General features: G+C 46.0%; 791 protein-coding genes, 11 tRNA genes, 3 rRNA genes, 1 other RNA gene, 5 pseudogenes, 1 riboswitch and 3 other annotated features (2 of these 815 cut by a window edge). Of the genes and pseudogenes, 162 read left to right on the plus strand and 649 right to left on the minus strand.

Going from position 1 to position 922,746, the window contains the following annotated elements; translation table 11 throughout:
* The 14 genes from MHH25_RS21010 to MHH25_RS21075 form a co-directional block, all read right to left on the minus strand.
* On the minus strand, nt 1-1,088 hold the 5' portion of the coding sequence (locus tag MHH25_RS21010; protein ID WP_036614879.1) for a stage V sporulation protein D. Its footprint begins 865 nt before the window's first position; 1,088 of the gene's 1,953 nt are visible here — the first part of the coding sequence; it begins with the start codon at nt 1,086-1,088; its stop codon lies off the left edge, out of view.
* A gap of 94 nt (nt 1,089-1,182) precedes the next feature.
* A complete protein-coding gene (locus tag MHH25_RS21015) occupies nt 1,183-3,516 on the minus strand; it encodes a penicillin-binding transpeptidase domain-containing protein (RefSeq protein ID WP_340017958.1) in 2,334 nt (777 codons plus the stop codon).
* A 12-nt stretch (nt 3,517-3,528) separates the two neighbouring features.
* Nucleotides 3,529-3,957, minus strand: a complete 429-nt coding sequence (locus MHH25_RS21020; protein WP_036674831.1) for a hypothetical protein — start codon at nt 3,955-3,957, stop codon at nt 3,529-3,531.
* A gap of 27 nt (nt 3,958-3,984) precedes the next feature.
* Nucleotides 3,985-4,935 carry a 16S rRNA (cytosine(1402)-N(4))-methyltransferase RsmH gene (rsmH, locus tag MHH25_RS21025; protein WP_340017959.1) on the minus strand — a complete coding sequence of 317 codons (951 nt, stop codon included), beginning with the start codon at nt 4,933-4,935 and terminating at the stop codon, nt 3,985-3,987.
* Nucleotides 4,936-4,953: 18 nt separating this feature from the next.
* Entirely contained in the window at nt 4,954-5,391 is a 438-nt protein-coding gene (gene mraZ / locus MHH25_RS21030) for a division/cell wall cluster transcriptional repressor MraZ (RefSeq protein WP_017687291.1), read from the minus strand.
* Between the two features lie 273 nt (nt 5,392-5,664).
* Nucleotides 5,665-6,930, minus strand: coding sequence for an adenosylhomocysteinase (locus MHH25_RS21035; RefSeq protein ID WP_036674829.1), 1,266 nt, complete (start codon nt 6,928-6,930; stop codon nt 5,665-5,667).
* A 44-nt stretch (nt 6,931-6,974) separates the two neighbouring features.
* Nucleotides 6,975-8,606, minus strand: a complete 1,632-nt coding sequence (gene bshC, locus MHH25_RS21040) for a bacillithiol biosynthesis cysteine-adding enzyme BshC (protein ID WP_340017960.1) — start codon at nt 8,604-8,606, stop codon at nt 6,975-6,977.
* Between the two features lie 157 nt (nt 8,607-8,763).
* A complete protein-coding gene (locus MHH25_RS21045; RefSeq protein ID WP_036614890.1) occupies nt 8,764-10,533 on the minus strand; it encodes an ABC transporter ATP-binding protein in 1,770 nt (589 codons plus the stop codon).
* Nucleotides 10,534-10,550: 17 nt separating this feature from the next.
* Nucleotides 10,551-11,477, minus strand: a complete 927-nt coding sequence (locus MHH25_RS21050) for an ABC transporter permease (protein WP_017687287.1) — start codon at nt 11,475-11,477, stop codon at nt 10,551-10,553.
* Nucleotides 11,478-11,479: 2 nt separating this feature from the next.
* Nucleotides 11,480-12,412, minus strand: a complete 933-nt coding sequence (locus MHH25_RS21055) for an ABC transporter permease (protein WP_036614893.1) — start codon at nt 12,410-12,412, stop codon at nt 11,480-11,482.
* A gap of 189 nt (nt 12,413-12,601) precedes the next feature.
* Nucleotides 12,602-14,299: a peptide ABC transporter substrate-binding protein gene (locus tag MHH25_RS21060; RefSeq protein ID WP_036614896.1), complete on the minus strand. Its 1,698-nt coding sequence runs from the start codon at nt 14,297-14,299 to the stop codon at nt 12,602-12,604.
* Between the two features lie 153 nt (nt 14,300-14,452).
* Nucleotides 14,453-14,827: a DUF3397 domain-containing protein gene (locus tag MHH25_RS21065; protein ID WP_036614898.1), complete on the minus strand. Its 375-nt coding sequence runs from the start codon at nt 14,825-14,827 to the stop codon at nt 14,453-14,455.
* A complete protein-coding gene (locus MHH25_RS21070) occupies nt 14,827-15,786 on the minus strand; it encodes a 2-dehydropantoate 2-reductase (RefSeq protein WP_340017962.1) in 960 nt (319 codons plus the stop codon). Before MHH25_RS21070 ends, MHH25_RS21065 begins: the two co-directional genes overlap by 1 nt.
* Nucleotides 15,787-15,936: 150 nt before the next feature.
* Nucleotides 15,937-16,587, minus strand: coding sequence for an RsfA family transcriptional regulator (locus MHH25_RS21075; protein WP_036674824.1), 651 nt, complete (start codon nt 16,585-16,587; stop codon nt 15,937-15,939).
* 314 nt (nt 16,588-16,901) lie between these two features.
* Here MHH25_RS21075 and MHH25_RS21080 point away from each other — a divergent pair, with 314 nt between their 5' ends.
* Together MHH25_RS21080 and MHH25_RS21085 are read left to right on the plus strand one after the other, a co-directional pair.
* On the plus strand, nt 16,902-17,138 hold the full coding sequence (locus tag MHH25_RS21080; protein ID WP_017687281.1) for a DUF2626 domain-containing protein: 237 nt from the start codon (nt 16,902-16,904) through the stop codon (nt 17,136-17,138).
* A gap of 184 nt (nt 17,139-17,322) precedes the next feature.
* Nucleotides 17,323-18,402 carry a hypothetical protein gene (locus MHH25_RS21085; RefSeq protein WP_340017964.1) on the plus strand — a complete coding sequence of 360 codons (1,080 nt, stop codon included), beginning with the start codon at nt 17,323-17,325 and terminating at the stop codon, nt 18,400-18,402.
* Nucleotides 18,403-18,500: 98 nt separating this feature from the next.
* Here the strand turns inward: MHH25_RS21085 and MHH25_RS21090 are convergent, their stop codons facing one another.
* On the minus strand, nt 18,501-19,772 hold the full coding sequence (locus MHH25_RS21090; protein WP_340017965.1) for an extracellular solute-binding protein: 1,272 nt from the start codon (nt 19,770-19,772) through the stop codon (nt 18,501-18,503).
* 221 nt (nt 19,773-19,993) lie between these two features.
* On the minus strand, nt 19,994-21,328 hold the full coding sequence (locus MHH25_RS21095) for a PhoH family protein (RefSeq protein WP_100527047.1): 1,335 nt from the start codon (nt 21,326-21,328) through the stop codon (nt 19,994-19,996).
* Between the two features lie 152 nt (nt 21,329-21,480).
* On the opposite strand from MHH25_RS21095, the gene MHH25_RS21100 reads away from it, so the two are divergent.
* Nucleotides 21,481-22,176 (plus strand): YhcN/YlaJ family sporulation lipoprotein, encoded by a 696-nt coding sequence (locus MHH25_RS21100; protein WP_340017967.1) that lies wholly within the window; start codon nt 21,481-21,483, stop codon nt 22,174-22,176.
* Nucleotides 22,177-22,183: 7 nt separating this feature from the next.
* Here MHH25_RS21100 and MHH25_RS21105 read toward each other — a convergent pair whose 3' ends face one another.
* The 6 genes from MHH25_RS21105 to MHH25_RS21130 all read right to left on the minus strand — a co-directional run bounded on the left by MHH25_RS21105 (nt 22,184) and on the right by MHH25_RS21130 (nt 27,957).
* Nucleotides 22,184-22,636: a pyridoxamine 5'-phosphate oxidase family protein gene (locus tag MHH25_RS21105; protein ID WP_076318866.1), complete on the minus strand. Its 453-nt coding sequence runs from the start codon at nt 22,634-22,636 to the stop codon at nt 22,184-22,186.
* Between the two features lie 98 nt (nt 22,637-22,734).
* Nucleotides 22,735-23,796, minus strand: a complete 1,062-nt coding sequence (locus MHH25_RS21110) for an LCP family protein (RefSeq protein ID WP_036614987.1) — start codon at nt 23,794-23,796, stop codon at nt 22,735-22,737.
* A gap of 91 nt (nt 23,797-23,887) precedes the next feature.
* Nucleotides 23,888-24,184, minus strand: a complete 297-nt coding sequence (locus MHH25_RS21115; RefSeq protein ID WP_047843765.1) for a YlaH-like family protein — start codon at nt 24,182-24,184, stop codon at nt 23,888-23,890.
* Between the two features lie 305 nt (nt 24,185-24,489).
* Complete coding sequence (gene typA, locus MHH25_RS21120) at nt 24,490-26,334, minus strand: translational GTPase TypA (RefSeq protein ID WP_036674819.1); 1,845 nt, start codon at nt 26,332-26,334, stop codon at nt 24,490-24,492.
* Between the two features lie 177 nt (nt 26,335-26,511).
* A complete protein-coding gene (locus MHH25_RS21125; protein ID WP_100527044.1) occupies nt 26,512-27,006 on the minus strand; it encodes a hypothetical protein in 495 nt (164 codons plus the stop codon).
* Nucleotides 27,007-27,297: 291 nt separating this feature from the next.
* Complete coding sequence (locus MHH25_RS21130; RefSeq protein WP_047843767.1) at nt 27,298-27,957, minus strand: TerC family protein; 660 nt, start codon at nt 27,955-27,957, stop codon at nt 27,298-27,300.
* 87 nt (nt 27,958-28,044) lie between these two features.
* Between MHH25_RS21130 and MHH25_RS21135 the strand changes: the two genes are divergently transcribed.
* Nucleotides 28,045-28,755 (plus strand): TerC family protein, encoded by a 711-nt coding sequence (locus tag MHH25_RS21135; RefSeq protein ID WP_036674816.1) that lies wholly within the window; start codon nt 28,045-28,047, stop codon nt 28,753-28,755.
* Between the two features lie 122 nt (nt 28,756-28,877).
* On the opposite strand, the gene thiI is transcribed toward MHH25_RS21135, so the two are convergent.
* The 8 genes from thiI to MHH25_RS21175 all read right to left on the minus strand — a co-directional run bounded on the left by thiI (nt 28,878) and on the right by MHH25_RS21175 (nt 35,032).
* Nucleotides 28,878-30,119, minus strand: a complete 1,242-nt coding sequence (gene thiI, locus MHH25_RS21140) for a tRNA uracil 4-sulfurtransferase ThiI (RefSeq protein WP_339191515.1) — start codon at nt 30,117-30,119, stop codon at nt 28,878-28,880.
* A 5-nt stretch (nt 30,120-30,124) separates the two neighbouring features.
* Complete coding sequence (locus MHH25_RS21145) at nt 30,125-31,273, minus strand: cysteine desulfurase family protein (RefSeq protein ID WP_340017969.1); 1,149 nt, start codon at nt 31,271-31,273, stop codon at nt 30,125-30,127.
* Nucleotides 31,274-31,445: 172 nt separating this feature from the next.
* Nucleotides 31,446-32,198 carry a lytic transglycosylase domain-containing protein gene (locus tag MHH25_RS21150; RefSeq protein WP_340017970.1) on the minus strand — a complete coding sequence of 251 codons (753 nt, stop codon included), beginning with the start codon at nt 32,196-32,198 and terminating at the stop codon, nt 31,446-31,448.
* Between the two features lie 186 nt (nt 32,199-32,384).
* Nucleotides 32,385-33,248 (minus strand): IS3 family transposase, encoded by an 864-nt coding sequence (locus MHH25_RS21155; RefSeq protein WP_340020531.1) that lies wholly within the window; start codon nt 33,246-33,248, stop codon nt 32,385-32,387.
* A complete protein-coding gene (locus MHH25_RS21160) occupies nt 33,245-33,565 on the minus strand; it encodes a transposase (RefSeq protein WP_340017971.1) in 321 nt (106 codons plus the stop codon). Before MHH25_RS21160 ends, MHH25_RS21155 begins: the two co-directional genes overlap by 4 nt.
* Nucleotides 33,566-33,692: 127 nt before the next feature.
* Nucleotides 33,693-34,034 (minus strand): hypothetical protein, encoded by a 342-nt coding sequence (locus MHH25_RS21165; RefSeq protein WP_235193989.1) that lies wholly within the window; start codon nt 34,032-34,034, stop codon nt 33,693-33,695.
* 107 nt (nt 34,035-34,141) lie between these two features.
* Entirely contained in the window at nt 34,142-34,360 is a 219-nt protein-coding gene (locus MHH25_RS21170; protein ID WP_074095869.1) for a DUF1540 domain-containing protein, read from the minus strand.
* 165 nt (nt 34,361-34,525) lie between these two features.
* Nucleotides 34,526-35,032 (minus strand): YpuI family protein, encoded by a 507-nt coding sequence (locus MHH25_RS21175; RefSeq protein WP_017687263.1) that lies wholly within the window; start codon nt 35,030-35,032, stop codon nt 34,526-34,528.
* A gap of 283 nt (nt 35,033-35,315) precedes the next feature.
* On the opposite strand from MHH25_RS21175, the gene MHH25_RS21180 reads away from it, so the two are divergent.
* The gene (locus tag MHH25_RS21180) at nt 35,316-37,190 is read left to right on the plus strand and encodes a S8 family peptidase (protein WP_036615013.1); all 1,875 of its coding nucleotides are present in this window, start codon (nt 35,316-35,318) and stop codon (nt 37,188-37,190) included.
* A gap of 102 nt (nt 37,191-37,292) precedes the next feature.
* Here MHH25_RS21180 and MHH25_RS21185 read toward each other — a convergent pair whose 3' ends face one another.
* Nucleotides 37,293-37,550, minus strand: a complete 258-nt coding sequence (locus tag MHH25_RS21185; protein ID WP_036615016.1) for a hypothetical protein — start codon at nt 37,548-37,550, stop codon at nt 37,293-37,295.
* Nucleotides 37,551-37,636: 86 nt separating this feature from the next.
* A complete protein-coding gene (locus MHH25_RS21190; protein ID WP_036615019.1) occupies nt 37,637-39,157 on the minus strand; it encodes a PLP-dependent aminotransferase family protein in 1,521 nt (506 codons plus the stop codon).
* Between the two features lie 107 nt (nt 39,158-39,264).
* On the opposite strand from MHH25_RS21190, the gene MHH25_RS21195 reads away from it, so the two are divergent.
* The gene (locus MHH25_RS21195) at nt 39,265-40,494 is read left to right on the plus strand and encodes a PLP-dependent aminotransferase family protein (protein ID WP_036615022.1); all 1,230 of its coding nucleotides are present in this window, start codon (nt 39,265-39,267) and stop codon (nt 40,492-40,494) included.
* Between the two features lie 257 nt (nt 40,495-40,751).
* Here the strand turns inward: MHH25_RS21195 and rnpB are convergent.
* From rnpB to MHH25_RS21315, 24 genes are all read right to left on the minus strand, one after another.
* Nucleotides 40,752-41,161: RNase P RNA component class A (rnpB, locus tag MHH25_RS21200), an RNA gene on the minus strand.
* An 82-nt stretch (nt 41,162-41,243) separates the two neighbouring features.
* Entirely contained in the window at nt 41,244-42,359 is a 1,116-nt protein-coding gene (locus MHH25_RS21205; protein ID WP_036615024.1) for a Nif3-like dinuclear metal center hexameric protein, read from the minus strand.
* Nucleotides 42,335-43,093 (minus strand): class I SAM-dependent methyltransferase, encoded by a 759-nt coding sequence (locus MHH25_RS21210; protein ID WP_036615026.1) that lies wholly within the window; start codon nt 43,091-43,093, stop codon nt 42,335-42,337. The genes MHH25_RS21205 and MHH25_RS21210 overlap by 25 nt, the downstream gene beginning before the upstream one ends.
* A gap of 184 nt (nt 43,094-43,277) precedes the next feature.
* The gene (rpoD, locus tag MHH25_RS21215) at nt 43,278-44,417 is read right to left on the minus strand and encodes an RNA polymerase sigma factor RpoD (RefSeq protein ID WP_017687256.1); all 1,140 of its coding nucleotides are present in this window, start codon (nt 44,415-44,417) and stop codon (nt 43,278-43,280) included.
* A 43-nt stretch (nt 44,418-44,460) separates the two neighbouring features.
* Nucleotides 44,461-46,281 carry a DNA primase gene (dnaG, locus tag MHH25_RS21220; protein ID WP_036615029.1) on the minus strand — a complete coding sequence of 607 codons (1,821 nt, stop codon included), beginning with the start codon at nt 46,279-46,281 and terminating at the stop codon, nt 44,461-44,463.
* A 47-nt stretch (nt 46,282-46,328) separates the two neighbouring features.
* Nucleotides 46,329-46,817: a YaiI/YqxD family protein gene (locus MHH25_RS21225; protein WP_047843776.1), complete on the minus strand. Its 489-nt coding sequence runs from the start codon at nt 46,815-46,817 to the stop codon at nt 46,329-46,331.
* 208 nt (nt 46,818-47,025) lie between these two features.
* On the minus strand, nt 47,026-49,101 hold the full coding sequence (glyS, locus tag MHH25_RS21230; protein ID WP_340017972.1) for a glycine--tRNA ligase subunit beta: 2,076 nt from the start codon (nt 49,099-49,101) through the stop codon (nt 47,026-47,028).
* Nucleotides 49,094-49,981, minus strand: coding sequence for a glycine--tRNA ligase subunit alpha (gene glyQ / locus MHH25_RS21235; protein WP_017687252.1), 888 nt, complete (start codon nt 49,979-49,981; stop codon nt 49,094-49,096). The genes glyS and glyQ overlap by 8 nt, the downstream gene beginning before the upstream one ends.
* A gap of 410 nt (nt 49,982-50,391) precedes the next feature.
* On the minus strand, nt 50,392-51,144 hold the full coding sequence (recO, locus tag MHH25_RS21240) for a DNA repair protein RecO (RefSeq protein WP_047843778.1): 753 nt from the start codon (nt 51,142-51,144) through the stop codon (nt 50,392-50,394).
* 33 nt (nt 51,145-51,177) lie between these two features.
* The gene (locus MHH25_RS21245; protein WP_074095877.1) at nt 51,178-51,318 is read right to left on the minus strand and encodes a YqzL family protein; all 141 of its coding nucleotides are present in this window, start codon (nt 51,316-51,318) and stop codon (nt 51,178-51,180) included.
* 104 nt (nt 51,319-51,422) lie between these two features.
* A complete protein-coding gene (gene era, locus MHH25_RS21250; protein WP_017687248.1) occupies nt 51,423-52,322 on the minus strand; it encodes a GTPase Era in 900 nt (299 codons plus the stop codon).
* 39 nt (nt 52,323-52,361) lie between these two features.
* Nucleotides 52,362-52,775, minus strand: a complete 414-nt coding sequence (locus MHH25_RS21255; RefSeq protein WP_036615035.1) for a cytidine deaminase — start codon at nt 52,773-52,775, stop codon at nt 52,362-52,364.
* Nucleotides 52,776-53,077: 302 nt separating this feature from the next.
* Nucleotides 53,078-53,449 carry a diacylglycerol kinase family protein gene (locus tag MHH25_RS21260; RefSeq protein WP_017687246.1) on the minus strand — a complete coding sequence of 124 codons (372 nt, stop codon included), beginning with the start codon at nt 53,447-53,449 and terminating at the stop codon, nt 53,078-53,080.
* Nucleotides 53,449-53,946: an rRNA maturation RNase YbeY gene (ybeY, locus tag MHH25_RS21265; protein WP_036615036.1), complete on the minus strand. Its 498-nt coding sequence runs from the start codon at nt 53,944-53,946 to the stop codon at nt 53,449-53,451. The genes MHH25_RS21260 and ybeY overlap by 1 nt, the downstream gene beginning before the upstream one ends.
* 115 nt (nt 53,947-54,061) lie before the next feature.
* Nucleotides 54,062-56,311, minus strand: coding sequence for an HDIG domain-containing metalloprotein (locus tag MHH25_RS21270; RefSeq protein WP_036615038.1), 2,250 nt, complete (start codon nt 56,309-56,311; stop codon nt 54,062-54,064).
* 16 nt (nt 56,312-56,327) lie between these two features.
* The gene (locus MHH25_RS21275; RefSeq protein WP_036615039.1) at nt 56,328-57,299 is read right to left on the minus strand and encodes a PhoH family protein; all 972 of its coding nucleotides are present in this window, start codon (nt 57,297-57,299) and stop codon (nt 56,328-56,330) included.
* A 6-nt stretch (nt 57,300-57,305) separates the two neighbouring features.
* Nucleotides 57,306-58,499, minus strand: a complete 1,194-nt coding sequence (gene yqfD / locus MHH25_RS21280; RefSeq protein WP_036615041.1) for a sporulation protein YqfD — start codon at nt 58,497-58,499, stop codon at nt 57,306-57,308.
* Nucleotides 58,496-58,789: a sporulation protein YqfC gene (gene yqfC, locus MHH25_RS21285; protein WP_017687241.1), complete on the minus strand. Its 294-nt coding sequence runs from the start codon at nt 58,787-58,789 to the stop codon at nt 58,496-58,498. The genes yqfD and yqfC overlap by 4 nt, the downstream gene beginning before the upstream one ends.
* A 180-nt stretch (nt 58,790-58,969) precedes the next feature.
* The gene (locus tag MHH25_RS21290) at nt 58,970-59,569 is read right to left on the minus strand and encodes a hypothetical protein (protein ID WP_036615043.1); all 600 of its coding nucleotides are present in this window, start codon (nt 59,567-59,569) and stop codon (nt 58,970-58,972) included.
* A gap of 13 nt (nt 59,570-59,582) precedes the next feature.
* The gene (gene floA, locus MHH25_RS21295; protein ID WP_036615045.1) at nt 59,583-60,593 is read right to left on the minus strand and encodes a flotillin-like protein FloA; all 1,011 of its coding nucleotides are present in this window, start codon (nt 60,591-60,593) and stop codon (nt 59,583-59,585) included.
* A 161-nt stretch (nt 60,594-60,754) separates the two neighbouring features.
* A complete protein-coding gene (locus MHH25_RS21300; protein WP_051447387.1) occupies nt 60,755-62,077 on the minus strand; it encodes an NfeD family protein in 1,323 nt (440 codons plus the stop codon).
* Between the two features lie 282 nt (nt 62,078-62,359).
* Nucleotides 62,360-62,803: a GatB/YqeY domain-containing protein gene (locus MHH25_RS21305; RefSeq protein ID WP_017687237.1), complete on the minus strand. Its 444-nt coding sequence runs from the start codon at nt 62,801-62,803 to the stop codon at nt 62,360-62,362.
* 15 nt (nt 62,804-62,818) lie between these two features.
* Nucleotides 62,819-62,992, minus strand: a complete 174-nt coding sequence (rpsU, locus tag MHH25_RS21310; protein WP_005547957.1) for a 30S ribosomal protein S21 — start codon at nt 62,990-62,992, stop codon at nt 62,819-62,821.
* Between the two features lie 232 nt (nt 62,993-63,224).
* On the minus strand, nt 63,225-63,584 hold the full coding sequence (locus MHH25_RS21315) for a histidine triad nucleotide-binding protein (protein ID WP_024628477.1): 360 nt from the start codon (nt 63,582-63,584) through the stop codon (nt 63,225-63,227).
* Nucleotides 63,585-63,831: 247 nt separating this feature from the next.
* Between MHH25_RS21315 and MHH25_RS21320 the strand changes: the two genes are divergently transcribed.
* Entirely contained in the window at nt 63,832-64,755 is a 924-nt protein-coding gene (locus MHH25_RS21320) for a cysteine synthase family protein (protein WP_340017973.1), read from the plus strand.
* A 1-nt stretch (nt 64,756) separates the two neighbouring features.
* Nucleotides 64,757-65,890 carry a bifunctional cystathionine gamma-lyase/homocysteine desulfhydrase gene (locus MHH25_RS21325; RefSeq protein ID WP_036615052.1) on the plus strand — a complete coding sequence of 378 codons (1,134 nt, stop codon included), beginning with the start codon at nt 64,757-64,759 and terminating at the stop codon, nt 65,888-65,890.
* A gap of 768 nt (nt 65,891-66,658) precedes the next feature.
* Here the strand turns inward: MHH25_RS21325 and MHH25_RS21330 are convergent.
* From MHH25_RS21330 to MHH25_RS21355, 6 genes are all read right to left on the minus strand, one after another.
* A complete protein-coding gene (locus MHH25_RS21330; RefSeq protein ID WP_036615054.1) occupies nt 66,659-67,003 on the minus strand; it encodes a hypothetical protein in 345 nt (114 codons plus the stop codon).
* 588 nt (nt 67,004-67,591) lie between these two features.
* Nucleotides 67,592-71,011, minus strand: a complete 3,420-nt coding sequence (locus MHH25_RS21335) for an SMC family ATPase (protein WP_340017974.1) — start codon at nt 71,009-71,011, stop codon at nt 67,592-67,594.
* Complete coding sequence (locus tag MHH25_RS21340; RefSeq protein ID WP_340017975.1) at nt 71,008-72,192, minus strand: exonuclease SbcCD subunit D; 1,185 nt, start codon at nt 72,190-72,192, stop codon at nt 71,008-71,010. The genes MHH25_RS21335 and MHH25_RS21340 overlap by 4 nt, the downstream gene beginning before the upstream one ends.
* Before the next feature lie 54 nt (nt 72,193-72,246).
* Nucleotides 72,247-76,674 carry a helicase-exonuclease AddAB subunit AddA gene (addA, locus tag MHH25_RS21345; protein ID WP_340017976.1) on the minus strand — a complete coding sequence of 1,476 codons (4,428 nt, stop codon included), beginning with the start codon at nt 76,672-76,674 and terminating at the stop codon, nt 72,247-72,249.
* The gene (gene addB, locus MHH25_RS21350) at nt 76,671-80,174 is read right to left on the minus strand and encodes a helicase-exonuclease AddAB subunit AddB (protein WP_340017978.1); all 3,504 of its coding nucleotides are present in this window, start codon (nt 80,172-80,174) and stop codon (nt 76,671-76,673) included. Before addB ends, addA begins: the two co-directional genes overlap by 4 nt.
* Nucleotides 80,175-80,373: 199 nt before the next feature.
* On the minus strand, nt 80,374-81,750 hold the full coding sequence (locus tag MHH25_RS21355) for a class I SAM-dependent rRNA methyltransferase (RefSeq protein WP_340017979.1): 1,377 nt from the start codon (nt 81,748-81,750) through the stop codon (nt 80,374-80,376).
* A 517-nt stretch (nt 81,751-82,267) separates the two neighbouring features.
* On the opposite strand from MHH25_RS21355, the gene MHH25_RS21360 reads away from it, so the two are divergent.
* The gene (locus MHH25_RS21360; RefSeq protein WP_340017980.1) at nt 82,268-83,269 is read left to right on the plus strand and encodes a Na/Pi symporter; all 1,002 of its coding nucleotides are present in this window, start codon (nt 82,268-82,270) and stop codon (nt 83,267-83,269) included.
* Nucleotides 83,270-83,327: 58 nt separating this feature from the next.
* Here MHH25_RS21360 and MHH25_RS21365 read toward each other — a convergent pair whose 3' ends face one another.
* The 18 genes from MHH25_RS21365 to gpr form a co-directional block, all read right to left on the minus strand.
* On the minus strand, nt 83,328-83,762 hold the full coding sequence (locus tag MHH25_RS21365; RefSeq protein ID WP_340017981.1) for an NUDIX domain-containing protein: 435 nt from the start codon (nt 83,760-83,762) through the stop codon (nt 83,328-83,330).
* 113 nt (nt 83,763-83,875) lie between these two features.
* Complete coding sequence (gene mtaB / locus MHH25_RS21370) at nt 83,876-85,222, minus strand: tRNA (N(6)-L-threonylcarbamoyladenosine(37)-C(2))-methylthiotransferase MtaB (RefSeq protein ID WP_340017982.1); 1,347 nt, start codon at nt 85,220-85,222, stop codon at nt 83,876-83,878.
* A 2-nt stretch (nt 85,223-85,224) separates the two neighbouring features.
* Entirely contained in the window at nt 85,225-85,989 is a 765-nt protein-coding gene (locus MHH25_RS21375) for an RsmE family RNA methyltransferase (protein WP_036615075.1), read from the minus strand.
* Nucleotides 85,990-86,126: 137 nt separating this feature from the next.
* Complete coding sequence (locus MHH25_RS21380; RefSeq protein WP_340017983.1) at nt 86,127-86,807, minus strand: site-2 protease family protein; 681 nt, start codon at nt 86,805-86,807, stop codon at nt 86,127-86,129.
* Between the two features lie 3 nt (nt 86,808-86,810).
* Nucleotides 86,811-87,776, minus strand: a complete 966-nt coding sequence (gene prmA, locus MHH25_RS21385) for a 50S ribosomal protein L11 methyltransferase (RefSeq protein WP_036615080.1) — start codon at nt 87,774-87,776, stop codon at nt 86,811-86,813.
* Nucleotides 87,777-87,966: 190 nt separating this feature from the next.
* Nucleotides 87,967-88,359 carry a hypothetical protein gene (locus MHH25_RS21390; RefSeq protein ID WP_036615083.1) on the minus strand — a complete coding sequence of 131 codons (393 nt, stop codon included), beginning with the start codon at nt 88,357-88,359 and terminating at the stop codon, nt 87,967-87,969.
* Complete coding sequence (locus MHH25_RS21395) at nt 88,352-88,531, minus strand: YfhD family protein (RefSeq protein WP_017687220.1); 180 nt, start codon at nt 88,529-88,531, stop codon at nt 88,352-88,354. The genes MHH25_RS21390 and MHH25_RS21395 overlap by 8 nt, the downstream gene beginning before the upstream one ends.
* Nucleotides 88,532-88,559: 28 nt before the next feature.
* The gene (locus tag MHH25_RS21400; protein WP_017687219.1) at nt 88,560-88,928 is read right to left on the minus strand and encodes a hypothetical protein; all 369 of its coding nucleotides are present in this window, start codon (nt 88,926-88,928) and stop codon (nt 88,560-88,562) included.
* A gap of 240 nt (nt 88,929-89,168) precedes the next feature.
* Entirely contained in the window at nt 89,169-90,293 is a 1,125-nt protein-coding gene (gene dnaJ, locus MHH25_RS21405) for a molecular chaperone DnaJ (RefSeq protein WP_036615086.1), read from the minus strand.
* 129 nt (nt 90,294-90,422) lie between these two features.
* Nucleotides 90,423-92,270: a molecular chaperone DnaK gene (dnaK, locus tag MHH25_RS21410; protein ID WP_036615087.1), complete on the minus strand. Its 1,848-nt coding sequence runs from the start codon at nt 92,268-92,270 to the stop codon at nt 90,423-90,425.
* Between the two features lie 161 nt (nt 92,271-92,431).
* Entirely contained in the window at nt 92,432-92,995 is a 564-nt protein-coding gene (grpE, locus tag MHH25_RS21415) for a nucleotide exchange factor GrpE (RefSeq protein WP_036668567.1), read from the minus strand.
* 44 nt (nt 92,996-93,039) lie between these two features.
* Nucleotides 93,040-94,071, minus strand: coding sequence for a heat-inducible transcriptional repressor HrcA (gene hrcA, locus MHH25_RS21420; RefSeq protein WP_036615092.1), 1,032 nt, complete (start codon nt 94,069-94,071; stop codon nt 93,040-93,042).
* Between the two features lie 254 nt (nt 94,072-94,325).
* A complete protein-coding gene (locus MHH25_RS21425) occupies nt 94,326-94,796 on the minus strand; it encodes an N-acetyltransferase (RefSeq protein ID WP_017687214.1) in 471 nt (156 codons plus the stop codon).
* A gap of 118 nt (nt 94,797-94,914) precedes the next feature.
* Nucleotides 94,915-96,099, minus strand: coding sequence for a radical SAM family heme chaperone HemW (gene hemW / locus MHH25_RS21430; RefSeq protein WP_036615094.1), 1,185 nt, complete (start codon nt 96,097-96,099; stop codon nt 94,915-94,917).
* A 182-nt stretch (nt 96,100-96,281) separates the two neighbouring features.
* Nucleotides 96,282-98,096 (minus strand): translation elongation factor 4, encoded by a 1,815-nt coding sequence (lepA, locus tag MHH25_RS21435; RefSeq protein WP_036615097.1) that lies wholly within the window; start codon nt 98,094-98,096, stop codon nt 96,282-96,284.
* 145 nt (nt 98,097-98,241) lie between these two features.
* Nucleotides 98,242-98,601: a hypothetical protein gene (locus tag MHH25_RS21440; protein WP_340017985.1), complete on the minus strand. Its 360-nt coding sequence runs from the start codon at nt 98,599-98,601 to the stop codon at nt 98,242-98,244.
* A gap of 54 nt (nt 98,602-98,655) precedes the next feature.
* A complete protein-coding gene (locus MHH25_RS21445) occupies nt 98,656-99,951 on the minus strand; it encodes a stage II sporulation protein P (protein WP_340017986.1) in 1,296 nt (431 codons plus the stop codon).
* Nucleotides 99,952-100,097: 146 nt separating this feature from the next.
* Complete coding sequence (gpr, locus tag MHH25_RS21450; protein WP_036615103.1) at nt 100,098-101,099, minus strand: GPR endopeptidase; 1,002 nt, start codon at nt 101,097-101,099, stop codon at nt 100,098-100,100.
* Nucleotides 101,100-101,274: 175 nt separating this feature from the next.
* On the opposite strand from gpr, the gene rpsT reads away from it, so the two are divergent.
* A complete protein-coding gene (gene rpsT, locus MHH25_RS21455) occupies nt 101,275-101,547 on the plus strand; it encodes a 30S ribosomal protein S20 (RefSeq protein WP_024628504.1) in 273 nt (90 codons plus the stop codon).
* A gap of 187 nt (nt 101,548-101,734) precedes the next feature.
* On the opposite strand, the gene holA is transcribed toward rpsT, so the two are convergent.
* From holA to MHH25_RS21470, 3 genes are all read right to left on the minus strand, one after another.
* Nucleotides 101,735-102,751 (minus strand): DNA polymerase III subunit delta, encoded by a 1,017-nt coding sequence (gene holA, locus MHH25_RS21460; RefSeq protein ID WP_340017987.1) that lies wholly within the window; start codon nt 102,749-102,751, stop codon nt 101,735-101,737.
* Between the two features lie 256 nt (nt 102,752-103,007).
* Nucleotides 103,008-104,291, minus strand: coding sequence for a zf-HC2 domain-containing protein (locus MHH25_RS21465; protein ID WP_340017988.1), 1,284 nt, complete (start codon nt 104,289-104,291; stop codon nt 103,008-103,010).
* Nucleotides 104,288-104,836 (minus strand): sigma-70 family RNA polymerase sigma factor, encoded by a 549-nt coding sequence (locus tag MHH25_RS21470; protein WP_017687205.1) that lies wholly within the window; start codon nt 104,834-104,836, stop codon nt 104,288-104,290. The genes MHH25_RS21465 and MHH25_RS21470 overlap by 4 nt, the downstream gene beginning before the upstream one ends.
* Nucleotides 104,837-105,187: 351 nt before the next feature.
* Here MHH25_RS21470 and MHH25_RS21475 point away from each other — a divergent pair, with 351 nt between their 5' ends.
* Entirely contained in the window at nt 105,188-105,490 is a 303-nt protein-coding gene (locus MHH25_RS21475; RefSeq protein WP_105407519.1) for a hypothetical protein, read from the plus strand.
* A 136-nt stretch (nt 105,491-105,626) separates the two neighbouring features.
* Here the strand turns inward: MHH25_RS21475 and MHH25_RS21480 are convergent, their stop codons facing one another.
* From MHH25_RS21480 to MHH25_RS21505, 6 genes are all read right to left on the minus strand, one after another.
* Nucleotides 105,627-107,645 (minus strand): copper amine oxidase N-terminal domain-containing protein, encoded by a 2,019-nt coding sequence (locus MHH25_RS21480; protein ID WP_340017989.1) that lies wholly within the window; start codon nt 107,643-107,645, stop codon nt 105,627-105,629.
* A 672-nt stretch (nt 107,646-108,317) separates the two neighbouring features.
* A complete protein-coding gene (locus MHH25_RS21485; protein ID WP_340017990.1) occupies nt 108,318-109,367 on the minus strand; it encodes a hypothetical protein in 1,050 nt (349 codons plus the stop codon).
* Nucleotides 109,368-109,778: 411 nt separating this feature from the next.
* Nucleotides 109,779-110,129 (minus strand): inositol monophosphatase family protein, encoded by a 351-nt coding sequence (locus MHH25_RS21490; protein WP_340017991.1) that lies wholly within the window; start codon nt 110,127-110,129, stop codon nt 109,779-109,781.
* A 569-nt stretch (nt 110,130-110,698) separates the two neighbouring features.
* The gene (locus MHH25_RS21495) at nt 110,699-113,572 is read right to left on the minus strand and encodes a ComEC/Rec2 family competence protein (protein ID WP_340017992.1); all 2,874 of its coding nucleotides are present in this window, start codon (nt 113,570-113,572) and stop codon (nt 110,699-110,701) included.
* A 102-nt stretch (nt 113,573-113,674) separates the two neighbouring features.
* Complete coding sequence (locus tag MHH25_RS21500; RefSeq protein WP_017687196.1) at nt 113,675-114,193, minus strand: cytidine/deoxycytidylate deaminase family protein; 519 nt, start codon at nt 114,191-114,193, stop codon at nt 113,675-113,677.
* Nucleotides 114,194-114,232: 39 nt separating this feature from the next.
* Complete coding sequence (locus MHH25_RS21505) at nt 114,233-114,871, minus strand: helix-hairpin-helix domain-containing protein (RefSeq protein ID WP_340017993.1); 639 nt, start codon at nt 114,869-114,871, stop codon at nt 114,233-114,235.
* Between the two features lie 186 nt (nt 114,872-115,057).
* Here MHH25_RS21505 and comER point away from each other — a divergent pair, with 186 nt between their 5' ends.
* Nucleotides 115,058-115,903, plus strand: coding sequence for a late competence protein ComER (comER, locus tag MHH25_RS21510; RefSeq protein ID WP_036615122.1), 846 nt, complete (start codon nt 115,058-115,060; stop codon nt 115,901-115,903).
* Here the strand turns inward: comER and leuS are convergent.
* The 17 genes from leuS to spoVAC all read right to left on the minus strand — a co-directional run bounded on the left by leuS (nt 115,884) and on the right by spoVAC (nt 133,164).
* Nucleotides 115,884-118,328 (minus strand): leucine--tRNA ligase, encoded by a 2,445-nt coding sequence (gene leuS / locus MHH25_RS21515; RefSeq protein ID WP_340017994.1) that lies wholly within the window; start codon nt 118,326-118,328, stop codon nt 115,884-115,886. The genes comER and leuS overlap by 20 nt on opposite strands.
* A gap of 78 nt (nt 118,329-118,406) precedes the next feature.
* Nucleotides 118,407-118,676 (minus strand) — a binding site (T-box leader).
* 112 nt (nt 118,677-118,788) lie between these two features.
* Entirely contained in the window at nt 118,789-119,745 is a 957-nt protein-coding gene (locus MHH25_RS21520) for an aminoglycoside phosphotransferase family protein (protein ID WP_340017995.1), read from the minus strand.
* 221 nt (nt 119,746-119,966) lie between these two features.
* The gene (locus MHH25_RS21525; RefSeq protein ID WP_340017996.1) at nt 119,967-120,737 is read right to left on the minus strand and encodes a class I SAM-dependent methyltransferase; all 771 of its coding nucleotides are present in this window, start codon (nt 120,735-120,737) and stop codon (nt 119,967-119,969) included.
* A 319-nt stretch (nt 120,738-121,056) separates the two neighbouring features.
* Nucleotides 121,057-121,962 (minus strand): S1-like domain-containing RNA-binding protein, encoded by a 906-nt coding sequence (locus MHH25_RS21530; RefSeq protein WP_036668546.1) that lies wholly within the window; start codon nt 121,960-121,962, stop codon nt 121,057-121,059.
* Nucleotides 121,959-122,306, minus strand: a complete 348-nt coding sequence (gene rsfS, locus MHH25_RS21535; protein WP_036615136.1) for a ribosome silencing factor — start codon at nt 122,304-122,306, stop codon at nt 121,959-121,961. Before rsfS ends, MHH25_RS21530 begins: the two co-directional genes overlap by 4 nt.
* Nucleotides 122,307-122,323: 17 nt before the next feature.
* The gene (gene yqeK, locus MHH25_RS21540) at nt 122,324-122,890 is read right to left on the minus strand and encodes a bis(5'-nucleosyl)-tetraphosphatase (symmetrical) YqeK (RefSeq protein WP_340017997.1); all 567 of its coding nucleotides are present in this window, start codon (nt 122,888-122,890) and stop codon (nt 122,324-122,326) included.
* Nucleotides 122,874-123,464 carry a nicotinate-nucleotide adenylyltransferase gene (locus MHH25_RS21545; RefSeq protein ID WP_076328126.1) on the minus strand — a complete coding sequence of 197 codons (591 nt, stop codon included), beginning with the start codon at nt 123,462-123,464 and terminating at the stop codon, nt 122,874-122,876. The genes yqeK and MHH25_RS21545 overlap by 17 nt, the downstream gene beginning before the upstream one ends.
* 15 nt (nt 123,465-123,479) lie before the next feature.
* Entirely contained in the window at nt 123,480-123,773 is a 294-nt protein-coding gene (gene yhbY / locus MHH25_RS21550) for a ribosome assembly RNA-binding protein YhbY (RefSeq protein WP_017687186.1), read from the minus strand.
* Nucleotides 123,774-124,042: 269 nt separating this feature from the next.
* On the minus strand, nt 124,043-124,912 hold the full coding sequence (aroE, locus tag MHH25_RS21555) for a shikimate dehydrogenase (protein WP_340017998.1): 870 nt from the start codon (nt 124,910-124,912) through the stop codon (nt 124,043-124,045).
* 42 nt (nt 124,913-124,954) lie between these two features.
* Nucleotides 124,955-126,082, minus strand: coding sequence for a ribosome biogenesis GTPase YqeH (gene yqeH / locus MHH25_RS21560; protein ID WP_036615146.1), 1,128 nt, complete (start codon nt 126,080-126,082; stop codon nt 124,955-124,957).
* Nucleotides 126,079-126,606 carry a YqeG family HAD IIIA-type phosphatase gene (locus MHH25_RS21565; RefSeq protein WP_036668542.1) on the minus strand — a complete coding sequence of 176 codons (528 nt, stop codon included), beginning with the start codon at nt 126,604-126,606 and terminating at the stop codon, nt 126,079-126,081. Before MHH25_RS21565 ends, yqeH begins: the two co-directional genes overlap by 4 nt.
* 110 nt (nt 126,607-126,716) lie before the next feature.
* On the minus strand, nt 126,717-128,930 hold the full coding sequence (locus MHH25_RS21570; protein WP_340017999.1) for a transglutaminase domain-containing protein: 2,214 nt from the start codon (nt 128,928-128,930) through the stop codon (nt 126,717-126,719).
* Nucleotides 128,927-130,111, minus strand: coding sequence for a DUF58 domain-containing protein (locus MHH25_RS21575; protein ID WP_223200005.1), 1,185 nt, complete (start codon nt 130,109-130,111; stop codon nt 128,927-128,929). Before MHH25_RS21575 ends, MHH25_RS21570 begins: the two co-directional genes overlap by 4 nt.
* Before the next feature lie 66 nt (nt 130,112-130,177).
* Complete coding sequence (locus tag MHH25_RS21580; RefSeq protein ID WP_036615157.1) at nt 130,178-131,134, minus strand: MoxR family ATPase; 957 nt, start codon at nt 131,132-131,134, stop codon at nt 130,178-130,180.
* A 208-nt stretch (nt 131,135-131,342) separates the two neighbouring features.
* Nucleotides 131,343-131,693, minus strand: a complete 351-nt coding sequence (gene spoVAE, locus MHH25_RS21585) for a stage V sporulation protein AE (protein WP_047843814.1) — start codon at nt 131,691-131,693, stop codon at nt 131,343-131,345.
* 5 nt (nt 131,694-131,698) lie between these two features.
* Nucleotides 131,699-132,715 carry a stage V sporulation protein AD gene (gene spoVAD / locus MHH25_RS21590; RefSeq protein ID WP_076318841.1) on the minus strand — a complete coding sequence of 339 codons (1,017 nt, stop codon included), beginning with the start codon at nt 132,713-132,715 and terminating at the stop codon, nt 131,699-131,701.
* Complete coding sequence (gene spoVAC / locus MHH25_RS21595; protein WP_047844446.1) at nt 132,712-133,164, minus strand: stage V sporulation protein AC; 453 nt, start codon at nt 133,162-133,164, stop codon at nt 132,712-132,714. Before spoVAC ends, spoVAD begins: the two co-directional genes overlap by 4 nt.
* 695 nt (nt 133,165-133,859) lie before the next feature.
* Between spoVAC and MHH25_RS21600 the strand changes: the two genes are divergently transcribed.
* Together MHH25_RS21600 and MHH25_RS21605 are read left to right on the plus strand one after the other, a co-directional pair.
* The gene (locus MHH25_RS21600) at nt 133,860-134,933 is read left to right on the plus strand and encodes a M42 family metallopeptidase (RefSeq protein WP_315370663.1); all 1,074 of its coding nucleotides are present in this window, start codon (nt 133,860-133,862) and stop codon (nt 134,931-134,933) included.
* Nucleotides 134,934-135,112: 179 nt separating this feature from the next.
* A complete protein-coding gene (locus MHH25_RS21605) occupies nt 135,113-135,436 on the plus strand; it encodes a hypothetical protein (protein WP_074095924.1) in 324 nt (107 codons plus the stop codon).
* Nucleotides 135,437-135,662: 226 nt separating this feature from the next.
* Here MHH25_RS21605 and MHH25_RS21610 read toward each other — a convergent pair whose 3' ends face one another.
* Entirely contained in the window at nt 135,663-136,370 is a 708-nt protein-coding gene (locus tag MHH25_RS21610) for a metal-dependent hydrolase (RefSeq protein ID WP_100527005.1), read from the minus strand.
* A gap of 275 nt (nt 136,371-136,645) precedes the next feature.
* Here MHH25_RS21610 and nirB point away from each other — a divergent pair, with 275 nt between their 5' ends.
* The 4 genes from nirB to MHH25_RS21630 all read left to right on the plus strand — a co-directional run bounded on the left by nirB (nt 136,646) and on the right by MHH25_RS21630 (nt 141,199).
* Entirely contained in the window at nt 136,646-139,075 is a 2,430-nt protein-coding gene (gene nirB, locus MHH25_RS21615) for a nitrite reductase large subunit NirB (protein ID WP_340018001.1), read from the plus strand.
* A gap of 57 nt (nt 139,076-139,132) precedes the next feature.
* Nucleotides 139,133-139,459 carry a nitrite reductase small subunit NirD gene (nirD, locus tag MHH25_RS21620; RefSeq protein ID WP_076254401.1) on the plus strand — a complete coding sequence of 109 codons (327 nt, stop codon included), beginning with the start codon at nt 139,133-139,135 and terminating at the stop codon, nt 139,457-139,459.
* 43 nt (nt 139,460-139,502) lie between these two features.
* Nucleotides 139,503-140,285, plus strand: a complete 783-nt coding sequence (locus tag MHH25_RS21625; RefSeq protein WP_076318837.1) for a formate/nitrite transporter family protein — start codon at nt 139,503-139,505, stop codon at nt 140,283-140,285.
* Nucleotides 140,286-140,569: 284 nt separating this feature from the next.
* On the plus strand, nt 140,570-141,199 hold the full coding sequence (locus MHH25_RS21630; RefSeq protein WP_074095934.1) for a YfbR-like 5'-deoxynucleotidase: 630 nt from the start codon (nt 140,570-140,572) through the stop codon (nt 141,197-141,199).
* Here MHH25_RS21630 and MHH25_RS21635 read toward each other — a convergent pair whose 3' ends face one another.
* Both MHH25_RS21635 and MHH25_RS21640 read right to left on the minus strand, forming a co-directional pair.
* Nucleotides 141,200-142,009: a response regulator gene (locus MHH25_RS21635; protein ID WP_036668535.1), complete on the minus strand. Its 810-nt coding sequence runs from the start codon at nt 142,007-142,009 to the stop codon at nt 141,200-141,202.
* A complete protein-coding gene (locus MHH25_RS21640) occupies nt 141,993-143,891 on the minus strand; it encodes a histidine kinase (protein ID WP_340018002.1) in 1,899 nt (632 codons plus the stop codon). Before MHH25_RS21640 ends, MHH25_RS21635 begins: the two co-directional genes overlap by 17 nt.
* A 177-nt stretch (nt 143,892-144,068) precedes the next feature.
* Between MHH25_RS21640 and MHH25_RS21645 the strand changes: the two genes are divergently transcribed.
* From MHH25_RS21645 to MHH25_RS21655, 3 genes are all read left to right on the plus strand, one after another.
* Nucleotides 144,069-145,373, plus strand: a complete 1,305-nt coding sequence (locus MHH25_RS21645) for an ABC transporter substrate-binding protein (protein ID WP_340018003.1) — start codon at nt 144,069-144,071, stop codon at nt 145,371-145,373.
* Between the two features lie 100 nt (nt 145,374-145,473).
* Complete coding sequence (locus MHH25_RS21650; protein WP_017687164.1) at nt 145,474-146,346, plus strand: sugar ABC transporter permease; 873 nt, start codon at nt 145,474-145,476, stop codon at nt 146,344-146,346.
* Between the two features lies 1 nt (nt 146,347).
* Nucleotides 146,348-147,172: a carbohydrate ABC transporter permease gene (locus MHH25_RS21655; RefSeq protein WP_340018004.1), complete on the plus strand. Its 825-nt coding sequence runs from the start codon at nt 146,348-146,350 to the stop codon at nt 147,170-147,172.
* Between the two features lie 161 nt (nt 147,173-147,333).
* Here MHH25_RS21655 and MHH25_RS21660 read toward each other — a convergent pair whose 3' ends face one another.
* The 16 genes from MHH25_RS21660 to MHH25_RS21735 all read right to left on the minus strand — a co-directional run bounded on the left by MHH25_RS21660 (nt 147,334) and on the right by MHH25_RS21735 (nt 181,604).
* Nucleotides 147,334-148,662 (minus strand): MFS transporter, encoded by a 1,329-nt coding sequence (locus tag MHH25_RS21660; RefSeq protein WP_036668528.1) that lies wholly within the window; start codon nt 148,660-148,662, stop codon nt 147,334-147,336.
* 20 nt (nt 148,663-148,682) lie between these two features.
* Nucleotides 148,683-149,318 (minus strand): TetR/AcrR family transcriptional regulator, encoded by a 636-nt coding sequence (locus tag MHH25_RS21665; protein ID WP_036615194.1) that lies wholly within the window; start codon nt 149,316-149,318, stop codon nt 148,683-148,685.
* 60 nt (nt 149,319-149,378) lie between these two features.
* Nucleotides 149,379-150,146: an ABC transporter ATP-binding protein gene (locus MHH25_RS21670; RefSeq protein ID WP_047843824.1), complete on the minus strand. Its 768-nt coding sequence runs from the start codon at nt 150,144-150,146 to the stop codon at nt 149,379-149,381.
* A gap of 12 nt (nt 150,147-150,158) precedes the next feature.
* Nucleotides 150,159-152,492 carry an ABC transporter permease gene (locus MHH25_RS21675; RefSeq protein WP_076214241.1) on the minus strand — a complete coding sequence of 778 codons (2,334 nt, stop codon included), beginning with the start codon at nt 152,490-152,492 and terminating at the stop codon, nt 150,159-150,161.
* A 35-nt stretch (nt 152,493-152,527) separates the two neighbouring features.
* Nucleotides 152,528-153,268 (minus strand): alpha/beta fold hydrolase, encoded by a 741-nt coding sequence (locus MHH25_RS21680; RefSeq protein ID WP_340018005.1) that lies wholly within the window; start codon nt 153,266-153,268, stop codon nt 152,528-152,530.
* 25 nt (nt 153,269-153,293) lie between these two features.
* Nucleotides 153,294-154,178 carry a hypothetical protein gene (locus MHH25_RS21685; RefSeq protein WP_017687157.1) on the minus strand — a complete coding sequence of 295 codons (885 nt, stop codon included), beginning with the start codon at nt 154,176-154,178 and terminating at the stop codon, nt 153,294-153,296.
* Nucleotides 154,175-154,438, minus strand: coding sequence for an acyl carrier protein (locus tag MHH25_RS21690; RefSeq protein ID WP_340018006.1), 264 nt, complete (start codon nt 154,436-154,438; stop codon nt 154,175-154,177). Before MHH25_RS21690 ends, MHH25_RS21685 begins: the two co-directional genes overlap by 4 nt.
* Nucleotides 154,439-154,453: 15 nt before the next feature.
* Nucleotides 154,454-155,503, minus strand: coding sequence for an HAD-IIIC family phosphatase (locus MHH25_RS21695; RefSeq protein ID WP_340018008.1), 1,050 nt, complete (start codon nt 155,501-155,503; stop codon nt 154,454-154,456).
* A gap of 19 nt (nt 155,504-155,522) precedes the next feature.
* Nucleotides 155,523-156,374 carry a 3-hydroxyacyl-CoA dehydrogenase family protein gene (locus tag MHH25_RS21700; RefSeq protein ID WP_340018009.1) on the minus strand — a complete coding sequence of 284 codons (852 nt, stop codon included), beginning with the start codon at nt 156,372-156,374 and terminating at the stop codon, nt 155,523-155,525.
* Between the two features lie 28 nt (nt 156,375-156,402).
* Nucleotides 156,403-157,722 (minus strand): aminotransferase class III-fold pyridoxal phosphate-dependent enzyme, encoded by a 1,320-nt coding sequence (locus tag MHH25_RS21705; protein WP_340018010.1) that lies wholly within the window; start codon nt 157,720-157,722, stop codon nt 156,403-156,405.
* The gene (locus tag MHH25_RS21710) at nt 157,719-158,699 is read right to left on the minus strand and encodes an ACP S-malonyltransferase (protein ID WP_340018011.1); all 981 of its coding nucleotides are present in this window, start codon (nt 158,697-158,699) and stop codon (nt 157,719-157,721) included. Before MHH25_RS21710 ends, MHH25_RS21705 begins: the two co-directional genes overlap by 4 nt.
* Nucleotides 158,696-159,847 (minus strand): acyl-CoA dehydrogenase family protein, encoded by a 1,152-nt coding sequence (locus MHH25_RS21715; protein WP_036615204.1) that lies wholly within the window; start codon nt 159,845-159,847, stop codon nt 158,696-158,698. The genes MHH25_RS21710 and MHH25_RS21715 overlap by 4 nt, the downstream gene beginning before the upstream one ends.
* Complete coding sequence (locus MHH25_RS21720; RefSeq protein WP_340018012.1) at nt 159,844-160,101, minus strand: acyl carrier protein; 258 nt, start codon at nt 160,099-160,101, stop codon at nt 159,844-159,846. The genes MHH25_RS21715 and MHH25_RS21720 overlap by 4 nt, the downstream gene beginning before the upstream one ends.
* Nucleotides 160,098-164,297 (minus strand): beta-ketoacyl synthase N-terminal-like domain-containing protein, encoded by a 4,200-nt coding sequence (locus MHH25_RS21725; protein ID WP_340018013.1) that lies wholly within the window; start codon nt 164,295-164,297, stop codon nt 160,098-160,100. The genes MHH25_RS21720 and MHH25_RS21725 overlap by 4 nt, the downstream gene beginning before the upstream one ends.
* A complete protein-coding gene (locus tag MHH25_RS21730; RefSeq protein ID WP_340020532.1) occupies nt 164,287-181,065 on the minus strand; it encodes an amino acid adenylation domain-containing protein in 16,779 nt (5,592 codons plus the stop codon). The genes MHH25_RS21725 and MHH25_RS21730 overlap by 11 nt, the downstream gene beginning before the upstream one ends.
* Before the next feature lie 62 nt (nt 181,066-181,127).
* Nucleotides 181,128-181,604, minus strand: a complete 477-nt coding sequence (locus MHH25_RS21735; protein ID WP_026080959.1) for a DUF6790 family protein — start codon at nt 181,602-181,604, stop codon at nt 181,128-181,130.
* A 423-nt stretch (nt 181,605-182,027) separates the two neighbouring features.
* Here MHH25_RS21735 and MHH25_RS21740 point away from each other — a divergent pair, with 423 nt between their 5' ends.
* The gene (locus tag MHH25_RS21740; protein WP_036668516.1) at nt 182,028-182,453 is read left to right on the plus strand and encodes an Rrf2 family transcriptional regulator; all 426 of its coding nucleotides are present in this window, start codon (nt 182,028-182,030) and stop codon (nt 182,451-182,453) included.
* Nucleotides 182,454-182,562: 109 nt separating this feature from the next.
* Nucleotides 182,563-183,420: an SDR family oxidoreductase gene (locus MHH25_RS21745; protein WP_340018014.1), complete on the plus strand. Its 858-nt coding sequence runs from the start codon at nt 182,563-182,565 to the stop codon at nt 183,418-183,420.
* A gap of 188 nt (nt 183,421-183,608) precedes the next feature.
* On the opposite strand, the gene MHH25_RS21750 is transcribed toward MHH25_RS21745, so the two are convergent.
* The 7 genes from MHH25_RS21750 to MHH25_RS21780 all read right to left on the minus strand — a co-directional run bounded on the left by MHH25_RS21750 (nt 183,609) and on the right by MHH25_RS21780 (nt 195,424).
* Nucleotides 183,609-184,148 carry an RNA 2'-phosphotransferase gene (locus tag MHH25_RS21750; protein ID WP_047844448.1) on the minus strand — a complete coding sequence of 180 codons (540 nt, stop codon included), beginning with the start codon at nt 184,146-184,148 and terminating at the stop codon, nt 183,609-183,611.
* 31 nt (nt 184,149-184,179) lie between these two features.
* Entirely contained in the window at nt 184,180-184,620 is a 441-nt protein-coding gene (gene imm48 / locus MHH25_RS21755; protein WP_053061631.1) for an Imm48 family immunity protein, read from the minus strand.
* A gap of 132 nt (nt 184,621-184,752) precedes the next feature.
* Nucleotides 184,753-185,994: a transcriptional regulator gene (locus MHH25_RS21760; protein ID WP_340018015.1), complete on the minus strand. Its 1,242-nt coding sequence runs from the start codon at nt 185,992-185,994 to the stop codon at nt 184,753-184,755.
* Between the two features lie 182 nt (nt 185,995-186,176).
* Nucleotides 186,177-191,846 carry a S8 family serine peptidase gene (locus MHH25_RS21765; protein WP_340018016.1) on the minus strand — a complete coding sequence of 1,890 codons (5,670 nt, stop codon included), beginning with the start codon at nt 191,844-191,846 and terminating at the stop codon, nt 186,177-186,179.
* Between the two features lie 555 nt (nt 191,847-192,401).
* Nucleotides 192,402-193,391, minus strand: coding sequence for a serine/threonine-protein kinase (locus tag MHH25_RS21770; protein WP_340018018.1), 990 nt, complete (start codon nt 193,389-193,391; stop codon nt 192,402-192,404).
* Between the two features lie 299 nt (nt 193,392-193,690).
* Nucleotides 193,691-194,560 carry an alpha/beta hydrolase gene (locus tag MHH25_RS21775; RefSeq protein WP_339186366.1) on the minus strand — a complete coding sequence of 290 codons (870 nt, stop codon included), beginning with the start codon at nt 194,558-194,560 and terminating at the stop codon, nt 193,691-193,693.
* A gap of 210 nt (nt 194,561-194,770) precedes the next feature.
* Complete coding sequence (locus MHH25_RS21780) at nt 194,771-195,424, minus strand: ribonuclease H family protein (protein WP_340018019.1); 654 nt, start codon at nt 195,422-195,424, stop codon at nt 194,771-194,773.
* A 154-nt stretch (nt 195,425-195,578) separates the two neighbouring features.
* On the opposite strand from MHH25_RS21780, the gene MHH25_RS21785 reads away from it, so the two are divergent.
* Complete coding sequence (locus MHH25_RS21785; RefSeq protein ID WP_340018021.1) at nt 195,579-196,211, plus strand: DUF421 domain-containing protein; 633 nt, start codon at nt 195,579-195,581, stop codon at nt 196,209-196,211.
* A gap of 146 nt (nt 196,212-196,357) precedes the next feature.
* Here the strand turns inward: MHH25_RS21785 and MHH25_RS21790 are convergent, their stop codons facing one another.
* Together MHH25_RS21790 and MHH25_RS21795 are read right to left on the minus strand one after the other, a co-directional pair.
* Entirely contained in the window at nt 196,358-197,125 is a 768-nt protein-coding gene (locus MHH25_RS21790; protein WP_047843839.1) for an ABC transporter ATP-binding protein, read from the minus strand.
* A 2-nt stretch (nt 197,126-197,127) separates the two neighbouring features.
* On the minus strand, nt 197,128-198,204 hold the full coding sequence (locus tag MHH25_RS21795; protein ID WP_211081028.1) for an iron ABC transporter permease: 1,077 nt from the start codon (nt 198,202-198,204) through the stop codon (nt 197,128-197,130).
* Nucleotides 198,205-198,370: 166 nt separating this feature from the next.
* Between MHH25_RS21795 and MHH25_RS21800 the strand changes: the two genes are divergently transcribed.
* Together MHH25_RS21800 and MHH25_RS21805 are read left to right on the plus strand one after the other, a co-directional pair.
* Nucleotides 198,371-199,435, plus strand: coding sequence for an ABC transporter substrate-binding protein (locus tag MHH25_RS21800; protein WP_340018022.1), 1,065 nt, complete (start codon nt 198,371-198,373; stop codon nt 199,433-199,435).
* Nucleotides 199,436-199,654: 219 nt separating this feature from the next.
* Nucleotides 199,655-200,860 carry an MFS transporter gene (locus MHH25_RS21805; RefSeq protein ID WP_340018023.1) on the plus strand — a complete coding sequence of 402 codons (1,206 nt, stop codon included), beginning with the start codon at nt 199,655-199,657 and terminating at the stop codon, nt 200,858-200,860.
* 94 nt (nt 200,861-200,954) lie between these two features.
* On the opposite strand, the gene MHH25_RS21810 is transcribed toward MHH25_RS21805, so the two are convergent.
* The gene (locus tag MHH25_RS21810; protein ID WP_017687134.1) at nt 200,955-201,407 is read right to left on the minus strand and encodes an Lrp/AsnC family transcriptional regulator; all 453 of its coding nucleotides are present in this window, start codon (nt 201,405-201,407) and stop codon (nt 200,955-200,957) included.
* A gap of 170 nt (nt 201,408-201,577) precedes the next feature.
* Between MHH25_RS21810 and MHH25_RS21815 the strand changes: the two genes are divergently transcribed.
* A complete protein-coding gene (locus tag MHH25_RS21815; protein WP_340018024.1) occupies nt 201,578-202,762 on the plus strand; it encodes a serine hydrolase domain-containing protein in 1,185 nt (394 codons plus the stop codon).
* 58 nt (nt 202,763-202,820) lie between these two features.
* Here MHH25_RS21815 and MHH25_RS21820 read toward each other — a convergent pair whose 3' ends face one another.
* The 4 genes from MHH25_RS21820 to MHH25_RS21835 form a co-directional block, all read right to left on the minus strand.
* Complete coding sequence (locus MHH25_RS21820) at nt 202,821-204,182, minus strand: amino acid permease (protein WP_340018025.1); 1,362 nt, start codon at nt 204,180-204,182, stop codon at nt 202,821-202,823.
* Between the two features lie 679 nt (nt 204,183-204,861).
* Nucleotides 204,862-205,560, minus strand: a complete 699-nt coding sequence (sigK, locus tag MHH25_RS21825; protein ID WP_017687130.1) for an RNA polymerase sporulation sigma factor SigK — start codon at nt 205,558-205,560, stop codon at nt 204,862-204,864.
* A 130-nt stretch (nt 205,561-205,690) separates the two neighbouring features.
* The gene (locus tag MHH25_RS21830; protein ID WP_100528529.1) at nt 205,691-205,870 is read right to left on the minus strand and encodes a hypothetical protein; all 180 of its coding nucleotides are present in this window, start codon (nt 205,868-205,870) and stop codon (nt 205,691-205,693) included.
* A 219-nt stretch (nt 205,871-206,089) separates the two neighbouring features.
* Nucleotides 206,090-207,022, minus strand: coding sequence for an alpha/beta hydrolase-fold protein (locus MHH25_RS21835; protein WP_076318821.1), 933 nt, complete (start codon nt 207,020-207,022; stop codon nt 206,090-206,092).
* 532 nt (nt 207,023-207,554) lie between these two features.
* Here MHH25_RS21835 and MHH25_RS21840 point away from each other — a divergent pair.
* Nucleotides 207,555-209,927 (plus strand): hypothetical protein, encoded by a 2,373-nt coding sequence (locus tag MHH25_RS21840; protein ID WP_340018026.1) that lies wholly within the window; start codon nt 207,555-207,557, stop codon nt 209,925-209,927.
* A 66-nt stretch (nt 209,928-209,993) separates the two neighbouring features.
* Here MHH25_RS21840 and MHH25_RS21845 read toward each other — a convergent pair whose 3' ends face one another.
* Nucleotides 209,994-211,241 carry an MFS transporter gene (locus MHH25_RS21845; RefSeq protein ID WP_340018027.1) on the minus strand — a complete coding sequence of 416 codons (1,248 nt, stop codon included), beginning with the start codon at nt 211,239-211,241 and terminating at the stop codon, nt 209,994-209,996.
* Nucleotides 211,242-211,267: 26 nt separating this feature from the next.
* Nucleotides 211,268-212,194, minus strand: coding sequence for an ADP-ribosylglycohydrolase family protein (locus MHH25_RS21850; RefSeq protein ID WP_340018028.1), 927 nt, complete (start codon nt 212,192-212,194; stop codon nt 211,268-211,270).
* Between the two features lie 499 nt (nt 212,195-212,693).
* Between MHH25_RS21850 and MHH25_RS21855 the strand changes: the two genes are divergently transcribed.
* Together MHH25_RS21855 and MHH25_RS21860 are read left to right on the plus strand one after the other, a co-directional pair.
* Nucleotides 212,694-213,362 carry an HAD family hydrolase gene (locus MHH25_RS21855; protein WP_036615249.1) on the plus strand — a complete coding sequence of 223 codons (669 nt, stop codon included), beginning with the start codon at nt 212,694-212,696 and terminating at the stop codon, nt 213,360-213,362.
* Between the two features lie 47 nt (nt 213,363-213,409).
* Nucleotides 213,410-214,582, plus strand: a complete 1,173-nt coding sequence (locus MHH25_RS21860) for a mannitol-1-phosphate 5-dehydrogenase (protein ID WP_340018029.1) — start codon at nt 213,410-213,412, stop codon at nt 214,580-214,582.
* Nucleotides 214,583-214,793: 211 nt separating this feature from the next.
* Here MHH25_RS21860 and MHH25_RS21865 read toward each other — a convergent pair whose 3' ends face one another.
* The 3 genes from MHH25_RS21865 to MHH25_RS21875 all read right to left on the minus strand — a co-directional run bounded on the left by MHH25_RS21865 (nt 214,794) and on the right by MHH25_RS21875 (nt 217,420).
* Nucleotides 214,794-215,684 (minus strand): hypothetical protein, encoded by an 891-nt coding sequence (locus tag MHH25_RS21865; protein WP_340018030.1) that lies wholly within the window; start codon nt 215,682-215,684, stop codon nt 214,794-214,796.
* A gap of 142 nt (nt 215,685-215,826) precedes the next feature.
* On the minus strand, nt 215,827-216,480 hold the full coding sequence (locus tag MHH25_RS21870; protein ID WP_338706675.1) for a YkyA family protein: 654 nt from the start codon (nt 216,478-216,480) through the stop codon (nt 215,827-215,829).
* A gap of 37 nt (nt 216,481-216,517) precedes the next feature.
* Nucleotides 216,518-217,420 carry a polysaccharide deacetylase family protein gene (locus MHH25_RS21875; RefSeq protein ID WP_256721299.1) on the minus strand — a complete coding sequence of 301 codons (903 nt, stop codon included), beginning with the start codon at nt 217,418-217,420 and terminating at the stop codon, nt 216,518-216,520.
* A 228-nt stretch (nt 217,421-217,648) separates the two neighbouring features.
* On the opposite strand from MHH25_RS21875, the gene MHH25_RS21880 reads away from it, so the two are divergent.
* Both MHH25_RS21880 and MHH25_RS21885 read left to right on the plus strand, forming a co-directional pair.
* Nucleotides 217,649-218,593 carry a DMT family transporter gene (locus tag MHH25_RS21880; protein WP_340018031.1) on the plus strand — a complete coding sequence of 315 codons (945 nt, stop codon included), beginning with the start codon at nt 217,649-217,651 and terminating at the stop codon, nt 218,591-218,593.
* A gap of 63 nt (nt 218,594-218,656) precedes the next feature.
* Complete coding sequence (locus tag MHH25_RS21885) at nt 218,657-219,493, plus strand: sulfurtransferase (protein ID WP_340018032.1); 837 nt, start codon at nt 218,657-218,659, stop codon at nt 219,491-219,493.
* Nucleotides 219,494-219,726: 233 nt separating this feature from the next.
* Here MHH25_RS21885 and MHH25_RS21890 read toward each other — a convergent pair whose 3' ends face one another.
* Nucleotides 219,727-221,283, minus strand: coding sequence for an acetamidase/formamidase family protein (locus MHH25_RS21890; RefSeq protein ID WP_340018033.1), 1,557 nt, complete (start codon nt 221,281-221,283; stop codon nt 219,727-219,729).
* A 290-nt stretch (nt 221,284-221,573) separates the two neighbouring features.
* Between MHH25_RS21890 and MHH25_RS21895 the strand changes: the two are divergent.
* Nucleotides 221,574-221,723 (plus strand): annotated as a pseudogene (locus MHH25_RS21895) (sulfurtransferase); the annotation flags it as partial.
* A 61-nt stretch (nt 221,724-221,784) separates the two neighbouring features.
* Here the strand turns inward: MHH25_RS21895 and MHH25_RS21900 are convergent.
* Nucleotides 221,785-222,372, minus strand: coding sequence for a DUF1629 domain-containing protein (locus MHH25_RS21900; RefSeq protein ID WP_340018034.1), 588 nt, complete (start codon nt 222,370-222,372; stop codon nt 221,785-221,787).
* 68 nt (nt 222,373-222,440) lie between these two features.
* Nucleotides 222,441-224,228 (minus strand): AraC family transcriptional regulator, encoded by a 1,788-nt coding sequence (locus MHH25_RS21905; protein ID WP_340018035.1) that lies wholly within the window; start codon nt 224,226-224,228, stop codon nt 222,441-222,443.
* Nucleotides 224,229-224,670: 442 nt separating this feature from the next.
* Here MHH25_RS21905 and MHH25_RS21910 point away from each other — a divergent pair, with 442 nt between their 5' ends.
* Nucleotides 224,671-225,597, plus strand: coding sequence for a phosphotransferase (locus MHH25_RS21910; protein WP_340018036.1), 927 nt, complete (start codon nt 224,671-224,673; stop codon nt 225,595-225,597).
* Between the two features lie 83 nt (nt 225,598-225,680).
* Nucleotides 225,681-226,481 carry an ankyrin repeat domain-containing protein gene (locus tag MHH25_RS21915; RefSeq protein WP_340018037.1) on the plus strand — a complete coding sequence of 267 codons (801 nt, stop codon included), beginning with the start codon at nt 225,681-225,683 and terminating at the stop codon, nt 226,479-226,481.
* A 154-nt stretch (nt 226,482-226,635) separates the two neighbouring features.
* Here MHH25_RS21915 and MHH25_RS21920 read toward each other — a convergent pair whose 3' ends face one another.
* Nucleotides 226,636-227,673 carry an FAD-dependent oxidoreductase gene (locus MHH25_RS21920; RefSeq protein ID WP_340018038.1) on the minus strand — a complete coding sequence of 346 codons (1,038 nt, stop codon included), beginning with the start codon at nt 227,671-227,673 and terminating at the stop codon, nt 226,636-226,638.
* A 24-nt stretch (nt 227,674-227,697) separates the two neighbouring features.
* Nucleotides 227,698-228,081 (minus strand): helix-turn-helix domain-containing protein, encoded by a 384-nt coding sequence (locus MHH25_RS21925; RefSeq protein ID WP_340018039.1) that lies wholly within the window; start codon nt 228,079-228,081, stop codon nt 227,698-227,700.
* 140 nt (nt 228,082-228,221) lie between these two features.
* Here MHH25_RS21925 and MHH25_RS21930 point away from each other — a divergent pair, with 140 nt between their 5' ends.
* The gene (locus MHH25_RS21930; protein ID WP_340018040.1) at nt 228,222-228,575 is read left to right on the plus strand and encodes a DoxX family protein; all 354 of its coding nucleotides are present in this window, start codon (nt 228,222-228,224) and stop codon (nt 228,573-228,575) included.
* A 324-nt stretch (nt 228,576-228,899) separates the two neighbouring features.
* Nucleotides 228,900-230,861, plus strand: coding sequence for an AraC family transcriptional regulator (locus tag MHH25_RS21935; protein WP_340018041.1), 1,962 nt, complete (start codon nt 228,900-228,902; stop codon nt 230,859-230,861).
* Nucleotides 230,862-231,041: 180 nt separating this feature from the next.
* On the opposite strand, the gene MHH25_RS21940 is transcribed toward MHH25_RS21935, so the two are convergent.
* Both MHH25_RS21940 and MHH25_RS21945 read right to left on the minus strand, forming a co-directional pair.
* The gene (locus MHH25_RS21940; protein ID WP_340018042.1) at nt 231,042-232,583 is read right to left on the minus strand and encodes an exosporium glycoprotein BclB-related protein; all 1,542 of its coding nucleotides are present in this window, start codon (nt 232,581-232,583) and stop codon (nt 231,042-231,044) included.
* A gap of 33 nt (nt 232,584-232,616) precedes the next feature.
* Complete coding sequence (locus MHH25_RS21945) at nt 232,617-232,976, minus strand: hypothetical protein (protein WP_282320607.1); 360 nt, start codon at nt 232,974-232,976, stop codon at nt 232,617-232,619.
* Nucleotides 232,977-233,861: 885 nt separating this feature from the next.
* Between MHH25_RS21945 and MHH25_RS21950 the strand changes: the two genes are divergently transcribed.
* Together MHH25_RS21950 and MHH25_RS21955 are read left to right on the plus strand one after the other, a co-directional pair.
* Nucleotides 233,862-235,796 (plus strand): carbohydrate-binding protein, encoded by a 1,935-nt coding sequence (locus MHH25_RS21950; RefSeq protein WP_340018044.1) that lies wholly within the window; start codon nt 233,862-233,864, stop codon nt 235,794-235,796.
* Between the two features lie 33 nt (nt 235,797-235,829).
* Nucleotides 235,830-237,893, plus strand: coding sequence for a family 43 glycosylhydrolase (locus tag MHH25_RS21955; protein WP_340018045.1), 2,064 nt, complete (start codon nt 235,830-235,832; stop codon nt 237,891-237,893).
* A gap of 115 nt (nt 237,894-238,008) precedes the next feature.
* Here MHH25_RS21955 and MHH25_RS21960 read toward each other — a convergent pair whose 3' ends face one another.
* Complete coding sequence (locus MHH25_RS21960; RefSeq protein WP_036668718.1) at nt 238,009-238,545, minus strand: NAD(P)H-dependent oxidoreductase; 537 nt, start codon at nt 238,543-238,545, stop codon at nt 238,009-238,011.
* A gap of 203 nt (nt 238,546-238,748) precedes the next feature.
* Between MHH25_RS21960 and MHH25_RS21965 the strand changes: the two genes are divergently transcribed.
* The 3 genes from MHH25_RS21965 to MHH25_RS21975 all read left to right on the plus strand — a co-directional run bounded on the left by MHH25_RS21965 (nt 238,749) and on the right by MHH25_RS21975 (nt 245,230).
* Nucleotides 238,749-239,111 (plus strand): helix-turn-helix domain-containing protein, encoded by a 363-nt coding sequence (locus MHH25_RS21965; protein ID WP_036668626.1) that lies wholly within the window; start codon nt 238,749-238,751, stop codon nt 239,109-239,111.
* A 254-nt stretch (nt 239,112-239,365) separates the two neighbouring features.
* Complete coding sequence (locus MHH25_RS21970; RefSeq protein WP_051449598.1) at nt 239,366-244,336, plus strand: discoidin domain-containing protein; 4,971 nt, start codon at nt 239,366-239,368, stop codon at nt 244,334-244,336.
* Nucleotides 244,337-244,510: 174 nt separating this feature from the next.
* The gene (locus MHH25_RS21975; RefSeq protein ID WP_036617480.1) at nt 244,511-245,230 is read left to right on the plus strand and encodes an SDR family NAD(P)-dependent oxidoreductase; all 720 of its coding nucleotides are present in this window, start codon (nt 244,511-244,513) and stop codon (nt 245,228-245,230) included.
* A gap of 79 nt (nt 245,231-245,309) precedes the next feature.
* Here MHH25_RS21975 and MHH25_RS21980 read toward each other — a convergent pair whose 3' ends face one another.
* Nucleotides 245,310-246,338: a hypothetical protein gene (locus MHH25_RS21980; RefSeq protein WP_036668627.1), complete on the minus strand. Its 1,029-nt coding sequence runs from the start codon at nt 246,336-246,338 to the stop codon at nt 245,310-245,312.
* 257 nt (nt 246,339-246,595) lie between these two features.
* Between MHH25_RS21980 and MHH25_RS21985 the strand changes: the two genes are divergently transcribed.
* A complete protein-coding gene (locus tag MHH25_RS21985) occupies nt 246,596-248,671 on the plus strand; it encodes a methyl-accepting chemotaxis protein (protein ID WP_180361896.1) in 2,076 nt (691 codons plus the stop codon).
* A gap of 94 nt (nt 248,672-248,765) precedes the next feature.
* Complete coding sequence (locus tag MHH25_RS21990) at nt 248,766-249,938, plus strand: aminotransferase class I/II-fold pyridoxal phosphate-dependent enzyme (RefSeq protein ID WP_340018046.1); 1,173 nt, start codon at nt 248,766-248,768, stop codon at nt 249,936-249,938.
* Between the two features lie 288 nt (nt 249,939-250,226).
* Here the strand turns inward: MHH25_RS21990 and MHH25_RS21995 are convergent, their stop codons facing one another.
* From MHH25_RS21995 to MHH25_RS22010, 4 genes are all read right to left on the minus strand, one after another.
* Nucleotides 250,227-252,275 (minus strand): iron ABC transporter permease, encoded by a 2,049-nt coding sequence (locus MHH25_RS21995; protein WP_076252758.1) that lies wholly within the window; start codon nt 252,273-252,275, stop codon nt 250,227-250,229.
* Entirely contained in the window at nt 252,272-253,273 is a 1,002-nt protein-coding gene (locus MHH25_RS22000) for an iron-siderophore ABC transporter substrate-binding protein (protein ID WP_036617469.1), read from the minus strand. Before MHH25_RS22000 ends, MHH25_RS21995 begins: the two co-directional genes overlap by 4 nt.
* A gap of 175 nt (nt 253,274-253,448) precedes the next feature.
* Nucleotides 253,449-253,991, minus strand: a complete 543-nt coding sequence (locus MHH25_RS22005) for a CueP family metal-binding protein (protein WP_340018047.1) — start codon at nt 253,989-253,991, stop codon at nt 253,449-253,451.
* A gap of 170 nt (nt 253,992-254,161) precedes the next feature.
* Complete coding sequence (locus MHH25_RS22010) at nt 254,162-256,012, minus strand: AraC family transcriptional regulator (RefSeq protein ID WP_340018049.1); 1,851 nt, start codon at nt 256,010-256,012, stop codon at nt 254,162-254,164.
* Between the two features lie 204 nt (nt 256,013-256,216).
* Between MHH25_RS22010 and MHH25_RS22015 the strand changes: the two genes are divergently transcribed.
* Nucleotides 256,217-257,191: an ABC transporter substrate-binding protein gene (locus tag MHH25_RS22015; protein ID WP_340018050.1), complete on the plus strand. Its 975-nt coding sequence runs from the start codon at nt 256,217-256,219 to the stop codon at nt 257,189-257,191.
* A gap of 681 nt (nt 257,192-257,872) precedes the next feature.
* On the opposite strand, the gene MHH25_RS22020 is transcribed toward MHH25_RS22015, so the two are convergent.
* The 6 genes from MHH25_RS22020 to hcp form a co-directional block, all read right to left on the minus strand.
* Nucleotides 257,873-258,271 carry a hypothetical protein gene (locus MHH25_RS22020; RefSeq protein ID WP_340018051.1) on the minus strand — a complete coding sequence of 133 codons (399 nt, stop codon included), beginning with the start codon at nt 258,269-258,271 and terminating at the stop codon, nt 257,873-257,875.
* 173 nt (nt 258,272-258,444) lie between these two features.
* A complete protein-coding gene (locus MHH25_RS22025) occupies nt 258,445-259,476 on the minus strand; it encodes an NAD(P)/FAD-dependent oxidoreductase (protein ID WP_340018052.1) in 1,032 nt (343 codons plus the stop codon).
* Complete coding sequence (locus MHH25_RS22030) at nt 259,477-260,493, minus strand: ABC transporter substrate-binding protein (RefSeq protein WP_340018053.1); 1,017 nt, start codon at nt 260,491-260,493, stop codon at nt 259,477-259,479.
* Between the two features lie 102 nt (nt 260,494-260,595).
* Complete coding sequence (locus MHH25_RS22035) at nt 260,596-262,221, minus strand: AraC family transcriptional regulator (protein WP_340018054.1); 1,626 nt, start codon at nt 262,219-262,221, stop codon at nt 260,596-260,598.
* A gap of 214 nt (nt 262,222-262,435) precedes the next feature.
* Entirely contained in the window at nt 262,436-263,845 is a 1,410-nt protein-coding gene (locus MHH25_RS22040; protein WP_340018055.1) for a PTS transporter subunit EIIC, read from the minus strand.
* A gap of 297 nt (nt 263,846-264,142) precedes the next feature.
* On the minus strand, nt 264,143-265,435 hold the full coding sequence (gene hcp / locus MHH25_RS22045) for a hydroxylamine reductase (protein WP_340018056.1): 1,293 nt from the start codon (nt 265,433-265,435) through the stop codon (nt 264,143-264,145).
* Nucleotides 265,436-265,744: 309 nt separating this feature from the next.
* Here hcp and MHH25_RS22050 point away from each other — a divergent pair, with 309 nt between their 5' ends.
* Nucleotides 265,745-268,396 carry a cation-translocating P-type ATPase gene (locus MHH25_RS22050; protein WP_340018058.1) on the plus strand — a complete coding sequence of 884 codons (2,652 nt, stop codon included), beginning with the start codon at nt 265,745-265,747 and terminating at the stop codon, nt 268,394-268,396.
* Nucleotides 268,397-268,803: 407 nt separating this feature from the next.
* Here MHH25_RS22050 and MHH25_RS22055 read toward each other — a convergent pair whose 3' ends face one another.
* A complete protein-coding gene (locus MHH25_RS22055) occupies nt 268,804-269,187 on the minus strand; it encodes a VOC family protein (protein WP_192133516.1) in 384 nt (127 codons plus the stop codon).
* A 284-nt stretch (nt 269,188-269,471) separates the two neighbouring features.
* On the opposite strand from MHH25_RS22055, the gene MHH25_RS22060 reads away from it, so the two are divergent.
* On the plus strand, nt 269,472-270,812 hold the full coding sequence (locus MHH25_RS22060) for an MFS transporter (protein ID WP_340018060.1): 1,341 nt from the start codon (nt 269,472-269,474) through the stop codon (nt 270,810-270,812).
* A 152-nt stretch (nt 270,813-270,964) separates the two neighbouring features.
* On the opposite strand, the gene MHH25_RS22065 is transcribed toward MHH25_RS22060, so the two are convergent.
* Nucleotides 270,965-271,621 (minus strand): DUF2625 domain-containing protein, encoded by a 657-nt coding sequence (locus MHH25_RS22065; RefSeq protein ID WP_036668639.1) that lies wholly within the window; start codon nt 271,619-271,621, stop codon nt 270,965-270,967.
* Nucleotides 271,622-271,723: 102 nt separating this feature from the next.
* Between MHH25_RS22065 and MHH25_RS22070 the strand changes: the two genes are divergently transcribed.
* Nucleotides 271,724-273,211, plus strand: coding sequence for a DUF5123 domain-containing protein (locus MHH25_RS22070; protein ID WP_340018062.1), 1,488 nt, complete (start codon nt 271,724-271,726; stop codon nt 273,209-273,211).
* A 129-nt stretch (nt 273,212-273,340) separates the two neighbouring features.
* Here MHH25_RS22070 and MHH25_RS22075 read toward each other — a convergent pair whose 3' ends face one another.
* Nucleotides 273,341-274,324 carry a sensor domain-containing diguanylate cyclase gene (locus tag MHH25_RS22075; RefSeq protein WP_340018064.1) on the minus strand — a complete coding sequence of 328 codons (984 nt, stop codon included), beginning with the start codon at nt 274,322-274,324 and terminating at the stop codon, nt 273,341-273,343.
* A gap of 25 nt (nt 274,325-274,349) precedes the next feature.
* Nucleotides 274,350-275,156: an alpha/beta hydrolase gene (locus tag MHH25_RS22080; protein WP_036617433.1), complete on the minus strand. Its 807-nt coding sequence runs from the start codon at nt 275,154-275,156 to the stop codon at nt 274,350-274,352.
* Nucleotides 275,157-275,375: 219 nt separating this feature from the next.
* Here MHH25_RS22080 and MHH25_RS22085 point away from each other — a divergent pair, with 219 nt between their 5' ends.
* Together MHH25_RS22085 and MHH25_RS22090 are read left to right on the plus strand one after the other, a co-directional pair.
* The gene (locus tag MHH25_RS22085) at nt 275,376-276,590 is read left to right on the plus strand and encodes an MFS transporter (protein ID WP_340018066.1); all 1,215 of its coding nucleotides are present in this window, start codon (nt 275,376-275,378) and stop codon (nt 276,588-276,590) included.
* Complete coding sequence (locus MHH25_RS22090) at nt 276,583-277,146, plus strand: TetR/AcrR family transcriptional regulator (RefSeq protein ID WP_340018068.1); 564 nt, start codon at nt 276,583-276,585, stop codon at nt 277,144-277,146. Before MHH25_RS22085 ends, MHH25_RS22090 begins: the two co-directional genes overlap by 8 nt.
* Before the next feature lie 85 nt (nt 277,147-277,231).
* On the opposite strand, the gene MHH25_RS22095 is transcribed toward MHH25_RS22090, so the two are convergent.
* Nucleotides 277,232-278,866, minus strand: a complete 1,635-nt coding sequence (locus MHH25_RS22095; RefSeq protein WP_340018069.1) for a nucleoside hydrolase-like domain-containing protein — start codon at nt 278,864-278,866, stop codon at nt 277,232-277,234.
* 335 nt (nt 278,867-279,201) lie between these two features.
* Between MHH25_RS22095 and MHH25_RS22100 the strand changes: the two genes are divergently transcribed.
* The 3 genes from MHH25_RS22100 to MHH25_RS22110 are packed head-to-tail and all read left to right on the plus strand — an operon-like array spanning nt 279,202 to nt 281,145.
* On the plus strand, nt 279,202-279,852 hold the full coding sequence (locus tag MHH25_RS22100; protein ID WP_340018071.1) for a hypothetical protein: 651 nt from the start codon (nt 279,202-279,204) through the stop codon (nt 279,850-279,852).
* A 34-nt stretch (nt 279,853-279,886) separates the two neighbouring features.
* Nucleotides 279,887-280,444 (plus strand): DUF1697 domain-containing protein, encoded by a 558-nt coding sequence (locus tag MHH25_RS22105; RefSeq protein WP_101315000.1) that lies wholly within the window; start codon nt 279,887-279,889, stop codon nt 280,442-280,444.
* A 53-nt stretch (nt 280,445-280,497) separates the two neighbouring features.
* Nucleotides 280,498-281,145 (plus strand): Imm50 family immunity protein, encoded by a 648-nt coding sequence (locus MHH25_RS22110; protein WP_076252783.1) that lies wholly within the window; start codon nt 280,498-280,500, stop codon nt 281,143-281,145.
* Nucleotides 281,146-281,267: 122 nt separating this feature from the next.
* Here the strand turns inward: MHH25_RS22110 and MHH25_RS22115 are convergent, their stop codons facing one another.
* The 3 genes from MHH25_RS22115 to MHH25_RS22125 form a co-directional block, all read right to left on the minus strand.
* Nucleotides 281,268-281,711, minus strand: coding sequence for an Hsp20/alpha crystallin family protein (locus MHH25_RS22115; RefSeq protein ID WP_036617413.1), 444 nt, complete (start codon nt 281,709-281,711; stop codon nt 281,268-281,270).
* Between the two features lie 191 nt (nt 281,712-281,902).
* On the minus strand, nt 281,903-283,105 hold the full coding sequence (locus tag MHH25_RS22120) for an MFS transporter (protein WP_340018072.1): 1,203 nt from the start codon (nt 283,103-283,105) through the stop codon (nt 281,903-281,905).
* 111 nt (nt 283,106-283,216) lie between these two features.
* Entirely contained in the window at nt 283,217-284,176 is a 960-nt protein-coding gene (locus MHH25_RS22125) for an AraC family transcriptional regulator (protein ID WP_338706730.1), read from the minus strand.
* Between the two features lie 322 nt (nt 284,177-284,498).
* Here MHH25_RS22125 and MHH25_RS22130 point away from each other — a divergent pair, with 322 nt between their 5' ends.
* On the plus strand, nt 284,499-286,085 hold the full coding sequence (locus MHH25_RS22130) for a stalk domain-containing protein (protein WP_340018074.1): 1,587 nt from the start codon (nt 284,499-284,501) through the stop codon (nt 286,083-286,085).
* Between the two features lie 134 nt (nt 286,086-286,219).
* On the opposite strand, the gene MHH25_RS22135 is transcribed toward MHH25_RS22130, so the two are convergent.
* The 3 genes from MHH25_RS22135 to MHH25_RS22145 all read right to left on the minus strand — a co-directional run bounded on the left by MHH25_RS22135 (nt 286,220) and on the right by MHH25_RS22145 (nt 290,732).
* The gene (locus tag MHH25_RS22135; RefSeq protein ID WP_036617403.1) at nt 286,220-286,432 is read right to left on the minus strand and encodes a hypothetical protein; all 213 of its coding nucleotides are present in this window, start codon (nt 286,430-286,432) and stop codon (nt 286,220-286,222) included.
* Between the two features lie 146 nt (nt 286,433-286,578).
* Complete coding sequence (locus MHH25_RS22140) at nt 286,579-288,822, minus strand: carboxylesterase family protein (protein ID WP_340018075.1); 2,244 nt, start codon at nt 288,820-288,822, stop codon at nt 286,579-286,581.
* A gap of 422 nt (nt 288,823-289,244) precedes the next feature.
* Nucleotides 289,245-290,732 carry an AraC family transcriptional regulator gene (locus MHH25_RS22145; protein ID WP_340018076.1) on the minus strand — a complete coding sequence of 496 codons (1,488 nt, stop codon included), beginning with the start codon at nt 290,730-290,732 and terminating at the stop codon, nt 289,245-289,247.
* A 228-nt stretch (nt 290,733-290,960) separates the two neighbouring features.
* Here MHH25_RS22145 and MHH25_RS22150 point away from each other — a divergent pair, with 228 nt between their 5' ends.
* The gene (locus MHH25_RS22150) at nt 290,961-292,613 is read left to right on the plus strand and encodes an alkaline phosphatase (protein WP_340018077.1); all 1,653 of its coding nucleotides are present in this window, start codon (nt 290,961-290,963) and stop codon (nt 292,611-292,613) included.
* A 155-nt stretch (nt 292,614-292,768) separates the two neighbouring features.
* Nucleotides 292,769-293,134: a VOC family protein gene (locus tag MHH25_RS22155; RefSeq protein WP_076318779.1), complete on the plus strand. Its 366-nt coding sequence runs from the start codon at nt 292,769-292,771 to the stop codon at nt 293,132-293,134.
* A gap of 118 nt (nt 293,135-293,252) precedes the next feature.
* Here MHH25_RS22155 and MHH25_RS22160 read toward each other — a convergent pair whose 3' ends face one another.
* The 4 genes from MHH25_RS22160 to MHH25_RS22175 all read right to left on the minus strand — a co-directional run bounded on the left by MHH25_RS22160 (nt 293,253) and on the right by MHH25_RS22175 (nt 298,616).
* Nucleotides 293,253-294,461, minus strand: coding sequence for a GNAT family N-acetyltransferase (locus tag MHH25_RS22160; protein WP_340018079.1), 1,209 nt, complete (start codon nt 294,459-294,461; stop codon nt 293,253-293,255).
* Nucleotides 294,462-294,657: 196 nt separating this feature from the next.
* The gene (locus MHH25_RS22165; RefSeq protein ID WP_340018080.1) at nt 294,658-296,136 is read right to left on the minus strand and encodes a methyl-accepting chemotaxis protein; all 1,479 of its coding nucleotides are present in this window, start codon (nt 296,134-296,136) and stop codon (nt 294,658-294,660) included.
* Between the two features lie 303 nt (nt 296,137-296,439).
* Nucleotides 296,440-297,468, minus strand: coding sequence for a pectate lyase (locus tag MHH25_RS22170; RefSeq protein WP_235200863.1), 1,029 nt, complete (start codon nt 297,466-297,468; stop codon nt 296,440-296,442).
* Nucleotides 297,469-297,773: 305 nt separating this feature from the next.
* Nucleotides 297,774-298,616, minus strand: a complete 843-nt coding sequence (locus tag MHH25_RS22175; protein ID WP_340018081.1) for an AraC family transcriptional regulator — start codon at nt 298,614-298,616, stop codon at nt 297,774-297,776.
* A gap of 114 nt (nt 298,617-298,730) precedes the next feature.
* Here MHH25_RS22175 and MHH25_RS22180 point away from each other — a divergent pair, with 114 nt between their 5' ends.
* On the plus strand, nt 298,731-300,716 hold the full coding sequence (locus MHH25_RS22180) for a beta-galactosidase (RefSeq protein WP_340018082.1): 1,986 nt from the start codon (nt 298,731-298,733) through the stop codon (nt 300,714-300,716).
* Nucleotides 300,717-300,835: 119 nt separating this feature from the next.
* Here the strand turns inward: MHH25_RS22180 and MHH25_RS22185 are convergent, their stop codons facing one another.
* From MHH25_RS22185 to MHH25_RS22215, 7 genes are all read right to left on the minus strand, one after another.
* Entirely contained in the window at nt 300,836-301,978 is a 1,143-nt protein-coding gene (locus MHH25_RS22185; RefSeq protein ID WP_340018084.1) for a DUF4179 domain-containing protein, read from the minus strand.
* A complete protein-coding gene (locus MHH25_RS22190) occupies nt 301,968-302,516 on the minus strand; it encodes a sigma-70 family RNA polymerase sigma factor (protein ID WP_235431599.1) in 549 nt (182 codons plus the stop codon). The genes MHH25_RS22185 and MHH25_RS22190 overlap by 11 nt, the downstream gene beginning before the upstream one ends.
* Before the next feature lie 173 nt (nt 302,517-302,689).
* Nucleotides 302,690-303,091: a hypothetical protein gene (locus tag MHH25_RS22195; protein WP_340018086.1), complete on the minus strand. Its 402-nt coding sequence runs from the start codon at nt 303,089-303,091 to the stop codon at nt 302,690-302,692.
* A gap of 34 nt (nt 303,092-303,125) precedes the next feature.
* A complete protein-coding gene (locus MHH25_RS22200; protein ID WP_340018088.1) occupies nt 303,126-303,452 on the minus strand; it encodes a hypothetical protein in 327 nt (108 codons plus the stop codon).
* Nucleotides 303,453-303,466: 14 nt separating this feature from the next.
* Nucleotides 303,467-304,114: an SMI1/KNR4 family protein gene (locus tag MHH25_RS22205; protein ID WP_340018089.1), complete on the minus strand. Its 648-nt coding sequence runs from the start codon at nt 304,112-304,114 to the stop codon at nt 303,467-303,469.
* Nucleotides 304,115-304,142: 28 nt separating this feature from the next.
* Nucleotides 304,143-304,823: a hypothetical protein gene (locus MHH25_RS22210; RefSeq protein WP_340018090.1), complete on the minus strand. Its 681-nt coding sequence runs from the start codon at nt 304,821-304,823 to the stop codon at nt 304,143-304,145.
* A 28-nt stretch (nt 304,824-304,851) separates the two neighbouring features.
* A complete protein-coding gene (locus MHH25_RS22215) occupies nt 304,852-305,316 on the minus strand; it encodes a DUF6386 family protein (protein WP_340018091.1) in 465 nt (154 codons plus the stop codon).
* A gap of 188 nt (nt 305,317-305,504) precedes the next feature.
* Here MHH25_RS22215 and MHH25_RS22220 point away from each other — a divergent pair, with 188 nt between their 5' ends.
* On the plus strand, nt 305,505-305,882 hold the full coding sequence (locus MHH25_RS22220; RefSeq protein WP_036617371.1) for a PilZ domain-containing protein: 378 nt from the start codon (nt 305,505-305,507) through the stop codon (nt 305,880-305,882).
* Between the two features lie 75 nt (nt 305,883-305,957).
* On the opposite strand, the gene MHH25_RS22225 is transcribed toward MHH25_RS22220, so the two are convergent.
* The gene (locus MHH25_RS22225) at nt 305,958-307,301 is read right to left on the minus strand and encodes a uracil/xanthine transporter (RefSeq protein WP_340018093.1); all 1,344 of its coding nucleotides are present in this window, start codon (nt 307,299-307,301) and stop codon (nt 305,958-305,960) included.
* A gap of 49 nt (nt 307,302-307,350) precedes the next feature.
* A complete protein-coding gene (locus MHH25_RS22230; RefSeq protein WP_340018095.1) occupies nt 307,351-307,938 on the minus strand; it encodes an ankyrin repeat domain-containing protein in 588 nt (195 codons plus the stop codon).
* Nucleotides 307,939-308,133: 195 nt separating this feature from the next.
* On the opposite strand from MHH25_RS22230, the gene MHH25_RS22235 reads away from it, so the two are divergent.
* Complete coding sequence (locus MHH25_RS22235) at nt 308,134-309,036, plus strand: LysR family transcriptional regulator (protein WP_076252800.1); 903 nt, start codon at nt 308,134-308,136, stop codon at nt 309,034-309,036.
* A gap of 71 nt (nt 309,037-309,107) precedes the next feature.
* On the opposite strand, the gene MHH25_RS22240 is transcribed toward MHH25_RS22235, so the two are convergent.
* The 5 genes from MHH25_RS22240 to MHH25_RS22260 form a co-directional block, all read right to left on the minus strand.
* The gene (locus MHH25_RS22240; RefSeq protein ID WP_340018096.1) at nt 309,108-311,018 is read right to left on the minus strand and encodes a beta-glucoside-specific PTS transporter subunit IIABC; all 1,911 of its coding nucleotides are present in this window, start codon (nt 311,016-311,018) and stop codon (nt 309,108-309,110) included.
* A 128-nt stretch (nt 311,019-311,146) separates the two neighbouring features.
* The gene (locus MHH25_RS22245) at nt 311,147-311,998 is read right to left on the minus strand and encodes a PRD domain-containing protein (protein ID WP_036617363.1); all 852 of its coding nucleotides are present in this window, start codon (nt 311,996-311,998) and stop codon (nt 311,147-311,149) included.
* A 233-nt stretch (nt 311,999-312,231) separates the two neighbouring features.
* Complete coding sequence (locus MHH25_RS22250; RefSeq protein WP_200868526.1) at nt 312,232-313,662, minus strand: glycoside hydrolase family 1 protein; 1,431 nt, start codon at nt 313,660-313,662, stop codon at nt 312,232-312,234.
* A 42-nt stretch (nt 313,663-313,704) separates the two neighbouring features.
* Nucleotides 313,705-315,387 (minus strand): S-layer homology domain-containing protein, encoded by a 1,683-nt coding sequence (locus MHH25_RS22255; protein WP_340018097.1) that lies wholly within the window; start codon nt 315,385-315,387, stop codon nt 313,705-313,707.
* 135 nt (nt 315,388-315,522) lie between these two features.
* Nucleotides 315,523-316,980 (minus strand): glycoside hydrolase family 1 protein, encoded by a 1,458-nt coding sequence (locus tag MHH25_RS22260; RefSeq protein ID WP_340018098.1) that lies wholly within the window; start codon nt 316,978-316,980, stop codon nt 315,523-315,525.
* Between the two features lie 595 nt (nt 316,981-317,575).
* Here MHH25_RS22260 and MHH25_RS22265 point away from each other — a divergent pair.
* The 3 genes from MHH25_RS22265 to MHH25_RS22275 all read left to right on the plus strand — a co-directional run bounded on the left by MHH25_RS22265 (nt 317,576) and on the right by MHH25_RS22275 (nt 320,318).
* Nucleotides 317,576-318,640, plus strand: a complete 1,065-nt coding sequence (locus tag MHH25_RS22265; protein ID WP_340018099.1) for a suppressor of fused domain protein — start codon at nt 317,576-317,578, stop codon at nt 318,638-318,640.
* Nucleotides 318,641-318,666: 26 nt separating this feature from the next.
* Entirely contained in the window at nt 318,667-319,428 is a 762-nt protein-coding gene (locus tag MHH25_RS22270) for a LuxR C-terminal-related transcriptional regulator (RefSeq protein ID WP_036617354.1), read from the plus strand.
* Between the two features lie 110 nt (nt 319,429-319,538).
* On the plus strand, nt 319,539-320,318 hold the full coding sequence (locus tag MHH25_RS22275; protein ID WP_340018101.1) for a hypothetical protein: 780 nt from the start codon (nt 319,539-319,541) through the stop codon (nt 320,316-320,318).
* 114 nt (nt 320,319-320,432) lie between these two features.
* Here the strand turns inward: MHH25_RS22275 and MHH25_RS22280 are convergent, their stop codons facing one another.
* Nucleotides 320,433-322,184, minus strand: a complete 1,752-nt coding sequence (locus MHH25_RS22280; protein ID WP_340018102.1) for an ABC transporter ATP-binding protein — start codon at nt 322,182-322,184, stop codon at nt 320,433-320,435.
* A 150-nt stretch (nt 322,185-322,334) separates the two neighbouring features.
* Between MHH25_RS22280 and MHH25_RS22285 the strand changes: the two genes are divergently transcribed.
* From MHH25_RS22285 to MHH25_RS22295, 3 genes are all read left to right on the plus strand, one after another.
* Complete coding sequence (locus tag MHH25_RS22285; RefSeq protein WP_340018103.1) at nt 322,335-323,777, plus strand: ABC transporter permease subunit; 1,443 nt, start codon at nt 322,335-322,337, stop codon at nt 323,775-323,777.
* 36 nt (nt 323,778-323,813) lie between these two features.
* Nucleotides 323,814-325,325: an ABC transporter permease gene (locus MHH25_RS22290; protein WP_253502444.1), complete on the plus strand. Its 1,512-nt coding sequence runs from the start codon at nt 323,814-323,816 to the stop codon at nt 325,323-325,325.
* A 77-nt stretch (nt 325,326-325,402) separates the two neighbouring features.
* Nucleotides 325,403-327,223: an ABC transporter substrate-binding protein gene (locus MHH25_RS22295; protein ID WP_340018104.1), complete on the plus strand. Its 1,821-nt coding sequence runs from the start codon at nt 325,403-325,405 to the stop codon at nt 327,221-327,223.
* A 62-nt stretch (nt 327,224-327,285) separates the two neighbouring features.
* Here MHH25_RS22295 and MHH25_RS22300 read toward each other — a convergent pair whose 3' ends face one another.
* The 3 genes from MHH25_RS22300 to MHH25_RS22310 form a co-directional block, all read right to left on the minus strand.
* Entirely contained in the window at nt 327,286-327,927 is a 642-nt protein-coding gene (locus MHH25_RS22300; RefSeq protein ID WP_340018105.1) for a sugar O-acetyltransferase, read from the minus strand.
* Between the two features lie 61 nt (nt 327,928-327,988).
* The gene (locus tag MHH25_RS22305; protein ID WP_340018107.1) at nt 327,989-328,996 is read right to left on the minus strand and encodes an ROK family protein; all 1,008 of its coding nucleotides are present in this window, start codon (nt 328,994-328,996) and stop codon (nt 327,989-327,991) included.
* 548 nt (nt 328,997-329,544) lie between these two features.
* Nucleotides 329,545-330,000: a hypothetical protein gene (locus MHH25_RS22310; protein ID WP_340018108.1), complete on the minus strand. Its 456-nt coding sequence runs from the start codon at nt 329,998-330,000 to the stop codon at nt 329,545-329,547.
* A 207-nt stretch (nt 330,001-330,207) separates the two neighbouring features.
* On the opposite strand from MHH25_RS22310, the gene MHH25_RS22315 reads away from it, so the two are divergent.
* Nucleotides 330,208-330,408, plus strand: a complete 201-nt coding sequence (locus tag MHH25_RS22315; protein ID WP_026080945.1) for a hypothetical protein — start codon at nt 330,208-330,210, stop codon at nt 330,406-330,408.
* Nucleotides 330,409-330,671: 263 nt separating this feature from the next.
* On the opposite strand, the gene MHH25_RS22320 is transcribed toward MHH25_RS22315, so the two are convergent.
* From MHH25_RS22320 to MHH25_RS22330, 3 genes are all read right to left on the minus strand, one after another.
* Complete coding sequence (locus tag MHH25_RS22320) at nt 330,672-331,130, minus strand: GNAT family N-acetyltransferase (RefSeq protein ID WP_047843914.1); 459 nt, start codon at nt 331,128-331,130, stop codon at nt 330,672-330,674.
* A gap of 64 nt (nt 331,131-331,194) precedes the next feature.
* Nucleotides 331,195-331,410, minus strand: coding sequence for a hypothetical protein (locus tag MHH25_RS22325; protein ID WP_340020533.1), 216 nt, complete (start codon nt 331,408-331,410; stop codon nt 331,195-331,197).
* A gap of 248 nt (nt 331,411-331,658) precedes the next feature.
* Nucleotides 331,659-332,396 carry a cyclase family protein gene (locus MHH25_RS22330; RefSeq protein WP_340018109.1) on the minus strand — a complete coding sequence of 246 codons (738 nt, stop codon included), beginning with the start codon at nt 332,394-332,396 and terminating at the stop codon, nt 331,659-331,661.
* 200 nt (nt 332,397-332,596) lie between these two features.
* Between MHH25_RS22330 and MHH25_RS22335 the strand changes: the two genes are divergently transcribed.
* A complete protein-coding gene (locus MHH25_RS22335; RefSeq protein WP_340020534.1) occupies nt 332,597-333,232 on the plus strand; it encodes a type 1 glutamine amidotransferase family protein in 636 nt (211 codons plus the stop codon).
* Here MHH25_RS22335 and MHH25_RS22340 read toward each other — a convergent pair.
* The gene (locus tag MHH25_RS22340) at nt 333,216-334,142 is read right to left on the minus strand and encodes an NADP-dependent oxidoreductase (RefSeq protein ID WP_340018110.1); all 927 of its coding nucleotides are present in this window, start codon (nt 334,140-334,142) and stop codon (nt 333,216-333,218) included. The genes MHH25_RS22335 and MHH25_RS22340 overlap by 17 nt on opposite strands.
* Nucleotides 334,143-334,338: 196 nt before the next feature.
* Here MHH25_RS22340 and MHH25_RS22345 point away from each other — a divergent pair, with 196 nt between their 5' ends.
* Nucleotides 334,339-335,217 (plus strand): PhzF family phenazine biosynthesis protein, encoded by an 879-nt coding sequence (locus MHH25_RS22345; RefSeq protein WP_340018112.1) that lies wholly within the window; start codon nt 334,339-334,341, stop codon nt 335,215-335,217.
* Nucleotides 335,218-335,286: 69 nt separating this feature from the next.
* Here the strand turns inward: MHH25_RS22345 and MHH25_RS22350 are convergent, their stop codons facing one another.
* From MHH25_RS22350 to MHH25_RS22370, 5 genes are all read right to left on the minus strand, one after another.
* Nucleotides 335,287-336,234, minus strand: a complete 948-nt coding sequence (locus MHH25_RS22350) for an alpha/beta hydrolase (RefSeq protein WP_340018114.1) — start codon at nt 336,232-336,234, stop codon at nt 335,287-335,289.
* Nucleotides 336,235-336,343: 109 nt separating this feature from the next.
* Nucleotides 336,344-337,060: an expansin EXLX1 family cellulose-binding protein gene (locus tag MHH25_RS22355; protein ID WP_036668609.1), complete on the minus strand. Its 717-nt coding sequence runs from the start codon at nt 337,058-337,060 to the stop codon at nt 336,344-336,346.
* A 519-nt stretch (nt 337,061-337,579) separates the two neighbouring features.
* Complete coding sequence (locus MHH25_RS22360; RefSeq protein WP_047843919.1) at nt 337,580-338,785, minus strand: cation:proton antiporter; 1,206 nt, start codon at nt 338,783-338,785, stop codon at nt 337,580-337,582.
* 3 nt (nt 338,786-338,788) lie between these two features.
* The gene (locus tag MHH25_RS22365) at nt 338,789-339,295 is read right to left on the minus strand and encodes a cation:proton antiporter regulatory subunit (RefSeq protein WP_036617317.1); all 507 of its coding nucleotides are present in this window, start codon (nt 339,293-339,295) and stop codon (nt 338,789-338,791) included.
* Nucleotides 339,285-339,758, minus strand: a complete 474-nt coding sequence (locus MHH25_RS22370) for a GreA/GreB family elongation factor (protein ID WP_076318752.1) — start codon at nt 339,756-339,758, stop codon at nt 339,285-339,287. Before MHH25_RS22370 ends, MHH25_RS22365 begins: the two co-directional genes overlap by 11 nt.
* A 388-nt stretch (nt 339,759-340,146) precedes the next feature.
* Between MHH25_RS22370 and gdhA the strand changes: the two genes are divergently transcribed.
* Both gdhA and MHH25_RS22380 read left to right on the plus strand, forming a co-directional pair.
* The gene (gdhA, locus tag MHH25_RS22375; protein WP_340018116.1) at nt 340,147-341,532 is read left to right on the plus strand and encodes an NADP-specific glutamate dehydrogenase; all 1,386 of its coding nucleotides are present in this window, start codon (nt 340,147-340,149) and stop codon (nt 341,530-341,532) included.
* A 155-nt stretch (nt 341,533-341,687) separates the two neighbouring features.
* Nucleotides 341,688-342,542 (plus strand): pentapeptide repeat-containing protein, encoded by an 855-nt coding sequence (locus MHH25_RS22380; RefSeq protein ID WP_340018118.1) that lies wholly within the window; start codon nt 341,688-341,690, stop codon nt 342,540-342,542.
* Between the two features lie 158 nt (nt 342,543-342,700).
* On the opposite strand, the gene MHH25_RS22385 is transcribed toward MHH25_RS22380, so the two are convergent.
* From MHH25_RS22385 to MHH25_RS22410, 6 genes are all read right to left on the minus strand, one after another.
* Entirely contained in the window at nt 342,701-343,684 is a 984-nt protein-coding gene (locus MHH25_RS22385) for a diaminopimelate dehydrogenase (RefSeq protein ID WP_026080941.1), read from the minus strand.
* A gap of 206 nt (nt 343,685-343,890) precedes the next feature.
* A complete protein-coding gene (locus MHH25_RS22390; protein WP_340018120.1) occupies nt 343,891-344,469 on the minus strand; it encodes a hypothetical protein in 579 nt (192 codons plus the stop codon).
* A gap of 32 nt (nt 344,470-344,501) precedes the next feature.
* Nucleotides 344,502-344,648, minus strand: coding sequence for a hypothetical protein (locus MHH25_RS22395; protein WP_340018121.1), 147 nt, complete (start codon nt 344,646-344,648; stop codon nt 344,502-344,504).
* A gap of 47 nt (nt 344,649-344,695) precedes the next feature.
* Entirely contained in the window at nt 344,696-345,679 is a 984-nt protein-coding gene (locus MHH25_RS22400; protein ID WP_340018122.1) for an alpha/beta hydrolase, read from the minus strand.
* Between the two features lie 233 nt (nt 345,680-345,912).
* Entirely contained in the window at nt 345,913-346,668 is a 756-nt protein-coding gene (locus MHH25_RS22405; protein WP_340018124.1) for an exodeoxyribonuclease III, read from the minus strand.
* A 109-nt stretch (nt 346,669-346,777) separates the two neighbouring features.
* Nucleotides 346,778-347,335: a GNAT family protein gene (locus MHH25_RS22410; RefSeq protein WP_047843924.1), complete on the minus strand. Its 558-nt coding sequence runs from the start codon at nt 347,333-347,335 to the stop codon at nt 346,778-346,780.
* Nucleotides 347,336-347,466: 131 nt separating this feature from the next.
* On the opposite strand from MHH25_RS22410, the gene solA reads away from it, so the two are divergent.
* Nucleotides 347,467-348,600, plus strand: a complete 1,134-nt coding sequence (gene solA / locus MHH25_RS22415) for an N-methyl-L-tryptophan oxidase (RefSeq protein WP_340020535.1) — start codon at nt 347,467-347,469, stop codon at nt 348,598-348,600.
* 130 nt (nt 348,601-348,730) lie between these two features.
* Here the strand turns inward: solA and MHH25_RS22420 are convergent, their stop codons facing one another.
* The 8 genes from MHH25_RS22420 to MHH25_RS22455 form a co-directional block, all read right to left on the minus strand.
* Complete coding sequence (locus MHH25_RS22420; protein WP_340018126.1) at nt 348,731-350,575, minus strand: RICIN domain-containing protein; 1,845 nt, start codon at nt 350,573-350,575, stop codon at nt 348,731-348,733.
* 238 nt (nt 350,576-350,813) lie between these two features.
* A complete protein-coding gene (locus tag MHH25_RS22425) occupies nt 350,814-352,154 on the minus strand; it encodes a glycoside hydrolase family 43 protein (RefSeq protein WP_340018128.1) in 1,341 nt (446 codons plus the stop codon).
* A 441-nt stretch (nt 352,155-352,595) separates the two neighbouring features.
* On the minus strand, nt 352,596-355,637 hold the full coding sequence (locus MHH25_RS22430; RefSeq protein WP_340018130.1) for a beta-galactosidase: 3,042 nt from the start codon (nt 355,635-355,637) through the stop codon (nt 352,596-352,598).
* Between the two features lie 363 nt (nt 355,638-356,000).
* Nucleotides 356,001-357,497: a glycoside hydrolase gene (locus MHH25_RS22435; RefSeq protein ID WP_340018132.1), complete on the minus strand. Its 1,497-nt coding sequence runs from the start codon at nt 357,495-357,497 to the stop codon at nt 356,001-356,003.
* 90 nt (nt 357,498-357,587) lie between these two features.
* Nucleotides 357,588-358,433: a carbohydrate ABC transporter permease gene (locus MHH25_RS22440; RefSeq protein WP_017687022.1), complete on the minus strand. Its 846-nt coding sequence runs from the start codon at nt 358,431-358,433 to the stop codon at nt 357,588-357,590.
* Complete coding sequence (locus MHH25_RS22445; protein WP_017687021.1) at nt 358,426-359,313, minus strand: sugar ABC transporter permease; 888 nt, start codon at nt 359,311-359,313, stop codon at nt 358,426-358,428. The genes MHH25_RS22440 and MHH25_RS22445 overlap by 8 nt, the downstream gene beginning before the upstream one ends.
* 101 nt (nt 359,314-359,414) lie before the next feature.
* The gene (locus tag MHH25_RS22450; RefSeq protein ID WP_076252824.1) at nt 359,415-360,686 is read right to left on the minus strand and encodes a sugar ABC transporter substrate-binding protein; all 1,272 of its coding nucleotides are present in this window, start codon (nt 360,684-360,686) and stop codon (nt 359,415-359,417) included.
* Between the two features lie 181 nt (nt 360,687-360,867).
* The gene (locus tag MHH25_RS22455; protein ID WP_036617286.1) at nt 360,868-361,896 is read right to left on the minus strand and encodes a LacI family DNA-binding transcriptional regulator; all 1,029 of its coding nucleotides are present in this window, start codon (nt 361,894-361,896) and stop codon (nt 360,868-360,870) included.
* A gap of 275 nt (nt 361,897-362,171) precedes the next feature.
* On the opposite strand from MHH25_RS22455, the gene MHH25_RS22460 reads away from it, so the two are divergent.
* Nucleotides 362,172-362,546, plus strand: coding sequence for an iron-sulfur cluster biosynthesis family protein (locus MHH25_RS22460; protein ID WP_237177085.1), 375 nt, complete (start codon nt 362,172-362,174; stop codon nt 362,544-362,546).
* A 151-nt stretch (nt 362,547-362,697) separates the two neighbouring features.
* On the opposite strand, the gene MHH25_RS22465 is transcribed toward MHH25_RS22460, so the two are convergent.
* Both MHH25_RS22465 and MHH25_RS22470 read right to left on the minus strand, forming a co-directional pair.
* Nucleotides 362,698-363,105 carry a hypothetical protein gene (locus tag MHH25_RS22465; RefSeq protein ID WP_340018133.1) on the minus strand — a complete coding sequence of 136 codons (408 nt, stop codon included), beginning with the start codon at nt 363,103-363,105 and terminating at the stop codon, nt 362,698-362,700.
* 132 nt (nt 363,106-363,237) lie between these two features.
* Complete coding sequence (locus MHH25_RS22470; RefSeq protein ID WP_340018134.1) at nt 363,238-363,672, minus strand: NUDIX domain-containing protein; 435 nt, start codon at nt 363,670-363,672, stop codon at nt 363,238-363,240.
* A 250-nt stretch (nt 363,673-363,922) separates the two neighbouring features.
* On the opposite strand from MHH25_RS22470, the gene MHH25_RS22475 reads away from it, so the two are divergent.
* On the plus strand, nt 363,923-364,501 hold the full coding sequence (locus MHH25_RS22475) for a hypothetical protein (RefSeq protein WP_340018135.1): 579 nt from the start codon (nt 363,923-363,925) through the stop codon (nt 364,499-364,501).
* A 159-nt stretch (nt 364,502-364,660) separates the two neighbouring features.
* On the opposite strand, the gene MHH25_RS22480 is transcribed toward MHH25_RS22475, so the two are convergent.
* The 5 genes from MHH25_RS22480 to MHH25_RS22500 all read right to left on the minus strand — a co-directional run bounded on the left by MHH25_RS22480 (nt 364,661) and on the right by MHH25_RS22500 (nt 367,586).
* Nucleotides 364,661-364,864 (minus strand): hypothetical protein, encoded by a 204-nt coding sequence (locus MHH25_RS22480; protein WP_047843932.1) that lies wholly within the window; start codon nt 364,862-364,864, stop codon nt 364,661-364,663.
* A gap of 73 nt (nt 364,865-364,937) precedes the next feature.
* A complete protein-coding gene (locus MHH25_RS22485) occupies nt 364,938-365,471 on the minus strand; it encodes a hypothetical protein (protein ID WP_076252829.1) in 534 nt (177 codons plus the stop codon).
* Nucleotides 365,472-365,556: 85 nt separating this feature from the next.
* A complete protein-coding gene (locus MHH25_RS22490) occupies nt 365,557-366,069 on the minus strand; it encodes a pilus assembly protein (RefSeq protein ID WP_340018137.1) in 513 nt (170 codons plus the stop codon).
* A 239-nt stretch (nt 366,070-366,308) separates the two neighbouring features.
* On the minus strand, nt 366,309-366,953 hold the full coding sequence (locus MHH25_RS22495; RefSeq protein WP_076252831.1) for a hypothetical protein: 645 nt from the start codon (nt 366,951-366,953) through the stop codon (nt 366,309-366,311).
* Between the two features lie 156 nt (nt 366,954-367,109).
* Nucleotides 367,110-367,586: a hypothetical protein gene (locus MHH25_RS22500; RefSeq protein ID WP_340018139.1), complete on the minus strand. Its 477-nt coding sequence runs from the start codon at nt 367,584-367,586 to the stop codon at nt 367,110-367,112.
* A 228-nt stretch (nt 367,587-367,814) separates the two neighbouring features.
* On the opposite strand from MHH25_RS22500, the gene MHH25_RS22505 reads away from it, so the two are divergent.
* The 6 genes from MHH25_RS22505 to MHH25_RS22530 all read left to right on the plus strand — a co-directional run bounded on the left by MHH25_RS22505 (nt 367,815) and on the right by MHH25_RS22530 (nt 374,419).
* Nucleotides 367,815-369,494, plus strand: coding sequence for a PucR family transcriptional regulator ligand-binding domain-containing protein (locus tag MHH25_RS22505; protein ID WP_340018140.1), 1,680 nt, complete (start codon nt 367,815-367,817; stop codon nt 369,492-369,494).
* A 240-nt stretch (nt 369,495-369,734) separates the two neighbouring features.
* Nucleotides 369,735-370,511 carry an ABC transporter ATP-binding protein gene (locus tag MHH25_RS22510; protein ID WP_036617567.1) on the plus strand — a complete coding sequence of 259 codons (777 nt, stop codon included), beginning with the start codon at nt 369,735-369,737 and terminating at the stop codon, nt 370,509-370,511.
* Entirely contained in the window at nt 370,511-371,377 is an 867-nt protein-coding gene (locus MHH25_RS22515) for an ABC transporter permease (RefSeq protein WP_076252834.1), read from the plus strand. The genes MHH25_RS22510 and MHH25_RS22515 overlap by 1 nt, the downstream gene beginning before the upstream one ends.
* Before the next feature lie 34 nt (nt 371,378-371,411).
* On the plus strand, nt 371,412-372,443 hold the full coding sequence (locus tag MHH25_RS22520) for an ABC transporter substrate-binding protein (RefSeq protein ID WP_076252835.1): 1,032 nt from the start codon (nt 371,412-371,414) through the stop codon (nt 372,441-372,443).
* Between the two features lie 193 nt (nt 372,444-372,636).
* Nucleotides 372,637-374,013, plus strand: a complete 1,377-nt coding sequence (locus MHH25_RS22525; protein WP_076252836.1) for an amidase — start codon at nt 372,637-372,639, stop codon at nt 374,011-374,013.
* A gap of 19 nt (nt 374,014-374,032) precedes the next feature.
* On the plus strand, nt 374,033-374,419 hold the full coding sequence (locus MHH25_RS22530) for a Rid family hydrolase (protein ID WP_047843941.1): 387 nt from the start codon (nt 374,033-374,035) through the stop codon (nt 374,417-374,419).
* A 99-nt stretch (nt 374,420-374,518) separates the two neighbouring features.
* Here the strand turns inward: MHH25_RS22530 and MHH25_RS22535 are convergent, their stop codons facing one another.
* A complete protein-coding gene (locus MHH25_RS22535) occupies nt 374,519-376,576 on the minus strand; it encodes a methyl-accepting chemotaxis protein (protein WP_179087909.1) in 2,058 nt (685 codons plus the stop codon).
* Between the two features lie 276 nt (nt 376,577-376,852).
* On the opposite strand from MHH25_RS22535, the gene MHH25_RS22540 reads away from it, so the two are divergent.
* Nucleotides 376,853-377,278, plus strand: a complete 426-nt coding sequence (locus MHH25_RS22540; protein ID WP_047843942.1) for a hypothetical protein — start codon at nt 376,853-376,855, stop codon at nt 377,276-377,278.
* Between the two features lie 154 nt (nt 377,279-377,432).
* Here the strand turns inward: MHH25_RS22540 and MHH25_RS22545 are convergent, their stop codons facing one another.
* The 3 genes from MHH25_RS22545 to MHH25_RS22555 form a co-directional block, all read right to left on the minus strand.
* Nucleotides 377,433-378,596, minus strand: coding sequence for an iron-containing alcohol dehydrogenase (locus MHH25_RS22545; protein ID WP_036674351.1), 1,164 nt, complete (start codon nt 378,594-378,596; stop codon nt 377,433-377,435).
* 263 nt (nt 378,597-378,859) lie between these two features.
* The gene (locus tag MHH25_RS22550; protein WP_036617253.1) at nt 378,860-379,738 is read right to left on the minus strand and encodes a TatD family hydrolase; all 879 of its coding nucleotides are present in this window, start codon (nt 379,736-379,738) and stop codon (nt 378,860-378,862) included.
* Nucleotides 379,725-382,892, minus strand: a complete 3,168-nt coding sequence (locus MHH25_RS22555; RefSeq protein WP_340018141.1) for a GNAT family N-acetyltransferase — start codon at nt 382,890-382,892, stop codon at nt 379,725-379,727. The genes MHH25_RS22550 and MHH25_RS22555 overlap by 14 nt, the downstream gene beginning before the upstream one ends.
* 288 nt (nt 382,893-383,180) lie before the next feature.
* On the opposite strand from MHH25_RS22555, the gene MHH25_RS22560 reads away from it, so the two are divergent.
* Nucleotides 383,181-383,786: a DedA family protein gene (locus MHH25_RS22560; RefSeq protein WP_036617246.1), complete on the plus strand. Its 606-nt coding sequence runs from the start codon at nt 383,181-383,183 to the stop codon at nt 383,784-383,786.
* A 298-nt stretch (nt 383,787-384,084) separates the two neighbouring features.
* On the opposite strand, the gene MHH25_RS22565 is transcribed toward MHH25_RS22560, so the two are convergent.
* The 4 genes from MHH25_RS22565 to MHH25_RS22580 all read right to left on the minus strand — a co-directional run bounded on the left by MHH25_RS22565 (nt 384,085) and on the right by MHH25_RS22580 (nt 388,350).
* Nucleotides 384,085-385,104, minus strand: coding sequence for a hypothetical protein (locus tag MHH25_RS22565; protein ID WP_340018142.1), 1,020 nt, complete (start codon nt 385,102-385,104; stop codon nt 384,085-384,087).
* A gap of 273 nt (nt 385,105-385,377) precedes the next feature.
* Nucleotides 385,378-386,577: an MFS transporter gene (locus MHH25_RS22570; protein ID WP_282322128.1), complete on the minus strand. Its 1,200-nt coding sequence runs from the start codon at nt 386,575-386,577 to the stop codon at nt 385,378-385,380.
* Nucleotides 386,578-386,842: 265 nt separating this feature from the next.
* The gene (locus MHH25_RS22575) at nt 386,843-387,880 is read right to left on the minus strand and encodes an ROK family protein (protein ID WP_340018143.1); all 1,038 of its coding nucleotides are present in this window, start codon (nt 387,878-387,880) and stop codon (nt 386,843-386,845) included.
* 200 nt (nt 387,881-388,080) lie between these two features.
* Entirely contained in the window at nt 388,081-388,350 is a 270-nt protein-coding gene (locus tag MHH25_RS22580) for a hypothetical protein (RefSeq protein WP_340018144.1), read from the minus strand.
* 109 nt (nt 388,351-388,459) lie between these two features.
* Between MHH25_RS22580 and MHH25_RS22585 the strand changes: the two genes are divergently transcribed.
* Complete coding sequence (locus MHH25_RS22585; protein ID WP_340018145.1) at nt 388,460-388,675, plus strand: helix-turn-helix transcriptional regulator; 216 nt, start codon at nt 388,460-388,462, stop codon at nt 388,673-388,675.
* A gap of 76 nt (nt 388,676-388,751) precedes the next feature.
* Here the strand turns inward: MHH25_RS22585 and MHH25_RS22590 are convergent, their stop codons facing one another.
* A complete protein-coding gene (locus tag MHH25_RS22590; protein WP_340018147.1) occupies nt 388,752-392,282 on the minus strand; it encodes a tetratricopeptide repeat protein in 3,531 nt (1,176 codons plus the stop codon).
* 317 nt (nt 392,283-392,599) lie between these two features.
* On the opposite strand from MHH25_RS22590, the gene MHH25_RS22595 reads away from it, so the two are divergent.
* Both MHH25_RS22595 and MHH25_RS22600 read left to right on the plus strand, forming a co-directional pair.
* Nucleotides 392,600-392,710 carry a TetR/AcrR family transcriptional regulator gene (locus tag MHH25_RS22595; protein ID WP_340018148.1) on the plus strand — a complete coding sequence of 37 codons (111 nt, stop codon included), beginning with the start codon at nt 392,600-392,602 and terminating at the stop codon, nt 392,708-392,710.
* A complete protein-coding gene (locus MHH25_RS22600; protein ID WP_340018150.1) occupies nt 392,711-392,944 on the plus strand; it encodes a hypothetical protein in 234 nt (77 codons plus the stop codon).
* A 179-nt stretch (nt 392,945-393,123) separates the two neighbouring features.
* Here MHH25_RS22600 and MHH25_RS22605 read toward each other — a convergent pair whose 3' ends face one another.
* From MHH25_RS22605 to MHH25_RS22620, 4 genes are all read right to left on the minus strand, one after another.
* Nucleotides 393,124-394,581, minus strand: a complete 1,458-nt coding sequence (locus tag MHH25_RS22605) for a glycoside hydrolase family 1 protein (RefSeq protein ID WP_340018152.1) — start codon at nt 394,579-394,581, stop codon at nt 393,124-393,126.
* A gap of 13 nt (nt 394,582-394,594) precedes the next feature.
* Complete coding sequence (locus MHH25_RS22610; protein ID WP_340018154.1) at nt 394,595-396,460, minus strand: beta-glucoside-specific PTS transporter subunit IIABC; 1,866 nt, start codon at nt 396,458-396,460, stop codon at nt 394,595-394,597.
* A gap of 146 nt (nt 396,461-396,606) precedes the next feature.
* Nucleotides 396,607-397,446, minus strand: coding sequence for a PRD domain-containing protein (locus MHH25_RS22615; RefSeq protein ID WP_340018155.1), 840 nt, complete (start codon nt 397,444-397,446; stop codon nt 396,607-396,609).
* Nucleotides 397,447-397,663: 217 nt separating this feature from the next.
* Nucleotides 397,664-398,257, minus strand: coding sequence for a YdeI family protein (locus MHH25_RS22620; RefSeq protein ID WP_340018157.1), 594 nt, complete (start codon nt 398,255-398,257; stop codon nt 397,664-397,666).
* A gap of 261 nt (nt 398,258-398,518) precedes the next feature.
* On the opposite strand from MHH25_RS22620, the gene MHH25_RS22625 reads away from it, so the two are divergent.
* Nucleotides 398,519-398,740, plus strand: coding sequence for a hypothetical protein (locus tag MHH25_RS22625; protein ID WP_100529170.1), 222 nt, complete (start codon nt 398,519-398,521; stop codon nt 398,738-398,740).
* A 295-nt stretch (nt 398,741-399,035) separates the two neighbouring features.
* A complete protein-coding gene (gene yidD, locus MHH25_RS22630) occupies nt 399,036-399,263 on the plus strand; it encodes a membrane protein insertion efficiency factor YidD (RefSeq protein ID WP_340020536.1) in 228 nt (75 codons plus the stop codon).
* A 42-nt stretch (nt 399,264-399,305) separates the two neighbouring features.
* Here the strand turns inward: yidD and MHH25_RS22635 are convergent, their stop codons facing one another.
* From MHH25_RS22635 to MHH25_RS22675, 9 genes are all read right to left on the minus strand, one after another.
* Nucleotides 399,306-399,782: an EVE domain-containing protein gene (locus MHH25_RS22635; protein WP_340018159.1), complete on the minus strand. Its 477-nt coding sequence runs from the start codon at nt 399,780-399,782 to the stop codon at nt 399,306-399,308.
* Nucleotides 399,783-399,808: 26 nt separating this feature from the next.
* Nucleotides 399,809-400,345 (minus strand): DinB family protein, encoded by a 537-nt coding sequence (locus MHH25_RS22640; protein ID WP_340018161.1) that lies wholly within the window; start codon nt 400,343-400,345, stop codon nt 399,809-399,811.
* A gap of 67 nt (nt 400,346-400,412) precedes the next feature.
* Entirely contained in the window at nt 400,413-401,360 is a 948-nt protein-coding gene (locus MHH25_RS22645) for a YafY family protein (RefSeq protein WP_340018163.1), read from the minus strand.
* Between the two features lie 300 nt (nt 401,361-401,660).
* A complete protein-coding gene (locus MHH25_RS22650) occupies nt 401,661-402,122 on the minus strand; it encodes a helix-turn-helix transcriptional regulator (protein WP_340018165.1) in 462 nt (153 codons plus the stop codon).
* Between the two features lie 1,022 nt (nt 402,123-403,144).
* Complete coding sequence (locus MHH25_RS22655; RefSeq protein WP_340018166.1) at nt 403,145-404,893, minus strand: hypothetical protein; 1,749 nt, start codon at nt 404,891-404,893, stop codon at nt 403,145-403,147.
* 52 nt (nt 404,894-404,945) lie between these two features.
* A complete protein-coding gene (locus MHH25_RS22660; RefSeq protein ID WP_340018168.1) occupies nt 404,946-405,293 on the minus strand; it encodes a hypothetical protein in 348 nt (115 codons plus the stop codon).
* A gap of 159 nt (nt 405,294-405,452) precedes the next feature.
* On the minus strand, nt 405,453-406,280 hold the full coding sequence (locus MHH25_RS22665; protein ID WP_340018170.1) for a sugar phosphate isomerase/epimerase family protein: 828 nt from the start codon (nt 406,278-406,280) through the stop codon (nt 405,453-405,455).
* A gap of 146 nt (nt 406,281-406,426) precedes the next feature.
* Nucleotides 406,427-407,749 carry an LLM class flavin-dependent oxidoreductase gene (locus MHH25_RS22670; protein WP_340018172.1) on the minus strand — a complete coding sequence of 441 codons (1,323 nt, stop codon included), beginning with the start codon at nt 407,747-407,749 and terminating at the stop codon, nt 406,427-406,429.
* Nucleotides 407,731-408,927 (minus strand): MFS transporter, encoded by a 1,197-nt coding sequence (locus MHH25_RS22675; RefSeq protein WP_340018173.1) that lies wholly within the window; start codon nt 408,925-408,927, stop codon nt 407,731-407,733. Before MHH25_RS22675 ends, MHH25_RS22670 begins: the two co-directional genes overlap by 19 nt.
* A gap of 254 nt (nt 408,928-409,181) precedes the next feature.
* Between MHH25_RS22675 and MHH25_RS22680 the strand changes: the two genes are divergently transcribed.
* Both MHH25_RS22680 and MHH25_RS22685 read left to right on the plus strand, forming a co-directional pair.
* Nucleotides 409,182-410,087: a winged helix-turn-helix domain-containing protein gene (locus MHH25_RS22680; protein ID WP_315370883.1), complete on the plus strand. Its 906-nt coding sequence runs from the start codon at nt 409,182-409,184 to the stop codon at nt 410,085-410,087.
* Nucleotides 410,088-410,143: 56 nt separating this feature from the next.
* Nucleotides 410,144-411,394: an MFS transporter gene (locus tag MHH25_RS22685; RefSeq protein WP_340018175.1), complete on the plus strand. Its 1,251-nt coding sequence runs from the start codon at nt 410,144-410,146 to the stop codon at nt 411,392-411,394.
* Between the two features lie 240 nt (nt 411,395-411,634).
* Here the strand turns inward: MHH25_RS22685 and MHH25_RS22690 are convergent, their stop codons facing one another.
* The 6 genes from MHH25_RS22690 to MHH25_RS22715 form a co-directional block, all read right to left on the minus strand.
* Complete coding sequence (locus MHH25_RS22690) at nt 411,635-412,078, minus strand: GNAT family N-acetyltransferase (RefSeq protein ID WP_340018176.1); 444 nt, start codon at nt 412,076-412,078, stop codon at nt 411,635-411,637.
* Between the two features lie 244 nt (nt 412,079-412,322).
* On the minus strand, nt 412,323-413,222 hold the full coding sequence (locus MHH25_RS22695) for an ROK family protein (protein WP_340018178.1): 900 nt from the start codon (nt 413,220-413,222) through the stop codon (nt 412,323-412,325).
* 28 nt (nt 413,223-413,250) lie between these two features.
* The gene (locus MHH25_RS22700; RefSeq protein WP_340018179.1) at nt 413,251-414,723 is read right to left on the minus strand and encodes a glycoside hydrolase family 32 protein; all 1,473 of its coding nucleotides are present in this window, start codon (nt 414,721-414,723) and stop codon (nt 413,251-413,253) included.
* A gap of 25 nt (nt 414,724-414,748) precedes the next feature.
* Nucleotides 414,749-416,356, minus strand: coding sequence for an ABC transporter substrate-binding protein (locus tag MHH25_RS22705; protein WP_101314522.1), 1,608 nt, complete (start codon nt 416,354-416,356; stop codon nt 414,749-414,751).
* 55 nt (nt 416,357-416,411) lie between these two features.
* Entirely contained in the window at nt 416,412-417,293 is an 882-nt protein-coding gene (locus MHH25_RS22710; RefSeq protein WP_340018180.1) for a carbohydrate ABC transporter permease, read from the minus strand.
* A gap of 16 nt (nt 417,294-417,309) precedes the next feature.
* Nucleotides 417,310-418,170, minus strand: coding sequence for an ABC transporter permease subunit (locus MHH25_RS22715; protein WP_223200008.1), 861 nt, complete (start codon nt 418,168-418,170; stop codon nt 417,310-417,312).
* Between the two features lie 540 nt (nt 418,171-418,710).
* Between MHH25_RS22715 and MHH25_RS22720 the strand changes: the two genes are divergently transcribed.
* Nucleotides 418,711-419,787 carry a LacI family DNA-binding transcriptional regulator gene (locus MHH25_RS22720; protein WP_076319918.1) on the plus strand — a complete coding sequence of 359 codons (1,077 nt, stop codon included), beginning with the start codon at nt 418,711-418,713 and terminating at the stop codon, nt 419,785-419,787.
* 118 nt (nt 419,788-419,905) lie between these two features.
* Here the strand turns inward: MHH25_RS22720 and MHH25_RS22725 are convergent, their stop codons facing one another.
* From MHH25_RS22725 to MHH25_RS22785, 13 genes and pseudogenes are all read right to left on the minus strand, one after another.
* Nucleotides 419,906-420,724, minus strand: a complete 819-nt coding sequence (locus MHH25_RS22725; protein ID WP_036617166.1) for a purine-nucleoside phosphorylase — start codon at nt 420,722-420,724, stop codon at nt 419,906-419,908.
* Between the two features lie 165 nt (nt 420,725-420,889).
* Nucleotides 420,890-421,060: a hypothetical protein gene (locus MHH25_RS22730; RefSeq protein WP_340018183.1), complete on the minus strand. Its 171-nt coding sequence runs from the start codon at nt 421,058-421,060 to the stop codon at nt 420,890-420,892.
* Between the two features lie 202 nt (nt 421,061-421,262).
* Nucleotides 421,263-422,264 (minus strand): endo-1,4-beta-xylanase, encoded by a 1,002-nt coding sequence (locus MHH25_RS22735; protein WP_340018184.1) that lies wholly within the window; start codon nt 422,262-422,264, stop codon nt 421,263-421,265.
* Between the two features lie 239 nt (nt 422,265-422,503).
* Nucleotides 422,504-422,851 carry a hypothetical protein gene (locus MHH25_RS22740; protein WP_081746078.1) on the minus strand — a complete coding sequence of 116 codons (348 nt, stop codon included), beginning with the start codon at nt 422,849-422,851 and terminating at the stop codon, nt 422,504-422,506.
* Between the two features lie 135 nt (nt 422,852-422,986).
* On the minus strand, nt 422,987-423,859 hold the full coding sequence (locus MHH25_RS22745) for an aminoglycoside phosphotransferase family protein (protein WP_340018186.1): 873 nt from the start codon (nt 423,857-423,859) through the stop codon (nt 422,987-422,989).
* Between the two features lie 33 nt (nt 423,860-423,892).
* Nucleotides 423,893-424,321, minus strand: coding sequence for a GNAT family N-acetyltransferase (locus MHH25_RS22750; RefSeq protein ID WP_180361841.1), 429 nt, complete (start codon nt 424,319-424,321; stop codon nt 423,893-423,895).
* Between the two features lie 42 nt (nt 424,322-424,363).
* Nucleotides 424,364-424,843, minus strand: coding sequence for a DinB family protein (locus MHH25_RS22755; RefSeq protein WP_340018188.1), 480 nt, complete (start codon nt 424,841-424,843; stop codon nt 424,364-424,366).
* A 566-nt stretch (nt 424,844-425,409) separates the two neighbouring features.
* Nucleotides 425,410-425,844, minus strand: a complete 435-nt coding sequence (locus MHH25_RS22760) for a hypothetical protein (RefSeq protein ID WP_340018189.1) — start codon at nt 425,842-425,844, stop codon at nt 425,410-425,412.
* 47 nt (nt 425,845-425,891) lie between these two features.
* Nucleotides 425,892-426,413: pseudogene (locus MHH25_RS22765) on the minus strand (cysteine hydrolase family protein).
* Nucleotides 426,414-426,443: 30 nt separating this feature from the next.
* Entirely contained in the window at nt 426,444-426,866 is a 423-nt protein-coding gene (locus tag MHH25_RS22770; RefSeq protein WP_340018190.1) for a hypothetical protein, read from the minus strand.
* 41 nt (nt 426,867-426,907) lie between these two features.
* The gene (locus tag MHH25_RS22775; protein WP_076319910.1) at nt 426,908-427,453 is read right to left on the minus strand and encodes a GrpB family protein; all 546 of its coding nucleotides are present in this window, start codon (nt 427,451-427,453) and stop codon (nt 426,908-426,910) included.
* Between the two features lie 100 nt (nt 427,454-427,553).
* Nucleotides 427,554-428,108: a hypothetical protein gene (locus MHH25_RS22780; RefSeq protein ID WP_340018191.1), complete on the minus strand. Its 555-nt coding sequence runs from the start codon at nt 428,106-428,108 to the stop codon at nt 427,554-427,556.
* A gap of 116 nt (nt 428,109-428,224) precedes the next feature.
* On the minus strand, nt 428,225-429,715 hold the full coding sequence (locus MHH25_RS22785; protein WP_340018192.1) for a glycoside hydrolase family 43 protein: 1,491 nt from the start codon (nt 429,713-429,715) through the stop codon (nt 428,225-428,227).
* A gap of 180 nt (nt 429,716-429,895) precedes the next feature.
* Between MHH25_RS22785 and MHH25_RS22790 the strand changes: the two genes are divergently transcribed.
* A complete protein-coding gene (locus MHH25_RS22790) occupies nt 429,896-430,798 on the plus strand; it encodes an ArsR family transcriptional regulator (RefSeq protein WP_340018194.1) in 903 nt (300 codons plus the stop codon).
* A 110-nt stretch (nt 430,799-430,908) separates the two neighbouring features.
* Here MHH25_RS22790 and MHH25_RS22795 read toward each other — a convergent pair whose 3' ends face one another.
* From MHH25_RS22795 to MHH25_RS22845, 11 genes are all read right to left on the minus strand, one after another.
* Nucleotides 430,909-431,058, minus strand: coding sequence for a hypothetical protein (locus MHH25_RS22795; RefSeq protein ID WP_167483655.1), 150 nt, complete (start codon nt 431,056-431,058; stop codon nt 430,909-430,911).
* Nucleotides 431,059-431,161: 103 nt separating this feature from the next.
* Nucleotides 431,162-432,106, minus strand: coding sequence for a GNAT family N-acetyltransferase (locus MHH25_RS22800; protein WP_340018196.1), 945 nt, complete (start codon nt 432,104-432,106; stop codon nt 431,162-431,164).
* Nucleotides 432,107-432,218: 112 nt separating this feature from the next.
* A complete protein-coding gene (locus tag MHH25_RS22805) occupies nt 432,219-432,530 on the minus strand; it encodes a hypothetical protein (protein ID WP_340018197.1) in 312 nt (103 codons plus the stop codon).
* Nucleotides 432,527-433,156 carry a hypothetical protein gene (locus MHH25_RS22810; RefSeq protein ID WP_074096143.1) on the minus strand — a complete coding sequence of 210 codons (630 nt, stop codon included), beginning with the start codon at nt 433,154-433,156 and terminating at the stop codon, nt 432,527-432,529. The genes MHH25_RS22805 and MHH25_RS22810 overlap by 4 nt, the downstream gene beginning before the upstream one ends.
* A 39-nt stretch (nt 433,157-433,195) precedes the next feature.
* Nucleotides 433,196-433,897: a DUF1361 domain-containing protein gene (locus tag MHH25_RS22815; RefSeq protein ID WP_340018199.1), complete on the minus strand. Its 702-nt coding sequence runs from the start codon at nt 433,895-433,897 to the stop codon at nt 433,196-433,198.
* 41 nt (nt 433,898-433,938) lie between these two features.
* Nucleotides 433,939-434,367 carry a GNAT family N-acetyltransferase gene (locus MHH25_RS22820; protein ID WP_076319905.1) on the minus strand — a complete coding sequence of 143 codons (429 nt, stop codon included), beginning with the start codon at nt 434,365-434,367 and terminating at the stop codon, nt 433,939-433,941.
* Between the two features lie 17 nt (nt 434,368-434,384).
* On the minus strand, nt 434,385-434,834 hold the full coding sequence (locus MHH25_RS22825) for a GNAT family N-acetyltransferase (RefSeq protein WP_340020537.1): 450 nt from the start codon (nt 434,832-434,834) through the stop codon (nt 434,385-434,387).
* Between the two features lie 32 nt (nt 434,835-434,866).
* Nucleotides 434,867-435,277 carry a GNAT family N-acetyltransferase gene (locus tag MHH25_RS22830; protein WP_340018201.1) on the minus strand — a complete coding sequence of 137 codons (411 nt, stop codon included), beginning with the start codon at nt 435,275-435,277 and terminating at the stop codon, nt 434,867-434,869.
* A 128-nt stretch (nt 435,278-435,405) separates the two neighbouring features.
* Nucleotides 435,406-436,632 carry an amidohydrolase gene (locus tag MHH25_RS22835; protein WP_340020538.1) on the minus strand — a complete coding sequence of 409 codons (1,227 nt, stop codon included), beginning with the start codon at nt 436,630-436,632 and terminating at the stop codon, nt 435,406-435,408.
* 218 nt (nt 436,633-436,850) lie between these two features.
* Nucleotides 436,851-437,405, minus strand: coding sequence for a methylated-DNA--[protein]-cysteine S-methyltransferase (locus MHH25_RS22840; protein WP_340018202.1), 555 nt, complete (start codon nt 437,403-437,405; stop codon nt 436,851-436,853).
* Nucleotides 437,406-437,447: 42 nt separating this feature from the next.
* Entirely contained in the window at nt 437,448-438,152 is a 705-nt protein-coding gene (locus MHH25_RS22845) for a DNA alkylation repair protein (protein WP_340018203.1), read from the minus strand.
* Nucleotides 438,153-438,342: 190 nt separating this feature from the next.
* Here MHH25_RS22845 and mgtE point away from each other — a divergent pair, with 190 nt between their 5' ends.
* Entirely contained in the window at nt 438,343-439,713 is a 1,371-nt protein-coding gene (mgtE, locus tag MHH25_RS22850) for a magnesium transporter (RefSeq protein WP_051447459.1), read from the plus strand.
* 69 nt (nt 439,714-439,782) lie between these two features.
* Here mgtE and mmsB read toward each other — a convergent pair whose 3' ends face one another.
* The 6 genes from mmsB to MHH25_RS22880 form a co-directional block, all read right to left on the minus strand.
* Nucleotides 439,783-440,946, minus strand: coding sequence for a multiple monosaccharide ABC transporter permease (gene mmsB / locus MHH25_RS22855; RefSeq protein WP_340018204.1), 1,164 nt, complete (start codon nt 440,944-440,946; stop codon nt 439,783-439,785).
* Nucleotides 440,915-442,480, minus strand: a complete 1,566-nt coding sequence (mmsA, locus tag MHH25_RS22860; protein WP_340018205.1) for a multiple monosaccharide ABC transporter ATP-binding protein — start codon at nt 442,478-442,480, stop codon at nt 440,915-440,917. Before mmsA ends, mmsB begins: the two co-directional genes overlap by 32 nt.
* 21 nt (nt 442,481-442,501) lie before the next feature.
* Entirely contained in the window at nt 442,502-443,587 is a 1,086-nt protein-coding gene (gene chvE / locus MHH25_RS22865; protein ID WP_340018206.1) for a multiple monosaccharide ABC transporter substrate-binding protein, read from the minus strand.
* Nucleotides 443,588-443,907: 320 nt separating this feature from the next.
* On the minus strand, nt 443,908-445,206 hold the full coding sequence (locus tag MHH25_RS22870; protein WP_340020539.1) for a response regulator: 1,299 nt from the start codon (nt 445,204-445,206) through the stop codon (nt 443,908-443,910).
* Nucleotides 445,207-445,214: 8 nt separating this feature from the next.
* Entirely contained in the window at nt 445,215-447,083 is a 1,869-nt protein-coding gene (locus MHH25_RS22875) for a sensor histidine kinase (protein ID WP_340020540.1), read from the minus strand.
* Between the two features lie 91 nt (nt 447,084-447,174).
* Nucleotides 447,175-448,182, minus strand: coding sequence for a substrate-binding domain-containing protein (locus tag MHH25_RS22880; protein WP_340018207.1), 1,008 nt, complete (start codon nt 448,180-448,182; stop codon nt 447,175-447,177).
* Between the two features lie 203 nt (nt 448,183-448,385).
* Between MHH25_RS22880 and MHH25_RS22885 the strand changes: the two genes are divergently transcribed.
* Both MHH25_RS22885 and MHH25_RS22890 read left to right on the plus strand, forming a co-directional pair.
* On the plus strand, nt 448,386-448,967 hold the full coding sequence (locus MHH25_RS22885) for a LysE family transporter (protein ID WP_036617102.1): 582 nt from the start codon (nt 448,386-448,388) through the stop codon (nt 448,965-448,967).
* A gap of 19 nt (nt 448,968-448,986) precedes the next feature.
* The gene (locus MHH25_RS22890) at nt 448,987-449,763 is read left to right on the plus strand and encodes an AraC family transcriptional regulator (RefSeq protein ID WP_340018208.1); all 777 of its coding nucleotides are present in this window, start codon (nt 448,987-448,989) and stop codon (nt 449,761-449,763) included.
* Nucleotides 449,764-449,891: 128 nt separating this feature from the next.
* Here MHH25_RS22890 and MHH25_RS22895 read toward each other — a convergent pair whose 3' ends face one another.
* The gene (locus MHH25_RS22895) at nt 449,892-450,467 is read right to left on the minus strand and encodes a hypothetical protein (protein WP_340018209.1); all 576 of its coding nucleotides are present in this window, start codon (nt 450,465-450,467) and stop codon (nt 449,892-449,894) included.
* A gap of 172 nt (nt 450,468-450,639) precedes the next feature.
* Here MHH25_RS22895 and MHH25_RS22900 point away from each other — a divergent pair, with 172 nt between their 5' ends.
* Nucleotides 450,640-451,305: a phosphatase PAP2 family protein gene (locus MHH25_RS22900; protein ID WP_340020541.1), complete on the plus strand. Its 666-nt coding sequence runs from the start codon at nt 450,640-450,642 to the stop codon at nt 451,303-451,305.
* 164 nt (nt 451,306-451,469) lie between these two features.
* Here the strand turns inward: MHH25_RS22900 and MHH25_RS22905 are convergent, their stop codons facing one another.
* On the minus strand, nt 451,470-452,903 hold the full coding sequence (locus MHH25_RS22905) for a glycoside hydrolase family 1 protein (protein ID WP_076252895.1): 1,434 nt from the start codon (nt 452,901-452,903) through the stop codon (nt 451,470-451,472).
* Nucleotides 452,904-452,991: 88 nt separating this feature from the next.
* Here MHH25_RS22905 and MHH25_RS22910 point away from each other — a divergent pair, with 88 nt between their 5' ends.
* Together MHH25_RS22910 and MHH25_RS22915 are read left to right on the plus strand one after the other, a co-directional pair.
* The gene (locus MHH25_RS22910; protein ID WP_340018210.1) at nt 452,992-453,933 is read left to right on the plus strand and encodes a YafY family protein; all 942 of its coding nucleotides are present in this window, start codon (nt 452,992-452,994) and stop codon (nt 453,931-453,933) included.
* A gap of 73 nt (nt 453,934-454,006) precedes the next feature.
* Nucleotides 454,007-454,822: a class I SAM-dependent methyltransferase gene (locus tag MHH25_RS22915; RefSeq protein WP_340018211.1), complete on the plus strand. Its 816-nt coding sequence runs from the start codon at nt 454,007-454,009 to the stop codon at nt 454,820-454,822.
* A 99-nt stretch (nt 454,823-454,921) separates the two neighbouring features.
* Here MHH25_RS22915 and MHH25_RS22920 read toward each other — a convergent pair whose 3' ends face one another.
* The 3 genes from MHH25_RS22920 to MHH25_RS22930 all read right to left on the minus strand — a co-directional run bounded on the left by MHH25_RS22920 (nt 454,922) and on the right by MHH25_RS22930 (nt 457,789).
* Complete coding sequence (locus MHH25_RS22920) at nt 454,922-455,716, minus strand: hypothetical protein (protein WP_340020542.1); 795 nt, start codon at nt 455,714-455,716, stop codon at nt 454,922-454,924.
* Nucleotides 455,717-455,815: 99 nt separating this feature from the next.
* Nucleotides 455,816-456,232, minus strand: coding sequence for a hypothetical protein (locus tag MHH25_RS22925; protein ID WP_047844012.1), 417 nt, complete (start codon nt 456,230-456,232; stop codon nt 455,816-455,818).
* Nucleotides 456,233-456,508: 276 nt separating this feature from the next.
* Nucleotides 456,509-457,789 carry an XRE family transcriptional regulator gene (locus MHH25_RS22930; protein WP_340018213.1) on the minus strand — a complete coding sequence of 427 codons (1,281 nt, stop codon included), beginning with the start codon at nt 457,787-457,789 and terminating at the stop codon, nt 456,509-456,511.
* A 202-nt stretch (nt 457,790-457,991) separates the two neighbouring features.
* On the opposite strand from MHH25_RS22930, the gene fabV reads away from it, so the two are divergent.
* Complete coding sequence (fabV, locus tag MHH25_RS22935) at nt 457,992-459,185, plus strand: enoyl-ACP reductase FabV (RefSeq protein WP_340018214.1); 1,194 nt, start codon at nt 457,992-457,994, stop codon at nt 459,183-459,185.
* Between the two features lie 197 nt (nt 459,186-459,382).
* Here fabV and MHH25_RS22940 read toward each other — a convergent pair whose 3' ends face one another.
* The 3 genes from MHH25_RS22940 to MHH25_RS22950 all read right to left on the minus strand — a co-directional run bounded on the left by MHH25_RS22940 (nt 459,383) and on the right by MHH25_RS22950 (nt 462,189).
* Nucleotides 459,383-460,630: a crosslink repair DNA glycosylase YcaQ family protein gene (locus MHH25_RS22940; protein WP_340018215.1), complete on the minus strand. Its 1,248-nt coding sequence runs from the start codon at nt 460,628-460,630 to the stop codon at nt 459,383-459,385.
* Between the two features lie 49 nt (nt 460,631-460,679).
* On the minus strand, nt 460,680-460,907 hold the full coding sequence (locus MHH25_RS22945; RefSeq protein ID WP_340018217.1) for a hypothetical protein: 228 nt from the start codon (nt 460,905-460,907) through the stop codon (nt 460,680-460,682).
* 163 nt (nt 460,908-461,070) lie between these two features.
* On the minus strand, nt 461,071-462,189 hold the full coding sequence (locus MHH25_RS22950; RefSeq protein ID WP_340018219.1) for an NADH-dependent flavin oxidoreductase: 1,119 nt from the start codon (nt 462,187-462,189) through the stop codon (nt 461,071-461,073).
* Between the two features lie 223 nt (nt 462,190-462,412).
* On the opposite strand from MHH25_RS22950, the gene MHH25_RS22955 reads away from it, so the two are divergent.
* On the plus strand, nt 462,413-462,880 hold the full coding sequence (locus MHH25_RS22955; RefSeq protein ID WP_340018221.1) for a MerR family transcriptional regulator: 468 nt from the start codon (nt 462,413-462,415) through the stop codon (nt 462,878-462,880).
* Nucleotides 462,881-463,037: 157 nt separating this feature from the next.
* Here the strand turns inward: MHH25_RS22955 and MHH25_RS22960 are convergent, their stop codons facing one another.
* Entirely contained in the window at nt 463,038-463,634 is a 597-nt protein-coding gene (locus MHH25_RS22960) for a restriction endonuclease (RefSeq protein WP_340018222.1), read from the minus strand.
* A 262-nt stretch (nt 463,635-463,896) separates the two neighbouring features.
* On the opposite strand from MHH25_RS22960, the gene MHH25_RS22965 reads away from it, so the two are divergent.
* Complete coding sequence (locus tag MHH25_RS22965; protein ID WP_340018223.1) at nt 463,897-465,168, plus strand: hypothetical protein; 1,272 nt, start codon at nt 463,897-463,899, stop codon at nt 465,166-465,168.
* A gap of 77 nt (nt 465,169-465,245) precedes the next feature.
* Here the strand turns inward: MHH25_RS22965 and msrA are convergent, their stop codons facing one another.
* From msrA to MHH25_RS22995, 6 genes are all read right to left on the minus strand, one after another.
* Nucleotides 465,246-465,761 carry a peptide-methionine (S)-S-oxide reductase MsrA gene (msrA, locus tag MHH25_RS22970; RefSeq protein ID WP_340018224.1) on the minus strand — a complete coding sequence of 172 codons (516 nt, stop codon included), beginning with the start codon at nt 465,759-465,761 and terminating at the stop codon, nt 465,246-465,248.
* 374 nt (nt 465,762-466,135) lie between these two features.
* Nucleotides 466,136-466,393 carry a GlsB/YeaQ/YmgE family stress response membrane protein gene (locus MHH25_RS22975; RefSeq protein ID WP_017686880.1) on the minus strand — a complete coding sequence of 86 codons (258 nt, stop codon included), beginning with the start codon at nt 466,391-466,393 and terminating at the stop codon, nt 466,136-466,138.
* A gap of 309 nt (nt 466,394-466,702) precedes the next feature.
* A complete protein-coding gene (locus MHH25_RS22980; protein WP_340018226.1) occupies nt 466,703-468,007 on the minus strand; it encodes an AAA family ATPase in 1,305 nt (434 codons plus the stop codon).
* Nucleotides 468,007-469,470 (minus strand): RtcB family protein, encoded by a 1,464-nt coding sequence (locus MHH25_RS22985; protein ID WP_340018227.1) that lies wholly within the window; start codon nt 469,468-469,470, stop codon nt 468,007-468,009. The genes MHH25_RS22980 and MHH25_RS22985 overlap by 1 nt, the downstream gene beginning before the upstream one ends.
* Before the next feature lie 502 nt (nt 469,471-469,972).
* Entirely contained in the window at nt 469,973-470,791 is an 819-nt protein-coding gene (locus tag MHH25_RS22990; RefSeq protein WP_036617064.1) for a TerC family protein, read from the minus strand.
* A gap of 276 nt (nt 470,792-471,067) precedes the next feature.
* The gene (locus MHH25_RS22995) at nt 471,068-471,379 is read right to left on the minus strand and encodes a DUF3817 domain-containing protein (RefSeq protein ID WP_340018228.1); all 312 of its coding nucleotides are present in this window, start codon (nt 471,377-471,379) and stop codon (nt 471,068-471,070) included.
* Nucleotides 471,380-471,594: 215 nt separating this feature from the next.
* Here MHH25_RS22995 and MHH25_RS23000 point away from each other — a divergent pair, with 215 nt between their 5' ends.
* Complete coding sequence (locus tag MHH25_RS23000) at nt 471,595-472,698, plus strand: glycosyltransferase family 4 protein (RefSeq protein ID WP_339195070.1); 1,104 nt, start codon at nt 471,595-471,597, stop codon at nt 472,696-472,698.
* Nucleotides 472,699-472,718: 20 nt separating this feature from the next.
* Here MHH25_RS23000 and MHH25_RS23005 read toward each other — a convergent pair whose 3' ends face one another.
* The 14 genes from MHH25_RS23005 to MHH25_RS23070 form a co-directional block, all read right to left on the minus strand.
* The gene (locus tag MHH25_RS23005) at nt 472,719-473,081 is read right to left on the minus strand and encodes an HIRAN domain-containing protein (RefSeq protein ID WP_076212350.1); all 363 of its coding nucleotides are present in this window, start codon (nt 473,079-473,081) and stop codon (nt 472,719-472,721) included.
* A 42-nt stretch (nt 473,082-473,123) separates the two neighbouring features.
* Entirely contained in the window at nt 473,124-474,095 is a 972-nt protein-coding gene (locus MHH25_RS23010) for a transcriptional regulator (RefSeq protein ID WP_036617058.1), read from the minus strand.
* Nucleotides 474,096-474,367: 272 nt separating this feature from the next.
* Complete coding sequence (locus tag MHH25_RS23015) at nt 474,368-474,889, minus strand: hypothetical protein (protein ID WP_074096170.1); 522 nt, start codon at nt 474,887-474,889, stop codon at nt 474,368-474,370.
* Between the two features lie 166 nt (nt 474,890-475,055).
* Nucleotides 475,056-475,685, minus strand: a complete 630-nt coding sequence (locus MHH25_RS23020) for a 50S ribosomal protein L25 (protein ID WP_036617054.1) — start codon at nt 475,683-475,685, stop codon at nt 475,056-475,058.
* A 280-nt stretch (nt 475,686-475,965) separates the two neighbouring features.
* Nucleotides 475,966-478,842, minus strand: a complete 2,877-nt coding sequence (pulA, locus tag MHH25_RS23025; protein ID WP_340018230.1) for a type I pullulanase — start codon at nt 478,840-478,842, stop codon at nt 475,966-475,968.
* Between the two features lie 484 nt (nt 478,843-479,326).
* Nucleotides 479,327-481,375, minus strand: a complete 2,049-nt coding sequence (gene pulA, locus MHH25_RS23030) for a type I pullulanase (protein ID WP_340018232.1) — start codon at nt 481,373-481,375, stop codon at nt 479,327-479,329.
* 173 nt (nt 481,376-481,548) lie between these two features.
* Nucleotides 481,549-484,815 (minus strand): DUF5704 domain-containing protein, encoded by a 3,267-nt coding sequence (locus MHH25_RS23035; protein ID WP_340018234.1) that lies wholly within the window; start codon nt 484,813-484,815, stop codon nt 481,549-481,551.
* 432 nt (nt 484,816-485,247) lie between these two features.
* A complete protein-coding gene (locus MHH25_RS23040; protein ID WP_340018236.1) occupies nt 485,248-486,519 on the minus strand; it encodes an S-layer homology domain-containing protein in 1,272 nt (423 codons plus the stop codon).
* A 345-nt stretch (nt 486,520-486,864) separates the two neighbouring features.
* Entirely contained in the window at nt 486,865-488,376 is a 1,512-nt protein-coding gene (locus MHH25_RS23045; protein ID WP_083669931.1) for an extracellular solute-binding protein, read from the minus strand.
* 219 nt (nt 488,377-488,595) lie between these two features.
* Nucleotides 488,596-489,708 carry a glycoside hydrolase family 88 protein gene (locus tag MHH25_RS23050; protein WP_340018238.1) on the minus strand — a complete coding sequence of 371 codons (1,113 nt, stop codon included), beginning with the start codon at nt 489,706-489,708 and terminating at the stop codon, nt 488,596-488,598.
* Nucleotides 489,709-489,732: 24 nt separating this feature from the next.
* Nucleotides 489,733-491,232, minus strand: a complete 1,500-nt coding sequence (locus MHH25_RS23055) for an extracellular solute-binding protein (RefSeq protein WP_340018239.1) — start codon at nt 491,230-491,232, stop codon at nt 489,733-489,735.
* Between the two features lie 61 nt (nt 491,233-491,293).
* Entirely contained in the window at nt 491,294-492,166 is an 873-nt protein-coding gene (locus tag MHH25_RS23060) for a carbohydrate ABC transporter permease (protein WP_036617041.1), read from the minus strand.
* A gap of 45 nt (nt 492,167-492,211) precedes the next feature.
* Nucleotides 492,212-493,165 carry a sugar ABC transporter permease gene (locus MHH25_RS23065; protein ID WP_017686861.1) on the minus strand — a complete coding sequence of 318 codons (954 nt, stop codon included), beginning with the start codon at nt 493,163-493,165 and terminating at the stop codon, nt 492,212-492,214.
* 282 nt (nt 493,166-493,447) lie between these two features.
* Nucleotides 493,448-495,784: a helix-turn-helix domain-containing protein gene (locus tag MHH25_RS23070; RefSeq protein ID WP_340018240.1), complete on the minus strand. Its 2,337-nt coding sequence runs from the start codon at nt 495,782-495,784 to the stop codon at nt 493,448-493,450.
* Between the two features lie 527 nt (nt 495,785-496,311).
* On the opposite strand from MHH25_RS23070, the gene MHH25_RS23075 reads away from it, so the two are divergent.
* Nucleotides 496,312-498,315 (plus strand): DNA mismatch repair protein MutS, encoded by a 2,004-nt coding sequence (locus MHH25_RS23075; RefSeq protein WP_340018242.1) that lies wholly within the window; start codon nt 496,312-496,314, stop codon nt 498,313-498,315.
* 139 nt (nt 498,316-498,454) lie between these two features.
* Complete coding sequence (locus tag MHH25_RS23080; RefSeq protein WP_076319879.1) at nt 498,455-498,706, plus strand: cysteine-rich CWC family protein; 252 nt, start codon at nt 498,455-498,457, stop codon at nt 498,704-498,706.
* Nucleotides 498,707-498,766: 60 nt separating this feature from the next.
* Here MHH25_RS23080 and MHH25_RS23085 read toward each other — a convergent pair whose 3' ends face one another.
* The 5 genes from MHH25_RS23085 to gcvH form a co-directional block, all read right to left on the minus strand.
* A complete protein-coding gene (locus MHH25_RS23085) occupies nt 498,767-499,912 on the minus strand; it encodes a mannitol-1-phosphate 5-dehydrogenase (RefSeq protein ID WP_340018244.1) in 1,146 nt (381 codons plus the stop codon).
* Nucleotides 499,909-500,343, minus strand: coding sequence for a PTS sugar transporter subunit IIA (locus MHH25_RS23090; RefSeq protein ID WP_017686856.1), 435 nt, complete (start codon nt 500,341-500,343; stop codon nt 499,909-499,911). Before MHH25_RS23090 ends, MHH25_RS23085 begins: the two co-directional genes overlap by 4 nt.
* Nucleotides 500,340-502,442: a BglG family transcription antiterminator gene (locus tag MHH25_RS23095; protein ID WP_340018245.1), complete on the minus strand. Its 2,103-nt coding sequence runs from the start codon at nt 502,440-502,442 to the stop codon at nt 500,340-500,342. The genes MHH25_RS23090 and MHH25_RS23095 overlap by 4 nt, the downstream gene beginning before the upstream one ends.
* Nucleotides 502,443-502,480: 38 nt before the next feature.
* Nucleotides 502,481-503,935 carry a PTS mannitol transporter subunit IICB gene (locus MHH25_RS23100; protein WP_100529086.1) on the minus strand — a complete coding sequence of 485 codons (1,455 nt, stop codon included), beginning with the start codon at nt 503,933-503,935 and terminating at the stop codon, nt 502,481-502,483.
* Between the two features lie 419 nt (nt 503,936-504,354).
* Nucleotides 504,355-504,747, minus strand: coding sequence for a glycine cleavage system protein GcvH (gene gcvH, locus MHH25_RS23105; protein WP_047844042.1), 393 nt, complete (start codon nt 504,745-504,747; stop codon nt 504,355-504,357).
* 344 nt (nt 504,748-505,091) lie between these two features.
* Nucleotides 505,092-505,214, plus strand: a riboswitch (glycine riboswitch).
* A gap of 321 nt (nt 505,215-505,535) precedes the next feature.
* Here gcvH and gcvT point away from each other — a divergent pair.
* The 3 genes from gcvT to gcvPB all read left to right on the plus strand — a co-directional run bounded on the left by gcvT (nt 505,536) and on the right by gcvPB (nt 509,601).
* The gene (gene gcvT, locus MHH25_RS23110) at nt 505,536-506,672 is read left to right on the plus strand and encodes a glycine cleavage system aminomethyltransferase GcvT (RefSeq protein ID WP_340018246.1); all 1,137 of its coding nucleotides are present in this window, start codon (nt 505,536-505,538) and stop codon (nt 506,670-506,672) included.
* Nucleotides 506,669-508,024: an aminomethyl-transferring glycine dehydrogenase subunit GcvPA gene (gene gcvPA, locus MHH25_RS23115; protein WP_340018247.1), complete on the plus strand. Its 1,356-nt coding sequence runs from the start codon at nt 506,669-506,671 to the stop codon at nt 508,022-508,024. Before gcvT ends, gcvPA begins: the two co-directional genes overlap by 4 nt.
* Before the next feature lie 137 nt (nt 508,025-508,161).
* Complete coding sequence (gcvPB, locus tag MHH25_RS23120) at nt 508,162-509,601, plus strand: aminomethyl-transferring glycine dehydrogenase subunit GcvPB (protein ID WP_339200050.1); 1,440 nt, start codon at nt 508,162-508,164, stop codon at nt 509,599-509,601.
* Between the two features lie 783 nt (nt 509,602-510,384).
* On the opposite strand, the gene ptsP is transcribed toward gcvPB, so the two are convergent.
* The 8 genes from ptsP to MHH25_RS23160 all read right to left on the minus strand — a co-directional run bounded on the left by ptsP (nt 510,385) and on the right by MHH25_RS23160 (nt 520,073).
* Nucleotides 510,385-512,097, minus strand: coding sequence for a phosphoenolpyruvate--protein phosphotransferase (gene ptsP, locus MHH25_RS23125; RefSeq protein WP_047844045.1), 1,713 nt, complete (start codon nt 512,095-512,097; stop codon nt 510,385-510,387).
* Entirely contained in the window at nt 512,090-512,365 is a 276-nt protein-coding gene (locus MHH25_RS23130; protein ID WP_036617010.1) for an HPr family phosphocarrier protein, read from the minus strand. The genes ptsP and MHH25_RS23130 overlap by 8 nt, the downstream gene beginning before the upstream one ends.
* 77 nt (nt 512,366-512,442) lie before the next feature.
* Nucleotides 512,443-514,494, minus strand: a complete 2,052-nt coding sequence (gene ptsG / locus MHH25_RS23135) for a glucose-specific PTS transporter subunit IIBC (protein ID WP_340018248.1) — start codon at nt 514,492-514,494, stop codon at nt 512,443-512,445.
* 286 nt (nt 514,495-514,780) lie between these two features.
* Nucleotides 514,781-515,635, minus strand: a complete 855-nt coding sequence (locus MHH25_RS23140; protein WP_047844046.1) for a PRD domain-containing protein — start codon at nt 515,633-515,635, stop codon at nt 514,781-514,783.
* Nucleotides 515,636-515,800: 165 nt separating this feature from the next.
* Complete coding sequence (locus MHH25_RS23145) at nt 515,801-517,351, minus strand: flotillin family protein (RefSeq protein ID WP_340018249.1); 1,551 nt, start codon at nt 517,349-517,351, stop codon at nt 515,801-515,803.
* 63 nt (nt 517,352-517,414) lie between these two features.
* On the minus strand, nt 517,415-517,951 hold the full coding sequence (locus MHH25_RS23150; protein WP_047844048.1) for a membrane protease regulatory membrane protein: 537 nt from the start codon (nt 517,949-517,951) through the stop codon (nt 517,415-517,417).
* Nucleotides 517,952-518,228: 277 nt separating this feature from the next.
* Nucleotides 518,229-519,392: an iron-containing alcohol dehydrogenase gene (locus MHH25_RS23155; RefSeq protein ID WP_047844049.1), complete on the minus strand. Its 1,164-nt coding sequence runs from the start codon at nt 519,390-519,392 to the stop codon at nt 518,229-518,231.
* A gap of 93 nt (nt 519,393-519,485) precedes the next feature.
* The gene (locus MHH25_RS23160; RefSeq protein ID WP_340018250.1) at nt 519,486-520,073 is read right to left on the minus strand and encodes an MSMEG_1061 family FMN-dependent PPOX-type flavoprotein; all 588 of its coding nucleotides are present in this window, start codon (nt 520,071-520,073) and stop codon (nt 519,486-519,488) included.
* A gap of 236 nt (nt 520,074-520,309) precedes the next feature.
* On the opposite strand from MHH25_RS23160, the gene MHH25_RS23165 reads away from it, so the two are divergent.
* Complete coding sequence (locus tag MHH25_RS23165; RefSeq protein ID WP_340018251.1) at nt 520,310-522,334, plus strand: leucine-rich repeat protein; 2,025 nt, start codon at nt 520,310-520,312, stop codon at nt 522,332-522,334.
* 62 nt (nt 522,335-522,396) lie between these two features.
* Here the strand turns inward: MHH25_RS23165 and MHH25_RS23170 are convergent, their stop codons facing one another.
* From MHH25_RS23170 to MHH25_RS23180, 3 genes are read right to left on the minus strand one after another with little or no spacing between them, the layout of a single operon-like run.
* Nucleotides 522,397-523,995: a UDP-glucose--hexose-1-phosphate uridylyltransferase gene (locus MHH25_RS23170; RefSeq protein WP_340018252.1), complete on the minus strand. Its 1,599-nt coding sequence runs from the start codon at nt 523,993-523,995 to the stop codon at nt 522,397-522,399.
* Nucleotides 523,996-524,009: 14 nt separating this feature from the next.
* Nucleotides 524,010-524,999, minus strand: coding sequence for a UDP-glucose 4-epimerase GalE (gene galE / locus MHH25_RS23175; RefSeq protein WP_017686840.1), 990 nt, complete (start codon nt 524,997-524,999; stop codon nt 524,010-524,012).
* A 1-nt stretch (nt 525,000) separates the two neighbouring features.
* Nucleotides 525,001-526,182 (minus strand): galactokinase, encoded by a 1,182-nt coding sequence (locus MHH25_RS23180; RefSeq protein ID WP_340018253.1) that lies wholly within the window; start codon nt 526,180-526,182, stop codon nt 525,001-525,003.
* 153 nt (nt 526,183-526,335) lie between these two features.
* On the opposite strand from MHH25_RS23180, the gene MHH25_RS23185 reads away from it, so the two are divergent.
* Nucleotides 526,336-527,310 (plus strand): AraC family transcriptional regulator, encoded by a 975-nt coding sequence (locus tag MHH25_RS23185; protein WP_340018254.1) that lies wholly within the window; start codon nt 526,336-526,338, stop codon nt 527,308-527,310.
* A gap of 80 nt (nt 527,311-527,390) precedes the next feature.
* Here MHH25_RS23185 and mgrA read toward each other — a convergent pair whose 3' ends face one another.
* The 6 genes from mgrA to MHH25_RS23215 all read right to left on the minus strand — a co-directional run bounded on the left by mgrA (nt 527,391) and on the right by MHH25_RS23215 (nt 532,668).
* Nucleotides 527,391-528,398, minus strand: a complete 1,008-nt coding sequence (gene mgrA, locus MHH25_RS23190; protein WP_036616991.1) for an L-glyceraldehyde 3-phosphate reductase — start codon at nt 528,396-528,398, stop codon at nt 527,391-527,393.
* A gap of 78 nt (nt 528,399-528,476) precedes the next feature.
* A complete protein-coding gene (locus tag MHH25_RS23195; RefSeq protein WP_340018255.1) occupies nt 528,477-529,217 on the minus strand; it encodes an NAD-dependent protein deacylase in 741 nt (246 codons plus the stop codon).
* A 42-nt stretch (nt 529,218-529,259) separates the two neighbouring features.
* Entirely contained in the window at nt 529,260-530,027 is a 768-nt protein-coding gene (locus MHH25_RS23200; RefSeq protein WP_076329165.1) for an HAD family hydrolase, read from the minus strand.
* Nucleotides 530,028-530,091: 64 nt separating this feature from the next.
* Nucleotides 530,092-530,856 carry an alpha/beta fold hydrolase gene (locus MHH25_RS23205; protein WP_076319867.1) on the minus strand — a complete coding sequence of 255 codons (765 nt, stop codon included), beginning with the start codon at nt 530,854-530,856 and terminating at the stop codon, nt 530,092-530,094.
* A gap of 94 nt (nt 530,857-530,950) precedes the next feature.
* Nucleotides 530,951-531,616, minus strand: a complete 666-nt coding sequence (locus tag MHH25_RS23210; RefSeq protein ID WP_047844056.1) for a bifunctional 2-keto-4-hydroxyglutarate aldolase/2-keto-3-deoxy-6-phosphogluconate aldolase — start codon at nt 531,614-531,616, stop codon at nt 530,951-530,953.
* Between the two features lie 86 nt (nt 531,617-531,702).
* Nucleotides 531,703-532,668 carry a sugar kinase gene (locus MHH25_RS23215; protein WP_101314549.1) on the minus strand — a complete coding sequence of 322 codons (966 nt, stop codon included), beginning with the start codon at nt 532,666-532,668 and terminating at the stop codon, nt 531,703-531,705.
* A 222-nt stretch (nt 532,669-532,890) separates the two neighbouring features.
* On the opposite strand from MHH25_RS23215, the gene MHH25_RS23220 reads away from it, so the two are divergent.
* The 3 genes and pseudogenes from MHH25_RS23220 (at nt 532,891) to ilvD (ending at nt 536,300) form a co-directional block, all read left to right on the plus strand.
* Nucleotides 532,891-533,931, plus strand: coding sequence for a fucose 4-O-acetylase (locus MHH25_RS23220; RefSeq protein WP_340018256.1), 1,041 nt, complete (start codon nt 532,891-532,893; stop codon nt 533,929-533,931).
* 123 nt (nt 533,932-534,054) lie between these two features.
* Nucleotides 534,055-534,297: pseudogene (locus MHH25_RS23225) on the plus strand (general stress protein); the annotation flags it as partial.
* 317 nt (nt 534,298-534,614) lie between these two features.
* On the plus strand, nt 534,615-536,300 hold the full coding sequence (ilvD, locus tag MHH25_RS23230; protein WP_036616973.1) for a dihydroxy-acid dehydratase: 1,686 nt from the start codon (nt 534,615-534,617) through the stop codon (nt 536,298-536,300).
* Nucleotides 536,301-536,385: 85 nt separating this feature from the next.
* Here ilvD and MHH25_RS23235 read toward each other — a convergent pair whose 3' ends face one another.
* Entirely contained in the window at nt 536,386-536,892 is a 507-nt protein-coding gene (locus MHH25_RS23235) for a hypothetical protein (protein WP_340018257.1), read from the minus strand.
* Nucleotides 536,889-537,791 carry a polysaccharide deacetylase family protein gene (locus tag MHH25_RS23240; RefSeq protein WP_340018258.1) on the minus strand — a complete coding sequence of 301 codons (903 nt, stop codon included), beginning with the start codon at nt 537,789-537,791 and terminating at the stop codon, nt 536,889-536,891. The genes MHH25_RS23235 and MHH25_RS23240 overlap by 4 nt, the downstream gene beginning before the upstream one ends.
* A gap of 174 nt (nt 537,792-537,965) precedes the next feature.
* Between MHH25_RS23240 and MHH25_RS23245 the strand changes: the two genes are divergently transcribed.
* The gene (locus tag MHH25_RS23245) at nt 537,966-539,162 is read left to right on the plus strand and encodes an AI-2E family transporter (protein WP_340018259.1); all 1,197 of its coding nucleotides are present in this window, start codon (nt 537,966-537,968) and stop codon (nt 539,160-539,162) included.
* Here MHH25_RS23245 and MHH25_RS23250 read toward each other — a convergent pair.
* The 15 genes from MHH25_RS23250 to MHH25_RS23320 all read right to left on the minus strand — a co-directional run bounded on the left by MHH25_RS23250 (nt 539,141) and on the right by MHH25_RS23320 (nt 555,640).
* Complete coding sequence (locus MHH25_RS23250) at nt 539,141-540,952, minus strand: penicillin-binding protein 2 (RefSeq protein WP_340018260.1); 1,812 nt, start codon at nt 540,950-540,952, stop codon at nt 539,141-539,143. The genes MHH25_RS23245 and MHH25_RS23250 overlap by 22 nt on opposite strands.
* Nucleotides 540,953-541,074: 122 nt before the next feature.
* Complete coding sequence (locus MHH25_RS23255; protein WP_340018261.1) at nt 541,075-543,357, minus strand: methyl-accepting chemotaxis protein; 2,283 nt, start codon at nt 543,355-543,357, stop codon at nt 541,075-541,077.
* 240 nt (nt 543,358-543,597) lie between these two features.
* Entirely contained in the window at nt 543,598-544,926 is a 1,329-nt protein-coding gene (locus tag MHH25_RS23260) for a U32 family peptidase (protein ID WP_100529071.1), read from the minus strand.
* Between the two features lie 17 nt (nt 544,927-544,943).
* Nucleotides 544,944-545,873 carry a peptidase U32 family protein gene (locus MHH25_RS23265; RefSeq protein ID WP_222215759.1) on the minus strand — a complete coding sequence of 310 codons (930 nt, stop codon included), beginning with the start codon at nt 545,871-545,873 and terminating at the stop codon, nt 544,944-544,946.
* A gap of 14 nt (nt 545,874-545,887) precedes the next feature.
* Nucleotides 545,888-546,928 carry an endolytic transglycosylase MltG gene (gene mltG / locus MHH25_RS23270; protein ID WP_243391439.1) on the minus strand — a complete coding sequence of 347 codons (1,041 nt, stop codon included), beginning with the start codon at nt 546,926-546,928 and terminating at the stop codon, nt 545,888-545,890.
* Nucleotides 546,929-547,004: 76 nt separating this feature from the next.
* On the minus strand, nt 547,005-547,319 hold the full coding sequence (locus tag MHH25_RS23275; protein ID WP_047844066.1) for a DUF1292 domain-containing protein: 315 nt from the start codon (nt 547,317-547,319) through the stop codon (nt 547,005-547,007).
* Nucleotides 547,320-547,619, minus strand: a complete 300-nt coding sequence (locus MHH25_RS23280; protein ID WP_017686820.1) for a DUF1292 domain-containing protein — start codon at nt 547,617-547,619, stop codon at nt 547,320-547,322. It abuts the gene before it with no gap.
* 12 nt (nt 547,620-547,631) lie between these two features.
* Nucleotides 547,632-548,048 carry a Holliday junction resolvase RuvX gene (gene ruvX / locus MHH25_RS23285; protein ID WP_036616953.1) on the minus strand — a complete coding sequence of 139 codons (417 nt, stop codon included), beginning with the start codon at nt 548,046-548,048 and terminating at the stop codon, nt 547,632-547,634.
* A gap of 128 nt (nt 548,049-548,176) precedes the next feature.
* Entirely contained in the window at nt 548,177-548,437 is a 261-nt protein-coding gene (locus tag MHH25_RS23290) for an IreB family regulatory phosphoprotein (protein ID WP_036616950.1), read from the minus strand.
* A gap of 242 nt (nt 548,438-548,679) precedes the next feature.
* A complete protein-coding gene (gene alaS / locus MHH25_RS23295; RefSeq protein ID WP_340018262.1) occupies nt 548,680-551,310 on the minus strand; it encodes an alanine--tRNA ligase in 2,631 nt (876 codons plus the stop codon).
* A 435-nt stretch (nt 551,311-551,745) separates the two neighbouring features.
* A complete protein-coding gene (locus MHH25_RS23300; protein ID WP_036616947.1) occupies nt 551,746-552,813 on the minus strand; it encodes an AI-2E family transporter in 1,068 nt (355 codons plus the stop codon).
* A gap of 295 nt (nt 552,814-553,108) precedes the next feature.
* Nucleotides 553,109-553,318 (minus strand): hypothetical protein, encoded by a 210-nt coding sequence (locus MHH25_RS23305; RefSeq protein ID WP_017686815.1) that lies wholly within the window; start codon nt 553,316-553,318, stop codon nt 553,109-553,111.
* Nucleotides 553,319-553,328: 10 nt separating this feature from the next.
* Nucleotides 553,329-553,850 carry a PRC-barrel domain-containing protein gene (locus MHH25_RS23310; protein ID WP_017686814.1) on the minus strand — a complete coding sequence of 174 codons (522 nt, stop codon included), beginning with the start codon at nt 553,848-553,850 and terminating at the stop codon, nt 553,329-553,331.
* 164 nt (nt 553,851-554,014) lie between these two features.
* Nucleotides 554,015-555,166, minus strand: coding sequence for a cysteine desulfurase family protein (locus tag MHH25_RS23315; RefSeq protein WP_340018263.1), 1,152 nt, complete (start codon nt 555,164-555,166; stop codon nt 554,015-554,017).
* A 324-nt stretch (nt 555,167-555,490) separates the two neighbouring features.
* Nucleotides 555,491-555,640 (minus strand): hypothetical protein, encoded by a 150-nt coding sequence (locus MHH25_RS23320; protein WP_340018264.1) that lies wholly within the window; start codon nt 555,638-555,640, stop codon nt 555,491-555,493.
* Between the two features lie 646 nt (nt 555,641-556,286).
* Here MHH25_RS23320 and MHH25_RS23325 point away from each other — a divergent pair.
* Nucleotides 556,287-556,550 (plus strand): hypothetical protein, encoded by a 264-nt coding sequence (locus MHH25_RS23325; protein ID WP_340018265.1) that lies wholly within the window; start codon nt 556,287-556,289, stop codon nt 556,548-556,550.
* A 62-nt stretch (nt 556,551-556,612) separates the two neighbouring features.
* Here MHH25_RS23325 and MHH25_RS23330 read toward each other — a convergent pair whose 3' ends face one another.
* From MHH25_RS23330 to MHH25_RS23510, 37 genes are all read right to left on the minus strand, one after another.
* Entirely contained in the window at nt 556,613-556,921 is a 309-nt protein-coding gene (locus tag MHH25_RS23330; protein WP_340018266.1) for an STAS-like domain-containing protein, read from the minus strand.
* Complete coding sequence (locus tag MHH25_RS23335) at nt 556,906-557,799, minus strand: ATP-binding protein (protein ID WP_340018267.1); 894 nt, start codon at nt 557,797-557,799, stop codon at nt 556,906-556,908. Before MHH25_RS23335 ends, MHH25_RS23330 begins: the two co-directional genes overlap by 16 nt.
* A 93-nt stretch (nt 557,800-557,892) precedes the next feature.
* The gene (locus MHH25_RS23340; protein ID WP_340018268.1) at nt 557,893-558,825 is read right to left on the minus strand and encodes a glycoside hydrolase family 25 protein; all 933 of its coding nucleotides are present in this window, start codon (nt 558,823-558,825) and stop codon (nt 557,893-557,895) included.
* Nucleotides 558,812-559,090, minus strand: coding sequence for a phage holin family protein (locus MHH25_RS23345; protein ID WP_315937637.1), 279 nt, complete (start codon nt 559,088-559,090; stop codon nt 558,812-558,814). Before MHH25_RS23345 ends, MHH25_RS23340 begins: the two co-directional genes overlap by 14 nt.
* Nucleotide 559,091: 1 nt before the next feature.
* A complete protein-coding gene (locus tag MHH25_RS23350; protein WP_340018269.1) occupies nt 559,092-559,487 on the minus strand; it encodes a hypothetical protein in 396 nt (131 codons plus the stop codon).
* 53 nt (nt 559,488-559,540) lie between these two features.
* The gene (locus tag MHH25_RS23355) at nt 559,541-563,632 is read right to left on the minus strand and encodes an LPD38 domain-containing protein (RefSeq protein ID WP_340018270.1); all 4,092 of its coding nucleotides are present in this window, start codon (nt 563,630-563,632) and stop codon (nt 559,541-559,543) included.
* A gap of 12 nt (nt 563,633-563,644) precedes the next feature.
* Nucleotides 563,645-563,980, minus strand: coding sequence for a lytic transglycosylase domain-containing protein (locus MHH25_RS23360; protein ID WP_340018271.1), 336 nt, complete (start codon nt 563,978-563,980; stop codon nt 563,645-563,647).
* A gap of 59 nt (nt 563,981-564,039) precedes the next feature.
* A complete protein-coding gene (locus MHH25_RS23365) occupies nt 564,040-565,788 on the minus strand; it encodes a hypothetical protein (RefSeq protein ID WP_340018272.1) in 1,749 nt (582 codons plus the stop codon).
* Nucleotides 565,789-565,840: 52 nt separating this feature from the next.
* Entirely contained in the window at nt 565,841-565,999 is a 159-nt protein-coding gene (locus MHH25_RS23370; RefSeq protein ID WP_340018273.1) for a hypothetical protein, read from the minus strand.
* 745 nt (nt 566,000-566,744) lie between these two features.
* Nucleotides 566,745-567,254: a hypothetical protein gene (locus MHH25_RS23375; RefSeq protein ID WP_340018274.1), complete on the minus strand. Its 510-nt coding sequence runs from the start codon at nt 567,252-567,254 to the stop codon at nt 566,745-566,747.
* Nucleotides 567,255-567,332: 78 nt separating this feature from the next.
* Entirely contained in the window at nt 567,333-568,055 is a 723-nt protein-coding gene (locus MHH25_RS23380) for a hypothetical protein (RefSeq protein ID WP_340018275.1), read from the minus strand.
* 11 nt (nt 568,056-568,066) lie between these two features.
* Nucleotides 568,067-569,464 (minus strand): hypothetical protein, encoded by a 1,398-nt coding sequence (locus MHH25_RS23385; RefSeq protein WP_340018276.1) that lies wholly within the window; start codon nt 569,462-569,464, stop codon nt 568,067-568,069.
* On the minus strand, nt 569,461-570,018 hold the full coding sequence (locus MHH25_RS23390; protein ID WP_340018277.1) for a hypothetical protein: 558 nt from the start codon (nt 570,016-570,018) through the stop codon (nt 569,461-569,463). Before MHH25_RS23390 ends, MHH25_RS23385 begins: the two co-directional genes overlap by 4 nt.
* 11 nt (nt 570,019-570,029) lie before the next feature.
* Nucleotides 570,030-570,242, minus strand: coding sequence for a hypothetical protein (locus MHH25_RS23395; protein WP_340018278.1), 213 nt, complete (start codon nt 570,240-570,242; stop codon nt 570,030-570,032).
* A 12-nt stretch (nt 570,243-570,254) separates the two neighbouring features.
* Nucleotides 570,255-570,554: a hypothetical protein gene (locus tag MHH25_RS23400; RefSeq protein ID WP_340018279.1), complete on the minus strand. Its 300-nt coding sequence runs from the start codon at nt 570,552-570,554 to the stop codon at nt 570,255-570,257.
* A 9-nt stretch (nt 570,555-570,563) separates the two neighbouring features.
* On the minus strand, nt 570,564-572,924 hold the full coding sequence (locus MHH25_RS23405) for a hypothetical protein (protein WP_340018280.1): 2,361 nt from the start codon (nt 572,922-572,924) through the stop codon (nt 570,564-570,566).
* 3 nt (nt 572,925-572,927) lie between these two features.
* Nucleotides 572,928-573,509 carry a hypothetical protein gene (locus MHH25_RS23410; protein ID WP_340018281.1) on the minus strand — a complete coding sequence of 194 codons (582 nt, stop codon included), beginning with the start codon at nt 573,507-573,509 and terminating at the stop codon, nt 572,928-572,930.
* Between the two features lie 11 nt (nt 573,510-573,520).
* Nucleotides 573,521-573,997 (minus strand): head fiber protein, encoded by a 477-nt coding sequence (locus MHH25_RS23415; protein ID WP_340018282.1) that lies wholly within the window; start codon nt 573,995-573,997, stop codon nt 573,521-573,523.
* Complete coding sequence (locus MHH25_RS23420) at nt 573,909-574,199, minus strand: hypothetical protein (protein ID WP_340018283.1); 291 nt, start codon at nt 574,197-574,199, stop codon at nt 573,909-573,911. The genes MHH25_RS23415 and MHH25_RS23420 overlap by 89 nt, the downstream gene beginning before the upstream one ends.
* A 41-nt stretch (nt 574,200-574,240) precedes the next feature.
* Entirely contained in the window at nt 574,241-575,203 is a 963-nt protein-coding gene (locus tag MHH25_RS23425) for a Mu-like prophage major head subunit gpT family protein (protein ID WP_340018284.1), read from the minus strand.
* A 28-nt stretch (nt 575,204-575,231) separates the two neighbouring features.
* Nucleotides 575,232-575,651, minus strand: a complete 420-nt coding sequence (locus MHH25_RS23430; protein ID WP_340018285.1) for a hypothetical protein — start codon at nt 575,649-575,651, stop codon at nt 575,232-575,234.
* Nucleotides 575,652-575,665: 14 nt separating this feature from the next.
* Entirely contained in the window at nt 575,666-576,622 is a 957-nt protein-coding gene (locus MHH25_RS23435; RefSeq protein WP_340018286.1) for a hypothetical protein, read from the minus strand.
* A gap of 58 nt (nt 576,623-576,680) precedes the next feature.
* A complete protein-coding gene (locus tag MHH25_RS23440; RefSeq protein ID WP_340018287.1) occupies nt 576,681-578,759 on the minus strand; it encodes a hypothetical protein in 2,079 nt (692 codons plus the stop codon).
* Nucleotides 578,756-578,977, minus strand: coding sequence for a hypothetical protein (locus MHH25_RS23445; protein ID WP_340018288.1), 222 nt, complete (start codon nt 578,975-578,977; stop codon nt 578,756-578,758). Before MHH25_RS23445 ends, MHH25_RS23440 begins: the two co-directional genes overlap by 4 nt.
* A 222-nt stretch (nt 578,978-579,199) precedes the next feature.
* Entirely contained in the window at nt 579,200-580,654 is a 1,455-nt protein-coding gene (locus tag MHH25_RS23450) for a terminase family protein (protein WP_340018289.1), read from the minus strand.
* Entirely contained in the window at nt 580,647-581,126 is a 480-nt protein-coding gene (locus MHH25_RS23455; protein ID WP_340018290.1) for a transposase, read from the minus strand. The genes MHH25_RS23450 and MHH25_RS23455 overlap by 8 nt, the downstream gene beginning before the upstream one ends.
* 95 nt (nt 581,127-581,221) lie before the next feature.
* Nucleotides 581,222-581,974 (minus strand): hypothetical protein, encoded by a 753-nt coding sequence (locus MHH25_RS23460; RefSeq protein ID WP_340018291.1) that lies wholly within the window; start codon nt 581,972-581,974, stop codon nt 581,222-581,224.
* A 127-nt stretch (nt 581,975-582,101) separates the two neighbouring features.
* Nucleotides 582,102-582,566 carry a sigma-70 family RNA polymerase sigma factor gene (locus MHH25_RS23465; RefSeq protein WP_340018292.1) on the minus strand — a complete coding sequence of 155 codons (465 nt, stop codon included), beginning with the start codon at nt 582,564-582,566 and terminating at the stop codon, nt 582,102-582,104.
* Nucleotides 582,567-582,569: 3 nt separating this feature from the next.
* Nucleotides 582,570-583,430, minus strand: coding sequence for a hypothetical protein (locus MHH25_RS23470; protein ID WP_340018293.1), 861 nt, complete (start codon nt 583,428-583,430; stop codon nt 582,570-582,572).
* Nucleotides 583,431-583,444: 14 nt separating this feature from the next.
* On the minus strand, nt 583,445-584,833 hold the full coding sequence (locus tag MHH25_RS23475) for a DEAD/DEAH box helicase (RefSeq protein ID WP_340018294.1): 1,389 nt from the start codon (nt 584,831-584,833) through the stop codon (nt 583,445-583,447).
* A complete protein-coding gene (locus MHH25_RS23480) occupies nt 584,815-585,087 on the minus strand; it encodes a VRR-NUC domain-containing protein (protein WP_340018295.1) in 273 nt (90 codons plus the stop codon). The genes MHH25_RS23475 and MHH25_RS23480 overlap by 19 nt, the downstream gene beginning before the upstream one ends.
* Nucleotides 585,088-585,380: 293 nt before the next feature.
* Nucleotides 585,381-587,777 (minus strand): virulence-associated E family protein, encoded by a 2,397-nt coding sequence (locus MHH25_RS23485; RefSeq protein WP_340018296.1) that lies wholly within the window; start codon nt 587,775-587,777, stop codon nt 585,381-585,383.
* 17 nt (nt 587,778-587,794) lie between these two features.
* Nucleotides 587,795-588,217, minus strand: coding sequence for a hypothetical protein (locus MHH25_RS23490; RefSeq protein WP_340018297.1), 423 nt, complete (start codon nt 588,215-588,217; stop codon nt 587,795-587,797).
* Nucleotides 588,218-588,220: 3 nt separating this feature from the next.
* On the minus strand, nt 588,221-588,403 hold the full coding sequence (locus MHH25_RS23495) for a hypothetical protein (protein ID WP_340018298.1): 183 nt from the start codon (nt 588,401-588,403) through the stop codon (nt 588,221-588,223).
* A complete protein-coding gene (locus tag MHH25_RS23500) occupies nt 588,400-588,600 on the minus strand; it encodes a hypothetical protein (protein WP_340018299.1) in 201 nt (66 codons plus the stop codon). Before MHH25_RS23500 ends, MHH25_RS23495 begins: the two co-directional genes overlap by 4 nt.
* Nucleotides 588,601-588,605: 5 nt before the next feature.
* Complete coding sequence (locus MHH25_RS23505) at nt 588,606-589,121, minus strand: hypothetical protein (protein WP_340018300.1); 516 nt, start codon at nt 589,119-589,121, stop codon at nt 588,606-588,608.
* A 126-nt stretch (nt 589,122-589,247) separates the two neighbouring features.
* Nucleotides 589,248-589,622 carry a hypothetical protein gene (locus MHH25_RS23510; protein ID WP_340018301.1) on the minus strand — a complete coding sequence of 125 codons (375 nt, stop codon included), beginning with the start codon at nt 589,620-589,622 and terminating at the stop codon, nt 589,248-589,250.
* A gap of 105 nt (nt 589,623-589,727) precedes the next feature.
* On the opposite strand from MHH25_RS23510, the gene MHH25_RS23515 reads away from it, so the two are divergent.
* Complete coding sequence (locus MHH25_RS23515; protein ID WP_340018302.1) at nt 589,728-590,162, plus strand: hypothetical protein; 435 nt, start codon at nt 589,728-589,730, stop codon at nt 590,160-590,162.
* Here the strand turns inward: MHH25_RS23515 and MHH25_RS23520 are convergent, their stop codons facing one another.
* From MHH25_RS23520 to MHH25_RS23560, 9 genes are all read right to left on the minus strand, one after another.
* Nucleotides 590,163-592,124 carry a DNA polymerase gene (locus tag MHH25_RS23520; RefSeq protein WP_340018303.1) on the minus strand — a complete coding sequence of 654 codons (1,962 nt, stop codon included), beginning with the start codon at nt 592,122-592,124 and terminating at the stop codon, nt 590,163-590,165. It abuts the gene before it with no gap.
* A gap of 70 nt (nt 592,125-592,194) precedes the next feature.
* The gene (locus tag MHH25_RS23525; protein ID WP_340018304.1) at nt 592,195-593,040 is read right to left on the minus strand and encodes a DUF2815 family protein; all 846 of its coding nucleotides are present in this window, start codon (nt 593,038-593,040) and stop codon (nt 592,195-592,197) included.
* Between the two features lie 24 nt (nt 593,041-593,064).
* Nucleotides 593,065-594,261, minus strand: a complete 1,197-nt coding sequence (locus MHH25_RS23530) for a DUF2800 domain-containing protein (RefSeq protein WP_340018305.1) — start codon at nt 594,259-594,261, stop codon at nt 593,065-593,067.
* Nucleotides 594,261-594,791 (minus strand): hypothetical protein, encoded by a 531-nt coding sequence (locus MHH25_RS23535; protein ID WP_340018306.1) that lies wholly within the window; start codon nt 594,789-594,791, stop codon nt 594,261-594,263. Before MHH25_RS23535 ends, MHH25_RS23530 begins: the two co-directional genes overlap by 1 nt.
* A 22-nt stretch (nt 594,792-594,813) precedes the next feature.
* A complete protein-coding gene (locus tag MHH25_RS23540) occupies nt 594,814-595,068 on the minus strand; it encodes an AbrB/MazE/SpoVT family DNA-binding domain-containing protein (protein ID WP_340020543.1) in 255 nt (84 codons plus the stop codon).
* A gap of 209 nt (nt 595,069-595,277) precedes the next feature.
* Nucleotides 595,278-595,469 carry a hypothetical protein gene (locus tag MHH25_RS23545; RefSeq protein WP_340018307.1) on the minus strand — a complete coding sequence of 64 codons (192 nt, stop codon included), beginning with the start codon at nt 595,467-595,469 and terminating at the stop codon, nt 595,278-595,280.
* Between the two features lie 15 nt (nt 595,470-595,484).
* Complete coding sequence (locus MHH25_RS23550; protein WP_340018308.1) at nt 595,485-595,691, minus strand: hypothetical protein; 207 nt, start codon at nt 595,689-595,691, stop codon at nt 595,485-595,487.
* Nucleotides 595,688-595,870, minus strand: a complete 183-nt coding sequence (locus MHH25_RS23555) for a helix-turn-helix domain-containing protein (protein WP_340018309.1) — start codon at nt 595,868-595,870, stop codon at nt 595,688-595,690. The genes MHH25_RS23550 and MHH25_RS23555 overlap by 4 nt, the downstream gene beginning before the upstream one ends.
* 35 nt (nt 595,871-595,905) lie before the next feature.
* Nucleotides 595,906-596,109, minus strand: coding sequence for a helix-turn-helix transcriptional regulator (locus MHH25_RS23560; protein ID WP_340018310.1), 204 nt, complete (start codon nt 596,107-596,109; stop codon nt 595,906-595,908).
* 243 nt (nt 596,110-596,352) lie between these two features.
* Between MHH25_RS23560 and MHH25_RS23565 the strand changes: the two genes are divergently transcribed.
* From MHH25_RS23565 to MHH25_RS23575, 3 genes are all read left to right on the plus strand, one after another.
* Nucleotides 596,353-596,808: a helix-turn-helix transcriptional regulator gene (locus tag MHH25_RS23565; protein WP_340018311.1), complete on the plus strand. Its 456-nt coding sequence runs from the start codon at nt 596,353-596,355 to the stop codon at nt 596,806-596,808.
* 9 nt (nt 596,809-596,817) lie between these two features.
* Complete coding sequence (locus tag MHH25_RS23570; RefSeq protein WP_340018312.1) at nt 596,818-597,222, plus strand: ImmA/IrrE family metallo-endopeptidase; 405 nt, start codon at nt 596,818-596,820, stop codon at nt 597,220-597,222.
* Between the two features lie 93 nt (nt 597,223-597,315).
* On the plus strand, nt 597,316-598,536 hold the full coding sequence (locus tag MHH25_RS23575) for a tyrosine-type recombinase/integrase (protein ID WP_340018313.1): 1,221 nt from the start codon (nt 597,316-597,318) through the stop codon (nt 598,534-598,536).
* 93 nt (nt 598,537-598,629) lie between these two features.
* Here MHH25_RS23575 and MHH25_RS23580 read toward each other — a convergent pair whose 3' ends face one another.
* Nucleotides 598,630-599,049: an Rrf2 family transcriptional regulator gene (locus MHH25_RS23580; RefSeq protein ID WP_017686811.1), complete on the minus strand. Its 420-nt coding sequence runs from the start codon at nt 599,047-599,049 to the stop codon at nt 598,630-598,632.
* Between the two features lie 321 nt (nt 599,050-599,370).
* On the opposite strand from MHH25_RS23580, the gene mnmA reads away from it, so the two are divergent.
* A complete protein-coding gene (gene mnmA, locus MHH25_RS23585; RefSeq protein ID WP_036616942.1) occupies nt 599,371-600,495 on the plus strand; it encodes a tRNA 2-thiouridine(34) synthase MnmA in 1,125 nt (374 codons plus the stop codon).
* 131 nt (nt 600,496-600,626) lie between these two features.
* Here mnmA and crcB read toward each other — a convergent pair whose 3' ends face one another.
* Genes crcB through MHH25_RS23605 form a run of 4 tightly spaced genes read right to left on the minus strand, consistent with a single transcriptional unit; the run spans nt 600,627 to nt 603,658 of the window.
* A complete protein-coding gene (gene crcB, locus MHH25_RS23590; RefSeq protein ID WP_340018314.1) occupies nt 600,627-600,986 on the minus strand; it encodes a fluoride efflux transporter CrcB in 360 nt (119 codons plus the stop codon).
* Entirely contained in the window at nt 600,983-601,384 is a 402-nt protein-coding gene (locus tag MHH25_RS23595) for a CrcB family protein (protein ID WP_036674530.1), read from the minus strand. The genes crcB and MHH25_RS23595 overlap by 4 nt, the downstream gene beginning before the upstream one ends.
* 33 nt (nt 601,385-601,417) lie before the next feature.
* Nucleotides 601,418-602,725, minus strand: coding sequence for a replication-associated recombination protein A (locus MHH25_RS23600; RefSeq protein WP_339185980.1), 1,308 nt, complete (start codon nt 602,723-602,725; stop codon nt 601,418-601,420).
* A gap of 42 nt (nt 602,726-602,767) precedes the next feature.
* On the minus strand, nt 602,768-603,658 hold the full coding sequence (locus MHH25_RS23605) for a LysR family transcriptional regulator (RefSeq protein WP_340018315.1): 891 nt from the start codon (nt 603,656-603,658) through the stop codon (nt 602,768-602,770).
* A gap of 136 nt (nt 603,659-603,794) precedes the next feature.
* Here MHH25_RS23605 and MHH25_RS23610 point away from each other — a divergent pair, with 136 nt between their 5' ends.
* Both MHH25_RS23610 and MHH25_RS23615 read left to right on the plus strand, forming a co-directional pair.
* Entirely contained in the window at nt 603,795-604,538 is a 744-nt protein-coding gene (locus tag MHH25_RS23610) for an SDR family NAD(P)-dependent oxidoreductase (protein WP_340018316.1), read from the plus strand.
* Nucleotides 604,535-605,437, plus strand: a complete 903-nt coding sequence (locus MHH25_RS23615; protein WP_237176947.1) for an EamA family transporter — start codon at nt 604,535-604,537, stop codon at nt 605,435-605,437. Before MHH25_RS23610 ends, MHH25_RS23615 begins: the two co-directional genes overlap by 4 nt.
* Nucleotides 605,438-605,562: 125 nt before the next feature.
* Here the strand turns inward: MHH25_RS23615 and MHH25_RS23620 are convergent, their stop codons facing one another.
* From MHH25_RS23620 to MHH25_RS23690, 15 genes are all read right to left on the minus strand, one after another.
* Nucleotides 605,563-607,743: a UvrD-helicase domain-containing protein gene (locus MHH25_RS23620; protein ID WP_340018317.1), complete on the minus strand. Its 2,181-nt coding sequence runs from the start codon at nt 607,741-607,743 to the stop codon at nt 605,563-605,565.
* 137 nt (nt 607,744-607,880) lie between these two features.
* Nucleotides 607,881-608,051 carry a hypothetical protein gene (locus MHH25_RS23625; protein WP_179086561.1) on the minus strand — a complete coding sequence of 57 codons (171 nt, stop codon included), beginning with the start codon at nt 608,049-608,051 and terminating at the stop codon, nt 607,881-607,883.
* A gap of 45 nt (nt 608,052-608,096) precedes the next feature.
* Nucleotides 608,097-608,888: a DUF4097 family beta strand repeat-containing protein gene (locus MHH25_RS23630; RefSeq protein ID WP_340018318.1), complete on the minus strand. Its 792-nt coding sequence runs from the start codon at nt 608,886-608,888 to the stop codon at nt 608,097-608,099.
* A gap of 36 nt (nt 608,889-608,924) precedes the next feature.
* Entirely contained in the window at nt 608,925-609,590 is a 666-nt protein-coding gene (locus MHH25_RS23635) for a TetR/AcrR family transcriptional regulator (RefSeq protein ID WP_340018319.1), read from the minus strand.
* Between the two features lie 146 nt (nt 609,591-609,736).
* Nucleotides 609,737-611,536 carry an ABC transporter ATP-binding protein gene (locus tag MHH25_RS23640; RefSeq protein WP_211082505.1) on the minus strand — a complete coding sequence of 600 codons (1,800 nt, stop codon included), beginning with the start codon at nt 611,534-611,536 and terminating at the stop codon, nt 609,737-609,739.
* Between the two features lie 73 nt (nt 611,537-611,609).
* Nucleotides 611,610-612,908, minus strand: coding sequence for an NCS2 family permease (locus MHH25_RS23645; protein WP_340018320.1), 1,299 nt, complete (start codon nt 612,906-612,908; stop codon nt 611,610-611,612).
* 246 nt (nt 612,909-613,154) lie between these two features.
* Nucleotides 613,155-613,913: a tRNA threonylcarbamoyladenosine dehydratase gene (locus MHH25_RS23650; protein ID WP_036616913.1), complete on the minus strand. Its 759-nt coding sequence runs from the start codon at nt 613,911-613,913 to the stop codon at nt 613,155-613,157.
* A gap of 18 nt (nt 613,914-613,931) precedes the next feature.
* Nucleotides 613,932-615,710 carry an aspartate--tRNA ligase gene (gene aspS, locus MHH25_RS23655; protein ID WP_036616911.1) on the minus strand — a complete coding sequence of 593 codons (1,779 nt, stop codon included), beginning with the start codon at nt 615,708-615,710 and terminating at the stop codon, nt 613,932-613,934.
* Between the two features lie 213 nt (nt 615,711-615,923).
* Nucleotides 615,924-617,177, minus strand: coding sequence for a histidine--tRNA ligase (gene hisS, locus MHH25_RS23660; protein WP_340018321.1), 1,254 nt, complete (start codon nt 617,175-617,177; stop codon nt 615,924-615,926).
* A 600-nt stretch (nt 617,178-617,777) separates the two neighbouring features.
* Nucleotides 617,778-619,046, minus strand: coding sequence for an SEC-C metal-binding domain-containing protein (locus MHH25_RS23665; protein WP_340018322.1), 1,269 nt, complete (start codon nt 619,044-619,046; stop codon nt 617,778-617,780).
* A 631-nt stretch (nt 619,047-619,677) separates the two neighbouring features.
* A complete protein-coding gene (locus MHH25_RS23670; protein ID WP_253502847.1) occupies nt 619,678-620,124 on the minus strand; it encodes a hypothetical protein in 447 nt (148 codons plus the stop codon).
* Between the two features lie 104 nt (nt 620,125-620,228).
* Complete coding sequence (locus MHH25_RS23675; protein WP_340018323.1) at nt 620,229-620,735, minus strand: type 1 glutamine amidotransferase domain-containing protein; 507 nt, start codon at nt 620,733-620,735, stop codon at nt 620,229-620,231.
* 266 nt (nt 620,736-621,001) lie between these two features.
* Entirely contained in the window at nt 621,002-621,169 is a 168-nt protein-coding gene (locus MHH25_RS23680) for a hypothetical protein (protein ID WP_017686784.1), read from the minus strand.
* Between the two features lie 75 nt (nt 621,170-621,244).
* Complete coding sequence (gene dtd / locus MHH25_RS23685) at nt 621,245-621,706, minus strand: D-aminoacyl-tRNA deacylase (RefSeq protein ID WP_100529057.1); 462 nt, start codon at nt 621,704-621,706, stop codon at nt 621,245-621,247.
* A gap of 12 nt (nt 621,707-621,718) precedes the next feature.
* Nucleotides 621,719-623,896, minus strand: coding sequence for a bifunctional (p)ppGpp synthetase/guanosine-3',5'-bis(diphosphate) 3'-pyrophosphohydrolase (locus tag MHH25_RS23690; protein ID WP_036616894.1), 2,178 nt, complete (start codon nt 623,894-623,896; stop codon nt 621,719-621,721).
* 373 nt (nt 623,897-624,269) lie between these two features.
* Here MHH25_RS23690 and uraA point away from each other — a divergent pair, with 373 nt between their 5' ends.
* On the plus strand, nt 624,270-625,586 hold the full coding sequence (uraA, locus tag MHH25_RS23695) for a uracil permease (protein WP_340018324.1): 1,317 nt from the start codon (nt 624,270-624,272) through the stop codon (nt 625,584-625,586).
* A gap of 152 nt (nt 625,587-625,738) precedes the next feature.
* Here uraA and MHH25_RS23700 read toward each other — a convergent pair whose 3' ends face one another.
* The 6 genes from MHH25_RS23700 to MHH25_RS23725 all read right to left on the minus strand — a co-directional run bounded on the left by MHH25_RS23700 (nt 625,739) and on the right by MHH25_RS23725 (nt 632,250).
* A complete protein-coding gene (locus MHH25_RS23700) occupies nt 625,739-626,251 on the minus strand; it encodes an adenine phosphoribosyltransferase (RefSeq protein WP_017686780.1) in 513 nt (170 codons plus the stop codon).
* A 37-nt stretch (nt 626,252-626,288) separates the two neighbouring features.
* Nucleotides 626,289-628,697 carry a single-stranded-DNA-specific exonuclease RecJ gene (gene recJ / locus MHH25_RS23705; protein ID WP_036616889.1) on the minus strand — a complete coding sequence of 803 codons (2,409 nt, stop codon included), beginning with the start codon at nt 628,695-628,697 and terminating at the stop codon, nt 626,289-626,291.
* 40 nt (nt 628,698-628,737) lie between these two features.
* Entirely contained in the window at nt 628,738-629,697 is a 960-nt protein-coding gene (locus tag MHH25_RS23710) for a cation diffusion facilitator family transporter (protein WP_047844086.1), read from the minus strand.
* Nucleotides 629,698-629,770: 73 nt separating this feature from the next.
* Complete coding sequence (gene secF, locus MHH25_RS23715; RefSeq protein ID WP_053061658.1) at nt 629,771-630,679, minus strand: protein translocase subunit SecF; 909 nt, start codon at nt 630,677-630,679, stop codon at nt 629,771-629,773.
* Complete coding sequence (secD, locus tag MHH25_RS23720; RefSeq protein WP_051447453.1) at nt 630,669-631,919, minus strand: protein translocase subunit SecD; 1,251 nt, start codon at nt 631,917-631,919, stop codon at nt 630,669-630,671. The genes secF and secD overlap by 11 nt, the downstream gene beginning before the upstream one ends.
* A 91-nt stretch (nt 631,920-632,010) precedes the next feature.
* The gene (locus MHH25_RS23725; RefSeq protein WP_036617497.1) at nt 632,011-632,250 is read right to left on the minus strand and encodes a post-transcriptional regulator; all 240 of its coding nucleotides are present in this window, start codon (nt 632,248-632,250) and stop codon (nt 632,011-632,013) included.
* 227 nt (nt 632,251-632,477) lie between these two features.
* Here MHH25_RS23725 and spoVB point away from each other — a divergent pair, with 227 nt between their 5' ends.
* Nucleotides 632,478-634,100, plus strand: a complete 1,623-nt coding sequence (spoVB, locus tag MHH25_RS23730; RefSeq protein WP_340018325.1) for a stage V sporulation protein B — start codon at nt 632,478-632,480, stop codon at nt 634,098-634,100.
* Nucleotides 634,101-634,103: 3 nt separating this feature from the next.
* Here spoVB and MHH25_RS23735 read toward each other — a convergent pair whose 3' ends face one another.
* On the minus strand, nt 634,104-634,862 hold the full coding sequence (locus MHH25_RS23735; protein ID WP_235431607.1) for a DUF421 domain-containing protein: 759 nt from the start codon (nt 634,860-634,862) through the stop codon (nt 634,104-634,106).
* 183 nt (nt 634,863-635,045) lie between these two features.
* Between MHH25_RS23735 and MHH25_RS23740 the strand changes: the two genes are divergently transcribed.
* Complete coding sequence (locus MHH25_RS23740) at nt 635,046-635,438, plus strand: TIGR04086 family membrane protein (RefSeq protein ID WP_036616878.1); 393 nt, start codon at nt 635,046-635,048, stop codon at nt 635,436-635,438.
* A 125-nt stretch (nt 635,439-635,563) separates the two neighbouring features.
* Here the strand turns inward: MHH25_RS23740 and yajC are convergent, their stop codons facing one another.
* From yajC to MHH25_RS24070, 66 genes are all read right to left on the minus strand, one after another.
* Nucleotides 635,564-635,875 (minus strand): preprotein translocase subunit YajC, encoded by a 312-nt coding sequence (gene yajC, locus MHH25_RS23745; RefSeq protein ID WP_036616875.1) that lies wholly within the window; start codon nt 635,873-635,875, stop codon nt 635,564-635,566.
* Between the two features lie 67 nt (nt 635,876-635,942).
* Nucleotides 635,943-637,079: a tRNA guanosine(34) transglycosylase Tgt gene (gene tgt, locus MHH25_RS23750; RefSeq protein WP_036616872.1), complete on the minus strand. Its 1,137-nt coding sequence runs from the start codon at nt 637,077-637,079 to the stop codon at nt 635,943-635,945.
* A gap of 43 nt (nt 637,080-637,122) precedes the next feature.
* Nucleotides 637,123-638,151, minus strand: coding sequence for a tRNA preQ1(34) S-adenosylmethionine ribosyltransferase-isomerase QueA (gene queA / locus MHH25_RS23755; RefSeq protein WP_074096234.1), 1,029 nt, complete (start codon nt 638,149-638,151; stop codon nt 637,123-637,125).
* Nucleotides 638,152-638,157: 6 nt separating this feature from the next.
* The gene (locus MHH25_RS23760; RefSeq protein ID WP_340018326.1) at nt 638,158-640,245 is read right to left on the minus strand and encodes a SpoIID/LytB domain-containing protein; all 2,088 of its coding nucleotides are present in this window, start codon (nt 640,243-640,245) and stop codon (nt 638,158-638,160) included.
* Between the two features lie 105 nt (nt 640,246-640,350).
* On the minus strand, nt 640,351-641,361 hold the full coding sequence (gene ruvB / locus MHH25_RS23765) for a Holliday junction branch migration DNA helicase RuvB (RefSeq protein WP_036616868.1): 1,011 nt from the start codon (nt 641,359-641,361) through the stop codon (nt 640,351-640,353).
* Nucleotides 641,362-641,416: 55 nt separating this feature from the next.
* Nucleotides 641,417-642,031 (minus strand): Holliday junction branch migration protein RuvA, encoded by a 615-nt coding sequence (ruvA, locus tag MHH25_RS23770; protein WP_036616866.1) that lies wholly within the window; start codon nt 642,029-642,031, stop codon nt 641,417-641,419.
* The gene (ruvC, locus tag MHH25_RS23775; RefSeq protein ID WP_076252971.1) at nt 642,028-642,531 is read right to left on the minus strand and encodes a crossover junction endodeoxyribonuclease RuvC; all 504 of its coding nucleotides are present in this window, start codon (nt 642,529-642,531) and stop codon (nt 642,028-642,030) included. Before ruvC ends, ruvA begins: the two co-directional genes overlap by 4 nt.
* A 306-nt stretch (nt 642,532-642,837) precedes the next feature.
* On the minus strand, nt 642,838-643,530 hold the full coding sequence (locus tag MHH25_RS23780) for a BofC C-terminal domain-containing protein (protein ID WP_076320342.1): 693 nt from the start codon (nt 643,528-643,530) through the stop codon (nt 642,838-642,840).
* Between the two features lie 202 nt (nt 643,531-643,732).
* Nucleotides 643,733-643,806 (minus strand) — tRNA-Pro (locus MHH25_RS23785).
* A 7-nt stretch (nt 643,807-643,813) separates the two neighbouring features.
* Nucleotides 643,814-643,892: transfer RNA gene (locus MHH25_RS23790), tRNA-Leu, on the minus strand.
* A gap of 16 nt (nt 643,893-643,908) precedes the next feature.
* A tRNA-Arg gene (locus MHH25_RS23795) sits at nt 643,909-643,985 on the minus strand.
* A 6-nt stretch (nt 643,986-643,991) separates the two neighbouring features.
* Nucleotides 643,992-644,066: transfer RNA gene (locus MHH25_RS23800), tRNA-Gly, on the minus strand.
* Nucleotides 644,067-644,089: 23 nt separating this feature from the next.
* Nucleotides 644,090-644,167, minus strand: a tRNA-Asp gene (locus MHH25_RS23805).
* A gap of 27 nt (nt 644,168-644,194) precedes the next feature.
* Nucleotides 644,195-644,268, minus strand: a tRNA-Met gene (locus MHH25_RS23810).
* Nucleotides 644,269-644,285: 17 nt separating this feature from the next.
* A tRNA-Val gene (locus MHH25_RS23815) sits at nt 644,286-644,361 on the minus strand.
* A 6-nt stretch (nt 644,362-644,367) separates the two neighbouring features.
* Nucleotides 644,368-644,439: transfer RNA gene (locus tag MHH25_RS23820), tRNA-Glu, on the minus strand.
* Between the two features lie 4 nt (nt 644,440-644,443).
* Nucleotides 644,444-644,519 (minus strand) — tRNA-Asn (locus MHH25_RS23825).
* 83 nt (nt 644,520-644,602) lie between these two features.
* Nucleotides 644,603-644,719 (minus strand): 5S ribosomal RNA (gene rrf, locus MHH25_RS23830).
* Nucleotides 644,720-644,798: 79 nt separating this feature from the next.
* Nucleotides 644,799-647,724, minus strand: a 23S ribosomal RNA gene (locus MHH25_RS23835).
* A 311-nt stretch (nt 647,725-648,035) separates the two neighbouring features.
* A 16S ribosomal RNA gene (locus tag MHH25_RS23840) occupies nt 648,036-649,588 on the minus strand.
* Together the 16S, 23S and 5S rRNA genes with 9 tRNA genes alongside form the textbook arrangement of a ribosomal RNA operon.
* A 547-nt stretch (nt 649,589-650,135) precedes the next feature.
* On the minus strand, nt 650,136-651,764 hold the full coding sequence (locus MHH25_RS23845; protein WP_340018327.1) for a LysM domain-containing protein: 1,629 nt from the start codon (nt 651,762-651,764) through the stop codon (nt 650,136-650,138).
* A 195-nt stretch (nt 651,765-651,959) separates the two neighbouring features.
* Nucleotides 651,960-652,844, minus strand: coding sequence for a branched-chain-amino-acid transaminase (ilvE, locus tag MHH25_RS23850; protein ID WP_017692630.1), 885 nt, complete (start codon nt 652,842-652,844; stop codon nt 651,960-651,962).
* Between the two features lie 148 nt (nt 652,845-652,992).
* Complete coding sequence (pheA, locus tag MHH25_RS23855; protein WP_074096239.1) at nt 652,993-653,865, minus strand: prephenate dehydratase; 873 nt, start codon at nt 653,863-653,865, stop codon at nt 652,993-652,995.
* Nucleotides 653,862-654,830 (minus strand): homoserine kinase, encoded by a 969-nt coding sequence (gene thrB, locus MHH25_RS23860; RefSeq protein ID WP_074096240.1) that lies wholly within the window; start codon nt 654,828-654,830, stop codon nt 653,862-653,864. The genes pheA and thrB overlap by 4 nt, the downstream gene beginning before the upstream one ends.
* Complete coding sequence (thrC, locus tag MHH25_RS23865; protein ID WP_036673546.1) at nt 654,827-655,897, minus strand: threonine synthase; 1,071 nt, start codon at nt 655,895-655,897, stop codon at nt 654,827-654,829. Before thrC ends, thrB begins: the two co-directional genes overlap by 4 nt.
* Before the next feature lie 115 nt (nt 655,898-656,012).
* On the minus strand, nt 656,013-657,299 hold the full coding sequence (locus tag MHH25_RS23870; protein ID WP_340018328.1) for a homoserine dehydrogenase: 1,287 nt from the start codon (nt 657,297-657,299) through the stop codon (nt 656,013-656,015).
* 58 nt (nt 657,300-657,357) lie between these two features.
* The gene (locus tag MHH25_RS23875; RefSeq protein WP_017692625.1) at nt 657,358-657,795 is read right to left on the minus strand and encodes an ACT domain-containing protein; all 438 of its coding nucleotides are present in this window, start codon (nt 657,793-657,795) and stop codon (nt 657,358-657,360) included.
* Nucleotides 657,796-658,023: 228 nt separating this feature from the next.
* Nucleotides 658,024-659,334, minus strand: a complete 1,311-nt coding sequence (gene obgE, locus MHH25_RS23880; RefSeq protein WP_036673545.1) for a GTPase ObgE — start codon at nt 659,332-659,334, stop codon at nt 658,024-658,026.
* A gap of 17 nt (nt 659,335-659,351) precedes the next feature.
* Complete coding sequence (locus MHH25_RS23885) at nt 659,352-660,089, minus strand: Spo0B domain-containing protein (protein WP_036673602.1); 738 nt, start codon at nt 660,087-660,089, stop codon at nt 659,352-659,354.
* A gap of 150 nt (nt 660,090-660,239) precedes the next feature.
* Nucleotides 660,240-660,551, minus strand: a complete 312-nt coding sequence (rpmA, locus tag MHH25_RS23890; protein ID WP_017692622.1) for a 50S ribosomal protein L27 — start codon at nt 660,549-660,551, stop codon at nt 660,240-660,242.
* Nucleotides 660,552-660,574: 23 nt separating this feature from the next.
* The gene (locus MHH25_RS23895) at nt 660,575-660,904 is read right to left on the minus strand and encodes a ribosomal-processing cysteine protease Prp (protein WP_036605912.1); all 330 of its coding nucleotides are present in this window, start codon (nt 660,902-660,904) and stop codon (nt 660,575-660,577) included.
* Between the two features lie 14 nt (nt 660,905-660,918).
* Nucleotides 660,919-661,230 (minus strand): 50S ribosomal protein L21, encoded by a 312-nt coding sequence (rplU, locus tag MHH25_RS23900; protein WP_017692620.1) that lies wholly within the window; start codon nt 661,228-661,230, stop codon nt 660,919-660,921.
* 14 nt (nt 661,231-661,244) lie between these two features.
* Nucleotides 661,245-661,329 (minus strand) — a sequence feature (ribosomal protein L21 leader region).
* Between the two features lie 56 nt (nt 661,330-661,385).
* Complete coding sequence (locus MHH25_RS23905; RefSeq protein WP_036605911.1) at nt 661,386-662,636, minus strand: Rne/Rng family ribonuclease; 1,251 nt, start codon at nt 662,634-662,636, stop codon at nt 661,386-661,388.
* Nucleotides 662,637-662,742: 106 nt separating this feature from the next.
* Nucleotides 662,743-663,603 carry a M50 family metallopeptidase gene (locus MHH25_RS23910; protein ID WP_036605910.1) on the minus strand — a complete coding sequence of 287 codons (861 nt, stop codon included), beginning with the start codon at nt 663,601-663,603 and terminating at the stop codon, nt 662,743-662,745.
* Complete coding sequence (locus MHH25_RS23915; RefSeq protein ID WP_076253326.1) at nt 663,596-664,447, minus strand: M23 family metallopeptidase; 852 nt, start codon at nt 664,445-664,447, stop codon at nt 663,596-663,598. The genes MHH25_RS23910 and MHH25_RS23915 overlap by 8 nt, the downstream gene beginning before the upstream one ends.
* Nucleotides 664,448-664,596: 149 nt before the next feature.
* Nucleotides 664,597-665,391: a septum site-determining protein MinD gene (gene minD, locus MHH25_RS23920; protein ID WP_017692616.1), complete on the minus strand. Its 795-nt coding sequence runs from the start codon at nt 665,389-665,391 to the stop codon at nt 664,597-664,599.
* 3 nt (nt 665,392-665,394) lie between these two features.
* Nucleotides 665,395-666,057 (minus strand): septum site-determining protein MinC, encoded by a 663-nt coding sequence (gene minC / locus MHH25_RS23925; RefSeq protein WP_017692615.1) that lies wholly within the window; start codon nt 666,055-666,057, stop codon nt 665,395-665,397.
* Nucleotides 666,058-666,131: 74 nt separating this feature from the next.
* Nucleotides 666,132-666,665 carry a rod shape-determining protein MreD gene (gene mreD, locus MHH25_RS23930; protein WP_036673543.1) on the minus strand — a complete coding sequence of 178 codons (534 nt, stop codon included), beginning with the start codon at nt 666,663-666,665 and terminating at the stop codon, nt 666,132-666,134.
* The gene (gene mreC / locus MHH25_RS23935; RefSeq protein WP_076253325.1) at nt 666,665-667,537 is read right to left on the minus strand and encodes a rod shape-determining protein MreC; all 873 of its coding nucleotides are present in this window, start codon (nt 667,535-667,537) and stop codon (nt 666,665-666,667) included. The genes mreD and mreC overlap by 1 nt, the downstream gene beginning before the upstream one ends.
* 185 nt (nt 667,538-667,722) lie before the next feature.
* Nucleotides 667,723-668,757 (minus strand): rod shape-determining protein, encoded by a 1,035-nt coding sequence (locus MHH25_RS23940; protein ID WP_017692612.1) that lies wholly within the window; start codon nt 668,755-668,757, stop codon nt 667,723-667,725.
* A 183-nt stretch (nt 668,758-668,940) separates the two neighbouring features.
* Complete coding sequence (gene radC, locus MHH25_RS23945) at nt 668,941-669,630, minus strand: DNA repair protein RadC (RefSeq protein WP_036673540.1); 690 nt, start codon at nt 669,628-669,630, stop codon at nt 668,941-668,943.
* Between the two features lie 37 nt (nt 669,631-669,667).
* A complete protein-coding gene (locus MHH25_RS23950; protein WP_036673538.1) occupies nt 669,668-670,279 on the minus strand; it encodes a Maf family protein in 612 nt (203 codons plus the stop codon).
* 94 nt (nt 670,280-670,373) lie between these two features.
* Nucleotides 670,374-670,616 (minus strand): DUF4321 domain-containing protein, encoded by a 243-nt coding sequence (locus MHH25_RS23955; RefSeq protein WP_036605903.1) that lies wholly within the window; start codon nt 670,614-670,616, stop codon nt 670,374-670,376.
* 145 nt (nt 670,617-670,761) lie between these two features.
* Complete coding sequence (locus MHH25_RS23960) at nt 670,762-671,991, minus strand: SPOR domain-containing protein (protein ID WP_340018329.1); 1,230 nt, start codon at nt 671,989-671,991, stop codon at nt 670,762-670,764.
* Between the two features lie 116 nt (nt 671,992-672,107).
* Nucleotides 672,108-673,427 (minus strand): UDP-N-acetylmuramate--L-alanine ligase, encoded by a 1,320-nt coding sequence (gene murC / locus MHH25_RS23965; protein ID WP_047841184.1) that lies wholly within the window; start codon nt 673,425-673,427, stop codon nt 672,108-672,110.
* Between the two features lie 56 nt (nt 673,428-673,483).
* A complete protein-coding gene (locus MHH25_RS23970) occupies nt 673,484-674,860 on the minus strand; it encodes a folylpolyglutamate synthase/dihydrofolate synthase family protein (protein ID WP_340018330.1) in 1,377 nt (458 codons plus the stop codon).
* Nucleotides 674,861-674,937: 77 nt separating this feature from the next.
* On the minus strand, nt 674,938-677,604 hold the full coding sequence (locus tag MHH25_RS23975) for a valine--tRNA ligase (protein ID WP_340018331.1): 2,667 nt from the start codon (nt 677,602-677,604) through the stop codon (nt 674,938-674,940).
* Nucleotides 677,605-677,664: 60 nt separating this feature from the next.
* Nucleotides 677,665-677,946 (minus strand) — a binding site (T-box leader).
* Between the two features lie 155 nt (nt 677,947-678,101).
* The gene (locus MHH25_RS23980; RefSeq protein ID WP_340018332.1) at nt 678,102-679,685 is read right to left on the minus strand and encodes a LysM peptidoglycan-binding domain-containing protein; all 1,584 of its coding nucleotides are present in this window, start codon (nt 679,683-679,685) and stop codon (nt 678,102-678,104) included.
* Nucleotides 679,686-680,050: 365 nt separating this feature from the next.
* Nucleotides 680,051-680,956 (minus strand): RluA family pseudouridine synthase, encoded by a 906-nt coding sequence (locus MHH25_RS23985; protein ID WP_340018333.1) that lies wholly within the window; start codon nt 680,954-680,956, stop codon nt 680,051-680,053.
* Nucleotides 680,953-682,257, minus strand: coding sequence for a glutamate-1-semialdehyde 2,1-aminomutase (hemL, locus tag MHH25_RS23990; RefSeq protein WP_340018334.1), 1,305 nt, complete (start codon nt 682,255-682,257; stop codon nt 680,953-680,955). The genes MHH25_RS23985 and hemL overlap by 4 nt, the downstream gene beginning before the upstream one ends.
* 26 nt (nt 682,258-682,283) lie before the next feature.
* Nucleotides 682,284-683,285 carry a porphobilinogen synthase gene (hemB, locus tag MHH25_RS23995; protein ID WP_340018335.1) on the minus strand — a complete coding sequence of 334 codons (1,002 nt, stop codon included), beginning with the start codon at nt 683,283-683,285 and terminating at the stop codon, nt 682,284-682,286.
* A gap of 102 nt (nt 683,286-683,387) precedes the next feature.
* Entirely contained in the window at nt 683,388-684,950 is a 1,563-nt protein-coding gene (gene cobA, locus MHH25_RS24000) for a uroporphyrinogen-III C-methyltransferase (protein ID WP_340018336.1), read from the minus strand.
* Nucleotides 684,951-684,954: 4 nt separating this feature from the next.
* A complete protein-coding gene (gene hemC / locus MHH25_RS24005; RefSeq protein WP_036605896.1) occupies nt 684,955-685,911 on the minus strand; it encodes a hydroxymethylbilane synthase in 957 nt (318 codons plus the stop codon).
* A 2-nt stretch (nt 685,912-685,913) separates the two neighbouring features.
* Nucleotides 685,914-686,564, minus strand: a complete 651-nt coding sequence (locus tag MHH25_RS24010; protein ID WP_340018337.1) for a bifunctional precorrin-2 dehydrogenase/sirohydrochlorin ferrochelatase — start codon at nt 686,562-686,564, stop codon at nt 685,914-685,916.
* 5 nt (nt 686,565-686,569) lie between these two features.
* The gene (ccsA, locus tag MHH25_RS24015) at nt 686,570-687,358 is read right to left on the minus strand and encodes a cytochrome c biogenesis protein CcsA (protein ID WP_047841339.1); all 789 of its coding nucleotides are present in this window, start codon (nt 687,356-687,358) and stop codon (nt 686,570-686,572) included.
* 53 nt (nt 687,359-687,411) lie between these two features.
* Nucleotides 687,412-688,797 carry a glutamyl-tRNA reductase gene (gene hemA / locus MHH25_RS24020; protein WP_036605893.1) on the minus strand — a complete coding sequence of 462 codons (1,386 nt, stop codon included), beginning with the start codon at nt 688,795-688,797 and terminating at the stop codon, nt 687,412-687,414.
* Nucleotides 688,798-689,139: 342 nt separating this feature from the next.
* The gene (gene speD, locus MHH25_RS24025; protein ID WP_340018338.1) at nt 689,140-689,541 is read right to left on the minus strand and encodes an adenosylmethionine decarboxylase; all 402 of its coding nucleotides are present in this window, start codon (nt 689,539-689,541) and stop codon (nt 689,140-689,142) included.
* Between the two features lie 335 nt (nt 689,542-689,876).
* Nucleotides 689,877-690,464, minus strand: coding sequence for a non-ribosomal peptide synthetase module (locus tag MHH25_RS24030; RefSeq protein ID WP_340018339.1), 588 nt, complete (start codon nt 690,462-690,464; stop codon nt 689,877-689,879).
* A gap of 267 nt (nt 690,465-690,731) precedes the next feature.
* Nucleotides 690,732-691,388, minus strand: a complete 657-nt coding sequence (gene yihA / locus MHH25_RS24035; RefSeq protein WP_036605890.1) for a ribosome biogenesis GTP-binding protein YihA/YsxC — start codon at nt 691,386-691,388, stop codon at nt 690,732-690,734.
* Between the two features lie 156 nt (nt 691,389-691,544).
* Nucleotides 691,545-693,884 carry an endopeptidase La gene (gene lon / locus MHH25_RS24040; RefSeq protein ID WP_036605889.1) on the minus strand — a complete coding sequence of 780 codons (2,340 nt, stop codon included), beginning with the start codon at nt 693,882-693,884 and terminating at the stop codon, nt 691,545-691,547.
* An 86-nt stretch (nt 693,885-693,970) separates the two neighbouring features.
* Nucleotides 693,971-695,725, minus strand: coding sequence for an ATP-dependent protease LonB (gene lonB / locus MHH25_RS24045; RefSeq protein ID WP_036605888.1), 1,755 nt, complete (start codon nt 695,723-695,725; stop codon nt 693,971-693,973).
* A 166-nt stretch (nt 695,726-695,891) separates the two neighbouring features.
* Entirely contained in the window at nt 695,892-696,989 is a 1,098-nt protein-coding gene (gene ispG, locus MHH25_RS24050) for a flavodoxin-dependent (E)-4-hydroxy-3-methylbut-2-enyl-diphosphate synthase (protein ID WP_017692591.1), read from the minus strand.
* A gap of 121 nt (nt 696,990-697,110) precedes the next feature.
* Nucleotides 697,111-698,364 carry an ATP-dependent protease ATP-binding subunit ClpX gene (clpX, locus tag MHH25_RS24055; RefSeq protein ID WP_036605887.1) on the minus strand — a complete coding sequence of 418 codons (1,254 nt, stop codon included), beginning with the start codon at nt 698,362-698,364 and terminating at the stop codon, nt 697,111-697,113.
* Between the two features lie 12 nt (nt 698,365-698,376).
* A complete protein-coding gene (clpP, locus tag MHH25_RS24060; protein WP_036605886.1) occupies nt 698,377-698,967 on the minus strand; it encodes an ATP-dependent Clp endopeptidase proteolytic subunit ClpP in 591 nt (196 codons plus the stop codon).
* Nucleotides 698,968-699,346: 379 nt separating this feature from the next.
* Nucleotides 699,347-700,687, minus strand: coding sequence for a trigger factor (tig, locus tag MHH25_RS24065; RefSeq protein WP_340018340.1), 1,341 nt, complete (start codon nt 700,685-700,687; stop codon nt 699,347-699,349).
* 138 nt (nt 700,688-700,825) lie between these two features.
* Entirely contained in the window at nt 700,826-701,668 is an 843-nt protein-coding gene (locus tag MHH25_RS24070) for a hypothetical protein (RefSeq protein WP_036605959.1), read from the minus strand.
* A gap of 327 nt (nt 701,669-701,995) precedes the next feature.
* Here MHH25_RS24070 and MHH25_RS24075 point away from each other — a divergent pair.
* Together MHH25_RS24075 and MHH25_RS24080 are read left to right on the plus strand one after the other, a co-directional pair.
* Nucleotides 701,996-702,069: transfer RNA gene (locus tag MHH25_RS24075), tRNA-Arg, on the plus strand.
* 799 nt (nt 702,070-702,868) lie between these two features.
* Nucleotides 702,869-704,098 (plus strand): MFS transporter, encoded by a 1,230-nt coding sequence (locus tag MHH25_RS24080; RefSeq protein ID WP_076320307.1) that lies wholly within the window; start codon nt 702,869-702,871, stop codon nt 704,096-704,098.
* 127 nt (nt 704,099-704,225) lie between these two features.
* On the opposite strand, the gene MHH25_RS24085 is transcribed toward MHH25_RS24080, so the two are convergent.
* The 3 genes from MHH25_RS24085 to MHH25_RS24095 form a co-directional block, all read right to left on the minus strand.
* Nucleotides 704,226-708,185, minus strand: a complete 3,960-nt coding sequence (locus MHH25_RS24085) for a S8 family serine peptidase (protein WP_340018341.1) — start codon at nt 708,183-708,185, stop codon at nt 704,226-704,228.
* A 394-nt stretch (nt 708,186-708,579) separates the two neighbouring features.
* Entirely contained in the window at nt 708,580-709,350 is a 771-nt protein-coding gene (locus tag MHH25_RS24090) for a methyltransferase domain-containing protein (protein ID WP_340018342.1), read from the minus strand.
* Nucleotides 709,351-709,549: 199 nt separating this feature from the next.
* Nucleotides 709,550-709,623 (minus strand) — tRNA-Arg (locus tag MHH25_RS24095).
* Nucleotides 709,624-710,103: 480 nt separating this feature from the next.
* On the opposite strand from MHH25_RS24095, the gene MHH25_RS24100 reads away from it, so the two are divergent.
* A complete protein-coding gene (locus MHH25_RS24100; protein WP_062837822.1) occupies nt 710,104-710,397 on the plus strand; it encodes a DUF4870 domain-containing protein in 294 nt (97 codons plus the stop codon).
* A 172-nt stretch (nt 710,398-710,569) separates the two neighbouring features.
* On the opposite strand, the gene MHH25_RS24105 is transcribed toward MHH25_RS24100, so the two are convergent.
* Nucleotides 710,570-710,926: a hypothetical protein gene (locus tag MHH25_RS24105; RefSeq protein ID WP_076211283.1), complete on the minus strand. Its 357-nt coding sequence runs from the start codon at nt 710,924-710,926 to the stop codon at nt 710,570-710,572.
* 31 nt (nt 710,927-710,957) lie between these two features.
* Nucleotides 710,958-711,257 (minus strand): hypothetical protein, encoded by a 300-nt coding sequence (locus MHH25_RS24110; protein ID WP_017692581.1) that lies wholly within the window; start codon nt 711,255-711,257, stop codon nt 710,958-710,960.
* A 192-nt stretch (nt 711,258-711,449) separates the two neighbouring features.
* Between MHH25_RS24110 and asnB the strand changes: the two genes are divergently transcribed.
* Nucleotides 711,450-713,294 carry an asparagine synthase (glutamine-hydrolyzing) gene (gene asnB / locus MHH25_RS24115; RefSeq protein ID WP_340018343.1) on the plus strand — a complete coding sequence of 615 codons (1,845 nt, stop codon included), beginning with the start codon at nt 711,450-711,452 and terminating at the stop codon, nt 713,292-713,294.
* Nucleotides 713,295-713,434: 140 nt separating this feature from the next.
* Here the strand turns inward: asnB and MHH25_RS24120 are convergent, their stop codons facing one another.
* The 9 genes from MHH25_RS24120 to MHH25_RS24160 form a co-directional block, all read right to left on the minus strand.
* A complete protein-coding gene (locus MHH25_RS24120; protein WP_340018344.1) occupies nt 713,435-715,129 on the minus strand; it encodes a methyl-accepting chemotaxis protein in 1,695 nt (564 codons plus the stop codon).
* A 335-nt stretch (nt 715,130-715,464) separates the two neighbouring features.
* The gene (locus tag MHH25_RS24125; RefSeq protein WP_340018345.1) at nt 715,465-716,328 is read right to left on the minus strand and encodes an STM4011 family radical SAM protein; all 864 of its coding nucleotides are present in this window, start codon (nt 716,326-716,328) and stop codon (nt 715,465-715,467) included.
* Nucleotides 716,325-717,656 (minus strand): STM4012 family radical SAM protein, encoded by a 1,332-nt coding sequence (locus MHH25_RS24130; RefSeq protein ID WP_340020544.1) that lies wholly within the window; start codon nt 717,654-717,656, stop codon nt 716,325-716,327. Before MHH25_RS24130 ends, MHH25_RS24125 begins: the two co-directional genes overlap by 4 nt.
* 104 nt (nt 717,657-717,760) lie before the next feature.
* Nucleotides 717,761-718,546: an STM4013/SEN3800 family hydrolase gene (locus MHH25_RS24135; RefSeq protein WP_036605877.1), complete on the minus strand. Its 786-nt coding sequence runs from the start codon at nt 718,544-718,546 to the stop codon at nt 717,761-717,763.
* Nucleotides 718,539-719,786: an STM4014 family protein gene (locus MHH25_RS24140; protein WP_340018346.1), complete on the minus strand. Its 1,248-nt coding sequence runs from the start codon at nt 719,784-719,786 to the stop codon at nt 718,539-718,541. Before MHH25_RS24140 ends, MHH25_RS24135 begins: the two co-directional genes overlap by 8 nt.
* Before the next feature lie 21 nt (nt 719,787-719,807).
* Nucleotides 719,808-720,650 carry an STM4015 family protein gene (locus MHH25_RS24145; protein WP_211084587.1) on the minus strand — a complete coding sequence of 281 codons (843 nt, stop codon included), beginning with the start codon at nt 720,648-720,650 and terminating at the stop codon, nt 719,808-719,810.
* A gap of 350 nt (nt 720,651-721,000) precedes the next feature.
* The gene (locus MHH25_RS24150; protein WP_340018347.1) at nt 721,001-721,624 is read right to left on the minus strand and encodes an XTP/dITP diphosphatase; all 624 of its coding nucleotides are present in this window, start codon (nt 721,622-721,624) and stop codon (nt 721,001-721,003) included.
* Nucleotide 721,625: 1 nt separating this feature from the next.
* Nucleotides 721,626-722,381 carry a ribonuclease PH gene (rph, locus tag MHH25_RS24155; protein WP_017692572.1) on the minus strand — a complete coding sequence of 252 codons (756 nt, stop codon included), beginning with the start codon at nt 722,379-722,381 and terminating at the stop codon, nt 721,626-721,628.
* Nucleotides 722,382-722,682: 301 nt separating this feature from the next.
* Nucleotides 722,683-723,738, minus strand: a complete 1,056-nt coding sequence (locus MHH25_RS24160) for a GerMN domain-containing protein (RefSeq protein WP_047841205.1) — start codon at nt 723,736-723,738, stop codon at nt 722,683-722,685.
* A 271-nt stretch (nt 723,739-724,009) separates the two neighbouring features.
* Between MHH25_RS24160 and MHH25_RS24165 the strand changes: the two genes are divergently transcribed.
* Nucleotides 724,010-724,576 carry a phosphatidylglycerophosphatase A gene (locus tag MHH25_RS24165; RefSeq protein WP_017692570.1) on the plus strand — a complete coding sequence of 189 codons (567 nt, stop codon included), beginning with the start codon at nt 724,010-724,012 and terminating at the stop codon, nt 724,574-724,576.
* Between the two features lie 160 nt (nt 724,577-724,736).
* Here the strand turns inward: MHH25_RS24165 and MHH25_RS24170 are convergent, their stop codons facing one another.
* The 5 genes from MHH25_RS24170 to MHH25_RS24190 form a co-directional block, all read right to left on the minus strand.
* Complete coding sequence (locus MHH25_RS24170; protein WP_340018348.1) at nt 724,737-725,390, minus strand: ferric reductase-like transmembrane domain-containing protein; 654 nt, start codon at nt 725,388-725,390, stop codon at nt 724,737-724,739.
* Between the two features lie 31 nt (nt 725,391-725,421).
* The gene (locus MHH25_RS24175) at nt 725,422-726,465 is read right to left on the minus strand and encodes an FAD:protein FMN transferase (RefSeq protein WP_340018349.1); all 1,044 of its coding nucleotides are present in this window, start codon (nt 726,463-726,465) and stop codon (nt 725,422-725,424) included.
* A complete protein-coding gene (locus MHH25_RS24180) occupies nt 726,462-726,878 on the minus strand; it encodes a hypothetical protein (RefSeq protein ID WP_036605873.1) in 417 nt (138 codons plus the stop codon). The genes MHH25_RS24175 and MHH25_RS24180 overlap by 4 nt, the downstream gene beginning before the upstream one ends.
* A gap of 198 nt (nt 726,879-727,076) precedes the next feature.
* Nucleotides 727,077-728,060, minus strand: a complete 984-nt coding sequence (locus MHH25_RS24185) for an MBL fold metallo-hydrolase (RefSeq protein WP_340018350.1) — start codon at nt 728,058-728,060, stop codon at nt 727,077-727,079.
* Between the two features lie 27 nt (nt 728,061-728,087).
* Complete coding sequence (locus MHH25_RS24190) at nt 728,088-728,831, minus strand: methyltransferase domain-containing protein (protein WP_340018351.1); 744 nt, start codon at nt 728,829-728,831, stop codon at nt 728,088-728,090.
* A 233-nt stretch (nt 728,832-729,064) separates the two neighbouring features.
* Between MHH25_RS24190 and MHH25_RS24195 the strand changes: the two genes are divergently transcribed.
* Complete coding sequence (locus tag MHH25_RS24195) at nt 729,065-729,940, plus strand: DUF72 domain-containing protein (protein WP_100527765.1); 876 nt, start codon at nt 729,065-729,067, stop codon at nt 729,938-729,940.
* Nucleotides 729,941-730,130: 190 nt separating this feature from the next.
* On the opposite strand, the gene MHH25_RS24200 is transcribed toward MHH25_RS24195, so the two are convergent.
* The 7 genes from MHH25_RS24200 to MHH25_RS24230 form a co-directional block, all read right to left on the minus strand.
* Nucleotides 730,131-732,311: a glycoside hydrolase family 88 protein gene (locus MHH25_RS24200; protein WP_340018352.1), complete on the minus strand. Its 2,181-nt coding sequence runs from the start codon at nt 732,309-732,311 to the stop codon at nt 730,131-730,133.
* A gap of 58 nt (nt 732,312-732,369) precedes the next feature.
* Entirely contained in the window at nt 732,370-733,191 is an 822-nt protein-coding gene (locus MHH25_RS24205) for a polysaccharide deacetylase family protein (RefSeq protein ID WP_340018353.1), read from the minus strand.
* A gap of 17 nt (nt 733,192-733,208) precedes the next feature.
* Complete coding sequence (locus MHH25_RS24210; RefSeq protein ID WP_340018354.1) at nt 733,209-736,562, minus strand: glycosyl hydrolase; 3,354 nt, start codon at nt 736,560-736,562, stop codon at nt 733,209-733,211.
* A gap of 239 nt (nt 736,563-736,801) precedes the next feature.
* Nucleotides 736,802-738,307 (minus strand): extracellular solute-binding protein, encoded by a 1,506-nt coding sequence (locus tag MHH25_RS24215; RefSeq protein ID WP_340018355.1) that lies wholly within the window; start codon nt 738,305-738,307, stop codon nt 736,802-736,804.
* Nucleotides 738,308-738,325: 18 nt separating this feature from the next.
* Nucleotides 738,326-739,213, minus strand: a complete 888-nt coding sequence (locus MHH25_RS24220) for a carbohydrate ABC transporter permease (RefSeq protein WP_017692544.1) — start codon at nt 739,211-739,213, stop codon at nt 738,326-738,328.
* Between the two features lie 12 nt (nt 739,214-739,225).
* Nucleotides 739,226-740,155: a sugar ABC transporter permease gene (locus tag MHH25_RS24225; protein ID WP_026081491.1), complete on the minus strand. Its 930-nt coding sequence runs from the start codon at nt 740,153-740,155 to the stop codon at nt 739,226-739,228.
* 333 nt (nt 740,156-740,488) lie between these two features.
* Nucleotides 740,489-742,894 carry an AraC family transcriptional regulator gene (locus tag MHH25_RS24230; protein ID WP_340018356.1) on the minus strand — a complete coding sequence of 802 codons (2,406 nt, stop codon included), beginning with the start codon at nt 742,892-742,894 and terminating at the stop codon, nt 740,489-740,491.
* Nucleotides 742,895-743,109: 215 nt separating this feature from the next.
* Here MHH25_RS24230 and MHH25_RS24235 point away from each other — a divergent pair, with 215 nt between their 5' ends.
* The 3 genes from MHH25_RS24235 to MHH25_RS24245 all read left to right on the plus strand — a co-directional run bounded on the left by MHH25_RS24235 (nt 743,110) and on the right by MHH25_RS24245 (nt 747,832).
* A complete protein-coding gene (locus MHH25_RS24235) occupies nt 743,110-744,465 on the plus strand; it encodes a dipeptidase (protein ID WP_340018357.1) in 1,356 nt (451 codons plus the stop codon).
* Nucleotides 744,466-745,514: 1,049 nt separating this feature from the next.
* Entirely contained in the window at nt 745,515-746,090 is a 576-nt protein-coding gene (locus tag MHH25_RS24240; RefSeq protein ID WP_340018358.1) for a TetR/AcrR family transcriptional regulator C-terminal domain-containing protein, read from the plus strand.
* A 155-nt stretch (nt 746,091-746,245) separates the two neighbouring features.
* Nucleotides 746,246-747,832 (plus strand): oleate hydratase, encoded by a 1,587-nt coding sequence (locus MHH25_RS24245; protein ID WP_340018359.1) that lies wholly within the window; start codon nt 746,246-746,248, stop codon nt 747,830-747,832.
* 606 nt (nt 747,833-748,438) lie between these two features.
* On the opposite strand, the gene MHH25_RS24250 is transcribed toward MHH25_RS24245, so the two are convergent.
* From MHH25_RS24250 to MHH25_RS24265, 4 genes are all read right to left on the minus strand, one after another.
* Nucleotides 748,439-748,810 carry a hypothetical protein gene (locus MHH25_RS24250; protein ID WP_340018360.1) on the minus strand — a complete coding sequence of 124 codons (372 nt, stop codon included), beginning with the start codon at nt 748,808-748,810 and terminating at the stop codon, nt 748,439-748,441.
* A gap of 164 nt (nt 748,811-748,974) precedes the next feature.
* A complete protein-coding gene (nagA, locus tag MHH25_RS24255; RefSeq protein ID WP_340018361.1) occupies nt 748,975-750,195 on the minus strand; it encodes an N-acetylglucosamine-6-phosphate deacetylase in 1,221 nt (406 codons plus the stop codon).
* Nucleotides 750,192-750,920 (minus strand): glucosamine-6-phosphate deaminase, encoded by a 729-nt coding sequence (nagB, locus tag MHH25_RS24260; RefSeq protein WP_076319846.1) that lies wholly within the window; start codon nt 750,918-750,920, stop codon nt 750,192-750,194. The genes nagA and nagB overlap by 4 nt, the downstream gene beginning before the upstream one ends.
* A gap of 9 nt (nt 750,921-750,929) precedes the next feature.
* Nucleotides 750,930-751,793: a MurR/RpiR family transcriptional regulator gene (locus MHH25_RS24265; RefSeq protein WP_340018362.1), complete on the minus strand. Its 864-nt coding sequence runs from the start codon at nt 751,791-751,793 to the stop codon at nt 750,930-750,932.
* Nucleotides 751,794-751,940: 147 nt separating this feature from the next.
* Here MHH25_RS24265 and MHH25_RS24270 point away from each other — a divergent pair, with 147 nt between their 5' ends.
* Nucleotides 751,941-752,288, plus strand: a complete 348-nt coding sequence (locus tag MHH25_RS24270) for a hypothetical protein (protein ID WP_340018363.1) — start codon at nt 751,941-751,943, stop codon at nt 752,286-752,288.
* 129 nt (nt 752,289-752,417) lie between these two features.
* Here MHH25_RS24270 and MHH25_RS24275 read toward each other — a convergent pair whose 3' ends face one another.
* From MHH25_RS24275 to MHH25_RS24315, 9 genes and pseudogenes are all read right to left on the minus strand, one after another.
* A complete protein-coding gene (locus tag MHH25_RS24275; protein WP_340018364.1) occupies nt 752,418-752,957 on the minus strand; it encodes a DUF4303 domain-containing protein in 540 nt (179 codons plus the stop codon).
* A gap of 231 nt (nt 752,958-753,188) precedes the next feature.
* Nucleotides 753,189-753,287 (minus strand): annotated as a pseudogene (locus tag MHH25_RS24280) (LuxR C-terminal-related transcriptional regulator); the annotation flags it as partial.
* A 10-nt stretch (nt 753,288-753,297) separates the two neighbouring features.
* Entirely contained in the window at nt 753,298-754,845 is a 1,548-nt protein-coding gene (locus MHH25_RS24285; protein ID WP_340018365.1) for a recombinase family protein, read from the minus strand.
* A 13-nt stretch (nt 754,846-754,858) separates the two neighbouring features.
* Entirely contained in the window at nt 754,859-755,038 is a 180-nt protein-coding gene (locus MHH25_RS24290; protein ID WP_340018366.1) for a hypothetical protein, read from the minus strand.
* 260 nt (nt 755,039-755,298) lie between these two features.
* On the minus strand, nt 755,299-756,102 hold the full coding sequence (locus MHH25_RS24295; RefSeq protein ID WP_340018367.1) for a hypothetical protein: 804 nt from the start codon (nt 756,100-756,102) through the stop codon (nt 755,299-755,301).
* Between the two features lie 298 nt (nt 756,103-756,400).
* Nucleotides 756,401-756,634 carry a hypothetical protein gene (locus MHH25_RS24300; RefSeq protein WP_340018368.1) on the minus strand — a complete coding sequence of 78 codons (234 nt, stop codon included), beginning with the start codon at nt 756,632-756,634 and terminating at the stop codon, nt 756,401-756,403.
* A 134-nt stretch (nt 756,635-756,768) separates the two neighbouring features.
* Nucleotides 756,769-757,143 carry a type II toxin-antitoxin system PemK/MazF family toxin gene (locus MHH25_RS24305; protein WP_340018369.1) on the minus strand — a complete coding sequence of 125 codons (375 nt, stop codon included), beginning with the start codon at nt 757,141-757,143 and terminating at the stop codon, nt 756,769-756,771.
* Nucleotides 757,144-757,399: 256 nt separating this feature from the next.
* Nucleotides 757,400-758,131 carry a type II toxin-antitoxin system VapC family toxin gene (locus MHH25_RS24310; RefSeq protein ID WP_340018370.1) on the minus strand — a complete coding sequence of 244 codons (732 nt, stop codon included), beginning with the start codon at nt 758,129-758,131 and terminating at the stop codon, nt 757,400-757,402.
* A 1-nt stretch (nt 758,132) separates the two neighbouring features.
* Nucleotides 758,133-758,303 carry a hypothetical protein gene (locus MHH25_RS24315; protein WP_340018371.1) on the minus strand — a complete coding sequence of 57 codons (171 nt, stop codon included), beginning with the start codon at nt 758,301-758,303 and terminating at the stop codon, nt 758,133-758,135.
* 226 nt (nt 758,304-758,529) lie between these two features.
* On the opposite strand from MHH25_RS24315, the gene MHH25_RS24320 reads away from it, so the two are divergent.
* Nucleotides 758,530-760,374: a hypothetical protein gene (locus tag MHH25_RS24320; protein ID WP_340018372.1), complete on the plus strand. Its 1,845-nt coding sequence runs from the start codon at nt 758,530-758,532 to the stop codon at nt 760,372-760,374.
* A gap of 103 nt (nt 760,375-760,477) precedes the next feature.
* Here the strand turns inward: MHH25_RS24320 and MHH25_RS24325 are convergent, their stop codons facing one another.
* The 8 genes from MHH25_RS24325 to MHH25_RS24360 form a co-directional block, all read right to left on the minus strand.
* The gene (locus MHH25_RS24325; protein WP_340018373.1) at nt 760,478-760,669 is read right to left on the minus strand and encodes a hypothetical protein; all 192 of its coding nucleotides are present in this window, start codon (nt 760,667-760,669) and stop codon (nt 760,478-760,480) included.
* A gap of 147 nt (nt 760,670-760,816) precedes the next feature.
* Nucleotides 760,817-761,443, minus strand: coding sequence for a hypothetical protein (locus MHH25_RS24330; protein ID WP_340018374.1), 627 nt, complete (start codon nt 761,441-761,443; stop codon nt 760,817-760,819).
* A complete protein-coding gene (locus MHH25_RS24335) occupies nt 761,436-761,930 on the minus strand; it encodes a type II toxin-antitoxin system antitoxin SocA domain-containing protein (RefSeq protein WP_340018375.1) in 495 nt (164 codons plus the stop codon). The genes MHH25_RS24330 and MHH25_RS24335 overlap by 8 nt, the downstream gene beginning before the upstream one ends.
* A 360-nt stretch (nt 761,931-762,290) precedes the next feature.
* Nucleotides 762,291-763,055 (minus strand): stalk domain-containing protein, encoded by a 765-nt coding sequence (locus MHH25_RS24340; RefSeq protein ID WP_340018376.1) that lies wholly within the window; start codon nt 763,053-763,055, stop codon nt 762,291-762,293.
* 80 nt (nt 763,056-763,135) lie between these two features.
* The gene (locus MHH25_RS24345; protein WP_340018377.1) at nt 763,136-763,474 is read right to left on the minus strand and encodes a hypothetical protein; all 339 of its coding nucleotides are present in this window, start codon (nt 763,472-763,474) and stop codon (nt 763,136-763,138) included.
* A 30-nt stretch (nt 763,475-763,504) separates the two neighbouring features.
* Entirely contained in the window at nt 763,505-764,509 is a 1,005-nt protein-coding gene (locus MHH25_RS24350) for a hypothetical protein (RefSeq protein WP_340018378.1), read from the minus strand.
* Nucleotides 764,510-764,755, minus strand: coding sequence for a hypothetical protein (locus MHH25_RS24355; RefSeq protein ID WP_340018379.1), 246 nt, complete (start codon nt 764,753-764,755; stop codon nt 764,510-764,512).
* Between the two features lie 20 nt (nt 764,756-764,775).
* Nucleotides 764,776-764,919 carry a hypothetical protein gene (locus MHH25_RS24360; RefSeq protein ID WP_340018380.1) on the minus strand — a complete coding sequence of 48 codons (144 nt, stop codon included), beginning with the start codon at nt 764,917-764,919 and terminating at the stop codon, nt 764,776-764,778.
* 817 nt (nt 764,920-765,736) lie between these two features.
* On the opposite strand from MHH25_RS24360, the gene MHH25_RS24365 reads away from it, so the two are divergent.
* Both MHH25_RS24365 and MHH25_RS24370 read left to right on the plus strand, forming a co-directional pair.
* Nucleotides 765,737-767,194 carry a DEAD/DEAH box helicase gene (locus MHH25_RS24365; RefSeq protein WP_340020545.1) on the plus strand — a complete coding sequence of 486 codons (1,458 nt, stop codon included), beginning with the start codon at nt 765,737-765,739 and terminating at the stop codon, nt 767,192-767,194.
* 581 nt (nt 767,195-767,775) lie between these two features.
* Nucleotides 767,776-768,003: a hypothetical protein gene (locus tag MHH25_RS24370; protein ID WP_340018381.1), complete on the plus strand. Its 228-nt coding sequence runs from the start codon at nt 767,776-767,778 to the stop codon at nt 768,001-768,003.
* A gap of 320 nt (nt 768,004-768,323) precedes the next feature.
* Here the strand turns inward: MHH25_RS24370 and MHH25_RS24375 are convergent, their stop codons facing one another.
* Complete coding sequence (locus tag MHH25_RS24375; RefSeq protein ID WP_340018382.1) at nt 768,324-769,178, minus strand: tyrosine-type recombinase/integrase; 855 nt, start codon at nt 769,176-769,178, stop codon at nt 768,324-768,326.
* A gap of 950 nt (nt 769,179-770,128) precedes the next feature.
* Here MHH25_RS24375 and MHH25_RS24380 point away from each other — a divergent pair.
* A complete protein-coding gene (locus MHH25_RS24380; protein WP_340018383.1) occupies nt 770,129-770,314 on the plus strand; it encodes a hypothetical protein in 186 nt (61 codons plus the stop codon).
* Between the two features lie 163 nt (nt 770,315-770,477).
* Here the strand turns inward: MHH25_RS24380 and MHH25_RS24385 are convergent, their stop codons facing one another.
* The gene (locus MHH25_RS24385; RefSeq protein WP_340018384.1) at nt 770,478-770,900 is read right to left on the minus strand and encodes a hypothetical protein; all 423 of its coding nucleotides are present in this window, start codon (nt 770,898-770,900) and stop codon (nt 770,478-770,480) included.
* 232 nt (nt 770,901-771,132) lie between these two features.
* Between MHH25_RS24385 and MHH25_RS24390 the strand changes: the two genes are divergently transcribed.
* The 3 genes from MHH25_RS24390 (at nt 771,133) to MHH25_RS24400 (ending at nt 773,610) form a co-directional block, all read left to right on the plus strand.
* The gene (locus tag MHH25_RS24390) at nt 771,133-771,633 is read left to right on the plus strand and encodes a stalk domain-containing protein (protein ID WP_340018385.1); all 501 of its coding nucleotides are present in this window, start codon (nt 771,133-771,135) and stop codon (nt 771,631-771,633) included.
* Between the two features lie 77 nt (nt 771,634-771,710).
* Nucleotides 771,711-772,397: a hypothetical protein gene (locus MHH25_RS24395; RefSeq protein ID WP_340018386.1), complete on the plus strand. Its 687-nt coding sequence runs from the start codon at nt 771,711-771,713 to the stop codon at nt 772,395-772,397.
* Nucleotides 772,398-772,503: 106 nt separating this feature from the next.
* Nucleotides 772,504-773,610 (plus strand): hypothetical protein, encoded by a 1,107-nt coding sequence (locus MHH25_RS24400; RefSeq protein WP_340018387.1) that lies wholly within the window; start codon nt 772,504-772,506, stop codon nt 773,608-773,610.
* Between the two features lie 309 nt (nt 773,611-773,919).
* On the opposite strand, the gene MHH25_RS24405 is transcribed toward MHH25_RS24400, so the two are convergent.
* From MHH25_RS24405 to MHH25_RS24460, 12 genes are all read right to left on the minus strand, one after another.
* Nucleotides 773,920-774,690, minus strand: a complete 771-nt coding sequence (locus MHH25_RS24405) for a hypothetical protein (protein WP_340018388.1) — start codon at nt 774,688-774,690, stop codon at nt 773,920-773,922.
* Nucleotides 774,691-774,754: 64 nt separating this feature from the next.
* On the minus strand, nt 774,755-774,892 hold the full coding sequence (locus MHH25_RS24410) for a hypothetical protein (RefSeq protein WP_340018389.1): 138 nt from the start codon (nt 774,890-774,892) through the stop codon (nt 774,755-774,757).
* Between the two features lie 40 nt (nt 774,893-774,932).
* Nucleotides 774,933-775,220 (minus strand): hypothetical protein, encoded by a 288-nt coding sequence (locus tag MHH25_RS24415; RefSeq protein WP_340018390.1) that lies wholly within the window; start codon nt 775,218-775,220, stop codon nt 774,933-774,935.
* Between the two features lie 42 nt (nt 775,221-775,262).
* On the minus strand, nt 775,263-776,012 hold the full coding sequence (locus MHH25_RS24420) for a DUF6710 family protein (RefSeq protein WP_340018391.1): 750 nt from the start codon (nt 776,010-776,012) through the stop codon (nt 775,263-775,265).
* Between the two features lie 68 nt (nt 776,013-776,080).
* On the minus strand, nt 776,081-777,622 hold the full coding sequence (locus MHH25_RS24425) for an LA2681 family HEPN domain-containing protein (protein WP_340018392.1): 1,542 nt from the start codon (nt 777,620-777,622) through the stop codon (nt 776,081-776,083).
* Between the two features lie 47 nt (nt 777,623-777,669).
* Nucleotides 777,670-777,972, minus strand: a complete 303-nt coding sequence (locus MHH25_RS24430) for a YjcQ family protein (protein WP_340018393.1) — start codon at nt 777,970-777,972, stop codon at nt 777,670-777,672.
* A 60-nt stretch (nt 777,973-778,032) separates the two neighbouring features.
* Nucleotides 778,033-778,473: a ParB N-terminal domain-containing protein gene (locus tag MHH25_RS24435; protein WP_340018394.1), complete on the minus strand. Its 441-nt coding sequence runs from the start codon at nt 778,471-778,473 to the stop codon at nt 778,033-778,035.
* Nucleotides 778,474-778,497: 24 nt separating this feature from the next.
* Nucleotides 778,498-778,857 (minus strand): hypothetical protein, encoded by a 360-nt coding sequence (locus MHH25_RS24440; protein ID WP_340018395.1) that lies wholly within the window; start codon nt 778,855-778,857, stop codon nt 778,498-778,500.
* 34 nt (nt 778,858-778,891) lie between these two features.
* Entirely contained in the window at nt 778,892-779,320 is a 429-nt protein-coding gene (locus MHH25_RS24445) for a hypothetical protein (protein WP_340018396.1), read from the minus strand.
* A 252-nt stretch (nt 779,321-779,572) separates the two neighbouring features.
* The gene (locus tag MHH25_RS24450) at nt 779,573-780,337 is read right to left on the minus strand and encodes a hypothetical protein (RefSeq protein WP_340018397.1); all 765 of its coding nucleotides are present in this window, start codon (nt 780,335-780,337) and stop codon (nt 779,573-779,575) included.
* Between the two features lie 122 nt (nt 780,338-780,459).
* Nucleotides 780,460-781,107, minus strand: coding sequence for a hypothetical protein (locus MHH25_RS24455; RefSeq protein WP_340018398.1), 648 nt, complete (start codon nt 781,105-781,107; stop codon nt 780,460-780,462).
* A 14-nt stretch (nt 781,108-781,121) separates the two neighbouring features.
* Nucleotides 781,122-781,694, minus strand: coding sequence for a hypothetical protein (locus MHH25_RS24460; RefSeq protein ID WP_340018399.1), 573 nt, complete (start codon nt 781,692-781,694; stop codon nt 781,122-781,124).
* 283 nt (nt 781,695-781,977) lie between these two features.
* Here MHH25_RS24460 and MHH25_RS24465 point away from each other — a divergent pair, with 283 nt between their 5' ends.
* The gene (locus MHH25_RS24465) at nt 781,978-782,577 is read left to right on the plus strand and encodes a helix-turn-helix transcriptional regulator (RefSeq protein WP_340018400.1); all 600 of its coding nucleotides are present in this window, start codon (nt 781,978-781,980) and stop codon (nt 782,575-782,577) included.
* Nucleotides 782,578-782,916: 339 nt separating this feature from the next.
* Here the strand turns inward: MHH25_RS24465 and MHH25_RS24470 are convergent, their stop codons facing one another.
* Both MHH25_RS24470 and MHH25_RS24475 read right to left on the minus strand, forming a co-directional pair.
* Nucleotides 782,917-783,228 carry a hypothetical protein gene (locus tag MHH25_RS24470; protein ID WP_340018401.1) on the minus strand — a complete coding sequence of 104 codons (312 nt, stop codon included), beginning with the start codon at nt 783,226-783,228 and terminating at the stop codon, nt 782,917-782,919.
* A 166-nt stretch (nt 783,229-783,394) separates the two neighbouring features.
* Complete coding sequence (locus MHH25_RS24475) at nt 783,395-783,829, minus strand: hypothetical protein (protein WP_340018402.1); 435 nt, start codon at nt 783,827-783,829, stop codon at nt 783,395-783,397.
* Between the two features lie 427 nt (nt 783,830-784,256).
* Between MHH25_RS24475 and MHH25_RS24480 the strand changes: the two genes are divergently transcribed.
* From MHH25_RS24480 to MHH25_RS24490, 3 genes are all read left to right on the plus strand, one after another.
* A complete protein-coding gene (locus MHH25_RS24480) occupies nt 784,257-784,499 on the plus strand; it encodes a helix-turn-helix transcriptional regulator (RefSeq protein WP_340018403.1) in 243 nt (80 codons plus the stop codon).
* A 321-nt stretch (nt 784,500-784,820) separates the two neighbouring features.
* A complete protein-coding gene (locus MHH25_RS24485) occupies nt 784,821-785,648 on the plus strand; it encodes a hypothetical protein (protein ID WP_340018404.1) in 828 nt (275 codons plus the stop codon).
* Between the two features lie 162 nt (nt 785,649-785,810).
* Nucleotides 785,811-786,548, plus strand: coding sequence for a hypothetical protein (locus MHH25_RS24490; RefSeq protein WP_340018405.1), 738 nt, complete (start codon nt 785,811-785,813; stop codon nt 786,546-786,548).
* A 159-nt stretch (nt 786,549-786,707) separates the two neighbouring features.
* Here MHH25_RS24490 and MHH25_RS24495 read toward each other — a convergent pair whose 3' ends face one another.
* The 11 genes and pseudogenes from MHH25_RS24495 to MHH25_RS24545 form a co-directional block, all read right to left on the minus strand.
* On the minus strand, nt 786,708-787,730 hold the full coding sequence (locus MHH25_RS24495; protein WP_340018406.1) for a hypothetical protein: 1,023 nt from the start codon (nt 787,728-787,730) through the stop codon (nt 786,708-786,710).
* On the minus strand, nt 787,723-789,045 hold the full coding sequence (locus tag MHH25_RS24500; RefSeq protein ID WP_340018407.1) for a DNA sulfur modification protein DndB: 1,323 nt from the start codon (nt 789,043-789,045) through the stop codon (nt 787,723-787,725). The genes MHH25_RS24495 and MHH25_RS24500 overlap by 8 nt, the downstream gene beginning before the upstream one ends.
* A gap of 917 nt (nt 789,046-789,962) precedes the next feature.
* Nucleotides 789,963-790,115 (minus strand): annotated as a pseudogene (locus MHH25_RS24505) (helix-turn-helix transcriptional regulator); the annotation flags it as partial.
* Nucleotides 790,116-790,287: 172 nt separating this feature from the next.
* A complete protein-coding gene (locus tag MHH25_RS24510; protein ID WP_340020561.1) occupies nt 790,288-790,575 on the minus strand; it encodes a hypothetical protein in 288 nt (95 codons plus the stop codon).
* Nucleotides 790,514-791,209: a nucleotidyl transferase AbiEii/AbiGii toxin family protein gene (locus tag MHH25_RS24515; protein ID WP_340018408.1), complete on the minus strand. Its 696-nt coding sequence runs from the start codon at nt 791,207-791,209 to the stop codon at nt 790,514-790,516. Before MHH25_RS24515 ends, MHH25_RS24510 begins: the two co-directional genes overlap by 62 nt.
* Entirely contained in the window at nt 791,209-791,817 is a 609-nt protein-coding gene (locus MHH25_RS24520; protein ID WP_076211329.1) for a type IV toxin-antitoxin system AbiEi family antitoxin domain-containing protein, read from the minus strand. Before MHH25_RS24520 ends, MHH25_RS24515 begins: the two co-directional genes overlap by 1 nt.
* 357 nt (nt 791,818-792,174) lie before the next feature.
* Nucleotides 792,175-793,164 (minus strand): YhcN/YlaJ family sporulation lipoprotein, encoded by a 990-nt coding sequence (locus MHH25_RS24525; protein ID WP_340018409.1) that lies wholly within the window; start codon nt 793,162-793,164, stop codon nt 792,175-792,177.
* Between the two features lie 272 nt (nt 793,165-793,436).
* The gene (locus tag MHH25_RS24530) at nt 793,437-794,453 is read right to left on the minus strand and encodes a DUF4340 domain-containing protein (protein WP_340018410.1); all 1,017 of its coding nucleotides are present in this window, start codon (nt 794,451-794,453) and stop codon (nt 793,437-793,439) included.
* Nucleotides 794,450-795,844, minus strand: a complete 1,395-nt coding sequence (locus tag MHH25_RS24535; RefSeq protein ID WP_150366093.1) for a GldG family protein — start codon at nt 795,842-795,844, stop codon at nt 794,450-794,452. Before MHH25_RS24535 ends, MHH25_RS24530 begins: the two co-directional genes overlap by 4 nt.
* Before the next feature lie 4 nt (nt 795,845-795,848).
* On the minus strand, nt 795,849-796,565 hold the full coding sequence (locus tag MHH25_RS24540; protein ID WP_340018411.1) for an ABC transporter permease subunit: 717 nt from the start codon (nt 796,563-796,565) through the stop codon (nt 795,849-795,851).
* Nucleotides 796,562-797,683 carry an ATP-binding cassette domain-containing protein gene (locus MHH25_RS24545; RefSeq protein ID WP_340018412.1) on the minus strand — a complete coding sequence of 374 codons (1,122 nt, stop codon included), beginning with the start codon at nt 797,681-797,683 and terminating at the stop codon, nt 796,562-796,564. The genes MHH25_RS24540 and MHH25_RS24545 overlap by 4 nt, the downstream gene beginning before the upstream one ends.
* A gap of 245 nt (nt 797,684-797,928) precedes the next feature.
* Between MHH25_RS24545 and MHH25_RS24550 the strand changes: the two genes are divergently transcribed.
* Entirely contained in the window at nt 797,929-799,002 is a 1,074-nt protein-coding gene (locus MHH25_RS24550) for a glycosyltransferase (RefSeq protein ID WP_340018413.1), read from the plus strand.
* A gap of 65 nt (nt 799,003-799,067) precedes the next feature.
* Here MHH25_RS24550 and MHH25_RS24555 read toward each other — a convergent pair whose 3' ends face one another.
* Together MHH25_RS24555 and MHH25_RS24560 are read right to left on the minus strand one after the other, a co-directional pair.
* A complete protein-coding gene (locus tag MHH25_RS24555) occupies nt 799,068-800,597 on the minus strand; it encodes a DHA2 family efflux MFS transporter permease subunit (protein WP_340018414.1) in 1,530 nt (509 codons plus the stop codon).
* Nucleotides 800,598-800,815: 218 nt separating this feature from the next.
* The gene (locus MHH25_RS24560; RefSeq protein ID WP_076319754.1) at nt 800,816-801,175 is read right to left on the minus strand and encodes a hypothetical protein; all 360 of its coding nucleotides are present in this window, start codon (nt 801,173-801,175) and stop codon (nt 800,816-800,818) included.
* A 186-nt stretch (nt 801,176-801,361) separates the two neighbouring features.
* Here MHH25_RS24560 and MHH25_RS24565 point away from each other — a divergent pair, with 186 nt between their 5' ends.
* Nucleotides 801,362-802,600, plus strand: coding sequence for a glycosyltransferase family 4 protein (locus MHH25_RS24565; protein ID WP_076319755.1), 1,239 nt, complete (start codon nt 801,362-801,364; stop codon nt 802,598-802,600).
* Nucleotides 802,597-802,767 (plus strand): hypothetical protein, encoded by a 171-nt coding sequence (locus tag MHH25_RS24570; RefSeq protein WP_179086550.1) that lies wholly within the window; start codon nt 802,597-802,599, stop codon nt 802,765-802,767. Before MHH25_RS24565 ends, MHH25_RS24570 begins: the two co-directional genes overlap by 4 nt.
* Nucleotides 802,768-802,911: 144 nt before the next feature.
* Here the strand turns inward: MHH25_RS24570 and MHH25_RS24575 are convergent, their stop codons facing one another.
* The 21 genes from MHH25_RS24575 to modA form a co-directional block, all read right to left on the minus strand.
* A complete protein-coding gene (locus MHH25_RS24575; RefSeq protein ID WP_076319756.1) occupies nt 802,912-803,442 on the minus strand; it encodes a GNAT family N-acetyltransferase in 531 nt (176 codons plus the stop codon).
* Between the two features lie 250 nt (nt 803,443-803,692).
* Nucleotides 803,693-804,409 (minus strand): glycosyltransferase, encoded by a 717-nt coding sequence (locus MHH25_RS24580; protein WP_127547111.1) that lies wholly within the window; start codon nt 804,407-804,409, stop codon nt 803,693-803,695.
* A gap of 96 nt (nt 804,410-804,505) precedes the next feature.
* Nucleotides 804,506-805,222, minus strand: coding sequence for a glycosyltransferase (locus MHH25_RS24585; protein WP_340018415.1), 717 nt, complete (start codon nt 805,220-805,222; stop codon nt 804,506-804,508).
* Nucleotides 805,219-806,160 carry an NAD-dependent epimerase/dehydratase family protein gene (locus tag MHH25_RS24590; RefSeq protein ID WP_076319757.1) on the minus strand — a complete coding sequence of 314 codons (942 nt, stop codon included), beginning with the start codon at nt 806,158-806,160 and terminating at the stop codon, nt 805,219-805,221. Before MHH25_RS24590 ends, MHH25_RS24585 begins: the two co-directional genes overlap by 4 nt.
* The gene (locus MHH25_RS24595) at nt 806,142-806,969 is read right to left on the minus strand and encodes an SDR family oxidoreductase (RefSeq protein WP_338706935.1); all 828 of its coding nucleotides are present in this window, start codon (nt 806,967-806,969) and stop codon (nt 806,142-806,144) included. The genes MHH25_RS24590 and MHH25_RS24595 overlap by 19 nt, the downstream gene beginning before the upstream one ends.
* Nucleotides 806,966-807,952 (minus strand): polysaccharide biosynthesis protein, encoded by a 987-nt coding sequence (locus MHH25_RS24600; RefSeq protein WP_017692517.1) that lies wholly within the window; start codon nt 807,950-807,952, stop codon nt 806,966-806,968. The genes MHH25_RS24595 and MHH25_RS24600 overlap by 4 nt, the downstream gene beginning before the upstream one ends.
* On the minus strand, nt 807,945-809,036 hold the full coding sequence (gene wecB / locus MHH25_RS24605; RefSeq protein ID WP_340018416.1) for a UDP-N-acetylglucosamine 2-epimerase (non-hydrolyzing): 1,092 nt from the start codon (nt 809,034-809,036) through the stop codon (nt 807,945-807,947). Before wecB ends, MHH25_RS24600 begins: the two co-directional genes overlap by 8 nt.
* 14 nt (nt 809,037-809,050) lie before the next feature.
* Nucleotides 809,051-810,676: a glycosyltransferase family 4 protein gene (locus MHH25_RS24610; protein ID WP_340018417.1), complete on the minus strand. Its 1,626-nt coding sequence runs from the start codon at nt 810,674-810,676 to the stop codon at nt 809,051-809,053.
* Between the two features lie 66 nt (nt 810,677-810,742).
* On the minus strand, nt 810,743-811,882 hold the full coding sequence (locus MHH25_RS24615) for a glycosyltransferase (protein WP_047841233.1): 1,140 nt from the start codon (nt 811,880-811,882) through the stop codon (nt 810,743-810,745).
* Between the two features lie 60 nt (nt 811,883-811,942).
* On the minus strand, nt 811,943-813,037 hold the full coding sequence (locus tag MHH25_RS24620; RefSeq protein WP_339284145.1) for a glycosyltransferase: 1,095 nt from the start codon (nt 813,035-813,037) through the stop codon (nt 811,943-811,945).
* Nucleotides 813,038-813,288: 251 nt separating this feature from the next.
* Nucleotides 813,289-813,630, minus strand: coding sequence for a hypothetical protein (locus MHH25_RS24625; RefSeq protein WP_051446920.1), 342 nt, complete (start codon nt 813,628-813,630; stop codon nt 813,289-813,291).
* Nucleotide 813,631: 1 nt separating this feature from the next.
* A complete protein-coding gene (locus tag MHH25_RS24630) occupies nt 813,632-813,931 on the minus strand; it encodes a hypothetical protein (RefSeq protein WP_017692511.1) in 300 nt (99 codons plus the stop codon).
* Complete coding sequence (locus MHH25_RS24635) at nt 813,928-814,269, minus strand: hypothetical protein (RefSeq protein ID WP_017692510.1); 342 nt, start codon at nt 814,267-814,269, stop codon at nt 813,928-813,930. Before MHH25_RS24635 ends, MHH25_RS24630 begins: the two co-directional genes overlap by 4 nt.
* A gap of 23 nt (nt 814,270-814,292) precedes the next feature.
* On the minus strand, nt 814,293-814,580 hold the full coding sequence (locus MHH25_RS24640; RefSeq protein ID WP_017692509.1) for a hypothetical protein: 288 nt from the start codon (nt 814,578-814,580) through the stop codon (nt 814,293-814,295).
* 121 nt (nt 814,581-814,701) lie between these two features.
* Nucleotides 814,702-815,454 carry an amino acid ABC transporter ATP-binding protein gene (locus tag MHH25_RS24645; protein ID WP_017692508.1) on the minus strand — a complete coding sequence of 251 codons (753 nt, stop codon included), beginning with the start codon at nt 815,452-815,454 and terminating at the stop codon, nt 814,702-814,704.
* Entirely contained in the window at nt 815,451-816,161 is a 711-nt protein-coding gene (locus MHH25_RS24650; protein WP_036605840.1) for an amino acid ABC transporter permease, read from the minus strand. The genes MHH25_RS24645 and MHH25_RS24650 overlap by 4 nt, the downstream gene beginning before the upstream one ends.
* Before the next feature lie 4 nt (nt 816,162-816,165).
* Complete coding sequence (locus tag MHH25_RS24655; RefSeq protein WP_340018418.1) at nt 816,166-816,909, minus strand: amino acid ABC transporter permease; 744 nt, start codon at nt 816,907-816,909, stop codon at nt 816,166-816,168.
* Between the two features lie 23 nt (nt 816,910-816,932).
* The gene (locus MHH25_RS24660) at nt 816,933-817,772 is read right to left on the minus strand and encodes a transporter substrate-binding domain-containing protein (protein WP_340018419.1); all 840 of its coding nucleotides are present in this window, start codon (nt 817,770-817,772) and stop codon (nt 816,933-816,935) included.
* 297 nt (nt 817,773-818,069) lie between these two features.
* Complete coding sequence (locus tag MHH25_RS24665) at nt 818,070-818,402, minus strand: hypothetical protein (protein ID WP_017692504.1); 333 nt, start codon at nt 818,400-818,402, stop codon at nt 818,070-818,072.
* A 273-nt stretch (nt 818,403-818,675) separates the two neighbouring features.
* A complete protein-coding gene (gene modB / locus MHH25_RS24670; protein ID WP_340018420.1) occupies nt 818,676-819,362 on the minus strand; it encodes a molybdate ABC transporter permease subunit in 687 nt (228 codons plus the stop codon).
* Nucleotides 819,359-820,231, minus strand: a complete 873-nt coding sequence (gene modA, locus MHH25_RS24675) for a molybdate ABC transporter substrate-binding protein (protein WP_100529719.1) — start codon at nt 820,229-820,231, stop codon at nt 819,359-819,361. The genes modB and modA overlap by 4 nt, the downstream gene beginning before the upstream one ends.
* Nucleotides 820,232-820,468: 237 nt before the next feature.
* On the opposite strand from modA, the gene MHH25_RS24680 reads away from it, so the two are divergent.
* Entirely contained in the window at nt 820,469-821,512 is a 1,044-nt protein-coding gene (locus MHH25_RS24680; RefSeq protein WP_340018421.1) for a helix-turn-helix transcriptional regulator, read from the plus strand.
* A 144-nt stretch (nt 821,513-821,656) separates the two neighbouring features.
* On the opposite strand, the gene MHH25_RS24685 is transcribed toward MHH25_RS24680, so the two are convergent.
* A complete protein-coding gene (locus MHH25_RS24685; RefSeq protein WP_340018422.1) occupies nt 821,657-823,729 on the minus strand; it encodes a beta-galactosidase in 2,073 nt (690 codons plus the stop codon).
* 175 nt (nt 823,730-823,904) lie between these two features.
* On the opposite strand from MHH25_RS24685, the gene MHH25_RS24690 reads away from it, so the two are divergent.
* The gene (locus tag MHH25_RS24690) at nt 823,905-824,762 is read left to right on the plus strand and encodes an AraC family transcriptional regulator (RefSeq protein WP_076319765.1); all 858 of its coding nucleotides are present in this window, start codon (nt 823,905-823,907) and stop codon (nt 824,760-824,762) included.
* Between the two features lie 80 nt (nt 824,763-824,842).
* Here the strand turns inward: MHH25_RS24690 and MHH25_RS24695 are convergent, their stop codons facing one another.
* The 30 genes from MHH25_RS24695 to MHH25_RS24840 all read right to left on the minus strand — a co-directional run bounded on the left by MHH25_RS24695 (nt 824,843) and on the right by MHH25_RS24840 (nt 856,318).
* Nucleotides 824,843-825,076, minus strand: coding sequence for a helix-turn-helix transcriptional regulator (locus tag MHH25_RS24695; protein ID WP_036605834.1), 234 nt, complete (start codon nt 825,074-825,076; stop codon nt 824,843-824,845).
* 9 nt (nt 825,077-825,085) lie between these two features.
* Complete coding sequence (locus MHH25_RS24700) at nt 825,086-825,562, minus strand: DUF2975 domain-containing protein (RefSeq protein WP_036605833.1); 477 nt, start codon at nt 825,560-825,562, stop codon at nt 825,086-825,088.
* 280 nt (nt 825,563-825,842) lie between these two features.
* Nucleotides 825,843-826,178: a DUF3024 domain-containing protein gene (locus tag MHH25_RS24705; RefSeq protein ID WP_340018423.1), complete on the minus strand. Its 336-nt coding sequence runs from the start codon at nt 826,176-826,178 to the stop codon at nt 825,843-825,845.
* Nucleotides 826,179-826,294: 116 nt separating this feature from the next.
* On the minus strand, nt 826,295-826,564 hold the full coding sequence (gene rpsN / locus MHH25_RS24710; RefSeq protein ID WP_036605831.1) for a 30S ribosomal protein S14: 270 nt from the start codon (nt 826,562-826,564) through the stop codon (nt 826,295-826,297).
* Between the two features lie 53 nt (nt 826,565-826,617).
* Complete coding sequence (locus MHH25_RS24715) at nt 826,618-827,814, minus strand: GTP-binding protein (RefSeq protein ID WP_340018424.1); 1,197 nt, start codon at nt 827,812-827,814, stop codon at nt 826,618-826,620.
* A 234-nt stretch (nt 827,815-828,048) separates the two neighbouring features.
* A complete protein-coding gene (locus MHH25_RS24720) occupies nt 828,049-829,314 on the minus strand; it encodes an MFS transporter (RefSeq protein ID WP_340018425.1) in 1,266 nt (421 codons plus the stop codon).
* A complete protein-coding gene (locus MHH25_RS24725) occupies nt 829,311-830,504 on the minus strand; it encodes an MFS transporter (RefSeq protein WP_340018426.1) in 1,194 nt (397 codons plus the stop codon). Before MHH25_RS24725 ends, MHH25_RS24720 begins: the two co-directional genes overlap by 4 nt.
* A 14-nt stretch (nt 830,505-830,518) precedes the next feature.
* Entirely contained in the window at nt 830,519-831,271 is a 753-nt protein-coding gene (locus tag MHH25_RS24730) for an ABC transporter ATP-binding protein (protein WP_340018427.1), read from the minus strand.
* Nucleotides 831,272-832,081, minus strand: coding sequence for an ABC transporter ATP-binding protein (locus tag MHH25_RS24735; RefSeq protein WP_340018428.1), 810 nt, complete (start codon nt 832,079-832,081; stop codon nt 831,272-831,274).
* Nucleotides 832,062-832,958: a nickel/cobalt ABC transporter permease gene (gene opp1C / locus MHH25_RS24740; protein ID WP_340018429.1), complete on the minus strand. Its 897-nt coding sequence runs from the start codon at nt 832,956-832,958 to the stop codon at nt 832,062-832,064. Before opp1C ends, MHH25_RS24735 begins: the two co-directional genes overlap by 20 nt.
* A complete protein-coding gene (gene opp1B / locus MHH25_RS24745; RefSeq protein ID WP_036605824.1) occupies nt 832,958-833,890 on the minus strand; it encodes a nickel/cobalt ABC transporter permease in 933 nt (310 codons plus the stop codon). The genes opp1C and opp1B overlap by 1 nt, the downstream gene beginning before the upstream one ends.
* Nucleotides 833,891-833,903: 13 nt before the next feature.
* Nucleotides 833,904-835,532 (minus strand): nickel ABC transporter substrate-binding protein, encoded by a 1,629-nt coding sequence (gene nikA, locus MHH25_RS24750; protein WP_340018430.1) that lies wholly within the window; start codon nt 835,530-835,532, stop codon nt 833,904-833,906.
* 217 nt (nt 835,533-835,749) lie between these two features.
* Nucleotides 835,750-837,045 carry an opine metallophore biosynthesis dehydrogenase gene (locus MHH25_RS24755; RefSeq protein ID WP_340018431.1) on the minus strand — a complete coding sequence of 432 codons (1,296 nt, stop codon included), beginning with the start codon at nt 837,043-837,045 and terminating at the stop codon, nt 835,750-835,752.
* 66 nt (nt 837,046-837,111) lie between these two features.
* A complete protein-coding gene (locus MHH25_RS24760) occupies nt 837,112-837,906 on the minus strand; it encodes an SAM-dependent methyltransferase (protein ID WP_340018432.1) in 795 nt (264 codons plus the stop codon).
* Between the two features lie 43 nt (nt 837,907-837,949).
* Nucleotides 837,950-838,810 (minus strand): diaminopimelate epimerase, encoded by an 861-nt coding sequence (locus MHH25_RS24765; RefSeq protein ID WP_076319774.1) that lies wholly within the window; start codon nt 838,808-838,810, stop codon nt 837,950-837,952.
* 334 nt (nt 838,811-839,144) lie between these two features.
* Nucleotides 839,145-840,371, minus strand: coding sequence for an amidohydrolase (locus MHH25_RS24770; RefSeq protein ID WP_340018433.1), 1,227 nt, complete (start codon nt 840,369-840,371; stop codon nt 839,145-839,147).
* Between the two features lie 50 nt (nt 840,372-840,421).
* The gene (locus tag MHH25_RS24775) at nt 840,422-841,480 is read right to left on the minus strand and encodes an LLM class flavin-dependent oxidoreductase (protein WP_340018434.1); all 1,059 of its coding nucleotides are present in this window, start codon (nt 841,478-841,480) and stop codon (nt 840,422-840,424) included.
* A gap of 240 nt (nt 841,481-841,720) precedes the next feature.
* Nucleotides 841,721-842,593: a LysR family transcriptional regulator gene (locus MHH25_RS24780; protein ID WP_340018435.1), complete on the minus strand. Its 873-nt coding sequence runs from the start codon at nt 842,591-842,593 to the stop codon at nt 841,721-841,723.
* Between the two features lie 69 nt (nt 842,594-842,662).
* The gene (gene ssuE / locus MHH25_RS24785; RefSeq protein WP_036605818.1) at nt 842,663-843,211 is read right to left on the minus strand and encodes an NADPH-dependent FMN reductase; all 549 of its coding nucleotides are present in this window, start codon (nt 843,209-843,211) and stop codon (nt 842,663-842,665) included.
* Nucleotides 843,212-843,334: 123 nt separating this feature from the next.
* The gene (locus MHH25_RS24790) at nt 843,335-844,252 is read right to left on the minus strand and encodes an ABC transporter permease (RefSeq protein WP_340018436.1); all 918 of its coding nucleotides are present in this window, start codon (nt 844,250-844,252) and stop codon (nt 843,335-843,337) included.
* A gap of 60 nt (nt 844,253-844,312) precedes the next feature.
* Entirely contained in the window at nt 844,313-845,245 is a 933-nt protein-coding gene (locus MHH25_RS24795) for an ABC transporter permease (protein WP_036605816.1), read from the minus strand.
* A gap of 41 nt (nt 845,246-845,286) precedes the next feature.
* Nucleotides 845,287-846,930 (minus strand): ABC transporter substrate-binding protein, encoded by a 1,644-nt coding sequence (locus tag MHH25_RS24800; protein WP_340018437.1) that lies wholly within the window; start codon nt 846,928-846,930, stop codon nt 845,287-845,289.
* A gap of 172 nt (nt 846,931-847,102) precedes the next feature.
* On the minus strand, nt 847,103-848,446 hold the full coding sequence (locus MHH25_RS24805) for an LLM class flavin-dependent oxidoreductase (protein WP_340018438.1): 1,344 nt from the start codon (nt 848,444-848,446) through the stop codon (nt 847,103-847,105).
* 323 nt (nt 848,447-848,769) lie between these two features.
* Nucleotides 848,770-849,048, minus strand: a complete 279-nt coding sequence (locus tag MHH25_RS24810; RefSeq protein ID WP_036605813.1) for a glutaredoxin family protein — start codon at nt 849,046-849,048, stop codon at nt 848,770-848,772.
* A gap of 352 nt (nt 849,049-849,400) precedes the next feature.
* On the minus strand, nt 849,401-851,128 hold the full coding sequence (locus MHH25_RS24815) for a glycosyltransferase family 2 protein (protein ID WP_340018439.1): 1,728 nt from the start codon (nt 851,126-851,128) through the stop codon (nt 849,401-849,403).
* 66 nt (nt 851,129-851,194) lie between these two features.
* Nucleotides 851,195-852,205: a GT-D fold domain-containing glycosyltransferase gene (locus MHH25_RS24820; protein ID WP_340018440.1), complete on the minus strand. Its 1,011-nt coding sequence runs from the start codon at nt 852,203-852,205 to the stop codon at nt 851,195-851,197.
* A gap of 501 nt (nt 852,206-852,706) precedes the next feature.
* Entirely contained in the window at nt 852,707-853,438 is a 732-nt protein-coding gene (locus MHH25_RS24825; RefSeq protein ID WP_036605812.1) for a sugar phosphate nucleotidyltransferase, read from the minus strand.
* Complete coding sequence (locus MHH25_RS24830; protein ID WP_101314238.1) at nt 853,435-854,208, minus strand: glycosyltransferase family 2 protein; 774 nt, start codon at nt 854,206-854,208, stop codon at nt 853,435-853,437. Before MHH25_RS24830 ends, MHH25_RS24825 begins: the two co-directional genes overlap by 4 nt.
* Complete coding sequence (locus MHH25_RS24835; protein ID WP_340018441.1) at nt 854,208-855,320, minus strand: glycosyltransferase family A protein; 1,113 nt, start codon at nt 855,318-855,320, stop codon at nt 854,208-854,210. Before MHH25_RS24835 ends, MHH25_RS24830 begins: the two co-directional genes overlap by 1 nt.
* A gap of 41 nt (nt 855,321-855,361) precedes the next feature.
* Nucleotides 855,362-856,318: a glycosyltransferase gene (locus tag MHH25_RS24840; RefSeq protein ID WP_053061417.1), complete on the minus strand. Its 957-nt coding sequence runs from the start codon at nt 856,316-856,318 to the stop codon at nt 855,362-855,364.
* A 768-nt stretch (nt 856,319-857,086) separates the two neighbouring features.
* On the opposite strand from MHH25_RS24840, the gene MHH25_RS24845 reads away from it, so the two are divergent.
* On the plus strand, nt 857,087-858,652 hold the full coding sequence (locus MHH25_RS24845) for a M4 family metallopeptidase (protein ID WP_340018442.1): 1,566 nt from the start codon (nt 857,087-857,089) through the stop codon (nt 858,650-858,652).
* A gap of 170 nt (nt 858,653-858,822) precedes the next feature.
* Here MHH25_RS24845 and MHH25_RS24850 read toward each other — a convergent pair whose 3' ends face one another.
* Nucleotides 858,823-864,018 carry a WIAG-tail domain gene (locus MHH25_RS24850; protein WP_340018443.1) on the minus strand — a complete coding sequence of 1,732 codons (5,196 nt, stop codon included), beginning with the start codon at nt 864,016-864,018 and terminating at the stop codon, nt 858,823-858,825.
* A 514-nt stretch (nt 864,019-864,532) separates the two neighbouring features.
* Between MHH25_RS24850 and MHH25_RS24855 the strand changes: the two genes are divergently transcribed.
* Entirely contained in the window at nt 864,533-865,663 is a 1,131-nt protein-coding gene (locus MHH25_RS24855) for a YheC/YheD family protein (protein ID WP_340018444.1), read from the plus strand.
* Nucleotides 865,664-865,748: 85 nt separating this feature from the next.
* Entirely contained in the window at nt 865,749-866,540 is a 792-nt protein-coding gene (gene asd / locus MHH25_RS24860; RefSeq protein WP_047841263.1) for an archaetidylserine decarboxylase, read from the plus strand.
* Nucleotides 866,541-866,887: 347 nt separating this feature from the next.
* Here asd and MHH25_RS24865 read toward each other — a convergent pair whose 3' ends face one another.
* Both MHH25_RS24865 and MHH25_RS24870 read right to left on the minus strand, forming a co-directional pair.
* Nucleotides 866,888-867,673, minus strand: coding sequence for an AraC family transcriptional regulator (locus MHH25_RS24865; RefSeq protein ID WP_036605807.1), 786 nt, complete (start codon nt 867,671-867,673; stop codon nt 866,888-866,890).
* A 178-nt stretch (nt 867,674-867,851) separates the two neighbouring features.
* The gene (locus MHH25_RS24870; RefSeq protein ID WP_340020546.1) at nt 867,852-869,309 is read right to left on the minus strand and encodes a PLP-dependent aminotransferase family protein; all 1,458 of its coding nucleotides are present in this window, start codon (nt 869,307-869,309) and stop codon (nt 867,852-867,854) included.
* A 155-nt stretch (nt 869,310-869,464) separates the two neighbouring features.
* On the opposite strand from MHH25_RS24870, the gene MHH25_RS24875 reads away from it, so the two are divergent.
* From MHH25_RS24875 to MHH25_RS24885, 3 genes are all read left to right on the plus strand, one after another.
* A complete protein-coding gene (locus MHH25_RS24875) occupies nt 869,465-870,082 on the plus strand; it encodes a pyridoxamine 5'-phosphate oxidase family protein (protein ID WP_221820993.1) in 618 nt (205 codons plus the stop codon).
* Between the two features lie 178 nt (nt 870,083-870,260).
* A complete protein-coding gene (locus MHH25_RS24880; protein ID WP_036673403.1) occupies nt 870,261-871,559 on the plus strand; it encodes an aminotransferase class I/II-fold pyridoxal phosphate-dependent enzyme in 1,299 nt (432 codons plus the stop codon).
* Nucleotides 871,560-871,776: 217 nt separating this feature from the next.
* Complete coding sequence (locus MHH25_RS24885) at nt 871,777-871,905, plus strand: hypothetical protein (RefSeq protein WP_017692471.1); 129 nt, start codon at nt 871,777-871,779, stop codon at nt 871,903-871,905.
* A 169-nt stretch (nt 871,906-872,074) separates the two neighbouring features.
* Here the strand turns inward: MHH25_RS24885 and MHH25_RS24890 are convergent, their stop codons facing one another.
* From MHH25_RS24890 to MHH25_RS24910, 5 genes are all read right to left on the minus strand, one after another.
* On the minus strand, nt 872,075-873,292 hold the full coding sequence (locus MHH25_RS24890) for an ABC transporter permease (RefSeq protein WP_340018445.1): 1,218 nt from the start codon (nt 873,290-873,292) through the stop codon (nt 872,075-872,077).
* Nucleotides 873,293-873,294: 2 nt separating this feature from the next.
* Nucleotides 873,295-874,047: an ABC transporter ATP-binding protein gene (locus tag MHH25_RS24895; RefSeq protein WP_036605802.1), complete on the minus strand. Its 753-nt coding sequence runs from the start codon at nt 874,045-874,047 to the stop codon at nt 873,295-873,297.
* 27 nt (nt 874,048-874,074) lie between these two features.
* Nucleotides 874,075-875,448 (minus strand): DEAD/DEAH box helicase, encoded by a 1,374-nt coding sequence (locus MHH25_RS24900; RefSeq protein ID WP_047841268.1) that lies wholly within the window; start codon nt 875,446-875,448, stop codon nt 874,075-874,077.
* A gap of 212 nt (nt 875,449-875,660) precedes the next feature.
* Nucleotides 875,661-876,434, minus strand: coding sequence for an SDR family oxidoreductase (locus MHH25_RS24905; protein WP_047841269.1), 774 nt, complete (start codon nt 876,432-876,434; stop codon nt 875,661-875,663).
* Between the two features lie 56 nt (nt 876,435-876,490).
* Complete coding sequence (locus tag MHH25_RS24910) at nt 876,491-876,949, minus strand: chemotaxis protein CheX (protein WP_340018446.1); 459 nt, start codon at nt 876,947-876,949, stop codon at nt 876,491-876,493.
* Between the two features lie 457 nt (nt 876,950-877,406).
* On the opposite strand from MHH25_RS24910, the gene MHH25_RS24915 reads away from it, so the two are divergent.
* Entirely contained in the window at nt 877,407-878,309 is a 903-nt protein-coding gene (locus MHH25_RS24915; RefSeq protein WP_036605798.1) for a LysR family transcriptional regulator, read from the plus strand.
* A gap of 30 nt (nt 878,310-878,339) precedes the next feature.
* Nucleotides 878,340-879,149: a histidinol-phosphatase gene (locus MHH25_RS24920; RefSeq protein ID WP_338706964.1), complete on the plus strand. Its 810-nt coding sequence runs from the start codon at nt 878,340-878,342 to the stop codon at nt 879,147-879,149.
* Nucleotides 879,150-879,622: 473 nt separating this feature from the next.
* Here the strand turns inward: MHH25_RS24920 and MHH25_RS24925 are convergent, their stop codons facing one another.
* The 6 genes from MHH25_RS24925 to MHH25_RS24950 all read right to left on the minus strand — a co-directional run bounded on the left by MHH25_RS24925 (nt 879,623) and on the right by MHH25_RS24950 (nt 886,117).
* On the minus strand, nt 879,623-880,255 hold the full coding sequence (locus tag MHH25_RS24925) for a GNAT family N-acetyltransferase (protein WP_053061418.1): 633 nt from the start codon (nt 880,253-880,255) through the stop codon (nt 879,623-879,625).
* A 168-nt stretch (nt 880,256-880,423) separates the two neighbouring features.
* Nucleotides 880,424-881,155 carry a metallophosphoesterase family protein gene (locus MHH25_RS24930; protein ID WP_340018447.1) on the minus strand — a complete coding sequence of 244 codons (732 nt, stop codon included), beginning with the start codon at nt 881,153-881,155 and terminating at the stop codon, nt 880,424-880,426.
* A gap of 57 nt (nt 881,156-881,212) precedes the next feature.
* The gene (locus tag MHH25_RS24935) at nt 881,213-882,187 is read right to left on the minus strand and encodes a metallophosphoesterase (RefSeq protein ID WP_340018448.1); all 975 of its coding nucleotides are present in this window, start codon (nt 882,185-882,187) and stop codon (nt 881,213-881,215) included.
* 175 nt (nt 882,188-882,362) lie between these two features.
* Nucleotides 882,363-883,127 (minus strand): succinate dehydrogenase iron-sulfur subunit, encoded by a 765-nt coding sequence (sdhB, locus tag MHH25_RS24940; protein ID WP_036605794.1) that lies wholly within the window; start codon nt 883,125-883,127, stop codon nt 882,363-882,365.
* Nucleotides 883,128-883,662: 535 nt separating this feature from the next.
* Nucleotides 883,663-885,405, minus strand: coding sequence for a succinate dehydrogenase flavoprotein subunit (gene sdhA / locus MHH25_RS24945; protein ID WP_036605793.1), 1,743 nt, complete (start codon nt 885,403-885,405; stop codon nt 883,663-883,665).
* Between the two features lie 43 nt (nt 885,406-885,448).
* A complete protein-coding gene (locus MHH25_RS24950) occupies nt 885,449-886,117 on the minus strand; it encodes a succinate dehydrogenase cytochrome b558 subunit (RefSeq protein WP_036605792.1) in 669 nt (222 codons plus the stop codon).
* A 295-nt stretch (nt 886,118-886,412) separates the two neighbouring features.
* On the opposite strand from MHH25_RS24950, the gene MHH25_RS24955 reads away from it, so the two are divergent.
* Nucleotides 886,413-887,342 carry a LysR family transcriptional regulator gene (locus MHH25_RS24955; RefSeq protein WP_036673385.1) on the plus strand — a complete coding sequence of 310 codons (930 nt, stop codon included), beginning with the start codon at nt 886,413-886,415 and terminating at the stop codon, nt 887,340-887,342.
* A gap of 54 nt (nt 887,343-887,396) precedes the next feature.
* On the opposite strand, the gene MHH25_RS24960 is transcribed toward MHH25_RS24955, so the two are convergent.
* Complete coding sequence (locus MHH25_RS24960; RefSeq protein ID WP_017692455.1) at nt 887,397-888,068, minus strand: TrkA family potassium uptake protein; 672 nt, start codon at nt 888,066-888,068, stop codon at nt 887,397-887,399.
* Nucleotides 888,069-888,122: 54 nt separating this feature from the next.
* Nucleotides 888,123-889,463 (minus strand): TrkH family potassium uptake protein, encoded by a 1,341-nt coding sequence (locus MHH25_RS24965; RefSeq protein WP_143781474.1) that lies wholly within the window; start codon nt 889,461-889,463, stop codon nt 888,123-888,125.
* 500 nt (nt 889,464-889,963) lie between these two features.
* On the opposite strand from MHH25_RS24965, the gene MHH25_RS24970 reads away from it, so the two are divergent.
* The gene (locus tag MHH25_RS24970) at nt 889,964-891,661 is read left to right on the plus strand and encodes a type II CAAX endopeptidase family protein (protein ID WP_340018449.1); all 1,698 of its coding nucleotides are present in this window, start codon (nt 889,964-889,966) and stop codon (nt 891,659-891,661) included.
* Here MHH25_RS24970 and uvrC read toward each other — a convergent pair.
* Together uvrC and trxA are read right to left on the minus strand one after the other, a co-directional pair.
* Nucleotides 891,630-893,717: an excinuclease ABC subunit UvrC gene (uvrC, locus tag MHH25_RS24975; RefSeq protein ID WP_340018450.1), complete on the minus strand. Its 2,088-nt coding sequence runs from the start codon at nt 893,715-893,717 to the stop codon at nt 891,630-891,632. The genes MHH25_RS24970 and uvrC overlap by 32 nt on opposite strands.
* A 443-nt stretch (nt 893,718-894,160) precedes the next feature.
* Complete coding sequence (trxA, locus tag MHH25_RS24980) at nt 894,161-894,478, minus strand: thioredoxin (protein ID WP_017692451.1); 318 nt, start codon at nt 894,476-894,478, stop codon at nt 894,161-894,163.
* A 263-nt stretch (nt 894,479-894,741) separates the two neighbouring features.
* Between trxA and MHH25_RS24985 the strand changes: the two genes are divergently transcribed.
* Nucleotides 894,742-894,897, plus strand: a complete 156-nt coding sequence (locus MHH25_RS24985; RefSeq protein WP_017692450.1) for a hypothetical protein — start codon at nt 894,742-894,744, stop codon at nt 894,895-894,897.
* A gap of 179 nt (nt 894,898-895,076) precedes the next feature.
* Here MHH25_RS24985 and dnaI read toward each other — a convergent pair whose 3' ends face one another.
* The 11 genes from dnaI to MHH25_RS25040 form a co-directional block, all read right to left on the minus strand.
* On the minus strand, nt 895,077-896,027 hold the full coding sequence (dnaI, locus tag MHH25_RS24990) for a primosomal protein DnaI (RefSeq protein ID WP_076319793.1): 951 nt from the start codon (nt 896,025-896,027) through the stop codon (nt 895,077-895,079).
* 263 nt (nt 896,028-896,290) lie between these two features.
* Nucleotides 896,291-899,074 carry an alpha-mannosidase gene (locus tag MHH25_RS24995; RefSeq protein WP_340018451.1) on the minus strand — a complete coding sequence of 928 codons (2,784 nt, stop codon included), beginning with the start codon at nt 899,072-899,074 and terminating at the stop codon, nt 896,291-896,293.
* A complete protein-coding gene (locus MHH25_RS25000; protein WP_340018452.1) occupies nt 899,071-902,250 on the minus strand; it encodes a beta-galactosidase in 3,180 nt (1,059 codons plus the stop codon). Before MHH25_RS25000 ends, MHH25_RS24995 begins: the two co-directional genes overlap by 4 nt.
* On the minus strand, nt 902,247-903,566 hold the full coding sequence (locus MHH25_RS25005) for a glycoside hydrolase family 125 protein (RefSeq protein ID WP_340018453.1): 1,320 nt from the start codon (nt 903,564-903,566) through the stop codon (nt 902,247-902,249). The genes MHH25_RS25000 and MHH25_RS25005 overlap by 4 nt, the downstream gene beginning before the upstream one ends.
* Nucleotides 903,567-903,821: 255 nt before the next feature.
* Nucleotides 903,822-907,046 (minus strand): alpha-mannosidase, encoded by a 3,225-nt coding sequence (locus MHH25_RS25010; protein WP_340018454.1) that lies wholly within the window; start codon nt 907,044-907,046, stop codon nt 903,822-903,824.
* A 4-nt stretch (nt 907,047-907,050) separates the two neighbouring features.
* Nucleotides 907,051-909,405 (minus strand): glycoside hydrolase family 3 N-terminal domain-containing protein, encoded by a 2,355-nt coding sequence (locus MHH25_RS25015; protein WP_340020547.1) that lies wholly within the window; start codon nt 909,403-909,405, stop codon nt 907,051-907,053.
* A 36-nt stretch (nt 909,406-909,441) separates the two neighbouring features.
* Entirely contained in the window at nt 909,442-910,362 is a 921-nt protein-coding gene (locus tag MHH25_RS25020; RefSeq protein WP_340018455.1) for a carbohydrate ABC transporter permease, read from the minus strand.
* 23 nt (nt 910,363-910,385) lie between these two features.
* Nucleotides 910,386-911,315, minus strand: a complete 930-nt coding sequence (locus tag MHH25_RS25025; RefSeq protein WP_036605780.1) for an ABC transporter permease subunit — start codon at nt 911,313-911,315, stop codon at nt 910,386-910,388.
* Nucleotides 911,316-911,392: 77 nt separating this feature from the next.
* Nucleotides 911,393-912,865 (minus strand): ABC transporter substrate-binding protein, encoded by a 1,473-nt coding sequence (locus MHH25_RS25030; RefSeq protein WP_036605779.1) that lies wholly within the window; start codon nt 912,863-912,865, stop codon nt 911,393-911,395.
* A gap of 281 nt (nt 912,866-913,146) precedes the next feature.
* A complete protein-coding gene (locus MHH25_RS25035) occupies nt 913,147-914,661 on the minus strand; it encodes a response regulator transcription factor (RefSeq protein WP_340018456.1) in 1,515 nt (504 codons plus the stop codon).
* 1 nt (nt 914,662) lies between these two features.
* On the minus strand, nt 914,663-916,450 hold the full coding sequence (locus tag MHH25_RS25040) for a sensor histidine kinase (RefSeq protein WP_340020548.1): 1,788 nt from the start codon (nt 916,448-916,450) through the stop codon (nt 914,663-914,665).
* Nucleotides 916,451-916,704: 254 nt separating this feature from the next.
* Between MHH25_RS25040 and MHH25_RS25045 the strand changes: the two genes are divergently transcribed.
* Nucleotides 916,705-919,527, plus strand: coding sequence for an endo-beta-N-acetylglucosaminidase (locus MHH25_RS25045; RefSeq protein WP_340018457.1), 2,823 nt, complete (start codon nt 916,705-916,707; stop codon nt 919,525-919,527).
* A 145-nt stretch (nt 919,528-919,672) separates the two neighbouring features.
* Here the strand turns inward: MHH25_RS25045 and MHH25_RS25050 are convergent, their stop codons facing one another.
* On the minus strand, nt 919,673-921,250 hold the full coding sequence (locus tag MHH25_RS25050; protein ID WP_076319802.1) for a class I adenylate-forming enzyme family protein: 1,578 nt from the start codon (nt 921,248-921,250) through the stop codon (nt 919,673-919,675).
* A 292-nt stretch (nt 921,251-921,542) separates the two neighbouring features.
* Here MHH25_RS25050 and MHH25_RS25055 point away from each other — a divergent pair, with 292 nt between their 5' ends.
* Nucleotides 921,543-922,028 carry a hypothetical protein gene (locus tag MHH25_RS25055; RefSeq protein ID WP_076319803.1) on the plus strand — a complete coding sequence of 162 codons (486 nt, stop codon included), beginning with the start codon at nt 921,543-921,545 and terminating at the stop codon, nt 922,026-922,028.
* Between the two features lie 616 nt (nt 922,029-922,644).
* A protein-coding gene (locus MHH25_RS25060) for an RNA polymerase sigma factor (protein ID WP_076319804.1) crosses the window boundary here: on the plus strand, nt 922,645-922,746 show its start. It continues 1,545 nt past the right edge of the window; the window shows 102 of its 1,647 coding nt (coding positions 1-102); the start codon lies at nt 922,645-922,647; its stop codon lies beyond the right edge, outside the window.

Consider the following 922,746-nt stretch of genomic DNA (forward strand, 5'->3'; position numbering starts at 1 on the left):
CCCAGCCTCTGCCCCAAAGCCACAAAGCCCGGGTTACATGAGTTCTCCACAACTTGTAAAAAGGTCTGACTTCCGTGGCCGCCCTTTTTCCAGCAACGCAGACGGGCCCCACCCACCTCAACATATCCGGGATCAAAAAATTGATCCTGTTGCAGATTGACCTTTTTCTCTTCAAGCGCTGCTGCCAAAGTAATGATCTTAAATGTGGAGCCCGGCTCGTAGGTCATCCAGATCGGTAAATTTCGATTGTATATCTCCGCGGGATATTGCTGATAATCGGCAGGTTCGTATCCCGGCCTGCTGGACATCCCCAAAATTTCACCCGTTTTGGGATTCATCGCTATGGCCAATGCTGAGTTCGCCTGGAACTTCACCATGGCCTGATCCAGTTCTCTCTCCATGATGGACTGAATGGATTTATCAATGGTCAGCTTGAGGTTAAGGCCGTCCTTCGGTTCCACATACTTCTCGGATGAGCCCGGCATTAGCCTTCCGGCCGCATCGGACAAGTAGGACACACTGCCATTCAAACCATTCAGCTTATCATCATATTTCTTCTCGACACCCGTTAAGCCCTGATTATCAATGCCCGTAAAACCAAGAATATGGGCAGCCAAATCATCATAAGGATAAAAACGTTTATTGTCTTCAGCAACAACGATACCCGGAAGCTTCAAATCACGGATGCGCTGAGCTTTCTCCATCGTAATTTTGCGGCCGCCGGGTTGTAGTCGTACAATGAGTTCTCGTTTCTTGATGGTTGCGAGCACTTTTTCTTCCGTCATCCCAAGCAATGGGGCCAGCGCTTTAGCCGTCGTTTCAGCTTCTTTCACCTGAGCCGGAATGGCCATAATGGTTGGTGTTGTCACATTATAGGCCAGAGAGGTTCCATTTCGATCCAGGATCTCCCCTCGCTTGGCTGAGTAAGGAATATTACGCCGCCAGGATTCTTCTGCTTTTGCTGACAATTCAGGGCCTTCCCCGAGCTGTACATAAGCAAGCCTGATCATCAGAGCCGAAAATAACAAAACTAAAATCATTAAACTCCATAGCAACCTGCGCCGCAGATTTACGCTTGATCCCTTCACGAAAAGATCCCCCCACTCGTCCCAAAATCATGACATTCGTTCCATTCATGAATATTCAGGACAACCGGGGGTTAGAACAAGCTGTCAGAGCTCCCTAAGGAAGCGTAGCTCCGTTTGTTGCTGGATCGTCAGAGGATTCGGATTCATTGGCAGGAGCCTTGCTGTTATCTGTTTCGTCTGTTTCGTCGGTTTTAGCTTCTCCGGCCGAAGCCTCTTGTTCCTTCACTTCAGCTTCTGATGACGGATCAGAAGAGATTGGAGCCTCATCGGCTATACCTGTCACTGCAGCTTTAGCAGTTTGCAAGTTCAACTGCACAGTTCTCTGCTCACCTGCGACCTGCTCGGTTTGCTTCACGACATAACCCTCGCCCTTGACCGTAACCCCCACTTTCATGAGAGAAAGTACTTCTAGGGCATCACGGAGAGATTCACCTGTTAGATCGGGAATCTTCATCTTGCTGCTTTCTTCCGTTAGCAGATAGATTCGTTGGCCTGGATTCATAGAAGCGCCAGCAACCGGATACTGCCGAATTACATTATCACCTTGACCAAGAGTCACATAAGCAATACCTGCGCTTAGAAGCTGGCTTCTGGCTTGTTTGGCTGTCTTGCCACTTAAGTCAGGCGCCTTGGCTTGCACGACAGAGACTTCTTTTGACTTTTTGTCAGGAGTTTTGGCTGTATCTTTGGGTATTCCCATGTATTGAAGAGTCTGGCTGACAATCTTTTTGAACACCGGCGCAGCTGCGGTTCCTCCCCCAATGTTGGTTCCATCCGGTTGGTCAATGACAACAAGTATAGCAATCTTCGGATTATTCACGGGCGCGAATCCAATAAACGATACAACGTCTTTTGACTTGCTGTATGCTCCGTTAACAACCTTTCTTGCTGTACCTGTCTTACCAGCTACACGGTAACCTTCAATATAGGCGTTACGACCGGTACCAATCGTTTGGTCTGCAACCACTTGTTCCAGATAACCGCTCACCAGTTTGGAAGATTCCTTGGAAATCACCTGACGAACAACTTTGGGTTTGATGACTTCCGTTGTTCCATCATTCGGGTTCTTGATCTCCTTCACCAGATGTGGCTCCAGCAATTTGCCGCCGTTGGCAATCGCAGAGATGGCTGCGACCTGTTGAATTGGTGTTACCTGTACAAGACCGTGACCGTAAGCAGCAGTAGCAATCTCGGATTTGTAAACCAGTGGCTTGATCGGGGACGCTGCCTCATTTGGCAAATCAATACCCGTCTTTTTGCCAAAGCCGAATTCGTCTATGTAATGACGCAGACGTTCACCGCCAAGCATGTTGTAACCCAAGTTAACAAAAGCAATGTTACTTGACCGTTTGACACCTTCGAGATACGAGATCCAACCATAGGAATGACCATTATCACTAATCGGGAAACCACCGATATACATACGTTTGGATTCAAAACTTGCATTGGGATCGAAGAGTTTTTCTTCAACAGCCCCTGCTAGCGTAACTATTTTGAATGTACTCCCTGGCTCATAGATTGATTGAGTAGCATGGTTGATAAAATTCTTTTGATCAGGTGTACTCCCATACGTATTCGGGTTAAAGGTTGGCCAGTTCGCCATCCCTAGAATCTCCATCGTGTTTGGGTCCGCGGCAATGACCGTCATGCTCAGTGGATTATACTTGGCAACGGCTTCTTTCATTGCATCCTCAATGTAGAACTGGATCGTATCATCGATGGTCAGCGTAAGGTTCTTACCGTTCTGAGGTGGCAGATAGTTATCCTGTGAATCCGGAAGTTTAATGCCTTTGGCATCCTTCTGATAATTCAGATATCCATCTGTGCCTGTCAGTGCTTCATCATATGAGACTTCAAGTCCATTGACAGCTTTCCCATCACGGCTCATATACCCCAAGAGGTGAGAAGCAAGTGTTTCTTCAGGGTAAAAACGCTTCGACTCCTGTGCCATCACAATTGCATTACGCGCCTTATATTCATCTTGCAGTTCTTCACGCAACTCGTTGACTTGTGCCGCAAGTTCAGGACTTATCTTATATCCTTCACTGCGTACTTCACGTTGTTGAAAAAAATCACCATCTTTATTCTTCGCTGTAACTAAAGTACGCATCTCACTCTCATTTTTCCCTAGAAGGGCAGAGAGCTTCTCCGTAACAACATCCTGTATGCCGAGTTCATCGATCAAGAGGGGATTAACGGAAACCGTATACGCAGGGGCATCGGTAGCCAAAATATTACCATTTCGATCCGTAATCGTTCCACGTGCAGCCTTAATCGTCTGTTCCCGCTCTACCAAACCGGCTGCCCGTTCCTGCCATACACCGCCATTCACAACCTGAATGAAAAAGATTCGGGTTACGAGTACAAGAAAAAAGAGGGTGATACATCCCCCTATAAGCAACGTGCGCATCTTTATTCTTTTTATCATCGGAACACCTCTTTACTTACTGCTTGCTGTATTCGAGGACGACTCAGTGCCAGTTGATTTCGTACTTGTTGAGCGAGGTACATAAATGACATCCTTACCGGAAGCTTCAACGTAACCAAGTTGTTTTGCATTTTCGATGACCTGGTTGTTTAATGTTTCTTTTTCCACCTGCAGGTCTGCAATCGTCTTTTCATACCCCTTAATATCCGAAATAGTGGACTGCGCCTGCTTGTTCAGATCATAGATATGAGCATAACGAGACATCAAGGCTCCTCCAACAAGGATCACTGCAACCAGGGTAATCAGATACAAAATTTTCTCGCGTGCCGGAAGACCCGTACGACGGGTCACCACTTTGGTGGTTTCTTTGTATCGTTGCTGGGTCACACGTTCCTGGGACGCTTTTTCTTTTACAGCGAGATTACCACGTGTATATGCCATACTCCGATTCTCTCCTCCACTCTTGATCTACAATTTCTCGGCTACGCGCAGCTTGGCTGAACGAGCACGTGAATTTTCGGTCAATTCCGTTTCCGTTGGAATCAACGGTTTTCTGTTAACTAAACGCAGGGTCCCCTTGCCGCCGCATACACACAACGGAAAATCGGGTGGACATGTACATTTTTCCAGATAACTGCTAAAAATCTGTTTACATATCCGATCCTCAAGGGAGTGGAAGGTAATAACAGATACACGTCCTCCTGGTGCCAGACAACGAATAGCCTGATGCAAGCCTTCTTCAAACGCACCCAACTCATCGTTGACGGCAATGCGTAATGCCTGGAAGCTGCGTTTGGCAGGATGTCCACCTGTACGGCGAGCTGCCGCCGGGATGCCTTCCTTGATCAGTTCCACGAGTTCACCTGTCGTCTCAATGGTAGATTGCGCTCGTTTTCCCACGATAACACGGGCAATTCTTCTCGAAAACTTCTCTTCACCATAGCGATACAAAATTCGAGCAATCTCTTCTTCTGGCCACTCATTCACAATCTCTTTGGCCGTCAGCATTGCATCCTGGTCCATTCGCATATCGAGCGGAGCATCGTGATTGTAGCTGAATCCACGTTCTCCTTCATCAAATTGCGGGGATGACACACCCAAGTCGTACAAAATACCGTCGACCTGTGGTACACCATCCTTCATTGGTACATCCAGATCCTTGAGTACCTGTTCCAGATCCCGAAAATTGGTTTTCACCAATGTTACACGTTCTCCATAAGCTGCGAGCTTCTCGCGAGCATTATCCAAAGCCCAATCATCCTGATCAAGTGCGATCAGACGTCCCCCTGGACCGAGCTTGGAAGCAATCACGGAGCTATGTCCGCCACCGCCTAAAGTGCAGTCCACGTATATACCGTCCTGCTTGATGTTTAATCCCTCTGTTGCCTCTTCTTTGAGTACGGTTATGTGGTGAAACAACCTGCACCCCTCCTGACTTTATAAATCAAAATTAAAATCGACCAGCTTTTCGGCAATGTCGTTGAATGCTTCTTCGGATTGATTGAAATAACTCTCCCATATGCCTTTGCTCCAAATCTCCACCCGGTTCGACACGCCAAGAACAACACAATCCTTGTCCAGCTTGGCATACTCTCTTAAATTGCCCGGCAGATTTACCCTGCCCTGTTTGTCCAGTTCACATTCGGTTGCACCCGAGAAAAAAAACCGGGTAAACGCACGTGCATCAGATTTCATCAATGGCAGTGCTTTGAGCTTCTGTTCCATGACCCCCCACTCCTCCATGGGGTACACGAAAAGACACTGGTCCAAACCCCGTGTGACAACGAAAGACGGTCCCAGAGATTCGCGGAATTTAGCCGGAATGATAACCCGACCCTTATCATCAATGCTATGTTGGAACTCCCCCATAAACATTGGCCCACTCACTCCTCACCCGTTTCTCCCACTTTGCCCCACTTTCCACCACCTAAGCATAATAGATTCGCACAAAAAAATCAAAACCCTTCTTGCATGACTTGATTTTTTAATTTTTCAGCATAAAAAAACGTCCTTGATCCTGTAACTCAGGATCAAAGACGCTTCCCTTAAACGGGCAATCGTATGTCTACCCGCACATGAGCCATATCATCAATAAACCATTCTATACCTATTGAATCATTTCATCAGCTTGTAATTATTGGATAGTGCTTAAAATTTCCAGCTATCCAGATATTTCTCTTGCTCAGCTGACAAGGAGTCGATGCCAATATTCAGGCTTTCAAGTTTATAGCTGGCAACCTGCTGGTCAATATCATAAGGTACATTAACAACGTTTTTACCCAAGTTTTCATAATTCTCACTTACATAACGCAGACCAAGCGCCTGCAGAGCAAACGTTGTATCCATGATTTCGGCAGGGTGACCATCTGCTGCACCCAGGTTCACAAGACGACCTTCAGCAAGAAGGTACATTTTACGACCATCTTTGAAACGATATTCCTCAATGTTGCGACGAACTGTGCGAATCGATTCGGAACGTTTAGCCAGTTCAGGTTTATTCACTTCAACATCAAAGTGACCCGCATTACTCAGGATCGCTCCATCCTTCATCACATCGTAATGCTCCCCTGTGATAACATCCTTATTGCCTGTAACTGCAATAAAGAAATCGCCCAATTTGGCGGCTTCCACCATCGTCATGACCCGGAACCCGTCCATGTGTGCTTCTACCGCTTTGATTGGATCGATCTCGGTTACGATCACATTTGCACCAAGACCTTTGGCGCGCATCGCTACACCTTTACCACACCAGCCATAACCTGCTACCACTACGTTTTTACCAGCGATAACCAAGTTAGTTGTACGAATAATCCCGTCGAATGCAGATTGTCCAGTACCGTAGCGATTGTCAAACAGATACTTGCAGTATGCGTCATTAACCGCAACCATCGGAAACTTCAATTGGCCTTCTTTCGCCAATGCTTTCAAACGGATAATACCCGTTGTCGTTTCTTCTGCTCCTCCGCGAATGGTTGTTGCGAGGTCAGGGCGCTCGGATGCAATAATGGTTGCAAAGTCTCCACCATCATCAATAATGAGATCAGGCTTCACCTCAAGCGCACGCAGTTGCAGTGATTTGAATTCCGCAGGCTCCGGATTGTACTTCGCATACACCGTAACGCCGTCTTCCACCAATGCTGCGCAAACATCATCTTGTGTAGACAATGGATTGCTATGCGTAATCGTCACTTCTGCTCCACCGGCTTGGATCACTTTTGCCAAGTAAGCTGTTTTCGCTTCCAGATGAAGACAAATAGCAACCTTCAAACCTTTGAAGGGCAGATCCTGTTCGAACTGGCGACGAATGCGGTTCAGTACCGGCATATGCGCTTCTACCCAATCAATTTTCAGGTGACCCTCTGAAGCGAGTCCCATATCTTTAACAATACTGTTTTGCAATGCAGGTGTAGTCATTTCACGTCCTCCTCGTTTATGTGTTTCTTCTATTATAAAGGGCTCTACAGTGCAATAACCTTATGCTCTCCAAGGAATTCACTTGAGGCCTTAATCAGTTCATCGATCCACTCGGTGCCATAACGATTCAGGTAAAAGAGTGCATTATGTACTCGTTCCTGTGGTTTGCCCGTTGGGAATAAGGAGTTCTGAATGCCGTTCCAGTGCCTTAGACTCACATTGTGTTTATCTTCGATAGCTTTGTGAGTCTGTTGTTTCAGATACTGCATTTGCTCGTTGATTTTACTCAAATTGGTGTCGCCAATTCGTTCCAGCCCCGGATGAATCTCCGCGATCTCATCTAGCAACGGTCCATACAGATCAAGAAACGCTTCCTGAACCTTGTCAAACTGTTCATCTACCTGGAACGTCTCCTGCTGTGCGAGCCATTGCTCCTTCTTTTCTTCCATATGATATTGAACATCCTGAAAAGAAAGTCCATATTGTTTCATATGTTTGTGATGAATATCTTCCATAATGGTGAAAGACAACCGCGGCAACAAAATGGGCATTTGCAGGCCGAACTGACGGAATGCTTCCCGAGTCAAACCCCAATATGCAATTTCACCTTGCCCCAAAATAACAGCGGCTACAGGCAACACGGAATCTTGCATTAATGGTCGTGTCAATACGTTGTTACTGAAGCGCTCCGGATGTTCTCCCAGTTCCTGAAGCAAACGTTCCTCTGAGAAAGAAACCAAACCTTTGCGATCACTATATAAACCGTCCTTCAACAACAAGAGTAGACGCGTACCTTCATGAATGTAGAACAGATTGGCTCCATCCTCCGCCACTTCGGCAGGCATAACATAACCAGCTTGTTGTACCAGCGCAGCACCTTGTGTGTATGCGCTGCGCAGTACTTCATTTTTTCGTATCAACCGCTCAAACACGGGCTGTTCCAACCTGCGTAAATCTGGATCCGATGCATCCATTAGAACAAGTCCACTACTGGCAAACAAGGCAGATATCATGCGGGCAAATGCATCACTCAGATTTGAACTGGATTGATGGATCTCTGAGATGCATTTCATCAGTCCTGGTTTATGTATCGTATCAGGTAAAAGATGTTCCACCTGTTCGAGTACATTCACCCACTGCTGCGAATCCACATGAACATTACTCACAGAATCCCTTCCTGCGAATCGTCCTTGTAACTTAACCTTCTTCATGTCTCCCTGATAATCAGGTAGATATGTGTGGTTAACCTCATCCCAGTCATGGTCTTCACCGGCAATCCAAAATACTGGGACTACCGGGCGTTGAAGTCTTTCTTCCGCTTCACGCGCAGCTGCCACTACGCTAGCGGCTTTGTATATGACGAACAGTGGTCCGGTGAGCAGACCGCTCTGCTGTCCTCCTGTAACCACTAGTGCATCTTGTTCTGCAAGACGTGTGATGGACGTATGAACCTCTCCATGGTCGTTCACCCGCTTATTATATATACGTAAATACTCTGCCAGATCACGACGATCAATACGTGTGTTTTCCGATTGGTCCAGCCACTCGGCACGCGCCTGAAGTCCTGATTCCCAGCGAATGTCATACTCGTAAAGGCCACGCGCAGCATCTCTTGAACAGATATAATCTTCTGCAAGTCTTGATCCGCTGCGGAGTGCCTCGGTAATACCGTTCATGAGGTCTGCCTCCTATTCTGCTTCAAAGAGCCTTTCTTGATTGTACCGAATTCAGGGCCGCTTCGTCAAAAGAAAGTAATTAAAATACGAAAAAAACCGCCGAACGAGTCGGCGGCATTTAATACATCAATAATAGCATATCGCTTTAATATTCCTATTATACGTAAGGTTCTGCAACCCAGTGACCTTTGGAAACCTCAATCAATTGAGAATTTTCCAGGTTGTACGGATCATTTGCAGGACCGCCAGATCCGTTCTGAATCGGGCTCATATGCTCTTCCGGCAGCAAGATGCGACGTTTGTTCGCTTCCACTTCCGGATCAGGTACAGGGATCGCGGAAAGCAATGTTTTGGTGTAAGGGTGGACAGGGTTCGCATATAGTTCTTCACTTTCTGCGAGCTCAACCACTTTACCCATGTACATTACAGCTACACGGTCACTGATATGTTTAACCATTGACAAGTCATGCGCAATAAACAGGTATGTCAAGCCGAGACGTTGCTGAAGTTCTTCAAGCAATTTAACGACCTGCGCCTGAATGGATACATCCAGTGCAGACAATGGCTCATCACAGATGATGAATTTAGGGTCTACAGCAAGCGCACGCGCAATCCCGATCCGTTGTCTTTGACCACCGGAGAATTCATGTGGATAACGAAGTGCATGACTTGGATTCAAACCTACCAGATCAAGCAGTTCCTCCACTCGTCTCTTGCGCTCTTTAGAGCTGGAAGCCAGACCATGAATATCGAGTGACTCCCCGATAATATCCATAACATTGAAACGCGGGTTAAGAGATGCATATGGATCTTGGAAGATCATCTGCATATCTTTACGCATTTCTTTCATTTTGCGCGGGGACAACTTGTAGATATCCGTTCCGTTGAAGTTAACATTTCCGCCAGTTGGCTCATAAAGACGCAGAATGGTACGACCTGTTGTGGATTTACCACAGCCAGACTCGCCTACAACGCCAAGTGTTTCACCTTCAAAGATATCAAAGCTTACGTCATTGACCGCTTTGAGAATGTTACCTTTACCCAAATTAAAGTACTGTTTCAAGTTTTTCACTTGTACCAGAGGCTTATTGCTGCCTTTGATAATACCAGCCGGAGCTGGTTTTTCCTTTTTGGGCTCGTCCAGACGTGGCAAGGCATTCAGCAATTTAATGGTGTATGGATGTTGAGGGTTACTAAAGATTTCTGCAGTTGTTCCTGTTTCAACAACTTCGCCTTCCTTCATAACAACAACACGGTCACACATACCCGCTACGACACCAAGGTCATGCGTAATCAGCATGATCGATGTTCCCAGCTTTTGCTGCATGTCTTTCATGACATCCAGAATTTGAGCCTGAATTGTAACGTCAAGTGCAGTTGTCGGCTCATCCGCAATCAGAAGGGATGGACGACATGCAAGCGCGATCGCAATCATGGCACGCTGACGCATACCACCAGAGAATTGGTGAGGATAATGATTCATGCGAATAGCCGCATTTTTAATACCTACAAGTTCCAGCATCTCCAAAGCCGCTTTATTCGCCGCTTGTTTGGACATGTTCTGATGCTTGCGCAATACTTCAGTAATTTGTTTACCAATTTTAATGGTAGGATTCAATGAAGTCATTGGATCTTGGAAGATCATACCGATATCTTTACCACGAATCGCTTCCATTTGTTTGTCTGTCTTATTCAGCAGGTCTTGCCCGTGAAAAGTAATTTCTCCGCTTTTGACCTTCGAAGGCGGGGAGGGAATCAATTTCATGATGGTTTGGGCGGTAACACTCTTACCACTACCCGATTCACCTACGATCCCCAGCGTCTCTCCTTTGCCAAGTTCAAAACTCACATGTTTAACGGCATCAAATTCACCAGAACGTGTTGAGAACGACACACTCAGGTCTTTGACAGTTAAAATCGGCTCCATAATCCCACCTCCTGTTTCTATTTACGTAATTTCGGATCGAGTGCGTCACGCAGACCGTCTCCGAGCAAGTTAAATGCAAGCATTGTAAGAACCATCAGACCTGCTGGGAACCACATCCGCCACGGGAATAGCGTCCAGCCTGTAAGTGCATCATTGATCATAGAACCAAGTGAAGATCTTGGTGCTGATACACCCAATCCAAGGAAGCTGAGGAACGCTTCAGCAAAGATTGCATTTGGAATGGACAACGTCAATGTTACAAGAATCGGTCCTATTGCATTGGGCAACAAATGACGGAACAATTGACGTCCTGTGCTTGCTCCCATGGACCTTGCAGCAAGAATAAAGTCTCTGTTTTTGAGTTGCATAATTTCACCACGCACAATCCACGACATGCTGATCCAGCCTGTGATGGTGAGGGCAATGATAATCGTTGTCAGACTTGGTTCCAGTACAACCAGCAACAAAATTACAACAAGCATGTACGGCAAGGAGTAGAGGATTTCGGAAAACTTGTTCATAATTCCATCTACACGTCCACCATAGAAACCCATGATCGCTCCATAAATAACCCCGATAACAAGGTCAATCAAGGCTGCGGCCAAACCTACAGTAAGGGATACACGTGCTCCTACCCAAGTTCTTACCCACACGTCGCGACCAAGCTCGTCCGTACCGAACCAGTGCTCCGCACTCGGTGCTGCATTGGCATTCAACAAATCATTGGAATAATAATTATAACTTGTAAACAAAGAAGTTGGACCAATCAAAGAGAAAATCACGACAAGAACCAACACGCTCAGACTGATCATTGCAGCCTTATTGGTTGCAAGTCTGTACATGGCATCTTTAAAAAGGGATACACTTTCTTGCGGTTTAACCGCTGCCTGACTAGTCAGGTTCGTGTTCGCCGTTTCATTCTTTTTATTATTCGTGCCAGACAACGTTATGCCCCCTTCCGGCTTTCCAGCTTAATTCTAGGATCAATCAGCACGTAAGCGATATCCGTAAAGAAACGAGCCAACATCAGGAGGATACCATAGAAAATCGTGATCCCCATGATCATAGTGTAATCACGGTTTGTGATACTCTCTACGAATACTTTACCAATTCCCCCGATGTTAAAGATCTGTTCAATTACAACGGAACCTGTGATGATATTCGCTGTCATTGGACCAACATAAGTTACTACTGGTAGAATACCGTTTCTTACAACGTGTTTAAACATAATTGCAGGCCATTTCAAACCTTTGGCTTTAGCTGTTTTGATATAATCTGCATGTAAAACTTCAAGCATGCTCGAACGCGTCAAACGAGCGATAAAAGCAATCGGAGATGCAGATAGCGCTGCAACCGGAAGAACGTAATCCAATGGACCATCAAAGCCCATAACGTTAAACCAGCCTAATTTAGTAGCAAAGAGATACTGCAATAGTGACGCAAGCAAGAAGCTCGGAACAGCTATCCCTATGACAGCCAGGATCATCGTGATATCATCAATGAGTTTACGATGGTAAACTGCAGCAATAAGGCCCAGCAGAACACCCACGATAATGGAGATAACAATTGCAAACACTCCAAGCTTCAGCGAAGCGGTGAATGTTTCGCCGATCATTCCGGCTACATCTCGATTGAGATATTTCATTGAGACTCCGAAATCTCCCTTAATGATTCCACCCATATACTTCAGGTATTGTTCATACATCGGTTTGTCCAATCCATACTTCTGTTCCAGCAAGACCCGAATTTCAGGCGATACTTTTTTCTCAGATGTAAAAGGGTCACCCGGAATAGCCTTCATCAGGAAGAAGGTTGCAGATGCGAGTATGAAAAGCGATAGCAGCATAAATAATAGTTTTTTCAACACATACTTAACCAACCCTTGCACACCTCCACAAACAATATTTTGTATACAAATCGATTGTAGAATTAGACAGAAATAAAGTCCAATCCATTTATCGGAAATTTCAAGAATTATAAGGAAAATCGGTGCACATACAAAAAATCGGGATATATATGGAATTCCACATATATATCCCGAAGTATTCATATTAGACTTCAGAACAACTTATTTCTCTTCCAGATATGCACGAGTGTAGTCAATAGCTCCACTGAAATCAAGTTGTACACCTTTCAGGTAAGGCTTAGTCAAAGATACGTTAGTGTAATAATAGATTGGCATAACGCCCATTTCATCTTGAATCAGGATTTTCTCAGCGTCAGCAAATGCAGCCATACGTGCAGCTGGATCAGCAGATTTTACAGTTTCTTTAACATCTTTGTCATACTGTTCGTTGCTGAATTTGGAATCATTGTTTGTGTTTCCAGTAGTCCACATTTCCAAGAAGTTGTATGGATCGTTGTAGTCAGCAGACCAACCTGCACGAGCTACTTGGAAGTTTTGGTTTTGACGGTTCTCAAGGAATACGCCCCACTCTTGGTTTTCTGTTTTCACATCAACACCAAGATTTTGTTTCCACATGTCAGCAACCGCCAAAGCGATTTTTGCGTGGCCATCACTAGTGTTGTAGATCAACGTAACAGCTGGCAATGTTGTGTAACCTTCTTCTTTCATACCTTCAGCAAGCAATGCTTTAGCTTCTTCAACATTTTCAGTGAAGTAATCGTCTTTGTGCTCATCACGGAATTCGCCGTTTTCACCACGGATACCTGGAGGTACAAAGCCGAATGCTGGAATTTGTCCACCTTGTGTAACTTTGTCAACAATCAGCTGACGCTGAATTGCCATTGCAAATGCTTTACGGATTTTAACGTTGTTAAATGGTGCTTCGTTTACGTTGAACTGATAGTAGTACGTACTTGCAATACCAGTAGCTTTGAACTCGTCCGGCAATTCCGCTTTTACAGAAGGAATTTGGTCGGATGGAATTTCACCGTTAGGTGCACCAGTGTAGTCCAATTGTCCTGATTTGTAAGCTTGCAGTTCGGAAGCACTGCTGTTTGTCAGAGACATATCGATTTCAGCCAATTTAATATCGGCAGCTGCATGGTAACCATCGTTTTTCTTCACAACAATTTTTTGACCTTTAGAGTATTGATCCATTACAAATGGTCCGTTAACGATCATGTTTTTGTAGTCTGTGAAGAATTTGTCATTTGTGTCTGCAGATGCATGTACTGGGTAGTACGTGTAGAATGCTGTCAGACCCAAGAAGTAAGGTGTTGGGTTTTCCAACGTTACTTCCAATGTGTGCTCATCAGTAGCTTTAACGCCTACTTGTGAGAAATCTGTGACTTTAGTACCTTTGTATGTTTCATCTTTGCTGAGGTTGTAACCTTCAGCGCCTTTAATATAGTACAATTGGTATGCATATGGAGAAGCTGTTTCCGGTTTCAAAGCACGTTCCCAAGAACGAACAAAGTCTTCGGCAGTGATTGCATCACCGTTGCTCCATTTAGCTTCCGGGTTCAGGTTGAAAACATATTTCAAACCATCTTCGGAGATTGTCCAGTCTTTAGCTACGCCCGCTTGTTCTTTACCATCAGCATCGATGCGTACAAGACCTTCATACAAGAATTTCAGAACTGTGTTGGTTTGGCTGTCTTTTGCTTGAGCCGGGTCCAACGTAGGAGGTTCAGCTGACAGGTTGATTTTCAGAATTTGATCTTTAGCAAGACCATTTCCTTCGTTTGCAGAACCAGTATCGGTGTTACCTGTGCCTTCGTTTTTCGATCCGCACGCTGCAAGTACGGTACCGAACGCCAAAATCAGCGTCAAAAGGACTAATAGACTTTTCCTTTTCATCTAACACGTTCCCCCTAAATTGATATGGTTTATATGTTTATAGATTATACAACCACCGGTCAAAAAAATCTACATTACTTTTTCAGAAAGTAATGTTTTTTTCAGTTTTCGACAAAATCGACACATTTTTTGCCTCTTATGCGTTATGTAACCTTACATCTGTTGCATGAAGTATCTAAATAATCCAAATAAAGTAAACAAAACATACCCGAAACTCATGATGACGAAAGACATGCGCCATACGGCCCGGAACATTCTACCCCTATCGACCTTCCCTTTTAGTCGATTTTGCGCACCCCCGATGAATCCAAGTGCTACTAGTATGAGTATTAATGTCAGATAAAAACCAAAATTCGAATCAAATGTTAAGTTGAATAACGCTGAAACTGAAAATACAAGAAAAAAAGTGGTTACATCCATTGCCATTCGCAATGCTTTACGTTTGTCTTTTTTCCATACGTACATGCCCCAATAGACAAGAAAGAACGGAAAAAAGGGCAATATGCTCAACACAATAAAAAGTCCCATTAATTCACTCCTTCCGGTTGCATTCCTTCAATCAGATGAAGCAGTATTTCATGTGTAGGTGCAAAAAGGTCCAACTTCTGTGCCATTCTTACAATATGACCGTTAATTGACCTCACTTCTGTACCACGTCCAGCGAGAACATCTGCAAGCATGGAGGAAGTATTCGTGGCAGTAGAACGACAGACCGATATCAGTTGATCCCACATATCCTGATCCAAACATATTCCACTTGCAGAGTAGATTAACAATACTTCATCATATAACTGGCGCATTAGCCTCTTTCGTTCTTCCTTGACGATCAATTCTCCATTAGGGATTCGCCATAGTGCCGTGAGCGGGTTAATGACTGAATTAATCAATAGTTTCCTGTATATCAGCTTATCGATTTCATTCGACACTGTACAGTCAAATCCTGCCTGCTGCAACGATCCCGACAGAGTAAATGTTCTCTTCTCCTCTATAGAGGTAGAAGCTCCTATATGTATGTTGTACCTCCCCAGCCTAGTTTCACCTGTACCTGCACGAGTCACCTGACTTTGTGTTCGCTTCGCACCTTCTGTTGTAACCGCACTACACAGAAGCGACTTTGGCAAAGCTGCTTGAAGTTTTGTAAGATGGCCCATCCCATTCTGAAAACAAGCGACATTCAGCACATGATCTTGTAATGGACTAATCTCATGAATGAAATCATCAATGCTTGTCTGCTTAACCATGAGCAATAACCATTCTCCTGGTTTTTTCTTCCATGTGTCAGTCAGCTTACTTATTGGTTTCGCCTGTAATTGATCCGGTAGAATATGTATTTCCTCGTCTTGTTCCACAATGATTACTCCATTATGGCTGAGGAGGTCTGCCTGAGCTGCTGTTCTCGTCCAAAATCTGACCTTGTTACCTGACGCCAGCAGTTTCCCGCCATACAAAAGACCAAGTGCTCCCGCTCCTACGATGTCAATGATCATATGATGCACTCCTCTCCGCTTCAGTAGTTTCTCTTCTATTATCTATAATAGAACAAAAACACCAAACTAAAAACCCGTCATACCTGCCGTTGTGTAACGGAGGTGTGGCGGGTTCATACCTGACTTTCACAAATCAAACGTCTGAATTTGTTATTCAATTCGTTCCAGATTCCCGTTGGCATCCATCTTGAAACGTGTCTTAAGTTCCTCTTCTTCTTCGGACAAAAATGCGAGTCTGCGAGCCCGATCCATAATCTGAATCAAAGCTTTGTAGTCGTCATTCACCACACGGTAATCCGTCTGTACTTCATTCACTTCCTTGGAGAGACGGTCATTCTCAAGACGTAGTTCAAGCAATTCATCTTCTTTCTCCCGAAGCTCCTTCTCCAGCATCTTGAGTTGACGACTACTCTCCTGCACCGTTCCCTTCCATTGTCGCAGGAAGCGGATTACTGCATCCATCGATAATGAATCGTCTGAGATCCCATCTGATTTGTACAGATGTTCTTCAGTGTCCAGTGTAGACAGTGCTGCAACCTGCGGTCCGAGCATAGCTGGTTGCTTTCTGAGATAACTTCGTTTTTGTCGTTGTGCCTTGGCGTTACTGATGGCAGAATCATACTTTTTACGTACACAACTGTTCCAGCGAAAACCGCATGCGGCAGATGTTCTGCCTATTTTTTCGCCCACCTCTTCAAAAGCGGCCAATTGTGTACTGCCTTCCCGAATATGACGCAAAGTAACCTCAGCCAATATCAAATCGTCCTCTGTACTCCAAGCATCCTGTCTCACTGCAGTCATGCTATAATACCCTCCTAACAACATCCTAAAATAACCGTCCGCATTACCGGAAGCCCGGTATGTGAATTAGGTATAAAAGCTGCTTCATTCATTCTTATGCCTCTCATAGAGTTCATAGAATTGATTTCATACTAAAATGTATTTCCACATTCAGGCTTGCTCATACGTGACATACGTAAAACATATCCCTCTATACTTACTTTGAGCAAAAAAAGAATTCGCTTTCATATCCAAATTTGTTTACACGTTTTTCCTTTCCCGGTATAATGTTGTGTAGACAATCTATGAACGTACTTAGGAGAGGAGGATTTACCGTGGCACGCATGTTTCGGGTACTCGGGTTCTTCACGCTTGCAATTGGCCTGATGGCTTTTGCGGGAGATCTGGTCGAAATGGCTTTGCTTTTTTTCCTGCAGACTGCGTTTTTTGTCATTTTGGGATACTTGAAATTTACCGAGCGAACGTACATATTGCTCTTCTGGGGTTATATGATCGTAACATTCACGGGGTTCAGCTACTGGACCGTATTCGAAATGGGTTTGCCGCTCTAATCCACCTGCAGCATCAAAGTGATCCGATATCTGTCGGGTTGCTTTTTTGTTGTGTTCAGATTAAATGAATGTTCATGGTGTTATGTAACCACTAAGGATATTTCACGTATTTGTTTCATATATTGTCTGGAAGACAACAAGCCTGTACGTTTGTCATTTAAGAAGTGGAAAGGAGAATGGATCGGTGAAACGTCAACACGGCATTTCCGCCTTTATATTATGCATCATTTTATTCCTCCAGCTACCTTTAGCCTATACCTATGGAGAGTCTTCACCTGAGGATACACGTGAGATATTACAAAAAAGTCTATCCATCGTTGAAATCGATCATGAAATCGAACGCATCACCGAAAGGCAGAAGCAGCTGGGTCAACAACACGAGACATTATCCGTCCAGCTGCAGGAACAGGAAGAGCAGATACATATTCAGCAAGATCGGGCCGGAGCTGTAGTGAGGTCCTACTACACAGGAGAACGCGACAGCCTCCTCATGACGGTCCTGGGAGCCAGATCATTCAAAGACCTGTTTGTACTGTATGATTATTACCAGATTATTATCGGACGGGATCAGGCTGTGCTGGACAAGTATCAGGACCGTTATCACAATCTGCAACAGACTTCCACTCAGATTCGTCAGACTACAACAGAATTAACCGAAATGAAGACTAATCTTCAAAACCAGCGGGAACGTGTAGTCGCCTTGCAAAAAGAAGTGGATGCCCAAATAGCCACCAGCGGAGATGCGGCAGCGATTCAGAAACTGATGGATGAATTAACCCTTTATTGGGAGAACATCGGCATCTATGAGGTGAAACGATATTTCAAAGCATTGGCATCTGCCATGCAGAACCTGCCCGATTTTATCCAAAAACAAAACGGAGGTATATCCACGACTGGAGCAACCTATACGATTCGAATTGGGCAGGATGAGCTTAATGCATTTCTTCGTTCCCAAAATTCAATCTTTGAAGACTTTGCCTTTCAGTTTAATCAGGATAAGATTATAGCTTCCGGTCAGCGGGATCAGTTGCAATTAAGCATAGAAGGACATTATACGGTAGAAAATGAACCCCAAAACTCCATTCGTTTTCATGTGGACAAACTTGTATTCAACCAGCTTGAATTACCAAACACCACTCGCCGAATGCTGGAAAAAGAATTTGACCTTGGGTTCTATCCACAGAAAATCCTGTCGTTTGTCAAAGCAACCGATGTTTCAACAAGTGAAGGCATACTGGAAGTAAAACTAGCTATATCATTTTAAAGAAGTTGTTCAAAAGTCCGCTTTTGACTACGAAGGATGCCTTGTGGCATCATCAGCATCGAAGATGAAATTCAGACTTTTTGAACACGAACTTAAAGTTAATTCGTCGTTCTAATACTGTCTACGTATTGATTCGCTGTAATTTCTCCCTTTAAGAATTGTTGTACTTTTTTATGAAAACGAGTTATTAGAGCATGACTTTCAGTCGTTGCAGCGGGGACATCTTGGGTGGTTGAGAACCAGGATTGTCCCTTTGTCATGTCATAACGTCCAACGAGTTTCTCAGACTCCAAATCCAGCTCCTGTTGCTTTGCGGGCAACCGGTTAACCTGTTGGTACCATTTCAGCTGTGTCGTAGCGGACGTCATTCCTTCAATCCATCTACTGGCCTCCTCAGCCTCAACCGAACCCGCAGTAATAACAAGGCTTCTGGAGTTTACGGTTTCCAAGGTTTCGAAAGAAATCCGCTCCAAAGAATCTTTATCAACTGCACTCGCTTGATCCGCACTTAATAATTGAGATAACAACGATACAACCATCGGTGTGCCGTTCTGGTCAGCAGTTGGAGAGAACTCTGAATTGGTAGACTCCAGCTTAATAAGGGGCTGAATCTGATTCATCAACTGAATTCCCTGCTGAAGATTCCCCGTTTGCGAATCTATTTGTGTTCGTTTAACTTGGTCTGGTGCCATTTTCGGTTCCAAATGATTCAGCCACGCATTTGTCCCGTACATATCATTGATGTTCATTGTAATTAAAGGGGTGCCTTCCGCAATGGCTTGTTGAGTAAGTTTGACCCACTGATCTTTATTGCGAGGTAATGACTCCAGACCAGCTCTCTTCAGAAATGAAGATTGGGCAGCCAGAATGTACGGATCAAAATCAAAAGGCATTCCCCACTGATAACCATTCCACTCTGTCATTCCCCGTAACCCAACTACCGTATCTCCTAGCGACTTCGATAATGTGGTTCCGTTTAACGGATACAGGTACCCTTTTTGGGCATAGTATTGCACTTCCTCACTATCAAGCAGAACAACATCACCGTTCTCTCCTAGTGAAAATTCAAGATCCAAAACATGCTTATATGTATCCGGCTTCTCATTCCGAAGATTAATCTCTACCAGCTGGGAAGCAGCAACTTCTTTGGCTATTTTTTGAAAGGCTTGGAACTCTTCATCCGACATGGCCACTACAATCTCCAGCGGAGCTTGAGCATCTTCATTACGGGACGAAGACCCAGGAAAAGCATCCTTTTCCTGATCGCGTTCCTGATTGAGCTGCGAACCTCTAAAGTCAAAACTCGGTGACAAGATCGTTAACGAAAGCAGCAATACCGCGAATAAAACAACCTGATGTCTACGCTTCATTAACTTCCCTCCCTGTTCACCTAGTTTTTTCCTGCAGCAATTATTGTAACAAATAAGTAGTACTCTTGTCCTACCCTGCCGAAAAACACTTTTTCGGATTTTTGCATAATACGAGCATATCGAGTTCTGTGTAATAACGCTTACTTATTTTTTCGGCAAAAAGCCGGCTCCAGGAGCCGGCTTCAATAACAACATTTTCCGGGAAATAAATCCCCTAAATTTTACAATAAATCAGCTGCAAGCTGTGCCAGCTTGGACCGTTCTCCTTTTTCGAGCATGATGTGTCCGCTGATTCCCTCTTGTTTGAACCGTTCCACGATATACGTCAGACCATTACTGGCAGAATCAAGATACGGATGGTCTATCTGTTCGGGGTCTCCCATCAAAATAATCTTACTGCCTTCACCGACCCTTGATACAATGGTCTTCACTTCGTGGCGCGACAGGTTCTGGGCTTCATCAATAATGATAAACTGTCCAGGTATCGATCTTCCACGAATATACGTTAAGGCCTCCACCTGAATACTGCCAAGTCCCATTAGGATTTTATCGATATCTCCAGCTTTTTTGGTGTCAAACAAAAACTCCAGATTATCATATATCGGCTGCATCCATGGACGAAGTTTTTCTTCCTTCTCACCAGGCAAATAACCGATATCTTTCCCCATTGGAACGACAGGGCGAGCGATCAACAGTTTTTTGTACTTATGATCATCCTCTACCTTAAGCAGACCTGCTGCAAGTGCCAGCAAGGTTTTCCCTGTTCCGGCTTTACCGGTGATGGTAACAAGCGGGATGTCATCATTCAAAAGCAATTCCAGTGCCATGCGTTGTTGTGCGTTACGTGCGCTAATGCCCCAGACATTGTCATTACTGAGGAAAAGCGGCTCCAGCTTTGATCCCTCTGTGTTCACTTTAAGCAAAGCCGATTTATTGGTTCCCATCTCATCCTTGAGAATGACAAATTCATTCGGATACAACGAATAAGACAACTGCAACGGTTTGATTGGTAAAAAACGATATGTGTAAAACTCATCAATCACTGACGGATGAACTTTTAGGGCCGTATAACCTGGATATAACTCACTGAGTCCTGCCGTCCGATCTGATAAGTAATCCTGTGTGAACAGACCAAGTACATCCGCTTTGATACGCACAAGTACATCTTTACTGACAAGCACGACCTGACGTTCGACTACTTCCTTTTCATTCTCCTCAATCTGATAATTCAGTGCGACAGCCAAAATGCGATTATCGTTGGACACTTCACCAAACATTTCCTGAACTTTCACGAAACTCCGATGATTCAGCTCTACTTTCAGGTTACCTCCATTAGCCAAAGGTACCCCACTGTGCAAGTGACCCAGCTCTCGTAATCCATCTAACAGTCTGGATACATTACGGGCATTACGCCCAATTTCATCGGCATTTCTTTTTTTGGAGTCGATCTCCTCCAGTACAACCGCGGGAATGATTACCTCATGTTCCTCAAAGGCAAATATGGCATTGGGGTCATGCAGAAGCACGTTGGTATCCAATACAAAAATCTTTTTCATTCAATCCCCTCCAAAGCGGCGTCGTTAAAGGCATGAATAGTGTGATCTTTCAGCAGCGGCATGGACAATCATGATCCCATACATAAATGTATTCGACTAGGGCAAAATAATTGTCAACCATTCTGAAAAACTCCAAGAAAGGATGAACATTTATGAAAATATGGGTTTGCACGCTGCTTCTGATCTTTATACTTACAGGTTGCAACAGTTCCACACGCAGCGCTTCGCCGAATCAAGGTACACATGCGAAAGGTTACGGAGGAAATGTAACAACTCAGCAAGATCAAGGGAAAGGATCTCACATGCTCAATGCACAGGAAGATCGGATGAATCCTTCACGTTTGGACCGTCTCAATGAGAATACAGGTGAAGTCCATGATACCAACATTGCAGATGATGCACAGAGTGGCCGGATGCCCAATGAAAAACGAATCAATCACCTTAAAGCCCTTGCCAAGCAAGTAGAAGGTGTTGAAGATGCGAACTGCGTCATACTCGGTAATACAGCCGTAGTTGGCATCGATGTTGATGGTGAACTGGAACGTGCTCGGGTGGGTACCATTAAGTACGCTGTTGCCGAAGCACTTCGCAAAGACCCCGAAGGTATAGATTCCATCGTTACTGCTGATGCAGATGTCACTGAACGAATTAAAGAGATTGGTGAACATATTCGTCAAGGGCACCCAATCTCCGGTTTTGCTTCAGAACTCGCTGACATGGTGGGACGAATTATCCCTCAACTCCCGAAAGACGTCAAAGTCCGTCAAAATCCGGATGAACCCATGAATCAAAAACAACAAATGCAGCAGCTGCATTCATCAGACAAAAGACAACAAAAAGCCCAGTGATCTCTCACTAGGCTTTTTTCATGGCAGCAAAAACCTGCTCATCTAATTTCTCAGCAGCACGCTGATCATATATTTTGACATATTGAGGCACAGAGGACAATTGAGCGCCGTAAAACAGAGCATTCCTCACCGCTTCAATTGTAATGTCGAAACAGCACATATTAAATGGAACGTCCAGCAGCGGATCTTGTCTTACTGCAGCACGTCCGTTCACTGCGTACACCGTCTCTTCTCCAAAGACAGTTACCGTAATGAGCGGATTAGTAATCATGTTTTTCACTAAACGTGAACGATGATCAATTGCTACACGAAAAGTAGAAGCATTCTCCGCATAAATCCAGGAGATGGCTGTTGAAGTCGGACCTCCGGATTCTACATCCACAGTGCTCAGAAGCACAAAGGTCTCATTCTTGAATTGCTGTAAAAGAGATTCAGTTAATTGTGTGACGGCTTCGGACATTCAACCAGCCCCCTAACCTTCTTTATGCAATTCTTGTACTTGGTTTATGTTATTATAGCATACCGATTAACGTGCTTCCAATCCCAAAAGAATGAAGGTTATTCGCCTGAAGGTGAAGCCGTTACTTTACCTGAAAGTGTATCTTGTAAAGCCTGCTTGGCATTGGCGAGTTCCGTCTCATTAATATACACATATGGACTTCTCCACTCTCCGGTAACCGGAGTATAATGCACATCCGAAGTGGAAATGTTCCAATACGTCGAGATAAAGTTTTTCATTTGTTCCGATTCCACATCTGTCGTCATATTCTTGTCAACTGCACCAATCACTTTGCTGATCTTTGTAATGCCCCCAAGAGATTTCATCTGATCCAGCATGGAGTTCAGCACTTGGTTTTGACGTTTGTTACGATCAAAGTCATTGGATTCATCAGTCTTCGGATTACAATTGGATTTGCGGTAACGAACAAAATCTAGTGCTGCTTTACCATCGAGATGTTGTGCGCCTGCGACCAGATTGATATCTGTACCATCGGCTGTATCTCTATAACACATATTTTTATCCACAGTCACATCCACGCCACCCACGGCATTGACAGCATCACGGAATGCCTGGAAATTCAGGACGGTTGTATAATTAATATCTACATCCAAATACTTGCCCATCATTTCTTTCATCTGATCCTCTGCATTTTTGCCAGTGGTTTTTTCCTGTGCTTTGAATCTTGGATAATAGGAATTCAGCTTGTTGGATTTGTACCCATCCAATTGAATACGCGTGTCTCGAGGCAAAGATACAATGGTTGCCGTCTTGGTCTCCGGATTCAACGAAGCCACCATAACAACATCCGAGAGATATGTGCCAGTTTCAGGACGGTTATCTGTGCCTAATAACAGCATCGTGATCGGTTTGGTTGTGGCTGACATCCCGGGAGGTACCGGTTTATCGATGCCTGTATCCACGACTTGATTGTATACCCAGTACGCATATCCACCGCCTACCACAATGGCAATAACCAATAGACTTAAAAGGATTCTGCCAAAAGCATTCATTCTCTTTTTCTTCTTAGGCTGCTTGCCCTTGCCATTCTTCGATCCAGAAGCACCGGATTGCGTTGGTGCCTGTCTCCGTGGAGGCAGTCCGTTCGAATTTGAGTTCATATCTTCAACACCTTTATCACATCTGTTTTTGTCTAAATAAAAGACAACCGCTTTCCCTAAGGAAAACGGATGGTCTGTACCAAGACAGGATTTATGAGTTTCGAGCGGCAGCTTCCGCTTTTTTCTTTTGACGACCTTCAATAAAATAACGCACTCTCACTAATAACATCAAACCAACTGCCACCAGCAAACATTGAATGATGGGAAGCTTGTCGATCTGAAAAATAAGAAGCATGAATGTGCCCATCGCCATCAAAATATAGAGAACGATTTCCTTACCAAGTGGCAATTTCTGACGTACCCGAAACACCTTGTTATATACGTAAGTAATCAATACAAAGATGACGATGTAGGCTACGATCGGGTTTGACGCGAACCATGCTTGCATGCACAGCCAGCTCCTTTCGTGTTCATGCTAGGATATAAGTTAACTGGTTGATGGAAAAACACCAACAACATTAATTACAAAGCTCTGCAATGTGACCGTTTCGGATTCGGATCGTTCTTTTGGTCGCTGTTATCCCCAGATTTTTTTGATCCATTTTTCAATGGTAAAATCCGGGGATAAAGGCGAACGCTTCGCTCCTACAGAATCGATTCCGTATCCTCCACTACTTTAGTGGGTTGTAATTAACGCCGATGGTGCATATGTGTTCCATCAAACGTTAACTTATATATATTATTTTGTTGTTATTAAGCTTTAGAAGCCATTTTGCGTTGTTTTTCTGCACGCTCACGCTCGGATTTATTCAGGATCTTTTTACGAAGACGAATAGATTTTGGTGTAATCTCACAATATTCATCTTCATTCAGATATTCAAGCGCTTGTTCCAACGAGAAGATAATTGGAGTTTTAATTTTAACCGTATCATCTTTACCGGAAGAACGAACGTTAGTCAGTTGTTTTTCTTTGCAGATGTTAACAACGATATCATTGTCACGTGTATGTTCACCAACAATCATACCTTCGTAGATTTCAGTACCCGGCTCCAAGAAGAGTGTACCGCGATCTTCAACGCCCATCATGCCATAGAACGTAGATGTACCCGTTTCAGTTGAGATCAACACGCCTTGGTGACGTCCACCCACTTGACCGGATACTACTGGAGCGTAGCTGTCAAATGCATGGTTCATTACACCGTAACCACGAGTCAATGTCAGGAAGTTGGTGCTATATCCGATCAAACCACGTGCTGGAATCAGGAACTCCAGACGAACTTGACCACTACCTGTGTTAACCATGTTAACCATCTCTGCTTTACGTGCGCCCAGGCTCTCCATTACGGAACCCATGCTCTCTTCAGGGATATCAATCAACAAGCGCTCAACAGGTTCCATTTTCTTACCGTCAACTTCTCTTACGATAACTTCTGGTTTGGATACTTGAAGCTCATATCCTTCACGACGCATATTTTCAATCAGGATACCCAAGTGAAGCTCACCACGTCCGGAAACGATAAATGCATCCGGGCTATCCGTTTCGTCAACACGAAGGGAAACGTCTGTTTCCAACTCTTTGAACAAACGCTCACGAAGTTTACGGGAAGTTACCCATTTACCTTCACGACCTGCGAATGGACTGTTGTTCACGAGGAACGTCATTTGCAGTGTTGGCTCATCAATTTTCAGAACTGGCAAAGCTTCCGGGTTGTTAGGGTCGGCAATGGTTTCACCAATGTTGATGTCCTTGATCCCTGCAATGGCAACGATGTCGCCTGCTCCTGCTTCTTCCGTCTCAATACGTTTGAGACCTTGGAAACCAAACAGTTTCTCGATACGTGCAGTTTTGCTCTTACCATCACGCATAATAACCGTTACCGATTGTCCTTGACGGATCACACCGCGGTTAACACGACCAATGGCAATACGGCCAAGGTATTCATTGTAGTCCATCAAAGTAACGAGGAATTGAAGTGGTTCTTCAACATTTTCGGTAGGGTGTGGGATATGACTAACGATGGTATTGTAGATCGCCATCATGTTGTCATCTTGTTTGGCAGGATCATTATCCATGCTGGATGTTCCGTTCAATGCGGAAGCATATACAACAGGGAATTCGAGTTGTTGATCGTTGGCACCCAGTTCAATGAACAGGTCCAATACTTCATCAATAACCTCAGTCGGACGAGCCGCTGGACGGTCAATTTTGTTTACAACAACGATTGGTGTCAGGTTATGCTCGAGTGCTTTACGAAGTACAAACTTCGTTTGTGGCATACAGCCTTCATAAGCATCAACAACGAGCAATACACCGTCAACCATTTTCATGATACGTTCAACTTCACCACCGAAGTCGGCGTGTCCTGGTGTATCCACAATATTAATCAAGTAATCTTTATAAGTTATAGCCGTGTTTTTGGCCAAAATCGTAATACCGCGTTCACGCTCCAAATCGTTGGAGTCCATTACGCGCTCCTGTACCGTTTCGTGATCTCGGTAAGTACCGGATTGCTGGAGCAACTTGTCAACGAGTGTTGTTTTTCCGTGGTCGACGTGGGCAATAATCGCAATATTGCGAATGTGTTCTCTTGAATGCATGTTTTGTATCCATATCCTTTCCAATTTCAAATCATATCTACTTAAACTTCCCGCAATTTCGCAGGTTACTCACAAAATAAGCGTCGGTGATATCCCGACGCATGTCTATATCCCTTATATTATAGTTTATTATAGGTAAAAATCAAGATATTTCGCACGAAAAGACCACTGGGAATGTTACCAGCCTCTCCCTTGACGTCCTCGTCCAAGTAATAACCAGACTCCGCCCAAGATCAAAAGGACAGCAAGTACATAGATAATTCCCGTTTGCAGCAAGGTAAATCCGAATAATATGATCGACACCGCACCAAGGATCAAAGCCACAGGTAACACATATTCCGGTCTTCGTCGTTCAGCCATTCCATATTCGAGTAACCCTATGGCGATCCCTAGCAAGAATGCTGGCCACAGTCTGCTCATAAGTCCAGCGCCCCATGTATTCGTTATACTGAATAAAACACCATACACCGTTAGTATGCCGGCAGGAACGAGTGACCACGATGGTGAAATACGCGCATAATATAACGCATGAAGGGCGATGCCTGGCAGCAGGATCAGCAAAGGCCAGAAATTACGACCAATAAATCCAAACACGCCAAACTTGCCAAGCAGAATAATAATTCCCGCAGCTACAATAAATAGTCCAATCGCTTTTTCATTTCTCATCCTCAATCACCTCTTATACTATGGCTATGTACTTTATTTCTTCATAAACGATACGCATTCCATGCTGACTGTTGATATTCAAACCTGTAATCATGCTTCTAGTGTATCCGATGTTTCGGCAAAAAACTATACTTTATGTCGCACTTTGCATGCGTCCTTTACCTGTATTACCCTAAAATGTGCAACTTATGACTAGTCCAATGATTGTTGTATTGACAAGCGTATTATCTCACCACAAAACCGCCTAAACCGGACGGTTCAGACGGTCATATGTTCAAGCTTTTATCCAAAATTAAACTATGCGTTCTTCCGCACAAATTTATGTGCGCCTCCAATCGCAACCACAAGACAAGCCATGGCTACGGGTAGCAGCGTATGCACCTCTGATGCCATACCCCCCAGCCATTCTCCTAACTTGGGGTCTTTCATCACCATCTCACCTGCTGTGAAGGCCAGGATGCCTGATCCGACGAATACAAGAATCGGAAATCGCTTCAACAAACCAACAATTAAGCCGCTCCCCCATACGACGATGGGGATACTGATTGCAATACCAATGACGATCAGAGCCAAATCTCCATCTGCCAAAGCCGCTATGGCCAAAACATTATCCAAGCTCATTACAAAATCGGCAATCAGAATGGTTTGAATGGCTTTCCAGGTCGTAGAAGCTTCTCGAATATGTACTTCATCCTCATTTTGAAGCAGCAGCTTTACTGCAATCCAGAGTAGCAACAGCCCACCTGCCGCTTGGATAAAGGGAATCCCCAGCAATAATACCGCTACAAAGGTTAACACACAACGCAGCAGCACCGCGCCAAAAGCTCCCCACCATACCGCTTTTTTGCGTTGTATTGGTGGCAGATCCTTGCTGGCAAGCGCAATAACAACCGCATTATCTCCACTTAATACCAGATTGATCATTAAAATTTCAGTTAACAGCCATAGTGTATCCATGTCCTCATCCCCCCACATTAACTTGTATGTCGGAGTTGTCCATGCTATTCTTAATGATTGAACCGTATATAAGGAGTGACATATATCATGGAGCTATTTAGTCCCACATTCTGGCTGGCTTTGCTGAACGTTGTCTTTATTGATCTAATTCTGGCTGGGGATAATGCCATCGTCATTGGTCTCGCAGCTCGAAATTTGCACCCTTCCGTGCAGAAAAAGGCGATTCTATATGGAACTGGCGGCGCACTTTTGATTCGAATTCTAGCAACAGTTGTTGTTTTATGGTTGCTTAAAGTTCCGTGGCTCTTGCTTGTGGGAGGCATACTTCTGATCTGGATTGCCTATAAATTATTGGCGGATCAGGGAGATGAACACAATAATGTCCAGGCGGGAACTTCCTTGTGGACCGCTATTCGTACCATCGTGATTGCGGATGCAGCCATGGGATTAGATAACGTGATTGCAGTTGCTGGAGCAGCGCAGCAGCATCTCGTGCTTGTCATCCTTGGACTCCTGATTAGTGTACCTATTATCGTCTGGGGCAGTACCCTGTTTATCAAGCTAATTAATCACTTTCCTTGGATTATCTATGTCGGAGCCATTGTTCTCGGGTATACGGCTTCCAATATGATCACTGAGGAACAGCGACTCTTGCCTTACTTTACGGAACATCCGGCATTGCGCATTCTCTTTATCGTTGTGGTTATTGCAGGTGTAGTCTTTGCAGGTTATCGCAAACGCTCCAGCAGTTCCAGCCACAAGGGATCTGGTGGGGAACAGCAACGCTCCTATTCGTAGGCTAATTTAAACTAACAATTTCACCTGAATACAGCAAAGGACTGAACGATATTTCATCGGACAGTCCTTTTTTGCAGTTAACATAGCCCTTATTATGTCAGCCATGCTAATTTTTATTGAGTTTAGAACCAATCATCCTTCATGCCATTGTCGCCTGTCGGATTCGTTACCACAGAAGTTTCACCGGCATGCAGGGTGATCGTTTCAGTTTGTTCCACCGCCTGATCCACCCATTCTGACAGATGGCTCATTGTTGATTCTATTTTATCCACAATTCGAAGATTTGGATTGGTTGAAGGTGACTTTGGCACAAAGAGAGTACAGCAATCCTCATATGGCAAAATAGAAATGTCATACGTTCCGATCTGTTTGGACAGGGTAATGATCTCCTGTTTATCCATCATAACCAGTGGTCGCAACAGTGGCAGATCCGTCGCACGACCAATGACATTCATACTCGGAAGAGTCTGACTCGCTACTTGGCCCAGGCTATCCCCGGTGATCAGTGCTAATGCCCGCTCACGCTCGGCAAGTTTGGATGCAATTCGCAGCATTGAGCGTCGCATCAGCGTAATAATCAGATTATCCTGACCCAGTTGAGTAAATGCCGTTTGAATCTCTGTAAATGGAACCAGATGCAGCTTGATTGTTCCTGCATGATCAGCAAGGGCACGTGCCAAATCAATGACTTTCTCTTTGGCGCGCTCGCTTGTGAACGGGTAACTGTAAAAATGTACACATTCCACTTCAAGTCCACGGCGCATGGAAGACCAGGCTGCCACCGGGCTGTCTATTCCACCTGATAGCAGTACCATTGCTTTGCCATTCGTGCCCAGTGGAAAGCCGCCTACTGCCGGAATGGTTTCGTTGAAAATATAGGTACCCTGATCCCGAATTTCCACTCGCAGTTCAATATCAGGTTGACGAACATCAACACTTAATTGCTGAAACTTCCGAAGGATCGGGGAACCGACCAAATGGTTCATTTCATGGGAAGAGTTCGGGAACTCCTTCCATACCCGCCTTACATTTACCTTGAATGTGGTGCCTTCCTTGAATTCGTCTTGCCTTTCGTCCATAAACGCAACTGCTGTTTTCACAATCTCATCAAGCTCGGATGGAGTAACTTTAACCGGACTAATCGACATCACACCAAATACCCGCTTCAGCACCTTAATCAGTTCAGTATGTGATTCACCGCCAAGATCCACATAGACACGGCCATATTCTTTGCGAAGGCTCGCTCCTGGATAAGGTTTAAGCAAAGCTTTCACCTGTGTAATGATCGTTTTCTCAAATCGGGCACGATTTTTCCCTTTTAACATAAACTCTCCGAAACGGAGAAGCAGCATATCATATTTCATATCCATTACATCCGCCTTTCGAGGGGCCGCAACTGCACCACCATCTGATGTAAAGCCTGTTCAAGCAAGGCTACATCTTCTTCTGTATGTTCATCTCCAAGACTAATACGCAATCCGCCAACAGCACAAGCTGCATCTCTGCCCATCGCAAGTAGAGCCCGACTCGGTTCAGCCGAACGCGAAGAACAGGCAGATTGGGTCGATATGGTTACGCCAAGTTGCTCCAAGGTGTGCAGCGCCACTTCTGCCTTCATCCCGGGATAGGAGAAGTGTACAATATGAGGTGCACCCTCTGGGCGACTGTTCAATTCAAATTCAGGAATGGCACGTATCGTTTCCATTAATCGATCACGGAGCACCGTTGTACGCCGGGCAAAATCAACCTGATCTTCTGCTGCCATTCGCATAGCCTTTGCCATGCCTACCAGCAAGGCCACGTTTTCTGTGCCTGCTCTTAGGCCTTGCTCCTGTGATCCTCCTGACAATAGTGGGGTAAGCTCTACTCCACTTCGAACATAAAGGAGACCTGCTCCCTTCGGTCCACGAATCTTGTGAGCAGACAGACTGTACAGATCTGCACCCCAAGCGGCAGGTGTCGCCTCCATTTTCCCAAAACCCTGAACACCATCCACATGGAAAAGCACCCGTGGTGCTTTCTTTTTGAGCTGTTTGCCGATTTCTGCAATCGGATGGATGGCTCCTGTTTCATTGTTTACATGCATCAGACTTACAAGCACCGTGTCGGGCCTGATCGCGTCTACAACCTGCTGAGCGTTGACCTCTCCATCGGAATTCACGGGAACTAATGTCACTTCCCATCCCCACTGCTGCAATTGCATAACACTTTCGTACACAGAGGCATGCTCGGTAGCTGTTGTGATGATGTGTCTGCCTCGTGACTGATAACGTAATGCCGCACCTTTTATCGCAAGATTATTACTCTCTGTCGCACCGGAAGTAAATACAATCTCTTCTGGCTTAACGCCGATTGCCGCAGCACATCCAGATCGAGCACGACGCAGCAACTGATCGGCACGCTCTCCATACCCATGGATGGAGGACGGATTACCGAATTGTGTCTCCATAATTTCGGCCATCGTACGAATCACATCAGGATGGGGAGGTGTGGTTGCAGCATAATCAAAATATTTCAAATGAGGTTAGACCTCCCTTATCTCTTCGTTCTTGAACCTACAGTGAGCATTGTAACACGATACCCATACAACACAAAAAGACCAACCGGGAACAGGCGTTTCAAGCGCTTCTGCTCCCACATTTGATCTCATCCTGCCTACCATGTGTTTTCACAACTGTCTATCTGTGAGTTTAGATCACATATTTCGACTGTGCCTTCTCCACCTTGGAGATATAATTCTGTGTTTCTGAAGGCAAACGGTTAAGTACACTCATCAGTTCGCTATCACTCGACACGCCCAGACGTGAAACACGCCCTGGTCCTGCATTATATGCAGCAAGTGCCATCTTCACTTCTCCACCGAAACGCTGGAGCTGAAGGGAAAGATACTTCGTACCCGCATCAATGTTTTGGGCAGGATCAAATGAATTACTCACACCCAGCCCTGCAGCCGTGCCATCCATTAATTGCATAAGCCCCTTGGCACCGGCGGAGGACACGACATTTGGGTTAAAATTGGACTCTGTGTCAATGACGGCCTTGATCAATGATTCAGGAACACCGTATTTGACACTTGCCTCGGCAATCAAAGATTCATAATCCGTAGGTACAGATGCACCGGAATCCACGACTCCTGTATTGGATGAAGATAATAAAGACTCAACGATGTTATTGGAGACAGAGGACGATCCTGCCGTATTTATATCTGGATTGTACGTGCTTCCGAGTTGCAGCCACAACAGACCATCACTGGATCTTTTGGAGACCGTAGCGGTGGAATCTGTATTGCTTGTCGAATTGGCACCCGTACCTAACAGCCCGTCCATCACATTGGCGAAATCCACTGTTGAACCAGCATCGGATTGTGATCCACTGGTTTGGTTATTCACATTGGACAATTGCAGTTCCAACAACTGCCGCGATCCGCTTGGATCAATCTGCATGAGTTATACCCACTCCCGTATAATTAAGCGTATTATGACCTTATTCTACATCGTTTTACAGCAAGGTTCCATTGTTTTCAAAAAAATATATGAATCTCTCCACATAACCTGCACATATACGAAAAAAACCTTCTGTAGTTCACCGCATTTTGGTCATACCCCTGTCAAGTAGACAGATGAAAAAAGCTATGCTGCCAGCGCGCATCGATATTCAATCGGTGCGCGCTGTTTGAGTTTGGATTGAAAGCGTCGGTAGTTGTAATTGTACACGTAATCTTCCACGGCTTGTCGAATCTCGGCTTCTGAATTACACTGGATAAGGTACAGCTTCTCTGTTTTGAGATGCGAAAAGAAAGATTCGATGCATGCGTTATCCAGGCAGGTTGCTTTGCGAGAGTGGCTGCCTTTGACGCCGAATGCTTCTAATCGTGAGTTGTACACCTGAGACGTGTATTGGAAGCCCTGATCCGAATGGAGCACGGCTTCCGAAACGTCTCTTTTTTGTGTCCATTGTTCCACTGTATCCAATACGAGCTGAACATCGTTCCGTTTAGATAATTGCCAAGCGACAATTTCGTTGTTGAACAAGTCTTGAATCACAGACAGGTAAACGAATGTGTTTCCATCCGAAATATAAGTTATATCCGTCACCATTTTTTGCTGAGGTGCTGTGGCATGAAATTTGCGCTTTAGGCGATTCGGATAAATCACAGATGGCGTATAGCTGGACTTCTTCCGCTTCTTGCGAATTACCGATTGGATCGATAGTTCCCGCATGATTCGCCATACTTTCTTGTGATTAACGTTCAGACCAGACTCCCAGAGCGCCGTTGTCATGCGAGGATAACCAAACTCTCGATTTGCAAAATGAATAGCCATCATGTGCTCTTTGATCTCACGCTCACGGTCTTGTCTTGCGTCTCGCTGTGGCTGTGTTGCTCGCCATTTGTAGTAACTGGAACGGGGTATTCCTGTAATCGATAATAGGCGTGTAATGCCATGCGAGCAACGCAATTCGTCTATGATATCGTAGTTCTCCCGTTGGCTCAGTGCTTCTCCTTTACTAGATTTGGATACCGCTTTTTTAAATAATCTACCTGTGCTTGAAGGTAGTCCCGTTCTTCTTCTACACTGCTAAAAGCAGTACGAGGCCGTCCTTTCAGTGGATTTGGAACATTGTTTTTTCGCTCATCGAACGCTTCCCCGTTTTTCCATTTTTTTACCCAAACCTTCAGTTGTGAACAGTTTCGAATTCCTTCGCGATCAGCGACCACTTTGTAACTTGAAGAACCTTCGACATAGGATCTAACAGCATTCAATTTAAATTCTTCGGTATACGTTTGAAATGTTTGTCCTTTTTTGGCCATAAAAATATCCCCTCCAAGTGTCACTTGAACCCTCATGATAACATGAAGGTTTTTTCAAGTGTCTACTTAGAGGGGATAATACCATTTGGGTGAGAACAGAAGGCTTTTGAATGAATCATTTTACACGTTAGCGAGCGAATGGAATCATGAAGAAATAACTCAGCGTAGCTACAACACCCAGTCCAATGGACCAGGCTCCCGCTGTCTTACGACCATTCACATAGGCATAGTAACCCAGTACGGCTGCGGCCGGTCCAAGTACGATTGACCACATGAACAAAGACGCGATCCCGAAGGCAAGTCCCATGTAACCCGCGACCTTGCCTGTTGATTCCATGACCCGGTCTGCCTCATGCTTCTCAGGTACAGGCTCTGCCCGTTCGGTACCTCCAGTTCTTACGACAGTCGGAGGAGCGACCTCTGCCCCGTATTCTTCCCGATGTGCTTTTCTGGGATAATCGACGCGCATACGCTGTTTTTCACCGTCAACATTGATTTTAGGGCGATCCTGCAAATTAAACTTATTATCGTCATTTTTCATTGGGAAGCACCTCCGTTATGAATAGGGATGACTGCTCACTTGGGTTTGAACGTGTGACAGCATGTTGCAGAGGATGTGCGTGCATGATCATGGTGATCGGAGTCAAATGTCTCACCGGCAAATTCCTCATGCAGACGACGGGTGGCATGTTGGTCGATGTCAATCATGATGGCATCAGCGTGGCAGAAGTTGTTCTCTCCCCAAAAGTTGCAGTTGGAGACGCTGCATTTGACAATTGGTTTGTCTTGGCTCATTTTTTATCACCTCGACTACTATTGTCTCCCCGCCACAAACCTGATATTCCCCGTCAAAATGCCAGATGATGACATGATCACACCTCGTCTGATTCTCACTAAAAACACAAAAAAACCGCCACAAGGGCGGTTTCGTCCAATTTCATATTCAGGTTTAAACGTTAATTAGGCGTGATTCCGTTGATTTTGCATACGGCGCTGAGTCAGGTAATCACTTTCATAATATGCCAGATCATCGCGCAATTCTTCGTACGTTTTGGAAACCTCAAGAATGACATCCCGTACTGCACGGATTGGCTTGTCACGGAAACGAATGGCATCTTGTCCTGTGTAAGCGTATCTTCCGTCTTCGGAATAACATTCATTTTTGGGATAGAAAAAGCTGTTTACGCATTGGTGATACGTATTATAAAGAGCCTTTTCGGCAAAATCGACATCAAAGTTGGCACGACGCAGCACAACGCCAAGTTTTTCGTAAGAAACTTCAGAAAAAACGAGCAAATGACGGAGATCTGAAAGAAATCCTTTGTAGAAGGCTGTTGATTCTTCCGTCTGATTCTGATCCAGTTCAGGCAAAGCATTCTCATTCAAAAAATTTTCAATCCGATCGATAGCCGGTTTTAACTTTTCCCTAGTTGACTCACATGTTTTCTGTACATTGGCTGCTGACATAAAGGTAGCTCCCCCTTAAATAAGTCCTTACATATAGGTCGGCCAACGGTGGTTTTCCCCTGACCTTTGAATTCTCAGCTATAATCCTACCATAAAAAGATGACGAGCGGTATCCCTTAATCATGCTTTCCGCTTCTGCCGTTAAACATGCCTATTATACGCAGTTAGACTCGAACCCGCCTGCATAAAAATATCCGCTTTTTCTAACGATAGATATAACCAGTGACAACGACGAAGCACTGTTAATGATTGTTCAAAATGAACGAAGGAGGTTCCATCCACCATGTCCAGACCGAAATGGATTAACTGGGCCCTTGCAGCTGGTGCAGGAGCACTCGCTCTGACGCTCCTGCTTCCAACATCCAATCGTCCCGAACCTAAGCCAGGTGCCCTGTCTGACTCTGCTCATGAGGAGCACACGAGTAAGCATCGTCTGAAAGTGCAGGATGTCAAAGCAACCGATCTTCTGACCCGTATGGATGCCAAGCAACATCTCAGTATCATGCTGGAGAAAACCGCCACAATGAATGCTGCTCAGGTTAGCCGATATGTGAATGATCTCCAAAGTTCACATGAACATATCAGATCCATTCATCTGATGAATACCAATGGCTCATTTAACAAGCCCTTTGATCACGCCTCCACACAAGGAAGCAAGTTGGAACAACAGAAGCTTCAACATTCGCTCAACCTTGCCAAAAAAGCGGTAAACAAACGTCAAAGTTTTGAATCCTCTTCTTTTCCTTTGGGAAAAGAAAAATACTTTGTTATGGGGCAACCCTCCAAAGATGGCAAAAGAGCTGTAATTGCCTTGTTCAGTCAGAACGTATTAAATGCTGTTGAACAACATCAGCGCAAAAATCTGCGCATGATCCCTTATCCGCGTGAGGGTAAATTCAAAATTGAGTCTGTTCACCCGGATACGCTTAACGAAATCACAGTAAAAACTGGACATGATAATGCAAATGCCAGTCATTTTTATGAAAATGAAATCGTCATCCGTTTTCGCCAAGATCCCGGTGAACGGGATATGCGTATCATTAAATCCGATCTGAGAGCGCAATCTGCGCGCAAGCTGGGATACACGTATGTTTTTCGGTCAGAACACATGAGTTACAAACAATTGCATAGTTATTTCGATAGCAAATGGAATCCACTCTATATGGAGCCCCACTATATGTATTTAACCAATGATACTGTAACTGAACAAACAGATGTAACGATACCCAATGACATTTTGTTCTCCGATTATCAGTGGAACCTGCCTGCGATTGAGACAAACAGAGGTTGGAATATTACCAAGGGAAACAAAGATGTCATCGTAGCAGTAGTTGATACGGGGGTTGATATGAATCATCCTGACCTGAAGGGCAAGCTCCTTGAGGGTTATAATGTGGTCGAGCCGGGAAGCCAACCGATGGATGATGTGGGACATGGAACACACGTCGCAGGCATTATCGGCGCTATTGTCAACAATAACGAAGGCGTGGCAGGCATGAGCTGGTATAACAAGGTACTCCCGGTTAAAGTACTCGACAACTCAGGTTCTGGTACCACATATGCCGTTGCCGAAGGCATCATCTGGGCAGCCGATCATGGAGCCAAAGTTATCAACATGAGTCTAGGCAATTATGCTGATGCGCAATTTCTTCATGATGCCATTAAATACGCTTTTGACCGGGATATCGTCCTGATTGCAGCTACGGGGAACGATAATACCGAGCGTCCAGGATACCCTGCTGCTTATCCGGAAGTATTTGCCGTATCTGCTACGGACCCGGATATGAGCAAAGCTTCCTATTCCAACTACGGGGACTATGTGGATGTGATGGCTCCGGGGTCCAGTATCGCCAGTACCTATCCAAACAATCAGTATGCAGCCTTGTCTGGAACGTCCATGGCTAGCCCTCATGTAGCCGCACTTGCAGGTTTGATTCGTTCGTTGAACCCGGATTTGACCAACACGGAAGTGATGGATTTGATGCGCCAAAGTGTTATTGACCTCGGTGATCCGGGTCACGATAAATATTTCGGCTATGGTCAAATCGATGTCTATAAGGCACTGCAAGCCGCATCAGGCAACAGCGCTCCTTTGCAGTTCTGGCCGCAACATGTCAGACAACAAATGGATAATACGATGAAAAAGTATACTCAGTAAGCGTAATGAGGATAATCTGTAAAAAATACAAAAGCAGCTGCGCCCCGGGGCGTACGCTGCTCTTTTTGGTTTATATCCAATTCCCCGGGGCACCCGCTGCGATTAGCGTTTGCGAGAAGTTGTGCGGGCTTTGCTTGATTTTTTCACGGATTTTTTCTTCGGATTATGGCTGGATACATAACAAGGATCTTCTTCTTTGACAACAACAGGATACATGTGGTGATGAATCGGAACACAGTGATGTTTTTTGATCACTTCAATCGGGTGGATTACAGGCACGATTTGTGGGATGTAATAATCCTCAACAACCTGGATCGGGTCACAGACAATCGGGCAAAGCGGTGGACAGTAATGGTTCATTTCAAAACCAACTCCCTTTCTGGTGATACTATAACCTATTGCAACAGATCGAAAGTGGATTGGATGTATGTCCATAGTCCGAAAAATTATATGAGCGGTAGCCTGTCCGCCACTGTCCCACCCTGCCCAGGTGTTACTCTATCAATGACTTGGCACAGTACACGAAGTCCTTCACACAAAAGCTCAACGTTTGTTACCGTGAAGCAGATACGCAGACTTGGTGTATCCATCTCCCCTACATAACAGGCGGAACCGGGGAGGAAAGAGACCCCTGCAGCAAGTGACTGATGATGCAACTCACGCATATCCAAGTTACTCGGAAGTTGGAGCCACAGATTGAGTCCTCCCTCTGGCAAGCGCCATTGCATGCCCATAGTAGCATGCTCTTCCAGCACTTCAGATGCTGCACACAAGCGAGAATACAATTCATCCCTCAATCGGGATACATAGGCACCGTACTGATTCTGAATGAAAGATTGCAGTGCCTTTTGTGTAAGCAGCGGACTCCCCAGATCCGCCGTAGATTTCGCGGCCACAAGCCGGGTCAATACACTTCCGTCTGCGATGGCGCAGGCTATACGGCAACCGGGAGACAACACCTTGCTGAAGCTTTTGATATATACGACATGACCTGTCCCATCCATCGATTTAATGGAAGCCGGGGGAGGGTCCCGAAAATAAAGATCTGCAAACGGATCGTCCTCCAGAATGAGGCAGTGGTAGCTTTGCGCGAGATTAAGAAGTTGTGCTCGTCTTCTTGCGCTCATCGTGATACCTGTTGGATTGTGATAGGTCGGGATCGTATAGATCAGCTTGGGTGGATAGGTATCACATAATCGGGTCAACAGATCAATACGCATGCCTTCGTCATCCATCGGGACCGTAATGATCTTCGCGCCTCTACTCGTAAATACATCAATGGCTCCGGTATAGCTTGGTGCCTCCATGTATACAACATCCCCAGGTCCGACAAAAGTTCGTGCCACAAGATCGATCCCCTGCTGAGCACCACTTGTAATTAACATGCGTTCAGGTGCAGCCTGTAGTCCACGCTCGGCAAAGTGTTCGGCCAAGATCTGTCTAAGCTCCCGATCCCCCTGAAAAGATCCGTAAGCTGCCATACGCTCTGTATGATCAGAGGAGAGTCGGTAGGCGCTGTCGATAATCTCTCGTGTAGGCAACAGTTCAGGCTGAATCGCTGACATATGAAGTTCATACCGCACTTGAGGTGACGTATCAAAATGTCTCCAGAGCTGGGCTCGCGGTAAATAATCCACCAGTGCCATCTGCCAATTCCATGACGTACTGGATTCACTGTTGGCATTGTTTCGTTGCGTTCGGTCCACATCCTCCATCTGATCCACGTTCAATGTACCTCTCACATAACAACCTTTCCCCTGGGAGCAGGTGATCAATTGAATCGCTTCAAGTTCAGCATACGCTTTGGATACAGTGACCAGGCTGACACCCAAATCCGCGGTCATTTTGCGAACAGAAGGAAGTCGGGTTCCGGGTTCAATGAGTCCTGATCTGATGCGATCGGCAATCGTTAGCGCAATCTGCACGTACAATTTGGTACTGCTTCCCCGCTTTAATTCAATATGCATATGTGCTCCCCCAACTGTTATGATCTTCATTTTACTGTTATAGTGCAGTCCGTCTATTATAGTTTATAATATCAGTATAACAGTGAATAACAGGAGATGAGAATAACATGAGTATCCCTTGGTCCAAAATGGCACAAAACACCCCGTCCTCTGTCGTTCGCGACATGCTCCAGGCCGCTCAGGCACCTGGAATGATCTCACTAGCCGGTGGATTACCAGCCCAGACTTCATTCCCGCTGGAAGCCATACGCGTTGCATATGAAAAAGTATTTATGAGCGGAGCAGCCGCTCTTCAATATGCGGAGACTGAGGGTTACCGTCCTCTTCGCGCCAAAATCGCCGAACGTCTTGAATCCAAGGGCATTCCCGCTTCACCCGATCACATGCTTCTCACTACGGGTTCACAGCAATCCATTGACTTGGTTTGCCGCATCCTTCTCGACCCAGGTGACCGCGTATTGGTTGAATCACCAACCTACCTCGCTGCTCTGCAAGTCATTCATTCCTATCAGGCTGAATCTCACGGCGTAGCCTGTGATGATCACGGCATGTTGCCTGAATCTCTGGAGGAACAGCTCCAGTTGCATCGTCCAAAACTTGTCTATATTAATCCCACGTTCTCCAATCCTACGGGAAAAGTATGGTCGCGAGAAAGAAGACAGCAGGCTGTGGATCTGTGCCGCAAGTATGGTGTACTCATTCTGGAAGATGATCCCTATGGTGAAATTCGGTTTAATCCGGAGCAATTGGATGTCCCTGCTCTCGCAGAACTGGATGCAGTATCCTATGACGGCCCTTCCAACGTTATCTACACCAGTACATTCTCCAAAACGGTAGCACCTGGCCTTCGTACGGGCTGGATACTGGCTGCCCCCGATATTGTAAAAATGGCAGCACGAGCCAAACAAGGTGCTGACTTGCACTCCAGCAGCATTGACCAAAGAGCGCTTCATGCACTACTTGAATCTTTCGATCTGGATGCGCATATCCGCCATATTTCAGAGGATTACGAACAACGCATGAAAACACTGACTACTCTTATGGCAGCCAAGGCTTGGGAAGGTATCTCGTGGAATTCACCTCAAGGTGGCATGTTCTTGTGGCTGCAATTGCCTGAAGGCATGCTTGCAAGCAATCTGTTCACTTATGGTATCCAGGAGAAAGTGTGCATTGTCCCTGGTGATTCCTTCTATGCAGGCACACCAGAGTTAAACCGCATGCGGATCAACTTTACTCATACGGACCCTGAGCTCCTTCCGGAAGCCGTGGAAAGAATGGATCGCGCCATCCAACGTTGGCATGCTTCCTTAACATCGGACAGTGTTGTTACACTGTAATGAACTGTCATAAACGTTTGACTATTCCATTAGCGTATGAAGGTTAATAACTTGATATGAGAAACAAAAATAAGGCGGCAGGCCCGAGAATCTCGGAACTGCCGCCTTATTTTTATAGAACCTGTTATCAACAGGAGTTATGTTTTTTTAGATGTTCATGGGTCCTTCTGATCAGTCAGGCCATCGGATGATTCATACGAGTTGTCCTCGACTGATAGGTGGACTACATTGTGTTGCAATAGTGTTGTTGTTGCAGTTAGGAAAGCTTACCGTAAGCCGGGTTCTGTGCTCTTCGTGGTTCATACGGGAACTACCCTCCCACCAGAAGCGACAATCATCTATCTAGGCCATACATTGCTGCACAGCTCAAGCGACCAACCTAGACACACCTCGGGCTAAGGTTGCCTCCTCCGAAGAGGCGGCTGTGTCCCATTAGGTCTTGCTCCAGATGGGGTTTACCAGGAACGAAGTCACCAGCGTTCCTCGGGGTCTCTTACACCTCGGTTCCATCCTTGCCTGTGCCGGAAAATCCGGCCATCGGCGGTCCATTTCTGTGGCACTATCCTTCAACTCGCGCTGACTGGACGTTATCCAGCATCCTGCCCTGTGGAGCCCGGACTTTCCTCTCGTGGCAACGAAGGCCACCAGCGATTGTCTGTCAAGCTTTCCGAACAACATTACATAGTATACAGGCATTTAGGTTCCCAGACAAGCTTAATATTACTGGGAGCTGCACAGCAACGGTCTTTTTAGATAAACTGGAATACTTCCGTATTTACCTCAGAAGCCGTAACTTGCGTATCATATCGTTTTTCTTCCAAACGGGAACGAAGCCAATCCGCTGTTTTTGGTTTCATAATCTTCTCGGAATTATGTCCCGGGTCGATGATACACATACCTGCCATTAACGCATCATGAGCCGTGTGATAATCAATATCTCCGGTCACAATAACATCCGCACCTTTGAAGCGGGCAGTCAGCGCGTAACGGCTGCCAGAGCCGCCAAGAACCGCTGCTTTTTTGATCTGCTTGTTCAGATCTCCTACTACCCGCACATGAGGCACATTGAATTGGGTCTTCACGACCTCCACTAGCTCACCTAATGTCTTAGGATCCCTAAGGGGTCCCAAGCGTCCCAGACCGAGCGTACGGCCCTTTAAATCCATTGCATAGAGGTCATAGGCCACTTCCTCATACGGATGAGCCTTAAGCATCGCCTGAACGACCTTACTTCTCAGACTTTGGGGTACGATGGTCTCAATACGCATTTCTTCCACACGTTCCATCTGCCCTTGGGTACCGATAAACGGTTGAGTCCCTTCACCAGGTACAAATGTTCCTGTACCTTCCGTGTTAAAGCTGCACTTGTTGTATTGACCGATACTCCCCGCTCCGGCTTCCAGAATGGCCTGAAGAACCTGTTCATGATGGGTACGAGGCACAAAGACAGCCAGCTTGTACAGATGATCTGTGTGTACATCTTCCAGCGATTCTTTACTCTCGATGCCAAGTGCCTCGGCCATCCAGTCATTCATACCACCCTCGGCCACATCCAGGTTTGTATGACTGATATAGACAGCAATATCATGCTTAATCAGCTTTTCATACAATTTACCCATAGGTGTATCTGTACTCAGTGACTTAACCGGACGGAAAATGATGGCGTGATGAGCGATAATCAGGTTGGCTCCAATGCGAATCGCTTCGTCCACCACTTCATCCGTCACATCCAAAGCTACTAACACGTGACGGATTTCTTTTTGCAAACTGCCGAGCTGGAGACCAATGCGGTCATCCGGTACAGCCAGATGTTTTGGAGCGAGTTGCTCCATCAGTTGAATTACAGTTTGACCTTTGGCAAACATGCCAAAACCTCCTTCAAGTTTGCGATAAGACGCTCTACCTCAGCCGCCTTGTCCCGGGAAGAATCCTGATCGGATTTGGAGATGGAGTTAACAACCCCTTGCAGTTTGACGATCTCACTTTCCCATTTGGCAAAAAATACATCCGTTGGTCGATCAACCAAATAAGGCCCCATCCGTAGCAGCAAATCTTCCGTCAATTCTGCCCCGCCTTGAAGCGGACGTGCACGATACACCTCTACATTGGCAATCGGGCTTACAGATTGTGGCATCGCCGTTATAATCTCATAAATCTTGCCATCTTCTTCGAGCAACTGTTCTGCTACAACCACCCAGTGATGCTCCAGTAACCAGCGTCTGAGGATATCCTCACCCACATTTGGTTGCAAAATAAGTAACTGGACTCCTTCCAGTTTGGATAAACCTCTGTCCAAAATAGAAGCAATCAAGGCACCGCCCATACCTGCAATGGTGATGACATCCACTTCACCCGCAGAGATCACATCAAGACCGTCTCCACGACGCACCGTGATTTTTTCTTTCAGGCCAGCATCACTGACTTGTTTGCATGCAGCATCATAAGGGCCAGGATTGACTTCCCCGGCTACTGCACTTGCAGCTTTCCCACTGCGGATTGCGGCTACTGGCAGCAACGCGTGGTCTGAACCGATATCAGCCATGCGGCTGCCATCGGGAATTTGATCATGTATTCGCTGTAATCGATTCGAAAGTTTCATGAAGCACCTACACCATTCATTTAATTTATTGATTTGCATTGAACAAGGAAAAGCGATAAAATAAAATCCAATAAAACATTTCAAGGATGAATTTCCAAAACCAAGAAATCAAGACGTTTAAATTAAAAATAAAGGAGACCCCGCCGCCGCTAAAGCGTCTTGCGGAAAGTCTCCCATAGTTCGATTATTCGAGGAAATCCTTGAGTCGTTTACTACGACTCGGGTGACGCAACTTACGAAGAGCCTTAGCTTCGATCTGACGAATACGCTCACGCGTAACACCAAATACCTTGCCGACTTCCTCCAGCGTTCTCGTCCGTCCATCGTCCAGACCAAAACGTAGACGAAGCACGTTCTCTTCACGTTCAGTCAATGTATCCAATACATCTTCGAGCTGTTCTTTCAGCAACTCATACGCAGCAGCATCCGCCGGAGCAAGTGCTTCCTGATCCTCAATGAAGTCACCCAGATGGGAATCATCTTCCTCACCAATCGGTGTTTCCAGAGAAACCGGTTCCTGTGCAATCTTCGTAATTTCACGAACTTTCTCTACACTCAGATCCATCTCAGCAGCGATTTCTTCTGGTGTCGGTTCACGCCCAAGTTCCTGCAACAGCTGACGGGATACCCGGATCAGCTTATTAATCGTCTCCACCATGTGCACAGGGATACGAATTGTACGCGCCTGGTCAGCAATAGCACGAGTGATCGCTTGGCGAATCCACCATGTTGCATACGTACTGAACTTGTATCCTTTTTTGTGGTCGAACTTCTCAACCGCTTTGATCAGACCCATATTACCTTCCTGAATCAAATCAAGGAACAACATTCCACGTCCAACGTAACGCTTGGCGATACTGACAACGAGTCGTAAGTTAGCTTCAGCCAGACGACGCTTGGCTTCTTCATCCCCGTTCTCAATCCGTTTAGCCAGTTGTACTTCATCATCTGCCGACAACAGTGGCACACGACCAATTTCCTTGAGGTACATACGGACAGGGTCATTGATTTTGATACCTGGCGGCAAGCTCAGATCATCATCAAAGTGGAATTCGTCCTCTCCCTCTCTGGTGTTGTTCTCGGAATCTTCACTAGGACGAAGTGTAACCTCTTCATTATTTTCATTCACTACATCGATACCCAGATCGCTCAGTTGCTCATAGAACTCATCCATTTGCTCTGCATCCTGCTCAAAAGGAGAGAGTTTCTCTATAATTTCCTTGTAATTCAGCGAAGCTCTTTTCTTACCTGATTCAATCAATTGATCTTTAACCTGATCCAGTGTCAATTCTGTTTCTAGTTCAGTATGCTGATCATTCGCCATAATTCGACTCCCTCCTCCCTAGAAACATCTAATCATCAGACGTTCACTGTCTCTCTAGGGCAATCATTTCAATTGCAATCTGTGCCGCGCGTACAGAATCACCTGCCCGCTCTGCAGCAATCATTTCTTCTTTTTTCAAATCGTACTCTTTCTTACGCGGATGCTTCAGCACTTCCCTGATGCAATCATCGAGCATTTGAATACTCCATTCACCTGGACCATCCATCATCGAGATTGAACTAACCGTCTTTTCCAGGCGATCGTCATGCAGTGAAGACATAAAACGGCTTGTATCCGACGGTTTGCCTTGCGCATAGTAGGCATATAGATAAGCAGCAATAGCTGCATGATCATCCAAGTTAAAAGCTTCACCAAGATGCTCATTCACGTACTGGGCAGCCTCATCATCCTGCAACATCCAGGCAATCAGTTTGCGTTCGGCAGCGTGATAAGCCGGCAACAGATTGGGTGTAGGCACCTGCCTATTTTGTTGCCTACCATTATTCCACCTTTTCGGGTTATTATCCCCAAACTGGAGGTTATTTTTCATCGCCTCCCGTTCTTCATTACACTCCTGCTTCAATGTTTCGAACGATACGTCCACTTCTGCAGCCAGTTCACGAAGATACACTTCCCTTTCTGTTGGAGAAGGTAAGGGTGCAATCAACTTTACTGCTTCTTTCGAATAGGCGATTTGTCCGCCACCCTCTAGCAGTATATGGCTTTTTTTTAAGTTTATAAGTTTAAATTTTGTAGTTGTCACGGCACCGTCCACAATCTGGTTTCGGAACCGTTCACCACCATGCTTCCGGATAAAATCATCCGGGTCAAGTCCCTCGGGAATGAGAGCCACTTTGACCTGCAATCCAGCTTCCTCAAGAATAGGGAAGTTTTTGAGTGCAGCAGCCTGTCCTGCTCTGTCGCCGTCATAACATATGATGACTTCGTCGCACATCCCTTTGAGCATCAGTGCCTGATTCTCGGTTAACGCCGTGCCCATTGCCGCTACACCATTCTGGATATCCTGGTCCCATGCGGAGATGACATCACCATATCCCTCGAACAAAATGGCTTGTCTTTGTTTGCGAATTGCATTTTTGGCATGATGCAGATTATAGAGAACACGGCTTTTGTTAAATAACCGGGTTTCCGGTGAATTTAGATACTTCGGTTGCCCATCTCCCAATATGCGTCCTGCAAATGCAATCGGCTTGCCGCTCCTGCCATTAATCGGGAACATAATCCGGTCTCGGAATCGATCAACATATCCCTGACCTTCATTTCGGGGTGACAGAAGTCCACCCTTTTCCATCTCTTCGAGTGGATAGTTACGTTTCTCAAGAAATTGTACCAGTGTGTCCCAACGATTTGGTGCGAAACCAATCTGGAACTGGTCAATCAACTTGTCGCCAAAACCTCTTGAGCGTAAATACTCCATGGCTGACTTGCCGTGCTCTGTATTTTTCAACAAAAAATGATACAGCTTCGCGGTAAGCTCATAAGCTTCCAACAGACGTTCCGTCTCCGGATTCACATGAGCAGATTCACGCCCTTGCCAGTCCCCCATAGAGATGTGACTTTCTTCCGCCATCGTTTTGACAGCCTCGGGAAAGGATAACCCTTCGATTTCCATCCTGAATTTGATGGCATTTCCACCCGTGCCGCAACCGTAGCAGTAGAAAATTTGTTTCTCAGGTGTAACGGTGAACGAAGGCGTCTTCTCGGAATGAAAAGGACAGAGGCCTTTCATATACTTCCCCTGTTTGGTCAGATGCACAAATCGGCTCACCGTATCGACAATATCATTCTGCTGTAACACCGATTCAATAATACTTTCGGGTATACCGCCTTGTCCGGTACTCATCTCTGGCCACCTTCATCTCTTCAACACGTAAATATAATTCGATAAACTTACACATTCTCCTGCAAATCTTTTAAAAGTTTTGTCAGTTTATGTTGAAACATTTCTCGATCCTGCTCTGTGAAAGGCTTTGGGCCTTTCCCGTAATGGCCTCTTTTTCGTGCTTTGGCCGCAGTATGACGAGAATCCAACATGAAATCAATGTCACGATCGTTGAACTCACGACCACGAAAGGACAAAACATAACAACGTTTGCCAAGCGCAAGTGCCGCAAGTCCATAGTCCTGAGTGATAACCACATCATATGGCTTAATATGATTAGCAATATACAGGTCTGCGCTCTGATCACTGCGATCCACTTGCACGGTTCGTACCCCTTCTCCTCCTTGAAGCAAATGATCAAATGAAGAGACTAACAATACGGGGATGTTGAAAAGGCGAGCGGTTTGCGCAATCTCGGTTTTGACCGGGCAAGCATCACCATCCACAACAATGTGGCGTATATTTAACTCACTCAAACCCAGACCACCCGGTTTCATAAAATAGCTGCATATTGTTATATACGACCCCGGCCAGGCAAAATCCTTCTACCGGAACGAGGGAAATCAAAGGCTAAAATACGGAGCGGTTGTCAAAAATACATTTCACAACCCGTTCCGTATATTTATACCCTCATATATCCTTCTTTAATACTGAATTTTAGCTTTGCGCCAAGTCTGTGGAAAAGGACTCATGAAATACGCCCAATTACCAAACCAACTTGGAAAAATCAGCAAATCCTTTCAAGTCACGATCAATAGCTGCGAGCAAGGCAAGTCGATTCGCCCGAACAGCTTCATCCTCGGCCATAACCATGACCGAATCGAAGAATGAGGTAATACCATCCTTCCAGGCAGATGCAATAGCCAGTGCTTCAGCAGCATGATGCTGAGTCAACGCCTGACGATATTCTGCATTCGTTTTGCTCCATGCCTCATGTAACTGACGTTCTCCATCTTCTGTGAACAGTTCTGGATGTACGGAAGCATTGGATGCTTTGGCCGCCAGATTACCCACACGGTTGAACGATTCAACCGTTGTTTTGAATGCGTCTCCTGTCATAACAGCCGCCATCAACGCTTCACCTTTTGGAACCACAGCGCTGATATCATCGAATCCGGAAGAAATTACGGCATCCACTACGTCGTAGCGAACTGTTTCGGACAACAATTTTTTCACACGAAGACCAAAGAAGTCTTGCAGATCTTTACGAACCTCTTCATCTGCACGTTTCAACAGGTTCATCTGGGCATGTACTTGAAGTACTACTCCGAACACGTCAGACAATGTCAGCGGAAGCTTGTGATCCAGCAAAATCTGTACAATACCTGCAGCCTGACGGCGCAGCGCGTAAGGATCCTGTGAACCCGTTGGAATAATATTGATGGAGAAACAACCCACGATTGTATCCATTTTGTCCGCAGCACTCACAATGGCACCAACAAGAGAAGCAGGGGATTGATCTCCAGCGAAACGTGGCTGATAGTGTTCAAATACCGCTTTGGACACCTCTTCTTTTTCGCCAGCTTTACGAGCGTAATCCTCACCCATCACACCTTGCAGTTCCGGGAATTCTCCCACCATCAGTGTCACCAGATCGAATTTGCAGATATCTGCTGAGCGGCTAACGGATTCAGCAATATCACCGGATACTTGCAGTTTGGCAGCAAGTCCATCCGCAATCTTGCGAATACGGCGCACTTTATCTCCAACCGTTCCCAGTTCTTCCTGGAAGACGATACTTTCCAGCTTCGACAATGCATCCTTAATCTGTAGCTTCTGATCTTCCTCATAGAAGAACTTGGCATCAGACAGACGTGCACGCAGAACTTTTTCATTCCCTCTGGCAATAACGTCCAGTGAATCACTTCCGCCGTTACGTACCGTCACGAAGAATGGCAACAATTGTCCTTCATTGTCCAGTACAGGGAAATAACGCTGATGCTCACGCATGGAAGTAATCAATACTTCTTGTGGAATATTCAAGAATGAGGAGTCAAATGTCCCGAACAATACGGTAGGTGTTTCCACCAGGAACAGGACTTCCTCCAGCAAGTCTTCCTTAATCGCGATATCCCATTTTTTCTCCGCAGCCAGTGCCTGAATCTGGGATACAATCATCTGTTCACGTTCCTGGATATCAGCAATGACATGTTCGGAACGCAACACTTCCACGTATGAAGACGGAGTGGAGATCACAGCCTCCTTACCGAGGAAACGATGTCCGCGAGTTACATTACCCGACTTAATACCTGTCACTTCCAGATCGATAACCTCACTGCCGAGCATAGCCACAATCCAGCGGATTGGACGTACAAATTTGAAATCATAGGAAGCCCAACGCATGAATTTTGGGAACGTCATGGCATGTAATACAGAAAGTAACCCTTCGCCAACCACAGACGCCGTCTCCACACCTTTGCTGCTCTTCGTTGCATAGATATATTCAACACCGTTCAGTTCCTTGAACGTGAACTGGTCCGGTTCAACACCTTGACTGCGGGCGAATCCGAGTGCAGCCTTGCTCCAATTGCCACTGTCGTCCAGGGCAATTTTGCGTGAAGGACCTTTCACTTCTTCCTCGATATCTTCCTGCTTTTCAGCCACATTCTGAATCAAAACAGCCAGACGGCGCGGTGTAGCATATGCATTCACTTCACCATAAGCAATGCGGGATGCGTCAAGCCATTTCACGACACGCTCTTGCAGCTGTGCGATTGCTGCGCGCATAAAGCGTGCAGGTACTTCTTCCAGCCCGATTTCAAACAACAGATCCTTAGACATGCTCGGCTCCCCCTTTCTTGATCAGCGGGAAGCCTAGCTTCTCACGCTCTTCCATATATGTTGCAGCGACTTGGCGAGCCAGATTACGAACACGTGTGATGTAACCCGTACGTTCCGTTACACTGATGGCTCCACGTGCATCCAACAGGTTGAACGTGTGGGAACATTTCAGCACATAGTCATATGCCGGGAATACCAGATGCTGCGCCATGGCTTTGTTTGCTTCTTCTTCATGCATGTTGAAGAGTGTAAACAGCATTTTGACATCAGATACTTCAAACGTATATTTAGAGTGTTCGAATTCTGGCTGACGGAATACATCACCATAAGTGATACCTTCCACCCATTCCAGATCAAACACATTCTCTTTATCTTGAATGTAAGAAGCCAAACGCTCCATACCATACGTAATTTCAACAGCTACCGGATTTGTCTCGATCCCACCAACCTGTTGGAAATATGTAAATTGCGTAATTTCCATTCCGTCCAACCATACTTCCCAACCAAGACCTGCACAACCAAGGGAAGGATTCTCCCAGTTATCTTCAACAAACCGAATATCATGTTTAAGCGGATCAATGCCAAGACGTTTCAGACTTTCCAGGTAAATTTCCTGAATATTGTCCGGAGAAGGCTTGATGATGACCTGGAACTGATGATGCTGGTACAACCGGTTAGGGTTCTCACCATAACGTCCGTCCGAAGGACGACGGGAAGGCTCCACATAGGCCACTTTCCAAGGTTCGGGTCCAAGCGAGCGTAAAAAGGTCATCGGGTTCATCGTACCTGCCCCTTTTTCCGTATCGTATGGCTGGACAATAATACAGTTATGCTCGGCCCAGAATTGTTGCAGCGTTAGAATCATCTGCTGAAAATTCATAATCATGCTCCTTTTCAATGGTTTGTTAGCAAGCTTAGGACGGTGAAGACAACAATAAATAGCCCCCGTCCTACGCCTGTTGTACAGACGTAGGGACGAGAGCTATTCCCGCGGTTCCACCCTACTTGGCTTAGATCAAACAAGATGATCCTGTTCGTTCCAGCCCACTTTTCCGTGTCCATTCATGCTCCCGAGTGCCGTTTCAAAGATCGATTCAGCCAGGCTCCCACCATCCCCGGCTCGCTCATTCATGATTCCCAAGTGTTATACAACGACTTGTCTCCATAAATGTAATAAATCCAGTCTTTTACTTTCTCGTTCAATGCATGTCTCATAAAGAGAAATTATATTTCATAATATATAAAATCTAGTATGAAGTCAAGATATAGTTTCACTTCCACCAAAACGCCTCAAATCCCGTACTTCTCCATCTGATCGAGGAAAGAACGGGATTTGAGATTCAGACCGAGCTGATGATCCATAAAAGCACGCATCAACTTTTTAATCTCATCACGGGTAGACTCACTCACTGATATATTCCCCAAGCGCTGCAGATCCAACTGCGCGAACAAACGCAACAACTTCAGAGCCTTTGGACTAACTGACATCGCTGGAGGATCAAAATGTTTGCATGCTCGACACAAGACGCCACCAAGTCTGGGACTTATAAACAACTGCTCATCTGGTCGCTCCTGGTTGCAGGAGATGCACTCATCGAACTGTGGACCATATCCGGATGCCTGTAATATTTTCATTTCGTACAGACTTGTAATAACAACCGGATCTTTCTCTTCCTTCAACGCCTGCAAACACGCCTTTAACTGTTTGAACCAAAATGTACCTGTCTCTTCATCCTGAAGCACCCGATCCAATAGTTCACACGCATAAGAAGCATAAGAGGCCTTGACCAGATCTTCACGCAACTCATGATAGGATTCAACAATTTCTCCAGCGTTCAGTGTGCCTAGACCTGTATTGCGAAAATATACATATTGACCATACGTAAACGGCTGCACCAGTGCAGCATGTCGGCTCTTGGGCTTTTTGGCACCGCGGACGAGTACCCCTACTTTCCCGCCGCTTTCGGTGCAAAGCGTAATGATTTTGTTCCCTTCGCCGTAGTCCATGCTGCGGATGACAATCCCTTCCACCCTGTATAGCATGCCTCGTCACCTAACCATTCCCGAATCAGCCAGTTATCCTTCGGCTTCTTCATCTTCAATCACTTCCCTTGCATTATCCGACTCCTGTCCTAACGAGTTACAAGCCTCGGTATATAACAAATAGGACTCTACATCCCCCGTCATCGCAAAAACCTTCCACGAAAAATCTCGCATCGGAATTTCATCCTCTCTTCGGAAATGACGTCTGCATCTACCAAATAGGATGGAGTCTTGCAAGGTAAACTATGTGTTGCAATTACTGGATACAATTCCGACGATTAGTCGCGGCCAAAGCCAAGGTCACGCAGAACTCTATCCTGATTTCTCCAGTCTTTTTTCACTTTAACCCACAGGTCCATGAAAATTTTGGAGCCAAGCAAATTCTGAATGTCGTGTCGAGCTCGTTTACCCACTTCTTTCAGAAGGGCACCTTGCTTGCCGATAATGATCCCTTTTTGGGAATCACGTTCCACAAATATGACAGCTGAGATATAAACGACACCGTTATCTTGCACTTTCATATCTTCGATCGTTACAGCAATGGAGTGAGGCACTTCTTCACGAGTCATTTGCAGAATTTTCTCACGAATCAACTCGGCACATACAAACTGCTCCGGATGGTCAGTAACCTGGTCGTCAGGATAGTACTGTGGACCTTCAGGCAGATACTTGCCGAGCTGTTCCAGTAATGTGCTGACATTATTGCCATGCTTGGCAGACACAGGCACAATTTCAGCGAAATCGTGTAATTTGCGATACTCTTCAATAAGTGGTAACAGCGCTTCCGGCTCAATTTTGTCAATTTTGTTCATAACGAGAATGACAGGCGTACGGATATTTTTCAGCTGTTCCGCAATATAGCGGTCACCACCGCCCATTCCTTCGGAAGCATCAATCAAGAATAAGGCTGCTTCTACTTCACTCAGTGTGTTCAAAGCGGTCTGGTTCATATAATCGCCTAATTTGGACTGACGTTTATGAATCCCTGGTGTATCCAGAAAAACGATCTGTTGATTGTCCGATGTATATACACCGTGAATTTTATTACGGGTTGTTTGCGGCTTGTCCGACATAATTGCAATTTTCTGTCCGATGACTTGGTTCATCAAAGTGGATTTACCAACGTTTGGACGTCCGATAATGGCTACAAAACCGGATTTGAATTTTTGTTTTTTCATATGTTCCTCCTCAGGCGCCTAGGCCTGGAATGTATTGGTTTATTTTTTGGCAGAATTCAGATCAGAAGGCCCAAAAGCCCAAGGTAACAGTTCAGCAACGGTGGTCTCTTGCAGATCACCTTTCAAATTCCCCAAGATGACTTTCATATCGGGTTCACACAGTTCGTACATGACCTGACGACATACGCCACATGGAGCAATCGGACCATCCGTGTCTCCCACAATGGCAATCGCTGTGAAGCTGCGAGGCTTCTGCCCACCTGCAATGGCACTAAACATCGCTGTACGCTCAGCACAGTTACCTGGTGTATACGCAGCATTCTCAATATTACAACCATGATGCACATGACCTTCACTGTCAAGCAAAGCCGCGCCAACACCAAAATGGGAGTAAGGCGTATACGCCTTCGTACGTGCCTTAATTGCTTCTTGCATTAACAAACCGTTATCCATTAATAATCTCTCCCTTAGGGTGCAATATAAAGTTAGTACCTACGAATTAAGTTCAACCAAAGCCAATTTTACACTAGCCACTCCGAGTCCAGAATAACCCTTCGATCGCTGTTACCCCCAGATTTTTTGATTCACTTTTTCAACGTGAAAATCCGGGGATAAAGGCGAACGCTTCGCTTCTACAGGTTTATTTCTGTCCTCTTCGTTATCGTGTAATGTCAACAAGTTCAACTTAAAAACGGTCTAACTTCACAAATTTGTGTAGTATTAAAATCACAAAACGAATCAAAGTTAATACAAAATCAGTACAAACCCAGCCAGCTCATCACCGGCTTAATGAAAACGATACAACCGATGATGACGGCGAATACCGCAGCCAGCAGAACTGCCCCGGCCGCGGTATCCTTTGCCGCTTTTGCCAGCGGATGGATATGGGGGTGTGCCAAGTCAACCGCTGCCTCTACAGCCGTGTTCATCAATTCAGTCACCAGGACCAAAAAGACAGCGGTCAGCACAAACATCCAATCCGTTCTTGAGATTCTGAAAAAAAAGCCGGCTACACACATCAAAATAGCCACTCCCGTGTGAACTCTCACATTACGCTGAGTCCGCAACCCATATGCGATTCCTTCCGCAGCATTGCGGAATACCAGACCCCAGGAGCGTCTTTTCATTATCGTGTCAACCCGGCCTGGGCCAATACCGCTTCTTGTTTGCCCATCATTTCAGCCTCACTCGCTTCATCCTGATGGTCGTATCCGAGCAGGTGCAAGAAACCATGGACAAACAGAAAACCAAGTTCACGTTCAAATGAGTGTCCATACTCTTCACTTTGCAGGATGGTCCGTGGTACGGAAATGATGATGTCTCCAAGAACATCCGGCATTTCTTCCATTTCTTCATCTTCGTCCAGCTCATAGATAATATCTAGTTCTTCATCCACCGTTTCGTTCATCGCAAAAGACAGTACATCCGTAGGACGGTCAATGCCGCGATAATCACGGTTCAACTCATGAATCTGCTCATCATTCACAAAAGTCAGAGCCACTTCCCCGTCTGCCACACCTTCCGCTTCTCCTGCGAGATTCAGCAATTGTTCCAGCATTGCAATCATCGGGTCTGTAATTTCTTTATCCTGTTGTTCATTATTCCATGCCAGGTTAAGACTCATTCTTTCATAACTCCTGTCTGCTCATATTAGAGGTTGTTCAAAAAAAACATTTCTAGCTTCATCCCATCTTCTCGGTACTGAAAACCAACCTTTTTGAACACGAACTATTATTGAATTAGCCTGCTTCGGGTGAAGTCGGCTTTGGTTTCTTGATCTCCTCCGGATATTCTATCCTGGAGTGGAAGATACCCATCACCGTTTCCTTCAATGTTCTGGCGACGATATCCAGTTCACGCATCGTAAGGTCACAATCATTGAATTGATGATCATCCAATCGTCCTTTAATAATCTTCTCAATCATGGACTCCACTTGCTCCACTGTCGGTTTGCGCAAAGATCTCACAGCAGCCTCTACACTATCAGCAATGCCAACAATAGCCGATTCCTTGGACTGAGCCTTCGGCCCAGGGTAACGGAAATCTTCTTCCGTGAAATCAGGCTCAACACCTGCTTCTTCCGCCTGGCGCAGTGCTTTGTGATAGAAATAGTGGAGAAATGTCGTGCCGTGATGCTGTTCCGCAATATCCCGAATAGGTCTGGGCAGCTTATAATCCTTCTGCATTTCCACCCCATCGCGCGCATGGGCAACGATAATGGATTTGCTCAGTTTCGGATCAATTGAATCATGTGGATTCTCCATATTGTTCTGATTTTCAATAAAATAGATCGGGCGCTTCGTCTTGCCAATATCATGATAATACGAACCGACTCGGCATAGCAATCCGTTAGCTCCTATGGCTTCTGCTGCTGCTTCGGACAGATTCCCTACCATAACGCTGTGATGATAGGTACCCGGTGTCTCCGTCAGCAACTTACGAAGAAGCGGATGGTTCGGATTAGACAGTTCCACCAGTTTGAGCGCTGACAAGATGCCAAATGAAGTTTCAAAAAATGGCATCAGCCCAATGACCAGTATGGCAGTTAATACGCCACCCGCAAATGCAAATCCAACACCGTACAGTGTCGTGGTTCGATTCCAATCGCCCGAGTCAATCAAAGCCAAGGTGAAGACGGCTATGGACCCGAACAGACAGACCATAATGGCCCCTTTCAGGATCGTTGATCGCTGGCTAGCCTTATGAGTTGCGAAGATCGCAACAAATGAAACCAATACAGCGAAGAAACCTAATTCGAAGTCAAAAAGCTGACCCTGATGGGTATTCAAAATGATGCTGGACAACATACCGATCAAAATCGAACATACAAAGGCAAGCGAGGTATCCAGTAACAAGGCAATTAACATCGCTCCTACCGCAACAGGTGCAAGGAAGCCAACATATGACCTCTCATTGGTCTGGATAATCGCCGTCACATGCATAACCACAATCGTAATAATAAAAATGAGAACAAGCATCAACAGCTGGGCATTATTATACTTAAAATGTGTTCCGCTGCCTTGCTGAATATACATCAGAATGGCTGCTGACAACAGGCAGGAAAACATAAGAAGTCCAAGCTGCGGCCAGTAGTTCACTTCATTTTTCAGCAAATCATTCTCACCCAGCAAAGTATACATCTCCGGGGTGATCATCTCACCCTTGGCAACTAATGTGTCCCCTTGCTTGATAAAGACGGTTTGCGTGTTCTCACGCGCCTGTACTTTGGCTTCCTTAGTTCCCTCTTCATCGTAGAAGCGGTTCGCGGTCACCACAAGGCGAGCAAGCTCTTGCACGACCTCACGTTGCGTACGCTTACCAAGAGAGCTGACACTCACCATCTCGGCTACTTTGGCACGAGCAGTGGTTGCATCGCTGATCTGATCCGTCATTAACCGGGCAACAATATCCCTCGCAACCGGCTTCATCTCCTGGATATCATCCGATGTCAGACGCGAGATTTTGATGTAAGTTTCTTCGGGAATACGGTAGCTTTGCTCCTGTACCACATTTCTGATTTCTTCCAAAAGAGTCTCGGAGTATGTACCGGCTTTCCGATTATTATTGATATAGTTGGTCACAAAATCCTTCTGGCGCTGTGGAATTTCATCCCGATAAATATCAATCTTATCCTGACTTGAAATCTGATCATCCTGATTTAATCGATCTACACGATCAAGCAGGGTAGTCATCAAATTTTCGTTTCGCAACTGGACAATCTGAAATATCGGCTGTACCCGTTCAGCAGCTTCTTCCTGTGCTTTGAGTGTGGCCTTATTATTCGGAATCTGCATGGGCGCAGCAATGTCCACTTCACTCCGTGTCCCTTCCTGAATATCATAGCGCTCAGGGAGCAGTTTGGAAGCCAGACTGACGTAGAAAAGAATCACCAGAAACAAAAACAGAAGATAGCGTGCCCACACGCTATACTTCCATCCTGTAGCCTTATTCTGAAAAGATTTGCCTTTTGACGGTTCCTTCGAGGTCACTTTAGACAATCCCTTTCTATGCTTGATTTTCTGCGGCGTGGTTGTAAGCCACGATAATTTTCTGGACAAGGGAATGCCGTACAACATCTTGCTCGGCAAAATAGACAAATCCAATCTCGTTAACTTCGTTCAAGATCGCATTCGCTTCCACAAGCCCGGATTTCTTACCACGCGGTAAATCAATCTGCGTCACGTCTCCGGTGATGACCATTTTGGAGCCAAAACCAAGACGGGTCAGAAACATCTTCATCTGTTCCGGCGTTGTGTTCTGTGCTTCATCCAGAATGATGAAGGAGTCATCCAGCGTACGCCCCCGCATGTAAGCGAGTGGCGCGATTTCGATTAACCCTCGCTCCAGTGCCTTAGCGGTCTGTTCCTGTCCCATAACGTCATACAGGGCATCGTACAGTGGTCTCAGATACGGGTCTACCTTCTCCTGAAGATCACCTGGCAAAAATCCAAGACTCTCTCCCGCTTCAACAGCAGGCCGTGTGAGTACAATGCGTTTGACGCTACCTTCTTTAATTGCGGCAACAGCCAGTACAACAGCAAGGTAGGTTTTACCCGTACCAGCAGGACCAATGCCAAATACAATATCACGTTTTTTAATTGTAGTTACATAGTGCTTCTGTCCAATGGTTTTAACACGGATTGGTTTACCTCGATATGTCGTTGTAATCTCGCCCTTGAACAGATCCAATAGCTGGTCTGCCCGCATATCCTTGGCAAGTTCAATCGCATACTTCACATCTCTCTCGGTTAACACATATCCATTGCGTATCAATTGCAGTAACACATCAAATAATTGTTCAAGCGATTCCACCTGCTGTGCGTTGCCAAAAATCACAATCTCCGCTTCACGGGATGCAATCTGGGCGGGAATCTCGGATTCAATCAGTTTAAGAAAAGTATCTTGGGGTCCAAAAAGAGATTGGCCCTCTCCCGCACTCTGGAGGGAGATTTGTATGCTGCGTGTTTGCTCTGACAAATATCCTCATTCTCCTTGACTATGGACTAGCGGAAGTTCTTCCGCAATGCTTTCTTCTACTTCAAATAAGACTTTCATATAAACTTTACCATTCTCTTTCTTCTCATGCAAAATTTTTTCACTTATAATTTTTGTTCCTTTGCCGTTTTTGGCGATAATATCGTTCCTTGCTCCTTCCAATCCTTTCGTTCTGGCCCATTCTATCGTCTGTTGTTGCTCATGCTCTCGGGTCTCCAGATCTTTCTCTGTCAGCCAACCCATAGGAAGTGTAAAGGATCGCCACGTCAATGGTTTATGATTACTCTCGGTATCAAATGAACTGAACGGTGTACTTCCGTACCCCCACAGTTGAATCGCCCAATTCCCCAGTACCATGTAAAAACGTTCTTTGCTCTCACCTGTCATTGTATTATGTTTTTGCACCAGCGGAACCTCAACCTGATACTCACGCCATACCAGACCACGAACTTCGCCTTTGGCAACGATGGTTTTGGTGTTCTCCTCATCCCCGAGAATCCCCGAGATCAATACCTGACCCTTTTTAACACGCATGTCCTTCTGAACAACAGGGCGTCCCTGCTCCGCATAGATTTGAGTGACCACAGCATCTGACTTACTGATCAGATGTCTGGGATTCAGCAATGGTTCGCGCTTTGGTTGCGCCGATTCTACGACCTGAATGGTAATGGTTGTCCCCTCTTTGCTCACGCCAATCCAGGTTACATCCGGCAGAGCGAGTGCAAGCTGCCTGGAGAGCTTGTCTTGGCTTTGCAGACGGAACCCCCATTGCAAAGGATATATACCCTCTTTCTTCGCTGCTGCAAGCACCTCGTCGGTGGGAATGGTGACGTTACCCTTGACCTCCACACTCCATACCATGGACGACAACGCAAACAAAGCTGCCACAAAAAACAGCATACCCCCAAGAAAGAACTTCCTCCGTAATAATCGGGCTGCAAAAAAGGGGAAACCGCTGCGATGGGTTACTTTCACCCTGCAGCCTGTCCGTTTCAATACAGGACGCAACCTGAAAAAATGCGGCAGCAGAATATTCATCTCTGCCACGCGTCCATCGTGAGCACGCAGGTCCCAAACTTCCAGTCCCTGCTCTGCCACCGTATTGATTAATGTTTCAATGTCTCCCCCAGTGACCGTGATTCGGACTACTCCCCGCAGTTTGTACAGACTGGGCTGCTTCATCCGTTCCCCTCCACTCCATTCATATGAATATCCAGAATTGTTCCTTCAACAGCTACTTCATCCGGCAAAATGTTACGTATCACCAAGGCAGTTCCTTTGATCTCTAACTGGCCTTGGGAAAGAGCCAACACGATACGATCCGGTGTAAAATGGATGACACCGCGATGATTCTCTATATACAGTTGCTTACTGCCGATCAGGGTTAACCGTGGCATATCATAAAGCACATCCTGCGGCAGATCCAACACTTCACTGGTCCATCTGCGCAGCTTGCGGCTGATCCGGGTCATTCGAAGGTCTTCCCCCTTCCTCTACAGTTCAACTTATGCGCAGATTCATGAATTTATGAAAATTCCGGGGCGTGTTAGGGACGAATGTTGAGAAAAAAGGATAGAACACAGAAAAAGCCGTCTCCGGCGGCTTTATGCTCACCAGAGACGGCTTTATTTCCGTCCAATAAATTGACTTGTTTACAGTTTTCCTCTTGTACCAAACGGTTGCTTGGAACGAGGGGAACCCAGTACTTCTGCCCACAGGACACCTGTACGAATATCAGCAGGACGAAGTGGAGACGCTCCCGATTCATCGGTGCTGGTCTCATCCCAACTGGAATCAGACACAACTGGCCGATTCGCAGAAGAGATGCGATTCAAGCGTTCTTCAATCAAGCGCTGCTGTTCTTCCATGCCTCTCATCTGTTCCTCAAGTGAATTTGCCATCGCACTCATCGTGCCCTCACTTCTGTAGTCAGTTGCGGGGCGAGAAGATGCAGCAGGCTCCGATGACGGCTCATCATACTGATTCTCATATTGCACGTCATCATACCGATCGTCATACTGTTCATCATAGCGGGGGTCTGTAGGTCCGGAAGACTGCTGCGGAGATGAATTGTCTCTTGAACGTTCATCCCGGCCTGAATCACCACTGCCTCCAAATGTAGGCATCCCGTTGGCAGGACGCTTTTTGTTCGGATCAGCCGATTTGGCAGCTTTCCCCAAGAAGGAGAAGAGTGCAAAACCGATGACGGCCACAATATACAGATTATCAAAAATCCATTCAAATAGGCCCATATGCACTCACCGCCTATCTTCCGTTTTTGGAATCACCCTGATCGTTGGAATTCGAACCTTCACCAGGTTTTCCCAATGTATTACGCATTTGAGTATCCGCTTCAATGTTCTTCAGGTTCATATAATCCATCACACCGATTTTACCGTTACGAAGTGCCTCAGCCATTGCCAAAGGTACTTGGGATTCGGATTCAACAACGCGTGCTCTCATTTCCACTACGCGTGCTTTCATCTCTTGCTCTTGGGCTACGGCCATTGCGCGACGCTCTTCCGCTTTTGCCTGAGCGATACGTTTGTCAGCTTCTGCTTGCTCTGTTTGCAAGAAGGCACCAATGTTCTTACCTACATCAACGTCCGCAATATCAATGGACAGGATTTCAAAAGCAGTACCTGCATCCAAACCTTTGGACAATACGGTACGGGAGATCAGATCCGGATTTTCCAGGACGTCTTTGTGAGAATTGGAGGAACCGTTCGTACTTACGATACCTTCACCAACACGGGCGATGATCGTTTCTTCACCAGCACCACCGACGAGACGGTCAATGTTGGCACGAACCGTAACCCGTGCTCTAACTTTAACTTCAATACCATCTTTGGCAACCGCAGAGACAATCGGTGTTTCGATAACTCGTGGGTTAACACTCATCTGTACGGCTTGTAATACGTCACGACCTGCGAGGTCAATCGCTGCAGCACGTTCAAATTCGAGTGGAATGTTGGCACGTTGTGCAGCAATCAGAGCGTTTACAACACGGTCAACGTTACCACCGGCCAAGAAGTGACTTTCCAGTTGGTTCATTGAGAGTTTAAGACCGGCTTTAGTTGCTTTAATCATTGGATTAACGATACGGCTAGGCGTTACACGTCTCAGTCTCATCGCTACCAGTGTAATAATACTTACGCGTACGCCGGATGCAATCGCTGAAACCCAGAGCATAACCGGGAAAAAGCTGAAGAATACGCTCAATACGATAATACCTACTACCGCAATGAGCAAAATCGTAATCATAGATGTGTCCATTGTTTAATTTCCTCCATTTGCAATTTGAATTTGATAAAAATGTTTGAGAAGACACTCATGAGTCCGCTGCTAAATGAAAGAATGCACCACCTCGCTGGCAGCTTCAGCTACGTGGTTATGTACATTGCCGAAGCGTTAATCCGCTTCGACAACAGAGCAAGTTACACCGGCAAAGCTTGCTGAACCACAATCCGGGTACCTTCCGCTTTAATCACAATAATCGGTGTATCGATGGGAATAAAATCTCCGTCGGTCACAACGTCAATCCGTTCCCCTTCAAACATCGCTGTTCCAGAAGGACGAAGTGGTGTCAGACTGATTCCTTGCAGACCAACCAGCTCTTTACGTTCTGTGGCTGATGAATAACCCCGATCCGCAGACATGCTATCACTCAGTATGAAGCGATTCCATATCCCTCGATCCTTAAAGATAATTGAGATGATCGCAATGACTACCAGTGCTGCTCCAAAAGCGATACCCAGAGATACAAATGCATCACTCGTATCATAAGCAGCCCTTACAACACCGGCCACAAGCGCAATTGATCCCAAAATCCCCAGAATACCAAAGCTCGGAATAAACATCTCCAGAATCATCATGATGAGTCCGACGGTAAATAGCACCCATGTCTCTGCTCCGGCAAATCCCGCAATGTAATTACCCGAGAAATACAACACGAAACACACGATACCTACAATACCAGGAACTCCAAAACCAGGAACAATCAATTCAATGATCACACCCGCGATTCCGAGGAACAATAATACAGTCATCACAACCGGATTAGTAAGAAAAGAGGAGATATTCTCCGCTGTTGTTCGTTCTACCTTAAATACGTCATCCTGACTGTAACCTGCCCAAGCTGCCGCTTCTTCCGGTGTGTTGCTGATGTGGTCGGCATAACCAACTTTCAGCGCTTCTTCAGCCGAGAGAGCAATAATTTCACCTTTTTGCTTGGTTTTATTGATCTCTGGCATTTCAACAACGATGTTAACATCCGTCATTCCAGCTGCAATCTTGCCATCACGACCACTGATTTCAGCCGCTCCCTGCATTTTGCTTTTCCAGAATGCAACAAGCTTTGGATCATCAACATGTTTACCCGTACTGTCCACCATTGCTGCCGCACCAATCATACTGCCTGGTGACATTACGATCTTATCTGCATTCAGAGCCAGAAAACTCCCTGCTGAAGCAGCATCTCCACGAACAAATGCAACAGTCTCAATCGGACTGTCCTTAATTAGGGTACCTAATGCTTCTGCAGTGTCGACACGGCCTCCCGGCGTATTGATATCAAGAACGATCAGGCCAGCATTCATCTCTTCTGCTTGCTTGAACCCGCGTTCCATGAACTTGCCAAGTCCCTGCTCGATTGGTTTATCAACCGGAATAATATATACGGCACCACTCTTCTCAGCTGCATGCGCTGACGGTGATCCAATCCAGACAGGAAGCAACAGCGTCAGCAGCATTAAGAGCATCAATGGCCCCGTAAGCTTCTTCCGGCGCTTTCCCTTCACAATAGTCCCCCCTTTTCCATTAATGTTATACTGTCCAGCTTATGGTATTTATTACGTGCAATGCAACATTTCGTTTCAAAATCTTAAAATTATATTTGAAAACTCAATCAATTGCAAGAATAAAAATCCATAATAATATATATTAACCATTAAAAAGAAATTTCGTCATCCCAAGGACATGATGCCTTCTGATAAATGGAAAAAACACCTCCTGACAAGTCAGAAGGTGTTTATTGATTTGCTTTATTGCAGAAATTGTTGAACTGCTTGATTTACCAGTTTGCCGTCCGCTTTGCCTTTAACTTTCGGCATAAGGGCCGCCATGACTTTCCCCATCTCGGCTTTCGAAGAAGCACCGGTTTCCTGGATGGTCTGCTGTACAATAACTTTAATTTCTTCTTCGGTAAGCTGTGTGGGAAGGTACTGGATGAGTACTTCAATTTCCGCTTTTGCATTTGCCGCGAGATCTTCACGGCCCGCTTTGTCAAATTCTTGGAGGGCATCTTTGCGCTGTTTGATTTCACGACTCAGGATATCAAGCACTTCGTTGTCATCCAAATCTCTTTTCAAATCTATTTCAAGATTCTTGATCGTCGAACGAATCAACCGAATGTTGGAGAGTCTGAACTTGTCCTTACTCTTCATCGCTTGCTTCATATCTTCGTTCAATCGTTCGCTAAGATTCATGTAATTAAAATCCTCCTAAAACTTTCTCTTACGAGCAGCCTCGGACTTTTTCTTGCGCTTTACGCTTGGCTTCTCATAATGCTTACGTTTCTTCACCTCAGCCAATACGCCATCTTTAGCGATGGAGCGTTTAAAACGACGAAGTGCAGCATCAATAGTCTCGTTTTTGCGAACTTTAGTTTCAGACACCAGTTTTCCCTCCCTCCGACCAGACCGTCCAAGAGCAATAACACGGTTCATCATCTTACATTATAGGCGAAAGATAATAAAGGTGTCAACCTCAATGTAATGATCACTTATTTGAATCCATTTTATAACTCAAAGGTATTATGAAATGAATTCATTATATAAGCATTTGGTCACACATTCGTGGATTTAATGCATATGACTAAATCCTCAATAGTAGTACCCATTAGCTCGTTTATTTGTGAGAATCGGACAGACTTGTCAACACGCCAAGTCTGGTACCACCCAACAAATGGTAATGCAGATGATGAACGGTTTGTTCTCCATCCTTACCACAATTGTTGATTAATCGATATCCTGTTTCCTCCACGCCAAGACGCTTCGCAGCTTCTTGAGCAGCCAGATGAATCTCGCCGATCAACGGCAGATCTTCTGCAGTAACTTCATTCATGGAAGCAATATGTTTCTTCGGAATGACAAGAACATGTGTCGGTGCAGCGGGCTGGATGTCATGAAAAACGATAACATGGTCATTCTCCAGTACTTTATTGGAGGGAATGCTGCCCTCTACAATTTTGCAAAATAAGCAATCCATAGTTCATACCCTCCTTTGTATTCCAGTGTATGTATTCCCCTCTATCATACTAAAAGTAAAAACCCACGTCCAATCTCTAGACACACAACCAGGTATTCCAGGTCAACTCTCCATCTATCATCGAGCCGAACACTATACAACATTGGATGTATACCAAGCCATTTTATTGAAATATGGTTTTATCACGCACTTTTCCCAATTAAACAAATATGTATGGTTAATGACACACAAAAGGAGATTGGTTAATTTGACCGTTTATCAACATGTACAGGAACTTATAGGTAATACACCTCTGCTTGAATTAACTCGTTATCCATTACCGGAAGGAATCCGCCTGTTCGCCAAACTGGAATTCATGAATCCCGGAGGAAGTGTGAAAGACCGGATCGGCAAGTTTTTATTGGAGAAGGCCTTGGCACGAGGAGATGTTAAACCAGGTGGAACGGTGATCGAAGCTACTGCAGGCAACACAGGAATTGGTCTTGCAATGGCGGCTGTAGGCCTGAATTTAAAGGTCATTTTCACCGTACCTCAGAAGTTCAGTGTTGAGAAGCAGCAGTTGATGAAAGCCCTTGGTGCTACGGTCGTCAACACACCCACATCCGAAGGAATCACTGGTGCCATACGCAAGGCGGAATCGCTGGCGAAAGAAATACCGGGTTCGTATATTCCAGGTCAGTTCTCCAATGCAGATAACCCACTCGCACATTATGAACATCTGGGTCCTGAGATTTGGCGTGATCTGAACGGGCAGGTGGATGTATATGTCGCCGGAGCCGGGTCTGGCGGAACTTTCATGGGAGTATCTCGCTATTTGAAGGAGCAAAAACCGTTAATTAAAACATGTATCGTAGAACCCGAAGGTTCGATACTCGCAGGAGGTCCATCGGGACCACATCGTACAGAAGGAATAGGGGTCGAAACGTTATCTTCTTTTATGGATGTGAGTTACTTTGATGCCATTCATACGATCTCAGATGAAGATGCCTTTGAGCGGGTCAAGGATCTGGCCTTGTTGGAAGGCTTACTGGTAGGAAGTTCCTCAGGTGCAGCTATGCAAGCCTCATTAAACGAAGCTGTTCACGCAGCTCCCGGAAGTAACATCGTCGTTATTTTCCCGGATAGCAGCGAACGGTATTTAAGCCAAAATATCTATAATGGAGGACAATGAAATGAGACCAAAAACCAAGCTGATTCATGCAGGTATTGTCGGTGATCCACACACTGGAGCAGTGAGTGTACCGATCTATCAAGTAAGCACGTATGAGCAAGAATCAGTTGGCGTACACAAAGGATACGAGTATTCACGTACAGGCAACCCTACCCGTCATGCGTTGGAAGAAGTCATTAAAGAGCTGGAGGATGGCGTTCGAGGTTTTGCTTTTAGTTCGGGCATGGCTGCAATTCACGCTGTACTGTCTCTGTTGAAAACAGGAGATCACGTCATTCTGACGGATGACGTATACGGCGGGACCTATCGCATTTTCACCAAGGTGCTGAATCGTCTGGGTATCGAGTCTACTTTTGTAGATACCACCTCACTACAAGCACTGGAGCAGGCTTTGCGATCCAATACAAAGGCCATCTATGTAGAAACACCTACCAATCCGTTACTCAAAGTCACCGATATTGCTGCTGTAGGGAAATGGGCGAAACAACATGAATTGTTGTTCATCGTGGATAACACGTTTAGTACCCCTTATTGGCAAACCCCGCTGGCTCTTGGGGCAGATATTGTACTGCATTCTGCAACGAAATATATCGGCGGTCATAGTGATGTCGTGGCAGGACTTGCGGTTGTCAACAGCGAGCAACTTGGTGAAGATCTGCATTTTATTCAAAATGCAATTGGCGCAGTTCTGGGACCTATGGATTCCTGGCTGTTAATGCGAGGTCTTAAAACATTGGGATTGCGGATGGAAGCGCAAGAGCGCAATACAGAGCAGCTTGTGACATTTCTGAATCAGCATCCAACAGTGAGTAAAGTTTATTATCCCGGACTGCCCGACCATCCGCAGCACAAGCTTGCTTCCATGCAAGCGAGAGGATATGGCGGTATGGTTTCCTTTGATGTAGGCAGTGCTGAAAAAGTAGATGACGTGTTAAGCAAAGTCCGTTATTTCACATTGGCTGAAAGTCTAGGCGCGGTGGAAAGTTTAATCTCTGTACCTGCCCGAATGACGCATGCCTCCATTCCTTATGAACGTCGGCAAGAATTGGGGATCACGGATGGTTTGATTCGGATCTCCGTTGGGATCGAGGATGTTGAAGATTTACTGGAGGATTTGAAATCTGCATTAAGTTAAGGGCATTTTGAAGTCCGTGCTGGCTGATACTTGCGAATGGGTAGTTGACCATTCTCTAAGGAACACAGGACGTCTCATTTGGCGTTCAGGCGCTAATTTGAAATTATAAGGAACATCAGGCACGTTATTTCCCGAAATAACTCAAAAAAATGCTGAAAGCGGCTGTTTATTCGGTTATAACGTGTATCAGATTCCTTAAAATTCTGAGGACGCTTCAAAGCCTTGAATAAGATGCCTCAGATTCGTCAGCGCTCACATCATGCTCCGCTCCTCCAATCGTGGCAAGAGAACAGCATGGATTCCACCCGAAGCGAAGCTTTTTATCGGGATAGAGAATTAAAGCTTTTCGGTGTCTTGATCGTAAGCTTGCACATAGGACGTTCTCGCATATTCAGGATGCAGTACACCGATTGCTGCTGCGGACGTTCAGGCCAGGTCTGCTTTCAGTAGTTAAATACACGTTATGTGCCATCCGTTCATCATCGACCTTACACTAATTAGATTCAAAAAAAGGTCATGCCTTACAGAAGTTCGCTTCTGCACAGGCATGACCTTTTTAGATATTCGGTATGTTGCCAGTTGTATTGCAAAGACTGTTGCGATACATCAGGCTGAGACTCTGTATGTGATAAGACCTCTCTAATTCATGCTGTACGGTACCATGAATGAAACATCCATCCTCAGCTAGTTATTTTCGAGGATTTTCATAGGATGCCCATAGGGTACATAAGAATGTGTCACTTGCAGTTATGACTGTTTTTTCTAATTTCAATAATACGGTAAAAGGGTTAACGCTGTAAGCGCAAATAACGGGAGCACCAGTCGGTTAAAACGTCTACGGCCATAACCATAATACGGATAAGGCGTAGGGTAGCCGTAACCTGGATAAAATCCGCGAGTATGACCTATCGGATAGTTTGCCCCAGGCATTGCATTTGGAGCCCAGTTCGCATGATTCACCATGGCTTCTGGTCCAACGGGAACAGCCAGGTAGATCATTTCATCATCCACATTTTCCATAATGCCATCGTAGTGCATACCGTCTTTCATCTGTACACATACATAACGGTGCATGTGTTCTTTGCATATTTTCTTCGCTTCCACTTTTTCCACTTGCCAACGCCTCCCTGATTCTGCTCTTGATCACCTTTTCATGGTATTCAGAACTGGGCGAATTGACACTACTGATGAGAAAACACAAAAAAGAAGCACCCCGTGAGCGGCTTCCTTGGAAGTCTGCTGCGCGGACATCTATTCAGGAAACGTCCTGATCAGATGTCCGCCGGGGTACTTAAATAAAGTTTGTCGGCTTAACTGTAGTATAACAGTGGGATGAACCTGTATCTGTGATGTAACTCACTCCGCTAAGTTATAAAAGCAGGAAAAGAAATATTTTCACAAAAATAATATTACGTAATAGTGCATGTTTAAAAAGGGCGGTTTTCAGTACCAAAAAGACGGGATAAAGCTAGAAATGGAGTAGCGGAGCATAGATAGAACTACGTGAGCAACCGTAATGTTTCCGAAGGAAACAACCTTCGTAAGCCCCTACTTATTTCAGCTGAATTCCATATTAGATGTTGATGATGCCGCTAGGCACCATTCGTAATCAAAAGCGGACTTTTTGAACAACCTCTAATATTCATTTTGCTTGGACTATTAGAGGCGCTTCTATGATCTATATTGCTTACACATTGCCCTCTACAGAGTCTCCAAGACCACACGTGAGCCGTTTCCGGCCTCACCTGCCGGAATCACCACAAGTTTGCGCGGCAAGCGTGCACGCAGTTCAGGCACGTGACTGATGACACCAACAGCCAATCGATCGTCATGCAATTTTTCCAGAGACGTAATGACGGTATCCAACAGTTCAGGGTCAAGGGTACCAAACCCTTCATCCAGGAAGAAGAATTGAAGTGGGTACTGACCTCGCAGTTGAATCTGGGCCGACAGTGCCAAGGCCAGTGACAACGAAGTCAAAAATGTCTCGCCACCTGACAACGTTGATACCGGTCGTTTGACTCCCCCGTTGGCATCATCACAGATCACAAAACCACCACCGGAATCCACCTCCAGTGAATAACGCTGTTTGGTCAGGAAGCGCAGACGCTGAGATGCCGCATGACTAACCTGCATCAGTTGTTCCTCCGCAATATACTCAACAAAAGCATTGCCTCTGAACGCGGATTGCAGCTTGCTGAGCAGTTCGCCTTGACGGCTTACCTCCACCCGCTTGTTCTCCAGTTCGGTCCAGCGAACATGTCGCTGCTCCACATCCTCCAAATCACGTTCTGCACGTGCTTTGGCACGAAGGGCAGCCTCGTCCTCAATTCGGACCTGCTGCAAACGTTCGGTGCAGGCTAACCACTGTTCCTCCGATACGACAGCACCACCCAGCTTTTGTTCCAGTTCACGCAACTGGGATGCCAGTTCACGCTCACGTTCCCGGTGCTGCTGGATCTCCCCTGCCAGTCGCTCTGCTTCCTGTGCAGGAATTGCCGCGGATACAACAGCATCATCTGAGTCAAATGGAGATTGTTCCAGCAATTGCTTCCACCGTTCCTGTGCTTGTTGCAGATGTTCTGTGGCCGAGGCGGCTGCCTGCTGTGCCATGACGTCTTTCTTGGCTGATTCCTGCTTCAGCGTGTCCGCTTCTTTGAAGCGTTGTGCCGAGTCCGAAGCTGTTTTCCGCAGTCCATCCAGACGAGCCTGAGCCGCAGTAATCAGATCTTCTACCCGTTGCTCCCCAACCCACTGGCGCAAGCGTTCTTCCTTCTCGGCCAGCTGTTTGCTATTGCCCTGCCACTCCGTTTGCCACTGAATCAGTTGTTTGTCCAATTCCACCAGCTTCTGCTGGAGAGATTGAATGATTTGGTCTTTTTCCTCAAGGAACGTCACGCTTTTGTTCAGACGTTCCTTGATGTCTTCGGCGCGCGCATCGCGCTCCTGCATCGCCTGATAGAGGGCCTTGGCCTCCTCCTGAGCGATGCCCGGCAGTTCTGCGGCCCAGCGGCTCTGCAAAGTAGCCGCTGCGGCCTCGCTCTCAGCCAGCTTGCGCTCCGCCTGGGTGAGCCCGGCACGGCCGGCCTCTTGCGCAGCTGCCGCTTCCATGCGGCGCTGCTGCGCGCCCACAGCCGCCTGCTGTAACGCGGCGGCTTCGGCTTGGAGCGGCGCTGCTGCGGTAGCCAGCGCCTGCGCGGCTTCGCGCAGCGCAGCGGCACGCGATGCCCAGCCTGCCGGGGAGCGCCCGTGTTCGGGCGACCCGGCGGGCTCGGGCTCCGCTGCCGCAGGCGCGGCCTCGGCTGCGGCCGGAGCTTCGTAAGCCGCAGCGCCAAGCTGCGTCAGCAGGCTGCGACGTTCGTGCAGCTGCTGGCGCAGCCCAAAGCGCAGCTCCTGCAGCTCCGCGTGCAGGCTGCGCAGCAGTTCCAGGTCCGCATCCCCTGCGTGCGGACCTTCTCCCGGCGGCGCAGCCGGGAGCGGGTGGTGCGGCGAGCCGCACACCGGGCATGGCTCGCCGTCGTGCAGCTCGGCGCGCAAGGCGGAGGACAGCCGGTGCAGCTCCTGCTCGCGCATCGTGCCACGCAGCCGTTCCTCCGCAAGGGCCAGCAGGCTTTGTTCGCGGCTAATGTCCTGCTCACAGGCAAGCAAGGCCTCAAGACCTGCTGACGCCTGTTCTACCAGATGCTGACGCTGATCACTCAGGCGTTTTTCTTCCTCAGCCGCCGCCTTCAGCTTGTCGGCTCCCTGTTCTGCCGATTGCTTATAGGCTTGCATGTCAGCCTTATTTTGCTGCAACTGCTCCGCGGCAGTATCCACACGATGTTTCAGTTCTAGCGCAGCTTGAAGTTGCCTGCGTTCCTCTGACTTCACTTCATTTGGCTTGAGGCTCTCCTGTAGTTCCTCTCGCCGTTTGCGTCCGCGCTGTTGCAGTTCCTTTTCTTTCTCAAGCTGCTGTCCCAGCGTAGTTTGTTCGCTCTGCCCCTGTTCCAGCAACTGCGCGAGGCGCGAGCAATCGGCTTGAAGTCCGTCCCGTTCACGTTGCAGCTCTTTCGCTTGTTCGAGTTGCTCCAGGCGCAGCAGAAGTTTCGGTTCTTCCTCAGTCATTTGCTTGCGTGCCGTCTCAGCCTTCTCCGCTTCCTGAACAGCCAGACGCTCATGTTCCAGTGCTTGCTGATGAGCTGTCTCGGCAGTATCCTGCCGCTGCTTCTGTGTAGCCATGGCATCTCGAACCGTCTGCAATGCAGGCAGTATTGCATCTGCCGCAACGGATTGTTTCAGCCGTTGTTCGCCTACCTCTATCTGTGGTTCCAGTGCTTTCAGCTTCTGCTGTTCATCCGTCCGGGCCTGCCGTTCGTTACTTAACTCACGAATTTTGCCCAGTTGTTCAGCTTCCTTCACAGCTTCATCCAGCGCTTTGCGGGACAATTCAGACTGCTGAACAGCGTTTTGAAGAAGACGTTTCGTTTCTTCCAGCGTCTCCTTACTGGCATTGCCCAGTCCCTGTTGTTCCGCAGCAAGAGATTGGTGAACCATATCATTATCCTTGACCCGCCGACTTAATTTGATGGCCAACTGGTCCCCATACTTCTCCAGATGGAATAATCGTTGCAGCATCTGGCGACGTTCACTGCCTTTGAGTGACAAAAACTCGGCAAACTTCCCTTGCGGAAGCACCACTGCCCGTGTAAAATCATCCATCTTCAAACCGATCACATCTTCAACGCAGCGATTCACATCTGCCAATTTGTCGGCAAGTACCTGTTCTTCGCCATTAACCGTCTCTATGAATTTGCTGATCGTGTTACTCACCGAAACTTCATTATTTCGTTTGAAACGTCGCTCTACCCGGAACCTTCGAGTGCCTTCCGCCGACATCAGTTCAAATGTAAAAGCAACCGACAACGAATCCTCTGCATGATTCATAATGCCTTGTGTCCCGTTCACCGCGCGTTCCACTTTTCCGTACATGGCGAGTGTGATGGCATCGAGCAAAGAAGATTTACCACTACCCGTTGGACCGAAAATACCGAATAGTCCCGTCTCCGTCAGCACGGTAAAATCAATCTCCTGCATCTCCCGATAACTTTGCAGTCCGGCAACTTTTAATAAAATCGGCTTCATCTTTCCTCGACCTCCTCACGCGCACCCGGCTCGTCTTCATCCACAAGTTCCAGGAAAAGCTGTACCAGGCTGTCTTCCGGTTGTGCACCACCGGTCTGACGCTGATAAAATTTACGGAACAGTTCATGCACAGGTAACTCGGATCGTTGCTCCAAAAGTCCTGCTGCAGCCATCTCGGGATACACCGGGCGAATATGGATGATACCTTCATGTGATTTTCGCAGCTGCTGAATCTCCTTCAGGGACATCGCTTCGTCCAGCCACACTTCCATGTCGATAAAAGCCTGTGGATCACGCCCCTCATCCAGCCAGCGATATACTTCTGCCAGACCACCACGGGCCTGCCAACGTACAAGCGGACGCCCGGACGTTAACAAAATTTCTTCTACCTGTGCTGCTCCACCCGGCGCCAGATCAACCATCGTGACAGACTTGCTCTGCCCTGCTTCCGAGAAGCTGTAGGCGAGAGGAGAACCGCTATATCGAATCACACCGTCTCCTTTGACAGCCTGTGCACGATGGAGATGCCCAAGCGCCGTGTATTGCGCACCAGTCGATAAAGATGATGGATCCACCGTGTAGGCCCCACCGATTTGAATCGGACGTTCCGAATCACTCTCAAGTCCGCCGAGCACATAGATATGGCTCATGGCCAAGTTCACGGTATCCGGGCGAAAAGAAGCTGCCAGACGCTGCATTAACATGCCCACACGGTGACTGTATGCCTGACGAAGCACATTTTCGTCCCCATCTGTTGTCAGCAATTCATTCAATCTGGCTTCAGAAGGATAAGGTAATGCGGCAATCTGTGCAATTTCTCCGGTTCGCTTTGCATGGATGGTTACCGCTTCTGAAGTAGGCATCCCTACGAGTGTAATGCCCTGTCTGTTTACAAGTGGAGTTACAGAAGCTACACGTTCTGGCTGATCATGATTCCCTGCAATTACCACGAGAGGTCTTCCATGCTCCGTCAGACGTGCTGCCGCTTCATAAAAAAGCTGTTCCGCCGCTGCGGGAGGATTCACCGAATCATACACATCTCCGGCCATCAATATGGCATCTGCCTGCTGCTCATCAGCGACCCTGACGAGTTCATCAACGAAATCTTCCTGTTCACGCAGTCGGCTTCGTCCTTCCAGCGTTTTTCCCAAATGCCAGTCCCCTGTATGCAAAATACGCATCGTCCGTTCCACCCCTCTCCCATGTGAGATACATGGTTTTGAATTCCGATCTTTTTACAATTTCACTGCATGTCCACCATCAAAAAAGTACAGCCATTTCCGGTCAACTTTCCGACCTAATATATCTTCAATAGCCCGTCCATACAGATCTAGCTGGAAGCGATAATTTTTGGTAAGTTCATCCAAACCACCACGATGCTCCAATACTCGATCCGTCTTGTAATCAAGCAAGACAAGCTCGCCGTCCACCTCATACAGACAATCGATAATCCCCTGTACAAGCACGGTTTCATTTTCAATCGTTGCCTGCATTTTGCTATCTTCATTTATTGTCTGCATATCTGAGTTCGCCGCCCGTTCATGTAGCCATTCCACAGGAGACTGATGTGCCGGAAGTCCATACACAAACGGAATTTCCCGTTTCACCCACGCTGCACGCAATAATTCTTTCCCTGGTTCTGTATTGAAAAATCCGGCCAGTTCTTCAGGTTCGATAGCCGCAGCATGATGGGCCAGCAAAATCTGAAGCTTAATCAACCGCTCAATCGTCTGTTCAATAAGCTGTGAATCAACAGATGATCCATCTATAGGAAGATGCTGCATCAACGTATGATACACGTTCCCCCGTTCTGCCCCTGTCAGCTGCGTTGCCTCCATGAATTTCGGACGACGCAGGTGCAGTTTGAAAGACGTACCCGCAGATCCCGCATCCGAAACGTTCACCGTACGGTTTGAATCTGACTTTAACCCAGCCTCATGCTTGATAGATTCACTGGATGCATCACGATGAGCATGGCTTGTTTCATCCTTGATGTTATTGATTCCTGAGGTGTTATAATCCAATAATTTCTCGGACTGCTCTCCCAGTTCCTCCATCACCTCTACGGACTGGATATCCTGCATCGCAAGTAACGTTTTCAACTCCGTGACAGATGTGCTCGCTGCTACTTGAGTTGCTGCTTCAAAGGGGTACGTCCATGAAAGTCGTTGATCAACCTCGTTGATCAGCCGTGCCTCCTCTTGTTGAGGATCTACTGTAGCTGCACCTTCATCTCCAATGTTTTGGTTAGCCGTGACTTGTGCACTCTTCGTCAGTTCTTCTACCGTTGAGGATGTAACCAACTTCACAGGCTGAACGGCTTTTAGTGCAGCAGTTCGTTCTTTCCGCACCTCAGTCATCCCATCTTCTTCCCCAAGTGTCTGATTCACCACATGGTCACGGGACACGTGATCAGCGGAAATAATAGAAATCGCCCATCGAGATTGATCATCTGCAAGACAGGCTGAGAACGAATCATTGCTTCCTGCAAGTTCACGCAGCACAGCCGCATCTGGATGTCTCATCAGGGATGGCCCAATCCAGTCCAGGTAGTTTCGTCCTGCAGCAAGCAGATAGTCTGGCAATGCCAGTTCAGGGCTATCCTTGACCTGAGACCACGCGAGCGCTTTTTTCGCGGCATCTTTTACGGTACCTAGCAGAATCATTTTCTCTTTGGGACGAGTCAACGCAACATACAGCACACGCATCTCTTCAGCAAGCAGTTCAAATTGCGCCCGACGACGAATCGCCAGATTGGCTAATGTAGGATAGGCAACCCTGTTCTCACGATCCACAAACCTCGGACCAAATCCCAGTTCCTTATGCATTAGAAACGGTGCGTTCAAGTCCTGCTGATTAAACATCTTGGATATGCCACCGACAAAGACAATTGGAAACTCCAAACCCTTACTCCGGTGAATCGTCATGATACGTACGGCGTTGTCCTGCTCACCAGAGCTACTTGCTACAGTTCCGAGGTCTCCCCCGTTTTCCCGCAGTCTGGAAACATAGGTCAGGAAACGGAACAAGCCGCGATTCGCAGTTGATTCCTCATATTGTCGTGCGCGGTCGTACAATGCCTTAAGATTACTTTGACGTTGCAGCCCTCCTGGAAGACCACCAACCCAGTCCAAATAACCGGTTTCCCGATACATACGCCAGATCAGTTCACTTAGACTGCCTTGCCTTGCCTCAAGTCTCCACTGCTGCAATTGACGCATAAAACGAATTAACTTTTGCTGTAATTCCGAGCCTGAGATCTCCGTTATGCCCAAATCCTCACTTGCATGTCCCGCAACACCAGCATCTTGCATTCCATCTGTATGCAATGTATGCACATCGGATTCATAGACATCATCCAGGATCTCTGCCTCGACTGAAGCTGCTGTCTCCCGCTGTCCCTGTTCCATCTCTGCCCAGGCTTCCGGCCACTGCAACTGGACCATATTGGAATCAGGATGATTATCCTGACGGGATTGTTGTACAGCATTAGTGGAGGAATCGCTCCAATCTCCCGCAGCCGATATAACCGCATCATAGAATGACTGTCTTTTGTCACCAAGCCGAATCTGTGCCAGTTCCTCTTCATCCAGTCCAACAATCGGGGAACGAAGCACGGAAGCAAGCGGAATATCCTGCCTTGGATTATCAACAAGCTGAAGCAGAGACATCATGATTTCCACTTCTGTAGCCTGAAAATAGCCCTTGCTCTGTTCTCCTCCAGCAGGAATTCCCTGCTGTCTGAACTCCTCAATCATGAGCGGAGCCCACATCAAGGTTGAACGCAGCAAGATGACCATGTCACCGTAACGTGCCGGGCGCATCGTTTGCAGAGCTTTGTCATATACATGAAGGGCAGGTTTGTCCGTGTCTCCAACCATCTCCCGAATACGCCTTGCGATTGCCCTCGCTTCCAACTGGGCTGTTTCAAGTTCGGCACTCTCCAGTTCTGCGGAGACCGATGCATCCCCATTCTCATCCGTACTCTCTGTCAGATCAGGACCACCACCCTGACGATCGATCAGCATGAGTTCAGGTGTATACGCCTCATCACCAAGTGTTTCTGACGGGAACGTAGCCCCATATGCCAGTTGAGCTCGTTCATCGTAAGCAATCTCTGCCACACCTTCGTTCATGAGTTGCCGGAATATCATATTGACCGAATGCACGACTTCTGCTCGACTACGAAAATTCCGCGCAAGATCAATACGTTGACCTGTACGATGCAGACGTTCTTCCACCATTCCGTCCTCATTTGTGCTCGCTCCATACTGGCGATACTTGTTCATAAACAGACCTGGCTCAGCCAACCGGAAACGGTAGATACTCTGTTTGACATCACCGACCATGAATCGGTTACCCGGGTTTTCTCTGGAGATCAGTTTCACGATATCTTCCTGAACCGTATTGGTATCCTGATATTCATCAAGCAACACTTCATCGAATCGCGAACGGTACTCCATAGCCGCATCGGAAGGCATCGACAGTTCAGGCGTTGAATCCTCATGTCGCAAAATGTGAAGACAGTAATGCTCCAGATCACTGAAGTCAACTTGCCCACGTTCCTGTTTGGCCTGTCGATAACGTTCTCCAAATGTACTAACCAACCTCGACAACTCCTGCATGAGTGGTGCCGCTTGCTCCAACTCCTGCCAGAACGCAAACGCACTTCTCCCGAACAATGAACCTTTCAGGTCGGTAACTGCCTTTTTCGCGGCCTCACGGAGTTCCTTCACCTGATCCTGTAAAGCCGGGTCTGTTTGATCCTTTTTGCAGGGTTTCAATTTGCCAAATGTAGCGGGTTGAAACACTTCAGGCAACCTTTCCCATGGCATAACCTGGGCCGCAGACAACAGTTCTTCTACCATCACCAGGTCTTCTTTTAACGTTTCTGCATAAGGTGCCGGACCTTCAGGCTGCATGGAAATATGGATGCCTTGACGAAGCAGTCCTGCTGCCCCACTTAAAGCAAGAGCCGCATCACGCAAAATACTCTGAACCCATGCTGAATGTCCAAGTGCCTCTACACTTTCCACCTGAAAAGCAGATGCCATCTCTGAGAGCCAATGATCCGGCCAGGAATGACTGCGGGAGAAATCATACAAACGTTGCACCAGTCGATGCATCGCATCATCGTTTCGTTCTCCACTGAACCAGTCCACTAATTCGCGGAATGTACTCCCTTCATCTTCTTCGCCATACTTTTCCTCAAATAGTTCTTCAAGCAGTTCCTGCCGCATGATTTCCGCTTCATTTTCATTCAGGATACGGAAAGCCGGGTTCAACGGAATTTGCTGATAATAACGGCGAATGACTTCCATACAGAATGAATGCAGCGTTGTAATAGATGCCCGTCCAAGCAGCGACAGCTGCTTACGCAGATGCTCTTCTCCAGGCTGTTCTTCCAGCGCACGTTCCAACGCTTCCCGAATCCGTTGTTTCATCTCGGCGGCGGCCGCTTTGGTAAACGTAGCTACAAGTATACGATCCACACTGAATCCTTGGGAGGGATCTGCGATCTTGCGAATAATTCGTTCAACCAGTACGGCTGTCTTGCCTGATCCCGCCGCTGCGGCAACCAGTATGTCTTCTCCGCTTTCGGAAATCGCACTCCACTGGTCATCACTCCAGAAGCTTCCTTCCGGTTTTGGCATATTCGTCATGATGTTTCCCCTCCCTTGGTGTGAGATAACATATCCCAGATTTGCTGTTTGCCCGGTTTGGACAACAGGTTATACTCATTTCCTTCTATATTCTCATCAAACTGACAAACAGGCTTATACGGACAGAACGTACACGCCACTTCCTGTTGAATACGATAAGGCTCAATGGCCACATCCCCATCCGTAATTCGGGTACCAATCTCACGGATATTACTGCGAACCGAAGCAAGCAGCGTATCCCATTGCTCTGGCGTAGCTACAGCGGCGCTGCTATAAAAGCTTCCGTCCGCCTTAAGGGCAACTGGAATAATTGCTGAATACCCCTTATCCAGGGTGTTGTCCATTTGAGCGATTGCGTCCCGATCCGCCAGCAGCAAACCTTTCATTTTGAACCGTTTCAGCAGTTCTTGTCCTGCCTGCTCTGATGTCATGCCGTTTGCGGATTGCAACAGCGGGTTATGCACATGGAAATACAACGTTCCTCCCGGCATCGCCGTTTCCCCAAGCCATTCTTCGGCAGCACTAAGCAGCACCTCCAGATAGGTGAGCATCTGTAATGACAGACCATAGTAAACTTCATGTAACTTGAGGTCCGTTTGGCTTGATTTATAGTCAATGACACGTAAGAGCAGACCATTCTCTCCTTCTGCCACATCCACACGGTCAATCCGACCCACGATCTCCATCACACAGCCGTTTTCCAGTTCAAAACGTAATGGCGGCAGTGTTTTATCCGGTCCAAAATCAAGCTCCAGCCCAATCGGTTCAAAACTTCCACGTCTGGACTGTTCACCAAGAATAACCGATGCCCGGCTAACAATGTCCTTCAATTTGCGGAAAATATAACCGTATCGCTTGGTGCTTAGCAAAATCTCCCCTTGCAGCTGTGGTGCAATCTGCTCCACCGTTTGCTCGGCTTCCTGACGGCATTGGTCTGGAGTCAAACTGCCCCAACTACGATTTTCTTCACGCAACCGCATAGCCAGCTGGCTTAGTGCAGCATGAAACAGCTGTCCGATATCAGGAGCCTGAAGGCGGTACAATTGCCGTTCTTTGAGGCGTAACCCGTGCGAAGCAAAATGGGAGAACGGACAAGCAACGAAACGCTCCATTCGCGAGACACTCGTCCTCACCTCTGTACCATACAGTCTGCGACTGGTAGCTGTACGTAGTGGCAATGCCCGATTACGATAAAAAATCGATCCCATCAACCGCTCCAGCTGAGGTCTGCTTGTCTCCCGAGATACATGCCAATTGTAGACCGCCCACCACATTTCAGGGATGTCTTCTCCGCGGCGCCATTTGCGCAATTGTCCAATGAGCGTTGACAGACTCTGACCCGGATGGGTGACATAGGACCAATGCGCTTCTTCCGAGTTCGCAACCGGCGGTTGAGCGAGCAATGGCTGTTCTTGTAAACCAAACATCTTCCGTACATGGCGGACAATCTCGGAAGGGAGCAGTGTTTTCCCCTCATCATCAGCAACCGGGTAACTCAGCCACAACTGGCTGCTTGCCGCTGTAAGTGCCGTATAGATCAGGAAACGTTCATCCAGCATCTGCCTTGTTGCACCTGGTCCAAGCGCCACGCCTCTTTCCGTCAGTAACGCTCTCTCCAGTTCCGTTAATACACCATCATCCTGAGGTACGGCGGGTAATTCACCATCAACGGCGCCAAGGATAAATACGTATTTGATGTCCTGAAGGCGTGTACGGTCCATAGAACCCATCAAAACCTGATCAAGTGCTGGTGGTACCAGACCCAGCTTCAGTTCCGTCAATCCGGTCTCAATCATCCCGGCAAACAGCGTGATATCCAGCCGTTCATTCCCCATCATATCGACCATCTGATCCAATAAATCCAGCACAGCTCCCCACATCTGCCGATGTTCTCTCGACCGTTCGGGGTCACCTTGTGCCTTAGCTTCAGCAGACATATTCTCCAGCTTCCATGGAATCTCAGCATCTTCCAGCAATCTGTATAGTGCCTCGCACTGGGCTTTAGCTGTCTTTGCCTTTTTCATTCGTTTCTCAAAAACACCCAAAGAATCTGTAATGACCGTTCGGCAGCTCTCCATTAAAGAAAGCATCTGGTCCCGTCCTCGACTACGGCCATCCTGACCGTTGTCTTCCAGCGACAGGCTTGGTACATACTTCCACGGTTTGCCGTCAGTCCAGCGATACCCGTGAATACCACAAGCCAGTACATAATTCTCAAGCTGGTCCATATCTTCACGTGTGATGGAACCATCACGCGGAAGCAGCAGATCCGTTTTGACACAGCGAAATACATCCTCGTAACGCCAGTGGCGCCGAACAATATCCAGTGCGGAACGGATAAACTCAGATAATGGATGATGAAGTTCATTTCTTCTCCGGTCCAGAAAGACGGGTACGTCATAATCCCTGAATAACGGTTCAGCTATATCAGCGTAGGTATCCAACTGCCGGACAAGTACCGCCATGTCCCGATAACGCGCACCTTCGTTTTGTGCCAAGCGCCGCATCTCACGCAGTGCTCCCTCCATCTCAGCTCGTCGGTTCTCCGCTGCAACCAGTCGGATTCCGGAATCAAGGCCTTCACTTTTCCAACGAATTCGCCGGTCGAAACCAGCCTCCAGATGAGCAAGTCCCGGACGATCCTTGTATCTCGGTGGAATCTCCGAATCTAGCACGGTTATATCGCTTGTTACACCCAGTTCGTCAGCCATTCCTTTCAGGCGCGCATAGGCACTTGCCGTAGGATAAAATAGTTCCAGTTCTCCAGGCAGTGCGCCGTGATCATAAGGACGATCCAATGTCAGTGCAATCGTCACGGAAGAGGACTGCAACATCAGCCGACCAATCACACTCATCTCCTGTGGTGTGAATCCCTGAAAACCATCAATCCAGATCTGGGCATCCTGCAGCAATGCACTTTCCGACAAACGATCTGTCAGCTCGGTCAACGTGTCTTCATCATCAATATATAAATTGGTCAGTTCCTGTTCATAGTCACGATATATCAGATTCAAGTCATGCAACTTGTCCTCCAGAATTGGCGAAGTGGATGAGGTATTCCCTCCAGACAGCCCGTCTTCCAGCAATGATGGATCAACTTCATAACGTTTAAATTCACTATATAAGTCATTTAATTCGCCTATAAAACCCAGCTGGCTGCCGGATGCACCAAACAGCTTTAATTCTTCCTTACGGCGCTGGATGACCTTGTAGAGCAGCATCTTTTTGCCTTCGGCTCCGATCGGAATACGAGCAGAACCACCTGCTTCTTGCATTACACGATAGGCTAGACGGCGAAAGCCGAGCACTTCTGCACGCATGGTACCTTTAATTGCTCCAGAAGACACCAATGCCTGCTCTGTTCGAAAAGAACTCTGTTCGGGAACGAGTAAAATCAAAGGTGTGCCTTGCGGCTCCTTTTGAAGCAGGGATGTAATTTCCCGGGTAATCAGCAAGCTTTTTCCGCTGCCTGCCCGGCCAATAACAAAACGAACGGACATGTCTAATCCTCCAAACCACACGTACAAGATTTTAATTCCCAGTATAACATATCTGACTTGGTTCGGAACATACGTTTGCCACTATCCGGTAAAACCGGAGATCATCTCCGTTAACACAGCAAAACAGCAAAAAGCCCGCAGCTATCACACTGTGGACTTTTGACTTGATCTATACTTGATTGGAACGAAAATCATACGATTAATTCTTTTTACTGCGCACTTCGAAAATAGCAAATTTCAGGTAATGTCCTTCATCCACGCCCAAAATTTGTGGGTGATCCTTACCGGCTGCTTTCCAGTCGATCAAACGAAGCACTTTGCCTGCATCTTCCGCTGCATCGGCAATCGTGTCCAAGAAAAGATCAGGACGCATGTGATACGAACAGCTGGCTGTTACCAAATATCCACCCTCATTGACCAGTTTCATTCCTTGCAGATTGATATCTTTATAACCGCGACATGCACCTTTAACTGCTGATTTCGTTTTGGCAAATGCAGGAGGATCAAGGATGACCACATCAAATGTTTTACCGCCAGCTGCAAGCGCTTTGGATGTATCCACTTTCTGTTCGCCTGCACGTGCACGTGAGGTACGTTCATCCAGCCCTTTCACTTGTTCACGCAAGTACTGGAATGCATCAGCAACTACGAATTCAACCCGGTCAGTGAAACCGTTCAGCTCCACATTTGTTCGTGCACTCTCAATGGCATGCTCCGAAATATCAAGACAAGTCACTTTTTTAGCTCCATATTTGCAAGCATTCAACGTAAAGCTGCCCGTGTGTGAGAAACACTCCAGTACAGTGGCACCATCCCAATATGGGAATGTAACTACTTTACCACTTTTATTCACAGGCAAAAGCTGCTCTATGCCATCCTGCTCGGTCGTTTGTAGTGTGATTCCACTCTTGTAGCCCCAACCCTTCATGAGCGGTTCGATGGCTGCACGATTCTCACGTTGGTCGAAGAAGTAACCTGTCTTCTGCCCTTCCACGATATCCACTTTAATGAGTAGTCCATTCTCTGTAACCGTGACATGCCGTGGGCACTCTCCATGCAGCGGACCTTTGGTCTGCTCCAAACCTTCCAGTTCACGAATCGAGACATCACTGCGCTCGTATATACCTTCCGGCTGCATTACTTCAATGAGTGCCTGTACGATGGCTTCACGGCAACGATCCATGCCAAGTGTAAGCAACTGTACAACGAGAATGCTGCCGAATCGGTCAACGATTAATCCTGGCAGAAAATCAGCTTCGCCGTAAACGAGACGATATGCCTCCCCATCCTGGATAAAACGTTCCCGGTGACGCAAGCAATCGCGGAAACGCGCTGCAAAAAACGCCGTATCCATCTGTTCGGACTCCAGCGGTTGATAAGCTACAACCCTTACAGTGATCTGAGATGCAGGATTGTAATAACCTGTCGCCAGATAGCGACCTTGATGATTCAATACATTGACCAAATCTCCCGGTTCCGGGTTTCCGTCAACAGAGGCAATTTCATTGTTAAATATCCATGGATGTGCATGTTCAAGCCGCTTTTTGCGACTGCGTTCGAGTGTAACTGATGGCAAGGTAGATCCACTTCCTTTAATTTAATAGTTCAAAAGATAGGTTTGGTGCGGCGCGCAGGTGGCGTTCCGGGTTCGAATCGATCTTCCGATCGCTGTTGTCTCCAGATTTTTTTGATTCCCTTTTTTAAAGGGAAAATCCGGAGACAAAGGCGCACGCTTCGCTTCTTCAGATTCGATTTCGTCCCCTCCACTACGTTTGCACGAATCACCGTATCTTTGAATTGGGGTGGCACAATTAGGTGGCGCTACGGCGACGAATTGTTCCTCTGATCGCTGTTATCCCCAGATTTTTTTGATTCCCTTTCTTAAAGGGAAAATCCGGGGATAAAGGCGAGCGCTTCGCTTCTTCGGTAACAATTTCGTCTTCTTCGCTACGTTTGCACGAATCACCGTATCTTTCGAATTGAGAGGCCGATAATTTAGGTCGCTTCCCTCTGAATTCCTTTAGGCTTGTCATGGTTGTCTTTTCTTACTCATAGGATGAGTTAAGGAACCGGACGGAAGGAATGATGTTTCTATGTTTAGAGATGTTATATTGCCCCTACTCTATGGGCTTATTATCTTTTTTGGTGGCATGAAGCTGATGGAAACGGCCTTGCAGCGCATGGCTGGGCCCATGTTAGCGGGTTGGCTCAATCGGGCTACCTCTGCTCCATGGAAAGGCATGGCCTTCAGTGCAGGTGCAACGGCCCTGTTACAGAGCAGTACTGCGGTCACCGTACTCACCATTGGACTGGCTAATGCCAGATTAATTACCTATGGACGAACACTTGGCATCATCCTCGGCACCAACATCGGGACATGCCTGACGACGGAGCTGGTGGGACTACAGATCGGACGTGCTTCCCTGCCGCTACTCGTCCTGTCGCTAACGGGCTGGGCCATGTTTGTTGTTCTTGGTGAACGCAATCTGGCCGCTCCTGAACGCACGCGTCAGACTCTGTTTAACATCCAGTACAGCTTCCTCGCAGCTGCCGGATTTGCACTTGTTATGACAGGCATTCAGGTGATGCAATCCATTGCCTTACCCTTGCGGAGCATGGGCGTATTTCAATGGTTTCTCGACCGCTCGGCCGACAGCTTGTGGTGGGGCTTCCTGGCAGGTGCCTGTCTGACAGCGCTCATTCACAGCAGCGCAGCTGTCATTAGCATGGCGATTACGCTGGCAGCCACAGGGGTATTGCCTGTGGAGATCGGCATCGCCATTGTGATCGGGTCCAACGTAGGGACCTGTATCACCGCTGTAATCGCTGCCGCGGGCGGAGCATCTGCAGGCAAATTTGTCGCAGCCTCCCATGTTGTATTAAACATTGCGGGAGCGCTGCTGTTTATGCCGCTGATGGGCCAGCTGCATGCAGCTTCGGCCTGGCTGTCAGCGGACAACGGGGCACAGATTGCGCATGCCCAGACCCTTTTTAACATCACCAGTTCACTGCTCGCTTTGCCATTCTGTTACTTGCCAATCTGGCACAAAAAACCACCGGTCCACGCCCCCGCGGCGAAGTCACCCGTGGCTTGATGATCTGCCTGTCCAGACCCACAGAGCGCGCGGCTAACTGACTCGAACAATAATGCCGTTATACGTTAATGCCTAACTTGTTCAGGGCTACACGCAAGATATCATCGTTATTATCATATCCGCTCTGCTGCTGTAAGGACCATGCTTCTTCCGGAGCATACCAATCCACACCCTTGATTTCTTCAATCTGAGGCTGTAGATCACCACTCTCGGCTTCAACGAGATAATAATGAACTTCCTTGTCCACCGGGCCAAAATCTGCATGTTGGTACGTGTAAGCAATGATATCAACCGGCTCTACAATGCGACCCACCATACCTGTCTCTTCCAAAATCTCGCGCAGTGCCGTCTGTTCAATTGTTTCTCCATATTCCATTTTGCCCTTGGCGAGAGTTGTTTTACCATAACGATCTACGATAAGCTGAATTTGAAGACGTCCGTCTTCCCCTGTTCTATAAACAACTCCGCCTGCTGAAATTTCTTTTTTGTTCATCGTGCTCTCCCCCATCAACTTCGATATCTTTATCTTATTTTTTGCAAAAGAAGGACCTCATCTCCCCGGGTAAGCTCCCCAAGGAAATGAAATCCTTGTTTCTGACGCCTCGATTACATCGCGGCGGACTTAAGATTCTCTTCCAACACACGTACCAGCGTAGCCTGACTCTGGTTGACGCCGGCTTCAACCACTTTGACTCGGCACACTTTACCGACCATATCCATCGATCCATCAAAGACCAGTTGAATGTAGTTGTCGCTATAACCGTGCAGCTTGCCACTTCCCTCGCGGCCTTTGGCTTCCCCTTCGGGAATAACATCCAGTACCTGTCCGACAAACTGCTCAGCGTACTCCAGCTGCATCTGCTCAGACAAGTCAATCAGTTCATGCACACGTGCATTTTTGACCTCTTCGTCCACCTGATCTTCCATTCGTGCTGCTGGCGTACCCGTACGCTTGGAATAAGGGAATACGTGCATTTCGGAAAAACCGATCTTCCGCATCAACGCATAGCCATTACGGTACATCTCATCCGTCTCACCTGGAAATCCAACAATGATGTCTGTTGTAATCGCTACATCCGGCATTGCTTCCCGAATGCGAAGCATCTTGTTGTAAAACTCTTCTGTCGTATATTTGCGGCGCATGCGTTTTAACACCGTATCATCACCCGCTTGCAGCGGAATATGAAAGTGACGAACGAGTTTATCGGAACGTTTGATCACGTCGAGCATACGGTCGTCAATCTGACTGGCTTCAATCGAGCTGATTCGAATACGCTCCAGCCCCTCTACCTTATCCAAATCCCACAGCAGATCGGTCAGATCATAATTCTCCATGTCATCGCCATACCCACCTGTATGAATACCGGTCAGAACAATCTCCTTGTATCCGGCGTGTACGAGTTGATGCGCCTGTTGAATAATGCTGTTCGCTTCCCGACTACGTGAGAGACCACGAGACCACGGAATAATGCAGAACGTGCAAAAGTTATTGCATCCATCCTGAATCTTCAGGAACGCGCGGGTACGGTCAGCAAAATCCGGTACGTCCATGTCTTCAAACACACGGGTTTTCATAATATTACGCACCGCATTAACCGGTTGACGGGACTCCTGAATTTCATTAACATATGGCAAAATCTTGTCACGGTCCTGTGTACCGATAACCAGATCCACCCCTGGGATGTCCAGAATCTCTGCCGGAGAAGTCTGCGCGTAGCAGCCTGTAACGGCCACAATCGCCTCCGGGTTGCGCCGAATGGCACGACGAATAATTTGACGGCTCTTTTTGTCGCCGGTATTGGTTACTGTACAAGTATTAATCAAGTATACATCCGCTGTCTGTTCATCAAAGTCCACTTGATCGTAACCTTCGTTTTTGAACAATTGCCAAATCGCCTCTGTATCATAGAAATTAACTTTGCAGCCTAAGGTGTAAAACGCCACGGATGGCATAATTACATTCCTCCCATTTCTCCGGATTCATATAGCACGCAAGTTAGTGCTGCCATTCCAGCTGTCTCAGCACGCAAAATGCGTTTGCCCAGTCCAACAGATACAGCACCTGCCTGATCAGCCTCTGCCGTCTCCTTCTCAGAAAATCCACCTTCCGGTCCAACCACGATCAATACTTCTGCACTTGCATCAGGTGCAAGTTGCTCTATAAACGGTTTCAGTGCATCTCTCAGCTGTTTACCGTTTTCTTTCTCATAACAATAACATACCAGGCTGTAGCCCTCAAAAGAAGATAACAGCCCTTTCCAGGAAAGCGGCTGCTCGACGGATGGAATGCGATTCCGGTGACTCTGTTCGGCAGCTTCCTTGGCAATTTTCCGCCACCGCTCCAACCGTTTGCCTTCTTTCTTGGCATCATATTGCACAATCGTACGTTCTGATAGGAAGGGTACAAATGATACCGCCCCAATCTCAGTACATCTCTGGATGACTGTTTCCATCTTGTCACCCTTGGGCAAACTCTGTGCCACGGTTACACGAATCCGTGCTTCATGGTCCATCTCGAGAGGTTCCACAATATTGGCTGTCACTTGGCCAACTTCAATACTCTCAATTTCCACGAGTGCTTCTCTGGAGTTTCCGTCACTGACAATCAGTTTATCTCCAGGTTTACCACGCATGACCTTGCCAATATGGCGTGCATCATCACCTGTGATAATCACAGCGTGTTCATTAAACTGTTCTGCAGATACAAAATATCGCTGCATTAGTCAATCCACCCATTCTGTCCTGTTATGACTGGAATTCACCCCGCCTGATGGCAGGCGTGAATCCAATCGCCACAGATGATCATACAACTTTTACGTGTTTCTGACCAGTATTCCGGTCCATAAACAATGCGCTTTTAGCGATATAATTCGATAATCACCTTTGCCAGATCCACATACATCGTTTGCGCAAACTCATACAAAGGTTGAATCGTCACATTTTGCAACGGAGGTATAACAAGAATCAATAGGAAGATAAAAATAGACCATTGCTCCACCCCTTGCAGCTTGCGGCTGATTGAAGGTGGCACTACATCTTCCAGAATCCGATAACCATCCAGTGGGGGCAACGGAATCAAGTTAAACAGGAACAGGAAAAAGTTGGTTAAGTTAAAGATAGCGAAAAACGTCGTGATTGCTGTCAGCAGCCGCTCATTATCAATCCCACCGAGAGCTCCCGAACCAACCAGTGAAGCATAGATGATTGTACCGATGATTGCGAGCAAAAGATTGCTCAGAGGCCCTGCTGCAGTTACGATGATGCCCATCAATCTAGGTTTGTCGAAGTTAGCCCGATTAACGGGAACTGGACGTGCCCAACCAAAGCCGGCAATAATGAGCAACAGCACACCTAACAAGTCAAAGTGTACAACCGGATTCAGCGTGACCCGACCCAACAGCTTCGCTGTTGGATCACCAAATTTGTTAGCAAAATACGCATGCGAGAATTCATGCACCGTAAATGCGATCAGAATGGTCAGCAGGAAAAACGGAAGCTGATCAATCGGATAACGAAAGAACGAATTCCAAAAGTCCATACGTTACCCCTTTCTGGCTACAAACGCCAGCCAATCCTCATCACGGTGGATCGCACTCACTTCAAATCCGGAGGCTACCAGTGCATCATGCACAACCTGCTCTTTGTTCTTCCAAATGCCGGATACAATATAGGTGCCACCAGACTCAAGCGCATGATAGACATCGTCTACGAACAACAAAATGATCTCAGCCAGAATGTTCGCCACGACAACCTTAACCGGCAGTTGTACACCAAGTGCAGGGTCCTGACTCCCTAGGACGGACAACAGATCACTCTCTTTAACCGTAATTTGTTGCTCCAGCCCATTCAGTTCCACATTCTCCCTGGCACTAATTACGGCAACTGGATCAAGATCGAGCGCCAGTACATGTTTTGCCCCAAGTTTTATCGCTCCAATAGCCAAAATACCAGAGCCTGTACCTACGTCAATAACTTCCTCGCCGCCCTGAATAACCGTTTCCAGTGTGCGCAAGCAGAGGGAGGTCGTTGGGTGGGTTCCTGTACCAAAAGCCATGCCTGGATCAAGCTCAATAATTTTCTCATCTGGACTTTCAGGCGTATACTCTTCCCACGTTGGCTTGATCGTCAAACGTTCCGATACACGTACCGGCTTGAAATATTGTTTCCAGGCTGTTGCCCAGTCATCTTCATCCACTGTACGCGTCTCATAACGAACCTCACCTGTATCAATTCCGAATTCGGAGAGTTCCTCAACTCTCGGATTAACTTCTAACTGTAATGCAACCATATCCGTACCTTCGGAGAAGTACCCTTTGATGACTGCAAAGCCTTCCGGAATATCATTCAAAGGAACGTCGTATAACTCACCATATGTCGTGTCCCGTTTTTTATTTAAAGTACCGGACTCTTCAATCGAAACCCCACCAGCACCCGCTTCATGTAAAAAATTTGAAATCATCTCCACAGCTTCTTCTGTGGTATGTATTGTTAGTTCATGCCATAACATACTTGGTTTTTCCTCCTCATTTTTCAAACATCCCAACTATTGTACTACACAAGCTAGCCGGAGCACAAAGCCGCACCAGTAAAAGAAAAACAAAACAGGATATCCGCAGCCTGACTGCTCGAATATCCTGTCATCTATTCATACATATCTGTTTCATTTACTTCAGCATTTTGCATAATTCGATTCTCAGTTAGCAAAAACGTCCACCATTCTGCGTGATCATCTCTGCGGCTTGCGGGAGCGAATCGTTGGATACGGACACGGTCAGCAAAATTTCTTGTTTTAGCCTGTTGGCCGAGTCCTCTTTGGGTGTATCATACACCTGACCATTGGACAACATTTCCGTTTCATCACTAATCAAGGCAAGTACATTCAGTTCGCCACTAAATCCTCCGACGACGGCCGTAGGAGAATTATCGGAGCCCGTAACATCGTTTGAGCCCAATGCAGACGCTTCATTGCCAAGGCTCTCAATGCTTAATTGGTTCGGGTGCAAAAATTCCAGGGCTCTGCGTGCAGACTCGGCCTCAGTCCAGCTTGTAAAAACAGCTTCGAGGGTCACTGCCGAGCGATCTTCAGTCATGAAGCTCCCGTCCCTGTCTTCGATCAGCCGCTTCACTGCGGCGTAGTGCTTCTATATCTTCATGATCCGCAGCTTCAGCGCTGAATTCCACGTCCTCATTTTTCGCGGATTGCATACGTTTCATCTTTTCCGTTTTTGTTAAGATCTTGCCTGGACGTTCATGTTCTGCCATTGTAATGCTCCTCCTTCAAATTGGGAAACTAGATCATTCCACCGGCTTGTTCGATAATAGACATAGCGCGGTGATGTACCGATTCATCTACGATGACCGTTAGTAATACATCTCTTCCTGTAGGTCCACCCTGTCCACCATCACTCATGCCGCTTGCAGAAGGGTCTGCCGCAGCCATAATTCCAGCACTGGCATTTGTTTGCATCGAATCGGGCACCCATGATGAAAAACTGCCGGAAACGCCCGGCTTGTAGGAAGCCCCGCTTGGTCCCACTCCCGCATATCGGCTGAATCGATTAATTGACAGGTCCTCCACTCGCAATGCCTCCAGTTTTTTGGCTGCCCCTTGAGCCTGCTCCGGGCTGTGAAAGTACGCCAAAATATTTTTCTCGGTCATCCGCTTCACCTGCTTCCCTAATTTCTCGCATATCAGCTATGCATATCATTCTCGCCATGCTATCTTTCCGCAAGTTCGCTCAGAATATACCGAAATGCTCCCACAAATTGCTGTCGTTCTTTGTAGCATAAATCCATGGATTTCACAAAAACCACTGAACCACTAAAAAAGGCGTACAAAAAAGGACACCCCGCGGTAAAAACCGCTGTGGTGTCCTTTTGAACTTACTTTATTTTATTCTCAGTCGCCGCGGAAGGCGCGTTTCACTCTATCAAAGAAAGATTGTTCATGCTCATGTGTTTGCTCTCCATCCAGCGAAGCAATTTGGCGAAGCAGATCCTTCTGCTCGTCATTCAGCTTACTAGGTGTAACCACAACCACTTTCACATGCTGATCCCCTTGCCCCATACCGCGCAGGCGTGGTACACCTTTGCCTTTGAGGCGGAAATACGTTCCCGTTTGTGTACCAGCTGGTACTTTCAACTTCACTTTCTCGGTCAACGTTGGGATCTCAACTTCATCTCCCAGAGCTGCCTGAGCAAAGGTAAGTGGGATTTCGCAATAAATATCGTCGCCTTCACGCTCGAAGAAATCATGTGATTTCACGCGAATGACAATATACAGATCTCCCGCTGGTCCGCCACGCAGGCCGCCTTCGCCCTCACCTGTCATACGCAGTTGCGCGCCATCATCTACACCCGCTGGAATGCGGACATGGATTTTGCGTTGCTTGCGGACTTTACCGCTGCCACTGCACGTTGTACATTTTTCTTTGATAATTTGGCCCGAACCGCTACAGTTCGAACATGCACGACGATTAACCATACGACCAAACGGTGTATTTTGCACGACTTCCTGCTGACCGCTACCTTGGCAGACCGAGCAGGTTTCCGGTTTCGTTCCAGGTTTGGCACCTGAGCCATGACAGGTATCACAGCCTTCGGTACGCGGAATCGTAATATCGGTTTCTTTACCGAATACAGCTTCCTTGAACTCAATTGTCATCGTGTACTGCAGATCATTCCCGCGTTGCGGAGCATTTGGATCACGTCGTCCACCGCCACCGCCGCCAAAGAACATGTCGAAGATGTCGCCAAATCCGCCGCCGCCAAAATCACCGCCACCACCGAATCCACCTTGATTCGGATCGACATGACCATATTGATCATATTGTGCACGCTTCTGACCGTCACTCACTACGTCGTAAGCTTCTTTAACTTCTTTAAATTTAGCTTCCGCATCAGCAGCCTTGTTTACGTCAGGGTGATACTGACGGGCAAGCTTACGGTAAGCCTTTTTAATTTCATCGTCGTTAGCCGTTTTACTAACGCCAAGCACCTCATAATAATCACGCTTTTCAGCCACTCTTCCACCCCCATATCATTCACCATATCGCACATCGTGACAAAAGGAAAGCCAAAGCGCGGGAGCCCCGGCTATGACTTTCCCTCTAATTCGAACGTCACCGATGTTTAATTCGCGTAGAACTACGAATTAGTTTTGTTTTTTATCTTCATCCACAACTTCGTAATCAGCGTCTACGACGTTGTCACGTTTAGCAGAACCTTGTTGTTGCTCTTCAGCACCTTGTGCTTCTTGCTCTTGCGCCTGAGCTTGCTCATACAGTTTCACGGACAGTTGTTGAACGATCTCTGTCAGTTCTTCTGTAGCAGCTTTGATATCTTCCAGGTTGTCGGAAGCCAGAACGCCTTGCAGTTTTTCTTTGGCAGCATTTGCTTTTTCAACTTCGCCAGCATCTGCTTTTTCGCCAAGATCTTTGATCGTTTTGTCAACAGAGTAGATCAATTGATCTGCACTGTTTTTCGCTTCAACGAGTTCTCTGCGTTTTTTATCTTCTTCAGCATGCAACTCAGCATCTTTCATCATTTGCTCAACTTCAGCATCGCTCAAACCGCTGGAAGAAGTGATTGTGATTTTTTGAGTTTTGTTCGTACCTTTATCTGTTGCAGATACGTTAACGATACCGTTGGCATCAATATCGAAGCTAACTTCGATCTGTGGAACGCCACGTGGAGCTGGTGGAATATCACCCAACATGAAACGTCCAAGCGATTTGTTACCTGCTGCCATCTCACGCTCACCTTGCAGAACATGAATCTCAACGCTTGGTTGATTGTCTGCATATGTGGAGAACACTTGAGATTTGCTTGTAGGGATCGTTGTGTTACGCTCGATCATTTTAGTGAATACGCCACCCGCTGTTTCGATACCCAGGGACAATGGCGTTACGTCGAGCAATACAACGTCTTTCACGTCACCTGTCAGTACGCCCGCTTGTACAGCAGCGCCCAAAGCTACAACTTCATCCGGGTTAACGCCTTTGTGTGGCTCTTTACCCGTCAGTTTTTTGATCGCTTCTTGTACTGCTGGAATACGTGTCGAACCACCAACCAATACGATCTTGTCGATATCGTTAGGCGTCATACCCGCATCACTCAATGCACGACGAGTTGGTTCAAGCGTACGCTCAACCAGACCTTCAGAGATTTCTTCAAATTTCGCACGGCTCAGGTTCAACTCCAAATGCTGAGGAACGCCATCAGCAACTGTGATGAACGGCAAGGAGATCGTTGTAGTCAATACGCCGGAAAGTTCTTTTTTCGCTTTTTCCGCTGCATCTTTCAAACGTTGAACCGCTGCTTTATCTTTACTCAAGTCAATGCCTTGATCTTTTTTGAATTCACTTACGAGGTAATCAATGATCACTTGGTCAAAGTCATCCCCGCCTAGTTTGTTGTCCCCGCTAGTTGCTTTAACTTCGAAGAAGCCATCACCCAGTTCAAGAATGGATACGTCGAACGTACCGCCACCCAGGTCATATACGAGGATCGTTTGGTCTTCGGATTTCTCCATACCGTATGCCAAAGCTGCTGCTGTTGGCTCGTTGACGATACGCAGAACTTCCAAACCTGCAATTTTACCCGCATCTTTAGTCGCTTGGCGCTGACTGTCATTGAAGTAAGCTGGTACAGTGATAACTGCTTGAGTTACCGTTTGACCCAGATAAGCTTCAGCATCGGATTTCAATTTTTGCAGGATGATTGCAGAGATCTCTTGTGCAGAGTAGTCTTTGCTATCGATTGTTTCCTTGTGGGAAGTACCCATGTGACGTTTGATCGACATGATAGTACGATCCGGATTGGTGATGGCTTGACGTTTTGCTGTTTCACCAACAACGCGCTCTCCATCCTTTTTGAAACCAACTACGGATGGAGTTGTACGTGCGCCCTCCGGATTTGGAATTACGACAGCCTCGCCGCCTTCCATTACTGCTACGCATGAGTTTGTTGTTCCTAAGTCAATACCGATTACTTTGCTCATCCGAAAATTTCCTCCCTCAACAATTTAAAATGAATGGGTCTGATCTGACCCTTATTTAGATGTTCATGTTGCTAATCGTGCTCTATGTGTACAAACCTTTATATTAAACTTCGCCCACATTGTTCAACCATGGAGCCGACTCATTCCTTCCTATAAGGAATTTATGAGCTGACTTTAACCATAGCTGGACGAAGCACTTTATCTTTCAGCATGTAGCCTTTTTGGACTTCCTCAACAACGATACCTTCTTCGTACTCGTCGCTCTCCACTTGCATAATTGCTTGGTGGAATTCAGGATTGAACGGTTGTCCTACCGATTCCATAGCCGTCAGACCTTCATTATTCATCACGGTTTCCAATTGACGGAAAATCATTTGGATGCCCTTGGAGAAAGATTCGACCTCTGCTCCTTCCGGTACAGTAGCCATGGCGCGCTCGAAGTTATCAATAACCGGTACCAGTTCGGTGACCAGCTTCATCGAAGCGTATTTAGCCAATTCTTCTTTTTCCTTCTGCGTACGACGACGGAAGTTATCAAAATCAGCCTGTGCACGGACATAACGCTGTTGTTGCTCCTCAGCTTCTGCCTTCAGACGTGCAAGCTCATCCTGCTCCTGACCAGCCATCTCTTCAGCTTGTGCTTCTGCAGCGCCAGCTTCATTAATAGGCTCCTGCTCAGTTGCTGTTACCTCTTGTTCTTCTGTAAATGATTGCTCCTCTTTCAAGATGTTCACCTCCTTATACGAATGAAATGGTTCATTCCCGAATCTTATTTGAAACGATGTGTTAGCATCGCCGTCAAGTCACGGGATAGTGTATTTAGAATATGAATGACACGTGCATAATCCATCCGCGTGGGTCCTAGAATACCGATCGAACCCAAAGCCTCACCGTCCAATGAATAGGAGGCTGTAATCAGGCTGCAGTTGGCAAAGGCTTCATGATCATTTTCAGTGCCGATTCGCACTTGAATACCAGATCCACCCGGCACGGGCATCATCAATTTCATGAGTGTTGGTGTCTCTTCCAGCAGGTCAAGAATATCTTTTACCTTTTCGATATCTTTAAACTCCGGTTGAGTCAACATATTAGTGGCACCACTGAGGAACAGACGATTATCATGTTCATTGTCAAAGGCACTGTTGAGCACCTGCATAACTTCCTCATAACGTGTAATATGCCGTTCCATCTCTTGCCCAAGTTCGGTATAAAGACGGGATTTCAATTTGTAGATTGGTACGCCCACAAGTTTGGTATTTAACAAGCGAACCACATTTTCCATCTCAGCTACCGAGATTTCTGGTGGAATCTGCACCGTCTTGTTCTCCACTTGACCTGTATTGGTCACGATGATTGCCACAGCTTCACTCTCGTTCAGCGGAAGCAATTGGAAGTGACGTAAGGACGTATGGAATACTTCCGGTCCAAGCAGGATCGAAGTATAATTCGTCATATGTGACAAAATATTGGATGCATGCTGAATAACTTGTTCCATGACGTTCAGTTTTTCAGCAAAGAATGACTTCAGATCATCCAACTCCTGAGGCTCCACCTGATTCCAAGGGACCAAATGATCGACATAATATCGATAGCCTTTATGAGAAGGAATGCGTCCTGCCGATGTATGCGGCTGTTCCAGGAAACCCATATCTTCAAGGTCCGCCATTTCATTACGGATCGTCGCCGGACTGTATCCAACATCTCCCCTTTTGGAAATGCTCCGGGACCCTACGGGCTCAGCTGAACGGATATAGTCATCCACTATAGCGTTCAGAATCATTCGTTGACGCTCTGTTAACATGGTGAGTATCCCTCCTTCTGACTGTACTGTCCCATGTCGTTAGCACTCCGGTTAGATGAGTGCTAAGCGGTAATACAAAAATACCAAACTGACGTGAACATTGTCAAGTGAGTTTGATGAGTGGGCTCATCTATTTATAGTATAGACCAATGTCGACGAGTCCTAACAACTTTATTGAACATACTTTGAAGTAAAAAAGGACTGCATGTAGGGCAGAGGCAGACTCGGCTCGATCCATGCAGTCCATTCAGTTGTTAAGCTGAAACGTTAAGCTCTTTTAATACCGCGATCTCATCGCAACAATCCTGCTTGCTGCAATGAACACAGTCGGTCCATACTTTCTCAGGGAAAATCTCTTTTTCCACTACGGCAAAGCCGTTTTTGAGGAAGAAGGATACTTCATATGTCAACGCCATAACCTTAGGAATTTGTTGTTTCTCTGCTTCTTCTACCAGTCGGTCCAGCAATCGGGAGCCAATACCGAGCCCTTTGTGTCCTTCCGAGATACCGAGTGATCTGACTTCCACCAAATCATTCCCCAGACGACAAAGCGATCCGCAACCCACCACTTCACCATCAACTTCGGCTACAACAAAGTGCTCCAGCTGTCGGTGCAGTATTTCCCGTGATCGCGGAAGCATGATCCCACGCTCTGCATAGCCCTTAATCATTTCATACAGTGGTTCAACATCTTCCGGCACGGCTTTTCTGCATATTACCGACATCCTGCTCTCCTCCTATTACCAAGCTTTCCAGAGGAAAGCTGACTTCGTAGTTGTTAAATTAACACGCTCTGTAAAATCAATATGAATAAATATACAACAGAGCGTATAGAATTTCAAGCTATGAATTCAGCGATATGGACCCGATAAACTCCGCAAAAACGTCATTTCCGAACAGGATACCCTTCTCGCTCAGTCGGAAGCCGTCTGCCGTCCGCTCAAGCAACCCTGCGTTCAACATTTTGCCCAAAGGCTTCGCAAACACTTCTTCCATGGACTCTCCGAACTGTTCGCTAAAGCGTGAGGCCGAAGCTCCCTCCAACATTCGCAGTCCAACCATCAGATAATCTTCCATGGCTTCGGGGCGAGCAATCTCAAAATGATCCAGACGAGGCAGCCCTGCTCGTGAAGCTTCAACATAAGGATTTATACCTTTAATATTCATATGCCGTTCGCGGCCCACATATCCATGTGCACCTGCACCCAGACCGTAGTAGTCCTCATTACGCCAGTAGGTAATATTGTGACGACTCTCGAAGCCCGGCTTGGCAAAGTTACTGATCTCGTATTGTCCATAGCCCGCTTCTTTCATACGTCTCATTAATAGAAGATACATCTCCAGCTCATCATCTTCATGAGGAAGTGGTAACTGGTTCTTCTGATACAGGGTATGGAAAAGTGTATTCTCTTCCACTTTCAGGCTGTAGATGGAGTAATGCGGCAGATCCAGTTCCAACGCTTTGTCGATACTCTCATTCAACATTTCAACAGTCTGGTTTGGCAACCCAAACATCAGGTCAATGGACAGGTTATTCAAGCCTGCTTTACGAGCATTCTCCAAACTGCGGTATACATCATCCGTATTATGAATACGGCCAATGCCTGTCAGCAGATCATTCTGAAAAGCCTGCACGCCAAAGCTGACACGGTTGACGCCGCCTTCTTTCATCGCAGCGAGTTTCTCCGCATCCGTTGTTCCTGGGTTGGCTTCCATCGAAAATTCAATATCGTCCGCCCAATTTGGGAAATACGTCTTCACGGAACGAAGAAATACGGCCATCTCATCCGGTTTCAGAGCTGTTGGCGTACCCCCACCTACAAATATGGTCTTGATCTCACCCGGTGGATTGGCCTTAACTGTATGTTCCATCTCCCGTTCCAGCGCTTCGAGATATTGCATCACGGGCTGATCTTTCAGAACGTAAGAGTTAAAGTCGCAATAAAAACATTTATTCGTGCAAAAGGGAATGTGAAGATACACCGCTTGGGGCGCACCTGTCTTCCGGCTGTGTGCTGCCAATGTCATGGCAAGTCCCCCTCTATTTGAAAAAAGGAAAGCCATCCGGCTTCCCTTTCAGCTTAGTTATTTAATATTCTGTGTTGTAACAATTCAATTTCGATACACACACTCTGTGATGTACCCGAAATTGAATTCTCCTAATCTAGTTTGAATACTCACATTCTGTGACGTATTTCAAATTAGATTATTTAATCATCAATTTTCAGTACCGCCATGAATGCCTCTTGTGGCACCTCAACGTTACCAACCTGCTTCATCCGCTTCTTACCTTCCTTCTGCTTCTCAAGCAGTTTCCGTTTCCGCGAGATGTCACCACCATAACACTTGGCAAGTACGTTTTTACGCATTGCTTTTACCGTTTCACGAGCAACGACCTTGGTACCTACAGATGCCTGAATTGGCACCTCGAACATTTGCCGTGGAATCAGCTCGCGCAGTTTCTCACAGACAATGCGTCCGCGGTTATAGGCACGATCACGGTGAACGATGAAGGACAGAGCATCCACCTGTTCGCCATTGAGTACAATATCCATTTTTGCCAGATTGGACTGACGGTAACCGGACAGCTCATAATCCAGGGATGCATATCCTTTGGTACCGGATTTCAACTGGTCGAAGAAGTCATATACAATCTCGGACAACGGAATCTCATAGGTAATGGTAACCCGAGTTGTGTCCAGATATTCCATATTTACATATTCACCGCGTTTAGTCTGACACAGCTCCATAATGGTACCTACATAATCATTCGGTACGATAATATCTGCCTTGACGTATGGTTCCTCGACGTAATCAATCCGTCCCACCTCAGGATAGTTGGATGGGTTATCGATTTTCATCACTTCACCATTCGTTAAGGTGACGTGATAGATTACACTTGGTGCCGTTGTGATCAACGGAATGTTAAACTCCCGCTCGATCCGCTCCTGGATAACGTCCATGTGAAGCAGTCCAAGGAATCCGCAACGGAATCCAAAACCGAGAGCACTGGAAGTTTCCGGTTCAAAGCTCAGAGAAGCATCGTTCAACTGCAATTTCTCCAACGCTTCACGCAGATCAACATAGTCCGATGTTTCGATCGGATAGAGACCACAATACACCATTGGGTTAATTTTACGATAACCCGGCAAAGGTTCCGGTGTTGGATTTTTGGCATCCGTTACCGTATCCCCGACTTGTGTATCGCCAACATGCCGGATACCTGCAACGATAAATCCAACATCCCCGACGTTCAGCTCGTCCACGATGGTCATACGAGGTTTGAACGCTCCAACTTCAATGACTTCAAATGATTTACCTGTTGCCATCATTTTGATTTTGGAACCGGATTTGATTTTGCCGTCAACAACACGCACATATACGATTACACCTTTGTACGGGTCGTAGTGCGAGTCAAAAATCAGCGCTTTCAAAGGCTGGTCAGGATCACCAGTTGGTGCCGGAACACTTTTCACCACTTGCTCCAAAATTTCTTTGATTCCGATTCCTGATTTGGCCGAAGCCAAAACCGCATTACTTGTGTCCAAACCAATAACATCTTCCACTTCCTGCTTCACCCGTTCAGGATCAGCGCTCGGAAGGTCAATTTTGTTGATAACCGGTAAAATTTCAAGATTGTTATCCAATGCCAGATACACGTTGGCAAGTGTTTGGGCTTCAATTCCCTGAGCCGCATCCACAACCAGCAGAGCACCTTCACATGCAGCAAGACTGCGTGATACTTCATACGTGAAGTCTACGTGTCCCGGTGTATCAATCAGATTCAATAAATACTCTTCACCATCATCCGCTTTGTAAGTCAAGGCTACTGCTTGTAGCTTGATCGTTATTCCACGTTCACGTTCAAGGTCCATTTTATCCAGAACTTGTTCCTGCATTTCACGTGAAGTGAGCGCACCTGTGTGCTCCAAGATCCGGTCCGCAAGTGTTGATTTGCCGTGATCTATATGTGCAATAATAGAAAAGTTACGAATTTTACGTTGTCTTGCCCGAATGTCAGTCATTCCTTACCCCCAGAAACAGCCTAGTGTCAATCACTTCATTATAACAGTTGAAGCACAGTGCATCAATCCCGTGATGTCTCAACTTTATAATAAAGTGTCTTCATGCACTCCCAGAGGTTATATTGTACCTTAAAATTATGGTATTTTATTCAGCAACGCCGCTAAAAAGAGAGACAACCCACTTGATCCCACTGTGTGAGAGATTTTGCAGTAGTCCAGCCGTTTTGTCTGCCAACACATCAACCGGAGCCTTATTTTGATCTGCCCCAAGCACTTGGCTTGGTGACTGAACAGGTACAAATGGTGGTTCTTTAATTTCCTTTTGGACAGGTGCAGTCGGAACAGATTCGGTAACCTGTGAAGTTGGCTCTATTGTCACAGCGGTTGACGTGCCGTCTGATGAATTACCCATATGAAAGTTGCTGCCAGCCAGCTGCATTCCAAACAGCACACCCAGCAACATTAATACAGCGATGGATAACAGTCTTTTACCGAATCTGGACATATGCTTTGCCTCCTGTCACTCTCTACTATTTTGTTCTTCATACATATAGAGTCCCTATCCACCCTGTGATGACGTTTCTGCACTGGCTTTGTCCACCTTCTGATCTTCCCAATACACTTGGGCAATCATGTCCGCTAGAATCTTCGATGTCCGTTGGAGCTCAGCTCCTGTGTTGTCGATGCCGCCAATCTCAATCAAAATGCTGTTGGGTGAAAGGGTTTGATTATACTCTCCATTGTTAGCTCCTCCGCCATCTTTGCCCCACACACCACGGGATACCCCAGGATACTTGGCTTCCAGTTTCTTATGAATTTTCGCTGCAAAGGCTTCATTCTGCCGCCAATTTGGATTTTCATGTCCAATAATGAAATACACTTTGGCGTAGCCCAAGTCATTAATAGTGGTTGTTGTTTTGCCATGACGTTGTGAATCGCGATGAATGTCTATGAGATATGTCAGATCATCATTTTGAGCGAGTGCCGCTTTTACCGTTTGACGGGAGTATTTATAAGAATAGTTCCAGTTATAGTCCTTTACTTTAGTGGGGTAATCATCCTTGGCGTGTTCTACGCCGATTCCCAGCTTCTCCAGACTGTCTGAGAGGTAGGTTCCCACTTGAAACACATTGCCTGTTGATTTGCCTGATGATGGATTATCACTTTTCGTACCTAGCAGTGGATTGTAGCCTTCCCGTGGATGGGAATGATAGATAAGAATTGACTTTTTGCCTGTTGCCGGTGAGCCTGAATTGTTTTTCTCACCATTCTTCGCTGGGGGATCTTCTTTACCCTCTCCATCTCCAGGCTCACTCGACTCAGGTGGATCCGTATTGTCCTGGCCTGGTGGAATATGCAGCTCACTACCGGGTTTTCCTCCACCTGCGGAAGCCGTATCCGTAAGACCGGGACCGGGCTGATAATCTTCGGGAGCCTCGGCTTTTTCGTTACCAGATCCAGGACGGAGCAGAACAGGTTGGTTGGAACCCATGCCCGGCATTTCTCTCGCAATCAGGCTCTTCGGATCTTGAGGATTTACATTCGTTAGTAATTGGAAAACAAATGAGGTGAGATTTTCACCGGATATAGCAGAAGTCTGTTCCTTCTGGGTGAGATGGGGCATCTCCATACCGAGCATATCGACAAAAAAGCGGCTTGATACAGCACTCGCAAATCCTTTCATGGAAGAAACGGGTGAATTGTTCAAACGTTTCTCTGCCATTCCCCCGAGACCAAGTACGACAAAAAACAAAGCAGATATGATCATAAGCAACAACAACGTACGGCCCATGGCCAGCACGTGCAGACATCTTTTTTTCCACTTCCCAATATTCCAGGCCAATATCTTGTTCATTCTGCTGTCTCCTTCCCTGCTGGACAACTCTTATACTTCAACTCTATGAGCCCGCCCAATTTGATAGAACAGGAAAATGAAAGATTCCAGAAACAAAAAAAAGAAAGTCCGATAGATTCGGACCTTCTTCTCAGCAGTTTTAAGTTTTAATGTGTATAGGCCGCTACGTTATCTGGATTCACAGCATCATGGAGTGCCGCGTTAAGTCCTGTAGCAATAACATTGGCAATTCCCTCAATAAACTCATCGATTTCCTTTGGGGTAACAATGAGGTCATGACCTAGTGGCTCCAGTACCTCTTTCACCAGACTCAAGCGATCTTGCTCACCAATGTCGTCCAGCATACCCATGATCTGTTTGGTCTGATCCGTTTCCTGGCGGAAGTGTGAGCGCATCATCTCAATCACATTGTTCACAATGGTGGACGCATAACATACGGTTGGTACTCCGATGGCGATGCAAGGCACACCTAATATCTCACGGGTCAGGCCACGCCGTTTGTTTCCAATACCGGAACCCGGATGAATACCAATGTCCGCTACCTGAATTGTTGTATTTACACGTTCCAAGGAACGGGAGGCCAGCGCATCAATCGCAATAATGGCATCCGGCTTGGTCCGGTCTACAATCCCCTGTACGATGTCACTGGATTCAATACCCGTTGTACCGAGCACGCCGGGAGCAATCGCGCTGACTTCCCGATACCCTGGCGCAACCTGATCTGGTACCAATTCGAAATACTGACGCGTCACCATCAGATTTTCCACAACAAGTGGACCGAGTGAATCCGGGGTGACATTTAAGTTGCCCAAGCCAACAATCAAGACCTTGGAGGTTTTGTTAATTCCGGCCTTAACCATAAAATCTTCCATTTCACGGGTGAACTCGGCAGCAACTCGCTCCTGTAACTCGGTATCACCATTCCGTAGTGAAGGTACTTCCAAGGTAACATAGTGACCTTTCACCCGACCAATAGCCGTGGCTGCTTCTTCAGTCAGGACATCAATACGTGTAATCGTAATGCCCTCTTTTTTCTCTACATCTTCCTGTAGTCCGGGAATCGTCTGTTTCTGTCCACCTTGCGCCATTTCCTTGGAGTCGATCGCCAAATCGGTACGAACTGTATAGTTTTGCAAATCCAGTGTCATTCTGTCCTTGCCTCCCTTACCGCATTTGAGCATATTGTGTGGGAAAAAGGGTTTCTTTATACAGCATGTCGAACATCGTAGGAATATCTGTTGCATTTTACATGCTAGCGTGATAGAATATTTTAAGTTGTGAAACGTTTGTATTCATGCAAATGCCTTACAGGAGGTGAATGTAATGCCAAACATAAAATCCGCTGTTAAACGCGTAAAAACGAGCGACAAGCGCCGCGCACTCAACGCTTCTCAGAAGTCTGCACTCCGTACAGCTGTTAAAGCTGCTGATGCTGCTCTGGTAAGTAACGAAGTTGATACTGCAAAAGCTGCGATTCAAGCTGCTTCCAAAAAGCTGGACAAGGCTGTAACTAAAGGTCTGGTTCATAAAAATGCTGCAGCACGCAAAAAGTCTCGCTTGGCGAAAAAACTGAACGCTCTTTCCGCACAAGCGTAAGAAGCGTTACTTATACGATCCAATGGAAAAATCCTGAACAGCATAGGCTTTCAGGATTTTTTAGTATCTGATTCGATAAGTATAAGACAAACATAAAGCGACCTTTATTCCGATGATTAACTATCATGGAGCAAAGGTCGCTTTGTTTGTTATTCACACTAGTAATCTATTACGTTTACTTGTCCATTCATGCACCAAGTCTCAATAAGAACAGCTCCAGACCAAGTACTTTATCCACCGCTCCTGTTTTCATCTGGTAATCCAGTTCGCTGAGGTGACTCAAAATCATTCTCAGACGTTCCGGCTGAAATTTACGGGCTTGCTCACCTGCAATCTTAACAGCATACGGATGCAGACCAAGCTGACTGGCAATCTGCTGCTGGGAGTAACTTTGTTGCCCCAACTCTTTCACCTGGATCATGATCCGAAACTGGCGTGCGATTAGAGCCGCAATTTTAATCGGTTCTTCCCGCTGCTTCAGCAACTTATAGAAAAGAGCCAACGCTTTCTCCAGTCGCAAATTAGCGAGTTCCTCCACTAGTGAAAATACATTCTGCTCTGTACTACGGGCAACCAGTGACTCGATATCAGCACGTTTGATTGTCCCCCCATTACCCGCAAACAAACATAACTTATCTACTTCAGCAGACAGGGTCTGAAGACCTGTTCCTGCATAGCTGATCAACGTTTCCGCCGCTCCCGTCTCCAAGGAAACATCCCGCTGCTTCGCAAGTTTCACTATCCAATTCAACAGCTCTTCTCCACTGAGTGGAGCAAAAGCAAGAACTACTGCCTGTTTCTTGACAGCTTTCACCAGTTTCTTACGCTCATCCAGCTTATCCCCTTGGGCCAGGAAAACAATCGTACTGTAATCTGCCGGATTTTCCATATATGTAAGCAGACGATCAACCTGATGTTCAATCTTGGATTCTTTACCTGCGGTAAACAGGCTCGCATCCCTTACAATAATTAATTTGCGTGGAACCAGAAAAGGTACGGTCTCTGCTTCTTCAATAACGACCTCCACAGCCGTTTCAGACAAATCATATGGAATAATCGCAAAATCACGATGTTCTTCTTCAATAACCTGTTCTTTTAACATATCCGTAAATTGCTGTATCTGGTACTTCTCCGTTCCGTACAGCACATAGATCGGTGCCGTTTCTCCATTACGTATTGCCTTTGTTGCACTTTTTACATCCATTCACGGCGCCTCCTTATCCCTCTTATCCTACCAGAAAAAACGCAAGACAACAAAGGGACCTTACATCCAGTTATGGATGAAGGTCCCCTGTCCTACATCTATATAAACGCTGACACCAGCAGTTCTAGAAAAAGCCGGTGCGCGGTCATACGACGTCAGTTGTTTGAACTGAGATAGGACGTTTTGTTACTTCCACTATATGCTTGTCATACTGAAAATGTTCTTTCGTTTAGAGGAGCGCACTCCCCATTTTTAATTATTTCGCAGGAGCTCCACCTGAAACAGCAGGTACATTAAACGAGTTCTTCGCCGTTGTTCCGTCCTTGTCCGTTTCGTAATTAAAAAGGGTACCATCCTTCGACCAACTCGCTGACTTCAGTGTCCCCTCTATGCTGCGTTGTTCAACCAAATTTAGAACATCCGGTTCGCTCACAGGTTTGGAGTATATGCTGATTTGATCACCAATAAGCATAACTACATAGGAACCGTCAGGTGACTTCCATTCTTTTGGTGCTACTGTTGTAGCCATTCCCTGATCCGGTCCTGCTGCGACTCCTTTGTTTCCTCCAGAAGCGTCTGCACCTGCACTGGAATCAGGTACAGTGTTACCTTCAACCGGAACATCTTCAGTCATATTAGGTGTTGTATCCTGAGAAGTGAAGGATTGCGCATCTCCATTTTCTGTTTCTGTTACTCCATTCTCTTCCCCATCTGCAGAAGATTTAGGAGAATCTCCTGATCCCTGAATTCTCTGCTCAGAATCTTGGTTCTGAGCCGGATTCTTCTGATTATCGGTCGAAGGAGTTCTGGACGAATTATCCTGCGGTCCTTTATTCGGAGCAGGCGTTGATTCGGTAGCCGGTTGTTGAGGTGTAGGATCTGACTGAACTTCAGGCTCCTGTACCTCATCTCCACCGTTCTCTTCAGGCATTGTTTCTACGTCTTGGTTATCTGGTTTAGTTGGTGAATCATTAGATTGATCCACAAACACATCGTTGCTGCTTGGTTGGGACGAAGTGGCAGGATCATAATTTTCAATATTCTTGCTTAATGAATTCTCATCCAAATTGCCGCCCTCTTGAGAAGCTCCAGAGCTCATCAGCATGGAATCGGCATTCTCAATCTGTTCAGGCGGATTTCCCCAGATGGCGAATCCCAATATAACTGCCGCAGCCGCTGCACCCATGGACATACGTCCTGCCATCGAGTTAAGCCATTTTTGCTTTGTTTTCCGCTCACTTGAACGTTGTAAATTCTCAAATGTAGCGGGGACAGGATTCATTTCCTGTATGGTGCTACTCTGTTCCTTCCGCGCTTCGTCAATGGCATCAAGCTGTGGCATAATCGCATCAACCAGACTAAATTTCGGGCTTACTTGCGGTAATTCTTCCAGTTCTCTGGAAAGAGCTCTGAGTAAACTAAAATTCTCGGCGCACTCCGGACACTTTGCCACATGCTGTAGCATCTGCGCGGTTTCCGCCTCGCCCAGATCATGATCCAGATAGCGGTGCATCCATTCCACCACCTCTTCGCATTTCATCCTGTCACACCACCTTTCTGATATTCCTGTAGTAGATTCTGTAATTGCTGCCTGGCTCTAAATAAATAAGATTTCACCGTATTCAACGGAAGATCGAGACAATCCGCAATTTCATTGTAGGATAAGTCCTGCAAATATCTTAGAACAATAACGGTACGATGATGCTCGGGAAGCTTGTTGATCGCATCCTGAATGTCCTGGGCCACATATGTAGACATGACCTCGTACTCCACATCCTGATTATCCTGAAAAACCATGTCATGTTCGTCAATGGAGACGGACGGTTTGGTTCTTCTGAATTTATCAATACAGATGTTTGTGACGATGCGTTGTACCCATGTTTTGAATTGGGCCTTTTCTTCGTATGAGTTGATTTTGGTGTAAATTCGGATCAACGCTTCCTGCGCAGCATCCAAAGCGTCCTGTTCATTATTTAGAATGTAATATGCGGTCCGATAGACATGTTGTTCAATCTCCCGCAATAGGGTAATTAGAGCGTCGCGATCGCCCGATTGAGCGGCTCTGATGAGTTCCGGCTCTACCACAAAGGATCCCCCTCTCCCTGCAACCTTACAGACGTGATCATCAATAAAATTGTTGCAAAGTTAAGTATTTTTTTAATTTGCCATAACAAAATAACGGCGTATGTATTAGGGCCGCTGAAATCTTCTCTTAGAATAACAGAAATTGCATAACGAGTCACCAAACGTATCCAAAAGCGATTCCATTACTTACACGACTCAATTCAAATGCAATGGCATACATTATAGATAAGCACTTTTTTGGTTCCTAAAATAAAAAAAGTCGAAATTTGTCCAAATTTAAGCTGTTTTTAATGCAATTTTCATGAAAATAGTGTATTGTAAATTTACATTCATAAACACGAGGTGATGAGCATGCCAGCTCTTGCGAAAATTCAAGCTTTAAAAGAACAAATGCCCAAAGAATACCAAAGTATTTCCCACTTTGTGGAACATGCATTGGACTCCATTGATACTCTGGTCGAGGAACATCGGAAGTACGTAGCTGCACAGGCATTATACGGCGATAAAATCGTTGGATCGGAAGAACGCTTGTACAGAGAAACCGTACTTGATGTCAGAGCACAGTTGTTGATGACTCTTGAGAAAACGGTAGAAGATCTGTTGCACAAGGGAGATAAACACTGGAGCAAACACTTTAAGGATGGCGTAGAGTAGTTCTTATATTTCTTCTACATTTTGAAAAAATGGCCCGTTTTCCGATATTCTCCCTCGTGGGGTGTAACGGAAAGCGGGCTTTTTTTGTGCTGTGCTGTAACTTGCAATCAATTGAAGTGATTAATTGGTATATTTATCAGTAAATCGCCATCAGTTTGCCATTGAGAAACCCTAAAGCTCTTATGCCTGCGGAGCTGGCATACACCCAAACCTCGATTTTGCCTTTTGAACTCGTTTCATACGTAATGCTCGATGGATCTCCCCAAGCAAGGCGCACCTGAGTTATGTTCATTCCTAAAGCTACTTCTCCAGCAATGATTTTATTCCAAGTGGACTTGGACCAATTGTATTTCTTATACGGATCAGAAGAGAAGAATTGGTTGGAATCGGCAAGCATCTCCGTCACACTGGAAGGTGCACCTCCTGCGTAGGCAGAAACGGTTTTTCCTTTTGCATTACGGAAGATAATAGAGTAACTTCGATCACCGTATTTAATCTTTTCAATTTTGATATCTGATATGGTCACTTTACTGAAACGTTGCCCTAAACTCGTATCACTGTTGATCCAGTAGGACTTGCCAATGAAGCGAGCAAGATTCCCCAACTCTTTTTTCTTGATCAGTGCAAGTGTATCCTTCGATTCCACCAGAATAGAAGAATTTCCAACCAGCACCTTGGCCTGCTTTAGCTCAGCATCCCATCGAACCTGAATACCCGCAGCCTGTCTTAACAAGTCCGCAGGAAATACAGTTTGTCCTCCAATGGTTTGTACTTTCCCTTTCAACTTCAGCTCTTTGTTGTTTAATCGCGCAACAGCACTCCCTTTTTGCAAAGTAATACTGTCAACTCCAAATTGAATTTCAAAAGATGAGCCTTTCACATCAATTTTGGCTCCCAATGTTTTGAACACCGACTGTACTGGCAAGTATACATTTCCATCCAACAATGTGGCGCCTGTTAACTTTTGCTGTGAATCAACGTTCAGTTGAAGACTTGAGGCCAAATCACCTATCTTCAAAGTCACTTTGGTTGTTCCCATGCCCGTAACCTTCAGTTTGCCTCCTGCCTGAATCTGTGCAACTTGGGGCTGCTCCACTATAATTTCTTCAGGCAATGGGGCACGCTTGTTTTTGAAACCATTACTATAATTCTCCTGAACAGCAAGCGTGATCGTATCCCCAATATTAGCTTCCTTGGAAGATGCCGTAAGTGTCACTTGATTTAACGCGGGAGCTGATAGAGAAGTTAACTTTCCATTATCATATGTAACCCATGATCCATCCTGTAATTGTGCATATAGCTCATCCAGATTAGGCGCATACACCATCCGCGATACGTTACTTAAACCCGGCAGTTGCTCGCCCTTATATTTCGCAGTTCGATCGTAGCTCCAGACGGTTCCATCCTGTTTCACTGTGAGCAGCTTATGCGTACTCCCCCACCAAATCAAAGATTGCACATTATTCGCAACCGTGATGTAGTCATCCTCATACAGCATACTTACGATCACTACCGAGCCATCATTTTTCAGCACAGCTGCGTAAACACCATTCGTTGCAATTGCTTTACCATCAGGTACATTTCCAGCTTTACGTATTTTGTTGTATTTGTCATAATATATATCTCCTGATGAAGATAATGCGCTATAAGAAGAATCGCTTCCAAAACTATAAGAATCCGCATCGATAATCGATTCCAAAACCTTAGCCTGATCATCAAAATTATAAAGGTTTCCATCCTGAAGCTGAACCCATCCATGACCATATACCTTAATCACACCATTGAATTGTTTCGTTACTGGTATATGCGCATTGTCCTTATTCCACCGAATCACTTGGCCATCTGCAGTCCACCCATAGATGGAATGGTCTTCTGATTTTGAAATACCAATCAGTTTTCGATTTTGTGTCCATACTCCACTTGTGGCCCCTTTAGACCAAAGTGTACCATCGTCCAGCAAATAGTCATTTCGGTCAAGAACTGAAGTGATGGAATTACCCGATCCAGATGATGCAAAAGCGGAGGACTGTCCTGCGATTAAACCGATAACTAAAAGTCCAATGCATAGGGCTATCGCTTTTCTAATCCATTTCACTCTAAACTTCTGAGTGGCATTACTGTTCCTTTTACTTTGTGTCAATTCTACAAGTTCCATTTTCTTGATCTCCTCATTATTATGTATAGTGCTACGATCCCTAAGTATCTCTATCCCTCCTCTAAGGTGGGCCTAACTATTATTCGGTAAAAATAACCATAATCCTGCAAAAAAAATCATATAACATTAATAACAACAAGAAAAATCTTATATTAATATGCTTTATCCCGCCACATGAGTTCCATCATGCAACTATTTAATTAAATATCTAATCTAAATGACACGATGTTTGTTTCCTTTTCTGCAATCAATTTTGAGGTACAATACATCATATTTGAAGAAGAGCATTACCGGAATGGGTTATAGACACATATTCTCCACTGTAAATTGGTAGGCTGTTAAGTTCTTTTTTAGATCAAAAGTACAAACTTCCCCATCGCTCTTAAAACTGACATGATCGTACATTCCTTCTAAAACAAAACTGAAATTAGTAGCCCCTATATTTTTGAATTGTAAGTTATCTCCAAAAGAAAGTTACATTCTAAATAATGCCGGATTAGCACATGGGTTTGTACCGATAAAACAAAAAAAGCCGCTAAAATAGCGACTTCTTATAGGACTATCTTCTTGTACCCAACAAGATTGGATACCGGCTACCTTCTCTAGGAGAAGAGTAAGAGCACGCAAATGGGAAGTCCATTGACGCATTCACAAAGAAATAATTAGTATATATTATTCCAAACCTTTACAGAGCAAAATCATATTTTCCGCCGTCTTCTGTTCAAGATGAATTATTCGACTAAGACTAGCCTTCATTCTTTCTATGTCCATATCATTAATATCAAGTCCCTTTAATCTCTTCTTCACTAAAATGTAATAACTCATGTTTTTTAATATCGTCCACTCTGATTCTAGTTCCGAATAGAATGATTTTAGCACGTCTGTTTTTATGCCATAACATTTAGAAATGAGATTGGATAAGTCTTGATTGCGTTTGTGATATTGACAAAACGAAAATACTCTCACTCTGAACAAATGCTCATCACGTAAACTATGAAACATACTTAGCTCATCTAAGAATGCTGTTAATGAATCTAGCCCAGTATGATAGTATAAATCATATCCTTGATTATATATTAAACCACTTTCTAGCATATTTTCCAATGAATCAACTAAACGAGATAGTTGAATTTCATTAGTAAATTTTCTGGCAAACTCGGTAGTTTTATAAAAACTCAACTTGATTTTTTTGCCAACACTTTTAAAGTATTCACAGGATAAGTCTATCGATTTATAGGGAATATTATAGTAATTCATTTTACCCATGACTATACAATCTTCTAAAGCTGAATAACTTTGAATTTCATCATTATAACTATAAATAAAAGTTGGATGAATCATATGTGAGGTATTCGAGTTCACACCTGAAGGATAATAATATCGATCAACAGTAACAAAAACACAGTAACCATCTTGAATTCTACTCTTAATAATATTGTGAATTTCGTCATATTGATCTAATTCTTCTATTTCATAAAATAAATACTTATCAAGCATCTCAATGGAGTATTGAATCTTAGGGAAGTATGATCCAAAAAACAAAAGTTCTTGCTGAATTTCCTCGGAGCTATACGACTGGTTATAAACTTTTTTTAAGTAGATCGCATCCAGATGGCAGGCGATATCTAAAAAAGCCTCATTCTCACTAGCAAGCATAGCAATTAGGTTATTTGTTATACAATCCATCCATAATCCATTAAAAGGTTTAATGTACTGAGCCATTTCTCACCCTCCGATACTTTGGTTAACCAAAAACATTTTCATTCAGACCATTCCGACAATTTTACTCATTAATTATATTTCCAGAATAAAATTTGCACTGAGAATGAATTTAAGGAAATTGATAAATCTCTGTAAATCGCTTCTACATTGCTCTCCTTCAAAGTCTACGATACATGACCCCGCTTCTCTGGCCATAAGAATCCCCGAGTATAGATCTTCGTCAGAATTATAAAGAACAATTCCTTGGAAATCTCCCCTTGCAAGCTTACACCACAACAAAGATGGGGCCCTAAGACTAATGATCCGTTTAACTTGAAACTCTAAATGTGATTTTATTTTTGTCGCCTCGATATTCTTCTGTACAAATGTCCCTGAATCCAACCCAAAGTCATCTTTTTTAACGGTAATACTTCACTTGCTTTTTAAAGCTTGCGTATCTTTATATGAACCTTCACCCTGTTTTGCGATATAGTCCCGATCCAAATGTGAATCATAAATAACACCGAGTACCACATTCATATGGTGCATCACTGTAATCGAGACGTTATACACAGGAATTCTAATTTCGAATTTTTTTGTACCCTCAAGAGGATCTATCATGCATAACCAGTCGCCCTTCGTGCCCTTAAGTCCAACATCCTCTCCTTTAAATTGATGATCAGGAAAATTATTAACAAAAATTACGGTGATATGTCTTTTAGCCATCTGATCTACCTTTTGTGACAATATCTCCATACTTTCCATTTTCCGTAACAAGAACATTTTTCATAAATCGTCCTCGAGCGATTATTCCTGCTTTAATGTTAAACGAAGCCGGTATTTTTTTTGCTGATTGGAGGAGATAAAGCGTTCTGATCCTCTGTTACTTGGGCTCAATACATACAATAAAGTTACTCCATGTTATTTCACTAATTTCACTAAATAGCATCTTTCATTTAACATTCTTCTCTATAGTCTACAGAAATCAAACAATAATAAAAACCTGACAATGTATTGTTATTATAGTGTACTTGTCATTAAACTAACCTTTTGACAAGCCGTCCTGATGGGGTCTCACGGCAACTTTATACTTCCTAGGCAACTTATGCTTCCAGATACATTTAAAATATCACGAAAGCCCAAAATTCTAAGCCTTTTCTGTCATACTTATAAGTAAATATCTGATCTTTTTATGGGTTAAAGTCTCACTTCAATACTTTTTCTGCTCAGTCAATCCACATCATTGTAAGTTCTCTTGTTTTATCTTCACACCGATAAATAGATTACGTTCCCTCATATCCGTTTTTATCAATTCTTTCAACCTGCTCACCTATACAGTCTTATAAAATCCGTCACTCAACTCCAAACAACTTGTACCGAATATCAATCTTCCCATCCTTTACTCTAATCTGGACCTCACCCATCTGATCCGTCCGATAAATATCTGACCCGGTAGCCTCCAGACGTTCCATCACTCCCGGATTGGGATGCCCATATGTATTGTTAACTCCTGCAGATATCACAGCGGTTTTGGCGTTCCAGTATTGGAGCCAGGCTTCAGTGGACGACGTTTTACTGCCATGATGAGCAACCTTTAGAACGTCAATGGATACAGACGCCGCCGCTGAAGCATCTTTTGAATCAACCTGCAACGGGCGTGTAAGTACCCTTTGTACAACTCCCTCTGTAACTCCAATATCTGCACCTTTCTGTTCAAACTGGGCAGCCAACGAGCCATCCTGAATCATATAGAGCAGGTCCTGCTCGGCCGCAGCATCCATATCTCCAGTGAACAACATGGAAGCCCCCGCCATTTCCAGCAAAAAGACAACGGAATCGTGATTCTGGTGTTCAGATACAGGCAAATTGCCCGATACATTTACATCCATATGTGCCAGATCCGGAGCTATAAAATGTAAACTTGTCTCTTTATCAGCCTTATAGGACATGCCCTGCTGAATAGCGTACAGAGGAATTTTGCGTTCCATGGCTGTGTCCAGTAATTTATCAAAGTTATCCTTACCGCTGGTCGTTCCATTAAACATGAAACGTTTAACCGGAATCTGTTCCAGCACAGCCTGTAGTCCTCCGGCATGATCCTGGTCAGCATGCGTGACAATTACAGCATCCAGTTGATGGATGCCTCTTTTTTTCAATAGAGGAACAACCACCTTAGCTCCCACCTCATACGGATCACGTCTTGTTTTCCATGATTGTTCGGTGTTCCCAAAACTAACCGTTCCCCCGCCATCCACCAGAATGTGTTTTCCTTCCGGGGTTGTAATCAATGTGCTGTCCCCTTGTCCAATATCCAAAAACTGCACGATGCCGGTTCCAACAGGCTGCGGAGTCTGATATGCCCACCACAATCCAGCAATAAAGCTGAGCGCGAGCAACCCGCACAACCATTGCTGAGCTTTACTCATTCGTTCATGTGCATAATATCCTGCACCTCGTGCAGTAAATGCACTTGTATACTCCGGCCAGGCAATACTGGCTCCTAATGTCGTTAATGAAGTTTCTTTTCCATCTACACGGTTCTTACCTTGATCCTGTGCCACGTTAGACATAGAAGAGCGAATGCCCACATTCTCCATGGAAACTGGAGGTTGTCGCCTCACAAGAGGAGCCGTCTCTTCCTCAATAAACGTTGTTTCTCGCTGCTCACCATTGCCACGATGCAACAGGTAGAGTAAGGCATACAACACAGCATAATATGTGGAAATCCATAACAAGGGCGGTGTTGCCCAGATCAACACAAAACCTGGCAGGCTGTTCATCCACTCCACGCTTATAAATGTCAGTTGATTCAGTTGCATCGCAATCCATGCGAGAGGTTTCGCCAAGGGAACCCATATGAATGACAATAACATGGCGACCGTCCCCAGAGGTAATACAATAGCACTAATCAAAGAAACCAGCAGAAAGTTAGCTACAAATGAGAGTAGTGAGAACTGGTTGAAATACAAAATGGTTACTGGGAACGAAATCAGCTGAGCGGTCACGGTCACGGATGCCGTTGCAGCCAGAGATTTCGGCCAGCCGCTGAACAGCCGGTTAATCAATGGCATGTAGATCATCAAACCTGCGGTCACGAGAAAGGATAACTGGAAGCTCACGCTTAGCAAAAAGTACGGGTCCCACCACATCATCAGCAACGCTGCTGCACTGATCATCTGAAGACCGTCTCTGGCGAGACCACGACGTGCCATATACAACCCAATCATGGACATAATTCCTGCCCGAATCACTGAAGGTGAACCTCCGGATAACAGTACATAAGCTGGCACCAGGATCAGAACAATCGTGAGTGCCGTCTCTCTGGTAAGCCTTAGCCAAGATAGAATGAGAAGCAACGAAGCAACATATACAGCGACATGGGTTCCGGAGATTGCCAGGATATGCGTTAGACCGAGTTGTGAAAACTGACCATAGGTACCTGGATCGATATCAGTAGCCATCCCGATAATAAGACCCTTCATATAACCTGCATGAGGCTCTGGAAATAACTGCTCAACCGCCGAGCCCAACTTATGCCTAGTCCAATCCGTCCAACGTAGTACGTTATATTGTCCAAGTCCCTCAGGAGCAACTGCTGTTACCGAACTGGCTCCTTTCACTTTGAACAACCAGTGGATATGCAGGGTGCGCAAGTAACTGCGATAATCAAACCCGCCAAAGTTCCTGGCTTCACCAGGAAGGACAAAAGAACCATTAAGCGTAATCAAATCGCCCCTCTTCCAGCCCGCTGCTACCTGTTGTTCTTCTTCCTCCAACAGTCTGACTTGTACCATCAATTGTTCATCTATGTTGAATGCAGATGATGCTGTCAGATCTGCATCTGCTGACGAATCCGATGTTGCCAATATTGAAGACATCTGAATCTTAAAGTCAGCCCGATCTCCATCAATACGTACATCTGACACAAGCTCACCCTGAATTTCAGCTGACCATCCGTCCAACTCATGAGCAGCGATATGCATGGTCTCCGGCAGACTACTATGATTGCGTGTGTCATTCCACTCCCAATGTGCAGCACCTCCAATAAAGGCAGCGAGTAAAAATAAAACAGACCATCCACGCACATCCATAAAACGAAGTAAAAGTGGCAAACATGCCAGAGCTCCAATTAACCCCCAGATTAACGTCCAGCCTGTTAACGCGCAAGCTATCCCGCTCCCGCACAACCAACAAATCGTAAAACTTAATAATGGTCTGCCTTTCATTTCTCCCCCTCCTTCATTTCACCCGTTGAACGCAGAAAAACCCCCGGAAAGCCAATTCAGGCTTGCCGGAGGTTCTCCCTCACGTATTCGATCATATTTACATTAATTGCTCACAGTCATCATCGTTTCCCGCGGGGGCTGGTAATTCTCCAGCCTGCGGAACGTTATGCCCTTCTGTTCCATCATATTGGTAACCTTGCCGGTATCTTTAGGATAAGAACGATGAAACACGATTTCTGTAATCCCGCTATTCGCCAGCATATTGGCACATGTCCAGCACGGTTCGTCGGTCACATACACGGATGAGCCTTCGCGGTCGATTCGATCTGTGAATAAAAGCAAATTTTGCTCCGCATGAATTGTGCGAATGCATCGTTGCTTTTTCACCATTTCTTCTTGCCCATCGGTCACGACCAACTCATACTCTTCCGATATCATGCAACCTGCTTCAGAACAATCCGGGACGCCGGTGGGCGCACCATTATAGGCTGTTCCCAGCAGTTTCTTTCCCTGAACAAGAACGGCACCCACATGACGACGCGAACAGCGGGAACGGGTGGAAACCATATACGCGATGTCCATAAAATACGTATCCCAGTCCTTGCGTACCTCTGTACTCATGCTGCTTTCCTCCCGCTTAACACAATTTATATTTTAATATTACCGGATCTGCACATACGGCGCCATCTTCTCCAGCATCTTCATACCGATTCCTTTGACCTTTGTCAGATCACTGACTTTTGCAAAAGGACCATGTGCATTCCGATAGTCCACAATAGCTTGAGCTTTCTTCTCCCCAATTCCGGGAAGCTCGATAAGCTTGGAGACAGGAGCGGTATTCACATCAATCTTGCCATTGTCGCTAGCTTCCTCACGAACTACAGGTGGATTACTGCTTGATGCCGTCTCCGAGGTAACCGAAGGATCAGAATTCGTACCCTGCGTAACTGGTTCAATCGAATTTGAGGTGTCCGGTGGATTATCATTCGTCTGACTTGTAGTTTGAACAACTGAATCACCTTCAACCCCAACGCTCGCAAGCTCTTTAGACTCATCTGCCTTTGTATCATTTCCAGTCTGCAGCCCACTTGCCTCGGTTCCCGAAGAAGATGCTCCTGTATTGCCCTGAACCGAAGTAGCCGACTGTACAACAGGGAGTTCCTGCTCTATCGTCGGCTTCTCGGTGCCGAGCTGCAAGGGTTCCCAGCCACTAGGTGGTTGTTCACTTTTGCCCGACCATAATATAAGTATACTTCCAACCACCGCAGCAGCAATAGTCATCCCTTTGTTCCATCTCATTCTTCCACACCTCTCCCTGAATTCAAAAATCATTCATTTCGAACACGGGCGGTGCTTCCGAACCGTTGAACTTTCCTGATGAAACAAGTTGTGCATTTTTCATGTCATGTGAAACAGGTCCTCACGCATAGAATAGAGGGAATGAACTGCGCCAGTACCGTAAAGCATGAAAGGAGGCCTGAAACAATGAAGGTTGGATTTATCGGAACCGGCAGCATGGGCAGCCTGCTAATCTATGCCCTGATCCAATCGGGTGCACTTGAGCCCCGGCAGATCGCGGCCAGCAATCGAACCCCGTCCAAAGTACGTCAGTTATCCCTCCGTTACCCCGGTCTGCATGAATCCCAGAGCAATCGGGAAACGGTGATCCGAAGTAATATCATCTTCCTGTGCGTGAAGCCGCTTGAATTCAAACATGTTATTGACGACATCCTGCCTGTCGTGAATCCCAATCATATAATTGTCTCGATCACCAGTCCCGTGCAGCTGCGACATCTGGAATCTTCACTTCCTTGCAAAGTCTCCAAGGTAATTCCCAGTGTCACACACCAAGTCGGGAGTGGAGCATCCCTCTGCATACATGGCGAACGAATGACCAGTGAAGACCGCGCTGTGTTGGAAAGTCTGCTCAGTCATATAGGCAGGCCGTACCAAGTGGATGAAGCCTGTACACGAATCACATCCGACTTCTCCAGCTGCGGACCTGCATTCATATCGTTCTTTTTGGAACAGTGGATCGAAAGTGCAGTGAAGCTGACAGGCATTAAAAGGGCAGATGCCTGCGCTCTGGCTGGCGAAATGCTCCTGGGAACAGGCAAGCTTCTCACCGAAGGAGGATACACCCCGCAAGAGCTTCAGGCTCGTGTCGCTGTACCTGGCGGTATTACCGCTCAGGCACTTGCACTGCTGAAGGTTAGTCTTGACGGCGTTTTCGACAGCCTGATCCACACGACACATGACAAATATGATGAAGATTTGTTAAAGCTGGATGAACTATTCCGAGCCGGTGAGATTAACCGGCAACAATATTAACGAGTTTGCCTGGAACGGCAATGACCTTGCGAATGGTCTTGCCTTCCAGCGCCTGCTTAACAGGTGCCAGCTCCATCGTAAAGTCCTGCATACCCTGTGCATCCATATCCTTCGCGATTGTAGCACGAGTTACAATTTTACCATTTACCTGAACAACGATTTCTACTTCCGCATCCACTGTCATGGACTCATCATATTCAGGCCAAGCCACGTAAGAGATCCCACCTTCGTGACCCAAACGGCTCCACAGTTCCTCTGCCATATGCGGTGCCAGTGGTGACAACAGTTGCACAAATTTCTCCATCGCTTCACGAGGCAGTGTGTCCGCTTTGTATGCATCGTTGATGAAAATCATCAGCTGGCTGATGGATGTGTTGAAGCGCAGATGTTCCAGATCTTCCGTAACTTTTTTGATCGTTTTGTGAGCAGTTCGTTTGAACTCATCCGTTCCACCGTCCACCGTAATCTTGTCATTGATGGCTCCTGTGTCTTCGTTAATGAAGAGACGCCATACACGTGACAGGAAGCGGTGCATGCCTTCAACCCCGTTTGCATTCCACGGTTTTGTCGCTTCCAATGGTCCCATGAACATCTCGTACAGACGCAATGTATCTGCACCGAATTCATTGACGATTTCATCCGGATTAATGACATTACCACGTGATTTACTCATTTTCTCATTATTGGTACCCAGGATCATACCTTGGTTCACCAGTTTGTGGAAAGGCTCTTTAGTCTCCACAACACCCAGATCATACAGCACTTTGTGCCAGAAACGAGCGTACAGCAAGTGAAGTACAGCGTGCTCTGCTCCGCCAATGTACAGATCAACTGGCAGCCACTGCTGCTGTTTCTCCTTGGAGATCAGTTCCTTGTCATTGCGCGGATCGATAAAGCGCAGGTAATACCAGCAGCTACCCGCCCATTGTGGCATGGTGTTGGTCTCACGACGTGCCTTCATTCCCGTTTCCGGATCTACCGTATTCACCCACTCCGTAACATTCGCCAGTGGTGATTCTCCTGTACCCGAAGGTTTGATCTGGTCGATATCAGGCAGCAGCAGTGGAAGTTGATCCTCAGGTACTGTCTTCATCGTTCCGTCTTCCAGATGCAGAATCGGGATTGGCTCACCCCAGTAACGCTGACGGCTGAACAGCCAATCGCGCAGACGATAGGTCACTTTCCCTTGTCCTTTACCGTTCTCTTCCAACCAAGCAATCATCTTGGCAACCGCTTCTTCATTATTCAGTCCGTTCAAGAAATCGGAATTCACATGTGCGCCATCACCCGAATATGCCTCTTGTGTAACGTCTCCACCTTGAATAACCTCGATGATATCCAGACCGAACTGCTTCGCAAATTCCCAGTCACGCGCATCATGACCCGGAACTGCCATAACCGCACCTGTGCCGTAACCTGCAAGAACATAATCAGCAATCCAGATCGGCAGTTTTGCACCATTAACAGGGTTGATTGCATAAGCGCCAGTGAATACACCTGTTTTGTCTTTGGCCAAATCTGTACGTTCCAGATCACTCTTACGAGAAGCCTGCTCCTGATAAGCCTGAATCGCTTCACGTTGGTCATCGGTTGTAATTGCTTCTACCAATTCATGTTCTGGAGCAAGTACTGCAAAGCTCGCACCGAACAATGTGTCCGCACGGGTAGTGAACACCTTGATAACTTCCTCGCGACCCTCAATGGCAAATACAACTTCCGCACCTGTTGATTTACCGATCCAGTTGCGCTGCATATCCTTGATGCTTTCAGACCAATCCAGCTCTTCCAGGTCTTCCAACAGACGCTCTGCATACTCGGTAATTCTCAGAACCCATTGACGCATCGGTTTGCGTACAACCGGATGTCCACCACGTTCACTCTTGCCATCAATAACCTCTTCATTAGCAAGTACCGTTCCAAGGGCTTCACACCAGTTAACTGCAACTTCATCCACATAAGCCAAGCCTTTATTGTACAGCTGAATAAAGATCCATTGTGTCCATTTATAGTATTCAGGGTCCGTTGTGCTGATCTCACGATCCCAGTCATAGGAGAAACCAAGCGATTTGATCTGGCGACGGAAATTGTCAATATTACGGAATGTAATATCTCGTGGATGTTCACCTGTATCCAGTGCATGCTGCTCAGCAGGCAGACCGAAAGCATCCCAACCCATTGGGTGCAATACGTTGTAACCGCGCATACGTTTGTAACGGGAAACGATATCCGTTGCCGTATATCCTTCCGGGTGACCTACGTGCAGACCTGAACCGGATGGATAAGGGAACATATCCAGTGCATAAAATTTCGGTTTAGCAGGGTCCTCACCCGTTTTAAACGTTTTATTTGCATCCCAATATTGCTGCCAACTTTTTTCCATGACTTGTGGCTGATAGCCGTGTTTCGGCTGGTTATTCTCACTCATCTATTGTTCCTCCTTCAGGTTATTCACTTTAGCTTTAATTGCAACAAAAAAACCTCAGCATCCCGTAGCGTTTGCAGCGCTAGGGACGAGAGGTTGAATTCCCGTGGTACCACCCTAGTTAGTGGACGAACGTGCTTCGTCATCCACTCCCTTTGGACCTGTAACGGCGGTTAACCGATGCGGATTTCCATTCCTGAACCCAAGCTTTATACAAGCAGGTTAAACAGAATGGTGTAATCACCGCATTTCTCCAAGGCGAGTTCGCAAATCACTGTCAACCGGCTTGCACCAACCGCCGGCTCTCTGTTATGTACAGGAATTACTACTGATCCTTATCATCGAAATATGTATACAATATCGGGACCATTATATAAAAAAGCAAGCCCAAAGTCAATATTACACGTTATAATGACCCTTTTAAGTCACACGGTTCGTACCGTTCAATAATACTCGTTGCTGTTCAGGATAACCGAAAACGCTCAATGCCTTCCTCCAGATTATGAATGGTCCAATTCACATGTTCCTGATTATCATATTGACGATAAGCGCACTCAATGCGCAGCACCAGATCAAAGTACAAGTCATAGAGACTTCTTCTTTTCAGCTCACTTTCAGTCGTAATCTCATACCCATACCCTTTCACAAAACCAGGCGTATAGTTAAAATGACTGAAATAATGCTCCATCAGAGGATCTGCCCACAGTGAACGTTCAAAATCAATAATCGCTGTGATTCGACCCGCGTCCACTAGTACATTGCCATCCCACAGATCCCAACTGATAAGCACAGGTTCTTTGACATCGTCCAGCACATCCGATTTTTCTTCAATCAGGCGTCTCAATTCAGGGTAATCGATCGAAAATGTAATCCCGGCTTCTTCCCCGTCGGTAAGAATGTCATCCATCAGATTCATAAATGCATCTTTCCATGTGGAATATCGCTGTTTTTGCTCCGAGAAATATCCAAACTGCTCGCCCTTGATTTCATTAATTCGACGATTGTACCGACCGAGCTGGTGTTCAATGGCCTCCTGCTCTTCCGCAGAATATTGATCCTTGACCTGATTATAGGGCGCTCCAGACATGTACTCCATGATAAAATAACGCGCTGAAGCCATAGTTAACGAATCATCATAAGCCAACACTTGGGGTACGGGAACATCCTGTAGCTCCGTAATGAGGCGCAGTGCCTCAACTTCGGCAATCATGAGATCCTGTTCACAGCGCATCAGATTTGTCGAAGCTGACGGTGCAATTTTGAGTACCACTCGCTGTGCGTCACTCAGTGTAATGAGATATGCATGATTGGCCCAGCCATCCACCATTTCCTTGTAGTCCTGTATACTTGCAGAGAAATGCTGCTCTATTATGGCATTCAACTGTTCTGACGAAAGTCTTGTTTTATATGTACTTTCCATTTTTACACCTCACATTGACAATTGATTTATTTTCTCAGAAAACGCTTTCTATCCGACTATTATCGCCTCCTTTACTTTAACTGGCAATACTTTTTGTCACGTGATTATGTCTTTTCTTGCATTCCTTTAACCTATTTAAGACTATTGCTATTCATTCTCCATAAAAAATCAAACAAAAAACTGCCCTTATGGACCATAAGGACAGTTCTCATTATTCACTCTTACTTCACAGCAACGTAGAACAAGCGCTGTGCGCTGTCTCCAGCCTCTTTCCATTCAAAATCCGCATATACCTTCACGTCTCTAAAACCTGCCTTGGATAACTCCAGCTTCATCCAGTCCGGATTATATGCACGCTGGACATGAACTTCTTCAAACCGCTGGTACATATCCTTATTACCATCATCCACACGCGAAAAAATACTGAGATGATGTTCGATCTCACAGCGATCCTGATCCAGATCACAAGTCCAAATATAAGATACGGAGCGCTCATCCAGTACAAAAGGCTGCTCTTCATCATAACGAATAAGTGTATTGGGATGATGCACATCAAACAGGAACGTTCCATCAGGCTTCAGCATCTCGTATGTCCGCTGGAATGTTCGAACGACATCTTCTTGTTCAAGCAAATAATTGACGCAATCACAGAAAGATATCACCGAATCCACAGGTTCCGGAACTCGCCATTCCCGCATATCCTGCTGCACCCAACGGACACTGCCCTCGCGATACAAGCGATGACCCTGAGGCGTAGCCTCCATCTTGCTGCGTGCAACCGACAGCATATCTGATGAGAGGTCAATGCCTGTAACTTCGAAACCGGAGTTCACGAGCGGGATCGTAATGGAGCCCGTTCCACAGCCAAGTTCAGCGACACTTTTGGGCATTCCATGCTTTTCCCATGCTGTTCTTGCAAACCTTATCCAGTCCGGATAAGGCATATCTTCCATTAATTCATCATACACATAGGCAAATTTCCGGTAAGACATGTCAGGCACCGCACTTTCAATTTCATTTTCGAATTGATCTATATAAGTTGAACCAAAGAATATTTACACTGGACACTCCAATGACAGAACAACCTTCCGATCGCTGTTATCCCCAGATTTTTTTTATTCCTTTTATAAAGGTTTAAATCCGGGGATAAAGGCGAACGCTCCGCTTCTTCAGGTTCTTTCTGTCCTCTCCGTTTCGTGTAAATGTTTAGTTCAATTTATATAACAAAAGAAAAGACAGGGGCATCCGGTGTTTACCCAGCCTATCCCTGCCTTATCCGAGTTCCATATTACAACTATTTAATCAGGAAGATTACTTGTTTTCACTTTGATCCGCAGGAGCAGATTCGGACAGATACGTCCAGCTTTCCTTTTGGACCACCAATCCGTCTTTCATCAATTTGCCCAAGGCACGCTTGAAGGCAGACTTACTGATGCCAAAGCGTTGCTTGATGATATCCGGCGGAGTTGCATCCGAGTATGGCATGCCGCCCATAGGACGCTCTTTCATAAAGGCGAGCAGCTTGTCTGCATCTTCGTTACGTCCAACTTGTTTGAGTTGAGTCATGGCCAGATTCACACGTCCGTCTTCACGTACCAGTGTCACCCGACATTTCACTTTCTCACCAAGACGCAGCATATGACTGCGTTCAGATGAATGAATCATACCAATCGCGCCAAAGCCCAGTACACCACCCTCTACAAGTACAAAAGTACCCATCTGCAGTGGCTTGTACACCGTCGCTTCAACCCACTCGTTTAACCATGAAGTTGGAGCATGGAAAGACAATGGTGAAAGCTCACGTTCCCCGGCCAATTTGGCACGCAGACGTCCCTGCTTATCATGTTCCATGATTACAAAGACTTCATCCCCCACTTGAGGACGCAATTCTTCCAGTTCAGGCAATTCACGAATAGGAAGTAGCAATTGCCGTCCAAGGCCCATTTCCAGGAAACAGCCCAGTCGTGGGTGAACATCAGCCACAACCAGTCGTGCCATTTCGCCAAGCATGAGATAAGGCTTTTTCATCGTTACGGCCAGACGATCTTCTGTATCAAAGAACACAAATACCTCAAGCGTCTCACCAATTTTAATATCCCGTGTTAACTCGGTGTAGTGAAGCAGTACATCTTCCGATCCTGTCGTCAAAAAGAAGCCAAACGGAGACACTTCACGTGAAACCGGCAAAGAGACGACTGTTCCAGCAATCAAACTCATACAGTTTCCACCACTTTGGCGTCAGACCATAGTCGTTCAATGTTGTAGTATTCACGCTCGTCGCGGTGGAAGATATGAACAACAACATCGCCCATGTCCATCAATACCCAACGTGCGGAATCCATACCTTCGATACCTTTGATCGTCGCTCCGGCTGCATGAGCCTGTTTGCGAATTTCAGTGGCAATGGCTTGTACCTGTGTATCGGAATTCCCGTGACAAATAACAAAATAATCTGCCACCAGGGAAACATTAATCAGATCCAACGCTACAATGTTGGATGCCTTTTTGTCGTCAGCGGCAGCAACCGCCATATTCATAAGTTCTTTCGATGATACTGTCATGAACCAACCTCCATAATCTATAATTGTGCAATTAAGTCATTCCGCGACAGCATGGTCAAAGGATAAATGACACGTCGTTGCGAGATCAGCAAGCTGATCGTCGAATCGAATCCGGCAATTAAACCTTCCTCCAGACTACGTTCAGCCTGTTCGCGAATGTGATCTACTCCCGGGAAATCTCGTCCCGGTTCAATGTAATCGGCAAGACATACCACTTTGTCCAGCAAGCTCATGCCTACCCGACCCGAGGTATGCCACCGGATGGCATTAATAACTTCGGAATCTTCCACACCGTAATCACGCTCGGCTACAAAAGCACCGACTTCGGAATGCCAGAGCTGCTTGTCATGCTGCAGAAGTTCCTGGTTTAATCCGTTATCACGGATGACCGCTTCCATCTCCACTACGGGCCAGTACTTCGCCACATCATGCAATATCGCTGCCAGATCCGCTTTTACAGGATCAGCACCATATTTTTCAGCCAACTTCACTGCCGATTCCATCACACCCAGTGTATGCTTCCAGCGTTTCTCCGGCATTTGTCCGGATACGGCTTGAATCAGTTCCTCACGGCTTAGTCCCATATAAACCGCTCCTTACAATGTATTGGTGCACTTCATCGGGAATCATAAAGCGTACCGAATGTCCTTTGGCCAGACGTCTGCGTACGGCTGTCGATGAAATATCGACCAAGGGCATCTCGGCCAGCAGGACCCGATCCTGTAACTCGTCTGGTAAATCATCCAGATGTAACTGGAAGCCCGGCCGACCAACTCCGATAAAGGTTAAGCGTTCTGCAAGCTCTTCAATCTGCTCCCATTTGGGAAGATAGTTCACCATATCCGCCCCGATAATGAAATAAAATTCATGTTCAGGATGGCGACGCCACAGTTCCTTCATCGTATCGATGGTATAAGACACTCCGCCCAATTCCATCTCGATATCCAGCACCTCATATTGCTGCACACCCTTCACAGCCGCTTCCGTCATATCGAGACGTTGCTGTCCCGAAGCTCCGGCTCCGCGTTTGTGAGGTGGAACATGGGAAGGCATGAACCAGATCTCATCCAGTGCATGTGAATCCCTTGCCGCTTCAGCTGCCAGGAGGTGTCCCATGTGGATCGGATCAAACGTACCACCCATGATGCCGATCTTCACCTGCGTCACGCTCCCTTATCTAGGTAGTTCGATTTGTTTGTTATCGCGAGATTCTTTGTACAGGATGATTGTGTTACCAATCAGTTGTACAAGCTCACTTCCCGTTTCACGGGCAACTTCTTCTGCCATCTCTTTTCTGTCCTCGTCATTATTGTTCAACACTTGCACTTTCATCAATTCGCGCTTCTCAATCGCATCTTCGATGTGACGGAACAGGTGCTCGTTGGTTCCACCTTTACCAATCTGAAATACAGGGGTCAGGTGATGTGCCTGTGACCGCAAAAAGCGCTTTTGTTTACCGTTTAACATGAATACTCCATACTCCTTATGTTGAGCAGGCCCTGATCGACAGCGCAAAAACTGTCCGGACCTGACCATTCAATTATTATTTTTCAATGGTAAAAATGATCACTGAGTACACAAGGTGACTCCGATTGCAGTACCATCTTCCGATCGCTGTTATCCCCAGATTTTTCTGATCCCTTTTCACAAAGGGAAAATCCGGTGATAAATGCGACCACTTCGTTTCTTCAGATTGGTTCTGCACTCGTCGTCTGCATGTACTCTTAATATCATTTTCACACTTTAAAACTGTTTAGTACAGCACGTCTCATCGTCTCCACAGGAGCGGGAATGCCGAGCCAATGTTCAAAGGCCACTGCGCCCTGATATACAAACATACCCAAACCACCGTGCACCGTGCATCCTCGCATCCGCGACTCTCGAAGCAGGCGAGTTTCCAGCGGATTATAGATCAGATCACTCACCGCTGCTCCTTCACGGATCAGTGTGGGATCAACCGGTACGTCTTCAACATGAGGATGCATTCCTGCAGCGGTTGTGTTAATCACGATATCAGCCATAGCCAGTACCTTTGCAACGTCTTCCATGCCACTGCCCGAGATTTCTCCCAAGCCATGCCCCTGCAAATCCGAAGCAAGTGCAATAGCTCTGTCCGCTGTACGATTTAGGATATGGATCCGCTCAGGCTTCTCCAGTGCAAGTGCATATATGACACCTCTCGCTGCTCCACCTGCTCCTAGTACAGCAATACGTTTACCAGCAAGCTCAGGCACAGCCTCTTCCTTCAGGGAGCGGACATAACCAATACCATCCGTATTGTACCCTGTCAGTGTTCCACCTTCATTAACGATGGTATTCACCGCACCAATCAGGCGAGCACTTTCATCGATCACATCGAGATACTGCATCACCTGCTCTTTGTGCGGGATGGTCACATTAACACCACGATAGCCCAGTGCCACAATTCCGCGAACTGCCGCTTCCAGTTGATCCGGATGAACATGCAGTGGCATATACATTCCATTCACTCCTGCAGCCTGCAGAGCCGCATTGTGCATTGCCGGAGACTTGGAGTGAGCAATAGGATCACCCATAACACCAAGCAACACGGGAAGTGAAGAGTTGAATTTGTTCTGCTCAGACATAGGTCCGCCTCCGATCCATCTGATGTACAGCTTCTGAGATTACTAGATCAAGGATGGGCGGATCTGTACACGAATGCCTTTTGGAGCATGAACAGCAACAAGCGCTCCAATATCGCCATTAACCTTAATCCAGCCCAGACCCGAGATGAATACATCCGATTGACTGCCGCGTTTGATGCGGAATTCATGTCTGGTCCATTCAGCCATCTCTGCTGCATCCTCACGGGTTGGCGGAGACAACAATTCTCCCAGATGGTCGCGGTACAGATCATCTGCACGCTCCAGCTTCGTCCGGTGAATATCAAGCGCAGTGCTGATAAAACAAGTGAACGACTGGCGATCACCTTCCACAAAGTCAAATCGAGCCATGCCGCCAAAGAACAGCGTCTGACCGGAATTCAACTGATACACAGCGGGTTTAAGCGGTTTTTCCGGCATGATGGCAGCGAGATCCTTACGTGAAACAATCTCGCTGAAACGCCATGGATACACGATTCCAGGCGTATCAATAATATATTTTCCATCATCCAACGGAATGTTCACCATGTCCAGCGTTGTTCCCGGATAACGGGATGTGGTCAGTTCCTGCTCCAGATCGCTGTAATCACGGATCAGACGGTTAATCAGTGTGGATTTGCCCACATTGGTGCCGCCAACCACATATACGTCACGATCTTCGCGATAGGTTCCAACAAGCTCAAGCAGACGGTCGAAGCCCTGATTTTGCTTTGCACTGCACAAGACTACGTCCACTGTACGCAGACCCTGTTCTTTGGCTTGCTTTTGTACCCAGTTGCGAATCTTGTTCCAGTTGGTTACTTTCGGAAGCAAGTCCGTTTTGTTCACAGCAAGCAATACCGGATTGTTGCCTACAAAACGTTGCAGACCAGAGATAATACTGCCATCAAAGTCAAACAAATCAACGATATGGATGACAAGTGCATCCTTATCCCCGATTTTGCTAAGCAGCGCCAGGAATTCGTCCTGATCCACCGTAACGGATGATGACTCATTGTAGTTTTTGATACGGAAACAGCGTTGGCATATAACCGGTTCACGATCCAATGCCTTCTCGGGGATAAACCCTGGTAATTCCGAATTTTCTGTTTGCAGATGCACGCCGCATCCGCTGCACCTTACGGCAAGGTTGCCGTTATGCGGTTCTGTCATTTCTTCTTTTCCTCCTCAAGCCATAAGCCTTTCTTGCGTAAACTCGTTAGAGCAATCCGTTCCACGCGTCGATTGAAGCGGGTCATAAAACCTTCGTCCCCAATGGAGATTGGCAGTACCAGAACGGTATATAACCCCATTCGGTTCCCTCCATAGACGTCCGTAAGCATCTGATCACCTACTACAATCGTTTTTTCAGGAGATAACTCCATCATTTTCATTGCTCTACGAAACGGTACATTCGATGGTTTGCGTGCACTATGCACAAACTGGATATCCAGCGGGGTCGCAAACAGGGATACACGATTCAAATTGTTATTGGACACAATCATTAGCTTGAAACCTGCCTCTTTCACACGTGCAAACCATTCAATCAGTTCGGGCGTAGCGTCAGGGGCTTTGGCTCCAACGAGTGTGTTATCCAGATCAGTTATAATTCCACGGTAGCCTTGAGCGTACAGCTCTTCCAGATTAATGTCAAAAACCGTGTCTACACGCAGCTTGGGCATTAACATTTTAAACAAAGAAGTCACCTCAGTTTCATACGACACACTATATCACAAATCCGTCTTTCCTGAAAATGCATACAGCGCCTGATGGCATAGGAAAAAAGGAAAAACGGGACGGGCAACAACTATGCCCGTTCCGCTTTCAGTTCCTTCCGCAGCTTCAAGGCGGTCTGATAGACGCCCTTCCAGTCGTCGGCAGTTACGGACGCCGGACTGTAACGAGTCTGTTCAAACTTCGTGAGAAGCTCATACAATGTTGCTTCTGCAGCAGGTTTTGCCTGGCTCCAGCGGGCTACCGATTCACGAAGTGTCTCGTCTCCGCTCCGGGTCAACCCTTTGCGTTTCACATACTGAATCCAACGCTCGGTCTCTGCCACTACCTTCTGTTCAGGGGTGAGCGGTCCACCTGTCCGTAGACGAAGCAGGAAGAATCGCATGGAGAAACGATTACGCCAGAACATATATGCTACCCACAATACAATAATGGCTCCTGCAGCCCTGATAACAAAAGTCGGGATGGCAGACGATGTCTGCTCAGGTGCAGGGGTCTGCTCTTCCTCTTGTACCGGCTCCTCTTCTGGCTCTTCTTCTGGCTCATCTACAGGCTGTACATCAGGCTGTTCCGTCAGCAGCGGCATATCAAAGCCCGGCGTTGCTTCAACAGGAATCCAGCCATACTCACCAAAATAAACCTCTGCCCAGGAGTGTGCATCTGCATTGGTAACGGTGTAGGTCGTCTCAATCTCCGCACCAGGTTGACGTGGGGCCTGCATGTCCGAATTCAGGGACAATTGTCCAGGCGCATAACCTTTAACCCACCTTGCAGGAATGCCCTCCGAGCGCGCCATCATCACCAGCGCAGTGGAGAAATAGTCACAGTAGCCTTCCATAATATCGAACAGGAAACCTTCCACAAAGTCGCTGCTTACTTTTCGAGATAAATCCGGATTGTTTGTGTATTCAAAATTAGTTTGTAAATAGTTTTGCAGTAATGCCACTTTTTCATACGGAGTATTCGCAGATGCCGTTATCTCGGCTGCCAGATTCGAAACCCGGTCAGGGAAACGGGATGGTAACTGCAAGTACATATCATCTGCCGGATTACTGTTATACAGATCTTCAAATGACTTCGTACGAAGCTCATCTTCCACAATCACAGGGGCTTCCGATACGATAGTATACGTCTTGGGATACTGCGGTTGCTGACGGTCTGTCACCACGTGCAGTTCAGCCTGTTCAGCATTCCACAACATCCGTTCCGTTCTGTCCTCACCATTAATGGAGCTCACTTCCGAGATCGAATAAGCACCAAAGAGAATCGGATAGACATTATCATTCAGCATCGTTACGTTCTGAGTCACTTGTTTGATATTCACATTACCGGATTCTTGGTTCTCCAGAGGCTGTCCAGCTTGAACATTCTCTGTCGTACCCCGTCCACGGTCATCCCAACCTGTGCCTGTATACTCTGCACGTGTCTCACCGCGCCAGTAACTACGCTCATTGGTCGTGACAGACATGACAGGGGTATAGTCGAAGTTAAAACCTCCACCAAGCTGATTGTCTTCCCTGCTGTATCCCGATTCGGTAGCCGCGGGAATATCAAGGTTTCCGTTACCAGCCTGACTTGTGGAAGTTCCGGTATAGTTACGCCACGCCGTATATGGGTCCGTCAAGGTGGGGGGAATCTCAGGCATATTAACGCTGGCTACAATAATCAAAGAAAAGATAATGGCAATATTGGCCAGGACTTTATAAGGATACCGGATGATTCGTTTCCAACCTTGTGGATACTGTAGCTGATAGTTACGGAAATGCTGGCATACGAGCCATCCCATCCCCGCAAACATCACCCACGCGATTTCAATCCAGAGTGGAATCTGGGTGAAAGAATCGAGAATCCCCATCGAAATGATGTTAACACCCAGAAAAACAAGAATGCGACGTGTTGTGGTCACGAGTCGAAGCGCAGCTTCAAGCATCACCCATGCACACAGGGAGAACCAGATGTACGGCGTCATGTGTAATATGAATTGCTCCGCTCGGTCCGTTAAAGAGCCATAAGGGATGTATACCGTATAATCAATTAGCGTTTTATGCAAAATGTAACCAACAACGACCGCCTTGATGATCGCCCGATAGATCGTTTTGAAGGGCAGAATGACCTCCAGCACACTGACCGCTGCAAGTGTCCATAACACCAGAGAAGTTGTCTCCGTGTACCACGATTCCTGCGTAAATGAAATCCACTGCATTCCAATCAGGAAAATCCAGAGCAATGACGCTGCATGATACCAGGATCGTTTGCCTGTAACACTTTCATTTCCTTTTGAACTCATACAGAACCTCCCCCCATCACCGTTGGAAGCTCCTGCAAGTGAGAAACAGTGAATGACCTCGTGCCTCTTCCACGCAACATGGCATTCCACTCGGCACTCCGGCGGGATTCACTGGTATCGATCAGAATATGACATGGCGTCATGCCCCGCGTATCGGCCCAGCGCAACAGTTCCATTATTTTTTCATCCTTCTGGGGAGAAATCACAACAAAGTATGCCCCCTGAGGCAGTTGACGTGCGATTCTTTCTACGCCGGGCAACAAATGGGTATCCTGACCGTTATATTGAATATCCACCAGATGATGCATCATCTTCTGCCGTTCCATCAGACTTTCACTGGGGGCCATGAAGGATGTCTGGTCTGACAATGTCAACAACCCCATCCCCATTCGTTCCCTGACACCATACTCCAGCAGAGAGGCAGCCGTGGAAACGGCAATTTCAAATGCATCCCCATGTTCATAACTTGATGCCAGCGCATCCAAAACCAGAACGGTTTTGGGCACAGACTCATGTTCAAACTCCTTGGACTTCCAGTTCCCTGTCTTTGCCGTTGCATTCCAGTGAATGCGGGAAAGTCGATCTCCGTATACGTAGTCACGTACACCATTGATCTGAGTGGTCTCTCTCCGTGAGCGGGTTAACGCCGTCTGAGGACCGGATAACCGTGATTTGCGGTCGTAAAGCTGCCAATATGGAATAAATACCGTTCTTGGCAGTACGCGAAACTCACCTTTGGCCTTAAACTTTCCTCGATGTTCAATCAGTCCAAATATGTCCTCGCTGGCACATTCCGTTTCTGAAAAAACATACTTCCCCCGCTCAAGTGGTGGCGTCTGGAATGACAGCTCCCCATTACCTCGCATATTGGGAATCAAACTTTCCTTGAACGACCACGATTCTCCGTTATGCCGATGCAGCATTTCACGCACAACAACATAGGGAAGCGGGAGGAATCCCGGAATCGTCAGACTCAGCTGTACTTGAACCTGGTCACCCGCATGCAGCAATTCTTCGTGGTCTGGACCAGAAGATAACCTACGAACCCCTTGAGCACGTCTTACCCCGCTAAATCCAGCAATGGCAAGGTACACACAGAGCAGGGTCACCATCGACAGCAACATAAGGGATGTCTTCCCGCCCTGAAACAAAACATAAGCCAGACAGCACATCCACACCATTGCGATGCTCCATACGCGTGGGTGGCGTAACCCTCTATTGACTGTTCTCAAAAGCGGCTTCATGAACTATTGCCCCATGGAGACGGGCACGCGTACTTGCTGGAGTACGGCATTCAAAACGGCCTCGGAACTCATACTGTCCAGTCTCGATTCGGGACGAAGCACAATACGATGAGAGATCACATAAGGGGCCATCGTTTTCACATCATCCGGAAGCACATAATCACGTTCCTGCAAGAAAGCAAAGGCTTTTACGGCCATCATGAACGATATGGCTGCCCGTGGGCTGGCACCTAGCAATACAGATGGGTGGGAGCGGGTTTGACGAACAACATCCAGCAAATAGTCCATGACCGGATCACCGATAAAGACCTCTTTAATCTCCTGTTGGATTGCCGAGATCTGGTCCATATGAGTCACGGATTCAAGACGATCAACAGGCTGACCGAGCTGATGCTGTTTCAATAGGATTTTCTCAATTTCCTTATCGGGATAACCCAGACTTATTTTCAACATAAACCGGTCGAGTTGTGCTTCCGGCAACGTATACGTACCTTCAAAATCAATCGGATTCTGAGTTGCACAGAGCATGAATGGATGTGGCAGATCATACGTATCGCCATCAACGGTTACGCTGCGCTCCTCCATCACTTCGAGCAGAGCCGATTGGGTTTTTGTTGTGGCCCGGTTAATCTCATCAGCCAGCAAAATGTTGGTCATCACAGGACCTGGCCGGAAATAAAAACGCTCATCCTTCGGATGGAACACAGATACGCCGGTAATATCACTAGGTAAAATATCAGGATTACATTGAATACGCCGGTACTCACCACGCATGGATTTCGATAACGCCTTGATTAACTGCGTTTTGCCAGTTCCCGGTACGTCTTCAATCAGAACGTGCCCGCCTGCAAGCAAAGCTGTAAGTAAAAGTTGAATTTCAAAGGATTTCCCCATAATACAGGATTCCAGATTAGAACGAACTGCGGATATGATTTGGATCGACTCTTTGCGCACAGGCATGTGGTCTAACCTCCTAAAAAAGCATACAGATTTCCTTTTATTGTACATGATCCAGAGTCACGAGTACACTCGAAGGACCTCACAATTTGTTTCCAGCCCGTCAGATTCACCGCAGTTCTCGCATGAATACGACAAAAAAGGCCCGGATAGAAGTTATCCGAAGCCTCTGTTGAATCGCAATATGTTCAAGTAGATTTCTCATTCTATGTTAGCCTTTTGGTCTAACGACCAATGCCGCGAGAAAAGAAAAGATGATCGCTGACGAAATCCCCGCCGCAGTCAGGTCAAAAATCCCTGTAATCACACCCAGCCATCCCTCTTTTTCCAGCTCCGTCAATGCCCCGTGCACCAAGGAATTACCGAAACTTGTGATGGGGATGGTAGCACCCGCACCTGCAAATTTAACCAAGGGGTCATACACGCCAAATGCATCCGCAAGCGCACCCGTCACAACAAGTGTACTCATGGTATGAGCTGGCGTCAGTTTAACCCCATCCATTAGAAGCTGTCCGACAACACAGATCAAACCGCCAACAATAAATGCCCACAAGAACTGCATTACCTTTATCCCTCCATTTCTATGGCTACGGCATGTGCAATACAAGGAATACTTTCACCCTGCTGGTACGAAATTGGAGACAGCAGTGCCCCGGTAGCTACGACGAGCACCCGTTTAAGATCACCCTTCTGCATTCGGTTCAAAATGTGACCATAGGTGACGGTGGCAGAACATCCGCAGCCACTTCCCCCGGCAACCACATAAGGCTGTTTCTCCCGATCATAGATCATCAGGCCGCAATCATTAAATACCGTCTGTTCCATGGGAATGCCTTCTTTTTGCAAAAGCTCTTTCGTAATTGGCAGACCGACGGAAGCCAGATCCCCGGTCACAATGAGATCATAATAGCCGGGTTCCAATCCCGTATCCCTGAAATGAGAGATTATAGTGTCGGCTGCTGCTGGCGCCATGGCTGAACCCATATTAAAGGGATCTTTGATGCCCAAATCCATAATGCGTCCAATAGTTGCTTTGGTAACAACGGGGCCATCACCAGTACGGGAGACCACACCACACCCTGCTCCTGTGACGGTATATTGCGCATAAGGCGGCTTTTGGGAGCCATACTCCGTCGGATACCGAAATTGTTTCTCCACCGTACAATTGTGGCTCACCGTTCCTGCAAGGACATAATCGCCAGCTCCGGAGTCAACAATCATGGACGCTAACGCTAACGTTTCCATGGAAGTAGAACAGGCCCCAAAGACACCCAGGTAAGGCACACCCAGTTTTCGCGCTGAAAAGGAACTGCTGATAATCTGGTTCATCAGATCTCCACCAACAAAAAATTGAAGCTCTTCCTTGGTGATATTTGCATTAACCAAAGCCAGTTGGGAGGCCTGTTCGAGCAGTTTGCGTTCTCCCTTTTCCCACGTTTTCTCGCCGATCTCGAGGTTGTCGTAGACATAATCGAAATCAGATGACAGTGGGCCCTCGCCTTCTTCTGGTCCTACAACTGCGGATTTACCAATGATCCGAGGACGATTCTCAAACTGCCATGTCTGGCGACCCAATCGTTTCACAGGTGCCCACCTCCAAATCCCAAAAAGGCGTAAACGATCCCTACGACAAATGCTGCCACGACACCAAACACGATAACGGAACCAGCAAGTTTAAACATGTTGGCCCCTACACCGAGCACCAGTCCTTCAGCACGATGTTCCAGTGCAGCAGAACACATGGAATTGGCAAAGCCGGTAACCGGCACAGCAGTTCCTGCTCCTGCCCATTGAGCCATTTTATCGTAAACGCCGAGACACGTTAGAATAACCGATATGAGAATCATGACCGCTACCGTAGGACTGGAAGCTTCCTTTGATGTCATGTCGAAACCGGCCATAAAAGCCTCTTGAATGGCCTGTCCAATCAAACAGACGGTACCCCCAACCAGAAATGCTTTGAGGCAATTTTTCAGGATTGGACGAGGCGGCTCATGTTTTTTTGCGACTTTTTTGTACTCCTTTTCATCCATGGACAGGGACGACGATTTTTTTTCGCTTCCGGATGTAGATTGAGCTGGCAATATACAAGACCTCCTCTATGTGAAAATGGTTCAAAGCTACGGCTGAATGCCAATGTGTGTAATCCTATATTCATTGTTTGTTATTAATCGGAAGGTTATGTATCCGGCGACAGACAGCATATGTTTCCAACAAGATTATGTTGTGAAAGCAAAGTGGGAATACGCCGGATCTGAGGACTTTTAGATAGTCTATAAATAAAGAAGAACAATCACGAGCAAGATAAAAAGAACGATAAACAGTACTTTTTCCGTGCCCTCTTCTGGAGGCTTCATTGGATATTTAGCTCCTTCCTGTAGACAGACAAACAAATATTGAAATAAGAACTTCACAAAATGATGACATCTCCTCCATATATTCATATTCATTGAAGTGGTATCAGGACTACGACTACAGCGGATAGAGTCATGAAACTTGGACACGGTAAGTGCCCAAAATATGCCTTAAATACGTGACATAAACATGGACAATCACTTGCGCAAGGTTCATACTGTAATGTGACCAGTGGTTAAATAACAAGTCCTCAGCATATTAAGTGCGTGTTCAAAAAGATAAAAGACTTTTTGAACTACATCTTAAAGGACAACAGGCGGGTAGCCGTTCTACTGTGACCTGAAATACATACCAACAGAGGAGTTGTTGACACATGAATGAAAAAACGATGGATATGTTTCGTACGTTGACGGAATTTCCTTCCGCATCCGGTTTTGAACGTGAGCTTCGCGGCTGGATGAAAGATAAGCTTTCCGCTTATACCGATGAGTTCGTCCAGGATCGCCTGGGGAGTCTATTTGGTGTATTACGCGGGGAGGAATCCGGTCCTAAAGTTATGGTAGCCGGACACTTTGACGAAGTTGGTTTCATGACTACAGGCATTACGGAAACGGGTATGGTCAAATTCCGTCCACTGGGTGGATGGTGGAGTCAGGCTGTACTGTCTCAGCGACTGGAAATCATCACACCTGATCGTCGGATTACCGGAGTTGTAGGTTCTACACCTACACACTTGCTGGACGAGTCCCAGCGGAACAAACCTGTGGATCTGAATTCCATGTATCTCGATATTGGAGCAGACAACCGTGCGGAAGCAGAATCTTGGGGCATTCATCCGGGGATGCAGATCGTACCGATCTGTGAATTCACGCCGATGGCGAACCCGAAGAAAATTATGGCTAAAGCGTGGGATAATCGTTATGGCGTAGGACTTGCACTCGAACTGGTTGAAGCACTGCACAAGGAAAAACTGCCTAACACGCTTTACGCTGGTGCAACAGTTCAGGAAGAACTGGGGCTTCGCGGTGCACGTACGGCGGCCAATCTGATTCAGCCTGATATCTTCTTTGCACTTGACTGTAGCGCGGCGAATGATATGACAGGTGACAAACAGTCGTTTGGACATATCGGAGAAGGCGCATTGCTTCGTATTTTTGACCCGGGTATGTTCACCCATCGCGGAATGGTGGAATATGTTCAAGATACGGCTTCATCCAATCAGATTAAAATGCAGTATTTCATCTCACCAGGTGGTACCGATGCAGGTCAAGTTCACCTGAGTGGCATTGGTGTACCATCAATAGTTGTTGGTATCTGCGCACGTTATATCCATACCTCTTCTTCCATCATTCATACGGATGACTACGATGCGGCCAAAGAACTGATCGTGAAACTGGTCAAAGGTCTTGATCGGACAACGATGAATACCATAATTAATAACGCGTAGTAAAGGTTAAACGGAAAGTCCTTAAATAGGATGTACCTGAAAGAGATGTCCCGTCAGACCGGGATGTCTCTTTTTTTGTAATCAACTAGATTAATAGGTCGAACATTATGGAGAATGCCACATAAGATATACGATAATGGAAGATCAAGAACCAAACACCAACCAGTGGGGGACCTGTTATGGCAGTGGGAAGGAACGGAAAATCAAATAAAGGTTCTAACAAAAAACCAAACGCTGCTAACACCCTCCTTAATGGAAGCCTCAAAGGGAAAAATCTCGAACTGATTGTAGCGGCGCTATTGGTGAGCGGAAAGTTGAGAGTGGATGCCGTCACGTTGTTTCGTGAGGCTACATTGGTTGTAGAATTGGTTGGTCAATATAAAACACTTCAAAAGGTCACACCCTCCAATTCAGACAAACTGGTACAATTCCTGGATGAAACTGGCGGCGATATGACGCTTAATGATGTTATACAGGCATTTCAGCAGAGGATCAATTCTTAATGGCCAAGAAATGAGGTGGACATCATGTCCGAGTTTGATGGAACCGGGTTTGCCGAACTGTTAATTGTGCTTATTCTTGTTGTTTTATTTGTATTTGGCTCCTCCGATATTGAAAGTTTATCCAGCACTCCAACAGCGACTTGATCTCATAACCCTCTTCTCATGGCTTACAGGTAAAATAAGATAAGAGAAATACCAGTCCTTATGTAGGACTGGTATTTGGTCATTACAGAAATAATGGCGAGAACGCGAACCACGCCAAAATGAGTGTGAGCACAATGCAGACATTCTCTACAACGGCCCCACGCTTGGTCCCTGTACTCATCAGATTCACCCGTATGCGCCACTTGAGCGGTGGTAACGGACGAATACCCCGATTGGTGAGTGAATCGGCCAACAGATGCATCGCATATGCCGTGCCTCCCGCTACCCAGATCTCCGGGCCCTGCTGCTGGGTCGTGCTGTAGAGTAAACCAGCCCATACCGCAGTTCCATATAAGGTATGCGTTAATCCCCTATGAGTTAGCGTGGTGCACAGCATAAGCAGGCTGCCTGCAATCAGATTCCACGGTGCAAATGCGTGACCATAGAAAACCAGTCCGAGTCCAATCGCAAACATCAACACTTTGCGAAGCGAACGCGAAGGCAGGAATGACACAAGCGCAATGAGGATCGCAAGCAACAGGTTCCATGGTTTGGCATGAACATAGAAGTACACAAATACAGCTGTGGGCAACAGAATCGTCTGTAACAACCTGATCAGACTGTTAGGTAAGGCTCTGGATACCAGCAGCGAATTTGGCTCATCAATGTCAGGCAATAACGAACCAATCAGTGCAACCGTAACTGCCGGGGCTGTCACTGGCATACCGGCCAACTGCAGAACAGAAAGCGACACGCCTGTCCCGATAATAAGGTGGGATCTTCCCATCATGATGCAAAAACGTCCTTTCGAAGAAATCGGGAACAATACGGCCCAGTTCCGATTTTACAACGAAAACAAAATAAGAACAATAGTTCGCATTTCTTATTTGTATGAAAATAAATATAACTTTCTGTGATGGGGCTCACACTATTATATTTATGACTCTTCTATCCTTATTAGTGAATTAAATCACATAAACTGTCGTCAACTACTTGTATAATTTCAAATATAAACCACTAAAATTTTGAGTAATGTACAGCGTCTATTCAAGGAGGCATACACACATGAACGGAAAAAAAGAGAAACTCGTTATCATTGGTAACGGTATGGCTGGAATCAGTACCGTTGAGCAAATTTTGAAATTAACTACGCGATTTGATATTACCGTTTTTGGCACAGAGCCCTATCCTAACTACAACCGCATTATGTTGTCTTATGTACTGGAAGGAAGCAAAACACTGGACGATATCGTGCTGAACGACCTTCACTGGTATGAAGATTACGGCATTACGCTGCACACAGGCACAACGGTTACACGAATCGATGCCGAGACGCACGAAGTTGTGACTGAAGATGGAACTCGCGTTCCTTATGACAAAATTATCATTGCGACTGGCTCCAACTCCTTCATTCTACCCGTCCCGGGACATGACAAAGAGGGTGTTGTCGGTTTCCGCGATATCGCCGATTGCAATGTCATGTTGGATGCTGCCAAACAGTATAAAAGAGCGGCCGTTATCGGGGGCGGACTGCTAGGCCTTGAAGCTGCCAAAGGATTGGTACAACTTGGCATGGAAGTTACTGTAGTGCATCTGATGGAAGATCTGATGGAGCGTCAGCTTGATCCACAAGCTTCAGCCATGTTGAAGGCAGAACTCGAACGTCAGGGTATCCGGTTCAAGATGGGTGCGCAGACTTCCGAACTGCTGGGCGGCGAACGCGTTGAAGGGATACGTTTTGCAGATGATACGGTTCTGAATGTTGATTTTGTGGTCATGGCTGTAGGCATCAAACCCAATACGGCTGTAGCCCGCGAAAGCGGTATGGAAGTGAACCGGGGTATTGTCGTGAATGACTATATGCAGACTTCACTTGAGAATGTGTATTCGGTCGGGGAATGTACAGAGCACCGCGGGGTATGTTACGGCCTCGTTGCCCCATTGTTTGAACAAGGTATGATTCTGGCGAAACATATCTGCGGTGTGGAGACCGCTCCTTATGAAGGTTCAGTTGTATCCACGAAATTGAAAATTTCGGGTGTGGACGTGTTTTCAACTGGTGAATTCATCGACAGCCCCGAGCACACCGTCATTTCGCACAAAGATGACTGGAAACGGACCTACAAAAAAATTCTGCTTCGTGATAATAAAATGGTCGGCGCTGTTCTCTTCGGTGACATTACGGATTCTGCCGAATTGCAGAAACTGATTAAAAATCAAACCGAAATGACCGAAGAATTGTATGGTTCACTCATGGGTACAGGCTGCGGCGGTCATAAGAAAGCAACCTCTGTTGAAACGATGCCCGAGGACGAAATCGTCTGTGGATGTAACGGGGTAACCAAAGGAGCCATTGTTGATGTAATTACAAACCAGGGCCTTACCACTGTTGATGAAATCAAAGCCTGTACCGGTGCAACACGCTCTTGTGGTGGGTGTAAACCGGTTGTGGAACAGATTCTGCAATATGTACTTGGAGACAGTTTCAGTACTGGGGCTAAACAGGGCATCTGCGGATGTACTTCCATGGGACGGGATGAGATTGTAGCCGAGATTCGTGAAAAAGGATTACAAACGACCAAAGAGGTCATGAATGTACTGGGTTGGAGTCAGCCAGAAGGTTGTTCCAAATGTCGTCCGGCGATCAACTACTACCTTGGCATGATTGCACCAGACACACACGAAGATGAGAAAGAATCCCGTTTTGTTAACGAACGGATGAACGCGAATATTCAAAAAGATGGAACGTATACGGTTGTACCTCGGATGTACGGCGGGGTGACTACACCAGCGGACCTCAAACGCATCGCTGACGTTTCAGTCAAATATGATGTAAAAGCAGTCAAAGTGACTGGCGGTCAGCGTCTCGACTTGATTGGTGTCAAAAAAGAAGATCTGACCAAAGTCTGGGCTGAACTGGATATGCCTTCAGGTTATGCATACGCCAAATCGCTGCGTACGGTCAAAACATGTGTCGGCTCCCAATTCTGCCGATTCGGTACACAGGATTCCATGGCCATGGGTGCTCGCATCGAACGTAAATTCGAACGTCTGGATCTGCCAGCCAAGTTTAAATATGCCGTCAACGGTTGTCCGCGAAACTGTGCAGAGGCATGTACCAAAGATATCGGTATCGTTGGTAACGACGGAGGCTGGGAGATCTTCATCGGTGGTAACGGCGGTATTAAAGCAAGACTGGCTGATCCCTTATGCAAAGTGAAAACGGATGAAGAGTTGATTGAACTGTGCGGCGCCATCATGCAATATTACCGCGAGACAGGTAACTATCTGGAACGGACGTCCGAGTGGGTGGAACGCATGGGTCTGGAGCATATTCGTTCGGTTGTTGTGGATAACCTTGAGGAACGTAAAGCGTTGATGCAGCGAATTGAATTTGCACTTGAGCATGTTGAAGAACCTTGGCAAAAAGCGATTCGCAATGAAGAAGGCCAAAGCAAAATGTTCCATGGAATCGAAGTATCGGCTCGTCCATAAGTAAGCTTGCAGATTAATACTGCCGGAATGTTAAATATAGATAAGGAGTGGTTTAAGATGACGACAAAACAATCAGGCACCTACTTCCCTGCCGGAGTAGTTGAAGAATTCCTGCCACGAATCGGAAGAGTAGTTGAGATTAAGGATCATCAGCTTGCTGTCTTTCTTGCATCGGATGGTACCATCTTCGCTGCGGATAATCACAACCCCCATCCTAAGGGTGGGCCGCTGGCTGAAGGCATCGTGTCCGGGCATTATCTGTACGATCCGCTGTATGATTGGAAAATTGACCTGACTACAGGTCTTGTGCAAGCACCGGACAACGGTCAAGTACAGATGTATCCGGTAAAGGTAGAGAACGGCCAGGTTTGGATCGAAATATAGCGAAACGTTCAAAGATTGATGCAAAATAATGGGGGAAACCGTGATGTATACACCAAGTGTTGAGGGAATTATTGAAGCTGCGGTTAAAAAACGGGATCAAATGAACGCAAGCCTGTCACGATATATGGTTGCTGCCTTGATGGCTGGTGCCTATGTAGGGCTTGGCATCGTTCTGATCTTCAGTATTGGTGCTCCGCTCCTAGCGGCACAGTCACCACTGCAAACCATGTTGATGGGCATGTCCTTCGGACTCGCGCTCACGCTGGTCATCTTTGCCGGATCGGAACTGTTTACAGGTAACAATATGTTCTTTACCATGAGTACACTGGCAGGCCGAACCACAGTGAATGAAACGCTGAAGAACTGGGGGCTCGTCTTTGTTGGTAACCTGCTCGGCGCAATTCTATTAAGTCTACTCATTGTCGGTAGCGGCCTGTTCAAAACGGCCACACCGGAACATCTGTTATTCGTTGTCTCTGCCAAAAAGATGGCGGCGCCCGTGTCTGAGTTGTTCTTCCGCGGCATTCTCTGTAACTGGCTCGTCTGTCTGGCGATCTGGATGGCAGCTCGCTCTAAAGAAGATATCGCCAAACTTGTTCTTATCTGGTGGTGTCTGTACGCATTTATCGCAAGTGGTTATGAGCACAGTGTTGCCAATATGACTTTACTCTCTTTATCCTGGCTGCTGCCAAACCACCCGGATACAATCACGATGGCAGGCTGGTTCCATAACATGATTCCGGTAACGCTTGGTAATATTATCGGCGGTGCCCTCTTTGTTGGAATGGCGTACTGGTATACTTCTCCGGTACGTAAAAAAGCATAATTCTTGATTCAACTGCACTTATGTAGCGCTAGAGCACAACATCTACACACTGAAGCCACGATGGATGCCGAACTCACGTTCAGTCACACATCGTGGCTTTTTATTGTTTGTCGATAAGCTGTTACTCTCTCGTACGCTTCCCATTCATCCTCTCGTCCTTCTATAGAGAATTAAAACTTCATTTTACCTTCGTCGCTATCCGCGTTAATCCACAGTTGACATAACTGGCGTATAGTCGATGGATACTCACACTTATACTCAACCAGCAAAGGATGAACGCTTATATGGGAATTCACACGTACTTCAGGTCACTAAACGATCTTGAACGTATTATTCGTACACCTGGCAAATTCAAATTCGAAGAACATAGCGTATCCGCTCATTCCTGGAAAGTGGTACAGTACGCCAAAACGCTCGCAGATATTGAGGAGCAACATGGAACCACCATCGATTGGAAGAAGTTATACGAAATTACGAGCAGTCATGATTATGGCGAAATCTTCATCGGTGATATCAAAACACCAGTCAAACATTATTCACTGGAGCTGCGTTCAATGCTGCAAAAGGTGGAAGAAGGCATGGTTGAACATTTTATTAATGAAAATATTCCTGAAGAGTTCCAGCCTATTTTCCGCAGACAGCTACGTGAGGGCAAAGACCAATCGGTTGAAGGACTGATTCTCGAAGTCGCAGACAAGATGGATCAGGTATATGAAGCCTTTGCTGAGCTCCAACGTGGCAATACGGAGAAAGAATTTATCGTTATGTACCGTTATGCCTTGGTCAAAATCAAAAATATCGACCTCCACTGTGTGCAGTATTTCCTGGAACAGATTCTCCCCGACATGATCGAAGAAGGTATCCGCTCCCCGTTTGATATTCGCAAAATAACCGAAGAAGCTCTGGCCCAGTAATCAGCTCAAGTCAACATGGTGCTCATCATCCATGGACAGGGCTTTTTTTCGTTCCTGCAATTGCAGTCGGTACTCGCTAGGGTACATGCCCGTTTTGTTTTTGAAGATCCGGCTGAAATAGTGGGAATCACTATACCCTACCGCTCCACCAATAGTCTTGATATCCATATTCTCATGAGTAACGAGCATGCGTTTTGCTTCATTAATCCGCAGACCTGTCATATATTTCAGCGGAGTCTCACCCGTTACTTTCTTAAAACACTTCCCCAGATAGTCCACACTAAAATGCATCTGTCCCGCCATGTCCTGGAGTGTAATCTCATGCATGTAATTCTGCTTCAAATACAACTTAACGGCCTCTGCGATATCCTCCGGCTTCACCTGCTCATCCAGCACGGCACTGACATGCGCAAGCGAATCCACAGCGCTCCCAAGCTTCAATTCCATCGCATCCAGCAGTGTACGAAGCTGTTCTTCCGATAATGGTTTGAGCAGATAATCCTCCACCTTGTAACTGATCGCCTGCCGTGCATATTCGAATTCATGATAACCACTCAGAATGACAATTTTCACATGCGGATAGGCAAAGTACAGATGTTTGGCGAGTTCCAATCCATTCATTACCGGCATCTGTATATCAGTTACAACCAGATCAGGTACGGAATGTTCAATGAGCTGTAACGCTTCCTGACCGTTCCGCGCTTCACCGATCACCTCGAACCGGGTGTCCAGCTCTCTGAATTTGCGCGAGACATTCCGGCGAATCAGGGCTTCATCTTCCACAATAATCGTTCTATATTTGATTGTCACGGGTTCGGTCATGCTCCTTTCGAATGGAACCACCTATTGTAATCTGGACACCGCCGGAAGGCTTGTTCGTAATCTGCATGTGGGCTGCCGTGCCATACCATAATTTCAATCGGACCCATATATTTTTGAGTCCCATGCCGTTGATTTCGAGGTCAGGCATACGCTCCCACTCCTGTGACTGTTCGATGTAATGCATGATCTTGGCAAGTGCTTCGGGTTCCATGCCAGGCCCGTTGTCTTCCACGTGGATCTGCCAGGTCTGCTGTACCGCATCCATATCTCCAGTAATATTCAGTTTCCATGGAGGGGTATCGCCCAGTCCATATTTCATGGCATTTTCGAGTAGTGGTTGTACCATCAGCATCGGAACCTGGATATACTTCATCTCTTCCGGAATATGAAACTCGTAGTGCAGATCATCCTCAAACCTAATCTTCATACACTCCAGATATCGCTCACAATAATCCAGTTCTTGGGACAGTGGAACCCCATTCTTTCCCGGAGTAGAAATATAACGCAGCATAGACGCAATATTGGCGCAGAACGCAACAATCTGCTCATTCATGCCTTCTTCCGCCATGATGCTGATATTTGTGATGTTGTTATAGAGAAAATGCGGGTTCATCTGGGATTGCAGCGCCAGTAATCTTGCTTCTGTCTCCTGAGATTTCATCGCCAGCCTGTCCTGAAACGATTGCACAAGCTGTTGATTCAGCCGGATAAACGTATCATTCAGCTCATCCATCTCCCGGATAGAACCGGGATGCTCCAGTTTGAACAACTGACCGGATTCCTGTCCCGATAACAGATCATTCTCACCCGTTTTCTGAATAATGCGCTGCAAACGATGCAGCGGCAAAGTGACCCGTTTGGAAATCAGATACGATAGAACCAGAATCAGCATGAGAGTAGCTAACGTCGCACCGATAAACATCACAGCCATCCGGTTGAGACTCGCGAAAAGGGACTGTTTGGACTGCATGACAATAACGGTCCATCCCGTCTCTTGTGAAGTCATGTACGTCATCATTTGTTTGGACTGATTCAAAGGATCGGTGATCTCCTGCATCGTATCAGGCGGAAATGAAAGATTTTGAATCAAGTCCACATCATCGAAATGGCCTGCTTGAGAAGCCTCGGCATCCGAAGAAAGTGGAAACAACCTTGTATTTTGTTCATCCACTACATAGATCCGAAGATCGTCGTTATTTGTCTGCAATTCATTCAAATGCTGAAACAGGGTTCCGGCATCCTGCAAAATCTCAACGACACCCTGGCTGACATAGTTGCCATCTTTGTATACCCGTGTAAGCGAAATGTAAGGTTGATCCGATTTCCCCTCGCCGGTCGGCATGGGCAAAGCTCCGCCCTCTAACAGTTGAATTACCCGCCATCCACTCCGCTCCCAGGTTTCCTTGTACCACGGTCGCTGAGTCAGGTCTACCGACAGTTGACCGTTGAATGCACCCGCTCCCAACATCTTGCCATTCACATCATAGATATTGGCCTGCTTGGCTGTATTGGAGCTGCTGATGATCGCAAGAATGACATCAATTAGTGTGGTTGTATCCTTATACAATGCTGGATCACTCGTCATTGTCTGCTCACTGCCTTCTGCTGGTGCCAAGTAGTGACTGAAGTGTTCTTTGACCAGATTGGAGTACACGATATTCATGGAAAAGTTGTTCATTTTCACCACTTCCTGATCCAGGTTACTGACGATTGATACACCCAGTTGTCTCTGCTGTTCTTCACTTCGCTGACGAATGTCACTTGCGAGAAAAACATACAGAAGCCCCGCCACAATCAGCGAAAAGATAATAAATACCGCAGAGTAATAGGCAAACAGACTTTGCTGAAGCGTTCCAAATCGATATCGCAATTCCCTCACACCTCGTCCTATGATGATATCTGTCACACCATTCGAAAATGTCCACCCAACAGAACGCTTTTGTCTATTGAGCACATCCCTTGTTCACAGTAAAGTTATCCACATAAGAATACGCTTACATAAAGCGTTTCGGCAAGTGACAATTTTCTTTATATTCCGGGAGGTTCAATGATGAGAAAACGATTTCTATTTTCGCTTGCAAGTGTGCTCCTGCTCTCCACTCTGCTGCTTGCCGGGTGCAACTCAGGTAAAAGTACGGAAGGTTCGGGTAAGGTGACTCTCACGTTTGGAACAAGTCAATCCGGTATTCCGCGTACAGGCATCATGCAGACGATGGCCAAGGAATATGAGCAGGAGACGGGTGTCAAAATTGACTTCCAGGTCGTCCCTGACGCACAGTGGCGTGACCTGATCAAGGTGAAGCTCGCTTCTGGCGAAGCACCTGATATTTTTAATGTCGATGTGGACCCACTGAGCATGCCGGCCAACGTAAGACCGGAGGAAAATGCCATTGACCTGACCAATGAGGAATTCACAGGTCGGATGTCTGAAGAGATTTTGCCAACTGTCAGTCATAATGACAAGGTGTACGGGGTTTCTTTTGCACCAACGAAAATCTGGTATGTGTACTATAACAAACGTATCTTCCAAGAGCTCGGCATAGAGCCTCCTACATCCTATGCCGAATTCAAGGCCATCAGCCAGAAAATTAAGGATAAAGACATCATTCCGTTCTATCAAGCACCTGCAAGCGGGTGGTATCAGGTTCTGCCTTTGTTTGAAACGGGACCTAACTATGAGCAAACAACAGCGGGAACCTACGAGAAATTAAACAACAATGAGATGAAAGTCGCAGATATGACGCAACTCAAGACGGTCATTGAACAGTTGAAAGAATTTGCGGATCTCGGTTATTTCGGCAAAGACTTCTTGTCCAATACGGTAGAAGCGGGCATTGAAGCGTTTGGTCAGGAGAAAGCAGCGATGTTGCTGCGGGTGCCAGGGACGGAAAAGGAAGTTTCCGAAGCGTATCCGGAAATGGAAGACAATATGGGATTCTTCGTCATGCCATGGGGAGATAATCAGACGATTGGTGTGAACCCGGGCGGATCGGCTGCGATGTTTGGTAACAAAAACAGTAAACATCCCGAAGAAGTGCTGAAATTCTTCCGCTGGATTACCCAGCATGATCATCTGCAGCGTGTGTTCGATGAAGGTGAAGGTAACCTGACGATCTGCTGGCCGGAAATCGAACCAAAGCTGACACAGGACTACATCGACTATGAGAAAGATCATGAAAAAGGTACGGTTATGCAGGCCGCTGTAAAATACATTGATCCACAATGGATGGATATTGGCAAGGACTTGTCAGGTATGTTCGCCGGAGCAATGACACCGGATCAGATTTTGCAAAATATTGATAAACGTCGTGCTGAACAAGCCAAAGTGTTGAAAGATGAGAAGTGGCAGTAACAGCACATATTTCAGATAAATATAAACGCTGAACAACGTTATATGCAGCGGGCATTTGCCCGCTCATGTATTTTGGCAGGAAGGAAAGGTGTTACGGATTATGAATGCAAACAAAATCTATCCCTGGTATTTCTCATCTGGAGCAATTGTGTTATATCTACTGTTCATTGTCGCTCCCGCCCTGCTGGGCATCTATTATTCCTTCACCGACTGGAACAGTTATAGTTCGGAGAAGAACTTTATTGGTCTGGAGCATTTCCGTACTATTCTGGCGGGTGATCCGACCTATCTGCTTTTTATCAAAAACACAGTCCTGTTCACCCTCGTTACATCCATCGCCAAGACGGTTCTGGGCCTGTTCCTGGCTCTACTGTTGGTCAGCGGTGTAAAGGCCGCCAATCTGCACCGGATGATCATTTTCTCCCCGCAGGTGCTATCGTTCCTGATTGTTGGGCTTGTTTTCAAAAGTCTGCTCGACCCAAACAACGGGTTCGTTAACGTAACTCTGCGTTCCATGGGACTAGACGTTCTCGCCCAGAACTGGCTGGGCTCCCTGACCTGGGCCATGCCATCCATTATGGCAGTGGATACGTGGAAAGGCATGGGGTACATCATGGTGCTGTTCATCGCCGGACTGCTCGCGATTCCACGTGATTATTACGAAGCAGCATCCATTGATGGCGCCGGGTTCGGGCAGAAGCTTTTCCGAATTACGATTCCGATGCTGATGCCTACCATTACCATCGCCACGGTGCTTAATATTACATATGGGCTGAGAGTTTTCGATGCCGTATACGTGTTAACCAATGGTGGCCCCGGTAACGCGACAGATGTGATTAACACGGCGGTCTATTCCTCTTTTGCCAAAGGGTATTGGGGACTGGGGAGTGCGCTATCTACCATTCTGTTTGTCATCATGGCAATCATCTCCTTTTTCATCATTCGTTTGATGAACCGAAAGGTGGAATACTGACATGCGATTGAGAAAAAGATTGGCTTCGATCGGGTTAAATGCACTCGCCTGGCTGCTTAGCCTGGTGGTCTTGATTCCTTTTGTGGTCATTGTACTGAATTCATTCAAGTCGGACGCCGAGGCCAAAGTGCTGAAGCTGACGCTGCCCGAGAAGTTTATCTTCGAAAATTACAAAATCGTCTATGAACAAGGACACTTGGGAGGTTCCTTTTTCAACAGTCTGCTGCATTCCGGGGCTTCTTCCCTGCTATTGGTGTTTGTTGTGGCTTTCTCGGCCTTCACGTTATCCCGTAACCATTCGAGGTTCAGCAAGTTTCTGTACTTCTTCCTGATTCTTGGCATCACACTGCCGCTCAACTACATTCCGCTGATGGAAGTGATGAAGTCGATGGGCATGATCAATTCACATGTCGGCATGATTCTGCTCTACACCGCCATGGGGATTCCGATATCGCTGTTCATTACGTATGCGTTTGTGTCTAACATCCCGAAGGAGCTGGATGAAGCCGCGATCATGGACGGATGTAATGGGATCAAGCTGTTCCTGCGAATCATTGTACCTTTGTTAACCTCGGTGCTGGTAACGGTATTTGTTCTTAATTTCCTGAGTGTCTGGAATGAGTTTACTGCCCCACTCTATATGCTGAATACAGTGGAGATGTGGCCGATGACGCTGGCTGTATATAACTTCTTTGGACAATTCAGTGCCCAGTGGAATCTGGTCAGTGCCGATATCGTGCTTACGTCATTGCCTGTGTTGATTGTGTTCCTCATTGGGCAAAAGTATATTGTAGGAGGACTAACTTCTGGGGCGGTTAAAGGGTAAGCTCCACCGACAATCCAAATACACAAACGCATCTTGTCTAAGTACATCTTCTGACTCCTTAGCACAAAAAGCCCTTGTCTGCTCATCGTGTGAACAACTTCTTGGTACAGAAGAAGTATCACACGCTGCTGCGGACAAGGGCTTACGCTGTTGGATTCGAATTAATCGTGCGCCAACCCGCCAACATCGGATGGAGCTGTTATATCTGGGCTCTGCTCCAGAGATTTGATCATTTTCAAACGGGATGTGATTATTGCGATCAGAATAACAAACAGACCCGCGATGATAAACAGAAAGGCAATACCTCTGCCTGGCCCAGTTCCAATAATTTGACCAACAGACGAAGCCAGTGCTCCCCCCTCCATCAGTAACGGATTAAACACATGGTCGGCCAGAAAACCAGCCAAACTGTACGCGATAATAAACCCGAGTTGTGACAGAATACCAATGATTCCCCATACCCTGCCCTGCTTATCGTTGGCGATATTGTTTCGCACCAGTACATCTGCGCTCATATTGACAAACGGCAGTGATGACAGGAACAGAAAACCTGCGAAGATAATAAAATAAATGTTGGTGGATATGCCCAGAAGTGAAAAGGACAAACCGCACAAAATCAGACCCATCACAAGCACACTTGCGTATCTCTTTGTTATTGTAAATATGCCGATGCACAAGCTGCTAATCAGCATGCCGATGGCACTAACAGACTGAAACGTTCCAAGTGTCTTTGCATCCGTGAATGACAGAAGCATCGGACCAATGAGTGTCTCCAGGAATCCCAGATAAAAGGTGACAAGTGAAATAATCACCACCAGCAACAGTACTCCCTTGTTGGTTACAACTTCTCTCCAGCCCTCTTGAATATCTGTGATCCAGTTTTTTCCTTCTCGATCCTCTCGCTCCACCTTCATGCTCTTCCGAATAACCAGCACAGCCAGAATGGCAACCAGGAATGTCAGAATATTAATGACCAGAATGACTTCAATGGTTGTTATACTAAGCAGAATGCCCGCAATGATGGGTGAAAACAGAAACTTCGAGGATTCAGCCAGTTGTACAAGACCGCTGCCTTTTGAGAATTGATCCTTATCCAGCAGGTCCGTAGCAGAGGCCTTATATGCCGGGCTCTGCAACGCGGAAAACACGGAACTAAAGGCTACTCCCACATAGATATGCCATAATTGGATATCACCTGTGAGCATAATGGACAGAATGAAAATCAAACCGGCTGCCGACCCCAGGTCGCCGATAATCATCATCGTTCGACGGTCGAATCGGTCGGCCAGTACCCCTCCAATAGGTCGAAGCAGGATATTCGGCAGAAACGTGAATAAGGTAATCAATGCAACACTTGTTGCCGTATTCGTTTTTTCGAAGGCATACACCCCCAGGGAGAAGGCCGTAAGTCCAATCCCAATCATGGAGATGAGCTGACCAAACCATACTACCAGAAACTTTTTAAATGATTTTTGAACGGTATGTTCCATGGATGATACTCCTTTCTCGGCTAACCTTGATTCGGAAAATAGAGACGTGTGACGTAGGCGAAGCTTCCTTGTTCTGCTCCCAGCACACGTTCCATAATATGTGTGAATGCTTCAACCTTTTTTTGAAGTTCTTCCTCCTCCCATTGAAAGATGCCTCGATCCAGCAAAAATTGTGACGATACGAGCAGGAATTCGATGGATTCCTTTGGGTTAGGTGTATGAAATACCCCCTCCTGAATGCCCTGCTCTACCACCTCGGCCAAGATGGGACTTAATCGAATTACCGTCTCTACAAGACTCTTTTGGTGCATCTCCACATTATGAACACTGTGCAATTGCTCGATGAGATCATGTTTTCTGCCGTCTGGCTGATTCTGCGCCATCATGATGCGAAAAATTTTGTCATGGGCATTCAGTTTGGGATCGGACACGACGTGCCTGGCCGATGCCTCCCCACTCAGAATAAAACGCATCACGATGGCGTTCATAACCTCTTCCTTGGACTGAAAATAATAATAAAATGTACCCTTGGCAATGTTGCACGCCTGAAGGATATCCATGACCGTAGCTTTGGTGTACCCCTTTGTTATGAACAGAATCTCGGCGGCATCCAAAATCTCGTTCCTGCGTTCTTCCGGGTTTTTTATCAGTCTCATATCCTGGCCTCCGATACGTTCGACCGACTGTCGGTCTATTGTAGTCATGGAGTTCTTTTTTTAGAACCCCATTTCAGTCAACCATTGCGCCAAATGGCTTTCCCTTGTTTTCAGATCCTGACGCTCTCTTGCATATTTTCCAATATTTCTGTCTGCAACCAGCTTACCGTCCATCATAAACAGTACACGTTCCGATCTGGCAGCGACTTTCACATCATGGGTCACCAGCAGAATGGTTGTACCTGTTGCATTAATATCGCCCAGAATATCCATGATTTCATACGTTGATTTGGAATTCAGCGCCCCCGTTGGTTCATCGCCGAATAAAATATCTGGATTATTGATCAGCGCACGGCAGATGGCAATCCGTTGAAGCTGTCCGCCTGAGGCTTGGGTGATGTTATGCCCGGCCAGCTCATCAATCCCCATTTTTTTCATTAATGACATCGCCCGTGTATTAATCGTTTCTCTGCTGCTATTCTTGGCCAGATACGCGGAAAGTACGATATTGTCTAATAGATTCAGATTCTTGAGCAGATGAATATTTTGAAAGATGAATCCCATCTTGGTCAAACGTAGACTTGCCAGATCCCTCTCCTCAAATGCCGATATTTTTTTGCCATTAAAATAGACACTTCCAGCACTAATCTGATCCATACCACTTATGTTGTACAGTAAGGTAGACTTGCCTGAGCCAGATGGCCCCATGATGGAAACAAATTCTCCCTTTTTTAATTGAAGGTTGATATCTTTTAAGATGTTATGTTCTTCATTCTCGCCGATCGCTACGGATTTATTCACGTCTTTAGCCTCAAGTATAGTTGTCATCGTTGATCCTCCCTATTCGACAATCATTTTGGATATGCTCGTTTCCTTGATCGATTGGATGCTAATCCATGCTGTTAGTACAATCGTGCCTGCAAGTAACAATGGACACAAAATATATGCCTGTAACGGGTTAACAACAAAGACAATATTGGAAGCACCAAACGTCGACATAATGGCACTAACTAGCAACGGACCCAACGTATTGGACAATATCGTTCCAGTAACAACCCCTAAGATTAATATGACAAGTGACATCACGACATACTTGAACTTGATTTTAGACAAGGCAAACCCAAGGCTTCTTAGTACAGCAATGTCGTTGTTGTCCTTGGCTACTAACATCTGAAGGAACAGTGCTGTAATCAAAATAGATATGAAGACACCGATGACCAAGGCCAGCATCGTCACCATTTTCAATTGTTGGATGGTTCCGCCTAACGTCTGATCCAGATAACCTTGAAGATCGGTTACTTTGGCTGGCGAGAAAGCCGCCTCATATTCAGCAATTTTGGTAGCCATGTCCCCGCGATTATTCAGATCCAAACTGACCACGTACCACAACACACTATCCTTGTTGTAGGGCAATAAGGCCTTCGCCGTTTTGCCACCATTCGTAACGTCCTGGTATATTCCGCTGACCGTCATCATCTGGTCCTTGCCATTAACCAGCAAGGTAAGTTGCTCACCAGTCTTCAGGCGCAGCTCGCTACTGTTGGCATCAGATAACGCAATTTCATTCTCGGTTGTTGGCGCATTACCGCTAACATAAGACAATGGGAAAATACTGAAATCCCCAGTTTCTACACTCAGATTGTCGTAACTTCCTTCCGCATTTTTAATCTTGAACTGGCTTGTTACCAATGGGGAATACGTTTTGATGTCTTTATCATTTTGGATCTGGGCAACCAGATTGTCATAACGCTGCTCCACATCGTCTGTGTGCCTCAAGTCAATACGAATATCACTTTGTCCAACACCCATATAAGAGATAAAACTTGGCGCCTGCAAAGTGTTCAGGAAGTTGACCGGCACAATCATGATAAATGAACTGACTACAAAGACGAACAACAATAATCGGAACATCTTGATTCGCTGTATCACTTCCTTCAGACCAAGAAAGACAGGTACGGAAGACCAGCGATTGCGGGACAAACTAAGCCGGTTTCGAATGATCTGTGTATCTCCCAGGCTCCCGGTACGGAGAGCATCCACCGCGGAGATGGAACGAAAACGCCGCAGTACCGTTCGACAGAACAGAACAACCATGGCAAATATTATTCCAGCGGCTAATAACGGAATCGCGAAATGCAACAGGGTTGCAGGTGCTTTTCCCATATACAACATGATGTTGGAAACAAATAATCTGTTAACACCAAGTGATGCAATGTAACCAAGCACGGATGCAAATCCGGCCATAAATACATACTTCATCAGATACAGTCTCTTAATATCCTTCTCTGCGATTCCAATCGCTTTCATGACACTAATCTCACGATAATCCTCTTCGATGGTCGCAAGCATCGTGAATCGGATGCAAAGCATCGCAATCAGAATCAGCACAAGACTGACCAGAATAATAACGGCTGCAATAACTCCGTCGGTCATGGCATTCAGTACCTGGAACAGCCCATAGGTTACAACTGGACCCGCGTTGGGAAGTCCGGCATTTTGGTAAGCCTGGGTAAATTCACTCGTCAGTCCGGGATCCGTCAACCGGAATTCGATGAGATACTCCATCTCTCCGATGCTCTGCTTCAGTTCCTGCAAATTCCCTGCACTCACGATAAACCGTTTGGAGTGCACAACCGATGGATTCATCTGAGCATCACGGACAAAATCAACGATGGTATAAGAACGCTCAAATTGACCATTATCGATCCGAACCTGGTCGCCCACGCTCAATTTTTTTTGCTGCATGTAATATACCGGAACCGCGATCTCGCCATCGTTCACCTGAATAATCTCACTGTCCAGATTCAACAAATAGTCGAAACCCTGATTCTGTGTAACAAAGTCAATGTCCATAACACTGTTCTTTTCGGACTCTGCTCCGAGAAACAGATTAGAGCCGTCAATGTTGACCATTTCCACAATCTGATGCTGCTGGACCATGGCATTTTCTTCAGCCCATGTGTTCACTTTGGCCTGATCGATCTCTCCGGCATGCATTTGCACAAAGTGTGGTGTTTTGGATTCAGAAAATAGATATTGGATGGAACTCGTCAGTTCCATAATCATTCGTGACCCCGAAGATACCAGCAAGGCGGCCAGCAGTACAAAAATAAACAACGCAGCCGTAATCCCTTTTTTTCTCGTTATATCGTTTCTCAGCATTCGTAGCAGCATAAACGAACATGGCTCCTCTCATCTACAAGTTGTTCCTATTTATCTGGAGTCATAAAGCTTGTCAGACAATGCGCCACCGTTGAAGGTTGATGCATCATGAACATGTGAGCACCCTCTTTGATGGTTTGAAGCTTCATGGATGTGCCAAAATATCGGCCCCATCTCAACGCTGATTGAAGGGTAACGGTACGATCCCGTTCTCCCCACAGATACAATACCGGCAATGAGAGCGGCTCATATTCAAGCGTTGCTGCAGATTCCAGCATCCTGAAATCCGCCCGGATGACGGGCAGAAAATAATTCAATAATTCTTTTTCATGTATCAGTTCTTGCGGAAGAGCTTCATAGGAAAACAGATGATCAATCAGATTTTCGTCTGACATCCGATCATAATTCTGCATCCCGCATTCATCAGGCGTGTTGCAGGCAGATAACACAAGCCGTAGCGTTTTAGCTACATCTGGACGTTCCTGACATAAGCGTTGCGCAACGAAGTAGGCTGTAATCCCTCCCAGACTATGTCCAAATAACAGACTGCCAGGCTGTATAACATCCAGCAGCTCGCTGGTATACAGTTCTACGAGTTGCTGCATATGCTCCAGGGGTGTTTCGGTGTTCAGACCATGACCCGGGGGCGTAAATGCCCAAATTCCCGTGTCAGGAAGGTACGGCACTAGGGGCTGAAAACTGTTGGAGTTGCCACCGAGATAAGGAAAACAGACCATTTGTCTGTTTCCCGCCCCCTTTTGTAGTTGCTCCAAATAGATCGGTTCCATCACTTATCCACCACCATAACCAGGCTTACTTTCTTTCCAGTACATATGCAGGGAATGTCTGAAGTGAAGTATCCACATTTTTACGCTTGAAGATGACATGTATGACAATAGCCGATATTGCAAAAAAGAAGAATTGCATAATTTGAACTTGCGGATTAAAGTAGTACAAATCAATTTGACTTCCTGTGGCTACAAGCCAGAATGCAAGCAGATAAAACAGAAGTGTACCTTTGGTTGCATTGAAGATATAACTTTGGAACACGATAAATGCCATAAGCTGAACAACGTAGTATATGTAAGTGGTTGAGGTGCCAAAAGAGGAAATCAAGTATCCCGGAAGCACCCATAATCCGAACAACAGGCCGGTAATCAGACCACTTGTTATATTATTTTTTAACTTCCCTTGCAAGAATGGAAGCAAAAATCCGATCCAGCCAAACAGCCCACCAATCAGCCCCGTCTCCTTGATCAGATTCACAATTCCCAACCAGATCATTTCAGGTACACTATATGTCAGCTCAGGGACCGGTATGCCGAATAACAAGGAACCAAAGTGCATTGTTGATGCAAAGATGATGGAAATTCCAATAATGAGCGGTATCCAGAACAGGTCCTGTCTGCGCGGAACCAGCTTCATAAACATTCCTTTTAATGCTTCCTTTCCGCCCATCACATAACATGTAATTAATCCGGCAATGGAAGGTGAATACAGAGCAACGATCGCAAGTGGATGCATCAAGGTTAACTCACCTGTTATGGGTACAATAAAATCCGCAAAGAACATGAACAAACTTGCGATTCCATAACATGTGCCAAAGGAAATTCCCAAAAACAAATACATATATTTGTTGGACGGGCTGGTTGCCGGACTTGTGACTGGACGAATGGATGCCTGATTAGCTGTAATCATAGTGCCACCTCCTTCTCAGTCAACTTTCTCTCAATAAGATCATGCAAACGGTTAATCGTGCAGAAATTAGCCAAATCCAGATCTTCATTTGCTATCTCAATCTGGAATCTACGCTCTACAAAGTCCACCAAACGCATCGCAAAGAGCGAATTGACGAACCGCTGCTCAAAATAATTGTCATTATCATTAATTTGAGTGTCCTCATGATCCATGGTGAGGTTGTTCCCGATAAACTCCCGAATTTCCTGACGATAATCCACTGCCCTTCCCCCTTGTTATTGATGTTGCCCCTCGGGCACTAAAACTTCAATGTAATCTGGAAACTCTACAGCCTGCTGCAAATCATGATGAAACAGTACTCTTCCTTCCTGATCTGCAGATTGCTGCTTGAAACCGGCAAAGCGATAGCTGATATTCATCATCCGGTTCCTTCCGGTATCCCTGAAGTCCGCAAGCATTTGTTTGCCCTGCTTCTGAGCTTCACGCATGATATACGTTAGCAGTACACTCCCTGCTCCCCTGGACATCACTCTGCAAGACATCAGAAGCATGTTTAGCCGCCATACTTTCTGCTGAATGTGAATAAGTGCAAGCCCAATTTTGCCATACGTCCCGTATTTGTCTTCGAGTTCACACACCAATAACATGTGGTCCTGCGAGGTCATCAGTTGGTGCAGCTCCTCGTAACTGTAGGTAATTCCCGTTGCATTTAGTTGATTGGTGCGAACGGTAAGTTCCTCTGCACGTTGAAGATCATCCTCAGTAGCCTCGTAGATGGAAAATTTCATGCCAAGCGTAGCCAGAAATTGTTCTGAAGGTCCCTTATACTGTTCCTCAGCCTGTTTACGGAGCGTATCCGCCTGGTACATCTGCCTTCTGCACGCAGAGTCGGCTGTAATGAATCGGGGCATCAGCCTTGGGTCATCAAGCATGGTTTCATATTGATCCGCATGAAGTACCTGGATGTCAGCATGTACACTTTGTACTTCTTCCAGTTCAAAAGGTTGATCATCCACAAACAGAATGGCATCCATGCCGATATTAATGTTCTGCTGAATCCGCTGAACAGAGACGGACTTCGCATCCCAATGGATTTCGGGATACAGAAAATATTCGGCGATGCCCAGTTCGTTTAGTTTCGCCCAAGCTAGCTCTGCATCATTTTTACTGGCAACAGAGTGCAAAATACCTCGCTGGTCCAGTTTTTCAATCACCTCCTTTAAGCCCGGCTTCAGTTGCACATCTGCAGATTCAAGCAAAACCCCATCCCATATGGTGTGGTCCAGATCCCAAACGATACACTTGATATCCTTGAGCTTTTCCATGGTCATGCCACCTTTCATCTTAGTAGGCATAGAATCCTTGACCCGTCTTCCGCCCCCACTGTCCTGCATCAACCATTTTCTGCAACATCGGACAGCATCGGAATTTGGGGTCCTGATAGCTGTCATACAATACTTTCAATGAATGCACGACCGTATCCAGACCAATCAGATCCGCCGTCTCCAGCGGCCCCATCTGATAATTGAAGCCCTTCTTCATAATGGCGTCCACCTGCTCGGGTGTAGCGATTCCATCCTGTACAATGTACGCCGCTTCATTCATTAACAAGTGCGAGAGGCGATTAGAGACAAACCCGGGCAGATCCTCTATGACAACTGGACTTTTATCAAGAGTTTCCAAAAACGCTACCATCTCATGTTCCGTACCCTGCGTTGTATGATGTCCTTTGATCACCTCCACCATGGATTTAACGGGAACCGGATTCATCAGATGCACCCCAATGACTCGACCTGGGTCAGGCAAAAATGAAGCGAGCTTTGTCACGGAAATACAGCTTGTATTTAGCGCAAATAAAGCATCCGGACGAACCTTGTAGGATAGTCGTGCGTAAACTTCCTTTTTCAACTCCAGGTTTTCGGTTACATTTTCAATAATGATACTTGCCTCTTCCACACCTTCATCTTGTGTCTGGAACGAGATTCGTTCCATGATCTGATCCAGGGGCACCTGACCGTACCCTTGCTTCAGAAAGCAAGCTGAACGATATTCACGACGTATAACATCAGGGGCATGTTCGATGACCGACGCCGAAATATCCTGCAAAATTACACGATAACCAGCCCTCGCGACATCCAGTGCTGTGGCGCATCCCATCACCCCTGCGCCAATGATTGCAATGAGTCGATTATGCATACCTAATCACCTCCTTATTGAGCTACCATTAGATCAGCTCGTCGTAGATCTCTTTCATTTCTGCAAGTGCTGCAGGGACACGCGCACCGAACCAGGCAACATCTTGCATATCAAGCAGGATATTCGGATACATCCGCGAGAGCGTAGATACCAGAACACCGTGTTCAGCAAGCTTGCTATTTAACAAAATATCAAAAGACATCAATTCAAACGTATAATCAGCCGTATCCGTAAGCGGCTCCGTGCAGCAGTGATAAGAAGCACAGCCAGACGGCCCCTGAACAATTAAAGGCAGACCCACCTTCACTGCTTCCTGGCAGAGTATGTCATGCATCATCTCAGCGTGGCGGTTCATGCTGTGCATCGCTTGTCCTCCATTGCGTCCCAACATTTCCAGCGTAGCTTTTACAGCAGCTGTACCTAATGGATAGCCATTAAACGTACCCGCATGAATTACTTTTTTGTCTACAAGCAACTTCATGATATCCGCTCGGCCAACCAGGGCTGACACTGGAACTCCGCCACCCGCGATTGCCTTCCCAAGTGTAGTCAGATCAGGCGTTACACCGAATAACTGTTGGGCACCACCGAGACCCATACGGAATCCTGTTATAATCTCATCAAAAATGAGCACGACCTGGTACTGATCACATAACTGTCTGACTTTTTGCAGATAACCCGGAGCAGGCATGACTCCGCCTCCATTTACACAAACCGGCTCCATGATTACTGCTGCAATGTCGTCTCCATGCTGGCGAAATAGTTCCTCCAGACGGGCTGCGTCATTCCATGGCAAGAGGTAGGATTGAGATTCCATGGCATCCCTTGCCCTCCCCTTTGTTCCTTTCATGTCACCAGGATAGTCTGAAGGTACAGGCAGACCTGTACGTGCAGTCTTGCCACCCATAATATTGTCCGCATTGCCATGATAATGGCCTTCAAAACGTACAAAGCGATTTTTACCTGTCCACGCCCGGGCAAGACGAAGTGCATTCTGGACAATCTCCGTGCCTGATAACCCAAAACGAATCATCTCTGCTGAGGGTACATATTGATGGATTAGTTCCAGGGCCTCTGCGTCCAGATCGCAATGACTTACGGAAAGAACACGGTCAATGGTATCCTTCAGACACTCGTTATACTCCTCGTTGCCGTGGCCAACGATGAGGGCACCAAAGCGGGCATATAGATCCAAATACTCGTTGCCGTTCATGTCCGTCACTCTGCTTCGGGAAGCATGCTTGAAATGGAGCGGCGTCTCTTCCCAAGGAAGGTGAAAATTATAGTGCACACCGCCAGGCAGCCATTGTTTCACCCGCTGATTGTACTGCATCATCTCCGTGATCATCCCTTATCGCCTCCCCCACTTGTCTGGTTTACTGCTTCATATCGCTCCAGTAATCTGGACCGATCTTGCGGATCATCCAGCGAATAGGCTGCAGGCAAGGTCTTATTCTCAGCCAGCATATTTCTTACGCTCTGGCCTGGACCGATATCGATCCATACCGTCGCTCCCAGATTTTGAACGCGTGCCAATGCCTGATTCCAGCGAATGGGTTGCAAAAGCTGGCTGCTCAGCAGCTTAGGAATGTCCTCGGCTCCGCGAATGAACTTCCCATGTACTGTAGAGCAGATGGGAAACACCGGTGCAGAGAAGGAAATCCCTGCAAGCATCTCTTCAAGCTCAGGCTGAATGAACTGCATCAACTCGCTATGATAAGGTGCATCTGCCTTCATTGGCATCATGCGAAAAGGAATGAATTCCCCACCGTAGCCATCCACCTGATCATCCAGCAGTTGAAGACCCTTCGCAGTACCTGCGACGACAAACTGTCCCGGTGAATTATAACCGGAGATCGTCACATACTCGTTCTGACGAATATTCTCGACTAATTCTTCAAGCGCTTCTTGGTTTACATCAACAACAATACCCGCTCTTCCTTTTTGCTCCTGAATGGAGCGATGCATCAACGCACCACGCTGAGCTGTAAAACGGATCCCATCAGCAAATCGCAGTGCTCCCGCCGCTACTAAAGCCGAAATCTCCCCCAAACTGTGACCTACTGCATAATCTGGAGTCATTCCTGTTCGGCGAACAAATGAGTCAAATAAAACGTAGCTTGCCGTCAGTACAGCAGGCTGAGCATATTCAGAGACCGTCAATTGATCCAGGGTCCCTTCCATAACCAGTGCCTTCAAATCAAATCCGATCACCTCGCTCGCTTCTGCAAAGATCTGATTCGCCTCCGGCTCACTGCCCAACAACTCGCTGCACATTCCGATATACTGGCTTCCCTGGCCGGGAAATAGCGCACAGAACGTCATACGCTACCGCCACGCTTGTAATAGGCTTTTAATCCGTAATGCGAGATCATCTCCTGCTGCATCTGAGAAGAACCTTCAATAATCTCCAGAATTTTGGCTTCCTTATACAGCCTGGCAACAGGATATTGGTTACTAATTCCGTTCGCACCATGAACCTGTAGCGCATCACTTGCAACTTCAACAGCAACTTTGGACGTAAAATATTTGGCGATCGTTGTTTCCATGGCGGCCTGCGGGTCCTTGGCTTCTCTCAGCTCGGCTGCCCGTAAACATAATGCTCGTGCTGCATGGACTTTTGTCACCGCATCTCCAATCATGCCGCGAATCAGCTGAAAATGACTCAGCTTCTGATCAAATTGCTTCCGCTTCCTTGAGTAAGTCACCATGGCATCCAGCGCTTCCTGCGCAATCGCCAGCCCTGCCCAGGCAATGCTATATCTGCCCTGGTCCAGCGCCCCGGTTACTATGTACTCAAAACCTTCATTCAGACGTCCAATAATGTGATTCTTTGGTACACGCACCTCATGGAGATCAATCTCAGCTATACCTGTCTCTCCCGCAACCATGACACCTTCGATAGGTTGGGTCTGTACACCCTCAAACTGGCGTTCGACCCAAAAAGCAGTGCTTCGTCCCTGATTCGAGGCAATAATGATAAATACATCTGCCAGATGTCCAAACGTGATCCACTTCTTTTTTCCATTTAAAACATAACAGTCCGATTCTTCTCTCCACTCGGTCTTTACACTTTTGGCATCCGAACCAACTTCCGGTTCAGTCAGACCAAAGGCAGCAATCCATTCTCCCTTCACCAACTTGGGCAGCCAGGACGATTTTTGCTCAGGCGTTCCGAAACGTACCAAAGTTTCACTTACAAGTGAAGTATGTACCGTTAACAAGCTGCGAACGGCTGGAAGAGCCTTGCCAAATACTTCAGTCAACAGCCCGTACGCCTTAGGGCCGAGACCCATGCCGCCATATTCAGCCGGGATCGAGGCAGCCAAGTAACCTTTTTCAGCCATGGCACGGATCAATGTTCTGGGAATGGCTTGCTGCTCTTGAATCTGTTGAGCATAAGGGCGAATTTCACGGGCAGCAAACAATTCAGCTTCATGAATGATCTCTTGCTCTACATCCGCTTCAATCATTCGGCAACCCCCTCTTGAAGAAGAGATTCATTGAGATAAGTGGCGAATTCGGCAATTGTTTTGTATTCAAACAACGCAACTGGACTGATGTCAACTTGAAGATGCTTACGCGCACGATTAATGATCTTGAGCGCCTGCACAGATGAGACACCAATTTTCAAAAAATTCATCTCTTCATCGATGTCCTCTGGCTCCTGATTCAACGCTGCAGCAATCTCGCTTTTGATAAAAAGCTCAATTTCTTCTTTTGTCATATCATGACCTCCGTTCCCTGATTCACATCTATCCAATGTACATACGGCTCGAATGGGTGTGCTGGCAGATGTACGATCTGGCCAGAGCCATTTGGATGTAACTGTTCCCAATCCAGCGCAGCACCACGTACATAAAGCTGTCCCAGCAATAAAGCAAGCTGATCCTCCAGGGTAAGTGTCGGCTCGGCAGACAGGCGGATGAAGCTCTCCTTGCCACTGTATTCAAGCTGCTGCACTGTCTGATCTGCAGCAATCATAATTACAATGTCGGCGTTTGCCATCTTGCCAGGTGTGTCTTGCAGACTGTCTAACGTCACTCTGTTGTTCACTGGAATGGATTGGCTTGTATGAGCGCTGTGATGTTCCTCTTCATCCAGATGTAAACTGGATACAAGCTCCTCTCCTGCAGCTATTCCTCGAATCTCTTGAATGGAAGGGACCAGACGTACAAGTGTCTCAAGCAAAGTCACCCAGTAGTTCAAGGTTGATACGGTATCTTCATTAGAATCGTCTGGCCTGATTACCTTACGAGCTTGAGCCTCATCTTCTCCGCGAATCTCATGCCCCCCAACCACAATATTGACACGAGCAGCTCGGTTTCTAGGCTTGAAGCCAAATTCCATCTCTTCGATGTTCCACTCTCCGGTTGAGCTGACAGCTACTGCTGCACGATACCGATAATGTTTTCTATATCTGTTCCGGGTAAAACAAAGATCCTCTAGTGCCAAGTCCGCATGTTTCTTCACATATTGCTCCGTGTTATCAATCAGCTTTTTTAAAGCCTGCTCTGATTTCGCAGAGAACGTTAACAACTGGCCGCGTGCCGGGGCATCTGCACGGACAGGGGCTTTCCATTCTTCCAGCACAATGTGGGCATTCGTACCTCCCAGGCCAAATGAACTGATGCCTGCCTTCCGTGTTTTTCCTTCAGGTACATCCCACGTTTTATGCTCGCTAACGATATGGAACGGCGATTGCTCCAGTCGGAGGGCCGGATTCGGATTATCCATATGCAGACTTGGTGCCAGTTCCCCATGCTGCATACTGAGCAGAACCTTGGCAAGACTGGCTCCACTGGAGGCTGCAAATAAATGACCAATATTGGTTTTGACTGAACCTAATCCAATCGAATTATCGCTTGTATATCCCTTTTCCCGGAACAGTCGGAGCAAGGCATTCACCTCAATTGGATCTCCAATCCTTGTCCCCGATCCATGTGCTTCAATATAAGAAATCTCGCTGGGGTTTAGGTTGGCGTCGCGATAAGCGGCACGGAGTACCTCATATTGCCCCTGAGGGTTGGGTGCCATAATGCCCAGGGAATATCCGTCGTTATTCACCGCTGTCCCGCGAATCACACCATAAACATGTTTATTGTTGCGAATTGCCTCTGTTAGCGGCTCCAGATATACAACAACAGCACCTTCTCCCAAGACTGAACCATCTGCTTCCCGGTCAAATACCTTCGTATGTTGAGTGGAAGAACAGATTCCAGCATTGCGTGATAGTTGATGAACATGCGGTGTAGCCAAAATGTTCGCTCCACCTACAACTGCCCCAGAGATACGCTTGTCCTGAATGGCCGCCACAGCTTGTGTCAGTGCTACCAGAAAAGAAGAACATGCTGTATCTATGGACAGTGCCGGCCCTGTAAAATTGTACATGTGTGAAATGGAGGCCGCTGCAATATTGGACATATTGCCTACCATAGCGTGAGAATGAACAGCCTTTCCAAGACTCCGGTTCATATAATCAATAACCAGATCGAAGTATGTGCTTGGGTTAATCCCTACATACACACCCACATCACGCTTATCCTCATGATCCACGAGCATACCTGCATCCTCCAGCGCCTCATGAGCAACTTCCAGCAGCTTCCGATGTTGCGGATCCATAAATGCAGCTTGTTCAGACGGGATCTCAAAGAACTCATGATCAAACGTATCCGGTTGCTTCAGTTCCCCAATCCAGTCATCCCAACCGGGTTGCTTGGAACGTGTTGCACGCTCTAAACTAACCCGGTCAACACTATCTAACCCGTTAACCAGATTGCTCCAGAACTGCTCTTGGGTGTCGGCATCAGGCAGACGCAGAGACAGTCCGGTAATAGCAATAGCACGATGTACATTCAGGTGATTATCTGTTGTTTCAGCTTGTTCAAAGTCCCTCTTTTCTGCTGGAAGTTCCTGCAGATATTCCACCATCTCACGTACTGTACTGCAAAAAACAAGTAGTTCTTGTCCTAATTCACGTCCCATATGTGCAGACAGCTTGTCAAGTAATTGATAAGAGAGAATGGAATTGCCTCCAAGTGCGAGAAAAGAAGTATCCATCTCAATCTTTCTTGCGGGCAATTGAAGAATTTCGGCCCAGGCTTTACGTACGGTATATTCCAAAGACGATGCGGAAACCGTCTCGTGTCCTTGCTGTTCTGTATTTTGGCGAATCAGCTCTTCAATGGCCTCGATGTCCTTGGTAAATACTCCACGCTCATATTCGTTTCTCAGCATGAAGCGCTGGACCTTGCCACTCGTCGTTTTGGGAATAACCTTGATTGGGAGAACATGGGTGATCTCAATACCCAATCCAGCCCTCATACGTTGGATCAGATCCTGTCGTACCTCCAGAAACTGTGGAGCGCCCGATTTGTATTTAACAAATACAAGCAGCTCCTCTACTTGTTTGAGGCTGTTAAAGTGCCCGACTACCGTCAGATTGCCTCTCGGAATGCTGCTATTCTGGTACAAAATCTCTTCAAGATCATGCGCATAATGGTTCTGTCCCCGAATAAACACAATGTCCTTGATTCGTCCGCTTACAACAAGGGAGCCATCAGCCATATAACCCAAGTCTCCAGTGCGAAGCCACCCATCCACATACATTTCACGATTGATCTCGGGAAGACTGTAATATCCGGAGGTTACCGATTCCCCACGGATCTGGATTTCGCCAACAACCCGCTCATCCAGCACTTCCCCCTGTTCATCCGCAATCCGGATCTGAATCCCTGTCATGGGATATCCTTCATGGACAAATTCGATCACATCCGAAGTATGGCTATCACTGCTAGGCAGCTGGACTGGCACAGCCAGTCCTTCCTGCACCAGTCGCGAACGCGAAATACGTTCAATTCGCGGCTCTTCCCCCAGTCTGGAGGTACATACACCTACTGTCGCTTCTGCCATGCCATACGCAGGAAACATCATATTGGAACGATAGCCACAAGAGCTGAATTTTTTGACAAATCGCTCGATAACAGACGTTGATATAGGCTCTGCACCATTCAAGGTCATACGCAGTGAAGACAGATCAAGCGTTGAGAGCTTGGAATCCGGGATCTTCTGAACCATCCATTCGAAACCGAAATTGGTACAGCAAAACCATTTTCCCTGATGCTCCGTAATCTTGCGCAAGAACAGATAAGGCGACCGTACGAAGGTATAAGGTGACATCACCATGATGTTGGCTCCACTCAGGACGGGTGTCAGATGCTGTCCAAATATCCCCATATCATGCGTATGCGGCAACCAGGTAAACACATTATCTCCTTCTTCAGCTCCAAGAAAAGTCTTGCATGCAATACTGTTGGCGATAATATTGTGATTTGTTAACTGCACACCTTTGGGAATTCCCGTGCTTCCTGATGAGAATTGCAGGAACACAATGTCATCAGGAGAGGTTGGGCATAGATCAGCCATCTGCTGGCCTGCTTGAAGCTGGTTCACGCTAATCAACATAAGACCTTTGAATACCGGACTTTCCGCAAGCTGTTTATACTTGGGCATGTAGGCTTCCTCGACGATAACGACTGGACGCCCGAGTACCTCCCACACTTTCGTGAATTTCTCCAGACCGGCTGAGCCTGGTTCCCAGGCAGCCGGAGGACTAACCGGGGCGACAATAATGCCCCCCAGCATACAAGCCCAAAAGGTACGGTAAAATTCCTGTGACTGGTCAATTTCCAAAATAACAACCTGTCCTTGTTGAATGCCTTGCTCCTGAAGAGACTGCAGGTACTTGCGCGCCTGCATCAGTAATTCAGGATATGATTCAAACTGTTCGTCACCTGAAGAGCTGATATAGGTCATTCCCTTTTCTGGATGAGTATCTGCAATGTAGATTAGCATCTCAGCCACTGTTGAATAATGTTCTGGCACAATCAGCTCGGGTCCTCGCTGTATGGATTTACTGGACATGTTGCACCTCCATTGCCTCATTGTGAACTACCACTCTCACATCGCTACCAAACTTGTCATCAATCAGCTGTTTCATACGTTTGATGTCCAGACCAGCCTGACAGGCCAGATGTACGTACAGACACTCTTCGTCGTAGCGAATAACCCATTCGAATTGGGCGAGTCCCGAATTCGAATCTTGGTCATCCGACGACTGAGACGACATTGGGATCGCTTCGCTACTGGAGATGAAGCCTTGATAATTAAACAGAATCATCTGACGCGTCTCCTGTTCTGCTTGCCTGTAGGCAGTTCCCAATTGTTCCTGTATGCCATCATATTGTGCCGAGAGGGAAGATTCATGTGTAAGTGCCATAAAGTTAATGCTGTGTTGCTTCGTAAATTCCAGACGTTCCAACAGATCTTCCTGTGTGAATTCACTGTCTACCAGCACTGGAATCAGATCTAGGAATTCTCCCACATAATCATAGTAGGATTCTTCGCCATACTCCCTTCCGTAATGCACCAGGGCTATTGGCAATTGGCTTATGTTCAGATAAGCCGCAATGATGTTGGAAAAAGTTTTAAAGCATGTCCACCACACATCTGCGGGCTCCTTCCCTGAAAGGGACAACTCGACAGTCATCGCTGAAGGCGACAATGTTTCTGTTTCCTTCAACTTGTTCATGACGATGGCGTTACATCTATTCCATGCCTGAAGCGAAAATTGTTTCTCCATTTCATCTTCGGATACCCCTATGGGGCCTTGAGACAGAAAATTTACATAATCCTCATAATTTCGTACTTGGTACAGAAGATCACTCTCGATCTCTATACCTTGCGGTCTATATAATGCCTTCGACTCAAGTTGCTGCTTGATGATTTCAGCACTCATACCATCAAACGCAAGATGATCAAAACTCCAAATCAACTTATGCTCTGTGGCTCCTGTACGCAAAATACACAGACGCCAAGGTAGTTCTTTCAACGTATACGTTTTGTGTAACAGAGACTGAACCAGTTTGTACTCCAACTGCTCAATCGTAGCCGAAGCATAATGACGAATATCAAAATATGGGATAAGCTGTTGCAGCATGTCCGACGCTAACGATATATCACATGGATGCCAATAATATTGTTCTTCCTCATATATCATGCTGTGCAGCAACTGATGCCGGGATATAACCCCAAGAATCAGGTGTTTTACAGCTTGTTCATTCAATTCGCCTTCCAGCGTTGTTGTAAATCCGCTTGCTCGTGAAGTTGTAGAGGCATGTGCTTGTTGAATTGGAGATAGTGGGAATCGACCCATAGGGGTCATGCCCGCCATAAAAGATGAAACCTGATTGCAGCTGTTTAAAACGTGCAGGACCAGGCTGTCCAGTTGTTTCTCATGAAGTGTTATGTCCTGTGGTATGACTATCGGGGACTGAATATGCAGGCTATCTTCGGACCAAACTGACGCCGGAGGATTAATGTCTACCAATTTGGCAAGTCCTCTAACTGTCGGATATTGGAATAATTCGTTCACATTGATGGCAATTCCTTCTTTTGCCAAAATTTGAGTGAATGCAATCGCTTTGAGCGAATGCCCCCCATTTTGAAAGAAGTGATCTTCCACACCAATGCCTGGATTACCCAGAATCTGTCGCATGGCGGCAAGAATGACACGCTCTGTTTTTGTTCGAGGTGAACTCACCTCCAGAGACCTCTGCTGCTCCTCAACCAAATGCTCGGACAATGCCCTTCGGTCCACTTTGCCATTGGCATTAATCGGAAGATGATCCATTCGAATAATGCGTGCAGGCACCATGTACTCTGGCAGCTGCTGGTGAAGTTCTCTTCGAATATACTCAGCATCTGTCCCAGTATCGGTTGTATAAAAAGCGGCAATGTATAGGCTTCCTAATGGTTCTGTAGCTGTCATGACAAAGGCATCACGTACTCCCGAAAGACGCTCCATGCAATTGCCTATCTCCGACAACTCAATGCGAAAACCTCTAATCTTGACCTGGAAATCCGAACGTTCAATAAAAATCAGACTGCTGTCAGCCAGACGTTTGACGATGTCACCTGTCCGATACATTCGTTCTCCCTTGCGGAAGGGATCATCAAGAAAGTGTTTTCGGGTAAGATCCTCACGGTTAAGATATCCAATACCTACCGCATCCCCACTGATATACAGTTCACCTGGAACGTTGGGTGGCACAGGCTTCAGCTCATCATCCAGAACATACAAAGCTGTATTAGACAGGGGGTAACCTATAGGCAATGAGCCAGTATAAGGCTCTGTTTGCTGTAATAAGTGGTAGGAGGCAAAAAAGGTTGCTTCCGTTGGCCCATATCCATTTAACAGCCTGCCCGGCCCCACGCATGCAAGCGCTTTGTTGGCATGACTCACCGATGCAGCTTCACCACCAAACATCACTCTACGCACATTCTTTAAGCAATCAGCATCCCAATCCACCAGCATATTAAACAAGGATGTCGGAATATAAAATACTGAAATCCGTTGCTGTCGGATGACATCCGCCAAACGAGCCATATCCAAAATGGTCTCTTTTGAGATTAATACAAGAGTAGCGCCATTTATTAATGAAGCAAAAATATCGAAAATGGAACCGTCAAACGCATAGTTAGAAATTTGCAGGATACGATCCTCTGGCACGACGGTGACAAAATTGCTATTTTTCATGACTTTGCTCACATTGCGATGACTCATCACAGTCCCTTTCGGGGTTCCTGTGGACCCTGATGTATAAATGATATAAGCCGGATCAAGAGCAGTCTTGTTCATATGTTCAACGGGCTCCTGCATGTCTCCTGAATCAAATGCTGCCAGTTCATCTGCTGGCACGATACAAGGAACTACAGATTGCCATGTGGAGGCATAAGCCGTTTCAGTCAATAACACAGCCGCATCGCAATCTTGCAAAATAAATTCAATTCTCGATGGCGGCGAAGCCGGGTCGATCGGGACATAACTGCAACCCACTTGGAGTGTAGCAAGAATACTGATCATCTGGATCGGTCCACGGTCCAGAATGAGAGCAATACTGGAGCCTGATTTTACCCCTTGTCCAAGCAACCTGAATGCCAGCCACTGAACACGTTCATACAGATCCGCATAGCTCCATTCACCGTCTTCCCAGACCAATGCTGTCTTCTGTGCATGCACATGAACTTGTTCCTCGAATAATTGAGAAATGGTCGCATCTCTCGGATACTGAGCGGCATTATCGTTGACTCCGTACAACAGCCATTCCTCTTCCTCCGGTGTAGTGAGCTTAATCTGACCAATTCGTTCATTATCCCCTGTTGTGATCTGAGACAGGATATACCGGAATTTATCCAGCATCAGTTCCATGGACTCTGCTTTAAACAAATCTGAGCGATAGTCAAGTTCAACCATGTAATATTGTTTATGCTCGACCAGTGTCCAAGTCAGATCAAATTTGGCATCCACCTTACCTTCCACCCATGGTTCAAGCATCAGTTCCCCGGCTTCAGGATCATCGGTTCCCATATTAATGTAATTTAGCACCACATCAAATAGGGGGTTGCGGCTTAAATCACCGAATAGACCAAGTTGTTCCACCAGTGCTTCATAAGGATAATGCTGATGCTCATAACAGGATAACAGCTTGCCTCGCATCTCATTCAAATACGTCTCTGTGGACCATTCTCTGTCCATGCTGGTGCGAATGGCAAGCATGTTCACGAACATACCCATAACGTTATCGAGCTCTGGCTTATCACGCCCCGCAACCGCTGTACCAACGACCAAGTCGTCTTGACCTGTATACTTCCAGATTAATAAATTCAAAGTTGCCATAAACAACATATAAGGTGTAAGCCCTTGTTGAGTACAGAAGTCATTGACCTGTGTGCTTAACGACTCACCGAGTTCAATGGAACGTCTGTCTCCGCTGTAGGATGACGCGCCATGTCTTGGGAAGTCTGTAAGCAATTCAACCGGTGCAGGCATGTCCTCGAATTCCCGTATCCAAAACTCGGCGTCTTCAACAGATTGTCCATGTGACGCAGCTTCATCACGCCATTCCGCATAATCCTTATACTGAATGTCAAGAGATTGCAATGTTTCTCCTCTGTACATGCGTGCAAAATCCTGCATCAGGATAGCAATGGAACTCTGATCCGAAATAATATGATGCATGTCGATGAATAAGATGTGTTCCTCTTGAGAAAGGCGAATCAACTTAACACGAACCAATGGTGCGCTGGTCAGATCAAAAGGCTTGATCCATTCCATGACCTGCTCTAACCCTGCTGTTTCTAATTCCAGCAACTCCACAACGCTTGGAACCTGATCCTCGACAACCTGGAAAAGCTCACCGTCAATCATTTCAAATCTGGTACGGAATGCTTCATGTCTCTCTACCAGTGCATCCATTATTAATCTGAATTGCGTAGGGTCAAGTTTTCCCCTTACCCTATAGGAGCTGGCGAGATTGTACGCCGTACTCTCACCTTTCATCCACTCATGCACCACATACATTCTTCGCTGTGCAGAAGTGGTCTTATATTTCTCTTTCTTAGTAACAGGCAAGATTGGGTTCACTGAATCAGAGTCACTTGTAACCTGATGTTCAGCAATCCATTGAACCATGTGTTCAAATACAGAATGATCAAAAACCTCTTCCAGCCCCAAATTCAGTCCAAACATTTCTTTAATCCTCGACGCCAAGGAAATCGCTTTTAAAGAATGACCTCCAAGCTCAAAGAAATCATCTTCAAGGCCGACTGCTCCATTACCAAGCAACTCCTGCCACAATTGCGATAATACATGCCTTATCTCATCATCAGTCCGTTGAACCCTGACTTTCCCGGATGGAGATTGGTCTAATGCTGCGATAGAACCCGCTGCAACCTGCGACATACCTGCAAGCTGATACAACGCAACATCATGTTGATGAACAATGGGGTCAAAGGAATACGTCGGCAGCGAGATTTTTTGCCTACGCCCCGTTCCGTTTAACTGTTCCCAATCCAACTCCATGCCAGAGCACCAGCAAAAAGCAAGTACTTTCATTAAATACACGTCTGCCTCAAGCAAGCTCTGACGATCTCCAGTAAGAGCAATGATGTTTGGCTCTGAAAATGAATCCGGAGCTATTTGTTCTGTATCCTGCAGCTGATTCGAAACGATCCACAGCGTATGCCCAGCAGATTCAGAAAGCGTCTTGCGATTTAGCAGCGTAAACAGGAAATTTGGAGATAACAGTGGTGCAATACTCGACGCAAGGTCTGTTACAGTTGCATCTGTCATCCTTCCTGTCAAAGCATCTGACAATGCTCCTTCTTCTAGTGACCAATGCTCCAGATTGTATAGAAGCCCCACGGCATGTACTGGATCAAGTGCATCACTAATAACCAACCCCACGAGTTCGCCAACGCCTTGTCCACAGACAGCATCTGGCTTGACACCAAGCTGCATCACGGTTTTATAAAGAGCATATTGCACAACAAAGCACTGCATGCGCTCAAGCCTTGAATCGATTAACGATCGCCCTATGCCTTGGCGGATGGCATACTGTTCCTTGGACTCAAAGAGGTTCAGTATCTCTTCAAAGTGCTGTTTGAATATCTCTGAGACCTGGCTGCGATACACAGAAGCATATAGTTCCCGAATCTTGCGCGCTTCCCAACTTGCATTTCCGCTGAGATAAAACATGACCTTAGGCTTCCCATTCATCACACTTGCCTGTGTCTCAAACTCTACAGACTGCTCGCTTGGCGGAATATAACCGTCTACAACGATTAGTGCTTTACGATGAACGAATCTGCTTCTTCCCTTCTGTAGCGTCCACGCAGCATTGGACAACTGCTCTGGCAATGCATGGATCGCCTGTAGAACCGAATCGTACGTGCGTTCCAGCGCAGATTCACTTTTGGCCGAGAAGGGCAGTAGCAGCAAGGATTCATAATTGGCTTGGCTCTCTTGGACGGGCGGTTGCTCCAGAATGACGTGAGCATTGGTCCCCCCGATCCCAAACGAACTGACACCCGCTCGCAGGATACGCTTCGCGTCTGCTAATGGCTGTGGCTCCCTGTTGATATAGAAGGGACTATGCTCCAGCTCCAACATCGGATTCGTCCGATTCATGTGAATCTGTGGCGGAACCACCCGGTGATAAAGCGTCAGTACGGTTTTAATAAAACCGGCGACACCTGCTGCCGCATCAAGATGCCCAATATTGGCTTTCACAGAACCTAGAGCACAATAATTTCTACGATCTGTTCCCCATGACTGCCTGAGCGCTTCAATTTCAATCGGGTCCCCCAGTTTGGTTCCTGTTCCATGCGCCTCCAGATAGGAGATCTCTTTTGGAGACACTCCCGAACGATGCAGGGCTGATTGAATAACCTTGACCTGCCCGGCCACACTCGGTGCCGTATATCCAATTTTGTCCATGCCATCATTATTAATCGCTGAACCTTTAATGACTGCATAGATATGATCTCCATCTCTCTGCGCGTCGCGGAGTGACTTGAGCACAACCATTCCGCATCCATTACCAGACACAGTACCAGATGCCTGCTCATCGAACGGTCTGCAATGACCATCCTTTGAATAAATCATGCCTTCATGCCAGTGATAACCTTCTTTGAGCGGATAGGAGATAGAGACACCTCCCGCAAGTGCCACATCACACTCTCCCCGAATCAGCGATTCAGCAGCTTGGTGGATAGCGACCAAAGAAGTCGAACATGCGGTCTGTACAGCCATACTTGGCCCTCTCAGATTTAATTTGTGAGATACCCGGGTTGTAATATAGTCCTTTTCATTTAAAGTCATGGCTTCAAAAGCCTGTAACAAATTACCGGAGCGACCGAGAAATTGCACCATCCATGGTAAGCTCAGTCCACTTCCGGCAAACAATCCTATAGATCCCTCATAACTGTAAGGATCACACCCGGCATGCTCAAGCGCCTCCCATGAGCACTGATGCAGCAGCCGGATTTGCGGATCCATCATGTTGGATTCCTGATGCGGATATTCGAAAAATCCGGAGTCAAAATACTCAGTATCTTGCAGTACACCTTTGGCCCGTACATAATCAGGATGTTTGAAGTCTTCCGGTCGTACACCCGCAGCGGTTAGATCCTCCTCATTCAGACGGGTGATACCGTCCTTACCTGCCATTAGGTTATCCCAGAACTCCTCGATATTCCTTGAACCGGGAAAATGCCCTGCCATACCAATGACTGCGATATCCGAGGAAGAAGAAATTCTGCTACTGTGTTCTGAAGCAAACTGGATACTCTGTTCCGGTCTGCCCTGCTCCACTTTGCTGTGTTCAACTGTGCTCCTCACATACTCTTTTGGAGCTGTTGTCGGCTCCGGGTTCGTAACAGGATATCCAGTCGAAGCGATATGTCCGCTCTCCTCTTGTACCTGTTGTGTAACTGTCGGCAGCATCTGCTCAGCCACCAGATGATTGACCAGTGATGCAATGGAGGAATGCTCAAACAATTGCACCAGCGGAACGCTTTTATCCAGATAGGTATTCAGGCGATTATTGATCAGAATAAGCCCCAGCGAGTTGCCTCCGATGTCAAAAAAGTGATCATGGATATTAACCGTATCCAGATTCAATATTTCCTTCCACGTTGCAATGAGCATCTGCTCCAGGTCAACTTTTGCCCGCTCCATTCCTTGAATCGATGAGCCATAAACCAGAGCCGGGTTATCCCTCTCTGCCGTTTCAAAATCAGCCAGACGAAGGGCATTGCGATTCAGTTTGCCATTAGGCAGCACAGGCAGATTTTCCAGACGAATCAAGCGAGAAGGCATCATGTACTGTGGAAGCCGCTGCTTTAACCAGGTCCGAAGCTGTACGTCTTCATCCCCCATAACGGAAGGCCCACTCCCAGGCTTCAGACTGTAGAAAAGGATTAATTGCAATGAATGTGACTCGGCCCCTTCTACCTTAACGACAGCTTCTCTTACACGTTCATAATTCATCGCTGCCTGCTCAATCTCATTCAGTTCAATCCGGTAGCCACGAATCTTCACCTGCTGATCTAACCGTCCCATTAACTCAACATCCCCATCCGGCAGTATACGGGCCAGATCGCCAGTTCGGTACAAACGCCCTCCCAAAACATTGGGGTTTGCAATGAATCGGGCATCGGTCTCAGCAGCATTGTGCAGATAACCACGGGATAATCCTTTTCCTGCAATGCACAGCTCTCCATAACTTCCAGGTGGCAGTATTTCACCTTCATCATTCAGAATATAAATCTCTGTATTGGTAATGGGCTTGCCAATGGTAATCGCGGCTGTGTCATTCAATTCTTTGGTCGTTGACCAGATCGTAGTTTCCGTTGGTCCATACATGTTAAAGACTCGAGCGGGCGTAAGCCGCTTCAGATCGGTGAGGAGTCCCACAGGGACATTTTCCCCTCCGGTAAGAACACACCGCAGATTGCCCAGCGCATGAGCGAATTCTGGATTTTCGACAAATGCCTTAATGCGTGAGACCGTGCTAAGAATGTGCGTAATACCATGTTCACGTATTCGACGTGAAGCAAGAGCCGGGTCAAGCTGCTCCTGCTCATTAGCCAGATACAGCGAATACCCGGTGCATAATGGTGTCCACACTTCAAATCCGAAAATATCAAAAGATATGGTCGTTACACTGATGATGCGATCTGTCTCATGTGCAAAAATATGTCGGTGCCTGATGTCCTCAACAAAATTGACCATCGCTTCATGAGTAATCATGACCCCTTTGGGACGACCGGTCGATCCCGAGGTAAAAATCACACAGGACAGATCCGAAGACAGGAGGCTTACGTCCGGGTTAACGGATGAGCGCACATCCTGGGCAGTTGGATCATACACAAATCGCTCTCCGCTAAAAGTCACTGTGCCTTCTTCATCAGGCGTACACAGCAATACGTTCATTCGGCTGTCTTCAATCATATTCACGATGCGCTGCGGCGGAAAAGCAGGGTCCAGAGGCACATAAGCCGCCCCAGCTTTCAGCACCGCCAATAGCATAATGATCAACGATTCATCTCGTCTGGATAATATGCCTATAGGTTCATCCCGGCGCACACCTTGATCAATCAGCTTCCAAGCCAGCGTATTAGCTTTTTCATTAAGCTCCCTGTAGGTAAAAGAAGCTCCGGATGATACAAGGAGAGCTTTCTTGTCTGGTGTGTGTTCTGCCTGCTGCTCGAACAGCCGATGCAGACCCACCGCAGGATTGTAATCCAGACGTGGGCCAGCAAGACGATGGACTGGGTGCTCATGAGAACGTTCGTTTCTCTCAAACAGTTCGTTCAGAGACAGATTAGGCTGTTGTACAACCTCTTGGCAGAGTCCGATAAACTCCTGCATCATACCTTCAATTGTGTCCCGGCGGAACAGATCCAGCGAGTATTCAATATATCCTTCAATCACCTGCTTCTCCCTGTTTTCTTGACAGGTCATTAACAGATCATAAGTAGACGTACCCGTCTCCACCGGAAAAGAACTGAATTGCAAACCATGAAGTTCAAGTCCATGCAAGTCCATGTTCTGATAATCAAAACAAACATCAAATACCGGATTTCGGTTCAACTCACGTGTCACGCCCAGTTGTGCCACAAGCTCATTAAACGGATACTCCTGATACGCAAAAGCATCCAGTGTATGTTGTTTAAGTTCGCGTAAAAAATCAGTGTACGTACGATCAAACGTTGGAAAATTCCGCATCGCAATCATATTGACAAACATGCCTACCGTCTCTTTCCACTCCTCTTGCATCCTTCCTGCAACAGGCGTTCCTACCACAATGTCCTGCTGATCTGAGCGGTGTGCAAGAAGAAGATTCCACACACTTAGCATTACCATATACATGGATGCTTCCGATGAGGAAGCCAGCTCATGCAAGTGTTGTGTCAACGAACGATTCAACGTGAAATGAAGACGTCCCCCTTGCATGGATCGCTGTGATGGACGCTCCTGGTCAAGTGGAAGCTCCAACACAGGTAAAGAAGGGCCAAGATGGTCCAGCCAGTACGTTTGATGTGAAATGTATTCCTGTGAAGCGAGACGTTGCTGCTGCCATACCGCGTAATCTTTGTACTGCAATCGGACTGCATGCTCTTTGCCAAAATATAAATCATTGAAGTCACGAGTAATGATTTCGACAGATGTACCATCCGCGATAATATGGTGAATATCAAAGAATAACAGATGCTTGCGCTCGCCTATTTTAATCAGTTCAACCCGCATAAGCGGAGCACTCCCCAGATCAAAAGGACGAATCAATGTCTCGATTATCGCAGGCAACTCTTGGTCATCTGCCACATGCTGCTCTGCATAGCCCATACTTAAGCGAACCGAGGGTTGGATGATCTGAACGATCTGACTACCCCGTATCTCAAACGATGTTCTGAGCGCCTCATGATGCTGCATCATCTTCTGCAAAGCAGCCTCAACTTTTATACGGTCCAATTCACCTTCAATAATGGTTGCAGACGGTAAGTTGTATGCCGTATTGCCTGGATCAAGCATCGCTTGTGTGAACATACGCATCTGTGCAGAAGAGATTGGATACGCATCCATAGTGGGTGCAGATTGAATGGTCTGTTGGTCCACTTTTGGTTTCGCCATGACATAGAGATGCTCCGCCAGTTGAATAGGCGTTGAATGATTGAAAACATCTGCTACCTCAGGCTGAATTCCTAAATGAGATCGGATCCATGCAGACAAGCTGACTGCTTTGAGAGAATCTCCTCCAACCGCAAAGAAATTAACCTCTTCATCTAGATCATCGATGCCAAAAATCGTTCGATATGCGTCCAGGACAATCTGTTTCAGTTGGTCTGAACCACCAGTATAAACTGTCCCTTTTATTAGAGTAGAGCCACTTCCCTTTCCCTGATCTGCATGCTGCCTATCATCCCCGGTATCCATTCCTGCCGCCGCTGATGAGCCAGAAAGAGAAACACTGACAGGATAGGATTGTTTGTTGAAAACATAAGTAGGCAGAGAGCATTTGCGTCGTACCGTCTGCCCTTTGAGCACCTTCCAGTCCGGTTCAATGCCTTCGCACCATAACTCCGCAAGTCTGCGGTTCACATAGATACTGTCCTGCTCCGTCTCCCTTACGTGACGTAGCATATTCAGTACCGTCTGGGAATCTCTTGATAGACTGTGCTGTCTAGCAAAGGAGCTTAGCGTTCGTCCTGCACCTACTTCAATTAATACAGCCCGCTCATCCTTCAACACTTCAGCCAGGTTTGATTCAAACAACACCGGCTGTAAAATATGACGGGACCAATAGTCAGGTTGTGTGATTTCATCTCCAAGCGCCCATGTTCCACTGGTGTTGGACAGTAAAGGGATCTGTGGCGTATGAAGTGAATGCTCTGCTAAATAACGTCTAAATTCCTCAGCGGCCTGATTCATCATTGGCGTATGGAATGCATGGGAAGTCTTCACACGAATGCACTTCCAGCCCAGTCCTTCAGCCTTGGCTTCCATCCGCGAAATGGCTTCAGCTGTCCCACCAATCACACTGGAACCGGTAGTATTCACCAGGGCAAGCCACATGTCTTCCTCCAGTTGTGACTTCACCTGCTGTGCATCCGCCATAATGGCAAGCATAACCCCGGGTTGTTGTTGTTGCATCAGACGTCCGCGAAGTCGAACTAACTTGACAGCATCTCCGAGTTCGAACACACCCGCTACCGCTGCAGCAGCCAATTCACCAATGCTGTGTCCGATCATGCCATCTGGCTTGATGCCCAGATCCAGCAGCGACTTGGCCAGCGCATAACTTGTCATGAACAGTGCGAATTGGCTGTACTCCGTCTGGTTTATTCGCTCAGGCTGCTGATCCCCGTATACAACGGAAAGCATATCTTCTCGTTCTTCCGCGGGCAAAAGGTCCAATATTTCCTGAATATAACTTCTGAAGATTGGAGCCAGGCCTGCTTGCTCTGTAGATCTGTATAGTTCTGCACCCATTCCCTGATACTGACTGCCCTGTCCGGGGAACATAAAGTATACGGGACGAGTGCCTTGAGCCGAATGGTATACCCGTGCTTTCCCCAGTTGCTGCATCAGCTTGTCCGGATTATCCTTCCATGTCTTATCCAGAATGAGTGCCTTACGATACGCAAAAACAGATCTACCTGACTGCAAGGTCCACGCTGCGTTCGATACAGATTGATTCGACTGCTGAGTCAGATGTTCCATAATCCGTTCAGCGGTGCGGTTCAGCGAGTACTCTGTTTTGGCGGAAAAAAGCAATATATTTACGTCATCATCCGGACTGCACTTCTCCATCTCGGGAGCCTCCTCCAATACCATGTGAGCGTTCGTGCCCCCCACACCAAATGAATTGATCCCTGCGCGCATGACTCCAACATGGCCCTGTTTCCAATCCACCCCTTGTGCATTAACTTTAAAAGGCGTATTTAAGAAATCAATTTTGGGATTAGGCTGCTCATAATTCGCTGTTCCAGGGATATAACCTTGTCCAAGACTGAGCGCTACCTTGATTAAACCAACCACACCTGCGGCTGTATCCATATGTCCCACATTGCCTTTGACCGAACCCAGATAACAAAATTGCTTTTGGTCGGAAGCAAAGGCCCGAGTTAACGAGTTTACTTCAATTGGATCACCAAGCAACGTTCCCGTACCATGTGCTTCGATATAACTCACAGTTTCGGGGTCTACTCCAGCTACCTTATAAGCATCCTGAATGACTTCAGCCTGTCCGCTTACGCTAGGAGCAAGAAAACTGAGTTTCTCTTGTCCGTCATTGTTAATTGCTGAGCCTTTGATGACCCCGTAGATATGATCTCCATCCCGCAGAGCATCGGTTACCCGCTTCAACACCACAATTCCCATACCATTGGAGAAGACAGTTCCACTGGCTGCCGCATCAAATGGACGACAGTGTCCATCTGTGGAAAACATCATGCCATCCTCAAATATGTAACCCCCTTCATTGGGCAACTCCACGGTAATTCCACCAGCCACGGCCACATCACATTCTCCAACGATCAAAGATTGACATGCCAGATGAGGTGTAACCAATGAAGTAGAACATCCCGTCAGAGCGGTATAGGCCGGCCCTTTTAAGTTCAGCTTATAAGCCATTCGGGTAGCGAGAAAATGATTGGTGCTGAGGGTGAATGCTTCGTATTTACTGCTATAGTTAGCATCGTTAAAAAGCACTTGACGGTACCATTCGAAGTCATCGGACCCGCCAAGGAACACACCCACCTTACCCGCTTCATCCGGTCTGCAGCCTGCATCCTCCAGCGCTTCCCATATTCCCTGATACAAAAGTCTGAATTGGGGAGACATCATTTTGGCTTCACCGGGAGTATAGTCAAAGAACCCTGCATCAAACTCATCGATGCCGTTGGCACGTCCTTTTGCCTTGACATAACGAGGTGAATGCAGCAATGCTTCCTCCACGCCAAGCTCCCTCAATTCATCATCACTATAAAAGTGAATGCTTTCCCGCTGTTCAACAAGGTTACTCCAGAACTCCCTTATATCCTCAGCGCCCGGCACATTCACCGCCATGCCCACAATTGCAATGTCCTCACGCATAATACCGTCTTTTCTTTGAAACAATTGTTCCCTTTCAGTCGGTATCCGAACTCCCTCATCTTTCGGACCCAGTGCGGCAAATTGACGCAATGTCGGGCATTCGAAAAAACGAGGAACAGGGAACTCCACATCGGTATAATGTTTTAGTTTATTGTGAGCCTGAATGACAGAAAATGAATTTCCGCCCAATTCAAAGAAATGGTCATCGCGCCCTACTCTCTCAACTCCGAGCACTTCGGCCCACACTTCGGCTATAACCTTCTCAAGCTCAGAAGACGGGGCGGTATAGAACGTGCTGGAAGAGTGAGCATGCGTGATATCTGCCATGAGTGCCTTCCGGTCAATCTTCCCACTGCTATTCAATGGAAATTCGGATTTATGTACAAAAACGGATGGTATCATATATGCCGGTAACAAACGAGACAGGTGCTCTCTCAATTCGACAGAAGGCAACTCCTGCTCTGACAGATAGTAGGCATACAGCAAACCGGACCTACCTTCAAATGATTTCATGACTACCACGGTCTGGATGACACCCGGATAGGATGACAGGGTATTCTCAATTTCGCCTGTCTCCAGTCTGGCCCCCTGAATTTTAACCTGAAAATCAATGCGTCCCAGATATTCGATCGTACCACTTGGGAGTGAACGTACCAGATCCCCTGTACGGTACATGTACCTGAAATGCTCTGCGTCCTGTCCTTCTTGAAAGAAAGGATTAGGGACAAACTTCTCTCGGGTCATCTGTTCCAGATTCAGATATCCACGTGCAAGCCCAACACCGCTAAGACAAAGCTCCCCTGGAATACCTAACGGCTGAAGCTCATCTTGATTTCCGACGACATACCATCTGGACTCATTGAGCGGGTAGCCAATCGGTACATTGCCCAAGCCTTCGTAATGGCTTAATGGATAATGAGAAACCCATATGGTGCATTCGGTTGGACCATAAACATTTTCAAGACTTGCTCTAATGCCTAACCTGTTAAATTTCTCAATGATGTCTGGCGTGACTGCCTCTCCGCCAACAAACATCCATTTCAGCGTTTCCAATGCTGACAGATCGGAGCGAAGCTCCATCGTTTCCAGAAAAAGACGGAACAACGTTGGAACAAAGTTGATGTGTGTAACCTTATGTGATGCCACCGTAGACACAATACGAGCAGGGTCTTTTTCTGCTCCAGGCTCAAGAATACTTAGTGCGCCTTCACCCATGAACCAGCCGAAAAGTTCCGTGGCGGACACATCAAAGGTATATGCCGTTTTCAGCAAGTAAACATCCTGCGCCTGCATTGGAAAACGACGCTCCAGATCAAGCAGTGTATTGACTACGCTATGATTTTCAACCATGACTCCTTTTGGCTTGCCTGTTGATCCGGACGTGTACATGATATAGGCAAGGCTATGCGGATTCAGCGCCCCTTCGAGATTTGAGACATCCCCCGTATAGGCCTGATCGCCCTCAACGTAGATGTACTGGACATCCAGAGTCTCGTCATCTTTTTCGGGCTGCATAGCCAGCACTATGGATATGTCTGCATCCGATATAATATAGGCCTTTCTGGACAAAGGATAGGAAGGGTCTACAGGTACAAAAGCACATCCGGCTTTTAATACAGCCAATAGGGCAATGACCATATCCGAGGAACGTGGCATCTGCACGCCAACTGCCGCGTTATCACTTTTTTTACTCGCAACGATCTGCCTAGCCAATTGGTTCGCTTTTGCGTTGACCTGCGCATAGGTCTGATGCTGCTTCCCTTCCATAAGAGCTACCCGCTCCGGGAAACGTGCTACTTTATCGTGAAATATATCCATAATATGTTGTGGAGTGTAGGGAAAATAAGAAGTTTGATTGAATCGGTACAGTAGGTTTTCTTTCTCATCCTGCATCAGGAGGCTGAACTCCCTGATTTTTTGATCAGAATTGGTTACTAGTTGATTCAGCAAGTATAGAAATCGTTGGCCCATTCGCTCCATTGAATCTTCACGGAACAAGCTCGGTTTATATTGCAGCTTCAACTGAGCACCTTGCGGTAAACGACTCAACACCACCATTAGATCTCCTGGAAACGTAACCTTATCCTGATCCAGAATACGAGTTCCGAGCATATCTTCCTCATAGGAATCATAAACAAAGGAGATATCAAACAACGATGGTGATCCGGATTGAGCCTGTAACATGCTGTCTCTGACAATGAGGTTATTGGGATATCCGATGTTCCTGTACGTATCCATCCAGGTTGTGGCTACTTGTTGCAGCAGAGGTTTTAGAGTTGATTCGAGGTCAATATGGAATCGCATAGGCAACATATGGACAAAACATCCAATCGTTTCTTCCAAGTCCATACCGGGACGATGAGAATATGGGGAGGCAAAGGTGATATCGTCTGTACCGACATATTTACTCATAAGAATGCCAAAGGCACCCATAAAGAACATAAAAACGGTTACTTCATTATCTTTGGACATCTGTGTAATATCAGCCATTAACGATTCCGAAATATCAAATCGCAGTTCATGACCAATTCCTTCTTGTACAGAACCTGCTGGAAAGTCATGTTTTAGAGAAAGGGGTTCCGCTCCCTTCATTTTGTTTAACCAATATTCCCGTTCTTTGGAGTACTTGTTTTCGTGCAGTTTCTTGTTCTCTGCCTCAACATAAGAGATGAATCCTTCATCCAGCTTGACATCCACAGGCTGATCTTCAAGAAGACACGTATATGACTGGATAAGTTTGTTTTTCATCAGTTCAAGCGACAAGCCATCACATATTAAATGATGAATACATAAGGTCAGAATGTATCGGCTTTTATCCATCTGAACAATCATTATACGGAACAGAGGACCTTTCTCCAGCTCAAAAGGTGTCCCGATGCATTCATCCACCAATGCTTCTAACTGTTGTTCCTTTGGATTCTCCTGATTCTCGCTACTTAGGTCCCACAAGGTAAGTGAATAATCCATATCTTCATGAACGGATAACACGGGTACATCATTTTGAATCTCAATCCGAGTACGCAGCACCACTTGCTCATACATAAGCAATTCGATGGCCCGGCGAAATATCTCCATTTGAAGATGATCAAATTGCATTGAAGCTGAGATGTTATACGAAGTGGGATCATTCACCTGACAATCAAAATAGATTCCCTTTTGTGTTTCGGAAAGTTCAACGGTTTTTTGTACCATCACGACCACACCTCATCGTTTAATTGAGATTCAAGCTGTGTAAGGCAAAAAATCAATTCAGCTTAGTGCATTACCCAGATTCCACCAGCCAATACGGAGAGAACCGTGATAAACGTTTGATACACCACATCCATAATGAGATTCCCGATACTGTCTCCATCTGCCTTGCGATTTTTAATCATGACATAAGTATGAGACCAAAGACCACTTAATCCGTATATGTACATCGTTACCAATACACCAACCCAAAAGTTCCCTTGGAACCAGATGGCCATAATCCCCATAACTCCAAGCCCTACCTGGGAAAAACCGTATTTAACCTGAAATGGTCCACCAGGCCATCCTAACATTTTGGCTGTCTGATCCGCTCTGGCAATGTTGACAACATAACCAATCACTCCAACCAATCCAAACGTAACCACAAACTGATGAAGCAGCAACACTCTGCTAATCTCGCTCATTTCCCCGGGAAAACCTAACACATATAGGTGTACTCCCCCTGAAATTAGACCTAACAACCATAGAACCAAAAACCACATGCCTGTCCCACTCCCGCCGTTTGTTATTTGGAATCATTTGTAACTAAATGTACAATCTTGTAGTTAAACACATTATATAATCGCTTTTACATTTGTCAATTAATACATAATTTTCTATTTTGTCGAAGATTTTGTCATTTTTATTCTTCTGTACGCAAACAAGAAAACCATATAGTTCCATTTAACTTGAAAATAATAGGAATTTAGCCCTATTATTACATTAAAAGGTTTGAAACCTACTTCTTTTTTAACGCTTCAAAAGAACCACAACTCATTTATTTGACATAGGTGATAGTTCAATTATCATCTGTTTGATTATCTACGATTCCAGAACAACAGCAACTATCCATTAAAATATAATATAAAGGAATTGACATCCAACCGCTTTGTAACTATTATAGTTACAACGGTGGTGATTATCCCATGAGACAAATCAGCAGTCGCTTTTCCATTGCGGTTCATACCCTGTCCCTGATCGCTGTTATGCCCAATGAATGCACCGGAGATGTGATCGCGCAGAGTGTGAATACAAATCCCGTGATTATTCGGCGGATTATGTCCAAGCTGAAACAGGCTGGACTGATTGACGTCAGACCCGGTGTGGGTGGTGCTTCCTTGTTGAAAGATCCAGCCGACATTACCCTTCTTGATGTATATCGAGCGCTTGAGGTCGTGGAGGATGGGGAATTGTTTAACTTTCACAAACATCCGAATCCGAAATGTCCGGTTGGCAACATGATTGAACACACCTTGCGTGCCGAACTCATTGAGGCTCAGACAGCCATGGAACAGCGCTTGAATCGTGTAACCATACAACAGATGATGGATCAGATTCATGTCTCTGAATAAAAAAGCTCATAATGAGCTTTTTTTAACCCTTTCGTTGTAATCACACCTGTTATAACAATTTTGATTACATCCATATGCAAACAAAACACATATCTAGGAGGAAAAGAAAATGAAAATTTTGGTTACTGGCGCAACAGGTCAATTGGGTTCACTGGTTGTAGAGGCATTGTTAAAAACGGATTCTGCCAAAGGTTTGGCAGTAAGTGTACGTAATCCGGAAAAAGCGGAAGCACTCCGCACTCAAGGGGTTGACGTGCGTCACGGTGATTTCGATCAACCGGAGACGTTGAAGAAAGCTTTTGCCGGTGTAGATCGTCTGTTGCTCATCTCAACTGATGGTGACAATGAAACGCGTATTCGCCAACATCAGGCTGCCATTGACGCTGCCAAGAGCGCAGGTGTGGGATTCATCGCTTATACAAGCGTTGTGAATGCAGAAAAAAATACCCTTTCCCTGGCGGAAGTTCACCGCGCTACAGAAAAAGCTATTCGTGAATCCGGCATTCCGTATTCCTTCCTGCGCAACAACTGGTACCTGGAAAATGAAGCAGGCAGTGTGCAAGCAGCTACGCAAGGTGCACCTTGGGTTCATGCCACCAACAACAGCCAAGTAGGCTGGGCTACCCGCAGTGACTACGCCCATGCTGCAGCAGCTGTACTCGCAGGCGAAGGACATGAGAATACCGTATATGAATTGTCCGGCAAACTACGCACACAAGCTGAACTGGCTGCCATTGTTGGTGAAGTGCTTGGGCAGGAAATCAACGTGCAAAACGTGGACGATGCCGCTTACGCCGACATCATGAAAGGTGCAGGTCTACCAGACTTTGTCGTATCGATGCTTGTTGATATGCAAAGTGCCATCCGTGAAGGCGCATTGGCTGTAGAGAGTGATACTTTAGAGAAATTGCTTGGCCGTCCGGCTCAGCCACTTAGCGAAAGTATTAAAGCAATTGTAGGCAAGTAAGTTTTGAATATGAGAAAGGGACACACCAACAAATGTTGGATGCGTCCCTTTTTTTGGTTTGGTGTAGCTAACGATCAATACAACGATATCCCCGTTGAACGGATGACTGTACACTCAACCCATTCATTGTGACTGCTGTAATTCGAGATAGGTATTTATGTTTTCCACAACAGTTCATCGCTCACTGCTCACTGCTCAACAATATAACGTGCGGGAATGTGATCGGCCAGCCAGATATTTTCGTTTCCATAATAAAAAAGGATTCCGTCTGTGGCCGCTTGAGCAGCATTGATTCTCAAAATGACAGGCTGATCATCCCGTCTTCGTCCCACCTGATTGGCCGTATCGATATCTGCGGACAGATGTACATATTGCCTTTGCCGTGGCTGTAAGCCATGTTCCATAATAGAATGCACTGCGCGTGCCGGGGTCCCATGGTACAGAGTTTCCGGTGGCTCAGCAGATAACTTTGATATCTTATGGGGGGTCGAATGTCCATACAATGCCCGAATGCGGCCAGAACGGATTTCATGTCTCTTTTTCTCCGAGGCTTGAATCATCTGCTCCAGATCAACTTGCGTGACTCCCTTCCACTGCGGACTTTCATGTAAAGCCACCAGCAATTGCGAGATCTCCACCCAACCCTCTTCGTCCAGTTCCAGTTCATACTCCCATGGTGAATGTCGCAGAGCGTATGAGAGTTCCTTGCTTAATTTCATCAGATCCAATGCAATCATCTCCCACATCTAATAAAACCGTCTATTTTTGCGATTGAACCGCGGTTAAAATCTCCTGAATGTTACGTTCCAATCCTTCATCATCTTCCTGATTGAATTGGCGGTGTCCATCAATCCCACGTTGGATAATCGTATTCATCACCGGATGAACCTCACGATCAGAAGCCACCCGAATCAGATCATCGGCAAAATCAACCGCCTGCTGTTCACTGTAATTAAACGGTTTAATCAGCATCCGAATGCTCAAGGCATGGGCCTGCGGCTCCGCCAGCTGATCCCGATGAGTGATGCCATACACCGCGCCAAAACCAAAAGCAGCCATGACCTGACGCTCCAGTTCTGTTGTCTGTTCCAAAGGCGTGCCGATCAGCTCACACATTTTGTCCACCATCTGCTCCAGCTCGTTTGCTGCCGCAGCCAGAATTACGTCATTAATATCGTCAGCGTTGATAAATTCAGTCATATTGGTTTTCTCCATTTCTGCACCGTATTTGATCCATTCTCTCAGACTCTATGAGAACATTGTATCGGAGTTGGGGTGTTCGTTTCAAACCACTCATAGGTCGTCGACACTTCTCTTACTCTTATATTACCCTTATATAAGTGAAGTCGCTTGTGATTCGAAACGATTTTTTGCAAGCCTGAGCGCCTTGTCCTTCTCACCATGATCCATATAATAATGAAACAATATCTCTTCATAACGTTCAGCAAGATACTGGGAACCAAGTTCACGATAATAAGGAAGAATTCGCTCTTCTATCATTTCATAATACGCTTGCTCCTGCCCTTGTAAAATGACAGACTGGAGTTCCAATTCCATATAACTTGCGTCTGAAATAAGTTTAGAATTATGCAAAGCTTCCAAAGACATGTCCAACAGTTTGTTTGCAGGAATGAGGTTCCCTAGCCTATTCGATTCTATGTAATTATTGAGTACCATCAGGTATAACGGTTGTTTCTCCGGAATGATATCAAGCGCTTGCCTGTACCAGTGAGCAGCATCCTCATATTGCTTCCGCCGGTTATATTCATAACCCAGATTGTTCAACAGCTTTGCTTTTCGGTCAGGGAGCCCACAATCATCACTAATCCGAATCAGATTCTCATATCTGCGTTTCGTCTCAGGAAAATCATGATACTCACGTGAATTGAGCTGAACCAGCATAATGGTTTCAGTGTCAATGATCCTCACCATATTGAGCGTTTTCCGAAAATGCTGGATAGCTTTCTCGGCGTAATAGTACGACGTAATATTTGAATATATCGAGTGATATGCCAGAGACAAATGATAAAAATACTCATGATTCGTATATTTGGACTGATTAATTGAAGTTAACGTCTGAATGGACTTGCTATAGTGTCCTGTAAGGAAATAATAAATCCCCATCACATGGTGATAAAAATAATGTTCATATGAATGCTCCGATTCATCCGGAATCTCAACTTCGGCTATAAGTCTCTCGGCTTCATCGATATTATTCATAAACAAGTAAAATCGGATCTGCAGCAAGTCATAGGATAAACGCAGGTCAGGTATACCTTTTAACGGTTCCACTTCCAACTTGTCTTTGAGACGAATAGCTTCGACAGTTCTCTGCATAATAATGGCCTCTTGCCATGAATCCAGCAGATCATTCATTTGATGATATCTCGCTACTTCCCTTGCCATATCAATACATAGTCGATCACAGAGCATGTCCATAATTTCTTGGGAATACTCTGTCATTCCCCGTTCAATTTTGCTCAGATGTGTGACTGAACAGATCCCTTTCACCAGTTCGCCTTGAGTTCGTTTATTCTTCTCCCGGTAAAATTTAATAATCTTCCCTTCAATCATCACTACACCTCGTTTTAATCCATCATTTTATTCCTAATTATAGGGTTCGAATATGGACTCTGCCAGTTATATATTGGAGTCTGATGTACTTGGGAAGAGAATTTTAGGAACTCAACTAGGTAAAATAACAAAAAAATAAGAGGGCCTCCTAATGCTGGAGGAACCTCTTATCATTGTACTTCTTATTTCAGCAACGAAAGTAAATTGTGAACCGTTTGGGCCGTTTCGGCACGTGTAGCACTATTTTTCGGTTTGAATTGCCCACCAGTAGAACCGTTCATTACACCAAGCTCGGAAGCTTTTGCCACAGCTTCTTTTGCCCAAGATGCAATGTTTGCTTCATCCGTATAACCGGCATCAGCCGGCTGGGTATGACTTGATTGGGATTGGGATTGGTATTCGTATGCTCTCATCATGAGCACTGCCATTTCTTCACGTGAAATGGTTTGGGTCGGAGCAAACTTATCATTCGCTATTCCCTGAACCAGACCTGCTTGATATGCCGCAGCCACGCTGTCTGCATACCAGGTATCCTTACTCACATCACCAAATGGCAAATCGTTACCTTTCACCTCTAAACCAAGGGTTCTCACGATTAAAGCGGCGAATTCGGCACGAGTCGTTTGACCTTGTGGATCAAACGCAGTCTCTGTTTTGCCTGTCAGCACATGTTTCGCCGAAAGAGACTTGATGGCTTCACTTGCCCAATGCGTTGGGGCCACATCTTCGAAGGATTTATCGTAAGCGAACGCTACATACGTGCCCATATCAGACAATTGGGAAGTAACGGTACCCTTCTCTTCATCAACGATCCCACCTGCGTAATCCCATTGATCCGCAGATGAATCTTCATTATACATTCCAATCAGATCGCTGTTTAACCTTCTGTCGTAAAAGAGTGTCAGAGTAACATCTTCAGGAAGCGAGGACAGAGATAATTTCTCACTGGAAACCTGGAGATACAGTTCAACGTCATAAGCAGCACCTGCGGTTGTCCATGTGAGACCTTGTTTTGTTTCTGGTGCTTTCACATCTTGTTTCATTATATCCAAAATGATCTTGCCACCAGCAGCACCAGAACCTCCTTTGGTTTGCAGTTCTTTCAATACGCTAGATGGAATGGTGAGTGATAGTACACCTTGCTGAGAAATTGTGAGTGAATTCGCACCCAACAAATCCCCCGCATTAACAGGCAGCTCAATCTTTTTACCGACCGTAATATCCACGTTTGCGGTACCGTTTGTCACTGCTTTCAATTCTTTTTCTGTAATGACCTGATTTTGACTTGGATCTGGGTCTGTGGTTGGGACAGGTGCAGGGGTCGTAGAAGATCCGCCGCCACCGTTATTTCCCGAACCGCCCCCATTATTACCAGAACCACCATTGTTCATTTCCTGAATTTTATTGAGGAAGTACCCTAAGTCTTTGTCCCCAATTTGCAAAACAGGCTTCTTGGTAGAATAGTTAGCAGTCATTCCAAAGTTATTCGTAATATAATTCACTTCGGCGTCTCCTACAGAGCCATCCTGGTCAATATCGGCGATCTCATCCGAAGTATGATAATGTTTCGTTACAAGCTCCATGTCATAGATATCGATGGCTCCATCCCCATTAATATCTCCTGCATACGTAAAGTCAGACGAGTTCATTTGATTGATGCCATAATATTCGCCATCAATCGTCTTGCTCAGAACCACTGCCAGCTTGGAAGGTAAATGACCCGGAACTCGTGTGTAGATGGTCGTCATTTCTCCTGTTGCCGGAATCCCATCGATAAGGAACTCACCATAATTTTGCACAGTCCCCTCATATTTCTCACCGGAAGCCGTCTCGGCATAAACTTCAATGCCCATTTCCGAATAGTCATTTCCAAAATCCAGATACTCTCCATCGACCATAAAAGCTTCTGGACGTACAAAACCATATGTTCTTGATGATTTGGAGATCACTTCATAACTGTCTGGGTTAAACGCGGTTAATGCCAATTTCTCTTCGTTCTCTTTCATACCAACAGTCGTATATTTCACTTCAAGTAATGGTACGTCGCTTTTCTTAAAATAATATTCATCCTTGGTTACATCAAAGACAACCTGGAACAAATCAAGATCCCCTGTGATTCCTTCAAAGGACCCACCTGAGATGGATGCCTCAAAGCTGAGTTCTCTTTGGTCCACTACAGGATCACTGAATTTCACTTCGGCACCTGTTGCATCCAGTAATGCCTGCAGTTCAAGCGTTGGTTCAATCCGTTTAAATTGTTTGTAGTCATACATCGATTCCAGGGTAAACGAAATACCGTTTAACTTCTCGACATCGTTCAATTGAATGGTCTGAGTAATGGTATCTCCTTTACGCACTTCATCTTTGTCATATTTGCTGGTCACATAAGGTTTGCCCTCAGAGATAAACCCATAGCGATGGGCCTTAACGGCATTTGCCGCTGTACCCGCATCCAATCCAAAGAGTCGAAGTTCGTAACCATTATCATATTCTTCTTTGGTAATACCAAATGATATGTTTCCATCTTTGGAAACAGACAATTCGCCCGAATAGAAAGGACTGCCATTCTCGTAGAAAATGATACGATTGGAAGATTGATCATAAGTAGTGATCCCATTATCAACAAAGGTTTGAACTGTTGAATCGATAGCTGTGCCATCATACCAGACGCCCTGTCCACCTTCCCTTTCTGTGAGCATACTATCATTGAGCTCGTATACGCCAGGCTCTATACCCAAATCAATCTCGGGGGCTGTATTATCCACAACTACCAATGTTTCGTATGAATACTGCTTGGCGTCCGAATCCGCCCCGATGAACTCAAGTGTGTAGCTGCCCTCAGGGACAAAACGTGCAACGTTGGAGATCTCCCCGTTTTCAATCGGAAATGCATAACCTCTAAACACATTCAGCATCAGATATTCCACTCCCGGAAGCATGGACTGCGAATTCAAGGTACCTACAAACCCGATTTCCTCGTTTGTTTCGCGATCCTTCAGCAATACATCCACAGAATCAATGGGACTTCCCAATTGAATAGCACTCAGTGTAATACGATTCAGGAACTGGTGAAATGGAGTATCGTTTGTGATGGATGGTGGAATCAATTCCACGGAATTAATGCCCTTTTCACTAATACGGATGGAGAATGGGATCTGAATATGATCCGCCGCATTTTCCGTATCCAGATATACATATCCTTCATATCGACCACTTGGCGTGTCCTGTGGTATATCCACTGAAACAGTCATCTCTTCCGTACTTCCGCCACTTACAGTAATGGATTCTGGCAGATGAACATTTAAGTTCATATCGTTTAACAGCTTCATGGAAGTGTTATATGTTTTGGTACGGTCCCCTTTATTCTCGATCTTAACTGTCCGGCTGTCAGATACGTTTTTCCGGCCGTTTTCTTCCAAATATGCACTATCAAATACGATGGAACCTGTAATTTCATCAATAAGGATGGATTCGTCATTCGAGAAGTGAATGGTTTTATCCTGAACTTTGGCAAATACGGATGTGTGGACTGCCCGGTACGGATCTACTCGGCCTGCACCTACTTCATACACGGAATAATTCCCGTCCAGATCGACAGCCGTATTCATAAGAGCAGTCTTCACATCAAAAGGTGTATATTCTTCATGTGCCTGGAGCATAAGTGCAGCAATACCCGCCATATGCGGGGTTGCCATGGAAGTACCCGAAATTCGTGCATAGGCAATATTATAATTCTCGCCCGTATGATCATTCACAAATACAGGATAGGTTGAAAAAACAGCTACGCCCGGAGCTACGATATCAGGTTTAATATCATCATTCACGGCAGCTGGACCTCGGGAACTGAAATCGGCCAGTTTATTGCCTTCCGTAACGGTTTGGCCTGCTGCGCCAAAGGTGACCGTCACACCGTTCAACTCTTTTAGTTTTTCTCCAAGCTCTCTCATCATTTGGAATGTAGGAATATACCCGTTCATTTCACCCAAATAATTAGGGATTGTTCCTTCAACATTATTATATATAATTGCTGCTGCCGCCCCTGCTTTTCTTGCGTTGACAATCTTGGCATCGAGTGCTATATCTCCCCGAGTGATTAGGGCCACTTTGCCTTGCACATCAATACCTTCAAAATCAAAAGCATTACCAAGCCCTGCATAAACAAGTTCGTAGGTTTTGCCTTCAAGTGTGGTCAGATCGTCAGTAAAATCTTTACCAAACAGAGGTAACACCTCAGTATAAGTTGCAACAGGTGTTTCATTTTCTTCTGCTGGCGCTTCTTCTTCTACTACAGGTGTTTCTTCTGCTGCTGGTGGTGCTTCTACTTCTGCATCAGGTGAATCTTCTACTGATAGTGGAGTTTCTACATCTGCTGCTGGTGTCTCTTCTCCTGTTGCCGATGGTTCTTCTGCTGTTGGTGGCGCTTCTTCTTCCTCTGCGGGTGCCACTTCTTCCTCTACAGATGTTTCCCCACCCTGAACAGGTTCTTCTTCTTCCGTTACAGGTGGTTCCTCTGTCTCTCCCTCGCCTGGATTGTTATACACGTCCAGAGTCACAGTAGCCGTAGGAAGGGTTAACGGAACATCGGAAGCACCAATCGTAATGGCCAGCGCGCTTGCTCCCGGTGTACCTAAAGTACCTTCATTGGGTCCATCATTACCAGCTGCAACCATACTCACCACGCCTTGCAGCATCGCATTATTCAGTGCGATCGAAGAAGGATCCAGCGGATCATTCGTGGCAGCCCCTAAGGATAGATTGATAACATCAAGTTCATCTTCAATGGCCTTGTCAATTCCGGCAATAATGCCACTCATCTCACCACTTCCACCAGGGCCAAGTACACGATACACATATAAGTCTACGTCTGGAGCAACACCTTTTACAGCATACCCCACGTCATTTTTGGCCTGACCAGCGATGGTTCCCGATACGTGTGTTCCATGGGAAGTATAATAATCTTCTGCTAATACACCTTGCTCCTTATAACCTGAATCTTCCCAATCTTTATAGGTCGTCTCCATCGGGTCAGCATCGTTATCAACAAAGTCCCATCCTTTAACTGTCGTTGGATCAACTTGCTTTGGATCCTCACCCGCATGAGCGCGATACCCTTTATACGCCCCTGTTAAATCTGGATGATTATAATCAATTCCGGTATCCAGTACACCCACTTTGATTCCCTTACCAGTGATGCCCTCTTCATGAAGGTTGTCTATGCCAAGATATGGCACACTATCAGCCATTCGAGGTTGCATTCCGGATGCAGATGCAAATTCACTTGATGTGTCTGTCTCTGGCAGATCAAGTACCACTTCCTGGTCAGCCCATACTTTTTTCACAACTCCGGATTTCATCAAGTCTTCTACGGCTACGCCAGGGACTGTTAACGCAACACCATTTAGTGCGGTTTCATACTCCTGAGTGATTTGGATCGAGGCAGCATCATAAGATAGCCCTCTCTTCTGCTGCAATGACTTAATGTGCTGCTTGAATTGCTGATGATTTTGTTTTACTCTGCTTGCGGCCGTAAGCTCTGACAACTTCTCATTGACTAGTCTAGCCCGTTTCAATGCAACGGCAGCGGGTTCACTTTTGAATTGGATGATCACTTGGACCAAATCGTTACTTTTGGTATTCACCTTGGGGTCGATCACTTCACCATCCATGACTTGAAGCTGGTTCAAAGCTTGTCTTTCTTCTGGCGTAAGTGATTGTAGAATGGACTTAGCGCTTTCACTCTGCTGTAGAGGACCATAAGAAGGTGCTGCGTAAGCAGGAAAGGAGAACATGGAAGACAATATGACTCCTGCTGCTACTAAACCGGATAACCATCGGGTTGATTTTCGTTTCATTTCATACCTCCTGCGATTTACGATCAGATTAGGCTTATCGTATTCCGCAGCGTAGGGGATGTAAATTGGGGTAATTGAGTAGGTTAATAGATGAATCAGTTTGTTACCCTTCGGAAAAATTTACATATAAATAGACCGAATTATCTAATTTAGTGACTTTATTTGACGAATTCAGGATTCTATCCTTTTATTCACAACTTAAACTGATAAACAAGTTTCTTTAGACCTAAAATCACTTTCGAAAATGAAGAGTTTTTTCAAAAATAAATTACTTTTTTTGTTAATTTTTGTTTGGATTCAATTTAAAATCTTTATAAAAAACGCAAAAAAAGCTCACACCATTGTTCTAAACAGAACGAGGCATGTGAGCTTTTTTAACGTATATCTCGAATAGATGACATTGGTAAACGATGATGTATTCTATAAACTATAAAAGAAACAAGCCAGTTCGCCCCATATGTACGGGTAAGAACTGGCTTGTTTCTATTTTACACCTATTTAACGGTTATGCTTTCATTTAAGCGTATCTACTTTAGCAACATAGGTCATGACTGCTTACGCCGTCTCATGTTGCTTTTTCGGCTCCACTTCATAGACCTGCGTATGTTGATTCTCGGCTAAAGACCATTCCACTGTACCTGGCTTGCGCACTTTCCATACCCAGGCTTGAACTCGCAGCGAGCTTCTGACCCAAGCTAAGGAAGCACAGCGTTTCTCAGAACGAACCGTCAACCCCCAATGAATAACACGAGCGAGCCAAGGATTCACATACTCATTATGTGAGCGAACAGATGGCAATTCATCCTGGAACAACCGCTGTTTCACGTCCATAGGGGGTTGCCCACATGTCCAATAATGGAGCAGAGCTGCCAAACTATAGATGTCCGACATCGGTCCTTGACTAGATTTCTCCGAATAAAACTCCAGCGGAGAATAACCTGCCGATGTAAATATCACCTGTTTCTCTCCGGATTGCATAGGCCAACGGGTAGCTGAGCCAAAGTCCAGAAGTTTGGGTGTACCGTCCTCCATAACCATAATGTTGGAAGGTTTCACATCCCGGTGAAGAATGCCTTGCTTATGTATGTAATCCAATGTATCCACCAGTGGAAGCAGCGTCTCCGTTATGAAAGTAGCATCAAGAGCATGATTATGTTCATTCAAATACTCGGTCAATGTGATTCCCGTGCAGTATTCCATAACCAGATACCCCGTACCATTCGCTTCAAAATGATCCATATACGATACAATATGGGGATGATCCAGTTTCGATAACAGTTCACCTTCGAGCAGAAATGCAGCCAGTAACTCCTGATATTGCCCACCGTATCCTCGTGAAGAGCAGAACACCCCTCGCTTGTCTGCCTGCCGTTCAGCCATTCTCTGTGGAAAAAATTCCTTAATGGCTACTTTGGCACCTGTATTACGATCTCGCCCTGCATATACAATAGCCAACTCACTGCTGGCTAATACCTGTCTTACCTGATATGTATCATTTATAATCACATTGCGCTGCAATGTCATTTTACAATTGTCTTTTCTCATAACAGACCTCTTTTCAACCTTGTCGATCGGAAGACTTTCCGCGTAAATGCATCACTTGGTTTAACCAGTCAGCAATTCATCGCCAACTATACATTTAAACCAAATGATGCAATTTGAAACACCTTCACGCGAAATATTTAAATATTAATGATATCAAGCCTTCTTCGTTCTACTGCTAATCCCTATCCACACTATTCTATAGAAGAAAAGCATTCTCTTATATAGAGTATCGACAGATGGATGTAATTACTTTATTAAACTGGAGAAAAACATTTCCCATCCTTCATTTACAGCTTTTATTAATAATTATTCTGTAAAAAACGTCCTATTTCCTCGTTCATCTGAACCAATACGTCCTGTGAAGGAAAATGTCCTGTATCATATTTGATGGCTTTTACATTCGTAATAATCTTTTGAGCTCGCTCAATACACTTATCCGCAGGGAAAAAGACATCCTTCTCCCCTACCAATAACAAGGTTGGTGACGTATAATTCACCAGTTCTTCCCGCTCCGTAAGCTTGGGCAGATCCTGATCTATACTGACGTATTTAAAAAGTTTACCAATAATGTTTTTATCCATTTCTTTCATGCAGTTGCACGACATGTTGTCCGTAATTTTTTGCAAAGAAGATGGTGAAGACGTCATGCGATACTTGACGAGTGGCAACGTGATATCCTGAGCTGTTTTAATTTTGGAATTGACCGCAAGACCCGCAGGAGCAACCAATACAGCACACGAGATGCGTTCCGGAATATAGGTAGCCAGTCTGAGAATAATGCCTCCTCCAAACGATGGGCCGATAAATGCACTCTTTTCGATATCATAGTGATCCAGCAGATCCGATACCCATAATGCCAAACTATCAAACCGTGTCGAGATACTCGCTTCCTCACTATAACCAGGATGCCCAATCGTATCAGGAGCAATAATCCGGTATTCTTTAAATAAAGAAGAGAACCATGACAACGTCATCGGATTCACACAATTACCGCCTTGGAGAATAAATAACGGCTTGCCATCTAGAGGACCCGTCAGTAAAACATGCGTCTTGCCAAAACGCGTCTCTACATACTCCCGAGTAAATTTCTCACCCAACTCGTTCAAATAAATCTCATACTCTTCAAGTATGCTGCTCTTGCCTTCTTCACTTCTATAAATGGAACTCATGTCTGCCTCCTGCAATATATACTCAAATACCCCATTCTATTGAATGGACTTGCTAATCAATGGACCAAAAAGATAAAGAGGGCCTGCAGATGACAGGCTCCTCCATATGTTTAACTAATCATATTCAGATGATTATAGAGCGGAAACTGGAAATTGTAAATAACGATTCTAATAGACCAGAAATAAAGGAGGCATCCTTTGGAAAAATTCCTACTTCCGGCCGTAATCTGCCTTGATTTCGCCCCACTGCTTGGTCTGCCATTTTAGCACTTTATTGCTGTACGTATTCGTCTGGAGCCACTGCTCCGCACGATCAATCATCAGCCAGATCTCTTCCGTGGAGTTGTCTCTTGGCAACGTTGTGGCTACTTTTTTCTGCTTTAGCCATTTCATGGCATTGACCGAGTCGGTATACACCGTTTTGGTACTGCCTTCTTTTTTCAGATGTGCGAGGGCATGTACAATGGCTAAAAATTCGCCCAGATTGTTCGTGCCTTTGGAGATCGGTCCGACGGAGAAAATAACCTCACCGGTGCGGGTGTCTACCCCTTTGTATTCTACAGGTCCGGGGTTACCACGTGTGCCCACATCAACAGAGACGCTGTCGTAATCCACTTCCTCTGACGTTTCCATGCCAGCACTTCTTCCGCTACCAGCCGACTTTGTCTTCGACGCTCCGCCTGCACTTGAACCCCAGTTCCCTTTCCAGCCAGCACGATACGCTTCTTCTGCGGCTGCTTTGGACTCATAGGATTTATATTTTGCTCCAGTATAATGATCCGTCTGCGCTTTGCAATCTGCCCATGTGTTATACACACCCGGCTTCTTGCCTTCCCAGACAACATAATATTTCTGTTTTGCCACTGTAACCCGCTCCTTTGTTCACTTCATCAATACCCTATTGTAAACGATCCGGTGGGCGGAATGAAAGCTATGGATTTAGCCATCTGCATAATTCCTCCAACTCCAGAACAGCCTAACAAGCAAAGCGCATACTGGAATAGAAAGGAATATACGTATGGACTGGATATGGAAATCTGTTTTACTTGTACTTATCGGCATGATTCTGCTGCGAATTGCAGGACGCAAGTCGATCTCACAGATGAGTGTCGCCACAACGGTCATCATGATCTCCATCGGAACAACGATTGTACAACCCATCGCAAATCATGAGCTTGGCAAAGCGATTGGATCAGCATCGGTCTTCATTTTGACATTGCTTGTAGTGGAACAACTGCAATTGAAATTTAATATTTTTGAACGGTTAATGAGTGGCAGTTCCAAAATCGTGGTAGAGGACGGAAAGGTCATTATCCCGAATCTGAAACGCATGCGTTATACGATGGATCAGCTTGAGATGCATATGCGACAGCACGGAATTACAAGTGTAGATGATCTGGAGACGGCGACGGTGGAACCCAATGGTCAACTCGGTTATGTCCTGAAACGACATGCTCGTCCTGTGACGATTGGAGATCTGGAAGAGATCTTACGAAGTTATGCGATTACAGGTAGTAGCCCAGCACCGGGAGAACACTCCCAACAAGACAAGAGCAGTAAGTCTTCAACGCATATCGATAACTCCTCCGATATTTTCCAAGAAGTCAGCAAAGGTGCTCATGCTCATCCCGTTGATCCTAAGCTTCAATAGACGCTCCTAGCCCCATCAAAAATTAAAGACCGGCCCTGCGAGCAATCAACAACAACAACATCGCTCCAACAGGTACGGTCTATGTTCATTTCAATTGATTATTTCGAATATTTCTCCACGTCATCCAAACAAAGATATAGCCCCAATCAACGTGTACTCAGGTATGCAATACCCAGGCCACCCGTAACTGGATTTGTATAGATTTCACAATCGACATCAAATACCTCACCAATCATCTCGCGAGTCAGAATATCTGCCGGTTTGCCATGGACCACAATCTGGCCCTTTTTCACTACATAGAGATAATCGCAATATTCTGCGGCGAGTTCGAGATCATGCAGCGCTGCCAGTATGCCAATGCCGAGTCCACGGACAATATTTAGAATCTGAAGTTGGTATTTGATGTCCAAATGGTTCGTTGGCTCGTCCAGGATCAAGAATTGGGGTTGCTGTGCCAAGACACGCGCCAAGACCACACGCTGTTTCTCTCCACCAGACAAAGACACGTAATTGCGGTCTGCATGTCCAGTCAGATGTACTTTTTCCAAAGCCTGCTCTACGATTTCATGATCCCGTTCATTATCCGTCTCCAGCATTTTTTTGTGTGGGGTACGGCCCATCATGACCATCTCACGCACCGTAAAATCAAAACTCAATTCATTAAACTGGCCAACAACGCCCATGTGTCTGGAAACAAGCTTTGGACTGGATTTGAGAATATCGGTATTGTCCAGAAAAACCTTACCTTGCTGCGGTTTGATCACTTTATAAATGCTCTTGAGCAGTGTTGACTTGCCACAACCATTGGGTCCGATCAGTCCAACGAACTGTTTACCGTTCACCTGTAATGAAATATCCTTGATGATGTCCGTGTTCAGCACAGAGATGGATACATTTTCTACGTTCAGCTTCATCTTTAATTTCCTCCAAAACCGTAGCCTTTTTTGACCAGCATATACATAAACATTGGTGCACCAATCATGGCCGTAATAATACCGATTGGCAACTCCACGCTGGATATGAGGGATCGTGCAATAACATCCGTCCAGATGAGGAAAATGGCTCCAAACAGCACAGATACAGGCATCACCTTACGATGGTCGGAACCCACGAGACCTCTGACGATATGCGGAATAATGAGGCCGACAAAACCAATCATGCCACAGCTCGCCACCATAACACCTGTCACCAAAGCGGTTAACAGCATGTACACCCTGCGGTACACACTCAGATTAATGCCCAGTGTAACGGCTGCTTCATCCCCCAATAACATCGTATTAAGAACTCTGGACTGTAAAAGGAAAAATAGAATCGCCACCAGCACGACGATACCCACGAGTGGAAGCTTGTTCCATCCGGAAGCCGCCAGGCTGCCCATGGTCCAGAACGTCACCGTTTTGATGCCTTCAGCATTGTTGGCAAAATAAATAATAAAGTTCGAAAAAGCGCTGCATAACGCGTTAATCACCATTCCCGCAAGCACCAGCTTGACCGACGTCATTTTCCCCCGAATCCCTGCCAAAGTCAGGACCAGTAAGGACGCACCCATCGCACCGGCAAAGGCCCAGAAAGCCACCCCCGTCTGACCTAGCCACCCAATCGCACCGAATCCAATAAGAATTGCAAAGGTTGCTCCAAGTGAAGCACCTGAGGATATACCTAGTATGTAAGGATCAGCGAGCGGATTCTGCACAGCAGCCTGCATAACAGCACCGCACAAGGCCAAGCCTGCGCCGATAAACATCGCCATCAGCACACGCGGGAAACGAATCTGCCAAATGATATCGGTAAAGGAACCTGCCTCAATGGGTGTTGTCCCCCACTGAAATCCCGTTAATTTGTATAAAAGAATACGATATGACTCCGCCAGTGGAATTTGTACCTGTCCAATGGAAACTGCAATACCTACGGATATAAGCGTAATCATGATTAAAGCTGCAATCAGTAAAGCAAACCCGGATTTACTATGAATCAGAGACTCTCTTTTCCCCATACGCTGTGTCTGAACCTGAACCGTCTGTGCCATCTCTTCCCCCATCAATTCGCGTAAAATGTAGAACAAATTAAATTTAGCTATTTACAATGTGTTTTCTCGGATTATAATTGAGAATGATTATCTTTGTCAATTTAAAACACATAGAAAAGGGGTTCGTCATTTAATGAAATTCACATCTAGAACCATTGGTATCGCTGCTCTAAGTCTCCTGTTACTGCTACTTGCAGCCTGTTCGAATGCTTCAACTTCTTCCCCTGCCGAAGAAACAACTTCAACAACTAACACGACAGAAACTTCAGCTCCTGCTGAGAATACAAATAAAACGACGTACCCGCTCACCATTGAGAATTTCACGATCTCGGGTGAGGGTGGCGAGTGGAAACCCAAAGTGCAAGTATTCGATAAAGCACCTGAACGTGTTGTTGCGAATACCCAGTCTGCGGCTGAGATGCTCATCAAATTAGGTCTGACCGATAAAATGGTCGGTGTTGCTGCTCTTTATGGTTCCGTTACACCCGATGTGGCTGATGATTTCGCCAAAATTCCGGTATTGTCCAAGGATTATGTAGGTAAAGAGCTGGTCGTAGGCGCAAGCCCGGATCTGGTACTCGGACGGGGCGACCTGTTCGCTGATGCAGACTGGGGCGTGGGTACGGTCGATGGATTGAATGACATGAATATACGGACGTTCCTGCAAACGACGAATCACAAAGGCACACTAGATAGCCTCTATAGCGATATTGCACAACTTGGGCAGATCTTCGATGTTCAAGATAATGCCGCAACATTCACGGAAAGTCTGAAGACTCGTGTTGCAGCCATTAAGGCAAGTGTAGCCGATCAGCCTGATCATACTTTTGCTTATATCGTACCCGCTACAGAAGACACCATTACGGTAAGCAGCATGCAGAACGATACGTATCAGCTTGATGCATTTAGCCTGTTGAAGCTGAAAAATACGTTTGATGGTGTGCAAGGTGAAGTTAGTGTAGAGCAACTGATCACAGCGAACCCGGACTACCTGCTCTTGTCCGCGTATGCCGGTTCACCGGATATCGACAAGCTGATTCAGAATCTGTATGCCAACCCTGCCCTGCAAAGTATGAACGCAATCAAGAACAAACAGATCTATGTCACAGATTTCAGCCAGTTCTGGGGTTATGGATATCAAATTCTGGATGGCATTGAGAATATGGGACAGGAAATGAAGGCTAATCCAATCAAGTAGTGACTTGAGCCAATGAGCAGGAGAAGACATTCTCACTGCTCTTTTTTCAGTTGACTTTAGAACATACTAAATTAACGGATAAACTCACAAATTAAATTAAAAATCATGTTAAAACCTCCTTCTCACCTTTAATCCTGTATGCAAAAGTTTGATTTTTTCAGATAAGCTTATATGCATAGTTCTGGATAGGATTAAAATATAAGAAATGAGGTTTTATTCATGACCGCTCACACATCCCTCCCAAACCAAGGGGAGATTCCTTCCATATCTTCAAAACGCCTTCCGTGGGCTGGGCTTCTTGCATTAGCCATGGCGGGATTTATTTGCATCCTCACTGAAAGCTTGCCTGCGGGACTGCTGCCGCAAATCGCAAAAGACTTGGGGATCACAGAAGCCCTCACAGGACAGTTGGTGACTCTTTATGCCATTGGATCACTTGTTGCTGCCATTCCCTTGACTGCTGCTACACGCGGATGGAGACGCCGACCTCTACTGTTAGTATGCATTAGTGGTTTTCTTGTCTTTAACACCGTTACCGCCTTATCGTCAGATTATATCCTTACACTTGCTGCTCGTTTCATGGCGGGAGTCTCTGCGGGTGTGTTATGGGGCATGACAGCTGGTTATGCTCGTCGAATGGTCCCGGATTCGTTAAAAGGTAAAGCCATGGCTGTGGCTATGGTCGGCACACCCGTGGCACTAGCTCTTGGTGTTCCAATCGGTAGTTTTCTCAGTTCTTATATCGGCTGGCGCCTCATCTTCGCGATTGTATCTCTTCTGACCGTAGCTTTAATCGTATGGGTTCTCTGGAAAATGCCGGATTTTGCCGGAGAGCCAGCTGGTGAACGTCTTCCGCTGCATAAGGTGTTTTTAATTCCGGGAGTTAGGCCTATTCTGTTTGTTGTTCTGGCCTGGATGCTTGCCCATAACATCCTATATACCTATATTTCTCCCTACCTTGCCCAGACCGTATTTGCTAACAGAGTCGACTTGATTTTGCTCATTTTCGGTTTTACTTCCATTGTTGGAATTTGGTTAACCGGCATGCTCATTGACCGATTTTTAAGGAGATTGGTTATCATTAGCTTGGCATCATTCGCTCTGGCCTCTGTCGTGATGGGAATCGCTACTCATCAACCTGTGATTATTATCCTTGGCGTCATGATCTGGGGACTTACGTTTGGCGGAGCCGCGACACTGTTACAGACTGCCATCGCTCAAGCCGGAGGCAAAAGCACAGATGTCGCCCAATCGATGCTGGTTACAGCATGGAATCTGGCGATTGGCGGAGGAGGCATCATCGGGGGCATCCTTCTTGAAGTATTTGGAGCAGGATACCTTTCTGGGGCGCTGTTTATCTTGCTTATTCCTGCGTTGCTTGTAGCTATGCGTGCTTATAAATATGGATTTACCAGAGCAAATTAACAGGAAGGCATTTTGCATGAGTTACATGCAGGAGGAAAGAGGAGTTCACTTGATGTGGACTCCTCTTCTGTTTTTCATTTTAAAGACCAGAATCTTATTCTGCCTGTGCCAACAGATTTGGTCCTTCCACTAGATTCTTATGTGCAATTGGAGAAGACATGGTGATTAAAGTCATGTAAGTACCGTACGGATCACACTTGTTCTGAAACTCCTCGAGTCCCTGAATGGTATCTGTGAGGATTTTCAGCAAGTAATTGTACTCTCCGCTTATCCGATAACATTCCACAACTTCAGGTGACGCACGACAGAAATCCAGAAAAGGATAACAATCCCGCGTACGAAAAAGAACATAGGCCGTGCTCTGCTTGCCCAATTTGGATGGGGAGATTACGGTTCGATATTCCTCGATGATTCCCTTTTCTTCCATTCGTTTGACTCGTTCAGTAACGGCGGGCTGAGATAACCCCACCAGTTTGCCTAGTTCGGTCATGGATAATCTCGCCTGATTCTCCAAGTGATACAGAATATGCTGATCTATTTCGTCCATGTGATCCTCTCCTTTAAATACATAAGATACATTCAGAAATTACCTTAAGTATATTCGCTAATCCATTATAATGCCTTTAACAAACCATGTAATACAAGATCAATCATTTATATAATAAACACAGTTATCCCGAGAAATCAAATACATCAGTTGGTGAGAGGAAGATAAACATGGGAAAAGAAGACATGACGACATTGCACACTTATGTGGATGAAGCTATTGATCGCGCTCTAAGCGAAAAAAGAATTGTAGGAACAGTTGTACAGGTTGCATTAGGAGGGGAACTGGTATATAGCCGGGCTGCTGGTTTCGCAGACAGGGAGCAAAAACGCACCATGTCGGAAAACGCTCTGTTTCGACTTGCTTCCGTAACCAAACCTATTGTCTCGACAGCAGCTCTGGCATTAATCTCACAAGGAAAGCTGAGTCTGCATGATCCGGTGACACGCTGGCTTCCTGCATTCCGGCCCAAACTTGCTAATGGTCAGGACGCTTTAATATCAGTACATCAGCTGATGACGCACACCGCAGGCTTGACATACCGTTTCTTCCAAGAAGATCAGGGGACCTATGAGGTTGCAGGAGTATCGGACGGAATGGATTGGTCTGAAATTAGTCTGGAGGAGAATCTGCAAAGACTGGCTTCTGCTCCTCTTCTGTATGAGCCAGGCAACATGTGGAGATATTCCATTGCGACAGATGTACTTGGTGCCGTTATCGAAAAGGTAACTGGGATGTCACTACGAGAAGCTGTCCAAACGCTGGTTACTCATCCACTCCACATGACCGACACTGACTTTGTTGCGGTAGATTCGGAACGATTGACAGCCGCATATGCTAATGGTACTGAAGAACCGCGTCTTCTTCATCAGGAGTTGGAGCTGATTCCTTTTATTGAGGGTACTGCTGGCTTCCGACTGTCACCCAATCGTGCGAATCGTACTTCTGCTTACTTATCGGGCGGAGCGGGTATGGTTGGAAGTACCGGAGATTTTCTTACTTTACTTGAAGCATTACGACAAGGAGGACAGCCTCTCCTTACAGAAGCCGTTGCGGCTGAGATGTCTACCAATCAAATCGGGGATCTCGTGATGCCATACTGGCCAGGCAGAGGGTTTGGCCTTGGTTTTACCGTACTTAAAGATCCTGTCGCAGCTGGTACACCGGAATCCCCGGGTACGTGGCGAATGGGTGGAACTTACGGCCATTCCTGGTTTGTTGATCCAAAAGAAGAACTTAGTGTTGCAGCATTCACCAACACGGCACTTGAAGGGATGTCGGGCCAGTATACCACCGATATCTGTGATGCCATCTACGCGAGCATTCGTGAAGGCAGAGAGGCTGCAAGAATTTAAATACGAATAGCCACCCAATATCATTGGGCGGCTATTTATTTGGCAACGATGGTAAGACCTACTGTCTGTTACTGCTCAAATTTTTCTTTTTAAAAAGGTAGATCCCCGCAACAAGAATAAACCACACCGGCGTGACAAACAGTGCCACACGCGTGTCATCGGCCAATGCCAATACCACTAGCACAAACGCCAGGAATGCCAGGATCAAGTAGTTCGAAAACGGATATAGTGGCAGTTTGAAGCGGCTGCGACTCGCCAGTTCCGGCTGAGTACGACGATATCTGAGATGACAGATGACCATGATGCCCCATACAAAGATGAAACACACGGTCGACACGCTCGTGATCAGCGTAAATACACCTTCTGGCATGATATAGTTCAGAACAATTGCAATCAAAATAACAATTGTGGAGAAAAACAGCGCGTTGGAAGGGACTTTCCTCTTGTTCAGTCTTGCAAATGATTCTGGTGCGTTGTGATCCTTTGCCATGGAGAACACCATACGGCTTGTACTGAAAATGGCACTGTTGCACGCTGACGCTGCGGAAGTCAGTACCACGAAGTTCACAATGCCTGCGGCGGCTGTAATACCTACAGCGGCAAACACTTGTACAAACGGACTTTCAGTAGGCACAATGGCGTTCCACGGATAAATACTCATAATAATCAGCAGTGCGCCAACATAGAAGAGCAGTACCCGGATCGGAATCTGGTTAATGGCTCTCGGAATAACCTTCTCCGGGTTCTCCGTTTCCCCTGCTGTGAGTCCCACCAGTTCCATGCCTACAAAGGCGAATACCACCATCTGGAACGATATGATGAATCCATGCAGTCCATTCGGGAACCATCCCCCATGACTCCAGAGATTACTGAAGCTGGCTGAACCCTGATCCGTGGTAAAACCTTTGAAGATCATATATAAACCAACAACAATAAGTGCCAGAATAGCCACGACTTTAATTAGGGCAAACCAGAATTCCATTTCACCAAACAACTTGACCGTCGCCAAGTTCATGATTAATAATATGACCAACGCAATTAACCCCGGCATCCACTGAGGTACATTTGGAAACCAAAACTGCGTATACAATCCAACGGCGGTAATGTCAGCCATAGCAATGGAAATCCAGCAGAACCAGTAAGTCCACCCTGTAATAAATGCCGCCATATTTCCCAGGTAATCACGCACGAAATCGACAAAGGAATGATACTTCAAGTTGCTAAGCAGCAGTTCTCCCAATGCACGCATGATCAGGAACAATACAACACCCGTAATAATATAGGCCAGCAAGATAGATGGTCCTGTCAGCTGGATCGTTTTGCCTGCTCCAAGAAACAGACCTGTACCGATCGCACCTCCGATGGCCATCAGCTGCACATGCCTGTTCTTTAATCCCCTTGTTAACGTTTCTTGCTGCATGATCAACCACCACTCTCTTTCTGTACATGCTCTCTACGATGCAAAATATTATTACTCATCATATAATAATCTGCTCAGAATACATATCCCTCATTTATATTTTTTTTGCACAGCAAAGAGGCCACCTTTGTAAAAGGTGGCCTCTTCATATGCTCCTATTTCATGCCCCTGGCTTTTAAAACTTAAGTTGCATCCGATCCATACTATTCATCAGCCTATGTACATTCCTTTGTTATTCTCATGCCATGTCATGCTGATAATACACATCTATAGAAGTATTTTAAAATAAAAGCCAAGCATAGAGCGGCAACAACTAAAAAGGTAATCGCTAATGAACGTTCGTTTTTCCAAATTCGAATAGCATTTGCAACACTAATCATCGATAGCGCAATATAGTTAAGAACACTTGAATACGATTGGAACATGTTATAAACGATCATAATCATCCCCATGATACAGATTAACAAATACCACACTGGAATCTTCTGAAAAAGCTGCTTCATTATGATGTACTCCTTATATATTAAATTGGTCTGTGTACAAGATATTCTTCAACGGGAATGGAAATTCCTTTATTTAGGTCATAATCCCAAATAATTAATACTATTTAGATCCAGTTTTAAGTATCTTCACAGTAAAAAGGGCTCCCGATAAAGGCGCCCTCTGGTCTGTTCGACAACTACTTTTGCTTATAAAACTCATGATACAGCTTCATTAACGCTCGTTTTTCAATCCGTGATACATAAGAACGTGAGATGCCCAGTTCCTTCGCAATTTCGCGTTGAGTTCGTTCCTCCCCGCCTGCTTCCAGGCCAAATCGACCAATTACAACTTCCTTCTCCCGGTCATCCAGGATATCTAGATTGCGATAAATTTTGCTTTTTTCAATCTTGAGCTGTACCCGATCTACAACATCATCAGCTTCTGTGCCAAGGATGTCGATTAATGTAATTTCATTGCCTTCTTTGTCCGTACCGATAGGGTCGTGCAGGGATACGTCTTTGCGTGTTTTCTTCAGGGAACGCAGATGCATAAGTATCTCGTTTTCAATACATCTCGCCGCAAATGTGGCAAGCTTCGTGCCTTTGCCTTGTTGAAAACTTTCGATCGCTTTGATCAAACCAATGGTTCCGATGGAAATCAGGTCTTCCTGATCTTCACCCGTATTGTCGAACTTCTTGACGATATGCGCGACGAGGCGCAGATTGTGTTCAATGAGCAGATTGCGAGAGTGGGCATTTCCTTCAGCCATAAGGCGCAAATGTTTGGCTTCATCACCCTCAGCCAGTGGCTGGGGGAACGCATTATTTTTGACATACGAGACGAGTAACGTTAACTCTTTAATGAATAGAGCAATTGCGGTAAACAATCCGGGCACAGATGACACCTCCTGCAGTTTTACAACGATCTGGCCTGAGCACATGTGGGAACAGGGTCGATCTATTGTATGTAGGCAGAGGCCCAGAAGTGCACGTACACTTGAAAAAGGGGATGATCTTGCGAAGATTTCACAGACTCACAGAAACAATGGAGCCCACCCGCTGAAGCAGGAGAAATTCTTTTTCCACACTTTCGATAAAATATGTTTTCTCCCCAAATATAACGACATCGTTCTCCGTTAAGGTAACCTCACTTTTGAAATAAATCACATTGTCCGTTTCCCGGAATGCACCTTTGTAATAGAACATCCTATTTCTCTCCTTCATGTATCTACCTATGTAATTAACTACCCGCTCCATGTGGATCTGCTTCCTTCATGCTAACATATTCTCTCTCATTCATCATGTCATATTCGCACACTAACCAACATAAAGCCCCAGCCCTGTGCAGAACAGAACTGAGGCTACATATCGATATGAATTCCTGTTTCTCCTGTCGATTGCTTCAAGAAGCTAATTCAAATTAAGTTATTTGAAAATGCGTTGAGAGAACTGATACAGTCCACTGTTCCAGACAGATGGTTCGTGTCCACCTACATCCAGATAAAAGGTATGCGGAATATTCATGCTGCTCAAGCCGTTTTTGAAGTTCTGGCTGACCCATAACAGACCGTCACTTGATCCACAGGAGATCCACAACAATTTGAGTTGGCTGGCTACTTGTCCCGGGTTGGAAACCAGCTGTGATACAGATTGCGTATTCGGTGCAGCCGAGAAGGCCCCTACCCAAGCGAAGGTATTCAGATTTTTCAATCCGAAGTTAAGCGACTGCCCACCACCCATGGACAGTCCGGCTAGCGCACGACTATTCTTGTCTTTGTACACCGGATAATTGGCCTCGATATGAGGAATCAGATCCTTGAGCAGGTCTTGCTCAAACCGTTCAAACGCAGCCACTTTGTCCGGAGCAAAAATGTCACCGACTGGACGGTCGTCCTTCATGGCACGGCCATTCGGCATGACAACGATCATCTGGGACAACTTACCTTCAGAATACAGGTTGTCCAAAATGTTCTTGGGTTTCATTGCATTGACCCACTCATGCTCATCCCCGCCGATGCCGTGCAGGAGATACAAGACGTTATACTTTTTATTCGGAGAATATCCTGGCGGTGTATACACGGTCGCTTTCCGTGTATTGCCCACCGTTGTGGAGTAATAGGATATCAGATTGGTATTTCCGTGCGGAATATTGTTTCGATAGCCATCAAAACCCGGTGGTGCCGGCACCACCGGAGTATTAGCAAGCGCATTGTTTGCGTCATTGCCGGATACATTCATAGATTCATACGTTGTGTTCTGAGCACCAACCTCGCTGGAATCCGTAGCAAAAGCCATTGTTGGGGCAATCATGGCAACGATCATCGAAAGACTTAAAAGGATTGTAATACGTTTTTTCATCTCAATTTCTCCTCTCAATTTTGTCAAACTTAAGTATGCGTTTCTCGAAGTTTCACTGGATTACGCTTGATGCTGAAGTTCAACTTTTTTCTAACGCGGTGAAGCAAGCTTCCTCTCAACCCAATATTGAAAGCCCTTACAACAAACGAGTTAGATCACCTCCCTTCCCTTCAGAAAAACACTGAAACATGTAGATTTTACTCTGTTTTCCCGACATAGAATTACTTATATAGTATATTTAAACTTATTTATCCATTTTTTGCAACAATATTTTCATTTCTAGCGATTCAATTCAATGATCTTATAGCATCAGAGTTTTTCTTCTTTCTTCTTTATTTTCGAATCATAATTAAAAATTGTAAAATACTGTTGTTAAATTGAATATTTTACCTTATTATAGCTTCCATAGGGGGGTGTCTATGAACAATTTCAATAGATTCATAATATTTTTCTTCTGAGATATGCTTACGCAAAAGTTTCAACGTTTCGGCCACCAATATCTTTTGCAACTACTTTATTTTCTGGGAGGAAAATGATGATGTTCAATGTACGCTTTTCGATCAAAAAAGCATGGGCTTCATTCCTGGTTATTACATTATTGCTGCCTTTACTTGTGGGGTTATGGCCATCCAATGTCTATGCTGCATCTAACAATGAAGGAAAAATATCCATAACCGCAGATGATGAATTCACACTTTTTATAAACGGCAGACAGACGGGAAAAGGCACCGACTGGGCCAAAGCCTATACGTTCCCTGTGCCGATTCAATCTGGCATCAATGTGATTGCAGTTCAAGCGAAGGATATAGGCCTCTATGCGGGACTGCTGGCAGACCTTAGCTACGGGGATGAGAATCTGGTTACGGATTTCAACTGGAAAGTATCTGAACGATATATCGAAGGTTGGGAGCAACCCAATTTCGATGATTCGTCATGGTCACGTGCTACTGACTTCGGACGGTATGGCAGTGATCCTTGGAAACAGATTAGTGGCATGCCTGAGGAGACCAGTGCACGCTGGATCTGGGCAGGCAAGACCAATGTGAATGCTCCAGTTTCAGAAGCATATTTTCGAATCTCATTTAACATCTCCGAAGATGGACTGGCTATTAGCAATCCCATTTCTTCTTCAGGTCAATTCGAGCAAGTCGATTATCAGTTAAAACCGACCCAACCCATGCCTGCTTCCATGGTGAAGAGACTTCCCGTGGTAAATGCCGTCTTTGAAACGGTGGAAGAGAAAGGTTCTATAGAACTTAGCACCCAAGAGGCTGCCCAGATCGGTAATAACCTAGCTCCTGGTCAGATCTTTCTCGATCAGTCCTCTGCCCGGGCTATCAAAGTTACAAGCGTCAATAGAAGCTCTGGTGGTATGCGGGTAGATTACACCACTCCGGGTGTGGAGGAATTGTTCGATTACTATGATATTCCCGAGCAGGAGGTCTCGTTCGAAGAGCGCAATATCGTCATGCCTGATCCTGAGATGGTATTGGATAGCAAGGAATGGCTTGTTCAGGAAACCCCTTCCTTGTTAGAGACCGATATAACTGACGATGCTGAAATGCGACAGTTCAACATCGACAACACGATTCAAAATGATTTGGATGCAAATACGGACATGGTTGCGGATGCAGAAACAATGGATATCGCACCCATGGACATGAATGATACAAATGATATGGATCTGAATGAAATAAACTCCACGGAATTAACTGATATTAATTCAACAGATCTGAATGATGTGATTCGTGCTGCTGGAGCAGGTGATTTTGCCAATTGCAAAAAATCCGGCAATGAGTTTGTCTGTGATTTCAAGAAGGTACTTGTAAATCAACAAAATGCAAACGGTAACAAAGTGTTCGTTGAAGCAGGTGGCAAGCTCACCTTGATTGCACCCAAAGTTACGGGGAAATACGGATTTTGGGGAAAATATGATCTGAAATTTACTGCTGGTGAGAAAGCCAATATCTATATCAAAGGTGATGCCAAGTTCAAAAAAGAAGTCAAAGTTCCAATCATGGGCTTCAACATTGGTGCTGGCAATCTCGGAGCCGTATCTGTCGGCGTTTTTCTGGTCATCGGTATTGACGGCAACGTCACCTTTGAATTTCAGGTCGATCAGGGATACACGGTTACCGCGGGAGTCAAAGGGAAAACACGTGTCTTTATTCCCGTGAAGATCCAGCCTTACAGCAGTGTGAACAGATATCTTACGGTAACCCATAAAATTGAAGGACAGATCACTGCTTGGGCAGGAGCCAAAGCGGAAGTCGGTCTGAAAATTGCCGGCAAAAAAATACTTGAGGTAAGTGTTTTTGCCGGCATTGAAGGCACAGGGAAATGGACAAGCAGCAATAATGTACCCAGTACCATGTCTCTAAAGATTGATGCTCTCGTCAAAGGAGAAGGAGCTGTATTTAATAAGTCCTTCAAACTCTTCGAGCTGCGCTGGAATTTGGTGAATCTGGTGAAAACCCCTACCAATCCGGGAACCGGACAGAACCTGGCACGAAATGCTGCCATAACGGTAACTTCCACCTATCCCGGGTATTCAGCAGCCCGAATCAATGACGGGGATCGTAACACGGCCTTGGGGGAAAGTTATAGCTGGGCCAATAACCGTAATTCCTCACTTCCCCAATATGTCGTCATTGATTTGCCGGCATCGAGTTCAATCCAGCGAATTGATCTGTACACCACCCAGGGATACCCGCTTGCCAATTATGATCTGCAATACTGGAATGGCTCAAATTGGGTGAATCTTGTACAGATTACAGGCAATCAAGAGTTAACGCGTTCACACACATTTTCAGCAGTCAGTACCTCCAAGATCCGTGTCGTAGCGAGTAAAGGTCCTTCCCATCAGCCAACCTATGTGCGAATCAATGAGCTTGAAATCTATTAAAACAGCATACCCAAAAAGCCTCAGCCCTTGGTTACACAGGATGGCTGAGGCTTTCTTGACATCTGTTTAGTGTACGGATACTGGATTAACTACCTCTGCACCCTCGGGTGAAGCCAGTCTGTCTTTCATCAACAGACTGATGAACAAACCCAGTAAACCCAGTGCAGCAATTACTGCAGCATACAAAGGCACTGAGATAAGTCCTGTATGCGTAATTGCATACCCACCCATATAGGCACCAGCGGCATTTCCCAGGTTAAATGCCGAATGACTTGAGGTTGTCGCAAGTAGCGGTGCTTCACGAGTCATATTCATAATCCGAATCTGAAGTCCCGGCATAATACCAAAAGCGGCAACCCCCCAGAAAAATATCGTGAGCACTGCCAGATACGGATTCTCCAGCGTCAGCGTGAGCACTGCCAGAAGAACAGCAAGGATACCAAAGTTGACGATTAACGAAGGCATCAGCTTCCAGTCTGCCAGACGGCCGCCAACCAAATTGCCCAAGGTTACACCGAAGCCAAACAACACCAGAATCCAGGTCACACTTTGCTCCGCAAAGCCGCTAATATCCACAAGCATCGGCGTAATATAGGTGAAGACTGTAAACAAACTTCCGCACCCCAACGCCCCAATAAGCAGAACCAGCAACACTTGTGGACGAACCAGATTCCGAAATTGCTGTCCGAGGTTCGCTGGTGCTCCTTGCGGGAGGACGGGAATGAATCGAATGATACCAATCAACGAAATGATGCCCAAGATCGTAATCGCCCCGAAAGATGACCGCCATCCAAGCTGTTGCCCGATAAACGTACCAAACGGAACGCCAATAATGTTGGCAATCGTTAGTCCCGCGAGAACAACCGATACCGCTCCTGCCCTTCTCTCGGGCGCAACAAGCCGCGTCGCCATGATTGAACCTACACCAAGGAACGTACCATGAGCAAATGCCGTTAAGATCCGTGCTGAGATTAGCAACCCGTAAGTAGGAGCAATGACAGACAATGCGTTACCGATAATGAAAATGCACATCAGCAGCACCAGCAGTTTTTTCTGCGGAATCTTGTGTGTAAATACGGTCAATATCGGCGCACCTACCGCTACACCAAGCGCATATCCCGTAATGAGTTGCCCAGCCTGCGGAATGCTTACATTCAGGTCTGTTGCCACATTGGGCAGCAGACCCATAATAATAAATTCAGTCATACCAATCGCAAAAGCTCCTATCGTCAGACATAACAGGGATAATGGAAACGCCCCTCGTTTACCTGACGGTGAAACCTGTGGTTGTACTGTGTGTCCAGTCGTGCTCATAGATGTTCTCTTCTCCTGTCTCTTAATCAACGATTTTCTGTCGCCTTCAACCACAAGGCATCGGTTAGTTGTTCGAACGTTTCACGCATAGCCAGCTTGTCCCGCCAGTGTGCCGGAATACCACTCAATCCATAATAAGCACCTGCGATCTGCCCATACACCGCACCTGTAGTGTCCGCATCATCACCCAGATTAACAGCTAACAACGCGCCTTCTTCAAAGCTTGATGACTTATGAAACGCCCATAGTGCTGCTTCAAGTGAACGAACCACATAGCCGCTGCCCTTAATTTCCGGCGGTTCTTTGCTCTGATAGGAACCCATAACAACCTCTTCAATAGCAGGCGAAAAAGTAGGTTCTTCCCTCCACTGTCTGCATGTCTCCGGCATCAGCATGACGCTCTTGTCCGCTCCGCGCAGACCGGCAACAATTATGGCGGCCAGCACTTCACATGCTTCCACGCTTTCCGTTGCAGCATGTGTTGTCCGGGAGCTCAGCCCAGCATAGTGGACCGCCTCGTTTGGTTGATTAGCGTAAGCCATCACGACAGGTGCAAGCCTCATGATAGAGCCATTGCCCGCCGTCATCGGGTCGGTTGATCCGCTGTAAGCTTCTCCAGTTATCTCAAACCTCTCCAAGGCACTTCGCGTGGCCCCGCCGATATCAAAGCAATCGCCTGTGCTGCTCATATACCCGACCTTGTACCAATTGGTGTATCTGCGCATCTGATCCGCAGGATCAAAGTCTGCCTTACGTACCAGACTTTCTGCCAGACACAGAGCCATGGATGTATCATCTGTCCACTGCCCTGCCTCCAGCCCGAATACGCCGCCACCCACGATATCCGTTACGGGTTCAAATGCGCCCGGGCTACTGAATTCCACGGTAGTTCCCAACGCATCACCCGCTGCAAGCCCGATGAAGCAGCCATTGAAACGGTCCTTTTGCAACATGCTTATCTTCCTCCCTTACTCCATATACTTTTACAACCTTTCTTCCATTCTCCCACAGGGCCTGATCTGGCGTAAAGCTAATAAAATCCAATAAATTCAGCTCCATTTCTTCTATTATAAAAGTGTCGAAAGCTGTTGAACGGCCAGACTATCCAATTTTCATAAAAAAAGTTTTATTTTTTTGAGCTGTAAAAACAGTTTATTCAGTACACCGCTTACATGCAAAAGGGTTAACGGTTTGCAACGTTCATCATTTTCTGAAAACAAATCATACATGTGAAAATTTTCAATGTAAACAATCATGACGCGCTTGACCCTTTGGTTTGTCCTATGTTACGGTTTTATTAGCTTCAAACGCATATTTTTTCCCAAATTAATATTCGTTTTCGGTGTATTGCGTCAACTAATATCCCGCAGGTTAATGAATACAGGGAATGAATTTGCAGAAAATTTTCACTTTTTATCCCCAAACTAATTCTGAAACAGGAGGAACAAATTTATGATTAAGGCACTGGTGTTTGATTTCGACGGAACGATTATTGATACAGAGACAGCATGGTATATTGCTTTTCGTGATGCTTACAAGGAACACGGCGTAGATTTAACCCTGGAGATGTATTCACAATGCATCGGTACCAGTCTGAAAACATTTAATCCATATGAGTACCTCATCACAGATTTGAATCTTCCGATCGATCGGGAAGAGTTCAGGGAATCCGTTCAGTTGCAGCACGCTGCATTGATGAACAAAGAAAAGGTGCGTCCTGGTATTCAGGAATATCTTGAACAAGCACGTGAAGCCGGACTGAAACTCGCTGTAGCATCCAGCTCCAAACGGGAGTGGGTTGAACAACATCTGGAACAACTGAAACTGAAAGATTATTTTGAAGTCATTCGTACGGCAGATGATGTTGCAAATGTGAAGCCTGACCCGGAACTCTATACTCAAGCACTTGAAGCCCTTGGAGTAACTGCAGACGAAGCCGTAGCGATTGAGGATTCACCTAACGGCGCGCGTGCAGCTGCTGCGGCTGGTATGCACTGCGTAGTCATATCGAATACCATCACAGGAACACTGGAATTCGATATGCCTCACCAACGGCTGTCTTGCTTGACTGACCTTACATTTAACGATTTGATTTCGAAGCCACTCGTCACTACCGTCTAAGGTCTGCACGAATTTCGCGATTTAATCCTTAAAGGGGGAGTTCACACATGAAAGCTGTACATTTTGGTGCGGGCAATATAGGCCGCGGTTTTATCGGTCATATGTTGTCCGCTTCCGACTACGAAGTCTGCTTTGTCGCACGTAACCCGAAGAAAATCTCCATGCTTCAAGAGAGACAGGAATATCCGATTACACTTGCCAATAGAGATCAGGACACTACGATTGTCAACAACGTGACGGCTATCAATGTGAATGAGCAGAATCTCGTTGCTGAAGAGATCGCTTCAGCCGATGTGATCACAACCGCGGTGGGTGTATCTGCACTCGGAGATATCGCCGAACCGATCGCCAAAGGCATTCAACTTCGCATGAAAAACGATAATCAGGCTCCACTGCATATTATCGCTTGCGAAAATGCCATCGGTGGTAGCACCAGGCTGAAGAAACGCATTTATCCATTTTTGGATGAACAAACTCGCAAAAAAGCCGAACGTTATGTTTCTTTCCCCAATGCAGCTGTGGACCGGATTGTTCCGGCTCAAAACCACAAAGACCCGCTGCAGGTCACTGTTGAACCTTTTTACGAATGGGTCGTTCATCGTCCAGCACTTCTGGATGGATTTAAGAAAATAGATGGCGTCCACTATGTGGATTCGCTTGAACCTTATATCGAGCGTAAAATGTTTACGGTCAATACAGGCCATTGTGTCGCCGCATACTTCGGCTATCTCGAAGGATTCAAGACGATCCGCCAGGTGATGAGTAATTCCACCCTTCGAGCCAAAGTGCGCCATGTTATGGAAGAGACCGGTCAGATGCTTATCCAGAAGCACGGATTCAACGCTCAGAAGCATAACAAATATATCGACACCATACTGGAACGCTTCGCCAATCCCAACCTGACGGATCAGGTCACCAGGGTCGGACGTTCCCCCCTTCGCAAGCTTTCGCCTCATGATCGGCTTGTTCGCCCAGCGCTGCAGGCCAGTGAATTCGGAATTGAAATTCCTCATTTAACTTCTGCTATGGCGGCCGCAATGCTGTTTAATGAGAAACGCGACGAGGAAGCCATGAAGCTACAACACATGATTCGCGAAGATGGCGTCTCCGCCTTCATCCGTGAACGCATGGGAATTCCCGACGAACATCCCGTTCATCAGAATGTAATCGCCCGTTATCAGGAACTCAGAGGGCGCAAGGAATCGACCATACTAACCTGAGTAACGGATCAGGGCATGGGTTCGATCCTGCAAACTGAATAGAAGCACGGCCAAGAAGCCGGGAGGAACCTATGCAGCAGCATCGCTCCTTCCGGCTATTTGTCTATGCACGGCACGGTACATCTATCTATATTGTAGTAACGTTAATAAAACAGCGCATCTCCTCTCTCAAGGAAACACGCTGTTTAGGGAATCTTTTTAATTTAATTTTCTACTCATTCATAATGGAATTGAGGGATGCATATGCCATGGGCAGGAAACCTTCCGAAGGTTCACCAATAGGCGCTTGGATGTGGAAAATGAAACCATTGCCGTCCAGTTCTTTGACAATAAAGTACTCTGTTTTCTTATCATTCTGGGACATCATGTATAATCTTGCATCCTTCATCGGGCCGTTGCTGAGTTGTTCAGCCGTTAACTGCTTCACTTCTCCGGTCTCGGACAACTCTTCCTTGGCATCCATCTTCAGCGTATCCAGATTGTAATTCGCCGGCAGCTTCTCAATCTCTACCTCATAATCCGGATCAATCTTCATTGTTAATTCATGGTCTTCAGCGTCAAAAGCCATCGGTTCAAACACATAAAGTGAATAACCTTTCGCTTGTGCCAATTTCACTGGACGTTTCTCGGTTATTCCTTCTACCGTCACTTCCAGCTCCGATGTCTTCGGACGATCGGACGTTACTGTACCGCCTGCATTGGAACCGTTATTGTCATCACTCGATTCAATCTTTGCAATCTCTGTAAGTACCAACTGTTTCGTTGTTGCATCAATCGTTTTCTCTACATATTTGAAACGAACGGAATCTTCGTCATCGATATCATCCAGAGACTTTTGCAGATCTTCGCTCACCTGGAATGACATCGGCTTCTCATTCACTCGAATCTCAACGGTATGCGGATCAGCCCATCCAGTCAGAATACCTTCTGCTTCTATTGCAGCACTTTCATTTGGTTGTTGCTCCGGTGCTGGTGACTGTTCTTCCGTATTATTCACTGTTGGCTGTGCAGCAGGATTACTGTTCCCACAAGCCACAAGCGAGAATCCCATAAGTAAAACCAGGAGTGATGCACTGACTTTCATTGTATTTCCTTTTCGCATATGAACACCTCCGTTAGCTTATACGCAATGATGCTTGTCCATGTTGCTTCTCATCCATTGGCTTGGCTGTATACTAGTACTTACACGGGAGACAGGCAGCTCAATCATGCAAAATATCTGAATCGTTGCTCAGATCCTCTGCTCAGCTGGCCTGATCCATCTGTACCAGTTTGGCATTGGCTCCGTTAAACGCTTTGGTCTGGAGGTTAAATTGCTTTCGGAATTCAGCAAGCTTCGCATATTCGCTATTCCGTACCCGAATGGCTCGCTTAATCTTAACCAGATTAGGTTCTGCACTTTCTCTCATCAGATCATACAACTGTTCATCGGCACTCAGACTCAGCTGATACGAGGCAACAAAATTTTCCAATGCACGTGCTCTAGCTTCATATTGATTCAGCACCTTTTCTGCCTGTGCCAACGTTTCTTCTTTTTCAAATGATAGCTCCTTAAGGGAACTGCGCAAGGCCACCGTCTTCTCGTTGGTCTGTTCCATGGCCTCTTCCGCCTGTTTCAACAACGTTCTTCGTTCATGGATATGATCTGCTGCCTGATCCAGCAGTGCTTCGAGATCACTGTTTTTGTTCTTGCCTTTGTCTAAAATAGACTTGTATAACTTCATATCTTCCTGCTCATGACTGGTCAGCGTCTTCAAACTCTGATCGATCTCCTGACCGCTGAGCACCAATTGGTTTATCTGATTTGCCGCAGGCTCCTGCGGATCTCCACAACCACTCACCAGCAGAATTAGCAATACACTAACTGCCGCAAGCGCCACTTTTTTACTCGTTAGCACCAAAGTCCTTCCTCTCTTGCATCATCTTGTTGTTATATTACAAGCGGGTATCTCCGCTAAAATTGGCTACCCAGTGTGCATCCGGATCGTATACTTCGAACTCGTAACCCCGATCTTCGAGTAACTTCAGAATGCGTGGTAAAGCCTGAACCGTCTGCTCCCGCTCATGCATCAGAATCACTTCCTTATCCCGATGTACACTTTTGCTCACCCGGGCCACAATCTTGTCCGGCTGACCGGGAAGATTCCAATCGAGTGAATCTGTCGTCCAGTCCCACAGTTTGAACCCGGCCGCAGCAATGTCCCCTCTGAACTTTTCACCGATCTGTGGACTGCTGCCATAAGGTGCACGAATCAGATGAGGCGTAAAACCAATCAGGTCCTGCACCATCTTCTGCTCCTTCTTGAATTCTTTCACAAAATTTGCAGAACTGCCGCTCTTATACAGCTTTTTATAGTTATGCGTCATGCTGTGGAGTCCAGGATAACTGCCTTCTTTCAACAGCCGTTTCACTGCTTCTGGATGCTGATTCAACTGACGTCCGATCATAAAAAAGGTAGCCTTCGCCTCATGCTGCTTCAATATATCCAGCAGTTGTTCTGTATATTCAGTTGGCCCATCATCAAACGTTATGTATGCCAATTTGCGAACCTGGCCCTGGAACCGTGCCGGCTCCTCCTTCGCATCCGGAGTAACTTGTATCATGCCGAGCTTGGCCGGCTGTTCGATTACAGTAATCGGAGGCGGCGCCACAACGCTTTTGATCCAATGCGTCATGCCAAAGAATACATATGTAATACCGGTAACGAACAGTACCAAGAGCATTAGAGCTATGATTACCCTTCCATACCGGATTTTTCTTCGTTTATGTGTTTTCGTGCGACTTGTGCTAGGCGGAATACTGCCACGCTCTCCCGCTCTCTCTTGTTGAACTCTCACTGTCATGCCACTTCCTTACTTTCATTTTTTCCCGATTATTGGTATATTATCTCGTTTCATGTCTCTATATAGAAGATTAATAGAAAAATGGATCGGGAGAATGACAGAATAGTTACAAGCCCGGTTACAATCTACTTATCTCTTCGTTCTCTTTATCTTTCCTGCGGTTGTCTTCTCCTGTATAATGAAGTGATTTACGCTATCAGACTTCAAGAAGGAGCTACACCCATGACAAGCTTGAACCGTGCCGGCAGATCCATCTATCTGTTATTCTTTGTCGGCATTATCGCCATTTCTTTCTCTTCGATCTTTGTACGCTGGTCTACCGCAGATGTTGCGGTCATTGCCATGTACCGTCTATTTCTGACCAATCTGTTAATGCTGCCTTTTGTCTGGAAATACAGACATGAGATGATGCGGCTGAGCTTACGGCAGTGGGGCTTGCTGCTTGCATCCGGTGTGATGCTGGCCCTTCATTTCCTGCTCTGGATGGGTTCGCTGCGGCTCACCAGTGTTGCCAGTTCCACAGTTATTCTCGCGCTGGAGCCTATACTGATTCTTGCCGGTTCGGTATGGCTGTTCAAAGCCAAAATTAACCGCATGATGATCATCGGCATGGGCATCGCCCTGCTTGGATCAATCGTCATTGGCGCAGGAGATTTCCAGTTGGCAGGTACTGCCCTGCAAGGTGATGTCCTGTCTTTACTTGGCACAATCGCAGTCGCCGTTCATATGCTGCTGGGTCAATTTTTGCGTGCGGGACTTAGTGCATTTTCGTATAACTTCTGGGTGTTCTTCGTAGCTGCTTGCACGCTGGCGGTATATAATCTGATCATGGGCCACCCGTTCGGAGGTTACGCTACGTCAGAATGGGGAATCTTCCTGCTGCTCGCCATTGTGCCAACGATCTTTGGACATTATCTCTTCAACTGGCTGCTTCAATATATGAATGCCACGACGGTATCCATGGGCGTACTTGGGGAACCCGTATTCTCTTCATTACTAGCCTGGATGCTGCTCGGCGAATCCCTCAGTGCTTTACAAATGTCTGCCGGGGTGGTCATTATATTCGGGGTATGGATCTTCATTCGATATGGCAAAACCAAACCTCAACCCATTCCTGCTGCTGCTCCTATCGCGGGCAAAGGGCCTGTTGAACCTACTACGGTATAACGAATTCATTCGTAATGCACAGTTATAAACGACTCTACCACTCTCATAAGGCGGTGTATTTTGATGAAAAATATTGTATCCATGCGCTGGCTGCTCGCCAGAATGTATGAACCGGATGTCGTCATTGCAGATTGCCGATTCTTGCTCGGTCAGCCGGAGGCTGGAAGACAAGCCTATGAAGCTGGACATATTCCAGGAGCTGTCTATCTCGATTTGGAAAAAGATCTGTCTTCTCCTGTGTCTGCGCACGGAGGACGTCACCCGCTTCCTGATCCGACTGTGCTCGCAAGTCGTCTCTCCAAAGCTGGCATCGGCTCCAATAGTCGTATTGTTGCTTATGACGATCAAGGCGGAATGAATGCATCTCGGCTATGGTGGCTGCTTCGCTATATCGGTCATGAACAAGTGTATATCATGGACGAAGGTTTCTCCGCTTGGAAAAACGCCAAATATCCGGTGACTACGGATGTGCCGGTTCAGATCCCATCTTCCTTTGAGGTGAACGTACAGCCAGCCATGCTGGCAAGTGTTGAGGATGTGCAGCAGGCTTCGGCAAGTGGCAGTGTCGTGCTAATTGACTCCCGTGATGCTCGCCGTTATGCGGGTCTGGAGGAACCGATTGATGCCAAGGCCGGACATATTCCGGGTGCGGTGAATTATTTTTGGAAAGATGTGTTGGATTGGGATGGACGTTGGACAGATACTGGGGTGTTAGAAGAGCGTTTCAGTAAGCTGGACAAGGATGGTGCAATTATCGTGTATTGCGGTTCTGGCGTCTCGGCCTGCCCTAACGTGATTGCGCTGGAAGAAGCGGGATTCTCGAATGTGAAGTTGTATTCCGGAAGCTGGAGCGACTGGATTAGTTATGATGAGAATCCGGTGGCTACCGGGGAAAATTAAGAATGTAACGAGGGTGCACATTATCTCAAAGAGGAATACATCGCTAGGTGGCTTATCTGCCCCGGCGATGTATTTTTCTATGTTCGGAGTCAACATCAATTCAACAACACAACCCAGTAAGTATTTAAAAGCACACAGAAGTAGACATCAAGTGGCAGCTTTTTTTGATTCATGATAACGGAAAAAACCGTGATGGATATCTGTCCACCACGGTTGAATAATGAAATCTATTATTACTTTTTACTTAACGATACATTAGCTGTTAACGTCTTGTCGATCGTCGTCCAGTTTACATAAGCACCTAGTATTTCATTAATAACAGAAACCGGAACTACGGTTTCGCCATTTAAAAGCTTTGGTACGTTACTATTGAACACCAGTTTATTGTTAATTGAATATACATCTGAACCAATTTGAGCACTTATATTTTTCGTGCCTAATTTGATTTGCGTTGTACGCGTCTTATGATCCCACACTACTGTACCACCCAATAGCTCGGAAATGGTTCGAATCGGTACGTAGAACTCATTGTTATGAACAACCGGTTTGATTGTCGTCCCCCCTACATTCATTGCAACGTCAACATATTCGAGGAAATCGGTCTTTCGAATGAGTCCATGAACCCCTTTCGTTCGGTCTACCACCTGAGATACTTCATAATCCGTTGCCGCCGATAGGTAAGCATAAGCTACACCTCTATCCATATCAAGCTTATCGGATAAGAATTGAATCGATTCACGTACGGATTCTTTCATGGCTTCATCCAAATCAGGGTCCAGTCCAATTGGAATCCAATAATCCTCGGTTTCAGCAAAGGGTTGCGTGAATTCTCCGCTGTGTGGTAGTGATGGATCACCTTTCTTTAACACCGTTAACCGAACTGTCCCCCTTAAGGAAGCTTCCAATGCAGTTAACGCTACTTCTCCATCTCCTTGAGCAAAGTGTGGATCTCCAGTATAGAATAACCCGCCTTTAACTTGAATCGGATAATAAATAGTTGCACCAACACCCAACTCATTAATATCCATATTGCCTCCTGTTTCAATAGGTGGGATAGAACTCACAACTTCACTGGTATTTGGTGCAACCCCCATAACACCTAGAAACGGGTTAATTGGGAAACGTACATTTTTGCCAGCTTTTGTTGGTAATACTCCATACCAATTGCCGTTGATTTCTTCAATAGGCGTAAATATAGATACATTATTATATAATTCTGGTTTTGTTGCGCTAGCTCCCTCTTGTGGGCCTGTATTTTCTGGAAATTCGTTAGGAAGGGCACCTTTACCATGGCGGTTAGAAATGACACCATATGGAACTCGAGTTTGCAGCGAAAGGACTTCTACTTTAAGAACATCTCCTGGCTCCGCTCCCTCAACCGCTACTGGCCCAGTGATAATATGAGGTCCGTCTTTTACATACTCATGCTTAATCGCAGAAGCCGCAATTGCCTTCGCATCATCCAACACTCCATCGGGTGAGATACCGAATTTGCCGAAGTACTCCACTGGACTTCTCCCTTGATCTTCTATCAATCCCTCATGCGATACCGTATCAAATGTTACAGCACTTCCTGATGGCACAGTAAGAATCGGAGAGCTGTCTCGATTGGGCAGTGATCCCCAGCGAATGTTCTCAATCGCAGACGTTACATAATAATCACCTTCTACCTTATCGATGGTTGTCGGTTGCAGCGGCATACTAAAGCCCACTGAAGGTAGAGCAAATGTAAACATACTTATAATCCCTACTGAAACTCCAAATCTCCTAATCGTTCGGTTAATAAACATTACGCTCCCCCTCTTTACTATGTAATATTTTCTAACACAAATAAACACTAACATATAAATAAATTTACAACAATATTTTTTTGTTAACAAACATAACATTAACGAGCTACATTTCAAGAATAAACTTATAACTTTTAAAAAAAACTGTAAATATACTTGCCACAACTAAGTCATGTAAAACTTAAATACATTTAGTTAACTTAAGGATCCTTCTTCAGAGATTTGAACAAACGAAATTAAGTTACAGGAAAACTATGTATGTCTTTGATGTTTATGAACCCGCCCCAGGAATACTACTGCACTCCGGTTCAGGCTTAATCACCTGTCCACACGTGATTGCACTGGAAAAAGCGGGATACTCAAATGTGAAGTTGTATTCCGGAAGCTGGAGTTACTGGATTAGTTATGAGGAGAATCCGGTGGCTACCGGGGAAAAATAAAGACTAAGAGCCCACGTTTTGCGTGGGCTTCTTTGTGCTTTCATTATATCCATGTAGCATTTTAGATGCTTACATTTCCGACCTCTGTCACGTTCAGATTCAGCCTATGTTTTCGGCATACTTCGTAAAAATCTTTTGAAACAATGGGTTTGAAGATATTTATATAATCCAGCATAAAAAATTCATGCTTGCCAATTCGCTCTTCATGAAGGCAGATTTGAGATACAACTTTGACGATCTTACGTGGAGGTTGTTGTACAGATGCAGCAATGACCGCTTTGCGCCCATATTCCGAACGTTCATAATCAAAAATATCCAAACGATCAAGCTGATGTGCAGTCCAATAGGTTTTTTCAACCGCACGACCATCGTGGTAACACACCGTTGTCGGAATAAACTGTGTATTTGTTTTCGTTTCCTCCAACAGCGTTTTAAAACGATCTGATACGTGTCTCGTTCCTGTGATCGTCTCAAAATAATCTACGTTCAGGTTACGCACCGTAGGCACTAACTCAACCTCTGCCGTTGTCCCCTCAGGCAACGGATTCTCTATCGCCAAATAATTCATATCTAATTGGGGAGTGAAAGTTGTTCCGCCACTAATAAACCCTCTACGTGGATATTGAGATTCCAGAAAATAATAGTTCAAAAGAATGATGTCTCCTTTCCAAATAAAGTTCCTTTCAATCAATTATACAGGTTAAGCGGCCCCTCCAATTACTCCGCGGTTTTAAGCAAGTTATCCACAATAAAATCAAGCTGTTTGTCTAACGAATAAATATCATTGTAGAAAAATAAACCAAAGCTCATATCAATCAGACGTCCTTCTTTGACTGCGGGGATGTTATTCCAAATTGAATTGTCTGACAGATCAACCATTCCTTCAAAGGAAGAACGGAATATATAATCACCCACATATTCAGGTAATACTTCATAAGAAACGTCCTTGCTTGTAGCATCGTTTCTTGCATTTTCAATTTCACGTTGCAAGACTTCAGGTGCTTTCATCCCTAAATATTGATAAATAATCTGCGACCCCCGGCCATAACCCAAGCCTGTCATTACAGCCATGGAACCTTTGTTACTTTCCATAATTGTGACGGTTTTATCCAAGATACCTGCTTGTTCAAGTTTTTCCTTGCTTTGCTCAACCTTTTTGTGAAGGTTATCTAACATTTCCTGAGCTTGTCCCTCTTTACCCAAAATTTCTCCAAGCAAATTCATACGTTCTTCTACTGGCAGGTCATAAGGAATATATACTGTAGGGGCAATCATTTTAAGTCCTTCATATATTTCTTCATTGGTAACAATAATGAGATCGGGATTAAGCGCAGTTACTGCTTCCGGGTCCGGATTAAATGCTCCTAATGAGGTGGCACCTTCCAGTTCACTCGCAAAAGCCGCTCCTTCTTCTACAGAAGAGATCCCAACAGGATTTACGCCTAAAGCAAGCAAATCACCCATTAAATACAGGACAACTACTCGTTGTGGGTTAACCGGTACTTCAATATCCCCTTTTAAGGTGGTTACGGTTTTCATTTGAGATTGTGTATCTGTATGGTTAGCGTTGTTGGCCGCTACCTGATTCGTTGGCTTCTGAGAACCTTCATTAGCTGCAGGACTTCCTGCCCCACCAGTTGAACAAGCACTAAGCAATAGGGTTAAACAAAGTAATAATGTGATAGCCAGGGGTGTCTTTCTACTTCTGTACATCAATAATTCCTCCTCAAATATATGCTGATTATGATAATCATTATCAATATATAAGGAAGTTAGATCCTGTACAATGCCTAATCGTGCCACAGTCGATGGTACATTAGGACTTTCATGCTGCTTTCGATAACGAATAGGTGCAATCCCCATATATTTTTTAAATATTTTAGCAAGATAATAACCATCCGGATAACCAACAGCCTTGGCAATTTCCTGTAAAGTAGCATCTGTAGCAAGCAGCAGTTCCTTCGCTTTGTTCATTCGGATTTGAATGACAAAATCAATCGGACTATAACCAGTCTGGCGTTTGAATAGCCTTGATAAATGACGTGGACTGCTGTCCATAAGCTCTGCTAACAATTCCATTGTAATGGGTTCAGCATAGTGTTCCTGCATATAGTATTTCATTTGTGCTACCAGGTCTGGCTTTATTGTTGGCACGCGCCCATTGTGGATTTGCCATAACAACTCGTATACAAATTGATAAAATAATGACTTAACATGGAACTGTTCCAGTGCCTCATGCTCTTCCCAAGCTGTCATCATGTATTGTACTTTGCTTAACAAGGAAACAGGCTGATCAGGTGCAAAGCCGTATTGAAGCTTGAAGGGATTACGGTGCTCCATCAAAGCCAGAATATCCTGACGTTCAGGCAGTGGGATGATGGCTTTATAATAAATCATATAATAATCAAGGACCTCTTCAACAGGTAAAATGTTCAGACAACAGCCCTTCCCACCATGTAAAATATGGAATCGCGATACCTGATGATCTTTTCCATCCAACTGCATAACAGCATTGCCACGCACCGTGTATAAGAAACAGCTCGCAGGGAATCGATAGGAGTGAAGTCCCTCCTTCCCCTGCATAGTTATATGGCGAATATCTATTATTTTAATAGATGCCTTGTTCCATAATAAAAGATGTTCATTGAGATGTAAGATGGCTTCCCAGCTCCTTAAAATCTTTGGTCATATTAGTCAGTAGAGAGTCAACTTGCATGCAAAATAGGGGCCGGATCACCCACTAACGTGAGTACCCGACCCCTTGCTTTGATATACATATGAATATACAGACCTTAATCAACACTTTAACAGATTGAAAAGAAACAGTCTATATTTTTGGGAAAATATTCTATATATTTAGGTTGCTGGCCGGCAAAATACATTTGAAACGGAGCATAAATCGATGATGTCCAACAACCATCTTACTCGTGAAGAATTACAGGATTATGTGCAACATGTATTTGGTGCCAGTTACCTCATAACGCAGAGCGCAAGAATACATGGAGGCGCACAAAAAGTTATTTACAAAATTGACTGCACGAATGGTTTCACTTGTATGCTGTACGTTTGGGATATTTCCAGCAACTATTTTCAGGAAGAGATCTTGAATGAACCCACTTTCCACAGTTCCTATGGCAGCGAACTTTTCTCTTTGAATACTCGCTTTCTCGCTCAACATGGAATTCGAACACCGATCTTGTATGATCTAAATAACGATAGAGACCAGCACTCTTATGATTTTGCTCTTGTTGAGTATGTGGATGGACAGAAAGCCGAAGCGTTTTTCCAGCATAAAAATCACAAAGATCGGGATGAGTTGTTTCAACGGATCAGGGATATGTTGTCTAATATGCATAACATCCAAAGAATCGTTTATGGAAACGCCAACGATAACAGTAAAAAGGCTGGGCCTAGCTACCAAGTTCAGCGGTTAGATGCCGAAACAGCCTTATCCTATGCATCCAAACACATGACAGATATAAGGAAAAATGAAGAAAGGTTGCTTGAGAAACTTTACGAATTGGAAGCAGCAATTCAATCTAGAGATCTCTATAGTTTCATTCATGGAGAGTTAGGTCCGGATCATATATGGATAGATCATGCTATGCAACCATGCCTTATTGATATTGAGGGCGCAGGATTCTTCGATCTCGAACATGAGCATAGCTTTCTGGAGTTTCGATTTGGAGACTTTTATCATTACTTAAAAAATAACGATCTCGACCCGGAGCGGATGACATTTTATCGATTTTGCCATCATTTGTCCTTGATATCAGGAGGACTGAAACTGTTTCACAGACAATTCCCCGATCAGCAATTCGCTAGGGGGCTTGCAGAGTATCATGCCAGATGTGCAGTTCAGATGCTTACCTAAAAAGTTTAATTATGCTTCTCAATCAAACTGTGATAAGAACCATATACATGAATATGGATATAAGCCTGGAAGGAGATTGGCGCATGGAATTTATTTACGAAGATGAAAAACTTGCAGTGAGCGTTATTCAAGCCATTCACACTGGAGATATTCCAACGTTAGAGCAACTGCTGGCAGAGAATCCGGGATTGGCAAACATAAGAATATTGGAAAGAAAGCCTGACAACGTAGATGCAGACTCCAGTATCTCTCGAACGCTACTGCACGTGGTGACGGATTGGCCGGGGCACTTCCCTAATGGAGCGGATGCCGTGCGAGTATTGACCAAGTTTGGTGCGGAAGTGAACGCTCCTTTTGTCGGTCCACATATTGAAACACCTTTGCATTGGGCTGCAAGCTCCAATGACGTTCAAGTGCTCGATGCCCTTCTTGATGCTGGCGCAGACATTGAAACGCCTGGCGCGGTAATCGCCGGTGGCACGCCGCTGGACGATGCTATTGCTTTTGCACAATGGGATGTAGCACGGCGCTTGGTTGAGCGCGGCGCGATCTTTGCCCTTTGGCATGCGGCCGCCCTTGGAGATATTCACGCCATACAAGAACATTTTAAAGGGGCCCAACTCCCGGGACGTTATCCTTGGGGAACAAGCACCTCCCCTTCTCCTCCCAATGCAGTAACCGTTGCCTTCTGGTGTGCTTGCCATGGAGGACAAAGAGAAGCAGCCGAGTACCTTCTTGACCAAGGCGCAGAATTGAACTGGATAGCCAGCTGGGATGGAATGACTCCACTGGACACAGCAAAACGTAATTTTTCATCCGAACTGATCCCGTGGCTTGAAAGTCAAGGTGCCAAATCCGCTAGCGAGATTCACACAGGTAGATGAATAGCTAGCATGGAATTGCCATTCGCCAGTGGCTGCGAATACAGTTATGAGGAGAATCCGGTGGCTACTGGGGAAGTGTAGAAGACTCCAACAAATATACACAACGAAAAGTACATCGCCACTTGAGCGATGTACTTTTCGTTGTGTGGTGATTCTAAAACCGTGAGAGGCGACAAGGGTCTAATTCATTTCTTGATTTGCCATCAATAATTTCACTTGCAGCCAGATTCGCAATCAGCGGCGCCAGCGTAATTGCAGAATGCATTACCGTCAGATAAAGTCCATTCATGTGATCATGGAAGCCTACAATCGGATAACCGTCTTCTGGCATGGGTCTCCATCCAACCTTTATGCTCTCCAGTTCCAGTTGATTTCCGTGCTTGAGACTGCGACGCAATGTGTCGTAAGCTCGCTTACCGACCGCCTGTGGTCCGTTTTCCTCCGACTCGTCGATATAATCTTCCGCAGCCAGTAGCGTATAATCTGTCAGTTGACGCGCTTCAAATTGCGCATTGGAGATTAATGTGTGTATCAGTTTATTAGCAGTTTTCATCCGAATCAGAATCGAAGGTGACGAAGTTACCGGCACGTGACAACCTAACGGGTTACAAAGTTCGGGTGTACCTGTTCCTGCAGCCAATACCACAACATCCGACTCCACAAAACCCTTGGATGTATGGACACCAACCAGATGGGAACCCTCTTGCTTCAGCTGTGTAACGTTGGTGTCGAACTGAATCTTTGCTCCGTACTCTTGCGCTTTGCTCAACAACAGCTCCGTTACCGCAATAGGGTCCACCGCACCTTCTTCGCTGACAAACATGGCTTCATCCGGATATTCCTTCAGATTGGGCTCCAATGCCTCAAGCTGCTCCCGGTTTAATTTTTGAAAGTGTTGCTCCCTTAGAGGCGGAATGTCCCAAGTTAGCGCGCCATGCCAATGAATTTTCAGTTCGGACAACTCTTGCTGAAGTGTGTGATATTCTTCCACAGCTGCATCGTACAAATGCCAGTATTCAGGAGCCACTCTATGCGTCGTATGTATCCAGGCAAATGATTTTTCTGTGACTTCACGCGCCGCGGCTGAGTGCCGTTCAATAACAGTTACATGTTGATTTCGTTTGGCTAGATGATAGGCCATACACGCCCCAACAATCCCTGCACCAATGATCACAATTTTATGTTTATTCAAAACTAACTCTCCCTTGTCACCCTATCACCCCAAGGAATCGATTTTCCGAGGTTCGGATGGGTTTGCTCCTTTTTCGTCTTCTTCGCCGTACAGCTTCTCCATATGTTGCATATGGCCGGCTCCCCAGTCGCTCATTGTCTGGAGCACAGGTTTCATGAGCTGTCCGTACTCCGTAATCGAGTATTCGACCTTAGGCGGAATTTGGGCATATACTTCGCGATGCACAATATCGTGATACTCCAGTTCTTTTAACTGCTGGGTCAGCATCTTTTTCGAAATATCTGGAATGGCTTTTTGTAATTCGCTGAACCGCATTGTACCGTTGCTCAGCAGGCGTAGAAGAATCAAAGATTTCCATTTACCCGTAAGAATATCCAAGGCCGTTCCGAATTTGCAATATACCGTCATTCTTATTCCTCACTTTCTGACCATCCCAGGGTATACTTTTGGTTACCTGGTTAGGTTTAAGTGCCTACTTCCAGATTGGGCCTTCTCACTTTAGTATAGAGGCAGATATTAAAATCGAGCAAGTGAGAGGATAAGAAAAGATGAATGTAACGTTATGGATCGTACAACTTATATTGGCGCTAGGTTTCATATATTCAGGATGGATGAAAACCATTCGTATCGAGTCGTCAAAAAAGACCTGGGCCTGGGTCAATGATGTGCCAAAAAGTCTAGTTGTTTTGATCGGAATCGCGGAGCTACTCGGAGCGCTGGGCCTTGTTTTGCCTTGGGCGCTGAACATCACTCCGGTGCTTACGCCGATCGCGGCAATCGCTTTGGCTACGGTCACCCTGTTCGGGATGCTGTTTCATATTTGGCGTAAAGAGTACCGGGAGCTTGGCGTTAATATCTTTTTTATAGTTCTTGCGTTGATCGTAGCCTTTGGAAGACTGTAAAGGAAACGGGGCACCGATGCGCTGTGCAATACGAACCCCATGTTTCGGGTGCCTGGTTTCCGGTGAACGAACCGCTATCGGCCTGTGTGCCACATCCCGCCACAATAAAGACCATGCACATGGAGAATTCGGCGATTTTCTTTAGATCATGGAGAGGTCATGACATCAAACATTTTTCGCCTTTATACTCGAAAGTTATGAGAAGAATCCGGTACTACGGGGAACGTTCTGGAAAGTGACAAAAAGCCACTAATATTATTATATAATAACCTCACCACATAAAAGGCTGGCTTCAACAGCTCATGGAAGGAAGACAACTCTCTATTGAACGCAACCTTGAATGTACAAGAACACATACTCATCTGGAATTGTGCATCGCTCAAAATCATGGATGTACGACATATTGTCATACAGGCCGACGAGTGCGTACGTCCTTACCTGTTCCCTGCCAGCGCCTTTTTGTACGTAACGGATGGCAATGCAACCGTGATCTTAGACGGAAATGAGCATGCTACCAAACCATTTTATATGCTTCATGGGGGCAAAAACACCCGTCTGGACATCATCCTAACGGACGAATCCTTTCATTATTACCTGATTTTCTATAAAGCCTCCTTACCGCCGCCTGGCAAGCAGCATACACTTCAACAACCGGATCAACCATTGCCATTCCACCTCCAGTACGGTTTTATTCCATATCATCCTGCCATCCTCTACGAAATCACTGAGCGAATGCTGGGCGAGTGGAATAAACCGGGACGCTTGGAGCGACTCCATACCAAAACACTATTCTATCAATTTGTATATGAATTGCTCAGACAAATGGATCAACAGCAGGTAAGCATTGTTAGGCCTAACCTTGCTTCTCAGCTTATTCGCTATATGCAGGAGCACTACGCCAAGCCGCTGACGCGGGAAACCCTCGCTCATACATTCCATTACAGCGTCCCTTATCTGTCCAAGTACTTCCGACGTGAAACTGGCGCAAGTCTAATCGATTACTTAATCGGTATTAGGATGAACAAAGCAGTAACGCTGTTGCAAAAGACCGAGTTATCTCTGCAAGAAGTCGCTGCAAGCGTCGGATATGCTGATGTATCCTATTTTATAAGAATGTTCAAAAAACATACGGGAGTCACACCAAAGCAATTCAAGGATGAGTCCGGACAAGTGACAAAAGGTTCTTATCGTCCTATCCTTAGGCTTCGATCATCCATTGCTCCGCGTAAACTCCGTCGTTATATTGATATCAGAGATGATAATCATTATCAACATAGCGAAAAAGGAGATTTACGGATGTATAGAAGCAAACTACCTGTAGGAATTACCCTACTGTTGTGCCTAACTCTATTGGTTAGCGCATGTTCCAGGCCAGCAAACACGAATGGAAGCACTGGCAGTACGCAAAGTCCAATTGTAGGTGCAGAGAGTAATATCAGTAACACCACAAACGGAAGCTCGGAGATGGTAACCTATTCTGCGGTTAACGGTGAAGTACAAATCCCCAAAAAACCTCAAAGGGTCGTAATGGTTGCAGGAGCCTTTACCGGTCATTTGCTAGCTCTTGGCCTTAAGCCTGTTGGAACTGGTGATGAGTCCTTTAACAGTTATACAGAAGGAAAGCTCGATGACGTTGTCAACATCGGTAACGATGTACCCTACGAGAAAATCATGGAGTTGCAACCGGATTTAATTGTCGTTTGGAATGACCCTGAAACGATCGAAAAACTGTCCAAAATTGCGCCGACCGTCGCTGTTGAATATGGAATACCTCTACGGGAGCAATTGATGGATTTTGGCAAGATGACTGGTAGAGAAGAGCAAGCGAAGGCCTGGATCGCAGAGTGGGATGCTAAGATCGCTGAATATAAACCACTCGTGGAGCAAGCGGTAGGTGATCGCACGGTTTCGATTTTTGATACGGGAAGTGCCAAAGAATTTTATGCCTACGGGAGCTTTGGTAGAGGTGGAGATATTATTTATGGAGAGTTTGGCCTGAAGGCACCGCCGATCATTCAGAAGGAAGCCATCGATAGCGGCAAAGGTTGGGCCAAGTTATCACTTGAATTGTTACCACAATATGCAGGAGATTATATCTTTGTAAGTGGATGGACAGGTGATGAGAGTGGAGATTCCGTTTTTGAAGGTCCTATCTGGGATAACCTCTCTGCTGTCCAGAATAATCACGTTTATCGCGAGGAAAGCCGTGGCTTCGTATTTAGTGACCCAATTTCGTTGGAAGCCCAACTTAAATTTGTCGTAGACAGCCTAACCAAAACAGAGTGAAATTGAGTAGGCCGCGGTATGTACGAGGCGAGGAGCAATCCTCGTCTTTTTATGTTTTTGTATAGTCCTTATCTTTCATTTGAAGAGAGTTTGAAAACAAAAGCACACACATAAACAGGGACCTCTCACCATGTTGGCAAGAGTCCCTGTCTTTAAACTTGTTATATAGCCCATTTTCCGTTAAGTGATGGTAAGGCCGCCACTTGCATATCCCGCTACCGTTGTAGCCACATCAATTCCGGCTGTTACTGATGCTGAGAATACCATAAGCAGGCGGTCACCGGCAGATACCGGAATACTCAGCCCTGTAGTCACCCCGCTGGATATTGTGCCCAGTGCCAAAATGCCGGTCAGTGGAGGAGCTAAGGTTACCAATGCACCCGGTACAGCTGTAAAGGAGTTATTAGGTGTAGTGGATCGGAATAATTGTGCAGTTAAGGTTACTGTAGATCCAACCAAACTAAGTCCGGCTGTTGTGCTGAAATAAGCGGCCAGTGAAGTAATCGTTCCTGCACGCGATGCTGAGAAAGCAAAGTTAAGCAATGTGCCTGCAGCGCCTGTGAGATCAATAATTCCTCCGTTAACACTTACTCCGGTCGAACTGTTACCAAAACCAACTAAACTGGAAGTATTCAAAAGTCCACCCAAAACTGTAGTCAACACAACGGGAAGTCCTGATGCATAAGGAATAATTGTTCCAGAACCACTCGCACCCGTAGCCCCGGTTGTACCTGTTGCTCCGGTTACTCCAGTTGTACCTGCTGCGCCTGTCGCACCTGTTACACCCGTTGTACCTGCCGTGCCTGTCGCTCCGGTTACTCCCGTTGTCCCCGCTGTGCCTGTTGCTCCGGTTACTCCCGTTGTACCTGGTGCGCCTGTTTCTCCTGTTGCTCCTGTTGTACCTGCTGTGCCTGTCGCTCCGGTTACACCCGTTGTACCTGCTGTGCCTGTCGCTCCCGTTACTCCGGTTGTACCTGCTGCGCCTGTCGCACCTGTTACACCCGTTGTACCTGGCGTGCCTGTCGCTCCCGTTACACCCGTTGTACCTGCTGTGCCTGTTGCTCCCGTTACTCCGGTTGTACCTGATGCGCCTGTCGCTCCAGTTACACCCGTTGTACCTGCTGTGCCTGTCGCTCCCGTTACTCCGGTTGTACCTGCTGTGCCTGTCGCTCCGGTTACACCTGTTGTACCTGCCGTGCCTGTTGCTCCGGTTACTCCCGTTGTACCTGCTGTGCCTGTTGCTCCGGTTACTCCCGTTGTACCTGCTGTGCCTTGTGCGCCTGTTGCACCTGTCACTCCAGCTGTCCCTGGTGTGCCTGTCGCCCCCGTAGCCCCAGTTGCGCCTGTAGCTCCGTTGATGCTTGGGGTTTCGCCCAGCAATTCGGAAGAAACCAAACGATGGGCTGTTACCAAAGCGCCTGTGCTGCTCTTACCCCATACGGATACTTGAACAGGATCATTAATCGTCGCTGTTGTTGTAAAAGTAAACTCGAAGGCATCCAGATTGGCAAAGTAGTTGTTGGTTATTACCTGATTGGGTGCAAGGTCGAAAGTCTCACTGACATACAGAACTCTCATTCCACCACTCATGTAATACCCTTGTATTTGTATGGTTGAGGTAGTCACATCACTGCGGTTATCAATTTTAACTGTAACTGTCTGAGTCGGTCTTACACCGCTAACAGCATTATTTTCTATTGGCCCTGTTGATAAAAAGCTCATCGTTACATCTCCTTTTTGAGTAAATTTTATCTTTTAGCTGTTCTTGACTGTTTTTTCGTGCTCTACCACTCGGTGTGCATCAACCAATTGTCCAGAGGCTTGTTTGCCCCACACTGAAATTTCTACTTCCTCCACGCCTTCCGCATCTGTTCCAAAAACAAACTCAAAAGCATCTAAATCTGCAAAATAATTTCTGGTCACTGCTTCATTAGGGGCAATACTGATTACTTCACTCACATACAGCGTTCTTGTTGTGCTTAGCACATACCCCTGAATGGAGACTGTTACAGAATCCACCTCAGCCCGACTTACCAATCTAATCGTTACCTGTTGTGTCGGTCTAACCCCGGAAACCGGATTGTTTTCAATCGGCCCAGTCGACAAAATAGCCATTTTTCCCATCCCACCTTTATGAACCTCTGACTCTAGCAGTATTTGGCATAAGCTCACTCGATAGTAATATTCAAACACTCAATCAACGGTGTGGACAAAACACAGGGGGCACCCCACCATTATCACTTAACAACCTTCTACGCTCAGGGCTTTAGCTATACAAAAACTGGAATATGTAATGCAATGTCAAAGTTGGTCAGCAAGTAAGAGTAGATTTTGTTATATAACCAGGATCGATTCCAGAAAAAAACGAAAATAACCGTTCCTCTGGTAGATTCCAGGGAAACGGTCACAGCTTAAGACGTCTTTTTCTCGTATCTAATTGTTGGCCGGGTAAAGCTATGCTTGAAAGTGTAGTTTTATAGAATATGAGATCGTATTTTACCATCAAGCCCAATGTTAAACACATAGAATAATCATTTTCTTCATCCTCTACTAAAAAATAGAAAAAGATTGTATTATCTTAAAATTGTGATATGATATCGTCAAGTTAATAAACATTTAAATGAAAATATGAAAGATAATTACATTTAAATGTGGCCAAACCTCTTTCTTCGCCAAATTTCAGTGTTCTAGCCCATTTTATTGAAAGCGATTACAAAAAGAAACCTGACAGATTATAGCTTTTCTATTCGCACCCACAGATGCAGGCTTACTTCGGGTTATAGCCACTCCCCTTGCTGCCGTGACCACGTACCCGGTGCACAGGTTGTCTGGCTTAAACCATATATGACAACATGAAGACTTATCCTAACAGCCAACCTAACCATTATTTCAAGAAGGGGGTGACATGAGGAAAATCTTTTCGTTTTTTCGGCATTTCATCATCTCAGCTATCCTGAATTTCAGCTCACCAACTAATCCAATCTCATGGAGGCGAAACGTATGATTCGTAAACCGCTAGTTTTGTTGTTGTCGTGTCTGTTAATCTTTGTCACCCTGCCCATGGAATCAAGCCATGCAGCCAATGCAGCCGTTGCCAAACTTCCTGGAAACTCTAACCCCCTCATCGATCATAAACTGGGAGCCGATCCTTATGTGCTCGTCCATAACAATCGGGTCTATGTCTACATGACAGGTGATGCATATCTGTACAACAGTGACGGCTCTGTCCGAGAGAACCAGTACAGCACGATCGGGAAAATTAACGTCATCTCCTCAGCTGACATGGTGAACTGGACAGACCATGGTTCCATCCCGGTAGCGGGTGCGAATAATGCCAATAATGGACAAGGAATTGCCAAATGGGCTACTCAGTCCTGGGCTCCTGCCATGGCGAAGAAAACCATTGCTGGCAAAGAAAAGTTTTTTCTGTACTTTGCCAACTCGGGTGGAGGTATTGGCGTACTCACGGCTGATTCCCCCATTGGACCGTGGTCCGATCCAATTGGTCGTGCCCTCCTGACTCACGGTACACCGGGTATGTCCGGCGTAACATGGCTCTTTGATCCGGCTGTGCTTGTCGATGATGATGGCTCTGCTTACTTGTATGCTGGAGGCGGCATCCCGAACGATACCAATGCTGCTTCCATTGCCAATCCCAAAACAGCTCGGGTCATTCGTCTCGGTGCCGACATGACCAGTGTGGTGGGCAGTGCTGTGACTATTGATTCTCCTTATATGTTCGAAGATTCTGGCATCCACAAGTATAACGGCAAATATTACTACTCCTACTGCATCAACTTCGCGGGAACACACCCCACTGCATATCCAAAAGGTGAGATCGGATACATGGTCAGCGACAGCCCGATGGGGCCTTTCACGTATAAAGGACACTTTCTGAAAAATCCCGGCACGTTCTTCGGTGTAGGCGGCAATAACCACCATGCCGTGTTCCAATTCAACAACGAATGGTATGTGGCGTACCATGCGCAAACGGTAAGCAAGGCATTCCTCGGTGATGGTAAAGGGTACCGTTCCACACATATCAACAAACTGACACATAATGCGGATGGAACAATCCAGGAAGTTCAGGGGAATATGACAGGTGTACCTCAGACCACTAACCTCAACCCGTATGTCCGCGTGGAAGCCGAAACCATTGGCTGGCAAGCAGGAATTAACACTGAACCGAGTCAAGCGAGCGGTGGACCTGTAGCCAATCAGAATGTCACTAATATTCATAACGGGGATTGGATCGCGGTCGGCAATGTTGATTTTGGCTCAGCTGGAGCCTCCAAGTTCAAGGCCAATGTCGCTTCTACCGGAAATGGCAACATCGAGGTTCGACTGGACAGTCCGACAGGCCCACTAGTTGGAACACTTAACGTAAGTTCAACTGGCGGTTCGCAAACTTGGCGCGAGATGGAGACCAATGTTACCAATGCTACAGGGGTGCATCGTTTGTATCTGGTGTTTACAGGCTCGGGCAATGGAAATCTGTTCAAACTGGACTACTGGCAGTTCACATCCGGTTCGGGCGGCAACCCTAACCCAAATCCTAATCCCAATCCAAACGTTACGCGTTACGAAGCCGAGAATATGACGCTTGGCGGCCAATACGCTGGCGTAATCAGTTCCCCTTTTAATGGAGTCGCTCTTTACGGGAACAATGATTATGCAGCATACAATCAATATTTTGCATTCCCAACCCATCAATTCTCTGTCCGCGGCGCTTCCAACAATAATAATACAGCCCGTGTTGATCTGGTCATCGGGGGTGTAACCGCTGGTTCTTTCTACTTCACGGGAACGGAGCCGACCGTTCAAACCCTCACCGGCATCACTCACGGTACAGGCAATCAGGAAATCAAGCTGGTCGTAACAACGGATAATGGCACTTGGGATGCTTACATTGATTATCTGGAGTACTCGCTTTAATTCATAGGACATGATCAATTGGGAGGATAGAATATGTGGAAAAAAATCAGTGCTCTTCTACTCGCTCTTCCTTTGCTTATAACATCATTCCCTTTGACAAGTCCGGCAGCTTCGGCCGCAACGTTCAGCAATCCGGTTATTTACGCGGATGTTCCTGACAGTGACGTCATTCGGGTAGGCAATGCATTTTATATGACAAGCACAACGATGCATATGAATCCGGGAGTCCCGGTCATGAAGTCTTACGACCTGGTCAACTGGAGCATCGTAAACTATGTATACGATACGCTTGGAAACGGGGATATACAGAATCTGAACAATGGACAAAACGAGTATGGGCGTGGTTCCTGGGCGAGCAGTTTGCGGTACAACAACGGTATATATTATGTGGCCTTTGGATCGCTTTCCACGGGCAAGACGTATATTTACCAAACCAGCAATATTGAAACAGGACCATGGACACCTTACACATTGAACAGTTATTACCATGACCCCTCCCTTTTGTTTGACGGGAATCGAACCTTTCTTGTTCATGGCAGTGATAACATCAGTATCGTTGAGCTGACACCTGATGCCAAAGCCGTTAAATCCGGCGGGCTCAATCAGGTCCTGATTCCAAACGCAAGCAGTGTAGCCGGCTCCAACATGATTGTAAAGGCAGAAGGAGCACACATTCAGAAGATCAATGGTATGTACTATGTATTCCTGATTGCCTGGCCTTCGGGTGATGGTCGCATTCAGCTTGCCTATCGTGCAAACACATTGACAGGTCCATACACAGGTAAAGTTGTACTCAGAGACTCGGGAATCGCCCAAGGAGGCATCGTGGATACCGCATCCGGCGCTTGGTACGGCTTGCTGTTTCGTGATAGCGGAGCCATTGGGCGCATCCCCTATCTCGTACCTGTGACGTGGTCTGATAACTGGCCTGTGTTTGGGGTGAACGGCAAGGTCCCCCTTAACATGAATATGCCCATTGAAGGTCAGCCTGCTGCCAAAATCTACGGGTCCGATGAGTTCAACGCAACCACATCAGGCACACCCTCAGTAACGCAACTGTTAGTGAACGGCGGCTTTGAGGAAAGCAGCATTCAGCCGTGGACCAGCAACAATACGGCGAACATCACCGTAACAAATGTCGAAGCGTTCAGCGGTACAAAAAGCCTGCTCGTCAGCGGCAGACAGCAGACAGCAGGTGGAGCCAAACAGATGGTTACAGGCAAGCTGGTACCGGGAGGAACATACTCTTTTTCGGCAAAGATCAAATACACTACTGGTCCTGCAACCAAAACGTTCAATCTTAGCATCCAGAACGGTGCAAGTTATACCGGAATTACCATTATGGGCAGTGCGACGTTAACTCGCGGACAGTGGGGTACCATTCAAGGTACGTATACCGTTCCGTCAAATGCAGACCTGTCCCAAAGCTTTATTTTTGTGGAAACACCGTATAATTCGAATCCGGACCCGACCAATGATTTGATGGCGTTTTATGTAGATGACGTCTCCCTGACGAGCAATTCATCTTCCGGTACATCCAGTCTCACTACTTTCTGGCAGTGGAATCATAACCCTGATGCTGCCAACTGGTCCCTGCTCCAGCGGCCCGGTTTCATGCGGTTAACCGCAGGCAAAATCAGCAAGAACCTGTTAGAAGCCCGCAACACGCTGACACAACGAACCTTTGGTCCAAAAAGCACAGGAATGACCGCTTTGGATACAGCCGGCATGAAGGATGGTGATTATGCTGGACTCGCTGCTTTTCAGGCCAAATATGGTTTTGTCGGCGTAAAAATGACGGGCAGCACCAAATCCATCGTTATGGCTAATGCCAGTTCCGGCACCATGACTGAAGTAGCAACTGTGCCATTAAACCAGAACAGAATCTATCTACGCGTCATCTGTGATTTTACGAACCAAACCGACAAAGCCTACTTTGCTTATAGCCTGAATGGCAGCAACTGGACAACCATTGGCAATACACTTCAAATGTCTTACACCCTGCCACACTTTATGGGATACCGGTTTGCACTATTCAATTATGCAACGAAGTCTACCGGAGGATATGCAGATTTCGATTATTTCCGCGTAGAATAAATGTAGTTTTATTCGGTTATTAATGTTTCGTTTATTGATCAGGACCTGGACTTCACCATGTGTGGAGTCAGGTCCTTTTCAGTACATTTCTTATGAAGAGTTTCAGCTTTTAACTTCAAAAATCCCGGAACTGCTTTATATAACGCATGTATTCTTCAGCACTTCGGTTAATCTCTTCATCCGTAGCCTGGAACGAGGCACCATAGACTGCATAATACGGCAGCGCCTGAACCCCTACATGATTCATGCTTGCTACGAAGGGTGCAACAAGTTCCTCTACGCTGTAACCGATGGAACCATCTTTCGCATAATTCTCCTGCTTATCCCCTATGGACATGGCCAGACCCATCCGCTTTCCCTTCAATCGATTACCTTTCGATCCGTACGCCCATCCATGGGTAAACACGTCATCAAACCATTTCTTTAGCAGCGGTGGGTAACTGTACCAATATAACGGGAACTGCAACATCATATGATCATGCGTCTCCAGCAACTCTTGTTCTCGGCAAACATCAATCTTCCAATCGGGATAGGCCAAATATAATTCGTGAAGAACAATATCATCTGTATGCTGCAACAACTCCTCCTTCCAGCGACGATTGACTCTTGAACTTTCGATATCGGGATGTGCCAGAATAACAAGTGTTTTCATCATAAGTTCCTTTCTTCCCATCCAGGGTGCTGGTTTCTTTATTGAATATGGACCATTATCGACCACATCCAGTCAAAAGAAAATACACACAATGAAGTAAGATGGTTACCTCAAAGTGTGTATGGACTTCAGTGTCAGAACCGTGAGAAAATAAATAGTTACACCCTATATAACACGTAAAACTTAAACTGAGGTGAATCAGGATGAAACAATACAATCTGGGCATTGAAGCGACGCTCGAAATTATAGGTGGCAAGTGGAAGGCGCTGATCATCTGTCAATTGATGTCCGGAGTAAAGAGAACGGGCGAATTAGGGCGCAGCATCCCGGGCATTTCGCAAAAAGTACTGATTCAACAATTGCGCGAGCTGGAGCGGGACGGCCTTGTCACCAGACATGTCTACCAACAGATGCCTCCCAAAGTAGAATATGGACTTACAGAATATGGCGTTACCGCCAACACCATCGTGGATGTCATGTGTGCTTGGGGGAGGGACAATATTGCTCACAGGCAACAACGGGGCGAAGATATCGTATTGTTGGAGAACAACGATTCCAAATCTTGATTTCACAGTTGCACATTCCCCATACATTATGTAGGACATATGTCTCTTTTTCCACGAAAACGATTAAAAAACCTTTATATTCCAGACAAAATGATCGATATACAAAATGGGGCACCTGAATATCCCGTGTTGAGCATTGGATTCACATCTCACAAAAGCAACACGGGAAACAAAATGATACATACGGTAGCGAGTAAGAGAATAAGAGAAGCTCTGTCTGGTGAGATGGCAAGGGCTAACAAAGGAGTAGTCATATGAAGGTACGAACGAGTCAAAGAGGAAAAACACACAACATCTACATGAACTTGCTGTTATCTGTTCTGTTGTTGATTAGCAGCATCCCGCTGTGGCCGGTCTCAAAAGTGAACGCCGCAGATGAGGAACATCATCTGTTATCCCTGAACCGGCCTGTGTACAGTTCCTCATCTCTGGGCGGCAATACGGCAGATCTTGTGGTTGACGGCAACAAAAACAGCCGCTGGGAAAGCATATGGCAGCAAGATCCGCAGTGGATCTATGTTGACTTAGGCACGGTGGCCTCCATCTCGGGCATCTCCATCCAGTGGGAAAATGCGTATGCTTCCGCCTTTGATCTGGAAGTATCCAACGACGAGGTCAACTGGCAGTCTGTTTACTCAACAACGAAGGGGCAAGGCGGCCTGACAGAAATTGAGGTCACAGCGGAGGCTCGATATGTGCGCTTGTTCAGTCATCAAAGAGCACAGCCAGCCTATGGCGTCTCTGTATACGAATTCAATGTATATGGGACGGGCGGAGCAAATCCACCTCCCAAACCATTAGCAATGAACCTTGCACTAGGACAACCGGTTACAGCATCTTCGGAAGAAATTGATGAGCCCAGCCGTTCAGCCGAGGATAAAGCCAAAATGGAAAAAGGGAATTACGAAGCCCGGAATGTAACGGATGGCCGTCCGGATACACGCTGGTCTTCCATCTACATGGATCAGGAATGGATTGTTGTAGACCTTGGACTAGTCCGGGAAATCGGGAACGTATCCCTACAATGGGAAAACGCTTTTGGACGTGCATACGATATTCAAGTATCAAATGATGCAGACCAGTGGACTACATTATACCGGGAACTGCACAGCGACGGTGGACGGGATGAGATTCCGGTATACGCCGAAGCACGGTATGTGAAATTAGCCGGACTTGGCAGAGGAACAACCAACGGATACTCCCTGTACGCATTCGACGTCTACGAGTATATCGAAGGCGATGCCAAACCTGTGCATACAATTCCGAATATCCCTGAACCGTCCTCGGTAAAGGTGGGTTCCGGCAGTTACGCTGTAAATGACATCACCATGCTGCAGCCGAAAAACCCGAAAAATCGCACGGCTGACATCACAGCGCCCCTCCCTTCCAATGACTGGTGGCAGTCTATTCTTGTATCCGATCTGGGGGATGGCAACAGTCTGGTCACACTTCCGCTTAAAAGCAGATATACCAAACAAGGACTTCAACTTCTGAATCCCGGAGCTGGTTACGTTTCGGCTGATGGTGGTTCTATGGACGCTGACGGTGAACCGGATCTGATCATGAGCACCAGCAATATGAACCCGGCGGAGGTAAATACCAAGGTGGCGGGATATGGGGATTATTCCGCAACGATCATCATGAGCGATGATGACACAGCCAAAATGAATACCACGTTTGTGAAAGGTTCCCCTTTCCTGTACAACACCTTCGATAACCCGGACACCATTATTGTTCGTTCTCCCAACATCACACGTCTCTTCGATGATCAGAACCGTGAAATTGTTCTGAATGATGGAGAATCGCTGACGGCCGATCATATCGGTGTTGAAGTAACCAATCAGGACAGAGCGCCCACGCCTCAGACCTTTACAAGAAACTACGGGATCTTTGCACCTGAAGGAACCGTATTTATGAAACTTGGCAATACGCTCAAAATCAAGCTGGGCCAGAGCGAAGACTATCTGTCCCTGGCTACCCTGCCGTCCGCGGCAGAACTGTCTTATTATTACCGGCATGCCTACGCCTTTGTAACCGATACAACAGTGGACTACAATTATAATGAGAGCACTTCACTTGTAACGACTACCTTCAACTCGGTAACCCGGACGAAGCGGGCAGGCTTTTCCTCCGAGACACTGATGGCCTTGTTGCCGCACCAATGGAAACTAGCGACTACTCCGGTAACGGAGCTTGCTTACCCTTCCATTCGCGGCATGATGAAAGTAAGTGAAGGCAATACGTTTACGACACAGGATCGATTCTATGGCATTATTCCGCAATTTGTGGAGCCAGATGATCCAACCTACTCGCGTGCACAATTAATCAGCTATCTGGATCAGCTTGACGCGGATACCGCAGGCAATCTGATGAGCGAGGATCCTTACTGGCAAGGGAAAAAGCTTCATCCACTTGCACTGGGTGTACTCATCAGCGACCAGATAGGAGATACGGTACGACGAGACAACTATCTGTCCCTGCTTCGAACCATTTTGACAGATTGGTATACCTATTCGCCGGACGAACCTTTGCACTCGTATTATTTTTATTATTCGGATGAATGGGGAACCATCTTCCCTTACGGTAGTGGATTCGGTGTTAATACCGGATTGACAGATCATCATTTCACCTACGGTTATTACGTTTTTGCATCGGCTGTACTGGCCACATATGACAAAACATTCTTGCAAGATTACGGCGACATGGTTGAGCTTCTGATTCGGGACTATGCCAATCCTTCACGGACAGATGATCAGTTTCCATGGCTTCGCAATTTTGATCCGTACGCTGGTCACTCCTGGGCAGGTGGTTACGCCGATAATCGCAGCGGGAATAACCAGGAGGCCGCAGGAGAAGCGCTCTTTAGTTGGGTCGGCCAATATATGTGGGGTGAGGTGACAGGCAACAAAGCCTATCGCGACACCGGGATCTGGGGCTTCATGACTGAAGAGAAAGCTGCCGAGCAATACTGGTTTAACTATGACGGGGATAACTGGCTGGAGGATTACCAACACGCTACGATAGGTCATGTGTACGGCAGCGCCTACCTGTATGGAACGTACTTCTCTAATGAGGCGGAGCATATTTACGGTATTCACTGGCTGCCGCCAGCGGAATGGATGACCTATTATGGACGTGATCCGCAGAATACTAAGGCTCTCTACAATGGTCTCATTAAGGACCTGGGTGGTCAGCAGGAGCGCACATGGCAGCATATTATCTGGCCATTCCAGTCCATTGGAGACCCGCAAGGTGCTCTAGCCAAATGGAATACGAGCGAGATGCAGCAAAATGAAGGTTTTAACGCGTACTGGTTCATGCACAGCATGGCTTCTACGGGAACACGCACGATGGATATATGGGCAGATGATCCGGCAGCAACCGTGTATGAAAAAGACGGCGTCTATACAGCTCAAATCTGGAATCCGTCCGACACTGTCAAAACCGTTCATTTCTACAATGCCCATGGCGCTTTGGGTTCGGCTACCGTGTATGCCAAAGCGCAAGTAAAGGTTAACCCGCTGGAACATTCCGTCGTTAAACAGCCGGATGCCTCTCAGGGTGTAGTCTATCTCGATCGGAGCCAATGGACCATTACGGCATCCTCCAGTTCGGAGCCGGTAGAGCACATGGTGGACGGTGATCTGACTACACGCTGGTCATCCGGACAGATTCAGAAGCCCGGCGATTGGCTGCATATCGATCTGGGTAGCGAACAGACTATGGATACGGTATTCATGAACTCCGGCAACAACGGCGGTGATTATGCTCACGGGTACGAAATCTACGTATCCAAAGATAACGAGAACTGGAGCGAGCCTATCGCAGAGGGAGCAGGAACATCTCCAAGTCTGTCCGTTGATTTGGGCATGCAAACCGCCCGTTATGTCAAAATTGTATTGACTTCCTCTGCAGACAGCTGGTGGTCGATCTCTGAACTAAAGCTTGCCCGATTTGGCAAACTTGAAGCAACACCAGAGCTCCCACAGCCCGTACCGCCTCCAGATCGCTCTTCATGGATCGTAACCGCCTCCTCTACTCAAGGAGCAGATGTTACAGCCAATATGCTGGACGGAAGTTCAGATACACTATGGACAAACGGTAGGAAGCAAACCAAAGGACAATGGATTACCATTGACCTCGGCCAAAAGAGTTTTTTCGATGCCATAGAATTGGACCCGGGCCATGCGAAAGAAGACTATCCGAGACAGTATCGGATTTATGTCTCGGATGACGGTGAACACTGGGGCACATCCATTGCGGGCGGCGAAGGCACGCCTGGACGCATGTCCATCACTTTCCCTGAACAGCAAGCACGTTATGTGAAAATGGTGCAGATCGGGGATTCCGATCAATGGTGGACGATCTCCGAGTTGTTTGTTCATCATAATGGAACGGGCAAACAAAAGAGGCTGCTGCCAGATGGCTGGTCCGTGACAGCTTCCTCCGGAGACGATGCATCGGCTATACTCGACGGCTCGGACCAAACACGCTGGACCTCCGGTCAGACTCAAACAGGCGGCGAATGGATTCAGCTTGATCTGGGAGCCTCGCAGCCAGTGAATCGGATTGTGCTGGACAGCGCGCACAGCCGGGAAGACTTTGCTCGCGGTTATGAAATATATACTTCTCTGGATGGAGAGCATTGGGGAAAAGCCTTGGCTTCGGGTGAAGGATCAGATGCGCTACTTTCTATCGCTTTTACACTGCATGAGGCACGTTATATTAAGGTCGTACAGACGGGTACCGATTCTCATTGGTGGTCCGTGGCTGAATTAGAGGTCTATACCGCTGATCAGACACCTTGGATATCCGAGGAACAGGATCATCTGCTACCTGCTGAACTGGATCGAACATCATGGACAGCGACTGCCTCCACCTCTGAAGATGTTGCGGCGATGCTCGACGACGATCTGAATTCACGCTGGACCTCTTCATCTGGTCAACATGCCAGTCAATGGGTCCAGATTGATCTGGGAAGCAAGCAGAGCTTCAGCCGCTTGACAATGGACTCAGGCAGCAGCAGCAACGATTATGCTCGCAGCTTCCAGCTTTTCACTTCTGATGATGGCGAACGTTGGGAAGGGGTTACGGAAGCACTGGGAACAGGACCTGTCATCTCACATACGTTCTCCAGACAAACGGCGCGATACATCAAAATTGCCTTGACCGCGGACACTCCCGAGTGGTGGTGGTCCATCGCCGAGTTAAAACTTTACCATTAATGTTATCATGATCTCTCCAACCATCTCTCTCCCGTCCTTGCGGGGCAGGGGTGGTTTTTCTTGATAAGGATGAAGCATACCTCATGTAAACTTCATGTTCCATATATCACCTTTATAGTAAGATATAGATTAATGTAAATATTATTAATTTCTAATCGATAAGGAGGGCTTTATTTGAAAAATATAATTGTCTTTGGTGCAAGCAAGGGATTGGGCGATGCATTTGTCAGAGGTGTGCCACAATCCGGTGATAAGGTCTGGGTGGTCTCCCGCAGCAAGCCGGAAAGTCTGTCCGTGGAGGATGGCGTCGAGCGAATATGGATTCAGGCTGATCTTTCCGAGCTTCAGGCCGCAGAGCAAGTTGCCAGCCAACTTCAAGGCGAGACGTTGGATGTGCTTATTTATAACGTGGGGATCTGGGAAAAGGAAGGATTTGAAGAGCACTACACGTTTGATAAGGATGAACCCGCAGATATCAGTCAGCTGATCCATGTGAATGTGACTTCTACAATTGTATGTATACAGGCTTTACTGCCTCAGCTCCGCCAGTCTGAAGCAGGCAAGATCATCCTGATTGGTTCAACAGCCGGTTTGAGCAATGCAGGCAGCAGCCAGGTTTCTTTTGTCGCCTCCAAATTTGCCATACGGGGTATTACGGAAGCTCTAAGAGAACATACGAGAAATGACCGCATCGCGGTGACATGCATCAACCCGGGAGAACTGGCGGCAGAAATTCCGTATGAAGACGGGATGGAACGTGCATTGGCCGAGTATGATGGGACCCGCATTCCCCTGCAGGACATGGTCTCCATCGTTCGATGTATCATCAGCTTGTCCAAAGCGGCCTGCGTGAAAGAGATCAACATGCCTGCATTAACGGATACGAACACCTAGATAGCAATGACATCTACACGCCTCAATCGGTCCGTTCACCGGAGTGCGCTCTGTATACACACGCTGGACAGAAGCCCGTTTACATTAATACATGCGACAAGTGCGCAATACCTATAGAATTCAGGCGTTCTTGCTCAGGGATATTTTCATATAACAAATGGGATTTTCCGGCCTTGTCCAGGTGATCACGCATAGCTGCAATTCGTCCTTTGTTAACATCAATAAAACGAAAATCGATTTGGCGTAAGTGCTCCAACCCTGTTAGTCCAGCAAAAGAATCCGCCTTGAGTGCCGTATTCATCTCTTTCAGTTCAATAGACTCCAAAGCACGGGCTGTCCATAGATGGTTGGTATCCCGCAACGATTTCATATAGTCCAGTTCGAGCTGTCTGAGAGAGGTCATATGGGAAAAGTCGCATAACTGCTCCAGCTTGGGCAAGGACAGATGCAGATATTCCAGCCCGCGCATCTGTTCGAGTCCCTGAATACTCGTCAGTTTGCGAACAGAGCTGAGCTTCAACATCGAGATGGTCGACTGTGTCAATACATCCAGTCCCCCTTTTAACTCACAGTGATCCAGGGATAGATACTGAAGCATAGGCAGTTCCGCTAACACATCAGCACTTTCGATCGTGCAGTTCAGAATGAGCGTATGCAGTTGGAGACATGCCGCAATGGAAGCAAATCCGTTGAATTTGCCACGCAGTTCAAGAAAGGTCAATCGTTTGTAGTGTTTAATAAAATCGAGCACGGTCGCCTTTGCAGGTGAATTCAATCTTAGAAACTGCAGTTGCTCCATCGCACCCAGTATCGTCAAATCCTGAGCCTGCGAAAGATCAAGCTGCAAGGCAGACACATGTTTCAACTGTGCCAGTCGCCCCAAAAATCCGGATGAATACACCCCTTTAGGGTCCATATGTGATATGTGCAGAATCAGATCCGGCCGGGCAAAGAATACTTTGGCATCGAGCTCGGCAAGGTCCTCGTATGTATCCGCGTCAACGCGAAAATGAACCGTTGCTCTGCGACGCAACAGATGCACCGCCTGGTGCATCTTTTCGGCATTCCATGGAACCCCCTGTATTGAAGCATGCCATAACTCACTCACAGATAATCCCCCTTTTCCATCCATAGTTCCAATTCATTCCATTATAAACAAGATCGACTGGATGAACCACCACCCATTCCCGTTTTTCATTCCTTTCCTCTTTTTTCATCCCTCCCCTTTCATCCTTCTCATACTCATGCCTTTCCTTTCCGTCGCTTTCAGGATTATTCGACAGAAATCTACATAAAACTATAGATTAAGCCGACATATAACTTAGGCGTTTTGAGCTTTTTATTAATCATCTGGGGAGATGGAATATGTCGAACATGTTGAACAAGTGGGGGAAAACGGGAGCACGGACATCCAGTATGGCAAATACGTTGTCCATTGTGCTGCTGATCATTATCGTAGTTGTCTTTGCCGTGCTGGGAACATTTATGTTTGCAAGCACACGAAACATTCTGGTGAAACAGCAGGAATCCATGCTCCAGACCAAGACACAAGCCATTGTTAGTGAATTTGATGCACTATTCAAGGAAAAAGGTGCACTGGTCAAGCAAATGTCCACCAACACATTATTTCAGCAATACATAGAAACAACAGCATCTGCTGCGGATGCGAAAAGTTCAACCTACGCTGCGGAAACACAGGCGACACTCGCCGCTATCGTTAAGGCAGAGCCTTCGTTTGCCGATGCCTGGGTCGCGGGTCTGGATGGAAAAGGCTTTTGGATTCAAAATGATGGTGTCGTATCTGCACCGGACTTTGATATCCAATCACGTCCATACTACAAGCCGGTTACCGACGCAGACGGACTTTATTTCTCCGATCCGTACATTGATATTGCAGCAGGCGATGTACTCATGGGTATCTTTTATCCGATCAAAGACGAAAACAATACCACGATCGGCTTTGCCGCAGCGGATATTGCATTCAAGGATATCCCGGCGATTATGGAGAGTTATTCCCTTGGAAGCACGGGCTATTCCATGTTGCTGTCCAAGAGCGGGGAAATTCTGTACCATCCGGATCAAGAGAAGGTATTAAAGGAGAACATCCTGAACAGTACGGGGGACATGGGAGACATCGGCAAGAAAATGCTTGCGGGTGAAAACGGCGTACAACTTATGAACGACAATGGGGAACGTCGATATATCGGCTACGCTACCAGCAAAGATACGGGATGGTCCGTTGGTCTGACTATATCCGAAGAAGAAGTTCTTGCGGAATTAAAAACATTCACGTGGATTACACTTGGCGGTTTTGCTGCAGCCACCCTTCTGCTTGTGATTATCTGTTACATTACCCTTCGCCGTCTGTTACGCTCCATACCACAGCTGCTGGCCAAGATTAAACAGATTGAACAAGGTGACCTGACTGTCAAACTGGATATCAAATCTAATAATGAAATTGGACAGATCGCCACCGGCTTGAATTCCATGGTGCAGAAAATTCAGGGCATGCTGCAAATGGTCGGCAGCTCGGCGCAAATCCTGAACCAGTCGTCGAATGATCTGCAAGCCATCTCCTCACGAACGGCTGTGACCATGAATGACACATCAACAGCCATCAACGAGATTGCCAATGCTACGAATTATCAGTCCATCGAAACGGAAAATATCTTACGCAAAACAGGCTCATTATCCAGCCAAATTGATGAAATTGCTACCGATGCGCAGGCTATGGGAACGGTCGTGCAGACATCTGCTGATCAAAGCAGCCAAGGACTTGCGGTCGTGGAACAATTATCGAAATGGTCCGAGGAAAACCACCTGTCCACCCAAGCAATGTCCTCTATTATCCAGGAGATTGACCTGAGTCGGAATGAAATATCCAGTTTTGTGGATACAGTCAAACAGATTGCCTCTCAAACGAACCTGCTCGCCCTGAATGCCTCCATCGAGGCTGCACGTGCTGGCGAACATGGAAGAGGATTTGCCGTCGTTGCCGAAGAGGTCCGCAAACTTGCAGAACAGACGGCTCAGGCAACAGAGGAAATCAACAAAAAGGTGAATGTTATTGAAGAGAAAACAACCCTGTCTGTTGAACATACCATGCGCGGTATGAAGATTGCGGAGGAGAATGCCAAATCCGTAGAAGATACCAAACATGTTTTCTTCAGTATTAACAAAGACCTGAAAGATCTACAGCAACGTATGATGCAGATTACCACTAATACCGCCAATGTACACAAACACAAAGATGAGATATTCCAGGCACTGGAGATTATCTCATCCACCACAGAGGAGAACTCGGCATCGACGGAAGAAGTAAGCGCCAGCACGCAGGATCAGCTGGATAGTATCGAACAGGTAGCGGATCTGTCGAAACAGTTGAACCAGCTATCTGGCAAACTGCAAGACGAACTAAGTCAGTTTAAAGTAAAGTCATGATCCGCAAGCTTTCCCCTGCTCTTCTCTTTTAGTCGCTGTCCATTTATTATTAATGAATATGCGTACGAAGAGGATTGGAGGCTGAATCATCATCATGAACTTTGCCAAACGAATGGATCATTTCAACGAAGGAATTTTCACCAGGTTGCTGGAGATCAAGCGCCGCAGACTGGAGAACGGTCAGCCCGTTATTGATCTCAGTGTGGGTACGCCGAATATCCCACCTGCGCAGCATATTATAACTGCACTATGCGAGGCCGCTGCTGATCCGGCTAATTATATATATGCTGTGAATGATCAGAGTGAGTTGCTGCAAGCTACAAGCGATTGGTACAAGCAACGCTATCAGGTCGAGTTAGACCCAGCAACACAGATCTGTTCCTTGCTCGGTTCACAGGAAGGGCTGGCACATATATCCCTCTCCATTGTCGATGAAGGTGATCTGGTGTTAGTCCCTGACCCCTGCTATCCAGTCTTTGCGGATGGACCGTTACTGGCAGGTGCAGAACTGTATTATATGCCGCAAAAAGAAGAAAACGGGTATGTTATTCAGCTTCAGGATATACCGGAAGATATCGCTCATCGAGCAAAATTCATGCTGGTCTCCTATCCTAACAATCCGACAACTGCGATGGCACCGGATCAGTTCTATCTTGACCTGATTGCCTTTGCCAAGAAGTATGATATTATCGTGCTTCACGATAATGCGTACAGCGAGCTCGTGTTTGACGGAAAGTCATGTGGAAGCTTCCTCGCATTCCCTGGCGCCATGGACGTCGGTGTGGAATTCAATTCCCTGTCAAAAACGTACGGACTGGCAGGAGCTCGAATCGGCTTCTGTGTGGGCAATGCAACCATGGTCTCCATGCTGAAAAAGCTAAAATCCAATATGGATTACGGGATGTTCCTACCGGTCCAAAAAGCAGCAATTGCCGCTATTACCGGTGATCAATCGGAGGTTGAACGGGTCAGAGCTATTTATGAACAGCGAAGAGACATCCTCTGTGATGGATTCAGCAATCTCGGTTGGCCCATCGCCAAACCTGAAGCAACGATGTTCGTCTGGAGCCGGATTCCGGCGCACTACGACAGCTCGGAGCAATTTGCCATGGATCTAGTTACACATGCAGGAGTCATCGCAACCCCAGGCAGTGCCTTTGGTCCTTCAGGCGAAGGTTACGTTCGATTCGCGCTTGTTCAGGATAATGAAATATTGCAACAAGCGGTACAATCAGTTGATGACAGCGGGATTATGAAATCCAGCTAACGGGAGTACGATTCGAATATGCTCAAGCAAAAAGTCCCCTCAAGGTCCACAGGGAGTAAGAGTTTCACGTTTGATAACGTGGTCTCTACTTCTTGTAGATGTGAGGGGATTTTGTCATTTGGTGCGGGAGTAGACATTCATTGGGTGAGGTTATCTGTGGGTACCACACGTCAGGTCCAATGATCCAATCTATGCAACCGGGTTAAACAGGAACATAAGATCATGGCTGGAGGGCATACCGTGACAGCAAAAAGCCTGCTCGGGGAGCAGGCTTCAGGTTTGAACTTTTTATACAGACTTGCGCCAGTTGGAACGATACATCAGATACAGGAAGTACGGTGTTCCGATGATCGCAATGAGTATGCCTGATGGAATCTCTGTCGGTGCCATGACGGTTCTGCCGATTGTATCGGCGAGCACCAGCATGACTGCACCCGCTAATGCGGATAGGAACATGGATCGTCTTAACTTATTCCCCGTCAGTAACCGAACCATATGTGGTGCAATCAGACCGATAAAACCAACGGTTCCTACACAAGCAACCGCACCTGCTGCAAGTAATACACCAACTGTCATGGCTAATAATCGTGTACGACGTACTCCGAGACCAAGCCCGGATGCACTATTGTCGTCAAATACCAGCAGTTCGAATCTGCGTGCCAGCCACCAAGCCACCGGTACCAGAATAACTAAAAATAATCCGATAACCCTCACCTGTTCCCAGGTACGAGCATAGGTACTTCCTGTCAGCCAGATATATCCGCTGCTACCGTATACCGCACCACGGACAATCAGAATCTGAATACCTGCTCCAGCAATGGCAGACATTGCAATCCCCAGCAACACAACCGCCGAAGGGTTCAGTCCTTTCTTCCAGGCGAGGGAGAACACCACCACTGCAGCAATGGCTGCACCGATGATTGCCGCAATTGGCAGCAAGTATATCGGAAGACCCGGCCATAAGATGATGACCATCATCGCTCCAAGCCCTGCACCTGAGGACACACCAACAATTGAAGCATCTGCCAGCGGGTTACGTACCGCCATCTGAATGAGTACACCACTGATTGCCAGTGCAGCTCCTGCACCTGCGGCAACAAGTGTACGCGGAATCCGAAGCTGAATCAGCGCGGAGAACAGTCCATCCGATTGGAACAGACTTGGTAACCAATCGGCCAGCGGAATTCGCATACCGCCAAACATCGTACTGAGCAAGATAAGCACGACCGTTATGACTGAAAATAATACAGCCATCGGGCCAAATGCAAAGCGACGCGCAGCTCCTCCTGTGCTCATTGAAGTTGACATGCCTGATCCGTTTGCAGCCTTCATGCGTGTAAGAACAAGCCAGATGAGCCACGGTGCACCAATGATTGCCATAACAGCACCCGTTGGCAGTTCCATGCTGGAGTTATGCACCATCTTGGCGAGGACATCTGCTCCAACCAGGAGCGCTGCGCCCCATATGAACACACCGGGTAAAAGTAATCGATTAGAACGTACACCACTCAATCGAACCAGATGTGGTGCGACCAGTCCCACGAAGCCAATCGGCCCAATTACACTTACAATCACAGCGGCCAGCAATACAGCAAGAATTAACCCTACTGCACGAGCCAATGTAACCTTTTGTCCCAAGGAAGAGGCTGTTGATTCATCCAACTCCAGCATATCCCACTGTCTGGACAGAATTAACGCGAGAAGGGTAATACCAACCACCCAAGGTAAAGCATAAAACACACCACTCCAGTCATTCTGGACAAGTGTTCCGGAGCCCCAAAGGAACAACCCTTGTGTCTCCATGGAGAAAAAAATATGTAATGCACTCGTAAATGAACCAAGCACCATCGATACAATCATACCGGACAACGCAAGTCGAACCGGGCTTGATGTTCGTCCGCCGCCCATGAAATAAGCCGCAAATGCTGCCAGCAAACCACCTAGGGCTGCGAAAAGAAAAGGCGACTGACTTAACACGCCTGGAAAAGCGATAGCTCCCAGCACCACCACAAAGTACGCTCCTGCATTAATGCCCAGCGTATCTGAAGCAGCCAATGGATTACGAGTAATCGTTTGCAGCAAAGCGCCCGCAACAGCCAGTGCGCCACCCGCAAGAATACCGATCACTGTACGCGGCATGCGCAAGTCCCAAACCATATTGTGCTCTAATGAATCCTGTCTACCTGTAAGAGCGTCCCAAACGACATGCAAAGGAATGGAAGCTTCTCCATAACACAGACTTACAAAAAAAAGCACGATGAGAGCGGTTAGACCGCCCCCATATATGCTTATTGTGCGCCAATTCATAGCTGGCTTAGATCCTTGAACCGAACTCATTTGGTAATCGCCTCGACTACCCCATCAACCAATACTTTGGAGGAGATCGGTCCACCAAATGTCCATGTTGTACTATCAAGTTGATATGTGCGTTTTTCCTTCACAAAGTTCAGTCCGTTCCATACCGAGTTATCTTTCATGGCTGTGCCAAAGACGTCATCGTCTGGTTGTGTAATATAAATGAAGTTACTGTCCTTTACATCGGTTAAGGATTCAATACCTACTGTAGAGAAGCCATAGTTCTCAACTTTATCCGGCTTCCATTCGTTAACCAGTCCGATTTTGTCCAATGTACCAATCACAACCGAGTTATCGGTAAACATACGCAGGCTGACTGCATTTTGATATGTGAACGCTTGTGTCAGTGCAAAGTTGAAGTTTTCTTTCCCCGCAGCAGCCAGTTTTTCTTTGGCTTCTACATAGTGTTGATCGAGATCACTAAGAACTTCTTTTGCTTTGTCTTCTTTACCGAGAGCTGTTGCAATGTTATTAAAGATCTCTGTCATCTTGTCATAATCATAGCCGTCACCATCATACGGATCATATTCAATCGTTGGAGCAATCGCGTTAAGCTGATCGTAGACCGCCGTGTTATTATCTGCATTAGCAATGATGAGATCTGGCTTCAATGCAGCAATAGCTTCCAGATTTGGTTCACTGCGTGTTCCGATATCCGTTACACTGTCATCCAGTGCTGCTTCGGATGTTACCCACACTTTATAGTTAGCGTTATCTGCGTTACCTACTGGTTGAACACCCAAGGCAACAACATCTTCCGTATATGTCCATTCAAGCGTAACGACACGTTCTGCTGGCTTGTCCAGCTTAAGCTCTCCACGTTTATGCTTCACGGTAACAGGACCTGCTGTCTCTTCAGCCGGAGCACTACCCGAGCCACTACCTTGACTTGTATCAGTTGTAGTCGTGGTTTTACCACAACCCGCCAAAACCAGCACAAAGGCCAGCATAATCAACAGTCCATTCAACCCTTTTTTCATATCTCTTTTCTCCCCTGTTAATATGTATTTATATGATAACAATTATCATTATCACTATTGGATTATGCCGTAGGAATGGATTTTTGTCAATGGAAAGTACCTTATTCCCATTCTTTTATGAAATAAAAAAGGAAAGGATAGCTCAAAAGGCATCCTTCCCTTCTATTGATTGCTGTTAACTCAACTGCATTGTAGTGATGCATGTATTATCATTTTCGTATGTAGACAATTGCGTTTCTGCAACCTTTCCATCTCCAACAATACGAATCAGATAGGTTCTGTCTCTAGGCACCCAAAAATCCATAAATCCGTTTGCACCAGACTTCATCACTGCATCTTTCATAAAAGTGTTGCCTTGAGAATCGTGAATGGTAACGCTAAATTCCTTATTGCTCATTTCCCCCTGACAACCGGTCAAGCTATGAATTGCACAGGGATGGGTCTGGTCCACATAGGGTGCAATGGAAAGGAAAAATTCATTTTCAGGCAAATCATATGTAATGGTTTTTTCATCTTGATCGGTGACGATTAACTGTTTGGCATTAATGGAGGCAGATTCCGGTGTTTCTTTTCCTGTGCTGATATCTTCCACCAATTTTCGGATGTTGGGCGCACTGGCTGTGCCCGCCTTATCCTTACCCGTATTGCTTGCAAACAGATAGGTTCCGATTACAATTACAACTGCAACACTTGCAATGATCCACATTTGTTTCTTCATTTGGAGTCCATCTCCTCGTCCGTTTTCATTAAGTATAATAGAGAATAAACTATGATGGACTTAAACATCGAGAAATTCACCAGATATTCACATATATGGTTGGCTCATTTCGGGATATGCATATATGATATCTGGTCGATAAGTCTTACTGCTCATTGCGTGAGCGACAATTAATATGCCATAATCCGGTCTGCCATTTCCTCGGCTTGAAGTACCACAGACAACGGGTCGGAGAGGAAATATCTATTCCAGTCAAGGCTAATAATCCGGCAGTGATCTGTCTCGATGGACTTCTGCCATGGTTTGCCTGAAGCTTGATCAAGTCCGTGTCTTGGACCATTATCCAACACCAACAGGTAGTCCTCCAGGTACCCACCTACCGCACTCCGCGCAATATCCAGGTATTCCAGGCCCGGCTCCAATAGTTCCTGGCGAACCTTGCCTGCTGGCTTCAAGTTCAGTAACCCGTAGGCTGCCTTACCTCCACGAGTTCCCGTATTTCCCACAAGGGTAATATGTTCTCCCCAGTTCGGATCAATGACGGTAAATGTCTTCTCTGCGGAGACCTTGCCCGGGATCGTTTGCTGCAAAGAATGTACTCTCCGACCGTATTCCTTAATCCATGTTTCGGCTTCTGTCTGGCGATTCAGAATACGTCCCATCTCTCGAATCCCCTCTGCTACAGAGCCGTAACCACTCCCTCCATAGACCACCGTAGGCGCAATCCGGGCATAGGAAGCGTAGGCAGCAGGATTCCAGGTGATAATCAAATCGGGCTCCAGTTCAAGCACTTTTTCGAGCGAGATAAAATTATGATTGCCGATATCCTGTACTTGATCATAGATATAAGGCTCCAGCATTTGGTTACTTTCAATGAGTGAATGCGGCGCTCCGAGAGGCGTCACTCCCAATGCCAGCACTTCTCCCAAATTCCAGTCCACGACAACACGGCTAGGCTTGGTCGGTACCGTAATCTCGCCCATGCTTGTGGCAAGTTTTAGAGTTCTGGCTCTTGGTACCGCGAGCGCTGGGGGGTTCCTCACTTGGACTCCTTGTAGATCTATAATCTTCTGTTTTGGCTGGTTTTTGTCAGCTTCAACTATAGGTACCGTTCGTTCGCTCCATCCCGAATAATGACTTTCCAGAGCGGCATGTGGTTGGGATGTTTGCAGGGCTACATCTGGAGCACTGCACTCTCGACGCTTTCTGTAAAACTTAGGAGATACACCATAATGTTTCTTGAAATAACGACTTAGCGTATAGCCGTTCTCATAGCCTACTCTCTCCGCGATTTCTTGTAAGGTCCCATTCGTGCTCACCAGTAGTTTTAATGCCTGTTCCATCCGAATCTGTGACAGCACACGACTGGGACTCATATTTAATTGAAGCTGAAACAATTGGTTCAGATACCTTGGACTACAATTCAGCATTTCAGCTACCTGTTCTATCTTGAGTGGTTCCCCGTAGTGACGTTTCATATAATGCACCGCTTGATCTACCCGATCCAGCTTAGCATCGTTAAACTTCTGCTCCTGCATTTGTTTCAGCATCTCGGCGAGCCATTGGTAGAACAGCGCCTTGGTTTGAATCCGGCCTGCTGACTGTAGTTCATTCCATTGTCTGTATATCAACTGCATGATTTCAATTAATGGCAATGGACACGCTGGTTCAAAACCAAAACTTACTTGCAAAGACTCCGACCCAGTATATGTTTGGGATCTTTCAGTATTTGGCTTCTCTGACTCTGGTGACGAATAAGACAACATATGTATTTCCATCGGCTTCTTAGCCAGACAATCCAGGCGCGTTCCTTTGGAGGCGTGCAGAATATATGTCCCTTTAATGTGATGCATCGCCTGACCAAGCCAGATCTTCCCCTTGCCATTCGTAATTAGTAAAAAAGCATTCGAGGGAAGCGTCCACGTATTAGGATCTTCACTGATGTTAACGGTCATGATCCGAATATCCAGTAATCGGATTGTTATATGCTCCCATAATGCCCCGTATTCTTCTATGTTCATCGTCATGGACCTTTCTTTGTGTTTCCTCGTTACCACATCCAAAGCTTCGCCTCATCATATATGATAATCATTCTCAGTTCAACCTGTCGATTGAGTTCTGAAATGGTTATGCTTCCGCTTCCGAATTGGTTATTGTGCAATCGTTAGATTGTCTCTAGAGTTATATTAAATGAAAATCATTATCAATTAGAAAGAGGGTTTGTCATGTTGTTTAAGAAAGCTTGGTATCGTATCGTCCTGCCTGTTTTGCTGATTATGGCCGTATTCATTAGTGGTTGTACCGAAAAAAAGACGGTGGAACAAGTCGTGACAGAAACAGAAAGCACCGCACCACAGACAAGAACAATCTCCACAATGATGGGAGACGTTACAGTCCCCCTCAACCCGGAGCGAGTAGTTGTTGATTGGAATATAGGACATGTTCTGGCTGTCGGTGTAACACCTGTTGGTGTGCCGAGCAGTCTGCTGGATTATGGAATGTTCCTGCGTGACAAACTTGTCGATAGCGCCGATTTGGGTAACCATAGTGAGGTTTCACTTGAGAAAATGGTAGAGTTGGAACCGGATCTGATTATCACATGGGACCAGGAGAAATTTCAGACCTATTCCAAAATCGCTCCGACTGTCGTATTCGTACCCGATCAGTATGATTCCATGGAAGCAGAAGTGACAGCCATGGGCGAGATTCTGAACCGCGAAGCAGAAGCTATAACTTGGAACGAATCATTTAAACAACGGATCGCAGCAGCTCAGGCCAAAATTAAAGGTGTCATTCCGGATGGTGCCACCTTCACCGTTGCCGATTTTAACTTTTTGAAGAACCCAGCCATTATCGGCAACAGCGCCAATCGTGGTGGAAGAGCAGCCTATGAATTGCTTGGACTAACTCCGGCACCCAAGGTAAAATCAGATCTTCTGGACCAAGGCAAAGAAAATCTGGAAGCTAGCGCGGAGGTCTTTGGAGAGTATGTAGGTGATTACCTGCTGATGATGGTTACAGAAGGCACGAAAGATCACTCTCTGTTGCCTAACGTCTGGGACAATCTGCCTGCCGTGCAGAACGATCATATCTACAAACTGGATATTCATAAATATTTCACTGCTGATCCCTATACCTCCATTCTACAAGCCGAAGAGATCGCAGATCGACTCGCAAGTGGACAGACTGAACTGAATTAGAACAAGTTTTCAATTCTAGTGAGGCCCGAAACCGAACCTGAACGTGTTCAGCGTAGGCAAGCGCACTGAATCCTGAATGTATGAGAACGTGCCCTTCAAGTACGAGCAAGCGATCAAGACGTCGTGAAAGCAGATTTTCTTCCTTACAATGAAAAGCTTCGCTTTGGGCGGGATTCAGGGTCGTTCTCTCGGCTCGCCGCCGGTTAGATCAAAATATGGAGCGAGCGCTAACGAATCTGAGGCGTCTTATTCAACGATTTGAAGTGCGTGCAGAAATCTAAGGAACTTGAGACACTCCATATCCGATTAACAAGCCGTTTTCAGTGTTTTTATAAGGGGATTTTGGTAGATAACGTGTCTGATGTTCCTTACAATTTAAGAATAGGAGCTGAAGACCAAATAAGATGTCCTGAGTTCCTTAGAAAATCATCTATCCATTCGCCAAGATCGGCAGTCTGGTGATTCAAGACCCTTTATCCATCTCAAAAAAGGTTACACAAACAGCGCCCACCAGAACGATTCAGGTGGCGCTGTTTTATTTGGTATGAATATGTCGCTATTTTCAATATGGATACGTCGACATATTTTATCTAATCACACAAATAAGTGTTCATACTTTCGAATCTGGGATCTTAGAATTTGAGCAACTCTCTCAAAATCTTGCTACTACTGACAAAAGTCTTACGAGAATCCTTGCTCACCTGCAAAACGGGGATGGACATCAGCACAAGACAACTCCTCATTAGAAAATCGAATCCAGACATAATCATCATATAACACGCCATGTGTTTGTTTTACGATTTCCGAAGGTACATAATCATTCAGACCTAATGATTGCAAAATTTTATCGGCATGATGTCTGGTGCGAGGGAAACATCTGGATTCAAAGTAATCCAGTACATCCCCAACGGTTACCTTAGACTTGCTTGGAAAAGGGAGAAAAACAGGCGATACACTTTTATCTTGCCATACTTCAACCGTTTGATTGCTATAATCCAACTTCACTTTGGCAATCACCTGGTCATGCTCCAAGACCTCAAATTCAAGAGGAGAAGATATAAATTTGTTTATCTTTTTCATCTGCTACCTCCCATAGTGATCTTTCATATTTCTTTGTTATGATTATATCATTTCTTCAACTTGTATTTCATTTCCTTACTTCATCATTCTATTGAAAAAAGCCCGAACAATTTCGAGGAGATCTCGAAATTGTGTCGGGCTCTTCAGATTGCCTTCCATTCACGCAAACCTATCTACGTATTGGAGAGAGCTTTGTTTTTTTCATAAAAACGGGCATTATGGGAAGAGACACCCGCCATATCGGAAGCAGCAGGTTCCAGATACGTCTTGGCACTGTTGACTGCGAGCACCGCATCGTTAAAAGCACCTGCGATCAGCCTGACTTTGCTTCCATAAGTGATGAAATCACCCGCTCCAAAGATACCTGGAATGTTGGTACGCATGCGCTGATCAACGGACACGCCGTAATCTTCACGCGCCAGTCCCCATTGCACAAGGTTACCGAAATCACGATCATACCCATGGCTTACAACAACTTCATCCACTTCAACATGTATGATCTCACCAGTTTCTACATGGGCTAGCTCGACACGATCGATTTTGTCACCTGTACCGTATAAGCGTGAGATGCTAAACGGCGTCATGACGTTGGCCTGAGCTTTCATCTGAGCAACTGGCGACTCGTGTCCGGTAAATTCATGACGTCTGTGTGCCACCGTAACTTCACTTGCTATTTTGCCCATTTCATTCGCCCAGTCGACTGCGGAATCGCCACCACCCGAGATCAGAACACGCTTCCCGGCAAATCGGGATAGATCAGTTACGGTATAGTGCAGATTTGTCAGCTCATACCGATTGGCACCCTCGACATCCAGCTTTTGCACCTGAGTCATGCCTCTACCCGCACATAACAGGATGGTACGTGTGTAATGGCGCTCCCCTGTTTTGGACATGAGTACAAATACACCATCTTCACGTCGTTCAAGCTCAGCAATTTCCTGCCCAAATACAATCGTTGGATCGAACGTTCTCGCTTGTCTCTCCAGCGATTCAATCAGTTTCTCACAGCGAATCGGATCAACCCCTCCCACATCCCAGATCAGCTTCTCCGGGTACGTACGCATGAATCCACCCAGTTCCTGTTTGGCTTCAATGATTTTGGTACGCATGGCTCTCATGCCACTATAAAAGGAGGCGTACATTCCAGCAGGCCCACCACCTATAATCGTAATATCGTAGATATCCAATTGTGTCTCCGTTGTCATTTAAGGCACCAACTTTTCAACAACATAGTCCATCAATTTTACAGAGCCAATCGGACCTACACCTGATACAAATTGGCTTGTCTTCAACGGGAAGACATGATCATTCTTCACAGCCTCCAGATTCGACCACACTTGACTTGCTTTCAGATCTTCCATGGATTTCTTCGTGTCATAACCTACGAGGGTTCTGTCTTCCAGGAAAATATAATCCGGATTCATCTCAGGCAAGAATTCCAGGGAGAACTGGCTAAACCAATCTGTAGAGTCTTTGATCGCTTCAGGACTATTCAGACCCAGGATATCATAGAAGAAAACACTGCTGCTTCCTCCTTTGGGACCCATGAAACGGTAACGATTGTGCTCTACCCGGAGAACCAATACGGTCTTGTCTCCCAGGGCTACCGCGATTTTCTCTTTCGCTTGTGAGGCTTTCTCATCGAATTCAGCCAGTACTTTGTCAGATTCTTCGGTCTTGTCAAATATGGCAGCCAGCTTTGGCATAGCACGTTTCATTTCACTGTTGGCATCCAGTGCCACCGTAGGAGCGATTTTGGACAATTCATCATATACGCCCTGTTCCATGCCTTCGCCAGCTGCAAGGATCATATCCGGTGACAACGCAAGCAACTGCTCATAATTATATTGATATTGCTCGACTTCAATGATCTGGACTCCGTGTTCTTTCAAATAATCAGGGCGGTATTCCGCTTCAACTTCTGGAGTTAACAAAACGATTTGGGGTGTTACACCTATCTCAATCAGATACTCGGCATAGATCGAATCAAACACAACCAGATTTTGAGGATGAGTTGGAATCGTTACTTCTCCAAACTGATCCTTCACCACCTTAGTCCCACTTTCAGTCGCTGTTTCTTCTGCAGTACTCGCTACTCCTTCAGTTGTAGCACCTGCTGTTCCAGTTGTAGTGTTCTCTTCCTTGGTTCCACCGGAACATGCCGCCAGCATTACACTAATCACCAACAGCATGATACCAAACCCTTTAAATCTTCGTGACATGATATACTTCGCCCCTTATGTATATTGATAATGATAATTATTATCAAATAGTATCAAATAAGAAGTGTTGCTTCCATAGCATATCGTGCGTATTCCGTTGGATTATTGTGCTCTCTCATGAAAAGATTCCGTAAAATGGCGAATGATCTGATTAAGAATCAGAGTGTGTCCCGTTATTCCGTGACCGTCTACCCACAGGTGAGTATCTACGTAAAATACCCGATTATTTTTCACAGCCTTCAGCTCGTTCCATTGCGGACTCTCCCATAGTTTCCTCATATTCTCTTCAGCACTGAAGTGCTGCATAATCCGCTTCTCCACAAAGAGGTAATCGGGATTGGCTTGTGTGAGCAGTTCAAGCGAACAAGGGTTAAACCATGCTGTACCTGAATCCAGTGCTTGCGGCAGTGTTAATCCAAGCTGTTCATATAACAAGTGTGATACCCCGTGTGAATGCCCACCCAGATATCGATAACCAAACGCTTCTACCCTCAGCAGCATGACAGTGGACGCGGATTGGATGAAGGGTTGCAACTGTCGCTTAGCTACGCTGACTTCGTGTTTCATCTGCTGATGCAGTCTATAAGCCTCATCTTCTTTATAAAACCAGGCTGCCATTTGATTGAGCATTGGTTCTACATCTTGATGAAGTCCGGTTAGAATCGGTGCAATTGTGCGCAACTCCCTTTTGACCTCTTCCGTCAATACGTTTCCTATCAACATCTCCGGTTGAACTTGTCGAACAAGTTCTATCTCCACCTCATACTGTGTAACCTCCAGCATCTGCACTCCATGCGCTATAAATTGTTCATGGTGATGTGGGGACAGCAGGATTGGGGTAACCACTACGGCATGAGGGATGACACCCAGATGAATCATAATTTCTGCACAGATTGGAGAAAGTGATACGATCTTTCGCTGCGTCAACGTCTGCCTATATATCTTAGGTGATACGCCCGTCAGTTGTTTGAAGCGTCGGCTAAAATAATGAGCATCTTCAAATCCAGTCTTTTTGGCAATATCCTGTGAGGTTGCAGCGGTTAATATCAGTTCTTCCTGCGCGCGATAGATCCGGTAGTGGGCCAGATAATCCAGAGGTGGCTTACCATATCGCTCACTAAATTTGCGGGAATAATGCCATGGACTAATACCGGCAATCTGAGCTAACTGTGTACGTGTAATGACCTGATCATAATGCTGCTGCATGTAGTCAATGGAGCGAAGTATACCGTGTTCTGGCTTCAACTCGTTATCCGGCTGTTTCCGATATAGATTACTTAACAACTCATATAACAAATGCTGATTGCCAACTCTTTCTGCACTCTGATCCGGTGTATGCACTTCACTCCAATGCTGAATGATACTTGCCAGACCTCCACCGGACAGTTGCACTTTCTGATACGCCTCTCCTGACGGTAACCGCCATTCGAACTTCTCAGCTTCCCGTCTATCATGCAGCACCGAATATGTATCGAACTGAACATGCCAGCCTGCCAGATCCAAATTGCCACCTTCAATGACCTCCAATACGGAGTTCTCTTCAAGCGCAATTAATTCTCCATAGGAGACGTGAACTCGGTGTCCATTTATATTCCAGATCGCTTTTCCATCAATAATAAATATCAAGGTGTGACTGGGAAAGTAATGCAGCTCGCCTTTCGTTATCCATGCGTTGCTTAGTGCATTCGTTGACTTCCATTGAGCAATCCATTCCATGTTGTCAGACATAGGTTATCCTTTCAAAGGGATTAGTAATCCAGATTTATAGGTTTCACTATATCAAAATACATGACAACTCCATAACCAACAAGCTATGGCTTGAATAAAATGGTGGACAGCGATTGTACATTCCATACTTACATTAATCAGAAAAACACAACAAAAAAGCCCGCACCATAAGGTACAAGCTCTTTATTACAACTTTAATGCTACGTTTTACGTATTACTCAATGCTGGCTTTCGGTGACCCCTGTCCCCGTTTCTGTCCTTTTCCTGCCATCCAATACGTTAGTCCACCTGAGACACCAAACGCAATAACCACACCAATGCAAGTGTGTAACAGATTCAGGCCACCCTCTTCGATGAAGAGCGGGAGGCTGATCAAGCTCGGATTCCCCACCATAGCAAATGCATTGACAGATAACAATCCGAAATATAGTCCACCCGCAGCTCCACCCAGCAATGCCGCGTAGAAAGAGGATCTTTTTCTCATGTTGACCGCATACAATGCAGGCTCTACCACTCCAAGGAGGGCTGTTCCAGTAGCCCAGAAAGCCAGTCTTCTGGATGTTGGCTCTTTCGAGCGGATTCCGTTTGCGAGCGCGGCCCCCGCTTGTCCAACAATCGCCACTAACATGGCAGCAATCACCATAGAACCACCATTCATAACCATTTCATTAATGATGATGGCAATCAGCCAGTAGTGTAATCCCATAATTAACATTAACGAGAAGACTGCTCCCAGTAACATCACCGTCAACACTGGAGCATTAGCTACTAGTGAATTTAATGCCTCCGGCAGATACTCATCAATCCAGGTTCCGACTGGACCAAGTATCATCAATACTAGCGGAACAAGAATCAGTAACGTCAGGAATGGAGCAACCATCCCTTTGGAGAATTTTGGGCTCCATCGTTCAACGACTCTTTCCAAGAAGGCGGCTGCACAGATCGTTAGAATGACCCAGATGGGCGTAGAGTAAAAAGCAGGCTGAGACACAAGTGGCAAACCCAGGAAATGCACCTCTTTTTCCCCTGACATCAGCATGGTCATCTCCGGATAAAACATGAGTCCGCCAATAGATGCTGCAACATAGATATTGCTCTTCAACCGATACGCTGTGCTGATTGCTACCAATATAGGCAGTACATAAAATACACCGTCTCCAATGATCCTGAAGATCGTAAAGGTCTGGCTGTCCATCAACGCAGAAGAGTCCGCAGAACTGTACGTATCCATTAACGCAATAATGGCGACTATAATTTTAATAACAGCGGCTCCGAGAATCGCAGGCATCAAGGGCCTGAATACATCGGATACAAAATGTAAGATCGAGAACCTGTTCTTCTTCGCGTGTCCCGCTTCCTGCAATGCTGTTCCTGTAGATTCCCAAGCGTTCATACCCAGTAACGTATTGTAGATAAGTGAAGATTCATCTCTTATTACCAGACGGCACTGCTCACCTGTTACCCGAATATCTGCTACAACATCTGCGGAGGCAAGAACCGACATGTTCAATTGTGTACTTTCCTTCAGTGCTAGCGTCGTCGTGCCCTTAACGTGTTCTACGAGCTTGATGTTCTCCTTGCCTCCTGCGAGTTTCAACCAATCTTCAATCTGTGTGTCATGCATTATGTACGATCTCCTCATATTACGGTAAACCCGTGTTTTGTGATGTGTTATGATCTAATATGCCTCTATCTATATACACATTTCCATGAAAAAACTTCAATAGGATAAAAAAACTAATTTCCCTGACATTTCATGTTCATTTATACAAGGTATATGGACCTATGAAAGTCGAAAGAGCAAAAAAGCCTACTTTTATGTAGGCTCTTATCCATCTGTACTTATGAGTCATACTCTTCATACTCACAACCGACATTCACAGTCATCAGATGACGATGCACGTAAATATACATCCTCATCCTATGACAGTGCCAACATTGCGTTCATATCTTCTTCTGCCGTTGTAATTAACTTTAGACCAAACATATCTACGAGTACATCCAAGACACCTTCCGATATGAACTCAGGCGGTTTTGGTCCAATTCGAATGTCCTGAATCCCGAGGCTGAACAGGCCAAGCAGGATTGCAACTGCTTTTTGCTCAAACCAGGACAAGACAATGCTGACAGGTAACTCGTTCACGGTACAGCCAAAAGCATCCGCCAAAGCCATTGCAATTTTCACCGTAGAACCGGAATTGTTGCATTGACCCAGATCGATATAACGCGGTATACCCGTGTCTCCAACCGTACCATAATCCACATCGTTGAAGCGGAACTTACCACAGGAAGTCGTCAAAATTACAGTATCTTTCGGCAAGGATGTCGCAAGTTCACGATAGTAGTTGCCACCTTTGCCTGGCGCATCACAACCAGCAATAACGAAGAATCGACGGATATGCCCGTCTTTCACCGCTTGAATAATCTCGGGCGCAAGCCCAATCACGGTCTCATGATGATACCCTGTCGTTAAAACTTGCTCCGACTGTACATTAGCCGCAGGCAGAGACAATGCACGTTCAATCAGCGGTGAGAAGTCATGATCCATGATCTTGGCCACACCCTCCAGACCCGCCACTTCGTAGGAGAAAAAGCGGTCTGCATATGTGCCTTTGATCGGCATAACACAGTTCGTCGTTGCAAGAATAGCACCCGGGAATTGTTCGAAAAGTCTTCTTTGATCGTACCAGGCTTTGCCGATATTACCCTTGAGATGGGCGTATTTCTTCAGCGCCGGATAACCGTGCGCAGGCAACATTTCCGAGTGGGTATAGATGTTGATTCCTTTCCCTTCAGTTTGACGAAGCAACTCCTCCAATGCATACAGATTATGTCCCGTCACCACGATGCACTGTCCTTCAATCTGGTTCTGGCTAACCGTAATCGGTTGCGGTACACCAAAGCGATCCGTGTGCGCACGATCCAACACATCCATAATGCGGATTGCTGCATTACCTACCTTCATCGCCATCTCCAGATGTTCCTGTACATTAAAATTCGAGTTCGTTAATGTCATATATAATGCCTCATGTGTAATCCGATCCACCTCAGGATCAGAATATCCCAACTGGCGTGCATGTGTCGCATAAGCAGCGATGCCTTTTAATGCAAAAATCATCGTATCCTGCAAACTTGCGATTGTTTCGTTTTTGCCGCATACCCCTACCACGGTACACCCGCCACTCGGCGTCTGTTCGCATTGATAACAAAACATATGGTTTCCCCTCCAAACTTAGATTAAACGCAGTTCGTTATGTAATAGCGTAACAGACCCTGATATGAGCTAGTGTGATGGTGCACACAGTTTCTGATTCAACATCTATATTTGGTTCTCCAGATTATCATCCAAACTGGAAATAATAACATTCAAAAAAAGGCATATCTCGAATCATTATGAAAAATACTGTGTACAGCTAAAAACGTATAAATCCATAATCTTAAAAAAATACGAAAATGAAACGATTCTAGATTTTGCCCGTAAGGGTAATACACAGAGAAATCTAATATTCAAGGAGCTGGTCAATTGCAACATTACAGACACAGTGCGGAGGAAACCCTTCAGGATGTACAAAGTTCCTCCAAGGGACTCACGACCTCCGAAGCTGCCAAGAGAATTGAAACGGAAGGATATAACGAGTTAAAAGGTAAAGATGCAACACCAGTCTGGAAATTGTTCCTCGAAAATTTCAAAGATCCGATGGTCATCGTGCTGCTGATTGCAGCCGCGGTACAGGTTGTACTTGGACACCTGATTGAATCATTGATCATATTCCTGGTTATTTTGCTCAACGCAGTGATCAGTGTAGTTCAGACCAAAAAAGCCGAGAGTTCGCTTGACGCGCTGAAACAAATGTCTGCACCCGAAGCCAAGGTCATTCGTGACGGGCAGAAAAAGACTATTCCAGCAAGGGAACTCGTTCCCGGTGATATTGTTATGCTGGATGCAGGTGATTATGTCCCGGCAGACGGGCGTATCCTGGAATCAGGAAGGCTGAAAATCAACGAAGGCATGTTGACCGGAGAATCCGAAGCTGCGGAGAAACACGCCGATGCCATTCCGGATGAAGCGCCTATTGGAGATCGTCGCAATATGGCCTTCAGTGGCTCACTCGTCGTATATGGACGGGGCATGCTTGTCATTACAGGTACAGCTCTCAAAACCGAAATCGGCAAAATTGCCGAACTGATTGAAAATGCCGAAGCCAAGAACACACCATTACAGCGCAAGTTGGAATCATTCAGCAAAAAACTGGGCTTTTTCATCCTAGGCTTGTCGATTCTCATCTTTGGCATCGAAGCCGGTCGTGTATGGTTGACCGAAGGTACGGAGAATATCGGGCCTTCCATCGTAAATGCACTGATGTTTGCCGTTGCTGTTGCCGTTGCTGCCATTCCTGAGGCGTTATCCTCCATTGTGACTATCGTATTGTCACTCGGAACAAATAAGATGGCCAAACAACATGCGATCATTCGCAGACTGCCTGCTGTTGAGGCGCTCGGTTCTGCCAGTATCATCTGTACGGATAAAACCGGAACGCTAACTCAGAATAAGATGACTGTCGTGGATTATTACATTCCCCATGGCACCAAGGACGAATTTCCCGATGATCCCGATCAGTGGTCGGAAGAGGAACGGCGTCTGTTACATATTGCAGTGCTCTGCAATGATTCGAATATTAACCAGGAAGGCAAGGAATTGGGTGATCCAACCGAAGTGGCCCTCATTGCCTTCAGCAACCGGGTGAACAAGGATTACAATGAAATCCGTGACCAGTTCCCGCGTGAAGCTGAGCTTCCTTTTGACTCGGATCGAAAGCTCATGAGTACGGTGCATACCTTCGAGGGACAGACGGCTTTGCTGACCAAAGGTGGACCGGATGTGCTGTTCAGTCGCTGTAGTCATGTGTTTATCAACGGTGAGGTTCAGCCCCTCACACCTGAGATTCGCACACAGTTTGAAGAAAAAAATGAGGCCTTCTCTAAACGTGCCTTCCGTGTGCTGGCCTACGCGTACAAAAAATTCGATGATAAAAACCAGGTCACCATTGATGACGAGCATGATCTGACACTGGTTGGTTTGACAGCGATGATTGACCCACCGCGTGAAGCGGTATACGGTTCTATTGAAGAGTCCAAAAAAGCGGGCATTCGCACCATCATGATCACTGGAGATCACAAAACAACGGCTCAGGCGATCGGTGTGGATATCGGCCTTGCCGAACCGGATGACCTCGCCATTACCGGAGCCGAACTGGACAAAATGTCTGATGAAGAGCTGGATCAACAACTCGAACATATCTCGGTTTACGCAAGGGTATCTCCTGAAAACAAAATCCGGATTGTTCGTGCTTGGCAGCGTAAAGGCAAAGTGGCAGCCATGACCGGAGATGGAGTTAATGACGCACCCGCGCTGAAACAAGCCGACATCGGTGTAGCGATGGGTAGCGGAACAGATGTTGCCAAGGATGCGGCTGCCATGATTCTGACGGATGATAACTTTGTCTCCATCGTGAATGCGGTCAGTGTTGGACGGATGGTATTTGATAACATCAAAAAAGCCATCGCATACCTGTTTGCCGGTAACCTCGGCGCGATTATCGCCATTTTGTTTGCCTTGATTGTCGGCTGGGTTAATCCATTTACGGCCCTTCAGCTACTGTTCATCAATCTGGTGAACGACTCCCTGCCTGCCATTGCTTTGGGTACAGAGAAACCCGAGCCAGATGTCATGCGGCGTAAACCCCGTGACATTAACGAAGGCATCTTCGCAGGTGGAACCCTGCAGGCTGTGATTACACGTGGTGTCCTTATTGGTGCGGCTGTTATTGTGTCCCAATATATCGGACTTGGCATCTCGGAGGAAATCAGTGTGGCTATGGCATTCACAACCTTGATTCTGGCACGCAGTCTGCAAACTTTTGCAGCACGTTCCAACACACAGACCATCTTCCAGGTGGGCTTCATGACCAATAAATTCGTGCTTGGCTCCATTCTGGTATGTCTGTGTCTCTATGCAATCACACTGATTCCAGGTGTTCGCGGTGTATTCGCCATCCCGGATACATTCGGCTGGAATGAGTTCATAATTGCAGGCGGACTTGCACTTGTCGCCGTCATTCTGATGGATGTCATCAAGTGGATTCGCAATCGCGGCAAACAAGTTACTGCGGCGTAAGATCTGCAGTTATACCATGCACAAACAGGCGCCCGTTATCGGAGCGCCTGTTTATTTGCATTTTTTCACAAAGACAAAGAGTACACTTCACAGGCATACTGATGATTTCTAGAGCATCCTCACAAAATGTTTAAGCATTAAGTTGATATCTATATACCAACCAACAGATGGACAGGATAAGGATACATAATCCCCGGGATACCGAGGGGATGGTCGCCGACCAGTTAAACTTTTCTTTCCCTTTTGAACCATTTGTTAATCCGGATGCTATTAAAGCTATTCCAACAATTAAACCGATCTGGGCAAACAACAATAAAAATCCTTCTACCATTTAGATTACTCCCTCACATACTCCGCTATCAATTTGAACATCATTAGCGATTAATAAGTCCGTTTTCTGCGTCTAATTACCCTTGTTTGATGCCAAAAGCGATCCAGCGTCCATCGATATCCTCGATCACAAACTCCTTGTTATTATAGTCTGTATGATTGAGGGCACGTACGATTTTCACATCTGCATTGATCAATTCCTGTTGAAGCTCTTCCTGGTTCTGGGTAATAAAATATGCATCATATCCATAACCATATAACTCTCTGTTGGGTATAACTTTCTGTCCATTGCTTTGGGTTAAAATAATCTCGGTAAGATCACGATACAGGCAGATATGAGGTTCCGCGGCATCGAGATATTCGACGACCCGAAAGCCCATCTTTTCTTCATAAAACTGCGCGGTTCGATTCATATCAAGCGTCGGAAATACGCTATGGGACATTAATAATGCATGAGTCATGGGTATACTCTCCTTCATTTTCAACATGCTAATTACTTACATATCTAGTTACCTAACCGCTGATCCATCTGCTTATGTATGTTCAATGATCATTTTAGTTAAATTCAGGAAATCCGTCTATTGTTTATTATTAATATCTTTCTATGCCATCACATCCGAACGAATTATTATGACATTATTGCCATATTATAAATTTCGGTGTAAAATGATATATTGCTTTTCATCAAATATCTATTAAAAGTTCTATCCGAATTCATATTCATACCCAAGACAGGAATGGTACCGTGAAAGATAAAATTGTCATGCCACTCTGGACATGCTGCTTGTTTATCGTTGTGATGAACACCACCATGTTCAATGTTTCTTTGCCAGTCATTATCCATGATCTGCAGATTACCTCGGACCTGGGGTCTTGGATCATCTCAAGTTATTCGATTGGTTACGCCCTGTCGACGGTGATCTACAGCCGATTGTCAGACCGTATCCCGGTACGCAAACTGTTAACGGTCGGGCTTCTGATCCTGGGGTTATCTTCATTGCTGGGGTTGTTCGCGCATAACTTCGCTATCTTGTTACTGACACGTATTCTGCAATCTGCGGGTGCAGGAGTTATGGCCGGGCTGGGCCTCGTCATTGCAAGTCGTTACATCCCGGTGGAACGACGCGGAGCTGCCATCGCGCTGATCTCATCAGGTAGCGCCATGGCTTTTGGACTTGGCCCCATTGTCGGCGGACTCATTAGCGAGTACTGGGGCTGGAACGGACTTTTTGCCATAACCGTGCTTGTCCTGCTCGCCCTGCCTGTATTGCTCTATTTTCTCCCCCGTGAATCCGTCAAAACAGATCAGCCCTTCGATGTGATTGGTGCCATATTAACCGTCATTAACGCCACTACACTTCTGGTCGCGATCACCCAGCAATCCTGGTTCTGGTTTGCCATCGGCGTTATCTCGCTTCTTGCACACCTCCTGTATATTCGGAAAGCGAGTCTTCCGTTTGTGAATCCACAAGTGTTCCAAACGCCAGGATACACCCGGTTAATCCTTATCGGATTCTGCGTGCTGGTGGTGAATCTGGGCAATCTGTTTTTGATGCCGCTTGTGCTTGCTGATCTATATGGGCGCTCTTCGCTCGCCATTGGTTTGCTGATTGCTCCTGGGGCAATCGTCGCAGCATTCTGCACCCGTTTCGTCGGGCGTTGGATCGACCGTTATGGCAATATGCGATTTATGATCATTGGACACATCCTGCTCGCAGCGGTACTTGCCTTATTTATGCTCGGACTGGATCAATCCGCCTTGATCATTACCAGTGGTTATCTCTTTTTCTCACCGGCACTGTCAGCCTCCATGGCTTCACTGAATAATGAAGCGTCACGTGTGCTGCCCAAAGCGCAAATCGGTTCCGGTATGGGCATGTTACAATTGATTCAGTTCTTCGGTGGTTCGGTGTCTGTAGCCGTATGTGGGCTGCTGCTACACAGTATTCCGGGAGTCTCGGTCGAGCAAGCTTATCATGTGGTGTATGCTTGTCTGTTGCTCGTCTGCGTTGTTTCACTCGGGTTGACCGTCTGGCATAGCAGAGCTTCACGCTCAAGCATTAAACCTGTTACATTGGACAATTGATAATTGATGTTTAAAGTTCAGAACAAAAAGGCCCGCGCCAAGCGCGAGCCTTTTTTAGTTTGGAACAGAATGCCGTTTTTTTAAAGTAGATCACTCAATGAACTTGAATTTACCGGTTAATTTCCTGATTTCGTCCTACAGCAGCATGCCAACTATTTACCGTCCAGTGCAAACTTCCAGGCCTCCATGATGCTAATTGGGGCTTTACTACTGCTCTCGCCGTCACCTTCCTGCGTCCAAAGTGGTGGGTAATACGCAAATACTTGTCCTGTCTGGAGCTGAGACATATCCTCTTGCCAGCCTTTCCAGCGAAAGGTCCGATAGAACTGCTCCAGATCACCATTCGCCAGCCAGTTGATGAAACCTGAATATGCCAGTTCTGTCGATTCCCATTCGAGTGTATCCGGTGCAAAATAATAAATGTGTCCCGTGCGGCCATACTTGCCTGTATCCAGTCCGAAGAAACCACCTGCCGCATCATATGCAACGACCATCATACCTTCCAGTACATCTACCCAAGGTTGCTCACTTACACCATTCCAACTGGTGAGACTCCCCGATGTACTGTCACCACCCGCACCAAGCAGCGTGATCCAGCCATGGTCCAGTACAATACCTTCTGTCTCATAAGCAACAGCCCCCAAATAGGATTTGGTGCTTATTTGCAGACGATAAAGGGTATCCTCTCCAGCTTCTTGTTTTGCTGGAACATACACATATGTATTTTGCCCACTATCCAGGAGTTCCTTAAGTTCTTCCCATGCGTGATTCTCCCGATCTACTAATTCAGCTATCGTTAATGTATTCATGAGCAGTCTCCTCGCTGATTTTATAAGAGCATATCATGGGTTATTAACCCGTTCAAATCTGCTATAATCTATCTTCAAAGCTAAATTCAAGGGGGAAACGATTTGATTCGCGTAGTTATACTTATGATTCCGATTCTGATGTTGCTTGTATCCGGTTGTCAGAATCATACATCTGCCATGAAGGAACCCGTTTCTGTTCAAAAGTCTGATCCCCAGGTCATCCATTACATATCACCCCAAGGAAACGACTCGAATAAAGGAACCATTCAATCTCCGTGGAAAACGTTGCAGCACGCAGCCGACCATGCTTCGCCAGGAAGCACGATTTATTTGCGTGAAGGTGTCTATCATCAGAAAGTCAAAATCACCCGGAGCGGTAATTCTTCCGCTAATCCAACCCTATTTTCAAGTTATCCTCAGGAGCAGGTTATCATTGATGGTAAAGGTTTATCTGTCCGGGGCATTGAAGGGTTGATTGAAATTGAAAATGCTAGTTATATCACGATTCAAAATCTCGAAATTCGTAATTTCACAACCACACTTGGGGGCCAAGTTCCAACCGGGATTTATGTCCACGGAGCAGGTGAGCATATTCAGCTGTTAGGCAACACCATACACGCGATCGCTAGTTACGCAACTCCTGAAGGTCCCGATTTGCGGGGCAGGGATGCCCACGGTATTGCCATATATGGCACAGAGCACCCTCAAGCTTTACGCGATATCATCATCAAGGATAATGAATTGTATGATCTTACACTTGGTTCAAGCGAGTCACTCGCAGTCAACGGTAATGTTGATACCTTTGCCATCCAGGACAATATCATCCATGATTCCGATAATATTGGTATTGATCTGATCGGGTACGAGGGTACGTCCGAGGACGACACGTACGATCAGGCTCGGAACGGCATTGTACGAGGAAACGAAGTATACGATATTACGTCCAATAACAATCCCTCCTACGGTACAGACCTACCCAATGATACCAACTCGGCCGGCGGCATCTACGTAGATGGCGGGAAAGATCATATCATCGACCAGAACCGGGTATATCGGAGCGATATCGGAATTGAGATTGCATCAGAGCATGCCGGACGTTCAACCAGCAACATTACCGTGCGTGATAACCTGATTTATTCCAACAGATTGACGGGTATTGCCATGGGAGGTTATGACGAGGAACGAGGAGCTACCGAGGATAGCAAGATTATGTACAATACACTTGTGGGAAATGATACCCTGAATGCAGGCAATGGACAGTTATTCATGCAGTCACGGACAAAGAACAATACATTCATGCGTAACATTCTCGTATCAGGCAGCTCGGAAGTACTAATATACAACGAATATACTAGCAATACCGGCAATGTGTTTGACCATAATGTCTACTACTCACCAGGTGAGCAGGAAGATGCCCTGTGGGTTTGGAAAAATAAAGCCTACTCCGGCATCGCTGCCTACATCAAGGGATCTGGCAATGATGCACACTCCATATATGTGAACCCGGCATTTATGGATGAACCGAGCGAAGATTTTCGTCCTCAGGCGAACTCTCCGGCTAAGGCGTATGGTTACCTTGCTCCGCGATAAATTAACCCTGAGTCTGCCATCTCAACTTAGTCAATCTTTTACATGCAAATAAAAGGAGCCTGTGCATTTGGGATCATCTCCCTCATCATGCACAGGCTCCTTTTGCTTTCTTTTGATGCAATCCAACTCTTAACTTTTTACCATCTGAGCTGCATGTGTCACCCGGTTTCGTCCTCCGGTTTTGGAGGCATACAGGGCGTTGTCCGCTCTTTGGAACAAGGTCTTTTCCGTATCTTCCTCTACTACAGTGGCCGCACCGATACTCACAGTAATGTTATATTCACCCCAATCGGCTGAAGCAACCTGTGAACGATATCGTTCTGCAATACCAATCGCCTGCTCCCCTTCACAATCTGGAAGAATGACAACAAATTCCTCTCCACCGTAACGTGCAACCACATCCGTACTTCGCGATACCGTTTGCAGCAGCCCTGCCAGATTGCCGAGCACCAGATCTCCGATCGGATGTCCGTACGTATCATTAATGCTTTTGAAATGATCAATGTCCACAACGAGAAGGGAGAAATAACGTTGTTTCTCCTGGAACATCATTAAACTTTCAAGCATTTTTTCCTGGAAAAACCTGCGGTTCTTCAATCCTGTCAACAAGTCGGTGGAGGCCAGTGTCTCCAACTGATCATTCACTTTGATTAACGCCTGCTCTTTAATTTTATATTCCTCATGCAGTCGTTCAAGCTCCTTGTTCGCTTCTTGCGTCGCTTGATACAACTCCTGTAGTTTGGTTTTGGTATGCAAAATATCCTTCTCATGTTCAATTCGCTTACGCATGACTACAACGACACAATCTACCACGCTTTCCCCGTTACGTGTCTGACGAACACCGTTAAGCAGAACAGGAACAGCCTGCTGATCACGGGTACGGAACGTGAAGTACATCTCGTCCACATGTCCATATAACTGGATGTAGGGATAGAAATACGTATGGAAAAACACCTTGTTGCTTACCGACATGGTGGATTCAATATGTTGCCCTATGAGCTCATCGCGTTCATATCCAAGCATCGTAAGCATAGTTTGATTAATCGACTGTACGACGCCCGAATCAGAGATAGAGAAGTATCCACAGGGAGCCAGATCTAATTGTATATCCATGGAATAACTGCCTTTCTTCCGCTTTTTATGCGCTCGTTAAATAATCCTTAATCATTCGGATGGTTTCTTCCGGTTGACTTAGATGCGGATAATGTCCCTTGGCCGTCATCTGTTGCAATCGGCTATTCTTCAGATGAGCGTGTAAATAATCCCCTACTTCTACCGGGGCAATACTGTCATCCGAGCACTGAAGAATTAATGTTGGCACAGTTGCCTGCTCCAGATCAATACGACAGTCCGATAAAAACGTCACTTCGGCAAATTGTCTCGCAATATGCGGATCTCTGGAGCAGAAGCTTTTCTCCAACTCTTCCGTCAGCTCTTTCCGTTCCGGATTGTTCATCACAATGGGTGCCAGATAACTCGCCCACCCAATAAAATTCATCTGCATCATCTCAAGTAATTCATCGATATCATTCCGATCGAAACCTCCATAATAATTCGGCAGATCATTCACGTAACGTGGGGAGGGCCCTAACATTATAATTTTTTTGAAATATTTGGGGTTCTGAATCGATGCCAGCATACCAATCATACTACTGACGGAATGCCCGACAAATATGGTGTCCTTTAGTTCGAGCGCTTCCATAACTTCCAGCACATCCTGGGCGTATCCTTGAAGGTTGCTATATTTGATAGCATCATAATAGTTAATTTGAGATTCGCCAGATCCAACATAATCAAACAACACCACTCGGTAGTTCTCCATAAAACCTGGAATAATGTAACGCCACATATCCTGATCACATCCAAAACCATGAGCAAATACAATCGTTTGGCTACCCGAGCCAAGTACCTTAACATTATTTCTTACAAGTATATCAACAGTCACTACATATCACCTCTCCGAGGTAGTATTCACTTGAATCATTTTATCTGATTATTATACCGGAAAATGTTGGGATATGAATTAAAAATAATTAATAACTTCTCTCATCCACCAAAAAATCATGAACCCCTGCTCTGAATACGCGCTTTACAATCTGACTATCGTCAGGTAAAATCAGTTCAACATGTCGCGCGACAGAGATCAATATTACGGAGGAAAACCATGAGTACTTCAACACATAGCTCTACACCTCAGCAACTCTGGGGAAGATCATTCCTATTTATCATGTTAGCCAACGCATTATTGTTTATGGCATTTGAAATGTTGCTTCCCACCTTGCCTTTGTTTGTCTCAAGTCTTGGTGGCGAAGCCTCCCAAATTGGGCTTGTTACCGGCGTATTTATGTTTTCTGCCATCTTGATTCGACCCTTCACTTCTGTTTTAGCAGCTCGAATAGATAAAAAATATCTATTGATTATCGGCATCACTATCTGTGCATTAATGACAGGCGCATACTACCTATCGTCAGGTATTTGGATGATTCTTGTATTTCGAGTGATCCACGGATTCGGATTTGGTTTGGCAACGACATATTTTGCAACGATTGCCACTGAAAACATACCAAGAGATCGCCGGGGAGAAGGTATGGGGTATTTCGGCGTAGGGGAGACGGTCGCTATATCCATCGGTCCTTTGATTGGAACAAGCCTGTTGTTTAGGTACGACTACCAGAGCCTGTTTATGGGAGGTATGTGCATTTTGCTGTTAGCTCTCCTGATGACTGTGTTTGTATCCAGAAAGCCGAAAACAGGAGGTAGTAGCGAGTCTATGCAAACTCATGTCCCTTCGGTGAAACTGATTGAAAAGAAGGTACTTTTCCCTTCCCTTCTCATTATGCTCGTTGGTATTGCAGCCGGTTCAATCATGTCCTTTGTGGCTTTATTTGCTGCCGAAAGAGGGTTTGAGAATATAGCCTGGTATTTCTTCATCGTCGCCATCGCCAGCTTCGCCGTTCGACTGTTCTCGGGGAAAATGTTTGATCGATGGGGACCAGGTTCCGTGTTGTTACCTTCTGCCGTGTTTGCAATCGCGGGGCTACTGGTTCTGATTATCGCCCAGAGTGATGTGCAATTCCTGATCGCCGGCGCGTTATATGGCTTTGGCTTTGGTGCCATATTCCCGGCCATTCAGACCTGGTGTGTGAATCTTGTAGAAGAACATGAGCATGAAAATGCGATGGCTTCCTTCTTTAATTTTTTTGACCTCGGGATTGGTGGTGGCTCGTTGATCCTGGGCGTAGTGGCTTCTGCATTTTCCTATACGGTGGTGTATGCTATCTCTATAGGCATTTTTGTGGTATATATCTTGTTATATTTGGTATACTCCCAAAAACAGCAGAGGTATGCAGCTCGCCAACTGGAGGTAGACATTGAGTAAAAAACGAATCAAGGAAATTGCCATTCAACATTTTAATCGTCTGGGTTACGAGGGGACCAAGATGGCGCAGATTGCCGAAGAGGCAGGCATTCGCAAACAATCCCTGGCTTATCACTATTCATCCAAAAAAGCGTTATTGCTGGAGTTATATGAGGAAGTTGTGCAGGAGGAACAACAGTTTGTACGCCATTTTTTCAGCGAGTCTGTTACCCAAACTCTGGATCAGCAGTTATATGCCTTTTTGCATGAACACAAAAATCGCTTTCTGACTCACCCAAACGTTGCTTTTATGTATATCTTGTCCTTTATCACACCGCTGGAGGTACATGATTTTGTACTGGCCCAGTATCGAACGTACCTCGGGACACTGAAGGAAGAGCTGGCAGCCGTATTTACCAGACATTCCGATATACGCCTGAGTCCGGAAGAAGCCACCTTAGCTTTTGTCACCGTGATGGATGGATTGGATGTACAGCTCGTGTATGAGACACGGCAATCCTATGAACAAGCTTTGGCGATCACCTGGAATGTCTTCTGGTCAGGCATCCAGCGTTAACGAATCGATTATGATGAGACTACACAAATAAGAGGGGCGTCCCGCCAGCCATGTTGATGACTTTTGGGACAACCCCTCTATTTCTTTATTTCACAGTTAGGATCACACGTTGATAATGCTTCAACTGATGCTCTCCATCATCCTGTACTTCGGCAACGATATGAAGGGTATCACCCGATTTGGCATCGTCAGGAACGGTGAATGTCACCGCTTCGGTGTCACTGCCCTGCAATTTTATCGTATCCACCTGCTCATCCTTAGCAAGTTCACGATGTAATCCAAGCTGCAGATCACCCGCCATTTCAGGCTGAACTTTGTTCGGTGTTACTTTGGAATCCTCATAAGTGTCCGCTTCGAAATATCTCCACCACGTATAGGTCAGTTGATCTCCATCCGGGTCTTTACCCTCCGCGTGAAGAGTCACTTCCTCCCCAGGACTAACACTTAGATCCACCCCTTCCTTAATCGTTAAAGACGGATTATGGTTGGCACCTTCGTAAGTGTCTGCAACTGCCCAGTCTGCACGTGCTGCAAAATCATCCTGCACATCGTCAAACCATCTCATCAGAGAGTATTCGGCTTCATAGCGTTTGGTGTAGGGATCGTAATCAAGCACATTGTTTCTAAACAGCTTGTCGTTCACAACTCCAAAGCGTCCACCCCAACCGCCGTAGGAAGGGTCTTCCATACTGCGCAGCCCATTATCGATCAGATAAAAGAAGGATGGAGAATCGCCCTCGGATATAAAATCGTACTTGTCATATTGTGGGTTGTTCTTGAGATACTCAGCACTTCCCCGTTGTTCTTCGGCTAGTTCGCCTTCGATCATTTTACCATCACCCATCGATGCATACATATCCATCAGCTTGCCATGTCCGTTCAGAATATTCTTGACCATCCAGTCGCCATGAAGCTTACTGTTCACTTCTTCGGCATGCATCTTCCATGCATAAGCAAAATGCCAGAAATTCGATTGGTCGTTGAGAATACGGATATCCGGCCAATTCTTCGCAATGTATTCGTTGTAGCTGTCATCCTGATCGAGGATGATGTACAGGACCAGTTTGTCGCTCACTTTTTTGCGAATCGTATCCCACTCGGCCGTATCTTTGTACTGTTCTTCAATCGATTTTAGCGCTCTGGCTGTGGTATTCGTGCCCCCCCATGTCTGAACAATCAGGTCTCGGGAGTCATCATCGAGGAAAAGAGTTTCGAGGAACTCGGAACCTTCGGTTTCCTTCTCCATCTCCCCTTTATCGGAAATATTACCGATCTTGGTCATCGCTCGAAGCTGTTCCGGCTCCGGGTACCCATCCGCATGTTTGGACAAATTTGGGTAAATCTCGCCATAGGCATCGATCATGTCGTACACCCACTGTGTGCCTGTCCAGCGGAAGGGTTTGATCCCCGCTTCCTCGTCTCCAGCATAATGATACACCGAGCTGGTCAGTACAATTCCCGCAAGGTCCATTTCATTCGAATATAAGAGGAAACGAATGACGGAGTTCATATCATCCACTTCACCGTCAGTTGTAATCACTGTTCTGCCTTTGGCAGCTTGGTTGTTTGCAGGTTCCTGGGTTTCATTCTCTGTCTGCTCTGTCGCCTGATTCGGTGTGTCACTCGCGGTTTGTGGCGCTTTGGATGCGCATCCACTAATCACCAGGATGATACTGAGACAACCTGCGGCAAAACCGTTTAACCATTTTCTCTTGTTCATAATGCTCCCCTTTCTTCTGTACAGCGTGATGTTAGTGTTGGGTTGGAAATAAGTACGTCCTCTGTTTTTTCTATCCTTAATATGGACCGTAGAATGCAAAAAAACCCGAACAACATTATGAATGGAACAAAGTCCACACATAGTGATGTTCAGGTTTTGCCTGCCCGAAGCAGTAACAATCCTTATTTGAGTGAAAGTATATCATGTCCACTCATGAATGTAAACGTATTCAAATGTTTTTTGAATTTATCTTTGATATAGTATAATGCTTATAGCCAAGAATTAAACGAATCGGCCTGTTATTATACCAATGTTATTAGGAGGACTCAAACATCATGCAACAACTGGATGCGGCCTTGAGCCGTTTGGTGGAACAGCAGGATTTATATAATGAAGCTTATGGACTTTTCAAAAATCATGATCTGCGTCCCCGCGAACAATATCACCAGCCGGAAGTGGATACACGAATACCTCTTTCTCCAGAACTTCAGTATCTGTACAGTCATTATGAAATGATGGATGCGGATGCGGAAGGTACACTCAAAATGAAAAATGCTGCAGTTGAAATCGGTGATGCCGCACTTATTTCCTTTGTCGCACCTGAACATCTGCTTCGTCAGCAACTGGGGTTCCGCTGGATTGGCATGAATGAACCTTATGAGGAGTCCTCCACTTGGCCAAAAACTCACGTTGTCATCGCAAACTTTAACGATGATCCGTTAATTGTAGATGTGGAAGCACCAAACTCTCCCGTATATGCCGCTTTTACAGGTGGAGAACCAAACCGTGTTGCTGATTCACTATCAGACTTTTTCAGTGCACTAGCCATCCTGATTGAAGCGGCGCGCACCTATGCCGGAGAAGTAAAAGATGAAGAAACCTATGAAACCAAGCCCGAGTATCTGGAGCAAGTGGAACCTTTATTGCAAGATCTGTTGGGAGAAGAATATACCGCTCATCTTTTCGAGTATCTGTCATTTTGTTAAAACGGTGAATTGAAGGAATTGGAGGGGCGTCCATATGATCTATGTAGCCTTGTTGCGGGGCATAAATGTAGGCGGGAACAATAAAATCAATATGAAACAGCTGAAAGAAACGTTTGAACAAGCAGGCATGCTGGATGTCGTTACCTACATCAATTCTGGCAATATTATTTTTGCCGATCATCAGGAACATGCCAATGCGAATGTGGAGATATCCCATGTGTTAGAGCAGGCCATCGCCGCCGATTTTGGCTTACAGATCAGGGTAATGGTGCGGAATATGGATGAAATTCAATCCGTTATTCAGGCGCTGCCAGAAGAATGGGTTAATGATGACACAGCCAAAAGTGATGTGATGTTCCTCTGGGATGAGATCAATGAGCCCTCCGTGCTGGACCAGCTGCCCATCAAACCGGAAATTGGTACACTGATCTATGTTCCCGGAGCGATTTTATATTCAGTCAGCAGAGAAGATGCGTCCAAAAGTGGCATGAACAAGCTTGTGGGTTCCAAAGTCTATGCTTATATGACGGTTAGAAATGTGAATACCACACGTAAGATCTATGCCCTGATGCAAGCAGCAGCAGAGAAATAATACAGACAGGTGGAGATGATGCCACGCAGCTTGTGGCAATTGGAGGTAGTCTAATGAACAGAGCATGGACATTAAACGTCAGCGTCCGATCCGTAGAGCGGGAACCATTCTGGTATGCACCCCAGACTCCCTGGCAGATACAGGGACAAGGTTTTCGAGTGAAATTCTATACCAATAGGGCAATCGACTTGCTTGCTCAAGATCAACTGCTTGTTACCGTTGGTGAGGAAGGTACCGCGAACTGGGCTGCTTTTATCGGAACAGTCGTGGAATGCGAACCAGACTCTCTCCTGCTCTATACAAGTCCTCAGTACGAGGCACAGTTAATGGATATTCGGAGGTTGGAACGTGAATTTTCTCCTTTGGCTTCCATTCTCGGAGCGCAACATGTAATCGAAACTCTGGGCTATTTCCCTCCCTTCCATTATGACGAAATTACGGATGTGCAGCTGGAAACAGTCCAAAATATACAATCCCTCTCTCTTGTGCTAACGCATAATGCTGATAAGGAATGGGAACAGCAGGTGCACTTCCATTTTGAACATATTCAGCAAGAGATGTTCTCCCCTGTGGAGGCATCTAACGTTTGTTTACAGCTAAGTTTCACTAATGCAGCCGATCAGATTCGTGTTAACTTGGATGCCGTATCCGGCTTCTCCGCTACATTCCTATGCAGCACAATTCATATTCAATTCCATTAACCCGGTTATGTAAAAAATCCCTTCATGGGACAACATGACAAAACATCTTTACAGATGTTCTTCCATGCCTATTACCATAAAGGGATAGCTCAACTTCTTCAGCTACACATTTTGCATCTGGTTTAGTCAATCTGAATGCGTCTGCGAGATTGATCATCACCAGGACGTTTTGGAATCTCGAGCTTCAGCACACCTTCTTCCAATTTGGCCTTAATATGCTCCTCATCAATATGATCAACATAGAATCGCCGGATAAATTCGCCGGAACGGCGCTCCTGCCGTATGATTCGATTGGAGTCATCCTTCTGCTCCACTATATCATTGCGTTTGGCACGAATAATCAATTCATTACCTTGAACCTGAATGTCTATGTCCTCTTTGGCAATGCCCGGAAGCTCGGCTTCTACCGAATATTTGTCTTCTTCCTCACGAATGTCAGTCCGGAATGGCTGGGAGCCAGTTCCAAAAGGGGAGAGGAATGAGTTCTCAACCATGTCATTGAAGGATTTCAACATGTGTCCGAACGGGTCTTCATTTCGTTTACGAAACGGAATCAGATCAAACATGAAAATCATCTCCTTTTGTGTGGTTGGTTTATTGGTGTTGCTTACATTGATTATTATAATACCCTTGCAAATAAGGCTCAAAGTCCGTAAAAGACCAAAAAAAACGATTTTCTTTCATCATGGTTCACTATTTTAAAATAGATCCTTTTTTCTTTTATTTTGACCTTATTTGATCTTCTGACTTTGTCTGACTATAACGAATGAATGGGGTCCGTTACAGTATTGGATTCATTCTTCCTCATTCCCAGCATCATGATTGCCAGCAAGACAACCAGAACAGCTACGAGCATAAATGGAACATGTTTGTCCACCTGATAAAGTGTCGTTGTAAGTAAAGGCGTAATGACGGCGGATATCCCCTGAATCGCTGCTACCAATCCCGCTGCACCTCCCTGTTGTTCTTTGCTAACTGCCAGCGAAGCACCTGCCATGAACCCCGGCATCATCAGACCCGAACCCATGCCAAACAGGAAAAACGAGAAATAATACATGGATAACACATTGAAGATCAAAAACAGGATCATGCTTGCGATCAGGAAAAGGGACCCGAACAAAATCATTGGGCGTGGCTTCCATTTCAACCATTTCATCTGAATGACCTGCATGATCAACATCGCTGCTCCAGAGAACATGAGTCCAAACGAAACCATTCGGGCCGTCCCCGCTGAGGATAGAGCCAGTTGATCCTGAAAATAAAATCCCCCGACAACCTGTAGTGTCATGATACCCATCATCGTGACTAAGCCGGCAGCAAGGTACATTCGTAAACCACGTTGGAACGGGTTGACTTTAGGCGGTTCTGCCTGAATGACCGGTTTGGCTGCCGGGATTAACAACAAGGCAATAATAAACGCAGCTATCGCTATAAAAATGCCAAAATAAAGCGGCCAAAGCAGACCGATAAGCGTAAAAGCTCCTGCAATCGCAGGTCCAAATACAAGGCCCAGTCCATTCGCAGCACTGATAATCGCCATTCCACTTCCCCGCTCTTCACCTTCTGTCACATCACCTATATAGGCTTGGGCAGAAGACAGCACCGCCGGAATGAACATGCCGATCAGACTGCGCGTCACAATCAGAAGGGTTAACAGGAGCCCCCCTCCGATCCATGCATTTAATCCCCCGTACAATGCCAGTGCAAATAATGCACAGCTCACAGACATACCTATGAATCCAATCAATATGATGGGTTTTCTTCCTCTTATATCACTCCATCTGCCCCATACCGGAGCCATGACAGCCATCATAATGGACCCAAGCGAGATAATAAGACCGGAATGGCTTTCTTTCATGCCCAACTCGCGAATAAGTGGTGGCATAATGGGTGCAATTAGCATCAGACCCAACATGGCTGCAAATACGCTAAAAAAAATACTTCCTCTGATTCTATTCATGTTTGTACACTCCTCTATATTTCAGTACAGTACCCACTGTACCTGGAGTATACAAGGCTGAGAAAATCCCCACTGCCTCTATACGGAACAATTCACGGCAAGACGGATTTATTAATAAATCTTTTTCATCTCGGAAGGCTTCACGCCGAATTTGCGATAAAATTGCTGCGAAAAGGCACTGACATTGCTGTAACCGACCGCAATCGCGGCCTCGGTGACGTTGTTATTCTGATTGCGCAGCAACTTCATGGCGTTGTCGAGACGAACCTGACGCAAATATTCGAAGACCGTGCTTCCGAAAAGTGCCTTGAATCCTTTTTTTAATTTAAAATCGTTAAGTCCTACTTGTCTGGACAATGCTAGCAAAGAGGGAGGATCTATCATACAGGCCTCCATAATCTCCCGTGCCGTATGTAACTTCCGGATGTCCTCTCTGGAGAGTCCCGCGGGGATTGGCGCCAGATCAAACAGTTGGATCATAAATCGATTCAAGATCTCCAACGCTGTCGCTTCCATCATTAAGGATGATCGATAACTGTTGTTTAATTCCACAATCAAATTGTCGATCATCGTTCGTATCCGGTCATCCAATTGAAATACAATTGGCTTAAACATTTTTCGTCCCAACACCTGATTAAACGCAATCGGCTTAAAACTGCCCAGTTGCGCCGCAGCATAATTGAACAGAGAAACTGGAATCCCCAGCGAAAAAGACGTATACAGCTCCCTTGCCGGAGGATGGAACCACGCTTCGAAATCATGCATAAAAATAAGGGCCCCTTGCCCTATCGATAATGAATAATCCTGACCGGATATATCCACATGTCGCTCTCCTGACAAGGCAAATTGCAATTCCACAATGGGTGTCTCAGACGCAAAATACGTAGGATAAGGCTGATGATATTCAACCTGGGAATATAAAATCTCAATGCCACTGTATGTTGTCACTCTTTTGACCTTACCGCTACCCGCCTTGGGAGAGAGCAGATACGTGTGTTCATCTTGCTGACTGTAAGGTTCCTGGGTCAGGTAATGCTGATATACTACGCCTAATGCATCATCCGTGCGCATGGGTATTCACCTCGCCTATATCTTGATCAGACTTGTCAGTAAAGAAAGTCCGAATTAATTGATAATGATTCTCAATTATAATTTTAGCGTATTTTCTCCCGTTCGACCAGTCTTATATAGTATGAAGGTTCACTTCTGCTTTTTTCTTCATGTGGCAACATCATTTTATACACTAACTTACATATCCAATTTGGAAAAATATCTCTTATTTAACCTTTTACACAAATCGCAGACTTCTCTTACCTTACCTTAACATTAGCTCCCTATACTAAAACAATTGTATAACTCATTACACAAGAAACGATAAAGGGGATCTGGAACATTGAAAAAGAGAAATCAATGGCTCGCCGTTCTGTCGATGACTGCCATTCTTACCGCAGGAGCAACCAGCTACACATCCATGATTCATGCCGCTGACGCAACTAAACCCGCCAACGATCATGTCGTACTGCGCACAGCCATCCAAAATATGCAGGGTACGGTCACATGGAACGGAAGCAGTCGCAGTGTTGATATCCAGATCGCAGATACTAAAGTACAACTTCCTATAGGAACGTCATCAGCCACCATCAACGGTGTGAAAACTCCTTTGGACAGTAAAAGCTACATCACCAAAGGTACAACGTATGTATCTCCCCAAACACTAAAATTAATTACGGATCAACTGATCCTGAAACAAAATAAAACCGGTTTTGAACAGACCGCATCGTTTCAGATGCCTGGAGGAAAAGCAGAAATATCAGCATCTACGCCAGATGGGCAGCGCCTGCTCGTAACCGAAGCGGACAATGGCAGCATTTCCGTACTGGACATTGCTGATCTGAAAAACATCAATGTATTGAAAACGGTCAGCTTCCATGACCTCTCCGCCAAAGCTGAAGTCACAAGCGTAACCGTGTCCAAAGATGGCAAATATGGTCTTGCAGTTATTCGCACAGGGGATACGGACAGTGAAGCAAACAAAGGGTTACTTGCCATTGTGGATCTGACAACCTACAAAACCGTCAAAACGTATGAGCTGGGCATTGGTCCTGACTCGATTGCACTGTCACCTGACGGTCTGCATGCGGTTATAGCGATAGAGGATGAAGAGCTGAATAAAGCTGCGGATGAAATTGACTATGCCAACACCAAACGTCCGGGTAGCATTATGGTTGTATCTTTTGCTGGCGGGAACGTATTGGAGGGTGAGATCACCAACTTGCCAGTATCTCTGGACAATGTAGAAGGCGCCATCTATCCGCATGATCCACAACCAGAGTATGTTGCTATTAGTCCAGATAGTAAAACAGCAGCCATCACGCTACAGGAAAACAATGTCGTTGCCATCGTAGATCTGGAGACAAAAAAAATCAGCTCAATCTTCGCTCTGGGTACCACTTCACATCAAGCAGATCTGAAAGATGATGGTATCGTTCAGTTTAAAGAGACGTTGACCGCTCGTTATGAACCGGATGGGATTGCTTTCTCGGCAGATGGCAAATACCTGCTGACAGCTAATGAAGGGGATTTGGGCAAGAATGAATTTGAGGATGGTGTAAAAGCAGGCGGACGTAATATCGCTGTCTGGGATCTGCAAGGCCAGCGGATGTACGATAGCCAGAACCTCATTGACGAGGCAACAGCTATGGTCGGCTTGTATCCCGATGATCGCAGTCCCAACAAGGGAAGTGAAGTGGAGAATCTGACCGTTGCTACTGTAGAAGGCAAAACGTATGCCGCTGTAGCTTCCGAACGGGCAGATGCCATTTTGTTCTTTGATCTTGCTGATCCGGTCAATCCGGACTACCTGGGTCTGATTCCTACAGCTGGAGAATCACCAGAGGGAATTCATCGTGTTAACGGACGCAGCCTGTTTGTGAGTGCAGATGAAAGTACTGGAACCCTTAGTTTTTTTGCCAAGAAATAGATCAAGTGTCCTTAGTATGTAAAGGCTGAAATGAGCGGTTTCACGTTATATAGAGTAGGTGGGGGCGTAGAGCCCCTATCCTCTCATACTATTGTACGCGCTATTCCACGTACCCACATATAATGCTGCAAAGGTTATCGACGCTTCATATTTTCCAATTCCCGCCTGTTCCGCTCTACTTCCTCTTGTAACACTCGTACTTCCATCCTTAATGCGGATACTTCCTCTTTGACGCCAGACCTTTTCATCCCAAGATAGAAAACCAGATATAATACAAGACCAATCATAATAAAGAAAATTAATAGCGTTATAATACCTGCAATACCAAAATTACTAACTCCATCCATAATGCACGTTTTCCCCTTTCCCATATCTTATTAATTTATATTTACAACAATACCATATTTAAGTATAACGAACATTACAAAAAGCCAAGAGAGCATGCTCCCTTGGCTTTCAATTTATCTATATATACCTTCCTATCCGGTGATCCTTATTCCCAGAAGAAACGACCTGCGAACACTTTTTCCGTCAACAGTTTATACGTTTCTTCAGGCAATTCTTTTTTCATCTTTGCCATAACGGCGTCTTTGCCTTGATTATATTGTGTCGACATGCCAATCTCTGCCGTTGTATTGCTTGCATCCAGACGCATGATTGGGGCTTGAGCATCTTTCGTCCAAGATGTCCATGCCGCTAGATCAGGTGATCCACCCGTACCTGGATTGCCTGTGTACAGGAACTGCTTCAGATATGCTGCCATCGCGGCGGACAACTGATCACGTCCTGGTTTGTTTGTATCGCTAAAGTACCCCTCAGGGAAATAGGCAGCAATTCCGTCTGCGTGTCCTGTATAGAAGTCCATATCCGCACCATGTGGTGCGCCCAGTAACGTGAGCAAACGCTCAGAGATGACCCCAGGTTGTGTGCCCCATGCAAAACGATACGCATATACCGGTGGCTGACCTGCTTCACTGGTCAATTGCTCCGCTACACGCTCTGCATTAAAGCCTGCATAAGCTTCGCTACCATATTTCAACGCAGCAGCATATTGCTCCGCCTTGGTTTTATCGGTAAACAAAGTCTCATCCGTGATGGATGGAGAGAAGTTTGGATCACCGAAGGCAAAACCGGAGAACTCCGTTTCCAGGCTGCCGAGCAATACAGGTACTTTTTTATAATTGCCATTATTGATGGCGTCAAATCCTTCTTTTGGAATCACTGTGCCATCACGGAACAGATGCGGGAATGGGTCCATACGGATTGCGGTTGTACCAAACGCTGTGACCAGCTTGTCCGCAGGCAGTTCACGCAGATAGCTCTCCAGCTGTGCCTGAGATTGCTTGCCAATCCATGCTTTTGCTTCTTCTGCATTAGCCGCTTTCCCCTCTTGCACGAGTAGCTTCACAAGTACATCCTCGGATTTTTGCTCGCCTTCTTCCGGTGATACTGTCGTCAATCCTCCGCTGAAAGCAACTGCTTTTTGATACAATCCTTTGCTAAGTGGCGAGATCAGCGTTGCCAGTACATCACGTGCACCAGCAGATTGTCCGGCCAATGTAACATTGCCTGTATCTCCGCCAAAACCTTCGATATTATCCTGTACCCACTCCAATGCACGGAATGCGTCAAGCAGACCATAGTTACCTGAGTCATCCAGGGCATTCCCTGTTTTCAGCGCTGCATTCTCGAAGAATCCAAGGGCTCCCAAACGGTAATTCACTGAGATGATAATGCTGTTGGTGCTCCGTGCAAGCTGTTCACCTTGAAAATCTTCACCTGATCCGGTCATATTCCCGCCGCCGTGCAGGAACACCATAACCGGAAGTTTCGAACTGATTGTGTCGGGACGCCAGATATTAAGATACAACGAATCTTCGCTTCCCGCTGTAGTCTTGCCGGAGATCTGCAAGCTGTTCGCTGCAAATTCCTTAGCCGATCTCGTTCCTGTCCATGCTGCCGGTTCTTGTGGAGCTTTCCAACGCAGTTCACCAACCGGAGGTGCCGCGTAAGGAACACCGAGCCAGCCGAGCGTGCCATATTGCTCATAGGTCTTGCCATCAATCGCGCCATACTTGGTCTGTTGCACCGTTTGAGGTTGGAACGCTCCAGCTTCTTTATGTTTCAACCAGTTCTGTTCCAAAGTTCCACTGCCATTCTTGAGCTGTATCTGCAAAGCCTGTGCGGTTGCCTCTGCCATCAGGCGATTGGTAAGTTGACTCGCTCCCTTTCCTTGAAGCGCCATGATTCCTTTCCCAGCCGCATAGGTGGAAGCCGCTCCCTGCTCATAATCCATACCTGCTTCATATCCAAGCACCTTCAGCAGCATTTCGGCATAACCTTCCGCTGTAAGTGGTGCATTAGGTTCAAACTTCTCCGTTCCTGTTACGATCTCAGACACATACGGATGCTGCTTCAAGTAACCAACGACCGGTTGTAATACTTTGCCTGCCTGAGCCGCATCGTCATACGTTTCCGATCCCTGATAGGCGAGTGCTTCTTTCTCCAATCCGGACAAACGCAAGTAAAGTACTGCGGCCTGAATGCGTGTAGCCTTTTTGTTCAAATAAGCTGCATTAACGCCTTGACCGCTGCCGCGAATAAGCTCGGATTGGATCAACTTGTCCATCGCTGCTGAAGAAGAAGTTGTTGTGTTCCCTGCTGCATAAGCTGGTAGAGCGGATACACATAACCCCAGAATTGTTGCCACGGCAATCGAACGTTTAATGGTTTTCATGTCATAAATCTCCTCGCTGTCGAATAGTGTGTGATGGGATAAGTTCATTGGAATGTCCATTTGAGTTGCGTATCTAAGAATCAGTATTCCAATGTCTGGATGAGTCTATATCTCTATTTATGAAAAATTAAATCTGCTGCGCTCCTTTCTGCTCGAAATATCTGCTACGGCGCTTGCGGTCATGCCATCAGGCATTTTTTTATATAAAAAAAACCTGAACCGAAGGCAAACAGACATCGCTTTAGCGTGGTCTACTGCCCTCAATTCAGGTTTTGCCTGCAATCAGTAACAACCCTGAGGAATGAGGTTCATTCCATATGAAAATGTAAACGCAATCAATCGTTTGATAACTAAAAAACCAACGAATGAACTGACACAGGTATTGCCCTAAACACGGTTACAATCCTGTTGTTATGGTGATGTTAGCACATAATGTAAGCGTTCGCAATATCTTTTTTTTTATCCATAATCTCACCCATCGTTCTCAGGGTGTTGATGACATCTGGGTCACCGCCCCAGGCTACCGTAATCGTAGGCGCAATTTTCTCATAGGTGCCGATCACTTCCGTGCTTGTATAATCAGGTACGATGATCAGATCTGGCTCTAGATCCGAGACCACTTCTACGTTCCCCGTTCCTGATCCGATATCCGGTACATTAGCCATCTCTTCCGGGTACAGATCCAGTGTTTCCTTGTTGGCACCCGCCGGCTTCATTCCGAGTGGCAACAAATACCCCCCATATGTGATCACAACCGGTTTGGCAGATTGGGCTGGAATCTCAACCGTTCTCCCCGATGCGTCGGTATACATTTTGGTTACAGGCAGTGAAGCATCTTCATTTGCTGTTGACTGTGGATCAGCTCCTCCCCCGCAAGCTGCTAATAGCAGGGATAAACTAAATAATAAACTGACCGCCAAAGTAGGCTTAAAACGAACATTCAAGTCATTCACGCTCCAAGTGTTGTATTGATAATGATTATCGTTATTATCAATATAGCGTTGTGTGAGTTCTCCAGCAATGAACGATTCCGACTTCTTATTAGTACGATTTGAACCTTTAAACAGATGACTGTGCATTTTATATTGAGCAGGAGTTTCTCCCATCATTCGTTTGAAGATTCGGCTAAAGTAGTACAAATCTTTATATCCAACGCTCTCAGCCACATCACGAATCTGAGCCTCTGTCTCTGTTAGCAATACTTTGGCTTGGTTCATCCGGGTTTGGATGACGTATTCCATCGGACTGCAACCGAATTTTCGCTTGAATACCCGTGCCAGATAATGACTGCTGTAATGAAATTGGGCCGCCATATCCTCCATGGACACGGGATGTGCGTAGTGCTCCTGAATGTATGCTGCAATCTGCTCGGCTAATTCTGGAGGATCAGCTACCTGATCACTCGCCTGCTTCCATTGACGAAACTGTTCGTATACAAACTGATACAACAGTCCTGTAACCTGCAACCTGTCCAATTCTTCGCTGCTTGCCCAGCATTCATGCATTCTCTCCATTATGGGAATTAGCAACAGCGGATATGTTGCTGCAAAATAATACTGCTGCGGGGAAAATTCATACTCTTGTTGTACGTTTTCTACTCTCGACGGGTCGGTACCAGTGGAGCTTGGCTGGCGTTTATATAAAATAAGATAATATTCCAAGGGGAGATCCAGACAATGGATATGTATAGTTGTGCCTTTGCCAACATGCAGAACCTGCGTCTGGTTGGACCTGAGCTTTTCTTTACCCAAATGAACAATGGCTTCTCCTCTGACCATCAGCAAAAAAGCATGGGCTGGCAAAACATACGGCTTAATTGCCTGTCCCGGCTTCAAGACCAGATGACGAATGTCCATGAGCTTCACCTGATTTTTATTCCACCACTTAATGGCTTCTGACCATTCTTTCATTACAAACCACCTCAAAGCCGATCATTAGACGAGGGGCATTCCCTAGCCCGATTTTCTCCTTAACATACAAGAGTGGTCCTCATTTTGTCCAGTTCACCTGAATTCCAGCATCCTTCACTAATCGTAAATTTTACATATAGTTAACCCATTTAATACGTTAGTTTAGCAATTGTTGTATACACTTGGTTTGGGATACCAACTATACATATATTCTAGGAGGATGCATTCATGTTAAACCGGTTTAATGTCCGTGCAGCCAAAATGATGCTCGCGGTGACAACAATTGTTACGGCTACACTCGGAGGAAGCAGTGCAGCGTGGGCTGTGGAAGATACCACCTCAACGACATCTGCATCACCGATTAAAAATGTGATTATTCTGATTCCTGACGGTATGGCTAACGATGCTACCGCTCTGGCTCGTTGGTATAAGGGCTCGTCCCTGACACTGGACTCCATGGCAAGCGGCATGGTTCGGACTCACTCCGCCGATGCGCCGATTGCCGACTCAGCTCCTGCCGGAACCGCTTTTGCAACAGGTTATAAATCTCATACCGGATTTGTTGGTGTACTGCCGGACAAGGCTACGATGCCAGGGCAAAAGGCGATTGCGCCTGGAGACGAAAGAAAACCTGTTGCTTCCGTACTGGAAGCATCCAAACTGGCGGGTAAAGCAACTGGCATTGTCGCTACATCCGAGATTATGCACGCCACACCAGCGGATTTCTCCTCTCACTATCCGGACCGTAAAAACTATGATGCACTCAGCAAACAGCAAGTCTACAATGGCATGGATGTTGTGTTGGGTGGAGGTAGCAAATATCTTGAGCCAGCCGGACGTAAAGACGGTGAGAATCTGATTTCGTCCATCAAGGCACTGGGTTACGATTACGTCACTACACCAGCTGCAATGAAAGCATCCGATTCGAACAAGCTATGGGGTATGTTCGCGCCAGCGGGCATGGCTTATAATATGGACCGTGATCCTGCAAAACAGCCAAGCCTTGCCGAGATGACATCCAAAGCCATTGAAGTTCTGTCCAAAGACAAAGACGGCTTTTTCCTGATGGTCGAAGGCAGTAAAGTGGACTGGGCAGCTCACGCCAATGATCCGATTGGCATTATCAGTGACGTGCTGGCTTTTGATGATGCCGTAAAGGTAGCCATGGATTTTGCCAAAGCCGATGGAGAGACTGCCGTTGTGGCTGTTACGGACCATGGTAATGGTGGACTCACCATTGGTAACAACGCAACTTCCGGCACTTATGACAAAGAGCCGTTGTCCACATTTATCGGACCTTTGAAAAAGGCCAAGCTGACAGGCGAGGGCGTTGAAGCGAAGCTGAATGCCAAGCGTACAAACATCAAAGCAGTGATGAAACAATACTATGGCATTACCGATCTGACTTCAGAAGAGATTGCCACCATTAAAGCGGCCGAGCCAGGCAGCCTTAACTATGCAATCGGTCCAATGATCAGCAAACGCGCAGGGATTGGCTGGACAACCGGTGGTCATACAGGTGGAGATGTTGTGCTGTACACGTATGCTCCGAACAATGACCGTCCATTCGGTGTGATTGATAACACGGATGTCGCCAAATATATGGCACGTGTACTGGATCTGGATCTCGACAGCGTGAGCAAACAATTGTTTGTACCTGCCAAACAGGCATTTACAGCCAAAGGCGCGACATACAAACTGGACCTGACGGACGCCAAAAATCCGAAGATCCTCGTTTCAAAAGGTAACACCAAACTGGAACTGCAAATTTACAAAAATATTGCACTGTTAAACGGCAAAAAGACAACTTTGGAGGGTGTCATTGTTTATAACGGTGTAGAGGCATTTGTTCCACAGACGGCCGTTGATCTGATTCAATAATTCGTTAGAATGACCAGAGATTACACCATTTGGCTGCCGAATATTTCGGCAGCTATTTTATTGTTTACTGATAAGGAGTAGGTTCCTGCTAACACCTATCGTATAATGAACGTAACAAAAATACATATGATGCAAGAAAAAGGAGAGATTCACCCATGTTGATCAAATTAAACTGGATCACGCTGAGGGTCAGTAATTTGGAAGCTTCGCTCGGGTTCTATCACGACATGCTCGGACTTACCATTCAGCGCAGATTCGAAAGCCGTGGACGACAGATTGCCATGCTGGGCATGGAAAATGAAGCCAGACTGGAACTGATTGAGGGCAGTGAATCCATTCTTAAACCAGAGGCTGGCGTGTCGATCGGTTATGAGGTGAACTCGCTGGATGAAGCCATGGAACGACTGGCAGAACTGAATATTCCGATTGTGCGTGGCCCCATCCAGCCCAATCCGCATCTGCGGTTTATTTACATTACAGATCCAGATGGCTTTGAGGTGCAACTCGCAGAGCATGTCTAATTAGGCGATTGCGCACAAATGTGCGTATCACAATAACCAGTTGTTAGTGCGTGTTTGCAGTCAACTCAGATGCAAGCTCACACCTACATCGGGCAGCGCAAGCACGTTTTTTGTCTGTTTACAGCTTCATGCGGCGCATCAGCGGCACACCTACGCGATTCAACAACCGATCAAGCAGCAGCCAGCACCAGCGTCTGCCCCATGGAAGGTGGCGCTCATACACAGCCGAATATTCAAAATCCGCCACAGCACCGCGATTGCGCTTGAACTGCGCAGCCCCGGCGCTCTCATGTAACAGATGACCGTTCTCGCGAGCCTGTCCGATCAGACAAGCTGATAACATGCGGTATAGTCCGACGGATTGGGGCACCGCCGTATCGTAACCAAACAGCGGCGTAGTCATGATTCCATTGCGGCAGAAATAGCCCATCACCGCGTCCATGTGCCCCTCCTTTCGCACTCCATAGAGTCTGAGTGTTCCTGATGCCAACGCAGCAGCAATGAACCGCTCAGTAAATTGCGGATTGTGATAGGAGTACTTTTCAAGGTATAACAGCTTGTACAATTCCACAATTCGCGGAATATCTGCATCCGTCATATCTAATTCGGAAACGAATTCGTATCCATGCTTGCCCAATAATTCGTAATCCCGCTTCAACAGCCAACGTGACTTCGAGTTGCCAAAATTCGGATCATGCGCATGGTACAGGTAGATTTGTCGGCTCGGAATTAGTCGACACCCCACTTCCGTTAGCCTCACCGTCAGATCGGGATGAAGTCCAGGGCACAAAGAGCGAAACACAATGACATGTTTAGGGTATCGCTCTTGTACCGCTGTAAGCAAACATTCTGCTTGTTCACCGGACATGGCTGGATACAGATTGGTGGACAACAACCAGTTGTTCACATGCACAACTTTGTTGATTTGCGATTGCTTCATTCCCCAACCTATTAGACTGAGCAGCACAGAAAGACCTTTTTCCAACACAGGCTTCTGCAACATGGTCAATTCCTGCTTGGCGTAACTCACATAATGCGTATATGGCGAACAAACGTAAGCATTATCATACTCTGTATCATTCACCGTCAGCGGAATAACGAGATCATCAATTCGGGCGAGCAACAATGTCGTTTCCACGTTGGACATAAAGCTTTGGGTCCCGTCCAGCATCATAGGTTCCAGATAGACTCTGGCATATCTGCCATCCTCCGTATCGGGCCAGTCCATGTCATTGAACGATTGCTGATCATAAAAACGTACGCGTGCAGCCCTATTATCATTCCTAACCTCATATGTACTGTCATCACAGTCCAATCTATCTTTCATTCCTTTATCCTTCAACCTTCTACTCCCCCATGAGGTTACATCTTCTTTTAACTACTATTTACAGTTTCAGTTCTACGCTCTTCATACTCTACACATCACTGTATAGGAAAAAAATGTCGGCATCAAGCTGTATTCCAGATGAAAAAAGCCCGTTTAGTACGCTAAATACGTACCGACAGGCCCTCAACTATTAATATTAAAGTTTATTCTCAACGGAAGAAGCCTGATGATCCGAGACTAACTCATTCAGGTCTACAATCAGTTGCTCCAATTCTCCAAAGCTCTCTACCATCTTCTGTGTCAGGTTACGTTGTTCTTCCATGCTCGCCAGAATCTCTTCTGTCGCTGCACTGGATTGCTCCGTTACACTCGAAATCTCGGAAACTTCATTCACAACTCTGGTGGAAGATTCCTTCATTGTAGCCGAACTAGTCTCGATATCTGTCGCTTGATTCAACACATGCTGAGAGTTGCTGTTGATCGTACGGAATACTTCTTCTGCTGTATGGACGCTATCTCTTCCTTGTTGTAACGCTAGACGAATACGTTCGAATCGATCTGTCAGTGCCTGCGTCTGTCCTTTTAATCGAGACAGGATGGTTCCGATATCACTTGCGGACTGACCCGAGTTCTCTGCCAACTTGCGAACTTCCTCTGATACAACAGCAAACCCACGTCCATGCTCACCCGCACGAGCGGCTTCAATGGCTGCATTAAGCGCGAGCAGGTTGGTCTGACTCGCAATATCCGCTATGCTGTTCAGCATAAGCGTCATGGATTCACTTTCCTCGTTGAACTTTCGCATGTCACTAGCAGTTGTATTGATCGTTTCATATAGGTCTTGCATTTGGATGTTTAATTGGTCCATCTGTGTGCTTCCTGTTTGTGTGCTCGTTGCCATACTTGCGGACAAGTCTTTCATCTGCTGGGAATACGACGCAACGTCCTTGATATGCTGATCCGACACAGATAAGGATTCCGAAATCTCGGCTACACTGGTCGCCTGGAACTCAACACCTTTTGCAACCTCACTGAACCCAAGCGTCACCTCATTGGTGATAGAGCCGGTCGCATTCACTTTTTCCTTCAATTGATCCGTATAACGTGATAGACCTTCGACCGATTCCTTCACACGCTCCAGCATGGTTTCCACTCTTTGCTTAGAATGCTCCACCTCATTCTGGCGTACTTCACTTTCATGGAAGAGCCTTTGATTCAGCTGGGAGACCAGCATCAGAATGGCCCCCGTGAGAGCGAATAGTCCCACATTAACGATATTGCCTATTAGCTCAACAGAGTCAACGGTATTCATAACAAATAACTGAAGAACACTGTTGACTAGTAATACCGAAAATCCAACCACAAAAAATTTCTTGTTAGGAAATAACAGTAGAACTGCGGTTATAACCAAACTTAAGGCAAAATTGACCGTTCCCCAACCGACATAGACTCCACATATTGTAAGTAATACAGTAATCAGCCATGGAATGAGATGAATATGTTTCTTTTTCGCATTAGCGTATGTAATCCAAACTACAAAGACTAGAGCTACTCCATTGGACACAAGTAACTTCGGCATCGTAAAGGCCAGCCCCATACCAATGGCAATAATAATCCACAAAATGATACCGATTAATTTGTTCCTTTTCCAAATAATTTCGTCCATACGATCCATGCATACCCCGTCCTTTTATGTAGGTTAAATGTAAGTTGTAGGGCCTTTCTGTACTACATCTAGTAGTCTTTGGTCCTGCTTATGTGCAAATCGCAAATACGCAGCGCCTTAGCATAGTACATATTAACTTCATAAGTATGAAACCAGCGCTACTTTATGTATATCGGTATTCAATATTTAAAATGAATATGAAATGTAAAATGATATGTAAGCATATCATTTTACAAATAAAAAAAGGTCTGTCTCATGCGTTATGGCGCACAAGACAGGCCTTTTGGGTCGTGAAAGGATGTGCCGCAGCTCTTACTTTCCGAATACAAGTGTTGTATTGGAGGAGCCTGCATACTTGGTGACGAACTCACGCGCGTAGCTGGCACTTTCTACCTGATAACTGTAATTGGAGCTTGGTCTCCAGTTCGTTTTAGGGGAAGTCGGACTATTAAGCGCTGGTGTACTGCCCGTATCCGTAAACTCACCTTTTCCTTTGTCATCCAGGATGCCGCCCTTTTCAGCACCAGCACCAAAGTAATTGTTTTCGGAATAAATTCGTGCTTTTTCACCAATTGTGATGGCCTGATTAAAGTTATTTGCATAGTTGTTTTTGAGATGGAAGTAACCATATCTTAAAAGTCCAGGACCACGTACATATAAATTTTCAAAATAATTGTTGGACATCGTCACATGAGGTACTCCATTGTAACTGCTGTTACCATCATTCGGATGACCGAGGATGACGCCATACTTATGGTTCGCAAATTTGGAATTGCTAATCGTAATATAATCGGCGCGATCGCCAATATACAGAAGTTTGTCCAGATCACTACCGCCAGAGCTGTAGCTGTGACCAGCAAACGTCACATGATCAATCCAGTAATTGGATCCTGAAGTGATATACATCTGGATATCATCATTGGCATTAATATTGGAAGCGTGTTCAAAAGTCAGATTCTGAAAAATCACATTGCTTGAACTGCTTGTGGATCTGAAATGAATATTCGTTAATGTATGTTTGCCAAAGGAACCTACAAGTGTCTTGTTCGCTCCGAATTCAACCTTTTGCAGCGTGGAGGAAGAAATATTCTGTTCAACGACGACAATCTTGGCTGTAGAGCCCGCCATATGTGTTCTCAAGTCATTGAGATTGCTAACGTAAACCACCTGACCGTTCTTGCCACCTGTCGTAGCTGACTTGGATACACCATTTTCATTCTTGGCACTGCCTGCAAAACCAGTCAACCCGTTCGTACCTGTGTTTGGATAACTGGCCGCACCATATGTAGACGGGGCTGTGGAGACAGTTAACAACAATAGAGTTACAGCGAGTAAAAGCATCGAAAATTTCTTCAAAATTTCACCATCCTTTATAATATTATCCTCAAAGACAACTCGATTATATCGTGTAACTTTGGCTGTGACAATACAAAAATTGCAAAAAGACAACAATTATCATTTTTATGCAACAGCAGATCAGATATAGTGAAAAAACATAAAACCAGGCCATTCGTTCACACAAAATAGAGCCGCTAATTAGCGGCTCTATTAACGAGTACTATGTGATACAACTTGGAACTGGTCTGCCCTCGGATCAGTTCCTAAAGCCTCTGACGAAAACTTATTCGCTTGCGGATAATAATATGTCACGACTTCTGATAGTTGCGGCGGAAGGCGCCAGGTGTGATTCGTTCCAGCTTCTTGAAGATGGCTCCATAATAGCTGGTCGATTCGAAACCGACTTGACGAGCGATATCCTCCATCCCGCGTTGCACATTATCGAGCAGCAGTTCCTTGCTTTTGTTGACTCTTACCTGATTAACATAGCTGATGGGACGAATACCTGTCGTTTTCTTAAACAAATGACAGAAATATTCTGGTGTGACACAGATCAATCCAGCCAGCGTTGGCAAAGTGATCTCTTCAGCATAATGCTGTTCAATATAGTCCAGAACCGGTTTTAATCGCTCATACTGCTGCCCGACCGTATCGCTGCCCTCAACAGATACGCGTTGAATAATCTCTGTCAATAAGGTATAGAGAATGGCGGAGCAGGCGTAATTGCTTAATGTCTGCTCTTGTGGTGTTAAGGCAGCTTGCAGCAACTCCCGCATTCGGGATAGAAGGTATTCAGGTTGTGCAAGCGTGTATACGCATGTGTCGACAATGCCAACGGTTTCAAACAAGCTTGCTGTCCCGTTGCCATCGAAAATGATCCAGTCGACTTCCCAACTGCCGGATAGCGCATAGTATTCGTGCTTCTGTCCAGGGAATAACAGCATGCCCATACCTGGCTTAACAATATGTTCCGTTTCACTGAGCTTGAGCTTACCCACACCGCTGCGGCATTGTATCCACTGATAATCCTCAATGCCTTGGTCTCGGCGGATATGCTCCTGTTCATGATGCAGGCCGATGCCAAGTAAAAAAAAAGGGAGCAGCTTGTCTCGGGAAGATAACACCGGAAAATTACGATTGGGATGAGGCATACGGCTAACTCTCCTAATCTTAATATTGTTATATCATATTAATTATTTAAGATATTCACTCGAATTAATATAACATATAATCGCAATATATTGATAAATAAAGGAGATCACAGGATGACAATTAAGATCGGAATTGATTATTATCCAGAGCAATGGACCCCGGAGTTATGGGAGAAAGATGCCATACTTATGCAACAGACAGGGGTTGCAGTTGTGCGAATGGCGGAGTTCGCCTGGAGCCGAATGGAACCGACTGAGGGGAATTATCAGTTTGAATGGCTGGATGCGGCTATAGAAGTATTCGCTTCGCGTGGTATGGAAATTGTGTTATGCACTCCCACCAATACCCCGCCAAACTGGATGACAACCCGTTATCCGGATGTGCTACCCATGGATGAACAACGCCACATCATTCGGCCAGGTGTGCGTGGACATCGTTGCAACAACAGCCCTTCCTTGAGAATGCTGGGCTCCAAATTTGTGGAAGCGATATCACAGCGCTACGGTAAGCATCCCGCCGTTATTGGCTGGCAAATCGATAACGAGATGCACTACCAGGAATGCCATTGTGATACATGTAATCGTTCGTTTGTCGCTTGGCTGCAAAAGCGTTATTCCAATCTGGAGGAGTTGAACCGGGAGTGGGGTACGGTCGTCTGGAGTGGTGAGTACAGCAGCTGGGCTGAGGTAACAACGCCACTCGGTGCCAGCAAACCGATGAATCCTTCCTATCTTCTGGAGTACAAGCGATTTTGTTCTGACAGCGTAGGCTATCTGCTGGGATGGCAGCTTGAGATTTTACGCCGTAACTGTCCAGGCCAATTTGTGACGCATAACATGTGGCAATATCCGAATAGCCTGGACTATTATGATATGCACAACGAATTGGACTTCGTCTCTGTTGATTATTATCCGAATGAGCTGTATCGCGATTATGGCGATCGGTTTCCGAGGAACGGAGCGCTTACGCTGGACTTGGTTCGCGGCATCAAACGCCGGAATTTCTGGGTAATGGAACAACTCAGCGGGGCACAGGGCGCCTGGATGCCGATTCAGCGCACGCCCTATCCTGGACTGATCCGAGCTCGCTCCTGGCAGACAATCGCTCGCGGTGCGGATATGGTTGTCCATTTCCGCTGGCGGAGTGCTACCGTCGGAGCGGAACAGTTCTGGCATGGGCTGATCGACCACAGCAATGTTTCTGGACGCAGGTTCAGGGAGTTCGCGGAGCTTACTCGCGAGGTGAACCAGTTAGGAGAACTCTTGGCCGACTCAACCATTGTTACCCAGGTTGCTATTCTGCATTCGCATGATCAGCACACAGCGCTTTCCCTTCAGCCGCAGGCGGAAGGGGGAATGCACTACTTAGACAACTTGTCCTCTATGCATAATGCATTTCTGAAAATGGGCGTCGGTACAGACGTTATCAACTGGACTGAGGAGCTCGATGGGTACAAGCTGGTCATTGTCCCTTCCCTCTTCCTGTTAAGTGAAGAAGTAGCACAGCGGCTGGAACGATTCGCAGCCAAGGGTGGTACGGTTGTCCTTACCAATCGGACTGGCGTGAAGAACATGAGGAATGTATGTGAGATGCTGCCTCTGCCGGGGCTACTGGGTGAAGCGGCGGGTGTTGTCGTAAGTGAATATGATGCCATCGGCAACAGTGAGCATCGGATACGGAACGCGGAGGGCAAGACTTTCGCTGCGAAGCAATGGTGTGATCTACTGGAACTGCGAGGTGCAGAGCCGATCGCCTGGTTTGACAACGACTTTTACGAGGGTGTACCGGCGGTTACTATCAATAAGTTTGGTGAAGGTGAAGTGTATTATGTCGGCACTTGGCCGGAGCCATCGTATTTCTATCAGTTGTTTGAAGGCATATTGAAGGAAAAGGATTTGGCGCCCAAAATCCAGTTGCCGGAAGGTGTCGAGCTGTCGATTCGAACGAAGGGGGAGCAAAACTTCCTGTTTCTGATCAATTTGACGAATGAGCAACGAGAGATTACGCTGGACGTTCCTTATCGCAGCTTGTTGACCAGCGAGAGGTTGGATCAGAAGTTGACCCTTCCAGCTCTGGGAGTAGATATTTTAACTGTATAAGATCAGCCGTTTTCATATTTAAAAAGGGATGTCTCACAAGGCTTACGACCTTGAGGGACATCCCTTCTTTGCTTTCACTAACACCTAATCTGAATAAGAGTATTGCCAGTTAGTTCATCTTATTTGATTTTGATTTCCAGTTCATCATTCTTGGCTTCCTGCAAATCATCATAGACCTTACCAGTTTTCCCACGAAGTTTTAATACCATCGATTCCGGATTGTCCAGCAGATTGCTGCTGAAAGTATACATCATTCCATCTTCCGATCCGCTTCCAAATATCGTGGATAAGTTGGTCTGCTTCCCGTCTTTAGAGGTGGTTACAATCTCGATAGGCTGAACGACCTCACTGATCAGCAACTTCGTTTTGTAATCGATCTCTTGATCCGGCTCATAAACAAGCCTAACCCGAGTTACAAGAGGAGATACCTCAACTTCGGACAACATGACCTCATAACCTCCAACGGTAAAGGTCCGATTAACGTTGATGATTTCCGTTTTGGGGATAGAGAATTTGGGATCCAGTGCAAAAGAAAGATTCATTTTTTTGGAATATTTATATTTCCGTTCCTTTTCCCCTTTTTCTGAATTTCCCACCACATCTGGAACAACGGAAGAAAGCTGGAACTGAAGATTCACTTGCTCAGGGAGCGGTTTATTTCGATTACGCTCAATTGTATTCCGGCCATAAATGGTATGCTTATCCTTCGAAAAATGCATACCTCCTATATTTCCGTTATCAAGGACATAACCTGTTCTTGCATCCGTCATCTTGGTATTGACTATCGAATAAATCTCTTGCGAAGCATCCGTTCTGGCGGTATACAATACCGTTATCCTGTTCTCATCTGCCAGAACCGCATTCACGGTAAACTGATATATGCCCGATGTAACCGTCCGATCCACGAGTTGCACATAATCATGATTTAGCGTTGAAGTAATCGTGGCACTATCCATATCCGAAGTTAGCAGGCCACGAAAGGGCTCTAGTACACCCCAATGGGTGACAGGCTCAGTATATGTTGCCGGTTGTTGCCCATAGTTTCCAAGCGGGCCCGTAAGAAACCAACCTGCAGCAAGGACCGTGACCAGCACTGCCGTAATCCATTTGACACGAACGATCCTACCTGATCGTCTTGTTCTGGCCTTTGCGATACCACGTTGAATCGCAGCAGTCGTGTCCGCCGGATTCCACTGCTGTTTCTCTCTTTTCACCTGATATGCGTCTGCAAGAAGTGCTTTCTCCTCCGGGTTAGTGGTCATGCCAATCCCTCCTGTTCTTCATCAACTTGCGCAACTGCTGGAGTCCCTTGTGCTGCCAGGTCTTGATCGTCCCTTCTGGTTTGCCAAGGATCGAGGCAATATCCGTCAGTGTCATGTCGTTATAATATTTCAGCAGTAGTACATGGCGATATTTCGGTTTCACCTTTTGCAAAAGAGATTCCATAGCGATTCGATTATCGTCAACACTAATCATCCAAGATGCCGGAATGCTGTCCTCCATATCCTCCTTCGCCAGAGGTGTCGCCCGCTTGCGGCGCCTCTGTTCATCGATGCAGACATAGATGAGAATCCGAATGATCCACGACTTGAACGCCTTCTCATTATTCAGCGTACGACGTTTGATCCAAGCCCGGCACGTCATCTCCTGCACAGCTTCCAGCGCATCTTGCCGGTTACGCAGGTAGCTATAGGCAATAGAAATGAGCGTATCTTGATGTTCCATAATGGATTGCACAAATGCCGTCTCGTCTTCGGTCTGCACATAGATCCTCTGGTTTATCTCTGCTTTTGTTTCCACCCCGCATCCCTCCTTCTCTCTCTTTCTGTGGTATAAGACGGGTGAGTGAAGCAAACGGTTTTTATTCATCAAAAAAAGCTCCGCCATCATCATGAGGGAGCTTGATTACATAGCACTTCGGCCGCCTGTATACTGAATTACGCACAAGCATGAACAATTCAAGATCAACTAACTTACAAATTGCCGGTGACTTCGATCCCGTCGGCCAATTGCAGATGGTTTCTCACCCAAGCTATGAACCGATTCAAAAAAATCCGTAATTCAGGCTCTGCAACCACCTGTTGATCCAGCTCTGATAAAATCCCCACCCACACTTCCTTCGTAATCGGATTATCCCAGCAGGGATCAAGTACCTTCATCTCTTCTCCAGTTCGCGGGTCAGTTAAGGGAAATACACGATCCAATGCAGGACAAATATAGTCAAAGTCTTCATTATATATGAACAGCATGTCTTCCATCTCTACTTCAACCGATTCTTCTATGTATAAAGGGGATAAAACAAAACCCACATTCCGCTGTGGACCTTGATACTGATATATGAGCGCAGGAATTGTTCTCTTTGATTTTTTAGCCATATGCTCCTCCTGTTTCAGGCAAATCTTCTACCCATCAGAGTTCAAACCAGATTAAACCACCATCAACCCGCCTGGTTTCTTGCTCCATCTGATGCATCCAGCTCCGCGCCTCTTCACCCCAGATATGAAACAAACAGTAGATATACGAATCCCCATCGACAATCTCTTCTAACCCGGAAGCTTTTTCTATCCACACTTCAAGGGCTCTAGGCCAGGAAGGATCTTCACGTTTCAATACAAAGCCGTTGGCTTGGTGTTCCAAACTATACACTTCGGTAAATTTTAATGAAATTGTCAAACGCTTCACGACTTCAGGTAAAATCGCAGGCTCCGTTGCTCTAATCCCATATTCCCAGCCCATATGTACAACCTCCTTCAGACTTCGTTCGCTCCAGATTGTTGCTTTTGTTCATGCATTTGATGGATCGAACGATTCAACCACAACTCGTACCAGTCCAGAAAATGTAATCGATTCGTATTGCCCCAATACTGATCAGGATAGATTCCATTGCGGTTAGCCCGGTCATCAACCCAGATCTCTCCGTAGGAGGCTCCCTTAACAATCAGATTCATGGAGATGCCACAGCCAAAATCACTGATGCGCAGCATGCCTGCCGACCATTTTGGATCAAAATATTCATGTTCCAGCGCTTCCCATTCCTCTTCTTCCTTGCTATCATCGAACCAGTCATAGTTCCAGTTCCATGCTTCCGTGAATTGGAAAGGGTCCGAGATCGCGTTCAGCTCATCATTATAACCCAGCACAGCGTATACGCCGTCATCCGGGTTTTCCAGACCATAATAAGGTCCTGTACCACCCGTTCCCATATGAAGAAGCCATACCTTATAGTCCTCCGGCAACTCAATTCGCCATTTCTGTTCAAATTGCGTAATATCCTCCTGCGTCCATACAGGTGCCATTTCATATTCATGGTTTTCTGCACCAAACAGCTCCAGATCCGGGTCCAGACTTCGGAGAGTGATCAACTTTTCACGCATACGCTCCAGTTGCACTTTGTACATGGCTTCCCTACCTCCCTTCTTTACTCTGTTACGTTTGTTCGACGGGGTACCCGCGTTGCTGCAACTCACCCAGTGTGGCTGCCACATCTCGCTCAGGACACAACTGCTTAATCAGTCTGGCGGTCACCGGTTTTCCTTCATATACTTCAGCTACGGCTTCCAACGGCAGATCCGGCAAGTCATAGTACCCTTTGGCCCAATCAGCGTAATCATCCGAGTTTTTTTCCAAATATCCCAGCAAAAATTCTGCGCCACCTCTGGCGTCCACTTTGTCTTCCTCGGCCATCGCCAGCTGAATCCAGTTACCAACCTTCCATGGCAAGTCGTTCCCTTCCTGCCATAGGCAAAAGGTCACATCCTCCAGATCCAATGTTTCCTCCTGATCTCGCAGTACAGCCATCAAGGCCTCCGGCACTTCATCGTACATGCCCGGATAGATTTCTCCGTCCTCACGAGCATGTGGGCTCAAGGGTGACTCATGATCAAATCCTTTGATCAACGTGCCTGAGTTCGTAAACAAGACATGCAGATGATCACCTGCGCCGTTATTGATGTTTCCCCATGCCAGACCTGGCTGAATTTTATCTTCATAATGATGAACGCGTAGCCATTCTTCCTCCGAAAAAATGATATCCAAAGCAGCGAGTATTCTCATCCGTTTACGCAGGGCATCTGCATTCATCATCGTTATCTCGTTCCATTCCTGCATATGAATCCCTCCTGTTCGTATATGTACACTATATCCGGATTAATTCATCCAGCGTGTTATTTCCCTGAATACTTGGTGTCATGACAATGGTGATCCGACTGGCTTCTCTGGAGACGATACACGCATAATTTCCCGGCTTTAACTGAAACAGAACCCCTTCACACGTCTCATCCGGCTCCAATTCACCGCCAGTGACATCATCCGCCGCTCCCAGATAGTGCCCAGACGGAACTTGCAGATGATACACCTTTTCCCGTTCCGCTGCGTGATCTGGATCTGAATCCTCCTCCACATCCTCCAGGCTCCATTCCACCTCATACACTCCATCCGCACCCAGATTCAAGAACAGACAATGACCTGCATTCACCTCAGCCAGCTCATCCACTGGAATGGACCACCAGTCCGAAGTATCCTCAAGCCGATGTTTTAACGCTGCCAGATCATACAGGCACAATGTTGCCGTATCTGTAACCATTTGAAATGTTCCTCTCATATTCACCCGTCCCTTCTGTCTGATCCAAGTCTGACCTCAGAAATATATTCCATCATTATATCAAGCCTGATACACGTGTAAAAGGAACCCACGGACCATCTCTGCTTGCGCAACTCTTCATTTCTCGCTCCAAATGGTCGATATAAGCATAACTGACTTTTTTTGAACCTGATGGAGGAAGCCAAGCCATGTCAATTAACAATAGAAAAGAACCCTTTCGATACACATTGAAGGAACCGATCCACTTTGAGATCTATATTCTCAGCATCAACGGGGTTAACGCACCAGCCAAGCCCATTCAGGCTGAACTCTGTGACATCAGTCGATCCGGCTGTCAGCTGTCATTTCCGCTATCCCTTCCTGTAGAGAATAACGATATTCGGATTGGAATGAATATGCTGCTTTTTGAAGACCCTCTATATATGGAAGGCACTCTCCGCTGGGGTCAAGAAAAAAATACCTCATGGCACTATGGGGTTCAACTCGAAATGCAGGATGGGAACCAGGACCGTCTCTCTAGAGAGATGCGAATGCTTGCAGGACAAGGCAAAATCATTGTGAAATAGTTAAATAGCCTTAAAACCTGTAACAAAAACAAAAAAACAGCCCAATCAAATTGGACTGTCGCAAGATGAAACTCTTTATGCCGCTTTACTAACTGTCGCTGGTTGTTCCATTTTGGACCAGTTCACGGTTTTTTCAAGAACCAGTGAAACCAATACCCCTATGACGAGACCATTACTTATGATCGGAATGAGGTACATGGGCAAAGTTTGAAAGGCCTCCGCAGGAATATTCATGACCGCAACTCCCGTGAGGACCGGCAACGCTACACGATAGATCGTTTTAGAATTAAACGTCGTACCTTCAAGCGTTCTAAGTGCCGTGCCAAACATCTGAAGATAAGCCACGAACAAAACCGCACTGCCGACGCTTGGTGGTATTTGTGCAAAAAATGCTGTCACTGAAGGTGTAAGACCTATCACACATAACATCCCCGCTCCAATAATCAAGGCAGCACGACGCAGAATGCGAGTACTCTCCAGGAACCCGATCGATGATGCAAATAAACCAAAGGGCAGCACACCTACACAGGCTGACAACATCGTGAACAGACCCGTTAGCGCATAGGAATGCCTATACTGACGACTTGTTGTTTCTGTCCGGTATAGTTTCTCAACTGTGCTTAATGTGGTGATCGAATTCGTCATGTTCACCAGTCCCACGAAAAATGCAGTAATGACAATACCCGGTTCCCATCTGGGCGCTCCCCACGGAAACAGTTCGAGACCAGCCGGGGCCTGATTCGGCTGTCCGCTATGTTGTCCAGGAAACAATAGACTATAAGCGATCCAGCCTGCCACAATCCCAATCAGGATCGCGTAGTTCCCCAGTTTCCCCCTACCCTTTAATTGAATCCATGCCACCAAAAATGCAATGACAACAGACAATGCGGCAACAGGCAGATTGAAGCGGCCAAACTCCGTATATCCAATCATACCTTTGAAAAAATTCATGGTTAATTGAATCGTCATTAGAAACAACATGGCACTCTTCACCATGGGTGTAAACAGCTTTTGCAGCACTTGCGCCGCTCCCAGCCAGCCCAGAATCACCATCGTTAATCCCGCTAACAGAAAACCTGTAGCCAGTCCACCGCCAATACGCTCCAGACTCATACCGGCCGATGAAGCAGATACCGTCAAACTTAGCGTCAATCCCCACCATAACCCTGACGGACCATCCATAATCGCATATCGATGACCAAATACGGCTTGAAGAATACACACTGCTCCGGTAAGGATAAATGCGTGCTGCATGGAGGCAGCGATGGCATCCGGAGACAGATGAAAATTATGTCCAATGGATAGCGGAACAACAACGGTATTGGTAAACAGGAAGAAAAACCACTGTATACCTGCCAAAATCAGTGAAGATACGTCCTTCATATTCTTTTGTAAAAAATGCTCTTGATGTCTGTTCATTCGTTTGGAATATCCTTTCACTGTTCTGTATCATAAATGTATAGCCTTTTCAGACTTGGGTTAATAGTCGTTCCATCTCGGTATACCGATGCCGGTTCGCATGTGCAAGCGGTGTAATCCCGTCCCGATCCGCAATCTTTGGATCTGCACCATATTGTAAAAGCAAGGCAACAATCTGCTGGTGACGCGGCCCACCATCTCCCAAAATGACCGCTTCCAGCAAGGCTGTCCACCCCAGGTTGTTGATATGGTTCACATCCACATCACTGCGTGTCAGCAGAAGCTCCACAATGTCCACATGGCCCCGATCCGCTGCTGGGATAAGAGCTGTGCCGCCAAAACGATTCGTTAACCTCGTATCTGCACCTGCTGTAATCGCCAATTCGACCATGTCATACATACCCTCAGCACTCGCGTATAACAGCAGGTTGTCCAATCGTGCATCCCGAAGATTAATGTCGGCTCCGGCGTCCACTAACATCCTTGCCGTGTCTATCTTGTTACCGTGCACCGCTGCCAGCAGAGGTGTCCGCCCCAATGTATCCCGTTCGTTCAACCGGTTACCCTGTTGTGTGATAAATCGAATGACCTCATCGGTATGGCCCGCTTGAGCAGCATCATGTATTGTTCTAACCACGTTGTTTTATCCTCCAATTCAAGGTCTTTCTCATGCAGTAATATGGCAGTAATATTCATATAGAAACCAAACCCTGTTAGTCAGGTATGCAAATCTAATGTATGGTAACATAAGATCGTAGTATATTAAAAATACATGTTTTGTTGCCTTTCCATACGAATTACATATACATTGCAGGCGAAGGAGAACAACCACTTGGATATCAAACAATGTCGCTATTTCATTGCCATTGCTGAGGAGAAACAGATTACAGCAGCAGCTCGAAGACTTCACATGGCTCAGCCACCCCTAAGCCAGCAGCTTAAGTTAATGGAAGAAGAGCTTGGCGTGATTCTATTTGAACGCAAAGGACGTATGATGGAACTAACGCAGGCGGGTCGCAGCTTCTATGATTATGCGGTTACCTTGACCAAATATATGGAGGAAGCTGTAATGGAGATGCAAAGTTTCCGTCACGGCATACGGGGCAAACTCGCCATCGGCATCAATACCATATCGGATCGCCTGATCCCGCAAGCACTGCAACAGTTTCGCACCACCCACCCACAGGTTACTTATAAAATTCAACAAAATGAATCTGCGCAATTATGCCGATTGCTGGAAGATGGCAAAGTTGAACTTGCCTGTGTACGCATGCCTGTCCAGACTGAACGTTATGAGGTGCTGCATCTGCCACAGGAACCCCTTTTCTACATTTCTTCAACACCGCTCGATAGTCCGACAGAGATGGGGCCAGGAGTGGAGATGGGGACTTATTTTGAGCAGCTTACAGGTATCCCTCTACTGCTTCCAAGCACAGAAGGACTCGGTATGTTCGAGCTAATTTTGGACAAGTTTCGGGAGCATCAGGTTACCCCCTCCATCATGGGTGAGTGCTCAGACATTAATATGTTACTCGAGCTGGTCCGACTCGGCTTCGCCAGTTCCATCGTGCCTCACACGGTACTACAGCTATATCACGAGCACCCATTCCACGTATATCGCATCCAGGATCAGCATTCCACGGTCGGTTCGGCGCTGGTCTGGCTGCAGAACCGTTATCTGTCCAAGCCTGCACAACACTTTGTGCAACTGGTGCAGGGTATGCTTCCCGTGTAAAAGGCTATAAGCAAAAAAACAGCAGCTTTACCGGATTACATTCCAGTGAAGCTGCTGTTTCATTTTTATGGTTAAGCTTTAGCTGTGAACAACAAGTCTTTTTCTTTGATCGTAGTGCGACCAGCAGACTCAATCGACTCATACTGATGCATATTTGTAATAATGACTGGTGTAATCGTTGTGTAACCGGCTTTTTCGATCTGTTCCCGGTCAAACTCCATCAGTACATCACCTACAGCAACCTTCGCACCTGCTTGAACTTTAGGAGAGAAGAATTGACCTTTCAACTTCACGGTATCAATCCCGATATGAATCAACATTTCTGCGCCTGTATCACTTACCAGACCAATGGCATGTCCACTCTTCGATAACGAGAACACGGTTCCGTTGATCGGAGATACGACGCGGCCTTCAGATGGTTGAATTGCGAATCCTTTACCCATAATCTCTTCAGAGAACGCAGGGTCTGGAACTTCGCTCAGCGGTTTAACTTCACCTGTGATCGGGCTGAATACTTGCTCATCTTGCGCTTTTGCTTCTTCAGTTACAGCAGCAGAAGTTGTTGCTGCTGGTGTTGCCGGCACAGCTGCTGGTGCAGCTACTGGCTCCGATGCATTTTCTTCTTGGAAGCCCAAGATATACGTAATGATTGCTGCCGCTACGATGGCAATCAAACCACCAACCAAAGCATAAATCAATGTGCTAATTGCTGGACTGACAAATGCCGCAATACTCGGCAGACCTGCAAGTCCTGTAATAACATACGATTTAACATTGAAGATTCCCATGAATGCACCAGCAATAGCACCCCCGCTGAGAGCTGCGATAAATGGTTTTTTGAACTTCATGTTGATACCATACATCGCTGGTTCCGTGATCCCCATAATAGCCGTAAGACCTGTGGAATAGGCCAGGGATTTGGTTTTGCTATTTCTCGATCTGAGACCTACACCAAATGCTGCACCACCTTGTGCCAAGTTAGCTGCAAACATCAGTGGAATAATAAAGTCGTAACCCAGTGTTGTCATTGAACCAACAACGATTGGCAGCAACGCATAGTGCATACCTGTAATGATCAGCAGTGACATCGTACCACCAATCAGGATACTTGCGAAGATGGACATGTTATCGAACAACCATGAAATACCACCGGACAAACCATTACCAAGAACCGTACCCAATGGACCTACTGTCATCAACGTCAGTGGAACCATAATTAACAAGGTAACTGTTGGAACAATGAGTAACTTAAGTGAAGCATGTATAACACGATCAACGGCTTTCTCTACATATGAAGCAATCCAAACGGCCAGAACAATTGGAATAACTGTAGAAGAATACGTTGCCGCTATGACTGTAATCCCCATAAAGGATGAGTTATGACCATCGGCCAGCAATGCTGTAATGGTCGGGTGCATAATGCCCGCAGCAAGCGCCGCGGCAATATACATATTACTACCCAGCTTACGTGCAGCACTGATCGCCAGAATGATTGGCAGGAAGTAGAAGGCACCGTCACCAATTGCCGACAAAATGATATAGGTTGAACTAGTATTGGACAACCATCCAAGTGCGACAAGGATAGCCACGATCCCTTTGATCATACCTGCACCTGTAATCGCAGGCAGGATTGGTGTAAACATACCTGAGATGAAGTCGAACAACGCACTTATCGGATTTCTCTTTTTCTTTTCTCCAGTTGAAGCGCTTGAGGTTGCATTATCTGCGTTTGGTGATTTGGACATGTTGCCAACGAGTGCGTTATACACGATAGGCACATCGTTACCGATGATAACCTGGAACTGTCCACCGTTCTCCATAACGCCCATAACGCCTGGTGTATTTTTTAGCGTCGCTTTGTCCGCTTTTTGGTTGTCATTCAGGTTAAATCTGAGTCTTGTCATACAGTGTGTGACTTGATCGATATTCTCTTCGCCACCAACAAGCTTCAAAATATCCTTGGACAATTGTTGTTTATCCATTGTGTTTTGCTCCTTTTATGTGTAATGAAGGTTAAAAAAAAACCTAAACACTGAATAATGACAAAGCAGAAAAGCTTATCATTATTCAACGTTTAGGTTTTGCCTTTTTAGCAGTAACAATCCCAACTTTATTCAATTGTTTGTTCATTTCTGACAATTCGTTCAATATGAATGGTCAGATACAGTATTTCTTCCTTGGACAACACCCGATTATAGATCTTACGCGTATAGTCACTGATCCTTACTGCACATGCATGTGCTTCCGGATACTGCTTGCTCACCAAGTCATGAAGCGGATTATCTACTTCTTTATCTTCAATCGCCGTTCCTTGCAACACACGTTGGGCAAAGAACTTCAGATGAGTTAAAAACCGATAATAACTCAATGAATCTTCATCAAGTTCAATCACAAAGCTACGTCTTACGATGTTAAGTATGTCCTTAACGATGTTCGTAATACTGATCGTTTCCCTCATCTCACCGTTCATCTGGGCATTAACCAGATGCATTGCAATGAATGCGCATTCGTCTTCGGGTAGCAGGACACCTAATGTTTCCTCAATAATCTGTAGCGCCTTGAGTCCAATGGCATATTCCTTCCGGTACATGCGCTTGATCTCCCAGAACAATGCGTTACGGATCTGCAATCCTTGACGATGTCGATCAATGGCAAAATGAATATGATCCGTCAGTGAAATGTAGATGCTCTCATGCAGCTTCTCACCTAACACCGTCTCGGCATAACGGATAATCTCATCCGAGCACTCGACATATTCAACCGGGATATCAGACAGAAGCGTTTTGAGTTTCTGTGATACTTCCTTACTTTCAAGCGAGAATATTTTTTCGACGAGACTCTCGTCAATCGATTCACCAGTATGCTTTTTGAAGGCAATTCCACGTCCCATAACGACCAGTTCGTTTCCTCCCGGATCAATTACGGTAACTACGTTGTTGTTCAGCACCTTCTCAATTTTCATTTCTCCACATCACCTTGCACCGTCAAAGTAGTAAAAGGCAAAACCAAAGCAGGTCACGAAATATGCCCCGCCTCTGGTTTTGCCTGATTGAACAGTAACAATCCAGTATTCATTAGCCTTAGGCCAATCTTACCATATAATTATCCATATGACAATGTTTTTGTGAAAGCGGTTAATGTGCGTTAATGTGACATCAAAAGGTGCTTGCACAACTATGCTTATAGAACTAGTATTTACTCGTTGTTGTTCTTAAGACTTGCGCCATTTGTACTAATAACTTCCTTGTACCAATGGAATGATTTTTTCTTGTAACGATCCAATGTTCCTGAACCGTCATTGTTGCGGTCTACATAGATGAAACCATAACGTTTCTTCATCTCTGCTGTTGAAGCACTTACCAGGTCAATACAGCCCCATGACGTATAACCCATCACTTCTACGCCATCCTCAAGAGCTTCGCCAACCTGTACCAGATGGTCATTCAAGTATTGAATACGGTAATCATCGTTCACCGTTTTATTTCCATTTTCGTCCGTAATCAGCTCATCGACTGCGCCCAGACCATTTTCGACAATAAACAATGGTTTTTGATAACGGTCCCAGTATTTGTTCAAGGTTACGCGCAGTCCTTGCGGATCGATCTGCCAGCCCCACTCACTCGCTTTCAGATAAGGGTTTTGCACACCTGCGAACAGGTTTCCTTTGCCTTCGATACGTTTCTCGGGATCACCAGTCTCACAGATACTTACATAATAACTGAACGAGATAAAGTCTACGGTATGCTTCAGAATTTCAGCATCGCCATCTTCAAACTTAATATTGATATTATTCGCTTTGAAATAACGATTAATGTATTTCGGATAATAACCACGTGCATGGATATCAGCAAAGATATCATTGCGTTGTTCCGCATGCATCGCTGCAACCACATCATCCGGATTCGGAGTCAACGGATACGTAGGCATACTCAGTACCATACAGCCGATTTTGGCTTCAGGCATAATTTCATGTCCCAGTTTTACAGCTAACGCACTGGCTACCAATTCATGATGGATCGCTTGGTACAGATCCTGTTTGGACAGTTCTGCTTTTGGCGTATAGATGCCGCCACTCATGAATGGCTCTTCCAGAATGGAGTTGATTTCGTTGAACGTCAGCCAGTATTTAACTTTGCCTTTGAAACGGTTGAAAAGAACTGTTACATAACGCTCGTAGAAATCGATCATTTTACGGTTAACCCAGCCATCATATGTTTTGGACAAATGCAGCGGTGTCTCATAGTGAGAGATCGTTACGAGTGGTTCAATCCCGTATTTGTGGCACTCATCGAACAGGTCATCGTAGAATTGCAGACCCTTCTCATTTGGCTCCAATTCATCACCTTTAGGGAAGATACGGGACCAAGCGATTGATGTACGGAACACTTTGAAGCCCATTTCAGCAAACAGTTTAACATCCTCTTTGTAGCGGTTGTAGAAATCGATACCGATCAGTTTCAGGTTATCTTCTGTAGGTGCTTCCGTTCTAGGCGTTGTAATCCCGTGTGGCATTACATCTTGAACAGACAGACCTTTGCCATCTGTATTATAAGCTCCTTCAAGTTGGTTGGCTGCTACAGCGCCGCCCCATAGGAAGTCTTTCGGAAATGGTGTAGTCATATCAATCATTCCTCTCATTATTTATCATTATTAAGTTGGTTATTGAACTTAGTTTGTTGGCAATTGTTCCAATCGTTGCAGAATCAGCTCCAGCTGAGCACCTGTAACCGACTTCGATGAATCAAATTGATCTTTGGACATACCGGACATAATACCGGCTTTGGCACTATTTTGAACGGCTTCATAAGCCCAATGCTTATCATTCAAATCCTTGAACAATACTACAGTTGACTCGTCTGCATCATTCCAGCCGCGACTCGTCAAAATATGGTCTACGATCACTGCCATCTGTGCACGTGTTACTTCCTCTCCCGAGGCAAATATCTGATTGCTGACACCTTTCATCAATCCTGCCTTGGTCACTGTTGCGATGGCCTGACGAGCCCATTCAGGAGCAGAATCTGTGTACGGGTAAGCAGATTCGGATACTTCAGGAAGATTTAACTTGTCGGCAAGCACGAGGGCGATCTGCGCTCTTGTCACAGGCTCAGTTGGTTTTGTTCCATGCTCTATGTTACCTCCATCCTGTTCCCCTGAAGTCCCTTTGCTTAGTTGGAACAGGTCGGCAAGTACTTCTTTGTTGTCAAAAGCCGGTACCCATGACCAATGCTTCATGCCACCGTACAGTCTTTGGCTATCCATGTATGCATCGTCATACAGCGTCATATTGACATGCTTGGCTCCAAGCTCAGTCAAAGCCTGATAAGCCAAAGAGCTTGTCCGGCTGTCAGTGGTTGGATCATTTTTGGCATGCATAATCCATACTGGGACATCCACAATATCTTTCAGTTCTTTTTTGAATGCTTCTACAGATCCGGTGTAATCCGCTACCGTATCCTTGGCCGCTACAATAATCGCTCCAGCAAACAGATCGGGATATTGTGTCAAGAAACGGAAGGCACCACCACCGCCACTGGAAACACCAGACAGATAGATCCGATTCGGATCAACTTCACCTTCAGCAACCAGCTTCTGAATCAACTCATACTGCGCCACGAAGTACGCCTGCATCTGGGCCAGTTGCTCCGGGTTATCATAGATTTTGAAGCTGTAATTCTCAGGATACTGTACGGCCAGTACGGAAGTATCATACCCCGATTCCGTCCAGACTACAGCTCCACGATTTGCAGTAAGATGGCTGCGCCCGTCCGTACCAACTTCGCCACCACCATGGAGCCATACCATGAGCGGCTTCGGTTCTTCGGACGTGCTTCGTTTCAGTTGATAGAACAAGTTCGCACCATTACTGCCTGTAAATTGTCCTTTTTCAAACTCATCGACCGTACGCGTTTTGACTACATTTACATTTTTATCGTCAAAAGAAAGTTCAGGATACGCCTTGCTTGTGACTGCAAATGCTGACTTAAATCCACCTGGATATTTAAAAGGCTTTACCGCCATATGGATGGTATGATCCGTAATTGTCAATTTTATTCCGTCATCTTCATACTCATTTTGTATGATCTCTTCCGCTTCATTTAAAGGATAGCCATCATAATTGCCAGTAATTTCGAAGTCTGAAGCTTTCAGATTCTGATATTTCTCCGGATTCGCTACAGTAATGTCAAAGGACTCTACCATCTCTCCAGGATCACCAACATAGGTATTGGCCTGGATTCGAGTAACCTGGGTGCTTTCCGCACCAACGGTTGCTGGCCAGATCACACTCAGACTTAGTGTCAGGGCAAGCATCCATCCCATACTTTTTGTGTTCATACTCCATCTTTTCAAAAGATATCCCTCCATATGTAATGTTTGCAGCACATAAAAAAGCGGACAAACGCTAATCAGCAGGCCCTCAGGAACATTAAATTCCATTAAACACTAACTGTTATATCAGGTTTGCCCGCTCAGAAAACGTGAGAACTACAGTTGCTCACCATTACTGGAGATTACGTTTTTGTACCATTCGAATGAATCCTTTTTGGAACGTTTGAGTGTTCCGTTACCTTCGTCATCCAGATCCACGTAGATGAAACCATAACGTTTGGACATTTCGGAAGTGGACATGCTCACAAGGTCAATCGGGCCCCATGCTGTAAATCCAATCAGATCAACGCCATCTTTGATGGCTTCTTTCATTTGTTCGATGTGTTTTTTCAGGTAATCCACACGATAGGAGTCATGGATCGAACCGTCTTCTTCAACACGGTCATATGCACCCAGACCATTTTCTACGATGAACAATGGTTTCTGGTAACGATCCCAGAAGTTGTTCAAGGTTACGCGCAGACCGATCGGATCGATCTCCCAGCCCCAGTCGGATGCTTCCAGATAAGGGTTTTTCACGCCGCCAGTCAGGTTACCCGATGTTTCTTCCTTGTCTGCAGATGCAGATTTGGTTACGGACATGTAGTAGCTGAAGGAGATGAAATCAACGGTATTGTTCAGCAAGATCTCGTCATCGCCTGCTTCTTTTTGGATCACGATGTCGTTTTCTTCAAAATAACGAGCCATGTAGTTCGGGTATTTACCACGAGCATGCATGTCCGTGAAGAAGAGGTTAATCTGATTCTCGTGTTGAGCCAGACGAACATCTACCGGATTACATGTTGCTGCATAAGTTTCCATACGAGCAAGCATACAACCCACTTGGGAACCAGGCATAATCTCGTGAGCAAGCTTCGTTACCAATGCACTTGCTACAAATTGGTGATGCAGCGCTTGATAAGTGGTTTGCAGTTTGTTGTCCACTTTATCGATCAGAATGCCGCCGCCAGTGTATGGGCTGAACAGCATTACGTTAATTTCATTAAACGTCAGCCAGTATTTCACTTTATTTTTATAACGGTTGAACACCGTTTCTGCATACCGAACATAGTGCTGGATTACTTCACGGCCAGCCCAGCCGTTATATTTTTGCGTCAAGCCAAGCGGTGTCTCATAGTGAGACAATGTAACGAGCGGCTCGATGCCATATTTCAACAATTCGTCAAATACTTCATCATAGAATTTCAAGCCTGCTTCATTCGGCTCTTGATCATAACCGTTCGGGAAAATACGTGCCCAGTGAATGGACAAACGGAATACTTTGAAGCCCATTTCAGCGAACAATGCAATATCTTCTCTAAAGTGATGGTAGAAATCGATACCAAAACGTTTCGGGAAACGTTCTTCAAATTTGCCGGAGAGGATCTCTTCGATTCGGGAAGAGGATATTTCCATAGCATGTCCGCCTGTACGCTTCTCTTTGGGAACATGAGCGATCATGTCCGCTGTGGAGAGGCCTTTGCCGTCCTTATCGAATGCACCCTCCAATTGATTGGCAGCTGTAGCGCCGCCCCATAGGAAGTTTTCGGGGAATCCTTTTTTTGCCGTGGTCATGAACAACAACCTCTTTTCGAAATTTATTTTGGTTTTTCCAGGTGAAAAATGGTGTGATTTAGAGCAGAAAACAAGAAAAACCTAAACTCAAGGTAAAATAGCACCAAAAAAAGGAGCTTTCATTTCACCATCAGTTTAGGTTTTGCCTGTCTTCACAGTTACAATCCATCAAAAGATGTTATTGCATATTCTGTTGTGTTTGCTCTTGTAATGTAAGCGTAACATATCTATTTTGCAAAATCAACTTCACTGGATCAACTGATCGTTCGCACACCTCTTTATCGGAGAAATTAACGTGGCATACGCATAATGGCTGCCCTTAATGCCTGCGCTCCCTCCTCCGTTTCCAGGTAAGCGGCGGGACTTTGGTCCCCTAAAGCCGGGATATCTTTCGCTATCCATTCAAAAGCGTACTCCCCCACTTTAAATAGATACCTTTCATACTCATGTAATTTCACTCCCTGGATTGCAATTAATAACACCGAAGTCCTATCTGACACAATTCATCCTTAAGCCGCTTGAATCCGTTTCTGTAACAGGTAGACTTAATTTTAAATGTTTTTCGGGGGAAAGAACAGTCAAGGAGGATTCAATAATGACTCAGGAAGAAAACACATCCGGTTGGGATGCGATTGATCAATCCATGCGTGAATTGTATGGGGAACAAGAGCCAAAACACTACGGCACTGCCCTTCCATATATTCTTGGAGGTCCCGATCCACTCGATGGCATTAGCGTTTATGAGGTGAACACACCTATGCCTCACTGGCATTTTGTTACCTACGGTTTCTCAGAATTATATGAAAAAGAGATGCATGATGCATCCAAAAGCGGGTATGGATTTGAAATCACCTTTCGTCTTACACGCAGTGAAGCAGAGACTGATCCGCCAGCCTGGGCGCTGAATCTGTTACAGAATGTAGGACGATACGTGTTCAACAGCGGAAATATCTTTCAGCCAGGAGATTACATGGACGCCAGTGGCCCCATCTGTCTGGAATCCGATACTTTGCTGACTGCTCTCTCGTTTATTGAAGATCCGGACCTACCCGCGATCTCAACGCCTAATGGTTCAGTGCAATTTATTCAGATGGTTGGCATTACAGGTCGGGAACTGGAAATGATTCAAAGTTGGAATGCTCGTGGCTTCCTGTCTGCCTCCTCCATGTTCATGCCCAAATATGTGACGGATCTGATGAGAAATTCGTACGCAGATATTCCTTCGGTTATACAAGCGGTTGAGGATGGAATGGAACAGGACGGGTCCAGCACAGCGTTTTTATTCATACAACAACTGGCTTGGGAATCTCCTCGCAAAAAATTGCTGCAAAAATCGGTTCCGGCCAAACTCCAGCTTGGAGCCAAACAAGCCGTATTAGTTGGCACCATCCTTCGTAGCCGAATTTCGAAAGGTGCCTCTCTATCCTTGATCGGACCGGATACTAATATTCTGTTCGAAGCAGGAGAACATCCAGCCGTATTGGAGTCGGACAGACAAGTTACCCTGACGGTGAACAAACAAATTGTTGATGAGCTGGCAGAGAACCTTCGCCCGTTTGAAGGGACATTTGAGATAACTTCATTGGATCATATTATCGTTCAAATTGTTAGAACAGAAATCAAGGACCAAGAAGGACACGTCATTCAAACGATTGGATGAGAACTGTGCAGCAAGGAGGAAACAACATGCCTGCCATTACATTTGCCTCACGACACGAAGAGTCTCCGACTTGCTCGCATGCAGCAGGAACGGCTCCGTTCGACTATTTACCAAAACCCAGTCTGGACAGGCTTCGTAAAATCAATCATTTCCTGATTCATGCATTCCAGAACAGTATCTCGGTTATCCAAGAGAATTTAACGGGCACTTATCTGTTTCTACTCACAGATAGCAACGGTGTGCTCCTCTCGATGAATTACAGTTCAGATCTTAAAGCTGTAGTAGAAGATTCCCCCATTCGTCCGGGCATGTTCTTCACTGCACAGAGCTGTGGAGTTAACGCCATATCTGTAACGATGGACAGCAACGAGCCTGTAGTGCTGCTGCCCGAGCAGCATGAAAGTCCTTATTTTCAAAGCTGGCATTGTTACGCCGCACCTCTGTTCATGGGATCGCAACATGTAGGTTATCTGGATGTGTCCACCATTAATGCAGATATGCAAGGTGAACTGATCGCCATTGCCAAGCTAATTCCAGCGTACATGCAGAACTGTTATCAGAGTCAACAGACTGCTGAAGTGTGCGACAAACCGGCGGTGGAGTTCACCGAGCGTCAGTTAACCATTCTGGAGATGATAGCCGGAGGCCTCACGGTAAAAGCCATTGCTTTGAAATTAAAGATCAAGGAATGCACCGTGAATCATCACAAAAAAGTGATTTTTAACAAATTAGGTGTGCAATCCAGCACAGAAGCTGTTTCAATTGCCAGCCGAATGTCTTATGTATAGAAGACCCCTATAGATTCCTATAGGTAGTATATGAGAACGTTTGTGCTACAATTTAGGAAGCAGGCAACATGTAGAGAGAGAAACAAACACACACATTTCAGGAGGGTAATATGACAATTCCAAAAAAAGCTTCTTTATTCGCCATGCTCATTATGATTATGCTGGTTGCAGCCGCTTGCGGTGACAAAGCAGATAACACAGCCCCAACAGAAGAGCCTACCCCGACAGAAACAACGACAGGTACTGATTCTGATACAGCCAATACAGAAGAAACAGAGAACACAGAACCAGCAAGCGAAGAGTCCAAGGAAACTGATAATTCACAAGACGTTGAGCTGGGGACTACGGAAAAAGGTTCTTACACCAATGACTATTTTGGCGTATCTCTGAAATTTCCGGAAGCTTGGGAGTTCCAGGATGCTGCAGGCATGAATGAGCTGACAAGTGCTTCATCCGAAGCGATTGCTGGTGATGATGAAACAAAGAAAAAACAAATTGAATTGTCTCAGACCAAAACATTGAATCTGCTTATGGCTTCAAAGTATCCATTAGATGCAGGCCAAGTTGGTCCTTCCGCAATTGCGGTTGCTGAGAAAGTAAGCTTGTTGCAAGGCATTCGTACAGGTAAAGACTACCTGGAAGCAACCAAAAAATTCATGGTGGATAGCCAGTTCCCTTACGATTATAAGGAAATGACAACGGAAACCATCGGTGGTAAAGAGATGGATCTGATGCAAATCACGATGGATCCAGGTGACGGTTCAACCGTTACTCAAGATTACTATAGTACAATTATTGAAGGATATGCTTTCAACTTCATATTCACTTACGTGGATGATAAGACCAAAGCCGAGATTGATACCATCAAGAAATCGGTTCAATTCAAATAATCGCTTTCGATTACTGCCATTATACGAAGAACATATAACTCAACCCCGATAACGATCTGTAGAGATCATCGTCGGGGTTCTTTTGTCGATGAAACAGACTATATATTGCACTATCTAACTAGATATGGCTACCCAGTGCCCTTCCGTGACTTCTACCCACTTGGAATGTTCCAGATTATAACGGTCCTCTACTTCAACATTTTCTCTTGTTGTTTCTTTCACAACATGTCTCTTTTTCTTCGCTTCTACCGCCGGATCAGGCACGGGAATAGCAGATAGCAAAGCCTTGGTGTAGGCATGTTGCGGGTTGGAATAGAGTTCTTCACTCTCGGCCAGCTCTACAATTTTTCCGTTATACATCACCGCCACTCGATCACTGATATGTTTAACCATGGACAAGTCATGCGCGATGAAGAGATATGTCAATCCGAGTCGCTGCTGCAACTCTTCAAGCAATTGTACGATCTGAGCCTGTATCGACACATCCAGTGCAGACAATGGCTCATCACATACGATGAATTCAGGTTCCACAGCCAGAGCTCGTGCAATACCGATCCGCTGTCTCTGCCCACCCGAGAATTCATGTGGATAACGCTGCGCATGGGTGGGATCAAGACCCACCATCTCCAGCAATTCCTCCACACGCTTTTCCCGCTGAGCGGCAGTGCCTGCAAGTTGATGAATATCAAGCGCTTCTCCAATGATATCCATAATCCTCATTTTGGGATTCAGAGATGCATAGGGGTCTTGGAAGATGATTTGCATATGTCTACGCATCGTTTTCATCTCCGAAGCCGACAAACGATTGAGCGGGACTCCTTTAAACAGTACATCTCCACCTGTTGGCTCATGCAATCGCAGAATCGCACGGCCCGTGGTTGATTTTCCGCTACCGGATTCCCCTACAACGCCGAGTGTCTCTCCTTGACGAATATGGAAACTGATATCATTAACCGCCTTTAAGGTGTTACCTTTGCCCAGATTAAAATGTTGTCTGAGTGATTTCACCTCAAGCAACGGCTGATCGTCTTCCAGATCTCTCGGGACCAACGATACCGGTTTGGGCTTTTTCTTCTGATCCAGACGTGGTAATGCATTCAGAAGTCTGATCGTATACGGGTGTTTGGGATTAGCAAAAATCTCTGTTGTTGTCCCGGTTTCCACAATCTGTCCTTCTTTCATAACAACAACCCGATCACACATGCCTGCTACTACGCCCAAATCATGCGTGATCAGGATAATCGATGTGCCCAGTTGGTCCTGCATATCTTTCATCAAATTAAGAATTTGTGCCTGAATCGTAACGTCAAGTGCGGTTGTCGGCTCATCGGCAATGAGTAATTCAGGACGACAAGCAAGTGCAATACCGATCATGACCCGCTGGCGCATGCCTCCGGAGAATTCGTGTGGATATTGGTTGTAGCGTATTTCACTACGAGTTATCCCCACCCGCTCCATCATGGCAATCGCCTGTTTCTTGGCTTCCCTTTTTGACACCTTCTGATGTTTGATTAGACTTTCGGAGATCTGTTTACCCACTTTAATAGTCGGATTAAGAGAACTCATCGGGTCCTGAAAGATCATGCCAATATCACGCCCACGAATGCTCTCCATCTCTTTCTGCGTTTTATTCGCCAGATCGACCCCTTTGAACAGAATCTCTCCATTTTTCATCTGTGAAGGCGGCGATGCAAGAAGCCTCATAATGGAACGTGCGGTTACACTCTTGCCACTACCCGATTCGCCTACAATGCCTAGTGTCTCTCCTTTGCGCACTTCAAAACTCACCTCTCGTACTGCATGAAACTCACTCTCTCCAGAATGAAAAGAGACCGATAGATCATTAACTTTCAATAAAGGTTCCATGTTATCACCAGCTCTCATCCGTATTTCACATTCACTTATCTCATATGTATACCATTTAATTCCTTGACAATTGTTTAGACCCTAAATAATATATACTATATCAATCGGAATAATGCAATTTAAACCTGAATGAAAGGAGGCACGCTTGGTTTGAATCTTGCAGAAAGCAGCAGACTCTCGCGGTTGGTGCACAATTTAAGTTTTATTTATGGCAAAATGCTGCTTCATCCTTCCTACCGATATGTTCTGTTCATTCTTGGATTACCGATCAATCTGGTCGTGTTTCTAATATGGCGTTCGAATCGAAAAAATGACGGCTGGGTAGCCGCCAGGCAGACGGCTGAGCAAGAACTGCTCGCTTCTTCCTATCGGAACAAGATGAAGTTGGAAGTCGAAGAACAGCTACGACGCAAACATCGTTTTTTCCAGCAGCAGGTCAGTGAGGAAGAATTCAGACGTCAGACCGAGGAATGGTTGGAAGAAACGGTTCAGAAAGAGTTGAAGGAGCGGACTTCTCGCATACTTCAGGAACAGGGAAGTCAACCTCTTACAATGGCCGATACATTCCACACCCTTATCGACAAACCGTGGTTTTTCGCGATATCCATTATTCCTGGCTGTTTGATGTATGGCATCCTCTTTTTGTATGGAAATCCTTATCTAAAGTACATATTTGAAAGAATACTGATGACGGTATTTGTCATTCTGGGCGTAGCCACACTCGTATTTACGATTTTGTATCTGTCTCCGTTCAACCCGGCAGCTAACATTCTCGGAGAGACAGCAACGCAGGAACAGATTGCAGCATTCAATCAGGTGTATGGCTTGGATCAGCCTTATCTTACACAGCTCTGGAACAATATTAAGGGAGTTGCTCTCTTCGATCTTGGCAAGTCTTTTGCAGGAAATGAAGACGTAACAGCAACGATTGCAAGAAAGTTTCCAATTACATTGACGCTGGCGGTCATCTCCCTGCTGCTAGCACTCGTCATCGCATTGCCCATCGGTATCATCTCAGCGATTAAGCCTAATTCATGGTTCGATTATACGTTTATGTTCATCGCTCTGATTGGATTATCGATCCCGAATTTCTGGCAAGGACTTATTTTCATTCTGAACTTTTCGATCAAATTACAGTGGCTTCCCGCCACCTTCAACCCGCAGAACTGGCTGTCGATCATTATGCCAACCATTGTGCTGGGCACAGGACTTACGGCTGCGGTGGCCCGGATGACCCGGTCTTCTACACTGGAAGTCATTCATGAGGATTATGTGATGACCGCCCGCGCCAAGGGGTTAAGCGAACGTCAGGTCATGCTGAAACACGCTGTACGTAATGCATTGATTCCAATCGTAACTGTGGTTGGGCTTCAATTCGGAGCCATGCTTGGCGGGGCAGCAGTGACGGAGAAAGTGTTTAATATCAGCGGTCTCGGCAGTTATATTGTGGATAAACAATTTATCCCCGATATTCCGAGTATCATGGGCGGAGTAATCTACACAGCAATTACGATCTCCATTATCAATGTAGCGGTTGATCTGCTGTACGCTTTTATTGATCCAAGAGTGCGCTCCAAGATGAAACAATATTAAAGTGTGTGTTGAACTACCTCTTAAAGCAGGTGTATTATGACAAACTCGTCCTTAACACAAGAAATGCGTTTCCGGCTTAAGTCTTCTCGAGAATACAGTCAGGCGAGCTTCGCCTGGATCACGTCTCTTCTCTTGACTGCCTTGTTGCTGTTCAACAGTTATGACTGGAGTGGGCAGACGTTCAAACCATTTCTGCTAACAATACTTGGGATCTATGTATTCTTTACACTGGTCCAAAGTGTCATCACCCTTCGGATTCGAAAAGACTTGATCCGTACGGGTACGATCTCTACTTTGACCCGCAGGTTAGCCTGGGTTCAACTGCTTGCTATCCTTTCTGGCAATATATTTATCGTAACGGCAGCCTTTCATCTGATTCGAAAAGCCAGGAATGTGGAGTATACCTTTGCGGTGTATATGCTGTTAACCCAGCTGTTCGTCATCGGTGTATCTGCGTTAAATGTTTTCAAACCTTATGTGGCTGATAACTTTTTGCCAGCCATGGCGGTGCTCATATTTATTCTGGTCATCGACCTGGTCGTACTGATTATCGTATCCCGATATAACGCGACCTCTATCCTCCCTCGCTGGATGATCGGTGTCAGTGTAGTGCTGATTCTGACCTCGATCACAGGCAATGTATTTGCTCTATTGCTCGGCATCTCCATTATTGGGCGTATTCGCAGACAGGGGAAACAAAAATCAAACTTCTGGAATGATCTGTGGGAGCGACTTGCTCCAAATATGACTGCGATGTCCGGTTTGTTTTTTATCATTTTTCTGTTCTCGATATCGATTTGCAGCTTTTTCACCTTTGACTACAGCATGGCTGTGGAAAATAACTACTCTGCGCTGCTTCAACCGCCTTCCCTTGCGTATCCGTTGGGAACGGACGACTTCGGACGATGTTTATTTTCCCGGATTGTATTTGGTGCCCGGATCTCCTTAATCGTAGGTTGCATGTCGACCATCATTCCTGTGTTGATCGGTGGAGTCCTCGGAGCATTCTCCGGTTTCTACGGAAGGCATACGGATAACATCATTATGCGGCTGCTGGATATTCTCTATGCGATTCCAGGAATTCTGCTCGCCATTGCCATTATTGCGGCGTTTGGAGCCAATACGGTCAATCTTATTCTGGCGCTGAGTCTGGGTTCGATCCCAACTTACGCCCGTACCATGAGAGCCAGTGTGCTCTATGTATCTACTTTTGAATTTGTGGAAGCTGCACGTGCACTGGGGTACAACAATCGTACGATTATTTTCAAACACATTATTCCCAACTCCCTTGCGCCCATGATTATCAAGTCCACACTCACGATTGGTGGAGCGGTTATCGCTACCAGCAGTTTGAGTTATCTGGGACTCGGCGTGGAGCCGCATATTCCGGAATGGGGTAACATTCTGAAGCTCGGCAGTACATACCTGGAGACCCACTCTTATCTGGCGATTTATCCAGGCTTGGCTATTATTCTGCTGGTTCTTTCGTTTAACTTTCTCGGTGACGGTCTGCGTGATGCGCTTGATCCCAAGCTGGAAAAGGCATAAAAGATTCGTCATTGAAATGAATGATATAGAAAAAAAGAAATCACACATCACACATTCAAGATATGGAGGGTAATCCCATGAAAAAACGTACACTGATCTCATTACTATTAATTCTCGTCATTGTGATTTCCGGTTGCAGTGTAAAAACGAAAACCGAATCCCAGGCGGAGACCACACCAGCGGATACAACAGAAACTGCACAAAAACCGGCTGACATTGAACTGCTCGCCATGAGTTCTTCCGAAAATGATGTAAACATTGTGCGCGACCAGCTGACTAAAAACGGCTTCAATGTGAAACTGAACCTGCAGCCGGATTATGGTAGCTTCAAATCCCAGCAGGATGCAGGGAATTATGACATTGCCTTGTCCAGCTGGACAACGGTAACGGGAAATCCCGATTATGCGGTACGTTCCCTTTTCAAAACAGGTGGAGATTACAGTATCCTTGCCGATGGGGAACTTGATAAACTCATCGATCAGGCAGCTACTCAAACTCCAGATGAGTACAAAGACACGTACAAACAATTGGAAGATCGCTTGGTAACGGATCAGGCGTATATCGCTCCTTTGTACATTTCGCTGAAAAGTCAGGCTGTGAACAAAGACATTCTGAATGTCGACACCGTTCGTCTCTCCAAATCCCGCGCCATGGCTTGGGAACCGATTGAGTTCAAGGACAGCTCCAAAAATGCCACAGACCCCTTGATTCTGACGCAAAGTGCATCCGTACTGACTTCCCTTGATCCCATCAAAGGAAACGACGGCTCCATCAACCAGTTGAACACCAATATGTATGTTCGTCTCGTTAACTTGACGGATGACGATCAGCTGACAGCAGATGGATCACTGTCCCATAACTTCAGTATTGCTGAAGGTAATTCGGACTACTACTTCATTCTCAGAGACGATATCAACTTTGCGAAAATTGATAACAAAAAAGCTGTAGATACAGGAGAACGTGTCGGTGCAGATGATGTGATCTTCTCCCTGGATCGTGCTAAAAATAAAGATTCCGTTCCGGATCACCGGACGTACAGTCTGCATGAACACATCAAAGAAGCTGAGGTTGTAACGGATCTGAGTGCATTACAATCCATCAAACAATCCAGCGGTAACGGCACAATCCTCGAAGCATTGGAACAAGGATTGGGCAGCAAAATTACAGAACTCGTGACTGACAAAACCAAAGCAGATAATAGCGCAGGTAAATATCAGGTCGTTAAACTGACAACAACTGAACCTTTCCCGCAAGTACTGAACTATCTGGCTCACCAATCTGCGGGTATCGTGTCCAAAAAACAGGTGGAGAGCATCAACACATATGATGTAGCTTCCTTTGACGTCAACAAAGATATTCCTTACGGTGATCAGAACACGGTGACTGAAGGCGCAGCATACAATAACACCCTTTATACTAGCGGACCTTATATTTTGTCTTATAAAAATGACTATGAAGGTGTATTCTTAAAAAATCCGGCTTACCGTAAAGGCACGGAAGATGAGCCAAAAATTGCTCAGGTTAACGTCCGATTCATCGCGGATGCAGACAGCGCACTCTCTGCTCTTCGCAGCAGTGAAATCCACTTATACTACGGTGTACCTGAAACCAAGTATGACATCATCGAAAATGACAGCAAACTGAAACTGCAAAGTCTGCCAAGTAACGCTGTCTCCTATCTGTTGTTTAACACGGCCAATCGTGAAGTTGCCAAGAGCAGTGACCTGAGAAAAGCCGTGCTGTACTCCATTAATCAGGATGAGATTTTGAGTTTCTACAAGAACAATAAACTCAAAGCATACTCCACAGTAAGCCCGCTCGTTCAGACCGGGAATGAATTGAAAGCTGATCCTGCAAAAGTAAAAGAATTCTTGAGTAAATACAACGCCTCCAAGTAAACGCATACCAACAAAAAGGCTGCTATCAGGATCATCTATTTGATCCTGATGGCAGCCTTTTGTCATTCTTCCAGCACACGGCAATCTGCCAGAACATCGGGATAGTTTCGCATGCTGTCTTCATCAGTAATTTTGCGAATAACTTTGCATGGTACGCCTGCTGCAAAAGAATGCGGTGGAATATCACGAGTCACCACGCTACCTGCTCCGATTACACAGCCGTCTCCAATCGTTACGCCCCCGCATACTGTAACGTTTGCCGAGATCCATACATCGTTACCAATTGTGACCGGTTTGGCATAACATAGTGACTTCACATCACCGTTCTGGTCCACCATCCGTCTCCGCTCGCTGGCAATCATGGGGTGAATGGGAGTAACAATCGTGACATTGGGTCCAAAACTGGTATAGTCCCCGATCTTCACTTGCGCGTCGTCTTGTATCGTCAGATTGTAATTACCGAAGAAGTGATCGCCTATTCGGGTATGCACACCATAATGAAAAAAGATGGGGCCTTGCATGAATCCGCCTTCTCCAATCTCTCCCAGTAGCTGTTGCAATATCTGATTCCTTTCCTCAGTCTGTTCTTCAAAGGTCTGGCTGTAACGCTGACTGAGATTATGGGCTCGCCTTTTGATGATCTTTAATTCCGGATCACTTGGACTGAACAACATGCCCTTCATGATTCTCTCTTCTTCACGCATCACGAATCCTCCTCTACAAGAGTTAGCTTATAAAATAAAAGCCACAGACATGACCTGTGGGTTATAAGGCTTCTGATAGAATGCCTGACTTCAACGCCTGAAGCACCATTCCCCTTAACCCAGCATCAAAATCATGTTGGAACGAATCCTGATGCACAATCTCGGGCAATGACGGCATGGGGTGATCCTTCCCGTACTGCTTCCACGCCAAATCCAGCTCTTCTCTCTCCACCCGTTCCTGATAAATGACAATCTGGTGCGGGGCAACGACGGCATTAATCGTTTGCAAGATATGACATACCTGCACTACAAAATCATCTTTGCTCATGTCACGTTTCCAATCAGGTGAATAAGGAAGATACTTGATCTCACCAAACATCCCGTTTTTCCCACGGATCATCTGTCCATTCAACATCATGCCCATACCCGGCGGGTATCGGTTCGGAAAATAAATTCCTGCTACACTCTGTTCCTTCATATCCGCATGCTGTGTACAGTATCCGCTAATCGCTGCATTAACATCATTCTCCACGAGAACGTTCAGTTGGAACTCGCTCTCGATCTCCCGTATCAGATGTGAATGGATAAGCTCTTCATGACTGCTCACCGTGATGTCCCCATCCACAGCTTGCCCTGGAATACCGATGCCGATCATATCAATGGAGGGATACTCCTTAATGAAACGCGCAATAAGTTGCAGCATATGCTGTTTATCAAAAGCAGGCAAGATACTCTCTTCCTTCAGCACAACCTTATTCTCCAGATTCATGACCGTTGCCGAAATCAATTCCTGGCCTTTCATCTCTTTGATGTAAAGAACCAAAGCAAGCTTGAAATTATAATTATATCGATATGCCTGAGCAGGACGACCACCGTTAGAGGGAATCACTTTATCCTGGAACAACTCTCCGCCATCACATAATTCCTGAATCAGCGCATTAATGGTAACAACACTAAGATTGGTGAGTGAAGCTAATTGCGGTTTGGTCGCCGTCTCGATCTGCTGCATGACTTCACGCACATTGTTCAAATTGATGTATTTCATCATTGTAGCGTTGGCTTTTTTCATAACCCTCTCGTTTCTACTCTGGTTCAATTGAGCCAAAGCAATGGTATGGATGTCATTTCACACCATATCATAACATAATGCCTTACTCGAACACATGAGTTCCATCATGCTGGAAAAGGATCGAAATCGGCAGAGCTACTTTGTTCACTCAAACAAATCATCCATCGACTTCACAGGTTTCACTTCAATCGGTTGCTTTGACAAGGCCATACTTGCATAGGTACCTGCCCAGATTATAACTGCCATAATAACGTAGACCATCCATACTTACCTCCCTGTTTCATGCGGATTATGATTTTGTGATACTTACCACATGTGACTATTCCTCTAGTTAATAAACAGACTTTATAAAGTATATTACGTAAGTATGCGAGGATAATAGTTCTTTGTCAATATGATTTAGATTTATCCGAGCCCTTTTCAGTCCAAGGAACATGTGGACAACAAGACTACAACAACGCGTATTATCTCGATGTCCATAAAAAATAACTGCCGAAAGAATCATTCAACGATTCTTTCGGCAGCCGTTTGTTCAATATACAAGCAGTTTATTTCGAATAGATTCGCTGTACCCCGGGCAATAAGGTCACAACTTGAATACCCACTCCCCATGCAAAATAGACCAAGTGAATGATAGAGACATCCTGAATCCAGTACACCTGCGCCATAATCCAGATGATGAGAGCAAACCCCGTATACAACGAAAAAGTCCAAGCCCAATAGCGGTCAGGATAGAGATTCAGTCTCTCACCCAGCCCCCAATGAACGTAGCGGATGAGCGAAATAGCAATTATTGTAGGCATCACGCCAAGTACCAGCAATAGGATGATCCCCGGGAACAAAAAACTGGCAAACGGAGAATTCCCCAACAAAGATGCGGGCAAATTCACCATACTTCCGGATGGGTCTATGATTAAAATGACGCCTCCAACAATCGCCCCAATTCCCAGCATTCCATGCATCAAAATGAGTAACCACGATCTGCCTATACGCTGCTTCATCATGAATTGCTCCTTCCGTTCTCTCGTTTCTCAACTTCATATATGGAGGACTATGCTCAAACCCTCTAGTACCATTCTCACACATGAAACGTATTGTTCCTGTGCTTCTTTTCACTATATTGATCTCGAAAATCATTCGTAATGGAAAAACTTGATAAAAGAACGTACGTTCGGTATAATGAAATTATCCTGAATAAGCGAGAGGCAGATATGGACGACAAATTTATTAAGGAATTACGCGAGATTAGTCGGGATGACAGACGAAGATCGGAATTTATGATTCAAGGTTTGAAGGAAACACTGCAAGAACGCAAAGAAGAAGGCATACTCAAGCGCTGGATACGGCGTAAGAAAACAGAGAAAAAAATCTCTCAAAGATTTAATCAAGATCCTCACTCGGATCAAAAGTAACAACATAAAAAGGAGGCGGAATACGCCTCCCTTGCTATTTACATATTTGAATCATTTAGAATTTGTTAGTTGTGACTTAACCCATAAGTTTGCCAAAATACAATTTTTTGTTTCAATAGGTCAAATCCTAGCTGGACTTGGTTCCTGATAAGCTTACTTACCTGTTACCAGTTAGCTAAATGAAAAAAGAGCAGCCTGCCAACCTGCAGTCTGCCCCGTGCTTTATGAACTAACGTTTCCCGTTAGCTTATAAGTAAGGGTCTCTATAGCTCTTTTACCATCTTCACAACTTCAATTTCATAATTTAAATGCTTATAGAAATTTACGGCACGAAGGTTATTGTTAAAGACATTCAGTATAAGCTGTCGATAGCCTTTTTGCCTTGACCACTCTTCTGCTTTGGTCATGAGTCCCTTGCCGACCCCTTTTCCTTCTCCTTGTGGAGAAACCGCAATCGCCACAATATAGCCTTGTTCTATATCGTTCAATTTATCTTTATGCGGCTGTACTTCAAGGAAACCCAGTAGCTCTCCTGTTTCATCTTCCGCCACAAAAATCTCAGTACCAGGAGAAAGATTGTCTACTGATTCTTGGGCTAGGCTGAGCTGTGATTCTTCCATTTTGTCTGGATCACGCCAGCTCATCAGCTCAAAGTCCATAAATCGTAAAGCCAGACTTACAATGAAATCTTTATCGGACTCTTGAAAAGCTCTAATCTGCATACACTTACCCCTTATATATAATATAAATTATGGAATACCTGTTCTAATCTTAAAATTAATGCCGTTATTTCTCCCAAAGCTCGACAAGTCGACCTTCAGGAACTTCATTCAAAATAAACTTTCCAAATTCACTAGTCTCTTTTTTCTTTGCAAGAAGTACACTAATCTGTTCAAGATGCTTCATAGTCTCGTTTAGATTATGTACTTGGAAATTTAACATCACTTGTTGTTCTGTTGGAAAATAACTGTCATTCTCGATAAAGACTGTACCTTTTTTTATAACTTCAAGATTCTTAGTTCTCCAAAATACTCCTCCGAAACCTTATATCATCGTATCTAACTCCTGTCTATCATCAAATTTTTAGCTATCCGATTACATTAAATATTCGAGGTTTAAATTAAAATACCTTTTTCAACTATTCTGCCCGTTAGTTGAAAGACAGCCGACTATTTAGCCGGCTGTCTGCTTGAGTATCATTCTGAGTTCTGTGCCGGATTTATCTATTTCAGCTTTTGATCTACCCCGTTTTACGGCAAAATGGCAAAAGACCGGACTGGGAAACCAGAAGCTTTCTCCGCTTTGGGTACAATATTGAAAATAACAGCGCCCTTGGCCGGCACCTGATCCAGGTTTGTTAACAGCTCGACCTGATATGTATCCTGGGCAAGTACATAATATTCTGCCAGAAGTGCTCCATTCTTCTGATAATCCACGGCGGAATCCGTATCAAAGGTTTCATGACCGATCGCCTGTACCTTTCTTTCCTCAAATAAAAACATGAGCGCACTAACCGACCATCCGGGTGCATGACTGTTGCCTTCATCATCCTTGTTATCAAATGTTTCATGGTTAGGCCAGCGTTTGCTCCAATCGGTACGTAAGGCTACAAAGCTTCCAGCTTCAATCACGCCATGCTCTCTTTCAAATTCAAGAATATGCTCCACATTCAGTGTGAAATCCGGATTGTTCTCTACTTCGGCAGACTCGTCAATGACCACAAGCGGGAGCACAAGCTCCTTCAAACCTAGTTCATCCAGATACCGCGTATCCCGAACGAAGTGGATCGGCGCATCAAGATGTGTCCCGTATTGACCCGGGAACTTAAAGCTCTGGGCAAAGAAACCTTGATCGTGATCAAACAGTGTATCGAATTGTGCTGCCTCAAAAGCTGAAAAATGTGGAGAGCCTGGACCAAACGTATGGGTCAGATCCACCCATTTCTTTTCTTTTAACAATTGAATGGCTTGAATGAGTTCGTTGGACATCCTAATCACCTCATGCACAAAATGGAATAAATTTCTCCTATTATATCTTATTCCACTACAATTGGGGAGCAGTCCCTATATTGGTTTTTAGGGCTGTTAATTTTCAAATTTAAAAACTTCACTGACCGTAGATGTCAGTGAAGTTAATTTATAATACAAGAGTAATCCATTCAATCATGAAAACAAAAGGAGCATGTATGATGCAAACGAAGAACGTATATCTATATGTATTTGATACGATGGCAGACTGGGAGGTAGGTTATCTAACTGCTGAATTGAACTCGGGAAGGTATTTCAGGAAAGAGATCAAGCCTTTACAGGTCGTAACCGTAGGCGTGGATAAACATCCGGTAACTACCATGGGCGGATTGAACATCCTTCCTCATATTTCTATTGATGAATGTACATTGAAAGGTGACGATGTCATCATGCTTCCAGGAGGAAACACCTGGATGGACACCATCCATGATCCCCTATTGAAAAAAGTTGCTACCTCTATAGAAGAGGGTACGGTTATTGCGGCGATTTGCGGTGCGACAGTTGCACTTGCAAAAATAGGAATACTGGATTCGAGACAGCATACAAGCAATGATTTAGAATACCTGAAGATGATATGCCCAGATTATACTGGAGAAACCTATTATGTAACGGAGCCTGCAGTAACCGATGGAAATCTAGTTACTGCATCTGGAATAGCTCCGTTAGAATTCACAATGCATGTGTTGAAGCTGTTGAATGTCTATACACCAGAAACCTTACAGGCCTGGTACAATCTATATCAGACTCATGAGTCCAAATACTTCTACGAGTTAATGAATTCTATTGCACCTGAATAACCAGTTTCCCGCGGGTATGATGGGTTTCACTCTTCTCATGCGCTTCCCTTACTCCCTGTTGAGTTAGCGGGTACGTTCCATCAATAATCGATTTGAGCTTGCCTTCCGCAGCCAGTTCAGCCAGCTGATCCAGTTGATCCCCTTTGGGCTCCATCATGAAGACGTTGGCCGTTACTCCGGCTTCCTTGGCAAGCTTCTCATCCGGTTGTTCCACCAAGGATACCAAATGCCCGCCAGACTTTAACACCTTGAAGCTATCGCGCTGAATATCACCGCCCATGGTGTCCAGCACAACATCATAACCGGAGAGAATCTCCGAGAAATCTTCTTTTTTATAGTTGATAAAATGTTCTACACCCAACGAAAGAAGCAACGCTTCGTTTGATTCACTCGCCGTGGAAGCCACTTCAGCGCCGAGGGACTTGGCGATCTGAATGGCATACGTTCCCACACCACCTGCACCAGCATGAATGAGTACCTTCTGCCCTTTGCCTAAACGTCCGTGATCCACAAGTGCCTGCCATGCCGTCATCGCAGCTAGCGGGATCGCTGCTGCTTCCTCGAAACTCAGTTGCTCCGGTATACGGGCAATAATATCTGCATCAACAGCAACATATTCTGCATAGGTTCCGAATTGACGCGGACGCGCAAATACCCGATCACCTTCTCTGAACCGCGTGACATTTGAGCCTGCTTCAGCCACAATACCGGCAACATCGCCGCCCAGAATCAACGGAAAATTCTCCGCTGCTTCTTTCATATAACCTTGTCTGATTTTGAAGTCTACCGGATTCACCGACGTGGCATACGTTTGGATTAATACCTGATTAACTCCACATGTTGGCTTGGCTACTTCTTGTTCCTTCAATTGTTCCGCTCCACCAAATTCCTCAATCACAATTGCTTTCATTAGAAATCCCAGCCTTTCCATTGATTATCGTTATACTCTCTCTCCCTTCATTACCCTTTCCCAGCGATCACTTGACCTAATCATTCAAAATTCACAGCAATCTGGGATTCACAAGCCCGTTCAACAATCGTGATATAATGTCGATTATCGATTACGTTAAATCTTAACCCAATAACTGAACAAGCGAGGTAACACGATGGAAGTAGAAGTAAGTACATTACATGCATTTTCGGACAAGGCTCATGGCGGAAACCCCGCAGGTGTTGTTTTACAAGCAGCGTATTTGTCTGAAACCCAGATGCAGGAGATTGCCAGACAAGTCGGTTTTTCAGAGACTGCATTTGTTATGCCATCGGATCAGGCTGATTTCAAAGTGCGTTATTTCACCCCAAGTGATGAAGTCGATCTATGTGGACATGCCACAATTGCATTATTTTATCTAATGAAGACACAGCAGCTTGTTAATGTTGGTACATATACACTGGAGACACTGGCCGGAATTCTTAAAGTTGATATCGAAGTCAATGGAGAAGTCTATCTGTCTCAGACGTTGCCGGAGTATGGGGAGATCGTGGATCGACAGCAGATTGCCGATTCGTTACGTATTTCTATGGAGGATTTGCATTCCGAGCTACCTGTACAGATTGTGTCTACCGGGCTACCCGATATCCTGATAGCTGTTAGGGATGTTGATGTTCTGACCAAAATCGACCCTGACTTCCAGCGTATCACTGAAATAAGCAAGGCTCATCATGCCATAGGTTATCACGTGTTTACACTCGAATCAGATGATATGGACGTTCTGGCAGAATGCCGTAATTTTGCACCGCTTTATGATATACCGGAAGAGAGCGCAACTGGCACATCCAATGGTGCAATGCTCTGTTATTTATCCCAGTACAACCAGCTTTCAGATCCTCATCTTCACACGTACACGATCAGACAAGGGTATACCATGAACCGCCCCTCTGAGATCCGAGCCAGATTAACACTGGACAGCTCTAATGAAATCACACAGATTCAGGTTGGCGGTAGCGCAGTTAATATCGAGAACATTCAAATACACCTCCCTTAGTGGGAGGTGTTTTATGTACGTAGGATATGTAAACTATCTTATGCGAAGCAGTGTAGTAGCCTGTGGTCATCATTGAATTTGTTGTAAAAATCGTAGTACCGCTACCTCCAACTGGTTCAGCCCTGGCTGCTCTATAGGAAAATGACCTGCCCCTTCCAAGATCACACATTCCTTGTCTACCACCAGACGATCAAAAAAAGATTGGCTGAACCTGATCGGTGTCATGGGGTCCAGTTCAGGGTGAACCAACAGAACCGGACACTGGCTGAACTGTTCCGGGCTTACCTCCGGTTTTTTATTAAGGAATGTTCTTAATAATTCCAACGGAATACGTGTAGCTGCCGCTTGTGGATCATTCATAATAAGCCGGGTTAAGTCCTTGTTATTAGTAATCAGTTGCATTCGGGATACCTGTTTGACCGAAATACGTACATGATCCAGCAGACCAGGGAACAGATCCATCATCCGTTTTCCCGCCCGGCTTACCAGACGATTCGGTGCAAGCTGATCTCGCATTTCCTGATTACTCGTATCTACAAATGTAGTTGCGATCAAACCCTTAACACGCTTGCTGCGTGCACTTGTGTGATAGGCAAGCATCCCTCCGATGCTACTTCCCAATACAACGATTGGCTTGCCATCTTTTTTGTGTTCCCGTTCGATAAGTGACACAAGCAGCTCTATCCATAGTTCATAGTTAATACGTGTACCAGACATTGCGTAACTTAACCCATATGGCGGAAGATCTGGCGATACCACCTCGTATCCATGTCGCTGCAACATGCGGGCATACGGAGCGAGCAACCTGCCATTGCCTCCCGCACCATGAATGAACAGAATTTTGATTGAAGACTCCGACGCAGGCAAGCGATCGATATGCAGATGAACCCCATTTGACTCCCACCATTCTTCCTCAGGAGCTGTATGCTCCCCTAACCTCACTTCTTCCGGGAAAAAGGCCTGATACTGTTTCCAATAGGGATGTGTTGTCTGATATGAAGGCAAACTTTTTTTCATACGTTACATTCTCCTCTTTTTGTATACAAAAAAAGCCGTACAGTGTACGACTTTTCGTTAAGAATACGTCTATGACCATACTTCTTTTTATAACAACTCCGTATATCTGTCAATCGGGAAACTGTACATTGCCCGGTACGATATATGCACCACCTGACCCATCATTAGGCAGAGCTGGGATCGTGTCATTTAATACCTGACCGCGAATATCGGTAATACGAACGTTTAATTTTTCTTTGCCCAGTCCAGTTCCGAGGAAATGATTATAGTCTTGCTTTTCAAGATTGAGCCACGTGCCATCCTTCTGTTTCACTTCGAACTTCAGCACCGGATATTTGTGATTACGAACCTGAATGGCTGCCCACCACTGACTGCTGCCTTCCTTGATCCGATAGGAGACGTTGCCTTGAATTGGAGCTTTGACCACTTTCCAGCTGATATCGATTTTACCTGCCTTTGGGTCACCGATCAGGTTAAAAGCATTCGGTGAGAGATCCAGCGCTCCGCTGGCGCCTTCTGGATAGAGGTCTGTTACATAGACCGTTGTTTTGCCTTTAGGACCCTGCACCTCGAGATAGGCTCCCGCTAAAGCGGCTTTGACACCGTTATAATTGAGTTGGAACGGATTAAGTGCAGTAATCTTCATGTCCGCCGGGATGGGATCAAGCAACACCGCACCTCCCGAGTAACCTGAGCCTGTATACGTCGCGTAACCCTGATATGTATCATTCCATGCAGCAGATGCAGGTAGAGCAAATAATACGAGACTGAGCAACATCCCTGTACCGGCCCATTTTAACCGTTGAAATCTACTTTTCTTGTTCATAAGCTATTCCTCCTCGTCATTCTAACTTCTGTTACATTGAAACATAAGTTGAACTAAAGAATATTTACACTTGCCACTCCGATGACAGAATAACCTTCCGATCACTGTTATCCCCAGATTTTTTGATTCAATTTTACAAAGGTGAAAATCTGTTGATAAAGGCGAACGCTCCGCTTCTTCAGGTTTCTTCTGTCCTCTACGTTCTCGTGTAAATGATCCATTCAACTGCTAGATTTGAATATAACATTATTTTACATAATAACTTCTTATTTTCAATCCCTCTCAACTAAATCACATCTTTAGTCCTGCCCGTGGACTTGGACATTCACGACCACGCACAAGATATGGATACATACCATAATTTGGTGGAATAGGTATAATAACAAGGCTGTATTCGATGGGTTCCCCGTAATAAAAAAACGCCACACCCCGGAGTAATTTCGCTCTCCACATGGTGTGACGCCTATTAAACACTACGGTCAGAATACCCGGGCTGTCCAAGGACAGCCCAGGTTTGACTCAACCCGTTTCCCTTCGTTTCATCCGCTTCCTTAGCCGCGCATACGATGCGTAAATCCGCGGAGATTCTTTGGTCAGGATAGGCCCCAGCACAGCCAGAATTAACACATACAACACGGCAAACGATTGGATGGATGCCATCAGCCCTCCGGCCTTGCCGATGTTCGCCATGATAATGGAGAATTCGCCCCGGGAAACCAGGGTAAAGCCCACATTCAACGAGGCCTTAGGGCTCATTCCAGCCAGTCTGCCAGCGATCATACCTGCACCATAGTTACTGGCAATCGTCAGAATAACGGCAATAATCGTCATCCCAACAGCTCCGCCAAGTGAAGCCGGCTCGATGGTCAGGCCAAAACTGAAGAAGAAAATTGCACCAAAAAAATCTTTGAAAGGCATGATCTGATGTTCAATCCGACTCACATGTCTTGATTCGCCCAACACAAGCCCCATCATCAACGCTCCAATAGCTTCCGCTACGTGCAGCGTCTCCGAGAAACCGGCTACCAGGAAGAGCAGTGTCATGACGGTAAGCAGAAACAACTCTGATGACTTGATATTCAGTGCCTTATCAATATATTTGATGCTTTTCCTGCCAATAATCAGGAACAGCACAATAAACAGCAGGGCAGACAGCGATACTAACAGAACACTTAGGAATGAAGTTGCCCCGCTGAGCACAAGCCCGGTCAGGATAGAGATATGAATCGCGATGAACAAGTCATCGAACATGATCATGCCCATAATAATCTCTGTTTCAGGGTTTGCCGTGCGTTTCAGATCAACGAGCACTTTAGCTACAATGGCTGTAGAAGAGCTGGTCATGATCCCGCAGACAACAAGTGTCTCCTGAAGGGGCAGATCCATGAACCACCCCAACAGCAATCCAGAGACAAAATTCAGGCCCACATAGAACATGCCCCCGGTCAGAATGGCTTTGCCAGACTTTAATAACCGGGAGACCGAGAACTCCAAACCCAGATAAAATAACAAAAACAGAATGCCAAGCCTGCCCATAAATTCAATAAAGGTCGAACTTTCGATAAAACGTAAATCCACTATGCCAATTTGTGGTGCATGTGGTCCAACAGCCATACCAATCAGGATATAGAAAGGAATGACCGAAAATCGTAATCGTGAAGATATCAGCCCAGTAAGTGTAATCAGCGCAACGGCAATTCCCACTTCGAATATGAGCATATCCATAGGCTAAGTCCGTCCATCAGTTAACAATTGTTTGAGATGTTTGATCTGATTCCGTTCACCGGCAACTACAATTGTAGCTCCAGCGGTAAAAGCATAATCCGGGCCTGGATTAAAATGCTTCTCCTTATCCTTGGTCACAACAGCGAGAATTACGGCGCCCGTGGCCTGACGGATATCCAGTTCACCAATCGTCATGCCTACGCTTGCGGCGTGAGGCTCAATCCGTAGCCATTCGATTAACAGCCCTTCAAGCATCACTTCACGCTCATCCTGAAACTTCGGTTTATAGGTCATACCACCAACAATAGCGGCTACCGCCCGGGCTTCATCATCGTCCAGGGTGACAAGAGATACCATATCACCCACCTCTTCAGGTGTATCTCCTGACTCCATATGGAACAGGTCACGTCGCTCGTCGTTATGAATCACTATGACCAAATGCTCACCACTACGGGTATGCAGCCAGTATTTACGTCCAATCCCTGGTAAGTCCGTCTCTTTAAAGTGCATGATCTGCACCCCCTAGCGCCGGCTCGTTCAAGGTTTCGCTTTTCAGCTCGATCCCCGTAATGCGGATTCTCATGGAACCTGATGGTGTATGAACGGACTTAACTTCCCCTTTACTGCCAAGCAGTAATTGACTCCCTACTGGAGAGAGGAAGGAAATACGACCCTCATCAGGATTAGTATCCTCTGGCATGACAATCATGAAAGAATCTGACGTATGAAAATCGAGATATTCAAAATCAATATGACTGCCGATCAATACAGCTGAGTCCAGATCTTCATCAGGACCCAGGAGCAGTTTTTCCACATACTCTGTATATGCAGACAATTGTTTTTCCAATTGTATCCGCTCTGGATCACGCGTGTCGAAATAGGCGTCGAGAAATGTTCTTTTCTCTTCACCGAATGTAAATAGCTGGCTCACCAGCTTCTCTCTGCAATTATGGCGGGAGGTCCTATGGTTCATAATAAATTTCACCCCCTATACAAGCCTTGTTCTCCATGTTGATTGGCATGTTTCTCTTCATCATCTTGTTTTCCTCCTTTATATTTTAAAAAGATCCCGGGATACGAGACCTTCTTACCATCTTACCAAAACTAATATTTTAATCCAGTATATTCGTCTAACTTGCTTTTTTATTATCATTTGTGGTCATATCTTCCATTTAATAACTTAATTCTTCACATCATATGGTAGATCCATAGAACATTTTAATTACTGCATAAAAAACATTTTATGAATTTTCATCTCGTATTTTTATTTGCTTTCCTGTATATTTAACTACAAACTTTTATTCAATTTATGCAAATAAGCCTCTACAGACTTTAACACAATAAAGGAGTGCATCGAAAAAGTGTCCACGATAACAAAAGAAACTAAAGAGTCCGTTCAAGTTACTGCCGCAGAATATGTTCATTCCGTTTATGAGTCGGTTGTTGCCAGAAATCCGCACGAAGACGAGTTCCATCAGGCTGTCAAAGAAATTCTGGATTCCCTTATTCCTGTTATTGAAGCACACCCTAAGTATAAGAACCATAGTCTGTTGGAACAGCTTGTTGAACCCGAACGTGTAATCACATTCCGTGTCCCATGGGTAGATGATCAGGGCAAAGTTCAGGTTAACCGTGGATTCCGGGTGCAATTCAACAGTGCCATTGGCCCTTACAAAGGCGGACTTCGCTTCCATCCTTCTGTATACTCGGGCATCATCAAGTTCCTTGGCTTCGAACAGATCTTCAAAAATGCTTTGACCGGTCTGCCCATTGGCGGTGGTAAAGGTGGTTCTGACTTCGATCCCAAAGGAAAATCGGATCTGGAAGTCATGCGTTTCACGCAAAGCTTCATGACAGAGCTGTACAAATATATCGGTTCCGATACGGATGTACCGGCAGGTGACATTGGTGTAGGCGCACGGGAAATCGGTTACATGTTCGGCCAATACAAACGTATCCATGGCGGGCATGAGGCAGGCGTATTGACAGGAAAAGGTCTGCTGTACGGAGGAAGCTTGGCACGTAAGGAAGCGACTGGCTTCGGCTGTGTGTACTTCGTGAAGGAGATGTTGCAATCCAAGGGACTCAGCTTCCAAGACAGCACAGTCGTTGTCTCTGGCTCTGGTAATGTGTCCATCTATGCCATTCAGAAGGCACAGGAGCTTGGAGCTACAGTTGTGGCGTGTAGTGACTCAGGTGGCTACATACACGATCCACAAGGCATCAACCTGGATACCGTGAAACGTCTGAAAGAGGTTGATCGTCTTCGCATCAGCGAATACATCAAAGAACACCCGCATGCTACATATACTGAAGGCTGTGAAGGCATCTGGTCCATCCCTTGTGATATTGCTCTTCCATGTGCAACGCAAAATGAGATCGATGAAGAAGCTGCGGCCCTTCTAATCAAAGGTGGCGTGAAGGCCATTGGCGAAGGCGCCAATATGCCTTCCACCCTGGCTGCCATTGACGTCTTCCACGGTGCAGGCGTGCTGTTCGGTCCAGCCAAAGCGGCTAATGCCGGCGGTGTAGCCGTGTCTGCTCTTGAAATGTCACAGAACAGCATGCGGTTGTCCTGGTCATTTGAAGAAGTAGACGCCAAGCTGCATGACATCATGAAGAACATCTACACCAGCTGTGTAGAAGCTGCTGAAGAGTATGGCTGTGAAGGCAACCTCGTAGCCGGAGCGAATATCGCCGGTTTCCTCAAGGTAGCGGATTCCATGATCGCTCAAGGTGTAGTTTAATTTAAATACGTGATTCTCCACGATCAAAGGGCGTTCCCATCCATTTGGGTAACTGCCCTTTTTTCCTTGTCTTCAATTGCTCTAATCGCAAGGCAATGGTAAAGTGGTACTGACGTAATTCCATCTATTTGTACTATTATAAGGAAGTGTTTACATTGTCTAACCAACCATTTGCCAGCACTGCGAGTCCTCATCTTAGCGCAGACTGTGAGCAATGTTTTGGCCTGTGCTGTGTTGCCTTGCCCTATGGCAAGTCATCTGACTTTGCTTTTGATAAAGCCAGCGGCACACCCTGTCCCAATCTGCGCACGGACAATCGCTGCGGCATCCATACCCAGCTTCGGCAGAAAGGGTTCAAAGGTTGCACGGTATACGACTGTTTTGGAGCTGGACAGAAGCTATCCCAAGTGACCTACGCGGGCAAAGATTGGCGTGATCATCCAGAGTCTGCAAACGAGATGTTCGATTGTCTGCCTGCTTTGCGACAACTTCACGAGTTGCTCAGTTATATCAAGGAAATGATGATGAGACCGGAGACGTCATCCCTTCACTCGGCATTTGGTGAGTTATATGAGGAGATTGAGCGCTTGAGCAATCTGGAGCCTGCGGCACTCCTCCGTCTGGACATCGCCAATTATCGGTCCAGTGTGAATCAACTCTTGGTCCAGGCAAGTGAGATGGTACGCGCGAATGTGCCACCCACCGCTCATGGACAAGGGAAGTCGAAGAATGGTAAAAAACGTACCGGAAGTGACTTTTTTGGTGCCAATTTAAAAGGGGCTGACCTGCGGGGCGCAAGCTTCCGAGGGGCTTTAATGATCGCAGCCGATCTCCGAAATGCAGATACACGAAATGCAGATTGGATTGGCGCGGACTTGCGGGATACGGATCTGGGCGATGCAGACCTGAGAGGTGGCATCTTCCTGACGCAATCCCAGATTAATGCAGCCAAAGGTAATGTGAATACCAAGTTGCCGGATCATCTTAACATTCCCTCACACTGGGTGTAGGGTGCCATTTCCGCAAGAGCACGAGCAGGGATACAGGCAGGATAGTACCTGCCAATTCATATGAATGTATGAATCGTATACAGCAACAGCAAAAAAACAGCTCGTCCTATACATCCAAGGACGAGCTGTTTCTATAAAATCACTGGAACGAATCAGAATTATAACAAGTCGCGGCGAAGATCTTCAGCCGATTTTGGAGACAAATGACCGAGCGGAATATCAAATACCGTTTTCGCTCCCTTATGTCCTTCCACGCTCAAGCGTTGTGCGGCTCTTGCATACGCTACAAGTACGCTTGCTGTAAATTCAGGATTGCTGTCGAGTTTCAGACCAAATTCAATAATTTGCTTTTGACCAGCACCTGTAACCCCACTGCGAATTACAAATCCACCATGCGGCATACCTTCATGCTCGGATTTCAATTCTTCTTCGCTAATGAACGTTACAGTTGTATCGTAATCTGCAAAATAGTTTGGCATCGACACAATCGTCTCACGGATCTCATCCTGATTAGCACCATCTTCTGCTACCACATAACATTGACGCAGATGTTTCTCGCGTGTAGACAGCTCCGGTGTCTCCCCTGCACGAATCCGGTTGATTACCTCTTCAACAGGTACAGTATACTGTACACCCGCCTTAACACCTGGAACACGACGAATAGCATCCGAGTGGCCTTGGCTCACACCTTTGCCCCAGAACGTGTACTCTTTTCCTTCTGGCAAGATGGACTGTGCAAGCAGACGGTTCATGGAGAACAAGCCTGGGTCCCAACCTGTGGAAATGACACTTACGTGACCGCCTTGCTCTGCCGCAGCATTAACTTCCTTGTAGAATTCAGGAATCTTCGCATGTGTATCGAAGCTATCTACCGTATTGAACAACTTGGCGATGGCTGGTGTCTGCTCTGGAAGGTCGGTTGCAGAACCACCACAGAGGATCATAACATCAACCTTGCCTATGTATTGCTCCGCTGCAGAGATATGCTCAAAACGTACTTCTGTGCTTTCAGCGACCATCTGCTCCGGATTACGACGTGTAAACACAGCAATCAGTTCCATATCCTCGTTCTGGGAAATGGCTTTCTCTACACCTTTACCCAAGTTACCGTAACCAACAATACCCACTCTAATCATGTTCAATCCTCTCCTGTCTTCTTCTATAGTTGTCTATTACTCTGTTTATAATGATATAACATAACATGTAACCTGTCAGGTTTCCAGTTCGAAATAAAAATACCTTGCAGCGGTGCAGCAATAATGCGGCTCCGTATGCAAGGTATTATGGCGTTCATTCGTTATTTTAGGAAGAAAAAAAGCAGGAAAGAAAAATAGCCCTTATCTTCTGCTTATGATTCTGTCCAGGTCAACGTCAGTTCAATGACGCCTTCCTGTCCCGCCAATGTTCCTCCAATCAAGGACCAGACATCCTGCGTTTCTGGATCGGTTCCCTGAATGATAATATTTTTGTCATCGATCGTCTGACCTGCATCCGTCAACTTTTTGGCGTTGAAGTAATCTTTATACAGCTGAGATACGGTTTTCATATCTTGTTCAGTGGAGAAAATCACCATCGCCGATTGCTTGCCTTCATTCTCACCAGAATTGGCTAAACGAATTGTTGCATCTTCCGGCAATGGGAAATCACTTGGCAAGTTCTCCGGCAACTCATTGGTTCCAGCAGTCGCTTCCTCAACACGATCTGAATCCGAGTCGGTTGGTGCAGTCGTACCCTCCGTCTCGGTCACTGTACTTGTTGTTGCTTCGCTTGCACCTTCATTAGTCGCTTGTTCACCAGTTCCGGAGGAAGCTTCAGTGTCCACCTTCTCCGTATCACTCGGTTCGTCTGCCGCGCTGCTGCAAGCACTCAAGGCCACCATCATCGCCAGTGCCGCACAGGCCAATACATATTTCCTTCTCTTCACCATCTGTTACCACTCCTTCTTCTTCGTTTCATGTGCTAATCACGTTCAAACGGCTGGATCACAGGCACCGCATGAACGTTATTCTTAACCCATATCACAGATACAGATAATACACTTAGAGACAATAGACAACTGGCTACAAGAATGGACAGGAAGCGGGTGAATACTTTAAACTTTTTCATCCATCCCTCCTCCTCCTGTTCTTCATGTGTTTGTGGAATCATGTTACTCATAGGTCACTTGACGGTGTCACTAATTTCATAATCTCGGCAGCGACAATATCCGGTTGACTGTTGTGGATACTGTGTGTCGCTTGTGGAACTGTCAGCTGTGTTCCGTGTCTTGACCATGATGCAAAATTCGCTTGGTCGGTCTGCCATGCATGACTGTCCTCATCCAACTCCTCCGAACCGGCTGTGAGGATCGTCAGGGGAAAGCCAAACTTCGTTTTGTTCTCAAGCACACACGCTGCATTTGTTCTGGAATTCCGAACCTCTTCCATGACATTGTCATTGTACGCATGTCTCAGCGTGGATATCGTGACGGCTTTTTTCATCGGTTCCGTTACCAGATTTGGGTCAATGACCAGAGATGCCATCATGCGATCCGATTGCAGCAATGTTCGTGCGATGCCTGTTTTCACCAGAAAACGGGACCCATCCATCATCCATTCTGGTGTATTCAAGTCCGTACGACTGTAATACTCCGGGCTTCCGCCATCGATCATGACCATGCCGGCCACCTCATCAGGATACCTTTGCGCAAACCGCAGTGTCTCCAGCGCCCCCAGGGAGTGACCAACCATGATGTAAGGTGGACGTTGACCGGATGTGCGCAGCAATTGGTGGATCTCTTCCGAGATGGTATCAACATCACGAGGTTCATCCGTATAGTCGCTGTATCCGTACCCGAACCGATCATATACCGCAATTTTTACCTGTGATTTCAACTTGTCATATAGCGGACTGAAATCCACATACGGATTGGGTGTACCCCAGCCTGAGGCAAACACCACGGTTACCTCTCCTTTGCCAGCAGTGTAGAGGTGCATGTTGCGACCACTCACTTCATAATACTTGCCTGGCGGGGGATAGGACTTCATATCCTGCGTGGATTGATACGCTTCATACGCTGTACCTGCCAGCAGCAAAAGTCCTGTGGCAAGCATGATGCCTCCCAGCACTTTTAACCCTCTCCGTAACCCCTTCTTCATCTTCTCTACCCCTTACCCCAAAGGTTCATCTATATATGTATGCTTCAATCGTACCCAAGAAATAGCGGGATTGAAACAATCCCGAGTCCAGTTCTTTCCCCAACCAAAGTCCAGTGTCCCTCCCCTACCTGTGACGCAAAAAAAACTGCAAATCTCCCATTCAGGAAACTTGCAGTTCATCTATACTTGTATTCTAAAACTCTTACCTCAATCTATCTCACAACGATCCTTACCTATAGTTGCAAAGTAAGACCCACCGGGCAATGATCACTGCCCATCACGTGGCAGTCGATATGCGCATCTGCCACCTTAGGTGCCAATTGATTGGATACTAGAAAATAATCAATGCGCCAGCCCACGTTCCGTTCTCTAACCTTCGGCATATAAGACCACCAGCTGTATACATCCGTACGATCCGGATACAGATGGCGGAAGCTGTCCACATACCCGGAAGCAAGCAAATCGGTCATCTTGCCGCGCTCTTCAAGGGTAAATCCGGAATTGCCCAGATTGGGCTTCGGATTCTTCAGGTCAATCTCCTGATGAGCCACATTCAGGTCACCACAGACGATAACCGGCTTAGTCTGCTCCAGTTGCAGAATATAAGCTCGGAATCGGTCTTCCCATTCCAGACGGTAAGGCAGCCGGGTCAGATCCCGCTTCGCGTTAGGGGTATAGACGTTCACCAGATAAAACTCATCATACTCCAGTGTAATCATCCGTCCTTCCGGCTCACTGTCCTCCTCCATCCCGTAACGAACGTATAAAGGTTTGATTCGGCTAAATACAGCCGTACCGGAATAACCTTTTTTGATCGCATAATTCCAATATTGATAAACATCTTCCCCCAGGTCCATCTCAATCTGTCCGGCTTGTAATTTGGTCTCCTGAAGGCAGAAAATGTCCGCCTGACTCTCCTGATAATAATCCATGAATCCTTTGGTCACACATGCCCTTAAGCCATTCACATTCCAGGACACCAGCTTCATATCCTCATCTCCTCACATCTCTCCAATATATCATGGGCTCATTCAGAGGGACAAGCCTTACGGCTCTGGAATGAGATGGAGTCATTGGAATCCTTGTGGGCTAGCTTGCCTATATTTCGCTTCGTAACTTAGAGAACACCGCAAGGTCAATATATCTGCCTTTCTCAAACTCATGCTGCCGCAGTACACCTTCCTGTTGGAAATCAAGTTTATGTAACAGGTGAATTGACGCCTCGTTCTCCGGTTCAACCTTTGCTTCGATCTTGTTGAGCTGCATGCTTGTGAATCCAAAATGTAACACAGCACGGGCCACTTCCGTCATAACACCGCGGCCCCAGAAAGAGGAACGCAAATCGTATCCAATCTCTGCACGGTTATGTACATCTTCATAGTTCAGGAACCCACAGGTTCCGATCACTTTACGAGTTTCACGGTCTTCAATCATCCAGCGTAATCCCGTGTTTTCCTTAAAAATCTTCGTATACCAATTCATCTCACCCTGTGCATCCTCCACGGATTCAAAGGGAGTGAATGGCATATATTGAACCACAGCTTCATCGGAATATAACGCGAGCAGATCATGGCTGTCTCCAGCCTCGGCTGACCGGAGGATGAATCGTTCTGTCTGAATTAATGGAAATAGATCAAACCTAAATTGCTCACTCATGCGAGGTCTCCTTTGCAACATTCATTGTAGAAGTCCATTTTACTACACTTGCCTTCATCAAGCTTTTACTATTAATATGTTCTATTAAGGCATTACTATAGAAAAGGATACATAGGAGAGGACGTGCTATTATCACACAATCATATGACGTTATTATCGTTGGAGCCGGCTCCATGGGTATGAGTGCTGGGTATTATCTATCGCGCAGTGGATGCAAAACTTTATTAATCGATGCCTTTGATCCTCCGCATACGGAAGGAAGTCATCACGGGGATAGCAGACTGATGCGCCATGTGTACAGTGGTGGGCCTGACTATATTGCCATGGCATTACTTGCACAGAAGTTATGGCACGAGCTGGAGGAAACGACCGGAGACCAACTGTTTGTTCCTTCCGGTGTAATAAATGTGGTTGATCCGGAGACTCATTCCTTCCACAACCGATTGAGCCATGCAGATGATGCAGGTATTCGGTATGAAACGTTGCACGCAGCCGAGGTGATGAAACGCTGGCCAGGCATTACAATACCTGAACATTACGAGGGTATGTATGAGCCTGATGCCGGTTATCTGTATAGCGAACCCTGTATTCGTGCCTTCCGCAAGGCAGCCGAAACTCACGGTGCCACCTTGTTAACGCACACGCTTGTGGAGCATATCGAATACGGACCACATTCCGTGGCAGTTCAGACTTCAGGTGGTGAGACATACCATGCAAATCAAATCATCCTGACCGCTGGCGCCTGGTTTCAGACATTAAAACCTTTCGTGGATCTCCCCATTCAGGCAGTGCGTAAAACGGTTGGATGGTTTGATGCACCAGAAGCTTTGTATGGCGAGGCACACTTCCCTGGTTTTACACTGGCGGGAAAAAAAGGTACATATTATGGATTTCCAAGCATTGGCGGATCAGGTCTGAAGATGGGTCGTCATGATAAGGGCCAGGTGTGGACACCAGGAAGTACAATGGCTCCATTTGGTACGGAAGAAACGGACGAGGGGGATCTGCGCAGGCTGCTCGAACTTCATATGCCTCAGGCAGCTGGAGAATTGAGACGTGGTAGTGTGTGCAAGTATGAATTCACTTCGGATGAAGATTTTATTATCGACCAACACCCTGCCCATGAACGTGTGTGGCTCGCAGGCGGTTTCTCCGGTCACGGCTTCAAGTTCGCAAGTGCCATTGGGCAGATTCTATCCGACTTGGTGCAAACGGGGCACACGGATCAGGATATTAGCAGGTTCACCCTATCCCGTTTTCGTTAAGTACCAGCTGGGTGGATAAATATATGTATGTCTAAAATAGCTACTTTCCTTGAGGGTGCAGTGTTGCTTAGAGCACTGCACCTCCAAGAAAAAAGGACACGTAATAACGTTTAATTCATGCGTACTCACACTAATTAACTTTGACTAGGCTCCATTGCTGATTGGCCCCGCCATTGTCGGCCCACTGAATGGTTGAGGCACCCGCGGTTAGAGACCCTTGATTGATGTCAACCGTCAGGCCACTGTTTCGATTCGCAAGTACCACATATCCTCCCACATCAATTGGCAGCCATTGCTGATTGTTGCCCCCGTTATCCTGCCACTGAATCAGAGCGGCTCCGCCTTGTGTGGAACCCGAATTCACATCCAGCAAAAGCCCACTGCCCACATTGCGGATGTTGTAATATCCGTTACCTGCGGACTCCAGCTTCCACTGCTGGTTGGCTGCTCCATTATCATTCCACTGAATGATTGTTGCCCCACCCGTAGAAGAAGCACCGTTAACATCGAGTGCAAGTCCACTATTGCGGTTGATTAATTTGTAGATGGCCCCGGATTCATATCCTGTACCGCCATTGTAAGTTGCACCGGAAATGACGTAGGTTGTGACCGAATTGGCCTTGGCCGTAGCGGTAAAGGTTTTGTTTTGCACCGAAATATTGGTCAGTTGCTGCAACTTCTCCGTTGAAGAGGTCCGATATACTTGAGCAGACGTGCCTGTGTTCGTAAAACGACTGAGATCATAGGTTACCGTTGTATCCGTCGATTCCGAATTGGTTGTAACCAGTACTACTTTGCCGGAAGCTGCATCATAGGCTGCAAGGGTATTGGCATCACTCATGCCGATAATCTTGTACCCAGGACGAATAAATTTGCTGTAATTGCCCATGACATAATATTTTTGGTTCACGGTGTAACTGGTCGTTTGTGTATTGTTCAACACGTTCTTGAAAAATCCCCATCCTTCTGCACTATCGACGGCTTGCCAATACACCCATCCACTTGCGCCCATATTGCGAATATCCTTGAGGATGGTACGTGACATGGTAAGTCCACTTGCATCCCCGTCTCCATATTCCGAGGTCCACAGATGTTTGCCCGCAGACGTCGCTGTGTTGCGCAAAGCAGTACGATTGCTTCCGCCATACGTATGAGTGTTGATCTGAGTGATCGCTGATTTAACCGCATTACTGTAGCTGTTGAACGACACATTGGTATCATCGATACTGTATTCTTCCGGTGCGCTCAGCTTTGTGGACAGGCCCTTTGCATTCAACGAAGCTTGTACCTGACTCAGAATTGTGTTCTGATCCGCCCGGTCAAAATGCATGCCCTCCTGGTCATTGCCCTGCTTCCACCACGTCGAGATCGGTTCATTCAGCGGAGTTACGCTATCAAATGTGATCCCCCAGTTATCCCGAAAATGCTTCACAACCTCGGTTAAGTAATCGGCAAAATCATCGTAGTAATCAGGCTTGAGGTTGTTACCTCCATTGGCCGAACCGGACACATTGCCACTGATCGTCATCCAGTAAGGTGCGGAATTCGCAAAAGCTTCGATGACATTCACACCTTGAGCTTTGGCAGCTTGCAGCATATATCGTTGGTTTGCATCTGCATTCCAGTCATACACGCCGGGAGAAGGCTGGTAACCAGGAACGGCTTTGCGATATTCAAGGATATTGGACGATGGATTATCCCCGCCTCCAATGTTGTACCGCAGGATATTCAGCCCCAGTCCGGTATTCGCGTTGAACATTTTCTCCACATACTCATCCCGATTGGAATATTCTCCAACCACTTTGCCCCACCACGCGAGGGATGTCCCCCATCCTTCCATCGTCTGATATTGCTTCGATGGATCGGCAACAGCCGTGTAGGCTCCCGCAGCAGATACCTCTGTCCCCACACCCAAACTGCCTGTTAGCAGACTTCCTGCCAGCAACAGCGAGCTCATTTGTTTTAACCACTTCATCCGCTTCACTCCTTATGAATTTACACTTGCACTCCGATGTCAGAACAACTTTCCGATCGCTGTTATCCCCAGATTTTTAATTATTCTTAAAAAGGGGAAAATCCCGGGATAGCGTATGCTTCCGATGTAGCTTTCTTTCAGAAAGCTTTTAGGCGCACGCTTCGCTTCTTCAAGTTATTTCTGACCTCTCCGTTGTCGTGTAAATGTATATTTGTATTTTCCGGAACACAAACACCAATCATTGTCCGATCTCTCGGAAGGTCGCGTCTGACTTATCGAGTGCGTTAACGACAGCTTCCAATTTCAGCACATTATTATAATGTCTCAGATACAGGTTCGGGTTACTAAACGAGGTATACGATGTCCAACTAGCGTTAGCAAGTCCATTTACACGTTTGAACGTGGCATCATTTCGGAACGTAGTGCTGCCGTCATTTTTCACGAGTGTGACGCTGCCATTATTATTGCGCAGGAAATAACCCGGATAATTCATGGACTCAAACGAAATGCCTGTTGCATTCGACAGCCCGGGAACGATACGGAATTGTGCATCTTCCGCCGGACTGACACTCGCATCAATCCGTGCCTGATAGTTGTAGTGACGAATGAAGCTGCCAGGCACATTGAATGACTCCAGCTTGCGGATATCCCCCGGTTGTCCGGACTCTTTCAATACGGTCATATGCCGGACGAGTCCGGTAAGACCTGCAATCTCTTGTTTGGCACCCCAAGTCTGGAAGTTGTCAGCAGAGTCGCTGTAATAATATTTTTGTGTTGCATAGCCGTCAAAGTAGATTCGCCATGAACCATTATCCAGCTGAACAAGCGCCGGACCTTCCACCCAAGAACCCCAACCTGCCCAATCCCCTGTACCTTTAAAGGTATAAGGACCCGTTAGCGAGGTTGCTGTCGCATATTCAATGTATTTGGTGGTCTCGTTCTTGGTAAAAGCATGATAGGTTGAGCCTGTCTTCACGATAAAAGTGTCGATATAATTGGGAGCAATGCCTGCCAGTTCAGTAGGTGCAGACCATGAGGTAGATGTTAGATTACTACCTGAAGCTGTGAGTACATAAGGTTTGAAATTCTGATAGTTTCCTGGTGAGAGGGACACGATAATGTTCAGACTGCCGTTGCTGTCTTTGAACCATTCTGGTGCCCAGGTGTGTGCGATTGTGGTAGGGGTGGATAATGTAACGTTACGGACAAATGTCCAGTTTACCTTATCCGGGCTGGAGGCGATGCCGATGGTGTTACCCGACCAGTTCGTGGTGTAAACAACGTAATATAGACCATCTGTGTGCTTCATGATGCTGGGATCGCGGATCAGATCGGCCGGAGGTGTATAGGCTGGCCCTTTTAGCAAACCATAGTGGGTCGCATTATAGGATTCGTAGATATACATATTGGACTCACTTGTGTTCGTAAAAGCGGATATCGTATATACACTTGTTGCTGCTCTGGCTGTATTGGGGAATAACATCGTTAATAGAAGTAATGTTCCAAGCAGCAGAATCATTCCGGCCTTGAAACATTTGGACTTTCCTGCTCCTATTCCCTCTTCCTTCTTCGTCAACATTGGGTCATCTCCTTATTCATGAGTGATGAACAGAGGAATACCTTACTGTATTACCAATGACAAAGCGTACCTGGGACTGCCACTGATGAGCAACACCTCACGACTACCTGTTCAAATTCCAATTACATGAAGCATCACTCCCTTCACAGATCATGGATGAACACTTTTTATATATGTAAACGGTTACAATTAATTAAGCTACAAGTGTTACCTTAGTTCATTGTACAGACCCGGTCACCACAGTTCCCCCATTCGCTTAGCCTAATTCACTCCGCAAGACTGAATCCAAAGATTCACAAGCTCGGGTTATTTGACTAAGAAAATGAGGTATTGTGACTGTGGTAAAAGATGAAATGTTGCGTGCGACTCGAACTATCTCGATCCAGTTCTTGTTCTCAACCATAGTTGGATCGGTAAAACAGCTAGCGATCAATACACGAACTATTCCACCACAACCCACGGATAACGGGATAATGCGTCCAACAGGAATCGTACCCGTTCTGGTGTTCTGCCTTCTTCATCGAACAAAAGTAATTCATTCTCTTCCTGTAGCCATGCTACTGGAATTTTGTAATCCTCTTGAGGACCAATCTGCCAGTAACGGCCCAGATGATGTCCGTTTAGGTGAATGGTTCCTTTGCTCATTCCAGTCAGGCGAAGCATCAGGTTCACCTTATGGTGCTCGGAAATAGAAGGTTTCGCGAAACGCCAGCGGTACCAGACCGGCTGACCATACGATCCTCGGACTGGAGTATGATTGGATACAGGGTGAGACTTCTCACTCAATGTAGCACGATTAACCGATTCATTCGAGGTGTGGTGGGGCACCAGATTGGCAGTACAATTGCCACCTGTGGCGATACCAGGCTGTCCTGCACGCTGGATTGACCCCTGTGCTCCAGGATGGATCGATTCCTGTCCTACCTCGTAGCTCTCCCATTGTTGCGGAAGCAATGCATCCGTCCCTGCCATACGCCAATCCTTCAGTTCTCCCTGACTCGGATATGTGATCAGTTCCAGTCGATTCAGCGAAGAGCGGCTATACGGCATTTCCAGTGTATTCGTCTCTCCGGGCTTGATATACAAGGAGATGTCTAACGTCTGGAAGGCAAACCAATCCTGATATCCTTCCATCGGAACTTCGATACCATTGATACGAAGACCTTTACTCAAAGCACCCACAAGAATCGCCCGATCCATGCCATCCAGCGTAAAACTTCTGCTCAGAAGTGGCGCCCCATGTATAGAGTTCACCTCATCGAGATGCACAAGTCCACGCTCCATACGCCAATCCCGACGAATATCCTGAACCTTGCCATCCAGATACACAGCACCAGCCAGACCTTTGCTCTCACCCAAATACGGGGAGAAGTTCAATCTGCCCATATGCTGTACCAGAATCTGAAGTGTATTCTTCCCTTTGGCCACCTGCAACTGCACACCTGCTGCCCCTACCTGACGAACCAGTGCCTGCTGAACACCATTAACGATGATTCTGGCAGTATCCTGGATATCCGGCAAAATGAGGTTAGTGACCCCTTCGGTTGGACTCTCGAAATCACATTCGTACAATAGATAACCAAAATCTTGTCCGTATCGGGAAAAGTCTTCTGGTTGTCCACTCGCCGGACGCTGCTTCGCAGTTAACGTAACACGTGACAGTTCAGGAGAATCAGACAATGTCGGCGCACTCGGTAATGTCCACGGAAGCTGCTGCTGTTTGCCTGCAATAGGCTTCTCGCTGGTATAGAACTCGTGACCTGTTAACGTCCGTTCTCCATCGGTCCAGTCACCAAGCAGCGTAATTGTGCGATCTGGGTCAGTAATCATACCCTTGACCTGACCAGTTGGCAATACGTCCACGTCATCGAAACCGATCACATAACGTAGTCCCTTCTGATCTGTTGCTTCCAATCGCCATGTTCGATTCATCGATTCTTGATCCAGAATGACGAAACGGATCGGTGTGCCGTTTGCTTCCAATTGGATCATTCCCGGCTCTTGGAAATGGAACAGATCGAAGCGGTATACGTTCCTTGCTGAATCATGTTCAACCAGCACTTGCACCGTACTGCCCGTGACGTATAGTGCCCCGGCTTCCAGTTCGACAACTGAACGCTGTCCCGTAGCGGCCACGATGAACAGGGTCAATTCTCCGTTTATCATTTCATTGCCCGTAATCACCGTACCCGCAGTCAGGTATACGTGTTCAGCAACCTGTACTCGATCCAGCAACGGAACAATCTGTCCCGGATTCAGAGATACGGGAAGAGTACGGCCTTCTTCCAGTGTAATGTGCATCGTTTCGCGTTCATCCTTGTGACTCTCCAGGAACCAAATCTTCTGTTTGTTAGCTTGTCTGCCTCGTACAGATATGCCTTCAGGATGACGTACAACGATCTGTTCTTCTGGAATTTCCTCTGTTTCCATCAGAAGGGCCCCGAAAGCATGGACGAAATAGGACAAATTCTTGGTTACTGCATATTTCGGTGTCACCCGTCCATATTCGTTCAGCGGTGCATCATAGTCATAGGACGTAATCATGAAGATGTCACTGCTACCCATCGTTCTGCCGCCATATCCACCAAAGTTCGTGCCACCATAGAACATGTAGTGACTGATTCCGGTATACCCGGCACGCAGAATCTCCATGATACGTCTCTCCAGCAAAGGCGCTGTCTTCTGAATGGCCGAAGGCCCTCCCCAATTCTCGAACCATCCGGTCCAGAATTCCGTGACCATCTTCGGGGTATCCGGCTGTTTGGCTCGAAGTTTCTCATAATGCCCGTCAGCACCTGACCAGAAATTAGCCCCTTCAATCGTGCCTTCCGCCCCGCCAACGCAAGTGATCAGCGTAGCGTCAATGCCACGTTGCAACAATCCATCTCTCAGCGTATTCATATGGTCACTTGCAGCAGCGTCATCCATCAGATACCCGTATTCATTCTCCACCTGAACCAAAATGACCGTGCCTCCAGCGGACAGCTGGCGCTCCCGAATAATCGGCACAAGCTGGTCAAAATACAAATTCACATAGTGCAGATACGTCTCATTATTTTCCCGGAATTTCATGCCGTCCTTCGTACCAAGCCAGTATGGGAAACCGCCAAAATCCCATTCCGCACAGATAAACGGACCCGGACGCGCGATAACCCACATGCCCAATTCTGCGCACAAATCCAGAAACGCGCCGCAATCGTTGTCCCCTTCAAAAGACCACTGTCCTTCTTCCGGTTCATGCACATTCCATGCAAAGTAGGTGTCGATGCAATTCATGCCTGCCAGCTTCGCCTTCAGCAGAACCTCACGCCATTCCTCCTTTGGCATACGGAAATAATGGATCGTGGCACTGTTCAGAAATACACGCTCTCCGTTTAGGAAAAAACTGCGTGCATCGTATGTTAATTCAGATAGAACACCATTCTCAGCCCTTGCGATGTTCTTCTCCTGTTCCTGCAGCAAAAGGGATGCTTTCTTTGTCAAAGTTATCCCCTCCTTCTCTTTATTGATATAAATTGAACTAAAATTATTTACACTGGCACTCCGATGACAGAACAACCTTCCGATCGCTGTTATCCCCAGATTTTTTTTGATTCCCTTTTCTCAAAGGGAAAATCCGGGGTTAGCGTATGCTTCCGATGTAGCTTTCTTGCAGAAAGCTTGTAGGCGAACGCTTCGCTTTTTCAGGTTTTTTCTGTCCTCTCCGTTTGATGTAAATGTTTAGTTCAACTTATATAGGTTCATATGTCCTGTAACTCTTTTAAAATATAAGGCGAAAAATCCGTTGAACTAAAAGACAATCTACACCAGCACTCAGATGACCGAACAACCTTCCGAGTGCTGCTATCAGTTCCCCTGCAACGTCACGCCTTCCAGTACAACGGTTGTGATGGAATTGTCAGCCGTAGGTACTTCCAGTCCGTTGGCATACACCGGAATGTCTTCAAGCTGTTCCATGTTCCGTTCCGGTGAAGTCTGATACACCTGAGCGGTGGCTGATTTTCCATACGTATACCCTGCCAGTTCAAACGCCGTTGTTCCCGCTGACAATTCATTACGAATCACCAGCACCAGTCTCTGACGTTCCGCGTCATAGGCAGCCAGTGTGCGTCCACCATCCGTTGGAATAATTGTCGCGCCGGGACGAATAAACTTTGTGAACTGGGCCATGCCGTAATACTGTTTGGTCATCTCGTACTGCTCTTCTCCGTTAAAATTGGCATGAATGAAACCCCAATTATTATTGGCGCCTTCATCTTCAACGGCCTGCCAGTATACCCAGGCGGATGGCTGCATGATTTTCAGATCAAACATGATCCGCTCCGCCAATTCTTGCACCGAGGTCATATCCTCATGACTGTGCGGCTCGCTGCCGCCGGTTCCGTACTCGGACATCCACAGCTTCTTGCCATGGCGTTCTGCCAGCGTGCGTAGCTCTTCCATTTTGCTACCATTATAGGAGTGGGTATTGATCTGCTCGATTACGTCCAGCGTGTCCTGATCATAGAGATTGAAATTAAACACCGTCTCATCAATGCTGTTATCGTCCGCGGCACTAATGACGGTTCCATCCAGTCCTTTGCTCTTCAACGATGCAGCAACTTTCTTGATAATCTCGGCCTGTTTCTCATTGGTAAAATGACTGCCTTCCTGCATATTGCCCTTCTTCCACCAGTCGGAGGAAGGTTCATTGAGCGGATTCAGTGTGCGGAAGGTGATCCCCCACTCGTCCCGATAATGCTTCACAACTTCGGTCAGATAATCTGCAAATGCATCATACTGGTCGTCACGCAGATTATTGCTGCCATCCACAGCTCCGGTAACGGATCCACTGATCGTCATCCAGTAAGGTGGTGAATTGGAGAATGCTTCGGCAATGTTCACGCCACGCTCCATCGAGCCTTGTAATACAGCCCGCTGACCTGCATCAGCATCCCAGTCCCACTCTCCAGGTTCAGGCTGGAAGCCAGGTACATCCCCGCCGGGACGAAGGGCTTTCATCTCCGGATTTTCCTCACCGCCAATATTGTAACGAACGATGTTCAGACCTAATCCTTTCTCCGGATCAAAGACCAGATCCATCACTTCACTAACCTTCGCCTGATCCTTCCATCCACCAAGATTATTGGCCCACCAAGCAAGTGACGTACCCCAACCTTCAAAATGATCATAGGATTGATCCAGCTTCAGACGTACTGGTTCCCCTTGGAACTCAAGTGTTTTGGATGATTCATTGGCAAAATGATTGATAACAATTCCTCCTCCTGCCAGCAGAGCAATCAGGGCGACACCCATGAGGATATAACTCCGTTTGCCTCTGCTGCGTTGTTCTTTATGCGCCATGGGCTATACAATCCTTTCTCCATGTACGTTGATGACTTCATTGACCTTGAACATCAAGTTCAGTACATACAATCACTACAGACACTTCGGTTACTTGATTCCGCTGCTTCCGCCGCTAATGTTGGCTTCATAGACATAACGTTGTCCGAACAGATATACCAACACCATCGGAATGGTGAGGAACAGGGAAGCAATCATCACAAGGTTCCATGGTGGCATCTGACCACCACCTACCGTAGTCAACAGCTGCACCCCGAGTGCCAGCGGCATTTTCTCCGGATCATTGATATAGATGAGCGGCCCCATGAAGTTGCCCCAGTTATAGGAGAATGAGAAGATCGCAATGGCCGCAAGTATCGGATAAGTCAGTGGCATAATGATCTTCCAGTAGATTCCCGGATGTCCCATACCATCGATCATGGCCGCTTCATCCAGTGATTTGGGAATACTCATGACAAACTGCCGAATCAGGAATACGTTGAACGCTCCGGCGAAGAAGCTCGGTACGATCAGCGGGTAGAATGTATTAATCCAGTCCAGATGACGGAAGATGATGAACTGCGGTACCATCGTAACCTCACCCGGAATCATCATCGTACTGAGCAACACAATAAACAGGAAACGGCTTCCTTTTGCTTTGATTCGGGCAAAGCCGTAGGATACGATCGAAGCTGATAATACCGATCCGACAATCGTAAAGACGGTAATGATGACCGAGTTTTTGAGATATGTTCCAAGATTATTATTCGTAAAAATCGTATAAAAGTTCGACCATTGGAACTCCATTGGAACGAAGGTAAAGGCTGATTTGACGGTTGTTGCGTCACTTGCCAGTGCAATAGAGATCATGTACAGGAAAGGCGAAGCAAGCAGCACCCCGACCAGAATCAGAAAAATATAGGATATCGTCTTCTCCACAGTGGATGGATTACTCATTGGCTTTTCCCTCCTCGTAGTGCACCCATAGCGCCGATGAACGGAATACAACGAGTGTCAACACCATGATGATGATGAATAATACCCAAGCAATCGCCGATGCATATCCCATTTTGTAGAATTGGAACGCATTCTGGAACAAATAGGGAACAACCATCTGACTTGAATTGTCAGGTCCCCCGGCAGTTACGATGAATACCTGCGCGAAGGTCTGGAGCGCTCCGATCATACCAGTCACGAGATTGAAGAAAATGACGGGAGTCAGCATTGGGAATGTAATATGGAAGAACGATTGTGTACTTTTCGCCCCATCGATGGCAGCGGCCTCGTACAGCTCCTGTGGAATGCCTTTCATCCCTGCAAGCAGCAATACCACGCCACCACCCACACCCCATAAGGACATGAGAATCAATGCAGGCTTAACCCAGTTGGGATCAAGAAGCCAGGCAGGACCCTGAATACCGAAGATCGCAAGTGCCTGGTTGATCAATCCTTCCGTCGGCGCAAGCAAGTGGATGAAGAGCAATGAACTCGCAACCACCGGAACAACGGAAGGCAGATAGAACAGAATACGGAAGAAGGTGATACCTTTGATTTTCTTGTTGAGGTAATATGCAATCCAGAGCGAGATCGACATGCCCAGCGGAATGGATATCAGCGCATAGAAGAATGTATTGCCGACGGATTTCCAGAAGATCGGATCATCGGTCAATAACGTTTTGTAATTGTCGATACCGATGAATTCAGGGGACTGGAACAGATCCCAATTCGTGAAACTCATATAGATGGAAAACAGGATCGGACCCAGAGTCAGCCCCAGAAACCCGATCAGCCAAGGCGAGATGAAGATGTAGAACCATTTCCCGTCCTTTTTTCTCACGTTAAGCCCTCCCATGACGCAGAGAGCAGATGGAACCCGCATTCACGTCGATTCCACCTGTTCTGCTGTCGCTGCTATTTGTGCATGTTCAGAAAAATCCTCTATTTGTAGAGTCTTTCCAGTCCACTCTGAATTTCGGTTACGGTATCATCAAGCGAGGCTTTGTTGTTGAAGTAGACACCCAGCTTATCGTTAATGAGCTTCATCATTTCGTTCCATTGCGGGTTGAATGGTTCCGCATAGATCGTCGATTCACTGAACGCAGCCATGTTGATTTTTTTGCCACCATATTCGGCATTGAGGAATTCATCACTGGAAAGACCTGCTTTGGTTGCAGGAGCATCCTGACCGGCTTTGACCATTGGCATCTGTGCTTCCGGTGTGGTCAGTGCTTCGATGACTTTGAATGCTTCTTCCTTGTGTTTGGAAGCGTTGGTAATCGTTAACCCGTTAAAGAATGCGTTCGTCTCACCCCATACCGGAGAGATATCCCAATTAATGCCTTCCACCTTGGCAAGTGAACCGATGTTCCAGAACCCTGTCGTTTCCATGGCGATCTTGCCTTGAGCGAACAGCGGATCAGCTCCAATATTCCCCATGTCGGCAATCTCGGTTGGCGTTGGTCCCGCACCGTGTGTGAAGGTCAGATCATTCATGAATTGTAATGCTTTCCGCACAGGCTCTGTATTGAAGGTTGGTTTGCCGCTCTCATCGAACAATGAGCCACCGTTCTGGTAGATCAGCTGCATCCATTGCGGCCACCAGCTGCCAGGGTAGTAACCCCATTGAGTCGTCTTGCCGTTCTCCTTCACCGTCAGCTTCTGAGCTGCCGCCATCAGATCGTCCTGCGTCCAATCTTTGGTTGGATATTCCACCCCAGCCTTGTCGAACAGATCTTTGTTATAAAAGAGGACCATCGCGCCTGCCCGATCTGGCAAACCAAATTGTTTGCCATCATACTTCATCAGGTTTGCGATATCATCGGAATAACGCTCGGACATGTTCACATTGTTCGCCTGAATCATGTCATCCAGCGGTATAATCTGATTCTTGGAGGCGTAAGCCTGATAGTTCTCGGCAATCATCATGATGTCCGGTGCCGTTCCCCCGGCGATCATGGTCTGTACCTTCTGGTCATAATCCCCTGCAACCACGTTCAGCTTCACGTTAATATCGGGATACGTCTGTTTCACAATGTCGAGTCGTTCCTGATAAATCTTCTTCTCATCCTCCGAGCCCCAGATTGTCATGCTCAAATCAACCTTGCCACCGGACTCGCCGGAAGAACCGTTTTTACTCCCGCTGCTACAGGCTGTCAGACCCATTACCATGACCAGCATCAATAACGAAATGACCTTTAGACTTCTTCTCATACGTTACGCCCCCTTGATATAATGAATGGATGACTACACTGAAACCCGTTTCATGAAATGGGTTTCATTAAGCTGAAACATAAAACCCGTTCCACTTTATGAAAGGGGTTTCATTCACGCACTCATTATATTTCACCCTTCGAGGAAATGTCAACGCTTTCTTTTCCAATTACAGGCCCCTTTATCTTGCAGCAGGTCCTGTACTTTGACGCACAATCAGCTCCGGTTGCAGAATGATCTGCTTCTTCGGTTTGCCTTGGTTAATCAACTCATGCAGCACATCCACAGCCTGTTTGCCAAGCTGATACGTGTTCTGGGATACGGTTGTCAGTTCCGGTATAACGGCACTGGCGAGCGGTGTATCATCAAAACCTACAATGGATATATCCTTCGGAATTGAGAGCCCATGCTCAATCGTCGATTTGATGGCGCCAATCGCTGTATTGTCATTGACACAGATAACTGCGGTAGGTGGATTGTCACGATCCAGCAGTTTGGACATCTCCCGTTTGCCGTCGTCGATGGAGAAGCTGCCGAGCAGTTGCCGTTCTTTGGGTATTTCGAGCCCATGTTCCCGAAGTTTCTTCTGCACAGCTCTGACCTTGACCATGGTGGTGGATAACTCTTTCAGGCCGCCAACAAAGGCGATATCGCGATGCCCCAGTTCAAGCAAATGCTCCGCTGCAAGGGCTGCCCCTGCACCTTCATCCGTGTACACCCGGTGGAACCCGCCTTTGGCAATATTGCCATTGACCAGCACGATTGGCATACGTTTGCCCATATCAATCAATTCCTGCGCCATGTCATCCGGACAGACCTGCATGTTAATACGCCCGCCGAGAAAAATAATCCCGTCTACCCGCTTCTCTCGTAGGATGGACAAATATTCAGATTCCCTGTTATAGTCGCCTGCGGTATTACACAGAAAGAAGGTATACCCCAATCCGCGAGCCTCATTCTCCGCGCCCCAGAACACTTCCGGGAAGAAGGGATTGGTAATGTCCGGCAGGATGATGGCAATAGTGCCCGTCTCTTTCTTGATCAGACTGCGCGCCTGCGCGTTGGGCTGAAACTGGTGTTTTTCAATGATGGACATAATCTTCTCTCGGGTGCTTGCACGCACAGGTGCCGTATCATTCAGTACCCGGGAGACCGTCGCTACAGATACATTTGCTTCTTTGGCGATGTCGTATATGGTGATCGGTGTCATAGCGGAACCTTCCTTTTTCTCTAATTTTCCCTATTTTCCCTGCTTATCATACCAGATAAGGAATGGCGATGAAATGGGTTTCATTGACGGGCGAATGATTTCACACTGAACCCATAGAAATTCCGGGTATAACATTCATACGTTAATTATTCTTTGCATTACGCATTAGCGTCAATATATACAGGACATGTTTGCTTTTCTTTATTTCACCTTCTAATCTGCGTTTATGGTCCATATATTAAATTGTAAGCGAATTCATTGGAGATTAGAGGAGTGTGAACAACGTCATGATCATTCAAGTCAGTCCGCTGGCAGAAGCAAGACTTACTGAAAAGCTGGGAGATCGACCAGGCTATTTCAAATTGTTTTATGATACCGATGGATGCGGTTGTGACGGAATTGCGGTACTTCTGATCTTAAACGAACCGGATAGCGATGATGTTACCGTAGAAGCGGGGTCGCTTCCCTTTGTAATCAACAAACAGCAGCAGATTTACTTTGAACCCTCTCTGCGTCTGCAATCCGAGCACAGTTTCCCTTCATTCCGACTGAGCAGCGATTCCATGATCTATGGCAGTAATGTCAAAGTCCATGATTTACGAGATACCGCAGACGTAGCCCCTCAGCCCACTGGATGGTTTGTACGATAAACGTTGAATTAGCACTATAATCAAAACCTCCCAAGCCCAGATGTCATGCGGGACGGGAGGTTTTTTATCATTTCTAATGAGTTTATTAGGCATTATTTTCGTAAACATTTCATGTGAGCTAACGTTTGTTGTCAGTTAAATATTACTAAGATTACTTCACAAGAATTTCAATTGGGTTCATGGTCATAGAGATATCCGCGGTCATATCCACAATGAGATTTTGTTTCCCTTTTTTGGTTACTATAAACTCATCTTCAACCTCAACCACTTGACCTGACTTAAACTCAGTTACATATCCCACATCCGCATAATTACGCTGCTCGTTACTACCGGAGAAGGAAAAACGAATTATAGGTTTTCCATGGGTTACTTCAACAAGTTTAATACCTGTATATTTTAATGTTCCTTTTACTTTCAATATCTCACCCGTACTTAAAACTGTTGGTGTTGTTACTTCGAGAATAAAATCAGATGTTACTACACGTTCAGTAATTGTATCTTCATTTTTTTCGGTTGATGAACATCCAGCTATTATCATGGATACCACTAATACCAACATTAAGATGCTATTACTCATTTTATTAATTTCATATCACCTCTTTCATACTCTAACGAATGATGTATAGAAAGGGTTGCTCAATTTGTTCCTTGATTCTCCTGAACTATCGTTTACTGTTAGTTCAATCATATATCACACGAATTCAATTAACTTCCTATCTATTTCTGCGATATCACCAATTTCTGATGTACCATCCCAAAGGATAATTGAAGAAGCTTCATCGTTTTCAACAAAATCATCAAGTTGGCACAATTCACCCATGAACAGAGCTCCATACTCTGTCCGTTCAGGTCCATGATAACTTGGCTGGAGTCTAAACTTCATTAGCCCTTTGAATTCAGCCGAATTAATATTTTGATTGGTTTCCTCAAACAATTCTCTAATTACACATTGCTTCGCATTCTCTCCAGCTTCAATAATACCACCTGGAAGTTCCCAGTTGTTTCTCCACTTATTATGCATGAATAGATACTTCCCTTCGCACTTCACCACAATTAGAGCATGTGTTAGTGGAGCATCCAGTGTGCTTGTAATGACCTTATCGTACTCGATACGAATAAATTCCAAAAAAATGTTACCTCTTGAATCTGTCATGATTTCCATTTTTACGCCTACATTTCTTTTGTAAAAAAAACGCACTAGACCTAAGTCCTGCGCGTTTTACCAACTTCCGTCTAATAAAGTATTCACCTTTGATTCATGGTCTCTCTGTGCGCCGTTTTGAAATTTGATGTGAGAGAAGAAGGGAATAAGTAGAATAATATTGAACAACTACATAATCATTAAAATAATCGATGATATAAATGAGGTTGGCAAAATGAATAATGATAGAAACTGGACAGTTTTATTTATTGGTGGAGCATCAGGAATAGGTAAATCAAGTATTGCTTATGAGATTGCTCGATATTATGGTGTGAATGTCTTGGAAGTAGATGATGTTCACCTATCCGTAAAAACAGTTACAACAAAGGAGCATTTTCCTGTAATTCATTATTGGGATTCTGATATAGATAGGAAATACTTTGGAGTTGACGGCACGGTAAACTGGCTGATTGATGTCAGCAAAGAAATGGTTCCAGTATTAAAAGAGCTTGCAAACCGGCATATTGAAGATAAATTACCTATCATTATTGAAGGCGATTTTATCTATCCCGAATTAACATTATCTTTTGATAACCCACAGGTGAAATCAATATTTGTACATGAATCAGATAAAAATCAAATAGTGCAGAATTTTTTAGCAAGAGAAGGTGGCAAATTACAACATGATAGAGCTGAAGTAAGTATTTCATATGGAGATTGGATAGCAGATACCTGTAAGAGGAATGGAATTGAATTGATTGAATCAAGACCTTGGAATACTACTTTAAAAAGAGCAATAAAGTGCTTATTGTAATACGGACATTAGGATAAATTGCTTATTGTAGCTACATGGAAATTAATGGAACTTTTTGAACTAAACTGCCCATTAGTTGAATAAAAGCAGCCAATCAAAAATGATCGGCTGCTTTCTTTGTTTTATTGAGCTAACGTTTTCAGCTAGCTTAAGAGTAATTCACTTTTTTAATTGAGTCATCTTTTTCAGGAGTACCGCAGTGCAAACAGATATAACACTGGCTAAGTATAGAAGAGCATATGCTATGGCAGCATAATATGTAAGTTCAGCTTCAATATCGGAGCTTGTAAGAAGCAGAATAATGGAAAAGCCAACAACAAAAACCACAGTACCTAACAGCACATTTTTAATTCCTTCTTTCACATACTCACCTCCCAGGGATTTTTGACAGTTCCCGACCTGCTATTTTAGCATTTATAATTTTTCCTCCCTTAGGCTATTCTCGATTGTGATCTAGCCCTTTCCCAAAACAAGTTTTTTGGTTGTATGATTCGAAAAATTCGGAATGAATATCCAGTGTTTTAATAGTGAGTAGATATCCATTTATCGTTTTAGTAATCATTTCAATTTCAGATACATTGTATGAAGTTATATCCATTTTCGAAATGATCACTTGCTTACTAAGCACTTTTGATAAAGAAGAGGTAATTTGTTTCTTTACATCGTCATTTAAACTTTCAAACTGGAGTACAAGGTTTTCAAGGTCATCCTTGCTATCTTTCATAAAACTGTGGGATTGGATAGCACTATGCTTTGGAGATGAAGACTTGATAGCATAAATCTCAATGATGTCATCCATATTAAATTTAAAGTTTATACCTTCTTCTGTTTCAACAATTAGGTAGCCTTCCTTTAATCCTTTAGCAACACCACGGAAAAATTCATCTCGATTATTAACTTTGAATACTACAGAATGTTGTTCTTTAACTGTCATCTCAATAAATTGTCTCTTATTCATCATATTATGCAATGTGCTCCCCTCCCTTTTAAAGATAAAGTATTCTATATGAGATAGTACATTATTCCATTGTCCTTACACTAACCTGTCCGTTAGTTCAATAAGTTAGATGAACAGTATCGTCCGGGTCTGAACCAGCTGATCCCCATACTTCCCCTTCAACGCGATAACCGCCACCACTCCATTGAAGCAAGTAGTCTCCAGTACTCATACCCTGTGTGAAACCTTCTTTACTATTTATCCAATTCAAAGATTCCCCGGGAGCAATCGTTCTAGCGAAATACAATTTACTAGTATCTAAGTGCGTTAAACTAACATTGACTTCATGGCTACTATTGTTCTTCATAAGCAGTTTTATGTGTACAAATTCCGGATTTACGGAAAAGGGTTGCTGTACCGTTGCGCCTCCAGAAACAATATAGTGGGAGGGCTTGCTCTCTTGTTCGCTTAAAGAATTAGAAAGGGTTGCACTTTCGGACTTGCTTGATAATACACCAGATTTTGGAGTAGACATATTCTCATGAGTTGGACTTGTTGAATCACAGGCAGTTACGGTCGCTGTTGTTAACGCTAATGCTACAATAGTAAAAAATAGTCTCTTTTTCTTCATTACTTCATTCCTCGTATTCTTTTATTAGTTATTCTAAAAACCTATAAGAAGTTCCTCGTTGTTAACAACGCTATCAATCAATAAAAGTTACACCTGTAATTCACAAGATGGCATTGAGTTACCTTCCCGTTGCTGAACAAAAGCAGCCGATCAGGTTGATCGACTGCTGTCTGAAATTTATTGAGTTACCGTATACTTTTAGTGTAACAAATGACGACTGATAGCATTTGACACTTCAGTCATCGAAAACCGAAATGCTTTTCAACTTCCAATAACATCTGATCTTTATTGGACTGAGATGTTCTCATAAACCATTTTAATTGGTACTGCTCTGCTTGTTGCAGGTAATGATTCGATGCTCGAACCACCGTGTTTAATGTTTCGTCCCGTGCACGTTGTGGATCTGATAAATTAGGGAACACATCCTCCATGCCTCTCAGATGATCTCGATCCAGATACTCCGCTCGAATTAGGCCATCTTCTGCAAACATATAAACAACGCGATTGGGGTTAACAATCTCCCTTAGATAAGCAGGTTCCATAAAAGTATCTACTACGATTGGCTTCTCTTTCCCCATCTGTAACAAATCCAAAATAATAAACTCAACGCTTTCATCAAACACTGAATTCAACCAGTGACTTCTATCGTTCCCACGCCCTAAAAAGAACCATTCCCAATCAATGAAGTGTCGCAAAATTGCTGGATGATCCTGCGGATTAGCCTTTTTTTGATAATCGAAAGTGTGGTCATCTGAGGAATAATAATTCATATCCCATTTTGAAGAAAGTAACTTTGTCATCGTGCTTTTGCCGCCACAAGGGCCTCCACATATCCAATAAACGTGATCTAAATATTGTCTTAATAGTCGGTCTGAAATTTTCATTATACAAATATCCCCCTTGTCTAAGATTATTTCTCAAAAGGGAGCACGTCTATTCTTGTTTGCACTAAATGTCCAGGTCGCTGGCATTGCCACACCGCCTTTCCGAGCTTAATTTCTGATAAATTTATTCCTCGGAATCGCTTTTCAAAATCACAACTAATGATCTGTATACTGCAAAGCGTGAATCGGTGTACCTTTAGTGACTTCACCTGTCAATGTATTGATTTCTAGTGGCTCTACTAAAACCTTCCATCCATTTTCGCTTTCGAAAATTTTATACGGGAGTGGTGGTGACTGTTCGTAGTCTTGTCCTGCATACTTTTGAACTACATAAAATTGAACTTCATCCGTGTTGATTTGTTTGCTTTCCACAATTTCATATCCTGTAGTTGGATTGGTTTTAAAATCCTTCACATATCCTTCTTCACGACTTTTCTCATCCAAATAATTGGTATCTTTAGAATAGAACATCATTCCTTCAACATCCCTAGCAATGTAAGCCTGAAAGTACTCCGTTGCCGCTTCCATCGGAGTTTGGGCTACGACTCTTTCCGCAGTAGTAGTCGATGCTACTAAAATAGAACCAGCAACAACACTGGCAAGTAAAAGCAATACTAATCCTTTTCGTTTCATGGATTGAGAACTCCTTTTTAGTGATAGAGTTGATAGAGTTGGTAATAGCGATCAAATTTTCTTTGAGATCTATTTAGTATAACGCATCGAATTATTGGAAAGTTTTTATATTTATGAGAAATATGTTTACATCTATCTTTTAGCCTCTTTATCCAAACACTTCTTTACGCCCACCTAACTTAATGTTAGATTTTATAACATATTATTATGAAAGCGAGTGGGTTGAAGATGGATCTGCAACAGTTATTGAATATCCCCATTCTCTCCAAAGCAAAGGTTATTGCAGGACATCGCGGACTAGATCGCTTGGTGCAATCAATTAATATTATGGATGCGCCAGATATTGTCCAATTCCTGAAGGCGGGAGATATGCTGCTGACCAACGGTTATATCTTGAAAGAGCGTCCTGATGCTCATCTTGCATTCATTACAGACATGCATACTATTGGCTGTGCGGCGCTTGCTGTCAAGACTCAGCGTTTCTCTCTTGAATTATCTCCGCAACTGCTTGAGACAGCCGACAGGCTGGGCTTCCCAATCATCGAACTGTCTGAGATTGACAATACACTCGGTGAGATATTTCAACATTCGATTAGTGCCATCCTTCAGAATAAAACCCATGAGCTACATTATGCCTTGTCTATTCACAAGCAATTTTCCACGATGGTCATGCAGGGAAAAGGCATACCATCCATCGTAGATACGTTGTCTCAACTGCTATCCTCACCTGTACTACTGCTTGGTTCGAAGAAGCAGATTACGGCAAGCTCCCATTATGCACAACAGATGGATGACCTGTCTCTTGCCGCGCCCATACTGACATTTATAGATGAGCACCCTTCCTTCCACACCGCAATCTCGATCTGCCTGCTTACTGCTGATAAATATCGACACGCCGAGCTTCATCCCATCTTCACGGATCGGCACGAGGGTTATTTGATCGCACTATACGACAGTTCCGCAACCTCTAAACTCTCCACTCTGGCACTGGAGCAAGCCGTCAATGTGATCGGTCTCGAGTTAACCAAGAATCAAGCCGTCAAGGAGCGCTCCCGCCGTTACAAAAATGAATATTTCTCCGATCTCATTCAGGGTTTCATTCGTTCGGAACAAGAAGCGCTGCATCGCGGCAAGAAATATGGGCTGCAAGCCAAAGGAAGTTCTGTTCTCATCGTTGCCAAAAAGGATGAATCCTTAGCGGGCATACCTAAGCAGAACTCTACTCCCTCTGGGGAAGAGCGATTCATCTCGGAACGAGACGCTAATTATGAGCTGATTAAACAGGAATTCGCCAGATTGGATCTCTCCTTTGTCATGTTTACTAAGAACGACCAGTTCGGCATACTCGTCTTTTTGGCTGAAACGTCTTGGGACGAACACACCGTTGTTCAGCAGCTTGAGCGGATGGCGATCAATCTGTATACAGAGTCGCAGCTCAGCCTATCCTTCGGCATAGGTAATTCCTACACGAATGTATTGGATATTGGACTCTCCTACAAAGAAGCAGTCAAGGCGCTCCAGTCCGGCTATCAGATGCGAAAGACCCGCTTCGCTCATTCCTATCAAACCATGGATATAAGCCGTCTGCTGCGCATGATTCCCCACGATGAGATGCTGCAGTTCCATCATGAAACCTTTAAGCCCTTCAACGACCGAGATCCAAACGAGCGCAACGAACTGATGAAAACCTTGTCCTCCTTCTATGAGAATCATTGCCAGATCGTCGATACAGCCAAAGAGCTCTTTGTACATCGCAATACAGTGATCTATAGGTTGGAGAAATGCGAGAAACTAACCGGCAGGAACATTAAGGACCCAATGGAGAGCCTTCGCTTCCGACTTGCCTTCGCACTTGAGTCCCTTTTGAATGTTAATCCAGCCCCTAGTGAAGCTAATCATACGTCTTAAATCGAGAACGTGTCATGTATAATGACACGTTCTTTTGTTTTCTTTTCATATTCAATTCACGTTCAATCTTCATTTGTGCATTTTAACTGATTTAATTCTATTTTTATGTTCAGAGTAACTAATGACAATGATGCAAACAGTCTATATGATTAGGAATATATCCATTAATGTCATGTTAATTAACATCAATTACATCAAGAAACGAAAAAACATCAGGCTGTAGGAAAGGGGCTACCTATCATGGCTATACAAATACAAGGCGTATCCAAATCATTTGTCAGTGCAACCGGAGAAGATATTCAGGTCCTGGCTGAGGTTTCGATGCAAATCAAGAAACAGGAGTTCTTCAGTATCGTGGGACCGAGCGGTTGCGGCAAAAGTACGATTTTCAATATTATCGCAGGTCTGCTTAAGCCGACAAATGGGAAGGTTATCGTCTGTGGCGAAGAGATCGATCAGACCACCGGACATGTCGGTTATATGATGCAGAAGGACCTGTTACTTCCTTGGAGAAGCATCCTGGACAATGTCACGCTAGGCTTGGAAGTGAAGGGCATGTCCAAAAAGGATCGCGGCGATATTGCCATGGATTATCTGGATCGCTATGGCCTGGCCTCATTCGCAGAAGCCTATCCCTCCACACTATCAGGCGGTATGCGCCAACGTGTAGCCCTCATTCGTACCCTCGTTACCCAGCCCGATATTATATTACTGGATGAACCCTTCTCCGCACTTGATTATCAGACCAGACTCATTCTGGAGGATGAGATCTTGTCTATCCTGAAATCCGAGGGCAAGACAGGCGTCCTGATCACGCATGACATCGAGGAAGCGATTGCCATCTCCGACCGTATTGCCGTTATGAGTAAACGACCAACAACCGTGAAGCAGGTGTATGACATTGGTCTCGCCTCGCAATATGGCTCAGCACTGAAAGCCCGCTCCGACCAGAAGTTCAAACAGTATTTTGAATCGATCTGGTCAGAGCTTGATATCCAAATGGGGAGGATCAGCTAATGAAGAGCACATCACCTGAAGTTACCCTTGCCGGAAAGCCTGCTGGAGTTGCGAAAAGCAAACGCAGACAGCCCACCTTCTCCAAAGAATGGCTGATGACGATGCTGTGGCGGTTCATTATTGTAGCGGTCATCCTGGTGATCTGGGAATCCGCCGTTCGTCTGAAACTTGTTAACGGATTCCTCATGGGATCACCAAGCGCCATTCTTGATGCCGCCATCACCATGGCTAGCTCAGGACAACTGCTTACAGACGCGTTTGCAACGGTGAATGCCACCGTTATCGGCTTTGTAGCCGGAAGCTTAATCGGATCATTGGCAGGACTGCTCATGTGGTATTCCAAGTCCGTTGCCCGTGTGCTCGATCCATTCATTGTAGCGATGAACGGTATTCCGAAGATCGCACTTGCTCCCATGATTATCATCTGGTTTGGCTCAGGCATCTTCTCCAAAATTGCTCTGGCCTCCGTGGCGACATTTATCGTCGCGCTATTATCCGCCTACCAAGCGACGCATCAAATCGACGAATCCCAGATTAATCTGATGAAATCCTTCGGTGCAAAGAAATCACAAATTTTCCGCAAAATTATCGTTCCTTCCTCTCTGCCATGGATCATCTCGGCCTTCCGGATCAATATCGGTTTGGCACTGGTGTCTGTTGTAGGTGGAGAATTCATCTCTTCAGATAAAGGACTTGGACACATGGTATTCGTCGAAGGTAACCTGTTCAACCTTCCGGCCGTATGGGTCGGCGTGTTCATGCTTATGCTGGTCGCCATGCTCCTCTACACCTGTGTCGGTTATATCGAATCCCGTCTCCTTCCATGGAATGACAACAAGACCAGCAGCAAATCCACATCTGTATAGCTGACCTACAACGATTAAAGGGGACTGATGACTAATGCGTACATTCAAAAAGATAGCTTTTCTAACAGCGATGACGGTTATTTTGACTACACTGCTCAGTGCATGCGGAAGCAATGCCACAACACCCGCGAGTGGTGCAGGTGCATCTGATAGCGGGGGGCAAGCAAATACGCAGGTGGACAAAATTATGGTCTCCGAGGTGTATCACAACCTGCTCTACCTTCCCTTGTATGTAGCGAACAACCAAGGTTTTCTAGAGGAGAATCGCATTGAGCTATCTTCCATCCGTGCTGCCGGAAGCGGTCCAACAGCATTGTCTTCGGTGATCTCAGGCGAGTCGGCGTTCTCCTTCCATGGTCCTGAGCATGTCGCATTTGCTAATGCAAAGGGCGGAGATGCTCGCTCACTGGTCCTTCTATCCGGCAGTGCTCCAGTATGGGCAGTTGCGCGAGAAGGAGTAACCGTGAACTCGACAGCGGATTTCAAAGGTAAAACCATCGTTGTGGGCTTGGCACCTACAAGTTCGAACAGCTTACTGCAGAAACTATTCGCTGACAATAACATCGATATCGACAAGGATGTGACGATCACTGAGGTTCAGAATGGCTCCGAGCTTGGTGCTGTATTAGCCGGCAAAGCCGACATTGCCATCGTTTACGAGCCGCAGCTGGATCAAGGCATTGCTGAGGGACTGCATATTGTCCATGATTTTACGAAGGATTATCCTGACTTTGCCTTTGCAACCATGAATACAACTGCAAGCTTCATTGAAAAGAATCCTGATCTCACCCAGCGCTTTGTCACCTCTATTGAGCAAGCTCTGGACTACATTCAATCGAATCCTGAAGGCGCAAAAGCAGTTGCCGTGAAGGAATTTCCGAATCTGGACAAAAACGTCGTGGAGCAAGCGGTACAACGCATGATCGACAGCAAGGTATATCCTGCGGAGGGGCTCATCAATGAATCAGCCTTCGAGACCGCAATCGACATGCAACGCTTCATCGGCAATCTGAAGGAAGACCTCGCTTACGAGGAGATTATCGATTCAAGCTTCACCACCAAATAGAGAGAGAAAGGGTGATTACTCTGAACCAGGACGACTATCTCACACACCGCCGTACAGAAAGCGCCAAATATGCGGACGGAGTTATTACAAGCGAGGAGCTTGCCCTATTTACAGCAGACTTGGAGCTGATTCGAAACTTCAAGTTGCCAGAAGAAGTAGGGCCCAATCCCCCGCATAGGAGCGTGCCTCTGCGATGATTACGAAACCACTTAACGAGCTGACGATTGCTGAAGCCGCAACACTGATTAAAAATAAGTTGATATCTCCTGTTGAGCTTACAAAATCCTATTTGAATCGCATTGAGAAAGTAGAGCCTTCTGTGCAAGCCTTTGTTACGGTCACCGCCGAACAGGCTTTGCAGGCCGCGAGAGAGTCTGAACAAAAACTGATGAATGGCGAATATCTCGGTCCTCTGCATGGTATTCCCTATGGAGCCAAAGACATTATCCATACCGCTGGCATACGCACCTCCGCTGGATCAAGTACCTTTCCAGACTTCGTACCCGGAACGAATGCAACAGTGATTGATAAGTTGCAAGCTGCAGGAGCTATCCTGCTCGGCAAGACAACAACGACGGAATACGCCTTTCAGGGAGGAGAACCACCAACCCGCAACCCATGGAATTTAGAACATACCCCGGGCGGTTCCAGCTCCGGCTCTGCCGCTGCAGTAGCGGCTGGCATGGCTTCCTTCACACTCGGGACACAGACCTTTGGATCTCTGCTTAGACCCGCAGCTTACAACGGATTAACCTGTATGAAACCCACTTACGGCAGAGTTAGCCGTAATGGTGTCATCACAGCCAGTTGGAGCCTGGATCATATTGGCGCATTCACTCGGTCCGCACAAGATAACGCAATCGTTCTGGAAGCAATGGCCGGGCAAGATGAGCTGGACTCCTTCACGCTTCCTTATGGCAAGCCAGACTTAAAAAATGTTCTTGAGCATCCTATTTCAGAAATGGTGATCGGTCTCCCGAGCAACTTCTTCCAAACCGATGAACCAGCGATCTTGTTAGCGGTAGAGTCGGCAATCGCTGTGCTTGAGAAGCTGGGCATGCAATGGAAGAAAGTTGACCTGCCCTCTTATATGGAAGAGACCATTGCTGCTCATCGTACGGTTATGCGGGCAGAAGCTGCCGCCTTCCATCAGGAACGCTTCGCGGAAGCCTCTGATCGTTACGGCCACACGATGCGGGAGCAGCTTGAACTCGGTTACCAGACGAGTGCCGTTGATTATTTGCAGGCACAACGCATCCGAACGATATTCCGGAGCGAGATGATGATGCTTTTCGATGAAGTGGATGTGTTATTGACTCCATCAACACCCTATGTGGCCCCATACGGCTACAAGACGGGGAGCCCGATTTTTAACGGACCGTTCACCAATACGGGTCTACCTTCCATCACCGTACCCATCGGGTTTGATACCACCTCAGGGAAGCAATTACCTATCGGCATGCAGCTTGCTGGTCCACTCATGCGAGAAGACCGCCTGTTGTCCATCGCTCATCATTATCAGCAGGCTACGAACTGGCATCAGTTAACACCAATCATACACATTCATTAGGAAAGGAATGACCGCTACGATGTCTACCATCATACATGCAAGTGCAGCACCCAAGTTCCCGCTTCCTTTCTCCCATGCTGTCCGCGCAGGAGATTTCCTCTACGTCGCAGGTCAGGTAGGTGTCGATCCACAGACGCTTGAGCCCATTGGCGGCATTAAGGAGCAGACGGAGCAGTGCATTCGTAATATTGAGGTGATCCTGCAAGAAGCCGGACTTACACTCGATCATATTGTGAAGGTAACCACTCATCTGGCCCGAGTCGAGGATCAACCCGAATACAACGAAGTGTATGCGCGAATGATTAAACAACCCTATCCCGCCCGTATTACCGTATTCAGCGGTTTAGGCCCTTATTTAATTGAAATGGAAGTGCTGGCGTATGCGCCTTCCATTCGAGGAGAGTAACACACACCAAAGAGCACCTGTAGCCATAGATGGGTACAGGTGCTCTTTTTGTTCTAGAAACCCGGTTCTCTTTTGAGAAAAGGGTTTCTTTTCGTATTCCTATTTTGTTTTGAAGCGAGATGCTTCTTCGGCCAGTTGTTTGGTCAGTCCATCAATTCTCTGCACCATATCTGTCAAATGTTCCGTCATGCCGGACTGTTCCTGCATTGTTGCTGTGACTTCCTCAACAGAAGCCGACACCTCTTCACCGGAAGCAGACAAGTTCTGTGCCGCCCCAATGACATCATCCTTATCACGTTCAATGGATTCGATCTCTGTGGCAATAGCTTGAACCTGGCTCATCATCTCATTCATATTCTCGGTGACAAAATTGAATGTCTCCTTGGTCTGGCTAACGCTGCTCTTATGCTGTTCCGCAATTGCTTCAATAGCCTGAACACTTCGGTTATTCTGCTCCACGTGATCAATGGTCTGCATCACAATTCGGTTGATATCCTCCGATTGAGCTGTCGTCTGCTCTGCCAGCTTGCGAATCTCAGAAGCAACGACTGCGAAGCCACGTCCCTGATCACCAGCTCTCGCCGCCTCGATCGAAGCATTCAAAGCAAGTAATTTCGTCTGATTTGCGATTTCGGCAATCGTACCTGTAATCTGGTGAATGCCCGAGGAGCTTTCGGCGAGTTGCACTGTAATTTTGGAGATGTTGCCAACTTCAATCTCGTTCTGCCCGTTCACCGCAATGAGTGCATCAATAACTTCATGATTATTTTTGAATGCATCCGTAATTTCATCTGCCTTGAACTTCACTGCCTGCGACATTCCATTCACGTTGGCAATCTTGTTACCCACATTCATGAATTTGTCCACAATGGCTTCCGTATCGTTCGCCTGGGACTCCATCGCTCGTGAAATCTCAAATGCTGTTGTCGTTGTTTCGGCAATCGTGGTCGAAGTTTGCTGAGTGGACTGTTCCAGCTCGGATGTACTTGTTTTCAGGATGCCGATGGAATGGTTCATGCTGGAGATCAGCTGTTTATTGCCTGCTGCCATGGTATTGAAGCTGTCCACCAATTGTTTGAATTCTCCGCTATATTTACCTTGAGCCTGCACCGTCAGATCGCCGTCAGCAAGCTGTCTGAACAACACAGTTAGTCTTGTAATTGGTCTGGTTACCAGCAAAGAGATCAGAATACCCGCTACGACGGAGACCGCAATAGCACTAAACAGAACAATATACATCTGTTTTGCCATCGCACGCAAAGGTTTCTGCACATCACTCAGTTTATCTTCAACAACGACGGTCCAGTCTGATCTTGGTATTTTGGAGTAATACGCCACTTTCTCATCTGTGCTAATATCCCCTTGCTGTAGTTCAGCGCCAGGAGCAAGATCTATCAATGATTGGTATTCGCCGGACTCCATCTTCTGGCCTGCCAACTTCTCATCCGCTGAATCGTAGATGACCGTACCTGCACGGTCCAGAATGATCACTTTTCCCTCATCATTAATATTGATATTTTGTAGCTGATTAACGAAGAACGAGGTGGATGCTGCAGATACGAGCACTCCCTGTACTTCTTGATTCTCATTGTAGATTGGCATGGCAAAAGCCGTACCTAGTTGTCCTGAGGACTTGGCTACAATCCCTTCACTAATCACATTTTTACCCTGAATCGCTTCTTGGAAATATGCCCGATCTCCGCGTTCTGCCTTGATAACTGCCGGATCATTCGCTGCAATAATAATGCCATTCCGATCCAACAAAATCAGACTGTTGTTACCTTCCATACCTGCCAGACTGTCCGCAAGAATACCACTTGCCTTATCCAGCAGTTCATTGTTTTCCGAGAAAAAATTCTCCCCTTCCTGTCCATCCGTATTTCGAATCTCCAGCAGATCCTGGAAGGTCCGATGTGTTGTGATCAAAAAGGTGGATTGTTCTTCCAAACTTAGTGAAGCATACAAACCTGCCCCCACCCGGTCCGAGGTTGCTTTAATCTCATCTTTGCTTTTGTCGAGTGTGATGACAGCCGCTACAGTGTAGGATACTACTGCAGTTACCGCCAGTACGATACACACCAGCAGACTGATCATAAGTGGCAGTTTGACTCTGAACGACATGTTGCGCATGCGTTCTCTTGCCTTGCTAAATACCATGATTACATTCACCATCCATTTTCATTTTCATCATTATGAAGTCCAAATTCTATGTATCTACTTTATATCGGTCGATATCAAATAATCTGTAAGCTGTTTCCCCAGTTATTCTAGGTCAAAGGCCACTGCAAACGATTGGAAAATGAAGACTTTGGGTTAATACAAAATATGACATCAACATCGTATAATATATGAAATACATATCGTGCAGGAAGAGGGACAACGCATTGAATCCGAAAATGCCTACTTTATTAAATGTCGAATAGGAGAAGTGATATGGCAAAAACAGCATTACCTACGCTATTAAATGTCGTGCGCATTTTATTGAGTGTGAAACTGATCTACGTAATTGTGTCCTTTATCGTGTTCCTCATTGACTTCAACCAGAACATGGAGACCTATCTGGGTTTCTTACGCAAAGGAGATGATCTGGCTTACGCCTCTGGCGTAATCTTAGCCAGAATGTTGTTTATCATCGGTCCCAGCCTGCTTGCTGTTATATTCATCACCAAAAGAAAGTTCAAGCTCACCGTGACGTTTCTGAGTCTGGCGCTATTCGTTGCCATTCCGAATGAGAGTAACCTGTTCACCCTGATTCATCTCTTCGCCCTGCTCATCGTGCTCTTGCATCGTCCAAGCAAGATGTATCTGAAACGAAAGGATACCCCTGTCAATGTAGCCGTAGTTGAACCGAAGAATTAATTCGAAAAGGGGATCACATGATATTGAAGTCCAGATACACGGTGGAGCGCATAAGATATGATGTCATAATAAAAAAACAAGGACGTTCCTATGTATTACAGGAAGGTCCTTGTTTAATGTGACTCATTATACAAAGTGATTGTGAGATTTACAATTACAATGCAGCTTGATAAATTTGTACTACATCTTCACGTTGCAAGTTTTTGAAGAATCCGAACGGACCAAATCGCATCGCTTTATCAGCCATTACATCAATCTGACTGTCGTCGATGTCATAGTCCGCCAGACGGCTAGGGGCACCAATCGAAGTCCAGAATGTACGCAGCGCTTCAATGCCTTCTTCAGCAACTTGTTTGTCCGACTTTCCAGTAGGATTAATATCAAATACATTAATGGCCATACGTTTGAATCGATCTACATCCACATCCAGATTATGCTTCATCCAGTGTGGGAAGAGGATTGCAAGGCCACCCCCATGCGGAATGTCGTACACAGCCGAAACGGCATGTTCTATATTGTGAGAAGCCCAATCTCCGGCAAGCCCCATATTCAGGACATCGTTAAGCGCCATTGTTCCGCAGTAGAGAATGGTTTCACGCAGTTCATAGTTTTCCGGATCTTTGATCAGACGAGGGGCTGTATCGATAACGGTACGAAGAATCGTCTCACAGAATCCAAGCTGAACCGGTGTATTCGTATCCAGATGGAAATAATGTTCAAACACATGAGACATCATGTCTACCATGCCGTATACAGTCTGATCCAGTGGTACGGTGTATGTGTACTCCGGATCAAGAATGGAGAACGCTGGGAAAGAATACTCGCTGAACCATGCCCATTTTTCCTGCGTGTCCTGATTGGTTATTACTGAACCGTTGTTCATCTCGGAGCCTGTCGCTGCCATCGTTAGAATTGTACCCAGTGGAAGTCCGCCTTCCGGGGTTGCTTCGCGCACAACAACATCCCACATGTCTCCATCGTATTTGGCTCCTACTGCGATGGCTTTCCCGCAGTCTAGTACACTGCCGCCGCCAACCGCAAGAACCAGATCAATGTTATGTGTTCTGCATAGTTCTACACCCTTATGAACCGTAGACAGACGAGGGTTCGGTTCCACACCAGCCAGTTCCGTAACCTCTGCTCCGATTTCATTCAACTGGCTGATTACCTGATCGTACAGCCCGCTACGTTTGATGCTTCCACCACCATATACAAGCAAAATACGCTTTCCGTATTTTGGAACTTCGGTTTGTAGTGCTTGAAGTTGCCCTTTGCCAAAAATCAGCCGGGTCGGATTATAAAACTGAAAAGATCTCATAACATATGTTCCTCCAAAGAAGTCTGAAATTTTGTGCATCCACCATTATAGTTCTCTTTATTCGTAAAAACAAATACAGACAAGAAGGAGATAACAGATGAGTATGGAGTCTGTCATGACTAAACACTGTTTTCCTGGACAAAAAAGCTCCTGCCAGCAAAGTGGCAGGAGCTTACATCACAGGCATTCAATATGACCATCACATGCTTCCATAACAGGATGGTCTACATCCCCTCAGATATTAAGAATTCGGTACTTAGGTTCTAACCCAGATCGGCAATCCGCTGTCCAATACGCGGAAACAGCCCGAAGGCATTCTCATAGAAGACTTTATCATGATGCTGTTCCGGTACAAGTCGGCGGACAAATTCGGCATACAGATCGATGGGCGCAAGCGGCCAGTCGGTGCCAAACAGCATTTTCTCGTAATGATCCGAATAGACCAAGGCCCGGCGGAAATGATCCATGAACAAAGGCTCGTTCATGAACCGTTCAAAATGGGGCCGATCCCCCACCACAAGACCAGACAAATCCGCATACACATTAGGATTCTTCGCCACCACTTCAGCTGCATCCATCACCCAGGGATCACCCAGATGACAGATCATGAAGTTCACACCGCGTTGCTGCAAGGCTAATTCATCCACCGTCAACGGATGCGAATATTTGAGCAATCCATTCATGGAGTAAGTGTCACCCGTATGAATCACGACAGGCAGGTTGTACTTGGCTGCGAGTTCATAGACTGGGGTATAGATTTTGTCGTACACATAATGATGATAGTATCCGGCATAGAGTTTGATTCCGGCTACCTCCGGGGATTGCAGTCTAGCTTCAATCCGGTCAAGCTCGTCCTGAGCGTTTTTACCGTCTAACGCATTGGGATTGATCCCCACACATTCCATGAGGAATGACGGAACCTTCTCTTCCAGATCTAACCCCATCGGGTTAGGGGAACTGGAATCCGGGAACGCTCCCTTCGTCTGCTCCGTAACCCCCATTCCGATACCCATAATGACGTCGTTCTTATCAAACTCCGCTTTAAGACCAGCGGCAGAGTAATCCACTTTAGACAGATCGATCGCTGTTCGGTGAAAGCTGTCGATGTCCGACAGATGAATGTGAATATCAATGATCGACATGTGAAGCCTCCTTTTCATCGGTAGAAGTTACAAAATTCAGTTTGAGAAGGTCATGCACATCCGCTGAACTCAGCGGGATCTGTCCCAGAACCAGATATGTCGGCTCCGTCCAGACCGTCTCCCCCTGCTGGAGTGTCATATGATGATGTACGTTCAGACCCGTCACCTGATTATTGGCAAACCCCCACGCACTCTGATTCGGGTAACGATGGACCGCATGCAGCATGTTTTCACGCGAAACCGATCCTACTCGCAAAAGATCTTCAAGTGGCAGGCCCACATCCACCTTGCCCAGCGGGAATCGATCTTTACCCGGTTGCTCTATCCAACCTTCCGCAAATACAGATGAAGGCTGGAGGAAACGTTCCTCCGCAAGCGAGTAATCCGTCAGCGTCAGGCCACTTTCGTTTGTTACGGCAAGCAACGTGCATAGCACAGGAACACCGGGCAGCATCAGATAATGCTGGTGGATCGTGATTCCACGATTCGCTTCATGCTTCTCAATCCGGGTGGTCAGCTTTATACCCTTCCAGACGTTGCCGTATTGATCCTTCTGCTCTGTCCAGGAAGCGGCTCTTTGTTCCAACTGGCGGCTGAAACCATTCATGCCTGGAACCCCAACACCCAGTCCGCCGTACCACGGATTCCACCACGAGCGTGGAGCCGGTTCAGGGTACGAGCTATCCAGCCATTCTTCTCCTGCATATTTCAGGGAGTGTACTACACTCCCGAATTCAGGAGCAACAGCGATCGACAACACCCCATTGTCTACACTGTACAAAGGTCCAGATGAACCTTCTTCAATCATCTGCTTCACCTCTGTTCCGCTCTGTGGGAACCAAAGGGCAGTTCGCTCCTGAATCCGATCTTCGCCCCGGTATAGCCCACGAACTTTCCAACCACTCGCGTGCTGGTCTCGGTCCGCTTCGTCTGGTGAGAATGTCAGCTTGGCTGAGTTTAGATTCTGCTCCGGATTGAATTCCTTAGCATTGGCCATAACCTCCGGTTTGCCACCCTGCTGCACATATAGCTCCAGCTTGCCCGCAAGCGGAACCAGTTTGTGTTCAGTCAACGTTGCTTGCAGCACGTCCGGGGCAAATGGATTCCCCTCACTTAGTGTCAGATCCAGATGACTGTCCAGCAACGGAATGACCGGGTTACGCTGCTTCCGTGCAAACGCACGGAAATCATGCCATTTGGCAAACGTGTTCAAAGCATATACAGTTGCTTTGGTCCGTACAACGGCTCCTGCGGCAATACGGCCAAGCTCATGCTGCAACCCCAGCGTGTATTCCGGGCGAAGCAGCTTCAGAGAAGGGTCCCAATAGATACCGCTGGCACCATACTCTTCTTTGCAGAACAGCCAGTTCTCCGTAATCTGTGAGCTATTCCAATGGCTCGGATCGCCAGCGTAAGAATCCCCCATATCCACAAAACGACCTTGGTAAGGGAGGATTAGCTGGTTTCCGTAGAAACCGAAGTTATTCATCAGAAACAGGTCTTCTTCCCAGGCGGTGTCTCGTGTATTTTCAACCTCTTGGTGGAATTCGGCGACTCCATTCGCAGACAGCTTGACCACGGACTTAATCTGCAAGCCAGGGAAATCCTCCGAGTCATACAGTGCTTCAAGAACCTGACGTTCACCTTCGGGATAAATATTCACTTCTTTTGCTTGTTTCTTGGATAACTCTTCGGCAAACGGCTTACCCAGCTTCGGATAAGTCCACCAGAATGAATGACGGGAACCGGGATATTCAATCCACATGTTATTATCTTGCTTGCTCATATGAAGAGAGAATGCGCCATTAACAGCCACCCATTGATCCTCAATCTGCCCACCATATTTCCCTTCGATTCCCTTCATCAGTACAGAAATTTTGCTTGTAAAAGAGATCGCATCGTTCCCCACTGGGATTGCCGTCACTTCTACTTCTTGGGAATAGAGACCATACGAACGCAAGGTGAAAGGTACTGGCACAGACACTTTGCCTTTGGCAGGCACCGTAAAGCGCACCGAACGCTCTGCCCATTCAAGGAATTCATCCTCCGGCAGGTCCAAGCTGAACTCCGTTTCGGCATCCACATTATTTTCCACGTTCAGAACCAGCTCAGCCGGGATGCCTGGATAGAGTTCCTTCACAGGCAAGATGGTCTTGATCTTGGCCGGGAATTTCGGGGCAATACCTAACCTGAACTCCGCTTTCTTACCGCCGATCAACCATGTGCTGGCAACCACGGGATGCGTCTTATTGTTATTCTGTTCCTCTGTAATTGGATCAAGGTGAAACTCACCTTCCAAGATGATGGTTTCTCCCGGAGCCACTGCTCGTGCAACGTCCAGCGCAAATCGAATGTTTTTGTTATCCTCACCCTTGATCTCAACTGCCAATTCGGACGCAGAAGTGTTTTTAATGCGATAGCGAACGTTATAGCTGGAACCGAATACCAGATCATGATCATCGACTTCTGTTAAGATTTCGTAATCTGGTGTTTCGAGGGCAGTCAGCCCGCGACCCGACTTTTCAAATTCAGCCCGCAGGGAGACATCTCCCTTTTTCCACGTGTAGTCAAAGAAATCAAAACCACGCTCCCGTCGGCCATCCGGCTCGACCACGAGTTCACGCGTGCTGTCTGCATACCAATCCAACTCCTCAAAATAAGGAGCAAGTGCTTCGGTCTGCAAAATGGTAGGGATGAAATTCATCAGATGCACATTATCATCTTTTTTTTCCCAGAAGAATCCGCATTTCTTGTACATCGGTACAGCCTTTGTATTGCCTGCCCATGTGAACAGATCCAGGCGAGGCCATCCGGCCTCCACGGTCTTGCGCACAGCATTCAGGATCAGATTACGTCCAACTTTATAACCGTGATAGTCGGGGCGTACGTTAAGCAGCGGTACATATAGCGCTCTCTCGTCATAGCGGTAATGAGCAAAACTGCAGAAGCCAACAACCTCTTTCTCATGAACGGCTAGAAACACATAAAGATTGGACGAACTCTCCATCTCCCGGCGAACTGTTTCCTCTGTTCTAAGGTTGGTGCCACCTCCCCAGCTTTCATTACTACGGTTCCACATATCAGCGAGTGCGGCAGCGTAAGAGGGATCGTATTCAATAATATGGATTTGGTCGATAATCGAAGTTACGGTCATATTTGGATCTCCTTATCTTTATGTACAGGATGGTGAAGAAGCTAGTGATAGTCTTATCATACTATAATTGGAAGCATTTTCAGAGCATTATATCATTGCTTCGGTATCCACTTCCGTATGAAGTGTCAATGAATCCATGCAACCCTTATGTACGGGTAAACATATTGCCGCAGTGTGCCCTGAAATGGACATCCATGTGAACTTTGACAAGCTCTATTCGCTATTGTTACTCTTTGTACAGGAGTGTTTCTTTTATATATAAAAAAGATAGATTCATGGAGGGAAAGCATGACAGAATGGATCACGCAATTTATACTCTTTTTTAAAGATTTGTCATACGCAGGTCTGGTCATTGCCTTGTCGTTTGAATTCGTACCTGCTGAACTTGTACTGCCCATGGCGGGATATTGGGTGTATCTTGGGGATATGAAGCTTTGGCTGGCTATACTCGCTGGTACCGTAGGTGGAACGTTTGGACCTCTGACGTTGTATGCCCTGGGACGATATGGCGGCAGACCGATGGTCGAAAAATTCGGCAAGTATTTCTTGATTCGCCCCCACCATCTGGACGCTTCCGATAAGTTCTTCGAGAAATATGGCAGCGGGGTAGCTTTCTATGGACGTTTTGTACCCGGTATTCGGACCGTGATCTCCATCCCATGTGGAATGGCGAAAATGAATGTGTTTAAATTCAGTATCTTTACCTTCTTGGCCATGCTTCCAATCACCTCATTGTACATCTACTTAGGCTTCAAACTAGGCTCTCAATGGGAGCATGTGGATGAGATTGTTAAACCTTATATCGTTCCGGCAGCGGTGATTTTCTTAGGTGCTTTTGGATTTTACGTGCTTTTGAAACGTTGGAAAAGAAGAACGGCTTTGAACAAGTCATAGGCTTGTTAAGTAAGGAAAAGAGATGCGCAGTTTGAGGTTGAGTTTGGTAAGCATTCACTTGTGAGAATAGATATAAGCCCCACTGATTGTGAAGATCAGTGGGGCTTTTGTTTGAAAAAAGAAAAAGCCGCTAAATACGGACTTCTTTTTTTGCCACTGAAGACTTAAAGTCTTGATTTTACTATATCGATGTCATGAAAGTAGGCCTCACGTATTCTTATTTCATTCGAAAGCAAACCACCTTGAACCGAGCCAAAGGGTTTATTTTTCTTCAAGTGAAATAATAAATTTTAGTGAACTATGTAACAGCTAATAATAAATCGGTTACCAATTCTTTTTCAAGTAACTGTATTTCCTTTAGTTTTACTAATATAGCTGAAAAAGTTTTCATATTATTTGTAATGGTATATTTCAATGATAAATTTTTCAACAACAAACATTCATTGCACAGAAATAGAGATTTTTTTGATAAGTCTTCAAAATCCTCAGCATTCAAATATCCTTTTGATTTTAAATAATCTATCCTTCTATTCATGATCTTCTTGTGTTCCCAGATTATCCTGCATAATCTCATATCTTTACTTAATTCTATGTCATCAGAAAATTTAAGTAGTAGTTCATCATATATAGCTAGTCCGAAAACAGAGTTTCTAGTACCTTTATGTGTAAGGAAAGAGTTTTGGGATTTTACGAAATCTTCTAAATACAATTTAAAAATATCCAAATCAAACTCTAAATTAAAATGATAAACATACTTAGTAGTGTTACTTGTTAATTCAGAAGTGAAATTTCTTATGAATTTAATAGTGGATTCCGGATTTTCTGTGAATGATAAAACAAATTCTGCAAATGGTATGGCGTATTGGCCAAATATCATTTGTTTATTGTAACCAAGATAATACAGCCTCTTTTCGTTTTTATTGTAACCGTATATTAAATTATCATGATGGAAATGTCTTCGCTTATAACTTGATTTGTTAGACCAGTAATATTCATCAATACCAACTTCTACATAATAATTTAAGTCAATATTTTCTAACACTATATCCAAAATATTTTTATTGAGCGTATTGATTGTATTTTTGTTTACGTTTGAATACTCTAAAAAAGGGATGTTAGGGTATTTTCCATTGTGGGAGAAGAAATCTATTTTAAAGTCATCTATTGGCTCTTTTCTATTATTAAAAGTGTAAAGTTGAGTATAGTTCGTGAAAAACCAGCCTAAGAAAGCCTTATCTTTCTCTAATATCGCGAGTGGGTATGCATGATTTAAAAAAGTTTGAATTGAGGGGGGATGAATCTCTAATTTTTTCTCCACGTGTTCACTCTCCTTTATAATTAACATACCTTATCATGTATACTTAAATGATTATTTGTCAATTCCCTATAATAAAAAATATGAATTTATAATGAAATATGTATTAGAACCTCTCTCATGACACTTAAAGTACGATTAAACATTGAAACGACTTATTAAGATCCTTAGATCAAGCCCTAATCGCATAACCGCTTAGGGCTTGATCTATTTATTTCTTGAATAAAAAAGTAAGGTGTGAGTATGCAGTTCATTTCCCAAATTAACACGTGATTTCTAAATCAATTCCTGCCTTCTTTTCAAATACACATACAACACTACGCCAGATGCCGCACAGATCACAGCACATAAACCGATGAATCCATATCCCGCCTGAAGTCCGCGCAGCAGTCCCAACTGAGTCGTTGAACCGTACAGATTCTTCACGCCTTCAATCACCCAGCCAATCACATAGTTACCGATGACACTACCAACCCCCATCAAGGTAACCGTGAATGTAATCGCGGTGTCACTGCCATTCGGATATCTGCGTGCAATAAACGCCATCACTGTTGGATAGATCATCGCTATACCCGCGCCAGATATCGCAAAGAAAATCGCAAGACGCTCTCCCCCTGCAAGCGCCACGAACGTACATACTCCTGAGAACGCCGAGAACAGAATCAGTGACAATACAAATCCGATCCGGTCCGTCAATGGCCCAAGCAGCAGGCGTCCCAGCGAGAATGTGAGGAAGAACGCAGATAATAACCCGGAGGCTTTGACCGTGTCCCACGTGTAGGCTTTTTCCAGGAAATTAACCAGCCAACCCCCAACAGCCAGCTCCGATACCACTCCAAAAGAAAGAATGAGCACCATCAGCCAAAGGGCAGGATCACGTGTTAACGTCTTCAGTGAAGTCCGATCTTCATGAGGAAGATCATCCCCCGGGAATTTGCTGCGCAGCGCCGCAATGATCGGCAGCAGACAGAGTGACAACATCACCAGATACATGCCACGCCAGTCCAGTTCGTGTCCAAACACGCTCAAAGACATCACACCCGTCGCCAACAAAGGTGCTACCGTTGAACTTAACCCATAGAAGAAATGGGACAGGTTCATCATCGTACCTGTGTTTTTCACAAAGATCCGCGCACCCAGAATCGCCAAAGCAATCTCCAGCATGCCGTTACCGATGTACATGAAGAAGTATGATGAAGCAAAGAGTGGATAGGTATGAGACACATAAATGAACACACCCGATAGGATCATCGATGCAAACGATATGATGCTAACCGCCTTGATGCCCCATTTGCGAACCAGAATAGCCGTGAAGGAGCAGGCGATCAGGTACCCCAGTGCATTCAGGGACAATAACGTCCCGAGCTGTTTCTCATCCAGATTGAAGTCGAATTGAATGCGCGGAATGGCTGGCCCCTTAATATTTTCCGATATGCCAAATACGATAAATCCAAGAAAGATCGTTGCCAGTTGCATGGCGTACAGCTTGTTGAAATTTCGTTTGTTGCCTTGCGTACCTGCTTGCTGATTCAAAATAAGTTCCTCCATTGTGTTCAGGAAAATGATTGCACGTTATAACTACGATTGCAGTACCATCTTCCGACCGCTGTTATCCCTGTATTTTTTTGAATTGTTCCTAAAGGTGAAAATACAGTGATAAAGGCGTTCTTCAGATTGGTTCTGCCCTCTACGTTATCGTGTCAATGATTTGTACATTTGAAATAGGAAACATGGTTAAGCTTTACCACTGCTTCTCAACCACCTGAATGCGGTAGGTCAGGCTCTCCAGCGTCACCGCGACCAGCCCCGTGACATATTCGCGACGAGTGTCTCTTTGGATGATCAACTCCGGCATATGCTCCAGTGGAATCATTCGATCCAGACAACCTTGCATCAGGTCATCCCTCATAGCAGGGTCCGTCGTATCCCCTGTGACTACAATCGTAGCGGGGTTAATGATCGCGATGATGGATACCAGTGTCTGTACGACCAGTTCCTGCAACCCTTCCACCATTTTCAACATTCGCAACTGCTCTTCTCGTGACACGCCAAAAGGTAAGAAGGACACCTCGCCCCCAAATTGCGTATTCCCGGTCAGCGGACGACCATCAATGATAAAGCCTGCACCCGGAAAATGATTCTCCGGAAACGTCACCACCGCAAAATTCTTCTCTTCCTCAAATTGCTGCTGGTTGTACAGTCCGTAGACCGTCAGGTTCATATCGTTGCCAATGACCACTTCCACGTCTTCATATTGCTCCTTAAGCCTTGGCCCAAGTGGCTGATACATCAGCTCCGGTACGTCGCAAATCCCAATCACACCGTTGTGTGCCACCCCAGGTATGCCGATCCCAATCGCCTGCACATTGTGGTGTTGTTCAATCAGATTCCCAATCAGATCCTCTACCACCGTTACATTAATCTCATCCAAAAAGAATGTCTGTTCATCCGCCATCTCTCCGTTCAGATTGGCATATGTATGTGTGATTGAGTGAATGCCGCCCTCTGTCCGAATAATCAAGCACAACACACTTGCGTAGTCCGCATTAAACTGATACCGACTCGCCGGTCTTCCCCCACTCGACTCATCTGGACCCAGATCGATAATCTCACCCGTTTGGAGTAATTCGTTCAGGATCGTGCCACATGTGGCTACGCTGAGTTTCGTCAAGTTTGCAATGGAAGCTTTCGTGCCTACGCCCATGGATCGGAGCGTGTTCTTCACCAATTCAACGTTAATTCGCTTCACCTGCTGGGTGTTGTGTGATGTGGGTAACATGGTAAGTTATATGCCTCCTTTCGTTCATTTCGAACCATTCAATGAATGTTTTTAAAAGTGTTTTAATAATTGAAGTGTAGGAGGATTTGGAAGGAAAGTCAATGCTAAATTGGAAGCGAAAATCGTTTGGATGGAAAGGCAAAAGGACAGCGCAGGATCATCTTATATGATCCTGTACTGTCCTTTAATTTAGGGTGACTTTATGTAGACTGGCTCATTTGATTTGCCAAGATGCTCTTCTCCAGTCGAACTTTAAATAACTTGCGGTTCAGATCCTGTTCCATGGAGTGAAGGTGATATGCCGCCTGTTTAACCGTGTCCATCTCTAACACACCTGCCTGCTTAGCAATGATGTCCATGGCATCTAGGATGAGTTTGTTGCATGTGATGAGTTGATCAACGTAATCGTCTTCCTGTTCTACGAGTTGTGCGTACTGCAAAGTTAAGTCTTCGCTGTTGGTACTTGTCATGTCACCACTCCTAAAATTGGTACGCATAAGAGTACCAGATATACAAAAAGTATATGGTACGCTCATGCGTAACGTCAAGACCATATGGAAATTTTAGGAGTGATTTAGCATGGCAAAGAAAGTCGTTGTTAATATTCATAAGCTCATTGAAAAACATAATATCTCGTTGCGAGAACTGGCACGTTTGTCTGATATTCGCCACGCCGCTTTGAGTGAGTTGCAGTCAGGGAAACGTGAGAATATCAATTTTGCTCACATTGAACGGATTGCTGAGGCGTTGGGTATTGATGATATAAGAGAAATTATTGAGATTAAGGATATGTAATGTAGGTATGTTTGTTATATGCACATCCCTTTTTTAAAAAAATATCATAAAAACGTACTAAATAAGTAATCAAAATTTAGAGAAAATGGTCGTTTTCTTTATTAAATAGTCCATACTTATATTGTAAGGATTTTAAAAAGTCCAATTCAATTAATAACCGCCCCTCTGCTAGAAGAGTTACTTTAAAGGAACTGAATATAATCAATTGTTGACTATTATTTTCTCCCATAATATCTCCCGAGATACATAAAGATTTATCTAAAAGGGTCTTTGCCTTTTTTTTGTTACCTTGAATATATAACGCAATTGAAAGATTAGCCAGAACCATAACATAATCTGGTGAATTTATTAATTGTTTAAACTCATATATCCCTCTCGCTTCATTAAGGTATTCTATTGCTTCAGCTATATTTCTTTGATCTATCATCATAGTCCCAAGCTTTCCTAAGTCTTTGGCCACTTCAGGATGATTTAGTCCATAAACTTTCCTATCAATTTCTAGAGCTTTATTCAAATAATAGTAGGCCGATTTAAAATCTTTCAAGATTTGATGGAGGCCACCAATATTATAGTAAGTAATTGCGAAATCATGATTTTCGTAGTTTCCTAGTTTTTCAAAAACATCTAATGAATCTTCGTAATATCTTTTTGCCTTTTCCAGATTTTCTTCGGCCTCCTCTACCATTCCAATATTATTTAATAATATTGCATTATGGGCGTTGACTTCATTGAAAATCAAATTATTAATCTCCATTGCTTTCCTGAAGTACCTTCTTGCATAAAAGAAATTGTACTCATTGTAATATGAAAGTCCTATATTACCATAGTCATTTGAAATCGAAATATTTTTCTCTCCAAAAAGTCTTTTATTAATATCTATTGCCTTTTTATAATAATCTCTTGAGGATTCATTTTTGCCTGTGAGTCTATAAATGTTTCCAAGATTACTATAAACCAAAGCAATAAATTGGTCTGTATTTTTCCCTGCTTTTTCCCAGAACTTAATTGCCTTCTTAAAGCATTCTTCTGCTCTTTCATATTCTGACATATTAGACAGTGTCATTCCTAAACTATTAGCGATTTGACCCAAATCAACATTATCAAAATTTTCGGGATTACTCTCGATGAGTTCATCTAATTCTAAGTGAACTGAAAGAGATTCACTAAAATTCCCCAATTCTCTTTCAATATGAATTAAACCATTCAATAACAATGCTTTTTGATTAGGTTTCATAAACTCATCATTATTAGCTAGTAATATATACTTCTTCGCTTCAATAAACTGACCTAATTTTAAATGAACATTGCTTAGATTAAAGTAAGATTTGGATAGTAGACGTTCTTTATCATCACTAACTACTTTTTCTGAATAATTATAAATTAAATAGGCAAGTTCTTTTGCTTCACTAAATACTCCAAAATCCAAATAATACAAATATACTATATTCAACATTTCCACAACATCTTTAGTGATTTCATCATCCTCGCTAATATAAGAAGAAAGATTAAGAATATGAGGAATGATATCAGAGACTGAAATTTGAAAATCTTCAGAACGATTAAATAACATCATTAAATGCTTCGCTACGGCAGATACCCAGTTACTTTTCTCATCATTAGTTAGTTTGTCATTAACTATGAGTTGAATTAAACGATGAATTGAGAAAGCATTATTACCTGTTTGGATTAGGGAATAACTTCTTAATTTAGTTAGTAAATCATCAAATTCGAAAAGAGTCTTAATTGAGGTTTTTAAAAATTCGGGTAAAATCTCACTAACACAAAATATATCCTTTCTAATCAATTCAGGAAATAAAAATGAACAAAATATCATAAAATCATTAGCTACTGGAAATTCTTCACATAATTTCTGAATAGAAATTTCCCACGTAGTAGCAACATTGCTTGAATAATTTAGAGGTTTTCCCCGACTAACTATTTGGCTTCGAAATTTCTTGAATCGCTCCAAATATTCAGCTAGTGTCAATCCTGACTCTCTAATATAGGCACTAGCTTGTTCTAATGCAAGCGGTAGATCCCCTAGTGCTATTGATAATTCCTCTGCCGCCTTTAAATCATTTTGCCCTGTACTTTTGGTTAAAAACTCGATTGATTTTTCCGACATCAAAAGGTTAAGTGCCATACTAACTAACCAGTTCGGATTCCTAGTTGTTATTAGTATATGACCTTTATGTTTTAACGGAATGAAGTTCGCTAACTCAGACTGACTTTCAGCATTATCAAAAATTATTAACCAATCCTCTTTTTCTTCCATCCATCTAAAGATTTCTTCTTTAGCTATTGATTCTTGTTTTTCATCTCTAATAGGCAATCCCAATTTCACACACAAAGCCTCAATATCAGCCATTATAGTTAAAGTTTCATCAGATCTAATCCACCACACTGTTTGATATTCGTTTTCTTTGACATAAGCATATTCTATAACCAATTGACTCTTTCCGATTCCCCCCATTCCATGTATTGCTATTAATCTTTGAGTATTAGCATGTTCCACAAACATATCTTTGATTTTTTGTATTTCAGCATCCCGCCCAACAAAAAATGGATGTCTACGATGAGGAACATTCCAAATTTTCGAATTAATCTGTATTTTTTCTACTTGATCACTCCTTTCTTCCGATTTATCAAAAAAAAGTTTCTCAACTTTCAGTTTATCCCAACTGTTCTGTCTGGGATTGAATTCAAACGGTACTCTTTCAGTTGTCTGTTCCTCTGGTGTAATTCTTATTATTGAAAAACTATTTCTAAATCTTCCTCCCGAGTATGCAGCTCCCCCGGAAATGAAGTATGCTTTATTAAAGCTACGTGTTGCTGGTTCATAAGCTCCGTGTGTGTGTCCTGAAAGAATAAGGTCTGTGCGCTCAGAAAGATATCTGTAAGTAGATGGACGTTCATTATATGAATTTTGCTCTTCCTCATTTAGCCACGCTGAGGGATGATGTACTACTCCTACAGCTACATTAGAATTAATACTTCGATCTTTGTAATGTGCTATTTCCCCTTCAGCGTTCATAAGCTCCAACTGCGGAAGTCCTATCCATAGTTTCCTTGCATCATCATTATTCCTACAAAACCAAGCCGAATTTAAAACCACAAAATTAATTCCCTTCAACTTTCTTGTGCCAAATAAATAATTTTCTTTATTATTTATCTTTAAAGGAACTATATTGAACTCTTTACAAAACTCAACATAGTCATTAAATGGACCATACAAATTCCTAATATTATCTATACTTAACCAGCTATCAGCCTCAGATGAAGAACTTGGAATTCCTAATCCAATCGTCCTATTTCGAGTCATATCATGATTTCCTGGACATAGGATTACATCAGTAGTATCCAATGAGACTATATGTAGCAGTTCCTGTAACCAAGATTTTGCAAGGGAGTAACCTTCAACTTTCCCCTGCCAAGTTATATCGCCAGAAACAACAATTATGTCAGGCTTTTCCTTTTCATCTAGATTTGACAAAGTGTTAAGTAATTCATTTAATGCATTCTTTCTTTGTGCTATCTGTGTCCTGTCATTGTCCATTCCAAAATGGATATCTGATAGATGCAATATATTAACTGTACTTTTCTCCATATATTACCCTCCCTATTTAATTTTTTATTAATCCTTTGGAACTAGTTTGATTTAGATAAATTGTACCATAAAATGAAAAGTCACACTCGATTTTACCCATATCATATTGTCCTAAGTCACTTTATTTATCATTACTTTCTTCTCCCAATCCCCCCATTTAACAAATCCCCAAAAAAACTCTAACCTAATAACGAACCAATCATTCACTATTAAGGAGTCGTTCCCGACAGTGCAAGCCAAGAAAGACGAAGTCAGGAAAGAGATTGAATACGCGGCGCTCAAGGTCTTTTTTTGAAAAAGGCTATGTGGATGCCAAGATGAGTGATATCGCGGATGAGATCAATATTTCCGTGGTTAATATCTATACTTATTTTAAGAACAAGAAAGAACTATTCTACGCCGTCGTGCCACCGGATCTGGTGGATTAGTTGAAGAATGTGTTGGTGGAGACGATTCACTTTGATAATCAGACCCTGTTCGAGGAAACGGATAGCGAGCGAAAGTCAGCGCTGTTGCAGGAACAGGTTGATGTATTACGGAGATATTGGAATCAGATTGTCATCATCTTTGAAAAGAATAAAGGTACGATCTACACCAACGCCAAGAATGAACATGTTGAACTGATGATCGAAACCAAGAAGGCATATCTGAAGAATCAATAAAAACGATATGAGATTGGCACCGAGGAGAACTTGATCTTGTTGAACATCTGCGATCAAATCTATCCAATAAATAAAGGCAGTCGATGATACCTCGACTGCCTCCTAAGTTTATAAAGTTTTCTTTACCGTTAGCTGATCCATTCAATGGTAAGCCTCTGATAAATTCTACTCTTTCATATTTACAACTCCAAACTCCCCCCGTTGGATTCAATCACCTTTTTATACCAGTGGAAACTGTTCTTTTTGCTTCTTTTCAGGGTGCCTTTGCCCTCATTATCCTTATCTACATAGATGAATCCGTAGCGTTTTCCCATCTCACCAGTGGATGCACTAACGATGTCGATGCAACCCCAAGCTGTATAACCGATCAGGTTAACGCCATCACGGACTGCCTCTCTCATTTGTTCAATGTGAGCGCGCAAAAACTCAATTCGGTACGTATCGTTAATGGTGCCGTCCTCTTCAACCACATCAACTGCACCCAGACCATTCTCTACAATCATCATCGGGATGCGATAACGATCGTATACGTGGTTCAGCACGTACCGAAGTCCAACTGGATCAATCTGCCATCCCCAGTCCGTAGCTTTCAGATATGGATTTTTGTATCCACCAAAGACGTTACCTTGGGTCTCATCACCCTCTGGACGGGTACCCACCACGTGAGATTTATAGTAGCTAAAGCTATAGAAATCAACACAACCTTGTTTGAGAACTTCCTGATCGTCATCAGCCATCTGAATGTGAATATTTTTCTCTTCAAAATACCTCTTGGCAAAGTCGGGATACTCCCCTCTAACTTGCACGTCGCTGCTCATCATATTGTTGATCTGATCCATTCTCAGAGCCTTTAACATATCCTCAGGTTTACATGTACTTCCGTAACCATGACTATAATTAATCATACAACCAAGTTTGAAGTCTGGATTGATCCCATGTGCAAGCTTGACGGCTTTGGCACTCGCGACGAATTGATGGTGCAACGATTGAAATCTCATCTGCGTGCTGTCCACTGCTGTATTGTTAAATACGCCGCCTTTTTTATCAACCAGAAGTCCTCCCGCCAAGTAGGCACCTGCCGGAACAATCAGGCTATTAATCTCGTTAAAGGTGATCCAATACTTCACCACGTCTTTGTAACGATTAAAGATTGCGTCGCAATATTTCACATAACAATCGATCATTTCCCTGGAAGCCCAAGCGTTAAATTTCTCGGTTAAAGCAAACGGTGCTTCATAATGGGAGATTGTAACGATCGGTTCGATATTATACTTTTTCAATTCATTGAACACATTGTCGTAAAATTGAAGTCCTGCTTCATTTGGCGCTGCATCGTCTCCGTTAGGGAAAATTCTGGACCATGCAATGGACATTCTGTAACAACGGAAACCCATCTCTGCAAACAAACGAATGTCTTCCTTGTAATGATGATAAAAATCTACTGCTTCATGAGAAGGGTAATGAACTCCCTCTTCAGTCGTTATCGTGATCCGACGGGGAACCGTATGGGTTCCGCCCGTCATCATATCGGCTGTACTCGCTTTTTTACCATCAAGGTTCCAGGCACCTTCGTATTGATTCGCCGCTGTTGCACCGCCCCACATGAAGGATTCGGGGAAACCATTTTTGTTATTCATGAACCATTCCTCCTTAAATAATCTTGATGAGATTTTCACCGATTGTAATTGATGCTTTGTCAGTTGTAATGACATCTACAAAATCATCCGAATTCGTAACAATGATCGGTGTAGTCAGATCGTAACCTTTAGTCGCTATGGCATCCGTATCAAACTCAATGAGCAAATCTCCAGCTTTTACAGTATTGCCTTCTTTGACGTGAACCTTGAAATGCTCACCTTTCAACTTCACCGTATTCATCCCGATGTGAATGAGAAGCTCCGCACCATCATTTGAACTAATACCAATGGCATGGGACGTAGGGAAAACCGCAGATACCACTCCATCGGCTGGTGCTACAAGTTTTCCGACCGTAGGTTCAATAGCGATCCCTTTTCCCATAGCGCCCGTTGCAAAAGCTTCGTCATTAATTGTGGATAACTCCAGAACTTTACCAGTCAACGGAGCAGTGAGGACATGTTCAGAAACACCGGCAACTGGCGTACGATCGTTCGTAGCAGATTTTTCTTGTGTTGATTGATTCTTTCCATCCTCAGGTACATCTTCAAATCCTAAGATAAGAGTCATGATGAATGTAACTACAAATGCAATCACACAACCAATTGCCGCATGAACCAAATTCCATGGATGATCCGTGATAAATGCCGGCAGGGTAGCTATACCTGCAATACCTAGAGCCGATCGAGCTACACCGAACAATCCAACATATATACCCGCTACAGCGCCACCAACGATTACAGCGATTAGTGGTTTTTTCAATCTTAGATTTACACCAAACAAAGCGGGTTCGGTAATTCCGAGCAGGGCAGTTACACTGGTAGAATATGCAACTTGTTTAAATGCTTTATTTTTAGTTCGGAGAGCGACCGCAAGCGCAGCTGCACCTTGAGAAATATTGTGTACAAGCATACCTGGACCAACAATACTATCGGTTTTCGTCTGAGCATAAGCAGTGAGCACAACAGGTCCCAAACTATAATGCATACCTGTCATAATCAGGAACGGGAATGCCCCGCCGATAATACCAGATACTAACCAACCTGCATGTGTATTAACAAAAGAAACGCCTGACGCCAGGTAGTTACCCGCGATGGCACCGATTGGACCTAGTACAATCAGCGTTAGTGGAGCCATAATAAGAATCACGATCAACGGTTTAAGAATGGATTTGATAACCGATGGTGAATATTTCTCCGCAAACCGTTCAACATACGACAAGATCCATACCGCTAAAATAATCGGAATAACCGAAGAAGTGTATGTCGCCGGAGTAACAGGCAGTCCCAAAAATGCAACTGGCTTACCTGCAGACATCAACGCCCCTAAGGCAGGATGCAATAGAACACCAGCAATGGTTAGTGCAAAGCCCACGTTAGCTTTAAGCTTAACAGCCGCACTCCAGGCAAGCAGCATCGGCAAGAAGTAATACGCCGCATCACCGATAAAGGTCATAATCGTATTGAATTGCCCATCCAGATCAACGAGATCAAATGTTTTCAAAATAAGAAGAACGGCTTTGATCATTGCACAACCAATCATGGCTGGCAGGATGGGTGTAAAGATTCCGGAGATCGTGTCCAGAAGCGTAGTCAGTTTTCCTTTTTTCACAGTAGGAGCATCGTCATTGGTTGCAAAGTTCCCCAGCTTCGTCAAAGCTTTATACACATTGTTTACCTCGTTACCGATAATGACCTGATACTGCCCACCACTGCTGGCAACACCCACCACACCTTGTACATTTTTTAACACTTCATTGTTCGCAACTTTCTCATCTTTCAGATTAAATCTCAATCTTGTAGCACAGTGTGTTACACTATCTACATTTTTTTCGCCACCCACTAGTTTCAAAATATCGGCGGCTGTGCTTTCATGTTTCATGTACTGCTCCCCCTCAAACGTTTTTATGTATAAAAAAAGACCTAGAATTCTATCGAATATAGATAAGCTCTATACACGATGGAACTCTAGGTCTTGCCTGCCTCACCAGTAACAATCCTAGTTTACTCATTATAGTGGCTGATGAATCAGTCCTTCTCTTCATCAATGACCCTTTTGATATGAACCGTTAAATACACCAATTCATCTTCCGTTAATTCTTTTCCATAATCGACTCGAATCAGCTGTGCAATCCGGAGACTGCATTGATATTCATTCGCATACTTTTCTTTAATGATATGGAGAAAGTCGCTGTCACCGCTTTTCACAACCGTATGATTAAACAAGCGATAGGCGAAAAACTTCAAATGTGTGACTAGTCTGGAATAATGAAGCGAGCTTTCATTAAAATGTATATTAAACTGATATCGAATAATATTCAAGACTTTATGAATCAACTGTGTAATCTTCATGGTTTCTTCCATTTCAGATCCAAGTTCTGCATTGACGATATGAAGGGCAATAAAGCCTGCCTCATCTTCAGGCAGTGTAATGTTAAATTCCTCATTAATCATATCCCGGGCTTTCATAGCCACGCGAAATTCATTGGAATAAAACGCTTTAATTTCAGACAACAAAGCATTATTGAAATTCATACCCTGCTTATACCGTGCCACAGCAAAATTAATATGGTCCGTTAACGTTAGATATATATTTTCATTGAGTTCCTTGTTTAAGGACTGCTTGGCATGTTGAATAATGCTGTCGGACACCCGAATATACTCCATGGGAATCTGGGCGAGCAAGGCATATAATTTACCTGTTACATTTTTGGATTTCAGGAAAAATTCCTTCTCAATCTTACCTGTCTCCACGAGGTCTCCCTTTTTCTTCTGAAAGCCAATGCCACTTCCCAGAAGCATCATCTCCTGTTGTCGTTCATTGACCGCAGAGACGACATTATTATTAATAATTCGCGTGATTTTCATACGAATCTCCTTTTATAATGAAACGTTAACAAGATTTAGCAACAAAAAAAAGACCATTAATAATGCACACATCGTATATAGCCTATACATGTTTGCATATCAATCGGTCTTGCCTGCTGATCAGTAACAATCCTGATTATATTCATTATATACTTGTACGATTATCTTAGTGGAAGACGTTATATTTGTCAATTGGTGAAAAGCTTTATAACTCAAATTAATCATTCAACCCTTTACCTTCCAGGATCGGCTGCATGTACTTCTCGATTCGTGACACTTTTGTCTTGGATTGCTTTGGTTGTGAGAAATAATAGAGATATGCCCGCTGCCGTCCGGGTGTCAGTGCTTCAAATGCATCTCGGAAAGCAGGATTCTCATCGAATTGCTGTTGAAGTTCCTCAGGAACGCTATATTCGGCAGTTTTTTTCATTTCCACTTGCAATCCGGCCTGTTCCACTTCAATTGCTTGCTGGATGTAGGCTTTGATCGTAGCCTCCTGCTCCACAATTTGCTCCAGACTGGTGAAGCGAAGCTGGCGTTCTGCCTGTACATTCTCCGTTTGCTGGACCAAAATGCCGTGCGAATCCTTTAGCAGAGCACCTTTGAAGAACAGAATAGCCACGTACTCTTTGAATCCATGGATGAGAACGATGTTTTTCCCATCCAGCATGTAACAAGGATGCATCCATTTCATATCCTCTGTCAGTTCAAAATCCCGAATAATCTCTCTCAGCTTAGCGGACTCTTCCTTCCACGTTTTGAGTTTCTTTAGATAGCCGTCAACTTTACGATTCCCACTTGTATCGGTCATGGAGAAATACCTCTCTTTATCTCATGGTTTTATAGGTTCAATTGTACTGGTTTTCAGTGGATTGTACAGCATTGCTTACAGAGCTTTTATTGACTTTTCCACTTGAATTTAAACCTTCATAACAACAAAGACCCTCCTGTTAGATGGCCTATAATTTAATTCAATCTCATCTAATAAGTTTCAATCGACAGTTCACCATACCCATAGTAAAATAATGGAATGTCTATTGCTATAATTCCAACATACGAAAGGATGATTTAAATGAGAGAGTACACAGTTGTTCCAGGTCCGAAAAATGTTCAAGTAAACCGAGGTGATACTCAGGCTGCTGTTAATTTATTTGCGGATATCATAAATCACAAAGCACAATCCGGATGGATCTATCAATCCATGGAGTCGCTAGCTGTCACCGAGAAACCCGGTTGTCTCCAACAACCTGTTACAACGCATCATTATATGCTGATTTTCTACAGAGAGATTTAATAATAGTACAACAATCATGAGAAACTCAGAATCTGAGGAACTGATATTTAATAACATGCCATCCGAAGAAGAACTTATTAGACTCTTACATACACATCATGAAGAAAACGACCCTCGAAGCAGTTTCTATATAAGAACTCATGTTATTCCAGAAATTGATTGGTTGAAGTCTTTGCTTAACGTTTCACTTGCATTATTCGGCGGGCTAATCATCTCTATGATATGTTTCTATCTCTTGAATCCATTCATTCCAGTATATGCTTTGCTAAGTGCCCAGATTGTTTTCATAGCAAGTATGTTTTTCATAGTTCTACGACGTGTTAGAGATATCCTGATATGGAGTATTAGAATTTATCAACGTTTTGCCCCCATTGAGGTGAGGAACAAATGTCGTTTTGAACCAAGCTGTTCTGTGTATATGATTCAAGCTATTGAGAAATACGGGGCGATTAAGGGTCTTTCCCTGGGCATCCAGCGTCTTCGCAAATGTAATATCAACGGTGGAGGATATGATTATCCTTAAAATTAAAAGGTCCATAGACAATCTATGGGCCTTTTGGTTTGGTTAACAGCTCTGGCTTAAGCTAATATCCAGTAGTGACTGTGTCTCATCTTCCAACATGGATGAAGCTATCATCATGAAGTCTTCAGCCCCAATTTCAAAGTGACCTTTACGAAATGGAAACCCCCAATTGCGATTTCCACGTGTAAAACTAAGTTGTTCTAACAACGTTGCGATCTTTACTTCACGACACGGAAAATAACGGAGATCTCGGCGAAAGGGTATAAAGAATTCCGACATCTGATATTGGTATATCCTGTCGTCGATAATTTGACCAATAGCGGTAAACGCCTGAAGTGGCTGCCCCGTTGATATGTCTGTGCGTGGAGAATAGTATATCAGCCAATCACCCGCGGACATCTGTCGCAACAGCGCTGACTTGCCATGGCACAGCTGCGCAAACCCTCCCTCTACGGCTACATTCACATGAGAAGCAGATACAACGCCAATCCAATATCTGCTGTCCTGATTTGGTTTCATGGATACATCCCATTCCCTTCTCTCATTTACATTTCCAGATTCGATTTCAATCGGTCTAATTGCAAAAAATGATGTCTGTAGTGCATCTCTATCAACAAAAACCACTCTTGAGCATTTAGAGCGCCAAGCCTTGGATGATGTATTTTGTTATTTACCGATACTTGGTATACAAGAGGTTCTGTACTCCTCATCCGGTCCACGACCATGTGAAGCCCATCAATCAAGGACTCCATGCTCTCGGGTGGTTGCGGGGTATACTGCGGGGAAGCAGGAACCTTAATTGGAACGGGAGGGAATTGTCCTAATTCAAATACTTTCCTACCTAGTTCTGTTTTTTCCTCACCCGAGTTTAATGTCGAATCCTCGATGCTCAAACACTGCTCAATATTATGCAGATGTAAGAAAAGCGCTGATTGAATCAAATGTACATACATCTGTCCAATAGACCATTCCTCTTCACTTTGTTTTTTAAGTAAGCTAGACATATCCAAATTTTTCAGTTCTGCCAAATATCGTTCTACTGCCGTTTCAAATGATGTCAATACTTCCGTTGTACTTCTCATCCTTCAACCCACTCCTCTTGATCTGTGATATATCAAAGTATAAAAAAACACTACTGACAGGTGTATGTCAGTAGTGTTTTAAGATGTTTTTGGCTACTTCCTGCATTCGGAAGCGCAAAGACTCCGGCTCCAAGACCTCGATATCTCCACCCCATCCAAGTAAATAATGCAATATTTCTTCCGGGTAGCGGACACGAAAATGAAAAACAACATCTTCCTCTTGCTCCTCAAATGCATCCATATAAAAATGAAGGGCCTCCATAACTTTGTCAGCAATTTCAGGTTTAGCCCGAATTAATACTCGTTCGTTACGGTCGTCAGGAGGTCGATAACTGTTTAGATCAAAATCCGGTGGCAAAAGGAATTGATCCTCCAGCACGGAAAGTTCAGTCATCCGTGACAAACGAAAATGACGAATATCTTGTCGCATATCACAACGTGCAATTAACATCCAATTCTCCTGAACCAGTGAGAGTCCGTAGGGCGAAACCTCACGCATATTATACCGATTGCCATCCGTTCCTGGCATTTTTTTCAGATACATAAAGCTGATTTTACGTTGATCCAGAATGGCACTACGTATCTGGTTAAGGTATGTTTTCACCCGTGCTCGGGTTAAAGGTTCAACCGTATGAAGCAGTCTCATCGTTTCTCGAACACGCGTGGATTCATTACGAACGGATTCTGGTAATATCGCTTCAATTTTGCGTTGAGCCGACTTAGCCTCCATCGCGTATTCTGTATCCAATCTCTGTTCGATAAAATCAGCTCCCATGAGCAGGGATACGGCTTCTTCTGCGGTGAAGCTTACCGGGGGCAGAAAATATCCTTCCATGAGGGAATACCCCTGACCCGGAGCACCCATAATCGGAACACCAGCCTCACTTAATGCCTGAATATCTCGATATATCGTACGTACACTTGTCTCAAATTGAGCAGCTAAATCTTCTGCTCGTAGCATCTTTCTTCGCTGCAGTTCAAGCGTAATCGCAAGCTGCCGCTCCGTTTTGTTCATTTTCTAGCCCCCACCGTTTCATCATCCAATCCGTTAAACTGCCTGAGCATGGCGGTGAAACGTTCCAGTTCCTTATCATCCCATCTGGATATACGGTCATAAAAAGTTGACTCCTTCTCCTTGAGCGTACCAACCGTCGATTGTTCTGGTTTACAAAGGATTATATAGAACCACTTACCCCAATTTACTTGTCTTACTTAATTTAAACCTTAAATAAAAGCAAGGCCACCCCTATCCCGGATAGCTCTTGCTTTTACTCAATTGATTGCAACTACACTTACATTTTCAACATCAATCCATTTAATCAACTTCCTGTCGTGGAATGATATAAAAATAAAAAACTAAACCAATTATCATAGATGGAATTAACGCAGTAAATATGTTTTGCCCGAACGTAATAAATACTAATTTAACCACTTCACTTAAATTCTCACTCCACAAATCTTGATAGCGCTCTTGCTCTCTCCACCCTTTAATCAATATTGTCACGGCAAATATAATACAGTAACTAATTAATCCATATTTCAAACTTTTTTTGAATTTATTTCCCTCTTGCTTCTCCTCAATTAACATAACCTCCAAAGAAACATCAAGTAGATTTGCAATTTTCATCATGTTTTTTTTGCTTGGATAACCATTTCCTAATTCCCATTTTGAAATGGATTTATCGCTAACATCTAATAAATCTGCAAGTTCCTGTTGTGTGATTTCTTTTTGTTCACGATACTGCTTTAACTTTTCACTCAATATATTCTTCGTCATTTGCTCACCACCATTGTTTTGTTGTTTACTTCTAAGTTAATTAAAACCAAATATAGGGTCCATATAAAGGAATTTTAGAAAAATAGAATTCTATTTTTCTAAATTCCTCAACTCTTTGGGTGCCTTTTAAGGGTTAACCCATACTATTACACAATACATACACGTTTTGCTTTCCTAAAATAACATTGCCGCTGGGTTCCCATACAAAAACAGGAAACCAACGGCAATGTTAAAGTTACAATAACAAAATTACTCCACTCTATTATACCTAGTTATTGATACTGAGTTTTCATGCTTATCAAAAAGATTGAGACAAGTAATAAGATCAGAAATCCCTTCGCATAATGGCCTTCATCATTTGTCAGCCATTTCGAGTTTTGCTCGTGGATTAATGGTACATTATCATGGAAAAGGAAAGGATATTAAGCTATGGTTAAACGTACAATATCTTACTGCTGATGATAACATCCTCTGACGAGATTCCGTCATTAAAAGACAGTAACTATGAGGGAATGATCCCTAGGTAGTGGAGGTCACAAAATGAGAAAAAAGCGATGGATTGTGAGCATAGTCATTTTGATTATCATACTTTTCATAAGTGAATGGGTGATGTTGTCCTCAGAAAAGGTTGGAGTTCTCAACATAACGCAGAGAGTCATTTCAGGTGCACCTCATGTTGTCGTTCAAGGGCAGACACTGTCTTACCAAGGTAAGGTTAAGTGGGAGGATATACAGAATAGTATCGAAGTATATTCCGTAAGCGATGAAGGAACGATCTTGTATAAAGCACTAGGCACCCCTGTCCCACCACCTTGGATATATGTGAGAAAAGAAAACCAACAGGGTTTCCGATATAAGTTCCCACACCTCCCTTGGAAACTATAAATCACCTATCACTTACCTTAGCCGTTATCTTTGCGATTCCCACTTGTATCTGTTATTGAGAAATACCTACGAAACATCCAAGATAATGTTGTCCTGGGTCCGTAGGTACTTGTAAAATCTTAGAAATTAATGCTTCATCAATCAGGAGACATAGTTAACGTGAACACACTCTCCCAAGGCGTTTTTATAATGTCGTTATACCTCGTGTCCACTTTCAAGCCACTCGACCAAGAGCCCCATGCACTCCCATTGCTAAATACAGGGTCCGAAGTTAAAGGAACATCTATATACATCGCATAGCTACCTACAATTTTCTTGTCTTTAGGAGCAGAAATGAGTTGTACAACACGATCCTTACGAAGCTTCAAATCATTCGGTGCATTGGCATGCACAATCTCATATTGAATGTAGGTACGCATATACAATACCCCATTACGATATGTCACCATACTTGGTTCAGGACGAACATCTCCCTGAATAATCACTTTCTTGTTCTTAATCCATTTCACATACCCTTCCATCTGAAGCTCTCTGGCTGTCTTATCACCCATCTTGCTGGTAGAACCACCAGCATGGCTTTCCAATGCTGGTGCCCAATTCATATTGATGGTGCGGTAATCTGTATTCAGCAATAGCTCATAGTACTTTGAAATATGATTGGCATAACGCCCAAAGTCATCACTGGTTAACTCAATGGGAAGTCCCACGGCTTTTGACCGGTAGAGCTGCGCTGCATTCAAAGACAAACCTTTGAGAGAATTCGCCTTAGGAAATTCTTTCTCATAATACTGATTAGGGATACCCGCGAGAACATAAGGATATTTTGACGCTTTAGCAGGCAAAGCTTTTGTTCTAATTAGTTTACCGTAGTCATCCAGATTATCCTTTTGAGTAAAATCTGCAGTATATATCCCATATGATCTATCGAATGAGTAGTAATTGAATGTTAGATTGAATGCTTCAGAAAGTACCCTTAGGGGGACATAGACTTCCCCATTTCGGAACTGCGCTGAGGTATTTGACGAAAGGACATTCCCTTTGCCATCGACCATACTGCTTTTGGTCACAGATAACGAATGGGTAGAATCGTTCATGTTTAATTTACCGTTGGAGATAGAAGCAGCCCATTTTGCTTGTTTGGCAAAAGCGAGCGACGGGATCATAACTTCCTGTTTTATCGTTAGATAAGGTTTGTTCGACGTAAAGTAGAGATTTTTACCATTTAAATTCAAACGAACGCTTTGATCCCATACATTGAGAGTTGGCCACTGAAATGGAACCTTAACAGGGATAGGTGAGTTCTTCTTTTTGTTGGGCAGCTCCATTCCAAGGCCACCTCTATAATTAAATCCCCAAGCCCATACACTTAGATCCTCTTTTTGAACAACCGTGTGTCCACCGTCTGCTTCACTTACCAAACGTACATTCTTGAGGATAATCTTGGGAACCGTGGCTTGATTGGCTGTCCCATCTCCTAATGTACCTGTTCGATTGTCCCCCCAACCATACATATTTCCAGATTCATCCAAAGCAAAACTCGCATCAGATGAATTCGAGATGTCCATAATTTTGGGTAGCTGCTGTATTTGTACAGCAGAGTCCCCGCTCTTGGTCCATACAGTGCCATCTTCTTTAAGGAACACAGATCCATACTGATCTACCTTTTTGACATCCGTTATTGTTATGTATTGTCTTGCTACAGAAGTTCCAGGCATAACATGCCACACCGTACCGTCTTGTCGAATGAAATACGACCCGAAGATATCTTTAACCTGATCTAGTCCAGGGATAAGCGTGGGTAACGCTGGTTCAGAATACGAATTTTTCCAGGCCAGAACCTGCCCATCTTTTCGTAATGCATAGATATAATTTTGAGTAGCCTCCACTTGCACAATCTTCTCATCTTCACTGAAGTGAGTTTTATCTCCTGAATACACCTTAGTATACTCTGTTAGTTCCCCGACTCCCCTTCCCTTCCCTTCCTTTCCATACCGTTCCGTCCTGGGTCACCACAATAGCCGCTCCGTACACTACAGAAACGTCTACAATATGATTAATTCCTTGTAACACGTATTGTGCATAGTTCGTCTTGCTACCTTCGTCACTACCAAAACCACCCCATGATATCAAAATTCCTTCTTCTGTTAGCACTTGAGTACCCGACGATGAAATGATTTTTTGGAGTTTTGGAATTTTATTAGTAGAGGTTGCTGCATGGGTGTACGATGGTGCTGCAGTGAGAATAATTAGAACTAAGACTAACCAAACCTTTAAAAACTTTTTCATTATATCCTCCTTATATGTACTAAATTACTAATAATGCAAGTCTAGCAGTCCTAGGTAATTTTTACTATCCATAAATTTCTGTCACCCCTACAAAAGTAACAAAAAGTCATTCTGCACACATATGAATGGCTTGTGCACTGATAACAGAAGTTGTTAACACTAAAGTGTGGCAAACACCTGATCGAACCCAGCCTTCGACTTGGCAAATAGTTCATTCGTACAAAGATTCGATGCCGGTGCCAGTACTTCCTGAGCCACCACACCATTGTAGCCAATCGCCTGCAGGTTTCTCAGAAACCCACTCAGATCAATGACCCCTTCGCCGGGATACAAACGCTCATAATCCAGCAATTCTTCCACAGGCAGATCATAGGCATCATTGATATGCACATGAACAATCTGCTCTTTCTTCAGCTTCAGCAGATCTTCCATCGGTAGACCATTCGTATGCCAGTGATAGGAATCTACGAGCAGGCCAACGTTAGGCGCATGGATCGTCTCGATCCAGTCCAGGGTATCCTCCACACGCCAGATAAACGGATTCTTCCATTGCGTCCGCAAGTGATGGCAGCCAACAAACTCCAGCCCTAACTTAATCCCGTAAGCATCCAAGATATCTGCGCAGAGTCTCAAGCGTTTCGTAGCCGCTGCCATAAATTGCGCTGCCGGTTGATCCGTTGAGGGTAAAATATACGTGCAACAGCTGTAACAGTCCAACGAAGCAGAAGCTTCTGCCATAGCGACCAACGATTGCAATCCCTCACGGAATTGCTCATCTGTCGTCCGCCACTCTACCGTCAGACCCGATGAACCGATGATCACCTGATTGCTTTCCAACAGATGTTGCGCCTGTTCTTTGCCATACGTTTCAATCAATGAGAGCGGATTCAAATCTACAGATCCGAATCCGTGCTTGGCCGCATCTATGATATATTGTTCATCAGACTCGATGTTGCCCAGTCCCGCATTTGTTAACCCTCTAATCATCCCAATCTCCTCCTGTGACTCGTCTGGAATTGCAGCTTGTGTATCATTTTCTTTATCATTTTATAATAGCAGTACTCTCCGAAAAAGAAACCATCAAAAAAGAGCCGCAACAACGTTACCTTAACGTCATTACCGCTCTATCTTTTCTATCTCACGCTCTCTAATGTATACCGGTTACGTGGAATCTCAAGACCCAGATTCTCCCTTAGCGTCTCATGTTCATACTCCGTACGGAACAGCCCTCGTTCTTGCAGAACTGGAACAACTAACTCCACGAAATCTTCCAAGCCATTGGGTACCACGGTACGAACATTGAATCCGTCTGCCGCTTCGCCTTCAAACCATTCCTGAATCTGATCTGCGATCTGATCCGGTGTACCAATGAACGATGTACGTGGGGTAGATGCCAGCAATGCCACTTGACGCAAGGTCAGCCCTTGTTCTCGTGCCTGCTGCTTAATCTTATCTGTTGTACTGCGGAAGCTATTGCTGCCAATCTCCCCAATCTCGGGGAAAGGTTCGTCCAGCGCGTGCTGGGAGAAGTCATAATGATCGAAGTAACGTCCCAGATAATTCAACGCCTGATCAATATTCACCAGTTCGGCAATTTCCTGACATTTCTGCTCCGCCTCTTCCGCTGTTCTACCCACAATCGGGCCGATGCCCGGGAAGATCAGGATATCCTCTGCCTTGCGTCCATAAGCCACCGCTCTTGCTTTCACATCGCGGTAGAACTCCCTTGCTTCCTCCAACGTCTCATGTCCTGTGTACACGGCATCCGCAGATCGAGCAGCCAGATCTTTACCAGATTCGGATGAGCCCGCCTGGAAAATGACCGGATGACCCTGCTTCGAACGCCCCATATTAAGCGGACCCTGTACGGAAAAGTGCGTTCCCTTGTGATTCAGCATATGTAACTTGGCAGGATCGAAAAATACGCCCTGTTCCTTGTCTCCGATAAAGGCATCGTCCTCCCAGGAATCCCAAAGGCCTTTGACCACATTCAGATGTTCTTCCGCAATCTCGTAGCGCAGCGCATGGTTGGGATGTTCGCCTTTGCCAAAGTTAAGGGCCGATCCTTCCAGAGGTGAAGTAACCACATTCCATCCGGCTCTCCCACCGCTTAATTGATCCAACGAGGCAAATTGCCGCGCAACCGTGAAGGGTTCACTATAGGAAGTAGATAATGTAGCAACCAGCCCGATGTGGGAAGTTGCCCCGGCGAGTGCGGACAGAAGCGTCAAAGGTTCGAAGCGATTGAGAAAATGAGGATTGGACTTCTCGTTGATGAAGAGGCCATCTGCAATAAAGAGCAGATCAAACTTCCCTTTTTCCGCGATACGCACCTGCTTCTTGTAGAATTCCAGGCTAACGCTCGCGTTAATGGGAATATCCGGGTGACGCCAAAAGGAAATGCTGTTACCCACTCCGTTCAGATTAGCTCCCAACTTCAATTGTCGTTGCGACATATATATTCCTCCCTATGTTGTGATGATGATACTGCCCAAGCCGCTCCAAGCAATACAATGCCTGTGAAGAGAAAAATAAACGGAATACCGATCCATCCACCGAGAAAACCACCGATTAACGGTCCAAGTACAATACCGAACTGACTCGCCGTCTGACTCAGACTGACAGCCCTCCCACGAAAATCGTGATCAGCATACTTGATGATCAGCGCATTAAGTGCCGGATAGACTGCGGCAAAGAACAAACCATAAACAAATCGCAGGCTGCCAAAATAAATCAGATTATTTGCTGTCATTTGCAGCAGACTGCCAATTCCGCCGCCAATCAGACCAATAAACAGGGTTTTCTCGTATCCGATCCTTCCACCAATCTTCCCCCATCGCGGCCCCATAATGACCGTTGCCACACCAATCGCCGAGAAGACAATCCCTGCACTAAGTGTTGCACTGCCAACATCTCCGCCAATCTGAACCACATAGAGCGTCAGCACCGGTTCGATGATGAGCACGGAGGTCGAGACTAGGAGAATCAAACTGTAGATTCGAATCAAACCCGGCGTGGAAGCCGCTCTTTTCAAATCCCCTATAATCCTTGTTGGTACTATCGTACGAGCTTGTCGTGACTCCTTAACACCGAGGACCATCAGTGCCGCGAGTAACGTAATGACAGCGGATGCAATGAAACATCCCCGCAGTCCGATCCAGTGACTCAACACACCACCGGCAAGAGGACCAAGAATCCCACCCGCAGCGCTGGCCGTGGAGATCACGCCAAGTGCATAACCCACCTGTTTCTCCGGAGTATTGGTGCCAATCAGTGTAATCGAGGCGGGATGAAAACCAGCCATGAGTCCCTGAAAGACCCTCACCGCGATAAACGTATACGGATCATACACAAAGAAGTTAGCCAGATGTGCAATGCCTAGCCCCACTCCGGAACGGACTAGCATCAGTTTGCTACCATATTTATCAGCCAGTGATCCCCAGAAGGGTGCGCATAATCCACTGATCAGAAAGCTGATGGAGATCGAAATACCGGACCAAGCTTCCAGACCGCTCTGTATACCAAGATCATTTTGCAGGAATATAGGAAAGAACGGGACGGACAGCGAGTACGCCATATGATTGAAAAACAGGCCGAACCACAGAATATACAGATTTCGCTTCCATTGTGGCATCTTGGCATTCTCCATACTATATAATTCCTATATAAAAAGTAGGTTATTATCCATATTAGGGTAACGTCATCAGAAAGTATAATAGAAAAGTTCAATAGACCCATTCAAGAATTAAATGAATGGGTTTTGTGGAATGAGGATATTTGGTACGAACATGGAAAATTTATGTTGAAACAACAAATAGGTTCGTATAATATAAAACTAATTACTTGTTCTATAAATATAGAACTAATCCAGAAAGGAACTATACTCTTATGAACTACACAGTAGAAGTTGATTTTGCGCCAATTTATGAATGTGTAAGCACCCTGAGCGCTTTTATGAGTAAACAAAATCATACTAACCTGGATGCCGGGAAACGGTGGGTTCGTGATGTACAGGATCGATTCTCTCCAGCCAAACTTCAACAAATGCGAGATACGATGAAAGCCACAGACAATTTCAGCCTTGCGCCATATATATGGAGCTGTTCAGGGGAACGTTCGGTGAATGGCTTTTTGAATTGGCTTGAAGAGTTGTCCTCAGGACAATTGTATGACATCGCCGCTCGCTTTAAGTTATCTGTCCCCTCCAATCTGTCCGAATTGCGCAGTCGGACATCCGAAGTGCTACGAGAATGGGATACTCAGTATTTTGGGCACATCAATCCGGCAATTATTGAGGGACTCTTTTTGGAAGCTGAATCGAGACGTTCCAGTCTGAACGGGACGAATGACCAAGAGGTCTATGAACAAGCTACACAGGGCATGAGGATATATCCCAACCATACGCTAAAAAAAATAATCCTCATCCCTCAATATCATGCACGTCCATTTGTCACCTCAGTGATCTTTGACGAGATGATCTTCACTAATTATTCTTGCGATATTCTTCCAACAGAACCGGGACGACCAGACCCTGGGTTACTGCGTCTAACCCGGGCACTGTCCGATGAAAACAGACTGTTCATCTTAAGACTACTGGCTGGTAAACAGCTGACCTTCACTGAAATTGTCCGTGAGGTTGGACTGTCCAAGAGCACGGTGCATTACCATCTAATAGCCTTGCGAGCAGCCGGACTAATTATCGTGCATTATGATTACAAAAACACCGAATATAGCCTGCGCTTGGAAGCTCTAAACAACCTTCCACGGCAGATTGGAGCTTATATTGAAGGTTGAGTTCAAGCATTTCCTTCTCCACAAATTGCACTATTATATCATATGGAGGAACCTTAATGCTGAAGCGAAGTTACTACGGTTTATTGGCTACTGTTACTCTTAGTTCTCTCGGTGATGTGTTTGGTCTTTTGGCCATGGAATGGCTTGTTTATGAATTAACTGCCTCTAAGCTAGCCATGGGTGCTATGGCACTAAGCTTCAGCATTCCTGAGGTAGTCTTCCGGCTACTTGGATCACCGCTGTCCGACCGACTGCATCGTGGACGGTTCATGGCCGGATTGGCTGCAGTACGACTGTTGGCTCTTTTGTTGCCACTGAGTATGGGTATTGCGGGCCAATTACAACTTTGGCACCTGTTTCTCGCCGCAGCACTCAGCGGAGCCTGCTCCGCCCTCTTCATGCCAACGGCCATGGCTACTGTACCAGGTGTAGCTGGCGAACACAAACTTCTGCGGGCATTCGCAGTGATCGATGGTTGTCGAAATGCCGCTGCTTTGCTGGGACCTGCCTTTGCCGGAGTTCTAACGGCTGCATCCGGAGCGTTACCAACACTTGGCATCAACGCTATTTGCTACATTGCAGCCATCACCGCACTGCTCTATCTGCCCACAATGCAGAAACCAGCAGCTCAAGCATCTTTTTCTCTCAAAGCTTATATCCGAGATATTGGAGAGGGTTTCTCTTTTTATCGGCGATTCCCAGCCATGCTCTCGATTATGGTAATGGTTTCGATCAGCAATATGTCCTCTGTAGCCATCTGGACCATGATGATTCCTTTTGTCCGCGAAGTACTTCACCGGGATGCCGCCGCCATGGGCACTCTGACCACCGCTTCTGCATTTGGCACACTAGCAGGACTAGCTATTATCTCGTGGATGGGTGAAATCAAGAGAAGACGCACGGTCATGCTGTGCAGTTTAGCTGTGATTGGGCTTTTCAACGCTTTGTTGGGACTATTTCCGAGTTACCCATTTGCACTTATTGCCTTATGTGCTGCAGGAGCAGCCGGACCTTTCTTCGGTTCTCTAAGCTCTTCGTTACATGGTACGCTTGTGCCCAGTTCTCTACAAGGCCGGGTTAATTCGATCCGTTTTCTGATTGGTGGAGGATTACAACCCGTAGGCGCTTTTGCAGGTGCAGCGGTTGCAGAAGTCTATGGCCTTCCCTTCCTATTTCTGTCTTTAGGTCTTCTTCCTTTCATTTGTTCGATAGCTGCTTCATTTCTCCCGAATCTGAAAGATTTGAATGGTGACCTCGATACTCTACTACATAGGCCATCCAATAAAGTTCATATTACAAGTAGTTAATAACACTAAAGGCGCCGTCCCTTTTTATTGGAACGACGCTTTTGACGTGTGACAACGATAGCAGTTTACTTCAAACATGCCCTGATACAACATCTATCCCCACTTTCCAAACATGCGGGATCGGTATCCGACATAGGTAATTGTGAGATAAAAGCCAACTCTTCGCTTCTTAATATTTTTTTCTATACTCTCCATTAACGTGTAAATATGAAGTGAACTTGATTACGTATGGTAATCATACTATTCCGGCACTTGGACCGACATAAACACATCGACCTCGTCTTCACTATCCAACACAAATCCAAATCGTTCATACAATCGCCGAGCAGGGCTTCCCTGCAAAACATTTAAAATAACACGTTTCCCCTGAACTTCATCCTGTTCCAGCAGCATGTTCAGTACCTGAGTTCCTATTCTCTGGCCTTGATAATCGGGATGTATGTAGAAATGTTCCAATAGATATGCCTCAGCCTTGGGCTTTAACGCTACACAACCTACCATTGAACCCTCCACTTCAATAATCTGTGTCTGGGCAGGATTGAATGTATTCCGGAAACGTTCACGCACCTTCACATCATCGTACCTTCCCAGCCTGGTTAGATCATCGTATAATACCAAGGCTCGCAAATCAGCGAGTTGCTCTTGGTCTTCCTGTACAGCTTGACGCATTGTTATTGGGTTCATTTGTTGAATTCCTTTCCATTAGAGACACGTTAATTTTTGAATGTCATATCGCACTATAGAACACTAAAAATCATACCTTTGGCAGCTCACTTGAGCAACATCGGATTTTAGAACGCACTATATTTTTCAAACATACTGAACTCCTCAAAAAAATAAAAAAGCCCAAAAAGGACGGTGCAGTCTTGCTTATACCAATAAGCGAACCCGCAACCATCCCTTCTGGGATGTAGATTATTATAGAAAACTATGAAGCATGTGAAACTTGTGCCGCATGTTGTAATGCTTCCAGACCCAATGCTAACGCACCACATAGGCCTGCATGCTGGCCCAATCCGGGCTGCACAATATATTGGTCGATATGTTGCGTGATTGGGGCAGCATTTACATAACCATTGAGATTCCGCACTACCTGCTCCCGGATCATAGGAAACAGATGATTTTGCTGCATCACACCACCACCCAAGATGATCTTCTGCGGCGAATGAAGCAAGATGGCCGTAGTAATCGACTCCGCAATGTAAAAGGATTCGATCTCCCACGCCGGATGATCTGCCGGCAGTTCACTGCCAGGGATCTGCCAACGGGCTTCAATGGCTGGTCCTGCAGCCATACCCTCCAGACAATCGCCATGATACGGGCATAATCCGGCAAAGTGATCGTCTGGATGGCGTCTTGTGCGAATATGTCCACCCTCGGGATGTAATAATCCGTGGACTCGTTGGCCCCCTGCCACAAGTCCGACACCAACTCCTGTGCCAATCGTGTAATATACACAGTTATCCAGCCCTTGAGCCGCTCCCCAAGTCACTTCACCGAGCGCGGCAGCATTCACATCCGTATCCCATCCAAAAGGAACCGAAAATTCATGCTTCAAGGTTCCAACCACATTACAGTTTTCCCACCCAGGCTTAGGTGTGGTCGTAATATAACCATAGGTGGGACTATCCGGTTGCAGATCAATCGGACCAAAGGAGCCGATCCCCAGGGCTTCCACATCTTTATCCCTGAAATACTCGATCACCTTGGCAAGAGTGGTCTCCGGATGTTCTGTTGGAAAGCTGATCCGATCTTCAATCTGTCCATGCTCATTACCTACACCACATACAAACTTTGTTCCGCCCGCTTCTATAGCTCCAATACGCATCGTTTTGGGCTCCTTTCCTTCATTACAATTAACCTTTAGCCTTGGTTGATGATATCTCATAGATATGAAGTGAAGAGAAAACCAGATCTGTATTTTCTGCATGAGCAGAGATGCCTTGGCAATCCGCATCCGGATAGATCAGATCCGTAATAACCGCCTGACCATCATTTGCAAATACCTCCACAGATGAATGATCTACAAAGATACGCAAACTTTGATTTCCGTTCACTTCTTTTAACTCAGCTGTATGACGGCTCAGGAAAAGTTCATGAAAATTGCCGATGCCCGATCGACTACGATCAACGTACACTTCACTTCGGATCGAGTCTACACCAACGACCGTTTCGTGATTTGCGCCGCTTCTTAGTGCAAAATGGAACGACTGATCCTGAGTCCACTCTGCATGGATCTCATAGTTCACGAGTTGCAAAGCGTTCAACTGCTCACTCACTTCCCGAATCGAAGCATCCTGTAGGGACAATACTGGCGTACGGGCTTGCTCAAGTTCACGTGCAGGACGTTGAATCAATATAACTTCTCCCGCTCTTGTCTCCAGTGTCAACTCCCGGGCAATGGTCATTGCTCCACGGTAACCATTGGTTGGCGTCTGGTTGGCATACATCCAGTTGCTCATCCAGCCGATAATGAGGCGTCTTCCATCTTCCTCTGGAACGTCAGACCAACTAACTCCTGCGTAGTTATCCCGACCATAATCAATCCAGCGAACTGTATGGGATGCCTCGTCTGGGACAAATGTAGTTCCATCAAAATCTCCGGTAAAATATTGTGTTCTGGAGCCTTCAATAAAAGCAGGATCTGCACCGATGCTAACAAGCATCACCCATTTCTCCTGCCCTGAATCTCCATCCACTGCAAGCGGGAACAGGTCGGGGCATTCCCACACGCCATCGTGTGAACCAATCCCTGCTCCAAATTCACTTCCTAGCGTCCAATCCTTCAGATTGGGAGAACGATACAGACATACCGTTTGACCACAAGCGATAATCATAACCCACTCCTTGGTCTGCTCATGCCAGAACACTTTGGGATCACGGAAATCAACAAAGGACTCATGCTTTAATACCGGATTACCCTCGTACTTAGTCCAGGTTCTGCCGTTGTCTTTGCTATACGCCAGACTCTGGGTTTGTATGGCATCTTGGTTTTTAACTTCAAGATGATGGGTGAAAATAGCAACCAATCCTGGCTCACCCTCAAAGAATCCGGTCGTATTATTCCAATCCACTACGGCACTTCCCGAGAATATAGTGCCATTCTCATCGGGGAGTAAAGCTATTGGTAGTTCCTCCCAGGAGATCAGGTCCCTGCTCACTGCATGGCCCCAATGCATGGGGCCCCATGTAGTTCCATGTGGGTGATGCTGATAGAACAAGTGATACTCCCCATTGAAAAACACCATGCCGTTTGGGTCGTTCATCCACTTCTCTTTTGGTGAAAAATGGTATTCATTTCTGTAATCTTGTTTAAGAATTGTCGACATTATGGTTTCTCCTCCGTACTTTTCTTTATTTGTTATTACGGTCATATCCCGCTTGTTTAATCTGTAGCCATTCTTGCAATCCAAGGCGATCCAATTCTTTCAAGTAAGCATCCCATTCCTGATCTATTTTCCCGTTCTGATACCATTCTGTACGCAGACGTAACACGTAGGCGAAGAGATCGGTCTCAATCGTGGACAATCGATCCAGTTCATCGATGGAGAAGAACACACTTGGATATACGTTCTCCGCTTTCATATGCGGAACCATAACCTTGTCGAGAAGTTCCATCCGCCAAGCCGCATCTTCCGGTTTGGTTGTGTATTTGTCATAATAACTGTCGAGTATGGCCAATGGTCCTGCGATACTGGTTTTTTGTCTGAGTTCAACTGGTGCAGAGCCTTCCAGCGGAAGATGTTTCAGCATGCCTTTGGCTTCATCGAATTCAAAAATATTTTGCTGGCTCTCGTCTCCATAGGTACCCCAGTTGTTCTGCACAGATTGGAGCGGATCGTACAGTTGGTCTACCCACTTCGCTGTGGATTCCAGGTTTTTATTGCTGCTGGTAATGACCATGCGACCACGATCAAGTCCTATTCCGTTTGTTCTTGTGACGTTGACCTCTCCATTAGGCCCGGCAACCGGAGGCAGAACATCATACGTATCATTCATGCCTGTAATGTTAGCCTTATCCCATGTGAAGTACATGCCGTACTTATTATCCTTGCCTTTCGCAAGATACGTGTTCCAATCCTGCTGGTACGATTCGACATCGATCAGCCCTTCTTTAACCAGCTCATGAATGTATTTAACCGCTTCCTTGTAGCCTTCATCAGCTGCCGTGAAGACCACTTTCCCATCATTGGTTACCACGGTATGATCCCAGTTCTCTCCGAGTCCAAATGCCGCAAAGAGAAATGTCAGATCTTCTCCGCCCGGTTTGTTAATGAAAGATAACGGAATTTCGTCGGCCTTACCGTTGCCGTTTGGATCTTGAGTTTTGAACGCGATCAATACTTCTTTCAGTTCTTCGGTTGTCGTTGGCATCTTCAGTCCAAGCTTGTTCAGCCATTCCACATTAATCCAGGGTAAGTTATCCACCGCCTGAATCCGTTGTTTGCCACTTCCGAGTTCTTCAATCCATGGGAATGAATAAATATGTCCGTCTGGAGCCGTAATCATGCTCTTGTATTCGGGAGCTTCCTCCAGCACCTTTTTCAGATTGGGCATGTGTTGTTCAATCATGTCCTCAAGTGGAATGATCGCCCCGTCCTTCGCCAGTTTCAGGAGATCATAGTCCCCGTAACCTGCATCAAAAATGGCATCCGGCAAATCACCGCTGGCGACCGCCAGATTTCTTTTTTCTGCAAACACATCACTCGTATAGTTCTTCCAGTTGATATGCACATTGGTTTTCTCTTCGAGTCGCTTGTTAATTAGCTTGTCGTTTGGATCAGCGGGAGCCAGCGGAGAGCTCTGTGTTATAAAATTCAATGTCACCTTGCCATCAGGGGATTGCGCCTCACTTGCCGCGCCGCCTCCACCCCCGCCACAGGCGGTTAAAAAGAGCATTGCAGATAACATGGAAATGGATGCCGTTGTAACGGCTTTTCTGGACTTGTTCACTTTTTTCATAATAATGACCTCCATGAGTTGGATTGGATCAACTTACTGTATCGCAGGCTGTTCACTATTTGAGGGAACCGACCATGACACCTTTTTCGAAATACTTCTGGAAAAACGGGTACATGATAATGAGTGGCAGACTCGAAATGACAATCGCTGAGTATTTAATCATCTCGGAGAGCCGTTTCAGTTCTGCCATCGCGAGCTGATCACTGATCATGCCCGGTGCAGCCTGATTCTGAATCAGAATGGAACGCAGAACGAGCTGTAACGGATGCAAGTTCGGATTATCGAGATAGATCATTGCATCAAAATAGGAATTCCATTGCCCAACGAACGCATAGAGTGCGAGTACAAAAATGATCGGTTTCGACAATGGAATGACGATCTGGAAGAAAATCTTCATCTCAGAGGCGCCATCCACGTTTGCAGCTTCTTTCAGTTCTCGAGGGACTCCTTTGAAAAAGGTTCTGGAGAGAATGATGTTCCAGACGTTAACCGCTCCAGGGATGATGATCGCCCACACCGTATCAAGCATGCTGAGATTACGTATGAGTAGATACGTAGGGATTAATCCCCCGCTGAAGAACATCGTAATGATAAAGATAATCATGAAAAATCCACGTCCCGCGAGCCTATCATCCGACAATGCATAACCTGCAAATATGGATACGGTCACGGTGATCAGTGCAAAGGAAACTGAGTACAATACCGCATTTGCAAACCCCCGGATCATGGCTGGATTGGACAAAATCATCTGATATCCGTCCAGACTCCAGTCCGATACATTAAAGGACAGTCCACGATTCAGTAGCACCGTTGGGTCCATGAAAGAGGCGATAACAATATAAATCAGGGGAACAACCACAACCAGTACAGCACAGGTGAGAAAGATGGCATTGAGTGTGAGGATCAATCGATCCATTCCCGTGTGTTTAACAACCATGGATAATACTCCTTTCCTAATAGAGGCCTTCGCCTTCATTCAATTTCTTCACAATCAGATTCACCGTCACCAGCAAAATCACATTGATAACCGAGTTGAACAATCCAACTGCCGCAGAATAAGCGTAATCTCCAGACTGTAACCCCACCTTGTAGACATACGTGGCAATAATCTCGGAGGAAGGCAGGTTCATGGACGTCTGCATCAGATAAGCCTTCTCAAATCCAATGGACATAATCCCGCCAGCTGCAAGGATAAAGACGATGGCCATAATCGGACGAATCGTTGGAAGGTCAATGTGGCGAATACGCTGAAGGAGATTGGCTCCATCCAGATTAGCCGCATTGTGAAGCTCCGGATCAACATTGGCCAAAGCCGCGACGTATATGATGGAAGCCCAGCCCGCTCCGGTCCAGATATCGGACAAAATGTAGATCCAGCGGAAATATTCCGGTTCAGACATAAACATGATCGGCTGACCTGTAATCCATGTGGCTAATTGATTAATTGGCCCTGTCGGTGAGAGGAAGATGAACAGCATACCCACAACCACAACAACCGAGATGAAATTGGGTGCGTACAGAAACAATTGAATATTTTTCTTGATGCCAGCTTTGCGTACCTGATTCAGCATGAGTGCCAGTAAGATGGGCACCGGGAAACTGAATATCAATCCCAAAAAGCTGAGTTTAAGCGTATTCATTAAAATGATATCGAAATTGGGTGAAGCTATAAATTTCTCAAAATGCTTCAGTCCTACCCAATCACTACCCATGATGCCTTTGATCGGACTGAAATCCTTAAACGCAATGATGGCTCCGTACATCGGAATGTACTTGAAGATAAGAGTCAAAATTAAGGCTGGTGCAAGCAACATATATAAAAAGTAATTTTTTTTGAGCTGCTGTAACCTATGACCGCTTGTCGTCCTCACTTTCAGTACCCTTCCTTCGCCCTTTTTGCTGTCGGCTATGTTATCCAACACGATACCCCCGTTCATTCTAGAAGTTGACAATTGTTTTCAGTAAGGGCTTTCAATATTTACAATTGCCTATTTGATAATTTACAATTTATCAGGTTTCAACGGATTTAGTCAATACGTTTTGTAAAAAAATATTTGTGCATTTGATCATTTCATCTTTGCATTAATGTAACTAAAGAGGATTAAATTTGCATATATACAGCACTGAATCGTTAATACTCGCATAGATATTTCTATATCATGACTGTAATAGATTATCATTGTTACACTAATTAACAAAACTTCTGGAACAATTATGAAAATAGAATTCGACTATCTAAATGTAAATGTAATTGTGCATTTGTAAAACAGAGATTGCTATTTGTCCCGTTCTATTATACATTTGACTTAGAGAAGAATATGGATGACTATTGAGGATTAGAGGTGAAGCATTAGATGGCAAAGGAAAAAGTCACGATACAAGACATCGCTGATGCTTTGGGGATCTCCAGAAATACGGCTTCCAAAGCATTAAATGATAGCGGAAACATCCCGGATGAAACCCGAAATCGTGTAATTAAAAAAGCAATTGAACTTAAATATAAACAGTTTGCCTATATGGACAATGAGCATGTTCTAACCAAGGCTCCGGGCAATATCGCCCTGTTAACTGAAAACCTGCCTAGTACATCTCACTTTGGTTCGTTGTTAATCAGTGGTCTGGAGAAAAGAATCAGTGCGGAGGGATACAATCTCTCGATTCATATCGTGCGTGAAGACGATCAAGATACACTTACACTTCCCAACAATTTTGATATAGCCAAAGTAGACGGCATCATTTGCATTGAATTATTTGATCTGGAATATACACAGCTGATTACCGATCTGGGCATTCCCACCATCTTTATCGATTGCGCTTCCAACATATGTTATCCCGAATTCAAAGCAGATCTGTTACTCATGGAGAATGAACATAGCATCTATCAGTTAACCACAAAATTAATTGAGAGCGGCTACACAAGTATTGGATTCGTCGGAGATTACAATCACTGCAAGAGCTTTAATGAACGATGGGTTGGATATCAGCGTGCTATGCTGGAGGCGGGGTTGCAGGTGGACCTGTCCCATTGCATCGTAGATAATGATCGCCTGTGTTTCTCCAAGCCAGGATGGTTGAACCAGCGAGTGGCAGAGCTGGCCTCCCTACCTTCCGCTTACGTATGCGCTAATGACTTTATAGCAGTTGATCTGATCAGGGCGTTAAAAGACAGAAATGTCGCTGTGCCAAAGGATATTGCGATATGCGGATTCGATAATGCACCCCAGTCTCGAATTATTGAGCCTGCATTAACGACGGTTCATATTTATAGCAATGAGATGGGCATTAAGACTGCGGAGATGCTGTTATCCCGGATTAATAGTCCAACACAGCCGTATCAGGTCTCCCACATTGTGACCAAACCCATCATCAGGGAGTCCACACCAGCAATCATGGCCGATCATTCTCAGATGGTTCATAGTTCTGCAAAATAAAAAAACGTATGTTTCACGAGTAACAATTCGTGAAACATACGTTTTTTTGTGGTTTCGATTGGGTTGGATGAAAACTCTATCCTATCCATCGTGGCCTAGATAAAAAATTATCTCGCGATTAGATCTCTTTCAAAATGCCTTTTACAAGTCCGATAAAGGTTGTTTTCACTTGCGCAGCCACTTCAATAACTTCATCATGACTTAACGGCTGATCCAGAATACCACAGGCCATGTTGGTCAGACAGGAAATGCCTAGTACTTTCATACCGCCATGAATGGCAACAATGGCTTCAGGTACCGTGGACATACCTACTGCATCCGCACCCATCGTACGAATCATGCGAATCTCCGCTGGTGTCTCATATGCCGGGCCACTCCACCATGCATAGACACCTTGCTGCAGGCCAACATTCTGCTCTTCTGCAACCTTAAGGGCAATACTGCGCAGTTCACGATTGTATACCTGTGATACGTCTGGAAAACGAACACCCAGTTCAGCATTATTCGGTCCCATCAACGGGTTATTGCCTACCAGGTTAATATGATCTGTAATGAGCATCAGTTGACCCGGCTCAAAGCTGGTGTTGATGGCTCCGCAGGCATTGGTGATAAGCAATTGCTCGACACCCAGCGCCTTCATGATCCGAACGGGGAAAGTCACTTCGTCCAATGTAAAACCTTCATAATAATGAAGGCGGCCTTTCATCGCTACAACCGTTTTGCCCATCAGTTCACCAATAACCAATTCATTGGCATGACCGATAGCCTCCGATTGAGCGAAATACGGAATATCTGTATACGGAATAACGGTCGCATTTTCAATTTCGTCCGCGAGCGCTCCCAGTCCCGAACCCAGAATCATGCCTACGGCAGGTTTGGTATGGATTCGGTTTAATATGTAATCTCTTGCTTCCTGAATATGTGCGGATTGATGCATAATGATATCCTCCTGATGATCTGAATTGAGTTAACAAAAACTGAGTTAATGAGGTGTTACTCATCAAGTGTAATGAACAATGGTCATGATGTAAATGGAAGCTGTTCTATATACAATAAAAAAACGACCCTATGCTCCAGAATCGTTTAAAAACATGGACATACCCTATTCCAATGTATATTTGTTTCTACTTTTCATGTAATCGATTGTCATAATCAGTAACAGCATGAATGTAGCAACCATCAGTGGTTTGGCAAAAGTACCTTCTTCAAAAATATAATAGGCAGCGAGCAAGTTTCCTGCAAATATTAACAGGTAATTGCGGGTGCGATCCATCTTCTCAACTCATTTCGGAAAAGAATATTGTTCGAGATTGCCTTTCTTTTACCCTATCATGAACTTCCATAAAAAGCCATATACTTACACACATACAAGCTTGGTGTTCAATCACGATCGAGATAACCGTACTGTACAATCTATATTGAGTACAGCAAAAAATCGGCCACAACGTGACCGATTCTCTCCACTTATCTGATGTTCAGGACATAGAATTAATGATACGCCAAAATGATTCCTTTGGCTGCAACTGCTGATCAAAAACAAAGGGCCAATTTTTTCGCCCACGAACCGGGAAATGGTCGAGCCAGGTATAATTGTCCGCTACTCCCCAGAACGTCACAGAGGTAATGGATGATTTATACTCACGGAACAAATTGAAGATTTCCTCATATCGACGCTCCTGTAGCTCAGCCATCTCCGAAGTTGGCGCGGTGAGGTCCGTTCGACGATCCTCATGACGAAACACGGACATATCCAGCTCCGTAACATGCAACTGCACATCCAGTGAAGCATAACGCTCAATAGCCATTCGGATCTCCTCAATCGAAGGACCATGAATATTCCAATGCCCCTGCAACCCAATCCCGTGTACAGGCGCTCCCTTGTCCAGCAAAGACCGAACCAGATTGTAGATCTTCTCCCGTTTGACCGGATCCGTCTCATTGTAGTCATTATAGAAAAGAAGAGCATTTGGATCAGCTTCATGAGCCATACTGAACGCTTGCAGCAAATAATCTTCCCCCACCAGCTCTAACCACTTCGTGTCCCGCATGAACAGGTCGGTCTTATCTTCAACAGCTTCATTGACGACATCCCACGCATATATTTGCCCCTTATACCGACCTACTACCGTATCAATATGTTGCTTCAAGCGAGATAATAACAGCTCTCTGGAAGCGGGAGCACCTGAGGTATCCTCAAAGACCCATTTCGATGTTTGATTATGCCAGACCAAAGTATGTCCGCGCACCCCAATCCCTTGGGCAACAGCAAAATCAACAATTTTATCCGCCGCCTCAAATGAATAACGATCCTCTTCCGGGTGAATTTCTTCGAATTTCATCTGATTTTCAGCCGTGATACTATTGAAGTGTTTGGCAATGAAATCTCCTTCGGACTGCAACATTCTGGTATGTACAGCAGCACCTATTTTGAACGTATTAGCGTACGCAGCATGTAATGATGGAATTTCGGTTGGCATTCACAATTCCTCCCTACCAGTTTTTATCCATCATACCGTTTGTTGAATACGCTTACAATGAACAAATTATACTTCTTCCCCCTCATATTTAACTATTTATGATCCTCGGCCCTGTTTGCACAACAAAAACACCTCCACGTATGTCCGACTGCTCATCTAAACAGAACATTTCTCGGAAGGTGTTTTGTGATCGGGCTGTTCAATTAAATTCAACTCATATACAAAGAGGATATGAAGCCTTACAGCTTGTCCACCTGTAACAAGGTCACCTGTTTCACTGTGCATGCCGGGTTAATTTGCTCCTCGGACAGAATGTTCAGCTTGATGAGGCTTTTCAGCTTATGGCTGTCTACCTTGGACAACAATCGCCAGATGTCCGGGTCTGGAAGAGAAGCATACAGCTTCTGATCATCGTATTCCTTCCGGTTCTGAAGCACTGTTTTCACGGTGTAACCACCAACCTGCGTCTCATAGACCCCTTGTTCTGCACAATACGCGACAATCTCATCTCGTAGTACAGACAACTGCTGCTCAATATCTTTTTGCTGCTGTTTCAGTTCGAAGTAAGTTTGCACTTTCTGCTCCATATCGATCACGCTCCTCTACTATCATAGGTATGCGAGGATCGCTAGTTTAGGACTGGCTGTTTATTTTATTTTAAAAAAGTGGTCTTTCTATTACTTAGTCGTATACTGTCGTCATTGTATATCCTCGTATTACGATTACAGCAGATTCTCATGCAAATATGAATTATGGACAGCCATGTTGTGCACCCGTTGCATTACATTTGGCCCCATGGGTACATCCCCAACGCGCTTTAACAGAATCCAGCGAAGACAAGCTACAGCTTCAAAAACCTGCTCCTCTTCCAGCGTGTACGTATAACTTGCAGAACGTGCAAATTGAGCGTGATACATCTCACCATAACTTTCCCCATTATAGATCGTGATCAGAAACACAGACCATGCCATATCGTACCTTGGATCACCATATTGCCCATTAGTCCAATCGATGATGGTGTAATGGTCGTCCATCTCAAGAATGTTTCCCAGATTATAATCGCCATGAATCAAGCGGTCCTGTCTGATCTGGACCTGCTGGATCAAGTTTGCCAGAAGATCATTTATATCGTCATGTAACTCAATTTGAGGAAAAAAGTATTGAACAAAATCGTACCTGAATATGTATTCTTCATCTTCTCCAGTACCCACTTCATTCACCGGATAACGATGGACCTCCATTAATCGCTCAGCCAAATGTGTCATTTTGGTTTGTGTTAATTGGGTAATCCGCTCTCCATCATAGCTCGTTAACAGCACTTGATTCTCTTGCTCGTCTAATCCCCAACCGTAGGGTTTGGAAACACGAATTCCACTTTGATAAAGCTTGGACAATAGTCGATATTGTTTGGCGATATCCGGTTTAGAATCCTTGTCCCAGACTTTCAAGACGTACCGCTGATCTCCCATTTCAATTCTCATCACACTCGCTTCCAGTCCAGGTGACAAGGGAATGATCTGATACTCCTGTTTAATCACCTGCTGAATACGTTCATCCAGTTCTACCCAATTCACCTGGCTAAGTTGAATCGTCATCGTTCTCCTCCTTCCATGATACACAAGATTAGATTATAATCGTTTATCAAATACCTTCTGCCATTTCTTCTCTTCATAACCGATAGCTATATAAAACCGATGTGCAGATTCCCTTTTTCCGTTACAACGTACCCGAATCTTATCAAAGCCGTTAACCCGAGCCCATTCCTCGCATTCGCTCATGATTATCTTACCAATCCCCATCCCTTGATGAATCCCATCCACAACTAGTCCACCAATCTCGGCAAAAGATGGACTCTCAATGGAATGTCTTCCCTGTACATGGCCCCAGCCTACGACCCTCGAATCAATCTCAGCTACACATACATAATGGTCTGGTAAGGAAGAGAGAAGAGTTAGTCTCTCCTTGATTTCTTCAGTTGTGCTGACATAACCCAGTTGATGGGATAATTGGCTCATCACTTCGCCATCCTGAATCGTAGCTTTCCTGCAATGAATCATCACTTCTCCTCCGTTCATTCATGTCATGCCGCTCTCTCCCTGTTAGTCAGGTATAATCAGGCCTTTGCCAATGACATTGGCGGATACTGGCTGTTTGCCCAATTCTCTGGCCCATACCGACAGCTGACCCATATGGTGAATCTCATGGGCGATCACATGTCGCATAATTTCTCCCCATGAATCTGTACTGGCCTTGCCAGCTGAGCGATGATCAATATAAGCTCTTTTTTCCATACTCGAATCCCAGGCTCTAACAAATGCCTCCACATCAGGACGTAACTTGCGATCGAGTCTCCTTACCGCCTCAAGATTCTGGTAGTTTGCAAAATCTTCTGCATCATCCGGTTTGCCCTGTAGCAACTGAAGCCAGCTCCACTCTACATCAATGATATGAAATAATGTTTGTAATATGTTGCCTACTCCGCCCGTGCGAGGCCGAAGCAATTCTTCAAGCGGTACATCTTCACACCACACATACCATTGCTCACGCACCATCCAGTTATAACGAAAGAATGTTTCCATTGGTATATTCCCCTTTATCGATGTTTTTCATAGAGATTCGATCAATTCTGTATGGGCAAAGGTATCCTCCGAATGTTTACACTTACCACTCCGATGACAGAACAACCTTCCGATCGCTGTTATCCCCAGAGTTTTTTGATTCATTTTATAATGGGAAACTCCGGGGATAAGCCTATGCTTCCGATGCAGCTTTCTTTCAGAAAGCTATTAGGCGAACACTTCGCTTCTTCAGTTTTTTTCTGTCCTCTCCGTTTCGTGTAAATATTCAGTTCAATTTATTTAGTTATTTTCTTTTTTATATACAAGATTACATGAATTCCTGCATAAATAAACAGAACATTGAACAAATATAGAAGTACATTTAAATAGATACCAGATATAAACCAGATTGTTCCCTCAGAATTAGCATAATGATAATCCGTAAAGAATCGGAGCGGGAAACCATACTCTGTTCGGAGCGGTCCATCTTCAGTATGTAAAGTTCCAGGAATACATAGGATGGCTAATACAGCAAGCCAGGCTGATAGATTCATTATTCTTTTGTTAATCGTCAATACATCTCCCCCTTATTCAACACTAACGGTATCTTCACCAAAATACGTCCCTTCCAACTTTTGATCCAAAAAGTCTCTTAAGTCCTTTTGATCAAGTATATATTTCGAACTTCTATTAAATCTGCTTTTTGTGGATACAATAATCTGTTTCCGATTGTATTGAATTTTAATTTCAGCGTTATGCTTTAATCTCAGATCAATTCCTGCACTAATGCTTCCTGTGACATCATCTACTGGTATTTTGGCTGATTCCGGGGCGGCATTCAGCCAGCCGACTATACGGCTAATGTCTTCTTTACTTAACGTAACATTGTCAATCCTAGTGTGTGCTCCACCGTCCCCTGTCCTGGTGTACACAACTATGCTCATCTCTGTGCTTATTACTTGATTTCTCGAAATCGGCTTATTTGGATCAGGGTTACTCGTGATTAGAAAATACAGAAACATGATTGCCGCACCTATGAAAAACCAGATTCGCCTACGTTTTCCTAGCATTACAGCGCATTCTCCGTATCCACCACGTTGGCAAACAGTCTCAGTACCGTATTGTGATGTTCAATAATCTGCTTCGCTTGAAGCGTCTTTGCATTCCATGTGCTGTGCGCATCTTGAACCAGATTGACCGTGTATCCCAGACTGAACGCTCTGCGGCAAGTCGTGTCTACACATACCTCAGTCTACATACCCGCGAGAATCAACTCCGTCACGCCATCTTCTTGCAATTTCAGATGCAGATCGGTTTTGTGAAACGAATCCGGTGTCTCTTTTTCGATAACGAAGTCACCAGCTATAGGTGCAATGGACGGATGGATGTCCCACCCCGGTGTTCCTCGTTCCAGTGGACTGCCCGCCCCTTCGCAGTGTTGGATATATATGATGGAATGCCCTGCTTCACGGGCCCTGGCAATTAACACCTGGATCTTCTGAAGCAATCGTTCCCCTTGATATACGGGATCTGCTTCATCAAACATCGCTACCTGTACGTCAATGATTAGAAGTGCACAATGCGTTGCCATTTTGCTTTCCTCCTGACAAATCAATTTAATTCAACTCTTTTTTCTTCGTATCTTTAACAAAACTTCCAATCCCATATCAATCAGTACAAATAGAATAGCAGCAAGAACGCCAAATAAGGTCAGAACTAACGTCTCTTTGAAATCCAAGATTGCTTCTCCTGCGCCCATGACCACATAATAAATATACATACCTAGAACTCCAGCACAGGCATAACTGAATATCCTCGTACTTAGATACAAAACATGATTAACAAATTGTATTTGGTTCAGCAGATAGTCCAGCAATATCGATAAAGGTAGCCCGATCAACAGGATCAAGGGAGTCGCGTATATCAGATAAATAAGAATGTAAAAATCAAAACTGTAGGATTCATTCATCGATATGAGACTTGCAGCCAAAGTAAAACAAATGATGGTTAAAACGGTTGTCATCAGCTTTCTTCCCATGTTCATCTCATCACTCCAATACAGTTATCTCTATTCATTGGATGTGCTCATGCGTCAGATTTTGCCGGTTGCCATCCGATTTCTTGAGACCATCGATGTGCTCTCTGTAATATGCTCCACACCATTGGTCCTTTTCCTTCAACATATTTGGGACGCTGATCTTTATACAATGACATGAGTCTGTGCTTTTCTTCTGCATATTTCAAACACTCTTCTGGGTGCTCTCTTAAATAGTCTCTGAACAGCAAGGTCATCTGCTCAGAGAAACTGCCTACCTGTCTAACGTGTATATGTATCCTTCTACTTCCGGGTTCTTCACGAAAGTAACGTTTAGTCTTATCTGGATTTTCTGCTCTGAATACAAATCCGACTGTTTCGATCTCATGTTTGTAGTCCAACAGATTCTCATACTGGGAAACAGATATTTGTATATCTATGATGGGTTTGGCATCTATTCCAACAATTGAAGTGGACCCAACATGGTCAATCCGCACGGCCTTTTTTCCTAACGCTTCTCTTAATTTCGAACCCGTTTCGAGAAACAAATCACGCCATGCCGGGTCATACTTTGCAATTCTCCATTGATCCTCCATACAACTCCTCCTTGGTTATCCAATCAAGCTACATAATTAAATAACACGTTCTTTTAACCTTTTGTTACATGTAGATTATTTAAGGGATGCCATATAGATATCATGCAAAATCATCATTATTTATCCCTAGTTCTATTTGTTTTTGGGATTCGATCATATATTCGTACACATCATCAATTTCTGTTATCCCTTTAATATTCTCTTTTAACAGTTCAATAATTAATTGATTATCACTCTCTCTCATCTTTATATCTTCCATATAGTTATCGTTATAGTCGTTCATAAAATCTAATTTGTTCTTATAAAATCGAAATCTCTCCAAAACATATACTTCCTTAAGATTAATAAATAATGCTACAAAATCCTTAAGGTTTCTGGCCACTAAAGTTACTTGATTACCAAACGCCGTAGGTTGGATAAAGATAACCGGAGCTTCTTCCAAATCACTAATCGATCTGTTAAACGTGAAAAAAGCAAAATGATCACCATCTGCTCCTGTTCTTCCAAATATGATGGCATCGTCTGGCGTACAGTAGTATCTATCCTCATCATTGTTAAAACTAATATAAAAACCCATATAATCTTGGAGGGTTCCATCATGTTGTTTACGTAATTCCTTATCTATTCGAACGATGCCTTCTAAGGATGCGGGCATTTTATAATGTACTCCCAAGTTTAAATACCTCTCTTCTGTTAGCGTTTATTAATATATTTATATTTTGACACAAATTCAAAAAAAGAGAAGGACCCTTAGGCCCTCCCCTTAACTTCTTAATGATAGTCACACTTGAAGTTTGTAAACTCAGCTACAGCATCATCACCCGTCGCGTATAGACCAATGAGTACGCCTGTAAAACCTCCAGCCACTTCCGAGGAAAGGTATCTCGTCTGTGCCGAGCCAAGCAGAATCTCTTCACCATCTGTTTGAAACAGGAAACTGTAGCGTTCTTGGTTTGAGCGGATCACCAGCGTTGCATGCTGTTTATTTCCCAGATCCACTTCATGTTCTATCGATTTGATATCACCGATATTTAGACGCTTGATCACCTTATAACCGTCCTGCTGCCCACGAATAGCCACTTCATAATGATGATTCTCATCCATGTAGATCGTGATCCCGGCTTCTCCACTCGTCAGACTAACATCGACTGAAATTGTTGCATTAAAGTCTTTTTGACGTAACCCGATGAACGTTGGGGATGCTGGAACGTCCAGCGTTACATCGGTTCCTGTTAGCGTAAGCTTATCTGATTCAAGCTGATAATGCTCTGTATTTGGATGACGAAGATAACACCAGTCGAGGTTCCAGTCTGTATTTTCAAACGTGTAATTCTTCTTATCCTGCTGGATCACCGTTTCAGGAATACGATTGGTCTCAAAACTCGTCAGTGTTGTGCCTTCATGCCCGGCTGTAAACCATCCGTCTTCACCAAACGTAATTGGAGTAAGAAATACTTCTCGGCCCAGATGATGGTATGTAGCCCATCTGCCGATCTGTCGGAATCCCAAGTGGAAAAGCCACCAGTTCCCCAGATCATCCTGAACCAGATCACCATGCCCCACACCCTGGAGCTCATACCCGCCCAGATTACGGTTGGTTAGAACCGGATTGTGCGCATAGGCTTCGAACGGTCCCGAAGAAGAAGTGCCCCGAGAATACGTAACCATGTGACCATACTCCGTGCCGCCTTCGGCTGCAAGCAGGTAATAATAACCGTTCATTTTATAGAGATGCGGGCTTTCCAGATATCGTCCACCTGTTCCGTTCCATATCGAACGACTCGGGGTCAGTTTGCGGCCAGTTTCAATCTCAAGCTCACACTGGACAATTCCGCCAACGCCTTCATCATCCACGCCATTACTCATAAACAAGGTTTTTCCATCTTCAAAATACAAATCGGGATCAATCCCACCTTGATCCACATAAATAGGCTCAGACCATTCTCCGTAAATATCGTCCGTCCAGACATAGAAATTCTGATGTGTCGTATCATTCGTTGTGACCATATAAAAACGCCCGTCATTATGCCTGATGGTTGGGGCAAATACACCCCCGGAGCTGTTCACCGTCTCGAGCTGAATCTGGCTTTTACGAGTCAGGCAGTGACCAATCTGCTTCCAATTGAGCAGATCCTTGCTTTCAAAGAGCGGTACGCCCGGAAAATATTGAAAAGAACTGCACACCATATAGTATGTATCGTGCACCTTAATCACACTAGGGTCTGGATAAAAACCTTTTACAACAGGGTTATTGTATTTCATTACTCCACTCCATCTCTTATTATAAAATTCACAAATATAAGAATTCAACTTTGTAACAACTACAAAAATTAAACACCATCGGGTGTAAACTTGCAATGAATCTGAATTGCATCTTGGAGTTAATTTTATTAAATTAATATATATGTGATTTTAGAAGATTGAGGATAGGGAGTTGTACAGATGATCAAAGCAAATCGGGAGCCCCAGTTCCTTCCTTTATATGAGGCGCTAGCAAGTGAAGTCAGATGGAGAATCATGGACATGATTGCAGATCGCGAAATGAACGTGAAGGATATTGCCGCAGCATTAGAGCTTAGCCCCTCCATCGTCACGATGCATATTCGCAAACTGGAGGATGCGGTTCTAATTGGGAGCAGGCGAGTTCGGATCAACGGAGGGACGCACAAATTATGTTACCTCAAGCAAAATCAGATTGAGATCGAGCTGCCATCCCCAAGCCAAACTTCACGAACCAGAGAACAGACGATAGCCGTTGGACACTATACTGCTTTTAATATTCACCCTACCTGTGGTCTAGGAACACTCGAGAAAGAAATCGGCATATGGGACGATCCACGTTACTTCCTTGATCCTGAGCGTGTACACGCTGCTATCCTGTGGTTTGGGAAGGGCTATGTTGAATATAAAACACCTAACTTTGTACTACCTGATCAGACCACCGATGCTATTGAAATTTCGATGGAACTAGCCTCTGAGGCTCCGGGATTGCGAGATCATTGGCCTTCCGATATTCGTTTCACCTTCAATGGCGTTTCTCTTGGAACGTGGACAAGCCCTGCCGACTTTGGCAGAGCAGCACGCGGCAAATATACGCCAGAATGGTGGCATCGCAATGTGAATCAGTATGGATTGTTGAAGACTATTCGTATTGATGCCTACGGTACCTATATGGATGGTGAGCGGATGTCAGACATTACTCTCAAAGATGTCAAACTAGGCGAACCGTTCTGGACGCTACGCTTTACAGTTGACGAGGAAAGCCCCAATGTAGGGGGATTAACGATCTATGGTGCTGGTTTTGGTAATCATGATCAGGATATTGTTATTCGTGTATTGGGTTAAAGTGGCTAGCTGTGCTGCACAAGAATCCTCCCTTTCCTGACCTACAGGAGAGGGAGGCATCCGAAAATGCTGCTCCTCAGCTAATTTTGAAGCACAAGCCTAATCAATCTTTACCTTCGCTCTTTCAACAGGTCCTTAATCTCCCTTAACTCTGATAATATTTCTTTGGTGTGCTGGCTATTTTTGGAGTTATCTATTCCAACTTTCACAACATAAATACCGAGGAACAGATACACCACCAACATAATGATCATTCCCATGTACATCTCTCCTTTCCAAAGTAGCAGCACATTGCTACGAACGTTCACTATCCTCTCTCTCCAACTGTTTGCCATGGAATGCCTTCAAAATAGATGGCAACCTTCATTGTGATTCCTCCTCAGGAATATACATCGTTTGAATCTCCTGCACACCCGGAATAAATCCCAGATTCAGATACACGGACTCCGCATCATTTCCTTGCATCACATACAATCGCAGCACGGGATATTGACCCTTAAGCGCATTCAAAGCTCTCTGTAACATCAGTGTAGCAAGCCCTCTTCCTCTATAGGCCGGCCGAACCCCTATGCTATATACAGCAGCCTGATTATCTTGCAAGCACAAGCGACAATTTGCAATAAGCTGTCCCGTTTCCTTGTCATATACAAGCGTGGACGCTTGGGTCAGAATTTCATTGGTATAATTAGGGTCATCACTTGGTATAAAATCTGCAAGCGTGGTATGTTTTCTTCGTGTAGCTTCAAGACTTCCTGCAAAACTCTCCAGGTCACATTGAGCAATTTCATCTTCATTCACATATTTTTTGGTGCCGGTTTCACTTTCAATAATCTCTGGACTCTTCACGGTTACCCTGCTGTCCCATTCGATCTCAAAATGATCTGTAGGTCGTTGCATCCAGCGACACCTGAACTCCACTGGCCAGAATCCAGCTCTTGCATATAGATCGACTTGGTCTGGAAGAATCTCAAAGGTCAGAATACGTTTGGTGCGATCCGACCACTGTAATAATTTATGCTTCAGGAGCTTCAATACCTCAAAGCACTGCTGGAATGGCGGGATAAAAAACAAATGATACATCTGGTTAGGCTCCATTCTCACGCCACCTATTTTGCTTTCCCCTTTGTAAATCCAGTACGCACTGATCTTGGAAGAACTGAACTCTTCTTCCCTGAAAAATCCGACATAACGCATATCATAATAAACCGTGCAATATAATCCCCAATCGGCAAAGTCAGCTTTGCGAATCGAATATTCATCCGACAGATCATATTGAAGAATATCTGTAGACCATTCCGTTAAACTCATACGTCATTCCTCCTCAATTCTAATTACATGTACAGCAATTAAAGAACCTTTCTATACGCCACCCCGTGAACATGAATTAACACATGTTGTGCCTCCATACGTTCGAAGAAATCTAACATGTCCTTAAACGGATTCTCGAAATACGAAGACTACCAAGGAAAACCTCTAATGTCTGCCCTGTTTCTGTATTCTTGAACATACAATGCTCGCCGTGAACATCAAAATACCAGTTTCCCGTTAATTCTTCTTCTCCATGGATTACATCCGCATTGGACAGCAAATGGTACGCCCCTTCGAGAATTGCCGTCCGATCAGGCTGATCGGTTTCCAATATCAATTGGTCGATTAATTGCCCCGCGATTCTCTGGTACATATCCATCACAGCCAACAATTCTTCCGTAATTTCCTGTGTTATTGATTTCATACCTTCATATCCTTATCCGGGTATCCAATTTCTGCAATTTCACCTTCGATATCACTTAATTTCAGTTCATCATTTAATTGCTGTAGTAAGACCTCATCGATCGGCTTCATATCAAATACCTGTTCAACCAGTTTGATATCCAACGCTATCTCGTAGTAATCCTGTGCCCAAGCATGATAATATTTCGCGCCGCCTACCAAAATCTCTAACAGTTCGTATTCATGATCCCCAAGCTCCGTGCCCGCAGACCACCCTTCCTGATCCGCCACACTCCAGATACAGAACGTCGTCTGATCCATTACAAATGCCGGCTCTACCACAAAAGTATTAAATGCTTCTGGAACGCTTTTTACCACCTCACTCCTATCAACCTTATGCTGAAGTGTATACTCTTTATCAAAGCCTTTAATAATCAGCCCATTCGGACTGAATATTGCAAAATAATGATCTCCTTGCCCATCTCTCATCGATGCCATTTGCTCATTCGTGTCCCACTGGGAATTATACGAGTAATACCTGTACTCCCATTCCGGCATCAAAATGGCATCCAGCATAGCTGCTGCCTTTAGAATCTGTTTGCATTCACTAATGTGAGGAAGTTTATCGATAAAATTAAGATTACCCATCGTGTGATATTGCCTCCTTCACCCTTTCAAATGGAATAATTAGTTACCCGACCTTGCGGTTAGCAAAGATACGATAACGTAGCCAAAAAGTTGAACCGTAAATACAATGGCAACAAACTCAACCATTATGCTGTTCGCTGCATTAAAATCATTCACAAGATCCACGAAGATCTTCCCAGGTCGGGATAATACATCCCACGAATTCCACCGATTAAATCTCCCAATGTAAACCCCTATACTGCTCAATAGCAAAATAACACCGACAACCATCATGCTAATGTACTTATTTATTAATTTGCTTAACATGCCATGGATTTGAATGATTGAACAAGTCGAGAGCAGCAATCCGATGATCGCTACGGCAAACGTCAGGGTGAGTCCATACCAAAAATCAATATTAACCCAAAATCTAACTTCCCCTTGAGCATCAAAATATCTGAATGAATGCAGAATCTCCGTAAAAAGGTAGGCCGCATTGGGCAGAAAAAAGAGCCAGACTCCACACATCAGCCCCATACATATCATGCTCGTTGTGGTTAATTTCTTATTGAATATGTATCTAATGCAGGATGAGATGATAAATGGTACCCATGCCAGGAACATATCCCAACTTAAAAATCGATACATATTTGTATCTGATTGGGCACGTAAATACATCACAATACCTAGACAACATAAAGTAGCCACGAGCAAGGTAACGATGAGTCGGAGATCTTGAACTGGATGTTTGTTATCTTTCATTTCTTTGCTTCTACTTCCTTTTCCTTGATGAATGTTATAAGTTATAAATACTTTTTAAATGCCTTGCTGGATTCTCCGTTGTACCCCAATTTCGTATAAAAGTGATGTGCTTCGTTTCTGGAGGATCCGCTGGTTAGAAACACCTTCATACAATTTTTCTGCACACATACATGCTCTATATGTTTCATCAATTCAGACCCATATCCCTTGCTCTGCACATGTTCCGTAATGATAACCCGTTCAACTACGCCAAATGGTCTATTTTCCACCAAAGCATCCAGACAAATATGTAAATGAGCCGTGCCAATTACCTGATCACCCATTTCATACACAAACAAGAAACTGTTTGGATTATTCCGAACCTCTTCAATCCGTTCTGCCAGTACCTTCGTGTTTAAGTTGTTTGGCAATAATTCTGTATACAGCCTTTCAATAACCGCTGCATCTCTAGCTTCTGCCTCTCTTATCATCAAGCTTCCCCCCCCTGTTACCTCACTTGATAACTTAAAATGATATCACCGTTGTCCTCGAATTCACCCGTGTCCTGAAATCCGCAACGTTTGTACAGCGCATTTGCCGCAATGTTATGTGGAACATGGGATACCCTGATCTGCTGGCAGTCACTTCTCTCTTGCAACATACAAACCACTTCTTGAATGGCAAGTTTGCCGTAACCCTTCCCCTGGTACTTCTCGTCAATCATGAAGCGCAGAATCCAGTAATACCCGTCATTGTATATCTCGTTATCAAATAAAATAAAACCAACCATCTGATCCTCTGCCAAAATGCCGTATGGTTTGGACGTAATCTCCTTCGTCGCATGAATCAATGAATCCGCATTGCTAGCTACCAAATCCAGCTGATCTTCCCGTGGTTTAAGGTGGATGCACTCAAGTTCATTTTCTTTGGTTATAGGTTGTAACGTCACTTGCTCCATACCCACAATCCTCTCTCCTTGCAGCTTACTTACTAAATTTTCTTGATTAATATAATCTCCAAAGGTTGTGTATCCAGCAACAGAGCCCCTGCATCAACATACCCCAGCTTTCGATAGAAATGTTGGGCATGTTCGTCTGATTGCGTTGAAGTCATCACCATATCGAAGCCTTGTTGCTTCATTAAATTTTCCCAGTGATGCACCACTTTTTTGCCATATCCGCCGTTTCGATAGGGTTCATCAATCCAGATCATATTCATGAAGGGAAGATTGTCCCAAAAGTAACCGTACCTCATCCATCCAACTCTTGATCCCTCGTCCTCGTCCCATAGGATGAATATTTCTTTCTCACTAATCTTCGTTTTCACAAGTGGCTGATGGATATGTCGATCTCTTTCAATGATGTAGTCGTAGTCAGCTTCCGTTGCGTATTCAATCTTCATTTGTAATACTCCCTTCATTAACTACGTCCATCATAACCCAAAATGTGGTATATGCGAACAGTTCTTTCCTCTTTTTCTCCCATGCCAAAAAACCACGGTTTCCCGTGGCTGCACCCGCTCTATTTTCCTCAATCTGTTGTCGATCCGCTGACCAATTGCCCCTTGTACCATACGGCCTGCCGCCCAGATCGCCGCGCAACGGCTTCCGCCGAACAACTCGCATGCACCAATACAAAACTCGCGGTGTCGCCTACCTTCGGCCAGACTTGTTCCCCTTGTGAATCCAGCGGTGTAATCCCGCCTGTTACCCATGCCAAAGATTGAGACAAGGACAGTTCGTCACTATATCCGTACAGTTCTGCGAATCGTCCCGCTTTCTCAAGCATATCCCCATTGCCAAAAGGAGACCAATGATCCGTCAGGCTGTCTGTGGCCAGCTTCACGTTCACACCCATACGGTGGAGCATGGGAAGAGGCATCATCGTTCTGCCAATAGGCACCGTGGAAGCAATGCTCATCCCAAGCGAGACCATTCGCTGCGCCATGTCTTCTGCTTCCTGCTGCTCTGCGCGGGCGAACCAGAACGCATGACTTACCGTAACTTTACCCTGAAGCCCTGCTGCTTCTGTCAGATTTGCGAGTTCCAGCAGCGTTTGTTTGCCAGCCTGCCCGCCATCATGCAGATGTATATCAATGCCCGCCTGGTGCTGAACAGCCAGTTCAACCATGGCGTTCAGTGATTTCTCGATCTGTTCGTCCACCGTATGAGGATCAAGTCCGCCCACATGCGTTGCACCTTCCTTCATCGCTTGGCCCATAAGCTCCACTGAATGGGAGCGAAGCAGTCCATGCTGCGGGAAAGCCACGATCTCCGAAGAGATTTTACCCGAAAATGATTCCAGAGCCTGCCGCGTCGCTTCCAGTCTTTTCAAACCACTGACGGGTTCAATATTGCAATGACTACGTACATGAGTGGAGCCGTACCCCTGAATCAAGGTCAGAATACTCTCCGCTTGACGCTGGGCATCTGGTAGCAGCTTGGGCAACAAAACCTTTTCTTCTTCAATACGTTCGAAAATACTGGAGATACGCTTAACAGCTGTCCACGGCCCATCGTAGTAGGTTTTATCCAGATGAATATGTGCCTCCTCGAACGAAGGCAACAGCAGAAGTCCCTTGCTATCTACTTGTGGTAGATCGCTAGACAGAGGGTTGTTTCCTTCCACAATCTCCGCGATCACTCCATCTTTAATCCGCAGATGAGCGGGGCTTGTCCGTGTCCCCGTCACCTGTTCCCCCTCCCGAACATACCCCCGCTCCACAATCACGTTTGTTAACCAATAAGCCTGTTTCATCATGTCATCCCTCTTTTCTTACCCGGCATTACGTCTTCCGGATTCCGATTGATCTATGATCCATGGTACCATACGGTTTCACAGGGCAAAAATACGTAAAACGTTGGTGTTCCATATGCGGAACGTTTGTATTACGCTACCTTAATACATACAAAAAAACAGACACAATACGTGCCTGCCCTGTGCAATCATCTTAATCTTCTATGTTCCCTCTTCCATTAGAAATTAAACCGCTCATGCCCTCCATCGGTCACGCCTTCAATCTGTTCGATATCCAGCAGTCTGCGCTTCATCTCCAGGCCTCCACGGAACCCAGTCAGCTTGCGATTAGCCCCAATAATGCGGTGGCATGGTAGCAGAACCGGAATTGGATTGGCCCCATTTGCAGCACCAACTGCTCGCACAGCCGATGGTCTTCCAATCGCAGCGGCAATGTCACCATAGGTCCGAATTTCACCGTAAGGCACACGCCCTAGCTCTCTCCATACCTCCTGTTGAAAGTTCGTTCCCATCAAGTCCAGTGGGATTGCATCAGTATAAGCCATCGGTTCTCCTGCAAAATAGGACTGCAGCCAGTCCATCATGCCTGTTTGTTTCAGAGCATGCTCGTTCTCTTCCAGTTCCACGCCAGGTGCAACTTTCTGTATCCAGCCGTTCCAATCTTCCAGTGTTTCGTTGGGCATAACCACTCGGCACAATCCCTGTTCCGTAGCGAGCAGAACCCATGGACGACCGTCCAACTGCATCGTGGTGTACATCAACTTTTTTCTCATTCGTTTATCGCCCTCTCCCCGGTGGAATGCTTAATGCTAGGACTAGGTGGTAACCTGCTTCTTCACCTTACGTTTCATACTACGGATCATCTGCTTGCTCTCCGGATCCACGCGATAAGATTCCGTGATTTTCTGAAGTGCCTTATTATACGTAAAATCGTCCAAGGTATTATGCTTTAGATAACGCATGGTCACCTCAGGTTGTTTCACATAAGCCATTGAGATGGCCCAAGCCACTGCCATTTTCACATAATACGCCTCGTACCTAATCTGATCCAATGCAGATAGAACCTGATCGATATATCGCTCATTCAGATAAAAATTCAACAGCATTACCACACCAAACCGGATTTCATATTCCTGATCTGATCTCAGATACGGCTGCAAGAACGCCCACATAGGCTCCGAATGGACCTTCGTATATTTCAGTCCCGCACAGAAGCTGTCACACACCGACCAGTTGTCAATCTTCGGTACAAATGTTTCAATAGCCTTTAACAGTTCGTCCAGATCAGCCTGTACATGTCCAATGACCATCGCTTGCAACATCACTTCTTCAAAATATTCATCCTCTGCCGTTTCCAGATACGTGCGCCAGTCCCCGGCGGCAAGGTGCTTGGCAATTTTTCGTAAGGCTGGCAACCTTACACCTAGTACATTCGTGATGTTGGGAATAAGTGCAGCCGAGAATTTCTGATACTCCGGTTCAACCATGCTGAGCAATTGTGTTCTGATATCTGCTTCCACTAGCGCATGTCCTCCTCGTTTGTTGCTGTACAACAAGTATATCCTTGCAGCGGCTGTTTGTAAGCCCATATCGAATGTTTGAGCAAGATTACAATATCATTTTGGGTAATCTCATTTTTCTCCATTTGTTTAACCGCCAACCCATTTCGTTTAAAAATATGAAGCTGACCGAATAGAAAGGAGTGTCGATATGAACGGACCTCATACCAAAAAAGATTTCTCCGTGGAGGAGATCACCGAACAACTCGTGCAACATGTACAATCTCGGAACCTTCCCGATTTCTATAAATTGGTGAAAGAACTGCATCCCTACGACCTCTCACTTGTATATAAAAAGTTCCCTGAAGAAGAAACCAATCGGTTTCTGCTCCTGTTCAAACCCGATGCTCTGGCGGATCTCGCCGAGACCTTGAAGCTGCACGAACAGATTCAACTGTTTGAACGACTTGGGCCGGAACGAACACTTGAAGTCATGCAGCAGATGGACAAAAGTGATCTGATTCGGTTCATGCACGATTTGCCTGCCAAACGCAGAGAAGAATTGCTCTCCAATATGAATCTGGATCACTCTGCCATTATCCGATCCGTGCTTAATTACCCGCCGGAAACGGCAGGACGCATCATGACAGATCAATATCGGACCCTGCTCGCTCATGAGACAGCCAAGGAAGCCTTACGACAATCGCAAGGTACCATGCATATCTCAGCCTCCAGTTATCTCTATGTAACCGATAATGAAGGCAAACTGGTCGGTGTCGTGAGTTATCGATCCCTTGCCTTGGCTGACGATAAGACCCAGGTTGAAGAACTGATGACCCGGCGGGTGATCCATGCAACGGTAGATATGGACCAGGAAGAAGCAGCACAGCTTCTGCAGCGTTATGAGTTTATTGCACTTCCGGTGGTGGATGAAAATCACAGGTTATGCGGTATTATTCAGATGGATGATGTCATCGATATTATTATGGATGAAGCGAGTGAAGATTTAGCCAAGATGGGGGGCGGCAGCAAGGATATCGACTTTGATACCAAACCACTTGTTGCCGTCAGACGCAGACTTCCCTGGCTCATTCTATTGCTGCTGATTGGTCTAATCTCAGGAAGTATTGTGGATTTCTTTGAGGATACACTCAATCAGGTTGTGGCATTGGCATTTTTCATGCCGATGATTGCAGGTATGACCGGTAACACAGGAACGCAGTCTCTGGCTGTTGTGGTACGCGGACTGATCGGACGCAAACTCGACAAAGCCACCGTACTCGCACTGATTGGTCGAGAGATCAAGGTAGGCATAATGATTGGCTTGGTATGTGGATTGCTGATCACTGTCATCGCTTATTTCTGGCAAGGGGACTGGTTACTCGGCGCCATTATTGGGGTATCTCTGTTCCTCACTCTGGTCATTGGTACACTGACCGGTACATGCATCCCGCTTTTACTTAGTCGTTTCAAAGTCGACCCGGCTGTTGCCTCTGGCCCGTTAATCACCACATTGAATGATATCTTGTCCCTGTTTATCTATTTTGGAATCGCCACACGTTTCCTCGATGCCTTGATGTAAATAAGTTGGGCATACAGCAAAACAGACCTGATCCTGAGATCAAGGTCTGTTTTTTCATTTTACCAAGTGTTACGCTGATCTTTTATTTTTATTATAGATATCAAACGCTACAGCGAGCAGCAGTACCAATCCCTTAATTCCCTGTTGCCAGTCAATACCGAGACCAATCAGGGACATCCCGTTATTCAACACACCCATAACCAAACCACCGATGATGGCACCAAATACCGTACCTATGCCCCCTGAAGCGGAAGCACCACCGATGAAGCAGGCCGCGATGGCATCCAGCTCGAAGTTGGTACCCGCTCTTGGCGTAGCTGCATTCAGACGTGCGGCGAAGATCAACCCGGATACCGCAGCAAGTGTACCCATGTTCACGAAAACCCAGAAGGTTACCTTTTTTGTTTTGACCCCAGACAGACCTGCGGCCTTCTCATTACCTCCAAGCGCATACACATGCCGTCCCATGACAGTACGATTCATTACGAAGGAGTACACAACGATCAGGACAAACAGCAGAACCAGGATATTCGGAATACCTGCATAACTTGCGAGTACAAACGTAAACAGATTTGTCACAACAGCCACCACAATCAACTTGAGCAAAAACAGTCCCTGTGACACGACCTCAAATCCATATTTTCGCTGGGAACGGCGTTCCCGCAGTTCATTGACAATGTACCAGATGGTGAGCACAAGACCCACAATGATAGATACCAGACCGAAACCTGAGAATTGAATGTCCGCCAGGAAGCCAGAGCTTATTTTCTGGAATCCACCCGGGAAAGGAGAAATTGATTGCCCCTCCAGGACAATCATCGTTAAGCCGCGGAACAGCAGCATACCTGCCAGCGTCACGATAAATGCCGGAATTCGTACATAGGCGATCCAGAAGCCTTGCCATGCACCGATCAAAGCCCCAACCAGCAAGGAAGCGATGACCGCAAGCCAAGCTGGAAGCTGCCAATCAACCATCATAATCGCAGCAACGGCACCAACAAAGGCTGCAATGGAACCAACAGACAGGTCAATATGCCCTGTAATGATGACCAGCACCATTCCGATCGCCAGCACCAAAATGTAACTGTTCTGCAAAATCAAATTTGTAATATTAATCGGCTTGAGCAACAGCCCGCCTGTAAGTACCTCGAATAAAAGCATAATCACTACCAAGGCAATAATCATGCCGTATTGACGGATATTATTTTTGAACAGCTTTGTTATCGTTTCCATGCTTGCCGCCTCCAGACTTGGTCATATATCTCATCAACGTTTCCTGCGATGCTTGCTCCCGGCTGACTTCACCGGTGATTCGCCCGGCATTCATCACATAGATCCGGTCACACAGGCCAAGAACCTCCGGAAGCTCGGATGAGATTACCAGTACACCCTTGCCTTCAGCAGCAAGCCGATGAATAATCGTATAGATTTCGAATTTCGCTCCCACATCAATACCGCGGGTAGGTTCATCCAGGATAAGAATATCCGGTCCGGCAAAAATCCATTTGCTGAGCACCACTTTTTGCTGGTTGCCTCCACTCAGATTACCGGTCTTCTGCAAAATACTTGGTGCTTTGATGTTCATGCTTTTCTTCATCTTTTCCGCCACCAGTACTTCTTCACGCTCATTCACTACCGCGTTTCGCGTCAGCTTGCTCAGACCCGTTAAGGAAATATTACGCTTGATGTCATCCATCAGAATGAGTCCGTATTCCTTGCGGTCTTCTGTCACATAAGCAAACCCATTCTGAATGGCCTCGGTGACGGTATTGTTGTGGATCGGTTTACCATTCTTGATGAGTTGCCCCGAAATATTTCGGCCATAGGATTTGCCAAAGATACTCATCGCAAGCTCGGTACGCCCAGCGCCCATCAGCCCGGCAATGCCTACAATCTCCCCACGTCTGATATTCATATGGATCTGATCCAGTACTTTCCGCTCGGCATGATGTTCGTGATATACCGTCCAGTCCTTCACCTCAAGGATAACTTCACCTATGGTGGCATGACGCTCCGGATAACGACTGGTGAGATCACGTCCTACCATTCCGCTAATAATCCGATCCTCCGACACTTTTTCCTTCTTCATATCCAACGTCTCAATTGTCTTGCCATCTCGTAAAATGGTCACCGAATCGGATACCTTGGATACCTCATTCAGCTTGTGTGAGATCAGAATACAGGCGATGCCCTGTTTCTTGAATTCCAGCATCAATTGCAGCAGATTTTCACTGTCGTCCTCGTTCAGCGCAGCGGTTGGCTCATCCAGAATAAGCAGCCGCACCTTTTTGGAGAGCGCTTTCGCAATTTCGACCAGTTGCTGCTTGCCTACCCCGATGCTGGATACCAGCGTGTTTGGATTTTCGCTCAGTCCCACCTTCGAGAGCAGTTCCCGTGTACCTACAAAAGTTTCCTTCCAGTTAACAATTCCTCTGCTGGCACGCTCATTGCCCAGATATATATTTTCCGCGATTGAAAGGTAGGGAATCAGGGCCAACTCCTGATGGATAATGACGATCCCCAGATCCTCGCTCTGCTTAATATCCTTGAATTCACAATTTTTGCCCTGAAATAAAATGTCGCCTTCATACGTGCCATGTGGATATACACCACTCAGTACCTTCATCAACGTAGATTTACCTGCGCCATTTTCACCACATATGGAATGAATTTCGCCTTCACGGACTTTCAGATTGACATCTTCCAGCGCTTTGACGCCAGGAAAGGTTTTGGTGATGTTTTTCATTTCCAGAATGATTCCGGCCATGGGATGTGCTCCTTTCATTTATTATTTCAGTCCGATTTCTTCCTTTGTGTAATACTGTGTACCAACGATATCCTGCTCCACATTTGTACGGTCCACCGAGATGGGATCCAAGAGATACGCCGGAACAACCTCAATTCCGTTGTTATATGATGTTTTATCATTAACTTCCGCCTGTTTTCCTTGCAAAATACTATTGGCCATCTCTACCGTCTTCTCCGCTAGCTTCCGTGTATCCTTGAACACCGTCTGCGTCTGTTCCCCGGCCACAATGGACTTGATTGAGGCAAGTTCTGCATCCTGTCCTGTAATAACGGGCAGCGGCTTGTTCGAAGTACCGTAACCAATCCCTTTCAAGGATGAGATGATACCAATACTGATTCCATCATAAGGAGATAATACTGCATCCAGATGATCACCCGAGTAATAGGCACTCAGCAGGTTATCCATCCGTGACTGGGCCAGTGCTCCGTCCCAGCGCAAGGTTGCAATCTGGGACATCGTCATCTGCTTGCTGCGTACCACCAGTTTGCCGGAATCGATGTACGGCTTCAGCACAGACATCGCACCGTCGAAGAAGAAATAGGCGTTATTATCATCAGGAGAGCCACCAAACAGCTCAATGTTATACGGTCCTTTTCCATCCTTGAGTCCAAGTTTTTGTTCGATGTAGGAGGCTTGAAGCACACCCACCTTAAAATTGTCGAACGTGGCGTAATAGGTTAGATATGGCGTATTGCGAATGAGCCGATCATACGAGATCACTTGTATCCCTTCGTCATGCGCTTTCTTGATCACATCCGTCAGCGTGTTGCCATCCACGGATGCAATCACCATCACATCCACACCTTTGGTGATCATGTTTTCAATCTGTGAAATCTGATTCTCGACCACATCTTCAGCGTACTGAAGATCGGTTTTGTACCCCTGCTCCTGAAACAGACGGACCATGTTCTCCCCGTCTCCCACCCATCGTTCTGATGATTTGGTTGGCATCGATATACCGACATATCCCTTTTCTTTGCTGCCCGGGCCACTCTCTGCCAGATTGCAGGCCGAGAGCATCAAGGTCATCACCAGAAGCCAGATGAGCATTGCTCCTTTTTTCATATGAAGTTCCCCTTTCCTCACGTCATACGGTTCTGAATGAGTTATAAGATAACGCTTACAATACATGTAGTGCATCCTGTTGCTTGCTGTTCCTGTCTGAGACTAATGGTAGCATTCGAGATGCCGCAAGGTCTTTGCACGTTTTGAACCTTTTTTATAAAAATTTAACTTTTGATGGAAACACTTAAAGTACAAGTGTGATCCATGAGATACCATACCAGAGTCAAAAAAAAAAGGACATGCTCCACTTCGCTTCACACGAAGTAGAACATATCCATCTCATTTATCACACGTCTGAATGAACCACTGTAATACGATATTTAATTCGCAGAAGGATGATAAGCCGTCCCCCCGTTCTTTCGATACTGCACTGGCGAAATGCCCATTGTTTTCTTAAATGCAGTGCTGAAATAATGCTGGGTATCATAACCTACACGCTCAGCTATGGTGTGGATCGGCAGTGTTGTTGAGTCTAATAACTGTATAGCCTTGCGAATGCGAGCATGCGTGACAAGCGTGACAAAGGAATCATTCAGCTCTTTCTTCAGCACACGGCTAAGATATACGGCAGATACTTGTAGACGGGAAGCGAGCGATTCCAGGGTCAGTTTCCGCTCGGCATATTCTTCGTGAATAAGTTGTCTTGCCCGGCGAACCAGAGGCGACAACTGCACTTCCCCGTATACCCGTTCCCGGCAATGACGGTACGTATCTGGCGTTTCTTCCAGTGTCCCTGCATGTGTCTCCATATGAGCATGAATGGCAATATTCAGGCAAGAACTGATCTGCTGTTCCAGAAGGGACTCTATTTCTTCAGGGACTTCCTGCCACAGCCATATGCCGATCAACCCGCTTACGTCCCGAAACAGGACATGTGGCACGTCCCCCAGCAGTTCACTAATTATATTTTCCACTGCATACAGAAACAACTGACGATCATTTTCTCTCAGTATCGTCTGACGAGCTTCAGCGGCAGGCCAGCGTACGACCCCAATCTGCACAGGTGGGACGGGGGGCAGCCGCAAAAACAAAAGCTGCTCCGTCAGATCCCTCCCTTCAGCCTGCCCCTCCAGCCACTCCAGCATAAATCGCTGGCGAAGCAACGGGATATTACGTTCAATCTGATGAGCTGCCTGTTGTACATATGCCGTCCTCTGGTGCTCTTCAGTAAGTCGCTGATGCAATCGCTCAAGCGCAGCATATAATTGTTCTGCTTGCACAGGTTTTAAGATGTAATCCTCTACGCCAAGACGAACCGCCTCCTGCGCATATGCAAATTCATCATGTCCCGAGATGATCAGGTAACGACAGCCCGGGCACTTCTGCTGAAGGGCACGGATTAGTTCGATTCCGTTCAGGAATGGCATATTCATATCAACGAGAACAATATCCACACCCAAGTCAGCCGCCCGTTCCAGCGCTTCCTCGCCATCTTCCGCTTCACCAACAACCTCCATCCCGAGAGTTGTCCAGTCAATGGCATCCCGAATCCCCTCACGAATGATCGGTTCATCATCCGCGATGAGCACGCGGTATTTCTTCGCCACATGGCTATCAGGCGTAATCTCCATTACCCTGGTTGATTCGGATGTATCATCTGTTTCAGTGGAAGTTGTCAGGGTCGACTTCATGAATTTTCCCATTCACTCTCCTGCCTCTCTTCGTTATTGATTTGCTTGGTTGCCGGGAGCTCTCGCATCAACGGATGAATAATAGTCACAATAGTTCCTTCACCTTCCTGGCTCTCCAGCACAATACCGTACTCATCGCCAAAGGACAGCCGGAGACGGGCTTGCACGTTCAACATTCCATAACTTTTGCCTGTCATCCCAGGCGAAGACGCTTCCAAACTTGCTAGAGGAGCTTCGAGCAGATGCTGCATCTCGGCAAGCCGTTCGTTGGACATTCCTGCTCCATTATCCTGAACGGTCAGCAGCAGTCTGTTATGTTCCAATCTGGCCTCCACCCGAATGTGTCCTGGCCCACGCCTGCCCTTGATTCCATGATAGATTGCATTCTCTATCAGGGGCTGAAGCAGCAGCTTTAACACGAAGAGGTCCCGCAGTTCCTCTGGAATATTCAATGTATACTGAAGACGATCGCGGTATCGTGTCTGCTGAATTTGCAGATAGCTGGTCATATGCTCAATCTCGGAGTGCAGCGGAATGTAATCCTGTCCTTTACTAAGCCCTATGCGAAATAATCGAGATAACGCACCAACCATGCCGGACACATCTTCTGCCCCCTCTTTGCGTGCCATCCAATGAATCGTATCCAAGGTATTGTACAAAAAGTGTGGTTTGATATGCTCCTGCAAACTTCGCATTTCAGCGTCGCGCTTCTGCCGCTCCCGCAATTCATTAAGTGATATCAGTTGTCGAATCTGTGCCAGCATTCGGTTGTAACTGTTGCCAAGCATGCCAATCTCGTCAGCGCGATCGCTCCAGCGGCCTGGTCTGAGATTGCCGGTCTCCGCCCTGCGCATGTAGGACATGAGCCGGAAAATCGGCTGAGCGATGGAACGGGAGAACCATAAAGAGGCGCTCAGGCCAAACAAACACACCACAAATACAAAGCTAACCACGTAAAACTGGATTTGGCGCACTTCGGATATCGAGTCTCTTGTGGGAAATACTCCTACCGTTCTCCAACCCGTAAAGGTAGACGACTGATACATGAATAATAACGTTCCACCTTCTGTATCAGCGGTAAATGTTCCACTCTCACCAGAGGGGAACCAGTCTGTGGGAATGTGTTCTATTAGCGGATGCTCCGGCTTGTATACACTTTGACCTTCTGAATCCGTCACCATCACATAACCGGATTTCCCCAAGGTTACATTACGGGCCGCCTGAGAGACGGACCTAAGTTTAAGATCAATCATAATAACGCCCCGCACACGTCCTGACGCTTCATCCGTTATGGAACGCGCAACCGTTACAATCTCATCGTCCTTGTACCGTACATGTGTCGTGAGATTACGCTCTTTCGGCTGACCCAATACCATGAAGATGCCCGGATTGGCCGAAGCTTTTTGGTACCAATTTTCCTGGATCAGGCTCTGTTCCGTTCGGGGATACATCTCGTTGCTAATATAGTCACCACTTCCATTGACAAGAACAATCCCGGCGATTTCAGGATACAATGTTGTGAACCCCTGCAAGGTTTGTTTGATGCCATATAACCGATTTTGCTCCGTTTCGGCATTGGTGTCCATGTTCATCGGTTCGATGCCTGCATCATCATTCGGTGGCATTTTGCCGTTCATAAAAGCATCAATATCCGGGTCAAATGCAATCAGATAGGTCATATTCTGCAAATTCTCCATTTTGCTGTTCAGAGCTTCATTCACTTTGCCAATCAGTTGCATGGTATGCCCTTCAACCTGTCGCTCAACTACCCGTTCCACCGTCCAGTTCACAAGCAACCCAAGCCCTACGGAAGGTACAATGGCGAATAACAGAAAAAGCAGCATCAGCTGGTAGCGAAGGGGCATATTACGCAAGCGTAAACGCCGAATCCCGTTCCTGAAAGTGGAGAGAATTGCTCTCCTGCTCCAAGGCCTTGGACTCTTGAAATCTCCCTTGTTATTTGGCATAGTAATCATCCACATCTGAGCGCGTCACCACAGAGATCCCTGTGTCCACCATCACGGGAAGCGGTGCATTTTCACCGGATGAAGATGGGGCCGGAACCGTTAACTGGTGATGCAGATGGAACAAATATTGGAGTGACCAATATCCCATATTCCAGGTTCCCTGTGCAATCGTAGCCGAGATCGTACCGTTTTTGATCATATCCAATGTGGCCTTATTTGTATCAAACGAAATAATCTGCAAAGGGTGTCTGTCACCGGCAGTTTGAACGGCTTCCCCCGCTCCTGCCCCTCCGGTGGCTTCAGTCACAAAAATACCCGCCAGCTCGGGATGTTCCTTCATCATTCTCTGTGTTTCGTCTCTGGATACCATCGCATCACCGTGTCCGTCTGCAACTTCAACGATCTGCATGGAAGGGTATCTCTCCTTGATCGTATCGCGGAAACCCTTCGTCCTCTCTTCATGATTTTGTTGCCCAGGTAAAGTTAATACCGCGACCTCTCCCTCACGACCCAGCAATTCAGCCATTTTATCGGCAGCCATTACACCCGACTTGTAATTATCTGTCCCAAGAAAAGAATAGGCCTGGCTATCAGGTGCATCCGCGTCAAATAATACAACAGGGATATCTGCGTCGATTGCCTTGTTAATCGCTGGAACTAACGATTGCGGATCGATTGCAGATATGGCAATGCCTGCGGGTTTACGAGCGATAGCCTGCTCGATCACCATGGTCTGCTCCTTCGCATCATACCGGGTAGCACCGCGATATTCTACGGTCACGCCAAGCGCATCCGCGGCATCCTCGAAACCTTTGAGCGGGCTTTTCCAATATTCCAGCCCGGACTGGAATGTAATCATGATATACGTCTCTCCGATATCGCCGTGCAGCCCCCGGTCTTCCCACGAACTGTTTACCTGACTGGTGTATTCGAATCTCAACACATACAATGCAAAGGCTGAGATTAGTAAAATGTATACCAGCAGCATTTTTTTCATTCCGTTCACTTCCTCAAGTGGTCTGATCACCATGTACATCGTCTAAATTGTAAACGCAATCATTCAAAAAGAAAACCACCCCTTATCTTTTAACAATAAGCTCCTGCTGTTAACGGTGTACCTGCTGCAATAATGTACTATATGGTTTCTCCCTCTGGACGTATGATCATGGAACTAGACTACAACCAGAGGAGAGCATCATCATGAATCTTGCATCTTTTTTAATCTACTGCATCGTCGTTACGTTTACCCCAGGCCCCAGTAACATCGTAATTCTTTCTTCTACACAGATCGTTGGCGCACGAAAAACAATGCGCTATGTCTGGGGAGCTACGTTGGCATTTGGTCTGCTGCTTACCGCTTCAGCTTTTCTTAATCAGCTTCTTGCCGGAGTGTTGCCCGGAATTCTGAAGGTGATGCAGATTGTCGGCGGCCTGTACATGGTGTATCTGGCGTACCAGATCTACAAGATGGGTACCACCGAGGATGCACCGAAACAAGTTACCGGATTCTGGAACGGTTTCATCATGCAATTTGTGAACCCAAAGGTGGTCTTGTTTACTTTCACGGTCATTCCAAGTTATGTATTGCCCTTTTATCAAAGTTCATTCTCATCGTTTCTGTTCGTAGTACTAATTACCTTCATTGGATTTCTGGCCTATTCCAGTTGGGTTGTTTTTGGCACGGTTTTCAGAACGTTGCTGAATCGCCACCAAAAATTACTGAGTATTCTCATGGCACTTTTTTTGTTATACTCAGCCATTATAGTATCCGGATTAATCTAAAGCTTGGGAGGTGTGCTGCATGGAACGGTTTAACTATAAAAAGTCGCAAGACGTGCTGGCACTATCCGCCAGCTTTACTGACTTTGCATACAAAAAACATTGCCACGAGGAGTATGCGGTTGGCGTAACCCTGCGTGGCATTCAACAATACAACCTGGACGGACAATATCAGGCGTCTCACCAAAATGGTGTCATGTTGTTTAACCGTGAACAGTCCCATGATGGAAGCTCCTATGATAAGGCTGGCATTGACTATGTGATGCTGTATTTGAAGCCTGAATTGGTTGAGGAGATTATAGGCAAAAAGGAATTGCGTTTTGGAAGTCCCATCGTCTATGATCCCGAGCTTGCACGTAAGATCCTGATGCTGAACGACGCCGTTCAACTCAGACAGGACGAAGCCGAGTGCAGCGAACGGGTCTTCGATCTGGTTCACCTTCTGGCTCAGAAGGAAATGGACACCAAGCTCTGGTTACCTCAGGACAACCTGGTCCGCAAAGCCAAGGAGATCATGTTTTGCAGCACTGAAGATGTGCTCAAGCTGGACAACCTAAGCTCCGAATTTGGCATGTCCAAGTTTCAATTTATCCGTGAATTCAAGGCACATGCAGGCATATCCCCCTACCAGTTTTTCTTAAACTGCAAGGTGGAGCGTGCCCGTCAATCCATCGAAATACACAAGGACGTATATACTGCTGTTGCCGATTGCGGATTTGTTGATCTGACCCATCTGAATCGACATTTCAAACGGGTATTTGGTGTCACAGCTTATGAATACATGTTGCAGCTGAACTAGTTCCACCGGATCGATAATTTCGACTCCAAATGGATAAAATTTTGACGCCACTCCTGAAAATCCCTGTATAGAACGTCAATGTTTCTTAACGTTCTGTACGGGGATTGGCTTCTTTTTTCGTTGGGCAATCAGATTCTTTTCTTTCGTTTCCATATCCACACGATTGCCAACGCTGCCAATAAAATGACTGCACTGTATAAGATAAGATAGAAAGGCCCAGTTCGCCCATCACCATCATTGGTTTCTCCAAAATCTTCTTTACTTACAACCTTTCCCGCACCCAGCAGTTTCAGATCGTCTCCAGCTTGTTCAATTGGAACATTGCCACTGCACAGATTCGTATGCAGCCTGTTGTCTCGTTCATCCAGACTGGCAAAGATCAGGTAAGACTGATTCTTTTCAAATTCGATGCCACAGGAGTCAGACCCTCCGCCCTTCCCCACAATTTTCATCTTTTTGGCACTGACTCCCTTCCATGCAGAATCTACATCAAAGGTATACTCTCTTACCCCATTATACCGGTATATCTGCGATCCGCCTTTCTTCACCACTTCTCCTGTAAATACCGTGGTATACGTTTCCAATCTCTTTTGAGCATCACTCTCGAGACAACTGCAAGCATACACACTCTCTCCGGGAAATAGAGCTAATCCAGACGTAACCAACAGTAAGATCAACATGCACATCACCAAACGTCGTTTCATTCCGACCGCTCCCCTCCTACATTCTCTGCTTGAATAAGCGTTGTTAAGGTTACATATTTTTATTGCTGCTATATTTATTGTAAAATTATAGCACAATACAAATATCGTTATGTCCGAGATACGCAAGGACACAACATACGAAATAAACCATCACGGAGGAACTCAACATTTGATGCACAACTGGAAAAAGAATATCTCATTCCCGCTGCTCGTTGCAGCGTTATGCATGATCGCCTTTATAAGCATCGCCCTGTCCATCAGCGACAACCAGATTCATCGATTTGATGATACGCTGATCGGCTGGATTCAGGGGTTGGAATCCCCTAATATGACACAATTCATGCACCTTTTTACCTGGATCGGCAGCGAAATGCCAGTGGTCTTCATTACCATCATCGCCATGATTGTGTTATTTGTTTGCCTGCGACACAAACGCGAACTGCTCTTCCTGGCTTGCGTGCTCGCAGGTTCAACCCTGTTAAATGCATTGCTCAAGCTGGTATTCCAGCGTGCCAGACCTACCATTAACCGGATCATTGAAGTGAGTGGTTACAGCTTCCCCAGTGGGCATTCTATGGCAGCATTTAGCCTGTACGGTGGACTGGCCTTTCTAATCTGGAAACATGTACCCACCGTTACCGGACGTGTGCTGATGATTGTTGCCAGCGCCGTATTTATACTGACCATTGGTATAAGTCGTATCTACTTGGGAGTGCATTATCCAAGTGATATCGTAGGCGGATACTTCTTAAGTGGTTGCTGGCTCTCCACATGTATATGGTTTTATCGGCGGCATTTGGAGCGCATGTCCCAACTGCAAAGCAGAAGGCTGGCCTAGGCGGCCCGCTATTGAACTACACAAAGAAATACCCGGCTTTCCTTAACTGAAGGATAACCGGGTATTTTTTATATTCATATGTAGTAGTCCTGAACTCGTTCAGGACCACATGGACCGCTTGTCCCATTTAAGGGAACAGACCGATCTGGTTTTTTCACACCAAATTATAACTCTTCACCATTGGATTCGATGACTTTTTTGTACCAGTGGAAACTCTTCTTCGGTGTTCTGCTTAAATCTCCGTTACCGTCGTTATCCTTGTTGACATGAATGAAGCCATAACGCTTCTTCATCTCTCCAGTGGATGCACTAACCAGGTCGATACATCCCCACATGGTGTAGGCAATCAGATCTACGCCGTCAGCTACCGCTTCTTTCATCTGTTCAATGTGACCTTTCAAATAATCAATGCGATAGTCATCCTGAATGGAGCCGTCTTCCTCGACCACATCGACAGCACCCAAGCCATTCTCAACCACCATCAATGGAATCTGATAACGATCATACAGATGATTCAGCGTGTAACGCAGTCCTTTTGGATCGATCTGCCAGCCCCAGTCGGAAGCTTCGAGATATGGATTTTTGATACCACCCAGCAGATTACCTTCTGCTCTCTCGAGGGACTCGTCCGCACTTTCAACCAAAGACATATAATAACTGAAGGAATAGAAGTCTACGCAGCCTTCACGCAAGGTCTGTTCGTCTCCCGGTTGCATCTCGATCTGGATACCTTCTTCGGCGAAGAAACGTTTGGCGAATCCAGGGTATGCACCACGAACCTGAACATCACCACAGATCATATTGGAGATTTGGTCTTTCTTCTGTGCAAGCAACATGTCGTCCGGGTTACATGTGTTTGGATAGGTTGTCATGAAAGCGACCATACAACCAATCTGGAAATCAGGGTTAATCTCATGTCCCAGCTTCACCGCTTTGGCACTGGCAATGAATTGATGATGTAATGCTTGGAAACGAGTCTGTGGATCATCCACTCCGTCGACAAGTGTTTCTTTGCCTTCAAACAGAATACCTGCAGCCATATAAGCACCCATCGGCATCGTCAGACAGTTGATTTCGTTGAACGTAAGCCAGTATTTCACTTGATCTTTGTAGCGGTTGAAGAGAGTTGTACAATAACGGATATAACAGTCGATAACTTCACGGGAAGCCCAGCCGTTATACTTCTGTGTCAGACCGAATGGCGTTTCATAATGGGAGATCGTTACGAGCGGCTCAATATTGTATTTTTTCAACTCGGCAAAAACATTGTCGTAGAACTGCAATCCCTCTTCGTTCGGCTCCAGATCGTAACCGTTCGGATAGATCCGGGACCAGTTGATGGACATGCGGAACATTTTGAAGCCCATCTCTGCCATCATGGCAATATCTTCTTTGTAATGTCCGTAAAAATCAACCGCTTCATGGCTCGGATAATACGTGCCCTCTTCCAGTACAGGCGTAATCCGGCGTGGAATCGTGTGGGTTCCCCCTGTCATCATGTCAGACGTGCTTGGCCCCTTACCACCCTGGTTCCATCCACCCTCGAATTGATTGGCAGCCGTTGCGCCACCCCAGTAAAATCCTTCTTTCATTGTCATGACCAGTTCCTCCTTCATATCTCAACAAGACTATGTAACCAGTGTACCATCCATACCCTGACACCTATTGTCATGGTATAATCAGAGCATGGAAAATAACCGACTATTTCGAATGTTGCTTTTGTTATTGGAGAAAAAGAAAGCCACTGCACCAGATCTCGCCCGTTTGTTCGAGATTTCTGTACGCACGGTGTACCGTGATATCGATCGGTTGAGTGCTGCGGGCATTCCCGTCTATACGACGACCGGCAAACATGGCGGTATCCATCTGATGGACAACTATGTCATGGACAAGTCCCTGTTGTCGGAAGAAGACCAGAACGAAATTTTGATGGGGCTATACAGCATCAGTGCGATCCCCCATCTTAACAGTGCCCATATGCTGCAACGGTTAACCGCCCTTTTTGATCACAAGCTAGATTGGATCGAATTCAATTTCTCGCCATGGGGCAGCATCCCCCTGCAAGAGAGAGAACTGTTCAATCAGGTGAAGCAGGCTATATTAACGAATCAACTGATTACGTTTCATTATGTTAATTCGGATGGTGAGAAGAGCATTCCGACCGTGGAGCCACAGAAACTTATATTCAAAAACAGTACGTGGTACTTCAAAGGATATATCCATGATGACCCTGATCGGAAAGAATTCGAGACATTTAAGATGAAACGGATTACCCAGTTGACTTTTCTAGCGAGAAAACACGATCACCCTGTTCATGCGGGGTCAACCCACCCTGAATCAGAGATAGCTCCTGCCCTGACTCCTTTGACACTCTCGTTTTCCAGCACCATTGCATACCGAGTACATGATTTTTTCGAACCGTCCCTCATTAAAAAAGAGCCTGATGGCAGGCTCCGTGTGTCTCTCGAACTGAATGTAGGGGAATGGCTCTACTCCTTCCTGCTGTCATTTGGTTCCGAGCTGACCGTCATCGAGCCTGTTCATGTTGGACAGGAATTGCTCAGACGTCATATCAAAGCCGTTGAACATTTGCAGAACGTCATGAACAAACTTCCCAACAATGAATGATATAATATAGGCCTATACAACTTTTGATCACAGCTGACTCTCCGTCATCCATCTGACCGAAGGAGGTTTATCCATGCAAGACATTAGACGCAACAATGTGGAACGTTTCAAAGGTTTTGGTACGTTATACGATCAGAACCGACCAGCTGCTCCCACTGAAGTGGTGGATATTCTAACGACATATCTTGGCAGCACACCGCGTATGGTCGCAGATATTGGCTGTGGCACCGGCTTATCCTCGTGGATCTGGCTTAATGAAGCTGAACGTATCATCGGCTTTGAACCCAGCGATGACATGAGGTCTGTAGCAGAATCCAAGTGGGAATCTGCCGGGAAGCCGGATAACCTGCGGTTTGTGTCCGGCTTGTCTCACGACCTCGGACTACCAGATGGCAGTGTGGATGTGCTGACCTGCTCCCAATCGTTTCACTGGATGGAGCCGCAACCCACACTACGCGAGTTTGCACGTGTACTTCGTACAGGGGGCATATTTGCAGCCTACGATTGCGACTGGCCGCCAATGTTAGACTGGCAGTTAGAACAAGCCTATCTGCAGCTGAATAAGGAAGCAGATCAACGAGCAGCCCGTCTGGCTCCCCAAGATAGTCAGGCACACAAATGGAGCAAGGATGGGCATTTGCAGCAGATTCAGCAGTCCGGGCTGTTCCGATATGTCCGGGAAATCGTATTTCATCACCACGAGACATTCACTGCCGATCGATATGTCAATCTCGCCCTGAGCCAAGGCGGCCTGCAAACGGCGTTGAAGCTCGGAGCGGATGATCTATTAACAGCTGCTGACGAGTTCAGAGCGCTGGCTAATCGTGTATTTGACGGAGAATCCAGAGAAGTACTCTTTTCTTATCGCATGCGCCTTGGTATTGTTTGAAAACCGTCCGTTGCTTGCATCTCTCATACATACCAAAATGAAAAAGGAGGTCCTACACGTCATAAACATGATCTGTAGGACCTCCTTTTGTCTACATCCTCAAGAAGAGAATAAGTCACTTAATTGTCGCTCCTGTACATTCAATGCCAACACCAATTTTGTTGGGTCTTGTCTTGAATAGATGACATTAATGATATGACCTTGCTGCACCTGGGGCAGCGCAGATGACAAAATTTCTTTTTGCGTTGTCACATTGAAGGTTTCACCGTTCGTTTTCGTTATGCTGAGTTTGAGCTGAAGCTTGATCTTATTACTGCCTCCACTCCCAAGTGGAGTGACATCAAGAATCTTGGCCATCGCTTTTTCTCCTGTTCTTGCAATATCCATCATTTCAGGCGATACCCCCTGCTGTACCATCTTCTCATCCAGTAATTGCTGCATATCTTCTTGCGATAACCGCCCTTTCAGATCAAGTCCTACCTTGCGCTCATCCTTTACAGAAACGACTAACGGAATGAAACTGCCCGGTTGGAACTGTGCCAGGGAGGTCAATGGAATGACTGTTTTCATCTCCGTATCGTATTTCTCACGCCCCTTGCGCGACACCGTCAGACCCAATCGAACCTCAGGCTGTTCATTAATATACGTACCTGTCTGTTGTATAGTCTTAATGACCCCAACTGCTGGTAAACCTGTCTTCACTCGACCTACGCCAAAAATATTGCTCAAAATCGCAGGAACAAAAATCAGTGCAAACCCGGCAAAGATCGCCGGAGTGTACCACCATGCCTGCATAATCATAAACGGATCATTCCACAGCTGCTGTGCCAGAAATGGGGAGAATCCCACTCCGAACACCGTTAATACGCCAATGAATCTCAAGAAACCTACCATATGATCCACCCTCTCTTAATCCTTCTCTTAATATCTATAATTACCGTTGTTATAAGCATTATATAAATAGATTATGACTGTCTTATAACCAAATACCTTCTAGATGGACATTAGCCCCATGTAAATCAGTTCGGAGGGATTCGCTGGATTCTGGCCCAGTCCCACTCGATCTCCAACTCGTGGAATCTGCATTTTGGACACCAGTGTCTCTAATGTTCGCTGATACTGGTTGCCATTCGTTTCTGTCACATCCAATACAAGCACAACAATCGGATCAAAATTGATAAGTTTCCCCGTATCGGTGATTGTCACCACCGTTGCTGTTGCCGTTAATGGAAGCGAACCACTCGCCGCCAACTGTGCCTGCTTTGCGGAATCCAGACTTTGGTTGATGGCCTCCCGATGTTCCTTTGATACAAAACCTTTCATCATCATGCCAGTGAGTCCTTTATTCATCATTTTATCCGCTTTAGCAATCGCATCTTCCTGTTTGTTCTTTTTACCGAACCATCCCATATCAAGCACCTCATTTTTTTTATTTTTGATTATAGTTAAATTATAAACACCGTGACTTGTCCTTGAATACCCTTCTGGCGGCATACAAAAAAAACGAAAAATCCGGCAATTGAATTACCGGATAATCGTTTCTACGGTAAGGAAGTATGCTAATTCGGCAAAAAAAGATCTGCTAATCCGATCTTCATTTCACGATTGGCGGCCATATTTTGTGCAAGTGTTTTGGCAATGCACCAAATCATGCCATAATCAGGCTCTTCCAAGCCGATTTCCACTCTATTTTTTGCGTAACAAATATACCAGCTTCCGATAATACATCGCTGCTTCCTTGTATTTCCGCTGATCCTCGGATACTAAGGCCATCCCCTCATATAACGGTTCAAGTCGCATGACATACTGCGCGGATTCAAAATAAGGCAGACACGCAAGCGCCCGCTCCATGAAAACATCCCGATCTCCATGCGCAAGAGCCAGATGGCTCTGGTAGAAGGTTGCGCTCATCTGCTGGTCCTGTGTTGTTGCACATTTTAAGAGTTGATCTACACTCTGCGCAAGCACGCCCCAGTTCTTCCGTGCCATAGCTACTTCGCATCGATACACACTGACGAGCGGCTGCATTGCGATCTGTGTTTCTTCCGTTTCCTGCTGCAATAACGATTCAAATCGTTCAATCTCCGTCTGTGCCTGATCCAGTTCACCTGTCATTGTTAACATGACAATGCGATTGTTGGCAATCGCCGTTACCAGATCTCCCTGGTTGCCCGCATACACGAGGTTTGCCTCCGCCATGGTTAATGCCGAGAGTGCCTCCTGAACCAGCCCCATTGCGAAGCAATACCCACTATATGCTACATATAACCCGGACAACCGATGGAACATCCGCTGATCATAGACATGACGCATCGTAAGCTCAAATACTTGTTTTGCCTCTTCGTACTGTTTGACCTGGATGTAGGCTTCCATCTTGATATTTTGCACAGACAGCCAGAATTCACTGCCAGGGAGTGCCAGCTCACTGAGCCTGGTTGCATGAGTTAATACATCCACAAAGGCCATTTTGGAGCGGTAATATTGTATTTTATAGAATAAAAGTGCCTTGACTAACGGGCGCGGCAGATCAATATCGTCTGGACGACCGTATTTCTCCAGGTAAAAATTGAGGTAAGACGTTTGTATATATTCATGAGCCGTTGCATCGTTTAATTGCTGATAATAGACCGCCTTCATCAAGGCCGTTGTCAACTCTACGGTCAGCGAGTCATCCCGATCTGCCAGTGCATGCACCGTATCTTCGGATATTGCCGACGCTGGAACAGACATTTGTTCGAAGATGGCCTCTGCCCGTTCAATTGTATCCTCGTCCTGAGCCGCAGCTTTTAGAATATAGGAAGGGGATACCCCAAGACGCCCGGCGATGGCTTCTGCCAAGTCCTCAGGTAGGGGATAACGATCCGCCAGGATATTGGCAAAGTGTGCCTGCGTGACCAGACCTTCCACAAGGTCTTTACGGGAGATTTGTTTTCTTTTGCTTAGCAGTTCAATGCGTTCCTTTAGCATGGTATCCCTGTCCTTTCTATCCTAACATGCGAGTACATTCTATTCACATCATCGCAAAATTAGAGATATAACGCCACACTTCCAGCGAAATCAACGAAACGGTTTCCGTTTCCAAGGTAATTGTTTTACAATAAGAAAGTATGTGTAAGAGCATTTTATCGAAATGCTGAAACATGAGCTGAATATGAAAGGATGCAAATAAATGATTATTAAACCAAGAACACGTGGTTTTATTTGTACCACTTCCCATCCTGTAGGTTGCGCTGCCCAAGTGCAGGAACAGATTGATTATGTGAAATCCCAGCCTAAGCTGAAAGGACCGCGTAATGTGCTCGTGATCGGTGCTTCCACTGGATACGGTCTGGCGTCACGCGTTGTTTCTGCTTTTGGAGCTGGAGCGAATACAGTCGGCATTTATCGTCCAAGCAGTTCCACAGAGAAACGTACGGCTTCTGCAGGCTGGTACAATTCCGCTGCATTCGAAAAAGCCGCGGAGGAAGCAGGCCTGAAATCGTACAGCGTTACAGGTGATGCATTTGCAAACGAAACACGAGACAAAGCCGTTGAACTGATTCGCAGTGAACTCGGTCAAGTCGATCTGGTTGTATACAGCGTAGCCTCGGCACGCCGTACCGATCCGAACACGGGTGAAGTATTTAACTCTGTGCTGAAGCCTATCGGACAATCCTACACGAACAAAACGGTAAACTTCCACACAGGCGAAATCAGCTCCGTTACCCTTGAACCGGCAAACGAAGAGGAAATTCGTCAGACGGTAACCGTTATGGGCGGAGATGATTGGGAACTATGGATGGATGCCCTGCAACAAGGCGGCGTGCTTGCTGACGATGCAACAACGATTGCTTTCTCCTACATCGGTCCTGAACTTACGCATGCCATTTATCGTGATGGTTCCATCGGTCAAGCCAAGAATCATCTGGAAGCGACTGCACACAAGCTGAATGATCGCCTAAGTGCAAAAGGTGGACGTGCGTACTTAACTGTAGCCAAAGCGCTGGTGACTCAATCCAGTTCTGCAATTCCAGTCGTGCCGCTGTACATCTCAGCATTGTACAAAGTCATGAAAGAAAAAGGCTTGCATGAAGGATGCATCGAGCAATTGCAACGACTGTTCGCTGATCGCTTGTATGCGGGGGGAGAAGTTCCAACCGATGCAGCAGGTCGCATTCGCATTGACGATTGGGAGATGAGAGCTGACGTTCAGGAAGAAGTAGCTAAGCTTTGGAATGAGTTGACCACAGAGAACATCTACGATCTGTCCGATCTGGAAGGTTACCGTCGCGAATTCTTCCAGCTGTTTGGTTTTGAAACCGATGGCGTGGATTATGAAGCAGATGTTGATCCGAACGTTGAAATGCCTCATCTGGTGAACTAAAGAAGTTTTTGTGTGAACGTGAGCTTAGGTTTTTGTTTTCGTTAGCACTTCTGATGTAATGCTAGAGATATGATATTAAAATCAAATGAAGAAGGAGGGGCCCCTCTGGCTCCTCCTTTTTTTATCCTTTTTAGATCCTCCCCCCTCTTAACAATTCCAATTCCCCGTATCCATACATTCTTTCGTATATCCCCTAATCAAATCGATTTAAGCAGCTTTTTCAGCTCTTTCGGTACCGTCTTCTCGATAGTGATCGAACGCGCTCCATGCATGGATGCAAAGAATTGAAGCCCCTCCCGAAAATCCGTAAGCCATTCCTCCACAGGTGGAGCAGTCTCTTCCATTGATAACAAACGAACGGTAAGTACTCCCGTTTTGCGATCAAGTCGTGGGTCCATACGTCCAATCAACCGATCACCGTGAAGAATAGGCATGGCATAATAACCGTAAGTTCTTTTCACCTCTGGCGTATAAATCTCCCATTTATAATGAAAATCAAATAAATCAACAATACGTTCTCTTCTCCATAACAGGTTGTCCAGCGGCGGCAGGAAACGTACCGGGCCAGACGGATCATAGTGTGGCTCTTCCCTTTCCATGTGTAGCAGCAAATCCTCATCTTCAGCACGAATATAATAAGGCGTGGCCACGTCCTCCACCTTAAGTGGGATCATTCGCCCATCTGACACACGGGCAGCAATATCGGCGCGTCGTTCAGCCGCTGTAGATTTTAACCAACCCAGACGGGGATCACGGGCATCTACGACACGATACGCATGAATGTATTTATCCAGCAGAGCCTGTCTCTGGGCAAACAAATCGATGTCTTCTTTTATCGTAAGTCCCTGTTGTTGCAATCCGGATTCGGTAATATGAAAATAACGTTCATTCCCCTGCCTCGCCACCACACGAATCACAGCGGAGTCTAACAGTAGATTCAGAGCAAGTGTGGTATCCTTGGTCTTCGGCACATCTGCACTGTCCCAATAACCACTTACCCGTTCAACAGCACGGAAGGCTCTGGAAGGTAAAGGTCCTTCTTCCTTCAAACGCTGTAACACATGCTGCACTGTCTTCTCCAGACCTTGTAAGGACGGAGCCAGACGCTCCCTTAATCGGGCACGCACAGGTTCAAAGAGAGCATAATCTTCGATTGGAATGACACAGGCAGCATTTGCAAAATATTCAAACACCTTGTGATCACTCAGCAGCGTATTTAAGCTGTCAGCAGTGTAACCAGGATCACGAGCACCCAGCACCAAATGCTGGTTTCCGGTTACAGCAGCCACAGGATCGATCTGCACGCAACCAAGGGAGCGAATCAAACTCAAAACTTGGTCGGGTCCCGAAGGTAAGGAAACTGCGGGCCAACGTCCCAGTAAAGCTTGCGTTTGCAGCAAAAAACGCCGAACGATTTTTTTATTCATGTGCAGCGCTGTTGTCATATGTATAGGTTCTTCCCTTCATTTAGTGTACAAAATTCTATCGTCTTACTTATCCAGCAATCGGCACCTCATAGAAAAAATAAAAAGAAGCACCACCATCCTGGATGATCTGCTTCTTGTGTTTGACCTTTTGCAATTTTTCCTGCTTCGTAGGCATGAGCCGCACATGCTGGGATAACGCACCATAATCTCCGTTAACTCTTCGGCTCTGTTCCGAGCACCATTGACCTGACCGCTCTGCTTTGCGTAATGCTTTTTGTGTTTGTGTACGTGCCATAATGGATCACACACTCCTTTGGTTGATATACACTCAATATATCATGTGCAGCTACGCAAGTGAAGGTGAAGCTTTTTTGTTGAAGCGGATAAATTAATACAAAAGTTCTTGAAATCAAAAAAGGCCGCTATTATTAGCGGCCTTTTTTGATCTTTCATCTTCTTTATTGTTCAACTTTAAACCATGGACCTGCATTTTGTATGACACCCCATAGTTTCGCTGGCAATACAAGATCTCTAACGTTAGATGATTTAATCACGTTTTGAATTTCCGCCTCCCTTCCTTGTTGAACTTTTTCAATCCACTCTGGATCAGAGATTAATACACGCCCAATTACCGCTAACGAAAGTCCTTTCTCCATGCTTTGAGAGACATCTTCTGGGCTTTCCAAGGAACCCGCTGCAATTACAAAAATCCGATTGTTGGCATGTTCAACAATCAGCTCAAGATAAGTTTTTTTGTTATCTTGGTTATATTTTGGTTTTGACGTAAGGGCTTGTACCAAGGAACCATGAACATAATCAACATTTTCTTCAATCAGTTTATCAATCAGTGCGTAAGTATCTTTCATTCTAAGGGCATCTTGTTGATGTTCCTCTGGGGAAATGCGGTAACCTAAAATAAATGGTTTAGTCGAATATCTCTCAATAGCTTTTTTCACCTCTCGAATAACAGCTATTGGAAAACTCAGACGTTTTTCCAGTGATCCCCCCCATTGGTCTTGACGTTTGTTGAAGAATGGAGATAAAAAGCTTTGAAGTAAAAAACCGTGGGCTCCATGGAGTTCAACACCGTCAAAACCAGCTTCAATTGCACGTCTTGTAGTTTCACCGAACGCATGAATAATTTCCAGAATTTCTTCATGAGTAAGCTCTCTAGGGGATACTGCTTCAGTCAGAGCAACACCGCTCGGACTTACCACGTCACCATTAGGAACTAATTCAGCAATCGCTTTATCTCCAGCATGGAACAATTGAAGAATTGCTGGAGCTCCTCCACTCTTAGCAGCATCTGCCAATTTTTTTAGACTAGGGATAAATGAATCATTATATGCGGCGAATTCATGTGTAAATCCAATCCCATTGGGTAGGACATGAGTACAGCCCGTGATAACTAAACCTACACCATTCACTCTTTTTTTATAATATGCAACTTCCTCATCGGAAATCGTGTAATCATCATTACTTGACCATGTCGTCATCGGAGACATAACCACTCTATTCTTTAAGGTAATCCCTTTATTGAATGTAAAAGGTTCAAACAAGTTATTAAATTTACTCATTGTACGTTCTCCTTTGTATTTTGATTTCTAAGTGCTTATGTATGGAACAGATAAAGGTGACCTTATCTCATCCATCCATTCACAAGTCCTATACAAGAATATCAGGTTAACCTTAGGGGAAGTAAAGTAGGAATTTACACGTAATTTCAAACGATTTTCTTTTAACTAATATTCTATGTGATAAAATAACAGTTACAGTAACTGTAACTATGGAGGCGATCAGATGTTTTTTTCAATGAAGTATGTAGTGGAGAATTATAATATAACTGCAAAGACACTTCGATTTTATGAAAAACAAGGGATATTACCGAATATTTCGCGCGACGAAAAAGGGAATAGAGTATATACCGAACAACAAATCGATTGGATTTCTTTTATTCTTTGTCTCAAAGAAACAGGAATGCCACTTTCTAAAATTAAAGACTACAAGGAATCCTATGAAATGGGGAACTCCACCTATTCAGAAAGAGAGGAAATGTTAAAGAAACATAAAATTGAATTACAAAAGAAAATCGAAGAAAGTTTGAAACATATGGAAGAAATAAATTATAAATTAGCTATGTATGAACTTCAAAAAGATGAGGTTAGGAAAAATCCTAACCACAATTTTAAATGTCACGGCCTTGAGGTGAACATTGTCGATACCCGGGGAGGTGAATCAAATATTCGGAATGCTACAACCAACAGATGAACAAACGGAGCTCAAAATATCTATCCAGAAAAATAACCAATCGCCTATATTACCTAGCGATTGGTTATAATTGTTTTTAAAACGTTAATCCTGACTACATTACTACTTTCGATTATTTTAAAAAAATCTACGTTAAAGCACAGTAACACAATGCTATCTAGCGGGATTGCCGCTTTCGCCGGGACTGCCACGTCTCGATTGGTTCGTGGTCATCTTCTTCGATCAGTTCCAATGCTTCTTCCACTCTTCTGGCTTTGAATAACAGAATTAATTCCATCAGGTCTTCCCGGTCCAGCAGCTTCACTCCATTAACCGCCGCAAGCGTCCGGCAGGCTTCGGTGTAACGAGCGGACGTTAATACAATCGACCGGTCGGCTTCATAATAACGCATCGATGTATATATCTCCTGCACAGCACTCAACCCTACGGGATGGTTCGCACCATATCGCTTCGCTTGTATCACACTTCGTCTGCCAAGTCTATCAACAAACACCAGATCTGCCCCAAAATCCCGGCTGCTTGTTGTCTTATGCACCTCATCGTACCCGAGCTCTTCGAATAAATGATAGAGATATAATTCAAATTCCGAACCATCTTCCATCTTGTCGATGTCCTTTATTGTGATCTTACGAGGATTGGCTTCACTTCGGATCCGCTGCCCGCGCCCGATAACCCGCCGAATAATCCAGGCCAGGAGCAACAATATGATGATACATCCAATGACCCATAGGGTCGCATTTTCACTCCAGTTCATAGCTATTCTCCTTGTTTCATTTCCTATGTTCTATCCAACGTCTTACGCTAATATGGCTTGTCACCGCACTAAATATATCAGACTTCCACCTTCATCGAAAGAAGATGAATTCCCTGTAACCCTTATACTTCACCAAACAAAGTAAGTTCGATGAACCAATGATAAAAGGTTACAGTGCGTTCGGTTGAATTCAGCTTGACTTTAATGGTAAAATTCAACAATCGGTTCTATTTTGAACCGAAGAAGAAAGGTGGTTTATCACTTGCATACATTGACCAAACACAAGTCCAAAACATGGGCTGCCCTCATTCTCAGCGGCATGCTCCTCTTCACCATGAATACAACAGGTTACGCCGCTGCTTCAACCGAATCCATGCCCAAACCGGCGTGGACGTCATCTTCCCTGATGTTATCTGAGGCCAATACAGAGAAAGATGTCCTGATCAAGGGAATTCATGCCGTGCCATCCAAAAATCTTGTATATGTACATGCCTCCCAGCCCGTGACCAAAACAAGCAGCAAAACAACACTCGACTGGCAACTGGACTCTCTCCAAGCATTCGATGTTACAACTGGACAATTGAAGTGGAATACGATATTCCATGAGAAAAGTGGTCCTTATACCACCTACTCTGATTCGGTATATGCCAGCAACGGTACAGCTTATGTGTATATGGAATATTCGGACAAAACCAAAAAATTGTACTCATTTAATACATCCGGTAAAACCAACTGGGTCAAAACGGTGAATTCACCTGCAAGCATATCTCTATTGGATAACGATACGCTGATGGTTGCTTCAAGTCAGGGCGTGCAATCAAACGGTTCCGTTCGCTCAGCCATCTCGTTATATGACAAAAAGGGCAAGCTGATTACTGAAAAAAACATCAACGGCAACGTGCTTAAGGCTGACCATGGTCGAATTGTAGTGGATGCCAGTAAACAAACCAAGGTAGGCAACTTCTGGCAGCAAGCTGCGAATCCCAAAGTAGAGATCTATGATCGTACGTTGAATCGTCTGTCCTTCTACCAATTCCCTGCCAATGCAAATACATTAGGAGATGGCGGCGGTGAATCGCTGGCCATTCTCGACGATGGTTCCATCATTATGCGCGCCAATTTTGAGAACACCGGGAACCGACTGATGGGCTTTGGCACCGATGGCAAGCTTGCTTGGGGACGTGCCATTGCTGGTGATGCCTACATTCAGACGGCTGGCAACGGTTATACAGTCTTTACAGGGCAGAAGCTGGAACTGTACACGATGAAAGGCAAAGTGACTGAGCGTACATTCAAGGACGCACAGCCTGCGTTGATGCATGTCGACCAGACACAGGATGGTCAGTATCAGCTTGATTTTGCCAAAACAGGATACATTCTTGATCCACAGACGCTGGAAGACGTGCATATCTACACGACCAGTGCCTCGGTTCCTTCATTAGAAGGTGTCTCTACTTATGTTGATGATGTCATCTATTCCTTGAACGATGAGACATTGTCCAGATATGTACTGAAGTCCAATTCTGCAAAATAAATACTCGATCTAATAATAAGCCGTGAGAGTTCCATAAGGAGCTCTCACGGCTTATTCATTGGCAGGATAGAATCATCCTATTTCCAATTCTCGTCTATAAATTCGTCCCGTCCGGATAACGCACGGTCTTCCTTATAATGTTTCTCGTTTTTCTTGTGGTAATCCTGATGATAATCTTCAGCCGGATAGAATATAGCTGCATCGCGAATTTCCGTAACAATCGGTTGACTGAATCGTCCGCTGGCTGCAAGTTCCTGTTTGGACTGTTCAGCAAGCTCACGTTGACGTTCATTATCCACAAAGATTGCCGTACGATACTGTGTCCCCCGATCCTGGAACTGGCCTCCGTCATCTGTCGGATCAATCTGTGGCCAGTACAGCTCCAGTAGTCGTTCATAAGGGAATACATCTGGATCAAATGTAATCTCAACCACTTCGACATGACCAGTCTCCCCGGTTTTGACCTGCTCATATGTTGGATTCTCGACGTGGCCGCCAGCATAACCTGATATAATGCCATGAATGCCCGGTTGTTCTTCAAACGGTGTAACCATGCACCAGAAACATCCGCCGGCGAATGTAGCTTTTTCCATTCCGTTCATCCCCTCTTATCTAAACTACCTTTTACACTTACCACTCCGATGACAGAACAACCTTCCGATCGCTGTTATCCCCAGATTTTTTATATTTGGCTTTACAAGGAGAAAATCTGGTGATAAAGGCGAGTGTATGCTTTCGAAGCAGCTTTCTTGCAGAAAGCTTTTAGCTCCGCTTCTTCAGGTTATTTCTGTCCTCTACGTTCTCGTGTAAATGTTTAGTCCAATTTATATAGATAGCTTAACGCATATCTTCATATATTCTAAAACAACAAGAGGTTGATTGAAAGCCATGGTTATGGCTCTCAATCAACCTCTTCATTGGTAAAACATTTGGCTGACAACTAATTCAAGAAATTATCTTGATTAAGTTACCCGCGACTACGTCCCATCGAACGGAAGATCAAGCTTACGATGGCTACAAGAACGATCGCACCGATCAATGCAGGTACAATGTAGAATCCGCCCATCTCAGGACCCATATCGCCCAAGATTACTCCACCTAACCATCCACCGATAAAACCAGCAATGATGTTACCAATAACACCACCTGGAATGTCACGACCAACGATCAAACCTGCCAACCATCCAATGATACCACCGATAATTAATGACCATAACCAACCCATATCATTCACCTCTAATTAAAGTTTTTGTTGTTGTCTGTCTACTATTAACCGCTACAGAAGCATTTAAACAATTGGCATAAAAATTTTTGCATATTACCTTTTGTCCCCATGCATCTTTCTCTGTAAAACAAGCCTTAGTCAGGTATGGAAACAGATCGCGTTACTTTCCGGCATCTCACCAGCTCAGGGCTGCGTTATGTACCTCCCGAAAGTCATTGTATGTTAGAGCAGACAAGGTTAGTATCACCAATTGAGGTAGGATTATTTATAAATTTGCGTCATATTATAGGATGGATGGGTTAGGTCTGATTAATAAAAGCCTGCACGGCCCTTACCTGGCTGCGCCAGCCAAGTATGTTTGTGGCTCTTGTCCAGCTCGCCACGCATCGACTGAATGACTTTCACAATGTCTGTCTGTCCATTCTGATGCCATTCCAGCGCAGCACTCACATACAACTCACCTAGCTGTGCAAGAGAAAACGTGTCGGTCAAACGAGCTGCTTCTATCGTGCCTTCTTCACCCGCGAATACGGTGAAGCCTCGTTGGCGCAAGTATTGCAAGCGCAGCGCTTCATCTGGCAACGGAATTTCATAAGCCCGGTCAAACCGTCCAGCACGGTTCATGAGGCCAGGATCTATTTTCTCCGGATAATTCGTTGTCCCGATCAAGAAAATGCCTTCCTTCGACGTAGCTCCATCCAATGTATTCAGGAAAAAGGAACGGACTTCATCCGGCATCGAATCGATGTCCTCAATGATCAGTACCATCGGTGCGAGCCGCTTGGCAGCCTCGAACACTTCACGCACCGATTCACTGTTGGTATACTCCGTAATCTGCCAATACGCAGCCGGTCCCGGAATACTTCCTGCAATGGATTTCACCAATGTGGTCTTACCGTTTCCGGGATGTCCATACAATAAAATGCCCCGTTTGTACGGGATATCATAATCTCTGTAAAAGGAACGATCCGCTTCGAAAAACTGATCCAGCGAGCGGAAGATATCCTGCTTGATCTGTGCCGAAAGAACAACATCCTCTCTTCCCACGGAGCGAGTGATGGATTCCACATGACGATCGCTGCCATTGCGGGCATCGGTGTAGACCGTTACTTTTTTCATATTTTGCTGACGTTCCCGTTCCCGGACACTTCCCAGAAATTGCTTCATCTCCTCATCACCGACGGCAAAGACAAAGTCTTCACTGTAGATCCCGTTCTCTCGGAAAAACGGAACCCGCACAAGTGCTACGCCCCATTTCGGATAAGCAAATACGTTATTGCGAATGGAGTAATGCACACCATAAGTAGGCACATCTCCATCATCGTCGTAATGCAAGGTCTGAAGCTCCAGATCTTCGAATATACGGGCTACCAATTCCACTTCATCACTGCCATTTTGCAGGTCTTCCCGGAGTAACTCCCAGTATTCATTGTTCGGGTCGGAACTGGCATAAAGCTTGTACTCAACTCCATAGCGCTGATGAAGTGCCTCACTGATTCCACGAATCAGCCTTGAATAGATAGCGTACCCTTCCACTCGAATCCGAGTATCATGTTGTTCGTCATAGGTATAGATCGCTTGAGTTGGATCTGTTTTTTGTTCGTTTATTGTCATTATTTCGCTCCCTTTACCGCTACAAGCGGTTTACATTTGGCTACAACTTGAGCCAGGCCTGCGCCGGTAACACTGTCTATAATTTCATCTACATTTTTATAAGCCTGAGGTGATTCATCAATAATGGATTCAAGTGAGCGTTGATTTACCACGACCTCATCTTCTGTACCCACACCCAGTGCCGTAGCAAAATCTTCCACGTTAATCAATCGTTTTGTTGCCGTCCGTGAACGGATCCTACCCGCACCGTGACATATTGAATAATAATTATCAGCACCCTGCGGTTGACCTACCATGATATATGAAGCAGTTCCCATGGAACCGGGAATAAGCGCCGGATGCCCTGTTGCCAGATAGGGCTTGGGATTGTCCGGATGACCTGCCGGCAACGCACGTGTCGCCCCTTTGCGATGTACAAAAACGGAACCTTGGTCTGCGTGAGATTCCTCCCAGGCATAGTTGTGCATCAGATCGTATAACGTACGAAATTCACATTTGGAGCCAAACACATCCCGGAATGCTTCGCGAATAGCATACGCAATCAGGTGACGATTGACAACAGCGTAATTCAATGCAGAATACATCATGTTCACATAATGACGACCTTCCGCATGCTCAAGTGGAGCAAATACCATTCTGGGATCGGATGTACCCAGGTTAAGCCGCTGCATAACTTTGGCAATCGCTGACGAACTTGTCTGGCTTACATACCCACCCCATGCACGAGAGCCGGAGTGAATCATGACCACAACCTGTCCATCATACAATCCCCAAGCTTCGGCGATTTCACGATTCTCTTCAGCGATCTCAATCGCCTGGATCTCGGCAAAATGATTCCCCCCACCCAGTGTTCCGAGCTGACGATGCGAACGATGCCATGTCATATCAGGAACGTGGTTTAACACATCCTCATCGTAACTGAACTTGCTGCTTTCCACATGTGTCATCGCGGTTGATTTTTTCGGTGTATAGCTGTCTGGAATATACTTTTTGGGTAAACCATGCAGGCCTTTACGAACAATATGCTCCAGTCTGATATCCGAGTAATGACCTCGCTGGTTCGCCTCCATCGGCAATACTTTCTCAATGGCCTTGACGAGTTTGCGGCGAAGCTTGATGTCTTTCAATTCGTCCTTGTGCAAGTTTGTCATATGCACTCGCATGCCACAGCCGATGTCACTGCCCACGATGGAGGGAGAAACATATCCGCTCTGCGCATCCCACACGGCTGTCGTTCCAATGCACGTACCTACACCGACGTGTACGTCTGGCGTATAACTCATATAAGAGATTCCCGGAATCTGCAGATTATTGTTTGCCATCTCGAATACCTTGTAATCGAGCGAGGAGAAGAGCTGTTGCGCCGCATATACGGTTAGGTCGCCTGCAGGCAATTTTACTTCATGGCGGTAGCCACCTGCGATTTCATTTGGATTGGTAAATAAATTAAATTCTGTATTCATAAAAGTGTATTATTCCTTTCTGTACGTTCAGCAAATTCGGTTTGCTGATTCATCTGTAAAATAAAACTAAAAAAAGCCATAGGCTGATCGCCCATGACTTCTACTGAATGACAATAACGGAGGACAGAACAGCATAAACATGCTGTGTGTCTGTCATCCATCGCTATAATATAAGCGAAGAACGCATATCGATTATAAAACTCGCTAAACGATATGCCTATCCCCTATGTCGACCGTATGAGGCCAATGAAACGATGAGCCGGATATGCTATTGTGTCTACGTTGCGCCCTGTTTGAATCAAATCATAACCAAGCATCATGTCTCTCGGCCTCCCTTCGTTAATGTTAGTCTTATATTAAGGGGACTAGAATTCATGTGTCAACCCTTTTCTTGGAAATTGGTCCATGGTGTAGATTGCATATGTAAACAAAAACAGGAGATTGTCCTAGGACAATCTCCTGTTTTCCAAATAATAATGATGTTGTTAGCGTAACATGATTATTACAGTCCTGCTTGTTTTTCCAACTCTTCAACCGGATTTTCGTCTTCTTTTTCAGGAACTTTGGAAGACAGGAACCAACCACATACCGCAATGGTGATCAGTACAATATAGAATCCGAATTTCCAAATTTTATTTTCCGGGAAATGCTCATCCAGAACACCCAATGAAGGGTGTGCGAGTGTAATAACCGCCAGCTTAACCCCTACCCAACCTACGATGACAAAGGCCGCAACTTCAAGTCCTGGACGGGAATGAAGCAATTTCACAAAGTATGAGGCTGCAAAACGCATGATCACAAGCCCGATGAATCCACCGAGGAAGATAACGATAAACTGTCCACCGTCGAGTCCGCCAATTGGAGGCAATCCACTTGGTGGCAACGCCACAGCCAAAGCAACAGCAGCCAGAATGGAATCAACTGCAAATGCGATATCCGCTACTTCGACCTTGAAAACGGTCATCCAGAAACCGGATTGTTTTTTCGGTTTCTTCGGCGTTGAATCAGCTGCTTCATCTGTCTTATTGCGACTACCCAGTATCTTTTTAACGATATGGTTAATCGAAATATACAGGAGATACAGGGCACCGATCGCTTGCACCTGCCATACATCGACGAGGAAAGAGATCAGGAACAATGAACCTAAACGGAAAACAAATGCACCCATCAGACCGTAGAACAACGCTTTTTTGCGCTTATCTTCAGGCAAGTGTTTAACCATGATTGCGAGTACCAATGCATTATCTGCTGCGAGTAATCCTTCAAGGACCACTAAGACAGCAAGCACCCACCCATATTCTAATAATAATGAAACATCCAAAATTGACTCCTCCTTAATATTCTTATGATGTACAAAAAAAGGACCTTTACCATCACTGGTAAGGTCCTTTTATATCCACAAAAAGAGACCTTTACCGAGCATGAAAACTTGGTAAAGGTCTCGCTAACAACAAAATTGCTGCCAATAAAGCCGGGGATATGATCCCGAATTGACGACTTTACTGTAAAAGCTACTCCCCTTTAACAGGAATATGTAGTTTTAGTTGGAACGGGTTGTTTAACCTGTACTCATCATATTTCATAACGTTAAATAAAGTCAAGCTTTATTTAGTTGACGATACAGCTTACGGAATATGACAACATCATAGATCATATTCCCCAGTGGAATGAAAGAAACAAAGAACAGAGCAATTGGACGGCGCAGACGCCATTTCTGTGAGGTGTACATAGTCACCATAAATAACAAATACATTAAAAACAAAAAACCGTACAGATTCCCAAACCATGTGACAGCCTGCGGCATAACCCCGGCATCTCTCAACGGAAAAGCAACAAACAGTAACAACACGTACGAAATGCCCTGCAACCACAACATCAGCCGGAAGCGCCCCAGCGTAGAATGTAACATTATTTTCCTCCTGCTTTTATACATGTAACGAATTCAATTGTTCCCGTACAGTATATCACAAAAGCTGAATATCTCGCTTAATGCCATGTAGCAGATTATTCCTGCACGCTTATATGGTTGGCTCACCTACCATTTCGCAGGAGCCAAATGCTTTAACTTCTCATAAGATATATGACGAAGATTGTTACAGATGTCGGACAAGGAGGAGCCGGATCATGAAAATAGCTATGGTTGCACCCGAGAAATTGCCTTTGCCCGGTAATGGTTCCGTGGAAATCTGTATCCTGGGCATCGCTCGTGAACTAGCCCATCGCCATCAGGTGACCATTATAAGTCGTCAAATGCAAGGTCTCGCCGCCACAGAACAGATCGATGGGATCACCATTCAACGTGTCCCTGCGTCGAGTCCTGTCATGTACACCAAAGCAGTCATACGTTTGTTATCCCAACAACCCTATGATGTAATTCAAGTGGATAACAGGCCACGAAGTATGGCTACCATCAAACGAGCCTTTCCACGCACTCCCGTTGTACTCTATCTTCACTCATTAACGTTTGCTCAGCCCGGGCCTTCCAAACTCACATTAATGAAAAAAGCTGATTGGATTGCCGTCAACAGTCATTCCCTACGACAAAGGTTAGGCCGCAGATTTCCGTTGGTAAAACACCGGATGAGTGTTGTTCCATTGGGTGCAGATCTAAGCCGCTTCAGACCTGTTGAATCCAGCGAAGAACAGATTCATCTGCGTACACAATTTGGAGTAACTAAACCATTCTCTATTCTGTATGTCGGCAGGCTGATCCCTGGAAAAGGTGTAGACGTATTAATTCGTGCGACTGCCCTCCTTCAGCAACAGGTATCTGTTCAACTGGTTGTTGCAGGCAAAGGACCTCCGTATTACATGCGTAAACTTCGCGAACTTGCCCAAAAACATAAGGTCCATGTTTCCTTCCGTGGTCAGATAAACCATGAGCATATCGATCAGTTGTATCGGGCAGTCGATTGTCTGGTCTGTCCGTCTCAAGAACATGAAGCTTTTGGCCTGGTTAATGTTGAGGCGATGGCTTCAGGATTACCCGTCATTGCTTCGGATAACGGAGGTATTCGCGAGATTATTGAATCAGGTATCAATGGATACCTTGTCACTGCTTATAAGCGCCCTCAACGTTTCACCTCTTACCTGTACAAACTTGCAAGCAATCCCACTTTTGCCGAGAAGTTAGGAAAGGCTGGCCGAGACAGCGCAAGGGCATATTTCAGTTGGGCAAGAACAGCCATGCATCTGGAAGCGACCTATACCAGGCTCATCCGTAAATGAGCCTTCTTTTGTTACGATGATCAAGCTTTTTCACGAAATTGCCATCCCTTAATCAAAGAATCCATCTGCGGAACAGGAATGTGACTCATCTCAATTAACTCCATAATCACCATATCTCTCATCATGAATCGTACTTTGGCACACGTTAGTTGATGAAACACATCGTAGAATGCCGTCCCGGCCCAACATCCATGAGGTACGACCAGCGGATCATTAACGATATAACCTACGGCTCCAATCGGGGGAATAACAACCTTAATTGCTTGATGATCCAAACGATTATCTGGATCTTTGACGAGATACACGGTATCCCCCACATGTAGAGCCTGTACTCCATGGTAGTGATCCATCCCATACATAGCTGCGAATAATTTGGTGCTCATATTACCTGCTCCTTTTCCTGTATTTTTCCATGATTAAAATTTTTACAATGATACATCGGTTTCATAATGTTCCAACCACTCGACAAGTTGCCTGCGTATCTCTCTACGAAACTCACGAGGTTCAAGTACCTCTGCCTCGGGCCCAAATTGATACAACCATTTCAAAAATTCTCTGCTGCTATTCAGTGTCACTTCAAATAACAATCCCCCATCCGACATATTCGTCATTCGCGGGCGAACAAACATTTCTTCTTCTTTTATGTAGGGGGCCACTTTCTCAGAGAATCTTACCTTGAAATGGATATTTTCGTCGCCACGGTCAATAGACCATGTGTTCTTCATGTACTGTGTTATGTTGAAATCACCCTTGTCGAAACCGGCATTTGTTCGTGTCACATCCAAAAAACGGCTGATCCGAAACAATCGAACTTTTTGCAGCAAATGACAGTATCCAATCAAATAAAAACGTTGATCACGTGGAATGAGATAATAGGGATCGATATCCCGGACTGTGATCTCATTTCTTGTCAGCGTATGATATTGAGTACGAATGGTTTGCTGGCTTAGAATAGCTTCGATAATGGGAATCAGCAAATTAGGGTCTTTTCCTTCCTCACGATAAGCTGGCGTGCCCATCCGAATAATTCCCGCAATATTCTCTACAATGTCACTGTTTCTTGATTTTAATTTGGTATGAGCCGACATAACCTTGTCAAACGCTGAATCAAACTCAGCAGGTAACTTGGAGGTATCAACTACGGACGGGAGCAAGGAGAAAACCATTGCTTCCTGTTCAGTAAAATCTAATGGATACATCGCAAACTCACCAATAAATCGGTAACCCTTGCCGTATCCTTCATTCATAATCGGGGCGACCCTATCCAAAATCCGGAGATCACGATAAATCGTGCGTACAGTCGTACCGCATTTCAGCGCCAACTCCTTGGCCGAAATTCCAGGATTTGCTTGTATAGCCTGAAGTATACGCAGCAGACGAATTAATTTCTCTGTCATGTAGTTTCTCCCCTTCGATATTTTATCGGCAAGGAAAACTAGTTCCTTTAGTACAGAACTAAATCTTTAGTCCCAATATTATTTTCGCAATTTCACCATTTTTGTATAGTCCAATTGCACTCTTACCCCCTTTTAATATACATTCTCTTACTCGCTTGCGTAAAACATTAACCTAAAAGACCTTAAACCTAAGCCTGAAAGCCTATACAATTTTCTAAAAATAGTACAAAAAAAGCCCTGATCTCCACAAAGAGACAAGGCTTTTCTCGGAATTACTGGTTATGCAACTGTAATAATTGATTCATCACATTTGCCATATGCTCACAGAGTTCAGCAATGTCCCCCATCTGGTCTTCATTCACACTGCGGTCAAAATAAACGTGAGCCGTGACGTTATACATGATTGGCTGTTCATCAAAGATATACTTGATGCTCTGGCACATCCTCTGCTCAGGCCAGCTCTTCTGTAATATCGAACGAATGGCTGGGCACTGCTTCTCAGGCTCCTTCACAACCATACTAAACCGTAGTTCCAAGCGGCAACCCGGATTCGCACCAGGCGTCTCCAGGATCTCCGCTGCAAGCTCCTCAAGGGAACTGCTTAATACAACTTCTCCTGTTACTTCCGGACGATCCCTGAGACAGAATTGTAATGTAAACTCTCTGGACATCACTGCCATCTCCAGCCGATCTTTACGCCCCGTAATCTGAATACGTTCGTCCAGGTTATCCATATCATAGAGATAATTCTCAAACCCGACTTTCAGATTGTCATACACCGTTGGATCAAACATTGAATTAAACCTACTTTCTAACCCTTTAACATGTATTGTAGTACATTCTCATTTTTCATGCGAACGATGTGCCTATTGAACTCTCTTGCTCGGAAAATAAAAAAGCCCAGTCACTAGGACTGGGTTTTGGTTAAACATGAGATCTGGCAAGATCCCGTAGCTTGGCTTATTCTTCTGTAGCTTTTTCTTCAGTTGCCGGCTCAGCTTCCTCAGCAGAGGCCGTTGGCTCTTCCTCAGCCGCTTGTGGCGGCATGACGGAAGCGATGATGGATTCAGGTGATGTTACGAGTGTCAAACCTTTATCAAGCTTGATATCTGCAGCAGTCAAGCGATCACCAATGTCCAATCCGCTCACATCAACTTCAATGGACGTTGGCAGATCCGCAGGCAAACCTTCTACTTCCAGCTGTGTCTCCTGTGTCTGGAATACACCGCCAGCTTTCGAGCCGGCCGCTGTACCTTGGAAGTCGATCGATACACTTACGCTGATCGGCTTGTTCTTGGAAATTTGCAAAAAGTCTACGTGCAGCAAACGTCCGTTACGCTCTTGCTGATCCTTGATCAGCACCGGAAGCGTTTTACCGCCCTCAACATTCAGATTGAACATTTCGGAGCGGCCTGTGCGTGCCACTTTCAGCATTTCTTTTTCATCTACATGTATTGAAGCACCTTCAAGTCCCGGGCCGTAAACGACTGCGGGAACTCGTCCGCCTTGTCTTAACAGGCGCAGTGCTGCACCTTTCTTTTCCGTTCTTGGCGTTGCTGTAAGTTGAGCCATTTTTCCGTTGGATTTCATGATTGAACATCCTCCTTCAAGGGATCACTACATTATATTTGTTGGAAAGCACTGAGGCTTATCTCATAGACCATGATGGTCTTTTTTCCTTTGGCCGAATCGTGGGCCATATCTATATTTACCCCAATGATAGAGGATCTCAAACACGAAACAGGACAATTAATTATTTTTTGGCGAGTTATGCGGCTTATAATCAGACCAAAAAAGCAGTCGGAATCTCTTCCAACTGCTGATTTAACAAGGTTTTGACGAACTACATTCAAAGTTATAAATAAAGAAACTATGCGCTATTACGATCCTCTGTTTTTTCGCTTTCACGAATGATCTGCATCTCGTCTGATCCGCTACGGACAATAATGTGTACATCCCCGTCTTCAGGTACAATGTCCACGTAACGGTCTCCGCACGTATCTTTAGCTTCCCATTCGTTCAATCGAATGATCAATCCCAGGTGATGCAGACCCGGAGCAACGCGGAAGCGGGCTTCGGCGGCATTTCCGACTTGTTCCAGCCGTACGGCTCCGTCCTCCATACCTGTGCCCCATACCCAGACATCCCAACCTTCATAATGCTGGTCTTCCCGTTCGTATCGAAGCGTGACGGTTCGCGAAATCTGTTTATGAATCGTTACGCCAAGCGTTGCCCGAATTCCTCCAGCCTCAGCAATAATATGGGTTACTCCAGGTGTCATCGCACGTACGATCCCTGCTGCACTCACCGCTGCAAGTTCTGGATGAGAAGAGCTCCAGCGTATATTGGAATCCTGAAGCGGCTGACCAAATTGATCCAGAACCAAGGCACGGAAGCGACTGATTCGAGTCATGTACATGACAGGTTCACCCACAATTTCAATTCGTTCAGCATGACGATAATCCACTTGTAACATACAGCTTGCCGTTATGTCCCCACAGTGGACTGTAATCGAAGCTTCCCCTCGTTCCAGTGCATGGATTGTTCCATCAGGCTGGATCTGAATAATATCCGGATCAGAAGAAGTCCAGGTAACTGGAGCTTTTTCCACCACATTGCCAATACTGTCCCGTACGATCGCTCGTAGTTGAGTGGTCTCCTTCGGACTATATACCTGGCGAGGAAAACTAATCTCCACTGTTGATGGTTCAGCGCCTCCAGCATGCTCTGTGTCATACAGTACCATTAAAGACCATCGTTCTACCTGAACAGTACCACGAACAGTCTCGATCACGTCTGTGCCTGCCTGATGATCATTGACCACAACATGCCAGTCCCCTTCCCCCAGGTCGACATGCTGCTCATGTTCCGTTCCGTTATAGATGACCATAATCTGATTCCAGGTGTCCTGATTCGCACCATTCTGAAGTATAAAGGCAACTACATTGCCATCCGCACGAATAACACGAAGGTGATTTCGTACCTGTTCAGCATCGATCATACGAAAAGCGGGATGTGTTCTCCGCAAATGAATAAGACCACGATAGTAATCAAACACTGGTCTGAACCGTGATTTGTTGGCCCATGTGATGGCGTTCACCGCATCCCCGCTCCGATAACTGTTATGATCACCGGCTTTGGATCTGAGCATCTCATCCCCTGAATGCAGAAACGGAATTCCCTGAGAAGTAAGCAGAATGCCGGAGGACAGTAACGAGCGACGAACCATCTCATGATTCAAAACATCATCTGCATCCACATACCGATAAGGATCTGCTGCTTTTACCGCGGACTCAGCACTCCCTCCACCCACGGGCTGTCCGTCCTTCCATACGGGAAATCCTAATTCATGTCTAAGGTTCATTGTTGTCGCAATTTTATCCCACAGATTGAGATTGTCATGAGCAGTTACATAATTGACAACTTCAACAGGTGAAGATGTGAAATCATCCAATGCTCCCGCTAATCCCCTAATAAGCTCATATTCCTGTCCTCCGGCACCCGTGACAAACCCTCTGCCACTGCCATCACTATCACCCTTGATTGCACTGCGAAAATGATCATTAAATACAGCAAACCCCTGACCTCGCTGGGTTCCTTTTAATGTTTTACGGTCCAAAGGTGAATCTCCACCCATCCAGGGTTCCCCATAGATCAGAAACGCCGGATCGATCTGTTCCTTCAATTCGCGTGTCAATTCATTCATCGTTTCCGTATCAATCAGGGCCATGAGGTCAAATCGAAATCCGTCCACATGATATTCTTCTGCCCAATATCGGAGAGAATCCAGAATATATTTTCGCACCATTGGACGTTCTGTCGCCAATTCATTGCCTACACCAGAACCATTACTGAGGGTGCCATCCTCCCGATAACGGTAATAATAGCCTGGTACAATCCGTTCAAAAGGACCCTCTTCCACGCTATACGTGTGATTATAGACAACATCAAGTACAACGCGAATGCCTTGTCTGTGCAGCGATTGAACGAGTGATTTGAGCTCCCGAATTCGAACTGCCGGATCACGAGGGTCGGTAGCGTAGGAACCTTCGGGAACGTTATAATGCTGGGGATCATACCCCCAGTTGTATGGTGCTCTGACATTTGAACCCACTTCTGCCGTAGCAAGTTCATTCACCGTCTGATAATCCGCCACAGGCAGAAGATGTACATGAGTGACTCCCAGTTCGGCAAGATGGTCTACGCCAATACTATTGCCTGCTCTATCCGTCAGACCGGATGCTGTGAATGCCAGATATTTTCCCTTATACGGAATATCTGCATGTGGGTCCGAGGAGAAATCACGGACATGCAACTCATATAACACGGCATCGACAGGACGTAGAAAAGCAGGTTTGACATCCAGGTCCCAATCGACTGGATTCGTGGTCTCCGGGTCTATAATAGCCGTTCGTTGCCCATTAGCCGTTACCGCTCTGGCGTAAGGATCAACAACCACTTCAACCCGCTGATTATCATGGATAATTCGGTACATATAATAATGTCCTGCCCAATCGCCGCTGAGCTTCAGACTCCATATTCCGTCCGCATCGCGCGTCAGAGTATGTTCCTGCCCATTTTCATGATCTTGTACTTTACCACTATCGTTGTAATGCCCTTCATCGTCAAAAATCAATATATAAACCTGCTGTGCCGTAGGTGCCCACAATTTAAAAGTACTTGCTGCACGAGTATATGTTAAGCCAAGATCGTTGCCTTCGTAACAAAAAGAAGTCCATTCCGGCATCGTTCCCACCGCCTTTATATCCATTGATTTCGTGTTGTCCCGATGTTACGGAGCGGGACGTGTTTTGTCAACCCGGGGTTGTCTGTACTCATCATATCGGTCCAATTTGCGTATTCAATTAGCAATCGCTTTCAAAATATAGGATATGAAAACAAGCGCCATAGATTGACAGCATTTGTACCTGTCCCGACAAAAAAAGTTTGGAATATACGAGAATAAATTGCAGGATGTCATTTGGTCGAGATTAAAATGCACCAACAGGTGCACAGTATAAAAAAAGCTCCAGACATGACAATGTATAGCCCTGCGACCAAGGCATTGGTTTCTGACGCATCAACAAATCCCCCTTTCTTACGGGAAAGGGGGATTTGTTTTATCTCAATTTATTTGATTAGATTTGATTGGATATCTAGAACGTGGCCTTGTTAGCGATTTTACTAATGCTTTGTTGGTACCCTTCAATTCTTGGCAAGCATTGCGTTCATTAGGAATTCGAATACATCACCGTTAGGGATATCGCATTCACATTTACCTTTCCATCCTGTATGGTGCGTATCATATCAACGCCTGCTTGTCCTTTTTCTACAATCACATTCCATGTCCCTGTGGGGACAGATATGTCACGGTTTTCTTTTGCCGCGTTATAGATGACAACAATACGTTCCCATGAATCGCTGGCTGCTGTACCGTTCAGTTCATACGCTAACAGCCCATTACCTTTTTCGATTAAACGAACATGCTTCTCGATCTCTTCCCGTGTACGAAGCCGAAAGGCTGGATGTTCTCGCCGAAGACGGATCAGCCCACGATAATAATCAAATACCGGCTTGAACAGCTGCTTTTGCTCCCAATGTATGGCATTGACTACGTCTCCACTCTGGTGGCTGTTGGCGTCCCCATATTTGCTGCGAAGCAACTCATCTCCGGCCGCGATCAGGGGAATACCCTGGGAGGTTAAAACGATACCATTGGCAAGCAGACAACGCCTAACGGTCTCATTCTCCAGAATGTGTTCTGGATCGATCTGCAGGTAAGGCTTAGCCTTCTCTACGGCCTCTTCCACACTCTGGCATCCACGAATACTTCCATCCTCGTCATAGGTGAGGAAATTCAAGGTATCGTGGATTCCTTGTGTACGTGCAACTTTGTCCCACAGGTTGAGATTATCATGCACTGTTACATAGTTAATCGTCTCGGATGAACCATCCGTAAAATCCTGAATGGCTCCCCGGACCCCAGTCCACAATTCGTCTTCTTTCCCGTCCGCGCCCGTCGCAAATCCCGTACCCATGCCATCGCTGTCTCCCTTGATCACTCCGCGAAAATTATCGTTAAACACAGCAAAACCCGCCCCGCGCTGCGTTCCTTTTAGGGTCATATCATCTCCAAGCGGCGAATCCAGTGCGCCCCATGGTTCACCATATAACAATATGGAAGGTGACACTTGGGTGTGCAATTCCGCTGCAAGCTGTTTCATCGTAGTTGTGTCGATCAGACCCATCAGATCAAATCGAAAACCATCCACATGGTACTCCTCTGCCCAGTAACGGACTGAATCGATGATAAACTTGCGAACCATGGTGCGTTCAGTAGCCACCTCATTGCCCGTACCTGAACCATTGCTGTAGGTCCCATCGGCGTTTTGACGATAGTAGTACCCTGGTACAAGTTTTTCAAAAGAGCTGCCTGCTGTATTAAAGGTATGATTATATACCACATCCATAATGACACCTATTCCCTTGTTATGAAGGGCAAGCACCATTGATTTGAACTCACGAATTCGTGTCTCCGGATCATCTGCACGTGATGCATAGGAACCTTCCGGGACATTGTAATGGAGCGGATCATATCCCCAGTTATAGTTGGAGCCATCAGACGTATCACCATCTACTCTGGATTCATCCACCGTCGCAAAGTCAAATACAGGTAGCAGATGCACATGGGTAATCCCGAGTTCAACCAAATGATCGATCCCCAGTGTGTTGCCCTCCGAATCACGCAGGCCCGTCTCGGTGAAAGCCATGTATTTGCCTTTATTCGTTATACCAGATGATGGGTGAATGGAAAAATCACGTACATGCAGTTCATACAGGACTGCATCTACAGAACTGGTCAATTCTGGGCGAATATCCTCACTCCATCCCTTCGGATGTGTATGCTCCAGTCTAACAATTACACCCATTTCTCCATTCATGGTCACTGCTCGGGCGTAGGGGTCTACAGCTTGGGTTGAATGTCCATCTTCGAAAGTAGGCTTGTACATGTAACGGTAGCTGTTTAAATCACCCTCCAGTTCCAGAACCCAGATGCCTTGTTCTTTCTTTTGCATAGGTAGCGCCTGCTGTTTCCGTTGATTGGGTTCTTCCTCCGGGCTCCCCCCTGTCAAAGGTGGGTACAGAAGTAGTTCCATCTGAACAGCTAACGGTGACCAGACTTTGAAGTGACAGGTTTGTGCTTCTAATGTGACACCTAAATCTCTTCCTTGGTATGTATCTACTGAAATCAATAGTTCCTGCTTATCCTCTTCAATCATGTGTGTTGTTCCCCTCTCGTTGAGAAAATTTGATGAATATGGATGGTACGAGTGCTCTTTACCCTTTATACCCGTTCCGCTGCCCAACCATAATCCGAATTACACAAAAAGAAGACAAATGTCATGTAGATTCACATGACGCCTGCCTTCTTTATGGGTAAAACGATATCTCCCTAATGCGGTACCTGGGATTGGAAATCATTCCGGCTGGATTGATCCGCATGGTACAAAACCACGTCCCCATCTTGCATCGGCCAGCTTCTCCCCTGACCATCTACCGGGCTGTTATCAAAACCTTCCATTTGCCATTGATTCATCAACGGTGCATAAATATATTGCAGATGCGGTGCATTCGTATTGCCACTGCGCAATGTTTCGATATTGAAGTTAACCACAATGTAACCGTCCCTCAGAAATACCATTGTCTTCTCATCCAACTGGTTTTGTCTGGCAAGTGACTCGAGATCGGTTCCTTTGGGTACTGCATATACATCTGCTGGCAAGCTATATTCCCCATACCAGCGCTGAATCGCTGCATTCGCCCGATCCACATTAACACTGGAGGGAATATCTGTTTTTGGGCCAATGAGTGTACGGATCTGTGAAGGAAGAATCATCCAGTCATAACGACCTACCCACGTTTTATGATGAGAGGTCTGATCCACGAAACGAACCATATGTTCCGTCATTGTACCCTGATTGCGTTCCTCCGCTGACAGTTCATAGGTATACTGATAACGCGCTGTATCACCTAACTCCGTACTTGCGACATTCCGCAACCGTGAGTTCAGCACAACAAAGCGTTTTTCTAAATCTTGTACCGATCCGATACGAATGAGTCGTTCCTGTCCTCGATGGTAGTATAAATCCACTTCTTGCCGGGTGGTGCCATCTTTACTCACAAAAGAGAACGTCGGCGTGATTCGGATACCATCCTGTTTCCCAAACATATTACCCTTGGTTTTCAGATCAAACTTGAAATGGTAACCCGTCTTCACTGCAGCATTTCGGAACCCCTGTACCGGATGACTACCGGGACGAATAGGCAGGACATAGGGAGCCAAATTACCTCGGGGATCTCCGTCTATACTGTTTCCTCCGATCCAGTAGCTCACACCCGTTGGTTCGGGGCTGCCCATCCGCTTACGGAACACGTTCTCCCAGTTGTAGTCTGAAATATCGGTGATGTGAAAATCATACAATCGTCCGATAACCTCTACAGCAACGGTATCTGCTGCGACATGATGAGTCAGATTTGTATTGGCATCCTGTTGTTCTGTGAAGTTTGCAGGTGCATTTTCGGCGATATTTCGAAACTCGACCCGGTAATTCCCTTCATCTACCCATACAGGAAGATAAAAAGGAGTGTCCAACTGATTTACCGGAATATCTACCCATGTCATGGACGGAATAAACTGACTTCTGGCACCGTTATAGACATCGAATGGGAAACGAACCTGTTTGATCCGGAAATATTTCGCATAATCATGGTTTCCATAACCAGGGTAACTCGCTACATCCAGATGCTGCCCTGAAGTTGGGATCCGTACAATAAACGGACGCTCTAAAATAAGTGCAGCTCTGGTCGGATCAGGCGTAGTCTTCTGATTATGCGGCTGATCATCTGACACCCAGGCGTAGTTCACAACTGGAGTATGTACTGTCACCGAGTTAATGCCCAGAATGGGGAACTTCTGATCCTGCCCTCCGTTAACATTGCCAGGGAGAAGTCCATACGTAATCTCACCCGTGGTTGGCTGGTTAGCTTTGTTCAACAATGTGTTTTTGATCGTCAGACGGTTCTGGTACAGAACATCGTCTCCGATCATGCTAGGTTGGGGGATACTTCCCGGTTGCGGAGCGGTTTTGGTCACAGGAGCAGGATCCACAATTGTCGCTCCATTAAAGGTTACCTTGTCGTTATTAACGGTGTTCTCTCTAACCTCCGCTTCAGCTTCAGATTGAAACAATGACGTTTCATCTGGCGTAGAGGGTTCAGTAGAACCACCTGGGACCCCTTTGATGCCAAGATCAATTTCTCGACATGGTGCAGGTTTCACATGACTGGTAACCGCAGTATCCATAGCCGATTGCAAAGTCGGTGGTGTATATGCATTGGGCATAAGGGTCACGGTGTCACCATAACCGCCTAATGCATAGTTAGAGACCTTAGCCTCATTTAACTTGTATACCTCCAGGTTATCGATCTGCCAATAGCTATATGTCCTTGTTACTTGCATCGTTTTATCCCCAGGCACATCACGTTCTCTCGGCTGAGGAGGTGTTCCTGGATCCCCCTCACCACTAGATGCTCTTCCCGGGATCGTCCAGGTTTTATGATAAACCCTTTTCACTTTAACGGTGTAAGTCACCGTTCCTGTCATGTTAACCCAACGGTGCTGAAACAGATATTCCTTGGCTAAAACATTGGCATAGAGATCTTCCGAAGTCGGAATACCACGGGTAACATCGAACTTCTCAGATCCCCGATCGTCTGCCTTCAACACACCTCGAACAGACGGGTCCATAACCGATGCTTCAATAACCGTGCCTCTACTCGGTGGGCTGATGGTCATGGGGCAAGTGTTCGCAGGGTCACCCCCCGGATCGCCATCATTACCACCTTCTCCATTATCCGTGCAGTCCTTCACCTCAAGCACCTGAGTCCCTTGTTCATCCAGTTGCTGAGCAGAATCAAGAAAATGAGCTTTTATGGTAGTGCTACCCACGATCCCTTTTGTCGTGATTTTGCCATCAGCACCGATCGTTGCCACAGCCGGATTCGAGCTCTGCCACGTCAGTTTGGGGTGAGCCGTCAGTTTATGAACAGAGCGATCCGGTTTGGTTAGAACGGCTTCTGCCTGTAGTGGTGTTGTATTGGCTTTACAAGCGTTCGGCAAATTCACCACGAGTCCTGGCTCAGACGTGACTGTTATGGTGGCAGTATCCGAGATCAGATATGTACCATTGTTCCAGATCGCACGCACAGTGACCGTGCCCGGACTTTCGGCGGTTAACATCCCTGTTTTCAACTCTATACTCGCAATTGTCTCGTCAGAAGAAAACCATTTGATCTCTGCTTCCCTTCGGGATACGTCGATGCCCCCACCAAAGGCTGTCGCACCATAGCCCTTTGTCTTCACCAAGGCTTCCATCTGCTGGGTTTGACCTAGGGTAAGGGTTTTATTTGGAGTTACATCGATTTCTTTTTCTTCCTCCAAATCACCTTCCCAAATGATGTCCATGGGCGTAAAATAAGAAACATTATGCTTAGGACATCCTGCCGTTGTTCTTCCCCCATTTTCAAATGGATCATTCTGAGTCCATTCGTGATTTCCACCAGTTAAGGTCTTAATAGCAACAACTGTACTTGGAGGTGTGATCACTGTCCTTCCCACACCTGTATATGTTGCCTGTTCAAATTGAGTTTTATATTCCACACTTTTGATGTTTACTTCCTTAAAACTAGAGGATGTTAGCGTATTTCCGTTATATTGAGGCCAAGAAACCGCAGGCCATCGTGAAAAGTCAACACTATCCGGTACCTCTTTCAAAGCAGGATAAGGGGTTGTACAAGTTCCTGCATTGTTTGAATACGTTGGACCACCACTGTGATCTGCTCTAAATCTCCCATCATCAGTTTGATACCAGTAAACTCCAGGTGTACCAACTGTCTTTTCAGCTTGAATAGATTTTAGAATAGGACTTTTCATAGATTTTGGACCGTACGGATCGTTAGCAGCAGCGTAAACAAAATCATTTATAGATAGCCCAATCACGTAAGAACTTATAATGAATAATACAAGCAATGTTCTGGACCAAATGAATACGGACAGCCGCATTCGTTTTCTCATAGACTTGCTATCACCTCACTACTGGTACATATTTTGTATTTTCATTTCTCCTACATCTTCAGCTTTAACATGATACGATCCATTTTTGAAATCTAGAGTTGACCTTGTCCAAAATCTAACCTTTTTCCCTTTTATGATGAGTTCTTTAGGGCTATTAGGAATAGTTTTGAATCCGTTCTTATCAGCAAATTCTAAATCTAGACGTCTAAAACTTAGTAATCCGTTATTTAAACCACCACTGTAGGTAATCAAATCTGACTTATCTGTATTTGATATAAAAGATAAATCAGCAAATGTTAGATAATAATCGCCACTCGAAATATTGGGTTCTACAAAAAGTTTGCTATATACTCCTTGAGGTTTACTATTCTGAACCTTCACCACAATAAACCTATGAAGTGTAAGCACTCCTGATTTGTTAGAAAGTTTTATATCTCCTTTCGATATATCACTTACTTTGACAGAATTTTTAGTATAAAAATAATTACTAATGGTCGTTAAATTCGTACCCGTCGTGCCGACCTCTCTCATCTCATTCAGATCACTGTACTTCCCCGCATCCGTGCCCTCCACATCCATATAACGCAGCAAAATGGCCGATACTTCTGCACGAGTGGTGGAATCTGCAGGTTTTAATGTGCCATCCTGGAATCCACCGACAATACCTGTCCCACGAACGAGAGCAAGATACGGAATCTGCTCAGCACGAATGGTGCCGCGGTTCACTTCCGGTGTGGGAAGCAGTGTATTTTTCGTCTCGTTAAAAGCATCCTGGAAGCTGCTCTCGGACTTGATCAGTCCATTGGCAATCCACTTCATCATCTCGTAACGTGTCAGCTCAGCATTTGGATTGAACCCTTTGGCGTAATCGCCAGCATTAATGAATCCTTGTCCGACAAGTTGGCTAACCGCCGCTTCAGACCAATGTCCCTTGAGATCAGCAAAGGGATTCTGCCCCTCTACCTTCTCCAATCCAGTCGCACGGGCAAGTATGGTCGCATATTCTCCACGCGTGATTTTGCCATTAGGACGAAACGTTCCATCCTGGTATCCAGAGATCAAGTTTTTTTCATACGCTTTGGCAATTGTTGCTTGAGCCCAGTGGCCCTTGATATCCTTGAACTTGCTAAGGGCAGTGTCACTTGTTCCCGATGCAGCATTCGCTGTTGACGTCAAATGTACGGGGCCAACGGGCAATAGTGTTCCTGCCAATACAGCTGTCGTTAATAACCCGACGATCCAACCGTTCCGTTTTTTCTTCTTCTCGTGTCCTTTAATCTGCTTCTTCAATCTACTCACGCTCCTATGTACCTTAGTATGGGGATGCTTTACTTAGTCAACCTAGTCACTTCTCTTCACAACCAAAACCTAAATTTGCCATAATAATCAATATTCTACCATGTCGACCTAGGCTATTGGTATTATTTTTCGTCCATCCCCATCACTTCAAGGCGTGCGCCCCTCCTTCCATAGACCCACTTCATTCGCCTAAAACACAAAAAAAGGCCATGAATCCGCAGATTCATAGCCTTATGCTTTAAGGATGTGGTCTTTCTTATGATATTGAAAAATGAACTCACTCATAGAATAAACCATATCATTCCATTTGATCAACCTTTTTTATTTCCCCCAGCTTTATTTTCCGTTTAATTCCTTGTAGGATGCTTCCAATTCCGTGATCAATTGATTACCACCAGCTTTTCTCCAGCTTGCGATTTCCTGCTCCCAACCTGCATCATCGATTTTACCCATAATGTACTTGGTCTGGGCATCCCAGATCATCTGATCCAACTCCTGACCACGCTCGGTATAGATCGCCGAAGACAAGGTGAGTGCCGGATTGGCAATGGCATACTGCTCATTCTCACGCGCCATCTTTGTACCTTTCATACCAATTGGAACATCGACCAGTTCAGGTACATTATAACCTTCAATACTTAACAGATTATCCCGGTATGGCTTCACTTCACGCTGATAAGCGTCAAAATCTTTGAGTTCGGTTTTCCCATCCGCAGTCTTGGTGTAATGCACATCGAGCAACCCACGGAGCTGCAACGCGCTCAATTCCTCATCCATCAACTGATCCAGGAACGTAAGAACCTGCTTCAATTGCTCTTCGTCCGTAACGGATGCCTTCGGGATAACCAGCATTCCGTAGTTCCCTGGCTCCCCGGCGATGCGAATACCATCGGTTCCCTGAAATGGAGCCACATCGATCTCCCCATCTGGAGCGTTAGGTGTAAGCCGCTGCTGAGAGGACTTTCCGTTCTGAGCCACACCATTCAGCTTCATGCCAACCAGGCCTGAATCCATTTTTTTGTCCGCATCAGAAGGGTCCAGGGCAGGGAAATCACTATTAATAAGTCCCTCGCTGAACAGTCGCTTGAAGAGTTTCATTGTATCCACATATTCGGTGGTCAGGAACTCCGGGGTCAGTTTCCCGGCATCATCCACACCCCATTTGTTGACGCCCCCAATACTTACAGCAATCCGCGTCAGTGGGGACGAGACACCCTCATTATACTTTTTGAAAAGCAGTGCACCGTACGTATCTTCCTTACCATTCCCATCAGGGTCATCCTTACGAATAGAGCGCATCACTTCATACCAGTCATCCAGCGTTTTGGGTATATCCAGCTTCAACGTATCAAACCAGTCCTTGCGATATACAATCGCAGTCCGTCCAATATCCCGGAAGTTCGGAATACCGTAGACCTTGCCTTCAATTTTGATATTGTTAAAATAAGCATCGGATTGGGCAGACAGATTTTTATAATCCTTCAAGTAAGGCCCCAGTTCCCAGAACAGTCCCGTTTTGGCGGCATTAAATGTGGTCGGTACATAATTCACACGCATAATGGTCGGCATCTCGCCTGAAGCAACCATAACATTCACCTTATCATCAAAAGCAGACTGCGGAATCCACTGTACATTGACATCCGTATTTGTATATTCCTCAATCTTCTTTTCAATCCCGTTCTCCTTGGCCGGTATATCTCCTACCTGCATTAAAGAGATGGAAATGGGAAGTTTACCTTCCCCTGCAGCAGGTGCTTTTTCTCCCCCGCAACCTGCAAGCAATCCAGCGGACATTGCACCAATTACAACGATTCCGCCTAAACGGGACATTGGACCTTTTGGACTCATGAACCATCTCTCCTTTTGGATAAGGTTATGTACACAGACCACTCCGATGACAGAACAACCTTCAGATCGCTGTTATCCCCAGATTTTTTGATTCCCTTTTATAAAGGGGAAAATCCGGGGATAAGCCTATGCTTCCGATGCAGCTTTCTTTCAGAAAGCTTTTAGGCGAACGCTTCGCTTCCTCAGATTATTTCTGCCCTCTCCGTTCTCATGTACATGTTAGTTGGACTTGTAAAGTTCAATCTCCACTCCTGCCAAAATGAACGGAGCGACCGACTTTGGATCATTGATCCGAATGGACTCGGTCACATAATACTCATAGGACCCGTCACGATACGGGCTTCCTCCAAGACCGGCTCCGCCGTTACACTGCGTCAAGGACAGTACGCCTTCACGGTCCGTTTGCAGCAGATGCTGTAGCAGACCCTGATACCCTTTTTCCGCAACCGCTTTGAACTTGCCACTTAGATATCCTTTACGCACACCTTTGGCCAATGCATAGACAAACATTGAGGTCCCGGAAGCCTCCAGATAGTTCCGCTCACGTCCCGGTTGATCCAACAAATGTGGCCATAGTCCGGTCTGCTGATCCTGCACATGCACTAGTGCGTTTGCTACCCGTTCGAAGATACCCACAATCTGTCCGCGCTGCGGATGATCTACCGGCAGATAATCCAAGGTATCCACAACCGCCATCACATACCAGCCCATCGCCCGACTCCAGACATGTGGTGAACATCCCGTCTCACCCGAACTCCAGCGCTGCTCTTTGCTCTCATCCCAGGCATGGTACAAGAGACCGCTACGCGGATCACGTGTACGTTGCTCCACCAGCAAGAGCTGCAGAGCCGCCTTGTCAAACCACTTCTCTTCCTCCGTCACTGCCCCATACTGGGTCAGATACGGAGTAGCCATATACAATCCATCCAGCCACATCTGGAAAGGGTAAATCTTTTTATGCCAGAATCCCCCTTCACTCGTATGTGGCTGCCCCTTAAGCTGAGTCATCAGCAACTCCGCAGCTTTGCGATACTTCTCTTCTCCCGTTTTCTCGTGCAACAGGAACAGTGATTTCCCCTGATTGATCTGATCCAGATTATATTCCTCGATCGTATAGGAGCGAATGGAGCCATCTTCCTGAACAAAATGATCCATCAGCTCACGGATGTAGTCAAAATACTTTTGCTCCCCCGTGTGCGTATACAGCTCCTCCAGTGCTTTCAAAAAGCAGCCGTTCTCGTAATGCCAAGTGGCGTACAGCTCATGGTTGCGATAACTTTCCATGAATTGCTGTGCCATACGCACCGATGTGAGTTGCAGTGTTTCCTTCATGATCAAGCCTCCACTTCCGGCTCTTTATTGAGCCTGTTTTTTGTAATCTTCGGCATATTCCTCACGAATCTTGTTTCCACCCGCATTGCCCCAATTCTCGATTTCCTTTTCCCAGCCACTTTGATCGATCTTGCCCATAATGTATTTGGTTTGCGCATCGGCAATCACCTGATCCAGATCCGCCCCGCGGTCACCATACGTTTGAGAATATAACGTCAGCGCAGGGTTTGGCACAGCGTGCTCCGCAAGTTCCTTGGCAAGTGCCGTACCTTTTTCACCCAGTTCGGTGTCCTTCAATTTTGGTACGTTATATCCTTCCACATAAGGAAGGTTGTCACGGTAAGGTTTCACTTCACGCTGGAATGCATCGAAGTCACTCATCTCCACCTGATCTTCGCCCACTTTGGTGTAATGTTTGTCTTCCATACCACGCATCAACAGGGTCGCCATCTCAGGGTCCATCAGTTTATCCAGGAAGGAGAGCAGGTTTTTGAGTTCTTCTTCCGATTTCACCGTTGATTTAGGGAATGCCAGAATCCCGGAATTACCCGTCTGTCCTGCAACACGGTCTCCGTTCGCTCCAAGCAAACCAGCGATATCTACCACACCATCCGGATTGTTTTTGGACAGACGCTCTTGCTGACTTTTTCCGTTCTGAGCAACACCAACACGGATACCAACAACACCAGAATCATACTTTTTCTCCGCTTCCGTAGAGTCGAATACAGCAAAGTCTTGGTTCAGCAGTTTCTCATCGTACAAACGTTTCAGCAGATCCAGCACCTGCATATATTCCGGTGTCATGAATTCCGGCGTGAAGCTGCCATCATCTTCGACCTTCCACTTGTTAGGTGCACCAAAACTTACGCCAAGGCGCGTCGTGAAGGAATATTGATCCTCATTATATTTTTTGAAAAGCATCAGTCCAAACGTATTATCCTGACCATCTCCATCCGGATCGGAGGTTGCCAGTGTTTTGATCGTTTCATACCATTCATCCGGTGTGGCTGGCACCTTGAGATTCAGCTTCTCGAACCAGTCCTTGCGATAGATCACTGTAGCCCGCGCAATATCGGAGAAAACAGGAACCCCGTAGATTTTTCCCTCTACCTTGATGTTGTCAAAAAAACGTTCGTTCTGTGCCGACAGATTTTTGTAATCTTTCAGCAAAGGTCCCACTTCCCAGAACACGTCATTACGCATCGCGCTGGTCACGGTAGGGTTATACTGCACTTTCACAATTTTTGGCATATCACTTGAAGCGATCATCACGTTAATTTTGTCATTGTAGGCCGAAGCCGGAATCCACTGGATATCCAGTTTGGTATTGGTATACGCTTCAATCTTTTGCTGAACTTCATTACCTTTGCTTGGCACATCACCCACCTGTGCAATGGCTACGGACACATTTTGTACGCCGCCCTCGGCAGCCTGACCCTCGTCTGATCCGCATCCTGCCAGCAAACCTGTCACCAGTGCCAGTGTGCTCAAGACAGCTACGGCTTTCTTTTTTGTTGCTTTCATAACATGAAAACCTCCCTTTTTTATGCAGTCATAGTGAACTGACTTTGAACCATGTGCCGACTCAACCTTTCACCGAACCCAGCATCACGCCTTTTGCAAAGTGCTTTTGCAGGAATGGATATACCAGCATAATCGGGATCGTGGAGAACACGATAACGGCCATGCGAATGGTAAGCGGCTGGATCTCGGTCTCTTCGATACTTGTGTCTCCGATTCGGCTCTGTGCCAGAATGACAATCTCACGTAGCCAGACTTGGACAGGCCACTTCTCACTATCGTTGATATAGATAACAGCGCTGAAGAAACTGTTCCAGTGGGCCACCGCGTAAAAGAGTGAAAATGTCGCCATGGCTGGCATGGACAATGGCAGTACAATCCGGAACAATACGCTGACATCGTTACATCCATCAATTTTGGCTGCATCCTCCAGTTCATCGGGAATGGCTTGGAAGAAGTTTTTCAGTACAATCAAGTTAAATGCACTAATAGCAGTAGGTAACATCAGTGACCACAACGTATCCGTCAGGTGCAAGGATTTCACGACAAAGTATGTTGGAATCATCCCGCCACTGAAGAGCATCGTGAACAATACACCGAGCAAAATGGGCTGGCGTCCACGCAAATATCTTCTGGAGAGCGGATACGCCATAAGTGATGTAAACAGCAGGTTAATGAAGGTACCGATCACGGTAATATAGACCGATACACCCAGACTCCGAATCAAAGTATCTGTAGAGAAAATGTAACGGTACGCAGCCAGAGAGAACTCTTTTGGAAAAAGAATGAATCCTCCCTTAGCCACTTCATGCGGACTGGTAAACGAGACGGCCAAAATATAAATGAACGGGATGACCGTCACGATTCCAATCAACAGCAGCAATCCATGATTGAGAAAATCAAAGATCCGGTTGCCCCACGTTTTATCCTGTTGCATCTTAATGTTCACTCCTGTCTGGTGAAGAACGTCTACACCCGAGGGTTAGTAGACGCCTTCCTCCCCGAATTTTTTGGCCAGCGTATTGGCACCAAGAACAAGCGCCAGCCCGACAACCGATTTGAACAACCCGACAGCAGCGCTGTAACTGTACTGTGCCTGGGTAAGACCCTTCGTGTACACGTAGGTATCAAATACCTCGCCCACATCCCGATTTGTCGGAGTTAGCATCAGGAAGATCTGTTCAAAGCCTGTATCCAGGAAATTTCCCAGACGCAGAATGAGCAAAATGACGATGGTACTGCGAATGGCCGGCAACGTAATGTGCCAGGTTTGGCGCCACCGATTGGCACCATCAATCCGTGCAGCTTCATAGAGCTGTGTATCCACACCGGAAAGCGCCGCCAGGAAGATAATTGTGCCCCAACCAACTTCTTTCCAGATGGATTGTCCAACAATCATCGTTCGGAACCAACCGGGTTCAAGCAGGAACGCCACTTTTTGTCCAGTCAGGTTATAGAGCAATTCATTAATCGCACCACCCTCAGTTGTGAACAGCATGTAGAACACACCGACAACAACAACCCAGGAAACAAAGTGTGGAACATAAACAAGAGTTTGTACAAATCGTTTGAAGCGTTCACGGCGAACTTCATTCATCATGAGTGCCAGTACAATTGGCAGTGGGAAAAAGAACACGATGTTATAAATGGCAAGTAAAAACGTATTTCGAAATAATGTCCAGAACTGCGGTTCTCCGAAGAAACGCTGGAAATGTTTGAACCCTACCCAGTCACTTCCCAAGATGCCCTTGTAAGGCGTGTAATCCTGAAAAGCCATCGTGATGCCATACATGGGTATGTATTTGAAAATAACAAAGTAAAGCACACCCGGTATTAACATGATATACAGCCACCGGTTTTTGATAATGTCCCTCCACAGCAGGTTTTTGTCACTGCGGGTAGCGGGCCGTGTTCGAGCCGCCGTTTCGGCTTTCATATTGTCTTCCTCCCCACATTGGAAACGATTACAAAATATCACTTCCTGAATTCATGTCTTCATTGTGGAGGATAAACGAATGACTGGCTATCGTCTCGTTTTAGCCTTTTGTTTTTCCTTATGTAGCAAGGGTTTAGCTCATTTATATCACAGAGTTCAAAGGCGCAATGAACTGCTTTCAACCTCTATATTCCTGTCTTAACTTCATAGAGAAAAGTGGTCTTCTTCCTTCATCCAAACATAAAAAAGCCTGCCTGCCATGGCGGGCAGAGCAGGTTTGTTTTATCGCTGCTGCTCCCGGTACTTGCCGGGGGTGGTTCCTGTGATTTTGCGAAATGTACGGATAAATGCGGTTGGGTTGGTATAGTTTAATTTCTCGGCAATCTCCGATATTTTAAGATTTGTTGTTTGCAGCCATGTCTTTGCTTTTTCCATACGATACTCTGCGAGATATTCCGTAAAATTGACTCCTGCTTCCTTCTTGAATACCCGACTTAGGTAAACAGGGTGAAAATTAAGCTCAGCGGCACAGGCTTCCAGCGATAATTCACGATCATAACGTTCCTCAATCAAACGAATCATACGTCTCGCAATATTCATGTATTGGGACTCTTCCTGCTCTCGCCAGAAACGGATGACGGGCAAGAACAGCCGCTTGCGGAACCAATTGGTCATTTCGTCCAATGTGGACAACTTCAGCAAATGTGACATCGATGCTTTTTCACCCAGTACTTCAGCTACATCCCCGCCCTGCTCCTGCACAAGCTGATATACACGAGACAATAACTGAACCATAATGACGGGGTATTCACTGAAATGAAGCTTTTTGTCTGCAAGCAGTCCCAAATATTGCTTAAAGTAGGCGTCCGTCTTCTCCTCATCTCCTTGCTTGAGCGCAGACGCAAGCTGATCCTCGATCATACGTAACTGGGTATACAACGCGGCCTCCATCTGACCACGTGGCTGAATATCCTCGTAATGCAAAATAATACGGCTGCCCAGACTGACCCGGCCCTGCAGAGCCTCTCGGCTCTCTTGAACCGCTCTTGGCGTATCTCCGATACAAGTGTAAGAACGACTGATGCCAATACTTACGGGCAGATTCAGGTAGGTCACGACACGTTCGCGAATCCAGTCTGCCTGGGTATGCATCCATTCCTTCAGCTGCACCTCATCCATGAGTTCGGAGGCAAGAACGGTGACCTGAGCATCATCCAGCATGACCGGAGTGAACCGAACTGCCGAAGGGAGTAGCTCACCTACCATATTATTGACAGCAAACAGCAGCAGATCGCGATCCTGTTCCTCATATCGGGTCCCTTCCAAGGTATCGATCTGGAGCATGAGTACACCAAGACTCGCCCACCCTGTCGGGAAATCGTACAATTCTCCCTGATATCTGAAATCTTCTTCCGAGATTTTACCTGTCAGCAGTTTGGTCATAAAAAACTCCTGGAGGTGCACGTGCTGCCCCTTCATCTGCTCACGCATCGTTTTCTCCGAACTGAACAAGGTTGACAATTGCTCCTCAATATAGATAAATTCATCCTGACGACGTCCTGACGGAGCAACTGGGGAATCCAACCCCTTCGTAAATTGCAGCAGTCTTGAGATCGGGGAGTACATCCGCCGACTGCCGTATATGGCGAACAATCCCGTTACACATAACATGACCAGTGTAGCGATACCGGTAACCAATGCAATTTTCTGTGACTGGGCCGTAATCTGTCCAAGAGATACAACGGACACGTATAACCAGCCATTGAGCGGAGATTGCCTATAGCTAACCGCCACTTGATTACCTTCCACCTCCGCACTGAAGAAACCCTCTGGCTGGCCCGTCGTTTGCACCATTTCCTGAATTTCCTTATTCAGCCCGTCATATTTCCCGCCTTGCTGCATATCGTTCAGAAAATACTTCTGCTCCCGATCCAGAACGTACATATCTCCAGAATTCGTATTTCGGCTCAAGTAGGTACTCAGTTCCGTATCGGCGATATCAATCACAAGAAATCCCTTTGGTTTCACATTGGTTGGTATCATCGGGATTTTGAATACCATACTGACCACATTATCCGATGATATAAGAGCAGGTGCCTGTTCGGGTGTTAGTTCACCCATACCTGCTGACACAGGTACACTTTCTTTGGCTGAACTGGCATTCTGAGTGACCCAGAACAGGCTGTTGGTATAACTTAGGTAGGAGCCAATTCGGTCTCGAATGCTGAAATCATCCAATTTGCCAAAAGAACGCATCGAAACGACCCAATCTTCATCCAGATTAACCAGATAGGCTTGGTCAATGTTCGTAACCGCTTGCAAGTTGTTAAAACCGGAGGTCAGATCACGAATCTCCTGAAACTCGCTGCTGTCTAGTGGTTTCTTCATCGCTTGTAGTACCAAGGGCGAATTAACATACTGGATGGAGGATAATTGCAGGCTGCGCAGAACTTGTTCCACCCTCATTTGGGTCTGATGCAATATCTGAAGATTGCTCTCACGCACTTTCTGTTCAATGTCACGTGATGCAATCGTATACGAGACCGAACCAATAACAATGACCGGAAGGGCTCCGAGGATCAGGGTAAAACAGAGCAAACGCAGTAAATACTTCGGCAAGAAGAGCATCCTCCTTTATACGTGTGTTTATTAAAATAAATCGCTTTCATTGGATTATTTTACTATTGTTATTTTAAAACCCATTCTTATTCAAGTCCACTCATTTATTCTAAAGGTTGACTTCAAACCAATTTCCAGTTTATATTGGTTGCATATTCCTCAATCAAAGGAGAGATTTTTAATGTCGGTGAATGTTCTTAACTAACCAAGTTTCATATTCAGGAGTTTGGCCTTTCATTGCGCTTGTGCCCATATGGCATACGTGTATTTCATGATGCGCCAGATCCCTGTACTTAGTTAAGAACAGCGGATATCATAAATCGCCTCCGGGATTGTAATTGTCCGGGTCTATTTCCGCGCTGAGTTCAGCGCGGATTTTTTAATATAGACCTGTAGTGGACTTTGCTTTCCCATACGTTTAGGGCGGAGAATGACGTTTGTTCATTCTCCGCCCTTTTTGCGTTTTCCAGGACTATGTTTCAGCGCGTCAACTGAAATCCCAATTCCAATTCAAGGAGAGATTACGCATGAATGAGAACACATTAAACAGTTTGGGCTATCCACAAATTCAAAAAAATGTTGCAGACTGCGCCCTGTCTTATCTGGGCAAACGTTATGCGAGAGAACTAAAACCGATGGTAGATGCTCACCTGATCGAGATTCGCCTGGAAGAAACAGCAGAAGCTGCTGCATTGATTCGCTTCGGGGCCAGTATCCCCCTCCCTTCACTCGACGGAATGGAAACCATTATGGATCTGCTTGGCACCGGTTATCTATTCAGTGAACGCGACTTCAGTCATCTCGCTCAGTTCCTGCGGAGCTGTGCACAACTTATGAAATACATGGAGGGCAAATCCGGGGCCGCTCCCACCGTCAGTCGTTATGCAGCATCCATGATTCTAATCGAACCTTTGCTGAGTGAGATCGAGCGTTGCATCCATAGTGGACGCATTCAGGATCAGGCGAGCAAGGAACTGATTCGTATTCGTAAAAAAATAACGGTGAATGCGGAACGCATGAAACGAAAACTTGATTCTCTGGTGAGTAAACATCGCTCCATTATGCAGGAACATGTCATCAGCCAACGGGGAGAAAGAACGGTGCTGCCCATTAAGAAAGAGTTTCGCAAACAGGTGAAAGGCAGTGTGCTGGATGAATCGGGGAGCGGGCAAACCGTGTATATTGAACCCGTTGAATTAGTAAGTCTACAGATGGAATTGGCCGCTCTACAAGCCGAGGAGTCCCGAGAGGAGATGAGAATTCTCGGTGATTTAACCTCCCTGGCCGAATCGTATAACCGTGAAATCGCCCTCAACACCGAAACGGTAGGTGTATTGGACTTCCTGTTTGCCAAAGCCAAATATGCGGCCACCATGGATGGACGTACCGTTCGAGTCAATACTCAGGGCCACATTAACCTTCAACGTGCACGTCATCCGTTCATGGGTTCTTCCATGGTTCCCCTTGATTTTGCAATCGGCAGAACATACTCGTCGCTCATTATTACTGGCCCGAATACCGGGGGGAAAACGGTCGCACTCAAAACACTTGGCTTGTTAACCCTGATGATGCAATCGGGTTTGCTTATTCCGGTGGAGGAAGGTGGCGAGATGGCTGTTTATAACGAGGTAGCGGTTGATATTGGTGACGGGCAGAGTTTGGAACAAGCGCTCAGTACATTCTCTGCACATATTCGCAATATGATTGGCATACTGGAACAGGCGAATACATCAACTCTGGTGCTCATTGATGAGATGGCCTCCGGCACAGATCCCGGTGAAGGTGTTGGACTTTCTATCGCCATGCTGGAGGAACTTCACAGCCGCGGAGCAACCGTTGTGGCGACAACACATTTTGGTGAAATCAAACATTTTGCTGCTGCCACGCCAGGATTCGAAAATGCCCGGATGGAATTTGACACCGTTTCTCTCCAGCCGCTGTATCGATTGCGTATCGGAGAAGCTGGTGAGAGCTATGCTTACTCCATCGCATTAAAGCTGGGCATGCCACAGCGAATTATCGAGCGATCCAAGTCCCTGTCCGATCAAAGTATTTCAAGAGATCGTACATTAGTGTTCACGTCACCTCCTTCGGAAACTAAGGCCCTGACGCCTGCTCGTTCTGGTACAGAATCAGTCAGCCCAGCAGAGTTATCCAGGAGGAACCAGTCGAAGCAGTCAAAGGATTCAATCGCTCTCCACAAAAAGACAACAACCAGAGAGTCGGATTCTTCTGCTCCTGCCAAACCTTTTCGCAAAGGCGATCGGGTATATGCGGCCTATCTCAATCAGTCGGGCATCGTCTGTGATGTGGAGGATAGCCGTGGAAATATCGGGGTCATGCTGCGGGGACGCAAAGTCAAAATCCATAAGAAACGCCTGACCCTGCATATATCTGCCAATGAGCTTTATCCAGGTGACGATTATGACTTGGATATCGTTCTAGAAACAAAGGAAAATCGAAAGAAACGTAAATTGATGGGACGCAAACATGTGGAAGGCCTACAGATCGAATTACCGTCTGAAGAGTAGCCGATGAGAGAAACAGATGTGGTGAACTGGAAGTCATATATACAGAGTGAAATCCATAATCACCGGCGTATTTCTGTTATACTGGGACCAGTATGTTCAACTTCAGCTCGTAGCTATTCCACAGGGAGGGAAGAACTGAATGTCTGTAGAACAAGACAATCAAGAGCACATCCATATCGATGTTCTTGTCTGCCCGTTATGCGGGGAAGCTAATCGCTGTTCCTATGCCGAAGGACATCCTCATTCGGAATGCTGGTGTAACCGGGCTACTTTCCCCGAAGGTGTATTTGACCGCATTCCGGCAGAGCAGCGCCGAAAATCGTGCATATGTCAACGCTGTTTGGATGACTATGCCAATAAAAGCCAACCAAAAGAAGAGCCACACAGTTAACAACTGTATGGCTCTTCTTCATTATGCCTCATCTATACTGCTAGCTGGCTACCACTGCTCTTACATTTGGTTATACTGGGCAACAGCCTGTTCAAGCACCGGATGATGCTCATCCATGGACGTATAATGGTGGAGTGCAGCTGTAATCCCCTTCTGGCGGATTATGTCCTGCAGTTCAACCGCTTCCGGATCATCGGAGACATCGAACTTGCAGGCTGCTGCCATGCCCATAGCCAGATAGGTCGTTTCGCTTCCATCCGCATATGCCTGTAGGGCCGGGCGAACCAGACGATCATTCGGAGACAACTTGCGCAGCGGGGAACGACCAACACGAGTAACCTCATCAGTAAGATACGGGTTTACGAATCGTCCCAATATTTTGACAATATACTGCTCATGTTCTTCCGGGTTGAATGCAAAACGCTTCACTAGAACTTTTCCAGTTTCCTGCAAAGCACCGTAGACAATCGATTTCACCTTTTCATCGGCAATAGCCTTCTGAATCGTGTCATACCCGTGCACATTACCGATATATGCTGCAACGCAGTGTCCTGTATTAACAGTGAACAGCTTCCGTTCGATATACGGCTCCAGATCATCGACATATACAATGCCCTCAACCGGTTTGAATGCAGGAGCCATCTGGGAACGGTCCACCACCCACTCGTAAAAAGGCTCCACCTGTACATGCAACGGATCTTCATGATGCTGAATAGGCACAATTCGGTCTACGGCCGAGTCTGGAAAATAGACATACTGATCTGCAAGGGAACGTACCTCTTCATTGAGCAGAGCATATACATGCTCTTTCAATTGTGTACTGGCTCCAATGGCGTTCTCGCAAGCGATAATGTGAAGCGGGTTTTGTGCCGGACCGGAATTCAGTCTTTTTTCCAGTCCCTTTGCAATACCTGGTGCAATATGTTTCAGCACGCCCACACCCACTGCGGTTGTAATTAGATCAGCTTCCACCACGGTTTGGGCAACCGTCTCCAGCTGGGTTCCATCGATTGCATTTACACCTGTGACGGTCTCCTGATCCTTGCTCTCGTTAGCCAGTTCCACCGTATATTGCCCCCGTTGCTGGAGAGCCGTTACCAAGGTCTGATTCACGTCGGAGAAAACAACCTCATACCCTGCACGGGAGAGAATCAATCCGATAAACCCGCGTCCAATGTTACCTGCGCCAAAGTGTAAGGCCTTCATAGCTCCATTTCACTTTCCAGAATAGCAATAACTTCTTCGGCTGTTTTCGCCAGACGCAGGGCCTCCATATTCTCATCCTCAGCACAGATCACCGCGATGCTAGTCAAGATCTCCATATGTTCCCCGCCTTGAGCCGCGATACCAATGACCATATAAGCTTTTTCTTCGCCAAAATCAACACCTTGTGGATACTGAATGACAGAGATACCTGTGGATAAAATGAAAGCTTTGGATTCCTTTGTACCATGCGGAATAGCCAGGCCGTTCCCTACATAGGTCGAGACAATCTCTTCACGTTCAATCATCTTCTCAATGTAATCAGCGGTAATATGTCCCGCATCCTTCAGAATCTGCCCTGCCATGCGAATCGCTTCGTATTTGTCCTGAGCCGTCGCATTCATGATGACTTTATCTGTTGTTAACATACTCATAATGGTTGACCTCCAATTTCGGTTTTACTGCGATAAAATCCAACAAGTTCCTGGGACAGGTAATGAATGAGTTCATCCCTGATTCCCTTTTCCAGCAATGTAATCATTTCTTCCTGTAATAACAGGGCGCTGATCTCACTGAGAACCTCCAGGCTTTCCTTGGATAATTCTCTGGGACCAAGCATCAAGAGGACATGGGTAACTCCTGCCGGATCATCCGGCGTACAGAGGAGTGGCTCAGTGAGCTGAAACAAGCTAATAGACGGCCTGTAAATTCCCTCACTGCGTGTATGAAACAGCGCAAGTCTTGTACCGGGAATCTTCTGACTCCCCACTGCTTCACGTGCCTCCAACCGTTTTGCGATCTCCCCCGGTTCCTTCAGCACACCAGATCCATGGAGTACGTTGCACATCGCATACACCGTTTTATAGAAACCGATATCTTGGTTATCCAGCGGGTACACCTGAAACTTGCCAATAATTCGGACGATTTCAACTAAAATAGCTTCCATTCCATCCGGGTCCGAGTAACGACTTGTCGTCTGAACCTCGGCTTCACGGGGCTTATTATGCTGTCGTTGTAATGTTGTTGTTCGGATAAAATGACGCAGACGCTCGCTCTCTTCTGCCGTAAGCAGTGGACTCACTTTGTAATACTGATGCTCATCCATCGGCAGATCAACAGTGGATAACACCAGATCATATTGATCTGTAGGCATCCGGGCAGCTTCATACCAGGACACGCTGTCCATGATCCGAATCTCGGGAATCTCCTTGGACAGTCGGCTGGAGAGCATACGTGATGAGCCGATTCCGCTTGTACACACGATGATCGCCCTGATCTCCCGTTTCAATGCACGTAACCTCTCGATAGAAGCCCCAAAATGCATGACCAAGAAACCAATTTCTTCATCCGGAACTTCTGTGCCTGGCCAAGCTTGATGCACGGATTGTTTGACCTCTTCGAAGAGGGAATCATAATCCTTGCGAATCTGCTGCAGTAGCGGATTACGAATCATCTGTTGCCCTTCAATTCGCTCCATGACAGGTTGCATATGACCAAGCAGACCTTCACGAAGCAAACGATCCTCATGAAAGGCGTAATGCGTTCTCGCCTGCATCTGATCAATCAGTGAATGTACCCTGTCCAGTAAAATCAAATCGTCTATTGGCAACAGCCGCGAAGAGTGAATCCGTTGCTCTGTCTCAACTAATAGTCTATGAAAATAAGCTTGCTCATCTTGGGAGAATGTCAGCTCCAGCTGGGTGGATAACACACCACACAAGCGGGAAGCCATATAAGGTGGAACCTTCATCTCATCTTGCTCTGCAACTTCATCTCCCGTGTTCTCTCGTGGAGACATACGGCCAATACCAAAGCCTTTACGAATACGTACAACCGCTACGGATAATTGAATCAGCAGCTTCATGTATTGGCGTTCCGGGATGTTCTCCAGCCATTCGATGTCTGGTTGCCATAATGCATTTTCGACCGTAAGCACATCACCGTGTCCAATCATATCCAACAATTTTTGGTTTACGATGGAGCCTCCCTGTTCCGGCTGTCTTCCGAATAGGTCCGACTCATCCAAAAATTCGAGAGCAAGTGCAGCTATGGCTGTGCGATGAATCGTCTCACTTCCGTTAATCTTGACGCCATATCCTCGTCTGCGAACCAGCTTTAGTCCCGCCTGACGAATTCGTGACTCCAGATCGTCCAGATCAGTGGTTACGGTTGATACGGTCACTTTCAGATCCGAAGCCAAGGCGAGTAACTTTACAGGCTCCGGTTCATCCAGCAGGATGCAAAGCATGAAGAGCTTACGCTCTTCTGGCGTAAACTCTACATATTCTTTACCCTCTAGTTGCTGGCGCAATACAGCCAGATCATCGGAACCGGCATCGATTCGGATACCGGTTCCTGATTTTTTTTCCAGCTTCATACCCAAAGGTTCAAGCCATTGTTCAATCATTTGCAGCTCCCGGTGAACCGTTCGGGTACTGACCTTTACTTCAACGGCGATTTCGCCGGCTGTTACTTCATGTGGATGCTCTAGCAAGAACTCCACGATTTCACGTTGTCTTTTGGTAATACTCATATCTCAGCCTCCGGCTCAGGGAAAACAAATGCGTGCAATTACTTTAGACGTTCAACGAGCGCATCGTATTCCGGGCTTTTTAGGAAGTTGTCGATGGATATATGTTCTGCATTCGGTGCAACGGAGCGGGCACGATCGGTCAATACTTGTTGTGTGATCACCACGTCTGCATCCGGCGGGATATCACTGATAGCCGTATTGGTCACCGTAACGTCAATCCCCTCTGCCTTCATCTTCTTGCGTAGAATGGAAGCACCCATGGCACTTGACCCCATGCCTGCATCACAGGAGAAGACAATTTTCTTCACGTCTGTTTTGACTGTAGAAGAAGCCATATCTGCGGCTCTGTCTGCTTCACGTTGATTAGCTGTAATACCAGCGTTTGGCACGGTTCCTTGACTCTTCATGTCTTTCATCCGACTGGATGCGGACTCCAGATCTTCGTCCTTTTGTTTACCCGTTTTCAGCAACACTGCTGCAACCAGGAAAGAAACGACGGCTGCTACAAGCACCCCTGCGAACATCGGCAGGTATCCACCTTTTGGTGTTAAGAAGAAATACGCGATAATACTACCCGGTGATGGTGCTGAAACAAGTCCTGCTCCGGTGAGCATGAATGTTAATGTACCTGCGACGCCACCCGCAATTGCGGCAAGAATCAGAATCGGTCTCATCAGAATGTAAGGGAAGTAGATCTCATGAATTCCCCCGAAGAAATGAATGATTACGGCACCCGGTGCAGAAGATTTGGCCATTCCGCGTCCGAAGAAACAGTAAGCAAGTAAGATACCAAGTCCCGGACCCGGGTTCGATTCAAGCATGTATAATACGGATTTCCCTAATTCTCTCGCTTGATCTGTTGCAATCGGTGTCAGAATCCCGTGGTTGATTGCATTGTTCAGGAACAATACTTTACCTGGTTCGATGATTAGGTTGACCAGCGGCAGCAAACCAAGATTCATTAACCCTTGTACCCCGGCAGATAATACTTTGCTAATCGCTTCTACAGCAGGCCCGATGCCCAGTAGCGCAAAAATCCCCAAGATCCCGCCAATAATACCAGCTGAGAAGTTGTTAACCAGCATTTCAAATCCGGCTCTAATTTTACCTTCAATGGATTTATCGAACTTTTTGATGATCCATGCGGCCAGTGGTCCGGCAATCATGGCACCGAGGAACATCGGGATATCACTACCCACGATGACCCCGATGGTCATAATGGCACCCACGACACCACCACGCTGACCATGCACCATCGTACCTCCGGTGTAACCAATTAACAGTGGCAGCAAATATTTGATCATCGGATCAACTAGCTGTGCAAGCGTCTCGTTAGGGAACCAGCCTGTTGGAATGAACAGAGCCGTAATTAATCCCCAGGCGATGAACGCTCCCATATTTGGCATGACCATACCACTCAGGAATCGGCCAAAACGCTGAACACCAACCCGTAGCCCACCTTTGGAATTGGACGATTGGTCCAAATTACTCATTGTATTATCCTCCTTGGATCAAGTGTTTATGATTTATGAAAGGGGTATCATTTCTCCCCTGCTGTAATCCTAAGCGAGAATGCTCTCCTGTTCAATGAAATGAAAGCGTACTTTCGTCATGAACAATGATGACAACATTAGGTTATGTAATCGTTTTAATGGATGCATAATGGCTGAACCCATTGATACACAAGGCTTTTCTTGCCTATGACTTTTATCATTTCCAGAATCATTTTCCAACCTATAGCTTGGTCCAATCAGATGATTTACATCCACAATCTGCTCAAATCCACCTTCAAAACCATTCTTGGAAAGCACAAAAAACCTGTACAAGCATCCGGCTCACACAGGTCAAAACAATATGAAGCTCATTTCATTTGGTTATAAAATATATGTTAATAAGTACAAGTTCGTTGATACTATTCTTCCGTATGTTTCCGATACGCGTCTGCATTCATCAATGTAGACAATGCTGCTGTCAGATCTCCCTCAACACGGATCTCAATCATCCAGCCTTCCTCGTAAGGAGAGCTGTTCACAAGTTCAGGGGAGTCCTGCAACGAATCATTCACTGCAATAATTGAACCTGTGACGGGAGAGAACAAGTCCGAAACCGTTTTGACCGATTCGATCGTTCCAATGCTGTCCTCTGCTTTTACATTGGTTTCAAGGTCAGGCAATTCCACAAACACAATGTCACCCAGCTGATGCTGCGCGAACTCGGTAATGCCAATACGTACAGTATCCTCCCCTACGGTTTGCACCCATTCGTGCTCTTCACTGTACAGGAAATCACTTTTCAATTCGCTCATCGATATCCGCCTCGCTTTTCATTAAATGAGTGCATGCGTTCTTTGACCTTAACCTTTTTCCCAGAACATAGCGTATGATATTTTTGAATCAAATGTCAAGATACCTCACAATTTATTTACTGAGCACCTCTAAATCCTGTAACCGGATTACACTCTTTTTTCATATACTGGTGAATATTAGAATAGTAAGCGCACTCTTTATAAATACACGAACAATAACATAAAAACTAAATTAAATATTCGGTTTTAAATCATTATCTATGATATCGTTCTTGACATCGGTAGTGGATTCACGTTTTAATGAGAGGAGTAAATGTGTTTATTGGACTATGTTATACCTGCGGATGAATGTAAAGGGAGAGATTACCCGTGACACCCGATTCGGGATGTACATGAGGTAACGCCGAAGGAGTAAACCACCGATAAGCGGGGGTGAATCTCTCAGGCAAAAGGACTTTTACGGGACGCAACTCTGGAGAGCATCTATTCGCCCTGTGCGGGCGTTATGATCACCCAAGGGGAAACCTGCTGCACAACGTAGCGGGGTAACTCTCAGGTACAAGGGACAGAGCCTTAGAATACAGCGTGCTACTTGGCATGCCGATTCTTTGGCCTGTCCTTTTCCTTTTTCCCAAAAAACGAAAAACAGGATGTAGAACGGCGCTGCCATAGCTGCCCTTACCATACTTATGTGATGAAAATATTTAGCTGAAAATTTAAAAACACCCTGGTTCATTGATCCACGATTGTATATCCGGCCGGCTGACGGCCCATGACGAGGTGATTTGATGTCCGATTTGCTTAGAACACCACTCTTCCCACTGTATCAGCAATACGAAGGCGTACGGTGCATTGATTTTGGAGGCTGGGAGCTTCCGGTACAATTTAGCGGAATCCAGAAAGAACATGAAGCGGTACGCGAGCGCGCGGGACTGTTTGATGTATCCCATATGGGCGAATTCACGGTACAAGGTGAGCAGGCTGAAGCGTTTTTGCAACAAATGATGACCAATGATGTGACCACGCTGGTTCCCGGTCAAGCCCAGTACACCCTGATGTGTTATCCAGATGGCGGTGTGGTGGATGATCTGCTCGTGTATAAGCTGGAAGATCAGCATTATATGCTTGTGGTTAACGCCTCCAACATCGACAAGGATTGGGCGTGGCTGCAAGAGCACTTGATCCCTGGCGTGAGCATGACCAACGATTCGGAGCAGACGGCGCTACTCGCCTTGCAAGGTCCACTGGCTGTAGATATTATCGGGAAAGTTACAGATACGGATGTAAGCTCGATTGAACCGTTTCGTTTTGTGCAGGATGCTGAAGTATGTGGAGTAAAATTACTGTTGTCCCGTACCGGTTATACCGGTGAAGATGGCTTTGAGCTATATGTTCCTGCAGATCAGGCCGCTGTGGTGTGGAATGGATTAATGCAAGCCGGTGAAGGTCACGGACTTGTACCGACAGGCCTCGGTGCTCGGGATACACTGCGCTTTGAAGCAAAGCTCCCTCTGTATGGACAGGAATTGTCGGCAACCATCTCTCCGCTCGAAGCTGGCGTAGGTATGTTTGTGAAGCTGAATGCCGGACCTTTTATCGGACACGAAGCCTTGTTACAGCAAAAAACTGACGGGCCCGCCCGCAAACTGGTCGGCATCGAAGTGTTGGAGCGCGGTATTCCCCGCCCCCACTATCCAATTTACGCCGAAGGCGTACAGATTGGTGAAGTGACAACAGGCACACAATCACCTACATTGAAGCGTAATCTTGGGCTTGCCCTCATCGACAGCAAATACGCTGCGCTGGGAACCCCGCTTGAGATTGAGATCCGCGGCAAGAAACTAAAAGCCGAGGTCGTGAAGACCCCTTTTCATAAACGGACACGTACGTCGAAGACACCTACTCAAGGAGCTGATCAAGCATGAGCAAGCATCGTTACATTCCCATGACTGAACAAGATCAGAGCGCCATGCTCGCAACCATCGGTGTGGATACGCTGGAGGATTTGTTTCAGGACATTCCAAAAGAGATTCGTTATCAGGGCGAGCTACCTGTATCCTCCAAACTCGATGAATATGCGCTGACACGTCATATGTCCAAACAAGCCGGCGCCAACGCCAATTTCGAAACACACGCCAGCTTCCTCGGCGCAGGCATATACGATCATCATGTTCCTTCCGTCATCAATCATGTCATTTCCCGTTCCGAGTTCTACACTGCCTACACACCTTATCAGCCTGAGATCAGCCAAGGTGAACTACAGGCCATTTTCGAATTTCAATCCTACATCTGTGAATTAACCGGTATGGCTGTAGCCAATGCCAGTATGTATGACGGTGCAACAGCTTTTGCGGAAGCCGGTAATCTGGCCGCAGCGGCAACTCGTCGCAAACAGCTCATCGTATCCCGTACCGTTCATCCGGAAGCCCGTCAGGTATTGCAGGCATATGCGCACGGACTCCGTCTGGAGATTGTTGAGATTGGTTATAAGGATGGCGTCACTGATTGGGATGCCCTGCAAACCGCCATATCGGACGATACCGCTGCTGTCATGATCCAGAGCCCGAACTTCTTCGGTGCCGTGGAAAATGTAAAGCAGGCTGCCGACCTGGTGCATGCGCACAAGGGCCTGCTCGTTGTAAGTGCCAACCCGCTATCGCTGGGTCTGCTGGAAGCCCCAGGCAAGCTGGGTGCCGACATCGTTGTAGGTGATGCGCAGCCCCTCGGCATCGCCGCTTCACTCGGCGGTCCAACATGCGGATATTTCGCCGTATCCAAGCCTCATATGCGCCGAATTCCTGGCCGAATTGTAGGCCAGACAACCGATCGCAACGGCAAGCGTGGTTTTGTACTCACACTGCAGGCGCGTGAACAGCACATCCGTCGCGAAAAGGCGACGTCCAACATTTGTTCCAACCAAGCTTTGCTTGCGCTCAGCGCATCTGTATATATGTCCATCATGGGTAAACAGGGCATGATCGATGTCGCGGATCTGAATTTGCAAAAGAGTCATTACACCCTGAATACATTAACTGCAATTCCTGGAGTTTGTCTTACTTTTAATGCACCAACATTTAATGAATTCGTGATTAAACTTCCTGAAGGAACAGACGTGGATGCTCTTCAGTTGAAACTGCTGGATGCAGGCTTTATTGGTGGCTACGAACTTGGACGTGATTATCCTGAGCTTGCCGGACATATGCTGATTGCTGTTACGGAACGACGTAGTAAGGATGAAATTGACGAATTCGCACAAGCATTGGAGGGATCGCTGTGACTCAGGAAACGACGACGACAACGACAACATCGATACACGGACAATCGGAAACAGGTACCTCTGTCTCCACTTCGGTTCAACCTGAGACGGATACAACATTTAGTGCACAGACCTTATCTCCTGCTCCAGAACAATCATTGATTTTTGAACTCAGCAGCCCCGGACGTGTCGCTTATTCCTTGCCAGAATGTGACGTTCCTCGCCAGTCTGCCGATACGTTGATTCCCCGGGAAATGCTCCGTTCGGAAGCAGCGGCACTACCGGAAGTGTTCGAGGTAGATGTTATTCGACATTATACTGCGCTCTCCCGTCGCAACTTCGGTGTAGATAACGGATTTTATCCACTGGGCTCTTGTACGATGAAATACAATCCAAAGATCAATGAGGATGTTGCTCGTTACAATGGATTCGCCAAAATCCATCCGTACCAGCATGAATCCAGCATTCAAGGTGCACTTGAACTGTTATATACGTTGCAAAACGACCTTGCAGGTCTGACAGGTATGGACGCTGTGACCCTGCAACCAGCCGCTGGTGCTCATGGAGAATGGACTGGACTTATGATGATTCGTGCCTACCACGAAGGTCGTGGCGAACAACGTACCAAAGTCATCGTGCCCGATTCCTCTCATGGTACCAACCCGGCAAGTGCAACCGTTGCAGGATTTGAGACTGTGACAATTCCGTCCCGTGCAGACGGACTGGTCGATCTGGACGCACTCCGTGCAGCCGTTGGTTCCGATACAGCAGCATTGATGCTGACAAACCCGAATACACTTGGTTTGTTCGAGAAAGACATTCAGGAGATTGCATCCATCGTACATCAGGCTGGTGGCTTGTTGTACTACGATGGAGCCAACTCCAATGCCATTATGGGCATTACCCGTCCGGGTGATATGGGCTTTGACGTGGTGCATCTGAACTTGCACAAAACGATGAGTACGCCTCATGGCGGTGGTGGACCTGGCGCTGGACCAGTCGGCGTGAAGAGTCGTTTAGTTCCGTTCCTGCCTAAGCCGATGGTGATCAAAAATGATGACGGTATGTATGCATTCGATCGTGAAGGCGATCAATCCATTGGCCGAGTGAAAGCCTACTACGGTAACTTCGGTATATTGGTACGCGCCTATGCCTATATTCGCACCTATGGACCGGAAGGATTGCGCCGTGTATCTGAATGTGCGGTACTCAATGCTAACTATATGATGGCCCGTCTCGCACCTTACTACGAGATTCCGTATCCAGGCGTATGTAAACATGAATTTGTCATGTCTGGTCGGGGTTTGAAGCAATACGGTGTGCGCACACTTGATGTTGCCAAACGATTGCTTGATTTTGGATATCACCCGCCTACGGTGTACTTCCCGCTCAACGTGGAGGAATGCATCATGATCGAGCCGACAGAAACCGAAAGTAAAGAAACGCTGGATGGGTTCATTGATACGATGATACGGATTGCCAAAGAAGCGGAAGAGACACCTGAACTGGTCCTCAACGCACCTTATGGCACTCCGGTTACTCGACTCGATGAGACCACTGCTGCCCGCAAACCTGTACTTAACTGCGCTTGCAGTTAAGTAAATCATTGTTAACACAAAAAGCTCTTGCTGATGTTCCAATCAACAAGAGCTTTTTGTGTTGCCTTCCCCTTTAAAGATGCCACTCTTACAGCTCGCCATCATCCTGTTAGAGTATTTCTCAATTGCAGGCAAGTTATGCTCCGATGTATACCAGCGTCCAGGTCTGAGGTCTGGAAGCCCAGACTTTCGGATGCCTGTGATGGATAGTACCAAGCCAGAAGATGTACTAACGAATCCAGGAAGTCTTATTTGGCCTCCAAGTTCACTTTTTCAATTCTTAGGAACATCAGACACGTTATTTCTCTAAACCCCCTCACAAAAATGCTAAAAATGGCTGTTTATTCCGACATAGCGTGCCTCAGGTTCTTTAGATTTCTGTGAGTGCTTCAAATCCCGGAATAAGATGTCTCAGATTCCTTAACACTGAGCACCTACGCCTAATGCTCAAAGTTTAACGCCCTGTACTTATCTCTTAGCTTTCCTCTCTTGTTTCTCTGCACTTTCGCTTATGAAGTATGCATTCTCGTGCTGAGAACGCTATCTGGCAATTCAGAATACAGCACGCTCGTCTGCTTTAGCCACGTTCAGGCGCCCTTCAGTTCTCGAACCGAGGTTTGAAGAAAGTTTGATTACACACTAGAGTCCGAATAACATTATCCTGTTCATAACAAAAAAAGCCGATATCCACCATGAATCGCGGATACCGGCAAAATCGCTACATCAATGCAGCTCATTATCGGAAAAAGAAAAACCTCAAATCCGGAGGAAACCCCGGCAAAATTACGCTTGAATGCTTTGAACCAATTCAACAACTTGTTCAGCCGTTTGCATATCCAGAGCTTTAGCAGCCAGTTCCTGCATATCCGCACGGGACAGCTTGGTGATCTGACTACGAGCTGGCAGAATGGAGGTTGCGCTCATGCTGAACTCATCCAATCCAAGACCAAGCAGCAATGGAATTGCTGTTTCGTCTCCTGCCATCTCACCACACATACCAACCCATTTGCCTTCACGATGCGCTGCATCGATAACCATTTTAACCAAACGCAAAATGGCCGGGTTGTAAGGTTGATACAGATACGCCACTCGTTCGTTCATACGGTCAGCAGCCATCGTGTATTGAATAAGATCGTTCGTTCCGATACTGAAGAAATCCACTTCTTTGGCAAATTGATCCGCCAGAACTGCAGTCGAAGGAATTTCGACCATGATTCCGAGTTGAATGCTGTCAGAAACAGCAATACCTTCAGCAACCAGCTTCTCTTTCTCTTCGAGCAAGACAGCTTTTGCTTCACGGAATTCACCGAGTGTTGCGATCATTGGGAACATGACACGCAGGTTTCCATGTACGCTTGCACGCAGCAATGCACGCAATTGTGTACGGAAGATATCCAAACGGTCCAAACACAGACGAACTGCGCGGAAGCCGAGGAATGGATTCATTTCTTTTGGCAGATCCAGGTATGGAAGCTCTTTGTCTCCACCGATGTCGAGTGTACGAACAACGACAGGTTTACCTTCCATTTTTTCCAGTACCGCTTTGTAAGCATTATACTGAATGTCTTCGGAAGGAAGCTTGTCTCTGCCCATGTACAAGAACTCGGTACGGTACAGGCCTACAGCCTCGCCGCCGTTTTCCAGAACACCCGTTACGTCATTTGGTGTACCAATGTTAGCTGCAAGTTCAACATGAACGTTGTCCACCGTTACCGTTGGCTCATCACGAAGTTTTCTCCACTCTGCACGTTGTGCATCATACTGTTCCTGTTTGGCACGGTATTCAGCAATAACTTCATCAGTAGGGTTAACTAGTACGTGACCATCCAGACCGTCAACAATAATCATATCGCCTTGTTTCGCTTGAGCCAAGATGTCCTTGGTTCCAACAACAGCCGGAATTTCAAGAGAGCGAGCCATAATTGCCGAGTGAGAAGTACGTCCACCAATGTTGGTTGCAAAACCTTTAACAAATTGGCGATTCAATTGAGCAGTGTCGGAAGGTGTTAGATCCTCCGCAAGCACGATCACTTCTTCATTGATCTCAGCCGGACTCATGAAGTCAATACCAAGCAAGTGATTTAGCACACGTTTGGTAACGTCACGCATATCTGCTGCACGTTCCTGCAGGTATGCACTCTTCATGTTCTCAAACATGGAGATAAATTGCGATGCCGTTTCGTTCAAAGCAAATTCTGCATTGATCATGTCATCTGCAATTCTAGCTTTAACCGGATCAATCAATTCCGGGTCATTCAGAATGAGCAAATGCGAAGCAAAAATCTCAGCTTTTTTCTCGCCAAGCTCTTGTAAAGTACGCTCTTTGATCGCCTCAAGCTCAGCCTGGGATTTACCCAGAGCTGAGTCGAGTTTCGCGATCTCTGCGTCAACGTCGTTGATTTGGCGTTTTTCTACAGAGTAGTCAGGATGCTCCAAGATAAACGCCTTGGCGATAGCAATACCCGCCGAAGCCGCGATCCCGGAGACATTAAGCATTAATTTCGCCCAACCCTTCGTTAACCATAACGTCAGTCAAAGCTTGAAGAGCTTCAGCTTCGCCTTCGCCTTCAACGATGATGCTGATAGTGTCGCCTTGTTCCAATCCGAGGGAAAGAACACCCAGGATGGATTTCAAAGTTACTTTTTTACCGTTAGCTTCTGCAAAGGATTCTGCACCTTTGAATTTGTTTGCTGTATTAACCAGGGCTGTCGCCGGACGTGCGTGGATACCATCTTCGTCTGTAATTCTGAATGTTTGTTGCATTACAATCATCTCACTTTCAGTAGTTTGGTTTAGGCATTGCATATATTTACACTTGCTTGCCATCATCGTAACACTTCTTATTTTATCTCAATGATTGGCTGTTCGCCAACTTTCAGCACTCCACTCTTCTTCAGAGTTACCGTGGAGCCCTCTGGCAGGTTGGTGAAAATAACTGGAGAAATGATCGAAGGAGCGTTTGCTTTGACATACTCCAGATCCACTTCCATAATCGGCTGACCTGCCGATACCAGATCACCTTCCTGTACCAGTACGTTAAAGCCTTGACCTTTCAGCTTCACCGTATTAACGCCTATATGAACAAGCACTTCCTTGCCACCATCGGACATGATGCCCACGGCATGTTTGCTTGGAAATACATTAAACACTTTACCATACACAGGAGAAGTTATCGTACCATCATGTGGCAAAATTGCGAACCCATCACCTGTCATTTTCTCAGCAAAGACCGGATCAGGTACGTTTGTAATGTCCAGCAATTCACCATTGACTGGCATGACGATATCCTCAGCAACAATGCGCTCGCCCTGCTCACCTTGTGCCTTCTCCTCTTCAGCAGTTGGTTTGGCAGCTGCTGGCGTTGGTGCTGGAGTTCGTCCTGCAATAATATCCTGCATCTGAGATTTGATCGTGTCGGAACGTGTTCCGAAGATGGCTTGAACATTATTACCCACTTCAAGTACACCAGATGCACCCAATTGTTTCAAACGATCTTTTTTCACATTGGATTTCTCATTAACTTCGATCCGCAAACGAGTAATACAAGCGTCCAGATGTTTGATATTTTCCTTGCCACCGAAAGCTTCGAGAATGTTATGTGGCAGGTCATCCGTTGAACCAGAGCCTCCGCCAGATTCGGTTTCAGGCGTTGCATCTTCACGTCCTGGTGTTTTGAGATTGAATTTGCGAATGATAAACCGGAAACCGAAGTAATAGATCACCGCAAGAATCAATCCGACAATAATAACATCCCACCAAGGTGTACGGTTCGGAATAATCCCGAAGATCAGGAAGTCAATGAACCCACCGGAGAAGGTCATACCGATCTTTACACCCAGAATTTGCATGGTCATGAAAGACAAACCTGCAAAGATACAGTGTACTGCAAACAGGATTGGTGCTACAAACAGGAACGAGAATTCAAGTGGTTCTGTGATACCTGTCAGGAACGAGGTCAGCGCAGCTGAACCCATGATACCTGCAACATACTTTTTATGTTCCGGTCTTGCTTCATGGTACATCGCAAGTGCCGCTGCTGGCAAACCGAACATCATGAACGGGAATTTACCAACTTGGAATGTTCCCGCTGTGAGGTTCACACCATCACGCAATTGATTGAAGAAGATTTGCTGGTCACCACGGATGACATCTCCAGCTTTGTTCACATACTCACCAAACTCAAACCAGAATGGGGAGTAGAAAATGTGATGCAAACCGAACGGAATCAATGACCGTTCCACAACTCCGAAGATGAATGCCGACAAGGTCGGACTTGTATCTACCATGAAGTGAGATACAGCATTCAGTCCATTTTGAATCGGAGGCCAGATAATCACAAGAAGCAACCCGATTACAAGGGATACTACCGATGTGATAATCGGAACGAAACGTTTACCTGCAAAGAAACCGAGGTAAGACGGCAGTTCGATTTTGAAAAATCGATTGTAACACAGCGCGGCGGCAATACCTATGATAATACCTCCGAACACGCCTGTACTTAATGTTGGGATACCCAAGATGCTGGCATAACCCGGTACTTCACCGATCATGGCCGGAGTAACACCTACCGCAGATCCTAATGTAACATTCATGACCAGGTAACCGATGATCGCTGCAAGACCTGCAACGCCTTCGCCACCGGCCAATCCGACGGCTACACCGACGGCGAACAGCAATGCCAGATTATCAAATACGATCTGACCTGCGTTCATCATAATTGTTGCGATCGAGTTCACCCAAGGGGTGTCGAGCGCCGTTACATATTGCAAGAAATCTGGATTAACCAGCATGTTACCAATTCCGAGCAGCAAACCTGCCGCAGGTAGAATGGCTACAGGCAGCATGAGAGCTTTACCTACTCTTTGCAATACACCAAAAAGCTTTTTGAACATCGCGTCGTTTCTCCCTTTCGTCTAATTTATATGTTGTGATGCAAGCAAGGGAACACAAAAAAGGCATGAATTAATAAAGTAAACTGTGCCAACCTTGGGGTATAGCATACCCTGTACAAGGAAAGAACAATCACACTTTAATTAACTCATGCCTGATCGAGTCAGTAACACGTCGCTTATGTTTATTCAGTTGCTTGATTACGGAAACCATTGTAGCACCAGTTTTAATCTATTGCAAGCCTTTACACCAAAAAAATAAATTCCGCATTCCATCACTGGAATGATCTCACTTATTCTCTTCTTCCTTCCGCTGATTCAGCCTTTGCAGATGAATGGTCAGATAACCTACCTCTGCAGGATAAACCGGCAGTTTCAGTCTTTTCTCCATTACTTTGGTCAGTTTCCATGCAAGCGAGTACATTTCGGGATACTCCAACTTAAGCAGGGAATCCAACTTATGAAGCTCTTCCACTTTGTCTCCACGGCGAACACGCTCAAGGGCGAACCGAAGATGAGTCAGCAAACGAGAGTAATCAAGCGATTCCGTTTCAAACGAATAATCGAGTTGATCAGACACCAGGTTCACCAAATCAGTGATCAATTGCGAATGTTCACGTACCTGGGATATATTTTGATTGGTCATTGCGCTATAGATATGGAGGGCAACAAAACCAATTTCATCCATCCCCAGATCTACACCCATTTTCTCTTTGATCAGACGAACAGCGTATTCTCCCATTCGATATTCTTCAGGATAAATCTCGCGGGTTTCATATAAAAATGGATTTTGTATGATAATGCCCTGCTCCTTGCGTTTTAACGCGAAAGAAATGTGATCGGTTAATGCAATATGGATATGTTCATTCAGAGGAACGTCCGTACGCTCTGCAATATACGTAATAACTTCGTTAATAATTTCGATCAGTGCTTCATCCACCTGTGGAAGAAGCTGTTTGTACTGCTCTTGCTCCTGCTGGTTTTTCAAAATGAACATTTTCTCCACAGCCATCAATGGAATGTGATCACTCGGTTTTCGGTTAAAGCCAATGCCTTTACCAATAACAACGACTTCCCCGTGTTCTGGATGCTGTGCAATGATTACATTATTATTTAGCGCTTTATCTACATGCAAGCTGCTCATTGTTTGCACCTCTTTTTCACACCATCTTAGGTGTGATTAAGTCACACCCTGTTACGAACGAAAAGACACCCGGAGCGGGCAAACCGCGCCGGACGTCTCGCTTAAAAAGTAACAAAAATTCGCCTTAAGGTCAATAGAGCAACCATGCAAGATTGGAAGTGCTTCTTACTCGTCAACTCCAGCTCTTTCCACAATCTTGTCGATTATAGAAGGAGTTGTAACAGCCTCGCTCTGTTGAATGGCAACTGGCGCAGGTGTTTTAGACTTCGTAAGGCCTTTAATCAGCTGCTCTACATCGATGCCGGATACACTTTTGAGCATCTCTGGAGCGGTCGCCATAAGTTCAGTAACATAGTTACTCACTCGTGCCGCACCTTCACCTTTACCTGTATCTACCACCGTCAGTTTATCAATGGATGCAATTGGCTCTGCAATTTTACCAGCCAGTTCAGGCAGCATTTTGACAATGATATCGAGTACAGCTGCTTCGCCAAACTTCTGGAACGCTTCGGCCAGTTTTTCTTTTGCTTCTGCTTCTGCAAGACCACGCAAACGAATAACTTCTGCATCTGCTGTACCTTTGGCAAGTTCCGCATCCGCCATGGCCTGACCTTCAAGTCGCTTCTGCTCAGCTGTTGCTTTGGCATGTGTTTCGATGGAATACTGTACTGCATCGGCTTCACGCATTCTTTTGGCTTTATCCGCTTCGGCAGCCTGCTCTACCGCATAACGATCCGCTTCTGCCTTTTTCTTCACTTCGGCATCGTATTGTTTCTCACGTACGACGATTTCTTTTTCCTGGAGGTCAATCTCACGTTCTTTACGAACGAGTTCAACCTTCATTTCTTCTTCCACCACGGTCTGTCTCGCACGAGCTTCATGGATATGGTACGCCTGGTCGGCTTCCGCTTTGGCTGTATCCTGATCCCGCTTAAACGTGGCTACTTTCAGTTCTTTCTCTTTGGCTGCCTCAGCGATATTGGTATCACGCAGCAACTCTGCTTTTTGACCCTGCTCTTCCGCATTGGCCTTCTGAATACGTGCATCACGCATCGCTTCCGCTTCAGCTATCTCGGCATCACGCTTCACAGCAGCAATTCTCGGTTTACCGAGAGCTTCCAAGTAGCCCTGTTTATCACGAACATCCTTGATGGTAAATGAGACAATTTGAAGGCCCATTTTCTTCAGATCTCTAGCTGCTACACCTTGAACCTCTTGCGCAAACCGATCCCGGTTCCGGTATACTTCTTCCACCGTCATTGTACCGAGGATGGCCCGCAAATGCCCCTCCAGTACCTCCTGTGCTTCGCTTCTCAGCGCTTCTACAGGTTTACCGATGAATTGCTCAGCTGCCGTAGCAACGTCTTCTACAGCGCCTCCAACCTTGATAATAGCTACACCGTCAGCAATAACCGGAACCCCTTGCTCCGTGTATACTTCAGGTGTGGAGACATCCAGCTTGTGGGACAATAAGGAGATAAACTCAGATTGCTGGAATACCGGCAGGATAAATGCACCGCCACCACGAACAATCTTAATTTTTCGGCCAGAATCATCATCGGAGATATTTTTACTACCCAAGAATGATCCCGTAACGATCATCGCTTCATCCGGTCCAACCGTTTTGTATCTCGCCCAGAAAGCCAGACCTAAAATTAGAATGACACCGACTACAACTATAGGAATCAACAAAACATCCCAATTCAAATTTTCCATTCCACATCTCTCCCCTTATTCATTCATGATGAGTGCTTAATCTACTTAGTTGATAAGAATACTTTATAAATCTTTAAGTACATTTTCATCCCATTCCGACACACGCAGTACACCATCTACAACATCCACCACAACAACACGGGCTCCCGCCGCAATGGGGAGGTGTTCAAAACTGGATGCCGTTTGAATCGTACTACCGGATGCAAAACGAATCATTACTTCGCCAAAACCTTTTTCCGGCACCGGAATGGTAATTTCCCCAATTTTCCCAGATAACTCTTTCATTGAAAATGCAATCGAGACATCGCTGTTACGCATCGGTTTGATATATGCGAAGAATACCAGCATGGCTGCAGCAATACCTATAAGTAGGGATAATATTAGACCCGACATCGCACTTAATGAACTATAACGTGTCAGCAAAATACCTGCCCCACCGAAGGTTGTAATGGAACCAGCTAACACAACGGGTTTGAAAAAATCAAGACCTGGCATTTCGAAGGCTCCGTCCAGCAAGCCATCAATCAAGTCACCCAGCACAAGGCTGACAACCGCAAATATCGCCCCTCCGATTAGACACCCCCAATAAATTGTTTCCATCCCCTGTTCCTCCTCTCTCTGCCGCAAATTCATCCTAACTGAGCATTCCACATGTAAATAAATACGTAGCAAGGGGGGAAATGTTTCAAAATCTTTCCTCAATTGTATTCTGAACCCGATAATGGGTATTATCACGACATTCTGTTCGCCTTGCTTCAAGTTCCTCCATTATTCACGTGTACAGCCGAATACACGAAAAAACCGCAAGCCCCCATGAAGGAGACTTGCGGTTATTGGACAACAGAATGTGTCCTTTCACTTTGCAGTGATTATAGAATTACAGAGAAGCCTTGTAGATGGATACAACATCTTCCCGTTGCAGTTTCTTGAAATTACCGAATGGGCCAAACAGCATCGCTTTGTCAGCCATTACGTCGATCTGGCTGTCATCGATATCGTAATCTGCCAAACGGTTAGGTGCACCAATGGATGTCCAGAATTTGCTGAGCGCATCGATACCTTCTTCAGCAATCTGTCTGTCCGACTTGCCTTCAGGGTTCACTTCGAATACATTAATTGCCAGACGTTTGAATCGATCCACATTCACGTCCAGGTTATGTTTCATCCAGTGTGGGAACAAGATTGCAAGTCCACCGCCGTGTGGGATATCATACACTGCGGAAACCGCATGTTCAATATTATGTGTTGCCCAATCTCCTGCGAGACCCATATTCAGTACGCCATTCAGTGCCATTGTTCCGCAATACAGAATTGTTTCGCGCAGTTCATAGTTCTCCAGGTCTTCAACCAGACGTGGCGCTGCTTCCATGACAGTACGCAGAATCGTCTCACAGAAGCCGAGTTGAACCGGTGTATTGGCATCCAGATGGAAGTAATGCTCCAATACGTGGGACATCATATCCACCATGCCGTATACCGTTTGGTCCAGCGGAACAGTGTATGTATTCACCGGATCCAGGATAGAGAATGCAGGGAATGAGTATGCGCTACCCCAGCCCAATTTTTCTTGTGTATCCTGATTCGTAATAACCGAACCGGAGTTCATCTCCGAACCAGTTGCCGCCATGGTCAATACGGTACCGAGTGGAAGAGCGTCCTGTGCAACGGCTTTGCGCTGAGCAAAATCCCACATATCGCCATCATATTTGGCACCTACAGCGATAGCTTTGGAACAGTCCAGTACACTGCCGCCACCTACAGCGAGAATCAGGTCGATGTTATTTGTTTTACAGAGGTCTACCCCTTTATGCACCGTAGAAAGACGTGGGTTAGGTTCCACACCTGCCAGTTCAGTCACTTCTGCTCCAGCTTCCTTAAGCAAACCGATCACTTGATCGTACAGACCACTGCGTTTGATACTGCCGCCACCATATACAAGCAGAACCCGTTTACCGTATTTCGGCACTTCTGTCTTTAATGCTTCCAGTTGTCCTTTGCCGAAAATCAGCCGGGTTGGATTATAGAATTGGAAAGATCTCATATCTATTGTCGCCTCCAATGGAGTTTAGAATTTTTAGTGCAACTCCAATTATAGTACCCTGTTTATAGAAAAACAAATCGATAGTCACTCACTTTATAACAACCCGTTAATCTCCAAATGGGCTCGAAACATCTCGCTCGTTGAAGGCAAATTGTCAGCATCTACCCATGTTTCTGAGGCCCATAATCCAGCCTGTTTGAATGCCCGCGGACAATGGATAAAACACTCTTCCACATCTACAATGACAGCCGCACCTATGGTTTTACCACTCCAGCCCATACTGGCGATGAATTCCTCATCCTTGGTAATGGATGCTGTGCCATTAATACGCAGCACTTCATTCATACCCGGAATCAAAAAGAGCATGCCAATACCAGGGTTCGACAACATGTTCAACAATGAGTCTATCCGCCGATTGCCTGGGCGTTCGGGATAAACGAGCCGATATGTATCATAGACTTTCACAAATCCCGCTCCATCACCCCGAGGTGACACATCACTTTTTCCATCACGATCGGAGGTGGAGAGGAAAAATAATGGTGACATGGATATAAAGTTCTGAACATGTGAATCCACAAATGAAATTGCCTTGTTACGCACATGTTCATGTGGTTCACCCACCATGCCTTGCAGTTCCTCAGCATCTGTTATCAACGGAATATTCAATGCCTGCTTTTCCAATTATTCGTCCCCGTTTCTTCATTGAGTTATGTTTTCAATGGCTTTCCACCATTATACATGCGGGAAGTGACATCTTCCATTTCTGAGAACGAATATGAGTGCCGTCATCCAAATACCGCGCCCCCATGTCCCCTCGGGTCACCTATTGGAGATTCAGTATTGTTAATCTCATCTAACAGTTGTACTGTAACCAAAAGAACTTCAAAATTCTTAAAAAATATAAGGAGGTTATTGGATTGAAAAAAGCAAGCATCTTCCTCTTTGCTCTGCTAATGTTCCTCGTACCCTGGGGACAGATGGTTATGTATGCTGAGCCGAATAAAGAAAAAGATTTCATAACGAGCGCTAATGCTCATGGAATCACAATAAACGACTATGTGGGCACTTCGAAAGATGTCATTATTCCCGAAACCATTGGCGGTCAACCAGTTACTTCTATTGGTGAAAAAGCATTTTACAGCGATCATTTGACTTCTGTAGTTATTCCGCATACCGTCTCCACGATTGGAGAAAGGGCATTTGAAATCAATCAACTAACTTCTATCGTCATTCCAGAGACTGTCACGACTATTGGAGACTTGGCATTTGGATACAACCGACTGACCTCTGTCGTCATTCCGGATAGTGTATCCACAATTGGGAACTCCACTTTCACTAACAACCAACTGGCCTCTGTCGTTATTCCCGAGACTGTTATGTCGATCGGAAATAGTGCATTTACAAACAATAAACTAACTACTGTCGTTATCCCAGAGAACGTCTCAACTATTGGATACTGGGCATTTGCATCTAACCAGCTTACTTCCATTGTTATTCCAAATCGTGTCTCTTCAATTGGACATGCTACATTTATGGACAATCAACTGACTTCTGTCGTCATTCCGGATAGTGTCTCCTCTATCGGGGCGATGGCATTTGCGGACAATCGGTTGGCGACTGTCTTCATTCCAGCTAGTGTCTTGTCAATTGGTTTCTCAGCGTTTGATGGAAACTCATCCCTTATTATTACGGGTTTTGATCCTTCAGAGGCTCAAGATTTCGCTTACTGGGATGACATTCCCTTTCAAAAACTGAATGTGATCGTCTCCTTTGACTCCATTGGAGGGAACCCGGTTGCAGTCACTCAAGCCACTTATGGGCAAACCATTGTACCTCCCACTCAGCCTACCAAGGACGAGTTTTTGTTTGAAGGCTGGTACATGGATTCGGTATACTCCCTTCCCTGGGATTTTGCCAGAGATACCGTGACTGAGGACATCACGCTGTACGCCAAGTGGACGAGTTCAGTGACAACTGCGTCCAAATATACGAATAAGGAAGATCCCATTTCCGCTTTGACCGTCTCTTTTGACTCTCAAGGCGGAAGCCCCGTTTCCTCTACTATTACTAGGAATAATCAAGCAATAGCGCCTCCCACTCAGCCCAGCAAGAGCGGGTTTTCATTTGATGGATGGTACATAGATTCGGCATTATCTCTTCCCTGGAATTTTGACCGAGATACCGTAAGTCGGGACATAACGCTATATGCCAAATGGGTAAAGACTGATAGCTCTGAAAACCATGGTGGCAGTCCTTCTTTCTGGACCAGTAGCTCTATTACTGACGCATCATCCCAGGAACCTGATACAGGAACGGAACTTAAAACCGAACCTAAACTTAAAGTTGAACCTGAACCTAAAGTGCCAACAACACCTTTGACCCCAGTTGTGTTCAGTGATATTTCAACCCACTGGGCACGCTTGATGATTGAAAATATTGCTGCACGTGGTCTGATAAAGGGATATCCCGATGCCACATTCAGGCCTAACCAGCCAATCTTGCGTAAACACATGGCTCTTATAATCAATGGAGCGTTTGAGCTACCGATAATCCGAAAGGCTGCTCCCTTTGAAGATGTAGAGCCCACACATCCCTACTTTGATGCTATATCTCGACTACAGGAGGTCGGCCTTATTGATGGATTCCATATTTCAAACGGCTTGAATGATTTCTTCCATCCGGATGCGGTACTTACACGGGCCGAGGCAGCAAAAATTCTGGTACTCGCGCTGGACCTGCCGCTGATTCAAACGAGTTCTTTTGAGGATGTGCCCTCCTCCCACTGGGCTCATGACTACATAGCCACACTGGCCGAGACTCGAATGGTTGTGGGATATCACGGACAGTTCAGGCCGGATGACTCCCTAACCCGAGCCGAGCTGGCTGCCCTGATCTATCGTTCTATTCCAACAGAACAAACGACTGGCTCACAACTCCGTTAAAAATCATATTCAAAAAAACACCAGCCCTTGTATTATGGGCTGGTGTTCATCGTTATACATGTCTATTCAGTGTATCCCATGCTGCTTACAAAACGACGGAAAGCCTGGCGTCCTGCTTCATCATATTTGTAGACTCCTGCATGTTCCAGAATCTCGGCAAATTTCAAGCCAACTTCCTGCTGTACAATGGCAACGGCTTGTTCTTTGTCCAGGTTAGGACCAAACCGTTCAATCAATTCTTCCGCCCAGCCCAGATGTTTGTTCAACACATGATCAGAAGCTTTGGCGGCTTCAGCAAGTTTGGCATCTCCAGCGAGGATATCCGCGATACTGTCCAGTTCTTCTTTCAAACGACCTGGCAGGATGGCAAGCCCCATCACTTCGATCAGACCAATGTTTTCTTTCTTCAGATGGTGCATTTCACGGTGCGGATGGAAAATGCCTTCTGGATGCACATCATTCGTACGATTGTTACGTAATACAAGATCCATCTCATAACCACCATCTGCACTGCGACGAACGATTGGTGTTACCGTATTGTGTGGTACTTGTTCCCCGTCCACTTCACTGAATGCTTCGATATCCACAGCAGAATCACTGTAGACCTTCCACGCTTCATATACGGCGTTACCCGCTTCAAGCAACTCTGCAGGATCGTGTGAAGCCAGACGCATTACGGACATTGGCCATTTCACGAGACTCAATGTAAGTCCAGGTGCATCCGCATGGCGGAAGACTGCCTCTGGCTGTGCATTTTGAATGGCGAACGTATGACGTCCACCCTGGAAATGGTCATGTGTCAGGATAGAACCGCCCACGATCGGCAAATCCGCGTTAGATCCGATAAAGTAATGCGGGTACTCCCCAACAAAGGCAAGCAGTCTGCGCAGCGTATCCTTTGTCAGTTTCATCGGCACATGTTCATGATGGAAAATGATGCAGTGCTCGTTGTAGTACACATACGGCGAGTATTGGAACAACCAAGGCTCGCTGTTAAGTTCCAACGGAATGACTCTCAGATTCTGGCGGGCCGGGTGATTCACCCGACCAGCGTAACCTACATTTTCACGACACAGTTGGCATTTTGGATATACCGGTGGCGGAAGCAATTTCGCCATGGCAATCTCTTTTGGACTTTTCTCCGGTTTTGACAGGTTGATAGTAATCTCCATGTCTCCATAGGCCGTGTCCTGTGTCCAGTAGACGTTCTTCGAGATCCGATCCATACGGATGTAGTTGGAGTTAATCGACAAGTCATAGAATTGAGATGTGGCTGCCTCAATGCCTTCCGTCTGCTCCGTGTGGCGGAATGCGCGTACCACTTCAGATGGGCGTGCCATCAGATGACCCATGATTTTGGCATCCAGCAAATCACGGAATGTATCACTATTTTCAGGAATGAGTCCAATGGAAAATCCATAATCGATCAACGTATCCAGCATAGCCTGTGGGCCATCGGGCACATTCGTGTCCAACTCGCCGGCATAAGGCTCTGAGAATCCGAATTGTTCCAGCAAGAGGTTGCGGCTATAATCCCAATCCGCTTCCTCGATTAATTGTTTCTGCAAGGCAAATGCAACCAGACGTTCAATGGCATGCAGTGCTTCCTGCTGCTCCGGTGTCCGCTCTGTGGCACCTGCTGCAATATGAGTCTGTGACATAAGGTGTTCGCCTCCTAGTTTTTTCCGTAGCCGTCAGGACGTGATTGGTGCCAGCTCCAAGCGCTTTGAATGACATCTTCCAGATTGGTCCATTTTGGATTCCAACCCAGGACTGATCTCGCTTTTGCAGATGAAGCTACCAGCACAGCCGGATCACCTGCACGACGTGGCTCCTGTACAACCGGGATATCCAGGCCAGTCACTTTTTTAGCTGTTTCGATCACTTGTTTTACCGAGAATCCTGTACCGTTACCAAGATTGAACACATTACTGTTCTCACCTTTACGAAGATAATCTACTGCACGCAGATGTGCATCAGCCAAGTCGCTCACGTGGATATAGTCACGGATACATGTGCCATCTTCTGTTGCATAGTCGTCACCAAACACGGCGATGTGCGGGCGTTGTTTCAATGCTGTTTGCAGTACAAGTGGAATCAAGTGACTCTCTGGTTGGTGATCTTCACCAATTTTGCCGCTGTCATGAGCACCAGCTGCATTGAAGTAACGTAAGGAAACGTATTTGATATCCTGAACTTTATCGAACCATGACATCATGCGTTCCATCATCAGTTTTGTTTCGCCGTATACGTTGGTTGGCTCTGTACGATCGCTCTCTTCGATTGGCACTTTCTCAGGCTCACCGTAGGTAGCTGCTGTAGAGGAGAAGACGATGCGGCGTACGTTCGCTGCATTCATCGCTTCCAACAGACAGAGTGTACCAAACACGTTGTTGTCATAATATTTAACCGGGTCTTTCATACTCTCGCCTACGAGTGAGTTGGCTGCAAAGTGAATGACTGCATCGATTGAATTCTCAGCGAACAGCTTCGCCAGAATTTCTTTGTCACGAAGATCCCCTTCATACAACTTACCGCCGAGCAACGCTTCACGATGCCCTGTCTGCAAGTTATCCAGTACAACAACCTCTTCCCCACGTTCCAACAATGCTGCTACCGTATGAGATCCAATATACCCTGCTCCACCTGTCACCAAAATTGCCATTTTACTTCGCCTCCTTCAATTCTTTAACACCATCACCTACACCGCATACATAGAAATCACCTTTGAGACGGGTACGCGCTTCATATGCAGCGCCCACTGCACTTACAAAACGCTCGACATCATTCTCATGCACAAGTGATACGGTACAACCGCCAAATCCTGCGCCAGTCATCCGGGCACCAAGCGTGCCTGGAATCCGCTGAGCTTCTTCAACCATAACATCCAACTCATCACAGCTTACTTCGTACAAATCGCGAAGCGATTCATGAGAAGCGTTCATCAGCTTGCCGAAGGTTTCCAGATCGTTACCCTGCAATGCTTCGACTGATGCGAGCACACGAGCGTTCTCTTCCACGACATGTTGTGCACGCTGTCTTACTTTCTCATCCTTGATCTGATCCTGTAGTGTTACGAACTGCTCTGGCGTCAATTGAGCCAGGTAATTCAGTGCAGGCAGCTGTTCCTTCAAGATGGCAAGTGCCTGCTCGCATTGGGAGCGACGTTCATTGTAAGCCGAATCCACCAGACCGCGGCGTTTGTTCGTGTTACCGATGACCAATTTGTAGGAGCCTGTACGGAAAGGAACCTTTTCGTATTCCAGTGTGTCACACATCAGCAGGATCGCGTGATCCTGAGCACCGTTTGCGACAGCGAACTGATCCATGATTCCACAGTTGACGCCTACGAACTCATTTTCCGCTTTCTGGGACAAAAGCGCCAGTTGAACCGTATCAATATCCGATACACCCTCCAGAGACTGAATCGCAAATCCGGTGAGTACCTCCAGAGATGCAGATGATGAAAGTCCTGCCCCGTTCGGAATCTCCCCGTGGTACAAGAAGTCGTAGCCTTTTGTTACATTCACGCCTTTGCCCTGCAATTCAACCATGACACCAACAGGATAGTCGGTCCATTCTCCGGTTTTTTCCTTACCTATGGAGGAAGTGTCTAGTACCCCTTCATAAGACATGTTCGTGGAAGCCAGTTGCAACTTGTTGTCCTGACGCTCACGAATGATCAATGTTGTTCCGAATTCAAGTGCTGCCGGAAGCACGTATCCACCGTTATAGTCAATGTGCTCACCGATCAGATTCACACGCCCAGGGGCATGAAATACACGGATGTCCGCTCCACTCTCTCCGTACTTCTCAATAAACTTTTGTTTCAATTCAGTTACGTTCACTGCTGGTGCACCTCGCCTCGTTGTTGTGGTTTTCTTAATGTTATTATATAAGAAAGCGGTGCCTCTTGTAATGCAACCATGTGTGTTTCATATGGATAAATGTGACCTTAAGGCGTATAATGATCGGAGCATCCCGGAAAGAAGGAAACGACCATGTCAGATCAATCCAACCCCAAGAAAGAATCCCTTGCATCTTCTAACGAAAAAATACAGGAATCACCTTCCGGTAAAAGCGGAGCACTCAGTTATTCGGTTGCCTCCAATCCGGTCTATTATGAACAAGGCGCACTGCATGTCCTGTTTGCCGGAGCAAGCCAGACCCTTCCGGGTCACGCCCTCGGTCCTAAATTGTTTGATTATTATCTGCTGCATTATGTAGAAAAAGGGGCGGGTACGTTCCGTACCGAACTGCACACCTACGAGTTATCCGCAGGTGATTGTTTCCTCATTCATCCTGGGCAACTGGTAAGTTACCAGTCTCACGCCCGCAACCCATGGCAATATCGCTGGATTGCCTTCACAGGCAGCCAGGCTGGCCAACATACCGAGGAAGCCGGGTTCCGCCCGGAGAAGTCCGTTTTTCATGCTGGACCATCCTGTGGAATATCCGATTGGCTATCCGTGATGCAGGATGCTTTTGCCGAGCGCAAAGAAAGCTCCCATTTCACATCACTGGGTACGTTATATATGATTCTAGCCGAAGCACAGAATCACCTTTCGCAGGGCCAAACCTTAATTCCAGGTGAATCCTCCATCCGACGTACGGTGAAACAGATGATTCAATATATGTCTACCCAATATGCCTATCCTGTCTCCATTGAACAAATGTCTGCGAGTCTTGGATACAACCGCGCGTATTTATCCCGTATTTTCAAACAGGAAACCGGTCTTTCCCCAGTCACCTATCTGCTAAAACTACGGATCGACAAGTCGCGCCAACTCCTCAGAGAACGCCCGGATCTGTCCATCGAACAGGTATCTGCATCGGTTGGACTGCCAGACGCACTATATTTCTCCAAACAGTTCAAACGATTTCACGGTGAAGCGCCTAGCTTGTATCGAGAGAAAATACTGTCCCGTCCACTACATCAGGGGTTACAGCAGAATGCTCAACAAATCAAACAGTGAGCAACACAACGGACGGAACACGTACGACAAAAAAAGGTGCATTCCGCCATTATGGCTAAGATGCACCTTTTACACTTTATTTATTTGTCATCAGGCTCTGGAGACAGGATGGATTCAATCCGTTCCAATTCCTCTGTAGAGAAATCCAATTGGCTGAGTGCAGCCACATTCTCTTCAATCTGGGAAGGACGACTTGCGCCAATCAGCGCGGAAGTTACCCTGCCATTACGCAACACCCATGAGAGTGAAAATTGGGCCAAACTCTGACCACGGGCTGCTGCAATCTGGTTCAGCGCACGCACTTTGCGGAGCGTCTCTGGAGAGATGTTGTTTTCATTCAGGAATACCGACGGTCCTTTGGCACGTGAGTCTTCCGGGATACCATTCAAGTATTTGTTCGTGAGCACACCTTGTGCCAATGGACAGAATGCAATACTGCCTGTTCCATACTCATCCAGCACGTCCTGCAAACCATCTTCAATCCAGCGGTCCAGCAGCGAGTATTTCGGTTGATGGATTAACAGAGGCGTACCCAGACCTTTCAGAATTTCGGCAGCCTGTCTTGTCTGCTCTGCGGGATAGTTGGATATCCCCACATAAAGGGCTTTGCCCGAGCGAACAATATGATCCAGTGCCATCATCGTTTCTTCCAAAGGTGTTTCGGGATCATAACGATGTGAATAGAAAATATCTACATAATCCAGGCCCATACGCTTCAAGCTCTGATTCAGACTGGATACCAGATTTTTGCGTGAACCCCACTCGCCATACGGTCCGGGCCACATATAATACCCCGCTTTGGTGGAGATCACCAGTTCATCACGATAAGGTTTCAGATCCTGGGCCAGTACCTGTCCAAATAACTGCTCTGCCGAACCTGCCGGTGGGCCATAGTTGTTGGCAAGGTCAAAATGTGTAATGCCCAGATCAAATGATCGGGTAATCATATTACGACCATTCTCAGCGTTATTAATACCGCCAAAGTTATGCCACAGCCCCAGTGAAATCGCTGGCAGTTTCAAACCTGAACGTCCAACGCGGTTATATTTCATCGTTTCATAGCGAGTATCGCTTGCTACGTAGACCATTATGAATCCCTTCTTTCCCCAGGTTCCGCCTCTTGTATCCGGTCTATACCGGAGAATGCGGTTATTCAGTCCATACGTTCAACCAAGAAGCTGGTCCACATTATTCATTACCTCGCCAATCGGCTCTGTAATCAGCAAATCAGCCCTGCGGTCGTAAGCGGTAGGTGTAGCGTTGAGCAGAACGGTATGTTTTCCCTGAAAATACGTAATTAACTGGGCCGCCGGATATACCGTCAGTGACGTGCCTCCCACGAGTAACAGATCTGCAGAAGACAGTGCATCAATGGAACGATACAAAGTCGTCTGATCCAGCTCCTCTTCGTACAACACCACATCCGGTTTGATCACACCACCACATGTGGTACAGCGAGGCACGGTATCTTGGGACTGTATAATATCATTCAGCGTATAAAACTGCTTGCAATCCATGCAGGCATTACGATGAATTGAGCCGTGAAGTTCAAAAACATTGCTGCTACCTGCCTTCTGATGTAGTCCGTCGATATTTTGCGTGATCACTGCCTGAAGTTTTCCCGCCTGCTCCAGACGGGCCAATAGTCGATGGCACCCATTCGGTTCCGCATCTGGATGAAGCATTTTACCTCGATAAAAATCATAAAAAATATCGGCATGTTGATCAAAAAAATGCCGGCTTAATAACTCTTCCGGTGGATAAGGCGAATGCTGCTCCGTCTGATACAGACCCGCAGCCGAGCGAAAGTCGGGAATCCCGCTTTCCGTTGAAGTCCCGGCCCCTCCGAAAAAAACAATCCGGGAGCTCTCCTGAATCCAGGCAGCCAGTTGTTCTGTTGCGTTCATCCTCTCTCCTCCTTTTATATCGTTCAATCAGGTCAGGGTGACTTATAAAATAACGCTTATCTCATTATAATGACGAATAATGGCATGGGCATCAACCAGGTGAGATCCTTGATCTAACTGCGGACCGTAACCGAGCGTATAGGATACCTCTGCGTGCCGCCCCATCTGCATATCCCCATTGCTGTCTCCAATTACAACTGCCTCCGCAGGATCGATATGTAATTCACGGCAAGCCAAGAGTGCTGCTTCTCCATCCGGTTTGCCCTGGGTCACCCGATCACAGCCCACAATGGATATGAAAAAGGAACGAATCCCCATCCAATCCAGATGTGTTTCTGCTGCCGCTGTACTATCTGAAGTGACGACCGCCAGTGGTATGTCTGCTGCCCTGCATTTCTGCAAGAAATCCAGCAATCCTGACATGGGTTCAGCGGATTTGCGCTCTCTTACCGATCTCATGGCTACACTTGAAAATTTGCGTATCGTTGTGATCGCTTCATTCCATGGTATGCCTGCTGCATATAGTTGCCCGGCAAGCAATCCCGTGCACTCATCCACAGTCGCAATGGCCAGCGGGCCTTGCGGATCATAGCCGACAATGTGACCTTCTGCATTATGAATGGTGCCTAAGACGTGCTCCCGTTCAACCGTAAATGAAGCTCCAAGCTCATTCATACGTGCTTGTAACTGACTCAGCAACGTCTCTGCCCACGGCCCCCATAGCTGAAGGAATTCCAGCAGTGTTCCATCTTTATCGAACAGGATCCCTTTACATGGGATCTGCACTCCATTCACTTGAAGCATGGTCATCCATATCACCTCCATTAAGTTATGCTATAAATGCATTCAACCCTTAATGCAGAATAATCAAAACCTACTTCATGGTACTTAACCAAGCGAGTACAGTCTTGACCGTCTGATTCAGCTGTTCTTCCCCACTCACTTCCGCCTCGCCATCTCCTTTTTGATGACCATAATCACCGAACTGGGCGTGGTTACCACCTTCAATGGTGTAATATACCGTGTCTTCTGGAAGATACATCCGTCCACTCTGATACTTCGTAGCATTCACGACTTCATCTTTAGTACCTAGAATAGATAAAGCAGGTATTCCAAGTGACTTTACGCTCCCTTTTTCATCCGGGTAAGATGCCAAGAAGAAAATCCCGTGAAGTGCATCAGGATGTGCCGCTACATAACGTGCAGCCATCGACCCGCCGAGAGAGTGTCCACCCATAACAAATTGTTCGTCCGGATATGCGGCCAGAATCTCATCTGCCAAGTTTGGCTTAAGCACTGCCAGGTTAACTGGCATCTTGGCAATAATCGTGTGATGACCCGCAGCAGCCAGCTCATGCGCAAGTGGTGCATAACTTTCCGGTTTTACCAGTCCACCAGGGTAGAAAAGCACACTTTTCCCCGTCGGTTTATCTGGCACAAAATCAATCCAGTTCTCTTGTTCACTCACCGTCACCGAATTGGCTGTTTCCATAGCTGTTTGAGCTGTTTCCTGTGGACCGTATGGTGTGAATAATTTCCACGCAACAAATCCACATCCAATGACAATGAGCGCCAGAAGTACGAGCAGGAATTTCCCGATGCCCCTCTTCTTGCGCCCTGTATTATACCGATTTCTCAACGTTAATCACCTTTCTTCACTTCCGCAGGTGCCGCGGCTCACAGAATTGGGAGCCTTTGTTTATCAGGCTCCCCTTCTACGAATTGAAAAAATATTATTCAGCCTTGGCCTTGCGGTAAGCATCCATATATTGTTCCGCTTTGCGACGGACATGACTCAGGTCACCCGTCTTCACAGCTTCCGCTGTCAAGTCGGAGCCGATCCCTACAGCGACTGCTCCACCCTTGATCCAATCCCCCAGATTAGACAAGGATACCCCGCCAGTTGGCATAAAATTCGCCTGCGGCATAGGGCCCTTCATCGTTTTGATAATCGAAGGATCGTACAGATTACCCGGGAACAACTTCACAATGTCCACACCGAGTTCCAATGCGCGTTGAACATCAGCAATCGTCATCACACCAGGCAGAATTGGAATTCGATACAGGTTGCAGATCTGCACGGTATCCGGGTTCAGGGAAGGTCCGACTACAAACTCGGCACCCGACATGATGGCCGCTCTTGCCGTTTGCGGTTCAAGCACCGTTCCCGCACCAATAATCGCGAATTTCTCTGGATCTTGTGTGTTCCAATGGTATACACGGCTTAATTTTTCAATGGCTTTGAGGGCACTGGGTACTGTCATCGTAATCTCGATAACTTTAATGCCACCCGCAATCGCTTGCTCGGCCATGGCAATGACTTGATCCGCAGAATCTGCACGCAGAACTGCCACAACCCCATTGTCCGTAATCTTTTGCAACAGCTGAAGCTTCTTCATTTCATTCTCTCCCTTGTCAATGTGGTGGTTGTGTATACAAGCCTTACATTTAAGAACGAAGATGAGCCATATATGATTTAGAGCGACTAACGCTCAACATGGGCAACGTTGTTCAGCTTGGCCTCGACCTGCCCCCACGTCGGGAGCGCCTCCCAATCGCCAACAGCCTGTATAACCATGGAGCCGGTCAAATTGCCGAGACGGGTTGCTTCCTGCGGGGAGTATCCTTTTAATAAACCCGATAAAAATCCCGCACAGAAACCATCTCCTGCTCCTACCGTATCCAGAACATAATCCGCCTTAAAGTACGGAACTTCCGTTAGGGTACCATTCGCCAATACATAGGTCAAATCAGGGCCACCCTTCACGATGCACACAGCATTCATGGCAGATAAACGCTCAAGTACTTTTTGATCATTTTCTTCGTTATATAGAAGTTTCATCTCGTCCAGACCCGGTAAAAAGTAGTCTGCCAGTTCAGCTAAACGCAGTATAACCGGACGGGCCTCATCCGCAGACCATAGTTTGAGACGCAGATTTGGATCAAAGCTTACTTTCACCCCTGCCTGTTTGGCAATATGTATGGCAGCTTCTACCGTAGCAAGTCCGGACGGGCTTATCGCTGCCGTTATCCCCGTAACGTGCAATATCTTCGCCCCGGCAATATAGTCGGGATCCAGATCATCAGGTGTGATCGCACTTGCAGCAGATAGCTTCCTATAATAATGCACCGAAGCTTTCCCGGAAGCGTTCTCACGAATCATCAAACCAGTGGGCTCGTGATCACTTAAACGTACTCGGGATACATCTACGCCTTCACCGCGAATGGCTTTCAGAATCATACTGCCCATCGGATCATTGCCCAAGCGTCCAAACCAACCACTGGTATGCCCCAGGCGGGATACACCAATAGCCAGATTGCTCTCAGCACCCCCGAAAGACTTGTCCAGTGTGGCTGCATATTCCAGCCCTCTTGTATCCTTGGCAGTCAGCAAACCCATACTCTCCCCAAACGTAATAATTTCCGGGCTTGGATAGGGACTCGTTGACATGATTTCTTCCCTCCTTATAGTTACATTCCCTCATCTTCTTTTTCTATTGTCATCCTCTATGCAACTGTTGTCAATCCCGTTGCGTTCATTTTGTTGTCACAGCTTTGATAAAAGATAACGCTTACTAATGTGAATTAAATCACAATAGATAATGAACATCCATATTACCCTTATTACAGATGCAAATGACCTTGCAAACAGGGTCTATAAGGGGGCTACACCATGAAAAATCAGACACTGATCCGGGATGATCAGGAATCTTTCTTTTACAATCTGCGCTTTATGCTTATCGTCTGTGTCCTAGCTGGTAATGCACTTGAACCACTCATTACACGTTTTGCAGGAGCGGAAGCTCTGTTCCTGTGGATATATACGTTTCACATGCCACTCTTTGTATGGGTAACCGGGTATTTTGCGACACACTCACTCCAAGGTGCATCTGGACGAAACGTTCTGAAGCAGATTGCACTACAGTATGTACTGTTTCAGTCCTTATACGCATTGATGGACTTTACCGTATTCCACACACCCCATATGCGGCTATCCTTCTTTGCACCTTACTTGCTGTTATGGTTTCTCGCGAGTCATTTCTGTTGGCGACTGTTGCTTCGTCTGACGATTTCCTGGAAACCGATATATCGGCTGATTGGATCAATTGCGCTCGGTGTAATTGCCGGGTATTTGCCCATCGACGGGTTCTGGCTCAGCTTCAGCCGTACGTTTGTATTTCTGCCGTTTTTTGTCATCGGTTATGACTATGGAGCAACCATCCGTTCACGTTTATTATCCGGTTGGGGGCGAAAAACCGCAGCCATCCTCTCTGCTGCACTGTTGGTATGGATCGGGTATGGTGGTTTGAACATTTCATCCGGATGGTTACTCGGCAGCATGACGTACGCCGAACTGGGTCACCACGAATGGTATGCCGGTATCTTCCGGGTGGGTGTCTACTTGCTGGAAATCGCATCGGCAGCACTGTTCTTGGCTTGGGTACCTTCCTTGACTTCCAGACTGACGGACCTTGGACGACGCACACTCTATGTGTTCCTGCTGCATGGGTTTCTCGTTCGTCTCGCGATCTGGTCCGGAGTCTACAGTTATATGGGAAGCTCGGCGTATATTCCAGTCATACTGGTCATTGCCGTACTCTTTGCAGTCACACTGGCTCTGCCGGCTGTACGTCACACGTTCAAACCCGTAATTGAACCGAATATATCCCGATTTTCTTTCAATCGACATGAAGTGTTTAAACGGTCGGCCTAATGCTCTGACGGATCTCTTCACCATCGATTCTATCCTAGTGAATTGTTTCAGGCTGGAAATAAGGTGGTAAATTAGGGATACGCGCTACAAAAAACAACTTATCGTTGTAAGGAGTGATTTGTAATGGCACGTCAACCGACGTCAGAACACAAGATGAGCCGTGAGGAAGCTGGCAGATTAGGTGGCAAAGCGACTTCCAAGAACCATGATCGAAGCTTCTACCAGATGATTGGAAAAAAGGGTGGCGAAGCGACTTCAGATGCCCATGATACTGACTTTTACAAGCAGATTGGTCGCAAGGGCGGAGAAGCAACCTCCGAAACTCATAATAAGGAATTCTATCGTGAGATTGGACGCAAAGGCGGAAGCAACTAATGAATTCCGCTCGCCACATCGAAACATGATCATAGCTTTCCCGTAAATCAAGAAGTCTAATTCCATGAAAATGGTTTGAGGCTTCTTTCTATTGATTGTAGAAATATGACGACGGTTGTGATAGACTCAATAGAAAAACCGGGTGTTCACGGGTTTAAAGCAGCAAAGAATTTCACAAACTACGGGGAGCTCGACACCGGCATGCCGGTCCTTTTTTTTAGAGTACGGATGAAATTAAACGACAGATGCACTGCCATTTACTTTTCCATTCATGTTGCTCAATATTATATATTTGGGGGGAATACACCATGTCAGCCAAGAAGATGCGTTCCGATATGATCAAAAAAGGTTTTGACCGTGCACCACACCGGAGTTTGCTCCGCGCAGCGGGCGTTAAAGAAGAGGATTTCGGCAAGCCGTTTATTGCCGTATGTAACTCATACATCGATATAGTGCCCGGCCACGTCCACCTTCAGGAATTCGGTAAAATTGTAAAGGATGCTATTCGTGAAGCCGGTGGCGTTCCATTCGAATTCAACACCATCGGAGTAGATGATGGTATTGCCATGGGACACATTGGTATGCGTTACTCGCTGCCAAGCCGTGACATTATCGCGGATTCCGTGGAAACCGTTGTATCTGCACACTGGTTCGACGGCATGGTATGTATCCCGAACTGTGACAAAATCACACCAGGCATGATGATGGGTGCACTTCGTGTAAACATCCCTACCCTGTTCGTAAGTGGTGGACCAATGAAAGCTGGTCGTGACAGCAATGGTAAAGCTCTTTCCCTGACATCCGTATTTGAAGGTGTAGGTGCTTACCAAGCAGGTAAAATCGATGATAAGAGCTTGCTTGAACTTGAACAGTTCGGCTGTCCAACATGTGGATCATGTTCCGGTATGTTTACGGCAAACTCCATGAACTGTCTGGCTGAAGCGATGGGACTGGCTATGCCAGGTAACGGAACCATCCTTGCCGTTGCTCCTGAGCGTCGTGAGTTTGTTAAACAATCCGCTACCCAATTGATGGAACTCATCAAAATGGACTTGAAACCACGTGATATCGTAACTGTAGAAGCGATCGATAATGCGTTTGCACTGGATATGGCGATGGGTGGATCTACGAATACAGTACTGCACACGCTGGCACTGGCTCATGAAGCAGGTATCGAGTATCCAATCGAACGTATTAATGAAGTAGCGAACCGCGTTCCACATCTGGCGAAACTTGCACCTGCTTCCGATCTTCACATCGAAGACGTTCACAATGCAGGCGGCGTAAGTGCAGTGCTAAACGAGTTGCTCAAGAAACCAGGCGCAATTCATGGTGACTGCATTACAGTAACAGGTAAAACAATCCGTGAGAACGTTGAAGGAAAAGAAATTCAGGATACAAATGTCATTCACCACCTGGATAACCCGCATTCCGAAAAAGGCGGCCTGGCTGTATTGTTTGGTAACCTTGCACCACAAGGCGCTATCATCAAAGTTGGTGCAGTTGATGCTTCGGTTGGCGGATACCACAAAGGTCCTGCCATCTGCTTTGACTCCCAGGAGCAAGCGCTCGAAGGTATTGCTAACGGCAAAGTAAAAGAAGGACATGTTGTTGTTATCCGTTATGAAGGACCAAAAGGCGGACCAGGTATGCCTGAGATGCTGGCTCCTACTTCCCAGATCGTAGGTATGGGATTGGGTGCCAAAGTTGGTCTGATCACCGATGGACGCTTCTCTGGCGCATCCCGCGGAATCAGTATCGGACATATCTCTCCGGAAGCAGCTGAGGGTGGTCCTATCGCCTTTGTTGAAGAAGGAGACATCATCGAGCTGGATCTGAACAACCGTATCATCGAATTGCACATCAGTGACGAAGAGTTTGAACGTCGTCGCGCAGGTTGGAAAGGCTTTGAACCGAAAGTAAAAACCGGTTACCTGGCTCGTTATTCCAAACTGGTTACCAATGCAAGCAACGGTGGCGTACTGAGTATCTAATTCACTAATAAATAAAGGGTTGCTCTTCTGCCAAATCTGGCGAAGGGCAACCCTTTTCTTTTGCTGGTTGGTGTGATCAGTCCGTTTAGTTCCGCTCTGGCAGTATATCTTGTTCAATTAACAACGATTCATCTCTGGATTCTTCTACCGTTGCTGCTACCTGCATCGTATGTTGACCGTAACGTTCCAATAATAGATCCAGCGGCATGGCAATCATCTTGGGTACCAGTTGTTCAGTACGCTGTTTCAAACGTTTGGTTCCTGCCGGGTGGATTACACTTAACAGCAGCTTCAAGTATACTTTGGATGCAGCACTGAACGGTCCAGGAGGCAATTCTTGTATGGTAAATCCGAATTTTTCTGGGCCTCTGTTAATCATACTCACACCGTATATGGCCTTGGCAGAGCGTAACTCAGGTTCGAGTGCCACCATGCGTGCCAAATCCGGCAATTGCTGTTCCATGGTCCGAATCATGCGAATAGCCAAATGCATACTGGAACGTGACGTCACTCCAAGTTCAAACAACTTCTGATTGTCAAAATGTAGTTCTATCACCGGATCTCCATTTTGAATGACATGGCCATCATTCATCTCCACCCGTGCTCCGTGATATACACGTGATCTGAAGTGCAGCATGGGGTCCTCTGGCGAAGCCGTCCGTAGATGGTATACCCACAGTGGAACAACTTCTCCCAGCCCAACCATAAGGCAACAACGATTCGTTTCCATAGCTTCAATGGTGTCTGTAATTGCGTTTTGTTCTGAGATTCGCTCACTATGATACCTCCCATCAACGTATCAACGCGTACGCTTTGCAGGCCTAGCCGTTCAGCTTCCTGTAATACGACTTCCAGCGCCTGAAGCATCTGCTCCGGCGCGTATGCATCAGCACCAAGGGTCGTTCCTCGATCATGCAGCAGCATGACCTCTCCGCCTCTCAGTTCCTTCAGCATCCGTTCAGTCAATCTCTGGGCACCTACTCGGCTTCTCCAATCTTCAAACATGGAAGACCACAGTACAATCTTTCGTTCTTTTTTGCTGAAAAAATCAAACAAATTCATAATCCCCCACGGTGGACGATAATAACAAGTCTTCACGCCGGTTACTTCATGAATAATCTGACCTGTTCGCTGAATCTGATCTCGAACGGTACGTGGCCGCATGAGCCAGTTCGTCTTGTGAATATAATTATGAATGCCAATAAGATGACCTTCCTCATGTATGCGCTGTATGAGTTCAGGATGACTCGCTGCATGTTCTCCAACGACAAAAAATGTGGCTTTTGCTTGATGCTGACGAAGCAGATCGAGCAGTCTTGGCGTATAATGTGGATCTGGTCCATCGTCAAACGTTAACGCAAATTGTGTATCACTTCTTCCCCGTCGAAATACACGAAAACCAAAAAGCCTGCTGATCAAACTTGGAATAAAGGCGTAAAAAGATGAAAGATACAATAACCACAGTAGAATACTCTGAAGTATCGTTGTCATGTTGCAAGCTCCCCACTTCTCCTGCTGAATTACGGTGCACTATGGCACTATCTAAAATAAACCGCCTTTAATTTTATCATAGTTCAGACTTTTCTTGAATCCTGTTTTCCCAAAAAGATAGCTATCGTGTACAATAAATACAATCTAATTATTGCCATCAAAGGAGCCATGTCCATGCTACCGCTTTACAAAAAATACGGGCGAACTGTCTTTGACATCGCATTGCTCGTATTAACCGTGTATGTGATCATGTACGGTTTCAGTCAATTATACCATGTGGCTGCACCGGTCTTTCTATCATTCATTGTGTATTGGATGATTGAACCGCTGGCCAAATTTTTACATCGCAAAGGATTGCCCAAGACGCTTGGAGCCGCCATCTCCGTCTTGTTGTTTCTTGCATTAATTGTCGCTGCCTTTTTTGGGGTAGGCTTGATTATCATTTCACAAATTTCCAATCTTCAAGATAATTTTCCCGTATACATTGAAATGATACAACGTGAATTCACCAATCTTGTTTTATTCATTCAGGACAAGTCAGACGCTCTCCCTGATGGAGTTATGGAAAAAGCGAATGATTATTTTGCAACACTGACCGGGTTCCTGTCCAAATGGGTAACTAGCGGAGCGCAATTCGTAGTAGGTTTCCTCAGTTCATTCTCTTCGTTTATTACGAACTTCGGAATTGCGATTATTCTGGCATTTTTCCTCAGTATCGAGATTGAATCCTGGCGCAAGTTCGCCCGTGCGAAAACGCCCAAAACATTAAAGTTAGCTATTGAATTCATGCGTAATCACGTGTTCAAAACAATCCGCTCGTATCTGAAGGCACAGATGATCATGATGCTCATTACGTTTGTATTGATTTATGCAGGTTTGTTGATTTTGGGAACCTCTAACGCCTTTACCATTGCAGCAGTCTGTGCGGTTTTTGATCTGGTACCCTTGCTTGGCGTTCCTGTTGTGTTTATTCCATGGATCGTCTACTTGTTCATTATTGGCAATAGTAGCCTGGCGATTGGCCTGATTGTGATTCTGGCAGTAACGATGCTGACACGGCAGTTGCTGGAACCGAAAATATCGGGTAACTCGATTGGTGTATCCTCGGCGTACTTGATGCTTTCGTTTATGCTGATCTCTCTTTCGATCTTTGGCCTGGCTGGCGTAGTGTTATCTCCAGTGCTTCTGATCCTTCTGAAAGAACTGTTACAACAAGGATACCTGCAAAAGTGGATTCACCTGCCAAAAGATGAATTTGAGTCCTCTCCATTAGTCATGGACCCACCCGTTAATAAGGCCTCATCGAATTCTGCCGAATCTACTGTACAACGTCCCATTCCTGCGAAGGATCATGAGGACTCCGCCAAATAGTCCATCACCTTCCTGAAGAGAGCTGTCGCCTGATGATGGCTGTCTGGTGAGACATTTTGGACAAGAACAGCTACGGCGTACTTGGGTTGTTCTATCGGTCCATAACCAATGAACCATTGATTGTTACGCTTCTCTACATGTTTCTGTACCTGAGCTGTACCTGACTTCCCTGCAACATGCCACCGTGCACGCTGCAGGGATTTTCCTGTTCCCTCACGGACTACCTTATTCATCCAGGATATCAGTTTATGCGCTGTTGCGGGAGCAATCTGTCCTGATGCTGAAGGTGAATCATGCAAGGGCATTTCCAGCATGGTGCCACCATCCGCATATCGGATGCGCTTAACGAGACGTGGGGAACTAACCTTTCCATCATGTAACAGTGTAACGATCAGATTGGCAGCTTGCAGCGGTGTGACCAAGACATCTCGCTGACCAATTGCTGTCTGTATTTTCGCACCTTCATCAGCGGAAGAAACAGCCTCTGTTCTCACACGCCCGTGATCCTCATGATCAAAATGTCGTAACACAGGCATTCCTGCCATCTGCTTCCCCTCCCAGCCAATCGGACGCGCGAGTCCCAGACGATCAGCCATGTTCTCCAGTTGTTCCATACTAAGCCTGCGTGCCGTTTCCGCAAATACGATGTTACAAGACTTAGCGAATGCTTGCTCCAGATTCAGGTCTCCATGCCCATGCTCCTTCCAGCAAGACAACCCATATCTTCCGTACTCACCACCGCAATGGAATTCTTCTCCGTTAGAAACCGCATGATACTCCAATGCGGCAGCCGCAGTGACAATTTTGAAAATGGAACCCGGTACGGCTCCCTGTAATGCACGATTCCCCCAGGCCGATTCTTTAGGGTCCACATGTTGTGGCTGATAGAAAGGGCGGGAGATCATGGCGCGAACATCTGCGTTAGCGGCATCTAACACAACAATGGCCCCTTCTTGTAATCCAGATTCTTGCGTCAACTCCTCCAACCCACGCTGTAACTCAGCATCCACAGTGGTTTCCACACGTAAAGGATAATGGCTATTGGCTGGTGCAATGACGTGCGGTTGAATATCAGGGATAATCTCCCCACCACCCGAGACCATGCGTGATACAAGCGTAGGGCCAATTCCCCTTAACAGCGGTTCAAGTGTCCTTTCCAGTCCAGCTGCCCCTGATTTCATGGCAAATGGCTGTTTTATTTCATCCTGATGCCCTGTTAGAACTTTGGAGGACTCAGGCTGTTCAGCCAGATAACCCATCCACTGCATTCCTGTATGCCCCTGAAGGTACCTTGTCATCATCGGATAGATGCCAGCTCCTTGCAGGTGCAAACTGCGTAGACGCTCCACCTGAGCAGCGTTCAAAAGAACAGGCTGATGTGTACCTGCTGTCCAGAAATGAGGTATACTTTCCTGATTCCATTCCTTCTTCAATTGATCCGGATCGGTATGTAATATAGCTGCCAACTGTACCATCTCGGAGCCTTCTAATGCCCCATCCTTGCGTAATGTCTGTAATGGACTTGCCTGTGGAAAAAGAACCAGTCCCCATTGCAGCTTACCGGTCAATGCCTCACCCTTGTAATCTGTAAATTGCCCCCGCCCCGGGTCAAGCATCACCCCGCGTTCACGCTGCAATACAGACATTTCACGTACCGTTCGGTGAAATCCAGGCATCGTCTGATTCACCTGAACGATCTGAACCCATCCCAATCGTAATATAAGCAATCCAAAGACAAGAGTTAGAAGAATACAAGTTATATAGATTCGCCGTTTCGCAAGGAGATGCATCCCAATCTCACCTTTTGTCGTTTTGACATATTATTGCTGATATGACTTGGAATTATCCGGTAAACAAAAAGAAAACCTGTCCCATGTGCGGGACAGGTTCTCCTCATTTCAACCTTGGCTTGTTACACCGTAAAGCGTGACAAGGTTTCTTTCAGTTCAGTGGACACATTCTCCAGTTTGCCAGACAGATTGACCAGCTGGTTACTGATATTTTGCTGTTCACTGCTCAAGGAAGCTACTTCTTGGGACGTTGCAGAAGATTCTTCAGCTACAGCGCTGACATTGCTCATGGCTTCAGACAACGTACCTTGAGATTTGTTCAAATCTCCAATAGAACCTGTCACCATGCCCAGACGTTCCACAAATGCACCCATCTGTTCCTGTACGGAAGCAAAGATGACGTTGGTATCTTTAACCGCATCCATCTGTTCCTTGAATAACGGATAAGCTGCCGACAAAGCATCAACGGTCTCATTCATTTCAGTCATGATTTTGTCTGTAATCTCTCCAACCATCTCAATGGATTGTCTGGATTGAGCCGCGAGCTGACGAACCTCATCAGCCACCACCATGAATCCGCGTCCGGCTGCACCGGCACGTGCTGCTTCAATGGTTGCATTCAGGGAAAGGATATTTGTCTGTTTCGTTATGTTTTGCAGCACTTCAAGCACTTTCAGAACAGAAGACGTACTCTCTTTCAGCGAATCAACCTTATTCACCAGTGCACCAATCATTTCTTCTGTCTTCTGGGTTTTGGTCATCAACTGATTCAGATGTTGTGTTCCTGTCTGACTGGACTTCTCTACATGACGAGCAGAATCACCCATCTGTTCATTAGCAGCGATTACACTCTGCATCTGACGAGAGATATTGTCAGTTAATTCATTGCCACGTTCCGCTTCAGTTGCCAAACTGCCTGCACCGCCCGCGATCTCTTCTGTAGCTACGGCAATCTCCGAAGCAGACACAGCCGTTTTCTTGGATGCACTGCTCAGCTCAGAGGCCGTATCCAATACTTCCTGCGCAGAACGATTGGTTTGTTCAACCAGCTTAGTGATCTGCTCCATCATCAGATTGAAGGCGGTCGAGAGCTGACCAATTTCATCCTGGGAGCTATATGGTGTACGAACTTTAAGATTACCTTTTGCACCTTCCTGCATCAGGTCTTTCAATTTGCCAAGTGGACGAGCGATCATACGCACCATCCAGATCCCGATCAATACTGCAATCCCCGCATCAATCAGCGCCATCCACAGGGTCAGAGTCAGAATGCCTTTTGCGTCCTGAACCAAAACAGAGGTAGGTATCATACCAACCAGTTTCCAATTGGATGTATCCATCGTACTGTATACAGCCAGCATTTCCGTAGATTTGCCATCTACCGAATACTCCGTATTCGTACTACCTGCTGGTTCGGTCAACTCTTTGACAAATGCAAGCTCTGTTTCTTGTCCTGTACGATCCGAGATGGAGGATGCAACCACTTTATTATCCGGAGCAATTAATTGAAGAATAGCTCCTGGCCCAAGATCAAGCGATTTCAATTGTTCCTCCAAAACTTCCAGTTTCAGTTCAATAACCAGAACATACGACTGAGTCGTCCCCTGCAAGTTTTTCATGGAACGTGCAATTTTAAACGTTGGCGTTGAGCCACCTTCTTTGACCTCTGTTGGAAGCCAGCGATAACCGCCCGCTTCAATTAACTCACTGTACCATGCTTCCTGGCGAATGCTGCCCATGGATGAACTGTTGCTGCCGGTACCCATAATGGACTTTGTATCGTCCGTAGGTACCAAATAAATCGCTTCCATAGATTTATTTGTAAATGCAACATTGGACAGTTGCTTGTTGATGGAACTTGAGTTCACGAATGTATCATACGCAGTCAAATTCGTATCTGACATTTTTTGTAGCAAGGACTGCATTTCCGGATCAAAGAAAATCTGTGTGGATGTATCGACAAACCTCTCCAAAATGATGTCCATTTTTTGTTTGGTCTGATCAATGGTCTCCTGATTGGCACGCGAGGCATTTTTCTCTATCGTACCTTTGGCCTTCGAATAGGATAATAGACCTAAACTTACTACAAAAATCATAATTCCCGCAAAAAAGATCAAGAACAGTTTAACCCCTACGGATTTAACCGGATTTGCCTTCTTAATCTGTTGGAAAGAGGAACCTCCAATGTTTTTCCAATCCCGGTTTTTAAATTGTTTCTTTACCCAATCAGTCTTGATCCAGCCCAGGTTGAGCTTACTGCGGTTAATCTTAAACATTTTTTTGCCACTGCCTGTTGTTTTGCTTTTGACTACTTTTTCTTTCTTCACTTTCTGAACCTTCTCAGGATTAACCTGCTCGGCTTTTGTCACTTGCTCCCCACTGTCTTCCTGCTTCTTTTGAACCAATCCCATTCACCTGCCAGTAATTTACTTGTTAGATTTTTCTTTCTCTCCCCTATAAATATGTAGTATTCGACAGCTTTCTTCGTTCCCCTTTCACTTCCCAGAAATATTTTACAACTTTATTCCTATTTTTCTATAAAAAAAAGACCCCCATCTGCCGATAAACGGAGGTCCCCATGTAAATTTCATAACACTATGTTGTTAAATCATAATACAATATTGACACATTATAGGTATTTGAGCCTACTTCTTTTTTCTCATCATATCGAAGTACGAAACCGGTTGATCTACCTTCATTTTAATCAGTTGCAACGGGTGACGAGCAGCATCTAGAACATTGCCTTCTTCATCCTGTATTTCACCGACGACCTGTTTGAAAAAGTGACCACCCGGACCGAAAAATTCGATTTCCTGTCCTGGTTTGAAGTGATTGCGCTGTTGAATGGTTGCCATTCCTGTTTCAGCATCATACCCCATGACCAATCCAGCAAAGTCAAAAGGTACGGCCTTTTCTTCCGGTTCATAGATATGATCTTCATGATCTGGTGTATCATAGAAAAATCCGGTATTCAGCGGGCGATTCGCCGCTTTGTTCATTTCTTCAACCCATTCAGGTTTCAGAACATAATTTTCCGGGTCTGCCATATAGGCGTCAATGGCTTGACGGTATACGTTAACCACAGTTGCCACGTAGTGGATCGATTTCATACGTCCTTCGATCTTGAAACTGTCCACACCCACATCAATCAACTCGGGAATATGTCCAATCATGCACAGATCCTTAGATCCCATGGAGAATGAATTATCCTGTTCCTCGAATAGGGGAAGCTGGTTCTCACCCAGTTTGAATGGTGCAGGTGCCTTCATCTGCATGTCCTCTTCGCTGACCCACACCGTATCTTCTCTCGCATCCTCGAACAGATCATACTTCCAGCGACAAGACTGGCAACAGCCGCCCCGGTTGGAGTCCCGATCCGTAAAATGGTTCGAGAGCACACAACGTCCGGAATACGACGAACACATTGCCCCGTGAATAAAGGCTTCAATTTCGATATCCACATTGGCCTTGATCTCTTCAATCTCTTCGAAGCTAGTCTCACGTCCGAGAACAACTCGCGGGAGTCCTTCATCTTTCCAGAACTTCACGGCTTGCCAGTTGAGTGTGGATTGTTGAGTACTTAGATGTACCTCAAGGCCTGGCACAGCACGAAGGGCTACTTCAATAATAGCCGGATCAGCTACGATGATCGCAGAGATTCCCGCATTATAGAGGTTTTGCAGGTACGTTTCGATACCTTCAACATCCTCATTATGTGCATAGATGTTCGTCGCTACGAACACTTTGGCTCCATACTTTTTGGCAAACTCCACACCTTCACGCATCTCTTCAAAGCTGAAGTTATCCGCGTTGGAACGCAGTCCATAGGCTTGTCCACCGATATATACGGCATCTGCACCGTAATGGATTGCAAATTTCAGTTTTTCCAGATTACCCGCCGGAGCTAGCAGCTCCGGTTTGTCCAGACGGTTACGTTTCCCCGAGAACTTCCGCTGTACCGCCACTGTTTCCATTCTGTTCACCTCGTCTATTAATACACTTGTTCTTTATAGAAAAATCCAAACGACAATTCACGTTCAGGGTCCTGTAACTTCCGCACCTCAGCGAGCCACTCTTCAGAGAACGCATATGCATCAGCATCGGCTATATAACTGTCAATCGCTGTCCGATATGCACGTACAACAGCTTCATTGTAGGTGAGTGATTTTAACATACCTTCTATTTTGAAACTGTGCACGCCCGCCTCCATCAACAGATGAAGATCTTCGAGGATACATATATCCTCTGAGCTCATAATGTGTGTACCGTTAATATCCTCGTAGATCGGGAATTTCTCATCCCGACGTTCAGCCTCGATCAGGAACAATCCCCGCTCTTTCCCCAGATGTCCCTCAACCGGCCGCCCTTGATGAGCCATATAACTTTGCACCAGACTGCGCTTGGAATGATAAATATTCGTCATACCATGCACCTGAACCTGAGCTTCCACTTTCAGAAAAGGGACCATTTCCGTCAACTCGTCCATATTCAACTCACGGGCAAGCACAACACGACTAGCTCCCTTGGTTCCCCAATAGTTGGCCGTCGCATAGTTCGTTGAAGTCATCTCCGCATTCCAGTGCAACTTCACATGTGGCGCGTATTCCTTCATGGTAGCCAGCACGGATGGATCATTAAACTCCACACCATCAATACCGATTCTGCCAAGTGCTTGAACATATTCAGGCAATTCTTTCAACAGTTCGTTGGACATCAGATTAGTCATGGATACATACACACGCGCCTGATGTTTGGCTGCAATGGCAACCACCTCTGCTGTCTCTTCCACGCTAAAGCTGCCTGGAAGACGCATGCCGAATCGATCATCTCCAATGACCAGAGCATCTGCTCCAGCCTGGAGAAGCACTTCTGCCTCTTTCACATTCGCTGCTGTAACGAGCAGTTCATGTTTCTTACTCATATAATCCCCTCCGCTTATTGCGCAGCCTTACTTTTGGCTATATTTTGCTGGTGTTCCTTATACGTTTTGGCAAATAGATGTCCAGACGAGCCATCCTTTTTTGTCACATAGAACAGATACTCCGAAGCTTCCGGATTTAGCGCTGCTTCAATGGACGGAAGACTTGGACTGGCAATTGGACCTGGTGGCAAGCCTTTGTTCAGATACGTATTATAGGGACTTTTCACCTTTAGATCCTTGAAAAATAATCGTTCCTTCGGTCTGTCGAGCAAATATTGAACGGTAGCATCAATCTCCAGCTTCATATCCTGATTGATCCGATTGTAGATTACACCTGCAACCAGAGCACGTTCCTCGTCCACTACAACTTCTTTCTCCACGAGTGACGCGATCGTCAGCAGTTCATGCAGGGAAAGGTTCTTTTCCTGCAGCTTGGCTTCCAAATCAGGAATGGAATTAATCTTGGTCTGGAATTCTTCCAGCATCCGTTGCATCACATCATGCGTGGAACTTCCCTTTTTCAGCTCATACGTCTCCGGGAATAGATACCCTTCCAATACGTAGCGAAGTTCTTCATCCACTGGAATATCTTTGATGATATCTACATCAAAGGCCGAAGGATCATTGGCCAGCTTGATGAATTCATCACGATCTACTACATGCTCATAAGAAAGCTTACCCGCCATTTGCAGAACGTTATAACCCTCCGGAATCGTAAATTTCACCATTTCTTCCGGTACAACTTCGCCACTACTCAGCTTGCTAACAATCTCATCATATGTCACGCCAGGATTCATTGAATATGTACCCGCCATGAAATTAGAACCTAGTTTCTTCCACTTTAAATACCCTTTGAAGGTTAACCCGCTTCGGATAAGGCCTTCTTCTTGAAGCTGATCCGCGATTTTCGAAGTTCCCGATCCGCTCTTAATCTCGAATACGACCGGTTCTGTAGAAGCTTCCACAGGACGCATCATACTCCACACGTAACCGCCTGCGCCTCCGACAAGAACTACAATGATAAGCAGTATGACTACAATTGCTTTCCCTTTCAAAAAAGAAACAACTCCTTTACACAACCAAAAAGAGCGGACTTCTCCGCCCTCCCGGTTTCTTCAATTTGAAGCTGATTTAATCTTCGTCAATGGGGAGTGTACACTCATCATACAGTTCCGAGATGTTCTCCCACTCATCATCATCGTCGATCGTAACTAACTCTGGCATGATCTGGTCTTCACTTCCAGGTGATACCCGCAGAAGTTCAACCTCGTCATAAGGTCGCAACGAACTGCGGAGCACCGCGTACTGCTGACCGTTCACTTCGAACTCAGCCAACAAGTCATACGGTTGTGATTTACCGTTCTCTTCCTCGAGCTCAACATGAGCACCGAATGCCAGACGCAGTGAATCTGTCCATTTCAGGTCTTTGCGGCTATATTCCGTCATTTAGTTCGCTTCCTCTTCATCTTCAGCAAGAAATGTATTAAACGTCTCCTCGACGATATCCCATTCGGCATCATCTTGGATGACGAAAAGTTTAATATCGTCGCCCTCTTCTTCATAACGGAATGCATATACATCCGTTTCGCCATCTTCAGGTTCAACCGGAGCAACCATCATGTACTTGGCCTCCGAACCATCTACTTCAAACTTCATGATGACTTCAAATTCCTCTTCATTACCCTCGTCATCCGCAATGTAAATAATTTCCGCTTCTTCTTCCATACCCAGTTGATCTTCAGCCATTGTTGATCCCCCTCACCTTCTACTATTGGCATCCAAATAATTTTGCAAAATCAAGCTTGCGGCCATTTTATCCACAACCTGCTTGCGTTTTTTCCGACTGACATCCGCTTCGATCAGCGTACGTTCTGCTGCCATGGTTGTCAGCCGTTCATCCCAAAGGTGAACAGGTAAATTCAGTTCATCCCGCAGGCGATCGGCAAACGCAATGCATATCTCACCGCGCGGTCCTACGGTGCCGTTCATGTTTTTGGGAAGTCCGACTACGATCTCACTAATCTCATGCTCACGCACAAGTTCGGCAATCCGAGCGAACTCACCTTCATCACGGCGGCGTTCTAGCACTTCCAATCCCTGGGCAGTCCAACCGAAGGCGTCACTCGCGGCAACTCCGATTCTTCGGTCCCCATAGTCCAAACCTAATATTTTCATCCATGCTCTCCCATCCTGGGGCCTGCTCAGGTCGATTACAAATAATCGCCTTCTCAAGCTTCAGGCTGTCTTCTGTCGGTTCATTTCCCGCTGCCTGCAAGGCTGCAACACAGCGGAAGCGGCGTACATTACCGGTGATTGGCCAGATAGGAACGTACAAGCTCTTCAATCAGCTCATCGCGCTCCTTTTTACGGACCAGACTACGTGCGTTGTTGTGACGAGGAATGTATGCCGGGTCTCCAGAAATCAGATACCCAACAATCTGGTTGATCGGATTATACTCCTTATCGACCAATGCATCATATACCGTGAGAAGAATCTCTTTGGATGATGCTTCCTGTTCGTCACCTTTCACATTAAATTTAACCGTCTTATCCATGGAGTCCATTGATGACACCTCGCTCCTGCATGAACATGGGGACCATGTCCTGCCGAATTGATTTCTGTTTATATAATAACATATTCTGACTGCCACAAGTAAACAAAGGATAAGGCAATTGTGTTTTTTGCTTGTCCTTTACTGGCTTCAGCATATTGCATCATTCGATTCCACACGCTCTCGGGTACAAAAAATAAACGAACAGAACCATTTCGATTTATTTTTTGACGATTGAAAGCCGTTCAATGGATTTATGCATTATGCCCGCTAACCAGCGAAACCGCCAGTTTCAGCGCTTCATCCAGCTTGGTCGCATCCTTACCTCCGGCTTGCGCCATATCTGGACGTCCACCGCCACCGCCGCCGCATACTGCTGCGACTTCTTTGACGATTTTGCCTGCGTGTAATCCTTGTTTTACTTGTTCAGCAGGTACTGCTACAACAAAATTCACTTTGCCGTCCGCTGGAGCACCCAATACGAGTACCGCGTTAGGCAATTTTACTTTCAACTCATCTGCCACTGTACGCAGCGCATCCATGTTCGGAGCATCTACGCGTGCTGCCAGCAATTGTGTATTTCCTGCTTGTACCACTTGATCGGTCAATTGACCCGCTTCCATGGCACTCAGCTTGCTTTGCAGGGATTCAGTCTCTCTGGCTGCTTCTTTCAGTTGTTGGTTCAGACCTTCAATCCGTTTAGGTACATCAGCCACATTTGCTTTGAGCAGTGCTGCTGATTGTTTAAGCAGTTCCAACTGGCTTTCCACATACAGATATGCGCCGCGGCCAGTTACAGCTTCGATCCGGCGTACGCCGGAGCCAATTCCGCTCTCGCTCACCAGTTTGAAGATTCCGATCTCTGAAGTATTATTTACGTGACAGCCGCCACAAAGTTCCAAACTGTAGTCTCCGACTTGAACAACACGTACAATATCTCCATATTTTTCGCCAAACAGGGCCATTGCACCCATTTCTTTGGCTTCATCAATAGCTTTCAGCTCGATGTTCACGTTCAGACGATTCCAGATCTGTTCATTCACCTGACGTTCAATCTCTGTCAACTCTTCCGGCGTAATACTACCGAAGTGAGAGAAGTCAAACCGCAGACGTTGTGGCTCTACGAGCGATCCTGCCTGGTTTACGTGTGTTCCGAGCACATCTTTGAGTGCCTTGTGCAACAAGTGGGTAGCCGTATGGTTTTTGATAATGTCGCCACGTTTCGCTGAGTCTACTTCGGCATTAATCACATCGCCTACACGCAGTTCACCAGACTCCACAGTCACCAGATGTACATGTTGTCCAAGTGGAGCTTTGAACAAACCTTGTACTTTTGCTGTTACACCAGCACCTCGCAGCAAGCCCTGATCACTCACTTGACCGCCACTTTCCGCGTAGAACGGAGTCTTGTCCAGAACAACCTGACACGTCTGTCCTTCGCCTACAGATTCAACAAGGGCGTCACCAGCTACGATGGCTACCACTTTTGCTTCCGTCAACAGGTCAGTATAACCAACAAACTCGCTTTTAACCTCCAGGTCAGCAAGTGGTCCGCCCTGAACTTTCATGCTCTCGTTCTCTTGGCGCCCAGCACGTCCAAGCTCACGTTGTTTCTGCATGGAAGCATCAAAACCTTCACGGTCCACAGTCAGACCATGCTCTGCGGCATAATCTTCTGTCAGGTCAAACGGGAAACCGTACGTATCATACAGTTTGAAAGCTTCAGGACCGCTAATAACGGTGCGTCCTTCGGATTTGGCTGTGCCGCTGATATCAGCCAGAATAGCCAGACCATCTGTTAGTGTTTCGTGGAAACGTTCTTCCTCGGTTTTGATTACTTTGGCGATGAACTCCTGTTTGTCTAATACCTCAGGGTAGTACATGCCCATCACTTCACCAACGGTTGTTGTCAGTTCATACAGGAATGGACGGTCAAGCCCAAGCACTTTTCCATATCGAACTGCACGGCGAAGCAAACGACGGATGACATATCCACGTCCTTCATTACTTGGCAGAACGCCATCACCTACTGCAAAAGCAACCGTACGGATATGATCGGCAATGACTTTCAATGCAACATCAATCTCTACGCTGTCGTTATATTTCACACCCGCAAGAGCAGCTGTTCTTTGAATCATCGGTTGGAACAGGTCTGTGTCGAAGTTGGAATCCACATTTTGCAGAATGGAAGCAAAACGCTCCAAACCTGCACCTGTATCAATGTTTTTGTTAGGAAGCGGTGTGTAGCTGCCGTCCTTGTTATGGTTGAACTGGGAGAATACCAGGTTCCATACTTCCAGGTAACGTTCGTTTTCCCCACCTGGATACATTTCAGGATCACTCATGTCGTTTCCGTAAGCTTCGCCGCGGTCATAGAAGATCTCGGTACAAGGTCCACATGGGCCTTCGCCGATATCCCAGAAGTTTTCATCCAATTTAATGATACGCTCAGCAGGTAGTCCTACTTTTTCGTTCCACAGTTTGAAAGCTTCTTCATCTTCCGGATATACCGTTACGGAAAGACGTTCCGGATCGAAACCGATCCACTCTTTGCTGGTCAAGAATTCCCAAGCCCATGTTACGGTCTCCTCCTTGAAGTAATCTCCAATAGAGAAGTTGCCAAGCATTTCGAAGAACGTATGGTGACGACGTGTTTTACCAACATTCTCGATATCATTGGTACGGATACATTTTTGGGAGTTCGCAAGACGCGGGTTCTCCGGCTTCTCACGTCCGTCAAAATATGGTTTGAGCGGTGCCATACCTGCATTGATCCACAAAAGAGAAGGATCGTTGTGAGGCACGAGCGATGCGCTCGGCTCGATTTTGTGACCTTTACTTGCAAAAAACTCTATCCATTTGGACCGGATTTCACTGGCTTTCATACTGGATGCCCCCATTAAATTATAATAGTCCGTTGCGTATTCGCTCCGGTTGGTCAACATTGTTTTGGTAAAAATAAACACAAAAAACGCCCCTGAATAATCAGGGACGATGTTATCGCGGTACCACCCTGGTTATTGCTGTTCATCCCTTGCTGCCCGGACAAACAAACAATCTCCTCGTTCATGCGAAATAACGGTCGCTCCCGGCAGGGTTGTCCTGCACTCCGAAATTAGCTTTCCGCCGCTTCATCTTTCAAGACTCTTCCAGCCATCAATTCAGGCTCACCCTGATCCGATGAAGTCTATTCTCTGAGGAAAGGAACCCTCGGCGTACTTTATTTCATCATCGATTTCATGTTCTCAACATACACACTCATTATATCGGTAGCACAAGCGGGTGTCAACGCGACCTCGTTGATGTTTTACCCCTGATAATTAGTCGGTCCTTCGTTTGATGTAATAGGCGAAAAAGTGTTGCACAATCACCTTCAGCACGGCAAAAACGGGTACTGCCAAAATTAAACCTACAATGCCTGCCAGTTCACCTCCGACGAGCAGTGCAAATATAATCGAAAGTGGATGCAGATGCAACGTACGTCCCACCACCTGAGGAGAAATAACATTACTCTCCAACACTTGGCACAGTGTGTTCACAATGACAACAAGTAGTACCATTTTAAACGATACGGTTGATGCCATGACCACAGCAGGAGCAGCTCCAAGGAAAGGCCCCAAGTAGGGCACAATGTTAAACACAGCTACAATGCTTGCAAGCAGCAGGGCATACGGCATATCAATGACGATATAACCAATGTAGGCAAAGATACCAACAATGACACAGACAATAAACTGTCCCCGAATGTAGTTCCCCAGTGCAGTATCGATCTCTTTCATCACCGAGACAATCGCTTTCCGACGTGAACGCGGAAGATACGCCACAATGGTGCGCTCAAACACCTCAAAGTCTTTTAACATATAAAAGATCAGAAATGGCACGATAAACACATTGAATAACACATTAATGGTCGCCCCGATATTGTCCATGAGCACAGCAATTCCCTGAGTTAGTCGATCCTCCATCTGAAAAAACCAACTGTTCATGCCTGTTCGCACACTTGGCGGCATTAATTTGTGATCCATATTGTTCATCAGGCTCTGGGCACGCATGGACAGTTCCGGCATATGCTCGTTGAGTTCCCCTAGCTGTTCAATCAATACCGGAATGACATTCATCAGAATGACACCGAGGCAGGTCAGGAAAAAGGCATATATGAGTAGTACCGCAATCGTACGCGGCACCTTGCGCCCTCCCAGCATGCTGACAATCGGATTAAGTACATAGGATATGATAAGGGCTACGATAAAGGGTGCCAGCACTGTTTTCAGGAACGCATATATGTGAAGCAGTAAAGGCCGCAGTAGCCAGATAAAATATAAAATGATCAATCCGAGCAGCAGCCAGATCGCGTAACGGAACAGCTTGTTTTTGGTTAATTGCTCCACTTGCATCTCTCCTTTTGGACTGGCTCTGAGAGTCAGTATATGTAGGAAAGGTAATATTTATTAACACAGCGCAGAAGTGGAAAGGAGTAATCCGAACATTTTTTCTTAAACCCAAAAAAACGCCTCCTTCATCAGAGAAGGAAGCGCATTTTGCAGTACGGGTTAGCATATAATCAACCATACACCAGCCGAACCACTATGTAACCGCATCTATATACATCTGCCAACAATTAGCGACAGCCTCCCATGACAGACATTGTCATGAAACCGCATATAGAGGAAGTTATTCTGCTTATTAAGAAGAAGCGTGAAGATGAGGGAAGTCTTGTGGCAGCTCGTCCCCGAAAAACAGATCATCCAGGGAACTCAGCGTACCGTCTTCTTCCACCTGATATACAGACATTTTCTCACCGTTCACCGTTAATTCAATAAAGCATCCCCAGCAATAAAACTGGTGGGAACCAATTTTCCCGATATCTTTGGAACTACAGTTTGGACATTTCATATTCATTCACCTATCCATTAACAGAATGAATGGCATTTTCCAAGCGTTGTTCACTCAGAGAAGGCACCATAATGGCACTTTCCCCGATGGACATATCGCTTGTACATGGCAGCCATTTGCGGCCCTCGATCAGATCGGACACAAAACCGTCCGTAATTTCAATCCCTATTATTGTATTTCCCAACTCTTGGTCAAAATAAACATCGGAGACACGCCCGAGCAGCAAACCTTCTTCGGTGAGCACGGACATCTCCTTCAATTTAGACCGACCGAGGAGGTACGTGTATTTTATGTCGTCGGCTCCCGTCTTGCGGACAGCCTGTTGATTACGGATCATGACGGCATCTTCGCCGTAGGCAACGATATCTTGCCACTGCACGATTTTGACATGATTGGTAAACAGACCTTTGTTCTCAAGCTCAATGCCTTCGATCTCCCAATCATCATTCACAATGAAATCCTGGATTTTACCGACCTGCTTCCCGTCCTCAACATCAAAAACGGCAAGTCCGATCATTTCCTGAAGCTTCATCGCTGGGTCCCCCTCATCTTCTTATCATTAAATAGGCGCGGCGCTATTGCTAGGTATGCCCAAAGTTGATGAGTGGCAATCAGACGCCGATCATCAAAACCGCTTCTATCCAACCGATGAAATGGAACTTCTTCCCTCCTTCTGTTCCATGTGTAAAGTTCCCCTTAGGGTCTATTACGCAGTCGTCCAAGAATGGTTCCAATTTTTTCGGCGGTTATCATGATTTCTTCCGTAGTATTACCCAATCCCCAGCTAAATCGAATCGCAGAGTGTAAAAATGTTTCAGGCAATTTCATCGCTTTGAGCACATGAGAGACTTCAAGTGAACCGGAAGTGCAGGCAGAACCGCTTGCAACAGCAATTCCTTCCATATCCAGATTCATTAACATCGTCTCTGTGGACACTTCCGGAAAGCTGATATTCAGGATGTTTGGCAGCGTATGCTCCAGGTGTCCATTCACGTGAAAGTGCTCCGTACCCACATGAATTTCAAGCTGTTCCAACAAAAGTTTACGCAATTCCAAATCATGCTGACGATGCACCTCCGTCTGTGCTGATGCAATCTTGAGAGCCTCTGCAAATCCGGTAATACCTGCGATATTTTCCGTACCAGCCCGACGCTGACGCTCTTGCAACCCACCGTGAGCTCTTGCTTCCAGCACAATTCCTCGCCGTACATAGAGTGCACCCACGCCCTGAGGTCCGTTGATTTTATGCGCAGAGAAGCTGATCAGATCCACAGGCAGTTCCTTACAGGAAATATTCTGGCTGCCCAGAGCCTGAACCGCATCGGTATGGAAAAGGATATTATGCTGACGTGCAAGCTCACCCACCTCACGGATCGGCTGAATCGTGCCTACTTCATTGTTGGCATACATCATGGTAATCAGCACCGTATCCGGCCGAATGGCCTCTTGCAACTCATCCAGATTTATTCGTCCATGACGATCCACAGATAGATAGGTTACTTCATAACCTTGCCGCTCCAATTCCTGACACGTATGCAAGACAGCATGGTGCTCAATTGCGGTTGTAATGACGTGTTTCCCCTTATCCTGCCTGGATGAGACTGCTCCAAAGATTGCCAGATTGTCGCTCTCCGTGCCACCTCCGGTGAATACCAATTCGTCCGGGAGACAGCCCAAAGACGCCGCAATGACATCCCTTGCTCCGCTGACAGTCCGTTTGGCCTCACGCCCAAAGGCATGGATACTTGATGCATTGCCAAATTGTCCTGTCATGACGTTCATCATCGCTTCTGCGACTTGTGGATGCATAGGTGTCGATGCGGCGTGATCCAAATAAATTCGTTTCATTTATCTTCACCCCGTTTTATGTTAAATTATCTTATTTTTCTGTTATGGCATGGATAAAGCCCCCAAATGGGGGCTCAAGTATGTTACCATGTCATGCTCATCGCAGTCATTGTTAAATGTAGAACATCTATTTAATGTAACCTACAAGCTTCTAGTTTAATCTATATAATGCTATACAGCAAGCAGGTTTTCGGGATTTTATATCTACTTATATCTACAAGCAAAAACAAGCATCTACAACTCATTTTGTGGGTAAAATGAGGGTAGAAAAAAAGAGCTAAGGAATCCCATTCGATGGACTCTTCAGCTCTTTTTTTTTGCAATTCAAATTGCGAATATGTACTCGGCTTTTGGTGAAGTCACTTTTACAGTGACGGGTGAGTCTATTTCATGAACCTCAATTACAATCTTCGCTAACTCCTCCGCGGCATTTCTGTCTAGTGCTTGCTTAATCTCAATTTGATGAGTCTGCATTTTGCACATCCTTTACTGTCATGTTTACCCTTTGAGTCACAGAATGCTATAATCAAGGCATCTTAGTTACTCTGGAGGTTAATAAGTGAATGTCTCCCGCGGGAGGTGTTTACTCGGAGATTTCATCCAAGCAAGAGGTTGGACACAAGCGCAATACGCGGACAAGGTTAACAGACATCCGAGGGTAATATCTCACTTCTGCCAGGATGAGCGAGTGATGTTACCTGAAGATCTAGTCGCCGCATCTATCGTGTTTCAATGCGCCATGAACGACTTCTATGAATGGGATATAGAACTTGATATCGAAGAGTAAACGGCGGTTGTTTCTCCGCCCTCCCCTGGAGGTTTCAGAGCAAATTGCTCTGAAATGTTGTTATGTAAATAATACCTTTTTCCTATGACATTCGGTGTCGCATTGTGTCGAACGTCCCGAAGGTAAAACTTTACATCTATTAGCTTCTGCAAACGATGAATTAACTTTACACGGAAGATATACTTCACATTATACACGGAACATACGTTCTTGTTAATGCGTATTATATTGTCGAATATTATCTATATATTATCGTTTATCTGTTTTAACGAAGTAGCTTTAACGGATGTTTTTGGTATGATTTAAGTAATCACCCTAAGAGAAGGTATGCAAATGAATCTATTTAGAATGGAAGTTATGGCGAATGGGTTCTCCCTTCACGTCTTCTATAGTGAGACTGAGGAAAGAGGGCTCAAACAATGCAAGGAGTATGCAGCCGCATTTCAGCGGAAGGTTAACAATATGGAACTCAAAGTCATCATTCAGAAGAGGGACAAGCAGGAGAACAGATGGCATTACAAGGGTGTGCCATTCGAGTATTATAAAACACTTACGAAAAAGCCCTTGAAGCAAAAAGAGAAAAACCCACCGGAATGAGCTGGTGGGTTCAAATTTTTCACGTAAAAAAGCCCTACCTATGAATAAGGTAGAGCTTTTTTTTAAGCTTTGACGTGTTGCTTTCTGTCATTCACTTCGTAAGAAAACCGATCTCTAATCGCTTCGTTAATCGGTCTAGTGGTGTCCTTAAACCCTAAATGGTTTTTTATGAATTTAAAATCGTAATTTTCCAGCAAATCAATAAATGCTGAATTAATAAATGAAGATGAGACGCTGTCCAATCCTTGAAACGAAACAATAACCTTTTCATTCACTTCAAAATTCTGGAGTAGTTGAGTGCGGATTTGGTCGCCATCTGCATTGGAGTAACATTGATCGACATGGTCAGTAACTTTTAATAATCGTCCCATGAAAAATCCTCCTCTACAATGTTATCAATAGTGTCTGTTCTGAATTCAATTTCAATTAGTGTGCCAGGATAAAAACCAGAAGTTTTTTCTACACTAATATCGATCTCTCCATCAGTGTTTGTAGCACTAAGTATACCATGGTTGGAATGGATGTAAACCTTCCCTTGGTTATTTTTTACCACATTGCGTAACAAGAAATGCAAACCAGCACCTCTGTTTTTGGGTGTCGACTTGCTTGAAAAACCATGTTGTACAGCCAATCGCAAAGCTTCAGCATCGTCAGCACTCGGTGATATACGTTGTATTGCTGTTGGAATCCCCACTCCGAAATCCGAAATCGATACTGTAACAATATGTTTTTTCGGATACTGTTGAATAAAAACGCAGCCCATATGTTCTAAAGAATGGTCAGTAATATTATTGAAGACTTCACTCATCGCGGCTTTTAACTCACTTAACGATTCGGTAGTTAGACTAAGTTTTCCCGCTAACCAATAAATTACCCTATCTAGATATTGGTAACTTCTTTCGTATGTGACTTGGGCTAATGGTAAAGTTGTTGGTCGTAACTCAGCTTTGTCGTCTAGTGTTTTTTTCAAGTATCTTTTGAAAAACATTGAATCGTCTAAAAATGCCATTGGGCAATTCCTTTGAAATCTTTTAGGCTTTCGATATGTAACGGTAACCTTCCTTCCTTGTTTATTTAATCGCTCAATGAGATTACTGAGTACAGTTACACCCACAGGTCTGATGAATTTAAGTTCCGTGAAGTCGAAATCAAATTCATCATCCCGCGGGCGCATATCATTGTCTAAAACCTTCTCCACGAATCCATACATTGTTTCTCGTGTGAACTCTCTGGGTAAAAATACCTTCATTACTTCACCTCGCAAGACATAATTAGGTATATACTACCACAATTTATAATTGTTTGGCATCTAATTATATCTTACGGATCATTTCACCAAAAGTTAATCATTTAACTCAATTTGTTTCAGGCGTTTGTCCAAATCGGTAACATTACCATTTGTTGTGGTGAGTAAGGCCAGGATATTTTTCCTGAGCCGATTAATGACTGCTGCTGTTTCTTCCCTCGTGATCGGCGCACCTGGACGTGTCCCGTCAAAATAACCATTGGCTGTCACCTCTGCCCATGCCGATTCTGCCCACTTGCTGGCCACGTTAATGTCTTTCTCCTGTGTCACTGGCTTGTCCTCCTTAACTGGTTCACTCTTCTTTGAATACTTAGCTTTCAGTTCGGCTACTGTCCCGTCAAACTCATTCAGATCCACAGCACCGTTGATCCCGTCAACCTTACGATTACCCCGTGGCAAATATCCACCAGCCGCCCCATCGCTGTACTGCCAGAAATCCCAACGCGTCCAACCGGAAGCATCAGCAGGCGTTTGATTACTGTAACGTGCAATCCACAATGGGTACCCGTTCAGACCGCTGAAATTGCCGATGAATGCCGGATAAGTGTATACCAATGGCTTGACCCCTGTAAGCCTGTGAACCTCTTCCAGAAACGTCTTGGCTACAGCCGTAATCGTTGCTTTGCTGAAGCCCTTTTTGTTTGATTCATAGTCCATAACAGGTGGCAAATCAAACATACCAATCCCACCAGCATCCTGAATGGCCCTGTAAAAATTCTGAGCTTCTGCCTTTGCGGCATCCACACTGCCGGCAGAGTCATCTACATAATGGTATGCACCGATCAGCAGGCCAGCCGCCTTGGCATCTCTGACAAACTGCAGAAACTTTGAGGACCGGAAGGACTTTCCCTGTGTGGCCTTGATAAACACAAAGGAAATCCCATCCGCTGCCACCTTTTTGAAATCGATATTGCCGTTGTGATGGGATACATCAATCCCCTGAGCATTCCCCTGTTTACGTGCTTGCATCTGTACCAGCTCCCTTTTTCGTCTGCTTCACCAACTGATTCCCGTAAACCGCCACAGCGCCCACTAGAACGCCCTGTACCACGCTCTCCACGCTCAGGCCAAGCATCAGGATAGAAAATACAATTGCTACACCGGAAACGATATAAACTATGGTCCAATCCTGTACCTTTGGCGTTTTCTTGAGAACGTACCCGATCACCCAGCAGGCTGCCAATACGATTAGCAGCCTACCATCAATCAACCCTTGAATAATGTCCCATTCCACACTACATTCCCCCTAACTTAATCCCGGCCCATACAGCCGCGATAAGAAGTCCAGTCAATCCAGTTAATGCCGCACCATACACGGTACGCTTTAGCCACTTTTGATCCTCGTCATGTTTATTTAAACGCGTCAGCGCATCGGCCGCATTGCGCTTGGCTTCATGAGCCACATCTGTTGTCTTCTTCAATTCAGCTTCAAGCTCAATAATCCGAAGAGTCATTTGTTGGGCCGCCTGTAGGGCTTCTTTGGAAATCTCTCTGACCTCAGCCAAGCCTGGAGCCAAAGCAGCCAAAGGCTTTAAGGCTTCCTCGATCCGTGCCAGTTGAACCTTCAAATCCACAATCGTATTCACATCCTGCACCTGCATAGCCGTCACACCTCCTGGATTAGAATCCATCTGATTTCCCCCTTCTCTATGAAAAAACACGCCCAGGAGTTGAGCGTGTTGGTCTATTTTTGGAGCTTCATGGCCTCTCTCGAAATCTCATTTCTCTGGGCAAGCAACGGCTCAATCTGGTCTCGTTTCTGTTTAGCCGATAAACTTGCATCGCCCTCTATCGTACGGATCTGTTTATTGATCTTGCTCATTTTCTCAGTTGCCCGATCCAGCACCTTCAGCTCAAGTGCTTTGGACTTGTCAAACGGAACCCCATTTAATTTTGCTGAATCCTTCTCGTTGGACAGCTCCGTCTTGCGGGTATACAGCTTGTCGGTTCCCTTCGTTGATTGCAGCGGATCCACAAGAAAGGCTTTCAGGAATGGACGCTGTTCCAAACGCTTTTCCGGACTCGCAGGCCGATCTACTGCACCTACACCTTTCAGAATAGAGTCCATTGCCGACGTGGCGTAGGTACCAAGTCCGGCCGTCAGACCCTGAATGGTGTTATCCATGATCCGTGGCGAGCTGAAGTTCTTCAGCATTCCCTTTTCGCCTGTCGCTTTGGACATAATACCAGCCAGAAGCTTGGCCACCTCTGTCGTCCGAGTTGGATCGTATTGATCCTTATACTCCAGTCCCTGTTCACGCTGCGGGATGATGGAGCCTTCACGGAAAAACGAGTAATTGGACATGCCCTCAATAAATGGCCATAATCCGGTGATCTGCACCGGCACTGCAGCATCGCTCATGGTACGTCGCATGAAACCGTCGAAAGCGTCGGGATCCTTATCCAGGACAAACTGTGCAGCTCGTTCCGGAAGATTGGCGAAGATCGGCGCAATATCAAAAGGCTTCGGGATCCGGGCCACCATGTCAGTACCAGGGATCGCCATCAGCCAAAAGGTATCGCGCATCCAGTCCGGAGCATCGGATATGGTCTGTTTCTGCGTCTCGTTAGCATACTGCCTGTTGGCCGCAATAATTGCCAGCGTGGGCAGCGTAGTTGCCGCGAACATACGAGTTGTTGTGCCTACAGGATTCTCCTTGATTGACCGGATGAGCTTGCTCTTACCCTGGATGTTGGCATTGAGGAACGCGATGATCTTGTTAGCCTGGCGTACACTTGATCCCGCACGGGCAAAGTCCATTAGATCCCGTGAGCGATAAGCTGCCTCCTGTTTACTGACGCCTGAACGCAATGCCGCCCGATACTCACCTACTTTGGTAGCTGACTCGGTGGTATCTGTAATGGCACGAAGCATATTGATAAACGCTTTGCCTGTAATGACGTTAACAAATTTCTTGCCTGGCTTCTCGCGTAGGACACTCTCCAATGCTTTTTTATGAACCTCGCGATCCATCGAAAGCACGTTACCATAGGAACCCAACTCATTAATCCATTCCTTGTATAGGGGGCCCTTCTTAATACTTTGGATAAGACCGACGGTAAAGTCTGTAATAGGGTTGAATCCACTATTACTGGTCACGTATGCCTGCAAGACATCTCGCATCGGGTTACGCAACGAAAACTCAGGTGTCAGAGTTGCGCCGGCACGAAGCAGGGATGCAGGCTTGGACAAGATATTAATGATCATATTGGATGATTCCTGGTCCAGATTAAGCATGGAGCGGTACACTTCCGGTTCCACTTCATACTTGACGTTTTCCCCGTTCACCCGGACATTGACCACGTTCTTCCGGCCCACTTGCTCGTCCGGACCAAGCTGACGAATGAAATTCTCCTCAACATCGATATCAGCCAGGCGTTTCAGCTGCGTGGCCACTTTATTCCGCTCAGCTGCGTTCGTGGACTGGAAGATATTCCGCACCATATTAATCAGCGGGTCATCCACCTTACGTTCCGATCCCTTCAGGGTCTTGATCGGACTGGCCACATTGGCGAGTGCCTGGGAGACACTACCTCCAAACCCTTCTGCAGAGTCTTCAAACGCGCGGAACATCGGGATATAGTTCTGCCACCGATCAGCGAGCACATCGGATAGCTCCTGACTGACTACGCCGTTATCCACCAGCTCTTTCATCATATCGCGGTTGAGCTGAACCAACCCCTGCCGAGCTGCTTCGAGTTCGGTGTTCTCATACTTCCGGATTACTGCTGCGATCTCGGCGTTCGTAAAACCAGATTTAATGCCTGCCGCGTTAATATCCCTGGCGTGCACAGCCACAGCATAATTCCCCAGCTCATCCGCTGAATAACCGGCATCTTCGATCTGATTGATCAGTGGAGCCAAACGCTCCTTCACCACCTGATTCGCTTTCTCCGGCGTGCCCTTAAAGAGTCGGGCCATCTTATATATGCTGTTCTCAGCGCTGTTCACCTTGCCTGTGACCCGCTTTTCCAAACCCTCAAGCGCTGCATCTTCATCAACGAACTGCGTCCGTACACGCTCCCACTTCTTTTCAAATGAGGTTGTTGATTTTTTAACGCTACCTCTGCGAACTTTGCCGGCAAACGTTTCAGCTGTACCTGCGCCGCTCTCGTTGAAAGCTTTAGCAGCCTGGCCCTCTTTCGTGGCAAGTCGTTCCTGCTTCCGCAGCTCTTCTTTGGCCATCCGATATACTTTCTCGGCGCTCGGCCTGAACTGTTCCCCAAGCTCCTGAACCATTTCCTCGGTCCAGTCCGAAAACTTGATAGTCCCTTTACCCAGCTTGGCGGCTCCGATAATCGCATAGTCGCCCCACTCTGGTAATGGGTTGGAATTGAGATTGCCCCGGCGCTTGGCAATCCGATCACGTGCAGCCTGTTCAGCAGAGTCCAGGAAGTCATACACCCGATCGCGGGCACGTGATTTCTGAACGACATCCACAACCTCCGCAGCTTCCTGTTCCACACGAGTAGAGAGCCGCGGCGCTTGCTCAGCAGCCTGGACCGATCTACCGGGGCGACTTAATAGGAAATCGTCCGATGCCGGTTTAGGTGTCGATGGCACAGACTGTTCTGATTGATACTTCCGAACAGCTTCTGTACGTGGAATAGCCACCGATGGGTTAGGACTGATATTCGTGGCTGTGTCCACCTGATTCAATGGCTGTTGCTGCGGTGTCGCTCCATCTGGAATATCTGTTTGTTGTCGCAATACTGGAGTCGGTGAAATGTCCGTTTGTGCCGGCACTGTTTCAGGCAATCTTTGACCAGGACTGGCAGACGGATTGGCCATATCTGCACCTTGGCTGACTGCTGGAGGAAGAGTGTCTGGTAGAGCTGCCCCTGCTCCCTTGGACTTGGCCAGTAATGAACGTATCCCTGCACCAGCTCCGGCAATCAACAAGTCACCACCTGCCCCTAAGCCTGCGCCCAATGCCGCACTCTTGAGAACATCACTGTTACTATGTTGGCCTTGGATCAGTCCCATACTGGTATTACTGATCGCACCTGTAGTAGCCCCGCGAATGGCCGTCTCTGCCACTTTGCCCGCTGTTGTGGGACTCAAACGTGGCAGGACTTTATTGATCCCTCCACCGACTAAATTCGTCAGACTATTACCGGCACGAGTAGCCATCAATCCATTAGCAGCACGCCAGGGTGCGGTGATCAAATTGCCACCGGCAGATGGGTTAAATCCTGCACTGAGGATACCACCGCCGATACCTACGATATCAGCCACTCTATCCGCTGAAGCATTGCCTGTAGATCCAGGAGCCATGGACGGACCGCCAAGAAGCATGCCGCCCCCTGTACCGACTGCACGCGTCACAAAACCGCCCACGGGGTTACCATAGGTCAGATCATTCATTAAATTGGAAAATGGAGAAACAAAATCAGCAAATTTACTTTTGGCTGCACTGTCAGCTATCTTCTGCTTGTTAATCTCGTACTGGCTCGGCTGAGGTGGAATTGGCGTTGGATTGACGCCTGTCGCTTGCTGGTATGCCTGGATTGCTTGTGGATCCCCCGCCAGCGATCTTCCCAAGGTGGAATTCATATAAATGTCCGAACCAGGTTGAGTGAGTGCAGGCGGCAAGGCTGACTGCAGGTCTCTCATTGATGGCTGACTGGCGATATAACGCTGTACCGCCTGAGTCCTCGGGTTGATCTGCGCATTCGGCTGCTGGAGACTAAGCGTCCCATTCAAAGCGGACTCCCGGATCTCCATGGCCTTTTGCCTTTGATCGGCTGAAAACTGTTCTAGCCTTGTCGCCATACCTCTTCCTCCTTAATACCATTTTTTCTTATCCCAATGCTGCAGGGCTTTAACTGGATCTCCATAACGATTCTCAATATATTTGATACCGGCAATAGCTTGTTGGTATGGATCGTTCCAGTTTACTGAACTGCCGCCATAATTCTTCCTGGTCATGTCCAAGAACTGAAATAACCCGGCTGCAGAAGATTTGGGATTCTTCGCATTCGGGTTAAAACTAGATTCACGCGCAACCAGCTCCAGGGTAGGTTGTAACCAACTATCCGGTTTGCCCGCGGCTTTGAGCGCACTACTCACTGCACTGCTGGCTGTGGAGTAATTATTGGGATTCGCTTTTGCATCTTTCACTGCCTTGTAATAGTTATTATACGAGAGCGCCCCACCAGTCCCGTTGGCCGTGGGGCTGGCTACTTTCCCGCAGTATTCGCTCCGGTTGGCGTCGGTGTCGTGATGTACTTCTTGTCGAAGTCCTGAATGTCTTTTTGGGTTAAGCCCATAGAGAGCAACACTTGATCATCCTGCCCTACTGGTAGGCCATAGCCCGTAACCTGCATATATATTTGCTCTTTTGTTTTCGAATCGGTTGGTGGCGTGAATTTCCCGTCTCCATCAACAAATTGTGATTGCAAGGCACCCAGTACCTGACCAGGCGTCATCCCGTTGTACTCAGCTGCAGGTGCGTTTTGTAGACCGAGCCAAGCACGACTGTTCTCGTCCTGACTGATTGCCGTCATAGCATTGCGGTAAGCATTTTCATCCTGACGTTTTAACTCATCCATTGCGTAGTTCATGCCGAATTGATCTGCGTTTTGTTGGAACTGCGCTCCCCATTGGCTATCTGCCACGGCATCACGTGCTTTGGCGTATGCGAATTGTTCTGCGCGGAATTGATTATCGATCCCCACCTGCTGCTGGTTAAACGCTTGATTCTGTCCAGCGAGGGTAGGCTGGCCATTCGGGTTCGTTGCCTGACGTACCAGACCACCCCAATCGGATTGCGGTGTGATCAACTTGCCGGACGCATCCATATACATTCCTGCTGCTTGCAAGTTCGCCTGTTTGTTGCCCAGATCAATCTGTTGACCTGCCAATGTCCGAATACCTGGATTCACCTTCGCCATTTCTGAACGACTAACGTTAGCTCCATATTGACTCGCATCGATCCCCATCGAAGTCAGCTGGTTACGAATAAAGTCTGCCTGCTTGCTGAGCGCGGATCGATCCTCTGCAGAGATTCCTTTTGTCTCGGCTTGTTGCTTCAGACTGAGCAAATTGTTAATAGCGTCCTTGGCTGCGGTCGGAAGGTAGTTGCCGGTGACCTGCGCTTCGGTCAGCGGATTCTGGAAGTACTCCTGATTCTGCAGGCCGTAGAGGTTGCCAAGATTCCCGATCGCATCCTGACCAACACCATAGTTCATCTGCTGAACCTGCAGGTCTCGGGTGGCATCATCACTGTAACGCTGATATGCCTGCTGCATGAGAGCTGGAACCAGGTTATTGGCGATACTCTCCATGGCCCCTGTGCCGATCTGGTTGGCCACCGTTTCACTCCAAGACGATTTACCCTGTCCCGTTGCACGTAAGCCGGCATTCGTATCTGCTTGTTGCGTGGCCACATTCCGTTTAGCTTCTGCCAGTTGAGCCTGATACGCTGGATCGGTTGTCTGATCGTACGAAAAAGCATCCGGTTTCGTGAACTGGAATCCGGACTGATTATTGATGAAGTTATCGATTCGGCCAAGCGTTGCCTCTGTACGGCTACCTGGTATTGCAAAGTTGTTCTGTGCTGCAGGTGCCGCCTGTACATTAGAAGCAGCTGGAGCCATTGGAGCCTGATAGCCCAGATTCGTATTCAGATACTTGGTCTGCGCAGAAATATCCAAGCCCTGGTTCTGCCGGTTCGTGATTGTGGCCAGAGTTCGAGCAATCTCGCTTTGACGGTAGGCATCATCGTTTTTAATCTGAGCCTGGTTACTCACAATGCCTTGACGCCCAGGCACATTAGCTGAAGCGTAGTTAATTCCCCCGTTGCCAAGCGTTGGCGAATTGGCTGCACCTGTTACTGTAGGCGTTTTGTTCGCAGCAGCCACACCCATCGCAGTTGGAATAGGGTCCTTCTTCTTAGTAACGACAGTACCCGTTGTTTCGTAAGCCATAGCGCACCTCCTTTTGGGCATAGAAAAAAGCACCCATATGGGTGCTCTCAGGTTAATCCTTGATTAATTTGTGAAATAGAGAGATGAAGTCCTCGTGTTCACCATCATGTGAAGGTAATCGGTTACGAAGCAGTTTAAGTAGTTCCTGCTCACTTATCCCCAGTAACTTTGACAGACTCTCTTGAGTCACATTGAAGCAAGTCTTTTGCATGTTTCCCCCTCAAATGCGGGGTGTTGCATAGCAGATGTATATGCTATACTATCGTTGACTATAGTCAATGCTGAATAATGTACTGCGTTACATTTATGTTGAAGAACTAGATGTAACGGACACAACCCGCAACACCCCTTAGATTTTGTGTCACCTACCTACCGCCAAGTTGATAAGGTGACGACCTGCTGAGCTGCTAATTTAGCGGCTCTTTTTATTTCTTCATATTCCCTTGCAAAATATTCCCTCCTCTCGCTTAATCCAATGTAGCAAAAAGACTGGATTCACTCAACAGATTGTCAATGCGGGAAAATGGTGTGTAATACTAACACTTTGACCATTCTCGTCTCCTCAAACACTACTCTAGCATAGGTTTTATTAATCGAGTAATGAAACAGTGGCAATAAAACTTTTTTTTAATAATTCTCGAATATCGTCACATTTTGTTCACATTCAACTTAATTGACATCGTAAATTCGCTTCAGACGGAAATCAGCAAAATAAAAAGACCCTCGAACGAGAGCCTTCCAGATGCATTAATCGTTGCTCAATTTCTCAACCCACGTACCGGTTCTCGCGTTATAAATCGTCATCTCTCCGGTAAATCTGTTTTCCTTAATCGGATACTTTGTCCCACCTGCAGTTATAAATTCAAGATATCTATACGGTGTCGGATAAATTAGCAAACTAAACGCAACAAGAATTATCAGAGCCCCTATGAAAGTCGCTGTCAAACGTTTCACTTCTATTTCTCCAACTCAGCCAGCTGGGATTCAAGATCAAGAAGCAAATCTTCTTGTTCGATTAAGTTTGCTTCACGCATTTTAAGGAAATTTTCCTCGCCAGTGCTATCTTTTGATGGATCATTAATTATAGATTTACTAGCATCTATGAGTTTGTTAGTGTCAGCAATTCGCTGTTTTACATCCACAATTCGTTGCTTCAACTTTCCTACTTGTTCTTCCACACTTTGCCCCTTTCCAGGACCTGTCACAGTCGCGGATGACTTCTCGTCCAAGATAATCTTCTTGTTCTGCATGCTCACGTCATAGCCCGCAGCTTCACCGATCACACGAACTGGCGCATAGCTTTTTCCATCAACGATAATTGCAGTATCCAAAGCCTGGCCATTCAGTTCAACGACTGCTTCTCCCTGAATCTTTTTACCTATTAAAGATTGAATATCATCTGCGAAGGCTGAAGCGGAAAGGACGAATACGGCACCAGCAAGGAATCCAGCAACATACTTTTTCATTTCGAATCTCCCTTATACCATTTTCCACCAATATACCACAGCTTCCGCAGTTAGATATCCAAATTGCTCCAAATTGTATCAGCCTTCTTCTAAAGCTTCGATACGGTCAAAGATTTCACGCAGCTCATCACCTAACGTTCGACCAGGGTTGTCAGCATAAAGTCTATCCCAGTTTGAAAAACTCATTTGAGCCGCATTTACAAAAATGGTCCCTGCAGCCTGCAAGCCTAATGCCGAATCACTTTCAAAGATGGGATAGCCTATGAGGTTATGAATCCTCCCGCGCGGAGTACCTGCTACTGTGAAGCGTAAAGCAGGAGATCCTCCGTAGTCAGGCTCTATGACAACGTGGTTGTTGGCATCGCGAAATGCCCCGAACACATTCCCTGTAGCGCTCATCTCACAACGAGGGTACGCATTACGCCGGGTAGCGATATAGGAGCCGTAAATCTCAATTGACTCGATTAGACCTGCAACAATGTGCCCCAGGTTCGCACTGATCGCGGATAGCTCGCCTACGGTGATCTTCTCGGCCGTAACGGCACCAGCTGTAATCTTGTCCGTTGTGACAGCGCCGGCAATCAATTTATCTGTCGTAATCGCTTCAGCCTTAATGTTACGGGCTTCGATGCCATCCGCGCGAATGTTCTTCACATCCAGGGTACCGTTAATCATAAAGTCGATATCCTGCAGGCTACGTGCAATTTTATTGATGTTGTCTTTCAGGTACGCGTTCACTTCCCCAAAATCATTAAACGTAGGTGGATTCCGGAATGAAGGCGCTACGTCTTGAATCCCCACGGTATCCCTCCTTAATAGAGCGGCAGCTGCCGCACCTGTCTTGTAATCTCATGAAGCCGGATCCAGCCGGTACCCTCCAGTTTTATCCGGACGGTATTCTCCAGGGCAAACTTCCGGACTGGGATGATAATCCGCTGAGCTACTGAAGAAGATGCCATAATGGTATTCACCAGATCCCAACTCTCTCCGGATGCTTGACTGGACAAGCTAATTCTCAGCACACTACCCGTGGCCATCTCTGCGACAATCCACATCTTCAGCCAGCGCTGTTTTTGTGCGATGGATCCATTGGTGAATGGCTTGGTCACGGCTTTCCAGGCAATCGGATTTGAGCTATCCACCGTCCCACCTAATTTGAGTACCTGACCGGAAGCGGTACCGAAGTACAGATCTTGGCCAATCGCTGCATAGCATGTAGGCGTTGGTAATAGCCAGCGTGTCCATGTGCCAATTCGCGGATCATAGACCAGGGTCTCTCCGCCTTGTGTGCTGAACAGAAGCAGTAAGCCATCGGAACCTGCTGCACTGGCGCTACTAACATTGCTATAAAACGTCCTGATCAGTTCGCTAAAGCCTTTGTCCGGAAGTGCCGCAGCCGAGTATTCATAGATCCCCGACTTATGCATAAAACGCAAAGAGCCTTCACGAGCAGCGACAGAATTGTTATTGGCCACGCCCTCGTCATCGGTGACCACTCGGCTGTTAAAGTCTGAGGGCTGTCCACCCATTAGCAAATGAATGGAAGACGGCATCCCGATCGTCAGCCGGTACAGGCTGCCTGATAACATGTTGATGTCCTCACCGTGGGACGATTCAATTGTTTTACGGTAGCTGTCCTGCTGATTGCCGGCAAACTGATTCCAGGTCTGCGGTTGGTCCAGTGCAGAGGACCACAGCTCATTCCCTACAGCGCACCAGAGCCTGTTCTGATACGTGGTGATGTATTTACCGTTTGAAGGTGCTCCGCTCAGTACAGACACACTGGAGCCGTTATATCGGCGCATGGAATCAACGCCATTGCATCCGATCAGATTCACGTCCCCCAGGTTCCCATCAAAGTTGGTGAAGGACCACTCTGCAGATGTATTCAGGCCGCTGGCGAGTGTGGTCCAGGCATTGCCGATTAACCGGCGCCAGGTACCATCGTTGAACACTGCATGCAACTCACGGCCTTTCCATACACCCATGCCTAGAACTCGACTACCAAACGTTCCCTGAATGGTGTACCCAGGACGGGTAGACAGCGCAGGGTAATCATCCGTAGACATGTTCTGCAGCTCCGTGAAGTAGCTGTCCTCAATAGAATATGGATCGTAGGTGTTCAGCCCCCGGAACTCACGAATCGGAATAGGCTGCATCATGCCCTCGATGGGCTGGCTCTGCGTCGATTTATACTGAACCGGCCTCATTGCCCTGCACCTGCCTGATAGTTCTGAGCAGCCACATTCCATGCAGCCTTGTACTGGCTTTCGTAATTCGATGCCTTGGTCATGTCGTCCTGACTATTGGCCAACATCGATGCCAGACCAGGGATGAACGTCCAGTGGTATTCCTCTGGAGCATCCGGCGGAACCGTAAGCATTGTAGATAAGAACTGGCTAGTGGCCACTCTTCGATAACGTAACACACCTTTTAGGCTACTGTATGGCGCAGGGAACAATGATAGCGTTCTGGTGTCATCAGAGAACGTATAGGCGTTCTGCGCAGGCGTCACGTCGTCCCGAACCAGACTCTTGTAAGTGAACATTCCCACCATCACGAGATCAATATTTTTCTGACTGATTTCAGACAGCAGTACGTAGTCAGATTGCCCGGATACACATTCGAAAGTGGTAATCTTGGGAATCTTCACTACATTGAAAAAATCTTGATTTAAAGCGTTCAGCCATACTACTTTATCCGCAATCGGTACGTCATTCGGCACAAGCATGTCCGCTTCGGAAATAATTATGTTTAAGTTCATGGGCTACACCTCTATTCTACAAGGCCGATGGTGTCCGTATATTCTTCCTCTGTGATAAATCCGTTGTCTCTTGCTTTATCAATTTCCGTCTTGGTATATGTTACAGAAGCGTATTCCTTTACAGGCGTTTCATAGGCAGCCATAATCTCCGGGAACCGCTTGGTTCCATGACGAAAAATCGCCGTCGAGTAAGCAATCTTTAGTGAATTAATAATCGTGGCCATGTCGTTTCCTCCTTATGAGCTGGTTGCAATCGTTTCCCAGATATCGATGATCGCAAGGTTTAGGCTAGCCGCTTCTGCTTCTGTAGCAGAAACACGTTGCTCCAATTCAGTTAACCCTTCAACTGGCGTACCTTGCTCAGAATCAGATTTCAAAGATTCGTCCAACACTGCTTTCCCATCCTGCCAACGATAGTATCCAACATTAATGCCAATCGGGAGCGGCGTTGGAATCTCTACCTCCTGGTAGTCTTCGTATTCGTACTCAATAATGTCACGGATGATGTTTCCGTCCAATTTGATATAAAACTTCATAGGGCCCTCCTATTGAATTAGAGCGATTATTTTACGGATGTCTCCAGCAGACCCACCTTCTTTGGCATATCCAATGACCCCGACGTCTGTCTCTGACATAAGAGCAGCTGTGTTACTTACCCTTGCCACTTTCTCGCTTGGTATTTTAAATACATTGACATATGGAGAAGTGTTAGATACAAGAGCTAAGTAAACTCCGTCAGGTGATAACGCCAATCTATTTGCCGACTGACTTTTTGCGTCTTTGGATTCAGATACTCGAAATAATAGATCACCCTTCTGACTGTAAGGCAAAATATCTGGAGCATTATTAGATTGCACTAAGAATAGTTTCATTTTATTGGGATGGTACGATATATCACCTGTAAGTGACGCTTTTGTTAGAGCATCAGGCGCCTTAGTGAACACATCTGCAAGACGCTTATAAGTCGTCATACCCATCCCTACTGTGTGAGAGAAGGTGAGGTAATTATCATCATACGAAAAAGATATACCTGATCCTGAGGATGGCGGAGTTATAACAGGATCTGATACCTTGGATAATACATCCCCAGACCTTTTGTAAATCAGAATATATGGGGATGTATTATGAGAAACTGCTATAAACTCACCACTATTCGAAACTGCGAGATTTCGCGGGTTAGCTACGATTGGATTTACACTCGGGTCAGCCAATTTTGTGAACGTGTCACCTGAGCGCTTATACATTGCAAAATAAGGAGATACAGAAAGCGTCATGTAAATATAGGTTCCATCACTAGCCGCCCGAAGATAAGTAATATTTCCACCTGGCAGTATAGTAGGATCAGGTAATTTGCTAAACGTGTCACCTGAGCGTTTGTATACCAGCAAGTATGGCGCACTACCTACTCCTACATAAAGGTAATCAGCGTTTGGCGAAAAAGCCAAAGCGTTAGGTATTGAGCCAGGTAACACACTTGGGTTTGCTAATTTGTTGAACGTGTCACCTGAGCGCTTGTAGAGCATCAAATAAGGACTGGCATTAGTTCCGACGGCGATATAGTCGTTTCCCATAGCTATACCTATGCTTGGGCCAGGCGGTGCTGTCGACAGTGCTGGTAACAGTTCTATTGGCGGGGTATACATCCTCACCATATCCCCTTGTGCGATTTCCTCGCTATAGGTGACGGTCATTTCCGTCTGACCGGGTATTTCCACCTCCCCTCCACCACTATCTGCTAAAAAATCCGAACCAACACGTCGGAAGGTGTACGGCTTCCCAACCAACAGATCGCCAGCAGCGTAAGCAGTGCCATCTTGCTTTTTAAGTGGAGTTGCACCTAATCCATTGATATTAAGCGTCGCTCCAGGGGCATTTGTTACGTGTGGCACAATCGTGATTCCGAACCCGTTAGGCAATGTAGTCGGGACTGGGTTCAACGTTACAACATAAGCTGAGCCTGTGCCCGTGGTACCTGCGTACCCAGGTTGCCGAATATAGTTTGCGTTGACAACGCTGATCTGAGTGTCTGTATAGACCTTAGCATCTTCTATAGCAGCATCCGATTTCCCATCCGCGTACTCATTAGCAGCAACAAGTGCCTCATCCGCCTTTAACTGCGCCCCTGTCTTGGTTTCCCCATCCTGGCGAACAAACTGTGCATCCAATCCGCTCATTAAACCTGAAAGCCCACCTGTCACAGCCTCAGGGATGACGTCCGTGCCGCCCGGGAGATGGGAAGTTGCATGAGCACCTGGTGTAGCAGTGCCTGTTGCCGTCACGGTCAATCGCTTTGTGGCTGCATCTTCGGTGATCGTAATGCCGGTACCACCTGTCAGTTGAAGCGTATCAGACTTCGATGTGGCCACAACTCCATTCACACCTGAGAATGCATTCTGGTTAACCTCTGCCTCAACTTCGATCCCATCAAGTTTCTGCTTATCTGGCGGTGACAGCAGGCCCTTCGCTGCGGTTGTCGCTTCAGTAGTCTCCGCTTTACCATTCCACGCGGCCTTCTCAGCGTCAGAAACAAAGCGGTTCGCCGCATCCTGCGCAATGATCGCTGGTGGGTGAGTCGCAGGGTGAACATATTTATTTGCCTCTGCTTCCACGCCTTTGAGCTTGGTATAGTCTTCAGGAGACATGAACCCTGGTGTGGTTGGCGTCGCGTTTGCATGCGTATGAACACCAGGAGCCTTGCTATTCCAGTTGGCTTTATCTGCAGGCGTAACGTGAATCGTCGTATCCTCAATGTGAGCATTGAAATTCACGTTCTGCTCATCGGTGTAATCCTTAGACTCTTTCAATGCATCGTCGGCTTTTTTCTGCGCACCCTGGGGTGTCTCCCACTGCGGCGGCTGTCCACCTGCAATGTCGGTGCTGGTATCTCTCCATGGGAATCTACTCATGCTTTACCACCTTTCATCTACGGCATACCGTTCATAGCCATTGGAAGCAGACTGATATTCCGTATACAACTGCATGTACTTGTTGTTATACTCCTCTGCCTCGTTGCCGCTGGTAATCTCTCGCAGCACGCCGTACACCAGGAGCATGTCATAATCCGGATCAAAGCCGGTATCCTTGTCCATCTCTTCCAGTCTGAGCGGGTACAGAACGGGAGCATGGAACACCTTTATCCCATAAGCCACATCTGCACCAGGTGTCGGTACGATCCCGATCTGACCTGCTTGGAAATAGTGGTATGGCTGAATCGATGCGTTGTGGAACTGCCTTAGCGGCAGCCGGACATACACATCATCACGCAACATCGTCACCTCGGTCACGGCACTCTGGGGGCATGGCAATGTGTATGCCGGCTGATCTTTAACCAGGTCAATCGCCGTGCAGACCGTTTCGGATTGCTGCTGAGCTGAACCCAGGTTACGCAACAGGCGATCCCGCACCTGTGTAATCTTGCGCAGGATCGATGCCGGTGACAGCGTATGTGGTGACTTCTCGATAATCTCTTCTATTACATCGCTCACCTTCATGTCTGAGCCCCCTATGAAATGACGCCAGCAGTACGAAGCTTGGCCAGAAGAGAATTGAAATCAGCCACAAGTCCTGCAACGTCGGTCGCTGTACTGTTAGCCTGTGCCGCTGCCTTCGTTCCGGTCAGCTTGGCATCCAGTGCAGACTGTAGACCCGTAATGGCTGCCACAGCATGAGCATGGTTACCCGCTGCAGCTGTTGTACCCGTTGTACCGATTGCCAGACTCGATGTGCCCGCCCCGATAGCTGTACGAGCAGCTGCTGCAGACGCGGCCTTCAGAACTGATTTACCCGTGTCGGTAGCATCAGTAATATTGTCTACGGTCACGGCTCCGGATCCGCCGCCACTTCCGCCCAAGTCGATGGGCGCTCCAGTCTCGTCCACAAAGACAACGTAATCAGCTTCCCGCTTTTCGGGAAGTCTTGGTGCTTCGGCTGCGGGAATTACCTTCTGATAGTTCGGCTGCCGGGTGTGATTGATTGGCATCGTTTATCCCTCCAATAAGTTTTTCAATTAATACATTCATGTGCTGCAGTTCCTGTCCTCTGGGCTGCGTCCGGAAACGTCTACTCCTGGCAGACTGCCTGCCCCGTACCCGGCGACTGACCAAGGATCTCTCCAGCAACTGATTGGTGCGCTTCTGCTCCGCATGAATTGCATTCAGTGCCTGTAGTTCATCTCGGTACATGTTACACCTCCAAAATAGAAAAAGAGGGGCCGGAGCTCCCTCTAGTCTTGAACATTATGGCCATAGATGAACGAATAGTTCGTGAACCCGTAAGCCCAGCGGCCGATGGCTTTAAACTTGGAGACTTCCGTGTCGAAGTCGGTAATCGTACCGTTCTCAATCTTACGTCTCCACTGCCAGATGTTGAACTGTTTCAGACGAGCCGAGTCGGCCGCAAACCAGTTCTTCCGTTTAGCTGCAGAGATGAACGGATTGACAATGACCTTGATCGTGCCCTGGTACATGTTCACGTCAAAGTGATTACTACCTGGCTCATACTTCGGCAGATCAGAGTCCGGCAAGCCGGCAATCTTAAATGCAGGGCGAGCGTTGTATGGGGAAACGATCAATGTATCAGGGATAACCGCTAATGGGTTACCTTTATCATCGTTCCACTCTTGCATAGCCACAGCCGTATCATCCCACGAATCAATAGTCAACGGGCTGCTACCAAGGTTGGACTGCACATCTGTGCTGTTCGTTGGGCTGTATGGGTGATCTGCAGCAAACAGTGCCTTACCATCTGGACCCATATACTTATCAATACGGCCGCGCCAGTTCGGTCCTGTTGTTGCAAATCCGTTATTCAGGAATTCCACTGCCTGAAGTTGCTGTGTCATATAAACCGATCCAGACAAAGATTTAATCCGGCGAGAAATCTCAGCAAGTTTCAGATCGTCAATGAAGTCACGTTCGATAATACGGCCATCCGAGAACTTCCGGTTTTTGATGATTTTCTCCCACAGGTCATCAACGTCCTCATAATGCACCTGGTTATTCGAGTGGCTCCATTCTTCCATGGTGCCTTCGCTGCCGACCCCTGTGTAAGACTCCATAGACTTGTTGGAAGTAGTCACGTTGTAAAGCATCGGAATAAAGTCCTTTTTATTTTTCATCTCCAGAGCGTAGAGCTCTCTATAAATCGGCTCCAGTACTTTCGGATCCCATCTCAATGCTGTTTGCATAATTTAATCCCCTCTCTGATCTTTCTAATTAGGACAATTGCCGGTTCTTAACTTTGAACCGCGCTGTCTTTTTATTTTCGTTAATCGCCAGTACTGCAAGAGAGCCGCCCGTTACGGTGGCCGAGTTGGCAGACAGGCCATCCGAAGCCAGAGCAATTCCAGATGCACCGGGTGTGAACCCTGCTGCAGCTGTTCCACTATAAGGGGCTTCGTACCAGTCACCCTCCCGAGCCAAAATAACCTCAGCTTCCTTGTCCGTTCCGGCTACTACATTTGTGGTAAGGAATGCGGCAATCGGGTCGGTTGCCCCTGCTTTTGTCCATCGTCCCGCTACCAACTTCACCGCTTCACCAGCAGATCCGGCTTCACCATCTGTCATAAGAAACTCCGTAATCCGTGTCGGATCCTTACCGTAGTCGTTGTATACGTACTTAAATCCTTGTGCCATCGTGCACAACCTCCCTATTTTTCAAAATTTTTAGCGTACTTCTCTGCCGTCTTAGGATCCAGGCCGAACGCGGAGAATGCATCGCGTAGCTCCTTCGGTGCCTGCGGATCCAGACTGCCCGGTGGATTGGTCTCCACCTGAGATCGCTTATTCAGGCGCTGGTTCTTAATGAACGACTGCTCAGCCTGCTTCCGGGTCTGAGCGGAAAGCTTATCCCGGTGAACCAGCTCATAGGCGTCAACCGGGTCATACCCACGCTGAATACGTGCCTGCATGTCCTGAGTGAGCCATGGGGCAGACGTGCCGTCCTCGGAAACCTCTTTGGCCAAGTCCGGATACTTCCGGAAGAAAGACTCCCAGGCTTCGACTTGCTGCTGTTGCTCTGCTTGTTGCTGGCGATTCGTCTGAGATTGCTCCGATTGCTGAATCAGCTCCTGTGCTTGCTGCAGAAGCGGATGCTGCTTCAGGTACTGGTCCAGCACGTCGGGATCAATACCGGCACTCACTGCATCTTCCCGCAGGCTCTGTTCTAAGCCATCAAAGTCATCTTTCCTCTTCTGAACCGCAGCCTGTTCGATGTGATCCAGGTTATCCAGTAACTCGGTATGATCCTTATATCCCTGCTGGCGTGCAAGGCGATCCAATGCCGATTCATACTGCTGATTGCGCCCCTTGATCTTTTCGTAATTCATGCCCTTCTCCACATAGCCCCGAACCTCTTCGTCCGGTACCAGCGTTTCCTGGCCGTTGTACTTCACCTGAAGCCCTTTGATGTCTGCAGGGTTAGCTGGATCTATGGCAGGATCCTCGTCTCCTGAATCGATATCCGGGTCTTCGCGCTCTTCTTCGGAACCCTCGGTACTCGGATAATCAATACCGAAAGCCTCGTAATACTCGCGGATCTCTTCCTCACTGTGACGGTCTTGCTCGTTCCCCTCTTCGCTTTGGCTGGCGCTTGGGTTGATACTCATGACATACATCCTCCTAATCCGCTATGGCTGGCGGCAGAATAAATAGGCCAAAGGATTCTCACCCTTGGCCTGGTCGTTGCGGTTGCATCAATTGGTTGGCGGTCTTAGCTGCTTCCAAATCCATTTTCTGTTGCTTCAGTCCCTGTTCGAAATCGCGATCACGTTGTTCTCGCTGGGCTTGCTCACCGTTGAATTGCTGCATGGATTGTTGCATAGATTGGTTTTCCTGCGTGAGCTGCTGCACCTGAGCCTGGGCTTCCTGTGCCTGTTGCTGGGCCTGCTGCAGTTGTTGCTGCATCCCTGAAGCTTCTTCAATCCGGCGCTTGATGACATCCATCGGCTCCATGCGTCCTGTCTGAATGACGAAACGTACAGCCTCAGCATCAACCATAGGCAACTGTGTAATCGGATCTCGTAGGTTCATCAGGTTAAAGATGAGCTGCAACCAGTATTCCCGATCCTGGGGTTTGTCCACACTAATGTTAACCAGGATGTCGAACTCAGGAACAAACTCCTCATCCACCGGAATCGCCTCTGGTTGCTCTTCTCCGGTCTCTGGATCGATTAAGGTATTTCCAGTATCGTATTGTGTCGGAACGCGAGAAATGACGGCATTCCGGCTGATTGAGACGTTACGTCCGGTGACCCTTGCAATCCGCTCTGTCGTGTAGAACTGAGCGATCAGCTCCACATACTGAGCGAACACCTCTTCCAGGGCTTCCTGGATCATGTCGGATGCGGTATTGAGACGAGTACCTGCAGCAGCCATCAAGGCCTTAGCCTGTTCACCACTGGTCACCTTACTGTTCGCTTGGCCATTGGAGCTATCAAACTGGCCCGGGATCTTCTGCAACATCTCGTCATAGTAGTTTAAGCTGTTGAACACGGTTGCCGGCACATTGACACCCTGCAGCTCTTTCACGTCATTCAAGCGACCCGGTGCTACGGGAAGCATGGCACCAGGCATTCCGCGTTGTTCCTGCCATGTGCGGGGCTTTGAGATGGCTCCCTCTTCATAGGCAATGGCTGCTCCGCCCATCTTGGCTGACGTCTCGATGGCGATCTCAGCAAACTTGTTTTTCATAATTTGCGGTTTGATCATATCCCTGGCAAACCCTTTACCCCAGGCTGAACCTTCCTCCGGATAAAGCGTACGTGCCGTAAATGGATATTGGCCATGATCATACACATACGACTTATGCTCCAGCATGACGCCTGACGTGGAGACATAGATGCAATGCACGCCGTCCATATCTCCCTTGGCCTTCGCCATCAGTTCGGATGGATCGTTACCCAGCGACAGAGCATCCTCAGCTAACTCGTTGAACAGCTCCTTGTCCTCGGGGGTCATCAGCTTCGGCAAGCCGCGGTACCAGTACTCGATCAGTCCCGACGTCTTATCTGTCCGGTGATTCTGGCTTTCCGTAGTATCGTCCCACAGATCGATATCAGATGAGCCGTTATCCGGTTGCACCTTCGCCCCTTGCTTCTTCCAACGCTTGCGGAAGTACTCCAGTGGCTGCCGAGTGTGGATGATGATTGCGGACATCTCCTGCAGGAAAATGAAATCATCAATGCGTGGATCTGGGAAGAAGGTAGCTAGATTCACAGGCAGGATATCGTTACGGCCCGTGTACTTGTTCGAACCTCGCCCACCTTCCACCGTTGGATCAAAGATCGTCTTATAGATCAGCGGACCGTGAATAACCATCCGGCGTACAGCTCGCATATGCTTGTGCTTGAATTTGATCTTGCGCAGCTCATACGGCATGAAGTCGTTCAGGTCCCGAGCCTTGGTTTCATCCCCTGGCTCAGGTGCACTGAAATCCGGATAGGGCATCCAGCCTGCAAGCTTGCCCACGATTGACTCCAGTTGTGAAAACACGATGTTGTCCACGGAATCAGGTCTGCGCTTGGAAGTTGCATCGGTACGTAGACCGTGCCAGTGATCACCCATGTAAAACCGCTGTTCCTTGCGCCAGTGTTCCTCCACCGGCTGCCTGGCTGCTTTGAACACCTGGTAATCCTCGTTAACCACTTCCCAGATCCGCTGCTGTTCTAGCGTGTTGGGGTTCGTGGAGTCGGTGGCATCTTCCCCCGTGAATATCCCCTTCACCTTGTCAAGTAAAGTACTCATTCTTCATCACCCTCCATCGGGTCGTCATACCAGCTCATTCGTTTTTGTGGCTTGTCGTCCGGAGGACGTCCAGGCTGAATACGCGTAGACAGGTACTCGCTATGATTACGAGCGACTAATCGATTCGTCAGATCCTTGATGGCCTTGTCCTGCTCACGCAGCTGAAACACCAAGAAGCCGATCACCACGACGTTAATAACGGCGAATACTATTTCCATTTTTCACTCTCCTGTCTGCATAATGAGTGCATAAAATAACTGCTGGAACGAAATGTAAAAACCCTCAACCACGAGGGTTCAAGGCACGTTGCATAAACGATGCATAAACGTTTCGGACTCGATGCATCTCAACTCCTTATGTACCAAGGGTCTGAGGTTTCAGACTATTGCACAAAAGCCCGGGTTTTGAACACAAGTCCTGCATAAATATTGCATACGGAATTACCAGAAGCCTTCAACCTCTGGCAGATCGTCGTCCTCATCGTCGAAGTCCTCCCGCTTGCCTCCTGGCAGTGATTCCGGGTTGGCTCCCCACGGCTTCTCTCCCTTGGCTGCAGTCGGTTGACTCATGACCCAATAACGCAGCGCATCCGGAATATGATCCAGCGCGTGAGCGGCAACGTCCTCCACCTTGCGCGGATCGTGCATCATGGCCGGAATCGCTTCGATGGCTTTTACGCACGTACTGAATATCTTCAGTTTGGCTGTCTTATACTTATTGCCGGTAACCCAATCCACTTCGTCCGTAACATGCAGCCACTCTCGCACCCGTTTCCAGCCATTGACGCGTTCCTTCTTCGCCTGGATCAGCGGAACGTCCTTCTGAGCGAAGATCTCTGCAGGCGTGATGTTCTCCGTCTTGGCTTTGTTCCAGAATGAGGTATCCGCCACGTTGTACTCGTACCGCTCTCTTACAGGGCTGTTCAGCCTAGTGATCTCCACCTGCTCACTGGTTAAGAGCTTGGTCTGCGCCAGCTCCCGATATAGATACCCGGTACCATCTGGCGCTAAGGCGATCCAGAGACAAACGAACGGATCGGTGTACCCTTCATCCAATGCCCGGTACTTCTTCCATTCCCGTGGGATCTCGAACGGATCCACGACGTGGACGGCTCGACTGAACTCACCAAAGTACTGACCTGCGAATACATCCCAATCCCCTTCAAGCAGCTGCTTCCGCTCAATGTCGGGCAGGGCCAATAGACGCGCCAAATAGCCCGGATCCGATTGGACCAAGGCCTGATTGTCGTGAACAGTCGCGGGAATGAAGATCCTGCTACGTATGATCGGCTCCCCTGCCAGAGGGGTTCCCTCGGGCCAGAACAGCGTATTGCCTTCGTCATCGGTCTCCCTAATGCGATGCACTGTCTCAGCGGGACCGGGTGACACGAATCGCTTCTTAACCCAGGTATGACCAACACCACCTGGGTTCGTTGTGCTTTTGACTGACCGAGGGAATGGCTTACTCCCCCGCAAACGAGAAAGCATGTACAGATACCATTTTTCCTCGAACTGCGTTAACTCCTCCCACCGGATGACGTCATACTCTGCACCCTGGTAGTTCGTATAGTTGGAGTCATTGTCCCAATACGCTAACTCAATAACAGAGCCGTTGACAAAGGTCCATTCATACTTGGATTGGTTGTACTTCCCAAGTTCTTTCGGGAACACCTGCAACGTTCTGGCAATGATGGAGCGCTTGAGATCAGGGTACGTACGTCGGAAGATGATCTGACGACTGCCTGGATACTGCATGGCGTATTTCAAGGCGTCCCAGATCGTCGCCTCCGACTTACCTCCACCTGCAGCACCACCGTACAGGATCTCATCAGCTTCAGTCTGGTGGTAGACCTGCTGACGGGGCTGAGGCTTGTAGGGAATGACTACTCTACTCATCTTTGCTCATCCCCGCATCAAAGATCACTTGCATAGATCCCGACACATCGGCGTCAACCTCTTTCTTGTCACGCCACGTCTCAGGTTTACGGTTCTTCAACCAGAAGATCTGAGCCGTAACATCCGGCTGAACTTCCTTCGTAACTCGCTTAGTCTCCACCATAACTGTCTTATACTCGCCAGTCTCTTCGTCAAGCTCCCGCGCAGCCTCTTTGGTTACCTCATCGTATCGATAGCCCAGGGCCCGTTTAAACAGGGCATTTTCGACTTCAACGTCTACAACCTCTTGGCCCCTTTTTAGGGCCTCCGATAATTCCGGAAACTTATTTTTGTAATCAGAAAAAGAGGACATCGCCACGCCTAACTTCTTGGCAATATCCTCTTGAATCATCCCATCACGAGCCCACGCCTCGATCAGCAGGAGTTTGGGTTCTACGTGCGTCTGATATTTACTTTTCCGTCCTCCTGCCATCGCTTTCAGCTCCTTTATGTATTTTGACAAAAGAAAAAGCACCCCGAAGGATGCCTTAACGATTACGACAATTCTTTGATTATTTTCCTATAAATTTAAGGCGTTGAATCCCTAATATTTTGCCTTTTTTCTTTTTCTTCATCAATACTGGTGATTACTATATCAATAATCTCTAAAATATTATTTATGTCTTCTTTTGTCTTCGTTATGCTTCCATTACGAATCATCTGCTCTCGTTCCTCGGTCATTCTTTCAATTTGTTCAGCCATTGTTAGGGCTCGATGCATTTTCTCGTAATCCTCGGGTGTTTTTTCAAGAATATCAATTAAAAGCTGTTCTTTCACTGAATCTAGATAACCAAGGTCAGTGGAGAAGTTTTTATACAATGACTTGTACGAATTGCTTATCATAATTAACGATATGGAAAGGTCTGTATCTTCGACACGATCAATATCAGTCCAAAACACCTGACTCATTTCATACATCTCAAAACGAAATTCTGTTGCAGTCTCACCACTACTAATCCTTCCTAGCTCCTTTAAAGAATCCTCCATTGCGATTAAATCATATTTAATTTTTAATAGCGCAGGCTTCTGATTCATGAAAGAAATCATTTCCTCGTTAGCAACTTGCTTTTGAAACTGAGTTGTTATTTGATACCTCGCGACTATAAAAGCTACAACCGCACCAGTTATGGCACCTATGTATCCTCCAAAAAAGCCCACCCATGAATTTTCGTCACCAATCGTTAGAAAACCAAAAGGCAAACGAATTAACTGACTTAGAATAATGGGAGCCACTACAAGAAGGCCACCCACTATAGCAATATTTTTTTTATTTAGTTTCACTACCTCTATCGCTCCTCCTAGAGTTCTACTAAGTAAGAAGAGCCCTCCGTAATGGAGAGCCCTATGATAGACAGACTTATGGTATACATATTGTACGACACGTTGTACGACAGTACGTACGACACGATCACAAAAATTCTTTTGAAATCTTGTCCTTAGCCCTTGCAACATACTCCTGCACTGACCGTTTTGATAGATTTAGTTTAGACGAAATCTCCAAAAGCGTCAAGCCTTGCGCCATATGGAGCAGAAAGCATGTTCGCTCCCGATCACTCAGGGCAAGTAACGCATCCACCAGACGCAGCCGTTCAGCATCGGTGATCTCCTGCCCTGACAGCTTGATATAGATTTCCCTTTGCCGATACACATCGGTAATCTCGACACCACGACGGCTGCCTGGCCTTCTCCCGCGCTTTAGCCACGTCAGGGCATATCTCATGTCCGACAGCATTTCAGAGACTGTCCCAGCCTCCTCTTTCTCTTGGGGATCGTCCAGATCCAGACTCTTTCGGTAATTGTCCAATGCTCGGGAATCCGTTGCGTATTGACTGATCAGTGTCTCAATCCACGTTGCTTTGGTCGTTGTTGTCATAGGCTATTCCCCCGATGCAGACAGCCGGTTCAGAATCCAACGTGCTCGGGTCAGATCCTGAATAGCTGTATCCAAGCGCTGAACCTCAGTATCTGGCACCACACTTGCAGGCGTCTGCTGACTCAACTGCGCATCCAAAAGATCAGCATTACGCTCCACCAGACGGCTATTCTCGGCAATCAAAGCGTCATTACTTTCACGTAATACGTTAATGGTCTCCAGATGTTCTGAGATTTTAGCTATTTGATCCTGACCTAGCTTATAGCCACTCTCAAACATTCTCTTGTATTCGTTCTTATCGTCTTCCAGTTCTCTGCACAACGTAGCATTTTGATCATTTTTATCTCGAAGCTGTTCAACCTCTGCCCAGGCTTTCGTCGCTTCGTTCTGCGCTGACACCATTCTTTGATCCAGACGCTGATTCTCTACAGTCAGCCGTTCAATCTCCTTCTCCGCTTTGTCTAGCAGTTCCACTTTCGGGTCAGCTCCCGGTGAAACATCTTTCTCCCGAAGCAACTTCTCCTGTCCAGGCTTCCGGGCATCCGCCCATTTGCTGACGTGGTTGTAGATCGTCACCTCGGAAACACCCTGCTCTTTGGCGATCTTCGCAACGCTCTTCCCTGATGCACGCTCTGCGTTGAACTGTTCTTCGGTAAGTGTAAACTTTGCCATATCGTTATCCCCCTTGGGTTTGGTTTTTATCTCAATCGGTTTTTTGAAGGCCTTATCTGCCTTTGTTGCTGGATACTTCTGCCGGATTTCCTCCAACTCTTCAGGCGACAATTGCGAAGTTATGACGGGAGACTTAACTGCAGCTCTCAATTCGTTCTCTCGCTTGGGAATGCCATAGTGCCAGTTACTCAAAGGGTTCACCCTCTCTATTTGATCCGCTCAATCCGGGCTTTCAGTGCGTCCAGAAGCTTATCCTGTGTGGCGGCCTTACCTTCCAGGGCTTTCATCACGTCTTCGTCAGCTCCACCTTGCACCACCAGGTGATGCAGGATAACCTTCTGCTTCTGGCCCTGCCTATGCAAACGGCCGTTAGCTTGCTGGTAAAGCTCAAGGCTCCAGTTCAGGCCAAACCACACGACATGGTTACCGCCATCCTGCAAATTAAGTCCATAGGCGGCACTGGCGGGATGGGCAAGCAGGATATCCACCTTGCCGGCATTCCAATCCAGTTGGTCCTGCGGCGTCTTCAGCTCACGGATCCGTAAGGACGTTTTCTCCAAAGCCTTCTTGATCCGGGTCAGGTCATGCTGGAAGCTGTAGAACACCAAAGCCGATTTACCATTAAGCTGCTCTACCAGCTCCATGAAGGCTTCCACCTTGTTATCGTGGATCTCGAAGACCTGCCGGTTCTCATCGTACAAGGCTCCGTTACACAGCTGCAGCAACTTGCCTGATAGCGCCGCTGCGCTGGTGACGGATATCTCCGTTCCGTCCTCGATCTCCAGAAGCAACTGCTTCTCCAGCTGGTTATATTGCTTCTGGGCTTTCGCATCCAGGACAACGGGAATGACGTTCATGATGCTATCAGGCAGCTCCAGATAATCCTCAGCCTTCATGCTGATACATAGATCGGCAATCTGTCTCTGAATCACATCATCCGCACCGGGTTTTGCGGTGTAGCCGTGGCCGTTATAATTCTTCTCGAAATACTTCACACGGTACCCGGTGATGTTCTTCTCCAGACGTTTCCCCTGATCTAATAGATTCACCTGGGCCCACAGGTCAAGTAGCCCGTTGGGTGCGGGGGTACCTGTTAGGCCCACGATCCGCTTGATATGCGGCCGTACCCACGTCAAAACTTTGAATCGCTGCGCCTTATGATTCTTGAAGCTGGACAGCTCGTCCAGCACCACCATGTCAAAGGGCCAGGCATTCCGATAATACTCCACAAGCCATGCAACATTTTCCCGGTTGATCACCCATACGTCTCCTGGGGTGTTCAGCGCCTTGATCCGCTGCTGTACGGTACCCAGCACTGTAATGATTCGCATATGCTTCAGGTGCTGCCACTTGGCTGCTTCGTTCCCCCAGGTAGCCTCTGCCACTTTCTTGGGGGCAATGACCAAGGTCCGGCTGACCGCGAATCGGTTGTACTTCAGGTCGTTAACGGCGGTCAAGGTAATCACGGTTTTCCCTAGACCCAGATCCAGAAACAGTCCAAGGGCATCATCTGTCAAAAGCCGGTTAATGCAATACCGCTGATAGTCATGCGGGACAAACTTCTTCCGCTCGGCGCTTATAGCTCCTGCAGCCATGCGTCCACCTGCTCTCTGCTGTCGATCACCCGTACCTCATGGCCCAAAGCCTGCATGCGCTTATGCTGCACCTGCTGCAGCTTGGTGGGTTTCTTACCTGGGGCCTTCAACTCCACGAATACGGTTCGGCCTTTAGGAAGCAGTACTATCCGGTCAGGCACTCCGGAGTTACCAGGCGATACGAATTTATAGGCGATGCCACCAAGGGCTTTTATCTTATCTCGTAAATAGGATTCAATTTGGCTCTCTTTCACTTGACAACCCTCCTCAGGCTGTGTTACGCGTGCACACGCTACGCACACGGAACATTCTAGTTATTAGGTGTATCAGGCGGTATATATTTTCTATAATCTCTCTAATCTCTTTAATATTTACCTTTAACTATTAAAGTGTCCAAAGTGTCCAATAAAGTAATAATATATTGATATATAGCGGTTTTTTCCTTGGACACTTACTTGGACACTCGCTTGGACACTTCAAAATCTGTCCAAAATGAAAGTTGGACACTCGGTAGACTGTCCAAGATGGTTTGTCCAATCTGTCCAAGTCATTTTTTCCGAAAACCTCGCTGCCAGTTGTATGGGCCAAACCAACCTTTGTACTCTTCCCACCCTGGGATGCAAGACAATATACCGTTAATTTCTCGTGTATCTGACTGCTTAATATACTTGATGTCCGAATTGAAGCATTCGCACCAAATCTCAGCGGCACATATCCGGTCCCGGGGGCCTCCCTCGCCTTCCTGGGGCTTCCCAAACTCACCGGACCAGTACATTCGTCTCGTCGGTAAATCGCGCTTCTGCCAATCAGCAGGTACATCTCGACTCACGAATGCTTGTATGATGCCTTCCTTTGCGCTACTCTCCCTGTGGGCCTCCTGGCGCTCTTTGGCCATGTCCTCGATCTCACCTGAAAGATACAGAGGCTCACTCAGCTGCCACCGTACAAAAGCTTCCGCATATATCTGATCCACTTCACCCTTCAGATCCTGAAACACGCTCTTTGTCGGCTTTACGATGCCAACATCGATTGGCCAAAACCGTCGATTCCCTGTACGATCCCGTAGGAACTCACTGTCATTCGTTGTTCCGAAGAAGACGCAGCGCCGTGGATAAGGCATTGTCCGCTTGCCGTATGCCTCACGATAAATGTCCTCCGTCCGACTCAGGAACTGCTTTACGGCGTTACTCTCGGACTTACTCATCCCCGTCAGCTCCCCTACCTCATTGAGCCAAACACCTTGTATCAACTCCATGGCGTCCTTGCCCTCAAAGGTGGTCAAGCTGTCGGAATACCAGTCCTTGCCCATGTACCGCAGAAATGTGGATTTACCTAGCCCCTGCAGCCCCGCCAGAATCGGCATATAGTCCCATTTGACGCCGGGCTCCATCGCTCTGGCCACAGCAGCCGTGAAGGACTTCCGGGACACTGCCCGGGTGTACAGGCTGTCCTCTGCACCCAGATAATCGGTGAACAGCGTGTCCAGTCTCGGCACACCATCCCACGTCAGCCCTTCCAGGTACCGCCGCACATCGTTGAACCGCTTCTTATGCGTGATCAGGGTTAAAGCGTTGTTGATCTTGGCGTCTACCGCGATACCGTACACCTTTTCGATGTAATGATAGATCCCTGCATCGTCTGAACTGGCCCAAGGCCGCCGTTCTTCCCTGGCATCCCAAGGCAGCGCCCCAAGCACCAGACCCCGATTGGCGAATTCATCAAACGCAATCTTATCCTTTAACGCTGGGTCATACTCCAGTACGATAAGCACATTATCTACCGTCTTCAGGTAAACACCGTTACTGTTGAACTCCAGCCGCCGCATCCAGTCCATATCCTCTGGCTCTGCCGGCAACACTGGAGAGTCGGCAAACGCCGCTGTAGCCTTCTGGTGTCGTTCCTGCATCAGCAGTCCGGCCACAGGCTCCTGGCGCATGGCGAAGTCCATCATGGCTGTGTATGAAGGAAGCTTATTCGTAGGAGTCCCAAGCTTCGCCTCGTCGTCCTGATCTCCGAACTTGTGAAGCCGCACCAGGTCAAAACTGTTTACCAGTCGTCCGCCTGTCGGATCCGTAGCATGATGGGAGAATAGAAACTGGCCATCGTCATAAACGATCGCACCGCCTGTGGTCGAACCGCCTACGTACGTAAGTCGGCCACTGCCATCATCCGTATTCAGATAGACACCTGGTAAGAATGCGTCAATGGCTGCCGGCACGTCGTAGACCTTACAGAAAGCCCCGACCATGCCTTGCTTCTCGGTGGGATCACCCTGTTTGGCCGCCAGACGTACATGGGTCTGGCCGGTACCAGGCACCTGTGGCCATGAAGCCACATTGCGCCAGTCAGCATACATGGCCAACAGGCCGTCTACTGAAAGAAAAGGCTTATCCCCGAACGTGAACACGAACTGACTGTCTGCGCTGCAGCTTGGCCAGTACATGAGCCGTGAAGCTTCGAATGTGGTCGGATCACAAAGCCCAATGCCGATGATCTCCCCGAGCTTCCGGGCAATCGGTTCATACTCATCAGCTGTGGCCATCCGATCAAGCGGCGCCACGACCCGAAGCCGTGGACGGTTCTCTTCATGCTTCCGTGTACTATAAACGGCATAGCCGCAGCCCAGGGCATCCAGGCGGCGAAGGATATCCGCCGTCGCGCCTGCTGGAATATTATCAAGGTCAAGCGTAACCAGATCACGGCCAATGACCGCGTTGGCTTTCCGGCGACCGCCTGACAGACTGCCACCGACAAAGCCGCCAACGTCCTTCAGGTCATCCTGTTTGCTCTTAGGCAGCTGCAAGTATTCCGCCAGCGTTTCCGCACCCCGTACAGCAGTCCGTAAACGCTCGACGATCTCCGACCAATAGGCCGTTTGCGTCTGCCAGTTTGTGCTGTGTCTGGTCCCGGCGCTTGATATAGTTAGTTGTCTGTCAAAATGCATGACGCCTGCCTCCTGGTTTAATCAATCTCTATAACAGGTAAATCCGAAAGTGCATACTGCTGCCAAGGTGGTATCTCGTAAAGCTCTAGCTCGCCGTGGTTGCAACTATTGGACGGGTCTTCATGATGTATCATCAGCACGCCACCTGGTTCGATTCGAACATCTACACGTCGATGCTTCAGTGATCGGGTTAACCTGCGGAACAGTTCATAGTCAATGACCATCGAACGATCCTTGTCCTCAATGACTGCTGGGTAACCTTTGACTGGTGAAAGAGCATCAAACTGACGGAGCAGTTCTTTTTTCCGTTTCATCTCCACAGGAGCAGTACACGCTCGGATCTGGGCACCTAGCAAAATTCGTTTCTTGGATATCGCTGTATTCGCACGTTTCTTCACATCAGCAATGTGCTTCTTTTCCTGCACAGTTAAGGCTCTCATGGGCTAACCCTCCCCTCTATGGATGTCACTTAATGCGCTCCACGTCTGACGTTTAATATCCTCCAACACTTCGAATACTTCATGTGGAGTCAGTCCGTCGTTCTCGATCATTTCAATCATGCCTGTAATCACAAACGCGTGGGCTCGGTTATTACCATCAAATCGCAATTTATCTGGTTTACTCATGTCGGATCACCATCCTCATATTTCCGAGTTGGGAATACATCGACATACTGCATGGCATCTTCCCAGATCGCTTTATAGATGATTTCATCTTGTTCTTCTGATGATTTCCCTTCTAATTCAGAAGCTTCAATCTCGACCGTTCCTTCACGCTCAGCTCCGGGAAATCCAATAGTCATTTTCCAATCGACGTTTAACACTATAATCACCGCTTTCCAAATATCTGTGCTGCCCAATCTCCTTCTCGTTCCCTGAGCCGCTTAGCCCCCAGGACACCTGACTGCTGATGTGACCTTAAAGGTTCAGTGGCTGCACGGTCATAATCCCAACCTATAGATTTAATCCGGTGAACAAATGTGGCATAAGCTATTCCGTTTTGAGCAGCGAGATCCACATACTCCTTGGGATAAACGCGAATAGCCTCTGTGGCTCTTGCCGTCTGAGCCTTTGCCTGTTCAGGCGTCTGGAGAGGTTCGGTTGCTGCCCGTTCCATCGTCCAACCTCGATTGATCCGGGACATGAACGTGTCATAACTAACTCCGTTGTTCTCTGCTTCGGCTTTCCAGCGCCTACGATCCGTGAGCGGACGCGGCGGTGTTGTCATTGCCTGTTGCTTTGGCCAACCCTGTGCACGAATACGCCGATCCAACATTGCTGGCTTTATTCCGAGCTTGGCCGCTTCTGCATACTCCCCTGGAGTGATGTAGAAATAATGCCCCATTTTGCTTGTCGCCTCCTTGGCGGTGGTTCCGGAAGAGGCTTGTACACCTCACCGATCACCTTACCGCTATCGTCTGTGACAATATCCCAAGGGATATCTGATTTATACAGGTCAGTGAACATCGGCTTAAAGCACCTTGCCGCCATGCCGCTTCGGCCGAGTAGCGTTGTATGCCATCTTCTCCTGAATAGCCTTTTCCAGATCAATTCCATAGTGACCGCACACATCTAGAACACGGATAACGATGCCGGCCAGCTCGGAAGGAATTCCGCAGGGCTTCCAATCAGCATCCAGCATTGTGGAACGTTCAATAATCTGGCCATCAAAATTCTTCACCTCATACCAAACCTCTGTCGGCTGCTTCCCGCTTCGGAAATCTTCCAGCGCCTCCGAAGCTTCCGAATGGATCAGTGCGATGGTTTCACCAAAGCTGGGATTCTTGTCCCACCAGCCTTTGCTCGAAGCATTGGCGTGGGCCGCTTTAACTAATTCATTTATCATGAAATCAACCTCCGGATTCTAATATTTAGGAAACAAAGGATTTCTTTAAATCAAAAGCGAATAAAGTCAACGTTAGAAATAAAATTACATAAGGGAGATTTATCTATGGAATTCATCTCAAAAACAGAATTTAGATTGCACCTGAAAGCTGAAGGTGAAGCCATTCAGAATTTTGATTGGGACGAAGAAATCCCAGTCAACGAAGCAGTTGATAAAGCGCCAGAAAGAGAAGGAGTACTCCTCCTGTTGGACAAAAATCGAAATATCATCTTTGTTTCGACATCTAATGATTTAAAAAGACGTACAAATGAGCTACTAAACAAATCGAATGGCAGATTCGATGAAACAGTTTTTGTACAATTCAGTCTTGAAACTGAATATCTAAAACGCTTTGCTAACAGACATAGCCTTAAATTTCTTTTGTTAGCACTTGAAATTGGAGAAAATAATTTTGAAAACGTACTTGACGACGACGATCCAAGAATTGTTGAAAAACTAGAACGCCTTCAGAAAATTTTTATCGATGCACATAAGAATTAGTTAATCCTTCATGTAAAAGTCTGTGGTGAACCCGGCTGCCTTCAGTGGTAGCCCGGGAGCCCACGGTACCGGCTCTGCCATTAGATCCAATACCTTCTCCAGATCCTCCGGTTGATCCGACTCGATTCCAATTTCGTCATGCACATGCAGCACGGTGTCAAAACCGGCTTGTTCCACCCGCACCAGTGATACGGCCAGACAGTCCCGAGCAATTGCCTGGACAATGTTCTCGACAAGCTTTCCGCCATAGGTGTTGATCAGCGACCATTTGCCCGTCTTCTGATCCGGACCCATGTAGTGCAATGCCTGCTTACCAAAGTCGTTCTGAGCCAGGCGTGGCTCCACGTAATACAACTTTCTTCCGGAAGGCAGCTGAACCGTAAAGAAGTCCAGACCGTTACCGTGATGGCTCTCCCGAGCGAAGATGATGCCCCGAACACCTGCAGGCTGCCCCGTCTCCATAACACTCAGCGCCGCCTTTTCAAAGCTGAACCACAGATCCACAATGCGCCGATTGGCGTTACGCCACCGCGTTACAATCTCGGGCAGTTCGTCCTCTTCTAGACCCATATCCAAGGCGCCCATGGCGATCAAAGCACCGGAAGCACCCTGATAACCTAAAGCTAATTCAGACACCTTGCCTCGTTGACGCAGATCCTTATCTACCTGTTCAAGCGGAATCCCGAACATGGCCGACGCGGAAGCTTCATAAATTTTGCCGTGCGTTGCGAACACATCCAACCGCCATTGTTCTCCAGCAAGCCAGGCAATTACCCGGGCTTCGATTGCGGAGAAGTCGGCAATGTGTAGCTTCTTCCCGTCCGGAGCCACAAACGCGGTCCGGATCAATTGACTGAGCGTATCAGGAACGTTTCCGTACATCAGTTTCAACAGATTGACTTGCTGGCCGTGAACCAGCTGCCTCGCATATTCGAGCGTGTCCATCTTGTTCCTGGGGAGGTTGTGGACCTGGACCAATCGCCCTGCCCACCGGCCTGTCCGGTTCGCACCGTAGAACTGCAAGAGCCCTCGAACCCGTCCGTCCTCACAAGCTACCGTCTCCATGGCCACATACTTTTTAGTACTGGTCTTGGACAGCTCCCTGCGGATCTCCAGGACGCGCTTGGCTCTGCCATCTTCCACGTTGTCGATCAGTCCGGATACGGTGTCTTTCCTCAGATCCTCGACCTCTTCCCCGATCTCCTTGGATAGCCACTTTTTAAGTTGCTGCACTGACTTGGGGTTGTCTAAGCCGCTGAGCTGTATGGCTTCCTGCATCAGCTCCGCTGTGATCTGCTGATCTACGGCCAAAGCACCCTTGACCAGCTGCAGGTCACAGGCGATCCCTCGGGCATTGATCCGTTGATCCAAGAACCAAAGCTCCCACTCCATATCCGGAACCGGGAACACCGATAACCGGCGAAGGATCTCCACCTCTGCCACAACGTCACCCACACAGTACTGCTTGAACAGCTCCCACTTCTCAGGCTCATGATGGGGCAGAGTGCGCTTCCGGAAGCCAGTTGACTTGGCAGGCTTCTTGATCGGTACACAGAACGTCCGAATCAGTGCGCCACCGACGCCCATTTTCTTCTTGTCCTGGGGAAGTCCAAGCGCTTCGCCCACCTTGCCAAGTCCTGCAGGGTAACCACAGTACAAACCATGAATCTGTGTGCAGCGCCAATGCTCTACAGGTGAAGGCCAGAATTTGTTTAGACAGTACCATTCAAAAGCCGCGTTATATGCGTGTTTGATGACTTCTTTATCATTTAAAGCGCGGATAACTTCTTCCGGAATGACTTCACCCTGAGCTAGATCAATAATTCGCGTCGGGCCGCTATTCCAGGAATAAGCGAACAAAAGGATTTCAAAATCAGGACTTTGAACGTATCGATATAACCCTGCTTTCTTAATGTCGATGCTGCTGTAGGTCTCAATATCGATTGAAAGGTGCCATGTCATGTTGTTGGTTTCCTCCTTTCTGGTAAAGTGAAGGGGTTCCGAAGAACCCCTCTACTGAACTGCTTATGAATTAGATCCCGTAGATCCCGCCGCCAAGAGGCTTGCCGGTGATCGGATCGATCTGCTGTTGCGGTGGTTGCTGCTGTCCGTAGCCTTGTTGCGGAGCTTGTCCGTACTGCGGTTGCTGAGGTGCTTGACCGTAGCCAGGTTGTGCTGGCGGCTGTTGGCCGTATTGCGGTTGTTGTGGTGCTTGGCCATATCCCGGTTGAGTCGGAGGTTGCTGGCCATTCTGCGGCTGCTGTGGTGGTTGTTGGCCGTATTGCTGCGGCGGGATATGATCATAACCCTGTGGAGCTGGCTGGGGAACAAAGCCCACACCGCCTCCATTGCCACCGAAAGCTTGTTCAGCGGAGATCCGTCCACCCAAGGCTTCACCATCACGAAGGATCTGCACCGGACCAAGTCCGGCACCTACCCCTTTTTTGCCGCTGTTGCTATAGGGGAAGAAGTTAATATTCACTCGGCCATACACACCGGAGTACACACGGGTTTGGTCAATGATCGGTCCCATGTCTGGACCCACAACCGCCTGCTGCTGCTTGCTGCTGGCCGTCAGAACCCAATGACCTTTGCATTCAGGGCCAAATACTTCACCGTTTGGTCTTAATCCGTCCCCATCATGAATAGGATTGCTAGGTTGCGCCGGACGAGCACCGCCCCATACGCCAGCTACACCCTTTTGTGACGCAGCTTCAATGGCTGCATTGATACGTTGCATTGTGGCAAAATCGGATTTAGGAATCAGAATAGTAGTGCTGTATTTCGGCTCTTGCCCGGGTTTGTTGGCACGTGGAGTGAACAAGTTTACAAAGCTCAGTCTTACCTCGTTTGTGGTGATTGCTGTTTCTGTTGTCATATGGATTTATCCCCTTATCATGAATTAGTTTTGTGGTTGTTCTGGTGCAGGACCGAATACGTCTGCTGGATTAACTTGGGTTGTAATGCCAGGCCGCTTGTCATCATCAGGTACCAGTGTCGGCGCCCCTGATCTGCTGACCACGTGGCCGGACTCCTCCAGTAACTCGCGGTATTCCTTTTTGCCCAGCGTCTTCTCCAGCTGTGGCGGTGTTAATGGTTTACGATCATACAGGATCGCTTCCTCAATGCCTTTATCCTGCAGGTGCTTAAATGCTGCGTCCAAATCTGCATAATCACGACTGCCCCGACCCTCTACGGCTTTCCAGCCTGGAACGATTCCCCCTTTCAGTGCCTCAGCCAAAGCAAGCTTCTTCAGATCGGAGTACCAGCCGACAATTCCATCAGCTCGCTTCAATACATCTGCAGCTTCCTCCCAGCTAAGCAGAGGGGGCTTCAGCGGTGCTTTGGTGCCGGCTTCCATGATCTGCGTCACTCTTGCCCTGCAGGTCGCACTCGCACGGCAGAATTTGCAGTGATCACCTGGAACATACTCACCCTGGCCATCAAAGGCTGCCTGAGCAATCGGCTTGATCGACTCCCCCCAGGCCAGCAGCTCAGCCGCAGATAGCGACCACTCAGAGGGCTCATTCCACACTTTTGGTTGCACAATGGCCACATGCACGGACTCAATTGGAAACAGGAGACTGAAAGCCTTGTAAGCACCCAGCGCATACAGCTTCATTTGTGAATTGTTTTCAGCCGATACCGGAACGCCTTGGCCGTTCTTATAATCGATGACATGGAGCCTTCCGCTACCAATAATGATGCAGTCCGAGGTTCCGAAGCTTTCCGGAACAAAGTCGGTCAGATCTACTCGACGTTCGATGGCCACAAACGGCGGCGAAGGGAATTGGTGAACAATGGACTGAATGTAATCCAGGTATGAATTGGTGTGATCCTCCATGATTGGCTCATACAGCTCATCCGCTTTGTACTTCTTCAGCGCAGCGTTATACTTGCGAGTCGTCAGACCCGAGAACAGTTTCTGCAGCTTCAGCTCAGCGATCTCATGGGCGAGTGTACCGCGCTTGGCGGCCTCACTCTCACTATCAGGTAACGTGGCTTCGAGCCTGGCACTCGGCGTGCACTGCAACCAGCGGGATGCCCCACTGGCTGACAGCAGCGCATGTGCCCGCTCTGCATGTGCAATTTCCGTCATTAGATGCGGCCCCCAAGGCTGCGGAGGAACGTGGCAAATTCACCATACTTGCTTGGATCAAGCGCTGTGAGTGAACCAGCCCCTTGTTGCTGGAGCCATCCGATCAGATCGGGACCTTTACCTGCATCCATAACGGGCTGAGCAGCTACGCCAAGTTGATCAATCGTGTAAGCTGGTGCTGTTGTTGGAACGCCTGTTTGTTGCGGTGGCTGCTGTCCGTATTGCGGTTGTTCTGGTTGTTGGCCATACTGCGACGGCTGACCATAGACTGGCTGTTGGCCGTACTGAGGTTGCTGCCCATACTGTGGCTGTTGGCCATATTGGGGCTGCTGTGGCGGTTGTTGCACTGGAGCCTGGTTAGACGGCTGAGTCGGTGCCGGTTGTGTAGGAACACTGGAGACAGTTGTTTCTGCCGGCACAGAATCGTTCGGCATACTACCCAATGTGCCTGCCAGATCGTGCACCAGGTTTTTAATGTCAGTGGCGTTTACGGCTTGGAATGTGATTTGGATCGGAACGATATTTTGCATGGATGAGTCCTCCTAATAGGTTTTAGTTTGATTTAGTAAGCTCTGAAGCTTTATTAATACAAGGTGTACAGATCTGTTTACCATGAAATAAGTGCAGACTTTCAGTGTTGCCGCAGAGGATGCAGCCAGGTTGATACTTCCGAATGATGATCTTGTCACCTTCTACGAAGTACTCCAGCGGATCTCCTTCCTCAATAAAGTGAGCGCGGCGAAGTTCTTTTGGGATAACAACACGGCCCAGGTCATCAATGCGGCGAACAATACCAGTGGATTTCATGCTCATACTGAATCTCCTCTCTTCCGTAAACCGGCTTTAAATCGAGCAAAATATTTTAGCGAATGAATACGAGCCTGGCGCTTGGCATTCTCGTAAGCAGCAAATTCTAAACAGATGATTCGTTCATCACGAGTGAGGGCAAGCCAAACCTTTCCGGTTACATTCATTGCATAATCCTTTCTATCAGTGGTAAACTGACGGTAGAGTGTTTAATTGTGTGCAGCTGACAAGGGGTAGGAGCCTTCCAGCTGCATTTTTGCGTGCAGACGATTACGATATGTGCGATACTGCTTGTCCGCATGCGTAGCGACTTTGATATGGCCACTGCGGCGCATTTGGCTTGCAAGGGCCAAGTAAAAGGCACATGCTGCTTTGTAATGCTGTTTTGTCATCAAGGGCAAGATTCTCACCTCCTCTCATTCGTCATCATTTAAGCTAACGCCCACAATGCACTTTTCCGGATTTTTTCGAGTTGCAATCCGCCGCTGTGCAGTTGGTGACGTAAGCCAGTAAATGTACCGTTCAGAAACGCCTAACTCGTCAGCGCAATCCTTAGCGGTTCCCATAGCAAGAAGATCTTCACCTCTATAGATCGCGTATTCACTACGCATTGGCCGACTCATGCGGTAAACAACTCCTTTTCGTATTCCATCAACCATTCCCTTTTGATTCTCCAGCCACGGCCTTGTTTATAAGCTTTTAACTGGCCCTGCTTGATTCGATTAATAACTGTGTACTTGCTGACTTTCAGATACTTAGCAGCGTCAATTACATCAAGAGTGGGTCCTAAATCAGCTTCCATTTTTCTCTCACCACCTTTACTGCCAGAGTTAGATATTAGTTATTTTTCAGCAAGTCATCTACAGAACAGTTCAAAGCACCCGCAATTTTAATCAACGTATCTGCTGTAGGTCCCTTCTCCTTCTGTTCGAGACTGTATAAAACTGTTTGAGACACTCCACTTTCCTTACTCAGCCTGTAAATAGACCAATTTTTCAAAGCAAGCAATTTGTCTACATTATTTTTCACAGCCAACCCCATCTGATCACCTCCTCGATTACCTCCGGTATAATTGCTACCGTATAAGGTAATACTGCTTTCGAATTCGATAATACTACCTTATACGGTATGTCGTAAAGTGTCGTATTAACCCATTTCGGTAACAAAACCCACTAATACCTCGATCATGCTTTGTATTGCTTGACTTATATCCTAATTGCGTAGTAGTATTACCTTAAACGGTTATAACCGAATACGGATATACATATTTAGGGGGATAAGATCGTGAGTATCGCTGAAACAGTGTCTAAACTTATGGAGTCTGAGGGTTTGTCAAAGTATAAATTGGCAAAAGAATCGGGTGTGCCTTACACAACCTTGATTAAGATACTTGATGGCACCACAAAGAATCCTCAAATAGAATCCCTGCAAAGCATAGCTAAGTATTTCAATGTAGATGTTGATGATTTAATCGATTCCGGGTCTAGTCATGAAGCTAAGGTAGAAAAACCTGAATTGCCTACTTGGGCAACTAAAAAAGATATTGCTGACTTCAAACAGATGCTGGAAGAAGATCAACCGGTTATGTTTGACGGAGTACCAATAGAAGGTGAGAAGCGTCAAAGAGTAATGGACATCCTTTCTGGACTCTTTTGGGAAGCTAAAGAGCTTAATAAACAAACATATGGTACGAAGAAGAAAGTAAAAGAAGAAGAAGAAGAAAAAAACAGCCAGGAGTAGGTGACTGTTTTGGATGAAATTATTCATAAACTGGTGAAGAGATTTAAGTCAAACGACCCCTTTGTTATCGCAGAGGGTTTAAATATAAGGGTTAAATACGTCGCTTTCGAGGAAGGCACACGAGGACTTTACTATAGAAAACTACGAAGGCGATTTATTGTAATTGATTCTAACTTATCAGAAGATTGGAAAAGAGTAGTTTGTGCCCATGAGCTTGCTCATGATCGTTTACATCCCGGTCTCAGTAGATTCTGGATAGATCAACACACATTTTTCAATACAGGTAAATTTGAGCGGCAAGCTAACGTCTTTGCTGTGAAACTACTCACCTGCTTGGTCGCTCCTGAAATTGATGAATCCAACGAATCTTATTTGTTACGCTGTGGTATTCCGAAGCAGCTCCATCATATTTGAAGTATACTTTGCAATCCCCAGTCGCAAGGCTGTTTAAATATATCCAAAAAGGGAACATATGTTCCTTAATAACCAAACGAAAGGAGAATTACTTTGAAAAAGAAAAGCAAGATATCCAAACCTTTACCCCCTAATGTGAGAGAACGAGATGGAAAATTCACGTATCGTTATCGGGTACCGACTACAATAATTGTTGAGGGGATCGAAAAGAAAAGTAGTAAACAGAAGGAATCACCTAGATTCGAAACCATCCAAGAAGCTGTTGATTTTGGAATCTTGATTGGAGCAAAGAGGATAAAGAAGAAACTAAACCACACTGAGGTCCTGACAGTTAGTGCGTGGAGCAAATCATGGATTAAAGCTTATATCCTAGAAAGAGAACCAGCTAAGAACACCGTTCGAAGTCGTGAGTACGGATTGAGTGTTGTTTTAGAGGAGTTTGGGGGATTTGCTCTCAATGAGGTATCTTCGAGTATGTATCAAGATTTCCTCTATGAATTAAAAGGAAAGGGCATGAGCCGAAGCACTATCACAACCCATCACACTGCTGCATCACTAATGTTTAAGCATGCGTTAAGAACGGAATTGATTAAAGTAGATCCGACTGCAAATGCTGTCATTCCTAAGGAGAGAAAACCAGCTCGAAAAGTTGGCGAGAAAAGACAAGTCCTTCCCAAATTTCTTGAGAAGGACGAACTTAAAGCTTTTCTTCAAATGGGAAGGTTCATGCTAACCACAAACCAATGGGCGCTCTTCGTTATATTGTCTTATACAGGTTTGCGGATCAGTGAGGCAGCAGGTCTTCAGTGGGAAGATATAGATATGGAGAACAGGACTATAGACATAAATAAGCAAATTTTCGGATCAAGTATTCTGGATTACTCGTTCATCCCCCCGAAAAATGAACAAAGTGAACGTGTGGTGAGTTTCGGGGATACAGCAGCTAAAGCACTCGAATTATTAAAGGAATGGCAGACCGAAGAACGCGCATCTGCCAAAAAATTTAATCCTAAGGATAACTTTGTTTTCTGGAGTTGTTATTTTCCAGGATATCCAATTCAGGTAACTGTGATCGGTAAATTTATGAGGAGAGTTCTCAAACCAGCTAATCTGCCAACAAATCTCACGCCGCATAGTTTACGTCATACCCATGTGTCTCTTCTTGCGTCTAACCCCCGTGTTGGTCTTCCAGAAATTCAGGCACGGATCGGACACAAAAGTAACTCCAAAGTTACAGAGCTTATTTATCTCCACGTCACAAAGAATCGACAAATCAAAATTGCTGATGACTTTGAATGGGCCATCAATAATTAAAAATATGTGGGTAGAATGTGGGTAACCCTATTTAAACTAAACCTCGAAAACCCTTGCTGTATAAGGCTGTTCAGCCAGTAATACAAATCAGCATTAAATATAGAACATGTAGCTATCTTTTTTGTCCTGATCCTGGAAGGTAATCAGGTCTTTCAGTGTTGTGGAATCCAATACTTCCGCAATCCCGTCACGAATACGCAACCACAGATCACGTTTCGCCGGATCATCTTCCTCCGTGAAGTCTACTGGAGAGATTGGCCCTTCCAGTACACGGATTACATCGCCTGCAGTCACGGTTGCAGGATCACCCGCAAGGATATAACCGCCGTAAGCACCTCTAATGCTTTTCACCAGTCCTGCATTACGCAATGGAGCGATCAGTTGCTCCAGGTAATGCTCCGAGAGCTGGTTGCGCTCAGCAATGCTTTTAAGTGATGTAGGGCCTTCGCCTATTCTGGCAGCAAGCTCCATCATAATTGTGAGGCCGTAACGGCCTTTTGTCGATATTTTCAAAGGAGTCACCTCTTTCAATTTTCAGAAACGATTGGAAACTTTATATTTAATCCTATGGTCCATGACCGTCTATTTCACGATCTGTCCACAGCGGAGATGCATTGAGATTAGCATAAACCTTCTAATCCTCCGTATTCCGATCATAACCCTCAGCTAATGTTAACATATCTGCATGCTTTATGGAAAAGAAAGATTGACGATATTCCAAAATGTGCGCCTGTGGTGGACACTATCCAAAATTGGCCGGGTGTATCGTATCTTGAGTCCGGTTATGCTAGAATAAGAAACGAAACACATTTATATATAGAAATGGTGATAACGATGTCCAAAACAATTGAAAATACACGGGTCGTCGTTGGCATGTCCGGAGGTGTCGATTCTTCCGTTACCGCACTGCTGCTGAAAGAGCAGGGGTACGATGTCATCGGCATTTTCATGAAAAACTGGGATGACACCGACGAGTTCGGCCACTGTACCGCTGAAGAAGATTCAGAGGATGTACGCCGCGTATGTGAACAGATCGGCATTCCTTACTACACTGTCAACTTCGAGAAAGAATATTTTGATAAAGTATTTACCTATTTCCTTGATGAATATAAGTCGGGTCGCACGCCAAATCCGGATGTCATGTGTAATCGTGAGATCAAATTCGGTGAATTCCTGAACAAAGCTCTGGATCTCGGCGCAGATTATGTAGCTACAGGACACTATGCTCGCCTGATTGAGGAAGATGGCACACTCAAGTTGCTTCGTGGTGTGGACAACAATAAGGATCAAACGTATTTCCTTAACGCACTCAATCAGAACCAGCTGTCCAAAGCCATGTTCCCGATTGGTCATCTGCCCAAACCCGAAGTACGCAAAATCGCAGAAGCGGCTGGTTTGTATACTGCCAAGAAAAAAGACAGCACAGGTGTCTGCTTCATCGGTGAGCGTAATTTCAAAGAGTTCCTGAGTAACTATCTGCCTGCCAAAGGCGGAGACATGGTTGATATCGCAACCGGTGAAGTCAAAGGTCGTCATGACGGTCTGATGTACTACACACTTGGACAGCGCCAAGGTCTTGGCATTGGCGGTTCCGGCAATGGTGAACCTTGGTTCGTTGCAGACAAGAATCTGGAGAAGAATCAACTGCTTGTTGTTCAGGGCGATGCCCATGCAAGCCTGTACTCCACAGGTCTAACCGCAACGGGTGTGAACTGGATTGCTGGTGCAGAGCACATGCCTAATGTGCCATACCGTTGTACTGCCAAATTCCGCTATCGTCAGCCGGATCAAGGTGTAACATTGACCTGGCAAGAAGATGGAAGTGTCGATGTCCAATTTGACCAGCAGCAAAAAGCCATTACACCAGGACAAGCCGTTGTTTTCTACGACGGAGAGGTCTGCCTGGGTGGGGGTACGATCGATCAGGTGCAAAAAGTACCTGTACCCGCAATGCAATAATAGAGCTTGTCCATTAAAATGCGGATTATACACAATACCGTGTATCCCTATTAAAAAAGCCGTCTTTCATGTATACCATGAAGGATGGCTTTTTTCCTGCTTATTTTTGCAAAAAAATTAAAAATAGTTCGTTATGCAGTCAACCAGACCCCTGCCCAGGCGGCAAACACCCCAACTAGAACCGAACTGACAACGTAGAGCGCCGCGCTTGCGTATCGTTGTCGACCCATAAGCCCTAACGTCTCATAACCAAAGGTAGAGAACGTCGTGTACGCACCGCAAAATCCGGTTCCCCACATCAACCAGATTCCATCTGAGATCATTGCAGATTCATGCCACCCATATAACAACCCAAGCAACAATGAACCACTGATGTTGATGATCCATGTTCCCCATGGAAAGGCCATTCCCAGCAAGCCAGAGACCCATTTTCCCAGACTGTAACGCAGTACCGCACCCAGCACACCTGCAAAACCAATCCACAGGATCATGAGGCATCACCCTCTTGTCTTTGTGCTCCCAACATACGATGTCCAAGGCTCATTCCCAGCGCACAGAGCAACAATCCTGCCAACAGACTCACGATCATATAAATAGCGGCACTGATCCATTCGCCCCCTTCGGATAAACGAACAATATCCAGTGTAAACGTGGAGAATGTCGTAAATGCGCCTGTAAAACCTGTACCAATCGCCAGTCGAAGTTGTGGTGTTATTTTGCCTGGAACAGCTATGGTAAAGAACCAACCCAAAAAAAGGCTGCCCATCGCATTGATTAACAGCACTGCCCATGGAAATCCCCCATGGACAGTTGGTATCGCTAACTGTATAGCATATCGGGTTAATGTGCCGAGAAATCCACCCGCCCCTATATACAAAAGCTCTTTCATGTTGTGTGCATCTCCCGAGTGATCTGACTGATCTTATAGATCTCTGCGCCGCTGTTGGTTCAGCCTGATCTTCGATTCGTTACCCTGCTCCGTTGCCTCATAGAATACTCTCCGTGAGAGCTGCTTTGGCAAATATTCTTGTTTCACGTAATGCCCCGGATAGTTGTGTGGATATTGATAACCCTCATGTCCAAGCTTCACGGCACCCGAGTAATGCGTATCTCGCAAGTGAAGCGGAACTTCTGCCGATTTTACCTCATCAATCGCGTTCATGGCTTTGGAAATGGCGGTGTACACCGCATTGGATTTTGGACTTTCGACCGCGAACAAAATCGCTTGTGCAATGTTCAGCTTGGCTTCGGGCCAGCCGTTATTCCGGTACGCATCAAGTGCTCCAATGGCCTGAGTCATGGCTTGCGGGTTCGCAAGTCCAATATCTTCACTGCTTGCTGCAATCAGGCGTCGAATAAAGGTCATCGGGTCCATGCCGAGCTTCTCCACCGCGTATAGAAACCAGAACAGCGCCGCATCACTGGAACCCCGAATACTCTTGTGAAATGCAGACAACACATCATACTGTGTCGATTCATCCGCCTTCACAATGGGGCGCCGAATAGACTCTTCAGCTACGTCAAGCGTAATATGAATGGATCCATCCTTCTCCGGTGGCGTCGTCAACGCAGCCAGTTCAAGCGCATTAAGCGCACGCCGAATATCTCCGTTGGCCATCGTAGCAATATGTTCAAGCGCCTCATCGTCCGCCTGCAGCTCCATGAACCCCAGACCTTTGTCCGCATCACTCAATGCTCTGCGCATTGCAATTAGTGAATGATCCTTATTTAGCGATTCTAGCTGAAACAGGGTGGAACGGCTCATCAAGGCTCCATTGACATAATGAAAGGGATTCTCTGTTGTCGCGCCGATAAAAATAATCGTGCCCTTCTCTACCGCTGGCAATAGCGCATCCTGACGTGAACTGTTAAATCGATGTACCTCGTCGAGGAACAGAATGGTTTTGGTTCCATACAGCTGTTTGTTCGTTTGCGCCTGTTCGATGACTTCACGCACATCCTTAACGGAAGCTTCCACTGCATTCAGACGTACGAACTGTCCTTGCGTTTGCTGAGAAATAATATGTGCCAAGGTAGTCTTGCCACATCCCGGCGGGCCGTATAACAAGATGGACGAAATCTGATCAGCCTCGATGGCGCGCCGGAGTAATTTCCCCGGTCCAATAATATGTTCCTGTCCAATATATTCATCCAGATGCTCTGGCCGCAAGCGGTCCGCGAGCAATCTAGCTTGTGGTTTTGAGTCCTGTTGAAACGAAAATAAATCCATTGCTCATCACTTCCTTAACGGATTGCCTTGCCTTGAATACAATTACACTTCAGATGGTTCTCCACTCTCTATCATATCATACTCTCGCGGTAACATAGCCATAAATGCATGAAGTGCACTGCTGACAAAGGCATCCTTGCGAGTAATAAAATGAGTCATCATGCGATTCATACCTACGGGGAGTGTATGCGTGCGCAATAATCCATTTTTGATCTGATGCCTAATCACAATCTCTGGTAATAAGGAAATTCCCATACCGGACGTAACTCCACTAATAATCGCTTCAAGGGTTCCGAATTCCATAATTACTGGGCGGGTAACACCACCCACCTCTAACCATTCCTCCAAAACCTGACGATAGGAACACCCCATGCTGTAGACAAGAATGGGTTTACTCTTAAGATCTTCATCCGTAGGACCCATACCAGAACAGACAACAAATAGTTCCTCATCAAATACGGGAATAGAAACGATATCAGGATGATCACAGGGACAGCCTATAAACGCTCCCTCCAATTCATACCCAATAACCTGATCCATAAGCATCTGCGAATTGCCAGTAACCAGTGACAAGGAGACATCTGGATACTGTTTATAATATCTGACGAAAAGTTCAGGTAGTCGCACGGCCGCTGCAGTTTGTGTAGACCCTATTCGCATTGGACCCGATGGTGTGCTCGTCGCCCGAAGTGCCTTGGAAGCATCATTCAGCAAACCAATAATTTTATCTGCGTAGGTCAGCAACATTTCTCCGGCTGGAGATAACGTCATACCTCGGTTATGACGAATGAACAACGTTGTACCTACTTCTGCTTCCAGATGCCGGATTCGTGCCGTTACGTTGGATTGAACATACCCCAGTTTAGAAGCAGCTTTGGTCAGATTCCCTTCCTGTGCAACACACTGAAATATTCTAAGATCCCCGCTCTCCATGGTCCCCCCACTCTGACATCATTCAAAATGATATCCGCTTCATTACCAATCATTATACTTCATGTGTAAACCGGACTACAATTCATGTAGATCCCAAACCAGTCAGCTGACTGGATGATGATAAGGAGTGTTCAGCATGACATACTGGAAAAATAGAGTTGCTCTGATCACAGGTGGTGGAACAGGTATAGGACGTGCTGTAAGTGAGTTGCTCGCTGAACGCGGAGCCTTGGTCGCTGTCAACTATTCACGCTCACAAGATGCAGCAAACGAGACTGTTCAACACATTTTGGATACGGGAGGCCATGCATTCGCCGTTCAAGCTAATGTTGCCAATGATCTTGATGTCCAGCGAATGGTCACTACAATAACTGAAACCTATGGCCCGATCACTTCACTTGTAAATAACGCTGGAATCACGCACCATATCCCCATGCACGATCTGGAGTCTGTTACAGATGACATCTGGAATGAGCTGCTTGATGTGAATGTGAAAGGCATGTTTCATTGCGCTCGTGCAGTGACGGAAGGCATGAGACAGGCTGGCGGTGGTTCTATCGTAAATCTGGGCAGCATCGCAGGCAGTACGGGCTCGGGCTCCTCCCTCCCTTACGCCGTCTCCAAAGCGGCAGTTCATGGGCTGACCTTAACACTTGCGCACGCACTCTCACCACACATTCGGGTGAATGCTATCGTCCCTGGCGCAGTTGCTACAAGGTGGTGGGCTGGAAACGAGGAGCGAATGTATCGTCTCGGCGGAGAAGTGTTATTACAGCATATTGCCTCACCTGAAGATATCGCACACATGATCTGTGCTGCGCTGGAACAGCAATCCATGACCGGGCAACTAATTACTGTAGATAGCGGACAGACGTTATGAGCTCCAGTCATGATAAAGATACCCGGATCATCAAACCATTGAAATATACACTATTGATCATTTTGACAACGTTAATCATGGGCACTTCTTTTCCAGTTGGCAAGATCGGCATGTTATATGCCCCACCTTTCCTGCTCATGGGCATACGTTATATACTGGCAGGTGGCTTGATGGCCTTGTTCCTTCGTAAACGTCCTTTGCCTACTGGATGGCAGTCTTGGTTGAAAATAATCCTCATTGGCCTGTTCCAATCCGCCGGAGTGATGGGCTGCGCCTACTACAGCATGAACTGGATTACATCCGGTGAATCCGCCATTATTACGTTTACCAATCCGCTACTGGTCATTATCCTCAGTGCTCTTTTATATAGAGTGACCTACCGTTTCAGTCAGTGGATCGGTGTTATACTCGGTTTCATCGGGATTATGTTAACTTTTGGATGGCAGATGAGCTTTAGTCCTGGAACCTGGATTGGATTTGGTGGTGCGATCTCCTTTGCCGTGTCCACATTGCTCATCAAACGCTGGGGTGATGGCTACGATACTTTTGTCTTAACTGCCTATCAGATGCTCGCGGGAGGTGCTGCGCTTCTTCTACTCAGCGTATGGACTGAACAGCCTCACTTTATGGTCAATACCACCTCGGTTATGGCGCTGCTCTGGTTAACGCTTGTTTGCTCCATTATTCAGTTCTCACTCTGGTTTTATCTGCTGCAGAATAGTGACCCAGCCCAAACCAGTTCGTATCTGTTTCTGGCACCGTTCTTTGGTGTATTATCGAGTTGGATTTTACTAGGAGAACACGTTCAGTGGTTTGCATTGGCAGGCGGTTTATTCATTGGTGTTGGTATATTCCTGGTGAACCGTCGCTCATCCAGAATGAGAAATAGCGTAACATAAACTTGAACTCCCCCGTCGTTCTTCCTTGGAAAATCAAGCGATTTTCGTACAAAAGCATTAAAAGGCATGCGCTTATGGGACTTTCCCATGAACGTCATGCCTTTTGTTGTATAAATAGACTTTATCTAGCCAAGCTCTGGCCAACCCTGAATGGTTACGGACTCGCCATCGGGATTATGTGTTGCAGCCGCATAGATCGGCAGTACACCGTCATGGAACAACCACAACTCGTGCAAGGCCCGTGTACAACCAACGTACAACAGCTTTGCATCACCTGCATTTGGCAAATAATGCTTCTGGTCTACGTCTGCCACAATAACGGCATCAAACTCCAACCCTTTGGACAAGTAGACCGGTAAAACGGAGTGTCCACCCGTGTACTGCTTTTTGCCACCATCAATCAGGTTTAGATCCCAGCCTGCGGCCTGTAGGTCACGGTGAAGTTCCTCTGCTTCATGCAGTGTACGAGTCAGGATCGAGACCGTTCGGTAGTCTTTGACCGTTAACAGCTTCAAAGCCTGTTCCAGACTCGCCGTCCGCCCTTCCCCTCCATAAGCCAAAGTCCGAACCGGATCACCACTACGGAAAACAGGAATCGCCGTAATTCCGCTCTTGACGCCACGTTCCAGAATCGTGTTTGCATAGTCGATAATTTCCATCGTTGAACGATAACTTCGGGTCAATGCAAAGTATGCATTCTGTTCCTCAGGAAATAGAGAACTCATCTCTTCCCACGCATGAACACCACGGTACTCATGAATCCCTTGGGACAAGTCACCCAGTATGGTGAAGGAATGCCCTTTGACGAAACGATCCAATAACGCCACATGAAATGGTGAAAAGTCCTGCGCTTCATCGATCACGACATGATCAAACCGCTCCGAACCCTCGATATCATGGACCAATGTATGAATGTATACCAATGCAGACAGATCCTCTTCACGGACGATATCCTGTTTCAGATCTGCTGCCGTTTGTTTCATTACGCCTTTGGGGATAAGCCCGCTGAGCGAAGCTGGCACAGAACCACCCTTTGCAGCTTTGAACAACTGTTTATATAACGTAAGCGGCTCATATTGAGGCCATTTTTTGGCATAGGCCTTCTCACGAGTCGCTGCTTTTTTCTTGCGTTCTTTGCGCACAGCTTCTGGCATCGGTTTCTTGAGTTCCATCTCAATCCAGCGGTGAACTCTCGCCATGACCCGTTCTTTGCGTTTGGCCAGTGGATAATGTTTGTATTCCTCACCGAACCAGTTCTCGATCTCTGTCTTGCTAAGCACCTTACCATCCCATGGACTGAAGTCCGTATCCGGTACGGAATCCGCTTCCATCCCCGACAACCATTCTCTAATAAGCTCCATGAAACGGATGGATCCTTTGTAACGCCCAGGTACATCATCATTCAATTCAGGTCGTGCATCAGGTTTTTCGAACCAGGTGTTCAATGTATCCGACGTATTCGCCAAAGGCATATCCAGCCCCAGCAGGTTCATCGCCCAATCCGGGAATGTCCGCTGTTGAATGTCCCCCACTCCAAGTTCCGGAAGCACATCCGAGATGTAATCCAGAAACATGTGGTTGGGCGCAAAAATAACCATTTTCTCTGCAGATACCTGCTCCTTGTACTGATATAGCAAAAAGGCAAGCCGATGCAGGGCAACCGTCGTTTTCCCGGATCCAGCTACACCCTGAATGATCAATGCAGTGTTTCTCGCCGCACGAATAATCAGATCCTGCTCCGCTTGAATCGTAGATACGATATCACGCAGTTTGTTATCCTTGTTCTCTCCCAGACGATAAACGAGGAATTCATCAGATACCGCTGGCTGGTCGCTGTCACGGTTATATGTATCCGCCACACGTTCCAATATCCGCTGCCGAATGACAACGTTTCGTTTCAGATATACGAGACCTTCAATAAGCCCTTCCGGGGCTTCATACGTAGCGGAGGCTTCCCCTCCCGTAAATGAGTAAAACAGGCTTGCGACAGGAGCACGCCAGTCGATGACGAGCGGATGCTCTCCCACCTCTTCGCGGTCTACGCCAATTTTGCCAATATACAGCGGTTTCCGTGCACCACTGCCCTGTTCTTCGAAATCCAAGCGTCCGAAATAGGGTTGCTGCGCGCTCTTGGACAAGGCGGTGCGGCGCTCTTCGCGTCCAGCCTCCAGCACTTGTTCTGTGAAGTCGTGGCCGGTGTATACCGGAATGTTCTGCAGTCGTTCCAGCTGACTGTCCACTTCCTCCATCGTTCGCTCTAACCTGTACTCTTCTTCTTGATAGGCACTTTGAAAGCTGTCTGACATGTTTCAGTTACCTCCTAAGAATATGTTTTGCTCTGTATCTCCTAGATCTGGAAATACAAAAGGATACTTACTATATCACATAGGGCAATTGAAAGCCACATCCGTTTTTGTAGGCTTACTTTTGTATTATATGAGGCTCATCTGAATTGATAATTAATGATGGCACTGACAAGCGCACAACAACCAAACAGAATAAACCACCAGGCCCAATTGTTTCTGGCCAGCCTGCGCCTGCTGTTTAATGCGCCGTAAATCCCGATTAGCAGTACGATGGTGGAAAAACTAATCCCTACAATCCAACCAGCCATTATACCTACCGCCCCCCTTTGTTTTCAGTACACACGAACAGTCTCTCATTTCCTGGATTTTAGATGAAAAGCTCCTCCTCGAATATCCACTTGGAATTCACTTTTTCCACTTTTGTGTATTAGACAGTTGCTGTCCCCATGAAGGGGAGTTAAATCAAATTCGCTTTTTAACGCTCCTGATCTTCTTTTAAGTAAAATTCGGAAACCTTCGTTATCTGGAATGGAAACCACTACTTTTGATCCTGTGGATACGGAATGCAAGCTCTCCGGCATCTTGAGACAATCCATATTCAATCCTCTGCCTGTAGTTGTATACTGCAAGTGACGGAATTCCCCTGATATGTCGATCTTGGCTGAACTGGATTGAAGATTGAATTTATCTGCACTAAGGTGCTGCCCTTTCACTATCGATGCCAATGCGCACAGTTCAAGCTCATCCATCCTCCCTGATAGGTCTACACGACCTGAGGTGATCTTACATTGACAGCGAGTGGCCAGAAGCCGATTCAACCGGAGTTGTCCTCCTGTGGAGTTTAGTAAAATACGATCAAAAATACGATCAGGAAGCTGAATCTCCAATGCTGTTCTAGCAATATTTATTCCAACGAGGCCTCTCCTTTTTCTCCCGTCCACAATGCTTAAGGCATCCCCTCGTATGTTAACTTGCATCAGCCTTCGCTTGGAAAACCACGCATCCGCAAATTGTATGACGTGGATAAGTTCATCCACACTCGGAAGAACTCTGATATCTCCTGACAACCAATTTAACTGTATATCATGAATGGGTTGATCAATGTCTATGCTCATGCATATGGAAAGCTCACTACTTTTCAACATCTTTTCCCTCTCCATTTCAAACAACCAGGTATATGTTTATTCCGCCTCCGCATAACCTCCTGTGCTGGCATGGCGATTCGTAATTCGCTGAATGAGCTGTTCGCTAACGATATCTGCTCCCAAGAGCTTCATCATGTGTTGCAAAAACTTAAGCCTTTCCAATGTCTGTGCCTGATCCCGTCCAAAAAGTAGAGGGTTAATCCAGATATTAACGAGTAACATGAAGATTTCAGCACACTCCAGCGGATATTCGACTGAAATGGACCCATCTTCCTTGCCTTGCTCCATAATATTGGCAACAATTCGTGCATCTTTTAGAACACCCTTCCTGATTCCACCGAGTACAAACTGCGGATTCTTGATCTGAGTGCTAAGAACCTGATCTATTGAGTTAGACTGGATTCCAGGATCAACGATAATATTTTCCAAAATACTGATGAGCTTCTGTCTGGCATTCGGAGCATGCGTGTTCTGGATGAGTTCCATAAACATGTCTTCTGCCCGCCCGAGCTCCTTCTCCATCACTGCACTAAGGATATCCTCCTTGGACTTGAAATGATGATATATCGCACCTTTAGACATACCTAATTCATCTATAATGTCTTGAATACTGGTCTTTTCATATCCCTTTTCAGTAAACATTTGAGTTGAGACTGCCAGAATCAGGTCCAGTGTCTGCTCAGGGTATTTATTTCTGGCCATAAGTTCCTCCTTATACATACCAACGGTCGGTATCTATAATATAGAGTATGTTGGTCTTACTGTCAATATGAGGAATTTTAGAAAAAGAAAAAGGATCTCCGTTGAAATACCTCATGGGTATTACGGAGACCCTGCATTAATGAGAATTACTCTTCGTTTTGTACTGTAGTTGCATTGCCTTCCTGTGCCACAAACTGTTTCTGCGCTAATTCACGGTATACCGGATGATTGCTAATTAATTCCGTATGAGTTCCTGTTCCGGTAACATGCCCATGCTCCAATACAACAATTTGATCGGAATCCACCACTGTGGACAATCGGTGCGCGATCACGATCGTAGTTCTTCCTTCCATCAGGTTGGATAAAGCCTGTTGTACTTCATACTCCGAGGTGCTGTCCAGACTGGATGTGGCTTCATCCAACATAAGAATATCTGGACTGCGCAGTAAGGCACGAGCAATAGCAATCCGCTGACGTTGGCCTCCGGATAACTTGATTCCCCTCTCGCCCACTTCCGTGTCATATCCCTGTGGCAACTTGTCGATAAAGTCGGCAGAATAGGCCATCTCAGCAGCTCGCCGGATCTCATCCATCGTGGCCTCACGACCTAATCCGTACGTGATGTTGTCTTTGATCGTACCCGCCATAAGTGGACTTTCCTGAGATACATACCCAATCTTGCTGCGCCAGGAGGCCAAAGAATAATCTGTTATGGCTTGTCCCCCATATGAAATATGGCCTGAATCGGGCATATAAAACTGCTCCATCAAAGAGAACAGTGTTGATTTGCCGCTACCGCTTGGACCGACAATGGCTGTCACTTTTTGTGTAGGTACCGTCAAATTGATTCCGTGCAATACTTCCTCACCTGTAACATAGGAAAAGTGTACATCATGGAATGCAATCGTCTCATTTCCTTTTGGCGCTACCTTGGTGCTGTCATGTGGCTCTTCCTCATCGGCAAGGATCGCTTGTATGCGCTCCGTTGCACCTACGACTTTTTGCAAACGGGAGTATAGCGTCGTGAATTGTCCCATTGGCATAATGACCTGGAACAACAGCAATATGAACGCAACCAGTTCACCAGGCGACAACAGTCCAGACGCTACGCGCATTCCCCCCACACCCAGAATAACGACTAGAACGGCAGTCATGACAAATGTAAACAAAGGACCGATCAGAGCAAGAATGCGTGCTTCCTGCAAGCCAAAAGCAAACATTTTACGAATCCGGGAATCCCCTGCTTCCACTTCCTGTTTCTCCGTGCCGTAGGCTTTGACCAATCGGATTTCGCCAATAACCTGACTGAGCACTGATGTAAGACCCGCCATCTCGTCCTGTTGTTTCTTGGAGATCTTGTACATTTTCTTACCCACCGGCAACAGGATCAACATCGTAAGTGGCACCAGACTCAGAATAATGAGCGACATCACCCAATCCAAATAGAACAGTAACGCCACGCCACCCACAACAGCAACGATGTTGGATACAAAGGAAACCAGATAATCCGCGATCAACGTCATGATCTGGCTTGTATCATTCGTAATCCGGCTCATCGTATCCCCTGTACGATTGCGATCGAAATACGGCATTCGCAGCGACAATACCTTATTCCACAGCTTGGTACGAAGCGTTGCGACCACGCGTTGTCCGGCGTAATTTAACATATAAATGCTAATGCCCGAGGCAATAGCCTGAATCACAAATGCCCCCAGCAATAACAAAATAACAGATTTGTTCAGTGCCGAAGTGGTTAGTCCATCAATCAGACCTTTGGTCATCAATGGCACGATCAGTCCGGCTGTTGTTTGAATCAGGGTTAAGATGAGGGCCAGAATCAGGATCAGTTTTGGCGGATTCGTGGAAGCGATGAGCTTGACGAAATCCTTAAATCCCTTTTTTCCTACCTTCGGTTCATTCTGCCCTGTTTGTTGCTGCTCTTCCATTCCCGTTCCTCCCGTTCTGCATCTGCTCACCAGAGATCATACGTATGAACTTACATGACGTTGCCTTTTGTTATTACAAAACTCCATGCAACACAAAGTTGGCTAAAAAGAGGATGGAAATGCCATACATGACCACAGGCACCTGTTTACCTTGACCTGCTGCCAGCTTCGCTAATGGATAGGCAATGAATCCAAACGCCATACCGTCCACGATGCTATATGTAAATGGAATCATGACCATGATCAGAAATGCCGGGAATGCCTCTGTGAAGTCACCAAAATCCATATCTTTCACACCTTGCACCATCAGGCCACCAATAATGATCAAAATGGGAGCAATTGCACTGTCTGGAATATAACCGAGCAGCGGGATGAAGAAAAAAGTAGCCCCGAATAACACAGCTGTAACGAGCGGGGTCAAACCTGTGCGACCGCCTGCCGCAATTCCGGCTGTAGTCTCGGCTGCGGCAACCGGAGGACTGCTTCCGAATACACCTGCCAGTACGGTGCTAATGGATAGAGCACGCAGACTACCTTTAAACCGCTCTGGACGACCAATCATCTGTGTCTGAGCCGTAATTAATCCGATATTTTCGAACACCACAATTAGCAGTAGCAAAAATACCGCGATCCAGAAGGCAACATTAGCTAGCTTCATCAAAGACAATTCGCCAAACAACCCACCGTATTGACGCAGCGCATCCATCGCTGATACGGACTCACCCGGGTTCACTGCACCAAGTACATAGGCTAGACCTGTCCCGACCAGAATACTGATCAGAAGTCCACCCTGTACGTTCCGTATAAATAAAATCAAGGCAAGCACCAGCGTAACGCAGGCTGTAATGACATTGGGATCATTGAAATGCCCAATCGCAACAAACGTGGTCTGATGTGCGATAACGATTCCACTTTTTTGCAAACCGATAAATGTCAGAAACAAACCAATCCCGACCGTAATGCCATGCTGCAGATTTTTCGGGATTGCTTCGCTGATCATTTTGTATAGTGACGTAAACGCAACAATGGCAAACAGTATACCTGTAACGGTTACAACAGCCAGCGCTTCTTGCCAGCTTAATTTCATGGAATGTACAAGTGTATACGTGAAAAATGCATTAATCCCCATTCCGGGTACCACGATAATCGGTGATTTTCCGCCAAATGCCATGAGCAAACATCCTGCAATGGACGTCAGCAGTGTTCCAACCATAGCTGCCTGCAAAGGCATCCCGGCATCGGAAAGAATTGTAGCATTGACCATAACGATATAGACCACGGCAAAATAGGAAATGGCTCCCGCCACAACTTCCTTCTTCCACTGGTCTCCTGGCTCCATGCCAAGACGTCTGGTCATCCATCCGTGTTTCATTTCGTTCTATTCCCCTCTCTCTATAGCCGCAAATTCATTATGTATGTATCATCATTTCGCGCAGCAGTGAATATCATACACGGTTTTGACTTTGAAGTACATGACGTAACTCTGACATTTATCTAGGAATACAGTTCGGCTATCATAGACGATTGACGTCCCATCCGCTCCGGTCTTACGAAGTATGATCATACAAAAAAGCGCAGATGCCTTATTGGCATCCACGCTTCTTCAGTTGGCAGCAAGTTACTGCTGCTCGTTCTCTGCAATTTCTAACAAATCCTTAATCGCAACACTGACCATAATCAGTCCGGCTACCGGAGGCACAAATGAGTTACTCGCAGGTGGCTGTTTAGCCTTGCGAATTTCCGGAGCATTCTCGGGAACGATTTTTTGTGTTACGTCCTCACGTGGTTTCATCGGCTTTTCAGTCGAGAAGACCACTTTCACACCTTTTTTGATGCCGTCTTTACGAAGTGTCGTACGCACAACACGGGCAATCGGGTCCATGGTCGTTTTCGAAATATCTGCAACCTGGAATTTCGTCGGGTCCATTTTATTCGCCGCACCCATACTCGAAATCATCGGAATTTTACGTTTCAGGCACTCTTTAATGAGATGGATTTTGTAGATAATCGTGTCGGATGCATCCAGCACATAATCCAGATCATATTTGAACAATTCCTCATATGTTTCTTCCGTGTAAAACATATTCAGGGCAATTGCATCACATTCCGGATTGATCAGTTTCACACGTTCCACCATCAGATCCGCTTTTTTCTGCCCCACTGTCGTAGTCAGAGCATGAATCTGGCGGTTAATATTGGTGATGTCCACGACGTCCTTATCAATCAGGATGATACGCCCAACGCCGCTACGGGCAAGAGCTTCTACAGCAATACCACCTACGCCGCCAATACCGAGCACAGCGACTGTACTATTCTTCAACGTGTCCAGACCTTCAGGTCCGATCGCAAGTTCTGTTCTTGAAAATTGATGGAGCATTGAGAATCGATGCCTCCTTTATTTCTTTTCCGCTACCGGTTTACGGGCTACGCGGATATGCAGTTGTTCCAATTGTGAGTCATCCACTTCGGATGGTGCATTCATGAGCAGATCCGTTGCACTTGCCGTTTTCGGGAAGGCAATCGTTTCACGCAGATTCGTGCGGCCCGCCAGCAACATCACGAGGCGGTCCAAACCAAAGGCAATACCACCATGCGGTGGAGTTCCATATTCGAATGCTTCCAACAGGTAGCCGAATTTCTCATTCGCTACTTCTGTAGAGAGTCCAAGGGCAGCAAACATTTTCTCCTGAACATCACGTTTGTAGATACGCATTGAACCACCACCTACTTCATAACCATTGAGAACAAGGTCATAGGCTTGAGCGCGGATTGCACCCGGATCAGTGTCAAAGAGATGTACATCTTCGTCTTTTGGACGAGTGAACGGATGGTGTTCTGCCACATAACGTTTCGCATCTTCATCATATCCGAGGAGTGGGAAGTCCACAACCCAAGCAAATTTGAACTTGCTGTCATCGATCAGTCCGAGTTGACGGCCGATTTTCAGACGCAATGCGCCCAGAACGTCAGCAACCACTTTTTTAGTGTCTGCGGAGAAGAGCAACAAGTCGCCATCTTCAGCACCAGTACGTTCTTTGACAGCTTCGATTTCTTCAGGCGTGAAGAACTTCACGATTGGCCCTTTGAACTCGCCGTCTTTCACTTGAATCCAAGCCAGACCTTTCGCACCGTAACGTGCAGCAAATGGTCCGAGATCATCGATCTCTTTACGGCTCCATGTACCACAGCCTTTAGCGTTCAGCACTTTGACTTCTCCACCTTTTTCGATGACAGAAGCAAATACTTTCACACCACTGTTTGCTACGATATCATTCATTTCAACCAGTTCCATACCAAAGCGCAGATCTGGTTTGTCTGAACCGTATTTACCCATTGCATCTGCATACGTAATCCGTTGGAAAGGCAGTTCCAGCTCAATACCTTTTGTTTCACGCAGCAATTTGGCCATCAGTTCTTCCATCATTGGCAGCAGGTCATCCTGTTGCAAGAAAGAAGTCTCGATGTCGACTTGAGTGAATTCTGGTTGACGGTCTGCACGCAGATCCTCATCCCGGAAACAACGAGCGATCTGATAATAACGTTCAACGCCACCCACCATCAGCAACTGTTTGTAGATTTGTGGGGATTGTGGCAAGGCGAAGAATTCACCTTCATGCACACGGCTCGGTACGAGATAATCACGCGCACCTTCCGGGGAGCTCTTAGTCAGGATCGGTGTTTCCACTTCAACGAACTCTTCTCCATCCAGGTAGTCACGGAACACTTTGGATGCTTTGGAACGCAGTTTCAATGTTTCGAACATTTCCGGACGACGCAGGTCCAGGTAACGATATTTCAAACGAAGGGATTCATCAACTTCGACACCATCTTCAATGAAGAATGGAGGTGTTTTGGCTGCATTGAGCACTTCGATTTCTGTGATTTGAACTTCAATTTCGCCAGTAGGCAGGTTTTTGTTAACTGTTTCAGCATCACGTTTAACGACTTTACCCGTTACAGCGATAACATACTCGCTACGTACGCGATCTGCAATTTGCAGAGCTTCACCGGAATAAGCCGGGTTAAAGACAACTTGTACAATCCCGCTGCGATCACGCAGGTCGATGAAGAGTACGCCCCCCAAGTCACGGCGGGTCTGAACCCAACCGTTCAATGTTACTGTTTCACCGATGTGTGCGGGTGTTAATGCGCCGCAATGATGACTTCTTTTCATAACCAAACTCCTCATTATGTGAATTTCCGTTCTGTATGGGCAGTTAGTGCCTGCTCTTCAACAGTCCGGTTACGTGTAGACCATGTATTCGAAAAGGCATGTTACCTCTGGCTCGCCAACTTCCGCTTAATAGGAATCGTTGGTGAACCTCAGTAATTTTGCCGGATCAATTGTTTTACTCGAAAGTTTTGATCTTAATGTAACACTTCGTGCTTATTTACCTTCGCGAATTGCCGATACCAGATCATCAAGCTTCACGGTTTGTTGCTCACCCGTATCCATCGACTTGAGGGCTATCACACCACGCTCCAGCTCGTCATCACCAAGGATGGCAGTGTAGCGGGATTTGAAACGGTCAGCTGATTTCATCTGTGCTTTCATCTTGCGGCCCAGATAATCACGTTCCCCAGACAGTCCAGACTGACGAAGTTTGAACAACAGACGGTTCACTTCACGATCAGCAGCCTCTCCCAGAGCAACAAAGTATACATCCAGTGGAGCCAGCGTAGTAACCTCAATGTTTTGGTGCTCCAGAATCAGTTGAATACGCTCCAGACCAATACCGAAGCCGATGCCCGGCTGATCAGGTCCGCCAATATCTCCAACCAGACCATTGTACCGACCACCGCCGCCAACCGTATCTATTGCTCCAATACCTTGAGCTTTTAATTCAAACGCAGTTAGCGTGTAATAATCCAAGCCCCGTACCAGACGATTGTTCACAGCATAATCTACTCCGAAATCATCCAGGTATGCCTGCAGCTTGGCAAAGTGATTCAAAGACTCTTCATCCAGGCTATCCAGTATAGATGGTGCCCCAACGAATTTGTCCTGATCGACCTTACAGTCGAGTACACGTAGCGGATTACGCTCCATGCGGGACTGGCAGTCCTTGCACAGGCTGTCTTTCATCGGTCTGAGGAACCCAAGTAACGTCTCGCGGTATTCTGCACGGCTGGTTGAGTTACCAACGGAGTTGATCTCCACTTTGACATCCTTCAAGCCGAGCTCTACACACAACTGGTAGCCCAGTGCGATCACTTCCGCATCAATCGCAGGGTCTAGCGCACCGATGGCTTCTACACCAAACTGGTGAAATTGACGCTGACGACCTGCCTGCGGACGCTCATACCGGAACATCGGACCGATGTAATAGAGCTTGCTCACATCCGGTTCACCGTAGATTTTATTCTCTACATACGCACGGACAACACCTGCTGTTCCCTCTGGACGAAGAGTCATGCTGCGATTGCCTTTGTCATCAAAGGTATACATTTCTTTCTCAACGATATCGGTAGTCTCTCCTACACCGCGTACAAATAAAGAAGTCTGTTCGAAGATCGGTGTACGAATCTCACGGTAATTAAACCGTCGACACAGATCTCGTGCTTTTTCTTCTACGTACTGCCATTTCTCGACAACTCCAGGCAGTAAGTCCTGCGTTCCAGTCGGTTTTTGAAAAGCCATCTTGATCCCTCCAGCATTGATTTTTCTATATAACAAAAAAATCCCTCGCCCTGTCGCTGTATATACAGCAAACAAAGGGACGAGAGATTGTGTAATATACATTCACCCGTGGTACCACCCACATTCCGGAAACCTGACACTTTAGCCGTTCAGGCGATCTCTGATGATTCAGGTTTGCCCAAGGCATTCTGATCAAGCAGATATTCCGCTCTACGTGTAACGCACGTCCTGCGCAGGCCAGCTACTGGTCAACAGATCATATCTGCTGTGTTCGCCGTCTGTTCTCGGGGAAGTCATTCGTCCGCTCATCAAGAGAATCCTTACAGCCTGGGGATTCCTCTCTGGTCATGTGGGCACGGAGTACTTGGTCCCGTCATCAAATCAGTAATATAGTTCAAAAATCGACTTGTATTGACTATAGTCAACGTATTATTTTCTGATTGTAATGAACCGCAGTGCTAAAGTCAAGGGTTAACACGAAAAGATAGCTCTAAAAAATTTTGCTCACACGCTGCACCGGATGGGGGAGTGACAGAAATCACGGATAATAGAAGCTGGATTCATCATATGAATTCCAACTTCTATTCGCTTCTTATTCCTCTATTGTTGCAGCATCCACTTCAACAGATCCGGCGCGCTCGCCCATAAACGGGAATGCATAATGACATATTCAATCGCTTCGTCGGAGTCGCCCATGCCGACAAAGTCAGGGAGGTTATGCGGCAGCCGTTTCAAACCCAACAGGTAATCAGGCACATGTTTGTTCACACCCCGGGCTACACGGTACAGCATTTTGAGCTGGGAGGTGATTCCGTTTTTCTTATACTCCAGAATGATCTTGTCATAGGCAAAGGCCGTTGCGGTGTCACCTCTTCCATACTCCTCCAGCAATTGCTCTGCCTGTTCCAATTGGTTGCTGTACAAATACACAGCAGCGAGCAGGTAACGTGCTCCGGTATTGTCTTCCGTATTAAGCTCCAGCATATGCTCCAGAATCTGTGCTGCTTCTTTCGTATCTCCGCCAAACCAGCAGGATTCGGCATAACTTTTGCATATCCGGATATAGGGACGAGTCTCATGAAGCCCCCAGAAGTCCCCTTTGTTCTCCTCAAAGAACAGTTCGCCCAGTTCACGTTTGCCAGCAGCGATTCCTTCCTTGAGGTAAGATCGCGCATCATTCTCATTGTCCGATTCCTCAGCTAGAACAAGATACGCATCAGAGCTGTCAGGATACATCTCAATCGCTGTTTCCGCCAGATGTACTCTCCGTTTGGAAGAGCTCGCTTCCCTCGCCTTAGACAGCAGAGCCTGTGCTTTGTCTCTCGATGTGCCTGGACCGTTCAGCATCAATAGCTCGTCCGTTTCACCGCCCATGCCGTATTCTTCGATGTAACTATTCATCTCCTTAACCTTCCGGGAGATCGTGCCTGTCGTTACCTCATATTTATCAGCCAGCTCAGCCTTTGTGACATTGAAGCCGTATTCCTCGGACAGCAAAAACTCAATTGCAGCAGAGAACGAGCCTGTCTTCTTCACAGTAGGGCGGGTCTGACGGGAGTAGCCGTTCCATAACACCAGAGCTTCCAAAATTACCTCTGGCTCATATTGGTTCCTCATGTTCTCAATAGTCTGCAGGGCCAGCTGTTCGTGAGCCGGGTGCTCCCATCTCAAATCGCTTGCCACCATCTTTTTCAGCTTGGTCAAGGTCAGTTTGCTCTCAGGCTGCATGGAGGCTTCCCGAACCGGTTGCTCCGTTGATATTATCCCCAGTATGGATTCTACTGCAGAGGACTCCTTGTTCAGACAACATTTCTTATATTTTTTCCCACTACCGCATGGGCATACATCATTTCTTCCAACCTTACTCAAAACTAATTCCCCCTTAAATCTGTCTCTAGCCATTCGCATGAGAACTCTGTTGCTTTAGCATTGTAGGTGTCATTTCTCAAACGAGGCATTCTATATAACTTTCAAATTCCATCGATCAAGCAGAACCGGCTGCCCCTTACTTATATAAAAAAGGCGGGGCCGTTTCAGCGAGTATATGTTCATCTGGAATATGACGGATCACTCTGGCGATGAGTTCCTCATACTCTATGTCATAGAATTGGATTCGCCTGAACCCAATCACTGGAGCTAGATTTACCGTCCAATGTAGCCCAACTATGAAAACAATTCGCTGTAGAATATATAAACCCATCTCTCTATTCTAGCAAAAATTGAATAAAGGGGTAAGCTCTACCCAAAACATACACATTCTCAGCTCAAAAAAAATAGCCTGCACACGGTGTGCAGGCTCAAAGGATATATAAAAAAAGGGGGTCATGTGTGTTATTATAAGCCCACTATGTTAAAGGCTTATGTATCTAATATTACAGTAATATTACAAAAATGATAGCGCTTTATAAATTAGTTTTTTAATATCCTCATGATCAAAAAGCCCTTGCACATCACTCGACTGTGTGGTCGAGCAGTGCAAGGGCCAAGAAGTATCTACACGTTAATTCAAATCTTCCACATAGGCATGGTTGGAACGAAGCTTATGAACAATCTCGTCATAATCCTCATCCCTTACTTTGGCAGACAGAACATAATGCAGATCATCATAATCGGCCGAAGACACATCTGCAGCATTCAGCAGGTCTCCATCCTCATTCACTCTGTCACGAGTATCCCGTTCTGCATCACGGTCCACATTGGCTACCACAGGGATCACATTTTCGCTGGCCGGAACACCAGGGGCTGCACCTACACCCATTGCTCCGTTGGTGCCTACGCCACCTGCTGTATTATAAGGCACCAGTGGCACCATAACACGCGTGTCTCTACCTATCGCACTGTCCAGTTGACCTACTTCCAAATGCTCTGTACGGAACGTCTGAAGTGAAGTTCTTGCTCCCTCTGCCTCGTCCTCGGTTCGAAAATACGCCTGAATATGTTTTGTCATGTCAAACCCTCCTTTTTCGGAATGAAATGCAACGTGAAGTTTGTAAACATCACGATGTAACGTAGTTAAGATACATCAATGTATGTCAGTTGTACTGGCTGAAGTTATATAACTTTTAGCAGTTCACGTACAAACGCTGGCTCATCTTCAGGCGTTCGGGATGTAATATAGTTTCCATCCACAACGGCCTCATGATCCTTGAACTCTGCTCCTGCGTTTACCATATCATCCTTAAGTGGTGGATAGGATGTAATGGTACGGCCTTTCAACAGACCGGCACTAGCCAAAATTTGCGGACCATGACAGATCGCAGCAATTGGTTTCTTCGCACTGTTGATCTCGGTGACAAACTTCAAGATATGCGCATCACTTCGCAAATTCTCAGGGGATGATCCACCAGGAATCACGACTGCATCATAATCTGAAGCGGATGCATCACCAATCGCCTTATCTGTGGTATAGGAGGCCTTTCCTCCTTTACCTTTAAGGGTCTCACCGGCTTCTAATCCGATAATCTCCACTTCATGTCCAGCTTTTTTTACTTCGTCATACGGGACCTGCATCTCCGAATCTTCAAAGTCATTCGCCAATAAAAAAGCAACTTTACTCATAACGTATGTTCTCCTTTCCGTGTTCGAACTTTCTTTATAAAATCGGGTCTTGCAGTACATTGGCACTTCGTTGTGCCTCGTTTTGTTATTACCCTCACCAGAGCAATTTATAACAATTCAATGTAATTTCATTTTGTAACGAAGTCTTCAAACGAATAGTTAAAATGATCAACTCACGACAAAAAGTCCTGATTCGGGAAGGAATCAGGACTTTTTCAGAATCTGTATAATCCAAATATCGGATGTTTATATCCCTGTGTAAACATTCAAGATCGCGGAAGATGACTCTGCTTCCCTTTGTCCGAATCCTGAAGTGCCCAGATCGTTGCAACATACTCAGCAGCCGAACGGGCAAGGTGCAATGATTCATACAGGTTGCCTGGGAGTAACAAAGGTTCTGAACGGGTACGTGTTTCTTTCGCAGATTGGCGCATAATTGGATGGATACTCCTTTGATCATGAAATAGTCATCAACGAATATTCCTCATTATGGCCTGAACCCTATGAAATTATGCACTTGGTTCCTGACGAACCGGACTTTCAAGCATCAAAGTCACGGGTCCCCAGTTGGTAAATGTTACATCCATCATTGCTCCGAAACGCCCGGTTTCAACCTGAATACCTTTATCCCGTAGCAGTTGATTAAACGTTTCATATAACAGTTCTGCCGCTTCAGGTCGGGCCGCAGCCGCAAAGCTCGGACGCTTTCCTTTGCGACAATCTCCGTACAGGGTGAACTGGGAAACAGACAATACAGCACCGCCTACATCAAGCAGACTGAGATTCATCTTCTCCTGATCATCCTCAAATATCCGCAACCCACTAACTTTGTCAGCCAGATACTGGGCATCCTTCTCGGTGTCCTCATGGGTAATGCCTACGAGCAGCATTAATCCGGACTCGATCTTACCTGTCAGCTCGTCTCCCACGGTCACTTGAGCCTCTTTACAGCGTTGTACAAGCACCCTCATCTTACAGGCTCCTTACTGCATAATCCGATGCACCGAATAGACATCTTTCACACGTTTGATCCGTTCTACAACGGATTGCAGATGATCCGTATTACGAATCAGAATTGTGACGTGCACCAATGCTAATTTATTTTTATCTGTCCGTCCTGTAACGGCAGATATATTGGTTTTACTTTCAGATACAGCCTGAAGTACCTCATTGAGCAAGCCATTCCGATCATGGCCTGTAATCTCAATATCCACACTGTAACTTGCTTCGATATTCTCTTCCCACTCAACCTCAATAACACGTGCTGCTTCTTCACCGTCTGCACTTGTTGGAATATTTGGACAGTCACTACGGTGCACGGAAACGCCGCGTCCGCGTGTAACATATCCGATAATGTCATCCCCAGGTACAGGATTACAGCATCGTGCGAATCGAACAAGCAGATTATCGATGCCTTTAACACGAATACCGTTGGTTGGTCGATTTCTGCGCTCAGGCGCAGGTTTCAGCTCGCGCATCTCGGAATTTAATTCCAGCAAACTGGACTCTTCCTGCTCTTTACGCAGTTTTTCGGTTGCTTTTGTTACAATCTGTGCAGCAGTAATCCCACCGAATCCAACAGCCGCAAGCATGTCATCAATATCGTTAAACGCATATTTTTTGGCAGCTTCCATCAACTTGTCATCCGTCATCCACGCAGAAGGATCAAGCCCCATACGTTTCAGTTCACGCTCACAGCTCTCCCGACCTTTTTCAACGTTTTCTTCACGGCGTTCCTTCTTGAACCATTGCTTGATCTTCGCTCGTGCATGAGAAGATTTCGCAATTTTCATCCAGTCCTGGCTCGGTCCATAAGAATGTTTGGACGTCAAAATTTCGATAATATCACCTGTCTTCAGATGATAATCGAGCGGAACAATCCGACCGTTTACTTTGGCACCAATGGTCCGATTACCAACCTCCGTATGGATTCGATAAGCAAAATCCAAAGGAACAGAGCCGATTGGCAATTCGATGACTTCTCCTTTTGGCGTAAATACAAATACCAGATCCGAGAAGAAATCCATTTTGAGTGACTCTACGAATTCTGATGCATCCTGTGCTTCGTTTTGAAGTTCAAGAATTTCACGGAAGAACGTAATCTTGTCTTCAAAATGATTTCCGTTCGCAGCGCCTTCTTTGTAGGCCCAGTGGGCAGCAATACCAAATTCAGCAGTCCGGTGCATATCCCATGTCCGGATCTGTACTTCCGTTGGTTCGCCATTGGGACCAACTACCGTTGTATGCAGCGATTGATACATGTTCGCCTTCGGCATCGCAATGTAGTCTTTAAAGCGTCCAGGCATCGGTTTCCATAGCGTGTGTATAATTCCCAAGGTAGCATAACAATCCTTGATATTATCCACAATAATACGAATGGCAAGCAGATCATAAATTTCGTTAAACTGCTTGTTCTTGGTGGTCATTTTCTTGAACACGCTGTAGATATGTTTCGGGCGGCCTGAAAGGTCTGCCTGAATTCCCATCTCATCGAGCTTGTTCGTAATTCCATCCATAACCGTATCAATATATTGCTCCCGTTCTGCACGTTTTTTGTGCATCAGGTTTGCAATTCGGTAATACTGCTGCGGATTCAAATAACGGAGGGCGATGTCCTCCATTTCCCATTTGATTGCAGAGATACCCAAACGGTTTGCAATCGGACAGAAAATTTCCAGCGTCTCATATGAAATCCGGCGCTGGCTTTCTTCCGACTGAAACTTGAGTGTCCGCATATTATGCAGACGGTCAGCCAATTTAATCACGATGACACGGATGTCCTGCGCCATGGCGATGAACATTTTGCGGTAGTTCTCGTTCTGCTGTTCTTCCTTGGAGCGAAACTGAATACGTTCCAGCTTCGTCAAGCCGTCAACAAGCATGGCACACGTATTGCCGAAATGATTGCGGATCTCTTCAAGTGAGACCGTAGTATCCTCTACTACATCATGAAGAAGCGCTGCTATTATGGAGATGGTGTCCATCTGCATGTTCACAACAATGTCGGCAACCGCAAGCGGATGCAGAATATACGGTTCTCCCGATTTTCGCGTCTGTCCATGGTGGGCCTGATCAGCAAATTCGTAAGCTTCTCGTATGCGCACCAGATCGGGTTCTTTGATATATGCCCCGGCCTTCTCGAGTAATTGCTCTATGCCCATTCTGATCTGTTCCGTGTCCTTTCTATACCAAATGGAACCCGTGACAGTGCTGCAACACAGGTTCCCCGTAAAAGTAATTTCCTATAATTATGACGCTTCGCCCGTTTCCCGTCAACTGCTGACGAATAAGAGCGCTTATCCAATTTTTATATTGGTGATCTGAATTACTTCTATCCCGTTTCCCTATGACTCACAGGGGATTGGATGTATTTCTTATTTCTTATGTATTATTGCCGTTATTTGCTGAAATAGAAGGAAAATTCATGACAATATTAATTCTATCGCTCTGTTACGTCAAAAATGTTATTGATTAATTAAGAGAAACTCTGTAATCTATTGAAAGTTTGTGTTTCGGAAAAGGAGATGAAATTCATTGCAACGCGAAATTCAGGTTAATCAAAAGATGCCACTTGGCTCAGGTTCACTGCTTAGCCTTCAGCATTTGTTCGCCATGTTTGGCAGTACCGTACTTGTACCCAACCTGTTCGGTGTTGATCCAAGTATGATCCTGCTGATGAACGGGATTGGAACACTGTTGTACATACTGATGTGTAAAGGAAAGATTCCAGCATATCTCGGATCAAGCTTTGCCTTTATTGCACCTGTCACAATGGTATTAAAACAACATCCTGAGAATGGCTACTCCATGGCACTTGGAGCTTTTATCATAACAGGACTTGTTTTCTGTTTCGTGGCCCTCATTATTAAATTTGCGGGTACCGGATGGATCAATGTTGTCTTCCCACCAGCGGTTATGGGTGCCATTGTTGCTCTGATCGGACTGGAGCTTGTACCCGTGGCTGCCGGAATGGCAGGTCTGATTAATCCCGATATCCTTAAATATCCCAACTGGGCACCTCAAGCCAAACCAATCATTTTATCCATGGCCACGCTTGGTATCACTGTCATTGGTGCCGTAACGTTCCGTGGATTCCCCAAAATCATTCATATTCTAATCGGTATTGTAGTCGGTTATATCCTTGGCTATTCTATGGGTCTGGTTGATAAACAGGCTATTGGAAACGCTGATTTCATCTCACTACCAACCGTAACAACGCCTACATTTGACTGGTCCGTTATTTTCACCATTTTACCTGTAGCGCTTGTGGTTATCGTTGAACATATTGGACATTTGCTTGTAACGAGCAGCATTGTAGGCAAAGATCTTTCGAAAGACCCTGGGCTTCATCGTTCCCTGCTTGGTAATGGGGTCTCCACCATTCTATCCGGGTTTGTAGGATCTACTCCCAATACAACCTATGGTGAGAACATCGGTGTAATGGCCCTGACTCGCGTATACTCCACATATGTCATTGGTGGCGCAGCAGTCATTGCAATCGTACTCTCCTTCTCAGGAACATTCTCGGCGCTTGTAGCCAATATTCCTGTGCCAGTTATGGGTGGCGTATCCCTGCTTCTGTTCGGGGTTATTGCAGCATCTGGTCTGCGTATTCTGGTTGAACAGAAAGTCGATTTTGCCAAACCGACCAATCTGCTGCTTACTACACTTGTATTGGTCATTGGACTGAGTGGTACAGAAGTTACCTTCTATGGCGTTCATCTGAAAGGGATGGCATTGGCAACCATCGTCGGAATCCTGATGAGCTTGTTGTTCAAACTGTTTGAAGTGCTGGGTTGGTTAAATGATGATTCAAAAAAACAGCCTATCACTGAAAAAACGCCCGATTAATTTCCATCGTATACACATCAAAAAGCCTGTTCTCCCTAACCTTACAGTTGGAAGAACAGGCTTTTTGATAATCATTAATGCTGTATATTATTTCCCGGGAAACGGAAAAAACAATTCATGTTTCGTCACAGCGGTACATGTGGAAATTCAGCTTAATAATTCATCAATGTGAATACATCGATTTCTGGCAATTTAGCACGACCATTCAGATCAGACAGCTCAATCAGGAAGGCAGCTCCGACAACTTTCCCACCCAATTGTTCAATCAAGTTGATGGAAGTTGCAATCGTTCCACCCGTTGCGAGCAGATCATCAGCGATCAGGACATTTTGACCTTTTTCAATCGCATCTGTGTGCATCGCGAGTGTATCCTTGCCATACTCGAGATCATAACCAACTTCAATCGTCTCTCCAGGCAGTTTTCCACTTTTGCGAATCGGAGCAAAACCGACACCAAGAGCGTATGCCAGAGGGGCGCCCACAACGAAACCACGTGCTTCAGGTCCAGCAATAACGTCAATTTTGAGATCAGAAACCATCACTTTCAGTTCATTGATCGCATTGCGGTACATTTCTCCATCCTTCAACAATGTTGTAATGTCCTTAAAGCTGATTCCCGGTTGTGGAAAGTCAGGAATGACACGAATATAATCTTTAAAATCCAAAATAATCTCCTCCTAAAATAAATACACAAACTTCCATCTAAGATACGCCCTTCATCCGGGATATCATCCATTGTGTCAGTTGCGGTGTGGCTGCATCCAGCATCACCTGTTCTATCTCGGCCATATTTTCGAGCGCCTGATAGTGACGTGAAGCGGTTAGTTCACGCTTAGGCGGGTTATCCACAAACGCAATTTTGCCGTTATCACGGGTAATGAAGGATAACTCTTCGAATACATCCAACATCATCGTAATCATGCGCGGCGAACAACCACACTGACGACTGAGCACAGGAGTAATCTCTTGTTCCTCCACGGGTTCAGCTTTCCATTTCAACACCTGCATATAAATACGCTTAAAGAGTTCTCTGGAAGGCATCTGAAGGCGATCTCGGCGGTTGCCTGATCCGTGCAGAAGGATGATATTCTCAGCTCCACTGAACAAAGCCAGCATGGCATTAAGTTGTTCCGGGGTTTCCGGCGTATCAAACACAAATAACGTCCGGACTTGTTCCTGTCCATAATGCTGTGCAGCAGCATTACACGGAAATAACCCGACCTTTCTATCATATACCCAAAGGCAAGGTTCATACAATGAATTTCCCTCGGAAACATCTGTTTCTTTCCGAACAATAGCACCAACAGAACCAGATTTATATCGCAGATGCACCTCAAGTGAGCTCAAGAAATGTTTCATCGCATTTAATGGCTCGGCATTACCGCGCAAATCAAACACTTGGACCTGAGGAACATGAATGTCCTGAAGCATCAATTGAGGTTTTCTCATCCCATTCCATTCATTGATGGACAGTTCTCCCATCACATCAATAACGGAACCTGGGAGAAGAAACTCTGCTAACGCTCCCTTGCCAAAAGCAACGGTTTCCAGTTGCTGACCATCCTGTTCCAGAACCAGTTTCAGATGGCGTTTCTCTCGTCCCATTGTTCTGGTTTCCTTCACAGTCACACTTCTCAATACAAACCGTGGCGAAGGATTGCTCATTCCAAAAGGCTGCAATCTGTCGATCTCCTGGATCACTTTCAGCGGAACATCACTGATTCTGCATTCATCATCCGCAAGACGTTGAGGTACAAAGTCCTCTTCAGTTAATACAGATGCAGCAAACTCATTCAAACCAGCCTCAAGTTCTTCCAACTGTTCCCGATGCAAGGTCATACCTGCTGCAGCAGGGTGTCCCCCGTAATGGTCCATAGTGTGTTTATTGACTGTGAGTGCCTGATAGATATCCAAGCCCTCAATGGAGCGTGCAGAGCCCTTGCAGACACCGCTCTCTGGATCGATCCCAAGGATAAGTGTAGGTCGGTAATAACGCTCCAGCAACTTGGAAGCCACAATACCAACCACTCCAACGTTCCAGCCCTCACCAGCCAATACGATTACATCTGGAACGGATCCTGAACGAAGCTGTATCTTTTGTTCCAACTGTGCAGTTGCTTCTTGTAATATGCCCTCTACTACTTGCTGCCGCTCCCGATTCAATAGATCAAGCTGGCCCGCAAGCGTATGAGCTTCATCCAGATTCTCGGTGGTGAGAAGCGATACCGCTCTCCCGGCATGATCCAAACGTCCACTGGCATTAATACGAGGTGCCATGGCAAAGGCAATATTAATTGAAGTCACCTGACTCTGATCCACACCACTGATTTCCAGCAATGCACTTACACCAGGAAGACGTGAACCACGCATCGATTCTATTCCATAACTGACAATAACCCGGTTCTCCCCTTCCAAAGGCATGAGATCGGCAACGGTGCCGATGGCGGCAATCTCCATCCATTCACCGGGCACTTCCCCGATTAATGCCTGAGCGAGCTTCAAGGCTACTCCCGCTCCTGCCAAACCTTTAAAAGGATACGGGCATCCTGGAAGTTTCGGATTAATAAGTGTAAAGGCTTCGGGCAAAATTTCAGGCGGCTCGTGGTGATCTGTCACAATGACTTCGATGCCCAGCGTGGCCGCATAGGCAATCTGTTCAACAGCACTGATTCCGGTGTCCACGGTAATAATCAATGAAACGCCTTGTTGATGGGCCCAATCCAATGCATGGTTGTGCAATCCATACCCTTCATTCGAGCGATGAGGGATATATATATCGTACGAAGCTCCAAGATGACGCATCAAATGGATCATGAGCGATGTGCTGGATACGCCATCAGCGTCATAATCCCCGTAGATCAAAATATGTTCTTCCCGCTCCAATGCCAGCTTGATACGTGGCACAGCTTCATTCATGCCGAGGAGCAGATAGGGATCATGCATCTGATTCAGGTCAGGATGCAAAAAACGTTCGGCCTCCTTCTCATTGTGCACTCCTCGACTCACAAGCAAACGTCCAACAAGGGGTGAAACGGAAAGCGCCTGCGAGAGTCCCGCAGCCGCCTCCAAATCGATATTCGGTGTATTCCACCGGTATTGCGAATAAAGCAATGATAACGCTCCTTTCCTGATCTACTGGACCCGCGCTTCACTACTGAATTAATGTCGCTTCGTGATCGGGCAGTTCATGATTGGATTTATAGGGATAGCCCGGATCATAAGGTATCGCTTGAATCTGTACTTCTTTCACATGACTGAAACGGGTTAACAGTAGAGTCTTGGCCCGATTCGCAATCTCCTGTGCTTCCAGTATCGAGATCCTCGGATTCACACTAATGACCAGCTCAATCGTAACGTCATGTTCCTGTTCACGTGCAACCAAATGCTCAATGGTAATGATGCCATATACCCGCTGTACAGTCTCTTTGAAATCGGACGCTTCTTCCTGCTCCAGTTCCTGAACAAGTGAACCATATACCGTGTCCACAATCATTCGGTAACCCTTGTGAAGCACAAAACAGGAAGCAATCAACGCAGCCGTGGGGTCTAGGTAGAGCAGCATGCTCAATCCCGTCTCTTCACCAGCCATCGATCCTATAATGCCGATTAACACGGTGAGCGAACAATAGAGTGCACGGCGATGTTGCTGTGCATAGGCCAGCGCCTGAGACTGGTTTCGTTTACGGAAATATCTGTACTGAAATTGAAAAATCGCTTCTTTCACAGCCAAAGCTGCAACAGCCACCAAAAGTACCGACTTGCCGGGTGCTTCCGGTTCACTTCCGGAGAGACTACCCAATGCGGAGATCGCAAGCTGTAATCCACCCATGAGAATCAGCACAGATAACAATACTGAGATTCCGGGTCTAGCAACACGTGAATGTTCTTTAAACCGTCCCCTGCGAGCCTTGCTCTTATCGCGTACAGACTTGGAGGGAAAGAGACCAGCCAGGGCAGAACCAGCTTCAGAAGCAGAATACAAGCCGTCAGCGAGCAATGATTTGCTGTTTGCCATATAACCGACTCCCGCTTTGATCACCGCAAGTCCCAAATTACCGGCAATACCGCTCCATGTGGCAGCCTGAGCAGATGGGATATGTTCTCTGGTCATGAATATTCCCCCTTAATTCTGTACATAAAGTTGCAAAACCGCGCCTGGCAGACGCGGCTTCACAATAAGATGTTTAGTTAGATTCTTTAGCTACTGTTTTTGGCTTATCCACTTGTTTACCTTTGAGCATCAGCCATAGTGGAGCGGCGATATAGATTGAAGAATATGCACCGAAAAGTGTTCCGATAACCATCGCAAGCGAGAACATGCGAATGGATTCTCCACCAAATATGAACAAACAGATTGAAGCTGCAAACACGGTGAATGTTGTATTCAGGGAACGTGTCATCGTTTGAGCCAAACTGCGATTGACTACCTCACGCAAGTCGGCTTTGGTTGTCTTTTTGGCAAAACGCAGATTCTCACGAATCCGGTCAAAGATAACGATCGTATCGTTGATCGAGAACCCGACAATGGTCAATACTGCAGTAATAAAGGTCAGATCGACTTCCAAACGGAAGATGGAGAACACACTTATTACAACAAATGCATCATGGAAGAGTGCGATAACCGCAGCCAAACCAAAGCGCCACTCAAACCGGATCGCAACATAGATCATGATCCCGATACTTGCAATGAGTACCGCGTAGATCGCGTTGCGTTCCAATTCTTTGGCCATCTCTGGATCGACGGTATTTACTTCATAGGAAGCTGATGCATCCAGTTTGGCAAATTCCTGTTTAAATTTGCTCTCTTGGGTCTCATCCAGTTCATTGGAGAAACGAACATTTACACGGTCAGCCCCCGGCGTAATGGTAACATCACCCTCATCAACACCGATGTCCTTAACGATAGGTTTAATCTGCTCCGCTGTGATTGCTTTGGAAACCGAGATATCCACGTTCGATCCAGCACGGAAATCAACCGCATAATTCAAACCCAAAGCCAGAATGCTGATGATCCCCGTAATCGTCAGAATAATCGAGAAAATATAGGCAATCTTACTACCTTTAACATAATCAAAATTCCAATTAAAGCGCACGAATTTCACTCTCCTTCACTCCGAAGTACTTAGGCTTCTTCAACACGTTACCCCGTACAAGCAGGGTCAACAGGAAGCGGGAGAAGAAAATATTCGTGATAATACTGGTGACAATATCAAAAATCAGCACGAGTGCAAAACCTTTAACCGCACCTGTTCCCAAGAAGAACATAACAGCCGCAGCAATAATGGTTGTGATGTTGGAGTCAATGATTGTTCGGAAGGAATGTTTACCACCCGCTTTAACCGAAGACAAGATCGACTTACCACTGCGCATCTCTTCTTTAATCCGTTCGTACGTGATGATATTGGCATCCACCGCCATCCCTATACCCAGGATAAACGCCGCAATACCTGGAAGGGTAAGCACGAATTCTCCTAAATAGAAGATTGCAAGTACCAGCCACGTATGTGTGATCAAGGCAAAACTCGCGATAATACCAGGAATGCGATAAAGCCCAATCATGAACACTAGAATAATAACGGAACCAATCAATCCTGCTTTAATGGTCTGATCCAGAGAAAGCTTGCCAAGTGTTGCACCAACACTTTGTGAATACTTCTCTGTAAGTTTCAGTGGCAATGCACCCAGGTTAATGGTGTCACGAAGCTGGTTTGCTTCGTCACGTGTGTAAGCACCCGAAATTTGAGCGGAACCATCTGTCAACTGTTGTCTAACGGTTGGAGCAGATAGAAGCTCATCGTCCAAATAAATCGCGAGAGGTTGTCCGATCAAACGTTTGGTAATCTCGGAAAATTTGGCTTTATCTTTCACTTGAATGTCAATCATCGGCTCATTCAATTGAGTGAACACAACTTTGGCTGCATTCTCAACAAATTCATTTCCGCGAAGCTCAATTTTGGTGTATTCGCCTTCCTTGTCGTTCTCAGCTTTACTACGGAAGGTCAAAACAGCCGGCTCTTTCATTTTGGCTCTAACTTCAGCCTCATCCGTAACCCCTGCCAACTTCAATCGAATCCGGTTGCTTCCTTCAGTGGTTACCTCCGGTTCGCTTGTTCCGAGCGCATTGGCGCGGCTTTCAAGACTTTTGGCCGTTTGCACCAAAGATGCTTTGGTGACTTGTTGACCTGCTTCGAGCGGCTCTGCTTCATATAAGATCTCGTAGCCTCCCTTTAAATCAAGGCCCAAGCGTATATTTTTGAGCAGTTCCGGGCTTGTTCCCACCATTACCCCTGTGGTGACAAGCACGACCAGAATGAAACTGATAATTCTTTTCATGCCGTTCCTAGATCCCCTTTCGTTCTCAATATTCCTATTATAGCGATGCCGTAAAAAGCAGTCAATTTTCAACAAAAAAGATCCCTTTCGTCTAGAAAGAGGACCCCCGGTATGCAGACACGGTCATAAAGTTCATAAAGCTTGTTGCTTTCAGTGACAAAATGTCGTTCACCAGCTGGTGAAGCGGTGGAATGCCCTGTTTTTCATATTTATGACTGACGCAATTCCAGACATCTTTGCTGGTGACATATTCGTAACCGACAAGCCTTAATTCCTCCGCTTTGCTACGGCAGAGCATCTCTATTGACTGTTCCAACTCCACATCATTCATTTCTTCCAACGGGGAGCCTCCCTTCGTACATCCAAGCCTTTATGCGGCATCAATATTACATGATTCGACTTCGCCTGATCATATTCCTTCTTGCTGATTATGGTTCTTTTTGTTAATCGTGTCCAAGTTGTCATGAGAAGATAAAGGACTGGCATAGGATGAAGAACAACGGCTTTGTCCCGTTTATGTTGATAGCCTGTACTTTCAACCGGGAAAGAGGGGTAGTCTTGAAGAAACAGACATTTATCCAGGGGGCCATGATCCTGCTCACTGCAGGCATAATTAATCGAATACTTGGTTTCATTCCGCGCATTGCGCTGCCACGAGTCATCGGTGCAGAAGGTGTTGGCATCTACCAATTGAGCTATCCCTTTTTTATCGTACTAGTGACATTAATTACGGGTGGTATTCCGCTCGCCGTAGCCAAGCTCGTAGCCGAAGCTGATACCGGTGCCAATCGTTATTCCCCCCAGCGAATCCTGCAAGTAAGCTTAAGCTTTACGTTGACCCTGGGTGTTGTATTCATGTTTTTGTGCATCCTATTTGCACCCTGGGTTACCAAGTACGTGCTCACAGATGAGCGGGTATACCATACGTTCGTTAGTATGAGCCCCATGATTGCCATTATCGCCGTATCTGCTGTCTACAGAGGGTATTTCCAAGGTAAGCAAAACATGATGCCTACTGCCATTTCATCCATTGTTGAAACCATCATTCGCATTGTCTGTGTCATCTGGTTTGCTTGGCTTCTCCTCCCCCACGGTATTGCACAGGCTGCTGCTGGTGCCATGCTGGGAGCACTCGTTGGAGAATTCGGCGGTATGCTTGTACTCTTGTGGAAGTATAACAGGCAGAAGAAAGAGTTACCGCTCGCTAACCAACAGAACATGTCCAATCTCACAGCCAAACCTTTAAACCCAATATCTTCAGTTCTGAAAGAAACAGGTACTCCACAGCCGGGATTAATCCGGCGTTTGCTTTCAATCTCTATTCCTGTTACAGCAGGCCGATTGGTTGGCTCCTTATCCTATCTGGCCGAAACCATCGTTACTGCCCAGAGTCTGGCTCTGGCAGGCATATCCAAAGGACTTGCTACAGCACAATATGGTGCATTACAAGGTATGATTATTCCTCTGTTGCTGCTGCCGGGGGCACTAACCTCATCGCTCGCGACATCACTTGTGCCTTCACTGTCCGAAGCTTCTGCTCAGGGAGATCGCGCTCTGATTCACAAAAGAATGCATCAGGCCTTACGTTTGGCACTTGTGACAGGTGCTCCGTTTTCCGTGTTTATGTATGTGCTTGCCGAACCGATGTGTCTTGTTCTGTATAATGATGCATCGATCGGAAGCATGCTGAAACTAATGGCTCCCTTTGCTTTGTTCATTTATATTCAAGCTCCTCTTCAAGCTGCATTACAAGCTCTTGACCGTCCGGGTAAAGCATTGCTAAATACGTTTATCGGTGCTGTTATCAAAATCACGTTGATTTTAACGCTTGCTTCCCGGCCTGAATATGGCATCTTCGGTGCAGTCATCGCCATCTGTGTGAATTCTACGGTAGTTACCCTGTTACATGCCCAAAGCGTACGTAGCCTGCTACAGTTCCGCTTCAAAATGATGGATTGGGTCAAGACGGGTGCAGGAATGTTTATCATGGGAGCAGCGACCCTACTCGTATACGAAGAGACTGCCATGATATTGCCTTTTTGGGTGAGGATGCTTCTCGCTCCTTTTGTCGGGCTTATCGTGTATTTCATCGTCATGGGCTGGACCAAAATGATTGACTTTCATGATCTGTCCCGTGCTCCTTTGATTGGTTCATGGTTCAAGCGCCGTTCAGGCAAATGATTTTCATTTTTTATCATCTTTTGGACTGACATATATCTTCCCATTGTGGTCAATGGAGCATATAAATACATCCTTGAAATCCATAATTCCGTTCTGTTGAATTTGATTTTTCAGCCAAAATCTCGTTTTCTGAATGATCTCCAGATTCTGATCCTGGACCTTTCCGTCCATAATCAAGGGTAGTGGCAGACCTTCATATTTGATATTTGGAAATCCGTCAATCTGATTTTTCTCTGTTTTGGATTTACCGGAAGAAGCCCCTTCTGAATCAGAGCCGCAAGAACTGCTGCCGTTAGAAGTATTCTCATCCTTGGGAAAAACGGTCAGCTTGCCTGTGGTCTCCAAAATAGCGAAATCAACCTCACCGATACTGTCTACATTCTGTTCACGGAGCTGTTGTAATAGATCATCCAGATTATATCGTTGCTTCCGCATCTCATCCCGGTGAAGAACGCCTTTGGAGATCAAAACAGTAGGTTTCCCATCAATTATCAGGCGAAGACGCCGACTTTTAAGACCTATAAACGCCATTCCGATCTGTACAATGATCAAGGTAAGCATGGGGGCAATCCCGTGAGAGAGCGGTTTATCAATATCTTCAATGACAAAAGCAGCCATTTCAGCAAGCATAATGGAGACAACAAGATCAAACATGGATAGCTTACCAATCTCACGTTTACCCATAACCCTCATTGCACAGTACACCAGAAAGTACATGAGAATGGTTCGAAAGATATGTGATCCGACATCTGGGAAGTTCACAACAGGGGTCCTCCTTCGAAACTGAGTTTTTAACAGTTAGCTGGGTAGTGCAATCCCTATTTTGACCTGAACCTTACATGCTCATGCAGAAATAATCCGTTCATTTAATGGAAAACAGTTCATAAGTCCGAAGGCTTGACCATACACTGTATTAACTTATAACTTGTACAAGGGGGTTGCTTCATGCAATTGATCCGCCGCTTGGTTTCGTTTCGAGTGTCCAATCCGATTCTGTCAGGCCTCTGTCAGGCTTTTGTATGGATGTTTATCGGGGCATTTATTCTCTCCTTGTTTCTCTGGATGAGCGGAATGCGGGAACAGGACCTCTCATTGTATACCTATGTTGTTCATGGCTTGTCATTATTGGTTGGTGGTTTTGTCGCAGGCAAACGTTCTGGTGAAAAAGGATGGTACTACGGAGGGATTACCGGAATCGTATATGGACTGCTTGTGCTGTTGATCGGATTTCTCGCGCTGGATGCTTCGTTTAATTGGAAGGATAGTTTACAACTGCTTAGCGCGTTCTTCATTTCAGCTCTCGGTGGCATGTTCGGTGTTAATACGCATCGCTCCTAACTGACTGGTAAAGAACATCGACCTTCCCTCATAAATCAAAAAAGAGAACCGGGTCTCCAAGGAGATCCGGTTCTCTACTAGGGAATACGCCACAAACGCACCCTCGTTATTCTATGTTACAGTAACTATTCAACAGCCGTATCACGAGCTACAGCCGTGCTGATTGCATTACGGTCAAATGTAAGCTTAGTTACATCGTTTACACGCAATACAACCACATCGTCCGTAATCTCAGCGATCGTACCGTGAAGGCCACCAATCGTTACAATTTTATCGCCCTTTTTCAATTGGCTTAGCATGGAATTCCGTTGCTTTTGCTTTTTGTTCTGTGGACGAATCATTAAGAAGTAGAAAATCGCAACCATGAGTACTAAAGGTACAATCAAAGATACGATCCCACCGCCTTGCGCTCCTGCTAGAGGCATTCCTTGAAACATTCAAACTCCCCCTTATCGACTATACATACAGATATTGCTTGTTACGCCGGTTTCCTCAAAAACTCAATCAGAAACCTTTGTCATTGTCATGAAGACCATATTGATCGAAAAATTCATCCCGGAAATCAAGCAAACGATCTTCCATAATGGCTTTACGTACATTACGCATCAAATTCTGCAAGAAATGAAGATTATGGATCGTTGTCAAACGCAGGCCAAATGTTTCATCTGCTTTGATCAAATGACGCAGATAAGCTCTGGAATAGTTACGACAAGTGTAGCAATCACATTCAGGATCTAATGGTCCAAAATCGGTTGCAAACTTGGCATTACGAACTACCAGACGTCCTTGACTGGTCATCGTTGTTCCGTTACGGGCAATCCGAGTAGGCAGAACACAATCGAACATGTCCACTCCACGAATAGATCCCTCAATCAACGCATCGGGCGAACCTACCCCCATCAAATAACGTGGTTTATTGGACGGCAACAAAGGTAACGTATAATCCAATACACCATACATCAAATGTTTCGGTTCTCCAACACTCAGTCCACCAATAGCATACCCCGGGAAATCCATGGAAGTCAAATCTGCGGCGCTCTGACGGCGAAGATCTTCATGCATGCCTCCCTGTACGATGGCAAAGAGACCTTGGTCATGCGGACGAGCGTGACTTTCAAGACAACGTTCTGCCCAGCGGCTTGTTCTTTCGAGTGATTTTTTTACATATTCATATTCAGCCGGATACGGTGGGCATTCGTCAAACGCCATCATAATATCGGAGCCAAGTGCATTCTGGATTTCCATCGCCACTTCAGGAGAAAGGAACTTTTTGTCTCCATTCAGATGAGAACGGAAGTTAACGCCTTCTTCCGTAATCTTGCGCATCTCGCTAAGAGAAAAAACTTGGAATCCGCCGCTGTCTGTCAAAATTGGACGATCCCAGTTCATGAATTTGTGCAATCCGCCAGCTTCACGGATGATTTCATGTCCTGGTCTCAGAAACAGGTGATAGGTATTACTCAAAATAATCTGAGCATCCATTTCTTTCAACTCTTCAGGGCTCATTGTTTTGACAGTCGCCTGTGTACCTACAGGCATAAAGGTTGGTGTCTCAATAATACCGTGAGGTGTATGTACACGTCCCAGACGTGCACCGGATTGTTTGCAAGTTTTGATATGTTCATACGTAATTGCTGCCATTGGTTTTAATCATCCTCTAAAAGTTAATCGTTATACCGTTATACTAATATATCAACATGGCATCGCCGAAGCTGAAGAACCGGTATTTCTCTTGGATGGCTTCCTCATATGCCTGCATAATATGTTCCCTGCCTGCTAGTGCACTAACCAACATAACCAACGTGGATTTCGGGAGATGAAAATTCGTAAGCATCCCATCGATCACTTTGAAGGAATAGCCCGGATAGATGAAAATGCTGGTCCATCCGCTGCTCGCTTGCAGTATTCCATTTTCAAATTTGCTGCCTACCGTTTCCAAAGTCCGGCAGCTCGTTGTCCCAACCGCAAAAACACGGTGTCCATTCTCTTTGGTCTGGTTAATCAGATCTGCCGTTTCTTGTGACAAGGAGTAATACTCCTCATGCATAACATGATCTTCAACAACATCAACCGACATTGGTCTGAATGTTCCCAGTCCTACATGAAGCGTAATGAAGGCGACATTAACGCCCTTGGCTCGAATCTGATCCAACAAATCATCCGTAAAGTGCAGTCCCGCTGTAGGTGCAGCCGCCGACCCTTCATGCTTGGCATACACGGTCTGGTACCGTTCGCGGTCATCCAATGTCTCTTTGATATAAGGTGGCAACGGCATCTCACCAAGACGATCCAAAATCTCTTGGAAGATTCCATCATACGTAAACGTAAGTGTACGTGCCCCCATCTCGCCCTCTTCTTCAATGATTGCCTTCAATTCATCACCAAATACGATGACTGAACCGGCTTTCAGCTTTTTACCCGGCTTAACCAGTGCTTCCCACTTGTCGCCTTCCACATTTTTGAGCAATAACACTTCCGCTTTTGCTCCGGTATCTTCTTTTGTACCGAACAGACGGGCTGGTAGAACACGTGTATCATTCAGAATCAATGTATCACCGGGATTCAGAAAATCGATAATATCAGGAAACGTTTGATGATTAATCTCACCACTATCTTTGTTCAAGGTAAGCAAACGGGATGCCGTGCGATCAAGCAACGGCGTCTGTGCTATCAATTGCTCCGGTAGTTCAAAATCATATAAGTTCACATTCATTTAGTTTCATTCCTTAACAATAGTCGCATTTTGATAATAGTGTTTCAATATTGCCTGGTAATCATACCCTTCATCTGCCATGCCTTTGGCTCCCCATTGGGACAAGCCCAATCCGTGGCCATTGCCCTGACCGATGAACATGAAGGTCTGACCCTGCGTCACCGCTCTCGCTTGACCATCACCACTCATAACCACAAGTGCATTACTGGATGATGTTCCTGCGCCAGAAGAAGACAATACAGAGGCACCATTTGAGCCGGTTTTACTGGCTGTTTTGCCGTCAGCGCCTAATACAGTATAACTTCCGGTCCCTGCAATATCAAATAAAGTGCTCGGTAATCCACCGAGCGCAGAGCGGTATGTATCGGCATATTTCACCGTCATAGCCTGTCCGTTGGCAGTGACTTCAAGTGCTCTTCCGGAAGGTCCACGCTTGGTCACTTCCAAGGTTGAGATTGAAGCAGGAACAGACGCTGTTGTTTTACCCTGAAGGGATTTAACCAACTGGGCAGACGTGAAAGGTCCTCTCACCCAAGCATAATCGTTGGATTGAGCTACTTTTGCCAGTACAACAGCTTCGTTGCCTGGATTCATTTTAGCTACAGGTTCAACGGTGGATTGAACTAACGGAACGGCACGCACATTGGTATTCTGAGCCGTTACCGTCACTTTTGCCAGTCCCGCATTGGTCTTGGTCGTTAATTCTTTGATGTTATCCTCACGAATGTACCCGCTAACGCCTGTACCCAGCAGCACATGGTACCACGTATGTAATCCTGCCTGGGCTGATGTATCTCCTGAACTAACCACATTGGTGAACACACCTGCTCCGCCGTTCCATACCTCAGAAGGATGAGCCGTCTGGCCGCCAGCATTGGAGGAGAATACAGCTTCGATGATTTTCCCACCGCTCTTGACCACTTCTCCAGCCGTTGCATCCACTGCACTGGTTACTTTATCGTTCTCCGAACCAATCCCGTTATAGGCTTGGCTGAGCGTTGTATCCACGACATTCGCAATTTTGAAACGTTCACCCTGTTGAAGCGCGTAGGATCGAGCAGCTACAGCTTGAACTTTCAGAGCTTCAGCAGGCCAGGAGGAATACACCTCTGCCCCTACGACAGAGTACAGGTATTGCTCCAGTGGAACGACGTTGACCAACGCCAGATCACCGCTCACGATGCTGATTTCCATATCTCCACGATACGTTCGCTGGGAACGCTCCACTACTTTGATCCCATTGCCATTCCCTTGTACTAATGCTTTGGATTCAGTACCTGCAATAGTGTAATGCGGAGCTGTTTTGAGTGCATCCGTACTTAATCCTGCATCCTGGCGGATGATGAGCCCTGCACTATTGTTGACAGGTGAAAGGCTTACCCCCGGAGCTTTGGCTTCCACACTGTTCTTCAATGCGGTTAATTCCGCATCCGTTGAAGCTTCACCCACCCATACCGCGTATGCTTGGCTTCCTCCACTCAGTTGAAGGACTGGATAGACACTACTAACTCCTGCTGATAAAAGGTTGGCTTGTGCTGCCTCTGCTTCCTGAATCGAACCATAGGTTCCAGCAGACAGGCGTTTACTTCCCGTTACAGCTGGCTTTTGACCAGCCAATTGAGCTGCTGCTACCTTTTGTACCCGTGTAACAGCTTGTCCAGCCAATGCCTCCGTTGCATAGTTGCCTGTGTAGAGCTGATATGTCGTATTTCCATTCACAGACGTTGTGAACAGCAAAGGTTTATCCGCGGTTGCCTGCAACAATTTTGCTGCTACCGATGCTGCCTTGAAATCCGCTGTTTCCAACACCTTTACTCGGAATCCATCTGCACTGAAACGGACCTGCCCTGCCGGAAGACTTACATTTGCGCCACTCTCCGATTGGATGCTCCATTGTCCCGTCGATTCAAGCGTAATGAGTGGTGTAGTTGATTTATACGTACTACCCAGATTTGCAAACATGGCTACCCGGATCGTCTGTCCATCATTTCCTGCTGCATACGCAGGCACTTGCAGACAACCCACTGTCAAAAGAGCTGCCGCCAGTACCTTCAATCGACGACTCCACTTCTTCGTTCGTATTGCTTTTCCCACAATCAGACTCCTCTCCGTGCATTTCTTTCATTTTATATCGGATTAACACGTGATTATTTCAAGGTTTATGGTGAACGTTCAAATGAGCATGTTCAACAGATTCGATTATTTCCCATCTCTTGGTGGAACAGGAAGACCCAAATGATGATAGGCGAGATCTGTTACGATCCTGCCCCTTGGTGTACGCTGAATCATACCAATCTGAAGCAGATACGGTTCATAGACATCCTCGATCGTCTGACTTTCTTCACCGATTGTAGCAGCAATTGTATCCAATCCTACGGGACCTCCCCGGAAGCTGTTGATCATCGATTTGAGCATCTTATGGTCAATGTCATCCAGGCCACGCGGATCAATCTGGAGACGTTGCAGCGCTTCTTCCGCCAGTGTCTGCGTTATAATCCCATCACCACGCACCTGTGCAAAGTCGCGTACTCGTTTTAACAAACGGTTCGCGATCCTCGGTGTCCCACGTGAGCGCAATGCAATCTCTTGCGCAGCATCTCCCACAATCTCCACACCCAAAATTTCGGTAGAGCGTGAGACGATATAAGCCAGCTCATCAACCGTATAGAATTCCAATCGACTGATAACACCAAATCGATCTCGAAGTGGAGCAGACAGCAAGCCAGCACGCGTTGTAGCCCCAATCAGAGTGAATGGTGGCAGATCCAGCCGAACGGAACGTGCACTTGGACCTTTACCAATCATAATATCCAATGCCGAATCTTCCATAGCAGGGTACATGACTTCTTCAACCGTACGATGCAAACGATGAATCTCATCAATAAACAAGACATCGCCTTCCTGCAGATTGGTTAACAATGCTGCAAGATCACCCGGGCGTTCAATGGCCGGGCCTGACGTAGTTCGTAAATTAACGCCCAATTCGTTGGCAATAATGTTGGCAAGTGTTGTTTTACCAAGTCCAGGTGGTCCATATAACAAAACGTGATCCAATGCCTCATTACGAAATTTGGCAGCTTCAATATATATCTTTAAATTTTCCTTCACCTGATTCTGCCCGATATATTCATTCAGATACCGGGGACGAAGACTCAACTCAACATTTTGGTCCTCCATCATCAGGTTCGCGGAAATAATCCGGTCATCCATGTTCATCCCTACCTTTTTTTGCAGGCTACAGCTATATTATAATATGCAATTTGTATTATCCCGTAAACAGCATTTGCAGCGCCTTTTTCATCAACACATCAACGGAATCTGCTGTAGTAACATCCTTTTTCAATTTGAGCCATACTTTATCAAGCTCACTGTCAGTATACCCAAGTGCCTTGAGACCTTCACGTGCTTCATCCCAGGCTGAACCACTTCCCGACTCTTCCGATGGAGGAGCGAACAACCCTGTTGCATACGCTGCCGCGCCAAAACTATCCAGCTTATCCTTGAGATCCAGAATCATGCGTTGTGCAGTCTTCTTACCGATGCCTGGCAATTTGGTCAAGAACGTAAGATTCTCCTGGTAAATCGCCGTAACCACATGTTCTGGTGTACCTCCAGCGAGTATGCCCAGAGCTACTTTTGGACCAATACCGGATACTTCAATCAGTTTACGGAACAAACGCTGCTCATCCCGTGTAACAAATCCAAACAGCAACATCGCATCCTCACGCACATGATGGTGAGTGTACACGGTAATTTCGCCTTCTTGCTTCGCAAACGCAAATGGATTTGGACAGAATACGCGATAACCTACACCATGAACATCCAGCACAATATAATCATTCTCTACATGAATGAACTGTCCTCTTAGAAAATCAATCATTTTCGCAATACCTCATTCAACTTGGAATTTAATGTATAAGAGTGTGCGTGGCACACGGCTACAGCCAATGCATCCGCTACGTCATCTGGTTTAGGAATGACCTGAAGACGCAAAAACATTTTGACCATCTCCTGTACTTGCTTCTTCTCTGCTTTACCGTACCCCACAACAGCCTGCTTGATCTGCATTGGCGTATACTCTGCAATAGGCAAACCCTTCTGTGCGGCAGCGAGTACCATAACGCCTCTCGCCTGACTGACAGACATTGCTGTTGTAACGTTCCGATTGAAAAAAAGTTTCTCCAGCGCTACTGCGTCCGGTTTGTATTTATCAATCAATTGCACCATACCTTCATATACATGAAGCAACCGTTCCTCTTCAGGGGTATGAGCTTCCGTCTGAATACATCCATATTGTACGGGTACCACCTTACTGCCGATTTTATCCACAAAACCAAAACCAACAATCGCAATCCCCGGGTCAATTCCCAAAAAACGCAAAACCATCTCTCCCTCACAAAAGCGAACATATGTATCGTTCAGTTCATTATAACAAAAGATAGACCCAGCGGCAGGAAAAACTTTGTCTAACTGATTACTCGTCTTTATTCGCGAATTTTTTACATGTTTATTCGTATTTTCAACTATTTTAGTTTAAACGACAAAAAGGACATCTCTTCGATGTCCTTCATCACATTCCACGTATTTTAGATTCAATCGCTTGGTTACGTAAACCACCAATGTTATTGCTTGCCACCATCGTTTCAGTACTTCACAATTTTAATACCATAGGTGAGGACGTTTGGATTACCCGCCATTACGGATTAAATGATGGTCTTCATCCACGGCATAGTCACTGAACGTAGAGATCACGCTATCATACTCATCCTTGTCTTGAATCCGAATACCCTGCTGCAATTGTTCTAGTACGCCTTCAGGCAAAGAACTTTCCAACGTTCCAACATCCAATTGAAAGAACGTACGAATAACCTTCTCTTCTGCAGGCTTACCCTCGTACAAATTAAGGTTCCCTACAGCATCTATGCTGATATAAGCCTGTTGTTTACAAAGCGGTGAAAGGTCATCTACACGTTGCTTCAAATGCAACTCATCTGATGTTCCAACGGTAGCATCCCATTCCGGATGTTGAGCTAGCAGCATCTTCAACTGTGGTCTAGCCATCTTGCCTAACTGCTCTGTTTCCACTCCGCAGATGTACTGTGTCTCCAAAACCACACTTGTTAAATGATCCGGATCAGAATCAAGTTGCTCTACTAACGCCTGAATCTCCTGTTCTGATCTTGTTTCCTGCGTAACAGGGCCCATCACACTGGTTGCCTCACTAAAATTAGTTGTCAGCAAACGCTCTATCGCCGATGAGATAGACAACCCGCTGTAAGCCAATATCGTAACTGCAAGCAGAGCCGCCGTCATCCATACTGTTCGTTTCCACCGTCTCCAGCGTCTCTTGAATTGTTTTCTGAAGTTAAACGTGTTCACATGAACCCCTTCTATCACTTTTTAAACCTATTGTGACCTAAAGATTGAGGCTTTATGCACAATTAACTTGTAGTCTGAAGAAGGAACACACATGTGTTAGGTTAGAGAATTTGTCATAGTGAATACCGGAACCTGCATTTATAGAATCTTATATAGATAAATATAAAAAACACTATCTAATTATAGATAGTGTTTTTAGAGATCGGGATGACACGATTTGAACATGCGACCCCCTGGTCCCAAACCAGGTGCTCTACCAAGCTGAGCTACATCCCGTTATATATACCGGCGAGAGGACTCGAACCTCCACGGTTTCCCACTCGATTTTGAGTCGAGCGCGTCTGCCATTCCGCCACGCCGGCAAATTTGAAGTTATAATGGCGCGCCCTGAGAGATTCGAACTCCCGGCCTTTTGATTCGTAGTCAAACGCTCTATCCAGCTGAGCTAAGGGCGCAAATATTGGAGCGGAAGACGGGAATCGAACCCGCGACCCTCGCCTTGGCAAGGCGATGCTCTACCGCTGAGCCACTTCCGCACACGGTATTATTAATATAAAAATGGCGGAACCGACGGGATTCGAACCCGCGATCTCCTGCGTGACAGGCAGGCATGTTAGGCCAACTACACCACGGTTCCAGATCACTTTCTCAAAGGAAAGTATAATTGCGGGGGCAGGATTTGAACCTGCGGCCTTCGGGTTATGAGCCCGACGAGCTACCGGGCTGCTCCACCCCGCGTCGTTATAAAGTTTATATGGTGGAGGCTGAGGGGATCGAACCCCCGACCCTCTGCTTGTAAGGCAGATGCTCTCCCAGCTGAGCTAAGCCTCCATAATATGACCCGTAGGGGATTCGAACCCCTGTTACCTCCGTGAAAGGGAGGTGTCTTAACCCCTTGACCAACGGGCCTTAATGGCTCCCCGAACAGGGCTCGAACCTGTGACAACTCGATTAACAGTCGAGTGCTCTACCAACTGAGCTATCAGGGAATATATGCATTTGCAGTGCAAATGCAATTCATCGTACAACATCAACATGCAGAGCCTGTTTTCTATGTATGATGAAAGAGTTCGCTTGGCGGCGTCCTACTCTCCCAGGACCCTGCGGTCCAAGTACCATCGGCGCTAGAGGGCTTAACGGTCGTGTTCGGGATGGGTACGTGTGGAACCCCTCCGCCATCGCCACCAAACGCATAGCTTAGCTTACATTTCAGAGATCGTTCTCTGAAAACTAGATTCGAAACGAAACATGCGAATGACAACTTGCTATTGGATAAGCCCTCGACCGATTAGTACTGGTCAGCTCCATGCATTGCTGCACTTCCACCCCCAGCCTATCTACCTCGTCGTCTTCAAGGGGTCTTACATACTGGGAAATCTCATCTTGAGGGGGGCTTCACGCTTAGATGCTTTCAGCGTTTATCCCGTCCGTACATAGCTACCCAGCGGTGCTCCTGGCGGAACAACTGGTACACCAGCGGTACGTCCATCCCGGTCCTCTCGTACTAAGGACAGCTCCTCTCAAATTTCCTACGCCCACGACAGATAGGGACCGAACTGTCTCACGACGTTCTGAACCCAGCTCGCGTACCGCTTTAATGGGCGAACAGCCCAACCCTTGGGACCTACTTCAGCCCCAGGATGCGATGAGCCGACATCGAGGTGCCAAACCTCCCCGTCGATGTGGACTCTTGGGGGAGATAAGCCTGTTATCCCCAGGGTAGCTTTTATCCGTTGAGCGATGGCCCTTCCATGCGGTACCACCGGATCACTAAGCCCGACTTTCGTCCCTGCTCGACTTGTAGGTCTCGCAGTCAAGCTCCCTTATGCCTTTGCACTCTTCGAATGATTTCCAACCATTCTGAGGGAACCTTTGGGCGCCTCCGTTACTCTTTAGGAGGCGACCGCCCCAGTCAAACTGCCCACCTGACACTGTCCCCGCACCGGATTACGGTACCAGGTTAGAACCTAGATACGATCAGGGTGGTATCCCAACGTTGCCTCCACGCAAGCTGGCGCTCACGTTTCAAAGGCTCCCACCTATCCTGTACAGATCGTACCCAAATTCAATATCAAGCTGCAGTAAAGCTCCATGGGGTCTTTCCGTCTTGTCGCGGGTAACCTGCATCTTCACAGGTATTAAAATTTCACCGGATCTCTCGTTGAGACAGCGCCCAAGTCGTTACGCCATTCGTGCGGGTCAGAATTTACCTGACAAGGAATTTCGCTACCTTAGGACCGTTATAGTTACGGCCGCCGTTTACTGGGGCTTCGGTTCACAGCTTCGGATTGCTCCTAACCACTCCCCTTAACCTTCCAGCACCGGGCAGGCGTCAGCCCGTATACTTCGCCTTACGGCTTCGCACAGACCTGTGTTTTTGCTAAACAGTCGCTTGGGCCTTTTCACTGCGGCCCCCTCGTGCTATTCACACTACCGGGGCACCCCTTCTCCCGAAGTTACGGGGTCATTTTGCCGAGTTCCTTAACGAGAGTTCTTCCGCGCGCCTTAGAATACTCTTCTCGCCTACCTGTGTCGGTTTGCGGTACGGGCACCATCACCTGGCTAGAGGCTTTTCTTGGCAGTGTGAGATCATGACCTTCGCTACTATAATTTTCGCTCCCCATCACAGCTCAGCCTTACAATGTGCGGATTTGCCTACACATCAGCCTTACTGCTTAGACGGACATCCATCAGTCCGCGTCACTACCCTACTGCGTCCCCCCATTGCTCATAACGGCTTACGGTGGTACAGGAATTTCGACCTGTTGTCCTTCGACTACGCCTTTCGGCCTCGCCTTAGGTCCCGACTTACCCTGAGCGGACGAGCCTTCCTCAGGAACCCTTAGGCTTTCGGCGGATCAGATTCTCACTGATCTTTTCGTTACTCATACCGGCATTCTCACTTGTATAATGTCCAGCGCTCCTTACGGTACACCTTCAACCCTTATACAACGCTCCCCTACCCCTGATGCAAAGCATCAAGCCATAGCTTCGGTGGTGTGTTTAGCCCCGTTACATTTTCGGCGCAGAGTCACTCGACCAGTGAGCTATTACGCACTCTTTCAATGATGGCTGCTTCTAAGCCAACATCCTGGTTGTCTGTGCAACTCCACATCCTTTCCCACTTAACACACACTTGGGGACCTTAGCTGATGGTCTGGGCTGTTTCCCTTTTGACAATGGATCTTAGCACTCACTGTCTGACTCCCGGAAGTAAGTCTATGGCATTCGGAGTTTGACTGAGCTTGGTAACCCTTGCGGGCCCCGCACCCAATCAGTGCTCTACCTCCACGACTCTGTTTTCCGAGGCTAGCCCTAAAGCTATTTCGGGGAGAACCAGCTATCTCCGAGTTCGATTGGAATTTCTCCGCTACCCCCACCTCATCCCCGCATTTTTCAACATGCGTGGGTTCGGGCCTCCAGTGCGTGTTACCGCACCTTCACCCTGGACAGGGGTAGATCACCCGGTTTCGGGTCTACGTCCACGTACTATATCGCCCTATTCAGACTCGCTTTCGCTGCGGCTCCGGCTCTTCACCTTAACCTTGCACGGGAACGTAACTCGCCGGTTCATTCTACAAAAGGCACGCCATCACCCCTAAAACGGGCTCTGACTTTTTGTAAGCACACGGTTTCAGGTTCTATTTCACTCCCCTTCCGGGGTGCTTTTCACCTTTCCCTCACGGTACTGCTTCACTATCGGTCGCTAGGAAGTATTTAGCCTTGGCAGATGGTCCTGCCGGATTCATACGGGGTTTCACGTGCCCCGCACTACTCGGGATCCGTCTCGGAGGGAACAGACTTTCAACTACAGGGCTTTTACCTTCTTTGGCGGGCCTTTCCAGACCTCTTCGCTTAACCGGTTCCTTTGTAACTCCATGTGAGACGTCCCACAACCCCAAAGAGCAAGCTCTCTGGTTTGGGCTTCTCCGCGTTCGCTCGCCGCTACTGACGGAATCACTATTGTTTTCTCTTCCTCAGGGTACTTAGATGTTTCAGTTCCCCTGGTATGCCTCACACTAACCTATGTATTCAGTTAGGTGTAACTGGAAATTACCCCAGCTGGGTTTCCCCATTCGGACACCCCCGGATCAAAGCTTGCTTACAGCTCCCCGAGGCAGTTTCGTTGTTCGCCACGTCCTTCATCGGCTCCTAGCGCCTAGGCATCCTCCGTGTGCTCTTAGTAGCTTAACCATTTTGTTCCGGTTTCGGTCGCTCGCTTCCCTTGTTTTGCTTGCGCAAAGCCAAAAGTCGCTCTCACCCGATACCCTCACAAAAGCAATTTGACTACCGTTTTTATTGAAACTTGTTTAACACAAGTTCAGCTAAAAAGGAATGTTCTAATTCGCGTTTGTTTCGTTTCGATATCTAGTTTTCAAAGAACAAGCTCCATGCAAAAGCAAGCTGTTTGAGAGTTTGAGCTCTCAAAACCGAACAACGAGTGAGTGTTTTGCAGCTAAGCTGCGTATTTGAATGTTTCCGTTGCAGGAAACGATTCTCCATAGAAAGGAGGTGATCCAGCCGCACCTTCCGATACGGCTACCTTGTTACGACTTCACCCCAATCATCTATCCCACCTTCGGCGGCTGGCTCCTTGCGGTTACCCCACCGACTTCGGGTGTTATAAACTCTCGTGGTGTGACGGGCGGTGTGTACAAGACCCGGGAACGTATTCACCGCGGCATGCTGATCCGCGATTACTAGCAATTCCGACTTCATGCAGGCGAGTTGCAGCCTGCAATCCGAACTGAGACCGGCTTTGTTGGGATTGGCTCCATCTCGCGATTTCGCAGCCCGTTGTACCGGCCATTGTAGTACGTGTGTAGCCCAGGTCATAAGGGGCATGATGATTTGACGTCATCCCCACCTTCCTCCGGTTTGTCACCGGCAGTCTATCTAGAGTGCCCATCCGAAATGCTGGCAACTAAATATAAGGGTTGCGCTCGTTGCGGGACTTAACCCAACATCTCACGACACGAGCTGACGACAACCATGCACCACCTGTCTTGAATGTTCCGAAGAAAAGGTACATCTCTGCACCGGTCATTCAGATGTCAAGACCTGGTAAGGTTCTTCGCGTTGCTTCGAATTAAACCACATACTCCACTGCTTGTGCGGGTCCCCGTCAATTCCTTTGAGTTTCAGTCTTGCGACCGTACTCCCCAGGCGGAGTGCTTAATGTGTTAACTTCGGCACCAAGGGTATCGAAACCCCTAACACCTAGCACTCATCGTTTACGGCGTGGACTACCAGGGTATCTAATCCTGTTTGCTCCCCACGCTTTCGCGCCTCAGCGTCAGTTACAGCCCAGAGAGTCGCCTTCGCCACTGGTGTTCCTCCACATATCTACGCATTTCACCGCTACACGTGGAATTCCACTCTCCTCTTCTGCACTCAAGTCACCCAGTTTCCAGTGCGATCCGGGGTTGAGCCCCGGGATTAAACACCAGACTTAAATGACCGCCTGCGCGCGCTTTACGCCCAATAATTCCGGACAACGCTTGCCCCCTACGTATTACCGCGGCTGCTGGCACGTAGTTAGCCGGGGCTTTCTTCTCAGGTACCGTCACCTTGAGAGCAGTTACTCTCCCAAGCGTTCTTCCCTGGCAACAGAGCTTTACGATCCGAAAACCTTCATCACTCACGCGGCATTGCTCCGTCAGGCTTTCGCCCATTGCGGAAGATTCCCTACTGCTGCCTCCCGTAGGAGTCTGGGCCGTGTCTCAGTCCCAGTGTGGCCGATCACCCTCTCAGGTCGGCTACGCATCGTCGCCTTGGTGAGCCGTTACCTCACCAACTAGCTAATGCGCCGCAGGCCCATCCCCAAGTGACAGATTGCTCCGTCTTTCCAGTTTCCTTCAGGCGAAGAAAACAATTATTCGGTATTAGCTACCGTTTCCGGTAGTTGTCCCAAACTTGAGGGCAGGTTGCCTACGTGTTACTCACCCGTCCGCCGCTAACCATCAGAGAAGCAAGCTTCTCTTCAAGTCCGCTCGACTTGCATGTATTAGGCATGCCGCCAGCGTTCGTCCTGAGCCAGGATCAAACTCTCCAATAAAGTATTGAAAAGAGCGATAAGCTCATTTTGAATCTGACGAGATTAAAAATCTCATTTGTGCTCCAGTCGATCCAAGCCAAGACTTGTCTCAAACTTTCACGTTTCATTCTGCAAGCAGAATGTTTACTCACTCGTTGTTCAGTTTTCAAAGATCAAACTTGTTTTGTTATCTCTTGTGTTTCCTGTGTCAGCACTGTGTTTCAGCGGCGACTTAAATAATATATCATACGGCTGAATGTAATGCAACAGTTTTTTTCATTTCTTTTCTTTAGTAGTTTTACATTAGCTAAAGCTATCATATCTGTACCCTATCTTGTCCTATCATATTAGGTCATGCTCATAGGGTACAAATATTTTAACACATTTATGAAAGGGTTTACAATAACTTCTTAATAAAATGCTTTCTATTATTTCCTGAGCAACTATATCTCCGTTATGTGCAACTCAATGTTCACTCAGGTAAGCGGGAAGCCAGCTCTCTATTACAGAGCTGGCTTCCCGCTTATATAACAGGCACCTCACTTATTCATCAATCGCAATCTCCAGGTTAGTTCTGTATCCATGGATTACGACGCTTTTTATCGGATTTCCGTGGGTTGGAAGCAGCTGCACCCTCTCTGGATGTTTTCCCGGACACGGATACCTTGGATTTATTCTTCAGAGGAGCCTTGCTTGTTCTGCGTTTTGCAGCGGCCGGCTTACTCCCTGCTTGCTTGGACTTCCCTTCCGAATCTGATCCAACCTCTTCAATTGCTACCTGACTTAGGTTAGCGTCTTCACGCCCCCCTTTTTTACCACCCTTCCCTTGCCCTTGAGGAGGATACATTTCACCAAATGCTCCAAGCGGGGACGGCGGAACCATGTTCTGAGTAGGGTACGGATTCTGATAAGCATACTCAATAGGCTGGTTTGGCATCGTTGATGTGGACATTTCAGGCGGCATACCGTACGAAGGACCGTACATATTCCATGCCGGATCCTGATAACCATGAGAAGGATAAGTATACTGAGGCATATGTGTATGTGAGCCACATCCGCATGGAGGGTACGGAAGCATTGAGTATGGAGATATGAAAGGCGGCTGATGATTCATATGACTAGGTACTACATACGTTGGGAATGGACTATTCACTTCGCCAGCTGGAGCAATCGGAAATGAGTTGTTTTGCATTTCTGCGGACAGATTCGGCATAACGTTATTGTGGTTATAACCCTGTTCCGCGCCAGTCCACGGACTGTTAGGCAGATCACTGCCACTATAAGGACTAACTTCCGGAATCCCTGGAAACGCCGCATTGTTACTCGCTCCTGCCGTGTACATGTCTTGCTGAGCACCATACACCTCTTGTACAGGAACCGGGATTTGAACATAAGGGTGCTCGGCTGGCGCATGATGCAACTTATTACCGCAACCACAAGGTTTTTTCGTTGCTGGTGCAACCTCAGTTGGAGACTTTGTATTAGGCATTACAGGCAAAGGCATAATTTCAGGCGATAGATTAGGCATTGTGTATTTCTTGGATTCTGCTACCGGTTTTACATAAACTTCGGGTTTAACCTCTTCTTTTTTATGCGTTTCCTTTTCGGGTTTCACTTCAGGAAGCTCCGGTAACTGCGGCAGTACCTCCAGTTCAGGCTTCACATTCGGCTTCTCCGTATTGGCTGGTGGTGGAGCAGGCACCGGGACCGGAACAGGAACCTCTGCTACCGGAGCAGGGGGAGTTGGCGCTACTGGAGCCGGTGGTTCCGGTTCTTTGACTCCCGTATATTCCTTACCTTCAGGTGACAACTTTTCTTGAGCAGCAATGTTGCCGGCACCCGAATTAGATGTGCTGTTTCCTTGTGCGTGCATAGATGGAATATAAACTGTCTCCCCCACCAGCAGAGCGTTCGGATTTTTCAACTGTGGATTGGCATTGACCATATCTTTTAAAGGAACTCCCCAGGCTTGTGCCAACTTCCATAACGAATCTCCTTGCTGCACCTTGTGACTGTGGAGCACACCCTCCGGCTTCGGTGTTACTGGCTCTGCAGGGATTTTGACCTTCATGCCAATATCCAACTTGTCAGGATTTGTGATTTGCGGATTAGCCGCGATCAATTTGTCCAGCGCTACATTGTATTTTTGGGACAGCAGATATAATGTGTCGCCTTTTTTCACCATGTGTATTTTCACAGGGAACTAACCTCCTAGACGTCATACTTGGGCAGTACATTCGCCCATACCGTTACTACATCCTATGCAGAAACCGGGCTAATGACATCAACTAAACAAAAAAAATCCTCCTGTCTCTAAAATCCCCATACGCCAGGTATGCAAAATTTTATCGGACAAGGAGGATTCCTGTTCCCTATGTTATGCAATTCTAACTTAAGATTCCCACACTTTATATCCATCTTTGTCAACAATCTGACGGAATGCTTCCAGCAGTCTCAGCGTTACCGGACCTGCTACTCCCGTGCCAATTGTTCTTCCATCGACTTCATATGCAGCGATAACTTCTGCAGCTGTCCCGGTGAAAAAGACTTCGTCTGCGATATACACATCATGCAGGGTGAATGGCACTTCTTTTAATTCAAGCTCCAGTTCGCCACATAGATCGATAATCGCTTGACGTGTAATCCCTTCAAGTGCTCCGAGATAACAAGGCGGCGTGTACACTACACCATTTTTGATGATGAAGATGTTATCACTTGAACCCTCAGTAACGTAACCTTGGGAATTCAGCATAATTGCTTCACCAGCACCTGAATAGTTAGACTGGATTTTAACCAGGATGTTATTCAGATAGTTTAACGATTTAATTTTTGGATTCAATGCGTCTGGAATGTTCCGGCGTTGGGATACCGACACGGCTTTCAATCCAGTAAGATACGCTTCCTCCGGATAGATCGCTAATTGCTCCACGATGATGATTACGGATGCCTTAGGACAACGTAACGGGTCCAACCCCAGATTACCAGGGCCACGCGATACAATAAGACGAATATAACCATTACGCATATCATTGCGGCGCACCGTTTCAGCCATGACTTCCAGCATCTCATCAATGGACAGCGGAATGTTCAAACTAATGGATTTTGCCGAATCATACAAACGATCCAAGTGGGCCTTACATCTGAAAATATTTCCGTTATAGATCCGAATACCTTCGAAAATACCATCTCCATACAAAAATCCATGATCATATACCGAAACGGTTGCGTTCTCCTTGGTCACATACTGACCATCCAAATAGATCCATTGTTCTGCCACTGATGACTGCACCTCCATAAAATATCCATTCCCTGTACTCCGAAACGTTATTAACCCGTCCATTGTACACCAAATGACAAGCCATTACTCGCTCATTCTACCCCGACTTATGACAACCTTCTAACTTTCCCAAACACCATCAGGTCAATTATCTCGAAGGATATGTATAACAAGGATAGCTACCCAGAACACGCACCTGACAATTCAATGCTTCAATCTCTGCCATGGCTGCGGTAAGCAATACCGAATCGACCGTTTCCACAACATCAATGTAAAAATAGTAACTGCCCAATCGTTTCTTCGTTGGACGAGATTCGAGACGGGTCAAGTTCAGCTTCCGCCATGCAAAAGCTGACAATACCTGATGCAACGCACCCGGTGCATCTTCTGGCAACGTCACCAGCAAGCTGGTTTTTACATGATCCGGTTCACGTGGAATGTTTACAGGTTCATGGCCGATGAGCACAAAACGAGTGTAGTTGTTGTCATGATCTGTAACCCGCTCAGCCATAATGTCCAGACCATGCTTCTGAGCAGCAAGCTTGGTACCAATCGCTACCCAACCCTTACCCGGATTTTTTTTCACAATTTCTACAGCTTCGGCTGTACTGTTCACACCTTCAAGGTCGGCCCCAGGCGAATGTAGCCGAATAAAATTCTGACACTGCGGAATAGCCACAGGGTGAGACATAATCTTGGTGATTCTACCAAAATCATACTCGCCACTCTCTGTCTTAAATTCCGAGCCATGTCCAATCACATTCTGGATGGATGGGTATACCCACTCCGCTTGCATCGGAATGTCTACTTCATTCACAAGCCAGTCCATATGAAGACTAACGGAACCCTCAATGGTATTTTCGATCGGAATGACACTGTATTGTGCATTTCCACTATCCGTTGCTCGAAAAACATCCGAAATGAGCTTGGAGTGAAGCAAATCTAATGGTTCCCCGTTGAAAAGGAAATCAATTGCCTCATGAGAGACTGAGCCTTCAGGTAATACTGCAATTCGTTTCATGCATTAACTTCCCCTTTGATTCTGTCCAGAAAAGGACGTTCGTCTTGATCAGGCAGCACGGTTACACCGTCCAAATCCGGATCGAGCCACAGTGCAGAAGCAGATATGCCCTCCCGCTCCATGGTGTCCAGCAAATATTGTTCCAATCCCGCTTTCCGGGTGTCATGACGATCTACCAAAGTCAATACGGTCGGTCCAGCTCCGCTCAGGGCAGCTCCCAACGCTCCATGATCAACAGCATGTTCCAATATCTCAGCCATGCCTGGCACCAATGATGCCCGATATGGTTGGTGAATTCGATCTGACATCGCCTTCTGAATCATATCCAGTCGTCCACTCGCCAAAGCGGCAACGAGCAGTGAAGATCTGCTAATGTTATGCACCACATCAGACATGCCAAATTGCTCTGGAATCACATTCCTTGCTTTTGAAGTAGACAGCTGGAATTCAGGTACAATAACCAAAGCCTGCAGATCCTGGTGTGGTTCAATACGTATATGATCTACCTGTTGACCATTCCATGCAGCCGTAATAATACCGCCATACAGAGATGCTCCCACATTATCAGGATGCTTCTCGAGGGATGTGGCCATATCCAGAAGCTTGGCATCGGATAAAGGAGCACCAATTAATGCATTCGCTGCTGCCAATGCACCAACGATGGCTGATGCACTGCTCCCGAGTCCCCGCGTAAGCGGAATATCGGAATACATGGAAATCTCCAATTCAGGGATGGATACCCCAGCTTCATTGAATACCATCTGTGCAACTTCGTAAATCAAATTCGATTTATCTGTTGGCAGACCTGTCAAATGATTGCCGTGAAGATGAAATGACGTCTGCTCGGCAGGTTTCATTTCCAACCAGGCATACAAAGACAATGCCATGCCCAGGGTATCAAACCCCGGACCGAGATTGGCTGTGCTTGCAGGTATTTTTACGGTTACCTTTTCACGCAAACTCATACAGATTGCTGCTCCAGTTGTGCAATAGCCGCCATTACCGCTTCTTCGGTATCCTCAACAACAAGCGGCTCAGTCGCTACTGTTTTGATCGCAATATTAGGATCTTTCAAGCCATTACCTGTCAGTACACAAACGACAGTCTCTCCGCCTTTAAAGTACCCTTCACTCTTCAGTTTGTATACACCGGCAAGGGAAGCCGCAGAAGCAGGTTCAGCAAAAATTCCTTCCCGAGAAGCAAGTGTACGATACGCTGTCAGAATTTGTTCATCCGTTACATAGTTGATCTGTCCACCAGATTCCTCAGCTGCAGCTACCGCCGTTTTCCAGCTCGCCGGATTACCGATTCGAATTGCTGTTGCTACCGTTTCAGGTTCAAGGATCGGCTCACCTTTGACAATGGCCATCGCACCTTCTGCTTCGAAACCAACCATACGTGGAAGAGTGCTGGACTTGCCTGCCTCTTTATATTCTTTGAAACCTTTCCAATAAGCCGAGATATTACCCGCATTACCGACTGGAATAGCCAGAACGTCAGGCGCTTCGCCAAGTTGTTCAATTACTTCAAACGCTGCTGTCTTCTGTCCTTCAATCCGGAACGGATTCACAGAGTTTACAAGCGTGATCGGATGTTTGGCTGTGATCTCACGCACAATCTCCAGTGCACGGTCAAAGTTACCATTGATCGCAATCACCTTAGCTCCATAGATCATGGCTTGGGCCAGTTTACCCAGTGCAATGTTGTTATTCGGGATCAGTACGATACAATTGAGGCCACCACGTGCGGCATAGGCCGCTGCAGCTGCTGACGTATTACCTGTGGATGCACACATGATCGTACGACTGCCCTCTTCCATAGCTTTGGCAACAGCCATAACCATACCGCGGTCTTTGAAAGATCCCGTAGGGTTCAAACCTTCGTATTTGAAGTAAACATTCAAACCGAGTTCCTCAGACAGATTCTCTGCATGAATCAACGGTGTATTTCCTTCCTGAAGTGTAAGCAGGGGTGTATTTTCATTAACTGGAAGGTGCTCTCTGTACGTTTGCAAAAGTCCTTGATATCTCATTGTGGGTAAACTCCTTTATGTTTTAATAATCTGAAATGATGACCTGTTGAACCGGATATGATTAACTTGTACGTTATAACTGAAATAATTGAGATGCCGTATGGGATAAGGACAATTATCCTTCGACCCGGTAAACACTCTTAATGCGGCGAATGACGCTGAGTGATTCAAAATGTTTTAACACTTTATCCATGCTTGCCTTACTTGCATTATGTGTAACGATAATGATCTCGGCATCCGGGTTGTGCTCATTCGGCTGTTGAACAACCGACGCCAGACTGACATCATATTCTGCGAAAATTTGTGTGATTTGTGCCAATACACCGGCTTTGTCGTCTACGTGTAGTAAAATAAAGTTTTTCGACACGATCTGTTCGTCGCTTTGCAGTCGCTTAATCTTATAAGGCACAATTGCTTTGAGACCGTTCACGCCAAGTTTAAGGTTTTTGGTAACCGCCACAATGTCAGCTACAACCGAAGTTGCCGTTGGGAGTTCTCCCGCACCCGCACCGTAGAACATCGTCTCCCCTACAGCTTCACCGTGTACATATACTGCGTTGAACACACCGTTGACTGAAGCAATCGGGTGATTCTGTCTAACCATTGTCGGCTGAACGCTGATCGTGATCTCATCGCCAATACGGTCCGCAATACCAAGTAACTTCATCTCATAGCCCAGTCTTTTAGCATACATAATGTCTTCACGAGTTACGGAGGATATTCCTTTAACGGTTACATCCTTCAACTCCACATTGGTACGGAAACCGAGTGTACTCAAGATCGCCATTTTGCGAGCTGCGTCAAGTCCCTCTACATCGGAAGTTGGATCCGATTCGGCATATCCCAGAGCCTGTGCTTCAGCCAGTACTTCTTCATAGGATGCACCTTCCTGACTCATTTTGGTCAGAATAAAGTTCGTTGTTCCGTTCACAATCCCCATAATGCGGGTAATCCGATCAGAAGAGAAACCTTCAATCAGCGTACGAATGATCGGAATCCCTCCAGCAACACTCGCCTCATAGAACACGTCACATTGTTTTTCCTGTGCCTTCGCCAAAATCTCTGTACCATGCAGTGCCATGAGATCTTTGTTTGCTGTTACGATATGTTTCCCACGTTCCAATGCTTCAAGAATATACTCCTTCGTCTGATCAATGCCGCCCATGACTTCAACGATAACATCAATATCCGGATGACGAATGACTTCCCAAGGATCTTCCGTAAGCTTGGCACGGTCTACAGCAATAACACGTTCTTTCTCTGTGTTTTTCACTGCGATCTTCTCGATGACAATCGACGATCCAACCTGACTGCTCAGATCCTCCTGATTCCCTTCCACAATGCGAACGACTCCCGTTCCGACAGTTCCCAGACCCAACAATCCGACTTTTACCGGTTTCACTAACGATCTACCCCCTAATGTCTATTCTTGTCCGTCAGTCCTGTATGTTAAAGCCTACTTACCCTTGGCCTACAATACGTGTACGTCTTACGCCAGGCATATCTTGCATTCGATCCAGCATTTCACCAATTTCGCCATGAAGATGTGTTGTTTCCACCGAAATGACAACATTGGCTCTTCCCTGAAGCGGGATACTCTGATTAATCGTGAGTACATTAGCTCCATAACCAGCTACATGTCCAAGCACACGAGACAAGATCCCTGACTGATGCTCCAGATCAATGGAGATCGTTACAATTCTCTCGCGCTCAAGCTGGTTAATCAGATGAATTCCATCTTTGTACTTGTAAAAGGCACTCCGGCTTAATCCGACCTGTTCAACCGCCTCATGCACTGTTTTAACATCACCAGAAGCCAGTAGTTCTTTTACCTGCATGGTCTTCACCACTGCCTCTGGTAAAATATCTTCCCGTACTAAGTAATAGCGTTCGTTCACAGAACGTCCTCTCCTCAAAGACTCATGTATTCATATAGTGGACATTATATAGGATCTATGACAAAAGGGCAATACATGACACGCCTATTTTTTGAAATACGTTCCTCACAGTATACAAGTTTATCCCTCTCCCATGTCAGGAAAAAACAAAAAAACGCAGAGTTGCGGGTCAACTTCCCACTTCTCTGCGTTCCTATATCAATCTGTCTCTCCACGGAAGACGGCTACTTAGTAGTAACTGCTGCCTTCCACGAATTCGAATTCAAAGTCTCCAATACGAACGATGGTACCTTCTACAGCTCCGCGCTTACGCAACTCAGCGTCCACACCCATATAACGCAATGTACGTGCGAGCTTCAGTATAGCCTCGTGCGAGTTCAGTTGCATCCGTTTCATCATGCGGTCAATCTTGGCACTTTCGACAACGAACATTTCGTTCTCACGCACAATTTTGAAACCATCGTCTTCTTTTTTGTCCAGACTATATACTTTACGTTCAGATACATCTGCTACCTCTTCAACCACTCGCTCGTCTGGAGCCTGATCCAGCAGATCAGCTGCACGATACAGAAGTTCTTGAATCCCTTTACGAGTCAAGGATGAAATTGGCATCACTTCAATATCAGGTTGAACTTCACGAACTTGCTGTAAAAATTGCTCCAGGTTCGCTTCAGAGTCTGGCATATCCATCTTGTTAGCTGCTACAACTTGCGTTCTCTCGGCGAGAAGCGGATTGTACAACTTCAATTCGTCATTGATTTTCTGCCAGTCTTCAAAAGGATCGCGTCCTTCCGAACCCGACATATCTACGACATGAACAATAATCCGAGTACGCTCGACATGACGTAGGAACTCATGTCCCAGTCCGACACCTTCATGCGCACCTTCAATCAGTCCAGGCAAATCGGCCATAACGAAGCTTCGGCCTTCTCCTACACCGACTACACCCAGATTCGGTGTAATGGTTGTGAAATGGTATGCACCGATCTTTGGCTTGGCTGACGAAACGACAGAAAGCAATGTGGATTTCCCGACACTCGGGAAACCAACCAGACCAACATCTGCCATAACTTTCAGTTCGAGTACGATGTAACGCTCCTGTCCTTCTTCACCATTCTCGGCAAGTTCAGGTGCAGGATTGTTCGGTGTAGCAAATCGGATGTTCCCCCGTCCGCCCCGACCACCACGAGCAATAACAACCTGTTGACCGTGACGTGTCATATCCGCCAGTACTTCTCCACTGTCTTCATCCAAGATGATAGTTCCTGGTGGAATGCGTACAATCATGTTTTCCGCGTTTGCACCATGCTGACTTTTGTTACGTCCCTTCTCACCACGTGGGGCCTTGAAGTGACGCTGGTAACGGAAATCCATCAACGTACGCAAACCTTCATCCACGCGGAAAATGATGTCAGCTCCTCTGCCTCCATCGCCCCCGGCAGGTCCGCCGTTTGGTACATACTTCTCACGACGGAACGAAATAATTCCGTCCCCTCCGTCTCCGGCTTTTACATAAATCTTCGCTTTATCTACAAACATTGGTTAACCCCTTCTTCCTATATTCCACACGGCATTCTGAATTGTATAAACGTATCCTCAGACGGAAACTGCTCCGTTCTGACTTTTTTTCCTTTGAGTACGGCAGTAAGCTGCCGCAGTGTTTCCGGATCGGGTGTTTGATCCCCATCCAGTCGGACAACCACATCTCCATGATCCTGTCCGAAGTTTAAGGTCAGTTTGCGAACCTCTCCCCAAGAAGACCGGCCGCCGCCATATTGATAGGCCCTGATTGCATCAGCAATCGCCCCGGTAAGTGACTCGCCATCCTCGGGAGAGACCAGAGCACTAAGCTGCAACTCATCTTCTATTTCCACATGCAAGTCCAGCGCAATTCCACTGGCGCGAAAAGATTGAAGATAAAATACGAGGGAAGGAATACCTAATCTGGAGATTCGGCTTTCTTCTGTAACCCGCTCTTTTATTCTTTCCACACATTGCAAGGATTTATCAAGTTTGCCCAGCCGAAGATATCCATATAACACCTGAAGGTCGTTCATCCAGTCGTGTCGATGATGATTTAATGAAGCAATTGCTGTCTTTTCCATGGATTGTATGATGGCTCTGCGTTCCGCCTCCGCCTGTTTCTTCATCGCATTCACAGAAATGAGCAATACTGCGACGGACCACAATGCGCACACGACGCTTGAGATCATCGCCGGATACAACATAACGAAAACCAAAGGAATCAGAAGTGAACATGCCGCAATCCACGGCACTCTTTTCCAAGATTTCATGGCTTCTCCCCGTTCTACAAAACTCGGTTGGTCTACACCCACCGTAACCAAGTATAACATGTCTCTTCTGCCAGTTCATTATCGAATAACCGTTGAATACAAAAAACCTTCGGCAAAAATGCCGAAGGCTCCTTAGGCGGAATGCCGATATTACGCTTCTACTGCTGCTGCTACAGGAGCAACATTAACAGGGTAGATGCTTACTTTTTTGCGATCGCGTCCCCAACGTTCGAATTTTACAACGCCGTCGATTTTCGCGAACAAAGTGTCATCTTTACCGATGCCAACGTTAGTTCCTGGGTGAATTTTCGTTCCGCGTTGGCGAACGAGAATGCTACCACCAGTTACAGTTTGACCATCAGCACGTTTAACACCCAGACGTTGAGCATTACTGTCACGTCCGTTCTTCGTGGAACCTACACCTTTTTTCGATGCGAATAACTGAAGATTTAATTTCAACATGATTGGTTGTCCTCCTTCTTTGCTTATTTGAATTGCTGTATTTTAATATACTTCCCGTATGACTCTGCAATATTAGAGAGCATAACCACCATGGATTCGAGTAACAATTGTACCTGGGACCAAGTTTCCCCTCTCTCTAACAAAGGTAAAGAACCACTTAAAAAGCCATTCTTCATCTTGGCATCCATTTCGACACCGGTCAATGTTTCAATCGAGTTCACCGTACCCACTGTAACAGCGGATACCCCGGCACATACGATGTCTTCTCCCCGCTTGGCAAAATTAGCATGCCCTTCAATGGAAAAACGTTCGATGTTCCCGTCCTCATCACGAAAGATTTGAACGATAATCACTTATCGCACCTTCTTTACGCTTTGATTGTTTCGATAGTTACTTTAGTGTACGGTTGACGGTGACCTTGCTTCACATGGTAGTTCTTTTTAGGTTTGTATTTGTATACGATAACCTTTTGTCCTTTGCCATGTTTCTCCACTTTAGCCGTTACAGTAGCTCCGGAAATCAATGGTGTACCTGCTGTCAAACCTTGATCGTTAGATACAGCCAGGACACGGTCGAACGTTACGCTTTCGCCATCGTTCGCAGTCAATTTCTCGATGAACAGAACATCGCCCTCTTGGACTTTGTACTGTTTGCCGCCTGTTTCAATAATTGCGTACATTTGCCTTGCACCTCCTCATGTCTCAGACTCGCCCGTTCTCAGGTGACAGTGTCCTTGCGGAACTGTTCTTATACCCGGCCAGTGCGGTTACAGCATGTGCAAGACCATTAGGCTAAACACATACTTGAAGATTATATCACGCAATATATCAAAAATCAATGCAATGGTGAAATATATCTTTTTCCCGTACCATGACAGGAAGAACACGGTTCCACATAGGGCAACGTACTTTCTTCCCGCACTTTCTTACGGGTAAGTTCGAGCAAACCCAGCTTGGTCCAACCCATTACAAACGCTTTGGTCCGATCCTTCTTGAGCTCACCCTCCAAGGTTGCCGCGACTTCATGCCGATTCGAAGCTTCCTCCATATCAATAAAGTCGACAATAATCATGCCACCGATATCTCGCAGGCGCATCAGACGAGCAATCTCCACTGCTGCCTGTATGTTGGTCTCTGTCACGGTCTCTTCCAGACTGTCACCGCCAGCTCCCGTATATTTGCCTGTGTTCACATCCACTACAGTCAGAGCTTCGGTATGATCAATGACAATGTATCCGCCTCCGGGCAACCATACTTTCCGAGCAAAATCCTTATTCAACTGTTCCTGCACACCATAGGCAGCAAAGATGGATTCTGTTCCCCGATACACCTGTACTTTGGGTTGATGACCAGGACTAATCTCTTCGAGCAATGCTTTTACCTCACGGGCTTGTCCTTCACTATCAGTGATGACTTCGTCACTCCCTGGCGTATACACATCTCTGATGATTCGCTGTACCATGCTATGATCCCGATGCAAGAGGCTTGGTGAAGGCAAACTGTCCGCTTTTTCACGAATCAGATACCACTGCGCGCGTAATGTTTCCAAGTCCGACTTAATGGCTTCATGCTGCTCTTCTCCAGATACGGTCCGAATAATAAGTCCTTCTTCATCCCGCCTCAGTTGCTCCCCAAGTGCCTTAAGACGGGAACGATCCCCTTCACGGGCAATTTTCTTGGATACCGCTACATAGTCAGCAACAGGCATGTAGACAAGCCAACGGCCCGGGAGTGAATAATGAGTCGTCACCCGGGCTCCCTTGCCTCCAACCGGTTCTTTCAGAACCTGAACAATGACTTCCTGACCCGGACGAAGCAACTCCGAGATGGAAGGCTTCACCTTGGGCTGTTTCTCCAGATGGGGATGCAACACATCGTCCACATAGAGAAACGCATTCTTTTTCTGACCAATATCCACAAAAGCAGCTTGCATACCTGGTAACACATTCACGACCCGTCCCTTGAAAAAGGAACCCAGCAGTCCACGATCACGTGTACGCTCTGCCGTAAATTCCACAGCTTTGCCTTCTTCCAGAAGCGCCATTTGCATGAGGTTATGTTCATTATGTACTATCATTTGTTTCATGGCTTCACCTCTAGAAGACAATTCAAATCATCCACATCCATTTCAGTATCTTTTCAATTCTCATTGTACATATATTAACCCATTTCAGAACAGGTCCACCAGAACACTACAATTTATTACCATTTTGTTGAAAATAGGAACCGATAATCCGTTGCTCAGGCAATACGGCCATAATTCGACCCTGTCTGTTCATCACGTATACCATATGGTATCTTTCTCTCTTTAATAGACGCAAAATAGTGTCCAAAGGTTTCGCCGGGAATGAGATTATTGGCTGCGCCAAACTGCCAGTAGCCGCGTGACGAGCAAACGCACCCTCTCGATTCATCAGAAAACGAATAAAGCGATAGGGCACATTTCGGTAATCCGTTACGTTGGAATAGAACAAAAAAAGGCCGATTAACAGAATGTTGAGCGGTAGGCCGTAGTCTCCAGTAAACCATCGGCTGATAGCATATAAAATAACCCCTACGCTACACAGAATGCTAATTCTGTAAGTCCACATTAATGTTGTATAGTAAGGTGCCCACAGACTGACAAGTGCCTGAACAACTTTACCTCCGTCCAGAGGAAGTACAGGCAGCAGATTAAATAGGGCAATGAGCAGGTTCCCCTGAATGATATAGTTGAGAAATACCGGATCGCCCAGATTGCCATACTGCAACAGCATAACCACGCCAACCATCAGGATGTTTTGTAATGGACCAGCCAGAGCAATCATGATTTCCCGGTAAGCCGTGATCGTACCTCCATCTTCGATAACCGCAACTCCTCCAAAAGGAAGCATCTGGATCGACAAGACACGATAGCCCAGAAGTGCTGCCGCCGCAGCATGTCCACATTCATGAATGAATACGATGGCAAACAACGTAATAAGCTCAATAAAATGTCCAGTCAGAAGGGAGGCCATCATGATAATTACAAAAAACGGATGAAACGTAATATGGACTCCCCACACCCTAATCAAGGGCAACAACTTCCGCCGGGTCTACGTACTCCTCCCCCTCTTTGACTGCAAAATAGAGCGTGGCCGGTTGTTCACCACCCGTAGCCTTGAGACTCCCCACTGGATTCCCCGCTTCCACCCAATCATTCACGCTCACTTCACTTTCGTTCAGCCGACCGTATATTGCCGTGACATTGCCTGTATGTTGGATGACAACTGTGAATCCACTTGCTGCATCGCCGATAACCTCCATGACACGCCCAGCATCAGAACTTGCGACCTGTATAAGTTCTGCACCTGCGGCATCCGGAACGATCTCAATTCCCTTCATGCTCAGCGCGAATGGCTGAACCACTGTGCCTGAGATCGGTTTGCCCAGTAACTGCCTTACTTTCAATCCGTTCACGGCATCCGTCGTATGTCCGAGGACCGGAAGAAACGAAGGCGTTCCTCCAAAATGCCGTTCATACCAAGCCGATGCTGAGGCAAAATCCATATCCCGATGGAGTGCATCCGCAATTACTGTTTTGGGTGATGTCGTCCACGATGTATCCAACTGAAATAGACCCCATACTCCGCCAAATATCAAAGCGCTAATAACCGTCCGTTTGAGAAGTGACTTGAACAGGTTGAATCTCGAATGCCCCCCTGGAACGAAATGACCATTCTCTTTTTTCCACAACCATTCCGGATCTCTTTCCTGTGTCCCCTCACTAGGCGGCGTAAATGGTTTTGGGTGTATGATCTCATTCTTGTCCAACAGTGAACCTAATTTCTGCTCCTGTAAGACCTCCACAGTGGCACCATCCATCAGTCGCCGGATACGTTCTTCTCGTCTCTGCTTGATTCTGAGTTTCGTGTTCATGGAATGTCCTCCCGCCGAGGCTTGTTTACTACATCCTATGAAGAGGTGGTTGATAATATGAACAAGCCTGCCCGCAGGTAACAAAAAAAGCCGGGCTATAAGCCACGGCTGTCATGTAATCAGATAATGAATAAGTCCATTTAAATGAGTTAACCCATTCCCAAGAACTTTTTGAAACGAGTAAAAGCACCCTTTTTCTGCTCCAGCTGCATCAATGGGACCGTATCTCCCAGAATGCGTCGTGCAATGTTGCGATACGCAATTGCCGCAAGTGAATCCGGATTCATGACCGTAGGTTCTCCTGAATTGGCCGCTTTGATGACCAGTTCATCATCAGGTACGATGCCAATCAGGTCAATATTAAGTACTTGTAAAATACCATCGATATCTAACATGTCACCCGATTTAACCATATTATTACGAATTCGATTCACCACCAGCTTTGGTGATTGAATGTGCGAACTCTCCAGCAGGCCGATGACACGATCCGCATCACGTACTGCAGCATTTTCCGGTGTAGTGACCACGATGGCCTGATCTGCTCCTGCTACCGCATTTTTGAAACCCTGCTCTATGCCGGCTGGGCAATCAATAATGACGTATTCAAAATCTTTTTTCAATTCAAGGATAATATCCTTGACCTGTTCTGGCGACACTGAGTTTTTGTCTCTCGTCTGCGCCGCAGGCAACATATATAATTCTTCGAAACGCTTGTCTTTGACCAAAGCCTGATTCAGACGGCAGCGGCCGTCCGCAACGTCGCACAGATCGTAAATAATACGGTTTTCGAGTCCCATCACGACATCCAAATTACGAAGGCCGATATCGGTATCTACCAGACAAACCTTTTTGCCGAGCAGCGCCAGCGCTGTCCCGATGTTTGCCGAGGTGGTTGTTTTACCCACGCCGCCTTTACCCGAAGTGATCACGATCGCCTCTCCCATGAGCTACACTCCTTTAAACACATTAAAATCTCGGCGTAACCGAACGATATTGCTCATTTTGTCTATCTGCATCTGATTGTCCTGTAAGTAAGCAAATTCCATTCCGGTCTCTCGGCTCTCCCATTCATCGGGAGGACGACTGATGATATCCGCAATCCGTAGCTGCGTCGGTGCAAATACCGAAGCGGCAATGATCGCTTCCTCGTCCCCGCCAATTCCGGCATGAGCCATACCTCTGAGTGAACCCAACACATATATATCTCCGGTACACGTCACTGTGCCCCCCGGATTGATATCCCCAAGAAACAGGAGATTTCCTTCATGATGAAGCACCTGACCTGAACGCACCATACCACACATGGTTACAATCGGCGGTGGTCCTTTAACCTCCGGTTGGAGTGCAGGTGAGTCGATGGATCGAATAAGCAAATTCCCTTTTTGCTTCAATATATCGAGGATTGCTTCTTTCTGGTCCTCTGTCACTTCGCGGGCACCCAACTTGATATCCACATGAACAATCGGTCCGGTCAAAATATTTTGATGGCTGTGTTCCAGCTTATAGCGGAGCTCATAGAGCAATTCCTCGAATTCACATTGATCGTCCAACAGGAAAACCAGGCCGTCTCGGATGCCTTTAATCGTTACGTGATTCGATTTTACCGTCATAAGCCTGTCCCTCCCATCTCATTACATTTCGTGCCCGGGGCCCCAAGTTCCTGCTTTGCGCTCCATAAATGTATTTAGGAAGCTTCTTCTGTCTTGCTCCGTCTCTTGCCGATCCGCTCCAGTTGTTTCCGAAGCGGGACATAAATGATCAAGGCAAACACAAAATGAATGAACAAATTAGGAATCATGTATTCAATCAACGCCCAGTCAAAGGTCACGTGGTTAAGTTGGAAGAGCTTGTACAGGAAAAATAGCATGGTGTCATTAAGCAGACTTCCCAAAATGACAACCGATACCATAACCGGCAGTGGTGCACGTGGTGCTTGAAAAATGAGTCCCATCATATATGCCGATAATCCCATGGAGAATCCATAAGGTCCAATCATCTCGCCGTAGAATACAACGTCATGCAATAGTCCAAAAAATATACCGAGTACTAGTGCCGTGTGACGATGATGATATACAGCGATAAACAAAATTACGATATAGACCAGATTGGCAGAAATACGCATCTGCCAGCCAGAAGGGATGAGCAGCGGCAAAATTGTGCCTTCCGCAATGAACAAAAGGAATAGTAACAGGAACAAAACTTGCTTACGTGTTACCATTATTCTTTTACCTCAGGCGGGATAATGACAATCAGCTCTTTCCAATCAAGGAAGCTTGCGTATGGTTTGATAATCGCAGTTCGCGTTAAACCGTACTCCCCAACTTCAACCTTTTCCACTTCACCAATCCGCATGTACTTCGGAAAATTGTTAATAATTCCGGAGGAGATAATCTCATCATCCTCTTTGATATTAGAATCCTCCGAGATCTTGGTCATTTTGAGCATGCCCGTCTTCGGATCATAACTCTCAATCATACCAAATACTTTCTCCTTACCTACTGCCGTTGCTGCAATGGCATTGGATGTTGGATCATTGGCGTCCATGGACGTTAACAGATTAACCGTTGATGTATATGAGCTGACATGACTGATCACGCCGACCAGCCCTTCCTGGGAGGTAACGGCCATCCCCGGCTTGATTCCCGCATTTTCACCGATATCAATGTTAATGGTTCTGCTGTTTGGATCCGAATTGGCACTGATAACCTGAGCAATTCGTGAACCGTAATTATAGCGATTCTTCTGTTCTTCTGTGAAATTGAGCGCTTTCTGAAGCTGCTCATTCACTTGCTCCATATCATTGTACTTCAGTCGATCCCGGGTATAGTGACCCATCGCGATGCGGAGCTCTTCATTCTCTTCATATACCGTACGCATGTTCGCTACATCTTTGAAAAAGCCCGCTACATAGGAAGCGGGCTTGTAAAATACGTATTGTACAAATCCAACTGAATCCTTCAGGAATTTCTCCGGCCAGGATAGAGTGGTTCGCGGACTGAGCGTAAAGCCCATTAACGCGATAAATGTAACAAGGCCCACCAGCAAAACAAAAAGTCTTTTGTTGCCTAGCAGTTTAAACAGTTCGAACACCCTCTAACATCCATATTCTCTTCCGAGCCATGCCCGGCGGGGAGACTGTCAGACCTGTAGTCCCTGCGAGAATATCAGCCGATCCTCCCCTGTTAAGCGGGTAATAGCTCATCCCCGGGGTTAACCGGGTCCTCTATAAAGATATCTTGCCACTTGGTCGCTATGCCAAGTTAGGCAAATACCAATTAACGTTTGGAACGAACTGCAGAACTGCTTCTGCTTTTGAACAAATGAATATTCTCTAGCGCTTTACCTGTTCCGATTGCTACACAATCCAGCGGGTTCTCAGCCACAATGACAGGCATTCCTGTCTCACCAGCGAGAAGCTTGTCCAGGTTGCGAAGCAACGCCCCACCACCTGTAAGAACGATACCCCGATCCATGATATCGGCTGCAAGTTCAGGCGGGCATTTTTCCAGTGTTACTTTTACCGCTTCAACAATTGCATTCACCGTATCAGCCAGCGCTTCACTGATCTCGTCCGAAGTAATCGTAATGGTCTTCGGCAGACCTGTTACAAGGTCACGTCCACGAATTTCCATCGTTTCTACTTGTTCCAATGGCATTGCTGATCCGATGTCCATCTTCAATTGCTCCGATGTACGCTCACCGATCATGAGATTGTATTGGCGTTTGATGTACTGGATAACGGATTCATCCATCTCGTCACCTGCTACACGAACCGAACGGCTCGTTACAATACCACCAAGAGAGATAACAGCCACTTCCGTTGTACCGCCACCAATATCGACAACCATACTACCCGTTGGTTCCCATACAGGCAGATCTGCACCGATTGCAGCAGCAAAAGGCTCTTCAATCGTATAGGCTTCACGTGCTCCAGCCTGTTTGGTTGCATCTTCAACCGCACGTTGTTCTACTGCTGTGATCCCGGATGGTACACATACCATCACGTTTGGATGACGCTGGAACATAGAGCGTTGTTTTTGCGCCTCACGAATGAAATATTTGATCATCGTTGCCGTTGTATCAAAATCGGCAATAACGCCATCTTTCATTGGACGAATGGCACGAATGTTCCCTGGTGTACGTCCAATCATTTTTTTGGCGGCTTCACCTACTGCCTCGATGCTATTTGTATCTGTCCGTATAGCGACAACCGAAGGTTCTCGCACCACAATTCCTTTTCCTCGTACATAAACCAACGTATTTGCTGTCCCCAAGTCAATACCCAAATCTTTCGTAAAACCACCAAACATAACATAATCTCCTTTTCTGCCTCATATAGCCGCTCCATTCTGATCCAGAGCGTAATAATTTTATTCCCACGTAATACGTGGAGCTAATATTTGCATTTGTTTTTTTGCATTTGTAAAGTGAACCTATCTTTTACGGACAACGCCGTTAACATTCATAGGAAAACATCAACGCCAACCATTATATTATACTAAGCCCTTCTCCTTCAAACTTACGTACGTTCCATCTCCGATAATAATATGATCAAGCACGTCAATGCCAACAATAGCGCCTGCTTCAATCAGTCTCTTGGTTATTTGGATATCCTCCGGACTGGGCGTAGGATCACCACTCGGATGGTTGTGTGCGCACACAATCGATGCGCTGCTGCATTTGATGGCAGCCCGGAACACTTCACGTGGATGTACAATCGAAGCGTTAAGGCTGCCCATGGAGAGTGTTTCCTGGGCAATAATATGATTTTTGCTATTCAGAAAGAGACACACAAAATGTTCTTTTTGCAAATAACGCAATTGTTCCATCAGGATATCAGCTGCATCACGCGGTGTACGAATTGAAGTCGACTGTGTGAGTCTGCTTTTGGCAATCCGATGACCCAGCTCAATGCCAGCTTTCAATTGCACAGCCTTGGCATTGCCGATCCCTTTCATCGCGGTCAGTTCTTCCAGACTCAAATCCATCAACGAGCGAATGCCACCCGCTTCGGCCAGAATCCGCTGTGCCATATGCACCGCGGATTCCTGTCTTGTGCCTGTTCGAAGTAAAATTGCCAGCAATTCAGCATGGCTTAAGGCGCCCGCCCCGTATTCCATCATGCGTTCTCTCGGGCGTTCTTCCTGGGGGATGTCGCGCATCATGTATTGAGGCGACTCCATATGTTCCCTCTTTTCATTTCACAACATTTGGCTTCATTCATGTTCGTGGCAACACATGTACGCCGAACCCGTCCAACATATCACTTAGCAAAGATAGCGGCAAGCCAACCACATTAAAGTAACATCCTTCAATGCGGTCGATCAGTGAAGCACCAATGCCCTGAATGGCATATGATCCTGCCTTATCTGAAGGCTCACCTGTCTGCACATAAGCACGGATGGTCGCATCCGACAGCTCTTTCATCGTTACATCGGTCTGGCGGTAATGAACTAACGACTGTCCATTGCCCGCATCAATACAAGCGACACCCGTAAACACCCGATGTACGCGGCCCTGCAGCCTTGATAACATACGTTCAGCATCCGCTTCGTCTAAGGGTTTGCCTAGAATCTCACCATCCAGAACAACAACGGTGTCACTACCAACAATAATGGCTTCCTGCTCGCGGCCTTCAAGCCCACGATACACGGCAAGCGCCTTGCGCAAAGCAAGTTCCTGTACCGTCTGTTCAGGTGTCCACTCTGGTGGTGTATCTTCATTGGCATGACTTGGTATTACATCAAACGCTAGGTGGAGTGATGCGATCAGTTCTTTGCGCCGAGGCGATGTGGAGGCCAGAATAATAGGGCGCTGTTGTGTGTTATCCAAAATGAACGGCTCCTTATGCCACGGCAACATCCTGTCCGGATCACGATAATAGATGTCACTGGTTTAATTTTTTTCGTCATAACTCGTCATTCTCCTACAGTCTGCGATACAGCCACACAGCGGCAATCATACCGATCAGACTCAGAAGGCTCATTTGAAATTGAAGTGAAATATTATAACTGATAATATCCAGATCAGCCTGTGGCGACCAACGTATGGTCGTGGCTTTCGTAAGAAAGGCTACTGCCTTTACAGGCTGCAGTGCCTTGGCGATCCACGCTCCGGCCATCCAGCCGAGCAGCAGAAACAGCAATAACATGCCGAAGTTTTTTTTCATCGGTAATCTTCCCTCGCCATTTTTTGACACCCACATTATTATACGGGGTTTTGTACGTCAATACAAACACAAATCCGGCAAGGGGAACTATTTCCAGTTCCTTGCCGGATGGGTATTTCCAAGCGTTGTTATGGGAAAGAGCATGTTACTGCTTTATCGCTTCGAGCCATTTTTTCTGCTGCAGTACATAATCCATCAGATCGGACTGCACGGACCACATGTGTACATCATCCGGGTTTTTGTTGTACTCCGCTATAGCCGTAATTGCACTGTTCATTGATTTCTCCATTCCACCAATAATAGGTTTTACATCTGCGGTCAGGCCAGGTGTAAGACTATTTAATCCCGTCAGCCATGACTCGTGCTTATTCTGAATCGCGGTCATCGTTTCTGTAGAGACTGCTGCCGGAGCAGACTGTCCCAGCTGCTGAATGGACAAGGTAGATAATTGTTCCACCAGTGCAGAACTGTTTGTGAAGAAAAGCTGCACATCCTCTTGCTTGCCACCGAATATAGCCGGGTTGATCTCAGGGTTCACAATCTCCTTGACATACAGTTCAACTCCCTGGGCTTTTAACCTGGAGCTAAGTAGCTTGGCCTCTTCACGATCAGCCGAAATGCCTGCATATACTCGATTGCCATCTTCAGGATCAGAACCTGTGGCTATACCTGCCTGAGCCAGTTCAAGCTTAGCCTGCTCAGCTCGTTCAGGAGAACTGAACACGCCGTATTGAAGTGCATAATACGTACTGCCAGTCGCCGCTGTCTGAAGCTGCTGCTCTGTACCTGCAGTCCCCTCCTGACCCGTCACAGTGGAAACTGCCTGATTGACGGGCAGAAGATCGCCTGGCTTCGCGGCTCCTTCTTTATTAAAAAATGAAAGAATAACCATACCAAAAAGTGCTCCGGTAACAAGTGCACCAGTGACAGAACCAATCATTTTCCAGCCTCTTGGAGGGCGATTGCGTTTATAGGAATAGTTCTCCGAATCTGCAAGCCAGTCGTGGCCCTGATCATCATGGATATTGGGCAGATCACGACGCTCTTCCTCCGGATTATCAGTGTGATTAACATAACCGTAACCGGAACGGTTCCCAAAATAATGGGCCTCATCCAAGTTCAAGTTCGAATCATGACTCACCCGCTCGTCAGATTCAGGTACAGTAGAGCTTGTCAGCACCGTCTCTCCCCAGTCTCCGGGGATATCCTCAGGCGCCCATGATGGGGTTGTATCCATCTGCTTAGGCGTTAGCGGTTGATTATGCGGTAATTCTTCACTTAACGTCACCAATGGACTGGACGCGGATATCCTCTTGTTTTCAGGCTTGTCCGACTCATGATCCCCGAAGCGAAACGTCATTCTAGCATTGCTCACCCGTACCCTCTCCTTTGTCCCATTTATATAAGCTATATGCAGAGACTGGAGAATACATTCCATATAACGCAAAAAACGCCTGCTTCGTATCGAAGACAGGCGATTTCTCAATTGATCTATTTCAAACCTTTGGCAAGTGTATCGCCGACTTTCCAGATATCACCTGCGCCCATCGTAATCACAAGATCTCCTGGCTGCAGACGATGTTGCAGATCAGCTACCACTTCTTCTTTTGTAGGAAGGTAACGTGCAGAAGCATTACTGTTTTGAACGATCAGTTCAACCAGTCGGGCCGAGGTTACCCCTTCGATCTGTTTTTCGCCCGCAGGAGAATAGATGTCCGTAATAAGCACCTCATCCGCTTCCGCGAAAGCACGACTGAACGCATCCAGCAGGAAGAACGTCCGCGTATAACGCTGTGGCTGGAATACCGCAATAATGCGTTTGCCCGTTGCTTTGGCGGCACTAATTGTAGCTTCAATCTCAGTCGGGTGATGAGCATAATCATCGATGATCAGCATATCGCGCGCCTCGCCCAATACCTGGAATCTACGTTTGGCTCCATGGAACTGGATGATAGCTGCCACAATCTTCTCAAATGGAATGCCTGCTTCCAGACAGGTAATCACAGTAGCCATCGCATTATAAACGTTATGCTTACCCGGCACTGATAATTCCACCGTGCCCATAGCAGCACCCTGATGATTCATCGTAAAGGAGATACGGCGATCGCCCAATACAATATCCGTTGCCGTATAATCTGCAGCACGATCAATACCATAGGTTGTAATCCGTGACTTGAGTTCTGGCAAAATCGCTTGAACATTCTCGTCGTCAGAACACACAATCGCTGTTCCTTCCGGACGAATCTGGCTCAGGAACTGCACATAAGCCCTTTTGAGCTCCTCAAAATCACTGTTGTAATTCTCCAGATGATCTGCCTCAATATTGGTTACAATACCGAGCCATGGATGGTACTGCAGAAACGAACCATCGCTCTCGTCCGCTTCAGCGACTACCCAGTCGCCTTGACCGGCCTTCGCGTTGGTACCCACATTCATGATTTCTCCGCCAATAATGTATGTCGGATCTGTATCACATTTATCCATAACAAGTGCAATCATGGATGAAGTGGTTGTTTTACCATGAGCCCCAGCTACAGCCACACCTTTACGTTCGTTCAACAAACGTGCAAGCATCTGGGAACGATGCAGAATCGGAATGTTCAGCTCTGCAGCTGCTACCCGTTCCACATTATCAGCAGGCGCTGCTGTAGAGTAGACAACAAGATCTGCTCCAGTGACGTGCTCTGCCGTATGTCCAATATATATTTTCGCTCCCTTGGCTGCCAACTTCTCGGTCAACTCCTGTGAAGCGACATCCGATCCGGTAACGGTGTATCCCATTTCCAACATAACTCTTGCGATGGCACTCATGCCATATCCGCCAATCCCTATAAAATGAACGTGTTCCGATGTATTTAACAAAACTTTCACCAACCTTTTTCAGAATCGGTTTGATGCAAAAGGGCTGCCCGCACATCCGCAATCAGGTACAGTGTGCCGGAGACCACCCCCAGATCTTCCGCTTCCGTCCGTGACTTCAATAGATCAAGTGCCTTTGCCCATTCGGGCTCGACGATGATTTCCAGTTCCTGCTTCGCAATGGCGGGACGTACCCGTTCGACAATCTGCAGCAATTCGGCTGCATCCATTTTGCGTCGGAAATCTGGCTCGGTCAGGATCAGCGTATCCACTAGTGGCAGTATATGCTGCAAATACGCTTCGTGATGCTTATTTGCCAACATACCCATCATCAAAATTAACTTGTTGTGCGGATAGACATCCATAATGCTCTTGGCCAGTGACTCTGCCCCTTCCGGATTATGTGCTCCATCTAGCACAATTCGGGGTTCATTGACGACTTTTTCGAATCTTCCTGCCCAGAAAGCATTCTCCAGTCCAAGTGCAATATCGTTGTCATCCAGCATAAATGCCATGTATTGTCTAAGCAATTCAAGCACCATAAGTGCGGCCGCTGCATTGTCACATTGATGTGAGCCCTGCATGCGTATGCGAACGTCCAGATCACGGAACGGGCCTGTAAAATGAAAAGATTGTCCGTTCTCATTGCTGTCCAGTCTATGATAAGAGAATTGATCTCCAGCCAAATACACGCTTGATTGAAGCTGCTGTGCTTTCTCCTGAATCACCTTCACAGCTTCGGGTTGAGTCGCGCAAGTCACAACGGGTACTCCCGGCTTGATAATACCTGCCTTTTCTCCAGCAATCTGCTCAATCGTATCTCCAAGCACATCCGTATGATCCATACCAATGTTCGTGATGACGGACACAACAGGTGCGACAATATTCGTTACGTCCATCCTTCCCCCTAGCCCCGTCTCCCATACCACAACGTCAGGGTAACACTCCTCTGCATAGTACAGAAGCGCCAGAGCCGTGGACACCTCAAACATCGTGGGTGATCCAAGCGGAGTGGAGGCCATTTCCCTGACCAGTGGACGTAATCGGTTCGAGAGCTTAAGCAGGATTTCTTCAGGAATATCCTCGCCGTTGTATTGAAAACGGTTTGTAAACTTGGTGATATAAGGCGACGTAAAGGTACCCACATCATATCCAGCCTGAAGAAGCACTGACGTCAAAAAAGCGCAAGTCGAACCTTTGCCGTTCGTTCCCGCGACATGAATAAATTTGAGACGTTGGTGTGGATTGCCTAACATGGACATCAGACTCTCGATTCGTTCCAATCCAGGTCGGATGCCAAAAGGAATAAGGCCATTGATCCAGTCCACGGCCTCGTTATACGTAAGTAAAAGAGCTGCTGCATCTGTCCCGTCTAATTCCGTCATCTGATTCACCTTCGGTCCCGAGTTTGAGTGAAAAAGCGGCCGGATGGCATAATGGCTCTCCATCCGACCCACATATATTAACCTTTAAGTTCCTTGATTCGTGCAATCACTTTATCCCGTTTATCGGAATAATCTGCTTGTTTGGCGCGCTCTTCCTCAATAACTTTGGCAGGAGCTTTGGCAACAAAGCCTTCGTTCGCCAGTTTTTTCTCTACACGGAGAACTTCGCCCTCAAGGTTCTCCAACTCTTTCTCCAAACGAGCCACTTCCTGCTCGATATCAATAAGACCTGCGAGCGGCAAGTATAGTTCTGCCCCCGTAATGATCGCAGTCATTGCCTTATCCGGTGAGTTTAAATCCAGCCCACTATCGAACTCGGACGTATTACAGAAACGTTTGATGTAGTGACTGTTACGTGCAATGATGCTGGACGTCTCAGCACTATTTGCTTTGACCATCAGCTCGATCTTTTTGCTCATCGGCACGTTCACTTCTGCACGAATGTTTCGCACTGCACGAATGGTATCCATGAGCAGGTTCATCTCGGCAACAGCCTCTGGGTTCTCAAGAGCAGGATCATATACCGGCCATGATGCCAGCGTAATGGTCTCACCTTCATGCGGCAGATGCTGCCAGATTTCTTCGGAGATGTATGGCATAAACGGATGAATCAGGCGCATGGTTTGATCCAGCACATAAGCAAGCACGGATTGTGTTTTCTTCTTGGCAACCGGATCTTCCCCATAGAAGGACAGCTTAGCAAACTCGATGTACCAGTCACACAGGTCATCCCAGATAAAGTTATACAACACACGACCCGTTTCCCCAAATTCATACGCTTCGATTAGACGCGTAATATCGCGGGAAGTTTCGTTCAGACGGTGCAAAATCCAATAATCCGCTGTACCAAGCTCTCCGCTAATGTCACGTTCCTCATAGGTGAATCCTTCCAGATTCATCAATGCAAAGCGCGAAGCATTCCAGATCTTGTTGGCAAAGTTACGAGCCTGTTCCACCCGTTCCCAACGGAAACGCAGATCCTGACCTGGCGTGCTGCTGGTTGAGATCATGTAACGCATCGCATCTGCGCCGTATTTCTCAATCACATCTAACGGATCTACACCGTTGCCTAATGATTTGGACATTTTGCGTCCATCTGCGTCACGAACAAGACCATGCATCAGCACATCCTTGAACGGAATCTCATCGGTGAATTCCAATGCAGTGAAGATCATACGTGCAACCCAGAAATATATGATGTCATACCCTGTCACAAGTACACTTGTCGGATAATAACGTTGCAGATCTTCCGTATCTTCCGGCCAGCCCAATGTGGAGAACGGCCATAAGCCGGAGCTAAACCAAGTATCGAGTACGTCTTCGTCCTGTCTGAGCTTGCGTCCAGCATTCTCTGGCAGTGTCGTCGGATCTTCAGCAGATACGATGATTTCACCCGTTTCTTCATCATACCAGGCAGGAATACGATGTCCCCACCACAGTTGACGGGAAATACACCAGTCACGAACGTTCTCGATCCAGTTCAGATAGGTTTTCTCAAAACGATCTGGAACGAAATTAACACCTTCGCCGCTCTGTTGTTTCTTGATCGCTCTCTCTGCAAGTGGCTTCATCTCAACGAACCACTGTGTAGACAGATACGGCTCAACAACAGCTCCGGTACGCTCACTGTGTCCAACCTGATGCGTGTGATCCTCAATGTTGATCAATACGCCCTGTTCTTTCATGTCAGCAACAATCTGCTTGCGGCAGTCACTACGATCCAGTCCCTGATACTTGCCCGCCTCTGCATTCATTGTGCCGCTCTCATCCATTACCGTAATCTGAGGAAGATCATGACGAAGACCTACTTCAAAGTCATTTGGATCATGCGCAGGCGTGATTTTAACTGCACCACTTCCGAACTCTTTATCCACATAATCATCAGCAATAATTGGAATTTCGCGTCCGATGATAGGCAGTACAAGTACTTTACCAATCATATCTGCATAACGCTCATCTTTCGGATGAACAGCAACCGCTGTATCACCCAGCATCGTTTCAGGACGCGTTGTTGCCACTGTAACGTAGCCACTTCCGTCTTTGAGCGGGTACCGCAGATGGTACAGGTGACCCTGAACCTCTTTATATTCAACCTCAATGTCGGACAGAGCTGTCCGGTTCACCGGGTCCCAGTTAATGATGCGTTTGCCTCGGTAAATAAGGCCTTTTTCATACAGTTGAACAAATACTTTGCGAACCGCTTGGGACAGACCTTCATCCAGCGTAAAACGTTCACGTGAGTAATCAAGCGACAATCCCATTTTGCCCCATTGTTGACGAATGGTAGTGGCATATTGATCTTTCCAGTCCCATACTTTCTCCAGAAACTTGTCACGTCCCAGATCATAACGAGTCAGACCTTCTTCACGCAGCTTCTGCTCCACTTTGGTTTGAGTAGCAATACCTGCATGGTCGGAACCCGGAAGCCACAGTGCGTCATAACCTTGCATCCGTTTGGTGCGGATCAGAATATCCTGCAGTGTAAAATCGAGCGCATGCCCAATGTGCAGCATCCCGGTCACATTTGGGGGTGGAATTACAATTGTATACGGCTCGGCATCTTTACGTTGACCGGCTTTGAAATATCCACGCTCCATCCAGGTGGAGTACCATTTATCCTCTGCCGCCTTAGGATCGTAAGTGGTCGGCATTTCTGTTGCAGCTGATTTTTTTTCCTCAGACATGTGTCATTCCTCCGTTACTTCATCATCTTCGCCAAAAAAAACAAAAAAACCTTTCATCCATCAAAGGACGAAAGGTTAGCTTTCGCGGTACCACCTTTGTTTCACGCCTACAGCAAGATAGACTTCACCCTCTGTACATGACGTGACACTTCAAGCAGATAACGGCTGCTACCGGCCCATCCTACCTCAGTAATAAATGACGATAGATCTCATTCATCCCTTGTATTCAAACAGGCAACTCCCGGGCGACTTCGATCAGTTGGTTCCTGCGGAATCTCACAGCGCTGCAATTCCACTCTCTGAAAGGTCATACTGTCTACTACTCCCGTTCCACGTTGTTCTTCAAAAAACCTACACACATCATACCTTGCTCGTGCGCGATAGTCAACCTGACAACAGCGGATAAAGAGCGCTGGAATGCAGGTTTAGGACGAATCATGCAAAAACCCGCAATCCTCAAGGGGATCACGGGTCGTAACGAAGGCTTTAACTACGGATTAAGGGATGTACAATATCTGACCTTCTTCCACAACCTGCTCAGATAATCGGTTATACAACTGAAGTTCCCTCGTGCTCAATTGATATCGATCTGCAATAGCATCCAGTGTATCTTCTCGCTGAACGATGCAAAGTTTCACCTTGCGGAACGGGGTCTGGTCCACGATCGTTCCCAGGAACAGGTTCTTCCATTCCACATCATCAGCTGGATACGTTTCTTCCTGTACCACACCCGCAGGAACCTCATCGCCTCGCTCCACTTCAGCATCGCGTGCCGCTCTACCGGAGGATAACAAAGAAGAGATACCTACGCCCTCTTCTTGCCGTGGTGCGGATTCTTTTTTGCTGCCAAAAGCAACCTTCAGCTCCGGCTTGTCTTCCGTCTCAGCCACAGGTTCAGGAACAAATGCTTCGTTCTGTACGAACTCGTCTACCCCAGTCGCTTCAAAAGACGGCCGGTCTTCCTCAGCGTTGCCTGGTTCGGACGAAGCAAATACACCTTGCCAGTTCTCCGCCTGTGATTCGCCCGGGACATCGGCAACTGCCTGATTCTCCTGCTGAGGTACAGATCTCGCTGATTCGAAGTGCCATACCTCTGGTGCGTCCGGTACATCCGGTGCTGCCAACTCATTAGATGATTGAGCTGCAGGCTCTGAGACTGCTTGATCTCCACCTCTCGAGTTCGCAGGTAATACATCCACGGAAGGCTCGGACCAACCCGAAGACTCATCTTCCAGAGGCAGCAATGGTTCCGACTCAGGGTAAGAAGCTAATCGATCTGCAGTCTCTGCCATAAATGACGAGATCGGAGAAGGTTCGCTGTATTGCTCATGAGATGCCAATTCATCTCCATTCGCTGTCAGAGATGCAGGATCTTCGTTTGCATCAGGTTGTCTGTTTTCGTTAGCGTACTCCGCACTTTGCTCCTCGGACTGAAGTGGCTCGACCGAAGACGAATCCGCATATTCTTGCTGCCATTCTTCGCTATTCCTTAATGTCTCTTCCCTTGTGGACAGGTCAGCGAATTCCGGAGCACCATATGCAAGTTCTGCTGCATTCGCAAGTCTCTCTTCCTCACTCCGCTGGAGCAGGTACTCTTGTGCAAATGTGTTGGGATCGCTACCTGCCTGTGCTGCTTCATCGGAACGGTTGGATTGCTGAGCATCAGGTGAATGAACAACTGTAAACTCATCTGCTGACCACACTTGTGGCTCTTCAACAGGAAAACCTTCGATACCTCGTAGCGACAACACGCCTGTAATGTTCAGACTGCGATTGGATAACAGATCCACGTCAAAATTTTCGATCTCGATGGAAATATCCTCAATCGATCTGACCCGGTTCAGCGGCACTGTGATCTCCACGGGAATGAAATGTTTGAGCTCCTCTGAAGCCTCATTTTCTCCTCTGTACGCACCTGTAAGTAAAAGATGCCCTCTTAATGTGGCATGATCATCCTGCCCTATGACTTGAATGCGTGGGTATAGTTCAATCTCCTCCAATTCCTCAATCGCAGGAACTCCCTCAGACAAATGAACGCGCTCATAAATATCGAACCGCAAACCATAAGGTTGATTCAACAAAGGTGGCGTCCTCCTTTCGGCATATGTTCACCATGATCCTTCTCATGGGACTGATCCATGGTCCAAATCCTTCGTTACCCCATCTATATGCCTTGAATGAGGGGAGCATGCCACCTTTTGAAAAACCTTGTTATATATGTTCAACTCATTATTATTTACAATGCTACTACGATGACAGAACAACCTTCTGATCGCTGTTATCCCCACATTTTTCTCATTCCTTTTTATAAAGGGAAAATCCGGGGATAGCTTATGCTTCCGAAGCAGCTTTCTTTCAGAAAGCTTTTAGGGAACGCTTTGCTTCTTCTGGTTGTTTCTGTCCTTTCCGTTTTCGTGTAAATAGTTAGTCGAACTTATATAGTGTATTAGTAAGACCCCTCTCGCTCTGCCAATTGTGTGAAATCGGATGGCCAAGGATCATTCACTTCAATCATCGCTCCGGTTAACGGATGACTAAACTTAAGCATCTCTCCGTGAAGTGCTTGTCGTCCAATGGCATCCGCTCTACCTCCATACAACGCATCACCAATAAGCGGATGTCCCGCGTAACTCAGGTGTACACGAATTTGGTGTGTGCGTCCTGTATCCAGCTTTAATCGTACAAGGGTTGCTTGTTCCCACACTTCGACGATCTCCACATGAGTAACAGCTTCCTGTCCACCTTCCGAGACACGCCTGCGCTGTTTGTGATGTCTATCCTTGCCAATCGGAGCATCAATTTTGTGGAGTTCAAGGGGGATCTGTCCACCTGCAATGGCTACATAATGGCGGCCAATGACTTTGCGACGCATCGCTTCATCCAGTTTGGCGAGGGCAAAAGCATTTTTGGCATACAGGACAGGTCCGGTTGTATCCTCATCCAGTCGATGAACATGGCGAACGCTCGCCTGGATTCCGTTCATTTCGTAATAAGAGGCAACCACATGATCCAGCGTGATGGCCTGATCGGTACGGCTTCCATCTGGATGCAGTTTCATACCTGCCGGTTTGTGCATAACCAGACAGAAATCATCCTCATACAATACATCCACATCAGCCCAGCGTGGCTCAACATCGATTGGCTGGGACGCAAAAAGGGCCAGCCGAAGCCGGTCCCCTGCAAGTTGTATTCCTCGATTTGCTTTCAGCTGACGAAGCAGTTTCTCCGGAAACTGCAGTTCAGACGATAACCATTGCTCTGCAGCCATCGGTTTGTCCGAACTGCCTGTTACGGCTTTCCCTGGCATCAGTTCAAGCCATTCCCCGCGGCGTTTCCAACTTTTGATGGTCATAGCGATTGAAGAGCTTTACGATTCGCCTCAATCGTATCGTCAATATCCTGCTCTGTGTGCACACCAGAGACAAACATGCCTTCATATTGCGAAGGTGCAACACTTACACCTTGATCAATCATGGCCGCAAAATAACGACGGAATTGATCCAGATTGCTTTCTTTGGCAATATCATAATTGGTTACTGGAACGGCACTGAAGAATGGACAAACCATGGAACCCACACGGTTAATGGTTATCGCAATACCCGTCTCAGCTGCATTTTTCTCAAATCCGGCTTGCAAACGTGCAGACAATGTCTCCAGACGGTCATAGACCTCTGGTGTTAACAATTTGAGCGTTGTATATCCTGCTGCCATAGCCAGCGGATTTCCGCTCAATGTACCCGCCTGATAGATTGGTCCTGTTGGGGCAATCTGTTCCATCAGATCCCGACGGCCACCATAAGCACCAACCGGGAGTCCGCCACCGATAACTTTACCCAGACAAGTCAGGTCAGGTGTAACCCCATATCGTCCCTGAGCACAGTTCAACCCTACGCGGAAACCGGTCATGACTTCGTCAAAAATAAGCAGGCTGCCATATTGGGTCGTCAAACTCCGCAGGCCTTCAAGGAAACCGGAAGCCGGAGGTACAACCCCCATGTTACCCGCCACAGGTTCCACAATAACAGCGGCCAGTTCTTCACCATATCGTTCAAAAGCAAGCTTCACGGACTCCAGATCGTTATAAGGTACCGTAATTGTATTCATAGCTACACCTTCAGGTACGCCTGGACTATCCGGCAGACCCAGTGTTGCAACACCTGAACCCGCCTTAATCAGCAAGCTGTCTGCATGTCCATGATATGATCCTTCGAACTTCAGAATTTTACTGCGTCCGGTTACCCCGCGTGCCAGTCGAATGGCACTCATCGTTGCTTCCGTGCCAGAATTAACCATCCGCACGATATCGATAGAAGGTACACGCTCACAGACCAGTTTTGCCATCTCGGTCTCCAGCAAGGTAGGCGCACCAAAGCTTGTTCCTTTGAGGGCTGTCTCACGCAAAGCTTCTACAACGTCAGGGTGTGCATGTCCCATAATGAGTGGGCCCCACGATCCCACATAGTCAATAAAAACATTGCCATCAATATCGTAGATTTTGGACCCTTCACCGCGTTCTGCATAGATCGGAGTAAGTCCCACCGATTTGAATGCGCGTACAGGGCTGTTCACACCCCCGGGTATGTACTGCTTCGCTTCCTCAAACGCGCTGCTTGAGCGCTCATCATTGCGACGATTACCTTGTTGTGCAGTCATGAATATCCTCCTTAATGTAATTTATTTTATTTCTCAGCCAACCAGCGTGAAGCGTCTTTTCCGTAGTAGGTAATGATCATATCTGCACCTGCGCGTTTCATGCTGAGCAGGATTTCCATGGCAACTTTTTTCTCATCGATCCAGCCTTGAATCGCCGCTGCCTTCACCATGGCATACTCGCCACTTACATTATAGGCAACAAGCGGAAGATCAAATTGATCCTTAATCGTACGCATGACATCAAGATAGGAAAGGGATGGTTTTACCATCAACATGTCCGCTCCTTCGAGCACATCCGTCTCTGCTTCACGCAAGGCTTCACGCGCGTTCGCCGGGTCCATCTGATATGACTTGCGGTCTCCGAATTGTGGTGTGGAATCCGCAGCTTCACGGAATGGACCATAGAATGCGGATGCATATTTAACAGAGTAAGACATAATCGGAATGTGACTGAATCCATTCTCATCCAGCCCCGCGCGGATCGCTTGTACAAATCCATCCATCATGTTGGATGGTGCAATAATGTCCGCTCCTGCTTTGGCTTGAGACACTGCCGTTTGCACGAGCAGATCAAGTGATTCGTCATTTAACACATCTCCGCAGATGTGACCGTCAATCTCCACGGTGTGTACCATACCGCAGTGACCGTGATCCGTGAATTCACACAGACAAGTATCCGCAACAACCAGCAGTTCTGGATACCAGGATTTGATCAATCTCGTCGCTTCCTGTAGAATGCCATCTTCAGCGAAGCCAGATGAACCCACACTGTCCTTCGTCTCGGGAATACCAAACAATAACACGGCTGGAATTCCCAGCTCGGCAATTTCCGTTACTTCCTCCTGAAGACGATCCAGCGAGAAGCGGAATACGCCAGGCATGGATTTAATTTCAGATTTCACATTTTCTCCATACGTCACATAGATCGGTTGAATAAAGTCGTCCACAGTTAGATGGGTCTCTCTGACCATATTGCGAATACCTGTGGATTGACGTAAACGGCGATGCCGTACAATTGGAAAACTCATACGAGTAAAACCTCCTTGAAAGTTAAATAGAGCAAAAAGGGAAGCGCGCTGGTATCCTATCGAATTCAGCACGCTTCATATGTTGACATGATTACATGTGTATTAATTTCGAAGAACGCCTTCTTTGGTACCTGTCCGTTTCCAGTCGCATAGCACTGTGATTAAGCTATCCATCGTTGCTTCCTCTGCCATCAGTGTAACCTTCAGTCCAGCGGCTTCTGCCGTCTTGGCTGTAACAGGTCCGATACACGCAACCTCCACATCTTTCAATAAAGGCAGTGGATCTTGCAATCCCATACGTTTCAACATACTCATGAAATTGGTAACCGTCGATGAACTTGTAAAGGTTACCGCATGAATACCACCTTCTTCAAGTAGCTTGAGTAGTTCGTCATCATCCTCACCAGCGAGGATCGTATCGTAGGTGATGGCTTCGGTGACCTGAATTCCTCGTTCTCTCAACTGGTCACGTAACCATGTACGCGCAAGATCACCGTGCGGAAGCAATACTCTCTGGCCTTCCTTCAGCTCACTTTCAAAAGCCTCAAGCATGCCTTCGGCCTGGAAAGGACCTTTGACAACCTCTGCAACGATGCCATGTTTGCGCAAAGCATCTGCTGTGGAAGGTCCTACGGCAGCAATTCTCGCTTGATGAATCGAACGAATATCCTTGCCTTCCTGTTCCAGATGGCGGAAGAAAAACTCCACGCCGTTCACACTTGTGAAAAACACCCAGTCATAGGTATTTAAAGCACTGAAGGCGTCTTTGACACTTTGCTGCGCAGATTCACTGGACGGCATGACCGTCTCAATGACCGGAAACTCATACGGTTCGCCGCCGAGTTCCTCAATGCGATTCACCAGTTCACTCGCCTGACTGCGAGCACGGGTTACCAGAATTCGTTTGCCAAACAGCGGCAGCGCTTCTGCCCATTTCAACTGTTCCCGCTGATTGACGACATCTCCCACCACAATAACAGCTGGTGGTTGGAAATTGGCTGCGATCACTTTCGCTTCTATATCCTCAAGGGTACCTGTAAGGGTATCCTGTTCCGCTCGTGTTCCCCAACGAATCAGAGCTACCGGTGTTTGCGCTGGACGACCATGACGAATCAATTGTTCGCTGATATATCCAATTTTGGCAACCCCCATCATAAATACAAGTGTGCCCGTTGCATTCGTCACTTTATCCCAATGGATACTGCGATCAAGCTTGTCCGGACTCTCGTGTCCCGTAATAATAGAGATGGAAGATGCATAGTCACGGTGAGTCACAGGAATTCCGGCATACGCAGGTACACTTATTGCAGCGGTAACCCCAGGTACAATCTCAAACGGAATTCCGTTTTTGTGCAGCAAACCCGCCTCTTCGCCCACACGTCCAAAGATAGTTGGATCGCCGCCTTTAAGCCGAACCACAACCTTGCCTTCAAGCGCCAGATCAACCAACAGTTGATTGATCTCTTCCTGCTTCATCGTATGCCGATCCGGGCGCTTGCCCACGTAAATCTTGACTGCGCCGGGTTTCATTTGTTTCAACAATCTCGGACTTGCCAAACGATCATAGACTACAGCATCGGCTTTCCCGATGGATTCCCACCCTTTTACCGTAATCAGCTTTGCATCCCCAGGACCTGCCCCTACCAAAAAGACCTTTCCCACCATGTCTTCATCCCCTAACTTCTGCCAGTATCTGCTCTGCTCCCCGTTCGATCAATCTCCACGCCACTTCTTCACCCAGACGAACCGGGTCCTTGCCGATCATGGCTTCCTTAAGAATCAGCCCACCATCCGGCGTGCCGACCATACCTGTTAATTGTAACGTGTTTTCACCATTCAGGGAATCTGCATCTTGCTGAGGCACCCACACCGCATGAGCACCGATCGGAACCTGGCAGCCCCCATTTAATACACTGAGAAAACGGCGTTCCGCCTGTACAGGAAATGCTGTCTCGGGGTCGTTATACAGCTGCAGCAAGTGCAACAGTTCCTCATCGTCTTCACGACATTCGATACCAAGCGCGCCTTGACCCACTGCCGGAAGGCAAGCTGTTTCCGTCAGGTACTCTGTGATCCGGTCTTCCCAGCCCATACGGTACAATCCTGCAGCTGCCAGAATAATCGCATCGAATCCTTCGGTCTCCAGCTTCCGCAGACGGGAATCAATGTTGCCGCGAATCGATTCCAATTGCAAATCTGGACGATAGGCCTTTAATTGACTCGACCGGCGCAGACTGCTTGTTCCGACTCTAGCTCCTTCTGGCAGTTGATCCAGAGTAAGTCCACCATTGGAGATCAGCGCATCCCGTGGATCTGCACGACGGGGAATAGCACCATTGATTAATCCTTCGGGTAACTCGGAAGGCATATCCTTCATACTATGCACAGCCATATCAATCGTACGATCAAGCATCGCCTGTTCAATCTCTTTGACAAACAAACCTTTGCCGCCCACTTTTGACAACGTTACATCCAGAATGAGATCTCCCTTGGTAACAATCTTATGTACTTCAAAGTCAAAAGCTAATCCTTCCCGCTCACAAATATCGCGTAAATCCTGAATGACATGACCTGTCTGGGTTAGCGCAAGCGCGCTCTGTCTACTTCCAACTTTAATTGTACGCATATCTACACTTCCTCCTGATTACGGGATATCCAGTCCCCGATTTCTTCTTCGGTCCACCACCGAAAATGGCCTGTACGAATATCTTCTAATATGTGCATTTCAGTTAATTGCCGAAGCAACGTACTTCTGAGACTTGAAGAAGATACGCGTGACTTCACCTCAGTCCTCATCTGGTGCAAAAACTCAAGGTACGTCTCATATTCATCACCGAACTGTCGTTCGAGTGTGGCACGTATCTCCGCAGCTGCTGCCGGTCCCGCTCCTGCTGTGGATATGGCTATACTTAATCTCCCACGCCTTACCATGCTTGGTGTAATAAAGCTGCTGTGCTTCGAAGACATTGCGTCATTCACCAATATGCCCGCAGTCTCCGCATCCCGAACCACAGTTGAATTGACCTCTGAATGGTCAGTCGCTGCATATACGAGAAAGGCCCCCCGCAAATCTCCATTGCGGTAGGACCGATCTATCCATTGAATTCGGGATTCATGATGCAGTTGTTTTAATACAGGAGTAAGCTCCGGACTAATGACCGTAATCTGTGCCTCAGCATGCAGTAATCCCTTAATTTTACGTTCGGCAACACGTCCACCACCAACCACGCAGCACTTTTTGCCTGAAGTATTCACAAATATCGGCGTGTAACGGTCCATCCCCTTCACTCTCCCGTCCAACGATGAAACGCTGAATACGCATTGGATAAAAAACTTATAATGACAAATCCGTACCCAATTAGTGTCCATCTTGCCATGATAATTGTAGAGAACTGTTTCCTTCTCTTAGATACGAAGTAACCCACATAGATGGCTATAGCAAGACCTGTCGCAATAACTTTGAGATCCAAGAGTAGAATCCAGCGTCTTTCCGCCACAATGGATAATACGGCAAGCATCACAGAAACACCAAGGAGCGGTGTACCTATGAAATTAGCACCATCCATGTATTTGCCGATCACTTCCAGGCTTGGCATCCGTCGCATCGTATCATTCCACTTTTTTTTCTTCAACTTACGGTGCAGGAACAGATATAACATGGCAAATACCGTAGCAACGGTTAACGCCGCAAAACCAAGATTCGCCAAGGTAATATGCATAATGAGTAATCCATGTACCGTTTGCCAGTTATGCAGTGATATCTCTCCGGCCGTAAACCACAGTCGGTTTAATACCGTAACTGAAAAACCTACAACATTCAGCAACAAAATCACAAATTCGGAACGCTGGATGCGAGTCATGACGAGAGACATCAGCACAATACTGAATGAAAATATAAACAAAAAATCAAAGGTGGTATAGATGGGGAAATGGCCTTCAGTCCACATGCGCAATATGACATGCGTTACCTGCAATCCCCAAACAACGACAAGAAACCCTGTGCCTGTCCGCTTCGCCCCCGCATTGCGTCGAATGCAGTCCGAGAAATAGAACAGTAGGCTCAGGGCATACATATAGATTAGAGCTTCATAAACTTGTTCAGCAAGGGTCAAGCTACCCACCCGCCTTATACGCCTGCCGGAGCATAAGCCGGCACGGGGTCTTGCCGGTTTTCGTTAAGGTGAGCGGCCGGTTTCGCCAGAGCTGTGGCATCACTCTGACTCACTTTTTCAGCGGCCATCTCTACTGCATCTTCCAGAGCGAAAATCTGAGTAAACATGCGCAGAGCTTCATCACCTTGCTTCGTGCCTGCCATTTCCTTAATCCGATTAATCGGATCTGTCGTCATTTGGTTCACAATACTCTTGGTCAAACGACGAATGACTTTACGTTGATGTTCATCGAGCTCAGGCAGCTTATTAAACAGGCTATCCATCGTTTCTTCATGAATGGAGACACCTTTTTCCTGCAAAGCGCGAATAACGGGACGAACACCTAACGTTTTGAGCCAATGGTAATAATCCTCCATCTCAAGCTCAATCATTCTCTCAATCTTGGCAGCTTCCACCTTACGCATCTCCAGGTTGCTCTCCACGATTCCTTCCAGATCATCAATGTCATAGAGAAATACATTGGATAATTCACCAATCGCCGGATCAATATCGCGTGGAACCGCAATATCAATCAGGAACAATGGACGAGATTGACGACGCTTCATGCTCTCCCGTACCACTGCTGCATCCATGACATAACGTTCAGCTCCAGTCGAACTAATCACAATATCAACTTCATTAAGTCGATCTAATGCCTGTTCCATCGTACAAGGTGTCCCCCGGAACTTGGCTGCCAATTCTTCAGCTCTTGCGAGCGTACGATTCGCCACGATGACCTCGGATGCCCCGTTGGCATAGAGATGTTTCACGGTTAGTTCACTCATCTTGCCCGCACCCAAAATGAGCACCTTCTTGTCTGTGAACATGCCAAATATCCTCTTACCGAGTTCAACAGCAGCATAACTGACAGATACGGCGCTCTCCCCGATGGAAGTCTCCGAATGTGCCCGTTTGCCTAGCGTAACAGCCTGTTTGAACAGCATATTAAACCAGGTACCTGTTGATTTCTCTTCCTGCGCTTTAAGAAAAGCCTGTTTCACCTGTCCAAGAATCTGAGTCTCACCAATGACCATGGAATCTAGTCCGCAGATGACGCGGAACAAATGGCGCATGGCTTGATCATCTTCATATATATATAAGTGTTGCGTAAATTCTTCCCGTGGTACGTTAAACCATTGTTCCATGAATGTTCGAATAAAATAACCACACATGTGAAGACGGTCCACCACAACATACAACTCGGTACGGTTACATGTGGCTACGATTACACCTTCCAATACACTCTTGGTCAGCTTGAGCTGCTGCAGCGCTTCAGACAAATCCTTTTCTGCAAATGTGAATCGTTCCCTAACCTCTACAGGCGCCGTGCGATAATTCAAACCAACGACAACGATGTGCATTGCAAGTTCACCTGCCTAATAAATTTCCAATCAAAGTGCTTACTGCATATGTCTATCCATTTATGATTGACAAGGTTAATTATATCACACATCATAGCCGTGACCGGGTCATTTTTATGAAATGTTTATGAAATCACCATGTTCATCATCATATGCACTGTCATTTATTGTAGTGTCTCACCAAAGTTCACCGTTATGCGTTAAAAAGTGTCGATTATGAATATTCATAACGATACGCATATTAAAACAAATAGCCATGGAATTATTCCATGACTATTAGAGTTTGGGAGGTTATGTGTCCATCCCGATATGTGAACATTGTGTATGCAATATACTTTTTATTTAAACCCGTTCAGTCTGGTTGTTCATGTCTGGTGTTTCAACTTGCAATTCGCCCAAACCACGTACCAGCTTCTTTGCATACGTTTTTTCAGGCTTTAATACGGATACCAGGTAGTCAATAGCAAGCTGTGGATCTACAGTCTCCCCACAAGTGTAACAATCAATCGCTGCAAAACCTCTCTCAGGATACGTATGAATGGAGAGATGGCTCTCAGACAATAGTACAAGTACGGTCGCTCCCTGTGGATCAAACTGCTTGGACTGTACGGACATCACTGTCGCGCCACATGCCTCCGCTGCTTCAACCATTTGGGCCTCCAGATACGCTGCATTGTTCAGTAGATTAAAGTCGACACCCCAAGTATCAACAGCAACGTGTCTTCCGAAAGTTGAATATTCCATCCTTCGGTTCCCCCTTCCTAGGAATAAAATGTTTGAAAAATTTCATCCGCTAGGACCTACGTCATTCACTTCCCGAGGGAAAAATCTCTCGCAACATATAATGTCCTGAGTGAATCCTGGTTCCTATATTGTTTTCAACGAGATTAAAAATAACATTGAATTAGAGTGAAATCAACCCTTTTCCAGAAGATTGTAAAATAAATATTTCCAATTCGGAATATTCCATCTCACATCAAAAAATCCCCCTGCAACCTCCACATTGGCGAGTGCCACTGCCCGGAAGATACAAGGGAATTCATTATATACATATACGTTTATAAACATACAATTTTAAGCTAATAAGCTTCAAGCTCAAACAACCGTTTTTGATGACGAGCAAGAGTCTCATCAATCTGATGGAGCTGATCAGCAGTGGCATCTTTTCTAGTGTCCAGTAGTGAATCGATCTCGGCATACACACGGTTGATTTCGCGTTCTACATCTCTGGCCTGGAACAGATGTTGCAATTCAAGCAACGTATTTTTGTATTCATAGATCACTCGGGTGTTCTCCCCGGTCTTCTCCACAATTTTGCGGACAGTGCCTTGAGCATAAACATACGTCATGGTGAACCCTTTATAGATCCGATGAACGACCCCGTCACCCTTAAAAGTCACAAAGAGCTTCCGGACAACGTTGGTCAGATGCAGATTCACCAGGCGGCAAGATAATTCACAGATATAAAACCCTTCTATGCGTTCAAAAGGGAAATGCACTTCTTCTCCACTTACATCCCCCAGCACAACCTCCTGACAACCATTGTCCAACACCTTAACCCGGTGATGAAGCCTGCCGTCTTCTGTCATGCGCAAAAACTGATGCATCTGGGGTTCTGACAATTTCATAGTGGCCTTAACGTACTCTGTGGCTAACCGCTGAGCCATACAAATCCCTCAATTCTTTCCCGATTGTTTTGTCTTCCTGCACATGTAGCAGTCATCTCAAAATTCTTCAGGCCGGCATGGCCGGTAATTTTGGTACTGTTGGCAATATGCACCTATGCTCATTATACACTACCCTAACGTTATTTTTCTCCAGATCCAGATGATGAATTCTCACGAAATCCCTTAAAAAACCGGATTAATCTGAATCTCATCAAAAATTCATTTAGCATGCTCACTTTCCTGCACTAAAACGGTATACTATCTCGGTTATCCGTTAATTCCGTTGGTTTCTTCCTCATCAGAAGCACCCTCTGCATCCAGCACTGGTGCATACTTATCTATGCGGGCATGGCGGGTAATGATGTCCCATAACTCTTCTTTCCCCAATCCCTCTTCGGATGAAAACGGCACAAACAAATCCCCTGAACGAAGACCCAGTGATTCCTTAATGACTTTGATATATTTGGCTCTGCGTGTTTTTGGAATCTTGTCCATCTTGGTGGCTACGACAACCAAAGGCAGTCCATTATGACGAAGCCATTCGTTCATCATCTTGTCCTCCTTGGACGGTTCATGTCTCATATCCACCATCTGCATGACCAGTTTCAATTCCTCGCGTCCCAACAAATATTTCTCCATCATTTTTCCCCAGGCAAAGCGTTGCTCTTTAGAAACTTTAGCGTAGCCATATCCCGGGAAATCCACGAAGTAGAGATCCTGATTAATTTTATAATAGTTGAGTTGCTGTGTCTTACCCGGTGTTGAGCTCGTCCGAGCCAAATTTTTACGATTGATCAAACGGTTGATCAGGGAAGATTTCCCCACATTGGAGCGTCCCGCCAAAGCAATCTCTGGCAGACCGTCCTCGGGGTATTGTTCAGGCCGAACGGCACTGATAATAAATTCAGATTGATTTACTTTCATATTGTATCTTTCCTCTCTTGAAAACCTGTGCTATGCATCACCTGTTGAAGGTATTATGCCATGGATTGTTCTATCATACCAAAAAAACCGTTCCAGCGGACGCCGAAGCCTCCGCAGAACGGTCTACTCTTCATACGAACCTTTCGGATACGTGGATTACAGGTGAATTCCTGTCTGCTCAACAAGTGCATGCTGCAATACCTGATCCATATGGGCTACAGGGACAAACTCCACATCTTCCTTGATGCTGTCTGGAATGTCACGCAGGTCCCGTTCGTTATCCTTAGGCAATAATATTTTTTTATAGCCGGCACGATGGGCCGCCAGTGATTTCTCTTTCAGACCACCAATCGGCAGCACACGTCCACGCAGTGTTATTTCACCAGTCATCGCGATATCCTTGGACACATGTTTGTTCGTCAAGGCTGAGATTAACGCTGTTGCCATCGTAATCCCGGCAGATGGACCATCCTTCGGAATCGCTCCTTCCGGAACGTGTATATGGATATCGTTCTTCTCATGGAAGTCAGGCGAAATTCCTAGCTGTGTAGCTTTGGAACGGGTGTAACTGAATGCGGCTTGTGCCGATTCCTTCATGACATCCCCCAGTTTACCTGTGAGAGTCAATTTACCTGTTCCAGGCACAACAGTCACTTCAATGATAAGGGTATCTCCACCCACTTCAGTCCACGCCAGACCCGTTACGGTACCAATCTGATCTTCCAGTTCGGCCATACCATAACGGAACTTGCCAGGTCCAAGGTAGTCTTTGATCTCATCGGATGAGATGTTAATCTGACCTTCTACACCCGATACGATGTTCTTGGCAGCTTTCCGGCACAACGAAGCCATCTGCTGTTCCAGATTACGCACACCTGACTCCCGTGTATATTCACGAATTACACGCAACAACGCGTCATCCGGGATTTCCAATTGCTCTTCTTCCAAACCATGGTCCTGCTTCTGTTTGGGCAACAAATAGTTTTTCGCAATTTGTTGCTTCTCCAGTTCCGTATAACCAGGGATGTTGAGCATTTCCATCCGATCCAGCAATGGACGCGGAATATTGTGTACCGTGTTGGCAGTTGTTATAAACATAACGTTGGATAAGTCAAACGGCAATTCTACAAAATGATCACTAAACGTATTATTTTGTTCCGGATCAAGTACCTCAAGTAACGCTGCGGAAGGATCTCCGCGGAAGTCTGAAGCCATCTTATCAATCTCGTCCAGCAGGAATACCGGATTGAGTGAACCTGCCGTTTTCATCCCTTGGATGATACGCCCAGGCATAGCCCCTACATAGGTTCGTCGGTGACCACGAATCTCGGCTTCATCCCGCACGCCGCCAAGAGATATTCTTACAAACTCCCGACCTAGCGATCTCGCGATCGAACGAGCAAGTGATGTTTTACCGACCCCTGGAGGTCCAACCAGACAGAGAATTGGCCCTTTGAGCTTCTTGACGAGCTTCTGGACAGCCAGATATTCAAGCACACGCTCTTTGGGTTTTTCCAATCCGTAATGATCTGCATTGAGCACATCTTCGGCTTTTTGGATATCCAGATCATCCGCTGTCATCTGACTCCAAGGAAGGCCAAGCAGCCAATCCACGTAGTTGCGAATAACTCCGCCCTCGGCTGAACTTGCAGGCATTTTCTCCAGTCGATCAATTTCTTTCTCGACCTTTTCTTTCACCTTGTCCGGCAAGCCGAGTTCTTCCATCTGAGTGCGAAGTTCCTCGACCTCACCCGCACGGCCTTCTTTTTCACCCAGTTCTTTCTGGATCGCTTTCATCTGCTCGCGCAAATAATATTCCTTCTGCGTTTTCTCCATCTGTTTCTTCACACGTTGGCTGATCTTGCGTTCAAGCTCCAGCACTTCGCGCTCATTGTTCAGGATATCCAGCAATTTCTCCAGACGTTCCCGAACGTCGATGGTCTCCAGAATTTCCTGTTTATCCTTGATCTTCAAGGACAGGTGACTCGTGATGACATCGGCCAGACGCCCTGGTTCTTCGATGTCAGACACCGCTGCGAGTGTCTCTGGTGTCACTTTTTTGGACAGATTAATATAATTCTCGAACTGGTTCAGAACGGTACGCATCAAGGCATCCGTCTCCGGATGGGTATTCTCCTCTTCAGGCAGCTCTTTAGCCAGTACTTCATAATATTCCTCATTGTCCGTATATTCAATAATTTCAGCCCGTTCCAAGCCTTCAACGAGTACACGAATCGTACCGTTCGGAAGCTTCAGCATCTGTCTGACCTTGGCCACGGTTCCGATTCTGAAAATGTCCTCTTGTGTTGGTTCTTCAATATTTACTTCGGCTTGGGAACATAGGAGAATCAGATGTTCTTCTACCATCGCTTTTTCTAAAGCCTTGACCGATTTCTCCCGGCCCACATCGAGATGCAGTACCATACTCGGGTAGACGAGAAGTCCTCTTAAAGGCAGTAAAGGAAAACGACGACCTTTCGCTTTGCTCGGTCCCATCGCTTTCGCACCTCCAATGGCTCTCAGGTTGTAGTCATTCATTATTCTATCAAATGTTCACATAAAAAACCAATGAAGGGAAGCGCTTAGCAGCTTCCCGAATCTGTAACCTGTCCTGGACGAGGCACGTCCGCACGCAAATAGGAAGCGGATGCCGGTGGAAAAATCTCCGGTGCAGGTGCAACTGTCTCCTCTGCAAGCTTCGTTTGTTCCATCTGTTGTGATTCCGGAACCCAGGCGAACACTTCACGGAATACGTCCTGTACCGTATCTACCGGGATAACGCGCAAGCCATCCAGATTCTCAAAAATGGACTGCCAGTTCTCCGCGGGAATAATAACGGTCTTCGCTCCAGCCTGAAAGGCAGCCTCGACCTTGGCCAGCACGCCACCGATAGGCTTAACCCGACCATGAATACTGATCTCGCCAGTCATCGCTGTCTCATGATCCACAGGACGCCTCTGAATGGCTGATGTAATGGCAGTCGCCATGGCGATCCCGGCGGATGGACCATCAATAGGCGTCCCACCTGGGAAATTCACGTGTAAATCGTAATCATTCGGACGAATACCCATGGCTTTTAATACGGTTAACACATTTTCAACCGAGCCTTTGGCCATACTTTTTCGCCGGAGTGTACGCGAACCGCCTCCAATCTCTTCTTCATCCACAACGCCTGTAATGTTGATTCGGCCTTGATCTTTAAGAGCCGGAACAGCAGACACTTCGATCTCCAAAATGGTTCCCATATTCGGTCCGTATACCGCCAAGCCGTTAACAAAACCCACCTGCGGCTGTGTAGGGACCTTCCGATCAGGCCGTGGCTGAATCTGACTGCTACCCGCCACCCACTCCACATCAGATGCCTGAAGCGTCTCACGCTTCTCTGTCAGCGCAAGTCCAGCAGCCAGCTGGATGATATTGACCGCTTCACGTCCATTGGTTGCATATCGCTTGACCACATCAACGGCATCCGGACATGGACTGAACCCTATTTTCTGAACAGCATCCTCTGCAATTCGCCCAATCTCCTCAGGCAACAAAGGTCGGAAATAAACTTCCATGCAGCGGGAACGCAAAGCTGGTGGCAGTTCATGAGGCGAACGTGTCGTTGCTCCAACCAGGCGGAAATCGGCCGGCAGGCCATTTTGAAAAATATCGTGGATATAAGCAGGAGTATGCGTGTCTTCCGAGTTATAGTACGCACTCTCCAAAAACACCTTGCGATCCTCCAATACTTTCAACAGCTTATTCATCTGAATCGAATGTAATTCACCAATTTCATCAATAAAAAGCATTCCCCCATGCGCTTTCGTCACAGCGCCCGGTTTTGGTTGGGGAATACCAGCAACGCCCATAGCTCCTGCTCCCTGATATATCGGATCATGAACCGAACCAATTAAGGGGTCCGCAATACCACGTTCATCAAAACGGGCTGTTGTTGCATCCAACTCCGTGAATTTCGCGTCTGGCTTGAAAGGAGATGTTGGATTCTTCTTAGCCTCTTCCAAAACGACCCTTGCCGCAGCTGTCTTCCCGACTCCGGGAGGGCCATAAATGATAACATGTTGCGGATTAGCACTACACAAAGCAGCTTTAAGGGCACGCAGCCCGTCTTTTTGCCCAACAATATCGTTAATGGTAGCTGGACGCGTCTTCTCCGACAGCGGCTTGGTGAGTGAGATCGAACGCAGCTTGCGCAGCTTCTCCAGTTCCTTGCGAGATTCACGCTCAACGGCACTGCGGTTTGTTTTCTGACCACGCAGCAGGTTCCAGAAATACAAACCAATCACCACTCCAAAAAATAACTGAATCAACATGATGACCATACCAAATTCCATGTCTTCACATCCTCCTATTTTGTCGCTATTCTCATATGAGATCATGCTAATACTTGGTAGTATAGCCTTTTCAACGCGACGTAAACGGGCGATACGGAATTTGTATACGAGAAAATAAAAAGCCCGCCATCGCTGGCGAGCTTTTGCTGTAACAGATATGAATCAATCAGTGCGAACGACCAGGAATAACACCTGTCTCTTCGTAGGCTTCGACGATTTTGTCGATCTCTTTTTTTAATTCCTCAACCATGATTTCTTCAGGCACTTTACGAATCATCTTACCATGACGGAACAAGAGACCTTCTCCACGAGCACCGGCTATGCCGATATCCGCTTCTTTGGCCTCACCTGGACCATTAACCGCACAACCCAACACCGATACTTTAATCGGCACCTTCAGTTTGGAGATATACTCTTCCACTTCGTTGGCAATGGAGAACAGGTCGATATCCAAACGTCCACACGTTGGGCAGGAGATCAATGTAGCTGCATTTGTAATCAGTCCAAATGTTTTGAGCAGATCACGAGCGACCTTGATTTCTTCTACCGGGTCCGCACTCAGTGAGATCCGCATCGTAGAACCAATACCCATGGACAATAAGGCTCCCATACCTGCGGAGCTTTTGATCGTACCGGAGAACAATGTACCCGCTTCGGTAATCCCAAGATGCAACGGATACGGAATGATTTGAGCTGCTTTGGTATACGCCTCAATTGCCATCGGCACATCCGATGCTTTGAGAGACACGATGATATCATGGAAATCAAGCTCTTCCAAAATACCAATGTGATACAATGCACTTTCTACCATAGCATCTGCCGTAGGATACCCATACTTCTCAAGGAGATGGTTTTCCAAAGACCCCGCATTTACTCCAATCCGAATCGGAATACCGCGGTCTTTACAAGCCTTAACCACTTCTTCCACTTTAGCACGTTTACCGATGTTACCTGGATTAATCCGAACTTTATCAATGCCGTTCTCAATCGCAAGTAAAGCCAGCTTATAGTTGAAATGAATGTCCGCTACGAGCGGTATATTAATGCGTTTTTTGATTTCCTTGATGGCTGCGGCAGCTTCCTCATTATTCACCGTTACACGTACCACTTGACAACCCGCTTCTTCCAGTCGCAGAATCTCTGCAACCGTTGCTTCAACGTCTGCCGTTTTGGTTGTACACATACTTTGGATAATGACTTCGTTACTGCCACCGATCGTTACGTTTCCCACTTTCACGGGACGTGTATCCTGTCTTAAATACATGAGTGATTTCTCTCCCCACAACGTCAAAGCTCCACCCTGACAGAGACATGAATTCGCCTTCTGCCAAAGTGGAGAACTGACAAGTCTATATTTCAGAGTTCAACGGGATTCAGGCCTTTTATTAGGCGCTCTCTTCCTGCTTATCGTCCTTCGATTGGCTTAGTTCAGGCACGACTCTTTTCTCAACAACTTCTTCGGTAATGACACAGTTCGTAACATCTTCACGTGAAGGCACTTCATACATGATTTCCAGCATGATACCTTCAATGATGGCACGCAATCCACGTGCACCTGTGTTACGTTTAATTGCTTCTTTTGCAATCGCAAGCAATGCAGCTGGTTCAAATACCAGATTCACATTATCCAGCTCAAGCAGTTTTTGGTACTGTTTGGTAAGCGCGTTTTTTGGTTCGGAAAGAATCCGTACCAGCGTATCTTCATCCAGCGGCTCCAAAGTGGAGATGACTGGCAGACGGCCTACAAATTCCGGAATCAGACCAAATTTCAGCAAATCTTCCGGCAATACCATACCCAGGTATTCACCTGGTTTCAGATCTTTTTGCTCAGAAACAGTATTAAAGCCAATGACTTTTTTACCGATCCGGCGTTTGATCATTTGCTCCAGACCATCAAAGGCACCGCCGCAAATGAACAGGATGTTTGTTGTATCGATCTGAATGAATTCTTGATGAGGGTGTTTACGGCCACCTTGTGGTGGTACAGAAGCCACAGTTCCTTCAAGAATTTTCAAGAGAGCCTGTTGCACACCTTCGCCCGATACATCACGAGTAATGGATGGGTTTTCGGATTTACGCGCTACTTTATCAATCTCATCGATATAAATAATGCCACGCTCTGCTTTTTCCACATCATAATCAGCAGCTTGAATCAGTTTGAGCAGGATGTTCTCTACATCCTCACCTACATAACCCGCTTCTGTTAATGACGTAGCATCCGCAATAGCAAAAGGAACATTCAAAATTTTTGCCATCGTTTGCGCAAGCAACGTTTTACCAGAACCTGTTGGCCCTAACAGCAAAATGTTACTCTTTGACAATTCAACGTCTTCAATTTTGCTTTGTGTGTTGATCCGTTTGTAGTGATTATACACCGCAACAGACAATGATTTTTTCGCTTGTTCCTGCCCAATAACATATTGATCCAGAATATTACGAATTTCTTTTGGTTTCGGAATATCTTTCAGGTCTACTTCTTCATCATGACCAAGTTCTTCCTCAACGATTTCGGTGCAAAGTTCGATACATTCATCACAGATGTACACGCCTGGTCCAGCGACCAACTTGCGTACCTGCTCCTGAGATTTACCGCAAAAAGAGCATTTCAACTGCCCTTTCTCATCGTTAAATTTAAACATGAAACCACCCCTTTAGGAATTGATCGGTCTACTGAGCACCTGGTCAATAATGCCGTACGTCTTAGCTTCTTCAGCGCTCATGAAGAAGTCACGGTCGGTATCCCGCTCAATTTTCTCAAGAGGCTGACCCGTACGATCGACGTATATTTGATTCAGTTTCTGACGTGTTTTAATAATCCATTCTGCGTGTATCTTAATATCCGCAGCCTGTCCTTGAATGCCGCCAAGCGGCTGATGAATCATTACTTCGCTGTTTGTCAGCGCATATCTCTTGCCAGGTGCACCGGCTGTCAGCAATAACGAGCCCATGCTTGCTGCCATCCCTACGCAAATGGTAGATACATCCGGCTTGATAAATTGCATCGTATCGTATATACCCATCCCTGCGGTGACAGAACCACCAGGTGAGTTAATGTACAAGCTGATATCCTTCTCAGGATCGTCGGCTGCCAAAAACAAAAGCTGTGCTATGACAAGATTGGCTACATCGTCATCAATCGCACTGGTTAGAAAGATAATGCGATCTTTCAGCAAACGTGAATATATATCGTAAGACCGCTCGCCTCGATTGGTTTGTTCTATAACCATTGGCACCAGACTCATGAGACCAACCTCTTTTCTACATGTAATTAGACATAGGCCACCTGTAAAGCAAACCCAAATTCATTCTAACACTTTCCTGTGACAATGTCATTTTTCACAAGAGGGGTGAGACATCAATTTGTTTACTTTTTTAGCCTGATCATATTTAACCATGTTTTCTATGTATGTGCAAATTGAAGCCATCCTATGCCGTCTTGCCGTTTTTTATTTGCATGAAGTACATAGGTATGTAAAAAGTGTACGCGGATCAATAAAATTAGTGTTCATCCATATAATTACTTCATTTTCTATAAAATGGATGTCATAATTTAAAAATAAGGCACGCAATAATTCACGTGCCTTATCGTTTATTCAACTGACAAGTTGATAACAGCTTGTCTTATTTTTCGTCAGCTTCTGCAACAACTTCTTCAGCTGGAGCTTCAACCGGTTCAACAACTGTGCTGTTCTCAAGGAGAACGTCAATCGTTTTACGCAGTTTTACTTCATCACGAAGGCTGTCCAGGGAACCATTACCCTCGAGGATGCCACGGATCTCATCAGCAGGACGCTTGTAAGATTCAGCCATTTTTTCGAGTTCTTGATTCACTTCTTCATCAGACACTTCAATGTTTTCCGCTTTACCTACAGCTTCAAGCACCAGGTTATTGCGAACACGTTTGGAAGCATCTTCTTGCATTTGTCCTCTCAGGTCAGCTTGTGTCTGGCCAGAGAAGCTCAGGAACATTTCAAGGTTCATCCCTTGGTTGCGAAGACGGTTGTCGAAATCACGCATCATGTTTTGTACTTCGCTCTCTACCATTGCAGAAGGAATGTCCACTTCAGCGTTCTCAGCCACTTTTTCTACAACTGCATTTTCTTGAGCAGCTTTGGCTTCGTCAGCTTTACGGGATTCCAATTGTGTTTTCAGATCAGCTTTGTACTCTTCAAGTGTGTCGAATTCGCTAACATCTTTAGCAAACTCATCATCCAATGCAGGAAGTTGTTTGCGTTTGATTTCGTGAATTTTCACTTTGAATACCGCTTGTTTGCCAGCAAGTTCTGCTGCATGGTAGCTCTCTGGGAAAGTCACTTCTACGTCTTTGAAGTCACCTGTGGACAGACCCACAACTTGTTCTTCAAATCCAGGAATGAATGTGTTGGAACCCAGTTCCAGGGAATAACGCTCAGCTTGTCCACCTTCGAAAGGTACACCATCAACGGAACCGTCGAAGTCGATTACTGCAACGTCGCCGTTAGCAGCGGAACCTTCGTCGATTACAACGAGTTCAGCGTGACGTTGTTGAAGACGCTCAAGTTCTTCAGTCACTTCTGCTTCAGTTACTTCACCTTTTGCTACAGCAACTTCGATTCCTTTGTACTCACCAAGAGTAACTTCTGGTTTCACAGTTACTTTTGCTTTGAACTTGAATGTTTGTCCTTTAGCAAATTGTTCAACATCTACGTCAGGACGATCAACCGGGAAGATATCCGTTTGGTCGATTGCTTCTGTATAAGCTTCAGGAAGCAAAATGTCGATTGCTTCTTGATAAAGGCTCTCTACACCAAAACGTGCTTCGAAAATGGAACGTGGTACTTTACCTTTACGGAATCCAGGTACGTTTGCTTGTTTAACCACTTTATTAAAAGCTTTGTCGAGTGCTGCAGTTACACGATCTGCATCCACTTCAACCTCAAGAACCCCAAGGTTCTTCTCTATCTTTTCCCAAGTTGCTTTCATTGTATACTTTCCCCTCCAAAATTCACATGTTCACGTAGGCAATCACGTACAAAATAACCATTTTAGTATAAACAAGATTAGATTCTTTTTCAAGGGGAATCCCTTGATACAGTTTAAGGAAAACGTTTCCGGCCTCGATTAACCATCCAAACCGGCAGATACAAACTGTTTCATAGAACGATAAGCCTGCTCCAGTCGAAAGCGCATCGCGCCTGTCACAGCATACATTGAGCGGGTATTTTCCTCATCATGCGAACCACCCAGACTGTCTGCAACGGTCATATGTAGAGCTGCTGCCCATATATCTGTCATGGAATCATTTTCTTCCAGCATCGATACATAATCACGGGTTCCATACACCGCCATGACATATTGTATCCACAGTTCCTGGGCAAAATAAAAGAGCGTAGGTTCATGAACCTCCGTCTGATCTGCCACTCGTTCCAGAATCTGAACGATTTGGAGCGGGAATTCCTCTGGTCTAAGAGGCACGGTGTCGATCTCGACTTCAACCTGCTCTTCGCCTCTCGTAAACAGGATCATACCTTGAACACCTCGGCGACGCAAGGTTTGCAACACCCGAAATTGAAGCAGAGGGTGAAGCGACTTATCTTTTAACCAACTCGTAAGTGCCTCGTCAATCTTCGGTAGGTCAAGATAGGCCAGCTGCTCCAAAGCCAGCATCGTCTGTTCAGACAGCGGCTCCTCCATTACTGTGCGAAGCATCTTATCTGCATAACCATCATCCTGTTCGAGCTTCATTCGGGCATGCTGCCGTGCCATGTCTTCCTCACTAATCTCTTCTTCCTCTTCTCGTTCTTCAAGAACGGCAGGCGAGGTTTCTTCATATTGAGGAAACGCAGCCTGAAGCCATTCGAGCAGAGCCCGCCATTCATCATAGTGGCGCTCTTCCTGGCCCTGACATTGCAGCAAAAAGTGAAGCAATTTCATCGCTTCACCATACCGTTCATTTTCAAGCATAACTGTCAATTGAATCTGGTAATAGTCCAGCGTCTTAGGAAACAGCACAATATTGTTGTTATGCTCGGTTTCCGGGGTCGTGGATTCCTTAATGGGAGCACCTCCTCTATATCCTGAATCTCCAGTCGGAATCAACATAAATAGATGTATATATTAAAACGATTGTTGATCTATTTTCTGAGTTCTCCTGATATTCTAACATAACCTTAAATATAATGAAAAAAACGTTACTGCCGCCAAATATCATATACGAAAAATAGTTTGAAATAAAATGCTTGATATTCCTGTATGCATATGATAAAATCAATTTTGCTTGAAAAAATTCATGTCTCAGTAGCTCAGCTGGATAGAGCAACGCCCTTCTAAGGCGTCGGTCGGGGGTTCGAATCCCTCCTGGGACGTATTAAAAAGAAGCTTCCTTCGGAAGCTTTTTTTGCGTTCAGGGGATGAGAACCCCAATGGTTCGTCGGAGCATTCGCTTCGTTAGCACCACTTCGCAGTCTCGACTGCAAGGAGAGTATCCCTCCTGGGACGTATTAAAAAGAAACTTCCTTCGGGAAGTTTTTTTGCGTTCTGGGGATGAGAACCCCAACAGTTCGTCGGAGCATTCGCTTCGTTAGCACCACTTCACAGTCTCGACTGCAAGGAGAGTATCCCTCCTGGGACGTATAAAAAGAAGCTTCCTTCGGGAAGCTTTTTTTGCGTCTGGGGATGAGAACCCCAACGGTTCGTCGGAGCATCCGCTTCGTTAGCACCACTTCGCAGTCTCGACTGCAAGGAGAGTATCCCATCTGGGACGTATTAAAAGAAGCTTCCTTCGGGAAGTTTTTTTTGCGTCTGGGGATGAGAACCCCAATGGTTCGTCGGAGCATTCGCTTCGTTACATGCTCTATGTCGTTGCATTGGAGCATCCGTATTTGCTCATTCTATAAGCAACACGTTGTGGGGTATTAACTCACTTATTCGCACTTCGTAGCCTGATTAACGTCGCTGAGGTTCGTTAGAATCTGAAAATAGCGGTTTTACCCATTATAAAACCTCGTGGATTCGTTAAAGTTCACAGGATAGTCAAGGCACCCACGGTCTATTGGGTGTTTTTTCATTTCATTGCTCAATATTGACATAGAATGTTATGCTTACGGAGTGGGTAATGTAACAATCCATACATATTAACTTCTTAGGAAACAGGAGATTTTATCAATGTCATCTTCAATACAGCAACACTCATCTATCCATACCGAGGAAGAACATTCTTCGACATCCAAAAGATTCGGCCTGTTGTTAGCAGGCATTATCGTCATCGCCGCTACCATGAGATCACCGATTACAGCAACCGGACCTGTAGTGGAGATGATCCGCTCAGATACAGGTATCGACCATACGATGGTCGGGCTTCTGACCTCACTTCCTTTGCTCGCCTTTGCAGCAGTCTCTCCTTTTGCACCACGTCTTGCCAAACGTCTAGGACTCGAATCTGCTCTGCTATTGGCTGTTATGATCGTAACCATTGGGGTGGCATTACGCTTGTTGCCTTCCGTTCTCTCCTTATATGCAGGAACCGCAATTTTGGGGTGCGGCATTGCATTAAGCAACGTGCTTTTGCCAAGTTTGATCAAACGTGATTTTCCATTACGGGTAGGTATCGTCACCGGATTATACTCTGTATCCATGAACATATTTGGCGCCATCGCCTCAGGTGTGAGTGTGCCCGTAGCAGGAGCCACATCTATGGGTTGGCGTGCTTCGTTAGGCATGTGGGCCTTGTTGTCCATATTGGCGCTTCTCTTGTGGCTCCCCCAGATCGCCGCAGGACGTCAGCGAATGTTATTCATAGCCACACAGAGTGAAGGGACACCTGTACGTCTACGGACCTCTTCCCTGGCCTGGTTCATTACTTTATTTATGGGTCTGCAATCTCTAATATTCTATACAACGATTACCTGGCTTCCCGAAATTCTTGCTGAGCAAGGATTCAGCCCCACCTCAGCAGGGTGGATGCTCTCCCTGATGCAGATGGTTAGTGTACCAGCTACCTTTATCGTTCCAATCCTCGCCGGCCGAACGCGAGATCAGCGTGTTCTAACCGCGATAACGTGCTCTTCTTTAATTGTCGGGTATGCTTTATTGTTAAGTGGCATCGCTTCGCTCGTTACCATTGGTGTCACGTTGGCAGGAATAGGTGCTGGAGCTTCATTTGGCATGGTAACAATGTTCTTCGTCCTTCGCACAAAAGATGCCAGACAAGCTGCCAGCCTGTCCGGTATGGCCCAGTCCTTCGGATATATGCTAGCGGCAGTTGGACCTTTACTGTTCGGTATGCTTCATGACTGGACAAAAGGATGGACCCTGCCGTTGCTAATACAGGTCATTCTGGCCATCGCTTTGTTAATCGCAGGGATTCAGGCCAGCAAAAATAGAATGATCGGTTAGTCATACAATTCATTTATAAAAAAACAAAACGGCCTCCATCCTGCAAATCAGGATGGAGGCCGTTTATGCATAGAACAATTCCTTCATTAATTGAATCCATTTTAATCAATTTCAATGAGGAATGAACTTACTTCACTTTTACCTTAATCGTGTCTGTGCTGGTAACACCGCCTGCGTTAATTAACTCTGCCCGATACGTATACGTGCCCGATGTTTTCCCGGACAGTGTAGTCACAGCACTTTGTGCATAAGGTGTAGCCGAACGGAGTTCTTGCGTATCGATCAACTTATCATTTTCATAGAGACGATACTCTGTAGCGTTGGTCCCCCACCACAGGTTCATGGTCACCTTATAATTGCCATCGCCATCCCAGTTATCGTGAGAAAGAACCGCTTTGCCTGGCGTTGCGTTGGTAACCCGAACAGTCAACGTCTGACTACGCGTTGTTCCCTTGTCGTTAGTCAGCTCAGCCACGTACGTATACGTGCCATTGGCTTTGCCCGTGATCTTCGTCTGAGCAAACTGCGCCCAAGGTGCGTTGTAAGTCAGCTTCTGCGTATCAACCAAAACCCCGTCCTCATATAACTTGTAGCTAGTTGCGTTCTCGCCCCACCACAGGTTCATTGTAACGATATACGCGCCCTCTGGTAAGCCGTTGCCTACCCAGTTATTGTGAGACAATACAGGCGTACCTGGGGCCTTGGTTGCCGGAGTTTCAGGTTCGGTCTCCACGGCTTCCAATTTCAGTGCCGTATGGGCTGTACCCGAAAGCCCCTGTTGGTCTTTTACTGTAAGTTCAACAGCATACTCGCCTGCTTCAATTCCCTCCAAAGAAAGGTTGAAGGTACCATCAGCTTGTACTTCAAAGACTCCTTCTTTATAAACCGATCCATCCTCTTTTTTCACAACATACGTTGCTTCCAGGGAAGCTGCCGGATCAAACGTGATGTCCCATCCGCTGGCAAGCGCAGGAGCTACACGGAAGTACAAGTCTTCCACGCTACCGTTAAGGACAGCAGACTCATCCTCTTTGAACTCCAACGCTTCTGGTGCAGTTACAGCCGGAGCTGTCTTTTTCACCAAAAATGGCGAAGTGTCTTCCTTATAGGTTTTGCCGTCCGTACCAATCGTAGTGATGTCTACGGTATATAAACCATCCGGAATCTCAGTCACTTCATCGGTTGTGTAATCTGCATATGAGCCGTCCCAAGCAAGGTTGTATCTTGCATTGGCATTGAAGTTAAAATAGTTACCAAAGATGGAGCCGATATAACCATCTTGATAATATCCACCTTCCGGATTAAGACCATCATAGATCTCAATCAGGGCAAAAGTCATCGGATTATAGAATTCCATCGCTACATTAAGGGTATCCAACGTACCATCAGCCTTCAATGGATAGTGGAATGGATTTTTTTCAGTGCCTTTTACGGTTTCAATATATTTAACCCCACTCAACGTAACGTTGAAATGAGCAACATATGGCACAGTAAAAGTATTGGTTCCGTTTGAGAATTCAATGTATCCTTGTGCTTCTGTAGTCGCAGTAACCCCTCTTGGAACGGTGATTGTTACTGCAAGTTCTTCCTCACCATTCAGTGTGAAGGAACTCTTGTCTACCGCAACGGATACACCAGCGACATTACGAGTTGGATTCACATTTACGGTGTAATCCCCGCCACTACCATTCAGCGCTTCAACTTTAATCGTTTTGGTAATCGTCTTTTCATCTGTACTTAAGAAATTACCGTAGTTGATACTTCCGGTGATATTCTCCTTTTCAACAACAGAGCCACTTTCTGTGTATTGAGTCACATCAAGCACTTTGACAAAAGCAGCAGGATCAATGGTGTTGACAGCCTGAATACGGCCAGCACCTTGATCAAATACATCAAACTTGGTTGTATCCAGTACTTTACTATTGTTCATCAGTGCAACTTTGATATCAAATGGTGTCCATTCCGGATGCTTCTCGATCAGCAACGCAATCAAACCTGCTACATGAGGTGTAGCCATACTTGTACCTGATTTACGATTATAAGCTTGTGCGTAATCTGCGTCTGGCTCATCCTTGCCGTAGGCAGGAATCGTAGACAAAATGCTTGTACCTGGTGCAACAATATCCGGTTTGATGTCCAGTGTTACCTTTGCAGGTCCACGTGAACTGGATGAACTCATTTCATCGCCCGGAGTTTGGGAACGTTCAAAATCACTAAAGCTCACTTCAACGGCTTGGCCTGCGTCCAGCTCAGCCTTGATTACATCTCCATCTTCCTTGGACATGCTCAGTGTTGGAATGAGTTCAAAGTTATCGCCCAGACTTACACCGATTGGACCGGGAATGTTGTTATATACAATAACAGCCAAGGCTCCGGCTGCTTTAGCATTGGCGATTTTCTCTACAAATGCGAGTTCACCACGCTGTATTAATGCCACTTTACCTGTAAAATCTTTACCTTCAAAATCAGTTGGCTTACCCAGTGCTGCATATTCAAGCTCATATTTTCCTGTCAAAACAGTTTCAGGGTCCGCTGAAAGGCTCCATCCCATCAGATCCAGACGGTAAACCGACTCTGTAATAGCCAGTGGAGCTTCAGTCGGAGCAATTACAGACTCTTCTTCCACAGGAGCAGCTTCAGGAGAAGCTTCAACGGGTGCAGAAGGTGATACAGATGGAGTATTTTCTTCTGTTGTAACCTCTTCTACATTCGGAACTTCAGCTTCGTTAGAAACTGTGTCCTCCACAGCCGCTGCACTTTCCTCATCAGCAGTTGCAGGTACACCTTGCTCTGAAACTTCTGGTGCTTCTGTTCCAGGTGCTGTACCCAGTTCAGGAGATTGTTCAACCTCTGGCACCGGTTGTTGTTCAGGTTGTGCCTCTTCGCCTTCCTCACCAATCCAGAAGTGAGTATCGGCTGTAATCACCTGGCTCGGTCCTGTAGAGTTACCTACCGTAATGGCCATTGCAGACGCACCCGGAGAACCGAGTGTATAACGGTTAGGTCCACTGTTACCACTTGCTACAACCGCTGTCACACCAGACAACATCGCATTGTTCAGGGCAACCGAAGTGATATAACTCGGGTCGTTGGCGGCGTTACCTAACGAGAGATTAATTACGTCCATGCCATCTTGAACAGAACGATCAATTCCGCCGAGTACCCATGAGGTTTGACCACTACCATACGGTCCAAGTACACGGTAAGCATAGATATCTGCTTCAGGAGCAACACCAACAATACCGTAGTCCCCCGCTTCGCGAGCAGCAACGGTACCCGCTACGTGTGTACCGTGAGATGTGTAATAGGGGCTTCCAAGCTCGTTAAGCTCAGGCTCGCCCGATCCTTTCCATTCTTGATATGTTGTTTCATACGGATCATTGTCGTTTCCAACAAAATCCCATCCACCTTTGTAGGCTTCTTGCAAATTAGGATGTTCATAGTCAATCCCAGTATCAATGACGCCGACTTTAATGCCATTTCCTTTGTAACCCAGATCCCATACTTCAGGTGCACCAATAAAAGGAGCTGTGTCTTTCATGTACGGGTTCACTTCATCTGTCTCGGGCGCTATTGTAACTTCAAGGTCTGGATATACGCTGACCACGCCAGGTATTTGAAGCAATTGTCCCACCTGGTTTCCTTTAAGCTCAATCGCTACACCATTCAGGGCATATGCATATTCTTCCAATACTTCATGTTTGATTTTCTTCTGAGTGAGGCTATGTACAAATGACTGTTGTTGTTGCTCAACTTGAGTCACAGCCTTTGTTTCCATAGAGGAGGTAAAAGATTTTCCGGAGAGGGTTGATTCACCTTGCGCTACTGCAACAGGTTTATTGGAAAGCTCAACGATTACTCGGGTGTTCTCGCCACCCAGACCTTCCAAGCTTTTATCCAAAAATGGATCTGCGGCAAGTTTTGCTTCCCGTCCTGCAAGAATCTCTCTCCATTGTTTGGCTTCGGCTGTACTGGGTAAGTTGTCAAGCTGAATAACTGAATCTGCGGGAGCGGCTCCAGCCGCGGGGAGAATAATGGAAAAGACCATCAGAACACTTAATAACGTGGATATCAATCGTTTACTCAAGGCTTTGCCCCTCCTTTTAAATGTGAATACGTCACCAAATGATGGGTTCCTGCTGTGTTTGTGCGTACTGCAATACGCCTCCAATTTCACCGCCTATCTGCAAGAAGATTGACCCTTGGTAAATTATTCTATCAAAATACCACATTTTCCTTCTAAATACTTACAAATATGATATAGAAATTACTTATATGGGTCTTGAGTATGATGAAAATATCCATTTGTAATTATTTGTCGTTTGAATATTTCATTTCTAAAATAATGCATCAAAAAAAAGACCAAGAGCCTCTTTATCCGAAAGAGGCTCTTGATGTATAGGGGAAGCGTGGTTAGTATACAAAGAATACCGGAATTCGTTTAACATCGATAAAATTGCTACATATCGCGATATTTTACTTTATTCTGGCTTCACGGCTTCAATACGCAGGCGCTTGTAATCGGCATACATCGCATCTTCTTTCCAAAGGTGAGGCATCACGATTTGACTGGTTTCATGGCATATTTGTTGTATCTCTTCATGACTGAGGCCTGCAAAATAGTCACCTCCAAAATGAGCCAACCAGCCTACTATACCCTGCTCACCATCTGCCAGTCTCGTAGGACGGTCGTAGTGATAGGCCTGTCGCACCACAAATCCACGTTGCTCTAAAATATGGCTATATTCTCCGATCGAAGGAAAGTACCAAGGGTTGCGTTCCGATGCACGAATGCCCGTGTTTCGCTCCATAACCTGCTCTAATGCATTCACAATGGTCTGCACGTTCCCTTTACCACCAAATTCTGCTACAAAACGCCCTCCAGGCTTCAAAGATTTCCATATACTATCCACCACTAATCGCGGGCTTCGCATCCAGTGCAGGGCTGCATTGGAGAAGACGGCATCATACAGTCTATTCGTCTCAAACTGATGACCGTCTCCTTCCACGAACTCAAGTTCAGGGAATTTCTTCCTCGCACGGCGAATCATGTCCGTCGATGCATCCATGCCAATAACTTCAGCTTCGGCCAGAGAAATTTCATGCGTCAAATCCCCCGTCCCACAACCCAGATCAAGAATGTATTCCCCTTTTTGGGGTTGAAGCCAAGAGATCAGATTTTTGCCGTATCCGTACACAAAAGCCAGTTTGTTGTCATACTCATCTGCTTGCCATTGATTTAATGATTTCATGGATACCACCGTCGCTTCCGTTATTGATATCCTCATTGTGGCATAGAATTGTTTATTCTATAAATATATAAATTCTATATTGTTTATAGGTATAACCAATAAAAGCGCTAACGAAGCGGATGCTTCGACGAACCATTGGGGTTCTCTTCCCTTGAACGAAAAAGAAGAAGCTTCCCAAAGGAAGCTTCTTCTTTTTTTACGTCCCAGGAGGGATTCGAACCCCCGACCGACGCCTTAGAAGGGCGTTGCTCTATCCAGCTGAGCTACTGAGACAAATATGTATAATAAATTTTCGGCGCGGTTCTTATTATACTCTGATTTCTATATTTTTCAATAGTTTTATAAAAAAATTAATAATTATACTTAAATGCAGGCTCAAAAAGTCCGGTTTTCAGTACCGAGAAGATGGAATGAAGCTAGAAATGGAGTAGCGGAGCGTAGGCAAACTACGTGAGCAACTACATTGTTTCCAAAGGAAACAACCTTCGTAAGCATCCGCTCATTTCGGCTGAATTCCATATTCGATGTTGATGATGCCACTAGGCATCATTCGTAATCAAAGGCGATAAATGTACTTTTCGGTGTTATTCTCATACTCCAGCCCCTTTGAGAATATGATAGCTTGAACCAGGTTATATTGAGGAGATTGGGACATTTAGAGTAAGATTAACATCAGACATTTTCAATGTCAGAATTGCTGGGTAATCTTTTGCATACATACATTTCAATGATCCATTGAAGGAGAGAATCGTCATGAGACAGCTTTTATCAGCCCTATCCTATTTCAGTATTTTCTTTGCTCCGTTCCTGTTTCCGATCATTATATGGATTGTTGCCAAGGATGCTTACATTGAGGGACATGCAAAACGCGCCTTATTCTCACATGTATTCCCCTTTCTCGCTGCCATTCCGTTATTTTATTTCTTCGTAACTGCGCATAGTCTGGGTTCTGCCGTTGGGTTTGTCATTCTATTCTTTGTGATTTACGGATTAAGCTTTGTGTACAATGTGGTTAAAGGGATTCAAGTGCTGCGCGAGTATGCTTGATCACATCTCCACCTGATCTGACCATCGCATAACAAAACCCGCCGTTCAACAACGGCGGGTTTTTCCAGTTACAGATACAGTCAGAGCAACCAGCAACAGGTCACATCTACATGTAGCTCAACATCGAACTCTATCCCACTATCCGCCACATGTGTTGCTGGAGCGTTACCTGTTAAGCCTGCCCGATCAGATAACGCTGAAGTGTTGGACCAAGCAAACCAAAGGCAAACAATTCACTTTGAAACCGAGCTTTATCTTCTTCGACTGTCATGCCTTCGCTGTTCTCAAATGCGGTATCTGTCGCCTCTTCAAACGCAGTATGCATATTATTGTTATACCAGTCGATCGCCGAATCGGAGTGATTGCGTACAATCCGAACAACTTCCAGCGAATTTCCGGGCTGTGTTGAAGCCACGTATACAAGTAACGACGGATCTCCGGCATTTCCAGGCTGCACTTCAACCTCTGCACAAGACAATCCATCCACCTCGGTTAATCTGCGTATTTTGGCATCTTGAATGGCATACATTCGTCATCGCGCTCCTTTTCCTTTGTGCTTATCATGTACTTTGTTCAATCTGGTATCGTGTCTCTGGTGTGCCCAATCGGTAAATCTCTCGATACACCTGTTGTAATACCGTTTCATAAGCTCGGTTTACGGACTCCTCCGGTGTATCTGGCCATGGGAATACCATGCCAGGAAAGGCCTCTTCCTCCTTTTCCTGCATGAGGCTCAGCAGTCCCAGTAATTGCTCCGCTTCCTGCGGCGTTGCCTGAATGATCCATTCATATGATGTTACCGACGGATCCGGAATAACGGAGCGGCCCATGACAGACACATAATACTTCATACTGTCCATTGCATGTTCTCTCCTTCACAGGCATGTTGAGGCCGTTGTCCCTAGAACTAGTTTCCGAAGAGGACAGACATTTTATGCCTGCTTTCGGCATATATTTGTTACGACCTCTGACGAAAAGACAACATTTGCTGGTTGCCAGTAACTAAGCAACCATACGGATGAATGACTCGACCAAGAAAGGATGAACAAACCATGTGCGGTATTACCGGCTTCATACAGTGGAATCGGGATTTGACCCAGGAATCAGAGCTGCTGGTCCGTATGACAGATAGCTTGTCGAACCGGGGGCCCGACGCTTCAGGTACATGGATCTCCAATCCTTGTGCCTTTGGACATCGGCGTCTTAGTGTAATGGACCCCGAGAACGGCGCACAGCCCATGCATGCGTTACAGGGAGATACCTCCTATACCGTCGTGTATAACGGAGAACTATACAATGCACCCGAGTTGAAAAAGGAATTGCTCCAGCGGGGGCATCAGTTCCGCACGCAATGTGATACGGAAGTGTTGCTCGCCTCTTATATTGAGTGGGGACCGGCATGTGTTGACCGGTTTAACGGTATTTTTGCTTTTGCCATATGGGATGGGGGACGCGAACAGGTTTTTATCGCACGAGATCGCCTTGGCGTGAAACCTCTGTTCTACAGTAATAACAAAGACACTCTCGTATTTGGTTCAGAGCCCAAAGCTCTGCTTATTCACCCTGATGTGGAAGCCGCTGTTGGCCCGGAAGGATTGGCCGAAGTGTTTATCGTAGGGCCTGCACGGACACCAGGACACGGCGTATACTCTTCACTAAGCGAACTCAAGCCTGCGCACGCGCTGATCTATAACCGAAACGGTATCCGAACCTATGCCTACTGGAAACTGGAAAGCCAGAACCACGAACATAACCTGGAAGAGACGGCAGCAGAGGTACGCTCTCTCTTGCAAGATACACTGGAGCGCCAGTTGGCTTCGGATGTTCCAGTATGCTCTCTTTTATCAGGAGGACTGGACTCCAGCGCCTTGTCTGCATTAGCCGTTGATTATTACAAGCGAACCGGGCAAGGCCAAATCAGTACGTATTCTGTCGATTATGTGGATAACGCCAAGCATTTCCAGGTGCATTCCTTTCAGCCGGGTGCAGATGGACCCTGGATTAAGCGAATGGTGGATGAACTCAAGACCGACCATCACTGGATTGAGATTGAGAACGGAGAACTGATTCATGCACTGACACAGGCCATGTTAGTCAGGGATCTGCCAGGTATGGCAGATGTAGACTCCTCGCTCTATTTGTTCTGTAAAGAAATCAAAAAAGGGGCCACCGTTGCCATTTCAGGCGAAGCAGCGGATGAAGTGTTTGGCGGTTACCCCTGGTTCCATCGAGAAGATATGCTGAACTCCGGTACGTTTCCGTGGTCTGTAGCACCTGATATGCGAGCAGCGTTGTTATCCCCGGATATCCGGGAATGGATTCGGCCACTCGATTATTTGGCAGACCGCTATTCGGATGCAGTGGCTGAAGTGCCTCTGTTGGATGGGGAAACAGGTAAAGCTGCACAAATGCGGGTGATGTCCTACCTGAATATTACACGTTTCATGCCTACACTTCTGGATCGCAAAGACCGGATGAGCATGGGGGCAGGACTGGAAGTACGGGTACCTTACTGTGACCATCGTCTGATCCAGTATGTGTTTAACATCCCTTGGGAAATGAAAATAACGGGTGGACGGGAAAAAGGTATTCTGCGTAAAGCACTCGAAGGTGTCCTGCCTGACGATGTGTTATATCGCAAAAAGAGTCCGTATCCGAAAACACATAATCCGCAATATCTGGCCGCGGTCAAACAGCAGGTACTTGATATCCTGGATGATCCCACTTCGCCGATTTTGCCTTTGATCGACAAAACTCAGATCCGGAATCTTGCGTCTTCACCAGATGCAGCTTCCAATCTCCCCTGGTTTGGACAGTTAATGTCGGGTCCCCAGTTATTTGCTTATCTGACTCAGATCAATACCTGGTTGCGGACATATAAAGTCGCTATTCGTTAGAATGACCCACTGATCGCTACTTCATCAAAAAAGGGTGCCAGAAGAACAGCATAACTGTTGTTCTTCTTGGCACCCACTTCTTTAAATACACGATATGATCATTCATAAATATTGAACTTCACCCAGAAGTATATCCATGATTACACTTTAAATCTACTAACGGACTCCTGTAACTCTTCCGCCATAGAGGAAAGGTCATTAGCCGCCGAAGCGATTTCCTGCATGGCAGACAGTTGTTCCTCGGACGTTGCACTAACTTCCTCTGTTCCGGCAGCCGCATTCTCTGTTACTTCCATGATGGTTTTCATCGACACATTGATCTGCTCCACGCCCGCCGCCATTTGTTCAATGGATGCAGATACCTCCTGAGTCTGACCAGCGACATTGCTGACAGCTTCACGAATCTCCTCAAAAGTACCTCCTGCTTTACGGACAAGTTCTATGCCTTCCTGAACCTCAGCGTTTACTTCTACCATGGATTGTGATGCATTATTCATGCCATTGCGTATAGCAGCTACGAGTACACTGATCTGTTCCGCTGATTTCGCAGATTGATCAGACAGCTTGCGCACCTCAGTAGCAACCACCTCGAATCCACGACCATGCTCACCTGCTCTTGCAGCTTCAATAGCCGCATTAAGAGACAGCAGATTCGTTTGTGCCGATATTTCGGAGATACTTTCAACCATAGATCCAATCTCATCTGAATGATTTCCCAGTTCTTCAATAACCGTAGCGAGTACATGTACAGTGTGATGAATGGAGTTCATCTGCTCAACAGCCGATTGAACCGCATCATTACCAGATATGGTTTTCGCTGACGCATTCGTTGCTTCATCCGACATATTTTGTGTATTCACTGTCATCTGCTGAAAGCCTGTGGACAATTCATTAATCGTATGAAACCCGTCTCCAACCATACTCACTTGCGTATCCATACCCGTAGCAATCTCTTCCATCGTTGTAGCTACCTGTTCGGTCGCTGTCGCCGTTTGCTCTGTACTTGCCGTTAACTCCTCAGAAGAAGCAGCTACCCGATCTGCATTATGACCCACCTGATGGATTAAATGACGCAAGTTATCCATCATCTTGTTGAAGGATTCCGCCAGTTCTCCGATCTCATCCCGATTACGAACAACAATCGCCTCACCCGTCAGGTCTCCATCAGCAATTCGGCTTGCAGCCTTTGCCACATGTGCAACTGGTTTGGATATGATTCTCCCCATGCTCAATGCAATTACCACGCCTAAAACGATCGAGATGATACCAATGATCATGATTAAACGAAGTACTTTTTGAATGAGTTGATTGGCATTTACAATGCCAGTGTCCAATGAATTTTGCTGATGTTGTTCCATGGCAGTTACCGTTTCTTCAAATCCGGATATGATCGTTGGACCTGTATCTAACAGCATCCTTGTGATCTCGCTAGTTCTGCCTTGTTTTTTCAATTCAATGACACTCTGTCCAAAGGCATAATATTCCTCCGCACTGCGGTCTGAACGATCCAGAAAATCAATCATCATTGGGGTTTGAATCCCTGATCTTAATTCTTCGCTTGTTTTACGATAATCTTCATAAAAAGACTTGAATTGTTGCTCGCTTTGATCATTCTCTTCCGTCACAAAATTCCGTAAAGCAACCTGCTGGGATTTCACATCGATGATCATGTTTTTAATAGTGAGCAGTTTCGCGGTACGCTCCCGGATTAAATCCGTAAACGTTTTCTCAACCGAGATAAACTGAGTATATGAGATGACTACAACGGCTACCAATAAAAGAAGTACAGAACCAAAACCTAAAAGCAATTTCCTACTAATGGATACTCTTTTCATTTCATTTCCCCCATACGTTTCAATGTATTTCAATCATGAATTATGTAGTCAATCTGAATGCTAAAATCTCCCCTCCTTATTACTTCAAATAAAAATGGATAAATATGAGACTACTTAAAATAGGTTAGCATATTTGCGCATTCAAATATAGGTCTATAGTATCTACCTATACTATTATTTAGGTTTTTATGCACATCTAACCGACAATATACTACATCTCTTTTATCCTAAATTACACATTTTGAATCGTTAGACCAAAATAAAAAAAAAGACTTTACCCAGCAGTACTTACTGGTGTAAAGTCTTTATCAATTTCAGCGCATTTCAATTCAAAGTTAACGATTGATCAATACCGGATTACGTTCAAGCAGCCCGCTGCCAAACGTTTCTCTGAACGGGGAATCCTCCATATGGATATAACCGATGTAACAGCCACATTTTTTCATGCGACAAGGCCGATCCTCAGACAAAGCCTGCAAACCATCGCGATATAGATGCCCAATAATTCGTCGATCCTTGTAACACCGCTTCACATGCCCGGACCCCTGTACATAAAATACTTCCGAACCGGCAGCACATCGTTTGCCCAAGCTCTCATAATCCTGCAGATTACCTTCAAAAAGCGGATCAAGCCCACGTAAAAACTGAATCTCTTCCGGCGTGTAATACTTGGGCCGATCTTTGAAGGCATTGACCCACATATACACATCATCCGGCAAAGCCTGTCTCATGGACTCGATTGCGGGGAAAGCACTACGGAGTCCGACAGTACCGACACTAAAAGCAAGTCCCATCTGACGCAAGGTCAGACATTGTTTCACAAAAGAAGCCTCTTTTGTCTCACGAGGATGATACGTCGCCCAAAAGGCTGCTTTATTCGCATCCAACTCCCTCGCCCATTCCAGCTTGACGGACAGGTTGGTTTGAATTGCAACTTTATCCACATGTGGCATATGTGACAGCTCAACCATCGCTTCCCGGTACCAACGACGCACCAAAGCTTCACCGTAGGGATTGAAGAAAATCGAAAATTGATGCCCGGCACTCTCTTGCTCCCTGACCCAAATCACAAATTGACGCAATTGTTGTTCATCCACCTCCAACGTCTCTTTGGAATCCACGGTTTTGCTAAACGGGCAGTATGGACAGTCGTAATTACAGGAAGACAACTTCCCCCGATAATACAAAGTCGCTCTCATGAGAAAACAAACCCTTCCATCTGTTCACGGATTTCGGCAGATATAAGCCAATCTCCAATCGCATCGGAGTAGCCCAGTCCTTCTTCTGTCAGACGCAGCACCTGCTTGCCCTCATCACTCTCCAACTCCGCCATGCCCTCTGTCAACAGTTCTGCCAACCAGACATAGTCGGACATCACATCGGTACCAAAGCGCTGTTGGTAGTCAGACAGTGTCAATCCCTCCCGATGCAGCAAGGCTTTCAGAATAAAGCGACGTCTCTGTTCCTCACGGCTTAACACGATGCCATAGTCCGCCACATCGTAGCGCTCGGTCGCCACGTAGTCGGCAATGATGCTCTGCGTCGCCTTGTAACTCACGCCATACTTGGAAGCATAATGTACTTCACTTGTATAAGAGCGTGCGCCACATCCCAGACCAACCATGCCCTCCTCCTGACAACTATAAGGCAGAAGCACTTTGGAGGACGACTGTTCTTTGGCAAATCTGCGCATCGAATATTGAACATAACCTTTACTTTTCAAAGTCTCACGTGCAGCTTTATACAGTTCCATCCGTATGTCCGGTCCCTGACGGCGAATATCATCAGGCTTCACGATTGTATTTTCCCGTGTATACAGGGGATAGATAAAAATTTCGCCTGGTTCGTAGGTCAGAACTCTTTCCAATGAATAGATCCACGATTCCACCGTTTGACCCGGCAGACCATAGATCAGATCCAGATTTAACAATGGGAAATCATACCGAGTAAGCTTCTCAAGCGCTCGTTCGACCTCCTGCGGTTTTTGTGGACGATAGATGGCAGATGCTTCAGCTTCAATAAAACTCTGGATGCCCATACTAATACGATCCACACTTCGTTCCTTCATGATGGCCAGCTTGGCTTCCGTAACGGTATCCGGCGACGTTTCCACCGAAATCGATGCTTGCGCAGGGTCCAGCCCCATCACATGTTCAGCAATATCAAACAGACGATTCAACTGAACCTCATTTAATAATGTAGGCGTTCCCCCACCAATCGCGAACCGCGAATACGGTCTTCGAGATGTAATAGGTGCCCACTGCTTCGCCTGACGTTCCAGCGCATCTACATAGCGTTCATGCGTATCTTCCCGTCGATCCGGCAGTGTGAACAGATTACAGAATCCGCAACGAGCAGCACAAAAGGGAATATGCATATATAAAAAATACGTATCGGTATTCTCTCGTTCCCACAGTGACTCCAGCTGCAACGGTGGGTCCAGCTCACGATATGCGGTCTTGTGCGGATAAGAGTATAAGTAAGAACGATAGGGGAATGCCAGTACTTCACTGAGACCTGTAGTCATATTGGATCCGGACTGTGTGGAATGGCCTGTTGTCGTATGTTGTGATTGTTTCTCCATCGGTTTCCTCCTGTCTCCGGTTGTTGTCCTCATAAGATCAATACATTCTATACTAAAAATTCACGGTAAGGCACCGTCCAGACGACATCATGCGCAAGCCGGTGTCCTTGATACCCGTCTTCACCGTAAGCTGTACCATGATCGGAAAAAGCCAGGCAATACGCAGGCCGGGCGCGTTTCCTCATCGCCTCGAACAATGGTCCAAGAGCCTCATCTACATATCGAAGTGCAGCACGTTGAGTCTCCACCGAGTCCTCCTTCGCTCCTTCTACAAAGTAACGATTGGGTCCATGAATGGCAGACACGTTCAAAAACATAAATATCTTTTCATCCGGCGCTGTCTGTTCAAGTAACTTTAATGCATGCTGTACCTGATGCTCTGTTGATTTGGGGTTGGTTACCCCAAAGTTCATTCTCCAGTAGCTGTGTTGGAAATAGCCAGGCAATACTTTCGCAAGCGGGTTTTTTTTCGTAAAAAAGATGACGCCGCCAATACAGATGGTACGGTAACCTTCAGCTGCGAACCCGGATACGATATCCGGTGTATCAAACAGCCAGGTGTGCGGATGTGTTTTGAGCCCAGTATTTCGGGAATGAAATAGCCTTACATGAGATGCCTTATCTGTATTGGCAGGAGTCGGCATAAAACCACCAAAAAAAGCATGGTGTGCCGCATATGTAAAACTGCCTGGGGTATGACGCTTCTCCCACGGACCCGAACCACACAGATTAGGACAATTCTCCTCTTCCAGCTTGGCTACGTCATAGCGTAGCGTATCCAGCGTAATCATTAACAGATCATGGGAGCCCACAATGGTGTTCATATCAGGCATGTTGAATAGGCTCCTTTCGTAAAAGTTCCATTTCCCACTCATAGGTTCCGAGGCCATGATGCTCAACCCTGTATAACAGATCTCCAAATGGATTCACATCCAGCACATAGGCACGCGGATTCGAACCACTAGTAAGCATCACATCAATCCCGGCTGACCACGAGTTGGGAAATGCAGACATGGCTGCTTGCGCTGCCGACCGTATCAGCGACATCCGCTGTTCATCCAGGCCTGCTTCAGCAGGCAGCATACGTTCATTACGCAGATGCAGATTGGTAATTGGCGTATGGCTCAACCGCATAATCGCATGACCTGCCTGTCCACCTGCAACCAGTTGGCGAATATCATAGGCTCGCTGATCAAGCGTGGCTTTGGGCATCCATCGTTCAATCTGTGCACCTTCTACACATAACCAGTTCATCAGCGTAGCAATCTCTTCACTGCGGGTATACTTGCGTAGACGTCCTTCATTGAAGAAAATCGTCTTGCCCCGCGACTGTTCCATTCCCATCGTTGTTACAGCAATTTCATCACCCGTTCGGGGATTGACTTGATAGGCAACAACTCCTGAAGCCCCGGAGCCGTACGCAAGCTTCACAAACACACGATGCATCTCGGCAGACTTCATTGAGCTACGCAGGTCCATATAATCGCGGATTGGCTGCGAAAATTGCAGCGCCGGAGGTACATCAACTCCATGTGAAGATAGATGTTGCTGACAAGTTCTCTTGTCAAACATCAATTGGATATCGGCGGGATCATTCATGAATCGGACTTCAGACCATATCTCCCGAGACTCACGGCCGATTCGATCCAAACATGCTTTCCAGCCACGAAACCACTGGGCGGGAGCGTAGATTCTTCCCCACTCCTGTTCCAGCGCAAGTGCCTGTTCTGCGGAAAATGCTTCTGTACCCATCCCAGCCGTTAATGTTGACGAATCATTCATAGCTCCAAGGAACAGTAGTTCACGCTCCACGTCCCAATCCTCACCAGGAGCATCAATCCGAATCAGGGGTACAGGCAGATTGAAATCTACTGTATCAGCGATGGTTCGTCCGTGTCTCCAATTCTGCAGCAATTGAGCATATGGCAGTACAACCGCAGGTTTCAGACCCAATCTATGCCTAGCCTCTTGTAGCCCTTGTGTTCGTCGGTTATCAGGGTTTCCGATCAATAAAAAGGGCTGATCTTGTGTTAGACCATGCACATCTATTGGCTGGTGCAGGCTTTCATTCATTTCCTTTACACCTGACATCGACTATTCCGTTAACGATGGATAGCGCCAGTCATCCTCATCACTCTGTTGCTGGTCGCTAACATCTACAGATATACCCGATCGGTTCCAGCGACTGATCATTTCATTGGTCATGTAATGGTAACTTAAATCAAGATGTTTCAGTTTCTTTATTTTGTCACTGGCAAGTAACGCTTCAGCCCCTTCATCGGACAACGTTCCTTGCGATAGATCCAGTACTTCAAGTTGATCCAGAATAGGTGCTTCAGCTGCTGCTTTGGCAATCTCATCCTGAATTTCACTGTCTTTCAGACCCAAGTAAACCAGCTTTGGAAACAATCCTTTTTCTAGCAAAGGAAGCACATCTTCAAGTGATCCATTGAAACCATAATTATCCACACCCAGGTACAGTTCCAGTTTACGCAATTCAGGCAACTTGGCATGGGTGATTGAAGATAACACTTCTTTCGGGAGACCACCACATATAATAATCAATTCTTCAAGCTTGGCATGCTGGAGTGGTTCCAGACTGAGGCCGCTACTGCCCATTACAGAAAATGATTTTAATTCTGGAAAGGCACCTAACAGTGGTGTGAGATTTGTCTGGATAATCCACGATACTTCACATTCTTCGAATCCCATATCTCCAATAAACAGTTTCTTCAATGACGGAAAGCTTGGAGCAGACTCGACAAGTGTACCTATGAACTCGTCAGGCGAATTTTCATAAGCCTGTCCCCAATCTCCGATGACCAGACTTTCCAATGAGCTAGCCTCCGGTTTAGCTGCCAGTTCCTTAATTAATTTTTCCATACGAATGCCGTCCTCATAATCATCGTAAGATACAACAAGCTTCACTTCTTGCATGAGTAGATCCCTCCGTTTAAGGTTCATATGTGATTCGTTAGTTTGAATGTTAACCCATACCACACAAGGCTTGCAACTTCTTCCAACTCCAGTCCCAATGAGATTCCCAATCGTGCAATGTAAACCATTCCTCATGTAGGTACAAGAACGTACGTTCTGATGTATAGTCGCAGAAATATCTATCTTCAATTAGGTATATGGATGGACCCTCACCAAACCCGATCAAACACTTCAATTCATAGAAAAAGCGTTAATGGCGGATGAAGCATCCCATCGGAATGCTTCTGTCCTTCCATTAACGCTTTGATGTTCACATATCATGAAGTTAAATCAAGATGTTTCGTTTAGTCTCAGCCTTCAAGTCTGGATACAAGCGCTCTCAGCGCGTGACCACGGTGGCTAATCGCCTGTTTTTGCTCAAGCGTCAGCTCTGCCATCGTCATCTCGTATTCAGGTACATAGAAGAGTGGGTCATATCCAAAACCGCCAGCACCTGCAGCTTGAGCCGTAATCCAGCCTTCCGCAGTGCCTTCTGATTCATACTTATCACCTGTTGTCGGATCGTACAGGACCAGCGCACAAACGAAACGAGCCGGACTTAGTAGCGGCTGCTCGGTGTCCTCACCGGATTTCAACGATTCCAGCGTCTCCAGCAACTTCCCATTATTCTGTGCATCCGTTGCTCCTTCGCCTGCATATCTCGCTGAATATACCCCTGGCTCACCATCCAACAGGTCTACACATAAACCTGAATCATCTGCCAGAACGGGCAAACCAAGCGCATCACCAACCGCTTTGGCTTTCTTCCAGGCATTCTCCGCAAACGTTACGCCATCTTCTACCACATCCGGCAGCTCCGGATAGTCAAACATGCTCTTAACCTCTTTGCCAAGCGGTGCGAAAGCATGAGCGAATTCACGGACTTTCCCCGCATTGCGGGTTGCAACAATGAGGATTGGGCTGTCCAAACTCATCTTAGGCTTCCCCTAATCCACGCGCGCCGATCTTGAGCGCAATCGGTCCAAGCACTTCTTTTTGACGCTCAATCATCTCCAAAATCCCCTGCTCGCCCAGTTCCAACATGGCGTTCAGCTCACGGCGATCAAATGGTGCTTCCTCACCTGTTCCCTGAAGCTCGACGTATTTACCGCCACCTGTCATCACCAGATTCATGTCTACCTTGGCTTTGGAATCTTCATCATAGTTCAGATCCAGTACAGGCTGTTCACCCACAACACCCACACTTACTGCGGCAATGAAATCCGTAATCGGGAACACTTGCAGTTTGTGCTGTTGGGAGATCTTGTTCACGGCAAGCGCCAGCGCTACAAACGCACCAGTAATGGACGTTGTGCGTGTGCCTCCGTCAGCTTGAATAACATCACAGTCCAAGGTAATCGTACGCTCACCAAGAGCCTGCAGATTAACTACCGAGCGCAGTGCCCGACCAATCAGGCGCTGGATTTCCATGGTGCGTCCAGTTAATTTGCCACGATTGGCTTCACGTTGGTTCCGGGTATGTGTTGCACGTGGCAACATGGAATATTCCGCTGTTACCCAGCCTTTACCCTGCCCTTTCATAAAGGGTGGTACACGTTCCTCTACTGTAGCTGTACAGATCACCTTTGTATCTCCAACTTCAATCAGTACAGAGCCCTCGGCGTATTTATTCGTGTTCACTGTTAAATTCAGCGGGCGCAGCTGTTCGCTGGTTCGTCCGTTTGATCTCATATTTTCTGCCTCCTACGACTTAAGCATCCTGTAATGTTGAACTTATTCACACTTTTAGAGATTGTTCAAAAAGCTCGCTTTTGATTACGAAAAATGCCTTAAGGCATCATCAGCATCGAATATGGAATTCAGCCGAAATGTCCGTTGCTCACGTAGTTTGCCTACGCTCCGCTACTCCATTTCTAGCTTCATCCCATCTTCTCGGTACTGAAAACCGATCTTTTTGAACACGTATTTTTACTAATCCCTTATATTTTACCAAAGAGTTCGGTTAAAAGCATCCTTAAGCATTCCTTGCTCATTAAATCGGAATTTCGTTGATATATTCAGGCTTGGAAACCGGCGCACTGTAATCCCTGTTGTCGTCACCCATGACTGTTTTTTGGCCATTCCATTCGATCTGTACTTTGGCATCCTTGCTGGCTGTGTTCTCCGCAGTGGTTAATACGACAGATTGTAACAGCTCGCTTGGCACGATATCCCCTTCGGCAAACATATCATCTTTCAAGGCAACCGTGACCGTGCCATCCTCTGCCGTTTTGACCGATTGTAGCTCCGTTCCGCCTGTCATGACCTCTTCCAGTTCTCCACCTTTGTCAGGTCCTTTGATGAGTTCGTTCAATGCTGCCTGCACGCGATCTTCACCAGGTGTAACCAGACGTGTCACCGGAACATAATATTGGATGCCTGCTGGCGAAGCAGCGGAGAAATAGACCGTGACCGGGCTGCTATTCGTCACAAACGTATCACCCAGATCCAGATTAATTCCCACAGCCCGATTCAGCGGTTCAGGCAACGGCGTACTGTTCACAGGCATTTGTGTTAACTTTTTGCCATCCACCCAGATCTGCACATTCTCCACATCAGGTGTTCCCGTCAATGTCCACGTGACAGCTTCTAGCATTTTCCGTTCTTCCTTCGCATCATACTTGGCAAAATTACCCGAGAACTCAACAACCGCCAGCTTGTCATCCGCGTGAATCGTTACATTCTGCACAACCGTTCCCTGCGGGAGAACGCCCTGGAATCCTTCAGGTAGCATACCCGCGTAGGCCCCACCTGTGACAAGTGTATCCAGAGCTGTCTTTGGACTGCTTGCGTCTGTTCCAGAAGGAAGTGTCAGGGATACCGGAGCGAGCAGCCCCTGCTGGTCTTGCAGATATACCGTCGTTAACGGGAGCATTGCGAGTGCTCCATTCCCTTCGGCCGCTTGAATCATGGCTGCTTCCTGGATGGGCGGTGGTGGATCAACAGCTTCGGAAGACTGTGCTCCAAACATGCCGCAGCCTGACAATACCATAGGAATACTCAGCAGCGCTGCTGCCGATACCGTACGCAAAGAATGGATCTTTCTCATGATCACGTTCCCCCTCATCATTTTTACAGTTTGTACTACCATGTATACGAGCCTTTGTCCAAAAAATAACTAAAAGATAATAAGAAAAATGTCTATCAACGCACTTTCACGGAAGACAGACCGTGTTTAGCTGAAATTTCCATGTGTTAATCGAATTGTTCAACTTCACTGAAACTTATAATTTTATTATCTTAAAGAAACGTAAACCAGGTTAATAACGTATTAGGAAGCAAGAGTAGGGACATTGCTAACTTCAGAGGAGGAATCGCCCATGGAACATCCTGAGCAAGAAAAAATCCCTTACAGCCTGAATAGCCGCAAGGTGGCGGAGGCCACAAGGGAATGGCTGCATAAGCGGGGCGTCACGATCCCTGAGATCGCAGAACTGGTCATGTTATTGCAGCAAAAATATTATCCAGGTCTTACGATGGAAGAATGTATCGAAAATGTGGAGATGGTTCTCCGTAAACGTGAGGTACAGAATGCTGTTCTGACCGGGATTCAGCTTGATATTCTGGCAGAACAGGGGCAGCTCATATCTCCTTTGCAGGAGATGATTGAGAACGATGAAGGACTGTATGGCGTGGATGAGATTTTGGCATTCTCCATCGTCAATGTATATGGCAGTATTGGATTTACGAATTATGGTTATGTGGACAAGCTAAAACCAGGGGTGCTTGAACGACTGAATGACAAGAGCCTGGGCCCTGTCCACACGTTCTTTGATGATATTGTCGGTGCTATTGCATCAGCAGCGAGCAGTCGGATCGCCCATCGCAAACAATCCGAGCTTGAAGAAGCACTGGGAGAAAAACCTGTTAGTGATGACGCTGTATAATGCGTAACTCGTTTCATATCTGAGGTCATGTGGAACATTGGACATGTGTATGGATGCTTCGTGAAATGACTGTTCAATAAAATAACTGTTCATGGAAAAAGCGGCCTGATGGCCGCTTTTTTGCATGTGTAACGATACATATTGGATAATCCACATGTTATTATTTCAGATGTTTAGGTCGTACCGTTCCCACCAAACCAAAACCTTCAACCCAATTCTGCTCGGAAGGTGAACCAGATGTTGCACGTTTCGGTCCAATCGTGATTTCCGGGCCTTTACGTTCTCTCAACATGCCACGCAAAACCGTGATACCGAGAATGCTCAGTCCGGTAAATACATATATCATCCGCATGATGATGTTGCCAGAATCCGTTCCGGTAACCATGCCGTGAACCAGCAGACCAATGAACACCGGATAGGACAACATGTGGAACATGAACCACCATTTACGGCCCAGCTTGTTCCGCAGATCACTGGATAACAGGACAATCACTAATCCGTAGAAGGCTAACGTTCCCAGACCACTGCTGATCGGATGTACGGAGGCGGTAAAAGGAATCAGAAGTTCTCCCCAGGTAAATGGGCTGTAATGATCAATATATAACGTTAATGCGTGCACGAGTCCAAGTCCGAAGGCGAGCCAGGTCGTTCGGGTATGCCATTTGAACATGGCTGCTTTTGGTTTGCCTTTGGCCATAGGCATCCCTTGCGCAATACCCAGAAACACACCGGCAAAGAGCAACACATAAGCAGCAATTCCACTAATTCGAATGATATTCCACGTTGGCAGGTAATCTACAATCCATTGTGCCATAACCGGCTCCCCCATATCTGTTAGACTTGTCCTAGATCAGACTGAAGCGATGATCCGGATCAAAACCGGGCCAATGCTCAGCAAGCGTATCCGTATTCCCTCTAAAATAAATACTCCCATCCCGTGTCATCCACAGGACGTCATGCCGATCGTAATGTCGGTTTAACCAGCCCACCGCCTCGGCACTCCCCAGAATGCATACCGTCTTGGCAATGATCTCGCATTGCGAAGCATGCTGTCCCAGAACGGTACACTGCAATACGTCCGTATCTGCCGGCTCCATCGTCCGGGGGTCAATGAGGTGGTGTGCAAAGCTTCCATCCGTATTCTGCCATTGTCTGCGGGAAATACCCGAAGTGGCAACAGCTCCTCGCTGTAAACGGATCGCTCCCGACATAGCACCCTGATTCTGCAAAGGATCTGCTACTTGCAAGGTCCATTGGGAATGGTCTGGTGAACCCCATACTTGAATATCTCCACCCGCGTTAATCAACCCCGCTGGAATACGCAATGTTCGCTGCAACCAGTCTGCGATACGCTCTACTGCCCAGCCCTTAACAATGCCTCCTAGGTCCAACTCAGCTCCGGGGTCCAGATGAACCATCCGGCTACCTTCCCGCTGAATCCAGCTCGGACGGCTGTGGTCATATCGATCTTCCATCCCTCCTGATGATTCAGGTGTTCTCGTTCGCAATACACGTTCAATTAATGGACGTTTCAATTGTCGTTGCTGCACCTTCTCGAAGCTTAGATCATATCCCGAAGCCTGAAGAGCCTGCGAGATACCCGGTTGAAAAATCCCTTCGGTCAGGCCAATATATCCATAGGCCAAACTCAAAACTTCATCCATCGCAGCGGAGATGGACATCCATCCGGTTGAAGCATTCAAACGATTCAGTTCACTGTCTGCAACAAATCGGCTGAAGCGCTGCTCCTGCGTCTCAAACCAATTCTTCACCACGGTTGCTGCATGTTCAGCTTCTTCCCGCCCAGCGGACAGTTGTACTTCAACATCCGTGTTCATCGCACGGAATTGAAATCGGAGCGGACGAGCAACTTGCTCCGTGCGGCTCATGATGCACCTGTACGTGACTGATAGTTGCCACTGCTGTATCCGGAGTCTGTACCCTGGTTATTTTGCCCGATACGCTGAGAATCTGAATAATTCCCCTCGTTACTCGAGCTCTGATCTGGCCGAGCTGCTTGTGTGCTATCGGATGTTCCATTATATTGACTATCATTATTGTCATTGTCCTGCGTGTTCCAGTTGTTGCTGTCCGTTGTACTGTTGATCCATTCATCCATCACATCATCATGCGTATCCACTTGGCTTGAAGCAGTAACGCTTGTATCTGTGCCATTTGCTGCTGCATAGGCCACATCAAAGGCATCCGAAGTTCTTACATATTGAAAAAGTGCAGCCACAGTCAACGTTGCTGCCGCTGAAGCTTGCCATTTTCTCCATTGATTCCGTTTTCTTCTGGTCATCGCTCTTCCCTGCTTTCTTTAGGGTGTGTCTCAAGACATGCCCTAGCGAAGTTCATAGATGTATCATAGGCGCGCTGGCTTAAAAATAGATGAATGAACCGTTAAGAGAGGCTAAAAAGGCCCAGAACAGGTGAATTTCCTGTCCCGAGCCTCTATATAAGATCGTATTATCATTTCATATCGATATCATCATTCCGTTTAGATTTGAAAATAGAACGTGCCATCCGGTTGCTGCTCTTGCTTCACTAGTTCGCGTCGAATTAACTCCTGCAAATGGGCTAACGTCTCACTCATGGCAAACCGCAGTTGATGGGTACCCAGCCGATTGCCAAACATGTGCACACAGATGTCATAAGCATTCGCCGGTGACTCCTGAATTCGCTCCGTCATCTTCTGAAGACGTTCCTCGTGATGAGCCAGCAATTGAACTGTCCGTTCGTTGAACTGGGCAAAAGGATTCCGATGCCCCGGATACGCCTGCTTGACATTCAGCTCCCCAAGACGTTGCAATCCTTCCATATAAGACAATAATGGCTGAGGGTCACTGCCGGGTTGCAGACTGATATTCGGTGAAATCTGTGGCAAAACTGCATCTCCGCACAGAATCTCCATGGACTCCGGCGCATAAAAGGATAAATGGCCTGGGGCATGTCCCCCCGTCTCCACAGCAACCCAACGTTTCCCGCCCATATTAAGCCACTCGCCATCTTCAATGGGTGTGACATTCGGAAGTGGAGTGATCTGCGAAGTAAATGCCTTCATATGTTCATGTATCTGCTCAGTCTTGTCTTCCGGCATTCCGTGGCTTCCATAATAATCAGGTAATAATGTATTAATACGTGAATCAGGTCCCCACATATAATCAGCCTCTTGGCAGGAGCGTGTGGACATTCGAACGGGTGCCCCCGTCATCTGTTGCATCCAACCCGACAACCCAAGATGATCGGGGTGATGGTGGGTCAGTACAATCTGACGAATATCGCTAAAGGTCAGGCCAAGATCTGCCAGCGCTTCACTCCACTCCTGTTCTGTTTCCGAATTACGCGGTCCCGGATCTATAATAGTTATCTTCCCATCCGATTCTGATAACACATAACTGTTCACCCATCGTAAGGGAAACGACATGCTGATCTTAACCCGGTGTATACCCTCTGTCATGGGCATCTCTTCTGTGCGCTTCATGTTATCCCCCTTCCAGACTGTCTCTGTTCACTCCACAGGACGATGACCAACAAAAATCATACGCGGAGAAGTCTGCTCGTCATATTTCTCTTCGTCATAGCCGCCATGTACCTGATCTACGTGAAGTTCAGCTTTACTTAACAGCTCACTCAGTTGATCCTTTGTATACAACTTCACACGTTCCTGATATACCCGCGGTTCATGTCCGGATGTGGTATCCGTAATGCGAATTTCCTTTTGCACAAACCCTTCCTCAATCTTGCGATACTCCTCAATCCGCTGCCCCTCATCCTCTCGAACGGAGTGCTGCACCAGATGCCGAGTCACATAAGCCGTATTCATAAAATCAATTATAAAGCTGCCACCCGGGCGAAGCATACGATGAATGGCACGTAATACTTTCAGTTGTTCTCCGTCCTCCAGGAAATAACCAAACGATGTGAACAGATTAACTACAGCGTCAAAGCCACCTTTCAGCGGCAGTTCACGCATGTCTGCGTGACACCAAGATACTCGGTGTTCGGTGTCCATTAGGCGCGCTTCATGTAGAAGCACATCGGACAGATCAACTCCGGTCACTCGCAATCCTGCATCAGCAAGTGCCATGGAGTGCCGTCCCATACCGCAGCATAGATCCAATACTTCAGAATTGGGCTCAAGCTTCAACCAATTAATCATTTTATGTACTTCCTGATGGGCACCCTGCACATCCCGGTGCTTGTATACGAGAAGATAATCTTCTCCAAAACTCTTTTCATACCATTCCGTCATCCATTCTCGCCCTCCACTTGGTCACTGGCTCTCTATCTGTAGTACGCTATGTACAGGCCTGATCATTTCCACTAGCTTTAATGTATTGTAACGTCTTTATTCTGCAAACTCAAAAAATTCCAGTAATTTTCCAACATTGAAGAGCCAAAATGCACACGATATAATGTTAGACATATGCCTGCAAATCGGTTAATTAATAAGAGGTTGTTCAAAAAGCAACAGGAGGTGTTCTTATGATTCACATCGGACTTACCGGATGGGGGGATCAGGAAGATCTCTATCCAAACCGTACCAAAGCCAAAGACAAGCTCAGTCTATACGGACAATACTTCTCCACCGTGGAGGTGGATAGTTCCTTCTACGCCGTTCAGCCGCGGGATCGAATGGCACGATGGGCTGCCGAGACGCCCGAATCCTTTGCTTTTATCATCAAAGCCTATCAGGGAATGACCGGACATCTACGGGGCAAGCCCTACTTCACCAGCACGTCGGAGATGTATAAGGCTTTTCGGGAATCACTGGAACCGGTCATTGAAGCCGGCAAGATGCAGGCAGCCTTGTTTCAATATCCGCCTTGGTTTGAGTGCAATAAAGACAACGTGAAAGAGCTTCGTGAAGTGAAACTTCGAATGGAAGGTATTCCGTGTGCCCTCGAATTCCGTCATCGTAGCTGGTATGAAGGTGACATGCGCGAGCGGACGCTTTCGTTCCTGAAAGAGCAAGGCTGGATTCACAGTGTCTGTGACGAACCTCAGGCAGGTCTAGGTTCTATCCCCATCGTGCCACAGGCGACGGATTCGGAGATGACACTGGTTCGCATGCACGGACGCAATGTGTCCGGGTGGCATCAGAATGGTGCGCCTAATTGGCGCGAGACCCGTTATTTATACCGTTACAACAAGGAAGAATTGTTGGAATGGAAAGGGTATCTGGAGCAATTGCAGGAGCAGAGCAAGGATGTCTATGTTATTTTTAATAACAACTCCGGTGGAGATGCAGCGGCGAATGCCCAGATGATGATGGACCTGCTGGATCAGCCGGTGAAGCCTTTCCCTGACCGTTCTGAACCGGAGAAGGAAGAAGGACCGGAGCAGCTAGAATTATTTTGATCCGTGTTCATAATTCAGTTATTTCTATTATTGGGTGAAGGTAAGTGTATTTATCATTGCTATTATGCAGAGCGGATTCGATATTGGAAACAAACTAAAAGCGGCAAGCCTAAGGGCATTGCCGCTTTCTTTAGCTGGTAATCTATCTATAGAAGGCTATCCACATACAGCCGTTTCGTTGTGTCAAACATCAGCGCTGCGCGGCTGTAACCGAAGAATCGATATGCGCCTCACGGAGCTGCTGGTTCATTTTATGCACTTCAATGCCTGCCAAGAGCACAATGCCAATCCCATGGGTATCGTTCAGATTCCATCCCAGATCATCGCGATAATACAAGGCGGTAAACGAGTACCCGGAGCCCCGGCATACCCCATATATATTGCCTTTATAATCAATCGACAAGCGCGTTATGCCTTCCCATCCTCTGCGCACTGCCTCCAGATAAGACTCTGGCTGTTCCAGCCAGCCTTCCCGAATACCACGGGCATAAGCGTAGATGAACATGGATGTGCAGGAGGTTTCTTCATACGAATCTGGGCGGTTCAGCACCTGATGCCATAGTCCATTTTCCCCTTGCAGCGCCAGATAACCTTCACTTAAATCACGATAGAACCGTAATAGTTCCGACCGTTTCACATGATCATGTGGCAGGATGGATAACAATTCGGTTAATGAAAATAGCACCCAGCCGTTCCCCCGTCCCCATGGAATACCTGTCGCCCGACCACGCACAAAATCATACACATGGGACATGATCTGTTGTTCGGGAAGATAGAGGTATTTACGGAACATCAGGAACTGATTAACCGCATCATCCCAGTACGTCCCATCGCCTGTTAACTGACCGTAACGCATCAGAAAAGGTGTACTCATGTACAAGTCATCACACCACATCGTTTCCTGACGCATCTCTCCACTGCCGCGAACCCGGTAAAAGGCACCATCCTCCAAACGTTCCTGCTCATCCGTAATGTAGCCCGCAATCCGATCCGCAGTATCTCTTCCCCCACGAATATCACCCAACTCCATCGCAGCAAGTAGCGTAGACCCAAACGAACCGCAATCATCCAGACTGTCGATGGCAGACAGCTGATTATTAATCCCTGCAGCACCGTACCCTTCCCGATCCCACAGACCATAGCGGTCAAATGAAGTACTCAGTTCAATATGTTGCCGCACGTACTGAATGTAATCATCCCGTCCCAATTCCTGTCCCGTCTGGAGTAGTCCAAGCAGGGTAACGCCGAGCGGATAATTCCACTTTCCGTAATGTGTATTTTCCAGATAGGGACGAACATGGGTGTCGGGAAGATCTACCCGCCAATACACACCTTGTGCGCCATCATCAAATACGGTATCTGTTCGCACGATGTCGGCATGCGATGGTTCAGCAGCACCGGGAGCAAACACACCCGTGTACAGCCAGGGGTCAGAGCATCCCGCAACCGGATGAGGCGATTTCAGTCTCCAGCCTTTGGAATCCGAGCTCTCGGCATCTTCCAACGTGAATCCCCATGAGCCGCCAACTGCCTGGATTTCACCTTTCGCCACCAGATCGGATGTACCGTAACGGCGAGGAAGTTCAACGCGGAAATTACCGCTGCTTCCAGCAGAGTATACTTCCGTGCCATCCACATACAGAGTCAAAGCTCCATCATGACGACCTTTTAAAATAACTGGTGATGTTCCTGGCAAAGTTACATCCAATCTGGACCAGGCGTAGGCAACAGCTGGCTTTTCTGTACCAAAGATGCGGGCAAAAGAACCCATGCTCTGCTCCTCATCTGTCCAGCCCCTGCGCGGATACCAGGTAAGACCCGTTTCTTCTTCTGTCATGCCGTCACGAGGAAGAGATACTACAGGTTCATCGACGGGTTCCGAATATAACCAGCCCTCCTGACCTTGACGATCTGCCCCAGGAGTGAGGAAGTGCAGCGGGAAATTTTTGAACGAGGCTGTTCCGTAGATACCGCCGAATCCCACTTCTGTTTTGACAAAACACAGCAATACATCATTCCAGCCATAGTTCACGGAAATCGGAATCTGGGTTCTTCGCTCGGGAAATAATTCCTGCAACAGCTCAGACTTGAATACCTCTACACCGTTCACGTAAATCGTCACCGGACTATAACAGTTCAGGCCCGTATTTAACGTTGCATTCTGCTCGCTCCATAACTTGCCCCATACATACACGTATTGCCCTGCATGCGCCTCTACGCATTTCTCATTCAGATTCAGGTCGTAGCGGTAGTCCCCACGTCTACGAACACCTCCCTGATGATAGGCTCTGAACAAAAAGGAATGTTTCGGATGATCGCCAATATAACGCTGAGCCACCGTATTTAATATATCCGGAATTGAATCGTACACCTTGCCTGCAATCGCCTCGTTCTCATGAAAATAACGAATGATCGTCAGCTCCCTTCCCTTATACCTTGATTCGTTCGCTTAGCCGCAATGTCTCTCCGCCCTGCACTTCAACAACCTGCTGATCTGCCGTGAACCAAACCGGGATGGCAGACGGATTATGGATGATGGAGCGATCTGCTGAACACTCCAATCGTTGCACCGCTTTCCAATAGGCAATCACTTCGATGTTCGTGGCATACCAGATATCGTCCCTGCCGCCAATTTGCTCACCAAACTGTTCGATGATCTCCCAATTGTCGTTGTCATTGAACTCATAACTGTGACCCCAGACGTAGAGTAATAGTGGCGTACCTGTTTTGGAATGTTGGATAAAACGTTTGGCATGCCCCGCCAGATCATGGTTATGATGACAGGTCGGGTGCCATTCAAGCGGCCGATCTGGCAACGTGTATCTGCCATGTGATTCAACGGTACGGGCATAATCAATGCCAAGCCACTCCAGCTTTGTACTTAACGCACGGTCGTACCCTCCGTTGGGATAAGCCATGCCTCGTACAGGATAACCGACAACCTGCTCCAATGCTTTTCGGTCTTCGATAATCTCTTCGGTCAATAGTTCATTCGGAACATAAGGCAGCGTAGGGTGAGTAACCGTGTGAACGGCTACTTCATGTCCCGTATAAAGTTCAGCGACTTCCCCAGCCTCAATGCGGCCTGGAGTACCCAGGGTACCGGAGTTCAGATTAAAGGTTCCCCGCAGGCCATACCGATTACAGATTTCCACCAGTCTGCGATCATGCACCACTCCATCGTCATAACTGAGCGTTAACGCTTTCATCACACCACCTGGATAGCGGTCAAACTGAATACGATGTCCCATCCCTTACTTCCACTCCTTTATCCCAATTCTTCAACAGGTACATGACCTGCATCCTGTAATCGATGATGTTCCGAATCAAAATACGTACCTTCCAGCAGGCCGATCAATGTGTTGGTAATCCGCACTTCAATGTCGTTGTCTCCCGGACGCAACCAGGAGGTCTCTCCCTTCCAACGATACGGAGACCAGCATCTCACACCCAGACTATGTCCGTTCACCCGCACTTCCGTCACATCCTGCACACGCCAATCGCTAAATTCCAGTTCAAACGAGGTAATATCTTCCCCTGACTCATCCAGCCAGAACGTGCGTTTATAACTCATTTCCCCGGCAAAATGGGGATACAGCAGCTGCGGTTCAGGTCCGATACGAAGGGCCGTATCCGATTCCCGCACAAGCGAAGCCATGCCTTCATGATGGAACTCCACGCCGAATCTTCCCTGTAGATACAGGGGATCCACGATACCATCCTCATCTTTGGTTACCTGCACAATCACCGTCATTTCGTTGAGACCGCTATGCAGCAGCTCCGTAATGTCACAAGCGATGTTATTGTGATCGGTTATTTCGATTGGATCGAACTGTTCTTTTCCAAGTGGTTGCCCATTAATCTCCATGGACCAAGTGCCCGAGATCGCCGCTCTGTCCATGAATAAAAGGCATGCAGGCAATGCCGTTCTCAGTTCAAATGTGGTCGTATAACGGCACTCGATCGGGTAAGCAACGGATGCCTTTTTCGGTGTGCCAAATACCTGATTAAACTGGACTGGCAGATGCTGCTGCTCCGATAATTCTGCCGCCTGATCAATAAACGGTTTTACAGCTACATGCTGGCTTTCCAGAATCACACTATTAACATTGGAAGCCTGAAGATGGAATTGTCCCATTCGCAAAATGTTAGGCTGCACCGTTTCGAGTCGCCATGGCCCTTCCGAAGGGACCATGATCTTACAGGCTTGATTAGCTCCTGCCAATACATCCGTTACGAACGCCGAACCCGTTTTGTCTGCTACATCCACCTTCGTTGTTAATGCCTCTTCCTTCGCAGGTTGTAAAGTAAGGCGTACAGCATGCGCTTCATAAGGCGCCAGTGTTAGTGAAATGCACCATTCCCCACCACTGCTCGTATACGGCAATGTCTGAAGCTGCCCTGTCTCCAGATCGAGTCGTTCTACCACCAGACAAGCACCCTCTGTCAGCTCCGTTCCATCCCACAACTGTCTGGTGACCAGCTTCAATTGTCCCTTCAGTTCCTGACCCTCCTGATTGGTCAAAAAAACCATATGCTCCCCAGCCGACAATTCACGGGTGTGCATCAGCAGGGAGGCACTTTCCTCCTCCATGATCCAGCAGATGGGTTCCGGCAATTCCTGATCGAGCAGGAGAGAGATTAGCTCCAGCGAAAAGTCATCTCCTTGCCCCGTTCCTGCGGGTAGAAAATAAGCATTCCCCTCACCCTGATGCCACATGGTTTCACGGTTATCGTGATCTGTTGTCACGTTACGGCCCCAGTACACCTCTTCCGGCTGCTCGCCCGCACCAAAGAACTGGGCAGCTTCATCTCCCTCCGGACTTCCCGGCTGAATCGCAATATGCGGAGGCATCCCAACAGAGATGACAGTTCCTCCCTGCCGAACAAATCGCTTCACCTGTTTCCAGGCCGCGGCCTCCAGATTCAGCATCGGTGGCAGAATCAATACGTCATAACGGGCAACGCCAAGCTGAATGATGCCATCCGTTAAGTCAGCTTCAACCAACAATTCGGGGTCAAGGTGATCATAGTCCCGTCTGTTTTCGAGCAGATGGGTAGTAATCCGCATCCAGTCCTTCGTCAGACGCTCCAGTTGCACCCGTTCTGATTCGTCCTCGCCGCTATACTCAAATCCATGCAGCGGATTACCCATCAGACTCCAGAATGTCGTCGTTGGGTCAAGCACGGCAATACGAATGTCTGCTGTTCCGGTGCTCATGAGATAGCTCAACCGTCCGGTGTAATCCCCTAACTGCCGGAAATGCTTCCAGTAGGGATTCTGCAAAAATTGAGACGGTGGTGCGTCATGCTTCGCAAGCCCACCAATCGTATAGAAAAAGGCGTGAAAGTTATAGAAATTAGTGCCCATGGCGGCCATTCGATCAATCATCCATTTCGCATCCTGTAGCGTCATCGACCAGCCTACACTATGAAAACATTCAATCAGATTGCGGCTTCGGCCCAATTGCCGGGCAAGCGAACTGACCATCTTGGGATTGTCACGCATCTTTTGACCATATCGTTCCAGAATCCACGATAAGGATCGTCCAATTTTCTCATGGGCCGAATCACCACCTGGCATATGACTGAACAACTGGGTGGTCATCCGTACGCCAGGCACCTCTGCCGCGTACTGGATTCCTGCTTCCTCACACCAATCATGCACCTGTTTGTGATAGGACTCCCTGAGAAGCAGGTGCAGTGACTGGTAATAGTCATACCGAATACGATGCGCGTCCGGAACATCACCATATAACAGCGCCGGTAGCGAATCGATCAGACTATAACCACAACGCTCGCTGAAATAACGGGGAAGCTGTTGCGACCAGGGGATACGACCCAGCGGTGCAATCTCATCCGAGAACATGCCTTTGATTACGCTTTCAAATTGATCTCCAACCGCTGACTTATAACGCTCATGTGTCAGTTCAATAAATCTACTCATCGCTTCCTTGTGGCAAGGATCAACAAAGTTGCCGTAATATTTGAAATCATCGATCTCCATTTCCTGAAATATAATCAACTCCCAATCACCCGGGGGAACATCCCACAACAAGCGGAACGCTGTTCGGTAGGTGAAGAACCGCTTGCGGTTATACGATGTGAGTCCGGTCTCCTGATACACCTGATCGGTCTGGATATTACCGATTTTGCTGCGCAAGTCAATGGATTCATGCCACAACCGGTTGCCCTGTTCATCCTTGGGAATCGCCTTGGCAACCAAGACTCGTCCCCATGGTAACTCCAGATCCACAGCTTCTCCGCCCTGAACCACCAACTGATGATGTACGAGCTGTCGCTGCTTCGCTTCAGGGAAATCAAGGGTCACTTCCCCACCAGCCATCCCACTTGGATATGGATATTCGTCATATAACCATACTTGCATGCCGTGAGCAGCCGCCGCTTCCACTGCAATCCGCACCTTATCAAACCACGCTTCCGACAGATAGGGAATTTGCAGTCCCTGACGTGGACAGATGAAGAATCCACCTACACCTTGCGCCGCCATCTCAGCCACTTGCCGCTTTATCTGTTCTTCTTCCATATCCCCGTTCCAGAACCAAAAGGGATGAACCCGGTACTGCGCCTCGGGATTTTCAAAAGCATCCCCGTTCCACATGTTGCCTTCCTCCCTGCGTGTCCAAGAGTGTGTGGTGTCCAGCTTTACCAATAACGTTCATTTCAGTTCATATAGGTTTGTTTTGTTTTGATTATACATCAAAAACCATATTCAGGAAGTCATAATTTCCAGAAAGTTGGATGAAATTTTGTTCGCGAATCAAGCCATTACAGCGATAAGGAAAGCCCGGCTGTTTCCCCTACACTGAAGGCACGGCTACCGGGCTTTGGCTTATAAGACTACTTCAGTGCAGCATACAGTTCATTAACTTCTTTCACATAATCGTCTCCGCCATTATTCTTCCAAAGGGCAACAGCATCTTCGAATCCTTTCTCATCAATCTGACCTACGATATATTTGATCCGTGCATCGTTGATGATATTGTCCAGCTGTGGTCCTTTCTGAGCGTAAACATCAGAGATCAGCGGTTCGCCAGGATTGGCAATGACAATCTCTTCGTTGGCTTTCTGCACCTGTGCAACCTTTTCACGGACAGGTGTCTGTTGGACACGAAGCGTTCTGTCCTCCGGCACAAACATCAAAATCTGATTTAAACCCTGCAGGTCGCGGAGCGCAAGCTTGTCAGTGCTCGGTATGATGTAGTCTTCTTTTTTCTCATACTGCTTGCCTTCCATTCCGTTGTACAACAATGCCTGCAACTCCGGTTCATTCAGCTGATCCAGAAAGCTCAGTACCTTCTTCAGGTCTTCTTCCGTTTTGACACTGCTTTTGGAAATGGCAATCAGGCCTGAGTAACCGGACGTTGGCATATCACGCAATCCCTTTGGACCTTCCATCGCTTGCAGCACATCCACACGTCCTGTCGCATTGGGGTCTTTATCGAGTATTTTCTGATCCATGCGCTGTGCATTATCTGCTACATCCACCATGACACCTGCTTGACCATTCACAAAAGGATCAGGCAGTTTCGTTGCATCCATCACGGCAAAGTCCTTGTTGACCAGACCTTCACTATAAATTTGACGGAAAAATTTCAGAGCTTCCATGTATTCTGGTGTCTCATGCGCCGGGATCAGGCCTCCGCTGCCATCATCTCCCCATTTGTTGGGTGCACCGAACCATACCTGCATGTTATCCCATGGGCCCGTGAACTTGCTGGCAACCAGACCATACGTATCATCCTTGCCGTTACCGTCAGGATCATCTTTCGTGAACGCTTTCAATACATTGTAAAATTCATCAATCGTCTTCGGCTCTTCCAGACCCAACTTCTCAAGCCAATCTTTGCGGATTGTGACCCCATTACGTCCTAAGGCGCGTGCCCGGTAGATCCCATAGGTTTTGCCATCGATTGATGCATTGTTGGTGATGATTTCATTCAGTTGACTCAGATTCGGATAATCTTTCAGATAAGGACCAAGCTCCCAGAATGCTCCGGTTCGTGCTGCATTAATAAAACTTGGAGACTTCCCTAACACCACCATAATCTGAGGCAGCTTTCCTGAAGCCAGTGTGATGTTAAATTTGTCTTCGTACGAGCTGCTTGGCACCCACTGCAGGTTCACATCCACCTTGGTCAGTTCTTCAAGCTTCTGGATGACCGGGCTGTTCTCCGGCGGATTCTCCGCTTCAAAGTTCGGCAGCATAATGGTAATTTCGTCTGTGCCACCGGCAGCGCTCCCTGAACCTGTTTTATCCGTGGAGCATGCTCCCAGAATTGTACTCAATACCAGTGACGCAGAGAGTAGCAGTGCACCTTTTTTGAATTCCGTTTTTTGTCCCATACGTTCTCCCCCTTGGCTTTAACCTTTGATTGAACCTAACATGACACCTTTGGCAAAATGCTTCTGCAAAAACGGATACACCAGCAAAATCGGAATGGTACCTACAACGATCACCGCCATTTTGATTGACTGCTCTGGTGGCTGCACAAAATTGGGGTCCATGTTAGCCATATCTCCGACACTGGCTTGCGAAAGTAACACGATCTGTCTCAGCATGACTTGCAGCGGCCATTTGTCACTGTCGGAAATGTACAGAAGTGCCGAGAAAAAATTGTTCCAGTGGCCTACGGCGTAGAACAAGGCAAACGTGGCAATGACTGGCTTTGATAAAGGCAGAACAATTCGCCACAGCACCCCGAGATCTGAACAGCCGTCGATGCGGGCCGCTTCCTCCAGCCCGGGCGGCATTTGCTGAAAAAAGTTTTTGACAACTATTAAGTTAAAAGCGCTGATCGCGCCAGGAAGCATAAGGGCCCAGTAAGAATCGAGCAGTCCCAGTCCACGAATGACGAGGTACGTTGGAATCATGCCACCACCAAATAACATCGAGAAAATCACCATGTTCATCATGACGTTACGACCCCAGAAGTCACTTCTGGATAGTGGATAGGCCATCGTTAGAGTGAAGAACAGATTGACCAGTGTACCTGCCACCGTGATGAAAATGGAAACACCAATGCTGCGAAAGATCGTGGACGATGAAAAGATATACTCATACGCGCTGAAGGAAAACACCTTCGGAATGAGGAAAAAACTACGTTCGGTGATCTCGGCTTCCGTTGCGAAAGAATTCCCTATAATATACAGGAACGGAAGGACGGTTAATATGCCCAGAATCCCCAGCATGACGTAATTGAAGATATCAAATACCTTGCCGGCAGGGCTGTTGTATAGACGGCTGTTCATGGGCGCTCCTCCTTAATAAATTCCGGGATGGCCGAATTTTTTCGCAAGTTTATTACTGCCAAGCACCAGAATAATCCCCACCACAGACTTGAATAGTCCCACAGCGGTACTGTAACTGAATGCACCTTGCGTGATCCCCACCGTATACACATACGTATCAAAGACGTCTGCGACATCCCGGTTGAGGGAGTTGGTCATCAGATAGATCTGCTCAAATCCGGTATCGAGGAAGTTCCCCAATCTGAGAATGAGCAAAATGACTATGGTCGTACGAATGGCTGGAAGCGTGATATGCCACATCCGCCGTAATCGTCCTGCGCCATCCACAATGGAGGCTTCATATTGCTCCGTATCGACACCTGCGAGGGCTGCCAAGAAGATAATTGTGCCCCATCCCATCTCCTTCCACATCATCTGAACAATAATAAGCGGGCGGAACGAACCCGGGCTGGAGAGTACATCAATGGGCTTGCCTGTAATCCAGGCGATCAGGTCGTATAACACCCCCCCCTGCGGGGTCAGGAACACGTACGTGATACTCGCGATAATAACCATCGATACAAAATGGGGTACATAGACCAGCGTTTGAATCGTTCTTTTGAAGAAAGCGACCCGAATTTCATTTAATAACAAAGCGATAATGATTGGTGCCGGGAAAAAGAAGATGAGATCATACAGGGCAAGGACCAGCGTATTGCGTAATAGTCGGAAGAAGTCCGGATTGGAGAAGAAGTTCGTAAAGTTCTCTAGCCCTACCCAGTTACTCTCCCGGATGCCCAGGAAAGGCTGGTAGTCCTGAAAGGCAATGATGATCCCCCACATGGGCAAGTATTTAAAGATGACAAAGTACAAAAAGCCGGGAAGCACAAGCACATATAACCATTTGTTTCGTTTGATCTGTCTTTTCCAATTGGACTCCTGTTTTAATGGTCTTGTTGCCATATCCGCTTGAGCAGTTGCAGTGCCGTTGGTATTCCAGTCCGTCTTCCCGTTCATCATGTCTCCCCTCCCTCAACTATGTAAGCGTTATCAATTAACCTGTTATTCAGACTATACAGACGCCTGGTTTCCGGCAACCTTCATTTTTTGCATTGCTACGACATGATGGCCGAAAAGCCCGCTATAACGCCATTTTCACAAGAAATTGCACATAACGTAGCGGGTAGAATTGCACATTTTTGCGGGTTTATCCTTCTTTGTATCACGGTAAAAAAAAGAAAAAACCGGCATCCGCTAAAGCCGAATGCCGGTCTGAAATGACAAAGATATAAAAGGTTATTGTCCAAACCATTGATCGCGATACTGACTCGGGGTAACTCCCTCCTGTTTCTTGAAGATCCGATTAAAATAACTGTGCTGATATCCCACAGCCGCTGCAACATCATTGATTTTCATCGTTGTCTCCCGCAACAATTGCTTCGCCGCATCCATTCTCACACGTGTCAAATAATCAATAAAGTTGATGCCCGATACCTGTTTGAAAGCCTTACTCAGTGCATAGGGTGTCATCTGCTCCTCGTCAGCACAATTCTCCAGCGAAATGTCGCTGCGGTAATGTGTATCGATATACAACATCGTTCGTTCCACCACCAGTTTCAGCGGTTCCTGCGATCGTACCTCAACCTCTTGTATATAAGGTATGAATACCTCATTCATCATCCATTGTCTCATCTGTATAGGTTCACGAATACCGGATAAGCGCTCATACATGTTGCTACCACCAAACAGCTTATAAGGTGTGACTCCCGTTTGCAGCATCATGTGCTGAATGCTACCGAGCAATTGAAGCATCATCTGTTGCACCTGAAATTCGGTACTGCCCGTCCGCGTAATTTCACTCATGAATTGTTCCAGCACACGTTCCGCTTCGGTTTGTTTGCCCAGCCTGACCGCCTGTAACAACTCCCGTTCCAGCCCAAGCGGATAGGAAGCCGCTTCATTTCTGCAGAAACACGCCTCATCCTCCAGATCGAGAATCTGACTTCCTTCCTCCACACTGCGATAAGCCACGGCCTGTTCCATCTCGACGAATCGTCCGGGCAGTTCCTGAAGTGAAGCTGCCGGGCGACTGACCATCAAGGTCACCTTCATTTTGAGCGTACGTCCAATGACCTCCACCAGTTCCCGTCCCCATAACAGCGCTTGTGACTTCACAGGTTCGTCCTGGGGAGCGATCACAAGCATGGCGGAAGACAGGTCATGGAAGTTCATGACACTGATCTGCCTGAAATAATTTTTCGCAACTTCCTGTGTAATATTCACTGCTGCAAAGGTGACTAATCCCGTGTCTTGGCTTCCAAATCTGCCTTGCAGCTGCTCGTACCCCGTAAAATACATCTGCACCAGCAAATACTGCTGGCCCTCCAGTTCAAATCCGAGATGACGCATGCGCTGCTGGAGATCCTGCTCGTTATAGGCGTATAGATGGCCCTGGACAAGTTGTAAAACAAAGCTATCGCGTAGATGGGGAAGCTGCTCTTGCAATTGGCGATGTGCCGTAACACTGCGGGAGGTCAGTTCGTTCCACTGTTGCTCCAGCAGCTCAAACTCATCCAGCTTGGCATCCGTTGGTGTTGTTTCGGTTCTGCCAGGCGTAAGCAGATGCAGCATCCGTGCTACAGGCGAATAGATGCGGCGGGAAGCAAACCAGGATAACAATAATCCCAGGATGAGACTGCCTGCACTCGCAATGACGATGATTTTGGATACCAGCTTGACTGGCGAAGTGACTGAGGTCAGAGGTGCTGCGGAGACATAAGTCCAGTCTGAATCGATCCGGCTCAATGAACCGTATGAGACAGAATAGGTCTGATCCTCATATCGGAACAGGAATGAGCGGCTGCCCGCATGCAGGGCTACTTCTTCTTTTAGCTGCTGCTCAAAAGCAGAAGTCTCTCCCGCCGTTCCCGGATTACCGGTAACCAGTGTGTTTCCTTCCTGATCCATGAGGAACGTTAACCCTTCGTCGTATGGAGTAAGCGTTTTCAATAAACTGGCGACTTTCTCGTTATCCAGCGTGATGATCAGTGCACCAAACGGATTAATGCTCTCCCCCGGTATCTTATGTACTAGAACCAGTGCATTGCCTGCATCCGTATGCAGTGGACTATCGTTGGTCGAAGGTTCGGTATCACTGTTGATGCTGGAAACCCAATCTGTCCAGTACACGTGGTTCCCCATGGAAAGGTATCGATCATAGGCTTGTACTTTCGCTTCATCGTTCAATTCGGTATAATCCCGATTAAACAAGATTGGCTTAGGCTCTTGTAAATACAGCTGTGCTGACTTGATCAGTGGATGGGAACCTTGTAATACATATAAGGTAGTCACAATCTCCTGCGTCTCATTAAAATAATACACAAAATCCAGCGTTCGCAAAGCATTGCCAAACCTCGGTTCAAAAGCCCAATGGGATAAGTTCATCTCCAGATAAGCCAGCTGGTCATCCACATTGCGTGCCCGGTTCTCGATCTGGTTCTGATGCATCTGATTGAACTCGGTTTCCATCCGGCCAACAACCTGTTGATACATGACGATACCTGTGATTAGTCCGGGAATGCTGGCAATGAGTAAAATAAGCATGAGGCTGTTTCGATAAAATCGTCCTTTATGCCTTCCAGCCTTCAAATCGGATAACCGCTTGAATCTGCCAAATATTCGATCGCTCCTAGTCGGTTCCATCGCTGCTCACCTGCCTGCTTGCATCGGGTCTGACTGTCATGGAAACTTCCTCAACTCCCCTGAGAATATATGGATGAAATCCTTTTCTTGTATTATACTCACAATCCTCAGGTGAATGAAACGATCTGTAACCGATCATTTTTTTAACCAATGTTTTATTAACATGACAAAATGGATTACAATGAGATATAGCAAACATGAAGGAGGCCTTTTTAATGAAAGAACAGACTTATTTTGAACAAAATAGAGAAAAACACCTGGCAGAATTGAATGAATGGTTGTCCATTCCAAGTATCTCTGCCATTTCAGAGCATAAAGAGGATATTAATCGTGCAGCACAATGGGCAGCAGATGCGCTCACACGTGCAGGCATGGAAAACGTAGAGGTCATTCAAACGGCTGGACATCCGATTGTCTATGCAGATCACCTGCATGCACCCGGCAAACCGACAGCTCTGATCTATGGACACTATGATGTACAACCTGTAGACCCCCTTAATCTGTGGGACACGCCTCCTTTCGAACCTACCGTTCGTGATGGCAAGCTGTATGCCCGTGGTGCAACGGATGACAAAGGACAGATCTTCCTACATATCAAGGCAGTTGAAGCCATTCTCGCCGAAAACAAGGAACTTCCAGTTAATATCAAGTTCTGTATCGAAGGCGAAGAGGAAATCTCCAGCCCGAACCTGCCCATCTATCTGAATGAACATACAGACAAGCTGCGTGCAGACATGATACTAATCTCGGATACGTCCTTGCTTGAAAAAGGTAAACCGGCGATCTCTACAGGCCTGCGCGGCCTTTGCTCGCTTCACGTAGATCTGAACACAGCCAATACCGACTTGCACTCCGGTTCATTTGGTGGCGGTGTACCCAACGCACTGCACGCACTCGTATCCTTGCTCGCTTCGTTGCATGATGAGCAAGGCCGTGTAAGTGTAGATGGTTTCTACGACGGCGTACTGCCACTGTCTCCTGAGATGAGAGAAGAATTTGTGAAACAGGGCTTCAATGAAGAACAACTTCGTCAAGACCTCGGGTTGGAGCAATTGTACGGTGAAGAAGGTTACTCGTTCGTGGAACGTGTTGGCGCTCGTCCAACATTGGAACTGAATGGCGTATGGGGTGGTTTCCAGGGCGAAGGCAGCAAAACGGTTATTCCGAAGGAAGCTCATGCCAAAATTACATGCCGCCTCGTTGCGGATCAAGATCCACAACATGTATTGGATCGTATCGAAGCACATCTGCGCGCTCACGTTCAACCAGGTGCAACGCTGCATGTGAAACAGATCGAAAAAGCTTTTGCTTTCAACACCGATCCTTCCAATCCAATTCTGCAAAAAGCAGCAGACGCGTATGAGCACGTGTATGGCGTTCGTGCCCTCTTTACCAAAGATGGCGGCTCCATTCCGATTGTTGAGAAACTCTCACGTGTACTCGAAATCCCTGCTGTTATGATGGGCTTTGGCTTGCCGGATGAGAACCTTCATGCACCGAACGAGCACTTCAACCTGGAGAACTTTGATAAAGGGTTGTTGACGATTGTTCAATTTCTGAAGAGTTTGTAATCATCGTGTTTAAAACCAGATCATGAGAGCGTGCTGAGTGGACGTTCCGGGGCCGAATCGTTCTTTAGATCGCTGTTATCGTCGGATTTTTTGGATTCCCCTTCTCAAAGGGTAAAATCCGACGATAAAGGCGAACGCTCCGCTTCTTCAGAATCGATTTCGTCCCCTTCATTACGTTGCAGCTTCTCGCATGACTGATTTTAGGATTGAGCCTAACTATTGAATGGTTAGTGTAATTAGGAGAACAAAAGGACGGCCTTCGGGTCGTTTTTTTGATTTATTTTGTTTTTTTGTTTTTTTGATTTTGTTTCTTGTTTCTTGGTTCTTGTTTCTTTGATGAAATTGTAGTTTTTTTGATGGTTGCTTTTTATGATGGAGACGATGGAGGCTTACTTTTAAAAAGGTTAGTGTATTAGTGATAACAACATGGTAGCCCTATAGGCCGTTTCTTTGATTTTGTCGCGATCGTTACGTTGTAGCTTTATCATGGTGCTTTAGAGGGTTGGGTCTCACTTTGATGGGTTAGTGTGATAGATTACCTTAAGGATGGGCTACTGAACACTTTTTCGATTTTTTCTCGATAACTTCGTTATCATTGTTCCTATGACTGATTTTATAGACGAGGTCTCGGTTTTAATGGTTTAGTGTATGGGAGATAACATACGCGACGGCTTATCGGCCGTTTTTTTAGATTGATCGGTATCCTTCACTAGGTTTCAGCTTTTACCCTGACTGGGCTACTTTATTGTGACTGGTTTTAGACGACGGCTAACTTTTAAGGAGTTGTGATGAGATAACTCAAGCGAAGGCCTTAGATGTTTATTTGAATCGATTGATATTCAGTACTTAGAATGAACCTTATGGAGTATGATGTGGATCGGGTAACGAAGATGTTGATAGCTAAAGGGGTTTTGTGGATGGGAGGGTCTTTCGGGATTCCTGCGTTTTGACTTGCTTATGTTCAGCGACTTCGGCGCGGGACTTTTGCCATGAGTGTTTACCTGCTGTTGCGCCCCGGCAAGCTAATCCAAAATGATGAGGTGAATGTTGTGTCTACTTCTCACCTGACCAAAAATGCGCTGGCTCACTCGCTTAAATCACTGATGGAGCATACTCCATTGAACAAGATTACGGTCAAACATCTGGTGGAGAATTGCGGAGTGAACAGGCAAACCTTTTATTATCATTTTCAGGATATTTACGCGCTGCTTGGGTGGATCTATCAGACTGAAGCGGTGGAGAGTCTTACGGAGTACCGAAGCTACAGCACATGGACGGACGGATTCTATAAAATCTTTTGTTACATCGAGAACAACAAACCGTTCTGCTGCAACACACTCAACTCGCTCGGGCGTACCCACCTGGATGTATACCTCTATGAAGTAACCCATGATCTGATCATGGGTGTTATTGATGAGCTGGCCTGTGGGATTAAGGTCTGCGGTGAAGACAAAGAGTTTGTCGCCAACTTTTATACCCTGGCTTTCACCGGGCTGATCATTCAATGGATGAGGGGCAACATGCAAGAACCGCCAAAACAGATTATTGAGAAGCTCAGTGAGCTAATCGAAGGTAATGTCCTGAGAGCACTGCACAGGTATGAGAATAAGCTGCCATCCACTTAAGGATGCGCGGCTTTTTTCACATGTGATCTATGTCTAGGTTTTAGACACTTTACTACAAGTGACCAAAAATTGGACACTCCCTTTCTTTTGATCATACCTTACGGAACCTGCAAGGTTTACATTAGGGATGTGATTACAGTAACTTTTGGAGGCGAATGATCGTGAAGAAAGAACATGGTAATAAACAGGTCTATTTTGTAGGCGGCGGCATTGCATCTTTGGCGGGTGCAGCTTATCTGGTTAGAGATTGTGGCTTTCCTGGAGAACACATTCACATTATCGAAGAAATGCCGATTCTCGGCGGCAGCAATGACGGTGCTGGTAATCCCGATCAAGGATATATCATCCGCGGCGGACGGATGCTCAATGACGAGGCCTATGAGAATCTGTGGGAGTTGCTGGCTTCCATCCCTTCCATCGACCGTCCGGGCATATCTGTCCGACAGGAAATCACCGAATTTGACGATGCCAATCCCACACATTCCAATGCCCGGCTCATCAACCGTGACGGCAAGGTCGAAGATGTGCTCTCCATGGGTTTTGATATGGCGGACCGGTTGGCGATGGGCAAACTGATTATTACTCCTGAAGACACGCTGGGTAAATTGCGAATCAACGACTGGTTTGGCCCTCATTTTTTCAAAACAAACTTCTGGTATATGTGGGCGACCACCTTCGCTTTCCAGCCTTGGCATAGCGCCGTGGAATTCAAAAGATACATGCTTCGCTTTTTTCACGAATTCCCAAGAATTCAAACGCTGGAAGGTGTCACCCGCACACCGTTCAACCAATATGACTCGATTATCCTGCCATTGCATAACTACCTGGAGCCGTTTGGCGTAGATTTCACCCTGAAATGTACGGTTACCGATCTGGATTTCAAAGACGGAGACGGCATTACGGTAAGTCGGATGCATGTGCTCAGGGAAGGTGAAGAGGAAGTCATTGACATCCTCGAAGGTGATCTCGTCATTGTCACAAACGGTTCGATGACCGAAGGGGCCGATATCGGCTCCATGACTTCCGCACCAAAGCTGAATGGCAAGGGCAGCTCATGGAAGCTGTGGGAGAACATTGCCGCCAAGAAACCGTTGCTGGGCAACCCTTCTTCTTTTAATGATCATGTGGATGAGTCCAAATGGGAATCGTTTACGGTCACCTTCCAGGATTCGGTCTTCTTTGATCTGATGGAGAAATTCACACGCAACCGGGCAGGTACCGGTGCTCTGGTTACTTTCAAGGATTCCAGCTGGTTCATGTCTGTCGTTCTCGCCTTCCAGCCGCACTTCCGTGGTCAGCCGGAGCATGTCAACGTATTCTGGGGATACGGATTATCCCCGGATAACGTGGGCGATTACGTGAAGAAAAGAATGTGCGACTGTACAGGGGAAGAGATTATGCAGGAGTTGATCGGCCATCTTCATTTCCAGGAAAATCAAGAGGCCATCATGGCTACCGCCAACTGCATTCCTTGTATGATGCCATACATTACAGCGCAATTCATGCCTAGACTAAACAGCGACAGACCGAAGGTTGTGCCTGAAGGCTCCACCAACCTGGCCTTCATCAGCCAATTCTGCGAGATTCCCGATGACGTGGTATTCACAGAAGAATATTCGGTCCGAGCAGCACGAATCGCGGTATACACTTTACTTGGAGAAAATCGTCCAATTGAGCCGATCAATAAGTATCAGTATGATGTTCGGACGCTGTTCAGTAGTTTTGTGACTTCGTTTAGATAACTAGTTATATAGAGGATTCAGACATTAGATGAATGAAGGAATGTTGGATGGATCTGTCGATGGGGATAGATCTTTGGAGATATCTATAGAATTCGGTGAGTAACTTTGTGATCTTTAGAAGCTTTGTTATTTTAATTCTATGGATTGTGCCAAGTTAGTAAGATATGAGTTACTACATGAGTTAGCTTCAGAAGCTTACATCCCCGTTGAACGAGTTAATGGGTGAATATGGTTGTTGCTGAACTGAAGAGTCGTTGTATAAGGAAAATAGAGAGAGTTCCGTCAGCTATGACAGGACTCTCTCTTTCGTTTACTCGTGTACTATCTAAGTCCAATCCATAGCTTTCATCGAGATTGCCAACTGTCGTCTAAAGAACCTCACAAACCTTATTACTTGAAATTTCGCAGGTTTGAAAATCTAACGAATCGTAGACATCTTATTTGCGCTTTAGACATGTTTAAGTAACGAAATATCGTTAAATTGCATTAAATAGCGTGTCTGAGATTCGTTACATTTTCTATGACTGCCAAATCATTGGAATAAGGCTTCACAGATTCGTTAGCACTACTCACGCCGCTTATTACAGCCTACATATCACACTTCGCTTATGTGCGGAATGTTGTGAACTTCAGCATGTGCACTAGCTTGGATAAATGTGCGATCTCCTGCTGGACTCCAGAGGTGTCCGTACCTGTCATTGCCTGATTTGCTCGCAGCGTTCTACGTGTATTCAGCATACCCTCGATCAGTTTCATGACTGTGTTGCGTCCACGATGATCCACAATCATATACTTTTTGCGTGCATCCAGCTCTACCCATACGATGTTGCTGAATGATGTGAACAGATGCCTGCGGTACAGCTCCATATCGGTCTCATTGTAATGCTCGCCATAAAAGGCATAATATCCGTGTATGTGCAACTTCTCCGCCAACACTGTGATGAACGGATCATGTTCGAGCATAGCGTTACGTTCCATGTTTCACGCCTCCGTTATGCGTGATCCGCAGATCCCGTCTTTTTGAGATCTATTTTAACATATTGCGCAAGGTGTTGCCTCTACACAGATAAAAGCCAAGTTTTAACTCCGAAGACCGATGCAACACAAATGAGAGTTATTAGCACGATACTAATTTTCTATATCTAATATGACTCACCGATCCGTCTGCCCTTCACCCACACACCCTCAATATCCAGCTCCGCATTCAGCAAAACGATATCTGCCTGTTTTCCTTGAGCCAGGGAACCTGTCCGGTGATCAATGCCCAGCAGGCGTGCCGGGGTCAGACTTGCTGCACGTGATGCAGCGTTCAGACTCAAGCCCACTTCCTGTACCAGGTAACGGAAACCGCGAATCATTGTCAGCGTGCTACCCGCCAGTGCGCCTCCGTCCTTCAGTCTGGCCTCGCCATGCTTCACAATTACGGGTAGGTCACCGATCTTGTATTCTCCGTCTTCCAGTCCCGCAGCAGACATGGCATCCGTGATCAACACGAGTTGATCATCATGTTGCTTCAGCTGAGCCAGGATCGATATTGCCGCAGGGTGAACATGAATGCCGTCAGCAATTACCTCAGCACTGATGCGTGTATCACTCAGCACGGCTCCGGCAGCACCCGGCAGCCGGTGATGCAGCGGTGTCATGGCATTGAACGTATGTACTGCATGGTGCAGTCCTGCTTCCACTGCCCGTTCCACCTCTTCATAGGTCGCATCTGTATGACCGAGTGCCGCTGTAATCCGTTGTTCTCGCAGCCATGAAATGACTTCCAGCGCACCTTCACGTTCCGGTGCCAACGTAACTTGACGGATCAGGCCAGGATATTGCTTCTCCCATGCTTCGAGCCAAGATACATCAGGCAGAATGATATGTTCCGGATTTTGGGCACCAGGCCATTTCGGACTGAAAAACGGGCCTTCCAAGTGCACACCCTCAAGCTGTGCATATGGCATTTCACCGGAACGATAGCGGTCCACTTCAGCAAGTACGTTATCCAGTCGCTCCTTCGGAGCCGTCATGGAAGTCGCAAGCATCGCTGTTGTTCCCTGCGTACTATGGAAAGAAGTGATCTTGTCCAAGACCTCCGGGCTTGCGTCCATAAAGTCTTCTCCGTTCCCACCATGCACATGGATATCAATGAATCCAGGCACAATGAGACCACGTTCCGGTACTGACAGCGGCAAAGCCTCGCTCCGAATCCGTTCAGGAAGACCTTCCGGTATCCCAACATAAAGGATTTCCCCATCCTTCCAGGCTATTACACCGTCTTCCAATAATTCATCTGCAAGGAGCAGCTTGCCCCGAAGAAGAGAAATATTTTCATCACGCTGGCTCCCAGGTTCACGGCTATTGACCTCGGTCATCTCACCAGCCTCCCTGCTGCACGGTCCAGCAGTACCACCACATTTGGATGACATTGCAAAAGCGATGCAGGACAGGCCGTTGTGATTGGACCCATAAAAGCTTCGCGAATAATCTCGGCTTTTTCCTCGCCACGGGCAATGAGCAGAATCTGTTTGGCTTTCAAAATGGTACCGACACCCATTGTAATCGCCTGAGCCGGAACTTCATCAATGCTGTCAAAGAAGCGTGCGTTTGCCTTTCTCGTCTCTTCTTTCAAATCCACGACATGCGTTCGTCCAGTCAGCTCCGTTCCCGGTTCATTGAAGCCAATATGACCATTATGTCCAATGCCCAGCAGTTGAAGGTCTACCGGTCCACGATCGTCCAGCCGTTGTTCATAAGAATTACATTCCTGTTCCAGATCTGCAGCCTGACCATCAGGCACTTGCGTTCTAGCAATATCTACATCGATATGATTGAATAATTGTTCATTCATAAAACTGCGGTAACTTTCGCGATGCTCTGTTGGAAGTCCCACATACTCATCGAGATTAAAAGAAGAAGCCTGTGAGAAGCTGACAAGCCCCTTCTGATATAACGTGATAAGCTGTTTATATATGCCTACAGGAGAACTTCCTGTCGCAAGCCCCAATACAGCCCGTGGTTTGGTTTGCAACAAGCTGGCAATGAGGCCAGCACCTGTGGCGTTCAAATCTTCTTCATTTTCAAAAATGCGTATATTCATCTTCATCTGTCAGGCACCTCCGTTGTGTTGGACTCGATAGGACTGCACATTATGATAGGATTGTTCCAGTCTGGGGATAAAACGGTCGAAGTCGGCACTTACCATGCCTGTGAACAAAATATCGACCACATGCAGCAGTGCAATACGTGAAGCCATATCTCCACGCCTCATGCCTTCTTCCAGAGAGGACGTAAAGAGTGGGATATCGGATACAGTTGCAAGCTTGTTACTGCCATAGGAAGTCAGTGAAATCGTAGAAGCTCCGGCCTGTTTGGCACAATGCAGGGCATCGATGGTCTCTGGTGTTTCGCCTGAATAGGATACAGCCATCGCCACATCTCCCTCTGCGAGCGAAGATGCGGATGTAATCTGCATGTGTGAGTCGGAGAAAGCCGTAGAGCTTTTGCCGATCCGCACCAATTTCTGATAGAAATCCTGTGTAACAATCGACGAGGTCGCCACACCATAAAGATCGATGCGGCGAGCCTGGCACAATAATTGCACTGCTTGCTCCAATCTGCCCAAATCCAGCAAACGGGTGGTATCTGCAATCGACGCGAGGTGGTTGGCTTCGATAGCTTCAACAATTTTGGATAGTGAATTGCCCGCTACAATATCCTGATACGCCGTTTCCTCGGATGCGTGGGACAATTCTGCGGCGAGTTTCATTTTGAAATCGGGAAAACCTTTGAAATGAAACGACTTGCAAAAGCGGGTTACCGTCGCCGCACTTGTGCCACTCTGCTCTGCCAGATGACTAATCGTCCAGCCGGGAATGTCCGATGGAGATTGCATAATGACTTCGGCGATACGTCGCTCCTGAGACGGAAGGTTATTCAGTTCTTGCTGCAACGCACGTAATATGGCTGCCATGAGGACACCTCGCTTTATGAAAATTATTTTTATTTATTTTTAATAAATTAAGAAAATTATTTTTATAACTTTATTCTAATCAAGACGATGATGCAAATCAAGAGGAATTTAACATGACTTTTGCAATATCAAAAAAGGAGCAATTCAATGAATCGAAGACAACGAAGAAAGTTCATTCCTTCCACCTGGATTATGGCTACCAAAGAAACAGAAGGACATGCCTATTATGCCCTCTATGCTATCGACTGGAAACGCAGAGGTCGGCTCAGTTGGGAAGGCTGGAATCAGCTCGAAGACCTGCTGCAATTTCATATTCCGATCAAACGAAAAGCCGGAGGCCGGAAATTTTCTTCTCAGCCTGCCGCCATAATTGCGAAAAGAGCACTCCATCTTCATCTGAACGAAGCAGAGTTCGAGGAATTGGAGCAGCTCTTTTATCAGCCATTTTCGAAGAAAAGATGGAGGGTGTTCATTCAAACGAATAGGAATCTATAAGTAATATGGATTCGGTTGTTTCATTTTTTCACGCTAAAACAAAAAAGCCTCTTCCCTTCTTTGGATAAAGAATAGGAAAGACTTTCGCGGTACAACGATTCAATTCATTTTGATTCAAGTTAGCTCGTTCTAATTGATGCCATCATATCGTTTTAAAAACTTGCTGAGTAAGCTGGGGTTTGTCATTTGATGGACCGATTGATTTTCAATCTCCTCCGCCAGATCATCATCTGTGAGAGAAACGAAAAACGTAATGTCTGCTTTGGTTTGTCCATATCGGGCGAAAACGTCATCTGCTGTCTCATTCACAACTTTGGCGATGATTCGAATGATCTCATCCTTATACTTCTGGACATCTTCTGTTGCATACAACAATCGACTGATGTGGTTAAAGTGTGTATCCTCGCCATATTGATATTCGGAGCAGCCCCATCTGTAATAGATCTCGTCCTCCTCACTATCACATAGCCCTTGCTCTTTCATACTCACAATATGCCCAGCAAGGGATTCCTCTGTATTTACCGCCATGAACAGCGTTACCCAATCACTGTCCGTTCCAAATGCACAAGCATATACTTCCTCATCCTGAACCTTAGCCAGCGTTTGTTCTAGATCGGGCAGAAAACCCGCACGAAAATGGTCTTCAAATTCATTTAAGAAAAGGTCCATTTAGATCATCCTTTCTACCATTGTTTCAATTTCAAGCCTTACTTACTACCTTATCTGTTTCATATATGTAATCATTATGGTCTACTAAAATAATGAAAACAAGCGATGCTACGTTTCGGATCTTTCTTAAATTCATGATCCAGCACAGCAAAAAAGCCTTGCCCCATTCTTCATGACAAAGAATAGAGAAAGGCTTTCATGCTGCTACTTAATCCTAACTGTAATTCGCAACTAAATCTTCAGTTCTCCAAGCTTAATCAGCTCGACAACTGCCTGCGAACGACCCTTAACATTGAGTTTCTGCATCACATTCGAAATATGGTTTGAAACACACAAAAAACTATAGCCTACCCAATACGGAATGGATCTCAACACTGTTTGCTTTATCAACAGTGATATTTGAAACTAACTTTCGCAAAATCAGGTTTACTTGGTCTACTTCAGTAAATTGACTCAGATTCGATAATTCTTCAAGTGAAATGTTTATTTCATTAAATTGCTCATTGTCATTCAAAGCTCGTTCTAAATCAGTTTTCATCTTGGATAACTGTTCTTGCTTCTGTTTGATCTCTTGCTCATACTGTTCCTTCTCAAACTCATACTGCTCATCATCTAACTCATCATTAAGCTTTTGCTTTCGGATTTCAAAAAGCAATTTACGTGCATTCTGTATCTGCTTTTCTAATTTTACAACTAATTTCCCAGTGTCTTCCCTTGCTTTTTTCGTGATAGTTATCGCTTTACCTGATTTAATCTTGACTCTCAATTTCTCACTTAGACTTTGAATAAGAGCATCTTTGAAATCATCATATGGAATCCTATTATGATTGTCGCACCCAGTTTCCCCCTGTCTCCTTCTTTTTGAACACACTAGGTAGCGGTAGGTATTCTTCTTGCCATTAGAGGTCACAATGTTCAATGATGATTGGCAATGCTTGCATTTGATTATTCCAGCGAATACATTAACCTTATTTCTTACCCCTCCACGCTTCCCACCTCCACGCTTTAAGCGAACCTCCTGTGCTTTTCTGAATAACTCTTCACTAATAATTGCTTCATGAGTTTGTTTATCGCTCTCTTCCCATAATTCTTTATCCCGTTTCACTAATTTTCTAGAACGATCAGACATATTATTTATGTCGTTATATACCTTTATCACTGTGAATTTATTGAACACATTTCTACCAGTGTATATTTCATTTGTTAATATTCTTTCAACTGAGGTTACTCCCCACTTCCCCCCTCGATAAGAGGGAATATTCCCTTTATTCAAATACTTCGTGATAGCCTTCTCGCCCATCTTCTGGTTGACATACATATCAAATATGAGTTGTACAAGGCTGGCACGATCATTAGGTACAATTGTTTTCCTATCATCAATTTTGATTTTATCGTAGCCCAGTGGAGCAATCGTGCCTAAATAATTACCCTTCATTCCTGACTGCCTGATTCCTCTTCGTGATGAGATGCTAATTTGCTCACTTAGTTTCTGATTGACCGCTGAAAAAATCTGAAACTTAAACTCGTCATGATCAACTTGTGAATCATAGTTCTCGTCCAGTGAAATTACTCTCAATTTTAGCTTATCAACGAGAATTCTCTTTAATCCGAGCGAGTCGTACGTATCACGAGAAAATCTTGATAAAGAAGAAAAGAGGATGGTTTTAAAGTAGCCCTTTTTTGCATCCTCAATTAATGTCTGGATAGATGGTCTGCCAATAATGGATGTTCCACTATCCCTGTCCACATATATGTACTCTTCACGAACCTTTAAACTTAACTGTCTTGCTTTCTCCTCACAATCCATCCTTTGGTGTTCTGGACTGAATTTTTGGGACTCCTTTGTCGTGGATACCCTAACATATATCGCTGCATCATCATATTTCATGTGACTTTCCCCTTTAGTCTGTCGATTTAATCTGGATATCATATTCTGAAGCAGGGAAATTTTTGATTACTTTATGTACTATCGTGTCAACTACAAATTGAATTGCTTCTCTTGCTTCTTCTTCGCTACGGTTGTCATCTATAAATATAAAGTTGAATGAATTGGATTGTTTTCTCTTACTTGTCTCCTTCATTCGTTGCACACCACCCGTATTAGTGTCATACGGATACTTTATGCGGATACTGCTTGGACGAATGACAGACAATGTCTTCGCTGTACTTTGGATATTTACTCACCTCCTTTTCGATTTAAATCAAGGTGACACCACACTAGGCTGCCTAGAATAAATTCTAAGCATTGTTTCAATTGTGTTCATTCAGTACAAGGATGAATGTTTAGTGGACTTAGTATTGTATGTATTCTGGACAGCTAGTTTATTCTTTCGTTATGTATTTATGCTTGACCCTTCAACTTTATTTGTACTTGCTCAAAGGTAAACGGTTGATGCACGTTGAACACTTTACCGTCAATCATAATCTGGCCTATCGGTATGTAACCCGTATACACTTTCTGTTCAGTCTCACTACTATCTAATTCAACTGATTGCTCCCCTACTGTTGTGGCGCTTGACTGCAAAATAAACGTTTTTCCATCAGGTGTATTTGTGAAAACTCCAGTGTCGCTTTCTAAATTAGGTAAGCCCATATCTTTTTTTGCATCTGTTATTGTTTCATACCTTTTAAATGTAGTTAGACTATTGGACTGACTGTTCCCCATCTCAAATGCATAAACTGGCTTGGCCTGCGCCTTATAAGAATTTTTGCCGAACGGTAGCATGGCAATGTTAGATAACCTGTATCCTACATCTGGATTAGTTTCAATGCGATCTACTGTAGGACGATATAATTGCTGTTGATCTTTCTCTAGAAAGATTTTTGTCTGCTCAATCCACTGTAACCACATATCTGATTTGTATTTGATAACGTCCATTACTCCACTAATTGGATCACTCCAAGCACAATGAACCCCCTTATAGATACCTTGTTCATAGCGACAACTATGGATACGCGATTCTATTGATTTGAATAGTAGGTAACAGGCAAATTCATGGTCTTCCTCAATAAACCCATCCTCTATCAAACCCTGCGCACATAAAATACCCCTCACTAAATATGTATTATCTCCATATTTCTCATTCCATTTTTCTATCTCCGATGGATGCAATTTGTATGGTCTGCCCATTTTTTTATCTGTCATTAATACAATCAACCTTTCTTTTTGTGAATAATACTTCTTAAGTTCACTCTTATTAATTTTAGAAGTCGGACACCCCAGCCCGACCCCATACTTTTTGCTTTATCTTATCTAACTCTGTGGTATCTTAACTTGCACAACATCTTAAAACTAAAATCCATCACCCCTTGGTCATTAATAACATAAGGTTCGCCTTTATGATGATAATAATTTGGCTCAGTTCTTTTGATTTCATATCTATTTCCCATGGTTAAAGCCTCTAATTTGAATTTGCTATTAATAATCTCAGCGTGTATCGGCATTAAGCAGCATTCCTCTTATAAAATTTTAATTGCAATTTCGGGTTGTAGAACATCTCAGTGTTTGCGGTATATGTATTATCCATACTGTAGCGCTCCCCCTCAGTGTATATAGAACCATCATCCACCTTAACCTCATAAATCTGTCCTACTGTAAAATCACTCGTTTCCCCACTTACCAATTCAATATAATCCGCATCGTTAATATTGGTGATCTCATTCAAGCCATTATGCATGTTCTTTCCTCCGTGTTTAAATATTTTAATAGACACAATTGACAGTACCACCAAATCAAATCAATTTGCACCACCACCTTTAATAAGCATCAAAGGTGTCTATTTATATATAACACTTGTTAAATCGTATGTAGTTAATCCCATGCACTGATGTATCCCATTTGCACCTTACCAGCTCTATCCAGCATAGGAGCGTATTCTTCCGGTACGGAGCCGATTCTCCACATCAACTGTTCTTTTGATATAGTTGAAATTTGCTCCATCATCACTATACTGTCATCACGCAATCCACACTCCATAGCGTCCAAATTTACATGTGTAGGCATCGCTTTCTTCTTTGCTGTGGTAACTGAAGCTACCTGTACCGTTGGGCTATATCTGTTACCCATGTCATTTTGTATGATGAGGACTGGACGTTTTCCTCTCTGAACACTGCCGCTGCTAGTATTAATCAATTCTGCGAACCATAGTTCATATCTCTTATATTCAGTCTTTTGAGCAGTCAACATTTCGTATCACTCCGTTTATCTATTGTTTATATCAGAATTATAACAAACAAAATATAAAATTTACATATATTTATACTTAAAAATAAAAAAATAGGATCAGCTTTTTACTTAATCTATACTCCATAAAATTAAAATAAAAAAAGCCCTATTTATAAGGCTTCTTCAAAGTTAACTTCTATGTAAATTTGGTATTTCATTTGAATAAACTAAAAAGAGATCAGTCTATACGACCAACCCCTTTAAAATATCCAAGTAACTATGAAGCAATATTGTACTTGGCTTTAAATTCTTCTTCACCTAAAGATTCGATCAAAAATTCTTCAGTACCTAGCATTCTTATCATGTATTCAGCATTGTAATCTTTGTTGTAAACAGATGTGCTTAGCACTGTTACATAGGATAGCTTACGCATATCTTTGTCTAATGAGATCAAGTAGGCGGAACCACTTAGGATTGTTGAAGCGGCAATCATAGCATCAGAAGAAGCAAGTGGCACACTGCTGCTGAGCATAAGCCCCACCTCTATAGATTGATCGCTTGAGTTTTGTAAATAACATATTTCCCTTAAAGGTGCAAACATCTCTATTGCGCGCGAGTTGTAGTTTGATAACTTCACATGATCATTTTTAATTATTTGTCCCGACCAATTCTGTTTAAATCTTGATTTTAAGTTCTTCAATTCTCTATTTGATGTTGGTAGGTTACCATGTTGATTCTTGTAAGCTTCTAACTCATCGTCTATAAATAGTGCTCTAGCCAATGAGTTTATTACTTCGGCAACTGTCATTTCAGATATGTACATCTTGATGTCATTAACAATCAGATATGAAATAAAATTGTAGCAAGATAAATGTCTGTTATCAGATTGATAGAGGAAAGCGATAATAACGTTTGTATCAAGAAAACATGATTCTAGTGTAGGCAGATCAAAGTTTGTACTTCCAAAATCTAAAAGCGTTTCATCGTCAGGAAACACATCAAGAAACATACTATTTTCCTCTCAGTTCACGAGAAATTTCTTGAACATCAATTTTATTCTTAGTTTTCAGAGAACCTCCAGCGCGCAGAGCAGCCTTCTTTTTCTCAATGTCTACGTGTTTTTTAGGTAGAGTATTTAAGGTTGTTGGAGACATAGTTACTACCTTCTTTCTTTTAGTCAATTCAATCACTCCCTATCTAAATAGTTAGACAATGATAGATATGATTGAATCACTAGTGATATGATAGTTTTGTTTTTTCGAAAGCTACATAAGTTGGTATCTCTCTATAGCAATTGTATCATGTTAAACAACAGACGTAAAATAAAATGAATAACTTCTACCAATTATAATTGATTAATACGAAGTTAAATATGAGGAGTTAAACGAACTTTTACTAGGTAAAAGTATGCTTTCATGGGAATTGAGAAAAGGTAACAGGCCTTCCAACAAGAACACTTTTAATCATGGTATAATTAAAGATAATAACGCAACGAAAGAGGTAATGGGTTTGCTTTCAAATTCAGAAAAAGAAGAACTTGTTGTGCATGAGATTAGTTCATTCGCATTACGAAGGAATTCTTATTTAAAGACTTCTATATCTGTTAGAGATAAAGATGTTTCATTTGATGGACACATTGATGTATTTAGTAACAACAGCGAAAGAAAAGATTCCTTTTTAGGGAAAGTTCTTGTCCAGGTAAAGTCTACTGGCGTAAATATATTCTCAAATAAAACCATATCGTTTAGTTTCAATTTAAAAGACATTCAGAATTATTTAAAAACTAGTGGAGTTTTGATAATTTTAGGTGAGGTTAGAGAAAATGAGACAGACGAGATACCGTCAGTGAAGTTATTCTACAAATCACTTTTGCCTTTGGAAATTGATTACATCTTAAATTCATTTGGAGAACAGGGAACTAAAGTAATTTCTTTACGTCCACTTGATGAAACAACCCTTTATGAGGTTTGCACTAGATTTATTGAAGACCAAAAGAAACAACCATCTGATATTATCACTAACAAAGCGTTTGATCTGTCTGAGTTTCAAAATTATAGATTAACTTCATTAGTACCAATTGACAACGGCAATCTGTTTGATGAGTTTTTTCAATTATATGGTATAAAAAATGAAACTCATATCCCTATTTCTCTTGCAAAATTAGAAATGGCTAGTTTCAGTGGAAAAACAAACTTTCAAGTTGGAGTTTTAAATTATGAATTGGAAGCTATCTTAACGGTTACTAATTCACTATGGACACTCACCTTAGAAGATGCCTTTGAAATTGGGGAAGATTTGAAACATTCTTTTTTTTCTTATAAACATTTAGTTGGTTCCTCTCTAAGTGCTCTTCTAAAGATAGAACCGTTACTTTATCATTTTTTCTCTGGGGAAGAAATAAAATTCTTAGAACATAGCATGAAGGCTCCTGGCGATTCTGAAATGATAGAAGATTGGAAGAAATTCAAAGGCTCCATAGAAAAGTTAAAATCCCTTTTCAGAACACTAAATATTAACGAAAATCTAAAATTAAATTACAATGATGAATTCATAACACAACTTCAAAATATGGCCAGTATAATGAATGGTGATAATTATGATGATTTATCTGATTTTGTTTTGGGCTTTGTCTCATTTCAAATAGGAGAATATAGTTTGTTGTTATTAAAGATTGAAGACAAATTTTACAATGGCTTTAATTTGAAGGAAGCTCCTGACTTTTTCCTCGAGGTGGAAAATGATGATGGTGAAACATTTCAAGTAAGTCCGTATGTTACGTTGACTGAACAGGAATTAAGTACTTCATTAAACTTCAATGTAGATGCTATAAAAGAGTCATTTGACTCCGTAAATGTATTTGCAGATAAAGTAGTGGTAGAAAGTACTAATGGATTTATTTTGCATTGCTTTGAAGCATTTTTTGCATGTGGAAATGAAAAATTATTAGACATTATTGAACATATTTACAGCAAGATAATCGGTACAGAGTTGGAACATGCTAATGCGATACTCATCAATAGGTATCAAATCAAAGCTTGGAGAGGTGAAAAATTAAGGAAAGATGAAAGAAGAATGTTGATTACTAAGAGGAACGAGGCCAATCAAGACACCTACCTTTTGGCATGTGCAAATATCTTATTGAACAATAAAGAAGAAACTGAAATAGCTATTGATTCAATGACTTCTGGAGAACAGAGCAAATTTAAAGAATTGCCCATCTACAAGTTGTACCTAAAATTATTTGATGAGTAAGTCATATCTGATCCTTAGAACAGGACTTAATTGTTCCGGTTCTTAGCTAATTTTAAAAAAAGGCACCTCTATAATGAGGCTGCTCATCTAACAAATCATATATTCAAAAAGTTTTAGTCGTATCAATTGGTTTAACTTTTACAAAACCATCATTGTCTTCAATAACAACGTGGCTGTCTCGAAGGTCAATCGACTTTCTCTTTTTGAGTCGCTCAGACATTGGAATATGAGAGAAGGGGTTGGCAAGTTTGCTTCTTCTCAAAGAACCATTCGACTGCTTTATGACACTTTTCATAAGAAACCCTCCTTATACACAAAAAGCCACCCTCATTCAGAAGGTGACTTCAATTCGATAGATACCATTGCAGCGATCAGAACACATCTGATTTATATGCTCAATACTTGCATACGACAACAATGGGTTCACTCCATCAGTAATTAATTAAAAACCAAGAGCCTGTCTATAGTACTCATTCATACAGAGCACATTATCCCTATTGTGATTGTACGTATCGTGTTCCATTTCTTCTTTAGACTTTTCTCCATGTTTACTGGGAATGACCAAGTGGAAGGGATCAATAAGAATTATTTTATAGATTGCTTTAAGTTCAGGTTGAGCTATAAATTCCATAATAGTGAACACTCGTATATGTTTAGGTTCCCCAAAAATATCAATTAGATTACTTTTAACAATGTAAGCATTTTCTGGAAGGGGACTTATATACAAGTTAAGACAAGCCTCAATTTTTGGCTTGCTCAAACGAACTACTCCAGCATTGGGAGTATCAACTATCGAAGGGTTATCAAAAATATCAAAGATACTTAGCTTAATTGTCTCAGGCGTTGAATCTGTCAGAAAATTAGTAAACATATATTCTGGCAGCGATTTTGATTTCTTCGCATCGGAATTCAAAAATTCAAAAGTCGGTTCAATCTTATCTAGTTGTTTCTTTAATTTGGAGTTTTTCTTGCCTGATTGCAAAAATCCATCACTCTCGAACTTATTTTTGGTGAGAACATCAAAACAACCCTTTGGGCGAATTGATGCTCCAAAGTCAACCTTAAACATATTGTTCCCGATACTCTTGGATTATTAGTTCATTATTCATAGGTGTTGACTGACCTTTTTTATATGCGCTTTTCCATGCTTCATCTTGATGGCTACGATCAACCAATTTAAAGTCACTTACCGAATCGATTTGCTCGAATAGTTCATCAATGAATTTTTTGACTTCGGGTTCTTTTTCGATTTCAAACTTGGCCTTTTCAGGTTTATTATCGGCAACATAATCGCCATCACGATCACTAAAGTAAACATAACGAATTACAGGGCCATACTGCCAAGCTTCGAATTCAGCATCGAATAAATACTTAGGCATTCCAATAGTACCTTCGAACACACCGTCTTCAACCTTCTCTCCATACAACGCTCCATGGTAAGCGAACAAGAAGTAAAGTCCTTTTTGCAACTTAAGTGGTGAAATAGAAGGGTTAATATGGTAAAGATAGCTCGCTACAGTGTCAACATCAAAATAAAATTGTCTTTCTTGAGTCATAAAATCAGTCCTTTATGTAGAATAAGTTCAAGAAACGAACAGATGTTCCTATACCTTATACTACTTATTATGCCACAGATTAAGTCAAAATGATACCTTTTTTCGAAAATAATTGTTGTTATTGATGCAAGCATATGATACTATATAAAAGTTTGCCGAGCAAATACTTCATTAAACCTCAACCATAGCAGGAGAGAGGATACCCAACTCAGTTAATCGCTCGGTGAGTATTGAGTCGATATTTTTGAAATCCCAGTAGGGAATGCGTATTAGTGGGATGTTGTTGGATTTGCAGTAGTCGTCTTTTATTTTGTCCTTTTTCTGTTGGAGTTTGAATGCTTTTTGATGGTAGTTTAATCATTACTTATAAAAACGCATGTAAGCATCTAGGCCAATATCGAACACTGAATTTTTTTCTGCATAATCAATGGGCAACAAACCGTTTATATCCTCAATTTTGGGATTTGCATTTAATTGTTCAAGTTCCCCGTAATAAAAGGAGTTTTTGTTTATGACAGATAGGTGTAAAGGGGTCTGTTTTTGTTTATTTCGCAAGTTAACGTCTAATGCATTACGTTTGATTGTTAAATATAGAGAATAATTATTTTCCAAAACTACATAGTGCATTAGACTATTCCCTGTTTCTTTATCTTGTGTATTCACTATGATTTCTTTAGCTGTAATTGCTTCTTTAACTTTTACTGCGTCAAGTTTTCCGTTAGTGGAATACTTCTCGTGTAATCCTTGCACGTATTGCCCTCCTGTGTTTTTGGATGTTGAACTTTTGTTTGAATTGCTATTTGTAACGCTAGTTACAGTTGAGCCATTGTTTGATGTCGCATTACTTGTTGAAAATCCTTCTTTTAGTGATACTTGAGAGCTAGTAACGGATTCAACCGTGTAGCCCATGGCATTTGCCGTGTCTCGTACTGGAAGATAGAGCCTTCCGTTCACGTTAAGTGGTGAATCAGACAGTTTTGCTTGAGATCCATCTACAACAACCTTTACATTTGATTGAGTTACTTTTAGGTATGTAGCTGCCCCTACCGCTGTCGCTCCTGTAAGAGTAATTCCTACTACGGCTCCAAGTAGAAATGTGGGTATCTTTGTTACTAATTTTTTCATATTATGTACCTCCGATAGAGTGATATGGTATAGCCCATATGGAAGACTATACCATAGGATTATCGGTTACATTGACGCTATCACTTAGAATTCCCTACGAAAATTTTAGAGACATCAACGGCCTGCCCATTAATAAAAAAGAATGGCTGAGTGTCTGACGCTTCCAAACTTACGCTTGTTTCGTCCTCGATATTCTCCTCTAGAGGATTTGTAACCAACTGTAGATAGCGATTAATAAGGTATTCATCTTTACAGTCCTTTAATTGTTGATGAACGTATGAATCCAGCATCTTTGTAAGATTGTGTTGCATGACAAAATTCATCAAAATATCGTACTCATCCATAGTTGTTTCGTACAAGTCTCTCGTTTCTTGTAGTTCTTCCATCAGTTTCTTCTCTAGCTCAAATCGTTTATTCATATGTATATTCTCCTCTATATGTTTGATTGATTAGTTCAGATCGATACGACTACCGTTCATTTTAATGTTTCCTGTGGCCTTAATATTGATATCACCTTGAATGTCGATCCCAAGACCTGAAGTTGTTAATTCAAAAGTTGAACCATTAGAAAGACTCAATCTATATGTACCGTTCTCAGTGGCAATGAATTGAAATTCTTTACTTCTAGCAGTATATTTTCCTTGATCCGCTGTTGTTATGATCCCTGAATCATCAAGAAGTACACTTCTCTCTCGACCTGTATTGCTTTGATAGTATGTTTGAGATAGGCCTCCGTTATATTTTACTTCCTGATACTTACCGCTTGTTGCAGTCATTCCATCACCTTCGCCATGTTTAATAGCATCAGGGAAGTAGTCTTTATATCGTTTCAATTTTTTTGTATCTGGAATCTTCGCAGTGTACATTTGTGTGTTTTCTTTATCCAACTCGAAATATGTAAGAGTACCTCCACATTGCTCATTTGCCGCAGCAGCATATGCTTTTAGCAATACTTTACCAATATTCTTTTTCCCCAGATAACGTTCAATTACAGGGTCAGTAATCCAATGTCCCTTTCCATATCCAATAACCAAATCTTCACCAGGATGAGCACAAATATCTACAGGATTAAAATTATCAACCTCATCAAAGTAAACTATCCCCCACGTACCGTCTTCACGAATGCCCGGAATTATAACCTGAATGTTGTACTTAGAATCTTTAAGGTAGGGTCTATTTTCTAGAAATGTACCGTAAACATCTTTCGTTAAATTTACAATCTTTTCAATATCATTTTCTCCTGTTTCTTGAAGAATTCTACTTACTGTATCAGCGATATCCATGCTCCCACTAATGTAAGCCGCAAAGCCGCCAGAGTAAAACTGTAATTTTTGAGCGTCATCATGTAATTGATAGCGCTCCGGGTCTGATCCACGTATAACACATACCCTAGAATCAGCAGAGATATATGCTTTTTCTCCACCATTAATAAACACAATATTACAAACACTCATTTACTCTCCCTCCCAAACAAAGTTAATTGTGATGGATGCCAAGTCTATATAATTATATGGATGCTTATTGCCATCATTATCAACGTAATTAAATTTCCGATTGTCAATAAGCCCATTCAAAAAACCTATGCATAACTGTTCTAGATAGGGTTTCACGTCTTTATTTGTTAAGAACTCGCTGCCAATCTCTTCGGTAGTAAATCCGTATCCATCTTTAAACTTACAAACTACATTAAACTTGTTCATATTCACAAATCTCCAATTCATTATGTATTATTTCGACTTTCACTATCTACGGTCAATCTATATTCGAACTCTTCCCTATTCCTCGTCTTCATCCCTGCTACCCTTACTAATTCTCCTTGGATCACTTCCAGCCCAGCCATAACCAGCTCATCAACCTGTACCACGCATATCTGACCCTCCTCGTATCTCATCCCTCACTTTCATGTGTATTCATAGGCTCCAAGGGTTTGTCTTGGAATTCGTTAACCTTGTAATCACAGTTTATTAAATAAATACTTTAATGTAAATACGTATTTTTACTCTTATTTAATTTTACATTTCTCTTCTACTATAGTGTCATCTCAGAATCGATTCTCTTCCACATATCCTTGATTAATTAATAGGAATTTGGAACACAACTAGCCTAGGAGGTATAAAGTGTCCTCCTTCATGAGCTCCGTTTTATTTCATTATTATTTACAGACGCTTCACAGTTCTCTCTGTCTCCCCTATTGCTTCGGCAACATTTTTCAACAGGCCCTATTGTCCCGTTGCCCTATTTCCCCCATGTCCGGCTTTCCAATATTCCTTTAAGAACGCCGTCTGGATCGCTTTCAGTTTCTCTCCTACGCTCCGTGTTCTCTGCAATGAGCATGTATTAGGCTTTCCATTCATCAACATCCATAATTTCAACTGGAACTCCAGTAACCCCGAATCATTTGCAATGCGATAACGTTGGTGACCTGAGATGATTGTATATGCTGTTGTGACCTTTAATGGATCACGTATGCCGTATGTATCAAAGGATGTATGTTCAACATACCCCGTTAAAGTTGGCGACACCCATTTTTTGAAACACGAATTTTTGTCCCCCTTTTTCTCAAAATATACTTGCAATTCCATTACGATCATGTTAATTTATTTATAAATACATATATTAACTCTTAAATAAGGAGGACAACCACTATTGCGCGCAAAAAGAGACTCACAGTAACAGACATCATAGGCAATGAAGTTGAACAATGGAAGCAAGGTGAAATTATCACGATTGAAGCTGGTACAGGTGTAGGCAAGTCATACTTCATTAAGAACACGCTGTATGAGAAGGCTAAACGCGAGGAAACCAAGATATTGTTCCTACTTAATCGAACACGACTCAGTGAACAGTTTCAACGTGAGATTGAACAGGATAATAAGGGTGATGTAATAAAGATTCTGTTGTATCAGAATGTCGAGGATGTTGTAAGGAAGCGAAATGTGGTAGTTAGCAAGGATTATCAGTACATAGTGTCAGATGAGTTCCATTACTTTCTCACCGAATCAAAGTTTAACAATAACACAGAAGATTCATTCAATCTGATTATCTCCGAATCAGAGAAGACCAGGATATTCATGTCCGCTACAGCAGATGGAGCAATAGAATATTTCCGTTTCAAACATATTGAGCATCGTAGTTACAACGTTCCTCATGATTACAGTCATATCAAAGAATTAATATTTTATAGAAATGACAAGGTGCTACAAAAGTTTCTACATACGATTCCTAAAAATGAAAAGGCCGTTTGTTTCAGCAAGAGTGCAAAAAAAGCCTTCAACTTACATACTATATTCAAGGGTTCACTTTTTGTCTGTTCTGCATCTGGGACATCTAGAGAAAAGAAGTATCTCGACAAAGAAAAAATCAGTCATATGCTTTTAAAAGAGAGATTTGAAGAAAAGTTCTTGTTCACGACTTCCACACTGGACAACGGTGTCAACCTAAGAGACGAACAAATCAAATATGTAATTGTCGATATTGAAGACATAGATATACTCATACAGTGCTTGGGTAGGAAAAGGATTGCTGATAATAGTGATAAGGTAACCGTAATAATCAAGAATATCTCAGACAAAATGATCAATAAAAAACTTGAAGACTGTGAACGCATAATTGATCCTGCAAAGTATCTGATGGATAATGGATCTTTAGAATATGTTAAGAAATACAGGAAATATAGTAGTCCAGTTATCTATGACACTGAGACCGTAGACAATGACAAGGTTGAAAAGGTAATCAACGAATTACGATATTTTAAGGAATGCTATGACAAGAAATTTTACGAAGATATACTACAGGAGGAACATGGATACATGACCTATTTGCAGACTAAGCTTCAACAAGATAGTTACACTGTGCTTGATGATACATATGAAAAGGCTACACTCTCAGATTACTTAGATAGTATTACTGGAAAGCAACTTTATAAAGAGGAACAAGAAGAATTAATTAAAAAGGTCAATATTCGAGATGGTAGAAATAGGTTACAACGTGGATGTCGAATTATCAACGAATACTTTATAGAAAACAACTTTCCATATAGTGTAAAAGACAAGATGAAGGATAACAAAAGAAAACTTGAAAACAATGAGCCTAATCCAAACTATACTAAGACGTATTGGTCACTTGCGAAATACAATTGATAATCACAAATAGTACAAAAATGAAAACGACTGAAATTCAAGAAAGTCAGTGTTTATATAGGTTTTTTGATAACTTTGCATATTTTTCATGGAATAAACCCTTATAATAAGGATTCAATTAGGTAAACAATAGCTCAAAAACTCCTGATACGACTACGTTTATGCCTAATGATTGATTATTTATTTTGGAATTAAATGTACCAAATTGAATCGGAAGGTGAATTGGCGTAGCCAAGAGGAACGCGATAGGTCGATGAATACCGTTAACGAAGCGATAGCGAAGTGGTTTTTATCGAGATGGTATCGTTCCTGATATTATTCATCACAACAATAATAGGTGGCGAGATCCATTCCGTTTCACTCCATGGCTGTCGCTCACCTTCATCCTCAACAAAAATCGTTGTGTCTGTCATTTTGGTTTACTTAATGATTTCTATATGAAAGGATAGTCCCTCTTCCATACAAGGTCGGGGGATTTGTTTTTGAATAAAAAGCTTGATTTGCTTATACAATCACTATCAACGGGAATACTATAGCTGATTACCAAAACCTATTCTGTTCGTTGTAAGGAGAAATATACTATGGAGGAAACTGAAATATTTGAGACTGGAAATGGAAAAAAGTATCAGGTTATAGGAAGAGACGTTGATGGTAAGATCAATAAGCTAAGAAGATACAATGAAAAAACGAAAATGTGGGTAACACTCTCGTTTGATAATGAAGCAGATATTGATAGTATAGATCAGAAGGTAGCTAAATTACTTGGCAATCGGGAACATTGTTTATTTAAGCGGCATTCGAAGCGGTAAATTAAATTTTATGAATAGTAATGGAAATTTCATCGTACTGTGGAAGTGGAAGTGCTAGTCCACTATTTTCCAATTAAACCACTTTTCTGGATTTAAAATATCCCCCCATATGTCACATGTATCGTCAATGCAACAACTTAGTGATCAATTGACAAGTGCTAGCGGATCATTTTCCAGAAATTATTACTTTCTGGGTGTAAATGTACCCCCTATGTATAATGTTATTATATGATCTAAACTCCAACTAAGCTCATTCAGGAAAAGAATCAATTCCAAAACAACAAAAAGCCTAGCAAGAATATCTAGGCTAATCATTACTTTTATAGTCTATCCATCTTAGCAAGCATCTTCTCTCTTGTTGGGTTAGTGTACAGCAACGTAGTATGTATGTTACTGTGCCCGGCTTGATTGGCTACCTCATGCACTGACATATCATTCTCTAATGCATGGGAACAGAAGAAGTGACGCAAATCGTGTGGCGTGATATCTTTGCCTATGATACCTGAATAATGCTTAAACAGTTTATTGATTACTGTTCTATCTAGTTTGCTTCCACGGTTACTGACAAACAAGTATTCTCCTTTGATACCCTTCTCTTCTCTTTCCTTGATCCAGCTTTGCAACGCTGTTCTTGCTTTGCTCCCTATATTCACATTCCGCTGTTTCTTCCCTTTACCCTCTGACACAATCAATTCCCTGGATGTTAGATTGAATTCATTCATCCCAATGTTTAAGCATTCACTAATACGTAGACCACAATAGGCCAGTAATGAAACGATAGCATAGTTACGCTTAGATTCACTCTCTAATACCAGTTGTCTGAATTTCTCTACATCAGCAAGCCCAACCGTAGCCAATGAAGCATATTGTTTCTGTAGCTTTAGCATATCCTTCTTGCTTATCACCTGTTCAGTTTGGACATTCGTTTCAATGAGATAATCATTAAACTTAATCAATGCACTTATCTTAGCGTTGATCGATGTTGGACTGTTCTTCTTAATCGTTTTCAAGTAGCTTATGTAATCTTTAACATTCTCTCTATGTACTTTCTTAAACTCGACTCCCTTACTTTCCTCAAACCATTTAATATATCCTCTAACATTTAGTATGTAGCTTTTAATTGTGTTGGTACTTAGTTCATCGGCTATTAGCTGCTGCTCAAACAATTGAATCATTAGCTCACTCCCTATCAGTTATGTTGCATTATGTAAAGGCGTATAACCACTAAATTATGTTGCATTACATACTCTTATTCTACCCTTATACATCACGAAATGCAACATAATTAATATTATGCTGCAAAATAAATTAATGTCTATTCCGGACTGCGACAATGATATATTTGAGGATTAATGGCTGCTAACTTCAATTTGAGGTTACAGTTCGGAAATCGAAGTTCGATTCCTTGTTGTCCACTTGTAGTAGTGTAACAATATGGTACTGGAACAACATCGTAATTTCCGAAGTCACTAACCGGTCATTTAGGATGGTTACTTTTAACTGTCTGGATATTCACGATAGTTCACCACTGTTTGGGACAGTGTGTTCTGTTTAAGAAACAATCCATCACGATCAATTGATTAAGGAAGAGAAAACATTTCAAATAGCTTTCCTAATACCAAGCGGTGCAATGTCATACCAATTTTTTCATATGACAGAATCAACAAATTATAATCACATGGATCGTGATTCCAATCGTGTACGATACAACAACTATCCATTTATGCAGTTAAATCAACGTTCTAGCTTCTTTGTCAGGTCAATTTATCCTATATCGTAAGCGCAATCGTAGAATGATCAACAACACCCTAAAAAGCTAGTCGTAGCAACGATTTTAACACATTAGAAAATTTTGTAAATTTTACGATTGAAATATTAAATAACGTAGGCAGGACAAGGAATTTCAGCGTTTTCAAAAAGTTCAATCGTATAGTAACAGGATTATCTAAAATGATGACTTATTTAAGCAATATTTTGATTTTTTCAAGATTAAAATTAAGGACTTCATAACTATACATCTGGGACTAAATCACAATACCATTTGAAAGTTATAAATAACTAGTATAATCTCCAAGCAAGTTGAATATATTAAATAACAATAGTATTCATAGGAGGATTAGTTTATATGGAAAAAGTCTTTTTCTTAGGGGATATTTACGATTACCAGGAGAATCCTGACGACTCTAAACTCTTGTCTATTGATAAAAACAAACGAGGAATCAAAATGACCATCAAATTCTCAGTTGATTCAGAAGATCATAAAAGATCGCACGAAGCACTGAAAAACTTCTTTGTAAGAGCCTCTCCGTAATGAGTACTTTTAAAAGCCTAAGCTCAAAGAATTGGTTGCAGATTAAATTGTCTGTTTGGTATTTCAGTTCAAACTCTCTTGATGTACCTCAAAACCAATGAAAAATGAGTTACAAAAAGGCATTCAGATTAAATTCGTCTGAGTGCCTTTTTGTAATGGATGTCTACTCTTCTTTATTGTGGCGAAGAATATAATCTCCTTGATCCAATTTCAATTTATTCATTGACGCTTGAGGACTAAACGTCGATTCGACTGAACTTCCATCTTCAAATTGAATTACACCATGGTGACCACCATAATGTGAACTTATTTTGTTCAAATTAATAATTGTTTTAATAGGTCTGTTTTTAGTATTTAACTCAGCCACTTGTAACAAAGTTCCATTTATTTCAGTCTCATTGAACTGGTATGGTGCTAACAGTCCTTTAAAAACTTCATAACTATTGTTTGTAATCACAAAACCTTTAGTAGTTTTAATTACTGCCAAGCCTTCATAGTTAAATATGTAATTAATCGCTCCAATTCCTGCAAGACTTCTATGTTTGTGGTCACCAATAATCTCTCCAATCTCAATAAATCTAGCCATACAGCTCTCTCTCCTTTTTTGTGTTTTTCATTGTTACTATTTCGACAATAATCTTTCCGAATCCTGCCGTCATAAATTCATTCTATACATATACTATTATTATATTCTTGCTTAAAAAGCAAGATATTAACCGCCTCACGTATAAGTTAGTCTATTCTCATGTAGTCTACTATATCGAAACAATTGTATAATACAGTAAGCAATCCATTTCACATAACAGAGGAGTAATATAATGAAGGACAAGTTGAAGGGTTTAGTCGTTGGTATTCTGATTGGATCAACAATCACAGGGGCAACAGCATTTGCAGCTACTACTACACCGATTAAGGCAGTAATTCAGAAGGTTAACTTATATGTAGATGGAAGTAAAGATTCCACAACTAATGCAATAACGTACAAGAACACTACATATGTGCCAGTTAGAAGTATTAGTACTGCGATTGGGAAAAAAGTTTCATTAAAAGAGGGCAATCTCTACATTGGAGAACAAGCAGTTGCAAAGGTTAGCTTAGAGAAAGCTATCACATTGCTTTACGAAAAGACAAAGGAAGAAGCTGATGAATATGACCTTAAGTTCATGAATGATAGTATTGTGAAGGGTAAGTTTTATCTATTTCGAGCGTTTCAGGAGACCCCAGACAATATAATTACATATGGTGATTTTCTTGTAGATATATATACAGGAGATGTCTATGCGTGGGATGAGTTCGATAACACTATGGTAGAACTTTAGGGTGGATTTCTCCACCCTTTTTTCTTCTTGTAAAACTTGTCTTTTACTAACAATATTAAAACGAAAAGGTTGATAAAATGAATTTCTCGATTCGAATATTACAGACAAATGCTAATTCTCAATTTGATCTACTAAAAATTTATTCCAAAGACATGGAAGAGTCAATAAAATCTCAGGCCACATTGTTTGCAAATCGAGTTACAGAACTTGCAGCAAAATATGAGGGCGAAGATCAAGCAATGGTGTGGGACGAAAACCGTGAACGCTATTTTCAGCTACATAGCACGTATCCAAATTTATTGCGATCCTCTATCCTCTCTTCCGCATTAACTGAATTGGAAATGGTAATTGGAAAAATACGCAACGAGCTGATAGAGAATACAGATTTGAATATAGTTTCGCTCCAAAACAAACAGCTCAAAGGAGCAGAACTTCAGAAAGCTATACAAAGCATACTTAATGCGATCTCTGTTAATCCTCGATTAAAATTAGAATTTTGGAGACAGCTACAGTTCATAATCGAGGTAAGAAATAGAGTCATCCATAGCGGTGGACAAATTCACCCAGTCGACTATAAAGACTTGTACATTACGATAATGGCCATTGAAGATATGAACGATAAACATATTGGACTAAGCTATTATCACGAAGTTGAGCTATTAGAAAATTTCCCCACCTTTGTGTTAGATGTTTGCAATAGTGTACTCAATCAAACTGTAGAAGAATTATTTAAATATCAAGATAAAAAAAGAGCGCCTGAGTAATTGGGCGCTCCTTTCTCGTTAAATTGTTCATCTCAATTAATATTTCTATTTAATATATTACTTTGTGTGATACTATACATGTTGAATCTCAAATTTGGAGGGAAATATGCGAAATAATATTAGATGTTTGGTTGGTTTGCTTTCGGTCTTTTTATTCTTTTGTATTCTAGCTACACCAACAAATGCAGCAAAAGGCAACACCCTTGCTAATTCTTATGCACCAGAGGAAACAGCAGTCTTTTTGGATGGAAACATTAAAGTATTAAAGCAGAAAACTTATCTGGCTGATGACGGCAACTTATATCTACCTGTAAAATTACTAAATGACCTAGATAACATCAAAGTGAACTATACTAATAGTATCAGCATAATCTCTACCAAAGGTAGTTTTACTCTCGACAAGTCAAATTCTCAGATATATCAAAATACAACTTACATATCTTTAAAAAGATTTTTGAGTATTACGGGCTATTCAGCTAAACACATTTCAGAAGGCTTTTCGGTTTTTATTTGGAGCAATAAAGACGGTCAAACTAAGTCTAATAAAATCATTAATAACTTTACAAAAGTTCCTGAAGGGGTTAAATACTATCTTGGATCAAAAGTGTTTATGTACGATACCAACAAAACAGGATGGGTTATTGAGCTTAAATACAGTGGATATTTGACCTATGTTACTATTCTCCTGAATGATGGAAAAACAATCGAAGAAACAATTTTTGAATCAGAGCCTGACTCCTTCTGTTTCTATTACCAGTATGAATTGATTAAGAGCGGATTCAAGGGAAAATACTACTGGGCAAATTACAATAAACTTCACTCTTCGAGTCCACTACATAATATCGAGAAAGTGTATTTTACTTCTTTAGATATTAAAGATGGAAACCTTGTAATTAGTGCTAATCGAGCAAATGGGAACAAGGTGACTCTAAAATTGCTTCTGCATGGATATCCATCAACAGACATATACGACTTTTTTTACTCTACAAATCCAAAAACGAGTTATCCAAACTGGTCTAAAAAAGCTTGGGACAATATTGCTAACAATAGAATCTCTATCGGCATGACGACAGAACAGGTTGTTATGTCATGGGGTAATCCAAGCGATATAAGCACTTACAACAGCTCAAGGGTTACAACTGAACTATGGTCATATGAGTATGACTATCTCTACTTTTATAATGGAATATTAGATTCTATTTCTACATTCTGAGTGGTCTATATGACCACTTTTTTCATTTGAAATATGTATTTGATTCATCTTCTTAAAGTATAGACTTGTAGCCGGTCTTTGCTCCTTACTGACTACACGTTCTTTTCCAGATCTCAATGAATCCTAGTCAAACTTTAAAAATATATAGTAATGTGCTCCATTTGGTTCTCTTTTGCATGGCTTTGCGCCAGCCTTTCGGAGTTTAGTGATAATGTTCTGTTGCTATTTGAACGCAACAAAAAACCCGCCATTTAAAGTGGTGGGTTTTAATATTGTCTCTATGTGAAATCTACATTTCATTAAGTGATCTTAATTCCTAACGAGTTTATTGGGGTATATCCAACTAGACTCATCCAGATGAAATTCATAAAGGATTTCTTCTTTCCCATCATAGATTATTTTACATATGTCTTTTTTCTCAGGTAAGCTATGAATATAATGTACTTTCTCATTACTCAGTGTACTGTATTCTACTTTCACTTCGATGATTTCAATAGTATCACCAACATATGCATTAATTGGAACAATAGGTATGAAAATCTCAATACCTTTTTCAAATACGCCGATGTCGACTTTAAAGTTTCCAAGGTTCCCTTCCGAAGTTTTAGTCTGTAAAAATACTCTACAATCCAGTATCACTTCAGGATTGCCATAATGCGATAACTTGAGGAAACTGGTGTTAAATGTATCGGATGCACCTGTGGTTTTATTTAAACTATCAACTAACTTTCTATAGCCTTCTGTCTCAATTATTCTGCTGTTTTCATGTGTTTTAACATTTTTCAGTCGCAAATTACTGTTAAAGTCATGAAGTACAATGTATGAACGGTTGTCTCTTTTAAGTCGATCCTCTTCTTTCTTCTTTTGATCTAATTCGTCTTCTTTGTCTTTTTTTCTCTGAGTATACTGTTGATAAAGAGCAATACAAACTGCTGAGATTAAACCGACATAGTTGGCAAAGAATCCTAACCAAGCGCTTTCATCTGCATTTACTCCTGGTGCTTGCCATGAAAACAACGCATAATTCAACACAATTGGCAATCCTACAATCAATAAAATTAAGTAAACAAACCGCTTCAAAAAATCACCATTTCCCTTTTAAATTTATGTGAAACTTGCATTTCATAGTAATGCACTCTAGTGTTTACTCTTTTTCATCTTCATCATCATCTTTTTCATAAGGGTAGTCATTAGGATTGTAGTTCAGACTGCATTGATCATTATTAAACGAAGATCCTTTAGCAGCATATCTTCCACATCCACAAACACAAAGCTCTGCCATATTTTTCACCTCCAAGTTGCCACTCAAATATCATTCTAGATCATGTTATAAAAATTTCATTGCCAGCTAAATTCCTTAATGAAACTTGGCCCACTCTATTGGTATCAATGTATCTTACCTTTGCCTTGTCTGTAAAACCGCATTTATTTTCTATGAAGTCAGTCACTGTACACTCTCTACCTGCCATGTGCTGTTGTTTGCTGTATAAGGGACCAACTATAACATACTTATGTCCTATTTTAATTTCAGTAATTCTAACACTCCACTGATTTTCTATATTGCGTTCCACATGTACTCTATATCCATCAGGCATGTCCTCAATAAACATAAGTCACCTCATAAACACTAAGAATATAAAAGATGCCTTTCATTAAATGAGTCTCTTTTCAATCATTATCCTTCCAACCTCAAACAATACAGCAAACTCAACTTCATTAACCTTCTCAATTTTTGAATTATCATCTTTTCTATAGTAGTAAACCCCGTCAGTATACACGTAATTGTAAATAGGGCTCATATCATAAACATAATTAGGTTCCAGCGTTCCGATACCTTGGACGATCCCCGAGGTAATTGAATGATTTCCGCCAATGATAAATACAATCCTCATTGGCAACCAAAGTTCCACATTATGATTTAAAACATCCATTTTCCAATTTCCCCAATGTCTATCCTCACCTATACTCACAAGAGAGCCAATCAATCTTTCATAATTCCACGGCCAAGGTAAAACTAAATCATCTTTAAGACTGATAGAATACGATTCATTTGGAAGTTTTTTAAGATAACTAGAAATGTAGCTTCTATTCTCAATCGGTTCCTTAAAAAAAGCTTCATCAGAGGTGATATCTGGGAGTCTAGAATGTGAGGGATCATATAGTTTATTAGTGAGATACTTTGCCTGGATTCGTAGTCCTATCATTTTTATTAAATCATAGATAGGATGTCTTAATGGCGATTGTTCCAGCTCCTCATTTTGAGAGATGGTATCTTTTACTGCTGCTATCATGTTGTCAAACAATTTTTTCTTATCATCGTCACTTTCATTAATGGACTGGTTGTAGACACTTAACTTGCTTTTATTTGAATTAAAAAATATTTTTTTCACTTTTTTTATCAAGATCATTTCACACTCCACGTGCAATTATAATAAAATAAAATAGCCATCTGATTAAGACTCTTGCATTCCTAGAATGTTTTCCACTCGTCCTTGTATTCGTCCATTGTCACTTGCACTGTGGAACTTTCTCGCCGAACTACTAATCTCTGTCTTTCCTCCACATTTACTAATAATGAGAGTAAAACAATTGCTTCTCGAGAATATCTCATTAGTTCTAATGTTGCAGATTGAAAATTTATGAGATCAACTGAATGCGCAAGAGTATCCATGGAATTTTCGTTTTGATGAAGTAATGAGTCATGAATTTTAAGGTAACGATGTTCCAATGCATTTCTTAAATCAGATAAAGCTTCAATAGAAGGATCTAAATACTTGTGTTTTATCTGTTTCTTGGCAATATCTTTGCATAACCAATATAAACCGACACCAGGATGATTGTACGTCTCATTATCTGTAATATGTTTCTTTAGATCCAGCTTGTAATCATACCCATTCTTGCCGTATTTCTTATTGTGCCAAATTGATTTATAAGAAACATCCTGTTCTTTTATACCTAAATCGAAGTACTCATTTAGAAAATATGCTATTCTATCAAAAATTGAATAAAGACTTCTAAACCCAAATTTTATTTTTTCAATCCCAATACCATATATAGGATAATCCAAAGTGTTATACATAAAAACTTCTTTGTCTGAGAAATGCGGAGTGTTGTTGTTAATTCCATCATAAATAACAAATCTTGCTGATACATATTCTTGCTTTAACTGATTAAATAAACCATGATATTTAGGGCCAATCCTTATATCAGTTACAATGTCGGGAAGGTGTAGAACGTCGCATGCAACCATCGAAACGTTAAAATAATCATTCAGTGTATTCAAGAATAAGCTGTTGTGCAAACACCAAGATCTATAGTCTTTTTCTTTCTCAGAAGACCCAAGAGAAAATTCATCAAAAATATTCTCATTAACGTAGTCCTTAACACGTTCAACTTCAGCATTAAACACAATACGTGCATATTCATCTACGTCAGGACTTGTAAGAGCTTGTTTCAGCAATCGACTTCCTTCGTTAAGTAGAACCTGACTATGTCCCTCATCGTAGTCAATGCGAGCGTAATCTATAAGTTTAAGTCCCATACTTCCTAAAGCCATAGGAAATTCTTCATTTACTCCGTGCTTTAGCTGATTGATTGATCTGGTTAGTCTTCCGATACTTTGTAGTTCATTTGCATAATTTGTAGTTGACCTTAACAAATAGCCAGTGTAATACGCCTCATCCTCCCTTGTAGCTGAAGCCCTTTGCACTGGTTCACTTTTATACTTGCTAAAGTACTCCAGTGACTTACGATATAAATACAAACTTAATTCAAAATTTTCTTCATTATTGTTTTCATCTGAGTGTTCTAGTTGTCCACTATAGAGCAGACCATTTCTATTTCCTTGAGATGTCGCACCATGATAAGCAAATATAGCTCTTTCAAGATCGTTATAATCTGACGAATCTATAAACTCAAGACACTCTCCCACTATCGTTTCTAAAGAATGAATATCTTTTTCATCGAATGCTTGATCTGCTCTGAGAGCAACACTAAGTACGTTAGGATGCATTGCTTAAATTCTCCCCTTAACCACAAAATAAACAACCATTCATTACACTAAAGGCTTATCCACTCTTTAATTTCTTTTGCAAATTTATACGCTTTAACGTGCAGCTTGTTGTCATTTAAATACTCTTCACCCTTTTCCGTTAACTTGGAGTTATAATAGTATATCGTATCGTCAGCATAAAAAGGTTTGGTTAAGTATCTCTCTCTGACCAAAAAGTTAACTTGCTCCTCAAATTGCTCCCAACTGAATCCTAGGTCAAGTTGCTCAAAATTACTCTTGTCAACATTATTGAAAAGAGTGTCTTTCTCAGTTTCTTTGAGAATCACGTATCTAATCTTTTCTTTGTTCATGTTTCTTCAACTCCTTATAAAATAATTATCTCACATTTCGCTATAAAAACCGTTTGCTATTCATCTAGTAAATTCATCGGAGAGTCCAAAGGCCAATTTTATGCGAAATTTGATGCTCTGCTTCCTAAAATAACAGACTCTACATTCAGAACTGCTCGCTTCAGAAATGTTGGCTGGAATATTTACCATACCTACCGTCTTAGCAATACATGTCCTATGTTGACCATCAGTAAATGCATAGTGTCCGCATGAGTTAGGGTGAATGATTACAGGCTTTAGTATTCCCCTGCTATGAAAACTTCTTAAGAGAAGACGACAATAATGAACTGACTGCTCCTCTCTATCCTCGTATGTTTCTTCTTCATTAATTGGCTTCTCTTTTAAAGCAAACTTCTTAAACTCATCATCAGTGAGCATCAAAGAGCATTTTCCAGTAAGTTTTCTAAAGCAATCGTATTTAGAGAGCATGTATGAAAATTGGTGTTTAGTTGGATCGAACATTTTTGCGCCACCCATTATAAATTTTTAAAACTTGAACTCAGCTTTAACTTCTTGTTTATAATAGTCAACAAATAGATCAGCAAAGTCCTTAATGTGCTCTTCCTGACCATAAAAATCAGAAAAATACTGATACATTCTTACCACAATCTGTTTTTGTTCATTCGGATCGTATTCCCAAACACTCATATCGCTAAGGGCCTCATGAATTTCATTCATAATTATTTCCTTTTCTTCAGGTGATGCTCCACTAATATATTCAAGCCAAATACTCAACGTGTTGCATAACGCTTTACCTAAAGAACGTTCTCGCTCTGATAAAAATTCATTTAAATCATCCAGTATTATTCTGACTAAAAAAGAAATCGATTCATTGCCTAGTTTCAAATGAACACCCCCTCCTTATGAAATAAACCTTCCATCAACTCACTTCTAAATGTAAAGTAATCCAACTACCATCAATCGTATAGCCAAAATGCCTATATATTGCAATAAGATCATTTCTTGATATTCCATTAGGAAATAATTCGCCTTCAATTATGTGCATCTTTACAGATCTTAACTCCATTTCGAAGGCGATTTCCTCAATTTGCGGCAACACTTCGAGAAAAAAGTCATGCAATAGTCTTCCATGTCTAACACCTTGGTTTTGCACTTTAAAATCCGTAATATAAATTTTTCCATCATAATAATAATTGAATATTAAATATCCAACATCATGAAATTGTTCATTCTGAATCGTTAGCCTAAAAGGACGCACCATTCCTTGTCTTAGCTCAGAGATATCACATGATAGTTTGACCGCTTCTTTATTTCTATCAAGAGCACTTTTTCGAATGTGATAATACATAAGTTCAACTCCTATTTTTTCAATTCATACGAAATTTAACTTTGAAAAAAAGTATTATTTCACAAAGATAATCTCGAAATTTTATCGGTACATAATACGCTGGTCCCTATCAACACACTTACTTCACTACCACAATTATACAACAACAAGTGTCATTCTACCTATGTTTTCTGAATCAATTGAGCTAAAGTGACCAATTTAACTACTACTCGGTCAACAATAAAAAAGCACCCCGAAGGATGCCTTAGAACTTTACTCTGGATGCTTAAATTTAATTGTGCGAGGGAATTTCTTTTTAAAAGAGAAAAACTTCGCAAATCCAATAAATGATGCAATAAACGCACCAATAAATACTGAAATAAATACGTTCAAATATGACATATCTGTACTAGTTTCTTTAAAAACATAGAAAACATAGACAAAGAGTACTGCAATTAAGATAGAAATTAATAAGGGAGCACTTAAACTTAAAAGCAAAAGAAGCCAAGGCTTTTTGATTTTCTTTATATATTCTATTTGACCTCTATTCTTGATTCCATTAACAAGTCCTTTGACTGTCCCTTTAATTATCGGTTCAGATTTACTTTCTGTATGTAGAATATCTAATACAACCCCATCTTTTTTATCCCAGAAATCAAAGCTAATCTCCACTTCATTGCCATCTACATCAAAGGCTTCAGCCTTGTTTATTTCTCTAGAGCAGCCTACCAAACTAACATTAAAAATTTTAGTTTGAGAATCCAGCACCACTCTTAATGGGTCATCCTTTGTTATATCAGTCCTGTTGATAGTGTTTTTCCCATCGTTCCATACTATCACTTGAGACCTATACAAACTTTCAATTTTTTCTCCCGAAAGTGTCACTTCAAAGTCCTGTGGTAGATTTAAGCCAAGATTACCAATAATTTTTAAATTGCTGGTTTGGTAGCCTATTCTAGCTTTGTTCCGGGTAAAGTATGATACAAGTATAGTAAGTATTGTACCAAGTACGGCTCCAATTACAGTTAGTAGCATCATTTTTCTCCTCTCATTATAGAAATAATTTTACAACGAGATTCTACAAATTAATAGACGCTTCGAAATCTTATCATAGATAACAAAATGGGACTCATCCACATGGACAGTTCAATAGATTTTGATTATTTATGTTTGTTATAGAGCTCCTCAAATCTATTCATAGAACTTTTAAAATCTGTGTATAAAAAGTCAGCCCGTATTTTAAAATCATTGCTTCTTAACATTTGTTTTATCACATTGCTACGACTATGGTCTCCGTTTAACTCAACTGGTTCAGATATGTTTTCTATTATTGCAATAATACACAAATACAAGCTTTCAGTGGCACTATCCAAATATCCGATTTCTATTGAATAACTGGAGCTTTGCCATTCTCTAATGTTAGCTTCGATCTCATTTTGTAATTTTTCGACCTGAGGCAGTAAAATTTCTGCCTCAGTGATTGTAAGAAACTCTATCTCTTCACCTATACTCCCTCTCCAGCTAGACAACTTTTCATAAATAGGAGTAAACACTTCAAGAAATTTATCGTGTTCGATCTCCTCCTGCTGTTTTGCTAAATTTTCTTCAGCCATCTTCTTTAGGCTTACTGCATCAGCATTGTTTGGTTGCTCTATTAACGCTACATTAAGACTTTCCAAAGCCTTAGCATAGTCGGAAGACTTCATAGCATTTCTTGCTTGCTCCATTGATTGTTCATACTCATCAAACAACGTGCAGGACGTACAAAGCAAGAAAAGCAGTAAATATACTGAAACACTTTTAAGCATAGTATAAACTCCTTCTATTTGTACCCCATCTTGTTTAGCAGCCTTTCAACCTCTTCTAATAGTGGTCTAGCAGCATCAATAATATACTTTACAGAATCATTTATTGTAATTTCAATTTCATCATCAACATGTTTAGAAAGCTTATTATATTTGATAAGGTCATAATCTCCCCACCATCTCTTGCTCATGTCAAAGATAACTTTACGCTTGGGAGTTGTCATAGCTGGAATTGATTCAATTGCAGTATTTAGAGATTCATAGCCACGCATGTACTCCCATAACCTTTCCAGTAAGTCTTTGTGATCTTCTACATTTAAGAGTGAACTGTTATTTACTATTTGTCCCGTTAATGTGTTTCTCAAGTAATACTTCCCTTTAGCATCATAATGTTTAAGTACCGTATCTAATTCGTGTCTAAGCATATGTAATAACTTAAGACGCTGATTCTTTTCAGCCCTCTTCTCTTTTCTGTCTGCTCTCCAATTAGCAAGCCACCAACCTATAAGTACAGCAATTAAAGGCATTATAACGCTTCCTATTACACCACTTTTCCACATAGCCTTTATCCAATCTATCGTCCCTTCCAATACCTTACCACTCCTTATTTAGGATAGAAATATTATACCACTAACAAAAGTGTAAAAAGATAATGATATATTCTTATCAACATTGTTATTTGATTTTACTAGGCAACTTAGTAATTCGATTAAATCTTTCAAGTATATCTTGGATTGATATTTAACGCGTTAGATTCACATTCACTGTATTACACAATCTCATGCATAAGTGTTTCCAATTAAGGGAATAGTAACTTCACCTGTATCATACTTCTATAGAAATTCATTATCCTGAATATACAAGGAGTTAACTATGGAGATTTTTTCTGCAAGACTAAAATGCCTTAGAGAAAGAAATGCATTATGCACTTACCAAATTGCTGATAAACTGAGTCTCTCAACTTTAAGCTACGAAGATCTTGAAAATGGACAACGCAAACCAGATGTAGACATGCTTGCTAAACTTCCAGACATACTGGGAGAAAGTGTAGATTTTCTAATAGGTGTAACAGACTATGATAAATTATGCGCTCACTTTAAGCTTCAATATATGCGTAGTGTAGTGGGTTACGTTGTCAGTGAGCAACGAATGAAAGAACTTGAAGAGATACTTTCTGAAAGCCATAGTAAATCAACACAATATCAATTAGAAACAAATACTAATATCACTAAAGAATATGTAAGTGACATGCTAAAATTTAAAGCTGAACAAAGAGAACTAAGAGACACTTTATATACCCGCTTGAGAGAAATCCCTTTTGTCTCCATTAAGACCTTTCGTAACATTGATAACGAAGTTGCTGAAACAATCAGTAGAATTTCTTCAAACTTCAGTGAATATTATCCCCCACTATTAAGTATCGACTGGAGACTTTCCTCCTTCAAAAACACTTACCCGCCTAGACCAGATTAATTGAATTCGGCTACAATAACAAAAAAAGACAGCACCTAATTGTGCCATCCTCATAAATCATATTCAATTTTCATCATCATTCGTTTCTGTTGCCTAATCAATGTTAACTCTTCACGTATTTCCATCCTACGTTCAATTGTTATGTCTAGTCTCGATCCTTCAGCAACCAGATGGCTATACCTTGTCTCAATTGTTATAGGCTTACGTTGTTTCTTTGGCTTAATACAATTGGCTCTGCTTATACTACTAGGGGACTGATACGGAATTTCCGTATGATTCAGGCTCATTATCGTTTCAAATAATGAATCTCCATTATACATCGAATCTCATTCTCCTCTATCAATACTTGTTTTCATTTGGTAGTGGTCTAAGCACCTCACGAAATAAATCTGCAAAAAATGATTCCAGCCAACTCAACTCTTCACTAAACGGTGGTAGCAATTTAGCATCAAGTAAGTCAATCATTGTTTGATATCGAATATCGCTTTCTTTTGCCCTTTCCATCATCCCTATAACAATGGCAACATCCAATCCATAACTGGTAAAGTATTTATCAATGGCTTCACGAGTACGTTGATAATGATCATAATTCCATGCCGATTTTTCATCAGGTGGTAAATTGTAGTAATCCGGTTTGTACAACTCCTTCATGTGTGTCCTCCCTTAGTCAAAGTGAAATCGGAATTTCATCAAGTTATTTTCGGGAGTTGTTAAACGAATTATGAAAATCTCGTTACAGTACACTGTTACAATGTTCGATTTATCTTATTCTCCGGTCAGGGAGCTAACCTTCTACCTGTCATACAGTGCGAATAAATTAATTAAGGTACAATCGTTCCAGCACATCATTGAGATGTATGTTATTCTCTATTCGTTTTATTCTCATCACATCTTTGATATCGATTCTCCATTGTTTAACCCGTTCAAGATGAGCATTAGACACACTATGTTTGAAATACTGCACCAAAGCCTGTAACGGATTAAGCATGTACATATCCAAAAATGATTCGTCTGACATTGGATTGATGTAAAGTTGTTCTTCCCTCATCTCGTCAAGTAAAGCATGTATATTTGAACCAGCTGGTTTGTGAGGGACACGCATCATGAATTCGTAACGTAACTCATCTGAAGTAAGCACAGCTTTCATGTTAGCAATCAATCCATGAGCTTTAGGGTTAATTTCCAATTTAGTAATGATTGATTCAAACTTTAAAGGAACATTTTGAACGAATAGATTAAATGTGATTGTCATTATGTATTAGTCTCCTTTGGGGTTTGTTTTGTTGACTAAACGTTTGCAACACATTTCAATTCAATTTAGTTGCCGTTACGTGTACGAATGAATAATTGTCCGTTAATCAATTTAGCGTGCTTGTACATGGTATCGCTCTTTTGTGAATGAGTTTACTTTCCAGATAAGTTGTTACATAAAATTTTATCTTACTAAGATACTATCTTATACAATGTAAGTTACAGTATATTGTTGCTGATTTAATTCACTTTCCCAAATCTAAAAGCAGGTTACACTAAGCTGTTAATGATGAAATGTTGTGGATGGTGTACAATGTGTATGCAGGTGTTAACGTTTAATCTAGATTCGCTTATGCGAATCAATAATACTCCTTCATATTATTCGCTTAAGAGAATCATGTCAACTATTTTCTAGGGGGAATTTCTAGTTGCACGTTCTTAAAATTAAACTTAAAGATGTATTAAAACAGCGAAACATTACCCAAAGGCAATTGGAGAGCTTGTCTGGAGTTAATCAAGCTAGAGTATCGCAACTCTGTAAGCCGGGGAGACAAGAGATTAACTTAGGTATCCTTGAGAAAATAGCCGCTGCCCTAGATATCACAGACATATCTGAGCTGATTCAGTTTGAAGAAGTACCACACATAGAAAATGAACCTGACTCAAAATAAGTTGGGTCTTTTTTTGTTTTTCTATTTTGCTGAATTTTACCGTCACTTTTATCTAAAAGGATAAAAAAATGCGATATTGTATAAAGTGGATCGTCTTTTTTATTCCGTTCATAAAATAAAAAAAGCAATCCATTGGGACTACTTAATGATTTATAAGATATATCATAAATTCGTAATTCTAATTACGAGTTTATTTAAATATTCCTCAAGCTAGTCAATAAGATATGAGGCTATTTTGTAGAAGTTAGGAAGATCGTCTATCAACATATTACACTTCAAATCATATTCTAGAATATCAAAATAACAGGAGGATTAGATATAGTGAAAATAAATAATAAAAAAACTCTTCACAACAGGCCATCCAACAAAAAAATTGATTCAAAAAACAAATGTGGTTGCTCCAAAACCAAAAAGGGAAGTGGAAAGAAAACTGATTCAAAAAGAGTTAATATTGAAAGATCAGTAACTCTCTCAGATAAGGCTATTAAAAGTAAACTCAATAAACCATTAAAATGTAAAAAAGTAAAGACATTAGGTGGCAAGCGTACAACTACTATCTATGAAAAATCATCTGTTCCTGTTACAGGAGGAGGAGACGCCTTTGATATCGATTCGTTGGGTATTGTGTTGGGGCCTGATGTTAGTCTAGGACAAATACAAATCTCCGAAGACTTATTTACAGCTAGAGCAAGAATAAATGGTACAACGGGTTGCGGGATTATAAGAGAATACTCATGTCCAATAGGGACTACTAATAAAAGATTTTGTACACAAACAGGTATTCGTTTACAAAGATGTAAATGGACTAGAACTGGAGCTATTTCAATAAATGCAAATGTAACAATACCTTCTACCTTCTCTAATCTTTATAACAACAATTCTAATGTAAGGTCGTGTATTTCCGAAAAGATTGGAGTAATGAGAGATTATATTTTAAACAATATTGGGCCAATATCTCAGCTAGATGTCAATTTTTTAAATAACAATCTTCCTCGAATTCAAATAGAGGCTATTACAAATTACCAGTCTCAAGTTAATTCCTGTCTTTCAGCTTATATGAGCTCAGGAGATGCATATGCGTTATCTAATGGTATTCGAGTGAGAGCTAGAGTTCATTTCAGCTCACTGTCACCGTGGACTAGAGTGTAGCTATATCTGTATTTAATACCTCTGTCCAGAATAAGAGCCGTTCAGACTATTTGAATGGCTCTTTCTCATGCTTCAAAACATACATTTAAATGCTATTCTGACTCATTCATTTTAACCGTCAACATATGATACAATCAGATAAAAAAAGTAGGTGACTATATAATGTTTTCTATTTATGAATTGGCAGATGAAGAAAATCACCTTATCATGGAAGCATCTAATAACTATGGTCAATTCTTTAATTTAGCTAAAGATACAGTCGATTATTCATGGAAATTCGTAGGACCAATTCAAGACAATGCCTATGTTTTCAATGCTTTTCTTACACAGGCAAGCAAGTCGTTGTCATTGGCGCTCCTTTCAATTGTAAGACATCACTTAACACAAACTTATCAACTGCTAAGGAATGCTATTGAATCTATCTCTTTAGCTTGCTACTCATTACATAAACCTGAAGAGAACAATTATGTAAGATTTGATCCGGATAGCGAGAAGTTATTAGATAAACCTAAAGTTAAAGTCAAAGCTTACAAATGGTTAAATGAGAGTTACCCTAAACATTCAAAGCATCTTGAAAAAATCAAATCTGAATTTATCAATAAGATGTTTGCCCATTCTAATCTAATAGATGCAGTTACAAGTGTTAAGTATTCCGACAGTAATACCCATAATTCGGTTTTTGACGATATTAAACCTTTAACATTAAAAATGATGCTGGTGAGTTTATCTAATTTGACTATTATGATGGTCGAACTTGTTGGTGAGGTATTGAAAGATTATCCTTTGGCAAAATTGAAAGTCGGATTTGATGAACAGATTCAACACTTTAGAGCAATTAACATGAGTCAATTTAAAACTATCAATGCTGATCCTTCGTACCCCAGACACGGAAAATACTAATTCAACTGTACAACCAAGATCCACAAATTATGTGGGTCTTTTATACTTAAAATTCAACTTCCATATGTAATTTCTCCATGTAGCTTCCCTTCTGCTCTGGATGTTTCTTTCTCAAGAAAATCAAAAAGGTGTCACCAAGTGCCACCCCTCACAGTAAAATTACTCCAATTCATAAACAGATTCAAGGTTTTCCATGTTCAAGAAATCCTTTTTCAATCTAGCGTAAACATAACCTCCATCGCGTGTACGCCCTACATTATAACGTTCACAAATAGCATAATATTCCTCTTTACCAAGTTTACCACTTGCTTTATACAGTTCATGTGCCATATATAACATTCCACTGTTTCTGATATTTGTAGGCGTTAATGTTGGAACTTGATACAGCTCTGATATCTTCTTTATTCTTCTATTGATCAATGCGGAAGCTGCTGGTACGTTACCCTCCACACCTGTACGTGCATCAGCCGCGCCACGAACTATGTAGTCCGTTTTAGTAAGATAGTTTTTGTTGTTTCTCATGCCTTCAAAATCTAATCCATTATTCTTGAAATTGACCTCTTCATTGTTTGCAGTTCTCATAATGTTATATAGCTCGTTTGAGATGGGAATTATCCTTGACTCTTTGTTGCCCTCAGATGTTTCATTGAATAATTCAACTTCATAACTCAACGGATCGCTACTAACTTCTCTTACTCTCTCCATTTTAAGGGTCAAAAGTTCATTATATTGTCTACCGTATACACCTTCAAATATTCCCAATATAGTCAATTTATCTTGATGGTTAATACAATTTTTTACCCATTTCATAATATTGTCATGATGGAATAAACTCGGCTCACTTGTATCTAAAAATTGTTTGTAAAACTCATCAGAGCTAACCGCATCAAGTGGATTAATGTTGTCTACACGCAAATCCTGTTCAATTGCCCATCTTATATAATTTAGTATTATGATTCCTGTGGCAGTGATTGTAGTCATCTTTGTGGACTTCAACAAGAACAATACCTGTTTAATTTCGTTTAAGTTAAAATCGTATAGATCACGACCTAATTTACCTTCAATACTCGAAGCTCTCTTTAGCACACGTCCATATGAGATTTTTGCAGCTTCACTCTGATTTTTCAAGTATCGTTCTTTCACGGATGAATTGTAGAAGGATTCATCATAGATTTTATTCACACTGTACACCTCTAAATATGGAGTCGAAATACTTGATAAGATCCTCACGTATACGCTTGTTTCCGGTTAATGTCTTCTTTTCATTCAGTAGATTTAATAGTTTTTCATCTTCTAGATTAATGCTATCAATGTAATGAGATAATTTCTGTAACGGAATCTTTTTCTCATACATGTAATGAGCTAGAACGATATATCCTATAAACATTAGAGGGTGACTCATAATGTGACTTCCTCGTAGTTTTACATTGGTTGAAAACTCATCTGGATAGCTCCCTACTAAATAAGCAACGAATTCTAATAAGTAATCCGATACTTGAAGCACATCAAATTGCCTTTCCAATTTGAACACTTTATCTACAGCATAAGAAAGGATATCAAAAGTTGTAAGTTCTCCAACTAAATCACTTACTTTGTTAGATGATGCAATCTGTTTCCCGATTTCAGACTTACGTTGCAGATTTGCCACTACTTTATCAGACAATCTCTCTTGAGCTAATTCTTCTCTTCTTTCTTTCTTTAACACGTTAACTGTATTAATCTGACCAAAGTATCTTTGAGCTGTATCATGGTCATACGATCTTATTGATAGAATCAATTCCAAGTCCAAGTGTGGATTGACTTGTAGCGCAACCACACCACCTTGTAAGCGATGAAAACCATCAAGGATGGATATAACAGCGCCCTCGTTTATTGTCAGTGTGTTGGACTCCTCGTTGTACGTGACAGGGTCTACTTCACTTGAGAATACATTGAGAGTGATCATATCTTCAAAATAACTGTTGGAAGCCATTTTATCAGCAATCCTTTTAACACTGGCCTTGTTTACAATAGGAGTCCTAACTATACCTCCTGACTTGTTTGTCTTATAGTTGACTCCACGTTGTGTTTCATCGTCATAAATAATTAACTGGCTGTCGTACAAGTTGACTAAATTTTGAATTGAAATCTTTGTGATGTAGCTATCAAATTTAATCCTTGTACATTCTTCAAAATGAATAGGCAAAGTGACTCTTTCTTGAACTGATTGACTAAGAACATTCTCCGCTTCTTTAATTTCTCGCTTACCAAAATACCTATCTGGGTTGAATAGTTTATCCTCTGTTACTTCATATAAAGCTTTGGTTAGGCCATAAAGCATGGGAACATCTAAATTGGAAACAGACTCCACATTAGATATTATCGAATTAATCTCTTCAACTGGAACATTTAATTCGATTAGTTGAACCTGTAATTGGTGCTTTACTTTTTTAGTTTTAAGAACTAATTCAAGATGAGTCAAAAGGATTTGTTCAACTTCTATTCTATCGACCTTCATATGTATCTTCACTCCTTAAATACAGTATAGCACCCGCCAAAGTGATTTTAAACGTAAAGATACGTATGGAGTGTCACTAAATGCACCACTGAAGACTTCCGAAATTCGGAACCACAGTGTCACCCGGTGACACGATTTCAGATGGCGAGGATTAGCTGTGTTGGAGTTTCATGAGTCGGGTGACAACTGTCGGGAAACAAAAAACAGCCGTGTGAGGGCTGTTTAGGCTGTGTGACATTATGCGTTTTTATATCTTTGATTGGTACGATCTATTTTATAATCAGTCAGCACATATTTTGAGTAAATCCCCTGTCTCATGCACTCACCACAATATGATCCGACTTCAGTTTGACTTAAACGAATAGTTTTTTGACATCTGCTGCATCTGCACTTCAAAAGCCCGTTTCTCAGCTCATCATACTTCTTAACAAGAGCTAATGTCTTTCCATTAGTGTATCCTTCTTTAACTCGTTGCTTTTTACGATGATTGTTTGGTTTAAACCTCACTAAAAGAACCAACTCCTTACATTCTGATTCTTTATATTGTAACACGTTTCGACATAATAACCCGAGTTTTTACATCATACAACAAAATAAAAAAAGCCCTCTAAGGGGCTGTATTTGAGAAGTCAGGCTTAAAGTATCCAGCATCAACCATCCAACTTGTCCAAATTGATTCAGTCAGATCGGCTAGGCCATGCCATGTTATTAAAGTTAGTTCATTGAAACTTGGAATGTGCTTATAAAGCAAGATTGCAATTACTACTGCTCCAAGTACAAACATATATTTGATTGCATCCAATTTAATAGCGCGTATGTTTTCCATCTCCTCGATAATTATAGGGATATTATACCATGCATGCGAACTCACTTTCTACTTTACCGCATTATCCCTATCTTATGATAATTTCAAATCGCATCACATTCGAAATATGGTTACGCACCGTTTTCTCGCTGATGAATAACTGCCCTGCGATGTCACGCGTTGTTTTGTCTTGAACCAGTAATTCGAATACTTCGCGTTCACGGTGGGTCAACAAAAATTTGCTTTTATGATCGATACCCTTCAATGTTCACCCCTCCTTGCTCGGGTTGTGTTGGTGTAACAAGGTTAAGGGGATACAGTCAACTCATCTTATGTCAGGTCAAGGGCGTTGGTTCAGTTTTATAAGAAAAATGGGCAGTAATTTGCATACATCCCTCTAAAATAGTTGGTGCATAGTTCAAAAAATTATGTATTAATCAGTTATTGTTCTTCCATGCCCTTTCGGTATAACTCCAACGCTTAAAAAACTCTTTCTCATCAATTATTGAATGATAAACAGGTTCAAGAAAAGAAACAAGAGCATCCATCACATCCTGAAATGCAAGTTGTTCTTCAACCCCTAAACGACGCAGAAAAGCCTGCCACTGTTTTGTCCGACCTTCATTTTCAGCAAATTCTTCATGAAACAGAGGATGCTCTTTTTCAAAATATTGTGCCCCGTTGTTGGAAGGTTTCGGACACTGCCTCGTGAAGGATTCGACCATCAAAGTTGTTCGTTGTTAACAGCGTATAAATATCATAAAAATCCTTCATCCGACTATTCATCACAGATAATGTGATCATGGCTTCAAATTTTTCTGAAATGACGGATTCCCTCGAGTAGGCTTGAACTTGTGGTGCTGTCATATCCAGGAGAACAGGATATTCAATAAGCTGGGGCTTCGGGACCACCACATCACCAAATCCGATATCAAACTGCAAACTTTTTCTCATCCGCCCTAAAAGAGCAGTTACTTTAATTCTTACTCCCTCATAATCAGCATCTTCTTTAATTCTCTCCGTTGTCAGTTCATCCAACTGAAATGCAATACCATCCGTAGGAACCACTATTGAGCAAATGGAGACAAACGACTCTCTTAATAAATCCAGTTCATTAGCAATCTGTCTGGCGAGAAAATCAACGTCTTTGGTTGGACGTGCCTTGAATTGAGTTTGTGAGAACAAAAACAACCCGCCCTTTAAAATGAATTTATCCCTGTACTCAGAAATGGATAAACGATATAAGAAACGCTCCTGAAAATAAAGCAACAGCAAGGTATCAAATGCTTTTCCTGATTTTTTAGCTATATTTTTCAAACGTTCAGAAACAGAGGCGGGAATATTTTTAATTTCACTCATTAGATCAGCACCTCCAGATACTTTTGCAAAACCGTTCGAATTCGTAGCTTATCAGCATAGGAGACAAGCCTTGTTATATTCTTGTGGGGGGATTGAAGGTAATTCCTCAGCCCTTCCTTCATCAAATCAATTCCAATTTTCTCACGATACCTCACCATATCACAAATTGTTTTCTCACGATCATAAATTTTAACTGCCGAGCCATCAATATAGACTTCATCAATTCCAATTTTGTATTGAGCATCTGCCAAATAGATTACTTTAATAGGAGGATAGTCTGGAAGCTTTGGCTTTTTACCGCCACGATGAATAGCAATCTGATATTCCCATGGATTGTAAGTTGTCAGTTCATAGAAGGAGAGCGCAGAGAGAAGACATATAACTCCTTTGGGAACAAGTTTGGATACCTCAACCATTTCATGGGGCGGTTCATTAAATTGACCAGACTGTCGGTAAATCCCCTGTTTTACCCGTTCAATTTCACCAGCGGACTCCAGTTTTTTTATGTAGTAAGGGGATACGCCCGCTTCTATAAAATCTTTTGTTCGAGCAAAACCATGCTGTTCTTCAAATACTCGCATTGCAGCAACTACAATTTTCTCGTTCATACACTCACCACCATTCACATTTGCGCGTGCATTTCTTGCCTTATCTGGATCTGTTCAGAATTTTCTTTCCAAGTTCATTCTAATCCATAACTATTCCACACCCTAATTTCAATCCCCTTTATTATTCACTAAAAACTCTGCACTTAGACGTAAGAGCAGAACATAATTCTTTTAGGAGCGCAAGAATATTAGATGGTACTTCATTTCGTTAGTCTATTTAGTCTATATGGAAGACAAATATTCTGAATTTATTGAAGAAACATTCAAAGTGAATCCTGTTGAGATTATGTAAGACAAACATGCCCCTGCAGCAGATGTTACCATCTGCGCAAAGGCACACTTGTTCATGTCAAAAAACTACCGATTCATTCGATTCATGACACCACCGTTGTGATTACGGTTCATCAGGCCATCGTCAAGGATGCCATCACGGTTATTCGTATCTGTTCCGTTCGTTGGGAAAATGCGCTCCACCATCGATTGGAACGTATCGATCATGCCACTAACGGGCTTACCGTTACGAATATCTGTGGCATAGTTCTCAACATGCTCCACAAAGTCTGGATTGGCTGATACATATACATTCTCGATATTTGGTGCAAACTGTTTGATTTTGGCTGAAATCTTACCCTTAATCTCAGCTGATGTGTTATCGTCCGTGCTATCTACACGTTGTCCTTCACTTTTCATACCATAATGCCCATCGTCTGTCCCACGTGCTTTACCGCTGTTTGTCAGACCACGCATCATGCCAACGGCGCCTGTGCCCATGGTTCCATAGATGCTGCGGTCATTCCCCATATGGCTGCGATCCGTTGCCGAATTTGTGTTCAGTCCTGGAGCAATTCCGCTAGTGCTGTACGGAGACATTGTGCCCATACCACCATTCACACGCATACCACCCATATCGTGATTCATGTTGCCCCCACGCATGGTATCACTGGCATGATTACGCATCGTTCCATTCAGCATGCTCGTACGACCATTGGACTTGCTCTCCAACTTGCCTGCATGACCATCTGCCAAACGAACTGCGACATAAGCATTACGATCCGTTAACATGACACGGGCGGATTTTACTTCCTTCATCTCCGTGATACGTTTTGCCAGCTCTTCACTGGATTTCAGGTCAGTAACATTGTGCATGCGATAACTTTTCGCACGGATGCCATCCATGCCATTTGTTTCCACACCATAACGGTTAATGCCGTTGGCTTGCTGACGAACACTTTGCGTATGCATATTGTTGGTATCCCGATTCGTGCCACAACCTGTCAAACCGGCCATTACAAAGATTGCAGTAGATAATGATAACGTAATAGCTGTTGCCTTTTTGACTGCTGGCATGTACTCATCCTCCAATGTTTGTTGGTTTTGGTCACAAAGATAGGATGCGCTTCTGTACGTGCCGATATGCTGAAAGGATATGGTACCTTACCCTGTAGATTCAGGTATTCTGGTTTTGGTCTTTGTTTATTGATCTTTGGGTTTTGATCTCTGGACAGTGAGGGCTTCAAGGGCTTCACCAATAAAAAAAAAACAGTGCTGCTTGTTCGCAGCACTGCCTCGAAATCATATTTGAATCTCAACGCAACAATATCACTTATCTTCCGCCCCGCTCATTTCCCGTCTGTCGATGAAGAAGTCGTTTCGTCATTTGCAGAACTCGATGATTCTTCCGACGAAGTTGTGGATGCTTTAATTGTATCCGGGAATTTCTCGGCTTCAGTCAGGCTAATTGCATCCATGCCATATGCCCATTGACCATCCGGCGTAATGACCCAGATCTGATCAGGTTCGGATGGCACCGTAAGTCCCCGATACACATCTCGAACTTGTTGTCCATTAACCATCTGTTCAATAGACAGGGTGAATCGTGGAACCGAATTCTTTAGCTCGGAAGCTTTGCGCACATCATCTGCTGTCGAAAGGTTTTTGATTTTGCCGATAAGAGATACGGCATCTGTGGCTTCAATCGTTTTTCCATTCAGTGTCCAGGTCTGCTCTTCCGCATCGTTCTCCGATGTCGATGTTAACATCCAGGTAGCTGCTTCACCTTCCCACTCCAGAGACCCAACATTTGTCTCATCCATGTTAAAAGGTGTAGTGTCTAATAAGTCACGACGAGACAAAGCTATGCTGGTAATCGCCTCTGTCTGCACGGCAACCACAGGGCCAGAATCAACACGCACATAACGTGCATCATCTGCTGGAAGCTGGCCGCCAATAGCCAGTTTGATCTCCCGATTATCTTTGAGTTTGATATCCATACGTGTAGCATCTGTTCCTAATCCGTACTTATCCAGATCCGTTGGCGCTTCTTCCACCACCAGTTCCTGATTTGCACCACTCAGAGCATCCAGCCAGCTGCTAACACTGTAACCGTTCAGAGGATAGGCTTTTGGCTCAAGCATCTGCCATACGCCATTTTCAAGCGACAAAGTCGAAGATGCTGTTGTACCGGATGTCTCCTCCGTTGTGTCATGTATTGTAATGGATTGGATATCCCCGGATTGAATACCAAGCAACTTGGCTTGAACCGCTTCTTCTTCCCGAAAATAATTTTGACTGGCCGCGTACATCCAGCCCACAATTAGTACGATGACCACCAGAATCGTTGGAACCCATTTTCTCATACTCGTCTGCGCCTCCACCATAAGAGTACACCAATGATAACAAAGATGAGTGGGAATGCTACAATAGCCACGAAGAAAATCGTTCTGGCTTGTTCGCCATTCAGGTATGCCATCTCATACCCAGCTTGTACCCTTGGACGAATCGTCAATCCATTTTCTTTCTCACTCAAATAGTTTACCGTATTCAAAATAAAGTCCCGATTGCCACCATTCGCAATTTCCGAATCCTGCATGAAAATGGACGAACCCAGAATAACTGCCTTCGGTTTACCATCCGTCGTATCGGCTGCATATCCTAATTCAACGGGTCCCTGAATGTCCTCTTCGGCATCATTGGTTGTTTCATTCTGCAATAAGCCGCCGATATTCGTCTCCCCATAACTGTCATTCGAAGAATGCATTAACGGTGAAAGCGTATATTTATCCTGTTCTTTGCTGGTCAGCGCAATCGACAACGACAACATCGGATACAATTGGCTTGCAGCAAGTTTGTCCGTAATTGCATGTGTACCATACTCCGGTACCACCCAGAGTGGCCCCATCGTACTGGCTTGCTGGTTATCCACCATGACCGCATGCTCATCAACGACGCCATAGTCAGCCATGAGGGCATCGATGTTTTTCCAACTGGATTTCATATCTTCTACAAATCCGAGGGATAATAACAGCTTGCCTCCATTACTCAGATATGTACGAATGGCTTTCATTTCGGTATCACTGAGATCGCGTTGTGGGCCAATAATGGCGAGTACATCTGCATCTTCCGGAACCTTTCCGGCTTGATTCAGCTGCAACTCTTCCGTCTGCACATTATTTTGTTCCAAGGAGGATTGCAGCGTAGTCATCTGAGCGAGACTCAGCTCTTCATGCCCAGTCAAAAAGACCATTTTGTGCATCTCCGTGGATGACATATTCATGAGCGCCTGCGTAAGTTTTTCCTCACCTGTGAACTGATATGATCCGTCACTGCCGTCACCTGTCGCGGTAAACAAACTGGCGATATCAATCACTTTGTGTTGATCTCCCTGCTCCAGCACAATGGAGCTGCCTGTTATGCCATATTTGGATGCAAGCGCAGGTTCCTGCGTCAGATTATATTGTTTTATTTTCAGCTTGCTGTTACGTTTCGTGTATTCCTCGACCATATCCGTCACCTCACGGTTCAGGACGGTGTTGTTGGCATTTTCGACCGTTAACACCAGAATGTTGACGTCATCCTTCACATTTTTGATCGCAGTAAGAGACTGGTCAGATAACGTGTATTGTTTGTTCGAGGTCAGATCCAGCTGGAAGCCGCCAAGTGAATTCAGGAACAGTGTTAGCAAAATAAAGATGCCAATCACCGCTACGGACAGCACGGTACTGTTGGTATGACTTAACCATTTTTTCATCTTCTCACCTCCACCGCTTCCGTTCCACAATTTGAATGCTTAACAGCAGAAACACACCCGAAAGGGTGACATAATACAAGATATCCGGCCCACTAAGCACACCTTTCATGAAGCTGTCGAACCGGTTGGTCAGAGCAAACGGGTCCAGCCACTGTTGCAAAGCAGAACCTGTATTTCCTGCGAATGAATCAAGGATCCACAAAACGAGCAAAATAATAAAACCCGCCACCGCAGACACCATCTGATGCTGGGATAATGTAGAAGCGAACAGTCCAATCGCCATCATACTTCCGCCCAGGAAAAATAACCCCAGCGCAGACATCCATACGGTCGTCATATCCAATGTCCCATAGAACGACATGATGAATGGGTACACCAGACTGCACAGAATAAGCACGACCAGAATGGCCAGAGAAGCAAGATATTTTCCAAAAATAATTTCTGTTACACGTGCCGGAGAAGTCAGTAACAATTCATCCGTTCCTTGTCTAAATTCCTCTGCAACCAGTCGCATCGTTAACAATGGCACGACAAACAGCAGCATGGACAACGTATCGCCCAACACGAGACGATAATCGACAATACTCGGCTGGTAATATACAAAGCTTGAATAAAACAGCAAACTAGTCATCAGTACATACACGGCAAAAGCAAAATAGGACGTTGGTGACAGAAAATAAGCTTGCAGCTCTTTATTACATACCGCCATCATTCGTCTCATTTGGAGTCCTCCCCTTTGTGAGCTTGGGGCGAAGTATCGGCTGATGTTCCCGATATACTCGACGAGTCGATGTCCGAAGTTACGTCCTGATCCATCTCTGCCCCAGCAACCTTATCCACATCTGCCGAATTTGCGTCTGTATCTGTTGCCTCAGTTGTGGTCAGCTTCAGGAAGATTTGCTCCAGACTCAGGTTCTCCTTCTTCATCTCCAGTATCGGTAATCCTGCACCTGACAAAAGGTAGAACAGCTCCTCCCGGAAATCTTCCGAGTTTTCTCCAGTAAGCAGCATTTTAACCGTATTCGCCGAATCTGAATGAAGTGAAGTATCTTTGGCGGTATTCGCATCCGACGCTTGAATGACTTCACTCCGCACCTTCTCCCATGGTGTCAGCACATTATGTAATTGCTCCGCAGTGGCCTTCACTTCAATCGACACTTTGAACTGATCCCCCATTGCTGATCCGAAATGCTGAGGTGAACCATCCAGCACGAGCTGTCCCTGATTGATTATCAACATTCGATTACAGAGCGTGCTCACTTCAGGCAAAATATGCGTACTGAGCAGCACCGTATGGTTCTCCCCCAGTTCTCGAATCAGATCTCTGATCTCAATAATCTGATTTGGATCAAGGCCCGATGTTGGCTCATCCAGAACCAGCAGATCCGGCTTGTGAATAATGGCTCCTGCTAGCCCGAGGCGTTGTTTGTATCCTTTGGATAACCCACGTACCATTTGCCTTTCCCGACCCTGAAGTCCAAGTCTGCTAACCATCTCACTGACCCGTAGCTTAACCTCACGTGCCGGGACATCTCGCAAATTGGCTACGAATTTAAGATAGGACTGCACGGTCATATCCGGATAGAGTGGCGGCGTTTCAGGCAGATACCCAATTTTGGAACGAACACGCTGACCCTGCTCATGCACTGATACCCCATCCACCATAATGGTACCCGCGGTTGGATGCACATAACCCGTAACCATACGCATCGTTGTTGTTTTCCCGGCTCCATTGGGTCCGAGAAAGCCAACAATCTCACCACGTTCCATGGTGAAATCCAGTTGATGTACGCCGCGTTGTCCTTCGTAAACTTTGCTGACCTGTTTCACTTCGAGCACATCATTCATCCTTTCCCGTTAAAATACCCGTGCACCATCGTTTAGGTTAGATGATAGACACGGGAAGTTCCTTGTATCTTACGTGAGCTATCCTAGCCTCAGCTTAATGACACTTAAAAGACAGCTTAAAAATATTTGTCCAAAATGTGAACATTCTGACCAACACCCACACCCTGCGCTTAAAGCCAACGTAACATAGAGTACAGGAGAATGTGCTCCTGACCAAAAGTCAGAGGGTGAATCGTGTGAAAGTATTATTCACGTTTTATGTTCCGAGCGGTGGCGTGGATACGTTAAATCGACTGCGCACCGCTGTTCTGAAACGCCATGGCATTGAAGCGCACCTATTGTATCTCAGCACAGGCTCGGGATTGCAGAACAACAGTGATACACCCATTTTCACCGCGTCCAGTGACGAGGATATCCATCATATCATCCATACTCATCATTATGATGCCATCATTGCCACTTCAGACATCGCTATGCCCGGCCGTTTGAGAGGACTTGGTTATACCGGACGAATTATTTTTGAAGCGCAGGGACTCGGAGCACGCGATCAAGCTCTGGAAACGATACAGATGGGTGTCCCATACCTCCAAGCTCATTGTGATGCTGCCGTTATACCTCCCACAGACCACCTGCTGGATATGTTCATTCATATCTGTCCCTGGCTTCATCGGTTTGTTATTCCCAACATGCTGGATACGGACACCTTCGCACCAATCTTGGTGGATACCCCACCCTATCCGGTGCTGGCTTGGGTAGGACGACTTGAACACAACAAAAACTGGCGTGAATATCTAATCATATCGAGTGAAATCGTCAAAAAAAATCCGGAAGCCAGACTATGGTTATTCCACGATCCAACTTTGGCTAATCCAGAAGATGAAGTCATGTTCCGGCACATGCTGGCAGAATACGGGCTTGAAGATAAGATTGGCATCTTTATCAATGTTCCCCATTCTCAGATGCCTACCTACTATTCCATGATCGCGGCTTCAGGGGGCATCATGTTATCCACTTCCCTGCTTGAAGGATTCGGTTATGCCGTCGCTGAAGCCATCTCTTGTGGCTGCCCTGTACTCAGTACGGATTCGGACGGTGTGCGTTCATTTATCACACATAATAAGACTGGTAAGTTTTATCCGATTGGAAATGTAGAGGCCGCTGTAGCCGAAGCAAAGGACCTCATGAAAAACAAGAAACTGCGTGAGTATATTCGTATTCAGGGCAGACAGCATATGAGCTTGTCTTTTTCACCAGATCGATATGCCATTTCTTTCCGTGAAATGATGACAGCACTGCGAATTTTCCATTGAGCATAGCAAAAAAGGCAGTTCAGCAAAATTTCTCTGAACTGCCTTAGTATGGTTTTTATAGAGTCTTAGTGTCCCATCATCATCGCGGGATCAGGCTTGTCGCCATTTTGAAGTTCTTCTTTCGGCATCGGCTTAGGTTTGCGCAGAATCAGACTGAGCAAACATCCGAACAATGCAATACAAGCGGCAAGGAAGAACGTATCATTGAAACCAGCCACCAAACCATGCACGATAGTGGTCGGCTCTGTACTCGTTGTATTGTCTGCGATTCTTGAAGTCAGGAAGCCTGTAAGCCCTGCAACCGCAAAGGACACGACCACTTGCTGTGCAGCCGCCGTGAGCGGTGTCACCCGTCCAACCAACTTACGCGGTGCAGCATTTAATACATGCGTATTGAGTGGCATCATGGACAAGCCCATACCCAGACCCATCATGACCAGAGCCGTTATAATCAGGCCAAGACCTGTCTCTGCCGTAATGGAGGACAGAATAAACAATGCTCCTGAGATAATACCCAGACCCACAAAGGCCAGAGGTCTAGCACCGATTTTATCAAACAACCGACCACCAAGAGGCATACCCACTCCGGAAGCCAACGCCTGTGGCAGTAGAATCAATCCTGTTTCCAGTGCAGTGTACCCTTTGATCTGCTGCAAATAAAGCGGGATCAGGATCATCGCACCGAACAGCGCCACTTGTGACACCCATGCGAGAATAATTCCCCGTGAGAAATCAGATGATTTGAATACCCGGAGTTCGAGCAATGGATTTTGATGACGAAGCTCCACAATAATGAACAAAATGAGTGCTACACCACCCACAATGACACCCGTCAAAGTTGTTGTAGACGTCCAGCTCGTTCCACCCTCACTCACACCGTAAGCCAGCATCGAGAACGCAATTGGCGCCAGAATCATGCCGAGCAGATCCAGTGCAGGTGTGCGTCCACGATCTGTATCCGGCAAAAACTTGATACATAGAATGAAAGCTGCAATACCAATGGGCAAGTTAATCAGGAAGATCCAGTGCCAGCTCAGTGATTCAATAAACCACCCGGACAACACCGGACCTAACGCAGGGGCAAGCAGCATGGGAATTCCCAGCATCCCCATGATGGAACCTCTTCGCTCAGGCGGAGCCAGACGAAAGACCATCGCCATACCAATAGGAGCAACCATGCCTCCACCGAGACCCTGAATGATACGGTAAATGATTAATTGCTCAGGTGATTGAGCGATCGAGCATAACACTGAACCCAAGGTAAACATAGCAATGGTGAACAGGAATACTCTTTTGGCACCAAAACGGTCCGTTAACCAGCCTGCCAGTGGAATAACTGCAGACAAAGCCAAGGTGTAACCCGTAACCGTCCATTGGATCGTTTTAAGATCCGTCTCAAAATATTGAACCAGATTTGGAATGGCCACGTTCACCACCGTGCTATCCAGAATAACCATAATCATTCCGACGATAATTGCCAGGAGTGGCAGTATAATGGCTTTAAGCGAAAACTCTGCCGGCTCCTGGGGTACTGCTGTTTGTTCTTTCACGTTCTCCACACTCTTTTCCAGCCAGTAGATCGCAGCCTTATCCATGCGTCTCACTCAGCCTATATTGACGACCAATTTCAAACTATCGTTTTAAATCGTCGTTTTAAACTTTCGTTTAATACTGATCTAATTCTAATGAAAATACCTTTGCTGTCAAGCTATTTTTTCAGACAATTCTACTATGGATACACCACAAAAAAATGGAACAGGCACCTTCCCTGCTCCACACGTTGATTAATCATGACTATTTAATTATAACCATATCAATCTGCAAGCTTCATCATCTGATATTCTGACAGTATGCCCAATGTCTGACCGTGAATACTCCGGAAATACATTCGAATAACCAGATGATTCGGAGAAGAGCTGTTGCTGATGATCCTCAGCTCATAAGGCTCGGATGACACATCCAGATTATGAATGACCTGATTACCGCCCGCTCCCCCCGAATTTGACGTTAGGTGAAAAAGGTGTCGGTACAGTTCTCCGTGCATACTGGCTCCACCAACAAATACATCCGTCCCTTCCTCGCCGCCCACATAGGCCAACTCCACATCCATGTACTTGATGGGAACAAATGTCTGTAACAGATTCTCATGAATCTCAAGTAAATATACCGCCACTGTAGATCCCTCCTTCGGAGCACATGAACCTTCCTGTACATAGGATATGCTTCCTCTCGTCCATTGCCATTTGCATTCACCCATTTTCGACCAATTACACGGAAATGCCCGACCTTCCGGTCCTCTTTTTTCATAGAATAAAAGGATAGAAGCTCGGCCGGTGCAGGCCGTGACAAGGAGGTAGCTATGAAAGTTCTGCTCGTTACGTATTGGGAGCTTACACATATGGGAGGCATATGGACATATGTTAAACAACTGGCCGACAGGTTAATCGCACTTGGTGTAGAGGTTGATATCATGGGCACAAATGGTGCCAATAACGAAGTATATGTTCGTAATCTGAACCGCGCTTTCTCCAAGGATAAGGTGTGGCCCATGCTGCAAGCCAAACTCAATCCGACTGATCTGCCACAATTCACTGCCGATCCTCTTCTCGCTTATTATGAACTGAATAGATATGCCTTCGAGATGGCGGCCGCTTATCTGGGGGTGGACCACTATGATGTTATTCATGCGCAAGATCCGGTAGCTGCCGTAGCCATAAAACGCATCTTAAACCGCAATATCCCACTGGTTACAAGCTATCATGGCGCTCTTGCACGCGAAGCCTTTTACGATGCTCAAAATTCCAACCCACAGCTTACTCTCCCTTCATATTTGCAATCCAAGCGTGGACGTTATTTTCTCTCATTGGAAGAGCGAAGTGCAGCACAGTCCGAGCTCATTCTCGTGTCAAGCCACTGGATCAAGAGTACGCTTACAGAGCTTGCCGTTCCTGAATCAAAGTTCAGACAGATTCCCTATGCTGTAGATCTCCCAGCCTACCGTGCCTCAGCAGCTGTGAAGTTCCGCCAGCGACCACCTGCGGGCAAGAAAGTCATTGCCTTTACCGGACGACTTGAATACATCAAGGGCGTTCATGTGTTAATCAAGGCCTTAGCCAGTCTGAAAAATAAACGTTCCGATTGGGTCTGCTGGATCGCAGGAGAAGGCAATCTAACCGATGAATTGCGGTCACAGGCCGCGTCAACGGGTATTGGAGCCGATGTTGTGTTCTGGGGCAAGCTGGACAATATTCCTTCCTTCCTGCGCCATGCAGACATCTATGTTCAGCCCAGCCTGCAGGACACCCAGCCGTTCTCCGTTACCGAAGCACAACTGGCGGGTGTACCTGTTATCGTCAGTGGTACAGCCGGCATGCCTGAGATGGTTGACCCTGGACGCACAGGATGGGTTGTTCCTCCGCAGGATGTCGACTCGCTCCGTGAACTGTTGGATGCACTACTTGAGGATGATGTTACCCGGAGAACAGTGGGTGCGGCGGCGAAAGCCTGGGCTGAACAACATCGTTCACTGGAAGTGATGGGATTGCGTACATTTCAAGTCTACCAAGAAGCCATCTACAGAGGAGGACATACAATATGACGTTACTTGTACCAAGTGATCTATACAATCGCTGGTTTTCGACTCCAGTTTCCACACCTCACATCAACGTGGATTACGCTGTAATGAATGAATTGATGAAGAAGCTGCCTAAAGGATATGTATTTCCCGATCCTGCATCCATGGTGATCATGAATTCAAAAGATTGAGTTGTCCAATGATATGCCGTCTTTATATAACATGCCGAAATATCAAACAAGGGGTGTCCCATCTGTCATATGAATGACTGAGGACACCCCCTTCTCGTTTCAAATGTTTTCTAACGGACCGAGAACACGCTATTCCAGATCTCTCTAATCTGTCGCCAACTTGGAATACATATTCAGATCACTGAACGTTTCGCCTGCCCTCTCGTATGCTCTGAGGGTGCCTTCGTATGTGAAATTGAGCTTTTGTAATAGCTTGATAGAATTCACATTATCGGGGTCAACCTTTGCTTCCATTCGATTCAGCCTCATGGTCGAGAATGCATGAACTAACAAAGAAGAGATCGCTTCCGTAGCATATCCTTTCCCCCAGTGTGATCTGGCAATGTCATACCCAATTTCTGCTTTGAGATTGTCAAAATCCAGTGCATTATAACCACATGAACCTATGATTTCGTTGGACTCTTGCACAAGGATAGAGAACCGAATGGCCTTGTTTTCCTGAGCAAGATCATTCAGAAGATTAATCATGGCTATAGCTTGATTTTCATCCGTAAAATGAGTGATATTCATAAATCTAGTTACATCCGGATCAGACCAAATTTTAAACAAGCTGGCCGCATCCGATACGTTCATTTTTCGCAAATATAACCGTTCTGTGTATAACTCTGTAATCAATACTCTTACCTCCATTAGTTTATTAATAGTTAGGTTTAAGATATTGATATCTGTGCATAGTCCAGTCCCTTCCGTGTATGAATCATTTCATTATACAGAGACTTCAGCAATCGATCACCCTTTGTGTCCACGTATCTGTCCATAAAGCAAAAAAAGAGCTTCCACTTATAACACTTAAAAAGTGCTTCATAAGGGTGCTCTCCTGTCCATTTAACACCTATTCCATTTCAGCCATCGTTGCCAAATCCATCTACTTCCAGTACCCGCCAACCTGAAGCAAGTTAAACAGAATAGGCCGATGCTTCGCCTGAACCTGTTCCATCTCGGCAACCAGTGCCTTGAAATGGCGTTTGGTCCCCATCGATTCATGCAATCGGTAACACATCAGAGGTTCATTGTAGTAGAACAGCTCATACATTGGAAACAGCCTCATCCACATCTCATAGTCATGGGTGTAGCGAAAATCAGTGTCGAACAGTCCGAAGCGCTCAAATGCTTCCATCTCTAACATGACAGTACAGCCGTTGATCGGACAACCTTCCAGCAGTACCTGCAACATTTCCAGACGACTTCCCACTTCCGGATGCACCGTATCCAACCATTCACTCTTCTCATTCACATAATGGTAGGCACCATGACAGAATGAAGCCTTGACTTCTCGCATAAACTTCAGTTGTTTCTCCACCCGGTCCAGTAGCATCACATCATCTGAGCTGAGCCAAACAAAGTAATCCCCTGTTGCATGTTTGATGCCCTCATTTAATGCTGTCGCGGTTCCACCGTTTTCTTTGCGAATATAGCGGATGGAATCCATGAATGGCTGTAGCCGCTCCACGTGCTCGGTTGACCCATCATCCACTACGATGACCTCGATATGCGGATACGTCTGGTGAATGGCACTGTGAACAGCCTGCTCGATATAAGCACAATTGTAAAAAGGAATGACGATCGATACTTTTGGCTCCATTCGGGCCTTCCCCTCCTCTTACTGTCTTAGGTAAAATGCTGCGCAAAGAGGGCGTTAATCAGCCATCTTTTGGCTTTCTTAACTGCCCTCCCTACGCTACCCGCCAAGCGTCGCTATTCGCTGCAACAGCGGTTCCCGATATCTGGACCATACCATGGATGCCTCTCTGCCGATGACATCCGCATGACGTACCGATCCCATTCCACCATGCCACCGATAGGCAGTAAGCGGTTCATTCAGGTATGGGAACCGATGACCGTTCAGTACAATACGCATCCAGAGATCCAGATCATGGGTGTAGGGAAGAAGTTCATCGAACAGCCCCACTCCGCTAAAGAGATCCTTGCGAATCATGACCGTGCAGCCATTCACTGGATTGCCGTTAACAAACCGTCGTAGTAAATCCATATCCGACATCGGTTCAGGCCCACCATGCATTCTGGTAACTGCCGAATGCTCGTTGATATAATGAAAGTTCGTATGGGAGACGAGCACATTCTCACGCTGCATAAACTCCAGCTGATAACGAATTTTATCCGGGTACAGATAATCATCCGAACTGAGCCAGGCTACATAATCACCTGAGGCATGGCGGATGCCATGATTAAGTGCCGAAGCCGTCCCGCCATTGCTTTTGCCAAGCACATTAATATAAGGAAGATAGGGTTGAAGCAACTCTGCATGCCGGTTTGAACCGTCATTCACAACAACGATCTCCACATCGGGATACGTTTGGTTCAGCGCACTCTGAATCGCCTGAGGCACATAAGGGCAGTTATAGAATGGAATGACAATGGATACTCTCGGATTCAACTTGTCGTCCTCCCTTGCTGGACACGAACATCACTCAGGATATCCTGAAGTGATGTGGCAAATGGAATCATCGGCTGCCAGCCAAGCTTGCGCAGCAGTGATAATTCCTCCTGTTTCCCCGAACCATCCGGACCAGAAGATGCCCCATCCCAGCGAACAGGAACTTCCGCTTCTGTCATGGACAACAGCAGATCTGCAATTTCTCCAAGACTGCGCTCAACTCCAGACACCACCGGATATACTGTACCGCTGGACCCGTGTACCAGGAGGGTCGCATACGCTCTGACGGCATCCCGCACATCCAGAAAGTCACGGGTATTGTCCCGTCCGGACAGACGGAATGCCTCGGTTTTGCCCGCCTGCTCACAGGCAACAACATGGCGTGCAAGCAGTGAACAGATGCCTGTGGAAGGACCCGCACCTATCAGATTGCCTGGCTCCGCCAGCATGATCTGTTGTCCGAAGAGCGACATCCACGACAAGGACACCATCTCTTCCAGCGCTTTACTGAGACTGTATGGATGCGGAGGCTGGGGAATCCGGCCAGGTTCCGGCGTATATTTTAACCTCGATCCTACAATAACGGTTCGTGCTGTCGGACAACTGCGAAGCGCATCCAGCAGATACAGCACGGCCATCACATTGGTCTCCAGGACCAGTAGCGGATCAGACCACGAATCAGGCACTGAATTTTTGCCAGCGAGATGCAGCACATAGTCGGGCTGCACCTCGCCGATCAGATGACGTACTTGCTGTTTATCGTTTAGATCACAGACATGGACTTGTGCACCTTTTCCGAATGAATACACATCCGGCCTCCGGACTACCGCCGCAACCACTGCACCAACTTCCCGAAAATAAGATACGGCATGTCGCCCGGTAAAACCGGAGGCGCCTGTAATCAGCACTTTCTTGCCTCTCAGCTCTGCTCCATCCATAATGCCAACTCCTTCAGCATTGTAGAATAATCCGGCAGGTCTGTCTTCACATCCTCGCGAGTGGACACCAGTGTACGATCCTGCACTACACTGTCATCACGCACAATCGTCACATCCTGCTTATCCCAGGTCTGCTTGAACAATACAAGCAGGTCATGCTTGCTGACAGGTACCGGATGAGCTAAGTGGATCAGACCACTAACCGATGAGGACAGGTAATGGTTTACCCATTTGGCCAGCTCAAGTGTGGTCACACCGTTCCAGAATACGCGGGTATACCCCCCGACTTCACCTGTGCTGGACATAAACCATTGCATCAGACCAATGCCGCCCTGCCGAATCTCGGGTCCAATAATGGACGTACGGATCGTCAGATGACCTTCATCCTGAACTTCACCAAGTGCTTTGGTGATGGCGTAAGCTGAAGTCCCATCCGTAACATCATCTTCCCGGTATGCTCCCCGTTCCCCGCTGAACACACAGTCCGTGCTGATATGAATCAGGCGTGCACCAATCGTATCTGCAACCCGCCGCAGACGATGTGGCAGGAAACCGTTAATATGATATGCAGTAATTTTGTCCTCATCTGCAAAGTTGTTCAACACACCTACAGCATTAATAATCACATCCGGGTGCACAGCTTCTACCAATCGATCAACCATGAAGCTGTCGTTCACATCCAGGAGCAGACCATTGGGGTCCGTTACATCCCGAGATGTGTAGAAGACGCTGTGTACACCTTGACGGCGGAAATAGTCGACCAGAATATGGCCGGCCATTCCGTTTCCACCAAGTATCAGCAGTTTCATGACAAGAATCCTCCGCGTTTCAGAATTTCACGAATCTCCTCTTTGGTCATGAGTTGATGCTCAGAACTGAAACTGTTAAAGGAGACCGGGGGACAATTGGTATAGTGTTCACGCAGACCCGGTATGCCTAGGGTAGGAAGAATTACCAGGTACTGCTCATCGTAGACAACGGTGGTCATGCTCTCGAATTCACTCATCAATATTTCATGGATTTTCTCCCCTGGACGAATGCCCCGTTCCACAATGCTCACATTCTCCACACCGGAATCCTCAATCAGTACTTCCGCGAGATCAACGATTTTGCAGGTAGGCATTGTCATGACAAAGATCTCTCCACCGACACTTTCCACCGAAGCTTTGAACAGCAAGGTAATTGCGTCCTTCAGCGTAAGAAAGAATCGAGTCATACTCATATCCGTGATGGAGACCTGCCCTTTCTGGCGGATCTGATTCTTGAACAGATGTACCACACTTCCGTTTGTTCCCAGTACATTCCCGCCCCGTACCGTAACAAACTTGGTATCGCTGTGTAACAAGTTTGCATATACAATTAATTTCTCGCCGATCGCTTTTGTCATGCCATAGAAGTTGGACGGATTGGCAGCTTTGTCAGTCGAGATATAGATTACTTTTTCCACCTTGTTCTCAATAGCGGCCTCAATTACGTTCTGTGTACCAATCACATTGGTTTTGAGTGCTTCGTACGGTTGGTCTTCACACACCGGAACATGCTTGAGCGCAGCCAGATGAAATACATAGTCCACATGTTGGCAAGCCGCCGTTAATGCGTCCTTGTCACGAATATCTCCAATCCGGAAATGAAGACGTGGGTCTTCAAATTCACGACTCATAGCCACTTGGCTGGACTCGTTCCGGGAATATACAATAATTTCTTTGGGCTGCTGGGGCAGTAGTTGAGCCACAAGTTCATAACCCCATGATCCCGTACCGCCAGTCACGAGTATACGCTTATTTTCAAACATGCATTTTCCCTCCAAGCAGAAATTTAACCACTTTACTGGATACATCTGTGGCTTTGTAACCTTGCGGGCAATCCCAGTCGCTAGACATCTTTGTCATGACTTTCACGCAATCAGCGATGCGCGCGGCATCCAGACCGGAGACTACATTGCTGCCGCAATCGACCGTTTCCGGCCGCTCGGTAGTTCGACGCATCGTTACGGTCGGCACACCCATAATGCAACACTCCTCCTGCACGGTACCGCTATCCGTAAGTGCACAGCGTGCATGACGTTCAAGCATTACAAAGTCGAAGAATCCAAACGGCTCGTGAAACTCCACCAGTGGGTTCATCTCCAGATGCAGATGCTCCGCAATCCGGATTGCTGTACGCGGATGAATACTGCAGATCACACGCAACCCGTGTTCCTCTGCGACCTGGTTCAGTCCTTTCATAATCTCCAGCAAATGAGGGGCATGATCCACATTCTCAGCTCGATGGGCAGTAACCAGGAAGTATTGCCCAGACTTCAGCTTGAGCTTCTTCAGTATTTTGCTGGAACTTACTTGCGCTTCGTAGTGCTGCATGACTTCATAGATGGGATTGCCCGTTAGCACGATGCGCCTGCTTGGTACCCCTTCGCTGACCAAATGTTTCTTGCTCTGTTCCGTGTAAGGCATATTAACGGTGGAGATGGCATCAATAACCTTACGATTTTTCTCTTCAGGCACATCCAGGTCAAAGCAACGATTGCCTGCTTCCATATGAATAACAGGAACACCCATGCGCTCAGCCAATATTGCACATAATGCGCTATTGGTATCGCCAAGCAGCAGCAATTTATCAGGCTTTTCCTGCAATATCAGATCTTCCATCTGCATAAACATCGAGGATAGCTGTCGTCCCAGAGTGGCCGCTTCATCCTGAAGAACGTAATCCGGTGCGCGCAGGCCCATTTCCTTGAAAAAGAGACCGCTGAGACTTTCCGTGAAGTTCTGTCCCGTATGCACCAGAATATGTTTGGACGCGTACTGGTCCAGCTTGGAGATGATCAGGCTGAGCCGTATGATCTCAGGTCTCGTACCCAGCACCGTCATGATCTTCATCGTAATCCCTGCCTTCATCTTGTATTGGAACCCTTGCGCCCTGCTCGGCTACGTCCCGCTTTGGCAGATTTGCGTCTGCGACTAGCCGATTTCCCCATATGTGGACGCGGTCCCTTCGTTGTACGGGTTCTCCCCTTACGTCTGCCAGTTCCGGAAGTACGTTTCAGCCCCTCACGGTCTCGGCGAGAATGAGGTGCAAGTGGCTTGCGACGACGTTTCCGCGTTTTGCCCCTCTGTTGAATCGGCTTTGCAGCCGGGACAGTACCTGAGGCAGCAGGAGCATCGTGACCCAATGCGATTGGAGGTAATGAGGAATGTGGCAACGCCTGTATGACGGTCAGTGGGAATAATAGTGCCCGAACCGTAGTCGGCTCCAGTACCAGTACAGTGCGCAGTCCTCCCTCCCCGTGGGTATACACAGGTCCATTCGGAGGTTGGATATAAGCAAACCATCCGGGAAAACGCAATAACCACTGTGTCACCATCGTATGCAGTTTCGTTCGGTAGGTTTCAACGCCGTAGAGCCTTTCCGCTTCTGTCCGATTACGCCACCCCGTATTCGAGGCCAGCTCTGCATCATTCAGCAAGGTTGTTGCCAAGGTGACAAGCGCTTCGGTATCACCCGGCGGGGCCAGAAATGCATCACTGCCAACGGATTCCATTAATTCCTTCAGTCCACCCTGAGCAAAAGCGATGACCGGTTTGGCAAAATAGAGACCCTCCAGTGCGGTCATGCCAAACCCTTCTTTGACCATGCTTGGGATGACCAGGATATCCATCGCGGTATACGCCAGAGATACGTTCTCTTCAAATGTGGTGAAGGTAAACCGGCGTGAGTACCCGGATTTTTTCACCCGTGATACACACTCGTCGTAATACTTTTTATCCGATGCTGCCCCGATGATCCAGAAGCGACAGCGCGAATGTGTTTCACAGATCCTCAAGGCCATATCTACAAAAGGTTTCAACCCTTTGGCATCATATATAAATGAAGAAATATAACCGATACAGGTCTGCGATGATTTGAAACCGAGCTCCTTACGCTTACGTTCGCGCAGATGAACCCAGCGGTCCGGTGCTGGTAGCGCGGGTTCCCAAGTTGGGGATATGATGGTCACTTTGTCACCTATGCCGGCTTCTTGGAATGGGGCTACAGCTGTCTCGGATATACCGATAATCCAATCCGCGTAACGGCCAATCATCTGGACCGCCTCGGTTGTATGTTCATTCGTATGAATGATCTCGGTAATTTTCCAGATGACCGGAATCTGAAGGGACTTTGCCGCTACAGCCGGCAGTACATTAACGCAGGTGTTCGTTAACACCATATCGGGAGCAGTCTCCCGTATGAGGGAGACTGCTTCCTGATACGCTGGTGTATGACGAAGATGCTCCGCATCATCTGCAATGCCCAGGTAAGGTGTGTACACACCGTGAAGCATCGGCAGAGTGCATATTTTGACCTGAATGCCGAATCTTCGCGCAAGGCCCGCAAGCTTCCCCTCCTGAGGGGCTACGAGCACACATTCAAAGATCGTACCGATCTCTCTCATAAAATGAAGCAGCAACTTCTCGGCACCTGTAATGCTGCGAGTATTGCAAACATGTGAAAATAACATCAGCTTTGGTTTCGTTGCCATGGCCGCACGGACCCTGTACACGGGTATCCGATACAGGGTACTGTGCACACCTCCTCCCGGCCAGAATTAAGGGAATATGATGGTTAACATTTCATTAATTCTTTTGCCATACGTGTGGTCTTTCAGTGTACGTTCAAGTCCACGAAGTGCAATCTCACGGCGTTCCTTTTCATGAGTAAGATAATATTCCACTTTGTCGAGTAACTCCTGCGGTGAGGAATATGTCTCAATCTCCACACCCGGTTTGTAGAAACGTGCAATGTCATCCCGCGCGTCGGTCAGCTGTAGCGTCGTGGACGCGGCAATCTCAAACGTTCTCGGGTTTGGTGAAGCTGGCGCGATTTTGAGGTGATTATTATTAACGGAATCATCTTCGTGGGATCGATGCAGGTTGATGACAATTTTGGTGCCATTGTACACATCATTGGTCTCCGGCGGACTCATCCAGCGACCGAGTTCAATCTTCTCGCCATAGGCAGTATAGTCAGGCAGACGGTCCCACCAGATTCCGTTAAATACCGTATTGTGTGACATCAACTGAGGCATGATCGGATTGAAGAAGTATACCCGGTTCCAGTAGGCCGAGCCGATAAAGCTGACATCCCGTTTTAACGGGGAAGGAGTTGTAATTGGAAAGTAATGATTAGTGAATGCGGCAAAAGGGAGGTAGTGAACGGACGCGCAGCCGATTTGTCGATATAGATCGATACAGTTTAGTTCCAACGTGAAGACATGGTCAAAATGTGTCACAATATCCAGCGTCATATCTGTATAGTACGGGTCATCCGTGAGCCAGATCGCCGTCTGAATGCCCGCTTGGCGAATCGCATCGATATGCTCGATGGGGATATCCATTCCATCCAGCACAAGCACAAGATCAGGACGCGTCTGCAGTGCAATTTCAGAAACCGGTTGACGCGGATCAGAGAGGGTTACTTGAGCTACCATACCCTGTAGCGTGGCCATAATGGCCTCATCCAACGGGGAGTAAGGGAAGCCTTTACCCGAGGATACATACAGCACGTGAAGCTGTCGGAAAGGCAACGGTTCCTGTGCACAATTCACTATATAGTTGGCGCGACCGCGCAGATATCCTTCTTCTTTACCTGCGTCATATCCGGCATGTTGCCCATTTTTGCGTGCTTGATCAGCCAGGCTCAGTACGGGTGCATGAACCTTTTTGGTTTTACGGTGTTTGAGAGACATACCGCCACTCCTTTATTTTTTGGGATAGTGTTCTTGTTGATGCTGCACTTCAGACGGGGATTACAAATGTTCCAGCAACTGACCGATCCGGCGAGTGAATGTATGCTGGTTCATCGTGGTGAGAAGTCCACGCCACGCCATCGCCTGTCGTTCTTCTTCATGCTTCAGATAATAGTGGATTTTGCGCTGAAGTTCTGCTGCGTTGGTGAACGTCTCGATGTCATATCCCGGCTTATAATAACGGGGTAAATCTGCACGTGCATCCGTAATCTGCATTGTGCCGCATGCGCTGATCTCATACGTGCGTGGATTAATCGAGTGACCTTCAAGATGATGTGTATTGCGATTGTCTTCCCCATTCTCGCAAGTCCGGTGAATGTTAATGACAATCTTGGCGCCATTGTAATAATCTACTGTCTCTCCAGGAGCAATCCATCCTTCGTGTATGAAACGGCCTAGTACATCATAGCGTGTCAACCGATTCCACTGGCTACCCGCAATGAATACCTTTTTGTCCGCTAGAAAAGGGGCCAGCTCATCAAACAAGGCAATCCGGTTCCAGAATCCGGTACCGATAAAACAAATGTCGTGCTGATGCTGCGGTGCGGCGCGCCGCGGTTGAAACATGCCTGGATTCACCGCGAGTGGCATATAGATGACCTGGTTCGCTCCATGTCCCAGATAGAAGGGTACGGCGGCCTCTTCATGCGTGAACACGACATCATAGTGCTGGCAAAGGGACGTTGTATCTTCGGTGAAATACGGATCATCCACAAACCACACGGCAGTTCGGATACCGAGTGCACGTATGCCATTCACCTGCTCTACATGATCTGCGGGGAATACATGCAGACCATTCATGACGAGCACAACATCGGGCCGATGCTGACTGGCTTCCTGCAACATCGCTGCTGGCGATCCAACAACGCATTCACGTACAGATTGTTGCAGAGCCAAGGTGACACCTTCATCGATGGCATCGAATCCTTGCGGGATATATAACACCTTCATGTCCCGCAGGGTCGGTTCAAACATCTGCACCCGCTCCATCATGGCTTGACAGCCGCCAAATCTGCGGCCTTCTGCATATCCGCCGCGGTAAGCCGTTTCCGCTTCGGTCAGCGGACGGTGCCTTCGTTTTGCCACATTATTCACCCTGTCTTCCTTCAGGAGATCTCACTTCCAGACTCTCCCCGAGATTGGTCTTCCCTCTAAAGGATATGCCTCGGGGTCAGATGCATCATGGACGGGTGTCCTGCAAGGCGCAAAATTGGCGCATGCCCTCCACATCCGCCTGTACGGGCATGTCCGCTTTTGCGGCGATGCAAATAGCCCGGAGGGATCTGTCCCCCGGGCTAACTGTTATACAGGTATCATTCCATGCAGGAATAATCCGGTCTAATCGGTTACTGTGCTTTGTAAGCCAGCTGATGTCCGTCCTCGAATCCCTTGGCGAAACCCGCGTTGAATCCCTCGTTGTACGCCTCGTTGTATCCCTGGCTGTACGCACCGTCCGGGTTCGGATCGGTAGGGGTAGCCGGGACGACTGGTTGTACGGGCTTTGGACTCCGGTGCCGCCGTACCGCACGTTTCTTTTTTTTGAGCCACGCACTGCGTCCTTTAAGTGGACGTTTGTGAAGAACACGTTTGGCTCTGAGCGCACGCAGTTTGCGAATTTTGCGCAGACGGGCTCCACGGATTAACAAAGCTCTTTTGGTTCTCAGTCGTATTTTCTTTTTCTTTAACATGTCAACATTCCTCCTGTATGTCCCGAACGATACGAATTGCACACCCGGGGTCTTTGAGCCACGGCAAGCCAGGCTCCCCATGCTGGATTCGGGCCAGCCTGATTCCCGTAACCATACGAGACATTTCTGCCTGATAGCGACTCAGCAAACGAATGTTTTCGGCCAGACTGCGGGCGGATACTTCCGAATGAGCGGTTACACTGGCTACACTGTCCAGAATGCGTGCCAGCGCCTGCTGACTGTGTGCAATGGATTCAATGAGCGCCAGTTTGGCTTCCTGCTCACGCCGCATCAGACTCATTTTCCCATGTCTCCCAGATCCATGCCGCCAAACATGCCGCCGTCCATACCGCCGCCATCTTCGCTATCGTTCTGCACCATCACCGCTTTGAGATTGTTGCATAGTCCGGTCTCCATCCGGGTTAATCCTTCCAGCAATTCCACCAGCTGATCATGCATTTTGAGCGGCTCGCCTACCTGATCCCCATGCGTCAGAAAGGTATCCCCATTCAAATGATTCAGCGTCCAGTTCCGTACCTTCTCGGCCTCAATCGCTTTTGCCTCCAGGATCAGGGCAATATTCCACTGCATTTTGGCTGCTGCGTCCAGCATCAGAATGAGGCTCTGTTCTCTACTCATGTTCCTTCACCCGCCTTCCGGGCTTATTCTTCTTCTTGAACCGCGATCTCCCGCATGACTTGGGTCAGCGTTTCGGCTACAGCCTCTTCCAGATCTGCAAGGCCCCCCAAGTAAGAGATAATGCTTTTGTTGATTTGCCCAGAGCTATCCAGCAGACCGTCAACGCCGTCCAACTCCGGTTCGATATCTGGCAAATGATTGATGATTTCAGACATGCGTACAGCGACTTGGCGTTTGGCATCCAGCACACGTGCGATCTGCTGGTGAGAGTGTGCAATATGTGTGATGATTTCATCGATTTTGCTCTGCATGGTCCTCCTCCTTACCGTCACGGCCTGCTTCACCCATAGAAAAACCCGGCCTATCAGCATTTGCCTGTTACAGCATATGCCGGGCCGGGATCGTCAGTTACTACAGCTTGCGCCTATATCGTCAGATGACATAACTCCAGTCGGAAGAATATCGACTGAGGAATTGGCGAGTACGTTCCTGCTTTGGACGTACAAACACCTCTTCCGGGGTTCCTTCCTCCACAACGGAACCTCCATCCATGAAAACAACCCGATTTGCCACCTCACGGGCAAACCCCATTTCATGGGTGACTACAATCATGGTAATCCCCTCTTGAGCAATGGAGCGGATGACAGACAACACTTCACCCACAAGCTCGGGGTCCAGCGCAGAAGTCGGTTCATCAAACAAAATCACTTCGGGATTCAGTGCCAATGCTCTGGCGATGCCCACCCGTTGCTGTTGTCCACCTGACAACATACTTGGATACTCATTGATTTTGGCAGACAGTCCGACTTGTTCAAGCACGCGCAAGGCACGCGTGCGGGCATCGGCTTTGGACATTTTCTGGGCAATAATTAAACCTTCCGTGACGTTATCCAGCACCGTCTTGTGTTTGAACAGATTATAATGCTGGAACACCATCGCCGTTTTTCGTCTCAACTGCACAATGTCATGTTTGCGTGCATGCTTGCAATCGACGGTTAATCCACTGATCTGAACCTCGCCCTCATCGGCACGTTCCAGAAAATTGACGCAGCGCAGCAGCGTTGTTTTACCTGATCCGCTCGGTCCAAGGATCGCTACGACATCGCCCTGTTCCACGGTCAGATCAATTCCCTTCAATACTTCCTGCTTACCAAAAGTTTTGTGTATGTTTGTTAGTGTAATCATGACACGCCTCCTTTGCTGTACACGGCAACCCGACGCTCAAGCAGAGCAGTGATCCGCTCGGCAATGATGGTCAGCCCCCAATAGATGAACGCTGCGGCGATAAAGGCCTCCAGAAACTTCAGACTGACGGATGCCACCACATCCGCTTTACCGAGAATGTCCATCTGAGACACGGTAAATGCGAGTGTTGATCCATGCAGGAACCCAACAAACATACTGCACAGGTTAGGCAATACCGCCCCGATCGCTTGAGGGATGATGATGCGCCTTAAAGCCTGGAATGTGCTCATGCCTACAGCGTGAGCCGCTTCCAGCTGGCCGATATCCACAGCAAGAATGCCTGAACGGATAATCTCGGACATATAGGCGCCCGCAGTGAGTGAGAAAGCAATCAGTACAAATACGAGAATTGGAATCGACGAGGATTGGAAAGCCCAACCGTAACGTTCCGCCAGCTTATCGATAATCATCGGAATACCGTAATAGATGAGGAATAGATGCATCAGCATCGGTGTTCCACGCAGGAATGAAACGTAGAAGTCAGCAATGCGGTGAATCCACCGCACGCGATAGATACGGATCAGAGCTGTAGCCAGACCGATTCCGAAGCCTGCAATCAACGGAACAATCGTAATGACGAGTGTCAGTGGCAATGCCTTCAGGATTTGAAAAAAAGATGTATAGATAAACTGGAGATCAATCGACATATGCTCACCCCGCTATTCGTTTCAGGCGTTTGGCTCGAATTGCCGGTTTGTGTACGACCCTCTTGCGTTCATGACGCTGGAGTCTGCGTTCTGCAACAGCGAATCCTTTTTCAAGCACAATAACAATGACATAATAGACCACAGACAGACTGATATACACTTCAAGTGCATGCGATGTAGCCGAAATTAACGTCTGCCCTCTGCCCACCATATCCATGACACCAATGGAGAAGGCCAAAGACGTATCCTTCAATGAACCGATTAACGTATTAGCCATATTTGGAAAAGCAACAATCAGTGCCTGCGGAACAACAATCCGCCGAAAAGACTGGAATGTGGTCATACCGGCAGCATAGGCTGCTTCCGTCTGACCTTTATCCACGCTGCGCACCGCTCCGCGAAAGATCTCGGCAAAGGATGCCGCGTCACTAAGCGCATAGGTCACAATGACAAATAACAACGGGTCGGTTCTCGACAGGTCGATGCCAATGGGTTTGAGCAACTCGGGAAGTCCGTAATACACCAGGAACAATTTGATCAGGATCGGTGTGCCCCGCATGAATGAGACGTACAGGGTAGCCAACTGGCTTAGTACCGGAATCCGATACAGCCGGGGAACGGCCAGAAGCACGCCGCCCACCAGTCCGAGCACGATGGAACCACCCAGTACAATCAGTGTTATGTGCAAATATCGTAGCAGTTCCGGGATGAAATCCAGAACCAATGACAGATCAAATGATTTTCCCATTACCGCTGCACACCTTTCTCAGACTACTCTTCAACCGTATAGTCAGCTCCAAGCCACTCAGTGCTCAGTTTGCCTAACGTTCCATCTTCTTTGATCGCTTTGAGCGCTTCGTCCACTTTGGTTTTGAGCTCCTGCTCATCTTTGTTCAGAATGAAGTACACTTTGGAGTTGGAGAGGGCATCTCCTACCGTTTTCAGCTGAGCATCAACCGCCTTATTCTGATAATCAATGGCAAACTGCGTGCTGATGGTGGCATCCACCCGGCCTGTTTTGATCTGGGTAATGGTATCCTCACCCGCTCCGGAATAAACGATATCAATCCCGTTGCCGTTCGCTGCATTCCATTTCTCAGCAAGTACAGCCGCATTACTTGTAGCACCAACAATCAGTTTTTTCCCTTTGAGATCCTCAATCGATTTTACTTCCTCATTTTTCTGACTTACGACAATTTTATTTGGAAAAATATTATAGGCTTCATAATTAAACAGGAACTTGGCCTGTCTCTCATCATTCACTTCCATCTGGTGAGCGATCAGGTCAATTTTTTTCGTTTCCAGACTCAGTAGCAGGTTTTTGAAATCCATGGTGCTGAATTCGAATTCGTACTCAGGCAAACGTTTGTCGATCTCCCGGATCAGTTCCACATCATAACCTGTTAACTTGCCATTCTCATCAATGAAGCAGACATTTGGGAACTGTGTACCTGTTCCTACAATGATCTTTTTCACTTTGGCGTCGCCTGCTGCCGAAGCAGATTCTGAATCATTACTTGCAGTTCCTGTGCTGCATCCAGCCAGTACCGCCAGCATTGTAATGAACAGCAGTGCTGTCCGGAATTTTTGAATCCCCCGTTTTTTAACCATTCCCAATCTCCTCCACAGGCTGTTATCACAGCGAATATGATGTGTACTCCCATTCCTCTCCCTATTAACAAACCATTCTTACTTGTATAGTCGGAATTAGGTTGAACAAAGAATATCATTACAAGTCATCTTAGGGCAATAACTAAACTAATAGGACATCCTGATATGGTTATAGGACTTCTCTATAGTACAAGAAAAAGCCATCCCCCATATCGATTGGCGGATGGCTTCTTCTTGTATGACTCTCATTGATTATACCATTTTGGCGGTGCATCACTTGGTGTGTACACTACTCATCTATCTGCGACTCGCCCATTTAATTTTACGTGCAACTTCCACTCGCTGTAATTGTAAGAGACCGATCCGTTCCTCGAACTTCTTGCGTTCGTCCATGGAATGAGCGGCATGAATCTGATGGCACAGACCTGTCAGTTTGCTGTTAATGTAATCAAACCGTGTCCATAATTCCTCTTCAGGTGTGCGTTGCTGCTCCGTCGCCGTCTGAAATATTTTGAGTTGGCGGATAAGGGATTGCTGCCATTCCTGATCCTGAATTTGGATGGCAAAATGCAAAAGATCCAGATAGTCATCAATTTGCAACGAAACGCCGCAATCAGATTTAGTGTTCATCGTCGTCTCTCCTTATTTCAGTACTTGGCTGGAATCCATTACTTCTATCTTACAGGAACAAGCCCACTGAAAGCGAGTACTGAACGATTAAATTTCGGGAAAATTTTTATTTTTTTATGTTAAAACAGCTTTACATTTCCATAAAGACCAATTTGGCAGGATATTGATATTGGTACATATGAAATTGGTAATAAAAACCCGCGTTAAGGAAAAAAGTTCTTTCCTCAAAACGGGTTTTTAATCATTTTATATATAATATTAACACATATCAAATTAGTCATTTTTTCCATCTCGCTGCTGTCTGGTCATCAGTAACATGAGAAATGAGATGATAATAATGGAAACAGTCCACGCCCAAGCCATGGTCTTATTGCCCGAATCTACAGCAACATAGATTGCCGTGGGTACCGTTTGTGTTTTGCCTGGAATATTGCCTGCAATCATCAGTGTCGCTCCGAATTCGCCGAGTGCACGGGCAAAGCCCAGGATGAAAGCGGTCATCAATGCTCTGCCTGCGAGCGGAAGGGAAATGTAACGAAAAACCTGCCACTCATTTGCCCCAATCGAACGACCCGCATCCTCCAGATCACGATCCACACCACTGAATCCCGATTTCATCGTCTGATACACGAGTGGAAAAGCAACCACCACCGAAGCAATCACCGCAGCCCACCAGGTGAAAATAACCGGTGCGGAGAATATGGCTTCAATCCATTGTCCAAACAGACTTTTACGCCCCAGTATGACAAGTAACAGAAATCCAACCACCGTCGGAGGAAGGACTAGCGGCAGCATAAATGCCGTTTCCAGCAGAATCTTTCCCCGAAATGAAGAACGTGACATCTTCCAGGCTATCGCAATTCCGAGCACAGTGGCCACCACGCTGGATAACAGAGCAACCTGAAGTGACAAACGCACCGGTGACCAGAATACGGACCAGTCTATGGCGTTCACATTCATTTCGGAATTGTGAATCCGTATTTCGCGAAGATATCGAGCACTTCCGGGGTTTGTAAATACGCATAAAATTGTTCGGCCTCAGCACGGTGTTTGGTTCCTTCAATAATGCCTATTGGATAATTGGCTGGTGTGTAGCTGTTCTTGTCCACCTCAAACGCAATTTTCACCTGATCCGAAGTAAGAGCATCCGTTTTATATACAAATCCTGCATCTGCATTGCCTGTCTCTACATATTGAAGAACCTGTCTAACGTCTTTCCCCTGCACAAGTTTACTTTCCAGTTCATCCCACAGCTTGGCATTGGTCAGAGCTTCCTTGGCATAGGTTCCCGCAGGAACACTTTCCGGAATCCCAATGGCTACCGTCTTGATGGAGTCGCTGGTGAGATCCGTTTCACTGGTTACTGTGTGGGTCCCATCTGCTGGCACTATGGCCACCAGTGAATTCTGTAGCAGATTCTTCTGATCGCCCGATGCAATCAGGTTTTCATCCACTAGCGCATTCATATTTTTTGTTGCCGCCGATACAAAGATATCAGCCGGTGCACCCTGTTCGATCTGCTGTTGCAAGGCACCCGAGGCACCAAAGTTAAAATTAAGTTCTATATGAGGATTAGCTAACTCATAATTGGTTTCAATCTCTTTCATCGCATCGGTCAGACTGGCCGCCGCAGAGATTGTCAGATCTACCGTTTCCTGTGGATCGGTATTTCCTGTTGATGAACTTTCACCTGATGCCGCTGGCGTTGAGGTTGTTTGTTCTGCACCTGTGGATGTATCCGTAGTGCCCGTGCTTGCGCCGCAACCAGCCAATACAAGAGCCAGTCCCAGTGACATACTTCCCAACACATATCCGATTCTCTTTCTCATTCATTTCTCCCCCAACGTTATCTTTAGACATAACTAGTTATAATTGATTATATCTAATTATACACAAGACAAAAAAAATGGGAAGGTGATTAAGATCACATTTGATTTTTGTTATCTGTCCTATGCGTGTATTGCGTGTTCTCAGGTTTATGGCATCCCTCAATTAATGATATAGTACAAGAAACATTCATAATAAAACCATCATTGCTCTATACCTTTGAAGGAGGATCTTCACTTATGACGGAGGAGCAATCCTACACAACCGAAGAAATATCCAAGCTACTCAAAATATCGAAACTGACGGTCTATGACCTAATCAAAAAAGGAGACCTCGTCGCATACCGTGTGGGCAAACAGATGCGAATTGATGCAACCGATCTGGAGGCATATAAACGTCGCTCCAAGCAACTTCAGTCCTCAGGGCAACGTATCCCGACTTCTCATCAGACCTCGGAATCAGGGACTCAGCCAGGTCAGGGTGATTTTCAGGGAACTTCTTTACAATCGACTACACCCGTTGGGTCTGCGCATGCGATTACTCCAGCGAGTTCTGCTCATGCAATGACTGCTGTACCACGGCATCTGGTCATAACAGGTCAGGACGTCAGTCTGGATATCCTAATGCGCCATATGGAAAAACAAACCCGGGACATTCGTCCGCTACGTTCGTTCATGGGTAGTCTGGATGGGCTTATCTCGATGTATCGCGGTGAGTCCGATCTGGTCAGCACCCATCTGCTCGACGGAGATACCGGTGAGTATAATCTGCCGTATATTCGCAAAATTCTGACGGGACGATCTTATGTTGTGGTGAACCTGCTGTCACGACCTGCCGGACTATATGTACAGCGTGGCAATCCACAGAACTTGCAGAATTGGACCGATCTGAGCAAGCCTGAACTGAGACTAGCTAATCGGGAGATAGGTTCTGGCGCGAGAGTATTGCTGGATGAGCAACTTCGACTGCATGGAATTCCTGCAGCAGGTCTGATCGGATATGAAACCGAAGAAACCAGCCACATGGGCGTGGCGGCCAAAGTCAGTTCAGGAGAAGCTGATGTCGGAGTTGGCATTGAGAAGGCTGCGCGACTTGTGGGACAGGTTGATTTTATCCCGCTCATTCAGGAACGTTATGATCTGGTCATGCTGAGGAAGCAAGGTAATGAAGCTTGGACAGAATCTGTACTGCGAATTCTCCAATCGCCGGAGTTCAGGCAGGAACTGCAATCATTCGAGGGATATGACGTATCTCGGACAGGTGAGATTTTGTACGAAGCATAGGTATACCAAATGTAGACAATAACAGCCCATGCTCAACGTGTATTCAACATTACATCATGCATATACAAAACGCCTTGCAAGGGCTGCAAGGCGTTTTTGGTGTTTCTTTCTATATATAACGCATGATATCGATGAATGGATTGCTTAACGTGGCAAATCGATCTCAAAAATGAACACACCATACGCGGGCATGTTGATCTCATTCTGAAGTGTTGTACCTGACAGTAACTCTTTTACTTGCTTCTTAAGGTTAATGGGGACTTGTTGATCCGAGTAGTTGAGTAAAAAGACATAAGCTTTATCCTTACCAGAACGGATACCAAGCTCAACTTCGGACGGTACCTCTACCAGGTCACCCACAGGTGAAGATAGCTCTTTTTCATCCAGGAGAGCATCTACGACCGGTTCATTGTAAGCCGCTCCATAATACCATACTTGCCCCTGACCTACCGTACGTTTGGTCAATGCAGGACTACCTGCATAATATTCAGATGTATACTCAGCCATGACCTGCACGTCAGCATGCTCCACATGAAGAACTTCGTTAAATCCGGCCGTTGACGTTCCCTCCTGAAGTCGCTCACTCGCCCCACTCCATTGCAGTCTGGCTGCTGGAACGGTTCCTTTGATTAAGGTAAAGTCCTCTACGGTTACACCACACAACTCAGCGACAGCCCCAGGGAACGGTCTCATGTAACAATGCCCCTTGAGATCCTTATATCCGGTGCGAGCACCGAAAAACAGAGTGCCTCCTTGACTGACATAGGCTTGCAGAAGTTCTGCTGTCTCGTCTGTCATGATGGCCGGGTGAGCATAGATAATCACCTTATATTCGGATAACTCTTCCAGTGTTGTCGTTGGTTGCAGTGTAACCATGTCCGTCGGAATATGACGATACTGGAGCTGCTTATACCAGGAGCGAACACTCTGTTGCTGAAGCGGACCGTGCCATTCGTCCAACTCTCCGTCCCACAGGTTATCGTAATCCTGTAGGATCGCAACATCGGCTTGATATGTAGTGCCCGCAATAACACGCCCGATCTTGGCAAACTCTTCCCCTACTTGTGCAACCTCGCGTACTCTTCTGTTAGGTTGATTATGGTAATCATTGATGCCATGCCAGTACATCTCCGTGCCAAATGTTGCCGTCCGCCAGCGGAAGTAGACGAGTAGATCTGTTCCGTGAAGAACAGATTGATACGACCATAATCGGATCTGTCCCGGTCTTGGCGTACCCATGCCTATACTGTCGACCCAGCCTCCTGGCCCAGACTGTTGTTCCATGACGCAGAAGTTCGGTGACATGTTACGTACGTTCGACAGTTTCATGCTCCAGGCCCGATCTTGTAATGAGTTATCGTCTGTCCCTGGGAAGATCGTGGCAAACTGCGGATACGAATCATAGGAGAAGAAATCCAATAGCTCCTCTGTCATTTCATGATTATCCAAGTGTCCAAACGTACCGTTTGTTGTGATCCAATGTTCCGGGTCCAGTTCCCGAATGATGTCCACCTGAAGCTTGGCAAATGAAATGGTATTTGCTGAGATGAATCTCTTTTCATCTAGTGCCAAATGAGGGTTGGGCGATTGGCTGACCATATTTCGGGTAAGGTGAACTTGCTCCCAGTCAGTATAGGTCTGACTCCAGAAAACGGTTCCCCAAGCCTGGTTCAGATTCTCCAACGATTCATAACGATCCTTTAACCATTCACGGAAGGCGACATGGTCCGCCTCAGCATAGAAAACATCCATATGACAATTGAATTCATTATCGATCTGCCATCCAATGAGAGCCGGATGATCTTTATAGGCAATCACCATATTGCGTACAATTTTTTCACATTGCTGTCTGAAGATTGGGCTGCTGTAGTTGGTATGACGCCGCATTCCGTGTTGATACAACACCCCGTCCTTATTTGCGTTTAATACTTCAGGATATTTGGATGTTAACCACGCTGGTGGAGTTGCAGTAGGTGTTCCCAAAATAACACTTAAACCGTATTGATGCGCCAGATCCAGTGCCTTCTGGAAAAAACTAAAATCGAACTGGTCTTCTTCCGGTTCAAAGATGGACCATGCAAATTCAGCCATCCGAATAACTGTGATATTCATCTCTTTCATTCTACGGAAATCGTCCTCCCACAACGCTTCCGACCAGTGCTCAGGGTAATAACAGACCCCCATTTTTAATTCATCCATTTGGATTGATTTTGCCACCTTTAATTGCCCCCTTAACCTGCCATATTGCCTCCATTCTATTGGAACCTTCACATATAATAAATGACAAGATTATGCGACTTATAATAAAATATTGTCATTGTCCAAGATTCAAATAACAGTATGCTGAATCGATTTCAGTTCACTACATAAAAATATTGCGTTTAAATGGAGGATGCACGTGAAAGAACACATCTTTCTCCCCAAGCCGGTTTTCCCCAGACATGTATGCTTTCCCGATTTTATTGGAGGGTACAGTGACTTTCCGAAACATTATGTGAATCGGGAATATCGAACGAAAGATATCAACTTGGATCATTGCTATAATTTGCACCTTGTACTTGAAGGTAAAGGATTCCTGGACACGGGAACCACTCGTTATGAGCTAACACGAGGGCAGGGATTCCTCTACGGTCCCGGTCTCAGACAAACCTACTATTCAGATTTGGATGACCCTTGGAGTATTCGTTGGATTCACTTCTACGGTATTCGTCTCGAAGAACTGTTAAATGGAAAAGGCGTTGACGAGCCCTGGCTGTTTCAATGTTCCAACTTTCCGGTGGTTACCGCGCTCATGGATCGATTGCTGGAGCTAGGCAGAGGCTATCAGGTGGAGGACGAGCACAGTGTGGCAGCAACATTATATGAACTTCTGACCCGATTGCAATCCGCAGCGAGTCAAATCAATGTTTCTTTAAATCACACTTCAGAGCGAATTCGTGAAGCAGGGAATTATATTCGCTCTCATAGTAATGAGCACATCACACTTGATCACGCTGCCGGAATTGCCGGATACAGTACAACATACTTTAGCCGCAAGTTCAGTCAGACGTTTGGCATCTCCTTCCCGGAATTCCTCTTGGAATCCAGGCTACTACATGCGAAACAGCTGCTCGCAACAACCAACCTTTCCATTAAACAAATTACACTGGAAACGGGATTTTCACAGTCAAGCTACTTCATCCGCTGTTTTAAAACCCAGGAAAACGTAACACCTATGCAATTCCGTATGATGCACAATCATTCGTTATAGGGCACGGGACGTATTCCTTGAACAAGCTGATGTAAAAAAAGACTCTGCATATAACATGCAGAGTCTTCTTCGTTCATTTTTTATATAAGTTCATTTGTATCTTCGTCCTCATCAGCCTTATATTCCAATATATCTCCAGGCTGACAATCCAGTGCTTTACAGATCGCATCCAGAGTGGATAAACGGATCGCTTTTGCTTTTCCTGTTTTTAATATGGAAATATTGGCGATTGTGATCTCAACTCTCTCTGCAAGCTCGGTAACCGTCATTTTCCGCTTTGCCAACATCACATCAATATTGATTATAATGGCCATATATTCACCTCAGACCACTAGGTCATTTTCTGATTTGATATCAATCGCTTCCTGTAACAATCTTTGGAGCACAGCAGAAAAAACTGCAATGACCAATGAAGCAAAAACAGGAACCATTCCCATTAGAATGAGGCCTGGGGCATCATCTTTCTCTGCGACAACATACACAAATGGCAACATCACAAAATAGAGACTACTGATTACAATAGCACAATATTTTATTGTTTTTAAGGATTTCACTGACATTAGAGAGAACGCTTCATTTTTGTCGATGTAGCTCAGCAGACGGAATGCCTGGTACAGTGCAACGATAAACGGAATAACGGACACATACATAATAATCACTATGGGGTATAGTGCACCTGCATAATTCGGATTCACCGGATTGTTTGCTAACCAGGGTATGCCGAATATACATAAGGCAAGAATGGGAACACCAATAAGCAACACAGCCAATTTTAAAAAGATGGTTGTACCTCGCTTCACAAAAAGCACCTCACTTGTTTTAAGTGATATGAATTTATCATAATATTTATCGTTTTACAATAAATTTTTATTGTAAAACAGATTTTATTTATTCTTTTACCCATTAAGGAAGGCAGACCAAAAGATCGCCCCCCCCTCTTTGCTTCAATGATTCTTTGACACAAAAAAAGCCCGATGCTAGCCACTGTTTCGCTAGCTTCGAACTCGGTTGCATATACGCCATATTTGTCTGAGTTAACATTAATTTTTACGAATGAAATATACTCTTAACCGATCTCGCTCACGTACGCCAGAACAGCCCAGCCTCATCCCTTTCCACCTGTTCAAGCACATTCTCAAAATCGGAACAAGGTGTAATAACATCTACCGGATTCCAGCTGCTCTGTTCATCTCTGGCATACACTTTCCAATGATTTTCTTCCCAGTAAAATCGGGCAATATGCACCTTATCCCATTGATACCGTTCCTCGGCGGGTCTTTCTTCGGTCAGGATCAATTCATTGTAATTCATCACATACGTCAACTTCACCATCGTACGCAGTGGCGCAGGTATCTTCTCGTGAATATATCCGTTCATTACGGACTGAATTCTTCGTAACGTAAACAAGTCCAACATGAAGATGCACACCCTTTCAGCAAAAATACCACCCCTGCTCTACGCACCACATGCAGCTCCAAACACACAACAACCTGCCTTCATGTAATGGTGGTCAGCAACATCCCTTGATCATTTTACCAGCTGGATTTTGTTACACCAGGAATCTGACCTTGATGAGCCAGTTCCCTGAACTTAATCCGAGACACCTTGAACTTGCGTAGATAACCCCGCGGACGACCTGTCACTTCACAACGGTTCTTCAAACGAGTCGGAGATGCATTCCGTGGCAATTTCTGCAATGCCTCGTAATCCCCTTTCTCCTTCAGTTCCCGGCGCAGGTCCGCATATTTTGCCACGATCGCCTGACGTTGCTTCTCACGTACCACTTTTGATTTTTTAGCCATGAAATACAGCTCCTTTATCCATTAAATTTATGTTTAGAACATCAACTTCCGAGTTATACGGCTTCCACAGGCCATGGCAGTGGATTGTCAAAATGACCCCAGTCGCCTAGCATTTCTTCATCACTGAGCAGGCACTGGTCCAGCTCGTCTTCAATGCTGGCACGTTCCATTTCGATCCCAATCATGACAAGCTCCGTCTGACGATCTCCCCACTGGGCATCCCATTTCTCCAGAACATCCGGCTCGTTACGTAAAATCTCTTCTTTGTCCGCTTCCGGCAACGCCGCGACCCAATGTCCCGCAGGACCGAACTGAATGGATGGTCCTGCCTGACTGAGACTTGCCGCAACATCCCCTTCAGCCGCGAGCCATACCAAACCTTTGGCACGTACCACTTCTTCCGGCCAGTAACTCATGAATTCAGCCAGACGGGAAGGATGGAATGGCTTTCTACGGCGATAGACAAAGGAACCAATACCATATTCCTCGGTTTCCGGTGTATGCGACTCCTTCTCCAGCTCCTGAATCCATCCAGCGGACATGCTCACCTTCTCAAAATCAAAGCGCCCTGTATTCAGAATATCGGACGGATTCACCTGTCCATTCTCGGTACGAATAATCTTGGCGTTAGGCTGTAACTTGCGGATGATACCTTCGAGCTTGTTCAGCTCGGTGTCATCGACCAGATCACATTTGTTCAGCAGCAGCACATCACAGGTTTCGATCTGATCAATCAACAAGTCTACGACGTCACGGGTGTCCTCATCTCCGGTCGCCTGATTACGATCCAGAAGACTCTGTCCTGATCCAAAATCATGCCAGAATCGATTGGCATCTACTACCGTTACCAAACAATCCAATCGGGCCAGACTAGTCAGGTCAATACCCGACTCTTCATCGGCATATGTAAAGGTCTGTGCAACTGGAACAGGTTCACTGATTCCGGTGGATTCGATCAAAATATAATCATACTTGCCTTCGTTCACCAGCTTCTCAATCTCCTGCATCAGATCATCCCGCAAGGTGCAGCAGATACAGCCGTTCGACAACTCCACCAGCTTCTCTTCGGTTCGAGACAAGGTTGCCTCCCCCTTAACCAGCGCTGCATCAATATTGACCTCACTCATGTCGTTAACGATTACGGCAACCTTAAGCCCTTGTCTGTTGTTCAACACGTGATTCAAAACCGTCGTTTTCCCTGAACCGAGGTAACCACTTAGTACGGTTACCGGAACTTGCTTTTGTGTCATAGAAATCTACTCCTTATATGTGCAGTCTGTGTAATCCAGACTTTAATAGTAATTATTACGATTAACAACAATGACTATAATCCTGTTAGACGGTCGTTGTCAAACTATTTTTGATTTCAACCTGCAAAAAACAAAAAAAGGCTGATGGCCGACCCTTGCACTTTCGCATCCTGAGGATACGTTTTGGCAAGAAGTGAGTCATAAACCTCCTCTGTAAATGTTCTTTAGTTCAATTTATATAGCCACCCCAGATTTGGCCTTATTGCCCGCTTCCATCCGTTGCCTGAACACCAACACCAGTACCATCGCTGCAACAGAGAGCAACGTGCAGATCATAAACATGGTCGAATACGAACTCGCTTGCACAATAAGCCCCATCGCCAATCCGCCCATAGAGAATCCAAGGTCATACGAGGACATGAAAATCCCCATGAGTACATATCTGGAATCCGCAGGCAGCACAAAGGACAGATATGTGGTTAATGTCGGGTACAACAGTGCCAGGGCAAAACCGCTAAACACCGCGGATAAATACACTAGCGGCCCGATGGTCTCCATTAGACTGAGCAACTGGGTTCCCAGTGCAGCACATAGCATTAACCCTGCCATCAGCCAGGTATTCCAGCTACCATCGGACGGAATTTTTTTACGCAAAATAAACCTGCACAGGATTACAACTAATCCCTGAATCGTCAGAAATACGCCTGCACTCGCCATTCCGGTGGATACCATATACAGGGGAAGAAAGGTCGCTGTTGCCCCAAAGACGCAGGACGCAAACAACATCACCACACTGCTAATCAGCAGTGGCGTACTGCGCCAGATGCCACCGAATGAACGAAACATGTCACCCAAGGTGTACGATTTGTTCTGTACGGTACTCCGCGGCAGATCCACATTATATCCAAGCAGAAGTGGCAGCGCCGCCAGTCCGATCATCAGTAGCGTAAACGCCAGATCACTGGCATTTTCCCAGATTTGTATAGCAAGGATCGGTATGACCAGAGAAGGAACCATCGTAAACAGGGTGTACATGGACAGCCCTTGTGCCCGGTCTTTGTCCTCCAATTTTTCCACAATACCCGCCTGCATCGTCATGGAGAAAAAGGCCGTAGCCACCCCTTGCAGGGCTCGCAACCATAGATACGTCTCCACACCAAAAACAACAAACAGCAGCAACGTCCCGGCGTGTAGAAGCAATAACCATTGCATCACACGAAGTGGCCCATACTTACCCAGCAGCTGTGCTGCAAAAGGTCTCAAGAGCATACAGGTGAACATATATGCCCCCATCATCAGACCAATCTCAGCCTGATTTAATCCCGCAGCCTCACTTCTCAGGGGCAGAATAATCGTCAAAGCTGAATTTGCCGCAAAAAATAAAAAGGCCAGCATATAAAACCGGATAAACGAAAAGGATACCGGATTTAATTTTCCATTGGATGTTGCCGTCATTGAAGCCTTCAAACGTTCGTCACCACTTTCTCTTCTGGCAGTCAACTCACAGATGTACCTGTCACGGGTCTCCGCCGTTCATAGGCAAAAATGATCATTACCGCTCCTAGGATAGCACAGATCATGTACATAAATGAATAGGAAGAGAAGTCAGCAACGGGTCCCATAATCACACCACCCAGAGAAATCCCCAGATCCGCCATCGCGATAAATAACCCGATCAGGACGTTTCGATTCAGCTTAGGCAAGACAAAAGATAAATAGGTCGTGAGTGTCGGATACAGGATCGCCTGACCGATTCCCATGAATACAGCGCCCACATAGAAAAAGACTACCCCACCTGTCACGGCAAAACTGACACATTGCGCAGCTACGGCGAGCAGACACATCGTACCCATGATGAAAGGAGAATGCCAACTGCCATCGGACGGAATCCTTTTTCGAAGCATAATTCGAGCCAACACCACTGTTCCTGCCTGAAGCATCAGATATACACCCGCATTCCCGTCTGGTACTTGACTCGCATACAGCGGAATAAAGGTGGTAATCGCGCCAAATACAACCGAAGCGGCGAGCATTAACACACTGCAACGAAATAAATGTGGATTCTTCACCAACTGACCAAAGGATTCCCACATGCTCACGTTCTGCTCCGAAAGATTCTCAGCAGGTTGCTCCTTGTTTGGTTCCATTTTGGCGGTATATCCGAAGACGCCCGTACAGACGGCAATGCCGATCAGAACCACTGTAAAATAATCCATACCACCCGTCTGCCAGATTCCTAACGCGATAACAGGCCCCACGATCCCCGGTATATAACTGAATAGCGAATAATACGAAATCCCCTGTGACCGATCTTTCTCCGGAAGTGCATCAATAATGCCAATCTGCAAGGCCATGGAGAAAAACGCTGTCGATACACCTTGTAAAATACGAGCAACCAAATAACCTCCGAGTCCCGTAAAGGTATATAAAATCAGCGCAAATCCATTGATAATCAGAATAAGACGTAATATTTTGATCGGACCGTGCTTTTGAATAATCCGACCTGCCCAGGGTCTGAAAAACATCGTTGTGAACATATAAGCGCCCATGATCAGTCCAATCGTTGTACCGCTCGCGCCCAAAGACTCTCCTTGCAATGGGATGATCACGTTAAGAATGGCATTGGCACTGAAATATAGAAGAACCAGTATGTACAAGCGCAGAAAAGGCCAAGACATCGCTCCACTCACAATGGATGCTCCCCCTAAAATGGTATTAAATGCTTCAATAATCGCTTCGCATAGTCTGACTGTACGTCCTTAAGTTGCTTGGTCGGAACGATCTCTACAACCTGTCCCTCTCTGAAAATGATCACCCTGTCACAGATATAAGCTGCCGCCTGTATATCATGTGTGATAAAGACATAGCTCAGCTTGTAGATTTCCTTAAGCTCTTTCAACAATTGCAGTACCTGAATCTGAACAGACACGTCCAGTGAACTGATCGCTTCATCGAACACAATAAGTTTTGGGGCTGTCGAGATGGCCCTGGCAATGCACACTCTCTGAGCCTCCCCGCCGGATAGTTCATGCGGATATTTGGATCTATAGGAAGGGTCCAGTCCAACTTGGTTCAGCAACAGATCTACCTTCTCAGAGTTGCCCTGATACTTTCGAAGCTTTTGCTGTGCTTGCATCGGTTCCTTAATGGCAGCTTCAACCGTAAGAAACGGATTGATGGAGGACGTATAATTTTGAAAAACAGCGCTGAGATTGCCCATTCGTACACGCCGATCCTGTACGTTTTTACCATGCAGCGAGATCGTTCCACGATCCGGGCGTTCAATGCCCAGAATCAGACGGCCCAACGTAGATTTACCGCTTCCGCTTTCACCGATGATACCGAGACACTCGCCCTGCTGGCATTCAAAGGTAACCTGTTTCAAAACTTGTTGTTTGTGCTTGGAGAACAGTCCGCCTTGGTTATATGATTTTTCGATACCTTCCACCTTTAGCATCTATGAGTCCCCCTGCATCAACGCCTTAAAATGATTGCTTAGCTCCAGTCGGGTAGAGACCAGATACTGCGTGTAGGCATGCTTCGGCTCTGTCAAAACAGAATGCATACTGCCATGCTCTACGATCTTGCCGTCTTTCATGACCATCACGTCATCTGCAATCTTCTGAACGACGCCGAGGTCATGGGAGATGAACATCATGGAACAACCCATGCGTTCGCGTAATTGAATCAATTGCTCCACCACTTCATATTGAGAGATCGTATCCAGCGCCGTTGTTGGCTCATCCGCAATAATCAGATCAGGCTCAAGCACCAATGCCAGAGCAATCATGATTCGTTGCAGCATCCCACCGGACAGCTGATGTGGATATTGATTCAGAATCTCGCGCGGATGTCTGAGCATGACGCTTTCCATGGCATTGATGATTTTCCGTTCACTCTCGCGGGTATTCCAGCCAAAATGCTGCTGAAGCGTCTCCCGAATATGAACACCAATGACACAGGAAGGATCAAATGCACTCATGCCATTTTGCAAAATCATACATAGATGCTTGCCCCGCTTACGCCGCATCTCCGGTTCCGAAAGCTGGTTCAGGTCTTCGCCCTGAAATAACAGCCTGCCTGATTGACGAATCCATGGCTTGTTCAGTCGCATGATGGCTCTGCACGTGACGGACTTGCCGCTACCGCTTTCCCCCACAATGGCCATACAGCTTCCCTTTTTGACTTCAAATGAACTGTCATGAATGATCACTTTGCCTGTATTGGTGTCCCAGACTTTCAAATGTTCAACCTCGACTATATTCATAAGCCGTCTTTCTCACCTCACTTTCGTAAGACTTGTCAGACTTACCTTGAGAGGTCATCAATTTGGGGTCCAGAGCCACTTGAAGCGCATCCGATAAAAAATTAAAAGCAGACACCACCACCACAATGGCCAGGCCCGGTGCCAACATCAATTCAGGTCTGGAGAACATGACTTCCCTCGCCTCATTGAGCATCATGCCCCACTCCGCATGCGGAGCCTGAATACCAAGCCCCAGAAAGGAAAGGCCGGAGATCTGTAACATCATTGAACACATGGAACCACTCGCAATGACGGCAATATCGGCAAAGGTAACCGGAACAATATGTTTGGTTATAATTCTCAGATTGGGTGTGCCGGAGGCTTTGGCGAATTTTACATAATCCATATCGGAGAACTGCATCACAGATGTGCGAATAACGCGGGCAAACCAGGCCCATTTCATCCACACAAAGGCAATCAAAATATTCTCCAGTCCTGCACCCAAAATGCCAACCACCGCCAGTGTCATCACGTATCCGGGAAAAGACAGCATGATATCACAGACTCTCATGATCCATGCATCCACTTTCCCCTTTAAGTAACCTGCGATGAATCCAACAATGGCCCCGATCAGAACAGATAGACTGAGCGCAACCAGAACCCATAACACACTTGGACGGATGCCATAGATAAGCCGGGATAATACACATCTGCCCAGATGATCATTGCCTAATAGATACTCCCAGGATGAGGAGGCATAACGAAGCTTCATGTTCACTTGTCCAGGATCATGCGGCGCAATAAGCGGAGCCAATATGCCCGCCGTAAGCGTGACGATAATCACCACCAAAGAGGTAATAGCAAGCTTGTCTTTGCTCAAATTTTTCAGTATACGCATCAGAATTCCTTTCTCAAACGTGGATTCATCGCCGCATTAATGATGTCGGATAACGTGTTAAACAACACAAAGGTGACAGCCAACATCAGAACATACGCCTGAATAATCGGAAAATCCCTGCTTAAAATGGATTTCACGCTGAGCCTACCGAGCCCCGGCCAGGCAAATACATTTTCAATGACTACCGTACTGCCCAACACGATCGGGATCGCCATACAAAAGATGGACACGGCCACCTGTAATGAATTTCTTAGAATATGCAGGGTGACTTTCTTCTCGCTCAGGCCACTTGCCCGTGCATATAACACATAGTCCTCATTCATATTGCTCAGCATGGAACTTCGAACCGTTCGGAAGTAAATGCCCGTATAACTCACCGTGATTACAATCACCGGTAGAATGTAGCTTCGATACGAGTCCATGCCGCTGGTAGGTAACAGGTCCAGCTTGACGGAAAAATACCAGATCATCATGGCTGCAAGCCAGTAGGATGGCATGGCGGTAAGGAAAAATGATACGCCTCTGACCGATCGATCCAGTAGCTTGCCTTCTCTCATGGCACAGATCACACCCAGTAGGATGGACAGCGCAATAATGAATACCGATGAGACAAGTGTTAACTTCAATGTGTTCATAAAAGCCGGCCCCATCAAAGACCACACGGGTTCACCCGATACATAAGAGTTGCCGAAATCCAACTGCACAACAGCCATGATCCAGTTCGCATACTGGATCATGAACGGCTGATCGAATCCCAATGCCTTGTTGGTCTGGGCAATTAATTCCTCTGTGATCTGTGGAACTTCCTGTGCCTGTAACACAACAACCGCCGGGTCCAAGGGAGATAGATTAATCAGGACAAACGTTATAAATGAAATGATAATCAGTAAAGGGATCGCTAACATAATCCTTTTGAAGATATAACTTCCCATATCCATCTCCGCTCTATTTAAAATTCATTTTTTCAAAAGGTAGTTCATATTGGGTCTGCTTGAATGAGATTCCATTAAGATTCTCGGGAGCGACTACGGTAACACGTCCGTTGGTAATCGGGATGAAGACTGCTTCATCATGGACAATCTTCATAATGTCGGCATATAGGGATTGGCGTGAAGCCTCATCCGTGGAGACCATGACCGCATCAATTTTTTTGTACAATTCATCTGCTTGGGCAATTCCGCTTGTTGTATGCTTGTATGCCGAATCTGATGTAAATGCAGCAATGGTACTCTGTGGATCATAAGCCAGTCCCCAGGTTTGATTAAAGAGCAGATCATATTCCCCGGTGGCTCTCCGATTCGCAATAGAAGTGGATTCTTCGCCCACGATTTCAAGCTGAACACCCAGTTCTTTCATCGAATACTGGATCAATTCAGCCTGTATTTTCTGTGAAGACGAGTTGCTGTCATAGTATAGTTTCATGGCCAAAGGCTGACCGTTCTTCGTTCTCACCACTTTACCATCTGCCAATGTCCAGCCAGCTTGCTCCAGAAGATTTTTAGCCATTTCCGGATCATACTCCCGTTTCTTAAGATCCACCTTGGCGTAATTGACATTGGCTGAAAATAGCGTGTCCGCTACAGTCTGCGTTCCGTTGAAAATATCTTTACTGATCGTTTCCCGATCAATGCCCACCCATAGCGCTTCCCGCACTGCCGTTTCCTGAACCGGACTATTCTCGCGACTGCTATTGGCTACGATCATATTGGTGTTCATCGCTTCACTTCGAACCACTTGATAATCACCAGATTCAGCTAATTGGTCCATGGCCTCGACATCGATACTATCTGCTCCCCGGTCATCGGTGAACACAAAGTTGATCTCTCCTTTTTGCAATGCCAGGAATGTCGTTTCACCTGCGGGAAGAACCTTGGATGTGATTTTCTTGATTGCAGGTGCACCACCCCAATAGTCTTCATTGGCTTCAAACGTGGCATTCTCTTCGACTTTATGAGCAGTAAGCTTGTAAGGTCCTGTACCGTGGAAACCACTTACTCCGTCTTTGGTTCCGCCATCCTTAAAATCCTTGGGTGATATGAAGACGTAAGGTCTTGTCATGGACAATTCCACCAGTGCCGGATAATAGGCTTCCGACAGCGTCAGCTCCACCGTATGCTCATCTATAACTTTTACACTTGTGATTTTGGTAGACAGCTTGATCCAGGCATGTTTTTCGGCATTCGCCTGTACTGCATCGATATTTTGTTTAACCGCCTCTGCGTTGAATGGCTCTCCATCATGGAATTTCACATCTTGTCGCAGATGAAAAGTATAGGTCTTGCCATCCTCGGAAATATCCCATGATTCAGCCAGCAATGGCTTGATTCCGTCAGGCGTGTTTTCCACCAGAGACTCATATACCATCCCTTGTGCTGGCATGGAGCCTGTGTACAGATGAGGGTTCATATCATTAATATCTTTGGCAGAAGCATAGATAAGTTCTGTTTGTACTTGGCTATTGGCAGGCTCCGTTTGGGCGCTCTCTGTCTCTTTTGGGCTCTGTCCGCATCCGGCGAGCAGCGCAATGGCAGACACCAGCAATAGTATGGATGTAAAAGTAAGACCCTTTTTCACAACATTTCCTCCTGATGAGCAAATTAAAATTCAAACGTTACACAAGACCACTACGTGGTCAGAACAACCTTCCGATCGCTGTTATCCCCAGATTTTTTTGATCTCTTTTCCAAAGAGAAAATCCGGTGATAAAGGCGAACGCTTCGCTTCTTCAGGTTCTTTCTGCCCCCTCCGTTACTGTGTAAAACAAAATTTGATTTGCATTATTTAAATGTAATTAGACCCTTGAAAGTCCGGTGCAGATCATGCGGATATCCTCGTCAAAGGATTGGATCACAAAGGCATCGGACAAGGGTTGATCCGAATGTGCGTCAGCCACTTCCTGAAGCTTCGCTTCAAATCTGGCGATAAATTGATCAATCGTTGGACAGCTCACATCGAGATGTCTGGCTATGCCCTGAATGATTTTGATGCGGTAGTAATCTTCCTTGGGCATACGGGGGATGTCCAGTTCTCCTTCGCGGTTCATGAACGTTTGACGGAATGGGACTGCTGAAAAGTCGAAATATTTCCCTTCCGAATCGGGTTCCGAGAATGGATCAATCAATAATGAGGTGTACCGTATGTATAATAAATACTCTTGATGAATGACCTGCAGCTGATTAAAATCCTCGATATCCTGGCGTGATATACTCTCTAATCGAACCGGATAGTTGTCATCCGTCATGAATTGAAGCAGGTTAACTCCCTGGATATGGAGTCGGTCCGTAATATTCATAATCTCCTGCCACTGTGCCCGCATTTCCCGTATTAAAACTTGTGTAATCGGACCCTCAGGATACATCTTGTATATGTATTTCTGAATATTCGATGCTCCAAAGATGGCTTCTAATGAGAAGTCGTTCATGAACAAAGGTGGATGCACGTACAACGAAATATTTCTCGTTTCCGCCTCCAGTGGGGATCGCATCACTTCCAGCGCAACACCCAAACGCTCATAACCTTGGCGTAGCTTACTCACCTGTTCAGACGGGTAAAGAGTGGAACCGATATAAACCTTTTTCTTAACCCCTGTAGTAATCACATGATTCGAGGGATGTTCGTGCATCCAACGAGTATCTCCGAGGTAGGTAGAGAAACTGATCACTTCCGGCGCTGCATTCCGCTCTCTCATATAATGGGTTACCAGTCGATTGGACCCAAACGTTGGAGAAATCAAAATTATACATTTCAGTTGTTTGATGAATTCATCATTCATTTGTTCCAATACATCGATATAAGCATCGGTCGTAACCGCCAAAATGAGTGTGTCCCATTCCCCCTCAATGGTGTCATATCCCTTGAACACATGATCAACGAAACACTCACCTGCGAGCGATTGATGTTTCTCATTTTGAATGCTGACCTGAATACGCCCATTGCTCTGTTCGAGGGCTGAGAATACGGACGCTGAACGAACCGATTGTCTCCCCGTAATGCCTATACAGCAGTTGAGATGATCTTTGAGCGTTACCGCAAGCTGAATGGATGCAGGTCCGGTTCCGAGTATCAGAATTCGCTGAATATTGCTCATATAAGCCTCCTTAATTCAATGTTCCATCTGTAATCCATTTGGACACACTTGGATGCACTTGCATACCTATGCTTTTTGATACAACGCAATATCAAACACATCATCCGGGCGCAGGATCTGGTCCACCAGCTTCCACTTGCTGCTATCCGTCGCTCTCATCGGATAATTGAACAAGGACTTCAACTGGTCACCGTATCTCATAGCTACAACCACCTGCGCATTCGTCAGGGCATGCAGTTGATCGAGCAGATCATATTTAGGGGCCACCGTAGAGCTGAAAATGATATGGGTTGCTTCCCTGGTATAATCCAGATCCTCAAGCAATGTTGACTCCAAACGAATCTTCAAGTCCGTTCCCAGTGTCTCCACTACTTTTCGCCCGAGTGTAATGGACTCTTCGTCAATATCGATCCCGACAACCTGTGCACCTGTTCGCTTGGCGATGAGTAATGGTGTCATGGGGAAGGAACCGGAGCCTACCAACAATACGTTGGAATCGGAGGTGACATGGAAGCTGCCGAATTCTTTATCGATACACTCTTCTATATTTTTGAAATAATCGGCAATCTGAACATCCCCGTTTTCTAACTTTAATGCACGATATTTCTCCATGATCGCCACACACTGGGCGGATTTATTTCTTAACTGCCATACAAGCGAATCCAGTTCTTCCAGCTCCGAATGCTCCAACTGTTCCCAGGCTGCCTTATTGTCCTGATCAGTCACAAAGCGGGAATAGTCATTGATCACAGCCTCCAGCTCTGCACTATGCTGAATCGTATGATCATACTTGCTCGCGAGCTTATCGAATTTCTCTGCAAATTCACTCAAACATGTCTGAAAATGGACCAATGTGATCATTTCTTTTCCCCCTATACGTTGTCTCGATCATGTATCATGTACCTCATGCGTTTACAACGCTCCATTCTGCTGGAGCATCTATGAAGGCTTTGCCCTGAGCCACGATGCCAACAGATCCCTCAATCGTAATACTCCCAAGTTCTGCGCCATTCCACTGGGCTACCACTTTGATCGCACCACCAGGCTGCTTGATGTACTGCGTAATCTGCCTCTGCTGGCTCCATGCGAGATACGCTCCGACGGAGGCCGTACCCGAACCACACCCTCTCTCCCAGATCAGACTATCCAGCTCCGGAACATAGATGAGTGGGGCCATTTCTTCCAAGTGTGATTGATATAACAAGATACCGATCAGCTTATCTCCCAGGGTTAATCCCAGTAATCTTGCAAGGGTCTGTGCCCTCTTCTTCATCGTATCGTCAAAGTCATCAACTTCGATCACGATATGGATGAACTCAGCGTACCGGATGATCACCATATCGAGCTCGATGCCTTCGTATCGGATTGTTCGTTGTTCGATCTGCTTTGGTATCGGCATGGTTACCTGACAGTCATATTCGTTCTGCTGCTTCTTCACATGGCACATGATCAATTGATCGGTTCCGGAAACCTCCAGCATGATGTCCATAGACTCCTGATGTGCCAGTCCTGCTTCAGATGCGTGGTGTGCTGCAAGTGCCATACAGGCATTGCCACAGAACTCTCCTCCGGCCATTTCCAGACGGGCAGCAGCTTCCGGTCTCCTCGTTGGTTCAATGAATCCCACTTGTTCAGCGTAAACGTTATCATACGACATTAGACGAGTTGCAATATGATTGTATTTCTCGGCTGCATGATCCGTTTTAACCAGAATCGTCATGTTTTGGGTGGGACTGAACTTGATAAAATCGATCTCCTGTTTCATCGCAGCGACTACTCCTGTTCTTCTTTTTATCTAATAGTAATTATTACGATTAAAAGGTCGAGAAAAATATAGCACATCTTTTTGGGGAGCGTCAACAAATATTTCCATTTAAAAAAAATAAAATTTCATAAAATCTTTAGCTTCCCTTCCTGTAAGAAAACGCAAACAGAGCTGACGCTTCTGCGCCAGCCCTAGCCATACCTACACCATCTGATAAGATTCAACGACTCGTCGTTCCTACCCCGTTCTCACTTAAAAAAGGGAATACGAAAAACGGTTGCCGTCGAACGGAACCGTTTCGATCTGGATATGATCCAGTGATTCACTGTACTCATCACTCTTGATGTGCTTGCACATTGTGCAGTGCTCTCTCAGCCAGTGCAGCCAGAAGATGTGCTCCCAGCGACAGAGCCCGTTCATCCACATCAAAGCCAGGGTGATGCCACTCATGCGGGCCAGAGGTGCCCAGGAAGAGGAACAGGCCGGGAACTTCTTTTTGATAAAAAGAGAAGTCCTCTCCTGCCGGAGAAGGCAGCGGTCTGATGCTATTCAGCCCAATCTGACTTGCAACTTGCTCCGCCGCAGATGCCAGAGCTTCATCGTTGACCACGGCAGGTGGTCCCTGAATCCAACGGACCGTAGCCCGTGTGCCATAGGCTGCCGCCACACCGGCGACTACCTGATTGAAACGTTCGCGAATCCGTGCACGCACTTTCTCATCAAAGGTACGCACTGTGCCATCAAGGATCGCTTCATCCGGAATAACGTTCCAGGCTGTGCCGCTGTGGAGCTTGGTGACACTGATTACAGCACTCTCCTGTGCCCCCACATTACGGCTCACAATGGCCTGTAATGCCGTAACAATATGTGCAGCAACCACGATTGGATCAATGCCTGCTTCCGGCACGGCTGCATGGGTGCCTACACCTTCCACTTTGACAACAAAACCGTCTGCTGCTGCCATCAATGCGCCTTCCCGAATGCCCACCGTACCTACCTGGAGATCAGGCTTGTTATGCAAACCAAATACGGCCCGAACATCGGATAATGCGCCGCTCTGGATCACTTGCCGAGCACCCGTTGCTTTTTCCTCCGATGGCTGGAATATCAATCGTACTTTACCCGGTAGAATGGACTGGCGCTGTTTCAGTAATCGTGCAGCACCGATCAGAATTGCCGTGTGTGCGTCATGTCCGCATGCGTGCATCTTTCCATCTACCTGGGAGGCAAATTCCAGCTTTGTCTCTTCCTGAATGGGCAGCGCATCAATATCTGCTCTTAGGGCGACAACAGGACCGTCCCCTTGACCCACTTCAGCGACAAGCCCTGTCCGTAGCGCATATTCGTCTGCAATATGGACGCCTTCCTCTTCCAGCCAACTGCGAATGGCTGCCGTCGTCTCCTTTTCCTCGCCGGACAATTCCGGGTTACGATGCAGATGTCGCCGAATGGTGATTAATCTTTCCACGAATTCTTCCGCCCGTTCACCGTGAAGTTCATGCTCGGGGCCCTGTACTTGTTGGTCAGAATGCTGCTTGGGCTGTTCCAGATCACTTTTCATCACATGGCCTCCCATTCGTATATATTCACTGTTATATTAACTGCCTACTTCTATCCGATTGCTGCTTCTTCCTTGGATTCCAGTGCAAATTCACTGAGTCCCTGCTCTGCCAGAATCTCACGCAACAATTCGAATGAACGAATTCGCTTGGTAAAGTCCCGTGTAGCTGTAGTCACAATGAACTCTTCCACAGCAAATTCCTGCTGGAACTTCAGCAACGCCTGACCTACGCTTTCCTTCGTACCCCGGGTCACACTTGGCTCCAAAATCTCGATCCGATAGGTTTCGTTTGATTGACGGCCGAATTCTTCCGCCTGTTCCACAGAACCGACAGTGAGTACTTTCCCACTCTCCAGATGGATCTTCACCAGCATATGCTCGCTCGCAAGTCCTTCCGCTTCCTCCTCACTCTCGGCCACAATTAACGATATGGCTAGTGCAGCGTAGGGCTCTCGTCCCTGGGAACGATCAAATTGTTCACGATATACACGGATCGCTTGAAGCGCTACCTCTATATTACTGTTAATGAACAGTGAAAAGACATATGGGAGTCCCAGTTCCGCAGCCATGCCCGCACTATCGACACTTGCTCCAAGTACGTACAGCTCCGCTGGAATGTCCGACACTGGCGAAGCGCTGAGACCTGCAAGTGGATGCGACTGATCTTCAAGCGGCTCATTGTGGATGTATCGTTTCACCTGAACAATTTTCTCCTTCAGAGATGAGGCTTCCTGAATACCTTCCTGCAACGCCTGTGTCGAACGTGGTAACCCGCCTGGTGCACGACCGATTCCCAGGTCAACTCTTCCTGGTCCGAGCGCGGCGAGGATATTGAAATTCTCGGCGACTTTGTATGGACTATAATGCTGGAGCATTACTCCGCCAGACCCCAGCCGAATCCGCTTTGTATGCGCAAGCAAGTGGGAGATGAGTACTTCCGGGGAGGAACCTGCAACATGCCCTGAATCATGGTGCTCCGACACCCAGAACCGATGGAATCCAAGCTGCTCTGCCCGCTGTGCCAGCTCAATCGTATGCCGAAAAGCATCCACCGCCGTTTCCCCTTCATAGATGGGAGTCTGATCCAAAATGCCAACACGAATACTCATATCCTTCTCCTCCTTGATTGTGCTGAACCGCTGTTCTTGAATCACTATTAAGTTGAGCTGGAGATGTTACACTTTATCACTCCGATTGCAGTACCATCTTCCGATCACTCTTATCCCCAGATTTTCTTTACTCCCTTGGTTCAAGGGAAAAATCTGTTGATAAATGCGCACGCTTCGCTTCTTCAGATTGGTTCTGCACTCTCCGTTTTGGTGTAAAAGTCAGATTCAACGTTAGACGCTTTATAGTTGCCGCAGCAGTTCCCCGAAGGGCTCTGCCAATGGCGAATATTCTTCTTTTAAAGTAACGACGCTGATCTGCAACGATACACCTGCTACCTCATGTACCTGAATGGGGAACAGCTCCTGATTCTGCACTTCCTTCTTCACCGTAAGTCCCGGGAGAAAGGCAATGCCTGCCCCTTGCATAACCAGTTTCTTCGCCGTCTCCGAATTATCGACATGGTATGTAATATTCGGCGGATGTTCCAGCGAGTCGAAAGCCCGGTGAATGCGAAGCCAGTCCAGTGAACCACATTCAAAAAAGACCAGTTGCTCATTCCGGATAGCTTCCATGCTGACATGCCCGCTCTCAATGAATGGATGCCCTTTGTACACATAGAGCTGAATCGGATCTTCATAAAAAGCAACCGTACGGATCGCAGGATGCATGACCTTGCGCACAAAAGCAAGATCGATCTCCTGAACAAGCAGTTTGGCAATCAGCTGATCCGTCGTTGCGGTCGTCAATTTGATATTAATTTCGGGGTAAGCTTCCTTGATCTTGGGTAAAAAATCGGGAATGACATAGTTGGATACCGATACTGTACTACCAAGTCGAAGAGCATCCGGTGTTGATCGCCGTTGCTGAATCTTCTGCTTGCCCTTCTGAATCACTTGCAGTACTTGCTGCGCATATGGCAGGAATTTCCGACCTTCATCTGTCAGCACAATTTGTTTGCCAAGCCGATCAAACAACTTGCAGCCCAGCTCCCTTTCCATTGACTGAATGCGAGCTGTGACCGAAGGTTGGGACAAGAAGAGTACTTCGGCAGCCTTATTGAAGCTTCCATAATGATTGATATATACAAATGCTTCAATATTCTCGATATTCATGAGCGCCTCCGTATCCACGTCCGCAGACGTTTGATCTTATATTGATTTATCCAATACACTTACTTGGTTTTATGATATCGTAATCCCATCCTTTTCCAGTGTCAATATCAATTCATCCAGCGAGCGATCTAAACGTGTAGTCACATCTGCCGAGAGTACAAATTTTCCATCATCCAATCGTTCAATTCCCTGATCCACAGCATACACGCCACCCAAGATATGTCTTCCACCAAGGGCTGCCAGAACAGGCTTCAATGCATAATCAATCGCGAGTAGATGAGCTATAGAGCCACCGATAACGAGCGGAAGTGTCAACTTGCCCCGCAACCCTTCTTGCGGAATCAGATCCAGGAACAGCTTGAGCACTCCCGAGTACGATGCCTTGTATACCGGTGTTGCCACAATAACTGCATCCGCCGCTTCCACGACAGCAAGTGCATCACGAATGAATGAGCTGTCAAACCGGGCTTGCACCAGATCCTCAGCGGGCAGATCCACAACGTGAATGACTTCAACGGTGATGCCTGCCTCCGTTAATTTTTGGCTGCTGTAATCCGTCAGACCTGTCAATCGCGAACGTTTGGAAGGTGATCCGGCAATAATGACAACATGTGACATGAATTTCTCCTCCTCAAGCGTAAACGGCTGTCGCCGTCCTCTGGTGGCACAGCTACCGTTTCGCAGTGAAATATAAAAATGGATAGGGTGAAACTTATAAATTCTTATATTTTGGAATAGCGGTCAAGCCGCTCCTTTTACTTTGGGGTCCAGCCGATCGCGAATATCGTCTCCAATCAGATTAACCGCCAGTACAAACAACGTGATCGCCAGACCCGGGAACGTACAGATCCACCAGGCAACCGTCAGATAACCTCTACCTTGTGAGAGCAATGCGCCCCAATCCGGAATTTCCTTCAACACCCCAAGTCCCAGAAAACTGAGTCCGGAGCCCGTAAGGATCGATGTCCCTACGCCCAGCGTAGCCATGACCAGCAGGGGTGACAACGAATGTGGCAGTACATGTTTCCAGAAAATACGTGTATTGGAACCGCCCAGTGAACGTGTCGCTGTAATGAAAGGCAGACCTTTAACTGATATGACCTGCCCACGCATCACCCGTGCGTAGCCCGGAATGGAGGAAACCGCAACAGCCAGTGCAATGTTCATCAGTCCTGGCCCGAGAGCAGCTGCAACAGACAATGCAAGGAGTACGCCGGGTACAGCCATCAGAATATCGACTGCCCGCATCGTGATGGTATCAACAATTCCTCCGGCATAACCCGAGATAATACCAAGAGCACTACCGACAACACCGCCCACAAGAACGGAAGCAAAACCAATGAGCAGCGAATCCCTGCTTCCATGCACAACTACACTGAAGATATCCCTGCCAAAATAGTCCGTCCCGAACAGATGCGCAGCAGAAGGAGCCTGCAGAATGGCATCCGTCATCATCTGAGTTGGATCATAGGGCGCAATCCAGCCCGGTACAATCGCACATGCCACGGTAAACACCACCACCAGCAATGCTGCATAAAAGAATAATCGGGATACCGCGAATGAGACGCGATAACGCCAAGGGCGGCGATTCCACAGATGGATACGTCCTACACTGCCGGCCCATGCTTTTTTGTCACCAGCCAAATGTTTCATGCTCATGAGCAACAACTCCTCCTTTCATACTCCGCGTCAGGACACTTCTGACTGTTCTATCCAATATTATGTTCGGACTGCACGCCGAACCCGGGGATCGATGTACGAATACGAGATGTCCACCAGCAAATTCAAGACCACATAGATAATGGATGTAAAGAAAACAACCCCTTGCACCACTGGCAGATCCTTGGCCATTAGCGCATCCGCAATAATTCGGCCGATCCCCTGTCTGGAGAAGACGGTCTCCACCACAACGGTTCCCGCAAGCAGATCACCGATCAGCATGCCGATTACCGTTACTGCAGGAATAAGCGCATTACGCAGTGCATGACCATACATGATGGCACGTTCCGAAAGTCCTTTGGCCCGTAACGCTACGATAAACGGTTCATTGATCACTTCCAGCATGCTGTTACGCACCATCCGTACGATAAACCCTGCACCCACAAGACCCAGCGTGGCTGCCGGAAGAACCAGTGAGCTGAACCCGTCGGACCCCATCGCCGGGAACCAGCCAAGCTGTACCGAGAATAACAGGATGAGCAGAATCCCCGTCCAGAAGGTTGGCATGGAAATGCCAAACAGTCCAACGAGCCGGGCAACGAAATCAATCACACCATTGCGATGAATCGCAGACAATACACCAAGTGTAATTCCAATCGTGATGGCAATGATTGAGCTGAGTGCGGTCAAAGCCAGTGTGGCTGGGAAATGTTCCAATATTTTTGGCAAAACCGGATCTGAATTGATCATTGATTTACCGAAATCCCCACGCAGCATATCACCGAAATAGTTCGCAAACTGGATGTAAAACGGCTGATCCAGTCCAAGCTGAACCCGCAGATTCTCGATCATCTCCGGGGTAGCCGAGGACGGGTCCAGCATGAGCAAAACCGGATCACCCGGCAGAAGATACATGATGCAGTACACCAGCACCGAAGCTCCGAAAATAACCAGAAGCGATGTTGCGAGTCGTGACAGTATCGTTTGAACCATACCGGGATATCTCCTTCCTCAATCTGGATTGGCCGTTCATGTTAGGGCTGAATGCGGACGTCGTTAAAGAGTGGATACCCCAGTGAATCAAACTTGATGCCTTCGACCTTTTTGGATGCTGCGACGGTATACGGGAATACATAGATCGGCAGAATTACCGCTTGCTCAATCAGGTATTGTTGGATCTGATTGTAGATCTCCACACGTTTATCAGGATCCGTCTCGACCGCTCCCTGCTCTAACAGTTCATCGATCTTTGGATCAGACAAACCGGACAATGTCGGGCGCTCGCCCTCTGCACTCGTATGATAGAAAGCGTACAAGGCATTAGGATCAGAATTGACCTGACTGTTGCCATAGAGATCATAATCCCAGTTCTGATAGATGACTGTTGCGATATCTTTTGTAATCTCGACTTCAACAGCAATGCCAACCTGTTTCAACTGTTGTTGGATAATGGCGGCAATGTCATTGCGTTTCTCCCGATTGGGCGAACCATCGACATAACGCAGGGTCAGTTTCTGGCCGTCTTTGGCACGAATTCCGTCAGCGCCTTTCACCCAGCCTTGTTCATCGAGCAGCTGATTGGCTTTGTTGATGTCCGGGTTGATGCTTCCTTCCAGCGATGCATCATAACCCAGGATTCCAGGAGACAGTGCGGACCACGCTCGTTCGTAGTTGCCCAGATACAATGTTTTGACAATCGATTCTACATCTACGGCGGATTGTACCGCCTGCCTTACTTTCACATCATCCCAAGGCGCTTTGCGCAGATTGAAAAAGAGTGTGTATGGCAGTCCAACCGTGTTGGCCTGTAACAATTGCTGGTTCGGATCGTTTTTTAATGCAGCGATATTTTGCGGTGGAACCGTCTCGGCAGCGAGTACCTGACTACTCTGTACACTTCCGATACGCGTTGCTTCTTCCGGTACAATTTTGAATGTGATCGTATCCACATGTGGTGCAGCTTTATTTTCAACCGTCTCAGGTCCCCAGTTGTAATCCTTGTTTTTGGCAACGACGATATCCGCATTTTCATCCCATTTCACAAAGGTATACGGACCTGTGCCCACCGGATTTTTACCTAGCTGGTCACCATATTTTTGAGCAGCTGTAGGGGATACGATCCCCAGAAGTGCCTGGCTCAAGTTGCCAAGAAAGGCTTGCGATGGTGATTCCAGATTTACCTTGATGGTATATTCATCAATGACTTCGGAGGAGCTATAGGGTCTAATCAGGGCCAGAGAATTGGCAGCTTTGGTGGCCGGATCAATCACCCGGTCCAGATTGTATTTCACGGCTTCCGCATTAAACGGTGTACCATCATGGAACTTCACGCCTTCACGCAGCTTGAACGTATAACTTTTGCCGTCTTTGGATACGCTCCATTCCGTGGCAAGCCAAGGTTTGATGGAACCATCAGGTAGCTGCACGACCAGATTGTCGTAGATCGTCCGGATGGCACGCACCGTTACGGCAAGCCCACTACGATGAGGGTCAAGCGTATCCGGTGAAGTGGCGAGTGCAAAAGTCAGGTTGCCTCCTTCAGCTTGCCCGGCCTGCCCCCCGCCTGATGCCTGTGCCGTACTGTTCGTGCTGCCTCCCGCCGCTCCGCAACCGGATAATACCATCACCAATACTGCTGCCAATGCCATATATTTCATCCATGAGATAGACCTGTTCATATCGCTTCCCCCTCTGTGTATACAGGTGTCATTAAATTAATGTTTATACCAATACTCTATATACCCTATGAGTTAAGTCGGTTTTAAAGCAGTACGAAACGTAGTAATTGATTTTATTACCGGTTGGAGAAAACAGCCAGACAAAATCAGATGCTCGTTCGCTCCCTATCCGTTATGCCAAATCAGATACAACTTGCTCCTTCGCAGCCGTATAACGGTTAACCGGAATTTGCACGCCAAGGTTACCTCGCAATGTATCGTGTTCATATTCCGTACGATACAAACCGCGTTCTTGCAGAATCGGAACAACCAGTTCCACAAAATCAGACAATCCACTTGGCAGCTCCGAAGCAATAATGAAACCATCCGCCGCTTCCGTCTCGAACCATTCCTGAATCTTGTCAGCAACCTGCTCCGGTGTGCCCAGGAATTTGCTACGCGGTGTTGCTGCCCGCAGAGCCACTTCACGCAACGTCAATCCTTGCTCTTTGGCATCCTTCTTGATCTTGTCGGTTCCACTGCGGAAGCTGTTGCTTCCAATGCCATTCAGCTCCGGGAACGGTTCATCCAGCGGATATTGGGAGAAATCATGGTGTTCGAAGAAACGTCCCAGGTAATCCAGCGCTTTATCAATGGTAACCAGACTTGCGATCTCCTGATATTTCTGTTCAGCTTCCTCTTCCGTCCGTCCAACAATAGGATTGATGCCTGGCAGAATAACAATATCCTGTGCAGAACGTCCATAGGAAGCCGCTCGTGTTTTCACATCCTTATAAAATGCCTGTGCATCTTCAATCGTATCGTGTCCAGTAAAGACAGCATCCGCTTCTTGCGCCGCCAGCGTTTTGCCATCTTCCGATGAACCTGCCTGGAAAATCACCGGCTGTCCTTGCCGTGAACGGGCAATATTGAGCGGACCTTGTACGGAGAAAAACTCTCCTTCATGATTAAGCGTGTGCAGCTTGGATGGATCGAAGAATACACCGCTCTCTTTGTCTCTCACAAAGGCATCATCTTCCCAAGAGTCCCACAACCCTTTGGTTACCTGTAAATATTCCGCGGCAATGCGATAACGTTCCGGATGCGAAGGGTGACTGCTCTTACTATAGTTCTTCGCTGTACCTTCCAGCGGAGAAGTCACGACGTTCCAGCCTGCACGGCCATCACTGATCTGATCGAGGGAACCGAACTGTCTGGCTACGGTGAACGGATCACTATAGGATGTCGAGAGGGTGCCTACCAGTCCAATATGTGAAGTAACGGCAGCCAAAGCGGAGAGAATACTGATTGGTTCGAAGCGATTGAGGAAATGCGGAATGGATTTCTCGGTAATATACAGACCGTCTGCGATAAAGACCAGATCGAACTTGCCTTCCTCCGCTTTCAGTGCCTGACGTTTGTAGAATCCAAAGTTAACGCTGGCATCCGACAGAACCTCCGGGTGTCTCCATGTGGTGTTGCTTCCTCCAACCCCATGAATAATGGCTCCAAATTTCAAACTGCGTTTCGCTGTCATATGCACTCCGCCTTCCTTGGATTAGAATCTTCAAAAGAATGATCAAGGGCCAACTGAACTGATTACGTATGCGAAATAACTTAAAAGTTAACTATTCCTATGAGTTTGGTTTGTTTTAATTTCACAAATCTTATCACTGCCCCGTAAAAGGGTCAACAGCGTGACTAATAGATTTTTTCTATATGAACATTGAAGATGTAAATAAGACCATTTACATCCCAAGAGAGCTATAACTTATTGAACGTTCCGGCTGCTGTACAAATGCGATCTTGCATCATGCAGCAACCGGAACGGCTTGCTCCAAAGGTATATATCAACTCCCGTTAGACTGCTGCCGCTTCGTCCGCTCGTGCCAGAAGTTCAGCCAGCTTCTCCAGATCAGGTTCCAGCAAGGCTTCAAACTTGCCGTCCCCTCCCACTTCAATGACAGGTACATGCCGAATGCCATATTTTGCTTCAAGCACATCACGCAGCACGTCATTGCCCTGCACTTCAATGTTCTCAAAAGGCTGGTTTCGCTCTGTCAGAAATGCTTTCACTTCCCCGCAGAAATGACAGCCTGTTTTGCTCCACAGCACGACTTTTTTGGTTGATGATGACATCGACATACCTCCTGATTAGTTTTAAGATCAAGATCTGTGCGATTGAATATGAACGCCCTAGACCTTTAATTCCCATCTGTTAAATAAGAATTATGGCTCTAAATGTACTCCTGTGCCCTTCCTGCGTCAATGGATCTGCTAATAGAATAAACCTATAACCAAATAGAAAGATTAAATTATAAATTTGAAAGATGGCTTATTTTACAGGAATGAATCGCACTGCTTCAGTAGTCTAGCTACCAACTCATATGTAATATTCGGATGCGGAATGAATCAGAGCGATTACACAGGGTACCGCTACATTTTCCATTCCGCATCATGCTGCTGATTCGCATAAACAGATCGCCTGACATTACAGATCGGGGTTCAAGAGCTGAGGTGGGGCGATAATGGGCCAGCCTTCTTCCATCGCATTCAGTTGGTCCGCAGACACGCTGATAATATGACCAGAATGTACCCCCCAACGTTCTGCCGCATAGACCGATACAAATCGTCTCCGCTTGTCTCCGCTGATCTGATATCGAATCTCGGGTGCATCCACTGCGGCAACAATACTTCCTTCTGCCCATCCATGGTGAGAACCATGAACCGCTGTCGTATGCACCTGTTGTGATTCCCTCGGCCATCCTTGCACGTCCCCCGCTGATATCAGTGCTTCTCCGGCAGGAATGGCGAGCAGGTCCGGTTTGGCAACCTGAACAGGAGATATTCCACGCGGTACAGGGATATTCAGCTTCCGCCGCCGACCGCCTGTTAAAGTATAGACATCTCCTTTGGCATCGGACAGGAACGAACCTTCCGGGTAGAAGTCATAACTGTTTCTGAACTGTAATGTCGGATCTTGGCTGCCCTGCGTTGAGATTCGCTGACGCGGATCCATTGGGTTGGTATCACCCTCCTCTTGTTGAACGGATGGGGTACCAGAGGTTAGTTGTCTAGCCAAGCGGCAGGTTTCGGCAACCAGCGCATGGGGATCTCCCCACTTTTGGCTATAAAACTGCTCGTTATCCTTATTCACTACAGCAAAGTCTTGCTCACCCAAGGCTTTCATACTGACACTTCCGAAGTGGTGGATAAAAGCATCCCCGGCTACCGCAAGCTGGTATCCTGCCAGCTTCACCCGGATGATCCAATCGTCATCTTCAAAATTGCCCACCGCGTACCCTTCGTCCAGATAACCTACCCGTTCCAGCAGCTCCCGTGAGAACAGCCAGCAGAATCCGACCAAGCGATCGGTTATTCGATGTTTGTCTGCATCCGGACGATTATGTGTGGCGGCAAAAGGCCACATCTCTTCTACCTCACGGTACGGAACCTGAATCTGCTGATCCCCGCCAATATAGTTGGTCACCGGACCCACCACACCAATCTTCGGATCACTGGCAAGACAAGTCATCATGTTATCCAGCCAGCCTGGAGTAACGAGCGTATCGTTGTTCAACACGATGATATGTCGTCCTCTCGCCATCATCAGCCCATGATTGACACCTCCGGCAAACCCCCCGTTCTTATCCAGGGCAGCTACCCTCACCATACCGCCTTTGCGGAGCATGGCCTCGGCAGTTCCATCCTTGGAGGCATTATCCACGACGATGATTTCGTAGGGAGCAGGGGTATGCTTCTCGATACTGGACACACACTTCAGCACATACTCCCGCTGATTGTACGTGGGAATAATGATGCTGACCCCTTCAAATACAAGACCAAACGAGCTCTGTCCCTGGCGAACACCTTCGTTGTATCCTCTGGTATACCCCTGTTTGTAGAGCCTGGCACCTTTGGGTGTGCGCCTGCTTTTGCCTTTACGTCTGGATTTCCGTATTGAGCGACGACCTGCTGCATGCAGGACTGCCATGTCAGATCGCGAGACATCGTGCTGTGTGGCACGGCGGGCCGCTTTTTTTTCGTTGCTTATGCTGCCATTCCTGTTGTTTTCACTGCGGCTGTTGTCACTGTGAGTGCTGATATTTGGAATGATGTTCAGATGACTGTGACCCTTTCGACGGACGACGTTTCGAGCCTTAATCTTGTTGCTGCGGCTATGACGTTTTTCCCCGCGCTGTTGATCGGGTGTGCTCATGTTGCTCCCTCCATTTCCACTTGTCCGTGAGGCTAACACACACATGACCAGCCCTCGGACGGTCCACTAGAGTTGAAGTTCTCCTGTTACCAGTTTGTCAGCCAAATGTCCAAAATCCAGAGCAACCTTGCCGAGCTCACCTGCAATTCGCCGACACAGAATGACCGCCGGAATTCCCGCCGCCACCAACGCGATATCAAAAGCATGTTCTGCGGTTTGCTGCATCACCCTCGGAATATCCATGACTCCTGCCACAGAACCAATGATGCCTGTGACATGAATCCCTCTGCTATGCAGCAGTGCCGCAAGCTCTGGTGCCTGGCTGCCTATGAGCAGAACCCGCCGTCCTTGCAGCAAGGGCAACACCAGACCGGACTGATGCAGACTGTAATTGATCGTGGAACTGGTCAATTTCAGCCGGGACCAGTCAATCCCGAAGTGGCGCAATACCGGGAATAACAGCCCCTGGAATGTCGGCGCCCGCGAGATCGGCACGCCAACCCAGTCGGCGGCCTGTATGGCTTCCGCAAGCATCGCGCGGATGTCGGGGGTTGAGCATGGCACCCCTGCATAGGGCAGAAACGGTGCCAGCTCCTGCACTTCCTGACCTGGCAGCACCGTATCGGCTGCCAGCGTGAGCAGTTCGCCATCTCCGAGGCGAACGACAGACAAGGGGCGCTGCGCATCCAGCGCCGCCGTGATGTGTCCAGCCATCTCATGAGGGCTGGACAGCCGGGCCAGGCTGGGCGCGTATTGGCGGAATCCCGCCGCGATCAGATCTGCCGCCGCAACGGCAGGCAGAATGTGATCCGGCGGGATGTGCTGCGCCACCAGCGCCTCCCCGCCGGCGAATACGCCGTCGCGGTAGCCCTCGGCGTAGCCGCCGGGCACAGCCTCCGCCTGCACTGCGTGCTCCGCGGGCGGAGGCGGCAAGCCCTTCGCGCCGGCAGCGCCTCCCCGCCCCGCGGGGGCGACACCCTTCGGGTGTGTCGCCTGGCGCGGGGCGGGGCCAGCACCGCTGGCAGGCATCGCCTGTGGCGTGCTGGCTTGCGGTGCTGGCAAGGGCGCACGGCGCATCGCCGTGCGCTGCTTGGCGCGGGCAGCGGCACGCCGGCCCCCGCGCTGATGCCGGCCTGCGCCCAGCAGTGGCCCGGCGCAGGCCGGCTTTGCCTTTGCCGGTGCGGCTGGCTCTTGCCGCTCTGCTCGCGCCCGCAGAGCCAGCTTTGCCTGTGCTGCTCGCTTTCCTTGCAGCAGCTTTATGCGCTGCGCCTGCAGATGTACCCGCTTTGGTCAGGGTACTACGTTTCCCTGACTTCACACCTTTGACTCCAGCAGACCCTGTACCTGCTGCTGCCGGAGTGCCACTGCCCATAAATACGGCCGGGTGGATGCCCCGGGGCTTACCCGACACGGAGGCCCTAGCGGCCCCGGTGCGTATCACTACTCTCACGCCATTCCCTCCTTTGGCATGCACGAGGATTGTCGCTGCGCAAAGCGCCGGAGCATCCTTCCAGCTCCGGCGCAGAGTGTTCTGCTCCCATGGGGCACCGCACAGCGGCAGCATCAGTCGCATATATTTTAGGGCAATTGTCCTTTCATACGGACAGCTGCTTCCTGGAGCGATTCAAATGTACCTGCATCACTCCAGTATTTCTGCAAAATGTCGTATTCCAGTCCGCCAGCAGACGCGTAGTGATTATTCACATCCGTAATTTCAAGTTCTCCGCGCGCAGACGGCGCAATGTTGCGAATCAGGTTAAATACATGATCATCATACATGTATATGCCCGTCACACAATAAGAGGTTTTCGGCTGGCTTGGCTTCTCCTCAATGTACGAGATTCGCTCAGGATGCTTTGGATCAAAAACAGGCACCCCGTAACGTCGTGCATCATCCACCTCTTTGAGCAGAACTCGCGCTGTACCAGCAGGTTGCTGCATGTAACGGTCCACATAAGGCTTCAGATCATCGCTGAAGAGATTATCACCGAGAAGCACAACGAATTTTTCGCCAGGAAGAATAAAAGAAGTTGCCAGATCCAATGCTTCCGCAATCCCGCCTGCCTTTTCCTGAATGCGATAAGTCAACTTGACCCCATGATCTGCTCCGCCACCAAGATACTCTGTATATAACCCGGCGGAATGTTTGTTGATCACAATCAATAGTTCATCAATGCCTGCCTGGCGGAGCCTGTCGATGCCATACATAATCATCGGATGTTTACCGACTGGAAGCAGATGTTTGTTAATGAGCCGGGTCAGCGGATACAGTCTAGTTCCTGTTCCGCCGGCAAGAATTACACCTTTCATTCCACGTTCCCTCCTTCATCGGATATGTCCATATATTCAAGCGGATCGACATGCCATTTGTTCATAAAAATCGAACGATTACGCTCAAGCAGCTGTTTCCACGCTACCGGATCTGTCTTCTGGAAGCTGGCACTTCCCTGATGATGCACGAGAACATCTCCACATACCAGCAGGCGGTATCCCTGCAATCTTGCTCTATAACAATAATCGTCATCCTCATAGTGTCCCGGAGAATATGCCTCGTCAAGCAGTCCAACCGATTCCACCACATCTCGTTTCATCAGCATGCACAGACCGACGATCCGGCGTACTTCCTTCCACCTTGAAGAATCCACAACATTATTGGAATTGGCCAACTCCTGAAAATGTTCCATATCCCGAAACTGCAGTTTAATCTGCTGGATGCCGCTTGCATAATTCGTAACAGGCCCCGTGATCCCAATACTTGCGTCACTGTACAGAGCCGTTCGCAGGTTCTCCAGCCAACGGGGCGTGACCGTAACATCATTGTTCAACAGCAACAGCTCATCCCCGCAAGCTGCACGAAGTCCAGCGTTACACGCTGCCGGAAACCCCCGGTTGTCCGGGAACCTTACAAATCGAATTCGCTCCAGCGCACAATATTCAGCCGTTCCATCCGTCGAACCGTTATCTACCACGATAATTTCATATGACGCAGGAGCGCCCGAGTATTGACGTATGGCATCGATGCAGGGCCTGATCAGATCCAGACCATTGTAAGTTGGGATAATCATACTCGTCAGTGTCATTAGGCGTTCCTCCTGTAGGCCACTTCTACACGGGAGAGTGTATGTGCCTGGGCTGGATTCCAACCTGTACCCAGCAATGTAGCCAGTGCCTCCAGATGATCCCCGATGATCAATTTGGCGACATCATTCCCACTTCCCGTGTTACCAGGACGCAACCGATTGGAACGAATAACATCCACCTGACTTGGTGCCGAGACGTTCATTCCATGCTGAATAGCTAGACTTTGTGCCTTAGGTGGAACGGCCAGTGATGCTGGCTTCACGGTCTGAATCATACGACGAGATAATGCATGAGGCACGGCTGTCATGGAATTGGAACCAAGATCTGCCCTGCCTAATGTTCGGTTCAGATATGCTTTGATCCGGCTTACCTCATCCTGCCCTGCAAACGCAGGAAGCAAAGACGTCAGATTATTCAACGCCACATCCTGTCCTCGATCAACCGCGAACAGAAAGGGTGCAAGCTGTTCAGCCGAGACGACCATATCTCCATCCACAAAAAGTACCGTCTCCGCATCCGTCATCTTGGCTCCAAGTGCCCGGCCCACATCATGTCCTGCCCGATCCGGTTCATAGATTACTGTAAGTCCCGGCTGCCTTAGTACCTGCTTCAAACTGTCATCTGTCGTTCCATTCAGTACCACAATAATATCCGTCAGAGGCAACCGCTTTAGTTGCAATAACACCTGCCCCAGTGTGTGTTCCTCATTACAGGCACAGACAACAGCAGCAGCCGAATGACGAAGAGATAGCGGCACGATCTGGAATGAATGCCCCGAGGCCTGAGCATAACCCTGCATAAATGCCTTACCTGCCTTCAGAGCTAGCTCGAAGTTGCTTAGCTCCGCAATGTTCGCCGCGTGTGCATTCCATACGAGACGTGCATGTTCTTCTGATACTGTGTTGTTTGCCTTTGCCTCGCTTCCTGCAACTTGCCCCACTTTCCACATCAAGTGCAGATTTACTGGGCCAGACTTTGCTCGGCTTCTTCTTTTTTTTTGAATATCTACATGTTTCTTGTTCCTATGACGCTTGTTCATTACTGTTCTTCCTGCTGTCGTTGGTCTACTTGTTGTCCGCCTGCGGCGGACAACCCCTGAACGTCCCTTCATTTCCTCACCTCCAGCATGCTGCATCATCCGATGCGACATGCTTACCTCGCCAGGTTGCGAACACGTTGCAGATCGGTATAACCTCCGCGGGGACCGAGCGTATCCGTAATCCACTTGATTGCTGCCATATGATCATTCAGTACCACTTGACTTAGCGGATCAGGTCCGCTTCGCTTCTTGATTCGTACTGCATTCATTCTACCCACAGGTACGTGATGAACAGCGCGTACCCGAAGTCCGCCGATCACTGCCTTCGCTTGTGCGAGTGGCGGAACTTCCAGTGAGGATATCCCCATGACCTCAAGTCCTTTTCGGCTTATTGCATGTGGAATAGCTGTCATGGATGCCCCCCGGAGATCGGATCTTGCGAGTATGCTGTTCAACATGTGCTTGGCCTCCACTACGGGATGAACGGGATGATGAGTGACCGGCCCATGGTAGTCGTTAAGCGCCACATCCGTTCCCTTCAGCACAGCCTTCACGTAAGGTGCAAGATGCTCTGCGGGAATTGCGATATCTGCATCAGTAAATAACAATACCTGACCACGCGCCTCCGCTGCGCCTACTTTTCGTCCTCCATCATGCCCCAGTGCTTCGGGATACGTGAGCACTCGTGCTCCAGCCCGTTTGGCTGCGTTAGCAGTACCGTCTGTAGAACCATTCACAATGACAAGCACTTCAGCATCGCGGCATATCCGCAGCGCTTCACGGACAACTGCACCAATCCTTTTCTCCTCATTCATAGCAGGGATAATAACCGAGAGCATCGGTCGCTGAGAACCCCCCCTGTGTGAAGGAGCATCACTCATGCCATTTTCCGCTCCATTCTCTACTCCATCCTTAGCCTGTGACATCAGCTGTTTGGATGGAATAACGAACGTATAGGCCTTTGTACCCTTTTTGTGTCCAGACTTCCATCTTCGTTTCTTCAGCACTGTTTTTCTTCGTGTCACATTGGTTCGGGTTGCATAACGTGCTGTGGTACGGGTTTTGCGCAACAGTTTCACCTCCCGCATTCGATCATCGGCATGCCAAGGGAGTACACGTTATTCTATGTATTCGTGGAGCAGTGGAAACGGCGTTTGTCCTTGCACTAAGCAGGTTCTCCCTGTGAACACGAGGGTACAGGCCTTGCTTTTAGACAAAATACGTCAAAATATGTGAAAAACGCTACCTCTCCCCTACTTCAGACACAAATTTAACAAAAATCTAAAATTGTATCTTTTCCAAAGTTTTACATTGTGATAATATACGTTCCAAGCAGTTTTATTTACAAAAATAACCTTGTGGTGAACATAAGTTCCCATATATTTTTTAAATCAGTTTATTGACCTTAGGTTGATTAGATTATGACCTCATTCACAGAACTTGTTAAGCAGATACATTCTACTCTTGAGAGGAGTGATGCCGTTCAGAACACACTGCCTTTGTCATTTACGCAAACCCGGATTGAACACCCCAGTTTTCCGTGAACGTATCTTCTACCTGCGCAATTGGACAACCCCCGGCTTTCTGAAAGAGGAACACAATAGACGATTAAACCTTCGGGTTGAACTGAATAAACGGTTATCCTTTTTGTTTGGTGTCGTGCTTAACACTTCCCGAGCTAAGGCCAAGCCGATTTTGTTCCAATCGTTTCTTGTCTCATTCCACGCTTCAGGTTTAGCCCCACGCTCCGCGCTGCCCAAGTTGCAGACGGAATTCCAACCGAGACTGGCATGAACATTTTCCAACCAAAAATAAGTTTAAGAATGGGAGAGTTTACTATGAAATTCGCCAAAGTTATGCCAACAATTCTTGGAGGAGCTCTTTTGCTCGCTTCCGTGTCCTCTGCTACTGCAGCTCCAGTGTCTGATCAATCCATTCCACTTCAGGCCCCTTATGCCTCTGAGGAGGGTATTCCATTGAACAGTGGAACAGATGACACTATCTTTAATTATCTTGGACAGCAGGAACAATTTCTGAATACCGATGTGAAATCCCAGCTCAAAATTGTCAAAAGAAACACAGATACATCTGGCGTAAGACACTTCCGCCTGAAACAGTATATTAAAGGTATCCCGGTTTATGGTGCAGAACAGACGGTCCACCTGGACAAAACCGGAGCCGTGAGCTCCGCACTTGGCGATCTTCCACCGATTGAAGAGCAGGCCATTCCGAATGATGGTGTAGCCGAGATCAGCGGAGAAGACGCGATCCAGATTGCAACCGAAGAAGCAACCTCCCGGATTGGAGAGCTTGGTGCCGCGGAAATCACGCCTCAAGCTGAATTGAACATCTATCATCATGAAGAAGATGGTCAGACATATCTGGTTTACATTACGGAAGTAAACGTACTGGAACCTGCCCCTCTACGGACCAAATATTTCATTAACGCAGTGGATGGCAGTATCGTATCCCAGTTTGACCTCATTAACTTCGCTACTGGAACAGGTACAGGTGTGCTTGGAGATACCAAAACCCTGACAACCACCCAATCCGGTAGCACCTTCCAACTGAAAGACACCACTCGCGGCAATGGCATCCAAACGTACACGGCGAACAATGGCTCCTCACTGCCTGGTAGCTTGCTTACAGATTCGGATAATGTATGGACCGATCGTGCAGGTGTAGATGCTCATGCTCATGCGGCTGCTACGTATGATTTCTACAAAAACAAATTCAACCGTAACGGTATTAATGGTAACGGATTGTTGATCAGATCAACCGTGCACTACGGCTCCAATTACAATAACGCCTTCTGGAACGGGGCACAGATTGTCTTTGGTGACGGCGATGGAACGATGTTCCGATCCCTGTCAGGTGATCTGGATGTTGTGGGCCATGAATTGACGCATGGTGTTATTGAATATACAGCCAACCTGGAATATCGCAATGAACCAGGCGCACTCAATGAAGCCTTTGCCGATATTTTCGGTAATACGATCCAAAGCAAAAACTGGCTGCTCGGTGATGATATCTACACACCTAACACTCCAGGAGATGCGCTGCGCTCCCTCTCCAACCCTACATTGTATGGTCAACCTGACAAATACAGCGATCGCTACACAGGCTCACAGGACAACGGCGGTGTCCATATCAACAGTGGTATCATCAATAAAGCCTATTTCCTTGCTGCTCAAGGCGGAACACATAATGGTGTGACTGTTACCGGAATCGGTCGGGATAAAGCGATCCAGATTTTCTACAGCACACTGGTGAACTACCTGACACCAACGTCCAAATTTGCCGCTGCCAAAACAGCTACCATTCAAGCAGCCAAAGATCTGTACGGAGCAACTTCCGCTGAAGCTACTGCTATTACCAAAGCGTATCAAGCTGTAGGCCTGTAAAATCTTATTTTATTGTAGTTCAACTTATAATGTACTCATCCTAATGGTAACAAAACGTTCAGACACCCCTCACCGTCCGAACGGATTAAGCTGATATCAATCAAAAGCGGTGTCCCGGACAACTCTGGACACCGCTTTTGTCATTTGTTTATTACGGATACAATCCTGCACTATCCTTGCGAAGGTCCCGCAGCAATCCATGACAACAATCCGTACGTATGCTTGCAATCTGCTGTACGTGACACTTCAAGTACCGCTTCATCCTCACTCTGCGAGAGCAAGGAAATCTGGAATCCCCGATCATTACTCATGCCCACAATCACATAATGTTCTGAAGCAAATGATTCTTCAAAAACAACAGTTACCTCTGTGCATACTTCACTCTCTGGCAGTACAAAAGCTTCCATTCCGAATTGTTGTACAACCGGTTGTTTGCTTACGCTGCGAACGGGCTGGAAGGCCAGATGTTTGGCTTGAACTGCCCCCGATTGCAACTGGCTGCTGCCCACGGTATCATCACAGAGATGCTCCTGTTTAATCGATTGTTCACTTAACATAAACTCCGTAGTTCCAGCGATCTCCTGTGACTGTTCAAGCTGTGGTTGCTGAGCCTGTTCTGCCGGCTCTGTTGTGAACAAAGCTGCCGGTAGTTCGCCAAGCTGATCTGTTTGGGATACCAGCTCTTGTTGTTGCTCCAGACCAGCACCCGGTATTGCCTCGACGATTACCTGCTGTGATTGCTGTACACCTTCATTTTCTGGTTGAAGCAATCCCTCTTGTCTTTTGATAGTTGCCAGTTGCTCCAGCGTTTCTCCACTGAACTGACGGATCGCATTCCATATCTCTTCGCTCAGATGCGCTGGACCTACAATCCCCGCATTCAAATGATTAGAGGTAATACTCTGCTCACTCAGTTTGCTGCCGTTCACGCTGCCATCGGCCAATTTGGCACTGGTGACAGACCCATTTTGCAGATGAACCCCGCTTACTGCTTCCTCTTCCAGATGAGTTGTGCGAATGCTGCGTTCTTGAATATGATCAGCAAGAATGGTTCCATCCTGGATATGACGAGTTTGCACACTTTTGTCTGCTATGTGGATAGCCGATACCGCACCTTCAAGCAATTTATTACCGTTTACACTGCCGTCAGCCATTTTGGCACTTGTTATGGAACCATTGTGCAGATGAATCGAACTTACCGATTCGGCTTTGAGGTGGGAGATTCCAATGCTTCGCTCTTGAATATGGTCAGCATGTATGGCTTTCTCTTGGATATGACGCGATTGCACACTTCCATTGGCAATATGGACATCCGACACCGCATCTTCAAGCAGTTTGTTGCTGCTCACACTGCCATCCGCCAGTTTGGCACTCGTTACAGATTCATTTTGCAGATGAACCGCACTTATTGCTTCCTCTTCCAGATGGAACGTACCAATGCTGTGCTCCTGAATATGATCAGCAAGGATCGCTCCTGCCTGGATATGGCGAGTTTGCACACTTTCCGACGCGATATGGCTCCCCAATACAGTATCTTCGAGCAATTTGCTGCCACTAATGCTACTGTCAGCCAATTTGGCACTTGTTACGGACCCATTTTGCAGATGAACCGCACTTACGGCTTCCTCTTCCAGATGGGCTGTGCCTATGCTTCGCTCCTGAATATGACCAGCATGAATAGCTCCTGCCTGAATATGCCCGGATTGCACACTTTCCGATGCGATATGAACCCCGGATACCGTACCTTCGAGTAACTTGCTGCCAGTTATACTGCCATCCGCCAGTTTGGCACTCGTTACAGATCCATTTTGCAAATGAATGGCACTTACAGACTCCTCTTCCAAATGTGCTGTGCCGATGCTCCGCTCTTGAATATGATCAGCATGAATGGCTCCTGCCTGAATCTTACTGGATTGCACACTATCGTCTGCAATGTGGATATCTGATACTGCACCTTCAAGCAACTTGCTGCCGGTTACACTGCCGTCGGCCAACTTGGTACTTGTTACAGATCCATTTTGCAGATGAATGGCACTTACTGCTTCCTGTTCCAAGTGAAGCATGCCAATGCTGTGCTCCTGAATATGGTCAGCAAAGATTGCTCCTTCCTGAATATGGCGGGATTGCACACTTTCCGATGCGATATGGATTCCCGACACCGCATCTTCGATCAACTTGCTGCCCGTTACACTGCCGTCGGCCAGTTTGGTACTGATGACAGACCCATTTTGCAGGTGAATCGCACTTACTGCTTCCTCCTCCAGATGGGTTGTGCCGATGCTCCGCTCCTGAATATGGTCAGCATGAATGGCCCCTGCCTGAATATGCCCGGTTTGCACACTTTCGGACGCAATATGAACCCCCGATACGGTTCCTTCAAGCAATTTGCTGCCGTTGATACTGCCATCCGCCAGTTTGGCACTTGTTACAGATCCATTTTGCAAATGAACTGCACTTACAGACTGCTCATCCAGATGAACTGAGCCAATACTGCACTCTTGAATATGATCAGCAAGGATTGCTCCTTCTTGGATATGATGGGTTTGCACACTTTCATTGGCAAGGTGAGTAGCCGATACGGTTCCTGCAGCTAATTTGCTGCCATCCACACTACCCGTTGCTAGTTTGGAGCGTGTTACAGATTCATCCTGCAAAATAATTGTACTTACCGCTTCTTCTTCCAGATGAGATGTTCCGATGCTGCGTTCATGGATATGATGAGGAAGAATTTCACCATCTTGAATATGACGGGAATGCACAGCTCCTTGCTGCAGGTGAACAGCACTTGTCGACTCTGCCTGAAGATGCAAACCACTGATCAAACCTGGCTGAAGGTGGGCCGCTGTAATGGATAAAGGTGCCAGATGGTCTGTTTCGACAGATCCGGGTGCCAAGTGATGCGATGTTACCACCTGTTCAGCAATATGCTCCTCATGAATGATGTCTGGCTTCAGATGCTGTGAGCTCACTACTTGAGTCCCCAAATGGTCAGATTTCACGCTGCCTTCAGCCAGATGGACGGATTGTACAACGGATGGCTGCAAGTGCTCGCTACCTACAGCAGCCTGTTGCAGTTCTGTCCCGGATACCGACTCTGCTGTCAAATGGTCCGCACTTATGGAGCCATGTTGAAGTTTGTTGCCGGTAATACTACCATCAGCAAATAATTCCGGCGAGCGTATTTCTTCCGACAAATGTTCCAGGGAAACGGCATGCTGCTTCAAGTGATATCCGCGAATGGTTCCTGCTGGAATATGTTTGGCGTTAATACTCTCTGCCATAATCTTGGAAGAAGTCACGCTGCCGTCTGCCAGTTTAGCTGATGTGACAGCAAAATCCGCCAGTTTATCTGTTGCAACACTCTCTGGTGAAAGCTTGGGGGAGGTAACCGCATGATCTGTTAGATGAGGCGGAAAAATGGACCCGCCAGCCAGCTGGGCTGAAGTTACACTATCAATAGCCAATTTGTCTGTTGTGACCGCGGCCCGTGCAATCGCATCCGTTTCAACACTACCCGGCTGAAGATGAGGTACACCTACGGCATGTTCTGTCAAGTGTTCCGATTTCACTGCATAAGGTCTCAGGGCCTCGGAACCCACGCTGCCTGGAGCCAGATGTGTCCCTGTGACTCCACCACTCGCAAGATGCGAGGATATAACACTTCCCGGGGCAAGCGCTCTGCTACTCACCGATGCCGTTCCAAGCTTTTCTGTTGTCACACTTCCATCCGCAAGTTTAACGTCTGTAACGGCACCATCCTGCAATTCATACGTACCCACGGCCGACTCTGCAAGATGCCGCTCACACACCACGTCGTCTGCAAGAGCGTCTCCGGACACACTTCCGGCAGATAGATGAGCTGCCTCGATGCTTCCACTTGCAATGTGAATAGAGTGAATTGCGGAATTGTCCACATGTACTGGCGTAATTCCCCGATTCGCAATGTGTTCCGCACGAATGGACCCTTTGGCAAGATGTTTACCCTGTACGGCTTCATCCGCAATTTTGGAAGATATGACGCTCTGATCAGAGATCTTGGATGCCGTAATGGACTGCTCCAGCAATTTTGCTGTTCCAACAGACTGGTCTGCCAGTTTGCTACTGGTTACTGCACCTTCTGTCAAATGCTCACTGCCCACTTCTCCATTGCCAATCTGCTCCTTGCCAACGGAATGAGCTCGAATCTGGCTTGAACCGATTGAACCATCCAGTAGATGTCTTCCAGTTAGTGAACCCTCAGCTAAATGTCTTGTTTGTATGGATCCATCCTCTATCTGGTCACTTCCAATACTTCCATTTAATAGTTGTGAACGACCGACAGACCCTTCTGCCAGATGTGTCTGTTTAACAGCACCTGCCTGAATATGGTGAGACTCGATGGAGTGTTCTTCGATTTTGCTGCCTGTGACAGCAGCTTCCCGAATTTTGGATGTAGTCACTGCATCGTCAGCCAGTTTGGAGGTATTCACAGCTCCCCCCGTGAGATGTCTTGTATCCACCCCGCTAATCGCGATCTTGTCTCCAGTTACGGCATGATTCTTGATTAATTCTTCCGTTACCAGCATGCGGCTGAGATGTCTTGTGCTGATGGAGCCGTCGGCAATTTTGGCCGAATCGATGGCCTGGTTGCCAAGCTTCTGAGAAGTAATACTGCCATCTCTGATTTTCTCACCGGCAATAGAAGCATTTCGTATTTTGTGACCAGACACAGAACCGTCAATCAGGTGCTCCTCAGATACAGACGCTTCCGCAAGTTTCGCTGAAACAATGGCCCCGTCTGCAATGTGAATGCTGGTCACCGCATAATCCTGCAATGCTTCACTGCCGACCGCATCCGGTTTCAGCTTGGAGGCATCCACAGAGAAAGGAGCCAACTTGCTCTCCGTAACAGCAAATTCACTCAAGTCGTCCGTGTAGATGTAATGTCCGGTATGACCCGGCATCTGGTTCTGGTTCAGGATCTGCAACCGGTCCTTGCTTGTTGTTTCTTGCTTGATGATATCCACCTCTTCTTCCAGAACAAGCGGAGCCACGCTGCTAACCTGAATTTGCTTATCCGAGCTATCTTCTGTCTCGATTTCCTTGCTATCAGACTCTACGGGTTCCGGCTTGATTTCGGCTTCGATCTCCACCTCTTCCAGCTCGTTTGTTGATGCAGGTAGCTCCATTGAGTCGAATAGGAATTCTTCCGACTCCTGAACAGCCCTTGATTCCCTTTTATTCGTATTCAAACGTTCTTCCCTATTCACAGTGAAACCTGAGTTCATCTTGTCTGCCCGGCGATCAGTCAGTTCCAATTCTTTGTATTTCGGGCTCACATGCCGCAGTTTCGGCGTTGGAACCTTCTTTTTGCCATTTTTACTCATGCAGCTTGCTCCTTCCTCTAACGTTCGTCTCCGGCATCATATGCTTCCATATGGGCATCTGCCACTTCATTTATGACTTTTGCGGATTCCAGAGTACGGATGTACAGGCGTCAAGACAGGAAGGTTCGATGATCTTCGTGGAAATAGGCGTGTCAGGGCTGCAGAGGAAAGGCGGCTGTCCACGCCCCCGTCCCAGTTATGTCATAGGATATTATATCTAGGTCGTGTCTGAAAACTCGCTGAAGTGCATCTTTCACCGTCTTTTCGCCCCCTACTACGTCACTTTCCCTTGACGTGCCCCGGCACGCCTGCGAAAAACTTCCTTGCTTGGAACGAAGATTCGGCAAACCTGCTTCCTTCGGAGTTTTAGACACGCCCTGAGCAAGCACTAGTGCTTGGCGATGCATCTTACACACCGGTCTGCGTTATCGCGATGTCTGAGCCATGCGGTGACAGGCCGGCATTCCATGAATGGACGATCCATGGTCGCGATAACATCGAAGGAGGAACGGTCATGCTCCAAGAAACGATCGGCATTATGTTCGATTCACGCATGTACCGGGGGATACCGGCCGGAAGGACCGGTCAGGAATCACTCGCGAATTATGAACAGGCAGCGGCCAGTTATGGATTAACCCCCTGCTTTTTGAGGCTGGAAGATATCGATTCGGATCAAAAAACATGTCTTGCCTATGTTAAAAAAGAAGGCAGATATGTTCGCGAGCGTATGCCACTGCCCTCCGTCATTCATAACCGCTCACTCCAGCTTCGCCGGACGGAACAGCATCAGATTACCAAGCTGATGTTGCAGGGTATCCAGGTATTCAACGTTCGCAACCGGTACCGTAAAGATCACATTCATGACATGCTTCATCAGGACCTCGCCTTGCGAGAACACCTGCCCCGTGCAGTCAAAGCTACGCCAGAGTCTCTGGTCTATATGATGGAACAATATGATGACCTCGTCATCAAACCATGCAGCGGTAGCATCGGTCATGGGATTATGCGAGTCTTTGAGCGAGATGGACAGTGGAAACTAACCTGTGAGACGAAGGCGGCACGCAAAGGGTGGGCTACCTTCCGATTGAGCAAAGGACAGCTTCCTTCCGCCACCCTAAGGCGGATCTTTCGCCATGCCTACCTCATTGAAGAGCGTATCCCACTGGTACGTTATGAGGGCAGGCCGGTAGATTTGCGGGTATCTGTACAACGTGGTGGCGATGGTCTTTGGGGAATAACAGGCATGTTTGCCAAAGCGGCTCCTGCCCATACGTTTGTCAGCAATATCGCCCAGGGCGGTAAAGTCATGAAGCTCGCAGAGGCCCTTGGATTAGGGGAATCTGGCTTCGACCTGGCTCGACTGGAATACAGAATCGGACTCGTTGCACTTCGAATTGCCCAGAACCTGGCGGCCAGTCTGCCACATCTGGCTGATCTGGGTCTTGATCTCGGGATAACGCGCAGCGGCCAGATCTATTTTATTGAATGCAATGGACGGGATCAGCGTTACGGTTTTCGCAAGGCGGGAATGTCGGAACACTGGAAGGCAACGTACAGCAAACCGATGGCTTATGGGCGTCTGCTGCTGGAACAGAATTCGAGAATTCCGAGACAACCGCAGACATACGATAGGAGACTATATTGATTTCGTGTGCATTCTGTGTCAATATTATGCAGAACGGCCGGTCTTGCCGGCCTTGAAGTTCGCATTAACCCTAAGGGGGATATTCATGGCAAAAACGCTGTTGCGATTAATGACCGAGCTTTCTTCGCGCAAATGGATCTCCCGGACCGTGGGAGCCTTCTCCAAAAGCCGGGGAAGTAAGGCATTTATCCCTTATTTTGTCCGGACCTACGACATCCCTGTTCAGGAGGCCGAGAAAGACTGGAAGGAATACCGTTCACTGAACGATTTCTTTACCCGCAAATTAAAGCCGGGCATGCGCCCGTTGGAACTTTCAGAGCATGCACTGATCAGCCCGGTAGATGCCAAGATTACGGCAGCCGGTCCAATATCTGCAGGGACACTCCTGAATGTTAAGGGACAAAATTATACACTTGCTGAATTATTAAACCATTCTCCCCATCTGGAGAAGTACAAGCACGGGTACGGGTTTGTCCTCTATCTCAGCCCTCGCGACTATCACCGCATTCATGCACCTGTCAGCGGCCGCAAAATAGAGAGCGAACACATCAAGGGCAAAGTTTATCCCGTGAATGACTTTGGCCTGACCCATATGAGATCCGTGCTTAGTCGAAACGAACGACTCATTACGTATATCGCACATGATTACGGTGAAGTGGCGGTTGTCAAAGTAGGTGCGATGAACGTGAGTAGCATACAATATGCTGATACGGACACAAGTACCTGGGCACAAGGCGATGATCTGGCCTATTTTGAATTCGGTTCCACCGTTGTTCTGCTGACGCAGAGTGGCACATTCGAACCAAACCCGGGCTTACAGCCAGGCGATTCGGTCAAAATGGGCGCATTGCTTGGTCGTTTGAAACCAAAGAACTAATGAGTCCATACGCAAATAAAGAGGATGGCGCAACACCTGTAACCAGGTATTGCGTCATCCTCTTTATGAATTCATATTTATCCATATATACATGCAATACGAAGCTTCGCTCCGTCGTTATTGGTCTGCTGAGTTCTCCTCAAAACCACACATCTTGCAAGTCCTCTGCCGGTTTGAAGCGACGCAGACGGTTCCGGAAAATATTGCATCCCTTCGTAGAGCATCCCCGGTTGCGGACCCGACGTTTTCCGTTCATCACAAGTTCCCCCTTTTGGTCATCTGGAATGCTAGATAATTACCCTTGCATTCCAGACTTGAAACGGTTTCCTTTTTTTCTCATCAGAATTTTAACGAATCTCGGACGGGCTTTTGCCGGTATACTGCTTGAACTGACGACTGAAGAAGAAAATATCCCGGTAGCCCAGAGCATCCGCCACTTCGGTCACATTCATGCCGGTATGCACCAGCAGATGTTCCGCCCGTTCAATACGCATGCGGATAATATAAGATTGCACCGATGAGCCCACCAGTTCCTTGAACTTGATCGAGAAGTATCGGGGCGATAAGCCAGCCCGCGCAGCCAGATCTTCCACCCGATGTGTAATCCCGGGATGCTGACGCACATAATTGGCGACCTCCTGGATGACATCGGACAACTGGTTGCTCACCTTTTTCTCCACAGGTTCTTCCGTATCAGCGCGCAGCAAATGAATCATCAATTGTTTCAGAATCAATCGGCTCTCTTCATCACGTCCGTACACATCTGATAAGAACAGTCTTACATAACGTGCCAGCAAGTGCTCAAACTCCACCGTTTCCTGTACCTCGCGATAGGACTGGGGAACGTCAGCAACAGGCACGTCCACATCAAAGTGAATATACGTAAGTACCAACGGTTTTTGCTTATTATGTGTTGCAGTAGGATGATCTCCTGGCCTGAACAAAAAACAACTACCCTTGCCAACTTCATACGACTGGTCATTCAGTACAAGCGTTCCTTCACCACTCCATACATAAAATAAATCATAGTTTTGCATCGGTTTTTCCCGTTTCTGCCACTTCCAGCCCGGTTCACAGACAATTTTGGCGACAGCGGGCAAAATAACAAATGATGACGGCGATGCCTGCAGCATGTCGCCACTCCCCCTTGATAGTTAATCTCTCTGCATATGGCATCATTCTGATCTGAATCTCACTTCTTCAATCCAGGCCATATGTATTTCAGTATCTTGCATGATTAAATACAACTTGCTCATATATAATCTCTGCCCCTACAGGAGCGAAATGTCTTATCCCATTATACAGCGGAATTCACCGAAACGAAAATGTGCACTTCTCCCAGGCTAGCCGCATTCGCCGGATTCCCTCTGTCATCTCTTCTTTCTCCAGATGTGCAAAAGCAAAACAGGCCGCCGGATGACCTGAAGTCAACCGATATCGCTCTGCATCACGGAACAATATGCCATCCTCCTGAGCAAGCTTTTTAAATCGCTGATAACTGTCCACATCGCCATTCCAGGTAGCGTAGATATGCAGTCCTGCATCACCAAGCTGCATTGTGAATGCCTCCGGCAACTGTAGTTCCATCTCGCGGACAAAAAAATCATGCCGTTCCCCATATAACCGGGTTAACCGCCGTAAGTGTCTCAGGTAACCTCCTCTGGTCATAAACTTTGCCAGTGCGCGCTGCTCCAGCAGTGCCGGAGGTACCGGTTCATACAGCGCCTTGGCGGCAAGGAGAGGTTCTACCAGACCAGGTGGCAGGACGGCGTAGCCAAGTCGAAACGAAGCAACCATCGTTTGTGAGAATGAACCAACGTAGATGACGCGCTGTTCACGATCAAGCACTTTGAGGGGTTCAATTGGTCTTCCGCCCCATCGGAATTCACTGTCATAATCATCTTCAATGATGACCGCATTCCGCTTTGAGGCCCACCCAAGCAAGGCACGTCTTCTGTCCAATCCCAGCACGGCCCCTGTTGGAAACTGCCGGGTAGGGGTGACAAATAACGTCTGTGCCTCCCAAGGCTGAGGAATAATGCCTGCGGCATCCACCTCTGCCGGGATGATATGCCCACCACAGGACTTGACGGCATGGGCGATGCCCGGATATCCCGGATTCTCTAATACAACCGCTGCCCCCTCTGCGATCAACAGCTGGGATAGAAGGGTGATGCCTTGCATTGATCCGCTGAACAATACAATCTGAGATGGTTCAGCCTGGATACCACGTGTCCATCTGAGATGGGAGGCGATGGCCTCACGCAGCTCCGGATCACCGGCTACACCGCTCGATTCTCGCCAACCACTGCGATGAACCGCAGCGAGTGCACTCTTCCACTCGCCTAACGGGAAATGTTCCGCAGGCATGCGCTGCATTTGAAAATTAATGACGGACGGCTTCGGTGAAGACATCTGAGTCCGCAGGACTTCATGTTGTGTATTCAACCTCTGTACTCGTTCGCCCCAGGCAGACAGCTTGAGAACGGCTTCCTGTTTTTCATTTTCCTGAGTGGATAATGTTTCGGTGACAAATGTACCTCTTCCCCGATGTGCATGGACATAACCATCCGCAAGCAGCATGTCGTATACCTGAGCTACCGAACCACGTGACATCTCATATTGTTTTGCCAACTCACGGGTGGAAGGAAGCCGCGTGCCTCCCACCAATGTGCCTGCATGAATGGCATCACGTAACGCATGGTACAATGCCTCATACTTGTATCGATGCTGAAGTTCATAGGTATCCATCGGCAGCCACAATTCCATCATGCACCTCTCTTCATTTGTATTCATCTGTGATCCCCGACTAATTGGCCTACTAAAGTGAATGTAAATTGGATCTATTTCATTGTCAATGTATGAACTATGGTTATCCATAAGATATGGCGTTCTATTATACATTCAATGATGGGGGAATACACATGAGACGGAAAGAATTCACAGTAGATGAAGAACAGGAAATTACCGCATTTCTGGATCAGTGCTCCTTCGGGTTTCTGGGAACGGTCAGTCCGGACGGACAACCACGGGTTACACCGCTGAATTTTGTATATATGGACGGTTGCTTTTATTTTCACGGCAGTCTGGCTGGCGAGAAGATGAAACAGATCAAACAGGATTCGTCGGTCAGTTTCACAGTAGCTGAAGAGTTCTCCCTGATTCCATCTTATTTCAGTGATCCTGAGCTTGCTTGTCCAGCGACTTCTTTCTTCAAAAGTGTCATGGCCTTTGGTCAGGCTGAACCGGTTAAAGATCTGGACATCAAAGGTAAGGTACTGCAACGATTTATGGAAAAACTCCAGCCGCAAGGCGGATATGTACCCATTGACGCTACTGACTCGCGTTACACAGGAAACCTCAAAGCTGTAGCCGTAGTCCGAATTAGTCCTGAACGGATCAGCGCCAAGTTTAAATTTGGACAAAACCTCTCGAGTGAACGATTCGATCATATCAGTGGTGAACTGGAACAGCGCAATGAAGGAAGAGATGCCGAAACTGCTGAAATGATGCGGAAATACTGTCCATTTCATCAGCAATAAGTTTCATTTCTTGAGGATTACTCCAAGGTCGAATACAACGATAACCCACCCGAAAACCCTCTGCAACAACGCGGTAAAGTGATATAACTGTCATATTGCGTAATTTCCGTGACGGGGGCATGTCAAGGTGATATAATGTTAGGCAGTTGAATCACAAAGACTTGGAAGGATGAAAAGAATGAATCCACTGGCTGAACAGTTGAACGAAAGTATTCAGACAGGCAGCAGTCACGTCTACTCCATGCTGTCACAGCTTGGCAAAGAAATTTATTTTCCTAAAGAGGGGATTTTGAGTCAATCTGCTGAAGCAGCAAGCTTGGCCAAGACCCATAATGCCACGATTGGTATCGCCCTGGAGGGTGGTGTGCCGATGCATCTTCAGGTTATTCAGGAGAAGCTGTCTGCATTCCAACCAAAGGATCTGTATCCTTACGCTCCACCTGCAGGCAAACCTGAATTGCGGACCGTTTGGAGAGACAAGATGCTGAAGGAAACACCTTCTCTGGAAGGCAAAACGTTTGGCAATCCAATTGTAACCAATGCATTAACCCATGGACTAAGTATCGTAGCCGACCTGTTCGCCGATGAAGGGGACGCTGTCATATATCCGGATAAAAACTGGGAAAATTACGAGCTGACCTTCGGAATTCGTCGTCATGGCCAGTTGGTTCATTATCCCCTGTTCGATGATCAGTTGAACTTCAACAGTGAGGGTCTGCTTCAGGCTTTGCTTGATCAAAAGGACAAAGGTAAAGCGATCGTTCTGCTCAACTTCCCGAATAACCCAACAGGTTATACGCCTGGAGCCGAAGAAGCAGATGCCATTGTGAACACGATTCTTCAGGCAGCTGAAGCCGGCGTTAACGTGGTTGCTGTAACAGATGATGCGTACTTTGGACTGTTCTTCGAAGATTCCATTCATGAATCCCTGTTTGGCAAACTTGCCAACATTCATCCACGTGTGTTGACTGTAAAAGTGGATGGTGCAACCAAGGAGGAGTTTGTATGGGGCTTCCGCGTTGGATTCATTACGTATGCTCATGAAGATGCAGCCGTTCTGCATGCATTGGAACAAAAAACACTTGGTATTATCCGGGCAACGATCTCCAGTGGCCCGCATCCTTCCCAGACTTTTGTGCTGGATGCGCTCAAAGCACCGGAGTTTGAAGCACAGAAACAGGAGAAGTTCGAGATTATGAAAGGCCGCGCCAATAAGGTAAAAGCCATTCTCGATAGCGGCAAGTATGGAGATGCATGGGACTATTATCCGTTCAACTCCGGTTACTTCATGTGCCTGAAGCTGAAAGAAGTTGGCGCTGAAGAACTTCGAAGCCATTTGCTGCACAAATATGGTGTGGGTACAATCGCGCTGGGTGAATCGGATCTTCGAATCGCCTTCTCCTGTATTGAAGAATCCGGGTTGGAAGATCTGTATGAAACCATCTATCGTGGAGTTCAGGATCTGCGGACGACTTAGTTAACACAGACCTGTACCCTGAATGTTATAAGAACCCTTTGTATAACGGCGACGCTTCATGTCACTGAATATACGAAGGGTTCTTTTGTGTTTTATCAGCCCAAAAGCTTTAATTTCTGGCTTTACCGGGCATCGGCCCAATCAGCCTACCCCCATGGCACATAATATACGATGTACGCAAGGGCGTGCCAAACAACCACTTGAAAGGGGAATGACCATGTCTGGAGTTGAAGATACAAGAGGCGGTTATGGATGCGGCGGTTACGGCGGAGGATTTACAAACACAGGTGCCATTCTCGTTCTGTTCATCTTGCTCGTGATTATCACTAAATCGTTCCTCTGTTAGTACCAATACACACTTACGCGAGAACCAAGTGATCTGATTGCATGATTCCATTACAGCACAAAGAAGGGTATACCGGGACACAGCCCGGAATACCCTTCTTTTGTTATCTTTTGTACCTCTCACTGATGAGCCCAATGTAATAATCCGAGTTGGTCAGGTGTCCGATCGTTTACTCGTCCTCTTCTTCCTTCAACCACTTGTTACCTTGCGAACGCCGCATGATCACAATCACCAGTATACCCAAAATAAGTGCTACTCCGGTGACAGTCAGTCCGCTTGCTCCGGCAGCCAGCATAGGCAGCCACATGAGTAACGCAGCCAGTGCATGTAGATGGAATATGAATCCCAACACCTGAGAACGACGACTCTCACCCGAGATTGGATAGATCATAATCCAGAACGATTCACTATGACTGCGACGCAGCGCACCTAACTGAACACCTGCAAGCAACAGGAAGAACAGATACACCCCGACACCAAAGTAGCTGCCTGCTGTCCACCAGGATAGTAACATGCCCAGTACAATTAAGCGTAACACGATTGAAAACACTTCGGTTCGAATAAACGTTTTGGTTATCAAGTAACGGTAAGCTTTCCCTGCATTCCAGGGAAGACCGCTCCCCAATTTGCTAAGCCAGCGACGCGAACTTACTTTCTGTCCGGATGAAGGTACATCCACAAACCAGCCAAGCGTACGCATAACCCTGCCAGCCTGACCCTGCTCTACCTGGATCAGTCGTTCCCACGCTACCCGATGTTTCACCGGTATACGCAAGGCGACGATGTAGACAACAGCCAGCAACAGCAGGAACCAGACGCTGCGCTGCGGTGGCTGCCACAGCCATGCGCCAACCGCCAGCACTGCCAGAGCCCATCGCAAGAGACGATATCCTCTTGCCGCACCGACCTGAACCATTCTTAGCTCTTGCCACGCTCCATAACTGGACAACCCTTTCCACAGCAACAGGAATACGATGAACCAGCCAAATGGCCGTGCATCCAGATCTGCTCTGACATAGAGCGGCCACAGTGTAACAAATACAAGCAGCAAGCCCAGAGTTTTATAGATGATGCCCCGGGCAAAGCTGTTCTTCAAATACTCCTGCATCCGGTATTCCTGTGGTCGCAGGAACACAATATCTGCCGGAAGCAGATATGTACGATAACTGCTAAACAGCACTAGTGGTGCCAGCAGCAGCAATGCAACCCAGCGAATCGGAAATTCCGCCGGAATGTTCTGGACAAACGATGTATACCAGGCGGAGAACGCAATGACGAGAAATAAAAAAACCATAGCTACACCGCTCTGGATCACATAACCCAGATAAGGAAGAATTCCGTTCCAGAATCCTGTGCGTCTTTGCTTCCATAGCTGCTTGAGATCCATGCTCAATCCCTGCCTTGTACGAGGGAATAGAACATGTGCTCCAGCGTGGCATCCGATTCCCCGAATTGGGAGCGCAGTTCATTCAGCGTACCTTGAGCAATAACCTGCCCACGGTGCAGAACGATAAAACGGTCACAGTAATTTTCAATCGTGGACAGAATGTGTGAACTGAGCAGGATGGATGATCCTGAAGCTTTCATCTCCAGCATAAAATCAAGCAAAGAGCGAATACCCAGCGGGTCCAATCCCAGGAAAGGCTCATCAATGATGTACAGTGGTGGTCCGGCCACAAAAGCACACATAATCATGACCTTTTGCCGCATCCCCTTAGACAGGTGGGTCGACAGACTTGTACTTTTCTCATTCATACGGAACAGTTCCAACAGTTTCTCCGTACGTTGTTTGAAATCAGCCTCCGACACATTGTACGCTCTTGCCGTAAACTCCAGGTGCTCCATCACCGTCATCTCATCATACAGTTCAGGTGATTCCGGTACAAATGCCATAGCCGATTGGTAGATCTGCGCATCCTCGTCCCGCTTCTTGCCCATCACTCGCACTTCGCCCTGTTGAGGGGTCATCAAGCCGAGGATATGTTTCATGGTTGTGCTTTTGCCAGCACCGTTTAAGCCGATTAGTCCGACCATCTCTCCACGTCCAACTTCCAGATCGATGCCGTGAAGGACGGGCCGTTTGGCACTATAACCTCCGCTTAACCCGCTGATTTGCAGAACAGGCGATTGAACGTTTTCCATCTATCCCTGCACCCCTTTCGTCAGATTCTATTCTTCGGAGCGTGGCGTTTTATCTTTACTCCACTTGGGTGCTCCTTTGTTTTTACGATCCTGGTCGCGCTCCGTGCGGCCTGTATTACCCGTTGGTTTGCTACCTGCTGGACGCGAATTGGAGATTGTAGCTCGGGTTCCCCCATTACGATTGCCCTGACCTGGTTTGCGATCTCTGGATTGTCCTGGTTTTCTGGAGAACGAATGTCCCTCAGGCCGCGTGTCCGGACGCGGGTCAGCCTCCAGTACTTTACCGCCAAAGAGTACACGTTCTGACAGTTCGATTCCAAGTTCGCGTGCGAATTTACGCATAATAAAGATCTGTGTTTCATCCACAATGGACAAAACGATACCCGAGCGTCCCATCCGGCCTGTACGACCTGCACGGTGAACATAGTGCTCCGAGTCAAAGGCAGGGTCATAGTTAATGACCATTGGCAAACCTTCGATATCCAGTCCTCTGGCAGCCACTTCGCTGGCAATCAGCAACTGAAGTTTGCCATTACGGAAGGCAGACAATACGTTACTGCGGGTCACTTTGTCAGCATCTCCATACAGCGCAGCAGCGGACAAGCCCAGATGATTCATTTTTGCTTCAACTTCACCAATATCTTCGGTTGCATTCACAAATACGATTGCCCGATCCGGATTGTACTGTCTAACCAGACGACGCAGCATGTCAATTTTGTTACGGTTTTCTTCTACAAAATAATAATGCTCAAGGCCCGCAGCCGTAGCTCGATCCGGTTCAATTCCGATCTGCACAGGCTCTTTCATCTCACGCTTTGCGAGTCCAGCTGTATGCTCATCAATGGTTGCTGACAGGAAGATCAGCTGACGGTCCCGCAATGCGCTCTTAAGTACAAAGTTCACGTCACTTACGCCGCCAAGTTGGAACACTTGGTCTGCTTCATCGATAACAATCGTAGAGACGTTGTGCATTTTCAGTTTTTTGAGTGTAATCAATTCCTTCAGTCGTCCCGGTGTACCCACAACCAATTGTGGATGCTCACGCAACTTCTCGATCTGACGTTTAGCCGCTGCGCCTCCAATTAGACCCAATACGCCAATCTTACGTTCTTCCGCATAACGCTGCGCTTCACGTACAATTTGCATCGCCAGCTCTTGCGTAGGTGCAATAATGAGTTTCTGCGTACCTTTGATATCCATTTTGATGGATTGTAACAGTGGCAGCAGATATGCCAGCGTTTTTCCTGTTCCCGTCTGGGATTTGGATACGACATCTCGGCCTTCCAAAATAACCGGGATCGTCTGAGCCTGTACAGGTGAAGGTTCGTTAATGCCATGTTTCGCCAAAACGGCCTCCAGATCCTGTTCCACGCCAATTGAAGCAAATGTTTGATTCGTCATGTATGTCCATCCTTTTAAATTTATTCATTTTGATGCTAGCCTTGCTTGTACGGATATAAACCGAAGCCTGTCATCACATTACCTTTCATTATATGCGAAAAAAGCCCGTGTACCAAATCTTATTCCAGAATTGTATGTATACACGCCAAAAAAAAGAAAAGCCCCTCGGCGGAGCCTTTCTTTCATTCCGTATATGATGCCTCGTATCACATTTACTTCTGATTCATTACACCGTGCGACAATCGATCTGCAAGACGAGGAAATAGCTGGTACAGCCATATGCCAGCAGAAGCAAGTCTTGGCAGATTCACTTCTTCCTTGCGCTTTTTCATCGCCCGAATCATATGACCCGCAACGTCTTCCGGTTTCAACATCATCCAGCGTACATTATTCACATAATTGCCAGAAGGGTCAGCCCGATGGAAAAATGGTGTATCAATCGGACCCGGATTAATCGTTGTCACCATGACGCCAGTCTTGCGAAGCTCTTGACGCAGCGCATTACTAAATCCGAGGACAGCATGTTTCGTAGCCGTATAGGAAGCGGATTTGGCTGTACCGATTTTGCCAGCCATGGAGGCCACGTTCACAATCTGACCTTTGCCACGTTCCAGCATTTGTGGAAGCACTGCTTTGGTGCAACGTACAATGCCCATGTAATTAACGTCCATCATCTCATCGAATTCCTGTACAGACATCTCTGTCATCGCTGCGAATTTCCCGTAACCTGCATTGTTCAGCAAAATGTCGATTCGTCCGTATTTATGCAATATCGCATCCACAGCTGCCTGAACCTGCTCACTATCCGTAACATCAAGTGTGAGTAATTCATGCGGCCCTTTCAGCGAGGCACCAATCTCTTCCAGCTTGTCCCGTGAACGGGCAGCCAGAATTGGGATGGCTCCTTCTTCTATCAGCATCTGCGCACACAGCGCACCGATACCACTCGATGCACCTGTGATAAACACTACCTGATCTTTCAGCATCCGTGATGTCCTCCCGTATTGAACACATATTGCCTTTTGAGGCGTATGGTTCTATTCTACGAGATCATGACCTGAATATCCATCTCACCAATGCCGTCCATCAGTAAAGGAATACTCAGTGCTTTCGTTGCACTAAATGTAGTCAGATATTCGGACTTCATCACTTGTGGAGGTGTAATATCGACCACAACACCCTGGTTTGACAGGATCGTGCTGGCGTTACCACTGATCATATTCCCCAGTTCGGAAATCGCACTTTTGCTCATTTCATCCATTTCTGTAATGACAAAACCACCCATCATCGCAGATACAATTTTCAATGCAACTTGTTCATTAATTCCAAATACAATGTTTCCGCTAAGTTGTCCGGTCATTCCGATCACGATCCAGACATGGTCTGCAATGTACTCTACATTTTTCACGCCAAGACTCCCGGTGGAAGGCGAAACCTGGATGAGCTGTTCGAATACGTTCCGTGCCGATTCCAGGAAAGGATTAATCACTTCCGCTTTCACTGTCTATGTCCCCCTCGCACTGGGTTATTGGTCACACACCAAAAGTCCCATATTCATTAAATTTATTATACTTTATCACGTACAAGAATTCATTAAGAATTCGTTAAACCATGTGTACTATAATTTATCGTCATCCGTGGGGCAAATGTTTATAGCTGATTCTAGCGAATAAACAGCGCTTTTCACTTCTTTTGAAGAAAGCATTTCGATCATCGTGCGTGGCAAAGGGCATTTAGGACTTTATTACTGCTTTCTCGCAACTGTAAAAAAAATCAAATTCTTGTATTCGCGTTTTTTTCACAGTCTCTTGAACTACTTTTGATCCTGATAATCACCTTCATTGCTCTGCTGTCCTGAATCACCTATAATTTAAGATAACGGAACAATAACCAGTTACGGGATTACATCACACTAAACACTACATAATCAAGAAATTTTGCCTGCAAGGAGGTCACCTATGAACATAAGCCAACTGGAGACACTAATTACCATTTCCAAAACGATGAGCTTCCGCAAAGCGGGAGAACTTCTGAACCTGACCCAGCCTGCCGTCTCGGCCCAGATCAAAAGTCTGGAGGACGAATTCAGCACCGTTCTTGTGGATCGGAACCAACCTGTTACCCTGACAGACCGTGGACAGGTATTCCTGGAGCACGCTGAACGGATGCTCGACATCGTTGATGAGTTGAAACAAAAATTGTCCGATCTTGATGAAACGCCTCAGGGACGTATCGTATTAGGCACAACAACTTCCATTGCTATTCAGATCTTGCCAAGGGTGTTATCCTATTTCCAAGATCAATTCCCGCTGATCAAAACCAGTATCCAGTCCCTTCCTTCATCACAGATCTATACCCAGGTCGAAAATGGTCTGGTTGATATTGGTATCGGTTATCTCACGGAGCGTAATCCCAACCTGAATACATCTGTGCTCTACTATGACACATTTGAACTCGTGGTATCTCCTTCCCATCCGCTGGCAAAGAAAAAACATGCTGCAGTGGATGTGCTCCGGAGTACACCATTGATTCTGCTGTCCCCTGATACCGTAGGACGAAGGTTTACGGAAACTATCTTCAAGAAACATAATATTGAACCTAACATTGTAATGGAGTTGTCGAGCAGCGAAGAAGTGAAACGGATGGTCGAGATTGATCTCGGGGCAGCTGTCATCTCCAAACAATCTGTTGCGCATGAGTTGCGTCAAGGTACATTGCGAATGATACCCTTAAGTGAGCTGGAGGTCAGTCACCCTGTTGGTGTCATCTATAAGTCCAGTCGATACCTTAACTCAGCAATGCAACAATTCATAAGTGACCTCAAAGGTATGCCGGAAACCCAATTCATCAGTTCAGAATGACAATGAGCCATGAGAAAGGAAGGATTCCATATGAAATTTGATCTTCATACACATCATTTTCGTTGTGGTCACGCAGACGGCAACATCCGCGATTATATAGAGGCAGGTATTAAGGCAGGACTTCAGGCCATCGGTATCTCGGATCATACGCCGTACTTTGGCAGTGAGCTTGAGCAGGCATTTCCCCGGATCGCAATGGGCAAGTCGGAATTGCAGCATTATGTGGAAGAAGTCCTTGCTTTGAAAGAAGAGTACGCTGGTAAAATCGATGTGCTGCTCGGCATTGAATCCGACTACTTCCCTGTTCATGCAGAATTGTACCGTACCACACTGGGACAGTATCCTTTTGACTATATTATTGGTTCAGTTCATCATACCGAGGATGTGAGTATCTTCAACAAAACCCGGTGGAATGGCCTAAGCAATGCTCGCAAAGTTGAAGTGAAAGAAAGCTATTATTCATTAATTCGGGAATCGGCTCGCAGCGGTATGTTCCAGATTCTTGGACATATTGATGCGATGAAAGGAAACTATCCACCTTTCTCCGATATTATCGCTGATCAGGCCATTGATGAAACGTTGCAGGTCATTGCAGAATCCAACGTAGCGATCGAAATTAACACATCTGGCAAAACCAAACTCAGCGGTGGCTGGTATCCCTCGGATGCCATTCTGGAACGCGCCCATCATTATGGAGTGAAGGTGACATTTGGATCGGATGCTCATAAACCACAGCGGGTTGCAGACGAGCTGGATGACGTTCGTACACGTCTCAAGGAGATCGGATTCACCGACTGGGTATACTTCAAGCAGAAACAGATGCAGGTTGTACCACTGTAAAAAATAGCAAACACAAAGGCCCCCACAGCGCGCTTGTTCACGCCGTGGGGGCCTTTTATTGCCCTATATAAGGAAATATAATTATATTTTACACGATAACGGAGAGGACAGAAATAACGTGAAGAAGCGAAGCGGTCGCCTAAAAGCTTTCTGAAAGAAAGCTGCATCGGAAGCATACGCTATCCCCGGATTTCCCCTTCTAAAATATGGGAATCAAAAAAATCCGGGTATAACAGCGATCGGAAAGTTATTCTGTCATCGGAGTGGCCAGTGTAAATATTCCACAGTTAACTTATATGGACAAAAAAAATGAACCCGCTCGCGCGGGTCCCAACAGCATTATCTATTATCAAAAAGGGGGTCATGAGATAAGTTTACCCCCTGTCTGTTAGAGTTCAATTGCAGCTATATTTCAATTGTGTAACAAATGATTGAAGTTCGATTCATTCACGTTTGGCTACTCTTACTCTATGTCATTGCGGCTTGTCAGATACCAGGGTTTGCAGGTCTTTTTCCTGAAGCGGGCGTACGTATTGTTCCCGATACATGCTATACACTTTAACATCCATCAGGGATTCTGATCCCTCGTCATCCTCATCATTCAGTCCGAACGAGGGAAGACTCCGCTCATAGGACATCCCTATTTTGCTTAGCACCCGTTGTGAAGATACATTGGCCTCATAACAACGTGCCTCCACCCTCCCCAGATGAAGATCGTCAAATCCAAACTGCAGCAGCCGCTGTACCGCCTCGGTAGCCACACCCCTGCCCCAACAGGACCTGTTCAGGATATAACCAATCTGTGCGGTACCATTCTGATCATTCCAGTGCTGGAATGAGGTGATCCCAATAACTTGTTCCTTGCCTCTCCAGCAGATCCCATAATGTAACGAATCCAGCTTGGCGCTGCTGCTCCGTATCTGGTTCAATAACCGTCTCGCTCGGATTGGCGTGGGCTGGCTTCCCCTATTCACATATCTTATGACTTGAGGATCGGAAAAGAGTTCCGATAATGTGCTGTAATCACTTTGACGTAATGATCGCAGGACAAGACGCTCTGTCCACAAAGCCGGCAGACCTTGAACCAGCATTTTTCGGGTAAGCATGACAATCGCTCCTTTTGCCTAAACGGGCTCTAGTCCGGTAAGACAAGCATGCTCTGATGATGATCCGGCGTAATACCATTTGAACTGATCCACGAACTTTAGTATTCGCATTTTAGTATTAATATATTGCATCATTCAATTCATCACGCTAAAAGGTCCAGATGCTGACTACTCCTGCAGCCCGCGATAGATACCCGTACGAATCTCACGAATATAGAAATCCAATGCAGGAACATTCGCCGACTGTGCAACCTGTACTTCTCGCTCAATATCATAAGGCACCCGCACGAATTGAACATTGAACGGGGGATTGTTATCGTTGCTGTCTTCACCCTCCAGAATACAGTAGGAAGCTTGGGGAAGATCGAGTGGATTACCAACACTGCCTGCATTAAACAGTAACTTGCCGTTCATATACTGCAAGTATGCGTTATGCACATCCCCATAACCTACAACATCTGCAACACCTTGCTCAGGCTCATCAGCCGGAGGATCAAACATTGCCAACCTCTTTTCCATCGCGTCCCACGGCTGTACACGATGGTATACACTTTGAGGTGAAGCATGGACCAGACGGATGGTGCGACCGCTCAGTTGAAATTGATGACTGAAGGGCAGGCCCGCCAAGTACGCCAATCGTTCCTCACCCAGCCGCTCTGCTTGCCACGTAAAGTTCTCGTTGTCTTGGTTAACCGCAACCAGTTCATCCCAATTGCCACGGATAACAAGTTCGCACGTCGCTCTCACCTGATCCACAACCTGTACCGGTTCTGGCCCCTTGCCCACGAGGTCACCAAGACAAAAGATTCGCTCCACGCCACGACTTCGGATATCTTTTAACACTGCTTCCCAGGCAGTCATGTTGCCATGAATGTCGGATACAATCGCAATTCTTTCCATCTGGATAACCTCCATTCATGTTCAACCCTTTATGTTTTAAATTCATCTTATATTCTTTTATGTGGTTGATCCTTTAAGCTCAAACACCGTTAATTCTGGTCTGCACAGAAAACGAATGGGCAGTTGAGTCATGCCAAAACCACGATTCACATACACCGGCATCTGTGTCTGGGTGGTGTAATATACCCCCTGGACATCCGTGTAATACAACCCTTGAACATACTTGTGTGAACCTCGCGGAGTTGTCAGTGCCCCGATCCAAGGAAAACGTACCTGTCCACCATGGCTATGACCGGAAAGTTGTAATCCGAAACCATAGGGAGTGGCAATATCGGCATAATCCGGTTCATGCATAAGTAACAATTTCCACACATCATGATCCAAACCCTTGATGGCTTGGGCAGGATCAGGCCTGCCTGTAAGTGCGTCATCCAGACCAGCTATAGCCAGACGTTCGCCCCCTTGTTCAATCACCACATGTTCGTTCCGTAACAAAGTGAATCCCGCTTCACGGAACATGGTTGTCACTTCATTCTGCTGTCCACCCCGATAATCATGATTCCCCAAAACAGCATATTTGCCATACTTCGCTTGCATGGAGGCGAGTACCGGAATACATTCACGCATCGGCTCTGCTTCCCTCTCGACGATGTCTCCGGTAAAACAAATCAAGTCCGGTCGCTGCTCCTCAATCGTTGCTGCCAGCTTCTTCAGCTCTTTCACCCCGGTATGAAAACCAAGATGGGCATCGCTGAACTGAACTACACGCAAACCCTCAAATGCCTTTGGAAACTTCGGAAGTTTCAGCTCTACTTGCTTGATCTCCAGACGACGCGGTTCCCATAACCAGGCATAACCTCCTGTAAGCAAACTGGCACCCGCTGTCATCAAAACCATGCGCAATAAGAAACTTCGGCGAGAGGGATCATGATCCTTTTCTTCCCCAGGAAACACAGACTCTTCTGCACCTGATGCTTTGTGCGAGCGCTGGGACGGCGAGTTGTTGCTGCCCTGACGCGGTGTCTCTGCCATATCTCCCCCTCCTTCTACGCTCTTAATCCATCCCCTTAGTATATCATATTCTGCATGGGTAGCCCGGTTCCTCTGCTTCATTACAAAAAGAAGCCGGGATCTCCGGCATGTTGCTGCACGGGATCACGACTTCTTCTAAGTTGCAGATTACACTTCTGCACATGTTATGACGAGATTATACACCCAACCAGCGTTTGAACATATGCTTGGTCGTTTGTTTGTTCATTTCGGCAATGGAGGTTGTCAGTGGAATGCCTTTTGGACAGGATTGCACACAGTTCTGTGAGTTACCACAGCCCTCGATGCCTCCGTCTTCCATCAACGCTTCCAGACGATCGTCGGCGTTCATCTCCCCTGTTGGGTGAGCGTTGAACAGACGCACTTGAGACAGTGCTGCTGGACCGATAAAGTCTGTTTTCTCATTGACGTTCGGGCATGCCTCCAGACATACACCACATGTCATGCATTTGGACAGCTCATATGCCCACTGACGCTTCTTCTCAGGCATCCGTGGACCTGGACCGAGGTCATAGGTACCATCGATCGGAATCCATGCTTTTACTCGTTTCAGGGCGCTAAACATCCGGCTACGGTCGATGACCAAGTCACGAACCACTGGGAATGTCTTCATCGGTTCGATACGAACAGGCTGTTCGAGCTTGTCGATCAGGGCTGCACATGCTTGACGTGGCTTGCCGTTGATGACCATGGAGCAGGCACCGCAGACTTCTTCGAGACAGTTGGAATCCCAGCACACGGGAGCAATGGATTTGCCATCTGTATTGACCGGGTTCCGCTGAATCTCCATCAGGGCGCTGATCACATTCATGTTGGGACGGTACGGAAGCTCAAATTCTTCGTTGTACGAAGATGACTCCGGGCTATCCTGACGGGTGATGATAAACTTGACGGTTTTGTTGGCTGTAGCTTGTTCCGCCATATCGTAGTCCCCTCCTCTGGTGACGATGATTGTATTGCTGATGCGCAAAATGGTTTGGTGCACGGGAGACGCTTCGTCAGCGGAATGCCCCTCTGATCGCTGTTATCCCCGGATTTTTTTGATCAACCTTTTCCAGGGTTAAAATCCGGTGATAAAGGCGAGCGCTTCGCTTCTTCTGGGCATTTCCGCTTCCTCCGCTACGTCGTGCACACAGGGTCACTTTGCTGGAAACTGCACTCCATTCATGCTGGATGGGCAGTATTGAAGTTCTGAAGCATCGCTAAGGCGCTTTGCTTCTTCTGGGTATTTCCGCTTCTTCCGCTATGTCGTGCACTGGGTAACTTTGCTGGAAAACTGCACTCCATTCATGCTGGAGGCAGTATTGAAGTTCTGAAGCATCGCTAGGGCTTTGCTTCTTCTGGGTCTTTCCTTCACTTTGATGGCAGTAACTTTGAAGAAGCTTTGCTTCTCCAAAGTTGTCCTGCCTCTTCGTTCAGGTGCTTAATATTTAACTTTATAAATAAATCCGTGATATTTAATCCTTGGAGTAATCCCGGATACGTGGTGGGATCAAGGATACGTCTACTGGCTCGTACGAGATTTTCGGGCCTTCCTTCGACCAGCTTGCGATGGTCGTTTTCAGGAACTCTTCATCATTACGTTCCGTGAAATCCGGTTTGTAATGCGCGCCGCGGCTTTCGTTACGGAGTAGAGCACCGAGAGTCATTGCTTCTGCCAGTTCAATCATGTTCCACAGTTGGCGAGTGAATGCTGCGCTCGGGTTATTCCAACCAGAGCTATCATACATGTTGATTTTGCCATAACGCTCTTTCAATTCCTTGATCTTGCCAATCGTGGCTTCAAGCTTGTCGTTGTAGCGCACAACCGTCATATTGGCTGTCATCCACTCGCCAAGCTCTTTATGAATGACATAGGCATTTTCCGTGCCCTGCATTTTCAAGATGCCTTCGTACTTGTCGCTTTGTTGTTTGGTGTGTTTCTCAAATACGGAAGATGGGATATCAGCGGACGACTTTTTGAGTCCTTTGATATATTCAGCCGCTTTTGGTCCAGCCACCATACCACCATAGATCGCAGATACCAATGAGTTTGCACCCAGACGGTTCGCACCATGGTATTGATATTCACATTCACCAGCTGCGAACAGCCCCGGAATGTTAGTCATTTGGTTGTAATCTACCCACATGCCGCCCATGGAATAATGGACTGCCGGGAAGATTTTCATTGGGATTTTACGCGGGTCATCACCCATGAACTTCTCATAGATCTCAATGATTCCGCCGAGTTTAACATCCAGTTCCTTCGGATCTTTGTGCGACAGATCGAGATAAACCATGTTCTCGCCGTTCACACCCAGACCCATATCCACGCAGACGCTGAAGATTTCACGAGTCGCGATATCACGTGGAACAAGGTTACCGTAGGATGGATATTTTTCTTCAAGGAAGTACCAAGGTTTTCCGTCTTTGTACGTCCAGATCCGTCCACCTTCACCACGCGCGGATTCAGACATGAGACGTAGCTTGTCATCCCCTGGAATGGCTGTTGGGTGAATCTGAATGAACTCCCCGTTTGCGTAATTTACACCTTGCTGATACACCGCACTTGCTGCTGTACCTGTGTTAATTACAGAGTTGGTCGTTTTACCGAAGATGATCCCCGGGCCACCACTCGCCAGAATAACCGCTTCTGCCGGGAAGGTCTGTACCTTCATCGTTTTCAGATCCTGAGCCACGATCCCGCGACATACGCCTTCATCATCCAAAACTGCCTGCAGGAACTCCCAGTTCTCATATTTCGTAACCAGGCCAGCTGCTTCCCAGCGACGTACCTGCTCGTCTAATGCGTAGAGCAATTGTTGTCCTGTTGTCGCTCCGGCAAATGCCGTACGGTGATGCTTCGTTCCCCCGAAACGACGGAAATCAAGCAAACCTTCCGGTGTCCGGTTGAACATTACGCCCATACGGTCCATCAAGTGAATGATGCCAGGTGCTGCTTCGCACATCGCTTTAACAGGAGGTTGGTTCGCAAGGAAGTCACCGCCGTATACCGTATCGTCAAAGTGTACCCATGGGGAGTCACCCTCACCCTTGGTATTTACCGCTCCGTTAATGCCGCCTTGTGCGCATACAGAGTGGGATCGTTTAACAGGAACCAGTGAAAATAAATGAACATGGACTCCGGCTTCAGCCGATTTGATCGCCGCCATCAATCCCGCGAGACCGCCGCCCACAATAATTACATTCGTTGATGCCATTGCTGTTCACTCCCTTATAAGTCAGCATTTATACGCTAAATGCTTAAATTAGAACTGTTTTTACTGCGTCAATCATCGAAGTAGCTGTCTGGAAATCAATGCTCCGGAAAGCAAATAGTGAAGCAATAAACATGATGGAAACAATAGCGAACAAGCTCATACATACGTAAGAGGATACACGTTGCGCACGCGGACCAACTGTAATTCCCCAGCTAACGAGGAACGACCACAGACCATTGGCAAAGTGATATGACGCCGCAACCACACTGATCATATATATCGCAAAGGTTATCGGATTCGTCACCGCATCATGTATAACGCCGCCAATCTCTTCATGGGATACATTACCCAGCGCAATCTGTACTCGCGTCTCCCATACGTGCCAGATGACGAATACAAACGTAATAATACCGCTTACCCTCTGTAACGTGTAGCGCCAGTTGCGCTCATTACCGTAACGCCCAACGTTAGGCTTGGCCTGATAGGCAATGTAAAGACCATAAACACCGTGATAGAACAACGGCAACCAGATAAGTAATGCCTCAATTACAATAACAAGAGGCAAACCGTTCAGAAATGCAACGGCACCGTAAAAAGCTTCTTTGCCGCCTTCAACTGCCGTGAAGTTCGTCACCAAATGCTCAACAAAAAACAAACTGAGCGGAATGACGCCAAGCAAGGAGTGCAGCTTTCTGGAGTAAAACCCTTTCATAAAATGTCGATCCCCTTTCGCTAAATACAACGTTTTCATAAATGATTTCACTTATCATGACACGAATCCTTTTCCATGAAAAGGTTCGACAAATTGTTCCGTTTTCCCCAGGTGTGAACAACTTGTGTCACGGTTCATGTTACTCCTTTTTTTCTTATAAGGGAATTGCAATATAATTATTAAATGTTATAACCTATAGGTATAAGCAGTGAAACATTGGGTTTACAGGCTATACAACATGGAAAACGATTGAGCAAGGGCAAGAATCACATTCATGGAAAAGAGGTTATTGTTCATGTTTGAGGAGTTAAATGCATTTGCAGCGGTCGTGGAGCAGTCCAGCCTCAACCGTGCATCCAAGTTACTGAACTTGTCCCAACCCGCACTTTCACGCAAAATTGCCAAATTGGAGGATGAACTCGGGGTTGCCCTGTTCCACCGCCGTGGCAAACGGCTGGAGTTAACCAGTGTGGGCCAGTTCACCTATACCTATGCTGTAGAACAGAAGCAGCAACAACAGAAGTTCCTCACTATGCTGGCCCAGTATAAAGACGAAGAACAGAGCACCATTACACTCGGAGCCAGTCTGACGACGCTTCAAACTACGTTACCACCTCTCGTCAATGCCTTTATGGAGAAACATCCAAATGCCGAACTGAAACTGTTGACGGGTAAAACACATGAGATTGTCTCGTTTGTGCGTGACAAAAAAGCCGATGTAGGCATTGTCGCCTCCTCCATCAGCGAAGTGGGGCTTAACTGTGTGCCGCTCTTTGACGATCACCTGGAACTGGTTGTGCCGCTTACACACCCCTTGTCCGGTAAGGAAGCCGGGATGGAGCATTTGCAGGATCTGCCGATGATCACGTTCTCCAAAGGCACCTGGTATCGCAAATTAACGGACGACCTCTTCCAGCGCTGTGCCGTGATGCCGGATATTCGCATGGAGATTGATTCCTTCGAAGCGATCATCCGACTTCTGCCTTCCGCCAAAGCTGCTGCTCTATTGCCCAAGTCATATCTTCGTCCACAATTGCTCGCGGACAATGATCTTGTTTCTGTTCATTTGCCTCAATTACAGCAGACCCGCAGAACAACTTGTATGATCTATGGGGAAAAAGAGGACCTCAGCGAGACTTCCAGACAATGGGTCAAGGAGACGGCTGCACTCTTTACAGCAAAGGCGCCATTGCCCTCACGGAGGGCTACGACGCCTTTGCCTTGATCTGAAACAGCCAGGCTCTAACGTCTGGCTTCCATATTTAACACATGATAATTATCAGCTCTCTTGGCTGATAACCTCTTCTTCAAATCGGTCGATATCTGCATTATTACCAATAATGACCATGATATCCCCCATTTGAAGCGAATCCAGTGCCGTCGGAGCGATAATGACCCCAGCTTCTTTCTGTAACGCCACAATGCTACAACCAAAACGTACACGTGCATTCAGGGTTGAAAGGGTTTTGTTGTGCAGACAGGCGGGAACCTTCATCTCGACAATACTGTAATCATTGGATAATTCAATGTAATCCAGCAAGTTCGGGGTAACCAGCTGGTGGGCAACCCGAATGCCCATATCCCGCTCAGGATAAACGACACGATCAATCCCCAGTTTATCCAATGCGCGTCCGTGAAGGACGGATATGGCCTTGGCCACGACCGTCTTGACGCCCAGCTCTTTTAACAGAATCGCGGTGAGAATGCTCGTCTGAATATCATCCCCGATAGCAACGATACAGCAGTCAAAATTTCGAATACCCAGGGAGCGTAGCACTTCCTCATCTGTGGCATCGGCTACAACGGCATGGGTGACCAATTCACTAATGTCTTCGACGACTTCTTCATTTTTATCGATCCCGAGTACCTCGTAGCCGAGTTCCATTAATTCCTGTGCCAGACTGGAGCCAAACCGCCCAAGCCCAATCACCGCAAACTGCTGTGTTTTCATTGTTCTTCACGAACCCCTTATCCAAATCAATTTCAAAACTCACTAAAAATAGATTTATCCAATAATCATTTTGCCTTCCGGATACCTGTATAACTCTTTACCCTTTTTCTGCCCAAGTGCATACGCTAATGTAATCGGTCCAAGCCTTCCAGCAAACATCGTAAAACAAATCAGGAGTTTGCCCAATGTAGTCAACTTCAGCGTTAGTCCAAGCGATAATCCTACAGTACCAAAGGCCGATGTCGTTTCAAATAAGATCATCATAAAACTGGCGTCTTCTGTGGTACTCAGTGCCATCGTTACAGCTATGATGAACAAAAGCGCCAGCAATGTAATGGTAAGCGCCTTGAAAATCCGTTCCTGTACAAGCCGATAGCGGAAAAACACGATATCTTCACGTCCACGCATCATGGCGATGACCGCTCCAGCCATAATCATAAATGTCGTTGTTTTGATCCCGCCTCCGGTAGAACCCGGCGAAGCACCAATGAACATCAGAATGATCATAAAGAACTGTGTTGCCTGTCTCAGCCCGGCAATATCTACCGTATTGGCTCCTGCTGTTCGCGGCGTAACGGACTGGAAGAATGAACCGAGAATTTTGCCACCCCAGTTCAGGCCACCCAGTGTCCGTGGATTGCTGAATTCAAATACGAAAATGACAAGTGCACCAAACACAATTAACAATCCAGTCATTAACAGTACAACTTTGGAGTGCAGAGACAGCTTCCGCGTTTTGCGGTAATCCACCAGGTCTGACAACACCACAAAACCGATACCACCAGAGACAATCAGGAACATTGCTGTAAAATTAACCAACGGGTCATACACATAACCGGTCAAACTGCGGAAATCCCCAAACATATCAAAGCCCGCATTGTTGAACATCGAGATCGCATGCCAATAGCCGTAATAGATCGCCTGTCCGACTGGCATGTCGAACGACCAGCGGATGGCAAACAGTGTGCCACATATGCCTTCGATAATGAGTGAGTAGATCACAACTTTACGGATCAGCCGGACGATGCCCTCCATCGTGCTCTGGTTCATCGCTTCCTGTAGAATCAACCTTTCCCTGAGCGAGATCCGCCGTTTGAACGCAATGGCAACCAATGTGGACATTGTCATAAAGCCCAGTCCGCCAATCTGAATCAGAATCGCGATTACAACCTGACCCAGCACCGAGAAATGAGTCCCTGTATCGACCACAACCAGACCAGTGACACAAACAGCCGAAGTTGCTGTAAAGAGCGCATCAATAAATGCAAGACTGTCACCGTTACGGTTGGATGCCGGAAGCATTAACAACAGTGTGCCTACCAATATAATGCCAGCAAACCCTAACACAAGAATACGGGGTGGCGATAATCGCATCCATTGCACATTCAGTTTCACTTGAGTATCTTCCACCTCTTCTAAAATGAAAATAACTCCACACCCGTGGAGCCTTCTTCATTTGAAATGCTGTTGCCAAACGTTAAACAAGTATGATTCAGTTTAAAACGACATATATAATGAAGTTGGAATATATCCTATTCGTTCCCTTGTTGGGCGAAAGACATGCGAATCATTGCACATTTGTTTCAAAATTATAAGCGCTGCGACGTTTGTAGACAAAACGTTTTTTGTGGAAATCGGATCGAATTCAGCCAAAAAGGGAAGAACTCAGATATGGCGACGGATGGATCAGATTCTTTCGGTCCTTTTCATTCATTTTCAAGGATTTACACCTGTTTTCGTTACATCATTGGCATTCGGTGCTTGGCCTGTGCTATGTTAACTTTAATATCCATATTAGTGCGTGTTCAAAAAGGGCGGTTTTCAGTACCAAGAAGATGGGATGAAGATAGAAACTTTTTGAACTACCTCTATCAATAAAGGAGGAACACCATTACATGAATCCCTTAGGGCAGCCTTTGCAACTCAAGGCTAACTTCAAGCGGCTGGGGTTGCTTGCGGCGATTGGCCTGATTCTATTTTTTGTATTTCAGATCTTTCCTGCTACCTCATCGCAAACGACAGAAATTTCGTCTACGTCCTTCATAACCAAGGAGCAGGCGAAGCAATCCGCACGATCATTCGCAGCTTCTGTGAATGACTATACACTGCCAAATCATGATGCAAAAACCCTGGTCACCTACCAGACACATTCCGATATCTACGGATATATGGCCAAAACCAAACAACTTGATACCTATAACCAGAAATGGGAAACAAGCTATCCTTACGATGTATTCCGCGTTCGTTTGCCTGATCAAGACAAGGGCGGTTATCTTAATGTTGACGTACATATGAAAACAGGAAAAGTCGTCGGCTTCAAACGGGAACTGCCTTCTTCACTCTATACCGCCATTGAGGCGGAGCAGGTTAGTGGACGAGTGACCACATCGCAAGTACTTGCTGAAGGCAATATATCTCTGGACGAGAAACAACAGCTCGCGGCTGGCGTTCTGACCGAATTCGGTTATGAAGTGCCGGCACTTCAACTGGAGACTCGCGATGGTGAAGCGGGACTGAAGTATGTGGATTCTGAAAAAGCCATTGGAGACTCTAAGCTTGAATTGAATTTTACGTTTGAAGAGGGTGCGGTACGATCCTTCGATCCTGGATTCTCTGTCCCGGAATCCCATACTGATTATGTGAAAGATCAAACGCGCCAAGCCAATTGGATGACTTATGGCGGTTATGCATTCCTGACCTTTGTTCTGGGCGTGCTGGCAATCATCTATAGCATTCTGACCCGAGCACATACGTCTTTCAAACGCGGGATCATCCTCTCGCTGGTGTATTTCGCAGCTTCGGTAATTGGTACGCTGAACATGATACCACTCTTTCAGGCACAAGGGCTCTCCAGCTTCATGTTAGCGTTCCTGATGTTAATGCAGGCGGGAATTACACTGGTCATGAGTGCAACCATCTATCTGTCCCTTGTTGCTGGTGACGGCATGTGGCGCAAAATAGGTCTGAACCCATGGCCTCGTGCCAAAGAACCCGGATATGGAAAATATGTACTTCACAGCATGGTTGCTGGTTACCTGTGGGCATTCATTCTACTGGGTGTGCAATCCATCCTGTTCTTCATTCTGGAGCGAAGCATCGGCACATGGTCAACGACGTCAGCAGATCAATCTACTTTTAATATGACCTATGCCTGGCTCTTCCCGATCATGGCCTGGATGGCCGGTATTGGTGAAGAAACTGTTTATCGACTGTTCGGCATTCGCATGATGCAAAAGATTGTGCGTAACACGTTTATTGCCTGTCTGATTCCAACCATCATTTGGGCACTTGGACACACATTGTATCCGATCTATCCAGTAATCACCCGTCCCATTGAGCTGATGGTGATTGGATTGCTGTTCAGTCTGATCATGCTACGTCACGGCTTCATTGCCGTTGTATTCGCCCATGTGATCTTCGACAGCTTGCTGATGGGACTCAGCTTGGTCTTTATGGGTGATGCCCTGAATATGACAGCCGGACTCTTCTGGATTGTACTCCCGGCCATTGTTGGATATGTGGTCTACAAATTCAATCCAAAACAAAAAGAGAAGCCGTATGTTACGACTCCTCATCCCGAAGTGCTGCAATAATCTGATTTGCCAGTTTGTCACCAATAGATAGAGGCCGGAAGTCTTCAACGCTGGCCTCTTTTATTTTGCGCAAAGAGCCAAAATGCTTCAACAACAACTTACGCCGCTTCTCTCCAATACCCGGAATGGCATCCAAACGTGACGTGACCATCGATTTGCCACGCTGTTCCCGGTGGAACGAGATCGCAAAACGGTGGACCTCTTCCTGTATCCGCTGCAACAAGTAAAATTCCTGACTATCCCGTGGCAGGGAGATGACTTCCGGTGGATTACCGATCATCAACTGCGAAGTCTTATGCTTCGCATCCTTCACCAGACCACATACCGGAATAAACAGCCCCAGCTCATTTTCCAAAATATCGACCGCAGCCGAGATCTGTCCTTTACCACCATCAACCACAATCAGGTCAGGCTGGGTCAGGTTTTCTTTTAATACCCGTTCGTAACGGCGACGGATGACCTCTCTCATCGTTTCATAATCATCCGGCCCTTCAACCGAACGGACCTTGTACTTCCGATATTCCTTCTTATCCGGTTTACCATCGGTAAATACGATCATGGCAGATACCGGGTTTGTACCCTGAATGTTCGAGTTATCAAACGCTTCAATACGGTGAAGCTGATCCAATCCAATAAAACGTCCCAGTCCTTCGGCAGCTTTGGATGTACGTTCTTCATTTCGCTCAATCAAACGGAACTTCTCTTCCAATGCCACACGTGCGTTATCCACAGCCATCGTGATCATCTGGCGTTTCAATCCACGTTGCGGAATGAGCACTTTGATCTCCAACCACTCCTGTAAAGCAGCAGCAACCTGAGTTGGGTCTTCCAGTCCTGATGGAAGCTTTTCAGTTGAAGTAGTTGTATCCATTATTGATTCATCCTCTTGCATACTATCAGGTTGTTCACCTTCTGCATCTGTGGAACCTCCGTAAGCTGCACGAGTCTCAGCAACCAGTGGCTGGGAAGCGTTACTGCGCTCCACTTGTCCCATCTGCTCGAATTCTACCTTAACTGCGGCAGGCACCGATCCCTCAGCATCAGATACTGTATCCAAACTTTCGTTATCCGTTGCAAGATCCTTAGGCATTTCCGGCAACAAAATTTCTTGTGGCAATGCCGGATTATCGCTGTAATACTGTGTTACATAGGACATGAAGTCACTATACGCCTCACCGTAAAACGGGAAGGTGGAGACATGGCGTTCGATCATTTTACCCTGACGCATATATAGAATCTGGACACACATCCAGCCTTTATCAATGGCAAAACCAAATACATCTCGGTCTCTGGCATCGGCCATCGTGATTTTCTGTTTTTCCATCATCGCATCAATGGCGATTACCTGATCGCGCAGCTCCTTGGCACGTTCAAAATAAAGATCCTCCGCAGCCTCTTGCATCTTACGCTGCAAATCCTTCTTAATCTCTTCGTGACCACCGCTCAGAAATGAACCAATTTCTTGTGAAATCTGGTCGTACTGCTCCTTCTCCACTTCCTTCACACAAGGGGCAAGACACTGTCCCATATGATAATACAGGCACACTTCTTTGGGCATTACACCACATTTGCGCAGTGGATACATGCGATCGAGCAATTTTTTCGTTTGGTGTGCCGCATACGAGTTCGGATAAGGTCCGAAATATTTGGCTTTATCTTTCAGCACACGCCGGGTTACTTCCAGCCGGGGGTGCTTTTCATTTGTAATTTTAAGATATGGGAATGTCTTGTCATCCTTGAGCAACACGTTATACCGCGGCATATGTTTCTTGATCAGGTTACACTCCAGAATGAGTGCTTCCATGTTACTGCCCGTCACGATATATTCGAAATCACGAATTTCAGACACCAGACGCTGAGTCTTTCCGTTATGACTGCCGATAAAATAAGAGCGTACGCGGTTCTTAAGCACTTTAGCCTTACCTACATAGATAATGGTGCCTTCACTGTTCTTCATCAGGTAACATCCAGACATATCTGGCAACAAAGCGAGCTTATGACGAATCTGCTCCAATGCCTTCTCCTGATCCTGCAAATCATTGATGAATTGATCCATAATTCGGTGAATCCTCCTTCCCGAAAAAGCTGAAATCCTCACGTTACATGAGATACTCCGACGACAGAATGATCTTTCGATCGCTGTAATTCACACGAACACTAGATAACAGAACAACCTTCCAATCGCTGTTATCCCCAGATTTTTTGATTCCCTTTTACAAGGGGAAAATCCGGTGATAAAGGCGAACGCTTCGCTTTTTCAGGTTTTTTCTGTTCTCTCCGCTATTGTGTGAGTAATTAGTGCAATACATATTAAAAGTGAAACTCGGATAAAAATTGCAACGGCTATGCTTCTAAGGCTCATTTCTGTCCTCTCCGTTAACATGTAAATTTCCAGTTTCATTTTATATAAATAGTATACTTTATATTGTCCTATATAAAGGTATTCGACGCAAAACGCCCCCGGCATGTAAACCGGAGGCGTATGTGTAAGCCTTTAAATTATTGGTGTTTTGCGATAATTCCTTTGAGCGCATCTTTCGAGTTCAGACCAACCACTTTATCTACCGGTTGACCGTCTTTGAAGAAGATCAAAGTTGGAATGCTCATTACGCCAAAGCGGGAAGCAGATTCCGGATTTTCATCCACGTTAACTTTAGCAATTTTCACTGCATCGCCAACTTCTGTGGACAGCTCTTCCAGGATTGGAGCGAGCATTTTACAAGGACCACACCAAGGCGCCCAGAAATCAACAAGAACCGTTCCTTCGCCTTCTACTTCAGCGTTGAAGGATTGATCGGATACGTTAACAATAGCCATGAAATTGTCCTCCTTATATATACTTACGGTTTATTTTAACCTGTAACGTCGTGAACGACACTTCCAGTATAACACAGGTACGTCAAACTTGTGAATTGAACGCTGCAATGTTCATCTTCCCAACATCAAATCTTCACAATTACAGGATGTGGCATACTAACTGCAAAATCTTTACAAACGCTTTCTTTTCCAAGTATACTAAAATTACTCCGGGTTTCAGCCCCCCATACGGGCAAGCTGTTTCCCCATAAGGAGGCAATAACATGGATGCAAATGTGCGGATCAGCGACCCGCGTGAACATGTGAACGAGGAACCCCGCAACGATCTATTTGATCTGATCGCGGGTGTTGCCGGCATGGCCGGCCTGATGACAGTGATCTTTTTCGGTATGGTTATCTTCAAATTCCTCACCGAATAGGATGCTTCCAGGCTCACGCAGGACCAGAAAAGCCCGGTTTTCGCGACAATGCGAAAGCCAGGCTTTTTTTGGGACTACTTTAGCTTTTGGTTGCAATCAGCTCAGCTTCTAAATCGTAAGCTTCACCGATAATTTGAAGATTAACCTTGTCCAGAACCATTTCGTTCAATTAAATCGGTTCAACGTTTGCCGCGCTGATTCTCACCCCGAACGGAGATGACATCCACGAATGGACGAATCCGGTCCATGAGACGCTGACCTTTATTCATTTCCTCGCCGTCCCGATTGGTGAAACTAAGATGTTTTTCAAGCCCATCCAGATTGTAATTGGACGTATAGAACGTTGGTTTGCGATTCATCCGATAGTTCAGAATGGACCCCATCACATGATCTCGAACCCAAGGATTCAGATTCTCTGCCCCGATATCATCAAAGATGAGCAGATCACAACTTTTCAAAATATCCGTCATTTCCTTCAGCTTCTGCCCTTCACTGATCATGGATTTCAGATCCTCCACAAAGTCAGGCATATAGATAATGACACCCGTGTGGCCTGCAACCGCCAGTTCATGCAGCAGATAACACATCAGAAACGTCTTACCCGTCCCGAATGTTCCTTCCAGAAACAGTCCTTGCGGAGATAATCCATTCTCCTTGGTCTCCCTAATATAACGAAGCACCTGATTTACTGCCGGAGCACGCATCCGATCCTTGCCCATAATCTCCACGTCGTTGTATCCGGCACTGAGCGCACGCTCGTCCACATAGAAACTGCGAATGCGTTGCTTAATAATATGTTCATTTTGCCGGGCGATATGTTTGGAACAAGGCGCTTTTATATCTATGATTTCGGGTTTACCGTTAAAATGTTCTACTTCCAGTTTGCAAAAGTGGCCCTGAAAATCGTTAGGACAGTTGTCGAGTCCCGGACAATTCGCACAGTTCTTTGAGTCTTTGGCGTACTGAAACAGCTTGCTCAGATCGGTCATGAGCTGTGCATCTTGCAGTTCAGGATGACCTGCGCGGAATTCGCGTACGTACGGATTTTCCATCAATTCCGCCGCAATCCGCCGCGATTGCTCACGAAAGGCAGGGTTCAGCTGCTGAAGCAGTCCTCCCAAGGATTCCATGGCTTCAAGCCCCCTTAATGTTTCAATATAGAATGAACAATGAAGTGTACCCCTGACCATCTTGATGGCATAGGAACTTTCGATCATTTGCAATTCTACTGTTCATTCTATAGAAAAACAACCAATAACTCAACTCATAGATCTGGTAAATAGCGTAACCCTTCCACCACCCTACGTAATGCCTAGTTTAGAGCATACTTGCAGTCCTGTACCTTTTAGTGTGTGTTCAAAAGTCTGTTTTTCGACTCTTTAAACAACTTTTATCAGCGGCGCAAGCCGACAGTAACGATCTCGCATGAACCTGTCTGTATGTTCCATTCCTTGCTGGCAAATGATAATGTTGATGCCTCTTCTATGCTGTGGGAATGAAGTTTTTCGCCCTCCTCCTCCAGGATGTTGCTCTTGTACGCCGTTTCGAATGGCTGTGGATTCGCTTGCGATGCAGCAAGCTTCAACGTGACGGATTCGGTGGTCATATTGAACCAGCGGAGCATCACATCACCGGAATCTTCATTCACCTTGAGTGAAGAAAAAGCCAAGCCGTCTCCTTGCCATGCAAACGGTGTGTTGTTAGGTGTCAGATAACCCGTGTGTACTTCGGTTTGTGCCAGCGTCCAAGGAACCTGGAACTGATAAGCCTCGATATATGCACCTGATGCTGCACCATTGCCATCGTGGGGAATGATCTCGACTTTAAATGTATGTTCACCAAGGCATTGTGCTTCAGGTGTCGGGAACAAACCCCAGTCTCCAAGTTCGCCCACAGCACGAAGCAGCGTAACGGCGATGGTGTTGCGACCATCCTGAAGGACTTCATATTCATTCAGGCCCAGATTGGCAACGACCAATCCGGCGTTCTTTTCACTCACATCCACAAAATTCTGTTGATGCTGTGTATTGCTTGGATTTTGCCACTCCGGTGCAGGCTTGTTATCACGTGTTGCAATTTCGAACATGGAATCCACATGATGAACCCCAGATACCAGATCGGTTGGGAAAAGAGCACGTACCCGGTGATCCTTCGCCTGATTGTTAAAGGTTGTTTCTATTTGCACTCCTTTTCCACTACGACTAAGCGATACAACCGTGCGGATCTGGAGCGGAATCATCTTCGTTGAACGCTGGGCTTTGCGATGTGGATAATAAATCAGTTCTCGCTGTTCCTGATCCAGCATCTCATCCGCAGACTCCGGTATTTCCCAATGATGAATCACTTCGAACGAGGCCAAGTATGATGTATCCTCAAGGATTCGAATCTCAGCCTGAAGTACTTCAGTTGTCCGCGCCACTTCGTTCTCTGGCTGCTTGAACATGTATTCATTGCCTATATCGCCCACATTTTCGTATACGCCAAGGTCCTTGTAAGTCCGGCCTGTCCGTTTATCTGTGAGTGTGAATGAACCGTTGTCTGCAATCGTGACGATCAAATATTGATTCTCCATGCCACGTTCACCACGCAACAAGGTATTTATTTTCGATGGAGAGCCACTCTTTGAATGATCCACAAAGTTGACCAATGCATAGGTTTTTAGTCCAAATGCAGCTACATTTTCTGTTTCAAAACGAATACGTACTCGCCGACAACTATACGGTTGGCGGAAGCGATCATCCGGCAGATCATAGCCGAATTGCAGACCCAGATCCTCCACCGTACATGGAATGTGGTTACCATTTTCATCTACAAGTACGCGGTCTGACAGGTCAACGGCTTTCATCTGCGTCGCCATCTCTTCCAACGTATGTCCATCCCGGAAATACAACCGAGCCGCGTCCAGTTCCATCTGAACTACACCGCTGCGTTCCCAACCCGTTGTATTAAATACCACAACAGGTCGAGCCTGCTCGCCGTAACGCTCAAATATGGAGGTATCGACAGCTGTAGTAATCTGGCTGGTGCTCTCTTCAATTAAAGCCTCTGCTACATGACGGCTCTTATCAAACCGTGTCACCATCTCGCGATGCACCTCATCCACGCTGCATCCACAGATGCTGTCATGCGGATGATTTTGCATCAGCGTTTTCCAGGCATACGTCAGTTGATCATGTGGATAGGCATGTCCAAGCAGATAGGCGTAGGATGCCAGGGGTTCAGCCACTTTTTCCAGCATAGTCTGGCCCAGCTGGTTCATCTGTTTCAGATACACACGAGCCGAGGCGGTGTTCACCAGAGTTCCCCAGCCATCGGTACGCTGACTGCGCAATTCGCATTTGACCGTGGACAGTTCATGTTCAGACGATGCTCTCAAAGCTTCCAGATAATCCGGAAAGTTGGAGTGAATGAACTCGATATCGGGATGTAATTGTTCAGCCATGCGAATCGCTTCTGGCAGATCTCGCTGAATCGGCTGGTGATCACATCCGTTCATGTACAACAACTCATTGGTCGATGCATATTTCTCGGCATCTGCAAGCTTGGTTTCCCAGAACTTGCGGGCCGATTCCTCGTCTACAGGAACTTCATTTCCGTTGGAGTACCAGTTGGCAAACAATACGCCGAGTACTTTTGATCCGTCTGGTCCTTCCCACATCAGCTCCGAGAAGCTTGATTCATATCCGGCATCCGATACCGTATTGTTAAATCCCGTCGGCTTCACACCACGTCCAAAAAACACATTATCAATGCCTGATTGTTGCATCAGCTGTGGAGTCTGCCCGACCAATCCAAATGTATCGGGAAAGTAACCAATTTTCGAAGGGGTGCCGTAACGTTTGGCGTCCTTATGTCCAACCTGCATGTTGCGCACATTGGCTTCTCCGCTCGTCAGAAACGCATCCTGCAAAATGTACCATGGTCCAATCACAATCCGCCCATTGCGGATATGCTTCTCCAGTCTTTCCTTCTGCTCCGGTCGAACCTGAAGATAGTCATCGATAATAATCGTTTGTCCATCCAAATAAAAGCTTTTATAGTCCGATCCCTCATCAAGCTGATCCAACAGTGAATCGACGAGCTGAATAAGACGCATATGATGCTTCTCATACGGCAAGTACCATTCCCGATCCCAGTGGGTATGCGAAATAATATGTGCTCTCTTTTTTTTGGTCATCGTGTTATCCCACCTCTTTCATCTTGTTGTACAATCTCAACCTCATCAGGGCGATACACCGCAGTCAGCTTTCCGGAAGCATCCGTGGCAAACAGCACCGAACGATTTTTCTCCAGTTGGAACGCATACGATACACCTGTACGTTGATCTCTCACGTGAACTTCATGGTTCAAGGCAAATTCCGATACAAATACATACATATTTCCTTTTGGAAAACTCAGCTTCCGTCCATAGATCCCTGCGATATCTCCGCCAGATATCCATTCCAACTCCAGTTCGATGCCCGAAATCTCGGTTGCATAACGATACAATTCAGCAAGTGGCTCGTCCCGTCCATTTAACTCGAGCGGAAGTGGAGTCCAGATTAATTTCCCTTTACCCAAAGGCAGAACGTGTACTTCATCTGCTGTACCATTATCTCCATGAAGCAACGTCTCCTTTGCCACCTCGGCGATACGACGCCGTCCGTAGGTCACCCGGTGATTCACGCCGTTAATATTCAGCAGTTCTTCCCGCTGTACGTTACCCAGACTGCGTTTACCTACGATATGATCGGCCCGGTCAGTTGCCTTCCAGTATGCGTCCAGTCCCAGCGGCCCTGTAATGAGCAGGCTCGTGCCTTCCTTCTCCGCAAACGTGAGCAATTGTTGAAGTGCATCGCTCTCCATATTGTGCGGACTCGGTACGATAATCAGCTTCGGTGGTTGCTGCTCCAACGCTTCCAGATGATATTCGGATAACGCACGGAACGGAATTTTTAGATCATAAGACATTACGCGAGTAAGCTTTGTTGTGGCATCATAGGCGAGGGCACGGTTGGAGAAGTCATTGGAATACGGGAACACCACTGCAATATCCTCCAGATCGCGGTCTTCAAAGAGATCACGAATGCCATCCATGAATCGGCCAAAATCATAAGACACATCCGCCTCGGGTTTCTCCGTACCATCTGCACGAAGGGCCCCAATATGGGACTCATTGGCATTATCCATATAGAAGTTGGTGTTCCAGATCCATTGCACGGCGCCAGCGCCGCCTGTCGAGAAAGCATAGGCGTACTTGCGTTCGAGAATGCCACGAAGCTCTTCTTCCGTACGTTTGGCTCGCCCATCCGGGGTTTCCACATACATGATGCCCGTCTCCTGAATGAGATTTGGTTTATATGGCGTTTTGGCGAAAATGCCATCCCATATCAGATCATCGTTCAACCACCAGGAGTGCACGGTTGTATAGTCCACTTCACGTTCATAGAAGAACGGCGAAGGACGCTGTGCACCAAGGGCTTCATCCTGTCCCACAGTGACCAGATGATTCGGTACCAGATCCTTGATCGTACCTACCAGCTCTCTTGCCCAAACATTGTGCATCTCCATAGAGAAGAGACAGTAATCGAGCCAGCGTGTTCCCTTTTTGGCCTTGTGCATATCCTGTACATCAAAATTAATCTCTTGCGCCTCCGGGATCACTGCGGCTGCAAAGTTGGGGAGCTGCTTCGGCGACATGTTCCATGCCTCCTGCAACGCTTCAATCGTCTCATGACGCTGCTGAAGCCAAGCGATATAAGCCTGCTGTTCATACGAATCCCTCGCCGAGCGTGGGCCAGCTGAGAAGATACGTACTGGATCGAACATCGATGGCTCATTAATCAGATCCCAGTCCACATGTGTTGTATGCGTGTGACGACTGACGATGCTGCGGATGAAACGTTTCTGTGCTTCGACACTCTGCGGGTCCAAATACGGATTCGTGCCTTCCCATGTCTCTGGTGTAAAGGAGAAGAAAGTGAACGTGACCTGTAAGCCGTGGCGTTTCGCCGTTAAAATAAATGCATCAATGGCACGAAGCACATCCTCTGCCATATGTCCGTCTACCTGCATCATGTTGCGATAGGCGGTCCAGATTCCTGTCCGAATCCAGTTGATGCCGGCGTTTGCCATCTGGGCCATGTCTCGGTCCCAAACATCCGCATTCGGCAGAAACAGAAATTTCCGTGCCACATCGGAGGTCATGTAGGTCATGCCCACAACTGGGAGAGGACGTCCGTCTTTTACAAAATAATCCCTGCTGCGGGTAATCACTTCCCCTTCTGCCAGCAGTGCAGCATCCTGTCCCCAGAAGCCTTGACGCAAGGTCCGAACTTCACCGTCAGGAGCCTGCGCGTGGCATACGATCCGATACAGCCCACTTTCAATGGATACCGGGAGAAGTATACGTTCGAAACGCTGCTCACCGGAAAGTTCCATCTCCAGTCGATGGCTCCATACCTTCTCCGTCGTGCCACTTGTGCGATCTTCATGCTCGACTGTTATGTCGAATGCCCACAGCTCGGACTCGGTAAGTCTGTTGCCTGCTCGCTGTAAAATCTGACCTTGAAGTGTGAGTACAGCCCGCTCATCTGGCTCATACGAAGCATAATTCGTTTTGAGGGATAACTCAGTTACACCTTGCGCACAGAATTGCGCCCATTTCACAATCTCGGCAGCGCCATCCTGCGTCCAGAATGAGGTGGTCAGCGGCAGATGTACAAACATCCAGCGTGAACCTACGAAAGTCCCGCGCGAGTTTTCCCACAGAACGACCGGAGCGGCGACACTGCGCCCGTCTTTACTCATGCCACGAAGCAATGGATAAATCTGCGTACTCATCGGTCCTGATGACCCCATCTGGTGGGGCAGATCACTTGTTTTGGTTGTATGTGGAACCAAATTCCATGTATCTGCCTTCTCAAACAGCCCCTCTTTCCCAGTGAGAAGCGGGATCTGTTCGGATGAAGTGTACGATTGCACATTGGCAGAAGATACGTTCAGTGCCTCATGAATATAGAGTTCCTGATGATACGCGGTCTGCTCGGACTCTACAACCCATGCCCCATTTTCATATCGAACCGGACGTTTGAAGGGTGCGCCCCCCACACTGATCAGGCTTCCGCCCTGATGCAAGTAAGCTGCAATCTCCGTCCAGGCGGACTTGGGAAAATAGAGTGCATGCAGATTGACCAGACATCCTTCACCTGCTGTGGTCTTCAAAACCTCTGCGAGTTCTTCGGCGTTTACAACGGTGATCTCTTTGACTGCTTTCCATGTATTCAGAGCCTGTTCAGTTGGAAAAGCACCATCCAATGGAAACGCAGGATCAGCGAAGATTATCAGCTTTTTATCATGAGGTTGCATACTCATAACAGGCCATCCTTCATGGATCTATAGACCAACTGGGAGAACAGGCTGTTGGACCATGCAAACCATTTTCGTGTAAAAATCGTTGGATCATCGGCATGGAAGCCTTCATGCATATAACCTGTATCTGCATCTGTCGCTTCAAGCATGCGAATAATCTCCAGTTTCTCCTTGGAAGACTGCGCAGTCAGTCCTTGCATGGACAAGCCCATATGCCAGATATAATTCGGCGGGGTGTGCGGGCTACCGATTCCTTTGGCAACCTTGCCTTCATAATAGAATGGGTTCTCTTTGCTCAGAGCGAAGCGGCGCGTATTCTGGTAGATCGGATCATCCGCTGTGACGTAACCGAGATATGGAATGGATATGAGCCCCGGTGTACCCGCATCGTCCATGAGACAGTGGTTGCCATAACCGTCCGTCTCGTACGCATAGATTGGTCCAAATTCCGGATGACGATAAATCCCGTACAACTGAATGCCGTGATCCACGTCCTGCTCCAGATCCTTCAATTCCTGCAAAAGTTCCATATCCCGGAACACCCACTCGGCAAACTCCTGCATTTGACGCAGAGCTACAACCGCGAACATGTTGCCAGGGATATTGTAGTGGAAATCACACGCATCATCACTGGAACGGAAACCGGACCAGATCATACCCGTGTAGTTGACTGGCATACCCCTTCCGTGATTGCGCAGGGAATCTGTTGGGATACCGTTATTACGAGTAAAGCGATATGGAGATTGTTCCATGTGATGCTGTTCGACTTTAAACAGGTCCACGATTTTACGCATCGCTGCTTTGAAGCTGGAATCGAAAATGTCAGTCAGCTCGGTTTCCTTCCAATATAAATACGCCAGGCGTACAACAAAACATAATGAGTCGATCTCAAACTTACGCTCCCACACCCAAGGTGACATCTCGGTTTCGTCCGTGGTGTTCCAGTGCCAGTCGTTGGCCGTCTCATTGAAAGCATTGGCATACGGATCGATGTGAACATACTGGATATGACGTTTAATCAGCCCACCAATAATGCGTTGCAGGTCCTCATCTTCTTTTGCAAACGGAATGTAATGTACCACCTGCTCCACGGAATCACGCAGCCAGGAAGCCGGAATATCTCCTGTGATCACAAACGTAGTGCCATCCTCCATCAACTTGGTTGTTGTTTCGATGGTATTGGGGAAGCAGTTTTTGAATAATTGAAGCAGCTTCGGTCGGTGAGCCAGTTTCTGTTCTGCTTCTTCGAGCACGGCCTGAATGGATTGTGGCAAAGCAACAGGTGGCATGGGTATTTTGGGTAATCTGAACTGTTCCATGGATGAGTGCAACTCCTTAAACAAATTGAATGGTGTAGCTATACAGGATGAAACAAAAAATTTACACGGGACCACTGCGCGGTCAGAAATATCCTCCGATCGCTGTTATCCCCAGATTTTTTTGATTCCCTTTTCTAAAGGGTAAAATCTGGGGATAAAGGCGAACGCTTCGCTTCTTCGAATTCTTTCTGTCCTCTCCGTTAACGTGTGAATTTTTAGTAGAACATGTATAGCTCAAAAATATTTCAAAAAGGTTTACCGCAGTAGCACGGTTTGTATTTCGTAAGGTTTAAAAGATAGTGTGATCTGGCCATTGGTATGGGCCAGTGGTTGGACCGGTTCTTCCAGTGCGTTGGAGTGATACGCCTGTTCAAAGGCATGTGGCCATTGCAATGTGATGTTTTCGCGTTTGCCTGACGATTCATAGAAACGAAGGACTGTTCCGTGCCCATCCTCTGCCATTTTGACCGTATCGAGAATGACGTGATTACTATTAAAGTTAATCCAGGAGCCTGTTGCTGGACGTACAGGTGCCGCATTTGCAGTTGCATCTGCAATTGGATCGACTCCAGTCCCTGTGCTTTGCTGTACTTCTTCCCTCTGCTGTACCTGCTCTATCTGCTGCACTTGTTGTATCTGACCCTTTTGATGCACTTGGTTCACCTGCTGTACCGTCACCTCATGATTTAACTCGGCAGCCTGACGTACGGTGTGTGCTGTTCGCCAGTCTCCTTCGTGTGGGTAGAGGGAATAGGTGAATTCATGTTCTCCCAGATCGGCTGTGCGATCCGGCCATTTTGGAGCACGCAGCAAGGACAAACGAATGGTGCTTCCCTGCACGTCATACCCGTACTTGCAGTCATTGAGGAGGCTCACGCCGTATCCATATTCGGACACATCCGCGAAGCGATGTCCACAGACTTCATACTGCGCTTGTTCCCAGCTTGTGTTGCGATGTGTTGGACGTTCCAGTGTGCCAAATGGAATCTCAAATGTGGCCTTGGAGGTCACCACATCAATCGGGAAACCAACTTTCAGAAGTTTGTGATTTTCGTTCCAGTTCACCTGTGTTTGGAAGTCAATTCGCCGTGAGTCATGATAAAAGACGATATCTTGTGTGATTTCCGATTGATGTAGCTTCCAGCGGAAGCGCAGGACATCTTTCGTTGAACCCGCAAGCACCAGCTTTTTCTCCAAAAGTTCCACTTCGCCAGCAATCTGTTCTTCATAACGACTGTCGATATCCCATGCATCCCAAAGCGTTGGACGATCGTGGAAGAAGTGAAGTTGATTTCCTCGTTCACCCGGCTTCAGCATCTCACGCTCTGCGGTTTTATCCCACAGGCGGATGATCTCCCCACGTTCATTGAATTGCACATGATAAAAGGCGGTATCCCATGTATCATTAAAGGTTGTTTGTGCGGCAAGGTTCTTCATTTCCCGTACATTCGTTTCCCTTGTATTTTCCGGTACCAGCCAAATCGTCTTATATCCAAACGCCGGAATGTCTGTCACGAGAATAGACATGCTGCCATCCTCCCGATCCATCCGCAAGCGCTGGCCTTTTTCATCGATGCCGTAGCGATCCAAGCCATCCTGCACAGGAAGTTGAACGACTGCACTCCGTTTCCAGCCCAGGCTGTTGAATACAACATAGGCTAATGAACCTTCCGGTCCCTCTGTGTTGATACCCGTTGTCAATGCTGCAATGCCTTGATCCAGTCCGGTTCTGCCCAATTCAAATACCTGTACATATTCCTCATTCGAAGTGACGTAGGACTCCGTAATTGCCGAGCCCGGAATAATATCATGAAATTGATTCAGCAAAATTAATTTCCAGCCCTCATGCAGATTCGAACGCACTTCAGCTTCGGTATTCGCCTCCATATCTGGCAGAGCGAGTGTGTTCCACAGCTCAGCTTCTCGATACAAAACCTCCGCTTTCCGGTTGTTGCGCTTATTGCGCGCATGGGTCGTGTAGGTTCCCCGATGTAACTCCAGATACAGATCGCCATGCCACTTCGGAAGTACAGGTTGCTCCTTTTCAATTCCGGCAAAGAAAGCTCCAGCTGTGCTATAACGGCTCGCAGGCTGTCCAACCATCAGGTCTGCGCGATCCACATACTCCAGCATCTCGCGTGTTACGCCACCGCCGCCATCTCCGTGTCCGTATAGAAGCATATGCTCCGGATGAGCCGCTTTCTCACGGTAGGACTGCCAGTGATCATGAATGTCCTTCGGCAACGTATGCTCGTTAACACCATGATTGAGGTAAGACAGGATCGGTGTGCCGTCAATGCCCACCCAGTGGAAGAGATCGTATGGAAACACATTTGTGTCGTTCCATCCGAGCTTTGTTGTCATGAAATATTCCACATTGCCATGCTTCAAAATCTGTGGCAGGGAGGCACAATACCCAAACGTATCCGGCAACCATTCAATCTGTGATGTTTTGCCAAACTCCTCCATATAGAAACGCTGACCATATAACATCTGGCGAATCAGGGACTCCCCGCTTGGGATGTTCAGATCCGGCTCAACCCACATACCTCCAACCAGTTCCCAGCGACCTTCTACAATCCGCTGCTTCACCCGTGCATACAGCTCGGGATCATGCTCCTTCAGAAACGCATATAATAAGGGTTGGCTCTGGGAATAAACATAGTCCGGATATTCATTCATGAGTGCATCCACGGTGGAGAAAGTACGGCTCGTTTTGCGTACCGTCTCACGTACAGGCCACAGCCAGGCAATATCAATATGGGACTGTCCCACCATATGCTCCAGACCTTCCGCGTTTCCGCCAATCTCACGCACATGATGCTTCAAATTATTCTCAATCTGACGAATACCCTCACCCTGCTCAATCTCTTCTGCTGACATGCCTACAAATTGATCCATCGCACGATATACCAGTTCTAACAGGCGAACCCGCCGAAAGTCACTTTCCGGTAGCAACACAGCCGAATCACGCACAATAATGACGGTATACATCAGACTACGAACCGCTTCATTGGGTCTCACCAGCAGGCTCGTAATTGATGTGATCGGTGGCTGAATAACCGCCTGTTGATTCAACGGGTCTACAGGTTCAGGTACCGGATCAAACATCTCGATCTCCAGTTCTGGAGCGTTTCCGACTTTGGATGGATCAAGCGTGACGTAGGTATGATTGCGGTCAAGGCCCTGATAAGAGTGCCCATTTACCCGAAGCAAGCCTTCTCCGCCTGTCTCAAATACAAGCCCATAAGGTGTTTGCTGCCATGTAGCAGGAATCTCCAAACGTGTTCTAAAGAAATAAGTCGTTCCCTGTTTGCTCGGAAAACGATCAAAATCTTGCCCTTCGGGGTACTCACCCTGATCCTCGTACTGTCCTGGCACATTATAATAAGCGCGGGTAATGTCCCAGCTGCGCAGCTGTAATTGCTCCAGCCACTGATGTTCGGACAACTCGCGAATAAATCGTCTGATACGTTCCAACGTCTTACGCCTCCCTTACGGTCAGTTCGGCTATTTGCGTATCGTTTACGCTGCTGCCGATATGAATATGGAATTGTCCTGGTTCAACGACAGGCTTCAAATCACGACCAATATACTGCAGCTGCTCGGCCCCTATGTGGAATTCCACGGTCTGTGTCTCTCCCGGCTCCAGGTTCACTTTTGCAAACCCCTTCAGTTCCTTGGCCGGACGAGTTAGTGAGCTGACCACGTCAGAGATGTACATCTGTACAACTTCTGCACCTGCATAACGGCCGGTGTTGGTCACGTTCACCGATACCGTAACTGAATCACCAGCTGTCATGGACGCAGCACTCAGCTGCGGTTCACTGTACTCATATGTGGTATAGCTAAGTCCGTATCCAAATGCATAACGTGGCTCCAGATCCTCTTCGAGGTAACGTTTGCCTCGGGAACGTTTGCCGTTATAATAGATCGGTAATTGGCCGACATGCTTCGGAATGGAGATCGTCAATTTGCCTGACGGATTCACATCACCGAATAAAATATCTGCAATGGCACGACCGCCCTCTTGACCCGGATACCACGCCTCCAGAATCGCATCGGCATGTTCATCCACCCAAGGTTCAGTGATGGGACGACCATTAATGTAAACAACGACAAGTTTCTTGCCGAGCTTGTGAATCTCCTGAATAAGTTCCAACTGTACTCCGGCAAGACCCAACGTCATCCGGTCGATCCCTTCGCCACACTCCATATCATTCCAGGAGTTATCCGACACATTGGAAGCCCCCGTCTTCAGATCAATTGTTCCTTCTCCAAAGTCACGTGCACTGGAGCCGCCAACCACCATAATGACCGTATCCGCTTGACTGGCAACTTCGATCGCACGCTCGAATCCTTCTTTCGAATCACCTTTGATCCGGCAGCCTGGTGCATAAAGAACCTGATCTGTACTGCTGTCACCAGTCAAAGCACCAACAGAACTCTTCTCCGTTTGCCCATCCACATGACTAGCCAGCTTACTGTGAATCCCATCCAGTACCGTCGCCACTTTCGACTTCGGTTGCGGAGATGTGTAATCGCCCAGTTGATTGTAGGCCTGATCCGCATTTGGGCCGATCACGGCAATCCGGCCCACATTTGCTAACGAGAGAGGTAACGTGTCAGCCTCATTTTTGAGAAGTACAACCCCTTCCGCAGCCAACTGGCGTGCCAGTTGAATATGCGCTTCACTTCCAATTACTTCTGCTGCCCGATCGGCATCCACATAAGGCTGTTCGAATAAGCCCAGTCTGAACTTCAACGCCAGCACGCGAGAGGTAGACTGATCCAGAACCTGCATATCAAGCTTGCCTTCTGCCACCGCCTGCACCAGATATTGCCCAAACATCTCACCGGACATTTCCATATCGATGCCTGCCTCAATCGCCTGTACGGAAGCTTCCATTCCATCTGCCGCCACATCATGCCCACTTGCCAGCATGTTGATCGCACCACAATCCGTAATGACCAGACCGTCAAAGCCCCAATCCTTACGCAAAACATCTTCCAGCAATTCCGTATTCACGGTGCAAGGCGTGCCATCAATTTCGTTATATGCTGGCATGATCGACGCAGCGCCCGCTTCCACCGCTTTGCGGAATGGATAGAGATCCACTTCCAGCAGCTCGCGCCAGCCCATATGTACAGGCCCTGCATTACGTCCGCCTTCTGAGCTGCCATAACCAACAAAATGTTTCAGCGTTGCCGCTACTGTATCTCCACGGTCAAGACTTTCACCCTGAAGCCCTTCTACGGAAGCAACTGCCAGCTCTCCAATGAGAAACGGATCTTCACCGAAACATTCCTCCGTACGTCCCCAGCGCGGATCACGCACAACATCCAGTACCGGAGAATAGGTGACCGCACCACCTTGAGCACGTGTCTCCCGTGCTACTGCCCGGCACATCTCCCGATACAGATCCACATTCCAGGTGCTCCCCAGTAAAAGAGGGACAGGATAGACCGTTCCGTCAATAGCCATATGACCATGCGAGCACTCTTCCCCGATCAGAATGGGAATCCCCAGTCTGGAATGTTCTATTGCATAACGTTGAATCAGATTGACCGCCTCAGCGCCTTCTCTGGCGGATAGTCCATTTTCCAGCGTAACGCCCGTCCACGGATCTGCGCGAAGTGCACCATAGAGGGAGCCGACGCCCCCATTTTCCACTTGCTGTTTAAAGGATTCGTTTAACGTGATGTTCCCTTGATCATTCGTATATGTCTGCCAGCCAAATGGCTGCGTAAGTTGACCTACCTTTTCTTCCGTAGTCATCAGGCTAAGCAGGTGTTGTACCCGTTCCTCTAAGGATTTGCTTTGGTCCTTATAAGTCATCAATCTGCATCTCTCCAATCCTATAACGTGATCCGGTTATTCTTTGACCGCGCCCACCGTCAGACCCTGTACGAAATAACGCTGGAAGAACGGATAGGCGAATATAATCGGCAACGTAGCAAGCACAACCATCGCCATTCGGGACGTATCCTGCGGAATGGACTGCATGGCTGCCAGACTCATCGAACTGTTAGCAGAGTTCTGCTGGATAAACTGGATGCTCGACTCAATCCGCATCAGCATGGATTGCAGCGGTACCAGATTCGGATTATCGATATATAACAGCGCATTGAACCAATCATTCCAGTAACCGAGTGTACTGAACAACCCGATGGTTGCCAGTCCCGGCAAGGAAAGTGGAACCACGATTTTCATAAAGGTATAGAACTCACCGGCGCCATCAATCTTCGCCGATTCAATGACTGCATCCGGTACACTGGTGGAGTAGAATGTACGCAGGATCATAATATAGAAGGCGTTCATCGCCAGCGGCAGAATCAGTGCCCATAACGTATCTTTCATTCCAAGCAGCTGGGATACGACCATATAGGTTGGAATCATCCCGCCGTTGAACAGCATGGTAAGAATTGCAAAGATGGAGAAAAATCTCCGATATCTGAAGCTCTTGCGGGAAACCGCATACGCATACAGCGACATGAGAATCAGACTGATGATGGTACCAAGTACCGTCACCAAGATGGTAACTCCATACGCCCGCAGCAGCGTGTCCCCACTCTGCCAGACAAACTGATATGCCGCGAGACTCCATTCTGCCGGAATCAGACGATACCCATCACGGGCCAGTGCTTTCTCGTCTGTAAACGAGATGATGACTACAAATATAAAAGGAAATACACAGATCAGAGCGAATAGACCTGCGATGATGTTCATGATCACGTTCCAGCCGTTGGATACGTGGTGGAAGTCGCGTTTTTTAACAAGCCCTGCTTGAGCCATAGTGGTTCACTCCTTTCCCTGTCCTAGAATAGGCTGCTGTCTTTATCTACTTTGCGAACAACATAGTTGGAGATAATAACAAGCACAAAGCCCACCACGGATTGATACAATCCCGCTGCTGTACTCATGCCGATCTCACCACTAGTTTTCAAACCTCGATATACATACGTATCAATAACATTTGTCACGGAATAAAGCGTACCCGAATCCCTTGGCACCTGATAGAAGAGTCCAAAGTCGGCATAGAAAATGCGGCCTACGGCCAGCAAGGTCATAATCGTGATGATGGGCGACAGCAACGGAATCGTAATATTGCGAATCTGCTGCCATTTGCTTGCTCCATCAATCATGGCTGCTTCATACAGTGATTTATCAATCCCCAGTATGGAAGCCAGATAGACAACGCTGCTATAACCTATGGTTTTCCATAGCGCTACGAATACCAGAATATACGGCCAATATTTCGCCTCGGAGTACCATTGAATTGGTTCCATCCCAAACCAGCCGATAATCTGATTCAACATCCCGCGATCCATGCTCAAGAAGCTGAATGCGAAGTAACCAACGATAACCCAGGATAGAAAATACGGCAGAAACATACCGGTTTGATACAGTTTGGCGAGTCGTTTATTCACTAGTTCCGAGAGCAGGATTGCCAATGCCACAGCAAATACCAGTCCCAGGAAGATAATGGCGATGTTATAAAAGAGGGTGTTGCGTGTAATGAGCCATGCGTCACTTGTGCTGAACAGGAATTTGAAATTGTCCCAGCCAACCCATTCACTCTTCATCAGACTTGCCCAGAACCCTTCACGGCTGAATCGGTATTCTTTGAAAGCAGCCACTGTGCCCACAAGTGGTAAGTAGGAGAAGAAGAAGAACCAGATGGCGCCTGGTAGCACCATGAGCAACATGACTCGGTTTCTAATCAGGTTTTTCAAAAATGTAGTCATTGTGGAGATCCTCCTTCAGGCTTGAATGAAAAAGGACCGGACGCGATAAGCAGCCGCCCGATCCTTACGATGTACTGTTACTTGTTTTCCGCTCTCCAGGCATCCAGCTGGCTTTGGGCTTCAGCCATTACTTTCTCCAGTCCGGCTTGATTGAACTTCTCAATCACTTGATCCAGATTGGCTGCCGGGTCCAGTGTACCTGTCATCAGTGCTGCCCAATATTGCTCTTTCACGTTCTGTACCGCCGTCAGTTCGGACGATACATTGCTTGCATCAAAGTTAAAGCTGAGGATCGGGGAATTGACACCTTCAGCGTTAAACTTCTTGAACTCATCCCATTTGTTATCCGGGTCATTGCTGTTCAGATAGAGCAGCATGTTGTTCCCAAGGGAGTATGAAGGCATATCGTAGTTTTTCGATTCAGGCAGATTTTCCATATGTGTGTCATCCACTTTTTTGTAGTGTGTGCCCTCAATACCGGAGTCCACCATATTACGCAGCACAGGATCTGTATTGAGCAGGTTCAGGAATTCCATCGCTTTCTCCGGATATTCCGAGTTGGCCGAGATGGCCATGATGGAACCTTGTACAGATGTATTCGTTATAATTGCTTCACTTGCAGGTGTTGAAACGACTTGATAACCGTAACTTGCAGACCATTGATTGTCCGCGAGTGGCTGAGTCTGTGCACGATCCAGGAACCAGTTGCCCGATGTTGTCAGGTCGTTCGTGGAACCTGTTGTTGCCGCTTCTGCCGATACATAACCAGCCTTGTAGTATTTGTGCATCGTGGTAAGTGCTTCTTTCATTTCAGGTGTTTCCAGTATGTTTACAAGCTTATAGTCTGTTGTATCCAGCTTGATTGCCATTGGCAGATTCTGAATGACATAGTCATAAGGCACGTAAGGAACATAGTTTTTATCCATGGCAAATGGTGTTACACTCGCCTCGTTTTCCTTAATTGTTTTGAGCAGAGGCTCCAGACTGTCTAACGTACGAACGCCAGAGATGTCCAGCTTGTATTTATCAACCAGCATTTGGTTAAAGCGCCATACCTCTTGTTGTGGCAGCTCTTTGTTGGCTGGAATTCCGTAATTGTGTCCATCTACTTTGGAACCGCTGAGGAACGCAGGATCAATGGTCTTGGTAAGATCCTGACCGTATTCAGCAAGCAGGTCATCCAGTTCAAGGAATGCACCTTTTCTGGCATTTTGTACATAATCGAATCCACCAGAAGAAGTGAACAGAATGTCCATTGGCTCACCGGATGCTACGTTAACCTGCATCTTCTGCGGGTAGTCACCCCAGTCAACCATCTTCATCGTTACCGTGGCATTAATTTTCTCTTTGGTATACTTGCTCACTTCTTCCATCACTTTATTGACGTCTTTCTGAGGGGTACCAATGGTATACCAGATCAACTCTACCGCGTCATCTCCAGCTCCCCCGGATTCTGAAGCATCTTTGCTTCCTCCACAGGCACTAAGAACAAGTGTAACGGCCATTAACAATGCAAGAACGAGTGAGAAGCGTTTTCTTTGTTTACTCATTTCTTTGATCCTCCCTTTTCGTGTTCCCTTAGGCTCTACTTACTAACTGCTTTAACCTTATCGAATGAAAGCATTTACAAAAAGAAGATAAACTTAAGTTTTCGAGGTACAAATTAAAGAGAAATCTTCCTTGGGCATCTATTTTGTACCTATTTAAATAAATCGCTTACATGAAAGAGACATGCCGGGTAACGTATGCCATGATTTTCTACCATGCCATTCCTGTTCCCGATATGTCTCTTGGCTCTCTGTCCGCATGGTTGGATCTACCCGTCACCGAATTAACCAAACACCTTGAAATCAGTCGGTGAAATCCCTACATATTTGCGGAACTGTTTATAGAAATACCCCGTCTCCCAATACCCTACATTTCGGGCGATCTCATGTACCTTCAGATTGGAATTGCGTAGTTGCTCCTTCGCACGTTCAATCCGGTATTTGTTGATATATTCGGCAAACGTCTCCCCGGTCTCCTTATGGAACAATTGTCCCAAATACACCGGATGCAGATGATAGTGGGCACCCAATAGCTTCAAGGAGAGCTCTTCTGCGTAGTGTTTGTCGATATGCTGAAGCACTTGGTTTACAATTGGATTTTTCAGATCCTGCAATAGGGATTGGATCGTCTGCGACCCAACCTGCTGAAGCGCCCGCACGAGTTCATCAAAAGTACCACTGTCCAGTACAAGTTGAAGCCCTTGTTGGTATATGGCAGACTCATCCGAGTGTTTGATGCTCTCCAGTTCCATCTTGAAGCGAATCACAACTTCCAGTGCGGTATTCTGTAACTCCCCAGGTGTAAGCCCATCGCGATGCTGTTCAAAATCCATGCGAATCCGGTCGGCAAGTTGTTCTGTATTGCGGGATAGAATGAGTTTGGCATACTCCCTCCATTCAATGAAAAAGGTCGCCGTTGAATTTCCGCACCTTTCCAGCATGGCATGATCGATGACTTTAAGGTCGGGATAAATCATCACATACTGGAGTGCTTTTTTGGCCTCGGCATAACTGGTCGGCGCATGGTATAACCCTTTCATCAATCTGCCTGCTCCAATGCGTGCCGCCGGATGGGTTACGGTTATCTCATCAGATATTGCCTGCAGACCATCCATCAACTTCTGTTCCTCGTCACTCGTACCCTGAATGTTAGCAATAATGACGATGTCTCCATCGATATCATGAAATACGTTCAGATGGCGTCTGTCTCTCAGCATCTCTTCTACACGTTCAAACATGCCGGGTACTTGCCCTTTGTCACGCAGAATGGCCACAGCAACGTCCGGTGCATCCAGCGAAAGGTTCATGAACTGGGCACGTTCTTCAAATTCAGTAGCTGCAATCTGTCCCGTAAGCCATCGATGAAGAATGTTATCTTTCAGAATCTGGATGCCATACGCATCATCGGCTTGAGGTGATACCGTATGATCTAGCTTGGACGCCGTGTTGCTCAGCGTGGATTCCAGTTCCTCTACATTAATCGGTTTGAGCAGATAGTTTTCGATCCCCAATTGCATGCCTTCCTTCAGATATTCGAACTCATTGAAACCACTGAGGATAATGACCTTAAGCTCAGGTTGCACTCGCCTTGCTTCCCGAATCAGATCGAGACCATTCATGAGTGGCATGGATATATCCGTAATCAGAATGTCCACAGGCTGAGAAGAGAGCGCCTGTAACGCTGCTTGCCCATTACCTGCATGGCTCACAATTTCCATACCAAATGAAGACCAATCCACAATATCGTATAAACCTTCAATGATGAATGGCTCATCGTCCACAATAAACACCTTGTACATATTACACACCTGTCCCTTCTGAATGTGGATAACGCACCCTGATTCGTGTTCCTTCTCCGAGGGTGCTCTCTATGGTGATACCGAACTCTGGCCCATACAGGAAGCGCAATCGACTATGGACACTGCGCAGCCCAAACATCTGACCAGACTCTTCAGGACGTTCCAGTTCTTCAAGGATTTCCGTCAGGCGTGCCGGATCAATGCCTTTGCCATTATCTTTGACTTCCACTTGCACCACATCATCTGTCTCTTCCACAACAATCGATAATCGGTTATCCGAACGTTCTGTCTGAATGCCGTGTACGACATAATTCTCAATGATGGGTTGCAGCGAAAGTTTGACCACAGGGTGTTGATAATATGCAGCATCGATCTGGATCGTATATATGAAAATATCCTTGTAGCGGATTCGGAATAATTCCAGATACAAGCGGCAAGCTTCCATCTCATCCTTCAGCGTATAATTTTTCTTTTGCTGTACCAGGCTCTTGAACAATACGGATAAACTATAGATCATCTCGCCGACATCTCTCGCCCCCTGGGATATGGCCCTCATCCGAATCACTTCAAGCGTATTGTAGAGAAAATGAGGGTTGATACGCGCCTGTAATGCGACCAGCTCGGTCTCCTTCTGTTTGATCTCGGCTTTGTAGACCCGTTCAATGTACAGATTCAGCTCGTCCAACATATCGTTGAAGCTATGTGAGATCTGCCCCAGTTCATCATCACGCGGATCGTCGATGCGAGCCGTTAAGTTGCCATATTTCACTTTTTGGGTGAAGCGAATAATTCGACGGGTTCGTTTGGCAAAGTTAATAATGAAAAACGCCGGAACCAGCACGGCAAACAGAATACACACAATACTGATCGAGATAATGGTATTGCGAATGCCCGCATAGGTTTCAGCCATCTCTTCTACCGGAACGGTGCCAATGACCACATAACCCTGATCCGCGGAGACAAACTTGTTCACGTACATGTTCTGCTCCTTTTTCATTGAATCCATATCCGTCTGATCAAACAGGGAATCGGCCACATTCACGTAGGGGTACTTCTTCCCGTAATAATGATTGTTGGAGTCAAATAACACTGTCCCTTTCGCCGATAACACCACGATTTCTCCCTTGAGATTACTCTCGTAGTTATCCAGCGCGTTACCGATTCCCTCCGAGTCAAAGAAGACAAGAAATTGGCCCAGATTCCGAAGAGTCTGTGTATTGTTAATTGGTACACGGATGGAGTAGAGCGCAGGGTCCCATTGATTAATCTCTTTGCGTATCCAGTAATTGGGTGCACTGATATTGGGTGTTTCCATCGCCATCACGTCCGGAATATAGGAATGAGCTACATTCGCGTCCAGCTTGCGGAACTGCTTGTGTTGATTGAAGGTAGACAGATCCTGCTGCTCAGCGCTATATAACATGAGTTGATTAATCTGCGAATTGCGATCCATAATGTTCTGAAAATGTTTCAACACATCGGCCGAATAATCGTCCTGATTGGCGTAATATCCATTCGTCATGTGCTGAACATATTCAGCGTACGAATGATTCATCAGATAAGTAATGTTGGCGGACAGCGCCTCATTCTGATGCATATCCCTCACCATGTTTTGTACCGATTCATACTGCTGATGAATGTACCGATCCACATGTTCCATCGCCGCTTTCTGGATCGCCAGTTCCCGGCGAATCGTGGAGTCGGACACCGACAGGAAGATGATATAAGACAATGTAATAATCGTGACAATGGATATCATCGAGAAAATCAGGAGCATTTTCATAAACATATTATTTTTGAAGAAATTATTGTAAACGCTAACAATTTTCAATTCGCATGTTCCCTCCGATGCTGTTTTCCTGACTTGAATTATACCATCAGGCTTCTGACATTAACTTGTCACCTGCAACTTTTCTTTAGTTTATATCTGTGTTTCTTTAATTTCACCCTATTTAAAAACGCTTTCATCCACTATCGTTAACCATAAGTTTAGCTTTGTGTAAAAGAATACCTTACATTCATTCCACTTGAAGGAGGAACAGCATGACACGCAAACTCAAAGCAAAAGGCATCATACCCAAGGTAACCGCCATGGTCCTGACTACGGCTCTGCTTGGACAAGTTGTTGCATCATCCGTTTATGCCGGAGACACGCTCCCTTACACCGGTGAAAGTGCCAAAGGGGTGAATCAGCCCTATCAACATGGATACACCTCGGCCCAGATTCTGAACTGGACACCGGAAAGTGATATCCATGGCGATTTACTTCGTGCCCATGTTCCCTTGCAGCCCCGTAATGAAGCGTTCGCTGCCACACAGGCTTATCCTGAGCTTAGTCCGGACACCCAGTTATTCACAATGAGTGGCGATTACGGCAATGCATTCTTCGATAGCACACCTTATACCAATGAATTCAGCCAGTATCTATTTAATTATTGGCAATATACAGACTACTACAGCTATTGGCACGGCATGGCCTCTGCGGGAGTACCTGAGGAGCTGTACGATCCGAGTAAAGAGTGGACGGAGAAATACTTCGAGTTTGGCATTTTGAACATTCCGAATCCGGCCTACACCAATGCAGCCCACAAGAACGGCGTTAAGTCCATTGCTAACATCTTTTTCTCGGACAATGACCGTGGCCCACAAACCTATAAACAAATGCTGATCCAGGATGAAAACGGTAATTTTCCTGTGGCCGAGAAATTGGCCGAGATGGCAGAATACTACAACTACGATGGATATTTCTTCAATCAGGAAGAAGTTGCCCGGGGTGTAGCCCCTGAAGATATCGCATCCTACAAGAAATTCATGAAATATCTAAGAGATAAAGGCCTGTACGTTCAGTGGTATGATTCCACCATCAATACAACAGGCAAAATTCAATACCAGAACCAATTCAATGGGCTCAACAGCCCCTTTGTACAAGATTCCGTTCTCGGCAGAGTCTCGGATTCCATCTTCCTGAACTATGTGTGGAACCACAAGATGCTCCGCGACTCCCGTGATCATGCCCTTAGCCTGGGACTGGATCCACTGGAAACCGTATTTGCTGGTGTCGAAGGTGGACATGACAAATTCGGCCGCTGGAAGCAATCCTATGACCTGCGCCATAACCTGGATGAGAACGGTCAACCCATGAACAGCATCGCGACATTAGGTGCCGACTTCACCCACAACGCTCTGGATGAAGAGATGGGCGATGGCAGCACCAATCATCGTGCGGAAGATGATTACCAGTGGATGACCTTTGTACGTGATCGTGCCTGGTGGTCTGGTCCAAATCAAGACCCGACAGATGCACGTCGTAATGCGTCTGCCGATCTGTCGGATATGTATGCTTCCGGTGCAAATTGGGATGGAATCGCCGCTTATCTTACCGAGCGATCCGTCATCAACGGCTCCAATTTTGCGACCAACTTCAATACGGGCCACGGCCTGAAATATTATGAAGACGGTGCTGTCTCGAACGATAAAGAATGGTCCAATATCAACATTCAGGATATCCCTGTCACTTGGCAATGGTGGATGGATAGTGAAGGCGACAAGCTCAGTGTTGATTTTGACTATGGTCCCTCTTATGAGAAAGGCGCAAGGTACAACTATGACTCCATTGGCGCGTTTAATGGCGGCAGCTCTCTCGTGGTGAACGGCACACTGAACGCGGAGAACTTCCTGCGCCTGTACAAGACCGACCTGTCCGTCAACGGGCAATCGAAACTGGAACTGACGTATAACAAACCGTCGACTAGTGACGCTTCCTCCCTGCATGTTGGGTTGATCTTCGAAGATGATCCATCCAACGTGGTCAACGTAAATGTGCCTAATGTAGGCCAGCATACAGAAGGCTGGAAGACAACTTCGCTGGATTTGAGTGCCTATCAAGGCAAAACCATTGCCGCTATGGGATTATCTTTTGACCCGAATGGCAAAGCAATTGAGAATTACCAGATGAACATTGGCGAGATCCGCATTTCCGACGGTTCAGCGGCTGTACCGGATGCACCGACCGGATTCCATATTGCCAAAGCACTGACCAGCACCGATGAACTGGTTGTTGCATGGGACATGAAGGACTATTCAGAGGTCAAACAATACAATTTATATGAAAATGGCGCCTATGTAGGCGGCGTGTATGATTCCACTTTTTATATCAAATCACTAAAACAGCCATCTGGTGAACTGTCTATCCGTGCGGTTGGTGCAGATGGTACCGAAAGTGAAGCAACCGTCCTGCCTTACGATCTGAATGCAGCCGTTCAGGATATTGATGTGAAATTCAAAAAGAATGGCGATGCTATTGTAAGCTGGAAAAACCCGAAGAAAGCGAAAGATTCAGGCAAAGATAAAGATAAGAATACGGATAAGGACAAGGATAAAAATAAAGACAAAGGAAAAGGCAACGAGTCTATTCAACTCACACTAGAAACAGAATACACAAAAGAGCCTTTCACCAAGTCGCTTCAGGTCAAAAAAGGAAAACAATCTGCCGTCCTGACCGGACTTCCGACCAACGGTGAGCATTACGTGCTGAACATCGCCATTGGCGGGCAGAACCCGGTAACCCATACCGGACAGCTCGCAGATCTTCAGATTACACCATACGTCAAGGAAAAGGTCACGGTAAAAGATGGAAAGTACACATTGGCCCTCCCGGATCTGGAGGACTGGTACAAGATCTATGTATATGAAAATGGGGTGCCACGCGAGTTCGGAGTCACTTACGTATCGCAAAAATTCCCGTATATCATTCGGGGAAGAACAAAGCTGAGTGAACTGACCTTCACGCCAGCGTCCAGCAACAGCTCATTGAAGCTGGTCATTGAGGATTATGCAGGCAATCAGGCCGCTACGATTTTGAGATAATACTGCAAAGTATTTTTTTGTTCTCGTCTGCATAACAGTTGAGATAAAAACGTACAGCCCTTCACTTCCAAAAGGAAGTTGAAGGGCTGTTTTTGTTGATCTAACAATAAATATTCAACCCAACAGCTATTAAACAGCATTCCCGTTAGCATAGTCCTTCGGATGAAATTGAGGATAGATGCTTGCGCAACTGCTTTTTATCTATTTTATCCACGGCTGTTCTCGGCAAAGTATCCACAATGAACAGTTGAGTCGGCCATTTGTACGGAGCAAGGTGTGGCTCACAAAACGCCCGCACCTGCGTCAGATCCATACTTTCACCATCCTGTAACACGATGAAAGCGACAAGTTCCTCGCCTTCGTCAGGAAGAGGATGTCCGATTATGGCCGCCTCGCTTACCGACTCATGGCTCACAATAACATGCTCCACTTCGGCACAGAACACATTGGAACCGTCCACAATAATCATATCCTTCAAGCGATCAAACACATAAAGGTAACCTTCGGCATCCAGACAACCGACATCCCCAGTTCGAATCCAACCATCGGACATGGTCTCGGCAGTAGCCTCCAACTGGCGCCAATACCCCAGCATGGTCTGTTGACCTCGAACAACGATTTCTCCAGCCTCGCCCGTAACTGTCTCACTTCCGTCCGTATCTAATATCCGAACTTCGAAGGCCTGCTCACCTTGGGCAGCCAAGTCAGCAGGACGACCTACGGATCGAAGGCGATGGGGATCGCCCATATGCTGAGCAGGAAAAAGGCGGCTTATGGACATTCCACATTCCGCTTGTGAGTAGTTGTTCACAATGATAACTTCAGGAAATTGCGATACAACCTCCTGTAGTGTATCCGGGGAAATAATGGACCCTCCGCAGCCAATAAGCGATAGACTCTTCAAGTTTCTACCTCCTACGGATGCCTCGCGGGTAAGATCACGAAGCAGTTGGCCTACTGTGCTGAGTTGTGTAATCTGATCACGTTCAATAGCTTCCATAATGCGGTGTACATCCGCCGGGTATTCGTCTAGAAATACAAGACAGCCTCCGGCAGCCATGGTCGCCCACAGCTGGAACTGACCTACCAGATGGGATAAGTTGAGCACTAACACACGACGCTTGAGATCATGACCGAAGCCTGCAGAAGGCGTAAGTTGATTCCAAGCAGCCATACCACGATGCGAATGCATGACCCCTTTTGGCCGACCAGTTGTCCCACCCGTATAAATCAGGACTGCCGTATCGTCTAAACTTCGTTTGGAATGGTCTTTTGGAGAGAACGCAGGTTCCTGCTGTAAAAGAGCAGCGAGCGAACTGCTATTCGTCCCTTCTTCGTCTATCGTGAACAGTTTTGGACAATACCCAAGAAGCTTTACCGTGGCAATAGCTACTTTAGCATGTTGGTCATCATGAATAACCATATGTGGTTCTGCATCCTGAAATATGGCAGCGAGTTCAGGTACTGTTAGCATAGGAGAAGGAACGAGTGGTATAGCGCCGATCCCAACTGCTGCATAAAACGCAACAACGAGCTGGGGATCTGGATCACCTAAAAGGGCAATACGATCACCGGCCCGGAGTCCTTCAACATACAGGGTATGACTGAATCTTTCAACCAGACCGTAAAGCTCCCCATAACTCATCGTTTGCCCATGTCTCATTAACGCAGGTTCCTCAGGGTACAGACTTGCTGCAATTGGCAATCGTTCGGATAGAAGCAAGCAATTACCCCCAACATTTAAATTTCCATTTCTCCGTTAAGAAAACTATGGAATAAAAAGAGAGTAGCATATATCTGGAATAATAAGTAATCATTATCCTCTATTAAAACCATAAATTCTCCTGATATTACAGTTCTGCTCACAGACGATCCTTGCCGTTAACCTACTTGCTAGCTTAATTAGGCAGATCAAATTTGGCTTCTTTCTAAACTGAAATACAACATTTCTGTTTATCATTACGTTTATTTAGGAAACGAGTACCCAGGAGGGGATTGTCATAAAAGTACAGACAATGCATTTTATTTTCAGTGTTGTAGCGTTATTTTTACTATCAGCTTGCGCAGGTGGTGTTACTGGCTCTAGCCAGCAGAATGAACCAGGTGAACCTTATCGTATGGCGTTGGAGGAGTTAATTTCAACAGATACGGCTCTTAATGAAAACATGGAGTATATCTCATTGGATTTTGATAAAGGAATTTCATTAAAGGATTCTGATAAGAAAAGCATTGACGATTACCTTCACAGCAAATATAACGTAAAAATTTATAACCTAACCTATGAAGAATTGATTGAAGAAGGACTGTCTGAACGGTCTGATAATACGCTAAAAGGGATTTTACTGAAAATTGAAAAGCAGGAGAAGCAATCAGATAATAACATTGCCATAGAGGTCAGTAAGTATCGTGCCAATGAGGGGTCGCTCTCTGCAAAAATAACTTTAACCTATGAGGAAGGTAAATGGAAAGTTGCTACTCATACTCCTACAAGGGAAAGTTAAGGATATAATTTTTTTCCAGTGAGAGTACTAGGAAAAGTTTACTATGACAATTATCGAAGTAGCCCTTTTGGGCTTTTTTTTGTCCGTATTTTCTGGAGTACATCCCCCCTAAAGGTATACCAATAAGGATTGTTAGCATTTTTGCACGATCCCTATTGTCATCCGTTAGTTCTAAACCGCAGTTGATTACGTCGATTCTTTGAGCATTAAGCTAACGTTTCTCGTTAGTATAATGAATTTCAATTATGCGTTTGAATAATTAATCGAGACCACTCCTGGTTAACTACGGAACGAAGGAGTACCCCAAGTACCCGAAGAAGAACTTCGGCTCGTGCTCCTAGTTTGTATCCTCCCATAGTTGAACGGAAAAGAAGTATCTTTATATACTAAAAGTGAGACCTTTACATCTAAAGTAATCTTCATCTCGTTTAACAAAAAGTTCATAACGTCTCTTTAACCATTTAAATAACCTACTCATGATGTTGATGTTTGTAATTATACATGTATGAGCGATCCGTTAGGACGTCCAAATTTTAAAAAAATAATCCCAACCTTTATTTCGCCTGGCACACTATATAATTGTCAGGAATTACAGATGCAACTATGGAGGCAAAAGATGGATTCAATTGGTAAAAACGGAAAAGAAGCAGCGGAAGCAATTCGGAGCTATGTCAAACCGATTTTCGGTTTTGCATTAAACCGGGTCAAGCAGCGGGCC

The sequence above is a fragment of the Paenibacillus sp. FSL H3-0457 genome, assembly GCF_037981725.1.
In the GTDB taxonomy this organism is placed as follows: Bacteria; Bacillota; Bacilli; order Paenibacillales; family Paenibacillaceae; genus Paenibacillus; species Paenibacillus amylolyticus.

What these genes read in the sequence shown, in the direction of transcription:
- MHH25_RS21015 (WP_340017958.1), bottom strand. Translation starts at nt 3,516, where the DNA reads ATGATAAAAAGAATAAAGATGCGCACGTTGCTTATAGGGGGATGTATC.
- MHH25_RS21020 (WP_036674831.1), bottom strand. Translation starts at nt 3,957, where the DNA reads ATGGCATATACACGTGGTAATCTCGCTGTAAAAGAAAAAGCGTCCCAG.
- mraZ (WP_017687291.1), bottom strand. Translation starts at nt 5,391, where the DNA reads ATGTTTATGGGGGAGTTCCAACATAGCATTGATGATAAGGGTCGGGTT.
- MHH25_RS21035 (WP_036674829.1), bottom strand. Translation starts at nt 6,930, where the DNA reads ATGACTACACCTGCATTGCAAAACAGTATTGTTAAAGATATGGGACTC.
- bshC (WP_340017960.1), bottom strand. Translation starts at nt 8,606, where the DNA reads ATGAACGGTATTACCGAGGCACTCCGCAGCGGATCAAGACTTGCAGAA.
- MHH25_RS21045 (WP_036614890.1), bottom strand. Translation starts at nt 10,533, where the DNA reads ATGGAGCCGATTTTAACTGTCAAAGACCTGAGTGTGTCGTTCTCAACA.
- MHH25_RS21060 (WP_036614896.1), bottom strand. Translation starts at nt 14,299, where the DNA reads ATGAAAAGGAAAAGTCTATTAGTCCTTTTGACGCTGATTTTGGCGTTC.
- MHH25_RS21065 (WP_036614898.1), bottom strand. Translation starts at nt 14,827, where the DNA reads ATGGGACTTTTTATTGTGTTGAGCATATTGCCCTTTTTTCCGTTCTTT.
- MHH25_RS21070 (WP_340017962.1), bottom strand. Translation starts at nt 15,786, where the DNA reads ATGATCATTGACATCGTAGGAGCGGGAGCACTTGGTCTTTTGTATGGC.
- MHH25_RS21075 (WP_036674824.1), bottom strand. Translation starts at nt 16,587, where the DNA reads ATGACTGCAGTGAGACAGGATGCTTGGAGTACAGAGGACGATTTGATA.
- MHH25_RS21090 (WP_340017965.1), bottom strand. Translation starts at nt 19,772, where the DNA reads ATGAAGCGTAGACATCAGGTTGTTTTATTCGCGGTATTGCTGCTTTCG.
- MHH25_RS21095 (WP_100527047.1), bottom strand. Translation starts at nt 21,328, where the DNA reads ATGAAAAAGATTTTTGTATTGGATACCAACGTGCTTCTGCATGACCCC.
- MHH25_RS21100 (WP_340017967.1), top strand. Translation starts at nt 21,481, where the DNA reads ATGAAAATATGGGTTTGCACGCTGCTTCTGATCTTTATACTTACAGGT.
- MHH25_RS21105 (WP_076318866.1), bottom strand. Translation starts at nt 22,636, where the DNA reads ATGTCCGAAGCCGTCACACAATTAACTGAATCTCTTTTACAGCAATTC.
- MHH25_RS21110 (WP_036614987.1), bottom strand. Translation starts at nt 23,796, where the DNA reads ATGAACTCAAATTCGAACGGACTGCCTCCACGGAGACAGGCACCAACG.
- MHH25_RS21115 (WP_047843765.1), bottom strand. Translation starts at nt 24,184, where the DNA reads ATGCAAGCATGGTTCGCGTCAAACCCGATCGTAGCCTACATCGTCATC.
- typA (WP_036674819.1), bottom strand. Translation starts at nt 26,334, where the DNA reads ATGCATTCAAGAGAACACATTCGCAATATTGCGATTATTGCCCACGTC.
- MHH25_RS21130 (WP_047843767.1), bottom strand. Translation starts at nt 27,957, where the DNA reads ATGGATACACTATGGCTGTTAACTGAAATTTTAATGATCAATCTGGTA.
- MHH25_RS21135 (WP_036674816.1), top strand. Translation starts at nt 28,045, where the DNA reads ATGGAGCTATTTAGTCCCACATTCTGGCTGGCTTTGCTGAACGTTGTC.
- thiI (WP_339191515.1), bottom strand. Translation starts at nt 30,119, where the DNA reads ATGAAATATGATATGCTGCTTCTCCGTTTCGGAGAGTTTATGTTAAAA.
- MHH25_RS21150 (WP_340017970.1), bottom strand. Translation starts at nt 32,198, where the DNA reads ATGCAGATTGATCCAAGCGGATCGCGGCAGTTGTTGGAACTGCAATTG.
- MHH25_RS21160 (WP_340017971.1), bottom strand. Translation starts at nt 33,565, where the DNA reads ATGGCCAAAAAAGGACAAACATTTCAAACGTATACCGAAGAATTTAAA.
- MHH25_RS21165 (WP_235193989.1), bottom strand. Translation starts at nt 34,034, where the DNA reads ATGCGCGTCGATTATCCCAGAAAAGCACATCGGGAAGAATACGGGGCA.
- MHH25_RS21170 (WP_074095869.1), bottom strand. Translation starts at nt 34,360, where the DNA reads ATGAGCCAAGACAAACCAATTGTCAAATGCAGCGTCTCCAACTGCAAC.
- MHH25_RS21175 (WP_017687263.1), bottom strand. Translation starts at nt 35,032, where the DNA reads ATGTCAGCAGCCAATGTACAGAAAACATGTGAGTCAACTAGGGAAAAG.
- MHH25_RS21180 (WP_036615013.1), top strand. Translation starts at nt 35,316, where the DNA reads ATGTCCAGACCGAAATGGATTAACTGGGCCCTTGCAGCTGGTGCAGGA.
- MHH25_RS21185 (WP_036615016.1), bottom strand. Translation starts at nt 37,550, where the DNA reads ATGAACCATTACTGTCCACCGCTTTGCCCGATTGTCTGTGACCCGATC.
- MHH25_RS21190 (WP_036615019.1), bottom strand. Translation starts at nt 39,157, where the DNA reads ATGCATATTGAATTAAAGCGGGGAAGCAGTACCAAATTGTACGTGCAG.
- MHH25_RS21195 (WP_036615022.1), top strand. Translation starts at nt 39,265, where the DNA reads ATGAGTATCCCTTGGTCCAAAATGGCACAAAACACCCCGTCCTCTGTC.
- MHH25_RS21205 (WP_036615024.1), bottom strand. Translation starts at nt 42,359, where the DNA reads ATGTTTGCCAAAGGTCAAACTGTAATTCAACTGATGGAGCAACTCGCT.
- MHH25_RS21210 (WP_036615026.1), bottom strand. Translation starts at nt 43,093, where the DNA reads ATGAAACTTTCGAATCGATTACAGCGAATACATGATCAAATTCCCGAT.
- rpoD (WP_017687256.1), bottom strand. Translation starts at nt 44,417, where the DNA reads ATGGCGAATGATCAGCATACTGAACTAGAAACAGAATTGACACTGGAT.
- dnaG (WP_036615029.1), bottom strand. Translation starts at nt 46,281, where the DNA reads ATGAGTACCGGACAAGGCGGTATACCCGAAAGTATTATTGAATCGGTG.
- MHH25_RS21225 (WP_047843776.1), bottom strand. Translation starts at nt 46,817, where the DNA reads ATGAAACCGGGTGGTCTGGGTTTGAGTGAGTTAAATATACGCCACATT.
- glyS (WP_340017972.1), bottom strand. Translation starts at nt 49,101, where the DNA reads ATGTCTAAGGATCTGTTGTTTGAAATCGGGCTGGAAGAAGTACCTGCA.
- glyQ (WP_017687252.1), bottom strand. Translation starts at nt 49,981, where the DNA reads ATGAATTTTCAGCAGATGATTCTAACGCTGCAACAATTCTGGGCCGAG.
- recO (WP_047843778.1), bottom strand. Translation starts at nt 51,144, where the DNA reads ATGCTATACAGGGTGGAAGGGATTGTCATCCGCAGCATGGACTACGGC.
- MHH25_RS21245 (WP_074095877.1), bottom strand. Translation starts at nt 51,318, where the DNA reads ATGCGAGATTTTTCGTGGAAGGTTTTTGCGATGACGGGGGATGTAGAG.
- era (WP_017687248.1), bottom strand. Translation starts at nt 52,322, where the DNA reads ATGAAAAAACAAAAATTCAAATCCGGTTTTGTAGCCATTATCGGACGT.
- MHH25_RS21255 (WP_036615035.1), bottom strand. Translation starts at nt 52,775, where the DNA reads ATGGATAACGGTTTGTTAATGCAAGAAGCAATTAAGGCACGTACGAAG.
- MHH25_RS21260 (WP_017687246.1), bottom strand. Translation starts at nt 53,449, where the DNA reads ATGAAAAGACGCTCCTGGGGTCTGGTATTCCGCAATGCTGCGGAAGGA.
- ybeY (WP_036615036.1), bottom strand. Translation starts at nt 53,946, where the DNA reads ATGAGTCTTAACCTGGCATGGAATAATGAACAACAGGATAAAGAAATT.
- yqfD (WP_036615041.1), bottom strand. Translation starts at nt 58,499, where the DNA reads ATGAAGCAGCCCAGTCTGTACAAACTGCGGGGAGTAGTCCGAATCACG.
- yqfC (WP_017687241.1), bottom strand. Translation starts at nt 58,789, where the DNA reads ATGACCCGGATCAGCCGCAAGCTGCGCAGATGGACCAGTGAAGTGTTG.
- MHH25_RS21290 (WP_036615043.1), bottom strand. Translation starts at nt 59,569, where the DNA reads ATGGGCCTATTTGAATGGATTTTTGATAATCTGTATATTGTGGCCGTC.
- floA (WP_036615045.1), bottom strand. Translation starts at nt 60,593, where the DNA reads ATGGACACATCTATGATTACGATTTTGCTCATTGCGGTAGTAGGTATT.
- MHH25_RS21300 (WP_051447387.1), bottom strand. Translation starts at nt 62,077, where the DNA reads ATGCTCTTAATGCTGCTGACGCTGTTGCTTCCTGTCTGGATTGGATCA.
- MHH25_RS21305 (WP_017687237.1), bottom strand. Translation starts at nt 62,803, where the DNA reads ATGAATCTTAGCGAACGATTGAACGAAGATATGAAGCAAGCGATGAAG.
- MHH25_RS21315 (WP_024628477.1), bottom strand. Translation starts at nt 63,584, where the DNA reads ATGGATTGCTTATTTTGCAAAATTGTAGAGGGCAGCATTCCCTCCAAT.
- MHH25_RS21325 (WP_036615052.1), top strand. Translation starts at nt 64,757, where the DNA reads ATGAGACCAAAAACCAAGCTGATTCATGCAGGTATTGTCGGTGATCCA.
- MHH25_RS21335 (WP_340017974.1), bottom strand. Translation starts at nt 71,011, where the DNA reads ATGAAGCCGATTTTATTAAAAGTTGCCGGACTGCAAAGTTATCGGGAG.
- MHH25_RS21340 (WP_340017975.1), bottom strand. Translation starts at nt 72,192, where the DNA reads ATGCGTATTTTGCATACAGGGGACTGGCATTTGGGAAAAACGCTGGAA.
- addA (WP_340017976.1), bottom strand. Translation starts at nt 76,674, where the DNA reads ATGACGAATATGCCAAAACCGGAAGGAAGCTTCTGGAGTGATGACCAG.
- addB (WP_340017978.1), bottom strand. Translation starts at nt 80,174, where the DNA reads ATGTCCGTTCGTTTTGTTATTGGCCGGGCAGGCAGCGGAAAAAGCTTG.
- MHH25_RS21360 (WP_340017980.1), top strand. Translation starts at nt 82,268, where the DNA reads ATGTTTAGAGATGTTATATTGCCCCTACTCTATGGGCTTATTATCTTT.
- MHH25_RS21365 (WP_340017981.1), bottom strand. Translation starts at nt 83,762, where the DNA reads ATGAACAAAAAAGAAATTTCAGCAGGCGGAGTTGTTTATAGAACAGGG.
- mtaB (WP_340017982.1), bottom strand. Translation starts at nt 85,222, where the DNA reads ATGCCATCCGTGGCGTTTTACACCTTAGGCTGCAAAGTTAATTTCTAT.
- MHH25_RS21375 (WP_036615075.1), bottom strand. Translation starts at nt 85,989, where the DNA reads ATGCAGCGATATTTTGTATCTGCAGAACAGTTTAATGAACACGCTGTG.
- MHH25_RS21380 (WP_340017983.1), bottom strand. Translation starts at nt 86,807, where the DNA reads ATGGACTTTTGGAATTCGTTCTTTCGTTATCCGATTGATCAGCTTCCG.
- prmA (WP_036615080.1), bottom strand. Translation starts at nt 87,776, where the DNA reads ATGTTATGGCATGAACTAACAATACATACCACAGAAGAAGCTGTGGAG.
- MHH25_RS21390 (WP_036615083.1), bottom strand. Translation starts at nt 88,359, where the DNA reads ATGACTGAAGATCGCTCGGCAGTGACCCTCGAAGCTGTTTTTACAAGC.
- MHH25_RS21395 (WP_017687220.1), bottom strand. Translation starts at nt 88,531, where the DNA reads ATGGCAGAACATGAACGTCCAGGCAAGATCTTAACAAAAACGGAAAAG.
- MHH25_RS21400 (WP_017687219.1), bottom strand. Translation starts at nt 88,928, where the DNA reads ATGACCGAGAAAAATATTTTGGCGTACTTTCACAGCCCGGAGCAGGCT.
- dnaK (WP_036615087.1), bottom strand. Translation starts at nt 92,270, where the DNA reads ATGAGCAAAGTAATCGGTATTGACTTAGGAACAACAAACTCATGCGTA.
- hrcA (WP_036615092.1), bottom strand. Translation starts at nt 94,071, where the DNA reads ATGTTAACAGAGCGTCAACGAATGATTCTGAACGCTATAGTGGATGAC.
- MHH25_RS21425 (WP_017687214.1), bottom strand. Translation starts at nt 94,796, where the DNA reads ATGTCGGTAATATGCAGAAAAGCCGTGCCGGAAGATGTTGAACCACTG.
- hemW (WP_036615094.1), bottom strand. Translation starts at nt 96,099, where the DNA reads ATGACATTGGCAGCACACAGCCGGAAGACAGGTGCGCCCCAAGCGGTG.
- lepA (WP_036615097.1), bottom strand. Translation starts at nt 98,096, where the DNA reads ATGACTGACATTCGGGCAAGACAACGTAAAATTCGTAACTTTTCTATT.
- MHH25_RS21440 (WP_340017985.1), bottom strand. Translation starts at nt 98,601, where the DNA reads ATGTCCAGATTCGGTAAAAGACTGTTATCCATCGCTGTATTAATGTTG.
- MHH25_RS21445 (WP_340017986.1), bottom strand. Translation starts at nt 99,951, where the DNA reads ATGAACAAGATATTGGCCTGGAATATTGGGAAGTGGAAAAAAAGATGT.
- gpr (WP_036615103.1), bottom strand. Translation starts at nt 101,099, where the DNA reads ATGACACTGGATTTGCAAAACTATACAGTTCGTACCGATTTGGCGATC.
- rpsT (WP_024628504.1), top strand. Translation starts at nt 101,275, where the DNA reads ATGCCAAACATAAAATCCGCTGTTAAACGCGTAAAAACGAGCGACAAG.
- holA (WP_340017987.1), bottom strand. Translation starts at nt 102,751, where the DNA reads ATGGATGTAAAAAGTGCAACAAAGGCAATACGTAATGGAGAAACGGCA.
- MHH25_RS21465 (WP_340017988.1), bottom strand. Translation starts at nt 104,291, where the DNA reads ATGAAATGCGAAGAGGTGGTGGAATGGATGCACCGCTATCTGGATCAT.
- MHH25_RS21475 (WP_105407519.1), top strand. Translation starts at nt 105,188, where the DNA reads ATGCCAGCTCTTGCGAAAATTCAAGCTTTAAAAGAACAAATGCCCAAA.
- MHH25_RS21480 (WP_340017989.1), bottom strand. Translation starts at nt 107,645, where the DNA reads ATGGAACTTGTAGAATTGACACAAAGTAAAAGGAACAGTAATGCCACT.
- MHH25_RS21485 (WP_340017990.1), bottom strand. Translation starts at nt 109,367, where the DNA reads ATGGCTCAGTACATTAAACCTTTTAATGGATTATGGATGGATTGTATA.
- MHH25_RS21490 (WP_340017991.1), bottom strand. Translation starts at nt 110,129, where the DNA reads ATGTTCTTGTTACGGAAAATGGAAAGTATGGAGATATTGTCACAAAAG.
- MHH25_RS21495 (WP_340017992.1), bottom strand. Translation starts at nt 113,572, where the DNA reads ATGAAAGGCAGACCATTATTAAGTTTTACGATTTGTTGGTTGTGCGGG.
- MHH25_RS21500 (WP_017687196.1), bottom strand. Translation starts at nt 114,193, where the DNA reads ATGAGTACAGAGGTACGCAAGGACTGGGATACGTATTTTATGGACATC.
- MHH25_RS21505 (WP_340017993.1), bottom strand. Translation starts at nt 114,871, where the DNA reads ATGAGATGGAACAAAGGGATGACTATTGCTGCTGCGGTGGTTGGAAGT.
- comER (WP_036615122.1), top strand. Translation starts at nt 115,058, where the DNA reads ATGAAGGTTGGATTTATCGGAACCGGCAGCATGGGCAGCCTGCTAATC.
- leuS (WP_340017994.1), bottom strand. Translation starts at nt 118,328, where the DNA reads ATGAGTGAGAATAACCAGCCGAAACACGGCTATCAGCCACAAGTCATG.
- MHH25_RS21520 (WP_340017995.1), bottom strand. Translation starts at nt 119,745, where the DNA reads ATGGAAAGTACATATAAAACAAGACTTTCGTCAGAACAGTTGAATGCC.
- MHH25_RS21525 (WP_340017996.1), bottom strand. Translation starts at nt 120,737, where the DNA reads ATGTCTTACCGGAAATTTGCCTATGTGTATGATGAATTAATGGAAGAT.
- MHH25_RS21530 (WP_036668546.1), bottom strand. Translation starts at nt 121,962, where the DNA reads ATGAGTTTGATTGCTGGAACAGTCGTCTCTTTGCCGGTTTCACGTGAA.
- rsfS (WP_036615136.1), bottom strand. Translation starts at nt 122,306, where the DNA reads ATGACAGTATCATCGAAAGAACTTATGAATATGGCGGTTGCTGCCGCT.
- yqeK (WP_340017997.1), bottom strand. Translation starts at nt 122,890, where the DNA reads ATGGGACTAAGCCGTGAGGAACTGATTCAAGCCGTATCCGGACAAATG.
- yhbY (WP_017687186.1), bottom strand. Translation starts at nt 123,773, where the DNA reads ATGTTAAACGGTAAACAAAAGCGCTTTTTGCGGTCACAGGCACATCAC.
- aroE (WP_340017998.1), bottom strand. Translation starts at nt 124,912, where the DNA reads ATGTCTGAGCAGAACAAATTCAACTCTTCACTTCCCGTGTTGCTTGGT.
- yqeH (WP_036615146.1), bottom strand. Translation starts at nt 126,082, where the DNA reads ATGACAGAACCGCATAACGGCAACCTTGCCGTAAGGTGCAGCGGATGC.
- MHH25_RS21570 (WP_340017999.1), bottom strand. Translation starts at nt 128,930, where the DNA reads ATGAGTTCAAAAGGAAATGAAAGTGTTACAGGCAAACGATCCTGGTAT.
- MHH25_RS21575 (WP_223200005.1), bottom strand. Translation starts at nt 130,111, where the DNA reads ATGGTGTGGATGTGCTGTCTGGCTTATGTTTTGTTTCAGGGCGGGAAG.
- MHH25_RS21580 (WP_036615157.1), bottom strand. Translation starts at nt 131,134, where the DNA reads ATGCCTGTGCGCAAAGAGTCGATCCAAATCATATCCGCAGTTCGTTCT.
- spoVAE (WP_047843814.1), bottom strand. Translation starts at nt 131,693, where the DNA reads ATGCAGTTCTTGTGGGCATTTATTGTTGGCGGTTTGATCTGTGTTGTC.
- spoVAC (WP_047844446.1), bottom strand. Translation starts at nt 133,164, where the DNA reads ATGGATGAAAAGGAGTACAAAAAAGTCGCAAAAAAACATGAGCCGCCT.
- MHH25_RS21600 (WP_315370663.1), top strand. Translation starts at nt 133,860, where the DNA reads ATGAATGAAAAAACGATGGATATGTTTCGTACGTTGACGGAATTTCCT.
- MHH25_RS21605 (WP_074095924.1), top strand. Translation starts at nt 135,113, where the DNA reads ATGGCAGTGGGAAGGAACGGAAAATCAAATAAAGGTTCTAACAAAAAA.
- MHH25_RS21610 (WP_100527005.1), bottom strand. Translation starts at nt 136,370, where the DNA reads ATGATGGGAAGATCCCACCTTATTATCGGGACAGGCGTGTCGCTTTCT.
- nirB (WP_340018001.1), top strand. Translation starts at nt 136,646, where the DNA reads ATGAACGGAAAAAAAGAGAAACTCGTTATCATTGGTAACGGTATGGCT.
- nirD (WP_076254401.1), top strand. Translation starts at nt 139,133, where the DNA reads ATGACGACAAAACAATCAGGCACCTACTTCCCTGCCGGAGTAGTTGAA.
- MHH25_RS21625 (WP_076318837.1), top strand. Translation starts at nt 139,503, where the DNA reads ATGTATACACCAAGTGTTGAGGGAATTATTGAAGCTGCGGTTAAAAAA.
- MHH25_RS21630 (WP_074095934.1), top strand. Translation starts at nt 140,570, where the DNA reads ATGGGAATTCACACGTACTTCAGGTCACTAAACGATCTTGAACGTATT.
- MHH25_RS21645 (WP_340018003.1), top strand. Translation starts at nt 144,069, where the DNA reads ATGATGAGAAAACGATTTCTATTTTCGCTTGCAAGTGTGCTCCTGCTC.
- MHH25_RS21650 (WP_017687164.1), top strand. Translation starts at nt 145,474, where the DNA reads ATGAATGCAAACAAAATCTATCCCTGGTATTTCTCATCTGGAGCAATT.
- MHH25_RS21655 (WP_340018004.1), top strand. Translation starts at nt 146,348, where the DNA reads ATGCGATTGAGAAAAAGATTGGCTTCGATCGGGTTAAATGCACTCGCC.
- MHH25_RS21660 (WP_036668528.1), bottom strand. Translation starts at nt 148,662, where the DNA reads ATGGAACATACCGTTCAAAAATCATTTAAAAAGTTTCTGGTAGTATGG.
- MHH25_RS21665 (WP_036615194.1), bottom strand. Translation starts at nt 149,318, where the DNA reads ATGAGACTGATAAAAAACCCGGAAGAACGCAGGAACGAGATTTTGGAT.
- MHH25_RS21670 (WP_047843824.1), bottom strand. Translation starts at nt 150,146, where the DNA reads ATGACAACTATACTTGAGGCTAAAGACGTGAATAAATCCGTAGCGATC.
- MHH25_RS21675 (WP_076214241.1), bottom strand. Translation starts at nt 152,492, where the DNA reads ATGCTGCTACGAATGCTGAGAAACGATATAACGAGAAAAAAAGGGATT.
- MHH25_RS21680 (WP_340018005.1), bottom strand. Translation starts at nt 153,268, where the DNA reads ATGGAACCGATCTATTTGGAGCAACTACAAAAGGGGGCGGGAAACAGA.
- MHH25_RS21685 (WP_017687157.1), bottom strand. Translation starts at nt 154,178, where the DNA reads ATGATTACAGCTAATCAGGCATCCATTCGTCCAGTCACAAGTCCGGCA.
- MHH25_RS21695 (WP_340018008.1), bottom strand. Translation starts at nt 155,503, where the DNA reads ATGGAAAAGCTCAAGGATATCAAGTGTATCGTTTGGGATCTGGACCAC.
- MHH25_RS21700 (WP_340018009.1), bottom strand. Translation starts at nt 156,374, where the DNA reads ATGCATAATCGACTCATTGCAATCATTGGCGCAGGGGTGATGGGATGC.
- MHH25_RS21705 (WP_340018010.1), bottom strand. Translation starts at nt 157,722, where the DNA reads ATGATCACGGAGATGATGCAGTACAATCAGCGGGTGAAACAATGGCTG.
- MHH25_RS21710 (WP_340018011.1), bottom strand. Translation starts at nt 158,699, where the DNA reads ATGACGTTCTGTGCGCTATTTCCCGGCCAGGGAAGCCAGTATATCGGA.
- MHH25_RS21715 (WP_036615204.1), bottom strand. Translation starts at nt 159,847, where the DNA reads ATGATTGAAGCGGATGTAGAGCAAGAGATCATTCATGAAGCTGAATTG.
- MHH25_RS21720 (WP_340018012.1), bottom strand. Translation starts at nt 160,101, where the DNA reads ATGACAAAAGAAGAAATTGAGCTTTTTATCAAAAGCGAGATTGCTGCA.
- MHH25_RS21725 (WP_340018013.1), bottom strand. Translation starts at nt 164,297, where the DNA reads ATGTCCAGTAAATCCATACAGCGAGGACCCGAGCTGATTGTGCCAGAA.
- MHH25_RS21730 (WP_340020532.1), bottom strand. Translation starts at nt 181,065, where the DNA reads ATGGTACAAAAAACCGTTGAACTTTCCGAAACACAAAAGGGAATCTAT.
- MHH25_RS21735 (WP_026080959.1), bottom strand. Translation starts at nt 181,604, where the DNA reads ATGTGGTTTTTGGTTCTATGGTTGTTAGGTCTAATTTCAGGGGGAGTA.
- MHH25_RS21740 (WP_036668516.1), top strand. Translation starts at nt 182,028, where the DNA reads ATGAGACAAATCAGCAGTCGCTTTTCCATTGCGGTTCATACCCTGTCC.
- MHH25_RS21745 (WP_340018014.1), top strand. Translation starts at nt 182,563, where the DNA reads ATGAAAATTTTGGTTACTGGCGCAACAGGTCAATTGGGTTCACTGGTT.
- imm48 (WP_053061631.1), bottom strand. Translation starts at nt 184,620, where the DNA reads ATGACTGAATTTATCAACGCTGACGATATTAATGACGTAATTCTGGCT.
- MHH25_RS21760 (WP_340018015.1), bottom strand. Translation starts at nt 185,994, where the DNA reads ATGATTGAAGGGAAGATTATTAAATTTTACCGGGAGAAGAATAAACGA.
- MHH25_RS21765 (WP_340018016.1), bottom strand. Translation starts at nt 191,846, where the DNA reads ATGAAACGAAAATCAACCCGATGGTTATCCGGTTTAGTAGCAGCAGGA.
- MHH25_RS21770 (WP_340018018.1), bottom strand. Translation starts at nt 193,391, where the DNA reads ATGAGAAAAGACAATTGTAAAATGACATTGCAGCGCAATGTGATTATA.
- MHH25_RS21775 (WP_339186366.1), bottom strand. Translation starts at nt 194,560, where the DNA reads ATGAGTTCCATTTATAGAAGTGAAGAAGGCAAGAGCAGCATACTTGAA.
- MHH25_RS21785 (WP_340018021.1), top strand. Translation starts at nt 195,579, where the DNA reads ATGGACTGGATATGGAAATCTGTTTTACTTGTACTTATCGGCATGATT.
- MHH25_RS21790 (WP_047843839.1), bottom strand. Translation starts at nt 197,125, where the DNA reads ATGAAGCTGAACGTAGAAAATGTATCCATCTCTGTGCTGAACACGGAC.
- MHH25_RS21795 (WP_211081028.1), bottom strand. Translation starts at nt 198,204, where the DNA reads ATGGGGAAAAGAGAGTCTCTGATTCATAGTAAATCCGGGTTTGCTTTA.
- MHH25_RS21800 (WP_340018022.1), top strand. Translation starts at nt 198,371, where the DNA reads ATGAAATTCACATCTAGAACCATTGGTATCGCTGCTCTAAGTCTCCTG.
- MHH25_RS21805 (WP_340018023.1), top strand. Translation starts at nt 199,655, where the DNA reads ATGACCGCTCACACATCCCTCCCAAACCAAGGGGAGATTCCTTCCATA.
- MHH25_RS21810 (WP_017687134.1), bottom strand. Translation starts at nt 201,407, where the DNA reads ATGGACGAAATAGATCAGCATATTCTGTATCACTTGGAGAATCAGGCG.
- MHH25_RS21815 (WP_340018024.1), top strand. Translation starts at nt 201,578, where the DNA reads ATGGGAAAAGAAGACATGACGACATTGCACACTTATGTGGATGAAGCT.
- MHH25_RS21820 (WP_340018025.1), bottom strand. Translation starts at nt 204,182, where the DNA reads ATGCAGCAAGAAACGTTAACAAGGGGATTAAAGAACAGGCATGTGCAG.
- MHH25_RS21830 (WP_100528529.1), bottom strand. Translation starts at nt 205,870, where the DNA reads ATGTTCTATTACAAAGGTGCATTCCGGGAAACGGACAATGTGATTTAT.
- MHH25_RS21835 (WP_076318821.1), bottom strand. Translation starts at nt 207,022, where the DNA reads ATGAAAAAACGTATTACAATCCTTTTAAGTCTTTCGATGATCGTTGCC.
- MHH25_RS21840 (WP_340018026.1), top strand. Translation starts at nt 207,555, where the DNA reads ATGATGATGTTCAATGTACGCTTTTCGATCAAAAAAGCATGGGCTTCA.
- MHH25_RS21845 (WP_340018027.1), bottom strand. Translation starts at nt 211,241, where the DNA reads ATGAGCACGACTGGACACACAGTACAACCACAGGTTTCACCGTCAGGT.
- MHH25_RS21850 (WP_340018028.1), bottom strand. Translation starts at nt 212,194, where the DNA reads ATGTTGCAAAAGGACCGTTTCAATGGCTGCTTCATCGGGCTTGCAGCG.
- MHH25_RS21855 (WP_036615249.1), top strand. Translation starts at nt 212,694, where the DNA reads ATGATTAAGGCACTGGTGTTTGATTTCGACGGAACGATTATTGATACA.
- MHH25_RS21860 (WP_340018029.1), top strand. Translation starts at nt 213,410, where the DNA reads ATGAAAGCTGTACATTTTGGTGCGGGCAATATAGGCCGCGGTTTTATC.
- MHH25_RS21865 (WP_340018030.1), bottom strand. Translation starts at nt 215,684, where the DNA reads ATGCGAAAAGGAAATACAATGAAAGTCAGTGCATCACTCCTGGTTTTA.
- MHH25_RS21880 (WP_340018031.1), top strand. Translation starts at nt 217,649, where the DNA reads ATGACAAGCTTGAACCGTGCCGGCAGATCCATCTATCTGTTATTCTTT.
- MHH25_RS21885 (WP_340018032.1), top strand. Translation starts at nt 218,657, where the DNA reads ATGAAAAATATTGTATCCATGCGCTGGCTGCTCGCCAGAATGTATGAA.
- MHH25_RS21890 (WP_340018033.1), bottom strand. Translation starts at nt 221,283, where the DNA reads ATGTTTATTAACCGAACGATTAGGAGATTTGGAGTTTCAGTAGGGATT.
- MHH25_RS21905 (WP_340018035.1), bottom strand. Translation starts at nt 224,228, where the DNA reads ATGCAGTTGGATGGAAAAGATCATCAGGTATCGCGATTCCATATTTTA.
- MHH25_RS21915 (WP_340018037.1), top strand. Translation starts at nt 225,681, where the DNA reads ATGGAATTTATTTACGAAGATGAAAAACTTGCAGTGAGCGTTATTCAA.
- MHH25_RS21925 (WP_340018039.1), bottom strand. Translation starts at nt 228,081, where the DNA reads ATGACGGTATATTGCAAATTCGGAACGGCCTTGGATATTCTTACGGGT.
- MHH25_RS21930 (WP_340018040.1), top strand. Translation starts at nt 228,222, where the DNA reads ATGAATGTAACGTTATGGATCGTACAACTTATATTGGCGCTAGGTTTC.
- MHH25_RS21940 (WP_340018042.1), bottom strand. Translation starts at nt 232,583, where the DNA reads ATGAGCTTTTTATCAACAGGGCCAATAGAAAATAATGCTGTTAGCGGT.
- MHH25_RS21945 (WP_282320607.1), bottom strand. Translation starts at nt 232,976, where the DNA reads ATGGCTATTTTGTCGACTGGGCCGATTGAAAACAATCCGGTTTCCGGG.
- MHH25_RS21950 (WP_340018044.1), top strand. Translation starts at nt 233,862, where the DNA reads ATGATTCGTAAACCGCTAGTTTTGTTGTTGTCGTGTCTGTTAATCTTT.
- MHH25_RS21955 (WP_340018045.1), top strand. Translation starts at nt 235,830, where the DNA reads ATGTGGAAAAAAATCAGTGCTCTTCTACTCGCTCTTCCTTTGCTTATA.
- MHH25_RS21960 (WP_036668718.1), bottom strand. Translation starts at nt 238,545, where the DNA reads ATGAAAACACTTGTTATTCTGGCACATCCCGATATCGAAAGTTCAAGA.
- MHH25_RS21965 (WP_036668626.1), top strand. Translation starts at nt 238,749, where the DNA reads ATGAAACAATACAATCTGGGCATTGAAGCGACGCTCGAAATTATAGGT.
- MHH25_RS21970 (WP_051449598.1), top strand. Translation starts at nt 239,366, where the DNA reads ATGAAGGTACGAACGAGTCAAAGAGGAAAAACACACAACATCTACATG.
- MHH25_RS21985 (WP_180361896.1), top strand. Translation starts at nt 246,596, where the DNA reads ATGTCGAACATGTTGAACAAGTGGGGGAAAACGGGAGCACGGACATCC.
- MHH25_RS21990 (WP_340018046.1), top strand. Translation starts at nt 248,766, where the DNA reads ATGAACTTTGCCAAACGAATGGATCATTTCAACGAAGGAATTTTCACC.
- MHH25_RS21995 (WP_076252758.1), bottom strand. Translation starts at nt 252,275, where the DNA reads ATGAGTTCGGTTCAAGGATCTAAGCCAGCTATGAATTGGCGCACAATA.
- MHH25_RS22000 (WP_036617469.1), bottom strand. Translation starts at nt 253,273, where the DNA reads ATGAAAAAAGGGTTGAATGGACTGTTGATTATGCTGGCCTTTGTGCTG.
- MHH25_RS22005 (WP_340018047.1), bottom strand. Translation starts at nt 253,991, where the DNA reads ATGAAGAAACAAATGTGGATCATTGCAAGTGTTGCAGTTGTAATTGTA.
- MHH25_RS22010 (WP_340018049.1), bottom strand. Translation starts at nt 256,012, where the DNA reads ATGAACATAGAAGAATACGGGGCATTATGGGAGCATATAACAATCCGA.
- MHH25_RS22015 (WP_340018050.1), top strand. Translation starts at nt 256,217, where the DNA reads ATGTTGTTTAAGAAAGCTTGGTATCGTATCGTCCTGCCTGTTTTGCTG.
- MHH25_RS22020 (WP_340018051.1), bottom strand. Translation starts at nt 258,271, where the DNA reads ATGAAAAAGATAAACAAATTTATATCTTCTCCTCTTGAATTTGAGGTC.
- MHH25_RS22025 (WP_340018052.1), bottom strand. Translation starts at nt 259,476, where the DNA reads ATGACAACGGAGACACAATTGGATATCTACGATATTACGATTATAGGT.
- MHH25_RS22030 (WP_340018053.1), bottom strand. Translation starts at nt 260,493, where the DNA reads ATGTCACGAAGATTTAAAGGGTTTGGTATCATGCTGTTGGTGATTAGT.
- MHH25_RS22035 (WP_340018054.1), bottom strand. Translation starts at nt 262,221, where the DNA reads ATGTCTGACAACATGGAATGGATTGCTCAATGGAAGTCAACGAATGCA.
- MHH25_RS22040 (WP_340018055.1), bottom strand. Translation starts at nt 263,845, where the DNA reads ATGCATGACACACAGATTGAAGATTGGTTGAAACTCGCAGGAGGCAAG.
- hcp (WP_340018056.1), bottom strand. Translation starts at nt 265,435, where the DNA reads ATGTTTTGTTATCAATGCGAACAGACGCCGAGTGGCGGGTGTACCGTG.
- MHH25_RS22055 (WP_192133516.1), bottom strand. Translation starts at nt 269,187, where the DNA reads ATGACTCATGCATTATTAATGTCCCATAGCGTATTTCCGACGCTTGAT.
- MHH25_RS22065 (WP_036668639.1), bottom strand. Translation starts at nt 271,621, where the DNA reads ATGAATACATTAACGATAGCTGAATTAGTAGATCGGGAGAATCACGCA.
- MHH25_RS22075 (WP_340018064.1), bottom strand. Translation starts at nt 274,324, where the DNA reads ATGGATATACAATTAGATCTGGCTCCCTGTGGATACTTCTCTATCTCT.
- MHH25_RS22085 (WP_340018066.1), top strand. Translation starts at nt 275,376, where the DNA reads ATGAGTACTTCAACACATAGCTCTACACCTCAGCAACTCTGGGGAAGA.
- MHH25_RS22095 (WP_340018069.1), bottom strand. Translation starts at nt 278,866, where the DNA reads ATGAACAAGAGAAAATGGTTAAACGGTTTTGCCGCAGGTTGTCTCAGT.
- MHH25_RS22100 (WP_340018071.1), top strand. Translation starts at nt 279,202, where the DNA reads ATGCAACAACTGGATGCGGCCTTGAGCCGTTTGGTGGAACAGCAGGAT.
- MHH25_RS22105 (WP_101315000.1), top strand. Translation starts at nt 279,887, where the DNA reads ATGATCTATGTAGCCTTGTTGCGGGGCATAAATGTAGGCGGGAACAAT.
- MHH25_RS22110 (WP_076252783.1), top strand. Translation starts at nt 280,498, where the DNA reads ATGAACAGAGCATGGACATTAAACGTCAGCGTCCGATCCGTAGAGCGG.
- MHH25_RS22115 (WP_036617413.1), bottom strand. Translation starts at nt 281,711, where the DNA reads ATGTTTGATCTGATTCCGTTTCGTAAACGAAATGAAGACCCGTTCGGA.
- MHH25_RS22120 (WP_340018072.1), bottom strand. Translation starts at nt 283,105, where the DNA reads ATGAATAGAATCAGAGGAAGTATTTTTTTTAGCGTATTTGCAGCCATG.
- MHH25_RS22125 (WP_338706730.1), bottom strand. Translation starts at nt 284,176, where the DNA reads ATGCGCACGGATGATGCATTAGGCGTAGTATATCAGCATTACCTGACC.
- MHH25_RS22135 (WP_036617403.1), bottom strand. Translation starts at nt 286,432, where the DNA reads ATGGATGGAGTTAGTAATTTTGGTATTGCAGGTATTATAACGCTATTA.
- MHH25_RS22140 (WP_340018075.1), bottom strand. Translation starts at nt 288,822, where the DNA reads ATGAAAACCATTAAACGTTCGATTGCCGTGGCAACAATTCTGGGGTTA.
- MHH25_RS22145 (WP_340018076.1), bottom strand. Translation starts at nt 290,732, where the DNA reads ATGAAAGAATGGTCAGAAGCCATTAAGTGGTGGAATAAAAATCAGGTG.
- MHH25_RS22150 (WP_340018077.1), top strand. Translation starts at nt 290,961, where the DNA reads ATGTTAAACCGGTTTAATGTCCGTGCAGCCAAAATGATGCTCGCGGTG.
- MHH25_RS22155 (WP_076318779.1), top strand. Translation starts at nt 292,769, where the DNA reads ATGTTGATCAAATTAAACTGGATCACGCTGAGGGTCAGTAATTTGGAA.
- MHH25_RS22160 (WP_340018079.1), bottom strand. Translation starts at nt 294,461, where the DNA reads ATGAAAGATAGATTGGACTGTGATGACAGTACATATGAGGTTAGGAAT.
- MHH25_RS22165 (WP_340018080.1), bottom strand. Translation starts at nt 296,136, where the DNA reads ATGGATCGTATGGACGAAATTATTTGGAAAAGGAACAAATTAATCGGT.
- MHH25_RS22170 (WP_235200863.1), bottom strand. Translation starts at nt 297,468, where the DNA reads ATGCTTTTACTCGCTGTAACTCTATTGTTGTTAACTGTCTCCACAGCC.
- MHH25_RS22175 (WP_340018081.1), bottom strand. Translation starts at nt 298,616, where the DNA reads ATGCCTCATCCCAATCGTAATTTTCCGGTGTTATCTTCCCGAGACAAG.
- MHH25_RS22180 (WP_340018082.1), top strand. Translation starts at nt 298,731, where the DNA reads ATGACAATTAAGATCGGAATTGATTATTATCCAGAGCAATGGACCCCG.
- MHH25_RS22185 (WP_340018084.1), bottom strand. Translation starts at nt 301,978, where the DNA reads ATGACCACTAACCCGGAGGAGAAAGCACTTCTTGCAGACGCATATCAG.
- MHH25_RS22195 (WP_340018086.1), bottom strand. Translation starts at nt 303,091, where the DNA reads ATGGCTAAAAAATCAAAGAGAACAATTCCTGCGCTCATATATCAGTAT.
- MHH25_RS22200 (WP_340018088.1), bottom strand. Translation starts at nt 303,452, where the DNA reads ATGGGCTGGGAATATGGGATTAGAGCAACGGAGCCTGCGATTTTACCT.
- MHH25_RS22205 (WP_340018089.1), bottom strand. Translation starts at nt 304,114, where the DNA reads ATGTACAAAGTGCAACTGGAGCGTATGCGTGAAAAGTTGATCACTCTC.
- MHH25_RS22210 (WP_340018090.1), bottom strand. Translation starts at nt 304,823, where the DNA reads ATGCAGGAATGGAACGAGATAACGATGATGAATGCAGATGCCCTGCGT.
- MHH25_RS22215 (WP_340018091.1), bottom strand. Translation starts at nt 305,316, where the DNA reads ATGAGAGGAACATTTCAAATGGTTACAGATACGGCAACATTGTGCCTG.
- MHH25_RS22220 (WP_036617371.1), top strand. Translation starts at nt 305,505, where the DNA reads ATGTCAATTAACAATAGAAAAGAACCCTTTCGATACACATTGAAGGAA.
- MHH25_RS22225 (WP_340018093.1), bottom strand. Translation starts at nt 307,301, where the DNA reads ATGAACAGACATCAAGAGCATTTTTTACAAAAGAATATGAAGGACGTA.
- MHH25_RS22240 (WP_340018096.1), bottom strand. Translation starts at nt 311,018, where the DNA reads ATGGATAAACAACAATTGTCCAAGGATATTTTGAAGCTTGTTGGTGGC.
- MHH25_RS22245 (WP_036617363.1), bottom strand. Translation starts at nt 311,998, where the DNA reads ATGAAAATTGAGAAGGTGCTGAACAACAACGTAGTTACCGTAATTGAT.
- MHH25_RS22260 (WP_340018098.1), bottom strand. Translation starts at nt 316,980, where the DNA reads ATGACCACGGCAAAAAAAGGATTCCCCGAAAACTTCCTATGGGGCGGC.
- MHH25_RS22265 (WP_340018099.1), top strand. Translation starts at nt 317,576, where the DNA reads ATGACTCAGGAAGAAAACACATCCGGTTGGGATGCGATTGATCAATCC.
- MHH25_RS22270 (WP_036617354.1), top strand. Translation starts at nt 318,667, where the DNA reads ATGCCTGCCATTACATTTGCCTCACGACACGAAGAGTCTCCGACTTGC.
- MHH25_RS22275 (WP_340018101.1), top strand. Translation starts at nt 319,539, where the DNA reads ATGACAATTCCAAAAAAAGCTTCTTTATTCGCCATGCTCATTATGATT.
- MHH25_RS22280 (WP_340018102.1), bottom strand. Translation starts at nt 322,184, where the DNA reads ATGGAACCTTTATTGAAAGTTAATGATCTATCGGTCTCTTTTCATTCT.
- MHH25_RS22290 (WP_253502444.1), top strand. Translation starts at nt 323,814, where the DNA reads ATGACAAACTCGTCCTTAACACAAGAAATGCGTTTCCGGCTTAAGTCT.
- MHH25_RS22295 (WP_340018104.1), top strand. Translation starts at nt 325,403, where the DNA reads ATGAAAAAACGTACACTGATCTCATTACTATTAATTCTCGTCATTGTG.
- MHH25_RS22300 (WP_340018105.1), bottom strand. Translation starts at nt 327,927, where the DNA reads ATGCGTGAAGAAGAGAGAATCATGAAGGGCATGTTGTTCAGTCCAAGT.
- MHH25_RS22305 (WP_340018107.1), bottom strand. Translation starts at nt 328,996, where the DNA reads ATGAAAAAAGCCAACGCTACAATGATGAAATACATCAATTTGAACAAT.
- MHH25_RS22310 (WP_340018108.1), bottom strand. Translation starts at nt 330,000, where the DNA reads ATGATGAAGCAGCGTATAGGCAGATCGTGGTTACTCATTTTGATGCAT.
- MHH25_RS22315 (WP_026080945.1), top strand. Translation starts at nt 330,208, where the DNA reads ATGGACGACAAATTTATTAAGGAATTACGCGAGATTAGTCGGGATGAC.
- MHH25_RS22320 (WP_047843914.1), bottom strand. Translation starts at nt 331,130, where the DNA reads ATGCAGATTAGAGCTTTTCAAGAGTCCGATAAAGATTTCATTGTAAGT.
- MHH25_RS22330 (WP_340018109.1), bottom strand. Translation starts at nt 332,396, where the DNA reads ATGTCCAACGAACTCATTCAAGCCATTCAATTGTTAAAAGAAAAGAAA.
- MHH25_RS22335 (WP_340020534.1), top strand. Translation starts at nt 332,597, where the DNA reads ATGCAAACGAAGAACGTATATCTATATGTATTTGATACGATGGCAGAC.
- MHH25_RS22340 (WP_340018110.1), bottom strand. Translation starts at nt 334,142, where the DNA reads ATGAAAGCAATTGTGATTGAGGAATTTGGTGGAGCGGAACAATTGAAG.
- MHH25_RS22345 (WP_340018112.1), top strand. Translation starts at nt 334,339, where the DNA reads ATGGAAGTAGAAGTAAGTACATTACATGCATTTTCGGACAAGGCTCAT.
- MHH25_RS22350 (WP_340018114.1), bottom strand. Translation starts at nt 336,234, where the DNA reads ATGAAAAAAAGTTTGCCTTCATATCAGACAACACATCCCTATTGGAAA.
- MHH25_RS22355 (WP_036668609.1), bottom strand. Translation starts at nt 337,060, where the DNA reads ATGAACAAGAAAAGTAGATTTCAACGGTTAAAATGGGCCGGTACAGGG.
- MHH25_RS22360 (WP_047843919.1), bottom strand. Translation starts at nt 338,785, where the DNA reads ATGGATATGCTCATATTCGAAGTGGGAATTGCCGTTGCGCTGATTACA.
- MHH25_RS22365 (WP_036617317.1), bottom strand. Translation starts at nt 339,295, where the DNA reads ATGCACTTTAAAGAGACGGACTTACCAGGGATTGGACGTAAATACTGG.
- MHH25_RS22370 (WP_076318752.1), bottom strand. Translation starts at nt 339,758, where the DNA reads ATGAACCATAGGACCTCCCGCCATAATTGCAGAGAGAAGCTGGTGAGC.
- MHH25_RS22390 (WP_340018120.1), bottom strand. Translation starts at nt 344,469, where the DNA reads ATGGTGAAGAGAAGGAAATATGTATTGGCCTGTGCGGCACTGGCGATG.
- MHH25_RS22395 (WP_340018121.1), bottom strand. Translation starts at nt 344,648, where the DNA reads ATGAAAAAGTTTAAAGTATTCACCCGCTTCCTGTCCATTCTTGTAGCC.
- MHH25_RS22400 (WP_340018122.1), bottom strand. Translation starts at nt 345,679, where the DNA reads ATGAAGAAGGGGTTACGGAGAGGGTTAAAAGTGCTGGGAGGCATCATG.
- MHH25_RS22405 (WP_340018124.1), bottom strand. Translation starts at nt 346,668, where the DNA reads ATGAAGCTGGTGTCCTGGAATGTGAATGGCTTAAGGGCATGTGTGACC.
- MHH25_RS22410 (WP_047843924.1), bottom strand. Translation starts at nt 347,335, where the DNA reads ATGAGTGAGCAATTTAGGTTTGATCTATTTCCATTAATTCAGACAGAA.
- MHH25_RS22420 (WP_340018126.1), bottom strand. Translation starts at nt 350,575, where the DNA reads ATGAAGTGGTTAAAACAAATGAGCTCGCTGTTGCTGGCAGGAAGTCTG.
- MHH25_RS22425 (WP_340018128.1), bottom strand. Translation starts at nt 352,154, where the DNA reads ATGTTGACGAAGAAGGAAGAGGGAATAGGAGCAGGAAAGTCCAAATGT.
- MHH25_RS22435 (WP_340018132.1), bottom strand. Translation starts at nt 357,497, where the DNA reads ATGGCGCATAAAGAACAACGCAGCAGAGGCAAACGGAGTTATATCCTC.
- MHH25_RS22440 (WP_017687022.1), bottom strand. Translation starts at nt 358,433, where the DNA reads ATGAGTAATCCATCCACTGTGGAGAAGACGATATCCTATATTTTTCTG.
- MHH25_RS22450 (WP_076252824.1), bottom strand. Translation starts at nt 360,686, where the DNA reads ATGAGAAGAAGTCTAAAGGTCATTTCGTTATTGATGCTGGTCATGGTA.
- MHH25_RS22455 (WP_036617286.1), bottom strand. Translation starts at nt 361,896, where the DNA reads ATGACACCGATCACCATATACGACATCGCCAAAGAAGCAAATGTATCT.
- MHH25_RS22465 (WP_340018133.1), bottom strand. Translation starts at nt 363,105, where the DNA reads ATGTTGGTATTAGTGGTATCCATGATAATAGCTGGATGTTCATCAACC.
- MHH25_RS22475 (WP_340018135.1), top strand. Translation starts at nt 363,923, where the DNA reads ATGAATAATGATAGAAACTGGACAGTTTTATTTATTGGTGGAGCATCA.
- MHH25_RS22490 (WP_340018137.1), bottom strand. Translation starts at nt 366,069, where the DNA reads ATGAAGAAAAAGAGACTATTTTTTACTATTGTAGCATTAGCGTTAACA.
- MHH25_RS22495 (WP_076252831.1), bottom strand. Translation starts at nt 366,953, where the DNA reads ATGAAAATTTCAGACCGACTATTAAGACAATATTTAGATCACGTTTAT.
- MHH25_RS22500 (WP_340018139.1), bottom strand. Translation starts at nt 367,586, where the DNA reads ATGAAACGAAAAGGATTAGTATTGCTTTTACTTGCCAGTGTTGTTGCT.
- MHH25_RS22505 (WP_340018140.1), top strand. Translation starts at nt 367,815, where the DNA reads ATGGATCTGCAACAGTTATTGAATATCCCCATTCTCTCCAAAGCAAAG.
- MHH25_RS22510 (WP_036617567.1), top strand. Translation starts at nt 369,735, where the DNA reads ATGGCTATACAAATACAAGGCGTATCCAAATCATTTGTCAGTGCAACC.
- MHH25_RS22515 (WP_076252834.1), top strand. Translation starts at nt 370,511, where the DNA reads ATGAAGAGCACATCACCTGAAGTTACCCTTGCCGGAAAGCCTGCTGGA.
- MHH25_RS22520 (WP_076252835.1), top strand. Translation starts at nt 371,412, where the DNA reads ATGCGTACATTCAAAAAGATAGCTTTTCTAACAGCGATGACGGTTATT.
- MHH25_RS22525 (WP_076252836.1), top strand. Translation starts at nt 372,637, where the DNA reads ATGATTACGAAACCACTTAACGAGCTGACGATTGCTGAAGCCGCAACA.
- MHH25_RS22530 (WP_047843941.1), top strand. Translation starts at nt 374,033, where the DNA reads ATGTCTACCATCATACATGCAAGTGCAGCACCCAAGTTCCCGCTTCCT.
- MHH25_RS22535 (WP_179087909.1), bottom strand. Translation starts at nt 376,576, where the DNA reads ATGGTATTTAGCAAGGCAAGAGAACGCATGCGCAACATGTCGTTCAGA.
- MHH25_RS22540 (WP_047843942.1), top strand. Translation starts at nt 376,853, where the DNA reads ATGGCAAAAACAGCATTACCTACGCTATTAAATGTCGTGCGCATTTTA.
- MHH25_RS22545 (WP_036674351.1), bottom strand. Translation starts at nt 378,596, where the DNA reads ATGAGATCTTTTCAGTTTTATAATCCGACCCGGCTGATTTTTGGCAAA.
- MHH25_RS22550 (WP_036617253.1), bottom strand. Translation starts at nt 379,738, where the DNA reads ATGTCGATCATTGATATTCACATTCATCTGTCGGACATCGACAGCTTT.
- MHH25_RS22555 (WP_340018141.1), bottom strand. Translation starts at nt 382,892, where the DNA reads ATGACCGTAACTTCGATTATCGACCAAATCCATATTATTGAATACGAT.
- MHH25_RS22560 (WP_036617246.1), top strand. Translation starts at nt 383,181, where the DNA reads ATGACAGAATGGATCACGCAATTTATACTCTTTTTTAAAGATTTGTCA.
- MHH25_RS22570 (WP_282322128.1), bottom strand. Translation starts at nt 386,577, where the DNA reads ATGCAACTGGCAACGATCTTTCTTGGATTTATCGTATTTGGCATATCG.
- MHH25_RS22575 (WP_340018143.1), bottom strand. Translation starts at nt 387,880, where the DNA reads ATGTTACCCACATCACACAACACCCAGCAGGTGAAGCGAATTAACGTT.
- MHH25_RS22580 (WP_340018144.1), bottom strand. Translation starts at nt 388,350, where the DNA reads ATGACAAGTACCAACAGCGAAGACTTAACTTTGCAGTACGCACAACTC.
- MHH25_RS22585 (WP_340018145.1), top strand. Translation starts at nt 388,460, where the DNA reads ATGGCAAAGAAAGTCGTTGTTAATATTCATAAGCTCATTGAAAAACAT.
- MHH25_RS22590 (WP_340018147.1), bottom strand. Translation starts at nt 392,282, where the DNA reads ATGGAGAAAAGTACAGTTAATATATTGCATCTATCAGATATCCATTTT.
- MHH25_RS22595 (WP_340018148.1), top strand. Translation starts at nt 392,600, where the DNA reads ATGAGTGATATCGCGGATGAGATCAATATTTCCGTGGTTAATATCTAT.
- MHH25_RS22605 (WP_340018152.1), bottom strand. Translation starts at nt 394,581, where the DNA reads ATGAATAACAAAAATGGTTTCCCCGAATCCTTCATGTGGGGCGGTGCA.
- MHH25_RS22610 (WP_340018154.1), bottom strand. Translation starts at nt 396,460, where the DNA reads ATGAAACATGAAAGCACAGCCGCCGATATTTTGAAACTAGTGGGTGGC.
- MHH25_RS22615 (WP_340018155.1), bottom strand. Translation starts at nt 397,446, where the DNA reads ATGAAAATCACGCGAATTATTAATAATAATGTCGTCTCTGCGGTCAAT.
- MHH25_RS22620 (WP_340018157.1), bottom strand. Translation starts at nt 398,257, where the DNA reads ATGACCGATACAAGTGGGAATCGTAAAGTTGACGGCTATCTAAAGAAA.
- MHH25_RS22625 (WP_100529170.1), top strand. Translation starts at nt 398,519, where the DNA reads ATGAGAGAGTACACAGTTGTTCCAGGTCCGAAAAATGTTCAAGTAAAC.
- yidD (WP_340020536.1), top strand. Translation starts at nt 399,036, where the DNA reads ATGTTTTTCATAGTTCTACGACGTGTTAGAGATATCCTGATATGGAGT.
- MHH25_RS22635 (WP_340018159.1), bottom strand. Translation starts at nt 399,782, where the DNA reads ATGAAACCAAATCAGGACAGCAGATATTGGATTGGCGTTGTATCTGCT.
- MHH25_RS22640 (WP_340018161.1), bottom strand. Translation starts at nt 400,345, where the DNA reads ATGAGAAGTACAACGGAAGTATTGACATCATTTGAAACGGCAGTAGAA.
- MHH25_RS22645 (WP_340018163.1), bottom strand. Translation starts at nt 401,360, where the DNA reads ATGAACAAAACGGAGCGGCAGCTTGCGATTACGCTTGAACTGCAGCGA.
- MHH25_RS22650 (WP_340018165.1), bottom strand. Translation starts at nt 402,122, where the DNA reads ATGACGAAGAATATATTGAGTGAAAAGTTAAAGCAGTATCGTGAACAA.
- MHH25_RS22660 (WP_340018168.1), bottom strand. Translation starts at nt 405,293, where the DNA reads ATGAAAAAGTTTTTAAAGGTTTGGTTAGTCTTAGTTCTAATTATTCTC.
- MHH25_RS22665 (WP_340018170.1), bottom strand. Translation starts at nt 406,280, where the DNA reads ATGATTAGAGGGTTAACAAATGCGGGACTGGGCAACATCGAGTCTGAT.
- MHH25_RS22670 (WP_340018172.1), bottom strand. Translation starts at nt 407,749, where the DNA reads ATGTCGCAACGACAATTGAAGTTGGGAGCTAATCTGAACGGAGTGGGT.
- MHH25_RS22675 (WP_340018173.1), bottom strand. Translation starts at nt 408,927, where the DNA reads ATGCCACAATGGAAGCGAAATCTGTATATTCTGTGGTTCGGCCTGTTT.
- MHH25_RS22680 (WP_315370883.1), top strand. Translation starts at nt 409,182, where the DNA reads ATGAACTACACAGTAGAAGTTGATTTTGCGCCAATTTATGAATGTGTA.
- MHH25_RS22685 (WP_340018175.1), top strand. Translation starts at nt 410,144, where the DNA reads ATGCTGAAGCGAAGTTACTACGGTTTATTGGCTACTGTTACTCTTAGT.
- MHH25_RS22690 (WP_340018176.1), bottom strand. Translation starts at nt 412,078, where the DNA reads ATGAACCCAATAACAATGCGTCAAGCTGTACAGGAAGACCAAGAGCAA.
- MHH25_RS22695 (WP_340018178.1), bottom strand. Translation starts at nt 413,222, where the DNA reads ATGCGTATTGGAGCTATAGAAGCGGGCGGAACAAAGTTTGTATGTGGT.
- MHH25_RS22700 (WP_340018179.1), bottom strand. Translation starts at nt 414,723, where the DNA reads ATGTCGACAATTCTTAAACAAGATTACAGAAATGAATACCATTTTTCA.
- MHH25_RS22705 (WP_101314522.1), bottom strand. Translation starts at nt 416,356, where the DNA reads ATGAAAAAAGTGAACAAGTCCAGAAAAGCCGTTACAACGGCATCCATT.
- MHH25_RS22710 (WP_340018180.1), bottom strand. Translation starts at nt 417,293, where the DNA reads ATGGTTGTTAAACACACGGGAATGGATCGATTGATCCTCACACTCAAT.
- MHH25_RS22715 (WP_223200008.1), bottom strand. Translation starts at nt 418,170, where the DNA reads ATGTTGCTTGCACCAGCCTTAATTTTGACTCTTATCTTCAAGTACATT.
- MHH25_RS22720 (WP_076319918.1), top strand. Translation starts at nt 418,711, where the DNA reads ATGGCAAAGGAAAAAGTCACGATACAAGACATCGCTGATGCTTTGGGG.
- MHH25_RS22725 (WP_036617166.1), bottom strand. Translation starts at nt 420,724, where the DNA reads ATGCATCAATCCGCACATATTCAGGAAGCAAGAGATTACATATTAAAC.
- MHH25_RS22730 (WP_340018183.1), bottom strand. Translation starts at nt 421,060, where the DNA reads ATGGATCGCACCCGCAATTACCTGTTAATATTTGCAGGAAACTTGCTC.
- MHH25_RS22735 (WP_340018184.1), bottom strand. Translation starts at nt 422,264, where the DNA reads ATGCCAACCGAAATTCCATCATTACATGCTGCGTACGCTAATACGTTC.
- MHH25_RS22740 (WP_081746078.1), bottom strand. Translation starts at nt 422,851, where the DNA reads ATGGAGCAGAAAGTGCAAACTTACTTCGAACTGAAACAGCAGCAAAAA.
- MHH25_RS22745 (WP_340018186.1), bottom strand. Translation starts at nt 423,859, where the DNA reads ATGACGATTCAACTTAGCCAGGTGAATTGGGTAGAACTGGATGAACGT.
- MHH25_RS22750 (WP_180361841.1), bottom strand. Translation starts at nt 424,321, where the DNA reads ATGATTCATTGCAGGAAAGCTACGATTCAGGATGGCGAAGTGATGAGC.
- MHH25_RS22755 (WP_340018188.1), bottom strand. Translation starts at nt 424,843, where the DNA reads ATGGAAACATTCTTTCGTTATAACTGGATGGTGCGTGAGCAATGGTAT.
- MHH25_RS22760 (WP_340018189.1), bottom strand. Translation starts at nt 425,844, where the DNA reads ATGTTTCTGTATTTTCTAATCACGAGTAACCCTGATCCAAATAAGCCG.
- MHH25_RS22770 (WP_340018190.1), bottom strand. Translation starts at nt 426,866, where the DNA reads ATGAACATGGGAAGAAAGCTGATGACAACCGTTTTAACCATCATTTGT.
- MHH25_RS22775 (WP_076319910.1), bottom strand. Translation starts at nt 427,453, where the DNA reads ATGGAGGATCAATGGAGAATTGCAAAGTATGACCCGGCATGGCGTGAT.
- MHH25_RS22780 (WP_340018191.1), bottom strand. Translation starts at nt 428,108, where the DNA reads ATGCCCGCATCCTTAGAAGGCATCGTTCGAATAGATAAGGAATTACGT.
- MHH25_RS22785 (WP_340018192.1), bottom strand. Translation starts at nt 429,715, where the DNA reads ATGAAATACAATAACCCTGTTGTAAAAGGTTTTTATCCAGACCCTAGT.
- MHH25_RS22790 (WP_340018194.1), top strand. Translation starts at nt 429,896, where the DNA reads ATGATCAAAGCAAATCGGGAGCCCCAGTTCCTTCCTTTATATGAGGCG.
- MHH25_RS22795 (WP_167483655.1), bottom strand. Translation starts at nt 431,058, where the DNA reads ATGGGAATGATCATTATGTTGGTGGTGTATCTGTTCCTCGGTATTTAT.
- MHH25_RS22800 (WP_340018196.1), bottom strand. Translation starts at nt 432,106, where the DNA reads ATGAGTTTAACGGAATGGTCTACAGATATTCTTCAATATGATCTGTCG.
- MHH25_RS22805 (WP_340018197.1), bottom strand. Translation starts at nt 432,530, where the DNA reads ATGAAATCAATAACACAGGAAATTACGGAAGAATTGTTGGCTGTGATG.
- MHH25_RS22810 (WP_074096143.1), bottom strand. Translation starts at nt 433,156, where the DNA reads ATGGGTAATCTTAATTTTATCGATAAACTTCCTCACATTAGTGAATGC.
- MHH25_RS22815 (WP_340018199.1), bottom strand. Translation starts at nt 433,897, where the DNA reads ATGAAAGATAACAAACATCCAGTTCAAGATCTCCGACTCATCGTTACC.
- MHH25_RS22820 (WP_076319905.1), bottom strand. Translation starts at nt 434,367, where the DNA reads ATGATAAGAGAGGCAGAAGCTAGAGATGCAGCGGTTATTGAAAGGCTG.
- MHH25_RS22825 (WP_340020537.1), bottom strand. Translation starts at nt 434,834, where the DNA reads ATGGAGCAAGTGACGTTACAACCTATAACCAAAGAAAATGAACTTGAG.
- MHH25_RS22830 (WP_340018201.1), bottom strand. Translation starts at nt 435,277, where the DNA reads ATGAAGATTGAATACGCAACGGAAGCTGACTACGACTACATCATTGAA.
- MHH25_RS22835 (WP_340020538.1), bottom strand. Translation starts at nt 436,632, where the DNA reads ATGAAACAGGCTTATTGGTTAACAAACGTGATTGTGGAGCGGGGGTAT.
- MHH25_RS22840 (WP_340018202.1), bottom strand. Translation starts at nt 437,405, where the DNA reads ATGAGAAAAAAGTTGATGTACACCACGATGCAGTTGGACGGTCGTCCA.
- mgtE (WP_051447459.1), top strand. Translation starts at nt 438,343, where the DNA reads ATGAACGGACCTCATACCAAAAAAGATTTCTCCGTGGAGGAGATCACC.
- mmsB (WP_340018204.1), bottom strand. Translation starts at nt 440,946, where the DNA reads ATGGAAACGATAACAAAGCTGTTCAAAAATAATATCCGTCAATACGGC.
- mmsA (WP_340018205.1), bottom strand. Translation starts at nt 442,480, where the DNA reads ATGGCCGGAATCATTCTGGAAATGAAAAACATCACCAAAACCTTTCCT.
- chvE (WP_340018206.1), bottom strand. Translation starts at nt 443,587, where the DNA reads ATGAAAAAAGGAGCAATGCTCATCTGGCTTCTGGTGATGACCTTGATG.
- MHH25_RS22875 (WP_340020540.1), bottom strand. Translation starts at nt 447,083, where the DNA reads ATGCCCCTTCGCTACCAGCTGATGCTGCTTTTTCTGTTATTCGCCATT.
- MHH25_RS22880 (WP_340018207.1), bottom strand. Translation starts at nt 448,182, where the DNA reads ATGAAAAAAATGCTGCTGGTATACATTTTACTAATCTCAGCCTTTGCA.
- MHH25_RS22885 (WP_036617102.1), top strand. Translation starts at nt 448,386, where the DNA reads ATGAATCTTGCATCTTTTTTAATCTACTGCATCGTCGTTACGTTTACC.
- MHH25_RS22890 (WP_340018208.1), top strand. Translation starts at nt 448,987, where the DNA reads ATGGAACGGTTTAACTATAAAAAGTCGCAAGACGTGCTGGCACTATCC.
- MHH25_RS22895 (WP_340018209.1), bottom strand. Translation starts at nt 450,467, where the DNA reads ATGAAACGACGTTTGGTGATGTGCATGTTGATCTTACTGTTGGTTACG.
- MHH25_RS22900 (WP_340020541.1), top strand. Translation starts at nt 450,640, where the DNA reads ATGCACAACTGGAAAAAGAATATCTCATTCCCGCTGCTCGTTGCAGCG.
- MHH25_RS22905 (WP_076252895.1), bottom strand. Translation starts at nt 452,903, where the DNA reads ATGACAATGAAAGAAGGATTTTACTGGGGTGGCGCAACGGCTGCCAAT.
- MHH25_RS22910 (WP_340018210.1), top strand. Translation starts at nt 452,992, where the DNA reads ATGGAAAATAACCGACTATTTCGAATGTTGCTTTTGTTATTGGAGAAA.
- MHH25_RS22915 (WP_340018211.1), top strand. Translation starts at nt 454,007, where the DNA reads ATGCAAGACATTAGACGCAACAATGTGGAACGTTTCAAAGGTTTTGGT.
- MHH25_RS22920 (WP_340020542.1), bottom strand. Translation starts at nt 455,716, where the DNA reads ATGGTAGGTTTCTTGAGATTCATTGGCGTATTAACGGTGTTCGGAGTG.
- MHH25_RS22925 (WP_047844012.1), bottom strand. Translation starts at nt 456,232, where the DNA reads ATGGGATGGTTCGGTAAAAAGAACAAACAGGAAGATGCGATTGCTAAA.
- MHH25_RS22930 (WP_340018213.1), bottom strand. Translation starts at nt 457,789, where the DNA reads ATGCTAAAGGAACGCATTGAACTGCTAAGCAAAAGAAAACAAATCTCC.
- fabV (WP_340018214.1), top strand. Translation starts at nt 457,992, where the DNA reads ATGATTATTAAACCAAGAACACGTGGTTTTATTTGTACCACTTCCCAT.
- MHH25_RS22940 (WP_340018215.1), bottom strand. Translation starts at nt 460,630, where the DNA reads ATGACAACAGCGCTGCACATGAATAAAAAAATCGTTCGGCGTTTTTTG.
- MHH25_RS22945 (WP_340018217.1), bottom strand. Translation starts at nt 460,907, where the DNA reads ATGGCACGTACACAAACACAAAAAGCATTACGCAAAGCAGAGCGGTCA.
- MHH25_RS22950 (WP_340018219.1), bottom strand. Translation starts at nt 462,189, where the DNA reads ATGAGTAAATTTAATAACTTGTTTGAACCTTTTACATTCAATAAAGGG.
- MHH25_RS22955 (WP_340018221.1), top strand. Translation starts at nt 462,413, where the DNA reads ATGTTTTTTTCAATGAAGTATGTAGTGGAGAATTATAATATAACTGCA.
- MHH25_RS22960 (WP_340018222.1), bottom strand. Translation starts at nt 463,634, where the DNA reads ATGAACTGGAGTGAAAATGCGACCCTATGGGTCATTGGATGTATCATC.
- msrA (WP_340018224.1), bottom strand. Translation starts at nt 465,761, where the DNA reads ATGGAAAAAGCTACATTCGCCGGCGGATGTTTCTGGTGCATGGTTACA.
- MHH25_RS22975 (WP_017686880.1), bottom strand. Translation starts at nt 466,393, where the DNA reads ATGGGTTGGTTATGGTCATTAATTATCGGTGGTATCATTGGATGGTTG.
- MHH25_RS22980 (WP_340018226.1), bottom strand. Translation starts at nt 468,007, where the DNA reads ATGACAATAAACGAACAAAAAACAGATCCAACTCAAGCGATCTATACC.
- MHH25_RS22985 (WP_340018227.1), bottom strand. Translation starts at nt 469,470, where the DNA reads ATGAATACAGAATTTAATTTATTTACCAATCCAAATGAAATCGCAGGT.
- MHH25_RS22995 (WP_340018228.1), bottom strand. Translation starts at nt 471,379, where the DNA reads ATGTTACATTCTACGCTGGGGCGCTTCCGGCTGATGTTGTGGTTGCAG.
- MHH25_RS23000 (WP_339195070.1), top strand. Translation starts at nt 471,595, where the DNA reads ATGAAAATAGCTATGGTTGCACCCGAGAAATTGCCTTTGCCCGGTAAT.
- MHH25_RS23005 (WP_076212350.1), bottom strand. Translation starts at nt 473,081, where the DNA reads ATGAGCACCAAATTATTCGCAGCTATGTATGGGATGGATCACTACCAT.
- MHH25_RS23010 (WP_036617058.1), bottom strand. Translation starts at nt 474,095, where the DNA reads ATGACAGAGAAATTAATTCGTCTGCTGCGTATACTTCAGGCTATACAA.
- MHH25_RS23015 (WP_074096170.1), bottom strand. Translation starts at nt 474,889, where the DNA reads ATGTTTGATCCAACGGTGTATGACAATCTGAAAGTCGGGTTTGAGAAT.
- MHH25_RS23020 (WP_036617054.1), bottom strand. Translation starts at nt 475,685, where the DNA reads ATGAAATCCAACGGAAAAATGGCTCAACTTACAGCAACGCCAAGAACG.
- pulA (WP_340018230.1), bottom strand. Translation starts at nt 478,842, where the DNA reads ATGCCGGAATGGACTTCTTTTTGTTACGAAGGCAACGATCTTGGCTTA.
- pulA (WP_340018232.1), bottom strand. Translation starts at nt 481,375, where the DNA reads ATGATTGAAGAGGATAAGCAGGAACTATTGATTTCAGTAGATACATAC.
- MHH25_RS23045 (WP_083669931.1), bottom strand. Translation starts at nt 488,376, where the DNA reads ATGAGTCCAAAAGGTCCAATGTCCCGTTTAGGCGGAATCGTTGTAATT.
- MHH25_RS23050 (WP_340018238.1), bottom strand. Translation starts at nt 489,708, where the DNA reads ATGAAGGAAACACTGCAACTCACATCGGTGCGTATGGCACAGCAATTC.
- MHH25_RS23055 (WP_340018239.1), bottom strand. Translation starts at nt 491,232, where the DNA reads ATGAAAGCAACAAAAAAGAAAGCCGTAGCTGTCTTGAGCACACTGGCA.
- MHH25_RS23060 (WP_036617041.1), bottom strand. Translation starts at nt 492,166, where the DNA reads ATGCAACAGGATAAAACGTGGGGCAACCGGATCTTTGATTTTCTCAAT.
- MHH25_RS23065 (WP_017686861.1), bottom strand. Translation starts at nt 493,165, where the DNA reads ATGAAAGCCGAAACGGCGGCTCGAACACGGCCCGCTACCCGCAGTGAC.
- MHH25_RS23075 (WP_340018242.1), top strand. Translation starts at nt 496,312, where the DNA reads ATGAATGAGAACACATTAAACAGTTTGGGCTATCCACAAATTCAAAAA.
- MHH25_RS23080 (WP_076319879.1), top strand. Translation starts at nt 498,455, where the DNA reads ATGTCTGTAGAACAAGACAATCAAGAGCACATCCATATCGATGTTCTT.
- MHH25_RS23085 (WP_340018244.1), bottom strand. Translation starts at nt 499,912, where the DNA reads ATGAAGGCCTTACACTTTGGCGCAGGTAACATTGGACGCGGGTTTATC.
- MHH25_RS23090 (WP_017686856.1), bottom strand. Translation starts at nt 500,343, where the DNA reads ATGAGTATGTTAACAACAGATAAAGTCATCATGAATGCGACGGCTCAG.
- MHH25_RS23095 (WP_340018245.1), bottom strand. Translation starts at nt 502,442, where the DNA reads ATGAGTATTACCAAAAGACAACGTGAAATCGTGGAGTTCTTGCTAGAG.
- MHH25_RS23100 (WP_100529086.1), bottom strand. Translation starts at nt 503,935, where the DNA reads ATGAGTAATTTGGACCAATCGTCCAATTCCAAAGGTGGGCTACGGGTT.
- gcvH (WP_047844042.1), bottom strand. Translation starts at nt 504,747, where the DNA reads ATGAGCGAATTGAAAAGTGATTTCCTGTACAGTGAAGAGCACGAATGG.
- gcvT (WP_340018246.1), top strand. Translation starts at nt 505,536, where the DNA reads ATGTCCGATTTGCTTAGAACACCACTCTTCCCACTGTATCAGCAATAC.
- gcvPA (WP_340018247.1), top strand. Translation starts at nt 506,669, where the DNA reads ATGAGCAAGCATCGTTACATTCCCATGACTGAACAAGATCAGAGCGCC.
- ptsP (WP_047844045.1), bottom strand. Translation starts at nt 512,097, where the DNA reads ATGCTTAATGTCTCCGGGATCGCGGCTTCGGCGGGTATTGCTATCGCC.
- MHH25_RS23130 (WP_036617010.1), bottom strand. Translation starts at nt 512,365, where the DNA reads ATGCAACAAACATTCAGAATTACAGACGAAGATGGTATCCACGCACGT.
- ptsG (WP_340018248.1), bottom strand. Translation starts at nt 514,494, where the DNA reads ATGTTCAAAAAGCTTTTTGGTGTATTGCAAAGAGTAGGTAAAGCTCTC.
- MHH25_RS23140 (WP_047844046.1), bottom strand. Translation starts at nt 515,635, where the DNA reads ATGAGCAGCTTGCATGTAGATAAAGCGCTAAATAATAATGTAATCATT.
- MHH25_RS23145 (WP_340018249.1), bottom strand. Translation starts at nt 517,351, where the DNA reads ATGGAAAATTTGAATTGGGATGTTTTGTTGATTCCTATAGTTGTAGTC.
- MHH25_RS23150 (WP_047844048.1), bottom strand. Translation starts at nt 517,951, where the DNA reads ATGGAAACAATTTATTGGGGGTGTCTAATCGGAGGGGCGATATTTGCG.
- MHH25_RS23155 (WP_047844049.1), bottom strand. Translation starts at nt 519,392, where the DNA reads ATGAGATCTTTCCAATTCTATAATCCAACCCGGCTGATTTTCGGCAAA.
- MHH25_RS23170 (WP_340018252.1), bottom strand. Translation starts at nt 523,995, where the DNA reads ATGTCACAGACTCATATTGCAGCAGGTGCCACAGAGCGGACACCGGAG.
- galE (WP_017686840.1), bottom strand. Translation starts at nt 524,999, where the DNA reads ATGGCAATTTTGGTGACAGGTGGAGCAGGGTATATTGGATCTCATACG.
- MHH25_RS23185 (WP_340018254.1), top strand. Translation starts at nt 526,336, where the DNA reads ATGTCAGATCAATCCAACCCCAAGAAAGAATCCCTTGCATCTTCTAAC.
- mgrA (WP_036616991.1), bottom strand. Translation starts at nt 528,398, where the DNA reads ATGGTCTACGTAGCAAGCGATACTCGCTATGAAACGATGAAATATAAC.
- MHH25_RS23195 (WP_340018255.1), bottom strand. Translation starts at nt 529,217, where the DNA reads ATGAACGCAACAGAACAACTGGCTGCCTGGATTCAGGAGAGCTCCCGG.
- MHH25_RS23200 (WP_076329165.1), bottom strand. Translation starts at nt 530,027, where the DNA reads ATGACCATGCTTCAAGTGAATGGAGTGCAGATCCCATGTAAAGGGATC.
- MHH25_RS23210 (WP_047844056.1), bottom strand. Translation starts at nt 531,616, where the DNA reads ATGAAGAAGCTTCAGCTGTTGCAAAAGATTACGGACAATGGGGTTGTG.
- MHH25_RS23215 (WP_101314549.1), bottom strand. Translation starts at nt 532,668, where the DNA reads ATGTCAACGAGTCCCTATCCAAGCCCGGAAATTATTACGTTTGGGGAG.
- MHH25_RS23220 (WP_340018256.1), top strand. Translation starts at nt 532,891, where the DNA reads ATGAAAAATCAGACACTGATCCGGGATGATCAGGAATCTTTCTTTTAC.
- ilvD (WP_036616973.1), top strand. Translation starts at nt 534,615, where the DNA reads ATGTCAGCCAAGAAGATGCGTTCCGATATGATCAAAAAAGGTTTTGAC.
- MHH25_RS23235 (WP_340018257.1), bottom strand. Translation starts at nt 536,892, where the DNA reads ATGAATGATGGCCATGTCATTCAAAATGGAGATCCGGTGATAGAACTA.
- MHH25_RS23240 (WP_340018258.1), bottom strand. Translation starts at nt 537,791, where the DNA reads ATGACAACGATACTTCAGAGTATTCTACTGTGGTTATTGTATCTTTCA.
- MHH25_RS23245 (WP_340018259.1), top strand. Translation starts at nt 537,966, where the DNA reads ATGCTACCGCTTTACAAAAAATACGGGCGAACTGTCTTTGACATCGCA.
- MHH25_RS23250 (WP_340018260.1), bottom strand. Translation starts at nt 540,952, where the DNA reads ATGCATCTCCTTGCGAAACGGCGAATCTATATAACTTGTATTCTTCTA.
- MHH25_RS23260 (WP_100529071.1), bottom strand. Translation starts at nt 544,926, where the DNA reads ATGGAAACAGTGGCGGTACAGCGGAAGTTCTCGGGGAAACGTAACCGT.
- MHH25_RS23265 (WP_222215759.1), bottom strand. Translation starts at nt 545,873, where the DNA reads ATGAGTAAGAAACATGAACTGCTCGTTACAGCAGCGAATGTGAAAGAG.
- MHH25_RS23275 (WP_047844066.1), bottom strand. Translation starts at nt 547,319, where the DNA reads ATGACGGAATATAGCCGCAAAGACCTGAAATGGACAGATTCACTGCGT.
- MHH25_RS23280 (WP_017686820.1), bottom strand. Translation starts at nt 547,619, where the DNA reads ATGGCTGAAGATCAACTGGGTATGGAAGAAGAAGCGGAAATTATTTAC.
- ruvX (WP_036616953.1), bottom strand. Translation starts at nt 548,048, where the DNA reads ATGAAAATATTAGGTTTGGACTATGGGGACCGAAGAATCGGAGTTGCC.
- MHH25_RS23290 (WP_036616950.1), bottom strand. Translation starts at nt 548,437, where the DNA reads ATGGACTCCATGGATAAGACGGTTAAATTTAATGTGAAAGGTGACGAA.
- alaS (WP_340018262.1), bottom strand. Translation starts at nt 551,310, where the DNA reads ATGAAAGCCAGTGAAATCCGGTCCAAATGGATAGAGTTTTTTGCAAGT.
- MHH25_RS23305 (WP_017686815.1), bottom strand. Translation starts at nt 553,318, where the DNA reads ATGAAATGTCCAAACTGTAGTTCCAAAGATATCGGGAAAATTGGTTCC.
- MHH25_RS23310 (WP_017686814.1), bottom strand. Translation starts at nt 553,850, where the DNA reads ATGAAGCTTCAGGAAATGATCGGACTTGCCGTTTTTGATGTTGAGGAC.
- MHH25_RS23315 (WP_340018263.1), bottom strand. Translation starts at nt 555,166, where the DNA reads ATGAAACGAATTTATTTGGATCACGCCGCATCGACACCTATGCATCCA.
- MHH25_RS23320 (WP_340018264.1), bottom strand. Translation starts at nt 555,640, where the DNA reads ATGCAGACTCATCAAATTGAGATTAAGCAAGCACTAGACAGAAATGCC.
- MHH25_RS23325 (WP_340018265.1), top strand. Translation starts at nt 556,287, where the DNA reads ATGAATCTATTTAGAATGGAAGTTATGGCGAATGGGTTCTCCCTTCAC.
- MHH25_RS23330 (WP_340018266.1), bottom strand. Translation starts at nt 556,921, where the DNA reads ATGGGACGATTATTAAAAGTTACTGACCATGTCGATCAATGTTACTCC.
- MHH25_RS23335 (WP_340018267.1), bottom strand. Translation starts at nt 557,799, where the DNA reads ATGAAGGTATTTTTACCCAGAGAGTTCACACGAGAAACAATGTATGGA.
- MHH25_RS23340 (WP_340018268.1), bottom strand. Translation starts at nt 558,825, where the DNA reads ATGCAAGCACGTAAACAGGGGAATGCTCAGGGGATTGATGTATCCCAT.
- MHH25_RS23350 (WP_340018269.1), bottom strand. Translation starts at nt 559,487, where the DNA reads ATGGATTCTAATCCAGGAGGTGTGACGGCTATGCAGGTGCAGGATGTG.
- MHH25_RS23355 (WP_340018270.1), bottom strand. Translation starts at nt 563,632, where the DNA reads ATGGCGACAAGGCTAGAACAGTTTTCAGCCGATCAAAGGCAAAAGGCC.
- MHH25_RS23365 (WP_340018272.1), bottom strand. Translation starts at nt 565,788, where the DNA reads ATGGCTTACGAAACAACGGGTACTGTCGTTACTAAGAAGAAGGACCCT.
- MHH25_RS23370 (WP_340018273.1), bottom strand. Translation starts at nt 565,999, where the DNA reads ATGCAAAAGACTTGCTTCAATGTGACTCAAGAGAGTCTGTCAAAGTTA.
- MHH25_RS23375 (WP_340018274.1), bottom strand. Translation starts at nt 567,254, where the DNA reads ATGAAAAAGTATGTTGCTGGATTCCTTGCTGGTGCCGTATTCGTCCTT.
- MHH25_RS23385 (WP_340018276.1), bottom strand. Translation starts at nt 569,464, where the DNA reads ATGAGGCCGGTTCAGTATAAATCGACGCAGAGCCAGCCCATCGAGGGC.
- MHH25_RS23390 (WP_340018277.1), bottom strand. Translation starts at nt 570,018, where the DNA reads ATGAACTTAAACATAATTATTTCCGAAGCGGACATGCTTGTGCCGAAT.
- MHH25_RS23395 (WP_340018278.1), bottom strand. Translation starts at nt 570,242, where the DNA reads ATGGCCACGATTATTAATTCACTAAAGATTGCTTACTCGACGGCGATT.
- MHH25_RS23400 (WP_340018279.1), bottom strand. Translation starts at nt 570,554, where the DNA reads ATGAAGTTTTATATCAAATTGGACGGAAACATCATCCGTGACATTATT.
- MHH25_RS23405 (WP_340018280.1), bottom strand. Translation starts at nt 572,924, where the DNA reads ATGAGTAGATTCCCATGGAGAGATACCAGCACCGACATTGCAGGTGGA.
- MHH25_RS23410 (WP_340018281.1), bottom strand. Translation starts at nt 573,509, where the DNA reads ATGAAGGTGAGCGATGTAATAGAAGAGATTATCGAGAAGTCACCACAT.
- MHH25_RS23415 (WP_340018282.1), bottom strand. Translation starts at nt 573,997, where the DNA reads ATGCCAATCAATCACACCCGGCAGCCGAACTATCAGAAGGTAATTCCC.
- MHH25_RS23420 (WP_340018283.1), bottom strand. Translation starts at nt 574,199, where the DNA reads ATGTACCGAGATGAACTACAGGCACTGAATGCAATTCATGCGGAGCAG.
- MHH25_RS23425 (WP_340018284.1), bottom strand. Translation starts at nt 575,203, where the DNA reads ATGCAAACAGCATTGAGATGGGATCCGAAAGTACTGGAGCCGATTTAT.
- MHH25_RS23430 (WP_340018285.1), bottom strand. Translation starts at nt 575,651, where the DNA reads ATGGCACAAGGATTTAAGTACGTATACAACGACTACGGTAAGGATCCG.
- MHH25_RS23435 (WP_340018286.1), bottom strand. Translation starts at nt 576,622, where the DNA reads ATGAGTATCAACCCAAGCGCCAGCCAAAGCGAAGAGGGGAACGAGCAA.
- MHH25_RS23440 (WP_340018287.1), bottom strand. Translation starts at nt 578,759, where the DNA reads ATGAGTACTTTACTTGACAAGGTGAAGGGGATATTCACGGGGGAAGAT.
- MHH25_RS23445 (WP_340018288.1), bottom strand. Translation starts at nt 578,977, where the DNA reads ATGGAAATAGTATTCGCCGTTATTAACGTCGTGGTGATCGGCTTCTTG.
- MHH25_RS23450 (WP_340018289.1), bottom strand. Translation starts at nt 580,654, where the DNA reads ATGAGTAGAGTAGTCATTCCCTACAAGCCTCAGCCCCGTCAGCAGGTC.
- MHH25_RS23455 (WP_340018290.1), bottom strand. Translation starts at nt 581,126, where the DNA reads ATGGCAGGAGGACGGAAAAGTAAATATCAGACGCACGTAGAACCCAAA.
- MHH25_RS23465 (WP_340018292.1), bottom strand. Translation starts at nt 582,566, where the DNA reads ATGACAACAACGACCAAAGCAACGTGGATTGAGACACTGATCAGTCAA.
- MHH25_RS23475 (WP_340018294.1), bottom strand. Translation starts at nt 584,833, where the DNA reads ATGGCTGCAGGAGCTATAAGCGCCGAGCGGAAGAAGTTTGTCCCGCAT.
- MHH25_RS23485 (WP_340018296.1), bottom strand. Translation starts at nt 587,777, where the DNA reads ATGCATTTTGACAGACAACTAACTATATCAAGCGCCGGGACCAGACAC.
- MHH25_RS23490 (WP_340018297.1), bottom strand. Translation starts at nt 588,217, where the DNA reads ATGAGAGCCTTAACTGTGCAGGAAAAGAAGCACATTGCTGATGTGAAG.
- MHH25_RS23495 (WP_340018298.1), bottom strand. Translation starts at nt 588,403, where the DNA reads ATGAGTAAACCAGATAAATTGCGATTTGATGGTAATAACCGAGCCCAC.
- MHH25_RS23505 (WP_340018300.1), bottom strand. Translation starts at nt 589,121, where the DNA reads ATGGGGCATTATTTCTACATCACTCCAGGGGAGTATGCAGAAGCGGCC.
- MHH25_RS23510 (WP_340018301.1), bottom strand. Translation starts at nt 589,622, where the DNA reads ATGATAAATGAATTAGTTAAAGCGGCCCACGCCAATGCTTCGAGCAAA.
- MHH25_RS23515 (WP_340018302.1), top strand. Translation starts at nt 589,728, where the DNA reads ATGGAATTCATCTCAAAAACAGAATTTAGATTGCACCTGAAAGCTGAA.
- MHH25_RS23520 (WP_340018303.1), bottom strand. Translation starts at nt 592,124, where the DNA reads ATGACATGGCACCTTTCAATCGATATTGAGACCTACAGCAGCATCGAC.
- MHH25_RS23525 (WP_340018304.1), bottom strand. Translation starts at nt 593,040, where the DNA reads ATGACAACAGAAACAGCAATCACCACAAACGAGGTAAGACTGAGCTTT.
- MHH25_RS23530 (WP_340018305.1), bottom strand. Translation starts at nt 594,261, where the DNA reads ATGACGGAAATTGCACATGCAGAGCGGGCACATGCGCTGCTGTCAGCC.
- MHH25_RS23535 (WP_340018306.1), bottom strand. Translation starts at nt 594,791, where the DNA reads ATGCAAAATATCGTTCCGATCCAAATCACATTCCAAGCCGTAAACGCC.
- MHH25_RS23540 (WP_340020543.1), bottom strand. Translation starts at nt 595,068, where the DNA reads ATGAAATCCACTGGTATTGTTCGCCGCATTGATGACCTGGGCCGTGTT.
- MHH25_RS23550 (WP_340018308.1), bottom strand. Translation starts at nt 595,691, where the DNA reads ATGAGTCGGCCAATGCGTAGTGAATACGCGATCTATAGAGGTGAAGAT.
- MHH25_RS23555 (WP_340018309.1), bottom strand. Translation starts at nt 595,870, where the DNA reads ATGGAAGCTGATTTAGGACCCACTCTTGATGTAATTGACGCTGCTAAG.
- MHH25_RS23560 (WP_340018310.1), bottom strand. Translation starts at nt 596,109, where the DNA reads ATGGGGTTGGCTGTGAAAAATAATGTAGACAAATTGCTTGCTTTGAAA.
- mnmA (WP_036616942.1), top strand. Translation starts at nt 599,371, where the DNA reads ATGTCCAAAACAATTGAAAATACACGGGTCGTCGTTGGCATGTCCGGA.
- crcB (WP_340018314.1), bottom strand. Translation starts at nt 600,986, where the DNA reads ATGATCCTGTGGATTGGTTTTGCAGGTGTGCTGGGTGCGGTACTGCGT.
- MHH25_RS23595 (WP_036674530.1), bottom strand. Translation starts at nt 601,384, where the DNA reads ATGAAAGAGCTTTTGTATATAGGGGCGGGTGGATTTCTCGGCACATTA.
- MHH25_RS23600 (WP_339185980.1), bottom strand. Translation starts at nt 602,725, where the DNA reads ATGGATTTATTTTCGTTTCAACAGGACTCAAAACCACAAGCTAGATTG.
- MHH25_RS23605 (WP_340018315.1), bottom strand. Translation starts at nt 603,658, where the DNA reads ATGGAGAGCGGGGATCTTAGAATATTTCAGTGTGTTGCACAGGAAGGG.
- MHH25_RS23610 (WP_340018316.1), top strand. Translation starts at nt 603,795, where the DNA reads ATGACATACTGGAAAAATAGAGTTGCTCTGATCACAGGTGGTGGAACA.
- MHH25_RS23615 (WP_237176947.1), top strand. Translation starts at nt 604,535, where the DNA reads ATGAGCTCCAGTCATGATAAAGATACCCGGATCATCAAACCATTGAAA.
- MHH25_RS23620 (WP_340018317.1), bottom strand. Translation starts at nt 607,743, where the DNA reads ATGTCAGACAGCTTTCAAAGTGCCTATCAAGAAGAAGAGTACAGGTTA.
- MHH25_RS23625 (WP_179086561.1), bottom strand. Translation starts at nt 608,051, where the DNA reads ATGGCTGGTTGGATTGTAGGGATTAGTTTTTCCACCATCGTACTGCTA.
- MHH25_RS23630 (WP_340018318.1), bottom strand. Translation starts at nt 608,888, where the DNA reads ATGTTGAAAAGTAGTGAGCTTTCCATATGCATGAGCATAGACATTGAT.
- MHH25_RS23635 (WP_340018319.1), bottom strand. Translation starts at nt 609,590, where the DNA reads ATGGCCAGAAATAAATACCCTGAGCAGACACTGGACCTGATTCTGGCA.
- MHH25_RS23640 (WP_211082505.1), bottom strand. Translation starts at nt 611,536, where the DNA reads ATGGAAGAGCAGCAACAAACAGGGCAGAATGAACCGAAGGTAGGAAAA.
- MHH25_RS23645 (WP_340018320.1), bottom strand. Translation starts at nt 612,908, where the DNA reads ATGAAACACGGATGGATGACCAGACGTCTTGGCATGGAGCCAGGAGAC.
- MHH25_RS23650 (WP_036616913.1), bottom strand. Translation starts at nt 613,913, where the DNA reads ATGCTCCATCAATTTTCAAGAACAGAACTTGCGATCGGACCTGAAGGT.
- aspS (WP_036616911.1), bottom strand. Translation starts at nt 615,710, where the DNA reads ATGAAAAGAAGTCATCATTGCGGCGCATTAACACCCGCACACATCGGT.
- hisS (WP_340018321.1), bottom strand. Translation starts at nt 617,177, where the DNA reads ATGGCTTTTCAAAAACCGACTGGAACGCAGGACTTACTGCCTGGAGTT.
- MHH25_RS23670 (WP_253502847.1), bottom strand. Translation starts at nt 620,124, where the DNA reads ATGACAAAACATATTCAGGCGTATTTTCGAACCGAGGACGAGGCAGAG.
- MHH25_RS23675 (WP_340018323.1), bottom strand. Translation starts at nt 620,735, where the DNA reads ATGAGTAAAGTTGCTTTTTTATTGGCGAATGACTTTGAAGATTCGGAG.
- MHH25_RS23680 (WP_017686784.1), bottom strand. Translation starts at nt 621,169, where the DNA reads ATGCGCCAATCTGCGAAAGAAACACGTACCCGTTCAGAACCTTTGTTA.
- dtd (WP_100529057.1), bottom strand. Translation starts at nt 621,706, where the DNA reads ATGAGGGTGCTTGTACAACGCTGTAAAGAGGCTCAAGTGACCGTGGGA.
- MHH25_RS23690 (WP_036616894.1), bottom strand. Translation starts at nt 623,896, where the DNA reads ATGGGCATAGAGCAATTACTCGAGAAGGCCGGGGCATATATCAAAGAA.
- MHH25_RS23710 (WP_047844086.1), bottom strand. Translation starts at nt 629,697, where the DNA reads ATGACCAGAGAACATATCCCATCTGCTCAGGCTGCCACATGGAGCGGT.
- secD (WP_051447453.1), bottom strand. Translation starts at nt 631,919, where the DNA reads ATGAAAAGAATTATCAGTTTCATTCTGGTCGTGCTTGTCACCACAGGG.
- MHH25_RS23725 (WP_036617497.1), bottom strand. Translation starts at nt 632,250, where the DNA reads ATGAATGATGTGGAGTTGGAACAGTCAATAGAGATGCTCTGCCGTAGC.
- MHH25_RS23740 (WP_036616878.1), top strand. Translation starts at nt 635,046, where the DNA reads ATGCAATTGATCCGCCGCTTGGTTTCGTTTCGAGTGTCCAATCCGATT.
- yajC (WP_036616875.1), bottom strand. Translation starts at nt 635,875, where the DNA reads ATGTTTCAAGGAATGCCTCTAGCAGGAGCGCAAGGCGGTGGGATCGTA.
- tgt (WP_036616872.1), bottom strand. Translation starts at nt 637,079, where the DNA reads ATGGCAGCAATTACGTATGAACATATCAAAACTTGCAAACAATCCGGT.
- queA (WP_074096234.1), bottom strand. Translation starts at nt 638,151, where the DNA reads ATGAATGTGAACTTATATGATTTTGAACTACCGGAGCAATTGATAGCA.
- ruvB (WP_036616868.1), bottom strand. Translation starts at nt 641,361, where the DNA reads ATGGATGACCGGATTATTTCCGCGAACCTGATGATGGAGGACCAAAAT.
- ruvA (WP_036616866.1), bottom strand. Translation starts at nt 642,031, where the DNA reads ATGATTGATTTTCTAAGAGGACAGTTCATTCATGTAGAGAATGATTAT.
- pheA (WP_074096239.1), bottom strand. Translation starts at nt 653,865, where the DNA reads ATGAAACGAATTGCAGTATTACCTGAAGGCTCAGTCTCTCATGAGGCA.
- thrB (WP_074096240.1), bottom strand. Translation starts at nt 654,830, where the DNA reads ATGAGTTTGCGTGAAAAGGTAACCGTAAAAATACCTGCAAGCACAGCC.
- thrC (WP_036673546.1), bottom strand. Translation starts at nt 655,897, where the DNA reads ATGAGATATCAAGGACTTTTGCAAACGTACAGAGAGCACCTTCCAGTT.
- obgE (WP_036673545.1), bottom strand. Translation starts at nt 659,334, where the DNA reads ATGTTTGTAGATAAAGCGAAGATTTATGTAAAAGCCGGAGACGGAGGG.
- MHH25_RS23885 (WP_036673602.1), bottom strand. Translation starts at nt 660,089, where the DNA reads ATGAAATCTTGGAAAAGAGTGCCGTGGATTGCGGCATGTTCACTTCTG.
- rpmA (WP_017692622.1), bottom strand. Translation starts at nt 660,551, where the DNA reads ATGTTGAAATTAAATCTTCAGTTATTCGCATCGAAAAAAGGTGTAGGT.
- rplU (WP_017692620.1), bottom strand. Translation starts at nt 661,230, where the DNA reads ATGTACGCAATTATTGAAACAGGCGGCAAACAGTACAAAGTCCAAGAG.
- MHH25_RS23905 (WP_036605911.1), bottom strand. Translation starts at nt 662,636, where the DNA reads ATGAAACAAATGATAGTACATAATGAACATAACCTCATGCAAATGGCG.
- MHH25_RS23915 (WP_076253326.1), bottom strand. Translation starts at nt 664,447, where the DNA reads ATGAACACGAAACTCAGAATCAAGCAGAGACGAGAAGAACGTATCCGG.
- minD (WP_017692616.1), bottom strand. Translation starts at nt 665,391, where the DNA reads ATGGGAGAGGCGATCGTGATCACTTCGGGTAAAGGCGGCGTGGGTAAA.
- minC (WP_017692615.1), bottom strand. Translation starts at nt 666,057, where the DNA reads ATGACGGTAAAATCGAATCACGTAACGATTAAAGGCATCCGAGACGGC.
- mreD (WP_036673543.1), bottom strand. Translation starts at nt 666,665, where the DNA reads ATGGTAACACGTAAGCAAGTTTTGTTCCTGTTACTATTCCTTTTGTTC.
- MHH25_RS23940 (WP_017692612.1), bottom strand. Translation starts at nt 668,757, where the DNA reads ATGTTTGGTGGTTTTACGAAAGATTTGGGTATTGACTTGGGGACAGCA.
- radC (WP_036673540.1), bottom strand. Translation starts at nt 669,630, where the DNA reads ATGGAGTCGCCTCAATACATGATGCGCGACATCCCCCAGGAAGAACGC.
- MHH25_RS23955 (WP_036605903.1), bottom strand. Translation starts at nt 670,616, where the DNA reads ATGAAAAAAAACTTCGGCATGTTATTGCTGTTTCTGCTGCTCGGCTGG.
- murC (WP_047841184.1), bottom strand. Translation starts at nt 673,427, where the DNA reads ATGAGTGCCATCGCAAGAGTTATGTTGGAAATGGGATACACCGTTACC.
- MHH25_RS23970 (WP_340018330.1), bottom strand. Translation starts at nt 674,860, where the DNA reads ATGACGGAATTAGACGGGACAGATGCAGCAGCTCTTTTACTTACGTAT.
- MHH25_RS23975 (WP_340018331.1), bottom strand. Translation starts at nt 677,604, where the DNA reads ATGTCTGAGGAAAAAAAATCAGCTGCAACAGAAATGCCGACCACTTAC.
- MHH25_RS23985 (WP_340018333.1), bottom strand. Translation starts at nt 680,956, where the DNA reads ATGACCATCAAAAGTTGGAAACGCCGCGGGGAATGGCTTGAACTGATG.
- hemL (WP_340018334.1), bottom strand. Translation starts at nt 682,257, where the DNA reads ATGACTGCACAACAAGGTAATCGTCGCAATGATGAGCGCTCAAGCAGC.
- hemB (WP_340018335.1), bottom strand. Translation starts at nt 683,285, where the DNA reads ATGAGTTTTCCAATTGTACGGCATCGCCGTTTACGTCAATCCACAGGT.
- cobA (WP_340018336.1), bottom strand. Translation starts at nt 684,950, where the DNA reads ATGGTGGGAAAGGTCTTTTTGGTAGGGGCAGGTCCTGGGGATGCAAAG.
- hemC (WP_036605896.1), bottom strand. Translation starts at nt 685,911, where the DNA reads ATGCGTACAATTAAAGTTGGAAGTAGACAGAGCGCGCTTGCGCTAACC.
- MHH25_RS24010 (WP_340018337.1), bottom strand. Translation starts at nt 686,564, where the DNA reads ATGGACCGTTACACGCCGATATTTGTGAATACTTCAGGCAAAAAGTGC.
- ccsA (WP_047841339.1), bottom strand. Translation starts at nt 687,358, where the DNA reads ATGTATGCCCTGAGCCTACTGTTCTATTTCTCGGACTGCATTCGACGC.
- hemA (WP_036605893.1), bottom strand. Translation starts at nt 688,797, where the DNA reads ATGCACATCGTTGTCGTTGGTTTGAATTATCGCACGGCGCCTGTAGAG.
- speD (WP_340018338.1), bottom strand. Translation starts at nt 689,541, where the DNA reads ATGGAATATTCAACTTTCGGAAGACACGTTGCTGTTGATACTTGGGGT.
- MHH25_RS24030 (WP_340018339.1), bottom strand. Translation starts at nt 690,464, where the DNA reads ATGGCTCAGCGGTTAGCCACAGAGTACGTTAAGGCCACTATGAAATTG.
- yihA (WP_036605890.1), bottom strand. Translation starts at nt 691,388, where the DNA reads ATGAAAGTAAATCAATCTGAATTTATTATCAGTGCCGTTCGGCCTGAA.
- lon (WP_036605889.1), bottom strand. Translation starts at nt 693,884, where the DNA reads ATGGGACCGAGCAAAGCGAAAGGTCGTCGTTTTCCTTTACTGCCTTTA.
- lonB (WP_036605888.1), bottom strand. Translation starts at nt 695,725, where the DNA reads ATGGAATTTGGTATGGTCATCATGTTGATTCAGTTATTTTTTGGAGTG.
- ispG (WP_017692591.1), bottom strand. Translation starts at nt 696,989, where the DNA reads ATGTATTTAAGACAGGATACACGTCCCGTGAAAGTGGGAAACGTAACG.
- clpX (WP_036605887.1), bottom strand. Translation starts at nt 698,364, where the DNA reads ATGTTTAAATTTAACGATGAGAAAGGGCAGTTGAAATGCTCTTTTTGC.
- clpP (WP_036605886.1), bottom strand. Translation starts at nt 698,967, where the DNA reads ATGAGTCTGGTGCCAATGGTTATAGAACAAACCAATCGAGGCGAGCGG.
- tig (WP_340018340.1), bottom strand. Translation starts at nt 700,687, where the DNA reads ATGAAAGCAACTTGGGAAAAGATAGAGAAGAACCTTGGGGTTCTTGAG.
- MHH25_RS24070 (WP_036605959.1), bottom strand. Translation starts at nt 701,668, where the DNA reads ATGCTTGAAAATGAACGGTATGGTGAAGCGATGAAATTGCTTCACTTT.
- MHH25_RS24080 (WP_076320307.1), top strand. Translation starts at nt 702,869, where the DNA reads ATGTCATCTTCAATACAGCAACACTCATCTATCCATACCGAGGAAGAA.
- MHH25_RS24090 (WP_340018342.1), bottom strand. Translation starts at nt 709,350, where the DNA reads ATGAAATCATTAAATCAATGGCAAGCAGATGAGTATGACAACAAACTG.
- MHH25_RS24100 (WP_062837822.1), top strand. Translation starts at nt 710,104, where the DNA reads ATGAGACAGCTTTTATCAGCCCTATCCTATTTCAGTATTTTCTTTGCT.
- MHH25_RS24105 (WP_076211283.1), bottom strand. Translation starts at nt 710,926, where the DNA reads ATGTATGCCATTCAAGATGCCAAAATACGCAGATTAACCGAGGTGGAT.
- MHH25_RS24110 (WP_017692581.1), bottom strand. Translation starts at nt 711,257, where the DNA reads ATGGACAGTATGAAGTATTATGTGTCTGTCATGGGCCGCTCCGTTATT.
- asnB (WP_340018343.1), top strand. Translation starts at nt 711,450, where the DNA reads ATGTGCGGTATTACCGGCTTCATACAGTGGAATCGGGATTTGACCCAG.
- MHH25_RS24120 (WP_340018344.1), bottom strand. Translation starts at nt 715,129, where the DNA reads ATGAAAAGAGTATCCATTAGTAGGAAATTGCTTTTAGGTTTTGGTTCT.
- MHH25_RS24125 (WP_340018345.1), bottom strand. Translation starts at nt 716,328, where the DNA reads ATGAGAGCGACTTTGTATTATCGGGGGAAGTTGTCTTCCTGTAATTAC.
- MHH25_RS24130 (WP_340020544.1), bottom strand. Translation starts at nt 717,656, where the DNA reads ATGACTACAGGTCTCAGTGAAGTACTGGCATTCCCCTATCGTTCTTAC.
- MHH25_RS24135 (WP_036605877.1), bottom strand. Translation starts at nt 718,546, where the DNA reads ATGCCTGATATGAACACCATTGTGGGCTCCCATGATCTGTTAATGATT.
- MHH25_RS24140 (WP_340018346.1), bottom strand. Translation starts at nt 719,786, where the DNA reads ATGAATGAAAGCCTGCACCAGCCAATAGATGTGCATGGTCTAACACAA.
- MHH25_RS24145 (WP_211084587.1), bottom strand. Translation starts at nt 720,650, where the DNA reads ATGCAAGAAGTGAAGCTTGTTGTATCTTACGATGATTATGAGGACGGC.
- MHH25_RS24150 (WP_340018347.1), bottom strand. Translation starts at nt 721,624, where the DNA reads ATGAGTTTGGACAGCCCAATCCTCATTGTTGCAACCCGCAATGCGGGG.
- rph (WP_017692572.1), bottom strand. Translation starts at nt 722,381, where the DNA reads ATGAGATCAAACGGACGAACCAGCGAACAGCTGCGCCCGCTGAATTTA.
- MHH25_RS24160 (WP_047841205.1), bottom strand. Translation starts at nt 723,738, where the DNA reads ATGAGAAAGATCCATTCTTTGCGTACGGTATCGGCAGCAGCGCTGCTG.
- MHH25_RS24165 (WP_017692570.1), top strand. Translation starts at nt 724,010, where the DNA reads ATGGAACATCCTGAGCAAGAAAAAATCCCTTACAGCCTGAATAGCCGC.
- MHH25_RS24170 (WP_340018348.1), bottom strand. Translation starts at nt 725,390, where the DNA reads ATGGCACAATGGATTGTAGATTACCTGCCAACGTGGAATATCATTCGA.
- MHH25_RS24175 (WP_340018349.1), bottom strand. Translation starts at nt 726,465, where the DNA reads ATGAGCCGCACGGAGCAAGTTGCTCGTCCGCTCCGATTTCAATTCCGT.
- MHH25_RS24180 (WP_036605873.1), bottom strand. Translation starts at nt 726,878, where the DNA reads ATGACCAGAAGAAAACGGAATCAATGGAGAAAATGGCAAGCTTCAGCG.
- MHH25_RS24185 (WP_340018350.1), bottom strand. Translation starts at nt 728,060, where the DNA reads ATGAAGCGCACAGAAGAGATGCCCATGACAGAGGGTATACACCGGGTT.
- MHH25_RS24190 (WP_340018351.1), bottom strand. Translation starts at nt 728,831, where the DNA reads ATGACGGAATGGTATGAAAAGAGTTTTGGAGAAGATTATCTTCTCGTA.
- MHH25_RS24195 (WP_100527765.1), top strand. Translation starts at nt 729,065, where the DNA reads ATGATTCACATCGGACTTACCGGATGGGGGGATCAGGAAGATCTCTAT.
- MHH25_RS24205 (WP_340018353.1), bottom strand. Translation starts at nt 733,191, where the DNA reads ATGGGACATCGTATTCAGTTTGACCGCTATCCAGGTGGTGTGATGAAA.
- MHH25_RS24210 (WP_340018354.1), bottom strand. Translation starts at nt 736,562, where the DNA reads ATGTGGAACGGGGATGCTTTTGAAAATCCCGAGGCGCAGTACCGGGTT.
- MHH25_RS24215 (WP_340018355.1), bottom strand. Translation starts at nt 738,307, where the DNA reads ATGGGACAAAAAACGGAATTCAAAAAAGGTGCACTGCTACTCTCTGCG.
- MHH25_RS24220 (WP_017692544.1), bottom strand. Translation starts at nt 739,213, where the DNA reads ATGAACAGCCGTCTATACAACAGCCCTGCCGGCAAGGTATTTGATATC.
- MHH25_RS24225 (WP_026081491.1), bottom strand. Translation starts at nt 740,155, where the DNA reads ATGGCAACAAGACCATTAAAACAGGAGTCCAATTGGAAAAGACAGATC.
- MHH25_RS24230 (WP_340018356.1), bottom strand. Translation starts at nt 742,894, where the DNA reads ATGGAACCGACTAGGAGCGATCGAATATTTGGCAGATTCAAGCGGTTA.
- MHH25_RS24235 (WP_340018357.1), top strand. Translation starts at nt 743,110, where the DNA reads ATGAAAGAACAGACTTATTTTGAACAAAATAGAGAAAAACACCTGGCA.
- MHH25_RS24245 (WP_340018359.1), top strand. Translation starts at nt 746,246, where the DNA reads ATGATCGTGAAGAAAGAACATGGTAATAAACAGGTCTATTTTGTAGGC.
- MHH25_RS24250 (WP_340018360.1), bottom strand. Translation starts at nt 748,810, where the DNA reads ATGGAACGTAACGCTATGCTCGAACATGATCCGTTCATCACAGTGTTG.
- nagA (WP_340018361.1), bottom strand. Translation starts at nt 750,195, where the DNA reads ATGACCGAGGTCAATAGCCGTGAACCTGGGAGCCAGCGTGATGAAAAT.
- nagB (WP_076319846.1), bottom strand. Translation starts at nt 750,920, where the DNA reads ATGAATATACGCATTTTTGAAAATGAAGAAGATTTGAACGCCACAGGT.
- MHH25_RS24265 (WP_340018362.1), bottom strand. Translation starts at nt 751,793, where the DNA reads ATGGCAGCCATATTACGTGCGTTGCAGCAAGAACTGAATAACCTTCCG.
- MHH25_RS24270 (WP_340018363.1), top strand. Translation starts at nt 751,941, where the DNA reads ATGAATCGAAGACAACGAAGAAAGTTCATTCCTTCCACCTGGATTATG.
- MHH25_RS24275 (WP_340018364.1), bottom strand. Translation starts at nt 752,957, where the DNA reads ATGGACCTTTTCTTAAATGAATTTGAAGACCATTTTCGTGCGGGTTTT.
- MHH25_RS24285 (WP_340018365.1), bottom strand. Translation starts at nt 754,845, where the DNA reads ATGAAATATGATGATGCAGCGATATATGTTAGGGTATCCACGACAAAG.
- MHH25_RS24290 (WP_340018366.1), bottom strand. Translation starts at nt 755,038, where the DNA reads ATGAAGGAGACAAGTAAGAGAAAACAATCCAATTCATTCAACTTTATA.
- MHH25_RS24295 (WP_340018367.1), bottom strand. Translation starts at nt 756,102, where the DNA reads ATGACAGATAAAAAAATGGGCAGACCATACAAATTGCATCCATCGGAG.
- MHH25_RS24300 (WP_340018368.1), bottom strand. Translation starts at nt 756,634, where the DNA reads ATGCATAATGGCTTGAATGAGATCACCAATATTAACGATGCGGATTAT.
- MHH25_RS24305 (WP_340018369.1), bottom strand. Translation starts at nt 757,143, where the DNA reads ATGTTGACTGCTCAAAAGACTGAATATAAGAGATATGAACTATGGTTC.
- MHH25_RS24310 (WP_340018370.1), bottom strand. Translation starts at nt 758,131, where the DNA reads ATGTTTCTTGATGTGTTTCCTGACGATGAAACGCTTTTAGATTTTGGA.
- MHH25_RS24320 (WP_340018372.1), top strand. Translation starts at nt 758,530, where the DNA reads ATGCTTTCATGGGAATTGAGAAAAGGTAACAGGCCTTCCAACAAGAAC.
- MHH25_RS24325 (WP_340018373.1), bottom strand. Translation starts at nt 760,669, where the DNA reads ATGAAAAGTGTCATAAAGCAGTCGAATGGTTCTTTGAGAAGAAGCAAA.
- MHH25_RS24330 (WP_340018374.1), bottom strand. Translation starts at nt 761,443, where the DNA reads ATGTTTAAGGTTGACTTTGGAGCATCAATTCGCCCAAAGGGTTGTTTT.
- MHH25_RS24335 (WP_340018375.1), bottom strand. Translation starts at nt 761,930, where the DNA reads ATGACTCAAGAAAGACAATTTTATTTTGATGTTGACACTGTAGCGAGC.
- MHH25_RS24340 (WP_340018376.1), bottom strand. Translation starts at nt 763,055, where the DNA reads ATGAAAAAATTAGTAACAAAGATACCCACATTTCTACTTGGAGCCGTA.
- MHH25_RS24345 (WP_340018377.1), bottom strand. Translation starts at nt 763,474, where the DNA reads ATGAATAAACGATTTGAGCTAGAGAAGAAACTGATGGAAGAACTACAA.
- MHH25_RS24350 (WP_340018378.1), bottom strand. Translation starts at nt 764,509, where the DNA reads ATGAGTGTTTGTAATATTGTGTTTATTAATGGTGGAGAAAAAGCATAT.
- MHH25_RS24355 (WP_340018379.1), bottom strand. Translation starts at nt 764,755, where the DNA reads ATGAACAAGTTTAATGTAGTTTGTAAGTTTAAAGATGGATACGGATTT.
- MHH25_RS24370 (WP_340018381.1), top strand. Translation starts at nt 767,776, where the DNA reads ATGGAGGAAACTGAAATATTTGAGACTGGAAATGGAAAAAAGTATCAG.
- MHH25_RS24375 (WP_340018382.1), bottom strand. Translation starts at nt 769,178, where the DNA reads ATGATTCAATTGTTTGAGCAGCAGCTAATAGCCGATGAACTAAGTACC.
- MHH25_RS24380 (WP_340018383.1), top strand. Translation starts at nt 770,129, where the DNA reads ATGGAAAAAGTCTTTTTCTTAGGGGATATTTACGATTACCAGGAGAAT.
- MHH25_RS24385 (WP_340018384.1), bottom strand. Translation starts at nt 770,900, where the DNA reads ATGGCTAGATTTATTGAGATTGGAGAGATTATTGGTGACCACAAACAT.
- MHH25_RS24390 (WP_340018385.1), top strand. Translation starts at nt 771,133, where the DNA reads ATGAAGGACAAGTTGAAGGGTTTAGTCGTTGGTATTCTGATTGGATCA.
- MHH25_RS24395 (WP_340018386.1), top strand. Translation starts at nt 771,711, where the DNA reads ATGAATTTCTCGATTCGAATATTACAGACAAATGCTAATTCTCAATTT.
- MHH25_RS24400 (WP_340018387.1), top strand. Translation starts at nt 772,504, where the DNA reads ATGCGAAATAATATTAGATGTTTGGTTGGTTTGCTTTCGGTCTTTTTA.
- MHH25_RS24410 (WP_340018389.1), bottom strand. Translation starts at nt 774,892, where the DNA reads ATGGCAGAGCTTTGTGTTTGTGGATGTGGAAGATATGCTGCTAAAGGA.
- MHH25_RS24415 (WP_340018390.1), bottom strand. Translation starts at nt 775,220, where the DNA reads ATGTTTATTGAGGACATGCCTGATGGATATAGAGTACATGTGGAACGC.
- MHH25_RS24425 (WP_340018392.1), bottom strand. Translation starts at nt 777,622, where the DNA reads ATGCATCCTAACGTACTTAGTGTTGCTCTCAGAGCAGATCAAGCATTC.
- MHH25_RS24430 (WP_340018393.1), bottom strand. Translation starts at nt 777,972, where the DNA reads ATGAACAAAGAAAAGATTAGATACGTGATTCTCAAAGAAACTGAGAAA.
- MHH25_RS24435 (WP_340018394.1), bottom strand. Translation starts at nt 778,473, where the DNA reads ATGTTCGATCCAACTAAACACCAATTTTCATACATGCTCTCTAAATAC.
- MHH25_RS24445 (WP_340018396.1), bottom strand. Translation starts at nt 779,320, where the DNA reads ATGTATTATCACATTCGAAAAAGTGCTCTTGATAGAAATAAAGAAGCG.
- MHH25_RS24450 (WP_340018397.1), bottom strand. Translation starts at nt 780,337, where the DNA reads ATGATGCTACTAACTGTAATTGGAGCCGTACTTGGTACAATACTTACT.
- MHH25_RS24455 (WP_340018398.1), bottom strand. Translation starts at nt 781,107, where the DNA reads ATGCTTAAAAGTGTTTCAGTATATTTACTGCTTTTCTTGCTTTGTACG.
- MHH25_RS24465 (WP_340018400.1), top strand. Translation starts at nt 781,978, where the DNA reads ATGGAGATTTTTTCTGCAAGACTAAAATGCCTTAGAGAAAGAAATGCA.
- MHH25_RS24470 (WP_340018401.1), bottom strand. Translation starts at nt 783,228, where the DNA reads ATGAAGGAGTTGTACAAACCGGATTACTACAATTTACCACCTGATGAA.
- MHH25_RS24475 (WP_340018402.1), bottom strand. Translation starts at nt 783,829, where the DNA reads ATGACAATCACATTTAATCTATTCGTTCAAAATGTTCCTTTAAAGTTT.
- MHH25_RS24490 (WP_340018405.1), top strand. Translation starts at nt 785,811, where the DNA reads ATGTTTTCTATTTATGAATTGGCAGATGAAGAAAATCACCTTATCATG.
- MHH25_RS24500 (WP_340018407.1), bottom strand. Translation starts at nt 789,045, where the DNA reads ATGAAGGTCGATAGAATAGAAGTTGAACAAATCCTTTTGACTCATCTT.
- MHH25_RS24510 (WP_340020561.1), bottom strand. Translation starts at nt 790,575, where the DNA reads ATGGTCGAATCCTTCACGAGGCAGTGTCCGAAACCTTCCAACAACGGG.
- MHH25_RS24515 (WP_340018408.1), bottom strand. Translation starts at nt 791,209, where the DNA reads ATGAGTGAAATTAAAAATATTCCCGCCTCTGTTTCTGAACGTTTGAAA.
- MHH25_RS24520 (WP_076211329.1), bottom strand. Translation starts at nt 791,817, where the DNA reads ATGAACGAGAAAATTGTAGTTGCTGCAATGCGAGTATTTGAAGAACAG.
- MHH25_RS24525 (WP_340018409.1), bottom strand. Translation starts at nt 793,164, where the DNA reads ATGCCAGCAGTCAAAAAGGCAACAGCTATTACGTTATCATTATCTACT.
- MHH25_RS24530 (WP_340018410.1), bottom strand. Translation starts at nt 794,453, where the DNA reads ATGAGAAAATGGGTTCCAACGATTCTGGTGGTCATCGTACTAATTGTG.
- MHH25_RS24535 (WP_150366093.1), bottom strand. Translation starts at nt 795,844, where the DNA reads ATGAAAAAATGGTTAAGTCATACCAACAGTACCGTGCTGTCCGTAGCG.
- MHH25_RS24540 (WP_340018411.1), bottom strand. Translation starts at nt 796,565, where the DNA reads ATGAGACGAATGATGGCGGTATGTAATAAAGAGCTGCAAGCTTATTTT.
- MHH25_RS24555 (WP_340018414.1), bottom strand. Translation starts at nt 800,597, where the DNA reads ATGGATAAGGCTGCGATCTACTGGCTGGAAAAGAGTGTGGAGAACGTG.
- MHH25_RS24565 (WP_076319755.1), top strand. Translation starts at nt 801,362, where the DNA reads ATGAAAGTTCTGCTCGTTACGTATTGGGAGCTTACACATATGGGAGGC.
- MHH25_RS24570 (WP_179086550.1), top strand. Translation starts at nt 802,597, where the DNA reads ATGACGTTACTTGTACCAAGTGATCTATACAATCGCTGGTTTTCGACT.
- MHH25_RS24580 (WP_127547111.1), bottom strand. Translation starts at nt 804,409, where the DNA reads ATGGAGCCAAAAGTATCGATCGTCATTCCTTTTTACAATTGTGCTTAT.
- MHH25_RS24590 (WP_076319757.1), bottom strand. Translation starts at nt 806,160, where the DNA reads ATGGATGGAGCAGAGCTGAGAGGCAAGAAAGTGCTGATTACAGGCGCC.
- MHH25_RS24595 (WP_338706935.1), bottom strand. Translation starts at nt 806,969, where the DNA reads ATGAAACTGCTGATACTTGGTGGAAACGGAATGGCCGGCCATATTCTG.
- MHH25_RS24600 (WP_017692517.1), bottom strand. Translation starts at nt 807,952, where the DNA reads ATGTTTGAAAATAAGCGTATACTCGTGACTGGCGGTACGGGATCATGG.
- wecB (WP_340018416.1), bottom strand. Translation starts at nt 809,036, where the DNA reads ATGAAGATCATGACGGTGCTGGGTACGAGACCTGAGATCATACGGCTC.
- MHH25_RS24610 (WP_340018417.1), bottom strand. Translation starts at nt 810,676, where the DNA reads ATGGCAACGAAACCAAAGCTGATGTTATTTTCACATGTTTGCAATACT.
- MHH25_RS24615 (WP_047841233.1), bottom strand. Translation starts at nt 811,882, where the DNA reads ATGTCTCTCAAACACCGTAAAACCAAAAAGGTTCATGCACCCGTACTG.
- MHH25_RS24625 (WP_051446920.1), bottom strand. Translation starts at nt 813,630, where the DNA reads ATGTTAAAGAAAAAGAAAATACGACTGAGAACCAAAAGAGCTTTGTTA.
- MHH25_RS24630 (WP_017692511.1), bottom strand. Translation starts at nt 813,931, where the DNA reads ATGAGTCTGATGCGGCGTGAGCAGGAAGCCAAACTGGCGCTCATTGAA.
- MHH25_RS24635 (WP_017692510.1), bottom strand. Translation starts at nt 814,269, where the DNA reads ATGAGTAGAGAACAGAGCCTCATTCTGATGCTGGACGCAGCAGCCAAA.
- MHH25_RS24640 (WP_017692509.1), bottom strand. Translation starts at nt 814,580, where the DNA reads ATGCAGAGCAAAATCGATGAAATCATCACACATATTGCACACTCTCAC.
- MHH25_RS24645 (WP_017692508.1), bottom strand. Translation starts at nt 815,454, where the DNA reads ATGATTACACTAACAAACATACACAAAACTTTTGGTAAGCAGGAAGTA.
- MHH25_RS24650 (WP_036605840.1), bottom strand. Translation starts at nt 816,161, where the DNA reads ATGTCGATTGATCTCCAGTTTATCTATACATCTTTTTTTCAAATCCTG.
- MHH25_RS24655 (WP_340018418.1), bottom strand. Translation starts at nt 816,909, where the DNA reads ATGGGAAAATCATTTGATCTGTCATTGGTTCTGGATTTCATCCCGGAA.
- MHH25_RS24660 (WP_340018419.1), bottom strand. Translation starts at nt 817,772, where the DNA reads ATGGTTAAAAAACGGGGGATTCAAAAATTCCGGACAGCACTGCTGTTC.
- MHH25_RS24665 (WP_017692504.1), bottom strand. Translation starts at nt 818,402, where the DNA reads ATGAACACTAAATCTGATTGCGGCGTTTCGTTGCAAATTGATGACTAT.
- modB (WP_340018420.1), bottom strand. Translation starts at nt 819,362, where the DNA reads ATGAATGTGAACGCCATAGACTGGTCCGTATTCTGGTCACCGGTGCGT.
- modA (WP_100529719.1), bottom strand. Translation starts at nt 820,231, where the DNA reads ATGAGAAAGAGAATCGGATATGTGTTGGGAAGTATGTCACTGGGACTG.
- MHH25_RS24680 (WP_340018421.1), top strand. Translation starts at nt 820,469, where the DNA reads ATGACGGAGGAGCAATCCTACACAACCGAAGAAATATCCAAGCTACTC.
- MHH25_RS24690 (WP_076319765.1), top strand. Translation starts at nt 823,905, where the DNA reads ATGCACGTGAAAGAACACATCTTTCTCCCCAAGCCGGTTTTCCCCAGA.
- MHH25_RS24695 (WP_036605834.1), bottom strand. Translation starts at nt 825,076, where the DNA reads ATGGCCATTATAATCAATATTGATGTGATGTTGGCAAAGCGGAAAATG.
- MHH25_RS24705 (WP_340018423.1), bottom strand. Translation starts at nt 826,178, where the DNA reads ATGTTGGACTTGTTTACGTTACGAAGAATTCAGTCCGTAATGAACGGA.
- rpsN (WP_036605831.1), bottom strand. Translation starts at nt 826,564, where the DNA reads ATGGCTAAAAAATCAAAAGTGGTACGTGAGAAGCAACGTCAGGCGATC.
- MHH25_RS24715 (WP_340018424.1), bottom strand. Translation starts at nt 827,814, where the DNA reads ATGACACAAAAGCAAGTTCCGGTAACCGTACTAAGTGGTTACCTCGGT.
- MHH25_RS24730 (WP_340018427.1), bottom strand. Translation starts at nt 831,271, where the DNA reads ATGCTAAAGGTGGAAGGTATCGAAAAATCATATAACCAAGGCGGACTG.
- MHH25_RS24735 (WP_340018428.1), bottom strand. Translation starts at nt 832,081, where the DNA reads ATGAATATAGTCGAGGTTGAACATTTGAAAGTCTGGGACACCAATACA.
- opp1C (WP_340018429.1), bottom strand. Translation starts at nt 832,958, where the DNA reads ATGCGTATACTGAAAAATTTGAGCAAAGACAAGCTTGCTATTACCTCT.
- opp1B (WP_036605824.1), bottom strand. Translation starts at nt 833,890, where the DNA reads ATGGGAAGTTATATCTTCAAAAGGATTATGTTAGCGATCCCTTTACTG.
- MHH25_RS24755 (WP_340018431.1), bottom strand. Translation starts at nt 837,045, where the DNA reads ATGAGCAATATTCAGCGAATTCTGATACTCGGAACCGGACCTGCATCC.
- MHH25_RS24760 (WP_340018432.1), bottom strand. Translation starts at nt 837,906, where the DNA reads ATGATCACATTGGTCCATTTTCAGACATGTTTGAGTGAATTTGCAGAG.
- MHH25_RS24765 (WP_076319774.1), bottom strand. Translation starts at nt 838,810, where the DNA reads ATGAAACAGGAGATCGATTTTATCAAGTTCAGTCCCACCCAAAACATG.
- MHH25_RS24770 (WP_340018433.1), bottom strand. Translation starts at nt 840,371, where the DNA reads ATGAAAAGTGATCTGGAACAGCCCAAGCAGCATTCTGACCAACAAGTA.
- MHH25_RS24775 (WP_340018434.1), bottom strand. Translation starts at nt 841,480, where the DNA reads ATGAGTATTCGTGTTGGCATTTTGGATCAGACTCCCATCTATGAAGGG.
- MHH25_RS24780 (WP_340018435.1), bottom strand. Translation starts at nt 842,593, where the DNA reads ATGAATATCGAGAATATTGAAGCATTTGTATATATCAATCATTATGGA.
- ssuE (WP_036605818.1), bottom strand. Translation starts at nt 843,211, where the DNA reads ATGTCACATGTTGTCATTATTGCCGGATCACCTTCCAAACGTTCGCGA.
- MHH25_RS24790 (WP_340018436.1), bottom strand. Translation starts at nt 844,252, where the DNA reads ATGAGCATGAAACATTTGGCTGGTGACAAAAAAGCATGGGCCGGCAGT.
- MHH25_RS24795 (WP_036605816.1), bottom strand. Translation starts at nt 845,245, where the DNA reads ATGGTTCAAACGATACTGTCACGACTCGCAACATCGCTTCTGGTTATT.
- MHH25_RS24800 (WP_340018437.1), bottom strand. Translation starts at nt 846,930, where the DNA reads ATGAACAGGTCTATCTCATGGATGAAATATATGGCATTGGCAGCAGTA.
- MHH25_RS24805 (WP_340018438.1), bottom strand. Translation starts at nt 848,446, where the DNA reads ATGACAGCGAAACGCAGTTTGAAATTTGGAGCCATTATTCATGGGGTT.
- MHH25_RS24810 (WP_036605813.1), bottom strand. Translation starts at nt 849,048, where the DNA reads ATGTCATCATCAACCAAAAAAGTCGTGCTGTGGAGCAAAACAGGCTGT.
- MHH25_RS24815 (WP_340018439.1), bottom strand. Translation starts at nt 851,128, where the DNA reads ATGAGCACACCCGATCAACAGCGCGGGGAAAAACGTCATAGCCGCAGC.
- MHH25_RS24820 (WP_340018440.1), bottom strand. Translation starts at nt 852,205, where the DNA reads ATGCGCCGTGCGCCCTTGCCAGCACCGCAAGCCAGCACGCCACAGGCG.
- MHH25_RS24825 (WP_036605812.1), bottom strand. Translation starts at nt 853,438, where the DNA reads ATGAAAGGTGTAATTCTTGCCGGCGGAACAGGAACTAGACTGTATCCG.
- MHH25_RS24830 (WP_101314238.1), bottom strand. Translation starts at nt 854,208, where the DNA reads ATGACACTGACGAGTATGATTATCCCAACTTACAATGGTCTGGATCTG.
- MHH25_RS24835 (WP_340018441.1), bottom strand. Translation starts at nt 855,320, where the DNA reads ATGAAGGGACGTTCAGGGGTTGTCCGCCGCAGGCGGACAACAAGTAGA.
- MHH25_RS24845 (WP_340018442.1), top strand. Translation starts at nt 857,087, where the DNA reads ATGAAATTCGCCAAAGTTATGCCAACAATTCTTGGAGGAGCTCTTTTG.
- MHH25_RS24850 (WP_340018443.1), bottom strand. Translation starts at nt 864,018, where the DNA reads ATGAGTAAAAATGGCAAAAAGAAGGTTCCAACGCCGAAACTGCGGCAT.
- MHH25_RS24855 (WP_340018444.1), top strand. Translation starts at nt 864,533, where the DNA reads ATGCTCCAAGAAACGATCGGCATTATGTTCGATTCACGCATGTACCGG.
- asd (WP_047841263.1), top strand. Translation starts at nt 865,749, where the DNA reads ATGGCAAAAACGCTGTTGCGATTAATGACCGAGCTTTCTTCGCGCAAA.
- MHH25_RS24865 (WP_036605807.1), bottom strand. Translation starts at nt 867,673, where the DNA reads ATGCTGCAGGCATCGCCGTCATCATTTGTTATTTTGCCCGCTGTCGCC.
- MHH25_RS24870 (WP_340020546.1), bottom strand. Translation starts at nt 869,309, where the DNA reads ATGGAATTGTGGCTGCCGATGGATACCTATGAACTTCAGCATCGATAC.
- MHH25_RS24875 (WP_221820993.1), top strand. Translation starts at nt 869,465, where the DNA reads ATGAGACGGAAAGAATTCACAGTAGATGAAGAACAGGAAATTACCGCA.
- MHH25_RS24880 (WP_036673403.1), top strand. Translation starts at nt 870,261, where the DNA reads ATGAATCCACTGGCTGAACAGTTGAACGAAAGTATTCAGACAGGCAGC.
- MHH25_RS24885 (WP_017692471.1), top strand. Translation starts at nt 871,777, where the DNA reads ATGTCTGGAGTTGAAGATACAAGAGGCGGTTATGGATGCGGCGGTTAC.
- MHH25_RS24890 (WP_340018445.1), bottom strand. Translation starts at nt 873,292, where the DNA reads ATGGATCTCAAGCAGCTATGGAAGCAAAGACGCACAGGATTCTGGAAC.
- MHH25_RS24895 (WP_036605802.1), bottom strand. Translation starts at nt 874,047, where the DNA reads ATGGAAAACGTTCAATCGCCTGTTCTGCAAATCAGCGGGTTAAGCGGA.
- MHH25_RS24900 (WP_047841268.1), bottom strand. Translation starts at nt 875,448, where the DNA reads ATGACGAATCAAACATTTGCTTCAATTGGCGTGGAACAGGATCTGGAG.
- MHH25_RS24905 (WP_047841269.1), bottom strand. Translation starts at nt 876,434, where the DNA reads ATGCTGAAAGATCAGGTAGTGTTTATCACAGGTGCATCGAGTGGTATC.
- MHH25_RS24915 (WP_036605798.1), top strand. Translation starts at nt 877,407, where the DNA reads ATGAACATAAGCCAACTGGAGACACTAATTACCATTTCCAAAACGATG.
- MHH25_RS24920 (WP_338706964.1), top strand. Translation starts at nt 878,340, where the DNA reads ATGAAATTTGATCTTCATACACATCATTTTCGTTGTGGTCACGCAGAC.
- MHH25_RS24925 (WP_053061418.1), bottom strand. Translation starts at nt 880,255, where the DNA reads ATGCTTACCCGAAAAATGCTGGTTCAAGGTCTGCCGGCTTTGTGGACA.
- MHH25_RS24930 (WP_340018447.1), bottom strand. Translation starts at nt 881,155, where the DNA reads ATGGAAAGAATTGCGATTGTATCCGACATTCATGGCAACATGACTGCC.
- MHH25_RS24935 (WP_340018448.1), bottom strand. Translation starts at nt 882,187, where the DNA reads ATGGCAGAGACACCGCGTCAGGGCAGCAACAACTCGCCGTCCCAGCGC.
- sdhB (WP_036605794.1), bottom strand. Translation starts at nt 883,127, where the DNA reads ATGGCGGAACAAGCTACAGCCAACAAAACCGTCAAGTTTATCATCACC.
- sdhA (WP_036605793.1), bottom strand. Translation starts at nt 885,405, where the DNA reads ATGGCATCAACGAATGTAATTATTGTGGGCGGCGGTCTCGCGGGATTG.
- MHH25_RS24950 (WP_036605792.1), bottom strand. Translation starts at nt 886,117, where the DNA reads ATGAAAGGGTTTTACTCCAGAAAGCTGCACTCCTTGCTTGGCGTCATT.
- MHH25_RS24955 (WP_036673385.1), top strand. Translation starts at nt 886,413, where the DNA reads ATGTTTGAGGAGTTAAATGCATTTGCAGCGGTCGTGGAGCAGTCCAGC.
- MHH25_RS24960 (WP_017692455.1), bottom strand. Translation starts at nt 888,068, where the DNA reads ATGAAAACACAGCAGTTTGCGGTGATTGGGCTTGGGCGGTTTGGCTCC.
- MHH25_RS24970 (WP_340018449.1), top strand. Translation starts at nt 889,964, where the DNA reads ATGAATCCCTTAGGGCAGCCTTTGCAACTCAAGGCTAACTTCAAGCGG.
- uvrC (WP_340018450.1), bottom strand. Translation starts at nt 893,717, where the DNA reads ATGGATCAATTCATCAATGATTTGCAGGATCAGGAGAAGGCATTGGAG.
- trxA (WP_017692451.1), bottom strand. Translation starts at nt 894,478, where the DNA reads ATGGCTATTGTTAACGTATCCGATCAATCCTTCAACGCTGAAGTAGAA.
- MHH25_RS24985 (WP_017692450.1), top strand. Translation starts at nt 894,742, where the DNA reads ATGGATGCAAATGTGCGGATCAGCGACCCGCGTGAACATGTGAACGAG.
- dnaI (WP_076319793.1), bottom strand. Translation starts at nt 896,027, where the DNA reads ATGGAATCCTTGGGAGGACTGCTTCAGCAGCTGAACCCTGCCTTTCGT.
- MHH25_RS24995 (WP_340018451.1), bottom strand. Translation starts at nt 899,074, where the DNA reads ATGACCAAAAAAAAGAGAGCACATATTATTTCGCATACCCACTGGGAT.
- MHH25_RS25000 (WP_340018452.1), bottom strand. Translation starts at nt 902,250, where the DNA reads ATGAGTATGCAACCTCATGATAAAAAGCTGATAATCTTCGCTGATCCT.
- MHH25_RS25005 (WP_340018453.1), bottom strand. Translation starts at nt 903,566, where the DNA reads ATGGAACAGTTCAGATTACCCAAAATACCCATGCCACCTGTTGCTTTG.
- MHH25_RS25015 (WP_340020547.1), bottom strand. Translation starts at nt 909,405, where the DNA reads ATGACTTATAAGGACCAAAGCAAATCCTTAGAGGAACGGGTACAACAC.
- MHH25_RS25020 (WP_340018455.1), bottom strand. Translation starts at nt 910,362, where the DNA reads ATGGCTCAAGCAGGGCTTGTTAAAAAACGCGACTTCCACCACGTATCC.
- MHH25_RS25025 (WP_036605780.1), bottom strand. Translation starts at nt 911,315, where the DNA reads ATGACTACATTTTTGAAAAACCTGATTAGAAACCGAGTCATGTTGCTC.
- MHH25_RS25030 (WP_036605779.1), bottom strand. Translation starts at nt 912,865, where the DNA reads ATGAGTAAACAAAGAAAACGCTTCTCACTCGTTCTTGCATTGTTAATG.
- MHH25_RS25035 (WP_340018456.1), bottom strand. Translation starts at nt 914,661, where the DNA reads ATGTACAAGGTGTTTATTGTGGACGATGAGCCATTCATCATTGAAGGT.
- MHH25_RS25040 (WP_340020548.1), bottom strand. Translation starts at nt 916,450, where the DNA reads ATGTTTATGAAAATGCTCCTGATTTTCTCGATGATATCCATTGTCACG.
- MHH25_RS25045 (WP_340018457.1), top strand. Translation starts at nt 916,705, where the DNA reads ATGACACGCAAACTCAAAGCAAAAGGCATCATACCCAAGGTAACCGCC.
- MHH25_RS25055 (WP_076319803.1), top strand. Translation starts at nt 921,543, where the DNA reads ATGCATTTTATTTTCAGTGTTGTAGCGTTATTTTTACTATCAGCTTGC.